General features: G+C 51.3%; 800 protein-coding genes, 17 tRNA genes, 1 pseudogene and 2 riboswitches (1 of these 820 running past the window's edge). Of the genes and pseudogenes, 370 read left to right on the top strand and 448 right to left on the bottom strand.

Annotated features, from left to right (window positions below):
* From glgX to msrB, 3 genes are all read left to right on the top strand, one after another.
* Nucleotides 1-1,574, top strand: partial view of a glycogen debranching protein GlgX gene (gene glgX / locus ATY27_RS15635; RefSeq protein WP_208931543.1) — the 3' portion only. It extends 541 nt beyond the left edge of the window; only the last 1,574 of its 2,115 coding nucleotides appear in the window; its start codon lies off the left edge, out of view; it ends in the stop codon at nucleotides 1,572-1,574.
* 102 nt (nucleotides 1,575-1,676) lie between these two features.
* Nucleotides 1,677-3,206, top strand: a complete 1,530-nt coding sequence (gene gndA, locus ATY27_RS15630) for an NADP-dependent phosphogluconate dehydrogenase (protein ID WP_208931542.1) — start codon at nucleotides 1,677-1,679, stop codon at nucleotides 3,204-3,206.
* Between the two features lie 19 nt (nucleotides 3,207-3,225).
* A complete protein-coding gene (msrB, locus tag ATY27_RS15625) occupies nucleotides 3,226-3,606 on the top strand; it encodes a peptide-methionine (R)-S-oxide reductase MsrB (RefSeq protein ID WP_208931541.1) in 381 nt (126 codons plus the stop codon).
* Nucleotides 3,607-3,703: 97 nt separating this feature from the next.
* Here msrB and ATY27_RS15620 read toward each other — a convergent pair whose 3' ends face one another.
* On the bottom strand, nucleotides 3,704-4,504 hold the full coding sequence (locus tag ATY27_RS15620) for a DUF2989 domain-containing protein (RefSeq protein ID WP_208931540.1): 801 nt from the start codon (nucleotides 4,502-4,504) through the stop codon (nucleotides 3,704-3,706).
* A 156-nt stretch (nucleotides 4,505-4,660) separates the two neighbouring features.
* On the opposite strand from ATY27_RS15620, the gene ATY27_RS15615 reads away from it, so the two are divergent.
* The 5 genes from ATY27_RS15615 (at nucleotide 4,661) to ATY27_RS15595 (ending at nucleotide 10,807) form a co-directional block, all read left to right on the top strand.
* Complete coding sequence (locus ATY27_RS15615; protein WP_208931539.1) at nucleotides 4,661-6,112, top strand: glyceraldehyde-3-phosphate dehydrogenase; 1,452 nt, start codon at nucleotides 4,661-4,663, stop codon at nucleotides 6,110-6,112.
* Nucleotides 6,113-6,264: 152 nt separating this feature from the next.
* Nucleotides 6,265-7,389: a M14-type cytosolic carboxypeptidase gene (locus ATY27_RS15610; protein WP_208931538.1), complete on the top strand. Its 1,125-nt coding sequence runs from the start codon at nucleotides 6,265-6,267 to the stop codon at nucleotides 7,387-7,389.
* Between the two features lie 107 nt (nucleotides 7,390-7,496).
* Nucleotides 7,497-7,820, top strand: coding sequence for a zinc ribbon domain-containing protein (locus ATY27_RS15605; RefSeq protein WP_208931537.1), 324 nt, complete (start codon nucleotides 7,497-7,499; stop codon nucleotides 7,818-7,820).
* 10 nt (nucleotides 7,821-7,830) lie between these two features.
* Nucleotides 7,831-8,103 carry a DUF1315 family protein gene (locus ATY27_RS15600; RefSeq protein ID WP_244151453.1) on the top strand — a complete coding sequence of 91 codons (273 nt, stop codon included), beginning with the start codon at nucleotides 7,831-7,833 and terminating at the stop codon, nucleotides 8,101-8,103.
* Nucleotides 8,060-10,807, top strand: coding sequence for a DUF349 domain-containing protein (locus tag ATY27_RS15595; RefSeq protein WP_208931535.1), 2,748 nt, complete (start codon nucleotides 8,060-8,062; stop codon nucleotides 10,805-10,807). Before ATY27_RS15600 ends, ATY27_RS15595 begins: the two co-directional genes overlap by 44 nt.
* A 149-nt stretch (nucleotides 10,808-10,956) precedes the next feature.
* Here the strand turns inward: ATY27_RS15595 and ansA are convergent, their stop codons facing one another.
* Nucleotides 10,957-11,982, bottom strand: a complete 1,026-nt coding sequence (gene ansA, locus ATY27_RS15590) for an asparaginase (RefSeq protein ID WP_208931534.1) — start codon at nucleotides 11,980-11,982, stop codon at nucleotides 10,957-10,959.
* A 197-nt stretch (nucleotides 11,983-12,179) separates the two neighbouring features.
* Here ansA and ATY27_RS15585 point away from each other — a divergent pair.
* The 9 genes from ATY27_RS15585 (at nucleotide 12,180) to ATY27_RS15545 (ending at nucleotide 16,553) form a co-directional block, all read left to right on the top strand.
* Nucleotides 12,180-12,270, top strand: a tRNA-Ser gene (locus ATY27_RS15585).
* A 199-nt stretch (nucleotides 12,271-12,469) separates the two neighbouring features.
* Nucleotides 12,470-13,123 (top strand): UvrY/SirA/GacA family response regulator transcription factor, encoded by a 654-nt coding sequence (uvrY, locus tag ATY27_RS15580; protein ID WP_208931533.1) that lies wholly within the window; start codon nucleotides 12,470-12,472, stop codon nucleotides 13,121-13,123.
* 30 nt (nucleotides 13,124-13,153) lie between these two features.
* The gene (uvrC, locus tag ATY27_RS15575) at nucleotides 13,154-14,974 is read left to right on the top strand and encodes an excinuclease ABC subunit UvrC (protein ID WP_244151331.1); all 1,821 of its coding nucleotides are present in this window, start codon (nucleotides 13,154-13,156) and stop codon (nucleotides 14,972-14,974) included.
* Nucleotides 14,975-15,001: 27 nt separating this feature from the next.
* A complete protein-coding gene (pgsA, locus tag ATY27_RS15570; RefSeq protein WP_208931532.1) occupies nucleotides 15,002-15,547 on the top strand; it encodes a CDP-diacylglycerol--glycerol-3-phosphate 3-phosphatidyltransferase in 546 nt (181 codons plus the stop codon).
* 134 nt (nucleotides 15,548-15,681) lie between these two features.
* Nucleotides 15,682-15,757: transfer RNA gene (locus ATY27_RS15565), tRNA-Gly, on the top strand.
* 23 nt (nucleotides 15,758-15,780) lie between these two features.
* A tRNA-Cys gene (locus ATY27_RS15560) sits at nucleotides 15,781-15,854 on the top strand.
* Between the two features lie 42 nt (nucleotides 15,855-15,896).
* Nucleotides 15,897-15,983, top strand: a tRNA-Leu gene (locus ATY27_RS15555).
* Between the two features lie 37 nt (nucleotides 15,984-16,020).
* A tRNA-Gly gene (locus ATY27_RS15550) sits at nucleotides 16,021-16,096 on the top strand.
* A 196-nt stretch (nucleotides 16,097-16,292) separates the two neighbouring features.
* Complete coding sequence (locus ATY27_RS15545) at nucleotides 16,293-16,553, top strand: permease (protein WP_208931531.1); 261 nt, start codon at nucleotides 16,293-16,295, stop codon at nucleotides 16,551-16,553.
* A gap of 73 nt (nucleotides 16,554-16,626) precedes the next feature.
* Here the strand turns inward: ATY27_RS15545 and ATY27_RS15540 are convergent, their stop codons facing one another.
* Nucleotides 16,627-18,045, bottom strand: coding sequence for an SLC13 family permease (locus ATY27_RS15540; RefSeq protein ID WP_208931530.1), 1,419 nt, complete (start codon nucleotides 18,043-18,045; stop codon nucleotides 16,627-16,629).
* 153 nt (nucleotides 18,046-18,198) lie between these two features.
* On the opposite strand from ATY27_RS15540, the gene ATY27_RS15535 reads away from it, so the two are divergent.
* Together ATY27_RS15535 and ATY27_RS15530 are read left to right on the top strand one after the other, a co-directional pair.
* Nucleotides 18,199-19,161: an aldo/keto reductase gene (locus ATY27_RS15535; protein ID WP_208931529.1), complete on the top strand. Its 963-nt coding sequence runs from the start codon at nucleotides 18,199-18,201 to the stop codon at nucleotides 19,159-19,161.
* A 43-nt stretch (nucleotides 19,162-19,204) separates the two neighbouring features.
* Complete coding sequence (locus ATY27_RS15530; RefSeq protein ID WP_208931528.1) at nucleotides 19,205-19,585, top strand: hypothetical protein; 381 nt, start codon at nucleotides 19,205-19,207, stop codon at nucleotides 19,583-19,585.
* Between the two features lie 32 nt (nucleotides 19,586-19,617).
* On the opposite strand, the gene ATY27_RS15525 is transcribed toward ATY27_RS15530, so the two are convergent.
* The 4 genes from ATY27_RS15525 to ATY27_RS15510 form a co-directional block, all read right to left on the bottom strand.
* Nucleotides 19,618-22,338 (bottom strand): serine/threonine-protein kinase, encoded by a 2,721-nt coding sequence (locus ATY27_RS15525; RefSeq protein ID WP_208931527.1) that lies wholly within the window; start codon nucleotides 22,336-22,338, stop codon nucleotides 19,618-19,620.
* 27 nt (nucleotides 22,339-22,365) lie between these two features.
* Nucleotides 22,366-23,901, bottom strand: coding sequence for a diguanylate cyclase (locus tag ATY27_RS15520; protein WP_208931526.1), 1,536 nt, complete (start codon nucleotides 23,899-23,901; stop codon nucleotides 22,366-22,368).
* A 215-nt stretch (nucleotides 23,902-24,116) separates the two neighbouring features.
* Nucleotides 24,117-24,917 (bottom strand): HAD family acid phosphatase, encoded by an 801-nt coding sequence (locus ATY27_RS15515; RefSeq protein WP_208931525.1) that lies wholly within the window; start codon nucleotides 24,915-24,917, stop codon nucleotides 24,117-24,119.
* Between the two features lie 154 nt (nucleotides 24,918-25,071).
* Nucleotides 25,072-26,742 carry an electron transfer flavoprotein-ubiquinone oxidoreductase gene (locus ATY27_RS15510; protein WP_279614581.1) on the bottom strand — a complete coding sequence of 557 codons (1,671 nt, stop codon included), beginning with the start codon at nucleotides 26,740-26,742 and terminating at the stop codon, nucleotides 25,072-25,074.
* 185 nt (nucleotides 26,743-26,927) lie between these two features.
* Between ATY27_RS15510 and ATY27_RS15505 the strand changes: the two genes are divergently transcribed.
* Both ATY27_RS15505 and ATY27_RS15500 read left to right on the top strand, forming a co-directional pair.
* Nucleotides 26,928-27,677, top strand: a complete 750-nt coding sequence (locus ATY27_RS15505) for an electron transfer flavoprotein subunit beta/FixA family protein (RefSeq protein ID WP_208931523.1) — start codon at nucleotides 26,928-26,930, stop codon at nucleotides 27,675-27,677.
* Nucleotides 27,677-28,603: an FAD-binding protein gene (locus ATY27_RS15500; protein ID WP_208931522.1), complete on the top strand. Its 927-nt coding sequence runs from the start codon at nucleotides 27,677-27,679 to the stop codon at nucleotides 28,601-28,603. The genes ATY27_RS15505 and ATY27_RS15500 overlap by 1 nt, the downstream gene beginning before the upstream one ends.
* A gap of 143 nt (nucleotides 28,604-28,746) precedes the next feature.
* Here the strand turns inward: ATY27_RS15500 and ATY27_RS15495 are convergent, their stop codons facing one another.
* Nucleotides 28,747-29,313 carry a YceI family protein gene (locus ATY27_RS15495; protein WP_208931521.1) on the bottom strand — a complete coding sequence of 189 codons (567 nt, stop codon included), beginning with the start codon at nucleotides 29,311-29,313 and terminating at the stop codon, nucleotides 28,747-28,749.
* Nucleotides 29,314-29,460: 147 nt separating this feature from the next.
* Nucleotides 29,461-30,651, bottom strand: coding sequence for a class I SAM-dependent methyltransferase (locus ATY27_RS15490; RefSeq protein ID WP_208931520.1), 1,191 nt, complete (start codon nucleotides 30,649-30,651; stop codon nucleotides 29,461-29,463).
* Nucleotides 30,652-30,801: 150 nt separating this feature from the next.
* Here ATY27_RS15490 and ATY27_RS15485 point away from each other — a divergent pair, with 150 nt between their 5' ends.
* On the top strand, nucleotides 30,802-31,803 hold the full coding sequence (locus tag ATY27_RS15485; protein WP_208931519.1) for an NAD(P)H-quinone oxidoreductase: 1,002 nt from the start codon (nucleotides 30,802-30,804) through the stop codon (nucleotides 31,801-31,803).
* Here the strand turns inward: ATY27_RS15485 and ATY27_RS15480 are convergent.
* Entirely contained in the window at nucleotides 31,800-33,188 is a 1,389-nt protein-coding gene (locus ATY27_RS15480; protein ID WP_208931518.1) for an MFS transporter, read from the bottom strand. The two genes, ATY27_RS15485 and ATY27_RS15480, sit on opposite strands and share 4 nt — an antisense overlap.
* A 92-nt stretch (nucleotides 33,189-33,280) precedes the next feature.
* Nucleotides 33,281-35,317 carry a methionine--tRNA ligase gene (gene metG, locus ATY27_RS15475; protein ID WP_208931517.1) on the bottom strand — a complete coding sequence of 679 codons (2,037 nt, stop codon included), beginning with the start codon at nucleotides 35,315-35,317 and terminating at the stop codon, nucleotides 33,281-33,283.
* Nucleotides 35,318-35,485: 168 nt separating this feature from the next.
* On the opposite strand from metG, the gene apbC reads away from it, so the two are divergent.
* From apbC to ATY27_RS15450, 5 genes are all read left to right on the top strand, one after another.
* Nucleotides 35,486-36,559: an iron-sulfur cluster carrier protein ApbC gene (gene apbC, locus ATY27_RS15470; RefSeq protein ID WP_244151330.1), complete on the top strand. Its 1,074-nt coding sequence runs from the start codon at nucleotides 35,486-35,488 to the stop codon at nucleotides 36,557-36,559.
* Between the two features lies 1 nt (nucleotide 36,560).
* On the top strand, nucleotides 36,561-37,157 hold the full coding sequence (gene dcd / locus ATY27_RS15465) for a dCTP deaminase (RefSeq protein WP_208931515.1): 597 nt from the start codon (nucleotides 36,561-36,563) through the stop codon (nucleotides 37,155-37,157).
* Between the two features lie 224 nt (nucleotides 37,158-37,381).
* A complete protein-coding gene (locus ATY27_RS15460; protein WP_208931514.1) occupies nucleotides 37,382-38,272 on the top strand; it encodes a DMT family transporter in 891 nt (296 codons plus the stop codon).
* A 116-nt stretch (nucleotides 38,273-38,388) separates the two neighbouring features.
* On the top strand, nucleotides 38,389-40,146 hold the full coding sequence (locus ATY27_RS20020; RefSeq protein ID WP_208931513.1) for a DUF3300 domain-containing protein: 1,758 nt from the start codon (nucleotides 38,389-38,391) through the stop codon (nucleotides 40,144-40,146).
* A gap of 81 nt (nucleotides 40,147-40,227) precedes the next feature.
* Nucleotides 40,228-40,803: a glutathione S-transferase family protein gene (locus ATY27_RS15450; protein WP_208931512.1), complete on the top strand. Its 576-nt coding sequence runs from the start codon at nucleotides 40,228-40,230 to the stop codon at nucleotides 40,801-40,803.
* Between the two features lie 71 nt (nucleotides 40,804-40,874).
* Here ATY27_RS15450 and ATY27_RS15445 read toward each other — a convergent pair whose 3' ends face one another.
* From ATY27_RS15445 to ATY27_RS15435, 3 genes are all read right to left on the bottom strand, one after another.
* The gene (locus tag ATY27_RS15445) at nucleotides 40,875-42,707 is read right to left on the bottom strand and encodes an ABC transporter ATP-binding protein (protein WP_208931511.1); all 1,833 of its coding nucleotides are present in this window, start codon (nucleotides 42,705-42,707) and stop codon (nucleotides 40,875-40,877) included.
* A 39-nt stretch (nucleotides 42,708-42,746) separates the two neighbouring features.
* Nucleotides 42,747-43,826 carry a low-specificity L-threonine aldolase gene (gene ltaE, locus ATY27_RS15440; protein ID WP_208931510.1) on the bottom strand — a complete coding sequence of 360 codons (1,080 nt, stop codon included), beginning with the start codon at nucleotides 43,824-43,826 and terminating at the stop codon, nucleotides 42,747-42,749.
* Nucleotides 43,827-43,961: 135 nt separating this feature from the next.
* Nucleotides 43,962-44,936 (bottom strand): LysR family transcriptional regulator, encoded by a 975-nt coding sequence (locus ATY27_RS15435; protein WP_208931509.1) that lies wholly within the window; start codon nucleotides 44,934-44,936, stop codon nucleotides 43,962-43,964.
* A gap of 92 nt (nucleotides 44,937-45,028) precedes the next feature.
* On the opposite strand from ATY27_RS15435, the gene ATY27_RS15430 reads away from it, so the two are divergent.
* On the top strand, nucleotides 45,029-45,964 hold the full coding sequence (locus ATY27_RS15430) for a sodium-dependent bicarbonate transport family permease (RefSeq protein ID WP_244151329.1): 936 nt from the start codon (nucleotides 45,029-45,031) through the stop codon (nucleotides 45,962-45,964).
* Between the two features lie 12 nt (nucleotides 45,965-45,976).
* On the opposite strand, the gene ATY27_RS15425 is transcribed toward ATY27_RS15430, so the two are convergent.
* Nucleotides 45,977-46,165 (bottom strand): hypothetical protein, encoded by a 189-nt coding sequence (locus tag ATY27_RS15425; RefSeq protein WP_208931508.1) that lies wholly within the window; start codon nucleotides 46,163-46,165, stop codon nucleotides 45,977-45,979.
* Nucleotides 46,166-46,566: 401 nt separating this feature from the next.
* Entirely contained in the window at nucleotides 46,567-49,071 is a 2,505-nt protein-coding gene (locus ATY27_RS15420) for an MFS transporter (RefSeq protein WP_208931507.1), read from the bottom strand.
* A gap of 101 nt (nucleotides 49,072-49,172) precedes the next feature.
* Between ATY27_RS15420 and ATY27_RS15415 the strand changes: the two genes are divergently transcribed.
* On the top strand, nucleotides 49,173-50,135 hold the full coding sequence (locus tag ATY27_RS15415) for a LysR family transcriptional regulator (protein WP_208931506.1): 963 nt from the start codon (nucleotides 49,173-49,175) through the stop codon (nucleotides 50,133-50,135).
* A gap of 68 nt (nucleotides 50,136-50,203) precedes the next feature.
* On the opposite strand, the gene ATY27_RS15410 is transcribed toward ATY27_RS15415, so the two are convergent.
* A tRNA-Pro gene (locus tag ATY27_RS15410) sits at nucleotides 50,204-50,280 on the bottom strand.
* A 194-nt stretch (nucleotides 50,281-50,474) separates the two neighbouring features.
* Here ATY27_RS15410 and ATY27_RS15405 point away from each other — a divergent pair.
* The 26 genes from ATY27_RS15405 (at nucleotide 50,475) to ATY27_RS15280 (ending at nucleotide 87,516) form a co-directional block, all read left to right on the top strand.
* Entirely contained in the window at nucleotides 50,475-51,347 is an 873-nt protein-coding gene (locus ATY27_RS15405; RefSeq protein WP_208931505.1) for an EamA family transporter, read from the top strand.
* A 123-nt stretch (nucleotides 51,348-51,470) separates the two neighbouring features.
* Nucleotides 51,471-52,538 (top strand): succinylglutamate desuccinylase, encoded by a 1,068-nt coding sequence (astE, locus tag ATY27_RS15400; protein ID WP_208931504.1) that lies wholly within the window; start codon nucleotides 51,471-51,473, stop codon nucleotides 52,536-52,538.
* 456 nt (nucleotides 52,539-52,994) lie between these two features.
* Entirely contained in the window at nucleotides 52,995-54,176 is a 1,182-nt protein-coding gene (locus ATY27_RS15395; RefSeq protein WP_208931503.1) for a thiamine pyrophosphate-dependent dehydrogenase E1 component subunit alpha, read from the top strand.
* The gene (locus tag ATY27_RS15390) at nucleotides 54,176-55,153 is read left to right on the top strand and encodes a transketolase C-terminal domain-containing protein (RefSeq protein ID WP_208931502.1); all 978 of its coding nucleotides are present in this window, start codon (nucleotides 54,176-54,178) and stop codon (nucleotides 55,151-55,153) included. The genes ATY27_RS15395 and ATY27_RS15390 overlap by 1 nt, the downstream gene beginning before the upstream one ends.
* 13 nt (nucleotides 55,154-55,166) lie before the next feature.
* Nucleotides 55,167-56,741, top strand: a complete 1,575-nt coding sequence (locus ATY27_RS15385; protein ID WP_208931501.1) for a dihydrolipoyllysine-residue acetyltransferase — start codon at nucleotides 55,167-55,169, stop codon at nucleotides 56,739-56,741.
* Nucleotides 56,742-56,832: 91 nt separating this feature from the next.
* Nucleotides 56,833-58,662 carry a protein kinase gene (locus ATY27_RS15380; RefSeq protein ID WP_244151328.1) on the top strand — a complete coding sequence of 610 codons (1,830 nt, stop codon included), beginning with the start codon at nucleotides 56,833-56,835 and terminating at the stop codon, nucleotides 58,660-58,662.
* Between the two features lie 138 nt (nucleotides 58,663-58,800).
* Nucleotides 58,801-59,688, top strand: a complete 888-nt coding sequence (locus tag ATY27_RS15375) for a GGDEF domain-containing protein (RefSeq protein ID WP_208931500.1) — start codon at nucleotides 58,801-58,803, stop codon at nucleotides 59,686-59,688.
* Between the two features lie 103 nt (nucleotides 59,689-59,791).
* Nucleotides 59,792-61,630 carry a M1 family metallopeptidase gene (locus ATY27_RS15370; RefSeq protein ID WP_208931499.1) on the top strand — a complete coding sequence of 613 codons (1,839 nt, stop codon included), beginning with the start codon at nucleotides 59,792-59,794 and terminating at the stop codon, nucleotides 61,628-61,630.
* An 84-nt stretch (nucleotides 61,631-61,714) separates the two neighbouring features.
* Nucleotides 61,715-62,377, top strand: coding sequence for an SIMPL domain-containing protein (locus ATY27_RS15365; RefSeq protein ID WP_208931498.1), 663 nt, complete (start codon nucleotides 61,715-61,717; stop codon nucleotides 62,375-62,377).
* 81 nt (nucleotides 62,378-62,458) lie between these two features.
* Nucleotides 62,459-62,932: a GAF domain-containing protein gene (locus tag ATY27_RS15360; protein ID WP_208931497.1), complete on the top strand. Its 474-nt coding sequence runs from the start codon at nucleotides 62,459-62,461 to the stop codon at nucleotides 62,930-62,932.
* Nucleotides 62,929-63,276, top strand: coding sequence for a hypothetical protein (locus tag ATY27_RS15355; protein ID WP_208931496.1), 348 nt, complete (start codon nucleotides 62,929-62,931; stop codon nucleotides 63,274-63,276). The genes ATY27_RS15360 and ATY27_RS15355 overlap by 4 nt, the downstream gene beginning before the upstream one ends.
* A 3-nt stretch (nucleotides 63,277-63,279) precedes the next feature.
* Nucleotides 63,280-64,011, top strand: a complete 732-nt coding sequence (gene proQ / locus ATY27_RS15350) for an RNA chaperone ProQ (protein ID WP_208931495.1) — start codon at nucleotides 63,280-63,282, stop codon at nucleotides 64,009-64,011.
* A gap of 15 nt (nucleotides 64,012-64,026) precedes the next feature.
* Nucleotides 64,027-66,051, top strand: coding sequence for a carboxy terminal-processing peptidase (gene prc / locus ATY27_RS15345; RefSeq protein WP_208931494.1), 2,025 nt, complete (start codon nucleotides 64,027-64,029; stop codon nucleotides 66,049-66,051).
* Between the two features lie 81 nt (nucleotides 66,052-66,132).
* A complete protein-coding gene (locus tag ATY27_RS15340; RefSeq protein WP_208931493.1) occupies nucleotides 66,133-67,512 on the top strand; it encodes a sodium-dependent transporter in 1,380 nt (459 codons plus the stop codon).
* A 53-nt stretch (nucleotides 67,513-67,565) separates the two neighbouring features.
* Entirely contained in the window at nucleotides 67,566-69,050 is a 1,485-nt protein-coding gene (nhaC, locus tag ATY27_RS15335; protein WP_208931492.1) for a Na+/H+ antiporter NhaC, read from the top strand.
* Between the two features lie 96 nt (nucleotides 69,051-69,146).
* A complete protein-coding gene (gene pepN / locus ATY27_RS15330; protein WP_208931491.1) occupies nucleotides 69,147-71,711 on the top strand; it encodes an aminopeptidase N in 2,565 nt (854 codons plus the stop codon).
* Nucleotides 71,704-71,931: a DUF2835 family protein gene (locus ATY27_RS15325; RefSeq protein WP_208931490.1), complete on the top strand. Its 228-nt coding sequence runs from the start codon at nucleotides 71,704-71,706 to the stop codon at nucleotides 71,929-71,931. The genes pepN and ATY27_RS15325 overlap by 8 nt, the downstream gene beginning before the upstream one ends.
* A 316-nt stretch (nucleotides 71,932-72,247) precedes the next feature.
* The gene (locus tag ATY27_RS15320; protein WP_208931489.1) at nucleotides 72,248-74,386 is read left to right on the top strand and encodes a DUF1302 domain-containing protein; all 2,139 of its coding nucleotides are present in this window, start codon (nucleotides 72,248-72,250) and stop codon (nucleotides 74,384-74,386) included.
* A gap of 19 nt (nucleotides 74,387-74,405) precedes the next feature.
* The gene (locus tag ATY27_RS15315) at nucleotides 74,406-75,764 is read left to right on the top strand and encodes a DUF1329 domain-containing protein (protein ID WP_208931488.1); all 1,359 of its coding nucleotides are present in this window, start codon (nucleotides 74,406-74,408) and stop codon (nucleotides 75,762-75,764) included.
* Nucleotides 75,765-75,841: 77 nt separating this feature from the next.
* Nucleotides 75,842-76,864 carry a YCF48-related protein gene (locus tag ATY27_RS15310; protein ID WP_208931487.1) on the top strand — a complete coding sequence of 341 codons (1,023 nt, stop codon included), beginning with the start codon at nucleotides 75,842-75,844 and terminating at the stop codon, nucleotides 76,862-76,864.
* A gap of 2 nt (nucleotides 76,865-76,866) precedes the next feature.
* The gene (locus ATY27_RS15305) at nucleotides 76,867-79,185 is read left to right on the top strand and encodes an MMPL family transporter (protein ID WP_208931486.1); all 2,319 of its coding nucleotides are present in this window, start codon (nucleotides 76,867-76,869) and stop codon (nucleotides 79,183-79,185) included.
* A 271-nt stretch (nucleotides 79,186-79,456) separates the two neighbouring features.
* A complete protein-coding gene (locus tag ATY27_RS15300) occupies nucleotides 79,457-84,295 on the top strand; it encodes an NAD-glutamate dehydrogenase (protein ID WP_208931485.1) in 4,839 nt (1,612 codons plus the stop codon).
* An 83-nt stretch (nucleotides 84,296-84,378) separates the two neighbouring features.
* Complete coding sequence (gene pyrD / locus ATY27_RS15295; protein ID WP_208931484.1) at nucleotides 84,379-85,389, top strand: quinone-dependent dihydroorotate dehydrogenase; 1,011 nt, start codon at nucleotides 84,379-84,381, stop codon at nucleotides 85,387-85,389.
* Between the two features lie 102 nt (nucleotides 85,390-85,491).
* Nucleotides 85,492-86,025, top strand: coding sequence for a cell division protein ZapC domain-containing protein (locus ATY27_RS15290; protein ID WP_208931483.1), 534 nt, complete (start codon nucleotides 85,492-85,494; stop codon nucleotides 86,023-86,025).
* Nucleotides 86,026-86,143: 118 nt separating this feature from the next.
* Nucleotides 86,144-87,259 (top strand): 1-acyl-sn-glycerol-3-phosphate acyltransferase, encoded by a 1,116-nt coding sequence (locus ATY27_RS15285; RefSeq protein WP_244151327.1) that lies wholly within the window; start codon nucleotides 86,144-86,146, stop codon nucleotides 87,257-87,259.
* Nucleotides 87,259-87,516 carry a DUF2960 domain-containing protein gene (locus ATY27_RS15280; protein WP_208931482.1) on the top strand — a complete coding sequence of 86 codons (258 nt, stop codon included), beginning with the start codon at nucleotides 87,259-87,261 and terminating at the stop codon, nucleotides 87,514-87,516. The genes ATY27_RS15285 and ATY27_RS15280 overlap by 1 nt, the downstream gene beginning before the upstream one ends.
* A gap of 28 nt (nucleotides 87,517-87,544) precedes the next feature.
* On the opposite strand, the gene ATY27_RS15275 is transcribed toward ATY27_RS15280, so the two are convergent.
* Together ATY27_RS15275 and ald are read right to left on the bottom strand one after the other, a co-directional pair.
* Entirely contained in the window at nucleotides 87,545-88,003 is a 459-nt protein-coding gene (locus ATY27_RS15275; RefSeq protein WP_208931481.1) for a DUF192 domain-containing protein, read from the bottom strand.
* A gap of 123 nt (nucleotides 88,004-88,126) precedes the next feature.
* Nucleotides 88,127-89,245 carry an alanine dehydrogenase gene (gene ald, locus ATY27_RS15270; RefSeq protein WP_208931480.1) on the bottom strand — a complete coding sequence of 373 codons (1,119 nt, stop codon included), beginning with the start codon at nucleotides 89,243-89,245 and terminating at the stop codon, nucleotides 88,127-88,129.
* A 148-nt stretch (nucleotides 89,246-89,393) separates the two neighbouring features.
* Between ald and lrp the strand changes: the two genes are divergently transcribed.
* The 7 genes from lrp to ATY27_RS15235 all read left to right on the top strand — a co-directional run bounded on the left by lrp (nucleotide 89,394) and on the right by ATY27_RS15235 (nucleotide 96,655).
* On the top strand, nucleotides 89,394-89,876 hold the full coding sequence (gene lrp, locus ATY27_RS15265) for a leucine-responsive transcriptional regulator Lrp (RefSeq protein ID WP_208933512.1): 483 nt from the start codon (nucleotides 89,394-89,396) through the stop codon (nucleotides 89,874-89,876).
* Nucleotides 89,877-90,009: 133 nt separating this feature from the next.
* Entirely contained in the window at nucleotides 90,010-92,781 is a 2,772-nt protein-coding gene (locus tag ATY27_RS15260) for a DNA translocase FtsK (RefSeq protein WP_244151326.1), read from the top strand.
* On the top strand, nucleotides 92,782-93,396 hold the full coding sequence (lolA, locus tag ATY27_RS15255; RefSeq protein ID WP_208931479.1) for an outer membrane lipoprotein chaperone LolA: 615 nt from the start codon (nucleotides 92,782-92,784) through the stop codon (nucleotides 93,394-93,396).
* Entirely contained in the window at nucleotides 93,393-94,724 is a 1,332-nt protein-coding gene (locus tag ATY27_RS15250; protein WP_208931478.1) for a replication-associated recombination protein A, read from the top strand. Before lolA ends, ATY27_RS15250 begins: the two co-directional genes overlap by 4 nt.
* The gene (gene crcB / locus ATY27_RS15245) at nucleotides 94,714-95,091 is read left to right on the top strand and encodes a fluoride efflux transporter CrcB (RefSeq protein ID WP_208931477.1); all 378 of its coding nucleotides are present in this window, start codon (nucleotides 94,714-94,716) and stop codon (nucleotides 95,089-95,091) included. The genes ATY27_RS15250 and crcB overlap by 11 nt, the downstream gene beginning before the upstream one ends.
* A 6-nt stretch (nucleotides 95,092-95,097) precedes the next feature.
* On the top strand, nucleotides 95,098-96,387 hold the full coding sequence (gene serS, locus ATY27_RS15240; RefSeq protein ID WP_208931476.1) for a serine--tRNA ligase: 1,290 nt from the start codon (nucleotides 95,098-95,100) through the stop codon (nucleotides 96,385-96,387).
* A 64-nt stretch (nucleotides 96,388-96,451) separates the two neighbouring features.
* Nucleotides 96,452-96,655: a hypothetical protein gene (locus ATY27_RS15235; RefSeq protein WP_208931475.1), complete on the top strand. Its 204-nt coding sequence runs from the start codon at nucleotides 96,452-96,454 to the stop codon at nucleotides 96,653-96,655.
* A gap of 53 nt (nucleotides 96,656-96,708) precedes the next feature.
* Here the strand turns inward: ATY27_RS15235 and ATY27_RS15230 are convergent, their stop codons facing one another.
* The 5 genes from ATY27_RS15230 to ATY27_RS15210 all read right to left on the bottom strand — a co-directional run bounded on the left by ATY27_RS15230 (nucleotide 96,709) and on the right by ATY27_RS15210 (nucleotide 98,730).
* Complete coding sequence (locus ATY27_RS15230) at nucleotides 96,709-97,056, bottom strand: TusE/DsrC/DsvC family sulfur relay protein (protein WP_208931474.1); 348 nt, start codon at nucleotides 97,054-97,056, stop codon at nucleotides 96,709-96,711.
* Nucleotides 97,044-97,301: a DsrH/TusB family sulfur relay protein gene (locus tag ATY27_RS15225; protein WP_208931473.1), complete on the bottom strand. Its 258-nt coding sequence runs from the start codon at nucleotides 97,299-97,301 to the stop codon at nucleotides 97,044-97,046. The genes ATY27_RS15230 and ATY27_RS15225 overlap by 13 nt, the downstream gene beginning before the upstream one ends.
* Entirely contained in the window at nucleotides 97,301-97,651 is a 351-nt protein-coding gene (locus tag ATY27_RS15220; protein WP_208931472.1) for a DsrE family protein, read from the bottom strand. The genes ATY27_RS15225 and ATY27_RS15220 overlap by 1 nt, the downstream gene beginning before the upstream one ends.
* Nucleotides 97,651-98,001, bottom strand: a complete 351-nt coding sequence (locus ATY27_RS15215; protein ID WP_208931471.1) for a DsrE family protein — start codon at nucleotides 97,999-98,001, stop codon at nucleotides 97,651-97,653. Before ATY27_RS15215 ends, ATY27_RS15220 begins: the two co-directional genes overlap by 1 nt.
* A 63-nt stretch (nucleotides 98,002-98,064) precedes the next feature.
* The gene (locus ATY27_RS15210) at nucleotides 98,065-98,730 is read right to left on the bottom strand and encodes a Bax inhibitor-1/YccA family protein (protein WP_208931470.1); all 666 of its coding nucleotides are present in this window, start codon (nucleotides 98,728-98,730) and stop codon (nucleotides 98,065-98,067) included.
* Between the two features lie 269 nt (nucleotides 98,731-98,999).
* On the opposite strand from ATY27_RS15210, the gene ATY27_RS15205 reads away from it, so the two are divergent.
* Nucleotides 99,000-99,090 (top strand) — tRNA-Ser (locus tag ATY27_RS15205).
* An 89-nt stretch (nucleotides 99,091-99,179) separates the two neighbouring features.
* Here the strand turns inward: ATY27_RS15205 and sppA are convergent.
* Nucleotides 99,180-101,057 (bottom strand): signal peptide peptidase SppA, encoded by a 1,878-nt coding sequence (gene sppA, locus ATY27_RS15200; protein WP_208931469.1) that lies wholly within the window; start codon nucleotides 101,055-101,057, stop codon nucleotides 99,180-99,182.
* Nucleotides 101,058-101,220: 163 nt separating this feature from the next.
* On the opposite strand from sppA, the gene ATY27_RS15195 reads away from it, so the two are divergent.
* The 4 genes from ATY27_RS15195 (at nucleotide 101,221) to ATY27_RS15180 (ending at nucleotide 107,069) form a co-directional block, all read left to right on the top strand.
* Complete coding sequence (locus tag ATY27_RS15195) at nucleotides 101,221-103,257, top strand: NADPH-dependent 2,4-dienoyl-CoA reductase (RefSeq protein ID WP_279614563.1); 2,037 nt, start codon at nucleotides 101,221-101,223, stop codon at nucleotides 103,255-103,257.
* A 386-nt stretch (nucleotides 103,258-103,643) separates the two neighbouring features.
* Nucleotides 103,644-104,876 carry a glucose-1-phosphate adenylyltransferase gene (gene glgC / locus ATY27_RS15190; protein WP_208931468.1) on the top strand — a complete coding sequence of 411 codons (1,233 nt, stop codon included), beginning with the start codon at nucleotides 103,644-103,646 and terminating at the stop codon, nucleotides 104,874-104,876.
* A gap of 80 nt (nucleotides 104,877-104,956) precedes the next feature.
* Nucleotides 104,957-106,375, top strand: coding sequence for a glycogen synthase (locus tag ATY27_RS15185; RefSeq protein ID WP_208931467.1), 1,419 nt, complete (start codon nucleotides 104,957-104,959; stop codon nucleotides 106,373-106,375).
* 133 nt (nucleotides 106,376-106,508) lie between these two features.
* A complete protein-coding gene (locus tag ATY27_RS15180; RefSeq protein ID WP_208931466.1) occupies nucleotides 106,509-107,069 on the top strand; it encodes an NAD(P)H nitroreductase in 561 nt (186 codons plus the stop codon).
* 61 nt (nucleotides 107,070-107,130) lie between these two features.
* On the opposite strand, the gene asnS is transcribed toward ATY27_RS15180, so the two are convergent.
* Complete coding sequence (gene asnS, locus ATY27_RS15175; RefSeq protein ID WP_208931465.1) at nucleotides 107,131-108,531, bottom strand: asparagine--tRNA ligase; 1,401 nt, start codon at nucleotides 108,529-108,531, stop codon at nucleotides 107,131-107,133.
* Between the two features lie 116 nt (nucleotides 108,532-108,647).
* Here asnS and ATY27_RS15170 point away from each other — a divergent pair, with 116 nt between their 5' ends.
* Nucleotides 108,648-109,019, top strand: a complete 372-nt coding sequence (locus ATY27_RS15170; protein ID WP_208931464.1) for a hypothetical protein — start codon at nucleotides 108,648-108,650, stop codon at nucleotides 109,017-109,019.
* A 2-nt stretch (nucleotides 109,020-109,021) separates the two neighbouring features.
* Here ATY27_RS15170 and bioA read toward each other — a convergent pair whose 3' ends face one another.
* Nucleotides 109,022-110,326, bottom strand: coding sequence for an adenosylmethionine--8-amino-7-oxononanoate transaminase (gene bioA, locus ATY27_RS15165; RefSeq protein ID WP_208931463.1), 1,305 nt, complete (start codon nucleotides 110,324-110,326; stop codon nucleotides 109,022-109,024).
* Between the two features lie 135 nt (nucleotides 110,327-110,461).
* Between bioA and bioB the strand changes: the two genes are divergently transcribed.
* The 7 genes from bioB to ATY27_RS15130 all read left to right on the top strand — a co-directional run bounded on the left by bioB (nucleotide 110,462) and on the right by ATY27_RS15130 (nucleotide 116,210).
* Nucleotides 110,462-111,499 (top strand): biotin synthase BioB, encoded by a 1,038-nt coding sequence (gene bioB / locus ATY27_RS15160; protein WP_347876424.1) that lies wholly within the window; start codon nucleotides 110,462-110,464, stop codon nucleotides 111,497-111,499.
* 5 nt (nucleotides 111,500-111,504) lie between these two features.
* Nucleotides 111,505-112,707 (top strand): 8-amino-7-oxononanoate synthase, encoded by a 1,203-nt coding sequence (locus ATY27_RS15155; protein ID WP_208931461.1) that lies wholly within the window; start codon nucleotides 111,505-111,507, stop codon nucleotides 112,705-112,707.
* The gene (bioC, locus tag ATY27_RS15150; protein WP_208931460.1) at nucleotides 112,700-113,491 is read left to right on the top strand and encodes a malonyl-ACP O-methyltransferase BioC; all 792 of its coding nucleotides are present in this window, start codon (nucleotides 112,700-112,702) and stop codon (nucleotides 113,489-113,491) included. The genes ATY27_RS15155 and bioC overlap by 8 nt, the downstream gene beginning before the upstream one ends.
* Nucleotides 113,488-114,174 (top strand): dethiobiotin synthase, encoded by a 687-nt coding sequence (gene bioD, locus ATY27_RS15145; RefSeq protein WP_208931459.1) that lies wholly within the window; start codon nucleotides 113,488-113,490, stop codon nucleotides 114,172-114,174. Before bioC ends, bioD begins: the two co-directional genes overlap by 4 nt.
* Before the next feature lie 88 nt (nucleotides 114,175-114,262).
* Nucleotides 114,263-115,138 (top strand): protease HtpX, encoded by an 876-nt coding sequence (htpX, locus tag ATY27_RS15140; protein ID WP_208933509.1) that lies wholly within the window; start codon nucleotides 114,263-114,265, stop codon nucleotides 115,136-115,138.
* 211 nt (nucleotides 115,139-115,349) lie between these two features.
* On the top strand, nucleotides 115,350-115,910 hold the full coding sequence (locus ATY27_RS15135; protein WP_208931458.1) for a YSC84-related protein: 561 nt from the start codon (nucleotides 115,350-115,352) through the stop codon (nucleotides 115,908-115,910).
* Between the two features lie 66 nt (nucleotides 115,911-115,976).
* A complete protein-coding gene (locus ATY27_RS15130) occupies nucleotides 115,977-116,210 on the top strand; it encodes a TIGR02647 family protein (RefSeq protein WP_208931457.1) in 234 nt (77 codons plus the stop codon).
* Here the strand turns inward: ATY27_RS15130 and ATY27_RS15125 are convergent.
* From ATY27_RS15125 to ATY27_RS15115, 3 genes are read right to left on the bottom strand one after another with little or no spacing between them, the layout of a single operon-like run.
* Nucleotides 116,191-118,125: a DUF3488 and transglutaminase-like domain-containing protein gene (locus ATY27_RS15125; RefSeq protein WP_208931456.1), complete on the bottom strand. Its 1,935-nt coding sequence runs from the start codon at nucleotides 118,123-118,125 to the stop codon at nucleotides 116,191-116,193. The genes ATY27_RS15130 and ATY27_RS15125 overlap by 20 nt on opposite strands.
* Nucleotides 118,119-119,048: a DUF58 domain-containing protein gene (locus tag ATY27_RS15120; RefSeq protein ID WP_208931455.1), complete on the bottom strand. Its 930-nt coding sequence runs from the start codon at nucleotides 119,046-119,048 to the stop codon at nucleotides 118,119-118,121. The genes ATY27_RS15125 and ATY27_RS15120 overlap by 7 nt, the downstream gene beginning before the upstream one ends.
* Before the next feature lies 1 nt (nucleotide 119,049).
* Nucleotides 119,050-119,958 (bottom strand): MoxR family ATPase, encoded by a 909-nt coding sequence (locus ATY27_RS15115; protein WP_208933508.1) that lies wholly within the window; start codon nucleotides 119,956-119,958, stop codon nucleotides 119,050-119,052.
* A gap of 82 nt (nucleotides 119,959-120,040) precedes the next feature.
* Here ATY27_RS15115 and ATY27_RS15110 point away from each other — a divergent pair, with 82 nt between their 5' ends.
* The 3 genes from ATY27_RS15110 (at nucleotide 120,041) to ATY27_RS15100 (ending at nucleotide 123,076) form a co-directional block, all read left to right on the top strand.
* Entirely contained in the window at nucleotides 120,041-120,496 is a 456-nt protein-coding gene (locus ATY27_RS15110; RefSeq protein WP_244151325.1) for a low molecular weight protein-tyrosine-phosphatase, read from the top strand.
* A gap of 144 nt (nucleotides 120,497-120,640) precedes the next feature.
* A complete protein-coding gene (locus ATY27_RS15105) occupies nucleotides 120,641-121,990 on the top strand; it encodes a 3-deoxy-7-phosphoheptulonate synthase class II (RefSeq protein WP_208931453.1) in 1,350 nt (449 codons plus the stop codon).
* Nucleotides 121,991-122,020: 30 nt separating this feature from the next.
* Complete coding sequence (locus ATY27_RS15100; protein WP_208931452.1) at nucleotides 122,021-123,076, top strand: 2-dehydropantoate 2-reductase; 1,056 nt, start codon at nucleotides 122,021-122,023, stop codon at nucleotides 123,074-123,076.
* 4 nt (nucleotides 123,077-123,080) lie between these two features.
* On the opposite strand, the gene ATY27_RS15095 is transcribed toward ATY27_RS15100, so the two are convergent.
* Nucleotides 123,081-123,533 carry an HPP family protein gene (locus ATY27_RS15095; RefSeq protein ID WP_208931451.1) on the bottom strand — a complete coding sequence of 151 codons (453 nt, stop codon included), beginning with the start codon at nucleotides 123,531-123,533 and terminating at the stop codon, nucleotides 123,081-123,083.
* A 112-nt stretch (nucleotides 123,534-123,645) separates the two neighbouring features.
* Here ATY27_RS15095 and ATY27_RS15090 point away from each other — a divergent pair, with 112 nt between their 5' ends.
* Nucleotides 123,646-124,239: a TetR/AcrR family transcriptional regulator gene (locus ATY27_RS15090; protein ID WP_208931450.1), complete on the top strand. Its 594-nt coding sequence runs from the start codon at nucleotides 123,646-123,648 to the stop codon at nucleotides 124,237-124,239.
* On the opposite strand, the gene ATY27_RS15085 is transcribed toward ATY27_RS15090, so the two are convergent.
* Nucleotides 124,236-125,045 carry a pyruvate, water dikinase regulatory protein gene (locus tag ATY27_RS15085; protein WP_279614562.1) on the bottom strand — a complete coding sequence of 270 codons (810 nt, stop codon included), beginning with the start codon at nucleotides 125,043-125,045 and terminating at the stop codon, nucleotides 124,236-124,238. The genes ATY27_RS15090 and ATY27_RS15085 overlap by 4 nt on opposite strands.
* A gap of 138 nt (nucleotides 125,046-125,183) precedes the next feature.
* On the opposite strand from ATY27_RS15085, the gene ppsA reads away from it, so the two are divergent.
* From ppsA to ATY27_RS15070, 3 genes are all read left to right on the top strand, one after another.
* Nucleotides 125,184-127,559: a phosphoenolpyruvate synthase gene (gene ppsA, locus ATY27_RS15080; protein WP_208931448.1), complete on the top strand. Its 2,376-nt coding sequence runs from the start codon at nucleotides 125,184-125,186 to the stop codon at nucleotides 127,557-127,559.
* A 172-nt stretch (nucleotides 127,560-127,731) separates the two neighbouring features.
* Nucleotides 127,732-128,700 carry an ADP-ribosylglycohydrolase family protein gene (locus ATY27_RS15075; protein ID WP_208931447.1) on the top strand — a complete coding sequence of 323 codons (969 nt, stop codon included), beginning with the start codon at nucleotides 127,732-127,734 and terminating at the stop codon, nucleotides 128,698-128,700.
* A gap of 93 nt (nucleotides 128,701-128,793) precedes the next feature.
* On the top strand, nucleotides 128,794-131,691 hold the full coding sequence (locus ATY27_RS15070) for an FAD-binding and (Fe-S)-binding domain-containing protein (RefSeq protein ID WP_208931446.1): 2,898 nt from the start codon (nucleotides 128,794-128,796) through the stop codon (nucleotides 131,689-131,691).
* Between the two features lie 89 nt (nucleotides 131,692-131,780).
* Here the strand turns inward: ATY27_RS15070 and ATY27_RS15065 are convergent, their stop codons facing one another.
* Nucleotides 131,781-133,172, bottom strand: a complete 1,392-nt coding sequence (locus tag ATY27_RS15065) for a Na+/H+ antiporter NhaC family protein (protein ID WP_244151324.1) — start codon at nucleotides 133,170-133,172, stop codon at nucleotides 131,781-131,783.
* 45 nt (nucleotides 133,173-133,217) lie between these two features.
* Nucleotides 133,218-134,162, bottom strand: coding sequence for an N-acetylmuramoyl-L-alanine amidase (locus ATY27_RS15060; RefSeq protein WP_208931445.1), 945 nt, complete (start codon nucleotides 134,160-134,162; stop codon nucleotides 133,218-133,220).
* A 304-nt stretch (nucleotides 134,163-134,466) separates the two neighbouring features.
* On the opposite strand from ATY27_RS15060, the gene ATY27_RS15055 reads away from it, so the two are divergent.
* The gene (locus ATY27_RS15055; protein ID WP_208931444.1) at nucleotides 134,467-135,315 is read left to right on the top strand and encodes an SIS domain-containing protein; all 849 of its coding nucleotides are present in this window, start codon (nucleotides 134,467-134,469) and stop codon (nucleotides 135,313-135,315) included.
* A 25-nt stretch (nucleotides 135,316-135,340) separates the two neighbouring features.
* On the opposite strand, the gene ATY27_RS15050 is transcribed toward ATY27_RS15055, so the two are convergent.
* The 3 genes from ATY27_RS15050 to ATY27_RS15040 are packed head-to-tail and all read right to left on the bottom strand — an operon-like array spanning nucleotide 135,341 to nucleotide 140,044.
* Entirely contained in the window at nucleotides 135,341-136,576 is a 1,236-nt protein-coding gene (locus ATY27_RS15050) for a DUF1343 domain-containing protein (RefSeq protein WP_244151323.1), read from the bottom strand.
* Nucleotides 136,564-138,441, bottom strand: a complete 1,878-nt coding sequence (murQ, locus tag ATY27_RS15045; RefSeq protein ID WP_208931443.1) for an N-acetylmuramic acid 6-phosphate etherase — start codon at nucleotides 138,439-138,441, stop codon at nucleotides 136,564-136,566. Before murQ ends, ATY27_RS15050 begins: the two co-directional genes overlap by 13 nt.
* A complete protein-coding gene (locus ATY27_RS15040) occupies nucleotides 138,416-140,044 on the bottom strand; it encodes a sodium:solute symporter (RefSeq protein ID WP_208931442.1) in 1,629 nt (542 codons plus the stop codon). The genes murQ and ATY27_RS15040 overlap by 26 nt, the downstream gene beginning before the upstream one ends.
* Before the next feature lie 163 nt (nucleotides 140,045-140,207).
* Here ATY27_RS15040 and ATY27_RS15035 point away from each other — a divergent pair, with 163 nt between their 5' ends.
* The 7 genes from ATY27_RS15035 (at nucleotide 140,208) to ATY27_RS15005 (ending at nucleotide 149,817) form a co-directional block, all read left to right on the top strand.
* Entirely contained in the window at nucleotides 140,208-142,043 is a 1,836-nt protein-coding gene (locus ATY27_RS15035; RefSeq protein ID WP_208931441.1) for a glycoside hydrolase family 3 protein, read from the top strand.
* Between the two features lie 71 nt (nucleotides 142,044-142,114).
* Nucleotides 142,115-142,909 carry a putative hydro-lyase gene (locus ATY27_RS15030; RefSeq protein WP_208931440.1) on the top strand — a complete coding sequence of 265 codons (795 nt, stop codon included), beginning with the start codon at nucleotides 142,115-142,117 and terminating at the stop codon, nucleotides 142,907-142,909.
* Entirely contained in the window at nucleotides 142,910-143,638 is a 729-nt protein-coding gene (gene pxpB, locus ATY27_RS15025) for a 5-oxoprolinase subunit PxpB (protein ID WP_208931439.1), read from the top strand.
* Nucleotides 143,635-144,693 carry a biotin-dependent carboxyltransferase family protein gene (locus ATY27_RS15020; RefSeq protein WP_208931438.1) on the top strand — a complete coding sequence of 353 codons (1,059 nt, stop codon included), beginning with the start codon at nucleotides 143,635-143,637 and terminating at the stop codon, nucleotides 144,691-144,693. The genes pxpB and ATY27_RS15020 overlap by 4 nt, the downstream gene beginning before the upstream one ends.
* Nucleotides 144,686-145,573, top strand: a complete 888-nt coding sequence (locus ATY27_RS15015; RefSeq protein WP_208931437.1) for a glutamate cyclase domain-containing protein — start codon at nucleotides 144,686-144,688, stop codon at nucleotides 145,571-145,573. The genes ATY27_RS15020 and ATY27_RS15015 overlap by 8 nt, the downstream gene beginning before the upstream one ends.
* A gap of 18 nt (nucleotides 145,574-145,591) precedes the next feature.
* Nucleotides 145,592-146,458 (top strand): D-amino acid aminotransferase, encoded by an 867-nt coding sequence (locus ATY27_RS15010; RefSeq protein ID WP_244151452.1) that lies wholly within the window; start codon nucleotides 145,592-145,594, stop codon nucleotides 146,456-146,458.
* A gap of 350 nt (nucleotides 146,459-146,808) precedes the next feature.
* Nucleotides 146,809-149,817 (top strand): carboxypeptidase regulatory-like domain-containing protein, encoded by a 3,009-nt coding sequence (locus ATY27_RS15005; protein WP_208931435.1) that lies wholly within the window; start codon nucleotides 146,809-146,811, stop codon nucleotides 149,815-149,817.
* A 120-nt stretch (nucleotides 149,818-149,937) separates the two neighbouring features.
* On the opposite strand, the gene dacB is transcribed toward ATY27_RS15005, so the two are convergent.
* Nucleotides 149,938-151,392: a D-alanyl-D-alanine carboxypeptidase/D-alanyl-D-alanine-endopeptidase gene (gene dacB / locus ATY27_RS15000; RefSeq protein ID WP_208931434.1), complete on the bottom strand. Its 1,455-nt coding sequence runs from the start codon at nucleotides 151,390-151,392 to the stop codon at nucleotides 149,938-149,940.
* 40 nt (nucleotides 151,393-151,432) lie between these two features.
* A complete protein-coding gene (locus ATY27_RS14995) occupies nucleotides 151,433-152,134 on the bottom strand; it encodes a L,D-transpeptidase family protein (RefSeq protein WP_208931433.1) in 702 nt (233 codons plus the stop codon).
* A 366-nt stretch (nucleotides 152,135-152,500) separates the two neighbouring features.
* On the opposite strand from ATY27_RS14995, the gene ATY27_RS14990 reads away from it, so the two are divergent.
* Together ATY27_RS14990 and ATY27_RS14985 are read left to right on the top strand one after the other, a co-directional pair.
* On the top strand, nucleotides 152,501-153,859 hold the full coding sequence (locus tag ATY27_RS14990) for an SH3 domain-containing protein (RefSeq protein ID WP_208931432.1): 1,359 nt from the start codon (nucleotides 152,501-152,503) through the stop codon (nucleotides 153,857-153,859).
* Nucleotides 153,846-154,970, top strand: coding sequence for a dipeptide epimerase (locus ATY27_RS14985; RefSeq protein ID WP_208931431.1), 1,125 nt, complete (start codon nucleotides 153,846-153,848; stop codon nucleotides 154,968-154,970). The genes ATY27_RS14990 and ATY27_RS14985 overlap by 14 nt, the downstream gene beginning before the upstream one ends.
* Before the next feature lie 9 nt (nucleotides 154,971-154,979).
* Here ATY27_RS14985 and ATY27_RS14980 read toward each other — a convergent pair whose 3' ends face one another.
* The 5 genes from ATY27_RS14980 to ATY27_RS14960 form a co-directional block, all read right to left on the bottom strand.
* On the bottom strand, nucleotides 154,980-156,299 hold the full coding sequence (locus ATY27_RS14980) for a serine hydrolase (protein ID WP_208931430.1): 1,320 nt from the start codon (nucleotides 156,297-156,299) through the stop codon (nucleotides 154,980-154,982).
* A 96-nt stretch (nucleotides 156,300-156,395) separates the two neighbouring features.
* Nucleotides 156,396-157,211: a transporter substrate-binding domain-containing protein gene (locus ATY27_RS14975; RefSeq protein ID WP_208931429.1), complete on the bottom strand. Its 816-nt coding sequence runs from the start codon at nucleotides 157,209-157,211 to the stop codon at nucleotides 156,396-156,398.
* A 56-nt stretch (nucleotides 157,212-157,267) separates the two neighbouring features.
* Nucleotides 157,268-157,705, bottom strand: coding sequence for a chromate transporter (locus tag ATY27_RS14970; protein ID WP_208931428.1), 438 nt, complete (start codon nucleotides 157,703-157,705; stop codon nucleotides 157,268-157,270).
* Entirely contained in the window at nucleotides 157,668-158,408 is a 741-nt protein-coding gene (locus ATY27_RS14965; protein ID WP_208931427.1) for a chromate transporter, read from the bottom strand. Before ATY27_RS14965 ends, ATY27_RS14970 begins: the two co-directional genes overlap by 38 nt.
* Before the next feature lie 65 nt (nucleotides 158,409-158,473).
* Complete coding sequence (locus tag ATY27_RS14960) at nucleotides 158,474-158,953, bottom strand: rhodanese-like domain-containing protein (RefSeq protein ID WP_208931426.1); 480 nt, start codon at nucleotides 158,951-158,953, stop codon at nucleotides 158,474-158,476.
* A gap of 164 nt (nucleotides 158,954-159,117) precedes the next feature.
* On the opposite strand from ATY27_RS14960, the gene ATY27_RS14955 reads away from it, so the two are divergent.
* Both ATY27_RS14955 and ATY27_RS14950 read left to right on the top strand, forming a co-directional pair.
* The gene (locus ATY27_RS14955; RefSeq protein WP_208931425.1) at nucleotides 159,118-160,107 is read left to right on the top strand and encodes a helix-turn-helix domain-containing protein; all 990 of its coding nucleotides are present in this window, start codon (nucleotides 159,118-159,120) and stop codon (nucleotides 160,105-160,107) included.
* Nucleotides 160,108-160,223: 116 nt separating this feature from the next.
* Nucleotides 160,224-161,381 carry an RsmB/NOP family class I SAM-dependent RNA methyltransferase gene (locus ATY27_RS14950; protein WP_208931424.1) on the top strand — a complete coding sequence of 386 codons (1,158 nt, stop codon included), beginning with the start codon at nucleotides 160,224-160,226 and terminating at the stop codon, nucleotides 161,379-161,381.
* Between the two features lie 35 nt (nucleotides 161,382-161,416).
* Here ATY27_RS14950 and ATY27_RS14945 read toward each other — a convergent pair whose 3' ends face one another.
* The 3 genes from ATY27_RS14945 to ATY27_RS14935 form a co-directional block, all read right to left on the bottom strand.
* A complete protein-coding gene (locus ATY27_RS14945; RefSeq protein WP_208931423.1) occupies nucleotides 161,417-161,980 on the bottom strand; it encodes a hypothetical protein in 564 nt (187 codons plus the stop codon).
* Between the two features lie 162 nt (nucleotides 161,981-162,142).
* A complete protein-coding gene (locus tag ATY27_RS14940) occupies nucleotides 162,143-162,553 on the bottom strand; it encodes a hypothetical protein (protein WP_208931422.1) in 411 nt (136 codons plus the stop codon).
* A 10-nt stretch (nucleotides 162,554-162,563) separates the two neighbouring features.
* The gene (locus ATY27_RS14935; RefSeq protein ID WP_208931421.1) at nucleotides 162,564-163,127 is read right to left on the bottom strand and encodes an acyloxyacyl hydrolase; all 564 of its coding nucleotides are present in this window, start codon (nucleotides 163,125-163,127) and stop codon (nucleotides 162,564-162,566) included.
* Nucleotides 163,128-163,234: 107 nt separating this feature from the next.
* Here ATY27_RS14935 and ATY27_RS14930 point away from each other — a divergent pair, with 107 nt between their 5' ends.
* Nucleotides 163,235-164,077 (top strand): AraC family transcriptional regulator, encoded by an 843-nt coding sequence (locus tag ATY27_RS14930; protein ID WP_208931420.1) that lies wholly within the window; start codon nucleotides 163,235-163,237, stop codon nucleotides 164,075-164,077.
* A gap of 71 nt (nucleotides 164,078-164,148) precedes the next feature.
* Here ATY27_RS14930 and ATY27_RS14925 read toward each other — a convergent pair whose 3' ends face one another.
* From ATY27_RS14925 to ATY27_RS14915, 3 genes are all read right to left on the bottom strand, one after another.
* The gene (locus ATY27_RS14925; protein ID WP_208931419.1) at nucleotides 164,149-164,439 is read right to left on the bottom strand and encodes a hypothetical protein; all 291 of its coding nucleotides are present in this window, start codon (nucleotides 164,437-164,439) and stop codon (nucleotides 164,149-164,151) included.
* 18 nt (nucleotides 164,440-164,457) lie between these two features.
* A tRNA-Met gene (locus ATY27_RS14920) sits at nucleotides 164,458-164,534 on the bottom strand.
* A gap of 55 nt (nucleotides 164,535-164,589) precedes the next feature.
* Nucleotides 164,590-164,666 (bottom strand) — tRNA-Met (locus tag ATY27_RS14915).
* A gap of 228 nt (nucleotides 164,667-164,894) precedes the next feature.
* Here ATY27_RS14915 and rlmKL point away from each other — a divergent pair.
* The 5 genes from rlmKL (at nucleotide 164,895) to rmf (ending at nucleotide 171,349) form a co-directional block, all read left to right on the top strand.
* On the top strand, nucleotides 164,895-167,015 hold the full coding sequence (gene rlmKL / locus ATY27_RS14910; RefSeq protein ID WP_208931418.1) for a bifunctional 23S rRNA (guanine(2069)-N(7))-methyltransferase RlmK/23S rRNA (guanine(2445)-N(2))-methyltransferase RlmL: 2,121 nt from the start codon (nucleotides 164,895-164,897) through the stop codon (nucleotides 167,013-167,015).
* Nucleotides 167,015-167,251, top strand: a complete 237-nt coding sequence (locus ATY27_RS14905; protein WP_208931417.1) for a glutaredoxin family protein — start codon at nucleotides 167,015-167,017, stop codon at nucleotides 167,249-167,251. Before rlmKL ends, ATY27_RS14905 begins: the two co-directional genes overlap by 1 nt.
* Before the next feature lie 16 nt (nucleotides 167,252-167,267).
* On the top strand, nucleotides 167,268-169,184 hold the full coding sequence (locus tag ATY27_RS14900; RefSeq protein WP_208931416.1) for an ATP-binding cassette domain-containing protein: 1,917 nt from the start codon (nucleotides 167,268-167,270) through the stop codon (nucleotides 169,182-169,184).
* A gap of 12 nt (nucleotides 169,185-169,196) precedes the next feature.
* Nucleotides 169,197-170,900 carry a DUF3466 family protein gene (locus ATY27_RS14895; protein ID WP_208931415.1) on the top strand — a complete coding sequence of 568 codons (1,704 nt, stop codon included), beginning with the start codon at nucleotides 169,197-169,199 and terminating at the stop codon, nucleotides 170,898-170,900.
* Nucleotides 170,901-171,166: 266 nt separating this feature from the next.
* Nucleotides 171,167-171,349, top strand: coding sequence for a ribosome modulation factor (rmf, locus tag ATY27_RS14890; protein WP_208931414.1), 183 nt, complete (start codon nucleotides 171,167-171,169; stop codon nucleotides 171,347-171,349).
* Between the two features lie 83 nt (nucleotides 171,350-171,432).
* Here rmf and fabA read toward each other — a convergent pair whose 3' ends face one another.
* Nucleotides 171,433-171,945, bottom strand: coding sequence for a 3-hydroxyacyl-[acyl-carrier-protein] dehydratase FabA (gene fabA, locus ATY27_RS14885; RefSeq protein ID WP_208931413.1), 513 nt, complete (start codon nucleotides 171,943-171,945; stop codon nucleotides 171,433-171,435).
* A 159-nt stretch (nucleotides 171,946-172,104) separates the two neighbouring features.
* Here fabA and ATY27_RS14880 point away from each other — a divergent pair, with 159 nt between their 5' ends.
* The 3 genes from ATY27_RS14880 to ATY27_RS14870 all read left to right on the top strand — a co-directional run bounded on the left by ATY27_RS14880 (nucleotide 172,105) and on the right by ATY27_RS14870 (nucleotide 174,754).
* Nucleotides 172,105-172,362, top strand: a complete 258-nt coding sequence (locus ATY27_RS14880; protein WP_208931412.1) for a hypothetical protein — start codon at nucleotides 172,105-172,107, stop codon at nucleotides 172,360-172,362.
* A gap of 12 nt (nucleotides 172,363-172,374) precedes the next feature.
* Nucleotides 172,375-173,289 (top strand): 6-carboxytetrahydropterin synthase, encoded by a 915-nt coding sequence (locus tag ATY27_RS14875; RefSeq protein WP_244151322.1) that lies wholly within the window; start codon nucleotides 172,375-172,377, stop codon nucleotides 173,287-173,289.
* Between the two features lie 127 nt (nucleotides 173,290-173,416).
* Nucleotides 173,417-174,754 carry an IS4 family transposase gene (locus ATY27_RS14870; protein WP_208931411.1) on the top strand — a complete coding sequence of 446 codons (1,338 nt, stop codon included), beginning with the start codon at nucleotides 173,417-173,419 and terminating at the stop codon, nucleotides 174,752-174,754.
* 45 nt (nucleotides 174,755-174,799) lie between these two features.
* Here ATY27_RS14870 and ATY27_RS14865 read toward each other — a convergent pair whose 3' ends face one another.
* Entirely contained in the window at nucleotides 174,800-176,605 is a 1,806-nt protein-coding gene (locus ATY27_RS14865) for a M61 family metallopeptidase (RefSeq protein ID WP_208931410.1), read from the bottom strand.
* 66 nt (nucleotides 176,606-176,671) lie between these two features.
* Between ATY27_RS14865 and hinT the strand changes: the two genes are divergently transcribed.
* The 4 genes from hinT to ATY27_RS14845 all read left to right on the top strand — a co-directional run bounded on the left by hinT (nucleotide 176,672) and on the right by ATY27_RS14845 (nucleotide 179,509).
* The gene (gene hinT, locus ATY27_RS14860) at nucleotides 176,672-177,022 is read left to right on the top strand and encodes a purine nucleoside phosphoramidase (protein ID WP_208931409.1); all 351 of its coding nucleotides are present in this window, start codon (nucleotides 176,672-176,674) and stop codon (nucleotides 177,020-177,022) included.
* Between the two features lie 87 nt (nucleotides 177,023-177,109).
* Nucleotides 177,110-177,508: an acyl-CoA thioesterase gene (locus tag ATY27_RS14855; protein WP_208931408.1), complete on the top strand. Its 399-nt coding sequence runs from the start codon at nucleotides 177,110-177,112 to the stop codon at nucleotides 177,506-177,508.
* A gap of 110 nt (nucleotides 177,509-177,618) precedes the next feature.
* A complete protein-coding gene (locus ATY27_RS14850) occupies nucleotides 177,619-178,713 on the top strand; it encodes a histidine kinase (RefSeq protein WP_208931407.1) in 1,095 nt (364 codons plus the stop codon).
* Nucleotides 178,682-179,509, top strand: a complete 828-nt coding sequence (locus tag ATY27_RS14845; protein WP_208931406.1) for a LytTR family DNA-binding domain-containing protein — start codon at nucleotides 178,682-178,684, stop codon at nucleotides 179,507-179,509. The genes ATY27_RS14850 and ATY27_RS14845 overlap by 32 nt, the downstream gene beginning before the upstream one ends.
* Before the next feature lie 62 nt (nucleotides 179,510-179,571).
* Here ATY27_RS14845 and ATY27_RS14840 read toward each other — a convergent pair whose 3' ends face one another.
* Nucleotides 179,572-180,573: an ATP-dependent 6-phosphofructokinase gene (locus ATY27_RS14840; protein ID WP_208931405.1), complete on the bottom strand. Its 1,002-nt coding sequence runs from the start codon at nucleotides 180,571-180,573 to the stop codon at nucleotides 179,572-179,574.
* Nucleotides 180,574-180,762: 189 nt separating this feature from the next.
* Between ATY27_RS14840 and ATY27_RS14835 the strand changes: the two genes are divergently transcribed.
* On the top strand, nucleotides 180,763-181,713 hold the full coding sequence (locus tag ATY27_RS14835) for a DMT family transporter (RefSeq protein ID WP_208931404.1): 951 nt from the start codon (nucleotides 180,763-180,765) through the stop codon (nucleotides 181,711-181,713).
* A gap of 99 nt (nucleotides 181,714-181,812) precedes the next feature.
* Here ATY27_RS14835 and pyk read toward each other — a convergent pair whose 3' ends face one another.
* Both pyk and ATY27_RS14825 read right to left on the bottom strand, forming a co-directional pair.
* Nucleotides 181,813-183,249 (bottom strand): pyruvate kinase, encoded by a 1,437-nt coding sequence (pyk, locus tag ATY27_RS14830; RefSeq protein ID WP_208931403.1) that lies wholly within the window; start codon nucleotides 183,247-183,249, stop codon nucleotides 181,813-181,815.
* A 136-nt stretch (nucleotides 183,250-183,385) separates the two neighbouring features.
* Nucleotides 183,386-184,243: a MurR/RpiR family transcriptional regulator gene (locus ATY27_RS14825; RefSeq protein ID WP_208931402.1), complete on the bottom strand. Its 858-nt coding sequence runs from the start codon at nucleotides 184,241-184,243 to the stop codon at nucleotides 183,386-183,388.
* Between the two features lie 263 nt (nucleotides 184,244-184,506).
* On the opposite strand from ATY27_RS14825, the gene zwf reads away from it, so the two are divergent.
* Genes zwf through ATY27_RS14800 form a run of 5 tightly spaced genes read left to right on the top strand, consistent with a single transcriptional unit; the run spans nucleotide 184,507 to nucleotide 190,128 of the window.
* Nucleotides 184,507-185,979 carry a glucose-6-phosphate dehydrogenase gene (gene zwf, locus ATY27_RS14820; RefSeq protein ID WP_208931401.1) on the top strand — a complete coding sequence of 491 codons (1,473 nt, stop codon included), beginning with the start codon at nucleotides 184,507-184,509 and terminating at the stop codon, nucleotides 185,977-185,979.
* Between the two features lies 1 nt (nucleotide 185,980).
* On the top strand, nucleotides 185,981-186,670 hold the full coding sequence (pgl, locus tag ATY27_RS14815) for a 6-phosphogluconolactonase (protein WP_208931400.1): 690 nt from the start codon (nucleotides 185,981-185,983) through the stop codon (nucleotides 186,668-186,670).
* A gap of 8 nt (nucleotides 186,671-186,678) precedes the next feature.
* Entirely contained in the window at nucleotides 186,679-188,511 is a 1,833-nt protein-coding gene (gene edd / locus ATY27_RS14810; protein ID WP_208931399.1) for a phosphogluconate dehydratase, read from the top strand.
* Nucleotides 188,504-189,478 carry a glucokinase gene (glk, locus tag ATY27_RS14805; protein WP_208931398.1) on the top strand — a complete coding sequence of 325 codons (975 nt, stop codon included), beginning with the start codon at nucleotides 188,504-188,506 and terminating at the stop codon, nucleotides 189,476-189,478. The genes edd and glk overlap by 8 nt, the downstream gene beginning before the upstream one ends.
* 2 nt (nucleotides 189,479-189,480) lie before the next feature.
* Nucleotides 189,481-190,128, top strand: coding sequence for a bifunctional 4-hydroxy-2-oxoglutarate aldolase/2-dehydro-3-deoxy-phosphogluconate aldolase (locus ATY27_RS14800; RefSeq protein ID WP_208931397.1), 648 nt, complete (start codon nucleotides 189,481-189,483; stop codon nucleotides 190,126-190,128).
* A 54-nt stretch (nucleotides 190,129-190,182) separates the two neighbouring features.
* Here the strand turns inward: ATY27_RS14800 and ATY27_RS14795 are convergent, their stop codons facing one another.
* Nucleotides 190,183-190,626, bottom strand: coding sequence for a hypothetical protein (locus tag ATY27_RS14795; protein ID WP_208931396.1), 444 nt, complete (start codon nucleotides 190,624-190,626; stop codon nucleotides 190,183-190,185).
* Between the two features lie 59 nt (nucleotides 190,627-190,685).
* Nucleotides 190,686-192,170: a PLP-dependent aminotransferase family protein gene (locus tag ATY27_RS14790; RefSeq protein ID WP_208931395.1), complete on the bottom strand. Its 1,485-nt coding sequence runs from the start codon at nucleotides 192,168-192,170 to the stop codon at nucleotides 190,686-190,688.
* A gap of 131 nt (nucleotides 192,171-192,301) precedes the next feature.
* Here ATY27_RS14790 and ATY27_RS14785 point away from each other — a divergent pair, with 131 nt between their 5' ends.
* The 4 genes from ATY27_RS14785 to ATY27_RS20005 all read left to right on the top strand — a co-directional run bounded on the left by ATY27_RS14785 (nucleotide 192,302) and on the right by ATY27_RS20005 (nucleotide 197,570).
* A complete protein-coding gene (locus ATY27_RS14785) occupies nucleotides 192,302-193,213 on the top strand; it encodes a DMT family transporter (RefSeq protein WP_208931394.1) in 912 nt (303 codons plus the stop codon).
* Between the two features lie 155 nt (nucleotides 193,214-193,368).
* Nucleotides 193,369-194,973, top strand: a complete 1,605-nt coding sequence (locus ATY27_RS14780) for an ABC-F family ATPase (RefSeq protein ID WP_208931393.1) — start codon at nucleotides 193,369-193,371, stop codon at nucleotides 194,971-194,973.
* Between the two features lie 185 nt (nucleotides 194,974-195,158).
* Nucleotides 195,159-196,241: a methyl-accepting chemotaxis protein gene (locus ATY27_RS20010; RefSeq protein ID WP_208931392.1), complete on the top strand. Its 1,083-nt coding sequence runs from the start codon at nucleotides 195,159-195,161 to the stop codon at nucleotides 196,239-196,241.
* 243 nt (nucleotides 196,242-196,484) lie between these two features.
* Nucleotides 196,485-197,570, top strand: a complete 1,086-nt coding sequence (locus ATY27_RS20005; RefSeq protein ID WP_208931391.1) for a methyl-accepting chemotaxis protein — start codon at nucleotides 196,485-196,487, stop codon at nucleotides 197,568-197,570.
* A gap of 29 nt (nucleotides 197,571-197,599) precedes the next feature.
* Here ATY27_RS20005 and ATY27_RS14765 read toward each other — a convergent pair whose 3' ends face one another.
* A complete protein-coding gene (locus ATY27_RS14765; RefSeq protein ID WP_208931390.1) occupies nucleotides 197,600-199,831 on the bottom strand; it encodes a methyl-accepting chemotaxis protein in 2,232 nt (743 codons plus the stop codon).
* 244 nt (nucleotides 199,832-200,075) lie between these two features.
* On the opposite strand from ATY27_RS14765, the gene ATY27_RS14760 reads away from it, so the two are divergent.
* The 3 genes from ATY27_RS14760 to ATY27_RS14750 all read left to right on the top strand — a co-directional run bounded on the left by ATY27_RS14760 (nucleotide 200,076) and on the right by ATY27_RS14750 (nucleotide 202,058).
* A complete protein-coding gene (locus ATY27_RS14760; protein WP_208931389.1) occupies nucleotides 200,076-200,942 on the top strand; it encodes an MBL fold metallo-hydrolase in 867 nt (288 codons plus the stop codon).
* A 13-nt stretch (nucleotides 200,943-200,955) separates the two neighbouring features.
* Complete coding sequence (locus tag ATY27_RS14755; protein ID WP_208931388.1) at nucleotides 200,956-201,540, top strand: dienelactone hydrolase family protein; 585 nt, start codon at nucleotides 200,956-200,958, stop codon at nucleotides 201,538-201,540.
* A 62-nt stretch (nucleotides 201,541-201,602) separates the two neighbouring features.
* On the top strand, nucleotides 201,603-202,058 hold the full coding sequence (locus ATY27_RS14750) for a GNAT family N-acetyltransferase (protein WP_208931387.1): 456 nt from the start codon (nucleotides 201,603-201,605) through the stop codon (nucleotides 202,056-202,058).
* A gap of 182 nt (nucleotides 202,059-202,240) precedes the next feature.
* On the opposite strand, the gene ATY27_RS14745 is transcribed toward ATY27_RS14750, so the two are convergent.
* The 4 genes from ATY27_RS14745 to ATY27_RS14730 all read right to left on the bottom strand — a co-directional run bounded on the left by ATY27_RS14745 (nucleotide 202,241) and on the right by ATY27_RS14730 (nucleotide 206,931).
* Entirely contained in the window at nucleotides 202,241-203,044 is an 804-nt protein-coding gene (locus ATY27_RS14745; RefSeq protein ID WP_208931386.1) for a DUF1338 domain-containing protein, read from the bottom strand.
* A gap of 109 nt (nucleotides 203,045-203,153) precedes the next feature.
* Nucleotides 203,154-204,641, bottom strand: coding sequence for a succinylglutamate-semialdehyde dehydrogenase (gene astD / locus ATY27_RS14740; RefSeq protein WP_208931385.1), 1,488 nt, complete (start codon nucleotides 204,639-204,641; stop codon nucleotides 203,154-203,156).
* A complete protein-coding gene (gene astA / locus ATY27_RS14735) occupies nucleotides 204,638-205,666 on the bottom strand; it encodes an arginine N-succinyltransferase (protein WP_208931384.1) in 1,029 nt (342 codons plus the stop codon). The genes astD and astA overlap by 4 nt, the downstream gene beginning before the upstream one ends.
* 53 nt (nucleotides 205,667-205,719) lie before the next feature.
* Nucleotides 205,720-206,931, bottom strand: a complete 1,212-nt coding sequence (locus ATY27_RS14730; RefSeq protein WP_208931383.1) for an aspartate aminotransferase family protein — start codon at nucleotides 206,929-206,931, stop codon at nucleotides 205,720-205,722.
* Between the two features lie 202 nt (nucleotides 206,932-207,133).
* Here ATY27_RS14730 and ATY27_RS14725 point away from each other — a divergent pair, with 202 nt between their 5' ends.
* The 6 genes from ATY27_RS14725 to ATY27_RS14700 all read left to right on the top strand — a co-directional run bounded on the left by ATY27_RS14725 (nucleotide 207,134) and on the right by ATY27_RS14700 (nucleotide 213,792).
* Nucleotides 207,134-207,562 (top strand): Lrp/AsnC family transcriptional regulator, encoded by a 429-nt coding sequence (locus ATY27_RS14725; RefSeq protein ID WP_208931382.1) that lies wholly within the window; start codon nucleotides 207,134-207,136, stop codon nucleotides 207,560-207,562.
* 159 nt (nucleotides 207,563-207,721) lie between these two features.
* A complete protein-coding gene (locus ATY27_RS14720; RefSeq protein WP_208931381.1) occupies nucleotides 207,722-209,413 on the top strand; it encodes an NAD-dependent malic enzyme in 1,692 nt (563 codons plus the stop codon).
* Between the two features lie 155 nt (nucleotides 209,414-209,568).
* A complete protein-coding gene (locus tag ATY27_RS14715) occupies nucleotides 209,569-210,192 on the top strand; it encodes a hypothetical protein (protein WP_208931380.1) in 624 nt (207 codons plus the stop codon).
* Between the two features lie 81 nt (nucleotides 210,193-210,273).
* The gene (locus tag ATY27_RS14710) at nucleotides 210,274-210,765 is read left to right on the top strand and encodes a DUF1543 domain-containing protein (protein ID WP_208931379.1); all 492 of its coding nucleotides are present in this window, start codon (nucleotides 210,274-210,276) and stop codon (nucleotides 210,763-210,765) included.
* Nucleotides 210,766-210,965: 200 nt separating this feature from the next.
* Nucleotides 210,966-212,954, top strand: coding sequence for a TonB-dependent copper receptor (locus ATY27_RS14705; protein ID WP_208931378.1), 1,989 nt, complete (start codon nucleotides 210,966-210,968; stop codon nucleotides 212,952-212,954).
* Nucleotides 212,955-213,057: 103 nt separating this feature from the next.
* Nucleotides 213,058-213,792: an SOS response-associated peptidase family protein gene (locus ATY27_RS14700; RefSeq protein ID WP_208931377.1), complete on the top strand. Its 735-nt coding sequence runs from the start codon at nucleotides 213,058-213,060 to the stop codon at nucleotides 213,790-213,792.
* A gap of 7 nt (nucleotides 213,793-213,799) precedes the next feature.
* On the opposite strand, the gene ATY27_RS14695 is transcribed toward ATY27_RS14700, so the two are convergent.
* Entirely contained in the window at nucleotides 213,800-214,630 is an 831-nt protein-coding gene (locus ATY27_RS14695) for a GGDEF domain-containing protein (protein WP_208931376.1), read from the bottom strand.
* A gap of 800 nt (nucleotides 214,631-215,430) precedes the next feature.
* On the opposite strand from ATY27_RS14695, the gene ATY27_RS14685 reads away from it, so the two are divergent.
* Both ATY27_RS14685 and ATY27_RS14680 read left to right on the top strand, forming a co-directional pair.
* Nucleotides 215,431-215,937, top strand: coding sequence for a DUF2726 domain-containing protein (locus ATY27_RS14685; RefSeq protein WP_208931374.1), 507 nt, complete (start codon nucleotides 215,431-215,433; stop codon nucleotides 215,935-215,937).
* 305 nt (nucleotides 215,938-216,242) lie between these two features.
* Nucleotides 216,243-216,422, top strand: a complete 180-nt coding sequence (locus ATY27_RS14680; protein WP_208931373.1) for a hypothetical protein — start codon at nucleotides 216,243-216,245, stop codon at nucleotides 216,420-216,422.
* A 91-nt stretch (nucleotides 216,423-216,513) separates the two neighbouring features.
* Here ATY27_RS14680 and ATY27_RS14675 read toward each other — a convergent pair whose 3' ends face one another.
* The 11 genes from ATY27_RS14675 to gyrA form a co-directional block, all read right to left on the bottom strand.
* Complete coding sequence (locus ATY27_RS14675) at nucleotides 216,514-217,626, bottom strand: DUF4238 domain-containing protein (RefSeq protein WP_208931372.1); 1,113 nt, start codon at nucleotides 217,624-217,626, stop codon at nucleotides 216,514-216,516.
* A 359-nt stretch (nucleotides 217,627-217,985) separates the two neighbouring features.
* Nucleotides 217,986-219,704, bottom strand: a complete 1,719-nt coding sequence (locus ATY27_RS14670) for a potassium/proton antiporter (protein ID WP_208931371.1) — start codon at nucleotides 219,702-219,704, stop codon at nucleotides 217,986-217,988.
* Nucleotides 219,705-219,727: 23 nt separating this feature from the next.
* Complete coding sequence (pyrF, locus tag ATY27_RS14665) at nucleotides 219,728-220,429, bottom strand: orotidine-5'-phosphate decarboxylase (protein WP_208931370.1); 702 nt, start codon at nucleotides 220,427-220,429, stop codon at nucleotides 219,728-219,730.
* A 32-nt stretch (nucleotides 220,430-220,461) separates the two neighbouring features.
* Nucleotides 220,462-221,592 carry a tetratricopeptide repeat protein gene (locus tag ATY27_RS14660; protein ID WP_208931369.1) on the bottom strand — a complete coding sequence of 377 codons (1,131 nt, stop codon included), beginning with the start codon at nucleotides 221,590-221,592 and terminating at the stop codon, nucleotides 220,462-220,464.
* A 4-nt stretch (nucleotides 221,593-221,596) separates the two neighbouring features.
* The gene (locus ATY27_RS14655) at nucleotides 221,597-221,839 is read right to left on the bottom strand and encodes a lipopolysaccharide assembly protein LapA domain-containing protein (RefSeq protein WP_031564423.1); all 243 of its coding nucleotides are present in this window, start codon (nucleotides 221,837-221,839) and stop codon (nucleotides 221,597-221,599) included.
* A gap of 44 nt (nucleotides 221,840-221,883) precedes the next feature.
* Nucleotides 221,884-222,168 (bottom strand): integration host factor subunit beta, encoded by a 285-nt coding sequence (gene ihfB / locus ATY27_RS14650; protein WP_208931368.1) that lies wholly within the window; start codon nucleotides 222,166-222,168, stop codon nucleotides 221,884-221,886.
* 72 nt (nucleotides 222,169-222,240) lie between these two features.
* Nucleotides 222,241-223,914 carry a 30S ribosomal protein S1 gene (gene rpsA / locus ATY27_RS14645; RefSeq protein WP_208931367.1) on the bottom strand — a complete coding sequence of 558 codons (1,674 nt, stop codon included), beginning with the start codon at nucleotides 223,912-223,914 and terminating at the stop codon, nucleotides 222,241-222,243.
* Between the two features lie 100 nt (nucleotides 223,915-224,014).
* Nucleotides 224,015-224,698, bottom strand: a complete 684-nt coding sequence (gene cmk, locus ATY27_RS14640; RefSeq protein WP_208931366.1) for a (d)CMP kinase — start codon at nucleotides 224,696-224,698, stop codon at nucleotides 224,015-224,017.
* 121 nt (nucleotides 224,699-224,819) lie between these two features.
* Entirely contained in the window at nucleotides 224,820-226,097 is a 1,278-nt protein-coding gene (gene aroA, locus ATY27_RS14635) for a 3-phosphoshikimate 1-carboxyvinyltransferase (protein ID WP_208931365.1), read from the bottom strand.
* The gene (serC, locus tag ATY27_RS14630; RefSeq protein ID WP_208931364.1) at nucleotides 226,097-227,179 is read right to left on the bottom strand and encodes a 3-phosphoserine/phosphohydroxythreonine transaminase; all 1,083 of its coding nucleotides are present in this window, start codon (nucleotides 227,177-227,179) and stop codon (nucleotides 226,097-226,099) included. Before serC ends, aroA begins: the two co-directional genes overlap by 1 nt.
* A gap of 289 nt (nucleotides 227,180-227,468) precedes the next feature.
* On the bottom strand, nucleotides 227,469-230,105 hold the full coding sequence (gene gyrA, locus ATY27_RS14625; protein ID WP_208931363.1) for a DNA topoisomerase (ATP-hydrolyzing) subunit A: 2,637 nt from the start codon (nucleotides 230,103-230,105) through the stop codon (nucleotides 227,469-227,471).
* Between the two features lie 222 nt (nucleotides 230,106-230,327).
* Between gyrA and ubiG the strand changes: the two genes are divergently transcribed.
* The 5 genes from ubiG to yfaE all read left to right on the top strand — a co-directional run bounded on the left by ubiG (nucleotide 230,328) and on the right by yfaE (nucleotide 235,995).
* Nucleotides 230,328-231,047: a bifunctional 2-polyprenyl-6-hydroxyphenol methylase/3-demethylubiquinol 3-O-methyltransferase UbiG gene (ubiG, locus tag ATY27_RS14620; protein ID WP_208933504.1), complete on the top strand. Its 720-nt coding sequence runs from the start codon at nucleotides 230,328-230,330 to the stop codon at nucleotides 231,045-231,047.
* On the top strand, nucleotides 231,041-231,724 hold the full coding sequence (locus ATY27_RS14615) for an HAD-IA family hydrolase (protein WP_208931362.1): 684 nt from the start codon (nucleotides 231,041-231,043) through the stop codon (nucleotides 231,722-231,724). The genes ubiG and ATY27_RS14615 overlap by 7 nt, the downstream gene beginning before the upstream one ends.
* Nucleotides 231,725-232,203: 479 nt before the next feature.
* A complete protein-coding gene (nrdA, locus tag ATY27_RS14610; RefSeq protein ID WP_208931361.1) occupies nucleotides 232,204-234,492 on the top strand; it encodes a class 1a ribonucleoside-diphosphate reductase subunit alpha in 2,289 nt (762 codons plus the stop codon).
* A 118-nt stretch (nucleotides 234,493-234,610) separates the two neighbouring features.
* Nucleotides 234,611-235,741, top strand: coding sequence for a class Ia ribonucleoside-diphosphate reductase subunit beta (gene nrdB / locus ATY27_RS14605; protein WP_208931360.1), 1,131 nt, complete (start codon nucleotides 234,611-234,613; stop codon nucleotides 235,739-235,741).
* Entirely contained in the window at nucleotides 235,741-235,995 is a 255-nt protein-coding gene (gene yfaE, locus ATY27_RS14600; protein ID WP_208931359.1) for a class I ribonucleotide reductase maintenance protein YfaE, read from the top strand. Before nrdB ends, yfaE begins: the two co-directional genes overlap by 1 nt.
* Before the next feature lie 73 nt (nucleotides 235,996-236,068).
* Here yfaE and ATY27_RS14595 read toward each other — a convergent pair whose 3' ends face one another.
* Both ATY27_RS14595 and ATY27_RS14590 read right to left on the bottom strand, forming a co-directional pair.
* Nucleotides 236,069-236,638, bottom strand: coding sequence for a YceI family protein (locus tag ATY27_RS14595; RefSeq protein WP_208931358.1), 570 nt, complete (start codon nucleotides 236,636-236,638; stop codon nucleotides 236,069-236,071).
* Nucleotides 236,639-237,211 (bottom strand): cytochrome b, encoded by a 573-nt coding sequence (locus tag ATY27_RS14590; RefSeq protein WP_208931357.1) that lies wholly within the window; start codon nucleotides 237,209-237,211, stop codon nucleotides 236,639-236,641.
* Between the two features lie 308 nt (nucleotides 237,212-237,519).
* Here ATY27_RS14590 and ATY27_RS14585 point away from each other — a divergent pair, with 308 nt between their 5' ends.
* The 3 genes from ATY27_RS14585 (at nucleotide 237,520) to ATY27_RS14575 (ending at nucleotide 240,838) form a co-directional block, all read left to right on the top strand.
* Nucleotides 237,520-237,957 (top strand): BlaI/MecI/CopY family transcriptional regulator, encoded by a 438-nt coding sequence (locus tag ATY27_RS14585; protein WP_208931356.1) that lies wholly within the window; start codon nucleotides 237,520-237,522, stop codon nucleotides 237,955-237,957.
* A gap of 4 nt (nucleotides 237,958-237,961) precedes the next feature.
* Nucleotides 237,962-239,491, top strand: a complete 1,530-nt coding sequence (locus tag ATY27_RS14580) for a M56 family metallopeptidase (RefSeq protein ID WP_208931355.1) — start codon at nucleotides 237,962-237,964, stop codon at nucleotides 239,489-239,491.
* A gap of 99 nt (nucleotides 239,492-239,590) precedes the next feature.
* The gene (locus tag ATY27_RS14575) at nucleotides 239,591-240,838 is read left to right on the top strand and encodes a serine hydrolase domain-containing protein (protein WP_208931354.1); all 1,248 of its coding nucleotides are present in this window, start codon (nucleotides 239,591-239,593) and stop codon (nucleotides 240,836-240,838) included.
* A 58-nt stretch (nucleotides 240,839-240,896) separates the two neighbouring features.
* On the opposite strand, the gene ATY27_RS14570 is transcribed toward ATY27_RS14575, so the two are convergent.
* Nucleotides 240,897-241,814 carry a rhodanese-related sulfurtransferase gene (locus ATY27_RS14570; RefSeq protein ID WP_208931353.1) on the bottom strand — a complete coding sequence of 306 codons (918 nt, stop codon included), beginning with the start codon at nucleotides 241,812-241,814 and terminating at the stop codon, nucleotides 240,897-240,899.
* 86 nt (nucleotides 241,815-241,900) lie between these two features.
* Complete coding sequence (locus ATY27_RS14565) at nucleotides 241,901-242,428, bottom strand: YaeQ family protein (protein WP_208931352.1); 528 nt, start codon at nucleotides 242,426-242,428, stop codon at nucleotides 241,901-241,903.
* 222 nt (nucleotides 242,429-242,650) lie between these two features.
* Between ATY27_RS14565 and ATY27_RS14560 the strand changes: the two genes are divergently transcribed.
* Nucleotides 242,651-245,011, top strand: coding sequence for a TonB-dependent receptor (locus ATY27_RS14560; RefSeq protein WP_208931351.1), 2,361 nt, complete (start codon nucleotides 242,651-242,653; stop codon nucleotides 245,009-245,011).
* A 70-nt stretch (nucleotides 245,012-245,081) separates the two neighbouring features.
* Here the strand turns inward: ATY27_RS14560 and ATY27_RS14555 are convergent, their stop codons facing one another.
* The 3 genes from ATY27_RS14555 to ATY27_RS14545 all read right to left on the bottom strand — a co-directional run bounded on the left by ATY27_RS14555 (nucleotide 245,082) and on the right by ATY27_RS14545 (nucleotide 249,024).
* Entirely contained in the window at nucleotides 245,082-245,459 is a 378-nt protein-coding gene (locus tag ATY27_RS14555; RefSeq protein WP_208931350.1) for a VOC family protein, read from the bottom strand.
* 83 nt (nucleotides 245,460-245,542) lie between these two features.
* The gene (locus ATY27_RS14550) at nucleotides 245,543-248,584 is read right to left on the bottom strand and encodes an FAD-binding and (Fe-S)-binding domain-containing protein (protein ID WP_208931349.1); all 3,042 of its coding nucleotides are present in this window, start codon (nucleotides 248,582-248,584) and stop codon (nucleotides 245,543-245,545) included.
* A gap of 86 nt (nucleotides 248,585-248,670) precedes the next feature.
* On the bottom strand, nucleotides 248,671-249,024 hold the full coding sequence (locus ATY27_RS14545) for a hypothetical protein (protein WP_208931348.1): 354 nt from the start codon (nucleotides 249,022-249,024) through the stop codon (nucleotides 248,671-248,673).
* Between the two features lie 176 nt (nucleotides 249,025-249,200).
* Here ATY27_RS14545 and ATY27_RS14540 point away from each other — a divergent pair, with 176 nt between their 5' ends.
* The gene (locus ATY27_RS14540; RefSeq protein ID WP_208931347.1) at nucleotides 249,201-249,941 is read left to right on the top strand and encodes a transporter substrate-binding domain-containing protein; all 741 of its coding nucleotides are present in this window, start codon (nucleotides 249,201-249,203) and stop codon (nucleotides 249,939-249,941) included.
* A gap of 68 nt (nucleotides 249,942-250,009) precedes the next feature.
* On the opposite strand, the gene ATY27_RS14535 is transcribed toward ATY27_RS14540, so the two are convergent.
* From ATY27_RS14535 to seqA, 3 genes are all read right to left on the bottom strand, one after another.
* On the bottom strand, nucleotides 250,010-252,508 hold the full coding sequence (locus ATY27_RS14535) for a glycogen/starch/alpha-glucan phosphorylase (RefSeq protein WP_208931346.1): 2,499 nt from the start codon (nucleotides 252,506-252,508) through the stop codon (nucleotides 250,010-250,012).
* Nucleotides 252,509-252,705: 197 nt separating this feature from the next.
* The gene (pgm, locus tag ATY27_RS14530; RefSeq protein WP_208931345.1) at nucleotides 252,706-254,349 is read right to left on the bottom strand and encodes a phosphoglucomutase (alpha-D-glucose-1,6-bisphosphate-dependent); all 1,644 of its coding nucleotides are present in this window, start codon (nucleotides 254,347-254,349) and stop codon (nucleotides 252,706-252,708) included.
* 107 nt (nucleotides 254,350-254,456) lie between these two features.
* Complete coding sequence (gene seqA, locus ATY27_RS14525) at nucleotides 254,457-254,960, bottom strand: replication initiation negative regulator SeqA (RefSeq protein ID WP_208931344.1); 504 nt, start codon at nucleotides 254,958-254,960, stop codon at nucleotides 254,457-254,459.
* A 98-nt stretch (nucleotides 254,961-255,058) separates the two neighbouring features.
* On the opposite strand from seqA, the gene ATY27_RS14520 reads away from it, so the two are divergent.
* From ATY27_RS14520 to fldA, 4 genes are all read left to right on the top strand, one after another.
* A complete protein-coding gene (locus ATY27_RS14520; protein ID WP_208931343.1) occupies nucleotides 255,059-255,820 on the top strand; it encodes an alpha/beta fold hydrolase in 762 nt (253 codons plus the stop codon).
* Nucleotides 255,821-255,881: 61 nt separating this feature from the next.
* Nucleotides 255,882-256,103, top strand: a complete 222-nt coding sequence (locus ATY27_RS14515; protein ID WP_244151320.1) for a DUF2788 domain-containing protein — start codon at nucleotides 255,882-255,884, stop codon at nucleotides 256,101-256,103.
* Nucleotides 256,103-256,390 carry a LexA regulated protein gene (ybfE, locus tag ATY27_RS14510; protein WP_208931342.1) on the top strand — a complete coding sequence of 96 codons (288 nt, stop codon included), beginning with the start codon at nucleotides 256,103-256,105 and terminating at the stop codon, nucleotides 256,388-256,390. The genes ATY27_RS14515 and ybfE overlap by 1 nt, the downstream gene beginning before the upstream one ends.
* A gap of 12 nt (nucleotides 256,391-256,402) precedes the next feature.
* A complete protein-coding gene (fldA, locus tag ATY27_RS14505) occupies nucleotides 256,403-256,933 on the top strand; it encodes a flavodoxin FldA (protein WP_208931341.1) in 531 nt (176 codons plus the stop codon).
* Between the two features lie 77 nt (nucleotides 256,934-257,010).
* Here fldA and ATY27_RS14500 read toward each other — a convergent pair whose 3' ends face one another.
* Nucleotides 257,011-257,373 carry a VOC family protein gene (locus ATY27_RS14500; protein WP_208931340.1) on the bottom strand — a complete coding sequence of 121 codons (363 nt, stop codon included), beginning with the start codon at nucleotides 257,371-257,373 and terminating at the stop codon, nucleotides 257,011-257,013.
* Between the two features lie 15 nt (nucleotides 257,374-257,388).
* Entirely contained in the window at nucleotides 257,389-257,856 is a 468-nt protein-coding gene (locus tag ATY27_RS14495; protein WP_208931339.1) for a DUF4442 domain-containing protein, read from the bottom strand.
* A gap of 149 nt (nucleotides 257,857-258,005) precedes the next feature.
* Between ATY27_RS14495 and fur the strand changes: the two genes are divergently transcribed.
* Nucleotides 258,006-258,452: a ferric iron uptake transcriptional regulator gene (gene fur, locus ATY27_RS14490; protein ID WP_208931338.1), complete on the top strand. Its 447-nt coding sequence runs from the start codon at nucleotides 258,006-258,008 to the stop codon at nucleotides 258,450-258,452.
* A gap of 71 nt (nucleotides 258,453-258,523) precedes the next feature.
* Here fur and ATY27_RS14485 read toward each other — a convergent pair whose 3' ends face one another.
* From ATY27_RS14485 to ATY27_RS14455, 7 genes are all read right to left on the bottom strand, one after another.
* On the bottom strand, nucleotides 258,524-258,946 hold the full coding sequence (locus ATY27_RS14485; RefSeq protein WP_208931337.1) for a hypothetical protein: 423 nt from the start codon (nucleotides 258,944-258,946) through the stop codon (nucleotides 258,524-258,526).
* Between the two features lie 183 nt (nucleotides 258,947-259,129).
* Nucleotides 259,130-260,488: a YjiH family protein gene (locus ATY27_RS14480; protein WP_208931336.1), complete on the bottom strand. Its 1,359-nt coding sequence runs from the start codon at nucleotides 260,486-260,488 to the stop codon at nucleotides 259,130-259,132.
* Nucleotides 260,489-260,618: 130 nt separating this feature from the next.
* Nucleotides 260,619-260,918: a PilZ domain-containing protein gene (locus ATY27_RS14475; protein ID WP_208931335.1), complete on the bottom strand. Its 300-nt coding sequence runs from the start codon at nucleotides 260,916-260,918 to the stop codon at nucleotides 260,619-260,621.
* Between the two features lie 68 nt (nucleotides 260,919-260,986).
* A complete protein-coding gene (locus tag ATY27_RS14470; protein WP_208931334.1) occupies nucleotides 260,987-261,382 on the bottom strand; it encodes a response regulator in 396 nt (131 codons plus the stop codon).
* Between the two features lie 67 nt (nucleotides 261,383-261,449).
* Entirely contained in the window at nucleotides 261,450-265,334 is a 3,885-nt protein-coding gene (hrpA, locus tag ATY27_RS14465) for an ATP-dependent RNA helicase HrpA (RefSeq protein ID WP_208931333.1), read from the bottom strand.
* Nucleotides 265,335-265,431: 97 nt separating this feature from the next.
* Nucleotides 265,432-265,851 carry a CBS domain-containing protein gene (locus ATY27_RS14460; protein WP_208931332.1) on the bottom strand — a complete coding sequence of 140 codons (420 nt, stop codon included), beginning with the start codon at nucleotides 265,849-265,851 and terminating at the stop codon, nucleotides 265,432-265,434.
* A gap of 97 nt (nucleotides 265,852-265,948) precedes the next feature.
* On the bottom strand, nucleotides 265,949-266,965 hold the full coding sequence (locus ATY27_RS14455; protein WP_208931331.1) for an isoaspartyl peptidase/L-asparaginase: 1,017 nt from the start codon (nucleotides 266,963-266,965) through the stop codon (nucleotides 265,949-265,951).
* A 162-nt stretch (nucleotides 266,966-267,127) separates the two neighbouring features.
* Between ATY27_RS14455 and ATY27_RS14450 the strand changes: the two genes are divergently transcribed.
* Nucleotides 267,128-267,367, top strand: a complete 240-nt coding sequence (locus ATY27_RS14450) for a DUF465 domain-containing protein (RefSeq protein ID WP_208931330.1) — start codon at nucleotides 267,128-267,130, stop codon at nucleotides 267,365-267,367.
* Between the two features lie 29 nt (nucleotides 267,368-267,396).
* Here ATY27_RS14450 and ATY27_RS14445 read toward each other — a convergent pair whose 3' ends face one another.
* Nucleotides 267,397-268,323 carry an endonuclease gene (locus ATY27_RS14445; RefSeq protein ID WP_208931329.1) on the bottom strand — a complete coding sequence of 309 codons (927 nt, stop codon included), beginning with the start codon at nucleotides 268,321-268,323 and terminating at the stop codon, nucleotides 267,397-267,399.
* Between the two features lie 157 nt (nucleotides 268,324-268,480).
* Here ATY27_RS14445 and sbcB point away from each other — a divergent pair, with 157 nt between their 5' ends.
* The 5 genes from sbcB (at nucleotide 268,481) to ATY27_RS14420 (ending at nucleotide 274,480) form a co-directional block, all read left to right on the top strand.
* A complete protein-coding gene (sbcB, locus tag ATY27_RS14440; RefSeq protein WP_208931328.1) occupies nucleotides 268,481-269,914 on the top strand; it encodes an exodeoxyribonuclease I in 1,434 nt (477 codons plus the stop codon).
* A gap of 212 nt (nucleotides 269,915-270,126) precedes the next feature.
* On the top strand, nucleotides 270,127-270,993 hold the full coding sequence (locus tag ATY27_RS14435; protein WP_208931327.1) for a hypothetical protein: 867 nt from the start codon (nucleotides 270,127-270,129) through the stop codon (nucleotides 270,991-270,993).
* A gap of 187 nt (nucleotides 270,994-271,180) precedes the next feature.
* Nucleotides 271,181-272,044, top strand: coding sequence for an HprK-related kinase A (locus ATY27_RS14430; protein WP_208931326.1), 864 nt, complete (start codon nucleotides 271,181-271,183; stop codon nucleotides 272,042-272,044).
* Nucleotides 272,034-273,140: a nucleotidyltransferase family protein gene (locus tag ATY27_RS14425; protein WP_208931325.1), complete on the top strand. Its 1,107-nt coding sequence runs from the start codon at nucleotides 272,034-272,036 to the stop codon at nucleotides 273,138-273,140. The genes ATY27_RS14430 and ATY27_RS14425 overlap by 11 nt, the downstream gene beginning before the upstream one ends.
* A 62-nt stretch (nucleotides 273,141-273,202) precedes the next feature.
* On the top strand, nucleotides 273,203-274,480 hold the full coding sequence (locus ATY27_RS14420) for a hypothetical protein (protein ID WP_208931324.1): 1,278 nt from the start codon (nucleotides 273,203-273,205) through the stop codon (nucleotides 274,478-274,480).
* Nucleotides 274,481-274,490: 10 nt separating this feature from the next.
* On the opposite strand, the gene ATY27_RS14415 is transcribed toward ATY27_RS14420, so the two are convergent.
* Entirely contained in the window at nucleotides 274,491-274,829 is a 339-nt protein-coding gene (locus tag ATY27_RS14415) for a YebG family protein (protein WP_208931323.1), read from the bottom strand.
* A 136-nt stretch (nucleotides 274,830-274,965) separates the two neighbouring features.
* On the opposite strand from ATY27_RS14415, the gene ATY27_RS14410 reads away from it, so the two are divergent.
* The 3 genes from ATY27_RS14410 (at nucleotide 274,966) to ATY27_RS14400 (ending at nucleotide 279,678) form a co-directional block, all read left to right on the top strand.
* Nucleotides 274,966-276,213: an anti-phage deoxyguanosine triphosphatase gene (locus ATY27_RS14410; RefSeq protein WP_208931322.1), complete on the top strand. Its 1,248-nt coding sequence runs from the start codon at nucleotides 274,966-274,968 to the stop codon at nucleotides 276,211-276,213.
* A complete protein-coding gene (locus tag ATY27_RS14405; protein ID WP_244151318.1) occupies nucleotides 276,210-277,256 on the top strand; it encodes a patatin-like phospholipase family protein in 1,047 nt (348 codons plus the stop codon). Before ATY27_RS14410 ends, ATY27_RS14405 begins: the two co-directional genes overlap by 4 nt.
* 121 nt (nucleotides 277,257-277,377) lie before the next feature.
* Entirely contained in the window at nucleotides 277,378-279,678 is a 2,301-nt protein-coding gene (locus tag ATY27_RS14400; protein WP_244151317.1) for a TonB-dependent receptor, read from the top strand.
* A gap of 86 nt (nucleotides 279,679-279,764) precedes the next feature.
* Here ATY27_RS14400 and ATY27_RS14395 read toward each other — a convergent pair whose 3' ends face one another.
* The 24 genes from ATY27_RS14395 to yceD form a co-directional block, all read right to left on the bottom strand.
* Nucleotides 279,765-282,893, bottom strand: coding sequence for an efflux RND transporter permease subunit (locus ATY27_RS14395; protein ID WP_208931321.1), 3,129 nt, complete (start codon nucleotides 282,891-282,893; stop codon nucleotides 279,765-279,767).
* A 2-nt stretch (nucleotides 282,894-282,895) separates the two neighbouring features.
* A complete protein-coding gene (locus ATY27_RS14390) occupies nucleotides 282,896-284,041 on the bottom strand; it encodes an efflux RND transporter periplasmic adaptor subunit (RefSeq protein WP_208931320.1) in 1,146 nt (381 codons plus the stop codon).
* 94 nt (nucleotides 284,042-284,135) lie between these two features.
* A complete protein-coding gene (locus ATY27_RS14385) occupies nucleotides 284,136-285,302 on the bottom strand; it encodes a glycerophosphodiester phosphodiesterase family protein (RefSeq protein WP_208931319.1) in 1,167 nt (388 codons plus the stop codon).
* A 64-nt stretch (nucleotides 285,303-285,366) separates the two neighbouring features.
* Nucleotides 285,367-285,873: a GNAT family N-acetyltransferase gene (locus ATY27_RS14380; protein ID WP_208931318.1), complete on the bottom strand. Its 507-nt coding sequence runs from the start codon at nucleotides 285,871-285,873 to the stop codon at nucleotides 285,367-285,369.
* A gap of 46 nt (nucleotides 285,874-285,919) precedes the next feature.
* On the bottom strand, nucleotides 285,920-286,303 hold the full coding sequence (locus ATY27_RS14375) for a hypothetical protein (RefSeq protein ID WP_208931317.1): 384 nt from the start codon (nucleotides 286,301-286,303) through the stop codon (nucleotides 285,920-285,922).
* Between the two features lie 117 nt (nucleotides 286,304-286,420).
* Entirely contained in the window at nucleotides 286,421-287,614 is a 1,194-nt protein-coding gene (prpF, locus tag ATY27_RS14370; protein WP_208931316.1) for a 2-methylaconitate cis-trans isomerase PrpF, read from the bottom strand.
* A gap of 55 nt (nucleotides 287,615-287,669) precedes the next feature.
* Nucleotides 287,670-290,258 (bottom strand): Fe/S-dependent 2-methylisocitrate dehydratase AcnD, encoded by a 2,589-nt coding sequence (acnD, locus tag ATY27_RS14365; RefSeq protein ID WP_208931315.1) that lies wholly within the window; start codon nucleotides 290,256-290,258, stop codon nucleotides 287,670-287,672.
* Between the two features lie 76 nt (nucleotides 290,259-290,334).
* Nucleotides 290,335-291,465, bottom strand: coding sequence for a 2-methylcitrate synthase (gene prpC / locus ATY27_RS14360; protein WP_208931314.1), 1,131 nt, complete (start codon nucleotides 291,463-291,465; stop codon nucleotides 290,335-290,337).
* 32 nt (nucleotides 291,466-291,497) lie between these two features.
* On the bottom strand, nucleotides 291,498-292,382 hold the full coding sequence (gene prpB / locus ATY27_RS14355) for a methylisocitrate lyase (protein WP_208931313.1): 885 nt from the start codon (nucleotides 292,380-292,382) through the stop codon (nucleotides 291,498-291,500).
* Between the two features lie 2 nt (nucleotides 292,383-292,384).
* The gene (locus tag ATY27_RS14350; protein WP_208931312.1) at nucleotides 292,385-293,047 is read right to left on the bottom strand and encodes a GntR family transcriptional regulator; all 663 of its coding nucleotides are present in this window, start codon (nucleotides 293,045-293,047) and stop codon (nucleotides 292,385-292,387) included.
* Between the two features lie 602 nt (nucleotides 293,048-293,649).
* Complete coding sequence (locus ATY27_RS14345) at nucleotides 293,650-294,426, bottom strand: YchF/TatD family DNA exonuclease (RefSeq protein ID WP_208931311.1); 777 nt, start codon at nucleotides 294,424-294,426, stop codon at nucleotides 293,650-293,652.
* 115 nt (nucleotides 294,427-294,541) lie between these two features.
* On the bottom strand, nucleotides 294,542-294,868 hold the full coding sequence (locus ATY27_RS14340) for a PilZ domain-containing protein (RefSeq protein WP_208931310.1): 327 nt from the start codon (nucleotides 294,866-294,868) through the stop codon (nucleotides 294,542-294,544).
* A 7-nt stretch (nucleotides 294,869-294,875) separates the two neighbouring features.
* Nucleotides 294,876-295,769: a DNA polymerase III subunit delta' gene (gene holB / locus ATY27_RS14335; RefSeq protein WP_208931309.1), complete on the bottom strand. Its 894-nt coding sequence runs from the start codon at nucleotides 295,767-295,769 to the stop codon at nucleotides 294,876-294,878.
* A complete protein-coding gene (gene tmk / locus ATY27_RS14330; RefSeq protein ID WP_208931308.1) occupies nucleotides 295,766-296,386 on the bottom strand; it encodes a dTMP kinase in 621 nt (206 codons plus the stop codon). Before tmk ends, holB begins: the two co-directional genes overlap by 4 nt.
* Nucleotides 296,383-297,393 (bottom strand): endolytic transglycosylase MltG, encoded by a 1,011-nt coding sequence (gene mltG / locus ATY27_RS14325; protein ID WP_208931307.1) that lies wholly within the window; start codon nucleotides 297,391-297,393, stop codon nucleotides 296,383-296,385. The genes tmk and mltG overlap by 4 nt, the downstream gene beginning before the upstream one ends.
* Nucleotides 297,394-298,161 carry an aminodeoxychorismate lyase gene (gene pabC / locus ATY27_RS14320; protein WP_208931306.1) on the bottom strand — a complete coding sequence of 256 codons (768 nt, stop codon included), beginning with the start codon at nucleotides 298,159-298,161 and terminating at the stop codon, nucleotides 297,394-297,396. It lies immediately after the preceding gene.
* Nucleotides 298,162-298,296: 135 nt separating this feature from the next.
* Nucleotides 298,297-299,535: a beta-ketoacyl-ACP synthase II gene (fabF, locus tag ATY27_RS14315; RefSeq protein ID WP_208931305.1), complete on the bottom strand. Its 1,239-nt coding sequence runs from the start codon at nucleotides 299,533-299,535 to the stop codon at nucleotides 298,297-298,299.
* A gap of 116 nt (nucleotides 299,536-299,651) precedes the next feature.
* Nucleotides 299,652-299,888: an acyl carrier protein gene (acpP, locus tag ATY27_RS14310; RefSeq protein WP_031564929.1), complete on the bottom strand. Its 237-nt coding sequence runs from the start codon at nucleotides 299,886-299,888 to the stop codon at nucleotides 299,652-299,654.
* 126 nt (nucleotides 299,889-300,014) lie between these two features.
* Nucleotides 300,015-300,758, bottom strand: a complete 744-nt coding sequence (gene fabG / locus ATY27_RS14305) for a 3-oxoacyl-ACP reductase FabG (protein ID WP_244151316.1) — start codon at nucleotides 300,756-300,758, stop codon at nucleotides 300,015-300,017.
* A gap of 8 nt (nucleotides 300,759-300,766) precedes the next feature.
* On the bottom strand, nucleotides 300,767-301,705 hold the full coding sequence (fabD, locus tag ATY27_RS14300; RefSeq protein WP_208931304.1) for an ACP S-malonyltransferase: 939 nt from the start codon (nucleotides 301,703-301,705) through the stop codon (nucleotides 300,767-300,769).
* Between the two features lie 28 nt (nucleotides 301,706-301,733).
* Nucleotides 301,734-302,693 carry a beta-ketoacyl-ACP synthase III gene (locus tag ATY27_RS14295; protein ID WP_208931303.1) on the bottom strand — a complete coding sequence of 320 codons (960 nt, stop codon included), beginning with the start codon at nucleotides 302,691-302,693 and terminating at the stop codon, nucleotides 301,734-301,736.
* A gap of 6 nt (nucleotides 302,694-302,699) precedes the next feature.
* On the bottom strand, nucleotides 302,700-303,740 hold the full coding sequence (gene plsX / locus ATY27_RS14290; RefSeq protein ID WP_208931302.1) for a phosphate acyltransferase PlsX: 1,041 nt from the start codon (nucleotides 303,738-303,740) through the stop codon (nucleotides 302,700-302,702).
* Nucleotides 303,741-303,746: 6 nt separating this feature from the next.
* Nucleotides 303,747-303,911 carry a 50S ribosomal protein L32 gene (gene rpmF / locus ATY27_RS14285; protein WP_031564938.1) on the bottom strand — a complete coding sequence of 55 codons (165 nt, stop codon included), beginning with the start codon at nucleotides 303,909-303,911 and terminating at the stop codon, nucleotides 303,747-303,749.
* 18 nt (nucleotides 303,912-303,929) lie between these two features.
* The gene (gene yceD / locus ATY27_RS14280) at nucleotides 303,930-304,454 is read right to left on the bottom strand and encodes a 23S rRNA accumulation protein YceD (protein ID WP_208931301.1); all 525 of its coding nucleotides are present in this window, start codon (nucleotides 304,452-304,454) and stop codon (nucleotides 303,930-303,932) included.
* A 138-nt stretch (nucleotides 304,455-304,592) separates the two neighbouring features.
* Between yceD and ATY27_RS14275 the strand changes: the two genes are divergently transcribed.
* A complete protein-coding gene (locus ATY27_RS14275; protein ID WP_208931300.1) occupies nucleotides 304,593-305,198 on the top strand; it encodes a Maf family protein in 606 nt (201 codons plus the stop codon).
* Between the two features lie 20 nt (nucleotides 305,199-305,218).
* Here the strand turns inward: ATY27_RS14275 and ATY27_RS14270 are convergent, their stop codons facing one another.
* The gene (locus ATY27_RS14270; protein ID WP_208931299.1) at nucleotides 305,219-305,866 is read right to left on the bottom strand and encodes an HAD-IA family hydrolase; all 648 of its coding nucleotides are present in this window, start codon (nucleotides 305,864-305,866) and stop codon (nucleotides 305,219-305,221) included.
* 25 nt (nucleotides 305,867-305,891) lie between these two features.
* A complete protein-coding gene (rluC, locus tag ATY27_RS14265) occupies nucleotides 305,892-306,845 on the bottom strand; it encodes a 23S rRNA pseudouridine(955/2504/2580) synthase RluC (protein WP_208931298.1) in 954 nt (317 codons plus the stop codon).
* A 496-nt stretch (nucleotides 306,846-307,341) separates the two neighbouring features.
* Between rluC and rne the strand changes: the two genes are divergently transcribed.
* Nucleotides 307,342-310,485, top strand: coding sequence for a ribonuclease E (gene rne / locus ATY27_RS14260; RefSeq protein ID WP_244151315.1), 3,144 nt, complete (start codon nucleotides 307,342-307,344; stop codon nucleotides 310,483-310,485).
* Nucleotides 310,486-310,572: 87 nt separating this feature from the next.
* Here rne and ATY27_RS14255 read toward each other — a convergent pair whose 3' ends face one another.
* The 5 genes from ATY27_RS14255 to ATY27_RS14235 form a co-directional block, all read right to left on the bottom strand.
* Nucleotides 310,573-311,610: an alpha/beta fold hydrolase gene (locus tag ATY27_RS14255; RefSeq protein WP_208931297.1), complete on the bottom strand. Its 1,038-nt coding sequence runs from the start codon at nucleotides 311,608-311,610 to the stop codon at nucleotides 310,573-310,575.
* A gap of 11 nt (nucleotides 311,611-311,621) precedes the next feature.
* Nucleotides 311,622-312,170, bottom strand: a complete 549-nt coding sequence (locus ATY27_RS14250) for an NADPH-dependent FMN reductase (RefSeq protein WP_208931296.1) — start codon at nucleotides 312,168-312,170, stop codon at nucleotides 311,622-311,624.
* Nucleotides 312,167-312,613, bottom strand: a complete 447-nt coding sequence (locus ATY27_RS14245) for a hypothetical protein (RefSeq protein WP_208931295.1) — start codon at nucleotides 312,611-312,613, stop codon at nucleotides 312,167-312,169. Before ATY27_RS14245 ends, ATY27_RS14250 begins: the two co-directional genes overlap by 4 nt.
* A 159-nt stretch (nucleotides 312,614-312,772) precedes the next feature.
* A complete protein-coding gene (locus ATY27_RS14240; protein ID WP_208931294.1) occupies nucleotides 312,773-313,555 on the bottom strand; it encodes a kinase in 783 nt (260 codons plus the stop codon).
* A gap of 3 nt (nucleotides 313,556-313,558) precedes the next feature.
* The gene (locus tag ATY27_RS14235) at nucleotides 313,559-314,245 is read right to left on the bottom strand and encodes a class I SAM-dependent methyltransferase (RefSeq protein ID WP_208931293.1); all 687 of its coding nucleotides are present in this window, start codon (nucleotides 314,243-314,245) and stop codon (nucleotides 313,559-313,561) included.
* A gap of 137 nt (nucleotides 314,246-314,382) precedes the next feature.
* Between ATY27_RS14235 and ATY27_RS14230 the strand changes: the two genes are divergently transcribed.
* Complete coding sequence (locus tag ATY27_RS14230) at nucleotides 314,383-315,486, top strand: phosphoribosylaminoimidazolesuccinocarboxamide synthase (protein ID WP_208931292.1); 1,104 nt, start codon at nucleotides 314,383-314,385, stop codon at nucleotides 315,484-315,486.
* Nucleotides 315,487-315,572: 86 nt separating this feature from the next.
* Nucleotides 315,573-316,202 carry a LysE family translocator gene (locus tag ATY27_RS14225; protein WP_208931291.1) on the top strand — a complete coding sequence of 210 codons (630 nt, stop codon included), beginning with the start codon at nucleotides 315,573-315,575 and terminating at the stop codon, nucleotides 316,200-316,202.
* A 66-nt stretch (nucleotides 316,203-316,268) separates the two neighbouring features.
* On the opposite strand, the gene ATY27_RS14220 is transcribed toward ATY27_RS14225, so the two are convergent.
* From ATY27_RS14220 to ATY27_RS14190, 7 genes are all read right to left on the bottom strand, one after another.
* On the bottom strand, nucleotides 316,269-317,030 hold the full coding sequence (locus tag ATY27_RS14220) for an SDR family oxidoreductase (protein ID WP_208931290.1): 762 nt from the start codon (nucleotides 317,028-317,030) through the stop codon (nucleotides 316,269-316,271).
* A 26-nt stretch (nucleotides 317,031-317,056) separates the two neighbouring features.
* Complete coding sequence (gene mmsB, locus ATY27_RS14215) at nucleotides 317,057-317,935, bottom strand: 3-hydroxyisobutyrate dehydrogenase (RefSeq protein ID WP_208931289.1); 879 nt, start codon at nucleotides 317,933-317,935, stop codon at nucleotides 317,057-317,059.
* Nucleotides 317,936-317,983: 48 nt separating this feature from the next.
* Complete coding sequence (locus ATY27_RS14210) at nucleotides 317,984-319,141, bottom strand: enoyl-CoA hydratase/isomerase family protein (RefSeq protein ID WP_244151314.1); 1,158 nt, start codon at nucleotides 319,139-319,141, stop codon at nucleotides 317,984-317,986.
* Between the two features lie 10 nt (nucleotides 319,142-319,151).
* A complete protein-coding gene (locus ATY27_RS14205) occupies nucleotides 319,152-319,925 on the bottom strand; it encodes an enoyl-CoA hydratase (protein WP_208931287.1) in 774 nt (257 codons plus the stop codon).
* A 78-nt stretch (nucleotides 319,926-320,003) separates the two neighbouring features.
* Entirely contained in the window at nucleotides 320,004-321,161 is a 1,158-nt protein-coding gene (locus ATY27_RS14200; protein ID WP_208931286.1) for an acyl-CoA dehydrogenase family protein, read from the bottom strand.
* A gap of 111 nt (nucleotides 321,162-321,272) precedes the next feature.
* Nucleotides 321,273-322,769 carry a CoA-acylating methylmalonate-semialdehyde dehydrogenase gene (locus tag ATY27_RS14195; protein WP_208931285.1) on the bottom strand — a complete coding sequence of 499 codons (1,497 nt, stop codon included), beginning with the start codon at nucleotides 322,767-322,769 and terminating at the stop codon, nucleotides 321,273-321,275.
* A gap of 226 nt (nucleotides 322,770-322,995) precedes the next feature.
* The gene (locus tag ATY27_RS14190; protein WP_208931284.1) at nucleotides 322,996-324,174 is read right to left on the bottom strand and encodes an acetyl-CoA C-acyltransferase; all 1,179 of its coding nucleotides are present in this window, start codon (nucleotides 324,172-324,174) and stop codon (nucleotides 322,996-322,998) included.
* Between the two features lie 355 nt (nucleotides 324,175-324,529).
* On the opposite strand from ATY27_RS14190, the gene ATY27_RS14185 reads away from it, so the two are divergent.
* From ATY27_RS14185 to ATY27_RS14150, 8 genes are all read left to right on the top strand, one after another.
* Nucleotides 324,530-324,946, top strand: coding sequence for a MerR family DNA-binding transcriptional regulator (locus ATY27_RS14185; RefSeq protein ID WP_208931283.1), 417 nt, complete (start codon nucleotides 324,530-324,532; stop codon nucleotides 324,944-324,946).
* A 79-nt stretch (nucleotides 324,947-325,025) separates the two neighbouring features.
* Nucleotides 325,026-326,195: an isovaleryl-CoA dehydrogenase gene (locus tag ATY27_RS14180; RefSeq protein ID WP_208931282.1), complete on the top strand. Its 1,170-nt coding sequence runs from the start codon at nucleotides 325,026-325,028 to the stop codon at nucleotides 326,193-326,195.
* A 136-nt stretch (nucleotides 326,196-326,331) separates the two neighbouring features.
* Nucleotides 326,332-327,876, top strand: coding sequence for a carboxyl transferase domain-containing protein (locus tag ATY27_RS14175; RefSeq protein WP_347876423.1), 1,545 nt, complete (start codon nucleotides 326,332-326,334; stop codon nucleotides 327,874-327,876).
* A 10-nt stretch (nucleotides 327,877-327,886) separates the two neighbouring features.
* On the top strand, nucleotides 327,887-328,720 hold the full coding sequence (locus tag ATY27_RS14170; RefSeq protein WP_208931280.1) for an enoyl-CoA hydratase-related protein: 834 nt from the start codon (nucleotides 327,887-327,889) through the stop codon (nucleotides 328,718-328,720).
* Between the two features lie 5 nt (nucleotides 328,721-328,725).
* Nucleotides 328,726-330,738, top strand: a complete 2,013-nt coding sequence (locus tag ATY27_RS14165; RefSeq protein ID WP_208931279.1) for an acetyl/propionyl/methylcrotonyl-CoA carboxylase subunit alpha — start codon at nucleotides 328,726-328,728, stop codon at nucleotides 330,736-330,738.
* Entirely contained in the window at nucleotides 330,735-331,685 is a 951-nt protein-coding gene (locus ATY27_RS14160; protein WP_208931278.1) for a hydroxymethylglutaryl-CoA lyase, read from the top strand. Before ATY27_RS14165 ends, ATY27_RS14160 begins: the two co-directional genes overlap by 4 nt.
* Before the next feature lie 111 nt (nucleotides 331,686-331,796).
* The gene (locus tag ATY27_RS14155; protein ID WP_208931277.1) at nucleotides 331,797-332,498 is read left to right on the top strand and encodes a CoA transferase subunit A; all 702 of its coding nucleotides are present in this window, start codon (nucleotides 331,797-331,799) and stop codon (nucleotides 332,496-332,498) included.
* Between the two features lie 10 nt (nucleotides 332,499-332,508).
* A complete protein-coding gene (locus ATY27_RS14150) occupies nucleotides 332,509-333,168 on the top strand; it encodes a CoA transferase subunit B (RefSeq protein ID WP_208931276.1) in 660 nt (219 codons plus the stop codon).
* Nucleotides 333,169-333,265: 97 nt separating this feature from the next.
* Here ATY27_RS14150 and ATY27_RS14145 read toward each other — a convergent pair whose 3' ends face one another.
* Together ATY27_RS14145 and ATY27_RS14140 are read right to left on the bottom strand one after the other, a co-directional pair.
* Entirely contained in the window at nucleotides 333,266-333,769 is a 504-nt protein-coding gene (locus tag ATY27_RS14145) for a hypothetical protein (RefSeq protein ID WP_208931275.1), read from the bottom strand.
* Nucleotides 333,770-333,886: 117 nt separating this feature from the next.
* A complete protein-coding gene (locus ATY27_RS14140; RefSeq protein WP_208931274.1) occupies nucleotides 333,887-334,867 on the bottom strand; it encodes a helix-turn-helix domain-containing protein in 981 nt (326 codons plus the stop codon).
* A 92-nt stretch (nucleotides 334,868-334,959) separates the two neighbouring features.
* On the opposite strand from ATY27_RS14140, the gene ATY27_RS14135 reads away from it, so the two are divergent.
* Complete coding sequence (locus tag ATY27_RS14135; protein ID WP_208931273.1) at nucleotides 334,960-335,130, top strand: hypothetical protein; 171 nt, start codon at nucleotides 334,960-334,962, stop codon at nucleotides 335,128-335,130.
* Between the two features lie 3 nt (nucleotides 335,131-335,133).
* Here ATY27_RS14135 and ATY27_RS14130 read toward each other — a convergent pair whose 3' ends face one another.
* A complete protein-coding gene (locus tag ATY27_RS14130) occupies nucleotides 335,134-336,015 on the bottom strand; it encodes an NAD(P)-dependent oxidoreductase (protein WP_244151313.1) in 882 nt (293 codons plus the stop codon).
* Nucleotides 336,016-336,192: 177 nt separating this feature from the next.
* Between ATY27_RS14130 and ATY27_RS14125 the strand changes: the two genes are divergently transcribed.
* Both ATY27_RS14125 and ATY27_RS14120 read left to right on the top strand, forming a co-directional pair.
* Entirely contained in the window at nucleotides 336,193-336,690 is a 498-nt protein-coding gene (locus ATY27_RS14125) for a glutathione peroxidase (protein ID WP_208931271.1), read from the top strand.
* 34 nt (nucleotides 336,691-336,724) lie between these two features.
* Complete coding sequence (locus ATY27_RS14120) at nucleotides 336,725-337,723, top strand: 2-hydroxyacid dehydrogenase (protein ID WP_208931270.1); 999 nt, start codon at nucleotides 336,725-336,727, stop codon at nucleotides 337,721-337,723.
* Nucleotides 337,724-337,797: 74 nt separating this feature from the next.
* Here ATY27_RS14120 and ATY27_RS14115 read toward each other — a convergent pair whose 3' ends face one another.
* Nucleotides 337,798-340,017, bottom strand: a complete 2,220-nt coding sequence (locus ATY27_RS14115; protein WP_208931269.1) for a S9 family peptidase — start codon at nucleotides 340,015-340,017, stop codon at nucleotides 337,798-337,800.
* Nucleotides 340,018-340,312: 295 nt separating this feature from the next.
* On the opposite strand from ATY27_RS14115, the gene ATY27_RS14110 reads away from it, so the two are divergent.
* From ATY27_RS14110 to ATY27_RS14100, 3 genes are all read left to right on the top strand, one after another.
* Nucleotides 340,313-342,889, top strand: coding sequence for a TonB-dependent receptor (locus ATY27_RS14110; protein WP_208931268.1), 2,577 nt, complete (start codon nucleotides 340,313-340,315; stop codon nucleotides 342,887-342,889).
* Between the two features lie 121 nt (nucleotides 342,890-343,010).
* On the top strand, nucleotides 343,011-343,898 hold the full coding sequence (locus tag ATY27_RS14105) for an alpha/beta hydrolase (RefSeq protein ID WP_208931267.1): 888 nt from the start codon (nucleotides 343,011-343,013) through the stop codon (nucleotides 343,896-343,898).
* A gap of 92 nt (nucleotides 343,899-343,990) precedes the next feature.
* Nucleotides 343,991-345,091, top strand: a complete 1,101-nt coding sequence (locus ATY27_RS14100) for an META domain-containing protein (RefSeq protein WP_208931266.1) — start codon at nucleotides 343,991-343,993, stop codon at nucleotides 345,089-345,091.
* A gap of 135 nt (nucleotides 345,092-345,226) precedes the next feature.
* Here the strand turns inward: ATY27_RS14100 and rplT are convergent, their stop codons facing one another.
* The 4 genes from rplT to thrS all read right to left on the bottom strand — a co-directional run bounded on the left by rplT (nucleotide 345,227) and on the right by thrS (nucleotide 348,383).
* The gene (gene rplT, locus ATY27_RS14095; protein ID WP_031565008.1) at nucleotides 345,227-345,586 is read right to left on the bottom strand and encodes a 50S ribosomal protein L20; all 360 of its coding nucleotides are present in this window, start codon (nucleotides 345,584-345,586) and stop codon (nucleotides 345,227-345,229) included.
* Between the two features lie 14 nt (nucleotides 345,587-345,600).
* On the bottom strand, nucleotides 345,601-345,798 hold the full coding sequence (rpmI, locus tag ATY27_RS14090; protein ID WP_208931265.1) for a 50S ribosomal protein L35: 198 nt from the start codon (nucleotides 345,796-345,798) through the stop codon (nucleotides 345,601-345,603).
* Nucleotides 345,799-345,901: 103 nt separating this feature from the next.
* Nucleotides 345,902-346,444 (bottom strand): translation initiation factor IF-3, encoded by a 543-nt coding sequence (gene infC, locus ATY27_RS14085; protein ID WP_208933498.1) that lies wholly within the window; start codon nucleotides 346,442-346,444, stop codon nucleotides 345,902-345,904.
* Nucleotides 346,445-346,472: 28 nt separating this feature from the next.
* Nucleotides 346,473-348,383, bottom strand: a complete 1,911-nt coding sequence (thrS, locus tag ATY27_RS14080; protein WP_208931264.1) for a threonine--tRNA ligase — start codon at nucleotides 348,381-348,383, stop codon at nucleotides 346,473-346,475.
* A 284-nt stretch (nucleotides 348,384-348,667) separates the two neighbouring features.
* Between thrS and ATY27_RS14075 the strand changes: the two genes are divergently transcribed.
* The 3 genes from ATY27_RS14075 (at nucleotide 348,668) to ATY27_RS14065 (ending at nucleotide 350,530) form a co-directional block, all read left to right on the top strand.
* Nucleotides 348,668-349,528 (top strand): fructosamine kinase family protein, encoded by an 861-nt coding sequence (locus ATY27_RS14075; protein ID WP_208931263.1) that lies wholly within the window; start codon nucleotides 348,668-348,670, stop codon nucleotides 349,526-349,528.
* Between the two features lie 15 nt (nucleotides 349,529-349,543).
* On the top strand, nucleotides 349,544-350,197 hold the full coding sequence (gene hxpB / locus ATY27_RS14070) for a hexitol phosphatase HxpB (RefSeq protein ID WP_208931262.1): 654 nt from the start codon (nucleotides 349,544-349,546) through the stop codon (nucleotides 350,195-350,197).
* Nucleotides 350,198-350,329: 132 nt separating this feature from the next.
* A complete protein-coding gene (locus ATY27_RS14065; protein ID WP_208931261.1) occupies nucleotides 350,330-350,530 on the top strand; it encodes a CPXCG motif-containing cysteine-rich protein in 201 nt (66 codons plus the stop codon).
* Nucleotides 350,531-350,532: 2 nt separating this feature from the next.
* Here the strand turns inward: ATY27_RS14065 and ATY27_RS14060 are convergent, their stop codons facing one another.
* Entirely contained in the window at nucleotides 350,533-352,257 is a 1,725-nt protein-coding gene (locus ATY27_RS14060; RefSeq protein WP_208931260.1) for a riboflavin synthase subunit alpha, read from the bottom strand.
* 66 nt (nucleotides 352,258-352,323) lie between these two features.
* Here ATY27_RS14060 and ATY27_RS14055 point away from each other — a divergent pair, with 66 nt between their 5' ends.
* From ATY27_RS14055 to ATY27_RS14040, 4 genes are all read left to right on the top strand, one after another.
* The gene (locus ATY27_RS14055) at nucleotides 352,324-353,718 is read left to right on the top strand and encodes an MATE family efflux transporter (protein ID WP_208931259.1); all 1,395 of its coding nucleotides are present in this window, start codon (nucleotides 352,324-352,326) and stop codon (nucleotides 353,716-353,718) included.
* Nucleotides 353,669-354,703, top strand: a complete 1,035-nt coding sequence (locus tag ATY27_RS14050; RefSeq protein WP_208931258.1) for a DUF3080 family protein — start codon at nucleotides 353,669-353,671, stop codon at nucleotides 354,701-354,703. Before ATY27_RS14055 ends, ATY27_RS14050 begins: the two co-directional genes overlap by 50 nt.
* A 117-nt stretch (nucleotides 354,704-354,820) precedes the next feature.
* A tRNA-Val gene (locus ATY27_RS14045) sits at nucleotides 354,821-354,897 on the top strand.
* 25 nt (nucleotides 354,898-354,922) lie between these two features.
* Nucleotides 354,923-354,999, top strand: a tRNA-Val gene (locus ATY27_RS14040).
* Nucleotides 355,000-355,373: 374 nt separating this feature from the next.
* On the opposite strand, the gene ATY27_RS14035 is transcribed toward ATY27_RS14040, so the two are convergent.
* The 23 genes from ATY27_RS14035 to ATY27_RS13925 form a co-directional block, all read right to left on the bottom strand.
* Entirely contained in the window at nucleotides 355,374-358,262 is a 2,889-nt protein-coding gene (locus ATY27_RS14035) for a hypothetical protein (protein ID WP_208931257.1), read from the bottom strand.
* The gene (locus ATY27_RS14030; protein ID WP_208931256.1) at nucleotides 358,232-360,571 is read right to left on the bottom strand and encodes a hypothetical protein; all 2,340 of its coding nucleotides are present in this window, start codon (nucleotides 360,569-360,571) and stop codon (nucleotides 358,232-358,234) included. Before ATY27_RS14030 ends, ATY27_RS14035 begins: the two co-directional genes overlap by 31 nt.
* The gene (locus ATY27_RS14025) at nucleotides 360,568-361,152 is read right to left on the bottom strand and encodes a hypothetical protein (RefSeq protein WP_208931255.1); all 585 of its coding nucleotides are present in this window, start codon (nucleotides 361,150-361,152) and stop codon (nucleotides 360,568-360,570) included. The genes ATY27_RS14030 and ATY27_RS14025 overlap by 4 nt, the downstream gene beginning before the upstream one ends.
* Nucleotides 361,153-361,528: 376 nt before the next feature.
* Nucleotides 361,529-362,347 carry a protein phosphatase 2C domain-containing protein gene (locus ATY27_RS14020; protein ID WP_208931254.1) on the bottom strand — a complete coding sequence of 273 codons (819 nt, stop codon included), beginning with the start codon at nucleotides 362,345-362,347 and terminating at the stop codon, nucleotides 361,529-361,531.
* A 10-nt stretch (nucleotides 362,348-362,357) separates the two neighbouring features.
* Nucleotides 362,358-364,697 (bottom strand): FHA domain-containing protein, encoded by a 2,340-nt coding sequence (locus ATY27_RS14015; protein ID WP_208931253.1) that lies wholly within the window; start codon nucleotides 364,695-364,697, stop codon nucleotides 362,358-362,360.
* A 78-nt stretch (nucleotides 364,698-364,775) separates the two neighbouring features.
* Nucleotides 364,776-365,138, bottom strand: coding sequence for a hypothetical protein (locus tag ATY27_RS14010; protein ID WP_208931252.1), 363 nt, complete (start codon nucleotides 365,136-365,138; stop codon nucleotides 364,776-364,778).
* Nucleotides 365,139-365,421: 283 nt separating this feature from the next.
* A complete protein-coding gene (locus ATY27_RS14005) occupies nucleotides 365,422-366,321 on the bottom strand; it encodes a hypothetical protein (protein WP_208931251.1) in 900 nt (299 codons plus the stop codon).
* Between the two features lie 444 nt (nucleotides 366,322-366,765).
* On the bottom strand, nucleotides 366,766-369,585 hold the full coding sequence (locus ATY27_RS14000) for an SUMF1/EgtB/PvdO family nonheme iron enzyme (RefSeq protein WP_208931250.1): 2,820 nt from the start codon (nucleotides 369,583-369,585) through the stop codon (nucleotides 366,766-366,768).
* A 19-nt stretch (nucleotides 369,586-369,604) separates the two neighbouring features.
* Nucleotides 369,605-371,239: a S8 family serine peptidase gene (locus tag ATY27_RS13995; RefSeq protein ID WP_208931249.1), complete on the bottom strand. Its 1,635-nt coding sequence runs from the start codon at nucleotides 371,237-371,239 to the stop codon at nucleotides 369,605-369,607.
* A 39-nt stretch (nucleotides 371,240-371,278) separates the two neighbouring features.
* Nucleotides 371,279-372,721, bottom strand: a complete 1,443-nt coding sequence (locus ATY27_RS13990) for a hypothetical protein (protein ID WP_208931248.1) — start codon at nucleotides 372,719-372,721, stop codon at nucleotides 371,279-371,281.
* A complete protein-coding gene (locus tag ATY27_RS13985) occupies nucleotides 372,714-373,298 on the bottom strand; it encodes a hypothetical protein (protein ID WP_208931247.1) in 585 nt (194 codons plus the stop codon). The genes ATY27_RS13990 and ATY27_RS13985 overlap by 8 nt, the downstream gene beginning before the upstream one ends.
* The gene (locus tag ATY27_RS13980; protein ID WP_208931246.1) at nucleotides 373,291-375,033 is read right to left on the bottom strand and encodes a hypothetical protein; all 1,743 of its coding nucleotides are present in this window, start codon (nucleotides 375,031-375,033) and stop codon (nucleotides 373,291-373,293) included. Before ATY27_RS13980 ends, ATY27_RS13985 begins: the two co-directional genes overlap by 8 nt.
* A 5-nt stretch (nucleotides 375,034-375,038) precedes the next feature.
* Nucleotides 375,039-375,851 (bottom strand): hypothetical protein, encoded by an 813-nt coding sequence (locus ATY27_RS13975; protein WP_208931245.1) that lies wholly within the window; start codon nucleotides 375,849-375,851, stop codon nucleotides 375,039-375,041.
* Between the two features lie 53 nt (nucleotides 375,852-375,904).
* A complete protein-coding gene (locus ATY27_RS13970) occupies nucleotides 375,905-376,930 on the bottom strand; it encodes a patatin-like phospholipase family protein (RefSeq protein ID WP_208931244.1) in 1,026 nt (341 codons plus the stop codon).
* Nucleotides 376,931-377,121: 191 nt separating this feature from the next.
* The gene (locus ATY27_RS13965; protein WP_208931243.1) at nucleotides 377,122-377,805 is read right to left on the bottom strand and encodes a hypothetical protein; all 684 of its coding nucleotides are present in this window, start codon (nucleotides 377,803-377,805) and stop codon (nucleotides 377,122-377,124) included.
* A gap of 473 nt (nucleotides 377,806-378,278) precedes the next feature.
* Nucleotides 378,279-378,845 carry a hypothetical protein gene (locus ATY27_RS13960; RefSeq protein WP_208931242.1) on the bottom strand — a complete coding sequence of 189 codons (567 nt, stop codon included), beginning with the start codon at nucleotides 378,843-378,845 and terminating at the stop codon, nucleotides 378,279-378,281.
* A gap of 828 nt (nucleotides 378,846-379,673) precedes the next feature.
* On the bottom strand, nucleotides 379,674-382,484 hold the full coding sequence (locus ATY27_RS13955) for a serine/threonine-protein kinase (protein WP_208931241.1): 2,811 nt from the start codon (nucleotides 382,482-382,484) through the stop codon (nucleotides 379,674-379,676).
* Between the two features lie 168 nt (nucleotides 382,485-382,652).
* A complete protein-coding gene (locus ATY27_RS13950; protein ID WP_208931240.1) occupies nucleotides 382,653-384,275 on the bottom strand; it encodes a hypothetical protein in 1,623 nt (540 codons plus the stop codon).
* 88 nt (nucleotides 384,276-384,363) lie between these two features.
* The gene (locus ATY27_RS13945; RefSeq protein WP_208931239.1) at nucleotides 384,364-384,729 is read right to left on the bottom strand and encodes a hypothetical protein; all 366 of its coding nucleotides are present in this window, start codon (nucleotides 384,727-384,729) and stop codon (nucleotides 384,364-384,366) included.
* Nucleotides 384,730-385,006: 277 nt separating this feature from the next.
* Complete coding sequence (locus ATY27_RS13940) at nucleotides 385,007-387,748, bottom strand: SUMF1/EgtB/PvdO family nonheme iron enzyme (RefSeq protein ID WP_208931238.1); 2,742 nt, start codon at nucleotides 387,746-387,748, stop codon at nucleotides 385,007-385,009.
* Between the two features lie 354 nt (nucleotides 387,749-388,102).
* A complete protein-coding gene (locus ATY27_RS13935) occupies nucleotides 388,103-388,468 on the bottom strand; it encodes a hypothetical protein (protein WP_208931237.1) in 366 nt (121 codons plus the stop codon).
* A 17-nt stretch (nucleotides 388,469-388,485) separates the two neighbouring features.
* On the bottom strand, nucleotides 388,486-389,010 hold the full coding sequence (locus ATY27_RS13930) for a hypothetical protein (protein WP_208931236.1): 525 nt from the start codon (nucleotides 389,008-389,010) through the stop codon (nucleotides 388,486-388,488).
* Nucleotides 389,007-389,312, bottom strand: a complete 306-nt coding sequence (locus ATY27_RS13925; protein WP_208931235.1) for a hypothetical protein — start codon at nucleotides 389,310-389,312, stop codon at nucleotides 389,007-389,009. The genes ATY27_RS13930 and ATY27_RS13925 overlap by 4 nt, the downstream gene beginning before the upstream one ends.
* 213 nt (nucleotides 389,313-389,525) lie before the next feature.
* Between ATY27_RS13925 and ATY27_RS13920 the strand changes: the two genes are divergently transcribed.
* The gene (locus ATY27_RS13920; RefSeq protein WP_208931234.1) at nucleotides 389,526-389,753 is read left to right on the top strand and encodes a helix-turn-helix transcriptional regulator; all 228 of its coding nucleotides are present in this window, start codon (nucleotides 389,526-389,528) and stop codon (nucleotides 389,751-389,753) included.
* Nucleotides 389,754-389,811: 58 nt separating this feature from the next.
* Here the strand turns inward: ATY27_RS13920 and ATY27_RS13915 are convergent, their stop codons facing one another.
* The 8 genes from ATY27_RS13915 to ATY27_RS13880 all read right to left on the bottom strand — a co-directional run bounded on the left by ATY27_RS13915 (nucleotide 389,812) and on the right by ATY27_RS13880 (nucleotide 398,929).
* A complete protein-coding gene (locus tag ATY27_RS13915) occupies nucleotides 389,812-390,219 on the bottom strand; it encodes a hypothetical protein (RefSeq protein WP_208931233.1) in 408 nt (135 codons plus the stop codon).
* A gap of 21 nt (nucleotides 390,220-390,240) precedes the next feature.
* Nucleotides 390,241-390,888 carry a hypothetical protein gene (locus ATY27_RS13910; RefSeq protein WP_208931232.1) on the bottom strand — a complete coding sequence of 216 codons (648 nt, stop codon included), beginning with the start codon at nucleotides 390,886-390,888 and terminating at the stop codon, nucleotides 390,241-390,243.
* Between the two features lie 2 nt (nucleotides 390,889-390,890).
* A complete protein-coding gene (locus ATY27_RS13905) occupies nucleotides 390,891-391,982 on the bottom strand; it encodes an MBL fold metallo-hydrolase (RefSeq protein ID WP_208931231.1) in 1,092 nt (363 codons plus the stop codon).
* A gap of 289 nt (nucleotides 391,983-392,271) precedes the next feature.
* The gene (locus ATY27_RS13900; protein WP_208931230.1) at nucleotides 392,272-393,963 is read right to left on the bottom strand and encodes a hypothetical protein; all 1,692 of its coding nucleotides are present in this window, start codon (nucleotides 393,961-393,963) and stop codon (nucleotides 392,272-392,274) included.
* Entirely contained in the window at nucleotides 393,963-396,863 is a 2,901-nt protein-coding gene (locus tag ATY27_RS13895) for an AAA family ATPase (RefSeq protein ID WP_208931229.1), read from the bottom strand. The genes ATY27_RS13900 and ATY27_RS13895 overlap by 1 nt, the downstream gene beginning before the upstream one ends.
* Before the next feature lie 53 nt (nucleotides 396,864-396,916).
* Nucleotides 396,917-397,609 (bottom strand): hypothetical protein, encoded by a 693-nt coding sequence (locus tag ATY27_RS13890; protein ID WP_208931228.1) that lies wholly within the window; start codon nucleotides 397,607-397,609, stop codon nucleotides 396,917-396,919.
* A gap of 1 nt (nucleotide 397,610) precedes the next feature.
* Nucleotides 397,611-398,513 (bottom strand): hypothetical protein, encoded by a 903-nt coding sequence (locus ATY27_RS13885; protein WP_208931227.1) that lies wholly within the window; start codon nucleotides 398,511-398,513, stop codon nucleotides 397,611-397,613.
* A complete protein-coding gene (locus tag ATY27_RS13880; protein WP_208931226.1) occupies nucleotides 398,513-398,929 on the bottom strand; it encodes an AAA family ATPase in 417 nt (138 codons plus the stop codon). The genes ATY27_RS13885 and ATY27_RS13880 overlap by 1 nt, the downstream gene beginning before the upstream one ends.
* Nucleotides 398,930-399,016: 87 nt before the next feature.
* Here ATY27_RS13880 and ATY27_RS13875 point away from each other — a divergent pair.
* Nucleotides 399,017-400,092 (top strand): IS3 family transposase gene (locus ATY27_RS13875; RefSeq protein WP_208931225.1). Its coding sequence is split into 2 segments (ribosomal slippage): nucleotides 399,017-399,266 and nucleotides 399,266-400,092, totalling 1,077 coding nucleotides; the frame shifts between segments, so codons are not numbered across the junction.
* Between the two features lie 135 nt (nucleotides 400,093-400,227).
* Nucleotides 400,228-400,902, top strand: a complete 675-nt coding sequence (locus ATY27_RS13870; RefSeq protein WP_208931224.1) for an SUMF1/EgtB/PvdO family nonheme iron enzyme — start codon at nucleotides 400,228-400,230, stop codon at nucleotides 400,900-400,902.
* Nucleotides 400,903-400,954: 52 nt separating this feature from the next.
* Here the strand turns inward: ATY27_RS13870 and ATY27_RS13865 are convergent, their stop codons facing one another.
* The 14 genes from ATY27_RS13865 to ATY27_RS13800 form a co-directional block, all read right to left on the bottom strand.
* Nucleotides 400,955-402,088: a hypothetical protein gene (locus tag ATY27_RS13865; RefSeq protein ID WP_208931223.1), complete on the bottom strand. Its 1,134-nt coding sequence runs from the start codon at nucleotides 402,086-402,088 to the stop codon at nucleotides 400,955-400,957.
* A 44-nt stretch (nucleotides 402,089-402,132) separates the two neighbouring features.
* A complete protein-coding gene (locus ATY27_RS13860) occupies nucleotides 402,133-402,735 on the bottom strand; it encodes a hypothetical protein (protein ID WP_208931222.1) in 603 nt (200 codons plus the stop codon).
* A 323-nt stretch (nucleotides 402,736-403,058) separates the two neighbouring features.
* Complete coding sequence (locus ATY27_RS13855) at nucleotides 403,059-407,021, bottom strand: PEGA domain-containing protein (protein WP_208931221.1); 3,963 nt, start codon at nucleotides 407,019-407,021, stop codon at nucleotides 403,059-403,061.
* A gap of 46 nt (nucleotides 407,022-407,067) precedes the next feature.
* Nucleotides 407,068-409,098 (bottom strand): hypothetical protein, encoded by a 2,031-nt coding sequence (locus ATY27_RS13850; protein WP_208931220.1) that lies wholly within the window; start codon nucleotides 409,096-409,098, stop codon nucleotides 407,068-407,070.
* A gap of 100 nt (nucleotides 409,099-409,198) precedes the next feature.
* Complete coding sequence (locus tag ATY27_RS13845) at nucleotides 409,199-410,167, bottom strand: metallophosphoesterase (protein WP_208931219.1); 969 nt, start codon at nucleotides 410,165-410,167, stop codon at nucleotides 409,199-409,201.
* Nucleotides 410,167-411,156 carry a hypothetical protein gene (locus tag ATY27_RS13840; RefSeq protein WP_208931218.1) on the bottom strand — a complete coding sequence of 330 codons (990 nt, stop codon included), beginning with the start codon at nucleotides 411,154-411,156 and terminating at the stop codon, nucleotides 410,167-410,169. Before ATY27_RS13840 ends, ATY27_RS13845 begins: the two co-directional genes overlap by 1 nt.
* A complete protein-coding gene (locus ATY27_RS13835; RefSeq protein WP_208931217.1) occupies nucleotides 411,143-411,565 on the bottom strand; it encodes an SH3 domain-containing protein in 423 nt (140 codons plus the stop codon). Before ATY27_RS13835 ends, ATY27_RS13840 begins: the two co-directional genes overlap by 14 nt.
* Nucleotides 411,566-411,657: 92 nt before the next feature.
* Nucleotides 411,658-413,952 carry a hypothetical protein gene (locus tag ATY27_RS13830; protein WP_208931216.1) on the bottom strand — a complete coding sequence of 765 codons (2,295 nt, stop codon included), beginning with the start codon at nucleotides 413,950-413,952 and terminating at the stop codon, nucleotides 411,658-411,660.
* The gene (locus ATY27_RS13825) at nucleotides 413,861-416,524 is read right to left on the bottom strand and encodes a penicillin-binding transpeptidase domain-containing protein (RefSeq protein ID WP_208931215.1); all 2,664 of its coding nucleotides are present in this window, start codon (nucleotides 416,522-416,524) and stop codon (nucleotides 413,861-413,863) included. Before ATY27_RS13825 ends, ATY27_RS13830 begins: the two co-directional genes overlap by 92 nt.
* A gap of 49 nt (nucleotides 416,525-416,573) precedes the next feature.
* Entirely contained in the window at nucleotides 416,574-417,722 is a 1,149-nt protein-coding gene (locus ATY27_RS13820; RefSeq protein ID WP_208931214.1) for a hypothetical protein, read from the bottom strand.
* Nucleotides 417,719-418,306 carry a hypothetical protein gene (locus ATY27_RS13815; RefSeq protein ID WP_208931213.1) on the bottom strand — a complete coding sequence of 196 codons (588 nt, stop codon included), beginning with the start codon at nucleotides 418,304-418,306 and terminating at the stop codon, nucleotides 417,719-417,721. The genes ATY27_RS13820 and ATY27_RS13815 overlap by 4 nt, the downstream gene beginning before the upstream one ends.
* Before the next feature lie 121 nt (nucleotides 418,307-418,427).
* On the bottom strand, nucleotides 418,428-418,907 hold the full coding sequence (locus ATY27_RS13810; RefSeq protein ID WP_208931212.1) for a hypothetical protein: 480 nt from the start codon (nucleotides 418,905-418,907) through the stop codon (nucleotides 418,428-418,430).
* A 2-nt stretch (nucleotides 418,908-418,909) separates the two neighbouring features.
* The gene (locus ATY27_RS13805; protein WP_208931211.1) at nucleotides 418,910-421,390 is read right to left on the bottom strand and encodes a hypothetical protein; all 2,481 of its coding nucleotides are present in this window, start codon (nucleotides 421,388-421,390) and stop codon (nucleotides 418,910-418,912) included.
* Between the two features lie 81 nt (nucleotides 421,391-421,471).
* On the bottom strand, nucleotides 421,472-424,285 hold the full coding sequence (locus ATY27_RS13800; protein WP_208931210.1) for an SUMF1/EgtB/PvdO family nonheme iron enzyme: 2,814 nt from the start codon (nucleotides 424,283-424,285) through the stop codon (nucleotides 421,472-421,474).
* 270 nt (nucleotides 424,286-424,555) lie between these two features.
* Between ATY27_RS13800 and ATY27_RS13795 the strand changes: the two genes are divergently transcribed.
* From ATY27_RS13795 to ATY27_RS13775, 5 genes are read left to right on the top strand one after another with little or no spacing between them, the layout of a single operon-like run.
* A complete protein-coding gene (locus tag ATY27_RS13795; RefSeq protein ID WP_208931209.1) occupies nucleotides 424,556-425,881 on the top strand; it encodes a hypothetical protein in 1,326 nt (441 codons plus the stop codon).
* Nucleotides 425,874-426,401, top strand: a complete 528-nt coding sequence (locus ATY27_RS13790; RefSeq protein WP_208931208.1) for a hypothetical protein — start codon at nucleotides 425,874-425,876, stop codon at nucleotides 426,399-426,401. The genes ATY27_RS13795 and ATY27_RS13790 overlap by 8 nt, the downstream gene beginning before the upstream one ends.
* On the top strand, nucleotides 426,385-426,975 hold the full coding sequence (locus ATY27_RS13785) for a hypothetical protein (protein WP_208931207.1): 591 nt from the start codon (nucleotides 426,385-426,387) through the stop codon (nucleotides 426,973-426,975). The genes ATY27_RS13790 and ATY27_RS13785 overlap by 17 nt, the downstream gene beginning before the upstream one ends.
* A gap of 53 nt (nucleotides 426,976-427,028) precedes the next feature.
* Nucleotides 427,029-428,177: a hypothetical protein gene (locus tag ATY27_RS13780; protein ID WP_208931206.1), complete on the top strand. Its 1,149-nt coding sequence runs from the start codon at nucleotides 427,029-427,031 to the stop codon at nucleotides 428,175-428,177.
* The gene (locus ATY27_RS13775; protein ID WP_208931205.1) at nucleotides 428,170-429,609 is read left to right on the top strand and encodes a hypothetical protein; all 1,440 of its coding nucleotides are present in this window, start codon (nucleotides 428,170-428,172) and stop codon (nucleotides 429,607-429,609) included. The genes ATY27_RS13780 and ATY27_RS13775 overlap by 8 nt, the downstream gene beginning before the upstream one ends.
* Nucleotides 429,610-430,086: 477 nt before the next feature.
* Here ATY27_RS13775 and ATY27_RS13770 read toward each other — a convergent pair whose 3' ends face one another.
* Nucleotides 430,087-433,587, bottom strand: a complete 3,501-nt coding sequence (locus tag ATY27_RS13770; RefSeq protein WP_208931204.1) for an SUMF1/EgtB/PvdO family nonheme iron enzyme — start codon at nucleotides 433,585-433,587, stop codon at nucleotides 430,087-430,089.
* A 206-nt stretch (nucleotides 433,588-433,793) separates the two neighbouring features.
* Here ATY27_RS13770 and ATY27_RS13765 point away from each other — a divergent pair, with 206 nt between their 5' ends.
* Nucleotides 433,794-434,222, top strand: coding sequence for a hypothetical protein (locus ATY27_RS13765; RefSeq protein WP_208931203.1), 429 nt, complete (start codon nucleotides 433,794-433,796; stop codon nucleotides 434,220-434,222).
* 264 nt (nucleotides 434,223-434,486) lie between these two features.
* Here ATY27_RS13765 and ATY27_RS13760 read toward each other — a convergent pair whose 3' ends face one another.
* Nucleotides 434,487-437,213: an SUMF1/EgtB/PvdO family nonheme iron enzyme gene (locus tag ATY27_RS13760; protein ID WP_208931202.1), complete on the bottom strand. Its 2,727-nt coding sequence runs from the start codon at nucleotides 437,211-437,213 to the stop codon at nucleotides 434,487-434,489.
* A 40-nt stretch (nucleotides 437,214-437,253) separates the two neighbouring features.
* On the opposite strand from ATY27_RS13760, the gene ATY27_RS13755 reads away from it, so the two are divergent.
* Nucleotides 437,254-437,400 carry a hypothetical protein gene (locus ATY27_RS13755; RefSeq protein ID WP_208931201.1) on the top strand — a complete coding sequence of 49 codons (147 nt, stop codon included), beginning with the start codon at nucleotides 437,254-437,256 and terminating at the stop codon, nucleotides 437,398-437,400.
* A gap of 578 nt (nucleotides 437,401-437,978) precedes the next feature.
* Here the strand turns inward: ATY27_RS13755 and ATY27_RS13750 are convergent.
* The 6 genes from ATY27_RS13750 to ATY27_RS13725 form a co-directional block, all read right to left on the bottom strand.
* Nucleotides 437,979-441,560, bottom strand: coding sequence for an SUMF1/EgtB/PvdO family nonheme iron enzyme (locus tag ATY27_RS13750; protein ID WP_208931200.1), 3,582 nt, complete (start codon nucleotides 441,558-441,560; stop codon nucleotides 437,979-437,981).
* Between the two features lie 166 nt (nucleotides 441,561-441,726).
* Nucleotides 441,727-442,590: a hypothetical protein gene (locus ATY27_RS13745; protein WP_208931199.1), complete on the bottom strand. Its 864-nt coding sequence runs from the start codon at nucleotides 442,588-442,590 to the stop codon at nucleotides 441,727-441,729.
* Complete coding sequence (locus tag ATY27_RS13740; protein ID WP_208931198.1) at nucleotides 442,587-443,765, bottom strand: MltA domain-containing protein; 1,179 nt, start codon at nucleotides 443,763-443,765, stop codon at nucleotides 442,587-442,589. Before ATY27_RS13740 ends, ATY27_RS13745 begins: the two co-directional genes overlap by 4 nt.
* Nucleotides 443,762-445,114 carry a hypothetical protein gene (locus ATY27_RS13735; RefSeq protein ID WP_208931197.1) on the bottom strand — a complete coding sequence of 451 codons (1,353 nt, stop codon included), beginning with the start codon at nucleotides 445,112-445,114 and terminating at the stop codon, nucleotides 443,762-443,764. Before ATY27_RS13735 ends, ATY27_RS13740 begins: the two co-directional genes overlap by 4 nt.
* Nucleotides 445,115-445,437: 323 nt before the next feature.
* Entirely contained in the window at nucleotides 445,438-446,520 is a 1,083-nt protein-coding gene (locus ATY27_RS13730; protein ID WP_208931196.1) for a lytic transglycosylase domain-containing protein, read from the bottom strand.
* 203 nt (nucleotides 446,521-446,723) lie between these two features.
* Nucleotides 446,724-447,209 carry a hypothetical protein gene (locus tag ATY27_RS13725; RefSeq protein ID WP_208931195.1) on the bottom strand — a complete coding sequence of 162 codons (486 nt, stop codon included), beginning with the start codon at nucleotides 447,207-447,209 and terminating at the stop codon, nucleotides 446,724-446,726.
* Nucleotides 447,210-447,239: 30 nt separating this feature from the next.
* On the opposite strand from ATY27_RS13725, the gene ATY27_RS13720 reads away from it, so the two are divergent.
* The gene (locus ATY27_RS13720) at nucleotides 447,240-447,530 is read left to right on the top strand and encodes a hypothetical protein (protein WP_208931194.1); all 291 of its coding nucleotides are present in this window, start codon (nucleotides 447,240-447,242) and stop codon (nucleotides 447,528-447,530) included.
* A 6-nt stretch (nucleotides 447,531-447,536) separates the two neighbouring features.
* On the opposite strand, the gene ATY27_RS13715 is transcribed toward ATY27_RS13720, so the two are convergent.
* On the bottom strand, nucleotides 447,537-447,830 hold the full coding sequence (locus ATY27_RS13715) for a helix-turn-helix transcriptional regulator (protein WP_208931193.1): 294 nt from the start codon (nucleotides 447,828-447,830) through the stop codon (nucleotides 447,537-447,539).
* An 83-nt stretch (nucleotides 447,831-447,913) separates the two neighbouring features.
* On the opposite strand from ATY27_RS13715, the gene ATY27_RS20000 reads away from it, so the two are divergent.
* The 4 genes from ATY27_RS20000 to ATY27_RS13700 all read left to right on the top strand — a co-directional run bounded on the left by ATY27_RS20000 (nucleotide 447,914) and on the right by ATY27_RS13700 (nucleotide 451,943).
* Nucleotides 447,914-448,150, top strand: a complete 237-nt coding sequence (locus ATY27_RS20000) for a hypothetical protein (RefSeq protein WP_279614561.1) — start codon at nucleotides 447,914-447,916, stop codon at nucleotides 448,148-448,150.
* Nucleotides 448,143-449,339 (top strand): DUF3596 domain-containing protein, encoded by a 1,197-nt coding sequence (locus tag ATY27_RS13710; protein WP_208931192.1) that lies wholly within the window; start codon nucleotides 448,143-448,145, stop codon nucleotides 449,337-449,339. The genes ATY27_RS20000 and ATY27_RS13710 overlap by 8 nt, the downstream gene beginning before the upstream one ends.
* Nucleotides 449,340-450,275: 936 nt before the next feature.
* Complete coding sequence (locus tag ATY27_RS13705) at nucleotides 450,276-451,475, top strand: acetyl-CoA C-acyltransferase (RefSeq protein WP_208931191.1); 1,200 nt, start codon at nucleotides 450,276-450,278, stop codon at nucleotides 451,473-451,475.
* Between the two features lie 108 nt (nucleotides 451,476-451,583).
* The gene (locus tag ATY27_RS13700) at nucleotides 451,584-451,943 is read left to right on the top strand and encodes a BON domain-containing protein (protein WP_208931190.1); all 360 of its coding nucleotides are present in this window, start codon (nucleotides 451,584-451,586) and stop codon (nucleotides 451,941-451,943) included.
* Nucleotides 451,944-452,483: 540 nt separating this feature from the next.
* Here ATY27_RS13700 and manD read toward each other — a convergent pair.
* On the bottom strand, nucleotides 452,484-453,692 hold the full coding sequence (manD, locus tag ATY27_RS13695) for a D-mannonate dehydratase ManD (protein WP_208931189.1): 1,209 nt from the start codon (nucleotides 453,690-453,692) through the stop codon (nucleotides 452,484-452,486).
* Between the two features lie 292 nt (nucleotides 453,693-453,984).
* On the opposite strand from manD, the gene ATY27_RS13690 reads away from it, so the two are divergent.
* Nucleotides 453,985-454,719, top strand: a complete 735-nt coding sequence (locus ATY27_RS13690; protein ID WP_208931188.1) for a FadR/GntR family transcriptional regulator — start codon at nucleotides 453,985-453,987, stop codon at nucleotides 454,717-454,719.
* Nucleotides 454,720-455,244: 525 nt separating this feature from the next.
* On the opposite strand, the gene ATY27_RS13685 is transcribed toward ATY27_RS13690, so the two are convergent.
* Complete coding sequence (locus ATY27_RS13685; RefSeq protein WP_208931187.1) at nucleotides 455,245-455,964, bottom strand: hypothetical protein; 720 nt, start codon at nucleotides 455,962-455,964, stop codon at nucleotides 455,245-455,247.
* 143 nt (nucleotides 455,965-456,107) lie between these two features.
* Here ATY27_RS13685 and ATY27_RS19880 point away from each other — a divergent pair, with 143 nt between their 5' ends.
* The gene (locus ATY27_RS19880; protein WP_279614560.1) at nucleotides 456,108-456,239 is read left to right on the top strand and encodes a hypothetical protein; all 132 of its coding nucleotides are present in this window, start codon (nucleotides 456,108-456,110) and stop codon (nucleotides 456,237-456,239) included.
* 131 nt (nucleotides 456,240-456,370) lie between these two features.
* Nucleotides 456,371-457,402: a methylamine utilization protein MauJ gene (mauJ, locus tag ATY27_RS13680; protein WP_208931186.1), complete on the top strand. Its 1,032-nt coding sequence runs from the start codon at nucleotides 456,371-456,373 to the stop codon at nucleotides 457,400-457,402.
* A 161-nt stretch (nucleotides 457,403-457,563) separates the two neighbouring features.
* Here mauJ and ATY27_RS13675 read toward each other — a convergent pair whose 3' ends face one another.
* The gene (locus ATY27_RS13675; RefSeq protein ID WP_208931185.1) at nucleotides 457,564-458,055 is read right to left on the bottom strand and encodes a nuclear transport factor 2 family protein; all 492 of its coding nucleotides are present in this window, start codon (nucleotides 458,053-458,055) and stop codon (nucleotides 457,564-457,566) included.
* Nucleotides 458,056-458,214: 159 nt separating this feature from the next.
* Here ATY27_RS13675 and ATY27_RS13670 point away from each other — a divergent pair, with 159 nt between their 5' ends.
* Nucleotides 458,215-459,123 (top strand): LysR family transcriptional regulator, encoded by a 909-nt coding sequence (locus ATY27_RS13670; RefSeq protein WP_208931184.1) that lies wholly within the window; start codon nucleotides 458,215-458,217, stop codon nucleotides 459,121-459,123.
* Here ATY27_RS13670 and ATY27_RS13665 read toward each other — a convergent pair.
* On the bottom strand, nucleotides 459,101-460,030 hold the full coding sequence (locus ATY27_RS13665) for a type II CAAX endopeptidase family protein (RefSeq protein WP_208931183.1): 930 nt from the start codon (nucleotides 460,028-460,030) through the stop codon (nucleotides 459,101-459,103). The two genes, ATY27_RS13670 and ATY27_RS13665, sit on opposite strands and share 23 nt — an antisense overlap.
* 195 nt (nucleotides 460,031-460,225) lie before the next feature.
* Nucleotides 460,226-460,720: a GNAT family N-acetyltransferase gene (locus tag ATY27_RS13660; RefSeq protein WP_208931182.1), complete on the bottom strand. Its 495-nt coding sequence runs from the start codon at nucleotides 460,718-460,720 to the stop codon at nucleotides 460,226-460,228.
* A 609-nt stretch (nucleotides 460,721-461,329) separates the two neighbouring features.
* Between ATY27_RS13660 and ATY27_RS19995 the strand changes: the two genes are divergently transcribed.
* The gene (locus tag ATY27_RS19995; RefSeq protein WP_208931181.1) at nucleotides 461,330-461,515 is read left to right on the top strand and encodes a glycine zipper 2TM domain-containing protein; all 186 of its coding nucleotides are present in this window, start codon (nucleotides 461,330-461,332) and stop codon (nucleotides 461,513-461,515) included.
* Nucleotides 461,516-461,687: 172 nt separating this feature from the next.
* Here the strand turns inward: ATY27_RS19995 and ATY27_RS13650 are convergent, their stop codons facing one another.
* Entirely contained in the window at nucleotides 461,688-462,794 is a 1,107-nt protein-coding gene (locus tag ATY27_RS13650; RefSeq protein ID WP_208931180.1) for an alpha/beta hydrolase, read from the bottom strand.
* Between the two features lie 334 nt (nucleotides 462,795-463,128).
* On the opposite strand from ATY27_RS13650, the gene ATY27_RS13645 reads away from it, so the two are divergent.
* From ATY27_RS13645 to yghU, 4 genes are all read left to right on the top strand, one after another.
* Nucleotides 463,129-463,818: a DUF1080 domain-containing protein gene (locus ATY27_RS13645; RefSeq protein ID WP_208933497.1), complete on the top strand. Its 690-nt coding sequence runs from the start codon at nucleotides 463,129-463,131 to the stop codon at nucleotides 463,816-463,818.
* Nucleotides 463,818-465,497, top strand: coding sequence for a GMC family oxidoreductase (locus tag ATY27_RS13640; protein ID WP_208931179.1), 1,680 nt, complete (start codon nucleotides 463,818-463,820; stop codon nucleotides 465,495-465,497). Before ATY27_RS13645 ends, ATY27_RS13640 begins: the two co-directional genes overlap by 1 nt.
* Nucleotides 465,498-466,298 carry a gluconate 2-dehydrogenase subunit 3 family protein gene (locus tag ATY27_RS13635; RefSeq protein ID WP_208931178.1) on the top strand — a complete coding sequence of 267 codons (801 nt, stop codon included), beginning with the start codon at nucleotides 465,498-465,500 and terminating at the stop codon, nucleotides 466,296-466,298.
* Nucleotides 466,299-466,414: 116 nt separating this feature from the next.
* On the top strand, nucleotides 466,415-467,257 hold the full coding sequence (gene yghU, locus ATY27_RS13630) for a glutathione-dependent disulfide-bond oxidoreductase (protein WP_208931177.1): 843 nt from the start codon (nucleotides 466,415-466,417) through the stop codon (nucleotides 467,255-467,257).
* Nucleotides 467,258-467,352: 95 nt separating this feature from the next.
* On the opposite strand, the gene ATY27_RS13625 is transcribed toward yghU, so the two are convergent.
* The 5 genes and pseudogenes from ATY27_RS13625 to ATY27_RS13600 form a co-directional block, all read right to left on the bottom strand.
* On the bottom strand, nucleotides 467,353-468,576 hold the full coding sequence (locus tag ATY27_RS13625) for a DUF5009 domain-containing protein (protein ID WP_208931176.1): 1,224 nt from the start codon (nucleotides 468,574-468,576) through the stop codon (nucleotides 467,353-467,355).
* Between the two features lie 211 nt (nucleotides 468,577-468,787).
* Nucleotides 468,788-469,069 carry a hypothetical protein gene (locus ATY27_RS13620; protein ID WP_208931175.1) on the bottom strand — a complete coding sequence of 94 codons (282 nt, stop codon included), beginning with the start codon at nucleotides 469,067-469,069 and terminating at the stop codon, nucleotides 468,788-468,790.
* A 101-nt stretch (nucleotides 469,070-469,170) separates the two neighbouring features.
* Complete coding sequence (locus ATY27_RS13615; protein WP_208931174.1) at nucleotides 469,171-469,929, bottom strand: HDOD domain-containing protein; 759 nt, start codon at nucleotides 469,927-469,929, stop codon at nucleotides 469,171-469,173.
* A gap of 2 nt (nucleotides 469,930-469,931) precedes the next feature.
* A pseudogene (locus tag ATY27_RS13605) lies at nucleotides 469,932-471,917 on the bottom strand (EAL domain-containing protein).
* On the bottom strand, nucleotides 471,907-472,521 hold the full coding sequence (locus ATY27_RS13600; RefSeq protein WP_208931171.1) for a response regulator: 615 nt from the start codon (nucleotides 472,519-472,521) through the stop codon (nucleotides 471,907-471,909). Before ATY27_RS13600 ends, ATY27_RS13605 begins: the two are co-directional and overlap by 11 nt.
* A gap of 96 nt (nucleotides 472,522-472,617) precedes the next feature.
* On the opposite strand from ATY27_RS13600, the gene ATY27_RS13595 reads away from it, so the two are divergent.
* Genes ATY27_RS13595 through ATY27_RS13580 form a run of 4 tightly spaced genes read left to right on the top strand, consistent with a single transcriptional unit; the run spans nucleotide 472,618 to nucleotide 479,582 of the window.
* Nucleotides 472,618-473,955, top strand: a complete 1,338-nt coding sequence (locus ATY27_RS13595) for an HD domain-containing phosphohydrolase (RefSeq protein WP_208931170.1) — start codon at nucleotides 472,618-472,620, stop codon at nucleotides 473,953-473,955.
* 5 nt (nucleotides 473,956-473,960) lie between these two features.
* On the top strand, nucleotides 473,961-475,142 hold the full coding sequence (locus tag ATY27_RS13590; protein ID WP_208931169.1) for an FIST N-terminal domain-containing protein: 1,182 nt from the start codon (nucleotides 473,961-473,963) through the stop codon (nucleotides 475,140-475,142).
* A gap of 10 nt (nucleotides 475,143-475,152) precedes the next feature.
* A complete protein-coding gene (locus tag ATY27_RS13585; RefSeq protein WP_208931168.1) occupies nucleotides 475,153-476,508 on the top strand; it encodes an ATP-binding protein in 1,356 nt (451 codons plus the stop codon).
* A complete protein-coding gene (locus ATY27_RS13580) occupies nucleotides 476,508-479,582 on the top strand; it encodes an ATP-binding protein (RefSeq protein ID WP_208931167.1) in 3,075 nt (1,024 codons plus the stop codon). The genes ATY27_RS13585 and ATY27_RS13580 overlap by 1 nt, the downstream gene beginning before the upstream one ends.
* A gap of 19 nt (nucleotides 479,583-479,601) precedes the next feature.
* Here ATY27_RS13580 and ATY27_RS13575 read toward each other — a convergent pair whose 3' ends face one another.
* The 4 genes from ATY27_RS13575 to ATY27_RS13560 form a co-directional block, all read right to left on the bottom strand.
* Entirely contained in the window at nucleotides 479,602-480,900 is a 1,299-nt protein-coding gene (locus tag ATY27_RS13575) for an ATP-binding protein (protein WP_208931166.1), read from the bottom strand.
* Nucleotides 480,901-480,903: 3 nt separating this feature from the next.
* Nucleotides 480,904-481,482, bottom strand: a complete 579-nt coding sequence (locus ATY27_RS13570; protein ID WP_208931165.1) for a chemotaxis protein CheC — start codon at nucleotides 481,480-481,482, stop codon at nucleotides 480,904-480,906.
* Nucleotides 481,479-481,847 (bottom strand): response regulator, encoded by a 369-nt coding sequence (locus ATY27_RS13565; protein WP_244151312.1) that lies wholly within the window; start codon nucleotides 481,845-481,847, stop codon nucleotides 481,479-481,481. The genes ATY27_RS13570 and ATY27_RS13565 overlap by 4 nt, the downstream gene beginning before the upstream one ends.
* 167 nt (nucleotides 481,848-482,014) lie before the next feature.
* Nucleotides 482,015-483,043, bottom strand: coding sequence for an acyltransferase (locus ATY27_RS13560; RefSeq protein WP_208931164.1), 1,029 nt, complete (start codon nucleotides 483,041-483,043; stop codon nucleotides 482,015-482,017).
* Nucleotides 483,044-483,276: 233 nt separating this feature from the next.
* On the opposite strand from ATY27_RS13560, the gene ATY27_RS13555 reads away from it, so the two are divergent.
* The gene (locus tag ATY27_RS13555) at nucleotides 483,277-484,284 is read left to right on the top strand and encodes a PHB depolymerase family esterase (RefSeq protein ID WP_208931163.1); all 1,008 of its coding nucleotides are present in this window, start codon (nucleotides 483,277-483,279) and stop codon (nucleotides 484,282-484,284) included.
* Nucleotides 484,285-484,392: 108 nt separating this feature from the next.
* On the opposite strand, the gene ATY27_RS13550 is transcribed toward ATY27_RS13555, so the two are convergent.
* The 6 genes from ATY27_RS13550 to ATY27_RS13525 form a co-directional block, all read right to left on the bottom strand.
* Nucleotides 484,393-484,899, bottom strand: a complete 507-nt coding sequence (locus ATY27_RS13550) for a GNAT family N-acetyltransferase (RefSeq protein ID WP_208931162.1) — start codon at nucleotides 484,897-484,899, stop codon at nucleotides 484,393-484,395.
* 11 nt (nucleotides 484,900-484,910) lie between these two features.
* Entirely contained in the window at nucleotides 484,911-485,978 is a 1,068-nt protein-coding gene (nagZ, locus tag ATY27_RS13545) for a beta-N-acetylhexosaminidase (RefSeq protein ID WP_208931161.1), read from the bottom strand.
* Between the two features lie 152 nt (nucleotides 485,979-486,130).
* Entirely contained in the window at nucleotides 486,131-488,434 is a 2,304-nt protein-coding gene (locus ATY27_RS13540) for an acyl-CoA dehydrogenase (protein WP_208931160.1), read from the bottom strand.
* A 57-nt stretch (nucleotides 488,435-488,491) separates the two neighbouring features.
* Nucleotides 488,492-489,130: a TetR/AcrR family transcriptional regulator gene (locus tag ATY27_RS13535; RefSeq protein WP_208931159.1), complete on the bottom strand. Its 639-nt coding sequence runs from the start codon at nucleotides 489,128-489,130 to the stop codon at nucleotides 488,492-488,494.
* Between the two features lie 229 nt (nucleotides 489,131-489,359).
* On the bottom strand, nucleotides 489,360-492,458 hold the full coding sequence (locus ATY27_RS13530; RefSeq protein WP_208931158.1) for a S8 family serine peptidase: 3,099 nt from the start codon (nucleotides 492,456-492,458) through the stop codon (nucleotides 489,360-489,362).
* A gap of 280 nt (nucleotides 492,459-492,738) precedes the next feature.
* Nucleotides 492,739-493,284 (bottom strand): hypothetical protein, encoded by a 546-nt coding sequence (locus ATY27_RS13525; RefSeq protein ID WP_208931157.1) that lies wholly within the window; start codon nucleotides 493,282-493,284, stop codon nucleotides 492,739-492,741.
* A gap of 254 nt (nucleotides 493,285-493,538) precedes the next feature.
* Between ATY27_RS13525 and rimO the strand changes: the two genes are divergently transcribed.
* Nucleotides 493,539-494,852, top strand: coding sequence for a 30S ribosomal protein S12 methylthiotransferase RimO (gene rimO, locus ATY27_RS13520; RefSeq protein ID WP_208931156.1), 1,314 nt, complete (start codon nucleotides 493,539-493,541; stop codon nucleotides 494,850-494,852).
* A gap of 97 nt (nucleotides 494,853-494,949) precedes the next feature.
* Here the strand turns inward: rimO and ATY27_RS13515 are convergent, their stop codons facing one another.
* From ATY27_RS13515 to ATY27_RS13495, 5 genes are all read right to left on the bottom strand, one after another.
* The gene (locus ATY27_RS13515) at nucleotides 494,950-495,138 is read right to left on the bottom strand and encodes a hypothetical protein (protein WP_208931155.1); all 189 of its coding nucleotides are present in this window, start codon (nucleotides 495,136-495,138) and stop codon (nucleotides 494,950-494,952) included.
* A 113-nt stretch (nucleotides 495,139-495,251) separates the two neighbouring features.
* The gene (locus ATY27_RS13510) at nucleotides 495,252-496,013 is read right to left on the bottom strand and encodes an NUDIX domain-containing protein (protein WP_208931154.1); all 762 of its coding nucleotides are present in this window, start codon (nucleotides 496,011-496,013) and stop codon (nucleotides 495,252-495,254) included.
* A complete protein-coding gene (locus ATY27_RS13505) occupies nucleotides 496,010-497,212 on the bottom strand; it encodes an ABC transporter permease (protein WP_208931153.1) in 1,203 nt (400 codons plus the stop codon). The genes ATY27_RS13510 and ATY27_RS13505 overlap by 4 nt, the downstream gene beginning before the upstream one ends.
* Nucleotides 497,212-497,997: an ATP-binding cassette domain-containing protein gene (locus ATY27_RS13500; protein WP_208931152.1), complete on the bottom strand. Its 786-nt coding sequence runs from the start codon at nucleotides 497,995-497,997 to the stop codon at nucleotides 497,212-497,214. Before ATY27_RS13500 ends, ATY27_RS13505 begins: the two co-directional genes overlap by 1 nt.
* Before the next feature lie 34 nt (nucleotides 497,998-498,031).
* Nucleotides 498,032-498,877 (bottom strand): DUF3025 domain-containing protein, encoded by an 846-nt coding sequence (locus ATY27_RS13495; RefSeq protein WP_208931151.1) that lies wholly within the window; start codon nucleotides 498,875-498,877, stop codon nucleotides 498,032-498,034.
* 168 nt (nucleotides 498,878-499,045) lie between these two features.
* Here ATY27_RS13495 and asnB point away from each other — a divergent pair, with 168 nt between their 5' ends.
* From asnB to ATY27_RS13480, 3 genes are all read left to right on the top strand, one after another.
* Nucleotides 499,046-500,710: an asparagine synthase B gene (gene asnB, locus ATY27_RS13490; protein ID WP_208931150.1), complete on the top strand. Its 1,665-nt coding sequence runs from the start codon at nucleotides 499,046-499,048 to the stop codon at nucleotides 500,708-500,710.
* 197 nt (nucleotides 500,711-500,907) lie between these two features.
* Nucleotides 500,908-502,974 (top strand): hypothetical protein, encoded by a 2,067-nt coding sequence (locus ATY27_RS13485; RefSeq protein ID WP_208931149.1) that lies wholly within the window; start codon nucleotides 500,908-500,910, stop codon nucleotides 502,972-502,974.
* Entirely contained in the window at nucleotides 502,974-503,216 is a 243-nt protein-coding gene (locus ATY27_RS13480; RefSeq protein ID WP_208931148.1) for a VF530 family protein, read from the top strand. The genes ATY27_RS13485 and ATY27_RS13480 overlap by 1 nt, the downstream gene beginning before the upstream one ends.
* On the opposite strand, the gene ATY27_RS13475 is transcribed toward ATY27_RS13480, so the two are convergent.
* The 4 genes from ATY27_RS13475 to ATY27_RS13460 form a co-directional block, all read right to left on the bottom strand.
* A complete protein-coding gene (locus ATY27_RS13475) occupies nucleotides 503,217-503,612 on the bottom strand; it encodes an MmcQ/YjbR family DNA-binding protein (protein ID WP_244151311.1) in 396 nt (131 codons plus the stop codon).
* On the bottom strand, nucleotides 503,593-505,545 hold the full coding sequence (locus ATY27_RS13470) for a methyl-accepting chemotaxis protein (protein ID WP_208931147.1): 1,953 nt from the start codon (nucleotides 505,543-505,545) through the stop codon (nucleotides 503,593-503,595). The genes ATY27_RS13475 and ATY27_RS13470 overlap by 20 nt, the downstream gene beginning before the upstream one ends.
* A 188-nt stretch (nucleotides 505,546-505,733) precedes the next feature.
* Nucleotides 505,734-507,758 (bottom strand): S9 family peptidase, encoded by a 2,025-nt coding sequence (locus ATY27_RS13465; RefSeq protein ID WP_208931146.1) that lies wholly within the window; start codon nucleotides 507,756-507,758, stop codon nucleotides 505,734-505,736.
* 96 nt (nucleotides 507,759-507,854) lie between these two features.
* Nucleotides 507,855-509,375: a fumarate hydratase gene (locus ATY27_RS13460; RefSeq protein ID WP_208931145.1), complete on the bottom strand. Its 1,521-nt coding sequence runs from the start codon at nucleotides 509,373-509,375 to the stop codon at nucleotides 507,855-507,857.
* Nucleotides 509,376-509,632: 257 nt separating this feature from the next.
* Between ATY27_RS13460 and pabB the strand changes: the two genes are divergently transcribed.
* The 4 genes from pabB to ATY27_RS13440 all read left to right on the top strand — a co-directional run bounded on the left by pabB (nucleotide 509,633) and on the right by ATY27_RS13440 (nucleotide 513,752).
* Nucleotides 509,633-511,027, top strand: a complete 1,395-nt coding sequence (gene pabB, locus ATY27_RS13455) for an aminodeoxychorismate synthase component I (protein WP_244151310.1) — start codon at nucleotides 509,633-509,635, stop codon at nucleotides 511,025-511,027.
* Entirely contained in the window at nucleotides 511,024-511,599 is a 576-nt protein-coding gene (locus tag ATY27_RS13450; protein ID WP_208931143.1) for a CoA pyrophosphatase, read from the top strand. The genes pabB and ATY27_RS13450 overlap by 4 nt, the downstream gene beginning before the upstream one ends.
* Nucleotides 511,600-511,752: 153 nt before the next feature.
* Nucleotides 511,753-513,135, top strand: a complete 1,383-nt coding sequence (locus ATY27_RS13445) for an L-serine ammonia-lyase (protein WP_279614559.1) — start codon at nucleotides 511,753-511,755, stop codon at nucleotides 513,133-513,135.
* Between the two features lie 314 nt (nucleotides 513,136-513,449).
* Nucleotides 513,450-513,752 (top strand): isoamylase early set domain-containing protein, encoded by a 303-nt coding sequence (locus ATY27_RS13440; protein ID WP_208931142.1) that lies wholly within the window; start codon nucleotides 513,450-513,452, stop codon nucleotides 513,750-513,752.
* 104 nt (nucleotides 513,753-513,856) lie between these two features.
* Here ATY27_RS13440 and ATY27_RS13435 read toward each other — a convergent pair whose 3' ends face one another.
* The 4 genes from ATY27_RS13435 to ATY27_RS13420 form a co-directional block, all read right to left on the bottom strand.
* The gene (locus ATY27_RS13435; RefSeq protein ID WP_208931141.1) at nucleotides 513,857-514,978 is read right to left on the bottom strand and encodes a beta-ketoacyl-ACP synthase III; all 1,122 of its coding nucleotides are present in this window, start codon (nucleotides 514,976-514,978) and stop codon (nucleotides 513,857-513,859) included.
* A 124-nt stretch (nucleotides 514,979-515,102) separates the two neighbouring features.
* Nucleotides 515,103-516,140 carry an RDD family protein gene (locus tag ATY27_RS13430; protein WP_208931140.1) on the bottom strand — a complete coding sequence of 346 codons (1,038 nt, stop codon included), beginning with the start codon at nucleotides 516,138-516,140 and terminating at the stop codon, nucleotides 515,103-515,105.
* 64 nt (nucleotides 516,141-516,204) lie between these two features.
* Nucleotides 516,205-517,383, bottom strand: a complete 1,179-nt coding sequence (locus ATY27_RS13425; protein ID WP_208931139.1) for a VWA domain-containing protein — start codon at nucleotides 517,381-517,383, stop codon at nucleotides 516,205-516,207.
* Nucleotides 517,383-518,225, bottom strand: a complete 843-nt coding sequence (locus ATY27_RS13420; protein WP_208931138.1) for a MoxR family ATPase — start codon at nucleotides 518,223-518,225, stop codon at nucleotides 517,383-517,385. The genes ATY27_RS13425 and ATY27_RS13420 overlap by 1 nt, the downstream gene beginning before the upstream one ends.
* A gap of 125 nt (nucleotides 518,226-518,350) precedes the next feature.
* Here ATY27_RS13420 and cysK point away from each other — a divergent pair, with 125 nt between their 5' ends.
* Both cysK and ATY27_RS13410 read left to right on the top strand, forming a co-directional pair.
* Nucleotides 518,351-519,319 (top strand): cysteine synthase A, encoded by a 969-nt coding sequence (gene cysK / locus ATY27_RS13415; RefSeq protein ID WP_208931137.1) that lies wholly within the window; start codon nucleotides 518,351-518,353, stop codon nucleotides 519,317-519,319.
* Nucleotides 519,320-519,432: 113 nt separating this feature from the next.
* Complete coding sequence (locus tag ATY27_RS13410; protein ID WP_208931136.1) at nucleotides 519,433-519,933, top strand: hypothetical protein; 501 nt, start codon at nucleotides 519,433-519,435, stop codon at nucleotides 519,931-519,933.
* Nucleotides 519,934-519,987: 54 nt separating this feature from the next.
* On the opposite strand, the gene ATY27_RS13405 is transcribed toward ATY27_RS13410, so the two are convergent.
* A complete protein-coding gene (locus ATY27_RS13405; RefSeq protein WP_208931135.1) occupies nucleotides 519,988-520,725 on the bottom strand; it encodes an enoyl-CoA hydratase in 738 nt (245 codons plus the stop codon).
* Between the two features lie 30 nt (nucleotides 520,726-520,755).
* On the bottom strand, nucleotides 520,756-522,504 hold the full coding sequence (gene ggt / locus ATY27_RS13400) for a gamma-glutamyltransferase (protein WP_208931134.1): 1,749 nt from the start codon (nucleotides 522,502-522,504) through the stop codon (nucleotides 520,756-520,758).
* A gap of 182 nt (nucleotides 522,505-522,686) precedes the next feature.
* On the opposite strand from ggt, the gene rrtA reads away from it, so the two are divergent.
* Nucleotides 522,687-523,277 (top strand): rhombosortase, encoded by a 591-nt coding sequence (gene rrtA / locus ATY27_RS13395; RefSeq protein WP_208931133.1) that lies wholly within the window; start codon nucleotides 522,687-522,689, stop codon nucleotides 523,275-523,277.
* Here the strand turns inward: rrtA and ATY27_RS13390 are convergent.
* The gene (locus tag ATY27_RS13390; RefSeq protein ID WP_208931132.1) at nucleotides 523,274-523,942 is read right to left on the bottom strand and encodes a pseudouridine synthase; all 669 of its coding nucleotides are present in this window, start codon (nucleotides 523,940-523,942) and stop codon (nucleotides 523,274-523,276) included. The two genes, rrtA and ATY27_RS13390, sit on opposite strands and share 4 nt — an antisense overlap.
* A gap of 102 nt (nucleotides 523,943-524,044) precedes the next feature.
* Here ATY27_RS13390 and ATY27_RS13385 point away from each other — a divergent pair, with 102 nt between their 5' ends.
* Together ATY27_RS13385 and ATY27_RS13380 are read left to right on the top strand one after the other, a co-directional pair.
* The gene (locus ATY27_RS13385) at nucleotides 524,045-524,797 is read left to right on the top strand and encodes a pseudouridine synthase (protein WP_208931131.1); all 753 of its coding nucleotides are present in this window, start codon (nucleotides 524,045-524,047) and stop codon (nucleotides 524,795-524,797) included.
* A 93-nt stretch (nucleotides 524,798-524,890) separates the two neighbouring features.
* A complete protein-coding gene (locus tag ATY27_RS13380; RefSeq protein WP_208931130.1) occupies nucleotides 524,891-525,832 on the top strand; it encodes a Gfo/Idh/MocA family oxidoreductase in 942 nt (313 codons plus the stop codon).
* A gap of 46 nt (nucleotides 525,833-525,878) precedes the next feature.
* Here ATY27_RS13380 and ATY27_RS13375 read toward each other — a convergent pair whose 3' ends face one another.
* The 3 genes from ATY27_RS13375 to ATY27_RS13365 all read right to left on the bottom strand — a co-directional run bounded on the left by ATY27_RS13375 (nucleotide 525,879) and on the right by ATY27_RS13365 (nucleotide 530,544).
* Complete coding sequence (locus tag ATY27_RS13375) at nucleotides 525,879-527,216, bottom strand: IS4 family transposase (protein ID WP_208931129.1); 1,338 nt, start codon at nucleotides 527,214-527,216, stop codon at nucleotides 525,879-525,881.
* A 122-nt stretch (nucleotides 527,217-527,338) separates the two neighbouring features.
* Nucleotides 527,339-529,795: a prolyl oligopeptidase family serine peptidase gene (locus tag ATY27_RS13370; RefSeq protein ID WP_208931128.1), complete on the bottom strand. Its 2,457-nt coding sequence runs from the start codon at nucleotides 529,793-529,795 to the stop codon at nucleotides 527,339-527,341.
* A 143-nt stretch (nucleotides 529,796-529,938) separates the two neighbouring features.
* Nucleotides 529,939-530,544, bottom strand: coding sequence for an NAD(P)H-dependent oxidoreductase (locus ATY27_RS13365; RefSeq protein WP_208931127.1), 606 nt, complete (start codon nucleotides 530,542-530,544; stop codon nucleotides 529,939-529,941).
* 275 nt (nucleotides 530,545-530,819) lie between these two features.
* Here ATY27_RS13365 and ATY27_RS13360 point away from each other — a divergent pair, with 275 nt between their 5' ends.
* Both ATY27_RS13360 and ATY27_RS13355 read left to right on the top strand, forming a co-directional pair.
* Nucleotides 530,820-531,410 (top strand): sigma-70 family RNA polymerase sigma factor, encoded by a 591-nt coding sequence (locus tag ATY27_RS13360; protein WP_244151309.1) that lies wholly within the window; start codon nucleotides 530,820-530,822, stop codon nucleotides 531,408-531,410.
* On the top strand, nucleotides 531,394-532,077 hold the full coding sequence (locus tag ATY27_RS13355) for a ChrR family anti-sigma-E factor (protein ID WP_208931126.1): 684 nt from the start codon (nucleotides 531,394-531,396) through the stop codon (nucleotides 532,075-532,077). The genes ATY27_RS13360 and ATY27_RS13355 overlap by 17 nt, the downstream gene beginning before the upstream one ends.
* A 67-nt stretch (nucleotides 532,078-532,144) precedes the next feature.
* Here ATY27_RS13355 and ATY27_RS13350 read toward each other — a convergent pair whose 3' ends face one another.
* Nucleotides 532,145-534,400 (bottom strand): aminotransferase class V-fold PLP-dependent enzyme, encoded by a 2,256-nt coding sequence (locus ATY27_RS13350; protein WP_208931125.1) that lies wholly within the window; start codon nucleotides 534,398-534,400, stop codon nucleotides 532,145-532,147.
* A 175-nt stretch (nucleotides 534,401-534,575) separates the two neighbouring features.
* On the opposite strand from ATY27_RS13350, the gene ATY27_RS13345 reads away from it, so the two are divergent.
* Nucleotides 534,576-534,791 carry a hypothetical protein gene (locus tag ATY27_RS13345; RefSeq protein WP_208931124.1) on the top strand — a complete coding sequence of 72 codons (216 nt, stop codon included), beginning with the start codon at nucleotides 534,576-534,578 and terminating at the stop codon, nucleotides 534,789-534,791.
* A 45-nt stretch (nucleotides 534,792-534,836) separates the two neighbouring features.
* On the opposite strand, the gene ATY27_RS13340 is transcribed toward ATY27_RS13345, so the two are convergent.
* On the bottom strand, nucleotides 534,837-536,186 hold the full coding sequence (locus ATY27_RS13340) for an IS1182 family transposase (protein WP_208931123.1): 1,350 nt from the start codon (nucleotides 536,184-536,186) through the stop codon (nucleotides 534,837-534,839).
* A gap of 103 nt (nucleotides 536,187-536,289) precedes the next feature.
* Nucleotides 536,290-537,006: a fatty acid metabolism transcriptional regulator FadR gene (gene fadR / locus ATY27_RS13335; RefSeq protein ID WP_208931122.1), complete on the bottom strand. Its 717-nt coding sequence runs from the start codon at nucleotides 537,004-537,006 to the stop codon at nucleotides 536,290-536,292.
* Nucleotides 537,007-537,189: 183 nt separating this feature from the next.
* On the opposite strand from fadR, the gene dsbB reads away from it, so the two are divergent.
* Nucleotides 537,190-537,723: a disulfide bond formation protein DsbB gene (gene dsbB, locus ATY27_RS13330; RefSeq protein ID WP_208931121.1), complete on the top strand. Its 534-nt coding sequence runs from the start codon at nucleotides 537,190-537,192 to the stop codon at nucleotides 537,721-537,723.
* Between the two features lie 59 nt (nucleotides 537,724-537,782).
* Here the strand turns inward: dsbB and ATY27_RS13325 are convergent, their stop codons facing one another.
* The 3 genes from ATY27_RS13325 to ATY27_RS13315 all read right to left on the bottom strand — a co-directional run bounded on the left by ATY27_RS13325 (nucleotide 537,783) and on the right by ATY27_RS13315 (nucleotide 539,920).
* Nucleotides 537,783-538,397 (bottom strand): FKBP-type peptidyl-prolyl cis-trans isomerase, encoded by a 615-nt coding sequence (locus ATY27_RS13325; RefSeq protein ID WP_208931120.1) that lies wholly within the window; start codon nucleotides 538,395-538,397, stop codon nucleotides 537,783-537,785.
* Between the two features lie 120 nt (nucleotides 538,398-538,517).
* Nucleotides 538,518-538,790 (bottom strand): YfcL family protein, encoded by a 273-nt coding sequence (locus ATY27_RS13320; RefSeq protein ID WP_208931119.1) that lies wholly within the window; start codon nucleotides 538,788-538,790, stop codon nucleotides 538,518-538,520.
* Nucleotides 538,790-539,920, bottom strand: coding sequence for an ATP-NAD kinase family protein (locus ATY27_RS13315; protein ID WP_208931118.1), 1,131 nt, complete (start codon nucleotides 539,918-539,920; stop codon nucleotides 538,790-538,792). The genes ATY27_RS13320 and ATY27_RS13315 overlap by 1 nt, the downstream gene beginning before the upstream one ends.
* Before the next feature lie 132 nt (nucleotides 539,921-540,052).
* On the opposite strand from ATY27_RS13315, the gene ATY27_RS13310 reads away from it, so the two are divergent.
* A complete protein-coding gene (locus ATY27_RS13310; RefSeq protein ID WP_208931117.1) occupies nucleotides 540,053-541,513 on the top strand; it encodes a coniferyl aldehyde dehydrogenase in 1,461 nt (486 codons plus the stop codon).
* Here ATY27_RS13310 and ATY27_RS13305 read toward each other — a convergent pair.
* The 3 genes from ATY27_RS13305 to prmB all read right to left on the bottom strand — a co-directional run bounded on the left by ATY27_RS13305 (nucleotide 541,439) and on the right by prmB (nucleotide 544,747).
* A complete protein-coding gene (locus tag ATY27_RS13305) occupies nucleotides 541,439-542,608 on the bottom strand; it encodes an MFS transporter (protein WP_208931116.1) in 1,170 nt (389 codons plus the stop codon). The genes ATY27_RS13310 and ATY27_RS13305 overlap by 75 nt on opposite strands.
* Nucleotides 542,609-542,680: 72 nt before the next feature.
* A complete protein-coding gene (gene aroC, locus ATY27_RS13300) occupies nucleotides 542,681-543,793 on the bottom strand; it encodes a chorismate synthase (RefSeq protein ID WP_208931115.1) in 1,113 nt (370 codons plus the stop codon).
* Nucleotides 543,794-543,796: 3 nt separating this feature from the next.
* On the bottom strand, nucleotides 543,797-544,747 hold the full coding sequence (gene prmB / locus ATY27_RS13295) for a 50S ribosomal protein L3 N(5)-glutamine methyltransferase (RefSeq protein WP_208931114.1): 951 nt from the start codon (nucleotides 544,745-544,747) through the stop codon (nucleotides 543,797-543,799).
* 34 nt (nucleotides 544,748-544,781) lie between these two features.
* Between prmB and smrB the strand changes: the two genes are divergently transcribed.
* A complete protein-coding gene (gene smrB, locus ATY27_RS13290; protein ID WP_208931113.1) occupies nucleotides 544,782-545,312 on the top strand; it encodes an endonuclease SmrB in 531 nt (176 codons plus the stop codon).
* A gap of 22 nt (nucleotides 545,313-545,334) precedes the next feature.
* Here smrB and sixA read toward each other — a convergent pair whose 3' ends face one another.
* Complete coding sequence (gene sixA / locus ATY27_RS13285) at nucleotides 545,335-545,823, bottom strand: phosphohistidine phosphatase SixA (protein ID WP_208931112.1); 489 nt, start codon at nucleotides 545,821-545,823, stop codon at nucleotides 545,335-545,337.
* Between the two features lie 172 nt (nucleotides 545,824-545,995).
* Between sixA and ATY27_RS13280 the strand changes: the two genes are divergently transcribed.
* The gene (locus ATY27_RS13280) at nucleotides 545,996-548,770 is read left to right on the top strand and encodes an insulinase family protein (RefSeq protein ID WP_208931111.1); all 2,775 of its coding nucleotides are present in this window, start codon (nucleotides 545,996-545,998) and stop codon (nucleotides 548,768-548,770) included.
* 55 nt (nucleotides 548,771-548,825) lie between these two features.
* The gene (locus ATY27_RS13275; RefSeq protein WP_244151308.1) at nucleotides 548,826-551,069 is read left to right on the top strand and encodes a GGDEF and EAL domain-containing protein; all 2,244 of its coding nucleotides are present in this window, start codon (nucleotides 548,826-548,828) and stop codon (nucleotides 551,067-551,069) included.
* 87 nt (nucleotides 551,070-551,156) lie between these two features.
* Here ATY27_RS13275 and ATY27_RS13270 read toward each other — a convergent pair whose 3' ends face one another.
* Nucleotides 551,157-551,315, bottom strand: coding sequence for a hypothetical protein (locus ATY27_RS13270; RefSeq protein ID WP_208931110.1), 159 nt, complete (start codon nucleotides 551,313-551,315; stop codon nucleotides 551,157-551,159).
* A 39-nt stretch (nucleotides 551,316-551,354) separates the two neighbouring features.
* Nucleotides 551,355-551,702 (bottom strand): DUF413 domain-containing protein, encoded by a 348-nt coding sequence (locus tag ATY27_RS13265; protein ID WP_208931109.1) that lies wholly within the window; start codon nucleotides 551,700-551,702, stop codon nucleotides 551,355-551,357.
* Between the two features lie 129 nt (nucleotides 551,703-551,831).
* Between ATY27_RS13265 and ATY27_RS20060 the strand changes: the two genes are divergently transcribed.
* Complete coding sequence (locus ATY27_RS20060; RefSeq protein ID WP_244151307.1) at nucleotides 551,832-552,602, top strand: LysR family transcriptional regulator; 771 nt, start codon at nucleotides 551,832-551,834, stop codon at nucleotides 552,600-552,602.
* Nucleotides 552,603-552,612: 10 nt separating this feature from the next.
* Here ATY27_RS20060 and ATY27_RS13255 read toward each other — a convergent pair whose 3' ends face one another.
* The 3 genes from ATY27_RS13255 to fadI form a co-directional block, all read right to left on the bottom strand.
* Complete coding sequence (locus tag ATY27_RS13255; protein ID WP_208931108.1) at nucleotides 552,613-552,807, bottom strand: hypothetical protein; 195 nt, start codon at nucleotides 552,805-552,807, stop codon at nucleotides 552,613-552,615.
* 84 nt (nucleotides 552,808-552,891) lie between these two features.
* A complete protein-coding gene (fadJ, locus tag ATY27_RS13250; protein WP_208931107.1) occupies nucleotides 552,892-555,018 on the bottom strand; it encodes a fatty acid oxidation complex subunit alpha FadJ in 2,127 nt (708 codons plus the stop codon).
* Complete coding sequence (gene fadI / locus ATY27_RS13245) at nucleotides 555,018-556,328, bottom strand: acetyl-CoA C-acyltransferase FadI (protein ID WP_208931106.1); 1,311 nt, start codon at nucleotides 556,326-556,328, stop codon at nucleotides 555,018-555,020. Before fadI ends, fadJ begins: the two co-directional genes overlap by 1 nt.
* A gap of 210 nt (nucleotides 556,329-556,538) precedes the next feature.
* On the opposite strand from fadI, the gene ATY27_RS13240 reads away from it, so the two are divergent.
* The 10 genes from ATY27_RS13240 to ATY27_RS13195 all read left to right on the top strand — a co-directional run bounded on the left by ATY27_RS13240 (nucleotide 556,539) and on the right by ATY27_RS13195 (nucleotide 567,739).
* The gene (locus ATY27_RS13240) at nucleotides 556,539-557,495 is read left to right on the top strand and encodes a MoxR family ATPase (RefSeq protein WP_208931105.1); all 957 of its coding nucleotides are present in this window, start codon (nucleotides 556,539-556,541) and stop codon (nucleotides 557,493-557,495) included.
* Between the two features lie 11 nt (nucleotides 557,496-557,506).
* Entirely contained in the window at nucleotides 557,507-558,508 is a 1,002-nt protein-coding gene (locus ATY27_RS13235) for a DUF58 domain-containing protein (protein ID WP_244151306.1), read from the top strand.
* Nucleotides 558,498-558,977, top strand: a complete 480-nt coding sequence (locus ATY27_RS13230; protein WP_208931103.1) for a DUF4381 family protein — start codon at nucleotides 558,498-558,500, stop codon at nucleotides 558,975-558,977. The genes ATY27_RS13235 and ATY27_RS13230 overlap by 11 nt, the downstream gene beginning before the upstream one ends.
* Nucleotides 558,970-559,944, top strand: coding sequence for a VWA domain-containing protein (locus ATY27_RS13225; RefSeq protein WP_208931102.1), 975 nt, complete (start codon nucleotides 558,970-558,972; stop codon nucleotides 559,942-559,944). Before ATY27_RS13230 ends, ATY27_RS13225 begins: the two co-directional genes overlap by 8 nt.
* On the top strand, nucleotides 559,934-561,772 hold the full coding sequence (locus tag ATY27_RS13220) for a VWA domain-containing protein (RefSeq protein WP_208931101.1): 1,839 nt from the start codon (nucleotides 559,934-559,936) through the stop codon (nucleotides 561,770-561,772). The genes ATY27_RS13225 and ATY27_RS13220 overlap by 11 nt, the downstream gene beginning before the upstream one ends.
* Nucleotides 561,773-561,789: 17 nt before the next feature.
* Nucleotides 561,790-563,457: a BatD family protein gene (locus tag ATY27_RS13215; RefSeq protein ID WP_208931100.1), complete on the top strand. Its 1,668-nt coding sequence runs from the start codon at nucleotides 561,790-561,792 to the stop codon at nucleotides 563,455-563,457.
* Nucleotides 563,458-563,544: 87 nt separating this feature from the next.
* The gene (locus tag ATY27_RS13210; protein WP_208931099.1) at nucleotides 563,545-564,060 is read left to right on the top strand and encodes a sigma-70 family RNA polymerase sigma factor; all 516 of its coding nucleotides are present in this window, start codon (nucleotides 563,545-563,547) and stop codon (nucleotides 564,058-564,060) included.
* Nucleotides 564,053-564,748 (top strand): DUF3379 family protein, encoded by a 696-nt coding sequence (locus ATY27_RS13205; protein ID WP_208931097.1) that lies wholly within the window; start codon nucleotides 564,053-564,055, stop codon nucleotides 564,746-564,748. The genes ATY27_RS13210 and ATY27_RS13205 overlap by 8 nt, the downstream gene beginning before the upstream one ends.
* A gap of 146 nt (nucleotides 564,749-564,894) precedes the next feature.
* Nucleotides 564,895-566,385, top strand: a complete 1,491-nt coding sequence (gene putP / locus ATY27_RS13200; RefSeq protein WP_208931096.1) for a sodium/proline symporter PutP — start codon at nucleotides 564,895-564,897, stop codon at nucleotides 566,383-566,385.
* Nucleotides 566,386-566,515: 130 nt separating this feature from the next.
* Nucleotides 566,516-567,739, top strand: coding sequence for an HDOD domain-containing protein (locus ATY27_RS13195; RefSeq protein ID WP_208931094.1), 1,224 nt, complete (start codon nucleotides 566,516-566,518; stop codon nucleotides 567,737-567,739).
* A 125-nt stretch (nucleotides 567,740-567,864) separates the two neighbouring features.
* Here the strand turns inward: ATY27_RS13195 and ATY27_RS13190 are convergent, their stop codons facing one another.
* On the bottom strand, nucleotides 567,865-568,185 hold the full coding sequence (locus ATY27_RS13190; RefSeq protein WP_244151305.1) for a helix-hairpin-helix domain-containing protein: 321 nt from the start codon (nucleotides 568,183-568,185) through the stop codon (nucleotides 567,865-567,867).
* Between the two features lie 218 nt (nucleotides 568,186-568,403).
* Here ATY27_RS13190 and ATY27_RS13185 point away from each other — a divergent pair, with 218 nt between their 5' ends.
* From ATY27_RS13185 to ATY27_RS13170, 4 genes are all read left to right on the top strand, one after another.
* Nucleotides 568,404-568,904, top strand: coding sequence for a glycine zipper 2TM domain-containing protein (locus ATY27_RS13185; protein ID WP_208931092.1), 501 nt, complete (start codon nucleotides 568,404-568,406; stop codon nucleotides 568,902-568,904).
* Nucleotides 568,905-568,982: 78 nt separating this feature from the next.
* Nucleotides 568,983-569,663, top strand: a complete 681-nt coding sequence (locus ATY27_RS13180) for a response regulator transcription factor (RefSeq protein WP_208931090.1) — start codon at nucleotides 568,983-568,985, stop codon at nucleotides 569,661-569,663.
* Complete coding sequence (locus ATY27_RS13175; RefSeq protein ID WP_208931088.1) at nucleotides 569,660-570,979, top strand: ATP-binding protein; 1,320 nt, start codon at nucleotides 569,660-569,662, stop codon at nucleotides 570,977-570,979. Before ATY27_RS13180 ends, ATY27_RS13175 begins: the two co-directional genes overlap by 4 nt.
* Before the next feature lie 163 nt (nucleotides 570,980-571,142).
* Nucleotides 571,143-572,036, top strand: coding sequence for a TIGR01777 family oxidoreductase (locus tag ATY27_RS13170; protein WP_208931087.1), 894 nt, complete (start codon nucleotides 571,143-571,145; stop codon nucleotides 572,034-572,036).
* A gap of 13 nt (nucleotides 572,037-572,049) precedes the next feature.
* Here the strand turns inward: ATY27_RS13170 and ATY27_RS13165 are convergent, their stop codons facing one another.
* Complete coding sequence (locus ATY27_RS13165) at nucleotides 572,050-574,575, bottom strand: FtsX-like permease family protein (RefSeq protein ID WP_208931085.1); 2,526 nt, start codon at nucleotides 574,573-574,575, stop codon at nucleotides 572,050-572,052.
* On the bottom strand, nucleotides 574,565-575,287 hold the full coding sequence (locus tag ATY27_RS13160; RefSeq protein ID WP_208931083.1) for an ABC transporter ATP-binding protein: 723 nt from the start codon (nucleotides 575,285-575,287) through the stop codon (nucleotides 574,565-574,567). Before ATY27_RS13160 ends, ATY27_RS13165 begins: the two co-directional genes overlap by 11 nt.
* On the opposite strand from ATY27_RS13160, the gene ATY27_RS13155 reads away from it, so the two are divergent.
* Complete coding sequence (locus ATY27_RS13155) at nucleotides 575,286-575,897, top strand: arylesterase (RefSeq protein ID WP_208931082.1); 612 nt, start codon at nucleotides 575,286-575,288, stop codon at nucleotides 575,895-575,897. The genes ATY27_RS13160 and ATY27_RS13155 overlap by 2 nt on opposite strands.
* Nucleotides 575,898-576,024: 127 nt before the next feature.
* On the opposite strand, the gene ATY27_RS13150 is transcribed toward ATY27_RS13155, so the two are convergent.
* The 6 genes from ATY27_RS13150 to ATY27_RS13125 form a co-directional block, all read right to left on the bottom strand.
* Nucleotides 576,025-576,100, bottom strand: a tRNA-Ala gene (locus ATY27_RS13150).
* Between the two features lie 25 nt (nucleotides 576,101-576,125).
* Nucleotides 576,126-576,201: transfer RNA gene (locus tag ATY27_RS13145), tRNA-Glu, on the bottom strand.
* Nucleotides 576,202-576,226: 25 nt separating this feature from the next.
* Nucleotides 576,227-576,302, bottom strand: a tRNA-Glu gene (locus tag ATY27_RS13140).
* Nucleotides 576,303-576,326: 24 nt separating this feature from the next.
* Nucleotides 576,327-576,402, bottom strand: a tRNA-Glu gene (locus ATY27_RS13135).
* A 29-nt stretch (nucleotides 576,403-576,431) separates the two neighbouring features.
* Nucleotides 576,432-576,507: transfer RNA gene (locus tag ATY27_RS13130), tRNA-Glu, on the bottom strand.
* A 14-nt stretch (nucleotides 576,508-576,521) separates the two neighbouring features.
* Nucleotides 576,522-576,597: transfer RNA gene (locus tag ATY27_RS13125), tRNA-Ala, on the bottom strand.
* Between the two features lie 291 nt (nucleotides 576,598-576,888).
* Here ATY27_RS13125 and ATY27_RS13120 point away from each other — a divergent pair.
* Nucleotides 576,889-577,959, top strand: coding sequence for an XrtA/PEP-CTERM system-associated ATPase (locus ATY27_RS13120; protein ID WP_208931080.1), 1,071 nt, complete (start codon nucleotides 576,889-576,891; stop codon nucleotides 577,957-577,959).
* A gap of 36 nt (nucleotides 577,960-577,995) precedes the next feature.
* Here the strand turns inward: ATY27_RS13120 and ATY27_RS13115 are convergent, their stop codons facing one another.
* From ATY27_RS13115 to ATY27_RS13100, 4 genes are read right to left on the bottom strand one after another with little or no spacing between them, the layout of a single operon-like run.
* Nucleotides 577,996-579,627 (bottom strand): hypothetical protein, encoded by a 1,632-nt coding sequence (locus ATY27_RS13115; RefSeq protein ID WP_208931079.1) that lies wholly within the window; start codon nucleotides 579,625-579,627, stop codon nucleotides 577,996-577,998.
* Nucleotides 579,617-580,480 (bottom strand): XrtA-associated tyrosine autokinase, encoded by an 864-nt coding sequence (locus ATY27_RS13110; RefSeq protein WP_208931078.1) that lies wholly within the window; start codon nucleotides 580,478-580,480, stop codon nucleotides 579,617-579,619. The genes ATY27_RS13115 and ATY27_RS13110 overlap by 11 nt, the downstream gene beginning before the upstream one ends.
* Complete coding sequence (locus ATY27_RS13105; protein ID WP_208931077.1) at nucleotides 580,477-582,063, bottom strand: XrtA system polysaccharide chain length determinant; 1,587 nt, start codon at nucleotides 582,061-582,063, stop codon at nucleotides 580,477-580,479. Before ATY27_RS13105 ends, ATY27_RS13110 begins: the two co-directional genes overlap by 4 nt.
* Nucleotides 582,064-582,086: 23 nt before the next feature.
* Nucleotides 582,087-582,716, bottom strand: a complete 630-nt coding sequence (locus ATY27_RS13100; protein WP_208931076.1) for an XrtA/PEP-CTERM system exopolysaccharide export protein — start codon at nucleotides 582,714-582,716, stop codon at nucleotides 582,087-582,089.
* A 189-nt stretch (nucleotides 582,717-582,905) separates the two neighbouring features.
* Here ATY27_RS13100 and ATY27_RS13095 point away from each other — a divergent pair, with 189 nt between their 5' ends.
* The 14 genes from ATY27_RS13095 (at nucleotide 582,906) to ATY27_RS13030 (ending at nucleotide 600,723) form a co-directional block, all read left to right on the top strand.
* Nucleotides 582,906-584,312, top strand: a complete 1,407-nt coding sequence (locus ATY27_RS13095) for a TIGR03013 family XrtA/PEP-CTERM system glycosyltransferase (protein WP_208931075.1) — start codon at nucleotides 582,906-582,908, stop codon at nucleotides 584,310-584,312.
* 5 nt (nucleotides 584,313-584,317) lie between these two features.
* The gene (locus ATY27_RS13090) at nucleotides 584,318-585,175 is read left to right on the top strand and encodes an XrtA system polysaccharide deacetylase (protein WP_208931074.1); all 858 of its coding nucleotides are present in this window, start codon (nucleotides 584,318-584,320) and stop codon (nucleotides 585,173-585,175) included.
* A gap of 158 nt (nucleotides 585,176-585,333) precedes the next feature.
* Entirely contained in the window at nucleotides 585,334-586,545 is a 1,212-nt protein-coding gene (locus ATY27_RS13085) for a TIGR03087 family PEP-CTERM/XrtA system glycosyltransferase (protein WP_208931073.1), read from the top strand.
* On the top strand, nucleotides 586,532-587,959 hold the full coding sequence (xrtA, locus tag ATY27_RS13080) for an exosortase A (protein WP_208931072.1): 1,428 nt from the start codon (nucleotides 586,532-586,534) through the stop codon (nucleotides 587,957-587,959). Before ATY27_RS13085 ends, xrtA begins: the two co-directional genes overlap by 14 nt.
* Entirely contained in the window at nucleotides 587,959-589,053 is a 1,095-nt protein-coding gene (locus ATY27_RS13075; protein ID WP_208931071.1) for a TIGR03088 family PEP-CTERM/XrtA system glycosyltransferase, read from the top strand. The genes xrtA and ATY27_RS13075 overlap by 1 nt, the downstream gene beginning before the upstream one ends.
* A 9-nt stretch (nucleotides 589,054-589,062) precedes the next feature.
* Complete coding sequence (locus ATY27_RS13070; protein ID WP_208931070.1) at nucleotides 589,063-590,949, top strand: XrtA/PEP-CTERM system amidotransferase; 1,887 nt, start codon at nucleotides 589,063-589,065, stop codon at nucleotides 590,947-590,949.
* Nucleotides 590,950-590,961: 12 nt separating this feature from the next.
* Nucleotides 590,962-592,164: a TIGR04063 family PEP-CTERM/XrtA system glycosyltransferase gene (locus tag ATY27_RS13065; RefSeq protein ID WP_208931069.1), complete on the top strand. Its 1,203-nt coding sequence runs from the start codon at nucleotides 590,962-590,964 to the stop codon at nucleotides 592,162-592,164.
* Nucleotides 592,161-593,354: a glycosyltransferase family 4 protein gene (locus ATY27_RS13060; RefSeq protein WP_208931068.1), complete on the top strand. Its 1,194-nt coding sequence runs from the start codon at nucleotides 592,161-592,163 to the stop codon at nucleotides 593,352-593,354. The genes ATY27_RS13065 and ATY27_RS13060 overlap by 4 nt, the downstream gene beginning before the upstream one ends.
* Nucleotides 593,355-593,427: 73 nt before the next feature.
* Nucleotides 593,428-594,765, top strand: coding sequence for a putative O-glycosylation ligase, exosortase A system-associated (locus ATY27_RS13055; protein WP_208931067.1), 1,338 nt, complete (start codon nucleotides 593,428-593,430; stop codon nucleotides 594,763-594,765).
* A gap of 6 nt (nucleotides 594,766-594,771) precedes the next feature.
* Nucleotides 594,772-595,773, top strand: a complete 1,002-nt coding sequence (locus ATY27_RS13050; RefSeq protein ID WP_208931066.1) for a polysaccharide deacetylase family protein — start codon at nucleotides 594,772-594,774, stop codon at nucleotides 595,771-595,773.
* A complete protein-coding gene (locus ATY27_RS13045) occupies nucleotides 595,763-597,013 on the top strand; it encodes a hypothetical protein (RefSeq protein WP_208931065.1) in 1,251 nt (416 codons plus the stop codon). The genes ATY27_RS13050 and ATY27_RS13045 overlap by 11 nt, the downstream gene beginning before the upstream one ends.
* The gene (locus ATY27_RS13040) at nucleotides 596,992-598,005 is read left to right on the top strand and encodes a polysaccharide deacetylase family protein (RefSeq protein ID WP_208931064.1); all 1,014 of its coding nucleotides are present in this window, start codon (nucleotides 596,992-596,994) and stop codon (nucleotides 598,003-598,005) included. Before ATY27_RS13045 ends, ATY27_RS13040 begins: the two co-directional genes overlap by 22 nt.
* Complete coding sequence (locus ATY27_RS13035; RefSeq protein WP_208931063.1) at nucleotides 598,005-599,222, top strand: glycosyltransferase; 1,218 nt, start codon at nucleotides 598,005-598,007, stop codon at nucleotides 599,220-599,222. Before ATY27_RS13040 ends, ATY27_RS13035 begins: the two co-directional genes overlap by 1 nt.
* Before the next feature lies 1 nt (nucleotide 599,223).
* Nucleotides 599,224-600,723 carry a lipopolysaccharide biosynthesis protein gene (locus ATY27_RS13030; protein ID WP_208931062.1) on the top strand — a complete coding sequence of 500 codons (1,500 nt, stop codon included), beginning with the start codon at nucleotides 599,224-599,226 and terminating at the stop codon, nucleotides 600,721-600,723.
* Nucleotides 600,724-600,770: 47 nt separating this feature from the next.
* Here the strand turns inward: ATY27_RS13030 and ATY27_RS13025 are convergent, their stop codons facing one another.
* Nucleotides 600,771-601,856 (bottom strand): hypothetical protein, encoded by a 1,086-nt coding sequence (locus ATY27_RS13025; protein ID WP_208931061.1) that lies wholly within the window; start codon nucleotides 601,854-601,856, stop codon nucleotides 600,771-600,773.
* A 23-nt stretch (nucleotides 601,857-601,879) separates the two neighbouring features.
* The gene (locus tag ATY27_RS13020) at nucleotides 601,880-602,893 is read right to left on the bottom strand and encodes a GNAT family N-acetyltransferase (protein ID WP_208931060.1); all 1,014 of its coding nucleotides are present in this window, start codon (nucleotides 602,891-602,893) and stop codon (nucleotides 601,880-601,882) included.
* A 166-nt stretch (nucleotides 602,894-603,059) separates the two neighbouring features.
* Between ATY27_RS13020 and ATY27_RS13015 the strand changes: the two genes are divergently transcribed.
* On the top strand, nucleotides 603,060-603,983 hold the full coding sequence (locus ATY27_RS13015; protein ID WP_208931059.1) for an AAC(3) family N-acetyltransferase: 924 nt from the start codon (nucleotides 603,060-603,062) through the stop codon (nucleotides 603,981-603,983).
* 102 nt (nucleotides 603,984-604,085) lie between these two features.
* Here the strand turns inward: ATY27_RS13015 and phbB are convergent, their stop codons facing one another.
* Both phbB and ATY27_RS13005 read right to left on the bottom strand, forming a co-directional pair.
* Nucleotides 604,086-604,811, bottom strand: a complete 726-nt coding sequence (phbB, locus tag ATY27_RS13010) for an acetoacetyl-CoA reductase (RefSeq protein WP_208931058.1) — start codon at nucleotides 604,809-604,811, stop codon at nucleotides 604,086-604,088.
* A 112-nt stretch (nucleotides 604,812-604,923) separates the two neighbouring features.
* A complete protein-coding gene (locus tag ATY27_RS13005; RefSeq protein ID WP_208931057.1) occupies nucleotides 604,924-607,887 on the bottom strand; it encodes a hypothetical protein in 2,964 nt (987 codons plus the stop codon).
* A 220-nt stretch (nucleotides 607,888-608,107) separates the two neighbouring features.
* Here ATY27_RS13005 and ATY27_RS13000 point away from each other — a divergent pair, with 220 nt between their 5' ends.
* Genes ATY27_RS13000 through ATY27_RS12985 form a run of 4 tightly spaced genes read left to right on the top strand, consistent with a single transcriptional unit; the run spans nucleotide 608,108 to nucleotide 612,022 of the window.
* Nucleotides 608,108-609,184: a sugar-transfer associated ATP-grasp domain-containing protein gene (locus tag ATY27_RS13000; RefSeq protein ID WP_208931056.1), complete on the top strand. Its 1,077-nt coding sequence runs from the start codon at nucleotides 608,108-608,110 to the stop codon at nucleotides 609,182-609,184.
* 1 nt (nucleotide 609,185) lies between these two features.
* A complete protein-coding gene (locus ATY27_RS12995; protein WP_208931055.1) occupies nucleotides 609,186-610,253 on the top strand; it encodes a GNAT family N-acetyltransferase in 1,068 nt (355 codons plus the stop codon).
* 15 nt (nucleotides 610,254-610,268) lie between these two features.
* The gene (locus tag ATY27_RS12990) at nucleotides 610,269-611,078 is read left to right on the top strand and encodes a hypothetical protein (protein ID WP_208931054.1); all 810 of its coding nucleotides are present in this window, start codon (nucleotides 610,269-610,271) and stop codon (nucleotides 611,076-611,078) included.
* Between the two features lie 47 nt (nucleotides 611,079-611,125).
* On the top strand, nucleotides 611,126-612,022 hold the full coding sequence (locus ATY27_RS12985) for a hydrolase 1, exosortase A system-associated (RefSeq protein ID WP_208931053.1): 897 nt from the start codon (nucleotides 611,126-611,128) through the stop codon (nucleotides 612,020-612,022).
* Here ATY27_RS12985 and ATY27_RS12980 read toward each other — a convergent pair.
* Genes ATY27_RS12980 through ATY27_RS12970 form a run of 3 tightly spaced genes read right to left on the bottom strand, consistent with a single transcriptional unit; the run spans nucleotide 612,006 to nucleotide 616,269 of the window.
* Nucleotides 612,006-613,442: a NosD domain-containing protein gene (locus ATY27_RS12980; RefSeq protein ID WP_208931052.1), complete on the bottom strand. Its 1,437-nt coding sequence runs from the start codon at nucleotides 613,440-613,442 to the stop codon at nucleotides 612,006-612,008. The genes ATY27_RS12985 and ATY27_RS12980 overlap by 17 nt on opposite strands.
* A 30-nt stretch (nucleotides 613,443-613,472) precedes the next feature.
* Nucleotides 613,473-614,738, bottom strand: a complete 1,266-nt coding sequence (locus ATY27_RS12975; protein WP_244151304.1) for a pyridoxal-dependent decarboxylase, exosortase A system-associated — start codon at nucleotides 614,736-614,738, stop codon at nucleotides 613,473-613,475.
* Entirely contained in the window at nucleotides 614,716-616,269 is a 1,554-nt protein-coding gene (locus ATY27_RS12970) for an AMP-binding protein (RefSeq protein ID WP_244151303.1), read from the bottom strand. The genes ATY27_RS12975 and ATY27_RS12970 overlap by 23 nt, the downstream gene beginning before the upstream one ends.
* A 145-nt stretch (nucleotides 616,270-616,414) precedes the next feature.
* Here ATY27_RS12970 and ATY27_RS12965 point away from each other — a divergent pair, with 145 nt between their 5' ends.
* Both ATY27_RS12965 and prsT read left to right on the top strand, forming a co-directional pair.
* The gene (locus tag ATY27_RS12965; protein WP_208931051.1) at nucleotides 616,415-616,678 is read left to right on the top strand and encodes a phosphopantetheine-binding protein; all 264 of its coding nucleotides are present in this window, start codon (nucleotides 616,415-616,417) and stop codon (nucleotides 616,676-616,678) included.
* A gap of 76 nt (nucleotides 616,679-616,754) precedes the next feature.
* On the top strand, nucleotides 616,755-619,511 hold the full coding sequence (gene prsT / locus ATY27_RS12960; RefSeq protein WP_208931050.1) for an XrtA/PEP-CTERM system TPR-repeat protein PrsT: 2,757 nt from the start codon (nucleotides 616,755-616,757) through the stop codon (nucleotides 619,509-619,511).
* Nucleotides 619,512-619,891: 380 nt separating this feature from the next.
* On the opposite strand, the gene ATY27_RS12955 is transcribed toward prsT, so the two are convergent.
* From ATY27_RS12955 to ATY27_RS12940, 4 genes are all read right to left on the bottom strand, one after another.
* The gene (locus ATY27_RS12955; RefSeq protein ID WP_208931049.1) at nucleotides 619,892-620,701 is read right to left on the bottom strand and encodes a THxN family PEP-CTERM protein; all 810 of its coding nucleotides are present in this window, start codon (nucleotides 620,699-620,701) and stop codon (nucleotides 619,892-619,894) included.
* A 132-nt stretch (nucleotides 620,702-620,833) separates the two neighbouring features.
* Nucleotides 620,834-622,504 carry an FAD-binding oxidoreductase gene (locus ATY27_RS12950; RefSeq protein WP_208931048.1) on the bottom strand — a complete coding sequence of 557 codons (1,671 nt, stop codon included), beginning with the start codon at nucleotides 622,502-622,504 and terminating at the stop codon, nucleotides 620,834-620,836.
* Between the two features lie 69 nt (nucleotides 622,505-622,573).
* Nucleotides 622,574-623,452, bottom strand: a complete 879-nt coding sequence (locus ATY27_RS12945; RefSeq protein ID WP_208931047.1) for a PEP-CTERM/exosortase system-associated acyltransferase — start codon at nucleotides 623,450-623,452, stop codon at nucleotides 622,574-622,576.
* Between the two features lie 157 nt (nucleotides 623,453-623,609).
* A complete protein-coding gene (locus ATY27_RS12940; RefSeq protein WP_208931046.1) occupies nucleotides 623,610-624,491 on the bottom strand; it encodes a patatin-like phospholipase family protein in 882 nt (293 codons plus the stop codon).
* Between the two features lie 154 nt (nucleotides 624,492-624,645).
* Between ATY27_RS12940 and ATY27_RS12935 the strand changes: the two genes are divergently transcribed.
* The 3 genes from ATY27_RS12935 to prsR are packed head-to-tail and all read left to right on the top strand — an operon-like array spanning nucleotide 624,646 to nucleotide 628,824.
* The gene (locus ATY27_RS12935; protein WP_244151302.1) at nucleotides 624,646-625,389 is read left to right on the top strand and encodes a serine protease; all 744 of its coding nucleotides are present in this window, start codon (nucleotides 624,646-624,648) and stop codon (nucleotides 625,387-625,389) included.
* Nucleotides 625,386-627,410 carry an XrtA/PEP-CTERM system histidine kinase PrsK gene (gene prsK, locus ATY27_RS12930; RefSeq protein WP_208931045.1) on the top strand — a complete coding sequence of 675 codons (2,025 nt, stop codon included), beginning with the start codon at nucleotides 625,386-625,388 and terminating at the stop codon, nucleotides 627,408-627,410. Before ATY27_RS12935 ends, prsK begins: the two co-directional genes overlap by 4 nt.
* 28 nt (nucleotides 627,411-627,438) lie before the next feature.
* Nucleotides 627,439-628,824, top strand: coding sequence for a PEP-CTERM-box response regulator transcription factor (gene prsR / locus ATY27_RS12925; RefSeq protein ID WP_208931044.1), 1,386 nt, complete (start codon nucleotides 627,439-627,441; stop codon nucleotides 628,822-628,824).
* A gap of 122 nt (nucleotides 628,825-628,946) precedes the next feature.
* Here the strand turns inward: prsR and ATY27_RS12920 are convergent, their stop codons facing one another.
* The 10 genes from ATY27_RS12920 to tkt all read right to left on the bottom strand — a co-directional run bounded on the left by ATY27_RS12920 (nucleotide 628,947) and on the right by tkt (nucleotide 639,660).
* Nucleotides 628,947-630,203: a hypothetical protein gene (locus tag ATY27_RS12920; protein WP_208931043.1), complete on the bottom strand. Its 1,257-nt coding sequence runs from the start codon at nucleotides 630,201-630,203 to the stop codon at nucleotides 628,947-628,949.
* A gap of 2 nt (nucleotides 630,204-630,205) precedes the next feature.
* Nucleotides 630,206-630,826 (bottom strand): energy transducer TonB, encoded by a 621-nt coding sequence (locus ATY27_RS12915; RefSeq protein ID WP_208931042.1) that lies wholly within the window; start codon nucleotides 630,824-630,826, stop codon nucleotides 630,206-630,208.
* Nucleotide 630,827: 1 nt separating this feature from the next.
* Nucleotides 630,828-631,226, bottom strand: a complete 399-nt coding sequence (locus ATY27_RS12910) for a biopolymer transporter ExbD (protein WP_208931041.1) — start codon at nucleotides 631,224-631,226, stop codon at nucleotides 630,828-630,830.
* Between the two features lie 14 nt (nucleotides 631,227-631,240).
* Entirely contained in the window at nucleotides 631,241-631,765 is a 525-nt protein-coding gene (locus tag ATY27_RS12905) for a MotA/TolQ/ExbB proton channel family protein (RefSeq protein ID WP_208931040.1), read from the bottom strand.
* Nucleotides 631,765-633,129 (bottom strand): MotA/TolQ/ExbB proton channel family protein, encoded by a 1,365-nt coding sequence (locus ATY27_RS12900; RefSeq protein ID WP_208931039.1) that lies wholly within the window; start codon nucleotides 633,127-633,129, stop codon nucleotides 631,765-631,767. The genes ATY27_RS12905 and ATY27_RS12900 overlap by 1 nt, the downstream gene beginning before the upstream one ends.
* A gap of 6 nt (nucleotides 633,130-633,135) precedes the next feature.
* Nucleotides 633,136-633,906 carry a DUF3450 domain-containing protein gene (locus tag ATY27_RS12895; protein ID WP_208931038.1) on the bottom strand — a complete coding sequence of 257 codons (771 nt, stop codon included), beginning with the start codon at nucleotides 633,904-633,906 and terminating at the stop codon, nucleotides 633,136-633,138.
* Between the two features lie 240 nt (nucleotides 633,907-634,146).
* A complete protein-coding gene (fba, locus tag ATY27_RS12890; RefSeq protein ID WP_208931037.1) occupies nucleotides 634,147-635,211 on the bottom strand; it encodes a class II fructose-bisphosphate aldolase in 1,065 nt (354 codons plus the stop codon).
* A gap of 131 nt (nucleotides 635,212-635,342) precedes the next feature.
* The gene (locus ATY27_RS12885) at nucleotides 635,343-636,524 is read right to left on the bottom strand and encodes a phosphoglycerate kinase (protein ID WP_208931036.1); all 1,182 of its coding nucleotides are present in this window, start codon (nucleotides 636,522-636,524) and stop codon (nucleotides 635,343-635,345) included.
* 50 nt (nucleotides 636,525-636,574) lie between these two features.
* A complete protein-coding gene (gene epd / locus ATY27_RS12880) occupies nucleotides 636,575-637,585 on the bottom strand; it encodes an erythrose-4-phosphate dehydrogenase (protein WP_208931035.1) in 1,011 nt (336 codons plus the stop codon).
* A 77-nt stretch (nucleotides 637,586-637,662) separates the two neighbouring features.
* The gene (gene tkt, locus ATY27_RS12875; RefSeq protein WP_208931034.1) at nucleotides 637,663-639,660 is read right to left on the bottom strand and encodes a transketolase; all 1,998 of its coding nucleotides are present in this window, start codon (nucleotides 639,658-639,660) and stop codon (nucleotides 637,663-637,665) included.
* A gap of 352 nt (nucleotides 639,661-640,012) precedes the next feature.
* Here tkt and metK point away from each other — a divergent pair, with 352 nt between their 5' ends.
* Nucleotides 640,013-641,164 carry a methionine adenosyltransferase gene (metK, locus tag ATY27_RS12870; RefSeq protein ID WP_208931033.1) on the top strand — a complete coding sequence of 384 codons (1,152 nt, stop codon included), beginning with the start codon at nucleotides 640,013-640,015 and terminating at the stop codon, nucleotides 641,162-641,164.
* A 145-nt stretch (nucleotides 641,165-641,309) separates the two neighbouring features.
* Nucleotides 641,310-642,866, top strand: a complete 1,557-nt coding sequence (locus ATY27_RS12865; RefSeq protein ID WP_208931032.1) for an AbgT family transporter — start codon at nucleotides 641,310-641,312, stop codon at nucleotides 642,864-642,866.
* Nucleotides 642,867-642,929: 63 nt separating this feature from the next.
* On the opposite strand, the gene ATY27_RS12860 is transcribed toward ATY27_RS12865, so the two are convergent.
* Together ATY27_RS12860 and ATY27_RS12855 are read right to left on the bottom strand one after the other, a co-directional pair.
* Entirely contained in the window at nucleotides 642,930-643,955 is a 1,026-nt protein-coding gene (locus ATY27_RS12860) for an ABC transporter permease (protein WP_244151301.1), read from the bottom strand.
* Complete coding sequence (locus tag ATY27_RS12855) at nucleotides 643,952-644,878, bottom strand: ABC transporter ATP-binding protein (protein ID WP_208931031.1); 927 nt, start codon at nucleotides 644,876-644,878, stop codon at nucleotides 643,952-643,954. Before ATY27_RS12855 ends, ATY27_RS12860 begins: the two co-directional genes overlap by 4 nt.
* A 78-nt stretch (nucleotides 644,879-644,956) precedes the next feature.
* On the opposite strand from ATY27_RS12855, the gene rsmE reads away from it, so the two are divergent.
* Genes rsmE through ATY27_RS12830 form a run of 5 tightly spaced genes read left to right on the top strand, consistent with a single transcriptional unit; the run spans nucleotide 644,957 to nucleotide 647,952 of the window.
* A complete protein-coding gene (gene rsmE, locus ATY27_RS12850; RefSeq protein ID WP_208931030.1) occupies nucleotides 644,957-645,685 on the top strand; it encodes a 16S rRNA (uracil(1498)-N(3))-methyltransferase in 729 nt (242 codons plus the stop codon).
* A 12-nt stretch (nucleotides 645,686-645,697) separates the two neighbouring features.
* Complete coding sequence (gshB, locus tag ATY27_RS12845) at nucleotides 645,698-646,657, top strand: glutathione synthase (RefSeq protein ID WP_208933410.1); 960 nt, start codon at nucleotides 645,698-645,700, stop codon at nucleotides 646,655-646,657.
* Between the two features lie 10 nt (nucleotides 646,658-646,667).
* On the top strand, nucleotides 646,668-647,225 hold the full coding sequence (locus ATY27_RS12840) for a YqgE/AlgH family protein (RefSeq protein WP_279614558.1): 558 nt from the start codon (nucleotides 646,668-646,670) through the stop codon (nucleotides 647,223-647,225).
* Nucleotides 647,226-647,252: 27 nt separating this feature from the next.
* On the top strand, nucleotides 647,253-647,669 hold the full coding sequence (gene ruvX, locus ATY27_RS12835) for a Holliday junction resolvase RuvX (RefSeq protein WP_208931028.1): 417 nt from the start codon (nucleotides 647,253-647,255) through the stop codon (nucleotides 647,667-647,669).
* Nucleotides 647,650-647,952, top strand: coding sequence for a DUF1653 domain-containing protein (locus tag ATY27_RS12830; RefSeq protein WP_244151300.1), 303 nt, complete (start codon nucleotides 647,650-647,652; stop codon nucleotides 647,950-647,952). The genes ruvX and ATY27_RS12830 overlap by 20 nt, the downstream gene beginning before the upstream one ends.
* Before the next feature lie 49 nt (nucleotides 647,953-648,001).
* On the opposite strand, the gene ATY27_RS12825 is transcribed toward ATY27_RS12830, so the two are convergent.
* Both ATY27_RS12825 and ATY27_RS12820 read right to left on the bottom strand, forming a co-directional pair.
* Nucleotides 648,002-649,126, bottom strand: a complete 1,125-nt coding sequence (locus ATY27_RS12825) for a PilT/PilU family type 4a pilus ATPase (protein WP_208933412.1) — start codon at nucleotides 649,124-649,126, stop codon at nucleotides 648,002-648,004.
* A gap of 11 nt (nucleotides 649,127-649,137) precedes the next feature.
* Nucleotides 649,138-650,190 (bottom strand): type IV pilus twitching motility protein PilT, encoded by a 1,053-nt coding sequence (locus tag ATY27_RS12820; protein ID WP_208931027.1) that lies wholly within the window; start codon nucleotides 650,188-650,190, stop codon nucleotides 649,138-649,140.
* Between ATY27_RS12820 and ATY27_RS12815 the strand changes: the two genes are divergently transcribed.
* The 12 genes from ATY27_RS12815 to ATY27_RS12760 all read left to right on the top strand — a co-directional run bounded on the left by ATY27_RS12815 (nucleotide 650,189) and on the right by ATY27_RS12760 (nucleotide 661,537).
* The gene (locus ATY27_RS12815) at nucleotides 650,189-650,911 is read left to right on the top strand and encodes a YggS family pyridoxal phosphate-dependent enzyme (protein WP_244151299.1); all 723 of its coding nucleotides are present in this window, start codon (nucleotides 650,189-650,191) and stop codon (nucleotides 650,909-650,911) included. The genes ATY27_RS12820 and ATY27_RS12815 overlap by 2 nt on opposite strands.
* Before the next feature lie 4 nt (nucleotides 650,912-650,915).
* Nucleotides 650,916-651,758, top strand: a complete 843-nt coding sequence (gene proC / locus ATY27_RS12810; RefSeq protein ID WP_279614573.1) for a pyrroline-5-carboxylate reductase — start codon at nucleotides 650,916-650,918, stop codon at nucleotides 651,756-651,758.
* A gap of 47 nt (nucleotides 651,759-651,805) precedes the next feature.
* A complete protein-coding gene (locus tag ATY27_RS12805; protein ID WP_208931026.1) occupies nucleotides 651,806-652,351 on the top strand; it encodes a YggT family protein in 546 nt (181 codons plus the stop codon).
* A gap of 1 nt (nucleotide 652,352) precedes the next feature.
* Nucleotides 652,353-652,664: a DUF167 family protein gene (locus tag ATY27_RS12800; protein ID WP_208931025.1), complete on the top strand. Its 312-nt coding sequence runs from the start codon at nucleotides 652,353-652,355 to the stop codon at nucleotides 652,662-652,664.
* 19 nt (nucleotides 652,665-652,683) lie between these two features.
* Entirely contained in the window at nucleotides 652,684-653,118 is a 435-nt protein-coding gene (locus ATY27_RS12795) for a DUF4426 domain-containing protein (protein ID WP_208931024.1), read from the top strand.
* A gap of 12 nt (nucleotides 653,119-653,130) precedes the next feature.
* Nucleotides 653,131-653,739: an RdgB/HAM1 family non-canonical purine NTP pyrophosphatase gene (gene rdgB / locus ATY27_RS12790; RefSeq protein WP_208931023.1), complete on the top strand. Its 609-nt coding sequence runs from the start codon at nucleotides 653,131-653,133 to the stop codon at nucleotides 653,737-653,739.
* A gap of 2 nt (nucleotides 653,740-653,741) precedes the next feature.
* Complete coding sequence (hemW, locus tag ATY27_RS12785; protein WP_244151297.1) at nucleotides 653,742-654,905, top strand: radical SAM family heme chaperone HemW; 1,164 nt, start codon at nucleotides 653,742-653,744, stop codon at nucleotides 654,903-654,905.
* A gap of 56 nt (nucleotides 654,906-654,961) precedes the next feature.
* On the top strand, nucleotides 654,962-656,818 hold the full coding sequence (locus tag ATY27_RS12780) for a DUF885 domain-containing protein (RefSeq protein ID WP_208931022.1): 1,857 nt from the start codon (nucleotides 654,962-654,964) through the stop codon (nucleotides 656,816-656,818).
* 140 nt (nucleotides 656,819-656,958) lie between these two features.
* The gene (locus ATY27_RS12775) at nucleotides 656,959-657,927 is read left to right on the top strand and encodes a magnesium transporter CorA family protein (protein ID WP_208931021.1); all 969 of its coding nucleotides are present in this window, start codon (nucleotides 656,959-656,961) and stop codon (nucleotides 657,925-657,927) included.
* A gap of 132 nt (nucleotides 657,928-658,059) precedes the next feature.
* Nucleotides 658,060-659,409 carry a magnesium transporter gene (locus tag ATY27_RS12770; RefSeq protein ID WP_208931020.1) on the top strand — a complete coding sequence of 450 codons (1,350 nt, stop codon included), beginning with the start codon at nucleotides 658,060-658,062 and terminating at the stop codon, nucleotides 659,407-659,409.
* A gap of 92 nt (nucleotides 659,410-659,501) precedes the next feature.
* Nucleotides 659,502-660,392 (top strand): 30S ribosomal protein S6--L-glutamate ligase, encoded by an 891-nt coding sequence (gene rimK, locus ATY27_RS12765; protein ID WP_208931019.1) that lies wholly within the window; start codon nucleotides 659,502-659,504, stop codon nucleotides 660,390-660,392.
* Complete coding sequence (locus ATY27_RS12760) at nucleotides 660,389-661,537, top strand: succinylglutamate desuccinylase/aspartoacylase family protein (RefSeq protein ID WP_244151296.1); 1,149 nt, start codon at nucleotides 660,389-660,391, stop codon at nucleotides 661,535-661,537. Before rimK ends, ATY27_RS12760 begins: the two co-directional genes overlap by 4 nt.
* A gap of 19 nt (nucleotides 661,538-661,556) precedes the next feature.
* Here the strand turns inward: ATY27_RS12760 and ATY27_RS12755 are convergent, their stop codons facing one another.
* From ATY27_RS12755 to ATY27_RS12740, 4 genes are all read right to left on the bottom strand, one after another.
* The gene (locus ATY27_RS12755; protein WP_208931018.1) at nucleotides 661,557-662,249 is read right to left on the bottom strand and encodes a DUF2884 family protein; all 693 of its coding nucleotides are present in this window, start codon (nucleotides 662,247-662,249) and stop codon (nucleotides 661,557-661,559) included.
* Nucleotides 662,250-662,436: 187 nt separating this feature from the next.
* Nucleotides 662,437-664,116 (bottom strand): FapA family protein, encoded by a 1,680-nt coding sequence (locus tag ATY27_RS12750; RefSeq protein ID WP_244151295.1) that lies wholly within the window; start codon nucleotides 664,114-664,116, stop codon nucleotides 662,437-662,439.
* Nucleotides 664,117-664,212: 96 nt separating this feature from the next.
* Nucleotides 664,213-664,548: a hypothetical protein gene (locus tag ATY27_RS12745; protein ID WP_208931017.1), complete on the bottom strand. Its 336-nt coding sequence runs from the start codon at nucleotides 664,546-664,548 to the stop codon at nucleotides 664,213-664,215.
* A gap of 62 nt (nucleotides 664,549-664,610) precedes the next feature.
* Nucleotides 664,611-665,279: a DUF2982 domain-containing protein gene (locus ATY27_RS12740; protein ID WP_208931016.1), complete on the bottom strand. Its 669-nt coding sequence runs from the start codon at nucleotides 665,277-665,279 to the stop codon at nucleotides 664,611-664,613.
* Nucleotides 665,280-665,507: 228 nt separating this feature from the next.
* Between ATY27_RS12740 and ATY27_RS12735 the strand changes: the two genes are divergently transcribed.
* The 6 genes from ATY27_RS12735 (at nucleotide 665,508) to ATY27_RS12710 (ending at nucleotide 673,037) form a co-directional block, all read left to right on the top strand.
* The gene (locus ATY27_RS12735; RefSeq protein WP_244151294.1) at nucleotides 665,508-666,560 is read left to right on the top strand and encodes an efflux RND transporter periplasmic adaptor subunit; all 1,053 of its coding nucleotides are present in this window, start codon (nucleotides 665,508-665,510) and stop codon (nucleotides 666,558-666,560) included.
* A gap of 3 nt (nucleotides 666,561-666,563) precedes the next feature.
* The gene (locus tag ATY27_RS12730; protein WP_208931015.1) at nucleotides 666,564-669,665 is read left to right on the top strand and encodes an efflux RND transporter permease subunit; all 3,102 of its coding nucleotides are present in this window, start codon (nucleotides 666,564-666,566) and stop codon (nucleotides 669,663-669,665) included.
* Between the two features lie 121 nt (nucleotides 669,666-669,786).
* On the top strand, nucleotides 669,787-670,569 hold the full coding sequence (locus ATY27_RS12725; protein WP_208931014.1) for an ABC transporter ATP-binding protein: 783 nt from the start codon (nucleotides 669,787-669,789) through the stop codon (nucleotides 670,567-670,569).
* Nucleotides 670,566-671,564: an iron ABC transporter permease gene (locus ATY27_RS12720; protein WP_208931013.1), complete on the top strand. Its 999-nt coding sequence runs from the start codon at nucleotides 670,566-670,568 to the stop codon at nucleotides 671,562-671,564. The genes ATY27_RS12725 and ATY27_RS12720 overlap by 4 nt, the downstream gene beginning before the upstream one ends.
* The gene (gene cobO / locus ATY27_RS12715) at nucleotides 671,554-672,168 is read left to right on the top strand and encodes a cob(I)yrinic acid a,c-diamide adenosyltransferase (RefSeq protein ID WP_208931012.1); all 615 of its coding nucleotides are present in this window, start codon (nucleotides 671,554-671,556) and stop codon (nucleotides 672,166-672,168) included. Before ATY27_RS12720 ends, cobO begins: the two co-directional genes overlap by 11 nt.
* Entirely contained in the window at nucleotides 672,168-673,037 is an 870-nt protein-coding gene (locus ATY27_RS12710; RefSeq protein WP_208931011.1) for a cobalamin-binding protein, read from the top strand. Before cobO ends, ATY27_RS12710 begins: the two co-directional genes overlap by 1 nt.
* 12 nt (nucleotides 673,038-673,049) lie before the next feature.
* Here ATY27_RS12710 and ATY27_RS12705 read toward each other — a convergent pair whose 3' ends face one another.
* Both ATY27_RS12705 and ATY27_RS12700 read right to left on the bottom strand, forming a co-directional pair.
* Nucleotides 673,050-673,427, bottom strand: coding sequence for a PH domain-containing protein (locus ATY27_RS12705; RefSeq protein ID WP_208931010.1), 378 nt, complete (start codon nucleotides 673,425-673,427; stop codon nucleotides 673,050-673,052).
* Between the two features lie 16 nt (nucleotides 673,428-673,443).
* Nucleotides 673,444-674,532, bottom strand: coding sequence for an FAD-dependent oxidoreductase (locus ATY27_RS12700; protein ID WP_208931009.1), 1,089 nt, complete (start codon nucleotides 674,530-674,532; stop codon nucleotides 673,444-673,446).
* A gap of 89 nt (nucleotides 674,533-674,621) precedes the next feature.
* Between ATY27_RS12700 and msrA the strand changes: the two genes are divergently transcribed.
* Nucleotides 674,622-675,173 carry a peptide-methionine (S)-S-oxide reductase MsrA gene (gene msrA / locus ATY27_RS12695; RefSeq protein ID WP_208931008.1) on the top strand — a complete coding sequence of 184 codons (552 nt, stop codon included), beginning with the start codon at nucleotides 674,622-674,624 and terminating at the stop codon, nucleotides 675,171-675,173.
* Between the two features lie 8 nt (nucleotides 675,174-675,181).
* On the opposite strand, the gene ATY27_RS12690 is transcribed toward msrA, so the two are convergent.
* From ATY27_RS12690 to ATY27_RS12680, 3 genes are all read right to left on the bottom strand, one after another.
* Nucleotides 675,182-676,114, bottom strand: a complete 933-nt coding sequence (locus ATY27_RS12690) for a hypothetical protein (RefSeq protein WP_208931007.1) — start codon at nucleotides 676,112-676,114, stop codon at nucleotides 675,182-675,184.
* Between the two features lie 397 nt (nucleotides 676,115-676,511).
* A complete protein-coding gene (locus ATY27_RS12685; RefSeq protein WP_208931006.1) occupies nucleotides 676,512-678,323 on the bottom strand; it encodes a TonB-dependent receptor in 1,812 nt (603 codons plus the stop codon).
* A 34-nt stretch (nucleotides 678,324-678,357) separates the two neighbouring features.
* Nucleotides 678,358-678,597, bottom strand: a riboswitch (cobalamin riboswitch).
* Nucleotides 678,598-678,709: 112 nt separating this feature from the next.
* Nucleotides 678,710-679,192, bottom strand: a complete 483-nt coding sequence (locus ATY27_RS12680) for a YajQ family cyclic di-GMP-binding protein (protein ID WP_208931005.1) — start codon at nucleotides 679,190-679,192, stop codon at nucleotides 678,710-678,712.
* Nucleotides 679,193-679,287: 95 nt separating this feature from the next.
* On the opposite strand from ATY27_RS12680, the gene ATY27_RS12675 reads away from it, so the two are divergent.
* Together ATY27_RS12675 and ATY27_RS12670 are read left to right on the top strand one after the other, a co-directional pair.
* On the top strand, nucleotides 679,288-679,650 hold the full coding sequence (locus ATY27_RS12675; RefSeq protein ID WP_208931004.1) for a VanZ family protein: 363 nt from the start codon (nucleotides 679,288-679,290) through the stop codon (nucleotides 679,648-679,650).
* The gene (locus ATY27_RS12670) at nucleotides 679,647-680,555 is read left to right on the top strand and encodes a 2-dehydropantoate 2-reductase (RefSeq protein WP_208931003.1); all 909 of its coding nucleotides are present in this window, start codon (nucleotides 679,647-679,649) and stop codon (nucleotides 680,553-680,555) included. Before ATY27_RS12675 ends, ATY27_RS12670 begins: the two co-directional genes overlap by 4 nt.
* 25 nt (nucleotides 680,556-680,580) lie before the next feature.
* Here ATY27_RS12670 and thiI read toward each other — a convergent pair whose 3' ends face one another.
* The 3 genes from thiI to pomA form a co-directional block, all read right to left on the bottom strand.
* Complete coding sequence (thiI, locus tag ATY27_RS12665) at nucleotides 680,581-682,041, bottom strand: tRNA uracil 4-sulfurtransferase ThiI (protein WP_208931002.1); 1,461 nt, start codon at nucleotides 682,039-682,041, stop codon at nucleotides 680,581-680,583.
* Nucleotides 682,042-682,108: 67 nt separating this feature from the next.
* On the bottom strand, nucleotides 682,109-683,062 hold the full coding sequence (locus ATY27_RS12660; RefSeq protein ID WP_208931001.1) for a flagellar motor protein MotB: 954 nt from the start codon (nucleotides 683,060-683,062) through the stop codon (nucleotides 682,109-682,111).
* Between the two features lie 8 nt (nucleotides 683,063-683,070).
* Entirely contained in the window at nucleotides 683,071-683,841 is a 771-nt protein-coding gene (gene pomA / locus ATY27_RS12655) for a flagellar motor protein PomA (protein ID WP_208931000.1), read from the bottom strand.
* A gap of 190 nt (nucleotides 683,842-684,031) precedes the next feature.
* Here pomA and ATY27_RS12650 point away from each other — a divergent pair, with 190 nt between their 5' ends.
* Genes ATY27_RS12650 through dxs form a run of 3 tightly spaced genes read left to right on the top strand, consistent with a single transcriptional unit; the run spans nucleotide 684,032 to nucleotide 687,043 of the window.
* Entirely contained in the window at nucleotides 684,032-684,277 is a 246-nt protein-coding gene (locus ATY27_RS12650; protein ID WP_208930999.1) for an exodeoxyribonuclease VII small subunit, read from the top strand.
* A gap of 4 nt (nucleotides 684,278-684,281) precedes the next feature.
* On the top strand, nucleotides 684,282-685,166 hold the full coding sequence (ispA, locus tag ATY27_RS12645; protein WP_208930998.1) for a (2E,6E)-farnesyl diphosphate synthase: 885 nt from the start codon (nucleotides 684,282-684,284) through the stop codon (nucleotides 685,164-685,166).
* 14 nt (nucleotides 685,167-685,180) lie between these two features.
* On the top strand, nucleotides 685,181-687,043 hold the full coding sequence (gene dxs / locus ATY27_RS12640; protein WP_208930997.1) for a 1-deoxy-D-xylulose-5-phosphate synthase: 1,863 nt from the start codon (nucleotides 685,181-685,183) through the stop codon (nucleotides 687,041-687,043).
* A 213-nt stretch (nucleotides 687,044-687,256) separates the two neighbouring features.
* On the opposite strand, the gene ATY27_RS12635 is transcribed toward dxs, so the two are convergent.
* The 11 genes from ATY27_RS12635 to glyA all read right to left on the bottom strand — a co-directional run bounded on the left by ATY27_RS12635 (nucleotide 687,257) and on the right by glyA (nucleotide 699,038).
* On the bottom strand, nucleotides 687,257-688,606 hold the full coding sequence (locus ATY27_RS12635) for an IS1182 family transposase (RefSeq protein ID WP_208930996.1): 1,350 nt from the start codon (nucleotides 688,604-688,606) through the stop codon (nucleotides 687,257-687,259).
* A gap of 122 nt (nucleotides 688,607-688,728) precedes the next feature.
* A complete protein-coding gene (locus ATY27_RS12630; RefSeq protein WP_208930995.1) occupies nucleotides 688,729-691,797 on the bottom strand; it encodes a ligand-binding sensor domain-containing diguanylate cyclase in 3,069 nt (1,022 codons plus the stop codon).
* Nucleotides 691,798-691,825: 28 nt separating this feature from the next.
* Nucleotides 691,826-692,296, bottom strand: coding sequence for a phosphatidylglycerophosphatase A (locus tag ATY27_RS12625; protein ID WP_208930994.1), 471 nt, complete (start codon nucleotides 692,294-692,296; stop codon nucleotides 691,826-691,828).
* Complete coding sequence (thiL, locus tag ATY27_RS12620; RefSeq protein WP_208930993.1) at nucleotides 692,296-693,255, bottom strand: thiamine-phosphate kinase; 960 nt, start codon at nucleotides 693,253-693,255, stop codon at nucleotides 692,296-692,298. Before thiL ends, ATY27_RS12625 begins: the two co-directional genes overlap by 1 nt.
* A 28-nt stretch (nucleotides 693,256-693,283) precedes the next feature.
* Complete coding sequence (gene nusB, locus ATY27_RS12615; protein ID WP_031565515.1) at nucleotides 693,284-693,697, bottom strand: transcription antitermination factor NusB; 414 nt, start codon at nucleotides 693,695-693,697, stop codon at nucleotides 693,284-693,286.
* A gap of 9 nt (nucleotides 693,698-693,706) precedes the next feature.
* Complete coding sequence (gene ribE, locus ATY27_RS12610; RefSeq protein WP_031565517.1) at nucleotides 693,707-694,171, bottom strand: 6,7-dimethyl-8-ribityllumazine synthase; 465 nt, start codon at nucleotides 694,169-694,171, stop codon at nucleotides 693,707-693,709.
* An 87-nt stretch (nucleotides 694,172-694,258) separates the two neighbouring features.
* Nucleotides 694,259-695,368 carry a bifunctional 3,4-dihydroxy-2-butanone-4-phosphate synthase/GTP cyclohydrolase II gene (ribBA, locus tag ATY27_RS12605; RefSeq protein WP_208930992.1) on the bottom strand — a complete coding sequence of 370 codons (1,110 nt, stop codon included), beginning with the start codon at nucleotides 695,366-695,368 and terminating at the stop codon, nucleotides 694,259-694,261.
* A gap of 47 nt (nucleotides 695,369-695,415) precedes the next feature.
* Complete coding sequence (locus ATY27_RS12600) at nucleotides 695,416-696,069, bottom strand: riboflavin synthase (RefSeq protein ID WP_208930991.1); 654 nt, start codon at nucleotides 696,067-696,069, stop codon at nucleotides 695,416-695,418.
* A 12-nt stretch (nucleotides 696,070-696,081) separates the two neighbouring features.
* The gene (gene ribD / locus ATY27_RS12595; protein ID WP_244151292.1) at nucleotides 696,082-697,242 is read right to left on the bottom strand and encodes a bifunctional diaminohydroxyphosphoribosylaminopyrimidine deaminase/5-amino-6-(5-phosphoribosylamino)uracil reductase RibD; all 1,161 of its coding nucleotides are present in this window, start codon (nucleotides 697,240-697,242) and stop codon (nucleotides 696,082-696,084) included.
* A complete protein-coding gene (gene nrdR / locus ATY27_RS12590) occupies nucleotides 697,239-697,697 on the bottom strand; it encodes a transcriptional regulator NrdR (protein WP_208930990.1) in 459 nt (152 codons plus the stop codon). Before nrdR ends, ribD begins: the two co-directional genes overlap by 4 nt.
* 87 nt (nucleotides 697,698-697,784) lie before the next feature.
* The gene (gene glyA / locus ATY27_RS12585; protein WP_208930989.1) at nucleotides 697,785-699,038 is read right to left on the bottom strand and encodes a serine hydroxymethyltransferase; all 1,254 of its coding nucleotides are present in this window, start codon (nucleotides 699,036-699,038) and stop codon (nucleotides 697,785-697,787) included.
* A gap of 254 nt (nucleotides 699,039-699,292) precedes the next feature.
* Between glyA and dinB the strand changes: the two genes are divergently transcribed.
* On the top strand, nucleotides 699,293-700,351 hold the full coding sequence (gene dinB, locus ATY27_RS12580; protein WP_208930988.1) for a DNA polymerase IV: 1,059 nt from the start codon (nucleotides 699,293-699,295) through the stop codon (nucleotides 700,349-700,351).
* Nucleotides 700,352-700,648: 297 nt separating this feature from the next.
* On the opposite strand, the gene ATY27_RS12575 is transcribed toward dinB, so the two are convergent.
* On the bottom strand, nucleotides 700,649-700,861 hold the full coding sequence (locus tag ATY27_RS12575; RefSeq protein WP_031565533.1) for a cold-shock protein: 213 nt from the start codon (nucleotides 700,859-700,861) through the stop codon (nucleotides 700,649-700,651).
* A gap of 286 nt (nucleotides 700,862-701,147) precedes the next feature.
* On the bottom strand, nucleotides 701,148-702,476 hold the full coding sequence (locus ATY27_RS12570; RefSeq protein ID WP_208930987.1) for a DEAD/DEAH box helicase: 1,329 nt from the start codon (nucleotides 702,474-702,476) through the stop codon (nucleotides 701,148-701,150).
* 131 nt (nucleotides 702,477-702,607) lie between these two features.
* On the opposite strand from ATY27_RS12570, the gene ATY27_RS12565 reads away from it, so the two are divergent.
* The 4 genes from ATY27_RS12565 to ATY27_RS12550 are packed head-to-tail and all read left to right on the top strand — an operon-like array spanning nucleotide 702,608 to nucleotide 704,410.
* Nucleotides 702,608-703,141, top strand: coding sequence for a DUF2058 domain-containing protein (locus tag ATY27_RS12565; protein ID WP_208930986.1), 534 nt, complete (start codon nucleotides 702,608-702,610; stop codon nucleotides 703,139-703,141).
* Between the two features lie 23 nt (nucleotides 703,142-703,164).
* Nucleotides 703,165-703,434, top strand: coding sequence for a hypothetical protein (locus ATY27_RS12560; RefSeq protein ID WP_208930985.1), 270 nt, complete (start codon nucleotides 703,165-703,167; stop codon nucleotides 703,432-703,434).
* Nucleotides 703,434-703,952 (top strand): GNAT family N-acetyltransferase, encoded by a 519-nt coding sequence (locus ATY27_RS12555; protein WP_208930984.1) that lies wholly within the window; start codon nucleotides 703,434-703,436, stop codon nucleotides 703,950-703,952. Before ATY27_RS12560 ends, ATY27_RS12555 begins: the two co-directional genes overlap by 1 nt.
* Nucleotides 703,952-704,410 (top strand): YaiI/YqxD family protein, encoded by a 459-nt coding sequence (locus tag ATY27_RS12550; RefSeq protein WP_208930983.1) that lies wholly within the window; start codon nucleotides 703,952-703,954, stop codon nucleotides 704,408-704,410. Before ATY27_RS12555 ends, ATY27_RS12550 begins: the two co-directional genes overlap by 1 nt.
* A gap of 20 nt (nucleotides 704,411-704,430) precedes the next feature.
* On the opposite strand, the gene ATY27_RS12545 is transcribed toward ATY27_RS12550, so the two are convergent.
* Nucleotides 704,431-705,171 (bottom strand): class I SAM-dependent methyltransferase, encoded by a 741-nt coding sequence (locus ATY27_RS12545; RefSeq protein WP_208930982.1) that lies wholly within the window; start codon nucleotides 705,169-705,171, stop codon nucleotides 704,431-704,433.
* A gap of 100 nt (nucleotides 705,172-705,271) precedes the next feature.
* Between ATY27_RS12545 and gloB the strand changes: the two genes are divergently transcribed.
* The 3 genes from gloB to ATY27_RS12530 all read left to right on the top strand — a co-directional run bounded on the left by gloB (nucleotide 705,272) and on the right by ATY27_RS12530 (nucleotide 708,194).
* Nucleotides 705,272-706,039 carry a hydroxyacylglutathione hydrolase gene (gene gloB, locus ATY27_RS12540; protein WP_208930981.1) on the top strand — a complete coding sequence of 256 codons (768 nt, stop codon included), beginning with the start codon at nucleotides 705,272-705,274 and terminating at the stop codon, nucleotides 706,037-706,039.
* Between the two features lie 77 nt (nucleotides 706,040-706,116).
* Nucleotides 706,117-707,688, top strand: coding sequence for a LysM peptidoglycan-binding domain-containing protein (locus ATY27_RS12535; RefSeq protein WP_208930980.1), 1,572 nt, complete (start codon nucleotides 706,117-706,119; stop codon nucleotides 707,686-707,688).
* Between the two features lie 17 nt (nucleotides 707,689-707,705).
* Nucleotides 707,706-708,194 (top strand): hypothetical protein, encoded by a 489-nt coding sequence (locus ATY27_RS12530; protein ID WP_208930979.1) that lies wholly within the window; start codon nucleotides 707,706-707,708, stop codon nucleotides 708,192-708,194.
* Nucleotides 708,195-708,221: 27 nt separating this feature from the next.
* Here ATY27_RS12530 and ATY27_RS12525 read toward each other — a convergent pair whose 3' ends face one another.
* From ATY27_RS12525 to ATY27_RS12515, 3 genes are read right to left on the bottom strand one after another with little or no spacing between them, the layout of a single operon-like run.
* A complete protein-coding gene (locus ATY27_RS12525; protein ID WP_208930978.1) occupies nucleotides 708,222-708,461 on the bottom strand; it encodes a hypothetical protein in 240 nt (79 codons plus the stop codon).
* An 11-nt stretch (nucleotides 708,462-708,472) separates the two neighbouring features.
* Nucleotides 708,473-709,639 (bottom strand): HDOD domain-containing protein, encoded by a 1,167-nt coding sequence (locus ATY27_RS12520; RefSeq protein ID WP_208930977.1) that lies wholly within the window; start codon nucleotides 709,637-709,639, stop codon nucleotides 708,473-708,475.
* Nucleotides 709,632-711,632: an EAL domain-containing protein gene (locus ATY27_RS12515; protein WP_208930976.1), complete on the bottom strand. Its 2,001-nt coding sequence runs from the start codon at nucleotides 711,630-711,632 to the stop codon at nucleotides 709,632-709,634. The genes ATY27_RS12520 and ATY27_RS12515 overlap by 8 nt, the downstream gene beginning before the upstream one ends.
* Nucleotides 711,633-711,785: 153 nt before the next feature.
* On the opposite strand from ATY27_RS12515, the gene ATY27_RS12510 reads away from it, so the two are divergent.
* Nucleotides 711,786-712,631, top strand: coding sequence for a HAMP domain-containing sensor histidine kinase (locus ATY27_RS12510; protein WP_208930975.1), 846 nt, complete (start codon nucleotides 711,786-711,788; stop codon nucleotides 712,629-712,631).
* 5 nt (nucleotides 712,632-712,636) lie between these two features.
* Here the strand turns inward: ATY27_RS12510 and maiA are convergent, their stop codons facing one another.
* From maiA to pspA, 13 genes are all read right to left on the bottom strand, one after another.
* Nucleotides 712,637-713,281, bottom strand: coding sequence for a maleylacetoacetate isomerase (gene maiA, locus ATY27_RS12505; RefSeq protein WP_347876402.1), 645 nt, complete (start codon nucleotides 713,279-713,281; stop codon nucleotides 712,637-712,639).
* 65 nt (nucleotides 713,282-713,346) lie between these two features.
* Nucleotides 713,347-714,366: a fumarylacetoacetate hydrolase family protein gene (locus ATY27_RS12500; protein ID WP_208930974.1), complete on the bottom strand. Its 1,020-nt coding sequence runs from the start codon at nucleotides 714,364-714,366 to the stop codon at nucleotides 713,347-713,349.
* A 21-nt stretch (nucleotides 714,367-714,387) separates the two neighbouring features.
* Nucleotides 714,388-715,533 (bottom strand): homogentisate 1,2-dioxygenase, encoded by a 1,146-nt coding sequence (locus ATY27_RS12495; RefSeq protein WP_208930973.1) that lies wholly within the window; start codon nucleotides 715,531-715,533, stop codon nucleotides 714,388-714,390.
* Complete coding sequence (gene hppD / locus ATY27_RS12490; protein ID WP_208930972.1) at nucleotides 715,526-716,599, bottom strand: 4-hydroxyphenylpyruvate dioxygenase; 1,074 nt, start codon at nucleotides 716,597-716,599, stop codon at nucleotides 715,526-715,528. The genes ATY27_RS12495 and hppD overlap by 8 nt, the downstream gene beginning before the upstream one ends.
* 216 nt (nucleotides 716,600-716,815) lie before the next feature.
* A complete protein-coding gene (gene tyrR, locus ATY27_RS12485; RefSeq protein ID WP_208930971.1) occupies nucleotides 716,816-718,378 on the bottom strand; it encodes a transcriptional regulator TyrR in 1,563 nt (520 codons plus the stop codon).
* A 165-nt stretch (nucleotides 718,379-718,543) separates the two neighbouring features.
* Nucleotides 718,544-718,885, bottom strand: coding sequence for a 4a-hydroxytetrahydrobiopterin dehydratase (locus tag ATY27_RS12480; protein ID WP_208930970.1), 342 nt, complete (start codon nucleotides 718,883-718,885; stop codon nucleotides 718,544-718,546).
* A gap of 24 nt (nucleotides 718,886-718,909) precedes the next feature.
* Nucleotides 718,910-719,701 (bottom strand): phenylalanine 4-monooxygenase, encoded by a 792-nt coding sequence (phhA, locus tag ATY27_RS12475; protein WP_208930969.1) that lies wholly within the window; start codon nucleotides 719,699-719,701, stop codon nucleotides 718,910-718,912.
* Nucleotides 719,702-719,873: 172 nt separating this feature from the next.
* Complete coding sequence (locus ATY27_RS12470) at nucleotides 719,874-721,073, bottom strand: PLP-dependent transferase (protein WP_208930968.1); 1,200 nt, start codon at nucleotides 721,071-721,073, stop codon at nucleotides 719,874-719,876.
* 132 nt (nucleotides 721,074-721,205) lie between these two features.
* Nucleotides 721,206-722,204 carry a TIGR01620 family protein gene (locus tag ATY27_RS12465; protein WP_208930967.1) on the bottom strand — a complete coding sequence of 333 codons (999 nt, stop codon included), beginning with the start codon at nucleotides 722,202-722,204 and terminating at the stop codon, nucleotides 721,206-721,208.
* Entirely contained in the window at nucleotides 722,201-723,568 is a 1,368-nt protein-coding gene (locus ATY27_RS12460; protein ID WP_208930966.1) for a YcjX family protein, read from the bottom strand. The genes ATY27_RS12465 and ATY27_RS12460 overlap by 4 nt, the downstream gene beginning before the upstream one ends.
* A 44-nt stretch (nucleotides 723,569-723,612) precedes the next feature.
* Nucleotides 723,613-724,023: an envelope stress response membrane protein PspC gene (gene pspC / locus ATY27_RS12455; RefSeq protein ID WP_208930965.1), complete on the bottom strand. Its 411-nt coding sequence runs from the start codon at nucleotides 724,021-724,023 to the stop codon at nucleotides 723,613-723,615.
* Nucleotides 724,016-724,252 (bottom strand): envelope stress response membrane protein PspB, encoded by a 237-nt coding sequence (gene pspB / locus ATY27_RS12450; RefSeq protein WP_208930964.1) that lies wholly within the window; start codon nucleotides 724,250-724,252, stop codon nucleotides 724,016-724,018. The genes pspC and pspB overlap by 8 nt, the downstream gene beginning before the upstream one ends.
* A gap of 25 nt (nucleotides 724,253-724,277) precedes the next feature.
* The gene (gene pspA, locus ATY27_RS12445) at nucleotides 724,278-724,946 is read right to left on the bottom strand and encodes a phage shock protein PspA (RefSeq protein WP_208930963.1); all 669 of its coding nucleotides are present in this window, start codon (nucleotides 724,944-724,946) and stop codon (nucleotides 724,278-724,280) included.
* 183 nt (nucleotides 724,947-725,129) lie between these two features.
* Between pspA and pspF the strand changes: the two genes are divergently transcribed.
* From pspF to ATY27_RS12415, 6 genes are read left to right on the top strand one after another with little or no spacing between them, the layout of a single operon-like run.
* Nucleotides 725,130-726,221, top strand: coding sequence for a phage shock protein operon transcriptional activator (gene pspF, locus ATY27_RS12440; protein WP_208930962.1), 1,092 nt, complete (start codon nucleotides 725,130-725,132; stop codon nucleotides 726,219-726,221).
* A complete protein-coding gene (locus ATY27_RS12435) occupies nucleotides 726,218-727,828 on the top strand; it encodes an ABC transporter substrate-binding protein (RefSeq protein ID WP_208930961.1) in 1,611 nt (536 codons plus the stop codon). Before pspF ends, ATY27_RS12435 begins: the two co-directional genes overlap by 4 nt.
* Nucleotides 727,825-728,844, top strand: coding sequence for an ABC transporter permease (locus ATY27_RS12430; protein WP_208930960.1), 1,020 nt, complete (start codon nucleotides 727,825-727,827; stop codon nucleotides 728,842-728,844). Before ATY27_RS12435 ends, ATY27_RS12430 begins: the two co-directional genes overlap by 4 nt.
* Nucleotides 728,844-729,737 (top strand): ABC transporter permease subunit, encoded by an 894-nt coding sequence (locus tag ATY27_RS12425; RefSeq protein WP_208930959.1) that lies wholly within the window; start codon nucleotides 728,844-728,846, stop codon nucleotides 729,735-729,737. The genes ATY27_RS12430 and ATY27_RS12425 overlap by 1 nt, the downstream gene beginning before the upstream one ends.
* Nucleotides 729,737-730,738, top strand: coding sequence for an oligopeptide/dipeptide ABC transporter ATP-binding protein (locus tag ATY27_RS12420; protein WP_208930958.1), 1,002 nt, complete (start codon nucleotides 729,737-729,739; stop codon nucleotides 730,736-730,738). The genes ATY27_RS12425 and ATY27_RS12420 overlap by 1 nt, the downstream gene beginning before the upstream one ends.
* The gene (locus ATY27_RS12415; RefSeq protein WP_208930957.1) at nucleotides 730,731-731,498 is read left to right on the top strand and encodes an ATP-binding cassette domain-containing protein; all 768 of its coding nucleotides are present in this window, start codon (nucleotides 730,731-730,733) and stop codon (nucleotides 731,496-731,498) included. The genes ATY27_RS12420 and ATY27_RS12415 overlap by 8 nt, the downstream gene beginning before the upstream one ends.
* A gap of 128 nt (nucleotides 731,499-731,626) precedes the next feature.
* Here ATY27_RS12415 and ATY27_RS12410 read toward each other — a convergent pair whose 3' ends face one another.
* From ATY27_RS12410 to ATY27_RS12380, 7 genes are all read right to left on the bottom strand, one after another.
* Nucleotides 731,627-733,549: a SurA N-terminal domain-containing protein gene (locus ATY27_RS12410; RefSeq protein WP_208930956.1), complete on the bottom strand. Its 1,923-nt coding sequence runs from the start codon at nucleotides 733,547-733,549 to the stop codon at nucleotides 731,627-731,629.
* A gap of 190 nt (nucleotides 733,550-733,739) precedes the next feature.
* Entirely contained in the window at nucleotides 733,740-734,012 is a 273-nt protein-coding gene (gene hupB, locus ATY27_RS12405; RefSeq protein WP_031565609.1) for a nucleoid-associated protein HU-beta, read from the bottom strand.
* Nucleotides 734,013-734,222: 210 nt separating this feature from the next.
* A complete protein-coding gene (lon, locus tag ATY27_RS12400; protein WP_208930955.1) occupies nucleotides 734,223-736,619 on the bottom strand; it encodes an endopeptidase La in 2,397 nt (798 codons plus the stop codon).
* 227 nt (nucleotides 736,620-736,846) lie between these two features.
* Nucleotides 736,847-738,127 (bottom strand): ATP-dependent protease ATP-binding subunit ClpX, encoded by a 1,281-nt coding sequence (clpX, locus tag ATY27_RS12395; RefSeq protein WP_208930954.1) that lies wholly within the window; start codon nucleotides 738,125-738,127, stop codon nucleotides 736,847-736,849.
* A 70-nt stretch (nucleotides 738,128-738,197) separates the two neighbouring features.
* Nucleotides 738,198-738,803 carry an ATP-dependent Clp endopeptidase proteolytic subunit ClpP gene (clpP, locus tag ATY27_RS12390; RefSeq protein ID WP_244151437.1) on the bottom strand — a complete coding sequence of 202 codons (606 nt, stop codon included), beginning with the start codon at nucleotides 738,801-738,803 and terminating at the stop codon, nucleotides 738,198-738,200.
* 110 nt (nucleotides 738,804-738,913) lie between these two features.
* A complete protein-coding gene (gene tig / locus ATY27_RS12385; RefSeq protein ID WP_208930952.1) occupies nucleotides 738,914-740,224 on the bottom strand; it encodes a trigger factor in 1,311 nt (436 codons plus the stop codon).
* Between the two features lie 213 nt (nucleotides 740,225-740,437).
* Nucleotides 740,438-740,917 carry an N-acetyltransferase gene (locus ATY27_RS12380; RefSeq protein WP_208930951.1) on the bottom strand — a complete coding sequence of 160 codons (480 nt, stop codon included), beginning with the start codon at nucleotides 740,915-740,917 and terminating at the stop codon, nucleotides 740,438-740,440.
* A gap of 149 nt (nucleotides 740,918-741,066) precedes the next feature.
* On the opposite strand from ATY27_RS12380, the gene pxpA reads away from it, so the two are divergent.
* The 4 genes from pxpA to pcp are packed head-to-tail and all read left to right on the top strand — an operon-like array spanning nucleotide 741,067 to nucleotide 744,134.
* Complete coding sequence (gene pxpA / locus ATY27_RS12375) at nucleotides 741,067-741,819, top strand: 5-oxoprolinase subunit PxpA (protein ID WP_208930950.1); 753 nt, start codon at nucleotides 741,067-741,069, stop codon at nucleotides 741,817-741,819.
* Nucleotides 741,816-742,529: a DUF969 domain-containing protein gene (locus ATY27_RS12370; protein ID WP_208930949.1), complete on the top strand. Its 714-nt coding sequence runs from the start codon at nucleotides 741,816-741,818 to the stop codon at nucleotides 742,527-742,529. The genes pxpA and ATY27_RS12370 overlap by 4 nt, the downstream gene beginning before the upstream one ends.
* Nucleotides 742,529-743,476 carry a DUF979 domain-containing protein gene (locus ATY27_RS12365; RefSeq protein WP_208930948.1) on the top strand — a complete coding sequence of 316 codons (948 nt, stop codon included), beginning with the start codon at nucleotides 742,529-742,531 and terminating at the stop codon, nucleotides 743,474-743,476. The genes ATY27_RS12370 and ATY27_RS12365 overlap by 1 nt, the downstream gene beginning before the upstream one ends.
* A 13-nt stretch (nucleotides 743,477-743,489) precedes the next feature.
* Nucleotides 743,490-744,134 carry a pyroglutamyl-peptidase I gene (pcp, locus tag ATY27_RS12360; RefSeq protein ID WP_208930947.1) on the top strand — a complete coding sequence of 215 codons (645 nt, stop codon included), beginning with the start codon at nucleotides 743,490-743,492 and terminating at the stop codon, nucleotides 744,132-744,134.
* Here the strand turns inward: pcp and ATY27_RS12355 are convergent.
* From ATY27_RS12355 to ATY27_RS12345, 3 genes are all read right to left on the bottom strand, one after another.
* Nucleotides 744,131-744,853, bottom strand: coding sequence for a polysaccharide deacetylase family protein (locus ATY27_RS12355; RefSeq protein WP_208930946.1), 723 nt, complete (start codon nucleotides 744,851-744,853; stop codon nucleotides 744,131-744,133). The two genes, pcp and ATY27_RS12355, sit on opposite strands and share 4 nt — an antisense overlap.
* Before the next feature lie 219 nt (nucleotides 744,854-745,072).
* A complete protein-coding gene (locus tag ATY27_RS12350) occupies nucleotides 745,073-746,620 on the bottom strand; it encodes a cation:proton antiporter family protein (protein ID WP_244151291.1) in 1,548 nt (515 codons plus the stop codon).
* Between the two features lie 76 nt (nucleotides 746,621-746,696).
* Nucleotides 746,697-746,948, bottom strand: coding sequence for a DUF1289 domain-containing protein (locus ATY27_RS12345; RefSeq protein ID WP_244151290.1), 252 nt, complete (start codon nucleotides 746,946-746,948; stop codon nucleotides 746,697-746,699).
* A 251-nt stretch (nucleotides 746,949-747,199) separates the two neighbouring features.
* Between ATY27_RS12345 and ATY27_RS12340 the strand changes: the two genes are divergently transcribed.
* Complete coding sequence (locus ATY27_RS12340) at nucleotides 747,200-750,385, top strand: amidohydrolase family protein (protein WP_208930945.1); 3,186 nt, start codon at nucleotides 747,200-747,202, stop codon at nucleotides 750,383-750,385.
* A gap of 145 nt (nucleotides 750,386-750,530) precedes the next feature.
* Nucleotides 750,531-751,313, top strand: a complete 783-nt coding sequence (ygiD, locus tag ATY27_RS12335) for a 4,5-DOPA dioxygenase extradiol (RefSeq protein WP_208930944.1) — start codon at nucleotides 750,531-750,533, stop codon at nucleotides 751,311-751,313.
* Between the two features lie 15 nt (nucleotides 751,314-751,328).
* Here ygiD and ATY27_RS12330 read toward each other — a convergent pair whose 3' ends face one another.
* From ATY27_RS12330 to ATY27_RS12305, 6 genes are all read right to left on the bottom strand, one after another.
* Nucleotides 751,329-751,739, bottom strand: a complete 411-nt coding sequence (locus ATY27_RS12330; protein WP_208930943.1) for a hypothetical protein — start codon at nucleotides 751,737-751,739, stop codon at nucleotides 751,329-751,331.
* A gap of 78 nt (nucleotides 751,740-751,817) precedes the next feature.
* Entirely contained in the window at nucleotides 751,818-752,048 is a 231-nt protein-coding gene (locus ATY27_RS12325) for a hypothetical protein (RefSeq protein ID WP_208930942.1), read from the bottom strand.
* Nucleotides 752,015-752,668, bottom strand: coding sequence for a hypothetical protein (locus ATY27_RS12320; RefSeq protein WP_208930941.1), 654 nt, complete (start codon nucleotides 752,666-752,668; stop codon nucleotides 752,015-752,017). The genes ATY27_RS12325 and ATY27_RS12320 overlap by 34 nt, the downstream gene beginning before the upstream one ends.
* Nucleotides 752,669-753,250 carry a GNAT family N-acetyltransferase gene (locus ATY27_RS12315; protein ID WP_208930940.1) on the bottom strand — a complete coding sequence of 194 codons (582 nt, stop codon included), beginning with the start codon at nucleotides 753,248-753,250 and terminating at the stop codon, nucleotides 752,669-752,671. It abuts the gene before it with no gap.
* 23 nt (nucleotides 753,251-753,273) lie between these two features.
* Nucleotides 753,274-755,475: a YgiQ family radical SAM protein gene (locus tag ATY27_RS12310; protein ID WP_208933423.1), complete on the bottom strand. Its 2,202-nt coding sequence runs from the start codon at nucleotides 755,473-755,475 to the stop codon at nucleotides 753,274-753,276.
* Nucleotides 755,476-755,593: 118 nt separating this feature from the next.
* Entirely contained in the window at nucleotides 755,594-756,049 is a 456-nt protein-coding gene (locus tag ATY27_RS12305; protein WP_208930939.1) for a DUF6265 family protein, read from the bottom strand.
* A gap of 168 nt (nucleotides 756,050-756,217) precedes the next feature.
* On the opposite strand from ATY27_RS12305, the gene ATY27_RS12300 reads away from it, so the two are divergent.
* Nucleotides 756,218-756,826 carry a hypothetical protein gene (locus ATY27_RS12300; RefSeq protein ID WP_208930938.1) on the top strand — a complete coding sequence of 203 codons (609 nt, stop codon included), beginning with the start codon at nucleotides 756,218-756,220 and terminating at the stop codon, nucleotides 756,824-756,826.
* Here ATY27_RS12300 and ATY27_RS12295 read toward each other — a convergent pair.
* From ATY27_RS12295 to ATY27_RS12280, 4 genes are all read right to left on the bottom strand, one after another.
* A complete protein-coding gene (locus ATY27_RS12295; protein WP_208930937.1) occupies nucleotides 756,823-757,392 on the bottom strand; it encodes a TMEM165/GDT1 family protein in 570 nt (189 codons plus the stop codon). The two genes, ATY27_RS12300 and ATY27_RS12295, sit on opposite strands and share 4 nt — an antisense overlap.
* Before the next feature lie 3 nt (nucleotides 757,393-757,395).
* Nucleotides 757,396-757,579: riboswitch (yybP-ykoY riboswitch) on the bottom strand.
* Nucleotides 757,580-757,677: 98 nt separating this feature from the next.
* Nucleotides 757,678-760,758 (bottom strand): efflux RND transporter permease subunit, encoded by a 3,081-nt coding sequence (locus ATY27_RS12290; protein WP_208930936.1) that lies wholly within the window; start codon nucleotides 760,756-760,758, stop codon nucleotides 757,678-757,680.
* Nucleotides 760,759-760,771: 13 nt separating this feature from the next.
* Nucleotides 760,772-763,993: an efflux RND transporter permease subunit gene (locus ATY27_RS12285; RefSeq protein WP_208930935.1), complete on the bottom strand. Its 3,222-nt coding sequence runs from the start codon at nucleotides 763,991-763,993 to the stop codon at nucleotides 760,772-760,774.
* Nucleotides 763,994-764,061: 68 nt separating this feature from the next.
* Nucleotides 764,062-765,129: an efflux RND transporter periplasmic adaptor subunit gene (locus ATY27_RS12280; RefSeq protein ID WP_208930934.1), complete on the bottom strand. Its 1,068-nt coding sequence runs from the start codon at nucleotides 765,127-765,129 to the stop codon at nucleotides 764,062-764,064.
* A gap of 323 nt (nucleotides 765,130-765,452) precedes the next feature.
* On the opposite strand from ATY27_RS12280, the gene ATY27_RS12275 reads away from it, so the two are divergent.
* Nucleotides 765,453-766,916 (top strand): outer membrane protein transport protein, encoded by a 1,464-nt coding sequence (locus tag ATY27_RS12275; RefSeq protein WP_244151289.1) that lies wholly within the window; start codon nucleotides 765,453-765,455, stop codon nucleotides 766,914-766,916.
* A gap of 85 nt (nucleotides 766,917-767,001) precedes the next feature.
* Here ATY27_RS12275 and ATY27_RS12270 read toward each other — a convergent pair whose 3' ends face one another.
* From ATY27_RS12270 to rppH, 7 genes are all read right to left on the bottom strand, one after another.
* Nucleotides 767,002-767,961: a DUF4097 family beta strand repeat-containing protein gene (locus ATY27_RS12270; protein WP_208930933.1), complete on the bottom strand. Its 960-nt coding sequence runs from the start codon at nucleotides 767,959-767,961 to the stop codon at nucleotides 767,002-767,004.
* A 22-nt stretch (nucleotides 767,962-767,983) separates the two neighbouring features.
* Nucleotides 767,984-768,481 carry a hypothetical protein gene (locus ATY27_RS12265; RefSeq protein ID WP_208930932.1) on the bottom strand — a complete coding sequence of 166 codons (498 nt, stop codon included), beginning with the start codon at nucleotides 768,479-768,481 and terminating at the stop codon, nucleotides 767,984-767,986.
* On the bottom strand, nucleotides 768,471-768,983 hold the full coding sequence (locus tag ATY27_RS12260; protein ID WP_208930931.1) for an RNA polymerase sigma factor: 513 nt from the start codon (nucleotides 768,981-768,983) through the stop codon (nucleotides 768,471-768,473). The genes ATY27_RS12265 and ATY27_RS12260 overlap by 11 nt, the downstream gene beginning before the upstream one ends.
* A gap of 205 nt (nucleotides 768,984-769,188) precedes the next feature.
* Nucleotides 769,189-770,022, bottom strand: coding sequence for a thymidylate synthase (locus ATY27_RS12255; protein ID WP_208930930.1), 834 nt, complete (start codon nucleotides 770,020-770,022; stop codon nucleotides 769,189-769,191).
* Nucleotides 770,019-770,858, bottom strand: a complete 840-nt coding sequence (gene lgt, locus ATY27_RS12250; protein WP_244151288.1) for a prolipoprotein diacylglyceryl transferase — start codon at nucleotides 770,856-770,858, stop codon at nucleotides 770,019-770,021. The genes ATY27_RS12255 and lgt overlap by 4 nt, the downstream gene beginning before the upstream one ends.
* Nucleotides 770,859-770,916: 58 nt before the next feature.
* Nucleotides 770,917-773,178 carry a phosphoenolpyruvate--protein phosphotransferase gene (gene ptsP / locus ATY27_RS12245; RefSeq protein WP_208930929.1) on the bottom strand — a complete coding sequence of 754 codons (2,262 nt, stop codon included), beginning with the start codon at nucleotides 773,176-773,178 and terminating at the stop codon, nucleotides 770,917-770,919.
* A gap of 47 nt (nucleotides 773,179-773,225) precedes the next feature.
* Complete coding sequence (rppH, locus tag ATY27_RS12240) at nucleotides 773,226-773,726, bottom strand: RNA pyrophosphohydrolase (protein ID WP_208930928.1); 501 nt, start codon at nucleotides 773,724-773,726, stop codon at nucleotides 773,226-773,228.
* Nucleotides 773,727-774,102: 376 nt separating this feature from the next.
* On the opposite strand from rppH, the gene mutH reads away from it, so the two are divergent.
* A complete protein-coding gene (gene mutH / locus ATY27_RS12235) occupies nucleotides 774,103-774,777 on the top strand; it encodes a DNA mismatch repair endonuclease MutH (RefSeq protein WP_208930927.1) in 675 nt (224 codons plus the stop codon).
* On the opposite strand, the gene ATY27_RS12230 is transcribed toward mutH, so the two are convergent.
* The 7 genes from ATY27_RS12230 to ATY27_RS12200 all read right to left on the bottom strand — a co-directional run bounded on the left by ATY27_RS12230 (nucleotide 774,774) and on the right by ATY27_RS12200 (nucleotide 780,404).
* Nucleotides 774,774-775,574, bottom strand: coding sequence for a transporter substrate-binding domain-containing protein (locus ATY27_RS12230; RefSeq protein ID WP_208930926.1), 801 nt, complete (start codon nucleotides 775,572-775,574; stop codon nucleotides 774,774-774,776). The genes mutH and ATY27_RS12230 overlap by 4 nt on opposite strands.
* 228 nt (nucleotides 775,575-775,802) lie before the next feature.
* Entirely contained in the window at nucleotides 775,803-776,249 is a 447-nt protein-coding gene (locus ATY27_RS12225; RefSeq protein WP_208930925.1) for a hypothetical protein, read from the bottom strand.
* Between the two features lie 98 nt (nucleotides 776,250-776,347).
* On the bottom strand, nucleotides 776,348-776,728 hold the full coding sequence (locus ATY27_RS12220) for a VOC family protein (RefSeq protein ID WP_208930924.1): 381 nt from the start codon (nucleotides 776,726-776,728) through the stop codon (nucleotides 776,348-776,350).
* A gap of 63 nt (nucleotides 776,729-776,791) precedes the next feature.
* Nucleotides 776,792-777,868 carry an acyl-CoA desaturase gene (locus tag ATY27_RS12215; protein WP_208930923.1) on the bottom strand — a complete coding sequence of 359 codons (1,077 nt, stop codon included), beginning with the start codon at nucleotides 777,866-777,868 and terminating at the stop codon, nucleotides 776,792-776,794.
* Nucleotides 777,868-778,953 (bottom strand): FAD-binding oxidoreductase, encoded by a 1,086-nt coding sequence (locus ATY27_RS12210; RefSeq protein WP_208930922.1) that lies wholly within the window; start codon nucleotides 778,951-778,953, stop codon nucleotides 777,868-777,870. Before ATY27_RS12210 ends, ATY27_RS12215 begins: the two co-directional genes overlap by 1 nt.
* A gap of 292 nt (nucleotides 778,954-779,245) precedes the next feature.
* Nucleotides 779,246-779,743, bottom strand: coding sequence for a thiol peroxidase (tpx, locus tag ATY27_RS12205; RefSeq protein WP_208930921.1), 498 nt, complete (start codon nucleotides 779,741-779,743; stop codon nucleotides 779,246-779,248).
* 28 nt (nucleotides 779,744-779,771) lie between these two features.
* A complete protein-coding gene (locus ATY27_RS12200) occupies nucleotides 779,772-780,404 on the bottom strand; it encodes a methylamine utilization protein (RefSeq protein ID WP_208930920.1) in 633 nt (210 codons plus the stop codon).
* A 179-nt stretch (nucleotides 780,405-780,583) separates the two neighbouring features.
* On the opposite strand from ATY27_RS12200, the gene ATY27_RS12195 reads away from it, so the two are divergent.
* The gene (locus tag ATY27_RS12195) at nucleotides 780,584-781,849 is read left to right on the top strand and encodes a hypothetical protein (RefSeq protein WP_208930919.1); all 1,266 of its coding nucleotides are present in this window, start codon (nucleotides 780,584-780,586) and stop codon (nucleotides 781,847-781,849) included.
* A 33-nt stretch (nucleotides 781,850-781,882) separates the two neighbouring features.
* Here ATY27_RS12195 and ATY27_RS12190 read toward each other — a convergent pair whose 3' ends face one another.
* Nucleotides 781,883-782,503 (bottom strand): LysE family translocator, encoded by a 621-nt coding sequence (locus tag ATY27_RS12190; protein WP_208930918.1) that lies wholly within the window; start codon nucleotides 782,501-782,503, stop codon nucleotides 781,883-781,885.
* On the bottom strand, nucleotides 782,500-783,345 hold the full coding sequence (locus tag ATY27_RS12185; RefSeq protein ID WP_208930917.1) for a sterol desaturase family protein: 846 nt from the start codon (nucleotides 783,343-783,345) through the stop codon (nucleotides 782,500-782,502). The genes ATY27_RS12190 and ATY27_RS12185 overlap by 4 nt, the downstream gene beginning before the upstream one ends.
* Before the next feature lie 250 nt (nucleotides 783,346-783,595).
* On the opposite strand from ATY27_RS12185, the gene ATY27_RS12180 reads away from it, so the two are divergent.
* Nucleotides 783,596-784,861: a DUF3422 domain-containing protein gene (locus ATY27_RS12180; RefSeq protein ID WP_208930916.1), complete on the top strand. Its 1,266-nt coding sequence runs from the start codon at nucleotides 783,596-783,598 to the stop codon at nucleotides 784,859-784,861.
* A 25-nt stretch (nucleotides 784,862-784,886) separates the two neighbouring features.
* On the opposite strand, the gene upp is transcribed toward ATY27_RS12180, so the two are convergent.
* Nucleotides 784,887-785,540 (bottom strand): uracil phosphoribosyltransferase, encoded by a 654-nt coding sequence (upp, locus tag ATY27_RS12175; RefSeq protein WP_208930915.1) that lies wholly within the window; start codon nucleotides 785,538-785,540, stop codon nucleotides 784,887-784,889.
* A 112-nt stretch (nucleotides 785,541-785,652) separates the two neighbouring features.
* On the opposite strand from upp, the gene ATY27_RS12170 reads away from it, so the two are divergent.
* From ATY27_RS12170 to ATY27_RS12150, 5 genes are all read left to right on the top strand, one after another.
* Complete coding sequence (locus ATY27_RS12170; RefSeq protein WP_208930914.1) at nucleotides 785,653-786,549, top strand: M90 family metallopeptidase; 897 nt, start codon at nucleotides 785,653-785,655, stop codon at nucleotides 786,547-786,549.
* Nucleotides 786,550-786,641: 92 nt separating this feature from the next.
* Nucleotides 786,642-786,989 (top strand): hypothetical protein, encoded by a 348-nt coding sequence (locus tag ATY27_RS12165; protein ID WP_208930913.1) that lies wholly within the window; start codon nucleotides 786,642-786,644, stop codon nucleotides 786,987-786,989.
* Nucleotides 786,990-787,064: 75 nt separating this feature from the next.
* Nucleotides 787,065-787,547, top strand: coding sequence for a peptidylprolyl isomerase (locus ATY27_RS12160; RefSeq protein WP_208930912.1), 483 nt, complete (start codon nucleotides 787,065-787,067; stop codon nucleotides 787,545-787,547).
* Between the two features lie 78 nt (nucleotides 787,548-787,625).
* Nucleotides 787,626-788,579 (top strand): hypothetical protein, encoded by a 954-nt coding sequence (locus tag ATY27_RS12155; RefSeq protein WP_208930911.1) that lies wholly within the window; start codon nucleotides 787,626-787,628, stop codon nucleotides 788,577-788,579.
* Nucleotides 788,580-788,665: 86 nt separating this feature from the next.
* Complete coding sequence (locus ATY27_RS12150; protein ID WP_244151287.1) at nucleotides 788,666-791,749, top strand: transglycosylase domain-containing protein; 3,084 nt, start codon at nucleotides 788,666-788,668, stop codon at nucleotides 791,747-791,749.
* Here ATY27_RS12150 and ATY27_RS12145 read toward each other — a convergent pair.
* Together ATY27_RS12145 and ATY27_RS12140 are read right to left on the bottom strand one after the other, a co-directional pair.
* Nucleotides 791,746-792,255: a GNAT family N-acetyltransferase gene (locus ATY27_RS12145; protein WP_208930910.1), complete on the bottom strand. Its 510-nt coding sequence runs from the start codon at nucleotides 792,253-792,255 to the stop codon at nucleotides 791,746-791,748. The genes ATY27_RS12150 and ATY27_RS12145 overlap by 4 nt on opposite strands.
* Complete coding sequence (locus ATY27_RS12140) at nucleotides 792,255-793,037, bottom strand: SAM-dependent methyltransferase (RefSeq protein ID WP_208930909.1); 783 nt, start codon at nucleotides 793,035-793,037, stop codon at nucleotides 792,255-792,257. The genes ATY27_RS12145 and ATY27_RS12140 overlap by 1 nt, the downstream gene beginning before the upstream one ends.
* Nucleotides 793,038-793,281: 244 nt before the next feature.
* On the opposite strand from ATY27_RS12140, the gene ATY27_RS12135 reads away from it, so the two are divergent.
* Nucleotides 793,282-793,548, top strand: coding sequence for a hypothetical protein (locus ATY27_RS12135; protein WP_208930908.1), 267 nt, complete (start codon nucleotides 793,282-793,284; stop codon nucleotides 793,546-793,548).
* Between the two features lie 12 nt (nucleotides 793,549-793,560).
* Nucleotides 793,561-795,345, top strand: coding sequence for a diguanylate cyclase (locus ATY27_RS12130; RefSeq protein WP_208930907.1), 1,785 nt, complete (start codon nucleotides 793,561-793,563; stop codon nucleotides 795,343-795,345).
* 24 nt (nucleotides 795,346-795,369) lie between these two features.
* On the opposite strand, the gene ATY27_RS12125 is transcribed toward ATY27_RS12130, so the two are convergent.
* The 5 genes from ATY27_RS12125 to ATY27_RS12105 form a co-directional block, all read right to left on the bottom strand.
* Nucleotides 795,370-797,793 carry a GGDEF domain-containing phosphodiesterase gene (locus ATY27_RS12125; protein WP_208930906.1) on the bottom strand — a complete coding sequence of 808 codons (2,424 nt, stop codon included), beginning with the start codon at nucleotides 797,791-797,793 and terminating at the stop codon, nucleotides 795,370-795,372.
* 4 nt (nucleotides 797,794-797,797) lie between these two features.
* The gene (locus ATY27_RS12120) at nucleotides 797,798-798,985 is read right to left on the bottom strand and encodes a hypothetical protein (protein ID WP_208930905.1); all 1,188 of its coding nucleotides are present in this window, start codon (nucleotides 798,983-798,985) and stop codon (nucleotides 797,798-797,800) included.
* Nucleotides 798,957-799,142, bottom strand: coding sequence for a hypothetical protein (locus ATY27_RS12115; RefSeq protein WP_208930904.1), 186 nt, complete (start codon nucleotides 799,140-799,142; stop codon nucleotides 798,957-798,959). Before ATY27_RS12115 ends, ATY27_RS12120 begins: the two co-directional genes overlap by 29 nt.
* A 47-nt stretch (nucleotides 799,143-799,189) precedes the next feature.
* Nucleotides 799,190-799,384: a hypothetical protein gene (locus ATY27_RS12110; RefSeq protein WP_208930903.1), complete on the bottom strand. Its 195-nt coding sequence runs from the start codon at nucleotides 799,382-799,384 to the stop codon at nucleotides 799,190-799,192.
* A 208-nt stretch (nucleotides 799,385-799,592) separates the two neighbouring features.
* Nucleotides 799,593-801,365 carry a choice-of-anchor I family protein gene (locus tag ATY27_RS12105; RefSeq protein WP_208930902.1) on the bottom strand — a complete coding sequence of 591 codons (1,773 nt, stop codon included), beginning with the start codon at nucleotides 801,363-801,365 and terminating at the stop codon, nucleotides 799,593-799,595.
* A gap of 227 nt (nucleotides 801,366-801,592) precedes the next feature.
* Between ATY27_RS12105 and ATY27_RS12100 the strand changes: the two genes are divergently transcribed.
* Nucleotides 801,593-802,438 (top strand): HDOD domain-containing protein, encoded by an 846-nt coding sequence (locus ATY27_RS12100; protein WP_208930901.1) that lies wholly within the window; start codon nucleotides 801,593-801,595, stop codon nucleotides 802,436-802,438.
* 59 nt (nucleotides 802,439-802,497) lie between these two features.
* Here ATY27_RS12100 and ATY27_RS12095 read toward each other — a convergent pair whose 3' ends face one another.
* The 7 genes from ATY27_RS12095 to ATY27_RS12065 all read right to left on the bottom strand — a co-directional run bounded on the left by ATY27_RS12095 (nucleotide 802,498) and on the right by ATY27_RS12065 (nucleotide 812,115).
* Nucleotides 802,498-804,684 (bottom strand): S46 family peptidase, encoded by a 2,187-nt coding sequence (locus tag ATY27_RS12095; RefSeq protein WP_208930900.1) that lies wholly within the window; start codon nucleotides 804,682-804,684, stop codon nucleotides 802,498-802,500.
* A gap of 130 nt (nucleotides 804,685-804,814) precedes the next feature.
* Nucleotides 804,815-806,824, bottom strand: coding sequence for a methyl-accepting chemotaxis protein (locus tag ATY27_RS12090; RefSeq protein ID WP_208930899.1), 2,010 nt, complete (start codon nucleotides 806,822-806,824; stop codon nucleotides 804,815-804,817).
* A gap of 11 nt (nucleotides 806,825-806,835) precedes the next feature.
* On the bottom strand, nucleotides 806,836-807,750 hold the full coding sequence (locus ATY27_RS12085) for a carbohydrate porin (RefSeq protein WP_208930898.1): 915 nt from the start codon (nucleotides 807,748-807,750) through the stop codon (nucleotides 806,836-806,838).
* A 231-nt stretch (nucleotides 807,751-807,981) separates the two neighbouring features.
* On the bottom strand, nucleotides 807,982-808,983 hold the full coding sequence (locus ATY27_RS12080; protein ID WP_208930897.1) for a hypothetical protein: 1,002 nt from the start codon (nucleotides 808,981-808,983) through the stop codon (nucleotides 807,982-807,984).
* A gap of 3 nt (nucleotides 808,984-808,986) precedes the next feature.
* A complete protein-coding gene (locus ATY27_RS12075) occupies nucleotides 808,987-810,591 on the bottom strand; it encodes a peptide MFS transporter (RefSeq protein ID WP_208930896.1) in 1,605 nt (534 codons plus the stop codon).
* A gap of 77 nt (nucleotides 810,592-810,668) precedes the next feature.
* Entirely contained in the window at nucleotides 810,669-811,856 is a 1,188-nt protein-coding gene (locus tag ATY27_RS12070; RefSeq protein WP_208930895.1) for a GGDEF domain-containing protein, read from the bottom strand.
* 82 nt (nucleotides 811,857-811,938) lie between these two features.
* The gene (locus tag ATY27_RS12065) at nucleotides 811,939-812,115 is read right to left on the bottom strand and encodes an oxidoreductase-like domain-containing protein (RefSeq protein WP_208930894.1); all 177 of its coding nucleotides are present in this window, start codon (nucleotides 812,113-812,115) and stop codon (nucleotides 811,939-811,941) included.
* A gap of 35 nt (nucleotides 812,116-812,150) precedes the next feature.
* On the opposite strand from ATY27_RS12065, the gene ATY27_RS12060 reads away from it, so the two are divergent.
* Nucleotides 812,151-812,480, top strand: coding sequence for an MGMT family protein (locus tag ATY27_RS12060; RefSeq protein ID WP_208930893.1), 330 nt, complete (start codon nucleotides 812,151-812,153; stop codon nucleotides 812,478-812,480).
* Nucleotides 812,481-812,482: 2 nt separating this feature from the next.
* Here the strand turns inward: ATY27_RS12060 and ATY27_RS12055 are convergent, their stop codons facing one another.
* From ATY27_RS12055 to ATY27_RS12040, 4 genes are all read right to left on the bottom strand, one after another.
* Nucleotides 812,483-813,379, bottom strand: coding sequence for a DMT family transporter (locus ATY27_RS12055; protein WP_208930892.1), 897 nt, complete (start codon nucleotides 813,377-813,379; stop codon nucleotides 812,483-812,485).
* A 111-nt stretch (nucleotides 813,380-813,490) separates the two neighbouring features.
* Entirely contained in the window at nucleotides 813,491-814,774 is a 1,284-nt protein-coding gene (locus ATY27_RS12050) for an HD-GYP domain-containing protein (RefSeq protein WP_279614556.1), read from the bottom strand.
* Nucleotides 814,775-814,910: 136 nt separating this feature from the next.
* A complete protein-coding gene (locus ATY27_RS12045; protein ID WP_208930890.1) occupies nucleotides 814,911-815,522 on the bottom strand; it encodes an HAD-IA family hydrolase in 612 nt (203 codons plus the stop codon).
* Nucleotides 815,509-816,459, bottom strand: a complete 951-nt coding sequence (locus ATY27_RS12040) for a LysR family transcriptional regulator (protein WP_208930889.1) — start codon at nucleotides 816,457-816,459, stop codon at nucleotides 815,509-815,511. Before ATY27_RS12040 ends, ATY27_RS12045 begins: the two co-directional genes overlap by 14 nt.
* Nucleotides 816,460-816,628: 169 nt before the next feature.
* On the opposite strand from ATY27_RS12040, the gene ATY27_RS12035 reads away from it, so the two are divergent.
* Entirely contained in the window at nucleotides 816,629-817,084 is a 456-nt protein-coding gene (locus ATY27_RS12035; protein ID WP_208930888.1) for a DoxX family protein, read from the top strand.
* 72 nt (nucleotides 817,085-817,156) lie between these two features.
* A complete protein-coding gene (locus ATY27_RS12030; protein WP_208930887.1) occupies nucleotides 817,157-817,861 on the top strand; it encodes a pirin family protein in 705 nt (234 codons plus the stop codon).
* 66 nt (nucleotides 817,862-817,927) lie between these two features.
* Here the strand turns inward: ATY27_RS12030 and ATY27_RS12025 are convergent, their stop codons facing one another.
* Nucleotides 817,928-818,272 carry a DUF3718 domain-containing protein gene (locus tag ATY27_RS12025; protein ID WP_208930886.1) on the bottom strand — a complete coding sequence of 115 codons (345 nt, stop codon included), beginning with the start codon at nucleotides 818,270-818,272 and terminating at the stop codon, nucleotides 817,928-817,930.
* Between the two features lie 292 nt (nucleotides 818,273-818,564).
* On the opposite strand from ATY27_RS12025, the gene imuA reads away from it, so the two are divergent.
* The 10 genes from imuA (at nucleotide 818,565) to ATY27_RS11975 (ending at nucleotide 831,344) form a co-directional block, all read left to right on the top strand.
* The gene (gene imuA / locus ATY27_RS12020; protein ID WP_208930885.1) at nucleotides 818,565-819,257 is read left to right on the top strand and encodes a translesion DNA synthesis-associated protein ImuA; all 693 of its coding nucleotides are present in this window, start codon (nucleotides 818,565-818,567) and stop codon (nucleotides 819,255-819,257) included.
* A gap of 91 nt (nucleotides 819,258-819,348) precedes the next feature.
* On the top strand, nucleotides 819,349-820,887 hold the full coding sequence (locus tag ATY27_RS12015; RefSeq protein WP_208930884.1) for a DNA polymerase Y family protein: 1,539 nt from the start codon (nucleotides 819,349-819,351) through the stop codon (nucleotides 820,885-820,887).
* Nucleotides 820,887-824,045: an error-prone DNA polymerase gene (locus tag ATY27_RS12010; RefSeq protein ID WP_208930883.1), complete on the top strand. Its 3,159-nt coding sequence runs from the start codon at nucleotides 820,887-820,889 to the stop codon at nucleotides 824,043-824,045. Before ATY27_RS12015 ends, ATY27_RS12010 begins: the two co-directional genes overlap by 1 nt.
* Nucleotides 824,046-824,110: 65 nt before the next feature.
* Entirely contained in the window at nucleotides 824,111-824,569 is a 459-nt protein-coding gene (locus tag ATY27_RS12005; protein WP_208930882.1) for a hypothetical protein, read from the top strand.
* 142 nt (nucleotides 824,570-824,711) lie between these two features.
* Nucleotides 824,712-827,408: a hypothetical protein gene (locus tag ATY27_RS12000; RefSeq protein WP_208930881.1), complete on the top strand. Its 2,697-nt coding sequence runs from the start codon at nucleotides 824,712-824,714 to the stop codon at nucleotides 827,406-827,408.
* A gap of 69 nt (nucleotides 827,409-827,477) precedes the next feature.
* On the top strand, nucleotides 827,478-828,368 hold the full coding sequence (locus tag ATY27_RS11995) for a DMT family transporter (RefSeq protein WP_244151285.1): 891 nt from the start codon (nucleotides 827,478-827,480) through the stop codon (nucleotides 828,366-828,368).
* Nucleotides 828,365-828,979: an ACP phosphodiesterase gene (locus ATY27_RS11990; RefSeq protein ID WP_208930880.1), complete on the top strand. Its 615-nt coding sequence runs from the start codon at nucleotides 828,365-828,367 to the stop codon at nucleotides 828,977-828,979. Before ATY27_RS11995 ends, ATY27_RS11990 begins: the two co-directional genes overlap by 4 nt.
* Nucleotides 828,980-829,049: 70 nt before the next feature.
* Nucleotides 829,050-829,448, top strand: a complete 399-nt coding sequence (locus ATY27_RS11985; RefSeq protein ID WP_208930879.1) for a ribonuclease E inhibitor RraB — start codon at nucleotides 829,050-829,052, stop codon at nucleotides 829,446-829,448.
* Complete coding sequence (locus ATY27_RS11980) at nucleotides 829,448-830,902, top strand: protein adenylyltransferase SelO (RefSeq protein ID WP_208930878.1); 1,455 nt, start codon at nucleotides 829,448-829,450, stop codon at nucleotides 830,900-830,902. Before ATY27_RS11985 ends, ATY27_RS11980 begins: the two co-directional genes overlap by 1 nt.
* A 139-nt stretch (nucleotides 830,903-831,041) precedes the next feature.
* Nucleotides 831,042-831,344, top strand: a complete 303-nt coding sequence (locus ATY27_RS11975; RefSeq protein WP_208930877.1) for a hypothetical protein — start codon at nucleotides 831,042-831,044, stop codon at nucleotides 831,342-831,344.
* Nucleotides 831,345-831,408: 64 nt separating this feature from the next.
* On the opposite strand, the gene ATY27_RS11970 is transcribed toward ATY27_RS11975, so the two are convergent.
* Both ATY27_RS11970 and ATY27_RS11965 read right to left on the bottom strand, forming a co-directional pair.
* A complete protein-coding gene (locus tag ATY27_RS11970; RefSeq protein WP_208930876.1) occupies nucleotides 831,409-832,581 on the bottom strand; it encodes a DUF547 domain-containing protein in 1,173 nt (390 codons plus the stop codon).
* Nucleotides 832,582-832,721: 140 nt separating this feature from the next.
* The gene (locus ATY27_RS11965; protein WP_208930875.1) at nucleotides 832,722-833,054 is read right to left on the bottom strand and encodes a hypothetical protein; all 333 of its coding nucleotides are present in this window, start codon (nucleotides 833,052-833,054) and stop codon (nucleotides 832,722-832,724) included.
* 175 nt (nucleotides 833,055-833,229) lie between these two features.
* Between ATY27_RS11965 and ATY27_RS11960 the strand changes: the two genes are divergently transcribed.
* Complete coding sequence (locus tag ATY27_RS11960; RefSeq protein WP_208930874.1) at nucleotides 833,230-833,733, top strand: hypothetical protein; 504 nt, start codon at nucleotides 833,230-833,232, stop codon at nucleotides 833,731-833,733.
* A gap of 119 nt (nucleotides 833,734-833,852) precedes the next feature.
* Here ATY27_RS11960 and ATY27_RS11955 read toward each other — a convergent pair whose 3' ends face one another.
* The 13 genes from ATY27_RS11955 to ATY27_RS11895 form a co-directional block, all read right to left on the bottom strand.
* Nucleotides 833,853-834,710, bottom strand: a complete 858-nt coding sequence (locus tag ATY27_RS11955) for an MBL fold metallo-hydrolase (protein WP_208930873.1) — start codon at nucleotides 834,708-834,710, stop codon at nucleotides 833,853-833,855.
* 112 nt (nucleotides 834,711-834,822) lie between these two features.
* Nucleotides 834,823-836,817, bottom strand: coding sequence for an LTA synthase family protein (locus ATY27_RS11950; protein ID WP_208930872.1), 1,995 nt, complete (start codon nucleotides 836,815-836,817; stop codon nucleotides 834,823-834,825).
* Nucleotides 836,818-836,980: 163 nt separating this feature from the next.
* Complete coding sequence (locus tag ATY27_RS11945) at nucleotides 836,981-837,703, bottom strand: hypothetical protein (protein WP_208930871.1); 723 nt, start codon at nucleotides 837,701-837,703, stop codon at nucleotides 836,981-836,983.
* The gene (locus tag ATY27_RS11940) at nucleotides 837,700-838,431 is read right to left on the bottom strand and encodes a hypothetical protein (RefSeq protein WP_208930870.1); all 732 of its coding nucleotides are present in this window, start codon (nucleotides 838,429-838,431) and stop codon (nucleotides 837,700-837,702) included. Before ATY27_RS11940 ends, ATY27_RS11945 begins: the two co-directional genes overlap by 4 nt.
* Entirely contained in the window at nucleotides 838,418-838,825 is a 408-nt protein-coding gene (locus tag ATY27_RS11935; RefSeq protein ID WP_208930869.1) for a cupredoxin domain-containing protein, read from the bottom strand. Before ATY27_RS11935 ends, ATY27_RS11940 begins: the two co-directional genes overlap by 14 nt.
* Nucleotides 838,826-838,833: 8 nt before the next feature.
* A complete protein-coding gene (locus ATY27_RS11930) occupies nucleotides 838,834-840,159 on the bottom strand; it encodes an ATP-binding protein (protein WP_208930868.1) in 1,326 nt (441 codons plus the stop codon).
* Nucleotides 840,156-840,815, bottom strand: a complete 660-nt coding sequence (locus tag ATY27_RS11925) for a response regulator (RefSeq protein ID WP_208930867.1) — start codon at nucleotides 840,813-840,815, stop codon at nucleotides 840,156-840,158. Before ATY27_RS11925 ends, ATY27_RS11930 begins: the two co-directional genes overlap by 4 nt.
* A 58-nt stretch (nucleotides 840,816-840,873) precedes the next feature.
* Nucleotides 840,874-841,521: a hypothetical protein gene (locus ATY27_RS11920; protein ID WP_208930866.1), complete on the bottom strand. Its 648-nt coding sequence runs from the start codon at nucleotides 841,519-841,521 to the stop codon at nucleotides 840,874-840,876.
* A gap of 11 nt (nucleotides 841,522-841,532) precedes the next feature.
* Complete coding sequence (locus tag ATY27_RS11915) at nucleotides 841,533-842,330, bottom strand: SDR family oxidoreductase (RefSeq protein WP_208930865.1); 798 nt, start codon at nucleotides 842,328-842,330, stop codon at nucleotides 841,533-841,535.
* A complete protein-coding gene (locus tag ATY27_RS11910; RefSeq protein WP_208930864.1) occupies nucleotides 842,330-843,034 on the bottom strand; it encodes an iron-containing redox enzyme family protein in 705 nt (234 codons plus the stop codon). Before ATY27_RS11910 ends, ATY27_RS11915 begins: the two co-directional genes overlap by 1 nt.
* A 49-nt stretch (nucleotides 843,035-843,083) precedes the next feature.
* On the bottom strand, nucleotides 843,084-844,571 hold the full coding sequence (locus ATY27_RS11905) for an AMP-binding protein (RefSeq protein ID WP_208930863.1): 1,488 nt from the start codon (nucleotides 844,569-844,571) through the stop codon (nucleotides 843,084-843,086).
* 7 nt (nucleotides 844,572-844,578) lie between these two features.
* Nucleotides 844,579-845,304 carry a thermostable hemolysin gene (locus ATY27_RS11900; RefSeq protein WP_208930862.1) on the bottom strand — a complete coding sequence of 242 codons (726 nt, stop codon included), beginning with the start codon at nucleotides 845,302-845,304 and terminating at the stop codon, nucleotides 844,579-844,581.
* A 160-nt stretch (nucleotides 845,305-845,464) separates the two neighbouring features.
* Nucleotides 845,465-845,902 (bottom strand): cytochrome b562, encoded by a 438-nt coding sequence (locus ATY27_RS11895; protein WP_208930861.1) that lies wholly within the window; start codon nucleotides 845,900-845,902, stop codon nucleotides 845,465-845,467.
* 124 nt (nucleotides 845,903-846,026) lie between these two features.
* Between ATY27_RS11895 and ATY27_RS11890 the strand changes: the two genes are divergently transcribed.
* The 5 genes from ATY27_RS11890 to arsJ all read left to right on the top strand — a co-directional run bounded on the left by ATY27_RS11890 (nucleotide 846,027) and on the right by arsJ (nucleotide 850,078).
* Entirely contained in the window at nucleotides 846,027-846,737 is a 711-nt protein-coding gene (locus tag ATY27_RS11890; protein ID WP_208930860.1) for a YebC/PmpR family DNA-binding transcriptional regulator, read from the top strand.
* A 178-nt stretch (nucleotides 846,738-846,915) separates the two neighbouring features.
* Nucleotides 846,916-847,263, top strand: a complete 348-nt coding sequence (locus ATY27_RS11885) for a metalloregulator ArsR/SmtB family transcription factor (RefSeq protein ID WP_208930859.1) — start codon at nucleotides 846,916-846,918, stop codon at nucleotides 847,261-847,263.
* Nucleotides 847,264-847,304: 41 nt separating this feature from the next.
* Complete coding sequence (locus ATY27_RS11880) at nucleotides 847,305-847,802, top strand: tyrosine-protein phosphatase (RefSeq protein ID WP_208930858.1); 498 nt, start codon at nucleotides 847,305-847,307, stop codon at nucleotides 847,800-847,802.
* A 22-nt stretch (nucleotides 847,803-847,824) separates the two neighbouring features.
* Nucleotides 847,825-848,826 carry an ArsJ-associated glyceraldehyde-3-phosphate dehydrogenase gene (locus tag ATY27_RS11875; protein ID WP_208930857.1) on the top strand — a complete coding sequence of 334 codons (1,002 nt, stop codon included), beginning with the start codon at nucleotides 847,825-847,827 and terminating at the stop codon, nucleotides 848,824-848,826.
* Between the two features lie 10 nt (nucleotides 848,827-848,836).
* Nucleotides 848,837-850,078, top strand: coding sequence for an organoarsenical effux MFS transporter ArsJ (gene arsJ, locus ATY27_RS11870; protein WP_208930856.1), 1,242 nt, complete (start codon nucleotides 848,837-848,839; stop codon nucleotides 850,076-850,078).
* On the opposite strand, the gene ATY27_RS11865 is transcribed toward arsJ, so the two are convergent.
* Together ATY27_RS11865 and ATY27_RS11860 are read right to left on the bottom strand one after the other, a co-directional pair.
* Entirely contained in the window at nucleotides 850,075-850,497 is a 423-nt protein-coding gene (locus tag ATY27_RS11865) for a DoxX family protein (RefSeq protein WP_208930855.1), read from the bottom strand. The genes arsJ and ATY27_RS11865 overlap by 4 nt on opposite strands.
* 63 nt (nucleotides 850,498-850,560) lie before the next feature.
* Entirely contained in the window at nucleotides 850,561-851,235 is a 675-nt protein-coding gene (locus tag ATY27_RS11860) for a nitroreductase family protein (protein WP_208930854.1), read from the bottom strand.
* Between the two features lie 149 nt (nucleotides 851,236-851,384).
* Here ATY27_RS11860 and yjjX point away from each other — a divergent pair, with 149 nt between their 5' ends.
* A complete protein-coding gene (yjjX, locus tag ATY27_RS11855; protein ID WP_208930853.1) occupies nucleotides 851,385-851,915 on the top strand; it encodes an inosine/xanthosine triphosphatase in 531 nt (176 codons plus the stop codon).
* A gap of 154 nt (nucleotides 851,916-852,069) precedes the next feature.
* Nucleotides 852,070-852,474 (top strand): VOC family protein, encoded by a 405-nt coding sequence (locus ATY27_RS11850; protein ID WP_208930852.1) that lies wholly within the window; start codon nucleotides 852,070-852,072, stop codon nucleotides 852,472-852,474.
* An 85-nt stretch (nucleotides 852,475-852,559) separates the two neighbouring features.
* Here ATY27_RS11850 and ATY27_RS11845 read toward each other — a convergent pair whose 3' ends face one another.
* The 7 genes from ATY27_RS11845 to ATY27_RS11815 form a co-directional block, all read right to left on the bottom strand.
* Entirely contained in the window at nucleotides 852,560-853,351 is a 792-nt protein-coding gene (locus ATY27_RS11845; protein ID WP_208930851.1) for a DUF1080 domain-containing protein, read from the bottom strand.
* 92 nt (nucleotides 853,352-853,443) lie between these two features.
* On the bottom strand, nucleotides 853,444-854,052 hold the full coding sequence (locus tag ATY27_RS11840) for a gluconate 2-dehydrogenase subunit 3 family protein (protein ID WP_208930850.1): 609 nt from the start codon (nucleotides 854,050-854,052) through the stop codon (nucleotides 853,444-853,446).
* A 1-nt stretch (nucleotide 854,053) separates the two neighbouring features.
* Nucleotides 854,054-855,745, bottom strand: a complete 1,692-nt coding sequence (locus ATY27_RS11835; RefSeq protein ID WP_208930849.1) for a GMC family oxidoreductase — start codon at nucleotides 855,743-855,745, stop codon at nucleotides 854,054-854,056.
* Nucleotides 855,746-855,849: 104 nt separating this feature from the next.
* Nucleotides 855,850-856,806, bottom strand: a complete 957-nt coding sequence (locus tag ATY27_RS11830; RefSeq protein WP_208930848.1) for a TIM barrel protein — start codon at nucleotides 856,804-856,806, stop codon at nucleotides 855,850-855,852.
* Nucleotides 856,799-858,034: a nucleoside permease gene (locus ATY27_RS11825; RefSeq protein ID WP_208930847.1), complete on the bottom strand. Its 1,236-nt coding sequence runs from the start codon at nucleotides 858,032-858,034 to the stop codon at nucleotides 856,799-856,801. Before ATY27_RS11825 ends, ATY27_RS11830 begins: the two co-directional genes overlap by 8 nt.
* 119 nt (nucleotides 858,035-858,153) lie before the next feature.
* The gene (locus ATY27_RS11820; protein WP_208930846.1) at nucleotides 858,154-859,209 is read right to left on the bottom strand and encodes a sugar phosphate isomerase/epimerase; all 1,056 of its coding nucleotides are present in this window, start codon (nucleotides 859,207-859,209) and stop codon (nucleotides 858,154-858,156) included.
* Between the two features lie 67 nt (nucleotides 859,210-859,276).
* Nucleotides 859,277-860,446 carry a Gfo/Idh/MocA family oxidoreductase gene (locus ATY27_RS11815; protein ID WP_208930845.1) on the bottom strand — a complete coding sequence of 390 codons (1,170 nt, stop codon included), beginning with the start codon at nucleotides 860,444-860,446 and terminating at the stop codon, nucleotides 859,277-859,279.
* Nucleotides 860,447-860,786: 340 nt separating this feature from the next.
* Here ATY27_RS11815 and ATY27_RS11810 point away from each other — a divergent pair, with 340 nt between their 5' ends.
* Both ATY27_RS11810 and ATY27_RS11805 read left to right on the top strand, forming a co-directional pair.
* Nucleotides 860,787-861,809 (top strand): LacI family DNA-binding transcriptional regulator, encoded by a 1,023-nt coding sequence (locus ATY27_RS11810; protein ID WP_208930844.1) that lies wholly within the window; start codon nucleotides 860,787-860,789, stop codon nucleotides 861,807-861,809.
* Between the two features lie 74 nt (nucleotides 861,810-861,883).
* Nucleotides 861,884-862,762: a sugar phosphate isomerase/epimerase gene (locus ATY27_RS11805; RefSeq protein WP_208930843.1), complete on the top strand. Its 879-nt coding sequence runs from the start codon at nucleotides 861,884-861,886 to the stop codon at nucleotides 862,760-862,762.
* Nucleotides 862,763-862,844: 82 nt separating this feature from the next.
* Here ATY27_RS11805 and ATY27_RS11800 read toward each other — a convergent pair whose 3' ends face one another.
* Together ATY27_RS11800 and ATY27_RS11795 are read right to left on the bottom strand one after the other, a co-directional pair.
* Nucleotides 862,845-863,267 carry an SRPBCC family protein gene (locus ATY27_RS11800; protein WP_208930842.1) on the bottom strand — a complete coding sequence of 141 codons (423 nt, stop codon included), beginning with the start codon at nucleotides 863,265-863,267 and terminating at the stop codon, nucleotides 862,845-862,847.
* A gap of 150 nt (nucleotides 863,268-863,417) precedes the next feature.
* Nucleotides 863,418-863,711: a hypothetical protein gene (locus ATY27_RS11795; protein WP_208930841.1), complete on the bottom strand. Its 294-nt coding sequence runs from the start codon at nucleotides 863,709-863,711 to the stop codon at nucleotides 863,418-863,420.
* Nucleotides 863,712-864,051: 340 nt separating this feature from the next.
* Here ATY27_RS11795 and ATY27_RS11790 point away from each other — a divergent pair, with 340 nt between their 5' ends.
* The 4 genes from ATY27_RS11790 (at nucleotide 864,052) to ATY27_RS11775 (ending at nucleotide 868,613) form a co-directional block, all read left to right on the top strand.
* A complete protein-coding gene (locus ATY27_RS11790) occupies nucleotides 864,052-864,582 on the top strand; it encodes an energy transducer TonB (RefSeq protein ID WP_208930840.1) in 531 nt (176 codons plus the stop codon).
* A gap of 16 nt (nucleotides 864,583-864,598) precedes the next feature.
* On the top strand, nucleotides 864,599-865,135 hold the full coding sequence (locus ATY27_RS11785; RefSeq protein ID WP_208930839.1) for an energy transducer TonB: 537 nt from the start codon (nucleotides 864,599-864,601) through the stop codon (nucleotides 865,133-865,135).
* Nucleotides 865,136-865,440: 305 nt separating this feature from the next.
* Nucleotides 865,441-867,360: an amylosucrase gene (locus ATY27_RS11780; protein WP_208930838.1), complete on the top strand. Its 1,920-nt coding sequence runs from the start codon at nucleotides 865,441-865,443 to the stop codon at nucleotides 867,358-867,360.
* A gap of 137 nt (nucleotides 867,361-867,497) precedes the next feature.
* Nucleotides 867,498-868,613, top strand: coding sequence for a Gfo/Idh/MocA family oxidoreductase (locus ATY27_RS11775; protein WP_208930837.1), 1,116 nt, complete (start codon nucleotides 867,498-867,500; stop codon nucleotides 868,611-868,613).
* Nucleotides 868,614-868,615: 2 nt separating this feature from the next.
* On the opposite strand, the gene ATY27_RS11770 is transcribed toward ATY27_RS11775, so the two are convergent.
* The 9 genes from ATY27_RS11770 to ATY27_RS11730 form a co-directional block, all read right to left on the bottom strand.
* Complete coding sequence (locus tag ATY27_RS11770; RefSeq protein WP_208930836.1) at nucleotides 868,616-869,485, bottom strand: hypothetical protein; 870 nt, start codon at nucleotides 869,483-869,485, stop codon at nucleotides 868,616-868,618.
* 78 nt (nucleotides 869,486-869,563) lie between these two features.
* Nucleotides 869,564-871,678 (bottom strand): glycoside hydrolase family 97 protein, encoded by a 2,115-nt coding sequence (locus tag ATY27_RS11765; RefSeq protein WP_208930835.1) that lies wholly within the window; start codon nucleotides 871,676-871,678, stop codon nucleotides 869,564-869,566.
* A gap of 18 nt (nucleotides 871,679-871,696) precedes the next feature.
* Nucleotides 871,697-873,259, bottom strand: coding sequence for a tryptophan halogenase family protein (locus ATY27_RS11760; RefSeq protein WP_208930834.1), 1,563 nt, complete (start codon nucleotides 873,257-873,259; stop codon nucleotides 871,697-871,699).
* A 3-nt stretch (nucleotides 873,260-873,262) separates the two neighbouring features.
* The gene (locus ATY27_RS11755) at nucleotides 873,263-874,780 is read right to left on the bottom strand and encodes a tryptophan halogenase family protein (protein ID WP_208930833.1); all 1,518 of its coding nucleotides are present in this window, start codon (nucleotides 874,778-874,780) and stop codon (nucleotides 873,263-873,265) included.
* Nucleotides 874,781-874,947: 167 nt separating this feature from the next.
* On the bottom strand, nucleotides 874,948-877,869 hold the full coding sequence (locus ATY27_RS11750; RefSeq protein ID WP_208930832.1) for a TonB-dependent receptor: 2,922 nt from the start codon (nucleotides 877,867-877,869) through the stop codon (nucleotides 874,948-874,950).
* 401 nt (nucleotides 877,870-878,270) lie between these two features.
* On the bottom strand, nucleotides 878,271-879,044 hold the full coding sequence (locus tag ATY27_RS11745) for a hypothetical protein (protein ID WP_208930831.1): 774 nt from the start codon (nucleotides 879,042-879,044) through the stop codon (nucleotides 878,271-878,273).
* A gap of 12 nt (nucleotides 879,045-879,056) precedes the next feature.
* Nucleotides 879,057-879,461 carry an acyl-CoA thioesterase gene (locus ATY27_RS11740; RefSeq protein ID WP_244151284.1) on the bottom strand — a complete coding sequence of 135 codons (405 nt, stop codon included), beginning with the start codon at nucleotides 879,459-879,461 and terminating at the stop codon, nucleotides 879,057-879,059.
* Between the two features lie 38 nt (nucleotides 879,462-879,499).
* Nucleotides 879,500-880,705, bottom strand: coding sequence for an SAM-dependent methyltransferase (locus ATY27_RS11735; RefSeq protein ID WP_208930829.1), 1,206 nt, complete (start codon nucleotides 880,703-880,705; stop codon nucleotides 879,500-879,502).
* Between the two features lie 93 nt (nucleotides 880,706-880,798).
* Complete coding sequence (locus ATY27_RS11730) at nucleotides 880,799-881,698, bottom strand: hypothetical protein (protein ID WP_208930828.1); 900 nt, start codon at nucleotides 881,696-881,698, stop codon at nucleotides 880,799-880,801.
* 172 nt (nucleotides 881,699-881,870) lie between these two features.
* Between ATY27_RS11730 and ATY27_RS11725 the strand changes: the two genes are divergently transcribed.
* Nucleotides 881,871-882,470: a DUF2799 domain-containing protein gene (locus ATY27_RS11725; RefSeq protein ID WP_208930827.1), complete on the top strand. Its 600-nt coding sequence runs from the start codon at nucleotides 881,871-881,873 to the stop codon at nucleotides 882,468-882,470.
* Between the two features lie 21 nt (nucleotides 882,471-882,491).
* Here ATY27_RS11725 and ATY27_RS11720 read toward each other — a convergent pair whose 3' ends face one another.
* The 16 genes from ATY27_RS11720 to ATY27_RS11645 form a co-directional block, all read right to left on the bottom strand.
* Nucleotides 882,492-884,474, bottom strand: coding sequence for a sulfatase-like hydrolase/transferase (locus ATY27_RS11720; protein ID WP_208930826.1), 1,983 nt, complete (start codon nucleotides 884,472-884,474; stop codon nucleotides 882,492-882,494).
* A gap of 82 nt (nucleotides 884,475-884,556) precedes the next feature.
* A complete protein-coding gene (locus tag ATY27_RS11715) occupies nucleotides 884,557-885,999 on the bottom strand; it encodes a hypothetical protein (protein ID WP_208930825.1) in 1,443 nt (480 codons plus the stop codon).
* A gap of 4 nt (nucleotides 886,000-886,003) precedes the next feature.
* Nucleotides 886,004-886,603, bottom strand: coding sequence for a DUF2238 domain-containing protein (locus ATY27_RS11710; protein ID WP_208930824.1), 600 nt, complete (start codon nucleotides 886,601-886,603; stop codon nucleotides 886,004-886,006).
* A 212-nt stretch (nucleotides 886,604-886,815) separates the two neighbouring features.
* Complete coding sequence (locus ATY27_RS11705) at nucleotides 886,816-887,724, bottom strand: pseudouridine synthase (RefSeq protein WP_208930823.1); 909 nt, start codon at nucleotides 887,722-887,724, stop codon at nucleotides 886,816-886,818.
* Between the two features lie 46 nt (nucleotides 887,725-887,770).
* A complete protein-coding gene (locus tag ATY27_RS11700; RefSeq protein ID WP_208930822.1) occupies nucleotides 887,771-889,036 on the bottom strand; it encodes an MgtC/SapB family protein in 1,266 nt (421 codons plus the stop codon).
* Nucleotides 889,037-889,177: 141 nt separating this feature from the next.
* Nucleotides 889,178-891,277: a S9 family peptidase gene (locus ATY27_RS11695; protein ID WP_244151283.1), complete on the bottom strand. Its 2,100-nt coding sequence runs from the start codon at nucleotides 891,275-891,277 to the stop codon at nucleotides 889,178-889,180.
* A 118-nt stretch (nucleotides 891,278-891,395) separates the two neighbouring features.
* Entirely contained in the window at nucleotides 891,396-891,698 is a 303-nt protein-coding gene (locus tag ATY27_RS11690) for a hypothetical protein (RefSeq protein WP_208930821.1), read from the bottom strand.
* Between the two features lie 256 nt (nucleotides 891,699-891,954).
* On the bottom strand, nucleotides 891,955-892,164 hold the full coding sequence (locus tag ATY27_RS11685; protein ID WP_208930820.1) for a cold-shock protein: 210 nt from the start codon (nucleotides 892,162-892,164) through the stop codon (nucleotides 891,955-891,957).
* 463 nt (nucleotides 892,165-892,627) lie between these two features.
* Nucleotides 892,628-894,514: a DUF885 domain-containing protein gene (locus ATY27_RS11680; protein WP_208930819.1), complete on the bottom strand. Its 1,887-nt coding sequence runs from the start codon at nucleotides 894,512-894,514 to the stop codon at nucleotides 892,628-892,630.
* A 138-nt stretch (nucleotides 894,515-894,652) separates the two neighbouring features.
* Nucleotides 894,653-895,150: a GNAT family N-acetyltransferase gene (locus tag ATY27_RS11675; protein ID WP_208930818.1), complete on the bottom strand. Its 498-nt coding sequence runs from the start codon at nucleotides 895,148-895,150 to the stop codon at nucleotides 894,653-894,655.
* A 164-nt stretch (nucleotides 895,151-895,314) separates the two neighbouring features.
* Nucleotides 895,315-895,815 (bottom strand): LURP-one-related family protein, encoded by a 501-nt coding sequence (locus tag ATY27_RS11670; RefSeq protein ID WP_208930817.1) that lies wholly within the window; start codon nucleotides 895,813-895,815, stop codon nucleotides 895,315-895,317.
* 25 nt (nucleotides 895,816-895,840) lie between these two features.
* Nucleotides 895,841-896,242, bottom strand: a complete 402-nt coding sequence (locus ATY27_RS11665) for a DUF1761 domain-containing protein (RefSeq protein WP_208930816.1) — start codon at nucleotides 896,240-896,242, stop codon at nucleotides 895,841-895,843.
* A gap of 71 nt (nucleotides 896,243-896,313) precedes the next feature.
* Complete coding sequence (locus ATY27_RS11660; RefSeq protein ID WP_208930815.1) at nucleotides 896,314-896,892, bottom strand: HD domain-containing protein; 579 nt, start codon at nucleotides 896,890-896,892, stop codon at nucleotides 896,314-896,316.
* A gap of 83 nt (nucleotides 896,893-896,975) precedes the next feature.
* Nucleotides 896,976-897,404 carry a hypothetical protein gene (locus ATY27_RS11655; RefSeq protein ID WP_208930814.1) on the bottom strand — a complete coding sequence of 143 codons (429 nt, stop codon included), beginning with the start codon at nucleotides 897,402-897,404 and terminating at the stop codon, nucleotides 896,976-896,978.
* Between the two features lie 89 nt (nucleotides 897,405-897,493).
* Nucleotides 897,494-897,985 (bottom strand): GNAT family N-acetyltransferase, encoded by a 492-nt coding sequence (locus ATY27_RS11650; protein WP_208930813.1) that lies wholly within the window; start codon nucleotides 897,983-897,985, stop codon nucleotides 897,494-897,496.
* 74 nt (nucleotides 897,986-898,059) lie between these two features.
* Nucleotides 898,060-898,425 (bottom strand): GFA family protein, encoded by a 366-nt coding sequence (locus tag ATY27_RS11645; protein WP_208930812.1) that lies wholly within the window; start codon nucleotides 898,423-898,425, stop codon nucleotides 898,060-898,062.
* Nucleotides 898,426-898,562: 137 nt separating this feature from the next.
* On the opposite strand from ATY27_RS11645, the gene ATY27_RS11640 reads away from it, so the two are divergent.
* The gene (locus ATY27_RS11640) at nucleotides 898,563-899,810 is read left to right on the top strand and encodes an MFS transporter (protein WP_208930811.1); all 1,248 of its coding nucleotides are present in this window, start codon (nucleotides 898,563-898,565) and stop codon (nucleotides 899,808-899,810) included.
* 24 nt (nucleotides 899,811-899,834) lie between these two features.
* Here the strand turns inward: ATY27_RS11640 and ATY27_RS11635 are convergent, their stop codons facing one another.
* Nucleotides 899,835-900,968: an alpha/beta fold hydrolase gene (locus ATY27_RS11635; RefSeq protein ID WP_208930810.1), complete on the bottom strand. Its 1,134-nt coding sequence runs from the start codon at nucleotides 900,966-900,968 to the stop codon at nucleotides 899,835-899,837.
* Nucleotides 900,969-901,165: 197 nt separating this feature from the next.
* Here ATY27_RS11635 and ATY27_RS11630 point away from each other — a divergent pair, with 197 nt between their 5' ends.
* Nucleotides 901,166-902,344 carry a helix-turn-helix domain-containing protein gene (locus ATY27_RS11630; RefSeq protein WP_208930809.1) on the top strand — a complete coding sequence of 393 codons (1,179 nt, stop codon included), beginning with the start codon at nucleotides 901,166-901,168 and terminating at the stop codon, nucleotides 902,342-902,344.
* 14 nt (nucleotides 902,345-902,358) lie between these two features.
* On the opposite strand, the gene ATY27_RS11625 is transcribed toward ATY27_RS11630, so the two are convergent.
* From ATY27_RS11625 to ATY27_RS11610, 4 genes are all read right to left on the bottom strand, one after another.
* Complete coding sequence (locus ATY27_RS11625) at nucleotides 902,359-902,805, bottom strand: cupin domain-containing protein (protein ID WP_208930808.1); 447 nt, start codon at nucleotides 902,803-902,805, stop codon at nucleotides 902,359-902,361.
* Nucleotides 902,806-902,833: 28 nt separating this feature from the next.
* On the bottom strand, nucleotides 902,834-903,586 hold the full coding sequence (locus ATY27_RS11620; protein WP_208930807.1) for an SDR family oxidoreductase: 753 nt from the start codon (nucleotides 903,584-903,586) through the stop codon (nucleotides 902,834-902,836).
* A 107-nt stretch (nucleotides 903,587-903,693) separates the two neighbouring features.
* Complete coding sequence (locus ATY27_RS11615; RefSeq protein ID WP_208930806.1) at nucleotides 903,694-904,584, bottom strand: DUF1080 domain-containing protein; 891 nt, start codon at nucleotides 904,582-904,584, stop codon at nucleotides 903,694-903,696.
* Nucleotides 904,585-904,674: 90 nt separating this feature from the next.
* Nucleotides 904,675-904,851 carry a hypothetical protein gene (locus ATY27_RS11610; RefSeq protein ID WP_208930805.1) on the bottom strand — a complete coding sequence of 59 codons (177 nt, stop codon included), beginning with the start codon at nucleotides 904,849-904,851 and terminating at the stop codon, nucleotides 904,675-904,677.
* Nucleotides 904,852-905,009: 158 nt separating this feature from the next.
* Here ATY27_RS11610 and ATY27_RS11605 point away from each other — a divergent pair, with 158 nt between their 5' ends.
* Both ATY27_RS11605 and ATY27_RS11600 read left to right on the top strand, forming a co-directional pair.
* A complete protein-coding gene (locus ATY27_RS11605; protein ID WP_208930804.1) occupies nucleotides 905,010-905,753 on the top strand; it encodes a class I SAM-dependent methyltransferase in 744 nt (247 codons plus the stop codon).
* A gap of 127 nt (nucleotides 905,754-905,880) precedes the next feature.
* Entirely contained in the window at nucleotides 905,881-907,530 is a 1,650-nt protein-coding gene (locus ATY27_RS11600; protein WP_244151282.1) for a M28 family metallopeptidase, read from the top strand.
* A 66-nt stretch (nucleotides 907,531-907,596) separates the two neighbouring features.
* Here ATY27_RS11600 and ATY27_RS11595 read toward each other — a convergent pair whose 3' ends face one another.
* From ATY27_RS11595 to ATY27_RS11585, 3 genes are all read right to left on the bottom strand, one after another.
* The gene (locus ATY27_RS11595) at nucleotides 907,597-908,574 is read right to left on the bottom strand and encodes a hypothetical protein (protein ID WP_208930803.1); all 978 of its coding nucleotides are present in this window, start codon (nucleotides 908,572-908,574) and stop codon (nucleotides 907,597-907,599) included.
* Nucleotides 908,575-908,989: 415 nt separating this feature from the next.
* Nucleotides 908,990-910,801, bottom strand: a complete 1,812-nt coding sequence (locus ATY27_RS11590) for a S8 family serine peptidase (RefSeq protein WP_208930802.1) — start codon at nucleotides 910,799-910,801, stop codon at nucleotides 908,990-908,992.
* A gap of 271 nt (nucleotides 910,802-911,072) precedes the next feature.
* Nucleotides 911,073-911,357, bottom strand: a complete 285-nt coding sequence (locus ATY27_RS11585) for a helix-hairpin-helix domain-containing protein (protein WP_208930801.1) — start codon at nucleotides 911,355-911,357, stop codon at nucleotides 911,073-911,075.
* Nucleotides 911,358-911,643: 286 nt separating this feature from the next.
* Between ATY27_RS11585 and ATY27_RS11580 the strand changes: the two genes are divergently transcribed.
* The 5 genes from ATY27_RS11580 to ATY27_RS11560 all read left to right on the top strand — a co-directional run bounded on the left by ATY27_RS11580 (nucleotide 911,644) and on the right by ATY27_RS11560 (nucleotide 920,629).
* The gene (locus tag ATY27_RS11580) at nucleotides 911,644-913,251 is read left to right on the top strand and encodes an amidohydrolase family protein (protein WP_208930800.1); all 1,608 of its coding nucleotides are present in this window, start codon (nucleotides 911,644-911,646) and stop codon (nucleotides 913,249-913,251) included.
* Nucleotides 913,252-913,437: 186 nt separating this feature from the next.
* Nucleotides 913,438-914,580, top strand: coding sequence for a metallophosphoesterase (locus ATY27_RS11575; RefSeq protein ID WP_208930799.1), 1,143 nt, complete (start codon nucleotides 913,438-913,440; stop codon nucleotides 914,578-914,580).
* 177 nt (nucleotides 914,581-914,757) lie between these two features.
* Entirely contained in the window at nucleotides 914,758-917,475 is a 2,718-nt protein-coding gene (locus ATY27_RS11570) for a TonB-dependent receptor (protein WP_208930798.1), read from the top strand.
* Between the two features lie 78 nt (nucleotides 917,476-917,553).
* Entirely contained in the window at nucleotides 917,554-919,677 is a 2,124-nt protein-coding gene (locus ATY27_RS11565; protein ID WP_208930797.1) for a winged helix-turn-helix domain-containing protein, read from the top strand.
* Between the two features lie 106 nt (nucleotides 919,678-919,783).
* Complete coding sequence (locus ATY27_RS11560; protein WP_208930796.1) at nucleotides 919,784-920,629, top strand: EamA family transporter; 846 nt, start codon at nucleotides 919,784-919,786, stop codon at nucleotides 920,627-920,629.
* Nucleotides 920,630-921,029: 400 nt separating this feature from the next.
* Here the strand turns inward: ATY27_RS11560 and ATY27_RS11555 are convergent, their stop codons facing one another.
* Together ATY27_RS11555 and ATY27_RS11550 are read right to left on the bottom strand one after the other, a co-directional pair.
* Nucleotides 921,030-921,434: a hypothetical protein gene (locus ATY27_RS11555; protein ID WP_208930795.1), complete on the bottom strand. Its 405-nt coding sequence runs from the start codon at nucleotides 921,432-921,434 to the stop codon at nucleotides 921,030-921,032.
* Nucleotides 921,431-922,606 carry an IS4 family transposase gene (locus tag ATY27_RS11550; protein WP_208930765.1) on the bottom strand — a complete coding sequence of 392 codons (1,176 nt, stop codon included), beginning with the start codon at nucleotides 922,604-922,606 and terminating at the stop codon, nucleotides 921,431-921,433. The genes ATY27_RS11555 and ATY27_RS11550 overlap by 4 nt, the downstream gene beginning before the upstream one ends.
* Nucleotides 922,607-922,746: the final 140 nt, after the last annotated feature.

The following is a 922,746-nucleotide window of genomic DNA, read 5'->3' as shown; positions in this document are numbered from 1 at the left end:
GCCATCCGGCGGTGATCAACCATCTGAAGCATCTGGGCGTCACCACAGTACAGTTATTGCCGGTCGCTGCTTTTATGACTGAACCACGGCTGGAAAAGCTGAAACTAAGTAATTACTGGGGCTACAATCCGGTGTGTTTTTTTGCCCCGGATCCGCGTTATCAGCTGGCGGACGCAGTAGCGGAAATGAAAACGCTGGTCCGCACTTATCATCAGCATGGGCTGGAAGTGATCCTCGACGTGGTGTTTAACCACACGGCAGAAGCGGATTGTTATAATCTGAGTTTGCGCGGCTTGGCGAATCGGCAATATTATCTTTTTGAAAATCATGCAGATATCACAGATTATTCGGCCTATTGTAATTACAGTGGTTGCGGTAATACGCTGAATCTGGCGCATCCGGCCACGCAAAAACTGGTACTGGACGCGTTGCGGTACTGGCTGACTGAGATGCAGGTAGATGGCTTTCGGTTTGATTTAGCGGTGACGCTGGCGCGTGAACACAAACGTTTTACTCCTTTTGCCACTTTCCTGCAGATTGTGGCGCAGGATCCGGTGTTATCCGGTGCGAAACTAATCGCAGAGCCTTGGGATGTAGGGCCTTACGGCTATCAGCTCGGGCAGTTTCCGGCGCATTGGTCGGAATTAAACGACAAATTCCGTGATTCGATGCGGTCATTCTGGCGCGGCGATCATGGCAGCCTGAACGAATTCACCACGCGTTTATTGGGCTCACGCGATATCTTCCAAAAACATCACAAACCGGCTGCCTGTTCAGTGAACTATCTGGCTTATCACGATGGTTTTACCCTGCATGACGTGGTTTGTTATCAGCAAAAACATAATTGGCTCAATGGCGAGCAAAACCGTGATGGTCACGACCATAATCTGAGCCTGAATCATGGGGTGGAAGGCCCAAGCAGTGACAGCGCTATTCTTGCGCTGCGTTATCAGCATAAACGCAATCTGGTGGCCAGCCTGTTGCTGAGTCAGGGCATGATCCACTGGCTGGGCGGTGACGAACTGAGTCATAGCCAACAGGGCAATAACAATGCCTATTGTCAGGATAATGAACTGAGTTGGCTGAACTGGCAGCTGGATTACCATGCCACGCAATTTCAGAGTTTTGTGCAGCAGATGATTGCGGTCCGCCAGCAATACCCTTGTCTGCAGCAGTTGTCATTGCTCGATGATCAGTACCAGCGCCACGGTGATAAACATCAGGTGCATTGGCTGAATGCCGATGGCAGTGAAAAAACCGAAGCGGACTGGCATTTGCCGGCCACGCGCTATTGTTATTTTGTCATCGCCAGCAGCGGGGCTGATGCCGAGATCTTAATGATGATCAATGCCGGTTCTGACCCAATCAGTTTGCAGCTGACCGACCGGCCCTGGCATTGCGTGATGGATACGTCTTTTGAAATGGGTCTGGTGTCACCAGTACAGCTGGCGGATGCAGCCTATATGCAACAAGGCAATTCGATGTCATTGTGGGTCAGCCAGCACGGCCATCCGGCATTGCAACGACCTGTCGTTACGGACCTTACTTTGGCTTTTGCCGCTGGTCAGTCTTAATGGTCTGAACAGCATAAAGAATTTCTGCCGGCGCTGCCGGGCGCGGTTTTTTTCCAGTATAATCGCGCCCATTTTGCGACAGCAGCTTTTTGAGGAATGGGAATGACAGCGTCAACGCAATTGTGTGACATCGGCTTTGTAGGTGCAGGTGTCATGGGCAAGAACCTGATCCTGAATCTGGCGGATCACGGTTATCGGGTCGCCGCTTTTGATTTGGACCACAAAAAGCTTGAGTCGGTGATCAGCCAGGACTTGCTGGAAACCAATGGCCAGGGCGGCCGGGTCATCGCCTGCAGCTCTTATACCGAATTGTTATCCCGCCTGACCCAACCGCATTTAGTCATTTTGTCCGTACCGGCCGGAAAACCGGTCGATGATGTCTGTTGCAAGCTGATTGACGCAGGGATCGCGGCCGATGATATTGTGGTCGATACTGGCAACAGTCTGTGGACCGACACAGTACGCCGCGAAAAACACTACGAAGGCAAATTCATTTTCTTCTCGACCGCGGTCTCCGGCGGTGAAGTCGGCGCCCGATTTGGTCCCAGTCTGATGCCTAGCGGTGACCCATACGCCTGGACGCGCATTGAACCGGTCTGGCGTGCCATTGCAGCGAAAGTTGACCCTGCTACCGGCCGTGCGATTGAACGTTATGAACCGGGTAATCCGGTAAAAGAAGGCGATGCCTGTGCCACTTATATTGGCCCGTCAGGCTCTGGTCACTACGTCAAAATGGTGCATAACGGTATTGAATATGCCGATATGCAGCTGATTTGTGAAGTTTACCAGGTGATGCGCGACGCACTCGGCATGTCGGCGCTGCAGGTCGCAGAGGTATTTAAAAGCTGGAATCAGGGTATCCTGAACAGTTATCTGATGGAGATCAGTGCTGAAGTACTGGCGACTAAAGATTCAGAAACGGGCTTGCCACTGGTAGACGTGATTCTGGATAAAGCCGGCCAAAAAGGCACAGGCTTGTGGACCGCAGTCAGCAGCCTCGAATTGGGCTGTGCTTCGCCGACCATTGCTGAAGCCGTATATGCTCGCTCGATTTCAACCAATAAAGAACAACGCGTTGCGGCCTCAACCATATTGGCAGGCTCCAGCCACGACAAGCCGCTGGAATCACAGCGCGAAGTGCTGATCAAACAGCTGCATGATGCGCTGTACTGCGCCAAAATCTGTGTCTATGCGCAGGGTTTTGACCTGATGAAAACGGCCGGTGCTGAGCACGGCTGGCAACTGAACTTTGCTGAGATCGCCAAGATCTGGCGCGCAGGTTGTATTATCCGGGCGGTATTTTTGCAATCGATCACCGATGCTTACGAGCGTAATGATGATTTGGCGAACTTGTTGGTCGATCCGTTTTTTGCTAAGCAAATTTCGCTGAATCAAATGAATTGGCGTCGTGCCGTGGCTGAAGCAACGCTGGTGGGCGTGCCAGTACCGGCGTTGAGTTCTGCGCTGAGCTATTACGACTCGTATCGCACCGCTGTGTTGCCGGCCAATCTGTTACAAGGCCAACGTGATTATTTCGGCGCCCACACGTTTGAGCGTACCGACAAAGCCAAGGGCAAGTTTTTTCACGTCGACTGGAGCCTGCCGGGCCGCCCGATGGTCAAAGTAAAATAAACCCGAATGGAGCAGCAAGATGAAACTCAGTGCAGCACAATGGCGTGAACGGCTCAGTGATGAAGAATATCGCGTCACGCGGCAAAAAGGCACTGAGTATCCTTTTAGCGGTACGCTGTTGTACAACGAAGCGACGGGTATCTACTGCTGTGTTTGTTGTCACCAGCCGTTATTCAGTTCTGAAACGAAGTTTGATGCCGGCTGTGGCTGGCCGTCATTTTCTGCCGCCTTGCCTGGGCAAGTGCGCTACGCCGACGATTTTACCCATGGCATGCAAAGAACAGAAATTCTGTGTATGCATTGCGACGCGCATCTGGGCCATGTGTTTGATGACGGGCCTGTACCAACAGGGCAACGCTATTGTGTCAATTCGGTGTCGCTGGTTTTTGACGGTAAGTAGAAATTGACAGCATAAAAAACGCGGGCTTTACACCCGCGTTTTTTTATATCAGTTTCCGCAGTACTGCGCAGGAATTCGGGTTGTTACCTGTTAAAAGTTACTGAAATACCGGCGCTTTAAACTGACCCAATTCCAGACCGGCTATGGTCTCGTCAGCCAGTGTTTCAATTTTGTCCTTATCCAGCGCATTGTCTTTGGCCGATTTCAGGATCATATCAAATTCAATCCGTTCAACACCGGCCGCCTGAGCCACTAAAGCCCAGTGATAGGACTCAGCCAGTTTGTTTTGCTTAAAATACAGCGTGGTCAGGCTGGTATAGATATCGGTGTCGACCACATCGCCAGCTTTATATAACTTCAGTGCATCCAGCATGGTGGTGATGGCCAGCTTTTTATCTTTCTCAATGTAATAACGGGCCAAAGCGAACTTTAAATCCGGCGTATTGAGCTGACCAGCTTTGGCTGCCTGTTCAAATTTTTCCAGATGCGTCTGGCTCTGATGTCGGGACCAGTGGTAATACAGCAGCCCCGGATAATCAGAGGTGACCGTTTCATCGGTCAGTCGTTTGATCTCATTTAATGACACCATGTAGCTGTTGACACGGGCAGTGGTTTTTTCTTTCAGTTTGATGTGTTCGATGCCTTTGGCCAGCTCCATACATTTGGAGTACTTTTCAAAATCCAGCAGCAGGCGATACTTGTTGGCGTCAGATGGTAACTTTTGCTCACCGAAACGGGCCAGAATGGTTTCTGAGCGTTCCACCCGGCAATGGCCGTCTTCGACTAAATCAGTACATAAACCGGGTTTATCCTGGCAAACCTGCGTAATGTTGAGTTCTTTTTCGCCACAGGCGCTTAGCAATATTAATAACGATAACGATGACAAAAGTCTCTGCATAATCCCTCCGATCTCTATACAACCAGCATACGCAAAAGCTTTGAAAAAATCATTTGTAATTGTTGTTGTAGGGTTACGAATTCAATTACAATATGGCGCCCGCTGTGGCACCTGTCCCCGAACATTCGTTAACTATGAAGTAAAAGGCACAACAGCATGACCTTATCTCACGAAGAACAGTATCAACGCAGCTGGCAGGAACGCCAGGAATACGCCGAAAATATGCAGCCGATCATTGGTCGCCTGTATCGCAATAAAGGGATTGAGTTGGTGGTGTATGGCAAGCCGCTGGTGAATGCCACCACGATTGACATCATCAAAGCCCACAAAACGGTCGAACGCTTTGAACAACAAAAACTGCGTCTGCGTGAGAGTTTCCCGGTACTGGAAGCCATCAGCAAACTGGATCTGGCGCCAGGCCGGATCGACCTGGGCAAACTGGCATTTGCCTATGCTTATAAAAATGCCGCTGCAGGCCTGAGCCTCGAGCACTATCTGCAACGCGAGCTGGCCGATTTACTCGGTCAGGACGACAAAATCAAACCGACCGATGTGGTGTTATACGGTTTTGGCCGGATTGGCCGGTTGTTGGCGCGTCTGATGATTGAACGGGCCGGCCCAAGCGCTAAGTTGCGTTTGCGCGCTATCGTGGTGCGCGGTGGTCGTAAAGGCGATTTGGAGAAACGGGCCAGTCTGCTGCGCCGTGACTCCATCCACGGTCCTTTTAACGGCAGTATCACGATTGATGAAGAAAACGGTGGTATCAAAGCCAACGGTACTTTTATTAAAGTGATTTATGCGGATTCGCCGGAGCAGGTTGATTACACCGCATATGACATTCATGATGCATTGGTGGTCGATAACACCGGGATCTGGAAAGACGACAAAGAGTTGTCTATTCACTTCAAAGCCAAAGGTGCAGCAAAAGTGTTGCTGACCGCGCCAGCCAAGGGTGATGTGAAAAACGTCGTGTATGGCGTCAATCATAAAATGATCACGGCCGACGACCGCATTGTGTCGGCAGCCAGCTGCACCACCAATGCGATCACGCCGGTACTAAAAGCGCTGCATGACGAATACGGCATCCGTAATGGCCACGTTGAAACTGTGCACTCATATACCAACGACCAGAACCTGATCGATAACTATCACAGCGCTGAACGCCGTGGCCGCGCCGCACCGCTGAACATGGTATTAACGTCGACCGGTGCCGCATCTGCTGTTGCCAAAGCCCTGCCAGAGTTAAAAGGCAAGCTGACCGGTAATGCGATCCGCGTACCAACACCCAACGTGTCGATGGCAATTCTGTCACTGAACCTGAACAAAGCAACCGACCGCGATTCGCTTAATGCGTATTTACAAAAAGTGTCGCTGTTCTCTGACCTGCAGGATCAAATTGACTTCACCAATTCAACCGAAATCGTCTCCAGCGATTTGGTCGGCTCGCGCTACGCGGGCGTGGTTGATTCTCAGGCCACAATTGCCGAAGAAGATCGCTGTGTGTTATACGTTTGGTATGATAACGAGTTTGGCTACAGCACGCAGGTGATCCGCGTGATGAACGAGATGGCCGGCATTTTTTACCCAACGTTGCCAGTCGCGCTTTAAGTTCGCTACTACTGAGAAAAGCCGCCTACAGGCGGCTTTTGTTTGCCTGCTGTTTACCGCAAAGCAAAGTAGCCAATCGCCCTGACAAGACAGGCGATGCGCTGATGTGGTAGGCTTCGCCGGTACTTTTTACCCTGCCTGGAATACATATAATGAAAATCACCTGTAATTTTGACAGCGGCAATATCGATATCATTTCTGCTGATCGCATCGACGATATTCGCCTGGCTATTCGTAAAGACAATATGTCTGAATTTTATCAATGGTTTCATTTCCGGCTGCACAGCGACAGTTTCGAGCCGCATACCATCCGCCTGACGAATGTAAACACGTCGGCTTATCCAAAAGGCTGGGCCGATTATAAAGCCGTCGCCTCATATGACCGAGAAACATGGTTCCGTGTCGATACTGCGTTTGACGGCGAACATCTGGTGATCACGCATTATCCGGAAGCTGAATCTTGTTATTTTGCCTATTTCGCACCATACAGCTATGAGCGTCACCTCGATTTGTTAGGTCAGGCGCAGGCGACCGGCCTCGCGCAGCTGGTGGATTTAGGCAATACCATTGATGGCCGCGACATGAGTTTATTGATCATTGGCGAGCCAGCCGATGGCAAGAAAAATATCTGGATCACCGCACGGCAACACCCGGGTGAAACCATGGCGGAGTGGTTTGTTGAAGGTTTACTCGACCGCTTACTGGACCAGGATGACGGCGTTGCTCGTCAGTTGCTCAGCAAAGCAGTTTTTTATGTGGTGCCGAATATGAACCCGGATGGCAGCGTACGCGGTCATTTACGTACCAATGCGGTTGGTGTGAACCTGAACCGTGAGTGGCAAACGCCAACGCTGGAAAAAAGCCCGGAAGTCTACCTGGTGCGGCAAAAAATGCTGGAAACTGGCGTCGATATGTTCCTCGACATTCACGGCGATGAAAACCTGCCATATAACTTTGTCGCCGGCGCTGAAGGCGTACCATCCTACAACGCGAAAATGGCGCAGCTGGAAACGTTGTTCAAACAGACTTTGCTGGCCGTGACGCCAGAATTCCAGACCGAATATGGCTACGATCTGGACGCGCCGGGCCAGGCTAATCTGACGATCGCTTCGACCTGGGTGGCAGAGCAGTTTAAATGTCTGGCGTACACCTTTGAGATGCCGTTTAAAGACAACGCCAATTTACCGGATGAACAATTTGGCTGGTCAGATGTGCGTTCGAAAAAGCTTGGTAATGACACGCTGATCGCGGTGCGTGCCGTGGTTGATCTGTTGTAATTGCTGGTGGGTATAACCGCTGCAAAGAAGCTTTTTGTAGCGTACAGGCCGGTTTGCAAAGCCGGCCTTTTGTTTTATAGTGCCCTTGGTTTTTCAGGTAGGTAATTATGGCGATAGTAACGTGCCCGTTTTGCGGCAAAAAAATCTCCAATAAAGCAGCCAGTTGTCAGCATTGCGGTAACAGTCTGGCAGAAGTTTCCCCGGAACAAATTGAAAGAATTCAACGCGATAAGCGAATGGCTTTAGGGCAAAGTATCAATAATCACGCGATGCTGTCCGTGGTGTTATTACTGGGCAGTTTTGTCTGGTGGTATTTTCGTGCACCGGAGGAAGGTAGCTGGCAATCCTGGCTGACTTATACAGTGATGGCTCTGGGGGCGGCAGGATATATCGTTTCCAAAGTCAGGATGGTGATGTTTAAGAGGAAATAACGTGGATTTTATGGCGATGGTCAGCGCCATGTCCGCTGACACCTATCAGAAACTGTTGGATGCGGTCGGTACCGGACGTTGGGCTGACGGCACTCCACTTAATACGCAACAGCAGGAGCAGACGATGCAGCTGGTGATGGCGTATCAGGCGCGCGTACTGAAGTCGGCAGAACCCTTTACCATCGGTGCCGACGGTCAGATGGTGATCAAATCAAAAACGGAAATGAAAGCACAATTCAGTGCTGAGCAGTCAATCGCAAGGTTTGCACACGATGATCTTTAAGCGCTGGTTTAAGCCGAAGTGGCAGCACGAAAATCCAACTATCCGTCAGCTCGCAATCGCGGAACTGGATCAACAAACCCCTGAACAAAAAGAAATTTTGCATGAGCTTGCCTTTAACGACGGTACTGAAGCAGTCCGGCGCGCGGCGCTGGAACGACTGAACGAGTTTTCGTTGTGGTGGCAGGCAAGTAAGCATGAATCAGCGGAACGACTCAAACAATTTGCCGAACAGCAATTAGTGCAGATGTTGCTGGATAACCGGGTCTCGGCGCAGTTAAAACAGCAGTTTATTGCTGAGTGTCATCGCAGTAGCGTTTTGGAAAAGCTGGCCATTGCTGAGACTGATGCTGAATTAAAGTTACAGTTGTTACTGCGTTTGCAGCGCCAGGATTTATATCTGGCAGCATTGCAGGACCCGGTGTTGTCCCTGACGCAAAAACAATCATTGTTTGCGCTGATCGCAGATGATAAAGCACTGGAAAAAGTTACACGGCACAGCAGTGCTGAATTACTGCCGTTGTTACAGACAGAATTAAGCCAGCGGCAGGAACAGAAACAAAAGCCGGAACGGCTGCGTAAACAAGTAACCTTAGTACTGGCGCGGCTGAATGCAGTGCGGGAAAAAACCGATATCGCCCAGGCGCAGCAGCAATGGACAGAGCTGCAACAGCTGTGGGCAACTATTGAACCTGAGCTGCATCTTTTGCCGGCTGAAGAGGCCAGCGAAGCGCAGCAGAAGCACCAGCGTATTGTGCAACTGACCGACGCCATGCTGGCGCCGCGCCTTGCGCTTCTGGCTGCGGAGCAGGCTAAGCAACAGCAGCAGGCGCAGCAGCAAAAATTGCTGCAGCAATTCACCCAACAACTGCAAATGTTACAGCAACAAACCGGCAGTCTGATTGCAGCAGGTGATTTAAACGCGGCCAGTGCCCAGCAACAGGCGCTTGATACGCTGACCGCGCAGATTAAGGCTGAACAACCAGACCCAGCGGTGTTACAGGCACTGCAACAACGCATTGGTCAATTGCAACAGCAGCTGGACCAATTGCCGTTACTTGCCGAAGCGTTGGCGCAGGCCGCACGTTTGCTGGCTGAGTTATCGGCACAGCCATTACCGGTCGCGGCGCAGGCAGAAAAGGCCTATCAAGGCTTTAAAGACTTGCAAAATCACTGGCAGCAGATCACCCGTAGTGCCGGTGCATTATTGCCGCAACAATTTTCCGACAGTTATCAGGCGCTGGTGCAACAATGGCGTGAGCATTGTGAACCTTTATTGGCGCAGCAACAGCGCCAGATCCGGCAATTACGCAGTAAACTGGCTGAATTTAAGCGGCTGCATGCCGAAGGCCGTTTTAAAGTGTTATTTGGCTTGTGGAAAGGCATTCAACAGGAATTGACCGAACTGAACCCTGTGCAGCTGGTGCAACTGGAAAAAGATCTGCAGGCGTGTAGCGAGATGATCGCTGAATTGACTGATCTGCAGGCTTATATTGCGACACCGCGTAAACAGGCATTGATCGCTGAGATGCAGCAGTTACTGGATGAACCTGATCTCAGCATTAACGATCGCGCCACCCGGATCAAGCAGGCGCGGGCACAGTGGAATACGCTGGGCCGGGCTGATGCGGCGCTGGAAGAAACACTGAATCAGCAGTTTAACCAGCTGTCTGAACAAGCTTTCGCGCCATGCCGCGATTTTTATGCGGCGCAGGATCAACAGCGCGCGCATGCTGAAGTGGCGCGGCAGCAGATCATCGCTACTTTATTGCAGGCTCAAGCGAATCCACCGCAAGGCCGGGAGCTGGATATGTTGCTGCAGCAACAACAACAACGCTGGCAACAGGCGGGCGCAGTGAGCCGTGAACACTTTGCGATGCTGCAACAAGCTTACAAAGCAGCTGTCCAACCACTGAAACAGTTACAGCAAACCGCCTGGCAACAAGCCGCTGAGGCTAAACAGCAGCTGATTGCTCAGGCAAAACAGCTGGCGGAAAATGCCGGTGGTCCACAGGTTGAACAGGTTAAACAACTGCAACAGCAGTGGAAGCTATTGGGTTTTGCCGGTAACCGGGTTGACCAACAGTTATGGACCGAGTTTCGTGCAGCCTGTGATGCCTTTTTTGCCCGGCGTCAACAACAACGGGATGACGAAACTGCACAGCTGAATGTCTGGCGACAACAAGTCAGTGCGCTGCTGGCTGCAGTCAGTTCACTGGAACTGACGTCGTTAACCGAGTCGCAACTGCGCGAGCAACTGCAACAGCTCAATGACGTCGATACTGCGGATGACAAAGCGTTACGCCAACAGCAACAGCAACTGCGTCAGCAACTGACCGGACAATTAGCTGCGTTGGAAAAACAAGCGGAAGCAGGTCAGTACCAACAACTGTTTAGTGCGTTGGCGAAACCTGATGTGGTGGCTGCAGATTTACCGGGACTATACCGGCTGGTGTTTAATCAGCAGCAAGAGACAATGAGCCGCGCCGATCTGACACTGGCGTTGGAATGGGCTGCAGGTCAGCCGTCGCCGGTGGAACTTGCCGGTGCACGTCAGCGTGTGCAAATGCAGCTACTCAGTGACAAACATAACAGCGGTGGCAATCTCAGTCAGAACGAACTGTTGGGTCGCTGGCTGCAGCATGGGCCACTCCGGGCCGATGAAGCAGATTTGCTGGCCAGGGTACGGACTTTGTATCTGGCTTAAGGCCGGGAGATAAAAAACCACCGCAAGGTGGTTTTTTTATATCCAGGGACGGATTGTATGCAGAAAATGCAGGAGCAATTTTCTGCGATGCGCAGCCATCCCTGACGCTTACCTTTTTGGCCAACGCAACGCCAGTTCTCAGCGCCAGCTCACAGCGTCAGTTCACCGCGTAAATCCAGCTGCATTTGCCGGCGCACTTCATCAGCCGACAATGGCTGACTGAGCAGATAATGCAATTTGGTCAGAGTCGCTTCTAATGTCATATCATAGCCACTAATGACACCGCTTTGACGCAGGGCATTCCCGGTCGCATAACCGCCCATATTGACCTTGCCTTTAAAACACTGGGTGCAGTTAATAATGACGGTGCCGCGCTCAGCCGCTTGCTGCAGCACTTGCAACAGCTGAGGGTGCTGCGGCGCATTGCCAACGCCATAAGATTTGATAATTAATGCGCGGACTGGCGCTGCGGACATATTGGCGATCACGTCAGTGCTGATGCCCGGATACAAAGTTACTACGCTGATCGGCTGCGGCGTGATCTCTCTGACCTGCAGCGTTTGTTTTACCTGCCCCTGATACAAAGCGCCGGCTTTAACTTCGATATGGATACCCGCCTGTAATAACGGCGGAAAGTTCGGTGAGGCAAAGGCGTTAAAGCCATCGGCGTCGGCTTTAGTGGCGCGGTTGCCGCGAAACAGCTGATTATTAAAATACAGCGCGACTTCAGCGATTGGATAATTCGCTGCCAGATATAACGAATTCAGCAGATTAACCTGGCCGTCTGAGCGTAGTTGCGCCAGCGGTATTTGTGATCCGGTGATAATCACTGGCTTGGTCAGGTCTTCCAGCATAAAAGAGAGGGCAGAGGCGGTATAGGCCATGGTATCAGTACCATGTAACACGACGAAACCGTCGTAATCGGCATAATGTTGCTGGATATCATGGGCGATGCTAAGCCAGTGTGCCGGCGTCATATCGGACGAATCAATGACCGGGTGATATTCATGAATATCAAACTCCGGCATTTCAGCACGGTAAAACTCCGGCATGTTCCGCACCGTTTCACTGAGAAAACCTGGTACCGGCACAAAACCGTTGGCCGAATGCTGCATCCCAATGGTACCGCCGGTGTAGGCGACATAAATACGTTTTTTACTGTTTTGTTCAGTCATGGCAGGGTACTTTTTGAATTTTGTTCTATTGTACGCAAGCGCAGCGCCGCTGTCAGGGCTGACTTATCAAAGTCATCACCGAAACCGCAGTGACGACAGAAATAAAACTGGTTGGACAAAAGCTGAGCAAACGAACACGACAATATAAAAAAGGGCTTTACAAGGTGCCGGTAGCTCCTTAATATGCGGCCTAACGCGGAGAGATGGCAGAGTGGTTTAATGCACCGGTCTTGAAAACCGGCGAGGGTTAGTAGCCCTTCAAGAGTTCGAATCTCTTTCTCTCCGCCACTAAATCAACCACCCTAGGGTGGTTTTTTTACACCTGCATTTTATTGGTTGTCTGTAAGATATTGATATAAAACAACTTAATCTAACAGCTCCTGCCAGTGCTATTCCCATAGCAAAATCAAATTCACTCGGCTATGCTAACGAAGTTTCAGCCAATCCAGACTATTCCAGCAAATCGAAAATTTAAGAGGCGCGTCAATTGATTAACGTTCTGATAGTGGATGATCATGAATTGGTCCGGACCGGGATCAGCAGGATTTTACAGGAAGAGCGTGGCATTCGGGTTGTCGCCGATTTGAACTCCGGTGAAGCTGCCGTGCAATATTGCCGCAATGAAGCCGCCGGCCAACTGCCGCCCGACGTGGTGCTGATGGATATGAATATGCCGGGGATCGGTGGTATGAATGCCACCAAACGCATCCTGCATTATTGCCCGGATATCCGTGTGCTGGCCTTGTCGGTGTCCTGTGAAGAACCTGTGCCAACCAAAGTGATGCAAATGGGCGCTTCTGGTTTTATCTCCAAAAATGCAGCGCCGTCTGAGATGATCACCGCCATCAAGCGCGTTGCCGATGGCCATCGTTATATCTCTGATGAAGTCGCACAGAAAATGGCTTTCAGTAAAATTCAATCCAATAGTAACAATCCGTTTGACGAATTGTCTGACCGCGAAATGCAGATCATGCTGATGATTACGCAAGGCGAAAAAGTGAATGATATTGCCGACAAACTGAATGTCAGTGCCAAAACGGTCAATTCATACCGTTATCGCATGTTTGAAAAGCTGGCCATTAGCGGTGATGTTGAACTGACCCATCTGGCGATCCGCCATGGCATGATCAATATTGCCTGATCCAAAATACCCTGACCCCACGAGACGCTGATGCCGCCGTTTGACAGCAGTGCTTTTTTAAAAACAGTGCCAGGTTCACCTGGCGTCTACCGTATGTATGGCGATAAATCCCAGGTGATTTATGTCGGCAAAGCCAAAGATTTAAAAAAACGCCTGGCCAGTTATTTCCGCAGTAATGTCGATAGTGTCAAAACGCGTGCATTGGTCGCAAACATCGCGCTGGTTGAATTCACGGTGACAAACAGCGAAACCGAAGCACTGATCCTGGAAAACAACCTGATCAAGCAATACATGCCCAAATACAATGTATTGCTGCGCGATGACAAATCGTTTCCGTATATTCTGCTGACCGATCATAAACATCCTCGGATCACCGCGCATCGGGGGCCGAAAAAGGTGCCAGGCCAGTATTTTGGCCCTTATCCGAGCGCCGGAGCGGTGTGGGAAAGTCTGAAGCTGCTGCAAAAAGTCATTCCGATCCGGCAGTGCGAAGATGGCTTCTACCGGGCGCGCACGCGGCCTTGCCTGCAATATCAACTTAAACTGTGTTCAGCACCTTGTGTTGGCAAGATCTCCGACGAAGCCTATGCCGGTCAGGTCCGGCTGACCCGGTTATTTTTGCAGGGCAAAAATCAGCAGGTGATTGAAGACCTGGTGCAACAAATGGATGCGGCCAGCACGGCCCTGGATTTTGAATTGGCGGCGCAGCTGCGTGATCAAATCATCGCACTGCGTAAAGTGCAGGAACAGCAGGCGGTTAGTGGTGATCACGATGAGATGGATATACTGGGCTTTTGTTATCTGCACGGGGTCGCAGCCGTCCATGTGCTGTATGTGCGCGACCAAAAAATCCTCGGCACTAAGACCTATTTTCCAAAACTACCGCAACAAACTGAGGCAGAGGAGATTTTCCCAGCCTTTTTACTGCAGTTTTATCTGAACAACATGGGCGGACAACAGATCCCGCGGGAAATCGTCATAGGGGAGCCGCTGGAAGAAGCGGATAGTATTGCTGCAGCCATCAGTGCGGCGGCGGGGCGCAAAGTGGTGCTGGTTCCGGCCAAACGTGGCGAGAAAGCACGTTATCTGGATCTGGCCAATAAAAATGCCCGCACTGCCTGTGATACCAAAGTCAGTCAGGCGGCACATATGGCTGCGCGATACCGCGCACTGAAACAGACGCTGAAACTCGACACGCTGCTGCGCATGGAGTGTTTTGACATCAGCCATACCATGGGCAGCCAGACGATGGCCTCTTGTGTCGTGTTTAATGACAAAGGCCCGGATAAAGCCGAATATCGTCGCTTTCACGTCGAAGGCGTAACACCGGGTGATGACTATGCGGCGATGCGTTTTGCGTTGCAAAAACGCTACGGCAAATTGCAGGATGAAGAGCGGGTGCCAGATATTGTGCTGATTGACGGCGGCGCCGGGCAGCTGAATCAGGCGATTGAATTTTTTGCCGGCTGGACGCTGGCGAAACGGCCGTTATTGCTGGGCGTCGCCAAAGGCACCAGCCGGAAGCCGGGTCTGGAAACCTTGTTGATCAACTCAGCGCAGCATGCGATTAACTTGCCGGCGGATGATCCGGCCTTGCATTTAATCCAGCACATTCGTGATGAAGCGCACCGTTTTGCCATTACCGGCCATCGCCAGCAGCGCGGCAAAAAGTTCACCCAAAGCCCATTGGAAAATATTGCCGGAATAGGTGAGAAACGCCGGCAAGCTTTGTTACAATACCTCGGTGGTTTGCAAGGCGTACTGAAAGCTTCAGTCGCTGAGCTGGCGACAGTGCCCGGGATCTCCAAAGCGCAGGCGGAGTTGATTTATCAGGCCTGTCATAACAACTAGAAAAATGCCCAGAATTGAGATTTATTGATGTGGAATGTGCCTAACCTGTTAACTTTGTTCCGGATTTTTTTAATTCCTGTCTTTGTTTTCTGCTTTTATTCAACCCATGAACATGCCCGTTTTCTGGCCGCTTTTGTGTTCTGGCTAGCGGCTATTACCGACGCTTTAGATGGCTATCTGGCGCGGAAACTCCAACAATCCACCGCTTTTGGTGCATTTCTGGATCCGGTCGCAGATAAAGCAATGGTCGCTGCCGCACTGGTACTGATTGCTGTTGATATGCAGACTTTATGGGTGACCATTCCGGCTTTTGTCATGATCAGCCGCGAAATAATCATTTCCGGTTTACGCGAATGGATGGCTGGTCTCGGCGAAAGCGCGCAGGTTAAAGTGTCGGAAATGGGCAAACTGAAAACCGCAGCGCAAATGCTGGCGTTAATCGGGTTAATTTGGCAGCCGGTGAACTGGATCACCGATTTAGGTATGTTGTTATTGTTTATTGCCACTGTGCTGACCGTCTGGTCCATGGTGGTTTATTTGCAGGCGGCCTGGAAATATCTGCAACAAAATTAAGCGCTTCGCGCACAAAAACTGCAAGTCTGCTAAAAATTGAGCAATCAGTTCAGCAGTGCCAAGTTTTGAGTTGACGGATTTATTAAACCCAGTAGAATGCAGCTCGTGTTAAGGCAAACGCCTTTTCAGATGAAGCGGGCATAGCTCAGTTGGTAGAGCGCTACCTTGCCAAGGTCGAGGTCACGAGTTCGAGTCTCGTTGCCCGCTCCAAATAATCTGAAGAGTGTCTTGATGGCGGGTTGGCAGAGTGGCCATGCAGCGGATTGCAAATCCGTCCACCTCGGTTCGACTCCGGGACCCGCCTCCATTTAGTTGTAATCAACTAAATACACAGTAAAAAATGTTGTCTGCCCGGGTGGTGAAATCGGTAGACACAAGGGATTTAAAATCCCTCGCTCGAAAGGGCGTGCCGGTTCAAGTCCGGCCCCGGGCACCACTTACTGTCAACACCATAGCAGTAAGTACAAATTTATGCGGGCATAGCTCAGTTGGTAGAGCGCTACCTTGCCAAGGTCGAGGTCACGAGTTCGAGTCTCGTTGCCCGCTCCAAATAAAAGCAAAAAGGTCTTTGGAAACAAAGACCTTTTTGCTTTTTATGGGAAAGCTGCCATTGCTGATTTAAGCGGCAGCCGCTCCCGGCCAAGCTGTCTCACGGAAGCATCTTTGGATGCCAGAGAATCGTCCTCCCCACGGAAAGGGCCAGCCTGTTTTGGACGAACTTCAGCTTGTTTGTGGAAACTTCATTATGGATCTGCTTGCAGATATTATCGGTATGGCCGGCACATCGTTGGTGGTCGGTGCGTTTTTCCTGTTACAACTGAACAAAGTGTCACCCAAAGGTCTGACGTACAATCTGATGAACCTGATTGGTGCTTTGTTTTTGTTGTTCAGCCTTTGTATTAACTTCAATCTGGCTAGTTTTGTCATTGAAATATTCTGGATCGCCGCCTCAGTGATTGGTCTGGTGCAATACCGGAAGAACAAAAACGCCATGCAAGCCGCTTAGCAAATGGCAAAGGCACAATGAACAAACCGGGCTTTTGCCCGGTTTGTTGTTTTAAGTGGGGACTGATCCTGTCCTAAAGCCAGAACGGCAATATCAGCTGACACCAGAGCGTGATCAGGACGACCCCGAAAATATTCAGCACGACACCCGCTTTGATCATGTCGCGGATATTGAGCTGACCACTGGCAAATACAATCGCGTTGGGGGGCGTACCGACCGGCATCATAAAGCCAAGGCTGGCTGCCAGTGCGGCAGGCACCAGCAGGTAAAGCGGTGATAAGTCCAGACTGAGCGCGACCGGGCCTAATATTGGCAAAAAGGCTGCAGCCACAGCGGTATTACTGGTCAATTCGGTTAAAAACACAATCAGCAGCGCCACTGCGGCGATGATTAGCAACGCTGGCACCCCATGTAATCCCTGAAACCACTGTGCCAACGCATCAGACACACCATGTTGTTGCAATTGACCGGCCAGACTCAAACCGCCACCAAACAATAACAACACGCCCCAGGGCAGCTTTTCGCTGTCTTGCCAGTTCAGGACCGGCTGTACTGCTGCAGCAAAGTTTTCCGCTAGCGGGTGGCGCACCGGCAGCAGAAATAACAACATCGCCGCGCTGAGCGCAATCACTGTATCGCTGAGAGCCAGGCCGCTCCATTGGCTTAATAGCGGCTGGAAAATCCAGCAAAGTGCGGTGATCAAGAAAATCACCGCAACCAGCCGTTGTGGCCTCGTCACTGCTGTTGCATTGTCTTGCGCACTCTGGGTTACAGGCGCCATTAAATGCAGGCGAAAATAGACCCGGCTGAGCCAGAACCAGCAAACCAGTAGCATCGACAACGCCAGTGGAACCCCTAATAACATCCACTGACCAAATCCCAGTTTGATTTGATAGGTTTTTTCCAGAAAGGCCGCCAGTAGCGCGTTTGGCGGCGTGCCGATTAAAGTTGCAATGCCACCGATACTGGACGCATAGGCCACGCCTAATAACAACGCTGGCGCCAGTACCTTTTGTTGTTGCAGAGGTGCCACGGCGACGACCGACAGCGCTATTGGCAGCATCATGACCGCGGTGGCGGTATTGGACATCCACATGGATAAAAACGCCGTGATGGCCATCAGGGCTGCTAATTGATTTGCCGGCGCACTACCTACCAGGCGTAACGCCCGCACAGCAATTTGTTGATGCAAGCCGGTTTTTTCCAGCGCAATCGACAAACAAAAACCGCCAAAAAACATAAAAATCAGCGGATGTGCATAGGGCGACGTCGCGGCTTCTGCACTACTGATGCCAAACAGCGGAAACAACAGCATCGGCAATAACGACGTAACAGGGATCGGAACTGCTTCACTGATCCACCAAATCACCATCCAGCCGGTGATACCGCAGAGTAAACTGGCAGTGCCAGTTAAGCCTGGAATGTTCCACAGACTGAAAAACAGCAGGCAAGCAGGCCCTGCCAATATCCATAACAATGTGAGTCGGGACATAGATTTCCACAACAAAGTGCCGAGTGTATAACGGACTTTAACTGCTTTTGTTGCCTCGATCATCCATTTGTTGTTGCTGCCGAATGGCGACAGGCTTGGACACAATCTTTATCTCAGTTAGACTCGGCACAACTATCAGAAAGGAGCAGTTAAATGCTGGCTTTACAACAATATTTTCCCGATGTGTCCCCGCTGGTGTTTGGTTGTATGGGCCTTGGAGGTGACTGGAATTCACCACAAACCACCGCTGAGCAGCAACAACAGGGATTTAGCGCAATCGAAGCGGCGCTGGAACTGGGTTTTAATTGTTTTGACCACGCGGATATCTACACCCGTGGCAAAGCGGAGGCTGTTTTTGGTCAGTTTCTGGCTGCTCAGCCAGAACTGCGGGAATGCCTGGTGCTACAAAGTAAATGCGCGATCCGCTTTGCCGATGCTGACCATGTCGGTCGCTATGATTTCAGTGCCGGATATATCGCCGACAGCGTCGAGCAAAGCCTGCGCCGGCTACAAACTGAGTATCTGGATATTCTGTTACTGCACCGTCCTGATCCATTGATGCAAATCGACGAAGTGGCAGAAGTGCTGAACCGGTTACAGCAAAGCGGCAAAGTCCGGCAGTTTGGCGTGTCTAATTTTGGTGCGCCGCAGCAACAATTGCTGCAATCGGCACTGCAACAACCGTTGGTCGTCAACCAGTTGCAAATGAGCCTGGCCAATCTGGACTGGCTGGAAGCGAATGTGCTGACTGGCATGCCACAAGGCGCTGGCCATTATTTCGGTTATGGCACTGTAGAATATTGTCAGCTGAATAAAGTACAAATTCAGGCCTGGGGCAGTCTGGCGCAAGGCCGTTTCAGCGGCGCTGGCCAAGATCTGTCAGCCAGTGAACAGCGCACCGCTGATCTGGTGGCACGGCTTGCTGCGGAGTATCAGGTCAGTGCTGAAGCCATTGTGCTGGCGTGGTTATTGCGCCATCCGGCCGGTATTCAGCCAGTGATTGGCACCGTTAATCCGGCCCGGATCCGTGCTTGTAGTCAGGCGCTTGATGTAACGCTTAGCCGGGAACACTGGTATGCGCTGTATGTCGCAAGCCGGGGTCAGCCACTGCCTTGATCTCGGAAGTTTTTTTAACGTCAAATAAAAATCAGGAGTTCAGATGGTTTCGCAAAATTTTACCCTGACCAGCGCCGGAAAAATTGAGTTTGCGCCGGGTCAGAAATCAATCACAGCCGACAAAGGCGAGTCAGTGCAATTTGTCCTGACCAATAATAGTGGGCAGACCTTGCTGGACTGGGGCCTGTATTTTAACAATCCATTTGATGTCAGTAATTCGCTGCGTTATTCGTTTGGTGATTTGCAGGTAAACGGTAATGTTTACACGGCGGAGAAAACCATCAGTCTTGACACCGCAGAGGCTAAAGTCGCGAAGTACAATGCTTATGCGATTTACGTTACGGTAGAGAACAGCAGCGGTACAGTCACCATTTTCCAGCGGGATCCTGAGATCATCGTGAATGGCGGAGACGTTGAAGACTAGACTGTCACGTTATGTTGATGATTACCTTTCAACTATATGGTGCTGGCGGGCTTGTTGCCTTCGGGGCGCGTCAGCACCTGCTGCTGCAATAGTTGTCTGAATTCTGGTTCAGATTGCAGTGAATCAAAGTCATAACCTAACGCCAGTGCGGCTTGCAGATAGTCGACGGCTTGTTGGCGTTCTCCGCTAATCTCACAGATTTGCGCTGCATTGATCAATTGCTGCGGTTTCTTCAAAGTACCTGTAGCCTTGAGTTCTTGCAGGGCTTGCCGGCTTTGGCCGTTTTTCGCCAGATAAAGACCAAGTCTGAGCCGTGCGTTTTGTAGCTTTGGCGTTTTCTCCAACAGCAGACTGACCAATCGGATCGCTTGCTGATAACTTTCTCGCGCTTTGTCCGGTTGTTGCGCCCAGCGATAGCTGTCTGCCAAATTGCCCCAAAGCTGGTAATTGTCTGGTTTTAACTCGACAGCCAGCGCAAAGTGCGCGCTGGCCTCGGCGTACTTCTGCTGATAAAACAGCAAAGTCCCGATGTTCGAATGATTCACGGCGTCGTTGTCGATGGCGACCGCTTGTTTAAATGTCGTCAACGCCGCCGGGTAATCGCCGCGGCTGAATTGAATTGCGCCCAATGTCTGCAAGACTTGCGCATTATTAGGTGCTAAACCGGCGAGTTCGCGATAACTGCGTTCAGCCTTGTCCAGCTGCTGATGCTGATAATAAAACACTGCGAGCGCATTGATAAAATACCAGTTTCGGCTGATCTCTGCCGCTTGTTGAAAATGTTGTTCAGCGGCAGCGGTTTGGCCAGCCAGGTCAAAAGCACGGGCCTGACCATGGATCAACATGGCATTGGCAGGTTCCAGTTGCAGCGCCTGACTGAACAGTTCGATGGCCCGGGGATAGTCGCTGTGTAATTTAGCAATTTCAGCTTGTAGCGCCAGTAACCTGCTGTTTTTAGGCAGCTGCTGCGCCAAATCGTTAGTTAATTGCTCTGCCTGTGGTAACCAGTGGTGGATATCGCGAACTCGTGCCGTCTGTAACATGGCATCGATCAGGGCATAACGCGCTTCGATAAACTCAGGATCTGTTTGTACCGCGATCTGCAGTTGTTGCAGCGACTTCTCGATATTATCTTTGTAATCATGGCGATACAAATAACTGATGCCGGTCAGATACGCTTTATACGCCGTATCATTGGTCGCGCTGCCTTTGGACAGTGGTAAAGCATCCGGCAGCTGCCAGTTCAACAGGCGTACCAGCTCAGTTCTGACTTGCTGCTGCGCCAAATCCCAGTTGTCTAATGCCAAATCAACTTCAGTAGATTTCAGGATGCGGCCATCCGCACCGTTTTGCAGATTGAGCGACAAACGCCGGGTATTGCCAAGGTGCTGCAAACTGCCATTGATCACCAGTTCGGTCTGAAATTGCTGGTAAATGGCTTTAGTACTGACTTCTTTGAGCTGACCCAGTTCTGCAGGCGGTAATACCCAGACATTGCCGTTCAGCTGGCCGATTTGCGCTAAATCCTGGCTCAAACTGAGCGACATGCCGGTCAGGAATTGTTGTACCGACGGATCTGCACCGATATTTTGCAGCGGCAGCAGCGCCAGGGTTTTGCCCTGACTGAGTAAACTCTGTTTATCCACGCTTTGCTGACCCAGCCATAAACTGACGACGAGGATAAATGGAGTGATTACGGCCCAGAATTGCCAGCGTGCTAATGGATACCAGATGCCCAAGCGTTGGCGTTGCAGTAATTCCTGCTGCAGTTTCACTAAGAATATGGCGACTTTACTCAGATCCGCCGGACGTTGCGACGGATGGGGGGCCAGACATTGGTCGATCAGGTTTTTTAGCGATTGCGGCAACTCTACCGGGTGCACCGGTGGTTGTTTGATCTGTTGCACAATCGCCTGCATCGTTGCATCGGCAGTGTCCCGCAGAAATGGATGCACGCCATAACAGAGCTCGTACATGATCACGCCAAAGGCGAAGACGTCACTCTGGATGCTGGCATCAACGTCGCTTTGCAGCAGCTCAGGTGCCAGATAAGGCAAAGTACCTTTGATTTGATGCGCCGTGGTGTGTTGTGACCATTGCGTGTTGAGCTGACTGGACAACATCGGCGGTAAGCCGGCGCCTTCGGTTTCAGCCTGCTGTTGTAGCCGCCGTTGCCGGCTAGCCATGCCAAAATCGAGAATTTTGACTTGTTGCGCCGGCAGGCAGATCATCAGATTGCTCGGCTTTAAATCGCGGTGGATCACGCCGGCCTGATGCGCACTCGCCAGACCTGCGGCGATCTGCTGCAGCAAATGCAATTTATCCGGCAAACTTAGCGGCCGTTGTAAGTACTGGTCCAGCGTTTGACCTTCGAGCCATTCGGTGACGATGTAACTTTGCTGCTCGGCACGGGAGATATCGTACACAGTGACGATATTCGGGTGTTGTAACGAGGAGGCAACGCGGGCTTCTTCCAGCAATTGCTGCTGATGAAACTGGCCCTGGCGTTGTAGCTGCAGCACTTTGAGAGCAACCGGGCGTTGCAGGGCCGCGTCATAGGCCTGATAAACAATGCCCATGCCACCTTGTCCGGCCTGGCGCAGTAACTGATAATGGCCATAAGGCGCGGCAGACGGCATCTCGGCCAGAGGCTTTGCCTGATCGGAAGCCTCTGCAGGCATCCAGGTATCCAGCTGCGACGGGAACTCAGACTGACAGAAGTCACATTGGCCCGATAAGACTGGATTCGGCATGTCGCACTGCTGACAGATCACGCTGCTTTAACCCCTGGAGCCAGATCTGAACGTCTCGCTGGCGGTATCAAGCAGTTGCAGCGTGGCGGGTTTGTGCGCGCACACGCGGTTTTTGCCACTGTTTTTTGCCTGATACATCGCCTGATCAGCACAATCAATAAAGCGGTAGGCCAGATTGTGCAGCGCATGGTGAAAGCCCGCGACACCAATACTGGCGGTAATTTTCAGCGTAACGCCGCTCACCAGTGGTTCCAGCGCGGCAATATCGGCGCGGATCCGCTCGGCATAAATCAATGCGCTGTCCGGGGAGGTGTTATTAACCAATACAACAAATTCTTCGCCACCCAACCGGCCAACCCGGTCGGCCTTTCGGGCCAGTGTTTTTAACAGAGCGGCGACGCAGCGTAATACTTCATCGCCGGCAAAATGGCCGTATTGGTCATTGATTTGCTTGAAGTTATCTAAATCGATAAAAATCAGACTGCACGGCTGGCCATAACGTTTGGCCTGTTCCATCGACAAAGTGATTTGTTCTTCGAGCATGCTGCGGCTGCACAAGCCTGTCAGATCGTCACAGAGCGCCCGGCTGATGGTAATGGCGTTTTTCAACGCCAGACCAAGTTGAGCCTGCAGAGTTTTACAGAACGTTTCCTGCAGCTGGTTAAAACCATCGGCATGGCTGGTGTCCAGGTATAGCAGGGCCAGCGTTTCGCCATTTGCCTGCAGCGGCATGGCCAATACACCGGTGACTTCGGCATCAGGACGCGGCTCGGCAAAGTTGGTCAATTGCCCGGAAGACAGCAACCTGAATTCCTGGCGTTCAAAACATTCACGGGCGATCCATTCACTAAAAACAACACCGTCAGTCGCTTGTGGCGGGACATAGTTCCAGCAGGCTTGCCGTTGTAATGTTTGCCCGCGTTTATCCGCCATCAGCACAAAACCACGGCGGGCGCCCAGTACTTCAGCAATCATCGGCACTGCATGTTCGAGCAATACCAGATAACCTTGCGTCTGATTGACCAGTGTATTGAGGCGTTGCAACAGGCTGTTTTGCGCTGACCATTGCTGTGCCGCTTGTTGCAATTGCTGGAACTGCAGACACAGATGTTGTTGTAATTCTGACAGCGGCTGCGCTTGCTGGCTGAGCTGTAACAAAGCGCCGAGGCTATGTTGTTGCATATCGTCGATGCGGTGTTGCAGATCATGTAACGCCCAGACGGCAAAATCCTGTTCATGGTGTTGTGCCGCTTCGTATCGCAACGAAACTTTTTGCCGGCCAAACAATAATTCACATTGCGGCGGCAGCAGGGCACTTTGGGCCTGTTGCAATAAATGTTGATCAAGCTGGGTGCCAAAACGTGAGCCTTTGTCGCGCAGTGCTGGCCCTTGTGCGGTCAGAAAAATTTCGGCATGTTGGCGCGACACACTACTGTCATGCAGGACCAGCAGGTTGACCGGATCGCGCCCAATTGAAACAGGCGTATCATCCAGCGTCAGCCGCACGGAATGATGCTTATCGCCTTGCAGCCAGTCGAGATCAAGCACCATGGGGTCATTCATGTTATGCACTCCGAAACGTCAGGGCCAGACTACAGATGGTTCCAGTCGGTGGCTACCGATCGTTTATATTCTGCGCATCTTCCGCGCTGTTCAGGATAAAACCGCTATTTTGTCGAGTTTATACCCGATTTAACCCCTGTAACAGTAACAATCTGCAGATCTCCGCAATTTAGCCATGGCATCGTGCTATGCCATGGCCAATCTGACTGAACAGATCAAAAGCCTTGCAGATATTGTTGTTTCGGCTGCTGCAGAATGGTCTCCCAAGAGCCGTAGGTTGGGTTAGTCAGCATAAACCAGCGAGATCCCCAGTATGGCTGGTACTTTTCCACCAACTCAAAGCGTTTGGCTGGGGTGATATTGCTTTTCACCTGAGGCAGGAAATCACCAAAATCATCGCCGAGCAACATAATGACGCGGTATTGTTGCGCCGCTTTTAACCGGCGGCTTTCTTTTTCAGAGGTCCAGTCTTTTTGTTCGGACTTCAGCCATAACTGACTGGCGTCGACTTGCTGAATACCAGTGGCTTGCAGGTTTTTCAGCGTATCGGTTTTTTGTGGGCAACTCTCTTTGCTGGCGGCTCTTGGTGCACATTCCCGATTACTGATGTACAGCACGGTCACGCCATTTTTTCCGGCCAGATTGAGGAAATCGACCGCGCCCGGCACTGCTTTGGCCTTGGCTGCGGCCACCCAGTTATCCCAGCGTTTGCCATTAAAACCATGATCCTGCTCGAGAATGGCCTGCGCCGCAGCCGGTGAGTTATCCAGAATGGTTTCATCAATGTCGACAATGATGGCTGGTGGCAGCTGCTGGAAATCGCTGGTTTGGGTTGGCAGTGCCGACCAGTTTCTGTCGCTCAGCGCGTCTTTTAACGTCAAACTGGCCATCTTGTAAGTTTGCAGACTGTTGGCGCGAAATTCTGCCGACGTCTGATACCACAAAGTGGCGTTGAAGTTATCGTGTGGGGCAGAGACCGCAGCAGCGGCAAACAACAGAGCGGCGGAGAAGGCCATAGACGAGTCCTGAATGAGGAAAAACGCCGATCATACTGAGTTCAGGCCGAATTTCAACAGATGCCGGCTTTATTGCAGCTTTACTGCACTGACGTGGTGTTCTGGCTGTTGGCATGCAGGTAGAAAAAAGGCAGCTTGTGCTGCCTTTGAGAAATTACATGTTCGGATAATTCGGGCCGCCACTGCCTTCCGGCGTAACCCAGCGGATATTTTGCGACGGATCTTTAATATCGCAGGTCTTACAGTGAATGCAGTTTTGCGCATTGATTTGCAGGCGCGGCTCACCGGCTTCCTGACCAACAATTTCATAGACACCAGCCGGGCAATAGCGCTGGGCCGGTTCGTCGTAAATAGCCAGATTAACCTTGATCGGAATATTGCTGTCAATCAGCTGCAGATGGCAGGGCTGCTCTTCTTCGTGGTTGGTGTTGGACAAAAACACCGATGATAATTTATCAAAGCTCAGTTGTTGATCTGGCTTTGGGTAGACGATCTTGGCACAGGCCGACGCTGGTTTCATGCTGGCGTGGTCGACGCTGTTGTCTTTCAGCGTAAACGGCAGTTTGCCGCCAAACCAGTTCTGGTCAACCATGTTAAAGGCACCACCCAGAATAGAGCCGAATTTGTGCATGGCCGGGCCAAAATTGCGCGAGCGATACAGCTCGTCAAACAACCAGCTTTGTTCAAAGCGGCCTTTAAAGCTTTGCAGATCCTGACCACCGCTATCACCGCGGCTCAGTGCTTCAAACACCGTTTCTGCGGCCAGCATGCCGGATTTCATCGCCGTGTGATTGCCTTTAATCTTGGCAAAGTTCAGGGTGCCGGCATCACAGCCCAATAACAGTCCGCCTGGGAAAGTCATTTTTGGCAGGCTGTTCAGACCCCCTTTAGCGATGGCGCGGGCGCCATAACAAACCCGTTTTCCGCCTTTGAGATACTGTGCAACCACCGGGTGGTGTTTGTAACGCTGGAATTCGTCAAACGGGCTTAAATGCGGATTGCTGTAGTTCAGGTCAATAATCAGGCCTACGACTACCTGATTGTTATCTGCATGGTACAGATAACCGCCACCAGATGTGCCTTGCTCCAGCGGCCAGCCAGCGGTATGCACGACCAGGCCCGCCTGATGTTTATTCGGATCAATATCCCAAATTTCTTTAAAACCAATCGCATAGTGTTGCGGAGAGCAATCTTTGTCGAGTTGATAATGTTTGATCAGTTCTTTACCCAGATGGCCGCGACAGCCCTCAGCAAATAGCGTGTATTTGGCCCGCAGTTCCATGCCGGCGACAAAGCTGTTTTTCTGCTCACCATGCTTATCCAGCCCCATATCACCGGTCACAATACCTTTGACCACATTGTCTTCAATGATCAGACTGGCGGCACTGAACCCAGGGAAAATCTCGACGCCAAGTGCTTCGGCCTGGCTAGCCAGCCAGCGGCAGACATTGCCCATCGATACAATATAGTTGCCGGTATTGTGCATGGTTTTTGGTACGGCAAAATGCGGAATTTGGCGCGAATCATCAGCGTTTTGCAGTAAATAGATATCGTCCTGGCTGACTGCTGTGGTTAAAGGCGCGGCTTTTTCCTGCCAGTCCGGCAAAAGTTCATTCAGTGCCCGCGGCTCAAACACTGCACCGGATAAAATGTGGGCGCCGACTTCAGAGCCTTTTTCCACGACACAAACGGTCAGTTCAGAGCCTGCGGCTTTGGCCTGCTGCATCAGTTTAATTGCTGCTGATAAGCCCGCCGGACCGGCACCGACTACGACTACATCAAACTCCATCGATTCCCGTTCCATTTGCCACCTCGCTGCTGTGATTTGCGCTGCATCAACTGTTTAATAACAGTTGGCTGCTATTCTTGTGTAGTTTTTTTAAAAGCGTTGCCGGCAAGGGTATTTCAGGTTGACGTTAACGTCAACACTGGTTAGATTGTCCGGCATTGAAATGGTCTGAAGTTTACCTTCACGTAAACTTGACCCGAAAACAGCAGGGGTGTGCATTGATGAAAATTCTGGTGCCGGTCAAACGGGTGATTGATTACAACGTAAAAGTGCGGGTGAAAGCCGACCAGAGCGGCGTCGACCTGGCCAATGTCAAAATGGCGCTGAACCCTTTCTGTGAAATTGCAGTAGAAGAAGCGATCCGGTTAAAAGAAGCGGGTGTGGCGACCGAAGTAGTCGTAGTCTCAATTGGACCTGGCGTTGCCCAGGAACAACTGCGCACTGCGCTGGCTTTAGGTGCTGACCGTGCCATTCTGCTGGAAACTGAACAAAACCTTGAATCACTGCAAGTGGCAAAATTGTTGGCCAAAGTGGTTGGCACTGAGCAACCACAACTGGTGATCCTGGGTAAACAAGCGATTGATTCTGATAACAATCAAACGGCGCAAATGCTGGCAGCCTTAACAGGCATGGGCCAGGGCACTTTCGCATCGAAAGTGGTGGTGGCCGACGGCAAAGTGAACGTGACCCGTGAAATCGACGGCGGCCTGCAAACGGTTGCACTGAATCTGCCGGCAATCGTTTCAACTGATCTGCGGTTAAACGAACCACGTTATGCGTCTTTGCCGAACATTATGAAAGCGAAGAAAAAGCAGTTAGACGTGATTGCCGCCGATTCTTTGGGTGTGTCATTACACAGCCAAATCAAAGTGTTAAAAGTCACAGCGCCTGCAACCCGTCAGGCCGGCGTGAAAGTCGATTCTGTCGATACCCTGATTGATAAGTTAAAGCATGAAGCGAAGGTGATCTGATGGCCATTTTAATCATTGCCGAACATAACAACGTTCAACTCAAAGCCGACACGGCCAAAACACTGACTGCCGCTCTGGCAATTGGTGGCGACATTCATGTATTGGTTGCCGGGCAAAACTGCCAGGCTGTTGCCGCAGAAGCTGCTGCACTGCAGGGTGTCAGCAAAGTACTGGTCGCTGACGCTGCCATTTATCAACATCAGTTAGCCGAAGAAATCGCAGCATTAGTGCTGTCGGTGGCTACAGGCTACAGTCATATTCTGGCGTCTGCGACCACGCACGGGAAAAACTTCCTGCCACGCGTCGCTGCACTGCTTGATGTCGGCCAAATCTCCGACATTATTGCGGTAGAGAGCGCCGATACTTTTGTCCGCCCAATCTACGCCGGTAACGCGATTGCGACCGTACAAAGTACCGATGCCATCAAAGTGATTACCGTGCGCAGTTCAGCCTTTGCCGTGACGCCAAATGGTGGCTCCGCCGTGATTGAAACGCTGGCGCCGGCCACTGCTGCTGGTTTATCGGTATTTGTCGATGAGCAACTGACTAAATCAGAGCGTCCTGAGCTGACTGCGGCTTCAGTGATTATCTCTGGCGGTCGTGGCATGCAAAACGGCGAAAACTTCAAGTTACTGGAAGGTATTGCTGACAAGCTGAACGCGGCTATCGGTGCGAGCCGCGCGGCTGTTGACGCCGGTTTTGTGCCGAATGATATGCAAGTGGGGCAGACCGGTAAAATCGTGGCGCCAGATCTGTATATCGCCGTCGGTATTTCCGGTGCTATCCAGCATTTAGCCGGCATGAAAGATTCCAAAGTCATTGTCGCAATTAACAAAGATCCGGAAGCACCGATTTTTCAGGTAGCAGACTATGGTCTGGTCGGTGATTTGTTCGCCATCCTGCCGGAACTAGAAGCGAAACTGTAAGTTCGGTTGTTGGCGGTGTGACAGAAAGTCACATAGCAAATGAATAGAAAAAAGCTGCTGGTTGAAACCAGCAGCTTTTTTTATGGCCGTCGCTGCCTGGAAGAATCGTTACAGCACGCCAGGACCAGAGGCTGTGTGCCTGATCAGCGACTGAATTGCACGTCAAAACTAACCGGTACAACCAATTCAATCCGGTTTAACTTGGCGATGTCCTGCAGTTTTTTCACGCCACCATCCAGTTTGAACTCTGTGGCTTTCACCAGTACTGGTGCTTTGGTAAACGCCAGCAGTCGATTGTCCGCCAATTTGACCACGCTGATATCAGCAGTCACTTTTTGTGTTTGATCGGCAATCGTCAGTGTCAGTTCGACTTTCTCGTTGTGCACCGCGCCGGTCTTTAATGCACCGATTTTGCCAGCATCCAGCATGCCACTGGCTTTGATTTGTGGGAATTTGCTGGCGTTAAACAAGTGTTCCAGCATCCGCTCATTACGGATCGGAATCATTGTATCAAGGCCTTGCACCGGGATCTGCACGCTGAACTGGCCATCATCTGCCCACTGACCCTGCAGTTGTTTAAAGCTGTGCGTTTCGGCAACCACATCATTTTTTACTGTGACAAAACGCAACGATGACTGCGCCGGATCCAGTTGCCAGGAAGCTTGCGCATAACCGGCGGTCAACGCCAGCGCGACTAGTAATTTTTTCATAACAAACTCCATTTGGAACCAAGGGGGGGATGTGACAGTAGCATACTGGACAGCGAAAACAGGTCCAAGGTATTTCCAGGTAAATAATTGCAATGACATTAAAAAACAAAAAAGCCCCGTTCACACAGGGCTTTAAACAAAACAAGTTTACCTGATGAGGCAAACCCAGCCTTTGAGGTAATGACCTTCCGGATAAAAACTGGCGATCGGATGATCTTTGGCCTGGCTCAGTTTCTCAATAAACAAACAATCGCGGCCGGCGTCTAACGCGGCATCCGCGACAATTTTCTGGAACAGGCTGTCTTCCATCAGGCCGGAGCAGGAAAACGTCAGCAAAAAGCCGCCTGGTTTGACGATTTGCATCGCGACGCGGTTGATATCTTTGTAACCACGGCAGGCGCCCATCAACTGCGCTTTGCTTTCGGCAAATTTCGGTGGGTCCAGGATCACCATATCAAACTGACGGCCTTGTTCTTTGTATTGACGCAGCAGTTTGAATACATCGGCTTTGGTAAAATCGAGTTGGCTCAGATCCAGCTGATTCAGCTCTGCATTGCGTTTCGCAGTCTGCAGCGCCAGTTCTGACATATCGGCATTAATCACATGACTGGCGCCGCCGGTTAAGGCTGCCACAGCAAAAGTGCCGGTGTAGCTGAAGCAGTTCAGCACGGTGTTGTCTTTGGCGTAGCGTGCGGCGGCCGCGCGGCTGTCACGTTGGTCCAGATAAAAACCGGTTTTATGGCCATTCACCACGTCCACTAAAATTTGCATACCATTTTCCAGAATGGTGACTTCGCCGCTGTCGCGGGGCGCATGTAACCAGCCAGTGACAGGCGGCAGGCCTTCTTTTTTCCGCACATCGACATCGGAGCGCTCATGAATGCTATGGTCGGGGAATAGTTGCCGTAATGCCGCGACAATATGGTTGCGCTGATAATCGGCGCCGGCGCTTAACAGCTGGATCACTAAGATATCGTGGTACAGGTCAATAGTGACGCCAGGCAGACCGTCTGACTCAGCGGCCACCACACGGATGCCGTTGGTCTTTGTCAGGTCAAACAGCTGTTGGCGCACTTGCCAGGCGGCGCTAATGCGGCGCAGGAAAAAATCGGCATCGATGGCTTCGGCTTCATCAAATGACCAGACCCGGACACGGATCTGTGAATCGGGTGAATAAGCACCGTTGGCAATAAAAACGCCGTCAGCGCTGCGGACCGTGACAGTTTCGCCGCTGTTGGCGTGGCCTTTCACCTGTTTCACCGCTTTGGAAAACACCCAGGGGTGGCGGCGTTTAAGTGATTTATCGCGATCGGCTTGTAAAATGATGCTGGCGGCCATAAAAAGTCCTGAATGAATGTACGGGCAGGTGGACACATGCTGACAGCATCAGCGCCGACACCTGAAAAGGGCGTCATTTTAGTCCGCCTGAGCAAAAAGCTAAAGTAAAACCGCGTCTGCGGTGCAGAACCACGGGAAAGAGGGATCCTCATGCTTTTTTTATCTGAGTTGCCGGCAACGATGCAGGCGATTGAAGTGGACGCCGGGCACCAGTTGCAATTTGTCAGCCGGCCAATACCGGCATTAAGCCAAGGTGAAGTGCTGATTAAAGTGGCTGCCGCCGGAGTGAATCGGGCCGATCTGGTGCAGCGCGCCGGATTTTATCCGCCACCGCCGGGTGACAGTGACATTCTGGGGCTGGAAGTAGCGGGTACAGTGGTGGCTGTCGCTGATCACGCTGATGCGAAGTGGCTGGGCGCAGAAGTGTTTGGCTTGGTGCCCGGTGGTGGTTATGCACAATATGCCAGAATGCCGGCCGCACATCTGCTGCAAAGGCCCGCAGCACTGCCAGTGACCACTGCAGCAGGTTTTGCTGAAGTGTTTCTGACTGCCTGTCAGGCGATGTTTAGCCTCGGCGGTTTACAGGCTAATCAGGCGGTGTTGTTGCACGCCGGCGCCAGTGGCGTGGGGACTGCCGCTATTGCGCTCGCCAAAGCCGCCGGTGCATATGTCGCTGTCACGGTTGGTTCAGATGACAAGGCGACAGCCTGTCTGGCGTTGGGGGCTGATGTGGCGGTCAATTACAAAACAACTGATTTTGTCACTGTGCTCAAAGATGCAGTCCCGCAGGGTTTTCAGGTCATTGTCGACCCGGTCGCCGGCGATTACTTGCCAAAAGACCTGCAACTGCTGGCATTGGATGGCCGGATTGTGGTGCTGGCGATGCTCGGTGGTCGTACCGTGCCGGCTTTTGATTTAACCCAGATGTTTAAAAAACGCGGCCAGTTGCTGTGCTCGACGCTGCGTAATCGTAGTGATGACTACAAAACAGCGCTGCTCGCGGCTTTTATGCAGCAATTTGGCCCGCACTTGCAAAATGGCGCGCTGAGCCCGGTGATAGCGCAGGTGTTGCCGTGGCAACAGGCCGACCTTGCCCACCAGCTGTTGGCGGGCAATCAGTTGGTGGGCAAGGTGGTGCTGACGGTCGATTAATCGACGGGCTTGTCCGGAGCAGTCTGTAGCGCCGTGGCAGCATCCGGCTCCTGCAGCGATAAATCCAGTTCAAACTGCGCTTGTTGCTCCGCTGCGGCGGCCACCTCGTCAGTGTGCGGATAACGCGCTGCGCGCATCTGCGCATCGACAGTGGTCTGGTCGACGCGTGGATCCAGCGCTGCGGCCAGTGGCGAGCCGACTAAATCGCCGGCGGCCATCATGTAGTCCTTTGGCGCGATTTTTTCCGCTTGTTTCTGCTGATAATTGACTTGCTGTAAGCGCACAAACAACAGCGCGGCGACTGCAGCCATAAAGGCATACAACATATTACTGCCGCCCAGTTGCATAAATGCCGATGCTAATAGAGGCCCGATACTGGCGCCAAGGCCAAAAGTCAGCAAGATGGTCGCCGATAACGCCACCCGTTCATGTTGTTCAATATTCTGATTGGCCAGTGCTGCGCCGAGCGGGTACAACGTAAAAGCGAACACACCAAAGACAAAAGTGAAACCCAGCTGCAACCAGCCACTGAGCGGCAACAGCGCCATCGCCAGCACCAAAATGCCCAAAATCACACTGTTAGTGCGAATAAGCCGGCTACGGCGGACCCGATCAGATAATTTACCCATCGGCCACTGTGCCAGTAACCCGGCCATGACTGTCGTGGCCATATAGGCTGCGACCTGCTCAGTATTCATGCCCTGACTGGCGGCAAAGGCGGGGGCCAGACCATAAAACGAGCCGACAATCACGCCGGCCATCGCGATGGTAGTCAGCGACTGCGGTACTTTTTGCCAGAACACTTTGATTTGTAGCGGTGCCGGCTTTAATGGCTGCGGGTGAATACGCCGGGTTAGTGCCAGCGGCACAATACAAAGGGCAAAACAGATCGCAACCAGCAGCAGTGGTTTAATCGTCAGTTCCGGGTTCAGGCTCATCGCGCCCTGGCCAAGCACCAGGCCCAGATAAGACACAATCATGTAACTTGCAAAGATAGTGCCACGGTTTTTGCTGTCGGCCTGCTCGTTCAACCAACTTTCCAGCACCATGTACTGACACATCATACACATGCCGACAATAAGGCGCAGGACCAGCCAAATCTCCAGCTGTTCTACCAGCGCATGGCCAAGCGCCGAAGCCGTCACGACGCCGGCACTGGCGACAAAAGCACGGATATGGCCGACCCGGGCTATTAAACGATGGCCGATTTTTGAACCTAGCACCAGCCCGAGGTAATAGGCGGACATCATGGCGCCGATCCAGACTTTGGCGACGTCCATCGATGCCAGCTTCAAACCGAGATAGGTCGTTAATAAACCGGCAGCCAGCACCATTAACAAGGTGGCGCCATACAATGACGAAAAAGAGCGGATAGTCGCCGCCATGCTTCATCCTTTTTTCTAGTGCGTAGCACAAGACCCGGCGGGTCTAGCACATAAAAACAAAACCGCAGCATGGGCTGCGGTTTTTCATGGTTTTATTTAACCCGCATCCCTGGGGTGGCACCATCATCCGGGCTTAGCAGGAAGATCTCGCTGCCACCCGGGCCTGCGGCCATCACCATGCCTTCTGACATACCAAATTTCATTTTACGCGGTGCCAGGTTTGCCACCATTACCGTCAGACGGCCAACCAGCTGTTCTGGCTGATACGCGGCTTTGATGCCGGCAAACACCTGACGTGTTTCGTTGCCTAAATCCAGCTGCAGGCGCAGCAGTTTATCCGCGCCTTCGACATGTTCAGCGCCGACAATTTTGGCGATCCGCAGGTCGAGCTTGGCAAAGTCATCAATATTGATGGTCGGCGCTATCGCTTCAATGTTATCGGTCGCAGACGCGACGGCTACTGGCGCTGTAACAGGTGCGACAGGCTGCAGATTGTCTTTGGAAGCATCAACCATCGCCTGGACTTTGACCGGATCCACGCGTTGCATCAGTGCTTTAAATGGATTGATAGCGTGATTCAGCAATGGCTGCTGATAATTGTCCCAACGCAGCTCGTTGTTCAAGAAGGCTTCCACTTCTTTCGCCATATTCGGCAGCACCGGGGCTAGATAATGCATCAGCACGCGGAACAGGTTGATGCCCATCGAGCAGACATCCAGCGTTTCCTGTTGTTTGCTGTCGTCTTTGGCCAGCACCCATGGCGCTTTGGCGTCGATATACTGGTTGGCTTTGTCGGCCAGCGCCATGATGTCGCGGATGGCACGCGCATATTCACGTTCTTCAAACGACGCCGCGATGCTGTCACCTTGCGCGACAAATTCGGCATAAAGTTCTGGCTCAGCCAGTGTTGCCGACAAAGTACCGTTGAATTTTTTCGTCACAAAACTGGCACAACGGCTGGCGATGTTAACCACTTTACCGACCAGATCGGCATTCACTTTTTGCGAGAAATCATCGAGGTTCAGGTCGAGATCCACAATGCCTGACGTCAGTTTCGAAGCGAAATAATAACGCAGATACTCCGGATTCAGATGCTCAAGATAAGTGCGGGCTTTGATAAAAGTGCCGCGTGATTTCGACATCTTGGCACCGTTAACGGTAACAAAACCATGCGCGAATACACTGGTTGGTTTGCGGTAACCGGCGCCATGCAACATGGCCGGCCAGAACAGGCTGTGGAAATAAATGATGTCTTTACCGATGAAGTGGTAAACCTCAGCGTCCGAATCCAACTGCCAGAACTGGTCGAAATCAACGCCGGTTTTGCTGCAGTAATTTTTGAAGCTGGCCAGATAACCAATCGGCGCGTCTAACCAGACATAAAAGAACTTACCCGGTGCGCCCGGAATCTCAAAACCAAAATATGGCGCGTCGCGGCTGATGTCCCATTGTTGCAGGCCATCTTTAAACCATTCCTGCAGTTTATTCGCCATCTCGTTTTGCAGCGCACCGCCACGGGTCCAGTCCTGCAACATTTGCTCAAAGGCCGGTAAATCAAAGAAATAATGCTCAGAATCTTTCAGCACCGGCGTCGCACCTGACACAACAGATTTTGGATTTTTCAGCTCGGTCGGGCTGTATGTCGCGCCACAAACGTCACAGCTGTCGCCGTTTTGATCCAAAGCGCCGCATTTCGGGCAATCGCCTTTAACAAACCGATCCGGCAGGAACATTTGTTTTTCCGGATCAAACAGCTGGCTGATCGAGCGGCGTTTGATGTAACCACCGGCGTCGAGTTTGGTATAAATCTCGCTGGCAAAAGCCTGATTTTCACTGCTGTGGGTGCTGTGATAGTTGTCAAAGCCAATCAGGAATTCAGCAAAATCAGCCTGATGTTCAATTGACGTCTGGGCAATCATTTGTTCCGGTGTCAGGCCAAGCTGCTGCGCTTTGAGCATGATGGGCGTGCCGTGGGCGTCATCGGCGCAGACGTAATAACACTGATGACCACGCGCTTTTTGAAAACGCGACCAGATGTCGGTTTGGATGTATTCAAGCAGGTGGCCGAGGTGAATAGGGCCGTTGGCATAAGGTAAGGCGCTGGTGATTAAGATTTTACGTGTCGTCATGAACCGGCTCTGTATCGATGAATGCAATGAAAACAATAGGCGACATGATACAATAGCCAGCCTCAAAGCGCGACACTGCCGGCGCAGTTGTCCGCAGCAATTCGTGTGATCTTCGTGTGACCGATGGAGTCGCCGCGATCTGGTTGTCGCCCATACAAGGAACAGCTTGTGTTTTCATTCTGGAAAAAATCCACGACCACGCCACAATCTGACTGGCCTGAATCTCTTGTCAGCCTGTTGAGTCAACCTTTTTCCGCAGTGTTACCGTTGGCACTGAGCGAAATCGCTGACATAACACTCAACAAAACTGAGCTTTCCGTCACTTTGCCATTCCCGGCGTCGTGGCTGCAGGCTGAACTGCAGCAACAGCTGGATGCGCGGGCGCTGGGTTTACAGGCGACTGTCAGCTGGCGTAACGAGTTGCCGGCGGCATTTAGCACCGTAAAACAAGTGGTGCTGGTCGCGTCCGGCAAAGGCGGTGTCGGCAAATCGACAACAGCGGTGAATCTCGCGGTCGCATTGGCACAACAAGGCGCCCGCGTCGGGTTGCTCGACGCTGATATTTATGGTCCGTCCATTCCGCTGATGTTGGGCGAAGCACAAAGCCGTGCCACTTCGCCAGATGAGAAACATTTAAATCCACTGTTTAAATTTGGCATTCATCTGCAGTCGATTGGCTTTTTAGTCGACCCGGAAAATGCCACGGTCTGGCGCGGCCCGATGGCCAGCCAGGCGCTGATGCAGCTGGTCAATGAAACCTTGTGGCCGGAGCTTGATTATCTGGTCGTGGATATGCCGCCTGGTACCGGTGACATTCAGCTGACGATGTCGCAGAAACTGCCGGTCGCCGGTGCTGTGATTGTGACGACACCACAGGATGTGGCGCTGGCGGATGCGAAAAAAGGCATCCAGATGTTTCGGCAGGTCAATATTCCGCTGTTGGGATTGATTGAAAACATGAGTTTTTATCAGTGTCCGCAATGTGGTCACGAAGATGATATTTTTGGTACGGCCGGCGGGCTGGAACTGGCGCAGCGTTATCAGGTGCCGGTGCTGGGGCAATTGCCTTTGCAGTCGGCCATCCGTGAAGCCGGTGATGCCGGCAGTCCGATTGTGTTGCAAAAAGACCACCAAACCGCTGAAATCTATCAAAAAATGGCACAGCAGCTGATCTTCACTTTATACTGGCAAACCCGGCTCAGCCCGCAACAGGCTGTCGAAATAATAATGACGGATGATTAACATGAGACTTTGTGATCGCGATATCGAACAATATCTGGCGGAAGGCCGGATCCAGATCGAACCCAGACCGGCTGCCGATATGATTAGCGGGGTCAGCGTGGATATCCGGCTTGGTCATAAATTCCGCACCTTTCGCGCTTATGCCGCACCATTCATTGATTTATCCGGTCCGCGCGAAGAAGTGCAACAGGCGTTGGACTCCGTGATGAGCGATGAAATTGTGCTGACCGATGATGAAGCATTTTTTCTGCATCCGGGCGAGCTGGCACTGGCCATTACCCTCGAATCTGTTACGTTACCGGCCGACATCGTCGGCTGGCTGGACGGGCGCTCAAGTCTGGCGCGGTTGGGGCTGATGGTGCATGTGACGGCACACCGGATCGACCCAGGTTGGTCTGGCAATATCGTGCTGGAGTTTTATAACAGCGGGCGCTTGCCGCTGGCGCTCAGGCCCAATATGAAAATTGGCGCGCTGAACTTTGAATTGATGACCGGCGAAGCGGCACGGCCATATAACAAACGGGAAGACGCCAAATACCGCGCGCAAAGCGGGGCAGATGCCAGCCGGATTGGGCAGGATGATCCGGGGCACGCCTGAGTCAGCATTGCAATACTCAAGCTGCAGAAATTAAAAAGCCCATACAAAACGTATGGGCCGAAGCAATAAAGCAAAAATGAAGCAGGGCAATTATGCTGGATTTTTGCTTGTCTATGCAAGATCAGGCCGCAGCTTTTTTGCTACAGCGCAGCGTTTTCAGCTTTAAGTCAGGCTATTTAATGCATAAATAGCCAAATGGCGCCGGATACAGAAGGAATTTGCTGATGAAACTGGCAGATATCGGCCGCTTGTTGTTACTCGCCGCGATCTGGGGCGCGTCGTTTTTATGCATCCGTGTAGCGGTTCCGGCATTTGGCCCTGGTGCACTGATGACAGGCCGGGTCGGGCTCGCCGCTTTGTTTTTGGCAATCATCGGGTTGCTGTGGCGCAAACGGCTGATTTGGCGCGGCAAAGTACGCCATTTCCTGCTGCTGGGGCTGATTAATTCGGCGTTACCATTTTTCTTGTTTGCTTATGCGGCACACTGGTTAACGGCGTCGGTGCTGTCTGTGCTTAATGCCACGGCGCCAATTTGGGGCGCAGTACTCGGTGTGCTGTTTTTCCGCCAGCCACTGTCGGCCAGACTGGCATTTGGCCTGGTGCTCGGGGTGACCGGGGTGGGGATCCTGGTCGGTTTTGATGCTGTGGTACTGCAACCCGATGCGGGACTGGCCATCGCGGCTGGCGCTGGGGCGGCCTGTTGTTATGGTCTTGCCACTCATTACACCCGACGGGCCGAAGCGGTTGAGCCGTTCGCCAATGCGCATGGCAGCATGTGGGGCGCTTTGTTGTGGTTGTTGCCAGTGGCACTACTACAACCGCCGGTCGCGGAGCCAACCGTCTGGCAAGCCGGAGCATTGTTGATGTTAGGCGTGCTCTGTACCGGCGTGGCCTATTTGCTGTATTTTGCACTGGTGCGTGACATCGGTGCCACGCCAACGTTAACGGTCACCTTTTTAATTCCGGTGTTTGGTGTCAGCTGGGGCGCGTTATTTTTAGGCGAAACAGTCGGCTGGCATACACTGGTTGGCGCCTTGACGGTGTTAACCGGTACCGCTTTAGTAACTGGTGTGTCTTTGACGAAGTTATGGCAACAAATGTACGCAAAAGCGTAAAAAATTAGTTATTCAGAAAGAGTTCAGAATGCCGGCCCTATAACTGGGGCAATGCTGCGGCGTTATAATCCGCAGTAAGGTGCAAAGCGGGCTGCGCACGCAGCGAGGAGCTATAGATGTCGAGCCGAATACTGTTGTTATCTGCCATTACTGTTGCATTATTTACCCAGTTTCCGGCGCTTGCTGCGGACAAACAGGCTGCAGCCAAAGCCACTGCGCAGCTGAGTAAACCAGCCGCTCCGGCAACTGCCGCCAAAGCGAAAAAACTCTTCTCCCAGGCCGAGCTGGATCAAATGCTGGCGCCAGTCGCTTTGTACCCGGACACTGTGCTGTCACATGTGCTGATCGCCGCCACTTACCCGTTAGAAATTATCAAAGCCACCCGCTGGTTGTCCGGCAAACCTGGCATGACGTCGGAACAGGCATTAAAAGCAGCTGAAAACGAAAGCTGGGATCCAAGCGTACGCGCGCTGGTCGCTTTTCCGCCGCTGCTGACCAAAATGAATAACGAACTGGACTGGACGCAAAAACTCGGCGACGCCTTCCTGATCCAGGAAAAACAGGTGATGGCGACGGTGCAAAATCTGCGCGAAAAAGCCTATACCGCCGGTAATTTAAAAAATCAGGAACACTTACGCGTTGAGCGTAAAGAAAAAGTCATCGTCATCGAGCCGGCCAGACCAGAAGTGATTTATGTGCCGGTGTACGACACCCGGGTGGTTTATGGTGACTGGTGGTGGCGTTCATACCCGCCGGTACACTGGCCATACCCGACCGGCTATCGCCGTCATGCCTCGTTTTATTGGGGGGCCGGCGTACAAGTGGCCCCCAGCTTCTATTTCTCGACCTTTTATTGGCCACGTAATGAAATTGTCGTGATCCATCATCATGACTACCGGCCGCGGCATTATTACCGCAATCATGAAATTATCCAGCATGAAGAACGCCGCCATTGGCAACATAATCCGCAGCACCGTCATGGCGTGGTGTATCACACCTCTTATGAGCCGGTGCGTGAAAGCCGTGGTGAAGCCTGGCGTTATGAAGATCAGGGCGACCGCCGGCGCTGGGCGGCAGAACGTCGTCAGGATAATAATGTTGCACTGCCGGGCGACCAGCAAATCATCAACCAGCCGGATCCGGATTTAGACAATTTACGCCGTCAACAGCAGGAACGGGAGCAGGTGTTTGCTCAGCCGGAGAATGAGTTAAATCCACAGACTGAGCCCGTAGCCGTGACGCCAGATCAAGGCAATACGCAGGCACCGATGCAACCAGTTGGCGAAATGGTCGACAACAATAAAGACGGTATCGATGACCAGCCGGTATTTGAACAACCAGTGACAAATATACCAGTGACCGATGCGCCCACTGAGCCGGCCCCAATCAGCGAACTGCCTGCACCGGCAGATCAGCTGCCGCAGCCAGAGTTGCAGCCGGAACCACAACCGATGCCGGAACAACCGGTTTATCAAGACCCAGAGCCACAGCCGGTGTATGAACAACCACAGCCAGTGGACCAACGGCCTGAACCGGTATTCCAGCAACCAGAGCCGGTGTATCAGCAACCGGAGCCGGTGTATCAGCAACCGGAGCCGGTGTATCAGCAGCCAGAGCCGGTCTATCAACAACCGGAACCGGTGTATCAGCAACCAGAGCCGGTCTATCAACAACCGGAACCGGTGTACCAGCAGCCCGAGCCGGTCTATCAACAACCGGAACCGGTGTATCAACAACCGGAACCGGTGTATCAGCAACCAGAGCCGGTCTATCAACAACCTGAGCCGGTGTATCAGCAACCTGAGCCGGTGTATCAGCAACCGGAGCCGGTCAGTCAGCCGGTGATTGAACAATCTGGTATTCAACAGCAGTAAAAAGCAGGCGGCCTGCGGGCTGCCTGTTTTGAAAAGTCAGTTGGTTAGAATTGGTTTGCAATAATCTGCTTGGGAGAAACTATGCAGCTTTATGGTTCGACATCTTCACCTTATGTTCGTCGTTTGCGCTTATTACTGGCAGAGAGGCCGCATGAATTCATCAGTCTGAATATTTTTGAATCGGCTGATCGTGAACGCTTAATTGCATTAAATCCAACGCGCAAAGTACCAATGTTGGCTGACGGTGATCAGGTAGTGTTTGATTCCGGTGTGATCTACCGGTTTCTCAGCCAGAAGTTTTTGCTGACACCGCTGAGCTGGTCACAGGAAAACCTACTGACCATTATCAATGCAGCTAATGATTCTTTAGTCGAACTGTTGCTGTGTAAACGTTCTGGTTTTGATGTCCGGGACAACAAATTATTTTTTAATCTGCAGCATGAACGGGTACAGGCCACACTAAAAATTCTGAACAGTAAAGTTGCTGCCGGTGAGTTTGCGCAGTGGGACTATCTGGCGATGAGTTTGTATTGCCTGGTTGACTGGATTTGCTTCCGGGAACTGGTCGATATGCAGCCGTTTGGCGCCCTGTTGCAGTTCAAAATCGCCCACCAACAGCAAGTTGGTGTCGCCGAGACAGATCCACGACTGGGTTAACCGTCGTTGCTAAAAAAGAAGGGCTGCAGTTGCAGCCCTTCTTTTTGCTTTAGTGCCAATGCTACAACTGTTTAGTCCAGACCGATAAAACCACCGGTTTGATGCGCCCACAACTGAGCATAAATACCGCCTTGGGCAATCAACTGTTGATGGCTGCCTTGTTCAACAATCGCGCCCTGATCAAGCACAATCAGCCGGTCCATCGCCGCAATTGTCGACAGCCGGTGGGCAATGGCAATCACGGTTTTGCCTGCCATTAACTGATTCAGGCTGTGCTGAATAGCTGCTTCGACTTCGGAATCGAGCGCCGAGGTGGCTTCATCTAAAATCAGGATCGGCGCGTTTTTCAGCAGTACACGTGCAATAGCGATCCGCTGACGCTGACCACCGGATAACTTCACGCCGCGTTCACCCACCTGCGCATCCAGACCCTGATTACCGCGTGGATCACTGAGTTCTGCGATAAACTGGTCGGCTTCGGCGGCCTTCACCGCGGCCAGTAATTGCGCTTCAGACGCATCGGGCCGGCCATACAGAATATTCTCCCGTACCGTCCGGTGCAGCAGGGACGTATCCTGCGTCACCATGGCGATTTGCGCACGTAACGAGTCCTGACTGACCTGACGGATATCCTGGCCATCTATGCGGATCTGGCCGGTTTCCAGATCGTAAAACCGCAGTAACAGATTAACTAAAGTTGATTTGCCGGCGCCACTACGACCAACCAGACCTACTTTTTCGCCCGGTTTGATATTTAAATCCAGCTGCTGCAGCACGTTTCTGCCCTGACTGGCGTACTGGAAGCAGACCTTATCAAACGCAATAGCGCCGCCACTGACCTGCAGTGGTTGTGCATCCGGACTGTCCAGCACTTGCTGCGGTTGTGCCAATGTGGTGATGCCATCAGCCACAGTGCCGATATTTTCAAACAGACTGCTGACTTCCCACATGATCCACTGCGACATACCGTTTAAGCGCAGCGACAGACTAACAGCAATGGCGATAGCGCCGACACTGACGGCCTGCAGCGTCCATAACCAGATCGACATAGTCGCGACTGAAAAAACCAGCAAATAATTTAGTGCCTGCACACTGAAATTCAGCCAGGTTACCAGGCGCATTTGCTCGTACACCGGATGTAAAAAACGTGACATGCTGTCGCGGGCGTATTCGGCTTCGCGGCTGGTGTGGGAAAACAGTTTAATAGTGTTGATATTGGTGTAGCTGTCGACAATGCGGCCGGTCATATCAGAGCGGGCGTCAGCCTGACGGCTGGCAACATCTTTGAGCCGCGGCACAAAATACACCTGCAGACAGATATACAGGCTCAGCCAAACCAGCAATGGCAGTACCAGCCGCCAGTCGGCGTCAAACACCAGATACAACATGGTGCTGAAGTACACCAGCACATAGACCATCACGTCGAGTAATTTGGTGGCGGTTTCACGCACGGCCAGTGAGGTCTGCATCACCTTCGTTGCGATACGGCCGGCAAAATCATTCTGGTAAAAACTGACGCTTTGTTTCAGTAAATAACGATGCGCCTGCCAGCGGATCGCCATCGGATAATTGCCAAGCAGCGTCTGGTGCAATACGGCGGAGTGGATCAGTACCAGTAACGGCATGCCGACGGCGGTAAGCAAACCCATACGGATCAACGTGTCCTGTTCGGTTTGCCACAAAGTCGCCGGATCTTTTTGTACCAGCCAGTCGACGAGCTGCCCCATAAAACCAAACAACGACACTTCGAGCATGGCCAACAGCGCAGTTAACAACGCCATCACGACGAGCGGAATTTCCATGCCTTTGCTGTAATGCCGGCAAAACGCATAGATACCCTTGGGCGGCTGCGTCGGTTCTGCTTCTGGAAAGGGGTTGGTTAATTTTTCGAAAAACTGCAGCATGGCAGACCTCAACAAGGCCCACCATCTGCACGGCGGGCGTTAATAATTGCAGAGAATATCGCGGCTACACGCAAGCATGGCTTGCACCTGCGCCGGACTGATATCCAAATGAGTGACTAAACGGATGCGGGATTTCGTCTGGCCAGACTGCTGATAAGTGCTGCTGGTCAGGCGGACCTGATGTTTGCCTAATTCTGCCACAAAATGACGTGCAAGCGCAGCGTCCAGATCGCAGAAAATGATATTGCTTTGCGGCATTTGCAGTGAAAACTGAGTTTCCAATCCGGTATCAACAACGATCTGCTGCAGGCCGCTTGCCAGTTGCTGCGCATGCTGATGGTCATCCTGCAGGCGGTGGACATGATGTTGCAACGCATACAATCCGGCCGCCGCCAACCCACCGGCCTGCCGCATACCGCCGCCGAGCATCTTACGCACACGCCGCGCTCTGGCGATGAAATCAGCACTGCCTAATAACAGCGATCCGATGGGCGCGCCGAGGCCTTTAGACAAACAAACCGAAATCGAGTCATAGCCACTGACCAGCTGGCGGGCGACCTGATACGGATCGGTCTGAGTCTGAGTAGCAATAGCGACCGCGGCGTTAAAGATCCGCGCGCCGTCAATGTGGCAGGCGAGTTGGTGTTCTTTGGCAAGCGTTGCCATTTGTGCCATGTAATCGAGGCCGAGGACCTGACCGCCAGTGGTATTTTCGATGACCAGCAGGCGAGTGCGGGCAAAATGTGGATCGTCCGGCTTAATCGCTGCCAGCACGTCAGCAGCCAGCAGACTACCGTCGGGCTGATTGGCCAGCGGCTGTGGCTGGATAGAGCCGAGCACCGCCATACCACCGGCTTCCCATTTATAAGTGTGCCAGTTTTGCCCGACAATGGCTTCGTCACCACGCTGACAATGGCTCATCAGCGCGATCAAATTGGTCATGGTGCCACTAGGTGCAAATAGGGCTGCGTCAAAACCGAGTAATTCAGCGGCATAACACTGTAGCGCGTTGACCGAAGGGTCATCGCCAAATACGTCATCGCCCAGCGGGGCATTGGCCATAGCCGCACGCATCGCGGCGGTTGGTTGGGTGACGGTATCGGAACGAAAATCAGTCATCAGGTATATCCTCAGGTGGTCATTGCAAATCAGCATACGGCGTTCATCCGGAGGCTGCAGCCTATTGTGATAGGCAGGTACTGTTGTGCGACAAAATTCAATGCGTAAAATGCCAAGAACCGCGTTTTTTGCCAGTCAGTTGGCTGACAAAAATTGGTCTGGCAAAAAGTCTGCGGCCAGGCTGGCTAAATCGCTGACCAGCCAGCCCGGGTCCAAGTGTTGAGCTAGCTGCGCCGGCAAAAAACGAATTAGCTGTGCTGCGGTGGCGGATAAACGCCGATCGCGGCGCGCCACCAGATACCAATGACTTTCCAGTGGCAAACCCGGCAGCTGTAACTGTTCGACCGGTTCGGTGCCAGCCTGTAGTGTGTGTGCTGACAAGACGGCCAAACCCAGGCCCGAGGCGACACTTAAACGGATCGCTTCGTTGCTCTCAATTTGCATAGTTTTTTGTAGCACCAGTCCCTGACTGCTCAGCCAGCTTTCCAGCATCATCCGGGTGGCGGAGCCGGGCTCGCGGATCAGAAAACGTTCTTCTTTCAAATCCACCATACTAAGCCCGGGTTTGCCGGCCGCCCAATGGCCGGGCGGGGCTATCAGTTGCAGCGGGTTTTTTAACAGGCGCCGGGCTAATACCTGATTTCCGGCCGGCGGGTGGCTGAATAAAAACAGGTCATCCTGCTGCTGTTCAAAGCGGCTGAGGATCTGGGCGCGGTTGCCAATATTTAACGTCAGTTCAATTTGCGGAAACTGGCGGGAAAATTCGGCCAACAGCGGTGGCAGAATATATTTGGCGGTAGTGACAATCCCCAGGCTCAGACTGCCACTATTGCCGGCGCGCGCACTTTGCACATACTGAGAAAAATCGGCAAAGCGGCCCAGAACATCCTGACTGGCGCGGTATAGCTCAGCGCCAACCGGGCTCGGCACCAGCGTGCCATGTTGACTTTCCAATAAAGGTTCGCCGGCCCACTCGGTCAGTTTTTTTAATTGGATAGACACTGTTGGTTGGGTCAGATGCAACTGACGGGCGGCCTGCGAGATGCTGCCGGTTTGCACCACAGCCTGATAGACCTGCAACAGCCGAAAACTCAAATGGCGAATATTCATAGATAATCATCTATATCTGCATCTTGATATATTTATTATTCCTTATTTTTCGACGCAGGCACAATAGCCGCCGCCTGGATCTGGAGGAATTAATGATGCCCGATATAGTAATTGCTTTTTTTGCCTTTGGCCTGATCGCCGGTTTGTTGAAATCGGACCTGAAAGTGCCACATTCCATTTATGAAACCTTATCGATCTTATTGATGCTGGTGCTTGGTTTAAAAGGCGGGCTGGCGTTGCACGGCCAGGTTACTGGTCAGTTGCTGCTGGGGTTATTACCTATCGCCTTGTTGGGATTTGTGTTGCCACTATTGTGTTATCCGATCCTGCGCCGTCTGGTGAAACTGCCGACCGATGACGCAGTCAGTATTGCGGCGCATTATGGCTCGGTCAGTGCCGGTACTTTTGCGCTGGTGCTGGCGATGGTCGAACGCGCCGGTCTGCCGGTTGCGGCACAAACAACGCTGTTTCTGGTGTTGCTGGAACTGCCGGCCATTATCATCATGTTGTGGTTGCATCGCCGCCTGACCGGTCAAGGCAGTACCGGCGGGATCTGGCGCGAGTCTTTGACCAGCCGGGGCGTATTGCTGCTCGGTGGTGGTGTGTTGATTGGTTATAGCTACGGGCCTGTTGGGCTGGAGCCCATTGCGCCGGCCTTACTCGGTGGTTTTAAAACGATGCTGGCGCTGTTTCTGCTGGAAATGGGCTTGTGTACGGCAAAAGCCTGCGTGCCGTTACCGCTGGCGCAGTGGCGTTTGTTGATGTTCGCGGCACTGATGCCATTTTTACTGGCCTGGAGTGGTATCGCTACCGCATTATTATTGGATTTACCGCAAGGCAGTGCCGTGATCCTGGCCGGTCTCACCGCCAGTGCGTCTTATATCGCAGCACCTGCAGCGATACGCGCAGCGATCCCATCAGCCAACATTGGTCTGGCAATGTTGGCTGCACTGGGGATCACCTTTCCGGTCAACGTCTTGATTGGTTTACCTGTCTATCAGCACTGGGTCAGTTGGTTTTATCCCTGACCGCAGTTGATTTCAGGATTGATTCCAGCCCAGCTGGCGTCTCAGCCAATGCCAGGTGTCACCGTCGGGTTGATGGACATTAGGTTTGGCGGCTGGAGTCTGCTGTAGATCTGCTTTGATCCAAGGGGGCGCCACACTGCCATAGCCTGCAGTGGGGAACAGTTCTGGTGGACGGGTTCTGCTCAGTTGTTCAGTCTTCATTACATCACCTCTGCGTAGCGTCTCAGGACAGTACGGCATTGTGCCGGACCTGTGTTGCAGTCAGATGATCAGGGCGTAATCAGTGGAAATGAGCTCAGTCATCGCCTGATCCTCGTCTGAGTCCGGTATCCGTTCCGGCCGCAACGGGTAAAGTGTAAAGGTTCATGACAAAAATTGCTGCCATGGCCATTGTTCAGTTTTCTCCAGCAGCGCCATGTTTCTGTGCGCTGCCGTACCGGTACTGTCCGGAAATTTTCCGTCAGATCAAGACACTGAAACCGGTCGTCATCAACTGCTGTCCGCATTTAATTACAAGACAGCGGTGTCATTTGATTTGATAATTTAGCGTTCGCTGAACTTCATCGTGTTACGCGGTCCGGCACGCTCACACTTTAATACGGCTAAATTGGCGGCTGATCTGTACCAATTGTTGTGGCGATCTGCCGCAGGGCAACAATCAACAGGTCCAGTTCGGCGGGCTGGGTAAATAGCTGCACCGTGATCCGCACTATCTGTAACTGATTAAGCTGGCGGCTGACGGCAAAAATCCGCGCCTGTTGCCACAACGCCGCGACCACATCGTCGGCACTTTGTCCGTGCAGGGTAAAAGCCGCAATCGCACAGGACTGTGTTGGGTCCGATGGCGTGATGATCTGCAGCCCCGGGATCTGCCGCGCCTGCGTCAGCCAATACTGGGACAGATAACGCAGGCGTTGTTCTTTTTGCGTCAGGCCTACTTGGCGCTGAAACGCCAGTGCGTCACGGATATTCAGCAACGCCGGGACTGCAACTGTGCCCGGTGCAGCAAGTCGCTGGATGGGCATTGCTCCTGAGCCTGCGTGGTCAGACAGTCCATACAGCGGCCGGATCTCAGCCAAGCGGGATTCACGGATAAACACCAGCCCGGTGCCGAGCGGCGCACCAAACCATTTATGCAGATTGGTGGCGATAAAATCCGCCTCCAGCGCCGGCAGCTGGTAATCGAGCTGAGCAAACGAGTGGGCGGCATCGACCATCACATCGACCCCGTGGCACCGCGCCATCCGGCTGATGGCTGCAACCGGCATGATCTGACCATGGCGATGACATAAATGACTGAGCACAATCAGTTTAGTGCGTGGCGTGATGGTCTCGGCATAACACTGTACCAGCGCTTGGTCAGTGCTGTTTGTTGGCAGTTGCAATAGATTGAGCCGGATTTGTTTCTCTGTGACCAGCCATTGCAAACTGGCGAGCACCGCATCGTAATCCTGCGTTGCACAAATTACTTCATCGTCCGCTTGCAACGGATAACCGTGCAATAAAATGTGCATGCCTTCACACAGGTTGCGGGTCAGTAGTAATTCATCTGGTTGCACACCACAAAAATCGGCCAGTTGCTGATAGATAGCCACTTCTTCCTGCGGCCAATGCTGGCGCAAGTACAACGCACTTTGACTGTTCACGAGCTGCTGATGTTGTTGCCAGGCCTGCAATACGGACGAAGGCTGCGTGCCAACATAGCCGTTTTCCAGTTGAATAAACGTCAGGTCACGCGGGTATAACCTGCTGTGTTGTTGCCAATAGACTTCATCGGTGGCGCTCTGTGCAGATTTAGCTGCAGCATCTGACGCCTGTTGTGGTGTATCTGGCAGTGTTTGCTCGGGAGGTTGCGGCGATGTCGATAATAATTGCCAGGCCAGCCAAAGACTTAACGCTAAGGCCAGGCACAGCAACAGTGCAAGCAGCAGTACAACCGCTGGCCAGCCGCCATAGTCCCAGCCCCTGCCGGAAAACGCGCCGAGGGTGCTGGCGCCGAGATAATAACAACACAAATACACAGCAGTCACCAGCGCTTTGGGCGCCTGAACCAAAGTCGCCAGCCAGTTACTGCACAGCGTATGACAAGCAAAAAAGCCAAAAGTAAACAAGGCGATGCCACTGAGGATGACACGCACATCCGGGTGCAGCGTGGCCGCTAAACCGAGCAACATCAGCAGCAGCGCCATGGGCACCAGCGTGCGCAGTGGCAGGCGTTTGGTTAACATCGCGCCCCACAGTGAACTGCCGATACCAAACACATAAAACACCGTGATCGCAGCGACTGTGCTCTGACTGAACAAATAAGGCGGCGCCAGCAAATAAAAGGTGATGTAGTTGTACAGGCCGGTATAGCTGCCAGTTAACAAAAATGCGATGGCAAACAGTGCCAGTAATTTGGGCTGGCGGATCTGCATGAATACCGAGCGCATCATCTGCCGCAGGCTCTGAAGATCAGGCGTGGCTGGCGTAAAATGTGGGCTGCGCGGCGCTACTTGCGGTAGCGTGCGTTGAAATTGCCAGGCGGCAGCAAGTCCGGCCAAACCTAACAACAGCAGCGCCAGCCGCCAGCTGAACTGGTCACTCAGCAGCGCACCGAAAGCCCGCCCCAGCATACCGCCTAAGGCGGTCCCGGCAATATAAAAACCAATGGTCTGACTCAGCCGTGCAGCAGGCACTTCACTGCTGAGATAAGTGATGGCCAGTGCCGGCATTCCACCCAATGCCAACCCCAGCAGCGCACGCAGCCATAACAATTGCGTGTAATTTTGCGCCAGCGCACATAGCAGGCTCAGCACTGCAGTGCTCGTGACCGCCACAATCATCAGACGGCGCCGGTCAATAAATTCACTGAGCAGGCTGCTGAGCAATAAGGATAACGCCAGAGTCAGCGTGGAAATGGACAACACCCAGCTGGCATCCGCCGCGGTCAAACCGAATTCAGCTGACAGCAGCGGCATCATTGGTTGCACGGCATAGAGCAGGGCAAATACGCTGCTGCCGGCCAGAAACATCGCCCATTTTAAAGATTGGATCCGCTGCAGCTGATCAAGTGCAGAGGTGGATAACTGGTTGGCAGCGGTGCTGACAGGTGCTGAATAAGACATCAGGGTTGACCGGTGAAAAACAGGAAGTGTCAGGATAAAGAATGCAATTAATAGCGTCCAATACATAAATAATGCAATATTAATACTGAAATCAGATTAATGTGACAGCAACAGCAGGATCACCGCCGGAGGAACCAATCATCGAACTACGACAATTGCGATATTTTATTGCCGTTGCAGAAGAGCTGCATTTCACCCGTGCGGCGCAGCGGCTTTGTATCGGCCAGCCGCCGCTCAGTTATGCCATTGCCCAGCTGGAAGCTGAGATCGGCGCAATGTTATTTGCCCGCACCAAAAGATCGGTGCAGCTGACTGAAGCCGGAAAGTTACTGCTGACAGAGGCCCGAAAAATTCTGGCGCTGTCTGGTGCCGCAGCGCAGTCCGCCAAAGCCGCAGCAGCAGGACATGCCGGTGAACTGCGGATTGGCTTTACCTCTTCCACGCCGCTGACGCCGTTATTTTCCGCGCTGATCAATGTCTATCGCCGGCAATTTCCGGCCGTCACGCTGACGTTGCTGGAGATGTCGACGCAACACCAACTGGCGGCGTTACAACAACAGACGCTGGATTTGGCGTTTGTCCGGCCACAGTTTGGCGCTGAACAAGCGGAGCAGGAGAATTCAGCAGCGTCAGCGCTGCACTATTTGACGCTACGCACTGATCCACTGGTGGTGGTGTTGCCGGAACAGCATCCGCTGGCGGCAAAACCGCAGATCCGGCTGGCGGATTTGGCAACGCAGGGGTTTATTATGTACCCGCCGCAAGCGGGCACCAGTATTTACCGGCAACTGCATGCGTTGTGCCTGCAAGCCGGATTTACGCCAGACACTGTCCAGCAAGCCGCCGAGGCGTCGACCATCATTGGGCTGGTTGCTGCCGGTGTCGGCATCAGCGTACTGCCAGCCTGTTTCGACCGTATTCAGCTGGCTGGGGTTTGTTACCGGCAACTGGCTGATGAACAGGCAGTCACGCGTTTATTGCTGGCCCATCAGGCTTCGGAGCGAGAGCCGCAAAAGCAGCTGCTGATCAATCAGTTTGTCGCGCTGACACAAGCACAGCTCTAGGCATAACCGTCCTTCAATGGACATAAAAAAACGCCGGATAAATCCGGCGTTTTTTCTTGAAATTTGAATGGTCGGTACGGCGGGATTCGAACCCACGACCCCTGACACCCCATGACAGTGCGCTACCAAGCTGCGCTACGTACCGACGAGCGCCTTATCTTACTGGCTTTCTGTCTGATTGCAATGCTGCACCGACTGACTGCGGTATTTTTAGCCGGTTAATCAGTCAAATAGCAAAGCGCCGCCCCTGATTTTCGGTTAAGGTAAAGCCATCAAACATCCGTCCGGATGTCCAAAATCTGCGGGTGTTATGCGCAAGGGCCGGGGAGGCCGATTTTTATGTGGATCTTGTTTACCTTATTGGCCGCGTCGATGCAGGCCGTGCGTAATGCCTGTCAAAAAGAGCTCAGTAAAGAAGTGTCGGTGCTGGGTGTTACGCTGGCACGGTTTATATATGCCAGTCCGCTGGCAGCCCTGTATTTACTGGCGTTATATCAGTATCAGGCTGCGGCATTGCCAGTATTTAGCGCCAGTTTTGCCGGGTATGTGCTGGCGGCGTCTGTGATGCAAATTCTGGCCACTGCACTGATGGTGGTGCTGTTTAAGCAAAAAAACTATGCCATTGGTGTCGGTTTAGCGAAATCAGAAGCGATTTTTGCTGCAGTGCTTGGCGTAATATTTTTTGCCAGTGTGTTGTCGCCACTCGGCTGGATTGGGGTAGGCGTCGGCGCTATCGCCGTATTTTTATTAAGCGGTGTGCGAAACCTGAACGAGTTGCCGCTCAAGACCGTTGCTATCGGCGCCGCCAGTGGTGCCGCGTTTGCGCTGACGTCGTTGTGGATCCGCGAAGCCAGTCTGGCGCTTGGTTTGCCGTTTCCCTATGGCGCGGCCTGGGTGTTGTTATTTGTTATCAGCTGCCAGACGCTGCTGTTGTTGGGTTATCTGTTAATACGCGACCGTGCAGTGCTGGTTGCACTATGGCAACGGCCCCGACTGACCTTGCTGACCAGCTTTTTCAGCTGTATTGGTTCTTTAGGCTGGTTCACCGCAATGAGCCTGGAGAGCGTGCCATTAGTGAAAACACTGGGGCAGGTTGAAGTGCTGTTCACTTTGTTGATTTCGGTGTTTTGGTTCAGGGAAAAACTCAAACGCACCGACTTGCTGGGCCTTGCGCTTGTTGTTCTGGCGGCTGTACTGGTGATGTGGGCCTGACACTATTTGTAACTCCCGGCGCTGGTGCAATCAGGCGACAGATGATTACAATGCTGCTGACCCATACAGTGAGCCTGGCTCGAAGAAGCTGGCCCTGCCAACCCTATAACGCAGATTTGAAGCATGAAAACCAATATTCTGAACCGTCTCGTAGAACCGGAAACGCTGCAGCACAGTGGCGACTTCCTTGGCCTGACTTTGACTTACCCAGAGCAGCTGGCGCCTTTTTCTTACAGGCTTAGCAACGGCACTGTGGTTGAGGTCTGGGATACTGGTGTGTTATGCCTGACCCCAGCGAACCCGGCAGGCATCGATATAGTGTTGTCCTCAGGTGTACACGGCAATGAAACTGCGCCGATTGAGCTGTGCGCAGCAATTTGCCAGGACCTGTTGCTGGAAAAAATCCAAAGCACTCACCGGTTGTTGTTTTTGTTTGGCAATCCGCCGGCGATGAACAGTGCAAAACGTGAACTGGTCGATAACCTGAACCGGTTATTCTCCGGCCATCACAGTAAAGGGGATGGAGAACCAATTTGGGAACGCCAGCGGGCGGCGGCACTCGAACAATATGTGCTGCGTTTTTATCAGGCAGGTGGTGAAGGCCGCGAGCGTCTGTTGTATGACCTGCATACCGCTATTCGGGGCTCACAGTTTGAAAAGTTCGCGGTTTATCCGTTTTTACACGGCAAACCCTGGAGCAAAAGTCAGTTACAGTTTTTACATGCCTGCGGTGTGGAAACGTTCCTGCTAATGCAAACGCCAGCATCTACGTTCAGTTATTTTGGCGCGCAAAGCTGTGGCGCGCATGCTTTTACGCTGGAACTTGGCAAAGTCAGACCTTTTGGCGAAAACGATATGAGCCGCTTTGCCGCCTGTGATGCGATGCTGCGCGCATTGATTGTCGATGCGCTGCCGGTGTTGGCAGATTTTGACGAGAGCCGGTTTAACTTTTTTGTCGTTAGTCGTGCAGTGAACAAGCACAGTGAACAATTCGAATTGTGCTTTGCCCGCAATATTGAGAATTTCAGCCAGTTCCCGCTCGGCACTGTGTTGGCACGTGACGGTGATATTGAGTATCGGGTCGATGAACCAGGCGAAGCCATTATTTTCCCCAATGCAGACGTTGCGCTGGGGCAACGCGCGATGTTGTTGGTCAAGCCGGTGTCAGTTGCCGGGCAGGTCAGCGACTAGTTCAGATCCTGATAAAACAGTAACGGGCAACAGGCCCGTTTTTTCTTATCTGGTCATACCTCTAACTGCAGTTGCGGGCTGAATGCCGGCGCCGCGCTGTGACTTTCGCCGATGAAATGATTGATTTCGCCCCGCATTAGTTTTCCTTATCCGAGCGTACGGAAAAATTCACCGTAAAAAGCCGGGCTGTGCTACGTTTTACTGGCTGACGCGGTTGCAATGCAGTTTACGTAAAGGTAAAGTTTGCGCCGCTGGAACAAAATCATAACAGCGAAGCTGCAGCGGTTTGCTTGACGTCTACGTAAAGTAAAATAATCCGACGCGATGAACCGTCTGCAAAAATCCAGGGGAGAAGCTGACCTAAACAGCGACAGACTGTCGGTCAGATGGATTCAACATTAAGGTAAAGCCGGCAAACACCAAGGTCCGCGTTACCCGCATGACAAAGAGAGATCTATGACCAACCCGAACAATGCCACGATTTCGACTGTGCATCAGGCCGAATTCACCAGTGGCCACGCTTTGCAGATCCCTACACTGCGCATTTTACAGGACGACGGCACCCTCTACGAAGGCGCGACCGCACCTGAGCTTGACCAAGCGACCGCACTGAAAATGTACCAGACCATGACCTTTATCCGCGTGCTGGACGAACGGATGTTAGGGGCGCAGCGTCAGGGCCGCATCAGCTTTTATATGCAATGCCTCGGTGAAGAAGCCGCCACAGTCGGCAGTGCCGCAGCGCTCGATGATGCGGATATGATCATGGCGCAATACCGCGAACAAGGCGCACTGCGCTACCGTGGTTTCACGCTGGAACAGTTTATGAATCAGCTGTTTTCCAATGAAAAAGACCTCGGCAAAGGCCGGCAGATGCCGGTGCATTACGGCAGCAATGCCATTCATTACATGACAATTTCCAGCCCGCTTGGCACACAAATCCCACAAGCCGCTGGTTATGCTTATGCGCAAAAATTGCGCGGGCTTGCTAACGTCACTATCTGTTATTTCGGCGAAGGCGCAGCCTCCGAAGGCGACTTCCACGCCGGTCTGAATATGGCCGCCGTGCACAAAGCGCCGGTGCTGTTTTTCTGCCGCAACAACGGCTACGCCATCTCTACACCGGCCAACGAGCAGTTTAAAGGTGACGGCATCGCCTGTCGTGGTGTCGGTTATGGCATGAAAACCATCCGGGTCGACGGCGCTGATATTCTGGCGGTGTATCAGGCCACCAAAATGGCGCGTGAATATGCGCTCGCCAATAACGAGCCGGTGCTGCTGGAGTCAATTGCCTACCGTTTAGGCGCGCATTCTTCGTCGGATGACCCGAGTGGTTATCGCTCAAAAGAAGAAGAAGAGCTGTGGCGCAAAAACGACCCGGTTGCCCGGTTCCGTTTATTCCTGCTGCAAAAAGGCTGGCTGGATGATGAAGCCGACAAATCCGCTATCGAGCAGCTGCGTCACGACATCCTGGAAGCGCTAAAAGTGGCAGAAAAAGTGGCCAAACCTGGTATTGAGCATCTGATCAGCGATGTGTATGCCGAACCTATCCCTGAGCTGGAACGCCAGTTGGCGGAGCTTAAAGAGCACATCCGTAAATACCCGGATGCGTATCCAATCACGTCAGGGAGAATGTAATGGCGAAAATGAATATGTTACAGGCCATCAACAACGCGTTGGATTTAGCGATGGCCAAAGACGATGGCGTGGTGTGTTTTGGTGAAGACGTTGGCCATTTTGGCGGTGTATTCCGCGCCACCTCTAAACTGCAGGAAAAATACGGCAAAGCGCGTTGTTTTAACACGCCACTGACCGAGCAGGGCATCGCTGGTTTTGCCAATGGGATGGCGGCACAAGGCATGACGCCAGTCGCGGAAATTCAGTTTGCCGACTACATCTTTCCGGCCTTTGACCAGATCGTCAATGAAACAGCCAAGTTCCGTTACCGCTCCGGCAATGAATTTAACGTCGGTGGTCTGGTGTTCCGTACGCCATACGGCGGCGGCATCGCTGGCGGTCATTATCACAGCCAGTCACCGGAAGCTTATTTTGCCCATACGCCGGGTTTAAAAATCGTGGTGCCACGCAACCCGCATCAGGCCAAAGGTCTGTTATTGGCATCGATTAACTGCCCGGATCCGGTGATTTTCTTTGAACCGAAGAAGCTGTACCGCGCATCAGTCGGCGAAGTGCCGGAAGAGTACTACGAGCTGCCAATTGGCCAGGCCGAAGTGATGAAAACCGGCTCTCAGGTCACAGTGCTGGCCTGGGGCGCGCAAATGGAAATCGTCGAAAAAGCAGTCGAAATGGCTGAAGCTATTGGTATTTCCTGTGAACTGATTGACCTTCGCAGCATTCTGCCGTGGGACGTCGATACTGTCGCTGAATCAGTGAAAAAGACCGGCCGTCTGGTGATTAACCACGAAGCGCCGTTAACCGGTGGTTTTGCCGGTGAAATCGCGGCGACTATTCAGCAGCGCTGTTTCCTGCACCTGGAAAGCCCGATCCTGCGTGTTTGTGGTCTGGATACACCGTACCCGCTGGCGCTGGAAAAAGAATACGTGGCGGACCATTTAAAAACTTTTGAAGCGATTAAAGCTTCAGTCAATTTCTGAGCCGGAGTTATCGATGAAAAAAGATTTTATCCTGCCGGACATTGGTGAAGGCATCGTCGAATGTGAACTGGTCGACTGGCTGGTGAAAGAAGGCGATCGCATTGTTGAAGATCAGCCGATCTGCGATGTGATGACCGACAAAGCACTGGTACAAATTCCGGCGGTGTACAACGGCGTGGTCAGTAAACTGTATTACGCCAAAGGTGACATCGCTAAAGTTCATGCGCCTTTATTCGAAATGATCGTTGACGTGGTTGCCGGTGATGCACCGGTCACCGCAGCGCCGGTGGCTGCAGTGGCGGTCGGTGGCAAAGTGATCGAAGATTTTATTCTGCCGGACATCGGTGAAGGCATTGTTGAGTGTGAAGTGGTCGACTGGCTGGTGAAAGAAGGCGATATCATCGCTGAAGATCAGCCGGTCTGTGACGTGATGACCGACAAAGCCTTAGTGCAAATCCCGGCGAAACATCCGGGTAAAGTGGTGAAGCTGTATACCGCCAAAGGCCATATCGCCAAAGTGCATGCACCACTGTTTGCCATTGAGATGGACGCAGCCCTGGCATCAGGAAAGCCGTCATCAACACATCAGGCGCCATCAGTAACTCAGCCAAGCGCACCGGTAGCGAGCACAGCACCTGCAGCGACTGTCGCAGTTGCCAACAGTCTGCCGGCTGGCCACAAAGCGCTGGCAAGTCCAGCGGTACGTCGGCTGGCGCGCGAGCTGAGCGTGGATATTCACCGCGTGCCGGGCACAGGTCCAAAAGGCCGGGTGTTTAAAAATGACGTGCAGGCCTTTGTTTCCGGACCTGTTTCCGACACTGTTGCAGCACCGGTAGTACCGGTATGCGCCGCAGCGGTTGCTGCACCGGCCGCTGGCAGCAGCGGTCGCCGGGTTGAACCAATCAAAGGCATCAAAGCAGCGATGGCGCGGCAGATGGCCGAATCAGTCAGCACTATCCCGCATTTCACTTATTGCGAAGAGATTGATTTGACTGACCTTATCGCGCTGCGGTTAAGCCTGAAAGACAATCTGGCGAAACAAGGCGTGAAGCTGACCATGATGCCGTTTTTCATGAAAGCGATGTCGCTGGCGTTAAACGAATTCCCGATCTTAAACAGCCAGGTCAATGCAGATTGCACCGCGCTGACTTATTTTGACGAGCACAATATCGGCATCGCTGTTGATTCTAAAGTCGGTCTGCTGGTGCCAAATGTCAAAGATTGCCAGCGGAAATCGATCGTGGAAATTGCTCAGGACTTAACCCGTTTGACTGATTTAGCCCGCGAAGGCCGTGTCAGCCCAGCCGATTTAAAAGGTGGCACTATCACCATCTCCAATATCGGCGCTATTGGTGGCACTGTTGCGACGCCAATAATCAACAAACCCGAAGTGGCAATTGTGGCATTAGGCAAAGTGCAGCAACTGCCGCGCTTTGATGCCAAAGGCCATGTGGTGGCGCGGTCCATCATGCAGGTCAGCTGGTCTGGCGATCACCGGGTGATTGACGGTGGCACGATCGCACGCTTTACCAATCTGTGGAAAAAGTACCTGGAAGAGCCATCAGCGATGCTGGTCGCTATGCGCTGAAAGGGCGCTGAAAGAGGCGCTAAAGAACGCGCTAACGCTATCTAACGGCGTGAAAACCTGTTAAAAAAGCCCCATACGGGGCTTTTTTGTTATGACGATGTACAAACACCAATTACGTAACTTTTATATTCCGGAAGAGCAGTCGATTTATCTGCTCAATGCCAATGACGCGAAGAAACTCAAAGATTGGGTCGCGTTGTGTATGGATGAGCTGCGCAAATTAGGTTATCGCGACATCGAACTGGTCGGCAAAGGAGCTTATGGCTTTGCTTTTGCCGGGCTGGATAAAGCCGGCGAGCAATGTGTGTTTAAGTTCTCCCGTATTAATCTGCCGCAACATATCCAGGAGCGGTTGGCCGACGAAGCTTATATGCTGTCGCAAATTCAGCACCCGAATGTACCGCGTTACATCACCTATCAGCTGGTGAAAAAACAAGGCATTCTGATGATGGGCCGCGCCCGTGGTATCGACCTTGAACAATACAGCCTGCGCCATGGCCGGTTGCCAGTCCGACTGATTATTAATATCGCCGCTCAGCTCGCCAGTTTACTCAAAGTACTGCGCAGTCATCAAAAAGACGGAGAGGCCTGCCCAATAGTGCATGGCGATATCAAACCATCCAATTTGGTGTATGACGAAAGCACTGGCCAAATCAGTCTGGTCGATTGGGGCAGTTCGGTGTTTGCCCAGACCGACGAGCAGGGTACTTACCTCAGCAACAATGTGATGGCGCTGATGTCTGCCGACTTGCAGAATTCCAATGCCCGGCTCGGGGATGTGTATTTTATTGGCGCCGAACAACGTGCCGGCGCCTTATCCAGCCCACGGTTTGATGAGCAGGGCGTGGCCGGAACCTTATATGCGCTGGCGTCTGGCCAGGGTTGTCGTTTTGGCCGCAAAGCGATCCCGGCGCGCAGTCTGGGTCTGCCGAATGAATTTGCCACCATGCTGGACAGTCTGCTGGCGGACGACCCGGGTTTACGCGCGCAGGCCGGTGATTATTTCGTCAAAGCGATGCCCCGGCTGGCCCATCTGGTGTTGCCGGACCTGACATTATTTGATGACAGCCCGCAGCTGCCGTTTGGCATCAATACGCAAAGCCGTGAACTGGATACTGTGGTGTATTCGTCGCGTAAATCATTTTTGCGTGAGCACAGTGAAGAAGACGGTATTCAGTACGTCGATGACGTGCAGCTGGAGCGTTATTATAAAAACTATCTCGAAGGCATGGGAGAAACTGAAAAAGCCTTTGTGGCGGCGGTGAGCCGGCTCGGCCGTTACCCGGTTGTGGGCGGCCTGGCAATTCACTGGCAAGCGCAAGGTGTGTACATTGACTGCCATTTTCATTTGTATCAGCAGGCGCTGACCGATGCTTTTACGCTGGCGCTGAATAACGTCGTCGCGCTGGCGCGTGCTATCGCCAAAGTCGGCACTTTTAAAGCCTGTTTGTTTGATGCGCGCCAGACCATCCACCTGGCGCGGGAACACGCAGAACACGCCTTTACGGTGCCGGCCGGTTTACATATCCCTTATGAAGTCAAAGCCGTCAGCAATGCCGAACTCAGCAGCAAACAGCATTCATATTTTGAAGACGGCAAAGATCCGGATGAACAGTTGGTTCTGCCAGATGCCATTATGGACGACCTGGCGCAGCTGAATCTTATTCGCCACACCGGTTGTATTATTTTCGAAGTCACCGCGTTTTACATGAAAATACACAGTTATTTTCACTTGCTCGATGCCGATGCCGAAGTGCAGTTCGCCCGGTTGCTGGCAAATATTGTCAGTAAAATCCCCTTGATCCGCGGCGATGGCGTCGGTGGCTTTATGAAGTTACCGCAGAAGGCCACCCGTAAGTTCAGTCATCAGCTGGTTGTACCTACCTGCGTCTATCCGGCCAATCCTTATGGTCCGAGATAGCCGGCTGCAGCAGGATAGAGCGCCAGTAACGTCGAATGGTGCGTCTGGTCGGTATATCAGCGAATGTTGAAATAAACGGCAGTGTTGCTGGCGTTTTGCTATGGTTTTATCAGCCATAAACGGACAGAAGGCAGGATTGTGGACAAAGCACACTGGCAGCAGCAAATCGATATTTTGCAGGCGATCGCCGATCATTCTGGCGCTGTGATTGGTGCAAAAGATTTGGCCGGGCATTATCTGTATGTCAATCAGCAGTACAGTCGCTTATTCAGCCGACCGGTACAGGATTTTATCGGCAAGACCGATGCGGAGCTGTTTAGCGCTGAAACGGCGCAGCAATTTCGCCGTGCCGACCAACTGGCCCAGCAATCAACGGTCGCGATCAGCGTTGAAGAGCGCGTTGAAGTGGACGGCGTCGCGCTTGAGTTTCTATCGTTGAAATTTCCTATTCGCGACCAACAAGGCCAGCTGTTTGCAACCGGGCTGGTGGCTGCCGATATCAGCAAATTAAAAGAGTTACAACGCCAGCTGCAAAGCCTGGCCGACCATGATCCACTGACTCAGTGCTACAACCGCCGCCGCATTCTGGAAATTGCCGAAGTCCATTTAAAAAAAGCTCGTCGTTACCAGCAGGATTTCAGCATTTTGTTGTTTGATTTGGACCATTTTAAGCACATCAATGATGTCTACGGCCACGCCATTGGCGATCAGGTGCTGGTCGGTTTTGCTGAGCGGGTGCAATCTGAGTTGCGAAAGCCTGACGATTTTGGCCGCATCGGTGGCGAGGAGTTTATCGCGCTGTTACCGGATACCAACGCGCATTCGGCGCTGGCGCTGGCGGAACGGATCCGACTGAAGATTGCCGACTGGCAGTTTGCACCGTTGCGGGGTACACGATTGACCACTTGTATTGGCATCGCTGAGTTTTCGCTACAGTTACAACGGATGGACGAGTTATCTGCCGCCGCGGATCACGCTTTGTATCAGGCCAAAGCGCAAGGGCGTAACTGTGTGCGGATGTATTAAAGCGACCGTCGCTTATTTGAACTGATGATAAAAGCAGGTAACATAACCGCAGAATAGTGAACCGCAGAACTCGCCATACCGAGTCGCATAAATGAGTCGTTGCATGGTCAGAGTGTTGTGTTGGCTGGGTCTGTTAAGTTGGTTTTTACCGGTATTGGCCGCGACAGTGGCGCCAGATCCGCATAGTTTTGCTAATTTCCAGCAAGTCCGGACCCGTCATCTGGTGTTAGATTTGGCGGTTGATTTTACCCGCCAGAAGCTGACCGGTTATGCCGAACATCAGCTGGAACGACTGGACCCGGCAGTCAACCGTCTGGTGCTGGACAGCCGGCATCTGAAGATCACCACTGTGACGTTCAGCAACGATGGCGTGCACTGGCAAAAAGCAGCGTATCTACTCGGCATTGAAGATGCACTGAAAGGTCAGCCACTGACTATTCAACTGGAAACCGGCACCAAGGCAGTGCGGGTGTATTATCAGACGACACCACAAGCCAGCGGGTTGCAGTGGCTGACGGCAGACCAAACCAGCGAAAAAAAGCAGCCGTTCTTATTTTCCCAATCACAAGCTATCCATGCACGCAGCTGGATCCCGCTGCAGGATACGCCAGCCAACCGCATCACCTATCAGGCCCACATCAAAACGCCGGCGGATTTATTGGCCGTGATGAGCGCGGATAACAGTGCCAATACCAGCAGAAACGGCGATTATCACTTTGACATGCCCCAACCATTGCCGTCCTATCTGATTGCATTGGCTGTGGGAGATTTGCATTTTAAAGCGATGTCCGCCGATACCGGTGTCTACGCTGAGAAACTCTGGCTGGGCCGTGCGACGGCGGAATTCTCTGATACGCAAAAGATGATGGATGCCGCGAATCAGCTGTTTGGTAAATATCCATGGAAGCGCTACGACTTGCTGGTACTGCCGTCGAGTTTTCCGTTTGGTGGTATGGAGAATCCACGGCTGTCATTTGTCACACCGACCATCATCACCGGAGACAAGAGTCTGATCAGTCTGGTTGCGCATGAACTGGCGCATTCCTGGAGCGGAAATTTAGTCACTAATGCCAGCTGGAATGATGTCTGGCTTAACGAAGGTTTCACCAATTACGTTGAAAACCGCATTATGCAGAAGGTATACGGTCAGCAACGCGCAGATATGGAGTTACTGCTCAATGTCCGTGCATTGCGCAATTTACTGACGCATCAGGCGCCGGCAGATTCACGATTGCAGGCTGATTACACAGGGCGGGATCCGGACGAAGCCTTTCAACAAATTCCTTATGTCAAAGGACAGTTGCTACTGCTGGCTTTGGCGCAACATTTTGGCCAGGCCCAGTTTGATCAATTTCTACGTGATTATTTTGCTCATTTTGCCTTTCAGTCAATCCAGACTGAGTCTTTTGTGCGCTATTTTCAGCTGAAACTGAATAATAAACAGAGCTTTAGCGACCAGGCACTGCAACGCTGGCTGACGGCACCAGGTTTACCGGACGAACTGACTTTGCCGGCATCGGATGCGTTTGCCCGCGTCAGTGCGGCGCAGCAACATTGGCTGGCAGGACAGACCGGCTTGCGCTTATTACCGACCGCACCATGGTCCGTGCATGAATGGCTGCATTTTATTGACTTGTTGCCGCGTGATTTAACTGTGCAACAGCTGAACGAACTGGACATGGCATTTTCATTGTCGCAAAGCGGCAATGCTGAAGTATTTACGGCGTGGGCAAAATTAGTGATCCCACTGAACTATCAACCGATTATTCAACCACTGCGCCAGTTCCTTTTATCGGTAGGTCGGCAGAAGTTTATTATTCCACTATACAGCGAACTGAAAGCCAATCCGCAGTGGCGTAGTTGGGCCCGTCAGGTCTATCGCGAAGCAAGGCCCGGTTACCATCCGTTGGCGCAACAGCAGCTGGACAAATTGGCGCTTTGACATTTAGTCACAGTCTGGCGCCGCAGCGCACTGCTATGCTGGCGCTTGTCCGGTAATAGACCAAGACATAACAGGAGTTTATTGATGAAACTAAGTCAGATGTTGGTGTTGTGCGCGGCACTTGGTCAGCCTGTGTATGCAGCTGAAGCAGATTTTGTCCAGGTCAATGGCAGCGGCGCCGTCGCTGTGACGCCCACGCAGGCGCGGCTGACGCTGGTATTTTCGGCACAACAGGCAGATGTGGCCGCCGGCAAACAAATGGTGGATGCGCAAAGTGCTGCTTTTGCCGCGTTGCTGAGCAAACATCAGATTAAGGCCAGTGATGTGAACAATGCGCCGTTGGTGGTGTATCCGGAACAACGGGAACAGAAACTCGACCAGTTCCGGATTGAACGCAGTACCACAGTGCTGATCCGTGATTTGAAGTTATATCCGGTATTGTTGGAAGCTGCAGCAAAGTTAGGCGTCAGTCAGATCCAACCGGTAGAGCTGCAAACGGCAGACAGCGAACAGTATTACACCGAAGCGCTACAGCAGGCATTTCAGGCGGCCAAGGCCAAAGCACTGCAATTGGCCGCACTGAGTGGCCGCAAACTGGGCAAGGTCAATCAGCTGCATGAGCAGTCCAGTGCACCGGGTCCCAGATTCAAAGGGATGATGATGGCGGCGGATTCAATGCCGGTCAGTTTTGGTCAGCAACAGATCCGTGCTGACGTGCAGGTACAGTTTGAACTGATAAATCCCTGAGAAATGTTCTGCCTAAAGGTTTAATTTTGCGGACAAACCAAGTATGGTAGGGGCCTTGAGTTAATAACCCGTCCAGACCTGATGTTTGCTGAAAAACTAGCCTTTTATGACACGCTCACAGCTCAATGTGTAGCTTTAATCTCCGACGAGACCGATTTTATCGCCAACCTCGCCAATATCAGCGCCTTATTATTTATGGAAATGCCGGACCTGAACTGGGCCGGCTTTTATTTATTAAGACAACAGCAGTTGGTTTTAGGCCCATTTCAGGGCAAACCAGCTTGCGTGCGTATCGATATTGGCAAAGGGGTGTGCGGCACTGCAGTGTCTAGCGGCGAAGTACAGCTGGTGAAGGATGTGCATGAATTCCCGGGGCATATTGCCTGTGATGCGGCCAGTAATTCTGAGATTGTTTTTCCATTGCGCCTGCGCGGTGAGATCATCGGAGTCCTGGATATCGATAGCCCGTCGCTGGCCCGGTTTGATCAGCATGACCAGCTTGGCCTGGCGAAAATAGTGGCTGCTTTGGAGCAACGTTTGGAACAAACTTTATGAAAGACTGGTTGTCGGTCCAGGATTATCTTTACGATGTCCGGGATGTAGGTGACTGGGAAGGTGAAGAAGAACTGGTCGCCGACCGGATCAATACCATTTATCATGCGATCTGGCCGTTAATACCAGATGAAGCAGATGTTGCATTGATCGATCGGCTGATGCGGGATGTCTGGGATCAGCTGCGCGGAAGCGAAGTGATGGTCGAAGCAGACGAGGATGAACTGGTGGACTGGGCAGTGAACCACAGCCGGCAGTTTATAGAACAATATGGCGCGCCATCTGACGACGAAGATGAAGACGAAGATGACGACGCCGAAGATGTCATTGATGAAGAAGAGTATTAAACCATGACCAGTCAAGTCGAAGTCCAAGCCAAACCGCACAATGTTAAAGAAGTTGTGGCACTCCTGGCCGAACAATTTCCATTGTGTTTTAGTCTGACTGGTCCGGCAAAGCCGCTGAAAGTCGGTATCTTTCAGGATCTTGCGGAAAAACTGCAGGAAAACCCGCTGATTAGTAAAACCATGCTGCGCCAGGCGCTGCGCGTTTATACCAGCAGCTGGCGCTACCTCGAAGCTGTGAAAGAAGGCGTCTGCCGTGTTGATTTAGACGGTGTTGATGGTGCAGTGATCGATGCAGGACAGGCTGAACATGCTGCCGCCACGCTGAGCGAAAGCAAGGCCAAAGCACAGGAAGCGCGTAAAGCGCGTCAGGCCGCTGAGCGGGCCAAAGCCAAAGCTGCTGCCGTTGCAGCAGGGACTGCGGCTCCGGCCAAAGCACCAGGCGAAGGCAAACCGGCAAAACCTGCTTACAAAAAAACTGAGCGCAAATCTGACGGTCGGGTGGCGAAAGCCGCTAATCTGACATCAAAACCTGTCGCCGAACCGGTAAAAGCTCCGGTAGTTGAACTCAAAGCGATGGAAGAAGGTCAGTTAGTGGTAGGCGGTAAAGTGCTGGTTAAATTTGGTGCCAGCCCTATCGCCGCGACTGTCGTAGAGTTAGCTAAACAAGACGTTATTGTGCAGCTGGCTTCAGGCATGATTGTTAAAACCCAGCGTGGAAGTTTATTTCAGGCTTAACACAAAGAGTGTCCGATGAGAAAATTATCAGGTATTGCCGCAGGTTTGTTTTTGGCGTTTTGTGGCGCCACTATTGCTGCACCGGTCGCGGAGAAAGTCACGCTGCCGGAACTGTCTCAGCTTGATCAACATTTTACCGCCAGCAAGCGAATTGCGGCGATCCTGACCCGCGGTCATTACCTGCCGGTGCAGATTGACGACAAACTGTCGGCAAAAGTGTTTGATCAGTATCTGGACAGTCTGGATTATTTTCACAACGTGATGCTCAAATCGGACGTTGCAACGTTCGAGCAATACAAATTCCAGTTCGACGACGCCATTGCCAAAGGCCAGTTCGATTTTGCCTATCAGATGTTTAATCTGAGTCTGCAACGTCGGGCTGAACGCTTTGACTATGCTTTGTCGGTCCTCGACAAAGGCTTTGATTTCAATACGGAAGATGCTTACGAATTTGAGCGCGAAGATGCGCCATGGCCGGAAACTGCTGCGCAGTTGAATGAGCTGTGGCGGCAACGGGTCAAATTTGATGCATTAAATCTGAAACTTACCGGTAAAAAACCGGAAGAAATCAAAGACATTCTGACTAAACGTTACAAATCGGCAAAAAAACGTCTGGCGCAGACAGAAAGCGAAGACGTGTTCCAGCTGGTGATGAATGCTTATGCCCGCTCGATTGAGGCCCACACCTATTACTTGTCGCCACGCAACACAGACCGTTTCCAGCAGGAAATGAATCTGTCGCTGGAAGGCATTGGTGCGGTGTTACAGGCAGATGATGACTACACCGTGATCTCCAGTCTGGTACCGGGTGGCCCCGCCGATTTAACCAAGAAACTCAAACCGAAAGATAAAATCGTTGGTGTGGCGCAAGGCAATGACGAGTTTGTTGATATTGTCGGCTGGCGTCTTGATGACGTGGTTGATTTGATCAAAGGCCCCAAGGGCTCCAAAGTCCGGCTGCAGGTGATGGCTTCCAGTGACAGCGCCGGAGCTACACCACAACTGATTGAAATCGTCCGCGATAAAATCCGCTTGGAAGACCGTGCCGCTAAAGGCGAAGTGTTTAAATCGCAGTTGCATCAGAGCGATAAAAAAGTCGGAGTGATTAATATCCCGAGTTTTTATAACAATCTGACTGAAGATGTGCGCAAAGAGATCATCAAACTCAAAGCGGAAAAAATCGACGCGCTGGTCATAGATTTGCGCGGAAATGGCGGTGGCTCTTTACCTGAAGCCATTTCATTGAGCGGGTTGTTTTTTGACCGCGGCCCGGTGGTGCAAATCCGCGAAGGCAATGGCCGTATCACACAAAACGATGATACCGACGGTACTACTTTATATGATGGGACTTTGACGGTACTGGTAGACCGGTACAGTGCGTCTGCTTCAGAAATTTTTGCCGCGGCAATGCAGGATTATGGTCGCGCGCTAGTGGTTGGTGAACATACTTTTGGCAAAGGCACAGTGCAGCAACACCGTGGTCTTGGCCGGATTTACGACACTTTTGATGCTGAACTGGGCGGGCTGAATTATACCATCGCCAAGTTTTACCGCATCAATGGTGGCAGTACACAGCATAAAGGCGTAGTGCCGGATATTACCTATCCAACTCCAATCAATCCGGAAGAATGGGGCGAGAGCAAAGAAGACAATGCGTTGCCTTGGGATTCGATCGCACCAGCCAGTTATGCCAGCGTGCCGGATATCAAAGTTGCCTTGCCAATCCTGCAGGAAAAACATCAAAAACGTATTTCGGAAGAAGTTGAGTTCAAATACCTGAATGATGATATTGCCTTGTATAACAAGGAAAAAGATCTGAAAACAGTGTCCTTGAACGAAAAAGTCCGGCTGGCGAAAAAAGACAGCGACAGCAAGCGCGAACTGCAGCGGCTGAACGAACGGCTGGCACGGTTAAAACTACCGGCGGTAAAATCCGTGGATGATGCGCCGGAAGTGCTGGAGAAACTCGATCCGTTACTGGAAGAAACTGTGCTGATCACCGCTGATTTGGTGATGAGCAGCAAAATTGCCAAAAAATAACGCCACAGCGCATGTGACCATGAACAAAGGACTGCCTGCAGTCCTTTGTTTTTATCTGAGATCCTTCAATAAGAGAATGTTATGACGACTGCAAGTGCTGCCGTCCAGCCGCAATGGTCAAGCCGGCTGATGTTTATTATCGCCGCGACAGGCGCGGCTGTCGGCCTTGGCAATATCTGGAAGTTTCCGTACATCATGGGGCAAAACGGCGGCGGCGCCTTTATGCTGATGTATTTGCTGTGTATTTTGCTGATCGGTATTCCGGTGCTGATGGCCGAAGTGATGATCGGCCGGCGCGGCAGGCAAAGCCCGGGGTTGTCGGTCAAAGCGCTGGCAATTGAGGCAAAGGTTAATCCGCTGTGGCAGATTGCCGGCTGGATGGGACTGGTCGGCGGATTTTTAATTCTGTCATTTTATTCAGTGATCGCCGGCTGGGCTTTTGCTTATGTCAGCAAGGCGGCGCAAAACAGCTTTGCCGGCCAGAGTGCCAGCGACATCGGTGCGATGTTCGGGCAATTTTCTGCTGATTTACCCAGCTTGTTATTGTGGACCACAGTCGTCATTGTGCTGACTTGTGTCGTCGTCGCCCGCGGCGTGAAACAAGGGTTGGAGCAAGTGATCCGCTGGATGATGCCGGCTTTGTATCTGCTGTTGATTGGCCTTGCCATTTACGCCGGCCTGACCGGAGATTTTGCCAAAGCGGTACACTTTATGTTCGCACCGGATTTCAGCAAATTGTCGGTGTCCGGCATGTTGATCGCACTCGGCCACGCGTTTTTTACTTTAAGTCTGGCGTCCGGCGTGATGATTACGTATGGCGCTTACATGCCCGGTAAAGTGTCGATCGCCCGCACGTCCATCTGGATAGCGCTGGCAGATACATCAGTCGCGCTGATCGCAGCAATGGTGATTTATCCGATTGTATTTGCACACAATTTGGATGCCGGGCAAGGGCCAGGACTGATTTTTGTCACCTTGCCGGTCGCATTTGGCCAGATGCCGGGTGGCCAGCTGGTTGGTACGTTGTTTTTTGTCATGCTGGTATTAGCTGCTTTTACCTCAACCATTGCAATGATTGAATCTGTTGTCGCCTGGCTGACACAGGCCAAAGGTTTCAGCCGCTTACGCGCTTGTGTGTTATCCGGCCTGGTATTGTGGTGCTTAAGTCTGTTAACCGTCTTCAGCTTCAGTGGCGCCAGCTGGACCCGGTGGCAATTCCAATTTGTTGGCAAAGAAGTGCATAACCTGTTTGAAATCATCGACCATCTGACGTCAGACATCATGTTGCCGCTCGGCGGTCTCGCTGTGGCTATTTTTGCCGGCTGGAAAATGCAGCAGCACGCCAGCCGGGAAGAGTTGAATACATCGCCGGTTGCTTATAGTATCTGGCTGTTCTGTATCCGCTGGTTCACGCCAGTGGCGATCACCGCCGTGTTTCTGAATCTGACCGGTGTTCTCTGATAAAAAGAAAATCCCGCCTGACGGGACCAATAAAACAAAAAATAGAGCAATAAATGACAACATCAACAACCCCCAAAGCGCCCAGCATGCTGGACGCGCTGCTTCCGCTTGGCGCACTGATTTTCCTGCTGAGTTTATCTGTTTACCTGTACGGCAGTGATTCGTCTTTTGGTCCGAATCAAATGGCGTTGTTTGTCGCCGCCGCCATCGCCGTGTTGATCGGGCTGAAAAATGGTTTTGGCTGGGAAGAGATGGAACAGGCGATGATCCGCGGCATTGCTTTGTCACTCGGCGCAGTGCTGATTCTGTTTTCGGTTGGCGCACTGATCGGCACCTGGTTATTGTCCGGTACTGTCCCGGCGTTGATTTATTACGGCTTGCAGGTGTTAAATCCAAGCTGGTTCTACGCCGCCACTTGTGTGCTGTGCGCGATAGTTGCACTGGGCATTGGTAGTTCCTGGACCACTGCAGCCACAATCGGTGTAGCATTAATTGGCGTGGCGATGGGGCTGGGGCTATCCCCGGTGATCACGGCTGGTGCGATCGTTTCAGGTGCTTATTTTGGCGACAAATTGTCGCCACTTTCTGATACCACCAATCTCGCGCCGGCAGTTGCTGGTTCCGATCTGTTTTCCCACATCCGGCATATGTTATGGACGACCATTCCAAGTCTGGTGATGGCATTGCTGCTGTTTGTACTGATTGGTTTTAATGCTAATGGTGTTGCTAACGTTGAAAAGATTGAGCAGATCAGCCGTGATTTACAGCAACACTTTGATATCTCCGTGCTGCATTTATTGCCAATGGTCGTGTTATTGGTGATGGCAGTAAAAAAAGTCCCGGCCTTTCCAACAGTCTTTATCGGTGCATTACTTGGCGGTGTCTGGGCGGTCCTGTTTCAGCAACCGCTGATTGAGAAAATGGCTGACCATACTTATCCAACCGTGCTGGCCCAGTTAAAAGTGGTCTGGACCACCTTACATAGCGGATTTGTCATTGAAACCGGCAATGTCGAGCTGGACAAGCTGTTAAGCGGCGGTGGTATGGCAAAGATGATGAATACCGTTTGGTTGATTATGTCGGCGATGGTGTTTGGTTCTGTGCTGGAACACACCGGCTTGCTGCGGCGTTTTGTGCAGGCGATTTTACGCCGGGCGCACAGTACCGGTTCACTGATCACCAGTACTATTTTGACCTGTATCGCCACCAATATTCTGGCTGCGGATCAATATATGGCCATTGTGATGCCAGGCCGGATGTACAAAGAAGAATTTGAAAGACGTGGTCTGGCACCGGTGAACCTGTCGCGGACATTGGAAGACGGCGGGACTATTACCAGTGCGCTGATCCCGTGGAATACCTGCGGCGCCTATATGCATGGCGTGTTGGGTGTCAGCCCGCTGGATTATATGTTTTATGCGTTCTTTAATTTGATTAATCCGCTGCTGGCGATTGTATATGCTTACCTCGGGATCAAAATTCTGCGGCTAACCCCGCCAGAAACGCTGTTGCCTGTGGTGGACAGACCCACGGCCTGATCCAACAGCCTGCGACTTCGCAGGCTTTTTTATCTGTGGATATGCCGCAACTGCTTCATGTCTTTTGCGGTAAATTTTATTTTTCCGGAGTAGTTTATGACCGCTAATACCGCCAAAAATCGCCTTGATTATCAGAGCCCGGCTTATCTAATCAGCCAGACTGAACTTGAGTTTGAGTTGTCGCCGTCGGCAACGCGGGTCCTGGCGGTCAGCCAACTGCGCCGTGCCGCAGCAGGAGCCAGCAGTCTGTGGCTGGATGGACAGGATCTGCAACTGGTCTCGCTGACGGTGAATGGCCAGGACTGGACGGCACGCGAGCTGCGGCCGGACGGGATTTTACTTAAAGAATTACCTGAGCAGTTTGAACTTTGTATCCGCACTGAAATTGATCCGGCGGCAAATACCGCGCTGGAAGGGCTGTATCTGTCGAACGGGGCGTACTGCACCCAGTGTGAGGCCGAAGGCTTTCGCCGCATCACATTTTACCCGGACCGGCCTGATGTGATGGCGGTATTTACAACCCATATCATTGCCGATGCGACTTTGCCGTTCTTGTTATCCAACGGCAATCTGATCGCAAAGCATCAGCTGGCTGATGGCCGTGTGCGGGTTAGCTGGCACGACCCTTACCCAAAACCCTGCTATCTGTTTGCCCTGGTTGCCGGTGATTTTGATGAACTGACCGGTAGCTATGTCACCAAAAGCGGCCGTCACGTGGCGCTGAAGTTTTACGTCGATAAAGGCCAGCAACAACAGGCGCAGTTTGCGCTGGAATCGTTACAACGCGCGATGAAGTTTGATGAAGATGTGTATGGTCTGGAATACGACCTCGATATCTACATGGTCGTCGCAGTCGATTTCTTTAATATGGGCGCGATGGAAAACAAAGGCCTGAATGTGTTTAACAGCAAGTTCGTCCTCGCTGATGCACAGACCGCAACTGACACTGACTACTTTAATATCGAAAGTATCATCGCTCACGAATATTTCCATAACTGGACTGGTAACCGCGTGACTTGCCGCGACTGGTTCCAGCTCAGTTTAAAAGAAGGTCTGACGGTTTTTCGCGATCAGCAATTCAGTGCGGCGATGGGCTCGGCCACTTTGTGCCGGATTGACGCAATTAAAACGATCCGTACCGCGCAGTTTGCTGAAGATGCCGGCCCGATGGCGCATCCTATTCGCCCTGATGTGGTGGAAGAGATGAATAACTTTTACACCGTGACGGTGTACGACAAAGGCGCCGAAGTGATCCGCATGCAACATACGTTGTTGGGAGAAGCTGGTTTTCGCCGTGGCATGGATTTGTACTTTGCGCGTCATGACGGCCAGGCGGTCACCTGCGATGATTTTGTCCAGGCGATGCAGGATGCGAATCAGACCGATCTTACCGCGTTCAGACGCTGGTACAGCCAGTCCGGCACACCGGAGCTTAGTGCCGTGCTGGAAAATACTGCCGGTGGCGTGCGCTTGACGCTGCGCCAACAAACCCCTGCGACTACAGATCAGACCGAGAAACAGCCGCTATTATTGCCGCTACGGTATGAACTGCACGACGGCAAAGGCCAGGTGCAATCCGGTCTGCTGCAGTTTGCCAGTTCCGAACAATCCTTTGAATTTACTGGTCTGCAACTGCCGGTGATCCCGGTATTGCTGGCTGATTTCAGTGCGCCGGTGAAATTCAGTTACGCCTGGCAGACCGACGAACTGCTGTACCTGAGTCAACATGCACAGGATGGGGTGGCGCGCTGGGATGCGATGCAGCAACTGTGGTCTGATCTTGTGCGGCAATCGGTACGCGAAGGCAAGCTTGCGACTATTCCGTCAGGTCTGCTGGATGTGATACGGCAATTGATCCGATCACCGCTGGCTGATTTAGCTTTTAGCGCAGAGCTGTTGACCTTGCCGGGGTTTGATACGCTGGCTGAACAATACGACCAGATTCCGGTTGAGATGATCCTGCACGCGCTGGAGAGTTATCAGCAGCAGTTGGCGACGTTGTTTGCAGCCGACTGGCTGGACTTATACCAAGGTCTGGTGCCAGCACCTTATCAGTATTCAGAACTACAAACCGGATTGCGTGCACTGCGAAATACCGCACTGCGCTATTTACTGCGGGTCAAAGATACGCCGGATTTGCTGTGGCAACAGCAATATGCCGGTGCTGACAATATGACTGACAAACTGGCGGTGTTACAGGCTCTGGTCAGGGCTGCACATCCACAGACTCAGCACATGTTGCAGCAGTTTTACCAGCAGCACGGCCACAACGTGCAGTTGTTTGACAAACATTCAGTACTGGCTGCTTCACTTGCCACACCGCAAGTGTTTGCCTTGCTGGATCAGGCTGAGCAGCTCGAACAGTTTGACTGGAAAAATCCGAATCGGGTACGTGCACTCTATGCCGTGTTTGGTCAGCAGAACCCGACGATGTTTCATCAGGCGGACGGCGCCGGCTATCAGCGTCTGGCCAACGTAATTGGTAAAGCTGACGCGATCAATCCGCAGTTAGCGTCACGGCTGGTCACACCGTTGTTGTCTTTTAAACGCTTTGCACCGGCACGCGCAGCACTGATGCAACAAGCACTGACCCAGTTACAGCAGCAACAAGGTCTCAGCCCGGATTTGACAGAAAAACTGAATAAGGCGCTGCATGGCTGAACGGCGCTACCGTTTTCGCCTGCTGCTCAGTGCAGATCAGGTGTTGTCGTATTATCAGGGGCATGTCAAATCAGTGGTGGTGCAGGCCGACAGCGGCCTGCGTATCCAACTGGATTTAGTCCATTTCCGCCGCTTTTTTCAGCATTCAGGTCTGGATGGTCGTTTTGAGCTGTTAACCGATGCCAACGGTAAGTTTAAAGCACTGCATAAAATAAATTAGAGTGAATACTTTAAACGGCGGATTAAAACATGCGCAGGGTTTTTGTTGTTTTTAATGTTCTAATTCATGTAGTTAAGCGAATTCTCAGCAACTGGTCAGTCTTCAGTTAAACTGATAGGGAGAGGGATGTATTGTATGCAAGGCCATAACGACAAAAACTAAAGACAAATCAACAGATTTACCCATCTTATAGCCTTGCGCCCTCCGGCAAATGATGTAATTATTTCTGCTACGTGCGTAGAGATCAGAGCAGTTGATCAAAGCGACCGATTACAAAAACAAAATATACCTGCAGGGACAGGGGGGAGAAACGAACATGAACAAAAGGCCATTAGCCTTCACCAAAAAGCCATTGGTGCTTGGTGTCGCGTCTGCACTGTTAGCCTTGTCTGCAACGTCCATTCAGGCAGCCAGTTTCACACTGGGTGAGGATGTCGAAGTTGTATTTGACTCAACCTTTTCATATGGTGCCAGCTGGCGGGCAGAGGACCGTAACTGGGACACCATCAGTAAAGTCAACCATCCACGTTTTAACTGGACCGGCTACAACGCCGCGACCAACGTCATTTATCCATCGTCAGAGATTTGGGCCCAGCCAGGCGGCTACTCGTCCAATGGCGACGCCGGTAACCTGAATTACGACAAAGGCGATATTTTCTCTGAGTTGTTTAAAGGTACCCACGAATTATCAATCACCAAAGGCGACTTTGGTCTGTTTACCCGTTTTATGTATTTCTACGATGCTGCCCTGATGGACAATGAGGGCGCGTATAGTAATCCGGTGTCTGGCAAGCGCGTTGATCCGTGTCTTGATGACGACGCCCGTGATTTAGCTTGCCGTGATGTGCGTTTACTAGACGCTTATGTGTTCGCCAATTTCGCGCTGAATGATGGCGCGAATCCTTTGCAAATCCGTGTCGGCGAGCAGGTGCTGAGCTGGGGTGAAAGTACCCTGATCCAGCACGGTATCAACATCACGCCAATTGACGTCGGTATTGCCCGTCTGCCAGGCGCAGACTTAAAAGAAGCTTATATTCCGGTGGGTATGGCTTGGGCGTCTTTAGGTATTACCGAGCAATTATCTGCAGAAGTGTTTTACCAGTACGACTGGCAAAACAGCTATCTGCCAGTGCCAGGCACCTATTTCTCTACCAATGATTTTGCCGGCAAAGGCGGTTATAACCAGAATATTCAACTTGGTTTTGCCGGTAACCCGGATTTAGATCTAAGCACATTATTGGCCGGTCTGAATGGCATTGGTAATGGCGTGAAAGCGGCGATGGCTGTGTTGCAAAACCCGGCAGCAACTGCGGCGCAAAAGGCGCAGGCACAGACCAGCCTGGGCCAGCTGTCCAGCGCGTATCTGGCGTACCCAACCAAAGTCACGCTGCGGCCAAAAGGCGATGCCGGTGAAATTGAACCGAGCGATTCTGGCCAATACGGTCTTAAGCTGGAGTACTTCTCACCAGAGCTGAACGACACTGAGTTTGCTTTGTACCATATGAATTACCATAGCCGTACGCCGGTGATTTCAGGTATCGCGTCTGATTTCCGTACTGCAGCAATCCAGACTGACATTGCCTACCTGGCAGCGAATACGCTGACCGCTGACAATGTGGGTAACCTCAAAGCGATGTCTAAAGGTCTGATTGAATATCCTGAAGACATCAAGCTGTATGGTTTCAGCTTCAATACCACGCTGGAAGGTACTTCCATCGCCGGTGAGCTGGCCTATCGCCAGGATGAACCGCTGCAGATTGATGACGTAGAAATTCTGTACGCCGGTATGCCGGAGCAGCTGGCAAACGCCGGCATCCGTCCTGATTTAGCCGGTATTTCTCAGATTGGCCGCTTTGATGGCAAGAAAGTCCAGCCAGGTCAGTTTGCTCAGGGTTATGTACTGAGCGATACCATGCAGGCGCAGTTAACTGTTACTCATCTGTTTGGCCCGGTACTGAACACTGATAACTTCACGCTGTTGGCGGAAATTGGCGGTATCGATATCAAAGATATGCCGGACGAGGATGTGTTACGTCTGAATGGTCCAAACACTGATCGCAGCGGCTATCCGCTGATGGGCACCAATGCTCAGGGTGTGCTGATCCCGAAAACCGGTCTGCATACTGGCGTGTCAAATGGCGCAGAAACGAACCCGTTCCCAACCAAATCAGCCTGGGGTTATCGCCTGGTCGCTATCGCCAACTACAACAACGTGATGGCAGGTGTCAACCTGACGCAACGTCTGACCTTTTCACATGACGTCAACGGCATCACACCAGATCCGTTGTTTATGTTCTCTGAAGATAAAAAAGCGCTGAGTTATTCGCTGGCGTTTGATTACCTGAGCGCATGGTCAGCTGAATTGTCGTACAACGCGTTCTTTGATGGCGTAGGCACTACTAATAACACTGAAGACCGCGATTTCGTGTCTTTTAACATCAAATACTCTTTATAAGAAGGGACGAGACAGAATTATGAAAAAACTCACCCTGTTATCCAGCGCTATTGCGCTGGTCCTGAGCGCCGGCGCACTGGCTAAAGTCAGTCCTGATCAAGTTGCCCGTTTAGGCGCAGATTTAACTCCGCTGGGCGCGGAAAAAGCGGCCAACAAAGACGGATCTATTCCAGCATGGGAAGGCGGTATTACTGCTGCCCCAAGTGGCTATAAACCAGGCGACCATCACCCGGATCCATTCTCAGGTGATAAAGTTCTGTTTACTATCGATAAATCTAACCTGGCGAAGTACAAAGATACTTTGTCACCAGGCCAGCTGGCTTTGTTTGATTTGTATCCGACTTACAAAATGAATGTGTACCAGACCCGTCGTACTGCGTCGTACCCACAATATGTCTACGATGCAACAAAAGACATCGCCGGCAAAGCGGAGTTAGTGCAGGGCGGTAACGGTATTATTAATGCGGCCATTGGTATTCCATTCCCAATTCCGGCCAATGGCCTCGAAGCGATCTGGAACCACACGGTGCGTTACCGTGGCGTTGCTGCAACCCGTAACGGCGGCCAGGCTGCGCCTACGGCTACCGGTGACTACACGCTGATCGGGTTTGATGAACAAATCATGTTCAAATATTCTGACAAAGCAGCAACCGCTCAGGCATTACAAGCGGAAAACATTTTGTTCCGCTTTAAACAAAGTGTGACCACGCCGGCGCGTCTGGCAGGTACAGCGTTATTAGTGCATGAAACGATGGATCAGGTGAAAACGCCACGTCAGGCCTGGACTTACAACACTGGCCAACGTCGTGTACGTCGTGCGCCAAACGTGGCTTATGATGCACCAGGTACCGCATCTGATGGTCTGCGCACCACCGATGATTTTGATATGTTTAACGGCTCACCAGATCGCTACAACTGGAAGCTGGTTGGCAAAAAAGAACTGTATATCCCGTACAACAGCTACAAGCTGCACAGCAAAGATGCGAAGTACGCCGATATTTTAAAACCAGGCCACATCAATCCTGAATATGTGCGCTGGGAAAAACACCGCGTCTGGCAGGTTGAAGCGCAATTAAAAGACGGTATGCGCCATGTCTATGGCAAACGGGTGTTCTTTATTGACGAAGACAGCTGGCAAATCCATGTGGCTGACCTGTATGACGCGCGTGGTGAACTGTACCGCGTGGCTGTTGCGCATGGTCTGAACTACTATGAAGTGCCAACGCACTGGAGTACGCTGGAAGTCTATCATGACCTCAATTCACGCCGTTACATTGCTATCGGTCTGGATAACGAAGACAAGATGTATGATTTCTCAGTGAAATTATCTGATAACGACTTCACACCAGCCGCGCTGCGCCGTGAAGGGACCCGTTAAGTCAGTATGATCGGAAAAAGCGGTTGGCAGATTGCCAACCGTTTTTGTTTCAAACCGTACCTCGAGTAAACACTCTAATGAAGTTTAAATTTTTATCCGGCCTGAGTCTGATCTGTACATTATGGCCTGCACTGGCAGACACCAGTATCAAACCGCAAAGTGCGTATCTGCTGCCGCATGCCGAAAAATCAGTCCTGACTGATTTAGTGCGTGTGTCAGCAGATATGTTGGTTGCCGCCGGCGAACGCGGGCATATTTTATTAAGCAATGATGGTAAAAGCTGGCAGCAAAGCCCAACACCATTGCAGTCCAGCCTGAACTCAGTGTATTTCGTCAACCCAAGCCACGGCTGGGCGGTTGGCCATGATGCCAGCATTATCGCCAGCACAGATGGTGGTAAAAGCTGGCAATTACAGCAATTCCTGCCCGAGCTGGATAAGCCGTTATTTGATGTGTTTTTTACCGATGCGCAACAAGGTTTTGCTGTTGGCGCTTATGGCCTGTTTTACCGCACCAAAGATGGCGGTCAAAGCTGGCAACAGGAATTTCATGCTGAACTGGCAAACGCTGACGATCAGGCCATGTTAGCTGAGCTCAAAGACACAGACCCGGAAGGCTACCAGGCGGAACTGAGTTCTGTCCTGCCACATATTAACCGCGTGTTTGCCGGTAAAGACCGACTGGTGATGGTCGGTGAAGCCGGGTTCTGGGCTGTCAGCACTGATGGTGGCAACAGCTGGCAGCGCCAGCCCGAGTTTTATAACGGCTCGTTATTTTCGGTCAGTCAAAGCGTGCAGAATACCTTGTTTGCCGTTGGCCTGCGCGGCCACGCCTTTCGCAGCAGTGACAATGGTCAAAGCTGGCAACAAATTACGCTGACTTCACCAGCCACTTTAAATTCAGTAGTGGCGGCAGACGGTTTGGTTTGGTTGTTTGGTAACAGCGGCGTGATCTTTAAAAGCCAAGATGATGGCCAAAGTTTTCAGCTAGTCCCACAAACAGAAGGCAAAGCAGTGCTCAATGGCATCACCGTCGGTAAAGATTTGGTACTGGCGACAGAAGTGGGCATCAAGACAGTACAACAAGTGGTAAGCCAATAATTATGAGTGCAAATCGTTTTATCAATAAATGTGAATATGCCTTGTTCCGCCACCGGGGTCTGGTGGTGATCACGTTCGTGCTGGCGACTTTGTTTTTGTTATTTAAAGCCAGTCAAATCAAGTTGGATGCCGCCTTTACCAAAAATATCCCGCTGGCACACCCCTATATGCAGACCTATATGAAGCACGCCAAAGACTTTGGTGGCGCTAACAATATTCTGATCTCGGTCTGTGATACCTCTGGCAATATATTTAACCCGAATTTCTTTGAAACCTTCCGGAAAATTCACGATCAGGTGTATTACATGCCTGGTGTGGACCGGGTGTTAGTTAAGTCCTTATTCAGTCCGAGCACGCGGTTTGTCGAAGTCGTGGAAGACGGCTTTGCCGGTGGTCCGGTGATCCCGGCCGATTTCACCGCCGATGAACGCGGCCTGTCGATAGTCCGGCAAAACGTGGACAAGGCCGGCATTGTCGGCCGGATGGTCGCAGATGATTATAGCTGTGCCATGGTGACTGCCCAGTTGCAGGAAGTGAACCCGGATACACTGGAAAAACTGGATACAATCGCCTTTGCCAGTCAGTTAGAGGCCGATGTCCGCGGCAAATTTGAGAATGACAAAGTCACGGTCCATATCATTGGTTTTGCCAAAATGGTCGGTGACGTCGCCCAAGGCGCGAAGGGCGTGCTGGTGTTTTTTGCTGTGGCGATCTTCATCACCGCATTAATGGTCTATATGTTCTCGCGCTCGATGAAGCTGACCTTGCTGCCGATTGGCTGTTCGCTGATCGCCGTGATCTGGCAAATGGGCCTGCTGACCGTGGTCGGTTTTGGTATAGATCCGATGTCCATTCTGGTGCCTTTTCTGATCTTTGCTATTGGTGTCAGCCATGGTGTGCAGATGATTAACGCCACCGGCAAAAATGTCGCCGCCGGTCTGAATGCCAAAACTGCAGCCCAAGCCAGTTTCCGCAAGTTATTAATTCCGGGCGGTATTGCACTGTTATCGGATACCGTTGGTTTTTTAACCTTGCTCGCGATTGATATTGGCGTGATCAGAGAGCTGGCGATCACGGCGAGCCTTGGCGTTGGCGTTATTATCCTGACCAACCTGATTTTGCTGCCAGTGCTGATGTCTTACATTCGTTTTAGCGACAAATACGTGCAGGCAGTGTCAGCACCGACGCCAAAAGCGGATAAATTCTGGTATGCGCTGTCCGCCTGTACTGAGCGGAAGATTGCGGCACCGATTTTATTGGTAACGGCAGCGCTGTTTGTATTCGGCTATCAGCAAAGTAAAGAGCTGAAGATTGGTGACTTGCATCCTGGCGCGGCCGCATTGCATGCCGATTCGCGTTACAACCAGGATACTTTCCTGATCACTGACCGTTACGCCATTTCAGTTGACTACATCAATGTGATGGTAGAGACCGATGCCAATGGCTGTACTTTCCATCCCATTATGGAAAAAATTGATCAGTTCCAATGGCAGATGGAAAACGTACCGGGCGTACAAAGCGCCGTCTCGCTGGCGTCAGTGTCAAAAACCATCAACGCTGCCTTTAACGAAGGTAACGTGAAATGGCGGGTGCTGCCACGCACGACTGAATCGCTGGTGCAATCATCAAGCCGCGTCGAAACCAGTACCGGCTTGTTAAACCCAGACTGCTCGGTGATGCCGGTGATTTTGTTCCTGCAGGATCACAAAGCGGAGACTATCGAAAAAGTAGTGGCCGAGGCCAAGCGCATCGGTAAAGAACTCGGCACTGACCAGACCAGGTTTATGCTGGCATCCGGTCCGGTTGGTGTGATGGCGGCAACCAATGAAGCGGTCGCTGCGGCGCAGGATCCGATGACCTGGTATGTCTATGCTGCGGTGATTGTGTTGTGTTTGCTGAGTTTCCGTTCGCTACGGGCTACTACGGCGGTGATTGTGCCGTTGTATGTGGTGACGATGCTGGCGACCGCGCTGATGACTTATCTGGAAATTGGTCTGACCGTATCCACGTTGCCAGTGATTGCACTGGGGGTTGGTATTGGTGTCGATTACGGGATTTACATCCTGACCAATATGACGCAGCCGCTGCGCGATGGTGTGCCGCTGCGTACCGCCTATTTCAACGCGTTGAAATCCACCGGTAGTGCCGTGTTGTTTACGGCGGTGACACTGGCCATCGGCGTCAGCACCTGGGTGTTCTCGGCGCTGAAATTCCAGGTAGATATGGGCATCCTGCTGACCTTTATGTTTGTGGTGAACATGCTCGGCGCGGTGTTTGTTTTGCCGGCACTGGCTGCGTTTTTCTGGCCACAGCGTAAATAATCCAGGCAGAAGCTGCCAAATTGCATAAAGATGCAAAACGCATCTTTATGCACAATTTCTAATAAAAATGGCCGAAAGGCCATTTTGTTATTTAATCCCGCTGAATATCTTGTCAAATCTGGCTTTTACGACTGGTACAACCAGACAGAAAGGCAGAAATAAAGCTCGAAAAGCACTACAATTCTCAATAAACTTCGCACCTGACACGCTCTGTACACTATGCACAAATGTCCTGCTCCCCCCCGGGCGGTGACAAAACAAGGATACAAAAATGGCACTGATAGACGGTCAACCATCTGTACTACTACAAAACGTAAGCAAATTAATTCGTCAGAAAGTCAAAGATCAGGTCGACCTGGTCGAAAAGTTCGCTTTTACTCTGTATGGCAATGTCGCGCATGACGATCTGGTTGGTCGGATTGACAGTGATTTGTACGGCGCGGCGCTGAGCCTGTGGCAGACGTTTAATTCTCACCAAAGCGACGACGCCATGATCCGGGTGTTTAATCCTGAGATCGCTAAAAATGGCTGGGAATCCAAGCACACTATCGTTGAGCTGGTGATCAAAGACATGCCATTCCTGGTGGATTCATTGCGCATCGCGCTGAATCGCCACAACATCACCGCACACCTGTTATTGCACCATCCGCTGCAAACTTTCCGCGACGACAAAGGCAATATTACCGAATTCCATAAACTCGGCACTAAAACCAATCCATCGACCAAACAGACGGTGTTCCATGTCGAAATCGACCGGATGACCGATAAAACGGCGATGGAACAACTGACCGCTGAACTGAGTTCAGTGATGCAGGATGTGTCGCTGGCCGTGATTGACTGGCAGCCGACCCGGGCAAAACTGGAGCAGGTCATTGCTGACTTACCAAAGAACGCCGGTCCCGCTTCGGCCGAACAACTGCAACAGGCGACCGATTTCCTCAACTGGCTGGTAAAAGACAACTTCACGTTGCTTGGTTATCGTCAATACGCCATTGTGCCGATTGCCGGTGATTATAAAATCGAAGGCATTGCTGACAGCGCTTTAGGCCTGATGCGTCGCAGCACGTCACGCGATTTGATGTTAAGTGACTTGCCGGATGTGGCGCGTAAACAGGCACTCAGTTCAGATTTGTTGATCCTGACTAAAACCAATAACAAATCCCGCGTGCACAGACCGGCCTATATCGACTACATCGGCATCAAACGATTTGACGCCAAAGGTCAGGTGGTCGGTGAGGACCGCTTTATCGGTCTGTACTCCAGTTCCTTGTACAACAACAGCGCAGCCGATATTCCACTGTTGAAAAACAAGCTGGCCAAAGTGATGGAACAGTCGGGTTTTGCCGTGGGGACTCACGCTTACAAAGCCCTGCTGAACATTCTGGAAACCTATCCGCGTGATGAGCTGATCCAGGCTGATCATGATGAGCTGCTGGATGTGGCCACTGGCGTGCTGCAGATGCAGGAACGGGACATGACCCGGTTGTTCCTGCGTAAAGATGCGTTTGGCCGCTTTGTCTCGGCCATGGTGTATGTCCCGCGCGAACGTTATAACACCCAGCTGCGTAAAGACACCCAGAAGATCCTGCAAGGTTTCCTTGGCAGTGATGAGCCGGTGGAATTTACCACTTATTTCTCTGAATCCGTGTTGGCACGCACCCATTATTTTGTGCGGATCAACGACAGCACAGTCGAGTTCAATGTGAAAGAAATCGAACAAAATCTGATTGAAGCCGCCCGTACCTGGGAAGATAAACTGGCCACCGCATTGGTCGGCAGTTTCGGTGAAGTGCGCGGCCGTGAACTTGGCAACAAATACCTCAACGCATTCCCGCGCGCGTACAAAGATGAAATGTTACCCAATGACGCGCTGGTTGATATTGCCAAACTCGAAGCGTTAAGTGCGGACCATCCGCTGGAAATGCTGTTTTACCGGCCACAGGAAGAAGCTGCAGACAGCAAAGCGGTGCGCTTGAACCTGTTCCACAAAGACCGTCCAATTCACCTGTCTGACGTATTACCGATGCTGGAGAACTTTGGTCTGCGGGTTATCGGTGAAACACCATATGCTGTGCGTTGCCCGGATGGCTCGGTCGGCTGGGTACTGAATTTTAGTATGGAAGTAAACGGCGCTATGCCGGCTGACTTTGAAAAAGCCCAGCAGTTGTTCCAGGATGCTTTTGATAAAGTCTGGAAAGGCGATTTGGAAGACGACGGTTTTAACCGCTTGATTTTAGGCGCTGGTCTGACTGGCCGCGAAGCCTCATTACTGCGTTCTTTTGCCAAATACAAACGCCAGATTGGCGGTACATTCAGCCAGGCATATATCGAATCGACTTTTGGCCGTTACCCGCAGCTGGCCAATTTGCTGGTCAAACTGTTTAACAGCAAATTTGATCCGGCCGCCACAGCGACAGCAGAAGCAACTGCAGCAATCGAAGCAGAAATTCTGGCGCAGCTGGAACAAGTGGCGAACCTGGACGACGACCGGATCATTCGCCGTTTCCTGGCGATAATTCAGGCGATTGTCCGCACTAACTACTTCCAGAATGCCGCAGATGGCAGCCAAAAGCCTTATATTTCGTTTAAAGTCCGGCCGTCGCAGATCCCGGATATGCCGTTGCCATTGCCATTTTTTGAGATCTTCGTGTATTCACCGAAGGTTGAAGGCGTGCATTTACGCTTTGGTAAAGTAGCGCGCGGTGGCCTGCGTTGGTCAGATCGTCGTGAAGACTTCCGCACCGAAGTGCTGGGCCTGGTGAAAGCACAACAAGTGAAGAACACTGTGATTGTGCCGGTTGGCGCGAAAGGTGGTTTTGTCTGTAAAAAATTACCAACAACCGGCGGTCGCGAAGCCTGGCTGAACGAAGGCAAAGCCTGTTACCGTACCTTTATCCGCGCATTGCTCGATATCACTGACAACATCGTCGCCGGCGCCATTGTGCCGCCGAAGTCAGTGGTGCGCCTCGATGAAGACGACCCGTATCTGGTGGTTGCTGCCGACAAAGGCACCGCGACGTTCTCCGATATCGCCAACGGCATTTCACTGGAATACAACCACTGGTTAGGTGATGCTTTTGCTTCCGGTGGCTCGAATGGCTACGACCATAAAGGCATGGGCATCACGGCGCGTGGTGGTTGGGAATCGGTCAAACGTCACTTCCGCGAAGTTGGCATTGACTGCCAGAGCACTGATTTTACCTGTGTGGGGATCGGTGACATGGCGGGCGACGTATTTGGTAACGGCATGCTGTTATCTGAACATATCCGCTTGCAGGTCGCGTTTAACCACATGCACATTTTTGTCGACCCGAATCCGGTTGCGGCCAGCTCATTTGTAGAGCGCCAGCGCATGTTTAATCTGCCAACCTCGACCTGGGACGATTACAACAAAGAGCTGATCTCTGAAGGCGGCGGCATTTTCCTGCGCAGTGCCAAGTCGATCAAACTGACACCACAAATGCAGCAAATGCTCGGTGTGACCGTTGCCAGCCTGACGCCAAATGAATTTATCCGTGCGTCGCTGATGATGGACGTTGACCTGATTTGGAACGGTGGCATCGGGACTTATGTCAAAGCGTCTGATGAAACGCATGCTGAAGTTGGTGACCGTGCTTCTGAGCCGCTGCGCGTCAATGGTAAAGAAGTCAAAGCACGCATCATCGGCGAAGGTGGTAACCTCGGCACCACACAACGTGGTCGTATTGAATACGCGATGAATGGCGGCCGCATCAACACCGACTTTATCGATAACGTCGGTGGTGTGGACTGTTCAGACAATGAAGTAAACATCAAGATCCTGTTAAACGCGCTGGTTGCCAGTGGCGATATGACGCTGAAGCAGCGTAATGATCTGCTTTACAGTATGACCAATGACGTCGCAGATATCGTGATCAGCGACTGTTACCGTCAGACGCAGTCTATTTCTGTGTCAATGCTGCTTGGCGCAGAACAACTGAAAGAATACACCCGCTTTATCCACGCGCTGGAAAAAGACGGCAAACTAAACCGTGAACTGGAATTCCTGCCAACGGATGAAGCGCTGGCCGAACGCATGGTCAAAGGTCAGGGGCTGACGCGTCCGGAAATGTCGATCCTGACAGCCTATGGCAAGATGGTGCTGAAAGAACAACTGGTGACGCCAGAGGTGTCTGAAGCGCCATATTTCAAACAGCTGTTGCTGGGCGCTTTCCCGAATGTGTTGGTAGACAAGTTTGCCGCTGAAATGGAAACGCACCCGCTGAAGGCCGAGATCATTGCGACCAAACTGGCCAATATGCTGGTCAACGATATGGGCGCAAATTTCGTGCAGCGCATGATGGAAGAGACTGGCTCCAGCGTATCGGAAGTGGCGATCAGCTACGCCATCTCGCGTGAACTGTTTGACCTGCCCGGGATTTGGAGCAAGCTGGAAGCGCTGGATACCGCTATTCCGGCTGAACTGCAAACCCGTTTGCTGTTCCAGTTACGTCGCACCATGCGCCGTGTCACCCGTTGGTTCCTGCGTCACCGCAATAAGTCACTGAGCATTGCTGACACTGTGGCATTTTTTAAACCTGCGCTTGACCGCGTCAGCGTGAAACTCGATACATTGCTGGCTCGCGCCGAGGCCGATTCATTGTCGCTGTACGCGCAAAAATTGCAGGAACAACAAGTACCTGCCGAAGTTGCCCGTTATATGGCGCAGCTCAGTACTGTGTTCTCGGTGATGGATATTGCTCAAGTCGCTGCTGCTGAACAAGCCGATTTGTTATTGGTCGCTGAGATTTACTTTAAGCTCGGTGACAAGCTGGATCTGCATTGGTTCCTTGAGCAAATTACCCAGCAACCAGTGGCGAACCACTGGCAGGCGCTGGCCCGTGCCTCGTACCGCGAAGAGCTGGACTGGCAACAACGTGCCTTAGCGCAAGTGGTCGTCCACAGCTGCAACGGCAACTGCGTGGCCGAAGATGTGGTCGGCAACTGGCTGGTGGCTAACGACAGTGTGTTAGCACGCTGGCGTCTGATGCTGGCTGAGTTCAAAACTACGAAGAGCCATGAGTTTGCCAAGTTCTCGGTGGCGCTGCGTGAGCTGATGCTGCTGAGTCATCACTGCGATTCTGTGAAGTAAACGCCGTAAATAAATGCTTCTGTCCATGCTGACAGACAGGTAAAATGCCCCGCAAATTGCGGGGCTTTTTTTAAGGACTTTTTATGTTTTATCAGTTGGCGCGTTCAGTCATGTTTCAGACGGATGCGGAAAAATCGCATCATTTTGCTCTGGCTAGTCTGAAATTACTGCAGCACACGCCGCTGCAGGCTTTATGGTCCCAACAGATCCCGTCAAAACCGGTCACAGTTGCCGGCATCACTTTTGCGAATCCAGTAGGCCTTGCCGCCGGCCTGGATAAAAACGCTGACTGCATCGATGCATTTGCGGCGATGGGTTTTGGATTTATCGAAGTCGGCACCGTGACACCACGGCCGCAGGCTGGAAATGACAAACCGCGTTTGTTCCGTTTGCCGCAGGCAGACGCCATCATCAATCGGATGGGGTTTAACAACAAAGGCGTGGATTATCTGGTCGAGAACGTGAAAAACAGCCGTTATCAAGGTGTGCTTGGCATCAATATCGGTAAAAACAAAGACACGCCGAACGAACAGGGTAAAGATGACTATGTCGCCTGTATGCGCAAAGTCTATCCGTATGCGACTTATATCACCGTCAACATTTCCTCGCCAAATACACCAGGATTGCGTGATCTGCAGTTTGGCGAAGCGCTGTTTGAACTGCTGGTTGCAGTCAAAAATGAGCAGCTGGATCTGGCCACCAAACACGGTAAATATGTACCGGTATTTGTCAAAATCGCGCCGGATATGGATGCGGTGGCGGTAGAGCAGGTGGCCGAGACATTGTTACGCAGCAAGATGGACGGCGCTATCGCCACCAACACCACGCTGGATAAATCAGCTGTTGCAGCGATGACGCATGGCGCAGAGATGGGCGGTCTCAGCGGTCAGCCGGTCCGGCAGAAAAGCACGCTGGTGGTCAGTCAGTTGCGTCAGGCGATCGGGCCAGACTTTCCGATCATCGGCGTCGGTGGTATCGACAGCGCGGCAGCTGCGCAGGAAAAATTCGCTGCCGGCGCGCAGCTGGTACAGGTGTATACCGGTTTTATTTATCAGGGACCGGCACTGATTAAACAGATCGTCAGCGCCTTATAACGATCCTGATCTGATCATGCATCGCTAGTGCAAAATGATATTTAACTGCTTGATCCGTTTCGGATATAACGCTGTTATCGCCATTTTGTATCTGGAAAAATCGTGACTGACCCCATCGAACCCAATTTCGACTGGCACTGGTGCTGGCAGCAAGATCAGCTGCACCTGCAGACGTCTGCTGGTTTGCACTGTACTGCACTCAGTCACTCTGCAATTAGCCGCAGTGCAGTGGCCGCTGCAGCCGATGCGTTTACGCTGGGTCAGGCGGAGATTTACTGGCAGTGCCTGTTTGCGCTGGAGCCGTTGCACTGGCCGCAGCAGGCTGTGTTCGCTGCCTGTGTTGATGCGGTGGCCCAGCTGGAATTTGGTTTGGCCTGTGCCCACAAAAGTTTTTATCTGCAAAGTCAGCACAGCAGTTGTCATCCGCAACTCTTTGATTTAGTGGAACTCTGTGGCCGCAATCGGGCATTGGCAATTGTGCTGGCGGCTGACACCAGTCAATGTCGACTGATGCTTCTGTCAGAACTTGATACGCTGACCGGACGTGTATTTCATGCTGGTCATAGTTTTAGCAGCTTGCACGACCGGTTGACACCTTACCATCCGCCTCAAACACCACTGCGTAAATTAGCCTGATCTGGTCGGAGATCTGCTGCTTTTGCCGAAAACATCAGCGGTTTTGCAGATTAATGCTAGGCAGTTGGCGGCAGATAGGTAAAAATACGCCGTTTCTGAGCCCATACAGGTAGACCGCGTGAACACTGAAGTGCAGAATTTTGACGAGATCCGGCCGTACTCCGATGCCGAAGTGCCTAAGGCTGTCGAACAAATCATTTCAGATCCTGAATTTACTGCCGCGATTATCCGTTTTAAGTTTGGCAAAGCCTTTGGCGGTCTCAGCAAAGTACTGAGTCCGTTGTTAGGCTGGTATCTGCGCCGGCACTGGCGAAAATTGCAGACCGTACAGGATGTGCAACGCTATGTATCGGGTTATCTGGCACAGGCGCTGAAGCACACCACTGACGGCGTCAGCTGCAGTGGGCTTGATACTTTGCCAAAACAGCAGTCCTATCTGTTTGTCTGCAATCACCGGGATATCGCGATGGACCCGGCTTTGGTCAATTGGTGTCTGCACGAGCATGGCTTTGATACCGCCCGTATTGCCATTGGTGACAATCTGCTGAAAAAGCCTTGTGTCACCGCGCTGATGAAACTGAATAAAAGTTTTATTGTGCGTCGCAGTGCCAAAGGTCCGCGCGAAATGCTGAAAGCGCTGAGCCAGCTTTCCGCTTATATCCGTCATTCCTTGCAGCAGGGTCAACACATCTGGATCGCACAAAAAGAAGGGCGTGCCAAAGATGGCTTTGACCAGACTGATCCGGCCATTCTGAAAATGTTTTATATGGCCGGTAAAGCCGAAGGCCAGGAGTTTGCCGCTTACATGCAGCAACTGAATATTGTGCCGGTAGCCATTTCTTATGAATATGATCCCTGTGATGAAGCCAAAGCGCTGGAGTTATATCAGCGGGCGGAAGACGGTGGTTACCAGAAAGCTGAATTCGAAGATATTGATAACATTATTAAAGGGATCACCGGTTATAAAGGCCGGATCCATCTGCATTTTGGTCAGGTGATTGATAGCGGATTTAGCAGTCCGGAACAGCTGGCAGAACTCATTGATAAACAAATTTATCAGGGCTACAAAATTTATCCGGCCAATCAGTATGCCGCCGGTGAGCCGGTATCAGACGAACAGGCGGCTGCAAAATTTGCCAGTCGCCTTGCCCATATGTTGCCGGAGATCCAGAGTTATGCCCGCACTATGTATGCCAATCCGCTGAAAAATTTTCATAAAGTGCAGGAAGAATAATGGCCCGTCACATCACCTATACCTTCAAAGGGCAACAACGACAGATCGCTTTTAGCTATGACAAATTCCACGACGTATATGAAGCGGTTGCGGCTGCTGAAGGCATCGATCTGCAGAAATTTCTGCAAATGGAACAGCAAATAGCCGCGACCACCAAACACAAGTCCGCGATCAAAGAATTTCGGCTGAGTGAATTTAAGCGAATGGGTTTTGCCAATATCTATTTACATAAAGACGATACTGAACAGACTCCATAACCGGTCGTGCCTGCCTGCCCGGCGCTAATCAGTTGCCGGAATGACAGCTGGTGGGTAACGCCTGACAACTGCGGATTTTTTGCCCAACTTTCACGCCGTTGGCGGCAAACCAGCCTTGTGGCATTTCCAGCGCAGCAATTACATCGCCGGGTGATTCATGCAAATCTTCGCTGTTGGCGGCCATCGCCTGTATTTTACTGATCTGCCAGTCTGGATTGATAAACGCTACATCGAGAGCTGTTGGGGTATTTTTCATCCACAAAGTCATAGGTCTGGGCGATTCGTATAATAGTAACATGCCATTGAGTACCGGAGCCTGTTCCATCAGTCCTCGCATACGCCGTTCAAGTGTATCGGCCAGTTGCACTTGTAGTGACTGACTGCCCGCTTTTAAAGGAATTAACGGAAACACCGGCTGCTCGGCCTGGGATTGACCAACCTGACAAACCAATAGTGGTAATACGCACAACAAGTTGCTCAATCGCATCGCAAATACTCCATCATTTTCTTTTATTGTGCCGTTGGCAAAGGCAGAAAAGCAATGCGTCTGGCAGACAGCAGATAGCATAAAGCCGGGTTTCCCCGGCTTAATGCTTTACAAAGTGCCGATTTACGCAGTCAGTGCCTGACGCGGGTCGACATAACTCAGGTTCAGCGCTTCAGCAACGTGCTGATTGACGACCTGGCCATTGATCACGTTCAGACCGTTCAACAGATGTTGGTCGTCCAGCAGTGCCTGTTTATAACCTTTGTTTGCCAGTTTAATGATAAATGGCAAAGTGGCGTTGTTCAGAGCGAATGTCGAGGTGCGTGGTACTGCACCCGGCATATTCGCAACACAATAATGCACCACATCATCGACGATAAAAGTTGGTTCGGCGTGTGTAGTGGCGCGAGAGGTCTCGACACAGCCACCCTGGTCAATGGCGACGTCGACAATAGCAGAGCCGGCTTTCATCTTGCGGATATGCTCGCGTGTCACCAGTTTTGGTGCAGCAGCACCCGGAATTAACACACCACCAATGACTAAATCGGCTTCCAGAATGTGTTTTTCTAACGCGTCGGCAGTGGAGTAGATCGCTTTGACGGCGCCGTTAAATTGCGCGTTGATACGACGCAATACATCCACAGAGCGGTCCAGTACTACAACATCAGCACCCAGGCCAATCGCCATTTGTGCCGCATTGGTACCGACCATACCACCGCCGATCACCACGACTTTGGCTGGTTCAACACCAGGCACGCCGCCTAACAACATGCCACGGCCAGCACAGGATTTTTCTAAGGCACGGGCACCGGCCTGGATTGACATCCGGCCAGCCACTTCAGACATTGGTGCTAATAAAGGTAATCCGCCACGGCCGTCGGTCACCGTTTCATAAGCGATACAAATTGCTTTTGATTTGATTAAGTCTTCAGTTTGCGGCAGGTCTGGTGCCAGGTGTAAGTAGGTAAACAGGATTTGGCCTTCACGTAACATGGCACGTTCAACGGCTTGAGGCTCTTTTACTTTGACGATCATTTCTGCGACAGCGAAAATCTCAGCGGCAGAATTCAGGACTTTAGCGCCGGCAGCCTGGTATTCGGCATCGCCGCAACCAATACCATCGCCTGCGTTGTGTTCAACATAAACAGTGTGGCCATGCGCCACCAGTTCACGCACGCTGGCTGGAGTCATACCGACGCGGTATTCGTGGTTTTTAATCTCTTTTGGTACGCCAATAATCATAAAATTCGCCTTTCTGAGCTATTGTAGGGGGAGGGATATTTTTCGCTAGTATAAAGACATAAATGTAGAATTGCTGGTTGTTTTAATTTGATTACGCAGCATAATGTATCGTGAATGAAAAATTAACAGGATAAGTGACTTGCCAGCGATGACACAGCCAAACGGGCGCAAACTGGACCGTATTGATCGGAAAATTCTGACCGAATTACAAAACGATGGTCGTCTTGCCAATGTTGAATTGGCGAAGCGGGTAGGGCTCAGCCCGACACCATGCCTGGAGCGGGTGCGTAAGTTGGAGCAGGAACAGTTTATTCTTGGTTATAACGCCAGAGTCGACCCTAATAAAGTTGGTGCGGCCTTGCTGGTGTTTGTTGAAATTACCCTGAGCAAAACCTCGCCTGAAGATTTTGATGAGTTCAATAAAGCGGTGCAAAAACTGGATGAAATTCTGGAATGTCATCTGGTGTCCGGCAGTTTTGACTTTCTGTTAAAAACCCGGGTCGCCAATATGGCGGCCTATCGGGAATTGTTGGGTGAGACCTTGTTGCGCCTGCCCAGCGTCCGAGAAAGCAGAACTTATGTCGTGATGGAAGAAGTCAAACAAACGACTTTTGTTGCGGTGCGGGGCTGAAACCGGCAATACTGGATAAAAAATCAGCAAAGGCCAGTCCGGTGCTGTTTTCTGACGTGGAAATATGTGCAGCGGCAAAGGCAGTCTGGTATCTTTGCTGCGTTTATCGAATGTCTTTCATAGGGTCATGCTGTTGCAAGCTAAAACTGTATTTTCGCTGAACGGAGTCCAGCGCCTGGTCGAAGTCGGATTGATTGCCTGTCTGGGCATCGCTGCGTTTATGTTGCTGGCACTGCTGAGTTTTGATCCGGCCGATCCAAGCTGGACGCAAACCGGCTATCACACCGATATTCGCAATATCGCCGGCCCGGTCGGTGCTGAAGTCGCCGACATTCTGTTTGCCGTATTTGGCTGGCTGTCCTATCTGGTGCCGCCATTTTTAGCTTTTTGTGGCTATCTGTTATTTCGGCGGTTTACCGATTTATTGTCGCTGGATTATTTTGTGCTCGGTATGCGCCTGCTGGGTTTATTGTTGACGGTGATCAGCGCCTGTGCCATTAGCAGCATTAATTTCGACGATATCTTTATGTATTCGAGCGGCGGGGTGGTTGGGGATGTGCTGGTCGCTTTGTTACTGCCACAACTGAGCTTTGTTGGGTCCAGCCTGTTGTTATTGTGTAGTTTTTGTATTGGCCTGACGCTGTTAACCGGTATTTCCTGGCTGACGGTAGCAGATCAGCTGGGTGCCCTGACTGTCAGTATTGCCCGTCATCTGTGGCATTTTAACGCCAGTCGCGATGCTTTGCTGCGCCGGTTCAGACCAAAAACAAAAGTTGTCGCACCGCTGCAGCGCACAGATCAGAAAATGCCGCCTTATCAGGTCGCAGAAAAAGCGCAACCTGCTGTGATAGTCGCAGCAGCTGAGGTTTCTGTTCCCGCAGAGCTGCAGCCAGAAACGACATCGTCACAGCGGATTGAACCCGAATTCAGTGTCACTGCCACCAGCGAGACAGAGCGTTCTCAGCCGCTTGATATTGATATGCCGCATTTCAGTGCATACCAGCCGGTTGCCGCAGATATTCCAGCGGTAGAACCTGTGGTGTCTGCCAGCACAGATCCAGTTCCGGCCGTTGTGGTACAACCGAAACCGGCCAGTCCGATTAAAGTAGATCCTTCAGTACAGAGCCGGGCCTTTTTCCCGGAAGCGGGTGCCCGGGTCGAGCCATTGCCCATTCAGCCACTGGATATCCGTACTGAAGCGCGTGCTTTTGTCAGTATCGATGAGATCGCCGACGACGAACTGAGTTATAGCGCCATTGATGAAACTTACGCCGACGACGAACTGGCGCAAAGCTTCCTGCATACTCAATCACCGGCGCAAACAAGTCGGGCCGTGCTGACATTAGTGGCAGAGGACGACGAAGATGCGCAGGACGAAGTGCTGTACCCGCAACATCAGACACCTATTGATGCGTTGCCGTCGATCAGTCTGCTGGAACGGCCAAACCGTACCGTCAATCCGATTTCAGCAGAAGACCTGGAACGGGTGTCGCGTTTGGTTGAAGTGAAATTACTTGATTTTAATGTCGACGCCAAAGTGGTCGGGGTTTACCCGGGACCTGTAGTCACCCGGTTTGAGCTTGATCTCGCCCCAGGTGTGAAAGTGTCGAAAATTACCGGATTATCCAAAGACTTAGCCCGTTCATTGTCTGCAATCAGCGTGCGGGTCGTTGAAGTTATACCGGGGAAATCTTTTATCGGTCTGGAATTACCCAATCAACATCGCGAAATTGTCCGCTTGTCGGAAGTAATTGGTGATGAGGTATTTGAACAATCTAAATCACCGCTGACCATGGTGCTGGGTAAAGATATTGCCGGCAAGGCAGTGGTGGCTGATCTGGCCAAGATGCCGCACTTGCTGGTCGCTGGTACCACCGGCTCTGGTAAGTCGGTTGGCGTTAACGTAATGATTTGTAGTCTGCTGTATAAATCGACGCCAGATGACGTGCGGTTCCTGATGATTGACCCGAAAATGCTCGAACTATCGGTTTATGAAGGGATCCCGCATCTGCTGACTGAAGTCGTCACCGATATGAAAGAAGCGGCCAATGGCCTGCGTTGGTGTGTTGGTGAGATGGAACGGCGTTATAAACTGATGTCAATGCTGGGTGTGCGTAACCTCAAAGGCTATAACGCCAAGGTCGCCGAAGCCATTGCTGACGGCAAGCCGCTGCGGGATCCACTGTGGAAAGCATCGGATGATATGCGCACCGAGCCGCCGATGTTGGAGAAATTGCCATCTATTGTCGTAGTGATTGACGAATTCGCCGACATGATGATGATTGTTGGTAAAAAGGTCGAAGAGCTGATTGCCCGGATTGCGCAAAAAGCCCGCGCTGCCGGCATTCACCTGGTTCTGGCAACACAGCGACCATCAGTCGATGTGATCACCGGCCTGATTAAAGCCAATATCCCGACCCGCATTGCTTTCCAGGTATCGTCAAAAATTGACTCGCGCACCATTTTGGACCAGCAGGGCGCTGAAAGCCTGTTAGGTCAAGGCGACATGTTGTATCTGCCGCCAGGTTCGGGCGTGCCTAATCGGGTGCATGGTGCTTTTGTCGACGACCACGAAGTGCATGCCATAGTCGCGGACTGGAAAACCCGCGGCCGGCCAAACTATATTCCGGAAATCTTGTCCGGTGAAACCACCGAAGAAAACCTGTTGCCGGGTGAAACACTGGAAGATGAAGATGCTGAAGCTGATCCGCTGTTTGACCAGGCGGTAGCATTTGTCACTGAAAGCCGCAAGGCGTCAGTGTCTGGTGTCCAGCGCCGCTTCCGCATCGGTTATAACCGCGCCGCGCGGTTAGTCGAAACGATGGAACAGGTTGGAATTGTCAGCGGGCCTGGCCATAACGGCAACCGCGAAGTGTTAGCGCCACCACCGCCAAAAGGGTTTTAAATGAAGCATTCATTGATTGCATTAGGTTTGTTGTTCGTGTCAGGACTGGCTCACGCGGCCGAAACGGCTGCAGAACAGCTCAAGTATAAACTGGCACGGCTGAACAGCTATCAGGCCAGTTTCCAGCAAACCGTTACTGACGCCACTAATAAAAAAGTGCAGGAAGGTGAAGGTTATCTCAGCCTGAAGCAACCGGCATTATTTCGTTTTGAAACTATCAGCCCGACGCCGAACCTGTTGATCGGCGACGGGAAGACACTGTGGCATTATGATGAGACGCTGGAAGAGCTGAAAGTCTATGACGCCACCAAAGAGGTTGATAAAACACCTTTTGTGTTGCTCACGTCCAGCGACGCCAAACTCTGGGCCTTGTATAACGTGACCGGTGAAGGCGAAACTTTTGCCATCACACCAAAAGATAAAAATAATCCGGTGCAAAAACTGACGTTGCAGTTTTCCGGTGTTGGCCTCGCCAAGATGGCAGTGGCCAGTCAGGATGGCCAGACCAGCAGCTTTGAATTCATTGCGATGCAGAGCAACGTCAATATTGACACTGCGCAGTTCAAATTCAGTGCGCCAAAAGGCGTTGATATTGTAGATCTGCGTGGCAAGTGAGCAACCTGTCCTTTAGCTTTGCGCCTGACGTGCGGCCACTGGCTGCACGGTTAAGGCCCAAAACCTTGCAAGACTATGTCGGCCAACAGCATCTGGTTGGTCCGGATACGCCGCTGCGCCGCGCTATTGAAGCCGGGCAAATCAGTTCGTTGATTTTATGGGGACCGCCGGGGACTGGCAAAACCAGTCTGGCCGAACTGATCGCCGCCAGCGCAGATGCTGCGATAGAAAAAATTTCTGCGGTAACAGCCGGCATCAAAGAAATCCGTGAAGCCATCGACAACGCGAGGATCCGGCTGCAGCAAGGCCAGCGCACTTTGTTATTCGTTGATGAAGTACATCGCTTTAACAAAAGCCAGCAGGATGCGTTTTTACCGCATATTGAAGATGGCACCATTGTGTTTATTGGCGCTACCACTGAAAACCCATCGTTTTCACTGAATAACGCTTTGTTGTCGCGCGCCCGCGTCTGTGTGCTGCGCAAAATTACCAGCGATGATTTACGCCAGTTACTGAGCCGGGCCCTGAGCGACGACACACTTGGCCTGGCGGGAGCTGTAACACTGGAGCCCCATGCGGCAGAACTGTTGTTACAACTGGCTGATGGCGATGCGCGCAAGATGCTGAATCTATTGGAGCTCGCCGCACAAAGTTCAAGCGATGGATTGATCAGCACTGACTTGTTGAAACAGCTGGTTGAGCGACACCTACCCGGTTTTGATAATCAGGGCGAATTGTATTACGACTTAATCTCAGCGTTTCACAAATCTGTGCGCGGCTCGCAGCCGGATGCGGCCTTGTATTGGTATTGCCGTATATTAGAAGGCGGCGGTGATCCGCTGTATGTTGCAAGGCGCTTGCTGGCGATTGCGTCGGAAGATATCGGCAATGCCGACCCACGGGCATTGTCGCTGGCGCTGACGGCGTTTGATACTTTTCAGCGGGTTGGACCTGCTGAAGGCGAGCGGGCCATCGCACAGGCGGCGGTTTATTGTGCGCTGGCACCAAAAAGCAATGCGTTATACAGCGCCTTTAATCAAATGCGGGCTTTTGTGCGCGAACAGCCTTCTTTTGACGTGCCGATCCAGTTGCGCAATGCCGCCAGTGGTTTGTTAAAACAGCTGGGCTATGGCGAAGGCTATCGTTATGCCCATAATGAACCGGGCGCTTATGCCGCCGGGATGACTTATCTGCCAGCGGAAATGCAAGGCATGCAGTTTTATCAGCCAACAGATCGCGGTCTGGAAAAGCAGCTTGGTGAAAAACTGCGTTATCTGCAGCAATTAGATGCACAGGCACAGCAAGGCGGAGCAGCAGATGTGGATTAACTATGTCGCGATTGCGCTGGGTGGCGCCGCCGGTGCCTGCCTGCGTTTTGCCCTCAGTGAAGCGATGTTACATCTTTTTGGCCGGGCATTTCCTTTTGGCACATTGCTGGTTAATATTCTCGGCTCTTTTGCCATCGGGCTGCTTTATGGTTTAATCCTGACAGAGCAGTTAACGCCGAATCCGTGGCGGATCGTTGTTGGCATTGGTGTTTTGGGCGCTTTTACCACCTTTTCAACTTTTTCTATGGACACTGTGTTGATGCTGCAGCAGGGCGCTTTTGTCAAAGCGACGCTGAATGTGCTGGCCAATGTGGTGTTGTGTTTAACCCTGACCTGGCTTGGTATCAAGCTGGGGACTATGAAGTAAGCAAACATGTTAGATAGCAAATATTTACGTGCCGAACTGGCCGAAACTGCCGCGCGTCAGGCCACTCGTGGTTTTGTACTGGATGTTGAAAAAATCAATGCGCTGGAGCTGCAGCGGCGTGAATTGCAGGTGGCAACTCAGGAGCTACAAAACCAGCGCAATAGCAAATCTAAAGCCATTGGCCAGGCCAAAGCCCGGGGCGAAGATATCGCGCCGCTGCTGGCTGAAGTGGATGGACTTGGTGCTGAATTAGACCGTGCCAAGCTGCAACTTGATGCCGTGTTGGCTGAGCTCGATGCTATTGCCGCGACCATCCCGAATTTACCGGATTTATCGGTGCCGGTTGGTAGCGACGAGCACGGTAATGTTGAAGTACGCCGTGTCGGCTCGCCACGTCAGTTTGACTTTGACGTGAAAGATCACGTGGCGCTTGGTGAAGCGCTGGATAAAGGCCTCGATTTTGAAAGTGCTGTGAAGATTGCCGGTTCACGTTTTGTCGTGATGAAAGGCCAAATCGCCCGTCTGCACCGCGCACTGACTCAGTTTATGCTGGACCTGCATACTGAACAGCATGGTTACACCGAAATGTATGTGCCTTATCTGGTGAATAAAGATTCACTGTTTGGCACCGGTCAGCTGCCGAAATTCGGTGCCGATCTGTTCCACACCCAGCCAGCGACCGAAGAAGGTGTTGGCATGAGCCTGATCCCGACCGCTGAAGTACCAGTGACCAATCTGGCACGGGACCGTATTTATGATCTGGCCGAACTGCCGGTCAAAATGACGGCCCACACACCGTGTTTTCGCAGTGAAGCCGGCTCCTATGGCCGCGATACGCGTGGCCTGATCCGTCAGCATCAGTTTGATAAAGTGGAACTGGTGCAGCTGGTACATCCGGCACAATCGATGGCTGCACTGGAAGAACTGACCGGTCATGCGGAAAAAGTGCTGCAGCTGTTAGAGCTGCCCTATCGGGTCATGTTGCTGTGCACCGGTGATATGGGCTTTGGGTCATGCAAAACCTATGACCTGGAAGTTTGGTTGCCGGCGCAAAATACTTACCGCGAAATCTCCTCTTGCAGCAGCATGGGCGATTTCCAGGCCCGTCGTATGCAAGCGCGTTTCCGCCCGGAAGAAGGCAAAAAGCCTGAGTTGCTGCATACGCTGAATGGTTCAGGTCTGGCGGTTGGCCGTACGCTGGTGGCTATTCTGGAAAACTGCCAGCAGGCGGATGGCTCTATCGCTATTCCGGCGGTGTTACAGCCTTATATGGCGGGTAAAACCGTTATTGCCTGATCTGCAATCAAACCGGCGGCGCAGGTCGCCGGTACATTCGACAATTAGATAGGTCCGGGGTTAGATGACAGAACCGCAAAAACAACAACCAGCCGATCAGCGCAATCCAGGCATCACAAAAAAGGTCGTGGTGAAACGCACCCGGACCAGCCCGGTCAAAGTGTTTCTGCGCACCGTGTACTGGTTACTGACATTGTCCATTCTTGCGATTGTGCTTTATATCAGCTTTGAAGCGGGCTGGATGATTTATAAAAACACCGGACACTAAGTCCTGGTTGATAGCGTTTTTTAAGGCTAAGTGATGCTGCTATCAGGCCGGTATCAGAGACACTTGGCCGGTTTGGGCAAGCCGGCTATCCGAGTAGCTTGCTTGGCAGGTCCCTCCGGAAACAACATAAACAGATATTTACTGTTACCTTTTTCCGGTCCCAGTTTTTCCGCCATGGCTTTGACCAGGATACGGATGGCCGGAGAGGTGTTGTATTCCTGATAAAAATCCCGTACAAACCAGACTACTTCCCAATGCGCTGCTGTCATGTCGATGCCTTCCAGCCTGGCAAAAGCTTGCGCCAACGTTTCGTTCCAACCTTGCAGGTCAGCAAGATAACCATGTTTATCCAGTGCAATCCCCGCAAAGGCGTCATCGGCGTGTGTTGTTAGTTCTGACATAAAATTACCTGTGTTGCCTGTAATGTCAGTTCAACCCACTGGCTGTCGCTGAGTCTTTGAACCCCGGCAGGACAAGCCAGTCCGCGTGCCAGCAAATCGTTGTCCAGCACATAAAGCCGGCACGGCCAGTGCTGAGCCTGTAAAAGCAAATACACCGCATCCTGGCGCAGTAATACACAATCATCTGCGCCAGCCAATGTCAGCAGCGCCGGTACTGTGGGGGTAGTCAGCTGGAATAATCGCATCAATGCACCAAAATATGGCTGGCGTCATCCAGCAATTGTTGTTGAGCACTTAGGTCGACGACTTGCACTGGCAGCCGTAATTGCGCTGAGGTTAATTGATACTGCTGCAACGATTGCTGACAAACGCAGACGGCAGCGACGTCATAGAGATCAAATAGTTTTTGGCTGACGGTGAAATCTTTCACAGCAACCGTGGTCTGCAGGGGCAGCAACTGAAATATCGCCGGTCCCCGATACAGCAACGTCACTTCGTGTTCGGTGGCAGCCAGTGCTAACGACAGATCCTGCGCTTCGCGCGCGGTGGCGCCACAAAAAGCACTGGATTGGTGGATCAACAGAATTTTAGCCATCAGAACTGTACCACGCGGTCAGCATGTTCCAGCCGCATGCCAAATTCGGCCAAACCGGCCAGGGTAAACCCCGGGCGCACTTTGGTAAAACCACGTTTCTCTGCCGCAGTTGCGCAATACAGTAACGGGATGTGGTGGGCCTCAGCAAAGGTGATCAACCGGCCGGCCAGGTCTGGCTCATCGGCGGGTAGGTCGATGTCAGCACAGATGGCTTGTACGGCCTGCTGATAAAAAAACAGATGATTGACCTGGTGCCCGAGTTGTACCGCCGCTTTGGCAAAACGCAGCACATCATCAAGTACCGGGTTGGCATAACAGTCTGACTGAATATACAACACGAAGCTGGCCATAGGCTCCAACAAAAGAAATGCCCCGAAAGCGGGGCATTTTAAAGCATCCTCTGACTGTTGTCGTTAGTCGTCGCTGCCAAATACACCGAGCAATTGCAGTAACGAAGTGAACAGATTAAAAATGTTCAGATACAGGCTGACGGTTGCCCGGATGTAATTGGTTTCGCCGCCATTGATGATGCGGCTGGTATCAAACAAGATCAGCCCAGACATCACCAGTACTACGACGGCATTGATCGCCAGATGCAGCGCCGGGATCTGGAAAAACAGATTGGCTAGACCGGCGATAATGACCAGTACCAACCCGACAAACAAAAAATTACCCATAAAAGAGAAATCTTTTTTGCTGGTCAGGGTATAAGCCGACAAACTGAAGAAAATCAGTGCTGTGGCACCAAAGGCCTGCATGATTAATTCAGGGCCGTTTGGCAGAGCCGCATACCGATTCAGCATCGGACCAATGGAAGCGCCCATCACGGCGGTAAAGACAAACACCCAGGCGATGCCTGAGGCTTTGTCAGCGGTCTTCATCACGACAAAAACCAACGCAAACGCCAGCAGTGATAAACCGAGACCGGCCATTGCGCTCAGCTCCAGCGCCATCGAAATTCCGGCGGCAACTGCGCTGCCGGTCAGTGTCATCGCCAGTAACATGTAAGTGTTACGCAGGACTTTGTTGATAGCTGCGCTGTCGTGGCCTGACAGCACCTGTGATTGTTGATATTGCATAGACTCTCCTTGGTTATATACCCAAATAACTTCGGGATGCGCTGGATTCTGCAGCTTGAAGTCACTTGGGTATTAGACGACTATACCGAATTGGAGCTGTTACTGTCATGTTATGCAGACCTTTTGTGGTGAAAAAAATTCCATCTCCCCGGTTCTGTAGTCAAAAAAACATCAGCTTGGATAAAAAATATTCTTTTAGTGAATTCAAAGTGTTAAATCGATAAAAAAAACTTTGATTTTGACCGCGTCTTGATTAATATACGCGCCACGGAGAGATGGCAGAGTGGTTTAATGCACCGGTCTTGAAAACCGGCGAGGGTTAGTAGCCCTTCAAGAGTTCGAATCTCTTTCTCTCCGCCAAATACAGAAAACCCCGCCTTGTGCGGGGTTTTCATTTTTTAGGCCGGCAAAAAAAATCAGGCCGGGAATACCGGCCTGATGTTGGCGTTTTATTGCACCTGACAGGCGAAACAGACCGAGTAAATGCCATTCGGATCATTGAACTGACCTAATACCTGCAGTTCCTGATTCAGCTGCTGCATCAGTTTTTGTACTGGCGTCATAGTCACTGCTTGTTCCGGCAAGAGACCGAGCATTTTGGCGCTGCCAAACAACTGCGCCATCAACTTTTCCTGCTCTGTCATTTCCTGTTCAATCAGCTGCACATCAAAATGTTTCAGGCTGGCCGTGGCGGCGGCTGCGGCGATGGCATCGTCCAAAGTACCCAGTTTATCCACCAGACCCAGTTTCAACGCGGTTTGACCGGTCCAAACGCGGCCCTGCGCAATTTTGTCGACCTGTACTTTATCGATGTTGCGGGTGGTGCTGACGTGGGTGATAAATTCGTCATAGCCGTTTTCGATGCTGCGTTGCAGTAGTTTTTCTGCGTCTGCCGGCAAGCCTTTAAACAGCGGCAGACCAGAAGAGAAACCAGCCAGCTCAGTGGTACCGACACCATCAACATTCAGACCCAACGTCGTCATGGCATTTTCTGCGGTATGGAACAGCGCGAAAATACCGATAGAACCGGTGATCGTAGTAGGGGCTGCAAAAATCTGATCAGCCGGCGCTGCTATCCAATAACCTCCTGACGCGGCAACAGCACCCATTGACGCAATCACCGGCTTACCAGCGGCTTTTAGCAGGCGGATCTCCTGGGCAATTTGTTCCGAAGCAAAGGCACTGCCGCCGCCGCTGTCGATGCGCAGCACTACCGCCTTCACTTTGTCGTCATAGCGTGCCGTGCGCAGTAATTTAGCGGTACTTTCACCACCAATCATGCCGGCTTTGACATTACCATCGACGATGGCGCCGCGCGCAACAACCAGTGCGACTTTGTCAGTCAGCGGGTTCACCACCGGAAATGGCGGGATCACCAGGCTTTGATAGTCTTCGTAGCTAATCTGCTTGAAGGTATGATTGTCTTCATCTTCACCGACCAGCGCGATAATATCCTGACGGAATTCTTCCCGGGTCTTGATGGTATCGACCAGTTTGGCGTCCAGCGCGTATTGCGTCATATCGCCGTTTGCGGCGTTAATCCGGTCATACAGGCGGGCAAAACTTTCATCAAAATTGTCGACGGCAAAACCACGACGCGCAGCGACTTGTTCTTTGTAGTTTTGCCACAGCTCTGTTAACCAGACGCCATTCGCTTCTTTGGCTTCCGGCGACATATCGTTGCGGGTAAATGGTTCTACGGCAGATTTGTAGGTGCCGACTTTAAAAACATGGGTGGAGATTTGTAGTTTCTCCAGCGCTGCTTTGTAATACATCGGGTAGCTGCCATAACCTTCGAGGATCACGGCGCCCATTGGATTCAGGTTGATACTGTCGGCATAGCTGGCAAGAAAATATTGGTTCTGACTGTAATAAGCGCCGGTGGCAAACACTTTTTTGCCGGCTGCTTTGAATGTTTCCAGGGCGCCACCAATTTGTTGGAGTTTGTCCAGAGAACCGCTGCCTAAATCGGCCAGGGCCAACACCATGACCTTGACCCGGTCGTCTTTGGCCGCTTCATTGATGACTTTGACTAAGTCACGGACCAGAATTTCAGGTCTGTCTTCTTCAGAACCGGTCGATTCGTTGATAGCTTTTTCTACCGGATCGACCCATTGTTTTTCTTCAACCAGATCGCCTTTTAAGTTCAGCACCAGCGCAGTTTTATCATTAACTTCAACTTGTGCTTTATCGCTGAACAACACGGCGATAAAGCCAATAAACAACAACGCGAAAACAAAATTCAGCACAAAGTTGCGGATAAACCGGAATCCCTGCCATACAGAGTGCAGCAGACGACGGATAAAACCAGGTTTTTGCTCAGACATTCAACTAACCTACGTCACATTTACAGTTATCGCTAAGATACTCAATTCACCGCAGGTGTTCGACGGCAATTTGTAAGAAAATGTTCGTAACCCGGTGAGAAAGCAAACAGCCGCGGCTTGTCAGCTCAGAAAAAAGACGCTACATTCCGCACATTCAACAGGTATGACCAGAGAGGTCGCAGTGTCTTATCCACATTTATTGTCAGCTCTTGATTTAGGCTTCACCCAACTGAAAAACCGGGTGATCATGGGCAGCATGCACACCGGACTCGAAGAAGAGAAACAGGGGTTCGATAAACTTGCCGCCTTTTATGCCGAGCGGGCAAAAGGCGGTGTAGGCCTGATTATCACCGGCGGCATCAGCCCAAACTTTCGCGGCTCGCTAGTCCCGTTTGGCAGTCAGCTCAGTTGGTTCTGGCAAACTGGCAAACATCGGTTGTTAACCGAAGCGGTTCATCCCTATGGCGCAAAAATTTGCCTGCAGCTGCTGCATGCCGGCCGTTATGGCTATCATCCACTGAATCAGGCGCCGAGCGCCATCCAGTCGCCGATCACCCCGTTTAAACCGGCAGCGATGTCATCACGTCAGGTGCGCTGCACCATCAAAGATTTTGCCAGCTCAGCAGCCTTGGCCCAGAAGGCCGGCTACGACGGCGTTGAAATCATGGGCTCAGAAGGTTACCTGATTAACCAGTTCATCTGTCAGCGTACGAACCAACGGCAGGATGAATGGGGTGGCAGCTTTGAAAAACGCTGTGCATTGGCACTGGAAACTATTGGCGCGGTCCGTGCCAAATGCGGGCCTGAATTTATCATTATCTACCGTCTGTCGATGCTGGATCTGGTTGAAGATGGCAACAGCTATGACGAAGTGGTGCAACTGGCCAAAGCCGTGCAACAAGCCGGTGCGACGTTAATCAATACCGGCATTGGCTGGCATGAAGCGCGGGTGCCGACGATCGGCACTATGGTACCGCGTGCGGCCTTTCGCTGGATCACCGCACAGATCAAACAGCAAGTCAGCATTCCGGTAGTTGCAACCAACCGGATTAACACACCGGACGTCGGTGAAGACATTCTGGCCAAAGGCGAAGCCGATTTAATTTGTATGGCACGACCATTTTTGGCCGACCCGGAGTTTGTTAACAAAGCGGCGGCCGGCACGCCGGAGCTGATCAATACCTGTATTGCCTGTAATCAGGCCTGTCTTGATCATATTTTTCAGAAAAAACGCGCCACTTGCCTGGTCAATCCACGCGCCTGTTATGAGACAGAATTGAATTTTAACCCGACAGCCACGCCGAAAAAAATCGCTGTGGTTGGTGCGGGGCCGGCCGGATTGGCGTTTTCAGTCTATGCCGCGCAGCGCGGTCATAGCGTGACGTTATTTGATAAGGACGACCGCATTGGTGGCCAGTTTAATTACGCCAAACAGGTGCCTGGCAAAGAAGAATTTTATGAAACGTTGCGTTATTTTGGCCAGATGCTGAAGCACCTCGCGGTCAAACTGGAACTGGGCAGTCTGCAAACCGCAGAAAGCCTGGCTGGCGGCGGTTTTGATGAAATTGTTATTGCCAGCGGTATCAAACCGCGTGCACTGCAAATCCCGGGCAGTGACCACGCCAAAGTGCTGAGTTATCTTGATGTATTGCGCGATCACCAGCCCGTTGGCGCCAAAGTTGCCGTGATTGGTGCCGGTGGTATTGGCTTTGATATCGCCGAGTATCTGACGGAACCGCATTCGCTGACGCTGCAACCTGAAGCCTGGTTAAAGGACTGGGGCATTGACGCCGCTTATCAGGCGCGTGGTGCTTTATTACCGGCTGAGATCAGTCCGGCGCCGGCGCGTAAAATTTACCTGCTGCAGCGCAAAACTTCGAAAGTAGGGGCCGGGCTTGGCAAAACCACCGGCTGGATCCACCGCAGTTCGCTGAAGAAAAAAGGTGTGGAGATGCTGGCGGGCGTGCAGTACCTGCGCGTAGATGATGCTGGTTTGTGGATTGAACTGGATGGGCAGGAACGGTGCCTCGATGTCGACAATGTGGTGATTTGCGCTGGACAAGAAAGTCTGCGCTCGTTGCACGACGAACTGACCGGCAAAGGCGTGAACAGCCATCTGATTGGTGGTGCTTTTGTTGCCGCTGAGCTGGACGCCAAACGGGCGATCCGGCAGGGCGCAGAGCTTGCTGCGGTGATTTGATCGGTGATATCAAATTACCAGACGACCAGAAACAAACTGATAACGCTTGCAAAACCCTCCATCAGATCGGTGTAAACCGATCTGATGTTCCCCCAGTTGAAAACAATTTTTTCAGATTTCACTTGCCCCGCGAGCCTTTCCCACGTTAAGTAACTGTCATACAGCTGCAACAGCGTACTTTTGGTGCAAGGGCTTCTTTTTGCACCATTTTGGCGCGCGTTGTCATACTGTTGCCATCGGGCCGCCATAAAGTGGTTCGGACGCCGCAGTGGTATTTCCCACATTGCAGGGAATTATCGGCGTAACTGCCAATCATGGTATTGGCCTTGCTTAGTGTTATGGCATAACCAGCAAGTGCAGTTTGTCGAAATCTACAGGGAGTCTATATGTCAGGTGTGTTAACAATGATTCTGGCTGGTGGTGAGGGGACGCGTTTGGCGCCACTTACCGGGATCCGGGCCAAACCCGCAGTACCTTTTGGTGGCAATTACCGCATTATTGATTTTGTCCTGAACAACTTCGTTAATTCGGACTTGTTGCAAATTTTCGTGATCACGCAGTTTAAATCGCACTCCCTGATGAAACATTTAAGCCGGGCCTGGCGGGTTACAGGCTTGACCAGTCGTTTTATCGATCCGATCCCAGCCCAGATGCAAACCGGTAAACACTGGTATCTGGGCACCGCTGATGCGGTGTATCAGAATTTACACCTGATCTCTGGTCTGGATCCGGAGCATGTCTGTGTGTTTGGTGGCGATCATATTTATAAGATGGATGTCCGGCAGATGCTGGAGTTCCATCGCCAGCATGAAGCAAAACTGACCGTTGCGGCGATCCCGGTGCCAGTCGCACTGGCGAACGAATTCGGTGTCATTGAAGTCGATGCCAACGGCAAAATGATCGGCTTTGAAGAAAAGCCGAAGTCCAATCCTAAAACTATCCCGGGCCGGCCGGATTATGTGTTGGCTTCGATGGGCAATTACATTTTTGAAGCCAAAACGCTGGTTGAAGTGCTGGAAGCGGATGCTAAAGAGCCAGACTCCAAACACGATTTTGGCCACAATATTATCCCGAAGCTGTACCCGTTGGGTGAAGTCTATGTGTATGACTTCTCAACGAACCGCATCCGTGGTGAAAAAGAAGAAGTTCGGGGTTACTGGCGCGATGTGGGCACTATCGATTCGTATTACGAAGCCAACATGGATTTAATTTCCATCGTGCCGCCGATTGATCTGTATAACAAATACTGGCCGATGCGCAGTTACACGCCACCGATGCCACCAGCGAAGTTTGTCCATGATGAGGCGAACCGGACTGGTCAGGCGATTAGTTCGATGGTTGCTGCCGGCTGCATTGTCAGTGGTTCGATCGTGTATCATTCGATCCTCGGTTATAACTGTCATGTGCACAGTCATGCTTACATCGAAAAAAGCGTGTTGATGGGCAATAACGATATTGGCCGGGGCTGTCGTATTCGTCGCGCCATTATTGATAAAGACGTGCGTATCGCGCCCGGGACTGTGATTGGTGAAGATCCGGTACTGGACAAACAACGTTTCCACGTGTCGCCGGACGGTGTGGTGGTGATCCCGAAAGGGGCCATGGTTGGTTTTGACTAGCCGGTTTTAACTGGCCGGTTTTGATTAATCGGTGTAACTGAGCCTGGTTTGGCTGTGCTGGTTTAAAAGAAGGAAAAGTAATGCGGTTGGCATTTATCTGCAGTGAGTTTGAAGGGCTGCTGAAAACCGGTGGTCTGGCGGACGCAACCCGGGGGCTGGCAAAAGCGCTGCAGGATGCCGGCCATCAGGTGCAGATTATTTTGCCTCGTTATGGCGCCTTGTATGGGGTCGCTCAGACGGCTGACTGGCAATCCTTATATTTTGAACTCGGCCATCAGACCTATGGCTGTGCGGTGCGCCATACCATGGTTGACGACATTCCTGTGGCGCTGATAGAACATCACCAGTTTTTTCAGCGGCCACGGCCTTATGATGACGGCGAGCAGCCTTATCCGGATAACCTGCAACGCTTTGCATTTTTCTGTAAGGCAGCATTAGCCTATTTGCAGACTCAGCCTGAATCCATTGACATCGTGCATGGCCATGACTGGCAAAGCGCATTAGCCGCTTGTTATTTAAAAGAAATGCAGCAGGGGGCGTTAGCCCACAGCAAGTTTGTGCTGACCGTCCACAATGCCGCCTATCAGCAGGGGTTTGGCCGCGAACAGCTTGGGCTGTTGGGGCTGGACCACTGGCATTTGCCGGCTGAACTGCCGACGACCTTACTGGCCCTCGGGCTGTGGCAGGCTGACAGTATCAATACGGTCAGCCCGGGCTATCGGGATGAATTGCTGAGCGAGCCGGCAGCGAATGGACTGGCCACGCTCTATCAGCAGAAGCAGAATCGTTTTGTCGGCATTCTGAACGGTTGTGATTATAGCCGTTGGGACCCGTCAACTGATTTGAGTCTGCCGGCGCGCTACGACAGCCGTGATCTTGCTGGTAAAGCGTTATGCAAAGCAGAACTGCGCCGCCAAACGCAGCTACCTGATAGTAATGCACCATTATTTGTCAGTGTCAGTCGCATCACCGGACAAAAAGGCTTTACGTTGCTGATCCCGGCCTTGCAGCAGTTCCTCAGCAATACAGATGCCCAGGTTCTGTTGATGGGGACCGGGGAACAACAATTTATCCAGCCGTTACGTAGCCTGGAACAGCAGTTCCCACAGCAATTCCGCTTATTGGAAGGTTTTGATGAGCCGCTGTCACATCAGGTTGAAGCGGCCGGCGACTTTTTTTTGATGCCCAGCCTGTTCGAACCCTGCGGCCTGAACCAGATCTACAGCCTGCGTTATGGCACAGTGCCGATAGTACGGGCAACGGGGGGGCTAAAAGACACCGTCACGGACCTGAGCGCGCGCGGGGCAACCGGCGTGGTATTTGATGAGCCGACGGTTGCAGCTTTATTGGAGGCATTGTCTGTTGCGTCAGCGTTGTATCGGAATAAGCGGCGTTATCGCAGTGTGCAGCAACGGGGTATGGCGCAGGTGTTTGACTGGCAACAGGCTGCCATCGCGTATCTGGCCTTGTATACGCAAACGCTGGCACGCTCAGAATAAATCGTCCGCAATTGTTTGAATATAAACAATATTTGTCTGAAATAGCTGCAATCGGCGGTGGAATGGACAATTTCGGTTGTCGTTTCTCAATGAAGTTTGCTAGCCTTAGCGGGTCTTTCTCAAGGGCTTTTTTATGGACGCAATGACCTTACTCACGACCCGCTATTCCTCCTCCCGTTTAACTGAGCCCGCACCTGCAGGCGAAGCCTTGCAGCTGATTAAACAAGCCGCATTACGGGTGCCAGATCACGGCGGCCTGCGTCCCTGGCGGTTTGTGGTGTTCAGCGGCAAATCCGCATTGACTAAACTTGGCGATATTTTCGCCGAGGCGGCGCTGGAAGATGATCCGACTATAGCCAATGATTTGCTGGAGCGGGCACGACAACTGCCGCTGCGCGCACCGATGGTGATCGCCTGTATTGCCAGATGCCGTGAGCACCATAAAGTGCCGGTATCTGAACAGGTGCAGTCTGCAGCTTGTGCCGTGATGGCGATGCAGCAGGCCGCATTTGCGCAGGGTTTTGGCGGCATTTGGCGCACTGGCGCTTATACCCAATTTGAATTTGTCCGCCAGACGATGGGATTGGCAGAAGATGATGAAATCGTCGGCTATTTGTATCTCGGAACCTGTGCCACTGAAACGCCACAGCGCCCGCAGTTAGAAGTGAATGAGTTCTTCAGCGATTATCAGTAACTAATCATGTTTTACAGCTGAAAAAAAAACCGCCGGAAGGCGGTTTTTTTCATTAGTCAGATTAGAAGTCAGCATTGCCCGGTGTACGCGGGAATGCAATCACATCACGGACGTTACCAACACCAGTCACATAAGACACTAAACGTTCAAAGCCAAGACCAAAACCGGCGTGTGGTACTGTGCCATAACGGCGCAGATCACGGTACCAGCTGTAATCTTCTTTGTTCAGGCCCATCGCATCCATCCGGGCATCAAGCTGCTCCAGACGCTCTTCACGCTGGCTGCCACCGATGATTTCACCGATACCAGGCGCCAGAATATCCATCGCGGCCACGGTTTTACCGTCTTCGTTCATCCGCATATAAAACGCTTTGATGTCTTTTGGATAGTTCTGCAGGATCACCGGTGCGCCTACATGTACTTCAGCCAGATAACGTTCGTGCTCAGACTGTAAATCTACGCCCCATTCCACGGCATAATCAAACTTCTTGCCGCAGTTTTGCAGAATGGTAATAGCGTCGGTGTAATCCATCCGGACGAAGCTGGATTCAACGATTTGCTGCAGACGGCTGATCGCTTTGTCGTCGACACGTTCAGCGAAAAACGCCATATCGTCGGCACGCTCAGCCAGCACGGCTTTAAACACGTACTTCAGCATGTCTTCTGCCAGCTGCGCGACATCTTTCAGTTCAGCAAAAGCCACTTCCGGTTCGATCATCCAGAACTCAGCGAGGTGACGCGTGGTATTGGAGTTTTCAGCACGGAAAGTCGGGCCAAAGGTATACACATTAGACAGCGCACAGGCATAAGTTTCGACGTTCAGCTGACCCGATACAGTCAGGAAGGTCTCTTTGCCGAAAAAGTCTTGTTTGTAATCGATGTGGCCTTTGTCGTCGCGTGGCAGATTTTCTAAATCCAGCGTACTGACGCGGAACATTTCACCGGCGCCTTCAGCATCAGCACCGGTAATAATTGGCGTGCTGATCCAGTAAAAACCCCGTTCGTGGAAGAAACGGTGAATGGCCTGCGCCAGACAATGCCGGACTCGGGTGATGGCACCAACCATATTGGTGCGGGCGCGTAAATGCGCCTGTTCACGCAGATATTCCATGCTGTGGCGTTTTGGCGCCATCGGGTAGGTATCCGGATTTTCCACCCAGCCCAGCACTTCAACGTGGCTTGCCTGAATTTCATAGGATTGACCCTGACCTTCAGATTTCACCACAGTGCCTGTGACAATGACAGAACACGCAGTTGTCAGGCGTTTGATCTCGGTTTCGTAATTATTCAGATCTGCCGGAGCGACGGCTTGCAGTGCATCAAAACAGCTGCCGTCGTGTACGGCGAGGAAAGAAATACCGGCTTTGGAATCGCGACGGGTACGGATCCAACCTTTGACGGTAATAGTGGCGCCGGCAGCATACTGGCCGGCAAGAACGTCTTTAATCACTGCATGCGTCATGCATCAGACTCCAACTTGCGCTTCAGAAAAGTTTGATTTTAATTCAGGAGGTGTAATGATACGCAGGCAGCGCTTAAGCACAAGCAAAACTTGTCACAAACCGAAGGAACCGCGCCGTGGATGAACCTGTTGGCAGCAGACCGCGTAAAAATCGCCGTAAAGGCCCGGATTGGGTGGTGCAGAGTTTTCATTGGTTGTCAGTGGTTGGTTGGGTCATTTTGATTGTTGCATTGGGACTGAGCCACCTGGCGAAACCGGAAATGAATTCTGGCCTGGTGCGCTATTGGGGCATTCAGTTTCGAGATTATTGGGAACCCACGCTGACAGGTCAGCTAATCTATTTGTTGTGGTGGTGTTGTCTGGTCAGTCTGTTCAGCATTGTGCTGAATCAGTTCCGCCTGCGCCGCGCCACGGACCGACAGCAATACAATTCGGTTGCTTTGTTATTGATCGCATTGGCGGCTTTAAGCTTTTTCTATCAGATTTAGCATCAGGCGCCCGGTAAGGCTGGTGCCTGATGCAGCACATCCTGTTGCACAATAAACTGTAAAGCGGCGATCAGCTGCGCAAGTTCGGCCGGCCGAATGATATAAGGCGGCATTAGATAAAACAGATTACCAAAAGGTCGGATCCACACGCCTTTTGCCACCATCAATGCCTGCGCTTTGGCCACATCAATATTGCCATTCATCTCGACAATTCCAACAGCGCCCAGCACGCGCACCGCCTTGACAGCGGGATATTGCGCAAGCGGTTTTAACTGTTGCAGCTGTTGTTCAATTTGTGCAACCTGGCTTTGCCAGGCGCCGGTCTGGATAATCTTCAGGCTGGCACAAGCGACAGCACAAGCCAGTGGATTCGCCATATAAGTCGGGCCGTGCATCAAAGCGCCGACTGCGCCGCTGCTAATGCCGTCAGCCACTGCTGAACTACACAAGGTTGCCGCCAGCGTGATGTAGCCACCGCTCAGAGCTTTACCAAGACATAAAATATCAGGCTGGATGCCGGCATGGTCGACTGCGAATAGTTTGCCGGTGCGGCCAAAACCGGTGGCTATTTCATCACAAATCAACAACACCTGATATTGGTCACACAGTTCCCGCGCCAGTCGTAAATACTGCGGATGATACAGTCGCATCCCTCCGGCGCCCTGCAGCACAGGCTCCAGCACAAAGGCTGCCAGCTGCTGATGATGCTGTGCGAACATCTGTCGCAGCGCATCGCCATCAGCGCTTTGCCAATCTTCGTCAAATGCCCGTGTCGGCGCTGGGGCAAACAAATGTGAGGTCAGTTGCGCCTGAAACATCGCATGCATGCCGTCCACCGGATCGCACAGCGCCATAGTGGCAAAAGTATCGCCATGGTAGGCCTTGCGCAGGCTCAATACGCGGCTTTTTCGTGTATTGCCCAGCGCCAGCTGATATTGCAGTGCCATTTTCAGTGCCACTTCGACCGCGATAGAACCGCTGTCGGCATAAAAAATATGTTGCAGGTTCGACGGCACTAATTCGAGCAACAGTTTCCCAAGTTCGATTGCCGGTGCATGGGTGATACCGCCGAACATCACATGGCTCATTTGCTGTAGCTGTTTACTCACCGCGGCGTTTAACTCTGGATGGTTATATCCATGAATGGCTGCCCACCAGCTTGATGTGCCGTCGACCAGCTCGCGGCCATCGTCGAGGGTCAATAAGCAGCCATGGGCACTTTTGATCGGGTAGACCGGTAACGGCGAGGCCATGGAGGTATAAGGATGCCACAAATGCTGGCGGTCAAACTGCAGATCTATGCTCATATAATAACCATTGGTAAACCTGGGGAACTGGTACGCGTTGACAAGGCAAGGTGCGCGGTTAGACTAGCGACAAACCCAGTCAAAGACAAATGAAATACAGGGACTTTTATGCATTCGCTTTTTACCGATCCAAGCCTGTCGCAGCTTCGCCACGATTGGACTCTGGCCGAAGTCAACGCGTTATTCGCCTTACCTTTTAATGACTTAATGTTTCGCGCCCAACTGGTGCATCGTGCTAATTTCACCGCCAACGAAGTGCAGGTCAGCACCTTGTTGTCGATTAAAACCGGTGCCTGTGCCGAAGACTGCAAATATTGCCCGCAAAGCGGTCATTACAACACGGGTCTGGAGCGTGAGCGGCTGCTGGAAGTGGAAAAAGTCCTGACGCAGGCCAAAGCGGCCAAAGAGCAGGGCGCCAGCCGGTTTTGTATGGGCGCGGCCTGGAGCAATCCAAAACAACGCGATATGCCGTACATCATGGAAATGATCCAGGGCGTGAAGGGTATGGGCCTGGAAACTTGCATGACGCTGGGTAAACTCACGGCGGATCAGGCGCAGGAACTGGCCGGTGCTGGTCTGGATTATTACAACCACAATCTGGATACTTCGCCGGAATTTTATGGTGAAATCATCACTACCCGGACTTATCAGGACCGTTTAGATACGCTGTCGCACGTGCGTGATGCCGGCATGAAAGTTTGCTGTGGCGGTATTGTCGGCATGGGAGAGAGTGCTAATGACCGCTCAGCACTGCTGCGCCAGATCGCTAATTTGCCGGAACATCCGGAATCAGTGCCAATCAATATGCTGGTGAAAGTGGCGGGGACGCCGCTGGAAAATGTCGACGATTTGGATGGTTTTGAATTTATCCGTACCATCGCCGTTGCGCGCATCATGTTGCCAAAAAGTCATGTCAGGTTGTCCGCTGGCCGCTCACGGATGAATGAGCAAATGCAGGCGCTGTGTTTTATGGCCGGTGCTAATTCGATTTTCTATGGCGACAAATTGCTGACTACCGAAAACCCGGAAGCCAATGCTGATATGCAGTTGTTTGCCAAGCTTGGCTTAAAACCTGAGCAGCGCGGCGATGTGTCGGATGAAGCGCATGAAGCCGCGATGGCGCAGGCGATCCAGGAACAGCTGGAACCCAGTCTGTTTCACGCGGCCGTCTGATATTCATGCAAACTGCTGAGATCCAGCGCTGGCTGACTGCGCGTCGCGAGCAAGGCCTGTACCGGCAGGAACAGCAGGTGCAGACTTTGCCGGACGGTTTGCTGAGCCATAACGGCACACTGTTCATCAATTTTTCCGGCAATGATTATCTCGGCCTGGCACAGGTACCTGTGCTCAAGCAGGCATTGGCGGATGCCGCGCTGACTGATGGCGTGGCCAGTACTGGCTCACCGCTGATCACTGGTTATCAGCCTGCCCATGCCGATTTAAGCGCCATATTGCGTGACTGGCTGGGCGTTGAAGACGTGTTGTTGTTCAGCTCTGGTTTTGCTGCCAATCAGGCGATGCTGAGCGCGCTGCAGGGCCCGCAGGATCTGTTGCTGCTGGATAAATTTTGCCATGCCTCAATGCAGGATTTACTGACCCACGGTCAGCGGCAGTTTAAGCGCTATCCGCATCAGGATCTGACAGCGCTGGCGGCAATGTTGCAACAATCCGGCGCTAAACATCAGTCTGTGGTGGTTGCCACCGAAGGGGTGTTTAGCATGGACGGTGATGTCACTGACTGTGCGGCATTGCTGCGGTTGTTAACGCCAGCGCAGCCACTGTTACTGGATGATGCCCATGGTATAGGCGTACTCGGCGCTGAAGGCCGTGGTAGCTGGGCTGCGCATGGTGTTCAGGCGACCGAACTGCAGTGTCTGATGGCTAATTTTGGCAAAGCTCTGGCCGGGCAAGGCGGTTTTCTGGCCGGCAGCCGCGATGTGATTGATTTTATCCGCCAGCAGTCACGGCATTATATCTACAGCACTGCCTTGTCGCCGGCGTTGTGCCGCGCCATGCAAAGCAGCGTTCTGCTCTGCCGGACAGAACAGTGGCGTCGCGAACAGCTGGCTGACAACATTGGTTTGTTTCGCCAGCTAGCGAAGCAAGCCGGGCTTGCTATCAGTGACTCTATGACGGCTATTCAGCCGGTCCTGTGTGCCAACAGTGCCAGTGCATTGAGTTGGAGTGCTGCACTGAAACAAGCCGGCATCTGGCTGCATGCGATCCGCCCACCGACCGTGCCGCAGGCGCGGCTGCGGATAAGTCTCAGCGCCAGTCATAGCGAATTACAGATCCGTCAGTTAGTGCAGGCGCTGGCACAAACGCGGCCTGCTACGGAACAAAACCAAACGACCTCAATCGCGGAGAATTGTCGTGAATAATCTGCTGCAAGCGGACCAAATTAATGCCCATTTCAGTAAAGCTGCAAAAAGCTATGAACAAGGCGCGCGGCTGCAGCGCGAAGTAGCCTTTGATGCACTGCGGTTTTTGGCCTCACAGCAACATGGGACTTTGTTGGATCTGGGCTGTGGCCCCGGCTGGTTTCACCATAACCTGAGCAGCCATTGTGACCATCTGGTCGCGCTGGACTTAAGTGCTGCGATGCTGCAACAGGCAGAGCGGCATGGCATCGCCAATGAATTTATCCAGGCCGATGCTGCGGCTATACCACTGCCGGATCATAGTGTCGACACGGTATTCAGCTCGCTGATGCTGCAGTGGTGCGCAGATCCGGCCGCGGTGTTTGCTGAGATTGCCCGCATCCTCAAACCTGGCGGGCGTTTTGTGCTGACAACGCTGGTGGAAGAATCGATGTTTGAATTTCAGCAGGCCTGGCGTTTAAGCGGCCAGGTCCCGCCGACGTTGCAATTCAGTCCGGTTGCGGATTATCTGCAAAGTGCACGCGCGCAAGGTTTGCCGTGCTACGCACAGCAAAAGACCTTTCAGTTGTTTTTCCCTGATGTGTTTACACTGGCCCGCGAATTTAAGCTGATTGGTGCCAATTATACCGGTCTGAAACCTGCAGCCATTCCGGGCCTCGCCGGGCGCGCTTATTGGCAACGATTTGCCGATGCCTATCAACGCAATCTGACGACGCAAGGCCTGCCACTGACTTATCAGGTGCTGTTTATCTTTGGTCAGATGCCGGCGGATTCGTGCGAATGACAAAGTATTTTTTTGTCACCGGCACCGACACCGATGCCGGCAAAACCTATTGCAGCGCTGCGCTGTTACGTGGGTTAGTGCAAAGCGGTGTGCGCTGTAAGGCGCTAAAGCCAATTGCCAGTGGCGTGGACGCAGCAGGGCACAACACTGATGCTAAAGCTCTGGCAGCGGTCACCGGCCAGACCGTCAGCGCGGTTAATCCAATCTGTTTTACCCTGCCAACCGCGCCTCATCTGGCTGCGCAGGCACAAGGTAAGTCCCTGTCGCTGGCAGAGCTCGATGCAGTGCTCGCCGCAACCAAGCCTGATCCGGCCTGTGAACTGACATTGGTCGAAGGGGCCGGTGGTTGGTTATTGCCACTGAATGCAGAGGAATATCTGGCAGATTGGGTGATTGCAAAACAATGGCCGGTGGTGCTGGTGGTCGGGGTGAAACTTGGCTGTCTGAATCACAGCCTGCTGACAGTCCGTGAGTTACGCCGTGCCGGTGTGCCGCTGCTTGGTTACATCGCCAATGTGCTGGATCCCAACATGCATTATCTGGCGGAAACGCTGCAGGATCTGCAAGGTCGCTTGCAGCTACCTTGTCTGACAACTTTACCGTTCGCGCCACAAGGTCCGACGGATGCGCAGTGTGTCGCACTGGCGCAGACATTTCTGCTCAATTCTCGCCGTTTTTCATAGCCCAATTCCATCGACCAACCGTATCCGGCTTGATATTGCAGCAAATGCCCATATCATGCTTTCAGGTCATCGGAAATAAGAGGTAATGATGAAACGTATTCTGTTGTTTATTATGACGAACTTAGCTGTGATGCTGGTGTTGTCTGTCGTGCTGAGTATTTTATTCAGTGTCTTTGGCATCGATCGGCAAAGCATGGGCGGCCTGTTGTTACTGGCGGCGGTGTTTGGTTTTGGCGGTTCATTTATTTCACTGGCAATGTCCAAGTGGATGGCAAAACGGTCGACTGGCGCCGTGGTTATCACGCAACCACAAAATGCGACTGAACATTGGCTGGTAAACACCGTACGCCGTCAGGCACAACAAGCCGGGATCGGCATGCCAGAAGTGGCAATATACGACTCACCGGAAATGAACGCATTTGCTACCGGCATGAGCCGTAACAACGCGCTTGTTGCCGTCAGTACGGGTTTATTGCGCAATATGCGGGAAGATGAAGTAGAAGCCGTACTGGCGCACGAAGTGTCCCACGTCGCCAATGGCGATATGGTCACGCTGACGCTGATCCAGGGTGTGGTCAATACCTTCGTGATTTTCCTGGCGCGCTTAATCGCCGGCGCTATCCACAACGCTACGCGCAGCAGTGATGATGAATCCTCCGAAAGCGGTGGTTTTGCGTACATGATGACAGTGTTTGTGTTGGAAATGTTATTTGGCGTGTTGGCCAGTATTATCGTGATGTGGTTCTCACGTAAACGCGAATATAGTGCCGATGCTGGTGCTGCCAAGTTGGTAGGCGCCAATAAAATGGTGGCAGCGCTGGAACGCCTGCGCAACAACCATGACAGTCAGCTGGAAGGCTCGATGATGGCTTTTGGTATTGCCAATAAGTCGGCGCGTAGTGAGATGTTCTTAAGCCATCCACCACTGGAAAAACGCATCGCTGCGCTGAGAAACGCCGCATAAGCAGTTATATCCGGGAAAAACAGGCCGCTATGCGGCCTGTTTGTTTATGGTCAGGGAAATTTCCGGTTGCCGCGACTAAGTTTCTGACGCAATATAATTTTTTAGCTTTGACCACAGGTCAGCAGGCCCTAAAAATCGCTGATTGTTCTGCAACCTTTTGCAGCGGCGACAGGTCAGAAAACGCGAGCCTAATATTTTCAGGAGCATCACAATGACAAAATGGCTGATTTCATGTTCGCTGGCACTGACGCTGGTTCTTAGCGGTTGCGCCAGCAATGGTGGCCAGACCGCGGATCAAAAGCGCCAGTCGATCGAACAAATGCGCGCCGGTACGCTGAACAAACTGTACAAACAGAAACCTTATGCTGCGGATTCTATTGAACGTGCAGCCGGTTATGCGGTGTTTTCCAATGCCAACGTCAATCTGATTTTCGCCAGCGCAGGCGGCGGCCATGGTGTGGTTCACAGCAATAACGGCACTGTGACTTATATGAAAATGGGCGAGATCGGTCTCGGTCTTGGTATCGGTGCAAAAGATTACCGGCTGGTGTTTGTGTTCCACAATCAGCAGGCGTTAAATCGATTTGTCGACGATGGCTGGGCTTTTGGCGGGCAAATGGATGCGGCGGCGAAAGCGAATGAAAAAGGCGACGCGATCGGCGGCGAAATCACCGTGGATAACATTACGATTTATCAGCTGACTGAAACGGGTCTGGCATTGCAGGCCACCATCAAAGGCACCAAATTCTGGCGCGATGACGCGTTAAACTAAGCGCCGGATTTGCCGGCGATAGTCACGCAGACTATGGTTAGAGCAGAATAACACCAAGGAGTAGCTATGCCTGTAAACGCACATCTGAATGTTGAGATCCGCGTACTGAATTTGTTTAACCTTGACAGCAGTCTGGAAGGGATTAAAGCGCACAAAGACGCCGACGACGAAACAAAGGCAGCCATCGCACGGCTGTATCAAAAAGGGCTGGTGACTCAACCTGACGGCGGTTACCTCACTGATTTGGGCCGCAGCTGTGCTGAACATGTGCAGACCGCTCTCAGGATCTTAGCCGTTTAAGTTTAGGTTTTAACCCTTTCATTATTTGCCGGGCCTGAATTAAACCATCAGGCTCGCCATTAAATTGCCAGCGTAGATAAGCGTCCAGACAGCCAGATAATTCCGGCATCAGCACAGGATGTTGCCTGGCCCATTCCTGCAAATACTGTTGATAACTTTGTTGTGGCACCTTTGCCTTCAGCCCTAATAACGGCTGGAATAACTGTTCCACTGGTTGCAAACGTGGCCGGCGCCACCACCAGAATGCCAGTGCCAGAGCCGGCAGTATCAATACCCACAGTGCATAGTGTAATTGGAACCTGAGGTGTTGCCGCCAGTTGTTGAACTGGCCAAACAAACTTTGTTGTTGGCTCGAGTCAAAACTCAGCACCCACATCGACCAGTAATAATCCATATTCCGCAGCGGTTGCATCAGCCAAATCTCCAGCCGTTGCAGCATCCAGTCGCCGCCAAGGCCTGAAAATTCGGTGGCTGCGCTGTTGCCGGGCAGGTCACGCAACAATGCCGGTTCAATCAAAGCGGTCGGATCAAAAGGCCACCAGCGGTCATCCTGATAATATTCAACCCAGGCATGCGCATCTTTTTGCAGCACTTGCAGATAAGCACCATCATCCTGCCATCCCCCCCCCAGGTAACCGCCGATTAACCGGGCTGGCACACCGGCGGCCCGTAATAAAAATACTGTGCTGCTGGCGTAATGACTGCAGAATCCCAGCTTTCGATCAAACAGGAAAGTATCGATCTGTTCGCCGTTTATTTCTCCCGGTGACAGGCTGTATCTGAACTGTTGTTGCTGAAAATACATACCAATCCGTGTTGCCAGCGCCTTTGCTGCAGGGGCGCTTTGCTTCAGTTCCAGCGCCAGTTGTCTGGCTTTTGCATTTCCGGCTGGCAATTGCAGATAACGTGAAACGTCGCCACGAACCGGCAGCGGCTGCAGTGAACTGCTGAGCTGATAACTGATGCGCTGACTGAGCGGTTGCTCTGCGACGACCAGTGCCTCCCGGTTGATTGCGACATTATTACTGTGTTGGTGTGGCAAACCTAAAGCAAACAGACTGAATTGCTGATGGGGCTCAACGATCACGGTGTAGCGGTAGTGTGGGGTAGCGACAGGGGTCGGCGTGGTTTTAAGCTGCGGCCGTTGCGCCCGCCAGTTTTTGCCATCAAACAGATCGTAGATTTTTGCCCGGAAATAACGAATTTCCGCCGGCGGCGCTGTACCATCAAATCGTACGCGAAAAGCCAGCGCGTTTGATTGCAACAAGCTGGCGACAGCACCTGGTGCCAGATTGTCACTCAGGCCCGTCTGGTTCAACTTGGCGCCCGGTAATTGCCATAAAGGTGGCAAGCGCGGAAACAATACAAACAGCAGCACAGTTGCCACAGACATCAATGCCGCGACACGGCTCATCTGCCGCCATTGTATCTGCGGCTGTTCCCGGCAAAAGCACAAATGGTGACAATGCAGATTAACCAGCAAAGCGCAAAAAATCAGTACGGCCAGCCACAAGTCCTGATGCAGGATAAAAGCGCAGGCCAACAGGAAATAATGCACCCATAGCAGCTGAGACACATCAGATGGCCGTCTGGCCGACAGCCCGAGCAGGCGCAACACCGCAGCCAGCAATAAAAAATGAAACATCAGGTGCATGACACCAAGCTGACGACTGCTAATCAGCAGCGCAACCAGCATAGCGCCAGCCAGCAAGTTGTTTTTGGTCAGACTCCAGGGGCGCCCCCCACGATAAAGTTGCCACAATTTTGCCAGCAATAACAAAGCAAACACGGCCAGGCTCCAGCTGCTGTACGCCGGCAGTAACAACGCCCAAAGCAGCAACTGAAACAACCACAAACGCCATTGCAACCTGTGAAACAGCTGTGGGCTGATTTGATCGATGGCACTACTCACCATAATGCCAACGCCTGCAAGACCTGACGTAAATGCGCCGGACCACTGCCCACGGCAATGTCTGTGGGCGTTCTTCGCAGCCCAAACGGTTGCTGCGCCTGTTCAGCCCGGATCGCCCGCTCGGTCAGGTCCGACAGTTGTGCCTCCAGCGTCCTGAGGCGCGGATCTGCACTTAGCCACAAATCAGTACCTGGTAACGTTGTTGCGCTGAACTGATGGACCAGCAATTGTTGTTGCCGGCTGAATCGCTTCCAGTCCAGCTGACGCCAGGGATCGCCCGGTTGATACTGGCGTTGGCCGGACCATTCCTCGGCATCGTTTTGATTCGGATCGGCTTGATCGCCGGTAAAAGGGGCTGGGATCGGCGCCGGAAATACCCAGTAGCGGCAGTCCAGCTGCACGTAGCACCAACAGCGAACTAACCCAAACGGATAGACTGACTGCAGCCTGAGCCTTGGAATAGCAAAATAACCACGTTGTGGTGCCGGCAGTTCAAGCACCACAGTGGCGCCATCGACCGCAGTGAGCCGGGCAGGGTGTAGCCAGCCGGCATCCAGCGCCTGCGGTGATCCGGTCCGGCGCTGCAGACTCAGCAAAATAGCGGCGTTTTGGCCGGCAAACACGTCGGCCAGTGGCCGTGCCGACAGCTCGCAATGATGCAGATTCAGAAATGCCAGCACGATAGTGCTGATTAGCAGCACCAGCAGCAGATAGGCCAATAGCAGGATCAGATTGTTCTGATAGTTGGTCCCCAGGATGTACAACAACAAAACCAGCGCTCCGATACCAAAACCAAAGCGGGTCGGAAACACAAACATAAATTTTTGTTGCAGGCGCACCTGTGCTGCGCTTGGCTGACGCGCGTCCAGCCAGCGCCAGACCCGCTGACGGAATTGCTGTTGCAGTCGGTCAATGATCCTGACCATTTCAGATATTACAAGGCGTATGATGCAGCAGCAGCGTGCTGGCGGCAGTTTCGCCTGCGTGCCCGCGTGGCTGCAACCGATGTTCGGTCACAGCAGTGAACACCTGCCGGATATCGTCAGCAGTGACAAAACTACGCTGGTCTAACAGTGCACAGGCACGTCCGGCCCGCACCAATGCCTTGGCAGCACGTGGCGATAATGGTTGCATATCGTCGCGCTGGCGGCTGTGCTGAACCAGATCCAACACGTAATGCAGCAGACTGTCGCTGCATTTAATCGTATCGACCTGCGCTTGTAGTTGCAGTAATCCTGCGGTGTCGAGCACTGCACGCATCGCTTCAACACGTCCGGCGGGTTGCTGTAATAGTTGTAACTCAGCAGCGCGGTCCGGAAAACCAAGACTCAGCCGCATCATAAATCTGTCGAGCTGTGATTCCGGCAAAGCGTTGGTGCCACTGTAGTTCTGTGGATTTTGGGTCGCAATGACAAAAAACGGTGACGGCAACTCGCGGGTTGCACCGTCGATGGACACCTGATGCTCTTCCATTGCTTCAAGCAAAGCACTCTGAGTTTTTGGGCTGGCTCTGTTGATCTCATCGGCTAATAACACCTGGCTGAACACCGGTCCCGGCTGGAACTTAAATTCCTGTGTTCTGGCGTCAAACAGGTTAAATCCGGTCAAATCGGCCGGCAGCAAATCGCTGGTAAACTGTACCCGGCGGTAGCTCAGGCCAAGACTTTGCGCCAACGCATGCGCCAAAGTGGTTTTGCCCATACCGGGCATATCTTCAAGTAATAAATGGCCGCCAGCCAGCAGGCAGGTCAGCGCCAGCCGGATCTGGTCCGGCTTGCCAAGGATCACCAGATTCAGTTGTTGCTCGACAGCGTGTAATGCATGTAACACTGGAATGTCCTTGTTTGTCTGGCACTTTGGCAAATAGTCACAAAATTCGTATACTGGCGCAACTTCTTTAGGCGCAAGGACAATGCCCTTGAAAATCCTGTTTGTTTGTCTTGGCAATATCTGCCGTTCACCGACTGCGCATGCGGTATTTCGTCAACTCGCGACGACACAAGGTCTGCCTTGTGCAGTGGAATCTGCTGGTACCAGTGCCTCGCACAAAGGCGATGCGCCGGATCCGCGGAGCATTAAAGCAGCAGCAGATTATTCGTTTAAGGGCATCAAATCCCGCCCGGTATTAAGCACCGACTTTGTTGAATATGATTTGATTCTGGCGATGGATCAGCAAAATCTGGCTGATCTGATCAAACGTTGTCCGCCGGAACACCAACATAAACTGAAATTGCTGATGCAGTACCACCCGGAATTTCCAAAGTGGCAGGAAGTACCAGATCCTTATTATGGCGGGCCACGCGGATTTGCCGTAGTTTTTGATTTAATTGAGCAGTCTTGTCAGCAATTGCTGCGCCAGTTAAAGCAAGGCTGACGATTAAATAGCCGTTTATACGTCCAGATTGAAATTTATCCGGTGAAAACGTTGAATTTCACAGCGGCTGCCTTTACCTTGTGCGGTGGAGCCATAACCCAAGTGAAATTAACATCCACAAACACCTGAAATAGGAATCTTAAAGTGACTACCTGGACGCCTCAAAGCTGGCGAGCATTTCCGATCCAACAGCAACCCCATTATGACGATCAGGCTTTATTAGCCTCGGTAGAGCAACAGCTGCATAAATATCCGCCGCTGGTTTTTGCTCAGGAAACCCGTGATCTGTTTAGTCAGCTCGGCCAGGTGGCCGAGGGCAATGCATTTTTATTGCAGGGTGGCGATTGTGCGGAGAGCTTTAGCAACTTTAATGCGCCGAAGATCCGGGACACTTTTAAAGTACTGTTACAGATGGCGGTGGTGCTGACATTTGCCGGCAGTTGCCCTGTGGTCAAAGTTGCCCGGATGGCTGGCCAATACGCCAAGCCACGCTCCAGCGATTTAGAAACGATTGACGGCATCAGCCTGCCAAGTTACCGCGGTGATATCGTCAATAGTTTTGAATTCACCGAAGCGGCCCGTCAGCCGGATCCAAACCGGCTGATGACGGCTTATCACCACAGTGCGGCAACGCTGAACCTGTTACGCGCTTTTGCCCAGGGCGGCCTCGCTGATTTACATCAGGTCAGCCGCTGGAACATGGGCTTTGTTGAAAGCAATCCGTTAAAAGGCCGCTACCAGGATATCGCCCAGCGGATCCAGGAAGCACTACGTTTTATGGAAATTTGTGGAATTAGCGCGCAGACGTCACCGTCTATCCGCGAAACTACGCTCTATACCTCACATGAAGCTTTGCTGCTGAATTATGAGGAAGCGCTGACCCGCCGTGATTCATTAACCGGCCTCTGGTACGACTGTTCCGCCCATATGGTGTGGATTGGCGAGCGGACCCGGCAACTGGATCATGCGCATATCGAATTCTTCCGCGGCATCCATAACCCGATCGGCGTGAAGATTGGTCCGGGCATGGATGAGCTCGACCTGATCCGGTTAATCGACAAGCTGAACCCGGACAATATTCCGGGCCGTATTACCCTCATCACGCGGATGGGCGCCGACAAGTTGGCCGACAAACTGCCAGCTTTGGTGCGTCGGGTGCAGCGTGAAGGCCGCAAAGTGGTCTGGAGTTCAGATCCGATGCACGGCAATACCGTCAAAGCCAGCAATGACTACAAAACCCGTGATTTTGAAGCCATTTTACGCGAGATCCGCAACTTCTTCGCCGTCCATCAGGCGGAAGGTTCGCATGCCGGCGGTATCCATCTGGAAATGACTGGCGAGCACGTTACTGAATGTACCGGCGGCGCTTATGGCTTATCTGAAAACGATTTGAGTCAGCGTTATTTTACACAGTGCGACCCACGGTTAAATGCCGATCAGGTGTTGGAACTGGCGTTTTTGATCGCGGATACGCTCAGAAGTGTGCGTAAATAAACTACCGGGTTGACCGGTCAAGGACAACCGATGCAGGATCTGCAAGCCAAAGTGCAAACCAGTGGTCGTAAATACCGGGTAGGCATTGTTGGCGCAGGCAGCATCGGTTGTTTTTTAACTGCCATTCTGGCGCAGGACACTGACTTAGAATTATTGTTGTTTGGCCGCGATTATATGGGCCTCGAACTGGCGGCCCATGGTCTGACGGCCAGCTGGCAACAAGGTGCCGAACATTTCCAGGCCAGCGTCGCTGCGGTCGCATTTTATACTTCCTACGTCAGTCTGATTGAAGCTGACATCGTCTTATTGACCGTCAAAGCGACCGCGCTGACGGCTTTGGTCCGCCAAATCAAACCGCATCTGCGGCCCGATGTGCCGGTGATAGCACTGCAAAATGGTATTGGCATCAGCGACATCATCCAGTCTCAACTGCATAATCAGGTGTATCGTGCCATCGTGCCTTTTAACGTCGTGAAAACTGCGCCGGGGCAGTTTCAGCAAAGCAGCAGTGGCGACCTGATCTGGCCTGCTACTTCATTTGCCGTGATGCAGTATCTGGCTAACCTGTTTCACGCGCAGGGACTGGCAATACAAATTGAAGCAGATATGCAGGCAGCAGAATACGGTAAGTTATTGCTCAATCTGAACAATGCTTTAAATGCAATTAGTGATTTACCGCTGCGACAGCAATTGCTGCACCGCGATTGGCGCCGTCTGTTGGCAGCTTCGATGCGGGAATGGCTGGCCATTTGCGCCAAAGAGCAAGTAAGACCCCGCCAATATACCGCTGTGAGTCCCACTTTATTACCACGCGTGTTAAACCTGCCAGACTGGTTGTTTCGACGCTTAGCCAGCCGGATGTTGCGGATAGATCCGGAAGCCCGTTTATCGATGTATCAGGATCTCCTGCAGGGCCGGCGTACCGAAATTGTGTTTTTAAATGGAGCTGTCGTTGCGTTGGGTCAACGCTATGGCATCGCCACACCGGTGAATCAGGCGATTGTGGAGTGGATCCATCAATACGAAGCGGGCAGCAGCATAAAACCTGATCCGGCCGACTGGTGCCGCCAACTGGGATTAAATTAACCGCTCAGGAACGCAGCGGATGGGCGCAATAGCGGTCATAACACTTGGCCAGCAGTACCAGCCCGATAGCGCCGGCGGCCACAGGCGTCAGCAAAAATAACCACCCAGGTTTACTCATCATCACGACTAATGCGGTGGCACCGGCCGGTGAATGTACCGTATGGGTGCGGATCATCAGCAAGATTGACAACGCGACGGCCGCTGCAGTGATCTCAGCACTGTTGCCAAAACTGTGCAATAACGCCAGAGCAATTGCAGCGGCTAACAGATGGCCGCCAATGACATTGCGTGGTTGCGCCAGCGGGCTGTCAGGGGTGGCGAATATCAACACCAGCGTCGCGCCAAAAGGCGCCATCAACAGGCTATAACCTTGCAGCCAGACGGCCGATTGACACAACAGCCAGATTGCCAGAAAAGCTCCGACAGACACCACTAATTGCCAACGAAAACGTGACATAAGCCAATAATCCCACGCAGCAACCACTGCGCTAAAGTTGATTGAAGTAGCAGGGTAGACAAATCAGTCTACCTCTGTCAATCTGTTTCTGTCATCCTGATGGAACACAGTTATGAGTAACACGCCAACAGCAGCGCTGCTGGATAAAAAACAACAATTAGTCGCAGCGGCTTTTCAGCTGTTTTATCAACGTGGTGTGCATCAGGTTGGTATTAATGAAGTGCTCAGCACAGCCGGTGTCGCTAAAAAAACTTTGTATCACCATTTCCCGGCCAAGCAGGAATTATTACTGGCCGTATTAGAGCAGCGGGCAACTGATTGGCTGAACTGGATGGCAGGGCGTTTGAGCCAGGCGGAGCGGGGTTCGGCCGCACTGGAAGCGTTTTTTCTGGCGCTGCAGGACTGGTTTGCCGGTGAAGTTCCGCAGTTGCACAGTTTTCACGGCTGTTTTTTTACAAAAGTTGCGTTAGAAGTACACGAGCAAGCTGTCCAGGCGCGTTGTCAGCAGTTCCGGCTGGATTTGGCGGCGTTGGTAGCCCCGCATCTGCAGTTATGTTGGCCACAAGAGCAACAGGCCAGTACGAAGCTCGGGCTGCTCCTTCTGCTAAAAGACGGCGCAGAAACAGCGGCCGCCTTAAACGCCGATCCCACTGCTGCAATGCGGGCATTGTCGCTGTGGCAATTGGCGGCCCGGCACCCAGCTTAGTATTTCTGCCGCTTCAGGCCGGTTTCTGCCATGATTTTTGCGCTGATCTCTTCAATCGACAGCGTGGTTGAATTTAAAAATGGCACCCGCTCTTTCTGGTACAGATTTTCCACTTCATCCAGTTCCAGTTTGCATTGGCGCAGCGACGCATAACGGCTGCCCGGCCGGCGCTGTTCGCGAATTTGGCTCAGGCGCTCTGGCGTGATAGTCAGGCCAAATAGCTTATTACGGTGCGGCCGCAATGCTGCCGGCAAACTCAACGAATCCATATCCTCTTCAACAAACGGATAATTGGCCGCTTTGATGCCGTATTGCAGTGCCAGATACAACGAAGTCGGCGTTTTGCCACTGCGGCTGACGCCGACTAAGATGATATCGGCCTTGGCGTAATCTTTCAGGTTGGCGCCGTCGTCATTGGCCAGCGCGTAATTGACGGCGTCGATGCGAAAATCATAGGTTTTTTCGTGAATACTGTGGGTGCGGTGGGTTTTGGGCTTGGCCGGAATGCCAAGTTCTTTTTGCATCGGCTCAACAAAAGCATTCAGGAAGTCGTAACAGACCCCTTCGGAGCTGTTAATAATCGCGCGCAGTTGTTCGTCGACAAAAGTTAAAAACACCAAAGGCCGTACTCCGGTAGTTTTATAACGATCGTTAATTCGTTGCTTGGCTTGTTCTGCTTTCAAGGCAGTTTCGACAAATGGGATAGTCACATGATCGAATTCGGCTTCAAACAGCGATAACAAAGCATGTCCGAACACTTCGGACGTTATGCCGGTACCATCAGAGATATAAAAGGCTGTACGCATCTGAAACTCCATTTGTTGTTATAAATTTTCAAGAAAAATTAGCATTTTAATTCAGACGGCCAGCAGTGTAGAATTATGTTGCTTTGGTGGCTGCCGCTGTAAGCTTACATAACCTGCAACAAAAATTGGAGACATACTGTGCAAGAATTCGTTGTTTGGTATCAGGATTTGGGCATGCACGATGTCCCGCGGGTTGGAGGCAAAAATGCCTCTTTGGGTGAGATGATTAGTAACCTGGCCGGCGTTGGCGTGCAAGTCCCGGGCGGCTTTGCCACTACGGCTGAAGCTTTTAACCAATTCCTTGAGCAAAGCGGCGTCAACGAGCGGATTTATCAGCTGCTTGATGGCCTCGATGTCGACGACGTGACGGCCCTCGCTAAAGCCGGCGCACAAATCCGCCAATGGGTTATAGACACACCATTTCACGCCGAATTCGAAACTGCAATTCGCCAGGCCTTTGACCAGCTGTGTGCCGGTATGGGCAACGATGCGTCTTTTGCAGTACGCTCCAGCGCAACCGCCGAAGATATGCCGGATGCGTCTTTTGCCGGGCAGCAGGAAACCTTCTTAAACGTGCGTGGTTACGAGCACGTGATTGAAGCAATCAAACACGTATTTGCCTCATTATTTAATGACCGCGCCATTTCTTATCGCGTGCATCAGGGCTACGACCACCGCGGTGTGGCGTTATCAGCCGGTGTGCAAAGGATGGTGCGTTCGGATTGTTCTTCCAGCGGTGTGATGTTCTCCATCGATACCGAATCGGGTTTTGAAGACGTGGTCTTTATCACGTCAAGTTATGGCCTCGGCGAAATGGTGGTGCAGGGCGCCGTCAACCCGGATGAATTCTATGTGCATAAACCAACCGTCAGTGCCGGTCGTCCTGCTGTGGTGCGCCGCACCTTAGGCAGCAAGCTGGTGCAGATGGTGTACTCCAGCGAGCAAAGCCACGGCAAACAAGTACGGATTGAAGATGTTGCGGCGGACAAACGCCGGCAGTTCTCTCTGACCGACGCCGAAGTGGAAGAATTAGCCCGTCAGGCGGTGACGATTGAACAACACTATGGCCGGCCGATGGACATCGAGTGGGCCAAAGATGGCATCGACGGCAAACTGTACATCGTGCAGGCGCGGCCGGAAACCGTGCGCTCGCGTGAAGACAGCAATTCGATGGAGCGCTACCAGTTACAGGGCAGTGCCGCTATCGTCACTGAAGGCCGTGCTATTGGCCATAAAATTGGCTCCGGTACAGCTAAAGTGCTGGCCAGCATTGCGGATATGGACCAAATCCAGCCGGGTGATGTGCTGATCACGGACATGACCGATCCAGACTGGGAACCGATCATGAAACGGGCCTCTGCCATCGTCACTAACCGCGGTGGCCGTACTTGTCACGCCGCGATCATCGCCCGCGAACTCGGTATTCCAGCCGTGGTGGGCTGTGGCGATGCCACCGAGACTGTCAAAACCGGCCAGCAAGTGACAGTCTCCTGCGCGGAAGGCGACACCGGCTTTGTCTACGATGCCATTTTGCCATTTAATGTCGTGACATCCCGTGTGGATGCGATGCCACCACTGAAAATGAAGATCATGATGAACGTCGGCAATCCGGAGCGCGCTTTTGGCTTTGCCAAGCTACCGCATGCCGGTATTGGTCTCGCGCGGTTAGAATTTATCATCAACCGGATGATTGGTGTGCATCCAAAAGCCTTGCTGAACTACAACGTACAGCCAGCTGATGTTAAAGCGCAAATCGACGAAATGATGGCTGGTTATGCCTCGCCGGTGGAATTCTATGTTGCCAAGCTGACTGAAGGCATTTCGACGCTGGCCGCCGCATTTGCGCCGGAACGTGTCATCGTGCGGATGTCAGATTTTAAATCGAACGAATACGCCAACCTGGTCGGCGGTCGCCAGTATGAACCGCATGAAGAAAACCCGATGATTGGTTTCCGTGGTGCTTCGCGTTATATCTCGGAAGACTTCCGCGATTGTTTTGCACTGGAGTGCGAGGCGTTAAAGCGGGTGCGCAACGACATGGGCCTGACCAATGTTGAAATCATGATCCCGTTCGTGCGGACCTTAAGCGAAGCCGAAGCGGTGATTGGTCTGCTGGCTGAACAAGGCTTAAAACGCGGCGAAAACGGCCTCAAAGTCATCATGATGTGTGAGCTGCCGTCGAACTGCCTGCTGGCAGAAGAATTCCTCGAATTCTTTGACGGATTCTCGATTGGTTCAAACGACCTGACCCAGCTGACTTTGGGCCTCGATCGCGATTCCGGTCTGATTGCGCATTTATTTGACGAACGCAATCCGGCGATCAAAAAACTGCTGTCGATGGCTATTTCAACGGCGAAAGCCAAGGGCAAATATGTCGGGATCTGTGGCCAGGGTCCATCAGATCACGAAGATTTTGCCGCCTGGCTGATGGATCAGGGGATCGACTCGGTGTCACTGAACCCGGATACCGTGCTGGAAACCTGGTTGTATCTGGCGGAAAAGTACGGCGGTTAATGGCTAAGTTCTGCTGAGACATGCACACGTAAAAGCCAGCCTTCGGGCTGGCTTTGTGTTGTCAGGCCAGCTGGAAGCCTTATAAATAGTGGCTTTTGTAAAATCATCCGCTTGCAATGTACCAGTTCAGCCTGCAGACTGTGCATCAGTTTTATTGCATACAGGAGGTGTCATGTCTTTAACCACATTGCAACGGGCGCAGGGCGCGCTGACGGCGGCATTGGCGGCCGATGCACTGGGCACCCAATTTGAGTTTTGTCAGCCGGTAGAATTGCGGCGCAAACCAGCCGCTGAGCTGTTGCAATTGCAGGATTGTGGCCCCTGGCACACGTTGGCAGGGCAACCAACCGAAGAAGGCGAACTGATGTTGCTGCAGGCCAGAATGCTGCAGTATTGCCGCAGTTATCAGGAAGATCAGGCGCTGTCGGCTTACCGTTATTGGCTGAGCACTGAACCTTTTGCGCTCGGCGCTTCGTTGCAACGCGCAATAGTTGGCGGGGCCGATGAAAAAGACTACACCGCCAATGCGCTGTCCCGTTTAACGCCTTTATGTATTCTCGGCGTGCATTATTCGCTGCCACAAATTGCCGCCTGGGCCATGGCCGACACAGCATTGACCCAAAATGCCGTACAGATGCAGCAGATCAGTGGGCTTTACGCCATGTTACTGGCCAAAGCCATCGATACCGGCGCGGATGCGGAGACGCTGTATCAGGATGTCGAGATCTGGGCGCAAGAGCTCAAAGTCGATCCGCAAATCCGACAAAGCATCCAACAGGCTTTGTTTATGCCGGGGAGCACTGATTTGCGTCAGCAAAATCCGGCGTTGGCGGCTTTTCAGAATTTGTTGTTTCAGCTGCTTTATGCGAAATCGCTGGGTGAGGCTATGGTCGACACGATCAGACTCGGTGGTGATACCGGCTCGAATACCGTCATCGTGGCAGCAGTGTTTGGCGCTATAGGCGGCATTGAACAGGTGCCACAGGAATGGCGCGATGCCCTGAAAAACTGCCGGCCTCAGGACGGCGTCACCGGGGTGGAACAACCGCGCGACGAAATGTTTTGGCCGGTTGATGCCGAATTGTTGGCGCAACAACTGACGGAGCTGACACCAGCCAGCGCAGCTGAAGCGAATCGCTGACTAAAGCCAGTGCTGCCGGCAGTCACCTGCTACCATTCGAATAATTACTGAAGTATATTGAGTAATAGGCGAATAAATTATTGGGTGACTGTGATGGCGATGCATGACAATCAGGCTACAGCGCAGCAAACCACCGCGACAGGCCAGTACATTTTCCGCCAGTCTGTAACCAACGCAGCAGCCATTGCGGCTTTTGCCCATGATATCAGCCCGCAGTTACCGGCAGGCGCGCTCAACACAAATCCGCTAGATCTCATCAGCAAAAGTCACGATGCCAGTTTTTACCAACTGATCCCGCAGCTTATATTACGTATTGATAATGTTGAACAACTACAGCAGGTATTGACCGCAGCTCAGCGCTATCAAGTTGGCCTGACGTTCCGCGCTGCCGGCACCAGTTTATCCGGCCAGACCCTGACCGATCAGGTGTTGGTGCAACTTGGAAATGGCTTTTGTTATAGCAAGGTCGAGCAGGACGGTTTGTTAATCAGCTGCGGCCCGATGGTCAGAGGCGGCGATGCCAACAGCATACTAAAACCCTATGGCCGGATGATCGCGCCGGTGCCGGCGTCACTGGCCAGCGCGACCATTGGCGGGATCTGCGCCAATAACGCTTCCGGGATGAATGCGCTGGATACCTATCAGGTGTTGCATGCAATAAAACTGGTGCTGGCGGATGGTACTGTGCTCGATAGCGCCAATCCAACAAACGTTGCTGCGTTTCGGCAACACAAGGCCGAGCTGTTGGCAGACCTCAGTGCAGTCGCTGCGACGCTGCGTAGTGACGCCGAACTCTGTAGCCGCATCCGGCGCAAGTACCAGCTGAAAAATACCACCGGCTATGGCCTGCGCGCACTGCTCGATTTTGATGACCCGCTGCAGATGTTGTGTCACTTAATGATCGGTTCAGAAGGAACGCTGGGATTTATCGCCGAAGTTACGCAGCGCACTATTGCGCTGGATCCCTACAGTGCCAGTGCGTTTTTGCTGTTTCAGGACCTGCAACAAGCCGGTCTTGCGGTCCAGGCACTGTCTCAGTTAGGGCGTCAGGTCGTCGGGGCTTGTGAATTACTCGACGACAAGGCGCTGACTGCGGTCCGGTATCAGGTGGGCGTTCCGCCGGTCGTGGCTGGTTTGGAAGCCGGTGTTACAGCGCTCTTAGTGCAGACTGGTGCCGAAACTACGGACTCCTTAGCGCGCCAAATTAGTTTGATTGAACAGACCATCGCACCGTTTAAAGACCCGCGTAGCCTGGCGTTTAGTACCGACGCGCTGGTGTGTCAGCAATACTGGAATGTGCGTAAAGGCGTTTTCCCGGCGGTCGGCGCCACCCGAGCCGCCGGGACGACGGCGTTGATTGAAGATGTCTGTTATCCGGTGGCGCGGCTGACCGAAGCGTTGGCAGCTCTGCGTACCTTGCTGAATCAACACGGCTACGCTGATGCTGTGATCTATGGCCATGCGCTTGACGGCAATATGCACTTTATTTTTGCCCAAGGGTTTTCTACCGAAGCCGACAAACACAGATATCAGCAGCTGATAGATGCGGTGGTTTGCCATGTCGTCGATGGCTTTGACGGTTCACTCAAAGCCGAGCACGGCACCGGCCGCAATATGGCGCCTTTTGTCCGGCGCGAATGGGGCGACAAAGCCTATGCCGCGATGCGCCGGATCAAACAGTTGCTGGACCCAAATGGTATCTTGAACCCAGGCGTTTTACTGAACGATGATCCGCTGGTGCACCTGAAACAGTTAAAACCACTGCCGATCAGCAATCCACTGATCGATGCCTGTATCGAATGTGGTTTCTGTGAGCGGGTTTGTCCATCACGCAATCTGACAATGACTCCGCGACAGCGCATTGTGGCAAACCGGCATCTCGCGACTTTGGATGCAGAAGGCAAAGCGGAATTGTCGGCCGACTTGTTGCAACATCATGATTATCAGGCGATACAAACTTGCGCCGCCTGTGGTCTCTGTGCCACGCAGTGCCCGGTGGGAATTAATACCGGCGATTTGACGCGGCAAAGTCGCAGTCTTGCCCAGCCTGAAGGTAAAGTCAGCCAAGCGCTGGCCGCACATTTTGCTCAGGTGACAACAATCGCCGGTGTGGGGCTGACGCTTGGACACGCCACTGCACGTATCGTCGGTGCCGGCCGGCTGCAACGGCTGACTCAGCGTTTACATCCTTATGGTTCGCCGGTCTGGCTCAGCACGATGCCAACCAGTGCCGGCGCGCTTGCGCCAGCGGATGATCAAAATGACGTGGATTTTATCTACCTGCCGAGTTGTGTCAGCCGGGTGATGGGGCCGCAGACTGACAATCCGGACCCGCGCAATCTGACTTACATCGTGCGCGCGCTGGCGGACAAAGCGGGCTTGCAGTTTAGTTATCCTGCCGAGCTCGCCAGCCAATGCTGCGGTTTGCCATTTCAGAGTAAAGGCCAATTTCATGCAGCAGCGGCCAAATCCAATGAGGTGCTGGCGGCACTATGGCAACAAAGTCAGCAGGGCCAACGTCCGGTCCTGGTCGATACCAGCCCCTGTGCGCACAAACTGCTGGAAGATGCGGCGAAAGATCCGCGCTACGCCCAGCTGCAGTTATTAGAACCGGCCAGTTTTGCGCTGCAGTATCTGTTGCCGCGCTTGCAGGTGACGCCGACAGCGCACAGCATTGCGTTGCATCAGACTTGCTCCAGCCGGCGCATGCAGGCCGACGGCGCGCAGTTGCAACTCGCTTCGCTGTTGAGCCACAATGTGGTGGTGCCGCAGGATATCCATTGTTGCGGATTTGCCGGCGACAAAGGCTTCCAGTTACCAGAACTTAATGCCGCTGCTTTGGCGCCGCTGCAAAGTCAGGTCGGTAGTTGTCAGGGAGGTTATTCCACCAGCCGCACCTGTGAAATTGGTTTATCCGCCCATAGTGGTTTGATTTACCAATCTTTGTTGCAGTTGCTGGACCAGCAATCCAGTGCAGAGCTGCTGCGCTGACAGCGCCGAAAATAGCGCCTGCATTTTTTGCGTAGCACCAGCAATAAAAAAAGCAGCACCAGGCTGCTTTTTCGATCCCTCAGGGTGATTTAACCAATCATCACCAGGCCACAGACCAGATAACCGACCAGCGCCAGCCCTGCGCAAATTAATGCATAGGGCAGTTGGGTGCGGGTATGTTCCAGCAGATCACAACCGGCAGCGACCGCACTGACGGCAGTGGTATCTGAAATAGGCGAACAGTGATCACCAAATACACCACCACCCAGAATAGCGGCCAGTACCAGCGGCGGTGGCAAACCAAGATTTACCACGAGCGGCATACCAATCGGGATCAGGATGGCAAAAGTGCCCCATGACGTGCCCGTGGTGAACGAAATCAGCGCGCCGGCTAAGAACAACATGGCGGGAACCAACCACAACGGTAATGATTCAGCCACCAACCCTGAGATGTATAAACCTGTGCCGAGGTTCTTCAGACTTTGGCCCAACGCCAGCGCCAGCAACAAAATACTGACCAGCCCGAGTAACTCACTCATGCCTTTAAAACCGATATTGACCAACTGTTGATGATTATATTGTTTGCTCAGCAGTAACATCAGATACGCAACCACACAGCTTAAAGTCGTGGCATATAACACAGATTTAGAGCCAGAACCTTGCGATAAATCGCCGTTACCGGTCCACAGCATGAAACCGACCATGCCGACAATCATCGTCAGTAGCGGCACCAGCATATAACGGGCTTTGGTTGGCGCGACTTCCTGCTCGTCATGACCGTCGATTTTATTCAGCTGTTCATTGGCGCGACGCATCGGCGCCAAATGACGCCCGGTCCAGATGGTAAAAAATACCAGCACCAGCGTGAAAATAGCGTAGAAATTCAGCGGAATGGTCGACATCAATACCGTTACCGGGTTGTCTTTGAGTTCATAGGGTGAAATCAACCCCAGTACATATGCGCCCCAGCCATTGAGTAAAATCAGAATACAAATTGGTGCGCTGGTACTGTCGATGATGTAGGCCAGTTCGGCCCGGCTGATTTTAAATTTATCAAACAAACCCCGCGATAAAATGCCGGCAGTCAGCACAGACAAATTCGATTCGATAAAAATTACGACGCCGGTAAAAAACGCCAGTAATTTACTTTGTCGGGCGGTTTTTGCCACACCACGATTAACCAGACTGGTGACCAGTGCCGCAACGCCGCCGGAATAGCGCATATACGCCATCAAGGCGCCGACCATCAGTGCAAACAGTAGCAGGCGGGCGTTACCCGGATCTGTCAGTACAGTAGTCATCGCTTCGAGTGTATTGACGGCACCCAGGGTGGAGGCACCAAATAACGAGCTACCGCCTTTGATTAACAGCAGCAGCTCTGCGCTGAATAATGATAAAACCAATGCGACTATTACTTCTTTACGCCACAATACCACCGCAATTGCCACAACTGCTGGTATCAGCGTCATCCATTCAGCCAAAATTTCACCTCAATTCAACCAATTAAAAATTTAGAATGGCACTTGTTATTCTAATGTCAGTGCCAGACTTTCAGGTCCGCTCAGACTGTCAGGAAAATACTTTTCCAGCAAGGCCCATAGCACTGCCACAGTCTCAGCATCTAACTCACCGCTGACCCGGTTTGGCACAAAATGGCGCTGGAATGCCAGCAATACATCGCGGCTTTGTGCATCCCATTCACCGGTAACACCAATGCCATAGCCATAGCGTTGCAAGGCGCGTTGCACCATGCGTGCATCAGGTATGGCCTTAATACCTTGCCAGTATTTTAATAACGTCTGATTGTCATACCAGGCACCAATGCCTTGATTTGCCAGCCATTGCCACGGAAAGCGCGGGCCAGGGTCTTGTTTTCGCGACGGTGCAATATCACTGTGCGCGACGACCCGGGTCGGGCTGATCTCAGGGTTTCGCGCCAAAATATCTTTCAGTAACTTGGTTAGTAACTGCAGCTGGGCCGGGTCAAAATCCGGTGTCAGGCATAGCTCGTTGTTACCGGGTTCAGCAAAAGGCACGGTACGTTGATGACACCAACCCAGATTGACCAGTTCAATGCCGATCGACTGGTCATTCAGCGCGCTGCGATCTTCCCAGCGGCTGGCGCCGGCGTGCCAGGCCCGTTGTGTTTCCGGCACCAGTTGATAAACCTGCAGCTGCTTGTCGGCAGGATAGGTTGGATCAAAGCTTTCCGGGATCAGATAATGTGCACTGACTGCCGTTGCGCCTGGCTGAGTCAGTGCTTTTAGCGAACGTTCCCAGTTAATTGCCGTGTAATGCAACACCAACAGCCGAACCCGTTCATTACGGTTCACCGACTGGTGCTCGGTATTGATTAGCACCGGGCCGGATTGACTGCAACTTTGCAGCAACATGGCCAGTAACATCACCAGTAACAGATACATCGTTTGGTAAGCGAAAAGAGCGCTCAGCGGCTTGCTCAAATAAACCATGTTCTGCTCCGGGATATCAGAAAGTAACGACTATTTTCTAGCACAAATATTCATCAGATTATATATTTGAGGAATAATATATTACGACTATAATCTCGCCAATATGCCACTGTAACTCTGTATTTTAAAGGGGTACTGATGAGGTTTGCCAATTTTATCGCGAAATTCAGGCATAAGTCATTCGTATAAGAAGTGGCTTTTCTTCTTATCTGAAATTGCGTGCAGAAAATGCTTTACCGCGGCCTATGTCTGTAATATTTTCAGGGCAAAAAGGTAAACAGCACTTTAAAGGAAAACCACCAGAATGTCCTGTTTAGTCAAAATTCGCTCGATCAAAGATACGCTGTCGGCCAATGAGCTGAAAATCGCTGATTTTGTGCTGAAATCACCGGCTTTGATCCGGGAGCTGTCGTCACAGAATCTGGCAGGCGCGGTCGGCGTCAGTCAGAGTAGTGTGGTTAAGTTCACGCAGAAATTAGGCTATCGGGGTTATCCGGATTTTAAGTTTGCGCTGAATGAGTCGGTGTTATCCGAGCCAGACAATACCGCACTGCATGGCAAAATTGTACTCAGTGACAATTTGCAGCAGGTCAGCGACAAACTGCTGGCCAGTAAAATCGCCGTGTTAAATTCCACCGCCACGTTAAATAGTACCGAGCTGGTGGAACAAGCAGTGCAAATGCTGCGCGATGCGCACCGCATTCATATCAGCGGTATTGGCGCATCCGCACTGGTGGCAAAAGATTTTGCCTACAAGCTGCAGAAACTCGGCTTTTGCGCCATGGCAGAAAACGACAGTCACGTGCAGCTGGCGGGGGTCGCCACTCTTGGCAAAGGTGATTTGTTATTTGCTATTAGCCAGTCTGGCAACACCCGGGAGATTGTCGAAATTAGCCGTCAGGCGCGCGCCAATCAGGCCAATGTGATGAGCCTGACCCGCTATGGCCAATCCCCGGTCGGGGATCATGCCCATTTGCACCTGTTTATGGCCACCGATGAAGAATCTGCGCGCTTATCGTCGATCCTGGCACGGACCGCGCAAGAGTATGTTATCGATTTATTGTTTATCGGTCTGACACAAGCCTGCAAAACCGGCCGTAGTCTGATGGAAAAATCCAATCAGGCGGTGGCACAGTTTTACCGTTCACGCTGAGCGAACGCTTTTACTAAAGCAAGCGCTACGGATACAGCAAATAGGGTGCCCGGCGCCTGGCAAACGCCGCTAAATCAGCCTGCCAGCTTAGGCGGATCTGCGCTGCAGTCTGTCCCTGTTCCAATTGCTGGCGCAGCTGGCTGCTGCCTGCCAGTTTGTCGAAAAAAGCCGGTTTATCAATCAAACGCACACCGTTGGCGGCGAAGCGTTGTTGCCACTCAAGCCAGACTTCCACCATCAAGCCATGTTCTGGTGTGCGTTGCCGAAAGTCTTCGGCGCCTATCACTGTATTGCGCCACGGTGGGTTTAATGACGCTCCAGGGGTACTGATTGGGGTCAACCGCCAGACTGCCGGATCTTCGAGTCGCAGCGGATGGCCCAATAGCTGAAAGGGCCAGGCCGTGCCCCGGCCAACCGACACCGCAGTGCCTTCAAATAAAGCCAGCGTTGGATACCAGGCGATCGCCTGGCTATTGGGTAAGTTCGGACTCGGCGCGACCGGTAAATCATAGGGCTGGTCACGCCGGTACTGCGTTACCGGCAACACAGTCAGCGCCAACGCCTTTGCGCCGGTGATCCAGTCTTCGCCTTTGATCATCCGGGCCAGTTCGCCCAGCGTCATACCATGCAGCAGTGGGATTGGATGCAGGCCAACAAAAGAACTGAATTCACTCTTTAACAGCGGCCCGTCCAGCCAGCGGCCATTTGGGTTGGGTCGGTCCAACACCCAGAGCGGAAGTTTTGCTGTAGCGGCGGCCTGCATCACATAATGCAAAGTCGACAGGTAGGTATAAAAGCGCGTGCCGACATCCTGCAAGTCAAACAGCAGCACATCCACATTAGCGAGTTGTAAAGCTGTCGGGGCTTTTTGCGCGCCATACAAAGAGTAGATCGGCACTCCACTGCTGCTATCTTTGCTGTCGGCGACTGCAGCGCCGGCATCCGCATCGCCGCGAAATCCATGCTCTGGTGTAAAAATCACCGTGACCTGCAGGTTGAGTTCACTGAGCGCATCGACCAAATGACAATGACCCAACCGCGAGCTTTGATTCACCACCAGGCCCAGTCGTTTGCCTTTGAGTTCAGCCTGCCGCTGTTTGAGTTGTGCGGCACCAACCCGGGCGGATAAATGTTGCTCGATCTGCGCCAACGTTGGAAAGCAACCCGGAGTCTGAGTTGTCCGGGTTTCATTGGCAAACGCAACACCGGCTAACAGGCCGGCCAGCAGCAGAGCACCCAGCTTCGCTGTTATGCTGAGCATGGCTGTGCCGGTAACAATTGGATTGCGCGCTGCAGCTGGCCAAGGGTCTGTTGTAAAAGCGCATTGGCGGCCTGTACATCGGTGTTGCTGATGGTATGCCGGTCGGGTGCGCAGTGGTATAACAAAATAGCGAGCTTGACGCTCTGATCGGCGTGCTGCAGCAGATAACCGGCATCTTCCAGAGTGCAACCAGTGGCCTGACAAATAATGTTCAGCGCTCTGGCTTTTAATTTTGCATTGCTGGCGTGCAGGTCGACCATCAGGTCCTGATACACCTTGCCACTTCGCACCATAGCTGCCGTAGAAATCATATTAAGCAGCAGTTTTTGCGCGGTGCCGGCTTTGAGACGGGTTGAGCCGCTCAGTACTTCAGGGCCTACCGCTGCACAAATAGCCAATTCTGCGCAACTCAATACCTCAGTTGCCGGATTGCAGCTGATGCCGGCCGTCAATGCACCCAGACTACGCGCAAAACGCAATCCGGCAATGACATAAGGCGTGCGGCCGCTCGCAGCAATGCCAACCAGCACATCTTTTGCGCAGAAACCGATGGCGGCTAAATCGGTAATGGCAAGGGCTTCGTCATCTTCTGCGCCTTCTTTGGCACGGAACATCGCACCATGACCGCCGGCGATCAGGCCCATCACTTGCTCAGGTTTAACGCTAAAAGTCGGCGGGCATTCCACCGCATCCAGTACGCCAAGCCGGCCGCTGGTGCCAGCGCCGAGATAGATTAACCGGCCGCCGACCGCAAAAGCGTTCACTATCCGATCAACCAGCTGCGCGACCTGTGGGATCGCAAGCGCCACGGCATGTGGCACTGTTTGGTCGGCCTGATTCAGTACCGTTAACAAGCTTTCGGTATCTAACCCGGCCAAATCAAGCCGTATCGCGGCCCGCGATTCGGTTGGTAACTGACTTAACTGGCGCGCCAGTGTTATTGCGGACAGATCACTGTCGCACGTTGCGGCAGGGAGCGGTCGCATGCCCGGTTTTGCAACCTCAGCCAGCTGCCGCGCAATCAGAATAGCGCCATGCACGCTGTCGGCTTTGGCGCTCTGACACCAGCTTTGTACCGTTGCAGATAAATAAGGCACAGTCGCGGCGGCAAGGCCGCCAAGCACAACCACAGGCAATTCAGTATCAGCGCGCGTTGCTTTGATCAACAGCTCGACGTCGGCAGCATGCTTGTGCAACACACCAAGCGCGGCCTTGCAACTGCCGGCCAGTTCAATCACGCGGGGTGCAAGCGCGGCATATTGATTAGCATTGGCTTGCCGCAACCAGGTCAGCATGTCGGTTTTATTCTGGCCTATCACCGAAAAAATATACTGGGCAAGCGAGGAATAATTATCGGGGTGACAGTCCTGCTCCCACAGCGCCGCGCGCACTGCCGCTTTGCCCATCGCCGCGCCACCGCCTTCATCACCAATGCTAAAACCCCAGCCGCCTACTTGTTGTTCTTGCTGGCGTTGATCAAGCCGCATCGCGACAGACCCGGTCCCCAGCGCAATCGCTACCACAGGCGCACCGCTATTGGCGCCATGCAAGGATGTTTTGGCATCGGTGGTGACATAACAGCCGGCAAATTGGTCTGGCTTTAACGCAGTCAGCAGATGCTGTTTTAAGCGCTCATCCCCGGCGCCGGCAATACCTACGACTAACACGATTTGCGCTGGCGTCAGCTTTGCTTGTTGCAAGACTGTGGTAATAAGTTGTATGACAGTGTCGCAGGCGCCAGGTAAGTCGTTGGTCAGATGCGCCGGGCCACTGCTGGCCTGCGCCATCTCAACGCCTTGTGCATCACAAAGCAGCGCCAGTGTTTTGCTGCCGCCACCATCAATTCCGAGCAGATAAACAGGCATCAGACACCTCATCAGATCGCTGTGAAGACAAACCATCAGACTTTGCAGTCCAGGTAATAACCGGCTGGGGCTTGCCACTGAATGCCACCAGCGTTGCCAGCATAAAACCAATACAGAGTTGCCAGGTAAAAGCCAAATCAAATTGCCAAGCTGGCGGCAAATACCACTGCTGAATATAGGGTTGTTGCAGCGCAGCCACGATAAAGCCGGTTAACAGGGCGAGGGCACAGCTGAACGTATTACCGCGCCGGCTAAATAGCGCAACCGTAAATACTGCCAGCAAACCACTGTAGGAAAACACCATAACGCCAAGCGCAAATGCCAGCAGCGGCGTATCGCTGTATTGCTGCCAGTAAAAACACAACATCGCCATTGCACCCAGCGCCAGCATCAACAGAAACATCAATGCCCGCGCCAGTGGCACTTCAGCAGATGCTGACAAACGTGCGCCCAGTTTGGGTTTCAGCATATCTTCCATCAGGACCGAGGCCATTGAATTCAGCCCGGACGTCAGCGTCGACACTGCCGCTGCGATCACGCCAACGGTGACTAATCCGCGTAAACCGGCCGGTAATTCATGCAGCACATAAAACATAAACACGGTGATGGTTTCACCGGCAAAGCGGCTTTGCGGCGCCAGTCCTTCGCTACTTTGGTAAGCCGGGTCCTGATAAAACAAAAACAGCAACAAACCGATACCCAGTAAAACGATGACCACCGGAACCACCAACAGTACCGAACCGACCAGCGCCCAAGTGCCCTGGCGGGCATCGCGGCAGGACAAAGCACGCTGGGTTAAGTCCTGATCTAAACCAAAAGAGGCAATAAACAGCAAAAAGAAACCGGTAAAAGTCGACAGCAGATTAAAGGCCCCGGCCGGGCTCATATCAGTACCAAAATCAAACAGACGTAATTTACTGGCGCTGCCATCTGCGGGAACTTGCAGCGATTGCCAAATCTGGCTGCTTTCCCCCGGCAATTGCCAGAACAGATAGCCCAGCACCAGCACGGCGGCCCCGACATAGACCGCACACTGGATCGCATCACCATAGATCACCGAGCGGATCCCGCCCCAGGTTGAATAGGCAAAACTTAGCAGGCACAGCAGCGCAATTGCGCCCAGAACATGCAGAGGAGCGATATCGGTAAACAGAATCATCGATAAGGCAATGGCGGCCATGTAAAGCCTGGCGCCACTGGCAAACAAACGGCCGACCAGATACATCCAGCCGGCATGGCGCTTGGTGCGCTCACCAAAACGATGTTGTAGTAGCGCATAAGCAGTGGTGACTTTGTACTGATAGAACTTCGGCAGCAGAAAATGGGCGACAAAAAACGCCGCAGCCAAAGCACCGAGATTGGTGGTCAGATAGGTGAGGTCGCCGCGATACGCATAATCCGGCGCGCCGAGAAAAGTTGCGGCTGATTGGGCCGTCGCCAGTACTGATATCGCAATAACCCAGGTTGGAATTTGGCGGTTGCCGGTAAAAAACTCGCGGCTACTGCCAATATTGCCACGGTTAAACCACCAGCCGGTCAACGCCAGTAACAGAAAATAACCAACGAAAATACTCCAGTCTGCTGACTGAAACGCCGAATTCATCTGTGCCCCTGTGACTTTTCTTACAGCCGTTGTTTATTTTCCAAGCATAGGGGGCATTAAATATTATTTCAAACTATTTCAACGGGAATAATATATTCTTGATTTTCACCGCAAGCTCCGGCATAACTAACAGTATTGACTGTTTTTTCTGTGCGAAGAGAAGATGCAAAGCCGCGGTTTTTCCCGTCTAGCCCTGTATGGCCTGTTATTGTTGTTATTGATTGGCACAAGTGGTGCCTGGCTTTGGTATCAACAAGTGCAGCAGCAAAAGCAAATCCGCTTTTGGCTTGGACAGAAATTAATGCTGGACCTGCGCCACTTTTGTACCGGGGAAGTGACTGTCGAACAGCCATGTCAGCAAGTGGTCACTAAGCTACCGGCGTTATGGCAACAGAAACTACAAGAGTTACAGATAGGCGGGGTGGTGTTATTTGCCGTCAATCTGCAGGAGTCGGAGCAGATCAGACATTTGACTGCCGCCTTGCAGCAAACGTCCACCGATAGCTTGCCGCTGCTGATCGCCACCGACCAGGAAGGCGGTCGCGTCGCGCGGTTGCCCGAATCAGTGTTGCCAGCATTTCCGGGCGCCATGGCGCTCGGCGCTACTTACGCCAAACATCAGCAACATTTTGCCAGTGCGCAAGGCACGGCGCAGGCGCAGACCTTGCGCCAACTCGGTATCAACATCAATTTTTCACCGTCCTTGGATGTGAACAGTGATCCGGCGAACCCGGTGATTGGCGTCCGTGCTTTTGGCGATGATCCGCAGCAGGTGGCTGCACTTGGTGTTGCATTAGCGCGCGGACTGCAACAAGGTGGTGTAGCCGCGACGCTGAAACATTTTCCGGGTCATGGCGATACGGCAACCGACAGCCACACCGGTTTGCCGCAGGTTGACCATGTGCGCGCTGTCGCTGAAACCATTGACTTAGAACCCTTTCGCCAGGCCGTGCAGGCGGGTAGTGCCCGTCTGGTGATGACCGCACATATCCAGTATCCGGCATTAGATGACAGTCAAATCCAGACGCAGCACGGGGAATGGATCGCACCGCCAGCAACTTTATCTAACACCATTCTGACCGGAGTGCTACGCGAACAGCTTGAGTTTGACGGCGTGGTGATCACCGACGCGTTGAATATGCAGGCGATTAGTGACGCTTTTACGCCATTGCAAGCGGTTAAACACAGTTTTGCCGCCGGTGCTGATATTGCGCTGATGCCGCTGGAGATCCAAAGCCCGGCCGATTTTGCCAGGCTTGAACAGCTATTGGACCAACTGGTCGCAGCGGTACAAAGCGGTGAGCTGGACGTGCAGGCGCTGGAGCAGTCTTATTTACGCATCCGCGATCTGAAGCTGTGGCTGGCGCAACAACCGAAAACCGAAGCGCTGAACTCAGATGAATCAAAGGCATTGTACCAGCGCCAACAACAGCTCGACTTTGAGATAGCGGCGAATGCCTTAACGCTACTGGACGGTGACCTGAGTGCGATTGCCAAGGCCAAAGCCTGGTATTTACTGATGCCCGATGCAGACAAATGCCGGCGTTTTAGCCTCGCGCTGCAAACCGAATTCCCGGCAGTACCGCTGCAATGTCTCGATCTTCGCAGTGACAACAGCTTGCCGCAACTGGCGCCAGGCGCGGTTGTGATTGGCGCTTATGTCGCGCCGGAACAAAGTGCCGTTGAAGCCGGCGTGCTGGCGGATTTACGCCAGGATACTGCGTTGCTCGCGCCGCTCAGTGTCGGCCAGCAACTGACGAAGCTACAACAGCAACTGGCTGTAGCACGCAGCCAACAGGCCATTACCGTCGTCGTCGCGCTGCGGTCGCCTTATCAGTTACCGCAATTTGCCGGCAAGGTGGATATACGTCTTGCCACTTATGGCTATCCGTTTAGCCTGAAACCGGATCAGGAGGCAGGCGCGGTGTTTGTCGCGCTGGCGCAATTATTCGCCGGCAAAACCACGGCAACTGGCGCGCTGCCGGTGCATTTGGATTGATGTTGCTGGTATGTGCCGTGGCAATATGGCAGTGTAAAAACGCGAAGACGGCTACGGAATAAGGAACAACGATGGTATTGGATGCGCATTCAAGCCCGACTGCGGTCAGAACCGCCGCACGACAAGGACTTTGGCAAGGACCAACGGCCGGGCTTGCCAATGGTTATGTGCAGGCTAATCTGGCGATACTGCCCGAAGCGCTGGCGGACGACTTTCTGAAATTTTGCCTGGCTAACCCTAAACCTTGTCCGTTACTGGCGTTTGCCACAAAGCCGGGTCAAACCAATTTTGTGCTGGCTGACCAAGCGCTGGATATCCGCACTGATGCGCCGCGCTACAACATTTTTCAGCACGGTATTCTGACCGACTCAGTTGCCGATTTAACCGCACAGTGGCGCGACGATATGGTCAGTTTTCTGATTGGCTGCTCTTTTTCGTTTGAAGAAGCGCTGCAACAAGGCGGCATTGAACTGCGCCACCAGACCGAACAGAAGAATGTGCCAATGTACAACACCAATATCGGATTAATTCCGGTTGGGCCTTTTCAAGGCAATATGGTGGTCAGCATGCGACCGATGCGCGCAGCGGATGCGATCCGCGCCATCCAGATTTGCAGCCGCTTTCCGACCGTGCATGGCGCGCCGGTGCATTTAGGCGATCCCAAGCTGATTGGCATCAATGATCTGCAGGTGCCGGATTATGGCGATGCCGTTAGCATCCGGGCTGATGAGATCCCGGTTTTCTGGGCTTGCGGCGTCACACCTCAGGTCGCGATTAAAAATGCCAAAGCAGATTTGGCATTTAGCCACAGTCCTGGTTGTATGTTGGTAACGGATTTAACCAATGCCAGTCTGGCGGTGCTGTAAATGCATGGCCAAATGTTAAGCTCAGGCATCCCGGTACGACTGCGTATTCATAGCGAGCAGGCATTGCTGTTGGATTTAACCGCACTGGCGCCGCAAGGCCCGGGGCCGGAACTAATGCAGGTGATGCAAAACTTGCGGATCCAGTTGCCGCTATTGCTCGGTGCTGCGTTGTTGGAGCTGGTGCCGTCTTATACCTCGGTGCTGGTTATTTTTGATGTCCTGAAAACTGACCACACTGAGATTTGGCAGAAAATTGTCAGCGCCCAGGCGATGTTGTTCCGGCCAGAACGGCAGGCAAGCAGCAATAAAGTCATCGAGTTGCCTTGTTATTACAGCGCGGAAAGCGGGCCAGATCTGGAAGCCGTCGCCGCTTTACATCAGCTGAGTATCAACGAATTGATTCAGCTGCACAGCAGTCAGGCCTATCAGGTCTATGCCATTGGCTTTGCGCCGGGTTTTGCATATCTTGGTTTTACCGATCCGCGCATCAACACACCGCGCCTTGCCAACCCCAGACCTGCGGTGGCTGCCGGTAGTGTCGCCATCGCTGACCGCCAGACTGCGGTATATCCGGCCGCATCTCCGGGCGGCTGGCATTTACTGGGCAATTGTCCAATACCGCTGTTTGATTTAACCGCAGTTCCGATGTTGCCATTTGCGGTCGGTGATACCGTGCGCTTTGTACCGATCGAACGCGCCGAGTTTCTGCGTTTAGGCGGCCAGTTATGAGTGTTCTGGCCCATCCATCCGCACAGCTTGGCTTATGGGTGCTGCAAAGCCATAGTGGTGTGCAGTTGCAGGATGCAGGCCGTTTTGGCGCCGCCGGCGCTGGCCTGACCCAAGGCGGTGCTGTGGATCTCACGGCTGCGCGCCTCGCCAATGCGCTGGTCGGCAATCATAACCATGTTGGCAGTACGTGCCCGGCGGTGATTGAAATCACGCTTGGTGCCGTCGCCTTTCGGGCGGAACAGCCAGTATTAGTGGCACTGACCGGCGCGGCGATGCCGCTGTTAATCAATAGTCAGCCGGTGCAGCGGTATCGTACTTTGTTGTTACAACCCGGTGACCTACTCGAAATTGGCTACAGCAGGGCCGGCGCCCGCGCCTATCTGGCAGTGGCTGGCGGTTTTCCGGCACCGGCCATTTGTGGCAGCGTGGCCACAGTGCGACGGGAAAAGGTCGGCGGGCCAGACGGACAGGGCAAAGCGATCAGTGCCGGTACTTTATTATCCTGTGCGGCCTGGCAGCGGCCAGATCCGCAGATCTCATTGCCGTATCATCAGCATTATCGCCACCACAGTATCCGCGCTATCCCTTTGATTGCCGGGGCTCAGCTGGAAGATCTCGACCCACAGCTACCGCAGCTGCTGACTCAGCGCTTATTTCGCGTGACGGCCCGTAGCGACCGGATGGGGATGCAATTAGGCGGTGAACCTTTGCCTGTCGTTGCACAGCAGCTGTTTTCAGAAGGGATCTGTTTAGGTGCGATGCAACTGCCGCCGAATGGCTTACCTATTGTGATGCTCAATGATCATCAGACCATTGGCGGTTATCCCAAAACCGGTGCTTTAACGCGAGGCGCCTGCGAATGCCTGGGCCAACTGATGACCGGTAACTTTGTGCGGTTTTATTGGTTGGATGTGGCTGACGCTGTGCTGCAGGAGCGTCAACGTCTGCATCTGCTGCAACAACAGCTGGACGCACTTGCTGCTGATTGGCAGCAGTGGCTGTCACAGCGAGTACAGTCGCAGCCAGACCAAGCGCGCGGAGATGCAGATGAATAAGCCGGTCAGTTCGTCACTAACGCCTGATCTGGCCGAAAACGAGCAGGGAGAAGCTACAGAGATCGAAACGTTGCTCGTGGCCCGCAATCCGCGTGGCATGGCGCTGGCTCGTCAGGCGTTGCAACCGGGTTACTTAGCGCGCGCCGCGACTTTACTGCACCAGCCTGGCCGCACTGTACTCATTGGCACCGGTTTTCCGGTGGCGGGGACCTTCGAAACGGATGGGCCCGTCGGTGCTATTGCGATTTATCGCATGCTACAACAGCTTGGTGTACAACCGGTGCTGGTTTGTGGCGACCCGTTGTTGTCTGTGTTGAACGGACATTTTCAGGTCGAAGCATTTCCGCTTGGCATTGATGGTCAGCATCGTGCAGCCCAACTATTGGCGCTGTATCAGCCAGCGGCAGTGCTCTGTATTGAAAGACCCGGGCAGGCGGTGGATGGGCGTTATTACAATATGCGCCATGAAGATATCAGCGCAAAAGTCGCCGACTTAGATGCACTGATGCGACTGGCTACTTGCCCGACTGTCGGTATCGGCGATGGTGGCAATGAAATTGGCATGGGCAAGATTATCGACACGATCCGCGCCCTCGATATCAGGCCCGCGGTGACCAGCTGCAGCGAACTGATCGTCGCCGATGTCTCGAACTGGGCGGCGTACGGCCTGGCTTACCACTGGTCGCTGCAAAGTGGTGTCGATTTGTTTGGCTGTTGCGACGCGTTGCCAAGCCTGCAGTTTTTATCCAGTCACGGCAGTGTCGATGGCGTGACCCGGCAAAATACGCTGACCGAAGATGGGCTCTCGCCGGACATTGGCGCTCAGTTATGCCAGCAGATTTATCAATTGTATCAACAACACCGGTTTGCACCGGCGTAAGGACCTGAATTGTCAGATGTGTATTTAAACGGCAGTTTTATACCCGCCAGTGAGGCCCGCATTTCACCGATGGACCGCGGTTTTTTATTTGGCGATGGCATTTATGAAGTGATCCCGAGTTATCAGGGCAAACTGGTTGGCTTTACGCCACATATCGACCGGATGCAGCGCGGACTCGCCGAAATCGGCATTCAGTTTGACTGGAGCCATGCCAAATGGCTCGACATGATCAAAGAATTGCTCATGCGCAACGGTAATGGCGATCTGGGCGTTTACTTACACGTCTCGCGCGGCACCGATAGTAAACGCGGCCATGCCTTTCCGGCCGGTGTCCTCCCAACCGTGTTTGCTTTCGCCTTTGCCATCAATCCGCCGCCGACCGGTTTGCCGGGTTCAGCCAAACCTATCCAGGTCGCCTCGGCCACTGATTTACGCTGGAAACGCTGTCACATCAAATCGACGGCGCTGCTTGGTAATGTGCTCCATCATCAGCAAGGTGTCGATGCCGGTTATCAGGAAACGATTTTGTTTAATGAACAGGATGAACTTACCGAAGGTAGTTCCTGTAATGCTTTTATTGTCAAAGATGGCATGATCAGCACACCCCCGCTGGACCAGCAGATTTTACCGGGCATTACGCGATTGTTACTGTTACAAATCCTGAGAACGCAGAGCACCTTGCCAGTACAGGAACGGGTGATCAGTAAAGCAGAAGTGCTGGCTGCGGATGAAGTCTGGCTCACCAGCTCATCAAAAGAGTTAATGCCGGTGGTTGCTATCGATGGTCAGCCAGTTGGCTCTGGAGAAGTTGGCGCTATCTGGTATCAGGCTCAGCAATTATTCGCTGCGTACAAATTTGCTGATAAATACACCGCTGTAAGCTAACTGAAACTCCCCCCGCCATGATTGATAGTGCGGGGGGGTAAAATATATATAATTCATTTAGATACTAATCTGCTGCGCTTTAAGGTTGCACTTTTTTGCCGTCAGCCTACAAGCTGTCACTGCGCCGAATAATTGAATATTCTTAATCTGTAAATTAATTCGCATAAGCTATTTCTCATAAAATAATTTATTGCTATCTTTGCTGTGGGCGGGAATAAAATTTCGCCTTGATGGACCGTCTGATTGCAGGCGGTGGCAGCGGCAACGCTTTTGTAGTCGGGCTGGTTTGGCAGCAAATCAGCGTGAAAAGCAGGTCAGCGGTACAAACAATAATAATCCGGGACTTAGCAATGAAAATAACAACATCACCGCAGTATCCGACGACGCCGGTCCGGCGTTTTGGCATCAACCTCATTACCAGCGCGCTGCTTGCCAGCGTTTTGTCTGCCACACCAGCAATGGCCCAGCAGGCAGGGGGCATTAAAGGTAAAATCAGCGCAGATTCGGCCCAAAGTTCAGTGGCAGGTTTAACAATCACCGCCAGCAGTAATGTAATGCCAAAACCACGCACCGCAGTGACCAAAGCCGATGGCTCTTATTCTCTGCCATTGTTACTTCCGGGCAAATATGACCTGACGATCAGCAACGCAACCGGCGTTGTGCGCAAAATGCAGGTTGAAGTGCAACTTGAACAAACCTCGACCGTTGACGTCAATCTCGGGGCCGGTGGCGCCGATGTCGAAGTGATCCAGGTGCTGGGTAGCTCTATCTCGCGCGAAGGCAATTCAGCACTGACGAACTCTTTAGGCGCAGAAAACATCGAGTCGCTGCCGGTGGGTCAGGAATATCGTGATTTATTAAAACTGGTGCCGGGTGTGCAATACTCGGAAAACGGTATTTTAGGCCCATCCGCCGGTGGTTCCGGTGTCGATAACAAATATGGTTTTGACGGCGTCGACGTGTCTTTACCATTATTCGGTAACCTGGCGTCCGATCCATCCACCCATGATATCGCCAGCGTGTCGATGGACCGCGGTGGCGCCAAAGCGGTTGGTTTTAACCGCGCCGGTGGTTTTTCCATTAATACCATCTCCAAATCCGGTACCAATGAATTTGAAGGTTATGTAGAGTACAAGCTGCAGGATAAAAGCCTGTCAGCAAAAAACCTCGATCCGGCAAAGGCCTATAAATCTGAACAAAGCTGGCTGACAATGGGGCTGGCGGGCCCGCTGGTCGAGGATATGCTGTATTTTTATGGCTCTTTCTACCGGCCAGAAGAAGAAAGGGCAAATAAAGCAACGAACTATGGTCCGGTGAAAGACTTTACCAGTGAACGCGACGAGTACTTTGGTAAATTAACTTTTGCGCCAACCGATGCGTTATTGTTTAACCTGAGTTTGCGTGATTCCAGCCGCAAAGACAAAGGCGCCTCCGTTCTGGCGAGTGATGCCGATACGGTGTCAGTAGGCGAATTATCTGATCAAACCATCCTGACGTTGGATGGCTCTTACCTGCTCAGCAGCAACACCAGCCTGAGTTTTAATGCCGGCCGGTTTGAACTGGAAACCGCCAGTTCGCCGGATAGCCGATTTGGCTTTCAACCGGTCATTGGCAACAAACTGGATGTAAATAATCTGACCAGCCTTGGCACCTTGTCAGTTCCGACTTTAATTGCCAATGCCACCACGCCGGCACAACTGGCCTTTAATAACTTTGCCCAACAGCTGATTAACCAGTACGGCTATACCAATGCTGCCGGCGCCAAAGCAGGCGGAGGCAGGGTCGGCGGGGCGCCACAAATCAATAACCAGAATTTCTACCGCGATAGTCTGGAATTTGCTGTTGATCATGAGCTCAGTCACGGCGATACCACGCACAAACTGCATGCCGGCTTTAAGTATTCGGATATCGAAGAAGAATTAAGCCGCTTATCCAATGGCTGGGGCACTATCGCTTATACCGGTGGCTTGCAAAAAACCGCAGCCGGTGTGCCCTATTTTTACCAAACCTCAACCGAACAAATGAGCTTGCTCGATGCCAGTGGTAAAACCGTACCACCGATTAAATCTGCCGCGCGTTCTTACAACTTTGAGATTAATGACACCATCACCCACGGCGATTTCGACTACAACATCGGGGTGTTAATCAGTAAAGATGAGTTGTTTGGCCAGGGCTTACGCGAAAAAGCCGGTACTGTATCCGGTTTTGAACTGGCGCCCGGCAACAAGTACAAAATGTACACCATTGACTGGAAGGACATGATCCAGCCACGTTTGGGGGCTACCTGGCGTTATGACGGCGAAAATACCATTTTTGCCAACTACGCTTCGTACAACCCGGAAGCGAGCTCGCTGGCCCGCGCGGCTTCCTGGGACCGCAGCACGCAGCGCACTTTGTTAGTGCGGTTTGATGAAAACGGTAACTATCTGGAAACTGCCAACCGCGGTTCGTCCAGCGGTAAAGTGTTTGCCGATGACCTGAAACCGCGCCGTATCGATGAATTCACCTTAGGCACGACCAAAGCATTGGATGGCGGCTGGTTCCTGCGCAGTCATATCAGGCATCGCGAAGGTTCGCATTTCTGGGAAGATATCTGGAACTATGCACGTTCGCGTGAAGGCACTTATGGCCCGAACGGTGGTGTGCCGGCAGATTTGCGGGCGCTTGGTGATTACGTGAAGAACCTGGAAGATATCCGCAAAGAAATTGGTGGCTCGACTTATGTTATCGCTGAGGTCGACGGCGGTTATACCAAGTATTGGGAAGCCAGTTTTGAAGCCGAATGGGTCGGTGACCGCGCTTATCTGAACGCGTCTTATGTCTGGAGCCGTTACACCGGTAACTTCGATCAGGACAACACCACTTATACCAATGACGCCAACACTTTTATCGGTTCGTCTTATTACAACGACGATAAAGGCAAATATGTCTGGGATAATAAAGACGGTACCTTGTCGGCCGACAAACCGCATCTGCTGAAAGTCTATGGCTATTACACATTAGACTGGGAAGCCAATATTGGTGCCTACTTTGTGTTCCAGTCCGGCCAGGCCTGGGAGAAGTGGTCAGGCGCTTATTACGGCCTGAACCCACGCGGCGCTTATGAAGCCGTCAGCGCTTATGCGGAAAAAGCCGGCAGCAGACGAAGCAGCAGCCACTGGCAAATGGACCTGAACTATACACAGGACTATGTGATTAATCCGGAACTGGTGGTGAAATTCCGCGCCGATCTGTTTAACGTCTTTAACCGTCAAACCGGTTATGACATTGAACCGATCGATTATGATCCGGAATACGGCACACCAAGACGCTGGTACAACCCGCGCCGGGTCCAGTTGTCAGTTCGGGTAGATTTCTAACCCTTACTGAACTGTGTCGCTGCCAACAGCTGCTGCATACCTGAGATCAACAAAAAATAAAAAAGCCAGTCGATGTTTTGACTGGCTTTTTTAATGGGTACTTTGCCACACGGTCGACGCTTAGAACTGGCTGACTTGCTGCACCCATTGGTCCAATAATGGCCGGCCTTTGGCAACGCCTTGTTCTGCATTGACCAAGCCAACAAAGATCCAGGGCCGTTGCTGGCGGTCGAACACATAACCAGCAAGGCCGGTTCCGTTGCGCAAGGTGCCGGTTTTCAGCCGGGCTCGGTCCCGGGCAGGCGTAGTGCTCATGCGATTCTGCAGAGTTCCGTCTATGCCGGCGCGTGGCAGACTGCTGGCCAAATCCAGCCCCCAAGGTTGCTGCCAGGCATGTTGTAACAACGCCGCCAGCTGACTGGCACTGATCCGGGCCTGACGTGATAAACCGGAGCCATTGTCGAGCACCAGCCCTTGTGTCGGCAGTTGGCGCTGACTTAGCCACTGCAACACAATTTGCTCTGCGGCCTGTGCAGTATCCGGTTGTTGTGGATCTGCACCTACCGGCGCCAGACGGCCTAATTGCAATGCCAGCGTACGCGCCAGGCCGTTGTCAGAATTTTTATTCAGCTGTTGCAGCAATTGCGGCAATGGCCGGCTGAAATGTTGCGCCACGACCACCGCATCTGCAGGCGTTTGTCCTTGTTGTACCAGCAAAGGTGCGCCAAAACGGCCGCCCAGCTGGCGCCAGAACTGGCTTAAGCTTAATTGCCACTGTGCATCGCGACTCAGCCAGGCTGCATCTTCCTGATGCAGGCAGTTGCGCGGGAATTCGCCACGCAACACCAGTTCAATGCCGCCGTCCGGCAGCATACGTTCATTCAGCACCAGTAAGTCCGGATTAAACAGGTCACAGCGCGCGTCGGTTAATCGCAGTTCCGATCTGAGCCGTAAGTCGGTCAACACTGGCAGACTGGAAAGCTGTACCCCGGTCGCATCGCTGCGTAGCCGCAGCTGCAGCATCTGCTGATTGAGCCCAAGTGCATCCGGAATATAGTTGTAACGGGCGCGCGGCGATTCATCAAAAGGCGGTGCCGCCGGGTCGGGCAATAACGGACTGAACCAGCTGCGGTCGAGCAGCACGCCGGCGCGTAGCTCGCGCACGCCTTCGTTATATAACTGCGCTAACATAGACGACACTGCCGCATAATCCAGCTCCGGGTCGCCTTTACCGCGCACATACAGCGGCTTGGTTAAAATGCCGCTCTGCCGGGCTTGTGCCAAATCTGCTGCATCTGCCAAGAATTCCGTTTCACCGCGCCATAACGGCCCGAGCTGATCCAATGCCACGGCACTGGTGACCAGTTTTAATGTGCTGGCGGGTTGCAGTAATAAATCTGCATTGTGCTGGATCACGGCAGTGTTCGCTGCAGGCTCACCAGGCATTGCGACCGGCAGCACCACCAGCGCAACCTGATCTGGCTGCAGGCCTGCTGCGAGGATCTGCTGCTGTAGATCATGGCGCAGTTGGAAAGCGGGCTGACTGGCGCAACCGCTCAGGAGCAAAATGAACATCAAAGAGGCAGGTCTTAACATCATGAAACCTCGGTATGACTTAGCGAAGACCAGGCAGTGCCGGTAATAACCAGTCCTGCTGCAGCCTTTGATATTCGCTGGCGGGCAGCAGCAGATACAGCGGTTCTGCCTGCGGACTTAACCATTGCAACAATGCTGTCAGATGTTCAGGCGCTAAAGCGGTACAACCGGCGGTTTTGCGTCCGTCCGGAGATTTCAGATGCATAAAAATACAGCTGCCAGCGCCGGTCTGGCGTGCTTCGCCTGAACTGAAGTTGTGGTCGATAAACAAACCTTGTTTATACACCGCATCTGGTTTTTGGATCAGGTCACGACGCATTGGCTCTGAACTGCCGGCGGTCCACTCGGGCCGGTACTGGCGGATATCCAGCGTTTGGTTGTACAAAGGCGAGGTTGGCACATCGATACAATAATCAAACCGGCTCATTTGCTGATACGGCATCTGGGTGGCAAGTGCTGGCAGGGCGCCAAACGCCGCGCTCAGGCGAAATAAACCCGCCGGTGCTTTGCCATCACCTTCCTGCTTTTGCGGCCCGCTTTGTACCGGATGTAAGCCAAGACCCCATGCAGTGCCGTTTCGCCCCAGGTCAACCTGACTTGTTTGACCGGTGATTTGCCAGGGTTGTCCGGCAACACGGGCAAACTGATATAACTGACCACCAGTGGCGTCCCAGTTGTCACTGATGACGACCACCAACTGCGTTGTGTTGGCAGGGATCACTGATTTTGCCGGTAGCTGTTCAGACGCGGGGCTAATAGACTGACTACATGCGGCAAGAAACAAGGTGCTGCAGGCTAAAGATAAGGAAAAACATGCTACTGGCTGCGGTTGATTTGAGCGGGCATTGAGCATGAGCGTAAAGGGCAAAGTGATTGATTTTAAGAATGATTTCAGCAGTTGTTGTCGTTTTCGCATCACTTCGCCTGTGCTTGTAATTTGATCTTGGGCCAGTATACTTGAATAAATAATTCCTGCCACACTGATAGGTTTAGAATGATTGGAATAACACGCAACCAACATGCAATGTTTGCCGCACTGTCTGACCTGGTGCGTTGCAGTTTGTTCATCATCACCACAGGAGTGATCATGGTGATCCCGACAGCAGCAGCCAGTTCGCACGATATTCCATTCCTGAGCGCCGCGCAATTGGCGCCGGATTATTGGCTGGCGCGCACAGCAGCACCAGACCAAATACTGCGCACGCCCACACAAATAGCCAATACAAACGCGCAGTTGCTGCGCACTTTACCGGATATGCTGGACCTTGCCACGGCGCCAGACAACTACAGCCAACAAGAATTATTGAAGCTCATCAACCAAAATTCGTCGATGCCCAAAGCGGCGCGCTTTTATGCCGATGGCCGCCAGCTAACGCCGGCTGACTTTGCGCGTTATCAACAAGCGATGGCGCTTGAAACCTTGTCTGCCAGCGCTGTTGACCGTGTTGAGGCCAAGTACGCACTGGTCACCAGCCGCGGTATTATCCGTACTTTCCCGACGCTGGATCGGGTGTTTAACGACGGTATGGATACCGATATCGACCGTTTTCAGGAAACGGCGGTGTTTCCGGGCCAACCGTTGCAGGTACTGCATCATAGCCAGGACCGGTTATGGGCTTTTGTCCGGCATTATCACTATAGTGGCTGGCTTCAGGTCAAACATCTGGCGCTGACGGACAAACAGACTGCGCTCAGTTTTGCCAATAACCCGGATTTTTTGCTGGTCACCGGAGCGCGGGCTTATACCAACTTCACCGCTGAACAGCCTGAAGTTTCCGAGGTCACACTGGATATGGGCGTGCGGTTACCGCTGCTGCATGAATTTCCGCCGTTGGTGCATGACCAGAATCCTGCATTCAGTTATGTGGTGCAGCTACCGGTGCGCCGTCAGGACGGCACCTTGCAGCTGCTGCCGGCGCTGGTCGCGCGTAGTCAGGATGTTCGTACTGGCTTTTTGCCGCTGACCCGCGCCAATATTATCCGGCAGTCATTTAAGTTTCTTGGTGAGCGCTACGGCTGGGGCCATGACTACAACGCCCGCGACTGCTCAGGTTTTATCGGTGAAGTGTTTAAGACCTTCGGCGTGTTGTTACCCCGCAATACCAGTAGTCTTGGTAAACAACGTTTTGCTGCGGAAATTCAGCTTGATAATGCCAGCGATGCCGAAAAAACGCAGGCGCTGAATCAAACCAACACCGGTGATTTACTACTGATCCCGGGCCACGTGATGCTGGTGCTTGGACGAACCGATAACCAGCAATTATTTGTTATTCACTCGGTGAATGGGCTGAGTTATTTCCACAGCAATGGCCAGTATTATCAAAGCAAATTAAATGGCGTCAGTATCACGCCGTTGTTGCCGTTGCAGCTCAATCAGCACACCAGCTATCTGCAAGCGATCTATAACATCAAAAGCCTGACGCGGGAGACCTATGCGCATCCGTAACATCGACACCTTTTTGTTAGAAGTGCCGTTAAAAACGCCTTTTGTCACGGCGCTGCGCCGTGTCGACGCCGTGCAGGATCTGGTCGTTCGGATTGAACTGGAAAACGGGCTTTGTGGTTATGGCGAAGCGGCACCGACGTTGGTGATTAGCGGTGACAGCCTGCAATCGATGCAGGCGCTGATCCACACGGTGTTTAAACCGCTGCTGGTTGGGCAATCCATATTGAATTTCCAGTCGCTGCTGCATCATCTGCAGCGGCGCGTGGTCGGCAATAGCAGTGCCAAGGCTGCGGTTGAAATCGCACTTTATGATGTCCGGGCGCAATTATTGGCGATTCCGCTTTGTCAGTTACTCGGCGGCGAAGCGACAAGCCTGACGACGGACATCACGATCAGCATGAACCCGGTCGACGAAATGGTTTCGGACGCCAACAAAGCGGTCGCTGCTGGCTACCAGCATTTGAAAATCAAACTGGGTAGTGAGCCCGACCTTGACGTCGAACGGGTGCTGGCTATCCATCGCGCCGTACCGGGTCATATCAAGCTACGGCTTGATGTCAATCAGGCCTGGACGGCGAAACAAAGTATCCGCGCTTTGCGCCAGATTGAAGCGGCCGGCATTGTGCCAGAACTAGTGGAACAACCGGTGCCGGCGGCTGACCTTGCCGGTTTAAAAGCAGTGAAAGATGCGGTGCTGACGCCGGTGATGGCCGATGAGAGTGCCTATAGCCCGGCCGATGTGGTGACGCTGCTCTCTGAGGATTGCTGTGACATTATCAACATTAAACTGATGAAAACCGGCGGGATCAGCGGTGCGTTACAGATATTGGCACTGGCTGACATCGCCGGTAAACCCTGCATGCTGGGGTCGATGCTCGAATCTTCGATCAGTGTTGCCGCGGCAGCGCATCTGGCTGCAGCCTTTCCACAGACCATCCGCTATCTGGATCTGGATGGGCCGACTTTGTCCAGCTTTGACCCGGTCAGCGGCGGCACGCGTTTTGATGGCCCGACCATCTGGCTCAATAGCAGCGCCGGTTTAGGCATTCAAGCGGTGCAGGGCTTAACGGCCTGGCCTTTGGCAGCGCTGCCAACACAGTTGTCTAATTAGCAGAAAAAATCAGGGGCGGGCAGTGCGCCGGCATTGTCCTGTTGCCTGTGTCTTGGTTTGCGCCTGAATCCGCGCATGGGCCAATGCCAGCTCGCCGAGGCGTTTTAACCACGGCAAACCGACAGTGTCATAGTCGTAGTGGTCGTCATTTAATACGCCATCCTGATTGACGTATAAAGCGGCCGACAAGATAAATTCTGCGCCGCTGCAGTCATCCCGCACATAAGCGCTGTCGAGCAAAAAGCCATAAGCGTCACCAACTTTATTGTGAATATGCACGTGGGGGTCAACCTCGGCATCTTTGGCGGCGCCATACAGCAGAAATTTGACATAAGTCGGCCAATATTCGGCCGGATCATAACGGGGGTCCTGACTTTCTCCCGGCAACTGGGCCATTTGCTGTTGTAAAAACTGTAAGTCAGCCGGTGTCAGCTGCAAGCGCGCGTCAACCGGTATGGTCTCAGGCAACATAATCATCTGAGTCAGCCGGTGCATATGCGACAAGGTCCAGCGGTTTTTTTGACTAAAATCCAACGCTTTGCCCTGTAACAAACCGTCTTTCAGATAGTCGTTGCCGACTGGCGTATAGGGCCTTGCCGGCATTGCCGGAGCATGCCGGGCGGACTGGCGATAAAGCAACTGCCCGCCGGCGTCATAAAAAGTGATTGCATTGGTTGCTCGATTTTCTTCGGCGCTTAATGGCCGTTCCAGTCGGTGTAAAATCTGCGCACCGGTAAAACCCAAAGTGGCCAGCCGCGCGTTGATATAGTGCTGGCCCATCAATTCATATAAACGGTTGTAGGCATCGTTGTCGCTGACCAGCAAAATCTTTTTCACATAATGGCGTACCGTCGGCAAACCGGAGGCTGCGCTGTCATCGCGATTCACCAGCATATCGCCGGGTAGAAGCGGCTCAGTCTGCATCACGGCATCGGCACTGACGCCATAAACCGCAAGCTGCTGCAGATATTCCAGCGCCAGCGCGGCGATCGCCAGTTTCACTGTCGACGCCGGATACAGATACTCATCATCCGCACGGTATTGCTGTTGGCGCAACACAGGCCGGGCGCCACTATCACGCTGGATCTCTGTCAGTAGCAGCTGCAAGCGGAATTTTTCCGGATGATTGGCCAAATCTGGCTGTTGGATAGATAACGCGCTTGTTGCCACCCATGCTGCCAATAACGGACTGTCCAGGTCAGCTGCAACAGGGTTGACAGCTAACGGTGGCGTTGCCGACGGGCTGTTTTGACAGCCTGCCAGCAGCAAGCTGTAGCCCAGTGCAACGGCGAGCCGCCAAGTTTTCCGCGCGATTGTTAATGGCAACATCAAGCCCAACTCCGTAGTGAACAGTGTGAATAGATTATTCTTTCACTGATTTATATCCGGAATATCATTGGTTGACAATGTACTGGTGCAGATTGGTTAGCCGGCCTGGGTGGTTGGCTTACAGCGCAAAATATCGGCATTTTTTAAGTAAAATCCGGCTGGCGGCGCAAATTCCAGTGGCAATGCCAACTTAGTCTGCCATTTCTGTTGCAGGGCACGTGGCTGATTTGACTGTAAAATTTGCTGGTATTTTTGTTGCAGTTGCGCAGTCAGTGCCGGATCTGAGCCCGGTGACAAGCCAAAGTAATTTTCCGAACACAACAAGCGCCATACTGGTATTAATGTCGGTGCGTCCGGATGTTGCGCCTGCAGCACCTGTTCTTCCAAATCTGTCGACAACCATAGCTGCGCCCGGTTTTTCAGCAGCATCTCCATACCTTGCTGGTAACTGCCGACGGTCTCAATATTGATGCCCGCTGCTTTAAACTGTTCGCTGAGCCAACCGGCGCGCAGACCCGCCACTACCAATCGGTGTTTTTTGATATCGTCAAAGCTTTGTACCAGCGGCAGATCAGCGCGTGTGGCATATAAAGCATGGAACCGCCGTGAAACCGGGCCAATGAATGTAAAACCAAGTGCCTGCCGTTGCGGCGTTTTCCCCATTGTAAACAGCAACACATTTTTATGCTGCAGCGCGGTGTCATAAGCGCGTGGCCATGGCATTAACTCAACGGGGGCCGGCAACTGACCATCAAACAGCAGTTGTAATAAGTCGACCGAAATGCCTTTGATTTGCTGATCTTCAATATAATTAAACGGCATTTTTTCTGACGTCAGGATCCGTACCGGCGTTTCAGCCGCCGCTGACACTCCGCAGATCCACAGCAATAAAATTCCGATAGACAGTCGCAATGGGTTCGTCCTCTGACATTATTTTATAGTGAGCATGAAAACAAAAACCGTTGTTGTCAATTAAGTGACAAAACAACAGACAGCGCTGCGCACAATGGGATCAGCAAGACAGGTGGACACCAGCGGCGTTGCACCAATAAGAGCGCGCCTACAACAGGGAGCCAATGCCAATGGGTTGCCACCGCATGCGGCAGGATCAGGCTAACCCAGCTGACCGCGAGTAATGCCACGACCGCACTGTTGACCGCAGCGACCGCGCCTTGTAAAGGCAGGACCCGGCCCAGCTGATACCACCAGGGAAAAATGCCACATAACAACAAAGCGCCCGGTAAAAACAACATCAGCGTGGCCAGTAATGCGCCGCTAATTCCCTGGCCCCCAGCCACACCCAGATAGGCAGCAAAACTAAACAGCGGGCCTGGCAGTAATTGGGCGGTGGCATATCCGGCCAGAAAATCACTGGCCGCTTTGCTGCAGCAGGGGCACGACGACATGGCCACCGCCAAAAACCAAAGCGCCGGCGCGGTAACAAAGGTCGGCGAGCAGCAGCAACGGCTTTTCTGTACCAAATTGGCTTGCCAGCCATGGCAGTAAAATAAGCAGTAGCAAAAAAAGACCCAGCAGCATCAAACTGCGCGAGCGCCGGGCGGTGGTGTTAAGGGTGGGTGCTACAACCACAGGACGTAGCCAGATGGCGCCGATCGCGGCAAAAATTAGCAGAATGGCCAACTGCGCGCTGGCACTTTGCCAGTAAAAAAACACGGGGATGGCCAATAAGGCCAACAGACGCCGCGGCCAGTCGGGCGTCAGGCTGCCAACCATCTGCCAGACGGCATGGGCCACAATTGCGGCTAATCCCCAGAAGGCGCCTTGAAGTGCGGCTGGTGACAACCAGCTTAAGCCGGCAATACCGGCCAGACACATTAAGACAACTGAGGGCAGCGTAAAGCCACAAAAAGCCAGCACAGCACCGGGCAGGCCGGCTCGGTGCAGACCGATGCCCATACCCACCTGGCTACTGGCAGGACCTGGTAAAAACTGACATAACGCGACCAACTGCTGATATTGCACAGCGCTCAGCCAGGCTTTTTCGCCAACAAAACATCGCTCGAAGCGCAATAAATGCGCGGCCGGGCCGCCAAAGGAGCTGCAACCAAGCCGCAAAAACAGCAGAAAAATTTCGGCATAATGCGCCATCAACAATATCCTGCATCAACATCGACGCTGGATATTAGCCAGTCTGTTGACTGGGGCCAAGCATTTTAGCAGCCACACTGTGCCAAAGCAGCTTGGTCCTCTGCGCCGGTGGCCAGCGGAAAACCTTCGTCCTGATAACCTTGCAGGCCACCAACCATCATTTTAACCGGGTAGCCGAGGCGGGCGATTTTCAGGGCGGCCTGATCGGCGCCATTGCAATGAGGTCCGGCGCAATACACCACCAACAACCTTTGTTGCGGTAGGGCTTGCAAGGTCGCCGGACTGATTTGCCGGTGTGGCAAATTAAGCGCGCCGGGGACATGGGACCTGGCGTATGCGGCTTCCCCGCGCACATCCAGCAGCACAAAATCATCAGCACCACTGCTGAGCGCACTGTGCACATCACTGCAATCGGTTTCAAACTGCAGACGCTGACTAAACCAGCTGATCACAGCATCTGCTGGCGCTGCCGGGTACTGACAAACTAACGAAGGGCTTTGCGCTGTGACCGCTAACGGTGCGGATTGGTTATCAGATAAGGTCATTTGAACTACTCCTGTGGGTTGGATGAACTCAGGGCTATTTCAGCAAAGCATGCCTGCAATCAACATTGGCTAAATTGACAAAGAACGCCTGTTTTCAGCCAAACGCTTGCCGAGGTAGGGCATGACCGTCACAATCAGGCTGGTTTCACTGACAGACGGGGAGAATGATGATGCCAGGGCAGTTAACAAAGGAGCAGCCACATCGCGTAGTCATTTGTGCTTATCACGGTCTGTCGATGCTGGAATACGGCGCCGCTGTGGAGATTTTCGTCAGTCACGGCCGGACCAATTCACCGTGGTATCAAAGCCAGATCATCGGCGCTGATGGCCCGGTGCTGCAACTCGGTGATGGTTCGGCGCTGCACCTGTCGGCTGATTTAAATCAGTTGCAGTTGGCTGATACCATAGTCTTGCCGGGCTGGCGCAATATTGAGGAAAAACCGCCACAAGCATTGCTTCTGGCGTTGCAACATGCCGCAGCGCGCGGCGCCCGCTTAGTCAGCTTTTGCTCCGGCGCGGTGATCCTGGCTTATGCCGGGCTGCTCGATGGCAAAACCGCCACCACCCACTGGAAATACGCCAAAGCCTTCCGTCGGCTGTTTCCAAAAGTACAGCTCGATACCGATCCTTTATATGTGCAGGCCGGGCAGATATTTACCTCGGCTGGCAGTGCCGCCTGTATCGATTTGGCGTTGGCGTTGATCGAAGCCGATTTTGGTGTTGCCCAGGCCAATCGCTCAGCCCGGCGGCTGGTAGTACCGTTTAGCCGCCAGGGTGGACAACGGCAATTTATCGAGCTGCCGGTATCGACGGCCAGTAAAACGCTCAGTGCGGTGCTGGACGCGGTACTGGCAGATTTGACTCAGCCTTGGGATATTGATCAACTGGCGCGGCAGGCAGGCATGAGCCGGCGTAGTTTTGACCGGCATTTTCAGCAAAGTGTTGGCCAAAGTGCCAAACAATGGTTGCAGCAGGCGCGGATAGAACAGGCCAAGTTGTTGTTAAGTCGTGGCGAGCGGGTAGAGTCCGTGACCGGGCTTTGTGGCTTTGCCAGCAGCTCGGCGTTTCGCCTGCAGTTTGCCCAGTGGACTGGTGTGTCGCCTAGTCAGTACCGGCAGCAGCAGTTACAGCATGTCAGTTTGATCTCAGCCTGATCCCGGTCTGCTCTCAGCATAAAACGCAGGCGGACCGCACGGGGCTTGCTAGTCTGACAGACAGCTCTTATGATCGCGCCTCTTTGATGCTGCCGCACGCCTTACCGGAAATTTTCATGTCATTTGTTCATCACGAAGCCACATCGCCGTTGTTGTATGCCATCCTGCAACTGGTCCTGCAACAGGATCAACAGCTGGAACGGGCGATGGCGCAAGTGTTTGCTGCCGCCCGCCCGGCGGTTGGTTTGCAAAGTCAGGTGGTATGGCACTGTGGTGCTTTTCTGCGCAAATTAAATGCCTATCAGCAATTGGCCGGCGCTGAAGCCAGCTTAGCGGACACCGTGGCGCTGTATTTTGCAGTGCAGCAAGACGCGGGCGACATCACACAGCGTTGGCAGCAGCTGCCGCCTGCAATGCAGGATGGCTGTCCGGATTGGCTGGACCAGCTTGGTCAGGCTGAGCTTGGCAGTGGCTGGCCAGCAGAACGTGCGGCACTGGCGCAGGCTGCGCCACGTTTTGTCCGCGTCAACAGTTTAAAAACCAACCGAGATGCACTGCAACGCGCCCTGGCACAGGCCGGCATCCAAAGCAAAACTGTCGATGGCGTTGATTCGGCACTGGAGATCACCTCCGATGGTGCTTTGTTTCAGACAGAGCCGTTTAAACTTGGTTGGTTTGAACAACAAGATGCCGGTTCGCAACTCATTGCCGCTGCTTTACCGGTAATGCCAGGTAGTCGCGTGATAGATGCCTGTGCCGGTGCTGGCGGAAAAACATTGGCGCTGGCCGCCCGGATGCAAGCTAAAGGGCGGTTGCTGGCGATGGATGTTGAACAGTGGAAGCTCGATAACCTGCAACAGCGCGCCAACAGAGCCGGTGCGGCGAATATTGAGACTCGCCTGATCAGCAGCAGTAAAACGATTAAACGCCTGGCAGGCAAAGCTGATTTTCTGTTGCTGGATGTGCCATGTAGCGGCAGCGGGGTGCTCAGACGTAATCCTGATGCGAAGTGGCGCTCACCCATGCGTCTGGCAGAGCTTCGGGTATTACAACAGGACATCCTGCAGCGCTACAGTAAAATGCTTTGTGTTGGCGGCGAGCTGGTTTATGCCACCTGTTCTATATTCCCGTCGGAAAACCGCGGCCAAATTGATGCCTTTTTGGCAAGCCGGCCCGATTTTCAGTTGCTGTCTGAGCAACATATCAGCCCGGCAGCGACCGGCTTTGATGGTTTTTATGCCGCACATTTACGCCGGATCAGCGAGCTGAGCTGACCGGCGTTGCCTGGATTGACTCAAGTTGCTTCGGTTCAGGTTTTGCTGGCATCTGCCGCAGGGTTTTCTGCCGGTACTTCATAGGCCTTGCAAGTACTGACCAACGCCTGTAAATGCCCGCCTAAATCTTTGCTGGCGAATTGCTGGGTTTGGCTCACCAATGTTTTCAGCGAAGCGAGCGCCTGTTCCAGCCCTTGCTGGTCGATCAGCGTTTTGGCATATGCTGCCGCATCGGCACCTTGTTCCAGCATTGCCGCCACACTATCAAAACTGAGTTCCTGCGAAAACATCTGCTCTATATCTGCCAGTAGTTGCGCGACTTTGGCGGATTCGACCAGGGCTCCTTCAACGGTAATGAGTTTGCCCATCGGATCTGCCGCCAACCGACTGGCGACGCAAGCCGCTACGGTGCCGGCCTCAGCACTACCGGCCACTGCCGCCAGACCTTGCTCACGGATCTGTTTGACTGCTTCGGCGATTTGCGGATCTTGTTGCAACCATTGTTGCTCTAATGCGGCTTTTGGGTTTTCACTGAGATAACCACAGCTGGTCAGCAAAAATAACAGGCCAGCAGTTAATAGAGGACGAGTAACGGACATTTGCAGCTCCATGGCAAGAAATCAACGGGAAACAGCGGGAAATGCCGCGCTGCGTGTGTTTCTTCAGATGGCGCTGCTAATAGATAATTCAAGGGTTCAGACAAAAATTTGTCGTTGATCCGCCACTCTTGGCCGGATTTACCCAATTTACGCCGCAATGCGTTATTGGTGTACCTGCGTCAGAGCTGTCAACAATCGTTGCCGCAACACAGAGATTTGACTGGCCTGCAGCACAGGGGCGTCGGTTTTGTCGCCATGCAAGGCAAGCTGCAGTTGTACCTGATATTGATTATACAGCTTGTTCAGCACCGGGCTTTCACTGATAGCAAACAACTGCTGCCACAGCGCTTCGATTTGCTGCAGCTGCTGTGCTGAAACACCAGACCGGTCGGCTTGTTGCATCGCCAGACTTAATGTGCGTAATTCGACATCCAGTTTTCTGAGCACCGCTTCAGCACTTTGTGAGTGCGTCACTGAATGCGGTAACGGCTGTGTGGCGGCCCCAGGTACCTGTTGCGGCGCCAGCAGAGCGAGCAGCAATAGCGTGATTTTAACCAACAATAAGCGTTGCATTTGGACCTCCTCAGAAATACCAGCCATAAGACAGGCTGATAAAATCAAGCCCGGGATTTGGCCGCTTAAAGCCGGCGTTTGAATAGTGCAGATAACGTAAGGTCAGACTTTCAGTCGGGCTCATCCAGGCGACTAAACCAAGCCGATCTTCAAACTGATAATGGGTACTGACGTCTTTGCCGGCAAAACGCGTGTCATCCAGTAGCGACACGCCAATGCCAAATTCAAGGTCCCATTGCAGGTCAAACGCTTGTCCGAGCGGATAACGCAACACCGGTGACACCGCCAGCACAGCATTGCTGTCGGAACTATTGGTTGGGCCGTAACGCCAGAAGTTGGCACTGGCTTCAAACAACATGGTCAGGCGTGGGTCCAGGCCGGACAACCAGTCAACATGATGTTGATAGGCAAGCTTTAATCCCTGCACATCGCCTTCACCTTGCAGATAATCTACGGCAATCGCCTGATCCCGGCTCTCGGCCTGTGCCATATTAAACAGACCGGTGCAAAACAAAGTCAGCACTAACGCCTTAAAAATTGCGCGGTTGATACGAAGGTGGAAATTGGCAGTCATTAGTTGTTCCTTACAGTCAGCACCGACTTGGCGCTTTCTCGAATGACTGCTATTATCCGGAACGTTCAGTAACAAAAAGTATCTTATCAGTTGCAGAGAGTATTAAAATGGATCGATTAACCCCATTGCTGGCACATTTTTCACCGCAGGCATCAGTCTATTTTCACGGCACCAGTTGCCAGAAAACACAGTTTTGCCCGCAAAGTGGCCGCGCTTATTTGCACCTGATCGAAGCCGGTAGCGGCAGTGTCGAGGTCAATGAGCGTCGATATGCCATCAACGAACCTTGTTTGTTGTTTATTCCACGCGGCAGCGCGCATCAGTTTGTCGTCGACCACCAGCAATCATTGTTACTGTTTTGCGCGACCTTAGATTGTGGTGAAGTGGCGGGCAATCCTTTATTGGCTGCGTTACCAGACCTCAGTTTGATCCCGCTGTCTGGCTGTTCGTCGCTGCGCAGTACCATTTCATTGATTTGGCAGGAAAATCAGGCCGAATATTGTGGTCGCGAAGCCGCATTACAGCGCCTGACAGAGTATCTGCTGATCCTGTTACTGCGCCATATTATGGCGGTAGAGCCACCACAGTCGGGCTTGTTTGCTGGTCTCGCCGACAAACGACTGGCGGCACTGATCACGGCACTGCATCGTCAGCCGCAACTGGATTGGACTTTGGACAGCATGGCGATGGAAGCCGGTATGTCACGCGCGCGTTTTGCCGAGCATTTCCGTAAAGTGGTTGGCCAGACTCCGGCAGAATATCTACAACACTGGCGACTGACGCTGGCGCGCAAACAACTATTGTCCGGCAATGCACTGAAGCAAATCGCCCCGGCAGTGGGTTACCAGAGTGTGGCTGCATTTCACCGGGTATTTCGCCAGCGTTTTGGCGTATCGCCGAAAGAATGGCTGGAACAACTACAAAGTCCGCTGGCAGAAGCGGCGGCTTAATTGGTTTTGTGTGGTAAGGGGTTTTTGAGAGCGAACCGACGACAGTCGTCGGGTTCTGATATTCGTATTGGTCAAAAACACCAAATTGCAGATACAAAAAAACCAGCAAAATTGCTGGTTCTTGAGTTGGTTGCGGGAGCCGCCGTGGTTTTGAAGAGCGAACCGACGACAGTCGTCGGGTTCTGATATTCGTATTGGTCAAAAACACCAAATTGCAGATACAAAAAAACCAGCTTGATGCTGATTCTTGAGTTGGTTGCGGGAGCCGCCGTGGTTTTGAAGAGCGAACCGACGACAGTCGTCGGGTTCTGATATTCGTATTGGTCAAAAACACCAAATCGCAGATACAAAAAAACCAGCAAAATTGCTGGTTCTTGAGTTGGTTGCGGGAGCCGGATTTGAACCGACGACCTTCGGGTTATGAGCCCGACGAGCTACCAGGCTGCTCCATCCCGCGTCCGAAAATTACATTTGAGCAGTTAATGTAATCTATTGTTTTGCAATGACTTAGTTGGTTGCGGGAGCCGGATTTGAACCGACGACCTTCGGGTTATGAGCCCGACGAGCTACCAGGCTGCTCCATCCCGCGTCCGTCATTGCGGGGCGCATCTTATTGCTTTTAGATATCGATAGCAAGCGACAATTGACAGAAATATGGCAAGGTTGAACTGACTGCTGGTTTTATCAGCATCTTGTGTTTTAAAACGACGATTTACCTGTAGGACAGCGCTGAGCCCCTGGCAAAAACCAAATTCGACGGCAGTCCGCTACCAACTTCTGATATACTTCGCGCAATTTTTTTGGTGTGGATTTTCTTATGTTGCAATTCTGGGCGTTAACCTCTAAAGGCGTTGAAGAAGTACTGGCCAGCGAACTGACCAGCCTCGGCGCCACCGTCAGTAAAGTCAGCCTTGGCGCTGTGCGGTTCGAGGCAACGTTAGAGCAGGGCTATCAGATCTGTTTATGGTCGCGCCTGGCGACCCGGATCATGCGCCAGCTCGAGCAACTCTCTATTAATGAACAGTCTGATGTTTATGCCGTGGCAAACGAACTGGACTGGACCACGCAAATGGATTTACGCCAAAGTCTGGCGGTGGAGTGTGTTGGTAAACATGCCACTATAGATAACAGCCAGTTTGGTGCAATGCGCGTGAAAGACGCCATCGTTGACCAGTTCAGAGCCAAGTTTGGTGAAAGACCGGACGTTAGCCGGATGGAGCCGGATGTCCGCTTCCAGTTGCGGATGGAGCGCCAGCATTTTTATTTCCTGAAAGATTTCTCCGGCCCGTCGCTGCATCAGCGCGGCTACCGTAAAGAGCAAGGCGAAGCGCCGTTAAAAGAACAGCTGGCTGCCGCGATGCTAATCCGCTCAGGCTGGCAGTTCCAGCAACCACTTGTCGACCCGTTTTGCGGTAGCGGTACTTTGTTAATAGAAGCGGTATTAATGGCGCGGCAATTAGCGCCAGGCCTGAAGCGCTTAAAGTTTGCCTTTGAAAATGACAGCGACTTTGACGCGAATTTGTATCAGGAGTTACGTGCTAAAGCGCTAGGCCAACGCCAGGCACTGGCGCCAACCAGCAAATTTATCGGTTTTGACACCGATCCTCGCCAGCTGGACAAAGCGCGGCAAAACGCCGCCCGTGCCGGCGTGGCAGAATTTATCGAATTTAAAGCCGGTGATGCCACCACGTTAGAAGCCGCAGGGACGCAAATCCCGGGCGTGGTAATTTGTAACCCGCCATATGGTGAACGTCTGGGCGATATTCCGTCGCTGATCCCGGTGTACAGCGAATTTTCAGTGCGGCTGAAACAACATTATGCCAACTGGCGTCTGGGCATCATCACCAGCAACAGCGATCTGCTGCGTTCACTGAAACTTTCGAGGCTGAAGTCTTACAAATTTAATAACGGCCCGCTGGATTGTGAATTTACCTTGTTTGACCTGACGGAAAAACAGGTACAAATCACCAGTAAAACCCCGTCGATGTTTTTTGCCGAAAGTGAATCTTTTGCCAACCGGCTGAAAAAGAACGTTAAACAGCTGGAGAAGTGGGCCAAACGTGAACAAATCAGCTGTTACCGGCTCTATGACGCGGATATTCCGGAATATAACGTCGCAGTCGACTGGTATGACGGTGAAGTGGTGATCCACGAATATGCTGCGCCTTCAAACGTCGATGAGCAGATCGCGCAAAAACGGCTGTTTGATATCGTTAATCTGGTGCCGCAGGTACTCCAGGTGCCAACCGACGCCATCGTGCTCAAAGTCCGCGAAAAACAAAAAGGCAAAGAGCAATATCAGGCGCTGGCCAAAGCCGGCCAGTACAAAACCGTCAGCGAATATGGCGCGAAGTTCCTGGTGAACTTGCGTGATTATCTCGATACCGGTTTATTCCTGGACCACCGGCTGACCCGGCGCAGCATCCAGCAGCAAGCCAAAGATAAAGCAGTGTTGAACCTGTTTGCTTATACCGGTTCCGCGTCGGTACATGCGGCAATTGGTGGAGCGCGCAGTGTGACGACCGTTGACATGTCCAACACTTATCTGGACTGGGCGAAACGCAATTTCGCCATCAATGACCTCGCCGGCAAACAGTTTCAGTTTGTCCAGGCGAACGTGTTGGAATGGCTGGCAGACTGTAAAAATCAGTTTGAGTTGATTTTCGTTGACCCACCGACTTTTTCCAATTCAAAACGGATGGAAGACACCTGGGACGTGCAGCGTGACCACGTTAAGCTGCTGACGATGATCAGTAAACTGGTCGCACAGCAGGGCAAAGTGATTTTCTCTAATAACAAACGCAAGTTTAAAATCGCCCGGGAAGAGCTGGAAGCGGCTGGCTGGTTGATTAAAGACATCAGCGCGGCATCGCTGCCGGAAGATTTTAAGCGCAACCCGCAGATCCATGTCTGTTTTGAGCTGACGCGGAGCGTTTGATGCTGACGCTTTACAGCACCTGGGGTTGTCATTTGTGTGAAGAAGCAGAAGCGCTGCTACGCGCGGCTGGGGTTGACTTCAGCCTGGTTGATATTGTTGACGACCCGGCCGCTTTTGCTTTGTACCGCGTCGAGATCCCGGTGCTGACTTCTCAGCGCGCAGGGCAAACCACCGAATTAAAATGGCCGTTTGATGCGGCCGCATTGCAGTTATTTATCACACAGCAAGCGCTGTGAACGGGAAAAATTAAGCGTGGAATTACTCAGATTTCAACAAGCCTGCCTGGCTTTTGGTACTCACCCGGTACTGGACCATGTCGACTTTAGTTTGTTTGCCGGCGAGCGGGTTTGTCTGGTTGGCCGTAACGGCGCCGGTAAATCATCGATGCTCAAAGTACTGACTGGCCAGCAAACGCTGGACGATGGTCAGGTCGTCAAAGAAAACAATGTGATCCTGGCACGGCTCGAACAAGATCCACCAGCCCGCATCGACGTCACCATCGCTGATTTTATCCGCGAAGGCGCTGGCGATCTTGCTGATAAACTGCAGCGCTTTTACCAGATCTCCGCCGAGTTTGACGCCGACGACGAAGCTTTGCTGCGCGAATTTTCCGACTTACAAAGTGAACTGGATGCGCGCGACGGCTGGCAGCTCGAAGCCCGTGTCACACAGCTGTGCGAACAGTTTGTGATGGCACCGGATGCGACACTGGCGAGTTTGTCCGGTGGGTGGCTCAGAAAAGCGGCGCTGGCGCGGGCCTTAGTCGCCAAGCCGAATATTCTGTTGCTGGATGAACCGACCAACCACTTAGACGTTGCCGCCATTCAATGGCTGGAGCAATTTTTACTGCAATTCGCCGGCGCAATTATCTTCGTTTCGCACGACCGCGCATTTATCCGCAACGTCGCGACCCGCATTATTGATTTGGACCGCGGTCAGCTGACGTCACATCCGGGCAATTACGCGGAATATCTCGATCGTAAAGTCAAAATGCTCGAAGTTGAACAGCAGCATAATGCGCTGTTTGACAAGAAACTGGCTGAAGAAGAAGTCTGGATCCGCCAGGGCATTAAAGCACGCCGTACCCGTAACGAAGGTCGTGTCCGTGCCTTAAAAGAGCTGCGCAAAGAACGGGCGTCCCGCGTTGAACAACTCGGTAAAGTCGATTTTGCCATTGAACAGGCGAATAAATCCGGCAAGCTGGTGTTTGAAGGCAAAAAACTGAATTTAGGATTTGGTGGCAAAGCACTGTTGCAGGACTTTAATTTCCTGCTGATGCGCGGTGACCGCGTGGCGCTGGTTGGGCCAAACGGCGTCGGTAAAACCAGTTTAATTAAAGTGTTGCTGGATGAGTATCCGGTTGAAAGCGGTGACATTAAACGCGGTACTAACCTGGAAGTCGCATATTTTGATCAGCACCGGATGGCTCTGGATTTAGATGCAACAGTGCAGGATAACGTGGCAGAAGGTCGGCAGGAAATCGTGCAAAATGGCCAAACCCGCCATGTGCTCAGTTACCTGCAGGATTTCCTGTTTGCACCGGCCCGTTCGCGTACGCCGGTGCGGGCATTGTCCGGTGGTGAGAAAAACCGGTTGTTACTCGCCAAGTTATTTGCCAAACCAAGCAATTTATTGATCCTCGATGAACCAACCAACGACCTTGACGTCGAAACGCTGGAGCTGCTGGAAGATATTCTGCAGCAATATCAGGGCACTGTGATCCTGGTCAGCCACGACCGCGAATTCGTTAATAACACCGTTACCAGCGCGTTGTGGTTCACTGGCACGGGCAGGATTGTTGAGATCGCCGGTGGTTACGATGACGTGCTGGCGTACCAGCAGATGCAACAAAGTAAGACTGAAGTTAAAAAAGCATCGAATGAACAAATAATTACAAAACCAACGGAGCAATCAGCCGCGCAGGCTTCAGCTTCGTCGTCGAAGAAGTTATCATACAAAGAGAAACGCGAACTGGAACTGTTGCCCGCTGAGATTGAAAACCTCGATCAGCAGCTCAGTGCCTTACAGACGCAGGTCAATGATCCGGAATTCTTCCGCCAGAGTGCCGATGTCACCACAGCTCTATTGAACCAAATACAGCAGACTGAGTCGAAGCTGGCGCACGCTTATCAGCGTTGGGAACAATTAGAAGCATTAAACCAGCAGTAGCAGGGGAATTGAATGAAATTTTCGCCGTTGTTTGTCGCCATGTTACCGGCCGTTGTGGCCTTTACGGGGCAGGCAGCCACTTACCAGGTCGTTGAACTTGGGCCGGTTGACGGTTATAAATCAAGTTTTGTCGCTGGCCTGAATAATAACAACCAGATTGTCGGCAATTTAAGTAACAGATTTAACTATCCTATTGATTTAAATTCGATTGATTTAACCAGTACGGCAATTACCGGCAGTTTGACTGCTGCGGAGATTGAAGAGGTTAAAAAGGGCAATATCAACGCAAAAGCGCTGACTGTCCTGACCAATTATCTGCAGATCGCCAGTGGCCTGTATACGACGCAACGTTTTGCCGGTACTTATCCGGTGCGTCTGGATACCAAGCAGCTGGTGCGCGTCCGCGATACTGCTGCGGTGCAAACCAATAACGAGTACCTGCTCGGTATTAACGATCTGAATCAGATGATTGGTTATGCCACTGCACCATTCACTAAACAGTCGTTTACACCTGCAGCGACCAGCACCACGCCAAATCCGGTAGCCCAAATGCTTTGGGTTCCAGCGCCTATGCATATGGCGGGTGTGATTTTCACTGACAAAGGCAAATATACGTTACCACCAGCCTACACCGATTATGGTGGTGGCTACAGCGTCGGCCGCGGTCTGAATAACAATGGCAAGGTCATTGGTTACGGCAGCAGTACCATGACCACAGATGCGCAAACGGCGATCGCAGCATCCTGTGACGGCAAAGCAGAACCAAAAGACTTGTGTTATTACCGTAATGCAGTCTCGAACAGCTATGAAACCCGTGGCATGGTGTGGCAACTGGATGCCAACGGCAAGCCAGGTACACCACAAATTCTTGGCTTTTTGGGTGACAAAAACTCCGGCAAAGCGCACACCCGGACTGAATATCCGACCGTTGCCTATAGCAGCACACCCAATGATGTGAATGATCTGGGACTGGTCGTGGGTGCATCAATGTACTCGGACAGCGATGATATTCGTTTTTATTCATCAGGTTATACTGGCCGCGATGAGGTGTACCACGCTTATCACGCGACTATTTTTGACGGCACTGAACTGAAGTCATTTATTGACACCAAAGAGTGGAACAGCAGCTATGCAACCGGTGTGAACAATAAAAACATCATCACCGGTTATGCAGTGAAAACCATTACCAGCGTCGATCGGAATCGCTTCTTTATTTACGATTACAACACCCAGAAGCTGACATTCCCTGCCGATCTGTTTCCCTCTGCCTCGACGGCGCCGGAAGCGATTAACGATAACAATATCGTGGTCGGGACCACTGAAACTTCTACAGCCGGTACATCGACTCGTCGAAATGTTGGTTTTATCTATGATATTGCTGCCAACAGTTTCAAAGATATCAATACCTTACTGACTTGTAAGTCTGCATACACCATTGTCACCGCAACGGACATCAATGAAAAAAATGTCATTGTTGCCACGGCGGTGAAAGAAGTGGAACGTCGCGACAGTAAAGGCGATGTGATCAAAGACAGTGCAGGCAATGTGCTGAAAGAAGAAATCGCTGTCGCAGTACAGTTAAATCCAATTGCGAACGGTACCATTGATAACTGTGATAGTAGCGCAGAGCAAACCTATGAACGGCAAGGTGCCAGTTTTGGTTTGTTCGGTCTGTTGGCATTACTGCCATTTGTTTGGTTCCGCCGTCGCGGCTGAACTGGCGATCAATTGGAAAAAAGCCCGCATCCGCGGGTTTTTTTTTGTATTCAAAATGCGGTTCAAAAATATTAAAAAATAAATTTAATTTTATTGTCGTCAAATTGCAATAAAGTTCAGTCTGTTAGCGAATGTCAAATAGTATATCCGGTATTTTGATTTGAACCTTTCACCACTCAGGTCTATCTATTAAATGTGCGCCGGATCTGCACCCCAGCAGCCGGTGCTTTCTTCGAAGAACACAATGAGTTGAGGAAGACTGCCGTATGAAAAGACAAAAACGTGATCGTTTAGAACGTGCTCATGCCCAAGGTTATCGTGCTGGTGTTACAGGCCGTTCAAAAGAGCTTTGTCCGTATCAGAATTTAGATGCGCGCTCGCAGTGGTTGGGGGGGTATCGCGATGCGATGGAAGACCGCGGTGGTGGTCTGTTTAGTAAAGGTCAATAATCCAGTCTGTTGTGACTGACGTTTAGAGGAACAAACCCCGCAATTGCGGGGTTTGTCGTTTTAAGCGCTTGCGAGGAAGATGCTTAGAAGCTGGACGTATCCTGAAACAGGCCCACTTTTAATTCTTCTGCCGCATAAATATCCCGACCATCGACACTGACCACACCATCGGCAATGCCCATGAAGAGCTTACGTTTAATAACCCGTTTCATATCGATGGTGTAAGTGACTTTCTTCGCTGTCGGCAGAATTTGGCCGGTGAATTTCACTTCACCAACACCCAGTGCGCGACCTTTACCAGGCCCACCGGCCCAGCCGAGGAAGAAACCAACTAACTGCCACATCGCGTCCAGGCCTAAGCAACCAGGCATCACCGGATCACCCTGGAAATGGCAGGCGAAGAACCATAAATCAGGATGGATATCAAATTCGGCTACAATCTGGCCTTTGCCATATTTGCCGCCTTCCTCAGAAATATGCAGCACCCGGTCAATCATCAGCATGTTGTCTATTGGCAGCTGACTGTTACCAGCACCAAATAATTCACCTTTGCCACACGCGATTAATTCTTCTTTTGTAAAGCTATTCTGAGTCATGTATGTTAGGTCCAAAAAAAATGCCGGATCACTTTAGCGAACAGCTGTACGCTAAACAAGTCCGATTAGTCGCTTTCTGCACATGTGACAGCTTAAATTGCCCATGAGACAGCCAGATGACACCTTGTTCCCGCCACAGATCAAAGAGAAACGTCGCAAATGAGCAAGCCAGAACAGACCCCGCTCAGTAATGCACAGAAACAGCAGCGCTACCGCGAGAAACAACGCCAGTCCGGCAAAAAGGAGCTGCGTGGTTACCTGACACCGGAAGCATTAGCCTGTTATCAGGAAATAGTGGATAAAACCGAATGGAATGACAGCCTGTTACTGAGTAATGCGATCCGGCTGATGTATGCGGCGCATAAACTCGGGCAAGTGGGCTTATTAAACAGCTGGTTAAACGAACATAAACGCTAAACGGCGCAATTTGTGACATCCGCCGCTGTTCTGCCATATAATGCCATCCCTTATTCTGCCATAGGTGTTGTGATGATCCTGTTTGTCCGCGATTTAACTGTCATCGATTTCTCTTACTTGTGTCCGCAGCGTGGTTTGCTTGGCGAAAGTTTTATCGTTGACGTCGAACTGCACGGCGGACTGGATGCTACTTCGATGGTGCTGGATTTTGCCCATGTCAAAAAGCTGATTAAAAAAGCCATCGACAGTCTGGTAGATCACAAGCTGGCGTATCCGGCGCTGAATCCGGCGATCCGCTGCAGTCAAATCGATCAGATTGAGTTGCTGCAAATGGACAGCCAACGCGGGCCAATTCAGATAGCATCACCAGCTGAAGCGCACGTGGCTATTCCAACCCTGCAAATCAATGAGCTCAGCCTGACTGAATTCCTGCAGCAACAAATTAAGCCGTTGTTACCGGCGAATGTTGAACAGCTGAATTTTGTGCTCAGACCGGAAAAATCAAACGGCTTTTATTATCACTACAGCCACGGTCTGAAAAAACACGATGGCAATTGTCAGCGTATTGCCCATGGTCATCGCTCAACCATCGAGATTTATCAGCACAATATGTTAAGCCCGCGGTTGAACAAACTATGGAGTGAGCGCTGGACTGATATCTATCTCGGAACTGCCGAAGATCAGGTCAGTGCCGACAGCTGCCAGTGGGTGCAGCCGCAGCCAGACAGCCATTTTTTCCGTTATCAGGCACCACAAGGCTGGTTTGAGATCGCCTTACCGGTTGCCCACTGCGAGATCGTGCCTTGTGACACCACAGTGGAATGCCTGGCCGAATATATCGCGGGCTGTTTAAAAGCGCTGGAGAATGCGCCATACAAAGTGGTGGCGTACGAAGGCGTAGGCAAAGGCGCCATCGCTTTTGCCTGAATGGAGCCGTCTGCTCGAGAATAAAAAAAGCCCGCAGTCGTCGCGCAATGCAGATCAGTTAAGAGTACTTGACCGATCCTGGCAGTGTAGGAAAATCCGGAACCCGTCATAGGTTCCGGATTTTTTTATGCCGTTAATTCAGGATTTAACCGAAGTCATTGAGATGTCCGGGGAGCCCGTCGCCCGGATGGAAGTATTTGCCAACCATATTCCAGATGAATGGGTCCGTATCGCCGCGGCCTTATCCGACAAGGTCACTATCCGCCGCAGGCGATTGCCCGCTGATATGGTGTTGTGGCTGGTGGTCGGTATGGCTTTTTTCCGCAATGAACCTATCTCAGAAGTCGCCCGTCATCTGAATATCTGTGCTGATGGTCTTGCCAACGATGTGCTCCTGGCTGACAGTGCGCTGTCGCAAGCCCGTCAGCGGCTTGGCGAACAACCGGTTGAATGGTTATTCCGTCAATGTGCGCAAGTCTGGGGTCATGAGCGTTATCCTGCTGATACATGGCATGGTCTGCAGGTATTTGCCGTCGATGGTGCCTTGTTCAGAACGCAGGATAATCCTGAGCTCAGAGGCCATTTTGGTTCGGGTAACACCGCTACCAACCGTCAGACGCCTTATCCGATGTTGCGTCTGGTGGCGCTGATGAATGTGCGCTCGCATGTGGTGGTCAACGCAGCCATCAGTCCTTATCGCAAAGGCGAAATCCCGTTGGCCCGCGATTTCATTCAATCCTTGCCGGCGCACTCCGTGACGTTACTGGATAAAGGTTTCTTCAGTGCGGACTTGCTGCTGGGCATTGCCGATGAAGAAACTAACCGGCACTGGCTTATCCCCGAGCGTAAAGGGCTGGTGTATACCGAAGTCGRRCRYTAYGGCGATGGYGACCGYTTGTTGCAGATGAAAATCTCCCCACAGGCGCGTAAAAAGAACCCGGCATTGCCGGAGTTCTGGCAAGTCAGGGCTGTGACCTATGAAATTGCAGGTGGCGAGAAAACAGTCTTCACCTCATTACCTGCGACAGAGTTCACGGCACACCAGGTGGCGACGCTCTACCATGAGCGCTGGGAAATAGAATTAGGCTTTCGGGATATTAAAAGCTCGATGCAACACAATACCATCACGCTTCGCAGCAAAAAGGTGGCGTTGGTGTATCAGGAATTATGGGGACTCTTGCTGGGATACAATCTGGTCCGAAGAGAAGCCAGTCAGGCAGCAGTCGCGCACAAACGAGCCCCTGATGAAGTCAGCTTTAAGTTTGCCTGTCAGTTTATAGCCAACAAACTGGCGATGATGGCAGGCGCTATCTCACCATCGCACACGGCAAGAAGACTGTCAGAGCTGCGCGGTTGTATCGGCAATCTGTTTATAGAAAAACGCCCCAGGCCAGCAAGGCCCAGGGCGGTGAAGATATCCAAAACCCGTTATCCGGTAAACCGCAATGCGGCTCCACTTAAGTGAAGAGCATTGCGCAGTCGTCGCGGGCTTTTTTTATGCTGACACAGCTCAGCACTGGTCTGACGCGTCCGGTTGTGGCCATGGCATGCCAGGCCAGGCTGTCCGCTGTGACAAGGGTTTTAACACAGCGACTGTGGCGGCGGCCGGCAATAACGTCAGGTCAAGCTGTAACAAGCGTTGTTGGCGGAACAGATGGCATTGCAGTACATCGCCCACATTGGCGCGGTTCAGCAGCTGTTTCAGGGTGTTTTCATTGGCCTTGAGCCCTTGTACCGCAATTAACAGATCACCACAGCTAAAGCCGGCCTGATGTGCCGCAGTCCCGTTACGCACCGCTGTCAGCTTCAAGCCTTCAGGGGTTCCTTCAAACAGAAAGCCCGGCTCGACTGAAGGCAATGGCAGCGACTTGTCGCCGCTGAGGTCCAGTGGATGTTCCGGCTGCCGCCAACTTAGGCTTAAACCCAGGATCTCAGCCGCCCGCGCCAACGGCAATAACGCTGCGGTATTGACCCAGGAATGGACGGTTGTGACCAGCGCGTCAGACTGGCTATATGACGCCAGTAACTCAAAGAAGCGCTGATCATCGCTACCGCTTTCTCGCGCACCATATTGCTGCCAGCAGCGTTGCATCAGGCCATCCAGTGTTAACCCGAGTGCGTGTAATTCTGCATCCAGACAAAACGCCAGCAGCGAGCCCTTGGCATAATAACTGACTATTGCATTGGCGGCATTTTCGTCCTGTCGGTAAAACCGCGTCCAGGCGTTAAAACTGCTGTCCGCCAGACTTTGCCGGGTATTCGCCGGCGCCCGTTCCAGCCGGCTGATGGTTTTAGCCAGGCCTGTCAGATATTGTTCCAGGCTGAGCTTACCGGTGCGCAATAAACTCAAGTCGTCGTAATAAGAAGTGAAGCCTTCATAGAGCCACAGTTGCGTGCTGTATTGTTCGGCCGCCAGCTGATAATCGAGGTAGGGCGTGGGACGTGCCCGTTTGACCCACCAGGTATGGAAATATTCATGACTGCACAGTGCGAGGAAATTCTGATACTCCTCGCTGTATTCCTGCGGCAAGCGGGGATTGGGCAGGTCAAAGCGGTTACACAGCAATAAGGTCGAATTGCGATGTTCGAGACCACCGTAGCCGTTGTCCACCACCCAGGTCAAAAACCAATATTCGGTTAAATCAGCGGGCAGGGCGCCAAAGACCTGCCGTTGAGTCTGGCACAGCGGCAACAGATCTGCGGCAATTCGCTGGCTGTCGGTGGCCACCGCACCACACAGCACCAGATGATGCGGGACACCATCGACTACAAAACTGGCGATATCCAATGCGCCAGCCAGTAAAGGGCTGTCAATCAGCTGCGCATAGCTGCTTGCCAGATAATCACCAAATGCCAGCGCTGCCGTAGGCGCAGTGCGAGGCAGTCCTGTGGCGAGTTGCCAGTGCGTCGGGGCCTGTCCACGCAAGATACTGATTTGATGCGGCTGCAGTTCCAGACCTTGTACCTGCAAACAAGTGGCGGCCGGATTTACTACGGCTATCTCGCTGCTGAGATAATTTGCCCGCACCGAAAGGTCAAAGGCGTATACCCGGTAGCGCACGGTCACCGGCAGCAGACCCGGCGTCAGTGACCAGCTCTGTTTGTCCAGCTGCGTCAGTGTCAGTGGCCCCTCAGTATCTTCGGCGCGAATATCCAGTAAGTGGCGGGCAAAATCCCGGATCATATAAGAACCCGGGATCCAGGCCGGTAGTGCCAATATCACCGGCTGCTGTGCCTGTGGCACAAAATCAATTGCCACATCAATATAATGGCCGGCTAAATCTGCCAGTTCCAGCTGGTAACGGACTTCAGTCATCACATATACTTCCTGCATCCTGTTTTGTCGGATTATAACGCCGACGCCACGCAATAAGGAGTTGAAATGGCACAAGAAACGATTTTCAGTAAAATAATTCGTCGGGAGATCCCGGCAGAAGTGTTGTATCAGGACGACCTGGTTACTGCGTTTCGCGATATCCACCCTCGGGCCCCGACCCATATTCTGATTGTCCCGAATGTATTAATTCCGACCGCGAACGATGTCGAGGCTGAACACGAAGCGGCGCTTGGACGGTTGTTTACTGTTGCGCGCAAACTGGCGGCTGAGGCCGGCATTGCCCAGGACGGCTACCGGCTGATTGTGAACTGCAATGAGCACGGTGGACAGGAAGTGTTTCACATTCATATGCATCTGGTTGGTGGCAAAGCGCTTGGACCTATGTTGGCCCGCTGATCGGGCAGCATCTTTTGCTGGCAATATGCCGTGTATTCACTACAATGCGCGGCCTTTACACATGGGGCAAAAGCACGGAGATCAACAATGATGAATGAAGCGCAAGTGGCGGTCCGGATAGAAAAAGCGGTGACACGCGTTACCAAAACTGTATTTCCTGGCCGCACCAACCATCACAACACCTTATTTGGTGGCGAGGCTCTGGCGTGGATGGACGAAGCTGCATTTATTGCCGCCACCCGTTTTTGCCGCAAACCGCTGGTCACTGTGTGTTCTGACCGGGTGGATTTCAAAGAATCGATCCCGGCCGGCAGCATTATTGAACTGGTCGCGCGGATTGAACACGTTGGCCGCACCAGTATCCGCGTCAATGTCGATATTTTTGTCGAAGATATGTACAGCGATGATCAGCATCGCGCGATCTCCGGCTCCTTTACTTTTGTTGCATTGGGTCCTGATCGCAAGCCAACGCCGGTGCTGAGCTGACCTGCATCTGCCAACGCTGCGACTAACAGGCACTGAGGCGGGTTTAACGCCGATTATCCTGGCAGTGGCTTTGGTATAATCGGCCTCCCGACAAACATGGGTATCCATCCTTGCTCCGAATTCTGGAAGATCGCCACCGTCAGTTTTGGTTATTACACAGCCTTGGGTGGCTGGGTTTTGCCTTGGTTGCTTTTCTTGGTTCGTTATTTCAGGAAATGCGTGATGCCTATCTGTTAGTCGTCGCACTTGACGCCTATGCCGGCTGGTTATTAACCATTCCGCTGCGTTATCTGTATCAGCGGATCCGTAGTTTTCATCCGGCAGCGCTGATTGGATCGGTGTTACTGGCATCTTTGGTTACCGCCGCCTGCTGGTCCGTGATTAAAAATTTCAATTATTGGGAAATTTACCGGCACGGCTTCCGGCCAAAAGACTGGCTGCAATATCTGGAGCAAACGCCGGTCAGTTTTTATGTGATGCTGAGCTGGAGCGGTTTATATTTCGGCGTGCGCTATTACCAAAGTCTGCAGCAAGAAAAACAAAAGCTGCTGACTGCGTCGAACAAGGCGCACGAAGCACAGTTAAAAATGCTGCGCTATCAGCTCAATCCCCATTTTCTGTTTAATACGCTCAATGCAATCTCGACATTGGTGATGCTCGGTGAGGCCGATACCGCTAATAAAATGTTGAGCCGCCTGAGTGATTTCCTGCGTTATTCGTTATACAAAGACCCGATTAAAAAAGTCGCCTTACAACAGGAGTTGCACGCCGCTTCTTTGTATCTGGAAATTGAAAAAGTGCGTTTTTCTGAACGGCTGACTATTGAATATGATATTGCCGACAACACAGAACAGGCGCTGGTTCCCAGCCTGATTTTGCAGCCATTGGTAGAAAATGCCATTAAATATGCCGTGGCCCGGCAGGCTGCCGGTGGTCTGATCGCAATTAAAGCCCGTAAGTTTGGTCATGATTTGTTGATTGAAGTAGCAGATAACGGCCCGGGTATGCCGATTGACTCGGGTCTGCCCAAGGAAAATAGCGGGCTTGGCCTGGTAAATACCCGTGAGCGGCTGGCCGCATTGTACGACAAGAATTTTTCGCTGGTGCTGACGCATAATCAGCCGCAAGGCGTCAAAGTGAACATCCGGATCCCGTTTGAGGTGGAAGAAACTGATGAAGAACATTCTGAGAGTCATCGTCGTTGACGATGAACCGCTGGCGCGTAAAGGCATGTTATTGCGGCTTGCGGCATTTAAAGAATTAGAAGTGGTCGCCGAATGCTGTAATGGTGAAGAAGCGATTGCTGCGGTGTTGAGCCATAAGCCAGACGTATTATTTCTCGATGTTGAGATGCCGGTGCTGGATGGTTTTGCCGTGTTAAAACACCTGCAAAGTGAAATGACACATCTGCCTTATGTCATTTTTGTGACAGCCTTTGATCATTATGCACTGAGCGCATTTAACGTCAGCGCCGTCGATTATGTGTTAAAACCAGTAGAAGCCGAGCGGCTGCAGGCCGCTGTGGAAAAATTATTACGCGCCTATGAGGCCCGTGATGATCACAAACACAAAGGCCAGTTGGCTGAAGTGGTGGCCAAACTGACTGGCGAAGATACGGCACAAATTCTCGGCCGGCTTGATAACGAACAACCAGTGATGAATGACAAATTCCCGGAAGCGATTAGTATCAAAGACTCCGGCGAAATCACCCGGGTATTGGTATCCAGCATCGATTGGGTCGACGCCGCCGGTGATTACATGTGTATTCACACTAACGATGGCCAGACGCACATCCTGCGCCGGACTATGAAAGAATTGGAACAGGAACTGGACCCACGCTTGTTTGTGCGGGTGCATCGCTCGGCGATTGTGAACGTTGCGACTATTGCTAAATTACAAATGCTGGCCAACGGCGAACATCAGCTGATGCTGACGAACGGCCAATCAGTGAAGGTCAGCCGCAGTTACAAGGACCGCGTCAAAACGGTGTTTGGCAGTTAAGCCATCGCCGCAAGATATAAACAGGAAACGGCGTCCGGCAGGGCGCCGTTTTTTTTCTGCGATCATTGCTCCGTTTTATGTTGCTGTAACACGCGGTCTTGCCATGCGAGTAAAAATGGATCGGCTTTTTTATGTTGTTCGCCGGTCAGAGACAGCGGAAACAACACAGCCTGGCCGGCCTGTTCACCAGCCATCATCAGATGGGCATGACCTGCTATCAGTTGTTCTACGGCATAGGCGCCTAATTTGGTTGCCAGGATCCGATCTGACCCAACCGGACTGCCGCCACGCTGCAAATGTCCAAGCACCACTGCGCGGCATTCAGTGCCACTTTGTTCCGACAATTCCTGCGCCAGCGCAGCCGCACCGGCCGGATACATGGTTTCAGCCAGTACAATGATATAACTGCAGGCGCCATGTTGTTGTTGATAACTACGGATATCAGCAGCAATATCTGGCACATCGACGGTTTCGCCGTACTCCGGGCAAATAATCTGTTCGGCGCTACCGGCGATACCGGCAGATAAAGCCAGATAACCGGTATGGCGTCCCATCACTTCGACCAGAAAAGTCCGCTCAAACGCATCTGCGGTATCACGGATTTTATCGAGCGCATCCAACGCCGTCTGCAGCGCAGTGGCAAAGCCAATAGTTAAATCAGTACCGTCGAGATCATTATCGATAGTGCCCGGCAGACCAACAATCTGACCTTGGTAGTGATGGGATAACGCCATACAACCGCGAAACGAACCATCGCCACCGATCACCAAAAGCGCGTCTATACCAAGTTCATGCAGTATTTGTGCAGCAAGTTCAGCACCACCGGGCTGCGGCAGTGCTTTGCAGCGCGCACTTTTTAAAATGGTGCCACCCAGATGGCTGATCTGACGTACATCTGCATTTTGCAGCAACTGAAAGTCGCGCTGAAAAATACCGTTAAAACCATGGCGAAATCCAATGACCTCAAGCCCATACTGACTGGCCGTTAATACGACGGCGCGGATCGCGGCATTCATGCCGGGAGCATCGCCACCAGAAGTTAACACTCCTATCCTTTGCATCATGTTTATCACTCCTTTACGGCGTTTTAATATGAATTGTCCTGAGCTTAAACCAGCACGCACCAGCTTGTCTTGATATACCGCAAATACCGGTCAATCCACGGAAAAACAAGATCGCGGCGCTGGATAACAGGCGACAACGCCGGCGAAAACAACGACAATAGCGCGTTTTTTTCAGTCTAAGGGTAGGGTATGCATCAGGCGTCTGGCCGCAGTGTTTATGGGTTTATCTTGGCATTAGTGACAGCAGTTTTGTGGGGCATGTTACCGATAGCGCTTAAGCATTTATTAGTAGATTTAACCGCCAATACTATTACCTGGATCCGTTTTTTAATCGCTGCTTTGTTTGTCAGCGTTGTGCTATGGCAACAAAAAGCCCTGCCATCGGTGCGCGGACTCAGCCGTAAAGCGAGTATTCTTTTGACAGTCGCCATCGGCGGTTTGTTGTCGAATTACATCTTATATCTGATGGGACTGCATCTGTTAACCGCCGAAACTGCGCAAGTTGTGATCCAACTGGCGCCTTTTCTGATGATGATGGGCGGGATTTTTATCTTCCGCGAGCAGTTACTGTTATGGCAAAAAATCGGCGCCACATTGTTGGTGCTCGGTTTGTTGCTGTTTTTCAACGAACGCTTGGTGTTGTTATTGACCCAGTTTGGTCAGGACAGCATCGGCGTGTTGTTAGTCATTATTGCTGCAGTCACCTGGGCTTGTTATGCGCTGGCACAAAAGCAGTTGCTGATGACCTTTAACTCTCAGCAAATTATGTGGTTTATCTATCTGGCCGGTGCTTTGTGCTTCTTCCCGGTCGCCGATCTGAACCCCATCCTGCAGCTGTCGGGACTGCAGTGGGGCCTGCTGGCGTTCTGCTGTTTAAATACCATTGTTGCCTACGGCGCCTTCGCGGAAGCGCTGGAGCACTGGGAAGCGTCAAAAGTCAGTGCAGTGCTGGCGATCACGCCATTGTTAACCATCTTATTTGCCAATATCGTCAGCTGGTTATTTCCGGATGCTGCACCTGCGCAGACGTTGAATGCCTGGTCGGTTACCGGTGCTTTATTAGTGGTTGCCGGTTCGGCAATCACTGCCTTATCGCCGTTGCTGAAACAGCATCTGGCAGACAGACAACAAGCAGCCTGAGCACAACTGTATCAACGCTGTGATCTAAAGCCGGTGAGTAAAATCAGCAGCAATAAAAAAAGGTCGCAATTGCGACCTTTTTTAAATCTTAAACATCCGTTATTTAACGGTCACAATCTTACAGGTATTCGAAGCACCGACAGTTTCCATCACATCGCCGTGTGTCAGGATCACTAAGTCACCGCTTTGCAAGCCAGCCGCTTTTTTCACGGCTGCAACCGCTTCATCGGCAATATGGTCGTTGCTGATGCCATGGCTGTCAAACGACACCGGGTACACGCCGCGATACAACGCCATTTTGTTCAGTGTTTTCACATGACGCGATAAGGCGTAAATCGGGTGAGAAGAGGTGATACGGGACATCAGTTTGGCGGTATAACCAGATTCTGTCAGTGCAATAATTGCCTTGATACCAGCAAGGTGATTAGCAGCATACATCGCTGACAATGCAATTGTTTCGCTGATCTCAGTGAAAGTAACATCCATCCGGTGTTTGGATGACAACACTTTTGGATGCTTTTCGGCGCCGTCACAGACCCGGCCCATTGCTTTCACGGTTTCGGTTGGATACTTACCGGCAGCCGTTTCGGCTGACAGCATCACCGCGTCTGTGCCATCGAGCACCGCGTTCGCCACGTCCATCACTTCGGCGCGGGTTGGCATCGGGCTTTCAATCATGCTTTCCATCATTTGCGTCGCCGTGATCACGACACGGTTCAGCTGACGGGAGCGGGCAATAATACGTTTTTGCTGACCGACCAGCTCGGCATCACCAATCTCAACACCTAAGTCACCACGGGCAACCATCACGGCGTCTGATGCACGGATAATATCATCCAGCGTTTCATCATCAGCGACGGCTTCGGCGCGTTCAACTTTAGAGACAATCAGAGCCTCTGATCCGGCCGCGCGCGCCAGTTGGCGGGCCAGGCGTAAATCATCACCAGTGCGCGGGAACGACACTGCCAGATAATCGACGTCGATATCCGCGGCTAAAGCGATATCGTTTTTATCTTTGTCAGTCAGTGCCGGCGCTGACAAGCCGCCGCCCTGACGGTTAATACCTTTATTGTTGCTGAGCTTACCGCCGACTGTCACTTTGGTCACAATGCGGCTGCCATCAACATGAGACACCACCAGCTGGATCCGGCCGTCATCCAATAACAGTAAATCGCCAGGGAATACATCGCCAGGCAGCTCTTTATAATCAATACCGACTTGCGTCTCGTCACCGAGGCCTTTGCCAAGGGCAGCATCGAGCACGTAATCCTGACCTTCAGTCAGTTCTACGCTGGAATTCTTGAAAGTAGACACCCGGATTTTCGGGCCTTGTAAATCACCCAGGATCGCAACATGGGCACCACAAGCAGCTGCTGCGGCGCGCACCATGACGGCGCGTTGAATATGGTCGTCGGCACTGCCGTGGGAGAAATTAAAACGGAATACTGAAGCACCGGCCTGGATCAGTTTTTCGATGGCGGCCTGAGTATTGGTAGCTGGACCCAGAGTGGCGACTATTTTGGTTCTTCTTGGCATTGGCAACTCCTGCCTGTTGATTGGCAAAAACCGGGCGGATGCCCGGTTCGAACTGGATTAGTTTAATGTAATTAAATTACAGAATATAGCGAGCATCTGAAAAAAAACTACAGTTTTAGCCGTTCAACTGCTCCGATCAGCTATGAAAATCCTTTTTATCAAAGCGTGAACCACGCAAACTGTCTTTTACTTTCTTTAGATTTTCCCGGAATTTGGTGCCACGCCGCAGTGTAAAACCAGTCGCCAGAATATCGATCAGCACTAACTGTGCAACGCGCGACGCCATCGGCATATACATGTCGGTATCTTCCGGCACATCCAGCGACAACACCAGCGTACATTCTTTTGCCAGCGGGCTGTCATAGGCAGTAATACCAATCACTGTCGCATCGTTTTCACGCGCAATAGTAGCGATATCACAAAGGTTTTTTGTGCGGCCGGTGTGAGAAATACACACCACTACATCACCTTCAGCACTATTAATAGCACTCATCCGTTGCATCACGATGTCATCAAAACAAACAACCGGTACGTTAAAGCGGAAAAACTTGTTTTGTGCATCATGCGCCACAGATGCAGAAGCGCCGAGACCAAAGAATGAAATCTTTTTCGCCTGAGTCAGCACGTCAACTGCACGATTAATCGTCGGAATATCAACATTTTGCCGTGCAGCATCCAATGCTGCCATCGTTGATTCGAATATCTTGGCAGTATAAGCTTCCGGGCCGTCGTCTTCTTCGACGTGACGGTTTACATAAGGCGTACCATTTGCCAGACTTTGCGCCAGGTGCAGCTTAAAATCCGGAAAGCCTTTAGTATCGAGGCGGCGACAAAAGCGGTTTACAGTCGGTTCTGACACATCAGCCATTTTCGCCAGCGCAGCAATACTGCTGTGAATGGTCGTTTGCGGGTTGGCCAGGATCACATCTGCCACTTTTCGCTCTGACTTACTAAAGCTGTTGACACTGTTGACGATTTTTTCCAGCACATTCATCCGCGGTTACCTGCTTGTTATGAGACCTGCGGGGGCAGGTTTATGTAATATTATTTGTAGTCTGACAAAGCCGGCTACATCAAAAGTGATAAATTTACCACACTATTGATGATAGTTGTCAAAGACTGCTTACAGCCATCGGCTCGTCAAATTCTTTAGTTAATGTGTAATTTAATTACATCTTATTAGGTTTACAAGCGCTTTTCAGTCGGCTAGTATGCGGCTAAGTGTTGTAAAATTACATCTATTCAAGGGTCATTTGCATGACAGCAACAGCACAATCAAACAAAGCCTGTGATTTAATTCTGTTTGGCACCAAAGGCGATCTCGCGCGCCGCAAACTACTCCCTGCCTTATACCAACTGGAACGTGCCGCCTTGCTGCACGCCGATTCACGCATTATTGGTGTGGCACGGGACGCATTGACGCAGGCTGACTATGTCGAGCTTGTTGAAACCAACTTACACAAATTCATTAAAGAGCCGATCGATGCCGACGTCTGGCAACGCCTGAAGGGCAAACTGTTATATGTACAGGTTGATCTGACGAAAGAAGCCGACTATCTGCAATTAAAAGATGTGACTAATCCGGCTAAACGTATTCCTGTCAGTTATTTTGCGACGGCGCCGTCGTTATTTGGCAACATATGCAAAGGGCTTGATTCTGCCGGGTTGTCGGCCGAACCATCACGTGTGGTGTTAGAAAAACCGATTGGCCATTGCCTGGAATCGTCGAAAGTCATCAACGACGAAGTTGCCCGTTATTTCAAAGAATCGCAGATTTACCGTATCGACCATTATTTAGGTAAAGAAACAGTGCTGAACCTGTTAGCACTGCGCTTTGCCAATGCGATTTTCGCCTCGAACTGGGATCATAATGCCATTGACCACGTACAAATCTCCGTGGCCGAAGAAGTCGGTGTAGAAGGGCGTTGGGGTTATTACGACGACGCCGGTCAAATGCGCGACATGGTCCAAAACCACTTATTACAAGTGCTGTCGCTGATCGCGATGGAGCCACCGGCGCGCCTTGATGCCGACAGTATCCGTGACGAGAAGTTAAAAGTATTAAAGGCACTGCGGCCAATTAATCTGCAAAACGTGCAGGAAAAAACCGTACGCGGTCAATATGCCAGCGGTTTTGTCGCAGGCAAAGCAGTACCGGGTTATCTGGAAGAAGAAGACGCGCGGCCGAACAGTAAAACCGAAACTTTTGTTGCGATCAAAATTGATATCGACAACTGGCGCTGGGCTGGCGTGCCGTTTTATCTGCGCACCGGTAAACGTATGCCGAATAAAGTCAGTGAAGTGGTCATTTGCTTTAAGCCACAACCACACAATATTTTCCATGAAACTTATAAACAGTTGCCGGCGAATAAACTGATCATCCGCTTACAGCCGGATGAAGGCGTTGAGATCCAGATCATGAACAAGATCCCGGGCCTTGGCGAAACGATGCAGTTACAACAAAGCAAGCTCGATTTAAGTTTCGACGAAACCTTCCAGTCTCAGCGTATTGCGGATGCTTACGAACGTTTGTTGTTAGAAGCGATGTTAGGCAACCAGTATTTGTTCGTCCGCCGCGACGAAGTGGAACAGGCCTGGACCTGGGTCGACGGTATTCTGGATGCATGGCGCATCAACAATGAGCCGCCAAAAGCCTATCAGGCTGGTACCTGGGGCCCGGTTGCTGCCATTTCATTACTGGCGCGTGATGATCGTAACTGGGATGAATAACATGCAATTGCAGCAATTTCCCGACTCACAGGCGCTGAATGCCGCCTTTGCCAGCCAAATCAGCGCACAGCTACAGGATGCTATCAATACGCGTGGTGAAGCTGTACTTGTTGTTTCTGGTGGCCGTACGCCATTGCCACTGTTTCAAACGTTAGCCAATACCGATCTGGACTGGTCGAAAGTCACCATCACGTTGGCTGACGACCGTTATTTGCCAGATGACGCGCCAGACAGCAATGAACGCTTGGTTAAATCAGCGTTGTTACAGCACAAAGCCGCAGCTGCACGTTTTGTCAGTCTGTATGCCAAAGCAGACAATGCTGAAGCCGCCGTGCCAGAGCTGCTGCAGCGAATTGAAGCTTTACCACGCTTTGATGTAGTCATATTGGGCATGGGTGAAGACGGTCACACCGCATCTTTGTTCCCATGTTGTCCAGAACTGGCGGCAGGATTGGCCGACGACTCGGCTGATTTATTGGCGACCAATCCAACGACTGCGCCATATCAGCGCATTAGTTTCAGCAAAAAACGCCTCGCTGCAGGACGCGCCATTTATCTGCATTTGATTGGCAGTAAGAAATTGCAGGTGCTCGAGCAGGCGGCTGCCGGCACTGATGTGGCAGCGATGCCAATCCGTGCCTTTATTCAACTGACATCTCCACAGCTGTCAGTTATGTACGCAGATCAATAGAGGTTTATATGCACCCGGTCATACTACAGGTTACAGAACGGATTTTGGCCCGCAGCGAGAAAAGCCGCGCCATTTATCTGCAACGGATGGAAAAAGCCCGGCGTAAAGGCCCGCATCGCGGTGCTTTGGCATGTGGCAATCTGGCACACGGTTTTGCTGCGTGCACCACGCAGGAAAAGACGGACCTGCGTAGTCTGACCAAAGCCAACATCGGTATTATTTCCAGCTACAACGATATGTTGTCAGCACATCAGCCGTATGAAACTTATCCGGCCATGATTAAACAGGCCTGTGCTGAAGTGGGCAGCGTGGCGCAGTTTGCCGGTGGTGTACCGGCAATGTGTGACGGCGTAACCCAGGGGCAACCGGGCATGGAACTGAGTCTGCTCAGCCGCGATATTATCGCGATGTCTGCGGCGGTCGGTCTGTCTCACAATATGTTTGACGGCGCCATGATGCTGGGGATCTGTGACAAGATTGTGCCAGGTCTGTTGATGGCTGCTTTAAGTTTTGGTCATCTGCCGTTTGTGTTTGTGCCGGCCGGTCCAATGCCTTCTGGTATTCCAAACAAAGAAAAAGCCCGGGTGCGCCAGCTGTATGCTGAAGGCAAAGTCGGCAAAGAAGAGCTGCTGGATTCTGAAGCCAAGTCTTATCACGCAGCCGGCACCTGTACCTTCTACGGTACTGCCAACTCGAATCAGTTAGTGGTTGAGATGATGGGCCTGCATCTGCCGGGGTCGTCGTTTGTCAATCCGGGCACCGAATTACGCGATGCGCTGACCAAAGCCGCGGCGCGTCAGGTTACCCGTCTGACCGATTTAGGCGCAAACTACACGCCAATCGGCCAAATTGTTGATGTCAAAGCTGTAGTGAATGGGATTGTTGGCCTGCTGGCAACGGGTGGTTCGACTAACCACACCATGCACTTAGTAGCAGTTGCGCGTAGTGCCGGCTTTATCGTCAATTGGGACGATTTCGAAGATTTGTCCAAAGCCACGCCATTGCTGGCCAAAATCTATCCGAACGGTGAAGCCGACGTGAACCACTTCCATCAGGCTGGTGGTATGTCGGTATTGATCCGTGAGCTGTTAGATGCGGGTTTAGTGCACGAAGACGTCCACACTGTGGCCGGTTTTGGTCTGCGTCGTTACACCCAGGTACCAGAGCTGCAAAACGGCGAACTGGTGTGGGTGGATGGTCCGGCCAAATCATTGGATGACAAGGTTATCTCTTCAGTTGCGGCACCATTTAAAGCCTCAGGTGGTGTCCACGTATTATCCGGCAACATCGGCCGCGGCGTGATTAAGACCTCATCTTTGCGTACAGGCACAGATATCGTTGAAGCACCAGCTGTGGTGTTTAGCGATCAACACGAACTGGATGCCGCGTTTAAAGCGGGCAAACTGGATAAAGATTGTGTGGTTGTAGTGCGTTTCCAGGGGCCAAAAGCCTGTGGTATGCCAGAGCTGCATAAACTGACACCGCCACTGGGCGTGTTGCAGGACCGTGGTTTTAAAGTGGCGCTGGTCACTGATGGCCGGATGTCCGGCGCCTCAGGCAAAGTCCCGGCGGCAATCCATGTCACGCCTGAAGCGATTGAAGGCGGTCCAATCGGCCGTATTCTTGATGGCGATATCGTCCGCGTGAATGCACAGACCGGTGAGTTACAGGTGCTGGTTGATGCCGCAGAATTTAATGCCCGGCCGCTGGCGACCTGCGATATGTCAGAAAGTTATTACGGCATGGGCCGCGAGATCTTTGGTGGCCTGCGCACAGTACTGACCGGTGCTGAACAAGGGGCCTGCAGTCTGTTTACCACTGAGGAGCACCTCAATGGTTAATGTACAGATCCGCTTCGCAATCGTCGCGGATATTGGCGGCACCAACGCCCGGTTCAGCCGGGTGGATTTAGACACGCTGGCGCTGGATAAAGTTGTGGTATATCCGTGTGCGGATTTCGCCACGCTGTCTCTGGCGCTGCAGTACTACCGGGAACAGCAGGAACTGACCGACATCGCACATGTCGCTGTGGCGATTGCCTGCCCGGTGACCGGCGATTTCGTCAAGATGACCAATTTCCACTGGGAATTTTCCATCGCGCAGATCAAAGCTGAACTCGGTCTTGCTGAATTTGTTGTGCTGAACGATTTCACTGCAGTGGCGATGTCATTGCCGGCGATTCGTGATGCCGAACTGGTGAAAACCGGTGCCGGCGAACGTGATCTGACAAAGCCAATGGCAGTGCTCGGTGCCGGTACCGGCTTAGGCGTTGCGCATTTGATCCCAACGGCACAGGGCTATATCCCATTGCCGGGCGAGGGCGGCCATACCGACTGGACCGCGCAAAACGAGCAGGAATGGTTTATTCAGCGTTATCTCGCTGCGCATTATGGCCATGTCTCGCCGGAACGTTTGTTATCGGGCCCGGGCCTGGAAAGTCTCTATCTGGCATTGGCTGCCTATCAACAACTGGATGTGCCGGCTAAAACCGCTGCAGAGATTGGCCAACACGCGCTGGACGGTAGCTGTGGATTGAGCCAGGCCGTTGTTGCCCAGTTTTTTGCCTCACTCGGTAGCCTGGCTGGTGATTTAGCCCTGACCTTAAGTACTTTTGGCGGGGTTTATGTCGCAGGTGGCATTACACCGAAACTACTGCCGTTGCTGGAACAAAGTGAGTTTCGCAGCAGATTCGAAGCCAAAGGACGCTTTGCCGCGTTCAACCGGCAAATCGCAACTTATATCGTCACTGCAGAACAACCGGGTTTACTCGGCTGTGCAGTTTATTTAAAACAAAAATTGGCGGGCTGATTATGTCGTTTTCAAACTGGCAGTTACAACCAGACACCTTATTTGCACAGGGCCCAGTGGTTCCGGTGATCGTGATTAAAGATCTGGCAACCGCGGTGCCGATGGCGAAAGCTTTATTGGCCGGTGGTATCAAGGTGCTGGAAGTGACTTTGCGCACTCCGGTGGCTTTAGAAGCCATTGCGTTGTTATCCAAAGAAGTGCCGGATGCGATTGTAGGCGCTGGTACTGTCACTACTGCTGATCAGCTGCAAAAAGTGGTCGAAGCTGGAGCGAAGTTTGCCATCAGCCCGGGCCTGACCCGTGAACTGCTGGTTGCCGGTAAAGAAGCACCAATTCCGTTAATTCCAGGCATCGCATCGATTTCTGAATTGATGGAAGGGACAGGCTTAGGCTACACCCACTTCAAGTTCTTCCCGGCGGAAGCTGCAGGGGGCGTGAAAACGCTGAAATCTATCCATGGCCCATTCTCTGATATCCGCTTCTGCCCGACAGGCGGCATCAACGAGAAGAATTTCCTCGAGTATCTGGCGCTACCCAACGTGCGTTGTGTTGGTGGCAGCTGGATTGTACCGGATGATGCTATTGTCGCCGGCGACTGGGATCGCATCACGCAACTGTGTAAAGACGCCGTGGCGAAAGCAAAGGCCTAAGGCTGCTGCAATAAAAAAAACCGGCATCAGCCGGTTTTTTTTATTGTTATCAGGTTAATACTGAAAACCAATTTCTAATGCAGCAATAGCCCTGCTTCGGGTTTGTTGTGTACTGTGGAACGGGGTAAATAAAAAGTATCTGTCCTCCCGGGCGGTGCCGGCAAAAATCCCAAAATGCCAGCTACGCGCGGCGAAACCTGACGGGTAATAATTGTAAGTGGCACCAACAAAACCTTTATCCGCGAAAATGGCTTCGTAGCCGGCACTCAGACCTAAAGCATGATGACGCTCCGAATCTATTGCATGCTGCCAACCGATCGCAGCGCCCAGCAGGCCCAGTGCAAAAGTCGCTTTGTCTTGGTCATGGACTGATTGGTACTGCACCCCCAGTATTCCGCCCTGACTAAAACCGTGGCCAACAGACCAGAGGTCAACCGAATCAGCTTTCGCCGCTGTGCTCAGCACCATGATGCCTGATAACAATAAAACTAATTTCATCGTAAACCTCAACTGTAAACAAAGGTACGAATTTTAATAATCTAAAAAACATAAGTAAACTAAATGTTTACCGCAGGTATATTTACGGCGGGATGGCCCAGCAATAGCTGCGTTTCAGACGACTGTGGGTTGTTTATCTGATCAAGTATATTGTCCAACACCTGCCATAGTCTGATATCCGCACACTGACTGATATTAACCCGCATAAATTGATCAGCGTCCGGCCACTGGCTGAAATTGGGGCCTGGTGCCAATACTACCTGGTGGGTAGCCGCAAGGGCGGTCAATGTACGGCTACTGATCCCTGCAGGTAGCCGTAGCCATAGCGCGAAGCCGGCTTCCGGTACAAACCAGGGTTGAAAACCACGGGTCTCAAATTGTGCCAGCACGTCCCGGCGCAGTATATCCAGACGCTGATGGAGCTGTTTCAGATGACGGCGGTAGCTGCCGCTGGTCAATACCTGGTACACCACACGCTCCACGGTGGCCGGGGTTGAGGTGCTGGTGATAAGCTTTAAATCGGTCAGCGATGCAACCAAAGCCGGTGCTGCGGCGATATAGCCGACCCGCAAATCGGCCGATATAGTTTTTGACAAACTGCCCAGGTACACACCTTCCTGCAGACCGGTCAGACTGGCATAACGCAGCGCCGGTTGTTGCTCAAAATCGGCATAGATATCATCTTCAATCAACAGCACCTGATGCTGTTTCAGCAAAGACAGTACCTGCATTGCTTTCGGTGGACTGACGCAGGTGCCAACCGGATTCGACAACACTGAATTGGTCAGATAGGCGCGCACTTTGTGGTTGTCCAGTAACGCACTGAGCGCGGGCAAATCAGGGCCATCGGCGGTGCGGGGCAGATACAGCAGTTCCAGCTGATGCAGGCGCAACATCGCCTGAAAATTATAAAACCCCGGGTCGTCGACAATGACTTTATCACCGGGTTTAAGCAGTAACCGCAGCACCAAATCCAGCGCGTGAGTGGCACTTTGAGTCAGCAGTAATTGCTGCGGCGCCAGTGGGATACGGAGTTCCGCCAGCCGGTTCACCAAATACTGCCGTAACGGCAGATACCCCTGAGCCGGGCCATAGTCTGTCAATGCCTGTTCCTGCCGGGCTATTTCTTTCAGTGCAGCGCGGATCTCCTGCTGTGGCAGATAGTCCGGTGTCAGCCAGCCGGCGGCCGGCTTCAGCCAATGCGGCTCCCGCTGCAAGGTTTGGCGCATCAGCGCGACTTCGTCAGCCAGCTCACTGGCGCTGCTGTTTTCCTGTAACTGCAAGGCTGGATGCCGGCGGGCGACAAACACACCACTGCCGGGCCGGCTTAACACTAAACCTTCCGCATTCAGCCGTTCATAAACATCAGCCACGGTAAATTTACTGATGCCCAGATGCGCGGCCAGTGTGCGCACCGAGGGCAGGCGTGCGCCGGCCGGCCAGCTGCCATGTAAAACTTGCTGGCGTGACTGCTGCAATAGCTGTGTGGTCAGCCCCTGCGCTGAGGCTAAATCCAGCTGGAAATCTCTTAACGCCACTTGCATTGGTAACTCCCGGCTGTACCGGTCAAATAGCCTGTACAGTGTGAAAATATTTATCTCAACTGTCCTGAGTGTACTGGTTTTTTCCGGTTACTGTCACTGGTGACGATGTATTTTCATTCACAGGAGTTTTTATGCCAGAACAGGTGTTGTCGCAAACCACTATGGTCAGCAAGCCAGGATCACCACTGACCGAAGCCTATGCCTATGGTTTGGCCGGTGTGCTGATGTTTTCCGGCGGGATAGTGGCGACCCGGATGGCGGTGCTGGAATTGCCACCAGTCTTTGTCGGAGCAGGCCGGGCGGCTGTGGCGGGTTTGCTCAGCTTGTTATTGCTATGGGCGATGCGACAAAAACTGCCGGCACGCCGGTTTTGGCCTGGTCTCGCCATTGTTGCCTTTGGCGCTGCATTCGCTTTTCCGGTGTTTACTGCGCTGGCACTGCAATGGACCGATGCCGGTCACGCCACACTGGTCACAACGCTGATGCCGTTATTCACCGCTATATTTGGTGCCTGGTTTAGCCGGCAAGTACCGCGGATTGGTTTTTGGCTGTTTGCCAGCTGCGGCGCGGCACTGGTGATTGGTTACAGCCTGGCGCAACATCAGGTCAGCGCCTTGGCGTTAGGCGACGGTTTGCTGTTGTTGGCCTGCCTGTTCTGTGGCCTTGCTTATGCCAAAGGCGCGATGCTGGCTAAAGATCTGGGCAGCTGGCAGGTGATTTGCTGGGCTTTGGTGCTGGCGCTGCCGGCGTTGTTGCCATGGACTTTATGGCAAATCCCGGCCATTGCTATCAGCGAAGTTTCAACGTCAGCCTGGCTTGGTTTTGCCTACTTATCGGTCTTTTCGATGTTTCTTGGCTTTTTCGCCTGGTATCGCGGCTTATCGTTAGGCGGCGTGGCACAAATCAGTCAGTTGCAGCAACTCAGTCCATTCCTGGGGTTGGGCTGGGCGGCTTTGTGTCTCGGTGAAAGCATCAGCATGGTTCAACTAGGCATCGCCGCACTGGTGGTACTCTGTATCGTACTGGGTCGGCGTTTTGGTTAATCTTTGATGAACTGCACCGTTTAGCCGCACGCCGGCATAGCAAAAACATGGAGCTGTCGCTATAATAGCGCGCTTTTTGGCCCGGCCTAAAGCCGGGCCTTTTTTGTGCTTCCACTTGTTAACTGTGCCTGATCGGCCAACAGGAACCCCTGACTGTGATCTCTACTGCCAATATTACGATGCAATTCGGCGCCAAGCCGCTGTTTGAAAACATTTCGGTCAAATTCGGTCAAGGTAACCGTTATGGCCTGATCGGCGCCAACGGCTGTGGTAAATCCACTTTTATGAAGATCCTGAGTCGTGAATTGGATCCGTCCGGCGGTATCGTGATGGTGGAGCCAAATATGCGCGTCGCCAAGCTGCATCAGGATCAGTTCGCATTTGAGCAATACAGCGTCATTGATACCGTGATCATGGGCCACGCCGAACTGTGGCAGGTTAAAGCTGAACGTGATCGGATTTATGCCATCGCCGACATGTCAGAAGAAGACGGCATGAAAGTCGCTGATCTTGAAGTGGCTTTTGGTGAGATGGACGGTTATACCGCCGAATCTCGCGCCGGTGAGCTGCTGTTAGGTGTTGGTATTCCGGTTGACCAGCACTATGGCCCGATGTCTGCCGTCGCTCCGGGTTGGAAGTTACGGGTGTTACTGGCGCAGGTACTGTTCGCCGATCCAGAGATCATGTTACTCGACGAACCAACCAACAACTTAGACATCAATACCATCCGCTGGCTGGAAGATACGCTGGCAGAGCGCAACAGCACCATGATCATCATTTCGCACGACCGTCACTTCTTAAACAGTGTCTGTACGCACATGGCGGACCTTGATTACGGCGAACTGCGGTTATACCCAGGCAACTATGACGAATATATGCTGGCAGCGACTCAGGCGCGTGAACGGCTGATGTCCGACAATGCGAAGAAAAAAGCCCAAATCGACGACCTGAAAGCCTTCGTCGCACGGTTCTCGGCCAATGCATCGAAAGCCCGCCAGGCCACCTCGCGCGCCAAACAAATGGACAAGATTAAGCTGGAAGAAGTTAAAGCGTCCAGCCGCGTCAATCCGTTTATCCGTTTTGAACAGCAAAAACAACTGTACCGTTTGGCGCTGGAAGTGGATGATTTGAAAAAAGGTTTTGACGGTGTGCCGGTGCTGAAAAAGGTCAATCTGATGATCGAAGTCGGTGAGAAGGTAGCCATTCTGGGTGCTAACGGTATCGGTAAAACCACCTTGTTAAAATGTCTGGTCGGCGAATACCCGGTTGATGGTGGCCTGGTGAAATGGTCAGAGAACGTCAATATCGGTTATTACGCGCAGGATCACGAATATGAATTCGCCGGCGACATGAAAGAAATGTCGTTGTTTGACTGGATGTCGTACTGGAAACAACCTTCGGATGACGAGCAGGCGATCCGCGGCATTCTGGGTCGGTTGTTGTTCAGCCAGGACGACATCAAGAAAAAGGTTAAAGTGCTGTCTGGTGGTGAAAAAGGCCGCATGTTATTCGGCAAGCTGATGCTGCAACGGCCGAATATCCTGATTATGGATGAACCGACCAACCACCTTGATATGGAATCCATTGAGTCGCTGAACATGGCGCTGGAACTGTACAAAGGCACATTGTTGTTTGTCAGCCACGACCGCGAATTTGTCTCGTCACTGGCGACCCGTATCATTGAGATCACCGACACTGACGTTCGTAATTTCGTCGGCAGTTACGACGATTACCTGACGCAACAACTTGCACTGGCCTGATAGCCGGGTTCGGTTCGTTCTTGTTGATCTATAAAGCGCCTGCGGGCGCTTTTTTTTATTCAACGCATTGCGTTGGTAAAAACCACTCCCGGCGGTTTTCTTAATCCTTTTACCTTTAAAAGGCTTTTCAGCGCCAATGCCATGACTTAGGATGGAAATTCAATAATAAGAATTCGGGGTAGTTCATGTTTTTTAATAGTGCGCTGAAAGAAGAAAACCAACAACTCAGAGAACAACTGAAAGAAACACAGCGTCAGGCCAGAGACAGCACTCAGCAATTAGAGCAGCAATTAGCTCAGCTGGAACAACAGGTTCAGCAATATGTCGCTTTGCAAAATCAGAGTCATTGGCAGGAACAACAGTTATTGGGTGGACCGGTGCTGGACGCGGTGCGGGGCAGTATCAGTCGTCACGCCGATGATTTAATCGCCGAACGCACGGCACTGGCGAGGCTCGAAGACATTTTTGGCCAAACCCAAACTGCGATCCGCACGCTGGAAGACCGGGCGATTCAAATTACCGAACATGCTAATCAGAGCGCGGCGACTGCGGCGGTGTTAGATGGCACTGCCAGTTCAATCAATCAGTTAATTTCCAGCATTCAGGAAATATCCGATCAAACAAATCTGCTGGCGTTAAATGCTGCGATTGAAGCCGCCCGGGCCGGTGAAGCCGGGCGGGGATTTGCGGTTGTAGCGGATGAAGTACGCACTTTGGCTGGTAAAGCCAATGAAGCCAGCAAACAAATCGAAAGTTTAATCCGCAAGGTGATTGAACAAACGACTAACATCAAAACGATGGTGTCGCAAAGTCAGCAAAGCGCGGCTGATGTATCGCAATCATCGAAGCAAATTGATTCTGTCGTGAATGAAGTGATTAATCGCTCGGAAGCAATGAAAAAACTGATCCGCAGCACCACCACTCAGACCTATCTTGATGGGTTGAAAATGGATTACATCAGCTGGAAAGCCACGGTGTATCAGGCGATTGCGCAACAACGTGATTTAACTTCGTCCATGGCAGAACAAAAGTATCAGCAATGGTGTGGTGCCGGCGGGTACGGCGCCAAGCATTATGGTCAGCTCAGCAGTTTCCGCGCCATTGAAGCGCCACACCGTGGCATGCATCAGGCGGCCAGGGAAGCGGTGCAAGCCGGCCGTAGCGGCGACACCGCAGCGCTGGCACGGGCTTTGGGCCAGATGGAAGATGCAGCACAATCGGTTGTGGCAGCCCTGGAACGCTTGCAGCAGGATGTTCGTGCGCAATAAATTGCGTTGAGATTTGACCTGAGACAATAGTCGTACTGTTGCATGCGTTGTTGTTGTGGCAGGATAAAGCTTTGACCGGGTACAGTGACTGACAAGATTCGCCAGCGCTGTTTCCGGTCAGTCATTATGGTGCCCTCTGTTGCGGCACAATGTTTAACCGCCTGCAAGCACGCCATGGACTGTTGTGTTATGCCTTGGTTTACTGCGTTCAGATCCCCCTCTGATATCGCCGGAGCTTCAATTATGTTTTTTAACTCTGCATTGAAACAACGAATTGCCGAACTGGAACAACAGCTTCAGCAACAGCAACAGCTGCATCGGACCGAAATCGACAAGATGCAACAGCAATTCCAACAGCAAACGGCACAAGCCGAAGAGTCGCGCCGTCAGGATGCACAGCAACAATCTGTCTGCGCCACGATGTTATTGGGTGGCGCGATGCTGGGCCAAATCCGCGAAGAACTGGCGAAAAATGCCGGTCAGCTGGAGCATGAACATTTGGCTCTGACTGAGTTGGATGAAATTTTCGGCCAAACGCATCAGGCGCTGGCTAACCTCGATCATCGCGCCAGCCAAATCAGCAAAGATGCGCAGCAAAGCGCCTCGGTCACCGCCGTTTTGGATGGTACTGCGAATGCGATTAATCAGCTGATCTCCAGCATTCAGGAAATTTCCGACCAAACCAATTTGTTAGCACTGAATGCGGCGATTGAAGCGGCGAGGGCCGGCGAAGCCGGGCGGGGCTTTGCGGTTGTTGCTGACGAAGTGCGGCAATTAGCCGGCAAAGCCCATCAGGCCAGTAATCAGATTGAACAACTGGTACGACAAATCATCGACCAGACCGGACAGATCCGCGGCATGGTTGAACAAAGTCAGCACAGTGCCTCCGATGTTGCGGCGTCCAGTGGCCAAATTGAGGCCGTTGTCGCCAAAGTCATTGCGACGTCGGGTCATATGCAGAAAGTGATTAGCCAGAGTTCAACCATGGCATTTTTGAATACCGTAAAGCTGGATCATGCGGTTTGGAAGCATCATGTCTACAAACTGATCCAGGAACAACGCTTTGGCGATGTGGTGAACGCACATACTGAATGCCGGTTGGGTAAGTGGTATTTTGAAGGCGAAGGCAAAAAACGTTATAGCGGTAAACGCAGTTTTCAGCAGTTGGATAGCCCGCATAAAGCGGTACACCAGTCGGGCCGTGATGCACTGGCAGCGGGTCAACGTGGTGATTTTGCCGGTATGCAACAAGCATTGTTAGAGATGGAGCAGGCCAGTCAGCAGGTGACGGACCTGATCAGTCAGTTGCAAAACGAAATTTGGGCGTAAAACAATCGGGGCCAGTCGGCCCCGTTTTTTTACACCTTCAACTGCGTAGCTTGTGCTAACAACTCGCTGCTGACGTCTTGCTGCAGCGTGGCCTGTTCTGCCAGCACTGTCATCGCGCTGTCAGTTTCAACCGCAGACTGGTGAATTTGCGCCAGTGCAGCACTGATTTGCTGGCTGCGGGCACATTCGTTGCGGCTTAACAGATTAATATCAGCAGAGATCTGGCGGATCCGGCCGGCCGCGTGGCGAATTTCCTGTAAAACAGCTTCGGCATGGCCGGCACTTTGTAAACAGTGCTCAGCAGTTTGTTGCTCCTGTTCTAATCCTTGTCGCGTTTGCGTCACAGATCCGGTCAGGCGGTTTAGCATGGTTTGAATTTCAGCAGTTGCTTTGGCGGTATTCGCCGATAAGCGCCGGACCTCATCGGCAACAACCGCAAAGCCCCGGCCATGCTCACCGGCACGCGCCGCTTCAATCGCCGCGTTTAACGCCAGCAAATTGGTTTGCTCCGCCACACCACGGATGGTCTCCAGCACTTGCATAATATCAGTTGCTGCCTGATCCAATGTCAGCATACTGTCGACCGAATGGCCAACCTGTTCCGCCAGTTGGCGGATCTGAGAATTTAATGCGCCGACACTGTCTTCACCGGATAACGCCTGTTGGTGGGTCAGTTCTGCGTCGTTGTTGGCCTGCGTGATCTGCACCTGCAATTGTTGTAATGCGGTCGCGGCTTCGGCCGCTTCGACATCGAGCTGCGTTAATGCGGCCTTCTGCTGATAGACCGCAGTTTTACTACGCATGCTGATTTGCAGATTCTGCGCCGCCAGCTCCTGACTTTGCTGTGTGGCATGCTGCACGCCGCGCAGCAGCGTCGATAACCGGCTGAACAGTTGCTGCAGTGCTGTCGTGGTCTGATCCAGTTCGGTATCCCGTTGCGGCGCAAACTGTTGGCGTAAATCTTTCTGTTCCGCGGCTGTAGTCAGCTGTGCCGACAGTTGTTCCAGTGGACGCGCGATGCCGATGCCGAGCCGGCGGGTCAGCCAAAACACCGCAATCCCCAGCAGCAACGCGGTTAAGGCGCTGCTATACCACAGTTGTTGATTCAGTTGCGACAGTGACTGATAGAGTTCATCACTGCGTTGTTGCGTCACCAGCAACAGCGGATGACCGCCTAAATCAATCGCTTCACTGCGTTGTAACCAGCGATAACCATCTTCTGCCTGAATTTGTCTGGATTGTTGTTTTCCTTGTAGCAAGGTCGCAACTTCGGCTGCGGCCGGGATCGGTTGTACGGCGTTCCTGCTGGTGGTCAGCTGCTGGCCGGTTGCATCCAGTAGGAAACTGTCGCCACTGTCACCGAGACCAATTGCTGGCCAGTTCTTGCCATTTGACATCAATTGGCTGACGGTTGACAGCGGCAATTGCGCCACCAGCACACCGCTGATTTTTTGGTCCTGCGGGCTGAACACCGGTGCCGCCATAAACATCGTCAGCTGATCAAATTGGCCACTGAATGGCGCGGCTGCAGAGACTTGCCAGCCATTCGCCGGATTTTTCAGAACCTGCCGTACCAATTGCGCCAGCTGCGTGTTGGCAAAAGCACCATCCTGCAGGGAAGTGGCAAACACTGGACTTTTATTCACTGAATACAACACCGCTTTGGACTGGGCGTCGACCAGATACAGTTCGTCATAGTGCAGGCGGGTGACGATTTCACGGAAACTCTGGTGGAATCTTTTGTGTTGTTGTCCGTAGACGGAGCCGTCGGCCCGATCCACCAATTTCGCCAGCGCGGCGGCGCCATGTGGATTGGTAGCCAGGTAATAGCGCTGCAACAATAAAGTTTCAAGCGACGCTTTGCTAAGCCAGCCGGTTACATCGGCTTTGGCCTGGTGCTGAGCTGCCAGTGGCAGATATTGTTGCTGATACCATTGCGTGACTTCAGCCCGTAACGCGTCGAGCCCAGGATTTTCCACTTCATAGCGGTATGACTGGTAGGGGTTACGCAGCGCCTGCAAGGCTTCTTGCGTCATCCGGTTGTGCGCCAGACTCTGCAGCATATCGCGCTGCTGGTCCATGTATTGCGCCAATGCCTGACGCCGGCCCGTGGCCACTGCCAGAAAACGCTGGTCGATGCTGCTGCTGAGCGCTGCTTCCGCAGCGCGGCCTGCCATTGAACTGCTGATCCCGACTGCCAGCAACATTGCGCTGATTGTGGTACCACCCATTACCCACATAAGTCTTTGTGCAATTTTCATCGTCAGTATTCCACCATTACGCCGGAGTTCCGGCTAAAACTGCGCAGAGCTTAGGAGGCTTAGATGACAAATATGTGACAATGAGGCCGTTTGGCCATCTGGATGTTATTAACTGCTTGTTTACCCGGCAATGTTGCTGTCATATTCATTTTTTGAATAATCATAGTGTTTATAGTTATAGGGAACTTTTGGTATAGTTTGCCGGTATCCGGTTTATTGCGCTGTTACGCGCCAGGACGTCGACATGATCCCGCTGCAATTTTCAGTTTTTTTCGATAAAGACAGTAACACCTTTAGTTATCTGGTGTGGGAGCCCAGCACTCAAGCGGCTGTGGTGATAGATCCGGTGCTGAATTTCGAACAGGCTTCCGGACGTACTGCGACTACCGGCGTTGAACAGGTGGTGGCCGAGATCCAAAGCCGGCAGCTGAACTTGCTGTATATCCTGGAAACCCATGTACACGCCGATCATCTGAGTGCGGCGGCGGAGTTGAAATCGCGGTGCGGCGGCACGGCGCAGGTTGGCATTGGTGATCAGATCTGCCGGGTACAAAAAGTCTTTTCTGCGCTGTTTGCCTTACCTTCGCAAGCCGACGGCGCACCTTTTGACCTGTTACTGGCTGACGACGCCACATTGCCGCTCGGCCGCGCCAGCATCAAGATTATCCATACGCCGGGCCACACGCCGGCTTGTGTGTCTTATCTGATTGAAGATCTATTGTTTGTCGGTGATACTTTGTTTATGCCGGATTACGGCACGGCGCGTTGTGATTTCCCTGGCGGCGATGCGGCAACTTTATATCGTTCGATCCAAAAACTGTTTGCGCTGCCAGACGAGACCCGTATGTTGATGTGTCATGACTACGGTGCACCGGGCCGGCCGGCAGTGGCCAATGAGACTAGTGTTGGTGCGCAAAAGACCGGCAATATCCATGTTGGGCAAGGCCGCTCCGAAGCTGATTTTGTGACGCTGCGCACCGCCCGTGATGCGACGCTTAGCATGCCCAGGCTATTATTGCCGTCGGTCCAGGTCAATATGCATGCCGGTGAATTACCAGCGCCAGAAGCCAACGGCATTCGTTATCTGAAATTGCCCTTAGATCAATTTTAAGCAGGACTTTCGCATGAACCAGCCACGGCGGTTATTGGTTGCAACGGACATTTTTGGTGCCACTGTGCCGTTACAGCAAGCATTGGCCACGTTACAGGCCAAGGATGACAGATTGCAGATAGAGATCTGCCAGCCGGATAGTTGTCTGGCCGTGCCGGTGTTTACTGATGACCAGCTGGCTTATCAGGCGTTTATCCAGCAGGGGGGGCTGGAACGCTATCAGGTACAGGTGAAGGCCAGGTTACAGGCACAACCTGCGGATTTGTTGCTTGGTTTCAGCGCTGGTGCTGCGGCCCTTTGGTCTGTGTTAAGCACGGCGACTCCAGGCGCTGGTAAAGCCTTGTTGTGTTACGGCGGCCAAATTCGCCAATACACTGAGCTGATGCCGCAATGGCCGGTCACTTGTCTGTGGTCAGACGAACAGCATTTTGATGTCCGGGCATTGCAATTGACTTTACAGCAGCATCCCCAGCTAAAACAGCTACACTGGCCGCAACCGCATGGTTTTATCAACCCGCATTCGAAAGGTTATCAACCAGAAGCGGCAAGTGAGTTCTGGCGGCGCTGTCAGCAATGGATAACGGCGGGGGATTTCTGACTTGAAATCAGCCATCAGCAGCCCAACTTACTAATCATTCACATTTCAATCAATTCGATTACATGACTAATATTCACTGCGCTTTTGTTCGGCTGGCGCCGGTCGCTAGCGACAATTACGAAGCCGTCTGTGATTTAAAACTGCACCAAACACAGGAAATTTACCTGGCGTCGAACCTATGGTCGCTGGTGGAGGCTGCCTATGAGCCGGGTTGTTTTCCGCGGGCAATTTATCAGCAGGATCAGCTGGTGGGTTTTGTCATGTGGGTACAGGAAACGCCGCAACGGGTGTCCATCTGGCGCCTGATGGTTGACCGGCAGTTCCAGCAACAAGGCATTGGTCGCGCTGCATTAAAGCTTGCTCTGGCTGAGATCCGGCAGATGGCTGGGGTTCAGCAGATAGAGATTTGTTATGTCCCGACCAACCCGGTGGCGAAAGATTTTTACGCCAGTTTAGGTTTTGTCGAAACCGGCTGGGACGAGGCTGGCGAAGAGATGCTGGCGGTGATTAACCTCTGAATAGCACAAACGGGCCCGAAGGCCCGTTTGCTTTTACTACTTCACTTCAATTGACACACTCTTGAGGTGAATTCTGGGTCGTCAGACTGCCAGTGATCTGCCCCCCGGCAAATCAAACCAGCGGTCCGGATGCTCAACGTCGGGGCTCAGCGAGCACTTTATTAAGCACTTTTTCGAGCGCGTTATCGGGCGTTGGTGCTCTCAAAGATCTTGTCGGCAGAAGCCGCAACAAAACCGGTGTAGAGCGAGCCGTCCGCCGTTGGGTAACGCAGCGCGAACTCATAGAAGCAGCTAGGAACCGATAAAACACCATCGGTGAAAGCCACTTCGGCTTCATCGGCCAGCGTTGAGGATTGCTCCAGCAACACGTCCGCTGAACCTTTGATTTCGCCGCCAGAGGTATTGAGCGGGAAACCGGCATCTTTTAAAGTCTGGTTGACACTTTGCAGGCTGGTGAAATTCTGCAGCGCATTGACTGATACTGTGAAATGGTTGGCGCGGAAACCCCAGACTGCCATCCAGGCGGCGTATTCACTTTCTTCCAGCAGCAGTCGGTAAGTCGCTTGGTCAATGTTCCAGTGCCGGCCTGAATAGATAAAGTTCTCTGCAGTCACGGCCTCAGCAGGGATTTGATCAACTAACTTCTGCACCGCTTGCTGCAGCATTGGCGAGCATTTTTCTACCAGCAGCTCAGAGATAAACACTTTTGGCGCCGTTGGATCCGGATGCTCAAAATGCTTGGCGTACAGCTTTTTCGCCTCAAAATGGTATTCGCCTGCTTCCCTGTAACCCACAGCAATAAAATGTGCAGCCAGTTTATCGAGGCCGACTTTATCCAGATTAAATGTGCGCAGCGCGATGTGGTCGTTGATCACATCATCTTGCTGACCTGAACCAAGCAGGGCATGGATTTGCTCCGCTGAAGGGGTCAGTTGCACGTAGTCTTGCCACAGAGCGACGAATAAATCTTTAAAATTGCTATGCATGGGTTTGCCTGTTATTTACTGCTAAGGCCACAGATTTTACAACTTGTGGCCGGAACTACTTTGATCTTAATAAAACTTGTCGTCGAACTTTTGCGATTGTACAACCAGCTCAGAGACTCAGCCCCGGGCTTAAGGTCGCTGGCAGGCTGACTTGGTCGGCTTCAACCGAGGCCACCGGGTAAGCACAATAATCCGCTGCGTAATAAGCGCTGGCGCGATGGTTACCACTGGCACCAATACCGCCAAAAGGCGCGCTGCTGGATGCGCCGGTGATCGGCTTGTTCCAGTTAACGATGCCGGCACGAATACGACTGAAGAATAATTCGTAATCGCTGGCGTTATCCGCCAACAAGCCGGCTGACAAACCGAAACTGGTGTTATTGGCCTCATCGATGGCTGCTGACAGCTCGCTGTAGCGGTACACTTTTAACAGTGGGCCAAAATGTTCTTCATCCGGTAATGCTGCGGCATGCGTCACATCGATAATGCCTGGCGTGACAAAACCCAGGGCCGGGTCGAGCTGCGTCAGGCGTACTAAAGACACGCCACCAAGCGCTTCAATGTCCGCCTGGGCTTTAACCATACCGGCCGCCGCTTTGCTGCTAATCATCGAAGCATAAAACGGTTGTACTTCGGCAAAAGGCGCGCCCACCGCTAACTGTTTAGTTGCTGTGACCAAAGCCGCTAAAATGGCATCGCCATTAGCAGACTGTTCAATAAATAAGCGGCGGGCACAAGTGCAACGCTGACCACTGGTGATAAATGCCGACTGAATAATGTCATGCACTGCGGCTTTGATGTCAGCAACGTCTTTGACGATCAGCGGATTATTACCGCCCATTTCCAGCGCCAGAATTTTACCGGGATGACCGGCAAATTGTTTGTGCAGCAAGTGCCCGGTGTTTGAACTACCGGTGAAAAACAAACCGTCGATGCCCGGTAAATTGGCAATGGCTTTGCCTGTTGCTACTTCACCTTGCAGTAAGTTCAGCACGCCGGCTGGTAAACCAGCAGCCTGCCACAGTTCCAGCGTGTGCTGCGCGACCAATGGCGTCAGCTCTGATGGCTTAAACAGCACGGCATTGCCAGCGATCAGTGCCGGTACAATATGGCCATTGGGTAAATGACCCGGGAAGTTGTATGGGCCAAAGACCGCGACTACACCATGCGGTTTATGCCGGATAAAAGCACGCGCGCCTGGCATCGGGTTTTCCACAGTGCCGGTGCGCTCCTGATGGGCTTTGACTGAAATCGCGATTTTGCCAATCATCGCCGCGACTTCAGTGCGGCTTTCCCACAAAGATTTACCGGTATCCAGTGCAATAGTGCGCGCTAAGGCTTCAGTGTTGGTCTTGAGCTGTTCGGCGAAAGCTTCAGCAATCGCAATACGTTCCGCCAACGGCCGGGTGGACCAGCTGTAAAATGCTGTGCGTGCCGCTTGATAGGCCTGTTGTACTTGCTGTTCATCGGCCGCCTGGCCTTGCCAAATCACCTGGTTTGTCGCCGGGTCGACCGACTGGAACAATGCACCAGCACCTGATTGCCACTGACCATTGATCAGCTGTAAGCCCTGAATAATGCTTGTTGCCTGACTCATTTGGCACCTCTGTCCAGATTTAAATAACGCACTTCATCGCCTGCATTGACCTGTAGGCCATCCGCGATCGCTTGCGTGATAATCAACACGTCGCCATCAAGCTGCGCCTGATTGCTGATGGTGGCGCGAAAACCGGCCACCTGCGGATTCGAGATCGCAAGTGTGGGACCTTCTACCGGCGCACCAATCGCGACTTTAATCCGGTGGCTGCTACGTACCGATTTAATTTGTTTGAGCTGTGCTTCAACCGTCGGGCCCGCATCAAACAAATCGACATAACCACGGTGAATAAAGCCTTCATTTTCCAGCAGTTTCAAAGCTGGCGCTGTATTGACATGCACCTGACCAATCACGTCCTGTGCTGATTTTGGCAGCAGCGACACATAAATCGGGTGACGCGGCATCAGGTCGGCGATAAAACCTTTATTACCTATGCCAATCATATGGTCGGCGGTTGGGAAGTCGATGCTGAAAAAATACGACTGCAGCCATTGCCAGAACGGTGGCAGCGCATTTTCATCGGCCATGCCGCGCATCTCAGCGATGACGATTTTAGAGAAGCGTTTTGGATGGTCCGCCATAAACATAAAACGGACTTTCGACAAGAAACGGCCATACATGCCGCTGCGGTAAGGTTCACGCAGGAACAACGTACAAATCTCTGATACGCCGGTGTAGTCGTTGCACATGGTCAACACTTCCACCGGGTTGTAAACGTTCAGCTCGTTGCTGTGATGCACCACGGTGCTTTTATGGAAGTGGTACAGCGGCGTGGTGAGACCAACCGATGCTTCGATGCCGGACGTGCCTAGGATCTCGCCGGTTTCGGTGTCTTCCAGCACAAACAGGTAACCCTGATTGCCGGGCTGCTCGGTATCGATACCAAAGCTGTGCTCGGAATGGGCGATTTTTTGTTTCAGTTTCTGTTCGTTCACCGGCAGCGAGGTGAAACCAGCACCAGATTCGATGGCGATTTGCATCAGCGCCGGGTAATCGGCTTGGGTAATAGGGCGGATCAATAACATGAAAAAGTCCTGACAAAAGCCGGCATATCACGCCGGCTTGTTCTTGTTACAGATCAGCCGCGGGTCGCGACCAGTTTGGCAATGGCCGCTTCAAAACGCGCCATACCGTCGAGAATATCCTGCTCCGGAATGACCAGCGACGGCGCAAAGCGCACCACGTTGTAGCCGGCCATCAGCACCAGCAGACCTTGTTCGGCGGCTGCGAGCATAAAATCACGGGATTTGCCGGCCCACTCGGTACTGAGTGCAGCACCAATCAGCAGGCCCTGACCGCGCACTTCACTGAACACCTGGTATTTGGCATTGATAGCGTGCAACGCATCTTTAAACAGCTTCTCACGGGCTTTCACGCCGTTTAAAACTTCCGGTGTGTTGACGGTGTCATAAGCCGCCAGCGCCACAGCACAGGCCAGCGGGTTACCGCCGTAAGTGCTGCCGTGTGTGCCTACGACTAAATGTTTGGCTATCTCAGTGGTGGTCAGCATCGCGCCGATTGGGAAGCCACCGCCGAGTGCTTTAGCCGTGGTTAATACGTCCGGCGTGACGCCGAGGCCCATATAGGCATAGAGCTCGCCGGTCCGGCCAACACCGCTTTGTACTTCATCAAATACCAGCAGCGCATTGTGCTGATCACACAGCTCACGCACACCCTGAATAAATTCTTTGCTTGGGCTGATGATGCCGCCTTCGCCTTGTAATGGTTCTAACACCACGGCACAGGTCCGGTCAGAGATCAGCGCTTTGAGGCTATCCAGATTGTTGTATTCAGCATGGTCGATATCAGCCGGTTTTGGCCCGAAGCCGTCAGAATAAGCCGGTTGACCACCAACAGTGACGGTAAACAGCGTGCGGCCGTGGAAGCCCATTTTAAAGGCGATGATTTGCGATTTTTCTGCACCGAATTTATTCAGTGCCACGCGGCGAACCAGCTTCAATGCCGCTTCGTTAGCTTCAGCGCCTGAGTTGGCGAAATAGACTTTTTCCGCGAAGGTGGTGTCAACCAGACGCTGCGCTAATGCCAGCGCCGGTTCGTTGGTCATGGTATTGGATAAGTGCCATAACTTATTGGCTTGTTCGGTCAGTGCTTTGACCAGCACCGGATGGCAGTGGCCCAGACAGTTGACGGCGATACCGCCGGCAAAATCGATAAACTCGCGATCCTGCTGATCCCACAACCGGGAGCCAAGGCCACGCACCGGAATGATCGGTGACGGGGCGTAATTGGGGACCATAACTTCATCAAACAGGGCGCGGGTTAATTGCATTGCGAATTCCTCGTCAGTGGTGTCGCCGTCTGTAGCGGCTTTTGAAGTCCAGGTATCGCTCTACACGCTGCGGCTATTGCGCAGGCATGCGGCATTCCTGGACGGAATGACCTTATTATATTGGGCAGGGTCGTCAAACTGCAGTATCATTATCGGCAAATATAGGTTTTGTTTTGACATATTGACGGAGTAATTAAACAAAATGCTAAGCAAAGAAGATGAAAGACTGTTGGCACTGCTCAGAACCAACGCCAGATCGAGTGTGTCAGACCTGGCCCGATTACTGGATCTATCGCGCTCCACGGTACAAACGCGCATCGCCCGGCTGGAGCAAACCGGCGTCATTCGCGGTTACGTGCTGGACTATGGTGACAGCTACACTAAATCACTGGTGTCGGCCCATGTGTCGATTAAAGTGAAACAAAAGCTGACGGTCAAAACTAATAATGAGCTGAAGCAAATTGCGCAAATTGCCGAACTGTATGCCATCAGCGGTGAATACGACCTGATCGCAGTGGTTCAGGCGCAAAGCACTGAACAACTCAGTCATTTGCTCGATCAAATTGGTGATCTGGACGGCGTGGAACGGACTAATTCCTCAGTGATCCTCGAAACCAAATTTAAACGTTAAGGTCAGAACGCTGTGATTGCTGGTAAGGCAACAACAAATAGCCTGTAGCCACCGGTAGCCGCAAATGTCCGACCAGTTGTCTGAAATTTTACTACAGGGTCAGAACAGCGGTAGAATCCGCCCACTTTGCGCCAGATGGCCGCTATTTCCGGGAATATTATGAGTCAAGCAGATAACACCCCTTTGTACACCCATTATGCCGGCCCAGCGCTGCTGGAAACGCCTTTACTGAACAAGGGCAGTGCATTTAGCCGTGAAGAGCGTGCTGCATTTAACTTAACCGGCCTGCTGCCACCACGTTATGAAAGCATCGAAGAGCAAGCCGCGCGTGCTTACATGCAATATTCCTCATTTGAAGAGCCAATCAACAAACACATCTATCTGCGTGTGGTGCAGGACAACAATGAAACTTTGTTTCACCGTCTGCTGCAAAACCATCTCGAAGAAATGCTGCCTATTATCTACACGCCAACGGTCGGTGACGCTTGTGAGCGCTTCTCTGACATTTACCGCAGCGCCCGTGGTTTGTTTATTTCTTACAGCGACCGCGATCAGTTAGACGATGTGCTGCGCAGCGCCACCAAGAAAAAAGTCAAAGTCATTGTGGTTACCGACGGTGAGCGTGTATTGGGCCTTGGTGATCAGGGCATTGGCGGCATGGGGATCTCGATCGGCAAATTGTCACTGTATACCGCCTGTGGCGGCATCAGCCCGGCCTATACCTTGCCAGTGTGTCTGGATGTCGGCACCAACAACGAAAAACTGCTGAATGACCCGTTTTATATGGGCAATCGTCACCGTCGTATCAGTGGCGACGAATACTATGAGTTCGTCGACAAATTTATCAAAGCCGTGAAACGGCGCTGGCCGGAAGCGATGGTGCAGTTTGAAGACTTTGCGCAGCCCAATGCAATGCCATTGCTGAAACGCTACCGCGACCAAATCTGCTGCTTTAACGACGATATTCAGGGCACTGCAGCGGTGACGGTCGGCACCTTGTTGGCCGCCTGTCGCTCAAAAGGCACTAAATTATCGGATCAAAAAGTGGTGTTTGTAGGCGCAGGATCTGCCGGCTGCGGTATCGCCGAGCAGGTCATCAGCCAAATGGTCAGCGAAGGCATCGATGACGCCACCGCGCGCGGTCAGGTCTTTATGGTCGACCGCCATGGTCTGTTAACTGACGGCATGGAAGATTTACGTGACTTCCAGCAGGCGCTGGTGCAAACCAAAGTCGCCATCAGCCACTGGTCTTTCAGCGGCGATTACGCCTCGCTGCGGGATGTGATGAACTGCGCCAAACCAGACATCTTAATTGGTGTATCTGGCGTCGCCGGGCTGTTCACTGAAGCCGTTGTCAAAGCGATGAAGAAAAACTGTGCGCTGCCTATCATTATGCCGCTCAGTAATCCAATCAAACAAATTGAAGCGCGGCCGGAAAAAATCATTGAATGGACCGAAGGTGAAGTCATTATCGCCACTGGCAGCCCGTTTAAACCCGTTGAATACAATGGCAAAACCTATCCGGTTGCGCAGTGTAACAACAGCTACATTTTCCCGGGGATCGGGCTTGGTGTGCTGGCCTGTAAAGCCCGCCATATCAGTGATGAGATGCTGCGGGTGGCCAGTGAGACGTTGGCGGCGGCATCACCGCTGGCCAACACAGGCGAGGGCGGCATTCTGCCTCCGTTAACGCAATTATCTGAGTTATCAAAAGAAATTGCCTTTGCGGTCGCCAAAATGGCGATGGCACAAGGCCATGCACTGGAAATGGATGACGAGCGCCTGCTGCGCAAAATCAACAGCAATTTCTGGAAACCAGAATACCGTTTGTATAAGCGCGTCAGCAGCTAAACACAAACCGACGAAAGCACGGCCAAAAGATCGGCGAAACACAACCTTGTGCTTCGCCGTTTTTTTTCTGTGTTTTTTCTTATCCACTGACCAACTTTTTTAAATCAGGCTGCGACCAACCAGCATCATCATTTCATTGATAGCCCGAGGTCCTTATGCCATCCAGCAAACAGCGTTACATTCCAACCTATCATTTTCATCGTTTCACCTTGGTCATCGTGCTGCTGAGCAGCTGCGGCCTTGCACTTGCCGCACAACAATCGTCAGCAAAACAATCAGCGCCAACCGACTACAAACTGCAGGTGCTGAAAGACTGCAAATTATTGTCCGAGCGGGCTTTGACCGCAGCAGAGCTCGACGCCTGGCAAAATCTAAAAAAAGCCGAACTGAAAATGGACCAGCTGCAGATCCCACTGGATCAGATGAGCAAGGCGCTGGAGCCACACCAGGACAAAATGGAGCAACTGAGCGCAGAGCTTGAGCTGCAAACCAAACGCGACCGGATGCCGGATGAAACGCTATTGGAACAAACCCGCATGACGGCAGAGCGCATCGAAGATATTACTGACAGTTATCAGGGCGATATCGACGCTATCAGCAGCTATGGCGATGAAATCAGCAAAGTCGCCAAAACCTTTGAACAGCAGATCACCGCGCAATTGCCGCAAGGCAGTTATGACCAGCTGCGGGTGCTGAAACCCGGCGAGCAACCAGATAAAAACTGCCAGAGCGGGATGTTTTTTAGCAAATCGCTGCATTTTAACAAAAACAAAAGTTGATCCAGCCCGACCAGAGTTGACCTGCGGCCAGTTTTCTTTAAGCTTGGCCGCAGATTTAACCGAGACCATGCAGGAAGACAGATGTTATTTGTGGTGATGTTGGGTGGCAAACACCCGGCGGCGAAAATCGAAGTGCATGACGTCGTGTTCGCTTTTGGTGAGCAGCTCAGCGATTGCCATGCGCAGCTCCGTCAGCAATGGTTTGGCGCCGCTAAAAACCTGCATATTGATTCCTGGTGGCAAGTGCAGGGCGTTGATGGTTATCAGCTGCATTTTAGCGATGTGGCGCCCAAAGCCGGCGACCCACGGCTCTATTTCATTAATCTTGGTGGTTATTTGCCCGGCAGTTTTGGTGAGGACCATCAGTATTTGCTGGTGGTGGCACAGAACCCAGCCGAGGCGAAACAGCTCGGCAAACAGCGCATGCCGCGGCAGTGGGATAAACCGCACACCGATAATCTGTATGACGTCGACGATTGCATCGCCATTGATGCTGTGGCCGGTCGTTATGTTCAGCTGGTGCCGGGCGATTATGCGCCGGCACGGCAAGGTAATGATTACATCCTGCTGTAGAGCACGATCTCCCCCAAGTGACTGCGACAATTTGCCACATAGGGGCAACAGGAACTTTTCCGTAAAATCAGGCACATGCATTTTTTAAAAGGTATGTGCCTGCCGTGACCACGCTGAATCCATTTCTCTCTTCATTCAAATTATCTCGTCTAACGTTAGCGCTGAGCCTGTTCTGCTTGCCGGCCTCTGTTCTGGCGGATATGGCTGCGAATGCAGCTGATGCCAACGCGGAAAAAGACATTGAACGTGTCCAGGTCACTGGAGTAGTTCTGAACGGGCCAGGCCAGCTGGTGATGGACCCGAAAGCGCCGCGTCAGCCCTTGCCGGCGCACGATGGTGCCGACTATCTGAAGACTATCCCGGGGTTTTCGGTCACACGTAAAGGCGGTGCCGATGGTGACGCCGTGTTCCGCGGGATGGCCGGGTCTCGCCTTGGTATTCTGGTCGATGGCGAAAACATTCTCGGCGGCTGTAACTTCCGGATGGATGCACCAACGGCTTATATTTACCCCGAATTACATGATTCAATGACCGTGATAAAAGGCCCGCAATCGGTGGCGCATGGTGCCGGCCATTCCGCGGCGGTGATCCTGTTTGACCGCAACGTCGCGCCTTTTGAACAAGCCGGTTTTCGCACACACAGCAGCCTGACCACCGCAAGTTTTGGCCGCCATGACGAACTGGCCGATCTGCAATTCGGTCAGCAAAATGGTTATGTGCTGTTAAGTGGCAGTAACTCCACGTCGGATGACTATCAGGATGGTGACGGTAACGACGTGCATTCACGTTATCAGCGCTACAGCGGCAATATCGCAGTCGGCTGGACGCCGGATGTCGATACCAAAGTGGAGCTATCCGGCGCGCGCAGTGACGGCGAAGCAGCATATGCCGACCGCGGTATGGATGGTACGCGTTTCCGGCGCGATAGCCTGAATCTGCGGGTGGAAAAAACCAATATCACGCCTTGGCTCGAGCAGGTCAAAATCCATTGGTTCGACAATGAAGTCGACCACCTGATGGACGACCAGCAATTACGCAAGCCGGGCATGATGGGTTATGCAAACTTGCTGCGCGATACCAAAGGCGGGCGCCTCAGTGCGGTCTTTACGCCGTCAATGAATTACAAAGTAACGCTGGGCGCAGATCAGCAGGACAGTGGTCATAGTTCGCGCTCGGCACCCGCATCCGGCGTTTATAGCGCGCTGCTGGATGATGCCGGGATCTCTCAGGTCGGTGTTTTCGCGGAATGGCGCTTTCAGCTCGCCCAATTTGACGCAGTCGCCGCTGGCTACCGGCTGGACCAGTGGCAAGCCACGGACGAGCGGCTGAAAATCGCTGGCATGATGAGTTCAATGCCAAACCCAACTGCCGGACAGCGGCGCGATGATGACCTGCACAGCGGTTTTGCCCGTTATGAACATCAGTTCAGCGCAATTCCGGCCAGTTGGTATATCGGCGTCGGCAGCACCGCGCGTTTCCCGGATTATTGGGAATTGATCGCCAAAGAGGGCATTAAATCAAAAAGTGCGTTTTTGGACATAGCGCCGGAACAAACGACGCAGCTCGATACCGGTTATTTGTTTAAAGACGCAGACACTGAATGGTCAGTCTCAGCGTTTTACAATGAAATCAGTGATTATATTCTGGTCGACTACAGCAACATGATGAAATCAAATGGTTTTGTCAGAAACATCGACGCCAGCAGTTATGGCGCTGAACTGGGTGTTCAGCAGAAATTTTCTCATTATTGGCAATCCGACCTGACATTGGCTTATACCCGTGGTGACAACGATACCGACGGCACTGCATTGCCACAGATCTCCCCATTGGAAATCAAACTGGGCCTGAGTTACGCGCTGGACAACTGGTCTGTGGGTTCGTTAGTGCGTATTGTTGGCGCGCAAAGTTATTTCGATCGTGACAAAGGCAATATCGTCGGCAAAGATCTGGGCTCAACGCCGGGATTTGCCGTGCTGTCATTGAACGGCAGCTGGCGTCCGGTAGCAAGCTTGCTGCTGACCGCCGGCGTCGACAATCTGCTCGACCGGGCTTATGCCGAGTTTGTCAGCCGTGCTGCGGGCAACGGCATGGGCGGCGGCATCCCGGGTTATGTCCAGACGTTACGCGTCAATGAACCTGGCCGGACGGCCTGGTTAAAAGCGCAGTGGAATTGGGATGGGCAGTTCTGATACGTGCATCAAAATCATGCAGTGATGGGAGGACTTTGGTAGTGGCTTTACGCATCCAGCAGCAGTTATAGTTGGCAGATGATTGCCGTAAACAGAGACTGCGATGTGCGGACGCTTGAATGTCACTGATAATCCGTTATTAATTGAACTGTTGGAACAGCTTGGTATCCACTTGTATCCGGCGGCTAGCACTCAGACGGAACAAGCACCGGCACAATTAGCGCTGGATCTGCCAATCAGAACCGGGCGTTTTATCCGTGCGACTAATCTGGTGAGTATTGTTCTCCAGCAAGATGGCCAGCGCCGGCTACAAGATGCCATCTGGTGGCTGCTGCTGGAGCAAACAGAACAAGGTTTTAAACCCGGTCCATACACCAGTTTTAACACCAGATCCGACAAACTCCATGTGCGGGGCAGCGCGGGTTTTCAGGCGTATCGCCAACAACGTTGTATTATTCCAGCCAGCGGTTTTGGCGAAACAGAAATAGTGCAGGGCGTCAGTCGCTACACCGATTTTATCGGACAACGTGCCTTGGCCTTTGCCGGCCTTTACCGCACCTGGCTGAATAAAAACACCGGCGAACTCACCTATTCCTGTTCAATCATCACCTTAGCGCCACACCCAAAGCTGACGCCATTTCACAGCAAAGCCATGCCGATGATGTTACCACCAAGCGCATTTGACCTATGGCTGGATCCGGACAGCAATATCAATCAGTTCAATGATTTACTGCAACCAAAGATCTACACAAGGCTACGGGCCATTCCAATCAATAAACCAAGTTTGTATCAGGCCATTGCAGCTGTGGTTGAGGTAGAGGCGGATGATGAGGGTTAGGCTAAAGCTAAATAGCTTTGTGATAGCTAGTGCCATCAAAAATAGTGGCAAAACCACGTCCGCCCAATTTTGTTTGATAAAGCGCTTTGTCTGCCTGTTCAAAAATATCAGCTATTGGTTCTCCTTTATTGACAATCGCAGTACCCAAACTGCAAGACGCAGCCTCGTCGGATAATCGGGCCGCAAGACGCTTTATACGGTTATTGATGTCCGTAAAGTCTTCGCAACAAAGCAGAATTGCAAACTCATCACCACCTAAGCGTCCACAGAATTCATTTTTCATGCATTCTTTCGACAGCACCTGAGACACTCTTTTTAACAGCGCATCGCCATACTGGTGTCCATGGTTGTCATTGATAGTTTTGAAAAAATCGACATCTATCAAGATAAAGGTGGTGATTTTTCCAAAAGCAGAAGATGCCAACATATTCTCCATTTTGCTGTTAAAGGACCGGCGATTCGGTATCCCGGTGAGACTGTCTGTGTTAGCAAGTTCTGAATTAATTTTCAAAAGGTGACTGACGTAACGAATAAGTTCAGCGGTAAGAGTCAGATGCAACCATCTGATCAAAAAATTCCAGGCTATTACGCCTTGCGATAAGTGCGCGCCATCACTCAAGTAATTGGCCGAAGTCCAGGCGATTACGATGACAAACACCAGTAAATGAGTTTCAGGTCTGGTTCGAGTCCAGGCAACAAGAAACATAGGAAGTAAGTAGAAGGCAGACACTGTGATCAATACACCAGAGTAATAATCTGCTGCTGCTATGATAGCAACGATTAAAAGGGCGACTGGCCACACAAACCTCAAGTTAATGCGACTGAGAACTTTGTTCAATTAACTGAATTCCAAGAAAAATTAAGTCTCGATCTAAGGTATAGGTTAGTTTTACATCTTTTACGATCGCTGGCTCATTTACCAAGCGAGAGAAATTGGTCGCCGTGAATAGCAGCCTGATATCGCGAATAATGCTCTGGTGTTTTTGTTCGACGAATGAAGTAAAAGTTATCTGAGCTGCCAGCAATGACCGTTGGCAATGTCAGTCAGTACTGGATTGAATTTCGCCATCTGACACCAGAACAAGCCATGTCTATTGCTGAACGCTGCCAAATGGATATCGGCTAAGTGCTGGTTCGGTTGGATATGGAAAAAGCAAAGTCACCGGCAGTCAGGGCAGAGTTTGAAAAAGTGCTAAAGAGATTAGCGGGAGCCTTTGCGGCCGTCGTGTTGACGATGAGCCTAGCTCTGACACCAAGTCCGAGTGAAGCATCTGCTTCCGCATAATCATATTTAACATAATATACATTATGGGATATTAAGTATCTAAGTGAAACGCCTATATCTTTATTAATATCAATTACCTATCTATTCGCCTAATTTATCAATAGCTGTTGGATTATCCACAGTTCTGCTCAGTTATCTGCAATTCTCTAATTCAAACGAATACCGCTGCGACTTAGTACTGTGGCATGTCCGCTAATGTATTAGTTATGTGAAATGCTTGCGTGGCTGTTGCTGGCTAACTGAATCAAAGTTAAAGACTTTTCTGTGTTTGTCATTTGTGGCAAATTGACGTTGACGCTGTGCTGGATTGCGCGCGTGTGAATCTTAAAAATTTCAATGCTATGGAGAGCTTTATGTCTGATTCTATGCTGTATTTTTTCGGCGCTATTTTACTGCTAGTCGTGCTGAAACTGTTATTTGGTAAAAACAACGCTGCTGGCCAGCCGTACAAATATGTTCTGAATAAAACGTTGTTTACGCCCGCGGAGCGTTCTTTTCTTGGTGTACTGGATTTAGCAGTTACAGATCAATACCGGATCTTTGGCAAAGTTCGGATCGCCGATATTTTGTTACCAGCCAAAGGCCTTAACAAAAGTGACTGGCAAACTGCCTTTAACCAGGTTTCCTCCAAACACTTTGATTTTGTGCTGTGCAATAGACAAACGCTTGAAGTCATTGCTGTGATTGAACTGGATGACAAAAGCCATCAAAAAGCCAAAACACAAAACCGCGACTCGTTGATTGCTTCTGCATGCGCCACCGCAGGCTTACCATTAGTACGTTTTACGGCACAATCCAGCTATCAGGTGACTGAAATTCAACAGAAAATCCAGACAGAATTAACGGCAAAAAGTGATTGAAAACAGTTATTTCTGAGCTTATTCTGGTTAGAATTCTCCTAAAGATAACAGCGCCCTGCTCGTCTTTTCGCCTGGTTTTAGCGACTTTAGACACAAATAACAACAGTAATTTCATCGTGCAACGATGCTTACAAGCAGCTGTTTGGCCGCTGCGATGCTAAGCCAGTTGCACCTTATGAGTATCATTATCCAAAACCCGAAAATGTCCCCCTGGGCAAACGAGTGACGGCCCCAAGCCGGAACCCGAAGCCCAGAAAGAACAAATTTATATCGCCGGTTATGAGAAAACATCTCGGGGTGTGAATATGGCTTTTGTGACCGCTGACGGAGAGCCGTACTACCCGAAAAGCTATGCGGTCAAAAAGCTGGGTGACTGTACTGCTGTGGTGCGGATCGATAAGAAAATTCTGGACCTGCCCTGTATGCCGGATTCGATGGCTTATACTCAAACCGATGTTTTAAAACCAAGCCCGATTACTGAATAACTGGAAACGACAGAAAGCTAAAAGCCTCGCGCTTTTAGCTTTTGGCGTAATTGAGCAGTATTCAAATTGCCCGCGAACGCACGTATCTTTGTTATAGGATTTCTCTTCTCATTAGTTTTTGAAAGTGATCGTACATAGCTTTTGCTTGTTTTTGCTTCTCATCCCATTCAGCTTTATTTTTAGGTTTTCGCCCAAATTCATCTTGTGTCGCTATCAAAGATCCGTTTTTCCCACCGATGAATATCTCGCCACCTACACCGAGCAAGTTAGTACTTTTTGACTGGAAAATTTTGTCAAACGACCCCCAGTCCATCTTTTTCAGCTGACGCTCCGGAAATAACCAATCCTTCTGAGCGGCCGCAATATATTTGGTAGCACGCTTTTTGAGGATATAATTTATTGCAAGCACCTGTTGTTCATTCAGTTCTCTATCTTTAATAATTTTACTGTAATTGATTAGCGTATCATCGAAAAGTCTGGGATTTGTCCTCACTTGATCCGCTTTGAACTTTCCTGGGCTTCTTGCAAATTCGATATGAGTAAGAATGGCGCAGTGGTTAAGATCTAAAGGGAAGATAGTCCTAGTGCCTTTTAGTGCCATATGTGGCTCTGAAGGAAATTTGCACTTTGGATGACCGGGATAAAATACAGAATTGTAAAAAGTAATAGGACTATCACTTACAATAAACTTAGTGTCTGAATTATTTGCTCCGACTATTTCCATGGAAGCTTCTGCCCACATGGTGCAATGCAATCTGCGGATTTTTTGCATTTTGAACAGGAGATCATTCTGATCATTTGCCTTTGTATACTGCATTAGCCATCGCAAACCTTTAGGCGTTCTTAGCCATTGGGCATCCATATACTCATAAAAATCTATAATCTTGTTGCGAAGTTCTGTCATCCAATTAGGATGAGTTAAAGCGGCTACAGCAGCCGCTCCTTCTGTATCAATCTTTCCGAAAAGCAGTCTTTCAATATCGTCATTCGACCTTCCAAAAAAATTAGTCGTATAGAGGTCTACCTCATAAAACAGTTTCGCTGGGCCCTTTGTTAGGATTTTGCCTTTCTCAATTTGAGTACCGTCAGGTTTAGTAATAACTTCAGGAGATAAGTCCAACGCAAAATACGCACTCTGGCCATCAAGTAGGAATCTCTTCTGGTACCACTGAGGTACATAGTGATGTTTGCTAGATTGCTTCAAGAAACTTCTCCGTGTTAATTCATACATTCACAGCTACTTTGAGGTTGCTGCTCTGTAATTTCCTTCGTCAGCATTTTTTGCTTTTTCTTTAAAACTTAAGTGAAACCACTATTTAGACAAAATTATCATCTAAAGGCTGCAGGCTTGCCTAACTGAGTAGTCCGGCAAAGTATTAGCCGGACCTTGTTCCATTTTGGAACGATTGTTAGCAGAATCCTATAAAAACAGAAAGGCCCGATTTTGTATACGGGCCTTTTTTAAGTGATTGATATTTAATGCAGTGTTTCCATTATGGGACATTTCTGATGAGTTGTTTCACGATGATCAAATGTTAAACAGCTTTAAACCTGAAAACACTATCAAGCCGGTTTTATACCCACCTGCAAAATGCGGTCTTGTTCGTCGATTTGGCGGACGGTCAGGATTAACTGGTCGAGCTGGACGTCGTCGCCGACTACTACGCGGCGGAAAAAACGGTGGCTGATGTATTCTGAAACCGTCTGGTTGGGATTGATCGCGCCAAATTCGATGGTGTAGAACGCGCCTAAGTCGGCCAGAGTGATTTGGCCGTTGAGAACAAACTCACCGAAGAAGTCTTGTTTGCTTTGACTGGCTGTGGCGGCATAGCTGGATAGCACTTCGCTGACGACTGCGCTGTCTGCGGCTCTGGCCATCACCATCAACGTGTCGCGGGCTTTAAAACGAGTGCAATCGAGGCATTGGATCCATTCGCCGTTGCGTACTAAGCCTAAAAACTGCACGCTGGACGGAACCGGTAACTGAGTCCAGTCAGCGTCCAACACCGGCGAGTCGGCATTCACCTGATAGGCCATTACTTGCAATACGTCTTTGCTTTGCGCTACTTCCAGCGGCATCACATAATCCGGGCCTGGTTCTTTTGGCACTTCCAGCCGCAACCAGCGCGCGACTGGTGCGATTGACCAGCCCTGAATTAACAGCGAAACAATCACAACGAAAAACGCGACGTTAAAATACAAATCTTTGTTAGGCACCCCGGCGAGCCAGGGAATTAATGCAAGAATAATCGGTACAGCACCGCGCAGCCCTACCCAGCTGATAAAAATCTGGTCACGTTTGGGAAACCGAAACGGCAGCAGACTTAACACCACAGCCAGCGGTCGCGCGACAAAAATCATCACACCAGCCAGCGCTATCGCTGGCACAAGATAATCCAGCAACTTACTTGGTGTGACCAACAGGCCCAGCATCAGGAACATAATGATTTGACTAAGCCAGGCCAAACCATCCTGTAACCGCAGGATGTGTTGTACCGGCGCCAGTCGGGCATTGCCGACCAGGAAACCCGCCAGATAGACGGCGAGAAAACCGCTGCCCCCAACCTGGTTGGTCAGTCCGTAAATCAGCAACGCATACGAGATGGCAAACAAAGGGAAAAATGCCGGGCTTAATGGCAACTTGCGGCAAAACCAAATAAGCCCCCTGCCGCCGAGCCAGCCAAATATGGCGCCAACGGAGGCCTGTTGGATAAATACCAGCAATGTGCTCCAGCCAAGCTGCGATTCGCCGGCGACCACACTGACCAGTGTGAACGTCAGCATCACCGCCATCGGGTCGTTACTGCCCGACTCTATTTCCAGCGTCGATGCCACCCGTTCTTTGATATTGAGCCCGGCGGACTGAAAAATTGAAAATACTGCAGCGGCATCGGTTGAACTTAAAATAGCGCCAAGCAGTAAGCCTTCAAGCAAAGTCAGCTTGAACAACCACATCGCAGTTAAACCGAGGACCAGACAGGTAATTAACACGCCGACAGTCGCCAGCACCGCTGACGGCGCCAGCACTACTTTGACCCGGTCCGGATGCGTGCGCATCCCGCCGTCGAATAAGATAATAACCAGCGCTACTGAGCCAATCAGCAGCGCCATGTCCGGATCCGCAAAATGGATGCCCAACACCCCGTCTTCGCCGGCCAGCATGCCCATCACCAGAAAGATCAGCAACAAAGGCGCCCCGAAGCGCGCCGAGATTAAGGTTGCAATGATACTGACCGTGAACAGTGCACCGGCGATCAGAATGTTGAGGTTGACTGCATCCAATAAAGCGTCCTTTTGCGGGCGGTTTAAACCGCGTTTAATTCCTGATAAATCGCCTGTAAGGCGGCCAGCGGATCTGCTGCTTTGGTAATTGGGCGACCAATCACCATGTAATCCACACCAGCTGCGACAGCCTGCGCCGGCGTCATCACACGTTTTTGATCATCTGCACCGGCAAATGCTGGCCGGATCCCCGGTGTTACCAGCTGAAAGGCCTGACCAAACTGCTGTTTCAGCGCGCGGGCTTCATGAGCCGAACACACGACGCCATCGAGGCCGGACTGATGTGTCAGCGCAGCCAGTTTCAGCACTTGCTGTTCCGGCGTCAGCGTGATGCCTAATTCGAGTAAATCAGCCTGCTCCATCGACGTCAACACCGTCACGGCAATCAGCAGTGGCTTTTCTGCGCCAAAGCTTTGTAGTGCTTCGCGAGCGGCCACCATCATCCGGCTGCCGCCACTGGCGTGCACATTCACCATCCAAACGCCCAGATCAGCGGCGGCTTTGACGGCCTTGGCGACTGTGTTTGGAATATCATGGAATTTTAAATCGAGGAATACATCAAAATGGCGTTGTTGCAGCTCACGCACAAAATCAGGGCCGAAATGGCTGAACATTTCTTTGCCGACTTTTAACCGGCATAACGCCGGGTCCAGCTGGCTGACCAGATTTAATGCTGCGCGCTGGTCTTCATAATCCAGCGCAACTACGACAGGGCTTAATTGCATAACGACATTTCCAAAAACTTAAAGGGACAGGATCAGCGGCCGTCAATGCCGCTTAATGGTTCAACCGTCTCCCATTGCTGGCAGGACGGACATAACCAGTATTGTTGCCGGGTTTTAAAGCCGCAATTCCGGCAGCTATACAGGATTTTAGTATCGAGGTAGGCGCGCACCAGGCCATCGATGGCTTGCAGCGCTTCCATCTGCGCCGGCTGGTTCAGTTGCCTGATTTGCAGTAAACGCTGAAATAACCGGATATTTGGCTGTTGCTGTAGTTTTTCCAGCAGCAATTGCTCACCGGCTGCCGGTGAACCGGTTTGCACCAGCCAGTCGCACAGGAACATAGTAGCCGTAATGTTTTTATTTTTGTGCACCAGCTGACTCAGCAGCGGATACCACTCGTCTTCCGGCAGCTGGCAGCGTTGTAATTCGGGCAGTATATCGGCGGCCCATTGCGGTTTTTGTGTCAGTACCGATTTAAAAGCGACGGCGGCATCGGCCAATGATTGTTCAGCCAATAACTGCCGGGCCAGTTGTAAACGCGGCCGGATCGCCTGCGGGTATTTTTGCGACAGGATCCGCAGCGCCATCACATCCATCGGTTTTTTCTGATCTTCACAGCGCATATTGGCCAATGCGATACGCAGTGAGCGTGAATCAGTTTTGTCGACCTGTGGCGCGAACTCGACGGCTTTATGCCAATCGTGCGTCACGACAAAAATAGCAAACAATTGTTTTAAGGCGGTTTCCTGCAGCGGGTCGCTATCAACCAGTTTGCGCAACAGGCTTTCAGCGCGGTCATATAAACCGGCAGAGAAATAGTCTTTGGCCAGTTCCAGCTGGATCTGCTGAGCCTGTAATTTGGGTAACTTCAGCTGGTGCAGTTTTTCATGAATGCGGATGGCTTTGTCCCAGTCCCCTTTGCGCCGGAATAAATTGGCAAGGGCCAGGTAGGTGTCGATAGTCGCAGCTTCGATATCCAGCAGTTGTAACAGCTGTTCGATGGCTTTGTCTTCTTGATCGGTCAGCAGGAAATTTAACCCGGAGGACAGGTTTTTTGCGACGTTGGCTTTGTTTTTCAGCTCTTCCTGCCGCAGACTGTTGCGGCCAAAAAACCAGCCATACGCGGCGGCAACAGGCAACAACAGAAATAGCAGTTCAAGCATAGGTTCAGGTCTTGCTCATAGCCCGGTTAATCCAGCGTTTGGTACGCAATTTCACCAGAATAGTCAGTGACAGACTCAGACCAATAGCAAAGCCGAGCAACAAGAATAACAGGGCGATATCGACAACCCGCAGCTCAGCTTTGGCAATAAAATAATTTAATTCAGCGACTTGCTGGTTGATTGAACCGAAAAACAGTCCAATCAGGATGAGCACAGAAAAACACAGGAAAAAAATCAGCTTTCTCAAACTCTGCTCCGTTAGCACCGTCGCTGCATCAGCGCGGACATGACTCAGGTATTTTCTTTCACGCGGTCGCGTAATTCTTTACCTGGTTTAAAATGCGGGACGTATTTACCGTCAAGTTCTACTTTGTCGCCAGTTTTAGGGTTGCGACCTACCCGTGGAGCTCTGTAGTGCAGCGAGAAACTACCGAAACCTCTGATTTCAATTCGTTCGTTGACAGCCAGCGAACCTGCCATCTGTTCCAGGATCTCTTTCACAGCAGACTCGACGTCTTTTACCTGGATGTGAGGAAAATCAGTGGCCAACTTTTCGATCAACTCAGATTTGGTCATAAGGACTCCGCTTACACAGTTGCTGGAAAATGCCGGCTGAGGCGAATGCCCCAGCCGACCGACTGGCATCAATTACTCAGATTTCTGAGCTGCTTTGAATGCTTCAGCCATTGCGTTACCACCAAAAGCAGTATCATCCTGCTTGATAGATTCTAACGCTTCTTTCTCTTCAGCTTCGAACTTGGCTTTGATTGACAGGCTGATCACGCGGTTTTTGCGGTCAACACCCATCAGGCGAGCTTCAACTTCTTCACCGACTTTCAGCGCAGTAGTTGCATCTTCGATACGCTCACGAGCGATATCAGAAACGCGAACATAACCTTCTACGCCGCCTTCCAGTAATACTGTTGCGCCTTTGGCGTCAACTGCAGTTACTGTACCTTTAACGATAGCACCTTTTTTGTTATCAGCAAGATAGCCGTTGAACGGGTCTTCGTCTAATTGCTTGATGCCTAAAGAGATACGCTCGCGCTCTGGGTCAACTTGCAGAACAACGGCAGACACTTCGTCGCCTTTCTTGAATTCACGTACGGCGTCTTCGCCAGTTGAATTCCAGCTGATGTCTGACAGGTGAACCAGGCCGTCGATGCCGCCGTCCAGACCGATGAAGATACCGAAGTCAGTGATTGACTTGATCTTACCGGAAACGCGGTCACCTTTGTTGAAGCCTTTAGCAAACTCTTCCCATGGGTTGGCTTTGCACTGTTTCAGGCCTAAAGAAATACGACGACGTTCTTCGTCGATTTCCAGAACCATAACTTCCACTGAATCACCTAAGTTAACAACTTTAGATGGGTGGATGTTTTTGTTGGTCCAGTCCATTTCTGAAACGTGTACCAGACCTTCAACGCCTTCTTCGATTTCAACGAAGCAGCCGTAATCTGTCAGGTTTGTTACGCGGCCAGTGATGCGAGCACCTTCTGGGTAACGAGAAGCGATAGCTGCCCATGGATCTTCGCCCATCTGTTTCAGACCCAGAGAAACACGTTGCTTCTCGCGGTCGAACTTCAGAACTTTTACTGGGATCTCGTCGCCAACATTGACGATTTCGCTTGGGTGCTTAACGCGTTTCCAAGCCATGTCAGTGATGTGCAGTAAACCGTCAACGCCACCCAGGTCAACGAATGCACCGTAGTCAGTCAGGTTCTTAACGATACCTTTGACTTCCATGCCTTCTTCCAGGTTTTGCAGCAGAGTATCGCGCTCAGCTGAGCTTTCAGATTCGATAACAGCGCGGCGAGAAACCACAACGTTGTTACGCTTCTGATCTAATTTGATAACTTTGAACTCAAGTTCTTTGTGTTCTAAGTGCAGCGTGTCACGTACTGGACGGACATCGACTAATGAACCAGGCAGGAATGCACGGATACCGTCAACTTCGACAGTGAAACCGCCTTTAACTTTGCCAGTGATAACACCGATAACGGTAACTTTATCTTCACAGGCTTTTTCCAGGCGTACCCAGGATTCATGACGCTTGGCTTTTTCGCGAGACAGTAATGTCTCACCAAAACCATCTTCAACTGCATCCAGAGCTACGTCGATGATGTCACCAACGTTCACTTCAATCTCGCCAGCCAGGTTTTTGAATTGTTCAACCGGGATCGCAGCTTCAGATTTCAGACCGGCGTCAACCAGTACTACGTCTTTATGGATTGCTACGATTCTGCCCTTAACGATTGAACCTGGGCGAGTTTCGATAGTCTTGAGGCTTTCCTCAAATAATTGTGCAAAATTTTCAGTCATTTTTCACTGTTTCGGTTAGTTGCTCCACCTTAGATCCATATTGGGTGGGGTTGCTTAATTTACCGCGAGGCATCCATGTCTGCGGCTGTCCAAAGTACTGTCAGGCCTGGTTCAGTTGCTTCTTCGTGAAGCTCAGGACTTCTGTCAACACTTGTTCAATGGTTTTATTGGTCGAATCAAGCAGGTATGCATCAGCGGCTGGTTTCAGCGGCGCCACAGCACGATTCATATCGCGCTCATCCCTTGCCTGAATTTCGCTCAAAAGGTCGCCGATGTTAACATCATGGCCCTTTTGTTTCAACTCTAAATAACGCCGTCTGGCGCGCTCTTCGGCCGCAGCGGTCAGGAAGATTTTTACTTCTGCGCCGGGGAAAACCACCGTACCCATATCACGGCCATCTGCGACCAGGCCCGGCGCTTCGCGAAAGGCGCGCTGACGGCGTAGTAACGCTTCGCGTACCCGCGGTAAAGAAGCAATTTTTGATGCCACAGAGCCAACGTCTTCGGTGCGGATGGTATGAGATACGTTTTCGCCTTCGAGCGTGATACGGACATTGCCGGCATCATCAGAAGTGAATTGAACATCGAGGTGTGCTGCCAGTGGTTGCAAGGCTTCTTCGTCATCGGCAGCGATATCATGATGAATAGCCGCTAAGGCCAATACGCGGTAAATCGCGCCGCTGTCGAGCAGATGCCAGCCCAGTTTCTGTGCGACCAGACGGCAAATAGTTCCTTTACCGGAACCGCCAGGGCCGTCAATCGTAATGACCGGGATATTCTGCATACTGCCTCCAGTTAACTGGTTAAACCACTAAAGGCCGGCATTATACAGACAAATGTTAAAAAAAGCGCGGTTTCTCTAAGAAAAACCGCGCCTTAGCGTCACTTCATAATGGTTACGCGTTTTAGATTGCTAAGCCGCTAAACACTTCAAAATACTGTGGAAATGTTTTGCGCGTGCAATCTGGGTCTTCAATAGTCACACCACAATCGGCAAATGCCAGCATGGAGAAACACATCGCCATGCGATGATCGTTGTAGGTGGCAATACTGGCGTGTTGGATCACGGCCGGCGGCGTCACTTTGATGTAATCTTCGCCTTCTTCAATCTCCGCACCTACTTTGCGCAGTTCCGTTGCCATCGCGTGCAGGCGATCGGTTTCTTTTACCCGCCAGTTGTAGACATTGCGGATCAGCGTCGGGCCTTTAGCAAACAAAGCCGTGGTCGCGATGGTCATTGCGGCGTCTGGGATCGCATTGTAGTCGCGGTCAATGCCATTTAACTGGTTTCGCGTAACCATAATGTAGTCATCACCCCATTCAACTGTCGCGCCCATCGCCTCAAGCGCATCAGCAAAACGAATATCGCCCTGGACCGCATGTTTACCAATACCGGTGACTTTAATGCTGCCGCCAATAGCTGCCGCTGCGAGGAAATAACTGGCGGAAGATGCATCACCTTCAACCAGCCAATGACCCGGTGACTGATATTGCTGCTGTCCGCTGATAACAAAACGCTGATAGTTTTGGTTCTCTACTTCCACACCAAACCGGCTCATCAGCGCCAGCGTGATATCAATGTATGGTTTGGACACCAAATCACCAACGATGTTGATCTCGCTGTTTGCCGGTAATAAAGGTGCAACCATCAGCACGGCGGTTAAGAACTGACTGGAGATGCTGCCGTCGATGCTGATCCGACCGGCTTGCAGGGCCTTGCCACGAATTCGAAGTGGCGGAAAACCATCCTGTTGCAGATAGTCAATGTCTGCCCCGAGCTGGCGCAGCGCGTCAACTAAATGCCCAATAGGCCGTTCGTACATGCGCGGTTCACCGGTCAGCGTCACATCGACATTCGATGCTGCGAGCGCTGCAGTTAATGGCCGCATTGCTGTGCCGGCATTACCAAGAAACAGTTCAAGCGGTACCGGATGGTCGAACAAACCACCAAGTCCCTGTACCACACACTTACTTTTACAGTCCGACAGCTGGTACGACACGCCTAATGCGGTCAGTGCGTTCAGCATATGCTCGATGTCGTCACTGTGCAGCAGATTGCTGATCTGTGTTTCACCTTGTGCCAGCGCGGCCAACAGCAACACCCGATTGGAAATACTCTTAGAACCAGGTAAATGCACAGTGCCTTGTACACCATTGATTTTATTCAGCGTTAACGTCTTCATCAGCCGTGCACCCGCTCAAATTCACGCATGAACGTCACCAGCGTCTGTACACCTTCCAGTGGCATCGCATTGTACAGGCTGGCGCGCATACCGCCGACCATGCGGTGGCCTTTTAACGCCAGCAAGCCATGCGCTTCGGCGTCGGTTACAAACTTATCGTTCAGGCGTTCGTCAGCCAGTAAAAACGGTACATTCATCCACGAACGGTAACGCGTATCCACGTCGTTGCGGTAAAAATCGCTTTGATCGACATAGTTGTACAATGTTTGAGCTTTGAGCTGATTCAGTTTCCCCATCGCTTCCACGCCCCCCTGACGCTTCAGCCACTGGAACACCAGCCCGGCCAGATACCAGGCATAAGTTGGTGGCGTATTAAACATCGAATCGTTTTCAGCCGCCAGACGGTAATCTAGAATCGCCGGTATAGTCGCGCCGGCTGCAGGCAGCAGATCTTCTCGCACCAGAACCAGTGTCAAGCCTGACGGGCCGATATTCTTCTGCGCACCGGCGTAGATCACGCCATAACGGCTGACATCGATGGGACGGGATAAAATCGTCGAAGATAAGTCGGCGACCAGTGGAACATCCGTCGCGGGTAAATCGGTAAATTCGAGGCCATCCACCGTTTCATTCGGGCAAAAATGCACAAAGGCCGATTTCGGATCCAGATGCCAGTCGGCTGCGGCTTTGAGGCTGCGCAGGCCATCTTCGGCTTTGTGCGCAATACCTTGTACAGCAATTTTGCCAAACTTATGCGCTTCTTCAGCGGCGGCTTTAGACCAGGCGCCAGAGACAATATAATCTGCGCTGTGACCAGCTTTGAGCAGGTTCAGTGGCACTGCCGAGAACTGGCCGCGACCGCCACCGTGCATAAACAACACTTTATAATTGGCAGGTACTTGTAACAGGTCTCGCAGATCCTGCTCCGCCTGCGCTGCAACTTTAATAAAGTCTTTGCCCCGATGGCTCATTTCCATAATGGAACAACCACGGCCATGCCAGTTGATCAGCTCTTCCTGTGCTTGCTGCATCACTTCCACCGGCAACATGGCCGGGCCAGCACAAAAGTTATAGGTCGTCATTTTTACCTCATTGCGTCAAAAATAAAATTCGCGGATTTAAAACGGCTTGGGACCTTGCGGCAGAATATGGCGGTTTTATTGTTATTGAAGTACCGGCACTGACGCTATTTTCGCCATCTGGATGGCTCTTTTTATCTGACTCACTGTACCGTATTTTTTGCCCGGCTTAAACCCGAAGTTACAGCTAAACTGCAGGAAAAGTGGCTGTCTGGCCGGTTGATACCGCGCAGACATACTGGGCAAAAAAACAGGACATAATAAAAAGGCACCCGCAGGTGCCTTGTATATTTTATTCTTCCGAGTCGTCGGCCTCTTCAGCCTCAACCTCTATGTCCACCCTGTTCTGGGCGTCCAGTTGCTGCACTTCAGCCTCTGCTGCAGCCAGCTCTTCGGCGTCCTGGATCTCGTCAATCCGTTGTACACCGACGACTTTTTCGTTTTCCTGGGTGCGGATCAAAATCACACCGGCGGTATTCCGGCCGACTTGAGATACTTCCTTGACGCGGGTCCGCACCAGCGTACCTTTGTTAGAGATCAACATGATTTCGTCCAGCGCATTCACCTGCACGGCACCGACCACCAGACCGTTACGCTCCGACACTTTGATCGACACCACGCCTTGTGTGGCGCGGCTCTTCGCCGGATATTCAGCCAGGCCAGTACGTTTGCCGTAACCGTTTTCGGTCACGGTCAGAATAGCACCATCACTCTTCGGTACAATCAGCGACACCACAGAACCGTTTTCACGCAGTTTGATGCCGCGTACGCCCGTGGCGCCCCGACCCATTGGACGTACCTGATCTTCAGTGAACCGTACCACTTTACCATCGTCTGAGAACAGCATGATTTCGCTGCTGCCGTCGGTGATATCCACACCAATCAACTGGTCGCCTTCGTTCAGGTTAACCGCGATAATGCCGTTGGAGCGAGGACGCGAGTATTCGGTCAGCGCAGTTTTCTTCACGGTGCCGTTGGCGGTCGCCATAAAGACAAACTTGCCCTCTTCATATTCACGCACCGGCAGAATGGCGGTGATGCGCTCGTTTTCTTCCAGTGGTAACAAGTTGACGATAGGTTTGCCGCGCGCCTGACGGGACGCCAGTGGCAGCTGATAAACCTTCAGCCAGTACAGCCGGCCACGGTCAGAGAAACACAAAATGGTATCGTGTGTACTGGCGACCAGCAGCTGGTCAACAAAATCTTCGTCTTTGACCGTGGTTGCTGCTTTACCGCGACCACCACGACGTTGTGCTTCATAGTCGGTCAGTGCCTGGTACTTGGCATAACCGAGGTGAGACAAGGTCACTACAACGTCTTCTTCGGCGATCAAGTCTTCCATATTGATATCCAGCGCATTGTCCTGGATCTCAGTACGACGGGCGTCACCATATTGCGCTTTCGCCGCTTCTAACTCTTCACAAATAACTTCCATCAGGCGGGTCGAACTCGCGAGGATATGCAGTAATTCAGCGATTAAATCCAACAGTTCTTTGTATTCACCGAGGATTTTTTCGTGTTCAAGACCGGTCAGTTTGTGCAGACGCAGATCGAGGATCGCCTGAGCCTGTTGTTCAGTCAGGTAATAATAACCTTCGCGGATGCCAAAATGCGCTTCGAGCCATTCTGGCCGCGCGGCGCTTTCACCGGCCCGCTCCAGCATTTCCTGCACATTACCGAGTTTCCAGCCGCGTGCGACTAAACCGGATTTGGCTTCGGACGGACTGGCCGATGTTTTAATCAGTTCGATAATTTCATCGATATTGGTCAGTGCAATCGCCAGACCTTCCAAAATGTGTGCACGGTCGCGGGCTTTCTTCAGGTCGTACACGGTGCGGCGCGTCACAACTTCGCGACGGTGCAGCACAAAACATTCCAGAATTTTTTTCAGGCCCAACAACTTTGGCTGGCCTTGGTCCAACGCCACCATGTTGATACCAAACACCGTTTGCATCTGCGTCTGGGTGTACAGGTGGTTCAGCATGACGTCGGAAGATTCGCCGCGTTTCAGTTCAATCACGATACGCATGCCGTCTTTGTCAGACTCATCGCGCAGTGCTGAAATGCCTTCGATGCGTTTTTCTTTGACTAATTCGGCGATTTTTTCAATCAGCCGCGCTTTGTTCACCTGATACGGGATTTCATCAACGATAATAGTCTCGCGACCGGTTTTATCGTCAGTTTCGATATGCGTTTTGGCGCGGATATACACCTTGCCGCGGCCGGTGCGGTAGGCTTCTTCAATACCACGGCGACCGTTGATAATGGCGGCCGTCGGGAAATCCGGGCCAGGAATATGCTCCATCAGCTCAGGAATAGTGATATCCGGATTGGCGATAATGGCCAAACAAGCGTTAATAACTTCACTGATATTATGTGGCGGAATGTTCGTCGCCATACCGACTGCGATGCCGCTGGAGCCGTTGATCAGCAAATTTGGGATTTTGGTTGGTAATACCGCTGGGATCATTTCAGTACCGTCATAGTTCGGTACAAAATCAACGGTTTCTTTGTCTAAATCAGCCAGCAATTCGGTGGTGATTTTTGCCATCCGCACTTCGGTGTAACGCATGGCAGCTGCGGAGTCGCCGTCGACGGAGCCGAAGTTCCCCTGGCCGTCAACGAGCATGTAGCGCAGTGAAAATGGCTGTGCCATCCGGACTATGGTGTCATAAACCGCGGTATCACCGTGTGGGTGATATTTACCGATCACGTCACCGACCACACGGGCCGACTTCTTATAAGCGCGGTTCCATTCGTTGCCAAGTTCTTTCATCGCGAACAAAACGCGGCGGTGTACAGGCTTCAAACCGTCGCGCACATCCGGCAACGCCCGGCCGACAATCACGCTCATCGCGTAATCCAGATAAGAGTTCTTTAATTCTTCTTCGATATTGATGGGAACAATTTCTTTGGCCAGATTTGTCATAAAAAGCGTTATATCCCTTAAAATCAGTGGGTTGGCTTGCGTGTAGTTGTTATCTCGGCAAACCACGAACCGAGGATTCTAACACATCGGCGCCACGATGCCATGATCAACTGTGGCAACTTTTAGCAGAGTCACCCGCCTTCGCATTGCGTGTTCAGACTTAGCCTTTATAATGGCCGCAAATTTTTTCCGGACATCACTATGACTGAGTTCACCAGTACCATGCCAGCACCCACAGTGCCGGTAAATGTCGACCAGGCAGAAATCAATAAATTCAATGAACTGGCATCGCGCTGGTGGGATCCGGCCGGTGAATTCAAACCGCTGCATCAGTTAAACCCGACCCGGCTCAGCTATATCAGTGACCAAATTCAGGGCCTGCACGGTAAAGTTGTCGTTGATGTCGGCTGTGGCGGCGGCATATTAGCTGAAAGTATGGCTAAGGCTGGTGCTGTGGTGACCGGAATTGATATGGCGCCGGAATCACTGGCCGTAGCGAAACTGCATGCGCTGGAATCAGGCGTTAATGTGACTTATCAGCAAAGTACTGCAGAACAATTTGCATCGGCCCATCCGGGCCGGTTTGAATTAGTTACCTGTATGGAAATGCTTGAACATGTGCCACAACCGGAGTCAGTCGTGCAGGCTTGCGCCGGTTTAGCGGCGCCTGGCGCGACATTGGTGTTCTCCACCCTAAACAAAACAGCCAAAAGTTATTTGTTTGCCATCGTTGGCGCTGAACATCTGTTGAGGTTGGTACCAAAAGGCACACACGACTTTAATAAGTTTATCCGTCCGTCACAGTTAATGCGTTTTATTGAGAACGCAGGTTTGGAATTGGTCGACTGTATCGGTTTGCATTACAACCCGGTGAATCAGAGTTTCCGCCTCGGTGCAGGCGTTGATGTGAACTATTTTGTGGTAGCCCGAAAGCCATGCTGATATCAGTAAAAACCGGCCAAGCACTGCGTCCGGCTAAAGCAGTTTTGTTTGATCTGGACGGTACTTTAGTCGACACAGCCGACGACTTAGGTGCTGCTCTGAATCATGTGCTGGCCAAACATGGCCTGCCGACCGTCGCTGCTGCACTGTACAGACCTGTAGCCTCCCATGGCGCCAAAGGTTTGTTGGAACTTGGCTTTGGCCCCGCGCTGCACGATTTTCCATTCACCACGCTGCGTAATGAATTATTGGATTATTATCAGCGACATCTGACTGTATACAGCAAGCTGTTTGGCGGCGCGGAACAATTCCTGCCGCAGCTGAACCAGCGTGGTATTCCCTGGGGGATTGTCACAAACAAGCCGTATAAATTAGCTGCAGCAATGCTCAGGCAAATGAGTGGCATGGAAGATTGTCGGATTCTATTGGGCGGTGACAGCCTGCATCAGCGTAAACCGAGTCCGGTACCTTTGTGGGTGGCGGCGCATAAGATGGGTATTGCCGCTGCCGATTGTTGGTACATCGGTGATGCAGAACGTGATATCGAGGCTGCAAACCGGGCTGGTATGACGTCAATTATCGCTGATTATGGCTTTATCGCTGATACCGATGAACCCGACCTATGGTTTGCTGATTGCCGGGTGCAGAGTCTGCTGACGCTTGTTGACGCGCTGTAACGCCTGCAACAATTTTTATCAGAACAAACCGCCTTTATGGCGGTTTTTTTAACGTTGCTTTACAAGTCGATGGTCAGTGAAACGGCCGGCGAACCCCCTCATCGCTCAGCTTTTCAGCAGACGTCCAGCCGCATGCTGCTTGCTTTTCCTACAATGCTTTTTACTTTTTAACCGATCAATTTAATTCTATTTTTTTCACTACGATCGCTTGCTTCCTGCGATCCGTTCAAAGGCTCGAAGCTGACAAGTTAGTGACTCCTTACATAACGAAAATCAAGCCCGTTTTCACAAAATTTTTAGGGTTGCATTCGAATTTGATCCACCTTATCTTGTGATTCGTTATGCTTTTAGCCCTATATCTAGTGCTTCCGGTTTATTCGCCACCCATTGGCCCGGACAGCCTATATCTTGCGGGCAGGCAGCCTGACAGCAGTCAGCGGCAACCCTAAAAACTACAACTAAGACGGAACTCTTTCGCAATGAATCAGCCATTATACGTAACCAAAAGAGACGGTATCCGCGAGCCTCTGGACCTGGATAAAATTCACCGCGTAATAGATTGGGCGGCAGAAGGTCTGCAAAACGTGTCGGTCTCTCAGGTTGAACTGAAATCCCACATTCAGTTTTACGATGGCATCAAAACTGCGGACATCCACGAAACTATTATCAAAGCCGCCGCCGATCTTATTTCCAAAGAAACGCCGGACTATCAGTACATGGCCGCTCGCCTCGCCGTGTTCCACTTACGTAAAAAAGCTTACGGTCAGTTCGAACCGCCAAAATTGTATGATCACGTGGTGCAGATGGTAGAAAGCCATCGTTATGACGCGCACATCCTGTCGGACTACACCAAAGAAGAAATCGACCAGATTGACAGCTTCATTGACCACAATCGCGATATGCATTTCAGCTACGCCGCAGTAAAACAGCTTGAAGGCAAATATCTGGTGCAAAACCGGGTAACCGGTCAGATTTATGAAAGCGCTCAGTTCCTTTATATTCTGGTGGCTGCCTGCCTGTTTGCGAATTATCCAAAAGCAACCCGGCTGGACTACCTGCGTCGTTTTTACGATGCGGTATCTTTATTCAAGATTTCATTGCCAACACCGATCATGTCCGGTGTACGCACCCCAACCCGTCAGTTCAGCTCGTGCGTGCTGATTGAATGCGGTGACAGCCTGGATTCGATCAACGCTACTTCAAGCGCTATTGTGAAATACGTCAGCCAACGCGCCGGGATCGGTATCAACGCCGGCCGTATCCGCGCACTCGGCAGCCCAATCCGCAACGGCGAAGCTTTCCACACCGGCTGTATCCCGTTTTATAAACACTTCCAGACTGCTGTGAAAAGCTGCTCACAAGGTGGCGTGCGCGGTGGAGCTGCGACGCTGTTTTACCCGCTGTGGCATTTGGAAGTTGAAAGTCTATTGGTACTGAAAAACAACCGCGGTGTCGAAGAAAACCGCGTGCGTCACCTGGATTACGGCGTGCAATTTAACCGCCTGATGTATCACCGTCTGATTAAAGACGAGATGATCACACTGTTTAGCCCGTCTGATGTGCCAGGTCTGTATGATGCATTCTTCGAAGATCAGGATGTCTTTGAACAGTTGTATGTGAAGTACGAAAACGACAGTTCAATCCGCAAAAAACGGATGAAAGCGCTGGAGTTGTTCACTTTGTTTATGCAGGAACGCGCTTCTACCGGCCGCATTTACCTGCAAAACGTTGATCACTGCAACACACATAGCCCGTTTAATCCGAAATTCGCACCAGTGCGCCAGAGTAACCTTTGTCTGGAAATTGCCCTGCCGACCAAGCCATTAAACGATGTGAACGACCCGAATGGCGAAATCGCTTTGTGTACTCTGTCGGCGTTTAACCTTGGCGCTATTGAAGATTTAAGCGAGCTGGAAGAGTTGGCAGAACTTGCTGTACGGGCACTCGATAGCCTGCTTGGTTATCAGGATTACCCAATCCCAGCTGCATTCCAGGCGTCGATGAATCGCCGCACCCTGGGTGTAGGCGTAATCAACTACGCCTATTATCTGGCGAAAAACGGCGTGAAGTACTCGGACGGTTCGGCCAATGCGCTGACGCACCGGACTTTTGAGGCTATTCAGTATTATCTGATGAAAGCATCGAACAAACTGGCGCAGGAGTTTGGTCCTTGCCCGCTGTTCAATGAAACCACTTATTCCCAAGGTATCATGCCGATTGATACCTATAAAAAAGACCTGGACAAAGTCTGTAACGAGCCGTTGCAACTGGACTGGGAACAACTGCGAAAAGATGTGGTTCAGCATGGTCTGCGTAACTCGACGTTGTCTGCGCTGATGCCATCAGAAACTTCTTCGCAAATCAGTAATGCGACCAATGGTATTGAACCACCTCGCGGCCATATCAGTATTAAAGCCAGCAAAGACGGTATCCTGAAACAGGTAGTACCGGAATATGATCGGTTGAAAAACCAGTATGAGTTGTTATGGGATATGCCAAACAACGATGGTTACATCAGCCTGGTGGCGATTATGCAGAAATTTGTCGACCAGACTATTTCTGCCAACACTAACTACGATCCGGCCAAATTTGACGGTGGCAAGGTACCGATGAAGGTGTTGCTGAAAGACTTACTGACCGCATACAAACTCGGTGTCAAGACGATGTACTACCACAACACCCGTGATGGTGCATCCGACGTGCAGGAAGATATCAAACCTGTCGCCGTTGAAGATGACGGTTGCGCCGGTGGCGCCTGTAAGATCTGACGCGACGTCCACAACCACAGCGGAGCCAGGTGCTCCGCGTTTTTGTGTCCGGACTCAGATGTGTCCGGAACAAAACAGCCGAATTTGTATTTTTAGTACTATAAAAACGAGATAATCCATGACCTATACCACCTTTAACCGGACCAACAATGATCAGCTGAAAGAGCCGATGTTTTTTGGCAATTCGGTAAACGTGTCACGCTATGACCAACAGAAATATGGCATTTTCGAAAAACTGATCGAAAAACAGCTGAGTTTCTTCTGGCGGCCGGAGGAAGTGGATGTCAGTAAAGACCGGATTGACTATCAGCATCTGCCGGATCATGAAAAACACATTTTTATCAGCAATCTGAAATATCAGACCTTGCTGGATTCTGTGCAGGGCCGCTCGCCCAACGTCGCCTTGCTGCCAATTGTGTCGCTGCCGGAACTGGAAACCTGGATTGAAACCTGGGCTTTCAGCGAAACCATCCACAGCCGCAGTTACACCCACATTGTGCGCAATATCACCACTGAACCGCACAAAGTATTCGACGACATTCTGCTCAATGAAAAAATCATCGAGCGCGCTGATGAAGTCACGCGGTATTACGATGCGTTGATCAAATCGATTAACCTTTATCACCTGTGTGGTGAAGGCACGCATCAGATCAACGGCGAAAGCCATACTGTTTCGCTACGTGAATTAAAGCGGCAATTGTACCTCTGTATTATGTCGGTCAACGTGTTAGAAGCTATCCGCTTTTACGTCAGCTTTGCTTGTAGTTTTGCCTTTGCCGAACGCGAACTGATGGAAGGCAATGCCAAAATCATCAAACTGATTGCCCGCGACGAAGCGCTGCATCTGACCGGTACTCAGCATATGCTGAACATCATGGCCGCTGGTGAAGACGACCCGGAAATGGGTGAAATCGCCCGTGAATGTGAAGAACAGGCTTATGCTATTTTCCGCCGCGCTGCTGAGCAGGAAAAAGAGTGGGCAGAGTTTTTGTTCAAAGATGGCTCGATGATTGGTTTGAACAAAGACATTCTGTGTCAGTACGTCGAATACATCACCAATATCCGCATGGTCGCGATTGGTCTCAAAGCCATTTTCAGCACCACGCAGAATCCAATCCCATGGATAAACGCCTGGCTGGTGTCTGACAACGTCCAGGTTGCCCCGCAGGAATCGGAGATCAGCTCTTATTTGGTCGGACAGATTGATAATGAGGTCGATGGCGCCGACTTTGGCGACTTTGATCTCTGATGCATCGGATCCGGCTGCAGGATGGCAGCAGTTTTGATTTTGACCCACAAAGTCCGAATTTGCTGACCAGCCTGGAGCAACAGAAATATCAGGTCAATTTTCACTGCCGTGCCGGCTTTTGCGGTGCCTGCCGCTGTAAGTTAGTGTCTGGCCAAATCAGTTATTTGGAAGAACCCTTGGCCTTTGTCCGCAAAGGCGAATTTCTGCCCTGCTGTAGCGTGCCAGCTTCAGATCTGGACATCGAAATCCCTTAAGTAGGTGATGCGACTGTTTTTCTCCGTATAAAAAAAGCCTGCAATAGCAGGCTTTTTTTCGCTAAGCGAATGCTTACTTACGTACACCTTCAACTACCAGGTCCAGATAAATAGTTTCTGACGCCGGGCCAAGAATGTTTTTAATGGCGAAATCACTCAGTTTGATGCTGGTGGTACCATGGAAACCAGCACGGTAACCGCCCCACGGATCCTTGCCTTCACCGGTTTTAGTCGCAGCAATGGTGACTTCTTTTGTCACGCCGTTTAATGTGAAGTTGCCAACCACATCAAACTTACCGTCGGCGCCTGGCACTACTTTAGTGCTGACGAAACTGGCTTTCGGGTGTTTGTCGACATTCAGGAAATCACCACTGCGTAAATGCTTGTCACGCTCAGCGTGGTTTGAGTCGACTGACTTGGTGTCGATATCCAGTTTGATTTTTGCTGCAGCCAGATTAGCGCTGTCATAGCTGAAATCGCCGCTAAAAGTGTTAAAACGACCATGTAACCAGCTGTAGCCTAAGTGGCTGACTTTAAACTGGACAAATGCGTGAGCACCTTTGGTATCAACTACATAATCTGCCGCCTGAGCAACAGAAGCAAAAGACGCAGCAAAGGCTGCGGCAAGCAGTAATTTTTTCATTTAAATCTCCGTTTTATCAAAGGAAGACGCAGCAGCGTTACGACGGCCGAGCATCCGCGTCAGGGTGTTGTCTTTGTCTACAAAATGATGTTTCAGTGCAGCGGCAGCATGTAATACCACCAGCGCGATCAAAGCCCAGGCCAGATATAAATGTATGGTACCGGCGATATCCGCCTGGTCCGGGAAAAATTCGCCAAATCCGGGTACTTCAAACCAGTCGAATACCATGATGCCGCGATTGTCAGCGGTCGAAATCAGATAACCGGACACCATAATTGCCAGCAGCAGCGCGTACATCAGGGCATGTGCCAGTGTCGCAGCTTTTTGCTGCCAACCTGCTCCGATTGCTGCAGGCTTGCCAAACAGTCGGATCGCCACCACGCGTGACAGCAGCAGCAAGGCCAGCAGGATGCCAAAACTTTTATGCAGATCCGGCGCGGTTTTGTACCAGCTGCTGTAGTAATCAAGCCCGGTCATCCAGAGTCCGACGCCGAACAATGCCGGGATCAGCAGTGCCATCAGCCAGTGCAGCACAATGTTGAGTGGATGATAGTGTTGTGTTTGTTTAGTCATAACACCTCCTGATTGCATTCTGTCTGAATCGATAATCGAATAATAGTGGCAAAATTAGGCTTAATTATTCTAATTTATAAAAAGATTATGACTGTATTGCTATCTATTGGTCTGACATCGCACAATCAACTGACCGGCAACGCCCTCGCCGCTACACAATAGCGCTGCGTAAAACCGGATATTGCATCATGCCCGCTTTATCCGCCGTTACCATGCCCAGGGTTTAAAAACTAATTAATTAGTTGATCAGCGCGAAAGACTTGGGTAGAGTTAAAACTAATCAATTAGTTTTAATTGGAGCGACCGACATGGCAAGGCCAAAATCGAATGAGCTAACCGCAGCAGAGCAGAAAATTATGCAGGTGCTGTGGCAACGCGGGGCTTTAACCGTGCGTGATATTGCGGCAGCGCTCAGTCAGGAGCAGCAGGTCGCCTACACCACGGTACAGACACTTTGCCGCATTTTGTTGGATAAAGGCCATGTCAGCTGCGAGAAACAAGGCAAAGCTTTTTTGTATCAGGCAACGACGGTGCAACAGGAAGCGCGCAGTCAGGCTTTGCTCGCATTAGTGAAAAAGTTTTTTGGCGGTTCGCCGGACCTTCTGGCACAGCATCTGATCACTGACACAGCTTTATCGACGGAACTTGCTGCACAGCTACAACAAAAGATTGATCAGGCCGGGGCTACTCCATTGCCGGCGAATACAGATCCGACATCCGGCAGCAACACTTCGGGCAACGAGTAAGTGTATGGTTGAGATCAGCTGGCTGGCTTTTTATCTGCTGCTGCATCTGTTGCTGGCGGCTTTGCTATTGCCGGCGCTATTGCTTGCAGGTCGTAGCAGGCTTCAGCATCAACCTGCCGCTATGCTGAAGCTGTGGCAAATCGCAGCACTGCTGCTGATAATCACGCCAATGTTACTACTACAACCATGGGCATTGGACCAACAATTGATGCCATGGTTTCAGGCCAGCGTCAGTCCGGTGTTGGAACAAAGCGTGGCAGCGCCAACACCCGCTATTAGCGGACACTCTGTGCAGCAGATTCGCTGGCCATTGACATCACAGCTGATCTATTTACTGGCACCGGCGTTTTGGCTCTGGTTGATTCTGCCGGCCGGCTCCTTGATCCGCGCCGTGAAGTTACTCGGTGGTTACTGCCAGGTCCGGCGCTTACGTCAGCAAGCAAGCTTGGCTTTTATCAGCGAATTGACGTCACCCGTGCCGTTGCTACAACATCCGGCGATCCATAGCGCCATGCTGGTTGGGTTACGCCGGCCGCAGATCCTGCTGCCCGACCGCTATCTGCAGCAACTATCTTCGCAGCAGCTTGGTTGTGTGATCAGTCATGAATTATGTCATCTGCAACATCAGGATCTTCGTGCCTACCTGCTACAGCAAATTGTTGGCTGTCTGTTCTGGTGGAGTCCGGCCTGGCGCTTGATTGCCAATCAATTGAATATCTGGCGCGAACTGCGCTGTGACGCCGAAGCGTCCGTCAGGCAAGGTGACCCTGTGCTGTATGCCCAGACTTTGCTTGACTGCGCACGCTCTGCAACACAGAAACAAAATCCCGGCGCATTTTTCGCTCAGCATTTCCTACGCCAGGCAGTCCTGACCACCCGGATAGATGCTGTGTTACAGCCACGCACGCCCGGACCGGTATGGCTTACCGCAACCATCACGGCGGCATTCGTATTGTGGTTGATCGCATCGATGTTGCTGATACAGCAGTGGCAATTAGCCGAGTTGCCGGCCAAACATGCACAAGTGCGGCTCAGTCAGTTAAAACCTTTGGCTGAACTGTTACAGGCGGTGCAGCAGAACAACACGACACAGGTTGTAGCGTTGTTGGAGCAAGGTGCGCCATTGGATTTACCGATGCCGGGGGATGGTAATGCACTGATGGTCGCCGTTCGCCAGCAACTGCCGGAGATGGTCTACCTGTTGTTAGCACGAGGCGCAGATCCGAATGTCAGCAGTCGCGGCGATGGCAACGCGCTGATTATTGCCAGTCAGCTTGGGAATGTCGCGTTGGCCAGTCGGCTTATTACGGCGGGTGCGGATGTCAACGCGGTGGTCCTTGCCGACGAAACCGCTCTTATAAACGCCAGTGCAAGTGGCGATCTTGCCATGTTGCAATTGCTGCTGTCGCATGGCGCTCTGATCAATTTGCAGGTCGAAACGCCGTTGTCGGACGGACCTCAGATGCGTTCGGCACTCAGTCGTGCAGCGAACGAGCAAGTCCGGCAGTATTTACTGATGCGGGGCGCCCGCTGATGTCACCCTAATCTAATCCCCAACTTTCACTATTACCCCCCTGTCTGACAGCCCTTTTTAGGGGCTGCGTGGCCGGTTTTTGCCAAAAGGAAAAAAACGATGCTGAAATTCAGAATAAAACTATGGAAAATATTAGTCCTGTTGTTGCTGCTGCCCGTGCTGATCATGGCCTTACTGGCCCTATGGTACTTCACGACAGACTGGCAACAGATCCCGGACCATGCCCCTGCGACACAACAAGTTTATCAGGCCGAGTTTAGTGCCGCTGCAGATATGGCCTTTGCGGCACTGCAGCAATCAAGGGCGCAACAAAAGATGCCGGCGTTAACTGCAGCGGTCGCCTGGCAGGGTAAACTGCTGTGGGCCGGCGCAGCCGGTTATGCTGATATCAGCGCCAACCGTGTCGCCAGCAGTCAAAGCCAGTTCCGTATCGGCAGTACTTCAAAAGCGGTCACAGCCACCGCGATAGCCCGAGCAGTCGCGGCAGGGATCCTTGAACTTGATGTCCCTATTGGTCAATACAAAGCTAATTTACCCAATCCGGCGTGGCAGGATCTGACACTACGCCAGCTGTTATCGCATACCGCCGGTTTGCCAGGTTATGATCAAAATGACGATTGGCGTGGATTGGTCCAAAGCTTGCTAAAACAACGACATTTTTCCGATGTTGATGCTGCGTTGCAGATCTTTGATGAGGCCACATTGCAGTATCAGCCCGGTCACGGTTTTTTATACAGTTCTTTTGATGTCAATCTGGCCAGTAGTGTGCTGCAAAGCGCCAGCCATATGCTTTTTTTGGACTACCTGACATTGAGCCTCAGCAATCCATTAAAACTGCAAAGTCTTGGTGCAGCGCACCAACCGAATAAGGAACAAGTGACTTTTTATCAGTCTACAAAAGATGGAGTGAAACCACATTGGCCGGTTGATTTGAGCCAGAAGCTGGCGGGCGGTGGTCTGGCGGCCAGCTCAGTGGATTTGGTGACGATAGGCTCGTCCTGGTTTGACCCAGCGTATATTCCACCGCAATTACAACAAGAATTTTGGACACCACAGCGACTGGCCGACGGGAGTATCAATCCACAAAATTATGCGCTTGGTTTTCGACGTACCGAAAATATCAATCTGTATTGTGACAAGCAAAACCCGCTGAAAAAGAACATTCGTTATATGCATCATGGCGGTGTCTCTGATGGTGCGCAGAGCTGGCTGGTGATTTATCCTGACTATCAGTTGGTATTGGCGATGAACACGAATATTGTCAAAGCAGACTTTTGTGATTTTGCACAACAGGCCGCCGGGATCCTGCGGCCATTTTTACGGCAAATAGACCCAAGTCTGTTTTAACCGGCGCATCAACACAAAGGGCACCCGCAGGTGCCCTTGATAACTTCAAATCCGGACTTTAGAAATCGACTTTGCCATCGCGGATATGTTGCTCGCCGCGTTGTTTTGCCAATTCGATTTGTTTTTGCCGTTCAGTAAAAGATGCTTTTTGTTCGTCAGACAATTGGTCATGGCAATGCGGACAGCTGATACCCTGCATGTATTTGTCGGATTGCAACTCCGCTTGAGACAGCGGCATCCGGCAGGCGTAGCATTGGTCATAACTGCCTTGCGCCAGACCATGTTTCACTGCGACGCGCTGATCAAAAACAAAGCATTCACCCTGCCACAAACTTTGTGGTTCCGGAACTTCTTCTAAATACTTCAGAATACCGCCGTCGAGGTGATATACCTCTTCAAAGCCCTGCTCTTTTAAATAAGCTGTTGATTTCTCACAGCGAATGCCACCGGTACAAAACATCGCCACTTTTTTGTGCTTGGTTTTATCAAGGTTTTCCGCCGCCCATTGCGGGAACTCGCGAAAGCTGGTGGTATTTGGATTGACGGCGTTTCTGAAAGTACCGATCGCGACTTCATAGTCGTTGCGGGTATCGATAACAATAGTGTCCGGATCTGAAATTAACTGATTCCAGTCATCGCCTTTGACATAAGTGCCGACGATATGTTGTGGATTGACACCCGGCACGCCCATAGTGACGATTTCGGTTTTCAATTTCACTTTGGTGCGGTAGAACGCCGGTTCATCAGCAAAAGACTCTTTATAGGACAGGCCTTCAAAGCGGCCATCGGCGTCCAGCCAGCCGCGAACTGCATCAATACCTTCGCGGGTTCCACAGATTGTGCCGTTAATGCCTTCTTCGGCTAATAACAAAGTGCCTTTGACCTTGTTCAGCACCATATGTTGGTACAAAGCGTCACGCAGGGCGACATAATCTGGCAGGGCAACAAATTTATACAACGCAGCAACAACGTACATGATTCACCTTTTTTGCAAGAAGCCGGACCGCAAATCCGGAGCAGAAAAACAGCGGCGAATTATACCGATGTGTGCTGAAAGTGCAATCAATGCACGGCCCTGTGCAGCTGTGGCAACGCCAGTTCCAACATGTGCTCGCCATCGGTGATTTGTAGTAGTTGCTCTTCACGCCAGACACTGAGTTGCATATTGGCTTTGAGCATGGCCATGCATTCACTGACCGCCCTATCGGGTACATCACAGACCTGCACATTCGGTAAGCGACGGTGGCTGCTGACAAATTTTTGATGTTCTTGCGACTCCAGCATCAAGATGACCTGGTCGCTTTGATGGCTGGCTTTCTGTAGCAGCTTATCTGACGGGGGATCGACCTGACACCATAACTGATAGTGCTGGTGCTGGTCGCGCACAAACAAATCCGGGCCTTTTTGTGCCTGCACAGACATCGCCGGATGCAGTTCGTACAGACTGCAATACGACAATAACCGTCTGCAGAAATGTTCTGCAGTTTCCGCCGCAAACGGCGCCAGATAACGCACATCGTGTAAATACAAGCTGGTCAGCGCGCTGTTATAAAACAGCTCAAGTTTGATCACTTTGATTTGCATCTGCATCGCGGCCCCCTTTGTGACACATACAGTTGCTTTTACAGTGTAGAAGCAACTCTTTATCTATGCATAACCCGTGCACATGAACCAAAGATGCCGAGTTTCACTTGCCGTGACAAATTGTGGTCACGCTGCCAGATGCGTGAAAATTCAGTTAAAAAGAGTTGAGCCTGACTAATAACCGCCGTAAAATGTTATATCATCACATTATATCTCGGAGTTTTGTCCATGTTTTTTCGTCTGTCATCATTTCACCTGGCTTGTACCCTGGCCATTTTCAGTGTCACCGCTGTCCAGGCAGCAGACGTGCAAATTACCGGCAAAATACTGACCGAAGATGGTCAGCCAGTGAAAAATGCCAAAGTTCATGTGCATGGCCGCCAACAATATGTCTACAGCAATGCCGCCGGAGAATTCACGCTGACGGCAGCCCAAGGCACAGAACTGCACATCGCCGCCAAAGGCTTTAATGATCAGTTTGTCAAAGCAGACCAACCACAGCTACAAATCGCCTTAGCAAAAGGCAGTATCGAACATTTACGGGTATCCGCGGCAGGCTTGCATCACTACGACTTAGATATGGCGCAACCCGCTTCAGTCCTCAGTGGTGAAGCTCTGACCCGCCGTCAGGAACCGACTATCGGTGAAACCCTGAAATTCACTCCGGGTGTACACAGCAATTATTATGGCCCGGTTGCTGCAGCGCCAGTGATCCGCGGCCTGGATGGCCCACGGGTGAAAGTCCTCAGCAATGGTCTCGACAGTGCCGACGTATCACGTGTCGGCCCGGACCATGCAATTTCGGCCGATGCCATCACGACAGAACAAATTGAAGTATTGCGTGGCCCGGCCACGTTGCTATATGGCAGTGGCGCTATTGGGGGCGTAGTCAATCTTGTTGACAACCGGATCCCGCGGCAGATGCGCAGCCCGCAAACTGTGATTGACACCAAATACAACAGTGTTGCGGATGAAAGAACCGCAGCGTTGGCGCACGACGGTAGTTTGGGTGAATTCGCCTGGCATTTGGATGGTTATGACCGTCAAACCAATAACTTCGATACGCCGACTTTTACCAATGATGAAGGTGAAACGCTGAGTCAAATTGCCAATAGTCAGCTCGACAATCAGGGCTTAAACCTCGGTGGCAGCTGGGTGACACAAAACGGCCTGATCGGTGTGTCTTATGGCCGGATCAACAGCCAATATGGCATTCCGGGACATCATCATCATGCTGAAGATGAAGCGCCAGCGGACGAAGGTCATGTAGAAGATGATCATACAGACGACGGTGTCTACGCTGACTTAACGCAGAACCGTTACGGCCTCGCGGCTGAATGGTATACACCGGTTCAGGGCATTGAGACCATCGCACTGCAGAGCGCTTACACTGACTATCAGCACGCGGAAGTGGAAGGTGGCATGCCGGGCACCCGCTTTAAAAACGACAGTCTGGAAAACCGCCTCAGTATTGAACATAGCGACATTCTGGGCTGGCATGGTCTGGTTGGTTTCCATCAGCAGCAAAGCGATTTTGCCGCGACCGGCGAAGAAGCGTTTACACCTGCCACAGATACCCACAGTAACGCCTTGTTTATTCTTGAAGAAATATCCTTTGGCGAATTACAGTGGCAAGTTGGCGCGCGATTAGAACGTGTCAGCCATACCCCAGTGAATCAAGAAATCGCTATGACTCACGATGAAGAAGATCATGAAGCGCTGCTGCTGACGAAATATTCGGCCAGTGCGTCCAGCTTGTCTTCAGGACTGGTCTGGCAATTTGTGCCGGGCTATCAGTGGTCATTGCAACTGAGTCATTCGGCGCGGGCGCCGGGCGCCAGCGAGCTCTTTGCCAACGGCCTGCATATCGCGACGCAGGGTTACGAGCTCGGTTTAGGTTATGAACTCAGTGCAGACGGCGACATTCACTTCCATCCGGACTTAGTAGAAAAAGAAGTAGCCAATAACATTGACCTCGGTTTTGCCAAGACCAAAGGCGACCTGACATTTAGCTATAACTTCTTCCTGAACGAAGTTGATGATTTTATCTACCAGGCCAATACCGGTTTGACCATGGCGCAACTGCATGCTCATGAAGTACACGAAGGCGAAGCTGACGATGATCATGCGCATGATGACTTCAATGTGTACCAATACCGGCAGGCTGACGCACGGCTTTATGGTGCAGAATTTGCGTTAACCTGGCGCTTTGCCCCGGCCCAGCAGCTGGAATTTTTCGCCGACAGCGTACGGGCTGAACTGAAGTCCGGTGGCGATTTGCCACGCACGCCGCCGCTGAAAGCCGGTGTCAGCTATCAGTATCAGGGTGAAAACTGGTCCGGCCAATTTGGCCTGACGCACTACGCTAAACAAGACAAAATCGCTGTTGATGAAACGGTGACAGCGGGCTATACGCTGGTAGATGCGAATGTCAGCTATGACTTTGACGTGTCGGCGCTGGATTTAACCGCCTATCTGAAAGCGACGAACCTGACTGACAAACTGGGTTTTGTGCATAGTTCATTTGTCAAAGAAGACGTGCCTTTACCGGGGCGTTCTTTAGCTTTGGGCCTGACCGCCCGCTTCTGATTGGTTTTCAGATACTAAAACGGCAGCTGACGCTGCCGTTTTTTATCACACTCCGGTTCAATTCCTGAACCTAACTCATGCTGTGTAAACCCAGTTTATTGCCGGCAACATCGAGGAACATGCCGATAAAACCGTGTTCACCAATCGCGGTTTTTTCCATCAGCACAGTGCCACCAGCCGCCGCTATTTTCTCCAGCTGTGCGGCAACTTCGGCACAACCAAAATAGATTGTGGTGCCGACAGTCGCGGGTACACAATCAGGTCCCTGCACTAACGAACCGGCCGATCCGGGTTTATCATGATCGGCGGCAAACATGGCCATTTTATACGGTGGCATATCCAGCGATTCAAATTCAAAACCAAAAGCTTGCTGGAAAAACTGCTGATTTTTCTCAAGATCTGGTGATGGGATCTCAAACCAGCCCACCGGATTATATTCAACACTCATTTGCTCTGCTCCTGTCGCAAAAGGCCCCGCAGCTAACACTAGCAGCAGCGGTTATTTCCGCCAGTGCATTCGTCACATCCTGCTCAGGGCATCAGCTGGAGCAAGGCCTGTAACGGATGCTTGGGTTTAAAACCCTCATAGCGTTTGACCTGACTGCGACAAGAAAAACCTGTGACCAGCAGTAAATCCGGTGCGGTTTGCTGCACTGGCGCGGCCCAGCTCAAATTAAACAACGCTTTGCTATTGGCCTCATTTTGCGCTTCATGACCATAAGTCCCAGCCATACCACAACAACCAGTTGCGACCACCTGTAACGACAAGCCTGCTTGCTGGTAAATCTGCTGCCAGCTTTTTTCCGTCGCAGGTAAGGCAGTTTTTTCTGTACAGTGCGCAAGCAATTTAAACTGTCCGCTGTTATGCAATGCCGGCAACTGTTGCAACTGTAACCATTCGTGCAATAGCTGAACCTGATAATCGCCACGTGCTTCGCCTAATGCTTTGACATATTCGTCGCGGTAAACCAGCACCAGCGATGCATCAAGGCCAAGCATCGGCGCGCCAAGCGTACTGACTTGTTGCAGAAATTCGCTGGCTGTTCGTGCTGTTTCAGCAAACTCACGCAAAAAACCTTTTACATGTTGCGGTTTGCCATTCGGCAAAAATGGCAGTAATACCGGATCAAAACCAAGTTTCCGTAACAAAGCCATCGCATCAGCAACTAAGTCCGCTTCATAGAAACTGGTAAAAGGATCCTGCACCAATAGCACCAGTTTCGCTTTTTCCGTAGCGGGCAAAGCCTGTAACGCGGCTAAATCAAAAGCACGATATTGCGCAGCCCGCTCAGTCAGTACTGGTGTGGACAGCAAAGGCGTATCGACATAACCCACTACTTTTTTTAGCAGCCAGGCCACCGGCGGCAAGGTCACCACAGCATTGACCAGCCCGGGCGCTTTGGCCAACACCGGTGCTGAACGTTCGATATTGCCGACAATATAGTCCTTCAGCGGTCGCAAATAGCGACTGTGATACAGCTGAATAAAACGGGCACGAAACGATGGCACATCGACTTTGATTGGACATTGGCCGGCACAGGCTTTACACGCCAGACAACCTTCCATCGCTTCCATCACTTCATGAGAAAAATCGGCTTCACCGCGCCATTTGCCGACAGTATTCTGCACTTTTTGCAGTAAAGCAGCCGGTCCGCTGCTGGCCTGCAACAACTGTTGCTCTTGTGCCAGCACATCGACGCCTTGTTTTTGCATCAGTCGCAGCCATTCGCGCATCAGACCGGCCCGCCCTTTCGGGCTATGACGACGATCTTTGGTGATCTTGCTCGACGGACACATCGGCGAATTTTCTTCGTAGTTAAAACACAGCCCATTGCCGTTACAGCTGGTCGCGGCTTCGAAACTTTGTCGCACGACTGTTGGGATTTGCCGGTCGAAATACGCCCGCTTTTGGCCGTCGACACTGACCAGTTCGTCCTGACTTTGCCATGGCGTACAGATTTTGCCTGGGTTCATCCGGTTCAGCGGGTCAAACACGCCCTTGATTTTGCGCAGCTCAGCAAACAGTTCTTCGCCGAAAAACGCCGGGCCGTATTCGCTGCGATAGCCTTTGCCGTGTTCGCCCCACATCAATCCGCCATACTTGGCGGTCAACGCGACGACCTGATCAGAGATAGTCCGCAGCAACGTCTCCTGACCCGGCTCACACAAGTCCAGCGCCGGGCGTACGTGCAATACACCGGCATCAACATGACCAAACATGCCGTAACTTAAGCCATGACTGTCGAGTAAGGCGCGGAATTCCATAATAAAATCTGCCAGATTTTCTGGCGGCACTGCAGTATCTTCGGTGAAAGGCACTGGTTTTTGCGAGCCTTTGGCATTGCCCAGTAAGCCAACAGCTTTTTTACGCATGGCATAGATCTGCAGGATGGCTTTAGGATCATAGGTCAGCTGATAACCAATAATGCCACTATCGCCGTTATCGAGCGCGTGCTGCAGCCGCTCTTCAAGATGCGCGACTTTTTGCGCCATGCCGGCGTCGTCTTCGTCGTTAAACTCCACCATGTTCAGGCCCAGCATGTCTTGGCCCGGCACATCTTCAATGTAAGTTTTAACCTGATGCCAGATGATGTCCTGCCGCGCCAGATTCAGTACTTTGCTGTCGACCGTCTCAACCGACGTGGCATTGGCGGCAACCAGAAAAGGTGCGTTGCGTAAGGCACTTTCAAAGCTGTTGTATTTGACGTTCACTAAACATTTGTGACGGGCAATAGGCGTGACATTTAACAGCGCTTCGGTGACAAAGCCGAGCGAACCTTCTGAGCCGGTGATCACTCGACCGAGGTCAAACTCGGTCAAATCGGCGTTAAAGACATGCTCAAGGTCATAGCCGGTCAAAAAACGATTTAAACGTGGGAATTTTGCCAGAATTTGTGGCCGGAACTGACGACAGCTGGCTAATACCTGGCGGTAGATGTGGCCTTCCGCATTATCAAGCGACGCTTTTACTTCGGCTTCGCCAAGCGGTTGTGGCGCTGTTTTCAGCACGGTACCGTCGGCCAATACCGTGGTCAGGGCTAACACGTGGTCACTGGTTTTGCCATAAACCAGCGATCCTTGCCCAGAGGCATCGGTATTGATCATGCCGCCGATGGTAGCCCGATTGGATGTTGATAAATCCGGTGCAAAGAAAAAACCAAACGGCGCTAAATAGGCGTTCAGCTGATCTTTAATCACGCCGGCCTGCACGCGCACCTGTCGTTTTTGCGGATCAAAATCGAGAATAGTCCGCAGATGGCGGGATAAATCCACGACCAGATGCTCGGTCAAAGCCTGACCATTAGTGCCGGTGCCGCCGCCGCGTGGGGCAAATTTAAGCGCAGAAAAACGCGGTTCACTGGCCAGCCGGGTCAGCAGCTCAACATCTTGCTGATGTTTAGGCAGCAGTACCGCTTGCGGTAAGGCCTGATATACACTGTTATCAGTTGCTACCGCCAGGCGGGATGCATAACTGGTTTCAATCTCACCCTGAAAACCGGCTTGTTGCAGGCTGGCACAATATTGCACAACCACCGGGGCCAACATCTGTTCTGGATTTAACTTCGGGATCATAACACTGAAAACTGAAGGCAAAGGGAGCCTGAGTATATCACCCGGCTCTGTCTGGATTAAGGCTTAATCCGGTTTTTCAGCAACCTTTAATCCTCCTGCCGCTTTTGCAGCACTTCACCTTCAATCACCAGACCCGACGCCGCTGAAGCATTGGTCCGATTTGCCGTTGCCGGACCTGCAGCCGTGTCGTTTTGGTAGTTTGGCTGACTTTGGCGGAATTGATCCATTTGCGCTTGCATCTGCTGCACTAGTTTACGTTTTTTCCACCATAAATATGGCAACAGCAATACCAGCAACGTAGCCACAATCAATAACAACCAGACACCAAATACCAGTAAAAACAAACCACCTGCCACTAGCAGTAAAAGACTAAACCAACTGGCCGGCTTGCCGCTTTTCAACTGGATAAATACCGGACCTTTTTGGCCAAAACCAGACATAACTACCTCGGATCTGCTGCAGGAAATTGTCGCACTAGCTACAGGATATGGGGATCCGCCGGCCAATCACCAGTGTAAAACTGTAAAAGTTTATCTGTGGGCACGGACAGGCAGTGGCTGACAGTCAAGTCGCCTTCTGCTTTACTGAATAAAAATCCCGGCATCCGGAGACGCAGATGCGTTGGATATTACTTTATTGTTGTGTACTGCTTACCTTCCCCATCTCAGCGCAAGCCTGTGTACTGCGGGTGCAGGTCAGTGATTTTCCGCCCTATTCTTATCAAAAGGACGGGGAATGGCTTGGCAGTCGGGTGGTTTTATCACAACGGTTGGCGCAAAAACTCAATTGTGGTGTGCGATTTTATGATGTGCCCTGGGCCAGAGCGTTAATTTTGCTGCAACAAGGTGACCTCGACCTGATGTTCAACCTGACACCCACGCCAGCCCGCGAGACGTTTTTATGGTTCAGTCGCCCGCATCATCTGGAGAAACTGGCATTTGCCACGACGTTGACCGACCCGCAATGGCAACAATTACAAAAGCTGCCAAAACTTGTTGAATTCCCGGGCATTATTGCACTGACCCAAGGCAGCTACATGGGTGAGCCGATGATGCAGTTATTACAGCAGAGTAAATTCCGCCAAAAGACGCTGGAGGTTGCCGAACGCCGTGTAAAAAACGAACTGGTATTAAAGGACCGGGCGCAAGGGCTAGTAGAAGATTTAGATTACCTGAAATTTGCCATTGCCAATTTTCCGGAATATCACCAGTTAACTATTACGCCATTAAGGCTGGCACAAACTAAAGTGTCGGCTGGTTTTAGTAAAAACTCGATGTTGTTTGCGCAAAAACGTCAACTGGAGCAGGCCATTGCCGAGCTGGACGCAGCAGGGTTGTGGTTTTCTGAATTGCCATAAACGCAGGATCTGCAATGAAAAAGCCCCGTTTAAGGGGCTTCTTTCTTAGATGCCGGCATCAACCCCGATCAGGGTTTTACCGCAACCACGCAGCGCTGCAACTGCCAGACTTTCTGCACATAATCTTCGATTGAACGGTCCGAGTTAAACTTCGCCACGCTGGCGGTATTGAGCATCGCTTTACGTGCCCAGCCATTGCGGTCCCGATACCATTCATCAATTTTCTGTTGCGCGTCACAGTACGAAGCAAAATCTGCCATGACCAGATAGTGGTCACCACCCTCAAGCAAACTACGTTTGATCGCAGCCAGTTCACCCGGCTTACCCGGCGTGAAATAATCGGTTTCTAACCAGTCCAAAATCGCCTTCAGTTCTGGATTGTTCAGATAATAGTCGTGACTGTTATAGCCTTTTTCGTACAGCGCTTTAACTTCATCCACGGTCAAACCAAAAATTGCGATGTTGTCGAGCCCGACTTCTTCCGCAATTTCGATATTAGCGCCATCCAGCGTACCAACCGTTACCGCGCCGTTTAACGCCAGTTTCATATTACCGGTGCCGGATGCCTCTTTGCCTGCCGTCGAAATTTGTTCAGACACGTCGGCGGCCGGGATCATTTTCTCCGCCAGACTGACGCGATAGTTCGGCATCAATACCACTTTGATCCGATTCTTCACGCGTTTATCGTGGTTGATCTTGTCGGCAATTTTATTAATCGCATAGATAATTTCTTTGGCAAGCTTATAGCCAGGTGCGGCCTTCGCGCCAAACAGGAACACGCGCGGTACCATGTCATAATCCGGGTTCTGCAAGATCCGGCGATACAACGCCAGGATATGCAACAGGTTCAGATGCTGACGTTTGTATTCGTGCAAGCGCTTAATCTGCACATCAAACAGCGCGTGCGGGTCGATATCGACACCCGTCAGTTTCTTAACTTCAGTGGCAAGTTCTGCTTTGTTTTGTTGTTTGATCGCCATAAAGGCGTCTTGCATGGCTGGGTCATCAGCATAGGCTTTTAACTTGGCCAGTTCAGTTAACTGTGTTGGCCAGGTAGTACCGATAGTGTTATCCAACAGCTTTGCCAAACGTGGATTACAGGCTTTTAACCAGCGCCGCGGCGTCACGCCGTTCGTGATGTTTGTGAATTTCTCTGGCCACAGAGCAACCATTTCCGGGAACAGGTCAGATTTGACCAGCTGCGAATGGATTTCAGCAACACCGTTGACCCGGAACGAACCGACCACGCATAAATGCCCCATCCGGACCATCGGTTCGTGACCTTCTTCGATAATCGACAGTTTGCGTTTTTTCTCGACATCGCCAGGCCAGCGCACATCAACCTGCTCCACCAGGAACCTGCGGTTGATTTCATAAATGATTTCCAGATGCCGCGGCAGTACTTTTTCGAACAACCGCACCGGCCAGCGTTCCAGCGCTTCTGGTAACAGCGTGTGGTTAGTGTAGGCAAATACATGCTGACAGATGTTCCAGGCGTCGTCCCAGGTCATCTCAGCGCGGTCGACTAAAATCCGCATCAGTTCAGGGATAGCTACTGTTGGGTGTGTGTCGTTTAACTGGATCACCACTTGTTTGGCAAACTGTGACCAGTCATCACCATGCGCCCGCTTGTAGCGCCGAATAATGTCTTTCAGTGAACTGGAGCAGAAGAAATATTGCTGGATTAACCGCAGCTCTTTACCTGCTTCGGTTTCATCGTTCGGATACAGTACTTTGGAAATGGTTTCCGCTTCGATGTTCTCGCGTGCGGCATCGATATAACCACCTGAGTTAAATACGTCCCAGTTAAAGAAATCACTGGCACGGCTCTCCCACAAGCGCAACACGTTGACAGAGCTGCCGTTGTAACCAACCACCGGGATATCCCAAGGCACCGCCTTGATGATCCGGCCCGGGTGCCAGACTTTTTTCATCCGGCCCTGCAGGTCATAGACAGTTTCAACATAACCGTAGACTGAAATTTCCTGCGCTGATTCCGGCCGGCAAATTTCCCATGGGTTGCCGTATTCACGCCAGGAATCCGGCCGCTCGATTTGCATACCGTGCTGGAATTCCTGTTTAAACAGACCATGTTCGTAGTGAATGCCATAACCAATGGCCGGGTAGTTCAGCGTCGCCAGCGAGTCGATGAAACACGCCGCCAGCCGGCCCAGACCACCGTTGCCGAGTGCCATATCCTCTTCCTGCTCTTCCAGATCGGCAATATTAATGCCGAGCTCCAGCAGTGCCTGCTTTGCTTCTTCATAAAAACCCAGATTGTGCAGGTTGTTGCTGAACAACCGCCCCATCAGATACTCCAGGCTAAAATAATGCACCGCGCGGGTATTTTGCTGATAGTGAGTGCGCTGAGTGTTACGCAGACCATCAAACACATATTCATTGATCGATGCGCAAGTTGCACGCCACCAGGCTTGTGGACTGGCCTTATTCACGTCTGTACCAAGTGTGCTGTGTAAGTGGCGGACAATACGTTCTTTTAATTCGATGGCATTTGGCCGTTGACCAACAGCGGTCGTTTCAGGAGCAGTCGCAACTTTGGCGTTCATAATGTGGTTCCAGCTGGTGAGAGTCCGTTGACTCGGTAAAAATTTGCATTCTCTGGATCTTAACCGATTAACCTCGAAAGTCCAGACGAAAATAAACGTGTAACAAAATTACAGAATAGGCCATGATAAAGCAAGAATCTAACGATGTTGCTTTGCATTCTGTAACCTAATTACATACGAATGCAAAGCCTTGACAATCAGTCTGCGCTGCCAAATACCGCAGCAACGAAGTTTTTTGCGTCCTGTTCCAATAAATCCAGATGCTCAGCATCGATAAAGCTTTCCAGATAAATCTTATAGCTGTTTTCAGTCCCTGATGGCCGCGCTGCAAACCAGCCATTGGCCGTGACGACTTTGACCCCACCAATATCCGCCTGGTTGCCCGGCGCTTTGGTCATGACTGCGAGAATATCATCACCGGCAAGCGTCGTTTGCGTGACGCTGGACACATCAAGTTTTTTCAATGCTGCTTTTTGCGCCAGTGAGGCCGGTGCATCCAGCCGGCGGTACAGCGGTGCGCCAAATGTTTTAGTCAGACTGATATAACGTTGATAAGGATCCTGCGCTGTTTTGGCAACAATCTCAGCAGCCAGCAAGCCAAGGATAAAACCATCTTTGTCGGTGGACCAAACCGAACCGTCAAAGCGCAGGAAACTGGCGCCAGCACTTTCTTCACCGCCAAAACCAAGACTGCCGTCAAATAATCCTGGCACAAACCATTTAAAACCAACGGGTACTTCATACAGTTCGCGTTGTTGACCGGCAACGACGCGATCAATCAAGGCACTGGATACCAGCGTCTTACCAATTTTCACGTCAGCAGACCAGCCAGGACGATGCGCCAACAGGTAGTCGATAGCGACAGCAAGATAATGATTCGGATTCAACAGGCCACCGGTGCGGGTGACGATGCCATGCCGGTCAAAATCCGCATCATTGCCAATCCCGATGTCAAAATCATCTTTAAGTTTAATCAGGTTGGCCATCGACCATGGCGAGCTGCAGTCCATGCGGATTTTACCGTCTTTATCCAATGGCATAAAAGCAAAACTGGGATCAATGTGGTCATTCACTACGGTCAGATTCAAACCATAACGTCTGGCGATCACCGGCCAATACTCCAGACCGGAACCACCCAATGGATCGACACCTATGCTGACGCCCGCTGCGCGGATAGCGTCCATGTCCACGACGTGTTGCAAATCCTCGACATAGGCACTGATGTAATCATGCGTCTGGCACAACACACTGGCCAGTGCGTCGGTCAGATTGACGCGTTTAACCGCAGTAAGTCCCTGTTCGATGAGCAAATTGGCGCGTTGTTCAATCCAGCTGGTCGCATCAGTATCGGCAGGCCCGCCATGAGGCGGATTATATTTAATACCACCGTCTGACGGCGGATTGTGTGATGGCGTGATAATCAGGCCATCTGCCAGCGCCTGCGGTTTTTCGCGGTTAAAGGTCAGGATTGCATGTGAAATGACTGGTGTCGGCGTGTAGCCCTGTTGCATTTTTACCGTGACGCCATTGGCGATCAACACTTGCAACGCAGTCTGGAAGGCCGGCTCCGACAGTGCATGGGTATCTTTACCAACAAACATCGGCCCTTTGATACCTTGTGCAGAACGGTATTCAGCGACCGCCTGGCACACTGCCAGAATATGCGCTTCGTTAAACGAGCCCAGACTTGCCGAACCACGATGGCCGGATGTACCGAAGGCCACCCGCTGCGTTGCATCCGCCATGTCCGGGCTCAGCGTGTAATAATAACTGCAAAGACGGGGAATATTCTCCAGCATTGTCCGCAGGACTTGCTGGCCAGCTAATGGATGTAATGACATGATGCTTCCTTATTAATTCACGTTCCTGCACATCAACCGGTAATTTGCCCCCGGCGCTATGTTGCTACCCGCAGCATTTGTGCACTGAATGCTTTAATGCCGGCCATTCAGAGAAAATCGCGGATAGTCTCTGCTTCTTCAGCACTGTAGCCCAGTTTCAGCGCGGCTTCTGTTAGCATCATTTTTTTACGGGTCGTATTCGAATTCGTGATCACCCAAAACTCGCTGTTGGGTATTTGTTTCGGATTGGTGCTGCTACCCGCTTCCAGCAAATCGGCTTCGTTGCGGCCAAAATACACGCGGTTACGGCCTTTGATGTCCAGCACCTGAGCAAAATCTTGCTTGTGCGCGCGCGACAACGCCGACAGGATAATCAAAAAACGCCCTACGACAGATAACTCAGCCTGCAGATCCTGTTTGCTCAGGATATCAAAGACTTTCTGTGAGGATTTTGAATTTTCTGCGACAACTGCGCTTGCAGCAGGTTGCTGGGCAACAGATTGCTTATTGAGTAGAATGCGCCGCAAGATGTCATTGGCACTTTCGCCAATGCGTTGGGTCTGACCGGCAATAAAGTGGTAGAGCTCGTCATCTATTTCTATTGTGTTCATGTAATTACCTTTATAAGACCCAAAATGACAGTGCCCGCGTGCCCGTTATGGACAATACCCTCATCTGATGGGATCGCGGCAGAATCAAGAGGAAATCCATGATATTACATACCGACATCACAGGCCAAGGGACTCCGTTGTTATTAATTCATGGCCTGTTCGGCAGCTATGAAAATCTTGGCATGATCGCACGGTTATTGGCCGATCAATTTCGCATTATCAATGTTGACTTACGTAACCATGGCCGCTCCGGCCACAGCAATGAAATGAATTATGCGTTAATGGCGCAGGATTTAATCGACACCATGGATGCATTGCAGATCTCTTCAGCGGCGGTGCTTGGCCATTCAATGGGCGGCAAAGCGGCGATGCAGCTGGCACTGAGTCAACCAGAGCGGGTCAGCAAACTGGTGTTAGCCGATATTTCCCCGGTGATTAGTCAGCCACGTCATCTTGGTATTTTGCAGGCGTTAAACCAAATCAATCTCAGCACACTACAAGATCGCAAACAGGCCGATGTCCAGTTACAAACCGCTATCGCTGACGCCGGCACCCGTGCTTTTCTGTTAAAAAGCCTGATCAAAGGCGACCATGGGTTCCAATGGCGATTTAATCTCGCGGTTCTTACGGCACAATACCAGCAGGTTTTGGCAGCGCCGGATGCTACGGGCCCATATACCGGCCCCACTTTGTTCATCAAAGGTGGCAATTCAGACTATCTGCTGCCGGAACATCAGGCTTATATCCGCCAGCTGTTTCCTGATGTTAAAGCCAAAATCATCGAGGGCACCGGGCATTGGTTACATGCCGAAAAGCCGGCGGCTTTTGCCAAAATTACTGCTGACTTTTTATTGAGTTGACGCAATATTTTCCGCGTACCTTTGTGGTATATTGCGCGGGTTTTTTTTGAAGGTTTCCGTCATGTTAAATCAGTACATGGAACAAATTGAAACGTTTGGAACCTGGTTTGCGCTCGCCGTGTTGTTTTTTCTCATCGGAATGGCGATCCAGGACGTATTAAAAAAAGGTGATGTGCCGAAATTCGGACGGATCTTCGTCTGGCTGGTATTATTCCTGGGGTGTTTTGGTTTTATCGCCAAAGGCATTATCCAGGTGATATATGAGTCGCAGGGCATGGGCTGATGGCAAAGATTTCCAGCGACAGAACCACCATCGACCTGTTCGCTCATGAAAAACGACCAGGCCGACCCAAAACCAATCCGCTGCCGCGCGAAGAGCAACTGAAGCTGAATAAACGGAATCAGGTGCGCCGGGATCGCAGCAAAGGTTTAAAACGCATTGAGACCAAGATACCGGAAGACCTGTATCAAAAACTCGACGCAAGAGCACAGGCACTGCAAACCACCCGCAGTGCATTGATCGAACAACTGTTAACTCAGGCGTTAGCAAAGCCAGTGGTAACAAAGTAAGAAGGCTTAATTATGGCGACCGTAGGTATTTTCTTTGGCAGCGACACCGGTAACACCGAGCATGTTGCAAAACAAATCCAAAAAGAACTGGGTAAAAATCTGCTCGAAGTGCATGACATTGCCAAGAGTTCAAAAGAAGACATCGCCGCATATGATCTGCTGATGTTTGGCATCCCGACCTGGTACTACGGCGAAGCGCAGTGTGACTGGGATGATTTTTTCCCTGAGCTGGAAAACATCGATTTCAATAATAAGCTGGTGGCTATTTTTGGCTGTGGTGATCAGGAAGATTATGCGGAATACTTCCTCGATGCGATGGGCACTTTACGCGACATTATTGAGCCAAAAGGCGCCATTATCGTCGGTCATTGGCCAACGAAAGGCTATAACTTTGTTGCGTCCAAAGCGCTGGTCGACAATGACCATTTTGTCGGTTTAGGCATTGACGAAGATCGCCAGCCTGAACTGAGCGATACCCGCATCAAACAATGGTGTAAGCAGATTTATGACGAGCTGAGTCTGAAAGACCTCGAAGGTCTGTGAGCGCAGATTTTTAGCCGATAAAAAACAAAGCCACCGTCAGGTGGCTTTGTCGTTCTGGCGATGGTGAGATCATTCAGTTAGCGTACTTGCGCTGCATCAAATAACGGGTTCTCGATCAAACCCAGGACATTGCCAAATGGGTCAGCAAGACTCGCTACCCGGATACCATCGCCGACGTCCGTGACTGGTGCGACTATGTGCGCCCCCAATACCCGCACCCGTTCCACTTCAGATTCAATATCACCCGTCCCCCAATACACCACCTGGCCGTCAAGGCTCGGTTGTCCATCCGGCACCAGACCCAATTCAAAACCGCCGATGCTAAATCCAACATAAAAGGGTTGTTCAAAATAGGGGGCGGTTTGAAATACCTGCTGATACCAAGCGGTGGCGGCAGCGAGATCGGCTACCGGATAAATCACTGTACGAAGTCCGAGCATTAAAGTCCTGCCTGTTTATTCTCTGTGTTGTGGTTTCTTACGAATATAGACGGTCCGGTTCACTTCACAAACCACTTCACCGGCTTTGTCTTTTACCAGCACCAGAAACTGCGGAAAATATTTCTGGCCATCCTCTGTCGCTGCTTTGATCTCGTTGATGGTGGCGTCGTGTAACCAGAACTCGGCGGTCAAAGTGCCACGTCCTGGCCGGATGAAATCAATATCCGCTTTTTTGTCCCAGACCATGTAGGTCTTGCCCATCGCCCCCATCAGTAACAACGGATAAATTGGATCGGTCATCGCAAACATCGCGCCGCCAAACTGAGTGCTGTTGATATTGCGTCGCCAGGGCCGATCATTAAGAGTCACCCTGGCATAACGATAATCGCTGGCAAGTTCAGCCACCCGAATGCCGTTGAACCAGAATGGTGGCCAGAAATTTAACAAATGTCGCATTACTGCGGGTTGAAACGCCCATTTCATTTAGGTTTACCTGTAACTGGTCTGTCCTCTTATTATGCTGATATTTTTTACGACTGACCAGCGTTCAGCCATCATCGCCATTTTTCGCTTTTCCTCAAACGAATAATAGCCTTATAATCGGTCAACCCTTATTTTTAAGTGATGCCCACATGCCTGATCATAACAGCGAGCTGCGTAAAGCAGGTTTAAAAGTCACGCTGCCCCGCGTAAAGATTCTGGAGATCCTGCAGGATCCTTCTCATCAACACATCAGCGCAGAAGACGTGTATAAAATTCTGCTGGAGATCGGAGAAGACATCGGTCTGGCCACTGTCTATCGAGTTTTAAACCAGTTTGACGATGCTGGTATCGTAACCCGTCATCATTTTGAAGGCGGAAAATCAGTCTTTGAACTGAGCCGGATTGACCATCATGATCATCTGGTTTGTCTGAATTGCGGCAAAGTCATTGAATTTGAAGATGATGAAATCGAACGTAAACAGCTCGAGATCTCGGAAAAAAACGGTATCAAGCTGACCCATCACAGTCTGTATCTGTATGGGGAGTGTGTTGATAAAGCCGCCTGTGATCAGTTCAAAACGACCCAACATAAATAAGTAACACGCATGTATAAAAAAAGCCGCTGTAATGCGGCTTTTTTTATAGATCTGACAGCACAGAGGTTATATCAGTGACTGACATCCAGCAGCACGCACTGTTGCTGGCGACATGCCGGCACCGGCGCCATTAATTGCTGGCAGGTACTGCGTAGACCCAATCGTTGTTGTTGTTCCTGACGGATCCGGGTGTATCTGTCGTTGGTGATCGTCAGCATTTTTTGGTCAGTCTGTTGTGTAGAAAACAGCAGAAACTGTTCAGGTCCACCACAAGGTCTTGAACCGATCCCCAGCACCTGACACTGCTGATCTGTGGTACAGCTTTTGTCCAGTGTCAGTTTTTGCATACGCTGGTAAAGCTGGCGGCCATCAACCTGCATCTGAGCAAGCGGTCCATCCAGTTCCGTCAGTAAGTTTTGGTTTGATGGTGGTGTTTGACTGCAGGCTGCCAGCAACAGAGCCGTCAACACCATAAGAACGCGTAACATAGACATCGGAACTTCCCTGAAATCAGACCAATAGACCTGAATGTTAATTCGGTGTAAGGCAAACAGATTATCAATCTCTGCGCGACAGTCAAGCAATGCGAATGATTCAGATGTACAAAAATTGTCAGCAGAGATGAATTGCAGCGCCGACGCATTGCAATTCAGCTCCGTTCTAACGGATTTTTAACTTCAAAACAGCAGGTGAGCCATTCCGGCAATGACTGGCAACGTGACCAGCGTGCGCAAAATGAATAAGACAAACAAATCCAGCAATGTGACCGGTATTTTACTGCCCAGCAGTAACGCTCCGACCTCTGACATGTAGATAAGCTGAGTGACTGATAATGCGGCGATAACAAACCGGGTCAGCTCATTAGGGACTTCGCTGACTAGAATAGAGGGAACAAACATATCGGCAAAACCTACCATTACTGATTTTGCTGCCTGTTCCGCATACGGAATTTGCAACAGCTCTAACAAGGGTACAAATGGCGCACCAAGGATACTGAACACCGACGTATGTTCGGCGATGACCAGTGCCAAAGTGCCGACCGCCATGATTACCGGTAAAACGCCAAACAACATATCCAGCACTGCTTCAACGCCTTCCCGCAACGTCGCACGAAATCCACTGGCCTGACTGGCGCGGTGCAAGCCGTGCGCAACCGCCCGGCTGAACACTGACGTTTGGCTAAACTGCCCCCCTTCAGCACGCATATGATCAATGCCATCAATATATGTGTCGGGCTTACCGCGCAGTGGCGGCAAATATGGCAGGACAATCGCTGCGACCAGACCAGCCGTACAAATGGTGGCATAAAATGGCAAGAACATATGTTCAAGCCGGACCTGGCCCAGTACCACAATACAGAACGTGACCGACACCGCTGAGAATGTAGTTCCGATCACAGCCGCTTCCCGTGCTGTATAAAAACCAGCTTCATATTGTTTACTGGTTAGTAAGATCCCGACACTACCATCACCAATCCAGGATGCGATGCAATCGACCGCCGAGCGGCCTGGCAAACGAAAAATAGGCCGCATGATTTTCGTCATTAAAGTGCCGATGAATTCCAGCAGGCCAAAGTTCAGCAGCAATGGCAGTAGTAATCCGGCAAATACAAACACACATAGTAACACTGGCAGCAAGTCGTTTAATACTAAAGCCCCTGTCGCCTGACTGGTGACAAATGCCGGCCCCTGGCCGGACAGCACCAACAACAACAACATCGCGCCGAGCACACGCACCATCACCCAACCCCAACCCGGACTAAATAATTTGCCGGCGAAGCTGCTTGGCGGTATCCGTGTGGGTTTGAATAGCTTGATGCCCACAGTCAATATTGCAGACATTGTGACGATAAACGCCAACAGATAGGGCATCCCGGAACCCAGCGTCGTTTTGAGTAAATTGGCCATCACAGCGACCGGAATGGTCAGGCCTTTTTCGGCAGGGATTGGTGTCATAAATAAAAACACACCGAGTAACGACGGCAACAGCAGAATGAGCCAGTTGCGTAAGGTTGAGTAGTTTTCAGATACGGGCATGATGAAACATCAGTGTTGGTCAGTTACAGGCGGCACAGCCTAATCAAAACGACTGTCACTGTCACGTGGCTTCGGCTGGTTCGCCGAAAAATCAGGCATTAATTAGTTTTTTTTGCTCAACAAGTTCCGCCTAGTTGAGCTCGATAAAGGTTAAACCTATTTGGTACAGATCCTCTGATTCCTGCGTGCAACGCACTACTTTGGCATGTGCGTCGAGTGGGACGACGGAGCTGTTATTGGATTCCAGCCGCAGATGGATCAGCGTGCCCATCTCCAATGGCTCGTCTACTTCAACGGCCATACCTGTTGCGCTTAAATCCCGACAGATGCCACTTAACATCCTGCCTGATTCCGGATCATTGATCATCATCTGGACTTCAGTATTAACCATCATCCGAAAGTAATTTCGTTTATCGTTTCTGCTCAGCATGGCTTGTCTCGTCTAAGGCCGACCGCATTTGTTATAAAGCTTTCTGACAACAGTGTAAAGCGCCAGCATCAGCACCAGCCCGTCAGTTGCTCAATCTGCCATAAAATTTTTTCTGCTGAAAAAGGCTTTGGGATAAAGCCTAAGGCACCAGCCGCGCTGGCTGCGCGTGCATCCGCGGGTGAATCCAGTCCGGACAACATGATCACCGGGATATCAGCAGTCAGTGGATTGTGTTTCAGCAACGTACACAAGTCGATGCCGGTTAATCCCGGCATCAGAATATCCAGTAAAATTAAATCGGGTTTATCTTCATGGATCATCGTCAACGCTGTCTGGCCCTGAGCAGCGTAACTTAGCTGGTAGTGTGATGCGGGCAACGCCAGACGCAACAACGCCAGATTAAATGATTCATCGTCCACTAACAGTACTTTTTTTGTCTCAACTTTGTACTCAGCACCTGCCATGGCCATATCCTTATTGTTACCGCCTGAAAGGTTGTAGCTTAATTTTCTGCCAGCGACAAGCTAGCTGCTACTTAAGCTCCTGAACCGCCAGCAAAATGCGCTTCGACGAAATTGGATATGGTGTACCCAGCTGCTGAGCAAACAATGATACTTTCAGCTCTTCGAGCATCCAGCGAATGTCCCGTACCGGTTCTGGCACAGGCTTACCGGCAAACTTGCCCAATAGATGCTGGTAGGCGTCAGCTGCTTTCTCATATTCATGCATCTGCAGCCGGTCACGCTGCGGATCAACTGGCAGTTTCTCCAGCCGTTTTTGCAGTGCCAGCAAATAGCGTTTGATGTCATCGAGCCGTGTTGCACCAAATTCGCTGACAAAACCTTTAAATATCAATGCATCGAGCTGTTGCTTAATATCAGCGTTTGCATACGCGAGCGCCAAATCCATCCGCCCGCGCAGCTTTTTACTGATCTCATGCCCCACTGTCAGAATTTGTTCTACCTGCATGGCCACGGCGAGCACGGTATCGCCAAGCTCAGCCCGAACCGCGTCCCGCAACTGCAGATATTCCTGTTGATTGTGTGGCCACGAATGTTGGCCTACCAAATGATCAATACCGGCAGCGATACAATCGTCAATCAACTCCAGCACCTTGCCAAACGGGTTAAAATAGAGCCCTAATTTGGCTTTATTCGGCAGATTCTCCTGCAGGTACTTTACCGGCGATGGTAAATTCAGCAGCATCAGGCGGCGTAAGCCGAGCCGTGACTGCGCGGCGGCCTGTTCCGGGCTATCCAGCAGCTGGATTGCCACACTGTGTTTTTGATCCACCAGCGCCGGGAAAGCTTTGATTTCATAGCCAGCCTGCAACCGGACATACTCGCGTGGTAGCTCACCAAAGCTCCAGTCGGTCAGTTGTTGTTGTTCAATGCCCTGTTCTGCCACCAGACTCAGGGTTTCCTGTACCTGCCCCTGCAGCTGTTGTTTTAACACGGCCAGCGACCGGTGTTGGGCAATGACGCTGCCTTTGTCATCAGTCACTTTAAAATTCATTTTTAAGTGCACAGGCAACTCACTGAGTTCCCAGGCATCGTCAGCGATGGTAATGCCACTCATCCGTTTTAAGCGTTGCGTGACAGTGGTTAATAAAGGACCGTCATCAGGGCTCACCGACTGCAATAAAGCGTCGGCATAATTCGGTGCCGGTACAAAATTACGCCGGTACATCTTCGGCAAACATTTAATCAACGCCACCAGTAATTCATGGCGCAGACCGGGGATCAACCAGTCAAACCCAAGCTCCTGTACCTGATTGAGTAAGGCCAGTGGAATACACAGACTGACGCCGTCATCCGGAGCGCCCGGCGAGAAATGATACTCAAGCGGCAATCGCAGATTGCCCTGAGACCAGAACTCCGGATAGCTGTCGTCAGTAATGTGGCCGGCGTCATGGCGTTTAAGCATATCCGGATCAAAGTTCAGAAACTTTGCATCTTGTTGCTTTTGCGTTTTCCACCAGTGCTGAAAGTCAATGCGATTGTTGGCGTGAACCGGTATTTTCTCCGCGTAAAACGCGACCAGCGTTTCTTCGTCGACCAGAATGTCACGTCGGCGCGATTTGTCCTCGAGATCAGTCACTTCGTCAATCAGTCGGGCATTGTGCGCCAAAAATGGCTCGTTCAGGCCCAGCTCCTGATTCACCAGTGCTTCGCGGACAAAAATTTTGTGACACAGTTCAGGTTCGATTTTGCTGTATTGCACTGCGCGTTTGCCGACGATGATCAGGCCATAGAGTGTCACTTGCTCAAATGCTATTACGGCGCCGCGTTTTTTCTCCCAATGTGGCTCACTGTAGCTACGGCTGACCAGATGTTGTGCCAGCGGTTCGACCCATTCAGGTTCGATCTTTGCCACAGTTCTGGCATACAACTTACTGGTTTCAACTAATTCAGCGGTCATTACCCATTTCGGCTTGCGCTTAAATAAATGGCTGCCGGGGAAAACAAAAAACCGGCTTTGCCGCGCCCCCATGTAATCCGCTTCACTGTCTTTGCTACCAATTTGGCCCAACAACCCGGTCAGGATAGCGGTATGAATGCTTTGATAGTCTGCTGCTGTGCTATTACTTTTTAGTGCAAGTTCTTCAGCGACTTGCGACAGCTGCGCATACAGATCCTGCCACTCGCGGACGCGTAAGTAGTTCAGCAGCTCCTGTTTACACAACCGGCGGAATTGATTGTTGGTCAGGCTGTCCTGCTGTTCCTGCAAATAGCGCCACAGTTTCAGCCAGCTGGCGAAATCTGAATCCGGATCAGCAAAACGACCATGCAGTTCATCGGCTTTTTGTTTTTTATCCAGTGGCCGCTCGCGTGGGTCCTGGATCGACAGCGCGGCAGTGATCACCAGCAATTCATCCAGACAGTTGCGCTCTGCCCCGGCTAATACCATCCGAGCTAATCGCGGATCTATCGGCAAACGGCTTAGTTGTCTGCCAAGCGGCGTCAGCTGCAGCCCTTGTTTGCGTTCAGTCTTCAGTGCGCCGAGTTCATCGAGTAACCGCACGCCGTCATTAATAAACCGGCTGTCTGGTTTTTGCAGAAACGGAAAATGTTGAATATCGCCGAGGCCTAGTGCCAACATCTGCATGATCACAGACGCGAGATTGGTACGCAGGATCTCCGGATCGGTAAATTCGTCCCGGTTGTTGAAATCATCTTCGCTGTACAGGCGGATACAAATACCGGCAGCGACGCGACCACAGCGGCCTTTGCGTTGATTCGCGCTGGCTTGGCTAATCGCTTCAATAGGCAGCTGTTGCACTTTCGAGCGATAGCTATAGCGGGAGATGCGCGCAGTGCCTGGATCTATCACATAACGGATCCCGGGGACTGTCAAAGAGGTTTCTGCCACGTTAGTCGACAACACGATACGCCGTCCCGCATGGCTCTGAAAAATACGGTTTTGTTCGGCGGCACTTAACCGCGCATATAACGGCAATACTTCGGTATGTGGCAGTTTAAGTTTTTCCAGCGCATCCGCGGTATCCCGGATCTCGCGCTCGCCATTGAGGAAAATCAGAATGTCACCTGGCGGCTCGCGATACAGTTCGTCGACAGCATCAAAAATAGCCTGCAACTGATCGGCATCTTTATCGTCCATCTCCGTCGCCGGCCGGTAGCGCACTTCGACCGGATAAGTCCGGCCTGACACTTCCAGTACCGGCGCATCGGAAAAATGCCGGGAAAATCGCTGTGGATCTATAGTCGCTGAGGTGATAATCAGCTTTAGATCCGGCCGTTTAGGCAGCAACTGTTTAAAGTAGCCGAGCAGAAAATCAATGTTCAGACTGCGCTCGTGCGCTTCGTCGATAATGATGGTGTCGTATTGATTGAGGAATTTATCCTGCTGAATTTCCGCCAGTAAAATACCGTCGGTCATCAGCTTCACTAGCGTATTGCTACCCGTGTGGTCGCCAAACCGCACTTTGTAGCCGACTTGCTGGCCAAGCGGCACTGCAAGTTCATCGGCCAGACGTTGGCCAACACTGCGTGCGGCCAGCCGTCTCGGCTGCGTATGGCCGATCAGGCCGGCAATACCACGACCAAGCTCAAGACAAATTTTCGGAATTTGTGTGGTTTTTCCGGAGCCGGTCTCGCCGGCAATAATCACCACCTGATGTTTGGCTATGGCGGCTTTAATGTCCTCTTTCCGGCCGCTGACCGGCAACTCAGCCGGATAGCTGACCGCTGGCATCGCCTGTGCTCTGCTCTGACGGGTTTGTTGCGACAACATGATGTCAGCTTGTAATTGCGTATGCCGCTTCACGTCTGCTGTTTTCGCCAGGTCCCGGCACATCCGGCGTAAACGGAACTGATCTTTGAGCAGACAAAATGCCACCGCATCCAACAAGGCACTGACAGGTAATAATTCAACAACAGGCGATAACTCAGACAAAACACAGCCCCCGCAAAAATAAGGCAGCTATGCTAGCACAAACTGACCAAAGCCGGCAGCGCCGGCTCTGGTATCAAAGGGCAGAAAAGCCAGCGATTCAGCTGACTTTGCGGTAGTGAGAGTGCAATTCCTGGTCGATTGCCCGCAGCACGTCGGTGCGGCTGATCACGCCTTGTAAGACGCCATTGTCATCGACCACCGGATAAATTTTTGGTTTTAATCCGAGCATCAACTGCGCCAGTTCGATAATGCCGCTGTTCATATGTACAGTCAGGACATCTTTGCGCATTAAATCCCGGACATAGGCCAAACCTTCGTCGTGATAAGAGCTCAGCAACATGCGCGCCAGACAATCCTGTTCAGACAAAAAACCAACAACTTTGTGTGCCGCATCAACCACAGGCCCACCGAGTTCAGCCACATCAGTCAGGCGGTCGACGGCAGCTTCGAGCGTCATATCCTGATTAAACGTCACCGGATGGCGGTTCATGTGATCAGACACTTTTAATAAGTTCATGCATCCCCTCCAATTCAAACTTCGGTTGAAACAAAGGGTTTTTTATCACCCTTCAGCCCAAGCTTAGTGCAAATTCAGCCAGATGCGCTGATACAGATCAATCTTTGAAAATAGCGACCTCCGCTTCTTTGCCTTGCTGACGCTTCGCGCGGTACATGCCTTCGGTGTTTAAATGCCAGCTTAATGCGCCCTGCTGGTCAACAACAATGACACCACCAAGTCCACCAATACCTTTTAATTCCTGCATCACTTCGTCTGCTGCAACGGCTGCTTTTTTGCCTTGATAACGCACTCGGGCACAAATATCCCCTGCAACCTGATAGCGAATAAAAAATTCACCATGGCCGGTGGCGGATACCGCACAGCTTTGATTATCGGCAAAAGTTCCGGCGCCAATCAGCGGTGCGTCACCAACCCGGCCAAAACGTTTGGCCGTCATACCTCCTGTTGAAGTCGCGGCCGCCAACAGCCCATTCTTATCGACAGCAACGGCGCCAACAGTGCCTACATTCCATTCGATCGGAAACATCGGGCTTAACCGCAACTGCGCCTGATGCGGCGTTTTATTCAATGCTTTTAACGCTTTTTGCAGCGCCTGATAACGGAATTCAGTATCAAAGTAACTGTTGTCAACAAATTCCAGTTGCTGTGATTTAGCGAATTGTTCTGCACCAGAACCCGTTAGTAACACATGCTCTGAATGCTCCATCACCGCTCGCGCAAGCCTGATCGGATTTTTTACCGTTTTCACCCCGGCGACAGCGCCTGCCGCCCTGTTGTCGCCGCGCATAATGGCGGCATCCAGTTCGTGCGTGCCGTCATAAGTATAAACAGCGCCTTTACCGGCGTTAAACAACGGTGAATCCTCCAGTATTACGACAGCCGCGCTGACCGCATCCAGACTGCTGCCGCCCTGCGCCAAAATCTGATAGCCCTGATCGACCGCGTGTTTTAATGTGGATTCATAAGCTTTCTGCTGGGCCGGCGTCATGCTGTCGCGTGAGATGGTACCTGCGCCGCCGTGGATCACGATGCCAACAGGCGCAGGCGCCGCTTGCGCCAGCGACAGTACGAACAGATTGCTTAGGATGAACGCCGAAGCTTGATGTTTCATGGATATGTTTCCCCGCTTTTAGATATTGATACCATACTTCAGCCTGCTCAATCTGTGACCAAGCTGCGGGACTAAATCACCACAGGTTGCGCCAGATCAAGAGTTTAGAACCAATCTCAGCCTACACTGCCTGCAGTTTATTAGCTGCAGAAGGAAGATGAGATGAGCTTGGAAAAACATGATTTGGTGCACGAATTTCCTGAATTCCGGGAAAAAATTCATCAACTGAAAACCACCGACCACCACTTTGCCCGCTTGTTCGCCGAATATCATGATGTAGACCACGAAGTGTTCCGGCTGGAACAAGGTGCGGAAACTGCGTCCGGCGAATATCTGGAACTCAGGAAAAAGGTCCGTCTGCAGCTAAAAGACCAGTTATTCAAAAGCCTGCAACAGGCCTGAACATGGGCACAGCAGCCTAAGGGCTGCTGTTACTTTTTGCAGTTCCCGGCCAACTTATATCCTGCCGCTATCGCTTGCGCTTCAGTTGCAAATGGTTGTTGGTTTTCGTGCTTGATTTGTGAATAACCACTGCACTGTGGCAGGTGATACTTCTTACTATTTTTATTGCCGAGCACCGCAGTGACATTCGAATTCTGCAGTGCTGAGTTTAGCGGGCGCAATGCCGCGGCTGGTTCAGCATCCACCGGTTCCGGCTGTGCCGACAAATACCCCGGATACCAGCGTTTTTCTCCTGTAACAAAATCATTTGAATGCCCCATCTGTTGGGCAGTGCGCTGCATCAAGGTCAGTTCACGCTGGTCTACCGGGTCTTCACTGTGCCAGCGTAAAAACAGTTTTTGCTCAGCTTCACTTAATGTGAGTTGATAACGATCTGCCATGTAAAAATAAATCCGGGCTATGTCACCACGCACTTCGGCCCTAGGTTCTGCCAGTTGGCGACTAAAATCTATTCGGATCGGACAGGCACCATGCTGGGGCCGCACATTGGGTAATTCTGCAAATCTGAAATGAGCGCGATCGCCATTGACCTCGCCGAGCGCCGGACGAAGATTGAACAAATCGGCTTCAATCTGGCGGAATTTTCGGTCAGTATCGCCACAATGCTCGCGTCCGCCTTGTTTCCAGCAGGCACGGCTGGCGCCAAACTGCTGTGCCGGCACAACATGTTCCCATTCGACCCGCTGAGCACGGGGGCCATTTTTTCGGACCTGATAACCACAGGCTTTGAGGTCGATTTGCGCTTTTCCACTGTTCCAGCGGATTGGACAGTCACAGTAGAAATCAGTCCGCTCATCCGCGTAAATCCTCGCGGCAAGTCGTTTAGCCGCGTCAAAATCGACTGGGGCGGCATTCAGCACGTCAGTACTGAGTGTAATAAAAACCAGCATTAACATAAGTCGAAACAACACAAACAACCTCTTCACTTCTGCTTGTAGGGCAACCGCAGGCCCGGCGCGCAGCATAGCAGAAAGTTAGCCTTTTTAAGCGCACGTCTTTGTCTTATACTGCGGCGATTTTCGTTGTCGCATATTGGGTGCAAAGGAAGCTGGTTTGAGCGCTGAAACGTTTTATTTTTACGATCTGGAAACCTGGGGTGCGGATACGAAGAAGGACCGAATTTCCCAATTCGCAGGTCTTCGCACTACTCTGGATCTTGAGCCGCTTAATGAGCCACAAATGGCGTATTGCCAGTTGGCACCAGACTATTTACCCTCACCGACAGCGACGCTGATCACCGGGATCACGCCACAAAAATGCCAGCGCGATGGTCTGCCCGAAGTCGAATTTATCCGGCATTTGCATGAACAGCTGGCTACACCTGGCTCTTGTGTCATCGGCTACAACAACATTCGCTTTGATGATGAAATGGTAAGGCATACGCTGTTTCGTAATTTTATCGATCCTTATGGCCGGGAATGGCAGCATGGCAATAGCCGCTGGGATTTAATCGATGTGGTTCGCGCCTGTTTTGCCTTGCGACCTGAAGGTATTCAATGGCCTTTAAAAGAAGATGGCAGCCCGAGTTTTCGCCTGGAAGATCTGACAAAGGCCAATAATATCAGCCACCAAAATGCGCATGACGCCAGTAGTGACGTCTATGCCACAGTGGCACTTGCTAGTTTAATCAAGCGGGTCCAACCCAGATTATTTGATTATTTATGGCAGCACCGGCAAAAACAGAAGCTGACCGGACTGATTGATGTCGCGGGCCACACCCCGCTGGTGCACGTTTCTTCAAAGTTCCCGGCGCTGCAAGGTTGTTGTAGTTGGATTGTGCCGCTGGCCTTTCACCCAACGAATAAAAACGCAGTGATTTGTTTTAACCTGCAGCAGGACCCCAGTTTTTTGTTCAGTCTTTCAGCAGATGAAGTCCGGCGTCGGCTTTACGCCAAGACCAGTGAGCTGGCTGCCGATGAAATCAGACCTGCATTAAAACTAGTGCACCTGAACAAATGCCCGGTATTGGCACCGGCAAAAACGCTGTCGGCTGAGCGGGCTGAACAACTAGGCATAAACCGGGCACAGTGCCTGCAACATCTTGAACTATTGCGTCAGCAGCGGGATTTGATGTTGCGATTGGTGCAAGATATTTATCAGCCGGAATCATCGGCCGAACCTGGCCAATGTCCGGACTATAGTCTTTACCAAGGGTTTCTCTCCGATCAAGACCGTCGGCTGCTGCCGCAAATCCATCAGTTATCGCCGCAGCAATTGGCACTGGCGCCGCCAGTATTCCAAGACGACCGACTGAATCATCTGCTGTTTCGCTTCCGTGCCCGCAATTATCCGCATTCTCTCAATCATGCTGAGTTAGCCCAGTGGCAGCGATTCTGTAAAGACCGTTTACAATTTGGCGCTGAACAACCCGCCCGCACTTTGGATGATTTCATGTTAGAACTGGAGCAATGCGCAGAGCAAAGGCAAGATGATCCAACTGCAATAGGTTTATTAAAACAATTATTCAGTTATACCAACAGCATCTGACTACGCTGTTTCGATACAAACAACAGTAGCGAGGCAAAATATTGCCGTGTAGAATACACTTTATAACAGATGTAAAAACATCAGTGTCAATTTGCTTTACAGTAAGCATAAGTTACCGCACGCAATCAAGATAAAATCGTTTAAAATTAGCTATTTACATTTGTGGCAGGCTTTTTGCTTAATGCAAAGTAATCGGACTATGAGGTACCAAGATGAATCAGCAAAATGAAGCGCAACAAGGTCAAATGGAACAGCAACCTGAGCGTAAAGCGCAAAATGCATTCTCCCGCCGCAAGTTTTTATTGCAAGCCAGCGCAGTCAGTGTACCTGTGGTGCTGTCCCTGAAAAGCGGCAAGGCCTGGGGTTGTGTAGAGTTGAACTGTTCACCTGGTGATGATGCAAGTTTAAGTAATTCAGCATCGGGTGTAGCTTCAGCAACAGCTGAAGATAAAAAGAACGCTTATGAGCGGCCTCAGTGGTCAAGCCTTTCAGAAATTCAATATGCGTTCAGCCAAGATTACGACGGTTGGCTGTTAGGTACGTTTAATACTTCATTGTGTACCTATACAACGCAAGTAGTCAAAATTAAAGGTAAGAACGTTACCCAATACAAATACACGCGGATTAATTTCAGCAAATCGAACTATCAACACTGGTATGATTCAGTCGTATCTGAATTAAACGGCCCTATTTGCAAAAACTCACCGACCAGCGGTTTCGTAAATGACAAGCCAATTAAGCCTGAAATTCGTATTCCCGGCTTCTTTTTGCCAGCAAATATCGTACTCGTAAGTGGTAGCAATGTTTCTAAGCTAATCCCTGAGTTTTCGGGAACAGTTGGCGGCATTTTGTTTGGCAGTGAAACGCCGCAACAATATGCTCTGGCAGCAGTTCTGGGCTCATTGTGGGAACGTCACCCAGAATATCGTAAACGGTTCCAAGATAACCCAATTTGCTTCCCTGATACCGATGTGTTGATTGCCGCTATCAAAAAGGCATGCAACGAAGTTGACCATAACGGGCGTAGCAAGCTTTACGATTTAGGCGGACTGTTCAAGTTATACATGTCGCCACTCTGATCTTGAAATCATTACCGCAATACTTAGAAGCACTGCTCGGATTCGTTCCTGAATCTGACAGTGCTTTTGTCGTTGTTGAATGTCTGGACAATTCGGACAAAATCATTTTTAATCGCTGGACACATGCCACGGATGTCAAGACAGCGTCAGAGGCAATTCAGTCAGGAGAGACAGAGTCCCCGCCTTTATGACCACTTCATTTGCCCTCGACCTTGCTCCATTTAAGTTTCTCATCCAAACCAGCTCCCGAACCCTGTATTCGCAGTTAAGTGAACTCTACGTCCCGGACGTTCTGAAAAGCGTTTCCTCGGATTGCATTTATGACTTCGGGGTTAATTTTAAACGCCGCTTTTGGCAACCTGGCGGGAGCCTGGCATTTAAGCTCGGTAAACAACATTTTCGCTATGCGGAACCTTTTCAAGCAGTACCGATGTTCGAATGGGGATTAAACTGGTGTGTGGCGACTTACCAAAGCCGTTATCTATGCATTCATGCTGCGGTGTTAGAAAAGAATGGCCTTGCTGTGATTCTGCCGGCGCCACCAGGCTCAGGAAAGAGTACCTTGTGCGCGATGATGATGTTACAAGGCTGGCGGTTGTTATCAGATGAACATTGCATGCTTGACCCTGAAACGGGTCATATTTTGCCTTGTGTGAGACCACTTAGTCTTAAAAACAATTCACTTATGGTGATTAAGAACCTGTTCCCTACAGCAAATCTATTTCAGCGCACGGAAGGCACGCATAAAGGCACTATGGCCTACCTGCAACCCACAACAGTCAGCTGGACACAGCGTCATACTACGGCAATCCCACGTTTGGTTATTTTTCCAAAATTCAACGCTAAAACTGAAGGCCTATCCGGTTATGCGCTTTCACAGTCTGCATTATTTATGCAACTTGCGGTCAATAGCTTTAATTACAGTGTGATGGGCGAATGTGGCTTTCGCGCACTGTACCAAATGAGTTCGTCGGTTGAAGGCTTTTGCTTTGAATACAATGATGGCCAGCTTGCGATAGATCAGATAGAGGCGCTGCTAAATGAAGAGTGAATGTTTAGCTTTTGCCCGTTCTCCAGTTGGTTACTGTCAGCAAGCGTCATTTATGCAGTGGACAGCATTTATTAATGAAGCTCGCCAGTATGCGCTATTGGGTAGCTGTTATTTTTTAGCAAAAGACGCTGACATCTGGCATTTGATTCCAGCACAGGTGCAAAATCATCTGGTATCTGGATTTCACTATGCAGAGAAACAAAAAATAACTTTACTAAATGAGATGCTGGAACTGGAGAAAATCTTCGACGGTTCAAATGTACCAGCTATTTTAGTAAAAGGTGTCGCCTACCGGGTGGACGGATATGCATTTGCCCGTGGTCGTGTATTTTCTGACATTGATCTCCTAGTGCCTGACAGTCATTACAGATTGGCTTTGCAGATGTTAAAAGATGCTGGTTATCTTGAATTTACGATGTCTGCATATGACAGACGTTACTATTTGCGATGGACGCATCAACATCCACCACTAACCCACTTCCTGCGTGGTGCTAACATAGATTTGCACCACCATCTGTTTCCGATATCTTCTAATGAAAATATCTTGGTTGAACCACTTATTGATCATGCTTCTGCATTACCGGGCAGTGCATTTTCAGTGCCATCTCCTGCGTACCTTTTTATGCATGCAGCTGTACATCTGTTTTACCAGGATGAAACGCATAAACTGGTAAAAGATCTGGTTGACCTGAAGCTGCTTTATAAGGAAGTGATTGCGAGACAGAGTTTTACTGATATTTTGCAGGCTGCAGAAAAATCTAATGCTCAAGCTGCGGTTTTCTATGCTTTAAACACATTAAACCAGCTTTTTGCGATTGAGTTTCCTACTGAGATTCAGCAACTGGCACCTGCTGCGAGTAACTATCGATTATGGCAAATGCGGTTTTTGCTAACCCACTTGTTAGACAATACAAGTTTGTGGCATAGACCAGCTCATTTTTTCTGGTTTGTTCGTGGACATTTGCTAAAGATGGGGCCTTTTACATTGATATATCACTCTGTTGCGAAATCTATTGAACAGTTTAAAGAACGGAAAATAATGGGCAAAAAACAACGGGAATTGGACGCTCAAACCAGGCCTGGGGATGCACATTGAAAATACGCGGGTTCATTCGTATCGCTTTAGTTGTCTGTTCATTCACATTGTTAAATCAATGTGTGGCTCCAGCTTTGTTACTCGCGCCACAAAGCCAAATCATGTGGGCGCTGTTAAAACCAATGGTTGGCCTGGATCCCAAAGAAGCGAATCTATTTAAACAACCCATCATCCAGTCAAGACTCGAACCGCTACTAGGCAGTCATTATGCAGGTGCAGTGCAACTACTTGAAACAGCAGATAAAATCCAACAGGAAGGTCCGTTATTCTACGTGGTGTCGAAATATACACCTGTGCCTGAGCTGGCAGAAAAAGCTGGTTTTGTATGGAACTCAGAAACAAACCAAATGGCAGTGCTAATGGTCAGTGGCGGCGCTCCTCAGGTGTTTGCAGAAAAACTGAATGCGGAAGTAGCAGCGCAAATTCCGGTGTGGCCACAAGAACTCAGCGACTACACCGACCCCGCCAAACTGCAGCAACAAGCGTTAAATAAAGCCAAACAACAACTTACAGACAAAATCCCTGTGCCAACTGAAGTAGCGCCATTAGTAAATACTGTAACTGGTCTGAAAGATATAAAAGGTCAAACCAAGGCGCTTATAGGGGATAAACAACAGTCATTAGTAGATAATGCGTTATCACCACTAACTGAAGCGAAACGAAACGCAGAACAACAAATCCAACAAGTGAAAGATCAATCGACTTCCGCTGTGCTTGATCCGATGAACGATGCGAAACAGCAAGCACAGCAACAAATCCAGCAAGTCAAAGATCAATCGACTTCCGCTGTGCTTGATCAGATGAACGATGCGAAACAGCAAGCGCAGCAACAAATCCAGCAAGTCAAAGATCAATCGACTTCCGCTGTGCTTGATCCGATGAACGATGCGAAACAGCAAGCGCAGCAACAAATCCAGCAAGTCAAAGATCAATCAACATCTGCAGTGCTGAGTCCAGTCATGGAGACAAAGCAACAAGCGCAACAACAAATCCAGCAAGTGAAAGATCAATCGACTTCTGCTGTGCTTGATCCGCTGAACGATGCGAAACAGCAAGCGCAGCAACAGGTAGCGCCTGCAAAAACCAATATCAACATACCGCTCACGCAAACGACTTCCAGCGTTGAAATCTTCACAGAAGACGACCTTGCGGCTGAACTTGCAACTGAACAACAATCCATACAAGCTGAACAATCACAGCGCGTCAATGCGCTGCAGCAACAGATCGTTATAGCTGAACAGCAGTTGCAACAAGCTTCAACCGCAGAAGACCGGAAAAAGATCGAATTGCAGCTTCAGCAGCTCAAGACAACGCTGGATCTGCTGAAAGCTACTCACTGATTGGCAGATGTCAGGCTGCGCTGGCAAATGCAGTGACCACTGAGTCTTCAGCCGCATCATCCGCCTCTGGCGTGCCTGCTTCTGTCGATGCGCCCTCTTCGTCTTTAGGCTTTTTCACAGCCTTGGCTTTCCCCTGCAAGGCCGCTAATAATTCATCTTTGTTTTGTGCCAGATACAATGACAATAGCTCGGTCTGATTGTCATTCAGCATCTGGCTGCGCCCTAACAAATCGCCCATTAATTCAGCAAGGTCTAACATTTTGTCATAGGCGTCGGCCTGCTGTTTACTGGCAAAAGTCATTTTGGCTTCCCCGTCACGTTCCACGACATATTGAATGATAACTGGCATGATTAGCTCCCTGATTGAGTACTGATTATTTATACAGTTTAACTGTTTTTATGTCCAGTGGTTGCTGTGATTTTTTTCATTGTCGCCGGATCTGAATAAATTCAGTAAGATAGCTTGGTACTTCAAGGAGCAGGTTATGGATGTCTGGACCGAACGTCACCTATCGCAACAAGATAATCGCCCCGGCGATCACCGTTCTTCCTATCAGCGTGACAAAGCAAGAATCTTGCACAGTGCGGCCTTTCGCCGGCTGCAGGCTAAAACCCAAATCATGAGTGTGGGCCAGAATGACTTTTACCGCACCCGACTCACTCACTCTCTCGAAGCGGCGCAAATTGGTACGGCTCTCGTAGCCCAGCTGCGAAATAAAACCGCTGATACTCACCTACAGCAAATCCTGCCAGATGATGCATTAATGGAATCTCTGTGTCTGGCGCATGACCTCGGACATCCGCCATTTGGCCACGGTGGCGAAACCGCGCTGAATCAAAAAATGCTCAACTACGGTGGTTTTGAAGGCAATGGCCAGACGTTCCGGATTGTTGGCAAACTGGAACCCTACACCGAATCAGGCGGGATGGATCTATGTCGGCGTACGTTATTAGGCTTACTGAAGTACCCGGTATTGCAGCCCATGTCTGCGTTACCGGGCCAACATAAACCCACCAAAGCAATTTACCTTGAAGACCGAGCCTTGCTCGATTGGGTATTGGCGCCGCTGCAGCCAGCGGATCGCGCAGAATTTCAGCAAGTGCTGGTAGAACAGAGTAACCGCAAGTCTCGCTACAAATCGATCGACGCTTCTATTATGGAACTGGCGGATGATATCGCGTATGGCGTACATGATTTAGAAGACGCCGTAGTGACCGGAACTGTTACTGCCGCACAGTGGCAGCAAAAGTTAGCTGAAACCAGCCTTGAACCGACAGAGCGGCAATTTCTTGAACTAGCAGGCCAGCATTTATTCCGGCCGGAACACTATATCCGCAAAACGGCTATCGGCACTTTGGTGAACCGGCTCATTACCGCAATCGATTGGACAGAACCGTTGCCGCAAGCGAATGAGCCATTGATCCGTTTTAATGCTGGCTTGCCTGAACCTGAGCTGCGGATTTTGCAGTTACTGAAAGGCTTTATCTATCAGCATGTGATTTTGCACCCGGAACTGCAGCAAAATGAGTTTCGCGGCCAGCGTATTGTGCAGTCTTTGTTTGATGCCTTCGCAGCAGAGCCGACCCGACTATTGCCTGCGAATACTCAGCAACGCTGGCGGCTACTATCTGAGCAAGGCAGCGGCCAGCGCGCCGTTTGTGATTATATTGCCGGCATGACCGATGAATATGCCAGTCGTATGATGCAACGTCTGTATGGAGTAATGTTGTGAGTCCATCCCCTCGCCTGCAAATATTCGCCGGCCCCACTGCGTTTTCGCGTATTCAGCGGCATGGCTTGTTACCAGAAGACGTAAAAATGCTGGTGGGTGCCAGCGGTGGCCCCAAGTGGTTTTGTCTATTTGGACTTGATCAATATTTGCTGACGACCTTTTTTAAAAACCGTCAGACACCCTTGGAATTGCTTGGCAGTTCCGCCGGCGCCTGGCGTTTTGCCTGTTTTGCTCAAACCGATGGCGCTGCCGCATCGCGCCGCTTTTGCGATACCTACCGGACTTTGTGTTATCCGGCGAAAGCACCTATTGGCGAGGTTACCGCTATTTCCAGAACGGTCCTGGACGCCGTATTTCCAAACGCTGCACATATATCACAGGTCGTCAGTAATGAAATCTTTCGCCTCAATTTTATTGTGGCGCAAAAAAAAGGCCGGCCACTCGCCAGCAGTCGAATGGGTCAACTGGGCCAAATCAGTTCTGCAGCAGCTATTAATCTGTTACACCGGCCCTGGCTTGGCCGTTATTATCAACGCCTGCTGTTTTCACAAAAATACAGCCGGCTGGAGGCTCCTGCGGACTTACCGACCACGCGTCACGAACTGACCGCGGCGAATCTGCAAGCCGCGTTACTGGCGTCCGGCTCGATCCCGCTGGTGCTCGATCCGGTGACAGAAATTGCCGGCATGCAACAGGGTCTGTACATTGACGGCGGTCTTGTTGATTATCATTTTGCCTGGCCATTTCAGACAGATGGCCTTGTCCTGTTTCCGCATTTTTATTCACACGCAAGTCCGGGTTGGTTTGACAAATCATTGCCATGGCGCCGGGCAAAACCAAAGTTGTTCACCCAGGTCGCAATGTTATGCCCAACGCCACAATGGGTCACCAGCTTGCCGTATGGCAAAATTCCGGACCGCACAGACTTTAACAAGATGCCAGACGCTACACGCATCGCCTATTGGCAGGAAGTAACCGAGCGCTCCTTTGAATTGGCAGAGGATTTGGCAGCCAGTCGCTTTCAGTTGTTGCCATTTAACTAGCCCCTACCTGATTGTCGTATATCTGTCACCGGAAAGTCGCAGTTTTGTCACTGTGACTTCACACCAACGTCACTGAAACTGCAGAGAATGTCCGCGATTTTATAACAATACGGAGAATATCGTGCAGTTTCGCAAATCACTGATCAGTCTGGCATTGGCCAGCACTTTTGTTGCTTCAAACGGTCTGAGCGCTGCGGTTGAACCGAACGCAGAAGCGAGCATTGAAAAAATCGCGGTGACCGGGCAACGCATTGCTTATGCCAATAACACCACCGATGAGGCCATGCTGGATACAGTCTCACCTGCCGGGAACGTGCTTGATGCCATCAAATATCTGCCGGGTGTCAGTGTCGGTCAGGGCGATACTTTTGGCTCTGATGACTGGTCAACGACCATCTCCATGCGTGGCTTTAACGTCAACCTGAACGAACAACAGCTGGGTATCACTATCGATGGCCTGCCAAATGGCGGTTCGGCCTATGGTGGTGGCAGCAAAGCCAACCGGTATATGGATACTGAAAACACGGCGATGGTTGAAGTTGCTCAGGGTACTGCTGACATTGCTTCGGCATCGCTGGACGCACTTGGCGGCACACTGAACTTTATCTCCGCTGCGCCAGAAGCCGAAGCCGGTGTAAGCGCAGGTATTACCGGTGGTGACCATAATGCCCGTAAGTATTTTACCCGTTATGATACTGGCCAGCTGTTTGGCAATACTACGGCCTACATCAGTTTGTCAGATAGTTTCAATAATCGCTGGATTGGCAGCGGCAGTAATGGTTTTTCTGAACGTACTCACTTTGAAGCCAAGTCGGTCACCGAACTTGAGCACAGCAAAATCACCGCGCGTTTTTCTTATGACGACACAGCAGAAGACAACTACAACACAGTGTCTTTAGCCGAGTTTGAACAAAATCCAGCCTGGGATCGTCTGACTAGTCAGTGGACCGGCGACCCGGAAATTGACCAGAATTTTGCTGAAGCCTGGTCAACGCTGCGCGAAAACAGTTTCAGTTACGTCAAATGGGAACAAGAACTGGCTGACGACACCGATCTGACAGTGACGCCATATCTGCATTTACAAAGTGGCCGCGGCGACTGGTTACCACCTTACCAGGTCTATGTGACTGATAAAGATGGTAAACGCGTCAACAAAGGTACAGGTAACGGTCAGTTACAACGTTATACCCACGTCGATGCGCAAGGCCGGCCAATTCTCGACCCGAAAGCAGATTTATCCAAGGCCACCCGCGTATCATCATTCCGCCATACCCATTATGAAAAAGACCGTGCTGGCCTGACATCAGAGCTGAAAGTACAGTTGGATAATCATCAGCTGCGCGCTGGTGTCTGGTATGAACAGCAAGACCGCAACGAAACACGTGACTGGCATCAGGTGCTGAATGCCAAGGTTTATCACTATTTTAATGAAACGCCGTATTGGGTCCATTACGATCGTGATTACAGCACTGATACGTTAAAACTGTTTGCACAGGATACGATTGAGCTGGGTGATCTGACGCTGACCGCTGGCGTGAAGCAATTCTACGTTGATGTAGAACGGCAGGATAATATTGTTACCAGCAATGCCGGTGAGTTATCCAGTGATTCTGATCCACTGTTTTCAGTCGGTGCCGTGTACCGTATGACTGACAGCGTCGAAGCCTTTGCCGGTTTTAGCCAGAATTTCAAAGCCATTGGCGATGCCATTCTGGAAACCAGTCAGGATTTCAGCAAATTAGAAGCTGAAACTGCTGATAACATCGACTTTGGTCTGCGTTACAACGCCGACGATCTGTCGTTAAATCTGACGCTGTACAGCACGACTTTTGATAATCGCATCACCTTCTTACAACCTGGTGCAAACCAAGGCGCACCGGATTATCTGAATGAGCTGGATGGGACTTATATCAACGTCGGCGGTATTGATGCCAAAGGCGTAGAAACCAGTCTGAACTGGCAATTAAACGAGATTTGGTCTGTTTACGGTGCATTGACGCTCAATGATGCGGTCTATAACCAGACGGTGAATGGCACCATCAAAGAAGGCAATCAGAACGTGAAGAACCCACGTGGCATCTTCGAAGACGATCAGGTTGCCGGTTCGCCGGAAACAATTGTCACTTTGTCTGCCCGCTTCACAACCGACAAATACAATGGTGCCCTGACCGCTCGTCATACTGCTGAGTACTATGGTGCGGCGCTGGGTGGCAACAAAGACCAACTGCCGGCATCGACGGTGCTGGACCTGTCTTTAGGCTACCAAAAGACGCTGAGTCAGGATGCGATGTTCCAGTATGTTGATTTGTCATTGCTGGTAAACAACCTGACGGATGAAGAATATCTGTCTGGTGGCCAGGAAGGCGCTTATTACATCGGTGCCGGTCGTACTGCCAGTTTTACTGTCAGTCTGGGTTTTTGATGTTTTAGCGATTAACTGAAGTGTTTAAGAAATAATAAGGGCGCCAGCGGCGCCCTTATTTCATTCAGTATCAAGTTAATACAATATCAGGACGCCGGCGTTTCAACGGTTGAATGCGAAGCTACAGCTTTTTTCCGTTTAAAGCGTGCTTTGATCCGGCGTTTCATTGTTTCCAGACTGTCATAGAAAGTCGGAACTACTAATAAGGTCAGTATTGTCGACGTAATAGTCCCGCCGATCACCGCGATACCTAGCGGCCGATAGAAACCTGAGCCTTCACCGACACCAATTGCAACCGGCAGCATACCGGCAACCAGGGCAAAAGTTGTCATCAGGATTGGCCGTAAGCGCTCGCGACCTGCAGCGATCAACGATTCTTCCAGTGACATACCTTCAAGCTGTTCTTTTTTCCGCGCGCAGTCTACTAACAAGATGGCATTTTTCGCCACAATGCCCATCAGCATCACGACACCGATCAGACTCATCAGATTAAGCGTCGAATTACCGATTAACAGCGCCAGTACCACGCCAATTAACGACAATGGCAGCGACATCATAATAGCAACCGGTGCCATAAAGCTGTGGAACTGTACGACCAGGATCAGATACATCAGGACTACAGCAAGACCAAGCGCGCCAAAGATTTTGCCAAATACTTCCTGTTGGTCGCGGCCTTCACCACCGACCACCAGATCGTAACCCGGCGGGAAATCGATTTGTTTCGCCAGTTTCATCGCATCAGCGAATACTTCACCAAAACTGCGGCCCTGCACGTTAGCAGTCACCGCCATCATGGTTTCCCGATCTAAGTGTTCGATCAACGCCGGGCCTTTACCTAATGTCACAGTCGCAACCTGCTCCAACGGCACCAGCGCACCCGTTTTGCTGGATAACAGTGGCAACTGTTCCAAATCAGCGACTGTTGCCCGCTCTTCTGGCCGTACCCGAACAAATACGTTACGGGTTTCACCGGTTGGATCTACCCAGTCGCCAATTTCAGCACCGGCAAAAGCCAGCCGCATCGCATTAGCCGCATCACTCATTGACAGACCGACACTGGCCGCCAGACCGCGGTCAAATTCAACCTGCAGCTCTGGTTTTGGATCCTGCGCCGACAAACCAACATCGACGGCTCCCGGGACTTTTCTCAGTTTCTCCACATAGTCCATCACGATGCCTTCCAGCACGCGGGTTTCCGGGCCACGGAACTGGATCTGCAGAGGCTTACCATCACCACCACCACCGCCGTTCAAGTCAGCAGAAACAGTGATCTCTGCACCAACCAACGATTTAATTTTGCCCCGAACCTCTTCAGCGACTTCTTTGGCGCTACGGTTGCGATCTTTTTCCGGCACCAGACGAACGAATACCTGGGCACGGGTAATGTTACCCTGTACCCCTATCGTTGTTTGTGTATAGCGATGCTCTGGCAATACTTGTGTAATTTCAGCAACTTGTGCCGCTTTGGCTTTAGTGTATTCGATGCTGGCTTCACTCGGTGCGCGGATAGACACGATAAAGGCACCGTTGTCTGTGTCCGGCATAAAACCGGAACCGCCAAATTTACCTTGCAGAAACAAAGCACCGAAAAAGCTCAGAAATGCCAGCGACCACATCGATTTACGATGCTTCAGCGCCCAGCCGATTAAACGTGAATAACGTTCCGCCTGATGATCAAACCAAATATTAAATTTTTGGAATACTTTACCCAGGCCACGCCGTTTGATGTTTTTGTCATGATCCGGGTCGTGCCAGTAGGCCGACATCATCGGGTCTATGGTAAAAGAGATAAATAATGACACCAGCACAGAACACGCGACAGTCAGACCAAAGGGTTTAAACCATTGACCGGTAATACCATCTAAAAAAGCGATCGGAATAAATACCGCGACAATCGACATCGTCGTTGCAATAACCGCCATGCCTATTTCGCGCGTGCCGTCTCGGGCCGCCGTCATATTGTCTTTACCCATTTCCATGTGACGGACAATATTTTCCCGCACCACGATCGCATCATCGATCAGCACGCCAATCGCCAGCGACAGGCCAAGTAAAGACATAAAGTTCAGCGTAAAACCACAGGCCCAGACCGCAATAAATGATGCCAGTACTGAGGTGGGTAAAGCCAGCGATGTGATCAGCGTCGAGCGCCAGGAATTTAAGAACACAAACACCACGACAATAGTCAGCAGTGCACCAAGACCCAAGGCTTCAGTGACGTTGCGCATACTGGCTGCGACGTCTTCACCCTGATCCGACACAATGACCAGTTCCACTTCTTTTGGCAGGGTTTTATTAATTTCTTCGAGCTTGGCTTTGATTTCATCCGTCACTGAAATCGTTGAAGCTTCCCGCGCTTTGGTGATATCAATCCCCAGCGCCTTTTTGCCATTAAAAAACGATAAACGCCGTTGTTCTGCGCCACCGTCGACGATGTCAGCGACCTGACCGAGCCGGATCGCCTGATCACCGGTTTGCTTCACGACCATCTGTTCGAATTCAGTGACATCTTTCAGACGCCCTTGCAGACGGATACTTTGCTCTTCCAGACCGTTCACGACCCTGCCAACCGGTGCGGCCAGATTCTGCGAACGCAGCGCTGCGACCACTTCCTGCGCCGAGACTTTCGCTTCGCGCATCGCATGGCTGTTCAGGAACACTGTCATTTCGCGTTCCAGTTCACCTTCCAGCTCCACCAGCGCGACACCAGGTACCGAACGTAACTGCCGGCCAATCTGGATCTCGGCCAGACGGGATAATTCCAGTGGCGACAACACATCAGAGGACAGTGCCAGCGACATCACCGGTTGCGCGTTTGGATCTGCTCTGTTGATAAAAGGCTCTTTCATCTCGGTCGGCAGTTTGTCACGCACTGTCGAAATACTGTCGCGCAGCTCCTGAGCCGCCGCGGTTAAATCTTTATCAAAATCAAAGAACACCACGATGGTCGCGCTGGATTCACGCGCATAAGAACGAATGTCGCGGATGCCCTGAATGGTCGACATCGAGTCTTCGACCCGGTTTAATATCTCCCGCTCCACTGTTTCAGGTGAGGCGCCAGGATAAGGCACATTGACCACCAGTACCGGCGGCTGTACATCCGGAAACTGGTTAGTTTTTAAATTAGTCAGCGCGAAGTAGCCAAACAGCATCAGCGCGATAGTGACCACGACCACGACCAGCGGTCGTTTAATACTGAAGTCCGATAAGATCATAATTATTTCCCGACCGCTGGCTGACTGGCCTCAGTGGCTTTTCCGGCCACTTCAGTTTTGGTATCAATGGTCACGCTGATACCGTCTTTTAATGCGCCTTGTGGGTGGCGCAGAATTTGTTGACCGACGCTGATACCACTTAATACCTGCACTGTGCCAAAACGCGGATCTTTAGCACCGGTTTCTACCGCAGTTTTCATCAGCTTGTTGTCTTTAAGCACCCAGACAAATTGCAGATCGCCTTCATTAACAAGGCTCGACGGCGCCAGCATCACACTTTGTTGCTGTGCCACCGAGATAAAACCTTCGGCGTATAAGCCCGCAACAAATGAAGCTTGTTCAGTCAGTTTAACAAACACTTGAACCTGACGGGTTTGCTCGTTGGCTTGTGGATTGATCCGCTCGATTTCGCCATTAAAGCGCTGACCCGGATAGCCATTCACTTTAAAATTAACCGTTGAGCCAACTTTGACCGCGCCAACCTGATCGGCGGCAATATAACCTTCAAACCGCATACTGCCCGGATTAATCAGCACTAACAAAGCTTTACCAATTTGCGCTGTATCACCGGATGATACTTTCCGCACCGCGACAACACCGTCAAATGGTGCCCGCACTTCAGTGCGTTCTAACTGCTGGCGGGCTTCAACGGTGCGGGCTTTGGCTGAAGCGAGGTCAGACTGGGTCTGATTGGCTTTGATCTCGGCAGTTTCCAGCACTTCAGCAGTGACCAGATTCTGCTTGTTTAATTTCTGCATGCGTTTTAACTGGCGGGTTGCCTGATCTGCGGCAACATGGGCAGAACGTTCGGCTTCCTGTGCGGACAATAACTTATCGCGGAAGGTGGTTTGATCCAGTTGCACCAGTACTTCACCGGTTTTCACCACATCGCCGTTGTCTTTTAACACACGGGTTACGATGCCACCGACTTCGGCGTTCAGTTCTGCTTTGATCACAGGCTGTAAAGTGCCGGAGATCATCGGTCCCTGTGATAACTCACTGGTCGCGATGGTCAGAATATCCTGGGATACCAATTGCAGATTTGAGACGGTTTCTTCTGTCGTGTTGGACTCGGTGGGCTTTGAGCATGCACTTAACATCAATGTCAGGGCAAGTGCCAATATAGTGAGTTGAGGTAAACCTTTCATAAACCAGCTTCCAGATAAATTTAAGATAATATTCCGAAGCCTAGTCTATCGAAAGCGTCCGCAAAACCAACCGCTTAAACAGTAACAAGTTATGTCAATGAACCTTCTGTTTGGTCATTGATTTTGCTGCACAAGTTTCAGCCCGTGCTTTTACCGCTATGGCGGTAAAATCTGTAAACACACCGTCAACATCCTGCTGATAACGCTGCTGCAATTCATCCTGTAAAGTTGCAAAATTGCCGGGTAAAAATTCAGCTTCAGCCCGAAATGTATAAGGGTGCAGCTGTAAGCCGTAGAGTTTTAATTGCGACGCAGATACCAGTGGAATATTCAGTGGATACCATTGTTCTTTCCAGGGGCCAACACCGTCGGCGTATTGACTTATAAATTTAAGGCCGTCCGGAGTGATCAAAGTCCCATAGTGAAAACCAGTCTGACCGAGCAGTGCTTGCTGCTGTATCAGCATCTGGGTCGATGCCGGCCGGCTCACCAGGTCCCACGGCTCGGCGAAATTTGATTGGGGGTATAAAGCGGTACCACTGATATCACCAATCAGCTGAACCAGCTTCGCATCAACCTGATATTGCTGCAGACCTTGCTGGCGCATCCACCATAAATTGCTGATCTCAAAAGACTGGATATAGATTGGATAGCTTTGTGTTTGCTGCCAACTCGCCAATTGCTGTAACAATTGTTCGGAGATATTGCGATTGATCAACTGACCACCGAGCAAACGGCCTTCAGACAAAAAATAGGTAGGATGTTTGGTTTCCAGATATAAACCGACTTTTCGGCCATACTGCAGCTCAAAGCGCTGCACCAGCTGCATCACTTCGGCAAGCGTTAAAATACCATATTGATCATTATGTTGCCGATTGGCCGGGCGGATAAGCGGTTTTGATTCACGTAGCCTGACCTGACGCAGCTCCGCCAGCGTGAAATCTTCACTGAACCAGCCGTCAACCATCACACCATCAATTTTTTTGCTCGTTTTACGGTCGGCAAATTGCGGCAAGTCAGCGATATTGGTGCTTTGGCTTAACTCATTTTCATGCCGGCTGATTAACACACCGTCTTTTGTCGGTACTAAATCGGCTTCGATAAAATCCGCGCCTTGTAACATCGCTTGCCAATACGCAATCTCGCTGTGCTCCGGATAATTGCCGCTGGCACCGCGATGCGCGATCACCAGAGGCCATGTCGGGCATGCGGCCTGCACGCTCAGGCTGAAGAAACACAGGAAAACACTGAAAAAACGCATTGATGACACTCCAGACCAGCAAAGCTTCAGAGTGTAGGTCGCAAAAATGACGGCTGAATGACAACTAAAGCGGGTTGAGGGGGCGTGCCAGATAGATCGCATCTGCGCCATAGCTGGTCAGCGCCATGTTGGCTGCCTCTGACAAAGCATCGACAACGTCAAACTGTTGTTGCTGCCAGAACGCTGCTGAATTCTGCACAGCAACCAGCGCTGCGTACGACAAACCAAGAGTGCCGGCATAACTGAGCGCTTGCTGTAACAACGCTGTCGCTACACCCTGACCGCGTGCATCGGGACTCACGGCCATATCATGCAAATACAGGCAATTTGCCTGTTCATATTGGCCGAATTCAGCACCTAAAGGATTGATTTGTCCCAGCCGGGACGGATAACTAAACAGGTAGCCCCAGATTTTGTCCTGGTAACAAGCCAACCAGCAAGATTGTGGATAGAGCATCAGCCGTTTAGCGACGACTTGGGGGGATTCATAAAACTCATCTGCATAACAGTGGTCCTGTAACCGGACCACTGCATTCAGATCGGCAATTTGCATTAAACGGATGTGAAACATAACTCTTTGGCCTGCGACAGCAGCAACAGGCAGCCACCGCGTGAGATTATTCGATCGCTTTGAGCAGCGTCTTATCCAGACCGTCTGCGGTTAACAACTTAATCACAGCATGACAATGGTCAATGGTGAAGTCGCCTTCTTTGATCTGCGCATTTAAGGCATCGCGGCGTTTTTGTACCACGCTGTTCAGCATGCCAGAATCAATACTGCCTTTGGTTTTTGCATCCAGCTTATCCAGCCAGGGATACAAAGTACTTTCAGCTGCATAAGCATCTTTTCGCACTGACGGATGAAAATCCTGACAGGCATTCAGATTGAGCAGATAAAAATTCAGATAACCGGCGACAGTGACTAACTTGTAATCTTGATCTGCAGCCTGAACCGGCAGCATGCTGCTCAGAAGTAAGCCCGCTAAACACCATTTTTTCATCAGTAGCATCCCGCTTAAGTTGCGTTATCTAAACAATCTAATCAGAAAACTCTTAATTTGCAATCAAGTGTAGAAAAATCAATAAAGAAGGCATCCTTGTTTGCGGATGCCTTCGTTTTATTCCAGCGTATTCGCCGGTACCCTGACGTACCCTTCCATCAGGACGCGCGCACTGCGGCTCATGATGGCTTTTGTTACAGTCCATTGCCCATTGACCTGACTGGCCGCGGCACCGACTCTCAGAGTTCCGCTGGGATGCCCGAAACGCACCGCCGTTCGTTCACCACCTCCGGCTGCCAGATTAACCAGCGTGCCGGGAATAGCTGCTGCAGTGCCAATAGCTACAGCACAAGTGCCCATCATCGCGTGATGGAGTTTTCCCATTGACAACGCGCGTACCGACAGGTCAATCGTATCGGCCGTGACTGTTTTACCGCTTGAAGACTGGTACGTTGCTGGCGGGCTGACAAAAGCAATTTTTGGCGTGTGCTGCCGGGCCGCAGCTTCACTGATGTCCTGAATCAGCCCCATTTGTAAGGCACCATAAGCCCGGATGGTTTCAAAACGGGTCAACGCTGCTGCATCACCGTTGATCGCGTCCTGCAGCTCAGTGCCCTGATAACCCAGTTCTGCTGCGTTTAAAAAAATTGTCGGAATACCGGCATTGATAAAAGTTGCGTTAAAAGAACCAATATCCGGTACTTCAAGCACATCCACCAGGCGACCGGTCGGAAACATGGAACCGCCGCCCTCACCTTCATCAGCGGCCGGATCAAGGAATTCAAGCTCAACTTCAGCCGCAGGAAAGGTCACACCGTCAAGTTCAAAATCGCCATCTTCCTGCACCTGTCCGTTGACCATCGGAATATGCGCAATGATGGTTTTTTGAATATTGACCTGCCAAATCCGTACTGTGGCGAGGCCATTTTGTGGCAGTGTTGACGCATCAATCAAACCGGACTGAATGGCAAAAGAGCCAACCGCCGCCGATAAATTGCCGCAATTACCGCTCCAGTCGACAAATGCTTTATCAATCGCCACCTGGCCAAACAAATAATCGACATCATGGTCAGGCTGAGTGGTCGGACCAAGGATGACGGTCTTACTGGTACTGGATGTGGCGCCGCCCATACCATCAATTTGTTTGCCGTAAGGGTCCGGGCTGCCAATCACACGCAGTAACAGCGCATCACGCGCCGGACCTGCAACTTGTGCAGCTGGTGGTAAATCACTCAGTCGAAAAAAAACGCCTTTACTGGTGCCGCCGCGCATATAGGTCGCCGGCACTTTTATCTGTGGTGCATAAGACATGACTTCACCTTAATATTCGTAAGACAAAGCCGGCACAGCGTCCGGCTTCGCTCAATTACAGATTGCCACCTAGGAAATCTTTGGCGAACCGCTGCAGCACACCACCAGCCGCATAAATCGATACCTCTTCGGCGGTATCGAGGCGACAGGTCACAGGAACCTGCAACGTCTCGCCGTTTTGGCGGTGGATCACCAACGTTAACGTTGCGCGCGGTAAGCGTTCACCAATCACATCAAAACGTTCTGTGCCATCTAAACCTAAAGTCAGACGGTTGGTACCGGCTTTAAACTCCAGAGGTAATACGCCCATCCCGACCAGATTGGTGCGGTGGATGCGCTCAAAGCCTTCTGCAACGATGGCTTCAACGCCGGCGAGGCGTACGCCTTTAGCTGCCCAGTCGCGGCTGGAGCCCTGACCATAATCCGCACCGGCGATAATAATCAGCGGTTGCTTCCGCGCCATGTAAGTTTCAATGGTTTCCCACATCCGCAACACTTTGCCTTCCGGCTCGAGGCGTGCCAACGACCCTTGTTTGACCTTACCATCTACTATAGCCATTTCGTTGATAAGCTTTGGGTTAGCAAAAGTCGCGCGCTGCGCCGTCAGGTGGTCGCCGCGGTGCGTGGCGTAAGAGTTGAAATCTTCTTCCGGTAAGCCCATTTTGTGCAGATATTCACCGGCCGCGCTGTCCATCATGATGGCATTAGACGGTGATAAATGGTCTGTCGTGATGTTGTCGCCAAGCAGCGCCAGTGGCAGCATGCCAGTTAAACTGCGCTCGCCAGCCAAGGCGCCTTCCCAATACGGTGGACGGCGAATATAGGTACTTTGCGCCCGCCAGTCGTAAAGCGGACTGATTTTTTCACCATAATCGACATCAACGGCAAACATTGGCTCATACACTTTACGGTATTGCTCGGGTTTGACACTGGCAGCAACCACCGCATCAATCTCGGCATCGCTTGGCCAAATATCCTTTAAGCGGATTTCACGGCCATCGGCAGCTACTCCCAGCACATCTTTTTCAATATCAAAGCGGATGGTACCGGCAATGGCATAAGCCACCACTAAAGCCGGAGACGCCAGAAATGCCTGCTTCGCGTACGGATGAATACGGCCATCAAAGTTGCGGTTGCCGGATAACACTGCCGTGGCATACAAATCGCGGTCAATCACTTCCTGCTGGATGATTGGATCTAAAGCGCCGCTCATGCCATTACAAGTGGTACAGGCAAAGCCAACGATACCAAAGCCTAACTGTTCCAGTTCGGTCAGCAAATTGGCTTCTGTTAAATACAGTTCCACCGCTTTTGAGCCAGGTGCCAGCGAACTTTTCACCCATGGTTTGCGGGTCAGACCAAGCTTATTGGCATTACGCGCCAGAATACCGGCCGCAATCACGTTGCGCGGGTTGCTGGTATTGGTGCAGCTGGTGATCGCTGCAATTATCACGGCGCCGTCCGGCATTAGTCCTGGCTCATTCTCCACCACACCACTGATGCCTTCGGCGGCTAAATCTGCAGTCGCCACACGCGCATGTGGATTCGAAGGACCGGCGATATTGCGCACTACAGTGGATAAATCAAAAGATAACACGCGCGGATATACCGCAGTTTTTAAGCTGTCCGCCCATAAACCTGCGGTTTTAGCATAGGTTTCAACTAATTTGACCTGCGCCGCTTCCCGGCCTGTCAGCGTTAAATAATCCAAAGTTTGTTGGTCGATGTAGAACATCGCGGCCGTGGCGCCATATTCCGGCGTCATATTAGAAATGGTCGCGCGATCGCCCAGACTCAGACTATTTGCGCCTTCACCAAAAAACTCCAGATAACTGGAAACCACTTTTTGTTTACGCAAAAATTCAGTCAGCGCCAGCACGATGTCAGTGGCTTGAATGCCCGGCTGTGCTTTGCCGGTCAGTTCAACACCAATGATGTCGGGTAACCGCATCCACGAAGCGCGGCCCAGCATCACACTTTCCGCTTCTAAACCACCAACACCAATGGCAATGACGCCAAGTGCATCGACATGTGGGGTATGGCTGTCAGTACCGACCAAAGTATCCGGGTAAGCCACGCCGTCTTTAGCATGGATCACCGGTGACATCCGCTCCAGGTTGATTTGGTGCATGATGCCGTTGCCCGGTGGGATCACATCGACGTTTTTAAAGGCTTTTTTCGTCCAGTTGATAAAGTGAAAGCGATCGTCATTACGCCGATCTTCAATTGCGCGGTTTTTCTCAAACGCGTCTTTGTCAAAACCACCGTATTCGACAGCTAAAGAATGGTCAACAATCAGCTGTGTTGGCACCACCGGATTGACTTTGGCCGGATCGCCGCCTTGGGCAGCAATGGCGTCCCTCAGACCGGCCAAGTCGACCAGCGCGGTTTGGCCGAGGATGTCGTGACAAACAACACGGGCCGGAAACCAGGGGAAATCCAGCTCTTGCTTGCGTTCAATCAGTTGTAGTAAATACGCGTTTAATTGCGCCGGATCGGCCCGCCGTACCAAATTTTCGGCGTGCACGCGGGACGTGTAAGGTAAGGTTGCCCATGTACCCGGCTGCAATGCATCGACTGCAGCGGCGGCATCAAAATAGTCCAGCCCGGTTGCGGCCAGCGGTTTGCGAAATAAAGTATTCATTGCCATCTCTTTGAGAATAAATGCCCAGCTTTAAGCTGTGAAGGCCGGGACTGACAGTCAGTTCCGGCCGGATTTATCAGCCACGGTTGGCGATCGGCTGCACTTCGCGTGGCTCTACACCAACATAATCAGCACTTGGCCGGATAATGCGGTTGTCGGCACGTTGTTCCATCACATGGGCCGCCCAGCCGGTCAGGCGTGAGCAGACAAAAATTGGCGTAAACAGTTTTGTCGCAATGCCCATGTAGTTATAGGCTGAGGCGTGGAAGAAGTCGGCGTTACAAAACAGTTTCTTTTCCCGCCACATCACGGCTTCACAGCGCACTGATACATCGTATAAACGGGTATCGCCGTTGGCCTTGGCCAGTTGCTCCGACCAGGCTTTGATCACTGCATTGCGCGGATCAGATTCTGCGTAAATAGCATGGCCAAAGCCCATGATTTTATCTTTGCGCGCCAGCATGCCTAACAGAGTCTCTTCGGCATGTTCCGGGTTTTGCAGATGTTCAATCAATTCCATCGCTGCTTCGTTGGCACCACCATGCAATGGGCCACGTAATGAGCCAATAGCACCGGTGATGCAAGAGTGCATGTCAGATAACGTTGAAGCACAGACCCGCGCCGTAAAAGTAGACGCATTAAATTCGTGCTCTGCGTACAGGATCAGCGATGCGTGCATCACAGTAACATGTAAAGGCTCTGGCTTTTTGTCATGCAAGGTCCAGAGGAACTGTTCGGCAATCGAATCCGCCGGCGTTTCAACGTCAATACGCTTGCCGTGATGGCTGTAGTTGTACCAATAATTAATCAGGCCCGGAAACACCGCGAGCATCCGATCGGTGGCGTCTTGTTGCTCTGCAAAACTTTGTTCCGTTTCCAGGTTACCCAACATGGAACAGCCGGTACGCATCACATCCATCGGGTGGGCGGATGCCGGAATGCGTTCCAGCACTTCTTTTAATGGCTGTGGCAGGCTGCGCAGTGCTTTCAGTTTGGCTTTATAGGCTGCAAGTTCGGCGACTGTCGGTAATTCACCTTTTAAAATCAGGTGAGCGACTTCTTCAAATTCACATTTGGCGGCTAAATCTTTGACGTCGTAACCACGATAGGTCAGACCTGAGCCGGTTTTACCGACTGTGGATAATGCTGTTTTACCGGCGATTTGACCGCGTAAACCCGCGCCGGTCAGTTGTTTAGATGTCGACATAAGTTATTCTCCAGGTACAGAGTTAATTCAGCTTATTTGTTTTTGCCTTGGGCAAATAATGAATCCAGTTTTTCTTCGTAACTGTGATAATTGAGAAAATCGTACAGCTCCATCCGCGTTTGCATGCTGTCTACGACCGCTTTCTGGTCGCCATTGGCCAAAATCGATTGATAGACATTCAGCGCGGCTTTGTTCATCGCGCGAAACGCTGATAATGGATACAGCACCATTTTCACGCCGACACCAGCCAGCTCAGCGGTATTAAACAATGGAGTCTGACCAAATTCAGTAATATTGGCCAACACCGGCACCGACAAGGCTTGCGTGAACGCCTGATATTGCTCCAGCGTATAGACGGCTTCAGCAAAAATAGCGTCCGCCCCCGCTTCCACACAGGCCTGAGCCCGCTCGATAGCTGCAGCTAAACCTTGTTGTTGCAGCGCATCAGTGCGTGCCATGATAAAAAAGTTAGCATCTGTCCGGGCATCAACAGCAGCCTTGACGCGGTCGACCATTTCTTCCTGTGACACAATTTCTTTATTTGGTCTGTGACCACAGCGTTTTTGCATAACCTGGTCTTCAATATGGAAACCAGCAGCGCCAGCGCGGGTCATCTCGCGCACAGTGCGGGCAATATTAAATGCACCACCCCAACCGGTATCTGCATCGACCAGCAACGGCAGATCGGTCGCACCGGTGATCCGGCGAATGTCTTCACAAACATCATTCAGCGACGTCATACCCAGATCCGGTAATCCAAAAGAGGCATTGGCGACACCGGCGCCCGACAAATACAACGCTTTATGACCGACCCGCTCTGCCATCATCGCAGTGTAAGCATTGATAGTACCGACCAACTGTAATGGTTGATTCGCCTGGATGGCCTGACGAAATTTTAAGCCTGCGCTTTGCGTCATGTTCAGTTCCCCTGTTGTAAATGTGATTCGATATTGCGACGCGACGCACTGATGTGCCGGCGCATTAATAGTTCAGCCAACTCACCGTCGCGGCTGGCGATTGCATTGAGAATAGCTTTATGTTCGTCAAACGCCCGCGATACCCGGGGGCCGGCCATACCCATTTGGACCCGGTACATCCGCACCAAGTAATAAAGTTCGTCACATAAAATATTGATCAGATATGGGTTTTTACTGGCTTGGATGATGCGGTAATGAAAATCGACATCACCGGCTTCCTGATAATAACTTTCGCCTTCACGCACACGTTGTGTCGACAGATGCTGATCCAATAACGCCTGCATCTGCGTTATTTCCGCGTCCGACATTTGTTCAGCCGCCAGCCGGCATGCCATGCCTTCGAGATTCTCTCGGATTTGATACAAAGAAATTAAGCCTTGCGGGGTTAACTTTACGACGCGGGCACCGGCATTGGGAATTCGCTCAATCAGGTGACAACGCTCCAGGCGGGCCAGCGCTTCGCGCAGCGGCGCCCGGCTTAAATCAAACTGCCGCGCCAATTCAGGTTCGGAAATTTTGCTGCCAGCCGGGATCTCACCAGCAACGATGGCTCGCTGGATCTCCTGCAGGACTCTGTCGGCTGCGGTGATGGGGTCTTTTTGCACAAAAACCTACAATATGTCGACATAATTTATGTATTACGCAATTTTATGGGCAATAAAAGCAATGTCAAGTTAGCAATTGGTATTATTGTCGACAATCTGCCAAATGTGGTTATACAAGTTTGCACGATCTGGCATCGGTCTGTTGTAACAAATTTCTTCCATTTCTGTGAAACTAGCAGCGGAAATATATTTTTATAGACTATTTGGCAATTAGGAACTTGTTTGAAGAAACAAAATGGAATGCTATTTTAATGTAGCGGAGATCGGGAATCAGGTCGCCAAGCCTTATATAACGCTTTGCTTATTGAATAAAGCTGGGGATATCTTCTGGATAAGCTGGGTGTAACATGCGGACAATAAACAATTTGTTTACTAATTCAACGTTTTAATCCGAAAGGACTTTTGCGCAAAAAAAACGCGGTTGGCTACACTGGAATCATCTGTCGGATGCAGCTTGATGCATCTTCCCCTCTAGCGCACGGCTCAACCTTGAGCCATTCCCCTAAGCCCGGAACAATGCGGATTGGTTCTGGGCTTCTTTTCTTTTGTCGACAGCAAACAGCGGTACAGCAGGCCCGTAACGTGTTACAGACTCAAACTGATCAGACTTTTGCCAGCGGAAATAACCGGCAAAAATTTTGACTGGTAGCCGCGCCCAATGCAGGCAAATCAATGCCTCTGAGCTCCGCAATGGCTTTGGCTACTGCTGCTACATAAGCAGGTTGATTGGTTTTACCACGGTAAGGCACCGGTGCTAAATACGGCGAATCCGTTTCGATCAACAGCCGGTCCAGTGGTACCTGTCTTACCACATCGCGCAGTGCATCGGCATTGCGAAACGTCATGATGCCGGAGAATGAGATATAAAAACCAAGATCCAATGCAGCTTTTGCTGTATCCCAATCCTCGGTAAAGCAATGCAACACGCCACCACAATCTTGCGCCTGTTCGCCCCGCAATAAGGCCAGCGTGTCAACACGGGCATCCCGGGTGTGCACAATCAACGGTTTATGCAGCTGGCGGGCTACTGCAATATGCGCGGCAAAAGCGGCTTGTTGTGTGGTTTTATTGTCGGGGCTATAAAAATAATCGAGGCCGGTTTCACCGACTGCAACAACCTGTTCCGACTGACACAGCGTCAGCAATTGGGCGGCACTGAATTCCAGCTGCTGGTGCAGCGGATGCTCACCACAAGACACTGAAATCTGTGGATAAGCACTGACCAGCGCTGCCATTGCCGGAAACTCCTGCAAGCTGACACTGACACACAACAGATGATCAACCTGTGCTTCAGCCGCCGCTTGCAGAACGGCAGGTAAGTCCATGCCCAGTTTATCCAGTTCCAGGCGGTCAAGGTGGCAATGTGAATCAATAAACAAGAGCAGCTCCGGCAGAAGGGTCAAAAACAAAAACGCCGGCAGTGTACCTGAAGCGGCAGCTGTGGTGAAGCCGATACAACGAAGCCGTTACGACGACCTCTGCACAACGCCTACTTTAAAGCGTAAAGGTCAGCTCAGCCGACTCCTGCGTACCACTGAGTAATTTTTCAATTTTGTCGCGCAGATTCAGTTTGTCGTCAATAAATGCCACGCCAATACCTGCCGGGCTGGTGTTTTGTGCACCCTGTGGCGTCAGCCAGGCCACTTTGCCGGACACCGGGATCGATTCCAGCGCATCCGGTAAGGTCACCTGCAAGGCCAGCGATTGCCCCATTTTGTAGTGCCGGCTGGTGCGGACAAATAAGCCACCTTGCTTAAAAAACGGCATATAAGAGCGGTAAAGCTCTTTCAGATCAGCAAAATCTAACGTGAGTTCTTCCATGCCGGCCTCAGCGTAATAGTTGATGTAAGTCCAACAACAAGGTTGTCAGCGCTAGTGATTTATTTTGCCCCAAAATCCGCTGCTCGTCACGACACCAGCGGGCGACGCGCGAAAATAGCTGCGGCGGTGGTAATTGCTGTTGCTGTAACGTCCAGTGTCGCACCGTGTAATACAACAATGCTGCCAGCTCAGGTTGGGTTTCCAACTGTTTTTGTAGCGGCGCTAAACCTGAGCCAGTTTGTAAATAAGCCTGCAATGCGTTTAATTGCGCTGCCAGTGTTATTGCTTCACCACTGTTTTGCAATGTCAGCGCTTTTAACGGCGCGCCGCCGCAGAGTTCAAGCAAAAAATCAGGCACTGGATCAGCGCTTTGCTGTGCCAGCCATTGCCGGCTGTCATCACCATATTGCGCGGGAATGTCCCAGCGCTGACAGCGCGATAATATGGTCGGCATCAATTGCTCGGCAAATGCGGTGTACAGGATTAAAAAACTACGTGCGCCTGGTTCTTCCAGCGTTTTTAACAAGGCGTTGGCGGCAGACTCGGTCATTTTTTCAGCCTGCGGCACTACCACAACACGGGCGCCACCCTGCTGCGGTGAGTTTTGCATCAGCACACTGATTTCGCGGACCTGATCGACGGAAATGCTGCTACTGACCTCAAGCAGTAATAAGTCTGGATGATGCCCGGCCTTACCGAGCAAACAACTTTTGCAACGCCCACATGCACCATCCGGTAATGGATCCAGACAGAGCAGTAGATGCGCCAGCTGCTTCGCCAAAATATGCTTGCCAATACCGGCAGGACCGGTCAACAAAATGGCATGATGCAATTGTTCCTGACACGCCAGTTCAAACAGGCGCCGTTCGGTGTGTTGCAGCCATGGCAATGAAGTGGTCACGCGAAATGTCGCTCCAGTGCGTCTGTTAATAGCTGCTGCACAGTAGCCAGCGGCTGGGATGCGTCAATCACGATAATATGCGGCTCTGTGGCCGCCACCGCCAGATATTTCGCCCGCGCCCGCTGAAAAAAAGCCAGCTGTTCCTGCTCTATCCGATCCAGTGCTCCGCGCGCCCGGGCGCGTTCCAGCCCTATAGCCGGATCTATATCAAGATATAAGGTCAGATCAGGGCGCAAATCACCGAGCACTAAGTGACGAATTGGATCCAGTACCTCATCCGGAATTTGACGGCCGCCGCCCTGATAAGCGCGAGACGATAAATCATGCCGATCCGCCAACACCCAGTCACCGCGCTGTAACGCCGGCTTAATCACATTATGCAGTAACTGCGCGCGCGCCGCGTACATCAGCAGTAGCTCAGTCACTGGCGACACTTGTTCCTGCTGCACTGATTTCACCAACGTACGAATTTGCTCAGCCAGCGGTGTACCACCGGGCTCACGCGTTTGGACCACATGCTGGCCCTGACGGCTTAACCACTGATAAACCGTGTTGATAGCAGTAGTTTTCCCTGCGCCTTCAAGGCCTTCAATGACGACAAAACGGCCTGTATTCATGATTTTTTCCCAAAAATATACTGTTGTACTGCTTGGTTATGTTCGCTGAGGCTAGAGGAAAACTGATGGGTGCCATCACCCCGGGCAACAAAATACAGTTTATCCGAAGCGGCTGGTTGTGCCGCAGCCTGTAATGACCCCCAACTCACCAGAGCTATAGGCCCGGGCGGTAATCCGGCGTACACATAGGTATTATAGGGGTGCGGGTCTTTTAAGTGTTCGCGTTTGATATCGCCCTGATAGCGTGCGCCAAGACCATAAATCACTGTTGGATCCGTTTGCAGCCGCATCTTCAGCTGCAACCGATTAACGAACACCGACGAAATTAATGGTTTTTCAGCTAAGTGACCCGTCTCTTTTTCGATGATCGATGCTAAGGTCAGCAATTCATAACGATTCTGTAGCGGTAACCCGCTGTGTTTGTCCCGCCAGGCTGCATCAAGCTTTTCCAGCAAGGCCTGATTGGCTCGTTTCAGCAACACGGATAACTTTGTATTGGCAGTATAAAAATAGGTTTCCGGAAACACCAGTGCTTCTGCCGAAACTGGCAGCGGCCCCCAATCGGCTGGCCAGGTCAATAACGCCTGCGCTGCAGCTTGATCTTTGACGTCCGCTTCAAGATATGGCAAGGCCGTTAATGCCTGTAAATTTTGTTCAAGGGTCCAGCCTTCCCGCAACGTCAGGCTAAACTGCGCCACTTTGCCAGTGCGTACTTGCTGTAAAAACTGCTGCAGCGACATCGGCTGCACGGCATAAACCCCTGCTTTCAGCTGACGCAACTGTGGCTGTACCAGCGATTGCAGTTTCAGCAGCTGACAGTCGAGTGTCGTCATCTGTTTAGCCTGTTGCCATTGCCGGCACAATGCTGACAAATTGCTGCCCGCTTTGACATCATAATAGGCCGCCGGAAATTGCAGCGGTGTTTGCAGCACTTGCTGCAATTCGTTGCGAAGTCCAAAGGCCGCGACGGCCATAATCACCAGACTTTGCAGCAAAAACTTTTTCATTCAACGATCCTGTAATAAAACATCAACTTGTTGTTGTAGTTGTAAGGCGGGTTCCAGATCGAGCTGACGGCCGGTCAGAGAAAATACCGGGACTATGCCTGAGAGCGCGTTACATAGCGCCATCGACTCAACGTTATCGAGCTCAGTCACTGGCAGTAGTGCTGTGGTTGCCAGCCGGGTATCCAGTAATAACTGCCGCATCACTCCAGCGACACCGGCTTGATGCAGCTCTGGTGTCCACCATTGACCGTCCCGCCACAGCAACAGATTGGCGGCAGTCGCTTCAATTAAATAATCCTGTTGGTCACAGACCAATAAATCGTCGAACCCACTTTGTTCGGCTTCGCGTTTCAGCAACACGGTTTCGAGGCGACTGCAGTGTTTGATGCCGGCGAGCAGTGGCTGCTGAGCCAGTCGCATCTGTGCCAGACCCAACCGGACGCCGTGCATACGCACCTGCTGATAGTCAGGCAGTGGCGCAGTCCAACAATATAATTGCGGTACTGTGATACCAGACGTGCCATAACCACGCGCGCCCTCGCCTCTGCTAATCAGTACTTTCAGTACCTGCTCCTGTGCGCTGATACTCGCCAACACTTGCTGCAACACAGTGGTTTCACCCAGTGCAGCAAAACCAAGCCGTTGCATCGAATGACACAGTCGCTGCCAGTGCAGTGACCAGAGTTGCGGTTGTCCGTCACGAATACTAACCGTGGAGAATATGGCATCGCCATACTGAAAACTGCGGTCGGATGATTGGATCTGCATCGGGTCTGAATTTAAAGCGTTAATAGCGCGAGTATGCCTGAAAAATTCTTACGGATAAATCGTCGGCTGCCGCAGTGTCGCTAAAAACAAAAGGCTGCCAGGCAGCCTTTTGTAATTTGATTGCACAAAAAAACGTCAGACCTTCCTGAATAAGATCGAGCCGTTCGTGCCACCAAAGCCAAATGAGTTACACAGGGCATATTCTATCTTTGCCTGGCGGGCCTGATGTGGGACATAGTCCAGATCACAGCCTTCATCCGGATTGTCGAGGTTAATCGTTGGTGTCACCACCTGATCCTGCAACGATAATACGGTGATAATCGACTCGACTGAACCGGCCGCGCCTAACAGATGACCAAGCATTGACTTGCTGGAGCTGACCATCAAGCCTTCAGGCTTCGCGCCAAACACGGATTTGATCGCCATGGTTTCAGCGATATCACCGGCAGGTGTCGAAGTGCCATGGGCATTGATATATTGCACCTGCGAAGGATTTACACCTGCATCGCGTAACGCATTCACCATGGAAGACGCGGCACCGCGACCACTTTCTGGTGGCGAAGTCATATGATACGCATCACCACTCATGCCAAAACCAACTAACTCGGCATAGATCTTCGCGCCACGGGCTTTCGCATGTTCATATTCTTCCAGCATCACCACACCGGCACCATCTCCAAGGACAAAACCATCACGGTCTTTATCCCAAGGCCGGCTGGCTTGTTGCGGCGCATCGTTGCGGGTCGATAATGCCCGTGCCGCCCCGAAACCGCCCATACCTAATGTGGTGGAGGCTTTTTCTGCACCGCCGGCCAACATCGCGTCAGCGTCACCATAAACGATCATCCGCGCAGCATGGCCAATATTGTGCACACCTGTGGTACAAGCCGTGACAATACTGATATTCGGTCCCTGCAATCCAAGCATGATCGACAGATGACCGGAGATCATATTGATGATGGTCGAAGGCACAAAAAACGGTGACAACTTGCGAGGGCCGCTGGCTAACAGTTTTTCGTGATTTTCTTCAATCAGGCCAAGTCCACCAATGCCTGAACCAATGGCAGCGCCAATGCGGCCGGCATTCTGTTCTGTGATCTCAATACCTGAGTCGCGAAAGGCCTGAATGCCTGCGGCTACACCGTATTGAATAAATAAATCCATTTTCCGTGCTTCTTTGGCCGGGAAAAAGTCTTCGACTGCAAAGTTTTTTATTAAACCGGCGAATTTGGTGCTGTAAGCTTCAGTGTCAAAATGCGTGATGAAATCAACGCCGCTTTTGCCTTGTTGTAATGCCTGCCAGCTAGATGCCACATCATTGCCCAGCGGCGTCAGCATCCCCATTCCAGTAACAACGACCCGACGTTTAGTCACTTTATCCTCCACAACAACCCTCGGTTGCTTGCAATCCCACGGTTTTTCACCGCCACAAATAAAAACGGGTAGCCTGCGCTACCCGTCTGCATCGCGCCAGGCGATGACCTCACGCCTTATTCAGCGTGGGCTTTGATGTAATCGATAGCAGATTGCACTGTCGTGATTTTTTCTGCTTCTTCATCAGGAATTTCGGTATCGAATTCTTCTTCCAGCGCCATGACCAGTTCAACTGTGTCTAATGAATCAGCGCCCAGATCGTCAACGAAAGAAGCTTCGTGTTTTACGTCTTCTTCTTTAACGCCTAACTGTTCGATGATAATTTTCTTAACGCGTTCTTCGATGTTGCTCATCTTTTCTTCCTTTTTCTCATATAAATCGCAACAGTTCGTGCAATTTTGTGTGGCGGCTAGTTTAGTGGTTCAGTCAGATCGATGCAAGTCATGCGTTTGGCATTTCCTGCTGGTCAAACCTGATATTTAAACCATGTACATGCCGCCGTTAACGTGAATCGTTTCACCGGTAATATACGCGGCCTGGTTCGAAGCCAGGAACGCGACAGTGGCCGCAATTTCTTCAGGTTGTCCCAGACGATTCGCCGGTACCTGACCAAAGATCGCTTGTTTTTGCTCTTCCGTCAGTTCCTTAGTCATATCGGTATCGATAAAACCAGGCGCAACAGCGTTGACAGTTATACCACGAGACGCCACTTCTTTCGCAAGAGATTTTGTAAAACCAAGTACACCGGCTTTTGCCGCAGCGTAGTTAGTCTGACCTGCATTGCCCATAGAACCAACAACAGATCCGATGGTGATAATACGGCCAAAACGTTTTTTCATCATGGTCCGCATCACCGCTTTACTCATGCGAAACACTGAAGTCAGGTTCGTTTGCATGATATCGAACCATTCTTCATCTTTCATTCGCATTAGCAGATTATCGCGGGTGATACCGGCATTATTGACGAGAATATCAATATCACCAAACTGCGCTTTGATAGTTTCGAGGCATTGCTCAATCGATTCTGGGCTAGCGACATCAAGTACCAGTCCCTGACCAACGCCAAGATAATCGCTGATGGCCTGCGCACCTTTTTCGCTGGTGGCGGTGCCTATTACTTTGGCGCCCAAGGCCGCCAGTTGTTCAGCAATTGCCCGGCCGATGCCACGACTGGCACCCGTCACTAAAGCGACTTTGCCGTCCAGAGAGATAAAAGCAGTCATAAAATTCCTTATTCTTTGGCTGCAAACGCAGCCTGAAACGAAGCAACGTCATGCACCGACGTTGTTTGTAATTCTTTGTTGATGCGCTTGATTAAGCCGCTTAATACTTTTCCGGCACCCAATTCAATGACTTCAGTGACACCTTGCGTCGCCAGAAACTCGATAGTTTCAGTCCAACGTACCGGGCTGAACAGTTGACGGATCAGTGCATCCTGAATGGCCGTGGCCTCAGTGGCAACCGCAACATCAACATTGTTCACGACGGAAATGACAGGGGTATGAAAAGCCAACGTTTGCAGATCTTTCGCTAACTGCTCTGCCGCCGGACGCATTAATGCGCAGTGGCTCGGCACACTGACCGGCAATGGCAAAGCCCGTTTGGCACCTGCGGCTTTACATAACTCGTTGGCGCGCTCAACAGCAGCTTTATGGCCGGCGATGACCACCTGACCCGGTGAATTATAATTTACCGGCGAAACGACTTCGCCTTGCGCGGCTTCCGCACAGGCTTTTGCGATCAGAGTATCGTCAAGGCCAATAATCGCTGACATGGCGCCCGTGCCTGCCGGCACGGCGGTTTGCATATACTGACCACGTTTTTCGACCAGTTTTACCGCATCCGAGAGGCTCAGCACACCAGCACAAACCAATGCGGAGTATTCGCCCAAGGAATGACCTGCCAGGAATGCCGGCGCTGTGCCATTTTGTTGTTGCCACAAACGCCAGACCGCCACTGAAGCCGTCAGCAACGCCGGTTGAGTGCGATGCGTTTCGTTCAGGTCAGCTTCTGGACCATTGGCCACTAAAGCCCATAAATCATAACCAAGCGCTGCTGATGCTTCAGCAAAAGTCTCACGGACTATCGCATATTCAGCATGCAAATCTGCCAGCATACCGACAGACTGTGAGCCTTGTCCCGGAAACACTAATGCAATTTTTTTAGTCATTGTTGTTCTCTGAAAATTCTGTCGCTAATTAATAACGAACCAGAGCTGACGCCCAGGCAAAACCGCCGCCAAAAGCTTCCAGCAATAAAGTTTGACCACGTTTAATGCGGCCATCACGGACTGCTTCGTCTAACGCTGTTGGTACCGTTGCCGCCGAAGTATTGCCATAACGGTCCAGGTTAATTACTACCTGATCCATCGACATATCCAATTTGCGGGCCACGGCAGAAATGATACGAAGATTGGCCTGATGCGGTACCAGCCAGTCAATCTGTGATTTATCCAGATTATTTGCGGCCAGGGTTTGCTCGACGACTTCTGACAACTTAGTAACTGCAACTTTAAACACATCGTTGCCTTTCATCGCGCCCCAGCTTTCGTGTACAGAGGATTCAACGCCTCGCCGTGGATTGTCTACGTACAGTAATTCAGAGTATTTGCCATCAGCGTGGATATGTGTCGACAAAATACCTGGTTGTTCTGAAGCTTCTAACACCACAGCACCAGCGGCATCACCGAACAAAATGACCATAGAACGGTCTTCCGGACTAACTAACTGCGACAAACAGTCTGCGCCAATCACTAACACCCGTTTAGCCATACCACCTTTGATGTATTGGTCGGCGATACTCAGCGCATAACAAAAACCGGCACAGGCTGCGGCGATGTCAAAAGCTGGGATCCCAGGAATTTCGAGCTCGCGCTGAACCTCGCAGGCGGCACTGGGCAGCGCGCGTGATGCACTGGTCGTTGCCAGAATAATCATATCAAGGGAGTTTTTATCAATGCCGGCGGCTTCGATAGCTTTTAATGCGGCTTGTGTGCTCATGGTGGCGACAGTTTCATCTTCACCAATGATTCGACGTTCGCGAATACCAGTACGTTCGATGATCCATTCGTCGGTGGTTTCCACCATATCTTCCAGATCCGCATTGGTGCGGACTTGCGCCGGAAAATAACTTCCGGTGCCTATAATGCGAGAATACATGCAGACCTACGCTTTATCGATTAATACGTGTTCCAACCGGTCTTTTATTTTTGCGGGCACCTGGCGTTCAACCTCGCGCACCGCCTGCCGGATGGCACTGAGAAATGCTTCTTTTGTCGCATTTCCATGACTTTTCACTACAATTCCGCGCAATCCTATCAGACTTGCACCGTTATAGTGGTCGGGGTTCACGCCGGTACCAATACTTTTTAGTAATGGTTTAATCATCCAGCCGAATAAATGGGCAGACATACTGTTTTTCAGCGCCTGTTCGAAACGTTTAATGATGAGTTTGGCTACACCTTCACAGGTTTTCAGTGCAACATTGCCGACAAACCCATCGCAGACGATCACATCTGCTTTACCGGAAAAAATGTCGTTGCCTTCGATATAACCGATGTAGTTGATGTCAGCACATTCTGACAACAATAAAGACGTGCGTTTGATTTGGTCAGAGCCTTTGATTTCTTCTTCACCCATGTTGAGTAAAGCAACCTTTGGCTGGTGAATGGATTCGACTTCTTCTGCCATTACAGCGCCCATCACGGCAAACTGAAACAGCGTATCGGAATCACAGTTTACCGTTGCACCGAGATCTAACATAAAAACCGGCGTACCGACGGTTGTTGGCAATGCACTGATTAACGCCGGCCTTTCGATGCCATTGAGCATTTTCAGCACATAATGCGCCATCGCAATCAAAGCACCGGTATTGCCGGCACTGACACAGGCCTGAACTTTTTGTTGGTCGACCAAATCAAGGGCCACCCGCATCGAAGAATCACGTTTAGTGCGCAAAGCGACAGACGGCTTATCAGTCATCAGCACTTGCTGTGACGCGTGTTTGATTTGTAGTTGGGGATGTTCAGAGATGCCTGCATCGGCCAAAGCATGCTGAATAGCAGTTGAGTCGCCGACAAGGATGAGGTCAAGTTGGGAGTTTTCGCTGACAGCGGTTATCGCTGCAGGAATAGTAGATAGGGGGCCATGATCGCCCCCCATCATATCTAACGCAATTTTAAGTCTGGATGGTTGCACTTGGTGCACCGGGACTTATTTTACTTTGCGGCCTTTGTAAAAACCGTCAGCAGTAATGTGGTGACGACGATGCGTTTCACCAGTTGTTGCGTCCACTGACAGCGTTGGGCCAGTCAGCGCGTCGTGTGAACGACGCATGTCGCGGCGGGCGCGAGATTTTTTGTTCTGTTGTACAGCCATGGTCTTTCTCCTAAAAAATCACTTTTTCTTCAATTCTTGCAGAATTGCAAATGGGTTCGGTTTCTCTGGTTCCGGCTCTATTACACCCCAGCTCATCTGCAACTTATTCGGGTCGCATTGACCTTCATCGTGCATCGGAAACAGTGGCAAAGCCAGAATTAATTCGTCCTCAACCAATTGCCGCAGGTTCACTTCGCCGTGTTCGTCTGTTTCGACCACGTCGTAGCGTTGTGGAATCTCTTCTTGAGCCGAATCATCCCCTTTTAACGGGGTATATGCAAAACTACTGTTTATGTTCAGCGTCATCTCGTCGCCGCAACGTTCGCATCTGACCTGAACAGTACATTGGGCTTCGCCCTCTATATAGACCAGACCTTGTTCATCGTTGCCGCAGTGAATAACCACTGCTACATCACCATCTGTGTTAGACAGCTGTTCTGACAACCGGGTCAGATTTTGCAGCTGCAGGATCCCGTCGAAGCTACTGCGCTTTTGGGCAGTGCGGTACGGATCGATGGTGACAGGTATTTTTACTTTTTGCATAAGGCGCGCATGATATAGATTGATCCTATTGCTGTCAAAGGGTTGATCAGACTTTTGTTAACTTTTCTGACGCTAAATTCGGTGAAAAATATTATAGTGCTGGCCTTATCATAAAACGACATCAAACAAAGGTAACTCATGACCAAATCATTATGGTTGGCGTCAACGTCAGTGTACCGCCAGGCACTGTTACAAAAACTGACCACCGACTTTCAATGTGCGAAACCTGAAGTTGACGAAACCGCACTCAGCGGGGAAACACCTGAACAGCTGGTACTGAGACTCTCTGCTGCCAAGGCGCAAGCTGTTGCCAGTCGTCTGCAGGCTGAAGGACAGAATGCGTTGGTTATTGGGTCCGATCAGGTTGCCGTATTCAATGGCGAGATCCTCGGCAAACCGCATACGGAAGAACGTGCTTTTGGCCAGCTGCGTAGTTTCAGCGGTCAGTCTGTATTGTTTTTAACCGGTTTATCGGTCACAGATAACGAAACCGGCCGGACTGATACAATCCTCGACCGCTTTATTGTACAGTTTCGTCAATTATCAGACGCAGAAATCAACTGTTATATAAGACGCGAACAACCGCTGAATTGTGCCGGCAGTTTCAAATCTGAAGGGCTCGGCATTACATTGTTCGAAAAAATGACTGGCGATGACCCAAATAGTCTAATCGGCCTGCCATTAATCCGCCTGCATCGAATGCTGAAAAGCTTTGGTGTTGATTTGTTGCTGCAAGGACAGTGATAGTGATTGTATCTGCAGGCCTAGGGTAAAATGTCTAATAATTCCGCCAAATTGCCGACTACGGCATGCGGGGCGAATGGAGCAAACTCGGCGTGACCATGCACACCATGTGTCACGCCAATACGCGGCATCTCGATACTGTGCGCCATCATCAGGTCATAACGGGAATCGCCAATCATCACGGCCTGCGCCGGATTCAGCTGCAGCTCGTTCAGGATGTGCTGTAGCATTTGCGGATGCGGTTTGCTTTGTGCTTCATCGGAACAACGGCTGGTAATAAAATGATGCCCGGTCTTCGTTTCTGCAAACATCCTGTCTAAACCACGTCTTGCTTTGCCAGTCGCTACCGCCAAATGGTAGCCACGCTGACGTAACGTACTGAACACCAGCTCGGCTCCATCAAACAACGGGGTGGGTGTTTTGTCGACGTTACTGTATACATCTTTATAGTGCTCAGACAGCAGCTCCCGTTCAGCCGCGCTGCTGTCAGGAAACAACATTTTAAACGCCGGTTCCAGCGACAAACCAATGATCTGCTTCGCTGCGTGCTCGGTTGGCACCGGTAAAGTCAGACGCTCTGCCGCAATTCGCACAGAATTGACGATTTTGCCCACCGAATCCATTACAGTGCCATCCCAGTCAAAAATCACGACTTTTACATCCAACATCACCACACCTGTTACTGCTGCGTTGTTATTTTTTGACCAGCTTGGTCAGAATCTGTGCCAATGCTTTGTCCAAAGGCGCTTCAAAGGTCATGCGTTCTGCCGACACCGGATGCTGAAAACTAATCAGCTTCGCGTGTAAAAATAGCCGGTTCAGGCCAAGTGCATTCATCTGGCCGGTAAACTCGTTATCGCCGTATTTGTCGTCACAAGCTATCGGGTGACCATTGCATGCGGTATGCACGCGAATTTGGTGCGTACGGCCGGTGACTGGAAAGGCTTCAAGTAGCGTACCTTCAACAAATCGTTGCAACACCTTAAAGCGGGTCTCTGATGGTTTACCATCACGTTCATCAACCCGGACTATCCGTTCCCCGCTTTGCAAAGTGTTCTTTTTCAGTGGCTCGGTCACTTTTTTAATTTTGCCGTCCCATTGCCCGGCAACTAACGCCCAGTATTTTTTCTCGACAACTTTCAGGCGTAACTGTTCATGTAGTGCTGTCAGGATCGACCGTTTTTTCGCAATCAACAGACAACCCGAAGTATCCCGGTCCAGGCGATGCACCAGTTCCAGAAACTTAGCCTGCGGGCGTAATGCCCGGAGTGCTTCAATGGCCCCAAACTGCAGACCACTACCACCATGTACGGCCATGCCGGTCGGTTTGTTCAGCACAATTAACTCATTGTCTTCGTACAGGATGTGGCTTTCCAGCGTTTTGACTGCCGTCAGTTTGACCGACACCGGGTCAGATTCTGCCGCCACAGTCATCGGCGGTACCCGGACCTGGTCACCTGCCTGCAACTTATACTCAGGTTTGATCCGGCCTTTGTTGACCCTCACTTCACCTTTACGCACGACCCGGTAGATCACACTTTTCGGCACGCCTTTGAGGCGGGCCAACAGAAAATTGTCGATACGTTGACCGGCGAATTCTGCATCTACATCAATAAATTGCACTGGGGTTTTTCTTTCATCAGTCATGCGTTTTTGCTGCTACATTTAGGTTGCTAATGGACTTTAATTAATGGGATAATCGACCCGCTAATTGAGCCAAAATGGCCATTAGGGCGCTCAGAAAGACGTAAGAGAAGCTGTGAGGCACCGGTCGGGACGCAGATCATACCGAATCCGTGGTGAAAACCAACGATTTTATCTTCCCCGCCGACGAATAATGCTATGCGCATCCAGTAATGTGAGTAATTTATTGCTGTTAGACGCGCAACACAGCTGCCAGTTAACTGGGCAACAATTAAAAAAAGTAAAGCTATAACGCAACGCTGACGCGATGTGTGCAGATTCTCAATGAAGATCAGCATGGCCTGACAAACCTGGTGATGTTCTGTTTTAAAAACAATTGATAATTAAATCGATTTTCAAGCATTCCAGTCGGGAGACTGCATATATACATGTTTGACGTTATCTGACACGCATAGATTGTGCGCGCTGTTGTTGTGGCTGAATGCAAGAGTCAGACACAATGAAAAGAATGCTCATTAATGCGACGCAGGAAGAAGAAATCCGCGTTGCGCTGGTCGATGGCCAGAAACTTTACGATCTGGATATTGAGAGTCCAGGTCACGAACAGAAAAAAGCCAATATTTACAAAGGCAAAATTACCCGGGTTGAACCCAGCCTGGAAGCAGCTTTCGTCGACTACGGCGCTGAGCGGCACGGCTTTCTGCCGTTAAAAGAAATTTCCCGCGAGTATTTCCCTTCAGGTTATTCCTTCGATGGTCGCCCAAACATTAAAGAAGTGGTGCGCGAAGGTCAGGAAGTCATCATTCAGATCGATAAAGAAGAGCGTGGCCAAAAAGGCGCAGCGCTGACTACTTTTATCAGTCTGGCCGGTTCTTACCTGGTGCTGATGCCTAACAACCCGCGTGCTGGTGGTATCTCGCGTCGCATCGAAGGCGACGAACGGCAAGAACTGAAAGATTCATTGGGTCAGCTTGAGATGCCGGATGGCATGGGTTTGATTGTCCGTACAGCTGGTGTTGGTAAATCATACGAAGAGCTCGATTACGATTTAAAAGCGCTGATGAAGCACTGGTCGGCCATTACCTCTGAAGCTCAAAACCGCCCTGCTCCATTCTTGATCCATCAGGAAAGCAACGTGGTTTTCCGGGCGATCCGTGATTATTTGCGCCGTGATGTTGGCGAGATCCTGATCGACAACCCACGTATTTTCGAAGAAGCCAAACTGTATATCCAGCAGTTCCGCCCAGACTTTGCCCATCGTGTGAAAATGTATCAGGGCGAAACGCCACTGTTTATGCATTATCAAATCGAAACGCAGATTGAATCAGCGTTCCGTCGCGAAGTGCGTCTGCCAAGCGGTGGCTCGATCGTGATCGATTCTACCGAAGCATTGACCGCTATCGATATCAACTCATCTAAAGCCACAAAAGGCGGCGATATCGAAGAAACCGCATTTAACACCAATCTGGAAGCTGCCGACGAAATCGCCCGCCAATTGCGTTTACGCGACTTAGGTGGCCTGATCGTCATCGACTTCATCGATATGACGCCAGTGCGCCATCAACGCGAAGTTGAAAACCGCTTAAAAGATGCAGTGAAACAAGACCGCGCCCGGGTCCAAATTGGCCGGATCTCACGCTTCGGTTTGTTAGAGATGTCACGTCAACGTCTGCGGCCTTCACTGGGTGAATCAGCAACACACGTCTGCCCACGCTGTCATGGTCGCGGCACTATCCGCAGTACTGAATCCTCAGCGTTATCAATCCTGCGGTTGATTGAAGAAGAAGCAATCAAAGATAACACCAGCCAAATCCATGCGCAGGTGCCAATTTCTGTTGCTACTTATCTGATGAATGAAAAACGCGAATCCATCCGTCGCATTGAAACACGTCATGGCATCCGCATCTTTATCATCCCGAACGAGCATTACGAAACTCCGCACTATGAAGTGTCTCGGATCCGCCTGGACGAAGAAATTGAAGAGTCCAGTTACAATCTGGTGAAAGCGCCTGCTGTGACTAACACGCTGTACCATCCGGTTTCAGACGCAGTCAAAGAAAAACCAGCTATTGCATCAATTTCGATGGCTGATGCGCCAACGCCTGTTGCGGCGCCAGTGGCCAAAGCTGAAGTAGCAGTTGTTGCGCCTCAGAGCACTGAAGAAGGCCTGCTCGGTAAAATCGGTGGTTTCTTTAAGTCACTGTTTGCTGCTCCGGCTCCAGCCGCTGCACCTGAAGTGAAAGCTGAAGCACCACAACGTCGGCAGAATAACCGCGACAGTCGCAATCGTCGTGGCGGTCGTGATGGTGGCCGCGAGAATCGGGACGGTCGTCCTGACAATCGTGAAGGCCGTATTGACACTCGCACTGAAGCCCGTGACGGACAAAAGCGCCGGCCGGACCAGGATGAGAATGCCCGTACTGAAAACAGACCTGCACGCCAGGAACGTTCAGACAAACCACGTAATGCCCGACCAGAAGCAAAAACTGAGCGCACTGAACGAACCGAACGCACAGAGCGTCCGGAACGTGCTGAACGCCCAGAGCGGACTGAACGTCTGGATAAAAAGCCGCAAGCTGAAAAAGCACCACGGCCTGTGCCAGTAGTCGATGTTGAAGATGAAGTACCATCTTCCAGCAAAGTGGCTGAACGTCGTCAACGCCGCAATATGCGCAAGTCAGTCCGTCTTGATAAGCAACAACAGGCTGGTCAGGTCGCGGAAACTGAATTGTTAGTTGTCGCAGAAGCAGAGACCGCTGTTATGACGCCGGTTGAGCAAACTGTCTTTGCAGTAACTACTGACGTCGCTACAGAATCAGTGCCTGCAGATTTGCCGGTTGATCAACAGTCTGACATTGCCGCTGAATCAGCAGATACAACCAACAGCGAAAACCGCAGCCGCAGCCGCCGCTCACCACGTCATTTGCGTGCTGCCGGTCAGAAACGGAAAAAAGAGCAACAACAAGGCGACCAGGATGACGCCGTTGATGCCCGTTATCCGGAAGAAGATGTGGTTGTCGCGGAACAGCAATTGGACCTGCCGATTGTTGCAGATCCTGCGGGATCGGTACCGACAGAGACTACTGTCGCCACTGCAACTGAAGTCGCTGATGAAGCAGCACCGATAGTTGAGACAGCACCTGCAAAACCGCGTCGTCAGCGTCAACGCGAACCAAAAGCTGTAGAAGCAACTGAGGTTACAGCGGCAGAAACTGAAGTTGCTGCTGTCGTCGAGACTGAAACCGCTGCTCCGGAAGTTGTTGCACCTGCGGTTGAAATCACCGCCGCGGTTGAAGCTGTTGCTGCACCTGCTGTGACTGAAGCAGTAATTGACTCTCAGCCAACAACACCAGCAGTTGTTGCTGCGCCAGCGGAAACTGTAGTGGTTGCTCCGGTAGAAACCGCTCCGGCAATCACGCCGGCTGCAGAAACTACTCCGGCGCCAAAAGCTAAAGCAAACCGCTATGGTAATATGGTCGTTGCGACTATGACCAAGCCAGTGGCAGTTGTTGAGGACAGCCCAGCTGCAGTGCCACAAGGTGTGCAGTATGAAGTCAAAACAACTATCGAAGGCTCAGCTGGTTCTGCCTCAGCCCGCCAGTCTGCCGTTGCGCCAATGACAAAACCACCTTCAGTGGAATAATTTGCACTGAAAATAAAAGAGCCAGCATTTGCTGGCTCTTTTTTTGCCTGTTATTTTGTTTGTATTCCCGGTTATCAGAACCAATACCTACTGTGCTTTAATCTTATCTTGCTGTACGAACGCCAGAATTTTTTGCAGTGCCAAGTCTCGATAACTGTCAGATTCAAACAGCAATTCATGCTTAGCACCAGCAAACGCCTGTACTTTCCCTTCTGCACACAGTGGCCCAAGTTCCTGGCAAAACTGCTGCTGAGCAGTATTGCTGACAGCCAGCTCCGAGCCTGATTGTAACATCAGCACCGGTGTTTTGATCTGACGGGCTAAAACGGGCATTTGATCTGCAACATCACAAGCCTGTGACAACCAGGACCAGGTCGGTCCACCTAACTGCAATTGTGGCTGCTGCTTGTACAAGTCGCGGAACAACTGATAACGCGTCGTTGAACTGGTCAGAATATTATCAGCAAAATCCTGATTTGCTGGATAAGGCTGCGCCACAAATCCGGCATAACAATCCGCGCAAGTCCAGTCAAAGGCCGCAGCCAGATAGCACCCATCCTGCTCCGAAAACGCTACAGTGGTGTTCGGTGCAATCATCGGTGACGTCAGCACGGCGCGCTGAAACAGCGTTGGCTGCTGCGTCAGCAACTGCACCGCGACAGCACCGCCCATTGAATGCGCCAGCAGATTCAGTGGCAAATCGGTCTGCGCGTTCACAACTTCAGTTATGAACTGGTTTTGATCCTGACTATAGAGACGAAAATCTGTGATATGGCCTTTATGCGGATCTTCCAGCTCCCGCGCCGACAAACCCTGGCCACGATGGTCAAGGCTAAACACCGCGATACCTTGCGTCGCCAGATCATAATAAAGCTCATGATACTTCTGATAGGCTTCGGTGCGCCCCTGAATAAGCAGGAGTGCATATTTTGATTGTGACGGTACCACGTACGCATACGCAAGCTGCACGCCATCCGGCGTTTTCATGGTGCCGGTTTTTACCTGTTCTTGCCAAAAAGTGCTGATCTCCGCAGGGTACATGGTTGCCAGCGAGGTTTCCGGCACTGCTGACACCTGAAAAGCCACGACGGAAAATGCCAATGCCAGCAAAGATTTTTTAAACATATCAGGCCTGATTACTTTTTGCATTGCGTGACTAAGGCCTGCAGTGCAATCAACTGGGCCTGAATGTTGGCGCGGATTTTATCGTCCTGCAAGGAACCATCAGCAGCAAACACACCGCTAAATGCATTGACGAATACCTCGGGTTTATTGACAAAATGCAGGTCCAGAAAAACACCAACCTGGCGCAAATGATACTGCGCTCGTGAAGTACCCATCCCACCTCCCGCGCCCATGATCGCCGCCGCTTTTCCGGCCAATAAACGATTGTCAGGTTCGCGTGACGCCCAATCCAGCGCATTCTTCAGTGCGGGCGCGATAGAGTAATTGTATTCCGGGCAGGCAAACACAAAACCATCGGCTTGTTGGAACGCCTCCAGCAGTACAACAACAGCAGCAGGTTTAGTAGCTAAATCGGCACTAAAAAACGGTACTTCAGTTAAATCGGCAATCTGTAAACTAACGCCTTCTGGCAACAGCTGCTGAGCAGTTTTTAACAAGGTCATATTGTGGGAAGCTTTGCGCAGGCTGCCACAGATACCTAATAAGCGGATCTCCGTCATTCATTCTCTCCTTCTGTGGCCGTCACTGGTTGGCCAAACCGTTTTTTTAACGCCCACCAGCAAATCAGTGTCACCAATGGGATCAGGATCAAACTCAGTACCATCAGCCACAGCGGGTGTGGCAACAAATAGAAATTAGACACTGCGCCTAAAAATACCAGGCAGCCAATCGCCAACGCAAAACGGCCGCGACAGCGACCTGCGAGCATAGTCGCAGCCGTCAGACCAGTAAAAATGCCGAGTAACCACCCGGCTAATACCAATAACAAAGCGCCGGCCGGCAGTTGTTTCAGATAAGCCGAAACAGCAGAACTATCCTGCCAGTCTAGACCAGCAGGCGCGCGGTATAAGATGTGGCCAAGTTGTTCTACTGCTGAGATGGTGAAGAAGGTCACTACCACTCCGGCAAGCAGAGCCAAAGTAGTCCGTAACAATGCTGGCATCGCAGGTCTCCTGGTCTGAGGTTGCGCTTGCAACAATAGGATTGTTATCTGGCAACGGCTGATAAATATGCCACTGCAGTATGACGATACTGTGCAGAAATTAGCAAATTTTTGCTGGAAGTTCTGTGACTTAGCTAACCAAGATCACGATGTAGGCTGCTAACGATTGACTACCTGCCGGAGTTCATTCAGTTGAAGCTGCTGAACTCCGGACCAAATCTGCCCGCAAAGCATGGCTTCTGTCCAGCGCTGAAACGGTAACATAAATTGCTGCAAGGTTGCCGCATCCATCCCAGTCCCCCGTCGTTGCCACAAAACATCTTCCTGCTGCTGACGCCAACGGCAGATAGTTGGCCAATCGGGCGCCCGCAGGTACAGCATTGACTGTAATAACGGCCACAGTGGTTGATAACACTGCTTTAGTTGTTGGTTTTGATAATCCCGCCAGGTCGCTGCATCTGGTTTCAAGTCTAGCGCATTGACCGGTGACGCCAGCTGTTCCGCACTAAGTGCCACCGCACCCAAACACCAGCCTTCGACAATCAGCGTGTCATAACACACAGCAGGCAAATCGGTACTGCTATCATCATTGGCTTTGTCAAACCTTGGCAAGGTTAGCGCTTTGCCCTGAAGCTGCAACTGCAGATCCTGGTGAAACCGCTCAATTTGGTGAGTTCCCGGCACACCGCGCATGACGAATAACGGATGGATCTGCCGCGCCAGTATCTGACGGTCGTGCCGGCTCAAATAATAATCGTCCAGCGACACCACGCCACAGCGCAGCCCGTCTAGCTGCAGAGCCTGTTGCAGGCTGGCGGCTAACGTAGTTTTACCGCAGCCCTGTGCACCACTGATAGCGAAGATCTTTAGGCCGTGCTGCCTGATATTGTGCTCCAAGACACTAACCAAAGACGCGTTTATTGCAGCATCACCCGTTTTCATTAATTACCCCAAATTAGTGGTCGTTTTTCTCTGAAAAATCACCACGTCAGGTCTGATAATTTCCACGGTAAAGCCATCCCGCGCAGCCAGCCATAGAAACGTATCCGCATGAAAAAAACTGACATGCGTCGGGTCATTTTTATAGTGCCATTTGGCAAAATCAGCCGGTGTTTCTGGTCTTAACCGGGTCATCAGGCCCAGCCAGCCATCGTTTTTTAATAGATCCAACCATAACTTCCATTCGCTGGCTGGCTGATAAAAGTGTTCGATTGCTTCGGTCGAACAGATAAAATCGTAGGATTGCTGTAATAGCTGCGCGTCCGGAGCAAAGTAAGGATCGTAGTTACTGACCTGATGCCCTCCCTGCTCCAGCAACAAATACAAAGTCGGTCCAGGGCCAGCACCAAAGTCGAGGCCGGTTAAAGGCGTTGAACCAAGCCGGTTCAATAAAGGCGCAGCCAGTTTGTTTAAGAACTGGCGATAGCCAGAGTCAGCAGGATCATTCTGGTGTTGTTGATAGATCGCCAGTTCAGCGTCATTGGCCAATAAGCTCTGGCGGCTGGCAAACACCAGCTGACAGACCGGACAGTGCCAGTACTGGCGGATTTTATCCGTATGGTAATGCGTGGTAGCCATGCTGAAACAAAGTGGGCATGGGTCTGGCAATAGCTGCTGGAAGCAGTCTGACATGGAAAACTCCGGCGTCATGTCATCATTGATGCGGCCTATCATATCAGAGCGCAGATAAACTGCTGCCACCGATTCAGTTAAAGCGCCCTTTCTGCTACACTCAGGCCCGCCTTTTTTCAGCGACAGAAGAAGTGATCATGACTCTTGCAACTCAGGTCCTGGCGGTCAACGATGATCTGCCGATCCGCACGAATTTACCTGTACATTCCGGCAAAGTCCGCAGTGTGTATTGGCTGACCGAACAGGACAGCGCCCGCTTAATCCGTGAAAAAAATTACCCGGTGCCCGCTGATACGCCGCTGGCCATTATGGTGATTAGCGACCGCATCTCCGCCTTTGATTGTATCTGGCAAGGTGAAAACGGCCTGAACGGCGTGCCTGGTAAAGGCGCCGCGCTCAACGCAATCTCAAATCACTGGTTCTCGCTATTTAAACAACATGGCCTGGCCGATAGCCACATTCTGGACATCCCGCATCCGCTGGTCTGGATTGTACAAAAAGCCCGTCCGGTGAAAATCGAAGCCATTGCCCGGCAATACATCACAGGCTCGATGTGGCGCGCTTACAGTAAAGGCGAACGCGAATTCTGTGGCATCACTTTACCGGAAGGCCTGCAAAAAGAGCAGAAACTGCCGGAAATTCTGATCACACCATCGACAAAAGGCATTCTGACTGGCCTTGCCGGCGTACCAGAAGCTGACGACGTGAATATATCCCGCGCAGACATTGAACACCATTATCAGGCCTTTGGCTTTGAACAGCTCTCAGACATTACTTTGTATGAAAAGCTGCTGAAACAAGGTTTTGCTGTGATAAGCGATGCATTAGCCGCGCTTGATCAGATGTTTGTCGATACCAAGTTTGAATTTGGTTATGTCAAAGATACCAAAGGCAACAGCAAACTGATTTACATGGACGAAGTCGGCACGCCGGACAGTTCACGCATTTGGGACGGCGCGTCATGGCGTGATGGCCAAATCGTGGAACAATCGAAAGAGGGTTTCCGCCAGTGGCTGCTTAATCACTTCCCGGATCCGGATATTCTGCTGAACAAAGACCGCATGCCGGAGCGCGCCGCATTAGCCCGCGACAACCAGTTACCGACTGAAGTGATGATGGATATTTCGCGCACCTATCTGGGTATCGCCGAAAAAGTCATCGGCCGTCGCATCGAACTTTCAGCCAATCCGAAGGCTGAAATCGTCGAAGTGCTGAAACAACACTACGGTTTGATTGATTAATAATGAAGGGGAGCTTAGCTCCCCTTCTTTTTTGTACCTATGTACGTCAGGTACCTCTTTCAGCGGCGTGGTTTCAAGGAGATCATATGTTTGGCACTCAGGATTTATGGTTGTTTATTGTCTCAGGCCTTTTATTGAATATCGCGCCGGGGCCGGATTCTTTACTGATCATGGCGCGCAGTGCCGGTCAGGGTTTTAAGGCTGGCGCTGCCGCAGTCCTTGGTATTTGTAGCGGAACTTGTGTGCATATAGCCGCAGCGGCGGTTGGACTATCGGCGTTGCTGGCGACTTCAGCTGAAGCGTTTTTACTGATTAAACTGCTCGGTGCGGCTTATTTACTTTATATCGGTGTGCAAATGCTACGGACAAAGACTGTGTCGATCGAAAGCACAACAGCACCAGAGCCGGCAACGTTCGCTGTGATTTTTCGCCAGGGTTTGCTGACCAATGTGTTAAACCCGAAAGTCGCGCTGTTTTTTCTTGCCTTTTTACCGCAGTTTGTCGCGCCGGATGCTGCAAACAAAACGTTGGCGTTTCTATTTCTCGGCGCCATTTTTAATTTGAACGGCATGCTGTGGTGTTTGTTTTTGGCTTGGAGTTCGGCCCTTGCCGCGCAGAAAGTGAAAGCCAGTGCGACCGTCAGACTATGGTTCAATCGGCTGACCGGTGGCATCTTTGTATTATTGGGTCTGAAGTTGGCGCTAAGCCGTGCTTAAACTCATACCAACAAAAAGCCCGCTGCTGCGGGCTTTTTTATCGGCACCAGATCACACGGTGTCAGGTTACATCGAGATACCGCCATCGATCTCAACAACACGCCCCGTGAAGAAATCATTTTCAAAGATATATTTAGCAGTGTGGGCAATCTCAGCGGCTTCGCCTAATCGGCCAACTGGTTTCATTGCCACCAGACGATCGCGCGCTTCAGGTTTCATCGCGTCGGTCATTGAAGTACGGATCACGCCCGGCGCAATAGCGCCAACCCGAATGCCGTAACGGCCGAGTTCGCGGGCCCAGGTCACGGTCATCGCCACGACGCCGGCTTTTGATGCTGCATAGTTGGTCTGGCCCATATTGCCGCCACGCGCTACGCTCGACATATTGATGATGACACCCTTACGGCCAGTCTGCACCATCAGTGCCGCCGCTTCGCGACCACACAAGAACACGCCGGTCAGATTCACATCAATCACCGACTGGAACTGCTGTAACGGCATTTTACCGGTGAGCTGCCCGTCTTTATATTTCAGCAGCAAACCGTCGCGTAAAATACCGGCATTGTTGATCAGACCGTCAATGCCACCGAAATCCGCCGCAATAGCCGCAAAGGTTTGTTCTACACTGGCTTCATCCGCCACATTGGCAGCGTATGTTTCAACCCGCACACCAGTAGCGCGAAGCTCTGTCGCAGCCGCCGCAAGCTGTTCGGCATTCATGTCAATCAACGCCAGTGCTGCGCCATTCTCAGCACACATCCGCGCCATTTCCAGGCCAAGGCCTTGGGCGCCGCCTGTGATCACAATCACTTTATCTTGTAAATTCATCGAACAGACCCTGGTGCCACAGGCACTTATTTTTTACTGAAAAAACGGAAAATACTGGAGAAGTCCAGTTTGCCATTACCCTGACGCTGATGCTGCACGTACAGATTACGCGCCAACGCGCCCATCGGTGTCGCCGACTGACTTTGCTGCGCACATTCGCTGGCAAGACCTAAATCTTTGGCCATCAGGTCGACCATAAACCCCCCCTGATAGTTGTTGCTGGACGGCACATTGGGCTGCACATCCGGACATGGGTTATACAGCTCCAGTGTCCAGTTGCGTCCTGAACTTTTCAGCATGATGTCAGACAACACTTTCGGATCCAGCCCATTGTCGACGCCCAGTTGCAACGCTTCGCTGGTGCCAACCATCAACACCGACAACAACATGTTATTGCAGATTTTGGCGATTTGCCCGGCGCCGACGTCACCGGCGTGAAACAGGTTTTTGCCCATCGCTGACAACACAGCGTTGGCGCGTTGGAAATTCTCCGCAGAGCCGCCGACGATAAAGGTCAAAGTACCGGCTTTGGCGCCACCCACACCGCCTGAGACCGGTGCATCAATAAAGGCAATGCCGGCGTCAGCGAGTAAAGCGCCCACCTGACGCGCACTTTGTGCATCAATAGTGGAACAATCCAGTACCAGAGCACCGGCTTTGATGTCACTGCGAACGTCCTGATAAAGGCCAATCACGTGTTTGCCCGCCGGTAACATCGAAATGACAAAATCAGCGCCCTGCACAGCAGCCTTGGCGGACTCCGCTGCAACAGCACCGGCAGAAGCCACTGTGGCTAAAGCTTCTTTATTTAAATCAAAAGCCTGCACCTGAAACCCGGCTTTTTGCAGGTTCAGCGCCATTGGGCCGCCCATATTGCCAAGGCCGATAAATGCGACAACTTGCATAGAATTCTCCCCTGCTACCGCTAGCGCTGTTTCGCCATCGGTGCCTGCTTATTGTTGTGGATAGATCCGCCCCAGTGTCGCGAGCGGATGCTCAGCGGCTGGCCAGGGTGAACTGAACAATTCGTCAATCACTGCTACAGGAACTGACGCTACGTCTGGGAACAGCCATTTTGGCTGCTGATCTTTATCAATTAATAACGCGCGCACGCCTTCACTGAATTCGCCGAGTTTGCCGCACTGCACACTTAAGCCAAGTTCTAAGCGGAAACTGTCGGCCAGGATTTTAGACTGGCCAAGCTGCAACAAGCGGTAAACGATATGCGCGGTGATGGGACTGCCATACTTCAGCGAAGCTTTGGCTTTACCAAGCCAGCTGTCTTCATTTGGCATCGCAAGGATCGCGGCCATGGCGGCGGGTAAATCCGGTGTATTCGCGAGCGCAGTAATGGGTGCCTGATGTAACCGGATTTGGCTGGCCGGCTGCTGATTTAACGTTTGGGTTTCGATGCTCATCAGCACGTCAGACAGTTTCTGATGGTTCAGCACCACCGTATTGCCCCAACGTATGCTTAACAACGCGTCGAGCACTTGCTGGCGTTTGTCGTGCGGAATATAAAAATCAGCTAAATCAATAAACTTAGCGTCTGCCGCATTAATCGAAGCGCCGGTCAGTCCCAAAAACAAGCCACATCCGGCAGGCATCCGGTTTAAAAACCAGCTACCGCCAACGTCCGGATACAAACCTATCGCCATTTCCGGCATCGCAATACGGCTGGTTGCGGTGACGACTCGGTGCGAGGCGCCAGCCATCAGGCCTAAACCACCGCCCATCACGATGCCATTGCCCCACACCAGCACCGGTTTGTCGAAGGTATGGATGAGATAGTCGAGCGTATATTCTTTGGTGAAAAACTCAGTCACATAGGGCTGAAAAGTACCGGGATGGGCTTTCATCGTATGATACAAATCACGGATATCACCGCCTGCGCAAAAGGCTTTATCGCCAGCGCCCTGCAATAACACCATGGCGATGTCCGGGTTTTCCTTCCACTGTTGCATCTGCGGTAACAGCAGTTCAACCATCGGTAGGCTCAGCGCATTCAGCGATTTTTCGCTGTTCAGCGTGGCGACACCGATCTTTTTGCCATTTTCAGCCACCAGTTCGCTAAACAGTACTACGGCGACGTTTTGCGTTGTCTCTGTCATGCCGCGGTCCTTATCCATTTACCCAATTTGGCGCACGTTTCTGCAAAAAGGCACTAACACCTTCGACCTGATCTTTGGTATCAAACAGGCCGACAAACAACTCCCGTTCCAGCGGTAATGCCGCATAGATATGACCGTGACGGCCTTGCTGGATCAGTGTTTTACAGGCAGTGACCGCAGATGGGCTTTGTTCGGCAACTTTTTCTGCAAGCGTCAGGGCAGCTTCTAACGCAGTGCCGCTCGCGACCACTTCTTCTACTAATCCAATTTGTAGCGCTTTCTCTGCCGTCAAACGCTCACCACAGAGGATCATCCGCTTTGCCCAGCCTTCGCCGACCAGCCAGGCCAGATTCTGGGTGCCACCAGCGCAAGGTAATAAACCGACCTTGGCTTCAGGCAGCGCCATTTGCGCCTGCGTTTCGGCAATGCGGATATCACAAGCCAAAGCGACTTCCAGCCCGCCGCCCATGGCATAACCATTAATCGCAGCAATGGACACACCGCGGAACTGGCTCAACGTTTCAAAAGCCTCACCAAAAATCCGCGCCATATCACTGGCGACAGCTTTATCGCCGTTGGCAAACAAATTTAAATCAGCGCCGGCCGAAAAAAACTTCTGGCCTTCGCCGGTGATCACCAACGCATACACCGATTTATTTTGATTTAGTTCCCGCACCGTATCACGCAGCGTGGTCAGTGTTTCGCGGGTCCAGGTATTAGCCGGCGGATTGGACATGGTCAGCACGGCAGTGTGACCACGGAATTCAACTTTTAATTGGGCCATAAGGGTCCCTTATTCTCATTTGCCATCAGCGGACTGCATCCATAAGCCCGCGTCTTTGTTGTTATTTTGAAAACAGCGTCACAGAATATCTGAGGCTGCACTGTCGAGTAAACGCCGGCCAATAATCAGCCGCATGATCTCGTTGGTGCCTTCTAAAATCTGGTGTACCCGCACATCACGGAAATGCCGTTCCAGCGGATATTCTTTGATATAGCCATAACCGCCGTGAATTTGCAGTGCCTGATCACAAACCTGAAACCCAATGTCAGTGGCAAAACGTTTTGCCATGGCGCAGTACGCGGTCGCTTCCGGGTCTTGTTGGTCCAGTTTAAATGCAGCCAAACGCACCAGCTGACGGGCAGCGACCAGTTCAGTGGCCATATCCGCCAGTTTAAATTGCAACGCCTGGAACGCCGCCAATGGTTTGCCAAATTGCTCGCGCTCCAGCATGTAATTGCGTGCTGTGTTTAATGCCTGCTGAGCAGTGCCGATTGAACAGGTGGCAATGTTAATCCGGCCGCCGTCTAAGCCTTTCATTGCAAAAGTGAAACCCTGACCTTCAGCGCCTAATAAGTTCTCGAGCGGCACCCGGACATTGTCAAAGGTGACCAGACGGGTCGGCTGCGCGTTCCAGCCCATTTTTTCTTCGGCCTTGCCATAAATCACGCCTTCAGCGTTAGCTGGCACGACAAAAGCAGAAATGCCCTTAGGACCGGCTTCACCAGTGCGCGCCATCACCACTAATACTTCGGTGCTACCCGCGCCGGAGATAAACATTTTAGAGCCATTGATAACATAACTGTCACCGTCTTTTTTCGCGCTGGTGCGAAGTGAAGCGGCATCAGAACCCGAACCCGGCTCCGTTAAGCAATAAGACGCCAGCTGCTCGCCGGTGACCAAAGTTGGACACCAGGCAGCTTTGACCGCATCAGTACCCCAGGTGGCAATCATCCACGTCGCCATATTGTGAATGGTCAGCATCGCCGTTGTCGCAGTACAGCCCATCGCCAGTTGTTCAAAAATGATCGACGAATCGAGCCGGGACAAACCTAAACCACCGGCATCTTCCGGTGTATACAGGCTGCAAAAACCCAGTTCACCAGCTTTTTGCAGGACGTCTTTTGGAAAGTGATGTTCGCGGTCCCACTGGGCAGCAAAAGGTGCCAGTTCGGTATCAGCAAATTGACGCGCGGTGTCGGCAAAGGCTTTTTGATCGTCGGTTAAATTAAAATTCATGCATGGACCTCGGTGTTGATCAGACCAGCCGCTGTTGTTTGAAGTTATGACCGGACTTAATGAAACATATTGACGAAGCCACCGCTATTGTTTCGGTGGCTTCGCTGAGTATTAACGCAGATTGATCGACATGTTCGGGCCTGAGACCTGAACTTCATCATCAAACCAGCGCGCGGTGATGGTCTTCGTTTCAGTGTAGAAACGCACGGCTTGTTTGCCATAGGCGTGCTGGTCACCGTAGAACGAGCCTTTCCAGCCGGTAAATGAGAAAAACGGCAGTGGTACCGGGATTGGAATATTAATACCAACCTGACCTACTTCAATTTCATGCTGGTATTTCCGCGCAGCATGGCCACTGGCAGTGAAAATTGACGTGCCGTTGCCATATGGGCTGGCGTTGACAACGCCAATGGCTTCATCCAGCGAGTTGACGGACATGGTCGTCAGCACCGGGCCGAAGATCTCTTCTTTATAAATGGTCATATCAGTGGTGACATTGCTGAACACGGTAGGACCGACCCAGTTCCCATTTGGATAACCGTCCACTACAACATCAGAGCCGTCCAGTAAACAGGTCGCGCCCTCTTCTTTACCTTTAGCAATCAGCGACAACACACGCGCTCTCGCTTGCGGGCTGATTTGTGGGCCGTATGCCGCATTTGGATCTGTATAAACACCAGGACGGACTTTGCCAATCGCAGCGGCTACTTCCGGGATCCATTCCGCTGCAGCACCAACAAAGACCGCGACAGAAATCGCCATACAACGCTGACCGGCTGCGCCGACTGACGCGCCGACTAATGCATTCACCACTTGTTGTTTGTTCGCATCCGGCATGATCACCATGTGGTTTTTCGCGCCGGCAAAGGCCTGTACGCGTTTGAGGTTATCTGTACCGGTTTTGTAGATGTATTGGCCAACATTGACTGAGCCAACAAAGGAAATTGCTTTGATATCCGGATGATGCAGCAGTACGTCAACCTGATCTTTACCACCGTGCACAACTTGCAATACGCCTTTTGGTGCACCGGCTTCAGCGAACAGTTCGGCGATGCGGTTCACCGTCATCGGGTCCTGCTCAGACGGCTTTAATACAAAAGTGTTGCCACAAGCGATCGCCATCGGGAACATCCACAGCGGGATCATCGCCGGGAAGTTAAATGGCGTGATACCGGCACAAACACCCAGTGGCTGAATATAGCTATAGGTATCAATAGAACGGGCGACGTTTTCAACGGTTTCACCCATCATCAGCGACGGGATATTGGCAGCTTGTTCAACCACTTCAATACCGCGCCAGACGTCACCTTTGGCATCTTCCACCGTTTTGCCCAGTTCACGGCAAATAATATCGGCGATTTCGGCCTGATGTTCTTTTAACAACACGGCAAAGCGCATCATCAGTCGGGCGCGCTCAGACACCGGTGTTTCTTTCCAGCTTTGGAATGCAGTCTTGGCTGACGCGATAGCCTGCGCCATTTCATCCGAAGTGGCACATGGCACCTGAGCAATCACTTCCTGCGTGGCCGGATTGGTCACCGGGATCAGTTTTTCACTTTTTGAGTGAACAAATTCGCCGTCGATAAACAGCTGAACCTGAGTAGTCATAGCATTTTCCCCGTTGCGCGGCCTGCCTTCTGAGCGGTCGCCGCGATAGTCTTAAACCGTTGAACCGGTCGCCTGAATATGTTGAGATCGCCGCAGCGATCCCGCTGTGCACCTGAAGTCTGAGCTTCTTATCGGCGCCGTTTTACCCTGTTTTTTACGTGATTGCGCCCCTTGCAAACCAACGGGCGCATCGGCTGTTTGCCGGCTTTCTTTTTATACTTTTTGCTTAGGCGACTTCGACGGCTAATGCCACCGCTTCACCGCCACCAATGCAGAGGGATGCGATACCACGTTTTAAGCCACGCGCTTTTAACGCATGAATCAGCGTCACCAGAATACGGGCACCGGAAGCGCCAATCGGATGGCCTAAAGCACAGGCGCCGCCATTAACGTTAACCTTAGCTTCATCCAGTCCAAGTTCTTTCACAGCGAGCATCGTCACCATGGCAAAAGCTTCGTTGATTTCCCACAGGTCGACGTCGTTGACGCCCCAGCCCAATTTGCTTAGCAATTTTTGCATAGCGCCGACTGGTGCCACGGTAAAGAGTGCCGGTTCCATCGAGTGGGTTGCATGACCGAGGACGGTCGCCAGTACTTCGCAGTTGTTAGCTTTGGCACTGCTTTCTCGCATCAGCACCAATGCGGCCGCACCGTCAGAAATAGAAGAAGAGTTGGCGGCTGTGATAGTGCCGTCTTTAGCAAAGGCTGGGCGTAAGCCCGGGATTTTGTCGATTTTAGCGTTGCCTGGCTGCTCATCGATGGCAAACACCGTTTCGCCTTTGCGACTTTGGATAGTCACTGCGGCAATTTCTGCGACAAAAGCGCCGTTAGCAATTGCTTGTTGCGCGCGGGTAGTCGATTGGATAGCAAAACGGTCCATATCTTCACGGCTAAAACCCTGCTCATTGGCGGTACCCTGGGCAAAACACCCCATGGCTTTACCGTCATAAGCGTTTTCAAGGCCATCGAGCATCATATGATCTTTGACTTCACCATGGCCCATCCGCATACCGGCACGGGCTTTTGGCAACAGGTACGGTGCGTTGGTCATCGATTCCATACCACCAGCGACAACGACATCGGCGCTACCGGCTTTTAACAAATCATGTGCCAGCATCACGGTTTTTAAGCCTGAGCCGCAGACTTTATTTAATGTGGTAGCGCCTGCTGACAGCGGTAAGCCCGCTTTTAATACGGCCTGGCGCGCCGGCGCCTGACCCAGACCCGCCGGTAACACGCAGCCCATCAGCACTTCACTGATTTGTTCACCAGCAATGCCTGCCTGCTCAACCGCAGCCCGGATTGCAACAGCACCTAAATCCGGCGCTGTCACTTCGCTCAGGCCACCCATAAAACCACCCATTGCTGTGCGTTTGGCACCGACAATCACGATTTGCTCAGACATGCTTTTCCTCATCCCAATCAGCTTTAACCGAATTGTCGCTGAGCCTACACCAAATTTACGTTTACGCCAACGTCAACCATGCTGCACTTTGGTCTTATCAGTTGTTCAGCGTTGTCTGTTTTAACTGCCAGACAGCTGGTATTTTGGCAGCAAGACTTTACGAATCATCAGTGCCTTCTGCACGTTCCAACAGGATTGCCCGGTGTTCATCTGAGAAAAAACATAAGGCAAGTTACTGTATTTTAATATTTTTTACACAGACACCCTGAGTTGTCTGCGGTTTTAGCACTAGCCGCCAGCTTTACCTTTACGTAAACTTCACTTATAGTGACCAGCGATTCCGATGGTGGCTTTTATGACAGATAAAGATCAGACAACTTACAGCATCAGCGAACTGGCGAAAGAGTTCGATATAACGACGCGCAGCATCCGCTTCTATGAAGATCAGGGCTTGCTGACGCCACAACGCCAGGGCCAGACGCGCATTTACAGCAAACGCGATCGGGTGCGGCTGAAACTGATCCTGCGCGGCAAACGCCTCGGCTTTAGCCTGGCAGAAACCGGTCAGTTGTTTGAACTCTACGACGCCGATAAATCCAGCGTGACGCAGCTCACCACCATGTTGAAGCTGATTGAACTGAAAAAAACCGAACTCCATCAGCAACTGGACGACATTAAAGTCGTATTGATGGAACTGATCACCGTCGAGAAGCGCTGCCGTGACACGCTCACTGACGCACGGACTCATGAAACAAAAACTGCGACTGAATAAGTGGCGAACATAACGCCACCAGCGCAAACAAAACTCCAATCAACAGCCAGACGCGACACAGGCAAACGGGGAAAGACCAATGATTAGCCACTACAAAACACTGAACTTTGACTTAGGCGAAACCGTGGACATGATCCGCGAACAGGTGAACGCTTTTGCCCGCGAAGAAATCGCGCCGCGCGCTGCACAAATCGACCATGACAATGCCTTTCCAAATGACCTGTGGCGCAAATTCGGTGATTTAGGCCTGCTCGGTATCACCGTTGACGAGCAATACGGCGGTTCAGGTCTGGGTTACCTTGAGCATGTGGTGGCGATGGAAGAAATCAGCCGCGCATCCGCCTCAGTGGCTTTGTCTTACGGCGCGCACTCTAACCTGTGTGTCAACCAGATTTTCCGTAACGGCACCGAAGCGCAAAAACAAAAATACCTGCCAAAACTCTGTTCTGGTGAACATATCGGCGCTTTAGCGATGTCAGAACCAAATGCCGGTTCAGACGTGGTGTCGATGAAACTGCGCGCTGAGAAAAAAGGCGACGTCTATGTGCTGAACGGCAACAAGATGTGGATCACTAACGGCCCGGATGCACATACTTATGTGATTTATGCCAAAACCGACGTCAACGCCGGCAGCAAAGGCATTACCGCTTTTATCGTTGAGCGCGGGTTTAAAGGCTTTAGCCAGGCGCAAAAACTCGACAAACTCGGCATGCGCGGTTCTAACACTTGTGAGCTGGTGTTTGAAGACTGTGAAGTGCCAGCTGAAAACGTGCTGGGTGAAATTGGTAGCGGCGTGAAGGTGTTAATGTCAGGCCTTGATTACGAACGTCTGGTATTGTCGGGTGGCCCGCTTGGCATTATGCAGGCCTGTATGGACATCGTTGTGCCTTACCTGCACGACCGCAAACAATTTGGCCAGTCGATTGGCGAGTTCCAGCTGGTACAAGGCAAGCTAGCCGACATGTATACCCAGATGAACGCAGCAAAAGCTTATGTCTACACCGTCGCCAAAGCTTGTGACCGCCGCGAAACCACCCGTAAAGACGCCGCTGCCGTCATCCTGTACAGCGCAGAACTCGCGACCAAAATGGCGCTGGATGCGATCCAACTGTTAGGCGGCAACGGTTATATCAATGAATACCCAACAGGTCGTTTATTACGCGACGCCAAACTGTATGAAATCGGCGCCGGTACTTCGGAAATTCGCCGGATGTTAATCGGCCGCGAGCTGTTTAACGAAACCAAATAATCACTGGAGCGGCAGCCTGGAGCTGCCGTTTTTTTATCCCGTGGCGCGGGATCTGACTGGACAGGTGGATGCTGTGAGTAAAATTACCAGTAAAATCAACACACGAAGCGCTGAATTTCAGCAAAACGCTGCGGCTATGCAGGTGCTGGTCGACGATTTGGCGAGCAAAGTACAACAAATTAAATTGGGTGGTGGCGAAAGCCTGATCGCCCGCCACACCGCACGCGGCAAATTGTTTGCCCGCGATCGCATTCAGAAATTACTCGACCCGGGCTCCCCTTTTCTTGAAGTCGCACAGTTCGCCGGTTGGGAATGTTATGACGACTATGTCCCGGCAGCCGGCGTGGTCGCCGGTATCGGCCGTGTCAATGGCGTCGAATGTATGGTGGTCGCCAACGACGCCACGGTCAAAGGCGGCACTTATTACCCGCTTACGGTGAAAAAGCATTTACGCGCCCAGGAAATTGCCGAGCGTTGCCACCTGCCCTGTATTTATCTGGTCGATTCTGGTGGCGCTAACCTGCCACGCCAGGATGATGTATTCCCGGACAAACTGCATTTTGGTCGTATTTTCTTTAATCAGGCGAATATGTCGGCCAAAGGCATTCCGCAAATCGCCGTGGTGATGGGCCTTTGTACCGCCGGTGGCGCTTATGTGCCGGCGATGGCCGATGAATCTATTATCGTTAAAGAACAAGGCACCATTTTCCTCGCCGGCCCGCCGCTGGTGAAAGCCGCCACCGGTGAAGAAGTCAGCGCTGAAGATTTGGGCGGTGCCGACGTACATTGCCGTATTTCTGGCGTGGCCGACCACTATGCACAAAACGACGAACACGCGCTGCAACTGGCGCGTAACGCCGTATCGCGCTTAAATCGCGAAGCACCGGTATTGCGTGATGTTAAAGCCAGCGAAGAGCCGCTATATGATGCGCAAGAGCTGTACGGCATTGTTGGTACCGACCTGAAAAAGCCGTTTGATGTGCGCGAAGTGATAGCACGCATTGTCGATGGCTCTGATTTTGATGAATTTAAGCAGCTGTACGGCCCGACACTGGTTTGTGGTTTTGCGCGTATTTTCGGTAATCCGATTGGCATCGTCGCCAATAACGGGATTTTATTCTCCGAATCGGCACAAAAAGGCGCGCATTTTATTGAGCTCTGTTGCCAGCGCAAAATTCCACTGCTGTTTTTGCAAAACATCACCGGCTTTATGGTCGGCCAGAAATATGAAGCTGAAGGTATCGCCAAACATGGCGCCAAGATGGTGACTGCCGTGTCCTGCGCCAAAGTGCCGAAATTCACCCTGTTAATCGGCGGATCTTATGGTGCCGGTAACTACGGCATGTGCGGCCGCGCTTACGACCCAACCATGATGTGGATGTGGCCGAATGCGCGCATTTCTGTGATGGGCGGCGAACAAGCAGCCGGCGTGATGGCGCAGGTCACCAAAGACGGTCTGGCGCGTAAAGGTGAAACTTTATCACCGGATGCCGAAGCTGCATTAAAACAGCCAATCATTGCTCAGTACGAACAACAAGGGCATCCCTACTACGCTTCGGCGCGGCTGTGGGACGACGGCATTATCGACCCGGCACAAAGCCGGATGGTGGTGGGTCTGGCTTTGGCCGCTGCACTGAATGCGCCGATTGAAGAAACACGCTTTGGCGTGTTCCGTATGTAAGGAGCTGTTGATGCCTTTAATCACCACTGAGTTCTTACAATATGGTGCTGAATCAGCCTATGTCGGGATGCTGCGGTTAAACCGGCCTGAGCTGCATAATGCCTTTGGCGACCTGATGATCGCTGAACTCATTCAGGCGCTGGATGCCCTTGCCGCCATGCCAAATTTACGGGTGTTATTGCTGGAATCGACCGGTAAAAACTTTTCGGCTGGCGCGGATTTAAACTGGATGCGCGCCATGGCGCAAAAAGACTATCAGCAGAACCTGACTGACGCCGGCGCTTTAGCGCTGCTGATGCAAAAACTCAACAGCTTTCCGTTGCCGGTGATCGCGTTAGTCCAGGGTGCCGCCTTCGGTGGTGCGGTTGGGCTGGTTGCCTGCTGTGATATGGCCATCGCCACGCCCAAAGCCAGCTTTTGTTTAAGTGAAGTGAAAATCGGCCTGATCCCGGCGGTGATTAGCCCTTATGTGGTACGCGCCATCGGTGAGCGCGCCAGCCGGCGTTATTTCACCACGGCTGAGCGCTTTGATGCAAAAACGGCCTTGCAACTTGGCCTGATTAGCGAAGTTGCCGAAAGTGAAGGACAGGCAGATCTGCGCGCCAAAGCGCAGCCGCTGATCGATGCCATTATTGCTAACAGCCCGCAGGCTGTGGTCGCCGCCAAAGCTTTAGTGGCTTATGTCGCCGACGCGCCGATTGAGCCAGACACTATCGCAGAAACCTCCCGCCGTATCGCCGCCATTCGGGTGTCCAGCGAAGGTCAGGAAGGTTTAACAGCGTTTTTAGATAAACGCACGCCGGCATGGCAACAACCCACAAGCGCAGGCCAAACCGAGGAATAACCCAGATGTTTAGCAAAATACTGATCGCCAACCGCGGCGAAATTGCCTGCCGCGTGATTAAAACCGCCCATCAGCTGGGCATTCGTTGTGTTGCAGTGTATTCCGAAGCCGACGCCAACGCCAGGCATGTGCAAATGGCCGACGAAGCCTTTTTATTAGGCCCGGCGCCGTCGAAAGACAGCTATTTACGTGCGGACAAAATTCTCGCTATCGCCAGACAAAGTGGCGCCGAAGCCATTCACCCCGGCTATGGCTTTTTAAGCGAAAACGAAGGCTTTGCCGAGGCCTGTGCCCAGGCAGGCATCGTCTTTATTGGCCCGCCAGTGCCAGCGATCGCGGCAATGGGGTCCAAAAGCGCCGCAAAAGAAATTATGAGTCACGCCGGCGTCCCGCTGGTGCCCGGTTATCACGGTGACAATCAGGACGAGACGTTCCTGGCACAGGAAGCAAACCGTATCGGCTACCCGTTGCTGCTAAAAGCTGCATACGGCGGCGGTGGCAAAGGCATGAAAGTGGTCTGGCAGGCCTCAGAGTTTCTCGAACAGCTGCACAGCGCCAAACGCGAAGCGCTGAATGGTTTTGGCAATGACAAAATCCTGATGGAACGTTACCTGACCAAACCGCGTCACGTTGAGATCCAAGTGTTTGCCGATAATTTTGGCAATGCGGTCTATTTGCATGAACGCGATTGTTCTATTCAGCGCCGTCACCAGAAAGTCATTGAAGAAGCGCCAGCGCCAAATTTCAGTGCTGAGCAACGTAAAGCGATGGGCGAAGCAGCCGTCACCGCTGCCAAAGCCATCGGTTATGCCGGTGCCGGTACCGTAGAATTCCTGTTTGACGAAGACGGTTCTTTCTATTTTATGGAAATGAACACACGCCTGCAGGTTGAGCATCCGGTCACCGAGATGATCACCGGTCAGGACTTAGTCAAATGGCAATTGTTGGTTGCCAGCAATCAGTCACTGCCACTGGCGCAAGCTGAGATCCCTTTGGATGGCCATGCCATTGAAGTACGGGTGTATGCCGAAGATCCGGACAATAATTTCCTGCCGGCCACTGGTAAACTGACCTATTTGCGCCAGCCTGACGAACATCGCCATGTGCGGGTCGATACCGGCGTCGTCGAATATGACGAAGTATCACCGTTTTATGACCCGATGATCGCCAAATTAATCGTTTGGGATGAGAGCCGGGACCGGGCGATTGCGCGGATGCGCCGCGCGCTGGATGATTACCGCATCGCCGGAGTCAAAACCAATTTAGGTTTCCTGAGCCGTCTGGTGTCGCACCCGGCTTTTGCCGCCGCTGAACTCGATACGCATTTTATTGAACATCATCAGGCCGAACTGTTTGCGCCGGAGCAGTCCGAACCGCAACAAGCACTATTGCTGGCTGCTTTGTATTTGTTATTGCTGCAGCAACCGAAAACCAATGGCAATTCGCCGTGGAGTTGCGGTTATGGCTGGCGTTTAAATGAAGCGGCACAAGTACGGTTTACCCTGCAACACGGCGATGTGGCGCAACAGGTGCATATTCAAAGCACCACAACGGGCCACAAACTCTGTGTCGGTGATTATTGCATCGAAGCTAAAGCCGAACTGAATGCTGACGTGCTGACAGCCACTTTGTCCGGCGCACAAGGCAGCCATCATCAGTTCCAGGTGCGCGTCAGTCAGTACCAACAAAGTTCGCAGCAAAAAACCGTCTCGGTGTTTATCCGCCATCAACGCTTTGATTTTGTGTATCAGACTCAGGTTGAAGTGGCTGCTGCGGATGAATCGGCGGGCAGCTTAAAAGCGCCGATGAACGGGACTGTAGTTGCCGTGATGGCCAGCGCCGGTCAGCGCGTGCAAAGTGGTGAGACTTTATTGGTCATGGAAGCAATGAAAATGGAATATGCCATCAAAGCGCCTGCCAATGGTATCGTCAACACTGTGTTTTATCAGGCCGGCGATTTAGTCAAAGACGGTGCCGAGCTTGTCGACTTCAGCGCAGACGCAGGAGACAAAGCATGAATATGATGCTTTCGAACTCTACTCACTTCCCTTCGAGTGTTCGCATCGTCGAAGTTGGACCGCGTGACGGTCTGCAGAATGAAACAGCGGTACCGCTGGACGCCAAAATTGCACTGGTTGAAGCGCTGGCTAACGCCGGCCTGACAACTATCGAAACCGGTGCTTTTGTCAGCCCGAAGTGGGTACCGCAAATGGCTGATTCAGCCGCCGTATTTACTGGTATCAGCCGCAAAGCCGGTGTCACCTACGCGGCGCTGACCCCCAATCTGCAAGGCTACCAGGCAGCGCGTGCAGCGGGAGCCGATGAAGTGGCGATTTTTGGCGCTGCATCGGAAGCTTTTTCGCAAAAGAATATCAACTGTTCGATTGATGAAAGTCTGGCCCGGTTTGCGCCAGTACTGGAAGCTGCAAAAGCCGACGGCGTGCGGGTACGTGGTTATGTATCTTGTGTCGTGGGGTGCCCTTACCAGGGCGCTGTCGCGCCTGCAGATGTCGCGCGTGTGGCCAAAGCACTGCTCGACATGGGCTGCTATGAGATTTCACTCGGCGATACCATCGGTGTCGGCACCCCGGCAACGGTATCCGCGATGCTGGATGCAGTACTGGCCGTCGTGCCAATGGAAAAAACTGCGATACATTTTCATGACACTTATGGTCAGGCGTTAACAAATATTTACGTCGCGCTAAGCCGCGGTATTGCTGTGATCGACAGTGCCGTCGCCGGTCTGGGTGGCTGCCCTTACGCCGCCGGCGCGTCAGGCAATGTTGCCACAGAAGATGTGGTGTATTTGCTGAACGGTCTTGGCATTGCGCATGGCGTTGAGTTACAAAGCCTCGCCCGTGCCGGCTGGGCCATCACAGCGGCGCTCGGCAAGAAACCTAGTTCTAAAGTAGGATTGGCGCTCCAGGCGAAGTGCCAGCAAAATGCAGCGCAAGATGCTGAATAAACCGGAGCTTTACATCAGCTCCGGCACGCAACATTCATTCACAGACAACTAATTACAGACAACAATGCCGGTCGCCCCGATGCGACCGCCCTACACAACAGAGGAAGAGCAATGGCAGGGTTTAACAAAGTCGTGCACAGCTACGACGAAGCCTTAGCAGGTCTGGCCGACGGTATGACGGTGATCGCTGGGGGGTTTGGTTTATGCGGGATCCCGGAAGGCCTGATTAGCCAAATTAAAAAAATGGGTACCCGTGATTTAACTGTGGTCTCCAACAACTGTGGCGTAGACGGTTTTGGTTTAGGCATTTTGCTGGAAGACCGCCAAATCAAAAAAATGGTCGCCTCTTATGTCGGTGAAAACGCCCTGTTTGAGAAGCAGTTGTTATCCGGCGAGCTGGAAGTTGAACTGACGCCACAAGGCACACTGGCAGAAAAAATCCGCGCCGGCGGAGCCGGCATCCCGGCCTTCTTCACCGCAACCGGTTACGGTACCCCCGTCGCGGAAGGCAAAGAAACCCGCGAAATCAATGGCCGCAATTATGTGCTGGAGCCATCAATCACCGGTGATTTCGCTATTGTCCGCGCCTGGAAAGCCGACCGTTACGGCAACCTGGTATTTCGCCACACGGCGATGAACTTCAATCCCATGGTCGCGACTGCCGGCAAAATTACCGTCGCTGAAGTTGAAGAAATCGTTGAGCCGGGCGAATTGTCACCAACAGAAATTCATACCCCAGGCATTTATGTGCAGCGCGTGATCAAAGGCAATTTTGAAAAACGCATCGAACGTCGCATGGTTCGCAAGGATTAAGGAGAACGTCATGGCTTTATCACGTGAACAAGTGGCGATGCGTGTCGCACAAGAATTAAAAGACGGCTACTACGTCAACCTTGGCATTGGTATTCCGACGTTGGTCGCCAACTATGTGCCGGCCGGCATCGAAGTGATGCTGCAATCAGAAAACGGTTTGCTCGGCATGGGCCCCTATCCGACCGATGCTGAAGTCGACGCCGATATGATTAACGCCGGCAAAGAAACCGTCACCGCCATCAAAGGTGCTGCGATTTTCTCTTCCGCCGAAAGTTTTGCCATGATCCGCGGTGGTCATGTTGATTTGACGGTATTAGGTGCTTTTGAAGTCGACCAGCACGGCAATATCGCCAGCTGGATGATCCCGGGCAAACTGGTCAAAGGCATGGGCGGCGCGATGGACTTAGTCGCTGGCGCGCAGAATATCGTCGTCACCATGACACACGCCGACAAATACGGCAGCTCGAAGTTACTCGACAATTGCACCCTGCCACTAACTGGCGTTGGCTGCGTGAAGAAAATTGTCACGGATTTAGCCGTACTGGAAGTTCGGGATGGTGCTTTCCATTTACTGGAACGCGCACCAGGTGTGTCAGTCGAAGAAATTCAGCAGAAAACTGCCGGTCGCTTAATTATTGACGGTGATGTACCGGAAATGCATTTTGCTTAACTTGATAAAGCAGCGAATAAAAAAGCGTTCCTGACGCTTTTTTATTCGCTACGCTCCCGACGCCTTTTATTGCTGACGAGCCCAGAGACGGGCAGACTTAGTTGGCAGTCACAATACGGCCAGCGCCACTGAACAAATTGCCGCCCACAACGGCCGTCATATCGCCGGAGCGCACCAGACTCACTTCATCCAGCGAGCCAATCAGCATCACAAACGCCAATTTCCGATTGTGTAACAGATACCAACCCACCTGATATCCCGGCAAACGAATACCGTTTACCGCGATCTCCGGCGTATATTCACCAAGCTGGTCAAGCGGCATAATATGGACTGCACTGCTGGCAAGAGAAATATTATCGATATGTGCCTGATAAAAACCGGCTTTTAATGCAAGATGATTTTCTTCTATCGTGACACTGTTACTGCTAATGGCCCATGTCAGCCCCATAAACACCGCAGTCGATCCGACTAACGACCATAAAGCAGGCTTTAACGGCCGTTTAGCCCAAAGACACCAAACCCAGATACTGAGGACCGGCACAGCAACAACGCAACAGAACAGCAGTAGATACAACTGCCAGCTAATTTCAAACACAGACATACGGATGCAATTGATAGCGAATAATTAACAAAATAGTATCACGCCATCATTTTTACGCGAGACAATTTAGTTAAATTTACCTTTTCATTGCAGAAAAAATTCAACTTGACCTGATTTTTACTGAAAAAAGTGGTTGCGATAAGCCTTTGGTGTCATCTGGGTATATTGCTGGAATAATTTTCGAAACGAAGACACATCTTCGTACCCAATCTGCTGTGTCAGTTGTTCCAGTGGCATCATCGTGGTTTCCAGCAGGTTCTTAGCCTTATCGATACGCAATTTTTGCAACCAGGCCATTGGCGTATCGCCAGTGGCTGATTTAAAACGCCGGATCAAGGTCCGTCCACTCATGGCAAAACGTTGTGCCAGCTGCTGTAAGTCGAGCGGCTCTGCCAGATTTTTCCGCAAATAACTCTGTACGGCCGCGATACGTTCGTCCTGATGGCTCACCAACTGTTGTACCGACAAAAAAGGCGCCTGACTATGCAATGACGGCTCCACCAGCAACACTTTGGCCAGTTGGCTGCTAAAGCGAACACCGTCGAATTCAGAGATCAGTTGTAAACAAAGTTGCAGATATGCCGTCGTCGCGCCGGCGGTCAGACAACTGCCACTTCGACTAACACTGGCTTCGGCTTTCAGACGTACCTGTGGAAACAACTGCTGAAAATACTCAGCTAAAAACCAACATGTTGTCGCTTTACCGCCATCCAATAAGCCAGTCGCCGCCAGCGCGAAGCTGCCATTACAACCGGCCGCCAGCAAAGTACCTCGTTGTTGCAGGTCGCTGAACCAGTCTTTGTGCGCACGAAACAACGTCATCACCTGTTCCAGTTCAGCTGCCTGATGGGCATAGTTACCAGGAATTAATAAAGCGTCTATCTGCGCAGGTAGCTGCGTAATGCAGGTGATCTGCAGCCCGTCTGCCTGATAGCTGCTGGCGCCTGACAAATGGTAAAACTGCACCTGATAACGCGGCTGCAGACTAAGAGCGTCCTGGTATTGCGCCAGTTGATTGGCAAAGCGGAATACTTCGGCCATGCCGGTTAAATGTCCAAGCGCTACTCCAGGATATACCAGGACCAATAATGATTTCATTTGTCACTTTCCACACCATATATGTCAATATTGCCACTATAGCGCAAATAATCAGCAAGTTAAACTGTGGCTCAGTCAACAGGAGGTGGATTATGAAAATGAACGTCAAACAACTCAGTTGGGGCATGCTGGCTTTGCAGGGAGTGGTAATTTTATGGCTGAACCAGCGCAGCACTTTGGACCCATTCAGTCAGCTGGTGCTGGTACCATTATTACTGCTGGCAGGTTTCGCGCTGCTGACCATTCAGCAACGCGATGAATAGTACTTAGTCGCGAGCAGGCTGCTTCAGGCGGCGGATCAGGCTGGATGTATCCTGCCGGTTGCCGCCAAGCGCCTGTACTTCACTATAGAATTGATCGACCAATGCTGTGACCGGTAATTGCGCGCCATTGCGGCGGGCTTCATTGAGAGTGATGCTGAGATCTTTGCGCATCCAGTCTACCGCAAAGCCAAAATCAAATTGACTATCCACCATGGTATAGCCGCGATTCTCCATCTGCCACGACTGCGCCGCACCTTTGGAGATCACATCCAGCACGGCTTTGGCATCAAGCCCGGCACAACCGGCAAAGTGCAAAGCTTCAGCCAGGCCCTGTACCACACCAGCGATACAAATCTGATTGACCATTTTCGCCAGCTGACCACTGCCGGCCGGGCCCAATAAACGAGCGCTTTTGGCATAATGCTTGAGCACAGGTTCAGCACGCGTAAAATCGGCAGCTTCGCCACCGAGCATAATAGTCAGCGCCCCATTTTGTGCACCAGCCTGACCACCGGACACCGGCGCATCGAGGAAACCAATGCCTTTTGCAGCACAGGCTGCAGCCAGTTCACGCGCTAAATCCGCTGATGCCGTGGTGTGGTCAATCAACAAACTGCCAGGAGCCATTGTTTGCAGCACACCAGACTCACCATACACCACAGCTCTGACATCGTCGTCATTACCTACGCACAACATCACCAATTGCGCGCCATTGGCAGCCGCTGCGGGTGTTGGTCCACTGCAGCCACTGTACTGTGCAACCCAGTGTTCAGCTTTGGCGGCTGTCCGGTTATACACTGTGACCATGTGACCTGCTGCCTGCAGATGACCGGCCATCGGAAATCCCATCACGCCCAAACCAATAAAGGCAATAGAAACAGGCACTGAAGGTGTTGAAGATATTGAAGTTATTTCTGACATACAATTGACTTAATTCTGTGACAGGCTAGCCGCCAATGTACAAATTTATGTTACAAATAGCAAAATCATTGGCAACTGGATCTGCTTTATGCCGATTTAGTCACTATCCGGCTGCATTAGAGCAGGCATAAAGAGGAATTTATGGCCAACGTCCATCATTTTAAAGTACGAACGCCGCAAGGTAACCTGCTGGAACTGAATAAGTATCGCGACAAAGTGTTGTTAATTGTCAATACTGCCAGCCGCTGTGGTTTTACACCGCAATATCAGGATTTAGAAAAGCTGCATCAGCAATATCATCAGCGTGGCCTGGAGATCCTGGCATTCCCATGCAACCAATTTGGCGGGCAGGAACCTGGCTCTGACAGCGATATTCAGCAATTTTGTCAGCTTAATTATGGTGTCAGCTTTGGCGTAATGGCCAAGATCAATGTCAACGGTCCGGAAGCAGATCCATTATTCGAATACCTGAAAGATCAGGCCCGCGGCTTAATGAAAACCCGCGCGATCAAATGGAATTTCACCAAGTTTCTGGTAAACAAAGATGGCGTGGTGGTGAAACGTTATGCGCCACGGACAAAACCAAGTCAGTTTATTGATGCAATTGAAGCCGAACTGGCATTATTACCGGCACAATAACCTTAACCGCTAGCGCAGTGAACAGGACGAAGCGATGGACTCTCAATTTCAGATCACTGTATTTAGTAGTCAACCCTACGATGAATCCTTTCTGCGGGTCGCCGGCACTGATCTGAATTGGCGATTTCTGCCGCAGCCACTGAATATCGATACTGTACAACTTGCTGCGGGCAGTAGTGCGGTCTGCGTATTCGTCAATGACGATCTCAGTGCAGTGGTCCTGCAACAACTGCGGCAGCTCGGGGTTCAGCATATTGCCCTGCGCTGTGCCGGCTTTAACAATGTTGACCTCGCCACAGCGCGGCAACTTGGTTTTCGTGTCGCGCGGGTTCCCGCTTACTCGCCTGAAGCAGTCGCCGAACACTGCGTGGCGATGATGCTGTGCCTCAATCGCAAGTTGCATAAAGCTTATAACCGTGTGCGCGACGACAATTTCAGCCTGCAGGGTTTATTGGGTTTTAACCTGCATGGCAAAACTGCCGGACTGATTGGCACCGGCCGGATTGGCCAGGCAACTGCGCGGATCCTGCACGGCTTTGGTATGCAGTTGTTATGCGTTGACCCGCAGGTCCATCCGGAAGCATTGCCCGCCGGCGCCCGCTACGTCGATTTAGCCACACTCTACCGGGATAGCGACGTGATTAGTCTGCATTGTCCGTTAACACCGGACAGTCATCATTTGATAAATCAGGCGGCGCTGGCGCAAATGAAAAACGGTGTGATGTTAATCAACACCAGCCGTGGCGGTTTGATTGACACTAAAGCAGTAATCGACGCGCTGAAAAGTAAAAAAATCGGCTTGCTTGGCTTGGATGTATATGAACAGGAAGCGGACCTGTTTTTTAAAGATTTGTCCGAGGAAATGATTGCCGATGAGGTATTCCAGCGCTTGTTAACCTTTCCAAATGTGTTAGTCACAGGCCATCAGGCTTTTTTCACCGAGGAAGCACTGAACCAAATCAGTCAAATCACCGTGGCCAACTTACGGGCATTATGGGCTGGCGAGACTTGTGCCAATGAACTGCAGCCATAAGTGTGATATGCGGCTTTGGTAGTCGCCCCAATAAAAAAGGTCGCCGCAGCGACCTTTATAAATTGGGAGCAAGGTTACTTCGACGCTTTTAACGTCCGGTCAAAGAACTCAGTGATCGTTTGGTGCAAATGTGTTTGGACTGGCTGACCGAACATGGCGTGTTTACTGCCCGGATAGGTCATCATTTCAAACGGTTTGCCTTTACTCTGCAGTACCGAGAACAACTTAGTGCTATGGGTAAATAGCACGTTGTCATCAGCCATGCCGTGATAAATCAACAGTTTACCTTTTAAACCATCAACATACGGAAACACTGAACTCGCTTTATAGCCAGCAGCATTTTTCGCCGGATGACCTAAATAGCGTTCGGTATAATGACTGTCATACAAAGCCCAATCAGTTACGGGCGCGCCGGACACACCGGCAGCAAAATAGTCGCCTGCCCGCAGCATCGCCATGATCGTCATATAACCACCATAGCTGTGTCCATAAATACCAATCCGGCTTGCATCGACATAAGGCAGAGTCCGCAGATAATCGACACCGGTTTTTTGATCTTCCAGCTCAATTTCAGCCAGTTTGCCAAAAATTGGATCTTCAAATGCTTTACCGCGATTTTCAGAGCCGCGGTTATCCAGCTGGAACACCAGATAGCCCTGTTGTACCAGGTACTGGAAATACAGGTCTTTGCCACTCCAGCTATTGGTCACACGCTGTGCGCCTGGTCCACCGTACACACCCACCACTACCGGATATTTTTTCCCGGCGGTAAGTTGTTTTGGCGCGAACAGACGGTAATGCAAAGTCTGGCCGTCACTCGCTTTGAGCGTACCAAATACCGGTGTCACCAGTTCCGGCGCAAAGGCGGTCAGCGGATGTTGTTCATCCAGCGCATTTGCTGCCAATACTGTAACGGCTTTCCCTTGCTGGTCGCGCAGCGTGACGCTGGGTAGTTTGACGACAGCCGAAGACGTATCGATAAACCCACTACCATTTTTCGCTACTACGACCTGGTGATTGCTGCCGGCTTCTGTCAACCGGACAATCTCGCCGCCCTGCACCGGCACCCGATACAAATGACTTTCCAATGGCGTATCTTTGCGACCGCTAAAATAAATCTGGCCGGCTTTTTCATCAATACTTTCGATGTGATTGACTATCCAGGCACCGCTCGTCAACTGCTTAACAGCACCGTCTTGCATAGAATAAAGATACAAGTGTTTGTAACCATCACGCTCAGAAGCCCAGACAAAAGATTTTTTATCTTTCAGGAAATGTAAATCGTCATGCAAATTGACCCAGGTCTTACTGGTTTCGGTCAGCACCGTCTTTTGTTGTCCGGCTGCCAAATCAGCCAGGCGTAATTCCAGACGTTGCTGATCCCGGCTTTGCCATTGGTAGCTCAATAGGTTTGGATTTTCACTCCATTGCACCCGTGGCAGGTAAATATCCTGTTCTTGGCCAAGGTCGACCCAGTTGATCTGCTGGTTGCTGATACCGACCACACCCAGTTTGATCTGCACGTTGCTTTTGCCGGCAAACGGATACCGCTGGTTGTACAGCTTAATTTCATCGGCATAAATTTCGTTCCGTACCGCTTCCGGCACTATGGCTTCATCAAACTGGGTAAAGGCAATTTTACTGTCGTCTGGCGCCCACCAGTAACCGGTCATCCGCCCCATTTCTTCCTGGGCAACAAACTCGGCCATACCATTACGCACAGTGCCTTTGCCATCGGAAGTCAATTGGGTTTCTTTGCCGGACTTTAAATCAATAACATAGATGTTTTGATCACGGACAAAAGACACAAAACGGCCGGTTGGCGATATTTGTGCGTCCGTTTCAAAAGCTTCAGTTTCTGTCAGCTTGCGGGCTTTTTTACTGCTGAGCTGATAATGATATAAATCGCCGTTCAGAGGAAACAACAACGCCTGACCGTCTTTCGACCATTGATAACTGACAATGCCGCTGGCAAACAAACGTAATCGTTCGCGCCGGGCTTTTTCTTCATCCGACAGTACTTCGGTGCCACTGAATAACGTATCTGAATCCACCAGCACACTATGTTTTCCGCTGGCCAGTTCGTATTGCCACAAATCAAGCCGGTTGGCGTCTTTCGCTTTGCCTTTCAGATAAGTAATACGCGAACCATCTGGCGCATACGCCAAAGACTTTGGTGCTGTCCCACTTAATGCCGGCTCGGCAAATAACCGCGGTAAAGTCAGATTTTGCGCCTGAAGATGCGGGCTGAGACTGGCGCAAAGGATGACGCCGGACAGAATAGTTTTTTTCATCAAAGGACCGTCTGCTGAGTTAATCAGTGTGCATCTAACTGCACCCGCCAGATTTTTTCAAGCCATAAAGCGTTTAGTGACCAGAGCGTCAGACGAGCGCCCAACCATTGTTCTGCCTGTAAACCCAGAGTTTCGCTATCTGCGAAGTGACACCGGGCGCAAACATTTTGAGACAGATCAACAATTTCTGCTGTTGGACAAATGAACTTATTTGCAATAAGTTAATCAGGCGTGCCAAAAAATACATAAAGAGCACGCTGATTTATCCAGGATAAACAAAATAAAAGGCAACTCCATGAAAATGACTACCTCAATCCAGCCACTGGCTGCGTGCATCAAAGCCGCAGTGACCGGTGGTACGCTGATGCTGTTAGCCACCAGCCCATTAGCCCATGCGCAAGACGCCGCTGCTGAGAAAAAAGCAGAACAGGATGTAGAAAAAATTGTTGTGGTGGGTTCACGCGGCGCGCCACGTTCAGTTGGTGATTCGGCAGTGCCGGTTGATGTGATCTCAGCAGACGAATTTAGCAAGAATGGTCCAAGTGACATGATGACGCTGATGAGTGCCGTCGTGCCATCATTTAACGTCAACACCCAACCTATCAATGACGCCTCCACGCTGGTGCGTCCGGCCAACTTACGGGGTCTGCCGCCAGACAGCACGCTGGTGCTGGTCAACGGTAAACGTCGTCACCGCTCAGCGGTCATCACCTTCCTTGGCGGTGGTTTATCAGACGGCTCACAAGGCCCTGATATCTCTACCATCCCTTCAATTGCATTAAAGCAAGTTGAAATTCTGCGTGATGGCGCCGCGGCGCAATATGGTTCTGACGCTATCGCAGGTGTGATCAACTTCCGCCTGAAAGACAATAACGAAGGCGGCGCCATTGAAATTAAAACCGGCCAGCATTACGACGGCGACGGTGATTTACGTCAAATCAGTGCAAACATTGGTATGCCGTTCACTGACAACGGCTTCGCCAACTTCAGTACAGAATTCAAGCAGTCAGATCCAACCAGCCGCAGCGTACAACGCGGTGATGCTGCTGGTTTAGTCGCGGCAGGCAACACCAATATTGCCAACCCGGCACAGGTCTGGGGTTCACCTGAAGTGAAACGTGACTTTAAACTGTTCGGTAATATCGGTCTCGAAGTTGCCAAAGAAAAAGAATTCTATGCCTTTGGTAACTTCGCCCAACGTGACGTAGAAGGTGGATTCTATTTCCGTAACCCACAAAGCCGTGGCGGTGTTTATTCCAATGACGGTGGTGAAACCCTGTTAATTGGTAATTTAGATACCACTAAAGGCGCCTGCCCGACTGTTGGCCTGACCGGACAGTCATTTAGCCAAATCACCAGCAAAGTGAACGCGCTGCCGGCGCACTGTTTCACGTTCTTTAAATCGCTGCCAGGTGGTTTTACACCGAAGTTTGGCGGTATCGTCACCGATGCGTCGCTGGCAGGCGGCCTGAAAGGCACTCTGGCGAACGGCTGGAACTTTGACCTGAGTTCTTCTTATGGTCGCAGTGAAGCAGAGTTCTACATTAAGAACACCATCAATGCTTCTATGGGTTCAGCCACACCACGTGATTTCGACGCGGGTAAATACGTACAGCAAGAACAGGCTGTTAACTACGATATGAATAAGCTTATCGAAGTTGATGCGCTGCCATATCCACTGGCCGTTGCAGCAGGTCTTGAATACCGTATTGATACGTTCGAAATCTACGCTGGTGATAAAAACTCGTTTGAAGTAGGCCCACTGGCATCTCAAGGCTTCGGTATCGGCTCAAACGGCTTCCCTGGCTTCAAGCCTGATGACGCTGGTTCGTTCAACCGTTACAACTACGCGGCCTACACTGAATTTGGTGCTGAGTTCAGTGACAGCTTCCGTTCTGACTTTGCTTTACGCTTTGAAGACTACGAAGACTTTGGTTCTACCACCAATGCCAAACTGACAGGTCGCTATCAGCTCAACGATGAAATGGCTTTCCGTGCTGCAGCCAGTACAGGCTTCCGGGCACCAACCATTGGTCAGTCAACGGTTCGGAACGTAACAACATCATTTACTGCCGGCAAAGGTCTGGTCGATAACGCCACGTTACCACCAACCCACCCAATCTCTGTGCTCAAAGGCGGTAAGGCATTAACGCCTGAAGAGTCAGTCAACCTGTCATTCGGTACTGTGGTTGAAGTAGATGATTTATATGTCACTTTAGATTTCTTCCAAATCAAAGTTGACGACCGTATCAGCCAATCGTCCTCGCAGGAACTGACTGCTACCGATATCCAGCAATTACTGGCGCTGGGTGTTCGGGATGCAAGCAGCTTCACAGGGGTTAAATACTTTACCAATGACTTTGATACCACCACCAAAGGCGCTGACTTTGTCGCTAACTATGGCGTCGATCAATTTGGTGGCCGTACGACCTATGCGTTAGCAGCAAACTGGACTGAAACCACTGTAGATCGTCATTCTGATTACATCTGGGAAGCCAAAATCAAGCAAATTGAAGAAGGCTTACCGAGTGTGCGCGGCAGCTTCACTGTCAGCCACAATCAAGGTGCATGGAATGGCTATGTCCGCCTGAATCATTACGGTAGTTATTATGAAGACCACGCAGATTCTGGCGTCGTCTCTGCAGCTGATGGCGGTTTGCCGCTGTATTTAGGCGCAGAAATGACTGTAGATACTGAAGTCACTTACAACTTCAGTGACAATTACAGCATCGCTTTAGGTGCATCAAATCTGTTTGATACACTGCCAGATGAAAACGAATGGGCTGAGGTGTTAGGTGCTAAATACCCAACAACAACTGTCATGGGCTTCAACGGCGGTTTCTATTACGCTCGTTTAACCTACAACTTCTAAGTTGTTCACGTAATGAAAGCCACCTTCGGGTGGCTTTTTTGTTTTTTATTCTCTGGTTTTCAACTTGATCACCAATGTGAGATTGTGGCAGTGTGATTAGAGTAATTACTTGAGAAACATCATGAATTTGATCCCCTGGCAATATCGCACCCCGGCCGGTTTTACCCTGCAAGGTATGCGCAGCCTACCCAGTGGCAGACCAATACTGCATATGCTGCATGGCAACGGTTTCTGCAGCCAGATGTATACACCAATGCTGCAACCCTTGCTTCAGCACGTGGACCTGTTTTTATCCGACGCGCAAGGACATGGCCAGAGTGAACATGGCGGTCCATTTGTCGGCTGGAACCAAAGTGCAGAATTTGCCCGGCAGGCACTGGCAGCACATCTAAATGAATACGGCGCTGTGCCGGTTTATGCTGTCGGCCACAGTTTCGGCGGTGTACTCACCGCCCTGATTCACAGCGAACCGAACAGCCTGTTTGACGCCGCCTTGTTGCTCGATCCGGTGTTGTTTACACCTGCCATGCTACGTAGTATGCGGTTTTTAGATTGGACGGGCCTGTATCGCCACAATCCTTTAGCCCGCCGGGCGGTAAAACGCCGGAGACATTTCATCGATGCCAGCGCGGCATGGCAGTATTTTCACCAACGCGGCATGTTTAAAAACTGGCATCCTGATGCGTTACAGGCTTATATCGATCATGCACTTGTCAATACGACAGATGGCCTGACACTGCGCTGTCGACCTGAACGGGAAGCAGAGATATTTGCCAGCTTCCCGCAGAGACTGTGGTCGTCGCTGCAACAAACCAATAAACCCATTCAATTGGTTTACGGTACTGCCAGCTATCCATTTGTTGCTAAATCCGCTGCTTTGTTTCAGCGCAAGTGCCCACAGTTGCAGGTGTTCAAGGTTCAAGGTGGCCATTGCTTTATGCAGGAAGACCCAAAACATAGCGCTGGAATTATCCTGCAATGGTTGCGGCAACAGCAGCGATTCAACTGACAAAACGCCTGTATCAAAATGAGATTTTCATTATAATAACGCCAGTTTCCGATTTCTGATGTCAGAAGTCAGCGTTGTAATGGGTAAAATGAATGAAACGTAGTCTAGTTCTTGCCGCAGTCTTGTTATCAGCCTGTACCAATTTGCCACAAAAAGCGGTAAAACCAGACCCGGTGCAACCCGTACAACCGGTGGCGCCTGAGCCGGATTTAGTGCCGGGTGAAGTTGTCAGCTCAGACAACACCGAGGCAATGCCGACTGATTTCGGCCTGATTTTTATCGATCGCGATATGTCTTTTCATGGCACCTTGCCATGTAAAAAATGCCCGGGCATCCAATATCAGCTGAACGTATTACAGGATGGCCGGTTTGAACTGCGTCGAGATTACATTGACCGTAATACAGTCGAACTGTTAACCGGCAACTGGCAACTGGATGACCGCACCCTGCATCTGTCCAGTAAACAAGGCAAAGTGCCTTCGTTCCAGTTTGGCAGCAATCAACATCTGATTTTACTGAATGCCGCTGGCAAACCAATGGTTTCTAAAGACAACCAAACGCTCACCCGCACCCAGCAGTTCGCCCGCATCGACACCAGAATGCCATTATTGGGGCTCTATCAGCTGAAAAATAATGAAGCCAGTTTTATCGACTGTATGACCGGTGAAAATCATAGTATTGCCATGACGCAACATCATATGCCAATGCTACGCTCGTATCAGACAGATCCGAAACTCACCGGCAAAGCGGTAGTGGCCACCATGACTGCGCGCAAGAGTAATGAACAACAGCAGGCATTATTGGTCGATAAGTTTGACCAATTCTGGCCAGGCGCAACCTGCCCGGATAAAGCGGCAACCGCCAAAGTACAAAATCTGGTCTGGCGTCTGCAAACCGTGTCACAAATCAGCGTGCCGCAAAAATTGAATATTCGCCTGATGTTCGACCAGAACAACCGGGTGTTTGGTTTTTCCGGCTGCAATAATTTTAATGCCGGTTATTCACAAAAAGATAACCAACTCAAAGTGCTACCTATTGTCAGTACCCGCAAGTTCTGTAATGACGCCAATTTCTATGAACAACAGTTCACCAAACAGCTGCAAGTGGCAGACCGGATTGAAGTCAATCAGCAAAAACTGCAACTGTTTAAGGAGAATAAGGTGATTATGGAGTTTCAGGCCGCGGTTAATTAACACTACGACTGAACAGATAAGGCGCTGCGGCGCCTTTTTTTTGCTTGTTTTTTAGCTGTGATTAAGCAACGAAGCTGGCTTCTTTGCAGCAACAAAAAAGGCAGCCGAGGCTGCCTTTTCAACTACTTAATCAAATTAAGCAGACAGTGCTTGTTTCGCTTTCGCGACTAAGGCAGCAAATGCGCCTTTGTCGAATACAGCGATGTCAGCCAGGATTTTACGGTCGATTTCAACCGATGCTCTTTTCAGACCATCGATGAAACGGCTGTAAGATAAACCGTTTTGACGTGAAGCAGCGTTGATACGCGCGATCCACAGTTGACGGAATTGACGTTTACGTTGACGACGGTCGCGGTAGGCGTACTGGCCGGCTTTGATAACTGCTTGGAACGCTACACGATAAACACGGCTGCGGGCACCGTAGTAGCCTTTTGCCTGGTTTAATACCTTCTTGTGACGCGCACGTGCGGTCACACCACGTTTTACTCTTGGCATGTCAGTCTCCTAAATTATGCGTATGGCAGGCAACGAGCTACTGAAGCGACGTCAACTTTAGCAACTAAAGTTTTCGGGCCCAGATGGCGCTTACGCTTAGAAGACTTCTTCGTCAGGATGTGGCGAAGATGTGATTGCTTACGTTTAAAACCACCAGAAGCGGTCTTTTTAAAGCGCTTGGCAGCGCCTTTATTGGTCTTCATCTTTGGCATAGTGAGCTCACTCGCAATTGTGATATTACAACGAATAATAAGGCGGAAAACCACGCGCCACTCCGTTACCGCAGTGGCGTATGGATTCACTTGTATGCACTTATTACTTCTTAGTTGGGGCCAGCATCATGATCATCTGACGACCTTCAACCCGACTTGGGAACGACTCACAAACAGCGATGTCTGCCATGTCGTCTTTAATCCGGTTGAGGACTTCAATACCGATGTCCAAATGCGCCATTTCACGACCACGATACCGCAGCGTTACTTTGGCTTTGTCACCCTCTTCAATGAAGCGACGCAGGTTGCGTAGTTTTACCTGGTAATCGCCTTCATCAGTTCCAGGCCGGAATTTGATTTCCTTGATCTGGATCTGTTTTTGCTTCTTCTTCTGCTCTTTCAGAGCCTTACCTTTCTCAAACAGGAACTTACCGTAGTCCATTAACTTACAAACAGGCGGTTCAGCTGTTGGACTGATTTCGACCAGATCACAACCACCTTCTTCGGCCATACGGATGGCTTCAGCGGTACCTACAACACCTAATTGTTCACCTTCCAGACCCAGCAAGCGTACTTCGCGTACGTTGATTTCTTCGTTAATACGATTCGGTCTGTTCGTTGGTAAAGGTTTCTTTCCTACTTTAATGGTACGTTCCTCCAGAGATTGAAATCGGTCAGACCCGGTTGTTGATTTCTGTTGTTAGTTTTTCAACAAATGCTGCAACAGTCATTTTACCAAGGTCTTCGCCTTTGCGCGTCCGCAGTGCCAAATCGCCGCTTTCGACTTCTTTGTCACCGACCACGACCAGATATGGGACGCGGGCAAGCGTGTGCTCGCGGATTTTAAAGCCTATCTTCTCATTTCTCAAGTCAGAAGTTGCTCTAATACCATGAGATTTGAAAGTTTTTACCAATTCTTTGGCATAATCGGCCTGATTGTCTGTGATATTCATCACGACGACCTGAGTTGGCGCTAACCAAGCAGGGAAGAAACCGGCATATTCTTCGATCAAAATACCGATAAAACGTTCCAGCGAACCCAAAACCGCGCGGTGGATCATCACCGGAACCTGACGATCGTTGCCTTCAGCGACATAACTGGCGCCTAAACGGCCCGGTAATGCGAAATCGAGCTGCACTGTACCACACTGCCAGGCACGGCCTAAGCAGTCATGCAACGTGAATTCGATTTTCGGACCGTAGAATGCCCCTTCACCTGGTTGCAGGTCAAAGGCAATGCCATTGACTTCCAGCGCTTCTGCCAGCGCCTGTTCGGCTTTGTGCCACATTTCGTCGGTGCCGATGCGTTTTTCCGGACGTGTCGACAGCTTGACCTGTACTTCTTTAAAGCCAAAAGTGCTGTACACATCAAAGATCATTTTGATACAGCTCGACACTTCCGCCTGAATTTGCTCTTCAGTACAGAAGATGTGGGCGTCGTCCTGAGTAAATCCGCGCACACGCATCAGGCCATGTAAACCACCTGACGGTTCATTACGGTGACAGCAACCAAACTCCGCCATCCGCAGCGGTAAATCGCGGTAGGATTTCAGGCCCTGGTTAAAGATCTGCACATGGCCCGGGCAGTTCATCGGTTTGATGGCGTAGTCGCGGTTTTCTGAACTGGTGACAAACATGTTCTCAGCATATTTTTCCCAGTGACCAGAACGCTCCCACAACACTTTGTCCATCATGAACGGACCTTTAACTTCCTGGTAATCGTACTCAGCCAGCTTTTCGCGGACAAATGCTTCCAGTTCACGGAAAATGGTCCAGCCGTCGTTGTGCCAGAACACCATGCCCGGCGCTTCTTCCTGCCAGTGGAACAAGCCGAGCGCTTTACCGATTTTACGGTGGTCGCGTTTTTCAGCTTCTTCTAACTGCAGCAAATAAGCGGCTAATTGTTTTTTATCCGCCCATGCGGTGCCGTAGATGCGTTGCAACATTTTGTTTTTCGCATCGCCACGCCAATAAGCCCCGGCGACTTTCATAATCTTGAAATGTTGGCAGAAACGCATATTCGGCACATGCGGGCCACGGCACATATCGATGTATTCTTCGTGATGGTACAAACCTGGCTGGTCGTCTTTGGCGACATTGTCAGTCAGAATTTCCATCTTGTAAGTTTCGCCACGGGCAGCGAAGGTATCGTACGCTTCCTGCCAGCTGACTTTCTTCTTCACGACGTCGTATTCGGTTTTCGCCAGTTGCAGCATGCGCTCTTCTAACTGCGCTAAATCGTCGCTGCTGATTGGACGATCTAAATCCACATCGTAGTAAAAACCGTTATCGATCACCGGGCCGATCGCCATTTTGACATGGGGCCATAATTGTTTGATGGCATGACCGAGCAAATGCGCACAGGAGTGGCGCAGGATCTCTAAACCTTGCTGATCTTTGCTGGTAACAATGCTTAAGCTGCTGTCTTCGGTGATGAGTTCACAAGCGTCTACCAATTGACCGTTGATTTTACCGGCGATAGTCGCTTTGGCTAAACCTGGGCCAATGTCTTTGGCAACATCCATTACAGATAATGGGGCTTCAAATACGCGCTGACTGCCGTCAGGCAGAGTAATGACTGGCATGATAAATCCTCACAGTGGTGGCCCGTACCAAGGGTCACATGTTGAATAAGAATAAGTAGTGAGCTTTTTGGTTTTGCCGTACGAGTGGCGAAACAACATAGCGACTGAACGTATCAGCGGCTCTGCACTAAAAAGCGCTGCCATATTACTGGCTGCGCTTGGCCGGAGCAAGTCTGCTGTCTGGCATCTGTTTGTTCCGGATCAATACAGCTGGCAGCGAAACTGGCAAAGTCGACCATAATTCTAACGATAGTTTTTATTTCCTTTCACTGCGGAGCAGCGACATGTGGCAAGCCATTGCGGACCAAATCAGTACCGAACTGCAACAAGATTTCCGGATCTCTCATAAACAACAGCTCGCCACGCATTCTGACAATCTGCTGTTTCATATCAGTGGCGCCGAGCAGCAATACCTGGTCAAACTGAATCACCGTGATGTGCTGGACAGCTTTGAAGCCGAGGCGCTGTCGCTGAAATTTATCCAAAACCGGCATTGTATCCGGGTGCCTCAGGTCATCTGCGCCGGTCAAACCATCGAAAAGGCCTTTCTGGTGCTGGAATATCTACCGCTGGCAACCGATCATCCGTATGGCTGGCAAGCACTTGGCCATCAATTAGCCTTTTTACATCAGGCCGATGACCAGGCGATGTACGGTTTTGACTGGGATAACTACTTAAGCTCCACGCTGCAGCCGAACCAATGGGGCAGTAACTGGTCGGTATTTTTTTCCGAACAACGTATCGGCTGGTTATTGCAGTTGTTGGCTGAACAGCAGCAAACATTTGGTGATATCGACAAAATTGTCGATCGCGTGCGCCAACGTTTGCATCACCACCAACCCAAACCTGCACTGGTGCACGGCGAATGCTGGCGTGGCAATGTCGGTTTTCTAGGCGAAGCGCCGGTGCTGTTTGATCCGGCCTGTTATTTCGGGGATCGGGAGGTAGATATTGCCTTTGCCGGATTATTTGACCCTCTACCAAGTGCGTTTTTTGCTGCCTATCAGCAGGTGCACGCGTTACCAGAGGGATTTACCGAACGCAAAGACCTCTATAACCTGTACCACTTATTACATCTGGCGTATTTACGCGGCGGTCGTTACAGCTGGCAAGCCCAGGAGCTTATTCAGCAGTTATTGAGCTGACGGACAGGAGATATTGTGGTTCAGGCAGTTATTTTTGATATGGATGGCTTGTTGCTCGATTCCGAAGACTTCTGGCAACAAGCAGAATATGAAACCTTTTCAGCCCTCGGTGTGCCACTGGCGCTGGCAGATACCGCCAAAACTGTCGGTTGGCGCTGCGATTATGTCGTGGACTATTGGTACCGGCAATCACCATGGACCGGACCAACACAAGGTGAAGTAGCTGACCAAATCATTGCTCAGGTGATCGAATTAATCCGCCAGCGTGGTGTGTTGTTACCGGGCGCACGACAGGCACTGCAACTCTGTCAGCAGCTCCGGTTACCGGTGGCGCTCGCTACCTCATCCAATCACCATATGATGCTAGCTGCGATGGAACATTTTGAATTGATGCCCTACTTTCAGGCGACCTGCTCCGCGCAATATCTGCCTTATGCCAAACCGCACCCTCAAGTCTATCTGAATGCCGCGGCAGCGCTTGGCATTGCGCCTGAACAGTGTCTGGCGCTGGAAGACAGCGTGACTGGCGTCATTGCCGCCAAAGCTGCACGAATGCGCTGTTTCGCAGTACCGGAACAGCAACACCGACACGATCCCAGATACAGCATTGCAGACAAAGTGTTGGATTCCTTGTTGCAACTTGAGCAGATAGATCTGTTAAACCTCTGAACTGAGGCTGTTTTATGACAGCAACTTTACAGTAGTAGCAAGTCACAACCAGCAAGCAACGGGTTGACCGCTCGCTGCATCTGCAGGTCGCTTCTACACTGCATAAAAATCAGCCGACAAGAGGAGCACACCATGCAACTCCTGTATAAAACCATTCTTTGCCCATTTTGCGGCCATCCAACTCACATCACGCTGGATGTCAGCGGCGACGATCAGGACGACATTGAGGATTGCAGCAATTGCTGCAATCCCATCCACATCGTGATGCACAAAGATGAAGCAAGACACAGTGTGCAGGTGTTTGTCGATGCCGAAGACGAGCAGTTTTATTAGCCTTATTGCCGTCCGTTTTTATGCTCAGACAAAAACAACGCATGCAGTTTTCGGCGCAAATAAACCCGCAACTTGTCACAAGGCGCGGTCATCAGCCAGCTGAAACCTAACGCCAGAATACCAATCAGCACACCGACTTTTTGTTGCAACAGCCCGACACTCAAAGCGGTAAAACAATACAAGGCCGGATAATGGAACAAATATAACGGAAAAGTGGCGCCAGATAAGCGACTAACCATCGCCTGCACAGTCTGACGCACTTGCATCTGGCGTAACAGTCCCGCCATGCCAATCAGATGCACAGCAAAACCAAGCGCGATAATATAATCAGTGACAAAAGCACTGGAATGACCGAAGAACTCATGCATTTGCGGCCCCAGCCACTCTGCCACCCGCCAGTTGATGTACAAATTCCCTACCTTGCCGACTACCATTGACAGGACAAATGCTGCCCCACCAAGCGCCATCAGCATATTCAGCTGACGACTGCGGTCAGTGGCGGCATAGCGGTACACCCAAACCCCGGCGAGCCAGGCTGGCAACAATAACAGGATCTTCGGGCCTATCAACAGTGCCGCTATTGAACACCACAACCAGCGCTGCCGGCTAAACATAAACACGGCAAACAACAGATAATACGCGGCTTCAAACGACAACGACCACAGCGGGATGTTGGAGCCGACATGCATGCCGCCAACCCAAAACTCGTTGGTAAACAGCAAGGAACTATGTAAGGCCGCATGTAGTGGTTGCGCAGGTTCATAAAGCTCCGGCAACATCAACCGGCCAACACTGTCGAGCAGGATGGTCGCCAGTACCGCCGGCCACGCCACCGATACCAGCCGGCTCACCCGGCTGATGCCGTAAGACATCGCGGTACGTTCTTTGGTCTGCTGGACAAACGCAATAACAAAACCTGACAAGACAAAAAAGATCACCACAGCGTCATGGCCATAACCAGCCAGTGGCGCTATCCAGCTGCCATCAAAGCGTTCATAAGCGGCATGGTGAGCGAATACCAGCAATGCGGCGAATAACCGCAGCACGTCGAGATAAACCGACAATGCCGGTGACAACACTTTTAATGGCACGGCCGTCTCGACCGGCGCTGCCGCCACCTGCTGCCATACTGCGGCTGGCATGCTGCCCACCGACAATGGCTGCGCCGTCGCCGGTTCCAGATTGAGCATGTCTCCAACCTGTCTGTGGCCCAAAGTCGTGATGGCCAGTGTTTCCGGGATCAAATGCAACCAAAAACTATGGCCTTCAACTGCGCCGACCGTAAGGCTGGCACCATCAATGGCAATAAACCCCTTTGGCTGGATAAAAGGCGCAAGTTCAGCCGGAAAACTCAGTTGCATGGCGCAATTGTCGTCGCTGCGCTTAATCGCCAGGATCTCTGCAGTCGCAGAGATATGGCCTGAAACGATATGACCACCAATCTCATCGCCGAACTTTAGTGACCGTTCAAAATTTACCGAAGAACCAGGCTGTAGCGTGCCTAAATTGGTTTTTTGCAGCGTTTCGTCAATGACATCAAAACTAACCCACCCTGCTGCGCTATCAAATTCAGTGGCTGTAAGGCAGGTACCATTAATGGCGATACTGGCACCTCTTTGTAGCTGTTGCAGCTGCGTCGTGCCTGCATCCAGCGTTAGCCTGAGAAAGCCGTCGCGCTTCGTCAGATCGCGCACTTTTACTTGTGCCTGCACTATTCCGGTAAACATGCATTTCCCCGTTGTGTTAACATTTAGGCCTTAAAGCAAGACCTGTTGCAGTCTGAAGAGCGCCCAATGTTACCCTTTTCCCGATTTGAAGCAAAAACCATTCTGAAACTCTCAGGCCCTATTATGGTCGCGCAGCTGACGCAGACCATGATGTATGTCATCGATACACTGATGGCTGGTCGGGTTGGCGTCACCGATATGGCCGCCGTGGCGATAGGTTCGGCATTGTGGTTACCTATTTTGCTGACCTTCCAGGGTCTGTTACTGGCGTTAACGCCGATTATTGCGCAGCATTTTGGCGCCGGCCGCAGCAAAGAAATCCTGCCTGCGACTTACCAGGGCGGTCTGCTGGCACTGTTACTGTCCTGCATTATTTTTGCGGCAATGCAGTTCATTGACTTACCGCTTAGCCTGATGCAGATGGACGATGAACTGCGGCAAAAAGCACTGGCTTATCTTGGTTACATCGCCTGGGGCATTTTCCCTGCGGCCGGCTACATGATCCTGCGTAACCTGTATGAAGGCATTGGATACACCAAAGCGGCAATGTGGATCAGTTTTGTTGGTATTCTGGTGAATATTCCCGCCAATTATGTGTTTATCTACGGCAAATTCGGCATGCCAGCACTGGGTGGCGCTGGTTGTGGCCTCGCGACCAGTCTGGTGTTTGTCGCGATGTTCCTGACTTTACTTGGCTACGCCGCTTTTGGCCGGCGCACCGCATTTGTGCGCACCCGCTTGCATTCTTACCGGCCGGACTGGGCGCAAATCTGGCAAATTGTGGCGCTGGGCACCCCTGTCGCTTTTGCTTTTTTCTTTGAAGTGACCTTGTTTACCTGCATTCCGCTGATGATTGCGCATTTAGGCCCGACTGTGGTTGCAGCGCACCAGATCGCCAATAATTTCTGTTCAATGGTGTTTATGTTACCGCTCAGTATTGGCCTTGCAACGACCATTCGCGTCGGTCATCTGGCCGGTGCCAGCGACGTCAGAGAACTGCGTAAGGCGATCGCCACAGCGATCCAGATTGGCCTGATACTGGCGATAGGGATTGCTTTGTTGACGCTGCTGGCCCGGCATTGGGTTGCTGCACAATACAGTACAGATCCTGCAGTATTAGAACTGGCCGCAGCAATTTTGATCCTGGCCTGTTTTTATCAGCTGTCAGATGCAGTGCAGGTGATTTGCAGTTGTACCTTGCGTGGCCTTAAATACACCAAACCGATTTTTTACATCACTTTTGTTGCGTACTGGCCCATCGGCTTTGGCCTTGGCTGCGTATTGGGATTAACCGACTGGTTGGTGGCACCGATGGGCGCACAGGGATTCTGGGTTGGGATTATCATCGGCCTGACAGTCGCAGCTGTGTTACTCGGCCGGTTATTGGTCTGGCAACTGAAACGGATGGAAGATGGCAGCTGGCAACCGGCAGAGCCGCATCAAAGCACTTTATTGCATTAACAAGTTCATCTGTTGCACGCTGGCGGCTGTTGTATTAACCGGCTGCCAGCCGCAACCGGAAGCGTTGTTCAGTGATTACCAGGCCAGACTGCAACGGCTGCATGAAATACCAGCCACTGAACTGAGCAAACCAGCATTACCGCCACTGCCCGAGATCCGCGCACTTAGTATCGTTATCCCGCCAGCCACAATTGATTTAACCGATATGCTGGCGCTCGATATCTGTGACCTAGAAACGCTGATCGCCGAACGCAATAACAGCCTTGGCAAAGTCCAGACCGACGCATCAATACTGCAATACGAATTGAAGTTGCTGGTGAAGCTGGGCAACTGTCTGAATTCCCCAGCTCTTTTCAGGCAATTGGCGCCAGAACTGCAGACAACACTGCAACAAATTTACCAGCAAAAACAACAGCAATTACCAGCTGTTTTCGCTAATGTACTGAGTCGCGACCCGACGCTGCGCCAGCAACTCAGTGGCAGTCAGCGCGGGGTTGGTTCTGATCAGAGTGGTCTGGCCGAAACTATACAGGCACTGAAGCAACTCAACCTGCTTCGACAATTTATTCAGCGACAGAATTATGTGGCAGCCAGTGAAATCCAGATCAACAGCGCGCTAGGTGCTTTGTACCACAGTCAGTTAGTCGCCGATTTACAGCATAGCCTGCGACTGTCTCAGCAGTTTTTTTTCTCGCTGGATCAGCAGCTCAGGCAAATACCAACAGCACAACTGTGTAAAACTGATAAAACCGTGCGCGAAAATCTGTTGCTGCAGATTTTTATCGGCCGGCTGCAACCAGAGCTGGCGCGTATGGACGGTATGGCGACAGAGCTTATCGCCGAATTGCTGCAGCTGTATCAACAGCACCCGCTGCGTGGCACCATTCAACAACGCCTGCAACTGCCGCAGCAACAATTACAGCAGCACCTGCGTCAGCATGTCGCATTCTGGCAACGCTGGCGCCAGTGTGATGCGCGCCGATAAGCTTGCCTAACGCGCAAAATTGCAGCGGTTAAGCGAAGTTACCGAAAAAACGCTTGCATTCACCTGAGGCAAAAAATACTATAGCCGCCGTTGTCAGCACCGCTGATGACACAGGTTGCGTCCTTAGCTCAGTTGGTTAGAGCACCACCTTGACATGGTGGGGGTCGGTGGTTCGAGTCCACTAGGACGCACCAAATTCTCAAAATAGCACGCCCTAATGCGTCCTTAGCTCAGTTGGTTAGAGCACCACCTTGACATGGTGGGGGTCGGTGGTTCGAGTCCACTAGGACGCACCAATACTTACAGTATCTGGTCACTTTATTCTGATTCACATTATCTAACCAATTCAAATACTTATCTAAGTTCTATTAAATTCTCGCGGATCAATTCTGCATACGCACTTTTCGCATCAGCTCGCTTAAATTTGCCGATATTTGCATTGGTGCCCAATTGGTGCCCGCTTACAGCAACTTTGAAAAGCAAACAGGTGATTTTGTCGCGCAAAACAGACCCCCACCAAGATGGGCGCCAAAGCAGATTTTTTTGCAAAAATGCCCTGGTCGTTTATCTGATTGCTGCGCAAAAATTTGGTGCCCAACGCGGGCACCAAAATTAACACCAAATAATAAACACCCTTAAAGTCCTATATACAAGAATGACTCGCACTACCCTATACCGCCTCTCGAAGACGACTGGAGAGCCACATCGCTTTAAGCACAGCGATGATTGCCTGATTTCGTCTTTTTACACCGTTGCCAATATTGTCCCAACGAACATGCACCTCACAGGTGAAGAACTTATGAAGTCTCAGATCGCTCCTGTCTATTGGCTCATTAGTCGGTTGTCGCTTTTTAGCGCGTCCCTTGGGTGCCGCCAGGTTTTTCAGAATTCCAGCCTGATAATCGTGCTCAACCTCGGCAGTTATCTGTTGAAGCGGATTATCAGTATGAAAATACTGATGACAGCGGGTCGTCAGGCACAGGCGGTAGTATATTTCTGAAGGATTGATCTCCAGCAGTTCTAGCCAGCGCACCAGCAATTCCACTTGATGGAGACTACGGCAAATGAACAGAAAATCTTTGCCAGGATCGGTCATATTAATTATCTCTTCTACCTGGTTTTGGGTAAAAGACAGAAACCACTTGCGCTCGTCTAGTAACTGGAGCCAAGCGCGGAACCGGACTATCACCCTCAGTGGTACTTTTTTCCGCATGACTTTTTCCATGACAGCCTTTACTTTCGGATCGACCAATCCTTTGCTGTACACCGAATCGATTTCTTTTAGCAGTGGCGCTGCAACATGCTCATCGCGGCGGATATGTCTGCTATTCGTTAATTGATAGATGGCCTGACCAATTTCTTTTATTGGATACACGCTTACAGTTGTTTTGCCCTTCTTTTTATTGTGCGCAATGGCCAACAAGCCGGTCAGTATTTGTAAGATGTCTTTATCCGGCTCAGGTGATCGATAACCCACCCAGACACATTTCTGTGGCCTCTGAGGAGATCTCAACGCTGCGTTGACAATATCGCTGATATGGATGTAAGAATGCATCGTCGTGATTGGCGTGGTGTGCCCCATTAGGATTGCGAGCGTATGTAAATCGCGCCGGGCAATCAGGTCCGCCGACAATCCCAAGCGCTTCCTGAGAAATACAGAACGCTGTTGATCTAACCACGGATGTCGAAAAAACACTGGCGTCACACGCAGGTCTATCCGAGGCATGTGTAATAACCAGAAACACCAATTTGCATAGCTATGACGGAGATGGTGAAACCTGAAATGAGGCTGACCGGTTGTCTCCTGCATTAAGTCAGTCAATAGATCCAATGCCGCCAATGCGAGCGGTTGGTCATAAAACAAAAGATCTGCTCGAACAACCGCGGGGCTAGCGCTGTACTCGAGTAACAGCTGATACTCTTCGTCAGGCCAGAACAAGTCTAGTGGCAAATTTCTTCTACCACGAGTCGACCTTTTTAGTGAACGGGCACTATTATGACGCAGCGCCAAATATGGCAACTTGCAGAATCGTAGATTGTCATTTTTAAGACCTAAAGCCTCACCGCGTCGTAACCCGCAGGCAAAACCAAAACAAAGTAGCAGTCGGCTAATGCGCGCAAGTTCACTATCAAAACATCTTAACGCAACCAGCAACAGCTCAACATCCGCTGGTACCAACATATTGGCATCGACGTTCGATTGTATGTTGGGTAAGTCGATATCACTGATGTGTAAGTCAGGGGCAATGTCATTTGAAACCAAGAATGATACGAAACGCTCAACAGTGGTTGGTTGAAAGCCTGACCCAGCTTTAGTGGCAGCTTCTTCGATGACCATGATCCATTGGTCTGAACTTCCGTCCCATACATCTTGCGCTCCCAAGCTCTGAAGCAGCGGACGTGCAAACTGAACATAACGACTAATACTGCTCTTGCCGAGCTTTGATTTGCGTTTTCCGCCATGAAGCACCAGCCAGTAACACCAACAGGTTAACAACCACTCCCAACTGAACTTGGTGGAATTGTCTTCATTTTCCAGCCAGAGCCTGAGTTTCGTCAACTCTGTTGCACGCTGCTGGCCGGATGCATTCAGTACAGGCTTCAGCCGATTAGACAGCGATGCATATTGAGTGTCAGCTGATTGGGTAAACGATTTGGGCGCATGCTGCTTCCATTGTCTCTGCGCTCTGATTGGAAGTGGCTTATCGTCCACTGAAGGAACAACTGAAATATGAAGCTTTTGCCCCAATAACTGCCGCCAGCGAGTCGTTGATAACGGCGTAGTTTTAATTCGTTGTGCAGATAGTTCAGCAAAAAAAACGCCATTCTGTAACCTTGCACTTAACAATCCGGCTTTACACAAACAACTGAAGCTGAGTTTATAGCCAAATAAATTGTTACTCATCCACGTGCAAAGCGTTTTGCGAGACGGATTGTATTTAAAAAGAGCATAAGCCTGATACCAATCAACAAAATCGCTGGAAATCAGGATCCTGTCATCGTCTTTTTCGAGCCAAAACTGCTGATCAAAGCTAACCAGCCGATAATGCCTTTCAAAAACATCTTCAATTTGTTTCGGGCTTAATACACGCTGCTCAAATATCAGACGCAACAAAAAGATACTGAAGTCCGGACGCACCCAGTTATCAGTAACCGGCGCTTTCAACGCTGCTTCGAGGAAACTGCGCACGGTCGAGATAGCCTGTAAGAATCTTGCCTGGCCGATGTCGATATAGTGTCGCTCAGGCTCGGACACCAGAACTCTCGGCGATGGTGATGCCATAATTTTAAAGCGAGCTTGCAATTGCGCTAGGCAGCACTCTAGTAGATGACACTGGCGCCGACGCTTACCACCATCAGTTTGAAATTTTCGAACAATCGCTGCAACAGTCTCGTCGGTGACACGTTGTTCTTCAATCCGTATTTCTGATTGAAACAAAGCGATTGTTGCCTGATCGTCCGGCTTGAGTGGAATATCGTTAAAAATCTGCGAGATCCACTCCTTGATATTTGAAGATTCTGACGTAACTAGGTGATCAGACTGCGCAGTGATTTCCATCCTTGTTCCTCCATAACTGCAGATAGCACAGGACGTAAAATTCTGTCGCTATCATACGGATTGATATGAGAAAACTGGCTAAATGGCGATTCGCCAATCGACCAGTGTCCTAAAAACTGGTTTATTAACTCGTTGTGTACACCCTGCTTCAGCAATTGGCTCCTTACGTGATGCCGGCCAAAATTTACCTCTAAGCCAAAAGGTTGGGTTCTATTGATGAGTTTGGCTGGTTTTAGTTGATGAGTGACCCACTGCCCCCCTTCATCAGACAGATAAAACAGCGGACCTTTTGCAGTTTTCATTTTGATTAACCGATCGAGAAAGCCAAGATCAGAACTCTCTGTCGTCATAGTTTGCTGGTTATGTTCTGCTATTTCAGGGGCGATTGAAGCGATGCGGCTTGCCAGAGCATTAAGATGAGATCGGTAGAAGCCAATTTGCTGATGGACAACCGGGCACAGACTGACTAGCCGGGTTGCGACTGTGGAATCGTCTTTATCGCAAACAAACATGACTGCATCAAAAATCAACGCAAGTGATGGAAATGGGTTGCGAACTGCTCGGCACCCTGTGCCAGCAAGTAGCATGAATGCTGTGTATTCTGCGTACTGATTGTGATAGTCAACCAATGCGGTTAAATCACGTTCGACTTGCGGGCGACTGAATTTGCGGCAGCTTTTAAGTAAATCGTCGACCAGATTGCGTTGCTGCAAGAGATTACCGGCTCGCTGGCTTCCGTATACTGCATCAGGGTCCAATGCATGAACGTGATAAAAACTGGAATCAAGGCAGTTTGCCTCGATCAGTTCCTGACTAACTTGCCACCAAATTGCCGAGATCCCGCGCGCAATTTGCTCTCCGGTCATCTGCGTATAATAACGCTGCACACGATATTGAAAACGTTCAACGCCAAATGCAAAGCGTTGAAAAATTGGATCCAATGTTGGTGAGCATTGCAACCGATTCGCCAGAAACTGTTCCGCTCGATCAATTGCGATACTCATTCCGTGTCGCTTACTGAGTCTTGCCAACCAATCCTTCACTAGTTGTTTCGGCTCGACTTCTTGCGAAAAAGTAAACAATTGCTTATTAATTCTCTCTGTCGACAGCGCGAGTGCCAACTTTGGAACCGCCAATGGGCAACTTAATACAATCTTTTGCCGGGCGTCCTTCATCAATACTGGTTCGACAATACATTGTGTATACCAATGTTCTGCATGTTGAACTAAACCAGTACCATCACCGCAAAACTGCCAATTAAGCAGTTGCTCTAGGTCAAATCCGGTCCATAACATCAGCAGGATCGCCAACTGACAATTGATGTCGACAGTGCTTGCACTTTTGCGGGTGAGTAGAGCATTCAACAAAAAAAGGATTTCGTCGGGCTGAAGAATGCTAGTACTGAGTAGCGATTTGTTGTTGGCTTGAACTAACCGCTGCGTGATCCCTATCGCATGAACTCGTGTGATGCCAGGATCTTCAATAACATCCAGAGAAAGACGATTTATACTCCATTTCGCATCAGGTTGAACTTCCAACAGGACCGTTGGAGCCACAGCCTCAGGAACGCGAAGTATGTCATCGGGCGTCAGAAGTACTGGCAAACCAAGAATAGAGACATCAGTTTCATCCGTCGTTACTGTTCTTTCAGCGTTTGGTCGTTTACGACGACTGCCACCCGAAGTCTTTCGCGGACGCCCAACACTACGGATAACCTGCTTCCAATCGGTACTGAGAGTCGTTTCAACATATCGCGCATAACGTTGATCCGTGCTTTGCAACTGCGGATTTAACGATAGCTTTTCCATTGCCGACGCTAATTGCCGATAACTTGCGTAGGTCTCGCGACCAAGCAGCGCTATAGGTTCCTTCATCAGCATCAATTGACGAATCGCCTTGCTGAACTCGACCAACCGATTAGGATGTTCATTAAACTGCTGGCGATGAGTAAGAATAAACTCCACTACTACTGCAAGCATGCTCCATGCATTCGACGGCAGGCTTGGTAGCGATAAAACAGCTTCAACCAGCAGCGCGTATACCGGGCTTTCTGAACACAAGCCTTTCTGTTTTGTCAGTTTCAACCCGCTATTTTTGTCATTGGTGGCTTGTTGCAAAGTTGAAATTGAGTAGCCAACACCAGTCTCAGTTACATTTAACAGCGATCCTAATACGGGATGCTGTGTGATGAGGCCCTGCACAATCGATAGAACTGGCAATAGCCCACGCTTTGAATCTGGAATTTGAAGCAGGCTTCTTAGTTCACCTAATTGCGCCACCGGCGACTGACGGTCAGACAAGTTATTCATTCCAACTCCTGACTTTCTACCAACTGGGAAACTTGAATATTTGCGACGCTCAACGCCAATGCCAGTTGATGTTGGGTACATATTTGGGGAAACAAATTTCTGAAACTTGGCCGTTTCAACAGATGTTTATTTTGACCGTCTTCATTGGGGAATAACGCATGCAACAACCTGAATATCTCGGTAGTCGGTAACGAGTTTGGAATGATCCTATTCGTCAGTACCTCCAGACGAATAAGTTCTTTAACAGTGTTGGCATTGGCTTTCGTGTACATAACTGTGATGGAAGTTTCACTATGAAGCTTTGACCGCAGCAAGTTAAAAGTGTGAATGTTACCGATGACGTCATAATGATGCGACCGCGAGGTAAGCTTGGTTACAATTGGTGGACAACGAATTGCCTCAAAACCTATCAGCTCAGGACAATTGTCTGACATCCGAATTTGGCATGTTGTTGGCTGAACCACTGCATCCCTGATGCTGGCAGGAATACGTGACGTCAGCTTTAACTTGGAAAGCTCAACCTGGATCGGTTTAACAGTCGATCCGAATAACTGATGACTCCCTTGAGAATGTGTACTCATCGCCTGCCCCCTCCGTTGCATATTTAAATTGATGCAATGGAAATCAAAAAGAAGCAAGGGCTAGCTTTTCAGAAAAAACCTAATAAATTCAAAAGCTTTATTATATTACAACCTATTCTGAGCAACTATTTTCGCAAAAATAATGCAGATCAGGCATTTACAGAAAAATCAGAATATTTTTTGTGTTCAAAAAATAAATTAATTGCATTAGGCAGCGCACTATGTTAACAGCGAGTGAAGTTTAAAACTTGGTCGTGATTTACTAGATAGACAGTGTTTCAAACTAGAAATAATTTAGTTTGAAACACTGCTAGATTCATCAATGTCTATTTAATATCAAAATATCAGATGCTTAGATAAAACCCAGCCAACTTTACTAGCTTTTTCCCGCTTTAATATGCGCCAGCACTAAACTGACGTTGTCGCGACCGCCGGCGGCAAGCGCTGCATCAATGAGCTGTGTTCCTAGCTCATCCAATGCCACGCCCTGTGTTGCGATATGCACTGCCGACAGTCCATTAAACTGCGACTGTAATACATGACTGATGCCTGAATCCGTCACCATGTCGGTTAAGCCGTCCGTACACAGCAGTAACAAATCCTCGTCACTGAGCGGAAATTCGCTAATCACCGGCTCCAACGGCTGGCCCACAGCTTCAACGCCGAGCGCTTGTGACAGCACATTGTGGTCCGGGTGCGTAGCATAGTCGGCAGGCGCAATGCGGCCACTTGCGAGTAAATCATCGGCCAGCGTTTGGTCTTTACTGAGCTGCGTAAGCTTGCCATGTCGAAACAGATAAACCCGGCTATCGCCGACTTGGGCCAGTGTCAGGTGCTCATTTTGTACCAGACCCAGACTGAGCGTGGTGGCCATACCCTGATATTGGGGTTCGCGCTGGGCTGAATCAGCGATGGCTTTGTGGGCGCGCAGCACCGCCATGTTCAGCAATAAACTGCGCATACTGTCATCACTCAGCAACGCAAACTTTTGTTGAGCAGCTAATTCAGCAAATACCGCTACCGCAGTTTGACTGGCGATCTCACCGCTATTTTTGCCGCCTACGCCGTCGCAGACCAGCAACAGGCAGGCGTCAATATCGGGAAGTGGCAGTACCAGCACACTGTCTTCGTTATTGCTGCGTACCAACCCTTGATGGCTGTGCGCACTGGTGTGTAGCCGCGATAAAAGGCCCATATTCACCTCGTTATTGCATAAGCGGTTGCAGTTGCCACTCGAGCGTCCCTATACGCAGGCGGCCTTTGGCAGGCAGCGGCACGCGCCCAGCGATGGCAACGTCATCTAACCAGATTTGATGCTCCTGCAGCACATCTAAATAAAATCCGCCGCTACTGACATTCAGTAGCGCAACAGGTTGGGTGCAGTCACTGCCAACCACCCATTGGCCTTTGCCGTCGAGCCCGATAGCGCAGGGTTCACATAGCCATAGCTGACGGCTGATCAGGTCTTGCGAAAGCGTTGGCCAGCTGGTTTTCAATTCACTGGTGTCGAACATCGATAACGCGCTATCGGAAAGCTTTAACAACCAGGCACCACCGACATCGCGTAGTAGAATTCGACATAAACCGGCGCTTTGTGGCTCACGGGAGCCGCCCAGAGCAAGCTCGTAGCTGTTGCCGCGCTCAAGCGCTAGTGGGTTGCCCGCTAACAGCGGTTTACCGTCGACAAAGCTGCCATTGGCGCTGTGTAAATCTTCCAGATTCACCTTTCCGTGCTGATACGACAGACGCACCTGCTTGCCGGCTCGCGATAACCGCTGATAAGCCAACACCCAGACATTCGTTTGCCCTTCAGCTTTGCGGGCTATTTCCAGAGTCGAATCTGGCCAGAGCATTAGCGGTTGCTGCGCATGCTGCAAGCATAGCGGCAGAGTCGCAGCCGGCAGTTGCGCCAGCGCTTGCTGCTGCAACAGGCTTAAACGCAGTCGTTCACTGCTAAAAACCGGCTCATCTCCCATCGCCGCCAAATATCGGTTCAGCAGAGACAAACGCGCCATGGCGCTATCGCTTTGCTGATACACCTGTTCAAATGCTGGCAGCAGATGGTTTTGTAGTAGTGATTGAAAACTCTTACGCCAGCTTGCGATATCATCCTCGCGATATGGCAGCGCCGGTTGAGCTTGTTGGATATATGCTGCTGCCCGCAGTGGCTCAGTTGCCAGCAAAGGCTGCGCTTGTAGCCACAACTGTTCTGCCTGTTGAACCTGTTGAAGGCGCTGTTGCATCTTGCCGTTTGCAGGCAAATCGGCAACTTGCGCCTGCAACTTCTGTAACAAGCCCTGTGCTTCAACGATATGGCCTTGGTTTAATGACAACTCGAGCTGTTGCAGCGTAGCGTTGGCGCGTTGTAACTGTTGATTGATGTGGCGCTGCCACCACCAAAACGCTGGTAACAGCGCACCGATGCCTTTTCGTACCGCAGCGAGCTGTTTCTGTGCGCTTTGATAACACCGCGCCGTGGCGAATTGCTGCAAGTTGGATAACTCAGCAGCAAAGCGACGGTGCAGCACCAGCATTAAAACCATCAAAACGAGTAGCAGCAGCCCGCCCAGATAGCGTCCACTGTAAGCCAGGCCCTGACGTTTGATGGTAAATTCACGCGTACCGGCTTCTAACTGAAAACTGGCGCTCGCGCCGGCGTTTTGTAAGCTGTCGCGCAGCTGTTGCTCGAGGCTGCCGGCCGCTTTCTGGCTGGTTAAGCGATAGGTTTTATCCGCAACCTGATGCAGGAGTTGGCCACGCTCACGGGTTGTTTCCAGTAGTTTTAACTCAGAATAACCATCGTTAAAGGCGGCCAGTAAGGCTTGTTCCAGTACCTGATATTCACCGATGGCAAAGTCTTGTAGGCGCAGCTCGAACTTGTGGGTGCGTGGAAAGTTATGCAGTTTTGCCGCAATGACGGTAGCCACTTCCGCGGCCACTTGGGCGGCTTTGCCGGCCAGATAGTGCTCAAGGCAACTGTCTGTGCAATTGGCTGGTACATCATCAAATTCCTGAGCAGCGCCATCCCAACTTTCAATACGCCGGCCGGTTTCCAGCTCCAGCACAAAGGCTGGCACCCTGACTTGCCAGCGGGTGACTGCCGCACCTTGTACTGCTTGCAAGTCGACATCAAACAGTAGCACCGCATCAACGGCTTTTTTTGAGTTACGCGCCAGTGCAGCCAGCTGAATGTCATCCAGTGCAGTGCAATTAGTTAGACAACCGGGCAAATCAACCAACCGTCGGTCATATACCGTTAAGTCGGAGTTAGCTAGTTGTTCAAGCAACACCGCCTCAGCACGCTGCTTGACCACCGATTGGCTATCGCTTGTAAGTGCCTTGGCAGTTGCGGTGGCCTGGTCTGTGGGTTGACTCAAGACCAGCAATTGCCAGGATTCCGCAGCGAAAGCCCGGCTTGTTACAATGAAGCTAAGCAGCAAACCGAAGATCAACAGCCACGCTTGATTAAACAGCGCCCAAGCCTGCGAACATTCCAAACTACAACGACGCTGCGATCGGCGACCTGGCTGAACCTGCTGTACCATCTGTATTCCTTGATCTTCTATGCTTTACACAAAGGTTTGACGGGCAAAATTGAGCCACAACAAGGCGCGTCTGACTTATCACCAAGATATAGGTTGTAGCGGCTCCGCTTGTTTGCGCTGCTCGTCTGTCACAGGGCCGTGGGATTGCACTTTAAAAAAGTATCCTTGTTGCACTACATCGCCTTGCATGCCGCACACCGACAGTCCACGGCGTAGATTGGCAGCCAGTTTACTCGCAACAGTACGGCCCTGATATTCCAGCATCAGGCGGGAACCATCGGTGCTGGTCACCTGATGTTGCATATAACCGCTAAAACGTGGCAATAAGTTTTGATAGCACTGCTGCTCGCCAGGCTGCATGTCATACAAGCCCAGCTCATAACGCTGCCGTTGCACGTCGGCAAAATCATCTTCCATGGCCGGGTTTGGCGAGCTAAACACCAGTTGCAGGCCTTGATGAACCCGCCCGTCAGGTGCACTGCTGCACGCGCAAAGCGTTGCCAATACTAAGGCCGAGATACCAGTTTGGAACAATCGCCGGCAAAATTGCCACATATATAGTTGATGCATCATCATCTCCTGTCGGTTTACCTAATCTGGTTATGGCAAACTCAGGGCAATTTTTAACAACAAAACCCGTCTGGAAAGAACGGGCTTTGAGGTCTATTGAAAAGTGCTGCTAGCACCGGGTTTCAGGTTGTCAGCAACATAACGCTTTATGTTTTTACCAACCGTCATTCACATCTGGTTTTGCTTTGCCACGCAGTGAAATACGCTGCACTGTGTAGGTGTTACCAGAGAACTGCACGGTGGCACGGATATCCAGCTCTGCCAGCATTTTTTGCAGATTGCGGTTTAACTTGCTGCTGGTGATGCCGCTTTCGTACCAAAACTCGGCTTTGGTATTGGAGTTGTAAGTGGGTCTGTGATTTTTATAACTGCTGAACATCACTAGATATTCTTCAATTTTCATCACTTCGGCCGGGTTAAAACCATCAAACACCAGGTTGTACGCTGTTGGCAAAGCACTGTCGTTTTTGACCTGGGTCACATCCTGATTCGGCGCTACAATCCAGGCTAGTTTTTCTGCCAACACCGAGCCCAAATCATTGCCCAATGTCTTGGCATAATCGCCGACACTTTCAATCACACATTCACGATTACATTTAGCCGGCGCATTCCACTCTGGTGGCCCTTTCACTTCAAAAGCCCCCAAATGCTGACCGGTTTTCACCTGTAACAAACGCCCTTCAATCCGCACTTTCACTTTGCTGGTGTAACCGACATCACGCACGGCGGCATAGATGGTAAAAATCACCGCCACATCCATCGGTGGTTTTTTGATGGTTTTGGCGATGTCGATGATTTCAGCATCCGAACGACGTTTGCGACCCTGGGCAAAATTCTCCAGCGTGACCGTGGTCTCATCGTACACATCAAAGCCTTTGTCGCTCATCTGGTCCTGCAACGACACCAGCACACGTTTAAAGACACGGCTATCTCGCGGAATGGCATCCGGATCATGGTCTTCACCCACCACCTGTAAATTAGGTTTTTCTGCCGCCTGCACTGCCGGCATCGCTACGCCCAATAGCAGCACCAGACTTAAAAAGACTAAACGCATCACAACACTCCTCAGGTTTTTGTTGGTTCCTGTTGTCTTATGGACAGTTTAGGGGGAAATTTTTGAAATTGAATAAAAGCTCGCAAAATAGAGCTAAGAATCAGCACTGTGGGTTACTTAGTAACGCAAAAAAAATAAAAATAAAAAACATCCTGGCTACGACTATTTTCATTCAGGACCGTTGCATGCCGAATGCTATCAGTTGTGCAGAGCTTGCCATAGCACCTCTTTTTAGCGCTGGCCCCACAACAGCAAAAGCAACAAGCGAATGCCCGCAAGCGGGCAAGAAGGGCCTGCCGGCCCCGAACTGCTCTTTATCAAGAGCAGTAAACGTTCGCTGCGCTCTCTTAAATGGTGAGGCTATCCTGCCTCACTGGCCTCTCGCCCATCCTTGGGCTCGCATTTATAGCTTGCCAAGCAATGCTTGGCATCACTGCGTGACCGCTATAAATCCTGGGCCAATCGAAAGCCGATGAGGCTGTACCGGCCCGACGAATCGTCCCTGTTACGATTCGATACGCGCAGGGATGCCGGTCCGTAGAACCAGGAGCCGCCCCGCCCAACACGCTTCGCGCAGTCGCCTTGTTGCCAGGCACTACCATTAGTGGGGGCGCCTGTATAGCTTTCATTCCAACAATCTTGCGTCCATTCCAACACATTGCCGCTCATAACGTATAGACCATAACCATTGGCCGCAAAGAATTTAACCGGCACAGTGCCGTCATACGAACTGCTGCATTCTCCACCATTTTCACGTCGGCCATAACGGGCCTGTCCGCAATGAATGCTGTCGCCCCAACTGTATTTGGTGGTGGTACCACCGCGTGCTGCGTATTCCCACTCGGCTTCTGAAGGGAGCCGAAAGCGTTGACCGGTGGTTTTGTTGAGCCAAGGAATAAACTGCTGGATGATGTGGTCGAAGCTGACGTTAATTACAGGTTTATTGCCGCGGCCTGATATAGCAGAAATTCGGTCATCGGGCTTATGCGAACATCCACCCGCCTGCACGCATGCATCCCACATTGCAAAGGTGACTTCGGTTTCCATTAGTTTAAAAGCCTTCATGCTCACTTGGTGGCGCGGGAACTCGTCTGAGTCACATTCACTATCACCCTCACTACACCCCATCATAAAGTTGCCGGCTGGGATATAAACTATATTTCCTACGTAGGGTTTAACCGCTTGTGCTTGAACAAGTGCCGCTTTCCTTTCTGCTGCAATCACCGCTAAACGTCGCTGTTCTTTCTCTTTAGCCTCAGCTTTTGCATCCGCTATCGCCTGCTGGCGTACTTCGTCCTCGGTCTCTGCTTTCTCTGTGGCATCTGCAATGGCTTTATCTTTTAGCTGCTGCTTGACCGTTTCGCTACCTTGTGTCGCTTGAGTGCGGAATCTACCATCGACCCTTGCATCCAAATACTGCTGATAACTTTGTTCGGTATGGGTCGCTTTGGCTTTTTCAAAAGCTTGTTGGTCATTGCGCCAATACACCTGTTCGAGTTTGGCGAGCAAAGTCGCATCCACCACGCCAGTAACCAGCATCTTCTCGCTGGCTTCAAATTGTTCAATCGCCGCTTTGGTGCGAGCGTCCAGTTCACCGTTAGCAGTTATCTCATACCCGAGTTTAATCAGCCATTGTTGGGCTTGCTCAGTTGCACTTTGTTCTGCTGCAAGCTTTTGCTCTTGCTGTGTTTTGGCGAGCTTTTCCGATGCTAGTTGCGCTTCTTTGAGTTGTTCTAAAGCCTTGGTAGCACCTTGCCGGTATTGGCCTTCTGGGACTTGGTTGAGATATTGCTGGTAGGCGTCAACCGTATCCGCTAGTTTCGCTTGTTGCCAAGCGCTTAGGTCTTTATTGCGCTCCACGTCCAGTTGCTGATAACTGCTGTAACCATAATATCCGCCACCAGCGAGCAGGATTGTGGCAATGCCTGCGGCTAATAGGTTTTTGGTTGGTTTTTTGGCTTCAGCGTGGTTTGACGTTGTTTGCGATGATTTCTGAGCTGACGCTGTTGTATTTCCGGAGGTTGTTGCCGGTAAAAACCGCGCAAGTTCTGCTTCGGTTTTACCTAAAAGCGCACCACCTGCTAACAAGGCTTCACGTTCGTCATGGGGAATGCTGCCTTGATGCTGTGCTTTGGCAGCTTCAACCTTTTCCCGCCATTTGATAAAGCTTTGCACCGCGGCAGGTTGAGCAGTTTTGGTTTCTGCGATTAACTGGGTTAAATCAGTTTCTGAAACACCGGCAATATCAGCCGCTACGCTTAACGCCTTTAGCTGCGCACCATCCACCACGCCTTCGGTTTTAAGCAGTTCAGCGATTTTTTGCTGCAGCGGTTTTAGTTCGCTTTTAAGCGTGGCGCCGGTGCCTTGCACAAAAGTGCCGGTTTGCTCTGTAGTAGCATCCGCTTGCATTGCCATGGCTTGTTGCAAGCGGCTTAACATGTCGCCGGCATTGGCCGGGCGTTGATGCTCGTCGCTGCTAATGGCGGCTAAAATCAGCTGATTAATGGCCGGGGCTAGTGCCGGCACAAAACGGATCGGGTCATCGAAACGGCCAATCGGCAGCGCGCCGGTGAGCATCCGATACGCCAGTACGCCAACGCTATAGACATCACTGGCGGCACTGACATGTTTAGCGCTTTCGCGCTGCTCTGGGCTCATATAATTGCGGCTACCCATGCCAAGGCCACTTTGGCTGTGCTCAGTGTCTGGTAATTTGGCAATACCAAAGTCGGTCAGCTGCACCTTGCCGCTGTCATCAAACAAAATATTGGCGGGTTTAATATCGCGATGTACCAAGCCGGCCTGATGTACTGCGGTTAACCCCAGCAGTACCTGCTGCAAAATCGCCAGTGCCCGTGGCAGTGGCAAAGGCCGTGGCTGCAGCGCAGCGGGTAACTCAGCAGCGCCGGCGCGGCTAAACACATCTTTGCCGATTTCATCAACAAGGGAACGTGGCAGATAATTCATCACGTAATAAGGCGTGCCGTCTGGCATTTCATCAAAATCACGGATATTGACGATATAAGGATTGGAGGACAGCTGGTGCAAAATGCGCGCTTCATCTAAAAAGCGTTGGCGCAGGATTTGGCCGGCATCGCCAGAAGCGGATGTGGCCTGACGAGCGGCTTCGTCGTCTTTGATGCGAAACACTTTGATGGCAACCTGTACATCTAGTTTGGGGTCGCGGGCTAAAAATACCTCGCCAAAACCACCCACACCTAGTTTTCGTTCAATCTGATATTTACCAATCTGGGCTGCCTGCATGGCGCTAATGCTCCGTCGCTTACCAGTCAATGCCGTTTTGCTCGGCACAGGCTTCATTGTTTTCTACTAATATACCGTCCACCCGCTCGGCACAGCTTGGCTTTTTGGCTTTGACCGGTGATTTTTTTGCGGGAGTGGGTACGGGCTTTGGTTTGGCCGGTGCCGGGTTGGCTAATACTGGCTTTGGGACTGCTGGTTTTGGGACTGCTGGTTTTGGTATGGTCGGATGCGTCACAGGCGCTGTGTAAACAGGCGTCACAGGAACCGGTTGCGCCGGGGCATTGCTTTCCCTCGGTTGTGGCGGAGGCAATTTCTGGTTTTCGAGATACTGCGCACTGGCGGTTAAATCCAGCAGCGGCGTCAGTCTGCCAGTGCGGATATCCTGCACTTGATGGCGGCTTTGCACGATTGCACGGCGCAACTCGGCTGACGTAGCTTGTGGATACTGGCTTTTTAATACCGCAATACTCGCTGTCACATGAGGCGCCGCCATCGAGGTGCCGCTCATCTCAAGCGTACCAGACGGTACGCCGGTGGAACGGATGTTATCACCCGGTGCCAATAAGCTTAAGTACGCGGACGTATTGGAATAATCCGCCACAGTGCGATTGGCAGTGACTGCACCGACACTAATCACGTCGCTGACGCAAGCCGGTGAAATCAAACCATTGGTGCGGTGCTCATTCCCTGCAGCCACTACCACCACAATTCCGGCTTGCACCGCCCGTTTGATGGCGGAACCATAGACGGTTTGGTCATCACAATGTGTACTGTATTCATCGTTGTCGCCAAGACTTAAGTTGAGCGCGGCAATGTCGTAACGTCGCTGCTGCGCGACGACCCAATCGATGGCGGATAACACATCAACATCATAAAAGCCGATTTTAGCCCCGCTGCGAAAATTCGCTTTTACCGCAACCAGCTGGCTCGCGGCCGCTACGCCTTGCGGCCCCACGATAATGCCGGCGATGTGCGTGCCATGTGATTGATCGCCAGGATCTGCTGCACCGTAACCCTCAACAAATACGCTGTCTTGACATTGTTTGGCACGTGATACACAAGCTTCCGCCACAATTTTGCCCTGCAGGGATGGGTGGCTGGATAAAACGCCGTCATCAATCATTGCCACAGTCACACCTCGGCCGGCTTGCTGCATTTTTGTGGCTGGCAGTGGCGAAATCAGCTGCAGGTTCTGTGGCAATTGCGTCGATGTCTGCTTAGTAAGATGAAACTCATTTGGAAAAACCTTGGCGACTTTGCCAGAAGCCAGCAGCGCCTGAGTATTGGCGACGGACTTGGGCACCGCCATATAAGGCAAATGCTGATAGCTGACTAGATCTGCCACATTTTGCCAACCCATATCGTTGGCTAAGTCGCGCTGTGCCGCTTCGATATAGTTGTTGAACGACAGCCATTCACCATCGCCGACCTGATCAGGCCTTTTATCGTTGGCTGCAGTATTTTTTGCGACGTTGTCCAAGGTTGCAGGCAGCGCAAGCTCGACAATCACATAATCATCTTGCGTGTTTGATGCCTGTAAGGGCTGGAACCAACAAGCAATGACAACCGCAATGGTTTGCAGCAGCGGCAACCAGGCGCGTTGCTGATATGTTTTTTGCTTAATCGCTGTCATGGCCTGTGTTGCTATCGTCATAAAAATTCCGTTGTCGCTTTGTCGTTTATTGACGGCGGTTTAAAACGCCGCTTGCCACACTTGCAGGTACACCTGCGCCTGAATGCCTTCTTGTTGCAACTGTCGGGTCAAATCAGCGGCGGAGATAAAATCAAAAGTTCGGGCTTGTTCAATCGCCACCACCACCGCTTCGCTGGGTTGGGCCCGACTAAATTGCACCAGCAAAAGTTGGTGGCTGCTTGATGTTAAGTCGCCCGGCAAGTTGTCTTTGGCAAAACTCAGAACCCCGCCGCCACTTTTGACTATGGCAGACTCAGGCATTTTTATTACAACCAGTTGCTGATTGACGGCGACTTCAATTTGTAGCTGACACAAAGAAGCGGTTTCAGCACGGCCTTGACGCGTTGCGACCGCGCTGACTATTTTTGCATTGCTGCATGATGACCAGCGCAGCATAGGCGGTGTTTGGGCTTGAGTTTGATTTTGTGAGGTGAATGACTGCGCTGCATCTGCGCCAGCATTCATTTGAGGGCCAGGCTGCGGCATAACAGTCGCTGAAGGCGACTGCATGGCCCAATAACCTATTGATACGGCGCCCAGAACCAACGCGACACCGGCCAGTTTAAACCAAGGTTTTGACTTGCTTCGCAAAGTGGTGGAAGCCTGTGGTTCTGCGTGATCTGCAGCACTGGGCTTGGCAATAACTGCCGACGTGGGAAGCCGGTCGTCAGCAACTAAACGAAGCGAGTTTGTTGCGGCTTGTGTGCTCTGTTCCGATGGGTTGTACTGGGTTTCTTCTGGCTGAACAGCATCCATTTGCGAGTTTTCTTCTGCGCTATGTGGCTGGATTTTTTGTTTGGCAATTTTATTGACGTCAAGCGGCGCCGGGCTGCTGGTGACTTTTTGCTCGCGTGGCGGTGCGGTTAATTGTGAAACCTCGCTGACGTTCTCCAGCCAGACCGGTTGATACTGACTAAAAAAATGGCGCACCGGCTCGTCGAGTGCCAATAGCGCTGCGGCCACGTCAGCCTGATTGTGACGAGAAAAAAATAACTGAAATGGCTGCGCTGGCAACAGGCGAAGCGCCTCATACAAATGCAGCAACTTGTCGGCAATGCCACTAACACCGCCGACCTCGCCCTGCACATTGACGGTGCCGGTCGCGATCCAAACCTGTGCAGCAAGATTTGCAGTATTGCTGTTGCCCTGCCACAAGCGCCCTTGCTGCAATAGCAAATGAGCCATAAAAACCGGTAATTGCCAGCTGCTGCCTTGGTCAACCCGGTGGTCGACATCCAGCCGAAAAGCGCCATGCCCGACGTGGCGGTGAATAATGCCGGTGCCTTTGCGGACAAACTGATGATAGGCACTGCTGACGGCTAACGCCTCAGTGCTGTGATTTATACAAACGACCGACTGCACGTCAGCGTCTTCTGCCACCAAGCCCAGCACGCGGCTCACGCCTTGTGTTGTTGGGATCCACACTTGGATAGGGTTAGTCATGACCGGCCACCAAGTACAGCGCTTGCGTACGTAGCACTTCTAATGCCGGGTCGTCGTTGGCAAGCACCAGCTGAGTCTGACCATCTAACAGTGGCGGAAAAACTAACCGCACCACGTTAGCTGGTTGCTCGTCAGGTTGCTGAATTGAATGATGCACAGGCTCTATTTCAGCACTTCCAGCTGATGCGCTGGCGTGCAGGGTGAAACGCCGGCCATCCGTTGGCCAGGGCGCATCAAACTGCAGTTTTAAATACACCTGCGGCAAGGCTTTGGCGCCAATGAGCTTTAGCTCCCAGCCATGCCCAACACGGCTGGCGATGGCCTCATCACTGTCGGCTGCTGCAGCGATTGGCAGTTGATAGCTGCTTTGTTGTAAAGCCTGCTGATAAAGTCGGCGCCAACTCAGGTCGACGGCCAACCGCGCCCGCACTTCAGCTTCAGCACACGCTGCGCCTTGCACATATTGCATTAGATCGTTTACCAACAAGGGCCGCTGTATGCCGACTTCAGGCATTGGCACTGCCAGCTCCCGATGTTGGCGCAGCGCGACAAATAGCGTCTGGTGCGGATCAGTCATGAGTACTCCCATACAATAGGTCAAACACCTGCTTGGCTATGGCAAAGTCAGCGGCATTTTTTGCGGCGATGGCGGGTGCAAGGTGTTGATCGTCGGCAGCCAGTGTTTGATTATCCCCTACGAGCTGTAGCTTAAAAGCGGCCCTATGCTTTGTGATCAGCGCTGCCAGCGCTTGTAGTTGTTGCCAGCCGTATTCGTAATCAACCAGTTCGTCAGCAAGCGGTAGTTGTTTAAAGCCCTGCCGGTTTAACCCTTTAAATGCCTGTTGCGCACGTTGACAGGCGCTTGCAAAAGATGGCTCCTGGCACAGCGCCAGCCAGCCCTCGCTATAAATTTGTTGCCAGTGCTGCCAATCCAAACTGCTTTGCGTCAGCAGGCCAAGGGCCAGTGGGTCTTGGTGGCTGACAAAAATATGGCCCAGACAGTCTTTTACCTGGCTAATGTTGGCATCAATGTCGGTAAAGCTTGCCGGCCATTGTTCAAGCGGCCAGGGCGTTAAGTCGGCTAGTTTATCAAGCAACACGCTCTTGTCAGCGTTGCGGCAGGCTTGCACCAGTACCGCCTGCGCGTCGCCCCACCAGCGCGAACGACAGACGGTGAGTGGAAACTGCGAAGCGAGGTTACCTGCCAGCAGTAATGGTTCTAATTGTTCTAACTGCGAGGCGGTCAATAATTTCGCGGGCTGGCTGAGTGCTTCGACATCGATTAATTGCAGGCTGTCCAAGGTTTGCTGTAGCTGTTCCGGAGACCATTCGCCTTGTTCCGCGTCATAACCAATCGATGTGGCATAGTCGTGTTGTTGTTTATCGCGCCCGGCCAACAAACACTGCTGCAAATCGAGCATTAAGCCTGCAACCGAACGAAAGCGCCGAAAACCAAGCCCTTCGTCGGGCTGTGCGCACATCGCCTGCCAGAACGCCACAATGCTGTCGTCACAAATTTCGTGTTGCCAGAGCTGCCCGTTATTGTCCAGCCACTGGCGAATGGCCCGGTATTGGCGCTGCAGCTGGACTGCAGGTAAATGCTCAGCCAAAAAGTTATAGATAGTTTTTTGTAAATCTCGGGCAGCTTGTTTGGCCTGCTGATCGATAGCGGTTACATCGCTATTGGTCGGGCTTGCCCCTAAGCGCTGCAACACCCGACCATCGAGGAACAAACAAAACTCCAGAAAAAGCGCCAGAAACTGCACGCGTCCTGGGCTGATGGCAAAAGACGGGGTAATTTCAATCACCGTTTGGCTGGGTTGCAGCTGAAAAAACTGCCGAACTTTGGCGCCAGATAAACATTCGTCCTGATAAAAAAACTTGAGTAGCCGGGCCTCAGCCGTTTTGGTTGTTTGTGAGCCATGCTGCACAATGGCCTGACAGAGATACCCCAGCTCGAGCGTCAGCCGCGCATAATTGCGACAAACAATATGCTGGCGTAATAGCGCCACCTCACGAGCGGAAAACTTGGGGCCATACCGACCTGGGCTCTCTTGTAATGACTGAAACAGGCCATGTAATTCGGCGCTGACGCCACTTTCTAACTGCCAGCTAACCGCGTCCTGTGAAATCGCTTCAGTCTGGATATGCTCGTTGTCGGTCACGGCAAGCCCTAGTTCATTTGCTGATGTAACAACGATATAAGGCTTTGGGATCTGTGGCAAATATTGCAGCAGCCCTTGATAAGCGAATCCGCTTATACTGTCAAAATGCCCGTTATTGGCGCCTGCACCTCCACTGGTGCTCACCATAATCACTACCAGCAGGGTGACCAGTCATCCAGTACTTGCTCGGCTTTTGGTGCGGTTCTGCTAAAAGCGCGGCTTGTAAAATCACCATGGCCAGCTGCGTGATAAAGTGGGCTATTCGGATCCATAAAATCATCGAGTACGCGCGGGCACTCGTTGCGTTCACTAATTACAGCCGGCGTTAATCGTTGAGGTTGTGACATCTGATTACTGCCTGACGATACCTTTAGCGGATATACTTTTTTCCAGCGCTGATAGGCAGTTTTTACTCGGTTCAGTTGTGCAGGCGATGCATAAAGCCAGAGCTCATGTTCCAGTTGCTGATAGCTGCGTAGTGGTGAATCGACAGGTCGCATCGTCAGATAATGCGCAGCCACTTTTTCAGGTTTTGCCTCACCAGACTTGGCGTAACGACGATCTAATCCCAACAGATATTGTAAAGCCGCTGTGGTGGCGCGCTCAGCATCAAGGAGCTGCTTTGCAGATAACTGATAGTGTCTGCGCATCAATGCGGCATCCAGCGCAAACAGGCCCAAACGTCCATCCGGCCCGACATAATCAACATCAAATCCCGAGCCGGTCTCCACCAGCGCCAACACCAACGGTACATTCAGCCCCGCATCTTTGGCCTTTGTTGCCAATTGTGGTGGGAGTGGTTTGTTAAGGTCGATTTCTGCTGCATAAATCAGGCTGTTACTGAACAGAATAACGAGCACTAGCCAGAACTTGGCAGCAACATGACAAAAGTGCAGTTTCAAACGCCAGGCGCTGTTGGTGCTTGCATTGATAGTAACGTATGGAGATAACTGGTTGAACAGCATAAAAAACCCCCTTTGCGATTGTGCATCGGGGGTTATGGCAGGATTAGAGCAGTTTATTTATTCGGTTTAGGGCTTGGGTCGTCATACCATTTAAAATATTCCTCCGCACAGGCTTTGCCAGAGGCGACTAACGCGTTCTTTTTAGCATCACTGATATCAAAATCCGTAGTACCAACGCCGATGGTATCGATGTAAACCGTGCGTGCCCAGTCATCACTATGTAAATGCGCACTTTGCTGTGCTTCAATCAGGGTGTTAACCAAAGCCCAGGTGTAATCAAAAAAGTTATTAATTTTTTTAACAGGCGGCTCTGCTTGGTCGCGGAACACCGAGATTTCCTCTTTGCTATCTAATCTGAAGCCAAGAGTTTCTTTGTTATAGATGTATTGTGAGATAGGACGTTTTAGTGCTGCCAGTTGGTCATTGACGCGTTGATAATATTCCGTTGCTGTGCCCGAAGTGTCCTTCTCCAAATACTTGATGCGATCAAATAACTTAATCGGATAATTGTCCAATACCCCACCATCTACATAGACATCACCGCGTAAGCTGCGTTTGGCAGCAAAAAACAACGGAATAGACATCGAAATCCGTACAGCATCAGCAAGACAATGGCCCGGGGTTTTTTCATGGCTAAACACTTCAGAAAATGAAGTCGACAGGTTCGTGCCCATGAAGTACATCGACTTAAAGCCCCGGTCAGCTTTGAGCGCTTCGATGTCGGCAAAGGTAAATTCAGAATTGCCGGTCTTTTCTTTAATCACCCGGCCGATCCAATCGCGGAAATAGTCACCTTTATACCAGCCAAACTGATTGACGAGCCGCTCCGTGTCACGCACGACACCCCACGAATCGTCCATAAACTTATTAAAATCAAGCGACCAGAGGATGTCTCTGGTTTCTTTTAGGCTGTAGCCAAGCCCCAATAAAACCGCATTTATCGCACCGGCCGACGTTCCACCGACGCGCGTAATCTGCGGCAGAATACCTTTTTGCTCGAGCACCTCGAGGGCACCGACATACGCAATGCCTTTGACACCACCACCTTCAAAGACAAAATTTCTAAACGAATAATCCATAACGAGTCACTCCTTGATGTTGATAAATAAACCACGTCAAAGGCACTGTTACTGCGTTGTACCTATTACTTTTTTACTGCTTATTTGAAGAACTACTTTTAAAGATCATCAATCTGTTACAGCGATTTCGATTGAAAACCCCAGTCGCTGCAAATGTATTTGTATGGTCTATGACGTTGTTTCGAAAGCAATCACCAAATCGGTAATTTTTTCATACGAAAGACTGAATTTGGCCCAGAACAGCTATGCAGCACCACTTCAACACCACCACCAGCCTGCCCAAATGCGTGCCTTACAGTGCCCGCAGCAAGTGGGGTGCCATCTGGAGGTTGAATGCGCCACATATAAACTGCCGGGAAGGGTGATGGCAGTGCATACCTTCCAACTACTGATAAACCACTACTTAAAAAATTTCGCTCTGATTCTGGTGCGAGATAAGTTCCTGCATGGATTTGCTTTTTTACAAAATCAATTCTACGGTCGTTGGCATATGGCGAGAATCTGTAAAATGAATCAGTCCGAGTTACGCTAGATACAATCATGGTCGATTGATTGTACTGGTTAGTCTGGTTAATTAACGCTACCTGCAAGGAGCCGTTTTTATTAATTGGGCCAGTAAATTGCTGCAAATAAGAGTCTTCGTTTCGGGATCTTTTCAAGAACTCGGCGTAACTTCGAGCAAGTTTCAGCGATGAAAGCTCGTCAATTGGCACATACAACTCGCAGTTAAAAACAAAATATTCCCCATCTGGAGGCTGACCCGTTTTAGGATTTGTTACCACAACATGATGATATCCAGGACCAGACTCCGTTAACAACGCTAAGGCAGTCCAAGGCTGTTTATGGTTCTCGCTAGCGATGTGCAAATAAATCATTTTTCATTCCTTAATAAACGAATTGGTTGCCAATCAATAACCTAAATCTGCTACCTCTATGGTGTTGTGGAGTTCCATACTTATTCTGCAACAACTATCTGCAGTGGCAGGCGATACTGCGTATGCCAATAGACAATTTGCTGGCGCTGTGCCGCTGTTTTAAATACCTCGTGCAGTAGATATTTTATATTCGAACTGTACGCCAATCTGTCGATGTATGGCTGTAAAACCAATCCGGGACTTCAGCCAAAAAATCTTAGGTACACGGCTGCAGTTAACTATTGACGAGAAGCTCCAACCAATAAGACTGCATTTCCTGATTCAACAACTGAATGTTGAGTGAAGAGTCTAAAGCTCGCGTTACTCTTCATGGTATTGGCGTTGAATGTTTAGTCACTCAACGCCAAGGTGCTGGAAAAATTTTAGGTTGGCTACCTTGGTCCACCAGGCAGCTATACTCCCTACCACCTCACCTATTTAGCTACCACTAGTTCAGTTGCACCCAACATAGCTTGGAGCTCCTTCCGATTTTGGAGGTCGTATGAGCTGATAATGGTTTGAAAAGACTTTACAATTGAGGTTCTTTTGCGCGCTACCCTTTTTTTGAATTCCGTCATCACAACTCCGCAAGTAACATGGCGAGTTAAGGCTTCAAAGTTGTTATCAGGACCTCGGTCGGTAATGTCAACGTCAGAGTATACTTTTTGGTACTGCTCAATTGGTGCCGAGATCCCTGAACGTGTGACTATATAGGCCCTGCGCAAAACATCTCCTTTGGTTTCAATATTACATTTTCTGTTGTCAAAAGCATGGTCGATAGTCCAACCACGACCACTTTGCCAAATTCGGTGGGAGTAGTTCGCGGTATAATGCACAACAATTCGTTCTGAAGTGCCATCTTCGTATTTTGCAATGTAGGAAATTTTTGAATCTCTGACAGTTTCTTCAGACTGGCTGCGTGTGTTGGCATGTGCTGCAAAGCCAGCAAATGACAATATGACAATTATTAACAAAGCGTATTTCGTGGCTAGCTTTAACATATGAAATCCTCATGAATTGAAAAAATCGCGTTAAACCAACTCCATATAGATGTCTAAACATCTACAGCGCCGTTATACCACGAAGCAAACTCATATCAGGTTGGACCAGATGTTGACGTGAACCAGAAGCCGATCCTTTTCAGATAATCAGCCTTGTTCTTTTTAGCCTGCCACGTATCCTATAATGCATGGTTAGGATCAGCACCGAACATCAAAATCTGTGGCAATGGATGGTTTCAATAAATTCCTCCGCCAACGCTCGCTTGCCTTTTGGTTTAGTCGATTGAACCACTTCTCCTTTATGGCGACTCAAAGTGACCAATAAGCAATTGGTCTGCGCCCTTGTGATAGTAGGGAACAGATTGGATGTGTCGATCACAGGGTCGGGTCTTGTACCAATCTAAAGCCAAATCCTCTGTAAGAGGTCTCCCATGGAGTTCGTACTGAAACTCTAATCGTATCGATTGACGCCTTAGAACCTCTTCAAGTTACTCGCGTTGAACAATTACCTATAGCCTTTGCAGTTCCATGTTTCAGAGCACCTTGATGCGTACCTGTACCCAATCCGATACGTTGCCATGCATGTCATACAAGATTTAGAGGGAAAAATTTGACTGGTGCCGTGTCAAAAATTTTCTTGCACCGTTTGTGTCCATATCAAGGCAGCTCAATCCGTGCGTTTGTTAAGTCCGCTATACATATTTACTTCTATACTTAACTGTTTATTGATACCAACTCACTATTTCGCTTTTTGAAAGATTCAGAGATAAGCTCAGCCAGAGTAGATCACAGCGAAGTTACCTCAATTACTTTTTCAAATAAATGCACCTACCAGCCAACACCGAGTTTTTCAAGCGCCTCTTGCGCATTTTCATCGCCTTGTTTAGCTGCCTTTTGATACCAGCTAACTGCATCGCTGACTGATTGCCGTACGCCTTTTCCCTCTTGATACATAAGTCCTAAAAAATATTGGGCTTCCGGATATTCCTGCTCTGCCGCCAATAGAAACAAGGCATAAGCTTCGCTATAGGATTGAGAAACACCTCGACCATCCAAATAATATTTCCCCAGATTTGTTTGTGCAATTAAATCTCCTTGCTCGGCCGCTGCACGAAACCAACGCGACGCTTCCTGATAAGATTGTGGCACCCCACGCCCCTCTTCATACATTACACCTAGAAAATTTTGAGATTTTGCATAGTTCTGTGCTGCAGCTTTATTAATCCAACCAAAAGCGTCGGTAGCCGATTGTGGAAAGTATTGGCCGTAATAATATAAAAACCCTAAACTATGTTGTGCTGGCGCGTATCCCTCTGCAGCGGCTTTTTGATAATAAGTAATAGCAGTTGAGTTAGCACCATCAACAAATTCAGACATCCTCCCAAGCAGGAAATATTCCACCGCTCCTAGATTATCAAATTGCGCAAACTTTCGTTCCGCCTCTTCACGATATTGCCTTGCTAATACAATATTTTTTTGGCCTTGTACCCCATCTGCGTGAATACAAGCCAAAGCAGCATCAGCATAAACGCTGCCTAATTTTGACGCGCGTTCGTATAAATTCAGGGCTTTTCCAGAATTAGTCTGAACAAAATATGCTTCATCTGCAGCCATTCGAAGCTCTTTTGCCTCTGTACTTTCTCGCTTCGCAGCTAACTGGGCGGCTTTTTTTGCCTCTTCTTTTCGAGTTTCGAGCTGGTGAAGCTTCGATTTTTCTTGCTCAGCTTCTGAACGAAATTTACCTTCGGTTTGTGAATCAAGATACTGCTGGTAACTTTGTGTGGTATTTTGCGCTTTCGCTTTGGCAAAAGCGTTTTTGTCATTGCGCCAATAAACTTCTTCCAGTTTTTGCAACAGAGTTTTATCAATCACACCGGCATGCAGCATTTTTTCCGTTTTTTCAAATGCAGCAACAGCGGTTTTTGTACGGGGGTCCCATTCACCAGTTTCGGAAATTTCATAACCCAATTTGATCAACCACTGCTGCGCTAACTTGATGGTAATTTGTTGAGCTTGTCGCGCTTGTTGTTCAGCCTTCAGGGCTTGTTGCTCTCGATTCGCCTCAAGTTTTGCCGCATCCTGTTCAGTTTTGGTTAGTTGTTCTGAAAATTTTCTGGCACTTTGCTGGTATTGACCATTTGGGTATTGCGTCAAATAGGTTTGGTAACTTTGCACCGTATCAGTCGTCTTTGCCTGTTGCCAGGCATTTAATTCTTGAGTTCGGGTAATTTCCTGCCTTTGATAGTTCTGATAGCCGTAATAGCCAGCCGCTGTTATGAGTAATGTTGTCAGGGTAGAAGCAACTACAAGCGACGTTTTTTTCTTCATTGCGTCTTGAGTTTTAAAAGTTTTGGTATTGGCGTGCAGACTGGTAGTGTTAGATTTTTCAGTGCCCGTTGCCGGCGGGAAAAACTGCAGTAGGTCCGATTCGCTTTTGCCTAAATGCACACCAGCAGCCAAGAGGGCGTTATGCTCATCAGGGGGAAGTTGGCCCTGAAATTTTGCTACTGTTGCTTCAAGCCGGGTGCGCCACTTCATAAAGCTTAGGGTTTGGGCGTTTTGCTGATTTTTGGTTTCTTCAACCAGTTGATTGAGTTCATTTTCAGTGACACCGGCAATATCGGCCAACACATAAAGTGTTTTTAACTGCGTTGAATCGACCATACCCACGGTTTGCAACAACGAAGCAATTTTTTGCTGCAATGGTTTCAGTTCACTTTTTAGTGTAGAACCGGAGCCTTGCACAAAAGTGCTGGTTTGCTCGGATTGCGTTTCACTTGTACCCGCTTGTTCTTTTGCTTGCCTAAAAGCACTTAACGCCGCCGTAGCATCCGGAAAACGTTTAGTCTTGTCGGTTTCAAGACAAGCTAAGATCCAGCGGTTTATGCCATCACCCAGTACCGGTTCATAATGTAGCGCATCAGCAAATCGGCCGACCGGCAAAGTGCCGCTTATCAGCCGGTACATCAACACGCCCACACTATAAATGTCGCTACGCGCATCGACCTGCTTAGCGCTCTCACGTTGCTCTGGGCTCATATAATTGCGACTACCAAGCGCTAGCCCGGTTTGACTGTGCTCAGTGTCAGGCAATTTAGCAACGCCAAAATCGGTCAGGCGGATATCTCCATCTTGTGCCACCAGCACATTGGCTGGTTTAATGTCGCGATGCACTAAACCTGCTGCATGCACATCCGACAGCGCCTGCAGCAGCTGATCAATCACCTGCAAAGTACGGGTTAAACCAAGCTTGCGCGGCCGCAGAGCTTGTGGCAATTCAGCCAAAACCTGTGCATCCAGCGCGTCTTTGCCCACTTCATCGACCAGGCTTTTTTCAAGATACGGCATCACGTAATATGGCGTGCCGTCAGCAAGGGCATCAAAATCGTACAGTTCAATCACATAGGGGTTACGGCTTAATTGGCGCAGAATACGGGCTTCGTTGAGAAAGCGGTCTTTTAAGACTTGAGCTGCGTCTTGTGATGCCGAAGTGATTTGCTGCGCTAAAGCGGTATCTTTTAAGGTATAGACTTTAATCGCCACCTGCAGCTTCAGCTTTGGGTCTTCTGCCAAAAACACGGTACCAAAACCACCTTGTCCCAAAACCCGAATGACCCGATATTTGCCAATTTGGTCCATCTGCCAACCTCTGTGTTGCTTGCCTGCGCTTTTGCTAAAAAATACTACGACTCAGAGTATATAAGTGCATATTTCTCTTTGTCATGCCGGTTATGGCAGCAATAGAGCATAAAGATCGCCAGACGCGCGCTAAAGATCCTTTTGTTTGATTCTGCTTTTGAATCGACCTTAATTTTCAACCTTCACATCCAGCCGATACTGCTGTTGCCACTGTCGCAGTTGATGCTGCTTGATCGGGTCTCTTAACAGATGATCATGCATATAGTTCAGCTGCGAGCGAAGCTGCCAACTATCGATGTAATAAGGCAGGTTTAGGTTGGTTTTGTCGTGTAGCTTCAGGTAAGCCACCTCGGCAAAGTTTTGTGCATCAAGCTGTTGCTCGTTAAGACTGACCAAATCGCTGGAATAATGCTGCAGCGACCAACGGCTAAACTCCGGCAATTCCGACAAAATATATTGGCGTGTTTCAGTATCAGGAATTGCCTTTACCCAACTGTTTATTAAGGTTGGCGCCTGTCGATACCAAAAATGAAAACGTGGTTGAGCCCGGGCGATGGAAGATAGAGCCTCAATATCGAGTTTGACCAACTTGCCAGCCATAGCGTTGTCTGGTTGATAGGCCTGCATAACATCGATCAGCTCGTAGTAAATAGGCGCAAACGCCAATTGCGCAAAAGCAGCGTCGTATCGGCTTTTTCTGAGTAATTTAAACCGGGATAACTCAACATCAAGCGTTGCCAGCCAGATACTGTGTTGGTTGATCACATCCTCTGTTTGCTTCAGCCATTGTGCACTAAGGCCTTCTAGTGCGGGAAGATCAGGCACTAAATCCGCATCATTTAGCAGGACCGCAACTAACGACGGTAAGGCGCCGTCACTCGCTGGAATTAATACCGGCATCTTATCCCGTAGCACTGTCCGTTGCTGCGCAGTTAACCGGTCATACTGGCCTGGTAGCCACAATGCTATCTGTTTTAACGCCCCCACCGCAGGTTCGGTTTTGTCTAGTTCCGCCATTACGTCTGCCAGCAGTTCAGTTTGTTGTTGCGGCAACAATGATGGCCACAGAGCTTTGAGCAGCGCTAAGCTCTGCGGTTGATGCGACTGCCACAGAGCCGGCTGAATGTAACGATACAGCGGTAGCGACGCAGATTGCGTACACTCCAATTTTGGATTTTCCAAGAAATCATAAATGGCTGAGCCTGTAGCCTCATCTGGCTCGCCAAGAGGTAACTCTGGGATTTGCCTCGTTACACCAAAGGTTTTGGCGCAGTGTGCAAAGATAAAATCTGCGATTTGCCCTTGTACCGAAATCCCTGGAACCGGTTGTAACAAAATCCGGTTTAAATACTCAGAACTAGCAAACGCAGGCTCGGCTTTCTGTAGCTGTAACGCGTGGTGTAACAAGTCCGTCCAATCTTCGAGCCGACTCATATCAGCAGAGCGCACAATCTTCGGGAAATAGTACAGAACCGCCGCCTGACGCACCGGGCTTTTGCTAACTGTCGGTACTCGTTGGATCGCGGTCAGGTAATCATACGGTTCTGGCAAAACAGAAAATGCGGCATCAACGCTGGCGTAGCTTAAATCGGTTAGCTCAAGTTGAGTAAGCTCACAGGTAAGTTTCTGCTGATCTTGCTGTTGCGAGCAAAATTGCATGGCCGCCGTCGCAGCATTGCGGGCCGCCACAACGGCTTCAGGATCGCGTTTACTCTCTGCTGCCAGCCAAAAAGCACCAGCTGCGAATAATGCTGCCAGCGGCAGTGCCACCCATAACCATTTTTTAGACATAACATTTCCTATAACGATATTGCTAACGAAAGAAGCATGAAGAGACTGGATTGGTGTCAGTCATTGCAAAAAAACAAAGCCGCACTATTTAGCCACGAAACAACAGGTAAAACACCACAACATCCAACAACAATGCGCCCGGCAATGCATTTTCTACCCGCCTCGCCAAATCACCGAGAGCGCCAGAGCCAAATCCAGCCTCGTCGCGCCAATCTGATAATTCGCTGCGCGCGATGCTGATGCGCCTTAGCATCCAAAAGCAGTTCAGCGAGCGCGGACTCGGCAGCAAATCAAGAAACTGCCAACCATCGACATAGGACAACGCATAACTGGCGGCTTTACCGCGGTCGAAGTCGGCAGATAGCTTTGCACGGCAACAAGCGGTGGCGTAAAACAGCGGAAACAAAAGCCGTAGTGGTAAGGTAATCGAGCTGCGAAGCCAGCGAAGCGACATAACACTTTCCTTTTGGGGCTGATGGTTTGTTTGGTTATGGCAATAGCAGAGGGATTTTTGTTGGTAAGGAGAAGTTTTTGGATCCGCAAGAATAAACAATATGGCTGATGGTCACGTAGTGTGATTTCGTTGATGCTACTGGTAGGCGGGCTGGTAACTAAATGCAGGGCCGCGGCAAAAGGAAAATCAAAATCAACACGCGAATGCTAACACGCGGACCGGAAGGGCCTGCGGCGCTGCTTTTTAAGCATGGCCAGTGAACGTTCGCTGCGCTCTCTTAAATGTCCTGAGCCAATCGAAAGCCGCTAAGGAAACTGTAACTGCTCGACGATTCAAACCCGAAGCGATAAGAAACACGCTGGAGAGCAGATTGCCAGTCCCAGGAGCCCCCTCTTGTAACCCGGCTCGCACAAACACCTTGCTGCCAAGCTTTACCATTACTAGATGCCCCGACGTAGCTATCCTTCCAGCAATCCTGCGTCCATTCCCACACGTTCCCACTCATATCGTAAAGGCCGTAGCCATTGGCGGCAAAGGACTTTACTGGCACAGTACCGTCATACGAACTACTACATTCGCCACCATTTTCACTACGGCCATAACGCGCCTGACCACAATGAATGCTATCGCCCCAGCTGTATTTAGTCGTAGTGCCACCGCGAGCTGCATATTCCCATTCAGCCTCCGAAGGTAGGCGGAAAATTTGGCCTGTGGTTTTATTTAGCCATGGAATAAATTGTTGAGTGATATCATCATAGCTGACACCTGCTACTGGCTTACTGCCGCGACCAGAGCTGTCAAAGATACTGTCATCCGGTTGATGCACGCATCCACCTGCCCGCACGCAAGCATCCCACATCTCATTGGTCACTTCGGTTTCCATTAGCTTAAAAGACTTAATATTGACTTGATGTCGAGGTTTTTCGGCATCCGAACACTGCTTATCGCCGGGGCTACACCCCATCATAAAATTGCCGCCGGGTATAAATAGCATGTTCCCTATATATGGCCGAACGTGCACCGCCGATTGTAGTGCCTTGCTTTTATCTTCAGCAAGCTGAGCTGCAAATTTGCGAGCCTTCTCTTCTGCATCCGCTTTCGCTTTGGCGTCTGCAATGGCTTGTTGTTGCAGCTCTTGTTTGACCGTTTCGATACCTTCTGTCGCTTGAGTGCGGTATTTGCCGTCTACACGCGTGTCCAAATACTGCTGGTAGCTTTGTTCGGTGTTGGCACTTTTTGCTATTTCAAAGGCCTGTTGGTCGTTACTCCAATAGACTTGTTCGAGTTTGGCGAATAGAGTCGCATCAACAGCGCCGGTGACCATCATGTTTTCGCTACTTTCAAACTTTTCAATCGCTGCTTTGGTGCGCGCGTCGAGCTCGCCGGTTTGGGCCAGTTCGTAACCTAGTTTTATCAGCCATTGCTGGGCCAAACCAATTTGGCTTTGCGTTTGTTTTTGCTTGGCCTCTTCGGCTGTTTTTAGGCTGTCTAAAGCTTTGACCGCGCTTTGGCGGTATTGACCTTGTGGTAGCTGATTCAAGTACTTCTGATATCCATCAACTGTATCGGCGAGCTTGGCTTGTTGCCAGGCTCTTAGGTCTTTAGTTCGCTCTGCTTCTAGCTGCTGATAACTGTTGTAGCCATAATACCCCCCCGCGGCTAACAGAATGGTAGCGATACCGGTCGCAAGTAGACCCTTGTGAGGTTTCTTAACTTCGATGTGATTTGAAGCAAATTGTGATGAGTTCTGTGTTGACGAATTGGACTTCCCTGATGCGGCTGTTGGTAGGAGCCGTGCAAGCTCTGCTTCCGTTTTGCCTAGCAGCATACCACCGGCTAATAAGGCGTCGCGTTCATCATTGGGCATTTTGCCCTGATGCTGCGTTTTTGCGTGTGCAACCTTTTCCCGCCACTTGATAAAGCTTTGAACGGCTGCAGGTTGGGCTGCTTTAGTCTCCAAGATTAACTGGGTTAAATCGGCCTCTGACACACCAGCAATATCCGCGGCCACGCTTAATGCTTTTAACTGCGCGCTATCGACCATGCCTTCGGTTTTGAGTAGCTCAGTGATTTTTTGTTGTAGCGGTTTCAGTTCACTTTTTATTGTGGCGCCTGAGCCAGATACAAATGTACCGGATTGTTCATCGAGCCCATCGCTTGTGCCCGCTTCCGTCTTTGATTGCCGAAATGCGGTTAAAGCCGCTGTTGCGTCCGGAAAACGTTTAGTTTTGTCGGTTTCAAGACAAGCTAAGATCCAGCGGTTTAAGCCATCACCCAGTGCTGGTTCATAATGCAGCGCATCAGCAAAGCGGCCGACCGGCAAAGTGCCGCTTATCAGCCGGTACATCAACACGCCAACACTATAAATGTCACTGCGTGCATCGACATGTTTAGCGCTCTCACGCTGCTCCGGGCTCATATAATTGCGACTACCAAGCGCTAGTCCGGTTTGGCTATGCTCAGTGTCAGGCAATTTAGCAACGCCAAAATCGGTCAAACGGATGTCACCATCTTGCGCTACAAGCACGTTAGCAGGCTTAATGTCGCGATGAACTAAACCTGCGGCATGCACATCCGACAGCGCCTGCAACAGCTGGTCAATCACCTGTAAAGTACGGCTTAAGCCAAGCTTACGCGGACGCAAGGCTTGCGGCAATTCAGCCAGCACTTGTGCATCCAGCGCGTCTTTGCCCACTTCATCGACCAAGCTTTTTTCAAGATACGGCATGACGTAATAAGGCGTGCCGTCAGCAAGGGCATCAAAATCGTACAGTTCAATCACATAGGGGTTACGACTTAATTGGCGCAGAATACGGGCTTCGTTGAGAAAGCGGTCTTTTAAGACTTGAGCTGCGTCTTGTGATGCAGAAGTGATTTGCTGCGCTAAAGCGGTATCTTTTAAGGCATAAATTTTGATTGCAACTTGCAATTTCAGCATCGGATCTTCCGCCAAAAACACAGTACCAAATCCACCTTGTCCCAAAACCCGAATGACCCGATATTTGCCAATTTGGTCCATCTGCCAACCTCTGTGTTGATTGCCTGCGCTTTTGCTAAAAATACTAACCAGTAGAGTATATAAGCGCATATTTATCTTTGTCATGCCGATTATGGCAGCAATAGAGCCAAAAGATCGCGCAAAGTACGTTACAACATCTTGTATTTAGTTTTGTTTTTGCATCGGATGCCAAACTGAGCAACCATCAACGATGTCTGCGCAATGTGGATAATCAAAACTACATAACGACAATGGTTATAGGGACGACAATGACCGTGTAAGTGCACCCACAGCAAGTGCTCACGCGGACAAAAATAAAAAAAGCCCTGGACGCCACGATAACAGCCAGGGCTTGTGTTGTTTCAGGACAGGCTATCAGTCTAGACCCGACAATCCAGATAACCGGATGTAGGAGATCGCAGTGCACGCACCATCTTCACTGCAGAAAATCAGCTTTTGCCAGGGCATTAGGCACAGGTTGTGACCCAGTAGCGAAATCACATCAAGTGCCCCGCTGCTGTTGCCGGTAATATCTGAGCCAATCAGCCATTCGTAACAGCCGTTTTCATGTAGATAAAGGCTCCAACCGGCAGCATGGTTTCCATAAATAGTGGTTTTACAGAGGACCTTCGGCGAGTCTCTATCAACGCAATGCCAGTCTGCCAAACGAGCGGGATCGAGCAGAACGATCTCATTATTGCTTTTGCCGGAGTATGCCGGCACCGGTATTAAAGTTTGCATGTCTGGCCTCCTCTGGCTCACGAATCCAACCGCGGATTGCTCCAACTATCGCTGGTAACCATCCGACAGAACTGCATCACCGGATGGTCGCGATGATCTAACCCAAGCGGTTCGTAACTGCGGAGTAAATAGCTACAGACATCGAGCAACAGCCTATCGCCAAAAAACAGCTGTACCTCTTCGTAAAAACCCGGTTCGATGTAGTGTTGCAGGATGCCTTCGATGCCAAAGTACAAATACTGATAACCACTGACTTCGCAAATCACCCGGCCAGTATCGCCATACTCCCGGGTTAGGCTGTACCCCAGTAACAGCGATGCCGGGATGCAGCCCATATGCGCTAGTTTTTGGCAAATTGCTTGCTCCGCAAGCGTGTTCAGACGCTGCATGCCGCGCTGCCCAAGCCTGGTGTACGGATAAAAAAAGCGTGGATGTTTACGCGGCACATTGCGTAGTTGCATTGCTTCCCAACCCTGCTCGGCGGTGACCAAGTTGCCCAACCAAACCTGGAAAATACCGTAAGAATATTGTGGATTGCTCATTGCAGCTCTCCCACCGGAATATCATGATTCAGTAGAAAGTGCACAAAACCACGCTGCAGTTCCTTGAAATCCGCGTCGCGCAAACAACTGGCACAACAGACTTCCCGGCGAACCCAGTTAAGCACAAATTCTGTGTTGTCGATCGACTGGTCATGGGTGATCATCGCCGATAACTGCCGCCCACGTGGCTCTATAAAAAGAGCAGTGACAAGGTAAGTCGCCAGTTGCCGGGTTTGGCGTTGATAACGCTGCATAAGCTGGAAATGCTTAAATTGCTGGGTTTGTTCGATAACAATCATCATTGAACCTCTCTGCAGTTGAATCCAACCATACTCAGTAATTTACCCACCACCATTTTTATCGAGTGTAAAGCTTCCGACCTAAAGACAGTTTGTGCCATACTGCAGCCTCCTCTGAAAGAAAGCATTTTGCTTCTCTAGAGACACATTAGTTTAGTCCTAAGATACTTGTCAAGCGCAAGATGAGTCTCTAAAGAGTCATTTGGAATCTTTATAGTGATAAAATGCAACTTATCAGCACTATTGGGTGCTCGTAAACTGAAGCTCGCTGATGTGATGCGCGACACCGGTATTAACCGCAGCACGTTGACGCGTCTCTATCATGAAACTACTTCACGGATCGACTACGAAACGCTGGAAACGTTATGCCGGTATTTGAAATGTGATATCGGGGAGTTTCTGGAAATTGCGGAAGATGATGATTCTGGGAAAACTCAGGTTTAAAAAATGATAGGAATTACTCAACGCAAGCAAACTAACTAAATTAACCCTCATGATAAACCTAGTTGGCTTCGAACTGGCATGCTTTTAACTGCACAAATTGCTGCCAGCTATTTTTTCTATTTAACCAGCTAAGCTTGAAATCACTATGGTCGGTTTTAAAACAGAGACTCGAAAAAAATTGTCCCTGCTGAAAAGCTGACTCATCACCACAATTTATGTCAGTTGTCACTAATTTGAACACAGTCAAAAAGTCCTTATATAACCAAAATCGCTGAATGCTGCCGGTGTACTTCTGCATCAAACTAAAGACCTCCTCATCACGCAATGCATGCGCAAAACCATTGCGAATGTGGTAAATGCACCAACAATCGAACTTGCCTTGAGAAAAGACCAACTGCGTTCCATCAAGCAGTGTTGCAATCTCCGACGATTGTTCAGCAAAACGTTGCGTGACGACAAATGCCATAACTCGTACCTCCCCCCTCTGCTACTGCTGACACGCACTTGGCTTAAGCAGCCACAAAACGACTGCATTTGTGACCATCCGTTTGCCGTTGTGATGCGCTGCACATCCCGCTGCCAGCACAAAGAACACCGACACTAAAAACGAAAATGGACTGAACGCAACAGCTACCGCTGGCACGGTTTGAACACCAACCGCCAGCAGTAACGCGATGAAGATCGACACCACCATACTGTCTCGCCACTGCAAAAACGCTTTATGCGCGCTCTTTACCAGAGGTGCATTTTGGTGAGGATGGTAGATATTCTGGTACCACACACGGTTTTGTTGCTCTTCCGTTACGTTTAGCTGGACCAAAGGCAGGATCTGCTGTTTCAGTCTGAGCAAGTCGATGCGCTGGTCATGTTCGGCGAGTTGCAGGAATCGGTGGCCGGGTAATGCGTTTTTTCGTCGCAAAAAGACCAACTGATGCTTAACTGACGCTGGTAGCAGGCTGCTAAACAGCGCTGCCACCAACACGATCAGACTCACCACCACCGTATCTGGCGAAAATACTTCAATTGACGACCAATCGAAACCCGGGTTCGACAATGCGTATGCAATCGATACCTGGGCAATCACCACTAAAGCAAGCGTTGGCAAATTCTGAGTTTTAAGAGAAATCCAAGCCATGGTTATACCTCCTCCTCGTAAGAGAAGTGGTATGGCTCAGGAGTTAATGACGACCAACCTGCCCGTCCAGGCGAATTGTGATAGTGCATAATGCCTTGACCACGAGTGACCAAAACCCGGGCTCCGCGATGATTAAAAGCATTCAACACCGCCTTTCTTGGGTGCTTTGGTTCGCCGGCTTTGGCAGTAGACGCTATAGCCATGACTGAACGCTGCTCACCATGCGGCACGGGCTCACCAATCAAACGGTTTAATACCGTTGGCCCAATATTGCGTTTGCTACCATGATGTGGAATTTGAATCAGCTTAAACTCGGCACCTGACTGACAGCCATCTATTTGGTCTGCAGCATGTGCTAAAGCCTGAATACCGGCATCCGCTGTGAACACCAGGCGCTTGCCATCGACAATCAGCTGGGTGATCACGCTCGAGTTGTTTTTTGCCGACGTTTGACCGTCGTCTGAAATATGGTCTTCGCCCCAGTTTGCAAAAAATTCTGTGACTTTTCGCAACGCTGATGTCAGCCAACTCTCATTGGAAACTGCCCCCTTGTCTGCTCGGGCAGGCATACCATCAAAATCAGGGATCAGTGATTCGTAATAAGACTGGCTGGGGCCCAATACTTTGACTGCCCCCGATTTATCAGTCAGCCCGGTGAATGGCTCTTTGAGCACTATACCTTTGCGGTTCGCCAGTTTAGCCAGCGACCAGGCCCGCTCTAAGTTTTGTTTTAAACGCTCGCTCAGGCTTGAATCGGTTAAACGGCCATCAGCAAACTCATCGGCTAAGTTCTGGTTATGCAGCCATGGCTGATGCAACCAAAGCTCTTTGACATCCAGCTCATTTAATAATGCTTCAAGACCGTTAATGTGGTCTTGATCCGGATGGGAACTGATGACAAGGTCAACAGTATCAGTACCAAAGTGCGTACGGATATGCTCAACCAATTCAGTGCCGGTATCGCTAAAACCGCCATCGATCACCACCACTGTTTGCTCGTCTCGGCGGCCATGCAAATTGCCAAACCGAATGGCAATGGCATCGCCACTTTTAGACTCGCTGCCTACACCTAAAAAATCTACTTCGTAACCCATTTTGTATCTCCTATGAAATGTTGGTCACAGGAGATAATTCACGAGGCATGCCATCAGATATAAGCGATATGAATCATGTAGATAGCTAGAAATTCACCATCCAAAGCCATTATAAAAGTAAAACTAATTGCCGAAATGTAATTATTAATACCACTATGTTCGGTATTACCTTCCGGAGTAATCTCAACTTAAGGTAACCAATAAAAAGAATCAGGATGGCGGTAGATTCGGGTGAGGTCTTACAGCATTTGAACCAAACTAATATCGAACTCCCTTTTTTTAAGGTTAATTAAGAGGGCGTTACGGAATTTATTTTCAGTGCCTTCCAGCCCCATTTGTCTTTTCTCTTATCGTAACTTTTTATCGCTACTCCAGATACTTGATTGCCTTTTTGAATATTGTGATGTTTGACTGTATTCGCATCGATAAAGATATTTGAGGAAGTAAACCCCAGACCAGCATCAGAAACACTGCATATTTCTTCAAAATTTTTTACCAGAGATGGATCTGCAGTAACGGACGCACGTGCAATGGTAAATACCATAAACTTGCCACCGTCCTGAGGCATTTCGCCTTTTATTGCAATAACATCACCAGTGCCTAAGTTTAAGGCTTTTAACTTTTGCTCACTGACAGAGGTCTCATATGGATTCCCTGAACTACTCATTTTAAAGATTATTCGATATTTCTTTTTATTGGGCTTGTCTTTAATAGCAAAGCTTTCAGCGACAACACCAATAAATGTCGGATGATCCCTATAAAGGACAGCCTCAGCACGGCCAGCGGCATCGGAATAAAAGGCTACGTTAGTTTTGGATGCATTTGTTTCTTGAAACCACTGTTGCTGCATAAGCTGCAGTGCTTCAGGGCTAATGTTATGACCAAGATTTTCGGCAGTACGTTTGATCTGTTCCAGCTCACATTTAGCAGCTGATAAATTACTCTTAAACAGAAACCAATGAGCTAATTTCAATCGCAGCTTTGCTACATAAAGCTCATCAGGTTTAAGTGCCAGCGCTTTGCCGTAAAAATCCATTGCTGAATCGTCTTGCAACTGCTGTTTAATATCACCTAACAGCTCCCATATCCAATACTCTGACATCTTTTTGCCAGCAATAGCGGCTACAAATTTGAAAGCATCATCAGCATAACCCAGCAATAACAACGCTTTTGCTTTGTAGTACGTTAACCAAATAGGATCGTCTGAAGTTGTTATGGCTTTTTCTAACACGGGTAACGTTTGAGAGATAAAGTTTGCGTCGCCCTGTTGTATTGCTTGTTTAAACACTTTTAACAGTAGTTTTTCGGCTAACGAAGGTGAGATTTTACCAGTTGCATCTTGGTGATAAGGCTGGAAATCCTGCTCCTGTAGATTTTCAATCCCCCAGATCCGCAAAAACGCCACTAAATTGAAGTTATCTTCTTTAGCTATCGACACAGCAATTCGCAGCATAGACGAGTGCAAAAGAGATGGCCTCTCAAGCTGTAAATTGAGATAGCTATTTAGTAATTTTTTAACTGCCTGAGTTTCTAGCTTTTCTTCTTTAAGTTTAATACTTGCAACGTGGTACTGTTCCCACCCGATTTTTTGTTTAATTCCGTGGTCATCAGGGCATAAACGAAGTGCTTCCAGGTACAAGGATAAGGCCTTTTCGTGGTCCTTTGCTTTACTGGCAACGGTAGCCTGCTCCACTATTGGTGCAGCAGCCGACCCGAGCGTTTTCACCGCTGCAACTGATTTAAGCAGTATTTCATCGTTAGGAAGGCCGATCGAATTCAACGTATTTAAATATTGACTGGTTTGATCTGGGGTATTGTGCTGTGCACTTTTTTTTATCAGATCAATCAAACACCAAGCTGCTGCACGTTGGTTCCATTCATCGTTCGGGTTTTCATCTAAAAGATGTTTGGCCATGGCAAAAGCCTGGTCTAATTCGCCCGCCTTTCTAAGTGCAAACACATCCTTGGTCGAAACACTCATTATTTAATCTCCGATGCGAACATCGCTTCTACGTCTTTACTTAAAGCGGGCGAATTAGTTTTAGAAGTTACACTGGCATAGCTTTTAATTTGTTTTTTGCTGTTATAGAAAATACTAAAAGTTGCTAATTCTTCTGCTCTTACAAAGGTATATTCTTGGCAATAGTCACGTGCTTTTACGGTCAAAACTCTAAATGATTGTCCGGCACAGCTCGCCTCTATGCGCTGATGGAAAATTTCCAAGAATGGCTCGGGCAATTCAATAGGGTTCTGATCGCATTGGATGTTCACAGCAAGAGGTCGGTCAACAAGTACATTAAGCATTGAACTAATCAGGGAGCTCGCTTCGGTGAGCTGTGCGCTCTGTATCTTTGTAACCTTATTTTTTCCAGAGTAATGCACATTGATGGTTAACTCAGTTTGCTGGAACTTAATCAGATAGCGTTCCTGATACTGTTTATGATCAATCCACAGCACCTCTGCACCAACATTCAGCAAAATTTTTTGAATTTGTTGGAATAAGGTAACCAGAAACAACTCACCAGAAGGAATACCAAAGTCTGTTGCTTGTTTTTCTAAAATGTCAGATTGTGACTCTATCGCTGCCACGACAGCAGTCTCGGAAGAAATTTCAGCCGGTTGGTTTACAGAATTCATCAATGGCATTGAGTTCGATGCTGTTGCCGAATCTAGAGTCATAGCCTTTGCAATTGATGCAGATTGACTAATCCAACCAAAGTCTTTTTGAGATGCTTTTTTGATCCCTGATCCTATCAAAATATGAGGTTCATCAAGCACAAATAACGTTTCTTTAGTACGAGTAATTGCAGTATACAGCCATCGGAAGTACGCTTGACTGAGTGTCGAAAATTGTGGGGCCTTGCATTTTACAAACACGTGCCGCCATTCACTACCTTGGGCCTTGTGCACAGTTATGGCATAACCATATTTTGCGCGCAGCGCATTAAAATATGGATCAGACATTAAGGCATCTTTGAACTCCTTCGAGCCTTCTCGAAGATGAGAATTCCGCATCTTAAAATCAACATACAGAGCTTTTTGTTGATCAGAATTTAAAGTGCCATCTTCAGAATTAAGCAAAGTTTCAATAATCTTGCATTGCAGCGAGATTACGGTATCGCTTTCTGTTCTTAACGAAAATTCAACACCACGAAATAATAAAGGAACTATTCTGGTTTCAAGCACGCCGTCATTGTTTTTTGATTTTAGCGGGATAGACCTTAATTCTGGTTGGGGATCGCAACTGCGGACATAAATAAACTCACCATTTGTAATTAAATGTCCAAATATCTCGACATTTTTCACAACGATTAGCTTATCTCTGGGCTGTAAGGAAGGGCTGTTTGGAAAAAACTCTTCCCTAATTCGATCGTTATAATGCTTCACATCAGCATTAGAACCACTAACGATAATCGCATCATTACTTACTGATTTGTAGTTACAAGCATTGAGAAAAGCCGGAACTAATTCTTCTGGTTTGATATTTTTAATGTCCGGGAATTGCAACTTAAAATCCAGTTGGTTAAACACACCTGTTGCCATCGTTTCACGGAGCATGATTGCATTCGCCATAACGCCAGAGTCGGCCTGTTGCCTTACAACTGTTGTAAGCTCATAACTCATGCAATCGACATTAAAGCGTTGTTTCAAATAATCAGCATCCAGTGCTGGTGACGTTGCCATTCCAACCGGCGGTAATTGAGCAGAATCGCCAATCACAATTAATTTTTTGCAGTGGTCATTATGATCAAGGTTAATGAATTTCATCATGTCAGTGAGCAAATAACCCGTACCAAACCTAAAAAATTCGTTTTCTTGATACGTATCTGAAATCATTGAAGATTCGTCGGAAATATAGACGGAATTATCTGGATTCTCGTTAGCGCGCAGAAGTGAATAGTATTTGAATGTTTCAGAACCATCCACACCCGGCTCTTTAAACTCGCGAATGTCTTTAAATGAATAAATGGTACGATGAATTGTAGATGCTGGACTCCCCGTTTTTTGTGCGATAACTCTTGCAGCTTTTCCGGTTGGAGCCATCAAAGTGTAGTGTCTGCCGATAGTGCGAAGATATTCGGTAAGACCCTTCGTAATAAAAGTTTTCCCTGTTCCTGCGTAGCCTTTGAGTAGAAAAACTTGTGGTTTGGGTTCACGTAAAAACTGTTCCAGAGACTGCACCAGGGCAAGCTGGTCTTCATTCAGCTCAAAATCACTATAAGCATCAACCAAAGATAAATGAGCGATGGTTGTAGATGTTTCTAGATCAAACTGTTGTGCCGCGGCATTATTTGCTGAGGCAAATTGCGCTTGTAGCGCTTCTAAATTTTGAACGGAATTGGCAAGGCGATTGATATCGGCTAAAGCCTTTACATGTTTTTCTTGCAATATTCTTAATTCTAATTGGGCTGCTTCAAGTTCAACAGAAGACGTTTTAGACTCAATCGGCATAACCGCTTCGGAGTTTGTTTGCGGCTCTTGATAGTCCGGTATCTCGCTCGCCATCTCAGGAAAATATGTACATGCAAACCACTTGGATACCAGGTAAGCCTCTTTGAGCAACCATTTCGCGTCGCTACGACTGATTTTTTTACCATGCGCAGCTTTATTCCCATTAATACGTAATGCATTAAGTTTTAGGAGAATGCCTTTTTCGACTAACTTTTCAAATTGGGGATTTGTAAGTCGTTGGTAAAAGTCGTCTTTAGACTCTAGGTTAATCCCTAGCTCATGGTAGAGATGATCAACTAATTGTTCAGAAAAACAACGCAATTTCACCAAGCATGCTTGCGGATCTTGCTCTACATACTGCTCTGCGCCTCGGGAGAAATTGTATAAATCAGTGAAGTTGTGTTGCAAAAAATCGAAATTCGAGACCATCTTCTTTCCCTGAAAAACAACTGTTGAGGGCCTTGTTTGGACCTATTTTCATATCAACGTTTAAGATACACGATTGAATTAATTGGCGCTAATAGCTGCTGATTTGATTCTGCTGGTTCTGCCTCAGATTGCTGGGCCGTTTGCTTTGAAGAGATAAGTGACTGGCAATATGCCAGCAGAGACTCTACCGGTATCACCTTATCTTTGCCTTTGTTGATTCGTTTTGGCTGGCCATTGAGATAAATGGCTAACTCCAAGGCTACCTCAGGCGTTAGTTCTTCCCGCCTGCTTTGCTCTAAAGTCTGAGTGACCCACAGCCCTGCGTCACTAATGTGACCATTGATACTTAAGTCAGTGTTTTTCACCCAGGCAACGTCAAAGTTCAGCTGATTTAGTCTGTCTAACAGCAACGCGATATCACTACGCGGCATGTATTCCAATACCCGTAAACTTTCAGCAAGCACCCACTGCCATTCCATTTTTAGACGCGCTGAAAGCTCATCTAGCGTTAACTTCAATACTACGGGAATAAACACAGTAAACCGGCTACTGGCTTCGACAGCTATCAGGGTTTTATGCCGTGAACCATAACTGTTGTCGATAATATGAACCTGCCAACACATTTGCGTGTTGTCACTAGTGACGGTGTTCACGCCTACTTGCTTGCCTGACTCGACTGGTAAACGCGGTAAATCAGCTTTAAGCCATTTGGTCAGAAAGTTTGTAGCACAGAGTTGTAAAATCATCTTAGTCTTCAGTTAAGTAGGCAGGATCAGTAGAACTGAGTTTGAAAACACATGGCACGAATGGTTGAGCATCGTTGTAATCTCGAGTTGCATTATCTACTTGTGCTCTATTCATTGTTCTCAGATTTGTACTAACAAGACGCTGTTCGTGAACTGAAGGCTCAATAAATCCCCGGTCAAAAATGACACCGCCTCTTTCAGTAAACAATAATCGCTGATGCAACTGGCCAGTACCGCCGTCATTTAGGACCAACCAGATCAAACGGATGTTGTCGGGTAATAGCCTGGTAAGTTGTTGAAAATGTGCCTCAACCAAATCTCTAGCAGCTGCTTCCTCACTGTAAATTTCAACTAAACATTGCTTAGTGCCTATTACTTCGAATAGTGAACGCAATACTGCTGTAACACCAGGTTTAGTGGGGCATGCGTAAGGGTCAACCAACCGGATTCTTGACGACGATAATAAAAGAGGCGTTACAGGCTGGATTAGAGTTAGGGCATTGCGTGGAACATCAATAGAGCCGAAAGTTTCAAAGTCTATTAACTCAAGCTGCTCCAACGATGGCAGATGCTGTGGCGGAGCATTCGTATCACTTCCGACAATACTGTAAAACGGTTTTTGGTCGTTGATTGCATGGGCGGCCTGAACCCAATTATCACCCGCATAATCTCGCCCCGATTTAACGACAGCACGATCTCTAATTGTCGTTAACAACGCGACCATTCGCTGCTTTTGAATCTGGCTTAAATTGCCGGCAAGACGCTGATCAAGTAGAGAAAGCCAATTTTTCGGGAACGCGGAAATTAATGTGCCCCGACTGAAGTCAAAACTTGATTTGAGTTGCGCCAAATTATCAAGCGAATTGACCTGTTCCGGATTTACCGCAAATTCTGCAAACAGCATCAGAACAACTCCTTGCCCCGTTCTTCAAAAAAGCCATTGGGCCATGCCGTGTCAAAATCACCATCAGAAGTGATCCCTATCGGCCTAATCCGAGTCTCACCTTCGAACACCTCACAGAAAATAATCTGGGCCAGCTTGCTATCAAGTGGCAGGCTGGCATCCTGACTCTCTCGAATACGTTTTAACAACCGTAACACCATATGCTCGCTATGCGTCTCAACCAGGAAAAGCTTATCTGCACTGTACTGATTGGTTTGAGTGAGCATTAAATCCGCAAGCTCCACTTGCCAAGCCGGATGCAAGTGAAGCTCTGGCTGTTCGATGCTGATCATCCCTACATCTGGTTTAACCGCGGCAACAACAAATGGAAAAATTTGTGATACACCTGCGCCTACTTGTGATGGCAACAACGGCATTGCACTGTTTGCGTGACCTTTCCCCCAAATTTAAGACCATGACATTGATGAGATTTCCAATAAACTGGAGCCAATGGAGATCTCAAAATGAAAAAACGTTACACCGAAGAACAAATCATCAAAGCCATCAAGCAGCATGAAGCGGGTTCTAAAGTCGAAGATCTGTGCCGCGAGATGGGCATATCAGTCGGCACCTTCTACAACTGGCGGAGCAAATACGCGGGTCTGGAAGTGAACGAAGCAAAGCGACTGAAGGAGCTTGAGACAGAGAACGCCAGACTGAAGAAGATGCTGGCCGACAAAATGCTGGAAGTTGAAGCCATGAAGGATGTGCTGTCAAAAAAGTGGTGACGCCAGCGGCAAGAAAACCTGTTGCTCAACATCTGATGGAAGCATTTCGCCTGAGCGAACGGGTGGCCTGCAAGTTGGCGGGACTGAGTCGAACTGCACTTCGGTATCAGCCAAAAACGAATGCAGATAGCAGCTTACGCCAGCGTTTAAAGTCGCTTGCCACGCTATATCCGCGTTACGGTTATCTGATGTTGCATGGACTGCTTCGCGGCGAAGGGATGGTCAAAAATCGCAAACATACCTATCGTCTTTATATCGAAGAAGGCTTGCAGGTTCGAACCAAGAAACGCAAAAAGCTGACCCGGCCGCGGCAACCGATGGAAGTGCCAACAGCAGTGAATCAGCGCTGGTCGATGGACTTTGTCTCTGACCAACTCAGTAATGGCAGGCGCTTTCGGGTATTGAATGTGGTGGATGACTATTCGCGGGAAATGGTTGGGCAACTGGTTTCGGTTTCTATCAGCGGCAGACAAGTCGCCAGATTTTTGAGTTTGCTGATTGAGCAACGTGGCAAACCTAACAAAGTGATTTGCGATAACGGCACTGAATTTACCAGCAAGGCAATGTTCTTCTGGTGCAAAGAAACTGGCGTGAGTCTGGGCTTTATTCAGCCAGGTAAACCAACACAAAACGCATTTGTTGAAAGCTTAAATGGCAAGTTCAGGAACGAGTGTTTGAACCAACACTGGTTCAGAACGATGGACGAGGCCAGATACGAAATCGATTTATGGCGCGAACACTACAACACTATTCGCCCACATAGTTCATTGAATTACATGTCGCCTGTTGAGTATGCAAAACAGGCCGCATAAGCTGGAAAATCTCATCACGGGATTGGTATTAATTCCGGGGAAAGGTCAATATTGCTTGGGGTTCTGGCTGGTTGCTCTGAACCACCGGCAAATGACACCAGAAATCATTACGAAAAGTTTGCGCCCGGCTTACAGATGGTGTCGATTGAAACAGGCAGTATGCAGGTTGGCGCGGCGGCTAAAAATTTTCAGGCTATGCCGATGAAACAAGTGCAAATCACTCGCGGTTTTATGATCTCCGCTACAGAAATCACTTTCGAGCAATATGACTTGTTTAGCAAAACAACTGGTCGCGCTTTAGTCAGTGACCGAGGGTACGGCCGCGGCAAAAAACCGGTCGTTAATGTTTCTTATGATGATGCGATGGCTTATGTTGATTGGCTGTCGGCACAAACCGGTCTGTCATTTAGCTTGCCCAGTGAGATGCAATGGCTGTGGGCGGCAACAGGCGGATTGAACCATCCACATGCAATTATAGAAAAGCTAAGCTGCCAACTGGCGAACGTATCGCTCGCAGATTGCCACTATCAACATGCCGGTGCACCACAAAAGGTAGCGAGCTACCCACCAGGCATTCACAAATTGTACGACATGAGCGGAAATGTCTGGGAGTGGACGCTGGATTGTTACAATGCGGAACTGCCGTCAGGCTTAACTGAGCACGCGTGGTTACAAGGAAACTGCGAGCGGAGAATAGTTAAAGGTGGAAGCTGGACCAGTGACGAGAAATTGGCCCATGTGCAAATGCGCCAGTCTTTTGAGGCAAAACGATACGATTTTGATATAGGTTTTCGCATTGTGTTGCACTAAAAGAAGAGGCTGCCCTCGTCAAAATGAGCGGCAGTCTCGGCTTTTTTCAAACTTATACGACAGGTTCTGCCGCGGGAACGGCAAGTGGTGCCATTGAAAATGAACTGATCAGCTGCTTATCCCCACTCTGATAATGTATCGTACTGTCGTTAATCGAGTTCAAGGTAAAACTATCGGCGCTATCAGGTATTTTGACTGTAACCGGCTTGACCAGGCTGCCATCGGCATAACAACTAGGCGCTAACAATAAATAACATCTAGGGTTAAAATTATCTTCCTGCAGGCGGACCCATAGGTGATCCTTAGTACGCCATAAATATAGCGCCAATGATTTGCCCGCTTCACCGAATACCAACTGCTCGACTGTAGCTGTTTTATCCCATAGCGACGGTATTGCAAAAACCTTTGAACATGAGTCCATCAGAAGCAATGATTCACCAGCAAGCAGGGGTTGAGTCAGGTTATTTTCGGTCAGCCGTTGATACACCAAGCTGTCATTATGCCAATACAGACGGAAATGCGGTTTACCAGATAACCGAAACAGCGCTTTAGCGTCTTGGTTCGTTGCCGGATTACGTTGAACCACATCAGCCTCAAGGTAAGAGCGGCTTTCGGGAGCAAACACCATACTATGCGGCAGATGCGTCAGCGTGGTGGTTTTTCTTGCCGTTTTGACAGGCAAACGACAATGTAAATTCGGTGCCACTAAATAATACTCAGCGCCCAAATTGGCTTGATTTACGATGAGCTTGGCTGGTAGTGCTCTTGGCACCAGATGATGTGCAATCCGTTTAAAAATCAGCGGTCTCGTATCGTGATTGCCGATTTGTTTTAAGTGCGCAATCTGCAGCTCTGTATTATCGATAACCCACTCATCGCCGTGGAGTAGAGCGTTGGCGTAAAATTGATCGGATATTTTGATGGTGAGTAACTGGTCGGTGATGATATCTGCTTCGAGTGTAAAGTGGGTTTCATTCTCAAGTGGTTGAGTTGCAACGATTTTTCCGCTGCAAACTAAAGTTACTGACTGCTTTAGTAATTCGGGATCGTTACAAAACAGCACCAACTGCTTTCTGAGCACAAAACTCTCACCTTTCTGGTTGGGGGGTGAATATTCAGGCAAAACCAAATAGTCTAATGTAAAATTGTTCAATATTTCCGCTCCCAGCAGTGCAATAAATCTCAATATAAATTAACCGCCCCCCCTTAGCATGCAATTTATTTTTTTACTTAGTTTGAATGAACTAGCACAGGTGCGAAAATTGCTTCCGTTGTAGCGGCTGAACCAGTAAGAGCTGACCTTAGATTTGCCTTTTCCTGATAAAAATGAATACTTTGCCCCAACCCCGTGAGTTGCAAAAAGTTGTCATCCCGAGATAATTTAAGACCTTCACTGCAACAAAGATCTTCGGCCGATAGCAATAACCATTGGTCCGCCCAAGCGTGTGGCCAGTGCGGTGACGTAAAACCATCCAGCATCGTTTGGTGCTTGAGAAACACCCTGGCAAACGGCTCAAACTCATCCGCCATGAGATAACGCGCCACTAACTGCTGCTGGGGTAACACCGCTTCTACCGTAGGGCCTGCCAATAGTACATACCGATACGATGAATGACCGGCATCTGCTAAAAACCGGCGTTGATGCTGCAAAAGTGGCAACTGTTTTAAAGTGCAGTAAGTATCCGGCAACTGTTGCTTTATAAAGGTGAACACTGCATTAAAAATGTCGGGCTGTAACTCGTCAAGCGCAGCCAGCTGAAAGCTTTTAACTGCACCTGTGTACCATCTTTGAAATACAGGCTCACCGGCAAAACGCTGCAACTGCCAAAACAAGGCGTTTTTTTGCTGTAATAACGCCTGCAGTTGCGCCGTTGTTTCAAATAACCAGGCGACTGTTGCGCCTGCTTGGATCACCTGCACCCGGCTCACTCGCAGCTCCTGTTATATGATCGCTTTAAGCCCCTGTTGGCGGGAAAACACTGGCCAAAGAAGTGGCTTTAAGCTATCACAGATAAGCCTGACCTTTTAATTATCTTGGTCAGAGGCCCAGAAAAAGGTTTTGACAGTCGCTAGACTACAGAGCGAGCAGACACCTAGAATACATCTGAATATGCAGCAGGATGCAGCGATAACTGATGAAACTTCGATTTATAATTTTAATAGACAATTACCGCCCGTTTGTTCCAAATCTCATTTGGACTCATTTGGGCAGGCTTTTCTTCTCCATATGAAACAACAGATAACTGCTCTTCTTTAACCCCTTTTCCAATTAAATAATTAACAACAGCCTGCGCTCTCTGCTCACCAATCAAAATATTAGCTTCTGGCGTACCCAAAGCATCAGTGTGCCCTTCAACAGATGCTCCAATATAAGGATGTGCAATTAAAAACCTTGCATGTTGATCAAGCGCCTCCCAGAAAGCGCTGCTAAAACTTGTTTCATTTCCTACAAAATATATTGTATTAACCGTCCTCAAAAAATTTAACCAACTTTTTGAGTCATCTATCGCCCCAGGCGGCAAGACAGTAACAACCAAAGATTCATGAAGAATTATAGGCTTATTTAAAACCCCCTGCTCAAACCTTGCAAACAATATGTAGTTACCACTATCCAAATCAATTGAGGACGATAACAACTGAGAAATGTTTTCGTTCTCCAAGTTCAATATAAACATATCATTCAGGTATATGCTGGTGTTTATTTTTATATTTAAATTTTTCCTAATCATATTTATTTTTATCGATTTTTCATCGGCAGTTATAACTTTGTTCACTGTCTGATAGCCAGGTGCTTCAACCTTTAGTTGGTAATACCCTGCAGGTAGTTGCAATGGCAGTGTTGTTTTTGCGTCATCGATGTAGACGGTAGCGTTTGCCGGCGCAATCACCAGATTAAGGCTGTAGCGTATTGGCTCGAGATTTATCGTTAATTGCTTGTTTGTGGTTAGACTCAGTTTTTGAGTTTGTATTTGAAAATGCTCTGCACTTGCCGTCAGTTCATATTCGCCTTTAGGCAAGGTAATGCTGTCCCCAGCCTTAAACCGCTGACTACTATTAGCACCTTTCAGTTGTAGTTGTAGCTTTGGGGTTTGACTCTGCACAGTTAGGTTGGCGGTCAGTGGCTCTAACTTTATATCTACCGGCTGGCCTGAAAAATAAATAGTTTTATTTAGCGGCTGGTAACCTTCCGCCTTTGCAACAAGTAGGTACTCGCCTTCAGGCAACCGATTGCCTACTTTTACGTGCTGTTTATTTAACTCAACCGAGGCTATAGCGGGCTGTAACGTCAACTGTAATAAATGGCTTTGCGCTGAAACCTTGACCATGCCTTGCTGTACTACAGCATTTTCACGTTGAAGTTGATAATTCAAGTTACCAGTCTCTTTGACCTGACAACGAAACGACAGAACTTGCTCAGTCGTGCCGAGCGACTGGCACCTAGTTTGCCCGACTACAAAATCGTAGCTGCCCGACTCCCAATAACTCGCCGCAATAAGTTGCACCTCTGAAGGCTCGTCGCGAACCAAAGCACTAACGACTTCTGCTCGCTCAGGTTTAAAGCGATGTTCAATCATCGGCCATGCGATAAATCCAAACCCTAAAATCGCGGCTATCGCAGTTAACCGTAATGGCCAGTTCGGAGTTAGTTTTGATGCGGGATAATAAACCAAACTATCTTGTTTCGATAACCCGGCAATAAATTGACCCCATTGTGCTAAATCAACCTTACTCAAACCGAATTGCAGTTGTGCTTGTAGGTCAATCAAGTCCCTTCTTAACCGCAATTGAGCTTGCAACCGTTCATTAAACTCACGGCCGCTGGTAACAGAAGCCATTAAATCTTGCGCCTGGTTTTGGATTGACTGATATTTGTCTCTGTTGGCGGACAGAAGCTCGTTCAGGTTTTGCAGTTCAACCAGTAAACGCTGGTAAAGATTTTGCGATAAATCCGAGTTGGCACTTTGTGCTGGCCAATTATCTTTCATCGTTGATAGCTGCTCTATCACATCTTCGGCATGAACCGTCGACAAAGGCCTTGGCTGCCATTGTGTTTGTTGGCGTAACTCAGTGAGTGGCAGCTTTGATTGCTGTATACAGATAACTGGCAAATCAATTTCATCAATATGCTGGTGCACTTCAACAAAATCATCTTTGTCCATTGCTATCTCTGCCGCGACTAGCCGTTGCTTTGCGGCATGAAGATACCTACGCGAAATTAAATACTGCTCACGTTCTTTTTTTTGTTGTTCTTGCTGATGGCGGATCAAGAGCGTGGTGGCTTGTTGCCAATCTGGCTCACGTTTTAAAGTGGTTAGCAGCGTATCAGCCCAACGCGTTTCTTGTGCCAGGTGTGCTTCGAGTTTTTCCAACTGCAGCTCGAATTGCTTTATTTGTTCATTTGCTTCGGCTAATGCCAGTTTTGCACACTGACGCGCCATTTCTTTCACATTGTGATCGGACAGCGACAGCTGTGCTAACTGCTGACCTAAATGAGTCAAAGCGTTAGTCAAGTGCTCTGATTCTTGCCAAAAATCGCAGCGACGATCTTTTAATTGTATTAAATCTGCGAAAGATTGCAGCGGATTGTCCGCCTGACTCATTTTTGCTTGAAGCGCCGTGTAATCTCGTTGCCTGATTGCGAGTAAATCTTCATACGCGGTGAGCATTTGATTTTGTTGCTGTGCGACCTCTTGCTTAGTGTCGTCTACGCTGTTTTTTAACCGAGCAAACGACTCGTGGCACAAGGTTAATTGGCTTTCAACCGCCAGCAACGAGGGCATTGTCAAGGCATTATCTAACTCAAACAAACGCTCAGCCTTGACTAGCTCAGCCAACTGCTGTTGCAGTGCAGCCAAGGCCTGATGCAAATCTGGGTCATGCTGGCGTGCCTGCAACCAATTATTTGCTGCTTCATCTGTGTCAAAGCGCTGTTGGAAAACATTTTGGTAGTTGTTGAGCGTGATGTCGAGTTGCTGCTGTGCCCCCAGTAAAGCGGCATAATCGAGCTCAATGGCGCTTAACATCAAACAAAAACTTGGCCACTGCGCATTAGGCGACTGACGTAGACGCGTGAAAACCTCGCCCACATTGTCGATGGCTAGCGATACGTCTTTAAAAGAAGCCACAACAAAATCATAATGTTGCTGTAAGCGTAGGCGCAGATCTTCTGCTTCTTCACGCGGCTTGAGCGCACGCACAAAGGCGCAGAGCGCCAGATTAAATGTATTGTTCAGTGCATCTATATCTTCAAAGCGCTGCGCAGATGCCTCAGCAAAGCCACGTAACCAAAACTGCTGCATCGGCTCAAAAAGTTTATCCAGCGCTAATCTGTCCCTATTTTCCAAATCAGGTAGTTGATGAGTCAATAAGAAAAAACTTAGCGCCACTAAACTGTAATGATCAGCGGTTGAGCAAGGTAAACCACGATGCACTTCTGGCGCGGCAAAGGGCCCTGCTACGGTGCTATAGACTGTGGTGTTGGCAGCACTGGCTTTTTCAAAATCCAGCAAGACTAACCGGACATGCTCAGGACCATGCTCCGTCACAAAGATGTTGTCTGGTTTGAGGTCCCGGTGAATAACCTGTTGGCTTTCCAGATGTTTAACCAACTTCACTAGTTTGGGCCAAATCAGCTGTAGATACTCAGCTCTTTGATGCAAACTGTCCTGAGCCGGTAACGCTGACAGCGGTTGACCATCCACAAACGCCATAATAAAAAGCGGAGGATGCGATAGTTTTAAACCATCACCATTTAACAAATCATTGGCAGGAACAACCTTAACCACTTCAGGCACAGCAACGCCGGCTCTGAACAGCCGCTGCTGTAACTCCACTTCAACAATGTGCGCGGCAATCGCAGCACGCTGCTGCTCCTCTGTTAAATCAGGTCCGTGCGCAAGCTTGAACACATAACGAGCCTCTTGCGGATGCTTAAAAGCCTTATTATCCCTTGCTTTCTTCGCTTCTTGCTCGTTTATGGCAATGACATTCTGGTTTTCAGTTAAATGCACTGTGTTTTTGTAAGTTTGAATAGGGACATATTCTGTTTCTACGTTCCCTTCTTTTACCAAAAGACGCTCAGTTTGCGACCATAACACCAGATCTGATTGATAGGTCATCTGTCGGCATCCGTCATATCGAATAGTGTTGATGCAGTCATGGTCGTTAATCCTGTTGGGCTGCTGGCATAACAGGACTAAAACCCGCGACCGCAATCGTCATAGATGCCGATTTTCCAAGTACACCAAGTGGGCGAAAGTCTACCTGCAGCTCGGCCAACATAGGCCCGAGCATCGCTTTGCGTTTTTTGGCGTCTTTCTCATTATTTACTTCTGCAATTGCAGTCGCCATATCATCTGGCAACGTCACGTCAAAAAAAGCCATACCGTACGAGAAGTTCAATTCAAACCGCGCGCCTGATACAAATATCAGCTGTAAAATTCTGTCATGGCGCTTATTTTCAAAGCCTGCATGAACCACTAAACGTGCGATTGGAAAGTTTTGTTGTTTCAACAGGGTTTGTAGCACATCCATTTTGCTGAAACGGTCAAACTCAGCTGCTTCATCTTTGTTTTTCCCAGCAGCCGACATAAAAAAACTGACCGTGTGCTGTTTGAAAGATGGCTCTTTTTGTAGTTGTACAAAAAGCTGAGATAATTGCAACAACTCGTTGAGTTTGAGGCAGAATCTATCCCAATACAGTACCTCAGACAACTCATCTTTTGCGAGCGCATCAGCAAGAGCTGGGCATTCGGCTTTCAGCTTGTCTAAAATGAGCGGACCGTAGTCAATTAAACTGAGGTTATGGGCATCAGCAGCGGTGTAACGGACCGTTGCATTCTGTGGAAAAAGGCATTTGACTTGATGTTTAGCTACAGCTGTTTCTGACGCCTGCGGCTGGTCGGTTTCGTCTGGTCGGTCATATTGCAGAGGTTCAGTGGAAACGACTGCTTGATTACTGAAAATGGGGTTCATAGTAGTGGTGTCATTTTCAGGTTCTGTGTGCATTCCAGTTTCCGGCAGAAGTGCACCTTCAAATGCTTCGGCAGGTGCCGAGCCTAATGCAGCCATAGCGTTTGCATACTTTTGATTACTATGCGCCATTTCTATTTGACGTTTTTGCTTGTCGGCTAAGCGTTTTTTAACGAAGAATAAATTGATATCGTGATTTTGTGCTTCTGCATCCAATTGATTATAGGTATCGGCATTAGCTTGTGTTAAGTGTTCCACTTTATGCGACTTGACATACTCAATATTAAGTTCTGGATAGCCCAATAACTCGGAATCAGGGACTTTTACTTCCAAACCATCCAGCCCAGTAAGCTCCCCAACGATTTTTTTTATCTCTGCGAGCAAAATGGTCCGATATCCAAAACAAGACTTTACGTTTACTCGATAGACAGCTGTGGTTGTCGTGTTGCCGAGCTGGTATGGGACTAGAATTTGCCGATCACCTATTGCTTCAAAACGAAAGTTGACCAGACCTCCGGAGATTCTGTCGGCTCTTTTGAAGTCAAAACCGGACGGTACGATAGGATGTGGAGTATCTGTTGGGACGCTAAAGCTGGCAGAAATATAGTCGAGCGCGTTATCGAGGAAATGATGGTAGGCTTGTAGCTGTTTCAGCGCGCATTCTGCTGCTTTTGTGCTAGCCAGTGCAATGCTTTGTAAACTAATTGAATCCAGTCGCCGTTGCGTTTCCAGCATCTCAGGTGTTGGAATTTGATGTTTATTGTTTTTGTCAAAAGTAGCAATTAGATGTTTGTATACAGCATGCTTTATAAACTCCGGGGCAGCACTTATTGAAACGTTATCTGTCTGTTTGATTTGCGCTGTCAAATATTTTGACATTTCGTCAACACTGATCGATTCATTTGAATTGGTTAGCATGGCTCTGTCAAATACGACACTGTAATCAGCAGTATGTATCCACAAGCCAATTTCCTGCCGAATTGTCAGTGGAAGGTAAACGCCTTTGCGCACATAGCGGATCCAGCCTGTGGCCGCTCCCTTAAAATAAGAACCACGAATGTCGATATCAGTATCATCAATTAGGTGATCATCCCAGTACCAATCAAAGCCAGCTATAGCGGTTAACTCTTTATAACCATCGTTTCGCAAGGCCTCAATATTAAAAACAACCAAAAAATAGTTTGCTGGATTGTTTTTGAATTCGCTATAGCTGACTACGGCCATGTCACCCTACTCCATTTCAACAGTTTTATGATTTTATAAAAACACAATATCAAGACATTTCAACAGATTACACTGGTACCATGATGTTTTTACGCACACATTAACAACTCAGATGCACAATTTTAGACGGCACAAAATCCGTGTTTAGATGTGGGTAATAGCCCATGGCATTACAGCAAACACGCACGCCTGCATCGTTGTAATCCAAAGTGGCATGCAGGTGACCATGTAACCAGGCCAGTGGTGTTTTGCGTTGCAAAGCCAACTGACAGAGCAATTCCGTTAAATCATTACAATACAAATGTGCATGGTGTTTTTCAGTACGCAAAATGCGTTGCGCCTGCTGATTGTCAGGTTGCTCAGTGAGAATTTGGCGGGCACGGTGTGCTGCTTGTGCCATTGATTGCATTAGCGGTGCATGATGGGTGACTACGACTGTGGGCAGTGAAGATGCCAAGATGGTTCTGTAGATATTGGACCGGCCGCGGGCATTTGCCGTAAGAATATCCTGTGGCTCTAACCGCGCCACGCTGATGGTGCCGGTTTGCAGCGGCATAGCAACATCAACCTGTTTACCGATACGCATATAATCGCGCATTGAGGCCTTGGCGTTGGTTAGCACCTCAGCTTTTTCCTGCACACTGGCCGCAGGTTTTTTCAGCAACAGGTTAAAATCGGTCCACAAGGTGGCGCCAACAAAGCGAACCCCAAGCAGGTCGACATAATGGCCGTGCAAATCACGACCGGAGTCATCCAATAGCTTTACATTGTGATACTTGCCTGGCTGCTCATTAAAAGCGGCACGGTATCGGTCAGCAAGGGTGCCAAATCCATCACAATAGTAGTACTCATGATTGCCTAAAAGGTACAGTACTGGCTTGCCAAGGCTGTTCATATAACTCAAAAAGCTCAAAGCGGTCAGGCCGGTATCATCAATATCACCTGCCAACACATACAAGTCGGTATCCTCCGGGTTTGCATGCAGGCTACGATAATCCAAAGCCTCGGGGTCAGCCCGAAAGCACTCTAGGTGCAGGTCGGATAGCAGATTAATTCGAATATTTGGCATTAGGTACGTTCCCTCTTATCGCTTTGATTTTCTATCGCTTCAATGCGTGCGATCAATGTATCAGCACAAACGGCGGGCTGAAATAGCCAGTCAAGTAACAGTTCATACCAAGCTATTAAATTACGTTTGCGAAAAACCTCGAAGGTAGTTACAAAACGGTCTCGTTCAAATAACACGGCTTTTTCCGTGCGTGCTGGCAGCAACCAGCGTGTAATTAACCGGCCAAGCGCCCGAAACTCCTGATGATTGTCGGGAACTCGCTGCTGATAAGCGAATAACTCCTCTTCCCGAATGAGCTGTGCATCATGCCAACTATCTTGATAGAACAGATTCGTCGTAGCTGCTTGCTTACCATGATCCACGATTGGCCGCAACGACTCAAAATCAATCAGTTTAAGCCCACTGGAGGTAAGCAAAATATTGCCTCCGTGTACGTCGCCATGCACAAAACCCAATAGATGCAGCTGATACAGGTCAGCGATCAAAGGTAATAGATATTGCTGGCGAAATAATAAGGAGTGCATAAAACCTCGCATGGTCGCCTCCTTTAATGGCAGCGCTTGCGAATATACAAGCAACGCGTGCTCACTACCCTGACATTGAAACTGACCAGGCTCAGCTTCGAAATGAAACAAAGGATAATGCAGACTGTTCAGTAATTGCATGTTGTGCCATTCGGCCAGCAAGCGATCTGCCTTGTGTACCTTAAATACGTAAGGGACGCCTTTTGCATCAACCGCACGGAGAATGCCCGGACGGGGAGCGGTTTCTAGCCGATAGAATGTGGAGCCGTTTACAAAGACGTGGCTGTAGCCGGTCGGGTCCTGCGTAGAGACAAACCATGCCTGTTTATCCAGCCACAGTCTGTCCTGACAACTAGCAGAATAATTTTGCTGCAGATAACACAACTGCATGGTATCCGCGCGACATACCCAGCGCCAATTCTTATGGCACTGCAAATAAGTATTGCCATTGTCACTTCGATACATCAGGTGCCCCTTCCAACCATAGCGTTGATACATATAAAGCGTCGGTTTTGCTGGTCCTGACTCGTGCCCAATTGTTCGCAATACTATTGATATCAACTTCTATCAAAGCGCCAGGCGATAATTTGCCTGATGCTGGAAACTCGGTGCCTGGCCCGTTACGCAAATAAACCGTGGCCCGGGTTTTCTTCAATTGCCAGTTGGCTTCAGCTGGCAACATATCCGCGAAGTCGTCTGACTGGGTTACAGGCTGCGGCGAGTTTTCATCGCGATTAACTTCAGCCGCAGGAACCTCGGCCAACGGCTGTTCAGGCAAACTTTGTGTTGTTTCAACGCGAACCGGCTGAAAGAACGTGGCGACATACCCGCCAATAGCGGTTACTGGCAGCGAAACCCCGGCAATAATCAACAAGCGAGCCCACCAATGGCCGCGTCGAAGTCGATACGGCAGCAGGTAATGTAAAAACCATAACAACAGAATGCTTGTCGCGAGAATAGCTAACATCAACATGATGATTCCCTACAAAGTTTGTGCAGATAGATATCAGCAATGATGGCGGGAAAAATAAGGCAGATAAAATTACTAAGGGCATAAGATAAAAATGGCATTGGCTGGCCAATCAGTGGCCCAAAGCCCCAGTTGGATGCAATTGAGATGGCCGACTGAGTGAAAATAGCAACCTGAGTTAACACAACCATCGCAGCCAGCAATACCAGTTGCTGACGTTGTTGCAAACTTTGCCCCTGCTGCGCCACTGATGAACGTTTTATCGCCGCGACAGCACAAAACATCCCACTGACTAGCAATGTCATCAGCAGGGTTAAAAAACCAATCAATAACACACGCCCCCACAAGTAAGTTGCCGCATTAACCGCCATATCGTGAGCATGCGCGGGTACATTGACGGGCTGTAACGTTCTGGCTGGCCAACTGGATGCCTCAGCAGCTAATGCTAAAGCCGCATCGAGTTGCGCACCATCAAACAGCGCGGCATCAGGGAATAACCAGGCTGAGATCCGCTCAGAGGCTGGGAGACTTGAAGAAAGCAGTGTGTTCGCTAAGGTTTTTTCACTTTGAAACCAATGAGCCGCCACATAAAAAGACAACAGACTTGCGACTATCAACAGAATGACAATACCCCAGCTCCGCTTTTGCCGCGCGGCATTTTGCCGGCTGGCACCCAAAACAGCCGACAAGATGATACTCACCACACACACAGGAAATAAGATCAGAGGGCCGGAGTTTTCGCCAACGATAAATAATCCAATAACCAGCCAAAGCAAAGCGATAATGGTTAGCGTAATCAGTAAGAATGCTTGGTTGTACGCCAAATTGTGTTGTAAGGCCACTAACACCACAGCGGCAAAACAGACAATGCTCAGGACGCGTAGAAGCTCCCAGACATTGATGCTACCGATGCCAGTTTCATTGCCTGTCAGCATGGCTAAGGTAGACAACAGGATGACAGCACACATCAGGCCCCAAAACAGCTGGGTGCGTTTTTGCCACAACCAAGTTAACCACCTAGTCCAGTGCGCTGATGCGTAAGTTCTGGCTAAACATGCTGCCTGTACCATGGTCAGTACTACCAACAATGCCTTTTGAAAGACAACGTGCTGGGCAAAAAGGCGATCGTCATTTGTTAAAGCGGCATTGAGCCATTGGGTACTAAGCCCAAATATTATTAAAGTAAACCATGCGACACTGCGCCAATTCCGGCACAGCGTCAGCATTTGTGCTGCCAGCGCGACCAGTAACAACATGCTGGCTTGCATCGTGGGTACAAAAATAGCGGGTAACGCCAGCAAAAACGCGATTTGGTTTGCGCTCGAGCCAACAAAAACAGCGAGCATCACCAAGACCAGCATAGCCCCGATTAACCGATAGGGATGGTACTGCGCCCAAGGTAACACTGATCGCCACTTGCCATTATTCATGGGTTGAGAATCCATGCCTTGCAAGCTGTCTGTTGGATGATTCAAAGACCGACGTTTAACAAACAACACCTGCTCACCCAACTCCATTTGTTGGCCCGCAATACTAAATTTACCTGCCAGCACCTGCTGCCACCGAGTACTGCGGTTCATTGCTAAACCTGATGCAATTGGCTCAAACCACCAGTGTGACTTCGCATAATGCAGCTTCAGTTGGACTGGTAAATGATCCAACCCTGCCTGGTTACGACACAAAAGCGAACCACCAATGTCCAACGTCCGACGATCACTGAAAAAGAAACGCAAATCAGGTAATTTTGCCAACCAACCCGCAGAACATGGTGCTAACACTTCCCAATGTTCTTGAAGTTGCTTTTGCCAGCCTTGGGTTGTTGCCCGCAACAAGCTTGTGGCACCATCTCGATGGTGGATCTGCACAGCAATTGCCTCTCCCTCCGGCGTTAACTGAATCACATCGCCAAGACTAGTAACCACTTGCATAGGTTCATTTACTTTAGTGGAACCAAACCGCAACCAACCTGCATCAGTATCAAACTGAACCGCGGCCTGCCCGAGAGCACCTTGTAGTGCAAGCGAATTGCCTTGCTGCTGCAATAAAAACCCGTCCGGCAGCTGCGTTGCCAAAAAAGCGGCTAACTCAGGGATCGATAGCGCCTCCTGGACCTTAAACGAGCTTAGCCGGCTATGGAGCAACGCAGCGCATAACAACATGATCAGCAACAAAACCAGCCGACTCCACAGGCCCTTCTTGTTATTCATGCGCGACTCCTTCTTTTTGCAACAGCTGGCTGAGCTTGTCGACTGAATCACTGCAAGCGACAGCACCAAACAGTCGACGTCCATCGGCCCCGACCGCAGGTACATCGGCGCGGTTACAGACAACAACATAAGTCTGTGTGCCAGCTTCGACGTAGCCAACCATCCAGGCATTGTGCCGGCTCTTTTGATCAATCGAACCAGTACCAGTTTTGAAATACCGGCCCATCGAATTGTTAGGAAAATAACGTTTTGCAGCTGCAGCCATGCCTGCACGCACCCATTTGAGTTCGGCCTCTTGATAAAGCGGCTCCAGTGCTTTTTCAGTGCCGAGTAATAAGCGTGCAGTTACCTTATGGCCACTTGCAATCGCGGCCACAATTTGCGCTTGATGAATAGCTGTCGTCGCGTTGGCATTGCCCACCGACATCGAGCGGTACGAATCAGAATTATCGATATCTTGGAACTTACCAGGTGTTACAGCCCAACCGGTGCCGCGCACATCCACTTGCCCCGCCGATAAATCAATGGCATCAAACCACCCTAAACGTGCTGCTTCGGCCCGAATAGGATCTGCCTGTTGCCACGCCAGATTGTTTAACACGGTAAAATGACGGATCTTTGCCGGTGTAGCCTTAATCAGTTCATCCGCCATGGCTGCAAAATAACCGTTCTGCGAGTCAGCCAATGCCTCGACCACGCCATAGTGGCTGCGTGGATATTTGTTGGTTAATGTGACCAATGAATAATCATCCAGATTTTTAAGTACATCTCGACCTTTACAACCATGCCCCACAGCGGGGTAGACGGCTGAACTTGCATCAAAGCACCCCACCTTAGTTTGGCGCCACTGTGCAACACTAAGCCCATTGAGGAAGGTTGCTAGTTGCGGCCATTGCTCTGTTGTTTGCGAGACATGACGGGATGCTGCCAGCGTGGTAACCAGTTTGAAGGTCGAGCCCGAAACGGCCTTCGAACTACCATCGTGATAGCCTGCCCTGAGCGTCAAACGACTTGTCATAGGCTGCTGGCGTTGCTGGTACGCCAAATATTGCGGATAAATATCAGCAACCGCAGCTTGCGGCGTTTGTGCCAGAGCTAACAGCTCACCTTTTAAATTCATCACCAGTAATTGGCTGAAATGCTCGCTCAGAGACGGTGCTTGATTCAAAAGCGTTTGAACCTGCTGTTGCAGCGTCGCATCCAGCGTTAATGTGGTGGTTCCTGCAAACTTGGGGGCGTAACCTGGCGCTAGTACATGCGGCACATCCTGCCAGCGCAGCGGTTGCTGATGGCGGTCCAGATAAATTTGCATTGATGTAGGCTTTAACTCGCTGCCATGCTTTTGCTGGAAAACCTGCGGCTTCACATAACGCGGTGCTTCAGATTGCATGCCCCAAAACCAAGCGCTGGCCGGTGCTGGCGTAATGCTCAGACTGCCCGCTTGTACTGCACGGATCCGATGTAACAGTGGCTCGACCACTCCTGGAATATCAAATGCGTCCACCTGCAACTGTGCAGGTACCTGGTTAAGATGTCCGTACACATAAAATACCGCCGCGCTATGCCAGCGCAGCTCTAAAGATGCAGTTTGATCAAACACTTGCCACTGCGCCTTATCAAGTCGACTCGGCAGTAAACTCGCTTGCTCCGAGGAAAGCGCCAAGTTACTGCTGGCTGCGAGCCGCACCCCAGCTTTGTTAGACAGGGTAATGTCGGTGTCAGCGAGCAATGCTATCCGGGATTGCATTGCAAGTTGTCGCGCCATAAAAGCCGCCAATTCCTGACCAGATGGCGTGTTGTACATTAGCTTTAAGGTCTTCTTGCACTCTGCACTTTCAAGCGGTGGCTCAAACTGCCAGACATGCTGGACAGGAAGGTAAGCCGTCGCCGGTAATAATCGACCACTTTGCAGCAAACGACATGCGGTAGCTTGTTGCTGCAACAGCGCGAAATTGCTTTCTTGTACCACCGAAGCGCTCGGATTAAGCAAATAGCGGCCTGGTCGTACTGAAGTTAACTTGTGCCATACCGAGTTTTGTTCCAGGTACCATAATTGTTTGGCTGTTGACGCGATGTTTAGCGGATACAGCGCCAGCTGCAATAAACCAGCCCCCTGCTCTACGGCATGCCATTGCAAAGACAATAAATAGTCGCCGCGTTGCACCAACAGGTGCGTCGATGTTTGCCCAATAATTTCACCGGCTATTACCTCAAACTCAGGAGCCATTTTTGCGCGTGGTTTAACCACCACTTGCGGCTCTGCACCACTGCCATAAACCGGATTTCGCTGCGCATATTTGGCCCCTGTACCTTGCTCCAACTGTTGCATCATCGATGGCAAATCTTGCGGTGAAACACCTATAAACACGTAAAAATAGTCAGAAACGCCATCTGGCCGTTTTTTGTCCTGTAACTGCAAATTAACCCGCTGCCAAGTGAGGGCTGGCGTGTCAGGAAAAACGATCAGTGTCTGCTCCGCCCCTGCTTCGGCCACTTGCAAAACAGTACCCGGCTGAATTTCAAGCACAAAATCAGCAGCAGCTCCGTCAATATGCAGCGGTGGCAGCGTCGCTTGTGCACTTTCTTGCTTTGGTTGTATAACCCACAGGAACATGGCTAGCAAAAAGCTTAAACAGCCCGTCATTACATACTGCATCAGACAAATCCTTGTTGGTGTCACTCACATCCTTGGTTGGCGGGAAATTTTAGGACTGCGGCGCGGGCACATTGAGATAGGTATTGCGAAACACCTCACCAAGTAAATGCTCTTGTAATGCCCGAATTTTAACTAGGTTGGACATCTGACCATCTGTGTCCGTCTGGTCGGTTGACAGATAAAAATTGGCATGCGGAAAGTATTGCTTATAGTCGTCAAAAACACGCCATTTTCGTTCTAACTCATTGATTGGATATACTTGCAGTACGGGTGAGTTGCCACGTAAATTCGCCAAAAATTGCTTTTTATCGTGGTCATTTAAACCTTGTGGTACCAATTGACCTGTGGCGAAGGGCGTTGCATCAAGCGCGCAAGGTGAAAGCCAGCCCATCGCCTGATAAAGCGCCAACGCCAGTGCTAACTGGTATGAATCGCCATCAAACGCAGAGTCAATAATGCAATAAATATCGCCTGAAGGTAGACCCAGTCGTAATTGTGATACTAAGGATTTGACGATGCCACACAAAGCGGCATTGGCATTGCCGTGTCGCAACATCACATGCTCAGAACTGCGCAGTGGATCAGGTCGAAACAGTACTTCAATCAACGCAGCCTGGTCGGTACTTTTCGCAGTTTTATCGACGGTCGGAAAATACGCCAATCCCCGACTGAGCTGGTCTGTAGCGAGTTGTGCGACTAACTCAGCCAAACTCACCGTATTTTGTTCCTGCGTGCTGTGAGCGAACTGCGCATCGGTGGTGTAATCCAGTTTTGGAGGCCAAAAAGTGTTGATCTGTTTCAAGTTTTGCCCTACGGGCCTGGTTGAGGTAAAACGTGTCAAGTCGACCACCTGACATCCAAGGGCATAATGGTCCCAACCTCGCGGGATCGCCACCAACAAGCTCAAAATCGCTGAGACCGCGGCAGCAGCTTTTGACACGGGTTGAATCACAGCAGTATCGCCAGCCGCAACTGCCGGTGCGGGCTCTGGATTAGCACAGCCGTTATTACTTGCGACTGTCACAATCAAATTACAAGCAATGTGAAGTCGCTGTGCGACGTAACTCCAAAAAAGAGTGAGCTGAACATCTTCAATGGCCCGTAAGCTAACCGACAACGGTAAATTAACGGTCTGGCTCAAATCCAAGCAAACTGTCCAATCTTCAACTTCAACCTTATATTGCAAAAAATGCGTCAATTATAGGCTCCACTCGTCAGGTTTCTTAGGCGATGCTGGGTGTACTTATCCATTAATAACACCAACTGCTGCAAACAAATGTCCGCCTGTTGACGATGCTCCAGCCAAATCGGCTCCATAGCGTTAGCTGCGCCTAGCTGAAGATCTGCAGCCTGCTGTTGCGAATGCGCGATTTGTCGCGACAAATGCGTTAAATATTGGGCGTTGTGATGCAACGCCTGTAAACAACCTTGCCACTCCAGCTGATGTAATGGAATCTCAGCGGTACAAAAATTGGCCGCGGCCATTACAAATTGCAGCCGCGCCCTTTCCAATTCTGGCCACAGTGTTGCCAGCAGCAAGGTCTGATCAGCTAACTGCTTTAGATCGATTTGTTCTGAATGCACCTGTTGATTGGCGAGCACAAAGGCAAAGCGCAGACTCTCAGGCCAAGATCCATCGATTGCGTTCAAGACATCGCGCAACCAATGTTGGATTTTTTCTCTATTCGCCAAAAAAGGCACTTGGTGTTGCAATACAGATCGCTGCAGCTGCTCGGCATTAGCTTCGAGCCAGTCAGCGGGGGCAACGATCTCCAACTCCATCAAGGTGCCGGTTAGCTTAAAAGCAGGCTTGACCGCGGGGCTTGCTAACTGAAAACGCCGGCTTTGCGGTGGCTCAGTTGGCTTTTTTTTAAAAATGCTAAACATCAACTGTGGCTCACCCTCACTTGCCGATCTCAATACCGTCCGGTAACACACCAGCGAGTTCAGGTTGCATAAGGATTGAGTACTGAGTCAGCTGGTCATCAACCACCAAGACGGATAAAACCTTGTCAGCATGAACGAGCCGAAGCGTTATCCCCAACCAATCTTGCTGCAAAGCAGCATAATCAGAAAAATCCCACTGATAGCTTTTTAAATCAGCGATATAAGACACAGTGACGCTGAACGAGAGGACTTCAAAAGTGATGGAAGTGACTGCGTCACCACTATCAGCCGCCATTTTATAAGCCACAAAGGGACTCGTTGACTGTGATTCTAAAGCTCTGGCTTGTTGTTCATACAAGGCCCGGTCCAACATCTTCAAAATGAGATCTTGCGACGCTATCGGATGAGTAAACACCGCCAGCCGCTGTTCTGCCGTCACCTGAAGGCCCGCCGCCAAACGTCTGACTACAGTTGCTAATTCATTGAGTTGTTTCATTTTTATGCTCCTTTGACCAGCGACAGTGCTGGCTTTGGTGGCTCTGTTGGCGGGAAAGTTTGTGAGGTGTTTGCAATCACTTGACTAAATGTTTGATGCCAAGTGTTAAATTGCTCTAAACACCAATGCTGTAATACCTCGCGCTGTTCAATAGTGGTGTCTTTTTCGAGCTTTTTATAAAAATCATTGCTTTGCAAATGTTTCGCACTTATGTCACCAACCAGTACCTGATTAGTTTGATACAGTTTGACGAGTAAGCAGGATTTCACGAGTTCAAAGAAGTTGAACTGGAGATCAAATTCTTTTTTACCCACCCGCTTGGTGAGTCGCTTTTCAAGTTCGCCATTTATCAGCTCGATTTGCAGCATAGCAGCTGCAATATTGATGAGGTCATCACTAATGGTCGCGAAATCAAGCTCAGGGATTTCAATACCAAACATTCTGATCTGGTTGCTGTAAAACAACTTTTCGCCTTCACGATTTAACTCCGTCATGCGCGTTGCTATATACATGTCGCTGCGGCGTGCCAAATCGGAAAAGTGATGAATGAACGGCAAATTGCGTATGGCAATGGCTTTGGCCGGCATCGAAAGTAAGTGTTTAAAATCTTTATCCAGTATCGCAGAAAGCTGACCGCCAACAGGTAGCTGAGACGGAATAGCCAATACATTGTGGTCATTCAGCTGTTGTGCAGTGCTGTGAAATACTTTACGTAAGGTCTTTGCAAGTTCAGGACTAATAAGTTTATGGTAAAAATTATTTTCTATAGCAGTATGCTCGGCTTTACTTTGCTTATTGTCCTTGTTGTGTTCGACTTTCTCTGTTTTATCATCCTTAGACTCTTTTACGTCAGTGGCATCACGACAGACAGTGGCTAAGGCGCGGATCATACAAGCTAGTTCAAGATAGTAATATTCAGGCGCACGAACAGAGTTAGTAGTTTGGTCCGTTGGACCTGTTCTTAGCAACATTTGAATAAAATAGAACAGCCCCTGCAATTCTGAGTCTAGATAGATTGCGCGGAATACAGTAGGCATCGACCACAACTGCTCCTGATTCTGGCAAACAACCAGATTTTGCTCAGCTGCTGCCAATTTTTTAGCGCGAGCTTCGCGAATTTGGCTAATCGATTTACCAGGAAATTTGCTTAACAGAGCGCTTTCTTGATTCGGGTCAATCGCTTGTAGGTATTCAGTTTGGGCTTTTGAGTGCTTCGCACTGGCATCAAGCCAAGAAAAGTCCAACAACTCTTGCAAGTAGGCCCGATAAAACAGCATTTGAAACCATAGACTACGAACATGCATTTGCTGTATCGCATCTAACTGAATACCCTTCCTGCCATACTTCGCCTGATTGGAATTAAGGACTTGTTGCCACCAGGTTAAAAACTCATCTTCAGATTTCCATTCCTTGCCAGTTAACGCATCATCCCAATCGATCAGTTCCAGATAACTATCGAGGCTGATACTACTGATAAACAACGACTTAAACAGGTTATGTAACATCCGGTCTGTGTCATTGATCTGATTTAGCGCACTGATAGAAACACTCTTTCCCTCGTGCTTTCCCATTTTCGGCAGTGATGGGTCTTTAATCAATCGGCCGTAGTACTGAAAAACGATTAATGGATCGCGAATGCGGGTTAATAACTGTTTCACGTCGATACGTTCTTTCAATTTTTCGCGTGATTTGTTTTTTCCGGTGAGGTTCTCAAACATCTCCTCACTGGTCATGTATTGCCGACAAGGCTTGGGTATGAATTCAAGGCAGCTTTGTAATGCTGCATAACGAATATTTGTGAGTCGAAGTTCATCACAAAAACTTCGCTGCAATTGGTTGAGTTCGCGCATATCAAATGATTTTTTGATTGCCTCAGCCGATGGCATCGGCTCTAAAGCATCCTTTAAGAACAGCAAAATGTCTTGTGCGCCTTTTTTGGCTTGAATGTCACTATTCTTACTGTTTTCGTGCTCGGGAATTTTGACAGAAAGACTACAAGCATAATCTGCGCGCATCCTCCACTTTTCTCTCCATCCTCCCTCAAGTGTCTCTCTAGGTTTACCAGCATCAACAGCCATTTCAGCGATAAGTTGCAATAATGTATCTTCAGACGCCACATTTTTGTAGACTGCGCCATCAGGGCGAATACCAGCAATAATTGGCAGTAAAAACTTAAAAACTTGTTGAAAATCAACACCAATAAGAGTTTCATCAACATAGAGATACGGGCTTGGGGTATTTTCTGCAATCTCAACGGCTCGGGGAGAATGATCAGCATCTTCCGACTTGTGTTCTGATTCATACACCTCATTTTGTTGCAAAAATAGCGCTGCCTGATCGTCGAGGGGCAGATCGTCAATAAATTCATCATCACCGAGATCAGGATCATCATCAAGCTCCCAATCTGGTTTGTTCTTGATCAACTCTGCCAGCTGGTAGCCAGGCAAATGTCCGTATTTTGAATATCTCTCTTTATCACTCATCACTAGATCCTTAAGCCATTAGCTGACAGGGTTTGTAATCTAATCAGGGCGTTTGATGTTTATCTGTTCTAGCCATACGACTTAGAAATGCGTGCGGGCAGAATGAGCCAAATCAGCAATATATTTGATGCTTTCGAAACGTTCAGTTGAAGTCAAAAGCAACACGGAACCCAACATTATGTGTAGCGAAATGTAGGGAGTAGTTATAGCGCTCAGAAACACGTTCAATCCAAATGCCCCCCCGTGTGTACCACCGCGCAATACAACTTCCTTACATTTATTCTTTCTATATGAATTACTCTCCAAGGAGTGCTTACGTAAATCACTATTGTAGCAATCCGCAGTCCATTCCCAGACACCACCAAGCATTCGATAAAGTCCAAAGCTATTAGGTACAGACAGAGCCTCATTTAAAAAAAGACCATCTTTACTTTTATGTTTGCAAGTAAAAACGGCTACAACATAACTGTATTCAAACAAATCAAGACAATGTCCAAACTGGGCGAATCGCGCGGAGCTGCCGGCGCGAGCTGCGTATTCCCATTCTGACTCGCTCAATAATCGGTAGCTTCTGCCAGAAATCATCGACAACCATGCAACATAAGTTTCTATATCCTTTTGACTCACCTCACGAATTGGCAATTGAGTATCCCATTCCCACCATTCTCGTTGCTTGCTTTGGCATACACCTTCAGATACACAAATATTCCAATCGTCAAAAGTGATTTCATATTGGCTAACAGCGAAATGCGTTGCATGTATCACTTTATGTTCACCTAGTTTTTCATCGTCACGGCATTCAGTATCGCCTTCGCTGCAACCCATCAAAAATGCTCCCGCGGGGATAACCACCATTTTCGGGCCCAAGCCTTGACCGTTTAATAATGGTTCTTGAAAGAACACTGGTTTCCCCACAGCTTTAGCTGCTCGTTGTTGCAATGCTTTAACTTGATCAGCGCTCCAACCATGGATAAATGGCACTTCCTCTGAGCTATTCGCTGAAACAGTATCAGACTGAACTTGTAGTTGTGGCGTTGGTATTTCATTCGCAGCTAATTTCGTCGATACATCAAACAGTTTATTTACCGCAATCAATGAATACCCAGCATAACTTAAAGCTACAAGCCCAAGACCCAAAGCGACAAGAGACTTGGTCCTTGTCCTTTCAATAGATTTAGCAACTAATGATTGCGAATGGGCTGAATCGGGATCAACATATGCAGCCCCAGTATGTAAATCCCTGCTGGTATCTTCTTGTTTAAACAATGTGGGATTGAGCTCATCACTAAGCTGCACATAATCCCCCAATAACAATTCCAGTGTTTGTCTTAGCTGCTGCTGTTGCTGGAGTTGCTGCAGAACATCTGCAATGGAGCTGACACGCAGCGAGCTACTTGCGTTGTTTTGCAGTAAGTTCAGTTGTCGGTCCAGATTTTGCTGGCTTCTGCTTAACGTACTTAACAAGCGTTGCTGACTTGGATTTGCTGCGCATGTAGATAGAGATTGTTCCAATTGTTGGCGCTGTTGCTGGCATTCTGTGGCTTTAGCAATGAGAGCGCTAAAATCAACCGGCGGTATCTGTGAGGCTAACATCAACAGCCGTTCGGCACTGCAGCAGCTGGCAAGTTGCTGTCGCTGGCTATCAATTGCGCTAGCAAAATCGGACCAAGGTTGAGCTAAAAACACCCGAGCTGTGGTTTCATCAACTAATTCAACACTGAGTTGGGTACTCTGCTGTTTTAACTTTTGCGCCAATACATCAAGCGCATGCCCACAACTTTGCAGTTCTGCATCAAGCGCAGTTACCGCCTGCTGAAACGCTACTCCAGCTTGATCGGCGTACTCGACTAATGCAGCCAATTCCTTAACTTGGCTTTGTTGCTGCTCTGTCAGCGCAGCAATCTGTTGCTCATTCTGCTGCATGCGTTCTAGCCATTCTTGTTGCCGCGCTTTGGCTTCATCCAGCGGATTTAATTCGCGCTTAAATGCAGCTAAGGCTTGTAGAAACTCAGTGTTGAGTGCATCGAGGTCAGAAAAACGTTGCTGCGGCTCTGCTGCCATGCCCTTTTGCCAAAACGCCCGAAACGGCTGAAAAACCTCAGCGGCGTGCAAATCTCCTGTTGGTGCAGGATCATGGCCGGTCATTAACCAGACACTCATAGCTGTCAGTGAATACCAATCAGAGGTGCTGTGTTCAGAACCAGCTTGAACTTCCGGCGCGGCATAAGGACTGTATGACACCGTGGTATTTCGATAATCCGCAGAACTGGCTTTATCAAAATCGAGCAGTACCGGTTGTCCCGCCTTGACCAAAAATTGATCCGGTTTTAAATCCCGATGGATCACCTGATGCTGCTGCAGCTGAGCGACGATACTCAATAACTGAGGCCATAACTGCTCTACTTTGCCAGCCCGTTCCAGTAGTGACCCAGCGGCTGCAGCTTCTTTAAGTGAAATGCCATCGATATAGTCAAGCACCATCAGCGCTGGGTGCGGTATGCGCCGGTCTGAGTCCTTACAGAGCAATGAATTAGCAGCAACTTGGGCAATTAGCCGTGGTACCGGCACACCAGCCAAATATAAATGCTTGAGTAAGTTGGTTTCGGAGAGAAAATTATCAATCTGCTGTTGCGGACTTAGTTCTGGCGAATGCGCAAGCTTGACGATACGCCGGCCAGAGTCTGGAACCCCGCTTAATGTAACTCCCTGCTCTGCCGCCGCAGCCTCATCAAGTTCTCGTTGTCGCTGCAACTGCTTGTCGTTAGCGAGATATACAGTGTTATTTTTTAGGGCGTGTGACAGCTCAAGCTCAAGGCCAAAATTGAAACGCAGCCTCTGGTTATCCTGAAAAATAAAAGGCTGACTATCGATATCCGAACCGTAATAACTACTCACTCGTCACTCTATCCCTGAACCCCGCCGTCTATCGCTACAACCTATCAACATCGGTGCAATGGAATCAAGTCAGAAAAACATTTTGCCGCATTCTGAACGTCGTAATTTTTTCCGCCCAACTAAGTTCTTCAAAGACAGCCGAGTTCACAACAGAAAGCTCAGCTTGTAGCAGAAAGCTGAGTTTGTAACAGGCAGCTACAGAAACAGTAAAAGGTTGCGAAATTTCTTCCTGCCAACACTCGCAGCATACACACCTAAGAGGACGCCATTATGTTTTTAACAAAACAACCTGCTCAAACATCTACCCCAGCGCTTGCGCCAAATAACGGCAGCAGTGCACTGCATGCCAGGTTAAAACTTGCGCGCAAGCAATTTCCTTATCACGACCAAGACTATGTGGCACAAGCGATAGTGTCAGGGTATCTGCAGCTGCAACAACAGCAACCTGCGCTGAAGTTCTACAGCAGCGAACATGGTGTGCTGACCGTCAAAGTGTTGCTGCCCGTCAATATCTACCGCCTGATGACAAGTCTCCAAGGGCCGCTGATCGCACAAGCCGAAACCGCTTTAAATAACCTTGCACCACAATTGCCCGAAACTCAGCAGATCCGGGTCGTGTGTGCACCAGATACCACCATTAAGCAAGACGAGCTGCTGGTGGTGTTTGGTAGCTCTAACCTGCAGCAGCAAAGCAACAGTCCATCCATTGCGGTCAGCCATCAAGGCTTTTACGTCGCAGCTCGGGCTAACACCAATGCCGTAGCGGTTGACGACTATCTGCTCTCTACCATTGACCCGCGACTGCAGGGCCGGCTTGGTCAGCACATCATTGTGTTTGAACACACAGCGGCGGGCCATGTTAGCGTACATGCGCCTGATACCATCCCGCTGAGCTGGCCAGCTGACAACGAAGTTGAGTTGTTCTTCTCGGCTGAGCGGCGCCTGAAGTTTAAGATCATAACCGGCCAGTTTGTACCGCGGCCAGCTAGCCGCAGCTTTTTCGTGCAACCGCAAAGCTTGTTTAAAACAGATGCGGCAACGGTTGATGCCCCTTTGAGCACTCAGACAGAGCCTACGCTGTCATTTTCGGCAGTGGCAGACGACGAGTCAGCCCCAGCCTTACACCTAGCTTCACCGCTGCGCTCAGCGCAAATGCAACACACGTTTCAGCACCCAGTACAGCAACCAATGCCGCACAAAATACAGCTCACACTACAGGTAACCCTGCAGGCACTGGCCAGCGCAGGCCGCCCTGGCGCAGGCCCTTTTTGCAAAGCTGCTGGCCAGAAATTTTTGGCCACTGAGCAAATCCAGCGCCTGACCGGTATCTCCGAATTTACCGCTATTGGCTCTGGCAAAAAATTAGCGGTGCAGGGTCAGCTGCTGCGGCTAAGTCCGCAACAATTCCCTGAACTGCCTCAGGCAATAGAGCTTCCCATCCAGCTCAGTGCTGCAAAACCAAGCGTGCTGATTGAGCAGGGGTATTTGCTCGATGGCGACACCTTGACTGCTATCAGCGGCGCGCTGCCTTTAACACGCGCCATGACGTTGTTAATCGGCTCAATGATTGTAACCCTGGAGGTTGCTGATGAATGAGCCAGTGCTGAGCGAAGTAGCCGACACAACGGCACCGGCTGACAAGCCGCCGTCAAATACGCAGTTATTTGATATTGCAGCGTTTCTGGCGCTGCACCGGGTGAAGGTGGTTGGGATGGTACAAAGCGGCGCCCTGTTATCACGACTGTTACTCAAAAAGGTGTTTAGACCACCGGTTGAACACACTTTGCAGCCGCTGCCAAAAAACAGCTTTGGCTTGGATGCCGTGTATTACTTTGCCAACCCATTGCGGGCTACTCAGCTAAGTACGTCACCGCTGCAGCTACAAGGTTCTGACTTTCTTAATAATTTTGGTTTTGCAGTCAATAAAGGTGGTTTTTTGGTCAATACCGATCATCTACTGAAAATCAAGCTAACGGCCAAAGCTGGCACTGTGTTCACTAGTAAAGCGGTGTTTGTGTTTAATCCGCACAGCCAGCGGGTACACCGGGTGGCAGCAAACACAGCGTTAAACCCTGGCGATCTGATCCTCGCCGGAATTTATGTCTTACAAATTTGAGGCCGCGCATATGCAGTTAACAAACACCCTGACAAACCCATTTGATTTGCAGGCAAGAGATGAACTACTAGCCATTTTGGCAGGCATTCAGCCCGCATCTTTACAACAGCCCCCCCCCACAGTGTTGTGTCGGTTAAACGCGGCCCTCAGTGACCAATGGCAGTTTTTTCCGGCCATTGTACAGCAGTGGTGTAGCTACCTAAGTGACGCCTACTACGAAGCGACCGGCTGCCTTGCTGAACTTATGTTTGCCCGCAGTAGCTGCGCTGACTGTGCCTTTGCTGTAACCGACGATTTAACGCCCGGTCCACAACAATTGCAGATCAGTGTGTTTTGCCAAGCCGGTGAAAAACAACTTACCACGACGATTGCTATCAATGCGGCAACGCCACTGCGCTTTGGGCAGCAACAGTGGGAGTTGTTGACTGGGTTGCAGCTACCCCATGAGCTCTTATTCGAGCACTGGCGTTTTCAAGTGGCTCCAGGAACCCGGTATTTTGCCAAAGCGGCTGATCATGTGTTTTTGCATCGCAGCTCAACTATGTCCGTCGTGCTGCGCTTAAAAATGGACTAGCTGCAATATTTTCCTGCCAACACAGATAACAAAGCCAACAGTAAGGAATAAATATGAATTTCACCGGCACCGCCAACAATTTGTTAATCAACCTGGCCACTGAGCAATGGCCATACGCCGTGGATCGGATTGCCACACAACTGCAACAGTGCTTAGAGCGCCATCAACAGGCCGAACCCCATTTTGACCTGACAGTCACCGCCCAAGGTGCACCGATCCAGGTTGAACTGTTTATTCCGTCGCTAGTTGCCGCGGAATTACAGCTACTGCCTGACAGCCAGCAAATGCTCGCTACTGCGCAGGCTATCGCAGATATGCTACAACGGCCTGTACATGTTGTGTTGAGCAAAGGCCGCGGCCAGTTGCAAGCGCTGGTCAAAGCGAACCTCGTTGAGGAGCAAATATGGTCAGTAACCCAAACCACCGCGTTTGGTAAGGCTCCACAGCCATTTGCTATTGCAGCATTACAGGCCCCATTGATCATCGATGAAGTTGTGGCCACGTTGAACGAACTGCCCAGCCTTGCGAAGCGGCTACAGGGTGATGCCATCCTTATTTATCGCGATGACAGCGGTTTAGTCGCCAACGCGCCTGAAGACATTCAGGTTACCGTGAAAGCGGAAAAACAGCTGCAGCTGAACTGGCCTGAAGGAAGCATGAATTTTGTGTTGTCAGAAGGCTCGGTAGACCCTGTACAGCACGACGTGCTGACAACACCAGCTCAGCCAGACCCTACCCTAAGCTACACTAACCAGCCCTGCTGGCAACTGCTGGGGTTTGTCGAATCAGACGGCTTTGTGAACGACGCTACTGGCCAGCCAGCCCCCGAAGCGTTGCAACAGGCAGGGTTTACCACCTTCTGTCCAGTCGATGCCAGCATGGCCGTTACCGCACCAGTGACAACAGTGTTTGGCCGCAGCATGTTTAAAAAAGCAGCCGCCGCTATTCAAGCAAGAACACCAGATGGCAGTTTGCTCCCCGCTCTGTCTGTCGGTTTTTCAAGACAGCACCTGTTGTGCAGCCTGCAGAGCAACGAAGTTCGTATCGAAGCGTTTACTTCAGAGTTACCCGTACAGATTTTGCGGGGTAGCCGCTTTGAGTTACTGCAAAGCGGCGATGACATCGCTGATAAGGCTTACCTGAAAATCGGCCTCTCTATTGTCCAATTGATGAACCTGCAGCAAGGAGCTCACCATGAGTAGTTTTAACGCAACAGAACGCATGCAGGCGCCACGTAACCAGTTGGCGTTGCAACTGAAACTGCTGGCAGCGAAAGCCATTCGCTTATTCAACTCAGACTTTTGTTTTGAACAGTGTTTGCAAACGCCGCTGCATCGTCAAATCGAGTTGGGCCCGATTTCGTTTGATGCGATTGATTTGCCTACGCTGACGAGCATGGTGGCCTCTGGCCTGCATCGTAGCATTAAGGTCCTGCAACGAGATCTTGTTGGCGCATCGATGTTGGCATCAGCGCACGTCTTAATTTTGTTGCCAGCACGGAGCTATCGGTTGCTGTCAGCTCAGCACGCGCTATCGACATTGACTGAAAGCCTGAGCCAATCGGTGGGTTTTCAGATCCGGGTTCAACCGTCAGCCCATGTCGCTGAGCAGCATGTGCAACTGCGGTTTGGCCAGTCGGTTGGGCCTATTAGCAGCCAACATCGCCTGCTGAAGTTTGGCCACATGACCGTCAGTACCGCGGCCGCCACCCAGCCCTTTTATCTCGATCATCTGCTGCTGGCAGAATTAGGCAGCAATGTTAGCCCAGATACCGTTCTCGAACTTTATGGCGAGCCAGACAATTACCAACTGCGCGGCGCACCATCGATCACCATCGTTCAACAACAAGGAAACAGCATCATGTTAACTACGTCAACCAACCAACGTATTGAATTACACGTCGTCACCCCAGTAAACAGCCAAAGTGCGCTCGTCAATAGCAAGCCAGTCGCGGTGCTGCATGATTGGCAGGACAGCGCCGAAGACCGTGACGATGACGACATAGGCACCTACCGTGGCGCTCTGGCAGTTAATTGCAGCGATGATGACGACATCGGTACCTATCGCGGTGCTAACCCGGACGATGCTGAAGATGACGATATCGGCACCTACCGGGGGCCTCGCGATAGCACAGCGCCGCTAGCCGCAACGACAGCCCTGCGGCTTCGCTTTGCCGGCCTGGTGGCGCAAGGTGCTTATTTACAGCAAATGGGCTTTGCGGTACAACCTGCTGGCGTACGCCAGCAGGCAACTGCCGCTTTACAAGCGATGGGTATTACTGAAGTCTTTCAATTAGATGTGCCAGCTGAAAGCGCATTGCCGGTTAGCAACGGCAGTATTCACTTAAGCCGGAACGCCTTACTGGCCGAGCAAGGCAAATTTTATGCTATGTCCGGTTCTTTCGGTTTGATTGACCTGCTGCAAGTGAACTTACTGGCCGAGCAGCATCTGACGCTGGCACAGTCAGCGGCGATGCCAGGACACTGGCAAGTGCAGCTGGCATCTGACGCGTTGCATGTGTATGCCAACGAGCCAACTGGCGATTTTACACGCCTGAAAAACGGCGAGCAAATTTCAGCTTTTAGTGGCCAACAGCTTATCGTCGGCGCCATGATGTTTGAGGTGATGGCGTGAATCAGCGGATTTCTTGGGCTTGCGGCATCATGCTGGCCGCAAGCTTGGTGGGCTGCGATAAGCCGGCATCCAACCCGCCAACTGGAACACCAAGCGCTGCGGAGGCGCTAGGCACAGCGTCATCACCCACGTCAACAACAGCCACGCAATCACAACCCAACAAACGCAAGTACACACCGCAAGCGCCCTCACTGAGTGAAAATCATTGAAGTGGGTGCATGCGATGGCAAAAAATTGTGCTTAAACACCACTTTAAAACACTCAACCGAACAGAAACTATCGGCGGCATAAGTCAAAATGTTCCGCCTACCAACTATTTTCCTGCCAACATCATGAATCCTATCCAGCAAACCACTGCCATATCCAGCGGGGTATGGCAGGCTTTTGACTAAAAAGGCTTGAACGCTTGGTTTTGCGAGGCCCGCAAGCGGGCTAGGAGCGCCTTACTGCGCAGCCAAAGGGAAATGCACCATAAAATTACAAACCCTGAACCACACGAATACCACCGTCGAAGCCACTGTCGTCAGAACTCGAGCCCATGCGGTTCGAGACTCGCACGCTTCCTAGAGCAAGACTAAAAGAACCGCCACGCATTTGGATAATTTCGCAATTACCACTGCCAAAAGATTTACCATTAGTAGGTATCGTTGTCAGACTGGGTTGATAGCAATCGGCTGTATATTCAGAAACATTACCAAAAATGTCAAACAAACCAAAAGCATTCGAAGTGTACTGACCAACCAGTTTCGTTTTAGCTACGTTTCCAATTTTATTTTGTGGGCAACTTACCACGTTAGGATTACCACCATAATTGTCCTGCACGGTATCGATGCAATGTCCAAATTTAGCAAAACGCTCTGTTCTGCCGGCACGAGCTACGTACTCCCACTCACTTTCAGTTAACAGCCTGTAATGTTTTCCGGTAGCCTTCATTAACCAAGCGACATATTCTTTGGCATCATGCCAAGTAACATTGATTACAGGCCGTTGTCCTTGGCCCCAGCCCTCATCTTCAGGCGTTTTATTGCCCTGACAGCCCCCTTGGGACACACAAAGTGCCCAATCATCGAAGGTGATTTCGTATTGGCTCACCGCAAAATGTTTTGCGTGGATCACTTTGTGTTTGCCCGGTTTTTCGTCTTCGGCGCACTCTGAATCACCTTCACTGCAGCCCATTAAAAAAGAGCCGGCAGGGATAACCGCCATTTTCGGCCCCAAGCCTTGACCGTTTAATAACGGCTCTTGAAAGAACACTGTCTTGCCCACTGCTTTGGCAGCTTGTTGTTGTAATGCCTTTACCTGTTCACTACTCCAGCCATGGATAAAGGGCACTTCTAGTGAGAGTGTTTTGCTGCTGTTGTTATCTACTAGCAGCACTTCCCTGTAAGGTTGATAACCAGCGGCTTCGACACGAAGGTTATACTCCCCAGCCAATAGCTGTAGCGGTAACGTGGCTTTAACATCATCAAGAAATACCGTGGCGTGGGCTGGCGTAATGTTGAGATTGAGGCTGTAACGAATTGGCTCTAAGTTGATGCTCAGTTGCTGATTGCTAGTTAAGGTCACTTTTTGCGTTTGGCTTTGATAATGTTTTGCACTGGCGGTAAGTTCATAATCCCCCAGTGGCAAGCTGATACTCTCGCCTACATTTAAACGCTGACTGTTGTTTGCGCCCTTAAGCTCAAGTTGTACATCTGGCGCCTGGCTTTGTACTATAAGACTTGCTGTGAGCGGCTCTAAACTCAGTTGCAGCGGCTGGCCGGTAAACTGGATGGTTTGATTAAGCGGCTGGTAACCCTCTGCGGTTACGCGGATGTTATACTCACCTTCCGCCAACCGGTCACCAGGTTTTACTGGTTGTTGATTGAGCGCCACTGTAGCGCTGGCTGGAGTGACATTTAAGTTTAACAGGTGGCTTTGTACTGACACTTTCAGCATGCCCTGTTGCAGCGCCCCCTCGCTGTTTTCAAGCTGGTAACTAAGGTTGCCTGATTCGTTGACTAGACACCCAAAACTCAAAGTTTGCGCTGCAATACCACGAGGCTCACAGCGCGTAGCGCCCACAGTCAATTGATACTCGTCCATAGCCCAAGGCTTGCTGGCTATCAACTGCACCTCTGACGATTCGCCCCGTACCAGCGCACTAACTAATTCCGCCCGCGTGGGTTGCATGCCACTTTGAATTGTGGGCCAAGCCACATACCCAAGCGCAGCCAGTACCGCTACCGCGCCTACACGCAGTGGCCAATTAGTTCTTTGAGCTGAATAGCTTGGCGGGCTGTCTGGTTGTTCATGCAAATCCAGTTGTTGAAGCGAGCTTTCCACATCAGCCAAAGTGCTGACTAAGCGCTGTTGTTGGTGCCAGAGTTGTTGGCGGCGGTTTTTTAGCCGTGTGATATCGGCCAAACTTTTAAGCGATGGTACGGCTTCGTTCAGCGCAGCAGCTAGTTCATCAAAGCGAAGTTGATGCTGCGACACTTCACGGTGAATGTTCGCCAGTGTGGTTTTTTGTAACGCACTTAGTTGAAGCCCTTTTACACTGGCTGTTATATCTGCTAGTAGTTGGTTGCAACTCACCAGCAGTAACTGTGCAGCTTGCACATCAGGAAGGCTTAGTTGGTTCTCCAGTTGATAGAGCAGAGGCTCTTCGCACACTGTATTGAATTGCTTGGCCAATTCGCCAATTAACTCAGGCAATAACGGGTCTTGTTGGCGCTCGAGTAACCACTGTTTGGCGATACCATCGGCGTGGGGGCCGGTAAATTGCGTGGTAAGCACTCCAGCAAAATCACTCAGCTGTTGCTGCAGTTGCTTATAATAAGCGTCAACCTGCTGCCAAGCCTCAGCAATCCGCTTCACGCTTTCTTTAAACACAACCCAGCTATTCTGCTCGCCGGCAGGTGCATCCGATAACAACTCTCTCAGCTGCTGGCCAAGTTCAGTGATTTGCTCACCCAACGCAGCCACCTCGAAATTAAACTCCTGGTGCTGCGCACGTAGTTGCTGCTGGCGCGCCAAGGCTTCCGCCACCGGGTTCAGTTCACGGATAAACTGTGCCAGCGCTTGCTTAAAAGCAGCATCTAATTGCGCAAGGCTGCCATAGCGCTCAGTCGGCTCGCTCGCCATTGCTTGTTGCCAAAACTTGGCTAGTGGCTGAAACACTTCCGCGACAGGCGCTCGGTGAAACTGATCAGGTTCGTTACGGGTTAACAGCCAATATGTCAACGCCGCCAAGCTATAGTAGTCACTGCTCGTTGACTGACACCCCTGCCGTACCTCTGGCGCATTAAACGGCGTGCTTGCTTTGCTGTCGTTAGTAAAATCTGAGCTACTGGCACTGCCAAAATCAAACAACACCAGTTGGCCGTCACTTTTGCGCAACCGCAGATTATCTGGATGCAAGTCACGGTGCAGAATTTTTACGTTTTCCAGTGCAGTTACCGCCGCAACCAACTGCTGCCAAAGCGTTGCTAACGCTTGGGCACGCAAAGCAAGGTCTTCACTTTGCACCAGCTCAGTCAGCTTTTTGCCATCAACGTATTCCAACAGCAAAAACGGAGGGCTTGGCCGGCGGTAATCCAGAGACGGCGTCACCACACAGTTGGCATCCCACATATCTAGCAGCTGCGGCGCCCAAGGCCCCTGTAGTTTTTTTAATGAGGCAATTTCATGGTTAAACCTGGCAATGATGGCTTGCTGCTCAGGCCCCGCGCACTCGATAAAATCGGCGCTGGCCAGTTTAACCACACAATGATATGCCACAGCCATGGCATGGCGACCTTGCTGTTGCTCACGCTCGGCAATGACGTTTTTATTCAATGCTTGCAGATCAACAGCCAAAAACGCCGTCGATTTCAGCTCTTTTTCAATACGAAAATTTTCGCCGCTGGGCAAATAAAACGTTTCGCCACCTTGCCATACAAAGGTTTGGCTATCGAGCGGAATAGCCCTGAAATCATTATGAATTTTTATCGTCATAGTCCCTTACCGCTTCGACTGTGTTGCTCCCTTAATGATGACCGGGCGCGTTTACCAGACTGGCATTCGTTTTATTTTTTGGATTGTAACAATACGTTACCAAACTAACGGCGCAAACAAAAGAACAGCGACCTGGCTTTGAAAATTTTTCTTGCCATCTCGTTTATTAGCATCGTGCACAATTTCCAATTCCATGAGGCCTTTATATGAACGCAGAAAATTCTTATCAATTAGTGAAGATCCGCCGCGATATTTTTATCCGGGTAGCAGAAGTTGTAGCAAGCCACTTTCCTGAATGGCGCCTTGTGTGGGAACAAGACTTATTGGGAGAGTATTTATGTGATTATCCAGATTATGACATCCAACTTTATCTGGAGAGTACCGCGCTGGAGACCGCAGGTTTCGAGATCATGTGCGACGTCTGGGAACACTATGCAACCGTGATTGCACAGTTCCAGCAAGCTTTTGAAACCGAACTTGCCATCAGTAAAAAACTTCCGGCCGGTTACACGTTCAAGCTTGAAAGTATTTGGGCAAAAACCAGCGATGTCAGCACCAAAAATTTCAAACCCGAGTGCGATGTGATCCTTAGTTATGAGGGGCGTCGTCATGCTGAAAACAGTCATGAAGGCTGACAATAAGTTACCTTAAGCTGACTTTAACCAAATCTTTAACCAAAGCCAGATTTTGCACAGCCAGCAAATTTTATTAGGTTTTCCTGCCAACAGCTCACTTGCGAGTAACGCAAACCACTGCCATATCCAGCGGGGTATGGCAGGCTTTTCATTGAAAGGTTTGAGCGCTTGGTTTTGCGAGGCCCGCTGCGCGGGCCAACAAGGGAACAACCGCAAGCGGGCTGGAAGCGTCTAACGGCGCAGTCAAAGGTAAGCTTGCAACGCTCACAAAATGTCCCGGGCCAACCGAAAACCCACGGTGATGCTCCTATAGCCCGGCGTGTAGTTGTCGCGGTCCGACACGCGCAGGTTCTTTGGGTTGTTGTACCAGGAGCCGCCGCGCAACACGGGAACCTGACAATTGCCACTGCCAACAGCCATGCCATTCGTCGGTATCGCCGTTAAACTCGACTGATAACAATCGGCAGTCCATTCCGATACATTTCCCAAGGCGTCAGATATACCAAAATTATTGGCTGGATACTGACCAACCGGTTGTGTTTTTGCTAAGTACTGTCTCGTTTTACTCTGCAGGCAACTACCCACTTCGTAGCTGCTATCATAATTGGCTTGCTGGGTGTCGATACAATTGCCAAATTGAGCAAAACGTTCTGAACTGCCAGCCCGCGCTGTGTATTCCCACTCACTTTCAGTTAACAGCCGATAACGCCTGCTGGTCGCTTTGGATAACCAGCCGACATACTCTTTGGCATCATGCCAACTCACGTTAATTACCGGCTCTTGTCCTGGTTCTGCGCGAAATCCAAAAAGAAATGCTGGTCTTGTATTACTTTGACAGCCACCTTGCGACACACAAAGCGCCCAATCATCAAACGTAATTTCATGCTGGCTCACCGCAAACTGCTTGGCATGGGTCACTTTGTGTTTGCCAGGTTTTTCATCATCAACACACTCTATATCACCTTCACTGCAGCCCATTAAAAAAGAGCCCGCCGGGACAACAACCATTTTTGGCCCCAAGCCTTGACCGTTTAATAACGGCTCTTGAAAAAATACTGACATGCCCACTGCTTTGGCGGCTTGTTGTTGTAAGGCTTTGACCTGTTCCGCACTCCAGCCATGGATAAAAGGCACTTCTGTTGCTGCTTGCTGCGACATCTGGTTTTGCTGCGCAGAGCCCACAGGCTCTACTTGTTGCTCCGGTATGCCGCTTTGTAACTCAGGCCAAACGAAATACCCAGCCCCGGCCAGTACAGCGATAGCCGTTAAGCGAAACGGCCAATTTGGGGTTGAAGTTTGAACAACGGAGGTTGCTTGTACTTTTTCTTTAAAATCAACTTGTTGTAACTGCAGTAAAAAACCAGCAAGGCCTTGCGCTAAATGCTGCTGTTTTTTATAAAGCTGTAGCCGTTTGTTTTTTAGCCGCAGTACATCAGCTAATTGAGCAAGCGCCCCTGCTGCTTCATTCAGTGCTTCACTAAGCTCATCATACAAATGTTGATGCAGCTGCATTTGCTGCTCTAATGCCGCTAATGTTGTGTTTTCCAGGCCGGACAGCTGCCGAGCAGCAGCTTGTGCCTTTAATGCATCCAGCCGTTGTTGGCACTGCGCCATGACAAGTTGGCAAGGCTGCAACTCTGGTAAGCCCAGTTGCTGCTCCAACTGATATAGCTGCTCTTCAGACAGCAGCGCTTGAAGCTGCTTTTTCAACTCATCCAGCAAGTTTTGCCAGGCAGGGTCTTGTTGGCGGGCTTGCAACCATGCTTTTGCACTGTCGTTATCGGTCAATTCAACATCAAGCTCAGCCTGAAAACGATGTAATTGCTGGCCGAGTTGCTGCTGCGCGGCTATCAGCTGTTGCCAGCTATCCGCTAGGCACCGCATGCTGTGCTTAAAATCCACCCAGTCATCCGGCAGCGGCGCAGCAAGCGCTGTGATTTGTTCGCCAATGGCACTTAGTTGCAGGCCAAGAGCGGAAGATTGTTGGCACAGCTCGGTATGTTGCAAACGCAATTGCTGCTGGCGCGCCAAGGCTTCCGTCACCGGGTTTAGCTCGCGGATAAAATCGGCCAACGCTTGCTTAAACGCAGCATCTAATTGCGAAAGGCTGCCATAACGCTCAGCCAGCTCACTCGCCATCGCTTGTTGCCAAAACTTTGCTAGTGGCTGAAATACGTCGGCAAGCGCGCTACGTTGCAGTTGATCTGGTTCGTTACCCGTGAATAACCAATACGAGAGTGCCGCTAAACTGTAATGATCACTGCTTTGTGACTGGCTGCCCCGGCGCACTTCCGGCGCATTAAACGGGGTTTGGGCTTTTTCAAGGCTGGTAAATTCCTCACAACTGGCGCAGCCAAAATCGAATAAGACTAATTGTTGCGAGCGGACCCGCATGTTGTCAGGGTTCAAATCTCGGTGTAAAACGCCGGCTTGTTCCAGCGCTGCGACTGCATCCTGCAGTAGTTGCCATACCTTAGCCAGCTGTGCTGCGCGATGTGTTAGATCGTCACTGCTGACTAATTCACGCAGCGATTGACCATCAACATACTCCAAAATTAAAAACGGAGGGCTTGGCCTGCGGACATTAAACTCAGGGTTTAACAAGCAATTGGAGTCCCAAGCCTCCAGCAGCTGTGGCACCCTTGGCCCTTGCAACTTCTCTAACAAGAACTGTTCTTTCGCTAAACGCGCTGCTGCTATTGCTTTGTCGGCATCGGACATCAGCATAAATTCGTCAGCGGCGGCAAGCTTAATAATACAACGCGGCTCTTTGCGCAAAATGGCCTGTCGGCCGCGATCAAGCTCAGTACTGGCAATTGCGTTTTTATTGATGGCAACTAAATCAACAGCTAAAAACACCGTCGCCTTCAATGGCTGCTCAATTCGAAATTGCTCGCCACTGGGCAAGCGAAAAATTTCACCCGCCTGCCAGACAAAACTTTGGCTATCAAGCGGTAGCTGGCGAAAATCAGTTTGAGTATTGATAGTCATAGTCCTTTATTGCTATTGCAGCGGCATTTTGCATCACACTTTGGCAGATATTAATAAGCAAGTGTTTGGCCCTGTAGGGTTTTTACACGCTGGGTTTGCTGGTTATGCTCAGTCATTGGCTCAATTTAACAAAGTAGCTTGCCAAAACAAAGCCAACGAAAAAGCCTTGAAAGAAAAAAGAGGTTAAAACGATTCGAATTTTTCCCGCCAACAATGCTTTAAAACAACTGACAAGAATATCCTGAGGAGCCAATTATGGCTGAGCAGTATTCGATTACATTTACCATTACAAAAACCGAATTATCCGCTACCGCAGAAAAACAGTTACAAAAAAAATATCGACCTTGGCATCCACAGCAAAGAATTAAGCAACTCAACATTTGTTCGTTACTTTTTTGTAGCAGAGCAATGGCCAACTGCAATCCCCACACCGGATAATGAACTTATTTATGGCTGTTCAGCGCGGCTGGCCGAAATCCTGCAGCGACGAAGTGCCTTTATCAATTATCTGCTCCAACATGGCGCCAGTATCCAAGGCTTTCAGTCCTCGCCAGAAAAGTTCATTCAGGGGAATACCTCCATTGAAACCGTAGCTACTGGTTATTACCTGTATCCCTCTGAGGATGAAGTATCCGAAGAAGTGGTCGTGCTGACAGTTTAAACTAGAGATGGTTTTATTTTGGGAACGCGCGCATTCGAGTTGCGAAATAGTGATTTTTACGGGGCCCGCATAGCGGCGCAATCAAAGGGAAATGCTCACTACGCTTACAAGTCCTGAGCCACACGAAAACCGACGTCGCTGTAACTGTAGTGCGGCGTGAAGTAGAGGCGGTTCGACACGCGCTGGTCCCACGGAGTGCCATTCCAGGAGCTGCCGCGCGACACGGCGCTTTCGCAATTGCCATTCCCAAAGGCCGTACCATTACTGGGGATGGCGCTAAAGTTATTTTGATAACAATCGCCGGTCCACTCCCAAACATTTCCCATGGTATCAAAAAGACCCATGTTATTGGCAGAATAACTACCGACAACTTGCGTTTTAGCTAAGTAGGTGCCGGTTTTACTCTGCGGGCAACCACCTAAGCCATAAGTACCATTGTAATTGGCTTGCTGCGTATCAATACAAGAGCCAAATTGGGCGAAACGCGCTGTGCTGCCGGCACGGGCGACATATTCCCACTCCGATTCGCCTAACAATCGAAACCGCCGGCCAGTCGCTTGTGATAGCCAGCGTACATACTCGTTTGCATCGTACCAGCTAACCTGGATGACCGGCCGTTGGCCTTGGCCCCAACCTTGGTCACCCGGTATTTTGTTGCTTTTACAACCACCTTGCGACACACAAAGTGTCCAGTCATCGAAACTCACTTCATGCTTACTGACTGCAAAGTGTTTGCCGTGCGTCACTCTGTGTTCACCTGGTTTTTCATCACCGTCACACGCTGTATCGCCCTCACTGCAGCCCATCAAAAAACTGCCTGCAGGGATAACAGCCATTTTTGGACCCAAGCCTTGACCATTTAATAATGGCTCTTGAAAAAACACTGGTTTGCCCACTGTATTGGCAGCTTGTAGTTGTAATGCCTTCACTTGCTCACTACTCCAGCCATGGATAAACGGCACTTGGTTAGCTTCAGTTACTGGCTTGGCTGCTACATGCGTTGTCGCAACTGTTGGGGCTGCAGGTTTGGGAATGGCATTTAAGCTTAGGGTTTTACGGCTGTTGTTATCGACTGTCAGCACTTCGCTGTAAGGTTGATAACCAGCAGCTTCCACTCTTAGTTGATACTCCCCGGCCGATAGCTGTAGTGGTAAAGTCGCTTTAACATCATCAAGAAACACCGAGGCGTTGGCTGGTGTGATATTGAGATTCAGGCTGTAACGCATGGGCGCTAAGTTGATGCTCAGTTGCTGAATGCTGCTGAGGCTGACTTTTTGTGTTTGGCTTTGAAAGTGTTTTGCACTGGCGGTAAGTTCATAATCCCCCAGCGGCAAGCTGATACGCTCGCCGGCAGTTAAACGCTTGCTGCTATTTGCGCCTTTGAGCTGCAGCTGTACATCTGGCGTTTGGCTTTGAACTGTAAGGGTTGCAGTTAATGGCTCTAAACTCAGTTGCAGCGGCTGGCCGGTAAACTGGATGGTTTTTGTAAGCGCTTGGTAACCCTCTGCGGTTACGCTAACTTGGTACTCGCCTTCTGCTAACCGAACGCCAGTTTTTACGGGTTGTTGATTTAACTGCACCTTGGCATTGGCGGGTGTGACATTGAAGTTTAACAAGTGGCTTTGCGCCGATACTTTTAGCATGCCCTGTTGCAGCGCACCTTCGCTGTTTTCAAGCTGATAGCTGAGGTTGCCTGATTCGTTGACTAAACAACCGAAAGTTAAGGTTTGTGCTGCAATACCCCGTGGCTCACAGCGCGTAGCGCCCACGGTGAATTGATAATCTCCCGCCGCCCATGGTTTATTAGCTATCAGCTGCACCTCTGACGCTTCGCCACGCACCAGCGCACTGACTAATTCCGCCCGTGTGGGTTGCATGCCACTTTGAATGGTGGGCCAAGCCACATACCCCAGTGCGGCCAGTACCGCTACCGAGCCTAACCGCAAAGGCCAGTTGGCGCTTGGCACAATGGCAGCAGTTTTTGGCAGCGCAAAACGTTCTGTAGCCAATTCATTCTGGAGCCGGTTGATATCGCTTTGTAATTGCCGCCATTGCTGCCAAATGCGTAGTTGCTGCTCAAGGTAACGCTTGAGGTCATCTACCGATTGCAAACGCCATGCTTCGGCAGCCAGTTGCTGTAGGCGTTCCAGTTGATGGTGATAGAGCTCGGCCTGTTTACCGAGCGCATCTAAGGTATGGCCAAATAGCAAAGTGGCCGTTTGGTTGTTGGCCAGTTTTTTTACCAGCGTTTGCTGTTGTTGGCTACAAAGGGCTAACTGCGTTTGCAGGGGTATAAAATCCGGCAGCGTTAACGGCTCTGTCAGCGTCTGGTACAAGGTTGGCGTAGTGCATTGCGCGATGTGTTCCGTTAACTGCGCTTGTAACAGCGCTAAATCCGGGTCTTGCACCCTTGCCGCCAGCCATTGCCGTGCACTGTCATCATCAGGCAGGGGTTGCGCTAACGTTTGCTGTTGCTGGTACATCACCTGTTGCAGGTTTGCAAGCGCGAGCGGCAAGGCCGCCACTTGTTGCAGGTAATGCGCCCATTGCGGCGCAAAAGCCGCCAGCTCATTGGCGTGCTGCGGTTGTTTTTCGGTTAAAAATTGCGATAACGCCGCCGTTTGTGCGCTAAGCGTACTGACTTGCTGTTGCTGCACGGCAAGAGTTTGCTCGCTTTGTTGCAGCCGTTCAGTGAGGAGCTGCTTTAACGCTTGCGCTTCTTGTGTTGGGTTTAATGCTTTTAAAAACGACGCCAACGCCTGTTGAAAAGCGGCGTCCAGCGCGGACAAACTGGCAAAACGCTCATCCGGGTTTTCAGCGAGCGCCTGCTGCCAAAACGCAGCCATTGGCGCAAACACACCCGCTAAATGTGTGCGGTTGTGCAAGTCTGGGTCTTGTTTGGTTAGCAATTTAAAGGCAATGGCCGCCAATGAATAATGATCGGATGAGGCAGATTGCCCGCCTTGTCGCACTTCAGGCGCCGAAAACGACGAGTGCGCTTTTTGGTTATTGGTAAAAGTTTTACTGCTGGCTTTTTCAAAATCCAACAATACAATTTTTTGCTGGCGCAATACCATATTGTCGGGTTTTAGATCGCGATGCAGCACTTCTTGCTGCTCTAAGCTCTCTACAGCGCGAATCAGTGCAGGCCATAGCTGTTGTAACTGGTGCGCCCGATCTTTTAACGCGCTGGCACTGACCACATCGGTAATTTTACTTCCCGCAATAAACTCCATCAAAATCAGCGGCGGACAGGGCCGGCGTTTATTGGGTTGATCTACTGATAACAGTGCATCGGCATCAAGCACATTGAACACCCGTGGCACATTTACAGCGGCCAGATACAAAGATTCCAATAAATCAGATTCCTGCCGGAAGCTTTGTTTGGCTTGGTGCTGTAAATCAGCTGGCAGCTCGGTGTAATGTGGGCCGGCGGCAATTTTAATGATCCGCCGCTCGTCCTGCATCGACAGCGCCGCGCGGCCCTCAGCCCGCTCGCCTTGGGCAAATTGATTGGTATCGGCAATTTGCTGGTCTGATACCACATAGACCGTTTGTTGCAAGACCTGACTGATGAGGAAAGCTGCGCCCGTCGGTAGCAATAAACGCTCATTTTTTTGCCAAACAACGGCGAGACTGTCGATATCGCTTTGGCGAAAATCCTGATATTTATTCTGTCGATCCATGGCTGGCCTACCGCATCTTTACATTCACAACTTGTTACAGGTTATCAGATGTTTATCTGGAACAAAAACACTGGTTGAGCTTAAAGCCCAAGTACCATAAACATTAATAAAACATCCACATACATCTGCCATAAACCCAGCATTTGCGCTTGCCGTTGTTTTTTCATCAAGCCTCCTGTTGCGGCATCAGATGTAAAAAAGTGATCGCCAACGCCATGGTTGCCATCCCCATTAAACTGGGGCCTGCCATCAGCCAGCGAATATAGTCTTGCGCTTCACTGCCTTTTTGCACAAAGGCATACAACGAAGACATTAAACCAAACAGCGGTGCCACATCGGCCATGTAGGCAATATGGCGCAGCCGGGCGGCTGGGGTGACATACACCAAATCTGCACACCAGCTGCCAAACCAATGCAACGCGGTGATCCAATAAAAATAATGCAGCGTGATAATCATCAGCAGTAATGGCCAACTGAGGCCAAACGTCAGCAACTTGGCAAACACTTGCCGTGCCGGGCGCGGCTCAGTAAACCAAGGTCCCGCCCAATGCGGCTGCCACGGCAGTTGCAACAAGAATAACTGCTCGGCAAATACCACTTCCTGACTTAACCATGCAAACAAGATAAGCACCAGCAAAAGTGTCAGCAGCAGCGCAATCAGGTAGGCCGGCCAAATGCGGCCTTTGACTGAACTGGCTGCAGCAGCTTGCGGTGCGGCCTTTGTTTGAGCACTGACAGGCGGCTTGGGCGGTGTTGGCACTAAGGGCACTACCTGCGCTGTCACTGGGTTGTCGCCACGTAAATTCACCCCACCCCCTCCACCTTGTTGCTGCCCTAGTTTTGCCGCCGAGGCTGTAGCTGCTCCGCGCTCTGGCTGACTATTGCCACTGGCACGCAGTTTTACTTCGGCAACGTCTTGCCCGGTTTGCGCGCTCTGCCGAGCAGCCTGTACCGCAGGCGTCGGCAGAGGTTGCTGTTTTGCCCGTTTCGGTTTAGGGCTTAACCAGGAAAACAGCGCCTTGATTTTCATTGCTCAGTCGCATAGTGCGCCAGCATGCCACTGATTGGCGCTTGGGCTAATGGGTGCTGCAGCACAATCACCCGGCCGTAATGCATCACGTTTCCGGCCAGCTGACTGGCGCCTTGGTAGAGATCTAAGCGCCCAGGCCCTTTAATGGCGCCGCCGCGGTCATTGGCAATTCGCAGTGTCCATTGCCGGCCAGTAATTTGTTTGCCATTCAGTACAGGCTCTTCGACTAACAATAAGCTGCCGTAAGGCACTAATTGCGGATCTACTGCTGCTGTGACACCGGGTAAAGCCGAGGTGTTGTTGGCTGCCCGTGGCCACTCTTCCTGATTCGGTTTAAAAAACACATAGCTGGGGTTTTCAAAAAGGTAAGCTTGCAGCTCGCTCGGATTAGCGGCGAAGTATGCGCGAATTTTACTGACTGACATCTCCGCCCGGGCTACTTTGCCATCGCGGATCAGCATTTGGCCCAACGACTTGTAGGGGTGCTGGTTTTTGCCTGCGTAGCCAATCAGCTGTCGTGAGCCGTTGCTGATATCTTCTAAAATGGCGCTGCCTTGCACTTGCGCCAAAAATACATCCAATGGATCGGCGGCATAACCCAGTTCCAGCCCCAAATCTTTTAACCAATCTTCCGCATCAATTTGCGCACGGGTGAGCCGCAAAAATGCTTCGCTTTGTGGTAATTGATAAATGGGATATTGGTACTTTGCGCTGCGGGTGGCGGATATTTTTAACAGCGGCGTGTTGTACGCCGTCAACAGGGTGTTGCCGCACAGATCTTCACCGCCCATCAACATTGAGGCGGTAAACGCCTCGATATCAATGTGCTCCGCTGTTGGATCCAGATTGAGCGTGGTTTGCTGCGACGGCAATAGCTGCTGGCCTTTGCTTTTTAGTAATTGCAAATACTGCTGCTGTTGCAACAGTGCATCGCGCAGTAGCGATGTCACGGGGATCTGTACCGCTGGGGCTTTGGTATCAGTTAATACCTCGCCGTGACAAGGCTGAAATTGCTGTGCACCGTTGCCGTGATAGGGCTGCGATAACTGCGGTGTCTGCACATTACTGGCGTGCGCACTACTGGCATAAACGGCCCCTCCTACAAAGATGGCGCTCATTAGTCCGGCAGCGCGGGCCAGTTGCAAAGTTGCGAACTTAAGTTTGAATTTCATCATGTGTCAGTCTCCATCACGTTTTTATCTGCTCTGATCACAACGTTGGAAGGAAAATTTTGGCCAAGCAGCGCTGGTACATAGATTTTGCGGCGCGATAACCAGTTTAAAAGCTCCGCACGACAACGCGCCTGTAGCTGCGGCTCTGGCGCAGGGTGCCGCGAGTATTGCTGCTGGGCTAACCACTGCTGTACTTGATAAAAGGCATCTGCTGTGGCAGGTTTATTGGCAATATCTCTCAGCTGAACCAGTCGCAACTGGTCTATACCTGCTGGTTCTACTTCGGCCAGATAAGTTTCTGTCGCTATATCGACAATAAATACCGCACATAACCCAAGTGCCGCTTTGGTCTGCAAGCTATCGAGACAATTCACCCACTGGATCCCTTGCTGCTGGTACTGGCTTGCGATAGTTAATAACCGAATGGCCAGTGTCGGTTCTGCGTTTGTTATCCGCAGCGGCAATACCGTGTTACCATGCGGCTGGCAGGTCAACACAGTGATCAGTGCTAGGTATTTGCGGCTGCGGCATTTTCCCCAGTACTGACAAATGATTTGGCGGCGTGTTTTGTCATCGAGTTCAGGCAACAACACCCGTAACAAGGATAGATTCTGTTGTAACAGGCTTTGAACCCCATTCCAGCCCTCATCCGGCTGATATAACAAACTGACCGCCGCCGCACTGTCAGGATCTTCCGGGTACTTTTGTTCTGTTTGCGTTTGCAGGTAAAACCAATTGATCCAGCCAAAGGCGTTCTGCGGCCAACAACGCGCGGGGGTATTGGCCAGAACCAAGCTCAGCCACATTGGTTTTCGCAGCGACAGCGGACAATACAAGCCACGCTGATGCAGTTGATTTAATTGCCGCCAAACATGGCGCTGGATGCCGACTTGTTGCAAAAGGTTTGTTAAAGATTGTTTGGAGTTTTGCGGCTTAGGCAGCTCGGCCTGTAAGCTCTCTAGCCATTCCACAGATGCAGGCGCCTGCTGAATGCGTTGTTGCCAGATATCGAGCCACATGCGATGAAGTAAGCTCTGCTGGAGGTATTCAGTGACTCTGAACTGCGCTGGATCTAATTGGCTAAACATTTTGTCAGCGCGATAGTGTGGCTCGCCGATGATATCCAGATATTCTTTGGCATAGCTTTGGTTGAAGTAGGTAATAAAGTCCGCCAGACTGTCATCCGATACCAACCCGAAATGATTCAACAGCCAATAGATGCTGAGCTGGCAAGTCTGTAATACCAACAACACGCTACGCATTTCTGTTTTTTTCAGCTCAACCAAATGATCGGAGGCGGAGACCAACACCTTGGTCAGTTCCACCAGCTGAAACTCAGTCAAATTGTTCATAAAAATTAGCTGGATCACCTGCATTTTTTGACTGATCGGCAACGCATAGGAGGTTAAAGCTCTCCAGAACAAGTCCTGATGCTTCGGCCTGACAAAACGCTGCAGGTGCAACAGCAATAACTGGCGAAAGCTATCAGGCAATAAGGAGCCTGGTTCCACGGAAGAAAGGTATAAGAAATCCACTGAAATTGGCCTAACACACCCTGGCACATCACTCGGTGCTTTGTAATGGCGTACCAGAAAAAGCTGCTCTGTTAAGGCAGCACGTTCGACCCGGTCTGAAAACATATCAAAGCCATGCTCTTTTAACATCAAGGTGCCCTCTAATTCCAAATTCTCAATTTTTGTCCCGCTTTTACCATCTGCGTTTTCTGCAATTGATTTAACAGGGTTAAGGTTCGTACATCCGTCTGATGGTGCTGCGCTAAGGTTGATAAGGTGTCACCTCGCTTCGCGACTATGACGCGCTCCCGAACCGGCAATAAAATAGCCTCACCAGCGCGCATGTGATTCTTGGGGTTCTTGCGACGCAATTGCTTGATTGGCACCCCAGTAACATCAGCAAGCCAGCTCCAGCTTGCCCCTGCAGGTAAACGCACAGTTTGATACGCTGCTGCGTTTTTGCTTGCCGCATGCGACTTAGATGTAATGTTTTGTACCAATGAATTGCGAGCTATTTGACCGCTATCAGCTTGAAGGACTGGTCGACGAAGCCAACCTTGCTCTGGAGTAAACACCGCCACCGGACCACGCGCTGCGGTATAGTCGCGGCTGTCGTTCATCGGCAAAAACAGACATTGCCCGGCCTTTAAGTCTGTACCTAACGCAGGATTCACTTTTTGCAGTTGCGTAGGCGACAAAGCTAAAGACGATGCAATAGCAGTCATGCTGGTGCGCCGTTCAACAACAGCAATAGGGCCTCTGCTGATGCTGCCAGCATTTAAATTGGCTAACAAAAAACGAGGCGCATAGTGCTGAGTTTCAGCCGGCAGCGCACTATGCAACCCGACAAAGGTTCGACGCGCCTGATAATTTTCCTGCAAGCGGCGTACCACGCTACCTTCACCGGCGTTGTATGCTGATAACACCATCAAGGCATCGTCACCAAACACTGCTTGATGCTGCTTAATTAACTTTGCGGCTGCGCGGGTTGCCTCGATTGGATCAAAGCGTTGCGCAGGGGTGATTTGTAGTGATTTGGCCGTGATCGGCATAATCTGCCACATCCCCGCTGCGCCCGACTTAGACACGGCGAAGGGGTCAAAGCTGGATTCGACAAAAGGGACATAAGCGTATTCTTCAGGCAAATCTGCTGCGCGTAACTCGGCGGCTAACCAAACCAGATGGCAGCTCTGAGTTGTTAAATGAGCTGCATTTTGTTCAAACCAAGGTTGCTGCTGTTGCACTATGTGGTGCAAAGCCAATCGCTCAGCCTCATCATAATGCTCTGCCCCTAATCGGATTAACAGTGCTTGAAAAGGCGCCAGATTAGATACTTCAGACACTCGCTCGGACTGCAGACCATCGGCTTTTTGCAGATGCTGCGCCACTGGCGTGTGCTGACATCCTGCCAACAAAGCGAAACTGCACAGCAGTGAGCACATCCATGTTAGTTTGGACATGACTGCCCCTCCACCATCGGTATAACACTCAAGAGTGCACCGCCAGCCAGAACTAATTGTTCTCCCTTGCCGACCCACTCGGTCAAAGCTCCAACTCGTTCTACGTAGTAGTCACTTAGAAGAAATAGCGGCGTAGTATTACTGGATGAGCGCTGTAGCACACAGACTTCGTGTTCCTGCCACAACTCCAAACGCTGCCCTTTTTTCCGGCCAAACAAACCTGACTGACTCAACGACTGCCCACGGACCTGGCAGGGGTACTGAGCGTCAAAAAGATTAGACGGAGTACTACAAGCCATGCACAGCAACTGAGGGGCATCGAGTAAAAACATCTGTTCAATATCCAGCGCCTGCCGCCATAGCATCGGCAAGCTCTGTGTTTCAAGGCCTTTAACCTGTGGCTTTAGCGCAGCAATTCCACAACGCGACAAATATTGACCCGCAGTAATAAACCCCTTGAGATAAATGCGCATAAAAGCCTCCGTATGTTGTTATGAATACGGATGGCAGGAAAAATAATCGAGCTAGTTATTGTTGTTACTCAGCAAGGACGAAGTATCCCTCCAAAGCCAACTAATTCTGAGATTGGGTGTTGGAAAAACAACATCCATTCCTGCATTCAAAAAGAACTTGATTGCTATTTGGATGTCGTAGGTCAGTTATCGGACTTGCTGGGTAAAACCAGTGATATGAAAGTCGTTAACAGCGCAAGCTGGCCGACGTTTATTGTGGTGAAAAAAATCAACTACGCTGAGAGCCGCCATGGTGTTTTCGACATGCAGAGAACACCATGACTTTTATCATTCAGCAACTGGTTTTTGCTCTTTAGTTTTTTTCGGCTTCTTCTTACTTACCTTTTTCTCTTCAACCATGCCTGGTCGATAGGTCATCAGGTCGCCAACATTACACTCGAAATATGCGCATAAACTGTCAATCGCCGTAGTGCTTGTCGAGTGGCCATACTCAGGAATGGTCATTTTTGATAACGAGGTGCGATTAACCCCAGTCGCATCAGCGACAGCCTGAAGCGTGATTTTGTGCCCTTCGCGCTCGGCCTTTTCTTTCATCAACTCTTTTATTTTGAAAATAATCATAAAAATCCAAACATGTTCTTTGACAGAACATTTTTCACCTTCTATTTTGTTCTCTGTAAGAACATTTTTGATAAGGGGTGTTTATGTCACAGACGCTGTTAGACGCCAGACAATTAGCTGTACGAATTCACTACAGCTCAGAGTATATCAATCGTGTACTCAAGGATTCGGTTTTTCTTGAGGGGATACATTACATCCGACCTTTTAGCGGGCGCAAGGTCCTGTATATCTGGGAAGCAGTCGAAACCGAACTGTATAAAGCCGGTGTACGTGGTTGTTATGCCATTCCGATGGCGCGCGGAGGTGTTTGTTATGGCTAGTATCCGCAGCCGCAACGGCAAACTCTTTATTGATTTCTATTATGCTGGGGTCCGCTGCCGTGAGCAAACTGACCTCGACGATAGCGTATTAAACCGCCGTAAACTGGAGCGCTTGTTAAACACGATCACTCAGGATATCAACCTCGGGATATTTGTTTATCGCGATGTCTTTCCACATTCCAACAAAGCTGCGCAGTTTACAGAAGCGGACGAACAAGCCCTTCGTAAGAAACAGCACAACGTGCACCTGGTCATGGATCGTCAACAAAAGTTACGTTCTACCGACTTCGCCGCCATGGCGGTAGATTGGTATGAAACCAACCTCTGCCGCTGGCAGCCGGGCTATCAGTACAATATCCGGTTGATCATTAACACCTACCTGCTCCCGGTGTTTGGTTCACAGCAGCTCCATGAGATCACGCGTGCGTCTATCCTGCAATTTCGCGCCGATCTTGCAGCGTTAAAACCAGAAAAATCGGCAGATTTTATCAACCATGTGATGGGCACTTTGCGGATGATCCTTGCTGAAGGCGCTGCCCGTTATAACTTGCCGCAGGTCTTTACCAATATAAAAACGCTTCGTGTTGGACAGACCGAGGTCAACCCTTTTACGTTACAGCAAATGCATAACCTCATTGAGGCAGTGCGGGCAGACTTTAAAAACTATTATATCGTGCGATTTTTAACTGGCCTGCGGACCGGAGAAGTTGACGGATTGCAGTGGAAATATGTCGACTTTGACCGTCGGCAAATTTTGGTTCGGGAAGCGCTGACAGATGGCAAGCTAGGGCCACTAAAAACGCCCTCCAGTCGACGGGAAGTGGATATGAGTACACCGGTATACGAAGCATTGTTTTTGCAATATGAGCAGACCGGCAAAACCTGCCCTTTTGTATTTTGTACCCGCGCCAATACGCCGCTTGATCATCGAAATGTGTGGGACCGTATTTGGGCACCGTTGCTAAAACAATTGGACATCCCCTACCGTCGCCCCTATGAAACCAGACACACCACAGCGACCTTGTGGCTGGGCGCTGGTGAAAACCCCGAATGGATCGCTCGTCAGCTGGGGCATGCCAACACCAAAATGCTTTTTACAGTGTACAGCCGCTATGTGCCGAACCTAACCCGCCAGGATGGCGCGTCGTTCGAGCAGCTGTTAAAGTCTCACCGTGATAAAAAGGGCTGACCAGCCTTTGCCATCAATCGCCAAAAAACAAAATCGGGAACGATCGCAGTTAAGCTCGGTTAACTGCGCTTTTTCTGTCGATTGAAGCTCCCTTGCCGTTAACTAAAGTTTTAAACAGTTGTTTGAATTTAGCTTCTTGGACGGATATCAGCAAATTTCTTGGTTATCCACCATCCACCCTGACATAGTGAAGTGGCCTGCTATACCTGCCAACAAAGTCAAAGCCGCTGAAAACGCAAAAGCCCAGTAGATTCGGGCAAATCTTGCCAAATTCTGGAACTACTCATTTTGCTGCCGAAAATGCCTGTTTTGGATAGAAAATCTCTCTGAACAGCATTTTGACCAATCACTTTGTTTGCAGGGTGCGTGCATCAGATGCCTGCTGATACCCTGACACAGGCATGCTATTGTATCTAAGTCCTTCTCGAAACCCACCGGAGCAAAACCGCTACAGGCCAATAAAATCAAGCCAGTGGGGGTCAAAATCAGAACGCGCCCACTGGTGCCCAAAAACACGCTTCGACGCTGGCAAAAGCCGGTTGGAGCGCAGTCACTTTTGGACTCGCTCCAGACCACAATTTTGCAGGTTTATGATTTTCTTTGTTTAAATTTGATATAATGCTGATATGAGCTGGCGCTACACAATGCACGCCGCACCTTGACATGGTGGGGGTCGGTGGTTCGAGTCCACTAGGACGCACCAATATCTGCTCAGCAATGCTGTTACTGTCATCGAATTATCTGTTGTAACACGCCTATGATCATATCAATCGCGCACTGGTAGACTTTCTCAGTCTGCAATTTTTCTGCGCCCCGACTGTTGACCGGTACAACATTACCCAGCCAGTGTCATCGGTAGTCACTTTACTCTTATTGCAGTTTTATCAGCAGGCCCCGCATAATCAGCAATCGTTAGCCTTAAGTTCCGGATCCATCATGCAATTATCCGATATCGTCATTCTGAGTGGCGCCCGCACGCCGATCGGTAGTTTTGGCGGCAGCCTGTCGACACAGACGCCGGCGCAGCTTGGCACTGTGGCAGCAAAAGCGGCAATATCGCGGGCCGGAGTCCCGGCAAGCGATATTGTCAGCTCCGTGTTTGGTCATATTATTACCACCAGCACTGCGGATGTTTATCTGGCGCGGCATATCGCTCTCAGTTGCGGAATGTCAGTGCACAGTGATGCCTTTCAGGTGAATCGATTGTGCGGCTCCGGCTTACAGGCAGTACTCAGTGCGGCGCAGCAATTGATGCTGGCGGGCGACCGGGCGCAACAGCAACTGATCTTGTGTGGTGGCGCCGAATCCATGTCACAAGGCGCATTTTTACTGCCGGGGGTGCGTAAAGGCCTGCGACTTGGCCACAGCACAGTGACCGATTTGACGCTGGGCATCCTGACTGATCCGTTTGGCAGCGGCCATATGGGCATCACCGCTGAGAATATTGCCAGGCAGTATCAGTTCAGCCGTGAGGAACTGGACCAGTTTGCACTGCAAAGTCAGCGGCGGGCGGTCCGGGCACAAGAACAAGGCCACTTTTCCGCACAAATAGCGCCGGTCACATTGACCGGCAAACAAGGCGAATTTCTGTTTGCCGAAGATGAACATCCTCGTGCCGATACGACGCTGGCAAGTCTGGCTCAGCTCAAACCTGCGTTTTTACGCGATGGTGTAGTGACAGCCGGCAATGCGTCTGGCCTCAACGATGGCGCAGCCGCGCTGGTTCTTGCCACCGCGTCTTATGCCCGTGCGCATGGGCTGCGCAGTAGAGCCCGCTTACACAGCTGTGCTTTTGCCGGTGTAGAACCATCGATGATGGGTTTGGGCCCAATCCCCGCAGTGCAACGGCTGCTGCAACAAAGCAGGATCAGCCTCGCTGATATCGCGGTAATTGAATCGAATGAAGCTTTCGCTGCACAAGCGCTGGCCGTCAGCCACACACTTGGGCTGGACCCGGCGCGGGTCAATCCAAATGGCGGCGCTATTGCCCTGGGACATCCGGTCGGCGCAACCGGTGCGATACTGGTGGTGAAAGCTTTGTATGAAATGGAAAGAATCGATGCGCAATTTGGCCTCATCACGCTGTGTATCGGCGGCGGCCAGGGCATTGCACTATTGCTGGAACGCTGTGGCTGAAGCAGGATAACTTTCACTCATTTCACTTTACGTACGTTGGCGAACGGAGATCCTGTTATGGCTGTGTAAAATAAAGGCTTCGATTACCCAGCCAACCCGGAGCATCTGATGAACTTTCAACCGCATATCAGTCAAGTCTTGCGTCGTAGCTTAATCCCAGTACTGGCAGTTCTGCTGTGTACTGTCCCGCCGGTGTCGGCGCAAACCAAAGACAAAACCAGTGTTGATATCACCCGAGAAGTCGGCGGCACGCCGGCGGTCGATACCGATGTGACTAAACGCGTTAAATCGGCTATCGCCATGGACAATGCACTGAGCGGATTTGACATCGGTGTTGTGACCACCAAAGGCGATGTGCATCTGACCGGCAGCGTCGATACGCAACTGCAGATCAATCAGTTGGTCGCGATCACCCGCGACGTGGAAGGTGTCAAAAGTGTTAAAGACGAACTGAAACTAAAACCATAATCCCGACAGGCGACCAGTCAGCCTGAGATCGCCAGAAATCGCTCCTGCAATTGCTATTTGCAGAGAGAATCGCTTTCAACCCTGAACGTAAAAAGCCCCGCAGATTTCCGCAGGGCTTTTTGCCATCATAACTTGTCATTGAGGTACGCACAGCGTTTAACCTCTGATGTTATTACATGGACGATCAATCAACTCAATGTAGAGCCCTTCGAGTTGGCTCGTCAGGTAAACCGTTTTGACATTGCATCTTCGGTTTACTTAGATTTGATAAAAAATGAAGGATTAATAAAATGCCGTTGCTGCTGACTGAATGACGATCATCAAGAATTGCAGATTAGGTCAGCTCAATCATTCATCAACCAACCGGCGGAACAAATCGCCTCCAATCATAAAACCCAGCGATATCGCGGCAATGCAGGCGGGTAGATCAGGCATTGTAAGCAGAATGGTTTGCCCTTACACCATTCCTTTTAGTCCGACATCACGATTGTGTACAGTTACTCGCCGCCATAACAACAACCACCAGCCCAGGCATCGCCGCTACCAGTTAAACATGGTGCCATCTTCTAACCGGTTCACCGGCAGATAAGCGCGTTTATACGGATATTTAGCGGCTAGCTTTTCGTCGATATCCACGCCATGACCTGGTTTTTCGCCGGCATACAAATAGCCGTTAGCGAAGTGATAGTCATGCGGGAACACTTCATCAGTCGCATCGGTGTGGCGCATATATTCCTGGATACCGAAATTTGGTACCCAGGTATCAAAATGCAGTGCCGCGCCCATTGTGACAGGGCTTAGGTCAGTGGCGCCGTGGAAGCCGGTCCGGACATGATACAGCTCAGCCAGATGCGCAATCCGGCGCAGATGGGTGATACCGCCGCCATGCACAATAGTGGTGCGGATATAATCAATCAGCTGCTCGCTGATCAGCTGCTGGCAATCATGAATGGATGCAAAGACTTCCCCCACCGCGATAGGCGTGGTGGTGTGATGACGGAATAAGCGGAAACCTTCCTGCAGTTCAGCCGGTACTGCGTCTTCTAACCAGAATAGTTTGTACGGCTCTAACGATTTACCCAGCTGCGCCGCTTCAATCGGCGTCAGGCGGTGGTGCGTATCGTGCAGCAGATGGTGATCATAACCATAAGTCTCCCGCAGCACTTTAAACAGTTCCGGCACGCTATTGAGATACTTGCTGGTAGACCAGACGTTTTCAGTTGGCAGGTCATTGTCAGCAGGCTCGTAATACAGTTTGTCTTTTGACACACCATAAGTACTGGCAAGGCCAGGCACCCCGGTCTGGGCGCGGATTGCTTTGTAGCCCATCTCTATATAACGGCCCACTTCCGCCACGGTTTCTGCGATAGTGTTGCCGTTGGCATGGCCATATACCATGATGCCATCACGGCTGCGTCCACCCAGCAATTGATATAGCGGCATATTGGCGGCTTTGGCTTTGATGTCCCAAAGCGCCACGTCGATAGCGGCAATCGCGGTCATGCCGACCGGACCACGGCGCCAGTAAGCGCCGCGATAAAAAAACTGCCAGATATCTTCAATACGGCTGGCGTCACGGCCAATCAGACAAGGGATCAGATGGTCCTGCAGGTAACTGACGACCGCCAGCTCGCGACCGTTTAACGTCGCATCACCGATGCCATATAGCCCCTGATCCGTGGTGATTTTCACCGTGACAAAATTGCGATCGGGACAGGTAATAATGACTTTTGCATCAATGATTTTCATCTGGATCCTCTGAAATTCCGCCATCGGAACTGCTTTCAACTGCTTTGCTTCGCCTTGATGCAATATCCGCCGGAGTTGCCACCGCTGGCATTTTGCAACCGCCTGCTCCGGTACTACCGTGCATCGTGGGCGTCATGATTCTATCTGGTCTGACCGCTACTGAAGTTTACGCTGAGTGTTGCTTCAACGTCGTCTCACAGCTAAATTGGTCAGGCCTGTTAGATTTAACTTACATCTGGACAGGCCAATTTGCAACAATAAATTTTTGGTCAAACCACTTCTGCGGAAACACATGAACGACAACACGATCCTTGCACCAGCCGGCAGTCGCCAGGCCCCAACGTCCAACTCCAGACTTTATTTGCAGATCGCCGATAAACTGGCGCAGCAAATCAATGCCGGAAAGCTTAAACCCGGTATGCGTTTGCCGGCTGAACGCGACTTAGCGCAGCAATATGATGTCAGCCGCCAGACCGTGCGCGAGGCGCTGATCGCATTGGAAGTGTCAGGTCTGGTCGATATCCGGCCCGGTTCCGGCGTTTATGTGTTGCAGGAAGCCAGTCTGAAAAGTTCGCTGTTGGCAGAAAACGCACCTGGCCCGCTGGAAATCATGGAAGCCCGTTTATTGTTAGAAGGCGACGCCGCCGCCCTCGCTGCAGAGCGCATCAGCAATGAAGAATTACTGAAACTCAAAGCTTATCTGACGCAAATGATTAGTTTAGTGGCACAACAAAGATCGGCCGAAGCTGAGACTTTTGATGGCAAATTCCACCAGCTGATCGCAAGCGCTACCCGCAACAGTGCGCTGCAGTCGATGATTGAATGGCTGTGGGCCCTGCGTGAAAGCTCGGAGCTCAGTCAATTATTTGCCGAGAAGATCCGCCGCCAGGTCGCGGGCCCTAACATCGAAGCCCATGAAAAAATCTATTTATGTTTAAGCCGGCGCGATGCCGCAGGCGCCAAAGCGGCGATGCAATCGCATATCGCACAGGTCACTGAAGCATATGTGCTGTTGATTGCAGAATGAGATGACTTCTGTTTACGAATTTAAATCGAAGAATAATTCAGAACTAAATTGGACTGGCCAATTTCACATAAACCAGTACAGAATCTCTTAAGTAGCGGATGCGTGCCTGTCCCCAGCTTTCGCGATGCTATTAAATTTTTTGCGCGAGATTTTGTGCAGCTTTTCGTATTCCCGCATCAGCGCAATGCTACAAAATCTTAGTTTCCCGATCGACGGGAAACGACGCAAGCCATTCACGTATTTGGCGACACCCTATTTAATATGCATGGCTGCGGCCGCGCCATCTGATACCTATACAACAAGACGCACGCCATAATCGATGCGCGTCTTTATACGGATCCATTTGGAAGCGATAAACACGCTTTATGATATGTGGCAGGGACTGCGAATGACGCAGGTGGGTAAAACTGAAGTTTTTTACCCACCTGCATTGCAAAACGCACCGGCGGTTGTGTGACAAGCAGAGCTTACACAAATCACTACAGTCATTAGTTGCTGGTGTTTAGATGTTTCAATATTGCATCTTCAGCGCGCAGACGGATTAACCGGCACACTTAGTACCGCTTGTTTCTCAATCGCGGTTTTTAACTGACTAATCAGCGCCGGATCGGTTTGCGGATGCGCTGCCAAATACAACTGAATTTGCCGGACGACCTGGCGTGACGCATAAAACTGGGTTTGCCCGACTTTTGGATCAGCCAACGCTTTAAAATCCGGTTCAAAGGCCAGTGTTAGCTGAGCCCGGTTGATCTGCAGCATTTTCCACTGCGCGTTAATATCTTTCACCTGGATCAGATTTTGGTCCGGTACAAAACCAATTTGTTGCAGCGTACTGTCCATCATACTGCCCGCCACAGCTACAGCGATAAAATCCTGCGGCGATTTGCCCTGCTGGATTTGTTCTATCACGCTACTGTCGGCGGAATAATAGCGATAATCGGTGTTGATCAACGGCGCCAGCCAGATAAACAAATTTTCGCGAGCCGGCAAACGTGCCAAAGAGTAAATCAGTGTGTTCGGTTCAGTCCGCGCTAACTCAAATGCCCGTGCCCAGGGCAACACGTCGGTACGACAAGTCAGACCGGCGCTGCGTAATATCGCTTCAACCTGTAAATAAGCCGAACCCGCGACCACTTGCTGCTGGCGAACCACCTGATATGGCGGTAGATCTTCGGTCAGCACCTGTAAGCCACAGGCCTGCGCTGATCCCGCCAATAACCAATAAAAACCGAACATCCATTTCATTATCACAGCCCTCCGACATCTGCAGTCAGTATAACCAGAGCGGGATCCAGGTGACAGAGCAATTTACCACACCATCAGCTGTCTCCGTGCAGTGATCCTAAGGCCAAATTGCGTTTCACAACTTAAGCAACGGGAAACGCAGTGTGTTCGGCCCCCTCAATATGCATGGCCCGGATGGCGTACGGTTTTACACCCGGATGAAAACCATCACCGCCCGTTGGCCCAGCGGCTCAATGCCAACCGGTAATCAGTTCTCTATGCAGACGATGAAATAACCACCGCAAAACGTAGGGGCACCCCTAGCGGGTGCCCGCTTGCTTTGGACATGCTTTCCATATTTCGGAACGATGCTAGTATAGTTCGCCAAGTCACCCGGCTTTATGCAGTCCATGCCAAGGAATGAAAAATGGAACCACAACCGAAGGTGTTTTTGATCGAATATTTCGTTGAGTGTAAGTCGTGCTTTGTTGACTCTGAAAAGTATGAAACCACGGTAAAAGGGAAACGATTTCGATTGGAGCTTACAAATTTCAATGTTGAACCTGGCACTCCACATCCGACTTTACTAGCCCATCTGTATATCGAAGCAGCTAACTTCGAGGAGGCAGAGACGAATGGCGATAATTTCATTAACTTGTACCTGGATATTTTTGGCTTCACTTGTGGTGCACCTTTCCGAGTTGAGAAAGTTAATTTTATTGCCGACTGGACTCCGGGACTTTTGGAAAGGGAGATGATCTTCTTCAGTTACTTTCCTGGGCATCAGTTACCTGTTGAGATTATTGATCAGAGCATCGTTATGACTGCGCAGGAACTGGCTGAAGCAAATTTTGAGGGCGCTTTTGGTCGAGCGATTCGCTGGTTCAACAACGGATTGAATGCCCGAGTTAAAGAGGACCAGTTTCAATATTTTTGGTTTGCCATAGAGCAGCTCTCCTCGTTTTATAAAAAAAACGAAAAAGTAAACGATGCCTGCCCTAAATGCCGAGGCCCTCTATTTTGCGAAGCCTGTGGCGAGCATCCCTTGCACAAACCGTATCCGAAGCAAGCCATCAAACAATTATTCGAAAGCCTATTTAGAGAAGGGAGCGATAGGGCATTCACGCATGCTGATAAATTCAGGAATGCGTTGATGCATGGTGAGGAGGTTGAACCTTTGGAACGTCAGTTCAACGTCAAATTCGAAAAGATTGTCGAGCTAGTTGGTAATGTTTCTTGGAGTACGATTGTTAACTTGTTCCCGACCCGAATCGAAGAGAAAAAGCAGTTGAAGTTGAACTTACTAAAGCCCGAAAGCTTTTTGCACCAGTCGTTGACGACAAGGCTGAGCTTAGGCTTTTCGACTGCCAATCCCGACGCGCCCCAGTTGCATGAGATCCCAAGACCTTCTGTTGAGATGGTTTTTAATAGGGAGTCAGATGGAGAATTGACTGAGTAAGGCGAGAGTTTAAGGTACACCTCAGCGCCCCCTGGATAGATACCAAAACAGCAATAACACCCCGCTCCGCAGGCTCGGCCATTTGTGCGCATACATCAGACGCGTCCGCCCAGTCGGTCCGCACGGCGAAATCCCAGCGTTTTCGCCGCGCTAGATTCCATTTAGCCTTTTCGCATACTGTCCCAATGCTCGGCAATTTTGCCGTCAGCGATGCGGAATATATCAACTGCGGTGGTGGTATAAGTTTTACCGGGATTGGCTTTATCCGACAACGTCTGCACAAACACCAGCGTCACATAAGGCCCTTCCGCGATGATATTGACCAGCGGCAGGCTGATCTGCGGTTGCACCGGGCTTGGCTTGCTGAACTGGGCAAAATACGCGACAAATGCGGCGCGGCCGTCGGCGATATTTGGATTGTGCTGAATGTAGCCTTCTGTCAGATACGTCGCGGCTTTATCAAGCTGCCCGGCGTCTATGACTTCGCGCCAGAAATCAAACACCAGCTTTTTATTCGCCGCCAGCTGCGGATCTGGGCTTTGCAGTAATTGTGACTGCGACGCTGGGGCTATTGCCGTGACCGGCGTACCAGCCGGCACCGCGAATGCACAAAGCAGACCTGACATCGTTAAAATCAACGTTAAATTTTTCATTGGTATTGTCCTTCTTCTAGATGATGAATGTTGAATTCACTTAACACTGCCGCCCGGCACGCCGCTGGGCTACCCGACAGTGACAAAGTTCGCTTGACCCGGCGCTAAGTGCCTCTTATTGTCGCTATACACAAATCATTAAAAAAATGCCGCATAGCTATGCAAAATAATCGACTCGATGCCAGTCAGTTTAACTGGGTGCTGCTACGCAGTTTTCTGGCGATCTATCGGGCCGGCAGCACCGCTGCTGCTGCGCGCGAGCTTGGCATGCAACAGCCTACCCTCAGCCGGCAACTGGCCGAACTGGAATCACAGCTGGCGGTGACATTGTTTGAACGCACACCCCGAGGACTGCACCCGACCGCGGCGGCGGCACAAATTTATGCCCACGCCAAAGATCTGGAAACTGCTGCGAACCGGCTTTGCCTGTCGCTGCAGGATTTAGGCGCAGAGCTGACCGGCACGGTGCGGATCTACGCCAGTCAGCTGATTGCTATCACGCTGATGCCCGCCCTGCTCGCCACTTTGCTGCGTGAACAACCCGGGCTGCAGCTGGAACTGGTCGCAACGGACGAACTGCCGGATTTACTCAGCCGCGATGCCGATATTGGCTTCTGGCTGGTCGAACCGACCCAGGCTGAAACGGTGTGCCGTAAACTCGGCACTGTGCGCATTCAGGCGATGGCGAGCCGCAGTTATCTCGACCATTTTGGCATGCCGACCTCGGTTGACGATCTGGCAGCACACCGGCTGATTGGCCATGACCAATTGCCAGTGATGCTGCAGTGGTTTCGCCAGTTTGGCCTGCTGCAGGAAAAATCTGCATTTGCGCTGCGTACCGACGACAAAGCCAGTTATCTGACCGCGCTGCGAGCCGGCGCCGGCATTGGTTTTGCGTCGCATTATGTGCTGGCGCAGGAGGCAGATCTGGTCCAGGTGCTGCCGGATTTACCGCTGCCAGAATTTGGCGTCTGGCTCAGCTGTCATCGCGATATTGCCAATAACAAGCTGATCCGCACCGTCTATGACCGGCTCAGCCGTGAGATCAGTCAGTTGTTGTTGTCTTAGTTTCTGCTGATGCGACCGGCTGCGTGGCCGCAGCACGTTGCCAGAACGGTAACACCCAATGCTGTTGCCGAGCAGCCCTTAGCAGCAACACTGTGCAGATCAAAGCACCGCCGGATGCCAGCACTGACGCTTCAATCCCAAAGTCACCACCGGTCAGCCAGGCCGGGCCTGTCATCGTCGACTGTAAAATGCCATCGGCCTTTTGACCGGACACCGGACTGGAAAAAAGACCGCCCTGCGCATAATTCCAGCCCCAATGCAGACCAACACAAAGCCACAAACGGCGGGTATATAAAAACGCGGCAATAAACAGCAGGCCCAGTACCAGCAACTGCACTGTGCTGAGTAAATCAGCATGTGGGTTTAACAAATGTACCGCGCTGAATAACGCCGACGACACCAGAATGGCCAGCCAGGTCCCTAACGATCGTTCCAGCAAGCGGAATAAAATGGCGCGGAAAATCAGTTCTTCCAGCACTGCAACACTGAAAAAACCCACCAACAGGTGCAACAGCGAGAAATTAAACGCGATGCCGTGCACGGTGAAATATCCACCAAGCCACAACAATACCACCGGCACTGTTATTAACAGCGCGGCGAGGCCAAAGCCATGCAATGTTTCCTTCACAGCACCGGGCAACGCCAGTTCAGTGACGCGGCGCTGCTCAATTTTTTTCACGTAATAACAATAGGCGAAGGTCAGGACGGCGACTTTGAAGGCGTTACGGATGTGCAGCCACTGCTCGCCATCGAGCGTCAGTTTGGCCAGCGCATTGGCGATAATAAAGGGCACCAACGTGACCACAAAAGCCAGCACAAACTGGCCAAGCCCGTGGTTGGCCATGCGCTGCACAAAAGCTGGCAAAACCGATGGTGGCGTTGTCGTTGAATGAAGATGCTCAGGCATAATGCCTCCTGTACTGCAAAAAGGTCTGAATTGACTTCTCTGCAGCCTAAAGAGGTTGAGGTTATACAACAATCCCGCTTTTAGTATTCCCCGCAATACATTCTTGCATATCTAATAAAAACAACTACTTTGGCAGTGAACCGACAAACCTGCTTACAAAGCGGACCGGTCTAAGCTGCAATTCAACACGATTTTTCAGCAGTTCACCGGCAAAACGTGCACTGTTGCGGCACGGCCATCCGGATCCGGCAAACGTTCGCTGACCTGAAACTGCGGCAGGCTGAACATATGCTGCCAAAACGCGCAGGCGTCAGGCGCATCATCAAAGGTGGTGATGGTCCAGCGTTCGCTGCGCTGACCGAGGAAATACTCGACCACCTGCTGCGCCAGACCACGGCGGCGAAAGCGCTGCATGATAAACAGATCGGCCAGCTCCAGCGCATCGTCCAGTGCATCGGACGGTTCCAGCAGCGCAAAACCGGCAAGTGCGCCATCGACTTTGATGATATGCGCACTCCAACGTGGCAGTTGCCAATACTGGCCAAAATACTCCGCGCACATTTTGTAAAAACCATTGGCTTCAACGTCATAGCCGTCATAAGTGGAAGTGTCATAACAATAAAACTGGAACATATTCCAGATGGTGGTTTTATATTCCGACCCCGCCGGCAGGATTTGCAGTGCAGACATCACAAACAGCTCTTCATCAAAAAACCGCATGATAACAAAGGAAATGTGAATTTTTCGTGATTTATTTGCTGGCAAGGCGCGCACAGTGCCCGGCCGCACAGAGCCACGGCAGAAAAGCGCATAGGCTGGTGTTACTCAGTCACCCGTTTAGGAATTTCCTGATGCATCCTGTTCAACGCTCTGTTCTTAAAAGTCCGTCAACACGCTACCTGTTGGTCGGTTGTATGCTGCTTAGCCTCAGCAGCTGTAGCAGTAGTCCCGGTTATGGTGTGCAGCAATCCGTCCGTGCGCAACAACAAATCGGCACTGTTGTTAGAGCACCGATTAGTTTAAAAAAGCGGCAGCAGCGAAACACAGAAAGGCCACAGGCAAGGCAGATTTTCGAAGCTTTAGTGGTGCTAAAGCGAGAAAATTTAACGCGGCATGTGGCCATTCTGGATTCGCCCGTACGGGAGCGCCTGTAATTGCCTCATGCGGCGTTGCCACAGCTCGAAAGAGCACCACTATTCCTTCGCTATGTCGCCTTGCCTGAGGCAATTTCAGGCGGCTCTGCTGTTCGCTTCTTAAACAAATCGGTGCTCTAGTATCCAGATCGTGCCGCAATCCTCGATGAATGGCACCGGCGGTGCCTTGCTGGGCGCCGTGCTTGGCGGCGTGGTCGGCAATCAGTTTGGCGGCGGCTCCGGTCGTGCGCTTGCAACAGGTGCCGGCGTGATCGGTGGTGCCATGGCTGGCAACCAGATGGCTAACCAGCACAACAAGGCAACCAAATATATCGGGTGCTGGTGCGCTTAGATAACAGCCGCACTCAGCAGTTTGATTATCAACAGATTGGCGATTTACGCGTCGGCGATCGGGTCAGTATCGAAGGCAACCAGATTATGCAGCTGCGCTAGTTCGCGCTTAGCTGCAGATACACCGGATTGCTGTAAAACAGAACACAGCAGAAAAAACCGCGGCCTGCGCATTATCTTTTCGGTTTGACCGCGCCGCGAGGCGACGCAAAAGTTTCGTTCAAAAAGCGGATAATGTCATCGAGCGGCGCTTTGGCATCGCGGTCAAAACAATTGCCGAGAAATTCGTTGCAGTCATTATCAAGAAAAGCGTGGTTCAGCCCCGGATAGATATGTAATTCACTGCGATGCCCGGCCTGGTCAATTGCTTCGACATATTGCCGCGCCGAATCCGGTGTTGTCAGCGTATCGCGGCTGCCGACATGGACAAACTGCGGCGGCAATTGCCGTTCGTGCGCCTTTGGAATTAAATTCAGCGGCGATAGCGCCCGGTATAACTCCGGATGGCTGTGGACATTGATACCGGCACCAAAAAAGCCACGCGGACTGGCCTTGCCCATTGCCCAAAAACCATTTTTCGCGGTTTCGAAATCGGCAAAGGCCCGCGCCTGCAAATCAAACACGGCATAACTGAGCACCGCGGCCTGCACCTGAATGCCACCCGCGGCGCGGATACTTTCTGCACTTTCACCTTCCGGTAGATAGCTGGGCTTAAATCCCGGCGTACGGCTGGCAAAACCTTGTGACGATAAATTCTGGCCGGCTAACGTCACCATCGCCGCTAAATGCCCGCCTGCACTATCACCGGTAACAGCGACACGCGCCGGATCGCCCTGATAATGCTGAATATTGCGCTGCACCCATAAAGTCGCACCCAGTGCGTCTTCAACAATTTGATTCAGTTTGGTGGTGTTATGGTTGCTGCTGAGTAGCCGGTAATCGGCATTAACCACCACGATATCAGCATGGGCTGCGACATAACCAGCCATCTGCTGCATGATGCTTTTGTTGTTGATTAACCAGCCACCGCCGTGAAAAATCAGCAGCACCGGCATGGGCGCCCGGATGCCGGGCCGCACCGGCTGATAGATATCCAAGGCCAGCGGCTGCCCGGCGGGTGTGGCGAAAATCAGATCGCGGTGCACTTTGACGCCGTCAGCCCCGGTCACTACTTCGCTCCCGGCAGCGTTCTCTGCAGCCAAGAGTGCGCCGCTCCAGCTGCCGCAGAGTAAGACCAGCCACAGGCATAGTTTAGGTAAAAAGGTTCTGTTGCCGTTCATAACTTCTCCCTGCTTGTTGAATGTTTAGCCTGCCTGCCGCCGGCAAATTATTCCAGCATTTTATGTAATCGGTTTCATTTTGACAGACCGACTGCAACCGGTTTTTCACACTTTATCTGGTGCCCGACGGTTTTTGCCTCAAAAAAGTGATTTTTTACTTGCATCAACCGGCCTCCCATTGCTTTTATAGAGCACAAAATAACAGCGGGACCACTGTGACTGTTCCGGAAGGATCTGGCAGTAACGGTTGCGATCACTGCGATATTTCTGTGTTTTTTGTTGCCTGACACCCCGGCAGCACGCAGAACCAACAGGAGGACAGACTTTGACATCCATGATAAAACTCACGGCTTTGCTGCTTTGCAGCGGACTTTCACTCAGTGCCGTAGCCGCCGACAATCAATTAACCAAACAAGAACAGGCCGATGGCTGGCAATTGCTGTTTGATGGTAAAGATCATGCGCAGTGGCGAAATTTCAAACAGCCCGGCATCAGCGAGCTGTGGCAAATTGAAGACGGCGCGCTGAAGCTGGCCGGCAAAGGCGGCGGTGATATTTTAACCAAAGCGACTTTTGAAAATTTTGAGCTGAAGCTGGAATGGAAAATTGCCGAAAGCGGCAATAGCGGTGTTTTTGTGCGGGTAAATGAAACCGGTAACACTATCTATGCTCAGGCCCCTGAAATCCAGATCCTCGATAACGAACGCCACTCCGACAATAAACTGCCAAGCCACCGTTCCGGCTCGTTATACGACATGATTGCCTCGCCACCGGCCTCACATAAAATCGCCGGCCAGTGGAATCAGCTGACCATCCGCCTGCAACAAGACCAGCTCACGGTCTGGCAGAATGACGTGCAGACTGCAGCCGTGAAGATTGGGGATCCCACCTGGCAACAATTGCTGTCAACCAGCAAGTTTGCCACCTGGCCAGGTTTTGCGGCGACCAAAAAAGGCCACATTGGTCTGCAGGATCACGGCGATACGGTCTGGTTTAAAAACATCAAAATTAAAGAGCTGAAATAATGGCAAGCGCAGACATTGAAATTTTAGTGGTTGGCTCTGGCGCCGGTGGCGCCATGGCCGCCTATGAACTGACCCGGCTTGGCCATAAAGTGGTGTTACTGGAAGCGGGCCGTGATTACGACCCGAAAATAGAAACGCCAATGTTTAAGCGCAATGGTGATGCGCCGCTGATGGGCGCCGCTACACCGGACAAAGATTTTGGTTTTTATGACGCCACCATCGACGGCGGCTGGCAAGTACCGGACGAACCCTATACCGCTGCGGAAAATTCTGAATTTATGTGGTGGCGCGCGCGGATGCTGGGTGGTCGCACCAATCACTGGGGTCGTTATGCGCTGCGCTTTAGCGAACACGATTTTAAAGGCAAAAGCCGCGATGGCCTCGGCGCCGACTGGCCCTTTGAATATGCCGATATTGCGCCCTGGTATGACAAAACCGAAGCCTTAGTCGGCGTCTGCGGTACCAATACCGGCCTCGATGATATGCCGCCATCTCCGGACGGCGTGCTACAACCACCACCTCAGCCAAGGGTACCAGAGCTGCTGATCGCCGCTGCAGCAAAAAAACTCGGCATCCCGGCAGTGCCAATGCACCGTGCGGTGTTAACCCGGCCACTGGATAACCGCGCAGCCTGTTTTTATGCCACGCCTTGTGGCCATGGCTGCTCGATCGGTGCCGCTTTTCAGACTACCACGTCGTTATTGCCGATGGCCAAAGCCACAGGCTTGCTGGAACTACGCACCGATGCGATGGTGAAAACGGTCACCACTGATGACAACGGTAAAGTGACTGGCGTCAGTTATATCGACAAAAAAACCGGCACTGAACATCAGCTAAAAGCGCGGGTCGTGATCCTGGCCGCCAGTGCCTGTGAATCGGCGCGGCTGCTGCTGAATTCCAAAACCGCCAGACATCCGCAAGGCCTCGCCAACTCCAGCGGTCAGGTTGGCAAAAACCTGATGGATTCGACCGGTGCCAATATCGGCGCGCTGGTGCCGGCGCTGCAAGGCCGTCCGATATACAACGAAGACGGTCACACTGCGAACCACCTGTTTATCCCCTGGTGGGGACACAAAGCCCAGGCCGCCAAACAGCTGGATTTCCCACGCGGTTACCACTTCGAACTGGGTGGTCGGTTTGGCGAGCCCGGTGCCAATGTCGATACCGGGCTACAGGGTTATGGCAGTCAGCTCAAGCAACAGGTTAAACAAAAGTACGGCGCTTATGTGTCCTTTGCGCTGCGCGGCGAAATGCTGCCGAATCCGGACTGTTATATGGATATAGATCCAACAGTCACCGATAAATGGGGTATTCCGGTGGCACGCTTTCACTGGAAATGGTCTGAACATGAGTTAAAACAGGTGGCCCACGGATTAAATACCGCAAAGGAGATCCTGACCTTGCTTGGTGCCGACGTTGGCGAGTTGCCAAAGCCTGAGCAAGCCATTTTAAAAGGCGGCCAAATTATTCATGAAGTCGGCACCACCCGGATGGGCGCCAGCAAAACCGATTCTGTCACCAACCAATGGGGCCAGAGCTGGGATTGTCCGAATTTATTTGTCATGGATGGCGGTGTGTTTGCCTCCAATCCACATAAAAACTGCACGCTGACCATCATGACGCTGGCGATGCGCAATTCGTCCTGGCTGGCGACGCAATTAGACAAAGGAGCACTGTAAATGACTGATGAAATCAAACAGCCAGAAGTTCGTGCTGCCGACGACACCAACTACCGTTATCAGTCTGGCCTGAGCCGGCGTCAGTCATTAAAACTGCTGGCTGCCCTCGCCGCCAGCACCATGTTGCCAACGTTAAGTGGTTGCGACAGTGCGCCGCCTGCTGCACCAGCGGATGCCGCCGGCAAGGTGGCGGCAACGACTGAGCACTGGCCGGAGTTAAACCTCAAAGCTATCACCGCCAAAGGCTATGGCACAGATCCAAATATGATCCTGCCGCCGGAATCACCGTGGCCACTGACCATGTCCGCGGCGCAGCTGACGCTGCTGGCACTGCTGTCCGATATTCTGATCCCCCGCGAGGGCGATGTGCCTTCGGCGTCTGAAGTCGACGCTCCGGCGATTATCGATGAATGGATCAGCGCACCTTATCCGCGTCAGCAACAAGACAGACCGGTGATTTTAGCCGCGTTGGCGTGGATTGATGATGAAGCAACGTTAAGATTTGGCAGCAGCTTTACCACTTTGAAACGGGAGCAGCGGTTGGCGATTATCGACGATATTGCTTTTGACAATGCCCAAACCAAACCGCAGTTCCAGCGTATTGCCAAAGCCTTTGCGTTGCTGCGTGGCTTAGTTGTGGCAGCGTTTTTCAGTACGCCACAAGGCACCAAAGATATCGGTTATGTCGGCAACACTGCGATTGGCGGCGATTATCCAGGACCGACACCGGAAGCCAAAGCGCATCTGGATAAAATGCTGGCCGAGTTAGGTTTAAAACAATTCGCCTGGCAGGCGGTATAAACGCAATCGGACATGGCCAGCATTGCGCTGGCCTTTTTATTGCTGCAGACCATTGCGATCCAGCCAGGCGCCCATATGCTGATCAATGCATTTACAACCGGATCAGGAACCTGTCAATGAGCCAGCAACACTACACCCCACCAGCCGTCTGGCGCTGGGATACCGATAATGGCGGTGCCTTTGCCGCGATTAATCGCCCCACCGCCGGTGCCCGCAACGAAACCACCTTGCCACGCGGCGAACATGCGTTGCAGCTCTATTCGCTCGCCACACCCAATGGCATCAAAGTCACAGTGTTGCTGGAAGAATTGCTGGAACTGGGGATCGCTGCGGCTGATTATGACGCCTGGCTGATTGATATCCGCAGCGGCGCGCAGTTTGGCTCTGATTTTGTTGCGATCAATCCAAACAGTAAAATTCCGGCCATGTTCGATCACAGCACCACGCCGCCAACCCGCTTGTTTGAATCCGGTGCCATTTTGTTATATCTGGCAGAAAAATTCGCTGTGATGCTCGGCAATACCGTGGCAGAACGGACTGAGATCCTGAACTGGTTATTCTGGCAAATGGGCAGCGCACCTTTTGTTGGCGGTGGCTTTGGTCATTTTTACGTCTATGCTCCGGAAAAGTTTGAGTATCCGATCAATCGCTATGCGATGGAAACCAAGCGCCAACTGGATGTACTGGAACGCCAGTTAAGCCAGCACAATTATGTCGCCGGCGAAAACTACAGCATTGCCGATATCGCCATTTGGCCCTGGTATGGTCAGCTGGTGCTGGGCCGGCTGTACAACGCGGCGGAGTTTTTAGCGGTGCATGAGTATCCGCATCTGATGGCATGGGCACAGCGCCTGGATGCCCGCCCGGCAGTGCAGCGTGGCGTGCGGGTTAATCGCAACTGGGGCCCTGAGGAAGAGCAGGTCCCCGAACGTCATAGCAGCGCGGATTTTATTCGCTGAATGACACTGCGGGAGCTTGGCAAGAGACAATCCCCTTGCCCTGCAATCCTCGTCCGACAATCCTCGTCCGACAAACGGCGGACGAGGTCATCTTTTTACAGTTTTACTTTCAGGCCAAGCCGGGTCAGCAATGCGGTCAGCAGCAGGATGACGGCGGCAAAAGCGAGACTCCAGAAAATACCCGCGACACCAGTGTCAAAGGCGACCGGACGCAGCGTCGCGCCGGCAATTGCAGCCGCACTCGCCAGCATGTATGGCAAAATATAAGCCAATAGCGGATTGACCGCAGCCGGTGCAAACAACCTGCACCAGCGCTGATAGCCTTTCAGATCAACCAGCACAAAGACAGCAACAAACAGCAGTGTGCAAAACCATGCGCTGAACAATGCCCAGCTCGGTGTCGCCCAGATTTTAGAGATTGGAAACCACTGCCAGCTAGCAAATGCCAGCACGCCCAACAGACCGGCAAACACCAGCAGATTGCGTGATCGTTTTGCCTGCAGCGCCGGGTGATAACATAAAATCGATAACATCACGCCTGCCAGTACAATCGCCGTATGGGTGTGGCTGTTATTTTCCACTGCCCAGTGCTGGATAAAACCGACCGCCGCTTGCCCGGCACTGGCGGCCTGCCCGTCCAACAGCGCAAACAAAACTAAGAAACACAATGCCGCAGCACCAAGCACCAGCAGTTGTAACCGGACGTGGCTGACGCGGCGACTGATTAAGAATACCGAACCTGCCAGTAAATAAGCCCAGCCAATCAAGCCAAGGATACCCCACCACTGCGGGCTGATATAACTGCCGTCGGGTCCACGGAAACTCCACGCCAGCAACAGCAAAACCAATACACCGCTGCCTTGCGCCACATTGCGGATTATCGCAGTACCTTGGCGGGGATATTGCGCCCAGACCAATAACACGGCCAGATACATCAACAAGGTCCAGACCGGCATCGACAGCGCCATCCGGGCCTCATCAAAACCACCAATGGTACTGACCATCAACACACCAATAATCACCAGTCCCAGACTGCGCAGCAGCAGATGTTTAAACTGCTGGATGGAATTTTCGCCTTTACGTGCGCGCGCCTGCATCGCAAAAGGCACCGACATACCGACGATAAACAAAAAGGCCGGGAACACTAAATCAACAAAGGTCATGCCGTCGGTACTGGCCGGCAGATGTTTCATCCACCAGGGAATGTCACTGATGCCAGACAACTCATTGACAAACACCATCACAAAGATGGTGATGCCACGGAACACGTCAATCGACAACACCCGCCCGGCGCTTAAATCAAGATCAGCAGTACGCACGGGAACCTCCGGCGACTGATTTCAAATATATGCTTTGTTTCAACATGTTACACCCCATTATTTTCTGTCACCCCGCTGTCACTCCAAAAATGACAGCGATGTCATTTTTGTTTAGATTGCATGAAAAATGGCCATGCCGACAAGTGTTTTTTCAGCAGAATCGCGGGCTTTAACAAAAAACATCTGGAAGTAAATCGAGCGCCAGCGCTGATCAGCCTGGCTGCGGCAATTGCAGAATGGCTTGTTGTAAACCGGTGTGCTGCAATAAAGCGGCGCTGTGCTGCAGAAATTCCTTACTGCAGCCGCGTTGATATTCGCCGGCAATAAATAAAATATACGGCTTCAAATCCGCTGGTTCAGGCGTTGCACCGTGCTGACATTTATCCAGCTCCAACTGGCAAAGCGATGCGGGATAGCCCCACAACGTCAGCAGATAAATGGTGATCACACTATCGCTGCTAATACCATTGATTGAGTCTGGAATGTCGTTCACACCCTGCTGCCATTTTAGTTTGCTAAGTGGTCCCAGTGCGCTGAGTAATGCACTGACAAACAGCTGATCTTGTTGCTCCGTCGATAGCTGTGCGGCATGCGCTAACTGACGGGTGAGGCCAGCCTGCTTAAACGCCCGTTCGCTGATAGCGCGATGACTGCCGTCAGTAGCCGTCGCCGATATCGACTGATCGACTGATCGACTGCCATCAAAGTCACAATAGCTTCGACCAGGCGCAAGCCCAGACGCAGCAACGACTCTGCCAATGAGTGGGTTGGCCGGCTGTAGCCGAGAAACGCTGAATTAGCCAACTGCAGTAACCGGGCCGCGATCACCGGCTCATGCGCGACTAAATCAACCGCCTGGCTCAGATCTGCATTTTCCGCCGCCAGCACCTGCCGTAACTGGCGGATAATGGCCGGCAACACCGGCAAATTGTCGGCCTGACCTAATAACTGGCGTAAATTCAATGGGAGCTGCAGGTTGCGCAGACGCTCTACGCTGCCAAATAATTGTTGCATGTCCTGCTCACTGAACGGTTTGCTCAGCACAAAATGGGCCTGCAAACTGACACTGCTGACGACTTCCTCAGTGGTATCCCCGGTCATCAATACCCGTACAGTTTGTGGGTACAAAGCCATCGCCTGTGCCAGCACCATATCGCCATTCAGATCGGGCATCAGAAAATCACTGACTATCAGGTCGGGCAACACCCCGTCTGGCAGCGCAGAAGGCCAGTGCTGCGGGTCATCAGATAAATAATAAGTCCAGCCTGGCTGCAGCCTTAGTGATGCCCGCAGCAGTGCTTTAAGCATAAAACTATCATCGTCGATAAACAGTACTACTGGCTTCACTGACATGGTCATACTCCGGCTCTGTCAGGTGCGGCCGGACCGGCCTGCAGTTGACGCAAAAATTCTTGTTCTGGGACCGGCCTTGCAATCAGATACCCTTGCGCCAGATCACAACCCATGCCGCGCAGGATCTGCAGTTGTTCAGCATTTTCTACGCCTTCAACCACGACTTCCACGTGCAGTGCATGCGCCATCCGGCAGATATTGCTGACCAGACTTTGCGTATTAATGTTCGATTCCAGGTCGATAATCAAAGAACGGTCAATCTTCAGCACATCGACCGGCAAACGTGACAAATAAGCCAAGGACGAGTAGCCGGTACCAAAATCATCGATGGCAATCCGCACACCCAGCGCTTTTAACGACTGTAACGCCGCAGCACTTTGTGCCAGATCCTACATCATCCACGATTCGGTTAATTCCAGTTCAATAGCCGCAGTATCAACACCGGTTTCCTGAAAGATGCGTTGGACCTGTTGAATAAAATCATGCTGCAGCAGCTGCACGCCGGAAATATTCACCGCGATCCGTGCCAGTGGCACCTGCGCCTTTTGCCAGCGGGTTGCCAGCATACAAGCCTTGCGCAATACCCAAAGGCCAATCTCAATGATCTGGCCGTCGTGTTCGGCAATCGGAATAAACAATGCCGGTGAAACAACGCCCAGTTCCGGGTGACGCCAGCGTAACAACGCTTCACAGCTGTTGATACGGTCGTGATGCAAATCCAGTTTGGCCTGAAAGTACAATTCAAACTGCTCAAGCTCTACCGCGCCGAACAAAGCATCGCTGATACGCAATTGCTGACGTTTTTTATCAGCATCGCCGGCACTGAAGCGCATAAAAAACGCATGTGGGCTACGCAAATGCATGCGATTACTGGTCAGGACGTTGTTCAGCAGCAGCTTGGCGCTGTCGCCATCCTCGGGTGCCATACAATAGGTCACTGTAAACACCGGGCGTAACACCTGAGATTGGCGCATGAACTGTTGCCGTACTTTTTGCAGGATCTCGGTCAGTTGCTGATGCACTTCGACTTCAGTTACCGCTGCGGGCAAAGTTAAAATAAACAATTCGTTCGCCAGATAGGCCAAAGCACCATAAGGCCGGCTGACCTGCATCAGGCTCTGACTGATGCTTTCAAACAACTGGCCGGCTTCGCCAAAACCAAGCATGTCGGCCCAGTCACTGAAATTCTTCAGCCGGATCGCAGCGACTGCAAACGTACGCTGTTGTTGCAACAAACTGTCCAGTTGCTGCAACGCAGCATGTTGATCCAGCAATGCCGAGGTAAATACCCCGCCCGGCCCTTCTTGCTGCTGAATTCGTTTGAGCCCAACCAGCGTGCATTCAGCATCTTTGTACTGCACATGCAGCTCACAGACTTTGTCCTGCAGATCACTGACCTCCAGCGAGCCATGAATATCCTGTAAAAACACCTGTTGTTGGCTTTCGCTGAGCTGAAACCACTGACTGAATAAGCTCCGGTTCAAACTCGCTTCAGTTTGCCCTAGCAGATGTTGGGCGGCACCGTTACTGCGCAGGATCACACCTTCGGGTGATAGTTCGAGTAATGCGCCGTTACTGGTGATCATCAACTGGCTGCGGATCCGCACACTACGGTTATGCCGATACAACCGGAACGCCGCTTCGATTTCCTTCAACAACTGTTCGTCTTCCCACGGCTTTTGCAGGAAGCGAAATGCCGTACCCGAATTCAGCAATTGCAGCACAGACTGAAAGTCGGAATAGCCACTTAATACCAGGCAAACGGTTTCCGGGTACAATCGCTTTACATTTGCCAGCAACTCTCCGCCAGACATTTCCGGCATGCGAAAGTCAGAAATAATAACCTGACAGTTGTCCTGCTGCAGTCGTAACAAGGCATCGGCACCGCTTGTCGCTGTGAATACACGATAACCCGAACGGATTAATAGCCGCTCCAGCGCGCGCAGAATAGAAATCTCGTCATCGACCAACAGCACTTTATTCGGCATCAGGCACTCCCTGTAACAATTGCTGTACCAGTTCAGATAGCTGACTATTTTCAAATGGCTTGCTCAGCGTCGCGTCAGCGCCCAATGCCTTGGCCTGGGCCAATTCTTCGCTGCCTAAGCCGGAGATCACCAGAATACGCACTGGCGCCAGTTCGGGTTGTTGCCGGATGTAGCGGATGACGTCGAAGCCATCCAGCCCAGGCATCGACAGATCCAACGTGATCAAATCAGGCCGGCCTCCGGCAATTTTTACGCCCGCCTGAAAGCCGTCGGCGGCGAAATCCAGCTGATAACCACTGGCAAACAGCACCCGTTTTATCGCCTGGCGGTAGGACGCCTCATCGTCAATCACCAGGATACGCCGATTCTGCAACACTGCAGGTGCTGCTGCAGGTTCTGCATCGCGCAGGCTGTCAGCCAGCTCCGGCGGCATCGGCATTTTTTGCTGTTGCAGGAAACTGATGAAGTCAGCCAGCAACACGCGATAATTGCCTCGGCCCGGCAACTTATGACCTTTCAGCTGGCCGTGAGAAATCCAGCGACTGACAGTGCGGTGATGTACGTCACAATAGGCTGCGATCTCACCGGGTTTTAACGTTTTCATTAATCAAACCTGCTCCACTGACTTGACTTCTGCATGGTATAGCATACATTTCAGCTTAAAGACAAATGCGACAAATGCGATATTACAGGACAGCTTATGGCGACAACCTCCGCTCCGTCGGTACCCGTGCTGCTTTGTGTCGATGACGAACCCGGTATTCTGAAGTCGCTGCAGCGTTTGTTTGTCGGCCAGCCGGTGCGAGTGTTGTTGGCGGGCAGCGGTCAGCAGGCATTGCTGCTGATGCAAACCGAACGGGTCCAGTTGATTATCTGTGATATGCGCATGCCCCAAATGAATGGCGCTGAGTTTCTGGCGCAGGCGGCGCAGTTACAGCCTGATTGTTATCGCATTCTGATGACTGGTTATGCTGATCTGGCTTCTACAGTACAGGCCATCAACATCGGCAAGATCCATCGATACGTGCAAAAACCGTGGCAAAATCAGGAACTACTGGATCTGGTCGACGAAGGCCTGAAGATGTTCCGCCTGGTCAATGCTAATAAACAACTGACAGCGCAGGTGGCCCGGCAGAATGTCGAATTAAAGGCGCTGAATCACAATCTGGAAGAGCTGGTGCAACACCGCACTGGTCAGCTAAAAAAAACTTTACAGCAACTTAAAGCCATGGTGGCGCAACTGGAGCAAGACCAGAAAGCCACGCTGGAAGTGTTATACAACTTTATCAGCAGCAGCCCATCCCTATCCGGTGAGTTTGCGCTGAATGTCAGTCAGACTTGCGTGGCGTTGGCCCGCCTGCTAAATCTGCCACGGGAGCAGCGCCAACAATTGCGTCAGGCTGGTTTGTTTTCTGAGCTCGGCAAACTGGGCTTGCCTACCCACTTACAATCACAACCGCTATATAAACTGAGCCCGATAGAACGCAGTCAGTATTTGCAACATCCACAATACGCCGAGGACATTCTTGCCCCAGCGCTGCACCTGCATGCCGTTCGCGACACTATCGCTCAGCAATATGAACGATTTAACGGCAGCGGTGAACCGCAGCACAAAGTCGGTACCGACATTTGCTTAACAGCCCGTGTACTAGCCGTCGCCCGTGATTTCTGGCTTTATGTGTTTCAACGTCTGCATCCGCAACCTCACAGCCACGAACAGGCGTTAGAACAAATTCGCCGGCATCTTGGCACCTGGTATGATCCGGAAGTCGTCATTGCACTTAGCACCCTGGTCCACAGTGGCATGCGGACCAGTGACGACCATTTTTCTGATGGCATCAGTGTTGCTGAACTGCAGCCCGGCATGCGGCTGAAACACAATCTGTACAATAAAAAGCGCTTACTGTTATTGCCAAAAGGACAGCAGCTGACCAGTGCGACTATCGACAGTTTGCAACGTTACGAAAGCAAGCACAAAGAAACGCTGTTAGTCCCGGTAGAGATGGTCTCACCACTCGATACCAGCGAAGAGGAGTAAGAGCGATGTTCAGATTGTTGCAAGTCAACGCTGCCGATCCACAGACGTTGCACCGCGAGCTAACGCAACAGCTGCCGGAAGCAGCCAGCCTGCTGATAGCAACCGGTAATGTCGCCAGTCTGCAGGCGCTTGATGGGCTGGACCGGCCACAGCAATTTTCGGCGCACTGGATCGCCTGTAGCTCCTGTATCGGTGCAGCTTCATCGTTTGGCGTGGATACAGCAACAGATCGGCGGTTAACCTTATTAGCGCTGACCGATCCATCCGGCAGTTTTGGCGTCGCCAGCGTCCGGCAAATCAGCGGGCAGATCCGTCAGCAGGCGGCAGATACTGTGCTGGCCGCTATTGCGATGGCGAACCGGCCGGCTGAGTTGCCAGGCTTAATTTGGTGTATGCAGGCGCCGGGATTTGAAGAGCAAATTATCAGTGGCATTCAGCAAGTGGTCGGCGATCAGGTGCCAATCCTCGGCGGCAGCGCTGCCGACGATGATGTCAGCGGGCAATGGTGCCAGTATGATGGTCAGACATTAGGTAGTGATTTGTTAGTCATTGCGGTGTTGTATCCGACCGTCCCGGTCAGCAGCTATTTCAGCAGCGGCTACAGCACAGGAGAGTTTAGCGGCGTAGTCACAGCCGTCAGCGGCCGCCATATTATGCAAATCGACGGACAACCTGCGCTGCAGGTCTACAACAGCTGGTTGCAGCAAGCGGGATTAGCGCCGCTGCAACCCGGCATGGTGATGAGCAAGAGTACTTTTCATCCGATTGGCCGTCAGTTGACCGCCCGCGACGTGCCATTTTCCCTGCTGAGTTTGCCGACCAATGTTGGCGACGATGGCAGCATCCGACTGCTGGCCGAGTTGCAGTGTGGCGATCAGATATCACTGATGCATGGGTCCAAAGACCAATTGGTGCGTCGTGCCGCGCATGTGGTCCAGGTCGCGGCCAATAACCTGCGGTTGCGGCATGATACGGCACCCGCCGCTGCACTGATTGTTTATTGCGCCGGCTGTATGCTGGCGGTACGCGACGAAATTCACCAGGTCCAGCAGTCGCTGACCAACAGCCTGCCGGGCCTGCCCTATCTGGTGGCGTTTACTTATGGCGAACAAGGTTGCTTTGCTGATGGCTTTAACCGCCATGGCAATCTGATGATTTCTGCAGTGCTGTTCGGCCAGGCTAAATGAAGGATGCGGTATGACAAATCAGGAACAATGGCAGGAAAAAATACTGCAGCTGACCTATGAAAAGCAGCAGCTTGAACAATTCAGACATCTGAACGAACTGCTGAGTCATGGCCTGGATGCCATTTTATCGTCCGAGCATCATGAAGAGCTGTTTAGTAAGCTGTTCGAAGGCATTATCAAGGTGATTGATTATGATGCCATTTGTATTTTGCAGCGATCAAGTGACACACCGCAATTGCAGCTGTTGGCGTCGCAGCCGCTATTAAACGCCCAACTTTTGCCTGACGCTGCCGCACTCACACCGTTATTTCACAGTGATTTAAATTTATTTAATTTACCGATGCTCGACTGGTGGCAACAAGCACTGGCTGGCTTTACTGACGGTTATCTGTCGGCGTTAACCTTTCCGCTGCAGACAGCACAGTCGTCGTTCGTGTTATTACTGTTATCGAAGAAAATCGGCGCATTTTCCGCAAATAGCGCTGGTGTTTTGCGTTCATTCAGCAGTTTTATAGCCAGCACTTTATCGCAAATCGAAAAACGCAAATTAGTGCAAGAGCGTGACGACTTACGGGCGCAACAACACCGGATCGAACAAAGCCTGTTGCGGCAGGAAAAAATGGCTGCCATCGGCCAACTGGCCGCCGGAGTGGCACACGAACTGAATAATCCGCTTGGATTTATTTACTGCAATCTCAATACTTTGCGTCACTATTTGCAGCAGTATGATCAATTTATTGTGCAAAGCACACAGCAACATCCGGAGCTGAAAACGCTTTGTGACAGCCTGCAGCTGGACTACCTGCGGCAAGAAAGTCAGGACCTGATCGATGAATCGCTCGAAGGCGCCAGACGCTCACGAGACATCATCAATAATCTGCGCACGTTTTCGCATCCGGACGAAAAAACCCAGCATGATCTCGACTTTTGCAACCTGCTCAAAGACAGCATCCGCATCGCCCAAACCCAGGTCAAACATAATGCCCGCATCCAGCTGCATTTACCTGCTGAACCAGCGTTATTGCGCGGTAACGCCACGCAACTCGGTCAGGTGCTGCTTAATCTGCTGATCAATGCCAATCAGGCGGTCAGCACCGGTAAAGGTCAAATTGATTTGCGTCTGCAAGCCGCCGATGGCCACTGGGTGCTGGAGTTACAAGACAACGGTTGTGGCATTACAGCCAGTGCGCAAGCGCATATTTTTGAACCATTTTTCACTACAAAACCAGTTGGACAAGGCACCGGGCTGGGACTGTCACTATCGCGCGCTATTGTCGAACAACATGGCGGCAGCCTGATATTGGCGCATACCAGTGCTGCAGGAAGTTGTTTTCAGTTGCGGCTGCCGGTGTTGGAAACGCGCTGATGGTCAGGCAACACAAAGCACTGAGCCTGCGCCGGGTTCGCTACTGGCTGTTGCTGGTCCTGCTCGGTACGCTGGCAAATATGACCATCATCGACTTACCTTTTGTCGTACCATTTAGCATTGGTAATGTCGCATTGTTTTTAATCTGGCGTCGTCTCGGATTGTTTTGGTTGGTCCCGGCTGCCGGTCTGGTGTTATTGCCACTCTGGCAAAATCTGGCGCTAAGCGCCAGTGTGCTGCAATTGCTGGTCTTGCTGTGTTTTAACCAGCGCATCCGTCAATACAGCGTTGCGGCTATTGCGCTATATGCTGTTAGCTGTGGCAGTTTATACAGTCTGATTGCGCCGGATAAAATTGTCAGTGAGCCGCTGTATTTGCTGCTGTATTCTGGCCTCAGTACCGCAGTGTTTGCCTTTTGCCTGCGCACGATGTTGATCCTCGATTCGCTGACGCCATCGGCCATTCATCAACAGCAGCAATCGCTGACAGAACTGTTGTCTCACCGGGTCGCGATGTACAGCAGCATTCCGTCAACTTTGTTAATCGCGCTGGTACTGCACGGCGCGACAGCACTGGACTTGTCCCACTATTTGCGGCGCTACGGCGACGAACAGTCACAGCTGGCTAAACAAATCAGCCAACGGCTGACCGGCTATCTGACCCAGGTGGTACTGGCAGGCAAGATGTTGGATATTGTCAGTCCAGCGGCGTTGTTACCCGCCTTAACTGCGCAACGGGCGGAATTCAGCTCTGCGCTGGTTACCGATGCACAAGGCAAAGTACAGCATTTTTATAAAGCGAACCTGCCAGAGACCGCAAAACCTGGCAGCAGTGTGGCGGACCGCAGCTATTTCACCGAGCCTCGCCGCACCGGTTTGCCCTATATCAGTGATACTTTTCTTGGTCGTAACCTGGGGCAGGATCAATTGTTTGCGGTCAGTACGCCGCTGACCGACGCCACAAACGCATTTAGCGGCGTGCTGGAAGTGTCGGTAGATCTGTCCGAGCTGACAAGAGCAATCTCGCCGACTGATCTCGATATCTCACACCGGGTGTTGTTAGATCATCAGCAAAAAAAAATCTGGGGCACCGCAGATGAGCGGCCGCTTGGTCAAATCTGGTCGGTCAGTTCTCAATCCGATCCGGACCAACGCAAGTATTTGCGTTACAGCTGGTTTAATAGTTTTGGCCCCATTACGCTGACACAGAACGCTGCGCATTTGCTGCTCAACCACGATGTGGCGCCTGGGCAGTGGCAATTAAAATACTTTATCGATACCGACAGTTTTATTCAGCGATACCATTTATTTCTGGCGATATCGATGCTTGCTGCGATGCTGTTACTTGAGACCATCACGGCCCTGTCACGGGCATTTGTCAGTCGCTATACCACCGCCCTCGAACAACTGGCACGTAATGCTTCAAGTTGGCAGCCGGACGATCCGCCACAACCGCGGCCATTATTTCACCAGTCTGCCACCGAAATTGACACTCTGGCGGTCACCATCAATGATATGCAACATCGCGTCAGAGCTTCACGGCGTGGTCTGTATCAGTCGATGCAGCAGATCGTCACGCTGAATAACGAATTGGAACAGCGCGTCAGTCATCGTACCGAAGAGCTGCAGCATGAACGCGATCGCGCCACACAGCTCGCTGCGATTAAAACCCGGTTTCTCGCCAATATGAGTCATGAGATCCGCACACCAATCACTGTGATTAAAGGATTTTCTGAGCAACTGATGGCCAAAACCAGCGGCGCTGAGGCGGCGCTGGTCAGCCGGATCCAACAAAATACCGAACATTTACAACGGCTGGTCGACGATATCCTCGACACGGCAAAAATTGACGAAGGCAAAATGAGCCTGGAGTTACACTCGGTACCACTCGCTGCATTTATTCAGTCCGTGATCGACAATGTCGGTACTTTAGCCAGCCAAAAAGGCCTGACCCTGGACGTGCTGAATCATACGCCAGCCGGATTACACCTGACGGCCGATCCGTTCCGGCTACGGCAAATTTTGCTGAATCTGCTCAGTAATGCGATTAAGTTCACGGCGCAGGGGCAGATCCGGCTGGAAATATCGCAGCAGACCGACAACCAATTGAAAATCTCTGTCATTGATCAGGGCATCGGCATCAGCCCGGCACAGTTGCCACAGCTGTTTAAAGCCTTCGCTCAGGCGGATAGCAGTACCAGCCGGCATTTTGGTGGCAGCGGGCTTGGTCTGTATATCAGTCAGCAATTGGCTGAGGCCATGCAAATGACCATCGGGGTTAACAGCAATATTGGCCAAGGTTCTGAGTTTTCTCTGCTGATCCCGGCGCATCTGCTGAGTTATGCCGAAACGACCAGTCCGACAGAACCCGTCGTCAGCGTTCCAACGATCAGCTTGCAACCAGCGCATATCTTAGTTGTTGATGACGTCGCTGATATCCGCGCCTTGATCGCATCCTATCTGGAGCTACAACCACTACAACTGAGCTTCGCAGCAGACGGTCTGGCGGCCGTAGCACAATGTCAGCAGCAGGCTTTTGATTTGATTATCATGGACCAACAGATGCCTGAACTGGATGGATTCTCTGCCGCCAGACAAATCCGCGATCAGGGTTATGTGGGTCCCATTTTATCGCTCAGTGCCGATGTATTTGAAGATGCAGATAAGCAGCTGTCTGCGCTGTTTAATCTGACCATGACCAAACCTTTCAGTAAGCAGCAACTGCTGCAGGCGATTGCCCGGCTGCAGGCCGGTGAAGGTAAGCTTGTGGTCTCTTCACAGCCAGACACCGGGCAACAGTCGGAACCCACTGCACCACCAGAAGACGAATTGTTACTGGAATACCGCCAAACCCTGCCCGAATATGCCGGGCGTATCCGCCAGTTGGCCGCAGCGAACGATCAGCAGGCCCTGCGCCGGCTGCTGCATCAGATTAAAGGCACCAGTGCCTGTTTTGGCCTGATGGAGGTCAGTGCTTTGGCGCTGCAGGCGGAACAGTTGTTGAAAAACACTGGTGCTGCCACGGATAGCCTCGGGCAACTAATCAAGGTGCTGCAACAGGCGGAATTGAATTGAATTGGCGGGGATCTGTCGTTCAGAGTGTTTGGCTGGCGTCTGCCGGGCCGGCAATTGGCAGACAGACGATAAAACTGGCACCCTCACCCGGTGGCGACTGCACCTCAATGTTGCCCTGATGTTTTTTCACAATACTGTAGGATAACGACAAACCAAGTCCGGTACCGCTGCCCACCGCTTTAGTCGTGAAAAAGGGTTCGAACAAACGGCTCATATGTTCAGGCGCAATGCCGGGCCCAGAATCACGTACTTCGATACACACCGACTGTTCCTGCTGCCAGGCGCGCAGATACAAGTGCCCTTTGTGGTCCATCGCTTGTGCCGCATTCACCAGCAGGTTCAGTAGCACCTGATTAATCTGATTCGGCTGGCAATACACGTCCGGTAGATCTGCGGCATAATCCCGGTGGATCTCAACGTGATATTTCAACTGGTTAGCGGCGATTTTCAGCGTACTTTCCAGACCCTCGACTAAATTTGCCGGTTGCCACTGCGCATTATCGACATGCGAGAACGCTTTGAGATTTTTGACAATCTCTGCGACCCGATCGATCCCGTCAATCGATTCGCTTAATAGTTCCGGTAAATCGGTCCGGACAAAATCAAACTGCAGCCGTTGCTGGGTATCGCGCTGCAGCGCCAGAAAAGTCTCATTGCCGGTTTTACTGACAATCTTTTCGTAAAATGCCGTCAGCTTCAGCAAACGCGCCGCATAGTCCTGCAACGTCTGCAAATTAGAGCTGATAAAGCCAATCGGGTTATTGATCTCATGCGCGACACCGGCTGCCAGTTGGCCTATCGCGGCCATTTTTTCCGATTGCAATAACTGACTTTGTGCCATCGAAAGCTTTTCATTGAGAACCTTCAGCGCGGCACCTTCCTGTTCCAGTCGCGCGGACAACTGCTGCTCGGCCTGAAAATAACTCGCTAACTCTGTGACATCCTGCACCACCAGGCAAACGGTACGCACCGAGCTGTCGTCGCATTCAACCGGTAGGAATTCAATATTCTGATACATCAGCGTTTCTTCACCGGTGATAGGCCGGCTGGACGAGAACGGAAACACATGGGGCTGATGTTCCCAATATGAGAAACTGGCATTATTGAGCACCAGCACACTGTCGATTTTTTTCTTCAGATAGCGCGCCTGTTGCGGGAACAGCTCCAGCAGATTTTTGCCTTGTACCTCTGCAAACGGCAGCCCGGTGCGGTCACTGAAAAACTCATTCCAGTACAACAGCTGATACGCCGCATCCAGCACACAAATGCCCAGTGGTAACCGGTTATTCAATTGTAAATGCAGGTGCGGCAGATCCATGGCTTAGTCCTCCAGCAGCGTGTTAAGTTTGTCGACCAGCACGTCAACGGACTGCTGTTCCAGACAAATCACAATCCGCGAATCAAAGGCGGTACCTTCCAGCTGAAATTCCACTTCCAGCAGCAAGGTACTGGACCAGCGAAAACTGTCGGGCTGTCGCAACTGAGCATTAAACATCGTTGGCATACTGAGCTTGGCGTGCAGCGCCAGCTGCATGGAGAAACCACTGAGGCAGGCACCGGCCAGAATATTGGCCAGCTCCAGTAACAATTCTTCTTTACTGCGGTCATCCAGCGGCAATGCATAGTCCAGCAGCCCGCCGATGGTTTCGGTGCCGGCGCGGGCCAACAATGTCAGAACTTCGCCTTTGACGCTGCCAACAAAGGATTGCCGGGTGAACCAATACTGGTCGGTTAAAAACATCTGCTGAAATTCTGTGGCACCGACTACAACAATTTTTGGAATTGATAAGGTGATTTTTGCATCAATGAGTCGCGCCAGCGCGTTCGCGGCCTGACCCATCGAGATGTTCATCAGTTCCTGCAACGCATCACGCTGCAACTCGCTGAGCAGCAAACTCATAACAGCCCCAAATCGGCCAGTGTCTGGCGCAATTGGTCGGCTTGCAGGGGTTTGTGCAAAAAGCGAAAGGCCCCTAAAGATTCGACCAGCTTGCGCGCTTCGGGCTGAATGTCGGCGCTGATCACGATAACAACCGTTTTGGCATGATGATCATGTAATTCCCGCAGCACACCAAACCCATCCAGCTCCGGCATGGTCAGGTCAAGAAACAGTACCTCAGCTTTGCCAGCCGCGACAGCTGCCAGCGCTTCTTTCCCGTTACAGGCTTCGGTCAGTTCAATATCCCATTCTGGCGGTAAGGCTTTACGGACTGTCTTGCGCGACAACAACGAGTCATCGGCGATAGTTACTGGAATGGCCATCATACACCTCAGACAAATGTCTCATTTGTCCTCAGTATTAATGGCAACTACAAAGCTGTCAATGTTATCGCTACAGAAAAATCGCCGACGATGGCTACTGTGTCATTCGGCGAATCACAATCAAAACAAAGCCCGCAATAACGGGCCTGCAGCTGAGCAAAAAAAAACGGCTAACCCGTCAGTAAAGCCCTGATGTTACGTTTTGTGGCTGGATCTGCGACCCGTGGTAACCAAAATCGTTGGATCAAACTGACCTGAACCCAGGTAACGAAGGCGGAACAGGCAAATACCAGCAGATATTTCTCTCCCCAGCTTTGTTCGATAATTTGCAGGAAGAAAATATGCCACAGATAAATCCAGATACTGTTGCTGCCGGCAAAGAGGACAAAGCCAATTAACTTGCTGCGGCGAAGGCCATGTAATACTGGCTCGGCCAGCAACCAGAGTAAAAAGGCGCACATCAGCGCATAGGCCAGATAATAATGTTGCGGCGGATATTTAAAGCTTTGGGTGCGTTGAAAACTGCCCTGTTGCCAGAAAAACCAACTGGCAAACAGCACAAAAACCGCGCTAAACAGCGTGAAAAAACGCAGCTGTTCCGGCTTTGTCATCGCCGGGATCCGCAGACCCAAAGCAAACAACAAGGCAAAAGGCACTGCATCAAACAACGTATTACGCAGGATAGTCCGGCTGATACCGCTAATTTCCGGCAGCACCATATTGACCGCTACTTCATAAGCCAGATACCACAACAGCAGCACACGGAAATACTGGCTGTTTTGTGGCGTACGCTGATGGAAGCGGTAAATAAAGGGCGCGAGCAAAGCCACCAATAAAAATACGCGAATGACCCAAACATATCCGATGCCGTCAATCATCGTGTAAGACCGCAGAATTTTATTGGCATCAGGCAACACATGCGGATAAGCAAATGCCCATTGCACGGCAAAATAGACCGTCAGAAATAACCAGACCGGAAATACCAGCCGTTTGATCCGCGCCCAGACATACTGGCCATAACTTTCTTGTTTAACCGAAGCACTAAAGGATAACGCCGATACCAGCACCATCAGCGGTACATCAAAATTACGCAGCTGCGCTACCCACATCGGCGGATAAACATGCGCCAGGATCACCATGGCGAGGCCTATAAAGCGTAACAGATCAATGCGCTCGTCACGTTGTTGTGTTTGTCCCATGCACTACTCCGCTATGCTGGTCTGACACGCCGGGGATTTGCGGTCAGGCGCTTTGTTATATGCTGATAGTCCCATAGTTTTATTTGTACTGACAAGCAGATAGCTGTATCTGCCCCATCACAGAACAGACTGTACCAAAGCACTATTGACGATCTGTATCTGGCACGACAAGCTCGGCTTAAGCCCATGTGATGGCAACATCATTTCCTTATTCATCAATCAGGATCGCCGCTATGCCAACCAGAACCGCTTTTACACCAAGTTTATTCACAGCCAGCTGCCTGATGCTGGTGCACGCACTGCCGGCCATAGCCAGTGAAGTGCCAACATTGCAGTTGCAGCCGAAGCTTTCTGTCTCAGGCTTATCCTCCGGCGGTTATATGGCCAATCAGTTTCATCTGGCGTATAGCGATAAAGTGACTGGCGCCGGTATTATCGCGGCCGGTCCTTATGGCTGTGCGCAGAATTCATTGCAAGTTGCGCTCGAGCATTGTTTTAACAAAGACAGCAGCGCACCGGACTTAACCAAAGCCACGGCATTGCTGCAGCAACAAGCCAGCGCCGGCACTATAGCGCAGTTGGGCAACGTCAAAGACAGCCCGGTGTTTTTATTGCACGGCACTGCAGATAAAACCGTGCATCACAAGGTGAGCGACGCCCTGGCAACGCAGTATCAGCAACTGGGCGCCAAAGTGCAGTACGTCAATGACAAGGCGTTTGGTCACAATTTCCCGACCACCAACACAGGTACAGGCTGTGAGCTGTCAGAAGCGCCTTACCTCGGTGCCTGTGGTTATGATGCTGCCGGCGCCCTGCTCAAACATCTGTACCCGGCTCTCAAAACCAAAGCAGATAAAACCACTGGTCAGCTCGTTACGCTGAAACAGCAAGAGCTTGCTGGCGAGACGGCATCGTCTTTGGGTGAAACCGGCTATCTCTATGTGCCACAAAGCTGCGCCAATGGCAGCAGCTGTACCTTGCACATAAGCTTTCATGGTTGCAAACAATACGCTGGTGCTGTCGGTGATGCCTATGCCAAAGGCACAGGTTTAAATGAATGGGCTGATGCCAATGACCTGGTGGTGTTGTATCCGCAGACGGAAAAAAGCGCGATGGTGCCTTTTAACCCGAATGGCTGCTGGGATTGGTGGGGTTATACCGACAGCAACTATGGCAATCAGCAAGGCGCGCAAATAAAAGCGGTGATGGCGCTGGCAAAATCGATTGGCTTTAAGGGTTAACCAGAGGGTGCAATAATGAACCTGAGGTGGTGAGGCTGGCCCTGCCACCTCAGGTTCAACAGTGTGTTTTGCTGCATGTTGCAGGCATCACCATCACTACCGCAAAATCTATCCCGGAAACATTTCTGCCATGGCCTGCAACGTTGTCCCGCTCACGCGGTTCAGTCGCCAGTCCAGCTGCATTTGTGCGCCCAGTGACTGATAAAAATCAATGGCAGGTTGATTCCAGTCAAGCACTGCCCATTCTAAACGCCCACAATCACGCTCTACTGCTAAAGTTGCCAGATAGGTGATCAATGCTTTCCCGATCCCCAACCCACGCAATGCCGGGTCGACAAATAAATCTTCCAGATAAATGCCAGGTTTAGCCAAAAAAGTCGAATAATTATGGAAAAACAAGGCAAATCCGGCGGGCTTGCCCTGATAGTCGGCGATCACCACTTCCGCATAGGCTTTGTCGCCAAACAAGGTTGCCGTTAGTTTCGCTTCGTCCGCCACCACCATATCAAGTAACTTTTCATAGTCCGCCAGTTGGCGGATAAAATGCAGAATTTGCGGTACATCATTGGCTGTCGCGAGGCGCAAACTTAGGCCGGGGATCCGGGTTTCAATCATCACAAGCTTCCTTAAGTACGTTCAACAATTCCAGCAGAGCTGACACCACCGGTGAGTTCAACAGCACGCAGACGCGCCGCCAGTTCCACCGCATCACGATATCGTGGACTTTGCACCAGCTGTAGTTCTGTGGTGGTGTTGTGATGTTTCAGTTTGCCAAGACGCGCACTGCTATGCTGCCAAAACGCTTGTGGCAAGGTATCCAATACTTCAATCGCGCCTTTACGGTCATTACAGACCAGGATCATGTCACAGCCTGCAGCTAAAGCCGCCTCAGCACGTTGCTGATAATTACCAGCCTGATGCGCACCGGCCATGCCTAAATCGTCACTGAAGATCACGCCGTCAAACTGCATCTGACCGCGTAACACGGTTTGCAGCCAAAAATCTGAGAAACCTGCAGCTTTGTCACAAAAGGCCGGATACACCACGTGTGCCGGCATCACCGCATCAAGTGCGCCAGCTTTGGCAAGCTCACGGAAAATAAATAAATCCAGCGCTTCGATGGCCTCGCGACTGCGGTTATCCACCGGCAACTGCAGATGCGAATCTTCTTTCACCGAGCCATGGCCCGGGAAATGTTTGCCGGTAGTTTTCATGCCGGCGCTGTGCATGCCCTTGGCAAAAGCCTGCACCATGGCGATGACCTGCTGAGGATCTGCGGAAAAAGCCCGATTCCGGATCACATCACAAACACCCCAGACATCCGCAACAGGGGCAAACGAAATATCAATATCCTGGGTCAGTACTTCCATCGCCATCAGCCACGCCATCTCGGTGGCATATTGCTGCGCTTTGACCAAATCCCCGCCGGCGCCAGGCAGGATCTGCCCCATTGCCGGAATTAACGTAAACTCTGGCCGAAACCGCTGCACCCGGCCACCTTCGTGGTCAACCGCTAATAACAATGGGTTGCGGCTGGCGGCGCGGGTGCGGCGCACTAACTCGCGCAGCTGCGCTTTATCCTGATAATTGCGGGTAAAATAAATCACCCCGCCAACGGCCGGATGGTCTAACAATTCAATTTCTTCAGCAGTGATTTCCGGACCCTGCAGGTCCAGCATGACAGATCCAAACATGCGGCGTTTTATCTCTTGAAGTTATATGCAGAAATGGGCATTTACTTTACCCGATAGGTCAACAGAAGGCTATGGTCTGCGTCTGCAGCGGCATAAACAAAAACCCCAGAGTGCGGAAGCACACTGGGGTTTTTCTATCGATTATTTGGTGATCAGGCTTGCAGGGCGCGACTTTCCAAATCGCCGGGCTTAAAGCTGTCAACACTGATGGCAGCAAAACGCAGTTTATTCATTTGCTCCAGTTGTGTTACCTCTTCCGCACTTAACACACCAGCTTCAGCAGCTTTGTTGATAGTCACGTCCAGTGGTAATTTACGCGCAATTTTGCCATCTTTTTGCGCCTGGAAAATTTTCTTCATCAGCGGTTGTGCTGCATGGACTGCCAGGAAGGCTTGTTCCATCGAGCCGGTCGGATCGTTTTCGCCTTCGCCTAAATAACACAAGTGCGTCAGACGGTCACGGATCACGCTTGGTTTTAGCAGCGCATCAGAGATTTGCATCGCCATTTCATCATCTGGCAGCTGATAGTTAATACCAAATGGGAACACCAGACCTTTTAACAACTTGCCAACCAGACGGTTCGGGAAGTTACTGAAGAAACCGGCAAAAGCACGTCCGATCTCATACAGATTGCGTTGTACGCTGTAATGCACGAACGGCAGATCGGCAACCTGACGGCCATTGTCTTCATAGAATTTCAGCACTGCAGATGCAATATATAAGTGACTCAGCACATCACCTAAACGGGCTGACAGCATCTCTTTGCGTTTTAAATCACCGCCAAGCATCAGCATCGAGATGTCAGCAGCGAGTGCCAGACCATTACTCATCCGTGTCAGTTGTTTGTAGTACTGCGCAGTTTCACCGCCAACTGGCGAGCTGTTTAACAACCCACCGGTCAGGCCCTGAAATAAGGCGCCGAACGTGTTCCCCATTGCAAAGCCAACGTGTTTCAGTAACAACTCGTCGAATTGCTTCAGACCCGCTTCAGCGTCCGGATTGGCAGCAGCTTCCAGCTCTTTTAATACGTACGGGTGGCACCGGGTCGCGCCCTGACCAAAGATCATCAGGTTACGGGTCAGAATGTTGGCGCCTTCAACGGTGATCGAGATCGGCACGCCCATATAGCCATGTGCCAGGTAGTTTTTCGGACCACATTGAATAGCGCGGCCGGCATGGATGTCAAAGGAATCGTTCAGCAGAGTACGCGACATTTCAGTCATGTGATACTTGGCAATGGCGGTCACCACTGACGGACTTAACTTCAGATCGATAGCACCGGCCGTCATCACCCGCATCGCTTCTAAGCTATAAGTCAGGCCACCAATACGGCCTAATGACTCCTGCACCCCTTCGAACTTACCAATCGACAAACCAAATTGCTGACGCACATACGCATAAGCCCCGGTCATCCGCGTGGCCAGGTGGCCTGTTGCAGTACCCAGAGCCGGCAGCGAAATACCCCGGCCCGCCGACAGACATTCCACCAGCATACGCCAGCCGCGACCGACATAAGCCGGGCCACCAATGACCCAATCCAGCGGAATAAACACGTCTTTGCCGTAAGTAGTCCCGTTCATAAACGCCATGTTCATCGGGAAGTGGCGGTCGCCAATCAACACGCCTTCATGCGAAGTAGGAATAAGTGCACAAGTGATACCGATATCTTCTTTATCACCGAGCAGATTCTCCGGGTCATACAGCTTAAACGCCAGACCCAGCACACTGGCGACCGGTGCCAGCGTGATGTAACGCTTGTCCCAGTTCAGCCGGATCCCGATGACTTCTTTACCTTCAAACTGGCCTTTGCAGACGACACCATTGTCCGGGATACCACCGGCATCTGAACCCGCTTCCGGGCCGGTTAAAGCAAAACATGGCACTTCTTTACCGGCTGCGAGGCCCGGTAACCAGCGGTCTTTTTGCTCTTGGGTGCCGTAATGCATCAGCAGTTCGCCCGGGCCTAACGAGTTTGGCACCATCACGGTAACAGCAGCAGTTAAACTACGCGTCGCAATGCGTGAAACGATGGTTGAATTGGCAATCGCCGAAAACTCACGACCACCGTAGGCTTTCGGGATAATCATCGCGAAGAAGCCATTCGCTTTGATGTAGTTCCACACGTCTGTTGGCAGATCACGTTGTTCCTGCACGATTTTGTAGTCATCCAGCATTTTCAGCAGGGTTTCGACTTCGTTATCGAGGAACGACTGCTCTTCTGCGCTCAACTGTGGTTTTGGGATCTGATGCAGTTTCTGCCAGTCCGGTTTGCCTTTAAACAGTTCACCATCCCACCAGACGTCCCCTGCTTCCATCGCTTCGCGCTCAGTGTCCGACAATGGCGGCAGAATTTTTTTGAAAATAGCAAAGACTGGCTTGGTGATCAGGTTACGCCGGATATCGGTTACACCTAACACCACTGCCAGGGCAACGATGAGCACAAATAAAATCAACATAAAGTGTTCCTCAGGTCTGCAGGGTTAACAGTTATTATTTATCAAAGTCTTAAGAATCTATGCCGCTGACGACGCGGCAATACCGGCCGCCAGATATGGAATTAAACGCTGGATCACGCCGTCAATTTCGACGGTTTCGTTAAAATCAGCTGCGGCGATATCTTTTAACGCCACATTCGATGCCATCGTGAATACGATGGTGCCGAGCGAAAAGTGCAACCGCCAGAAGATTTCACTGGCTGGCAGCGCCGGGCAGCTTTGCTGCACCAGCAGCACAAATTTGTCGAGCGTACGGCCATAATGATGATTAAAAAACCAGCGCAAGTGGCCCTGTACGTCAGTATAACCACGGCCCAGTAACTGTAAGAATGTACTGGTACCTTGCGGGTGAACCTGACCGAGTTCAAGCAAAGGTTCAACAAACACCGACAGCACTGTAGTCAGTTGATTCGGCTGCTGCGCGGCCAGTAAACGATTGAATTCCTGATCCAGCCGCGGCATCAGCACTGCGAGATAACGTTGCAGCACTGCCTGGATCAGTTCTTTTTTCGAGCCAAAATGGTAATTGACTGACGCCAGATTTACCTCCGCCCGACTGGTGATCTGCCGCAGCGAAGTCGCACTAAAGCCGGTTTCAGCAAAGAGCTGCTCAGCGGCTTCCAGAATTTTCAATTGTGTGCTTTGTTTATTGCTCATAAGCAGTCTTCAGATCTCAGCAAAAACCAGAAACTGGTCTTATCAGTAACGAATTTAAACATCTGTTTGAAATGTACGTTTGAAATAATTTGAAGTCAAGCGGCAACAAACAAATAGCAAGATTACGCCGAGAACCCGGTCGTTTTCTGCACAAAAAAAATCCCCCGGCAAAACCGGGGGATTTGATGTCAGCGTCTATCTGAAAACGCCGGAGATTTCTTACTCAATCTTACTTGGCAAATACTTCCAGTAAGGTTGAAGTGCGGGCAGTACCTTTTGCATCATGCAGTGTCACGACACCCATGTAAGGTAATGCACCAGCTACCAGTTTTTTGGTAGAGACAGTGATCACGTTTGGACGACCTTTCACTGCACGGGTGCTGGCAGTTAACGTGCTGGTCGCTGTATTTGCTTTATCAACAACCCAGTACGCCAGCGTGTAATTCACGTTTGCCGAACCTTTGAGGTCACGTGGGTGAACCCAGACAATGTAGACGTCACCATTCGCTGAGTTATTGGCAGCGGCAGGGTTACGCAACACGATGTCTTCGTTGGCTTCGGCATTTTGTGAGACCGCAACACTTGAACAGCTCCATGCCACACAGCGATAAACGTACAGATCCAGATCTGGCGCAGCGAGATTTGTCAGAGCATTACGCAATGAGAAACGTGCAACCTGAGTACCGGCCGGAACCGTCAGAATGTGTGTGCCTAAGTTCGCTTCGTTAAAGGCGAATGTCTTATCCGGATCTTGTTTGATCGTACCCGAAGTGCCAAATGCCTGCGACAGACCATACAGCTTGCCTGAAGTCACACCTGAATAAGACATGTCAGCAGTGAAAGACACACGGCCTGACGCTGCAGCGACCTGCGTAGTTAACGAACCTGGTGCAATGATCGCATCTGGCTCCATTGGTTTAACGACCAGCGGACTACGCACATTGTGCACGCCGTCAGTCAGCGTCAGGCTACCGAATGCCCACTTATTCACAACCGCGCTGGCGTTTGGTGTTAAGGTCAGGGCGTATACCGCCTGGCCATTTGCCGGCACGTCTATACTGCTGGCTTCTACCAGCTGACCCGCTGCATTTAACGTTTTAAATACAACGTCAACACCGGCTGGAGCCTGAATCACTGGGCGATAGTTGGCATTGCTGCCACCCACGTTGGTGACAACACGGACCACTGTTTTAGCCGCTTTCAGCTGTGATACTGAAATTGACGGGTAGTTAAGCTGAGTAGCATCGGTCGGATAACCGGCAGCTACATATGCCGCACAGTCATAGCCTGAAGCGCTCTTCACAAATGCTGTATTACCAATACCACACAGGAACGCGTAATAATCCAGTGCACTGGCGTCATACACCAGTCCCGGGTCCATCGCTTTCACCGGAGCAGCGTGGCCGGCACCAAAATCAAACGGGTCGGCTAATACAGACGAGCTGGCTTTAGTTACGCTTTGATGCGCAGTAGTCATCAACGCTGATTTCACCATGGCAGGCGTCCAGTCCGGATGCTGTTCAATCAACAACGCGGCCATACCGGCAATGTGCGGGCTCGACATTGAAGTACCGGACATAAAGGTAAAATCATTGCCTTTTGGCTTGGTAAACGTTGTTGGCGTCCCAGCAGCCAGGACGTTGACGCCCGGCGCCGTGATATCCGGCTTCAGAATGTCATAAGATGCCTTATTTGGACCTTTTGACGAGAAGTCAGCCATTGCATTATTGACAAAGTTTGGATCCATCGTGATGTTAACGACAGCGCCGCCGTTGATGGCATTAACGATATTGGTACCGTCCGCCAGGCTGACCATCACACCCGGAATTTGCGCGCCGCCTACCACAGAGCCACCCATCGCAATTGGATTTCCGGCTGCGTTGTTATACGCCAGTATCGCTGTTGCACCGGCGTTTTGTGCGTTCAGTACTTTATCGGCGAAACCACAGGTACCACGTTGGATCAACACTACTTTGCCGGCGACATCAGCCGCATTAGTCAGCGCAGTACAACCCAGCGCAGGCTGCGCAACCACTACGTTACCAGTAACAGCGCCAGACACACTTAATGGCTTGGTCACTGTGCCTTCGATGGCCGTTTGTTTGTTCACTGGCAGGCCACTATTGACCCCGATTGAATTGACAGTGAAGCCCGAAGCCGCAACGCTGACAACCCACGGTGCCGGAGTACCAACAGTTTCAATCGCGTTATTACCACCGTCGTTACCTGCAGAAACTGACACTAAAACACCAGCCTGAGTTGCACGCAGTTTTGCCGCGACTGAAATGGTAGTCAGGTCGGTACGGCTGCCGCCGATTGAGTAGTTGATGACGTCCACGCCGTCCGCCACAGCAGCATCAATGGCGGCCATGGTATCACCATAGAAACAACCACGTTCCTGCACGCCGGCTGGTGACACATAATCACTGTTCCAACAGGCTTTATAAACAGCTACACGGGCACGCGGCGCAATACCGGTGATATTGCCATAGCTCTGTCCACCGATAGAGGCTGCAACATTGGCATTACCCGCTGCGGTACTGGCGGTGTGACTGCCGTGACTGTCGGCATCACGTGGAGAAATAAATTCACCAGGTTGAATCGCATACACTGACTGGAAAGAATCTTTGAAATAACGCGCACCAATCAGTTTGTTGTTACAGGCGAAATCAGCGTCCTGACCTTTATCACAAGTGCCTTTGAAGCGGGCTAATGGTGCGTATGAACCATCGTCGGCAAAACTTGGATTCGCAGGAGAAATACCGGTATCGACGATACCTACGATAATGTCTTCACCTTTGATACCCAGCGTGTGCTGGCCATCAGCACCGGTCAGACCGAGCAATGCCGGCGTGCGTGATGTGGTGACTTGTTCAGGTTTATCTTCCCAAACCCCAACCACTTCCGGGTGCATCCGCAGTTGCGATGCCTGTTCTGCTGACATGCGGGCAGAAAAACCGTTGAAGGTGTGGGTATAAGAATAAATCAGTCCGGTATTGCTGTATTGATTTGCCAGTTTTTCCTGCAGTTGTTTTAAACCAGCGTTGTAAGCAACGATTTGCGGATTGGCACTGTCATACAGATTCAGCGCTTTACCTGACGGTGCATTATTTGGTGTCAGCTGACCCAAATCAGCTGCTTTTTCCACACCTGATTTACCAACCAGTTGCACGATATAAGTCGCGATGGCCTGAGATTCAGCAGGCGTTGTTAACTTGTTGGTGTCGATTTTCACTTCATAACCAGCAGCCTGAACAGCGGTCGTTTGACAGACGGCAGCGATAGCAAGTGCCAGCACACTGAAACGTGAGCATTGCAGATATTTCATTTATGTTCTCCGGATTTTCCGTAGTCAACTGATAGTTGTCACACCGGCTGTAATTGTCATTTGGTTGTCATACCTTGCCTGTATCTTCACGGCGGCTCTGACAACGTTATTTAACAGTCATTGTCAATTTTTTCGACACTCTTTGGCGCCTACCAAAATTCACAATTAATTACATTTGTAGTGTTGACGTAGCTTTACAGCTTTTTTGTTAACAATTAACTTCGGTTTTATTTTTGTTATTTTGTAAATTTTTTTGACAATCGATTTAACCAGCGCGGGCTTATACTGCCTGACGACGACGCAGCATCAATCCGGCAAAACCCAGCAATAACAAGGCGGCTGAAGCAGGTGCGCTGACTGCTGTTGAACCATTTGTCAGGAGTGTATCGTCTGTAAAGATCACAGAAGTTGGATCATCGTATGCTTTGCTGGCATCGCGTAAGTCAAAAAAGGCGATATCTAAAGCAACGTCGTGAAAGCCAAAGAAATTGTATTGATTGTTAAGGTCGCTGACGTCAAAAGTCAGGAAGCTGAAACCAGCGTACAAATTATCGATATCAAATTCGGCTTCAAACAGAGGGGCTGGTGTCGCTACGTCGGTACCAAACAGTTTGAAACTGCTCCAGCCGTAGGCTTTGTAGATGCTGCCAGACCATTGCACAGCCTGGGTTGGGTCAACAACCAACTGACCAAACAGCACCAGACTGTTGTCAGCATTCTTACCCCAAAAATCTTGTTTGATCACCAGACCTGCATGTGCAGGGGTCAGTGCTGTAGCCGCGGCAATAGCCAGACCAAACATAGTCATTAACATTTTCTTAAACATGGTTACCTCTGAATTTAAGGAAGGATTCTAATTTTTATCTTAGTCATTTTTGACTGCAAAACTGTAAGCATATACGGTGCCATGAATTAACGATTTTGTTGCATTCTGTCTCATCGGTTAAATTTTAAACTGCTACTGTGCTGTTTCCGCGCTTTTATTACCGGACATTGGCCGGTCATTGATAAATGCTGCTGGTGAGGCAGGGTTGAATTGGTTTAAAATACCGCCCCATTTTCGCCAAGGTATAAAGAAACATGTCGCAACCTAAAGTTGGTTTTGTCAGTCTGGGCTGTCCCAAGAACCTGGTAGATTCTGAGCGGATCCTGACGCAGCTCAAAATCGAAGGCTACAACATAGTCCCAAGCTACGACGACGCTGAACTCGTGATCGTCAATACCTGTGGTTTTATCGACAGTGCCGTTCAGGAATCACTGGACACTATCGGTGAAGCGCTGGCAGAAAATGGCAAAGTCATTGTGACCGGCTGTCTTGGTGCCCGGGAAGATGAAATTCGTCAGGTACACCCGAACGTGCTCGGGATCACCGGGCCACACGCCTATGAAAATGTGCTGAGTCAGGTACACCAGTTTGTCCCTAAGCCTAAATACGACCCATTCCTGCAGCTGGTGCCGGATACCGGCGTCAAGCTGACGCCAAAACATTACGCTTATTTAAAGATTTCCGAAGGCTGCAACCACCGTTGTACTTTCTGCATTATTCCATCGATGCGCGGTGATTTGGTCAGTCGCCCGATCGGTGAAGTGCTCGATGAAGCGCAGCGCCTGAAAAATGCCGGCGTCAAAGAGCTGTTGGTGATTTCTCAGGACACCAGCGCGTATGGCGTCGACGTCAAGCACCGCACGGGCTTCTGGAATGGCGCGCCGGTCAAAACTTCCATGCAGTCGTTGTGTGAAGCCTTGTCTGAGATGGGCATTTGGGTGCGTCTGCATTATGTCTATCCATACCCGCACGTCGACGATGTGATCCCGCTGATGGCCGAGGGTAAACTGCTGCCCTACCTCGACATTCCGTTTCAACACGCCAGCCCACGCATTCTGAAGCTGATGAAGCGACCTGGTCAGGCTGAGCGGACGTTAGAGCGGATCAAAAAATGGCGCGAGATCTGCCCTGAGCTAACGATTCGTTCTACTTTTATCGTTGGTTTTCCGGGTGAAACAGAAGAAGAGTTTCAGGAGTTACTGGATTTTCTCGAGCAAGCACAGCTGGACCGCGTCGGTTGTTTTAAATACAGCCCGGTCGAAGGCGCTAAAGCCAATGAATTACCGGATCCGGTGCCGGAAGAAATCAAAGAAGACCGTTATCACCGCTTTATGGCAACGCAGCAAAAAATCAGTGCTGCGCGACTGCAAGCGAAAATCGGCCGTACTATCGAAGTGCTGATTGATGAAGTCGATGACGAAGGCGCCATTGGCCGCAGTTTCGCTGACGCCCCTGAAATTGACGGTGCCGTCTATTTAAATGGCGAAACAACGCTGAAACCCGGTGACGTGGTGAAAGCAGTTGTTGAAGCTGCCGACGAATATGATTTGTGGGCTAACCGACTCTAAGTTGTTTTGACTGACATGAGTAAAAAACCGCCAAAATGGCGGTTTTTTTATGGCCTATTGATGGCGCCAGCCCTTGCCGGCCAACGCATTGAGTGATTTATCTGCGGGCCCGAAATGGCTGTTCAGCCCAGGGTTGCTGTTCCAGCGCGTCTAACAGCTCATTGATTTCATCGGCGTCCAGTGCCACTTTGCGAAAATGCGAGATTAACGCGTCCCGGTTATAGCCTTGCGCCTGATAGCGCTGTGCAGTTTCCAGATGGATTTTCTTGACGAACTCAGAGGTCATTGGCCCGACTCCTGTTGGCTGTAGGGATATCAAATCCTGCCTAAGCGCTGTTCATTTTTCAAGCAAAAATCTGCAGAAGTTACTAAGCCTCTGGATCTTAACAAGATCTATTTTTAAATACCCTGAAACAGCTCAAAACCCAACGGGCCGGCCTGATACTGCGGCAATTCCCGAGCCGTCCAGATCGGACTTTCAAGCGCGCCCTGCACTAACAGCTTGTTATACGGGTGGGCCAGCGGATCTGCCAAAAATGCCTGTGGGTCAAACCAGGCCGCTTCCGCAATTTCGCGCAGATCTGCACTCACATCGGTTTGTTGACTGCTAAGTTTCGCTACCAGGTACAGATTGGATGCACCAAACTGGCCCTGATGGTGGTGGCGCATCGCAAACCAGCCCTGAAAAATTGCCACGACCCCGGTTTCTTCCAGCACTTCCCGTTGCAGCGCCTCAACAAAATGTTCCTGCGTTTCCACCATACCGCCGGGCAATTTAAAATAAGCCGGCTTTTTGCCAGGCAACGGCCATTCACGTACCAGTAAGATCTGGCCAAGATGGTTAAATACTGCAGCGCCAACGCCAATACTGTGGGTGGCCGCCAATGGCAAATAGGCCTCAGGCTGCAGCCTCTTTACCAAAGTGATGTCCGTGCCCTGCACATGGTGATAGACAAAACCATGTTGCAGCGCCGGAGCGATAAAACCGGTTTCTGCAGCGTTAAATGTCAGCCAGCACAGCTTATAACTGTCAGCCAGCGGCGCTAATTCGTAGTTCAGCCATTGTGCAAACGTATCGACACTGATGCCGGCAGTCTGGAGGCTGCCGCCAGCCAATACAGTGGCACCATACGGATTGGTTGTCAGCATTGAATTTATCATCGGAATAACACCTTCTCACGCTGAAACCAGCTGACACAAAATGCAATCAGTATCCCGGCCAGTAGCACTGTCGAGGCGATCACCAGAGATAAAATCCCCATATCAATGGTACCTTTCACCAGCTCTTTGATACACAACGAGATATTGGTCATCGGGATCAATGCCGTTTTCCAGTTCAGTTCAACGCCTGGCAGCAGTGCCAGCGCCAGCGGTACAAACACCAGGATACTCATCGGACCAATGTAATTTTGCGCTTCTTTAAAACTGCGGGCATAAATCGACAACGACAATAAAGCACTGGCGAAAATCATCGTCAGCGGGATCAACATCGCGAGGATCAACATCAAATCAGTGAAACCAAGTGCAGACATCGCCTTAGCGACCACATCAACGCCAGCCAGCGACCCTATCAGATATCCCCAGCCACCAAAGCTCAATACCGTAATCAGCGCCGTGGCTAACCCGGTCGTCAGCACAGTCAAAAATTTGCCCAATACCAGGCTGCTGCGACTGATCGGACAAATGAGCAACGTCTCCAGCGTACCCCGCTCTTTTTCGCCGGCACCAATATCAATAGCCGGGTAAGAACAGCCCATAAAACACAACGGCACCAACAAATAGGCTATCCAGCCGCCCAGCTTCTCACCAAGGTTTTCGCGATTTTCCGCGCTGGATACTTTGTTGATCTGCACCGGTTCTAATACCGCATCGACCTGTTTACCGGTAACGCCTACAGACTCAAGCCGAGCCAGCTGCAGCTGCCGGCTATAGTCTTTCACCACATCTTTGAGATAGTTACCGATTAAATCCAGCACCGGCGCTGTGTTATAGATCACAGTCCATTGGCTTTGCACCAACTCGGTTGACCCGTCAGTAAAATCGGCCGGAATGATTACCGCAAGATCAAACTGGCCGCCACGAATCGCCTGACGCAGCGCTTCAGGTTCGGTCAATTCTGTCGCGACCTGTTTAAAATTCTTGTGATAAAACAGCTGCTCAGCAAAAGTCGGCGCTTTGTCGGCATTGATAATGACGTATTTGTGCTCTTCCGCCTGCGCACTGGCTGTGACATTGGCCGCCACCAGCCCGAGCAGGCCAAAAATCACCGGGAAAATCAGGATCGGTAACAGGATCACAAACATTAAGGTTTTGCGATCCCGACTCAGCTCTAACAGTTCTTTCAGATACACTTGCCACATCAGACGGACTCCTGCTTGATCACTGACATAAAAGCCTGACGTAAATCCCCACTTGGGCTTAATCGGCTGAATTCAGCTAGGCTGCCGTTAAAGGCGCTAACACCCTGGTTAATCACCACGACGCGGTCACACAGACTGCTGACTTCATCTAAGTGATGCGTCGAGAAAATCACCGGCGTGCCGGCCATTTTTAACGACCGGATAAAATCCAGTACCGTTTGGGTGGTCATAATATCGAGGCCAGTGGTCGGTTCATCCAGCACCACTAATGCCGGCGAATGCACCACAGCGCGGGCAATGGCGGTTTTTTGTTTCATGCCGGAAGACATTTGTTCCGCGCGGCGACTGGCAAAGCTATGCATATCCAATAGCGTAAACAACTCGTCGATACGCTGACGCAAGGCTACTTCGGTCATGCCGTGCAGACGGGCAAAATATGCGACGTTTTCAAAAGCTGTCAGACGGCCATATAACCCGGTGCTGCTGGACAAAAAACCAATGCGACGGCGCGCCAATAAAGGGTCGCTCAGCACATCTTTACCATCCATCAAAATGGCACCGGCATCCGGTTTTAACGCAGTGGATAACATGCGCAGCGTGGTGGTCTTTCCGGCACCATTGGGCCCAAGCAGGCCAATGACTTCACCGTTATCGCAATTAAAACTGACATCCCGGACTGAACAAAAACTGCGTCCGGTGTAACGCACATCCTGTAATTCGGCTTCGCTGAGTTTCTGGCCTTTTTCCAGAGCAAAAGCTTTAGCCAACTGACGGATCTCAATCATATTTTTATAAATTCCCTATGCGAGGGCAGTATCACTAACCAATGACAGTCGCTTGCCGTTTTGGCCGGAAATAACTAACATCCTGATAAAAGGCTACAGTCTGCAAATCCTGATACCAACCGGGAATGCCCAGTAATGGTAGAGGACTCATCTGCTGGCGAAAATCAGTTAACGTGAATTCTGCAATTTGTTTACTTAGTGCAGTATCAACGAAATCAAGTTGTTGCGGCAATGGCCAATCACAGAATTCTGTCGGGACTGGCAGTGGCCACAATTTGGCCGTCAGACCAATAAAAGGCCGGGTCAGCATTTCATAATTAGCATGACCAAAGATCAGCGGCGTCACTCCGCTATCGTGCTGCCAGCACTCCCGCCGTAACCAGAATGCGTGTTGCCACTGATGCGCCCGTAAAGCGTCGACCAAATCCTGTTGGTCTGGCGGACATAATAACAAGACACCACATTCATCAAATAATGTCAGTTGGTGGCGCAGTGGTGAACGGTTTTTACTGCCATGCAAAGCGATTTCGCTCAGGTGGCGCTGATTCAGCGCTTGTTTGCTGCGAGGAAACAACGTCCAGATACAGGCGCCAAACAAATCATGCCAGTTATTCAGCCGTGTCGGGATTTGCCTGGTCTCGGCAATCAGCACTTCGTAATAACGCGGGTCATCCTGGCAAATGGTGGCATCGACAAAGTCCAAGCCACTGTCCGGCTGCAGCTGTTGCATCCAGTCCGTCAGTATTGTCGGCGTTGGGAAATTCGTTTGGCTGGCCAACGGCAATACAGCACACAGCCAATGGTATGCCGGATGATCACGGAGGATTTGTGCATCCCATCGTTCTGGCGCAACAAAACGTTGATTTTTCGTAGTTATCATTAGTTTGACCGCACCACTGAAAGGCTCCAGGCCTGGTTACTTTGCAAAAAGCGGCAAAAAGCGCTTGCAATTTCTGCCCATGCTGGCAGAGTCAGAGAGGTACGTCTAAACGTACATACTGCCAAATGAAATGATTTTTTTCGGATTAACCAATACGGAGTTTTTACCATGTGTTCGATATTTGGGGTGCTTGACATCAAAACGGATGTTAAAGCGTTGCGTCAGCAGGCGCTACAGTTATCTAAGTTATTACGCCACCGCGGTCCTGACTGGTCTGGGGTCTGGAATGATAATAATGCCATTCTCGTCCATGAACGTCTGGCGATTGTAGATACTGAAAACGGTGCGCAGCCGCTGATTAATCCAAATCGAAATCACATTCTGGCAGTGAATGGTGAGATTTATAATCACAAGAATTTAGAGAAAAATTTAACCGTCGACTACAGCTTCCAGACCAAATCGGACTGTGAAGTGATCCTGCCGTTGTACCTGGAACACGGCGCTGAGTTTATCGACCAGCTACAGGGTATGTTTGCCTTTATTCTGTATGACGCTGAACAGCAGCGTTATCTGATCGCCCGCGACCATATTGGCATTATTCCGCTGTATTACGGTTATGACGAGCATGGCCAGCTGTATGTCGCGTCGGAATTAAAAGCTTTAGTGCCAGTCTGTAAACAAATGCAGGAATTCCCGCCAGGACATTATTTTGATTCGAAGATCGGTAAGCTGGTGAAATACTATCAGCGCAGCTGGATGAGCTATGACGCAGTCAAAGATAATCCGGCCGATTTGGGCGAACTCAAAGCTGCACTGGAACAGTCAGTGAAAAGCCACCTGATGTCTGACGTGCCATATGGCGTGTTGTTATCCGGTGGGCTGGATTCGAGTCTGATCTCAGCCATCACACAGCAATTTGCCCGTAACCGCGTCGAAGACGATGGCGCTTCGGAAGCATGGTGGCCACGTCTGCACTCATTTGCGGTGGGTTTACCGGGTTCACCGGATTTAAAAGCAGCACGGACCGTCGCTGATGCCATCGGCACTGTGCACCATGAAGTGAATTTCACGGTGCAGGAAGGGATAGATGCGCTGCGTGACGTGGTGTATTTCCTTGAAACTTACGATGTCACCACTATCCGAGCATCGACGCCGATGTATTTGATGGCACGTAAAATCAAGGCGATGGGCATCAAGATGGTGCTGTCTGGTGAAGGGTCGGATGAGATCTTTGGTGGTTATCTGTATTTCCACAAAGCGCCGAATGCCAAAGAGTTCCACGAAGAAACATTGCGCAAACTGGACCGCTTACACATGTTCGACTGTAACCGCGCCAATAAAGCCATGTCAGCCTGGGGTATCGAAGCCCGGGTGCCATTCCTCGACAAACATTTTATGGATGTCGCGATGCGCCTGAACCCACAAGCCAAAATGTGTGGCAACGGCAAAATGGAAAAACATATCCTGCGTGAATCTTTTGAAGGCTTGTTGCCAAAAGAGATTCTGTGGCGGCAAAAAGAGCAGTTCTCCGATGGTGTCGGTTACAGCTGGATTGACAGCTTAAAAGCTTTTGCCGAAAAAGAAGTGTCGGACCAACAGATGGCAACCGCCAGCTTCCGCTTCCCGGTCAATACACCGGATACCAAAGAAGGCTATTTGTACCGCACTATCTTTGAAGAGCACTTCCCGCATCCGGCTGCAATTGCCTGCGTGCCAGGCGGCAAATCTGTAGCTTGTTCAACTCCTGAGGCGCTGGCCTGGGATGCAAAAATGGCGCAACTGACCGACCCATCGGGCCGTGCCGTGCGCGACGTGCACGAACAGGGGTATTAAATCGCTGCTGACAACCCCGGCCCGGTGCCGGGGTTGTTTTTGCTAAGCCTGACCGTGACAGTTCGGGCCAATTTCGTCGCAGTCCTGCATTCACTTCTCTCACTGCTGTATTCCGGCTGGCGAATTTCTGCTAGATTAGCCGCTTTGTTGTCAGAGCCGCCTGCAGTTATTCCAACTGACGCACTGTTGAGAGCACCATGAATCTGTTAGTCAAATCTCTGTTTTGCTTTGTTTTTATTGCCATTTATACCCCAACTGTCAATGCCAGTCAGGCCTTAACCGGTTTATGGATCACCGATTTACAGGGGCAGAGCCTGGCTGATCCACAAACATCAGGTCTGACCTGGTGGAATGGTGAACTGCTAAGCCTCGGCGATCAAAGCGCAGCCCCTGATCTTCGGATGAAAATTTTCCGCCTTACTCCAGATACCGGCCGTTTTGTGACTGCACCAATCCCGATTACATTGTCAGATGATGTGCGTAAAAGCTGTTTCGGCGACTATCTGGCCAATTCTCCCGATTTAGAAGCATTAACCTGGGATAGAGTTGACCAGCAGACGTTAATCACCGTCACTGAAGATGCCAGCCGCGCCCAACTGAGCCCGGCCTGTGCACGCAAATTCTCCCAGACCAATTCAACCTCCTATCCAACTTTGTTGTTGAAGATCAGTATTGATGCTGCGTTGACGCGCGCCCAAATCACCGCCGTGCGGCCAGTACAGTTTCCGGCCGATGCCAACGTTGGCAACTTACCAAATGATGGCATTGAAGGGCTGGCGATTGATGACCATCAGAACCTGTACCTTGGTTTGGAAAAAAACATGGCCGGTCTGCCGGCTATTTTTAAAACCCGGCTGACGCCGGATTTCTGGACGCGGGATAATTTTATTAAAGTCATTGATGCCAACCTGACGTTACCGGATTTAGATGACCGGGGTCATCCAATTAATGACCTTGATTTTATGCCAAGCCCGGTACCAGGCCATCCGGGTTATCTGATCGCCGCCGCGCGCAATGATGATGAGTTGTGGGTATTTGACCTGACCAACCGTGTGCGGCCTTTTGTCCAGCCATTGCAGTTCTTTGTCGGTACCGATAATTCCGGCTTGTGCCCGGTGTACGAACGCGTGGTACAAACTGCACTGGAAGGCGTGGCCGTGCATGGTCAGACCTTGTATCTGGCGAATGATCCGTGGAAACAACATTATCCGGATAATGTGCAATGTGAAGTCAACACGCCGCATTTTCTGAAAATGGCGCCGCTGTTATTTCAAATGCCGCTCGATCCGCGTTGGTTCACCCTCAGCCGGTCACAAGCTACGCCGGCACTGCCAGGTATCAGTGGCATGGCGCAAATTGAACCAGATCGTTATCTGATAGTGCAGGATAAAAAAATATCCAACCCGGGCGAGCGTTTAGGTGTATTGCAGGTTTTTGCCGACAAAGCGCCGCGTTATCAGCCGATCCCGGTTAGCAACTGGCCAGAAGATCAGATGTCGAATGATCTGGAAAGCGCTTGTGCTCTGCCCGGTCGGCCGAACGAGTTTTTAGTTGCTGAATCAGGCAGCTGGCAAGGTGAATTTGGCCGGTTATTCCATATCCAGCTGTTGCAGACCAGCTATGCCCGTGTATTGGCCAGTTATCCGTTGCCGGTATTGTCTGATAACAATCCGCAACAACAAGGTGATCAGTTTGAAGGTTTGGTCTGTGCACAAAAAGCGGCGAATCGCTATTTGCTTGTGCTAGGTGAACGCGGTGGCGAACAACGTCGTGGTGGTCTGGTGCATGGTGATTTTGATATCGCTGCCGGGCAAATTTTATGGTCGCCACAGCGATTGACTGTGTTGCCACCACTGCCGGATCACAATGAGCCCTATCAGCGTGATATCGCAGATCTGTATCTGGAATCGAATGTGCTTTGGGCCAGCGCCGTACGAGAAGCTGGTCCGGCCGGTCCATTCAGCTCCTTTATCTATCAGGTAGCGCTGGTTGACCCTCAGGCAGTTGAGCCAGTGCGGCTGTTGGCATCCAGCCGGATCTTCTGGCAATTAGATGGTCTGAAAGTTGAAGGATTGGCGGCACCAAGCCCGTTATTGCCGGGTTCCAGCCTGTCTATTGGCAGCGAAGATGAAAAACTCGGTGGCATCTGGCGCTCGTTATTGGCACCGGCCGGCCAGCGCCCCCAGATCCCGGTTGCACCACCCCATCCTGTCGCTGAGCCGGTCAAACCGGTTGAATCGGCCAAACCCGGAGTAAAACCCTGATGTCAGCACCGCAACCGAAAAATCCGTTACACGGTTTTACTTTGCAACAGATCCTTGAACTATTACTTGCCCAGAATGGTGGCTTTGCGGGCCTGGCGAAACAAGTCAAATTGAACTGCTTCACCAATGACCCGAGCATTAACTCCAGTCTGAAATTTTTGCGCAAAACACCATGGGCCCGTACTGAAATCGAACAGTTGTTTATCCGCCAGCGCCTGTATCAAAAAACAGACCAGACCTAATCAATCCGGTGTTGGGCCCTGCGCTGCTTTGCGCCGCCGTTTCGGTTGGATCAGCGCCCAGGAATTATCAATTTGCCGTTTAATTTCATTCACCGGTACTGTTCCGTCCAGCATTACCGTATTCCAGTGTGTTTTATTCATGTGATACCCAGGCGTCACCGCGGCAAACAGCTGGCGTAACATCACAGCTTCGGTCGGATCTGCTTTAAGATTGATCCGCGCCAGTGTGTCTTTTTCCGTCAGGATCGCAAAGACTTTAGTGTGAGATTTGTACACGTATATATCTGGCCCAAACGGAAAATCTTCAACGCTGCCGGGTTGCTCCAGACAATAGGCCCGTGCCGCATTAAAACCAAAACTCATCAATAAACCGCCGTCATACTTTAAATTGTCCAACCGTCAGACCCAGCTCGTTGGCAAGACCCAATAAACTCTGGGTGTTATGCGCCACTTCACTGATCGCTGTGCTATTTTCTTCAGCGGCAGCGCTGAGGCTGGATACACTGCGGGCTAAAGTTGCACTGACACTGGTTTGCTCTTCAGCAGCGGTTGCCGTTTGCGCCATCAATCCTTTCAGCGACTGCAGCCGTTCATTGATCTGGCTGACCTGCCCCAGCATTTGTTCGGCTTCTATTTTGGCACTGTGAGCAATGTCGGCACATGCATCACTGCTGCCGGATAAATGGGCGGAGATCTGCAGAATGCCCTGGATCACCAAAGCGATATCCCGGGTCGCCAGCTGAACCTTGCCGGCTAACTGCCGAACCTCGTCTGCAACAACAGCGAAACCCCGGCCTTGTTCACCGGCGCGCGCCGCTTCAATCGCGGCATTTAACGCCAGTAGGTTGGTCTGATCTGCAATTGCCGTGATCACTGCCACCACTGAGGCGATCTTCTGACTATCCTGATCAAGCTGACTCACCTGGACCCGCATCTGATCAAAAGCACTGATGGTACGCTCCAGCCCCGCGCTGACGTGGCCAATCGTCTGGTTCAGAGCCGTCGCATTATGCTGACAACCATTGACCTCGTCAGCCGCTTTCACGGTATTGCTGCCGATTTCAGCGGCGGCATAACTCATCTCTTCCACCGCAGTTGCCAGCATTTCGGTCTCGCGCGCCTGCAACTGCATACTGCCATCGGCCTGGGTCATCGCTGCAGAGTTCGCTGCAGCCGCCATTTCCAGCGCGTGGCCGACGCCAACCAATTGACTCACAATTTGTCGCAACTGCTGCTGCATCCGACCTAACCAGCCCATCAGACTAGACGACGTTTTCGCCTGCAGCGGCATAGTTAAATCACCATTGGCAATCACACTGGTCAAATGGACCATTTCGGCCGGTTCGCCGCCCAATGGATTTAACACAAAGCCGGTCACCAGTTTGGCCACCAATACTGCAGCAACAATGGCGACCACTATGACCAGCAGACCAATCCACAACATCCGCTGCGCGGGTGCGGCAATCTCCGCCACATCGACTTCAGCCAGCAATGCCCACTGCAAACCAAAGGCGTTGACCGGTGCAAAAGCCGACACCACCGGGTTGCCATTGTAATCATCGATATACATTAAGCCGGCCTGGCCTTTTAATGCTGCAGTCGCCGCTTCAGTGTCTACGCCGTGCGTACTGACTGCGCCGGCAAAAGACGCTCGTACTGTGTGATTGCGACTATCAAGATATGAGTCAGAGCGCATGCGCTGGTCCGGCCCCACCAGATAACTTTCGCCGCTTTGGCCCATCCCTTCGCGCACCTGCATCACTGCGTTGATTTTATCAATCGACAATTGCACGGCGATCACATATTGCTGGTCAGCCAGACTGATACTTTTGGCCATAAACGCAGCTGGCTCACCTTTAGAAGGTGCATATGGCTGGAAATCTTCCAGGATCAGTTGACCCGCCTGGCTGCGGGCACGTTGATACGCTTTGGCTAAATTGGAATTGGCATAAGCACCATTGATCAGATTGCTTTGAAAATCAGCTTCACGCGCAGCGCTGTAAACCACCTGACCATCAGGCGCGATAACAAACACATCATAAAACCCAAGTTCGCGACCAATCGCCTGCAGTGAACCGTGCAGTGCTAACGGCTGCTGCGGCTGAAAACCGGCGGCAACGATCGCACCAACGGTATTTAGCCCGGCAGCAAAATCCTCAAACATCGCTTCGATTTGGCGCTGCTTGATTTCCCGCACAGCCGTTAATTTGGCTTCGGCCTGACTGAATAATTCAGCACGGGCTAACAGCGTGACAATGAAAGTGGCAACAATTAATGGAATTAAAGCGGTAACCAGACTAATCAGTCTGATTTTCGTGGTGAAGCGCATATCCACACATCCTTATGGCTGAGGCAAAACCGGAACGCTAAACGCGTTGTTCTACAAAGATATACAAGGGTTTTGTATTTGCAACTTTTAAGCAGCAGACAATAACTTTCTGCTGATAAATGCGCCGATCTGGCGCATAGATAACAATAAACCCGCACGTGGCGGGTTTTTATTGTAAGTTTTTCTGACTATTTTGCAGTGTGTTGTTTCATCCAGCTGAAGATTTCGTTATACCAACGCTCTGAATTGGCCGGTTTCATAATCCAATGGTTTTCATCAGGAAAAATTACCAGCCGGGAAGGAATGCCCTTGCGTTGCAAAGTAGTATAAGCGCCCAAACCCTGCGCGTAAGGCACGCGGTAGTCTTTCAGACCGTGAATGACCAGCATCGGCGTTTTCCAGTTATCAACAAAAGCGGCTGGATTGAACTTCTGATAGTCCGCCGCTTTATCCCAAACTGGCCCACCCATGTCATGTTCCGGGAACCACAATTCCTCAGTACTGCCATAGAAACTTGGCAGATCAAACAAACCGGCGTGCGTCACTAAACACTTGAACCCATCAGTCCAGTTGCCGGCGATCCAGTTCATCATAAAACCACCGTAAGACGCACCCAAAGCACAGGCATTATCTTTATCCAGCCATGTTTGCTGCTCGGTGACAAATGCCAGACCTTTTTTCAAATCTTCCAGTGGCTTGCCGCCCCAATCCCGCGCAATTGCATCGGTGAAAGCCTGGCCATAACCGGTCGAGCCGTGGAAATCGATCATCACGACGCCATAACCCTGCGCGGCCCATAACTGCGCATTCCAGCGCGTATTAAACATATTGCCAAAACTGCCTTGTGGGCCGCCATGCACAATAAAGGCAATCGGATATTTTTTACCCGCTTCAAAGTTCCACGGTTTCATCCAGTAGCCGTAGACCGTTTCATCATTGGCGCCAGGGAAACTGAATTGTTCAAATTCAGCCAACTGAATGTCTTTTAATGTCAATGCGTTGACCTGCGTCAGCGGGTAAGCTTCGCCACCGCTGTTTTTCAGCTGATAAATGTCCGCCGGCGCATTGAGCTGGTGATTGGTGAAAAACACATTGCTGCCGCGCACGGCGACGTCGCCTGCACTGCCGTTGCTATAGACTTTACTGACTTCACCAAAGGCATGGTCGATGGCAAAAATGCCTTTCTGCCCTAAGTCCTGTGCAGTGACATAAACGGTGCGGTTATCCGGCGCAAACACATAGTCTTCTACCGAGCGGTCCCACTGCGGCGCCAGTTCTTTGCGCTCGCCGGTCACCAGATCCAGCAGGATCAGACCAAAACGGTCGGCTTCATACACTGGCTTTTTCATCGCCAGATACGCCATATAACGACCATCGCCGGAGAATTTTGGTTTGGCATCCCAGGCCGGATTGTCTTTGGTCAGATTGATTTTCTGGCCACCATTTAACGACACCTGAAAAATATCAAAATTGGTATGCCAGCTTTGATCAGCCGCCGGGATTTTGGCACTGAATACCAGGTTTTTGCCGTCCGGCGTAAAAGCCGCTTCGCTGGTACCGGCGACATCTGTGTCCCATTCCGGCATTAAGTCTTTGGCATCTTTGATTGCAGTTTCTGCGATGTCAGCAACGAAGAAATGATTCTTCAGCCCATCTTCCCAGGTATCCCAATGCCGCACCATTAAAGAATCGTAGGCCGTCGCGCTGTCTTTTTTCTCAGCAGTTGTTTTGTTATGTGTGACGGTACAGGCTAAGTCTTTACAACCTGGTTTCACATCCAGCGTCAGCACTAATTTTTTGTCATCTGCCGACACCATGTAACCTTGCACATCAAGTGGCAGATCTGTGACCTGTCGGGCTTCGCCGCCAGTCAGCGGCAAACGCCACAGCTGGCTGGAACCGGAACGGTCTGCCAGGAAATATACAGCCGTACCGTCGGCGTTAAAACGCACATCATGTTCGCGGCCGGCGCTTTCGGTTAGACGACGCACTTTGTTGCCATCCTGTACATCGAGTAAATACAGGTCAGCCGTGGTGTCGGCGGGCGCAAGACCACCATTTTTCTGGCCATAGACCACATAACGGCCATCCGGCGAGACCTGGACGTCGTAAATTTTATTCAGTTTGTTTAGGTGCTCAATCGTCAGATTGGTTTTCGCCTGTGCCCCTGCTGCCACCAGCAAGGCACTGACCAGAATTCCCCAAGCTTTCATCTGGATACTCCGTTGTCGCAAATTTGGTTGTTTATATAGTTCTTATTGTAAAAACGCGCCTGAAGTTGCCTGCAGACGCGCTGTTTATCGAGCTTATCAGGCTTTTGCCGCCTCGGCGATTTTGACTTTCCAAATCGCCGGCCCTTGGTCGTGTACGTTATTGCCCTGGCTGTCGACAGCCACAGTCACCGGCATATCTTCGACGTCAAATTCGTAAATCGCTTCCATGCCTAAGTCGGCAAAAGCCACCACGCGGGATTTTTTAATCGCTTTGGATACCAGGTACGCAGCGCCACCGACGGCCATCAAATACACCGCTTTGTGCTCTTTAATGCTGGCAACGGTTTTATCACCGCGTTCAGATTTACCGATCATGCCCAATAAACCAGTCTGGCCCAGCATCATGTCGGTAAATTTATCCATCCGCGTTGCTGTGGTTGGGCCTGCCGGGCCGACCACTTCGTCACCGACCGCATCGACCGGGCCGACGTAATAGATAAAGCGGTTTTTGAAATCCACACCGTCCGGTAATGCTTCACCTTTGGCCAGCATATCGGCAATACGTTTATGCGCCGCATCACGGCCGGTTAGCATCTTGCCGGACAGCAGCACAGTTTCACCGGCTTGCCATTCCAGCACGTCAGCAGGAGTCACTGTATCGAGATTGACCCGGCGTACGTTTTGGCCCAACTCCCAGGTCACTTCTGGCCAGTCTTCCAGTTTTGGTACTGGTAAGTGTGCCGGGCCTGAACCGTCTAAATGGAAATGCACGTGACGGGTCGCCGCACAGTTCGGGATCATCACCACAGGTTTTGACGCCGCATGCGTCGGCGCTGATTTGATTTTGACGTCGACCACTGTGGTTAAACCGCCAAGGCCCTGCGCGCCAATCCCCAGTTTGTTGACCTTTTCGTACAGCTCAACGCGCAGTTTCTCTTCGCCGGTCTCTGCACCTCTTTCCAGCAGGTCCTGCATGTCGACGCTTTCCATCAGCGCTTCTTTGGCCAGAACCGCAGCTTTTTCCGCGGTACCGCCAATACCAATGCCGAGCATGCCTGGCGGACACCAGCCAGCGCCCATTTTTGGTAAAGTTTCCAGCACCCAGTCGACGACAGAATCAGACGGGTTCAACATCACCATTTTGGTTTTGTTTTCGCTGCCACCGCCTTTGGCGGCAATAGCCACTTCAACATGATGGCCAGCGACCAGATTGATGTGCACCACCGCTGGTGTGTTGTCTTTGGTATTTTTACGCGAACCGGCCGGGTCCATCACAATCGAGGCACGCAGCGGGTTCATTGGGTTCATGTAAGCACGACGGGTGCCCTCATCGACCATTTCCTGCACTGTCATGTCGGTTTTGTCCCATTTGACGTCCATACCGATATTAACAAAACAGGTGACGATACCAGTGTCCTGGCAAATCGGCCGGTGGCCCTGAGCGGACATCCGTGAGTTAATCAGAATTTGCGCGATGGCGTCTTTGGCGGCCGGATTTTGTTCTTTGTGATACGCCTTTTCTAAGGCCTGAATAAAATCCAACGGGTGGTAATAAGAAATGTATTGCAACGCATCTTCGATGCTGTCGATAAAATCTTGCTGGCGAATAACCGTCATAGGGTGCCCTTCTGCGTGGTTAGGGGCAGTCAGCGCACCGGCTGCCCTGATCTTTTTTTGATGCAACTTACATATGGTGTTTTTACAGCACCCGACCCTTGCCTGGTCCGGCACTGCTTCTCATTTTAAGCAGGGCTGCTATCATAACGCGCATCCTGTAGAGGCGGCTAGTCAGTTCATGCTGAATTCATCGGTTCTGACATCCCGGCTGCCGCCGAAAATTGATTGAGTCTGTGGTTATGTCTGTGCAGTTTCTTGTGTCGTCGGTTGTAACCGATTTAACCGGCTGTTTTCGTACTGTAGCAGCAGAGCCATTTGCGATGTTGCTCGATTCGGCTGCTCCAGACCACCCCAATAGCCGGTATGACATTCTGGTATGCCGGCCATTGGCATGCCTGACCGCAACGGGCAGACACTGTCAGGTGCATTACTTCGACTCGGCACAGCCGCGTCAACAAGTCAGCGATGCGGACCCATTTTTGCTATTAAAACAACTGCAGCTTGAGTTGTTACCGCAGTTACCGGCCGACGTGACCAGGCTGCCTTTTGTTGGCGGCGCAGTTGGTTTTTTTGGTTATGACCTCGGCCGCGTCACCGAAAAACTGCCACAGCTGGCACTGGCTGATATCCAGATGCCTGACCTGGCAATCGGCATTTATCGCCACGCACTGGTGCTGGATAAACAGCTGCAACAGCTGTGGTTTGTTGATGCCGAAGGTCAGGCTGAACAAAGTTTCCCGTTGTATCAGGCGCTGTTTGCCGACGCGCTGCAGGCGCCCGGTCAGCAGCCGTCTGCGGCTGCTTTTGCGCTGACATCGCCCTGGCAGGCCAATATGAGTCAGGCTGATTACCTGCAGAAATTCGAGCGTATTCAGCAGTACCTGCAAAGCGGCGATTGTTATCAGATTAATCTGGCGCAGCGTTTTACTGCCGGATTTGAAGGTGACGCCTACAGTGCTTATCTACAGCTGCGGCACAGTAACCAGGCGCCCTTTTCGGCTTTTATCCGTCTGGCAGATGCTGCGGTGCTGTCAATTTCACCAGAGCGGTTTATTGAAGTAAAAGCCCGGCAGGTGGAAACCAAGCCAATTAAAGGCACCAAACCACGGTTTTCTGATCCAGAGCTGGATGCACAAAGCGCCGAAGCGCTGCGTCAATCGACAAAAGATCGCGCCGAAAATGTGATGATAGTGGACTTGCTACGCAATGACCTTGGCAAAGTTTGCACGCCAGGCACTGTCCGCGTCCCCGCGTTGTTTGCCATCGAATCATTTCCGGCGGTGCATCATCTGGTCAGCACAGTCACCGGACAACTGGATGATTTATATCAGCCAATTGATGCATTGCGCGCAGCTTTTCCCGGCGGATCTATTACCGGCGCGCCCAAAGTGCGGGCCATGCAAATCATTGAAGAACTGGAGCCACACCGGCGTAATGTCTATTGCGGTGCCATTGGCTACATCAGTTTGCATGGCCACATGGACACCAATATCGCCATCCGCACATTAGTCATCGCCGACCAGCAAATTCATTGCTGGGCCGGCGGTGGTATTGTCGCAGATTCACAAGGAGTGTCCGAATATCAGGAAACCTACGACAAAGTAGGCAAAATCTTACCGGTGCTGATGCAAGGTAGCGGACAACAACCATGACCCTTGCCGAGACTGAACTCTGGATCAGCCGCTTTTTACTGCAACCCCCGCAACACGGCAGTGCTGAGCAAACAACGCCAAACGCCGCGGTGTTATTGCCTATTTTCCGCCATCAGGGTATCTGGACTCTGCTGATGACCCGGCGTGCCTTGCATCTGCGCCATCACCCGGGACAAATTAGCTTTCCCGGCGGCAGGATTGAAAACGGTGAAGCATCTTGTGCCGCCGCGCTGCGCGAGACTTATGAAGAAACCGGTATTGCCACCACACAAATCCGCTTACTCGGCAAGTTGCCGGCCATCAATACGTCGACTGGTTTTATCGTCGAGCCCTGGCTTGGCGTACTGGATCAACTGCCAAATTTAACGCTGCAACAAACCGAAGTGGATTCGGTACTGCTAGTGCCTCTGCACGAAGCACTGTCGGCGCAGCGCCGGCAAACGGAAGTCTGGCCGCTGCGCGGTCGCCGGCAACAGTTGCATTTTATCCCCTGGCAGCAACAGCTGATATGGGGCGCCAGTGCAGAAATGTTGTATCAGCTGGCACAACAAATAACGCCGCCAGTGCGCTGAATAAAGCTTTTCTGCCACAAACAGTAACGTTCGCTTGCCGCTCTATGGCCTGAATTGTTGTAAGCAGCACTGACCAGTGACAGCATCAGTTACAGAACGCCATGACATCCGGTACAATAGTCGTATTCTTATAAGGCAATAAAAGACAACCCTATGATTATCAGTGCTTTTGACATGTTCAGTATCGGCATCGGTCCGTCCAGCTCTCATACCGTCGGCCCAATGCGCGCCGCCAAGTTATTTACCGAGAATCTCGCCGCCAGCGGCCGGTTAGCAGACGTTACCAGTATCAAAACCGAATTGTATGGCTCTTTAGGCCAGACCGGCATTGGTCATGGTACCGGTAAAGCGGTGATCCTCGGCCTCTGTGGTTTTTTGCCGGAAAACTGTGATCCGGATCAGGTGCCAGGCATCCTGAAACAAGTGGATGAGCTGCAACAAATCACTTTAGCATCCGGCCATGTGGTGAATTTCCCGCGCGACGGCGCTATTGTGTTCCACCGCCGTAAAACCCTGAAAGAGCACAGCAACGGCATGGAGCTAATCGCTTTTGATGCCAACAAAGAAATTGTGTTCAGTGAAATCTATTTCTCGATCGGTGGCGGTTTTATTGTCAAAGCCGAAGATTTTGCCAACGAAAAAAAGGCCGCCAGTCAGTTTGCTGCCAACAATCCACCACCGTTCCCATTTAACAGCGGCGCCGAACTGCTGAAATTGTGCAAAGAAAATGGCCTGTCGATCGCCGCACTGATGATGGAAAATGAAAAAGTGTTGCGCACTGAACAACAGATCCAGGACGAACTGGGCCTGATCTGGCAAACCATGTACAACTGCGTACAGCGCGGCATGCGCACCGAAGGCATTCTGCCGGGTGGCCTCAAAGTTAAACGTCGCGCGCCGGCCCTGTATAACCGCTTATGCGCAGAAAAAAGCTCAGATCCGCTACAGGTGATGGATTGGGTCAATTTATTTGCGCTGGCAGTCAATGAAGAAAATGCTGCAGGTGGCCGCGTGGTGACAGCGCCGACCAATGGCGCTGCCGGCATTATTCCGTCAGTGCTGATGTATTACGACAAATTCATCCAGCCGGTCACGCCGGCGATCTACACCCGTTACCTGCTGACCGCCGCTGCTATTGGCATTTTGTATAAGAAAAATGCCTCAATTTCTGGTGCCGAAGTCGGTTGCCAGGGTGAAGTTGGTGTGGCCTGTTCGATGGCCGCTGGTGCGCTTACCGAAATTCTCGGCGGGTCAGTCGACAATGTCGAAAATGCCGCCGAGATCGGCATGGAACACAATCTTGGCCTGACCTGTGATCCGGTTGGTGGCCTGGTACAGGTGCCTTGCATCGAACGTAATGCGATGGGTGCGGTAAAGGCCATCAACGCGTCGCGTCTGGCATTACGTGGCACTGGTGAGCACAAAGTCTCATTGGATAAAGTGATTAAAACCATGTGGGATACCGGCCGCGATATGCAAAGTAAGTACAAAGAAACTTCGCGCGGCGGTTTGGCTGTCAATATCATCGAGTGTTAATCAACATGCCGGGGGCAAACGGTTGCGCCCGGCTTTATCCTGGTTTTGGCCAATAGCTGACGGCCGATACTGCTAAATATTTCAGCCACCCTGCTTTAGTCTGCAACGAAAGCTGGTTATGACTGCAAACGCACGAACCACAAGCATGTCTTGCTATATCATTCACGAATGAGTCCGGATCTGCATACGTTTTCACTGCGGATCACCGCTGCGTGTCATGTTGTTGTCAAACAGACTATGCTAGTTTTGCCACATCGCCCAAATCTTAAGGTATGGCCGGGCACTTGGATCTATTCAGCATAACGGAGTGAATCATGGCAATCAGCAAGCAATATCTGAAAACAAAACCGGCCTGTAAGGTGACATTTGTCGTGCCGGCCGAGCAAGCGGCAGCTGCCGAATCTGTAGTTCTGGTTGGTGAGTTTAACGACTGGCAGGACAACGAGATGAAAAAGCAGAAAAATGGCGACTTCAGCCTGACGCTGACGCTGCCGAACAACAGCAGCTTTCAGTTTCGCTACCGCTTAGGCCATAACGATTGGCGCAATGACGAGCAGGCTGACGACTTTGTGCCTTCGCCTGTGTCGTATGACCAGAATTCTTTGATCCGGCTCTGATGGCGGCGCTGATCAACATCAGCGCTGAAATCTGACCCGAATCAACTCAGGTCAGTGAAACAAAAAACGGCAAACCAGAGGTTTGCCGTTTTTTATTGCATAGATTATCTCGCGCGTTTGAGGATCAAACAGCCAATCGAATAACCGGCACCAAACGAACACAACACACCAAAGTCGCCAACGGCCAGGCCCTGTTTGTTTTGATGGAAGGCAATAATTGAACCGGCCGACGCGGTATTGGCATAAGTGTCCAGCACCAGCGGCGCTTCGCCCGGCTCGGGTTCACGCCCGAGGATTTTGCGTACGGCAAAAATATTCATATTAATATTGGCCTGATGCAACCACAGTCGTTTTAAGTCCTGTGCCGTCACGTCACACTGCGCCATTTCGCCTTCGATGACTTCGGCAACCAAAGGCAACAGCTCTTTAAATACTTTGCGGCCTTGTTGGCGGAAAAAAGGCGTCAGCGGATCGGCATCCGGATAACAATGTTCAACATAACTGACATCACAACGGATATTGTTGGAAAATTCGGTTTTTAACCGCATACCAACTATTTCATAGCTGTTATCAGCGGTGGCGGTTTCAGCCGCTTCGATGATCGTTGCGCTGCACACATCACCAAAAATGAAATGACTGTCGCGGCTGGTATAGTTGACCTGTGGCGAGGCAAATTCAGGGTTCACCACCAGCACAACCGACGCAGTGCCGCCACGGATCGCATTCACCGCATTGCTGATAGCAAAAGTGGCGCTGGAGCAGGCCACATTCATATCAAAGGCATAACCCTTGGCGCCAAGCTGTTGCTGCAGTTCAATCGATAACGCCGGATAAGGCCGCTGAATATTTGACGCGGCACAGATGATCAAATCAATTTGGTCCGGCGTTTTACCCGCCTGGGCGATTGCTTCTTTCGCTGCAGCCAATGCCATTTCGACCATTTCCGGCATTTCATCTTCAGTACGACGGCGAAACACCGGCTGCATTACCTGCGGGTCCAGAATGCCGTCTTTATACAACACGTGACGTGATTTAATACCGGAGGCTTTTTCGATAAATTCACAGCTGGAATATTCCAGCGCAGCCACTTCGCCTGCCGCAATTGCTGGTGCATTTTCGGCATTAAATAAATCGACATATTGATTAAAGCTGGCGACCAGCTCTTCGTTACTGACGGTTTCTGCTGGTGTAAATACACCTGAACCTGTGATCAGAATTGGCTTCATGCGTTCTCCACTACTCCGGATCACAAAGGTTGGATCTGGTCGGATGGGTGATAAAAATTGCAGTATAACTCAGCAGGAAAAACAAAGGCAGTAGCGATCTGCGACTGCCCGAACCGGAAATTGATTAATGCGTCAGTGGCCGCTTTGCTTTGCCCAGCCGGATCACGACGGTTGATGCGACTTTATCCTGAATGGCTTGCCGGTTCGGATCCCATAAAATTTGCAGAAAACCGAGCATACCTGTCGCAATACCTGCACCATAACCGCCTTGCCGGCTAAAAGCGCCAAATAAATTCAGCTCTTTGCCATCAAGTTGGATCACCTTAATCCGCATTAGCTTTTTACCCATAGTCTGGCCATGGCACCAGGCGATCGTTGCGGTGAAATAGAACACCGCCCAGCCGACGCCAATGCCTAAATCCGCGAAAATGCCTTTGACCCAGGCCACCACACTATGGGTGTTTTCATCAGGTAAATACCAAGGCAAAGGTGCTTGTGCGGCCTGCGCAGGTTTTGCTTCAGCCTGCACCACCGGTGCGGCTTCAGGTAAGTCTTTTAACAATGCTTCACGATACGTAGACCATTGCGCCGGCGGAAAATCTGACCCCTGCACTAAACCGTCCAGCATTTCAGTGGCAGCCACTTTATCCACGCCGGCTCTTCGCAACATTTTCGCCACCTTTTCCAGCTCTTTTTCCATGCAGTCGAGCTTGCAGCTCTCAGCCTGGATTTTCAGCGCGCTGGTGGCCAGCACCATTGCCTGATCTGCGCTTAATTCAGTTTCGCCGACTTTTCGCTGGGTCTCTTCTTTAACGATGAGTTCAGGCATCCAGGTCGCTGAGGCAGACAGAAACGCGGTGACCAGCAGTAACACGATGACATGATTGAATTTTTTTGCCTGCAGCCGGAACCAGATCAGATAGGTCATCACTGGTAAAATCAGCAACAAACTGGCCTTGGCAAGACCGGAGATAATGATGCCGTCAATCGCCATCGCAATGGCACGCCGCAGTGGGTGTGCAGTTGGCACCCCGAGCAGATTCGGACAGACTTCAAAGGCATAAGGCGTCACAATCTCCCGGCTTTCGCGGCGCGTCAACGGCGTACCGGTTTCACCTTGTGGCACCGGTGTGGCCGGCAGATCATATTTTGTTTCTGGCATCAGAACGACTCCCGTTCAGGGTTATTAGCCGATACTAACAACCTGTTCACGTTGTCGCAAGGTCTTAGTTTTTATGCTTTAACTGATTGATCGCACTGGCTAAACCTTCCAGCGTCAGGCCAAACATCCGGCCCTGACATATCTTATTAATTTGCGCAATGGAGGCATAATGCGGCCACCAGCTTTCAGGTTGTGGATTGAGCCAGACCGCCTGTGGAAATTGAGAGAGCAAGCGTTGCAACCAGACTTCGCCCGCCTCCTGGTTATAGTGCTCAACACTGCCGCCCGGATAACTGATTTCATAGGGCCCCATCGTCGCATCGCCGACAAAAATCAGTTTGTAATCATGTCCATAAGTGTGGAGCAGTTGTGTCGTGGCCACAGCATCCTGTGGCCGCCGCTTCTCATCACGCCACAGAGTTTCATAGACACAATTGTGGAAGTAGAAGAACTCCAGATGCTTGAATTCAGCGCGCACGGCATTAAAAAGCTGACGACACTGATGAATGTAATCGTCCATCGAGCCACCGATATCAAACAATAACAACAGTTTAACCGCATTGTGCCGCTCGCGCTGATAACGCAAATCGAGTAATCCACCTTGTTTGGAGGTGGCGCTGATAGTGTCGTTTAAATCCAGCTCGCTTTCGGCGCCACTGCGGGCAAATCGGCGCAATTGACGCAACGCCAGCTGCAAACTGCGGTTATTCAATGTTTCATCACTGCTGAGACTCTGGAACTGGCGTTGATCCCAGACTTTGACCGCGCGCCTGACGCCACTGCCTTGCTGACCAATCCGCATGCCTTCCGGATGAAAGCCATAAGCGCCAAATGGCGAACTGCCGCCGGTGCCTATCCACTTATTACCGCCGGCATGCCGGCCCTGCTGCTCTTCCAATCTTTCGCGGAAGGCTTTCAGCAACGCTTCAAGACCACCGAGGCTTTGTAGCGCTGCTTTGTCTTCCTCCGACAACTGGCGCAAAAAACCCGGTGTCAGCCAGTCATCCGGAATGGCACTGAGTAAATCCAGCTGCTCAACGCCATCGAAGTATTCACCGCAGGCGCGGTCAAACTTGTCGTAGTCCGTTTCATTTTTCACCCAGCAAAGCCGCGCCAACTGATAAAACTGTTCCAAATCAGCAAACACCAGTTGCTGCTGCAGTGCCCGCAATAAATCCAGATATTCAGTGACACTGACTTTGACGCCATGACGGCGTACCGTCAGAAAGAAACCACTCAGCATCAGCGTGTCCGTTTTGCCATAAATAGCAGTTTTTCCACCAGCGCGACGTCTTGTTCGTTCTTCAGCAAAGCACCAAACAACGGCATCAGCCCACCCGTCTCCCGACTTTGTTTCAGTTGCACCGGTGTCACCTGCTCGGCCAGCAATAGCCGCAACCAATCGATTAATTCCGAGGTCGATGGTTTTTTCTTCAGCGCCGGTAGTTCACGCAGGCCAAAAAAACTCTGTAACGCTTCAGTCAGCAGCAGTTTTGATAACCCGGGTAAATGCACATCAACAATCCGCTCTAACGCTTCTGCGTCCGGGAATCTGATGTAATGAAAGAAACAGCGGCGAAGGAAAGCATCGGGTAACTCTTTTTCATTGTTGGACGTGATAATCACCACAGGCCGTTGCAACGCCCGCACCGTTTCACCGGTTTCGTAAACATCAAACGCCATCTGATCTAATTCATGTAGCAGATCATTGGGGAATTCGATGTCGGCTTTGTCGATTTCATCAATTAGCAGCACCGGACGTTTGGCCGCGGTAAACGCCTGCCACAATTTGCCGGGTTTAATATAGTTGGCGATTTCGTGCACCCGGGCATCACCGAGCTGACTATCGCGCAGCCTTGAGACAGCATCGTATTCATACAAGCCTTGTTGGGCTTTGGTGGTGGATTTGATATGCCATTGTAATAAATCAGTATCGAGTGCAGCCGCTAAAGCTTTGGCCAGTTCGGTTTTACCAGTGCCAGGCTCACCTTTGATTAATAAAGGTTTTTGCAAGGTCACCGCCGCGTTTACCGCCAGCGCAAGTTCGGCAGTGACAATATATTGGGCATTGCTTTGAAAACGCATCTTTACCTCAAATCAAATTCAGTCGCTTATAACATTAAGTTGTATAACTTATATCAAAACGCTACTTTCGTTTTTAATGGCAGCGGGTATGCTGGGCCAAATTCTCTGTCTGTCTGGAGCTCTGTATGGCAAACATTTATGAAGACAACTCATTGTCAATCGGCCGCACACCGCTGGTCAAATTAAAACGCGTCACCACCGGCAACGTCTACGCCAAAATCGAAGCCCGTAATCCAAGCTTCAGCGTCAAATGCCGTTTAGGCGCCGCCCTGATTTGGGATGCGGAGAAAAAAGGTTTATTAGGCCCTGGTAAAGAACTGATCGAACCGACCTCTGGTAATACCGGTATCGCATTGGCCTTTGTCGCCGCCAGCCGTGGTTACCCGTTGACGCTGACGATGCCTGCGACCATGAGTTTAGAGCGGCGCAAACTGCTCAAGGCCTTAGGCGCTAACGTGGTACTGACCGAAGGGCCAAAAGGCATGAAAGGTGCCATTGAAAAAGCCAAAGAAATTCAGGCATCAGATCCGGACAAATATCTGTTGTTACAGCAATTTGAAAACCCGGCCAACCCACAGATTCACTTTGATACCACCGGCCCTGAGATTTGGAATGACACCGACGGTAATGTTGACGTTTTTGTCGCAGGTGTGGGTACCGGCGGAACTATCACTGGCGTCAGCCGCTATATCAAGCTGGAGAAAAAGCATCCGCTGATCAGCGTCGCGGTAGAACCTGTTGATTCACCGGTCATTAGCCAAAAACTGGCTGGCGAAGAAATTAAACCAGGTCCGCATAAAATTCAGGGCATCGGTGCAGGCTTTATCCCGGGCAACCTGGATCTGGAACTGATCGACCGCGTGGAAACTGTCAGCAACGACGACGCCATCGCGATGGCCCACCGGCTGATGAAAGAAGAAGGTATTTTAGCCGGTATTTCTTCTGGTGCTGCTGTCGTTGCCGCCAAACGTCTGGCTGAATCACCTGAGTTCGCCGGTAAAAATATTGTCGTGATCCTGCCTTCTTCCGCAGAGCGTTATCTGTCCAGCGCCTTGTTTGCAGACGTGTTTACTGAAGCCGAAACGCAAGCTTGAGCTTAATTGGTTAAGTCGCAAAAAGGCTGCCAGGTGCAGCCTTTTTACTTTACAGCAAGCGCACGGAATCGCACACTGCTGGAAATTTCAGATTTAGTCATGGCGATCTTCAAATGGTAAATTGGCGCTCTATGGGCAGCATCGCTGCTGTTGTCCTGCTCACTGCTTGCGGTGATCCAACACCGGCAACTACAACCGATCAAAGCGAGCCTGCTATGCAGGCCGCTGCAGGCTCTGCTGCAACTGCTACAGATTCACCTGAACTAACAGCAGTCGACTTTTTCAAAGCCTTGCTGGTAGAGAACGATATTAAAGAAGCAAAACGTCATGCAGTCCCATCACTCAAACGTGTGCTCGATGGTTATGCCTCTGCCAAGGCGGTTGGCCGGACATTACTGAACATGAGTTTTGATCAGGTTGAAATTACCATCGAAGACACCAACAAAAACGTGCGCGAGTTTTATACCGATAAAGCCGATGTCATGCTGATTTTTACCGGCAAAAAGAACGACGAAAAAATCGTCAATATGCGGATGGTGAAAATGGAGAAACATAACGGCAAGTGGATGGTCGCCGTGATTAAAGATGACCCGTTTGCCCGCACCAAAATTTAACTGGCCGTAACTAGACTCAGCCCGCTGTGAAGCGGGCTTTCTGATTTATGCTGGTTAACGACTGAAAAAACGCTTTAGCGCCGCCTTACAATCGTCACTGTGCAATAGTTGTTCAAATTCAGCCAGTTCCTGATGCAGCACATGTTGTATCTGTTGCTGCATCGGCTGTTTCAGTAAACGTTTGGACTGCTGAACCGCCTGCGCCGGCAATGCCGCCAGTTGCCGTGCTTTTTGCTGTGCCAAAGCCAGTAAATCATCCGCTGTTGCCAATTGATTAACCAGCCCCATCTGCAGCGCCTGTGCGCCATCAAATGCTTCGCCAAGCAATAAATACTGCGCGGCACGCTGGTAACCGATCAATCGCGGCAATAACAAACTGGACGCCGCTTCCGGACAAAGCCCCAACGCGGTAAAGGGCAGCTGAAAACGGGCATCTGCGGTCGCATAAACCAAATCACAATGTAACAATGCCGTGGTACCAATCCCAATCGCCAAACCTGCAACTGCGGCAATCAGCGGTTTATCAAACTGCGATAATATATGCAGAAACTGCACAGTCGGATGTTCGTGATTCAGACTGCCACCGGCGAGGAAATCAGTTAAATCATTGCCGGCACAAAAACAATTGTCACTGCCGGTCAACAACACCACCCGAATGCTGTCATCGCTGCTTGCCTGCAGCAATGCGGCACTGAGTTGCTGATACATCACTGCTGACAATGCATTTTTTTTCTCTGGCCGCGCCAGCGTCAGTGTCAGAACGCCTTGTTCTGCGACCGCAATAACACTCATGTCGATTGTCCTTTTTTTGGTTCTGCTTGCTTATTGGCCTTTTGCCACACCTTCACGGCGTGGATCCGCGCCACCGAGCCAGCCTGCTTTATCACGTTTAATCAGATGCAAACCACTGTTCAGTTCGGTGACGCGCACCTGATAGCCCATTTCCTGCAACGGCAAATGAACCAAAGGCGTGCCTTCTTCGACCGCCAGTACATCGTTACGATGGGTGAATTTCGCCAGATCTGCGGCTTGTTGTGGCCCCATTTGCCAGTCAATCATCGCGACCAGCGACTGCGCGACATAATTAATGATCCGGCTGCCACCTGGCGAACCAGCGATCATCTGCAGCTGATTATGCTGGTCAAACACCAACATCGGCGCCATGGATGATCTTGGCCTTTTACCGGCTTCGACCCGGTTGGCGACCCATAAGCCTTTATCACGCGCCTGCAGGGAGAAATCGGTCAGCTGATTATTCAGCAGATAACCATTGACCATCAGGCCAGAGCCAAACGCATTTTCGATACTGGTCGTCATACTGACAGCATTGCCATCTTTATCGACGACCGATAAATGACTGGTATTGGCGTATTCCGGCGCTTTAGCTTCACCAAGCGGCACCGCACCTTCCGGCACACCCGCAGTAATTTGCTGGTTATCCGCTTTCAGATTGATTTGGGCTGCGCGCTGCTTTAAGTAGGCTGGTGCCAATAAACCAGCGACAGGTACCGGGCTGAATGCCGGATCAGCAGCGTAACGTTCGCGATCAGCAAATGCCAGCCGGCTGGCCTGGCTAATTAAATGCACCGCGGCAACAGACTCTGGTTTTAATGTTTTTAAGTCAAAATGATTCAAAATGCCGAGCATTTGCAGTACAGCGATGCTGCCAGAGCTTGGTGGCGCCATGCCACAGACTTTCATTTCACGATAAGGGGCACAAACCGGCTCACGCCACAGTGGCTGATATTCGCTCAGATCTGCGGCGGTCAACTTACCCGGATTAATCGCGGCCTGATTCACCGCTGCGATAATAGCTTTGGCATTGTCACCCTGGTAAAAAGCGGGTGGCCCTTCTTTGGCAATACTGCGCAGCAACGCGGCATAAGCCGGGTTCTTACGCACAAAACCGACTGGCAGTGGTTTTCCATCCGGATAAAAATACTCGCGACTGTTAGCAAAACGCTGCAACCCCGGATGCCGGCTGCCTGACAGCAACATGTGCAGCCGTGGCGACACTTTAAAACCCTGTTCCGCCAGCGTGATCGCCGGTGCAAATAACTGCTCCCAGCGCAACTTGCCAAATTTCTGCTGCGCCTGAGACAACGCGGCTATCACCCCCGGTGTCCCGACCGCTTTACCGCCGACAAACGCCTGTGGCCAATCCAGCAATTTTCCATCCTGTACAAACCAGTCGGGTGTTGCCGCGGCAGGCGCGGTCTCACGACCGTCCAGCGTATGTAATTGCTTCGTTTTGTCCTGCCATGCCAGCATAAACAAACCACCGCCAATGCCGGAGCTTTGCGGCTCGACCAGCCCAAGCACTAATTGCATCGCCACCGCAGCGTCAACCGCACTGCCCCCCAACTGCAGCATCTGATAACCGGCATCAGACGCATAAGGATTGGCGGACACCACCATAAACTGGCGGGCACTGACCTGTTGCTTGCGTTGAATGCCGGTGGCAGCTTCCGGATCCTGCTGGCCTGCAACCTGAGCAGCAATCAGCCCGAACGACTGCAGTAATAAAACGGATGCCCACAACAAGCGGCAACGGAGACGACGATAAAACATAAGCGGACACAACTCTTTGAACTGCAAAAATCCACCATAACGCAGAACCGGCGCGCTCTGCAATGACATCAGCCGGGACAGGCCCGGGTTCTGCCGCAGGCTTGGAAAAACAGTGTAAATCAGGTAAAACTAAAGCCACAATTGCGTTACACTGCACGCTGTTACCCAGTTGAGGTTTTGCTTTGAAGTTTTCTGCGTTATTTACTACCTGTAGTGCACCTTTAGCCTTATTAGGGCTAACGCTGGTACTGGCTGTATTCAGTACTGACCTGACCCCATTGCTGCAGTTTGACCGCCAGGCCGTATTCGCCGGCGAGTGGTGGCGGTTGTGGACCGGTCATTTGCTGCATACCAACAGCTGGCATCTGCTGATGAATCTGGCTGGTTTAGTCGTGATCACGGCATTACACGGTAATTATTATCAGCGCTGGCAGTTTTTATTTTTATTGTTGTGTGGCTTTTTGCTGATCAGTCTCGGTTTGTTGTTCTGGAGCCCGGCGATTGGCTTATATGTTGGGCTGTCCGGCTGGCTGCATACGTTGTTGGTTTATGGTGCCTGTGAAGATGTGCGGCGACACTGGTCGAGTGGCTGGCTGATTTTAGCCGGTGTCGCAGCAAAAGTCGGTTGGGAACAGTGGCATGGCGCCAGTGGTGACCTGGTGATGTTGATTGAAGCCGATGTCGCCACTGACGCCCACCTGTATGGCGCCATTTGCGGCGTCTTGCTGTTTGGAGTGTTACACAGTTTCCAGCAGATCCGCCGCCACGGTTAAAACGCTGGTGGCTGGCTGAATTCAAGCCATTGGCCGCTGCGTGGATGATGAAAGCCAATAAAACAGGCATGCAGACAGAGGCGATCAGCTTGCTGTTGTATCGCTGTTGGTGCATAAAATTCGTCGCCAAGGATCGGATGGCCAACACTGGCCAGATGCAGACGCAGCTGGTGAGAGCGGCCGGTCAGAGGTTCCAGTAACACGCGGCTGATCTGGCTGTCCGGCATAAAATTCAACCGCTGATAGTGCGTGAACGACGCTTTGCCCTGTTCGGCACAAATTTTATATAAAGGCCGCCGGTCTGGATCTGCCGCAATCGGCAACTCGATATCGCCCTCTGCAGCTATTTGTCCCGCCACTAACGCCTGATATTGTTTAATGATCGTACGGGCCTGAAACTGCTTACTGAGCTCAGACAGCGCCTTTTTATGTAACGGCAACAGCACAATGCCCGACGTATCATAATCCAGCCGGTGCACCACCTGCGCCCCCGGAAACTCACTTTGCACCCGGCTGATCAGACAATCTCGGTTGGCCGGATGCCGCCCTGGTACTGTCAGTAACCGCGCGGGTTTATTGACGATCACTACATCCTCGTCCTGATACAGCAATTGCCAGCGTTCATTGGTGGCGGGCAATACCGCAAGGTCGGTCAGATCAGTCATAGGAAGGCTCAAAGCGGCGATAAAGGCCGGCATTATAAAAGCAGCTGTTGCCGATCGCCAGAAATTCGCTAGAATCCATTTTTTTGCAACAGAGCAGCCATTTTGTCTGACGCCTTTGTTTATCAGCCGCCCGGCGCGCCCTGGCCCAACATTCTCTATCAGGACAAAGATCTGCTGATAGTAGAAAAACCATCCGGTCTGCTGAGTAATCCTGGCCGGGGAGAGAGCCTGCAGGATTCAGTGCAACAACGGCTGGCGCAGCAATTTAATCCGCTGTATCTGGTCCACCGCCTGGATCTGGCGACCTCTGGCCTGATGGTATTTGCCCTGCGCAAAAAAGCAGAAGTCGCATTAAAACAACAATTCGCCAGCCGGCAAGTGGAAAAAACTTACCTCGCCCGCGTTGCCGGTATCCCGCAGGTCCCGGCCGGCTTGATTGATTTACCGCTCGCAGCGGTCCCGCAGCAACAGGCCGGGTTGCCACCCCGTCATCAGGTTTGCCTGGAGCATGGTAAAGCAGCGCAAACCTATTACCGCATGTTGTGGCAGGATCACGCTTCGGCACTGTTGCAGTTAAAACCAATCACCGGTCGTTCTCATCAGCTGCGGGTGCATCTGGCAAGTCTTGGTCACCCGATCCTCGGCGATACGATCTACGCCACGCCCGAACAGCAACGAGCCGCCCCCCATTTATTGCTGCACGCCACTGAACTGACGTTAAACCAGCCGTATAGTGGCGAGCGGCTGCACTTTGTTTGCCCTGCGGAATTGCCTTTATTTGGCCCGGCGACTTTACCTGCATTGTTTTCCGGCGAGCAGATGCTATGCCCTAATGCCGAAATACATAAGAGCTAAACCGTATAGCCTGCCTAGCAATCACGCTTGTCACAAAGCCGGCTCTATTGCACAATCCACATCGTGTATCTCGCGGATTTTTCGGGAAATTTTATGTTTCGGATCGCATTGGCCGGGCTTGGCGACATTGCGCAAAAAGCCTATTTACCACTGGTCTGCCAGCATCCGCAGATCACGCCGGTTTTGTGCAGCCGCAATACCAGCGTGCTGCGTCAGTTAGCGCAACAATATCGAGTCAATGACTGCTACAGCGATTTTGCCACTATGCTGGCAAGCCGTCCGGACGCCGTGATGATCCACAGCAGCACCAGTAGTCATGTTCAGCTGGCGACAGCGGTACTGGAAGCTGGCATTGCACTGTTTATCGACAAACCGATCTGTGACTCACTGGCGCAAACCGAGCAGTTACTGACGCTGGCGGCAACAAAAAACCTGCCTTTTTATGTTGGCTTTAACCGTCGCTTTGCGCCGCTTTATCAGAAACCGCTATTTGCAACACAACCCGAGACTGCCGTGCAGAGCCTGTATTACCAAAAACACCGCCATTTACACAGTGCGCCACCGCGGCAGCTGATTTTTGACGATTTTATTCATCTGATTGATGTAATGGTGGTGGCTGCCAATCTGACCGATCTATCTGCCGTGACCATCCACAGCCAGTTTGTGCGCGATGAGCAACTACTGCAAAAAGTTCGGCTGCAATTTACCCATCGTGACCGGGATTTTTGCGCCGTGATGGACCGGCGTGCCGGTGCCAGCTTTGAGCGATTAGAGGTATTTGCCAAAGATCAGTACTGGCAGATTGATAATCTGCGTTGTGGTCAGCATAGCGTGGCCGGTACTTTACAGCCGCTCGGCTTTGGCGATTGGGTGCCTACCCTGACCCAACGCGGCTTCAGCGCCATGCTGGACGACTGGCTGAGCGAACTAGCCGCCGGCAAAACCAATCAACAGCGCCTGCAACAATACCGGCTGAGTCACCAGATCGCGGAACAGCTGACCTTGGATGCCGAAGCCTTTTTACAACAGCGTTAAATGACAAACATCAATAGCAAAAAGCCCCGGTTCGCGGCAATGCTCTTCACTTAAGTGGAGCCGCATTGCGGTTTACCGGATAACGGGTTTTGGATATCTTCACCGCCCTGGGCCTTGCTGGCCTGGGGCGTTTTTCTATAAACAGATTGCCGATACAACCGCGCAGCTCTGACAGTCTTCTTGCCGTGTGCGATGGTGAGATAGCGCCTGCCATCATCGCCAGTTTGTTGGCTATAAACTGACAGGCAAACTTAAAGCTGACTTCATCAGGGGCTCGTTTGTGCGCGACTGCTGCCTGACTGGCTTCTCTTCGGACCAGATTGTATCCCAGCAAGAGTCCCCATAATTCCTGATACACCAACGCCACCTTTTTGCTGCGAAGCGTGATGGTATTGTGTTGCATCGAGCTTTTAATATCCCGAAAGCCTAATTCTATTTCCCAGCGCTCATGGTAGAGCGTCGCCACCTGGTGTGCCGTGAACTCTGTCGCAGGTAATGAGGTGAAGACTGTTTTCTCGCCATCTGCAATTTCATAGGTCACAGCCCTGACTTGCCAGAACTCCGGCAATGCCGGGTTCTTTTTACGCGCCTGTGGGGAGATTTTCATCTGCAACAAGCGGTCGCCATCGCCATAGCGTTCGACTTCGGTATACACCAGCCCTTTACGCTCGGGGATAAGCCAGTGCCGGTTAGTTTCTTCATCGGCAATGCCCAGCAGCAAGTCCGCACTGAAGAAACCTTTATCCAGTAACGTCACGGAGTGCGCCGGCAAGGATTGAATGAAATCGCGGGCCAACGGGATTTCGCCTTTGCGATAAGGACTGATGGCTGCGTTGACCACCACATGCGAGCGCACATTCATCAGCGCCACCAGACGCAACATCGGATAAGGCGTCTGACGGTTGGTAGCGGTGTTACCCGAACCAAAATGGCCTCTGAGCTCAGGATTATCCTGCGTTCTGAACAGAGCACCATCGACGGCAAATACCTGCAGACCATGCCATGTATCAGCAGGATAACGCTCATGACCCCAGACTTGCGCACATTGACGGAATAACCATTCAACCGGTTGTTCGCCAAGCCGCTGACGGGCTTGCGACAGCGCACTGTCAGCCAGGAGCACATCGTTGGCAAGACCATCAGCACAGATATTCAGATGACGGGCGACTTCTGAGATAGGTTCATTGCGAAAAAAAGCCATACCGACCACCAGCCACAACACCATATCAGCGGGCAATCGCCTGCGGCGGATAGTGACCTTGTCGGATAAGGCCGCGGCGATACGGACCCATTCATCTGGAATATGGTTGGCAAATACTTCCATCCGGGCGACGGGCTCCCCGGACATCTCAATGACTTCGGTTAAATCCTGAATTAACGGCATAAAAAAATCCGGAACCTATGACGGGTTCCGGATTTTCCTACACTGCCAGGATCGGTCAAGTACTCTTAACTGATCTGCATTGCCGGTTCGCGGGGCTTTTCATTTTGACAGTAATCTGTCTGTTACAGCGTGCGGTCAAACAACTTTTCAATCCGGCGGTATTCGTCCAGCCAGCTACTTGGTTGCCGGAAACCGTGCGGCTCTACCGGGAAGATTGCCGTTTCGAAGCTGTTGATCTCGTGTTCAATCAGACGTTGTACCACCCGCACTGAATCCTGGAAAAACACGTTATCATCAACCATCGGCGAGTTAATCAACAGCTGGCCTTTTAAGCCTTCGGTGAAATAAATCGGCGAACTGCGTTCATAGGCAATCGGGTCAACATCCGGTGTATTGAGGATATTTGCCGTATATGGATGATTGTAATAGGCCCAGTCGCCAACCGGACGCAGCGCCGAGCCGGCTTTAAACAGCTCAGGTTGCTTAAACATCGCCATAAAGGTCATAAAGCCACCGTAAGAGCCACCATAAGTGCCGATCCGTGCCCGATCCACATGGGCATTATCGACCAGCCAGTTCACGCCATCGGCCAAATCTTCAATTTCCGGGGTGCCCATCTGGCGATAAATCGCGGTGCGCCAGTCGCGGCCATAACCTTTTGATGCCCGGTAATCCATATCCAGCACCACATAACCTTTTTGGGTCAGCAGATTATGAAAGAAAAACTCGCGGAAATAATTGGACCAGCCTAAATCACTGTTTTGCAGATAACCGGCGCCATGGTTAAAAATGACGGCGCGGCGTTTTTCACCTTGTTGGTAGTCTTTCGGTAAGTACAGCTTGGCATAAACCGGCGCTTTGCCATGGCTTGAAGGCACTGCGACGACTTGTGGCGCCTGCAGCGCCATATTCTGCAATTCTTTTGACACTGTGTAAGTCAGCCGTTTTAACGGCGCACTGGGCTGGTTATCCATCACATACAGCTCTTCCGGCAGCAAGGACGTGGAATAACGCACCAGCAGTTTTTGCTCATCCGGCGACAGCTTAAAGGTCAGATTGCCGTTCAGTTGGGTTAAGGCTGCAGTTTTACCGCTATCCAGCGCAAGTTTAAACACATTGTAAATACCCGGATGCTGGGCATTGGCGCGATAATAAACGCTGCGGCCATCGCGGCTTAACTGCGGCTGGCTCACTTCAAAACTACCGCTGGTCAGCTTTTTCGCGTCGCCATTCAATGCTTTCAGGTACAGGTGCGAATAACCACTTTGTTCCGACAGGAAATACAGCTGGTTGTCGTACGCCCAGCCAAAATTGTTAAAGTCGTAGTTGATCCAGGCATCGTCGTGCAGACGGTGTTGTTCGATAAAACCGGCTTTTTGAAAGTCGACAGTCGCCAGCCAGCGGTCTTTGTTGTCCCAGGCTTTGAGCATCAGCGCCACCTGACTGCCATCGGCATTCCAGCGGATGGCGGACTGATCCCAGTTCCAGTCGTTGATGAGCGTGATGGCGCGTGGTTTTTTCTCTGACTTATAGGTTTTGCCATTGCGCTTAGCGTTTTCTGCTTTCACACTGGCCAGCACATCTTCGTCAAAACCGGACAGCACGTCCTGCTTCAGTTCCTTCGCTTCAGCTTTTATCAGGTCGACCAGAAAAAATTGCTCTGGTTCTGGTTTTTGATCGTTGACGCGCCGGCGTACTGGCTGCGCGGCAATATCACCATTGCCGGTAATATAATTCGGCATGATATCGCGGTCGTCATTCCAGCGGGTTTTCGCGCCAAGCGCCAGCACCAGCTTGCTGCCATCCGGGGATAAAGCCGCGTCAGAAATTTGCTTATCTTTGCCTAAATACACCGGCGTCACGGCCACAGTGTTGTTGGCTTTACGCAGTGCTTCCTGTTGCTGATATAAATCCAGCGCGTTTTTATGCTCAAGCGCAACAAACTTAATCAGCTTATGTTGTTCTTTCGCCAGATATCCGTCCGGCACTTCCGGTGCCGTTGGCGCGTCATCCAATTTCAGGCTGGCCAGTTGCACCAGCAAGCCGCTATTTAAATCGACGGCATAAAAATCCCAGCCCTGACGCCAGGCAACCCGGCCGTCGGTTAAAAACTGCAAGGCCAGCCGATTATCATTGCTACGCGTCAGCTGGCTGATCTTGCCGTCGCTTTGACTTTTGACAAACACATTGCCTTCAAAAATCCAACCGGCAAATTTTCGATCGGCAGAAAACACCTGTTCGGCAGCGCCCACATCATCTAAATCATTTAACGCTATCTGTGTGCTCTGGCCGCCGTTAATACGTACCTGATGCCAATCACGCAGTTCATTGCCGGCTTGTTTACGCTGATAAATCAATGATTGGCTGTCAGCAGACCAATAAGCCAGTTCCGGCTGACGTCCGAGCCAGTCCTGATGCGCCATCGCCTGTTCGATGGTCATCGCCACAGTGCCGCTCTGGCCCTGAATTTGTTGCGTTTGCAGATTAAAGCGATCGGTCTCGCGCTCGGCGAATACTGGGGCTGTAGATAAAATGGCAGTCAATGCGAGTGCGATGGTGCTGTACCGGAGTTTTTTCATGTTGTGTAGCCAGACCTGAACTGAGATTGTGGACAGAGCCTGTTGTTATACAAAGCAAGCCAGCCAAATTCAATCTTCTGCGCCACAAATGCCAAAGACCGGGACCAAATGCCCGGCCTTTATAGCTGTTTATGCCATCAGGCTCAGGCGGCCAGGTCTGCCGTTAACGATTGGATCTGCGCACTGGCAGCAGACAGCGCCTGCGCCGCACTGTCAGGTCCCATGTTCAGGCCTTCTGCGTAGACAAAATGCAGGTCTTTCAGACCGATGAAGTTAAAGAAACTCTTCAGGAATGGGGTCTGTGAATCGGCTGGCAGGTCTTTGTAAATACCACCACGCGTCGCGAAAATCACCACCGGCTTATCAGCCAGCAATCCGACCGGGCCTTGCTCGGTGTATTTGAAAGTGATGCCGGCGCGGGCCAGACGGTCAAACCAGGCTTTTAACTGGCTTGGTACGCCGAAGTTGTACATCGGCACGCCTAATAAAATAACGTCCGCGGCCTGTACCTGAGCGATGGCGTTGTCGGATAAAGCTGCCAGTGCAGCTTGTTCCGGGCTGCGGCTGTCGGCTGGAGTCATCCAGGCGCCAATTTCACTCATCGCCAGATGTGGAAAACCATTGCTGACTAAGTCGAGATCATCCCGGCTGAAACCAGCCGGTAAGGCGCTGATAAACTGCTCAATCAGCTGATTTGATTTACCTTGCTCACCACTAACAGAACTTTGAACAACCAATACTTTTTTCATTTGCATATTCCTCGATGAATGTTGAAGCGGGTTTCAACGGATAAAACCAGCTTAAATCACATCTAATCGAAAATATATCGCATTAAAACGCACAAAATATTCGAATAAATAGAATACAATTATTGCAATACCGGCTGAACCAAGCCAAGCATTGACGCGTATAACCTGCACAACTCAGCGACCCGGAAGATTAAACAATGGATTTGATGATGACAGCAAGGCATCATGGCCCGGAACCTTCCACACCAGCAATCGTAACCGACAGGACATTGAATTTGGCGACGACTGAACCGGCAAGCCGTGACTTGGGCCAATGGGAACAAGCTCTGGCACTGGTAGCACTGACCCGCGACAAGCAGGCCTATCAGGAGCTGTTTGGCTATTTTGCTCCTCGGCTGCGCGCATTCGGCATCAAAATGTTCGGTAACGAACAGCAAGCGCTGGAAATGGTGCAGGACACCCTGCTGAATGTCTGGCAGAAGGCGGCATTGTTTGACCCGACCCGCGGCTGCGCCTCGACCTGGATATTTACCATCGCCCGTAACGTACGCTTCGATATGCTGCGTAAAAAGCAAAGCCGTAAAGATGACATCTCTGCCGATGATTTATGGGCTGACGGCGATTATCCTGAAGCTGAAGACCATCAGACGCAAAAGTGGGAGCTTTGGCTAATCACTGAAAAGCTGGCACCCCATTTTGCCGCACTGCCACCCGCACAGCGCACTGTGATGGAGAAAGTGTATCTCGAAGAGATGTCACATCAGGAAGTATCTGATTTGTTAGGCATTCCGCTGGGTACCGTGAAATCACGGATCCGTTTGGCATTGGACCGATTAAGAGAGGCGCTGGATGACTCAGAGCGTTAATCATCACCCGAGCATCAGCCTGCTTGAATTGTATTGTGATGGCAGTCTGAACGCTGAAGTAGCCCTGCTGGTGGCAACCCACTTGGATTATTGCCCACATTGTCAGCAGTTGCGGCATGATATTGAAACTGACCTGGGCGCGCAGCTGGCAGCATCGACTCCGGCATCACAGGACCTGCACAGCGCCGACTGGCTGGAAATGTTGAACAGTATTGTGGCGACACCACAACTACCGGTAGCAGCAGCACCCGCCCAATCGGTTGAACAACTGATTAGTATCGGTGGTTACCAGTTTGAGTTGCCGCGCAGTCTGCGCCGGGTTGCGTCAAAACGCAGCAAATGGCTCAGCATGGGCGGTATTGCAACAGCACGCCTGCCGTCGGGCGAACCACATCACGCGTCTTTATTGTTTATCGATAAACACACTGATGTGCCGTTGCATACGCATCAGGGCCTGGAAATGACGCTGGTGCTGGCCGGTGAAATGGTCGATGAAAACGGCCATTATGTACCGGGCGATTTGATTATCAATTCGCCGGATGACACACATAAACCGCGGAATATCAGCGATGAGCCTTGTTTGTGTTTGTCGGTGTTAAGCGCGCCACTGCAGTTCAAAGAAGGGCTGACCCGCTGGCTGAACCCGCTGCAACGTTTTTTTTATTAAGTGTCAGCCTTAAGCCAATAAAAAACCCGCATCTTGCGGGTTTTTTATTGTTGCAGCGCACAACGGCTTAACTTAACAGCGCCACGCCACCCTTGAGGTTATACACCTGCTCAAAGCCAAGCCGGTTCAGGATCTTTGCCGCCAATAAACTGCGGTTGCCGGAACGACAGACCAACAATAGTTGCTGAGATGGATGTAGCGCCCCACTCATCAATGCCCATGCCAGTTGCGACAACGGCCAGTGTTGTACCGCAGCGTTAGCTGGCAACAACGGCGCCAGTTCACCGGCGTTCTGCTCATGCGGCTCACGGACGTCAACAATTTGCAGTGTCGGATTACGCAACAATAGTGATGCAATTTCGGCAGGTCCAATCAGTGCCTTGGCATCAGAGTAACTGACTTCAACGATGCCACATTGATACTGGCTTTGTTGTTGTAACGCCATGGCCTGTTGTTGCAACGTTTGCCGCCACGACTCGGTCAGTGTGCCACTGCTGACCAAATCTGCCAGTCCGGGCACTTCCTGGCAGACCAATTGCCAGGTGGTGAAAAACCGCTGCGCATAATCGTGACTGGATAACAACAGCGTCTCGCCGTGCAGGACTGCCTTTAGCCGCTGCAGGCTGTGCACAAACGCCTGGCTGTCCGCACCCGCCAAATCAAGCCGGCCAAAGCCGCCTGGCAATAACAGATCACCAACAAAGGCGCCGAGGATCTGCTGGTGCTGATATAACAAATAGCTTTGACCATCGGGACTGTGCCCGGGCGTAGCCAAACGCTGCAACTGATAATCACCAATCTGCAGACTGTTGGTTGCCTGTGGCCAGCCAAGCAAGTCAGTGTCTGCTGGTAAAACGGGTTGTCCCAGAGCGCTTAACAGATCGAGCCGCACCGATGGGTGGTCCTGATGCTGATGCGTTTCCAGCACCGCTTTTAAATGTAAACCCTGCCCCTGCACCAAATTCACCAGCCGGTTCACCAGCGGTTCAACCGGATCTATGATCACGGCGTCCCGGCTGTGCGGGCAAACCAGTAAATAACTGCATAAATCTTCGTATTTAAACTGGCTTAAACCCGTTAAAGGCGCCGCGATTGTTGTTTGGGCATCACTGAGCACCAGGCAACAATTGCGTACAACCGGCACCAACCGGCGAATCGCAGCGCAGGCTGATGCCAGTTCAGTTGCGCTCATGGCCGGACCAAAGGATAACCGTACCGCTCCTTCACTGCGCCAGGACGCCAGTCCCATCGCATCGAGCACAAAACTGCCGGTTGCTTTAGAACTACAGGCTGATCCGGCACTAACGCGAATACTGCCGGCATCGAACAAGTCGAGAATGTCTTTACTCAAAAAACCTGGTACGGAGAAATTGATGGTTGTTGGCACGATATAAGGAACGTCACTATTCAACACCAGTTGCGGAAAAAGTTCGGTCAGCGCTGCCAATAGTTGCTGGCGATACTGCCACAACACCGTTTCGCTCTGAAACACCGAACCAGCCGGCTTTAACAACTCAGTAAAAATTGCATGCAGTGCCGCGATACCGGGCAGATTTTCAGTGCCGGAGCGTGCGCCGCTTTCCTGGCCGCCGCCGGCGATAAATGGCTGGTACGGCGTGTTCTGCCGCACATATAAAAAACCAATACCTTTCGGCGCATACAATTTGTGACCGCTGAACGGCGCGTAATCAATGCTGGTATTGGCAATATCTAAAGTCATTTTACCAAGCGCCTGCACACAATCGACCATCCAGCGCACTTGAGGATTCACCGCACGGATCAGTTGCTCAAGTTTCGATAAGTCTTGTTTCACGCCGGTTTCATTGTTAGCCGCCATGGTGCAAACCATCGCCGCTTTGGGCAGCAACAACGCCAATGCCTGCTCGTCGAGGATGCCGTGGCTGTCGACAGGGATCGCTTGTACTGTCGCGCCAAGCTGCAATACCTGATTCCAGTGTTTCAGACTTTCCGGCACCGCTTTGTGTTCGGTCGCACCATACAGTAACAAGGTATCAGGACCGCTCAGACCCCGACAGCGCGCATCAAGCAGCGCCGACACAATCGACGTCTGAATGCCTTCAGTCGCGCCAGAGGTAAACACAATTTGTCCGCTGCTGGCACCAATCACCTGACGCGCCAGCTGCCGGGTCAGCTCCAGCTCAACTTTGGCTTTAATACCGGTGCTATGGCTGCTGCTGGGATTACCAAAACAGGTCTGCATGTGATGCAACACCGCTTGGGCAGCACAAGGTAGCACCGCCGTTGTCGCATTGTTATCCAGATAAACTTCCGCCTGACAGCGGCTATCGCGATGTTGCAACATGATGTGACCTATATAACCAGATGGAATATCTTATATTCGATAATGATATGAAGTTCAGCCATGACTGACAAGACATTATTGGCCCGACAAGTGCGGATTGCTATGCATCGCCCGAAATCACTACTACAGCCACAGTAAAGCGTTGGCAAGCGTTGGAAGTAAGTCCTGTGTGCCAATGAGAATTGCTGCAGCATTGCTCCCAGTGATGTGGAGCAAAGGACGTTCATCGCTGGACACAAAAAAAACGCCGCATAAAGCGGCGTTTCAGATTAATGACAAACCCCAGTTTTCTGGGGTTTGTGCTTTTCAGGAGTGGTGCATTCTCCGTCAGTGGTCATGGCTTAATAATGAGTTGTGGGTTGTTGAATTTGATTGGGCTGGTGTTGAATGAGCCGGCATTTGGCTTGGTTGATAGGGATTTAGGCTTGAGACTGGCTCAGGCGGCCAGCAGTAACGCCATTTTCTTGATGTTTTGCGCAGCACCCGCCAGCAGACATTGCATCTGGACTTTTTCCAGCCCTCTGAAGCGGGCATAGCGGTGGCCGTGGTGTTGTTTGGCGTCCGCGAAGCTACGCTCTACTGTTTCTTTGCGCCTTTTGTAAATCTTCTTGCCCCATGAGCTTAACCGGGTTTCATTGGCTGCCTCTTTGGCCGTTTCAAATACGTGTCGGGTCAATACTTTGGTGTGATTCTCACTTTTCGTGCAGCGGCTGCGGATAGGACAATCTTTGCATTTGTTGCGGTCGGATTTGTACTCACGATACCCGGCACGATTGGTGGTGCTGTACTGCAGCAGTTCGCCTTGCGGGCAGCGGTAACAATCGCTGTCTTTATCGTAGTCAAACGCGCTTTTGCGCAATAAGTCTTTGCCTTTGTTGGGCCGGCGGTAGCCCATCACCGGCTCAATTTGCCGCGCTTTAATCAGGTGGCACAGCATCGCAGTGTTGTAGCCCGCATCCAGCCCAACCGCGACCGGCTCAAGCTGGAAACGCTGCAGTTGCCGGTCAAGCCTCGCAATATAAGGCTGACTGTCGTGCTGATTGCCAGGCGTGACGTGCGTGTCAGTAATAAGGCCGTGCCGGCCATCGACGGTGCGGTGGTCGAGGTAAAAAAAGCCCTGCGGTTTGCCTTCGCGCGTCATAAAACCACTGTCAGGGTCTGTGGTACTGGCTTTTATCTCGCTCAGTTCACAGACGCTGTCATCCTTGGGAGCCAGTGGCTTTTTTCCGGCGGCTTTGCGCTCCTCCTCAATCGCCGCGTTGAGCTGGTCGACATAGGCCGAGGTACTGGCTGCCACTAACTTATTGATGGATTTATTCTTATTGGCACTGGCTTTTAAGTGCGTGCTGTCGGTGTAAAGCACGCGGCCGCCAATCAACCTTTTGGCAATGGCCTGCTCAACAATCCGGTCGAAGACCCGTTGGAACACATCAGTCCCGTTGAAACGGCGAATACGGTTCTGACTGAGCGTTGAAGCGTCCGGTACTTTATCGGTCAGCGACAAACGCAAAAACCAGCGATAGGCCACATTGACCTCAATCTCCTGCATCAGCCGGCGCTCACTGGGCACGCCAAACAAATAACCAAGCAGCATGATTTTGAACAGCATCACCGGGTCAATCGCCGGCCGGCCATTGTCTTTACAATACAAATCAGCGACTTCAGCACGGATAAATTCAAAATCTATGGTGGTATCGATTTTACGAACCAGATGGTTTTGTGGCACCAGCTGTTCCAGTGTCACCATTTCAAGCTGATGTTGTTGCGGGGAGATATCTCTGAGCATGAGGGCAGCTCCTGTTTGGACTCCCTCTATTAGATCAAAGGCCTGGATCTACGTCCAGGCCTTTGTCAGCAGTCTGAAACGCCGCATAAAGCGGCGTTTGGCATTATTCGACCAGATCTTTAGGAATGTCCGGACGTAATGCGGACCAGACTTTGCCGGATTCTTTCCCATATTTGCGCACAGCAAATACTACTTCATCGTGTTTGCCGGCTTCTGCGTACAGTTTCAGCTGATGATAATAACGCCGTGCCAGTTCACGTGATTCCGGCTGTGAAAAGTAAAAGGTGGCGATTCGGCGGTATAAGCCACGGAAGCCATTCAGGATCAGCACATAAATCCGGTTCGCTGAATGCAGAGCCAGTTCGTGATTCAGGTTGTAATCGAAATCGGCAAAAGCTTCAGGCGTGTCTTCGAGCTGTTCAGCACCGGCAAAAGCAGCCGCGGCTTCCGCCTGATGGTTTTTAATCGCGCCGCGGATATAAATGGCGCTGATATTGGTACGGGCAGATAACAATTCATCGACCAGTTCCGGCATGCGATCCTGATCCAGCCGGGCCAGCGTCTCAAGAATATTCAGACCTGAGGTTTCCCAGAAATTATTCACCCGGGTCGGTTTGCCATGCTGAATCGTCAGCCAGCCATCCCGCGCCAGACGCTGCAATACTTCCCGTAACGTCGTCCGGGTGACGCCGATCAGCTCAGACAGCTCGCGTTCAGCTGGCAAAATGGAACCAGGCGCAAACTTGCCGTTCCAGATCGATTCAACGATATATTCTTCAGCGAAGCCTGCAGGGCTCTGGGCTTTGATCAGATTTGTCATCCGGATTTGTCCGTTATAGTTGTAATGAATGGAAAATTGGCACTGATTGTACCAGAGGCGATTCAGTTAACAAGCCATGGGCAGAAAATTGCAATCACAGCCAAGGACGCAGAGGTTGTGTTCAAAAGCGATTTGCCTTAGATTGTGCGCTGGAAATAAGTCCTTCTGGATAAAGGAAATCAGATGTTTGCCGCTGTTTCACGCTTGCCTTTTAAAGCCTGGCCCTGGCTACTGATGTCGGCATTAGCCGGCGCCTTGTTGATTACTGCATTGTATTTTCAATACATGATGGGGCTGGCACCCTGCATGATGTGTGTTTATCAACGTTTTGCGATTGTCGGCATTTTACTCAGCGGACTGGTTGGCGCCTTTGGTTGCCAATACTCATTTGTGCGCTGGCTGGCGTACGCGGGATGGCTGCTGAGTAGTGGCTGGGGTTTAAAAATCGCTCATGACCAGGTGTTAGAAGAGCAACTGGTGCAAAGTGGCGGCTTTTCCAGCTGCAGTATTTTCCCGGATTTCCCGGCCTGGTTACCACTGCACGAATGGATCCCAGAGGTATTTAAACCAACCGGCATGTGCGGTGAAGTCCTGTGGACTTTCCTCGGTTATTCGATGCCATTCTGGATGCGCATCACTTTTGCACTGTTTTTTATCGCCGGCCTGGTGGTGATCGCCAGCCAGCTGAAAAAACATAAATACAATCCGTACGATTAGACCGTTTGCTATTTGCCATAAAAAAACCGCCTGCTGGCGGTTTTTTATGGCAATGGAAATTACAGGATTTCCAGCAACTCTACATCAAAAATCAGCGCGCTGTATGGCTTGATTGCACCACCGGCACCACGCTCGCCATAGGCCAGGTTGTGTGGGATATACAGACGGTATTTCGCGCCAACCGGCATCAGTTGCAGCGCTTCGGTCCAACCGGCGATGACGCCTGATACCGGGAACTCTGCTGGCTGACCGCGATTATAAGAACTGTCAAATACAGTGCCATCGATCAGCGTGCCATGGTAATGCGTACGGACTTTGTCGGCTCGCGTTGGTTTTGCACCTGAACCGGCGTTCAGCACTTCGTATTGTAAACCAGACTCGGTCACAACGATGCCGGCTTTGGTCGCGTTTTCTGCAAGAAATGCTTCGCCCACTGCGGCGGCAACCTGCGCCTTGGCAGATTCAGCTTCTTGCATCCGGCCACTGATCACCTGAAATGCAGCACGGATCTGATCTTCACTAACTTCCGGCTCATCACCGTAGAATGCCGCAGCAAGACCTGCAGCAACGGCTGCGATATCAAGGCCATCAAACGGATTGTCGGCCAGTTGTTGGCCCATTTGCAGGCCGATGCCATAACTGGCATGTTGTTCTAAAGTAGTCAGATCTGACATAAGGTTCACTTATTGTTGAGGCGGACTGGCCGATTTTTTGGCGTGATCCGCAGGGTTCAAGGCAGCTACTGCCGCCAGAAAAAACGGTATGCTAACGTAATCAACTGCAGTTGTCTTGCCTCAGGCTGACAAATGCCGCCAGATCTGCTGCACCAGTGCAGCATCTGCGTCATTAAGCTCACCTGCGGCGATCGCACTGTGCAGACTATCCTCGACGGCCAATACAATCTGACTGACGCTAAAAGGCTGGTCTTCCAGCTGCAAACGGCCGACGGCTAAATCAACATGCCCACGTAAATAGCCTTGAGCAAATAATTCATCGTCACTGGCGGTCGCCACTGCGTCATCAAAAAAAGCCGCACAACGGCTGATAAAATCGACTGTCTGTTGCATTAGTCTTCGGCCCCCAGCCGGTACATCACATAATCGTTATAACCACACAGCACACGCACCATGCCACTGAGTTGTTGATCCAGCACCGCATCGCCGGAGTCGCTGATCAGCGGCCGGCCATCAAGCTGCTGAATTTTGCTTTTGGTGGCAAGCAGCCGGATGTTATTGCGTCCGACCGCCCGGATCACAGCCGGTGACAGCTGCTGATTGCCCCGGCCAAATATATGCCCCTGCCCGCCAATCAGCGTGATCACCAGCTGCGCAGGCACATCTGTTACCAGCTCCAGCAGCTGCGCGGCGGTGACATCTGCAGCGATCACAGCGCCATTCTCAACCACATCAACACCCAACAAAGTATTGGGTAAACCCAGTTCCTGCATGACGGCCGCAACAGTGGAGCCGGATCCCATCACATAACGAACATCAGGTTCCATTTGCGCGACAAAAAATGCGGCCAAATCATCCAGTACCAGTTCTTCCGATTCTTTGCCCGCCGTTTTGACACTTTGTACATAACGCAGCGCCGTCGGAATTTGCATCTCGCCGTAGCGTTTCGCCCGCACCGTACCCTGGCGAAACGCGACTTCGTCGATATCCATCACCAGTGCATCCTGCACTGACAACAGTTCTCCACGCACCATTTGCGCGACGACTTTCCCGGCCGCTGCAGGCGTGATGGCATAAACACCCGAGTGGATTTTACAGCCGGCCGGAATGCCAAGAACGGTCGTGCTATCGCCAATGGCGTGACAGATATTCCTTGCTGTGCCATCGCCACCGGCAAACAGCAGCAGATCAACGCCAGCTTGTGCTAACAACTGCGCCGCCTGTTCGCTGTCCTGAGCGGTCGACGGTTCCTGCGCAGCCTGACATAACACCTCAGTGTCAAAACCAAGTGCCAGCGCCACAGCTTCGCCCATCGCGCCAGCTACCGTTTTAATCCGGATCTGTGCCTGCCACGGCAATAATTCCTCTAGCGCCAATCGGGCGCGTTGCTGCGCCATTGGCACTGCACCCCGTGCTAAGGCTTCTGCAGCAACATCGTCACTGCCCTTGAGCGCGACTGCGCCACCTAAACCGGCGTAAGGATTGACGATTAAACCGAGTCGAAATATCGGTAACCTATCCATCAGGCTCCCCTGTTCAGCCAAAAAAATGCGGCATTGTAACGTTGGCTGGGAAGCTTGCCCAGCATCTGATTGAGTTTGTTGCTGCGCTCCAGTAGATTAGAGAATATTCGTTTATTGGCCGGACCAGTCCTGATGTTACTTGAGACCCAATTCGCGCAACTGCGCAAAAGTTTTTATCACGATCCAAGCCCTGCGTATGCAGCAAGAAAACTCTGTCTGAAAACATTGCGAATCCAGCTACTGGCTGCTCAGGCTGAGCTGTATCGGGCGGCTGCGGCCGATTTCGGTCAACGCAGCGCCTCTGAGACACGTCTGCTCGAAGTATTGCCCAGTATCAACAGTATCGATTACAGCCTGCGCCGGCTAAAAGGCTGGATGAAGCCACAACGGCGCCATGTCGGCATGCTGTTCTGGCCGGCCAGCAACCACGTGGAATACCAGCCACTGGGAGTGGTCGGCATTATAGTGCCGTGGAATTATCCGATATTTCTGGCGTTGGGTCCTTTGGTAGCCGCGATCAGTGCGGGCAATAAAGTGATGCTGAAATTGTCCGAATTTACGCCAGAAATCAATAAAGTCTTGCGACAAATCTGTCAGACGGCATTGGCTGGGCATGTGGTGGTGATTGAAGGCGATGCCACGGTGGCCGCCGAATTCAGCCAGTTACCATTTGACCACCTGCTGTTTACCGGCTCCACTGCGGTTGGTCGTCATGTGATGCAGGCGGCGGCACAGCATCTGACGCCTGTGACACTGGAACTAGGCGGGAAGTCGCCGGTATTGATCGGGCCGGACATCCACTTTTATGACTATGCCGATCGGGTAATTTTTGGTAAATGTGCCAATGGCGGCCAGACTTGCGTGGCACCGGATTACCTGCTGGTTCCGGCTGGCAAAGAACAACGGGCTGCCGAAAAGTTACGCGCACACTATCAGCAGATGTACCCACAAGGCTGCCAAAGTGCGGACTGGACTTCAGTGATTAATCCCCGCCAATGGCAACGCCTGCAACAAGGTTTGCAAGATGCTGCAGCTGCCGGTGCCCAGATCATTTCCTGTGGGCAGCCAGTGAATGCCGATGATCCGCTGCGCCGGATGGACTTGCAGCTAGTCCTCAATGCCCCCCTCGATACACCATTATGGCAGCAGGAGATCTTTGGCCCAGTACTGCCAATTTATGGCTATCGCAGTACCAAAGAAGCGATTGAATTTATCCGGGCACGGCCCCGGCCGTTGGCGTTTTACCTGTTTAGTCAGGACAAAGAGTTGCAACAACGCTGCCGCGAGCAAATTCATGCCGGCGGTGTTTGTATTAACGATACGCTGGTCCATGTTGGCCAGGACGATTTGCCATTTGGCGGCGTGGGTCCATCCGGCATGGGGCATTATCACGGCAAAGAAGGCTTTTTAACCTTCAGCCATGCCAAAGCAGTGCATCAAAAAGGCCGTTTCTCCAGCGGCATGTTTGGCTATCCACAGCGCCGGGCCAAGTTGCTCGACAAGGTGCTGGATTTTTGGTTAGGTTACCGCATCAGCGACGCCGAGCGGCCGGATGATACGCGGCAGGCCGAGCACCAGCAGAAAGGCAATTAAACATGCGCCGGCAGCCCAGCCAAAACTGAGCTGACTGCCGGCCCCATCCTGCCACGTCCAGCCAGCAATATATGCGCCAAGCGCGCCGCCACCACCATAAATCAACCCGGCATACAGCGCCTGACCTCGGCCACGTTGCGCTGGTGGGAAAAATTGCTGAATAAATTGCATAGCGCAGCTATGTGCCACCGCAAAACTGAATGCATGCAACAACATCGAAGCCGCCAGCACATAAGGCAAATGACCGAACCATCCCACAACGGCCCAGCGCAGCGCGGTCAGCAGATAACAGGCGCCAAGCAACAGCGTATAACTACGCTGGCCCAAAATTTTGCCGGCATAAAAAAACGCCACGACTTCAGCCGCCACCGCCAATGCAATCAACAGGCCTGAGGCTGTACCGCTATAGCCTAAATCCCGGCAATACAAGGTAAAAAAGCCATAAAACGGCGCAAAGCTCAACTGTAGCAAAAAGGCCGCGAACATAAATAACACAAAGGGCCGGTGCAGCCAAAGGGTGCGAAATTTTATCGCCACCTCGGTGCTGGCGGCCTTTAGCGAAAATGCCGGTAATTGCCACAGCGCCACCAACATCAACAACAAAAATAACAAGGCGCCACCGGGTAAAAAGCCCGGTCCCAGTTGTTCCAGCGCCATGCCACTGCCGACCACCAACAAAATGTAGCCGACACTGCCGCTGGAGCGCACTTTACTGTAGCGGCCGGTATCGTTATTCAGATAGTGAAAAGCTGCCGATTCCAGTTGTGGCAAAATCGCGGTCCAGCACAAGCTGTACAGCGCCAGCCCCAACAGCAACATGTTATAACCGGCATCGACAAAAGTACTGCACCAGCCGAATGCCGCCAATACAGCGCCAAGGCGCATCACGCCGACCGGATCACCCCTTTTGGCGGCCAGCAGACTCCACAGATTAGGGCCGACAATCCGCATTGCCGTCACTATGGCAAGCAAGGTACCAATTTGTTGCGAATTGAGACCCCGATGGTCGAGAAAAATACCGATATACGGCACAAACACGCCCAATACGGCAAAATATGCCAGATAGGCCAGACTGAGACTTTGAGTCGGTTGCATACTGTTCCTGAAGAGCATCAACGACAACGGCTGACAGAGCAGCCGTTGTATTGATTAAAATACACGCGGAGTCTATTCCGCCTGTTGCCGCGCAATGGCCGCGATATCTGGTGTACTGACCTGCACCTGATGATTCTGCGCATGATGACGCAGGAAATGGTCCATCAACACAATCGCCAGCATCGCTTCGGCAATAGGCACCGCACGGATCCCAACACAAGGGTCGTGCCGGCCTTTTGTCACCAGTTCCACCGGCTCGCCGCTGGTGTTAATGCTCTGGCCCGGAATACTGATACTGGACGTTGGCTTTAACGCCATACTGACGCGAATGTCCTGCCCGGATGAGATACCTCCCAGCACGCCACCGGCGTGATTGGCGGTGAAGCCTTGCGGCGTCAGCGCATCACGATGCGTCGAGCCTTGTTGTTCCACTACGGCAAAACCATCACCGATCTCCACCGCTTTCACTGCGTTGATGCTCATCATCGCATGCGCGATATCGGCATCCAGCCGGTCAAACACTGGTTCGCCCCAGCCTACCGGCACATTGCTGGCAACCACATTGACGCGGGCGCCAACCGAATCACCGGATTTTTTCAAATCGCGCATGAAGCTGTCGAGCGCCTCGATTTTGTCCGGATCCGGGCAGAAAAAGTCGTTTAGTGCCACCTGTGCCCAATCGAGCTTTTCCGCTTTGACCGGTCCTAACTGCGCTAAATAACCACGCACTTCGATACCAAACCGTTGTTTCAAATACTGTTTGGCAATAGCGCCGGCCGCAACCCGCACTGCGGTTTCCCGCGCTGAAGAACGACCACCGCCGCGATAATCGCGGATACCGTATTTATGATGGTAGGTATAATCGGCATGACCTGGCCGGAACAAATCTTTGATATTCGAATAGTCCTGCGAGCGCTGGTCGGTGTTTTCAATCAGCAGGCCAATCGAGGCTCCGGTAGTGACACCCTCAAATACGCCTGACAGGATCTTCACCACATCATCTTCACGACGCTGAGTGGTATAACGTGAAGTCCCAGGCTTGCGCCGGTCCAGATCTAGCTGAATAGCGTCGAGATCCAGCACCAGTCCAGGCGGACAACCATCAACGATACCGCCGATGGCCGGGCCATGGCTTTCGCCAAATGTGGTTAAACGAAACAACTCACCGATACTGTTGCCGGCCATGGCTTACTCCTTAAAAAAAGCCTGATATTGCTGTAACTGTGCTTTGGTCAGCGCAAACACACCATGGCCGCCATTTTCAAATTCAATCCAGTCAAACGGCACCTGTGGAAACCGCTCCGCCAGCGCGACCATGCTGTTACCGACTTCACAAATCAGCACGCCATCGTCATTCAGATGCGCGGCAGCGTCCGCCAGAATACGCCGTGTTAATTCCAGACCGTCGTCACCAGAGGCAAGGCCCAGCTCCGGTTCATGGCGGAATTCGTCCGGCAAATCCGCCATATCTTCGGCATCAACATAAGGTGGATTGGTGACAATTAAATCGTAAGTCTGGCCTGGGATTGCATCATAACCATCAGACAGGATTGGATAGACACGCTGATAAAGGCCGTGTTGGTCAATATTGATGTCTGCAACTGTTAAAGCATCTTCGCTGATATCAATCGCATCCACTTCAGCATCAGGCAGATAATGCGCACAGGCAATAGCGATACAACCGGAACCGGTACATAAATCGAGGATACGGCCTGGCGGATTGTGCGGGAACCAACGTGAAAATTGTTGTTTAATCAGCTCAGCGATCGGTGAGCGTGGTACCAGCACCCGCTCGTCAACAAAAAATGGCAGTTCGGCAAAATACGCATGTTGAGTCAGATATGCCGCCGGCACCCGGCGTTCAATCCGTTGTTGCACTAAAGCAGCAAACTGGCGTTTTTCGGTGCGGGTCAGCCGTGTCGTTAACAGCACAGGGTCGGCAATATGGGTCAAATGCAACGTGAATGCCATCAGCATACCGGCTTCATCCCACGGATTGTCGGTGCCATGACCAAAATACAGGTCCGCGGCATTAAACTGGCTGACGGCAAAACGCAGCCAGTCGTGAATACTATGTAAATCAGTGATCGCTTCGTCGATTAATTCCGCGGTCAGTGGTGAAGTTTGTGGTTCAGTCATTTCTTTAAGTGTGCTCTTTGGATAGACTTGCGCGATGCGAAAAACGCCCTCTTTAACCGATCAGGATATTCAGCTGTTCCGCGATGCGATCTCGGGTGCCCGCCCTATGGCGCAGGACAAGATAACGCTGACCCCGCCACGCAGCAAGAAAAAATCCGCCATCAAGACGTCTGAAAGTCAGCCGGCCGCCAGTTTATTCTATTTTTCTGATGAATACGAAGGTTATCAGTTTGATGGCGCTACGGTCAGCTATGTCCAGCCCGGTGAAGATTTGCATCTGGCAAAAAATTTAAAACGCGGCGAATTTCAGCCCGGCGTGGTGCTGGACTTACATGGACTGAGTCAGCAGGATGCCAAACATGAACTGGCAGGGCTATTGGATTATTGTCAGCAGGAACATCTGAACTGCGCTTGTGTGGTGCACGGCAAAGGCAGTGGTTTGTTAGCGCGGCGTGTACCGAACTGGCTTATTCAGCATCCAAATGTGCGGGCTTTTCACACGGCTCCGACCCATTGGGGCCGGGATGGCGCATTACTGGTGCTGTTAAAAACGCCGGATAAATAGCCGGCATCCACGTTGGAGCGGGTCAGGTCCGCAGCAGGCTTAAATCAGCCGGCGCAATTTTTTCCAGTAAGGTACCATGACCGCCGGTGCTGTAATCGATACAAGCTAACGACGCGGTGTCAAAGATTGGGGTGTTACCGGATTTTGTGAAGGTTTCGACCAGAAAACTGACCAGAGGCATGTGTGATACCAGCAGGATCCGTGCATCAGGTGTCTGGCTCAGCAATGCATCGACATACAACTGCACCTGATGGCAATCGCCATCGGGCACCAGCTCCGGTAAAGTCTGCAATTGCGTTGTGTTCCCTTGCTGTGCCAACATCAGCTTTGCGGTTTGTTGGGTTCGCACATAGGGGCTTGCCAGCACGTAATCAAACTGTGGGTAGACTGTAGTCAACCACTGTGCCATCTGACTGACTTCGGCTTCACCTCGTGCATTGAGTTGCCGTTGACTATCCTGACTGCTTTGCGCCACCGCTTCACCGTGTCGCATGATAACCAGATTGACCATTGTATACACCATCAACAACTTCGCGCCCAACGCGAAAAGAGTGCGCTATGATAATGAAAGTTCATTGCGACAGTAACTGATAATAAAGCATAGATTTAAGTCTTTATATTCCTTAATAGTATGATGAGCTGCCGTATAACTCGTCGCATTTAGCCTGACAATGAGGCCTGATTTGAAAAAAACGCAACTCGTACAAAGCCCAGCCGACCATCGCCGTTATCATGCATTGACCCTGAATAATGGTTTGCGGGTGCTTTTCGTTGAACAGGCAGATGCAGAAAAAAGCGCTGCGGCCATGTCGGTAAATGTAGGCCATTTCGACGATCCGGCTGATCGGGAAGGTTTGGCGCATTTCCTCGAGCACCTGGTATTTCTCGGTTCGCAGCAATTCCCGGAACCCGGAGACTACGCGCAGTTTATCAGCGCGCATGGCGGCAGCCACAATGCCTGGACCGGCACCGAACACAGCTGTTTTTATTTTGATATCGAAGATGACGCTTTTGCTGCGGGGCTTGAACGTTTTGCCGATATGCTCGGCGCGCCGCTGTTTGCCGAAGCGTCGGTGCAAAAAGAACGGCAAGCCATCGAGGCCGAATTTTCGATGAAGCTGAAGGACGATGGCCGGCGCATTTACCAGGCGCACAAAGAAACGATTAATCCGGACCACCCTTTTGCCAAGTTTTCGGTCGGTAACCTGCAAACGCTGGACGACCGGCCGCATCAAAGCGCACAACAAGCGGTACAACAGTTTTATCAGCAACAATATAGTGCCAGCCGTATGTGTCTGGTGCTGGTGTCGGCGTTTCCGATCGAACATCAGCAGGCGCTGGCAGAACAGTATTTTCAGCAACTACCGGCGCATTTGCCGGCTAAAACCGCTCTGACCGCCCCGCTGTACCAACGCGAACATCTGGGTATTCAGCTGAATATTCAGCCGCATAAACCCACGCAGCGACTGGTGCTTAGTTTTGCCTTGCCCGACATTCAACCCTGGTACCCATATAAGGTCGTCAGTTTTCTTGCACATATCATTGGCGACGAAGGCCCTGGCTCATTATTAAGCGGGTTGAAACAACAGGGACTGGTCAACGCACTGAGTGCCGGCGGCGGGATCGATGGCAGTAATTACAAAGACTTCACGCTGGCGTTTGAACTGACCCATGCCGGCATGGCACAACGCGACCTGATCCTGCAAAGCTGCTTTGCTTTTTTTGCGCTGTTACGCCAGCAACCATTTCCGCTGCAATTATTTCAGGAGCGGCAACGCCTGATCCAATGGAGCTTCACCTATCAGGAACCTCGCGCCAGTTTGCAACTGGCCAGCGACTTAGCGGTGAATCTGCAGCATTATCCGCAACACGATTATATTTTTGGTGATTATCGGATGGAAACGCCGTCCGAGTCACTGTACCGGCAGTTGCTGAGTTATTTCCGCGCCGACAATTTGCGTGTGATGCTGATCGCGCCAGAAGTCAGCGTCAGTCAGCAGGCACGCTGGTACCATACCCCATATAGTGTCGAGCCACTGTCCGCAGAATTACTGACAGGTCTGGCCGAACAACAACCGCTACCTGGATATCAGTTGCCCGCCCCCAATCCCTATCTGGTGGGTCAGTTGCAACTGATTACGCTGAATGCACATCAGACGCAGCCGGTACAACTGGTCAATTCAGCCGACTTGTCGTTGTGGTTTAAAGCCGACACTGACTTTCATTCGCCCAAAGGCCATATTTTCGTGCAGTTAACGCTGCCTAATACTGTGCAGAATTTGACGCAGCTGGCCTTAACCAAACTGTGGCTGGAGCTATTCCTCGATCGGATTAACGAGCAATTTTATCCGGCGACGACAGCGGGCCTGAGTTACAACCTCTATGTGCAGCAACATGGTCTGACCTTGCATAGCAGCGGCCTGTCTGCCAATCAAATCACATTATTACAGGATTTGCTGACCGAGCTGAGTGATTTCAGCTTTGCCGAAGATCGTTTTCTCGAACTGCAATTTCAGTTGGTCAGACATTGGCGTGGCCAAATTAGTGGCAAGCCAATCAGCCAGCTGTTCAGTCAATTGTCGTCATTATTACAACCTCTGAACCCCGAAACGCAGCAGCTGGCACAATTGCTCGAACAAAGCAGTTTTGCCGAGTTCAATACCTTTTGTCAGCAGATCATGCAGCAGGTGCATGTTGAGGCCTTCATGTTAGGTAACTGGCATCCGGCAGATGCCAGTCTGCTGGAAAAAATGCTACGCCAGTGGCAGCAGCAAATCGATTCACCGGGTCGTCGGCTGCCGCGGCAAAGTTACAGTACGCAAAACAGTGGGCCTGTCTGGCTGCAACAGCAGCTGCAGCATGACGACCAGGCACTGGTGATCTATCTGCCGGCCAAAGATCGCAGCGCGGCGTCGATGGCTAAATTTATGCTGGCGAATCACCTGATTTCACCGGAGTACTTTCACGCCCTGCGCACTGAACAACAATTAGGTTATCTGGTCGGGACCGGTTATGTGCCGATGAACCAAAAGCCGGGCATGGCGTTTTATGTGCAATCTCCTAAAACGGCTGCCGCTGATTTGTATTACGCCACAGTGATTTTTTACCGCAAGTTTCTGGAAGAACTGCCAGAGATCCCGTTGTCAGAGTTCGATCAGATTAAAACCAGCCTGATCGCGCAAATCCGCGAGCGTGATACCAGCCTGGCGAGCCGCGCGAAACGGTTGTGGCTGGCGATTGGTCAGGGTGATTATCAATGTTCGTTGTCACAACGGATCCAGGATGAACTGGCAGCTTTGAGTCTCAACGATTTTTGCGATTTTTGTTACACATTATTAGCGCCGGAATATGATGCAGTTTTTCTGGCGACCGGGCCGGCGCCAACGCATAGTCTGATGCGCAGTAAAACTACTGCCGAACTGGCGGCAGAGCTGGAGCTGCGGACAGATTGGCTTTGACAGTCCAGGAGATTTTCTATAAGTTACCCAAAATGCCCGAAAGCTGCGTAGATGTGTGAAAAATAATAATAAAAAACTGTCTCTGTTGTGTTTGCCGGCCTTTATTGCCATGCCGGCTTTTGCGGTAGATCTGGACCATGCAATGCCTTATGTGTTGTCATCGATCCTGTTATTTTCCTTTGGTGCGCTGTTATTGGCCCACCTATCTATTCTGAAAATGCGCCGTTACCAAAGCCGTCTGGAACAAAGTGAAGAACGGCTGCGGTTGTCTTTATGGGGCAGTGGCGACGAATTGTGGGACTGGAATATTGCCTCCGGCAGTTTGTATCGTTCGAGTTCCTGGCAGCACCCGGTTGAATTAAAACCAGAAACCAACCAGTTTCCGCCCAATCGGGAACAAATTCATCCGCGCGATATTGAACGCGTCACCGAACAGCTTTATCAACACCTTGCCGGTGAAACCCCGTATTTTGAAGCTGCGTACCGGCTCAGAGCATCCGACGGCGGCTGGGTCTGGGTGTTAGACCGCGGCAAAGTCGTGTCCACCGATGCTGAAGGCGTCGCGACCCGGATGACGGGGACGCTAAAGAATATCCAATTACTGAAGCAGACCGAAGAGCGGCTGGAATTGTTTGCCCGCTGCCTGGAAAATATCTCTGATGCCGTGGTGATCTGTGACACCAATTTTATCGTGTTGGAAGTTAACCACTCGTTCAGCACTATCACCGGAAAAAGTCGCGAACAGGTGATTAAAAAGCCCTTTGATTTGGCGATGTACCCAAGCCGGTTTGTTCAGGATATCGGGCACACGTTACAGACGACCGGTAGCTGGCAAGGCGAAGTACAGGACCAGCGCATCAATGGTGAGGTGTACCAGGCTGAGCTCAATTTTGACATAGTCCGCGACGATCACGGCGTGCTGACACAGTTTGTCGCAGTGTTCTCTGACATTTCTGAGCGCAAAAAACGCGAAGCCGAGTTAAGCCGGCTGGCGAATTCTGACACCCTGACGGGCCTGCCAAACCGGGCGATGTTTTCGGCCGAACTGGGCCGGCTGGTAGAGCGGGAAGTTAAACATGCCCTGCTGGTGTTTGACCTTGATAACTTTAAGAAGATCAACGATTCACTCGGCCACCAGCTGGGGGATTCGCTGTTAATTAAATTGGCTGAACGCCTCAGTCAGATGACGCGGCAAAAAGAACGGCTTTATCGGCTCGGTGGCGACGAATTTGCGATTCTGTTGGAAAACACCAACGACATTCATACAATCACTACCATGGCAAAAGAGCTGATTAAACAAATTAATCAGCCGTTTTTTATTAGTCAGCATGAGCTGGCCGTGACCAGCAGTATCGGCATTGTGTTATATCCGGAAGATGGCCGCGATCCCGAAGCGTTGCTGCGTAATGCCGATACAGCGATGTATCATGCTAAAAGCGATGGCGCGAACCGCTACCTGTTTTTTAATGACAGCATGAACAAACTGGCAGTCAAACGTTTGCAGCTGGAAAACCTGATCCGCCATGGCCTGAAAGAAGATTTCTTCACGGTGTACTATCAGCCGAAAATGGATATTCTCAGTGGTCAGCTGGTTGGCATGGAAGCGCTGGTCCGTTTTATCACACCCAAACGCGGTTTAATCAGTCCTGCTTCATTTATTCCGGTATCTGAAGAAACCGGTCAAATTGTCGAAATCGGTGAAGTTGTCTTGCGCAAAGCCTGCCTGGACGTGAAACGCTGGATAGATCAGGGCCTGTTTCATGGCCGCGTAGCAGTCAACCTGTCGGTCAAGCAGTTTATGTTGCCTTATTTGTGTGAACAGATAGACGATGTGCTGCAGCAGACCGAACTGCCCTCCTATCACCTCGAGCTCGAAATCACTGAAGGCACTGTGATGCAATCGCCCAAAATGGCGATTGATACGATGAAAAAACTGCGCGCCCGCGGTATCCATCTGGCGATGGACGATTTTGGTACTGGTTATTCATCGCTGGCGTATTTAAAGCAGTTCCCGCTCAATACACTGAAAATAGACAAAGCTTTTATTGACGACATGAATACAGCGCGCGGACGCAATATGGTGGATACCATCGTCACTATCGCGCACAACCTGAGTCTGACAGTAGTCGCCGAAGGGGTGGAACAAGCCGAGCAACTGGCGCAACTGAAGCAACTGCGCTGCGAAATCATTCAGGGCTATTTTTACAGCAAGCCGCTGTCTGCCGCCGATTTCACTCAGTTCCTGCTGGACCAGAAGCAGAATAAACCGCGTCTTGCCGCAGTGCCGGTCTCGATCTGAACCCATTGACCTGATGGCATTGATTGCGAAAATAAAAAAAGAGCCGGAAGGCTCTTTTTTATACAGTGCACAGGTTTTGATGCAACTTCAGTCGCGACGTGCGTCGGGATCTATGCCCTGACGGATTTTTTCCATCCGCTCCTGGTGATTCAGCCACATTTTCAGGCCACCAATCGCGATACCCGCCAGCGGGATTAAAAACACCAGCACAGCCGGGTTTAATAAGCTCTTCAAAAATCCGTCCACACAAAAATCCTTCTGCTGCGACCGGTTACTCCGGCTCTGTTAATCGTTGTCTGTTTCGACGTAAGAAAAATCGTCACTGCCATCGGCAATACGTTTCTTACCAAACACGGTATGAAACTTACGTTTTTCCTGAATACGCTGCTTGTATTTCAGCCAGGCCTTTTCATAGACAGTTTCCGCTTCGGCTTCACCGCGCATGACCTGTAAAAAGCGTTGCTCTTCTTCGTTCACCGGCTGGCGCTGGCCTTCCTCCAGCTCCTGCATCGATGCACCGTGCTTCTCCAGCAGATTGCCCTCTGCTAACGTGAAGCGCCCTGACCGGGTAAACCCTTTCGGGAAGTTGCGGTCATCAAAAAAGCGACGTTTAGCCACAAAACTTTGCTGCATCACTTTTTTCCCCTGATCTCGTTGAATCTAAAGCTATCCCAATTAAACTGTGCGGAGTATGGTAAACAAAATTCCGCACGTAAAACAAATGTTTTTCATCGTGACCATAAAATATAATAAGGTTAATGCTTGGACACCGAACTACTGAAAACCTTCCTGGAAGTACAAAAAACCCGTCATTTTGGCAAAGCCGCAGACAATCTGTATTTAACTCAGTCCGCTGTCAGCTTTCGCATCCGGCAACTGGAGCAAAGTCTGGGGGTGGCATTGTTCAGTCGCCACCGTAATAACATCCAGTTGACCGAAGCCGGCGAACTGCTGTTACCCCATGCCGAAGCCGTGATCAGCGCACTACAGGCTGCCAGGACGCAATTACAGCAACAAAGCAGCCTGCCACAGCGATTGACCGTGGCGGTCGAACCGGGCTTGCAATATCTCGCCGCTGAATTACTGGAAGCCTTAGTGGTGAATATTGAGACTGCAGTGCATTTACAGGTACTTGATGCCACGACCGCCTGTAACAGGCAGTCTGACGTGGTGCTCTGTGCAAGCCAGGACAGCATTACAGATCCCGCATATAAAACAGTCCTGTGGCGCACGATAGTGCTGACTGCTGTGGGCCCGGCTGGCAGTACAGCACAGGCCGAAGGCCGGCTGGATTGGGTGGGTCGGTTACCGCAGCTCAGTAAAGCACCGTTGGCATTTTGCTGCAGCGATCCGAGGTTACTACGCCAATGGCTGGCGCGTAGTAATGGCACGGCATTTTTACCACAAGCACTGGCACAGGATCTGTGTCATACCGGCTTATATCAGCTGCTGGCGATGCCGGAGCAACAGATCAACGTGCAGTTATGGCTGCGGGACGGCGCACCGATCCGCTGGCAGGACCAACTGGTGTGAAACAACAGGATTATGGCCGGAACCAGTTTAGTTCGGGCCCCATCACCCGCCGGCGCGCCATACGACGGTGATTCAGAAATAACGGCACTGACACAGGGCCGGTCAAAAGCGCCAGCAATACCCAGGGCCAACTGCGTAAACCGGCCTTTTTTGCTTGCAGATAACACCACAAACTCACCAGTGGATGTAGGAATAACCACAGCACAGCTATACTCCAGGTGCAAAAAAACGCGGCATTATACAAAAAAACCGCAGCAAGCTGCGGTTTTTTTCAGCATCTAAGCAAGACTCAGTAAAAGGTCTTTTCCTGCTCCGCCAGCTCAAGCAACATCTTTGCCGGCGCAAAACGACTGCCAAACTGCGCTTCATAGCAGCGCAAATCTGCCACCAGATTACCAGCGCCCAGACTATCAATGTAACGGAACGGCCCTCCGAGGAACGGTGGGAAACCTATGCCGAAAATGGCACCGATATCACCGTCACGGGCAGAAGCAATAATGCCCTCTTCGAGGCAACGTACTGCTTCGTTCAGCATTTGAACCATACAACGTTTGCTAATTTGCTCGGTGCTTAAACGGCCATTAGGCTGCACACCCAACAGGCTATATACGCTGGTATCGACCTCTTTTCGGCCCTTTTTCGCGTTTTTACCGTATAGGTAAAAGCCTTTTTCGACTTTTTTGCCTTTACGGCCATCGGCGATCAACTTGTCAAAAGCGGCTGGAGCCTGAAAACGCTCGCCCAGTTCTTTTTGCAGAATAGGTGAAATTTTTGCGCCAACGTCGATACCAACCTCATCCAGTAACGTGATAGGACCGACCGGGAAGCCAAAACGGGTCAGGGCTTTATCAAGCTTCTCAACTGACTCACCTTCCAGCAGCAGATTCGCCGCTTCGTTCATATACAGCGCCAAAATCCGGTTCACATAAAAACCAGCACCGTCTTTGACCACAATCGGTGTTTTACCTTGTTTACGGGCAAAAGCGACGGTGGTAGCGATAGTCTCAGCTGAGGTTTTGTCATGTGCAATCACTTCAACCAGCGGCATTTTGTCGACCGGAGAAAAGTAGTGCAGACCGATGACGTTTTCCGGCCGCGCTGCTTTCGCCGCGATCTGACCAATCGGCAATGAGCTGGTGTTCGAAGCAAACACTGTATGTTCGCTGCAATGTTGTTCAATATCGGCGACCATTTGCTGTTTCAGTGCCAGATCTTCAAACACCGCTTCAATGACCAAATCCACATCGTGGAAGCCGGAATAATCCGTAGTACCGGTCAGCAGTGCCATTTGTTTTTGCAGCTCAGTTTTACTGATAAAACGTTTTTTAAACTTTTTATTCAGCAGGCTGAAGCTGTATTTCAGCGCATTGCCAATGCCGGTCTGATTGATATCTTTGATCCGCACTGGCACACCGGCTTTACCGGCCGTAACGTTGGCAATGCCGCCGCCCATCAGACCACCACCTAATACGGCAGCTTTTTTCACCTTGCGGGGCTTGGCATCACCGGCGCCGCTTTCTTTTTTCATCTGCGTGGTCGCGAAAAACAAATTGCGCAGGTTGGCCGACACTGGCGTCATGCACAACTCGCCAAAATGTGTCGCTTCAACTTCGAGGCCTTTTTGCATACCGGAATGCACACCAGCTTTGATCGCATCGATGATTTTCAGCGGTGCCGGGTAATGGCCTTGCGTTTTTGCCAGTGTTTGCTTTTCCGCCTGACTAAACAAAATGCCGCGACCAATCGACGTAAATTCCAGTAACTGACCTACTAATGGCAACTTCACTGGTTTTGAGCGGTCTGGCTTGCCCGCCAGCGCCATTTTCACCGCAGCCTCTAATAAAATGCTACGCGGTACTACCACATCGACCAAACCAGCTTTTTTTGCCTGAACTGCGCGCAACTGTTTGCCAGTCAGCATCATATCCAGCGCTTTTTGCAAACCGACCAGTTTTGGCAGACGCTGCGTGCCGCCGCTGCCCGGTAACAGACCCAGCTGCACTTCCGGCAGACCTAATACGGTTTTGTTGTCATCAGTCGCAACGCGGCCGTGACAGGCCATCGCCAATTCCAGACCACCGCCCAGGCATGGACCATGAATGGCCGCGATCAGCGGTATATGCAGTTTTTCCAGCTCGTTAAACATACGCTGACCCATGCTGGCGATCGCGGTTGCTTCCGCGGCCGTTTTGCATTTATCCAGCATGCTGATATCAGCACCAGCAATAAACGAATCGGCTTTGCCGCTGATAATCACCAAACCTTTGATGTTTTTGTTGCTGCGCACTTCATCGAGCACCGCCGCGATCTCGTCAGCAAACTCGGCTTTGAGCACATTCATGCTCTCGCCAAAGATATCCATCGTGATCACACCTACACCATCATCACGTTGGCTTAAGCTAAAAGTTGGCTGCATTATTCAGTCTCCACTATCATCGCGGCGCCAAGGCCACCAGCCGCGCAGGCGGTGGTCAGGCCGATACCGCCACCGCGGCGTTTTAATTCGTTTAAGGTTTGCGTGATGAGGCGAGTACCTGTCGCAGCAAATGGGTGGCCATAGGCCAGCGATCCACCGTTGACGTTAAATTTCGCCATATCAATGTCACCAATGGCTTCTGTGCGACCCAGTTTTTCTTCGGCAAATTTTTTCGAACCAAACATTTTCATATTGGCCAGAGCCTGGGCGGCAAAAGCTTCGTGCATCTCAATCAGAGTCAAATCAGACAGTTTCATGCCGGCGCGGTCTAAAGCCAGTGGTGTGGCGTACGAAGGGCCCATCAGCATATCTTCCCAGACGTCGATGGCAGCAAAAGCGTAACTGCGCACATAACCGAGAATTTCGTAGCCCATCGCTTTGGCGCGGCTTTCGGTCATCATCAGGACGGCAGATGCACCATCCGTCAGCGGTGTTGAAGTTGCGGCCGTCACAGTGCCGTAACTGCGATCAAACACTGGTTTTAATTTGGCATAAGATTCCAGCTTGGAATCGAGCCGAACGTTGTTATCGATTTCGAGGAATTTGTTGTAAGGCTCGACATGCGCCGCCATCACCTCGTCTTTCATCAGGCCATTTTGCCAGGCCAAAGCGGCCAGCGTATGCGACCGGTGCGCCATCGCATCCTGGTCCGCCCGGCTGATGCCGTGGCTTTTTGCCATTTGCTCTGCCGTGTCGCCCATCGACAAGCCTGTGGTGTACTCAGCAACCGCCGGCGGTACCGGCATTAAATCTTTCAAACCTAAGCGGCGGAAAATCGCCAGTTTCTGACCAAAGGTTCTGGCTTTGTTGACATCAACCAAAGCCCGCGCCAGATTTTTACTGACGCCAATCGGCAGCACTGAACTGGAATCAGCACCGCCGGCGATGGCGATTTCGGTAATGCCGGCCATCATACTTTCGGTGACGCTGACCACGGACTGGAAGCTGGTCGCGCAGGCCCGGGTGACACTGAATGCATCGGTGTGCACGTTCATACCGGTACCCAGTACGATTTCACGGGCGATATTCGGCGCTTCCGGCATCTGCACAACTTGACCGTAAACAACCTGATCAATTAACTTGGGGTCCAGCTCACTGCGGATCAGCAGTTCGTTGACGACCAGCTTGCCAAGCTCCAGTGCCGAAACACCGTGAAATTCGGTCGCCTGTTTGGCAAATGGTGTACGTAAACCACGGACGATGGCGATACGATCGCCCTGCCGGGTTCTGAGTTGAATGGGATTGGCCATAGAAGTCCTCTTTTGCTGGTCGTTACAGGTCTGACCTGTGATTTTTCCCGATTGTAGCGAGACTCCGACAAAATTAAAACACTTGTTTTAATCGTCGCCGCCCCCAGATCCGCGGAGTTGGTCTTAGCCTAGCCGCTTTTCATCGGATACGCATATGAAATCCCCCGTGATTTCATATAAATAACGCACTTAAACCGAAGCCAGAGAGTATTGTTTGTGAACGCATTTAACCGGTTAAAATCCTATCTCGACAGCCAGGTGATCGGGCAGCCTGCCCTGACTGAAGGTATTCTGCTGGCGCTGCTGGCCAATGGTCATTTACTGGTAGAAGGCCCACCGGGTCTGGCAAAAACCCGCGCTGTCAACGCCCTGGCGCACGGCGTGGAAGGCAGTTTTCATCGCATTCAGTTTACGCCGGATTTGTTACCTGCCGATTTAACCGGGACTGATATTTACCGGCCGGAAACCGGCAAATTTGAATTCCAGAGTGGTCCGTTGTTCCACCACATTATCCTGGCGGATGAAATTAACCGCGCACCGGCCAAGGTGCAGTCGGCTTTATTAGAAGCGATGGCGGAAAAACAAATTACGGTGGGCCGCCACAGTTACAAATTACCCGAATTGTTTTTAGTAATGGCCACGCAAAACCCACTGGAACAGGAAGGCACCTACCCGCTGCCGGAAGCCCAGCTCGACCGGTTCCTGCTGCATTTAAAAGTGGATTATCCGGACGCCGACACTGAACTGAAAATTCTGCGTTTAACCCGAGGCGAAGCGTTAGCCCAGCAGGCGGAAACACCGGTCCGGATGAGCCAGGCCGATATTTTTGCTGCCCGTCAGACCATTTTGCAGCTGCATATGGCTGAAAGTCTGGAGCAATATATCGTGCAACTGGTGATGGCGACCCGCCACGCCGGCAATTATGGTGCCGAGCTTGGCCGTTATATCGCGTATGGAGCCAGTCCGCGCGCGACTATCGCGCTGGAACGTTGTGCCCGCGCCAAGGCATGGCTCAGTGGCCGCGATTTTGTTACACCGGATGATGTGCAGGCCGTGTTCCATAATGTGCTGCGTCACCGGCTGATCTTAAGTTATGAAGCTGAAGCTGAAGGGGTCAGTACTGACCAGGTTCTCAGCGAATTATTAAAACGAGTGCCGATCGCCTGATGAACCCCGCCGTGCAAGCACAAACAGCCACGCAACAACTGGCCGCACTCGGCGCCGACGGTGTGCAGCTGGATCTACCGCAATTGCTGAAATACCAGCACCATACATATGTGCTGGATTTAGCGCCGCAACAGGTGATCCAGAGCAAACTGGCTGGTAGTTATCTGGCGCGCAGTAAAGGTCGCGGCATGGAGTTTGACGAAGTCCGTCATTACCAGCTCGGCGATGATGTCCGTACTATCGACTGGCGTGTCACGGCACGTACCGGCAAAGTGCACACCAAGTTATTTCGTGAAGAAAAAGAGCGGCCGGTGTTTGTATTGACTGACTTGAGTCCGTCGATGCATTTTGGCTCTGTCCTGCTGACCAAAGCGGTACAGGCGGCACACTTGGCGGCGCTGGTTGGCTGGCATGCCCGCGAACGCGGCGATAAATTTGGTGGCATCTTGTTTAATAGCCAGCAAATCAGGGAATTAAAACCTGCCAGTCGCAGTGTTTCCGTCTTGCGTTACTTGCAGCAACTGATAGATCTGAACAATAAACCAGTCACTGCCGGGCAACAGCCGGTGAGTCTGGCCGACGCCGTTGGTCAATTGCGCCGGTTGGTAAGGCCGGGCAGTCTGGTTTATCTCATTTCTGACTTCAGTGCCTTAGATGCTAATGTGCTGCGCCATTTGCAATCGATGCGCATGCATAATGAAATCAGGCTCTGTCAGATCTTTGACCCACTGGAGCAACAGATCCCGGCAGCAGTATCAGGACAGCTGGCGCTGCAGACTGATGCCGCTGTGTTACAACTGGATTTAACGCCGGCCGGTCTGAAACAACGCTACGAGAACCAACAGCAGCTGCAGCAGGCTGAACGCACACAGTACTGGCGCAGTCTGGGCCTGCGCCACATGCAGATCAGTAATGCGTCATCACTGCGCAGCCAGCTTGCTGCACAACAACACAATCCGGCTCAAACCCATTCGGCGCCGTTTAATACTCCCGGAACTGTCCATGGCGAATGAACCCAACATCACTGACACGTTAAAAACAGCGCTGGCCGATATACAGCAGCCTGCGTTGCCGGATGAGTTCTATCTGGCACCCGGCTGGCTGCTGCTGGCACTGCCAATACTGCTGGCAATCGCTTGGTTAGGACGAAAGTGGTACCGGACTTACCGGCGTGACAGTGCCAGGCGCCTTGTTTTGCAAGCACTCAGTCAAATTCAGTTGGAACAGCCGGAAGCCGCCAATGCCATCCTGCAATTGCTGAAACAATATCTGCAGACTAAACGGCCAGGTCATCCGGCGCTGGCAGAAAAAAGCACTGGATTTGTCGCGTTTTTACAGCGCAGTGGCAAGTTGTCAGAGCAGCAGCCTGATTTAGATCAGTTGCTATACAGCCGCACATCGGATCCATCGCAGTTAAAAGCCTGGCACCAGTTTGCCTGGCTATGGCTGGAACAGCATCGGGAGCAAGGTTTAGATGTTTGAATTTACCTTGCCCTGGTTATTTGTCCTTCTGCCTGTGCCGTGGCTGTTGCGTGCCCGTCAGTCAGTCGCCGGACAGCCACTGTTTTTCCCGCCTCTGGCGCGGCTGGCTGCGGCAGAGCAACACAGCCCGCAACATCAACGCTGGCGCCTGCCGGCGCTGTTACCGCTGTTATTTTGGGCTTGTCTGGTGACAGCGGCAGCAGGACCGCGCTGGCTCGGTGAACCCGTTACACTGCCGCAGCAAGGTCGCGACATGATGCTGGCAGTGGATTTGTCCGGCTCGATGAATATCAATGACATGGTTATTGAAGGCCAGTCCTATAACCGGCTGGACGCGGTCAAACACGTACTGAGCCAGTTTATCGAGAAACGTCAGGGCGACCGGCTGGGGTTAATTTTGTTTGCCGATGCTGCATACCAACAGACACCACTGACCTTTGACCGCACTACAGTGCAAAAAATGCTCGATGACGCCGTGCTTGGATTGGTTGGGCAGCGCACTGCTATTGGTGAGGCCATCGGTCTGACGGTCAAACGGTTTAATACCTACCAAAGTTCAAATAAAGTACTGATTTTACTCAGTGATGGCGCCAATACTGCTGGCAATATCCAGCCGCGCGAAGCACTGGCTTTGGCGAAAGCCGCCGGCGTTAAAATCTACGCGGTCGGGGTTGGGGCAGAACAAATGGTCCAACAAGGTATTTTTGGCCCACAGGTTGTGAATCCTTCTGCCGATCTGGACGAAAAATTATTGACCGAACTTGCCAGTGAAACTGGTGGTCGATATTTCCGCGCCCGCAATCTGCAGGAACTCGCCGAGATTTATCAGTTACTGGACCAGCTGGAGCCGATTGAACGTGATCAGCTGAATTACCGCCCGCAGCAAAGCCTGCTGCAATGGCCCTTAGCTGGCGCATTATTGCTGCTGGGTCTCGCGTTTTGGCGCCGGAGTCGTTATGCCCGTTGACATCCACTTTTTACGACCTTGGGTATTAGTATTGTTGCCGCTGGTCGCGCTGAGTTGGCTGCTGCTGCGCCGCCTGCCCCCGACCGACGCCTGGCAACAATTACTGGCACCCCATTTATATCGCCAGCTGCTGGCGCAGCAGCCTGTGGCGCGTAAACAATTCTGGCTGTTGCCGCTGATGCTGTTACTCGGCATTTTCGCCGGCGCCGGTCCGAGCTGGCAAAAACTGCCGCAACCGGCATTCCAGCTCAAACGCGCCACTGTATTGGTATTGGATATGTCAATGTCGATGCGCTCGACCGACATCAAACCGAACCGCGTAACGCAAGCGCGCTTTAAAGCGCTGGATTTTGCCCGCGAACAACTGGAAGGCGAAATGGCCTTGTTGGCATTTGCCGGCGATGCTTATGTCATTTCGCCGTTAACGCCGGACCACAACAATATCAGTTTGTTATTGCCTGATTTAAAACCGGAAATTATGCCGGTGCAGGGATCTGATTTTGCCAGCGCGCTGAAAATGGCGGATCAGCTGTTACAACAGGCCGGTTATGTTAAAGGCGACATCGTGTTTTTTACTGACGGTTTTGACAGCCAGCAATTTATGCAGATCCGCGACCAGCTCAATGGCTTTGCGCATCGCGTGTCGGTGTTGGCTTTTGGCAATACCGACGGCGCGCCGGTGCAGCTGGAAAATGGCGAACTGCTTAAAGACGCCCGTGGCAGCATCGTGTTGCCAAAAGTACCGTTGACCCAATTAAAAGAAATCAGCAGCCTGACTGGCGGTGTCTTTGCCACCAGCACTTTTGATGACAGCGACGTGCAAAAACTGCTGGCGCTGCCTGAATTAAAACTCAACGATGCCGCTGAGCAGACTCAGATGCAAGGCGACCAATGGCAGGATGCCGGCATTTACCTGTGTTATCTGTTATTGGCACTTGGCATCTGGTATTTACGCCAGCCGCAACTGTTTATGTTGCCGTTATTGCTACTGGCATGGCCACAGCCTGTGCCCGCCCGGCAGATGACCGAACCGGCGACCACTGAAGCGCCGGCTCCGGCTTTCGGCTGGCAGGATTTATGGCAGAGTAAAACGGAACAGGCAAAACAGGCTTACGACAGTGGCGATTACGCCCGGGCGCGCCAACAATTCGCCGATCCACTGTGGCAAGGCAACGCGGCTTACCGGGCTGGCGATTATGCCGCCGCCGCTGAACTGTTCAGCAAAGACAGTTCTGCTGCCGGTCAGTTTAATCTCGGTAACAGCCTGGCCCTGCAGCAACAATATGAACAAGCCCTGGCAGCTTATCAACAGGCAGAACAGCAGCAACCCGGCTTGCCTGGCGTCAAAGAAAATATTGAACTGATGAAAAAAATGCTCGAACAGCAACAACAGCAATCTGAACAAAATCAGCAGCAAAATGGCGATCCTGATCAGCAAAATGATTCCAAAGACGGCAAAGACCAGCAGCAAGAGCAACAAAACCAGCAATCGCAGCAGGACTCTAAACAGCAAAACGAACAGTCACAAAATGAGCAACAAGCTGCTGATGACGCCAAAGCTGACCCCGCGCAACAACAGCAGCAACAACAGACTCAACAACAAGCGCAGCAGGCCGAACAGCAGGACAAAGAATCAGCCCAGGCCGAACAACAAAAAGCGATAGAACAAGCCTGGCCCAACGCCAGTGCGGAAGAAAGCCAGCAATTGGAAAACCTGCTGCGTAAAGTGCAGGATGAGCCCAGTTTATTATTAAAAAACAAAATGTTGCTGGAGTATCAAAAACGTCAGCAACAGGCAATACCACGCGGTGTTCAACAAGAATGGTAAATCAGATGGTTAATCAGATGGTCAAATTAGCTGGCCGACTGCTGTTGTTAACGCTGTGCCTGATCAGTCAGGTCCAGGCGGCTACCCAGCTCAAGGCCAGTGTCGATAAAAACCCGGCGATGTACGGCGAAGCCATCATGTTGCAATTGGTGCTGGACGAAAAAGTTGATGCCGGCGCCATTGATTTTGCCAGCCTGGAAGCTGATTTTCGGGTAACCGGCCCTTCTGTCAGCCAAAGTATGCAAATCGTCAACGGCCAGTCGAGTCAAAGTACCAGTTGGCAGCTGAGCTTGTTTCCGCGCCGCACCGGTACACTGACCATTCCGGCATTTCAGATAGGAGCACTCAGTAGCGAACCGATCAGCCTCGAAGTGCAACCAGCCAGTCAGGCATCCGGCAAAGGCGCCGAATTATTTCTACAAAACAGCTTTAGCAGCGAAAGCGTGCATGTTCAGCAAATGCTGTATTACGAAATCAAAATCTATTTTAAAGGGGAGCTGCAACGCGGCAATCTAAGTCAGCCGGAGCTGGCCGGAGCGGATGTGGAGCAAGTCGGTAAAGACATTGAAAACAGTGAAATTGTCAACGGTGAACGCTACCAGACCATCACACGCCGCTATAGCGTGATCCCGCAAAAAAGTGGCACGCTGACGCTGAACCCGCCGTTTTTTAATGGTGAAATGATCGACCGTGACAACTCGCGGTATGACTATTTCGCCCGCACTAAAGCCGTGTCGGCAGAAGGCCAGGCACTGTCACTGCAAGTGAAGCCAATCCCGGACGGCCAGCAACAAAACTGGTTGGCGTCCGAGCTGGTCGCGCTCACCGAAGAATGGAACCCGGCCGGTGACCAATTGATACAAGGCGAACCGGTTACCCGGACTATTACGCTGACTGCACTGGATTTAGCCGACAATCAGTTGCCGGATTTACAACTTGGCACTGTTGCCGGCGCCAAAATCTATCCGGAGCAACCCCAAAGTCGCAAGGCTGAACGCAAAGGCCGGATCGTGGCGCAAAAGGTGTTCAGTTATGCCATTATCGCCGACAAAGCTGGCAGTCTGACTTTACCGGAAGTCCGCGTACGTTGGTGGAATACCAAAACCAATCAGCCGGACGAAGCAGTGTTGAGCGCTGTGACGCTGCAGGTCGCACCGAATCCGCAGGCGGTATCGCAGCCTGAGCCTGCCGCCACGACCACAACTTCCGCTGACCGGGTCCAGCCAACGCAGGTCTCAGACTGGCACTTTAGCTATAGCAGCTGGTTGTTGCTGAGTTTATGGCTGCTGACACTAGCCGCATGGGGATTGTGGGCAATGGCGGCGCCGCGAACTGCTGAGCGCGACAACACAAAACTGCCCCGCACCACCGCAGGCAGCGAACTGCGGTTTAATTCTCGTAAGCTGAAACAAGCCTGCCAGCAGCACGATGCCGCTTTGGCCCGGGAGCAATTATTGCGCTGGGCGCAGCAACTGATTAGTGCAAACATTGAATCACTGACCGATCTGGTCCAGCATTTGCCGGACGGCGCTTTAAAAACGCAAATTCAGCAGCTCAGTTATCAGGGTTATCAACCCGCGGGTGCGCAGTGGCAAGGTCAGGCATTACTGGAAGCCTGGGCACATTTTCATCATCAGCCGGTCACTACGGCTGAAGGCCTGGCCCCTTTATACCCGCGCGGCTAATTTTTTTCACTTCGCCTGCACATAAAGTGCAGGTATGCCGGTCTGTGCTGTTATGTCGACTATTTACAGTCAAATGGCGGAGTTCAGATGAACAGCGCACAACAACGTTATGAGGCACTGGTCCGTGCTTACACCCCGGACCTCTGCCGCTACGCCTACTGGCTGTGTCGGTCAAAGAGTATTGCTGAGGATTTAGTGCAGGACACTTTGCTGCGCGCCTGGAAAAATCTGGCACAGCTACAGGAAGCCGGCGCCGCTAAATCCTGGTTACTAACAATTCTGCGCCATGAAAATGCACGGCGATTTGAACGTAAGCAGTTTGACTACAGTGATGTGGAACAAGACAGTCTGGAAGATACTGCTCATGCCTCGCCGGAGCATTGGGTTGCCACTGATCGGTTGCATCGTTTGATGCTGGAACTGCCACAGGATTACCGCGAACCCTTAGTGATGCAGCTGTTACTTGGTATGACCGGTGATGAAATTGCCACAGTGCTGCAGCTGAATCTGAATACAGTCAATACCCGCTTATTTCGCGGCCGGGCGCAATTACGTGCCCGGCTGCAGCCTGATCACTCAGATGGAGTCTCCCAGCATGGATAATCTTTTACTTCGCCGGGCACTGTATGAGGATCCGGCCAGTGTTTCGCCACAACAGCTCAATGATGATGCGCAATTACTGCAACTACAACAGGAGTTACTGCTGTTGGATCATCAGTTGAAACAACAGCTTGAAATTGATGTACCCCCTCAGCTGGCTGAACAGATTTTGTTACGCCAGCAGATGTTGCCGGTTGTTCGCCACTGGTGGCAACGCCCTCTGCCCTATGCCACCGCGGCGGCCCTGCTGTTGTCAGTATGGTTTTATCAGGGGGCGGCGCCGCAAGTCAGCGCCGATTTGGGCCAACATGCATTGAGTCATGTCTATCATGAACTGGCGGCTTTGGGTGCTATCAGCACTTTAGACCAGCCTAGTTTGCAACCACTGTTTGCCGAGCTTGGCCTCAGCGCCGAGCTGCCCGTCCCGGTCCGTTATGCCCGTTTCTGTGATTTTGAAGGTGTGCGTTCGTTGCATCTGGTTCTCGAAGTCGATGGCCAACCGCTAACCGTCTTTGTGGTGCCGGATCAGACCGATTTCCCCAAGGCAAAGGCAAGCCAGTTTGCTGATGCACGTTTTTTTGGCCAGAGCCTGAAAAGTGCCAGGCATTTGCTGGTCATGGTGGCGCAGCAACCGCAGTTGCTGGTGAAGGCCGGACCACTGCTCGCTGAGTCACTTAAATTTAACATTTAACTGCGGCTGGTAGCAGCCTGACCGCAGTTCGTGGAAAACTACTGGTCCTTGCCAGTGACTATTGTTAGCATTGCCCGGTCATAGTGGCTGGTCGTCTTGGACCAGCCCCGGCAACATAACTATAACCAACAGGTCGAGGGATCCCAGTGGAAACAGGCACTATTCTGGCGCTTGCGATTTATTTCATCGCAATGCTGGCCATCGGACTTTACGCATACCGACAGTCCAGCAGTAACTTATCTGAATACATGTTAGGCGGGCGCAAACTTGGCCCAGGCATCACTGCACTATCGGCCGGAGCGTCGGATATGAGCGGTTGGTTACTGATGGGCTTACCGGGCGCACTGTATACCGCTGGCATTTCGCAGATCTGGCTTGCTGTCGGTTTAATTCTTGGCGCATGGGCCAATTATTTATTTTTAGCCCCCCGCTTTCGCATCTACACCGAAATCGCTAACGATTCGATCACATTACCAGACTACTTTGAGCACCGTTTCGCCGATCGCACCCGTTTGCTACGACTGATTTCGGCAGTGGTTATTGTGGTGTTTTTCACTTTATACACAGCTTCTGGCGTGGTTGCCGGCGGTAAACTGTTTGAAAGCGTATTCCAGCTCGATTATATCTACGGTTTGGCACTGACCGTCTCAGTCGTGATTGCTTATACGTTATTAGGTGGTTTTCTCGCCGTCAGCATGACTGATTTTGTCCAGGGTATTATTATGTTCCTGGCCCTGATCTTAGTGCCTTTGGTCGCACTGAATGTCGTCGGAGATTTCGGCACTACCCTCAGTATTGTTGAAACATTAAATCCGAATCACCTCGATCTTTTCACAGGAACCAGTGTGCTCGGCATTATTTCACTGCTGGCCTGGGGTTTAGGTTATTTTGGTCAGCCACACATTATCGTACGTTTTATGGCGATCCGTTCGGTCAAAGATTTCCCGGTCGCACGCCGCGTCGGCATGTCATGGATGATTATTTCTTTAGGCGGCGCCGTGGCGACAGGCTTTGTCGGCATTGCCTACGTCCATCAGACCCAACAACCGCTGGCCGATCCTGAAACTATTTTTATTATGTTGTCGCAAGTGCTATTTCACCCGTTTATAACCGGCTTTTTGTTAGCAGCATTGCTGGCAGCTGTGATGAGCACTATTTCCAGTCAGTTATTAGTCACCTCCAGTGCCCTGACTCAGGACTTTTACAAGACTTTCCTGAATCAGCAGGCTTCAGATAAAACTCAGGTGTTAGTTGGTCGCTTGTCGGTCATGCTGGTGGCTGCAGTGGCGATTTGGATTGCCCTGGATCGCAGCAGTTCCATTCTGGATTTGGTTGGTAATGCCTGGGCTGGTTTTGGTGCCGCTTTCGGACCGGTAATTCTGATTAGTCTGTACTGGCGCAAAATGACTATGCCTGGCGCCCTTGCCGGTATGGTCGTTGGTGCATTGACAGTGTTGTTCTGGGTGTTCTCGCCGCTGCAGATCAACGGACAGCAATTAAATGACTTCCTCTACGCCATGGTACCAGGCGTTGTATTGGCGACCAGTGCCATTGTGCTGGTAAGTATGCTGACCAAAGCGCCGGAAAACGTTGTGAAACAACATTTCGACTTAATGGAAAAACAGCTCAAATCCTAGTTGAACTGGCGCTCGGTCCAGCCTGACTGAGCGCCTATCCCCCTGACAAAAACCGACAAATTTTATTAGCCACTGCCCGATGTTCTTTGCTACATTGCTGGAAGAGCAAACGCTGAGGACCCTAGCTGTTATGTATTTCTACGCCGCCCGCCAACCTATCTTAGATCGGGAAAAAAACCTGTACGCCTACGAGCTGTTGTTCAGAGACGGGCTGGCTAACGTATTCCCCGATATTGACGGCGATGAAGCGACGTCAAAAATGATCGCAGGCAGTCAGTTTAATTTTGGCCTTGATGATTTTCTTGGCGATAAACCAGGATTTATCAATTTCACTCTCGATACGCTGGTAAAAAAATTTCCCAGTATGCTGCCCAAAGAACAGGTTGTCGTGGAGATCCTGGAGACGGTGCAACCCGGCAAAAAATTACTGGCTGAAGTACAACAATTAAAAGATGAGGGATATATCATCGCTCTGGATGACTATATTCATCAGCCGGTCTGGCGACATTTTTATCCATTTATCGACATCATAAAAATTGATTTTCGCAGCACTGATGCTGCAACTATCGACCAAATCCTGTTAGCGGTTGCACCATTTCCACATATCAAATTATTGGCCGAAAAAGTCGAAACCAACGCTGAGTTTCAAAACGCATTGGATATGGGCTTCAGCTATTTTCAGGGTTACTTTTTCTCCAAACCGGAAATGCTGCAAAGTAAAGCTCTGTCTCCTGCCCAGATGACACTAGCGGAGTTACTTTACGAGACCTCAAAGTCTGAAATGGACCTTGGTCAAATCACCAGTATTTTCGAGCGTGACGTTAATTTATCTTATAAATTATTACGTTATTCAAATAGCGCAGTATTTAAGCGGCGCTCTGAAATCGAAACCATCAAACAAGCATTGGTTGTGTTAGGGCAGACCGAGCTGAAAAAATTCCTGTCGGTGTTGTTTACTGCCCAAGTGTCCAGCGAAAAACCGGCAGAACTGATGCGTTTGGCGATGACCAGGGCAAAATTTGCTGAAGGGATTGCATCGTTGCATCGACAGACGGATACCGCCAAAGCCTTTCTGACCGGCATGATGTCGCTGATGGACGCGATTCTGGATGAACCTATGTCTTCAGTGTTGACCAAATTGCCGCTGTCCAAAGACATTAAGGATGCGTTAGTTGGTGAACCTGGTTTATTAAGTGAGTATCTGGCGCTGGTCAAATGTTATGAACGGGCCGAATGGCAAGACGCTAATTTAGCCATTGCCAAGCTGAAACTGGATCCAAAAGTATTGCCGGATAAATACCATGAAGCAGTGCAATGGGCCAACGAGCAAATGCGTGCTCTGGGTGACGCTTAAGCTGCTGCGAATTTATGGTAATTTTGGAAAAGTCGCCGCAATTCAGGTGTTGCGGCGCACTGTTTTACAGCAAAGACTGCACAGACAGCCCCCCGACTAGTCAGTGCAGTCACATACCGGAAGCTTTAGCCGAAGCTGACGAAACCGGCGATACGATCTGCCATTTTCTCGCCAATGCCTTTGACTTCCATCAATTGCTTTTTGTCCTTGATCGGACCGTGTTGCTTGATGTATTCCAGAATCGCCTGCGCTTTTTTTGCGCCAATTCCCGGGATCGCTTCAAGCTGTTGCTGATCAGCTTTATTCAACGACAGTTTAGACTGAGCAACTGCGCCAACAGTTTTGCTGTCAGCATTGGTTGGATTGTTTAAGGCGGCGCTGGCGTTTTGTGCCCCCATACAGGCGATTGTTGCACAGAGCGCAAACCAGAGTGCTTTCATGTTCATCGGACTTTCCTTGCTATTCAGAGCATGTTAAAAGGTGCCAGCCATCCAGCGACTGGCGATTGCTACCTGACTAGTACATTTTTTCATCAGGTAAATTCAAATTAGTTAAAAATTACATTTTTGCAACTATTTATTTATATGTTTGCATTATTTTAATTCAGCCAAAGTTAAGCTCGTTGTTGCTAATGTCGATCTGAATACGTTTCGGAGGATCAAAGATGCGTTACTTGTTGTTGTTACTACCATTATTAACCGCCTGTTCCAGCCACTACGGCAAGAAACACTATGTGATGGCCAACGTGACAAAATCCGAACCTGTCTACAAAACGATTGAAATCCACAAACCCAAACGAGTCTGCGAAGAACGGCAAGTCGTGCAACGTGAATCTGACTCAGCCACCCCAACTATCGTTGGCGCCATTATCGGTGGTGCACTGGGCAATGCCATTGGTCACAACAGCTCAAATAAAAAAGTTGGCATGGCCGCAGGTGCCGTATTGGGTGGCTCCATTGGTCACGATGTTGGCAAACAGAATGGTTCCGATGTTGTGCACCTGCAAACCGTCTGTTATCAGGCTGGCACCGAAGTCGAATACCAAAGTGTGGTTGACGGCTACCGGGTCACCTATCAACTGAATGGCCGCGAATATACGACGATGCTCGATCGTGATCCGGGCTCGCAAATGCCGGTCGTCGTTGAACCACCGAGAAATCAATAAGCTAAATGGTCAGGCTTCCCGCCTGACCCCGACTGTTTTACACTCCCCATTGAATGTCGCCACTGAAAAGGAAATGCCATGCGCGTGCTGGTTGTTGAAGATGAAACCTTACTCGCCGAACAAGTGAAAAACCACCTGATGCAACAACAGTTCTCAGTGGATTTGTCACATGATGGCTCGGATGGTTTTTTTAAGATCAGTGAATACCCTTATGATCTGGCCATCGTTGATATTGGCTTGCCGAAGCTGGATGGCTTGTCTCTGATTAGGAAAGCCCGCCAGCAGGACATTAAAACCCCCATCATTCTGCTGACCGCACGCGGCAGCTGGCAGGAGAAAGTACAAGGCCTTGATGCCGGTGCCGACGATTACCTGACCAAACCTTTCCATATGGAAGAATTATTGGCCAGATGCAATGCGCTGATCCGCCGCGCTGCCGGTCAGCCGGACCCTACCCTCAGTGCCGGGCCGGTCAGCCTGAACAGCCGCACCCAGCAGGTATGGTGTCACGGCGCCGAGGTGTCGCTGACCGCCTATGAATATAAAGTGCTGGAGTACTTTATGCTCAATCCAACTAAGGTGATCTCCAAGACCGAATTAACCGAACATATTTATGATCAGGATTTTGACCTCGACAGCAACGTTATCGAAGTGTTTGTATTGCGGCTGCGCAAAAAACTCGACCCGGACGGTGAACTTAAACCAATAGAAACCCTACGTGGCCGGGGCTATCGCTTTAATTTGGCGGTAGGCGCATGACATTGTCGTTAAAGCTGCGCCAGGCCATTGTTTGCCTGGTGCTGCTGATTTTTATGCTACCAGCCTCTTTCCTCGCCATCGAACGGGCTTTTTTTGCTCAATTACTGACCAGTACTGAACAAAAGCTTGAAGTACACCTTTATTCGTTTTTATCTGAGCTCTCCAGCAAAAATGATGTAGTAGAGATTAATAACAGTATTTTACCCGCGGATTTTTTGCGGACTGATTCTGGCACCAGCGCTTATATCGTGTCGGAAGACAAGTTGATTTGGCAATCTGATTCCTCTTTGAATCAGACCTTTACGCCACCTGTACACGAAATGCTACCGGGTAAACATGAGTTCGTTGCGCTGGAGCAAGACGGTAAAACTTATTGGGTGTTGTCTTTTGCCTTGCTGTTTGACATGGGTGAGCGCAGCATGCCGCTGACCATCCATATTCTGCAGGACGACCGGCTGCTTGAGGCCCCGATGCAAAGCTTTCGTCAAACGCTGTTGCGCTGGTTTATCGGTATAGGTCTGGTCTTGGCACTCATCATGCTGTTGGCTTATTACTGGACCACACAGCCACTTTCAGCACTGGACCACGAGATCCGTGAAGTCGAAAGTGGCCAGCAGCAGCAACTGACCCAACGTTATCCTGCTGAACTGCAAACTATTAAAGAAGACCTGAACTTACTGCTCGACAATCAAAACCGGCAAAAACAACGCTACCGGCATCACCTGAGTGATCTCGCCCACGCACTGAAAACTCCCGTTGCCGTGTTGAAAACATCGGCACTGGCGGAGCAGCCCGAACTACGTGATCAGATTGACCGGATCACTGCGATGATTGAACATCAGCTCAAACGCGCCAGCAGTTCAGGCCAGGATATCTGGTTAAAACAAATTCCAATCAGTCCGGTCGCCGAACAGCTGAAAAATGCGCTGCAAAAAATCTATCGCGACAAGCAAATCCGCTTTGAGCTGAATTGCCCGCCGCAAATGATGTTTCGCGGCGATGAAACAGATCTGATGGAAATGCTGGGCAATTTGCTTGATAACGCCTGTAAAGCCTGTCAACAACGGGTCAGACTGTCGGTGCAGTGTAAACCGTTGCAACTGACGGTTGAAGATGATGGCCCGGGCGTACCAATGGACAAAAAAGCGCAGTTATTGAGCCGGGGAACCCGTCTGGATACTTATACTGATGGCCATGGTGTCGGTTTATCCATCGTCGATGAGCTCTGTCAGTCATATCAGGGGCAACTTGAAATCAGTCAAAGCACTCTGGGCGGCGCCAGTTTCAGTTTAATTTTCACCCAGCATCAGTATTAGTCTCCGGGCCAGAAGCGTACAAGACAACGAACTGACCAGGAATTCATTTTGCACCGTCCTTCTCAACGCTGTTGTGCCTGCAAGTTCTGCTGCTAAGCTCTTGATCTGACACTGTGCCTGTCAACGTACTACACTGTTTAGACTCAATTTCAGGAGATCTTCTATGCGGATCCTGCTTACCGGCGCGACTGGTCTTATCGGTCAGGCACTGTGTCAGCGCTGGCAACATCAGCATCAACTGATCTGTTTGAGCCGTGATGTAACAAAAGCACAGCGCAAATCTGATCTGGCGGTGCACTGGACAGATAGCCTGGCCAGCGTCGACTTTAACCAGCTTGACGCCGTGGTAAATCTTGCCGGTGAGCCTATCGCAGCCAAACGCTGGACGGATAAACAAAAGAACCGGATCTGCCAGAGCCGCTGGCAACTGACCGAACAAATCGCTGGCGCTATTTTGCAGGCAAACAACCCACCCACAGTGCTGATCAATGGTTCAGCCATTGGATTCTATGGCCGTCAGGACAGCGGCTGTATTGACGAAAGCTTCCAGACTTTTTATCCGGACTTCAGCCATGATATCTGCGCCCGTTGGGAGAATCTGGCAATGCGCGCTCAGACCGACAAAACCAGAGTTTGCATTCTGCGCACTGGTGTAGTGCTGTCCGAACACGGCGGTGCGTTAAGCCGGATGGTGCCGGCTTACCGGCTTGGTCTGGGAGGCAAACTGGCTGACGGCCAGCAATACATGTCCTGGATCCATCTGGATGATATGCTGAATATCATTGAATACATGTTATTACACGGCGAGTGCCACGGCATCTACAATGCGACCGCACCCATGGCAGTCACCAACCAGCAATTCAGTAAATTATTGGCAGAACGGCTGAATAAACCTGAACTGTTGCCGCTACCAGCCTTTGCCTTACGCTTGCTGTTTGGCGAAATGGCAGACTTGCTGCTGTTTGGTCAGCAAGTCTATCCAAAGCGCCTGTTAGACGCAGGTTTTCAGTTTCAATACAGTCAGTTGCGTCAGGCGCTGGCGTCACTGAAACTATAGTAACATCGCGTTTTCAGTTGTGTAATGCCCGACGGATCAGGCTCGCCGGTGTTGGTTTTAAAATGCCGCGCAGCAATATGGTACCCAATCCGGTCAGCAGCAACACACCTGCGACTGGCCCGAGACCCCACAAACTATAATGTGGAGTAAAGGGCAATTGGAACATCCGTAGTTGTACCACCGACAACAGGATTTCGGCCAATAAGGTAGCAAATCCGCCGGCTAACAGCCCCAATGCCGCAAACTCAAACAGCACTGCCTGCTGCAGAAAACGGCCGCGCGCGCCCAGTGTACGTAAGATGGCTAACTCCTGCTCCCGTTGTTCGACCGTCGCCTGCACCTGCGCCACTAGTACCAGCACAGCAGCGGTGAATACCAGAATCAGAATCAACGTCAATGCCAGCGATACCTGGTCAATAATTTGGCTCACCTGCAGCAATATCGCGTCGACCGAGATCACGGAAACCGTCGGATATTGTTTTAACAAGGTGGTCAGCACTTGCTGTTTGCTGGCGGGCAGATAAAACGCCGTCAGATATGTCGCAGGGAACGCGGCCATCAGATCCGGACTTAACAACATAAAAAAGTTCGGTTGCAAACTGTTCCAGTCAACTTTCCGAAAGCTGGTCACTGTGGCATCAAACTGCTGACCGCCAATGGCAAAGCTCAAGGTGTCACCCAGCTTTAACTGCAACCGCTGTGCTTGTTGCTGCTCCACCGACACTTCTGCTTTGCCAGAAAACCAACGTCCTTCTGTCAGTTGATTATTGGCAGGAAGTACTTCCAACCAACTGAGATTCAGTTCACGACCAAAACCCTCACGTCTGGCTTTTTGCTCGGGCTTTTTACCGCTGGCCTGCTGTGGGTCTTCCGCTTTGCTGCTGGCTTGCTCCGCCGCATCCTGCTCAGGTTCTTCCAGCGTTTCACCATTGACCGCCAGCACTCTGCCTGACACCATAGGATAGAAGGTTCCGGTGCTCAATCCGGCTGCGTGTAACTGCACCGCAATTTGATCTTTTTCCACCGCCGTCATATTTACCAGGAACTGATTCGGCGCATTTTCGGGAACCTGCTGTTTCCACTGCTCCAACAGCTCGGCTCGTAAAAAGTACAGAACAAGCGTCAAGAACAACGCCAGACTAAAAGTCATCAGCTGAAAGCTGTTTTGCCACAAGCGGCGACGTAAGTTAGCCAGCGCCAGTTTTAATGCACTGCTTTGTCCGGCCGCCATCGGTTTAGCAAACCGGACCAACAGCGCCGCAAAGCCAAGCAAACAAAGGCCAAATCCGGCACAGGCTAAAAACAACATACCGGATAACCACAAGTCGCCACTGAATAACCACATCAACAGCAAGACGGCTGCAGAACCACTGGCCAGCTGCCAATAATCCATCTGCCACGGTGCGCTTTGCTGACGCAGTACTTGAATGGCCGGCACTGCGGTCAGGCGCCAAACCGGTCGCAGCGAAAACATGAACGAACAAATCAATGCCGTAGCAATGCCAAGCCAGAGCGCTTTGGCACTGAACACCGCCTGATAACCATCAATCCATTGGCTCAGCAGCCCTTGTACTGCAAAGTTTGCCGCCACCCCCAGTAGCAATCCAAGTACGCTGGCAAAACAAGTCACCAGTAACAGATGGCTGAAGTAAATTTGCCTTGCCTGCGCGGATGTCATACCGAGCGCTTTGATGACTGCAACGGCCATTTGATGGCGCTGACTGTAGCGGTTTGCCGCAACTGCAGCGGCCGCTGCCGCCAACACAATTCCGAGTAATCCGGCTAACAATAAAAATCGCTCGGCACGGTCGAGGGCACTGCCAACTGCACTTTGCCGATCTAACTGTTGCCAGCGGTCATTTGCGGTCAGCAGAGGTGTTGTGTCATCCACCAGCTGCGACAGTGCCGTTTCATCGCCGGCAAACATATACCGATATGAAATGCGGCTGCCAGGTTGTACGACCTGGGTAGCCGCAACATCAGCAAGATGCATCAGCACACGCGGCTGCCCCCCAAACAAATTCAGTGGTGCATCGGGCTCATCCACAATTAAACCGCCAACAGTGAGTGTCGTAGCACCTATATCCAGCGTAGCGCCGGTCTGGACATTCAGTATCTGCGCCAGTCGGGGTTCCAGATACAACATCCCCTGTTGTAACTGCGATACCTGACCATTGTCGGTATCGAGCGTTAGTTTTCCGCGCAGTGGGTACTCAGCGGATACCGCTTTCACATTCACCAGCTGCATATTGTCGCCGGCAAACACCATGGTATTAAACTGGATTTGCTCAGCCGTTTTTAGCCCCAGCGCCTGAGCTTGATTGAAGATCTCGCGTTGAAAAGGTGAACTGGAACGCAATACTTTGTCGGCAGCGGTAAAATTGCTGCTGCGCTGCATCAAGGCGCTGCGCACGCTGTCAGTAATACCACTCAGACTCACGACAGTCAGCACTGCCAACATTAACGCAAAGGCGACGACCCAAAGTTCGCCGTTTCTAAGCTCACGCCAGAATAGTCGCCAGGCGATCTTAACCAGCATAACTGCGCTCCTGTGTGCGGCTAGTCGCCTTTTGCTCAATCAGGCGGCCAGCATCCATCTGGAACTGACGCTGACAACGTGCTGCCAGTTGCGAATTGTGTGTCACCAGAACCAAGGTTGTGCCCTGGCTTTGATTCAGCTCAAACAGCAGATCTTCGACCTTGCGGCCAGTTGCACTGTCCAGATTGGCTGAAGGTTCATCGGCAAATAAAATCGCAGGCCGAGTGATAAAAGCCCTTGCAATGGCTACTCGTTGCTGCTCGCCACCAGAGAGCTGAGCCGGGAAAAAATGCATACGCTCACTGAGACCAACCAATTCCAGCAGTTGCCTGCCCCGCTCCACGGCCTGCGGTTGCCCGGCGAGTTCTGCCGGCAAAGTGACATTTTCAAGGGCAGTTAACGCTGGCAGCAGCAAAAATGACTGGAACACAAAACCGACAGATTTTGCGCGAAGTTCCGCCCGTTCATCATCACTCTGCAGGTCAATGCGTGTACCGGCCAGAATGATTTCGCCGCTACTTGGTACATCCAGGCCGGCTAACAAACCTAACAGTGTCGATTTGCCGGAACCAGAGGCACCGACAATAGCAACACTGTCGCCCTTATTGATTGTCAGATTGATATCCGTCAGGATGTTCAGCGTATTACCCGGCAGCGTGACTTGTTTGCACAGCGCGCGGGTCTGAATAAACAACTCTGGTGTAACTGACATGCGATTCTATTTCCTTATTTGTGCCCTGTGGACCTTTGCCTGTCTGCCGATTTCGGCGGATGCAGCAACAAAAACTTTGATGATTGTTGGCGACAGCTTAAGCGCCGGTTATGGCTTACAGCAACCGCAAAGCTGGCCCGCTTTGCTGCAGCGCAGCCTCGAACAAAAAAACTCGTCGTGGCGAATTCAGAACGCCAGTATCAGTGGCGAAACCAGTGGTGGCGCGCTGGCACGCCTACCGGCCTTACTCCAGCAACATAAACCTACAGCTGTGCTGATCGAAATTGGCGGCAATGACGGTTTGCGTGGCTTTCCCATCAGCCGGTTGCGGCAGAACCTGCAACAACTGATAGAACTCACTAAAAGCGTGGGCGCCACTCCTGTGCTGATGCAGATACGTATCCCGCCGAATTACGGACCACGCTACACCGAGCAGTTTGTTAATGTCTATGCAGAACTGGCTGCACAGCATCAACTGAAACTCTGGCCGTTTTTTATGGACAACATTGCCGTACGGCCAGAATTGATGCAAGCGGATGGCATCCATCCGAACGTTAAAGCTCAGCCTATTATCAGGGATTTTGTGCTGCCGTTCATCGAAGAAATGTAATGAGATATAAAGCGCGTTGACATGACACTGACAATGCAACGCGCGGAGTGACGGAGTTCAGGCAAAGAGAAACGGAAAAATAACCAACAGCATGACTAGCGTTGATTTTTTATGCTGCAAGGAAAATTGGTGGAGCTAAGCGGGATCGAACCGCTGACCTCTTGCATGCCATGCAAGCGCTCTCCCAGCTGAGCTATAGCCCCATCGGCTGAACGGATGTTCAATAGATGGCGTCCCTTAGGGGATTCGAACCCCTGTTACCGCCGTGAAAGGGCGGTGTCCTAGGCCTCTAGACGAAAGGGACATCTGGAAAATACGGTGACAATCTGTGGCGTCCCTTAGGGGATTCGAACCCCTGTTACCGCCGTGAAAGGGCGGTGTCCTAGGCCTCTAGACGAAAGGGACACAGTAGACTGTCTTGTATATCATTGGCGTCCCTTAGGGGATTCGAACCCCTGTTACCGCCGTGAAAGGGCGGTGTCCTAGGCCTCTAGACGAAAGGGACGGACTGATATACATGTTCTGTTTCTGAAGTGGCGTCCCTTAGGGGATTCGAACCCCTGTTACCGCCGTGAAAGGGCGGTGTCCTAGGCCTCTAGACGAAAGGGACACATACAGAAATTTTGGTGGAGCTAAGCGGGATCGAACCGCTGACCTCTTGCATGCCATGCAAGCGCTCTCCCAGCTGAGCTATAGCCCCACATCAACAACGCAGGCGTTATCGGCTTTGCGTTACAGAACGAGGCGCATTCTATGGGCCAGCCCCAGGAGTGTCAACAATTTTTTCGGTGCGGGGATCTGATCGGGTAAAAATTAATCTGACCGGATAAAAACAATACAAATCTACACTAAATATTGAAAAAACAATGTGCTAGCGCGACAGTTCCGAAGCAGCAGAAATGGTGTTGATATACCCTGCGTGGCCTTGCTGTGCTACCCTATCGGTCCCGGACGGCTGCTGGTTGTCCATTTGCATTCAGGATCAGATGTTATGTATGAAGCATATTATGGATTAAAGGACAGACCCTTTCAGCTTACGCCAAATCCACAATGGTTTTTTGCCAGCAAACTGCATAAACGCGCATTGGCTTATCTGCAATATGGCCTGAGTCAAGGCGAAGGGTTTATCGTGATCACCGGCGATGTAGGCACCGGTAAAACAACCATCGCTAATCAGCTGCTGGCCAAACTGGACCCGCACCAGATCATTGCCAGACAAATCGTCACGTCAAAGCTCAATCCTGACGATTTATTGCGAATGATCTGCTCGGTGTTCCAACTGCAAATCAAAGAACACAATAAAGCCACGTACCTTGAAGCCATCTCTGCTTACTTGCAGACCTTAGCTCAGCATAAAAAACGCGCCTTATTATTAGTGGATGAAGCACAGAACCTGCCGTTAGAATCAATCGAAGAATTGCGCATGTTGTCGAATTTCCAACTGGCCGGCAAGCCACTGCTGCAGAGTTTCTTACTCGGCCAGAATGAGTTAAATGCTGTGATCCAATCCCCGCATATGGAACAGTTCCGTCAGCGTATTATTGCATCATCAAATTTGTCCGCACTGAGTGTCGAAGATTGTCAGGCCTATATTGAGTATCGGATCCAGGCTGCCGGCGGCCCGGCGGCACTGTTGGATAATGCTTGTTTTGCGATGATCCACCAGTTCAGCTCAGGGATCCCGCGTAAAATTAACAATCTGATGGATCGGGTTTTGTTGTACGGATTTCTGGAAGAAATTAAGACGTTTACACCGCACGATGTGCAACAGGTGATCGTAGAAATCAGTGGCGAAGTCGCAAACCATACGCCGGTAGCCCCTCCTGTTGTAGTTCCTGTACCCCAGCAGGTCGAAAATGTTGTCATTGCCGAACAGCCTGCGGCTAATCCGTACCATGCTATGCTGACTGAATTGTCTGGTTTGCTGGATAATTCGTTACAACATAAAATTCGGATGGCACAGCAACTGGATGACTTACTCAGCCAACAGCAACAGCAAGTCTTACGGCAAAATCAGCATCAAAACTTGACGCCTGGCGATACTGACAATAAAGGCAAATAAAACCAAAAAAAACCGCAGCATCTGCGGTTTTTTTTATCAGAATTTATACTCAATCCCGACCCAGGCACGGTTTTCCTGATAATCGCGACTGTCAGAGCGGTAATCAACCTCGATCCGTTTCAGGTTCGCATTAGCTGACAAATCTTTGTTAATCTCCCGCTTCAGACTCAGACTGACTGACTTAACGATCCCGGTCATCTCGCCAAAGCTGTCTTTGCCATCGACCTGATAAATCAAATCAGAATAATCTGCTGACAATGTCAGACTGCTGCGCGCATTTAACTGCCAATTCGCTGACGCATTAATAAATTTGTCTTCGCGAACCGCATTCCGTTCAATGAGCTGATCTTTGCGCTGACCAATTCTGCTGCTGAGTTTTAACCGGTTAAAATCATAGCCCAGCAGATACGACACATTACGGCGTACCACCAGAAACTCACTGAGATCTGAGGCCGGTCTGGTCATATTGTACAACCGCTCGCCCTGCCCCGGAATATAAGACGCTGTCGGTGGCTGAAAGCAATTGTCCAAACCCGGCGTCACGCCAGGAGGACAGACAAACAGTGAACTTTCCAAATCACCGTCATTAAACCCCAGTAATGAACCGACTGTATCGCTGACACTCAGCTCCATCCTTAAGTGCTTTAAACTATAAGTTCCTTTGGCCTGCGCAGTTCTGCCAAAAAAGCGCTTATCCAGTGAACCGGTTAGTTTTGTCCGGCGCGACGGCGCCAGTTCAAACGTGGTACCGATATATTCCTTGGCTTCTTTGGCGTTATTCACTTTGTTATAAGTGATGTTCCACCAGGACCTGTCGGTAATTTTCCATTCCAGGCCACCGCCGACCGAATGGTGATTACGATATTGAGCAAATACTGAACTCGCGCCTGCGATATTGCTGTTGCTTTCAACAGACCCGGTGGCAATCATTGAGATCCGCCAGAAAAACGGCACTCCGATAACCCCTTGTGCGCGGCGGTTGTATTGCGATTCACGCACGTCACGTTCTGTTTTAGTCGCGTTACCCTCAAAGCCCCAGAAAAATTTCCGGTTGCGATCACGCGTCCTGAGGCCAAAAGTGCCTGCCAGACTGCTGTTTTCTAAACTAACCTGCTCGCCGCTTTGCTCATCAAATACCGATATCGATTGATCTGATTTGGTACGGACGGCATTGAGGCCAAAATCCATCATGGCCCAATCAAAACGGTCATGGGAAAAGGACAATGAAGCAAACTGCGATTCAACTTTTGCCAAATCACCGGTGGCGCTGATTTCGTCCTGATAGCGGGACGTCGAGTCTGAAGCCGTTCTGTTACTTTGGCGGGCCCCGACCTGCAAATCCAAGGCTTCATTGAGGAAACTGGCACTGCCAGACCAACGATAACTAAACAGGTTTTCGTTATCGCGTTGGGCGTCATCAAATACCAGATTCTGGCTTTGCAAATTCAGGCTCGTTGTCAGCCAACTGCCTCGAAATGACAAATCCAGTTCAGGTAAGACTTCATACGCCATCCCCTCATCAGCTTCAACCGTCTGATTTTTAATACCATAGGCGTAAATAGCACTGGACAGCGACGGTTTAATATCAAAGTCAGCCCGCGCCATCGCTGGCAACATAGCCAGCAACAAGGTGGCAAAACGCAGTGTTGGTACTCTATTACTCTGCATAATATCCATATCCGTAACCATACCCCTTGTCTCTGCTGTAATGCGCTTTGTTGATCACAAAACCTGTGGCTAAATCAGGCGGCAGCATGCTGATGGCCTTTTCCAGCTCATTCAGTTTGGTTTTGTTCTCTTCAAGCACAATCACAGCCTGACCACACATGCCGGCTAATACCGAAGTTTCATTGACCCCCAGTAATGGTGGTGCATCAAAAATAACGATCCGGTCCGGGTAGCGTGATGCAAACTCGTTCACCAACGCTGCCATCTTGTCACTGGCGAGTAGCTCAGTAGACAGATGGTGGGGTTTACCGGCCGCAATCAGTTTCAGCCGTTCCACATTAGTGCTGTACATGATGTCTGTAACATCGACATTGTCTGAGCTCAGATAATCAGTCAGGCCTCGTGGCACGCTGATCTCCAGCGTGCGGGAGACGTTTGGCCGAAGCACATCGGCATCAACCAACAACACGGTTTTGTCCTGCTCCAGTGCAATACTCAATGCCAGATTCACCGACGTGAATGTCTTGCCTTCACCAGGTCTGCTACTGGATACCAGGATCAGATTCGGGTTGCGCAAGCTGCTGCTCAGAGGACCAAAAGCATTGTTAATCAATTTGCGTTTGATCACCCGGTACTCTTCGTATATCAGTTTGCGTTCGGTTGCTTTGGCTACGAAATTACGTTTGGATAAACTCTCTAAATCAATATCAATAAACTGACTGGCGGTTCTATGGTCAGCAGGCTCCGCAATCGACCGTTCAATGGTCGCTACCGGCATGTCCGCACTCGCAGTCTCTGTGGGCGCTGACATTGCCTGCCCCAGTTTATCCAGTGCTTTTTCTATCGTACTCATATCAACCATCCTAAAATCTGTTTCGCTGTAATACCAAATACCAGCTCATTGGTGACCAGCAAGGTATAACAGAGCATCAGTACTCCGGAGAGTGCAAGGAAATACAACAGATGTTTTTTGCTTTGACGCAATAACACATCTTTGGATGTATGAGAAACCAGACCAAAAACCGGGAAATCTGAAATTGTCTTTAACTGCAGCGCAGACGTTACTACCGGTTGCAATTGACTACGCACTAATGCCATCGCCAGACCGCCAATCACACCCGCAAATAATACCAAGGTGTAAAACACAATACGCGGTGGGCCCGACGGTTTCATTGGTACCCGTGGTGGCTCGATTTCGCGGAACTGTACGTCTTGTTGCGATTCGTCAGCTTTCTGGCTCAGACTTAATGCATCGCGACGACTTAACAGTTCTTCGTACTTCGATTTTGTCAGCTCGTAATCGCGGTTTAATCCCGCAAACTTGGCCTCTATATCAGGAATTACGTTGCGCTGGCGTTCCAGCGTTTCCAGCTTTTCTTCAAAGCTCTTCACCCTAACCTTGGCCGACTCAACGTCATTCTCCAGATTTGATGTGATGATCTTCAGATTCTGATACACCTCGTTTTGTGACCCACTGCTTGCACTTGGGTTACCACGGGCAGCCTGTTGTAACGCTTCAATTTCCTGCTTACGCATCACCTGCAACGAATCCAGCAGCCGTTTAGTTTCCGCCACGTCCGGATGTTGGTCTGTGTAACGAATCAACAAAGCGTCTAACTGATTCTGCAGAGCTTTAATTCGATCATCATATTGAGTTGTCAGGCTTGAATTTCCACCGGACTGATTTGATGCCAATGGATCTTCGCCACGCAACTGCCGGCGTGAAGACTCGAGTTTGCTTTGCAACTCCCGCAGTGTTAACCGAGCTTCTTCCAGCCGTTCTTTTTCGCCCTCAATCCGACCATAAAAATTACTGTCAGACAACGGCCCTAACGCGATTTGCTCTTTTTTGAATTCGGATAAGCGACGCTCGGCTTCAACTAAGCGACTCTCATAGTCGGTTATTTGTGTGTCAAGAAATTCAGAAGCCTTTTTCGAACTGGCTACGGAATCACCGACGCGGTTTTCAATAAAGGTATTTAAAGTTTCCTGAACAACCTTTAAAGCCATTTTCGGCGAGGCATTTGAATAAGAGATGACGTAGATATTTTCCCGACCTGAAGACCCGAGCTTGATATCATTTTTCAGGGCGTCAATCAGTTTTTCATAGGCAGCGCTGTCCGACGCATAAATATCCATGTCGGTTGCTTTGGCGATTTTTTCCAGATTCGGCCGGCTTAACAAAGTCCGTGCCATCAACTCGATTTCCTGCTGAGGATTGTCTCTGATCGTCAGGCCTTGCAGGACAGGCGCGAGGACCGAACGGGTCTCAACAAATAACTTTGCCTCGGCCTGATAGGTCGGTGGCATGTTAAAGACAAATAACCAGCCCAGAGGACAAATCAACCACGCCGTTAAAATTATATAACGGCGTCGAAGCCAAATCCCTTGCAGATAAACCAGCAACATCTCGAGCGCAAGGTTTAATTCCTTCATCTAACTACTCCGCAGACGCGATTTTAAAACCAAGCTTCAGGGATAATGACGATGTCACCGGGTAAAATATCAACGTTTGCAGAGATGTCGCCGTCGCGCACCAGGTCGTCCAGGCGAACGTCATAAGTCATTTGTTTGCCATTTTTAACCCGAACCAGCTTGGCACCGTTGCCGCTGGCAAATTCAGTCAGGCCGCCTGAAGCGATCATCAGATCAAGCACAGTCATGTATTGGCGATAAGGATAGGATTGAGGTTTTGCCGCGGCACCGATCACGCGCACTTGCTCACTGAACGGACCCACAAATCCTGAAACCGAAACAGTCACGACCGGATCGCGAATGTATTTAGCGAGAATTTTTTCCATATCGCGGGCAAACTGCGTCGGTGTGCGGCCGGCGACGGGAACATCTTCGACCAGAGAGGTGCTGATTTTTCCATCCGGGCGGACAATAAATGAACCTGACAATTCAGGGTTCCGCCAGACAAATATTGTCACTGAATCATTTGGACCGATCAGGTAGCTGTATTGGTCAACCGCAGTGGTGCGTGCCGGTTGTACAGTAGCGCCTGGCAATTCGTTGGTGCTGCAAGCCTGCAACCCAAGTAACATCACAGATCCAACGACCACGGCAATAGCAGAACTTGCTTTCATTTCTTATACGTCCTTTGTTACTGATGCGATTTTAATATAACTGAATTTTACATAGCTGTGACGGCTATCATAAAAATTTAATTCCAGTTTCCAGACCATCGGCGTATACTTCTGCCTCTGCTTAACTAAGTCAAGATCACTGTGCGGAAATTTGCACTTAATTCAGAATGTTCCGGGAAGAAGTAATTAATGAATAAGGCTGTTCGTTACGGGGGAAACACGCTTGCAGAGAAACTCTTTCTGCTGGGCGAAATGCTATTACTACTGGCGTCAAGTTTTGCGGCTTCTTTTATTCTATCGTTTTATCAACCGATAGATCAGGAACTGGCTGCTATTAACGCGGTGTTATATACCGGCTGCGTCATGTTGTGTGCATTGTCAGTAGGTCTGTATGACCAGAAACTGCGTGAAGATACAGGTGGAGTGCTTAAACGAGTACTAATCACCTTGTTTTTGGCAGGTATTCTGCTCGAAGTATTCATCTTCAGCCTGATCCCCTCTTTACATCTCGGCTTTATCTTTAATCTGGTTTCGTCGCTGATTTCGTTAATCACGCTGACCTCATTCCGGATGTTGTTCCACTATCACGATATTACCAAAATCAGCCGCCGACGCGTTTTAGTGCTTGGTTCGGGTGAGCGCGCGTCGATTATCGAGCGCCGCATGCGTCGTAATGTCGACCGGAAAAACTTTGAGATCCACGGGTTCGTGAAAATCGACGGCGACCAGGAAGGCCATATCCCGGATTCAAAAGTTATCCAGTTCGATTATAAAACCAGCCTCTACGAATACGCTGTTGAGCACGAAATCGAGCAGTTAGTCATTGCCTGTGATGAACGGCGCAACATGCTGCCAGTTGAACATTTGTTTAAGTGTAAAACCCGCGGTGTCGATGTGATCGAAATCCTCGACTTTATTGAGCAGGAAACCGGGCAGATCGCAGTGAACCTTATATACCCAAGCTGGGTGATTTATTCGAATGGTTTTGAAATGAACCACCGGTTTAAAACCAGTCTGGATCACCGCTTAAATGCTGTACTGGCGCTGTTTGTATTGGCGGCGTTATGGCCACTGATGTTGATCACTGCGCTGGTAATTTATTTTGACGATGGACGGCGCACCGGCGCCTCAGTGTTCTACCGGCAGATCCGGATTGGCATCGATGGTAAACCATTTCAGATCCTGAAATTCCGTAGTATGCGGCCAGACGCCGAAGCCGGTGGTGCGCAGTGGGCCACACTAAACGATTCACGGGTCACCAAAATCGGTGGATTTATCCGCAAATACCGGATCGACGAACTGCCACAACTGTTTAATATCATCAAAGGTGATATGGGTTTTGTCGGTCCGCGGCCAGAGCGTCCGGAATTTGTCGAGAAATTAGTCAAAGAAATTCCTTATTACAATCAACGCCATAATGTAAAACCTGGCCTGACTGGCTGGGCGCAACTGAAGTACCCATATGGCTCAACGACTGAAGACGCACAAGAAAAACTGAAGTTTGACCTGTATTACATCAAACACCGGACCTTGTTGCTTGATTTGGTCATTTTGATCAGAACAGTTGAAATAGTAATCTTTGGCAAGGGCCGTTAATTCTGATGTCAGCTGCTTTATCAAAACTCAATGCGATGACTGTCGACGTGGAAGATTATTTCCACGTCGCGGCGTTTGAAAAACAAATTCAGCCCGCAGACTGGAATGGCCTGGTGCCACGCGTTGATATCAATACTCGTCGCCTGCTTGATTTATTTGACGAGCACAATGCCAAGTCTACTTTTTTCTTTCTTGGCTGGGTGGCTGAAAAATTCCCTGATTTGGTTAAAGAAGTACAACGCCGCGGCCACGAGGTCGCCAGCCATGGCTACGCGCATACGAAAGTCCACCAGCAAACCCCGGCTGAATTTAAAGCCGATGCATTGCGGGCTAAGGACATGCTGGAACAACTGACCGGACAAGAAATTGTCGGATATCGGGCACCAAGTTTCTCCATCAATAAACAAAGTGAATGGGCGTTTGAGATCCTCAAAGAAATCGGTCACAGCTACAGTTCCAGCACTTACCCGGTGAAACACGATCTGTATGGCGTCCCTGACTGGCCACAACAGCCTTATCTTCGCCCGGAAGGTCTGTTAGAGATCCCAATGCCTACTTTAGTGATGCACGGCAAACAGCTGCCGATCGCTGGCGGGGGCTACTTCCGGCTGATGCCGTATTGGTTGAGTAGCCGGCTGATTTCACGTTTTCTGCGCGAAGATAAGATGCCTTATATGTTTTATTTCCACCCGTGGGAAATAGACCCGGAGCAGCCACGGGTACAAGGTGCGCCGTTAAAGTCCCGTTTCCGTCATTATGTCAATCTGAACCGAATGGAAAATAAGCTGGGGCAATTGCTGACCCAGTTCAACTGGGGTAGTCTGGATCAAGTTTATCAGAGCGAACTGCAACGATTTAAGTAAGAAAAATAACAACTAAGGGATTTAGATGTACCACCCATTGCCTGCAACTCATCCGATCGCTTTTGTTCTGGGTCTATCTGCTGGATCCTGCGGTACAAGTGTTTTAGCACATAATTCTGACTCCCCTACCGGTGTCGCAGGTCAGGCAGGTGTTCAGCATGGCTAAGCCCAAACTGCTGTATCTTTGCCACCGCATTCCATATCCGCCAAATAAAGGCGATAAAATTCGCTCTTTCAATTTATTAAAAGCTTTGTCTGAACAGTATGAAGTTTATCTTGGCTGTTTTATTGATGACGAATACGATTTCCAGTACATCGATAAACTGGCCGATTGGTGTGTCGAGTTCAAATGCCGCCGGCAACGCAAGCTGGTGTCAAAAATAAAGGGCCTCAGCGCCTTTTTGACTAACAAGCCGATCACACTGCCCTACTTTTATGATGCGGAACTACGGTACTGGGTCAAACAAACCATTCAGAAACATAAAATTGACAAAGTTTTTGTATTTTCGTCGTCGATGGCGCAATACGTTGATCACCCGGAATTTGCCCAATTGCACCGGGTCATTGATTACATTGATATCGATTCCGATAAATGGCGCCAATATGCGGAGCATCAAACTGGCGTGATGCGCTGGGTTTACAACCGCGAACATCGGCAGCTACAACGCTATGAACAGCAATATTGTGAACGCTTTAATTACAGCTTGTTTGTGTCTCCGGATGAAGCCGCAATGTTCCGTCAGTTGATGCCAGCTGCCTTGGCAAACAAAATTCACGCTGTCCTGAACGGTGTTGATACCCGATTCTTTAATCCTGAACAAACGCTGTCAACAGCCGAATATCCGTTGCATGGTCGTTATCTGGTGTTCACCGGCGCCATGGATTATTGGGCCAATGTCGATGCTGTAGCCTGGTTTTGCCGGCATGTTTGGCCGCAGATCAGAGTAGCGCAGCCCGATTTACATTTTTATATTGTCGGTGGTAACCCATCCTCACAAGTCCTGGCCTTACACGGCAAAGATCAGGTGTGGGTGACCGGCCGGGTCGATGATGTCCGTCCTTATCTGGCCAATGCCGACATGGTCGTTGCGCCTTTGCGGATCGCCCGCGGTATTCAGAACAAAGTGCTTGAAGCGATGGCGATGGACAAAAAAGTGGTCGCCAGCTGTATGGCAATGGAAGGCATCAACGCACCATTGTCCGACTATTTGGCAGCCAGCGATGATGCAGCCGAGTTTGCCACTTTGTGTTTGCACATGTTGCAGCAACCGCAGCAAGGCTGCACGAACCGCGTTTGGGTTGAGCAAAACTTTACCTGGCCCGCAACTTTAGCACCGCTGTCTGGTTATCTTGGCAATGTCACAGTTTAAGCCGGTTCAATTCTTGTTGTTGCTGTCCGCTGTGCTGCTCGGCTGGGGTTTTGTGTTCTGGCCGACGCTGCAGAGTATGGAAAAAATCTGGCAGGAATCGGATACCTATACGCATTGTTATTTGATCCCATTGATCTCGGCCTGGTTATTGTACGACCGACGGGAACTCATCACCGCATTGCCCCGCCCGACCTGGCTGCCATTGCTGGCCGTAATCGCTTGCTGCAGCATCTGGCTCGTGGGTTACATTGCGGATATCAATACCCTGACTCATTTCAGCGCGATACTCAGTCTGCAGTTACTACTGCTGTCATTACTCGGCTGGAAATTGGCCTATCAGGTTGCTTTTCCATTGTTTTATCTGATTTTTATGGTGCCATTTGGCGATGCTCTCAATCCGCCTCTGCAGGATATCACCGCCAATGCCAGCGTCATGCTGTTACAATGGTCGGGCATTCCGGTGCTGCGGGAAGGTTTGTATCTGACAACACCCGTAGGCCAGTTTGAAGTCGCGGAAGCCTGTTCTGGCTTGCGTTTTTTGATCGCGTCGCTGGCGATTGGTGCTGTTTTTTCATATTTAACCTACCAACGCTGGTGGAAACATCTGCTGTTTATGGTTTCAATCCTGCTTTTTTCCGTCATTGCGAATTGTTTCCGCGCGTTTTTCCTGATTTGGATTGGTGAGACTACTCAGATGCAATACGGCTTTGGCATGGATCACTTTATTTACGGCTGGTTTTTCTTTGCCCTGGTGATGTTTTTGATGTTCTGGCTCGGTGGGAAATGTGCAGATCCGCAGCCAAAGCCGGTACCAGTGGTTCATTCTGCACAACCAGTGACGGCATTACCGGTGTTTGGCGCCGGCATGGCAATTTTAGTCTTGTGTTTTACCATGCGTTTCCAAATCAGTGTCACGGCAACGCCGGAGCAGCCGTCCGTAGCCGCAGCGCCGGCAGGCCTGGTAGCTCAAACCGGTAAGTCTTGGCAGCCTGGCTTCTTTGACGGCCTGCAACGTCTTCAGGCCGTTGATGACCTTGGCGTACAATACCTGTTTGCCCAATTTGGCCATAAACAGGACAAAGGCGAGCTGATCGGCTGGAAAAATAATCTATATCAGCGCCGGCAGTGGCGTGTGATGCAGCAGCAGCAACTGATGGTTGGCGACGGTAAACCGGTTGCGTTGCTGGAACTACGTAACAGCAGCGGTGATTTCCAGACGCTGGCATTTTATTATCGGGTTGGTAACAGGCAAACAACCTCTGAATTGACCGCGAAATGGTATCAGGTGCAAGCTTTGTTGCTGAACGAACATAGCTTTTCCGAAGTCCGAGCGGTGCTGTTTGCCAGTAAAATCGCCGACCTGCCACCGGCAAATCTGCAACGCGCGCTGGCGCAACTGGAAGTTATCCGTTGATGCAGACAGAACCGATGTTAATAGCCCATCTGATTTATAGTCTGGACACCGGTGGTCTTGAGCGCGTCATGTTGAACTGTATCCGCCAGTTGCCGGCGACTCAATGCCGCCATGTAGTGATCAGCCTGACTATTGCGACTGAATTTGCCAGCCAATTGCCAACAGATGTTGCAGTGTATTGCCTGCACAAAAGGCCTGGCAAAGATTTGGGTATTCATCTGAAGCTATGGCGCTTATTGCGCGACATCAAACCCGACATTCTGCACAGTTATAATCTGGCGACCCTTGAATATCACCCAATCGCCTGGCTGGCTGGCGTCACCGGTCATTTGCATGCCGAGCACGGTCGCGATATCTCCGACCCCAACGGTGAAAATAAGAAGTATCAATGGCTGCGCCGGCTGGTTAGTCCTTTTTTGCAGACCTATGTTGTGGTCAGCGCAGATTTACATCGCTGGATGGACCAGGTCGTCAGGATCCCTGCGCGTAAAAATCAGTTGATTTACAACGGTGTCAATACAGAAAAATTTTGTCCATCGCCAATCAAAGCACGTCCCTTTACCTTTATCCATGTGGCCAGACTCTCTGCCGTTAAGGACCAGTGTTCTTTGTTAGAAGCTATGGCCATTGTGCTTAAACAAAGCGAGCAGCCATGTCAGCTTTGGCTGGTCGGTGATGGCCCTGAACGCGAACGGCTGCAACAACAATATCAGCGACTTGGGTTTACACCGCAACAGGTGAAATTGCTGGGCGAGCGTCACGACATCGCTGAGTTGATGGCACAAAGCCAGCTGTTTGTGTTGTCTTCCGTTGCCGAAGGTATTCCAATGACGGTGTTAGAGGCGATGGCAGGCGGACTGCCAGTCATTGCCACTGCAGTGGGCGGCCTGCCTGAGCTGCTGGCCGCCGGTCGTGGCAGTCTGGTACCGGTCGCAGATCCGACGGCCCTGGCCGAAATGATGCTGACCTATCTGCACGACCCGGAGCGGGTGCAACTTGAAAGCATAAAATGCAGGGAAACCGTTTGCCGGCAGTTCAGTGAACAGGCTATGGTATCGCAATATCTGGCGCTTTATCAGCAAATTAACCATTAGGAAGTTGTTATGTGTGGCATCGTTGGCATGTTTCGGTTACAGGCCGGACGTCCGGTTGACGCAGCCTTAGTGGCCGCGATGAACCAGGCACAATATCATCGTGGGCCTGATGAGGGCGACCAATACATCGATGAGCAGATTGGCCTGGGTCACCGCCGGCTGTCGATTATCGACCTTGCCAGTGGCCAGCAGCCTATGACCGACGAGTCTGGTCGTTATGTGCTGATTTTTAATGGCGAAATATATAACTTCATGGCACTGCGCGCTGAACTGGAAGCGTTGGGTCATGTATTTAAAACCCATTGTGATACTGAAGTGATCCTGCGTGGTCACATGCAGTGGGGTGATGCCTGTGTCGAGCGGTTACAAGGCATGTTTGCTTATGCATTCTGGGATAAAGCTGCACAGCGCCTGCTGCTTGCCCGAGACCGCCTTGGCATTAAACCACTGTTTTACACCCTGTTTGACCAGACCTTATATTTTGCATCAGAGTTGAAAAGCCTGAAGTTGATCCCAGGACTGGACAAGACCATTAATCCAATAGCGATTGAGCAATATTTCACTCTTGGTTATGTCGCAGAACCCGCCACTATTTATCAGTCAGTACAGAAATTATGCCCGGCGCAGACACTTGCGCTGTCAGTCTCAGCTGCGACTCCGAAGCTGCACACCTACTGGCATCTGAGTTACAAAACTCAAATCGAGCTGTCTGATGCCGACTATCAGCAACAGCTGGTTGCGGAACTGAATCAGGCGATTGCCAGCCATCTGGTAACTGAAGTTCCGCTCGGGTCATTTTTATCCGGCGGCGTTGATTCCAGCGCTGTGGTGGCTTTGATTGCCGGCATGTCAGACCAGCCGGTCAAAACCTGTTCTATTGGTTTTGATGTAGCGGCCTATGACGAAACCAGTTATGCCCAGCACATCGCTGAACGCTATCATACGCAGCACGACAGCAAAATCGTTAAGTCCGATGACTTTAGCCTGATCCCGCAACTGGCTCATTTTTACGACGAACCTTATGCCGATTCCTCCGCCCTCGCCACCTACCGGGTGTGTGAACTGGCACGCAGCAAAGTAACCGTTTGTATGTCAGGCGATGGTGCGGACGAACTGCTGGCTGGTTACCGGCGCTACAAAATGTTGATGGCCGAGCAGCAGGTCCGCAATAAACTGCCGGAAGCGTTGCGCAAAGCTATCTTCAAACCGCTGGGTAAACTCTATCCGAAACTGGATTGGGCGCCGCGTTTTCTGCGTGCTAAAACCACCTTTCAGGCGCTGGCGATGGATCAGGTTGAAGGTTATCTGCATGCCGTATCGTTATTAAAACAAGAACAACGCGACCAGCTGTTTTCACCTCAACTGAAACAACAACTGGCCGGCTACAACACATTGCAGCTGTTTCGCGAAGTGGCGGCAGACTTTGATGGTCACGATGAACTGGCGCTGCTGCAATATATCGACATCCGCACCTATCTGGTTGGCGATATTCTGACCAAAGTCGACCGCGCCAGTATGGCCAACAGTCTCGAAGTGCGGGTACCGTTCCTGGACCATAAATTCGTGGAGTGGACAGCGAAGATCCCGGCACAGCAGAAACTACGTGCAGGCGAAGGGAAATACGTGCTGAAAAAAGCCATGGAACCCTATTTGCCGGCGGACATCCTGTACCGGCCAAAAATGGGCTTTCGGGTGCCATTGGCAGAATGGTTTCGCGGCGCACTGCAACAGCAGCTGCGTCAGGCATTACTCAGTGATCTGATGCGCAATTGCGGCTGGTTTCAAATGGATACGATAGAACGCTGGCTCGATCAGCATCAGTCAGGTCAGCGCGACCACAGCACAGCGCTTTGGACCTTGTTAATGTTTGAGAATTTTTTGCGCCAATCGCAATAAAGGAACTGTGACGTGAAGGTTTTGCATATATTTGACCACTCAATCCCGCTGCACAGCGGCTATACGTTTCGCAGCCGTTCGATCCTGAACCAGCAACGAGCTTTGGGTATTCAAACCTGCCATGTCACCAGCCCAAAACACGGTAATGCCGTCGCAGGTACTGAAACTGCAGACGATCTGCTGTTTTATCGCTCCGCACAGCCAAGCGGCATCATGACTAAGCTACCAGGATTTAATCAACTGGCGCTGGTCGGGCCAATGACTGAACGTATTCTTGAAGTCGTTGCACTGGAAAAGCCAGACATACTTCATGCGCATTCACCAGCACTCAATGGCTTGGCGGCGCTGCAAGCCAGTAAAAAATGTGGTTTGCCGGTGGTGTACGAGATCCGGGCATTCTGGGAAGATGCGGCTGTTGATCATGGCAGCTGTAAAGAAGGCGATTTACGTTACACACTGACCCGCCAGCTGGAAAATTATGTCGTCAAACGCGCAAACGCAGTGACGACTATCTGTGAAGGCCTGCGTAAAGATCTGGTCGGGCGCGGTTTCGCGGCCAATAAACTGACCGTGATCCCCAATGCAGTTAATGTCGAACACTTTCAGATGTGTGGGCCCAAGAATGCCCAACTTGAGGCCGAGCTCGGCCTGACTGGCTGCCAGGTGTTAGGCTTCCTCGGCTCTTTTTATGCGTATGAAGGGCTGGATTTGGCTATTGCCGCGCTGGCCAGTATCACGCAGCAAGCTCCGGATTTACGTTTGTTACTGGTTGGCGGTGGCCCACAGGAGCAACAACTACGCCAGCTAGCGCAGTCGCTAGGCGTCGCAGACAAAGTCATTTTTACCGGCCGGGTACCACACCAGCAGATTGACAACTACTACAGTCTGGTCGATTTATTGGTGTACCCACGTAAATCGATGCGCTTAACCGATCTGGTGACGCCATTGAAGCCACTCGAAGCGATGGCACAGGGTAAGTTGGTGCTGGCATCTGATGTTGGCGGACACCACGAATTGATCACCGATGGTGTCAACGGCTATTTGTTTCAGGCGGATAATGTCAGTGCTATGGCCGACAAAATCATCAGTTTATTATCGAACCGTGCCCAGTGGCCTGACGTGTTGCAACGCGGCCGGCATTATGTTGAATCCGAACGTAATTGGCACAACAGCGTTAGCAACTATCTGCCGCTGTACCAGAGCTTGCTGAAATGAACATTCTGGTGATCACCACGTTGTATCCGAATGATGAGCAGTTTCGCCATGGTATCTTTATTGAAACCCGGCTGCGTGAACTGCAACGTTATTATCCGGATTACCAATTGACTGTGGTGGCACCAATCCCCCGCTATCCTTTTATTAATTGGTGGCAAGGTCGTTATCACAATATTCAGGTGCCAGCACAATGCCAAAGACATGGCATTACCGTGTACCACCCGACTTATCTGGCGATCCCATACCTCGGCATGTACCTGAATCCTTTTACCCTGCTGAGTGGACTCAGACGCTTTTTTCGCGCTGGCCCGCTGCAGCTGCGTCATTTCGATTTAATCGATTGTCATTATTTTTATCCGGACGGCTACGCGGTCAGTAAAATTGCCAAGGCTGCCGGACTCCCGTTGGTGATCACAGCCCGCGGCAGCGATATTGAAGTCCTGCCACAACATCACTTACCGCGTTTGCTGATCAAGCAGGCGATCCGGCTCAGTAGTTATTGTGGTGCGGTCAGTCAGAGATTGAAAGCCGGTCTGTTGCGACTCGGTTGCCCTGAGGCTAAAGCTATCGTGTTGCCCAATGGCGTCGACCAGCAGCAATTTAAACCGGAGCTACAGTCCCAGCAGGTATTAAAAACCGAGTTAGGGCTTGGCAATGCTTATACCTTGCTGATGGTCGGCAATCTGGTGCCACTCAAAGGCCATGCCTTGGTGTTATGTGCATTAGCTCAGTTACCCGACGTACACCTACTGATTGTTGGCGGTGGTCCGGAACTTAGTGCATTGCAACAACAAAGTGCTGAGCTTGGCCTGACCGATCGGGTGCAGTTTTTCGGCAACAGACCGCAACAGGAATTGTGCCGGTTTTACTCCACTGCTGATGCGCTGGTATTGATGTCCAGCAGCGAAGGCTGGCCCAATGTGATCCTCGAAGCGATGTCCTGTGGTGCAGCGGTGATCTCGACCCGGGTCGGCTCTGCAGCAGAAATGCTGCAAAATGATGATGTGGGGCTGTTATTAGCAGAGCGCAGCAGCGCAGCACTGACCACGGCAGTCAAACAATGTCAGCAACGTCGCTTCGACCGGGACCAGATCCGGGCGCACGCCTGCGGATTTAGCTGGCAACACACTGCAGACCAGCTTAATCTGCTTTATCAGCAAGTGATGGCGGGAGGCTCAGTCCGTGGATAGTCTGTTTTTTCTGATTTCGCTGGTTTCGGTATTGATCCTTTGTCTGTACGCTCTTAAGCAGGACCAATAATCCATGCGTGACTTGTTCCTGTTATGTTTTCTGCCGGTCGCCCTCTATTTTATATTCCGTCGCCCTTTTATTGGCGTAGCGTTATCTGCCTGGACTTCTATTTTTGCGCCCCATACCTGGGTGTGGGGTTTTGGTACCAGTCTGCGCGTCAATCTGGTGATCACGGCTGTAACGGTGCTGTCGTTTATTATCAATAAACGGGAAGGAAAAGGCGCCTTTACCAGCGCCAGTATCTGGATGCTGGTGTTATTTGTCTGGGGCACGCTGGCAACCATGTTTACTGAAGGCATTTCTACTGTTGCCTGGTTTGAATGGGACGTGTTCTGGAAAATTATCTTTTTGTTTTTTATGGTGACAATGGTCGTCAACACCAGACACAGAGTTGAAGTGATGCTGTGGGCGGTCGCGATTGCCGGTAGTCTGATTGGCTGTAACGAAGGGCTGAAATACATTATTTCCGGCGCGGGTCATATTATTGTCGGGCCGCCGGGCACCCGCATCGGTGATCGAAATGACTTAGCACTGGCACTGAATATGCTGCTGCCGGTGTGTTTTTTCCTTTATAACAGCACCAAACATCAGTTGCTGAAAAAAATCATGCTCGGTGTAATTATCGCCAATATCGTCTGTATTATCGGTTCGTTCTCACGTGGTGGCTTTATCGGTCTTTGTATCGTAGCGTTTTTCTACTTCCTGAAAGGGAAAAACAAAATCCTGATCCTGACAGGCAGCCTGATTGTTGCTGGCGCCCTGCCGTCGCTGATGCCGCAAAGCTGGTTCGACCGGATGAATACCATTGAAACTGCGACCGAAGACATGTCGTTTATTGGCCGGGTGCAGGCGTGGAAACAAGCGGTATTGATGGCCAACGATCATCCGGTGTTTGGTGGCGGTTTTAAAGCCGGTCAGAACACTTATCTGTGGCGGTTGTATGAACCGGACTTTAAAAAGTTTGACCACATAGTGGAAACCTCGCATGTCAGCTTTCCTTTTGCCAAGGCAGCGCACAGTATCTATTTTCAGGTATTAGGCGATTTGGGTTATTGCGGCTTGTTCATCTACCTGATGTTATTACTGGCGGCTTACCGGCATTTGGGTTATGCGGCAAGCCACGCCGGCGAAAACGAATGGTTGCGCAACGTGGCAAATAGTCTGAAGGTGTCGATGATTGTCTTTGGCGTCAGCGGTGCTTTGCTCAGTCAGCCCTACTTCGATTTAACTTTTGTGATCATTGGTTTGGCTGTGGTGCTTTGTACCATGGCGCGACAACAACGTGCAGAAACTGCCAACGCCGGTGCTTCTGCCGCTCCGGCTTTTCAGACATTGCCAGGGAAGTCATAGGCTGTGATGGTAAAGCGCAATCAAATACAGCAAGAATGCAAACAACCCGCCAGCAGCGGGTCCAGCTTCGCAGTGCTGAATTATCACCGGGTCATGCCCATTCATACCTTCTGGAACGAACAGGTATTGGATGTTGGTGTGTTTGAACAGCAACTGCAGCAGTTAAAACGCTTTTTCCGGGTGTTATCACTGGAACAAGCGCTGCAACTGGCTGCTGAAGGGAAAGTGCCGGCCAATGCGGTCGTCATTACTATCGATGATGGTTTTGCCGATTGTTTTGACCACATTTTTCCGTTGTTGCAACGTTACCAGCTTCAGGCCACTTTTTTTATCAGCACACAAGGCTTACAGCAGGGTTACCTGTGGGAAAACCAAATAGCCAACGCAATTTTGCAGGCGCCCGCTGAAATCACCATGCTAAAGCTGCAAGACCGTCAGTTTGCAACCAGCGGGAAAACCGAGCGCCATCGCAGTATTGTCGCCATTACCGACCTGATTAAATATCACGCGATGGCGCAACGAAACCAACTGATCGCAGCTCTCATCGCGCAGACCGGTGTGCCGCAAATGCATCATGAATTTGTCACCGCAGAGCAGCTCAAGCAAATGGCCGCGGCGGGCATGACAATTGGTGCGCATACGGTGCACCACCCAATTCTGGCGCTGGAATCAGCCGAGACCGCACGCCAGGAAATCGCCCAAAGTAAAGCGATTCTGGAACAGCTATTAGCGCAGCCGGTGCATTATTTTGCTTATCCGAATGGTAAATTCGCCGTCGACTTTTCAGACGAGCATATCGCTCAGGTCAAGGACTGTGGTTTTGCGGCGGCTTTTTGCACGGATTGGGGCCAGGCCCGACCGACAGAAGAGTGTCGTTTCCGTTTGCGACGTTTCACGCCCTGGGATCGCAACCCGTGGCTATTCAGTTTACGCCTGGCGTTACATATTGTGGCCGAACGCTACAGCATCAGATTCTTAAAGGAATGGGTAGGTACACATGGCAACTAATGCAGACAACAGACAACAGGTCAGCGCTGCAGATCGGCAGGCCTACGCGATTTTTGTACCACAAGCGGATTCATTAGGCGCAGTCGCCGTGGTCCGATCGCTCGGACAACATGGTTATCAGGTGCACGCGGCATCTGCCAAAGCCGGCGCCCTGGGCTGTCTGTCGGCTTTTGCCAGCTTTCATTATCAGTGTCCGGCCTATGAAGATCCGGCCTACCTCGGCTGGCTGCGCGACCTAATCCAGCAAGCAAATATCCGCGCCATTATTCCCAGTGAAGGTTTTTTGCTGGCCGTCCGTGATTGTTTTGCCGAGTTCAGCCCGCTGATGGCCATTCCGCCAGACGCGGAGCTAGTGTACGGATGTTTATCAAAAGTGTTTGTATTTAATCAGTTTTTGCAATCAGCTGATACACAGTTGCATGCGCACATATCGCGTACTGCCGTACTGGATAGTCCCAGTGACTTTGACGCAGTCGATTTTACCGGCTGGCGTCTGCCGTATTTTGTCAAAGGTGACGGATATTACGCCCGTAGCGGTGATCAGGCGCTGGTGCGTAAAGTCAGCCAGGCGCAGGACGCACGCCAGGCTGTCATCGACGCTTTTGCCAACTACCATAAAGTATTGCTGCAAGATTGCAGCCAGGGCGTCAAAGCCACCGTGAACCTGCTGATGCAGGATGGTCAGATCCTGGCAGAATCGATGGCTGTGGCCAGCCACGAAAATCCACACACCGGCGGTCTGACCTCGCTGCGTGAAAGCTGGTGGTTTGAACCTATGTACCAGGATGCCGTGCACCGCTTAAAAGCACTGCGGTGGAATGGACCAGCGATGGTCGAATATAAATGGCACCACCAGACTCAGACCTTTGATTTTATCGAACTGAACTCACGGTACTGGGCGGCGCTGAATCTGGATATTCATGCTGGCATCCATTTCCCGGTGATCCAAATGGATTATTTCCTGTTTGACGTCAAACCCGCACAGCCGGTGCGACTGACCGCGAAGATCCGGGCACGCCATGCCTTTCCGGCTGATTTTGGCTATTTGTTGTCCAAGCTGAAAGATCCGCAGGTTGCCGCATTGCCTAAACTTAAAAGCCTGCTGGGTTTTTTCCTGTATTTTTTGCATCCGGCAATCAAATCAGATTTAAATTACCCGGGTGACCGACGACTGGCGTTGCTGAACACCAAGTCTTTTCTGACGGAACTGGCACAATCATGTCTAAAAAAATTAAGCTGATGTTCTTGTGGCTGGCACGGACTTTCGGTGTTTTTGCCATTTGCCATTATTTATACCGATACCATGTCCGGGTCTTGTGTTACCACGGTTTTGCCTATCTGGATGAACATCAGTTCCGGCCGAAACTGTTTATGCGACCGGAAACTTTTGCCGCGCGGCTGAATTATCTGGCCCGCAGTCAATACCGGATAGTGTCGCTGTCTGACGCGCTGGCTAACCCACAGCGCGAGCGGCAACTGGTGCTGACAATGGACGACGGCTGGTCTGGCACCGCTGAGCTGGTTGGACGGACGTTGCAACAACATCAGTTTCCGCTGATGTTGTATGTCACCAGCTATTATGCCGACAAGCAGATCCCGGTATTGAATGTCGCGGTGTCGTATTTGTTATGGAAAAGCCGCCAGCACGCCATGTCGCTGACGCTGCCGGGACAACCAGTGCTGAACGCCACATTGCCAGCCGCCAATCCCGCCGAATTAGTCCGGCAAATCTGTCAGCAACTGGATTCGTTACCCGATGTCGCACAGCGCAGCGTCGCTTTGTATGACCTGGCTGCGCAGCTGGGTGTCAGTCTGGTGCATGCTGGCAAACCATTGTTCCGGCTACTGAACCAAAATGAATTAGCCACATTACAACAAGCCAATGTTGAATTGCAATTACACACCCATCGCCATTGTAGTCCGCTGGACAGTGCGGCTTTTGCCGATGAAATCGACCAGAACCGTGCCTGGTTAGCTCAGTTCACACCGGCACAGCAGCTGGTACATTTCTGTTATCCCAGTGGCGAGTATCAGGCCGCACATCTGCCACTATTGCACAGCAATGGCGTGCAAACTGCAACCACGACGCATATTGGCTTACATCAGCCTGGCTCAGATCCGCTGCAAATCCGCCGGGTGTTGGATGGCGAAGATGTACATTGGCTGGAACTGGAAGCTGAGTTATCTGGCTTCAGTGCGTTATTACGTCATCTGCTTGGAGTCAGTGCCTGATGGCCGCCAATTCTGTCCTGCTGATTGCTTTTGAAATGCCACCGGCGCGCAGTGCCGGTGTACAGCGCCCGTACCGTTTTGCTCAGTATCTGCTTGAACTGGGCTGGGATCCCTACATCCTGACCGCCACGCCGGACGTCTATCAGCGGTTTGACCATGATTTGCAGGTTCCTGCCGCATTGGCTGACCGTATTTACCGGGCAAAGGCGACTGATATCAGTAAAAAAATTGCCGTCGCCGGCCGTTCGCCTGACATACTGGCAGTGCCAGACCGCTACTGGCCCTGGTATTTTCCGGCGGTGCAGCTTGGTAACAGATTGATCCGTGAGAAGAATATCCAGCTGTTATGGTCCACCTATCCGGTGATGACGTCACATCTGATTGGCCGCAAGCTCAGTCTGCAGCATCAGCTGCCTTGGGTGGCCGATTTCCGCGATCCGCTGCAATGTCATTACAATCCGGCCTACCAGCACTTTAATGCCATCCAGCGCCATCTGGAACGTAAAGTGATGCTGCAGGCCAGCAAAGTCGTGATGACCTGCGAAGCTGCGGCGCAGTTATATCGCCGGATCTATCCAATGCTGCCAGCAGATAAATTCAACGTCATTGAAAATGGCTATGTGCCAACTCCATTGCCAGACGCGACCAGACCGGACAAGTACACCCTGCTGTACAGTGGCGCTTTGTATGGTAATGGCCGCGACGTCAGCCCACTGTTTCAGGCGATCAGTGAGCTGAAACAACAGGGACTGGTCAATGGACAGAACTTCGTGCTGAAGTTTCGCGGCAGTGCCAAAGCGGAGAAGTTCGCCAGTGATTTGCAACGGTTTGGCATTAGTGAACTGGTCGAATTTTTGCCGGCGGTGCCTTTTGCCGAAGCCCAGGCCGAAATGATGGGTTCTTCTGCCAACTTACTGATCCAGGATGAAATTTTCAACTATCAGGTGCCGGGCAAATTGTACGATTATGTGCAGTCAGCAAAACCATTGTTGGCCATTTGCCCGCCGGATAGTGCCACTGCCGATGTGTGCCGCCGCGTGCCGGATTGTTTGCGGGTCTGGCAAAGCTCGGAAATAAAAAGTGCCTTGCAGCAATTAATCAACCGGTCTGCATCTGACACAGTAACAGTACCTGATAGCTTCAGCCGGTTTCAGGGCGCAGTGCAACTCGCGACGTTATTGACACAACTGTCATCTCAAACAGCACAACGGAACTGACGTGGACCAGCTTAAAAATAAAACTCTGAAAGGTTTGATGTACCTTGGCATGGGCAAAGGCGCAGCCAAGCTGATTTCCTTTGTCAATACGCTGGTCCTGGCCCGTTTACTGACTCCGGAAGATTACGGCCTGATGGCTATCGTGATGGTGATCGTTGGCTTTATCGGCTTTTTTAATGAAATTGGCCTTGGGGCAGCGATCAAACACCGCGCCGAGATCAGCGCGCAGGAGCTGAACGGTGCTTTTTGTCTGGCGGTATTTATTAGCTCTGCCTTGTATGGTGCGCTGTATCTGGCCAGTCCCTGGCTGGCCGGCTATTTTGGTTATGCTGAACTCGCCGGTATGCTGGCAGTGGTCAGTCTGACGTTTATTATTGGCGCGCTGTCCACAGTACCGGATGCATTGCTGGCACGCGAGATGCGATTCAAAGTCTATGCCGGTATCGAATTTGCGATGATCCTGCTGCAATGTATCGTGACGCTGGTGCTGGCCTGGCTCGGCTTTAAAGCCTGGTCATTGGTCTGGGGTTTTATCGCGGCGCAGAGCTTTCGTTCCATTTGCCTGTTTCTCTGCAGTAACTGGTTACCGAGCCGCCTTGGCGATATGCGAGCAGCCATGGGTCTGATGAAGTTCGGCGCCGCAGTGACCTACTCCCGAATTACCTGGTACCTGTACAACAGCGCCAAAACGCCAATCATCACCAAAGTGCTGGGGGCCAGCGCGATGGGGGTTTATTCGATGGCGTCCACCTTAGCGACATTGCCGACACAATACATCACCAGCCTGGTGATCCAGACATCTGTGCCTTTATTCGCCCGCATGCAAAAAGAGCCAGAACGCTTAGACAATGCGCTGCGCCGGTTAACTTCCGGTATCGCATTGCTGTCGTTTCCGATTTTTCTTGGCATGGGCCTGTCGGCGGCGGAACTGGTGCCGGTTGTGCTTGGCGACAACTGGCTCGAAGCGGTGCCAATTTTACAGGTACTTTGTGTCATCGGTTTAGTGAAGTCAGTAGACCCGCTGATCACGCAGGCATTTTTCTCGATTGGCAAACCGGGTATTACCGCCAGCTACACCACTTTGTGCGCGGTCACCATCCCACTCAGTGTGTATATTGGCGTGGTGAATGGCGGGCTGATGGGTGCAGCCTATGCATTGCTGATCTCCTATCCGCTGTCGTCGGTGTATCTGTTTGTGCAGGCGCGCCGCCATCTGCATTTCTCGTTACGTCGGTATTTTAAAGCGCTGCAAACACCGCTCGAAGCGGCTTTGTTTATGTGTGCCACGGTCTGGCTGACCGCATGGTTTTGTTATCAGCAGCTACAGCTTATACCGGTCACAGTGTTATTGGTGAAAGTAGTCACCGGCGTGCTGAGTTATGCTATGTACCTGATTTATGTGCGCAAAGACGGACTTCGCGATTGCCACGAAGTCTTACTGGAACTGGGTATCAAAGCGGAAAAACTCAAACGCTGGCCATTCAGCCGGCTCGCCGATTAAACGGGCCGGTGTCGCGAAACCGGTCAGGCAGATAACGCCTGTCGTCGTTAAAGCGGCGGCAGGCGGAAGATGCCAAATTGGCCGCTGCGACAATTCACTGGCGAAAACAGCAACTGCGCTGCCGGGATTGTGCCCTGCGCAATGTATAACATGCCGTATTTACTGACACCCGGCATGGCTCTGTACTGATAATCCTGCGCATAGATTTGCTGCCAGTCGCCGGCCGGGCTGCGATACCATAACGCGCTCTGCTCGGGCGTATCCTGCAAGCGCCCGGGTTCGTAGGTCGTGGTCAGCACAGCACCACCATTATCCAGCGAACTGACCGCATAAGCCGGGTTTCCGATAATACAACGTTGCGTCCTGCTGGCCGTGGCAAAATCCCAGCGCCAAATATAATTAACTGCGTCGGCTGGTGCGTCTTTGCCGGCATCCATGCCCCATTCCATGCCAGTTTCATCAAACAATAACCCGGTGGCACGCCAGGTCTGATCGCCGCCGGCAAATTTGTGCACGCTGGCAAAACCGTCGTCCGTGTAATAAAACGCTGATTCTGCATCGTTGTCACCGGTGGTGATCCACAGGCGCTGGCGAAATGGGTCATACACAATGGCATGAATATGTTTGATTTGCTGCCGGCTGAACTGCCAGCAGATCCGGGCCGTGTCTAGTACAGGGTCAATACAAATCACGCGTACATCACGGCTGTGGTTATTCAGATATTCACCGAAATACACCAGTCCCGTGCGCTGCTCTACGGCCATGCCATTACGCAGCGGCGGCGCAAAACGCCCGAGGCTGCTGACTAATGGCATGGCGGACCTGGCGTCACCACCTGGCTTACACAGATAAATCCGGTCATAGACAATGACAATGGTGCCATCCGGTGTCTGCGTCAGATGACTCAGGCCCGGCGCTGGTCGCAAACGCCGGTACAGACTGCTGCGGGCAATTTTGTCTTTCAGGAAGCCGATGAACCCAGCTTTCGCCGGCGGTAATTGGCAGATTTTGCGCAATTGACTGCTGTGATAGTCGAACTGAAACACCGTGTGATCCCGCGAGCACAGACAATAGTCCGCTGTGCTGAAGTGCGCGACCATATCAGATTTAACTAGCTGGGCCTGCAGCGTCATAGCCATTCCTTTGTAGAGTGCTGTTACAGATGAATGCGTTTACGCAAAACCGGGCCCAACTGGTTAACCAACGGCAAAGGTAAACGCTGCCAGATTTGGATCACCAGCTGCTTCAACCGGCTATCAGCGATAGTACCGGCGTCCGCTTCGCTGCTGTACCAATGCAGCGGTTCAGGCTCAGCGCCCCACTGCGCCTTGAAGTTGTATGTGCCTTCACCTGGTGTGGAGCGGCCAAAGTCAAAGTGCTGATAGCCATTGGCAATGGCAAATTGCAGCATCTGCCAGTACAGCAGCATATTGGGGGCATGTTTCTGAAAGCGTCGGTCTGAAGAGGCCCATGGATTGACCAGCATACCGCCATAACCCATGGCAAAACCACAAGCGACTGGCTGGTGCTCCGGGCTGTACACCACGAACATCTGACTGCGTAAATCCGCTTGCTGCATCAGCGCGACAAACAACGCTTTGCTATGTACCGGCGAGCCAAGTTCACGCATGTTATAGGTAAAGACCTGCCAGAAATCTGCCAGCAGTTCGATACCGCCTTGTTTACAATAAAAATTCTCTTTCTCAGGTTTACGGATCTGCGATCGGAGTTTGGCTTTAAATGCCTGCATCTGCGCGTCGGCATCACTTTGTAACGCCAGCACCATCCGTACTTTCTGTTGCTGCAGATGTAATTCATCGGGCTGCGGCGACAACGAATGCATCTGACGCAGGATCACCGGTTGACCGTTTAGATGTTGCTGCAGTGCTGTCAGCATTTCTGCACCAGCTGCGGCGTCTACCGCCGCAATACCACCACAGTCGCAAAATGGCAGAGAAACCCAGGTCTTACCGAAGCGAAACAACGTGACGACAGCACTGTAGTGGCTGGCATTAGTCTGACGCATGGCAAAGCGCTGCGGCTGATAACCATAAGCCTCAGCAATCGCCTCACTAAAGCCCCATTGCTGATAAACACTGACCTGACTGAGTTCAGGTAACGAGGCCTGCCAAAGCTCGGCCGAGATCGCCGCAGACTGCAAAAATTCCATTTGTCATTGTTTCTTAAGCTGAAGTCGGTGTAGTTTAACCTTGTATGCGCAGAGTTCAACCAGAATAGCTGCGAACAAAGACATGCTGCTCAACGCCCAGATGAGCAGACCATAACATTCTGAATAATGTATATGAAATTTTGATGAGCAGGGATCTACCACCATTATGCTGAGTTATCTGAAACAAAAGCTGAAACAGCTGCTAAAGCATTACCAACGGCAGCAATCGGCCAAAGAGCTGAAAGAACAGGCCCCACATGTCAGTCAGCAACAGCTGACACAACAACTGCGGGCACTTGGCGTCCAGCCTGGTGATTCGATTTTTTTGCATTCGTCATTAAAGAGTCTGGGTTATGTCGAAGGCGGCCCGGCTGCAGTGATCGCGGCATTGCAAGCTGCCGTCGGTCCCAATGGCAATATTCTGTTACCGACTTATTATTTGCCTGGCGGCACTATCGACAATACCTGCAAGCTGACAGATTATTGTTTTGACCTTAGGATCCACGGCACCCATATGGGCCGTTTACCGGAGGCTTTCCTGGCAACGAGCGGCGTGCAGCGCAGCCTGCACCCGACGCATTCCGTGTCGGTTTGGGGGAAAGATGCCGTTTTTCTGACGGAAGCACATCACAAAGCGCCATCAGTGTTTGGCGAAGGCTCGCCCTGGCAACGCTTCGCCACACTGCCACAGGCTAAAGTGCTGGGTCTTGGCATCAGTATGGGACCGGTCACTTTTTACCATCTGCTGGAAGATACCATGGGTGCGCAATTTCCGTTGCCGGTCTGGCAATCCGAGTGTTTGCTGCGCTGTATCGATGATCAGGATAAAGTCTGGCAAGTGCCGGTCAGGCCTTACGACAAGTCTTTGGCCGCGATGCGGATTGATCACCCGTCCCGCAGCGATTTGCAGCAGTATATGAAAGACGAATTAGTCGCCTGTGGTTTGTTACGGCAGGGCCAGGTCGGCGCTGCATCATGCTGGCTGATTGGTGCACAGGATTTTTACCAGCAACTGGAAAAACTGGCGGCCGTTGGCATTACTATTTACGCCACACCGGAGCAACTACAAAACCGGCCGGTCGGGCACTAACGCTATTGTAGCGTCGGGAACTGTTACGGTGCCGGGCTATCAAATTGCCCGGCACCTCTATCCGTACAGCACATGCAACTCAGCGTGCTGCATCAGACCGCGTTATGCCAGATACTGGCCACCGTTGACGGACAGCGTAGAACCTGTGATATAACCTGCATCTGCTGATGCCAGAAATGCCACACAGCGGGCGATCTCTTCCGGCTGGGCCAGCCGACCCGCCGGAATATTCGGCAGAATTTTCGCACTGACGACATCGGGTGACATCGCTTTCACCATATCGGTTTCAACATAACCCGGACACACTGCATTCACGGTAATGCCTTTACTGGCATTTTCCAGTGCCAGCGCCTTGGTAAAACCGATATCACCAGCCTTGGCTGCACTGTAATTGGTTTGACCGAGCTGACCTTTCTGACCATTGATTGATGAAATATTGATGATGCGGCCAAAGCCACGTTCACGCATACCTTCAATCACCGGGCGACACATATTAAACAGCGAATTCAGATTGGTATTAATCACCGCATGCCACTGTTCTGGCGTCATTTTATGAAACATAGTGTCGCGGGTAATACCGGCATTATTCACCACGACAGCGACAGGCCCGAGATCTGCCGCAACCTGCGCCAAACCACTATTACAAGCCGCAAAATCACTGACATCCCATTTATACACATGGATGCCGGTTTCAGTGCTGAATTGCTCTGCAGCTGCATCATTGCTGGCGTATACGGCCGCCACGGTATAACCCTGCTGTTGCAGTGCGATTGACACTGCCTTTCCAATCCCACGGGTACCACCCGTTACCACTGCAACGTTTTTCATCGATCCCTTCCCCATCACACTAAGTAAAGCTGATACTGTCCATCTAAAAACATCAGCCGATTGAATTAGTTACTATTAACCCACTGGCATTAACGCCTGTCAACCAGTCTGGTTAACGTGGTTTTAATGCCCATTTCGGTGATCTGTCGAGTTCAACCAGATTGCCCCAGCGCTCTGAATAGAACTTATACAATTGGGCTCCCCCCGGCAAGTCAGTCAGGTAAGCTGAGGTTGCCAGTACAATGGCGTTATAACCAAACTCAGCATCGATGGTTACACCAGTGGCATAACGGGCGATTTCTTCGGCACGATAAGTCGCCAGATAGGCATCCTGTACCTGCAGCCAATTGGTAAACCAGAGCCCGTCTGGCTGGCGGATCGAAGGCTGGCGATACGCCGACAACAGTTCCAGTGGGAATCCCTCGGTCGTCGCCGGCCCCGTCAGCATCCGGCCAACAAAACCTTTCATCGGACCGGCAGGATAACCCAGCTCTTCTGCTCTGCCGAGCGCCAGAATCACCAGATGCGCCATCCAGGGCGAAGCACCGGCGGCCGCCTTGCTGTAATCATAATAGCCATCGCTGAAGGTTGTCTCTTTCTGCTCGCTGTGGCTCCATTGTCCGAGTGGCGATGGTGCTCCCGCAGCATAAGGGAATTCTTTCGGTCCAATCTTACTGCGGCCAAAAGTGCGCAGGTCCGGATATTTGGCGGCAGGATTCGCCACATCGTACAAACCTTCCCAGATCTCCAGCGCTTTGACAGTCAACAATTCCAGATAAGCCCGTTCCGGCGAATTGTCAGGCGACACCGAAGCGGCATGCACCCGGCTGCGTAAGGCCCAGCCCTGTGCCCGGGCTTCGCCTGAATATAATGCGCCTTCGCTGCCGGTCGGACCACGACCGAGCGTCGAGCCCCCTGCACCGGCATTGTTATTCATCGTGGTATAGGCCGCAGAAAACCAGCTTTGCTCGAGGAAATAATAATCACCGGTCAGCAAATATTGTGCAGACGCCAGGTCCGGATGATGTGCAACATCCGGCACCCAGCTGTTGGACGCCAGTGCTGATACCACCTGAATGCGATCTCCGGCTGCCGTTTCAGGCCAGGTCAACCGGTCAGATTTAAACCATAAAGTCGGACGACCGCCCGGATTAATCGACAGGATCCGGCCCAGCCCCGACACCAGACGTGCTTCATCAAAAGTGCGCCCGCTGCCTCCTTCCCGCAAATGGATGGGCCAGGCGCCACTCAGTTCAGCCTGACGCAGCGCAATTTCAGTCATCCGCCAATCGCCGGTGAACAGCCAGCGTACTGTCCAGCTGGGATATAAGCCCAGATCCTGGCGGCCGCCGGCAGCTGGCATCGATTTTTGCCAGAAACCAATGTTATACAGATCCTTCGCCGTTTTTTGCCAGTTACTGAACTGTGTTGCCATCGTGGTTTCCGGCACTTTGCGTTTTAAGTCAAAGTTCGGCAACAACCGGGTTTTGCTCAGATAACCTAACTGGTGATTCAGTGACAGCACTGGCACTTGCTCGCCGAGCCAGAACTGACGGGTCCAGCGTGTCATAGCCAGATGCGGTAATTCAGTTTGCTGGTATAACACCTGTGGTGCTTTGGCGCCGCCCAGCAAAGTCAGATCATAAGTCTGGTCCTGCAATGCCTGAGTATTACTTACTTCACCAACAAACCGGACTTGCACCTTGTTCAGCGCCGGCCAAAACGTGGCATAAAACAGTGGCCGCACTGATCTGTGTGTGTCTGCACCAAAATCACCGGTCCGCTCTTCGCTGTGATCTGCAATTAACACCGTAGTCGCAATCGGTCCCTGCACCCAGTAACTGAATTTCCCTTTACTCAGCAACTCACGTGCTGATCGTTGTTGTGTCTGATTGTCGGCAAATACTGCTTTGATTTGGGCATCAAAATCAAAGGCATCAGCCAGCATTTGTGCCTGGCTCAGGCCTGTTTGATTGGTGCTGACAGGCTGGTTCACCAGCTGCAGTCTGACGGTCGAATTCGGCGCTATCTCGGGGATGAGCACCGATATAATGGCATGGCGCACACTGCCGTCCGGATAACGCTGTTTGATGTCGGCCTGAGTTGGCAACAGTTGCTCTGCCAATTTTAATTGCGGCGCCTGGGTGATTTCCCCCGCGACAAAAGGCCGGGCAAACTGCAACGGATAGTTGGTCAGTGCCTGGCTGGTTGGGTTCGTCAGCGTGATGACATTATCGTCCGCCGCCGGTTCATCAGCGACAAAACCGGCAGTGACTGTCCGGTTGGTTTCCATGGTGACAGTACAGGGCGTTGCATTAAGGCATGGCAGATTAAAACCACTAAAACGTTGTCCTGCATCGGCAGAGGCTTTGAGTTCTACCTGAGTACCAGCATTCACTTTGTAGTTACAATCTGTACGACACGGCGTGCTCAACGTCGGGCTGCTAATTTCACCCGGACCACTGACCACAATCTTTAACTCGACTTGCTGCGTGGCAAAATTGGCCACGATATTTGCCTCTTCTCTCAAGACAAATTCGCAACGAGGCGACGTTGCAGTGGCACTGCAGATATTTTGCCAGCCGGTAAAATCGCTGTAGGTGTTGGCTTTGGCCTGTAACGCAACATTAGTACCGAATGGCACCGTAATGCTGCAGCTGCTGCTGCAGCTTCCCGTTAGTGTGCCGGCGCTATAGTCAATACTACCACCGGGCTGTGAAGTCAGTCGCAATGCGACATGTCGTGGTACAAAACTGGCTACCACTTTGGCTGTGCTTAGCGTAGTCAAATCGAGCCGGCAACTACCGGTGCCTGAACAGTCCTGTTGCCAGCTGTCAAACTGCGTAGCCTCTGCCGCAACTGGCGTTAATTCGATATTGCTGTTACTGACCGTCAGGTTGCAGCTTTGCTGGCACACCTGACCATCGCTGAGTCTGACCTGTCCGGTACCGTTTACCGTAACCTGGACAACTTTATTAGTGACGACCGGCGTGGGCGCTGGCGCTGGACTGTCTCCACCACCGCTGCCACAGCTAATTAACCCGGTTATGCATAGCAATAACCACAAATTTTTCATCAGAAGCCCCGTCATTGTCATCAACCGCACCGACAATTTGCCGATTCGTCTATCTCTTTGCATTATGCCACAGCGTGAGGTCGGGCGGACAGCGTGCCGACCTGTTCAGACCACAGCTTTACAGGCTTTGGAAAACGCATTAATCTCGTGCGCTGTATCACTTCACGTATTATGGCAACCAAAGCTGGCATACGTATTAAATCTGCTCCCTGGATCCTTTATGCAAGCATGGAAAGATATTCGACGCTGTTGGCAACAACTGGACAATCTGCAGATCGTGCAACTGCCGAAATGGCGACAACTGGCAGAGATGACCGCGTTGTTTTTGTTGCGTCGCATTGGCCCTGGTTATTACATTCAAGGCAAGTTCTGGCGACCGGATCTGCCATTCAATGACAAGTGGCTGCACGTCAACAACACTGAATACAATGCTTTTATTGACCGCTGGAATGCGCGGCCCTATCAAAAATCTTCTCAGCACAAGGTAGTAGAGAAAGCGGTATTGCAGCTCCTTGCAGTACCCACACCAGCATTTATCGCTTATCTGCATCCGCAAGCCGGCGTCTGTGCTGATGGCACCCCGCTGCAAACACTTTTGCAGCTGAAACAGCTGTGTGCTGGTCTGGTTGGCCAGAAAATTTGTTTAAAGCTGGTGGAAGGTTTTGGTGGTGCCGGTTTTTCAGCTTTTGCAGTGGTGCAGCAAGCGGATGACGTGGTATTTGAGCACCCATTCAGCGGAGTACAGGTCAGCATTGACAGCTGGTGGCAACAGGCGCAACAAAACCCCGACGGCTACATCATTGAACGTTATTTACAACAACATCCGGTTGTGGAAGCTTTACATCCAAATTCGGTGAATACGCTGCGCATCTGGGTTTATCAATTGCCGGGAAAAACCGAAATCGCCGGTGCATTTTTACGTGTCGGCCAAAAAGGTAGTCTGGTTGATAATACCAGCAGCGGCGGCTTGTATTGCCCTATTGATATTCAGACTGGCAAGTTAAAATTCGCATCATACTCCCGTGAACCATGGAGCCAGCTGGCGCAGCACCCGGATACCGGCGCTCAGGTCAGCGGTGTGCAAATACCGTTCTGGGCAGAATGTCAGGCGATTGCCGGCAAGGCGCTGCAGGCATTTCCGCATGTGCGGGTGGCGGGTGTTGATGTCGCCATCGCCCCCGATGGTCCACAAATGATTGAACTTAATGTACGGCCGGATCAAATTGGGTGCACACGGATGGATGTACCATTAAAGCGCATTGACCAAAAACTTAAACAGGCTTATGCCGGACGCTGATGTGACACAGCGGCCGCAAGCCGGACAGACACTGCCGGTAGAAAATAAGCAGGTACATAGCCAATGGCCGGTTGGCGCAAAGCCGGATGACCATTCAGCGATGCCCTGGTTTCAGCCGGCACCTTGGTATCAGCACCTCGCCCGCTTCATGGGGATGACCGACTCACAGTGTTATATGCTAGGCGCCGATCAGCCTGGCGACAGCGCAGCAGAGTGGCAACTTGCCCTGTATTGCAGTGCTGGCGGGCGGCAGATCAATAGCTTATCTAACTATTATTCCCCTGCGCTCGGGCCAAAAGCACCGGCTCTTCCTGGTGACTGGCTACAGTTGTTTGAAACTGTCGGTAAGACGTACCCTGCGATCCAGCGGTTACAACTACAGCCACTGACGGCCGGACAACAGCAGCAACTGCAACAACTGCAAGTGCCCGGCTGGGGCTTTTTTTTCAGTCACTGCAGTGATAACTGGACGGCCCGGGCAGAAAATTATTGGCAACAACGACCTTCACAGCTACGCAATACTATCCGGCGTAAACGGCAAAAACTGGTCGCAGATGGCGCCCATATTGATATCAGCCAACTGGCGACACCGGAGCTGGTAGCGGCCTATTGGCAGGTCTATCAGCACAGCTGGAAACCGGCAGAGCCGAATCCGGATTTTATCAATGCGTTGCTGGACCTTGCGTCGCACAACCACAGTTTGCGGCTGGGTGTACTCTGGCTGCAGGGGCGCCCGGTTGCAGCCCAATGCTGGCTGGTGGCGGATGGCGTCGCGGCTATCTATAAACTGGCGCAAGACCAGACTTTTGATCACTATTCGCCGGGGACTGTGTTAACTGCGGCCTTATTGGATCATGTGATCGAGGTGGACCAGGTCCATACCATCGATTTTCTGACCGGCAATGATCATTATAAAGCGCAGTGGATGGATAACATGACGCCGCTGTATCAGCTGCAGGCTTATCGGCTGAATCAGCCGGCAGCTTTGCTGCAGTTTGCGCTGTTACGGCTAAAAGCGCGCATACGACAGTGGAAGCAACGCATCGTCGCTGTAGCCAGAACCCGCTGACATGGAAACCAATTGATGCAGCCATCTGATACGCCAAAAAAATCCGGATTAATGTCGGCACAAGCGGTGCTGACCGCACGTTATATCGAAGACCGCTGGCTGCTGACGCAATGGCATTCAGCCGCATCACCTGGCCATACCGCGCTATTGTTCCTGCCGCCTTTTGCCGAGGAAATGAATTGCTGTCGGCGTTTGTTCGCCAAGCTGGCCCGTCAACTGGCGAGCTTTGGTATCGACAGTTATTTACCTGATTTTACCGGCACTGGTGACAGTGCAGGCCAATTCAGCCAGATTTCGTTACAGCAATGGCGGGCAGATCTGCTGCATGTTTTGCCGGAGCTGCAACAGTATTCGCAGGTCAAGCTGCTTGGCTGCAGGTTTGGCGCTGCACTGCTGCTGGATTGGCTGCCAGCCTTGCAGTCGCAACTGAATATCACACAGATCCTGCTATGGCAGCCGCTGCTACAAACCGAGCGCTTCTGGCAACAGTTACAACGCCAACAGCTGCTCAGCTCTGCTGCCGTGACTCCATCAGATGACATTCTTGATGTCGCCGGCTATGCAGTCCCCCTGCAGCTGCGCACTGACATTCAGGCATTACAACCGCAGTTACCGTCCGGTTCCAGTGCGATGTTGTGGCTGGAAAGCTCGTTAACCGGCGAAATGAGTGCTGTGGCAAAAAAAGTTCAACTGGCGCATCCCGAACTACAGCTGCAGACCATTTTGGCGGCTCCCTACTGGCTGAGTCAGGAGCCGACAGATACCGGTGATTTGTTAGCAGCCAGCCTGACATTTTTAACCGGAGCCGTCCCATGCACCCACTAAGCTATGGGTGTGCGCAGTCCGGTCTTACGGCTGGAGCTGCCGAGGTAGTGCCACTAAACTTTGCCGGACAGCAAAGCCTTGGTATTTATCAGCCGGCAGCTTCAGAGCTGTTAGTGCTGATGGTCAATGGTGGCGCCCAGACCCGCACCGGTAGCCACCGGATGCAACAACAACTGGCATTGCACTGGCAACGGGCCGGCTTCGCCAGTTTACGCTTTGATTTTCCTGGATTTGGGGACGCAGATGGTGAGCCTGGGACTTTTGTTAATCACGCCAGTTATCTGACCGAACTGCCAGCCCAACTTGAGCAATATTTCGGCAAGGCAAGACCCATAGTGTTATTCGGCTTATGTGATGGCGCAACGGCGGCACTGTTAGCGAGCCCGTGGCTGCAACCACAGGCGCTGATCCTGCTGAATCCCTGGTGCCGAACCACAGAAAATCATGCCCGCACTATGCTGAAGTTCTATTACCTGCGCCGGCTTTTGTCGGCAGAATTCTGGCAAAAACTGCTCCGCGGTCAATGGCAGGCCAGCGCCAGTATGACCAGTATTCTCAGTCTGATCCGGCCGGCCTTCGCAAAAATTTTGCCGGGCTATCGGCAAACGACTCCGCAGCGGACAACCTCAGGCACAGACAGTTTGACCACGCTCAATGTTGATACGGCAATACCGCAGGCGCTGCTGCACTGGCAGCAATTCAACGGTCCGGTGCAGCTAATCCTCAGTGGCGCAGATTTGACTGCAGCCGAATGCCGGCAATTGTTACAGCAATCCGCCTATCAGTCGCTGTGGCAGCAGGCAAACGTCATCGACATAACGGCGGCCAACCACACGCTGACGGACGCAGGTCACCTGCAACAGCTGATGGCCGCATCCGTGTTGTTTTTAAAAAACTGTGCCGCGACAACAACCAAGCCTGCAGAGATCAAGGCTTCGCTTTAATACAGAACTGGTCGCCGGCAAAGGCGCCGAGATAAGGCTGCTGCACCAGTCCACCACAAAAATCAGTGATACTGCCGTCCGCTGATTTTTGCGGCGCGGCTGGCAACGGATAAGGCTGCTGCCAACTGAAATCCAGCACATCTGGCGCCACAAACAAATCTTTTAACCGATCCCGACCGGTGAAAAAATTCCGTGCTTCAATCCAATTCGCTTCCAGCTGATGTTGTCCGCCGTCACGGTTATTGACGCGGCCACTGATCACGTTGTTCCGCAACAGTGCTGAGCTTTGGCTATAACGCACGTCAACTCCAACCGTGTTATAAACAATATTGTTTTCCAACAAGCTGTCTGCGGCTTTATTCAGATAGATGCCGGCATCATTCGGGCAATGCATAACAATGTTGTTGCGCATGACCCCGTTACGATGTTCAGTTCCGGCCACGCCATCCCGGTTGTAGACCAGACCAGTGCCACCGCCGCCAAACGACAAACCAATGGCGGTATGGCGGCCGTCTTTTAAATTGGCCTCACACATCACCAGATTACGCTCAAACACTCCGCCACTGGCATTGCCTTTGATAAAAGCGGCATAGCTGATTTGATCGCCGGCCGCCTTCTGAATATCAAAAATAAAATTGCCTGCGACACGCCAGTCATTGGCGGCGACTATATCTACTGGCGTGGCAGACCCTTTGGTTTTACGCGCACTACTGTTGTAGATAGTGTTATTTTCCAGCAAACCACGATCAGGGTAATTCCCTTTTAGGCCATTGACTTTTATCGCCGAATTGAAGTCGGCAAAGCTGTTATTGCGGATCACAACATCACTGGCCTTGCCCGCGATGTGGATGGCATGTTCACAGTGATCATGCATAGTGCAGTTGCCGGCAAAGCTGATATTTTCAAAGTGCCAGTGTGGCGCCAGCAACATCAGCCCCTCGCCTTTCAGTTCAAACCTGACCTGATGCATCGCCCGGCCGGTCAAACGGATAGGTGCGCCGGCACTGCCGGCCTGACGCAACTCAAAAGTCCGGTCAAAAGTATAAGTCCCGGGTTCAACGATGATCTGCTGACCCGGTTTTGCCTTGCTTAAGGCCTGCTTCAGGCTGTCAATATCGGCCACTGTGACATGGTCCGCAGCAGCTGCCGGCTGATAGTCCGGATGTGCGCCTACACCATTCCAGCGCTCCGGTTCGATTGTACGAAAGTAATAATTCTTCTGTTCGAAACGGGCAAAGAAATCAAACATTGGCGCGACAAACGCGACACTCGGGAAATTGACGCGTAAATCAGCTGCCACTTTCTGGCTATACAAAGGCAATGGCAATCCATACCAATAGATACTGCGGGCCCAGATCAGCAGAATGGCCAGAAAAACGATATTGGCGAGCACACCGCTCCAAAAAAAATACTTACGCATCAGACCTTCCTTGTAGACAAAAACCAGGGCTCACAACAGTATTTCAGCGACAACACCATGACTCAAAAATCCTTGTGGACTGGCACTGGCGCCGTAAGCGCCGGACTGCAACACAGCAAACCAGTCGCCGGGCACCGCTTCCGGCAACGCCACTTTGTCAGCCAAAATATCCAGTGGCGTACACAAAGGCCCGACCACCTGCATTGGTCCCGCCGGTGCCTGGGTCAGTTTATTGGCCAGTACCACCGGGTAATTGCGCCGTACCACCTGACCAAAATTGCCGGAATTTGCCAGATGATGATGCAAACCACCGTTCGTGACCACAAACTGCTGACCATGCGAGCTTTTCACATCGATGACCCGACTAAAATATACCCCGGCATGGGCGACCAGGTAGCGACCGAGTTCAAGGATGATTTCAAGCCCTGCTACAGTGGCGGCAAATTCAGCAAATAACTGCTGCATGCCCGCGCCCACTGCTGTTAAGTCCAGTGGCTTATCGGCCGGGAAATATGGCACACCAAATCCACCACCCAGATTAAAAAACTGCAGTTGTGGACAATGCGGCCGCAGCTGCATCAATAACTGCAGGCTTTGCCGCTGGCTTTGTAAAATAGCGTCAGCCTGCAGGTTTTGCGACCCACAATATAAGTGAAAACCGACCAGCTGCAGCGGACCTGTTTGCAGCTCGGGTAATAAATCCCAGACCTGCGCCTGATCGATACCAAAGGCTTTGGCACCACCGGCCATTTTCATCCCGGAAGCACGCAGTTCAAATTCTGGATTAATCCGCAGCGCGACACGGGCAGAAGCATTGGCCTGTAAACACAAAGCCTGTAGCCTGCGCATTTCGCCAGCCGATTCCAGATGCACTACACAGCCTGCGGCGATCGCAGCTTTGAGTTCAGCATCGGTTTTACCGGGCCCGGCGAAACTAATCTGTGTTGCATCAACACCACTTTGCAGCGCCAGCACCAGTTCCCGTCGTGATGCCACATCCATCCCATCGACCATTGCAGCCAGGCAGTGCACCACCGGAAAATACGGATTGGCTTTGACGGCATAATGCAATTTAACCCGCGCAGGCAGCGCGGCGCGCAGTGACTGGACCCGCGCTTTGATGGCAGCACGGTCATATGCATAAAACACTTCAGCATCCAATAACGCTGCGATTTGCGCCGCTGTTTTACCGCCGACCAGCAAATCATTTTGTTGGTGAGCAAATGGCGTCAGCGCCGCAGCAAGCTGTGGCTGCGCTGCGAATAACTCGGGATTAAGCGGATTCAGAGGGTGCACAAAAATAATCCTTATAAGTCACAGACAGCTGCTTACGGTCGAGTTTACCATTGGCCGTCTTCGGCAACAGCTGCAATTGTATCAGGGCTTTGGGACACATATAGGCCGGCAATTGTTGCTTAAGCACCGTCATCAGTGCGACGGTGTCCAGCGCTTCCGCTGCACTAAACAGCAATAACACAGCATTATCTGCGGCGGTAGTCGGCACCGCGATCGCGGCAACATCTGTCACGCCGGCCACCAATGCATAAAATTGTTGTTCAATTTCAGTCGGGCTGATGCGGATGCCGGAACATTTGAGCATTTCATCCAGCCGACCGAGATAAAACAGGTCGCCATCGGCATCCCGCCATACCTGATCGCCTGACCACACTGCCGGCGGCCGGTGTACAACAGCCTGCGGCAATAACGGATCAGGCTTGAATCGCTCGGCGGTCAACTCTGGTTTGCCCCAATAACCGAGACTAACCAGCGGTCCGCGATGGACCAGTTCTCCGGGTTCGCCCTCCGCACATTCAGTGCCATCCGGGCGTAACACCCGCACGTCGGCAAATGGGATGGCCTGGCCAATCGATTGCGGTTTTTCTGGCAGTTTATCCGGTGATAAATAGGTAGAGCGAAAGGCTTCGGTCAGACCATACATCAAATATGGTTTCGCGTTAGGAAAACATTGCTGCAGGCGTTTGAGCAACACCGGTGGCATCGCACCGCCCGAGTTGGTCCAAAGCCGCAGTTGCATAGCGCTGCCATCCGGCCAGCGCGCATCCGCCAACGCGGCCCACAGCGGCGGCACCGCGGCCAGCACAGTGACCTGATGCTGCTGAACCTGACGCACGACATCCTGCGTCAGTAAATAATCCAGCAACACCACGGTGGCACCCACGCTGACCGCACTTAACAGCTGATTCAGGCCATAGTCAAAACTAAAGGGTAACAGCGCCAGCACTACATCGGCGTTTTGCAAACCGAGATACTGACTGACACTGGCTGCGCCTAACAGTAAGTTCAGCTGTGACAACACCACCCCTTTAGGCATACCAGTGCTGCCTGAGGTATACAGAATCGCCGCCGGCTGCGCCGACATTCCGGCAGCTTGCACATGGCTTTGGTCCTGCTGCGCGCCTTCATCGAAATCAGTGCTGTCAAACCAGTCGCAACCGGCAGGTAATTTGAATTCTGTTGCAAGTTGAGTCCGCCTCGCCGCAGTCATGGAGACCAGTCGCGGCGAGCAATCCTGCACAATATATTGTAATTGTTGTGCCTTCAGCGCCTGATGCACCGGCACCACTAAAGCACCGAGACTCCAGGCAGCAAACAACTCGATCACCAGCTCACGTTGCTTCGGTAGCTGTAACAACAAGCGATCGCCCGCATTTAAACCCGCGGCAGCTAACTGCCGTTGGCGCTGCCGCACCTGTGCGAACAACTCAGCATAAGTCAAAGTCCCATGCGGATCTTTCAGCGCAATTTGCAGCGGCCAGCGCGTTGCGCCGAGGTGCAATAATCCTTCCAGTGAGTCGGTCAGCAGCATGCAATTTCCTGTGGGCCAGCTTTCCCGGATATGACGCCAATTCACTGAAAACAGGCAGCATTTTTCCGGCGGCAAAATAGTTTGCCTGTGATTAATCTGTGTTAGAGTACATTGTGCAAATATCTGATGTCCATTGGAGTTGACTATGAGGGACCAACAACCTCAGACCGGACAGGTGCTCGAACAGATCCTGTTATCGGTATTAGGCCCCCACCACCACCTGACCGATCAAACACCATTATTAGGTGCCATCCCCGAATTTGATTCCAGTAGTATTATGACCATTCTGACATTGCTGGAAGACCAATATGATGTCGTGTTCGACGACGCAGAACTCAGCGCAGAGCTGTTCACTACAGTTGGCTCTTTACGCCATTTTATAACAGAAAAACTGGGCAAAACGGCTTAACCATATCAATCAAACCGGCGTAACTCTGCGCAACGCCCGCGGCAGAACGCCTGAGAATGTATAAAGGATTACACAGATGAAAAAAACACTCCTGGTCAGCTGCATTCTGGCCGCATTGGTTACTCAGGGTTGCAGTAAAAAAGATGCCACTCAACACCTGCAGGACGCCCAGACTTTTATCGGTAAGCAAGAATATTCTGCGGCTGTGATCGAGCTGAAATCAGCCTTACAGCAAGAACCGGAAAATGCCAAAGTTCGTCTGACTCTGGGTCAGATTTATCTGCAGGTTGGCGATGGTTTATCAGCAACCAAAGAGCTGGAACGCGCCCGAGAATATGGTGCTGACATCAATGAACTGTCTTTGCCGCTAGCGCAGGCCTATTTCCTGGCAGGACAATTCCCGAAGCTGGCCGAGCTCAGTAAAGAAAGCGGCATCTCCGCTGCTAATCTGGATTTTGTTCAGCTGTATCAGGCTCTGGCAGCTATCGAAGCCTCAGAAGCTGCGGATGCAAAAGCTGAATTACAGCGCCTGGCGCAAAATAGCGATGCAGGCATCAAAGCGATGGCTTCAGCGCAACTGCAAATTATGGACAAAAAGCATGAAGCAGCATTAGCAGCTCTGACCGGGATCCCGGCAACTAACCCGCTATACCGGGAAGCATTATTATTACGCGCTAAGTTACAAAACGTGCTCGCTCAGTTTGATGCGTCCGTTGCCAGCTTCAACGAGTATCTGAAAATTAACCCGTCAGGGCATCAGGCACGTTTATTACTGGCCCAGACCTATGTCGCTCAGGACAAATTTAAAGAAGCCGGCATTGAACTTGATAAGTTGCTCAAACTGTTCCCGAAACAACCGTTAGCAAACTACCTCAAGGCGGTGATTTCTTTTGAAGCAAAAGATTTCCAGAAAGCCAAAGAATATAGTGAAGTGGCCATTAACTCTGGATTGAGCTCAGTCAGTACCCGAGTGCTGGCAGCACTCGCAGCATCACAACTAGGGCTCGGCAACCAGGCACTAAATCACCTGCAGGCAGTCCGCGGCGAACTGGACAGCTATCCACCAGCACAAAAGCTCTATATCGCCCTGCAACTGCAAAGCGGCAACACTGATGCAGCGCAGGAACAATTAATGAAAAACCAGGCCGCAGCCAATGACGTGCAGCTGGTCAGTGCCACCGCATTCCAGCTTTTGAAGCAAAGAGCTAATGGCGCCGCGGAAGAACTGGTCAATAAATATGAGCAAGGAACTGAGACCAAATCTGAGCAGGATTTACTCGCGATCGGCGCGTTAAAGCTCGGCATCCCAGGTCAGGAGGCGCAAGGTCTGTCTTTGCTCGAACAAGCAGCAAAAATGGCGCCGAAAGAACAACAACCACAATTGTTATTAGCGTCTGCTTATCTGCAGCAAGGTAAATACAAAGAAGTTGAAGCGTTGGCCAAAGAATGGCTGAAAGACGAAAAGATGAAGGTGCAAGGTATGAACATGCTGGCATTTTCGGCGTTGCAACAAGGCAATGACGAAGTTGCTTTGCAATACATTCAGGACGCGTTGGCCGCAAAAAGTGAATTACCTTTTACTTATCTGTTAAAAGCGGTGTCTGAACAAGCGAAACAAGACAACGCCGCGGCAAAAACAACATTAGAAACCTTGTTGGATAAAAATCCACAATATTTGCCGGCACTGGAGCAACTATATGCAATGACGCGTACAGAGGCAGACAGTTCAGCTCTTAAACGCACTGAAGCGCTTTATAAACAAGAGGCAGCCAATTATAACGTCGCGGTGTTATATGCGCGGATGTTGGTCGATCAGAAGCAACAGGATAAAGCGCTGACGGTACTGGAAGACAGCAAACAACCGTTAGCCGAACGCCATGCTTTACATTGGGCCTTGCTGATTGAGCATGAGCGAACAGTGAAAAAAGACATCAAAGCATCGTTGGCTGCTGCCGCGCAGTGGTATCAGCTGAACTCGGCCGAGCGAGAATCCGTATATACCTACATTCGCGCACTCATTCTGGACAAGCAGATTGAAAAAGCATTGGCCGTGTCGACTGAAGAACTGAAAAAATCGCCGAAAGACAAAGTGTTATTTGGTACTCAGGTGCAATTACTGGCAGAAAATGGCAAAAATGATGAAGCACTGAAATTGTTAGCAACGCTGCCGGCCGAAGAAGCTGGTAAAGCTGACGTCCAGTTTATCAAAGGCCGGATCTTGTTGGCCGCGGCCAAACCAACAGAAGCCTTGACCGCGCTGACAGAAAGTTATCAGCAAAGCCAATCAACCATGGCGGCACTGATGATCGCCGATACGTATGAGCGTGCCGGAGATATCGACAAAGCCAAACAATTTGTTGAACAGCATTTCACGACCAAACCCAATGATGGTCCGTTGCAGCTGTTTTACGCCAACCTGATGCTCAAAAGTGATAAACAAAAGTCAATTGAGATGTTTAACCAGATACTGGTTAAAGAGCCAGACAATGTAGCTGTACTAAACAATCTGGCATGGACCCTGCTCGACTCCAATAAGCTGGCTGAATCCACTCAACATATTGAACGTGCAATGAAATTAGCCCCCCGGAATCCGGATGTGCTGGATACGTATGGGTCTGTATTACTCGCTTCAGGTAAAGTCGACGAAGCCTTGCTGAAGTTCGAAGAGTCATTAAAACTGCGGCCAGACAATGCGGCGGTGCTATTAAACTACGCAGATGGGCTGATTAAAAAGGGCGAGAAAGATAAAGCCAAAGCAATTTTGGATAAAATCGCTGGCGATAAATCATTGTCTGCTGCTCAGGTTAACGCGCTGAAGGCAAAACTGAACTAACCATCGGATTACCTGCTCAGTACTTTTAACAACGGATGCAACATGCATCCGTTTTTTATTGGCATTAGCAAATGTAAGCCGGTGTCGTATTGGATCCACGTCGCCACAGCAGCTCCCCTGCCTGAAAACACTGCTTATTCAAAACAGCAGTCATCCACTGAGTCCCTACTTTACTTGCAGATCAACAACAAAATATAGTGTTTAGTTATGGTGTCCACAATCCTGATAGCGGTTAGACGTTAGCGGTTAGCGGTTGGTATCGATCAACTACATCTGATGTGAGTCAGTATCGGCAAGAAATTTCAGACAATAAAAAACCCGGATGTTTCCAACCGGGTTTTTTATTTAGGTTACAACACCTGGTGTTGTAACCATCGCAATTATTTTGCGCGGCGACGCAGGCCAAGCAGAACCAGTGACAGACCTAACATGCCAACAGTAGCTGGTGCAGGCACAGCCATAGTCAGTTGAGCCAGCAGCTCCAGTTGGTTGTTAGTGCCTTCACGAGTAACCAAAAGGATAGAACCGTCTGGATTAACTACTGATTGCGTAACACCTGATAATGGGTTCAGCTTGAAAGAAATTTTGTAGTGTTCAACGCCAACCCAGAAATTGATTGCTGGCAGGTTCAGTTTGATCAGGAATGTGTCATCACAACCAGTACCAGATAACTGAGGAATTGGGCATTTTGACAAGTCAGCAACGTTTGGAGTTTCGTTGAACTGAATGCCAACTGTTGCTGAATTTGCACCCAGTGGTGGGTTAACGATTGCAAACAGAGTTTCCAGGTCCATTTTGTATAATGAACGTGAGCCTGTTGGAATAGTTTTGTTTGAGTGAGTGATTAAACCAGTCTGAACCCATGCACCGTTTGTTACCAGTACATCAGATTTAGAAGCGATGTTCAGACTGCTTTTTGCAGCAGCAGAGCCCCAAGACACTGTATCGTACGCGTTTGGCAGACCAGCTGCGCCTGCGAAAGTTAAACCACAACCGTTCGCTGCATCTGTTGTACCAGCAGCACAGTCATATACGGTGCCATTTGCTTGTTTGCTGGAAGAATTCACACCATCAGCTAACCAGCCAGATTGAGTGGCAAATTGCAGAGCAGGAATTACTGCAGCCTGAACTGAGCCTGCGAACATTGCAACTGTCAGAGCACTTACTGATAAAAGAGTTTTAAATTTCATGTTACTACCACCTTGTATTTTTGACTCGCCTACCAGTTACTGCCAGGCTAAAACTACTACTGACAGACATAAAGCAACTCTCATGCCATTTATTATTTTTGCTTATATTCAATAACTTATGGTTGTACTGATTTAATTATTTACTGGGCTTGTAAACTTTTCTGACGCTACTGAAATGTACCGTCCAGGTGCCAGGATTCCCTGAGGGTCTAATGCAATTTTTAAATCTGCTAACACTTGCAGATACTGCGGATCACCGCAGTGTACCATTTCCGCCATTTTATCGACGTCGGTGCGATACGGGTAAAAACCATGCGAGAACATCGTTTGATATAACCTGTCGCGACATTGTAATGCAAGCTCGTCCCAGGTCTGCCCTTCAGGCGCTTTGGCAGTGCGGTCAAATGAAATGCTGACTACCGCATCGATGCAACGCTCGTTTAATAATGTGAGGGTCACCGCTGGTTCAAAGCCAAATTGCGGTAAAACTTTGTCGACGATTTCCATCAGCTGGCGTGCATTCTTCGCATCGGCGGGCGCTACAAACGCACTCCAGATTAATCCGACATTGTCCCTGTCCATATCAAAGCGACCGTCAGGGGTAGTTCTCATCCGCCAATATGAACTGGCTAAAAATTGCGCGCTGGGTTGCCCTTTCATCATATTATGAACTGGTCGCAATACTTTCAACATGCCAGGAATATCCATACGTGTGATGAGTGCGATGGGCTTCTGAAAGGTTTCGATAAAACGTAACAAATTGTCGCTGATAAAATTCAGTCTGGCGCCCTTCACTGTCCGCAATGCACGCCGGACCTGTTTTCGCGCATTGGCAACCTGTTCTTTTGTCCCATATAAAGCACCGGATACGTTCCAGGTACCGACTTGCCACTGTTTTTTTAATTGAGTCAATATATTGCCCTGCAGTGGAAATTGCGCCGAATTGCCTTGAAACATTGGCCACGGATACTGCTGCATCCCCCCCAGAACCCGGTAAGCATTGGCAATATGTGGCAAGCTGGTGATCACGCCACTGCGCTTTAACGGTACTAAGGCCTCTACGATTTGTTCGAGTGCAGATTCATTCGGTGCCGACAAATAAAATGCGACAAATTGCTCCGGTTTTGGCATCAACCACAAAGTGATACTCAAAACAATACCCAAGTTCGACTGTAAGAACAGTTGATCAAGTGCCGGGCCTAATCCCCACTTGTACATTCCACTGGCTTTTGCGCCATCAAACCGGCCAAAACCTGTCTTTATGATCCTGCCATCAGCCAGTAGTACCTCCATCGAACCGATAAAATTTGCATGTTCGCCATAAGGTGTATGGCCAAATCCCCGTTCAACCGTATTACCAACAATACTGCAATCCGGATGCGAGCCGGTACAATCCATCCAGTCAGTCCCGCCTTGCGCCAAAAGGTAGTCAGCCAACTGACGCTGCGTGACTCCCGCTTCGACGGTGACCAGATGATGTTCAGGATCGTAACCAGAGATCTCGGTCAAACGCCCCAAATCAAGCAGCACTGCTGCATCAACGCTGGGCACACGGGACCCATAACCCCAGTTTTTGCCTGAGCTGATGGTATATAGCGGAATACTGAATTCAGCCGCTATTGCAACAGCTGCCGCAACCTGTTCACGTGATGGTTTTAGTATTGCTGAGACAGTTGCGCTTGTGGCGAAAGTGGCTGTTGCTGCCAGCTTCAGCGGCTCGCTGGCTGTAATGACGTACTCGTCTCCAAGTAACTGACGCCATTTTATAATTGCCAGGCTGGCGATTTGCGGCTCTTTGTTCATCCTGAGGTCCTTATCGCAATAAAAACGGCAGCCTGAAGTGACTGCCGCTGATTCTATTTTCATGTCGACTCAACGCTGTGGGAGCATACTTTTGTTTGGTTCTCTCTTTGGCTCCAGTGGGCCATCGGTAAAGCCATGCTCTTTAACTGAATTTGCCAGTGACTTTTCAATTTCATTTAACAACTTTTTGAAGCCCGGTGACAATCCGTCAAACAGCATCGGTTTATTAATATAAAACGGCGCCCGCCGGCCATGATAATCAATAACAGGACCAATCTGATGAAACTTAATACCGACAAATGCCAAGCTGCGCGCCAGACGAGGCTCCATCATGACAAAAGCATGTTCTTTTTGCGCATGAAAAGCTGTGGATGCCGCTGCAAAATACAGGCAGATAGCAATGTAAGGGAAACAACGTAACTCAGTTTCAGAATAAGCTTCAACATTAATAGCACCGGTAGCGGCGCCTTTAAATTTATCGACTTCCCGTCGACGAAACTGTTCAAGTACCGCGAGCCGTGAAATTTCACAGATCTTGTTTCTCGGAAAAGCTGCCGGGCTAAATTCATGATCGGTAATTGAGTGCAGGCAATATTTCTCGATTGGTAGCAACTCTGAATCATCAGCGGAAGTGATCAGGCGCACAGTGCCTGCCATATTGCCACTGGTCATGTGACGAACAAAACAGTGGATAGAATGTGCATCAAAATCATCGAGCTCTACCTGATCAGGCCGTTCAGGCTCAAATTTTAACTCTTCGCAATACACCTGATGTCTGACGTTATAGACTTTCTGTTTTAACTCTTCAGTTAACGCCAGCTGTGGCTGCAGAAACTGTGAAAAATGCTTTGAGATGCTGCTGGCGTTATTACTGACCATCACACCAATAGCTTTCTTCACCAGAGTTCCAACTATAGGTAGCTCTTGTAATTTCTTTAAATGCTTCATAAAAACCTGACAGATTCCTCAATGTTCACCGGCAAGCACAACATGACTCAACAGTTGCGCTACCCATTCCTTCGACTCAACTGCAAAAAGCCAGCACATGTTGCGCTATCAGCTGCTGAGATCAGGTCCTGCTCCTTTAGTATAGAAAGTCGATGTGCTATGACAAACCAACATGGCGTTCCCGCTGATTAGTCGTCACTTCAGTCCGTATCCAACCGAGCTTGTGCGGGATCACGGCCATGGTTGTATCATAGCCCTGCCGTAACAGTTGTTCTTTTTTAGCTACTGGCAAAGCAAAATCTACCGACGATACATCTCCAGTATTAATCAGCACGGTATTATGCCAATACTGGGCATGTACGTATTCTCTCGACATCGCGTTCATAAATGTTTGAATTAACATGAGAATATATGAGACCAACGGAAAAAGTCTACGTCGGATGATCGGTTTATCTTCACCTTCACTCTTCAACCGGAAACACACCACAGGTACATCACGACCAGACCAGTCCTGATGTAACGCATCTTCCGCCAGGATCACTCCATCCGCCATCACGTGATTTTCAAAAGTCTTGAATGAAAACAACAGCGGAATCGACATTGAATAGCGGACTGCCTCTGATACTTTCATCTGTGGGGTACGTGCTTTGTTAAATACGACAGGACCACCACCGTTGATGTCGGTCGCCAATACATGCAAATCTAACAACAAATCACAGAAACGAGCGCCAGCGAGTTGATTATCCATCCAGCGTTCAAACGTATCACCACTGGACAACCCGCCTGTCCGGATCAAATTCATCAAAGAAAAACCGCGAAATTGTTTAAAATCAGTATGAAGCGCAAGATCGCGCATCTGATCAAAGCTTTTACCCGCAGCAACCATCGCTGCCACGATACTGCCGCCAGACACGCCGACCAGACTGTGGAAATTCAGTCCAAGGTCTTTCAGCGCTATCAAAATTCCTACATAACAAGGCAATCGGGTGCCGCCACCAGAAAAAATTGGCACTATTTCATGCGATTGCAGTTGTGTCATACTGGCCACCAAGACATCATGCATCTGCCACTGAACTGAGAGTTTCAGTATGTACCAATTTGCTCAAGATGCGAATTCGATTTTAGTCCAGCACCGACCGAGCCTGATAAGTATGGAACGCCTGATTTACCGACACTTCCGGAGTCTTCTGTGCATGCTGTGTCTGACAGGGCTGTTACGGCCAGTTCAGGCGGCATTGCCAGAGCTGATCGTGCAACTGAAACCCTCAGTCGTTGCCCTGGCTATATACAGTCCTGCAGCTTCACCACGGCTGAAGCTGCTTGGTTCTGGTTTTGTCGTTGCACCGGGCAATCTGGTTGTGACCAATCATCATGTCATCGCAACGCCTGTTGATAAAGAAAAGAACGAATCATACGTGGTGCTGTCTGGCCACGGCCAACAACCGCAAGTCCATCCAATCAAGAAAACACGAGTGGACCGCGCCCACGATCTGGCTGTGCTGGAGATTGCCGGAACTCTGCCCGCCGTGAAGCTCGCTACATCAGATTACGTCGCTGAAGGGACTGAACTGGCATTCACCGGTTACCCAATCACCGGGGTTCTGGGGCTTTATCCTGCCACCCATGGCGCCTTACTCAGTGCTCTGACACCGATCGCTATCCCTGCGGACAACAGTCAGGTCATTTCTGCTGCAACTTTACGTCAGTTACGCGACCCTTTTATGATTTATCAATTAGATGGTACTGCATATCCCGGTAATAGCGGCAGCATGCTTTATCGCCAGGATACCGGGGAAGTTGTTGGGGTGATCAATATGGTGCTGGTCAAAAGCAGCCGAGAGGCGATTTTGAGCGATCCTAGTGGAATTTCTTATGCGATACCGATCAAACACTTACATCAGCTGCTATCGCAGAACCCGGACAGGAACCAGCCATGAATATTGAAGTCACTCCGGGGCAATTTGGCTTTCTGCTGGCGGCGATCGGCTATTTATTGTTTTGGGCTCTACAGCTGACCGTCAGAGTGAAAACGTCGCAAAAATCGTTATTGTCGGCTTATACCTTGTGTTCTGTGCTGTGGGCTGTGCATAACGGTCTGTCGCTGCAGCTGGCATTTATTACAGATTTCTCGTTTGTCATTGAAACAATTCAGAAATCTTTGTTGTTGCTGTTTTTGTTGTCAGCACTCAGCAAAACTGACATTTCGCTCAGACAGTGGCTTGCATTAAAAAAAGTGCGAATGACACTGCTGGTCTTGTGCAGCTGGCTAATCGCCGGCTGGTTTATTTTGCATACGGCCGGTTTGCGTCTGATGGGGACGCTGTTACTGGTTATTGTCATGCTGGCGATGGTGGAGACCTTATATCGACAATCCGGCGGACAGAAGTGGCAATTCAAACCACTGATTATCGCCGTTGGCATTTGTTTATTACTTGATTTTTACCTGCTGGCAGAAGCTGCTCTATTGAGCAAAATCAATCAACAAACCTGGCAGGCGCGTGGTTTTGTCAACCTGTTCATGTTGCCGTTTCTGGTCGTCGCAGTTAAACGGATTAAGTCCTGGGGCATCAATGTCTATGTCTCGCGGGACATTGTCCTGCAAAGTTCGCTGGTGCTGGCTGCCGGTATTTATCTGTGTCTATTAGCAGTCGTCGGTTACTACCTGAGTTATATCGGTGGCAACTGGACAACATTGTTGCAGGTAGTCTTTGTGGTCGCTGGTACCGCAGTCCTTGGCACTTTGGTTTTTTCCGACGGCCTGCGGCGTAAAGGCCGTGTTTTCATTGAGAAGCATTTTTTTGCCAATACTTTTGACTACCGGGAAAAATGGGTCGAACTGACGCGCGAACTCAAGAAGATCGAATTTGCCAACGAAAATACTGCACAGGTCTGTCTGAGTGCCTGGTGCCATGCGATAGGTTACAGCCACGGCGCATTGGTTAAATTGCAACAGGAACAGTTGCAAGTGCTGGCGACACAAGGCCAGTTAGAGTTTGGTGAAAATGAACATCAAGCATTGCAGCTGGTGATCAGAGAGCAAAAGAACAAGCAGTGGCTATTAGATTTCAGTGACAAAAAAGACAATATGATTATTCAGCTGCGTAGCATGCTGGCGCAATCCGGACTTACTTTTAGCATTCTGATCCCGATTCTGAAAAACAATCAGTTATGGGGCTTCTGCGTGCTCGAGAGTAATATCAATGAAAAACTCAGGCTGAATTGGGAACTGCGTGATTATTTAAATGCGGTCACCGAGCAAATAGCCAGTTATTTATTTATGGACGAAGCGAGTAAAGCGTTGTCGGAGAATGCCCAGTTTGTTGCTTTCAGCCGAATGTCTGCTTTTGTGGTACATGATCTGAAAAATGTGAAAGCACAAATTGATATGCTGCTGAAAAATGCGCAAAAGCACCGGCATAACCCCGAATTTGTCGACGATGCTTTTACCACCATAGAAGCAATGCAAAGCCGTCTACAAAACATGTTGGCACAGCTCACCAATAAGCAATCTGGCCAGGAACAATTGAAGAAAACCGCAGTTGGTACACTACTGCAGACTCTGATCGCGGAACGGTGCAGTGCCAACCTGCCCTTACCTGTCCTGGTTATGCACCATGATTGCCAACTCACTATTGATACCGAACGCTTTGCGAATGTGCTGTTTCATCTGATCGACAATGCGCAGCATGCGACTGCAGATGATGGTGAAGTCCGGGTTGTTGTGCAGCAAAGTGAAGGACAGCTTAGGTTGGAGATTATTGATACTGGCTGCGGCATGTCGCAAGAATTTATTCAAACCCGGCTGTTTAAACCATTTGATACCACAAAAGGCAATGCGGGGATGGGCATTGGCGCGTATGATGCTTTAACTTTTGTCCAGCAACAGCAGGGACAGTTGCTGGTAAGCAGTGAGGTGGGACGTGGGACTACCTTTACCATTTTGCTTCCTTTACACTAACCACCATAACTGATACACGGAATGTTGTATGAAAACATTACTCGCAATTGATGACGATCTTGGCATCCAAAAGCAGCTGAAGTGGAGCCTGACCGACTACGAAGTGGTTTTTGCTGAAGATCGTCCGTCGGCACTGCAACAACTACGACGTTTTGAGCCTGCTGTTGTGACTTTAGATCTTGGACTGCCGCCAGACCCAACGAATGCATCTGAAGGGTTGGCATGTCTTACTGAAATTCTGCAACACAACCCCAATACCAAGGTCATTGTGATCACTGGTAGCACCGATACTGAACATGCACTGCAGGCAATATCGCTTGGCGCTTACGACTATTATCAAAAACCAATTGATGTCGACGTGCTAAATGTCATCGTAGCCAGGGCTTTCAAACTCAGTGAGATAGAAAATGAAAACCGTGTCCTGAAAGCGACGGCATACAAACAGCAAGACATTATCGGCAACAGCGAATCTATTCTGAAAGCCTGCCGGATGGTGGAGAAAATCGCACCGACTGAAATCACCACATTGTTGTTAGGTGAATCAGGAACCGGGAAAGAAGTTTTCGCCCGCGCTATCCACAAACAAAGCCCGCGCGCCGATCGACCTTTTGTCGCAATCAACTGTGCCTCCATCCCGGATAACTTGCTGGAAAGTGAATTATTCGGCTACGAGAAAGGCGCATTTACCGGCGCCCATAAAACAACTTTAGGTAAAATCGAAACCGCCAATGGCGGCACTCTGATGCTCGACGAGATTGGCGACATGCCGCTGGCGCTACAGGCCAAAATGCTGCGCTTTTTGCAGGAGCGTGTGATTGAGCGCGTCGGCGGTCGTGCAGAGATCGAAGTAGATGTCAGAGTTGTCTGTGCGACTCACCGTAACCTGGCAGAAATGGTCGCTGAACAAAGCTTCCGTGAGGATTTATTCTACCGGGTCAGTGAAATAACACTCAATATCCCGCCACTTCGCAACCGTGGTCACGATATTGTTATTATCGCCAAGGCACTTTTACACCGGTTTAATGCTGAATTTAACACTAATATTCAAGGGTTTACTGAAGACGCGATTAACTCAATGCTGGGCCATCGCTGGCCAGGCAATATCCGTGAATTACAGAATAAACTGAAGTCGGCTGTGATCCTGGCTGATACTAAGTTCATCAGTGCTGAAGACCTTGGGTTACTGCCATCCAGTCAGCCAAACACTCTCCCTACCCTGCGTAAAGTAAGGGAACAGGCAGAAACGCAGGCGATTCGCCATGCCTACAACGTGGCCAATGGCAATCTGTCGAAAACTGCTGATTTGCTAGGAGTAACCCGCCCCACTTTATACTCATTAATTGATAAGTATAAAATGCTCGATTTGCGTACCCAGGATGCAGAACATCCTGGGTCTGTCACTGAAGAACATTGAGACCATCGATGTTCTGACAAAATAAAGCCAGCTTAAACGCTGGCTTTTTTGGCAATTCAGCTGACTGAAATGCATCAGTGATAAAAAAACCCGCCAGATGGCGGGTTTTTTAACAGCTGGAGTTAAAGCTTGATGCCTTTTTTCTCAGCGCGTTCTTTTACGTAAGGGCCCCATGAGTTAGCCATCTTTTCTTGTCCATGCTGGCGTGCCAGCACGACTTGTTGATAAGCCTCACGCATTTTGCCCTGGTAAAAGTATGCGCCGATCAACGACACGTGAACTTTACCTTTGTCTTTGGTGCCTGCTTCTAACGCTTTTTGTAATGCTGTGGCTGCTTCGGCGTTTTTATTCGCCATTGCCAGTGCATCACCCTGACGGCGATAGGCCTCACCATCGTTTTCTTTAGCAGCTAACATACCGTAGAACTTCGCAGCTTTTTCAAATTCACGTGCCGACGAGTATGAACTTGCGATACTCATCAGGATTGCACGATCATTCTTTAACAGACCTGCGGTTAAGTGTTTTTCCAGTAATGCAGCGGCCTTAAACGGCACGTTGTTATTGTTGTACAGGTTAGCGAGTAACTTAATCTCGTTTTCTGTCTTCAATAAACCCTGTTTATAGGCCATATCGATAATCGCAAGCGCTTTTTCGTATTGCTCATCAACAGAGTAGAACTGGCCTAACATGACCCAGGATTGCTTCTCATTAGGAAACAATGGCAACATTATTTCCAAAACTTCGATAGCTTTCTTAGTCTGCTTCAGCTCGTAGTATGAAGCGAACTTCATCTGGTACGGTTCTTTTTTCGGCGTTTTCGAGTGTTCGATAGCGCGATCGGCTGGCGCAATTACCTTGGCATACTGCTTCATTTCGTAGTATGCGTTGGCAATACGCAGATCGACGTTTGCGTCCATCTCACCAGTAAAATCACCCCACTTGGTGTAATAAGTGATTGCCTGCTCGTACTTTTTACCCATCAAGCTCAAGTCTGCGATATTTCGCAACAATGTGGCCTGATCAGTAAAACCAAGTACATCGGGTTTTACAGCTTTAATCATATAATCTAATGATTTCGCCGGATTTTTCTCGATGTAGAGCTGACCAATAAACTTATCTAAGTAGGCTTTATCAAAAGTGTTCGATGCTTCGATAGGTTCCAACAAAGCCAATGCTTCACCGACTTTATTCTGGCCATAAAGCTCATAGGCTTTACCGATCGCTTTACCGACTTTTTCGCCTACTGCCTGAGATTTACGGGCTTTACGCTCAGCAATCTTGGCAGCATCCGGAGCCGCAAATGCAGAGCTTACCGGCAGAGCGGCAATACCGACTGCAGCAAACACCATCAATGCAGATGTAAGTTTGTTAAATTTCATACTTAACCTCCGGCATTATCAAGGTTGAAGTCTAACTGCACCATGATCCCAGTCTGCTTTAACGCCTGACCATTCTCAATTTTTGGTGAGTACTTCCAACGTTTTAACGCACGAATTGCTTCGCGGTCAAATACCCGCTTCGGCTCAGCATCAACAACTTCAATTTCATCCACTGAGCCATCAGGCATAATGGAAAAACGCATTTTTACCCAGCCATTGATACCATCCCGGGCGGCTTGTACCGGATATTTCGGTTCAATCCGCACAATCGGTGTTGCGTCACCATCACGCATCATCGCACCAGAAGGATCACCGATTCCGTTATTCACACCACCAACATCAACTGTTGGCGCGTTAAAACCGATTGTCCCTGCATCTGTATTAGATGCTTCCTGCACGATCTGCTGCTTTGGCGGCTCCGGCGGTGGCGGCGGCGGCGGCGGCGGTACCCGAGTTCGGGTCTGAGCTTTTGACTCAGGCGGCGTCGAGTTTATCTCAATAACGATTTGTTCCTTTGCGACATTAGAGACAGCATCATCGCTGTCTACTAAAAATGCCATCAATACAAACAGGAAAAACGTTATTACCGCACCAATTAAGAGTGAAAGTAATAACCGAGCCATATTACTTCTCCGCCGCGATCGAGATCTTCTCAATGCCAGCCAGTTTGATTTGATCCATTACAGATACAACCACACCGTGCTTCGCTTCTTTATCCGCTTGCACAATTACAGTGTCAGTCGGAGATTCAGCTAACAGCTTCTCGATGGTTGCACCTACACGCTCTACATCAACTGCGCGTTTATCCAACCAAATTTCACCATTGGCCCGGACAGCGACAAAAATCGTTGCTGAAGGCTTCTGTTGAGCTTTTGCTGCTTTTGGACGGTTAACATCGATACCCGCTTCTTTAACGAAAGAAGTGGTCACGATAAAGAAAATCAGCATGATGAATACAACGTCGAGCATTGGCGTCAAGTCAATCGCTGCTTCTTCTGCTTCACGTCTAGTTTTACGTGCCATAAATCACTCTCTAATCAATGATGCGGCATGCTATCTGCCAACTCGTGGACAGCAGCTTTTACCTTCGCTTCTAATTTGGACGTTACAAAAACTCCAGATAATGCAGCCACCATCCCCGCCATAGTCGGGATTGTTGCCATTGAAATGCCTGATGCCATCAAACGCGGGTTACCCGTGCCGACTAACGCCATAATTTCAAACACTGCAATCATACCTGTTACAGTTCCCAACAAACCAACCATTGGGCAGACCGCAACCAGAGTTTTAATAACATTAATACGCTCATTCAGCTGAGTACTCGCTTGCGACACCCAGGCTTCACGGATTTTATGCGCATACCAAGAAGTTGTATCAGTCCTTGCATTCCAGTCAGCGATGATTTTGTCACGCATGGCCGGGTACTCACGACTGATAAACCAAAAGCGCTCTATAATCAGAATCCACATGATGAAGAGCACCAGGGCGACGATATAAAGTACATCACCGCCGGTTGCGATAAAATCCCTGACAGATTCCCAAAGCTCTATCAGGCTATGCATTATGAGCGCTCCTTCTCCGCATGAGCAGCGATGATACCAGCGCTTTGCTCATCCAGGATGTGCAGGATTGAGTTTGATTTAGACTGCAGTAAAGAGTGCAGGAACAACAGTGGCAGCGCACATAACAGACCTTGAACCGTAGTAACCAGGGCCATAGAGATTGAACCTGCCATGATTTTCGGGTCACCGGTACCGTGCAGCGTGATCATCTGGAACGCGCCAATCATACCAACTACTGTACCTAACAGACCTAACAGAGGACCTACTGCAGCGATCAGTTTCAGGATACCGATACCTTTTTCGATTGCTGGAGTCTCACGCATAATTGCTTCGTCCAGTTTCAGTTCCAGGTTTTCCACGTCAGCTTTTTTGTTGTCATGGTAAACTTTCAGGATACGACCCAGTGCGTTGTCCGTTGATGGATTGTTCAGATTTTTCAACTGGCTGTTGATTTTTGAACTTGCCGCAGTCAGTGACAGGAAACGGACTGCAGAGATCAGTAAACCAATGATCAGCAGAACAGTAATAACGTAACCTGGAGTACCACCTGAATGGAACTGCTCTTCCAGAGTAGCTTCCTGAGTTTTCAGACGCAGCAAGTTACCACCTGTTGGGTCAACATATACTGCTTTCAGCTCGCCGGCAGCTGCATTTTTGAACGCAACTGAGTCAGAAACAACATAAGATTCTGGTTGTTTAACCAGAGGCTGCATTTCTTTGGTGTCAGCGTTATACACCAGGAAACCGTTGTCAGTGATTAAGTTGAACGAACCAACGCGAGTTACAGAAGCTGGCGCTTTTGTGCCGTCCAGACCTGTTACTTCGCCGTCAAACTTAGAGACTTTGGCAGACTCGGTCATTTCTGTTTGCAGAGCGATCCACAGTTCTTCAAGTTCAGTAATCGTCGGCAGCTCTTTAGCTACTGACAGTTTTTTCAGTAAGTCTTCGCGACCTTTAAACTGAGCACTGATATTAGAAGTTGCGATTGCACCGATAGTTTCTGTTGCAGTACCACGAACGATACCGAACATCTCACCTAAAGTACCTTGAGCATTTAACAACTCTTGTTCTTTAGCTGCGATAGCACCTTCGTTGTCAGCAAACTGTTTAGTCAGTGACTTGCCACGCGCTTCTTCTGCAGCGAAAGCAGCTTTTGCTTTGCTCAGCAGAGCTTGTTTGTCAGCACGGTCAGACAGGAATTCCTGCTCACGAGCAGCATCCAGTTTGGCATCTGCAGCGCGGTTCTTTTTGACTTGCTCTAACAGCTGATCCAGTTTCGCTGTATCTGCCGCTGCATTTAAGCATACGCCAGCAGACATGGTGACTGCAGCTGCAATCATTAAACCTTTAAACACTTTCTTCATTTATTCTTACTCCGCTGCTAACACTGGAAGTTTTAATAATTGTGGAGGAGATTGTTTGCCAGCTACACGGATAGCCAGTTTAGTAGAATCCAGGTACTCAGCACCCAGTGCTTCCCACTGGTTGGTAGACTTGTTCCACATCCAGGCTTCTTTCTCATCCAACGACATCGCCAACAGCGCAACACGGCCGACATAAACGAAGTTAACTGTTTTCTCACCGCCACCAACGTTCAGTTTGTCAGTGTAAGTAACCAGGGCTGTGCCCAGGTCTTTTTCGATTTGATATGCTTCGAGCACCATACGGTATTGCTCAGAAGTGTTTACAGATGAATTACCCATCAGGTCACGCAGACGCTGAATACGTTCCAGGCGTTTTGTTTGATCGATTGGCATATCTGCTTTGATAAAAGCTTCCAGCGTATCAATCATTTTGTACATTAATGGAACGATACCCTGCTTGGTGCCTTCGATCGTACCAATCTGCTTGTCAAATGAACCCAGCTGTGCATTTTGATCGTTCACCAGCGTATTCACGTGATCGTTGTAAACTTTCAGGTTTTCTGTCTGTTCTACCAGTGTGCGGTATTCAGCCAGCAGTTCCTGAGACTGTTCATAAATGTTGTTGATCTTTTCCTGAGACTGCGCAGATGCCTTGGCAGCTTGCACACCAGTATTGGTGACTTCTGCGAGAGTCGTTGCGGTTGCAACGCCACCGAACATGAAAGCACCAACGATGGCTGATGCGATCAGGTTTTTACGAATGTTATTGTTAGACATAGTTCCCAACCAATAATTGCTGATTAACGTAACCTGTATTTTGAAAGGCCAAACTTGTAAAAAAGAATGACCTGGTTAGAGGGTAAACCGCCCGCATCATTGCAGCAAAAACAATGGATGTCAATATAACTACGACAGCCAGCCAGACCTGTTTCACCGCAATATCCGCTTACAGATTTACCCGGAATGCTGCTATTAAATTCTTATCTTTAAAATTTAATAAAACATTCATTTTTCTGCTTATTTAATGTTCGGAGTCAGTTTGCCCGAATCATACAACTTCACCATTTGCTCAAGAGAAATGGCTTTGATTTTTGACCCTTGCCCGGCACAACCGAATGCCTGGTAACGGTCTTTACAGATCTCCATCATGGCTTTGACAGATTCCTGTAAATACTTGCGTGGATCAAACTCTGCCGGATGCTGAGCCATAAAGCGGCGGATTGCACCGGTAGACGCTAAACGTAAATCAGTATCAATATTGATTTTGCGTACGCCGAATTTGATCCCTTGCTGAATTTGTTCTATCGGAACGCCATAAGTTTCCGGAATTTCACCACCGTACTGATTGATCACCGCCAGCCAGTCCTGCGGGACCGAACTGGAGCCGTGCATCACCAGATGCGTATCTGGGATGCGGGCATGAATGGCTTTAATCCGATCAATTGCCAAAATATCGTCTGTTGGTGGACGACTGAATTTGTAAGCCCCGTGGGAAGTGCCACAGGCAATAGCCAATGCATCCACTCCAGTCGCTTTAACGAACTGCGCCGCTTCTTCAGGGTCTGTCAGCATCTGGTCATGGCTCAGCACGCAATCTGCACCAACACCATCTTCTTCCCCGGCAGCACCGGTTTCCAGTGAGCCTAAACACCCTAACTCACCTTCGACCGAAACGCCGCAGGCGTGCGCCATTTCAACAACACGGCGGGTTACATCGACGTTGTAATCATAGTCAGCTGGTGTTTTCCCATCTGCGCGTAACGAGCCGTCCATCATAACGGATGAAAAACCGAGCTGGATAGACTGCTGACAAATCGCTGGAGAGGTACCGTGATCCTGATGCATTACCACCGGGATATGCGGAAACTCTTCGACAGCCGCCAGGATCAGATGACGCAGGAATGGCGCACCGGCGTATTTCCGTGCACCTGCAGACGCCTGCACAATGACCGGGCTGTCCGTTGCATCGGCTGCCAGCATAATCGCGCGCATCTGTTCAAGATTGTTGACGTTGAACGCTGGCACGCCGTAACCAAATTCTGCGGCATGATCCAACATCTGACGTAACGAGATAAGAGCCATGAAATCCTCACTTTTTGTAGGGTAAGTTTCAGAGCTGTCACCGAACCCGGCGCTTTTGCGCCGGATGTGCCGGTCAGGATCTGCCGGCTTGGAATAGGTTTCGGCGAACAGACTGTTTTATAACATCATTTTTACGCGCTTTTGCCGCGTTGTTCAAGAATTTCAACTGCTGGCAAGGTTTTTCCCTCTAAGAACTCAAGGAATGCACCGCCACCGGTAGAAATATAGGAGATTTGTTCAGCCACACCATACTTGTCAATGGCGGCCAGCGTGTCACCACCACCGGCAATACTGAACGCATCACTTTGCGCAATCGCTTCAGCAATCGCTTTAGTTCCTGCCTCAAACTGCGCAAATTCAAACACACCTACCGGACCGTTCCAGACAATAGTTCCTGCAGTTTTTAAGATCTCTACCAATGCAGCAGTACTGTCTGGGCCGATATCAAAAATCATATCGTCGTTGGCAATATCCGCAATCGGTTTGAGACTAGCGGGTGTATCTTCAGCAAAGGCTTTGCCGGTCACCACGTCGGTTGGCACAGGAATATTGCCGCCGTTTGCTTTCGCCGCAGCCATTAAGCGCTGTGCTTCCGGAATTAGATCGGCCTCATACAAAGACTTACCGACAGTTGCACCAGTAGCTGCGATAAAAGTATTGGCAATTCCACCTCCAACGACCAGCTGATCAACGATACCGGACAAAGATTCCAGGACTGTCAGTTTGGTCGACACTTTAGAGCCACCAACAATCGCGACTAACGGCCGTTTTGGGTTTTTCAGCGCTGCGGCTAAGGCTTCCAGTTCAGCCGCCAGCAAAGGACCGGCACAGGCGATAGGCGCAAATTTGGCTACACCATGTGTGGTGGCTTGTGCGCGGTGGGCAGTGCCAAATGCATCCATCACAAACACATCGCACAACGCGGCCAGTTGTTTTGACAAAGTTTCGTCGTTTTTGCCTTCGCCTTTATTAAAACGGACGTTTTCAAACACCACAACTTCACCGGCAGCTACGTCAACGCCCTGCAGATATTCTTTGGCCAGACGCACAGGCGCTGTTAATGCAGTTTTGAGGTAATCGACGACTGGTTGCATCGAAAATTCTTCGGCATAGACACCCTCTTCCGGGCGGCCTAAGTGTGAACACACCATCACTTTTGCGCCTTTGCTGAGCGCGAGTTCGATCGTCGGCAGTGCGGCACGTAAGCGCGCATCTGAAGTCACTACGCCATTTTTTACCGGTACATTTAAATCTTCGCGGATTAGTACGCGTTTACCCGCTAAATCTAAATCAGCCATTTTAATCACGGACATGACCATCTCCTTTTGTTGATTTGAATACTGTTATTCTGTTTATAGTGCCGTTACTGACTTCTCATCATGGCACGCGCGGTATCGATCATTCGGTTGGCAAAGCCCCACTCGTTGTCACACCAGACCAAACACTTCACCAGTCGTTTATGGCTAACCCGGGTTTGTGAACCATCGACGATGCACGAATGCGGATCGTGGTTAAAATCAACGGAAACTAATGGCTCTTCGGTGTAATCCAGAATTCCCGGCAAAGACAAGCGGGCTTGTTGCAGCGCGGCATTCACCGCTTCAACGGTGACATCCTGATGAAGTGCAACGGACAAATCCATTGCCGTAACATTGATCGTTGGCACACGTACGGCAATCGCTTCGAAGCGGCCGGCGAGATGCGGCATGATGCGTTCAATGCCCCGGGCAAGTTTGGTATCGACCGGGATAATGGATTGGCTGGCAGCACGGGTGCGACGTAAATCCGGATGATAAGCATCAATAACCTGCTGATCGTGCATCGAGGCGTGAATTGTCGTGATAGTGCCACTTTCGACGCCAAAAGTATTATCCAGCACACTCAATACCGGCACTATACAATTGGTGGTGCATGAGCCGGCAGACACGACGCGCATGGTCGCGTTGAGCTGTTGCTCATTGACACCATAAATCACTGTCGCATCAATATCAGCGCCAGCCGGATGCGAGAACAGTACTTTGCCAGCACCGGCTTCGAGATGTTTCATCGCATCGGCGCGGCTGCCAAACACACCGGTACACTCTAAGACTAAATCGACATGTAGTGCTTTCCACGGCAAAAACGCCGGATCTGGCTGATGGAGCAGCTGAATCTGTTGATCGCCTACAACTAACATCTCGCCGTTGAGAGTTACTGAAGTGCCAAAACGGCCATGGCTGGAATCATACTTCAGTAAATGCGCGATGCCGCGGGCTTCCGCCAGTTCGTTAATTGCGACTACCTGCACTTCATCTTGTAACTGTTGTTCAAAAATGGCGCGTACAATGCTGCGGCCAATTCGGCCAAACCCATTGATCGCGATCCGGATTGTCATCAGCGCTGTTACCTGTCTGGACTGTCACGAAGTTAAACAAAAGGGGCTCCAAGCCCCTTTTGCATTGAAAGTACCGCTTACGCCAGTAACTGTTCGGCGGCTTCGACAACTGCAGCAGTGGTGATACCGAAGTATTCAAACAACTGCTCAGCCGGCGCCGATTCACCAAAACCGGTCATGCCGATGATTTTGCCATTCAGACCAACATATTTATACCAGCTGTCGACAATACAAGCTTCGACTGCAACACGTTTGGTGACGGCAGCCGGTAACACCGCTTCGCGGTAGGCGGCATCCTGAGCGTCAAACACATCAGTTGATGGCATCGAAACCACACGGATTTTATGGCCAGCATCCGTCAGTTTTGCCGCGGCTTGTACCGCCAGCTCTACTTCTGAACCTGTAGCAATAATGATCAGGTCCGGCGTACCTGCGCTGTCTTTAAGCACATAACCGCCACGCCGGATGGCGGCAACCTGCTCATCAGTACGGGCTTGTTGTGCCAGATTCTGCCGGGTGAAAATCAGCGTAGTCGGGCCTTCGGTGCGTTCAATTGCTGCTTGCCATGCAACAGCAGATTCCACCTGGTCACAAGGACGCCAGTTCATCAGGTTTGGTGTCACACGCAGCGAAGCCAGCTGTTCAACCGGTTGGTGTGTCGGGCCGTCTTCGCCAAGGCCAATCGAGTCGTGGGTATAAACAAAAATCACCCGTTGTTTCATCAGCGCAGCCATACGCACCGCATTACGGGCATATTCCATAAACATCAGGAAGGTTGCACCGTATGGCACAAAACCACCATGCAGCGCGATACCATTCATGATGGCTGACATGCCGAATTCGCGCACACCGTAATACAGGTAGTTACCGCTGGCATCCTCAGCACTGATACCTTTAGAGCCAGACCAGATGGTCAGGTTTGAACCGGCAAGATCGGCAGAGCCACCCAGCAGTTCCGGCAATAACGGGCCATATGCGTTTAATGCATTTTGCGAGGCCTTACGACTGGCGATCGCAGCTGGGCTTGCCTGTAACTTGGCAATATAAGCATCTGACTCTGCTTTCCAGTTCGCTGGCAACTCACCGCTTAACCGGCGTTTTAACTCGGCAGCCAGTTCAGGGTGCGCTGCAGCGTAAGCCGCGAACTGTGCGTTCCAGCTGTGCTGTAAAGTGTTACCTTTGGTTTTACCATCCCAGGCGGCGTAAATGTCGGCCGGGACTTCAAATGGCGCATGCGGCCATTGCAGGAATTCACGGGCTGCGGCAATTTCTGCATCACCCAGTGGCGCGCCGTGGCAATCGTGGCTACCGGATTTATTCGGTGAACCGTAACCGATGATAGTCTTGCAACAAATCAGTGTTGGTTTGGTGCTTTCTGCTTGCGCAGCCTGAATCGCTGCCGCAACTGCCTGAGCGTCATGACCGTCGACACCGGCAATCACATGCCAGCCATAGGCTTCAAAACGGGCCGGCGTATTGTCGGTGAACCAGCCTTCAACATGGCCATCGATCGAGATGCCATTGTCATCCCAGAATGCGATCAGTTTGCCAAGGCCTAAAGTCCCGGCTAAAGAGCAAGCTTCGTGCGAAATACCTTCCATCAGGCAACCATCGCCCAGAAACGCATATGTATAGTGGTCAATAATGGCATGGCCTGGCTGGTTAAACTGCGCTGCCAGTGCTTTTTCGGCGATCGCCATGCCTACCGCATTGGTGATCCCCTGCCCCAGCGGACCTGTGGTGGTTTCAACACCAGGTGCATAACCATATTCCGGGTGACCCGGCGTGCGTGAATGCAATTGACGGAATTGTTTTAAGTCGTCGACAGACAGGTCATAACCGGATAAATGTAACAGCGAATATAACAACATAGAGCCATGGCCGTTCGACAGAACAAAACGGTCACGGTTAGCCCACTGCGGGTCCTGTGGATTGTGCTTTAAAAAATCACGCCATAATACTTCGGCGATATCGGCCATCCCCATCGGGGCGCCCGGGTGGCCAGATTTGGCCTTTTGCACTGCATCCATACTTAACGCGCGGATGGCGTTGGCGAGTTGTTTGCGGGACAGCATTGTCACTCCTGCTACTAATTGTCGGGATCTTATCCAAGTGGATTTTTATGTTGCCTGTATCGCTTCGGATGGCGTGATACTGTTTTTTAATAAACAGGCAAATTTATTTTACGCGTCGCATCGGTTCGGGTTTATTTTCCCAGACCATGCCCACCTTGGCAACGAATAAAACCGGATCCATGCTGATTGCCTTAAGTTTTGATCCGTTCGTCCGATAACCCGTACTCTTGCAGATAGAAAGACGTCCGGGCGGCAAAAAAATATGGCAAACTGCCATTTGTTTCTCTAGAATACGCAGCCCAATTTTCCGGCGCCTGGCGCTTAAACAACCAACCCATTGGAATAAGTTAGAATGGCACAACACATTTTTACCTCTGAGTCAGTTTCTGAAGGACATCCGGATAAAATCGCCGACCAAATCTCTGATGCGGTGTTGGATGCCATCCTGGAACAGGACCCAAAAGCCCGTGTCGCCTGTGAAACCTTCGTCAAGACCGGTATGGTTCTGGTTGGTGGCGAAATTACTACTTCTGCCTGGGTCGATATTGAAGAGCTGACCCGCAGCACTATCCGTGAAATCGGTTACGTGCATTCTGATATGGGCTTTGATGCCAATTCTTGCGCGGTGTTAAGCGCCATCGGTAAACAATCTCCGGATATCAATCAAGGCGTTGATAAAAAAGACCCGAAAGATCAGGGTGCCGGCGACCAGGGTCTGATGTTTGGTTACGCCAGCAATGAAACTGACGTACTGATGCCAGCGCCAATCACTTATTCTCACCGTCTGGTGCAACAACAAGCCAAAGTGCGTAAAGATGGCACGCTGCCATGGTTACGCCCGGATGCAAAATCTCAGCTGTCGTTCATTTATGAAAACGGCAAACCTGTTGGTATCGATGCCGTGGTGTTATCAACTCAGCATTGCGACACTATTTCGACTGAAGATCTGCGCGAAGCGGTGATGGAACACATCATCAAGCCTGTACTGCCGGCTGAATGGCTGCGTCAGAGCACGAAGTTCTTCATTAACCCTACGGGTCGTTTTGTCATCGGTGGCCCAATGGGAGATTGCGGTCTGACCGGCCGGAAAATCATCGTCGACAGCTACGGCGGCATGGCCCGTCACGGCGGTGGCGCTTTCTCTGGTAAAGATCCATCAAAAGTTGACCGTTCAGCCGCCTACGCTGCCCGTTATGTGGCGAAAAACATCGTTGCAGCCGGCTTAGCTGAGCGCTGTGAGATCCAGGTATCTTACGCCATCGGTGTAGCAGAACCGACCTCTATCAGCGTCGAGACTTTTGGTACCAGCAAACTGTCAGAAGACCAGCTGATTAAACTGATCCGGGCCCATTTCGACCTGCGTCCGGCCGGCCTGATTGCGATGCTCGACCTCGAGCGTCCAATCTACAAAGCGACCGCTGCTTATGGTCACTTTGGCCGCAATGAGTTCCCGTGGGAACAGACTAACAAAGCTGACGCACTGCGTGCTGAAGCCGGTCTGTGATCTCAGACTCTGATCAACAGGGAGCTTCGGCTCCCTTTTTTTATCTTCACTCAGTAACAAACTGATCACATCTCAGGTTTTTCCTGATTGCTATCTGCCCTTTTAAGCTTTTATAACAAAGGACAAACAACAATTAGGAAACTCTATGTCTACCGATACGACCAAACCCTGGTTGCAGCGCAGTCTTGATGCAATCGAACGCGCGGGCAACAAACTACCCGATCCCGCTGTGTTATTCGCCCTATTTATGCTGGCCGTCTGGCTGATTTCCTGGGCCTTGTCCGGCGTGCAATTCAGCGAAATAGACCCACGTACCGGCAAACCTATTGTCATCGTCGATTTATTAGATGGCGCGGCCTTCACGACTTTTATGAGTAAGATGGTCAGTACCTTCGTCAGCTTCCCACCACTTGGCGTGGTCCTGGTCGCGATGCTGGGTTTGGGCGTTGCAGAACATACCGGTTTTATCAATGCGGGCCTGCGTTCGATTTTAAATGTCACGCCAAAAATGCTGCTGACACCAGTGTTGATTGCCGTTGGTATTTTAAGCCACGTCGCTGTCGATGCCGGTTATGTGCTGGTGATCCCGCTAGGAGCTGTGATTTTTTATGCTGCTGGCCGCCATCCACTGGCTGGTATTGCCGCCGCTTTTGCCGGCGTGTCGGGCGGTTTTTCTGCCAGCCTGTTTGTACCGTCGAGTTTAGACCCGATGCTGGCCGGCCTGACCCAAGCAGCCGCACGCCTCTCTGCTCACCCTTCTGCCGCCGAGATGACCATTAACCCGCTGAATAACTTCTTTTTTACCAGCGCATCTGCTGCTTTAATCATCCTGGTGGGCTGGTTTTTGACCGACAAAGTGATAGAGCCACGGCTGAAACACACGCAAGTTGACGGTGACCCGGCCAGTCTGCCAAAACTGGATGCTTTAACCGATGCTGAGCGTAAAGGCCTGCGCTACGCCACTTTGTCGATGCTGGTGTCCGGCTTGTTATTGATCTGGTCGGCTTCAGCTGCTGATTCGGCTTGGCGCGGCACAGACGGTCTGTTAACCAGCGCAACAGCACCTTTGATGCAGTCCATAGTCAGCATCATCTTTGTGTTTTTCTTAATTCCCGGTGTGGTCTTTGGCTATGTTTCGGGTTCAGCGAACAATCACCGCGCAATAGTCCAGGGCATGAGCAAAGCGATGTCCGGCATGGGTTATTACGTGGTGATGGCGTTTTTCTGCGCCCAGTTTATCTATGCGTTTGGTCAGTCGAATCTCGGCGCATTATTGGCAATCAAAGGTGCGCTGGCACTGAAAGAGCTGGCATTGCCACTGGGTGTGACTCTGGTTGGTATCGTGTTTCTGACCGCATCAGTGAATTTGTTGGTCGGCTCAGCGTCGGCCAAATGGGCACTGATCGGCGCCATTATGGTGCCGATGCTGATGGAACTTGGCGTATCGCCGGATTTAACCCAGGCCGCTTATCGGGTGGGTGATTCTTCAACCAACATTATTACGCCGCTGATGCCGTACTTCCCGCTGATCGTGGTGTTCTGTCAGAAGTACGTGAAATCGACCGGTATTGGTACTTTGATCGCGTTGATGCTGCCATTCTCAGTATGTTTCCTGGTGCTGTGGAGCGCCTTCCTGTTGCTCTATTGGGCGCTGGGCATTCCGCTGGGAATTGGTGCGCATTACACCTTCCCGGCGCTGTAAAAACAAAACCCCTGAAAAGCGCACTGCGATTTTCAGGGGTTTTCGTCACTTGCAGGTAAAAGATTAACGCCCGTCGCCGGCCCAGCGGAACAAAGCTGCCGCCGCCATTAAAAACACCAGACTCATCGCCGCCATCACACCAAGTTGCACACTGACATCGGCAAAACCGGCGCCATCCAGCATTACCGCGCGAGCTGCGCTAACTAAGTGCGTCAGCGGAAACAACTGTGCAAACCATTGCACCGCTGCAGGCGCGCCTTCCAGGCTGAACCAAACGCCGGACAAAATCATCATCGGCCAGCTGGTCATATTCAGCAGTCCACCGGTCAGCTCTTCACTTTGTAAACGGCTGGCAATCAGCAGCGCCAGCGCAATCATCGACAATGCCCCTAAAGCGGCGACCAGCAATAACAGCGCATAACTGCCGAGCATCATCAAACCAAACAGCTGCTGGCAACTGACAAACACTACACCGGCAATTGCCAGCACTATGGCTAAACGCGACACGACCTGAGCGCCGACAAATTCCAGCGCCGTTAAAGGCGTGGCTTGCAGCCGTTTGAGCACCGAGTTTTTCCGGTAGCGCACCAGCACATAACCAACGCCAAACAGACAAGAAAACATCATATTCATGCCAAGAATACCCGGCAGCACAAAATCGACATAACGGATCGCCTGCCCTGTCACCTCTTCCCGCATAGCGCCTGGCCATTGCTGTAACAAGATTTTTTCCACCAGATAGCCTTTGGCCGAATCCGGATTCACCACATAACGCTTTGCTGCTAAATCAAGCACCAGGTCAATCTGATGATGGGCCAGCCGTTGCCGCGCCAGGGCCTCGGCCTGATAAGGCACAAATTCGACAAAACGGGTAGTTAATAGCGGATGTTGCGTCGTATCGAGCACCGTACTTTGCTGTAACACGCCTACTTTATATTCGGCTTTCGGCTCACCGGAAAAGACAAAGGCAAAACCGGCGACTAATAAAAACGGGAACAGTAAATTCCAGCCCAGTGCCGCCCGATCGCGCCAGAACTCAAGATTGCGCGCTTTAAGCACCGCGCTAAAACGTCTGAAATTAAACATCATTCAGCCTCCGTGGTAACACCGCTTAAGGCATGGCCGGTCAGTTTGAGGAACAAATCGTCCAGCGTCGCCGATTTGACTAAAAGGCCTTGCAGCGGCACTTGCTGCTGCAACAACGCCTGAATGCTGTGCTGCACGTCAGGCGTCTGAATGCAGAGCTGTCCGCCCTGCAGCGATGCATGGTGGCCGTCTGGTAAAGACGGAATAAACCCAGGGTCCGGCAGCTGCAGCAAAGCGCCTTCAAAATGCTGGCGCAGCAAAGCCTGTGGCGCTCCTTGTGCAATGATTTGGCCTTTATCGACAATGATCAGGTCATCACATAACTGCTCAGCTTCGTCCATATAATGGGTGGTCAGAATAATGGTCCTGCCCTGCTGTTTAATTTGTTTGATCAGCGTCCAGAAATTACGCCGGGCATGCGGGTCCAGCCCGGTGGTCGGTTCATCCAGAAACAGGATCTGCGGCTGGTTGACCAGCGCTAAGGCCAGCAATAATCGCTGACGCTGCCCGCCGGATAGCTTTTTGTGGTCTTGTGTTAAGAAGTCGCCCAGATCACAGAGCCTGATAAGCTGCTGAATGTCAGCCGGTTGCGGGTAAAATGCAGCAAACATCCGCAGTGTTTCTTCAACGGTCAAAAAATCCTGCAAAGCAGTTTGCTGAAACTGCACTCCGAGTTGCTGAAAATGCTGCCGGCCGGCGATTTCGCCATGATAAAAAATGCTGCCGCTATCAGGTTTGATAATACCTTCAAGCATCTCCAGCGTGGTGGTTTTACCGGCGCCATTGGGCCCAAGTAAACCAAAACATTGACCGGCCTGCACACTGAAACTGAGGTTGTTCACTGCCTTCAGCGCACCATAACTTTTACACAGTTGCGACACCGCCAATACTGCCGGTGCCGCCGATGAGACTTTTTCTACGCCCATACAAGGACTCCTTTCGAGGTACCCTTAGCGCCAAGGGACTGCTACCATAGCAGTTTTTCTGCTGCTGAATCAGGCCTCATGCGAACAATACGTTTATATCAGCCCGGCCCGTTAACACCGGGACAATCTGTGGCGCTCTGTGAAGATGCCGCCAACCACGCCGGAAAAGTCTTGCGAATGCAAGCCGGCGAAGCGCTCGAACTGTTTAATGGTGATGGCAATAATTACGCCGCCGTCATTATCGAAGTTGGCAAAAAGCAGCTGGTTGTCGATATCCAAAGCTCGAGCGAGAATCCGATCGAATCGCCATTGAAGTTACATCTGGGACAAGGTATCTCCCGCGGCGATCGGATGGATTTTGCCATCCAGAAAGCGGTCGAGCTTGGCGTCAGTGAAATTACGCCGCTGTTTACCGAACGCTGTGGCGTTAAACTTGACGCCGAACGTTTGGAAAAAAAGCGCGAACAGTGGCAAAAAATTGTCATCAGCGCCTGCGAGCAGAGCGGCCGCTCGGTGGTGCCACCGGTGCACATGCCCGTCACTCTGGAAAAATGGCTCGGTCAGGCAGACAATTGTCTGAAACTGACCTTGGATCCCTGGACCAACGCCACCATTAAGCAATTATCACCAACGGACCGGCTTAGACTAGTGATAGGTCCGGAAGGCGGCTTCAGTGACCGTGAAGTCGCAGCAACGACTTCAGCCGGTTTTCAGCCGGTACGGCTGGGCCCTCGGGTCCTGCGCACGGAAACGGCCGCACTGACGGCTATCGCTGCATTGCAATTACAACTGGGCGACCTCGCCTGATTAAGGAGTAAGCTGTTGATTAAACTCGGCATCGTGATGGACCCTATCAGCGCCATCAATATCAAAAAAGATTCCAGTTTCGCTATGTTACTGCAGGCGCAAAGCCGCGGTTATCAATTGCATTATATGGAAATGGCCGACTTATACCTGTTAGAGGGGCAGGCCCGCGCCCGCACCCGCCTGTTGAGCGTGGAGCAAAATCCGGCGCGCTGGTATGAATTTCAGGGTGAACAGGACATTGCGCTCTCTGAATTGGACGTGATCCTGATGCGCAAAGATCCGCCGTTTGATACTGAGTTTATTTACGCGACTTATATTCTGGAGCGCGCTGAAGATGCCGGCACGCTGATTGTGAACAAACCGCAGAGCCTGCGCGATGCCAATGAAAAGTTGTATACCAGCTGGTTTGCGCAACATACGCCGAAAACACTGGTCAGCCGCGATGCGGCGCGATTAAAGGCGTTTTATCAGACCGAAGGTGATGTGATCTTAAAACCGCTGGATGGCATGGGCGGCGCATCTATTTTTCGTTTAAAACCGCAAGATCCCAATGTCAGTGTCATACTGGAGACATTAACCGCGCACGGCACTATGTACGCCATGGCGCAGCGTTATATTCCACAGATCGTTGACGGCGACAAACGCGTCTTAGTGGTGAACGGCGAACCGGTACCCTATTGTCTGGCCCGGATCCCGGCCAGCGGCGAAACCCGTGGCAATCTTGCTGCGGGAGGTCGCGGCGAAGCTCGTCCTCTGACCGAAAGTGACTGGGCCATTGCCCGTGCTGTAGGCCCAACACTGAAAGCCAAAGGGTTGATTTTTGTCGGTCTTGATATCATCGGTGACAAACTGACCGAAATTAATGTCACAAGCCCAACCTGCATCCGCGAAATTGAGGCTGCGTTTCCGGTTTCAATTACCGGCATGTTGTTTGATCAGATTGAACTGTTATTACAGGCTAAAAAAGCCTGAGGAGTTCGCCGTGGAAAGTTTACAAAACCACCTGCTGATTGCAATGCCAAGTTTGGATGACCCTTTATTTGGTCGAAGCGTGACCTATATCTGTGAACATAATGCCGACGGCGCCATGGGAATAGTGATTAACCATCCGTTGTCGGTCGATATCGCCAATTTACTGGAACAACTGGAAATCGAGTTTGACGGCGGTTCTGATGCAGCGAAAATGAAGATCTGTGCCGGTGGACCGGTGCAAAATGACCGAGGTTTTGTCTTGCATACTCCAAAAGCTGGTTTTAACAGCAGCATGCAACTAAATCAGGATTTAATGATCACCACCTCAAAGGATATTCTGGAGCAACTGACCACCGAAGCTGCGCCAGACAAATTCATTCTGGCACTGGGTTATGCCGGCTGGAGTCCGGGTCAGCTCGAACAGGAACTCGCCGACAATAGCTGGCTGGTGATACCGGCCGATAACCGGATTATTTTTGACTTGCCGCATGGCGAAAAATGGCAGGGCGCTACGGCCAAACTCGGAATTCAGAGCTGGCAGTTAAGTCCACAGGCAGGACATGCCTGATCGCAGGCCACACTAACAGGAACACAGATGAGTTGTATTCTGGCCTTTGACTATGGCCTTAAAAGTATTGGCGTGGCGGTTGGACAACGTCTGACCGGCACCGCCAGCACGTTAAAAGCATTAAAAGCCGTGGACGGTACACCGGACTGGAATCAGATTGAAGCGCTGATAAAAGAATGGCAGCCAGAACTGGTTGTCGTTGGCCTGCCGCTGAATATGGATGGCACCGAGCAACCATTTACCGCTCGGGTGCACAAGTTTATTAATCGCCTACACGGTCGTTTTGGCGTCAAAGTGCAGGCGCACGATGAACGGCTGACCACCGTCGAATCACGGGCAGAGTTGTTTTCACAGGGCGGATTTAAAAAACTCAGCAAAGACGCAGTCGATTGTTTCTCTGCTAAGTTAATTCTGGAGAGCTGGTTTGAGCAACAACATGGCTGAGTTGCCCTGCCCCGGTTTTTACCGGCACTACAAAGGCCGTTATTACCAACTGCTGGCGCTGGTGCGTCACAGTGAAGAAGATGCGCCTTATGCCCTATATCGCGCATTGTATGGCGATTTTGGCCTGTGGGTGCGACCGCTGCAGATGTTCTGCGAAAATGTCAGTATTGACGGCGAACCAGTAGCACGGTTTAGTTTTGTTGGTACTGAGCCGCCAGCAGGTCTGGTACTGCCGGCAGCGCTGGACAGTGAACATCTCTGGCCGGGTTTGACAGTCATCTGATTAAAAAAACGCGGCTAAAGCCGCGTTTTTCCTGTTGCTTGCCGATGACTCAGCGATCAGGCTTTTCCAGTCCGTCCACTGTGACATTGGCCAAAAAGCCAGCCCCGGCAGTTTCGTTGTTACGCAGTTTAATCATCAATCGTAAGTCATTCGGTGAATCGGCGTGGTGCAGCGCATCGGCGTAACTGATTTGATTGCGTTGATACAGGTCATATAGCGCCTGGTCGAAGGTCTGCATGCCGAGTTCACGCGATTTCGCCATCACCGCTTTAATCTCGTCAATCTGGCCTTTTTTGATGAGATCAGCGACCAATGGTGAGTTGGTCAGCACTTCAATTGCCGCCATCCGTTTTGAGCCATCCGCAGTTGCGATCAGTTGCTGCGCGACAATGCCGCGTAAATTCAGCGCCAGATCAAACATCAGTTTGGCATGCTTTTCTTTTGGTACTAAGTGCAAAATACGGTCAATCGCCTGGTTGGCGTTGTTGGCGTGCAATGTGGCGATACACAAGTGACCGGTTTCAGCAAAACTCAGTGCATATTCCATCGTATCCTGGCTGCGGATCTCACCGATCAGGATCACGTCCGGTGCCTGACGTAATGAACTTTTCAGCGCCGCATCAAAGGATTCGGTATCAATCCCCACTTCACGCTGGGTGATCAGGCTTTTGCCATGGTCATGCACAAATTCAATCGGATCTTCGATAGTCAGAATATGACCGCGGGCGTTTTTATTGCGATAACCAATCAATGCTGCCAACGAGGTGGATTTACCAGTGCCGGTGCCACCAACAAACAACAGCAGGCCACGTTTGGACATGATCAATTCTTTCAGAATCGGCGGCAACCCCAGCTCATCTACATCGGGAATTTTGGTGACAATACGGCGCATTACCATGCCGGCCTGATCGCGCTGGAAAAAAGCCGACACACGAAAACGCCCGGCGTCATTGGCGATGGCAAAGTTACATTCCTTGTGCGTCAGGAATTCATTTTTTTGCTTGTCGTTCATACAAGCCAGCACGATGGCCAGCGAGTCTTCAGCGCTCAGCGGCTCCTGCTCTATGGTCTGCAATTCGCCATTGATTTTCGCCGCCACCGGCATGCCGGCGGTGACAAACATATCCGATGCTTTCACATCGACCATTTTTTGCAGCAGTTTGATTAATTCCATCATATGCTCCGTTAAATCCGGCCCATGGCACCAAAGGCATTTTTGTCCTGCGCTTTAGCCAGGGCATCCTGTTTGGTGATAAGTCCGCGATTGACCAAATTGAGCAGGCACTGGTCCATCGTCTGCATGCCATGCGAGGCGCCGGTCTGGATCACTGAATACATCTGGGCGATTTTGTCTTCGCGGATCAGGTTCCGGATGGCTGGTACCCCAATCATAATTTCATGCGCCGCAATCCGACCGCCGCCGATTTTTTTCAGCAGCGTCTGTGAAATCACGGCGCGCAGCGATTCGGATAACATTGAGCGCACCATCGCTTTTTCCTCGCCAGGGAACACGTCGATGATCCGGTCGATGGTTTTCGGCGCGGATGTGGTGTGCAAAGTGCCAAATACCAGGTGACCGGTTTCAGCCGCGGTCATTGCCAGGCGAATGGTTTCGAGGTCACGCAGCTCACCGACCAGGATCACATCCGGATCTTCCCGCAGCGCTGAGCGCAAAGCGTTAGAGAAACTTAAAGTATCGCGGTGCACTTCCCGTTGGTTGACCAGACAAAGTTTGTTGTGGTGCACAAATTCGATTGGGTCTTCAATGGTCAGAATATGCTCGTGCCGGCCTGTGTTGATGTAATCCACCATCGCCGCCAGTGTGGTCGATTTACCGGAACCGGTCGGCCCGGTCACCAGCACCAGTCCACGCGGGTTTTCGGCGATAGTGCGGAATACATCCGGCGCACCAAGATCATCCAGCGACAATACTTCACTGGGAATGGTGCGGAACACCGCCGCCGCGCCGCGATTTTGCACAAAGGCGTTAACCCGGAACCGCGCCAGTCCCGGCACTTCAAAGGAAAAATCCGACTCCAGCCGCTCTTCGTATTCTTTACGCTGCTTATCCGTCATAATGTCATAGACCAGCGCATGCACGTCTTTGTGCGTCAGCGGTGGAATATTCAAACGACGCACATCACCATCGACGCGGATCAGCGGTGGCACTCCGGCGGACAGGTGCAAGTCCGACGCTTTGTGTTGTACGCTGAACGCCAGTAATTCGGTAATATCCATGACGACATACTCCTGTGTCAGTGAAGAGGCAAATCAGGTTTTGATGCATAACACCATAGCAGAACGCTTACAGACAGCCTACAGGGCGCTTGCAGAAATTCAGTCATCTGATGGCACAACTGCTCAGTTAATCGCCGTCAGTAAAACCAAGCCAGTCAATGACATACGCGAAGCGTATCAGGCCGGACAACGTCAGTTTGGCGAAAACTATGTGCAGGAACTTGCGACAAAAGCGCAGGAACTGGCGGATTTGGCGCAGATCCGCTGGCATTTTATTGGCCCTATACAGTCCAACAAAACCCGCGATATCGCGGTTTACGCCGACGTGGTGCATAGCATTGACCGGCTGAAAATTGCCGAACGTTTGTCCGCCCAGCGCCCGGCCGGCAAAGCGCCGCTGCAGGTACTGCTGCAGGTCAATATCAGTCGCGAGGACAGCAAATCCGGTATTATGCCGGAAGACCTGTTGCCACTGGCACGTCAGATCAGCAATCTGCCGAATATCCAGCTGGCCGGCCTGATGGCAATCCCTGCCCCGGCGGTGAATGGTGACAATCAGCAGGCTTTTGCCGCGATGCAGCAGCTTTCTGCCACGCTTCAGGCAGAATTTCCAGCGGCAGATCAGTTGTCTATGGGGATGTCAGATGACTGGCAACAAGCCGTTCTTTTTGGGGCAACTATGATAAGATTGGGCTCCGCCATTTTCGGCGCGCGCAGTTAACGCGATAACTCTCAGACAACGAATCAACAGCATGAATGACAACACAGTAGCCTTTATCGGCGCCGGCAATATGGCGCGCTGCATCATCGGGGGCATGGTGAACACCGGCTACCCGGCCGCGAACATCATCGCCGCCAATCCAAGCAGGCCAAAACTCGATGCCCTTGCCGCCGATTTTGCCATTGAAGTGACTCAGGACAATCTGCTGGCCGTGCAAAAAGCTGATGTCATTGTCTTGTCGGTTAAGCCGCAGCTGATGGGTGAGGTTTGCCGTCAGCTGATCGCTGGGGTACCTGATATCAGCGAAAAACTTTTTGTTACCGTCGCAGCGGGTTTACCAGTCAGCCGCTATGAAGAATGGCTAGGGCCAGTCCGGCTGATGCGGGCTATGCCCAATACACCATCTCTAGTCGGGCTGGGTGTCACCGGAATTTTTTCCAGTCGTTGCTCTAACTATGAAAAATCTTTTGTCGACAGCATGTTCAGTGCCACCGGTAAAACGGTGTGGCTCGACGAGGAAAGTCAAATCAACGACATTATTGCTGTCACCGGCAGCGCACCCGCCTACTTTTTTTACTTTATGCAAGCGATGACGCAAAAGGCTGAACTGCTCGGTTTTAGCCCGGACGAAGCCCATCAGATGGTGGTCCAGACCGCATTGGGAGCCGCAACGATGGCCGCCCGCTCGCCACTCAGCTTTGCCGATTTACGGGCGCAGGTCACCAGTAAAGGCGGTACGACGCATGAAGCCATTGAAACCATGCGCAATGCCGGCCTCGAATTGCTGGTTGCTGATGCAATGCAGGCAGCGATCCGCCGGGCTGAAGAGATGGCGAATACGCTGTAAACTATTCATTAATATGCCGATTTAACCTGCTCTGACAAGGAAACCGCATGAACAACGCATTTTATTTTCTGCTGGATACTGTTTTTAATCTGTACCTGATGGTGGTGTTATTACGCATTTGGCTGCAGGCCAGCCGCGCTGATTTTTATAATCCGCTCAGCCAGTTTGTTGTTAAAGCAACCAATCCGCTGCTGATCCCACTGCGCCGGATGATCCCAAGTATCGGTAAACTTGACACAGCGGCGCTGGTACTGGCCTTGCTGGTCAGCGCCGGCAAAATGCTGCTCATTCAGCTGCTGCTGGTCGGGCAGCTGAATATTATCGCCCTAATGTCCGGCGCCGTACTGACGACGATAAAAGAAGCATGCAGTCTGCTGTTCTGGGTGTTGATTATCCGCGCGATCCTGAGCTGGTTCTCACAAGGCCGCAATCCGATGGAACTGGTGCTGGTGCAGCTGACTGAACCTTTGTTAGCGCCGGTCCGTAAAGTGATCCCACCGATGGGTGGCCTTGATTTGTCGGTGCTGATTGTGTTGGTCGCGCTGCAATTTCTGCAGATCCTGTTACAGAGCTTTTTTATCGGTATGTTCTGATATGTCATCTACAGCCAGCGCCTGGCGCTGGATCGACGGGGATTTAATCCTGCAGATCTACGTGCAGCCCAAAGCCAGTCGCGACCAGGTGGTCGGTTTACACTGTGATGCAGTGAAAGTGGCGATCACTGCACCGCCTGTCGACGGCAAAGCCAATGCCCATGTGATTAAATTATTGGCGCAGTGGTTTGACGTGGCTAAAAGCCAGATTGAATTAGAACGTGGCGAATTGAACCGGCATAAACAACTGCGGATCCGCCAACCAAAAATAATCCCGGCGGCGCTGACTGCGCTGGGGTTACCACCCGCCTAGTCTTTTCAAGGAGCCTGTGATGAAACTTGTAACTGCGCTGCTCTACCCACTGTTTCTGCTGTTTTTGCTTGGTAGTTTCCCAAGCTTAGCTGACCAAAAACAACAACTTGGCAAATGGGATGTGCATTACATGCTGATGCCAACCACGATGCTGGACGCGGATATCGCCAAAAATTACCAGTTAAGCCGCAGCCGTAATTACCAGCTGCTGAATATCTCGGTGCTCAATACTGCAGACCAAAAAGCGCAGGCGGTTGAACTAAGCGGCACTGCAACCAACCTGGCAGGACAGCGTCAGCAATTGAGCTTTAAACCAGTCAAAGAAGGCGCAGCAATGTATTATCTGGCCGGTGTTGAAGCGCGTTCTGAGCAAAAAATCACCATTGAACTCTCCATTCGTCAGGGTAATGAACTGCAGGTGCTGAAGTTCACCCAGGATGTTTACCCGGAATAACAGGAAGCGGTTATGTTTAAACAACTGGTACTGGCGAGCAGTAACGCCGGCAAAGTGGCTGAACTACAAAGTTTATTGGCCGATTATGGCGTCGAGGTGCTGCCACAAAGCCAGTTTGGCGTGCCGGATGCCGATGAAACCGGCCTTAGTTTTATCGAAAATGCCATTCTGAAAGCCCGGCATGCATCGCGACTGACCGGTTTGCCGGCGATCGCTGACGATTCAGGCCTGGCGGTGCACGCGCTCGGCGGCGCGCCGGGTATTTATTCTGCCCGCTACGCCGCGATGCATGGCCTGGACACTGCGCAAGAAACAAAAGACGCCGCGAATATCCGCTTATTACTGCAGAATATGCAGCAACATACCGACCGCAGCGCTGAATTTCATTGTGTGCTGGCTTTAGTTCAACATGCGGACGATCCGGTGCCGCTGATCGCGCATGGCCGTTGGTCTGGCCAAATCAATCAGCAACAACTCGGCGAAGGTGGTTTTGGTTATGACCCAATCTTCTGGTTGCCAGAGCTTGGGAAAACATCAGCGCAGCTGGCTAAAGCCGAAAAAGCTGCGCTCAGTCATCGTGGCCTGGCGCTGCGGTTATTATTGACGCAATTGCGGGGTTAACGGTGTTACAACTGCCCCCGCTGTCGCTGTACATCCATATCCCTTGGTGCGTACAGAAATGTCCATATTGTGATTTTAACTCGCATGCGGTGAAGCAAGGCATTCCGGAAGCCGAGTATATCGCGCATTTGCTGGCCGATTTGGACCAGGATCTGACACTGGTCCCCAATCGTGCGCTGCATAGTATTTTTATCGGTGGTGGCACGCCCAGCACGTTCAGCGCGGAAGGCATCGCTGCCATCCTGAGCGGTGTGCGCGCCAGAATGGCGTGTGAGCCCAATCTTGAAGTGACGATGGAAGCCAATCCGGGCACCGTCGAAGCCAGCCGCTTTGCCGGCTATGTCGCTGCCGGCTTGACCCGCTTTTCGATCGGTGTGCAGAGTTTTCAGGCCGCGCAGTTGCAGGCACTTGGCCGCATTCATAATCCGGCGCAGGCCCGACGTGCCGCTGAACTGGCCACACAGCTGCGCCAGCAGGGCCTGAACAGCTTTAATCTGGATTTGATGCATGGCCTGCCCGGGCAGGCCGTGTCCGACGCTTTGGCAGATTTACAACAAGCGATTGATTTAAATCCACCGCATTTATCCTGGTACCAACTGACTATTGAGCCCAATACAGCTTTTGCCTCACGCCCGCCAGTGCTGCCGGAAGATGAAGCGCTATGGGATATTCAGGAGCAGGGACATGCGCTGCTGGCCGCGGCCGGCTATCAGCAGTATGAAACCTCGGCCTATAGTAAAACCGGTTATCAATGTGCGCATAATCTGAATTACTGGCGATTTGGCGATTATCTCGGTATCGGTTGTGGTGCCCATGGCAAGATCACTCGTCCGGCCAGCGGTGTAGATGAAACTGCAACTATTGTCCGCACCGTCAAAATCAAACACCCAAAAGGCTATATGGATTTAAGCCGCGGTTATCTTGATAGCAGCACCCCGGTCGAACCCGACGAACTACCTTTCGAATTTTTTATGAATCGCTTCCGCTTACTGGAACCCTGCCCCAAGGCCGACTTTACCGCATATACCGGGTTGTCTGTCGAAACGGTGGCGCCGGCGCTTGCCCGCGCCGTGCAGTTAGGATTAGTTAGCGACACACCACTGCACTGGCAGATCACGCCACATGGCGTGCGTTTCCTGAACGAGCTACTGCAGCTGTTTTTATAACACCAGCGCCTGACTGGTGTTACCCAGTAAAACATGAACAATAACCCGGGGATATCATGACTCTAAAACTTCAACTGCTGACTATTGCAGTCTCAGCTGCCTTATTGACGGGCTGTAATAAAGCACCGGAACAGACGGCTAACCCGGCAGCACCAGCCGCGGCCACGCAAGCTGCGCCTGCCACAGCACAAACCGAATCTGCCAAGGCCAATGCGTTTTTTGACCAATATTTCATGGATGCAGCCGCCCTAAGCCCGATGGCATTGACCCAGCTTGGCATTAAACAGGATTACGACAAGTGGGACCAGCTGACCGACGAGCAAAGTGACAAAGAGCTGGCGCTGACGAAAAAAGCCTTAGCCGATCTGGCGCAATTTGATGTCGCGAAACTGGATACCCAGACAGCACTAAGTTATCAGCTGTTTAAACAGCAACTGGAACAGGATATCGCCAACGATAAATGGCGTTATTACAACTATCCGGTCAATCAAATGTTTGGCATGCATTCCGGCGTGCCTTCTTTACTGATTAACCAACATCAGATTGAAAACGAATCAGACGCTAAAGCCTATATCGCGCGGTTAAACGGCATTCCGCAGCTGTTCAAACAACTGGAAGCTCAGCTGACCAAACGCGCCGAGCTGGGGATTATTCCACCGAAATTTGTGTTTCCACTGGCGATCGCGGCCAGTCAGAACATCATCAAAGGTGCGCCTTTCAGCACCGGTGCAGACAGTACTTTGCTGGAAGATTTTCGCAATAAAGTCAACAAGCTGACGCTGGAAGATGCTGCCAAACAGTTACTGATTAAAGAAGCGGAAGTGGCGCTGACCAGCAGCGTAAAACCAGCCTATGAAAGCCTGATTGCCTATTTAACCGCCCAGGAAAAACAAGCCGGTACTGACGACGGTGTCTGGCGTTTTAAAGACGGTGAAGCCTTTTATAATATGGCGCTCGAACGCACTACCACCACGAAAATGACGGCAGAAGAAATTCATCAGCTCGGTGTGGCCGAAGTCGCACGCATTCATGATGAAATGAAAGCCATCATGCAAAAGGTTGGTTTTAAAGGCGATTTACATGCGTTTTTCGCTTTTATGCGCGACGATGCCCAGTTCTATTACCCGGACACTGCCGAAGGCAAAGCCGCCTATTTAGCCGAAGCGACCCGGCTGATTGACCATATGAAATCGCAGCTTGACAGCCTGTTCCTGGTCAAACCCAAAGCAGACCTGATCGTCAAAGCGGTAGAACCATTTCGTGAAGAGTCCGCCGGCAAAGCTTTTTATCAGCAGCCGTCAATGGACGGCAAAAGACCAGGTACTTATTACGCCAATCTGCATAACATGAAAGATATGCCGAAGTATCAGATGGAAGCGCTGGCTTACCATGAAGGTATTCCGGGCCACCATATGCAGATCGCCATCGCCCAGGAATTAGGTGATATGCCGAAATTCCGTAAGTTTGGCCGTTATACCGCCTATATCGAAGGTTGGGGTCTGTACACTGAGTTACTGCCAAAAGATATCGGCCTGTATCAGGACCCGTACTCTGACTTCGGCCGGTTGGCGATGGAACTGTGGCGCGCCTGCCGTCTGGTGGTGGATACCGGTATTCATGCGAAAAAATGGACCCGCGAACAGGCTATCCAGTACCTGGCGGACAACACCCCCAACGCCCGCACCGAAGCGGAAAATGCCATCGAGCGCTATATCGTGATGCCTTCTCAGGCCACCGCGTACAAGATCGGCATGATTAAAATTGTTCAGCTGCGCGATAAAGCAAAAACAGCCTTGGGTGACAAATTTGATATCCGCGAATTCCACGATGTGGTGCTGAAAAACGGTGCAGTACCGCTGGACGTGCTGGAATCACTGGTGGACGCCTATATCAAAGGTAAACAAAGCGCGTAAATTTACCGGTTTTATCCACTATGAAATAAGCCCTGGCCAACTGCCGGGGTTTATTTTTAGCGCACGCCAGACTAACTTGTGCTGGTCCAGGCGCGCGGAACTGCTTATGCTGGGCGCAGAATAAGCAAAAAGGACGATGCATGCTGATCCTGCATTTATATAATCCGGAAACCAACGCCTGGCAATCCGGCGATCTGAACTTGCTCCAACTGCCGCTGCATGGCGACCAGAAAGCCTGGATCGACTTATCGGCCGCCAGTTATGCTGAACAACAACAAGTACTGAACCACTTTCAAATCCACCCGGTGATAGCCGAGGATTATCTACGCGAGCGTCACCCACCGAAACTCGAAGCCTACGATGGGTTTACATTATTGATTTTACGGGCTTTTGCCGGTGAAAGCTTCCACGAGTATCCAGGCCATGCCCAGCTGTCGCTGCTATTCTCCAATCAGGTGCTGCTTTATAAATGTCAGCTGCCAGAGGAAGCGGGTCATTACAAAGTCCAGGCATTCGATGTGAACCGACCAGTGACTCCAATCAAAGAATGGGTAAAAAGCTACATCCACACAGTGTCAGCCAGCTATTTGGAAAAATTAATCAATTTTGAAGATGAACTCGGTGAATTTGAAGACGCAATGCTCTCTCACGGCGATGACCATAAAATGAGCCGGATCATGCGGTTCCGATCCGTATTCCGTAAACTTGACCGTAACCTCGCTTATCAGAAAGACATGTTCGCCGACCTGCTGACTCCGGATGACGGCGACGCTGGTGTGATGTCGCAATTTGAACCGGTTGAACTCAGAGATTTTTATGAAAAGTTCGAGCGGTTACATTCCATGACTCAGATGTATTACGACCAACTTGGCGATCTGGTCAGCAGTTATATGTCGACCTCTTCTCATCAAATTAACGAACGGATGAAAGTGCTGACGATGGTCTCTACGGTGTTTATTCCGCTGACCTTTATTGTTGGTATTTATGGGATGAACTTCGACCATATGCCGGAATTGCACATGCCTTTGGGGTATTTCTGGACGCTGGCCGGCATGGCGGTGATTGCGCTTGGCATGTTACTGAGTTTTAAAATTAAACGCTGGTGGTAACGGTTCTCCGGCGACAAACTCGAAAAATGCTGTTGAATTGACTATAAAAATGTTACTGAGCTGCGGTATCATCCGCAGCAATTTTTGACCCACCGGACTCTGTAGCTTAGTCCTGTCGACAAGGCCCTGATTATGGCTGAAAACCAGCTGCTGGATATCGAAGAGATTGTCCGCGACAGTTTTGACGAGCAGGAAGCCGAACTGCTTGGGGAAAAACTCAGCCAGCTGGAGCCGGAAGCGATCGCTGTCGCGCTTGAAGCCATGCCATTGGAGCAGCGGCTCAGCACCTGGCTTGGCCTGCATCCGGACGAGCAGATCCATGCGCTCGGTTATATGCGCGAAGACGCGCGTGAAAATATCTTTAAACAACTGCCTGATGCCGCGCTGACTGAGCTGGTGGCGCGGATGGATGTGGACGATCTGATTGAGCTGCTGGATGAACTGCCAGACGCGGTCTATCAGGCGGCCTGCTCTAAACTCGATGCCAGCGAAAAACTCTGGCTGGCGACCGCCCTCGCTTATACCGACGATCAATGTGGTCGCTACGCCGATCACGATGTACTGACAATCCGCAACAATGCCAAAGTGCGGGATGCGGTACGGATGTTTAAAAAGCTCAATGAAGATGCCGAATATCAGGACTCCGTAATGGTCGTTGATCGCACCGGTCGTTATGTCGGTCAGCTGCACGGTACTCGCCTGTTAGGCGCGCCTTCGCATTTACCGGTTGTTGAGTTTATTGATGAAGACGCGCCGATGGTCGAAGGGGAAATGGATCTCGACACCGGTTCTGATATCGTTGCCCGCTCAGGTTATAGCGCCCTGGCCGTGATAGACGATGAAGGCAAACTGCTCGGACGTATTTCGATTGGTGAAGCGCTGGAGAATGTGCGCAGAAGCCTCGAAGGCCAGTTTATGCATACAGCAGGTCTCGATGAACACGAAGACTTATTTGCTCCGGTCGTGTCCAGTGCTAAAAGCCGTGCCGTCTGGCTTGGCATCAATTTATTGACCGCTTTTCTCGCCGCCTGGACTATTGGCTTGTTTGAAGCCACTTTACAACAACAGGTCGCCTTGGCCGTGTTAATGCCGATTGTTGCCAGTATGGGCGGCATCGCTGGCAGCCAGACGTTGACGTTAATCATCCGCGGTCTGGCACTGGGGCAAATCACACCACAAACCTATTGGGCTTTGATGCGCAAGGAGTTGGGGGTTGGGCTGATTAACGGCGTATTATGGGCGATTGTAATTTGTGCGGTGACCTATCTGTGGTTTGGCGATTGGATCATCGGAATGGTTATTGCGCTGGCTATCGTCATCAATATCCTGGTCGCAGCATTTTCCGGTGTATTAATCCCGGTCTGGCTGGAAAAGGCCCGGATTGACCCGGCCTTGTCTGGCTCAGTGATCTTAACCACGGTGACCGATGTCATCGGCTTTTTTGTATTTCTGGGACTTGGTTCTTTACTGCTGGTGCCATAGATCTGCAAAATGGCTGGCAACTTTCCCGCTTTTAAAAAACCCGTCTAGAATCAGGCAATTCCTGATCAGTCTTTGCGAGCTTCGGAGTCCGCATGAAAATTGCTGTATTATCCCGTAACGCTGAGCTGTACTCCACCCGTCGCCTGGTGGATACAGCATTAGCACGCGGTCATCAGGTCGAAGTCATAGATCCGACCTTGTGTTATATGAACATCAACCATAACGCATTGTCCATCCATTACCGCGGCACGGCATTAGAGGGCATTGATGCGGTGATCCCACGCATTGGCGCATCCATCACCTTTTATGGCAATGCCGTGCTACGTCAGTTTGAAATGATGGGCGTATATTGCCTGAATACCGCTGACGCGATCAGCCGTGCGCGCGACAAACTCAATTCAATGCAACTGATGGCTCGGGAAGGTATTGGCTTGCCGGTCACCGGTTTTGCCGATAAACCCGGCGACATTCCGGACCTGATTGAAATGGTCGGCGGAGCCCCACTGGTGATTAAATTACTCGAAGGCACTCAAGGTATCGGTGTTGTATTAGCCGAGACCCGCACGGCCGCAGAGAGTGTGATTGAAGCCTTTATGGGCCTCAATGCCAATATTCTGGTGCAGCAGTACATCAGCGAAGCCAAAGGCGCCGACATCCGCTGTTTTGTCGTCGGCAATAAAGTTGTAGCCGCGATGAAACGTCAGGCCAAAGCCGGTGAGTTTCGCTCGAATCTGCATCGCGGCGGCACTGCGACTGCGGTAAAACTCAGCACTGCAGAGCGAAAAACCGCGCTGCAGGCGGCAAAGTGTATGGGGCTTGCTGTCGCCGGCGTCGATATCCTGCAATCCAAAGAAGGTCCAGTCGTGATGGAAGTCAACAGCTCACCTGGCCTGGAGGGGATCGAAGCAGCTACAACGGTTGACGTAGCCGGTGCGATTCTGGATTATCTGGAAAGCCAATACCAAAAACATCAGGAACGATGATGACTGCACCTGCTGATCTGCCGGATATCGTACCAGACATTGTGGCGGATCTGACCGTTGAACCATCGCCGGACCAGGCATCACCCTCACCAGTCACACCGGTGCAGGCTGATTTTGTACTCGGCAACAGTCAAATCGCGCCAGGGCAACGGATGGTCGTTGATATCCCGTTTGGCAAACTCTATACCCATACCGAACTGAATATCGGTGCGCATGTCATTCACGGCAAAAGACCGGGGCCGGTTCTGTTAATTACCGCCGCGTTACATGGTGATGAAATTAATGGTGTGGAGATCTGCCGGCGTTTGTTGCGCTTGCCGCGGCTGAATAATATTAAAGGCACCTTGATTGTGGTGCCGATTGTCAACACTTATGGTTTTGTGCAGCAAAGTCGTTATCTGCCCGATCGACGCGATTTAAACCGCAGCTTTCCCGGCAGTGAAAAGGGCTCACTCGGCAGCCGGATGGCCTGGCAATTTACCGATCGGATCTTAAAAAAATCGACGCATGTCATTGATTTACACACTGGCGCCATTCATCGCAGCAATTACCCGCAAGTGCGTGCAACGTCGAAAGACAAAGTATCGCTGCGCATGGCCGAAAGTTTTAATGCCCCCATCATCATCAAGGCAGCCAGTCGCGACGGCACTATGCGTGGCACCGCGAATGGCATGGGCATTCCAATTATTTTGTATGAAGCCGGCGAAGCGCTGCGGTTTGACGAGCAAGCCATCAATATCGGTGTACGGGGTATTGTCAATGTGATGCACAGTCTCGGCATGCTCAGAACGCTGAAACGTCAGCAGAAAACCGGGTCGTTATTTTCAAAGAAAAGTAGCTGGATCCGCGCCGAACACGACGGGATCGCCCGGTATTATCAGGGCCTCGGTCAAATTGTGACGGCTGGAGATGTGCTGGCTCATATCTATTCGCCGTATTCTGATTTTGAAGTGGCAGTCCATGCACCATTCAGTGGCATTATCATTGGCCGCAACAACCTGCCGTTAGTCAATGAAGGCGAAGCGCTGTTTCATATCGCTGAAGTCAGCGAACTGGCAGAAGCCGAAAAAACGTTGGATGCCATTAGTGATGAAGTGGATAACGCCATGCCGGCGGTGCTTGGCAACGATTATGGGGTGGTCTGAGCCACCCACTGGTTTTGATTTATTTAGCGATCACCACGTCATATGCGGCGAGGCCCGGCACCCGTTGTTGCAGCTGTGTTTCGATTTGGTCAAGTTCAACCAGACGATTACAGAACAGCGCTGATTTCGCTTCCAGTTCATCTGCTTTGGCATCCAGACCTAAGTTGATTTTATCAACCAGTTGCTCGACCGGTTGCCAGTCGCGGCTGTCATTCAGTTCAAAGTTATCGTCGGTCTGTTGCAACGCATCCCGCAGCGCCTGCCACACTGCACCAACGGTGTTTTTTGCCAGATTATTCAGATTTTCCTTTAATTCACCGTGTAAGAAAGCGTCCATTTCATTCAGGCTTTGCGGCGCCAGGTAAAAGTGTTCGCCACTGCGGACAAAACGCGACATGATTTGATAAGTGGTTTCACGTACCAGCGCCTGCCATTCTTCCTGCTGGGCTTTGTTCCCTACCCCAACCAGCATACTCTCGATCGCTTGCAAACCAAGTTCCATACTATCTACAGCTATCCCAACCACTTGCGGCACAAATTTGCGCATGCCATGACTGTATTTTTGTAATACCCGGATATCTTCAGCAGACAACTGCTGCAGTTCGCCCTGAATAAACAGCTGTTGGTCATTATTGATTTGGTATTGGGTACGGTCAGCGGTTTGGATGCGGATTTGGTCTGGGGAGATCAGGATGCCGTGGCGAAAGGCCATCTTGCATTCGCTGGCCTGCGTCCAGAGTGGCAGTAAAATCAGGCCTGTTAAGCACAACCACTTTATATTCACTTCAAATCACAATTCAGCAAGGTAACAATATCATCACAGCATACCATACGCGGGCACAACAGAACGGTTGGCAGAGCCGTGAAAGTCGCAGCCTGCGGTCCGTTGGTCGGTTTTCTCAGCTGACCCAGGGCTCAATGCTCAACCGTGTTTCCTGTTGCAGGATCTTACTGGGACCATATTCCCGTTTCACCGGCAAGACTTCAGTGCCCAGTTTAAATTCGATGCCGGCGAACATCTGCTGCTTCACCAGCACCAGTACTTCGGTCATTTTGCTGAGCCGGTCAACTTCGAGCAGTTTCACGTCTTCTATCAACGCCAGTGCGATAGCTTTTTGCGCTTCAAAATCTTCCACCAGGTATTTCATCTGTTCCACTGCAGCTTCCGACCGTTCCTGTTGCTTCATTTGTTCGACGCTTTGACGGATCTGCTCCATTTCCTGTTTGACCATGGCGATGTTCTGCTTCAGTGCCTGCTGTTTTTCCAGGATCGGATCAATACGACGGTTCAAATTAATCTGTAAGGCGCTTTCTGAAGGAGCACCTAAAATACCGGCTTTCAGACCAAAATCCAGCAAAAAACTGCCACCGACAATTTTGCCATTGAGCTTATCTTCCGTGCCGGCGATCACACTGCGTGCATTCACATCACAATGATTAATTTGTTTCGTTGCCTGAAAATCGCCTTGGCATTCAATGCGCGCATATTGGGCCAACGTACATTGGATACTGCCTGCTGCCCGCACCACGGTGCTGAAATTTTCCAGACTGTTATCCTGTGCCGAAAACTGATGGCCAATAATGGCACCGCCAATATGCACGTCGCCACCAGATTCAATCAGTGATCCTTCGGCCATGCCCTTGATAAAAATATTGCCACCGGCAATCACTTTCATACTTTCAGTCACATCGCCGTTAATAATGACGGAACCTTTGAACTGAACATGACCGGTCGACAAATCTACTTTTTTTACCGCGTAGACTTCATCAACTGCCGCTCCGGCATCTAATACCCGTGGCATACCATCCCGACTGGCAATCAGCACATCTGCGTCGGTTGGGCTGACTTCAGTCCCTTCACCCGGCTTCCATTCGACCTGTTGGCCCGGAGGTGCCAGGGTAATATCACCGCGAACGGAAACACCGTCTGCGCCTTTAGTTGGTGGACGGCGTCTGATTACGGGATCTCCAATACGAACCGAGGGGATCACACCAAAGTCACGCAAATCGACTTTTGACTCGCTGACCTGCAAAGGCCTGTTGGGACGAACAGTCAGCCCTTCTACCAAGGCCTCAAAACTGGCGTTCTGACCTGGCTGCATCACGCGGCCAATCGCAATTATCTGTTGTAATTTACTGCCGGGCTCCGCACGGCTGGCAGTGCCAACCAGCTGCACGATCGCCTCTTTCTGAAATCCAAAGCTAACGCCGGCTTCTTGTGCAGCTTTGACCAGATCATTTGCTGATACAGGTGCGCCGCCCCAGGCAGCAACAATTTCAGCCACGGCAGACATCGAGTCGGCAGCAATTTGAATGGTCAATACGGCATTGCGGCGCTCAGCAATTTTACGCCGGACCACGACACCTTCTTTAAGTTTGTTCAGCTTGATATCGTTTTGCAGCGCCTGATAATCAGACAATAACTGGTTAATTTGTTCGGTGAGAATAAAACAACGGGCGTAGCCTGCTTCCTGCAAAGCGTCACGGACAGCCTGCTCGGTTAGATCATACAATCCGACTGCAACCCGTACTTCGACGAAGTCTTCATCTTTGCTGAATTGCATTGCTACTTTATTCACGACAACATCACATGAAAGAAACTGATTGTGGCGTTACTGAAACAAAAAACGGGCATGAATGCAAGCGATTGTGCGTTCAGGCCCGTTGAAATACGGTCAGATATAGTTTTCCTGATGAACACGGATAAACAGATCAGTGCCGATTTTGGTGTAGTCGATTTTATATTCTTTGTTGTTCAGTGCCTGCACAAACAATAATGTTTTGCTTTCACCAAACACATCTGAACTGCCGATATCGACCAGTTCCATATAACGTTCTTTTGCTTCAACCCGATTTGCCGGCACTTCTTCTTCAAATTTTTTCACGCCGGTGCGGGATACGATGACTACCGGGTCGGTATCACCATTGATAATCACTAAATCGAGTTTTTTCTGTTTGTGGATAATGGTATTACGACCACTGACCAGAAAAGGTCTTTCATATGTACTCATCTGTGCATTCACCAAATCTGCAAGGAAGTTTTTTGCATTATGAACCAGCAGTTGGGGTGTGTCTAGCCGTTGTTTTCCTGAGTAAAATTCAACCGCTGCCGATTGATAAACAGGCAAAATTCACTGACGCTGCAATTAGCCAGATCTGCAGGGATCAGCAGGTCAGCCTGCACAAACTGCCGCAGATGCACCATGCGCTGGGCGAACATCGCCTGCACGCCTTTGTATAGCCGCGTTTTACTGCGATAGGCACTGACATCGGTCAGATAGTCGCTGACACAGCGCCCGTCAGGACAACCGCCCCCCGCCGCCGCTATCAGCAAACCACGTTGTTCTATCAATAACCGTACGGCCAGCCGCAAAGGGATAGCCGTCAGAATTTGGTCGTAATCCAGCACCCGCACCCCAATCCAGGCCATTTCACGGCCCTGCAACGTCACTTGCTGGACCTGCCCCAAACAACTCCATGGAATAAACCAGCTGCCGCGTGGGTGAAAATAACGCAAACCATCGGCTGTAGTTTCTGCCAGCAAAACCGGTGCACGGAGTTTCATGATGCCGACATAAGCAGCAACGAGGGTCAACAGGAACCACAACACCCAGCCTTGGGCCGCCATCAAATCAGCACGGACTGCCAGCAACAACATCCCCGCCAATAACATCGCCGCAGCCGTCAGAAACAACGTCGCACCACCTTTGGCCGAGGCAGCATAAAACTGACGGTGTGTCATAGCGATTGCATATACCAATACATTAACAAGCTCATCAGAATGGTCCAGACCAGGTAAAACCGAATCATTCTGCAGCGTTCGCACTTTTTGTCCGCCATTTCATCTCCTGAATTTTCGCGCTGATACGACCAATCGACCTCATACTGCGATAACGCCGACATCTAATACAGAACGGATTCCCTACAATACATCAGTTTTTGATGAAATATATGGACCGGAGTTCTGACATTGATTAACCATTCACGCCTGATTTGGATCATTTTTTTATTGCTGGCTGGCTTTATGTTGTATTTATTCTTTCAAACAACAGGGCCGCAAGACCAAAGTCGACGGACTGAGAACCAAATTTATGTCAGCACCAGTAAAGTTCAAAGCGCATTACTGACCCGAAAAGTTGACGCTCTGGGCACGGCACTGGCTTATGATTCCGCCCGTATCGTCAATGCCAGCAGTGATTATCTGATTGAACTGAATATCCGGGAAGGTCAGCCGGTGAAAAAAGGTGATTTAATCGCCCGTTTTAATGATACCGAAGAGCGCGCCCGCATTGCTGAATTGAAGGCCCTGATGACGGAGCAAAACCGCCAGTTAGCGCGGCTGAAAAACTTAACCCGGACCCAGGCCAGCGCACAGTCGTTGCTCGACGAACAGCAAGCCAAAGTCAATGCCACCCGCGCCCAGCTCGACGCACTCGAAGCCCGGCTCAATGAACTGGTGATCCACGCGCCGTTTGACGGTGTGCTGGGGTTACGTCAGGTCAGTAATGGCGCCTACCTCGCCACAGGCACTGAACTGACCACACTGGACGATATCAGTAAAATCCGCGTTGAATTTAATATCGCTGAACGTTATCTGGCAGCATTGCAAACCGATATGGTTATCCTCGCCGACAACATTGCCTATCCCGGTTTTGCTTTTCAGGGCAAGGTAAAGGCCATTGACCCACGGATTGACCCGGTGACCCGCTCGGTGAAAGTCCATGCCGTGATCGACAATGCCGATTTGAAACTGCGCCCGGGCATGCTGCTGAATGTGCATGTTGAACTGGCCAAAGCTGAGGTCGTGCAAATCGCTGAAAAAGCCGTGATGCCGCTGCAAAGCAAACATTATGTGTTTGTGGTCGAGGCTGAAAATAAAGTCCGCCAGGTGGAAATCATCCCCGGCCAGCGTTTACCGGGCCTGGTTGAGGTCATATCGGGTCTTAAAGCCGGCGATGAAATTGTCACAGAAGGTAGCCAGAAGCTGCGCACCGGCGTGGTGATCACGCGGTCGGAGCCATAAACCATGCTGCTGTCTGATCTGTCTGTCAAACGTCCGGTATTCGCAACCGTCATTAACCTGGTGCTGGTGATCTTCGGCATCGTCTGTTTCAGTATGCTGCCGCTGCGTGAATATCCGGATATCGATTCGCCAGTGGTGACCATCAGCACCGACTATCCCGGCGCTTCAGCTGAGATTGTTGAATCGAAAATTACCCAGCCGCTGGAAGATTTGATCAGTGGCGTCGAAGGTATCATCAATATCAGTTCCAGCAGCCGTGTCGGCCGCTCGAACGTCATCATCGAATTTAATGTTAACCGCGATATCGACGCCGCCGCCAATGATGTGCGCGAACGCGTGTCACGGATGATGGAACGCTTGCCAGATCAGGCCAGACCGCCGCAAGTGGTCAAAGCCAACGGTGACGATGACACCATCGCCTGGTTTTTGCTGAACAGCGACACCATGACCAACCTGGAGCTGACCGACTACGCCAACCGCTATATCGTCGAACGATTTTCGGTGGTCGACGGTGTGGCCCGGCTGCAAATCGGTGGTGAGCGCAAGTACGCGATGCGCATCTGGCTGAATAAAGATGCGATGGCGTCGCGAAATGTCACAGTCGCCGATATTGAAAACGTGCTGCGCAATGAAAACGTCGAATTACCGGCCGGTAACGTTAAATCCGCCGACCGCGATTTTATCGTCCGGGTGATCCGTACCTATAAAACTCAGGATGATTACCGCCGCCTGGTGGTGAAAAAAGGCGACAACAACTACTTAGTCCGGCTGGGCGAAATTGCGGATGTGACCCTGGCTTCAGAAAATGAAGAAAGTGAATTCAGAAGCGACGGCAAGAACGTGCTCGGCATCGGTATTATCAAGCAGTCCAAAGCCAATACACTGGATGTGGTGCGTAACGTCAGAACTGAAGTGGATCGGATCTCTGCCAGTCTGCCGGCCGGAACAACTATAGTGCCGGGTTATGATTCATCGTTGTTTATCGCCGAATCTATCCATGAAGTTTATGTCACGCTCGGTATTGCCATGGTGCTGGTGGTCCTGGTGATATTTGCCTTTTTAGGCAGCGTCCGCGCCACTTTTATTCCAGCCATCACAGTGCCGGTTGCCCTGATTGCTGCCGTGACCGTGCTGTATGCGCTGGATTTCTCGATTAACCTGCTGACGCTGTTAGCCATGGTGCTGGCGATTGGTCTGGTGGTCGACGATTCGATAGTCGTACTGGAAAATATTTACCGGCGGATTGAACAAGGCCAGCCACCGCTACTGGCGGCCTACCATGGCAGCCGCGAAGTTGGCTTTGCGGTTGTCGCAACCACACTGGTATTAATCGCGGTGTTTGTCCCGCTGGTGTTTATGCAAGGTGATTTAGGCAAATTATTCACTGAATTTGCGCTGGCGGTTGCTGCTGCGGTGGCATTCTCCGCGATTGCCGCACTGACGCTTTCACCAATGCTGTGCAGCAAGATGCTCAAAGTGCAAAAAGAGAAACGGGGCTTTAGTCTGGTTATCCACCGGGCGATGGAAAAAGTGGAAGCCGCTTATCTGCGTCAGCTGCAAATAGTAACGCGGGTACGCTGGCCCAGCTGGCTGGTGCTTGGCAGCTGTGTCGTTATCAGCGTGTTACTGCTGAAATTGCTGCCATCGGAGTTGTCACCACAGGAAGACCGCGGCACCTTTTTTGTCATGATGAGCCCGGCGGAAGGCGCCAGTTATCAGTCCAATCAACAAAACATGCGGCTGATTGAAGATATCCTGCTGCCCTACTACGAAAAAGGTGAACTGAACCGTTTATTGATCCGCGTACCTGGCTTTGGTAACAGCGGCGGCATGGCGATTGTCGGCAGCGAAAACTGGCATAACGGTCAACGCCGTACACCAGAATTGATGCAGGAGATAGGTCAGAAACTCAATAACCTGACCGACGTGCGCGCCTTTACTAATATGCGCAGCGGCCTGACTGCTGGCCGTGGCGGTGGCGGTGGTGGCCGGCCGGTGCAGTTTGTCATCCAGGGTAATACCTATGAAGAACTCGCCAAATGGCGCGACATCGTGCTGGCAAAAGCGCGGGAAAACCCGAACCTGCAAATGCTTGATCACGATTACAAAGAAACTGTGCCGCAAATTCTGGTGGAAATTAACACCGAACGCGCCGCCGATCTGGGCATTTCGGTTGGCGTGGTCGGCCGGGCGCTGGAAGCCATGCTGGGCGGCCGCCGTGTGACGACCTTCCTTGATCGCGGTAAAGAATACGATCTTATTCTGGAAGGCGCCGATTCGGATTTCAGCGATCCAACCAGCATCACTGGTGTTTATGTGCGATCCACGGGTTCAAACAAGCTGATACCGCTGGACAATCTGGTGACACTGAAAGAAGAAGCCACATCATCAACACTGAATCGGTATAACCGGATGCGCGCTATCACCATTATGGCCAATCTGGCGCCGGGATATAGCCTCGGTGAAGCATTGGAATACCTGGAAGGTGTGGTGCGGACAGAGATTAAAGACGTCGGCGGTATTGATTATAAAGGCGAGTCGCTGATGTTTAAAAACAGCGGTGAATCGACCATCCTGATTTTTGCTTTGGCGCTGATTATTACTTATTTGGTGATGGCTGCGCAGTTTGAGAGTTTTATTCATCCGTTTGTCATTATGCTGACGGTGCCGCTTGGCATGGCCGGTGCGCTGGGTGGCCTCTATCTGGCCGGGATGACACTGAATATCTATAGCCAGATTGGATTGGTGATGATTATCGGATTGGTGGCGAAAAATGGCATATTGATTGTTGAGTTCGCCAATCAGCTACGGGATGCCGGCGTGGAGTTCACTGCGGCCATTCATCAGGCAGCAGTCCAGCGTCTGCGCCCTATTACGATGACGGCCTTTACCACTGTGATGAGCAGTATTCCGTTGATTATCACCTCGGGGCCAGGTTCTGAGAGCCGGATGGTGATTGGCATGGTCATTTGTGCCGGTGTTGGCTTTGCCACGTTGCTGACCTTGTATATCGTACCAGTGGCTTATGTGGCGCTGGCGCGCAACACCGGTTCACCACAGGACATCGCCAAAGCGCTGGACGTACTGGACACACCTAAAGACTGATGCTTTTAATTGCCCACCGCCGCCGCGTGCGGCGGGCTGGGCCTTGCGTTGAATATTTGTTACTATCCGTACATTGTTTTTCCTGGCTGTACCACAGCCGTTCTTTTCGGTGCAGCATTTAATGACCGACACATCGGTGTTACTGCAATGCCAACAAGTCCAACTACAACTCCCCGGCGGATTCCTGCTTGGGCCGCTGAGTTTTGCCCTGAAAGCAGGCAAAATCTATGGCTTACTCGGCGCCAACGGCGCCGGTAAATCGACATTGTTACAGCTATTGGCCGCACTGAAATCCCCTGATCAGGGCCAGGTATTGTTACAGCAACAGCCCCTGCAACAACTCGAACCGCGCGCCCGCGCCCGCCAGCTGGCCTATTTAAGTCAGCAGCAACCACCCACAGAGATGACAGTGCAGCAACTGCTGCAATTGGGCTTAATGCCGCATAAAGCATTGTGGCAGGCCGACACCCCTGCAGATAAAGCCGCCATCAACGCCGCACTCAGTCAGGTTGGCCTTGCCGACAAGGCATCAGCTTTGCTGCGCCACTTATCCGGCGGTGAACAACAACGTGCCCATCTGGCCCGGGTTCTGGTGCAACAGGCCTGTGTATTGTTACTTGATGAACCGGTCAATCACCTGGACATCCACTATCAGCATCAACTGCTGGCGATATTACGCCGCAGTGGTCTGACCGTTCTTGCCAGTTTTCACGACATTAATCTGGCGGCAGCTTATTGTGATGAGTTGCTGGTGTTACAGCATGGACAGTTACTGGCGGCTGGCACTCCGGCACAGGTGCTGCAACCTCAACTGCTGGAACAGGTGTATGGCCGGCCTTGTCTGGTTGATCACAGCCCATTTGATCAGCACTGCCGTGTAACTTTTGCCCCGGAGTGCCGATGACCCGCCACAGCGTGTTGCAGCTGTTACTTTTAATCGGACTATCCGGTGTCAGTGTGATCGCTGCACTGCAGATCGGCGTGGTCGATTTGCCGCTTTGGTCACTATTAACCGGCCAGGCGACCGATCCCCTGCCGCAACAAATTTTCTGGCAATTACGCCTGCCCCGCGTATTGCTGGCCGGACTTGCCGGCGCAGCCCTGGCGCTGTGTGGCGCCTTGCTACAGCTGCTCAGCCGGAACGAACTGGCCGATCCGTATTTATTTGGTGTGGTGTCCGGTGCCGCACTCGGCGCCACTATCAGCAGTTTGTTGTTCCCGGCGCTGGCACTGGCGTTGCCGGCATCGGCTTTTGCCGGTGCGCTGATCGCGATCTTGCTGGTGCTGACACTGGCACAGCGGGCCACCGCGCAAGGCATGCAATCCCTCAGCACCTTATTGCTAACCGGTCTTGCCGTGTCATTTTGTGCCAGCGCGCTGGCCAGTTTATTGCTGTTTCAGGCCGACAGTTTTGCCGCCAACCGGATTATTTTTTGGTTAATGGGCAGCGTCAGCCACGCTGACTGGCAGGCCGTTCAGTTGCTGGCGATCGCACTGGTTTTGACCTTAGTGGTCTGTAGTCTGGGTCGCCGCCAACTGGTGGCGCTGGCCTGGTCCGACGATATGGCAAAAAGCCTCGGTGTGGCGGTTAACCGCTGGCGTCTGCTGTTGCTGTTACTTTGCGCCCTGCTGACCGCAGTGGTGGTCGCTTATTGTGGTGGTATTGGCTTTGTTGGTCTGATGATCCCGCATCTGATCAGGCTGATGTTCGGTGGCCAAATCCTGACGTTGTTATTCGGCAGTGCGCTTGGCGGTGCGATTTTTCTGATCTGGGTCGATACCGTCGCCCGTAGTGCGCTGGCACCACAAGAATTGCCCATTGGCATTCTGACCGCTTTATGCGGCAGTGCGTTTTTTCTGTTGTTAATTAGCCGACGCCGGAGTCCAAATGAGTCATGAAGTGCCTGTACCGGAACAGAAATCCGGTCACCAGAAACGCCAGCAAAAGCTAAAAGAACAGGTTGATGCCCGCATCGCCAGCGCGACTATCGATAAAGGCTTATTACTGGTGATCACCGGCAATGGCAAAGGTAAGTCAACCGCCGGGTTTGGCGTCGTGGCACGCGCTACCGGTCATGGTCAGAAAGCCGCTGTCGTGCAATTTATCAAAGGTGGCTGGGACTGCGGTGAGCGTAATTTGTTGCAACAACACGGTGTACCTTTTGCGGTGATGTCTACCGGTTTTACCTGGGATACACAAAACCGCGAGACCGATATCGCCGCAGCACAACAGGTCTGGCAACAGGCCAAACAGTTTTTACTGGATCCGGCGCTCAACCTGGTGTTGCTTGATGAGCTGACCTACATGGTGGCGTATGACTATATTGCGCTGGATGACGTTTTAGCCGCGTTGCAGAACCGGCCGGCTAGCCAACATGTGGTGATCACCGGTCGGGGCTGTCACCGCGCCTTGCTTGAGCTGGCAGACACCGTCAGTGAAGTACAAAATATCAAACATGCGTTTGACTCCGGAGTCCGGGCGCAACAAGGAGTGGACTGGTAATGCGTTTTTCAGTCACCGCACTGGTATTGCTGTTGTGTACATCGCCGTTGTTGGCCGCACCGGGCCCCCGTTTGGTAGTGCTGGCACCGCATTTAACCGAACAACTGTACAGTATTGGTGCCGGCGGCCTGATTGTCGGCACCGTCGAACATGCCGATTATCCGGCAGAGGCCTCTGCTATCCCCCGTATCGGCAACTATGCCGGGCTGCAACTGGAAAGTATTCTGGCACTCAAACCTGATTTAGTGCTGTTTTGGCAAAGTGGCAGCCCGGCCGCGGATATCAGCCAGTTGCAGCGGCTCGGCATCCGCACCGAAGGCTTTGAGCCAAAAACGCTGGACGATATTGCCGCGGATCTGGAGCGTCTCGGTAACCTGACCGGTCAACAAGCGCGCGCCAGTCAACAGGCCAGTGCGGTTCGGTCTCGCCTGGCGGCACTGCGCCAGCAATATCAGCAGAAAAAAACCGTGCGGGTGTTTTACGAGTTATGGGACGAACCGCTATCGACGATTGGACCGGGCGCATGGCCAGCACAGGCGCTGCAGCTGTGCGGTGCGCAGAGTATCTTTGCCGACGCCGCCGGAGCTTATCCGCAGGTCAGCGCTGAAGCGCTATTACAACGACAGCCGGATTTGATTGTGCAGCCAGTATCAGACACAGAACCACGCCGCCTGACGGACTACACCACACGCTTTGCCAGCCTCAAAGCAGTGCAACTGCAACAACGGGCGCAACCGAATGCCGACTTATTGCACCGCGCTACAATCCGCACCCTTGATGGCGTGGCTGAGCTGTGCAAGTTGATAGATCACAGCCGGCAGTTCTATGCGACGAAGCCTGAGACCCCGTCGCTGCCGGTACCCCGCTAAACCACCAGTGCGTTAGCGACAGGCGTAAGTTGCCAGCGCTTTTTGCACCGCGATAATGTTGCCGTCTTTACTGAAGGTCTTACGCAGCGGCTCCGCCGTGCTGCTAAGCCAAATGACCAGTTCTGATTCCAGATCAAAGTGACCTTTGGTTTCAGCACTGAAGCGCACAATCGAGCGGTAAGGCACCGACATATATTCTTTCTTTGAGCCGGTGATGCCTTGTTTATCAATCAGGATCAACCGCTTGTTGGTAAACACAATCATATCACGCAGCAACTTAAATGCTTGCTCGGCCTGTTCGCCGTCAGCCAGTAAGCTGGCCAGCTCGGCTTCGACTTCAGCCACATCAATTGCACCGGCGTTCCCCAACAATCCACTGAACAATCCCATCTGAACTCCTTTATCGTCAATGCCTTGCCACTATGGCGTCCTCCAGCATAGAGTCATTGGCAACGGCTGACAAGGCAGCAGCAGTCATTGATTCTGGCACCAGGCGTGCTGCAGCCTGCAGGCCAGCCAGATAAGCATTTTCGACCCGGCCACCCAGGCACCAATCACCGGCCAGTATTAGTTGTTGGTCTTTGTCAGTCAGCAGCCCTGGTGCTGGCTGCGCCGGATTATAACTGGCATACAGCCAGCGATGGCAGAGTGACTGGATGCTTTCAACTTTTTGCCCGATGATGGCGCTGAATTCCAGTTGGGCCAACGCCGCAAGTTCTTCCGGACTGGCTTCCAGCAGTTGCAGACTGGTGCTGGCATTAAAATGTAACAGCCATTGTTCTGTCATCCCGGTTCTGCCTGGTTTGGCACTTTGCCGGGCACACCAGCTGAGCGGCCCCTCTTTGACAAAAATACCATCTGCCGGATGGTCAACTGCGCGGTACAGCTGCAATGAAACCGCCCAGCAGGGCAACAACAGTGCAGGCGGGATCTGCATAGCAAGCGGATGTTTCGCCAGCAACTGGCGGCACTGTTCTGGCGGACAGGTCAGGACCACGGCGTCAAATCCAGGATAGCTGGCGCCTTCAGCCGAGCTTAATGTCCATTCCCCACCATGCTGACTGCTGAAGCTGCTCTGACTGAAACTCAGTTCCGTGATGCGACAATTCAGATGCAGCGTCGTATCACCAAGTATGGTCTTCACCAGCTGATGCATCGTTGGCGTGCTGACATAACGGCTTTGGCCGTCATTGGATGGCAACAACAAGCCATGCTGCCAGACATAAGGATCAAAATCCCAACGCTGCACCACTCCTTGCGCCAACCAGCCCTGCAACGCCTGCACAAAAAGCGGATGACGGGCAGTAAAATACTGGGCACCAAAATCTAACGGATAAAACGGCAGCGCCTCATCCCTCGACTCCACCCGCTTCGATGTCATGCGCCCACCCGGGCCCCGGGCTTTGTCAAACACCACAACTTCAACGCCCGCCAGGCGGAGTTGATTGGCCGCACTGGCTCCGGTCATCCCTGCACCGATAATTGCAACTCGCATTTTTTTCTCCATTTATGTCATCTGTTGGCCTGAGGGTACGTATTAGACTACGCTATCGGGCATTCAGCAGATTAGTTAGGGGATTAAACATGGCACAACTGGCAACTTTTGCAGGCGGATGTTTCTGGTGTATTGAAGCTGCGCTGGCGCAAGTTCGCGGCGTTTCGCAAGTGGTCAGTGGCTATATGGGTGGCAGCAGTGCAAACGCCAACTATCGCGCAGTCTGCACCGGCACCACCGGTCATGCCGAAGTCGTCCAGCTGACTTATGATCCGGCGCAGGTCAGTTTTGAATTGTTGCTTGAGATGTTTTTCCACTTACACGACCCGACAACATTAAACCGGCAAGGCAATGACATCGGCACGCAGTACCGCTCCGAGATCTTTGCCCACGACGAAGCTCAGCTTGAGACAGCCCGGCAGTTTATCAGCACAGCGCAAGCTGATTTCGATGCGCCAATTGTGACGGCCATCAGCCGGGCCAGTACTTTTTATCCGGCCGAATCTTATCATCAGGACTATTTTAATCAGAATCCGCAGCAATCGTATTGTGCTTATCTGATCGCACCAAAACTGGCGAAATTCCATCGGACTTTTAACACAGCATTGCGCCATACAAGTGCCGCAGCCGAACGGTCATGATCCTGATGTTATTCCCACGCCGATTCAATCACGCAACCCGGAAACTGCGCTGCGGCAAAATAGGCATTTGGATCTTTATATTCCAGCAGATGATGGTTAAAACTGATCTGTAAGTTAATCATGTCGCCGGGCTGTTTTCCCTGTAGTCCCTGCAGCGGTGTTAACACGCCTGGCTGAATATTGGCGTTATAAATAATCCGCGCCGGCAGCTCTTCATCAATCCCCAGAGCGTTGGATAAACGCACACTAAACCGTCCCAGCTCAGCCTGCAGCTTTCTGATGATATTTGGCGTCAGCTTATTCAGCAGTTTAAATACAAAAGGCACGTCGACCTGTTGTGATATTTGTGGCTGGGCAGTGGACAGATCCGGAATAGCCTGTAACTGACCGGTCATTACATTGTAGTGCCCCCGGATCTCAACATCATTCAGTGTCAGAAAAATCCGCACTGTCGCCGGCCATTTTTTCAATTCACCAATGCCCTGCAAACCAAAGCCATTCAGCAGCACCGGCACAGTACCGTCTGCCGCTACAACTCCCAGTACTTTCATCTGCACTTCGCCCTGTACATATGCATTGATGCTGCTGACCCGGTCAAAACCTTCGCTGGCCTGAATATCGTAAATGCTCTGGCTGATCATTTCTTTGTAGTTATTTTCGATATAGCTGGTTTGCAATGACGCCAGCGCCATAAAATCCCGGTGCATCAGCGTCGGATAGTCGGATAACGTCGTGACGCCTTCCGCATGACACTGGCCACCGGAAATAATCAACGGTTTTTCAATCACATACTGACAATCCTCCATCTGCCGCGCCACGTAACGCTGAACTTTATGACAGGACTCGTGCGGATATAATGTGATGGCCTGCACCATTGGCGCCATCAGGCTGGCAGCGGCAAACACGAGGACGGAACTTGAAACAGTGTTCAATGATTGCATGATTTGACTCCGGGCAATAAAGCAAATGAATTCAATGAGGCGCCGCAGATGTCCGCTGGTCAATTTTACGTCGGTAGAATTTCATAAAAATTCTTTTTCATCTGCTCTCAGGTCCAAGGATTACTGCATCAGCTTGGCAGGCAACAGGATGCTATCTCAATTCAAATCTTACCGGCGCGTCGTGCGATGACATCAACTTTTTAGTCCGCAGAATGCGCTGGCAGGCGATAAAACAACAATCAGCGGTAGTCTGAAGACGCAGCAGATGCATCGGAGATCTCTCATTTCAGCTGATCCAAAATAAAAACCCCCGACAGAAGCGGGGGTTCGGATAAATTGCAGACAAAAGCCGTACTGCCATAACAACTCGGCTTTAAGAGCTGCTGCTATTTTGCGTTTAAAAGCTCATCATCTGTAATCCCAGCATCAATTCGAGTCCGGACTGGCGGTAACCCAGCGAGGTCTGATAAGTCCGGTTTAACAGATTATCGACTTTCAGCTGAATTTTAGTCTGACGGTCCCACTGATAGCTCAACGCGCTGCCCAGCACCAACGTCGATGGCAGATCTGGCTGCGCAACACCGGTCCAGCTCTTCCCGTTAAAAGTCCGGCTTTGGAATAACGAGGTCAGGCCATAAGTCCATGCACCGGTTTGCCGGTCGAGCTGCAATACCGCTTTGTGTTTGGGTAATAACGTCAACCGTTGATTTTTCTGTAAATCATCGGCCTGTAGCCAGGTGTAGTTAAAGTGAATACCGGTATCGGCGACCTGAACGCTTTGCGCGTATTCAATGCCACGAATGCGGGCTTTTTTGACATTAAACACCTGCTGGTCCTGATAGCGGATCAGATTCGTCAGGTCACGATGAAAGTACACCAGGCTGCTTTGCGACAACTCAGACTGATAATCTACGCCAACCTCACGTGACCGGGACTCTTCAGGCTTCAATCCCGGATTTGAAGCACGTGGCCAATACAGATCATTAAATGACGGTACTTTAAACGCAGTCGCCTGACTGGCGCGCAATTGCCATTGCTCATTCAGTTCATAACCGGCATTTAACTGATACGAACTATTGCCGCCATACCGACTGATATGATCGCGCCGGCCGGTCGCATCCAGCTGTAACGACTGCCACTGATAGCTGACACCAGCAAACCCGGCGCGGTTTGTGCGGCTGTTCACACTATACTGACCATCAAAGGCCGGATCTTTTGGATCGACGTCCGGTGATTTCCGAACCCGTTCTTCCGAGGCGGCTAAACCTGCCAGCACACTGAAATCTTCGTTCAGCTGATACAATGACTGCCAGTCAGCCTCGTCCCGAATAGTGCGGAACAGCGAATCTTTACTGTTGTTACCAAAGTTGACGTCTTCATCGACATTGTGACCAAGTTTCAGCTGATGCCCGACTTTACCGATTTGATGTTGCCATTGTGCCAGGTGCACTTCCTGTCGGACATCCGACTGGTCGCCACCATAACTCGAGTCGTACTGATAAAGGCCATCATTGAGCTGCGACTGCCATAACCAGGTGCCGACTGAGCTTTGGTACTCGGCACCGGCCTTAACATAGCTTTGCTCAAAGCCATCATCATCCGGATCGCCTTTAACGGACGCATTAAAGCCGTCGGCCATAGCAGTCCCAACGGAACCAAATACTTTGACGCTGCCCAGTTGCTGACTGCCGGCAAGATTGGCTTCCGTATGCTTGTGACTGCCGGTTTTAGCATTAAAATGCACTGAACCATCACGGCGACTGGTGATCGCAATCACCCCGCCAAGTGCGGCAGAACCGTACAGTGCCGCTTTGGGCCCACGGATAATTTCAACCTTTTCAATTTGTTCAAGTGGCAACATGGCCAATGACTGATAGCCTGAAGTGGCTGCACCAACCCGAATACCATCAATCAGTACCAGCGTATGTGCACTGGTACCACCACGGATAAAAATACTGCTGTTTTGGCCTCTGCCACCTTGGCGAGCCACAGTGACACCAGGCACTAGCTGCAACAATGCAGGTAAATCCCGCACCTGCGCAGCTTCAATATCCGCCCGGGAAAACACAGTCACGCTGGTTAACGTCTCACTGACTGGCTTGGCCTGACGGCTGGCGTAGACAGAGATATGTTCAAGATCGGATTCAGTTGGTTGCGCCAAAGCGCAGGTGCTGGCCACGGCAAGGGCCAGTAAAGAAAATTTCGACATGTTGACTCCACAGCACATGCCCGCCGCATGTGGTTGGTTGATGAAATTTTCAGGCCGGTCTCCGGGCTGATCCTGTTGTCGGGGCCGACAGCGACACGTCCCTTCCCATCCGAAGACAGTGGTGGCGTGAAGCGGCTTTGCCATTCGCGTATGCACGAAGGCGTTACCACAAAATTTACCGTTGCGGGGGCAGCGCTGGATTGGGTCAGAATGACGGACACCAGCTTCCCGTTTCACTGCGAACTAACGCAGCACCTGAAAATGCGCGCTCAGTTTAGCGATGAGGCGGAGAATGTCAATGAGTTCAGCAATCCAGACGGCTGCTGCTATTTAGTGAAGGGAAAGCCTGCTTTGGCGCGCAAAGCAGGCTGTGATTGTATAGCAGATTAGTCGCGGAAGTTCTGATATTGCAGCGGCTGACCTAAATCAGTGGCGCGTAATAAGGCAATGGCTTCCTGCAAGTCGTCGCGTTTTTTACCAGTGATCCGTACTTCGTCGCCCTGAATAGACGCCTGTACCTTCAGTTTGCTGTCTTTAATCAGATTGACGATTTTTTTCGCCAGCTCTTTTTCGACGCCTTGTTTCACTGTGAGCTGCTGGCTACAGGTCTTGCCAGAAAACTCGACTTTCGCCGATTCAAACGAGCGGATATCCAGACCACGTTTGATCGCTTTATTAAAAAACAAATCTTTCATCTGGGTCAGCTGCGGTTCGGCTTCCGCTTTCATCGTCACTGTAGTTTCTTTGACGCTGAATTCAGCCTGGACACCGCGAAAATCAAAACGGGTCGCCAGTTCCCGGTTGGCGTTGTCCACGGCATTCAGCACTTCCTGCTGATCCGCTTTAGAAACGATGTCAAATGTTGGCATGTCGCGCTCCTGATAATCCAAGTTTTTCAACTGGCGATTATACCGCCGCGCACCGTATAATCCGAGTATCTAGGCGTAAAATCAGGTGTTTTTCCGTGCTTCCACTGCAAAAACCGCTCGCAGTCTGTTTGTTTTTAGCGCTACTGGTGCTCGCAACTTACGGTTTTCTCAAAGATGTCAGTGGTATTCCATCCGGCTGGATGCCGAATGATAAGGTGATGCATGTGTTGGTGTTCTTCGCACTGACGCTGAGTTTTAAACAAGCTTTTGCCCGCCCTTTTCTGCACGCTTTTTCGCTGCTTGCGTTTTACGGCGCGCTGATTGAAGTTGCGCAGGCCACTTTTACCAGCCGCATGGGTGATCCGCTGGACTGGTTTGCCGATGTCGCCGGCATTCTGCTCGCGGCTGCATTGGTGCGATATTTACCAGCACATTGGTTCGTCCGCGCTGCAACATGAAGACTTCAACACAACAACCAACCATTGGCATTGTTGGTCAAGGTGCGATCGGTCTGTTAGCTGCCAGTCAGCTGGCACTTCGGCACTTATCATGCCACCTGCTGACTCGGGACCGCGATCTGTCCGCGTTAGTACTGAACTTCAGGCAACAACAACAGGAACATTCATTACTGTTGAATTGCCGCCAGCCGCAGCAGCCAGTGCAATTCCTGCTGGTGCCGGTCAAAGCTTATTCCATACAGCTAGCGCTGCAACAGTGGTTGGTCAGCTGTGCGCCCGATGCCGATATTGTGCTGTGTCATAATGGTATGGGCACGCTGGAGCTGGCGCAGTCGCAGCTGCAAAGCGGCCAAAAGCTCTGGTTTGCCAGTACCACCCATGGTGCATTAAAATCGGGGCCGCACCGGCTAGAACATACCGGGCTTGGCCGCACCACGCTGGGCCCCATCAACGATTCAGCCCGTCAGTCTTCAGCACCAGCTGCTGTGCTTGCGGCCGCGTTAGGCCCATTGCAAGTCGTCGCCGATATCCTGCCGGTACTGTGGCAAAAGCTGGCGATTAACGCGGTAATTAATCCGCTGACCGCTCTGCTGATGGTCAAAAATGGCGAGCTGAGCAAACCGCAGTATCGGCGCCAAATCGAATTGTTGATAGACGAATTCTGTCTGGTGGCACAGACCAAAGGCCAGACGTTTGACGCGCAGACGTTGTGTCAGACTGTACTGGATGTCGCGGCCAATACCGCCGGCAATTTTTCGTCCATGCAGCAAGACCGGGCGCTAATGCGCCCGGACGAGTTGGAATTCATTACTGGTTTTTTATTAAATGCTGCGGCAGAGGCTGGACTTGCGATACCGGCGCATCAGCAGCTCTATCAGCAACTGCGCGCCGTCAAACCAGCCTGATCTGCTAGTCTCAGGCCAGTTTCACTCAGGCCTTTTTATATACACCGACATTCTGGTAGCCCTGCTCTTTGAGCAGCAACGCCTGCAGCCGGCTCATCACGCCGCGGTCACAATACAGGTAGTATTGTTTTGTTTGGTCCAGACCGGCAAATTGACTGGCAATACGGAAAAATGGCAATTCCTGTACGGCATGACTGTCGAGCTGCAACGGATGCAGATCGGTTTCATCCGGCGCACGAACATCCAGGACGATGGCGTCTGCCGGCAATACAGATTCGGTTGCCACCGTCGTTAGTTGCTGGTCAGCCTGATACTCAACAGTACGGATATCCAGCACTTTAGCTTCCACACTGACTTTCTGCAGAATACTGAAATCAAAGTGTTGCTCTGCGGCATGGACATCAGCAAGTACTGCATTGATAGTTGGACTGCGCGAGATCACGCCGCAGTATTCCGGCATCGTTTTCGCCATGTCTTCGACGCCGATAGCGCGGGCGATATCAATAATTTCCTGTTTATCCTGATAAATCAGCGGCCGCAGGATCAACGTCTCAGTGACCCGATCGATGACATTGAGGTTCACAATAGTTTGGCTGGCAACCTGACCAATACTTTCACCGGTGACGACAGCCTTGACGTTGAGGCTTTCAGCCACTGTCGCCGCCGCCCGCATCATCATGCGCTTTAACACCACGCCCATCAGGCCTGACGGGATCCGAGCTAATATTTCATCGACGACAGGGGCAAAATCAACCGACACAAACTTGACCTTATGTGACAGGCTGTATTTTTGCCAAATGTAAAACGCCATCTGCCGCACACCGGTTTCGTGGGCCGCACCACCTAAATTAAAAAACAGGAAGTGAGTGCGCAGGCCTTTGCGGATCATCAGGTAACTAGCGACCGCTGAGTCAAAACCGCCAGAAATCAATGACAACACATCACCCTGACTTGGCAGTGGAAACCCACCCATGCCCTGATAAATGCGTTTTTTCATTAAGAGTTTGTCGCGGCGGATCTCCAGCTGTACTGATACATCCGGATTCTTCAGCTGGACACGCGCGGTAGGAATATGCTGATTCAGGCCGCCGCCGATGTAGCGTTCGGCATCCAGTGAACTGAATTCATGGTCGCCATTGCGTCGTACCCGCACGACAAAACTCTTGCCGGCCAGTTCATCGCGGTACAAAGCCAGTACTTGCTCAAATATATGGTGTAGCGAGTCATAGGTGGCAGACTGCATTTCAGCAAATTGCACGATGCCCGGAATACATTGGAGATGTTCAGCCATTTGCTGACGTAAAGTGTCGTCATCTTTGTCCAGTCGCACGGTCAGATGATCATACAAATTCTGTACTTCAACCGCGGGATCAAGCCGCAACAAAATGGTTTTGATGTTTTGTTCCAGCAACATAGTCTGGCGCTTACGCACCGATTTGCTTTTGATGGAGATTTCTGGATGCAGTTTGACAATAAATTCAATCATGGGGCTACCGGACAAAAAAACGGGCGCTGATTATACAGCGCCCTTGTCTGAAGTGCGACAGCCGAATTTACGGCTGTTTGGCCGGTTTTGGCTGGGCCGGTGGTTGTTTTAACTGGATCGGATCCGATTCTTTCGCTTTACCTTGCAAAATTGAGATCTCTACCCGCCGATTACGTTTGCGGTTTTGCTCGGTGTCATTGTCGACCAGTGGCCTGGTATCGGCGTGTCCGACCACGACTAAACGGTTTTTGTCCATACCGGTGCCATTAAGCAGTTCAACGGCAACGGACACAGCCCGTTTCGATGACAACTCCCAGTTGTTGCTGTTCAGCTCATCCGACACCTGGTCGTTATCGGTATGACCAGAGACTGTCACTTCACCCGGAATGTCGCGCAAAATAGCGCCGATCTGCTGAATAATCGGCTTAAACCTTGGTTGCAAAAAAGTTGATCCAGACGGGAAAGACCCATTTTCTTTAATGCGAATAATGATCTGCTGTCCCAGAGACTCCAGCTCGATAGCACCATCCTGGATCTGTTCCTGCATCATCTCAGCAACTTTTTTTGCCAGTTCATTGGTTTGCTGCTGGTCCTGCGCACTGCTTTCACTGGCCGCAGATGATTGCGCATCGGTATTTTGTGAGGCACCACCAGTTTGTTCACCGCGTTGTTCCTGCACGCCACCAGATGAGTCTTCCTGACCTGCCTGGAACTCGATTGTCTGCTGAGTCATATCGATAGTTTGTTGCTGAATCGTATCAATAGGCGTTGGCTCTGGCCGCCCTGGCCGGAACTCCATGGCGATGACACTGGTGCCTTTGGGGATATCTTTGACTTCAATTTTATTCTGCACACCAAAAGCAAACGCCATTGAGCCGGCGATTTGCTTAAATTTTTGCACATCCATTTCGGAAAACGACAGCAACAATACAAAGAAACACATCAGCAATGACATCAGGTCAGCAAAGGTTCCCATATATGCGGGTAAACCGGGGGGCGGGCATTTCGGACATTCAGCCATTGGATTTTTTATGCCTCATCTGATTTAACAACACGTTTTTTCGACATCAGATAATTACGCAACATACCTTCGATGACTTTCGGATTTTGGCCATCTTGAATGCCCATCACCGCATCGAGGATCAGCAAATGGTTATTTTTTTCTTCCTCGTTACGCACCGACATTTTATCCGCCAGCGGCATAAACAAGCAGTTTGCCTGCAAAGCTCCATACAGCGTTGTTAGTAATGCAACTGCCATCGCCGGGCCTATCGCTTTAGGGTCTGACATATTCGCCAGCATCGCGACCAGACCTATTAACGTACCAATCATCCCCATGGCCGGCCCAAGATCACCGAGCTGTTTAAATATTGAAATGTAAGTACCGTGACGGTTGTATGATAAATCAATGTCTTTTTCTAATGTGGAGCGCACCACGTCAGCATCGTGGCCATCGACCAGCATATTAATGCCTTTTTGCATGAATTCATTCGGAATTTCCGCTTCCTCTAATGCCAGAAAGCCACCTTTGCGTGCAGTGTCCGCAAGCTGAACTGCTTTTTCAATCAACTCTTCCGGTGATTCCATTTTAAACAGAAAGGCTTTTCCGACTGCTTTCCCCGATGCCGCCAGTTGCCCTAAGGTAAACTTCATAAAAACGACGGTAAAACTACCACCAAAAACAATGACAATAGAAACGAAGTCGTAAAACATCATCAGGTTGCCAGATGCGCTCAAATACATGGCCCATACCATCATACCTATTGTTGCCAGTAACCCTATGACGGTTGCTAAATCCACTTCTAATCTCCTGCTCAATCAGAAATAACTGATGTAATTATGCTAGCTTACCGCTATCTATCGACTAAGCCAGTGACAATGTTAAATATATTTCTAAAGTCAGGCAAAAAAAACATCCCATGCGGCCTTTCTGATTGACCAGCTCAGGTGGCTGAGGTAACTTTGCGCACAAATCAAGGTGGGGACCGCTATGAGCAAAAAGCAGGCAGAAACTGCTCAGTTTGAAGACAATGTGCGCGAACTGAGTGAAATCGTCCAGCAATTAGAACAAGGTGAACTGACTCTTGAGCAGGCATTGGCCCGCTTTGAGCGCGGTATTACTTTGTCCCGCCTCAGTCAACAACAGTTACAGGCGGCAGAGCAAAAAGTCCAGCTGTTGTTGCAACAGGCACAAGGCGAAACTTTGGTGCCATTCCAGACTGACACCGGGGTCTGAACTGATGTTGCAAAACCTTGCCGCTGACCAGCAACGCGTCGGTCAGCTGATGTCATCTGTGTTATCCGGACTGACAGTTACCGATCCGCGTCTGCTGGATGCCATGCAATATAGTCTGTTACTCGGCGGTAAGCGATTGCGCCCTTTTCTGGTTTACAGCGTAGGCCGGATGCTCGGTGCCGAGCTGACGGATTTGGATGGACCGGCAGCTGCCATCGAGTGTTTGCACACCTATTCGTTGATCCACGATGATTTACCCGCAATGGACGACGATGATCTGCGTCGCGGCAAGCCAACCTGTCACAAAGCATTTGATGAGGCCACTGCCATACTGGCCGGGGATGCGCTGCAGACACTAGCGTTTGATATTCTGGCCCACCATCCTTATCAGCATGTCGATGCAGCCAGACAAATACAGCTGCTGCGTGAGTTAGCGCGACAGTCTGGTTACCATGGTATGTGTGGCGGTCAGGCAATTGATCTGGCGCATACCAATAAAACGATGACACTGGCGGCGCTGGAACATATGCATCAGCTGAAGACAGGTGCATTAATTCAATGTGCTGTGAAGTTGGGCTGGTTATGCAGTAAAGACCAACAACCAGACCACTTAAAAGCCCTGCAAACTTACGCATCAGCAATCGGGCTGGCGTTTCAGGTGCAGGATGATATTCTGGACATCGAAGGTGATACCGCTACCCTTGGCAAGCCACAGGGCTCTGATCTGGAAGCCAACAAAGTGACGTATCCGGCTTTAATGGGGCTGGAACCGGCGCGGAAAAAAGCCGAAGAATTGGTCGTGCAGGCACAACAGGCCCTGCACACTTTACCGTATGACACCACTGAACTGGCTGCGTTGGCCGGCTATGTGATCGCCCGCAAATTCTGAGCAAGGTTACATTGATGGCGCCTGATATTTCGAACTATCCTCTGCTGGCAAAAGCCAACCTGCCGGCTGAACTGCGGCAAATCCCGCAAGACCAGCTGCCACGATTGAGTCACGAACTGCGCGACTATCTGTTGCATTGTGTCAGTCAAAGTAGTGGCCATTTCGCTTCGGGACTTGGCGCCATTGAACTGACCGTTGCCCTGCATTATGTCTACAACACGCCTTTTGATCGGGTGATTTGGGATGTTGGTCACCAGGCCTATCCACATAAAATTCTGACAGGCCGGCGTGATCGGATGCCAACGATCCGTCAACTGAATGGCTTACATCCGTTTCCATGTCGTGAAGAAAGCGAATACGACACGCTGACCGTCGGTCACTCGTCGACGTCAATCAGCGCGGCACTGGGTATGGCGATTGCTGCCCGTGCTGAGCAAAAGAACCGTAAAGTAGTGGCTGTCATAGGCGATGGCGCTATTACTGCAGGCATGGCATTTGAAGCATTAAATCACGCCGGCGAAGTACGTCCGGACATGTTGGTGATTTTAAATGACAACGAAATGTCGATTTCCGAGAATGTTGGTGCGCTGAACCGTTACTTTGCCAGGATTTTATCAGGCAACTTCTACACCAGCCTGCGTGAAGGCGGCAAAAAGATCTTAAGTGGCGTCCCCCCACTCCATGAGTTAGCCAGCCGCGCCGAGGAACATTTTAAAGGCATGGTCACACCCGGCACATTCTTTGAAGAGCTCGGTTTTAATTACATTGGTCCCATCGATGGGCATGATGTGCTGAATCTGGTCGATACGATCCGCAATATGCGCCAGCTCAAAGGCCCGCAATTGCTGCATATAGTGACAAAAAAAGGCAAAGGCTACGCCCCTGCCGAAAAAGACCCAATCGGCTGGCATGCCGTCAGCAAGTTTGACCCGGCCAGTCAGATGCAGCCGAAAAAAGCCGCCAGCCCGAGTTTTTCCAACATATTCGGCAGCTGGTTATGTGACATGGCCGCACAAGATCCCCAACTGCACGCCATCACCCCAGCAATGCGGGAAGGCTCTGATCTGGTGCAGTTCTCCAAAACCTACCCGGAACGATATTACGATGTCGCCATCGCGGAACAACACGCGGTGACGTTGGCTGCGGGTCTTGCCATCGAGGGTTTAAAACCGGTCGTCGCGATTTATTCCAGCTTTCTGCAGCGTGGTTATGACCAGTTAATTCATGACGTTGCCCTGCAAAATCTCGATGTCACTTTTGCCATCGACCGCGCCGGTCTTGTGGGTGCCGACGGCGCCACGCACCAGGGTGCCTTTGATCTAAGTTACCTGCGTTGTGTACCCAATCTGTTGATCATGGCACCATCTGATGAGGATGAATGCCGGCAGATGTTATATACCGCTTATCAACACCAAGGCCCGGCAGCTGTGCGCTATCCGCGCGGCGCTGCGACCGGCATAGCCCCTGAGCAAACGATGACTGCATTGGCGCTGGGGAAAGGTCGTATCGTCAAACAAGGTCAGGATCTTGCTATTCTGGCGTTCGGTACTCTGCTGCATGCTGCGGCCAGCGTGGCAGACAAACTCGGTGCAACACTGGTGGATATGCGGTTTGTCAAACCGCTGGATTTGGCGTTGCTGCAACAACTGAGTACAACACACAGCAAATTTGTCACGCTGGAAGACAACGCCATTGCCGGTGGCGCTGGCTCCGGTGTCAACGAAGCGGTTGCAGCACTGCAGTTACCGGTGCGGCTGCTGAATCTGGGCCTGCCGGACCAGTTTATCCGCCATGGTAGTCAGGAGCAGCTCTATGCTGAACTTGGACTAGACAGTGCCGGCATAGAGCAATCGATCCGGCGGCACTTCACGCTTTAATGCCGCAATAAAAAAACAAAGCCCGGCTTAAATAACCGGGCTCAGATTAATGACAAACCCCAGTTTTCTGGGGTTTGTGCTTTTCAGGAGTGGTGCATTCTCCGTCAGTGGTCATGGCTTAATAATGAGTTGTGGGTTGTTGAATTTGATTGGGCTGGTGTTGAATGAGCCGGCATTTGGCTTGGTTGATAGGGATTTAGGCTTGAGACTGGCTCAGGCGGCCAGCAGTAACGCCATTTTCTTGATGTTTTGCGCAGCACCCGCCAGCAGACATTGCATCTGGACTTTTTCCAGCCCTCTGAAGCGGGCATAGCGGTGGCCGTGGTGTTGTTTGGCGTCCGAGAAGCTACGCTCTACTGTTTCTTTGCGCCTTTTGTAAATCTTCTTGCCCCATGCGCTTAACCGGGTTTCATTGGCTGCCTCTTTGGCCGTTTCAAATACGTGTCGGGTCAATACTTTGGTGTGATTCTCACTTTTCGTGCAGCGGCTGCGGATAGGACAATCTTTGCATTTGTTGCGGTCGGATTTGTACTCACGATACCCGGCACGATTGGTGGTGCTGTACTGCAGCAGTTCGCCTTGCGGGCAGCGGTAACAATCGCTGTCTTTATCGTAGTCAAACGCGCTTTTGCGCAATAAGTCTTTGCCTTTGTTGGGCCGGCGGTAGCCCATCACCGGCTCAATTTGCCGCGCTTTAATCAGGTGGCACAGCATCGCAGTGTTGTAGCCCGCATCCAGCCCAACCGCGACCGGCTCAAGCTGGAAACGCTGCAGTTGCCGGTCAAGCCTCGCAATATAAGGCTGACTGTCGTGCTGATTGCCAGGCGTGACGTGCGTGTCAGTAATAAGGCCGTGCCGGCCATCGACGGTGCGGTGGTCGAGGTAAAAAAAGCCCTGCGGTTTGCCTTCGCGCGTCATAAAACCACTGTCAGGGTCTGTGGTACTGGCTTTTATCTCGCTCAGTTCACAGACGCTGTCATCCTTGGGAGCCAGTGGCTTTTTTCCGGCGGCTTTGCGCTCCTCCTCAATCGCCGCGTTGAGCTGGTCGACATAGGCCGAGGTACTGGCTGCCACTAACTTATTGATGGATTTATTCTTATTGGCACTGGCTTTTAAGTGCGTGCTGTCGGTGTAAAGCACGCGGCCGCCAATCAACCTTTTGGCAATGGCCTGCTCAACAATCCGGTCGAAGACCCGTTGGAACACATCAGTCCCGTTGAAACGGCGAATACGGTTCTGACTGAGCGTTGAAGCGTCCGGTACTTTATCGGTCAGCGACAAACGCAAAAACCAGCGATAGGCCACATTGACCTCAATCTCCTGCATCAGCCGGCGCTCACTGGGCACGCCAAACAAATAACCAAGCAGCATGATTTTGAACAGCATCACCGGGTCAATCGCCGGCCGGCCATTGTCTTTACAATACAAATCAGCGACTTCAGCACGGATAAATTCAAAATCTATGGTGGTATCGATTTTACGAACCAGATGGTTTTGTGGCACCAGCTGTTCCAGTGTCACCATTTCAAGCTGATGTTGTTGCGGGGAGATATCTCTGAGCATGAGGGCAGCTCCTGTTTGGACTCCCTCTATTAGATCAAAGGCCTGGATCTACGTCCAGGCCTTTGTCAGCAGTCTGAGCCCGGCTTAAATAACCGGGCTTTTGTTTTTGTCTGAACTACAGCTCAGTTAATAATGCTGTCTTGCTGGCGGCCACTGTTCAGCTCAAACCATGCCACGCCATCCGCCAGCAACTTTTCAATCTGCGCTTCGATGTGATCAGAATCCTCAAACTCAAAAGCATCGACCTGCCGGTCAAACTGAATACTGGCGACACCATTTCGCCCGTTATGCTTCACGTGATACAACGCCAATTCAGCCAGTTGCAATGAAATTTCCCAACCGATCAGCTGCCCGCCAAGCAACTCCAGCGGGTAAATCGCGTAACCGACGGAACATTGTACCGACACAGTTCTGCCATCTGGTAACACAAAAGCTTCGCTGCTAATCAGTTCATTCAGCCGGCATGCAAACTCGCGTACCATATCCAGCGGGATATCCCGCATGACCAGCATAAATTCTTCACCGGCATAGCGCACGACGTAATCAGAACCACGGGTTTCCCGGATCAATAAACCACTGACCTGCTGCAGGATACTATCGCCGGCACTGTTACCGAATTTATCGTTGATCACTTTAAAGTTATCTAAATCCAGCTGCATCAGCGCAATGCACTTATTCTGTGCCAGCATCGATTCGCGGTTGCGTTGATAGTGTTCAATGTCTTTTGGTAGTTGTTCAAACAAAAACCGCCGGTTGCGCAACCCGGTTAAAGCATCTTTATGCGTCAGTTGCGATAACTGTTCGTTTAACTCGTTCAGCCGGATATTCGAGGTTTCAAGTTCCTGGGTGCGCAACTTCACCAGCTTGGTCAGCTCTGCTTCACGTAGCTGCACATTGCGCCGCGCCAACCAAAACAAGCCATACAACAGAAATAATCCTAATAATAACCATAAACCCCGATACATCACGGTTTCATCAAACCGACGCGGGATCACCAGTTCCAGCTGAGTCTGGCCGGCCAAATCCCAACTCTGATTCAGGTTTCTGGCCTGCAGGCGGAACAGATAGCGTCCGGCCGGCAGGTTGGTGTAAATTGCTTCGCGCCGGCTAGCCACCAGATGCCAATCCTGATCAAACCCAACCAATTGATAGCGAAACTCCAGCGCCATCGGTTTTAAAAAATCGATCGCGGTATAACGCAACGATACGTTGCGCTCATCAGTTTCGAGCACCAGCCGATTTTGCTCAGGTAACAGGCTATAGAGTTTCTGCGCCTGCACTTGCTGCACCAGCGGCTGATAAGTCTGACTGCTACTGGCTTTTAATTTCACCGGAACTGCCACTAAACCTTTCAGCGTCGGGTACCAGAGCTGGTCTTGCCAGAACACCACTTTACTGGCGCCAGAGCCATTACAACAGCGACCAGGCGCGGTCCCGAGCTGACGCTCGTATGGCGTCAATACTTCCTCAAACAAATTCTGACCAGATGGCGACTCACTGAGTAAATGGGGTTGAAAGCGAAAAATACCTTTGAGGGTACTGACCCAGACGTAATCACTGGCGACATCGTGAAACAAACTGACGACAGGTTCAAATGGCAATCCGTTTGACGTATCAAACTGCAGCCATTTCCCATCAAACAACCGGACAAATAAGCCGTCATCTACAGTGCCGACCACCAGCGGTCCCTGCGGCAATTGCAGCATCGTCGTGACAAACGCATTGTAGAGCGGTGTACCCAAACCAACCCGCAGCAGTTTTTCCTGCTGATACTGATAAGCACCTCGTGTAGTCCCGACCAGCAACTTTTCCGGGTTATCCTGCACAAAAGTGATCACACTGGATTCAAACTCGTGGTTCAGCGCAAAAGGGACCAGTTCTTGTTGTAACTGGAACAATCCATCATTGGTGCCAAGCCAGAAACCACCGGCCTGACGTTTTTTTATCGTTTTGGTTTTGATACCGCGTAATGCGTCAGTCAGCGGTGTCAACTTTCCATCCACCAAGGTCAAACGCTTGGGGCCATTGTCGGTTGCTAATAACCAGCTGTCGCCATCCGGTTCAAGGTCCTGCACCACATTAAGCGGTGTATCACCCGACAGCTGAATTTCAGTATATTGTTGTGTTTTATCGAGCAGACCCAGCCGCTGACTGGACGCCAACAACAACCTGTCGTCGGCGGTACGCACCACGCTGCGCACCATTACATCACGTTGCGCCTGGCCAATCACCCGCTTGATTTTACCGCGGCTGACGCGATACAGACCGTCACCAAAGCTACCCAACCAGACATTTTGTTGTTGGTCTTCAAAGATGTCGTTAAACTGTGTGGCACTGCCGAGCTCGTCCCTGCTGATCACCTGCCATTGCTGTTGCTGATGTCGGTAAAACAGCTTGTCGTAACTGGACACCCAATCGCCGCCCTGACTGTCGCTATGCAGCTGATAAACCGGAATTCCGCGGTCCATTGGTAAAGATGCTGGCTGTACCTGCCCTTCTGTATCGACCAGATAATATCCCTGCTCACTGGCCAGATACATGACACCGTTTTGCCATAACAGGTCGTAGACCGGATGCTGCGCCAAATCGGCTGGTAAACTAATTTTATCGAGCTGACCATTACGCGCCAGCTTGTACAAATAACGACTGCTGCTGACCCAAACATGTTCGGGTGTGACCGCAATCTGACTAACCGACTCTTTGATTTCATCAACACGACTGACCTGGCCGTCCCGGACCCGAAACAGATTATCCGCCGCGACCCAAATCTCGCGATCGCCGACTTCAGCAATAGCCGTCACTTCACCCAGCACGTTATATCGATCGAATTTCAGCGTACGGCTGTTTAAGCCTGACAGGCCGGTCATAGTACCGACCCAAATGTAACCCTGACTATCTGTATACAGCCGGGTGATCACGTTGCCAATCAGCTGACGACGGGTGTTATTACTGCTGAAACTTTCAAAATGAGTACCATCAAAGCGATTCAGCCCTTCCAAAGTACCGATCCACAGGTAGCCTTGCTGATCCTGAGTGACCGCACGCACTGAATTGTTCGACAGACCGTCGACGGCCGTCCATTGTTTAATGTCGTAGTCGTAGATAGATTGGATTGCCTGAGCGGACGTCAGACATGACCACAGCCCAAGCAAAAAGAAATTTATAAAAAAGCAGAAGTGCTTCAAAGACATAGCAACCTGTATACCGAGAGAACGGACGTTACAGAACTAACGATACACCATGCAGTAAGCAACACGCCAGCAATCCGGCAACGATGTCGTCTGCCATGACCCCAAGCCCGCCGGTGACGTGCTGGTCAAAGAACCTTACTGGCCAGGGTTTGACGATATCAAAAAAACGAAACAAGACAAAACCGGCACAAAGCCAGGGCCAGCTCAACGGCAACGCCCACATGGTGATAGCAAAGCCGACCACCTCATCAATAACAATACCACCGTGGTCTTCTACACCAATATCACGGCTGGTCTGTTCACTGACATAAACACCCAATACCATCAAGGTAATGATGAAGGCTGCAGACCAGACTAACGGCAACATCGCCAGACCAAATACCAACGGAATGGCAAAGGCGGTGCCGACAGTACCTGGCGCTTTGGGTGACAAACCCGCGCCAAGCCCGATGGCCAGCCAGTGTTGCCAGCTTTTCAGGTTAAACGGCTGTTTTTTCATTAAAAATGCTGATATCCGCTGTGTTGATAAACAAAAGGCTGATCCAGATGACGGAGTTCCAGCTTACCGGCAGCTCCCGTGATCCGTCCGATACATGTCACAGGAACGCCGTAGGGCGACAGCAGCACTTCAAGCGAGCCGCGTTTGTCCTCCGGCACCGTGAACAGTAACTCATAATCTTCGCCGCCGGATAGCGCACACTGAAGAGCCTGTTGCCAGTCACAGCTATCCTTTAATGCCTGTGACATCGGAATTTTGGCCACGTCGATGATCGCACCTACACCTGAGCGTTTCAAGATATGCGGCAAATCGCCACATAGGCCATCTGAGATATCCATACAACTACTGGCAATAGTGCGCAAGGCCTGACCAATAGCGACGCGGGCCGTCGGATAGTGAAACCGCTGCAAGATATGGCCACGGTGTTTTTTGCTGATCTCGCTTAGACCTTGTTCGACTTTCAGCCCAAGCGCTGCGTCACCCAAAGTACCAGTGACATAGACATAATCACCGACTTTTGCGCCGGCCCGGCTCAAAGCTTTGCCACGCGGCACAATGCCTTTGGCACACAAGGTCAATGTCAGCGGGCCGCGGGTAGTGTCACCGCCCACCAGCTGGCAGTTGTAATAATCGGCTGTTTCACTGAGACCTTCGGCGAAGGCTTTTAACCAGTCATCGTTGACAGCAGGTAAAGTTAATCCAAGGGATAACCAGCAAGGCTCTGCCCCCATTGCTGCCAAATCGCTGACGTTCACAGCCACTAGTTTGTGGCCTAATGAGCGTGGGTCAACATTAGGGAAAAAATGCACGCCCTGCACCATGGTATCTGTGGTAACAACTAAATCAAAACCATCGCGGACCTGGATCACAGCACCATCGTCACCGACACCAATACTGACGTCGTTACGGCGATAACCCGAGCGGGCAAAACATTGTTCTATCAGTTCAAACTCGTGCATAAAAAAGCCGACTTTCGCCGGCTCTCCATCAGTTTGGTCGCAGTAGCCTGACTGCTTTGTCGAGGATGCCGTTGACAAATTTATGACTGTCATCGGCGGCGAAGGCTTTCGCCAGTTCAATCGCTTCGTTGATCACCACTTTATATGGCACATCAGGACGGAACTTCAGCTCGTAAGCCGACACCCGGAGAATGGCTTTTTCTACCAAATCAATTTCTTCAAACGGACGTTCGACAAAGGGCTTTAATGCATCATCCAGTACGTTCAGGTTGACGACAACGCCACGCAATAAATCCTGAAAAAATCCGACATCCAGATGTTTGGTGTTTTGTTCCAGCAACAGTTGTTGCTCGATATCACCAATCGGGTTTTTGCTGACCTGCCAGCTATAAATCCCTTGAACAGCCAGTGAACGGGACTGACGACGAACATTCGGTTTCATGCAAAAATCCTAGAGTTGAGCCAGAACGTTGACCATTTCCAGCGCAGAAGACGCCGCTTCTCCGCCTTTATTGCCCATTTTTGTACCGGCTCGTTCAATGGCCTGCTCGATACTTTCCACCGTCAGCACGCCAAAAGAAACCGGTAAACCGTATTGCATCATGACCTGCGCAATACCTTTGGTGCATTCACCGGCGACATATTCGAAATGTGGTGTACCACCACGGATCACTGCGCCCAGCGCAATGATGGCATCATACTGTTTGCTGGCAGCAACTTTCTGCACTGCCAGAGGTAACTCAAAAGCACCCGGGATCCGCACGACCGTGATATCAGCGTCATCGACGTTACCGACCCGCTTTAAAGTATCTACGGCACCGTCGAGCAGACTTTCGACGATAAAGCTGTTAAAACGCGCCACAACGATGGCAAACTTTTTTCCTTTGGCGGACAAGCCAGCTTCAATCACCTGCATCGGAGATCCTCTTTTATGTAGTACTTTGTGAAAAAGGCCGCATATGATAGCACAAGTCCGGCCTTTTCCATCCTGCTTTTGTTTAGCTTATTCTGAAACGTAATCCACTACTTCCAGACCAAAACCGGACAGCGCATGGTAACGCTTCGGTTGGCTGAGTAAGCGCATTTTTTTCACGCCTAAACTAGCCAAAATTTGAGAGCCTACGCCAACGTTACGACTGGTACCTTTCCAGGCCGGCGCTCTGAGTTTCTCACCACGGTCTTCAGCAGCGAAATACTCCACGGTCTGGATTAAATCTTCGGTCGATTCCTGTTTGCCTAACAACACCAGTACGCCACCTTCCTGTTGAATACGCTCCATCGCACATTGCAGGGAAAAACTGCGGTTTGCGCCACGGTTCGACAACAACAAATCGCTGAAAGTATCATGCAGGTGGACCCGCACCAGGGTCGGCTTATCGGCTTCAATCTGGCCTTTCACTAAAGCAAAATGCAGTTGGTTGTCGATAGTGTCGCGGAAGGTTACCAGATCAAAATCACCGGTGGCTGTAGGTAAATAACAGCGGGCCACCTGTTCAATGGTGGTTTCATTTAAGTTCCGGTATTCAATCAAATCGGCAATAGTGCCAATTTTGATACCGTGCTTGGCGGCAAATTTTTCTAAGTCAGGCCGGCGCGACATGGTGCCGTCTTCGTTTAGGATCTCAACAATCATCGCAGCCGGTTCAAGCCCGGCTAAGCGGGCTAAATCACAACCAGCCTCAGTGTGGCCGGCACGGACTAACACGCCACCATCCTGTGCCATCAACGGGAAAATGTGACCCGGCTGCACGATATCTGCAGGCTTCGCATCACGCGCAACAGCGGCTTTGACTGTGCGGGCGCGGTCTGCCGCTGAAATACCGGTCGTAACGCCTTCAGCCGCTTCAATCGACACGGTAAAAGCAGTCGAAAATGGTGATTTGTTTTTATCGACCATTAACTGCAGATCGAGTTGTTTACAACGCTGACGTGTCAGTGTCAGACAAATCAGGCCACGACCATGTGTCGCCATAAAATTGACCGCATCCGGCGTGACATATTCTGCCGCCATCACCAGATCACCTTCGTTTTCACGGTCCTCGTCATCCATCAGGATCACCATTTTGCCGTTACGAATATCGTCAATAATCTCGGCTGGAGTATTTAATTGCATCTCAAATCCTCGGGTACAGGGTTTTGTATCACCATTAAAAGGGACACTCAGAGAAAACCGCTTTGTTGTAATAAATTCATTGTGACAGGCGATGCCGGCGCAGTAGCCTGCTTCCCTTGTAATAATCGTTCGAGGTATCGCGCCAGTAAATCGACTTCCAGATGTACTTTGCTGCCAGCCTGTAACGCCTGAATTGTTGTTTCGCGGGCGGTATGCGGCACAATCGTTAGACGAAATCCGTTTGCTGTGAGTTCATTGACCGTCAGGCTGATGCCATCAATAGTGACGGAGCCTTTTTCTGCGATATAACGACCGAGTTCTTCCGGTGACTGCAGATAGATTTGCCAGCTTTGGCCAGTTTTTTCGACTTTACTGACAACCGCTATACCATCGACATGACCGCTGACCAAATGACCGCCTAAGCGGGTGGTCGGCAACAAGGCTTTTTCCAGATTGATACGCTGGCCAGTCTGGTAACTGCCAAACAAAGTACGGCTTAAGGTCTCGCCCGACAGGTCCGCAGTAAAACTATGGGCACCGAGCGAAGTCACCGTCAGACAGACACCATTACTGGCGATACTGTCACCCAGTTTAACGTCGGAAAAATCCAGCATGTCGCTGTGAATGGTTATCTGCGCATCCTGGCCACTGCGTTTGATCGCAGCAATATGGCCTGTTGCTTCAATAATGCCGGTAAACATGGTAAATCCTCACTACTCTGGCGTGGCGCCTGTTTTCAGTAAAGCGGTCAGGCGTAAATCAGCACCTACTTGCCGCACATCCTGCCACTGCCAGCGTGGCGCCTGTGAAAGTTGCTGTAATCCGCCGGCTTTTAGTAGCGGCATCGCGTCAGCCCCGAGTAAAAGTGGCGCCTGATATAACACCAATTCATCAATCAGTTGTTGCTGCCAGAACGAAGTGGCAAGCGAGCTACCCGCTTCAACCCAAAGCAAATTGATCTGCCGGCTCCCTAACATGGTGAGCAGTTCTTTCAGGTCGAGTTGCCCCACAGCATCAAGCCCCAGCCGTAATCGCGTTACTTGTAGGGATGAATGCGGCGAAACAGATGCAAGCTCAGGCCACTCTTCCGCAGGGCCGGCATGACACAATAAAATATCACCGCTCTGTTGAAACAGTGGTTCATGGCCGGTCAGGCGGCAGCGTCTGTCCAGAATGACTCGCAGTGGTTGACGGATATCACCGTTTTCCAGGCAAGTGACCGCTTCAGAGCGGACGTTCAGCAGTGCTTTGTCCGCTTTGACCGTCTCTGCAGTAGATAATATGGCACAGCTTTGTGCACGGAATAACTGCACGTCTTCCCGGGCAGCTGCACCGGTCAACCATTGGCTTTGACCATTGGCCAGCGCGACTTTCCCGTCAGTGCTACAAGCGAGTTTCAACCGGACATATGGCTGTTTTGTGCGCATTTTGTGCAAAAAACCCGGATTGAGTGCTTCAGCCTGCAATGCTAATAAACCTACATCTACCAGGATCCCGGCGGCTCTGATCCGCGCTACGCCTGTTCCCGCAACTTTAGGGTTCGGGTCCTGCATCGCCACCACCACCCGGCTGAGCCCTGCCGTAATCAATGCATCGGCGCAAGGTGGTGTACGGCCAAAATGGCTGCATGGCTCTAATGTGGCATAAGCAGTTGCTCCGACAGCAGCGGCGCCAGCCTGACGCAAGGCAAAAACCTCAGCATGAGGACCACCGGCCTGGCGATGATACCCTTCACCAATAATCTGATTGTCTTTAACAATGACACAGCCGACATTTGGATTGGGTGTTGTGGTGTAGCGCCCCAGTGCAGCCAATTCTATCGCGCGCTGCATAAATTGATGATCGGACTGCGAAAATTCTGTAACCATAGTCATGACTGGTCGTCTCCGAGCCGGGCGATTTCTTCCCCGAATTCACGGATATCTTTAAAGGAACGATAAACAGAAGCAAACCGCACGTATGCGACTTTATCCAGCAATAGCAGTTGTTCCATGATGAGATGGCCAATCATTTCACTTTGCACCTCGCGCTCGCCAGTTGCACGTAACTGTGACTCAACTTTAGTGATCAGCGACTCCACGTCTTCGGTCGGCACCGGGCGTTTTTCCAGTGACCGTTGCAAGCCACTACGCAGTTTGTCTTCGTTGTACGGCTCGCGCGAGCCATCACGCTTTATTATCCGTGGCATCACCAGTTCAGCAGCTTCAAAAGTGGTGAAACGTTCATGACATGCGGTACATTCACGCCGCCGTCTGACCTGATAACCATCAGCAACCAAACGCGAATCGATGACTTTGGTATCGTCCGCCCGGCAAAAAGGACAAAACACAGGACTTCTCCTGAAAAAACAATGGCCGCGAAAGGCGGCCATCATATCACTTCAGCCTGACAGCTGTCAGGCATCGGCTCAGTAAACTTAAGCGTAGACCGGGAAACCCGCACACAAGGTTGAAACCTGTGCCCGTACTTTTTCGATCACTGCGGCATCACCACGGCTGTCAAGTACGTCACAAATCAAATTGGCAACTGTCTGGGCTTCCGCTTCTTTAAAACCACGGCGCGTGATTGCAGGAGTACCGATACGCAGACCTGAGGTCACGAAAGGTGAACGCGGGTCATTAGGGACTGAGTTTTTGTTCACTGTGATGTGCGACTGACCCAACCATGCATCGGCTTCTTTGCCGGTGATTTCTTTGTCGATCAAATCCATCAGGAATAAGTGGTTTTGGGTACCACCAGAAACGATTTTGTAGCCACGTGCTTTCATTGCATCGCACATAGCGACTGCATTCTTCAGCACTTGTTGTTGGTAAGTCTTAAATTCTGGCTGTAACGCTTCTAAAAATGCTACTGCTTTTGCTGCGATGACGTGCATCAATGGGCCACCCTGACCACCAGGAAACACGGCTGAGTTCAGTTTCTTTTCGATCTCTTCATTCTTGCGTGCCAGGATCAGACCGCCACGAGGACCAGCCAGTGTTTTGTGTGTGGTCGTAGTCACTACATCAGCAATTGGCACTGGGTTTGGATATAAACCTGCAGCAACCAGACCTGCGACGTGTGCCATATCGACCATCAGGTAAGCACCAACTTTGTCCGCGATGTCACGGAAACGTTGCCAGTCCACAATCCCTGAATAAGCCGAGAAACCGGCAATGATCAGTTTTGGTTTGTGTTCAAGCGCCAACGCTTCAGCCTGATCATAATCAATTACGCCAGTCTCCGGGTGCAGGCCGTACTGTACAGCTTTGTACAGCTTACCTGATGAGCTGACCGTTGCACCGTGAGTCAGGTGACCACCGTGCGCCAGGCTCATACCGAGAATGGTATCACCAGCGTTTAACAGCGCCAGAAACACCGCCGAGTTTGCTTGAGAACCAGAATGTGGCTGCACGTTGGCATAATCAGCACCAAACAGTTCTTTGGCACGAGCGATAGCTAAATCTTCAGCGATATCAACGAATTCACAACCACCGTAGTAGCGTTTATGCGGGTAACCTTCGGCATATTTGTTGGTCAGCTGTGAACCTTGGGCCTGCAGCACACGTGGGCTGCAGTAGTTCTCAGAAGCGATCAGCTCAATGTGATCTTCCTGACGCTGAGTTTCATCAACAATAGCTTGCCATAATTGTGGATCAAAATCGGCAATCGACATTTCACGCTTTAACATGGTTTCTCCTGCTTTGGCACAGTCGCAAATTAAGATACAAAAACTGCGCGGTATGATACACCGGTTCAGACAGGTGTGCACTGTAAATTTAGACGTCTGAACATCCAAATGGAGTATTTGGTGGCACGTCAGAGCAGTGGCCATATGGTCAAACATTTTAGATCTTCAATTAAATCATATGAGTACCAATCTGACCTTTACAGCTTAACAATTTCGCATATGATAACTGTATATTTAAACAGTCAACCCAAATCATGCGCAAAATTATTCATATCGACATGGATTGTTTTTTCGCTGCCGTAGAAATGCGGGACAATCCTGCATGGCGACATATCCCGCTGGCCATTGGAGGTAGCAGAACTGAGCGCGGCGTAATTAGTACCTGTAACTATCCAGCGCGTGCATACGGGGTAAGGTCAGCCATGCCAACCGGTCAGGCATTTAAACTCTGCCCGCAACTGGTGCTGGTGCCTGGCAATATGGATAAATATAAAGCGGTCAGTACCTGCATTCAGGCCATCTTCCACCGCTATACAGATAAAGTTGAACCACTGTCTTTGGACGAAGCTTACCTCGATGTATCCGCATGTGATCTATTTCAGGGGAGTGCAACGCGGATTGCGGAACATATTCGCCAAACTATCTTTCAGGAAACAGGCCTGACCGCCTCCGCGGGTGTAGCGCCAAACAAATTTCTGGCAAAAATTGCCAGCGATGAAAATAAACCAGATGGCCTTTTTGTCATACCTCCGGACCAGGTTAGTGCTTTTGTTGCAACATTGTCTTTGCGAAAAATTCCGGGCGTTGGTCAAAAAACCGCAGAAAAGCTGGCGAAACTGGGTTTACACCGCTGCAGTGACGTACAAAAAGCAGACTTGCAAATGCTGGTACGAGAATTTGGCAGTTTTGCGGAAGTATTGCTGGAACGAAGCCAGGGCCTGGATAATCGTGAGGTACATAATGAACGAGAGCGTAAATCTGTAGCCGTCGAGCAAACGTTCAGTCAGGATCTGACGACGCCCGAGCAAAGTATGCAACCGCTAGCAGAAATGTACCAAAAACTGGTCAGACGGATAGAACGCTGTGACGCTCAAGAACAAATCCAAAAAATCGGTATCAAGTTAAAATTTCAGGATTTCCGACAAACAACGATTGAACGTCAACATCCTGAATTGTGCTTCCAATTGCTGCAGCAGCTATTAACGCAGGCTTGGCTACGCGGTCAGGGAAAAGCGGTCAGGCTGGTGGGTATTCATGTCGGATTAAAAAGCAACGCAGCACAGGCACAACTGGATTTGGACTGGATGCATTAATAACCAAGCTAAAATCAAGTTTCCAGCCTATCTGCGAAAGGCTTAGGCAGGCTAACACTAAGATTCAAATGCCTGAATATTACTTGCTTACTTTGCCGATTCGCATTGCTCTTGGTATTTCATAGTTGCAGAAATTTACATGTGTCAGCGTTGAGTACGCCTGTCGCGTTTCGCGCAGTTTTGACGCTTCAAAAGAGAGACTTACTTTGTTGCTGAATTAAAGCGAGTACATTTAAGATTTATAAAAACAAAAAACCGGCGAAAGCCGGTTTTTCAAGAAACTTTCTGAGTTTGCTATTAAGCAACTACAGTTACGTTCTCTGCCTGAGGACCTTTTTGGCCTTCAGTTACTTCGAAAGTCACTTTCTGACCTTCTACCAGCGTACGACGGCCAGTACCGTTAATAGCGCGGAAGTGTACGAATACATCTTTGCCGCCTTCGCGCTCAATGAAACCAAAACCTTTATCTTCGTTGAACCACTTAACGGTGCCGGAAATTAATTGTGACATAACATTCTCTTACTTTAACTATATTTGCCTTTATAGGCGACTTAAATATTACCGGCCACGTTCGTGCTAGTACATATTACGACCCCATTATGTGTGAACCACATTGTGGGGTCAATAGGTATTGCTGAACAAACGGAAAATAAAATTAACCGTGCATAGACCGTTCCTATTGCTTGTTGGTTTTTACCTTTACAAACAACACATTGCCAGAAAAAGTGTTTATTTAACATTCAACTGACTTCCCGAGTTTAGCACTGATTCCTGGATGAAATGTGACCAAAAGCAATTATTTTTGCTTTTTTTTCGGTGGCGCAGCGCCATCATCACCAGACTCAAAAAACTTCGGCTTTTTCTTGGGCAAGGGACTGTCTGCAGAACGAATTTTTGCTTTCACAGAGCCTGATTGTTGCCCTGTAGCTTTTGATGATCTCGTAGACGACGCAACAGTTTTTTTCTTGATTGTGCCATCAAATTTGGCAGTCAATCCGTCCACTTGAGCCATTTCAAGCGGTCGGCGTAAAAACTGTTCGATTGCTGAAAATGCAGTGATGTCTTTGGGACCTACCAAAGAAAACGCGCAGCCCTGCTGTCCGGCACGGCCTGTACGGCCGATCCGATGGACGTACTCTTCAGGATGTTTTGGTAAGTCGAAGTTAATCACGTGCGATACCTGCAACAAATCCAGGCCACGTGATGCCACATCTGTTGTGACCAGAACCTGATACTTATTAGCAGCAAACGCCTGCATGACCGAATTTCGCTGTGCTTGCGTCAGTTTCCCATTCAATCCAACTGCTGCAAAACCTGCTTTTTGTACCAGGGCGGCCAGCCGATCGGTATCTTCCCGGGTTGCGGTGAACAGAATGAGCTGCCTGACAACTTCCGATTTGAGAAAATGTAATAACAATGCTTCTTTATGAGTCAGGTTGTCGGCAAAAAAACACCGTTGTGTGATGTCTTTGTGAGGGTCATAGCCTGCTCCCAAGGCAACACGATATGGGTCTCTTAACAATGACAACGCCAGTTCATTGACCTCAGCATGGTCCAGCGTTGCAGAAAACATCAGGGTCTGACGTAACCGGTGCGACGCTTGTTTATGGATTGCATTGAGCTGAGGCATAAAGCCAAGATCTAACATCCGGTCGGCTTCATCCAAAATCAGTACTTCAAGACCTTGCAGAAAGAAACTTTTGTGTTCCAGATGATCCGCCAATCGACCGGGAGTTGCCACGATGATATGTGGCTGACGTTTCAGCAGTTTTTCCTGATCGTTAAAATTCTCACCACCCACAATAAACGCTGGTGTGAGTCGGGTATTGGCAACAAACAAACGCAATTGTGCATATATCTGTTGTGCCAGCTCCCGGGTAGGCGCAAGGATCAAGGCGCGTGGGTCTTTCGCAGACAAGGGTTTACTGCGTAAAAGCCGCTGCATCATGGGCAACAGATAGGCCAGAGTTTTACCGGAACCAGTTTTCGACGAAACAATCAGATCTTTACCCTGCATCACTGCAGGTATTGCCTCTTGTTGTATTTCAGTAGGTTGAGTAAAACCTAAATGTTGAATTGAACGCAACAACCGGGGATCTAACGCTAGTTCCTGAAAAGCAGCCATATATACTCTGAATCAAAAGATAATCACGTAGTGTACTGTAAAACGTTAGCGCCGTCAGCCATGGCGCTTGGCAAGTACCCGATCGTCATGGAACAATATACACATTAAATTCGGGCAAACAGGAACTGACCGTGAGTAAATCTCTGGCTGAACAATTGTTAAAAGCGGGTCTTGGCGATGCTAAAAAACTGAAAAACATCAAGAAAGAACAACACAAAGAACGTGTGCAGGCCGGTAAACACGGACAGGTTGTCAATGAGGCAACGGTTCTGGCAGAACAGGCCCGTCAAGCCCAAATAGCCCGCGATAAAGAACTCAATCAGCAGAAAAAAGCAGAAGCCGACAAAAAAGCTCTGACGGCGCAAGTTAAACAAATCATCGAGATGAATATCATCCGTGACAAAGGTGAACTTGGTTTTAATTTCACCGATGGCAATAAAATCAAAAAAATCTATGTCAGTGACAAAGTGCAACAACAATTAGTCAAAGGTCTGATTGCTATCGCCCGATTGGATGAGCACTATCACTTAGTACCGATCCAAATCGCCGAGAAATTGTTGGTACGCCAGCCTGACGCCGTTGTCTTGTTAAATCAACAAGATGAGCAGATGCCGGCCGACGATCCTTACGCCGATTTTAAAATACCTGATGACCTGATGTGGTAATGCCACAAATAGCCGGAGCTGAGATGTCTGTAAATCAGAGTAAAACCATGGTTGTGAGCTGGTTATTGTTATCAGTCACTGGCGTCGTCGCATGTTGGGCCAGTTTTCTCAACGGTCAGTTTGAAACAATTTATGGCTTGCCAAGTGTGATTGGCGCCGCAATGTTGATGTGGATCCGCCAGCAACCTGATTTCTATGGTCAGCCTTTTTACCGGCTGGCCTGGCAAACCAGCATGATCCTGCTATGGCTGCTGCTGATCCCTGGTTGTTACCATCTGGCACAGCAACTTTGATGCAACTTTGCCTTGCAAATACTGAGCAGCAATGGTCATTGGCTGATCAGTTTAATGATGCAGCAGCGCTGACCCAATGGGGCGGCGAGGGCTTTCGTTTCCCACCGCGCCGCACCGAATTCCTGCAGCGACTTCAGCTGCCGGACACACAAAGCTATGTTTTGCTGGATGGCCAGCGTAATACGCTGGCTTTTGGTCAGATCTGTGATCGGTTTAACCGGCTACACCTGGCGCGATTATTAGTATTGCCCCCCTATCGAGGACAACATTTGTCTGAACACCTGATCAATGCCCTGCTTGCCGCAGGTCTGCAATTGTGGCCAACACGCGAAGCATCTCTTTATGTATTTCGTAACAACCAGCCAGCCCTGCGCAGTTATCTGCGGCTTGGATTTTCAGAAGCCACGCAACCCGGCGCCTACCGTTCCGATCTGTATTTTATGACCCTGAGCAATCCAGCCAGTCGTGTCCTTGCTGCGAAAGCGCCAGCAATAGTCACAGCAACAGGACTGTTGTAATGCCTATCTGGATTGATGCTGATGCCTGTCCAAAGGTGTGTCGCGATATGCTGCTGCGGGCTGGTGAGCGGCTCAAAATAGAACTGAACTTTGTTGCGAATCACGCGCTACCGTTGCCGCGGACGCCATGGTGCCGCCAGTTTCGTGTCGAAGCCGGATTTGATGTGGCAGACAATCTGATTGCAACTTCGGTGCGTCCTGGTGATCTGGTGATGACGCAGGATATTCCGCTGGCCGCAATTTGCGTAGAACAAGGGGCGACTGTATTAACCCCTCGTGGCGACAAACTCGACAAAGATAACGTCAAGGCTCGGCTGGCTGTGCGCAATTTGCAGGAAGAACTGCGGGGCGCCGGTATGGTCAGCGGTGGGCCACCGGCTATCGACCAGCGGGACCGGCAAAAATTTGGCAATGCATTAGACCAATACCTGCAGCAGTGGCAACGCACTCAACAATAGTTTATTCCTGACTCACACAGTCAGACCCCGCCCTGTTGACGCACACTGACACCTTTAACCGCTGGTTTAAAACTATTGGTTAGTTGCCATTTCGGTTTTATCGGCGTTAACGGTAAAGTCCGTTTACGAGCGACCAGCACATAGGCCGCGGCAAAATAGTTCAGATGCTGCTCTGCCCAAAGCCGGAACGCTGAATTAGCCGGCGATTGTGCCAACATACTGGTACAGAATAAACGTTGTTCATACAACACTTCAAAGCCAAGCAGCTGTAACCAGTCTTTGACTCGCGCCTGTGAGAAAAATCGTCCAGACCAAGGTAAACGCCGGTGCAGACCCGGCCAGAGTTTTAACAGCCCCATCAGGCTGTATGGATTAAAGCCGCTCATTAGCAGATAGCCATCAGGCATCAACACGCGATGTGCCTCGCGGATCACATGATGCGGATCTTGTGTATATTCTAGGCAATGCGCCAGCAAAACGGCGTCAACGGCATGCTCGATAAAAGGCAGGTCATCCGGATCAGCAATGACTGAAACCTGCTCCCCACTGCCTGCCAGATTTATTTGATGGCGGATACCACAGGCACTGGTGTCCAGTTGGCAACTTAAAGTGCCCACCTTTAACAGGTGATAACCAAAAATACGTGGCCACCACAAATTGAACTGATTTTCCAGCTGATGGGCCAACACCTCGCCCTGGGCAAATGCCTGCCAGGACTGTGGTACTTGACTTAACGCATAGCGGCTTAAGGCTGGTTTCATTGGCGGACTCCCCTGTATACTGCGATTGGACTGGCTCCCGGTACTCACTTACACCGGTTTGCGACACACTGATGACTCACACTGACAACGGGTACCGCCTATGCATGTTATCCCCGAACCGATCCCGATACTGCAGGATAACTATATCTGGGTGTTGCGCCAAGGACAGCAAGCAATCATTGTTGATCCGGGTCAATGCGACGCAGTGCAACAGTATCTGCTGGCGCACCAGCTAACACTGTGTGCAATTCTGATCACGCATCAGCATCCGGACCATATCGGTGGTCTGGCGCAATTACGTGGTTATTGGCCTGATGCAGACGTTTATGTCCCAGGCCCTTCGATACAAGGCGTCCAACTGGATGGCATTCAGGTGCACGACGGCCAATATCTGCAGCCCAGCGGATGGTCAACACCTATTCAGGTACTGGCTGTACCAGGTCACACACTGAATCATCTCGCCTATTTGCAAACGGGTGAACCTGCAGTGTTGTTGTGTGGGGATACGTTGTTCAGCGCCGGCTGTGGCCGTCTGTTTGAAGGCACTCCCTTACAGATGCTGACATCTTTGCAACGCTTGGCTGCTTTGCCGGCAGACACGCTGGTATGCTGCGCGCATGAATATACGCTGGCAAACCTTAAGTTTGCCGTTACGGTGGAACCTGAGAATCAGGCGTTGGTCGAATATCAGCTGACAGCAGCAAAGTTGCGTGGCTGCGATAGACCAACTCTACCAACGAATATTGGTCTGGAGTTACAGATCAATCCATTTCTGCGCTGCGCGTTGCCAGAATTGCAGCAACGCTGGCAACAACCTGATCCACTTGCGTTATTTACTTTTTTGCGGCAATGGAAAAACAATTTTTAGCCTGCTTTGCATTTGGCGCAACGGCCGTTAACATACGCCCCCTTTGCGCCTGTTGCGGCTGAATGAGAGAAGAGTGCATGTTCAAACCCTGTTATATGCTGCTGGCACTACTTATGCTGTCTGGCTGCGCCCGACTGGCACAGGACCAACCAGCGGTGGCTACCGCAGATCCATCCGCCGATGGTGGAGCGGAGTCAGTAGCACAGTCTGATGCCCCTGTGTTGCCCATGTCACCATTAGATCCTGCCTTACAACATAATGAGCTCGAGGCCATGCCGGATCTGTGGCAACGCATCCGTACGCAAATGCATATCCCCGTGCCAGCACGCGCTGACGTGAAGCGCGAAATCGCCTTCTATGCCAGTAAACAGAAGTTTTTTAATGAAGTTTCGGCACGCGCCGAACCGTACCTGTATTTAATAGTCACAGAACTGGAAAAGCGCCGGATGCCACTGGAACTGGCGCTGTTACCTATTGTGGAAAGTGCTTACAACCCAGCAGCGCAAGGCAATGGTCCGGCCGGACTCTGGCAAATGGTACCGCAAACTGCGCGAAATTTTGGTCTGACAGTTCAAAGCGGCTATGACGGCCGCAAAGATGCGTTGAGTTCGACCGTAGCGGTATTAGACTATTTGCAACATCTGCATGACAGTCTCGGCAACGACTGGCTCAATGCTGTTGCAGCTTACAATACCGGTGAAGGCCGAATTATGGCGGCTGTGGCACGAAATAAAGCACGCGGCAAAGCAACCGACTACTGGAGCCTGCAAATTCCTGGTCGATTTGTTCAGACCATGCCGAAATGGTTGGCGATGATTCAGTTGATTAAATCACCGGACGCTTATCAACTGGAGCTTCCGGTTATTGCAAATAAGCCTGCAGTTGGCAAAACCCGGATCGCCGGCGCCGTACAACTGCAACAAGTTGCCGATTTGGCCGGGATCTCACTAAGCAAACTGAAGACTCTGAATCCTGGTTTTCGCCTTGCGATGACGCCAAAAGGCAAAGACTTTCCATTGCTGTTGCCGTTGTCAGCAATTGATGATTTTGAACGACAACAACATCTGCTGAAAAAAGTCACAGTAGTGCAAGCAGCAGAACCGCAGAAAACGCAAAAACGCAGTTATAAGGTAAGAAATGGCGACAGCCTAGGCAGCATTGCTGCCAAAAACCACACCAGTGTGAAGACTTTACGTCAGCTCAACCGGCTGAAATCAGATCAACTGAAAGTTGGTCAGGTTTTACAGCTACCTGCGGTCAAATCGTCGGAGCAAGCATTAGCACGTTCAAGCCGAAAAGCGCAAACTTATCAGGTCAAAGCCGGTGAAAGTCTGTGGACCATTGCACAAAAACTGCGGATCGACAGTGAGGAGTTACGGCTATTTAATCAGCTGCAATCCGGGGTTCATTTACAACCTGGCCAATCACTGCAGGTTCCGGCCTCCGTTACTACAACCGTGAAGCGCAAAACGGCAGACAATAAACTCACACCAAAACATACCGTGATAAAAGGTGACTCATTAGATCGGATCGCCCGCAAATACAAAATAAAACTGACTGACTTGCTGAAATGGAATCAACTGCAGGCCGATAGTAAACTAACACCAGGTCAACAGTTGTTGTTGGCGCCCAAACGCCGGCAATCCTGACACTACATGAGGTTGATATGAAAAATTTCCTGTTTCTGCTGCAACTGCTTGCAGTGCTATTGAGTCCGTTCAGCTATGCGCAATTTGAGCTTACCGGTCCTATCGCATTGACCTTTGCTGATGACAGTAAAGAAAATACCGCATTCGGTTTTGCCTTTTTAGAAAGCGAAGGCGCTTTCCAGTTCAGTGTTGGTCCTTACAAAATGGCGGTTGAAGAAGTGCCCAAACGCTACACATTGGCACTGATGCTGAATAAAGACCAGTTGATCTGGGCGCGCGACTTCACGAAAAAGCCACTAAAAGGCTTTGACTGGAAAATCGGCAAACACTCATTGCAGTTGTTTAAACAACAGTTACAGCCGGTGCGCCCCGGTGATTTTGTGTTAATGGTCGATGGTCTGCGTTACCATTTTATTGAGGGGAAACCCGCGCAGGTCCATTTTCATTTTGATGAAAAGGGCATTTCTGAAGTCGAAGTTGAATCCATGATACAACCAAAACGCTAAACAGGGCTCAACACATCCTTTTTGTCTTTAACTGATAAATGACGATTTACTGCGGGCCGGGCACTCGCGCTGTATTTGTAGCGCAGGTACCCCGCCCCACAATACCGACAATGCCGGAGCTACTGCAGTAAACCACCAGCTGAGCTGATACGGGATTTGTTGCCACCAGCAGTACAGCATCAGTAGCAAATGACAGCACAGTCCCAACCATCCTGTATAAAATAACAGCGAGTTAAACCAGCGTCTGGGTTGCCCTAATTGCCACATACTTTAACGCCTTATAAATCACTCGCTGAGGTTAAAAAACTGTCAGTCAGTGCAAACCGTTCCAGAGCAGCCAGATCCGGGGTAATTTTTACCCCGGTTGGATCTTGTTGTTGCAACGACAACACATAACTTGCCAGATGCAAGATCGCCTGCAACCGATCGACCCTTGCGGACCCCGGCAAGTTCAGCCGGTACATCGCCGCAGCACAGATATCTGCAGAGAATCCCCATAACGTCATCAAATAGCCGGTCAAAATACAATGATCGGCAACGCCATCCTGAAACATATCTTCCTGTGTCAGATGCTGCGACTCAATTGGCTGAGTCGCCAGCAACGCCAGAGGACCCAACGCTTGCATCAGTCCGGCGACGTAGGCTTTTTCGGCCAGCGTGGCATCGTCACGGCATTGACTGCGGGCCAGTTGGAAAGATACAGATGCCAACGCGACAGCATAGTCCTGTAATTTTTGGTGCAGTTCAGGCTGGATCTTCCCCTGGTACTGTTGGTTCAATAAAAATGCCTGCATGATGGCTTTGATCATCTCCCGCCCCAGCCTGCTGACCACTTCCTGTAAATCGAGGGTTTGGCGGCGAAAGCCGAGGTACGCTGAATTTGCCATCTGAATTAACCGCCCGGCCAGCGGCGCTTCACGTTCCAATGCCCGTGCCAGCTCCCGTTGTGAACTGTCATTGTTGTCAAGTAACGCCAAAATTTGTTGATACTGTCGCCGCTGGATGGGCAGTGCTTGCAGGGTCCCTAATTGATATCGTGCATGCTCTGAGAAAGGGCCTTCAATAATCTGCTCTGCACGTTGGAAAACTGCCAGTAAATCATGCTCCGTAAAAGGTTTGCCCAACAACATCTGCGCGGATTGCACGGCGGCCAGCATGACCGCATCATCGTTTTCAGCACTCATCAGCACTCTGATGGTGGCGGGTGAATGCGAAGCACAAAACTCCAACAATTCCTCGCCCCGTAACGATGCGTCCAACCGGTCGGTCAACAGCAATTGCGGCGCTACTGGCTGCTGTAGCAGATATTGCGTTGCACTCAACGCATCGGCGCATACTTCTAACTGCCAATGCGGGCAAAGCCGCTGTAACAATCGTTTAGTCGCCGCCCGTGCGGCTGTGTCGGGTTCGACTATCAGGGCTAACCAGCGATCAGCTTCAAACATTGAGATACTCCTCCCATTGCAGGCGGACCGGCTGGGCCGTTAGAAAGCGACCAAACTCAAGACTACTCAGCGGTTTGCTGAATACATACCCCTGGATGTAATCACATTGCATATCGCGCAGCAACAGCACCTGATTCACCGACTCAATTCCTTCGGCAACGACCTGCATACCAAGCTCATGCGCCATCCGGATCATATGTCTGATCATACTGGCACATTGCGGCGAGTCCTCAAGGTCCAGCAACAAGGAGCGATCTAATTTCAGTTTATTTACCGGCAATTTCGCAAGATAAGCCAAAGAAGAGTAACCAGTGCCAAAGTCATCCATTGCCAGCTGACAGCCAAGCCGATGCAAACTGCTTAATAACCGGCTGCTGGCATCAATATCAGCCATCAGAAAGGTCTCAGTGACTTCTAATTCCAGCGTGTCCGGTTCTAAACCAAAACTACTCAGACAACCGGCAATACGTTCAGCCAGCCGAACATCGGTCAATTGCCGGCCTGACAAATTGATCGCCAGATGTGACAAGGCCAGCCCCTGTGCGCGCCAGCTGTGAAGCTGCCTTAAAGCGTGTTGCAATACCCAATCCCCAATGGCCTGGATCTGACCGTCTTGCTCCGCGATTGGAATAAAAACTGCTGGAGAAATTGCGCCAAAAGTCGGGTGCTGCCAGCGGATCAACGCTTCGGCACTGTCACAAAAACCATCAGACAAGCGGATCTTGGGTTGATAACATAAAGTGAATTCCTGTCCTTCCAGTGCCGCATACAGCGAATTACTGATTTCAAAATGCTGCCGTTTTTGTGTCACCATCTCTGCTGCGAATCGCAGATAAAATCCAGCCGGGTTTGCCAGATTGTGCCGGCAAGCGACATCAGCATGCTGCAATAACTGCCGCGCTGTAGTGCCATCTGACGGTGAAACGGCATAGCCAACACAAAAAGCTAATTGCACACGGTTAAAGCTCAATACTAACGGCTGGCGAAATGGTTGCAGGCATTGTTCTATCAGCAGTTGTAGTTGGCTTTCCTGAACAGCGCCGGGCAACACCAACAAAAATTTATCCGCCGCGACATAGCCCAATAACGCTTTTGCCGGCATCCGGGTTTTCAGCACAAGCCCAGCCTGTTCGATGAGCTCATCTAACTGCTGCTGTAATAATGAATCACTGTACAAAGCAAAGTCTGGCAGCATCAACGCAACAACGGCAAAATCGTTCTGGCCGGCTGACAACAGATCTTCAATCTGTGACCGCACATCGTCCGCATTCAGCAGTTCATTGACACCACAAAACACCTGGTCGCTGAGCGGCTGGACTAAAGTAACTTTTAGCAGATAGTGGTGCAGATCCGATATCCGGTGGCTGAAGCTGAAATAATCGCCATGAATACCGTGTAATTGAATATCGTGATCTTTTTTATGAAAAAAACCGGCAAGTTCAATTGGATTGATGTCAACGAACAGCGCCGACAACACCTGACCACGCAGCTCCGATGGCTGCAATCCCAACACCTGGCTGGCTGCATTATTAAATCGTAATACCTGACCAGTCGCGGATAACTCCAACAGTGCTTCATTGCTGGATAACAACAGATTAGTGCGTTGTTGCTCAGCCTGACGCCGGTCGCGTTCACTCAGCGCTGCGGTGATGTCTTTTAATAACTGGGTATCTTCCCAGGGCTTTTCCATAAAACGCCAGGCGGCGCCGCTATTCAGGCAGGCCAACAACGCTTCGCGGTCGGCATAGGCACTCAGGATAAGCCCAATGGTCGACGGAAATTGCAACCGGACCTGCTGCAATAACTCAGCCCCGTTCATATCAGGCATGCGGAAATCTGAGATCACCAGCGCCACCTGCTCCGTACTCAGCAGACTCAACGCTTGTGCGCCATGTTCGGCCAGCAACACGCGGTAGCCGGCGCGTTGCAACGTCCGTTGCAGGGCTCTGAGGATAGCAGGCTCATCGTCGACCAACAGAATAGTTTTTGCCACGAACAGTCCCGCCCAATGAAAAGTAAATACCGATATATGAACATAAACAGGTGCATGCCACTGCCGCAAGTTTTTTCCATCCCCCTTGCTCTGCGTCGTGTTGCCGCCCATGATGACATCACCGGCTACGCTTCTCAAAACTGGAGTTCATGCATGTCGCAGGATCCGCAATCTCCCCAAACACCCGCACATTGGCAACAGACTGACCGTCTGGCAACTATTGGCATTCTGACCGCCGGCGTGGCCCATGAGCTGAATAATCCAATTGGTTACATTCTCAGCAACCTGACTAGCTTTCAATTATATCTGCCGGTATTCCAACAATATTTTTCGCTGTTGCAACAGATTGCTGACTGTGACGATGCCACTGCCCGCCAGGATCTGCACCAGCAGCTGGCCCAATTACAACAGCAGGAAAATCTGCAACTGTTGCTCGATGATACCCAAAGTTTGCTGGCTGATTCAGTACAAGGCGCACATCGGGTACGGGATTTAGTGTTGGACCTACGGCGATTTTCGCATCCGGACCATGCAGAATTTCAGCTGTTGGAATTTAAGCCGTTGCTGGATATGGCTTTGAGGTTAACTAGAAATGAACTGAAAACGCATGTGACAGTATCACAAGATACCGGACCCGAGCCGCTATGGCTGCAGGGACAACCAGCAGCGCTAACACAGCTACTGGTTAATTTACTGCTCAATGCATCACAAGCGATTGGTGCGGGTGCCGGGAAACTGCGGATCAGCGCGGCTCGACTGGATAACAGTCTGCAGGTTTGTATTGAAGACAGCGGGCCCGGCATCGCCGACGAGGTTCTGCCCCATATTTTTACACCGTTTTTTACCACCAAAGCGCCGGGTACAGGCACAGGTCTTGGTCTGTCGATTTGCAAGGCTATAGTGGAAAAACACCAGGGTGACCTCAGTGTCAGCCGCTCCGATCTTGGTGGCGCCGCTTTTACATTACGGTTTCCATGCAGCGATGCGCCACCGCAATAGACGGCTCAGTTCTGGGCGTCGGGCTGTTGCTCTGGCGCGGCACTGGCAAAAGCTGGCAGCAGCAGACAGTGCTGATACACCTTATGGATCTGTGGATAAGGCGTTAAATCAACGGCAAAGCGCAATGCATTATAAACTTGCGGCACCAGACACAAATCAGCCAGCGTGACTTGATCGCCAACGCAGTATTGTCCCGCTGTATGCGCCAGCCGCTGTTCAAGTGCAGCAAAGCCTTGCCGCAACCAATGCTGAATCCAGTCGGTTTTTTGTTGCTCAGTTACACCGAGCGTACCAGTTAAGTACTGCAGCACCCGCAGGTTATTCAGCGGATGAATGTCACAGGCGATATCCAGCGCCAGTGCCCGCACCACAGCTGCTGTGGCAGGGTCTTCCGGCAACAGTGGCTGCTGTGGATAGACCGCATCGAGGTATTCAATGATTGCCAGTGACTGATTCAGCGTCAGTGCGTCGTGTTGCAGCGTCGGTACCAGCTGAGCAGGATTCAAAGCTTTATAAGGTTCCGCACGCTGTTGGCCACCGTCTTTTAATAAATGTACCGGGATTTGCGTGGCATCCAGCCCTTTCAGCGCCAGCGCAATACGCACCCGATAAGCCGCCGACGAACGCCAGTAAGTGTATAAGGTCAACATCAGAAACTCCGTTTAAAAAAGGCCGACAAATGCCGGCCTTTGATTTTGAGTAAATTGTGCAACGCTTAGCGCGGTTGATACTGCACAACCTGCTGGTCTATCGCGCCAAAAATGCTTTGGCCTTGCGCGTCCAACACTTCAAGCCGGATCCGGTCACCAAACTTCATAAAAGATGTTTTCGGTGCACCATCACGAATAGTTTCAATCATCCGGACTTCAGCGATACAGGAATAACCCAGACCGCCCTCGTCAATTGAGGTGCCGTAGTCAGTACCTTGTTTGTTAGACACAGTGCCAGAGCCGATGATAGCACCCGCGCCGAGATTGCGGGTTTTAGCGGCATGCGCCACCAGTTGGCCGAAATCAAAAGTCATGTCGACACCTGCATTCGGCTTACCAAACAGTTTACCGTTTAAGTGCGATACCAGCGGCAGGTGTAATTTCGCGTCCTGCCAGTCAGTGCCGAGTTCCTCTGGTGTGACAGCAACCGGGCTGAAAGCAGAGGCTGGCTTCGACTGAAAGAAACCAAAACCTTTGGCCAATTCATTTGGGATCAGGCCACGCAGTGATACGTCATTGACCAACATAACTAAACGAATATGCTGACGCGCCTGTTCAGGCGTAGATGCCATCGCGACATCACCAGTGATCACGGCAACTTCGCCCTCAAAATCGATACCGTAGTCTTCGCTGACCACATCGATTTGATCACGTGGACCAATAAAGTCATCCGAGCCGCCCTGGTACATTAACGGATCCGTCCAAAAACTCGGTGGCATCTCTGAATTACGTGCGCGGCGCACTAATTCGACATGGTTCACATAAGCGCTGCCGTCGGCCCACTGGTAAGCGCGCGGCAATGGCGATTCACAGACCGTTTGGTCAAAGGCAAATTCGCCCTGTACAGTACCATGATTGAGCCCCTGGTAGACCTCCGCAAGTTGTGGCGCCACTACGGACCAATGATCTAACGCATATTGCATAGTGGCGGCGATATGCGCCACCGCGACTGCTTTGGTTAGGTCCCGGCTGACGACGACGAGCTGGCCATCGCGGCTGTTATTTTTCAGACTGGCTAATTTCATTTTATCTTTCCTGTCAGACTGTTACTTCGTTTCAGCTGGTTTGGTTTTCCAGCTGTTGACGTAATCCGGATTCTCAGTGGCGACTGCCGCCGCGCCCATTTCCAGCGCATCACGGGTATCCAGCATCACTGCGACTTCATCGGTGAACTTCTTGCGATACTCACGACCAGCCTGGAAGGCTTTTGGGTGTGGGCCATGGGTAAAACCAGCCGGGTGGAAGGTCACCATGCCGCGCTCGATATTATCGCGGCTGAAGAAATCACCGGCATGGTAAAACAGCACTTCATCATAGTCGTCGTTGTTATGATAAAACGGCACTTTTAAGGCACCCGGGTCACTTTCAATCGGCCGTGGCACAAAGGTACAGACCACAAAACGACTGGCAACGAAGGTCGTATGCGCCGACGGTGGCAAATGATAACGGTGGCTCATCAGTGGCCGGATATCCCGCCAGTTAATCCGCATCACTGCTAAGTCACCATGCCAGCCAATGGCATCGAGTGGATTAAATGGATAGGTGATCACTGAGACCTGACCATGACGTTTTACATGGACCTGAGTTTCCTGTTCGCTGTACTGCGCCTTAAAGGCATCGTCAATTTTTGGCGTATCCAGCATTGCCGGGTCAAAAATCGCGTGATTGCCGACCAGGCCTTTTTCCGGCAACTGATAAGAATCATTGGTCGCTTCAATCAGCAGCACAAATATTGGCGCGGAGATCTCCAGCCGCCAGCAGGTCGAACGCGGGATCACCACGTAGTCACCATCGCGCAGGCTCAGATGGCCATAATCACAGAACAGCTCAGCGCTGCCTTCATGGATAAACAGCAGCTCGTCGCCATCGGCGTTGCGGACCAGGAAATCCATCGATTGTTCAAGCCGCCAGGTCCGCATTTTACAATGCGCATTGTGCAGCAAATTCGGCACTTGCCACGGCGAATTGGATTTATCTTCGCCGATGTCATTGAAGTTAAATAGGCGCGGTTTTAACGCCCCTTCCCAGTTACTCCAGCCGGTCGGCGCATGGGTGTGATGGAAATGGCTGGCCGGGCCAAAAAAGCCACTACGACCGGTTTCGCGCTCATAAATCGCCTGTTCCGGGAAATCGGCATGCGCCTGGCGCGAAATATCGCCTTCTTTTAACGGAAATTGCGCCCATTTACGCATCTGCTAATACTCCACGGCGGATTTGATCTTCTTCAATCGATTCGAACAGGGCTTTGAAGTTGCCCTCGCCAAAACCTTCGTTGCCTTTGCGCTGGATAATTTCGAAAAACACCGGACCAATCACGGTTTTGGTGAAAATTTGCAGCAGAATGCCGTCTTTTTCCGGAGCGCCATCAATCAGAATACGCAGCTCTCGCAGTGCGTCCAGATCTTCAGTATGACCTTCGACCCGGGCGTTCACTTTGTTGTAATAAGTATCCGGCGTTGGCATAAAATCCATACCACGGCTACGCAATGTCCGTACTGTTTCATAGATATTTTCCGTGGTCAGGGCAATATGCTGGATGCCCTCGCCTTTGTATTCACGGATAAATTCTTCGATTTGTGATTTGTCGTCTGACGATTCGTTGATAGGAATGCGGATCTTGCCACAAGGCGCAGTCATAGCGCGGGAGACCAGACCGGTCAGTTTGCCTTCGATATCAAAATACCGGATCTCACGGAAGTTACCGATCCGTTCATAAAAACCGGCCCAGACATTCATATTGCCGCGTTTGACGTTATGGGTCAGATGGTCCAGCACTTCCAGGCCGACGCCATGCGCCGCCATTGTCGTCTGCCAGTTGTCGTAGAATTTAAAATCGATATCGTAGACCGAGCTTTGGCCATAACGGTCGACGAAATACAGCAGGCTGGAACCTATGCCATATACTCCCGGGATATTCAGTTCCATCGGGCCAATTTGATTTTTATATTCTTTCGCACCGTTCGCGACGGCATGTTTCAGCGCTGCTGCAGCGTCTTTCACCCGAAAGGCCATGGCACAAACACTCGGACCATGCACGCGGGCAAATTCTTCGGCTTGCGAATTCGGCTCGCCATTGACGATAAAGTTGATGTCACCCTGCTTGTACAACCAGGCCTGTTTTGAACGGTGCTGGGCAACTTCAGAAAAACCCAGTGACTGAAACAGTTCTTTTAACTGACGGATACCATCGGCATCAGCAGCTGTGTACTCGACAAACTCAAAACCATCGGTACCAAGCGGATTAATTGGGTCAAACATGACAAACTCCGGAATTAAATACAGGGGGATTACTGCTATCTTGCCGTTCGCCACAGAAAAAGAAAGCTTGGCTGCTTACATACTGCTAACAGCTTAAAACAGTCGTTTTGTATCGTTTAGCATACGAAAACAGCATTTTGGCCTTAAACCGATAAAAAAGGCCGTTTTGTGGGCAAAACGGCCTTTTTTCAGTAGCGAATGCAGGACAAAGCGTAATTAAATTTTTACGCTCTTGCGATTGATGCCATATTCGCGCAATTTATTTGCCACTGCGGTATGACTTAAGCCGAGCTTTTTCGCCAGTTGACGCGAACTTGGGTAAGCCGGGAATAGTTTTCGCAATAAACTGGCTTCAAAGCGTTTCACCGCTTCATCCAGCGTGCCATCAAAATCTTTTTCCAGATAACCAAAATCATTGGTGTAACTTGGCAACTGTAACTGTTCCTTGTCAAGCTCAGCACCTTCGAGCAGGGTCACCGCGCGATACAGCGCGTTTTCCAGCTGCCGGACGTTACCTGGCCAGGGATATTGCTGAATGAAGTTGGCACAGTTTTCGGTAAGTTTCGGTGGTTTACGCCCAAGTCGAGCAGCCAGACGAGCCATAAAGTGTTCTGCCAGAGGCACAATATCTTGCTTGCGATCCCGCAGCGGCGGCAACACCAGCGTCAGCACATTCAGCCGGTAATATAAATCTTCCCGAAAACGCCCTTCCTGTACCATACCGGGCAAATCTTTCTGCGTGGTGCAAATCACCCGCACATCGACCCGCACTTCATTTTCATCTGCCACGCGGCGAAAACTGCCGTCTTGTAAAAACCGCAACAGTTTGGTCTGGATCTCACGCGACATTTCACCGATTTCATCCAGAAACACAGTACCGCGATTGGCCTGTTCAAAAATGCCTTTTTTACCTTCGGTCGTACCCGGAAATGCATTCGGGCCATAACCAAATAATTCCGACTCTGCGACATTGTCCGGTAATGCAGCACAATTGACGGCAAGGAAAGGTTTGCCCGCGCGACTGCTGGCGCCGTGACAAGCCCGTGCCAGCAATTCTTTACCGGTGCCGGTTTCACCGGTAATTAAAATCGGCGCGTCAAGCTGCGCCATTTTTTTCGCTTCCCGCACCACTTTGCGCATCAGATTGCTGCTGGCCTGAATCGAGTTAAAGCTTTCCTGATCGCCTTTTTTAAAGGCCACCATCTGCTCACCGAGGCGACTCTCAGATTTTAACGTGATCACGGCGCCGGCCAGAATTTCATGGCCCGCTTCGGCCGGCACCATCACCGGCAGAATATCCGCAATGAATTTTTTGCCATGAATTTCAATTTTGCGGGTTTGCGCCAGCACATCATCACTTTCCAGCCAGCGCTGAAAATTAAAGCCTTTCACCAAAGGCGACAACGGCAAACCAGCAACTTCGTCGCGTTGCAGTGTCAGCGCATCGAGAGCGGCTTCATTGATCACGGTCACGTTGGCTTTGGTGTCGATAGCGATCACACCATCCGGCAGCGTTTTTAACAGCGTGAACAGCTCATTGTGTTCACGCTCTGATGGCATAAAAGCAGTAGTTTTAACGTCTTCTACGCCAGGAATACGGCGAATTTTCACCATTAATTCCTGAAATTTTTCGAAATCGACCGTAGGAAAAGCAACAAACATCCGGCCTAGTTCGGGATCAACTTCAATACCGCGCAAATCAATCTGAAACGACACCAGGATATTTAACACTTCCTGAGCGATACCAACGCGGTCCTGACAATGGATTTCTAAGCGCATCTGAATGACAACCTTGCGAGATGACAGGTATTTTTATCATACGGCAAAGCACAAGCTTCAGACCAGCTCTTTTGTAAACTTTTGTGAACGTGAGCAGTATTTAAAGCCAAATCAACCGCGAAAAAAAAGCTGCCGGGGCAGCTTTTCTTAATGTTGCATGCTGGCTTATTCAGTCAGCAGCGCATCTGTTTTGGCGGCACAAATAAAATCATTTTTGTGCAGACCTTTGATGGAATGCGACCACCAGGTCACCGTCAGTTTGCCCCATTCCAGCAACAATGCCGGATGATGACCTTCTGCTTCTGCCAGTTCCGCCACTTTGTGGTGGAATGCCCAAGCCAGCTTAAAGTTCTTAAACTTATATTCGCGTTCCAGCTGCAAAATGCCATCCCGGACCACCGGAGTCCAGTCCGGAATTTGTCGCATCAATTGCGGTAATTCTTCATCAGATACGCGCGGCGCATCGGCGCGGCACGCTTCACATTTTTGTGTGGCAAGTTCAGTCATTGTAATGCTCTTTATCGTTAAAAATTAACTGGCTTTTTTCTGTTTCGGCGCAAACTTAGGCGCATGCAGGCCCAGCGCTTTGGCTTGCTGCACCAATGTCATCAGGTCCATCTGTGCAATGTCAAACAGCTGGCGAATACTCTGAATGCGGAAGTAAATGGGTTGCATAATGTCGATACGATATGGCGTGCGGAACACATCTACCACATCGAGTACCTTACGCTCAGGAATATCAGAATGGATCGCATATTGGGTCTCACCCGGTGAAGACAGTATGCCACCACCATAGATACGTAATCCCTCTGGCGTATCAATCAAACCAAATTCAATAGTGAACCAGTACAATCGAGCGAGATACACACGATCCTGTTTGCTGGCGGCCAGTCCTAATTTACCGTACATATGAGTGAATTCGGCGAAATCAGGATGCGTCAGCATGGCACAGTGGCCAAAAATTTCGTGGAACACATCGGGTTCCTGCAGGTAATCAAATTCTTCGCGGCTGCGGATAAAGGTGGCGACCGGAAACTGTTTATTTGCCAACAATTCAAAGAAGCGGTCGAAACTGATCAGCGCCGGTACCTCGGCACACTGCCAACCGGTGGTTGCCTGCAAAACGGCATTCACTTCGTGCAGCTGCGGGATCCGATCTTGTGACAGTTTCAGCCGTTGCAGTCCTGCCATGTATTCATTGCAGGCTTTGCCTTCGATACAACTGAGTTGACGCTTGATCAGATCTGACCAAATCTGGTTCTCTTCGTCGGACCAGGCAATAATGCCGTCGGCATCCGATTCTCGGGATACATAAGATGTCATGTTACAACCTGTTAATTCTGCTTGCCGGCCTCGGTTGGGCTGGCTGAATGGCAGGCATCCTAGTGGATTGCATCAAAGCTGTTAACCCGGCGCCATAAACTGGCGCCAGCGCAACTGTTCAAAAAAATGTACAAACCGACGCATGACACACACATCCATCTGTTTTTATTGATTATTTTTGCTGTAACTGCATCTTTACCAATGCTTGCTGTAGGTCGGCAATGATGTCTTCAACATGCTCAAGTCCAACTGAAATGCGGATAAGCCCGTCGCTGATGCCAGCCAACCGGCGCTCTTCTGCAGTGTATGGACTATGCGTCATTGATGCCGGATGTTGGATCAAGGACTCAGCATCGCCAAGACTGACTGCCAGACTCAATAGCTCACATTGATTAATAAAATACCGGCCGTCGTCCAGGCTGCCCTTCAGTTCAAATGCCAGCACACCGCCGGCGGCTTTCATTTGCGTACCAATAAAACGATGGCCCGGATGACCGGGTAAACCTGGGTAATACACAGTGGCTACTGCCGGATGCGCCTGCAAAAACTCGGCGACACGCTGCGCGTTTTGACAATGCCGTTCCATCCGCACCGATAAAGTCTTCAAGCCCCGAATAATCAGCCAGGCATCATGAGGGCTGATTGTTGCGCCCATATCTTTCAGGGTGGTCAGCTTGATGGTTTGAACAGTGTCTGTATCAGACAAAATAATGCCAGCAACAACATCGCCGTGACCGTTCAGATATTTAGTCGCGCTATGAATAATGATATCGATGCCATATCGCGCCGGCTGTTGCAGTAATGGCGTCAGGAATGTGTTATCGATCACTGATTTAATCTGATGTTGGCGACAAAACCGACCGAGGAATTCCAGATCCAGCACCACCAGATTGGGATTAATCGGCGTCTCGGCAAATAGCATTCGGGTATTTGGCCGGCGTGCCGCTTCGACCGCCGCGTGGTCAGTCATATCAACAAAACTGACTTCAATGCCATAACGGGCAAACTGGTGATTAAACAGCGCAAAACTGCAGCCATAAATGGCATTGCTGGCGATCAGATGGTCCCCTTGCTGCAAGAAAGCCAAGGTCGCTGCAGCCACAGCGCCCATGCCGGTCGCAGTCGCAGCGCCGTCTGCCATGCCTTCCAGCGCCGCTACTTTGAGTTCCAGCTCGCGGGTGGTCGGATTGCCAAGCCGGGTATAAATATACCCTTCAGTTTCACCGGCAAAGCGCGCGGCGCCCTGCTCGGCACTGTCAAATACAAATGTGGAGGTTTGATACAACGGGGTGGCGAGACTGCCAAACTGCCGGTCATAAGTTTTACCGGCGTGGATGCACATCGTTTCTGCGTGTTTACTGCTACTGCTCATAACAACCTGACTGCTTAGATAATTTTATCAAACAATTAAGCAAACAAGTTATAACCACGACAAGGCATGCAGACATCTGTCTGTCTGTTTGCGACGCAGTCGCCGCAGGTCCGAACTGTTGATTTGTAAATATTATTGTGCAGGTGGTCGTTGCATCAAACGTTGCAATAATGACTGTAACAAAGGTTGAACAGTGGCTTGCTGTGTCAGTAGCGGCAAAGGCCGCAGTTCCTGTTGCACAAACCGGCCGAGTCGCGCCAGCATCAGTCCTGCTAACACGCCCTGCCCGGCGCGGGCCGACAGCTTACTACTTAATTCCACGCCAAGAAAATCACCGCCAATATCTATCGCAAGTTCAGTCGCGCCAGTCCAAAACAGCAGATTGGCAAACTGCTTGATAAACTGTAAACGTTGAATAGCACTAACATTCACACCATAGAGTGCCGACAACTCGGCCATTAATCGCCAGGCCCGCCAGCTGACCAGCACCATGTCGGCCAGCGCAAATGGGCTTAAAGCGACGGCAAGACCTGCTTGTTTTGCCGCAGCACTAATCACCGCCGCAGCTTGCTGATCCAGTGGCTGCAAAATCAGCAGATCAAATAACTGTAATGTTTCCGCATCTGAATGCTGCGCATTGTGCTGGGCATAAAAAGCATCGGCTGAAACCGGAACTTGTTTTAACATGCGCTGACATAACGCTGATGCCTGGCCATATTGCAAGCTATTTTGCATGGCCGCACCTTGCTGGCGCCAATATTGACGCTCTGTATGCTGCCGTCGACTGCGCCAGCTACTCCACAGCGTTTTAGCCAGGGCCGCCAGACCAAAACCAGTCAGTGCCAGTGCAGCACCACCTTGCAAAACACTGCTATTCAGGCTTTGTTGCACAAATTCGGCCCATTGCAGCAATGCCACCAGCAGCACAAGACTGAGACCAACGCCAAGCCAGCGTGAGATACCGGCATTTTTGACAGTTACGGGGACATCGTTCTGGCTGGCAGCAGTGTTGGCAATAAATGTATCTGCAGAGAATTGTTGTGCCGCCGCCAGCGGTAGCTCAGTTGCCGCAGGCTTCAGACTAACAAAATCCTCATTACTGAAATGCTCTGCCGTTTTTAATGGTTTCATTGCAGATGGTCTCCAAGCAAAAATTGCAACGCCTGGTCCATGCGCAGTTGCTCTGGAAAGGACGACCCCGAACCAACGAGCGGCAGAAACTCAGGAAAAGCAAACTGATGATGCTGAAACAACTGTGGCGATGGCATGGATAATGGTACTTCGCCCGGGTACAGGATCTGCAGTTCACCGGTTGTGGCCAGCCGGCCGCGCAGGCATGGCTTGTTTCCTTGTGGCGTCTGTACCTCACCCAATTCGGAACTGACCACTGCCGCAACAGCCAGCGCTTCGGTTTCACAACGTTGATAACGTTGCTGATAGAGTGGTTGTTGCAGCATTTGCTGTAACAATAACAACAGATTGCGATGCTGGTCCGGAGTCAATAAATCAGCTTTGGATGCGACAAATAACACTTTATCAATACGAGGCTGCCAAAGCCGGCGCCACCAACTGTCGGGGCCATAAGAAAAATGCTGCATGATTAACATCAACGCCTGTTGCAGTTGCTGCATGGCCTGATGTCCCCGATTCAGCGCACCGAGGCAGTCAGCCATTATCACCTGGCGGTCCAGCCCGGCGAAATAATCACGATAAAATGGCGCGACCACTTTGTGTTTATAATCGTCGAAATTCTGTTGAAGCTGGCGTGTCAGCGCGTTGTCCTGAGCCCGCTGGGCCGGTAACAAAGGAAAAAGTTGCAATAACGGTGCGCCAGCCAGATCTGCAGGGCGCAGTAACCGGCCAGGCTGCAGGATCAGGCTAAGTTGCTGTTGTTTTAATGTCTGCAGCAACTGCTGATACAGATCGGTTAACTGCTGAAGCACCAGAGGCCCACCAGCCGTATCCGCCATTTGCAGTTGCTGGCGGAATGGTTCCGCCAACGGGCCCACGGGATTTGCATTTAACATCGTCCAGACATTGTCACACCAGCTGGCGTAGTCCAGGGATAACATTGGCAAATCAAGCAACCATTCACCCGGATAATCCGTGATCTCCAGTGTCAGTGTTTGCCAATCCAGGAATTTTTGTTTGAACGGATTTTGCGGTTTATAACGCAGCTGCAGGGTAATTTGACTCAGCGCCGTCGTGGACGCAGGCCATTGCCCCAGTTGCAATTGCTGCAAATTTAATTCAAATGGAAAACGAGCTCGTTGTGTCATCAGGTTCGGCACGCACTGCCCTCCCAGATAACGCTGTTGTTGCATCACCTGGAAAAATGGGAGCTGAGGCTGTTGCGATTTGGTGAGCTGATGGATGAAACTGGTCAGAAATGCAGTTTTACCTGCACCACTGACACCAGTTATCCCTACACGCAGATGCTGATTCGCCAGACGTTGCCCAAGTTCTCTGGCGCGGCCTGGCAGGTGAAATTCCATCAGTTACATTGTTCCTGCGGTTGATAAGCGGCTATTGCCGCCTGTTAAAGTTTATTAAACTCGCGATGTAACTGGAACTTACTGGACGTTACATAAGACTCCATATCCCGCAGCCGGTATTCAATGCTGTCAAACTGTTGTTTCAGATGATTCAGTGCACGCGGTGGTGCTTCACCACGTTGCCAGACGCGGGTTTTCACCTCGACTGGCCGCTCTGCAGCAGCGCGAACTGGTTCGCCACTGCGTTGTTCGGCGACCGATTTTTTCTCCAGCACTATCCAGCCAACCAGGTACAGGACCGGTAAAATCCCGCCGAAACCCAGTAAAACGGACGCCAGCACAACTACACGAACCAGCCACAGTTCCCAACCGAAGTAATCGGCAATGCCGGCACAGACCCCGGCGATTTTGCCGTTGCGGTCATCCCGCAACAGCTCGCGACGTTTGCTACTCATGTTTACGCCTCCAGTTTGGTGCGTCAGCATCCAGGATGGCCTCCAGCGTTTTGATCCGGTCCGCCATTCGCTCAGCTTTCAATGATAAATCATTCAGTTGCGCCAGTTCATGTTCGGACAGGCCTTCTGAAATTTTGCGTTTGCTGCGATAGTGCATAATGATCCAGATCGGTGCCACACAAATCATAAAGATGATCATCGGTATCGCAAAAGCTTCGGTAATATCCATGTTCGGCTCCAGAAACGCCTGACAATCAGGCGTTATTCTCTTGGTTCATTTTTGCTTTCAGCGCTGCCAGTTCAGAGTCAATTTTGTCCTGAGAAGCCAGCTCTGCAAATTCATCGCGCAGAGTCTTTTTACCTAAGTCGTAAGATTCGACCTGAGCTTCCAGATTGTCGATCTTTTGTTCGTAACGTTCAAACTTATACATCGCGTCGTTTAAGCGGGTGCTGTCCAATGATTTCTTCACTTCTAAGCGGGACGCAACCGTTTGCTGACGCATCAGCATAGTTTTCTGCCGCGCTTTAGCATCCGCCAGCTTTTCCTGCAGCTGTGATACTTCGTCTTGCAACTTGCTGATATGTAAATCTAAATTTGCAATGTCAGCGTTAACAGCAGCGGCCTGATCTGCAGCTTTTTGTTTTTCGATTAACGCAGAGCGGGCTAAATCGTCCCGATCTTTGCTCAGCGCCAGTTCGGCTTTACCTTGCCAGTCGGCCACATCTTCTTCCAGTCGGCTGACGACACGCTGTAATTCTTTTTTCTCTGCGATGGTTTTGGCAGAGGTTGAACGCACCTCAACTAACGTATCTTCCATTTCCTGAATGATCAGGCGAACCATTTTTTCCGGATCTTCAGCTTTATCTAACAGTGCGTTGATATTTGAATTCACGATGTCTGAGAAGCGAGAGAAAATACCCATGATGTTTACCCCGTTTGGTGTCTGATTGAGTCAGATATTCTTATTCAGGATCCTTGCCAACTCTGCAAACAAACTTAAGTTATTGTATTTGAATGCTTTATTTATTTTCACTAAAAGCTGTCACCAAAGCCTGCTTTCAAATAGACTACTAATTAGCAAATTTAACCACTAAATGGCAGTCCCATGGCACGCGCATTTCAACAAGACAACCTGATTGGCCAATCTAACAGTTTTCTCAACGTATTGGATCAGGTGTCTCAGATTGCCCCATTGAATAAACCAGTACTCATTATTGGCGAACGCGGTACCGGTAAAGAGTTAATCGCAGCGCGACTACACTACTTATCGCAACGCTGGGATCAAAATTATCTGACGCTGAACTGTGCTGCTCTAAATGAAAATCTGCTGGAAAGTGAGCTATTTGGCCACGAGGCAGGCGCTTTTACCGGTGCCAGTAAACGCCATGAAGGTCGCTTTGAACGCGCTAATTTCGGCACTTTATTTCTAGACGAACTGGCCAATACCCCGGGGCTGGTGCAGGAAAAGTTGCTGCGGGTGATTGAATACGGCGAATTTGAACGAGTCGGCGGCAGCAGGCCGATTAAAGTCGATGTGCGGTTGGTCTGTGCGACCAACGAAGATTTACCTGGCATGGCTGAGCGCGGCGAGTTTCGTGCTGACCTTTTAGACCGCCTGGCCTTTGACGTGATCACGTTACCGCCAATGCGCGAGCGGCAGGAAGATATCATGCAACTGGCGGAACACTTCGCAATCAATATGGCGCGCGAACTGAACTTCGAGCTGTTCAGCGGTTTTAGTGACAGAGCCAAACGCCAACTGATGGATTACGACTGGCCTGGCAATGTGCGGGAATTAAAAAATGTGGTCGAACGCAGTGTCTATCGCACCAACAATCCCTATGTGCCGGTGCATGATATTCTGTTTGATCCTTTTGCGTCGCCATTCCGACCATTGGCTAGGGTCAGGACTGTTGACCGCCAGGTCAGTGCGCCTATCGCAACTACGGGCGCCAGCTCTGCTCCCCATGTGGTACACACACCGGTACCGACACATGCGACATCGGCATTACAATTTGATTTTTCCCAACTGCAGGATTTTAAACTGCTGTCTGAAAACTACGAAGTAACCCTGATTAAGCAAGCACTGGCTGCCTGCCAGTACAACCAGAAAAAGACTGCGGATGCGTTAAATCTGACGTATCATCAACTTCGTGGTTATATGAAAAAATACAAATTGTTAGACAGCCAACAATGAATTCAACCCCATGCCGCTTAGGCAGCCTCAGTCTGGTACTGTGGTTGGCTGCCTGCCAACCGGCCAGCCCTACGGACAGCATCAATGGCCTGGTCTATTGTGCCGAAGGTTCACCTGAAACCTTTAATCCGCAACTGGTCACTTCGGGCACCACTATTGATGCCATCAGCCAACATTTGTATGACCGGCTATTAGATATCGACGCGACCAGCGGCGCATTAAAACCAGCTTTGGCGCATAGCTGGCAGGTCAGCGCCGACGGTTTGTCCTATCGTTTTAAACTCCGCCAAGATGTACAGTTTCACCACACAACGTATTTTTCACCGACGCGTGCACTGAATGCAGATGATGTCACTTTCACCTTTAACCGGATGTTATTGGTTGATCATCCATTTTTTCAGACGGCAACAGAATACCCATACTTTGACAGTATCGACTGGCGTCAGCGCATTCAAAGCGTCACCGCACTTGGCAGCGATGAAGTCGAATTCCGCTTGAATCAGCCCGACAGCTCATTTTTATCAGTACTCGCGACCGACTTTGCTGCCATTTTATCGGCGGAATATGGTTATGCTCTGGTGCAAAGCAACCAGAAAGCGCAACTGGATTTACTGCCGATCGGCACCGGGCCTTTTATGTTCCGCGAATATCAAAAAGATGTGCTGATCCGATATTACCGCCATCCGGCATATTGGCGCGAACATGGCTCACTGGCGCAACTGGTGATCGATATTGTGCCGGATAATACCAAACGGCTGGCAAAACTGTTGACGCAGGAATGCGACGTTGCGCCGATCCCCCGCTTGGCAGAATTGCAAATGCTGTCAAATCGCGCCGATTTTCGCGTCGATCAACAAACCAGCATGAACGTTGGTTTCTGGGCCTTTAATACGCAAAAAGCTCCATTTAATCAGGTAAAAGTGCGACAGGCATTGGCCCTTGCGATTAATAAACCCAATATTCTGCAGGCGGTTTATTTCGGTCAGGCGGAAGAAGCGACCTCGGTACTGCCACCAAATTCGTGGGCATACCGGAAAGACGCTGCAGCAGACAGTTTTAACCCGGAAAAAGCCCGCCAGTTATTACAAGAAGCCGGTTATCCCAATGGCTTTAACCTCGACATCTGGGCGATGCCCGTGCAGCGCATGTACAATCCGAATGCGCAAAAAATGGCGGAGCTGATCCAGGCTGATTTACGGGTCATTGGCGTACGGGCCCGGATTGTGTCCTATGAATGGAATACCTTTCGCCGCAAGTTAGGTCAAGGTGAACATGATTCAGTGCTGATTGGCTGGTCAGCTGATAATGCCGATCCCGACAATTTTCTGCGGCCACTGTTGAGCTGCGCTGCTGCAGTATCCGGCAGCAACCGCGCCAACTGGTGCGATGAACAATTTGACCAGTTTATTGCCAGTGCACTGCAGACGACTGATGTACCGCAGCGCCGTAGTTATTATCTGGCAGCCCAACAATATCTGCAGGAACAAATGCCACTGGTGCCTATCGCCCACTCAAAACGCTTTCAGGTTAAAAACAGCAGGGTCCAGGGGGTCAGTATCAACCCCTATGGCGGTATCAGTTTTGTCCATGCTGGGAAAACACCATGATCCTGCGTTATCTCGCCCGTCGTTTATTTTTACTTGGCTTTGTTTTTGTCGCATTGACCATCTTTGTGTTTAGCCTGAATTATCTGTTTCCAGGCGATCTGGTCAGTAACCTGACCGGATTACGGGATATCACGCCGGAACAACATCAACAGTTGCAACACACACTTGGGCTGGACCAAAGTCTGTGGCAGCAATATATCGAATATAACCACAGATTACTGGATGGTAATTGGGGACTTTCTTTCGCCAGTCAGCAGAGCGTGTTAGATGAGATTGGCCGGGTGTTGCCGGCAACGCTGGAACTGGCATCTTATGCACTGTGCCTCAGCCTGCTGGTCGGTATTCCATTAGGGCTGCTGGCGGCAGTAAAAAAAGACAGCGTGCTGGATAAGCTTATTTCGGGGCTGGCGCTGATTGGTTACTCCATGCCGGTATTCTGGCTGGCACTGGTCGGTATTATGTTGTTTTCACTGCAACTCGGCTGGCTGCCTACCTCAGGCAGACTCGGCGTTCTGTATGAAGTACCGGCCCAGACCGGCTTTGTGTTTGTCGATATTCTGCTGACACCGGCTATTGACCGCAGCGCGGCAGCTTACAATGCATTGTTACACCTTGCATTGCCGACTTTCATTCTGGCCAGTTACCCGACTAACGTGATGATCCGCTTTGTCCGACATTCGATGCTCGAAGTACTGGAACAAAACTACATCAAAACCGCCAGAGCCAAAGGTCTGTCACGCGCGCAGGTCCTGTACCGGCATGGTCTGCGCAATGCACTGCTGCCGGTCACCCGGCAGGTTGGTCTGCAATTCAGTACGTTGATCACACTCGCGATGCTGACCGAAGTCATTTTCTCCTGGCCGGGTATTGGACAATGGCTGATCGACAGCATTTATCAGCGCAATTATCCGGCGATCCAAGCAGGACTACTGGTGGTCTCGAGTCTGGTGATTTGCGTCAACATGCTGACCGAGATCCTGCATACGCTGTTTAACCCACTGGCGCGGAAGCTCTGATGAAAAAGTTGCGCTTGTATTATGAAGAGTACAATAAAAAGCCTTACCAGCTGCTGTGGCGGCATTTTATGCCACAGCACTTCGCTTTGTTTGGCCTGATTATTTTGTCTGTGCTGGTCCTGCTCGCAATCATCAGCCCTTTTATCAGTCCACATGATCCCTACTTACAGAACTCTGAGTTACTGCTGCTGGCGCCATCCTGGCAAGGCAATGGTCTGGTGTCTTATCCATTTGGCACCGACGATTTAGGGCGTGATCTGATGTCCCGGTTGATGTTGGGCGCCAGTTACAGCTTTGGTCTGGCCATACTGGCTGTATTGGGTTCGATGATTGTTGGCCTGATACTCGGAGCGCTCGCCGGTATGACACGTGGCGTCCAATCCAGTATTTTTAACCACTTACTGGATCTTGCCCTGACCATCCCCAGCCTGCTGCTGGCCATCGTGATCGTCGCTGTGCTCGGCCCTGGTCTGATGAATACGATATGGGCCATTATGCTGGCGTTATTACCGCAATTTGTTCATGGCGTTGGCAACGCCATACAACAACAACTGAAGCAGGATTATGTGGTCGCTTATCGTCTGGATGGCGCCAATAACTGGCAAATCCTCTGGTCGGTGGTATTGCCCAATCTGTGGGAGCCAGTTTCATTGTTGTTTACTATGGCATTGTCGACAGCCATTCTGGATATCGCTGCTTTAGGTTTTCTTGGCTTAGGCGCACAGGCGCCGACCCCGGAATGGGGCAGTATGGTTGCCGATGCACTGGATTCGATTTATCTGGCACCCTGGACTGTTGCCTTGCCCGGTCTATTGATTTTTATCACTGTCTTATCAATCAATCTGGTCGGCGACGGCTTGCGCAAAGCGATGAAAAAACGGCGGGAAAGCTGATGCAGTTATTGGATATCCGCAATTTGACACTGGAACTCGAAACGCCTGACGGCATTGTCAGAGCCGTTGATCGCGTTAATTTATCGCTCAAAGAAGGTGAAGTTCGCGGACTGGTTGGTGAGTCAGGTTCAGGTAAAAGTTTGATCGCCAAAGCAATTATGGGTGTATTACATGAGCGCTGGCATATCTCTGCGGATCGCTTCAGCTGGTGTGGCGAAGATTTGCTGCGCCTGCCCTATCGCCGGCAACGTGAGATTATCAGCCGGGATATCGCGATGATCTATCAAGAACCCAGCCGCAGCATGGATCCAACAGCACCTGTCGGCGAGCAGTTAGCAGAATCTGTGCCCGACCACTTAGTCGAAGGCGTCTCATGGTGGCAACGCGGTTATTTTCGCCGTAAACGCGCGGTGAATCTGTTGCATAAAGTCGGTATTCGTGATCATCAGGCAGTGTTGAACAGTTACCCCTATCAGCTGTCGGAAGGGGTGTGCCAAAAAATATCGATTGCGATGGCTATCGCCAAAGACCCTAAACTGCTGATTGCCGACGAACCTACTACCGCACTGGAAAGTACCACTCAAGCACAACTCTTTCGTTTATTGGCTAGCTTTAATCAGCTTAAAGGCACATCTATTTTGCTGATCAGTCACGAACTGGAAACGGTCGCCAAGAATACCGATACACTGAGTGTGTTGTATTGTGGTCAACTGGTTGAAGCCGGAGAAACTGCTGATCTGCTGCAGAATCCGCGACATCCCTATACCGATGCACTGATCCGCAGCGTACCGGAATTCCAGCCAGATCTCGGGTTTAAACAACAACTGTATGCTTTACACGGCAGCATCCCTACCCTGCAACATTTGCCGATCGGCTGCAGACTGGGGCCACGTTGCCCGAATGCACGCAAAGAATGTGTGAAAACACCACAACTGGAGCGCCACCAGAACCACTTCTTCAGCTGTCATTTCCCCATTCAGCGGAGCGTTGCGGATGAGTGATTTAATCGAAGTACGCAACCTTGGCAAAACTTATCGGAAAGCAACCGGCCTGTTTAACCATAAAGAAATTATAGCGCTGGCCCATGTCAGCTTTACCCTGCAGGCGGGGGAAACACTGGCGGTTGTTGGCGAAACGGGTTCAGGTAAAAGTACGCTGGCAAAACTTCTGGTTGGGATTGAACAACCGGATCAAGGCGAAATTTGGTATGCCGGCAGTCAGATTAATTGCAGTGAATATCGCAAAACCAATCAGTTTATTCGCTATATCTTTCAGGACCCCGCCCGCTCACTGAATCCGAATCAGAAAATTGCCGAGATCCTGCATGCAGTGTTGCGCTACAGTACCGTGCTGAGTTTTGATCAGCGTGAACAAAAAATCAGCCAGACGCTCAGATTACTGGGTTTATTAAATGAACATGCCAATTATTATCCGCATATGTTCTCAGGTGGACAGCTGCAACGGGTAGCCTTGGCGCGTGCGCTGATCCTGGATCCCAAAGTGTTGATTCTGGATGAGGCGCTGACAGCGCTGGATCCATCGTTACGGGCACAAATTGTCAATCTGTTGCTGGAATTACAGCAAAACACCGGTATTGCCTATCTGCTGATCACAAACCAGCTGCGGCTGGTTCGACACTTTGCCGATTATACGATGGTGTTGCATCGTGGCGAGTGTCTCGATTATGGCCCAACGGCTGAAATTTTTGCTAACCCTGTTCACGAATTCAGCCGCAAGCTGATTAACAGCGTGCAGTACTGAATCATACCGATGACCATGGACAGACATCTCCAGCTTTAATTTCAGCGTTAATGTCACCTGATGTCAGCCAACACGGCTCCAGCCATAAAAAAAGCCCGCTAAGCGGGCTTTTTTGTCTCAGTAATAAGTTACTGTTGCTCTGTCGCTGCAGTCAACACAGCCAGATTACGGCTGATTTCCGACCGTTCCCGCAGTGCCTTTTGCACAACTGCAAAGTGGGACTGACTCAGCTGGTTCGCCAGATTATCCAGTTCTGCCTGAGCTGGCTCACCTTGCGATGGAACATCAGTCACTTTGCTGACTAACACCAACGCTGCATCACCGCTTTGCAGTTTGGTGCTGCCAAAACTCACTGCTTTGTCTTTGGTTGGTTTTGCCAACTCAAACGCCTTGGTGCGGATCTCTGCATCCAACGCACCGCCAAACCGCGGGGTAGCAACGGATTTTTCCAGTGTCAGACTATTGGCAGCAACCAGTTCGCTGATCGCTTTACCGGCTTGTAATTCAGCCAGTAATGCCGCAGCTTTTTGCTGCGCCAGCTCGGCTGACTGCTCAGCAATATAAGCCGTCTGAACTTCAGTTTTCACTTCGTCAAATGACTTATTCTTCGCGGGCTGATGTTCAACCAGACGTGCGACCACGACATGCTGAGGTGCCAGTTCTACAACTTCGCTGTTCGTGCCAGCACTGATGAAATCAGCGTTAAACACCGTATCGAGAAACTTTGGCGTATTCAGCAGGCCAGGTGCTGTCGCACGGCTGAACATGGCAGCAGTTTGCACTTTGGCGCCCACTGCAGTTGCAGCCTCTTCCAGATTGTCTGCGACTTCAAAACTGACTTCGGCCAGCTTTTGTTGTAACTCTGCAAACTTCTCTGCTGATTTTTCAGTTTTGACTGCGGCAACAATAGAGTCTTTCACTTCATCAATAGTTTTCACTTTCGCTGCTTCAACTTCAGTCAGCTTGATGATGTGGTAACCGAACGACGTTTTGACCACTGCCGATAAATCACCGGCTTTGGCCAGTGCATAGGCTGCAGTTTCGAACTCAGGCTCCATCACACCTTTGGTGATGAAATCCAGATCACCACCATTTTCAGCGGACACAGTATCTGCAGAATGCTGCTTCGCCAGCGCCGCAAAATCGGCTCCGCCCTGCAGTTCTTTCAGAATCCCTTCGGCTTTGGTTTTCACATCGGCGTTGTCTTCTGCCGATTCCAGCAGGATGTGGGATACGCGACGGCGCTCCTCGCCCTGATACCGACTCAGATTCGCATTGTAATATGCACTGATATCGCCATCGTTTACCTGGATGTCTTTAGCCAAATCTGCGGCTTTTAACTCGACATATTGCAATGAAAGCTGTTCTGGTGTGGCATAACGAGCCTGATTCTGCTGATACCAGGTATTGAGCTGAGCATCATCAACTTTGACATCTTTTGCCAGATCTGTGGCTTTCACCGTGGCATATTCAATATCACGTGTTTGCTGTTGCAGCGTCATCAGCGATTTCATTTCGCCTGGCAGGGCGAAATCTGAGCCAGCCAGACCAACCAACAACTGATTCCGGCTATATTGCTCACGTAATAAATCACGCAGCTGGTTGGCTGTCAGGTTACTCTGCCGTAACACAGCCAGATAGCGATCGTTATTAAAAACACCATCAACCTGAAACTCTGGCATTTTCAGCAAAGCGTCTTTTAAAAATTGATCGCTGATCGCAATGCCAAACACAGTGCTTTGTTGTTTTAACAGCGTTTCATCGATCAAACGCTCCAATACCTGATTACGGAAATTATTCATGTAGTTGGTATCGGCAGCCAGGTTAGCGAACATCTCACCAAACTGCTGTTCCATTCGTGCGCGTTCATTCTGATAGCTTTGTTCAAACTTCGTCCGGCTGATTTCTTCGCCGTTGACCACGGCAACCGGTTGGTCGGCATTGTTACCGAAGTAGCTGCTGACGCCTGAAACCGCAAACGTCAGGATAACGAGGCCCAGCACGACCTGAGCAATAATGCCCTGCGAACCATCTCTGATCTTTTCTAACATGCTTGATTTATCTCTTTTCGCTGCAATAGCTGGCTTAAAAAAAAAGCGCATCTTATCAGATGCGCCTTTTTTATAGAAGCTGTAGAGGAACTGTAACGAGCTTAGTTGATTGTCATCTGAGCGACAGTGGCAACAGGCACGGGTTCCTTTGAGCCCGAATCACTTACCCGGCGCGCCGGATCAGCGTTTCTTAGTTCACGCTGTCTTTTAACGCTTTGCCTGGCTTGAAAGAAGGGATCTTCGCAGAAGCGATTTGGATCGTTTCGCCAGTTTGTGGGTTACGACCAGTACGGGCTGCACGCTCGCGTACTGCGAAAGTACCGAAACCAACCAGCGCAACTGAGTCACCTTCCTTTAAAGCTTCAGTAACGGCTTCGATGAACGCGTCAAGAGAACGACCCGCTGCCGCTTTAGAAATGTCTGCACCAGCAGCAATTTTGTCGATAAGTTGAGACTTGTTCACAATATCATCCCCTTCAATTGTTATTATTTTCTACAACCAGATTCAAAGTACATTCTTGTGTTCGGCCTTTGTTATATCAAGCCATAAACAGGCTTGCAAGCACAAATCCAAGGGTCCTGAAAAATTCTTGGTGTCTCGCCAGCCCTTGTCCGACAAGGGCTGCACCGAAACTGCCCCTAAATTAGCACAGCCTGAGCTTTTGAAAAGCCCCTAAACCGGATTTTTTTGGCTTTTTTTGGCTCTTGTGCTCTTTTTTTCTTCAGTGATCACAGACATACCGGTTGGCGGCTCCTGTAAAGCCAGTTCTAGCACCTCATCTATCCATTGTACCGGGCAGATTTCGATGTCGCCTTTGACGTTCTCCGGAATGTCTCTTAAGTCACGCACGTTGTCATGTGGGATCAATACTCGCTTGATACCGCCCCGGCGCGCCGCTAATAACTTCTCTTTCAGACCGCCAATCGGCAGTACTTCACCGCGCAAAGTAATTTCTCCGGTCATCGCGACATCCGCCCGTACCGGATTACCGGTCAGGCTGGACACCAGCGCCGTCACCATCGCAATACCAGCACTCGGACCATCTTTTGGTGTAGCACCTTCTGGCACGTGGATATGGATATCACGTTTTTCATAGAAATCTTCATTAATGCGCAAGGCTTCAGCCCGGCTACGGACAACCGTCATTGCCGCCTGGATGGATTCTTTCATTACATCGCCCAGCGATCCGGTATGCGTCAGCTTGCCTTTGCCCACCACTGCAGCTGCTTCAATCGTCAGCAAATCGCCGCCGACAGAAGTCCAGGCTAAACCGGTGACCTGACCAATCCGGTTGCTGTCTTCAGCTTTGCCGTAGTCAAACCGTTGCACACCTAAAAACTCTTCCAGATTTTCCTGGTTGATACGCACCGTTTTCAATGCTTTGTTCAGCAGAATTTGTTTCACTGCCTTTCGGCACAGTTTGGAGATCTCACGTTCCAGACTACGCACGCCGGCTTCCCGCGTGTAATAACGGATAATGCCGATGATGGCACTGTCTTCAACTTCCAGTTCACCTTTTTTCAGACCATTGCGCTCAATTTGCTTGCTGACTAAATGCTGCTTGGCAATATTGAGCTTTTCGTCCTCGGTGTAGCCAGATAAGCGGATCACTTCCATCCGGTCTAACAAGGCTTCCGGAATGTTCAGACTGTTACTGGTCGCAAAAAACATCACGTCTGACAGGTCGTAATCAACCTCCAGATAATGGTCGCTGAATGCTGAGTTTTGTTCCGGGTCCAGTACTTCTAACAATGCTGCCGCCGGGTCGCCACGGAAATCCGATGCCATTTTGTCAATCTCATCCAGCAGGAACAGTGGATTGCGCACACCGACCTTGGCCATTTTCTGAATGATTTTGCCAGGCATAGAGCCGATATAGGTGCGACGGTGTCCACGAATTTCCGCTTCATCCCGCACGCCACCCAGCGCCATCCGCACGTATTTGCGGCCGGTTGCTTTCGCCACGGATTGACCCAATGACGTTTTACCAACACCCGGAGGCCCCACCAGACACAAAATCGGGCCTTTTAATTTATTGACACGCTGTTGCACCGCCAGATATTCCAGAATACGTTCTTTGACCTTGTCGAGGCCATAGTGGTCAGCATTAAGGATTTCCTCTGCCAGCGCCAGATTCTTTTTCACTTTAGAACGGGACTTCCACGGCACCTGTGTCAGCCAATCGATATAAGAGCGCACCACCGTGGCTTCTGCTGACATCGGTGACATCATTTTCAGCTTAGACAATTCAGCACTGGCTTTGTCTTTCGCTTCAGTTGGCATCTGTGCCGCTTCAATTTTACGGTTAATCGCTTCGAATTCGTCCGGCGCGTCATCCAGCTCACCCAGCTCGCGCTGGATCGCTTTCATCTGCTCATTCAGGTAGTACTCGCGCTGACTTTTTTCCATCTGCTTTTTGACACGGCTGCGGATCCGGCGCTCAACCTGCAAAATGTCGATTTCGCTTTCCATCATCGCCATCAGGTATTCTAAACGCTCGGTCACGTCGATGATTTCAAGCACTTTTTGCTTGTCTTCGACTTTCAACGGCATATGCGCGGCCATCGTATCAGCCAGACGAGCGGCATCATCGATACCGGATAAAGCTGTCAGAACTTCCGGTGGGATTTTTTTGTTCAGCTTGATATAGCCTTCAAACTGATTCACCGCCGAACGCAGGAATACTTCCTGCTCGCGACTATCAAGTTCTGGTGAGGCAATGACATCGACGTAGGCCATGAAGGTTTTGTCGGTTTCAGTAAAGCCTGCCAGTTTGGCACGACGCCCCCCTTCTACCAGCACTTTCACCGTGCCATCTGGCAATTTCAGCAATTGCAGAATTGTGGCGACAGTACCGACAGTAAACAAATCAGCCTCAGCCGGGTCGTCCAGTGTCGCGTCTTTCTGCGCCACCAGAAAAATTTGCTTGTCTTTGTCCATGGCCGCATCCAGGCACTTAATGGACTTTGCCCGCCCGACGAATAATGGGATCACCATATGCGGATAGACGACTACGTCGCGTAATGCCAGCACGGGCATGTGCAAACGTTCGACTGTTGCTTCTGTCATTAGAATTACTCTCGAATTAGTTACTGCAGGCGTGAGATAAGGAGTATATGGGGTTCAAAAGCTTCAGTTCAACGCCACAGCAAAAAAAATGCCTGTTGTGACATACCTTTGATTAAATGTGCGGCAAGATATTGAATCAGGTCAAAAAAAAAGGAGCTGAAGCTCCTTTTATGATTCAACGGAAATGGCATGGATATCGATGCACCAAGCATCGCATCAAGCGCAGCTTAATGTGACTCAGCTGCTACTTTTTCCGGGTTCTGATACATCAGGATCGGTTGCGACTCGCCGCGAATAACCGTCTCATCAACGACCACTTTCGCCACATCCTGCATGGATGGCAGTTCATACATCGTCTCCAGCAATACACCTTCAACAATCGATCGCAGGCCACGGGCGCCGGTTTTGCGCTCCATTGCTTTTTGAGCGATTGCTTTGAGCGCATCTTCACGGAACTCAAGCTCAACGCCTTCCATTTGGAACAGTGCGCCAAACTGTTTGATCAGCGCATTTTTCGGTTGACTAAGAATTTGCATCAGTGCCGCTAAATCCAGTTCAGTCAACGTCGCGACAACCGGCAGACGACCGATAAACTCCGGGATTAAGCCGAATTTCACCAGGTCTTCAGGTTCCACATCACGGAAACTTTCGGTCAGACTGCGGCTGGATTCTTTGCTTTTCACCTGAGCGCCAAAACCAATACTGGAGCCTTTAGCACTGCGCTGCTCGATGATTTTATCCAGGCCGGCAAAAGCGCCACCACAGATAAACAGGATCTTCGACGTATCCACCTGCAGGAATTCCTGCTGCGGATGTTTACGGCCACCTTGTGGCGGTACAGAGGCGACTGTGCCTTCAATCAGTTTCAACAGGGCTTGCTGCACGCCTTCACCCGATACATCTCGCGTGATCGACGGATTCTCAGATTTCCGCGAAATCTTGTCGATTTCATCGATATAGACAATACCGCGCTGGGCTTTCTCTACATCGTAATCGCATTTTTGCAGCAATTTCTGGATGATGTTTTCGACGTCTTCACCAACATAACCGGCTTCGGTTAATGTGGTGGCATCCGCCATCGTAAATGGTACATCGAGCAGACGGGCCAATGTTTCTGCCAGTAAGGTTTTACCGCTACCGGTTGGGCCAATCAGCAGAATGTTTGATTTACCCAGTTCAACATCCTGTTTTTGCCCTACAGTACGTAACCGCTTGTAATGGTTATACACAGCAACGGCCAAAACTTTCTTCGCATGTTCCTGACCGATGACATAATCATCGAGGTGATTGCGGATCTCTTTTGGCGTTGGCAATTTATTACCATCGCGTTTTGGCGAAATGTCTTTGATTTCTTCACGAATAATGTCGTTGCACAGGTCAACGCATTCATCACAGATATACACCTGCGGACCTGCGATCAACTTGCGCACTTCATGTTGCGATTTGCCACAGAAAGAGCAATACAGCAACTTGTTGCTCTTCTCGCCGTCAGTGCGGTGATCAGACATGGAACTACCTCATTCTTCCCAAAGCGACGCTTTCACACCGCTTTTATTCAATCTGTGCTTAAAACTAAGCTTATTTGGCTTCGCGTTTGGTCAGGATTTGGTCGACCAGACCATAATCAACCGCTTGTTGCGCGCTTAAGAAATTGTCCCGCTCGGTATCACGGACCACTTCTTCCAGGGTCTTGCCACAATGTTCGGCCATCAGACGATTCAGTTTTTCTTTGATCGTCAGAATTTCCCGGGCGTGGATCTCAAAGTCGGTCGCCTGGCCCTGAAAACCACCTAACGGCTGATGGATCATCACGCGGGCGTTTGGCAGTGCATAGCGTTTGCCTTTGGTGCCACCCGACAACAGGAACGCGCCCATACTGGCGGCCTGCCCCACACACACGGTCGCAATATCACACTTGATATACCGCATGGTGTCGTAAATGGCGAGACCTGCAGTGACAGAGCCTCCTGGTGAATTGATATAAATGTAGATGTCTTTTTCCGGATTTTCTGATTCGAGGAACAGCAACTGCGCCACAATCAGATTAGCCATATGGTCTTCAACCTGGCCGGTCAGAAAAATAACCCGCTCTTTGAGCAGACGAGAGTAAATGTCAAAAGAACGCTCACCTTTGGCGGTTTGCTCGATGACGATGGGGACTAACGCGTTAACTAATTCATTCATATGAGGTGTTGACACCATAACTGATTCCCTGAAATGCGGCAGCACAAATGAAAATGGCCCGAACACTGCTGCTCAGGCCATTAAAGCTGTCGCCCCGACTAAAGTCAATCTTAGTTCGCAGCAGCCGGATTCATAATTTCGTCAAACTTCGCCGCTTGTTCAGTGACTTTGGCTTTTGCCAGCACCAGATCAATGGCCTGTTCTTCCAGCGCGACGTTGCGCATACCTTGCAGCAGCTCTTTATTGCTGTTGTAGTACTGCACTACTTCTTTTGGATCTTCGTAGGCAGATGCTACAGTTTCGATCAGCGCTTGTACGCGGCTGTCATCAACCTGCAGGTTGTTGGTTTTGATCACTTCACCCAGTAACAGGCCGACTTTGACGCGGTCACGGGCTTGTTCAGTGAACAGCGCTGCTGGCAGTTCTGGCAGGTTTTTCGCATTCATGTTCTGGCCAAACCGTTGCAGAGCCTGGCGACGCAGCACTTCTACTTCACTGTCGATCAGTGCTTGTGGCACGTCCAGTTCATGGTTTGCTAATAAGCCTTTGATCACTTGCTCTTTCACTTTGCCTTTGATGGCTTGGTTCAGCTCGCGCTCCATGTTCTTGCGAACTTCAGTGTGCAGCGCTTCTACAGTGTTGTCAGCCAGGCCAAACAGTTTAACGAATTCTTCGTTCACTTCTGGCAGCACTTGCGTTTCCACGCTGTTCAACGTGATTGCGAACTGAGCAGCTTTGCCTTTCAGGTTCTCAGCGTGATATTCAGCCGGGAAAGTCACGTCGATAGTGAATTGCTCGCCGGCTTTTTTGCCGATGATGCCATCTTCAAAACCAGGGATCATGCGGCCCTGGCCCAGGTCCAGACTGAAACCAGCAGCTTTACCGCCTTCGAATTCTTCGCCATCGATTGAACCAGAGAAGTCCATGTTGACGCGGTCGCCAGCAACAGCGGCATCGGCTTTGGCAGCCCAGGTCGCGTGTTGCTTACGCAGTGTTTCGATCATTTTGCTCATGTCATCAGCAGCGATCTCAACGACTGGTTTGGTCACTTCGACTTTTTCGAGGCCAGACAGCACAACTTCAGGATACACTTCGAAAGTAGCTGTGAATGCCAGATCCTGACCTTCAGCCAGTTGGCCTGGAGCGAAAGTCGGGTTGCCAGCAAGGTTCAGCTTGTTGCTGACGATAGCCTGATAGAAATGGTTTTGCATCTGACGTGAAGCCACGTCTTGCAGCACTGATAAACCGAACATTTTCTTGATGATTGCGACTGGCGCTTTGCCTGGACGGAAACCATCTACACGACGGTTTTTGGCAATTTGACGTAATTCTTTCTCGACTTCAACACTGATGGCGGCGGCCGGAACTGTAATATTGACGCGGCGCTCTAAACCCTGAGTGGTTTCAACAGAAACTTGCATTTTGTTACCTCAAAATCAAAATCGGGCGTAGCGATACGCCTGCTTACCAGAGCCTGGCACTGTTGCATTAGAAGCTATGGCCGCCAAGCTGAACGTTTAATAGGACGCGGCATTATAGCGGGGGTTTTTCGAGGCGTCGAGCATTTGATTAAAACCCAGCATTGGCGCGCCCTGGCGCTGAGTTTCACCCCTGTTCTGCTGCTTTTTTCCCAGCTATTTTGCCGGGATTTCAGCCGTCATAACCAGACGCCGGTAACCAGCGCCATAATAATCCGGTTCCTCAGCACTGGTGACAAAACCATGCTGCTGATAGAGTCGCACGGCGGGTAGATTGTCTGGATCAGCGGTCAGCCACAGCTGCCGGATCTTGGGAGCAACCATTGGTAATTGTCGTAAAAATGCCTGTAATAGGCCCTTACCTATGCCCTGCCCTTGCGCCTGCGGCGCTACAGCAAAAGACATCAGACTGAGTCGGGACGGTTCGGCAAATTCAGGGCCGCAAATCAGATAAGCCAGGATCTGATCATCCTGACGGGCAACCCAGAACAAATCTGGCCATAAATCAAAAGCCTGACGAAAGAAAAACACCGGATACACCGGTGGCGGAAACGCGCTGACTTCCAGTTCGGCTACAGCGGCAAGTTCTGCTTTTACGATGGGCCCAAAGGACACGCCACCTGACAATTGCACCATATACACTCCTGTTTATACTGCGGTCCTGAACCATCAATGCCAGACCTATCACTGCAGCAGTGTACCGGTACGACCTGACGGCAGCCAGCTTTACAGCAAAAACCACAGCCTGTTAAGGTGCTGTCTGCACTCCCCCTGACGGTGTCCTGATGAAATATATTGATTTAAATGCCGACCTTGGCGAAGGTTGCGGTGATGATCTGGCGATTATCCCGCTGTTGTCTTCCGCCAATATCAGTTGTGGCGCCCATGCTGGCAGCGAAGCCGATATTCTCAAAGCGCTGCAGGCCTGTAAACAACACCAGGTTTGTGTCGGTGCCCATCCGTCATATCCGGATCGCACCAACTTTGGTCGTCAGGCTCTGACAATGTCCGCTGCAGAACTGACTACCAGTCTGCAACAGCAACTCAGTTATTTCCAAACACTGGCTGATGCAGCCGGCATTTCGATGAGTTATGTCAAACCACACGGCGCTTTGTATAACCAGGCCGCAGTGGATATCCAATTGGCAACTCTTGTCACGGATGTGGTCAAGGCGCATCGCGCCGATTTAGCGGTGTTGACCTTACCAGACTGCGCACTGTTTCATGCCGCCAAAGCGGCAGGCTTAACGGTGTATCAGGAGGCGTTTGCCGACCGGGCCTATCTGGCATCAGGACAGCTGGTGCCACGCAGCCAGCCAGGCGCGGTGCTGGGTCATCAGGCTGCCCTGCAACAAAGCCTTCGACTGGTACAGACGGGGTCGATCAACAGCATTGACCATCAACAGATCCAACTCAACGCTGACAGTTTGTGTCTGCATGGTGACAGCCCGGAAGCGTTACAACTCGCCCGCGACTTATCCTCAGCATTACAGCAGGCTGGCGTCCATATTCGTTCGTTTTTCAGAGGCGCAGCATGAACTACTGGCCTTTGCTCGGCATCGCGGTCGTGATGATTGGTTTTGTCCTGCGTTTTAATGCGGTATTAGTCGTAATTAGCGCCGGTATTGTGACGGGTCTTTGCGCCTTGATGCCGCCAGTGCAGCTGCTTAGCGCCATCGGCGAGAGTTTTCTGAAAACCCGCTCATTGCCGGTGATCTTACTGTTACCCCTGGCCATTATTGGTTTGCTGGAAAGGCATGGTCTGAAACAACAGGCGCAACGTTTTATCGCCGGCGTTAAAGGCGCCACTGTGGGTCGGCTACTTAGTATTTATCTGCTGGCGCGCGAAGGCAGTGCCGCTTTGGGCTTAACCAGCCTCGGCGGTCATCCGCAAATGGTCAGGCCGCTGGTCGCGCCGATGGCGGAAGCGCTGGCAGAACGGCAGCATCCGGGACTGTCACAACAAGTGCGTGACAAAGTAAAAGCCATGGCTGCAGCCACTGATAACATCGGTTTATTTTTTGGAGAAGATATTTTCGTCGCCTTTGGCGCCATCGTGCTGATGCATACTTTTTTGCGCGAATCCGGCATCGAAACTGATCCGATGCACATTGCATTCTGGGGCATCCCAACCGCAATTGCGGCGTTTTTGATTCACGCCATTCGCTTGCGCCGGCTTGACCACTATCTGGCTGCAGAACAAGCAAGGCTGGCTCAGGCTGCCCCACAGCAAACGGAGCGCAACTGATGCTGACATTAACCCATCTGTACTGGCTGGTTGGCGCGATTATGGCACTGGTCGCTGTGCTGACACTGTTGGATCCGCAACATCCCCGCCGGTTTCGCAGCGGTTTGTTCTGGTTAAGCTACGCCGCTATTTTTGTCATCGGTGATCATCTGCCGACGTCAGTTGTTGGCGCACTGGTGCTCGGCATGGCCTTGCTGGCCGGGCTTGGCGGACTGGCGGCCGGACCTTATCAGGCATTACCAGACAAACTGCAACTGGCGTCACTGGAACGGCTTGGCAAAAAACTGTTTGTTCCGGCGTTGGCGATACCAGGTTTTACCTTGTTGCTGGTGCTGGTCATGGGTCAGATTCCGGCCCTTAATTGGTTTGATCCGAAAAACCTGACCTTACTGAGTCTGGGAGTTGCCTGTGTGCTGGCTTTTGCCATCGCCTGTTACCTGACCCGCGAATCACCACGTCAAGGCGGTCTTGAAGCCAAACGCTTGCTGGAAGCGATTGGCTGGGCGTTTTTATTGCCACATTTATTGGCAACCTTAGGCTTGTTGTTTAATCAGGCCGGCGTCGGGCAAATTATTGCGGCGCTCAGTCATGAATACCTGCAGCTGGACAGCCGCCTGGCCGCAGTCGCCGCTTATGCGCTGGCGATGGCTGGCTTTACCATCATTATGGGCAATGCGTTTGCAGCGTTTCCGGTGATCACTGCAGGCCTTGGTATTCCATTGTTGATTCAGCAGCATGACGCAAATCCGGCGGTGATGGCGGCGATTGGGATGTTCTGTGGTTATTGCGGTACATTGCTGACACCGATGGCGGCGAATTTTAATATCGTGCCGGTGGCATTGTTAGGGCTGAAAGACCAGCATGCGGTGATCAAAGCTCAGGCGCCGACGGCGCTGTTGCTGCTGGCCGTCAATATCATATTGCTGGATCAACTGGCATTTTTGTAACGGGTGCATTCTGATGAAAGTTCTGTTTACCGGTTTTGAACCTTTTGGCGGCGAAAGCACTAATCCAAGCGCTGTCGCAGTGGAGCAGATTTGCCGGCTACCGCCGCCGGCAGGTGTGCAGTGGCAGGCATTGATCCTGCCTGTCGAATTCAGGCGTAGTGCCACTCTGCTACAATCCAGCATCAACAGCTGGCAACCCGACCTGGTGCTTTGTATTGGTCAGGCTGGTGGCCGGCCGCAGATCAGTCTTGAACAGGTCGCGATTAATTTGCTCGAAGCGCGTATCCCGGACAACAGTGGCTGGCAGCCCAGTGGCGAGCCGATCGTGGCAACTGGCCCCGCCGCCTATTTCAGTACGCTGCCGCTCAAAGCAATCCGACAGCAGCTGCAACAAAACGGGATCCCAGCGAATATTTCATACACGGCAGGTACTTATGTGTGTAATGCCCTGATGTACCAGATGCTGCATCAGCTGGCATCCATGGCCGGCGGTCGCGGTGGATTCATCCATATTCCATATACGCCGGAACAAGCTGCCGGTAAAGCGGACGCAGCCAGCATGGCGGTAGCAACTGTTGTCACAGCGCTGACGGAAATTGTCCGGTGTTGCCAGCAATATTCACAGGATATCGCGGCTGTTGGTGGAACGTTGGACTAGTGCTGCGCCTGCTCCAGTTTCAGCAATTCATGCACAGTAACAAACCGGTAGCCCTGCGCTTTTAGCTGCCGGATGATTTCTGGCACCGCCTGCATTGTTGCCTGGCGGCTGTCATACATTACATGCAGTAAAATAATCGAGCCGGGCTTCGTCTGTTGCACGGTATAGTCGACTAACGCCTGCGGGTCTTTGGCTATTTTGGGAAAGTTTTCCGGCGCCACATCCCAGGTTACGCTGACGCGGTGATGCTTCATCAGATACCAGGGCAATATCAATAACTTTTTGCCATACGGCGGGCGAAAGTAAATCACCCCGTCCACCCCACTGTCGCGTAACAGCGTATCAGTTTGTTCAATTTCTCCGGCAACAAAAGCCGGTGATTTAAAAATCATCCGCTGATGACTAAAACTATGATTGCCCACCTGATGACCGGCGGCCAAAATTTGCCGTACCAGCTGTGGATGTTGCTGAACTTCCTGGCCAATCAGGAAAAAGGTGGCGGGAATTTGTTCTTCAGCGAGAATTTGCAGAATTTGATTGGTTTTGTCTGGGGTTGGACCGTCGTCAAACGTCAGGGCGACCACTTTTTCTGAGACTATTGCCTGGCTTTTTATCTCACCAAACACCTGCAGATCAGGCAAACTACTCAAACGCCAGATGCCCGCGACACTAAATAACACCAGGACAAGCAAAAACATAAAATGGCTTTGTACACGCATGCCAGAGATCCTTAGCAGCCCTGTGCCGGGCTTGTTGTTCTGTACTTTCAGTCAGACTGAAATGAAGGACGTGGATCTAAGCATAAGTTGTGCCAGCACCAGCGGTGTCCCTGCAAAATCTACAGAATAGCGATAGAGCAACAGTTGACGCGCGGACGATATTTGCGGTTGCCCGATTACATTACATGACATGCAAAATAAACTGACACTACGCCAAATTTAACCGGGCAAACTAATATGTTGCCGCACTCGTTCCGCCAAACCTAAACCGGCTTCGGACATCGTCAGATAGGTATGATCGGCCCCTGCCGCCATAATTTTGCGAGCTTCATCCTGTTGCATCGAATGCGACACGATGAGGCCGGCAAAGCCAGCGGCACGCAGTTTTTGTGTGGCAATCAGCTTGGCCTCACTGTCACTGAGGCACAGGATCACCGCTTTGACCCGGCCTAAATCCAGGCCCTGCCAAAACACCTGATCTTCTGCATCGGCGAACAACACGTTGTCGCCGCGTTCCTGGAACTGCCGGACCCGCGCCGGATCCGAATCAAGCCCTACCAGATGCGTTTTATGCTTCAAATAGTCATATGCCGCGCCGCCGGTGCGCCCCATCCCCATAATCATCACTTCAGCATCCCCTAAGGTGACCGGTTGTTCGTCCGGATGATGGATATTACGCTCGAGCGGGATCAACCGGCTGGCCAGACGTTCATACAGCGGGTGGGCATAACGGTTCAGCGGCGCCGAGATGACAAAGGATAAAGCGACCGTCAAAGCCAGCGGGATCAAAAATTGTGGCATCGCGACACTGGCCACTATCAAGGCGAATTCGCTGTAGTTACTGAGTGTCAATCCTGACAGGAAAGCACTGCGCGCCCGCAGTTTAAACAACACCAACAGCGCAAAAAACAACGCGGCTTTGAGCGGCAATAAGATCGACATTAACGCGGCAAACAGCCAGGCACTTTGATCCGGTAAACCACCAAGGCCGATTTGCAGGAAAAAACCCACCAGAAAAAACTCTTTTAAACTCCACAAAGTTTTCGACAATTCACCGGCTCTGGGGTGTTTTGCCAGCAAAGCGCCAAACACCAGTGCGCCCAATTCTGCACTGAGGCCGACGGCATGAAAGCCCATACCACCAGCCACTACGGCGAGCAGTACACCAAACAGGATTTGCAGGTCGTCATGGCCGGTTAAATCCAGCAGTTTAAACAGCAGTGGCCGCAGCAGCGGAACTGCGAGGACTAACAACGCCCAATAAGATGGCGTAATACCGCTGGAAAAACTCAGCATGGCCATCGCAATTAAATCCTGCACGACCAGAATACCAATGGCTACCCGGCCATGAAAAGCACGGATCTCACGTTTTCCTTCCAATACTTTGGCGGCTAATACTGTCGATGAAAACGCCAGTGCAGCACCCAGCATCAAGGCGTGATACCAGCTTGAGTCAAATGCCAGCCAAATCACCGGCGCGTACAACAAGCCTGACAGCGCAAAGTGCAGCACACTGCCGCCCAGTACTTCGGGTTTGAGCAAACTGCGCATGTTGAGCTTAAGGCCCACAGTAAATAACAACAGTAAGACGCCAAGATGTGCCACATGCTCGATAATGGCGTGGCCTTGCGGCAACTGCAGCGCTTCGGTACTGGCGGTAATGGCAAAACCTGCGGCAAGATAACCAATCAGTGGCGGCAGGCCGCACAGGCGCACCAGCATACCGAGACTAAAGGCAAATCCAATCCAGACGGCTTCTAAAATCAACGCTATCTCCCTGTCACTCTTATTGTTTAGTCTGACAGCAACAGTTGCAGCCATCAAGTTCACCGGTTGCGCCAGATCAACTGAGCTGGCTTTGTTTTTTCAGTGCCAGCGCTTGTTTTGCGCTTTGCCATTCGGCAGAAGTAATGGCCGATGTCGGGCTGCTATGTGCATCAATATCCTGCCGGCGTGTTGCACAAAGTTGCAGGATTTGCAGTTGCTGGGCGTCCGTTCTTTTATTCCAGTCGACAATCTCTTCAATATGACGATAGCAGCCGGTACAGATTTTTTCGTTATTCAGTTTACAACAGGCAACACAAGGTGAATCCATCAGGGCCTCCGCCAGATTCGCTGGCAAGTTTGGCCGTTAGTATGCCAAAAATTTGTCGGATTGGCGCGGGCAATCCGTCTGGCGCCGCTGCAGTCTGTACCTGAACCGGCAAAACACTGACGTTTGTCGCTGCGCAGCGCCTGACAGGCGCAGGTTGCCGGGCTGCCTCTTACATTCCGTCAAAGGCTGTGGCAGTTTTAAGTTTTGACCAACCAGATCTGCAACAGCAGACATCAATCCCAGGGATATCTATGAACAAATGGCAACCGGCATTACTGGCACTTTGTGTCAGCTCTGCTCTTTTCCCGGCATTGGCCGCAGATAAAAAAGCGCAATGGGACGTCAATGCCCCACAAGGTAAATTCGAAACGGTGCAAATCAACACCGACAGCGGCACCTGGATGAATGTGGATGTGAGTCCCGATGGCAAAACACTGGTGTTTGATGTACTGGGTGACATTTACAGTATGCCGGTCAGTGGCGGCAGCGCCAAACGTCTGACTTCGGATATCGGCTGGCAAATGCAGCCAAGCTTCAGCCCTGATGGCAAATATATTACTTACACTTCAGATGAAGGCGGTGGCGACAATATCTGGTTGATGAACGCCGATGGCAGCAATGCCCATGCCGTGACGGATGAGACGTTCCGTTTGCTCAATAGCCCGGCCTGGAGCCCGGACGGCGAATTTATTGTCGCGCGCAAACATTTCACCAATACCCGCTCGCTCGGCGCCGGTGAAGTCTGGCAATACCATAAGTCTGGTGGCAGCGGCGTGATGCTGACTGAAAAGGCCAATGATGAGAAAGACTTAGGCGAACCGGCTTTTTCACCAGATGGCAAATATGTTTATTTCTCGCAAGACGATACGCCAGGTAAAACTTTCCACTACAGCAAAGATTCTGAGCAAGGCATTTATGTCATTAAACGCTTTGAGCGGGAAACCGGCAAAATCGAGGTGTTATTAGAAGGTGCCGGCGGTGCCATTCGCCCAACCCCATCACCGGACGGAAAATTCCTCGCTTATATCCGCCGCATCGATTTTCAGACCACGCTGATGCTGTACAACCTCGAATCCGGAGAAACCACTGAGCTGTATGGCAAGCTTGATCGCGATATGCAGGAAACCTGGGCCATTCACGGCGTATACCCACAGATGAGCTGGACACCGGATAACAAAGCCATAGTGTTCTGGGCCGGCGGCAAGATCCAAAAACTGGATGTCGCCAGCAAACAAGTGGCGCAGATCCCGTTTAAAGTCGATGTCGAGAAAAAAATCCAGCAAGCGGTTCGCTACAAACAGGATTTGGACCACGACCAGGTTGACGTGAAGATGCTGCGATTTGTCCAGGCGTCACCGGATGGCAATACCATTGTGTATTCCGCGCTGGGCCACTTATACAAAGTTGCCGCGAAAGGCGGTAAACCGCAGCGTCTGACCGCGCAAAACGAGCAGTTTGAACTGTACCCGCAATTCTCGCGTGACGGCAAAAAGCTGGTATATGTCAGCTGGCAGGACCAGCAACAAGGTCAAATCAAAGTCATTGATTTAACAAGCAATCAGGTGAAAACCGTGGTCAGTGAGCCGGGCAAATACCTGGAACCATCTTTCAGTCCGGACGGCAACACGCTGGTCTTCCGTAAAGGCGGCGCCGGTAGTCTGCTCGACAAACGCTGGTCGCTGAATACCGGCATTTACACTGTACCGGCCGCAGGCGGTAAGATGAAGCTGGTCAGCCGCAACGGCTTTGCGCCGCATTTTGCGGAGCGCAATGACCGGATCTTTGCGATGGATTACGGTCAGTCACCGACTTTACTGGCGATCGACCTCGCAACACAAACCCAACGCACACTCTACAGCGCCAAATACGGTACTGAGTTTAAAGTATCGCCGGATGGCAAATACGTCGCTTTTGCCGACCGCTTCAAAGTGTACGTCACGCCTTTTGCCGAGCGTGGCGCCTCGATTGATATCAGCGGCAGCGATACCCAGTTCCCGGTGCGCCAGTTATCGGTGCGCGCAGGTGAAAACATCAGTTGGAGCGGTAACAGCAAACAGCTGTACTGGAATCTCGGTCCTGAACTCTATCACGCCAATCTCAGCAGCGTTTTTGCCGTCGGCAGTGATAAAGCCGCAGACAGCTTTAAAGTCGCCAACGGCCAGAACATCAGTTTTGCCACCCCGGCTTATCAGGCGCAGGGACTGGTTGCCTTTGTCGGTGGTCAGGTCATCACTATGGCTGGTGATCAAGTGATTGCCGACGGTGTCGTGCTGATTGAGGGGAACAAAATCAAAGCGGTTGGTTCCGCTGCAGAAGTGAAAGTCCCGACAGGCGCCAAAGTCATCGATATCAAAGGCAAGACTCTGATGCCAGGTTTGTTTGATGCGCATGCGCATGGCAGTCAGGGCGTCAATCAAATCATTCCGCAGCAAAATTACGCCAACTATGCGTCGCTGGCGCTGGGTGTCACCAGTATCCACGACCCGTCGAACGACACACAGGAAATTTTCACTGCCAGTGAAATGCAAAAAACCGGTCAGATTGTTGGCCCACGCATCTTCTCCACCGGCACTATTTTATACGGTGCTTATGGCGCTGGTTATACCTCGCATGTCGATAGCGTCGACGACGCCAGGTTCCATCTGGAGCGGTTAAAGAAAGTTGGCGCGTTTTCGGTGAAGAGCTACAACCAACCGCGGCGCAATCAACGTCAGCAAGTCATTCAGGCGGCCCGAGAACTCGAGATGATGGTGGTGCCTGAAGGTGGTTCGTTGCTACAGCACAACCTCAGCATGGCCGTTGATGGCCATACCACGCTGGAGCATTCTCTGCCCGCCGCGAAACTGTATGACGATGTCAAACAGTTGTGGCGCGCCACCAAAACCGCTTATACCCCAACCTTAGTGGTGGCCTATGGCGGTATTTGGGGCGAAAACTACTGGTATGACAAAACCGAGGTGTGGAAACATCCGCGCTTGTCGAAATATGTGCCAATGGATGAGTTACGGCCGCGTAGTATGCGCCGCCCGACAGCGCCAGATTCACATTACAACCATTTCAGCATCGCTAAAATGGCGAAGGAACTGAGCGATGAAGGCGTGATCACCAATATCGGTGCGCATGGCCAACGCGAAAGTTTAGGTGCGCACTGGGAGATTTGGATGTTTGCTCAGGGCGGCATGAGCCCGTTGCAAGCGCTGAAAACGGCCACCATTAATCCAGCCAAGACCTTTGGCATGGACCACCAGTTAGGCTCGGTTGAAGCCGGCAAACTGGCTGACCTGATAGTCATCGACGGCAACCCACTGGTGGATATCCGTCAAAGCGACCGGGTGCAATATACGATGGTGAATGGCCGCCTGTTTGACGCGGAAACGATGCACGAGCTGAATGGCCAGCAACAACAACGTGTGCCGTTTTACTTCGAAAAACACTAAATTTAGTCTGCTGCTGTGAAACCAAACGCCGGTAATTGCCGGCGTTTTTCTTGCTATTTTCTGCACCTGTTCGACATTTTTTATGCACTTTTCGGCGGCTGGTTGCACCTTTATGCTGTTGCAAATTTGTAGTGAGGAGTCTGACGTGTCTGTGAAAGTTCTGATGCCAATGTTATTTCTCGGTCATGGCAGTCCAATGAATGCGCTGGAGTCGAACCGCTGGACAGAGCAGTGGCGCCAGATCGCTGCGAACCTGAAACCAAAAGCAATTCTGCTGATTTCGGCGCACTGGGATAAACCAGGCCTACGTGTACTGACAGACCCCAACCCACGCACCATCCATGATTTTGGTGGTTTTCCGCCAGCTTTGTACCAGCAGCAATATCCAGCACCGGGTTCGCCAGCCCTTGCCGGATTGTTACTGGAATTACTGGCCGAGGTTGGCGTACAGCCAGACAGTCAGTGGGGCTTTGACCACGGTGCATGGTCAGTCCTTTGCCATGCCTTCCCTGCAGCCGATGTGCCTGTGGTGCAGTTGTCGATCGACAGTCAAAAAGATGCTGCCTGGCATTTACTGGTGGGCAGAAAACTGGCGACATTACGCGCCGAAGGTGTGCTTATCATGGCGTCGGGAAACATAGTCCACAACTTAGCTTTACTGGATTGGCGCGACGGCCCTGCACCAAACTGGGCAGCGCAATTCTTACAGCAGGTACAGCGCTGTATCGCCAGCCGCGACTGGCAAAAACTTACAGATTACCGCAGCTGGGGCCAGGCGGCAGCGCTGGCAGTGCCGCATCCGGATCACTTGCTGCCGCTGTTTTATCTGCTTGGCGCTGCGTACACAGCGGAGTCGTTGTTTTGGTTTAATCAGGATTTTACGCTGGGCAATCTCGCCATGCATAGTTTGCGGATTGGCGGGCAATGATCTTCGGAAAATCAATTACAACGGTGTGAGCTCCAGCATTTTCATATTGTCGAGATATTGCTGATAATCGGCAGGCTCACAATAGCTGGTATCTTTGAGCAGGCGCAGCGTTTCTTCAGCGCTTTGCTTCATATAGTCATAGTTCTCGAAGCGATAGGATGGCAACTGCGACTGGTTTAATGCCTGCAAGTTTTCCAGCGAACCACGTAAAAACAAGCAGTGACGTTTTCGCATTTTGGCAAATTGCGGTTCAAGATGTTGACCCGTGCCCTTTAACATCACAATCTCACCTTTTACCAGGCTCATTTCCCCAAGCGGTGTAGAGATCATAAAAAACAGCCCCAAAATGTAACCCGGAACTGCAACCACGGCGGCGCCAGCCAAAAAGGCAGCAAGATAACGTAAGAACACTGTAATTGACCGCATTATACAGACCACGACTTTGAACTTAGCTGTCTCAATGATTGCCACAGACAACGCAGGTAGTCAAGCGTGAGTAACGAATTATAATCTGGCCAGTTTTCGCTTCTCTTCCAGACGCTCAGCGGCGTTGCTCCACTGTTCAAGGGTTACATCCTGCTGCAACATGGCTTTGCTTAAAACCGGCTGTGATGCCAGCACTGCAGGTTTTGGCAGCAACTGCGTCGCAACAGCATCAAGCAGTGCGATGGCGCAAAAGCCTGCGACAAAATAGCCTGCCGCTACTTTTTGTTCTGTTGTTGGGTGCCAAGCCATGCTTTTACCTCTGCTAACCATTGTTCACGTTCGGCTGGTTTTAATGCGCGTTCGGCAAAATACCCATATTGCAGCCGTTTGTCGGATTTAAGCTCCAGCATGATGCGATCTTTGCCTTCTTGCAGATCATGAAATTCCAAATCACCAGCTTTTAATGTCGACGCATATTTAAGCACCAGCGCGCGAAATTCCGGACTCAGTCCCTTCGGTGCGGCCAGCTCGATCCGGCATAAATTGTTGCGGCATTCGCTGTCGTATATGCGCAACTCGTTCGCGCCGACATTCTGTGCCACATGTGCAATCATAAACTCTGTGGCTTCGGCCCAGCTATCGTCACGGCTCTGATCGGAGAATCCAGCATTATCGGCAATAAGCGCAAGCTCCAAATCACGCAATTTATTCAGTTCCAGCTGTGCCTGCAGCGCCGGCAGTGCCTGTTCACCATATTTGGTATAAAAGGACAACAACGGTGCCAATGCAGTTGCCGTTTCAGCTTCGGACTGCCATAACGCCTGCCATTGCCACTGTGGGGCATGAGCAACAGGCCACAGCAGATACAGGCATACACCTGCAGCCGCAGCCCGGAGTCTCAGCGGGATTTGTTCGATGGACCAGTGCATCTATGTACCTGAATCTGTTGAAAAACCGGCGCTCATGCTAGCACAGTCCAGCTTCAGGCCGTACTGTCGCACCGCTAAATCCGGCAGTAAACTAAACCGAATATCTTGTTGATAGGTAAACCCGAGTTTTTCCAGCACCCGAATCGAACTGAGATTGTCCGGATGGACTAAGCCGAAGATCTGATCCTGCCGCAGGCCTTGTGGGCAACAAACTGAACGCCTGTGCGCATCATCAAGTACGGCCAAAGCCGCTTCAACTACCAGTCCCTGCCCCCAATACTGTGGTAACAGGCGGTAACCTAAATCGAAGCCATTAATTTCATCAACCCATTTCAGGCCGCAAAAACCAATGATATCGTCACTTTCTGGCAAGGTTATCGCCAGGCGGCCAAAGCCGGTGCGCTGATAATCCGCCAGCGGATGGCTTTGCAGATAAGCCAAGGCCTCATCTTCAGTCTGCATCGGCGCCGAACCGATATAACGCATCACGGCCGGATCTGCGCCGAGTCGGTACATCGCCGGCACATCAACCAGGGTAAATGGCCGCAACTGCAGCCTCGGCGTCGTTAAAATTTCAGCCATCAAACTGCTTCCTGCGTGTTCGCTTAGCCTTTACCTTTTTTAAAGGACGCATGACCGGATGATTTGGAGATCTGCTGTTGTTTGCGGATCAGTGCTTCTTTTACCGGATTCATGCCGGTGTGTTTGGTCACGGCAATTTTGCCACCAGCTTTGGGCTTCAGGTTTTTCTCGTCCCGTGTTTCTTCCGGCACCAGGCATTGTTTGCCTTTGCCAATGAGCTTACTCAAACCCATTTTCTGCAGCGCTTCGCGGATCATCGGCCAGCCCGCCGGATCATGGTAACGCAACAAGGCTTTGTGCAGTCGACGTTGACGTTCGCCTTTGGGTACCGGCACCGATTCGGTATTCCCTTTCAAATTCTTAAGCGAATTCAATTCGGTATGATAAATAGTTGTCGCATTGGCCATCGGGCTTGGATAGAAGTTCTGCACCTGGTCGAGGCGGAAATCCCGCTCTTTTAACCACAGTGCCAGATTCACCATGTCCAGATCGGTGGTGCCCGGGTGCGCTGAAATAAAATAAGGGATCAGGTACTGTTCTTTACCGGCTTCACGGCTGTATTTATCGAACATCGCCTTAAACTTGTCGTAAGCGCCCATGCCCGGCTTCATCATCTTCGACAATGGACCATCTTCGGTGTGCTCCGGCGCAATTTTTAAGTAGCCGCCGACATGATGCTGCACCAGCTCACGCACATAATTCGGATCTTCTACCGCAAGATCATAACGCACGCCGGAAGCGACCAGTACTTTCTTCACGCCAGGTAATTTGCGCGCGGCACGATACAAATCCACCGTTGGGCTTTGGTCGGTGTCCATGTGCTCACAAATGGTCGGATAGACACAGGATGGCCGGCGGCAGGTTTGTTCTGCTTTTGGATTTTTACAGCGCAGCCGGTACATGTTCGCGGTAGGACCACCTAAATCGGAAATCACGCCGGTAAAACCCGGTACTTTGTCGCGAATTTCCTCAATTTCACGCAAAATAGATTCTTGTGAACGACTTTGAATAATGCGGCCTTCATGTTCGGTGATCGAACAGAAAGAACAGCCGCCAAAACAACCGCGCATGATATTGACTGAGGTTTTAATCATGTCATAAGCCGGGATCTTGGCTTTGCCATAGACCGGATGCGGCACGCGCTGATAAGGCAGACCAAACACGCCATCCATTTCTTCGGTCGTCAGCGGAAACGCCGGTGGATTAAGCCAAACCGAGCGGTCGCCATGGCGCTGCATAATAGCGCGGGCACAACCCGGATTGGTTTCCTGATGCAGGATACGCGACGCATGCGCATACAGCGGTTTATTCACGCTGACCTGCTCAAAGGCCGGCAATTTCACATAGGTTTTTTCCCACGGTTTTTGCCGTGGCGGCTGCACCAGGATCGGCTTGGCTTCAACTTCGGCCGGTTTAGACAAATCGATACCGGCCTGAGCAAATTCAGAATAACTGCTGCAACCGACGTCGTCAGCGCCATAGGGATTTGGCACCGGGTCGATTTTGCCGACTTTATCAATAGCGGTGGAATCAACACCACGCCAATCGGGCAATGGCTCTTTGCGGATCACGGCAGTACCACGGATATCCTGCAAAGTACTGATGGCTTCACCTGCGGCCAGGCGGTGCGCCACTTCTACCAGCGGCCGCTCGGCATTGCCGTAAATCAGCAATTCGGCCTTGGCATCAAAAATAATGGAGCGGCGGACTTTTTCCTGCCAGTAGTCATAATGTGCAATGCGGCGCAGACTGGCTTCAATACCGCCAATCACCACAGGTACATCTTTAAATGCTTCTTTACAGCGCTGCGAATACACAATGACCGCGCGATCCGGCCGCTTACCGCCTTCATTATTCGGCGTATAGGCATCGTCGTGGCGCAGTTTTTTATCCGCCGTATAGCGGTTGATCATCGAGTCCATATTGCCGGCAGACACACCGAAGAACAGCTTCGGTTTGCCGAGGCGCATAAAATCATCTTTGCTGTTCCAGTCGGGTTGCGCGATGATGCCGACGCGAAAACCCTGGCTTTCCAGCATCCGTCCCACCACCGCCATACCAAAACTCGGGTGGTCGACATAAGCATCGCCAACCACCAGGATAATGTCGCAACAGTCCCAGCCCAGCTTCGCCATCTCGGCCTTGCTCATTGGTAAAAATGGCGCCGGTTTAAAATTGTCGCCGCGGTACTTTGGATAAGAAAACAGACCGCGTTCGGCGGACATACGCTCGACCGGAGCGGATTTTCGGGATGGAACTGTGGTGCTGGTCATAGCCATGTCTCATGGGCCTCGAAAAAAGGTTGAGCATTATACTCAAGTATTCTGCTGAATGCGACTGCCATTACTGGCTGGTTTGCCGCTTAAATTTCAGCTGAAAGCCTTTGCCGGCGCCGTCTGACACATCCACGGACAAGCGGTCGTTATCTGCCTGATAGACCAGCCTTTTCGGGAAATCATGCGCCGGATTGTCGAACTGCAAGCGGCTTGCACTGCATTCAGTCAGGGCAAACGCCACCGGCAGCGGGTTGTGGCTGACCTTCGCCAGATAAAACCACTGCCCGCTCATCCGCAGCAGCCGCAATTCTTCACGTCCGGTCTCAGCACCGGCCTGATTAACTGTGCGGCCCTGCCCCTGCCAGTTGTTGACATCGAGTTTGCTCCACTGCTCCTGCCAATAACTGCCTTTTTGATTAGCGTCGCTTTGCCAGTGACCGGCAAGCACAGTGGCAGGCGAACATTCGGCCTGACAGGGCTGGCTCAACAACAGACTAAAAGGGATCAATACCAGACGCAGCATGATTTCTTTCCAAAAGATAAGGGGCGTTGCAGCAGACTATAGCGCTGGCCGCCCTGCGCTTCCACAATGCAGTTTTTCAGCCGCCACAGATGCCACAGCATATTAAGTCACTGTTAATTTTAAGCCGCCTAGATTGGCTGTGATCCCGCCACAATTCAGGACAGCCAAATGATCACCCGCAGCGTCTTACCCGGTTTGTTATTGCTCCTTTCGCCTTTTGCTTGTAGTTCCAGCCACGCCCACTCTGTCGTTTATGTCGATGACCCGGATGTGTCCTGGTTATCTCCATATGTCAGTTATGAAGCCAATGATCTTGGTCAGATCACCACCCTCGGCGGGTTGTTTCAGACCGGTCGGCATTTTCAGCTGGCGGTTGGCGTTGCGACTTACCAGAGTGACAATAACGGCCAGCATAACGGTTATCAGCCGGAGCTGGATTTTGTCAATCTGGACACCTCCGTACGGGTCGGTGTGTTTGACAACATCAGCCTGTATGGTGAAGTCGGTCTGGCGTTGGATGAACTGATCTTTGATGAAGAAGAGGAGGATTATTATGATCGCTGGGGTGGTCATTATGAAAAGATGGGACCGATTGACTGGTTCGCCGGCGTAGGCGCCGGCATCGAACTCAATAACCTGTCCCTGCGTGCTTTTGGCCGCTACCGCTATTTGCGCAGTTATGAGCAAGAATATCTGGCGGCGCTGGACCCTTGGGTCCATGGCCAGCCAGATGATGGTCAATGGTTTGCCGGCGTGGAGCTGAGCCTGCGGTTTTAAATCCAGGCCATGCCTTTTGCAATCGTCAGCACACCTAACAGCATAAACACGCCGCAAGCCACGCGGCGTGCCCAGTCCAGTGGCACTACTTCCAGAATATACTTGCCGAAATACACCACCGGCACATTGGCCGCCAGCATGCCCAGAGTGGTACCAATGATGACCAATGTCGTTGCATCATAGGTTGCAGCCAGGATCACAGTGGCAATTTGCGTTTTATCCCCAATTTCCGCGAGGAAAAACAACACGGTGCTGGCAGCAAAAGCCCCGTATTTCAGCATGGCGTTTTCTTCGCTGTCGTCTTTATCCGGGATCAATAACCACAAAGCCACAGCGATAAAAGAGCCGCCTAATAACCAGGCATGCCAACCCGCCGGGATAAACTGCGCAACCCAGGCACCAAACCAGGCTGACGCTGCGTGATTGAGTAAAGTTGCGACTAAAATGCCAGCCACTATCGCGCCACGGGCACGAAACCGGGCGGCAAGGAATAACGAAAGTAGCTGGGTTTTGTCACCGATCTCCGCGATAGCGACACCGGTAAAAGAGGAAATAAAAGCGTCCATTTGGGTACTCAGCGGGATTAAGCCAAAGACAACGTTGTGGCTCCCGCATTGGGCCACGACGCTGTCTCAGGTCTCATCAGAACATTGCTGTTGCAAGTCCCGCTGCCGCCATGTGCATTGGCACAAGTATGTTGACGGCAACCCATAAGCAGGGTGCTTATGGCGATTACTCCCCCAAGTCAGGAAGCGTGCATTCTAAGCAGCGGCAAAACGTCAGGCAAGTAAAATATGCAAATACAGAAACAACGGCAGCGCGGAACTATTGCGCTGCCGCAGACTGGATGATCAGCTTTCTGATTTCGCCGCTTTTGGCAGCCAGCGATCAGCACGGTTGCGCGCACGGACATTAAACCGGCTCCACCACATGCCGAGTCTAATTAGTCCCCAGTATGTTAATGGCACCAGTAACAAACTGGTCAGCGTCGAGAACACCAGCCCCCCAATGATCGCGATTGCCATCGGCGCATAACCGGGGCCACCACCACCGATAGTCGCATCGCCAAATGCCAGTGGGATCAAGCCTAGTACCGTGGTCGACACTGTCATCAGGATGGGCCGCAACCGCGCTTCACAGGCCTCAACAATTAACGGTACCAAGGCCGCGTCCGGCTGTTCCTCACGCATCTGGTTGATGCGGTCCACCAATACAATACCGTTGTTGACCACAATGCCCATCAGTACCAGCATGCCGATCATCCCCATGATGCCCATGGTTGTTCCGGTGACTAAAAATGCCCAGAACACGCCGACCATCGAGAATAACAGCGAGCCAATCACCGCAGTTGGCAATAACAGACTTTCAAACAACGCCGCCATCACCAGATAAATCATCGCAACAGCCAGTAGCATGTTAATTTGCATAATGCCCTGCGCTTCATCCTGATACTGGAAGCTGCCTTCAAACGACCAACTATATCCTGGCGGTAACTGCAGTTGTTCCATCACTTTTTTGATCTGGTCTTTCGCATCATCCATTTTCAGGTCTTTGTTCAGGTTCATGCCAACAGCGAGGCCGGTCTGCCGGTTAAAGCGGCGGATCTCACCCAAACGGTCACTGACCGTTAATGTTGCAACCTCGGCCAGGCGAACCACTTCGGTGCCTTGTTGTTTCACCGGAATAGATTCCAGTTCCTGTCTGGAGTGACTTACTTTTTCGTCGTACAACACCCGTAATTGCACTTCGCCTTGATCCAGGGTGCGGAAAGTTCGCAGGTTATTACCACGTAAGGCCAGACTAATCGCTTGCGCCACATTTTGGGCAGTCAGGCCCTGACGCTGTAATTCGTCGTGTTTCAGCCGGATCTGCAGCTCTTTCTGTCCCCCCTGCACTTCAGAACGCACATCTTCCAGCCCTTTAATTTGGCTCAGTACAGGCACCAGTTCCTGTGACAGTTTGGTCAGTTGTTGTGTGGAAGGACCCAGTAAATGCAGTTGCATCCCACCGCCGGCATCACCCCAGCCAAACTGTGGTTTTCCGCGCACCAGCACCGGCCAATCTTTACGGATCGCATCTTTCACCTGCTGTAATGGCACCGGTAATTTGTCGATAAACATGATGGTAGACACGGCAAATCCCGGTGTGTAATAGCTGTACACCGAATCGATATAGAATTTCTCTTTGTTGGCATACAAATAGGACTCCATCCGGCTGACTTCCTGCTCGACTTCCGCCAGCGCATAGTTCGACTGAATGTTGTAGTTCAGGAACAGCCGGTTGGTATCGCCTTCATTCTCATCGCCGCCGGAAATAAACTGCATCGGGATGGCAATACTGAACAACAATGCGACCGCAATCAGCGTCGACCAGCGCGGATGTGCCATAGTCCAGCGCAAAGTACGGCCATAAAATTTATCCAGTTTCGATGGCTCAGCATGTTCAGCCCCGGTGATACTTTTAATCCGGGTTGATAACAACGGAATCAACGTCAATGCCATCAGCAAAGACACCGTCAGCGCAATAGTGATAGCAATCGCGACATGTTCAAGAAATACCGTCACATCGACTTTCTGACCTATGATGTTGGGCAAAAACACAATCGCAGTGGTCGCAGTACCTGCCAGCACTGCCAGACTGACCCGATAAACCCCCCGCTCGGTCGCCCGACGGACATCACCATCGAGCGCACGTTCGCGGAAAATACTTTCCACCACCACCACTGAGTTGTCGACCAGCATTCCCACCGCCAACATCAAGCCCATCATGCTGAGGACGTTCAGACTGTAGTCAAGGAAATACATCAGACCCAGGGTAATACTGATGGATACCGGCACCGACAACACCACTAACAATGTGGTAGGCGTGTGCCGTAAAAACAGGAACAACACAATAAATGATAACAATGCACCGATGGCGCCGGAGCTGAGCAAATTGGACAAACTTTCGGTCACGCCTTTGCCGGTATCATCCATCACATAGATATTGATGCCATTAAAAGCCGGATCTTTACCTGCCTGATCAATCACTTTCATTGCGGCGCGCGATACATCGACTAAATTGGCATTCGACTCTTTAAACACATTCATGCCGACCGCATAGCGCTGATCCAGCCGGCGGCCTTCGACGCGTTTAGGCAGTTCCAGTTTGATTTCCGCGACATCACCCAATTGCAGACCGCGGCCAATCGCCAATTGTTTGATCTGGTCCAGTGACTCAAATTCTCCAATTGGTTTCACCAGGATGCTTTCATCTTTGCTTCTGATCTCGCCGGCGGTCATGGCAAAGTTCTGTTGGTTCAGTGTCTGCAGCAGCTGGCCGGCATCCAGTTGCAATGCCCGCAGCCGTTCGGGCAGTAACCGGATCGTGACCTGACGTTTATCCACGCCATAAAGTTCCACTTTCGATACGCCCTGCACCCGCTCCAGTGGCCGTTTCACTTGCCGTTCCAGCAGGTCATACGCCATCGACAAGTCCCGCTCACTGGAAATACGCACCTGAAAAATCGGCATGTCATTGGTATTAAACTGAAACACCAGCACCCGCTCGACGTCTTTAGGTAACAAATGCCGGATGCCATCCAGTCGTTCGCGCACTTCAATACTCTTGGTATTGATGTTCTCTTCCCAATTGAATTCAAGACCAATTTCTGCAGAGTCTTCTTTCGAGAACGAGCGCATTTTTTTGATGCCGGTCACGGTCGACAACGCTTCTTCCACTGGTCTGGTGATCAGGCGCTCTATCTCTGCCGGCGTCGCATTCGGATAAGGCACATTGATATAAATTTCCGGGATATCAATGCCTGGAAAATTCTCCAGCGGCAACATCCGGCTGGCCAGTAAACCAAACACCAGAAATGATAAAAACATCATACACAGGGTAACCGGGCGGTTTAACGCGAACCGGGTGAGCGCTAATGGTTTATGTTCCATGACGGGTTACTCCTCAGACCGTTTTACGGGCGGTCAGGTGATAAATCACCGGGATAAAAAACAACGTCAGCAGCGTTGACAGAGACAAACCAAAAATTACGGTGATCGCCATTGGCGCGCGTAATTCAGCACCTTCGCCGCCAAACACCATTGGCAATAATCCCAGTACAGTGGTTAGTGTCGTCATCAACACCGGACGTAAACGGGTGCCACCGGATTCAATAATTGCGTCCGCTAATGCCCAGCCCTCAGTACGTAACTGGTTGATGCGGTCAATTAACACGATGGCGTTATTTACCACGATACCAGCCAGCATAATGAAACCGATAAAGACTATCACCGAGATGCGGGTATCTGTCAGCCATAAGCCAAGCACAGCGCCAGCACCAGCCAAAGGCACGGTGAACAGGATCAGCATCGGCTGTAACAGGTTTTCAAACTGGGACGCCATCACCAGATACACCAGGAATACGGCCAGCGCTAAAGCCACCATCAGTGAATTGTACGAGCGTTCCATTTCTTCACTCTGGCCGACCAGCGTCGCTGTCACGCCATAGGGCCACTGCTGGCTGTTTAAGACCTGACGGGCGCTTTGCGTTGCCTGCTCAAGGTCACCATAAGCGAGATTGGCACTGATCACGGCAACCCGTTGTTGACCAATGCGGGTGATTTCGCTCGGACCTATTTCACGGCTGATATTCGCGACTGCCGACAGTGGTAATGGTGATGCGCTACCCGGATTGATAATGATCTGTGCCAGTTCCTGTTCAGAATTACGGTATTGCTCGGCGAGGCGCACCCGGATATCGACTTTGCGATCCTGGATACTGAATTGACCGGCAACCTCACCACCGACGTAATTCGCGACTCGTTTTGCTACGTCAGAAGCTGTCATACCAAGTTGCGACAAGCGTGCATGATCAAAATGCAAAGTGATCTCCGGCTGACCGGCCCGCAAGCTGGATTTGATATCAGTAAAACGATCTTGCGCTTCCAGCGCCCGCGCAATTTGCTCTGACGCTGTTTTTAAACTGCCAAGATCGTGACCCGCCAGCTCAATTTCCAGTGGCGTCGAGAAGCTGAACAATTCCGGTGTATCAATTTTTGCTGTCACTTCCGGCATAGCGGCCACCGTATCCCGCATTGCCTGCATCACACGTTGTTCGTCTGCCGCGGTAGATCCGGTTTTTAAAACAATGTTTAACCGGCCCCAATGACTGCCGCCGATACTTGGGTCAACCGTCATTTGCTGACCGGTACCGGCCTGGGCATAAGTACGCTCAACTTGCGGTTCTTTCGCGGCTGCCGCTGACAGCTGTTTCAGTGCTTTGTCGGTATGCTCAATCGCCGTACCTACCGGCAAGTGCAGCTCGACATAGAACTCGCCCTGACTCATGGTCGGGATCACGTCAAAGCCAAGCCGTGGGACTAAGGCATAACAAGCCAGAGTGACAGCCAGAGTTACAGTCATGGTCATGGCGCGCGCCTGTAACAAGGCAGACAATACCCGGCGGTAACCCCGTTCCAGTAATACAATAAAATGCTGCACGCCATTCACTAACGGGCCGAATACTAAACTGCAAACCTTACACAACAAACGCCAAATCAGGGTCCATAGCGTGATAAAACCTGAGATCACTGCAGTCAGCAAGCGACCAATTAACCGCAGTGGCAACGCCAGCCGGTATTTCCAGTTTTTCACTGTGGCTGGCTTCTCCTCGGTAGCAGCTGCTGCCGATTCAGCCGCGCCAACCCGTTCACGAGCGGCCATCGCCGGGATCAGCGTCAGTGCCACCAATAACGAAGCCAGCAAGGCATAAGTGACGGTCAACGCCTGATCTTTAAACAGTTGGCCAGCCACCCCTTCGACAAATACCAGCGGAAAAAACACTGCGACAGTCGTTAATGTCGAGGCGGTGATCGCCATTGACACTTCGCTGGCACCTTTTTTCGCAGCTTCCAATGGCGCCATACCCTGTTCACGATAACGGGAGATGTTTTCCAACACCACAATGGCATTATCCACCAGCATACCAATTGCCAGCGCAATACCGCCCAGGCTCATGATGTTCAGACTAATACCCTGACTGTGCATCAGATTAAAAGTGGCAATCACCGACAACGGAATTGAAATAGAAATGACCAGTGTGGTCCAGACATTGCGAAGGAACAGATAGATCACCAGCATCGCCAGTAAACCACCTTGCCAGGCCGAGGTTTTCACTTCGTTAATCGCATCACTGATAAAAGTCGACTGGTCATACACCAGCGTCAGTTCGTAGCCAGTCGGTAAATTCTTCTTCAGGTCGTCCAGCCGCCCCAACAATGTTTTCGCCACTTGTACTGTGTTGGCATCACCTTCTTTATAAATGGCAATTTCAATCGCTTCTTTGCCGTTCACATAGGTAATACTGTTGCGGTCAACAAAGGCATCGCGAACTTCAGCGATGTCCGACAAACGGACATGGCTGCCATTAACAGTGGCGATATACAGGTTGCGCATTTCATCCAGCGTGGCGAATTGGTTAATGGTTCTGACCAGATAATCATGTGCCGCAGTTTCGAGTCGGCCGCCAGACTGGTTAATGTTCTGCTCTGTCAGGCGGGCATTGACGGTTTTAATATCCAGTTTCAGCTGCGCCAGCTTTTCATTGTCGATCAGTACCTGAATTTCCTGGGTCAGGCCACCATCCGGCCGCACTGCCGCAACACCAGTCAGCGATTCCAGACGACGGCGTAAATCTTCTTCCGCAAAGGTGCGAAGGGCTACTTGCTGTGCGCTTGACAGCCCGTCCGGCGCGTCGGTACGGGTCAGTGCTAAGCGTAAAATCGGATCCAGATTTGGATTAAAGCGCAGCAGCAGTGGTTTTTTGATATCCAGCGGTAACAACAAAACATCGAGTTTTTCCCGCACTTCCAGACCAGCCAGGTCCATGTCGGTACCCCAGTCGAATTCCATAATAACGTCGGAGCGGCCGGCACGGGATACCGATTCGACTTTGCGGATGCCTTTGACAATACCAACGGTTTCTTCAATTGGTTTACTGACCAGCTGCTCGACTTCCGCCGGTGCCGCACCAGCGTATTCGGTGCGGATTGTTAAAGTTGGATAAGACAAATCCGGCAGCAGATTGACCGCTAAACGCGACATCGCCACCAGACCAAACAACATGATCCCCAGGGTAAACATCCAAATCGTGACCGGACGGGCCACCGCGACATTGACCAGTTTCATAAGCACATTCCTGTTGTATTTTTTTATTGGAAGGACGGGAAGCGGAGCCGCTTCCCGTGTGGTCTGAATCAGCTGTTGCTGGCGATCACAGTGACGTTGCTGGCATCTTTCAGGCTAGCCTGACCTGCCGTCACTACTTCTTCACCTTCGGTGATACCGTCGGTAATTTCAATCATGGCATCGTTTTCGTAACCGGTTTTTACGGCTTTACGCAGCACTTTGCCATCTTTGACCACAAACACTGAACTACTGTTATCCATCGCCAGCACCGCCCGTTTTGGCACTAATAAAGCGGCAGCTTTCGTGTCGTATTGCAGTTCAATTTGGGCAAACATACCGGCTTTGAGGCTTAAGTCATCGTTTTGCACACCGATGGTGACCCGGGCAGTACCAGTGGTTGCATCAACAACTGGGGAGATGCGGATAATCTTTGCCTGTAACTGCGGCAGGCCGGCGAAGTTCAGATATGCGGTCTGGCCAACTTTGGCACGGGTCAACTGATGTTCAGGCAGATTAATCACTGCTTCAAGATATTGCTGTGACACTACATGGAACAGGGCTTTGGATGAAAACTCTGTAATCAGCTGACCAACTTTGGCGTACCGACGGGCAATCACACCGCTAATTGGCGCGATGATTTTGGTATCACGCAGCGCCAGTTCCTGCATCCGCACTGAAGCATCGAGCGATTCAACCTGCCATTTCAATTTGTCATAGACATCGGTGCTGACCAGTTTGCGCTGGTGCATTTTCTCTACACGTTCTAATTCACTTTTCAGCTGACCTAAGTCCGCTTTGCCTTTTGCCAGCGCCAGTTGCTGACGTTCGGTATCTAAAGTCGCCAGCACCTGACCGGCCTGTACATGATCCCCCTCTTCCACCAACAGGGTTTGCACAATGCCCGTGGCTTTACTGTTCACTTCAGCATCGGCTTTGGCTTCTAAGGTAGAGGTTGTGCGGTAGGTGCTGCTGATTTCACCACGGCTGACTTTGGCCGCTTCCACCGGGATACTGACCACGATGTCCTTTTTCTCGGTATCCGGACTGCTGTTGGCAGATTCGCAGCCGCTGAGCAGCAACGTCGAGGTCAATAATACCAGCGACATTGCTTTGGAAAGTTGAGAGATATTGTTCATGTTGAGTTCCTTGCCTGGTGGTCAAATTTTTAAACTGTGATGCTGGCAGTTTGCAGCTGTCGTGCCATGTCCGATATCATGAATTTTATGCTTTAAAATCATTAAGATATACAGCATTCAACTGGTACAGTTGCAACAAAATGTTTCGACACGATAGTAAATTCCGCTACTTATTAGTCGTTTAGCTCAAATGCCGCTTGCGACTAATCACACTTTTCTGCGATACGTTCCGCTATGCCACGCCGGTGAATCGCCTTATACTGCGGCGCCTTTACAACTGGTCCGTCCAGAAATCTTTTCCATTCACAGAGTTTGATGTCCTGATGAAAAAATCCAGTCTTGCCGTTTTGATCTCCGCAGTTTGTTACAGTCAGCTTATCCAGGCCGAAGGCTATAAACTTTTTGAGCAGTCCGTCAGTGCCATGGGCAATGCGTATGCCGGCCGGGGCGCGCAAATCACCGATGCCACATTGGTCTATTCTAACCCGGCTGCTATTACAGAATTATCAGCGGCGCAATGGGCTGGTGGAATAGATTTGATCCATGCCGAAACCAAATACAATCAGGTCAGTGCACAAAGTGCTGCTGGCTCTGCAGTAGTTGGTCGTGCCAATGGTCAGAATAGTTTGAATGAATTGGTGCCTTTTGTGTTTTACAGCACGCCGGTGGACGACCGGTTATCGCTTGGCGCCGGTTTTTATGTACCATTTGGCTTGTCGGCCGATTATCAGGACGATTGGGCCGGTCGATATTTCGCCGATGAAACTGCAATAGAAGTGCTGGCATTATCTGCAGTAGCCGGTTACAAACTGACCGAACGATGGTCTGTGGGCCTGGGCCTCAGCCTGAATCAGGCGGAAGGCACTTTGTCGAAATTTAAAGATCATAATGGTTTATGTGATCTGGGCGCAGGTATCAATCAACTGTACAAAGCCGACGTTTACAATCCAATGGTTTGTCAGAGCCATTACTCGGTAACTGGGGATGATTTGGCGCTCGGTTACAGCTTGGGCCTGCATGGTGAGTTAAACCCTGACCTTCGCGTCGCGCTGGCATATCACAGTGCTATCCGTTTTAATCTGCAAGGCGATTCTGTGATCAGCAACACGCCCGTTACAGGCGCGCAAGTTGCCGGTAATAGTAATTTTATCGTGGTAGGCCCGACATTACCTGCCATCAGCAAACAAACCGGAAAACTCGCCATCAATCCGTTGGCAACCGAAGCGAGTGAACTGGCTTTGACCACACCTGCCAGCCTGGCACTGAGTCTTGATCAGCAGCTCAGTCCCGAATGGTCGTGGCAAGCCAGTCTGAGCTGGACGCTGTGGAGTGATTTCCGCTCGATTGACATCATCAGCCGTGATACTGCCCCGTCCATTTCATTGTCCACCCAACAACCACAGAACCTGAATCAAGCCGGTTATATTGGCTATATTCCGGAACACTGGCGTGACAGTGTTTCAGCCGCGGTGGGCCTGAGTTGGCAAATCCAAAGCGATCGCACACTGAAAACCGGGCTGGCGTTTGACGAAAATCCGATCGAACAATCACATCGCACGGCACGGGTGCCGACCACTGATCGCATCTGGTGGACCATCGGTATGAACCAGCAGTTATCAGCCCACTGGACGTTAGATTTGGCCGCCGGTTGGATGTGGATGGACGCATTGAATATACGGGAACGCGAATACAATGTGCAGGAAGTCGCGTTGTATAAATCAGGTCTGAATGCGCATTTTAATAATGAAGCCTGGTTATTGGGCATGCAGCTGAACTATCGCTATTAAAGAAACACAAAGTAAAAGACCCACCTGTGGTGGGTCTTGCTTAACGACACGCCTGCAGCAACAATGCGGGCTGAACGAAGTCGGTTTAGTTTTTCTTCAGTTCAATTTCACCGGACACCGTTGAGATCTCAATATTACCTTCGCCGCTGCCGGTACTGAACTCCAGATGACGGCGTGGGCCATATTTGGCGCGGGTTGGTTTGTCGGCAGTCAGGCCATTGTCAATATCGCCGCCGGCACTGGCTTCCAGGTCAAACCGCGCACTGACGTCAGCATCCAGGGTCAGGCGGCTGGCACCGCTGACGCTGCTGGCAGATACTTTCGGTTGCTTACTGTTTTTCAGTACCGCACGGATCTCGCCATTGACGCTACTGAATTCCAGCCGCTCAGTACCGTTCAGGTCCAGCTTGCCTTCGCCGTTCACGACTTCCAGTTCAACTTCACGGGCGCTGCTTTGCGCAGAGATCTCACCATTAACAGACTCTACTTCCAGCGATCCGCTCGAGCCTTTATCGTTGATTTCACCGTTGACAGTGGTCAGATGTAACCGACCGGCATTGTCGACACTATTGATTTGACCATTGACGGTTTCCAGCACGATATCGCCTTTGAGTTTCTCGCCACTGACCGACCCGTTGACTGTGGTCAGCCTGGCGCCGCCCTCTACACCAACGGCGCTGACATTGGCATTGACGCCGCTGAATTTCAGCTCACTGCCAACCGGCACTTCAATCGTCAAATCTGAACCTTCCTGTTTCTCCGAATTCCAGCCGCTATACATAGTGCGTGGCATCTTGACCTGAAAACGGGTGACGCCTTTCTCTGAGGTCAGCTCATAGCCTTCAGCTTTTTCGTCCAGTGTACCTTTGACGCTGAATTTGTTGCCTTTGACGGCGATGATCCGCACTTCACCGCGCATATTTTCAATTTCAATTTTCTCAGTGGCACTGACGTTGCGGCTTTGGTCGATCGCCTCGCCGGCAGCCCAGGCAGGTGCCTGTAATAAGGCCAGCGCCAGCACTGTCAGTTTCAATTGTTGTTTCATTGATAGATCCATGGTCTTACTCCTAAGTCAGTTCGCTGGTTTTTACCAGTTTGGCAATGTAGTTAAGTTGTTGTTGTTGAAGTCTTTGTAATTGTTGAATTAATTTCTGGTCATCCGGCTGGAACTGTAATGCCAGCTCAATCTGCCCCTGGGCCTTGTCCCAGATTAACAGTTGCCTTGACCAGTCAGAAAAACCTTCCGGTACTTGTTGTAACCCTTTCAGCTGACGGGTTTGTTCAGCGTTCAGTTGCTGTTGTAGCTGCTGGCTGACCGCCAGTAGCAACCCGCTGTCATCGGTTGTTTCAACGTTTTCGAAGCTCAACTTCGGTTCGGTTACCGGTTGCTGTGGCCAAAACCACAGTGTCAGCACTGCCGCTGCGGCAACCCCCAGCCAATTGCGGTAAACCGGTTGACGGCGCGGCGCCAGTCGCTGTGACAGTTCTGGCCATAAATCGCGTGACGGTTCCAGCTCTGGCGCTAACTGTGAAATCAGTGCATCTAACTGCTGCTCAGTTTTCATCTAACCAACTCCGTAATAACTGTCTTGCCCGGTGATATTGGGCTTTACTGCTGCCTTCGGCGATGCCGAGCATTTCAGCAATTTCATTGTGCTGATAACCTTCCAGCGCGAATAACACAAAAACGGCGCGGGCCTGAGCCGGTAGCCGCAAAATTGCCTGCTCTAACTGCGGCATTTCCGGCACATCGAGATAACCCTGCTCTTCCGGTTCCTCATCAACAACTAATCGCATAACTTTGTTTTTTCGCCATAAATCGACAGCGGTGCGACTACTGATACTGTGTAACCAGGTCGAAAAGCTGCTGTCGCCGCGAAATCCCGGGAGTTGCTGCCAGGCCCGCACGAATGCTTCCTGAGTGGCATCTTCGGCTTGGCCGCGATCGGCCAGCAAGCGCAGGCAGATTGCATAAACCCTTCCTTTAAATTGATGATACAACTGATAAAAAGCTTGTTGATCACCTTTTTTTGCCTGATTAACCCAGGTTTCCACCTGTTGCTGCATCGGGATGCAATTTCCATCTTAAGTTGTTGTTGTCAGTGTAGTCGCAAGGCTGTTGCCAATGGTTTAAAGCACTGGCTAAAAATAATGAAATAAAACCATCGTGCGGATATTCAGCCGTTCAGAGCCGTTTTTTGCTGTAAAAAAGCCGGTTTAACACCGGCTCTGCTGGAAAACAATGAACTACCGCACTAAGGCTTTAACTGCGCTAGATCGCCACTGGCGCTTTGATATGCGGATGAGCCTGATAGTCTTGCAGTTCAAAATCGGCAAAGGAAAAGGCAAAAATGTCTTTCACTGCCGGATTCAGCTTCATCTGGGGCAATGGATATGGCGTCCGGCTCAGTTGCGTTTCGACCTGTTCTAGGTGATTCAGATACAGATGCGCATCACCAAAGGTATGGATAAAATCACCGGGGGTCAGGTCACAGACCTGAGCCACCATCAAAGTCAGCAAGGCGTAGCTGGCGATGTTAAATGGCACGCCGAGGAAAATATCTGCGCTGCGCTGATACAGCTGACAAGACAATTTGCCGTCATTGACATAAAACTGGAACAACGTATGGCAAGGTGGCAGCGCCTGTTTGCCCTGCGCTGCGTTTTCGCGCGGTGAGAACTGCGTATCCGGTAACAGCGCCGGATTCCAGGCGCTGACGATCAGCCGGCGCGAATCCGGGGTGCGTTTGATATCAGTAATCAGTTGACTGATCTGGTCGATCACCTGGCCATCGGCACCTTGCCAGCTGCGCCACTGCGCACCATAGACCGGGCCGAGTTCACCTTCGTCAGTGGCCCAGCCATCCCAAATCGACACGCCGTTGGCTTTCAGATAACCGATATTGGTATCGCCCTGCAAAAACCACAGCAGCTCATGAATTATCGATTTCAGATGGCACTTTTTGGTCGTGACCAATGGGAAACCTTCGGCCAGATTAAAGCGCATCTGATAACCAAACACACTAATAGTGCCGGTACCGGTACGGTCTGTTTTCCGGTGCCCCTGCTCCAGCACATGGCGCATCAAATCCAGGTACTGTTTCATGCTTTGCTCCCTTCGCGGCGATAACCCCAGACAATCAAGGCAATACCACTGAGGATCATCGGCATACAGAGCCACTGCCCCATCGACATGCCAAGGCTGAGGATACCAAGATGCGCATCCGGCTCGCGGAAAAACTCAATGCCAAAACGGAAGGTGCCATAACCCAACAGGAACAGACCACCGACATTGCCAGCCGGCGGATTGCGTTTTTTGTACCATACCAACAATAAAAACAGCACTATGCCTTCAAAGAAGAACTCATACAGCTGACTCGGGTGACGCGGTAAAGGGCCCGCGCCCGGAAATAACATAGCCCAGGGCACCTCTGCAGTGCGGCCCCACAATTCACCATTAATAAAGTTACCAATCCGACCGGCGCCAAGACCCAGTGGCAGCAACACGACAACAAAATCACCAAGTTGCAGATAACTTTTGTTGAATTTCCGGCTTAGCAGCCACATCGCGGTCAGCACGCCCAGCACACCGCCGTGAAACGACATGCCGCCTTCCCAGGTGCGGAACAGATACAGGGGGTCTGCCAGAAACTCGCCGAAATTGTAAAACAGCACGTAACCGACGCGGCCACCCAGCACGACGCCGAGGAAGCCATAAAACATCAGATCGCTGACCTGATCCCGCGTCCAGCCTGAGTTCGGCTTATCGGCAGCACGGTTGGCCAGATAATTGGCCATAACAAAAGCAATCAGATACATCAGCCCGTACCAACGGATACTGAGCGGACCCAGGCTGAAAATCACCGGGTCAATTTGTGGGAATACCAGATAAGATGGCGACATTGGACAACTCGTCAGCAGATAAAAAAATAAAGGCCACATGATACGAGAACCGGCGCGAAAGCCAAGGGCTTTGTGCCGGATCTAGCATTGCAGCCGATCAGGCGCGTAACTGATTCAACAGCTGTTTCTGATCAAGAAAACGTTGTACCAGCACTCTGACCTGTTTTGGCGACTGGCAGGCCAGCACGTCCGGCAACAACAACCGCAGTTCGGCTAAATCAATCCGGCGCAATAACCATTTGATTTTCGCCAGATTGCTGTGGTTCATACTAAAACTGTTAAAGCCCATCGCTGCCAGCGTCAACACGCCCAGCGGCTCACCGCCAAGCTCGCCACAGATACTGATCGGAAACTGCAAACCATGTGCTTGTTGGCCTAACTGATTCAGTGCCCGTAATACCGCTGGATGCATCGCATCGTATAAATTACCGACGCGCGGATTATTTCGATCAACCGCCAGCAGGTACTGGGTTAAATCGTTGGTACCGACCGAACAAAAATCGACTTTTCGTGCCAGTTCAGGCAGCTGAAACATGATGGACGGCACTTCAATCATCACACCGACTTTCGGTTTAGCGACGATATTCTCACCATTAAACTCGTCGTCGACCTCAAACCAGGCCTGCCGGATCAACCGCAACGATTCGTCTACTTCAGCCAGATCAGAAATCATCGGCAATAAAATATGCAGACTGTTGTAACCGATGTTTGCTTTGAGCATGGCGCGGATTTGCACCAGGAAAATTTCCGGATGATCGAGTGTCAGCCTGATCCCGCGCCAGCCTAAAAACGGATTTTCCTCTGAGATTGGAAAATACGGCAACGGTTTGTCCCCACCGACGTCCAAGGTCCGCATCACTACGGATTTACCCGGGTAGCCCTGAAACACTTTGCGATAAAGCTCAACCTGTTCCAGCTCGGTCGGGAAACGACTACGCATAATAAAAGGAAATTCAGTCCGATACAGACCGACGCCGTTGGTGAATTCCGACTGCGTCGTTTCAATTTCAATCGCAAGGCCCGAATTCACCATCAGACTGAAATTCTGACCACAACTGCTTTGCGCCGGCAGATGTAATTCTGACTGATAGCGGGCGCTCAGCTCTGCATCTTTGGTAATCAGCTGACGATATTCCTGACAAATCGCGTCAGCCGGTGACACCAGAATGTGGCCCTGATAACCATCGACAATCAGGCGCTGACCTTGCCATTGCATTAAAGGCAACTCGTCAACGCCCATCACGGCAGGAATACCCAACGCGCGCGCCATAATCGCAGCGTGAGAGTTCACCGAGCCTTTTAATGACACGATCGCGACCAGTTGTGCCCGCGGAATTTCAGCCAGCATCGACGCTGTGACATTTTCGGCGACCAGCACGACTTGCGCTGGCAGACGGTGCTGACGTTGTTCAGTTTCCAGCAAGTGGTTCAACACCCGCTGTCCCAAATCACGAATATCAGTACCACGTTCACGCAGATAAGGGTCGTCCATATCATCAAACTGGCGGGCAAAGCGCTCGACGACCAGCTTCAGCGCACTCTTGGCACACCAGCCGAGTTTGATTTGTGCTTCTATTTCATTGCCAAGACTGGCAGCGTCCAGCAACTGATGGTAGACATCAAAAATAGCCAGCGCATCGGCAGGTAAATGCCCGCTCATCCGCTCGGCAAGGCGATTAAACTCGGCTTTGGTGACTTTGACCGCCCGGTAAAACCGGTTTAGTTCTTTTTCCGGATCGTCACTGTGTTTCAGCGAAATCGCATCAAAATCACTGGCTGGTTGCAGAATATAACCTTCACCAATCGCAATACCCGGCGCACCGATCAAGCCTTGCATCTGACTGTTTTGCTGCGACGATGAGGTGCCGGCCGACACTTTGCGCATTTCCGCGTTAACCAGCACAGACGCCAGCTGCACTCCCAATGTCACGAGGAACGACTCTTCATCTTCATTAAAAATGCGCGAATCGGATTGCTGTATGGTCAGTACACCCAGAACTTTGCGGTGATGGATAATCGGGCAACCTAAAAAAGCGGAGAAACAGTCTTCAGAAACTTCGGGAGTAACTTTAAAGCGTGGATGCAGATGGGCCTGCGCCAGATTAATCGGCTCTTCGCGCTGGCCAACCCAGCCGATCAGACCTTCAGAAAAACCGATGGAGACTTTGCCGATCGCATCCGGATTCAGTCCGTCAGTAGCCATCAGCATAAAATGTTGTTGTTCGTAATCAGCGAGGTAAACCGAGCAGCATTCGGTGCGCAGCGCGTGTTTCACGTTGCGGACCAAACCGGCCAAAGCGCTGTCCAGCGAAGGCTCCTGAGCTACGTCCTGCACGATGCGTCGCAACTGGCTGAGCATGTCTGACCTCACATAACAACAAATGCCAGCCACAGGCTGGCATTTGTTTATTTCTTTTTAACTTCCCGTCGAACAAAAGGTAAAGCGATTGGGGCAAACTCTTTCATGACTTTCCGGTAAACTTCCCGTTTAAAAGCCACAACTTGCCGCACCGGGTACCAATAACTGACCCAACGCCAGTCATCGAATTCAGGATGCGTGGTTTTCAACAGATTGACATCTTCATCCCGGCAGGTTAACCGCAGCAAAAACCATTTTTGTTTTTGCCCGATACACACCGGGTTTGAATCCCGTCGGATCAAACGCTTCGGCAGTTTATAGCGCAACCAATGTTTGGTGGTTGCCACTATTTCTACATCTGCCGCGGTTAATCCAACTTCTTCATGGAGTTCCCGATACATCGCTTGTTCTGGCGTTTCGCCGTCATCAATGCCACCTTGCGGGTACTGCCATGAATGCTGTCCGTATCTGCGAGCCCAAAACACCTGTCCCTGGTGATTACAAATCACTATACCGACGTTGGCCCGAAAGCCTTCGGCATCGATCACACAAACCTCTGGCTTGTTTACAACAGCGTTACCCTGATTCTTTCACAAAGTGACAGGGACAGCAAACTGAATTTCAGTCTGTCGCGACTCGAGTTATCCACAACTTGGCATTTATACAGTATGCCTCTGTGCACTTTTACACAGAGACTGTGCATATAACTGTGTATATCCATGTTCTTATCCCTGAATAACTCATCACGCCACGATAAAACCAGAGATTTACGATATTAAAATACATTACTTTTCATGCATTTAGGTCGCTTTTTTTTACATTAGAAGTCGCACTACTCTGTGCATAAGTTGGATTGCTGATAAATTCGCCAGAAAGATCCGCATGAAAATGTTAGTGTGTTCAGAGTGATACACGGATTTTGATATGCGCCCTTCTCCCCCTGCTTCCACTGCTGAATTATTGCACCGCGCTCATACGCTGGCGGGTCTGACCCTGAATGAACTGGCCGACGAATTGCGGCAAATTTTGCCTGCCGATCTGCGTCGTGACAAAGGGACAGTTGGCCAACTAATGGAACTTGCCCTGGGTGCCAGTGCCGGTTCCAGGGCCGAACCCGACTTCCCGCATTTAGCGGTTGAACTGAAGACTTTGCCGGTCGACCGCAATGGCAAACCGCTGGAAAGCACCTATGTCTGTGTAGCGCCGATGACAGGCGCAACTTTGCAGCGCTGGCAGGATTCCTGGGTCTGCCGAAAACTGCAACATGTGCTGTGGGTCCCTGTACTGGCCGCCCGGGATATTCCATTAGGTGAACGGATGATTGGCCGGGCGTTTTTATGGCAACCCGACGCACAGCAACAACTGTTGCTGCAGCAGGATTGGGAAGAATTGATGGATTTACTGGCGCTGGGTGGCCTTAACCAAATCCGCGGTGCGCACGGTAAGGTTCTGCAGTTACGGCCGAAGGGTGCCAACAGCAAAGCACTGACTCAGGCAATTGGGCCCGGCGGCGAGCCAGTCCAGGCTCTGCCACGCGGGTTTTATCTGAAAACAAGTTTTACCAGTGAAATCCTGCAACAGGCGACAAGTCGTCTTTAATGCACATAACGCTGAATGATACTGTTGTAGCGGCCATCGGCTTTTATCGCGGCTAACGCCTGATTAAATGCACTGACCTGTTCGGCTTTTACCGTGGCTTTGCTGAACATCACAAACACATCGGTATTGCCCATTGAAATAGAATGAGCGCCAATTTGTTTGTCGAGGCCTTTGCGTCTGAGCATCGCATGGCCGACAAAACTGTCTTCCAGCATGCCATCGATATCCTCATCCAACAGCCGGGCCAGATTCAGTTCACCCAATGATGCTTCAATAAACTGTTGTTTCAAGGCCGCCTGATTGTATAAATCCGCAAACTCAGCGCCGTAGTAGTATTCACTGATAATGCCCACTTTTTTACCGGCACCAATAAATTCTGCCAACGAGTTTTGTGGATAACCTGCAACGTCCGCAGAACGGACAAACAACACAAATTGTTCCTGCCGGTATGGGTCGGAAAAATGCGCATATTCCTGCCGGGCTGGCGTGATAGATGCGCCAAGCAACAAGTCGACAGTTCCAGCTTTCAGCGCACTGATTAATTCAGTCCAGCTGCCTTGTTGTGCGTTGATTTTGCAGCCCATTTGCTGCGCTATCGCTTCCACTAACTCAATATCAAGACCAGATGGTTTATTATCCAGTGCCGTGTATTGGTAAGGTTCCCATGCCTCAAAGCCAAGCTTCAACTGGCACTGCGCCGCCTCAGGAGCGGCGGTATTGGCTGCAGCAACTGCTGCGGGTGTTTTGACTTCTGGTGTGGAACTGCTGGCTGGTTTGGATTCTGACTGGGCAGACATTGGCGCCTGAGGGCCGCATGCTGCAAGGACGAAAAGCACGGATATAAAGCACACAAAACCTGAAGATTTCATAACTTGCCCCGTCGATTTGACTCGTTCTGAGCAAGCTTAGTGCATTTCCGTCACCTTGCATCTGATCTGCCGAAGCTGTAGATAAATATTTACGAAGTCACGGAAAAACCTCGGGAAATAGCTGGCCTGGTGCTAAAAACAACTGTGGACTGATGTTCAGTCAACCAGTTGCCAGACCTCTTCAATCACTTGATCTTTATCGGTCCGGCGTTGTGTCAGCAGACCCTCTTCCAGTTGCCACTGATAAGCCAGACTGCTGCGGGTATCCGGTTTAAATCCGGTGTATTCGCGGTACAAATCAGTACTGAGTTCAATCAGGCCGGCGGTGGCACTGATAACTTTGCCATCGTCCGCCGTCGTAATACGACTGAAATGACGGTTTGCCACAATTTTCAATGATTGCAATGCCTGCGCCGATGCAGACACTGGCAGTGGTTTTCCGGCTGCATCAAACTGACGTACAGATACCAAGCGCCAGGTACCGTCCAGTACAGACGCCTGTTGCTGAAATTTTTTATCGGAATTAGTCAGGGCCAGTCCGTAAAACAGACTAGAGCTAATCAGCAGTAATCCCAGCAGGAACCCCGAGTATAGATTTTTCAAGCTAAGCCTCAGATTTATAATATTTTTGTTATTCTCAAACCGAGTGTACCCAGACTTGCGCGCGAATAGCAACCAGTTGACATTTTTGCCAGAAAATATCAGATTTTCGTCAGCTTTTCTTCCAGCAATGCCAGCAAATTGCCATCAGGATCGCGGAAAAAGGCCAACCACAAATCATGATCCCCCATCTGAGCCACACAATGCGGCGCCTTTTCACCGACAATGTCCGCTGCCAGTAAGCGCTGATATTCGACTTCAATCTGCTGACACTGCAAATACAGCACTGAGTTTTGCCCAACCAGACCAGCCCCTTGAGGTTGCGTCAGCATTAACCGCACAGGTCCAAGCGCCATAAATGCCAGCTGCGCAGCAGGCTGAAACAACAGCGGCAGGCCCAATTGCTGAAAAAAGACCACAGCCCGTGGCACATCAGAGACTACATAAGCCAATTGTTTCAGGGCACTAATAGTTGCTGTCATATTTAAACCTGTCTGTCAGAACAAAATATCAGCCTGAACATTTCTGCCAGACAGGTCAAGTCATTAAGGGCGGGAATAACGCAAAATCCGCTGCAGTACACTCAGATATTGCCGGCCAAAACTGCCACTGTTGTATGGGATGCCGTGTCGCTGTGCAATAGCCTGTACTGCGTGACTCAAGGCCGGATAACGCCAGGCCGGCAGATCGGGGAACAGGTGATGCTCAATCTGACAACTGAGGTGGCCGGTCAAAATATGCAGCCAGCGCGGTCCGGTAAAATTGGACGAGCCGAGAATTTGCCGGTAGTACCAGTGCCCGCGACTTTCATCAATGCAATCTGCCGGTTGAAACACTTGCGTTTGCCCGGTGAAATGACCACAAAAAATCACCGTGGCAGTCCACCAGTTCCGCAACAAATTGGCGGCCAAATTGCCAAGCAGTACCGGCAACGCCACCGGCCAGCACAGCAACGGATAAATCAGATAATCTTTCAGCAACTGCCGGCGAGCTTTCGTGAAAAAAGCCGATTTTAGTTGTTGATCAGATACCTGACTGTGACGATCCGCTTTTTTCCGACCGAAAAATACCCGTTGTGCGGCCAGTTCGTGATAAGCGATCCCCCACTGAAAAAACGTACTTAACACCAGATACGTCAGGAACTGCCAGCTGTTTTGTAAGCGCCAGCGCAGATCGGCCGAGAGTCGCAGCAGACCATAACCAAAGTCCCGGTCCAGACCGATAATGTTGGTATAAGTATGATGTTCAAAGTTGTGTGTGCGTTGCCAAGATTTGGCATCACAGGCAATATCCCATTCATACTGTTGAGAATTTAGCCGCGGATGTCGCAGAAAATCATATTGCCCGTGTAATACGTTATGGCCGATTTCCATATTGTCGAGTATTTTTGCCAGCGCCAGTAACAGCACGCAAGGCACTAACCACCACCAGCTGAACCAGCACAGCAGCATCCCCAACCGGCCACACAGCGCCGCACAGCGTTGCCAGAACATCAGTTGCTGCAAATATCGGGCGTCGGCGTGTCCCAGGCGGCTTTTTTCCTGGCGCAACAACTGGTCAAGCTCCGATGCCAATGATTCGAGTTGCAGCGCATCCGGCTGCGGATTTTGTGAATGATTCATCAGACTATTAACCCTTCGCTACTTAATTCCACCGGACTGACCGCCTCACTGATACACAGTTGAATGCGGCCTGCACCGGCATCCGATAACTCACCGGTCAGCAGATTGCGCACCACGCCGCTGCTTTTGTCACACAGGCACTGCATACAGACACCACGCCGGCAGCCATAGCGCAACACCAGACCGCTTTGTTCCGCCCGCTGTAAGATAGAGCCTTGCCCAACCAAATCATGTTGTTGCCGACCCAGCACTAATCGCACCGGCTGACTGGTTGCTGCATTGCGCTGGATCAAACCAAAACTCTCTGCAATAACTTGGGTTGGACTGACACCTCGCGCCAAACATGCGGCCCGAAGATCCTGCGTAAACTCGGTCGGACCACATAACAGAAAATTACCGTGGAGCTCTGGCTGTAGCTCTGCAAATAAGCGTTCTGGTGTCAGCCGTCCCCTCACCGCAGAATCCCACAGGACTAACTGCAACAATGGAAACTTTGCCTGCAATGCTGCCCAGTGTTCAGCAAACAGTAATTGCTCAGTACCGCGATAGCTGTACACAAACAGCACTGGTACCGTGAGACGGCTCAGTGAAGTCAGCATCGAAAAGAATGGCGTGACACCACTGCCGGCTGCGATCAGGCAAGCTGCGCTGTCCTGAGAAAAAGCAAAATCGCCAGTAGGGGCTCCCAGATGGACATAGTTTCCAGGCGTTAATTCGCCACTCAGCGCGCCGGTAAAACGGCCCTGCGGCTGAATTTTCACCGCCAGCTCAATTTCACGCTGGTCATGCAATTGTTGCACGCTGCTACAAATACTGAAGGTCCGTTCCGTCGGTACGCCGCTGATATTTACCCGCAATTGCAGGTGCTGCCCAGGCGTAAATAATGGAAATAATCTACTCACTTTCAGCTTTAGCCGCAGACAACCGGCCTGAGGTTTGATTTGCAGCACTCTGGCCGCATAAAACCCGGCATTGAACCAAGGCAACAGCCACTGGATCAGCGGTTCGGCGGCGCCGGTAAAACTGGATTGGCGAAATAACATCTGACACAGTTCTGTGTGGATGCGACGGTAAACAGCAGACATAAAAAATCACTGAATCAATTAATTTCAGCGCACATTTGTACTCTTAAATAGCAAAAAACACTAGTGGTAAAACCAGTTAAGATTTTAACTCATTGTTTTTATACTGCATTTAAAAAATAAAAACTGAATTTAATTTTCAATAAACATTAATTTCAGAGTACACATGTAAGTTTTAAGCGGAAAATCATCACACAATAGTCCTGCGATGCGACAGCCGGCATGCAGACTGAGCCGGACTGTTCGGCCATAAAAAAAGCAGCCCGAAGGCTGCTTTTGCTGAAATCCATTGAAATCAGGCCAGCACAGCCAGCGCAGCTTCATAAGAAGGTTCATCTGCCGTTTCTGCCACTTGCTCGGTATGCAGTACTTTGCCGTCGGTGTCGATCACTACGACGGCACGAGATAACAGGCCACGCAGTGGACCATCGGCAAATGTCACGCCATAGTCCTGACCGAAGCTGCTCCGGAAACTTGAACCGTTTTGTACCGCTTCCAGCCCTTCGGCACCACAAAAACGCGCCTGAGCAAACGGCAGATCAGCAGAGATACATAACACTTTAGTGTTTTGCAGGCTGCTCAGCGCCTGGTTAAATTTGCGCACTGAAGTGGCACAAGTGGGCGTATCAACACTTGGGAAAATGTTCAGTACCAGACGGCTGCCGGCAAAATCGGCCAGAGACACGTCGGCCAGACCTGCACCTGTCAGCACAAAATCAGCTGCCTGGCTGCCCACTGCCGGCAGATTACCAACTGTCTGAAATGGATTTCCTTTTAACGTTACGGTCGCCATATCGATTCCTTAAATTTCCGAGTGACACTCAGTTGTATGAATTGCCAAAACCTTTTTTCGGTTTTTGCGGTTTTTGTTGCCGGGTCACCGGCAGTTTAATCTCAACAGCGCCAGTGGCCGGCAATGTCAGTGCTTGCAGCGCAACGTCACTGTCCTGCCACGGATGCCAGACTTTGAGCTGATAGGTGCCTGCGGGGACATCAGCAAACTGCGCAGAACCATCAGCCCGGCTGACCGCCAGATAAGGGCTGTCGCCAACATAGACATAGGCCTGCATGTAATCATGAATATTACAGCCAATGGCGATAATACCTGATTTATCAAACAAAACCGGTGCTTCCGGCTTGCCGGCGTATAGCTTCAGTTCAAATACTTTCGCCGGTGAAAATGAATAAACATGGTGACGGGTTTTGTCCTGATTTGGAAACTCAACGGCGGTACCTTTTTGCACTGCCGAGACAAAAGGCACAAAGGTCAGATCTTTTTGTGCCAGTTCAGCCGGTGTTTTTAGTATTGGCGGATTGGGTAATTGCAGCTCAGCCACCGCGTCTTCCAGTGGCACACCCTGCTGATCAGTGATGCGGATTTGCAGCGGATCTGCCACAGTCACGGCTGCCTGCAGCAGACAGGCACCACACAACAATTTGTTCAGAAAGGTCATCTGGTCGCTCCGGGTAGACGCCAACAGGGTGCTGGTACGCAAGCGATGACCAGCTGGTTCAGCCGGCAGTATAACAGTCTGAAATCTATCCGAGTGCGGAAATTTTTCCGGCTTTTTACCGGTATACCTGCAACAAAGGTTATAGTTTCCAATTATTTGATGTCTACCCGGAGCTCAGCATGAGCAGATTGATGTATCGCGCCTTTCCACAGCTTTGTCTGATCACTTCGTCATTGCTGCTGGTTGATCACGGCCATACGGCGGAATTAACCCCCTGGCTGGAACTGCAGGCCAAAGCAGAGTTTGGCTGGGTACAACACAGCGAACAAAACAACAATCTGGGCCCGTGGTGGCAACATGGTACCGGGCAATTAGCTAGCAGTGATGACCGGCTGACCACAGGACCAATCCTCGCGGCACTCCAGATCAACAGCGACAGCGCGTTTTCCGCCCGGCTGCATCTGAGTCAGCAATCAGCCTTGGACGGAGCCAGTGGCATCACCGAAGCCTGGCTGCAGTATCAGCCATTGCCCATTTACGGCTACCGGCTGAAAGCCCGCGCCGGTTGGTTTTACCCGGCATTGTCGCTGGAAAATACCGACATCGTCTGGAGCTCGCCTTATACCAGCACGTTTTCGGCAATCAACAGCTGGTACGCTGAAGAACTGCGCGCTAAAACACTGGAGCTGAGCCTGAGCCGGCCGGGCCGCAGTTTTGCCTCCAACCACAGCTGGCAAGGGGTGCTTGGTGCGTTTCGTGATAACGACCCGCTCGGCACCTTGATTTCCTGGCGTGGATTTGCCGTGCATAACCTGCAAACCCGCATCGGTGGCCGGATTGATTTTGCCCACTACCCGAGCTTGCGGCGATTTCCACTGGAACTTCAGCCCGATTGGGTCGAGCCGTTTGAGGAACTCGATGGCCACACCGGCTGGTATGGCGGTCTGCATTATCTGTATCAGCAGGATACGGAAATCAGGCTCTACCATTATGATAATCAGGCCGACCCTACCGTATTTGTCAAAGGACAATATGCCTGGCTGAACCGCTTTAATCAGCTGGCCGTGCAACAACAACTGAGTGAAAGATGGCGCTTGGTCAGCCAATGGCTCGATGGCCATACCGAAATGGGCTATGACACTGTGCTGGTGGATTATCGCGCTGCTTTTGTCTTGTTGAATTATCAACAGGATCTGTGGCAGGCCAGTCTGCGCTACGACCACTGGCAACAATGGGATCGCGACCAGACCCTGGGTGATGACAATAGCGGCCGTGGCCACAACTGGACTGTTGCATTGCAATATCCTTTGTCGGCACAGTGGACTGTACTCGGCGAATTCAGCCGGCTGAACAGTCATCAGGCTTCACGTGGTCAGTGGGATAATTGGCCGTTACAACGCAATTTTTATCAGAGTCAGCTGAGTCTGATCTGGCGGTTTGACTAGGGCTTGTTGTCTACACAAGCACCGCAGCGCACATTAAGACAACACCAGCCAGACACCGACGCCAAACATCAGCGCCGCGGCGATACGATTCATCAGCCGGGCGTTGCCTTCTTGCATAAACAGCACCCGCAGCGCTTTACCACCGCTGGCATATAACAACAATGAGGCAAACTCCAATAGCAGGATAATCGCCAGCAGGACAGTCAGTTGCGGCCAGAACGGCAGACTGGCGTCGATAAATGGCGGCAACAGCGCCATATGAAAAGCCCAGCCTTTGGGGTTGGACACTGCGGTAATAAAACCCTGCATAAACAATTCACGGCGTGAACTTTGCTGCGCCTGCCCAGGCTCCGGGATCGCCAGTTTGCCTTTGCTTTGCCACATCTGCAGCGCCAGATAGCCGAGGTAAGCACCGCCCAGCCATTTAAATGCGGTCAATAAGCCCGGCATGCCCAGCAACAACGCCGAGACGCCAAGCACTGCCGCCATGGCCACCAGTGCGACGCCAAGCAGTTCTCCGACCATCATCCATAAGGCCCGGCGCACGCCCTGGCTGATGCCGACCGTTAGTGCCAGTGTCATACACAGGCCCGGCGTGATGGAGACAAATAAAAAAGTCGGAATAAACAAGCCCATCAGGCTCAGATTGATCAAGATAAAGACTCCTGTTGCGGGTCTGGCCGTGGTGGCCCAAACAACACCTGAATTTTAGCGCGCACGCCTTTGGCATCGCGGGCAGCGCTCAGCATACGCCGCCATTCGTGGAAAGTGATCGTCAGTGGGTTAACGGATTCAAAATCTTCGGTGATACCAAAACGACAAGGGATCGCGGCGTGTTCCGGCTCGAAGCTGCCAAACAAACGATCCCAAATCACCAGCACGCCGGCGAAATTCTTGTCGATATACTCGTCGTTGCAGGCATGATGAACGCGGTGCCAGGCTGGCGTGTTCAGCACATAACCAAGCCAGCCCCAATGCTTGCCCCAGCGCGTGTGTACAAAAAACTGAAAACCCAGATTAATCGCAACCACCGCCAGCACCAGTTTTGGATCAAACCCCAGCAACACCAATGGCAGCCAGAATAGCCACATCCCGGATAACGGATAGGTCAGACTTTGACGAAACGCCGTGCTGAAATTCATCAGCCGCGAGCTGTGATGCGCCACATGCGACGCCCAGAGCCAGCGTACCCGGTGTGAGGCGCGGTGAAACCAATAATACAGAAAATCCTGCAGCACAAATAACAGCAATAAATTCAAAGCCGTAAATGGCAAATCCAACCAGGCAAATTGATGTAACCAATAAAACAGTGGTAACAGCAGCAATAAGGACAGCGCATCACCAGCCTGATGCATCGCGGCCAGGACCATATTCGCCAGTGAATCGCGCCACTGATAAATCGCCAGCTTGCGGCGGGCACTGTGATACCACTCATAGCCGATAAACAGGAAAAACACCGGGCTTAACAAAATCAGGATCACTTCTACCGGAACCATGCACACCACACTGCAGCTAAAAACCGAAGTTTTTACTCTAACATGACGCTTTTGCCTCCTGCACCTTTTTTGGCTGTTGCTGCACCAGACTGGTACCGGCAGCGGATGCTCATTCAAGCAGGCAAATCTTTAATGTTAAAAATCAATACGATAAAAAACTATCTTTCTGGAACGCCCCTTGCTGCAGTACAGGGTGTCGTCAGGCTGACACAGAAGCAGGTCAGACTGATGCATCCGCTGAGGAGGACTTATGCTGGACCTGAAAAATCATCCGCAACGCGATTTACTGGAAAAAGAATTACAACAACGCTTTTTCCCGGCGCTACAGGCGCCCTGCCGCATCTGCCACTGGATGCTGACCCTGTCGCCGGCTTCACGCAGCCATGAATTCCAACACCTGCAACAGCTAGCCCATCAATATGGTGTGGCACTGCTGGACGGCGATGTCGATTTAAATCTGGATTTAGGCAACGTGATGCTGCGCTGGGAACGGCATTCCGAATTCTCTACTTACAGTTTTATTAAACCGGGTCAATCCAGCGGTTTTGAAGATCCGCTTAGTTTCCTGCCAAGCCTGGACTGGTTTAATCCGCTGCCAGGTCAGTTATTTCGCGTGGTGCAGTTGCAAATTCTGACCGGCGCAGAGCAACAGACGGCAAGTAACTTGTTCGCTGCCGAACATTGTATGTCGAGCCTGCTGGCCGATGGCAAAGCACGGGTCTGGACTGATTTTCGCAAACATCCGGAAGGCGCCGGTCGCATGTTACTGCTCGATCACGGCCTGTCGCCATCAGCACTGGCGCGGCTGGTGCAGCAATTATTTGACCTTGGCAATTATCGTAAACTGAGCCTGCTCGGCTGGCCAATCAGCCGCCAGACGCTGAGTCAGCTGCATTTACTGGAACAACAGCTGTCGGATATCACCCAGCGCATTGAACAACAGCAAGGCTCGGACGAACAATTGCTGCGCGAGATCAGTCAGTTATCGGCACATACTGAGCATCTGATCGCCAATAACAGTGCCCGGCTCGACGCCAGTGCGGCCTATTATCAGCTGACGCTGGACCGGTTAAAAGCGCTCAGGGAACAACAAGTTGACGGCATGATGACGTTGCAGGATTTTTCCGAGCGACGGCTGACACCGGCCTTTCGCACAGCGCAATCGGTGCAAAGCCGGCAACGCAGTTTGTCCAACCGCCTGGGGCGTTCCACTGAGCTGCTGCGCACCCGGATCAATCTGCAACTGGAGCGGCAAAATACTGATCTGCTGGCGTCGATGGAGAAAAGAGTCAGGCTACAGCTCAGTCTGCAACGCGCCGTTGAACGGGTGTCGGTGGTGGCAATCAGCTATTACGCGATAGCGCTGGTCGATAAAACGCTGGAGTCACTGCATTTTTGGTGGCCGGCGTTGCCGCTGGAAAGTTGCCGCAGCCTGAGCCTGCCGCTGGTGGTGCTTGGTGTCAGTTTTTTACTGTACCGGCTACACCGCCATCATCAGCTCAGCAGTTCTGGCTGAGCTGATGATGAAGCAATAAGCAAATTCAGCCTTTGTTACCAAAACATAAGTCGCCGGCATCACCCAGCCCCGGCACTATGTAGGCCTGCTCGTTCAGGCGCTCATCAACTGCGCCAATCCAGAAATGGGCATTGCTGTCCAGTTCACGTTGCAGCAATGCCAGTCCTTCCGGTGCCGCGATGGCAGCGGCGATATGCAGGCTGCGTGGTGTGCCGCTTTGTTGCAGCAAACGCCAGACTTTCAGCAGCGATGAACCGGTCGCCAGCATCGGGTCAATCAACACTAAATCCCGGCCATCAATTGCCGGATTGGCGCTATAACCAAGGAAAATATCCTGATCCATACCGGCCTGTTCAGCCTGACGGTAGGCACCGATAAAACCGCTGTCGGCCTGATCAAAAATATCAGAAAAGCCCTGATAAAATGGCAGACCGGCGCGCATCACACAGATTAATAAAGGTTGCTGGTCCAGATCGGCGGCTTTGGCCACTCCAAGCGACGTATGCAGCGGAAAGCCTTGATATTGCAGCGTTTTTGACAACTCATACGCCAACAACATGCCAAGGCGTTGCAGGTTATGGCGAAAACGCCAGCGATCTTGCTGGATATCCGGATCACGCAATTGTGCCAGCAGGCTTTGTGCAACGGAAAGCTGCTGATTTAACTCAAAAAGATGCATAAAAAATACTCCAAAAAAACTGCGCTGTCTGACAGGTTTATCACCGCTGAACTTGAAATAGTCAGGCGGCACGCCCATCTGTAGGAAAACAACCAGGAACTGCTAAACCCCTATGCTAGCGGAATTTTTACAAAACAACAGTCAGTCACTTTCACTGCTGCTGATCACGATACTGGCGATCGCAGCGATCTTGTATCCGGCGTGGCGACGTAAACACAGGCGTCAGCTCTTACGCCAGCGCCCTTTCCCGCGGGCATGGCGTAAATTGTTGCAACAGCGCTGGCCGTTGTACCGGGCTTTGCCAGCCGATTTACAGCAGGAGCTGCGCCGGCAAATTCAGCGTTTTATCGCCGAAGTGGAATTTGTTGGTTGCGATGGTCTGACCGTGACCGATCCGATGCGGGTAATGATTGCGGCACAAGCGAGTTTGCTGACGTTAAAACTGCCGGTCAATGATTATCCGGGGCTGCGTCAGGTACTGGTCTACCCGGATGCATTTGCGGTAAAGCAAGATAGACCCGATGTCGCTGGCGTGGTGCATAACAACATGCAGTGGCGCGAAGGCGAATCCTGGCAACAGGGCCAGGTGATTTTGTCCTGGCGCCATACGCTGGCGGGCGCAGCTGTTGCTGATGATGGCCGCAATCTGGTGGTGCATGAATTTGCCCATCAGCTAGATCAGCAAACCGGCAGTGTCAACGGCTTCCCGCCGCTGCCAACAGCCCAGCTGCAGCAAGACTGGAGCATACAAATGCAAGCAGCTTTTAACCGCTTGCAACAGGATCTGCAGCAAGGTATCGCGCCGTGGATTGACCCTTATGCCGCCACCAATCCGGCCGAGTTTTTTGCCGTACTCAGCGAATTATTTTTTGAAATGCCGGCCTATCTGGCCGCATGCCAGCCCAGGCTGTATCAGCTGATGCAGCAATTTTTTCAGCTCGACCCACAAAGCTGGCCGCTGCAGCAAGCTGAACTGCCGGCCAGAGCTGCCCAACATTTGAAATACTGACCGCGAGCCGGTGCCCGGCTATTCAGAATCAATTCAGATGAACCCGCCATAGTGGCTATATCAGCAACTGCTGATGTCACTTTGGAGGCGTTATGTGCAAATTTATGGGTATGCTGGCAGGCCTGTTCAGTGCGATAAGCCTGATGACTCCTGCCCAAGCCGCAAATGTTGAAGTTAATTTGTATGGCCAGGTGCTGCCAGGCGTGCATGGTCATGTACGGGTCGCAGATCCGTATCCACGTTATGACCGCATAGTAGTGATTGAAGCGCCTTATGCGCATCAGCGCGATTGGGGCCGCTACTGCCATCATTATGGTGCCTGTCACCAGTCCGTGCGATTTGTCGAAGTGCGGGAATATCAGGAACAACGGCACTGGCACAAACCGAAACGCCATAAACGGCGCCACGGCCACGCCCATCATCATGACTGTGATCATTAAGCGGGTTTCGCCGGGCGGCGAACTTGGTATAATCGCCGCCTTTCATTCGCGAAACAGACAAGCAGGAAATTAACCATGATCATTACTCAGGACAGTGTTGTCCAATTGCATTACCGTGTGTCAGAGGCGCAGGATCTGATTGAAGACTCCGCCAATGGCGAACCAATGTTATATCTGCACGGCCATCAGAATATGCTGCCCGCGATTGAACAGGCTCTGGCCGGCAAAGCCGCCGGCGACGAGTTAACGCTGGTCGTCGCACCAAAAGATGCCTACGGCGAGCGTGACGAAAATGCCATTCAGAGTGTCCAGGTCAAACATTTAAAAGGCGCAAAAAAATGGGCGCCAGGCATGACCGCCGTCATCGAAACCGAACATGGCCCGCGTCAGGTCAAGATTGTGAAAATGGGCATGTTTAAAGCGGAAGTCGATGTGAATCATCCACTGGCCGGCAAAACACTGACGTTTGAATTAAAAGTGGTCTCGGTCCGCGCCGCTTCCGCCGAAGAAGTCGCACACGGACATGCGCATGGCGTTGGTGGTCACCACCATCACTAAGCTCAAAAAAATGGCAAGTGGCTGATTATGCAGCCACTATGCTAGGCTTAGAAAACGCCTGCTTAGCCTGCCTGCTTTATGAAAATTCTATTCTCATTAATTGTGGTGACACTGGTGCTGTTCGGGCTGAATTTGTATCGGCTGAGTGCTGCCGGCCCAGTCACTGCGCCGCAACCAGCAGCACAACAAAGCGCCCCCCAATTGCCGGCATTACAGCCAGAACAGCAATTGCTGCTGATCCAGCAAAGCAGTGCCCGCCAGTTCCGTATGCTGTGGGGGACTAATCCGGAAGCACCATTTCATATTCTGGAAGGACCAGACCAGGGCCAGGGTTTTTGTGATGTTTTGGTCCAGCGTTTACAGGTCTACCTGCCCGATGTCCGGCACCAGACACTGATCGAACCGCAATCCCGCATTCGTCAGCGCATGGATGCCAAAGAACATCTGTGTTACCCCTGTGCCTTATATGTGCCTGCACCACAGGATCCCAAAGGCCGTTTGTTCAGCAAGCCAACCCATTATTACCGGCCGCATGGCATCATTACCCGGCCAGATCTGGCCGAAACGATTCGTCAACGATTTGGCGTACCGGTTAATCTGCAGAAATTACTGGCCAGTGAATTGCGGTTTGGTTTTCCGTCGCAGCGCCGTTATGGCAAATTGCAACCTTTGCTGGATGAACACCGGATCCACAGCCCTTACCACATCAGTCTCGATACCGGGAAAGATGCCACCATGCTGCATTTACAAATGCTCAGCCAGCATCAGCTTGATGCGACAATTGATTACATCAGCAGCCTGCAATACTACGACCGCCACTCCGCCCAGCCGTTGGTGTTCCTGCCCATCGCCGGTTTCGAAGACTGGCTGGCCGGCGCCGTCAGCTGCCCTGACAGTAACTGGGGGCAGCTCGCGGTGCTGCGGGTCAACGCTATTATCGACAACATCAGGCAAGACAAGGCGTTACGGCAAAATCTGCAATTCTGGTTTGGCGACAACCTGCCGCCATATCCGCCGGAACAGAGCCGCTGAGGAAAGGTTAAATATAAGCTGCAATCAAACGCGCTTCAGGCTAAAATCTGCGGCTGTTTTTTCAGTTCAGCACATGGATCCAGCCGTTGTCACCGCAACTTCCTTTAGAAAACATTCAGTTTGATAATTACCGGGAACAACCAGCTGGAGTGTCAACTGCCGAACCAGAAGTGACGATACAACGCCGCTCGTTAATTCCGGTGCTGTTACTCTTATTACTGGCTGCCCTTGCCGTGTTGGCCGCTTTTGAGATGCGTACGGCCTGGTATAGCGCCAAACCGATCAGCGAATACGCCAAAACACTGACCTGGCAGCTGCAAAGCGGCCCGACCACGCAGGTTATATACCCAACGGCCGGCCCGTTTGATGAGCGCCACGGTTACACCAAATTACCGACGCTGTTGCCCCGCCTGACCGAGCGCGGTTTTGTGGTAAGGGCCCAGGCTGAATTTTCCCCGGCGATGCAAAGTTTCGCGGCCCAGGGCTTTTTCCCGCCGTATCGGGAGAAAGTCCAAAGCGGTTTGTTTCTGGCAGATTGCCGCAACGAGACCATCTTCGATTTTAACTACCCGCAGCGGGTTTATCGCCAGCCGCAACAAATCCCATTGTTGGTCGCGCATAGCCTGTTGTTTATTGAAAACCGCAATCTGCTGACTATTCCGCCGCACGCCAACCCGGTGATGGACTGGCCGCGTTTTGTCATGGCCGCCGTCAGTCAGGTCGGGAAAGTTCTGGCGATTGGCGGACAGTCGGCCGGTGGCTCTACGCTCGCCACTCAGATCGAAAAATTCCGCCACTCGCCGATGGGGCTGACGCAAAACTTCGAAGACAAAGCCATTCAGATTATTTCCGGCACTATCCGCGCCTATCAGCATGGTCCGAATACCCAGGCCGTCCGCACGCGCATTGTGCAGGATTACCTCAACACTGTGCCGCTGTCATCCGCACCTGGTCATGGTGAAGTGCATGGTGTTGGTGATGCGTTGTATGCCTGGTTTGGCACCGACTTTGAACGCGCTAACCTGTTGCTGAGCCAGCCCGAACAAGCAGACAGCGCCGCGGAACGGGCACGCTATTTCCGCCAGATGCTGTCACTGATGATCGCACAGCGCCGGCCCTCTTATTATCTGTTGCAGGGCCATGCCGATTTGGAAGAGCTGACCGACAGCCATATTCGCTTGCTGGCACGCGCCGGCATCATCGATGCTGGTTTACGCGACAAAGCGTTAAATGAGCGCCTGACGTTTGTCCGGCTGCAACCGAATAAAGCCAAAGACGAAGCCGACAGTCGCAAAGGTATTAATGCAGCCAGACTGCGGCTGGGCAACCTGCTAAATCAGTCTATGTACGATTTAGACCGGCTCGATTTAAACGCCCACAGCACATTGCATGGTGATGTACAGCAAAAAGTCAGTGCTTACCTGAAGAGTCTGGCCAATCCAAATACTGCGGCGCAACACGGTCTGATTGGCGAACGCTTGCTGGCGCCAACGCGCACCGCTGATGTGCTGTACAGCTTTACCCTGTTTGAAAAGACTGCAGACGCTAACCGGGTCCGGGTACAGACTGACAGTACCGATCAACCGTTTGATTTAAACGAACACAGTAAACTGGAGCTTGGCTCCACCGCCAAATTGCGGGTGTTGTCCAGCTATCTGGAAATTATCGCCGAGCTGCATCAGGCGTTTGTTGATGAGTTGCCGGACAGCCTGCTGACGATGGACATTGCACCGAACGACCATATTACACGCTGGGCTGCTAATTACATGGCAACTACTGTCGATCGCAGTTTGCCTGCCATGTTAGAAGCGTCGCTGGAGCGCACTTATTCAGCGTCACCAGCGGAACGCTTCTTTACCGGCGGTGGTCTGCAGGTGTTTAACAACTTCAATAAAGACGAAGATGGCAAAGTGCCGACGATCCGCCAGTCGCTGCAGCAATCGCATAACCTGCCTTTTGTGCGGTTATTACGTGACATCGTCAGTTATGCCAGCAGTTATCAGACACAAGGCAGTACGTCATTGTTATTGCGCGCCGACAACGACCCGAAACGGGAAGAATATCTGCGGAAGTTCGTCGACAAAGAAGGCAGCGAGTTCTTACGCCGTTTCTTCCGCAAGTACCAGCAAAAACCGATGGAACAACGGCTGGAAACCTTTTTTGATGGTCTGAAACAAACGCCGGATCGCCTCGCTGCGGTGCATCGGTATTTACTGCCGGATGCCAGTTTTACCGACTTTGCCGCATTTTTACGCACTAAATTGCCCGATGCAGCCACGCTGACCAATAAAAAGCTGCAGGACATGTATGCCCAATATGGCCCAGGTAAATTCAGTCTGCCGGATCAGGGTTATATCGCCGGCGCGCACCCGCTGGAACTGTGGGTACTGAATTATCTGAACACCCATCCGCAAGCCACAATGAAAGAAGTGATCGAGGCCAGTGCCGAGCAACGCCAACAGGTTTATCGTTGGTTGTTCAAAACGCCAAACCGCAAAGCGCGTGATGCGCGGATCCGTATCATGTTGGAAGTGGAAGCCTTTACCGACATCCATCAGCGCTGGGCCAAACTTGGATATCCGTTTGATCACCTGGTGCCAAGTCTGGGCACGGCACTTGGCAGTTCCGGTGACCGCCCGGCCGCACTGGCAGAACTGATGGGGATAATTCAGAACGATGGAATACGCTTGCCGACCATCCGGATCGACAGTCTGCATTTTGCTGCCCATACGCCTTATGAAGTGCAGCTTGGTTTTAATGCCAGCGCCGGCGAACGGGTGATGCGTCCGGAAGTGGCGCGGGCACTGAAAAAAGCGCTGGGTCAGGTGGTCGCTGAAGGCACAGCCCGACGGTTAAACGGCAGTTTTGTTAAAGCTGATGGCTCGCTGTTCCAGGTCGGCGGCAAAACCGGCACCGGCGACAACCGCGTTGCAACGCAAGTGATCCGCGGCAAAACAGTGGCGTCGACGGCGACCAGCCGCACGGCGACTTTTGTGTTTTACCTCGGTGACAGTTATTTCGGCACGCTGACTGCGTTTGTCCCCGGTAAAGGTGCTGACGATTTCAGCTTTACCTCAGCCCTGCCGCTGCAGGTACTGAAGGGCATGGCACCGATTTTGCGGCCTTATGTGGTGAAAACCAGCCCAATGTGTCAGCCGCTGTCCCGTTAACTTTCAGCACGACAGATCTGATAACGCACTTCAGCAGGCCCTGCAGTCAGAAGCTGCATGCCGCATTGGCGGACCAGCCGTAAAGCGGCCAGATTTTGTGGTTGCATACTGGCCTGCACCTGCACAAAACCGAGGCCCAGAGCCTGTCGGATCAAGCCGGCATACGCCGCTTTGGCAAGGCCTGGCGCCTGCAGACCCGGCAATAACATGATGCCCAGTTCCAGCCATGAGCTGTCGGGCTGTATCGCAAAACCTGCTGCCATTCCCGCCAGTTGTTGTCGTTGATTTTCCACCGTCAGATAGACTTGCTGCAGCGGTAACCGCTGATTTGACCGCAGGCAAGCCTGCAATCTGCTGATGGCGGTAGCTTCAGTTAACAGCTGGCCGACAAACTGCTGGGTACGTGGATCCGTGTAGAGTCCGGTAAGGCCGGGCAAATCTGCGTCGGACAGTGGTCGCACCGTGCAAAGAACGGTTTGGAACGCAAAATGCTCCGGCCGCAGCATCAGCTGTCCTGCAAGGCTTTAAGCCGTGCCAGCAATTGCACATTTTTTTGCAACGCCCTGGCCGGTGGCAACACTAAGGTAGATTTCAGTGTCAGCCGTGCTTTGGGCAATTCCGCCAGTGCCAGCCAATCCATTCTGGGGGTTTCAAATGGCATACTGGCCGCTTCGTAAATCACCACCTGATGATCGGCCGGATAATCAGCGGCGAGCAACTCCACCAGCAACTGTAATTCATCCGCACCAGTGTCAAAACGGGCAATAGAGCGATCGCCAGCCAGCGAGATTTGCCACAGCACTAAATAAGCACTGGGATCAATCAGCCGCTGATAGAACATAAACTGGCTGGCCTCATAGTACTGACAACCGACCCGGCCCGGATCTATGCCCAAATCTGCATGCAGGCAATCCGCCGCGCTGATACCCGCCAGCATCTGCGCTTCATAGCCTTCCAGCCGCGCCAGTTCGATGACTTTATGCGGCGCAAAGGCAAAAACGCCGGGATGACCATAAAAAGCGCCAACGACAAACTTGCCGGCCCGCACCTCGGTCATCATCAAATCGATCATTTGCTGATACGTTTCATGCCGGGATTTCCCCAGAGCGTATAAAGGCGCAAAACTGCGCACATCAGCATTCAATGTCTGCAGCCACTGCTCACTGATGCCATCAGTAACCGCTGCAAATACCACATCCGCCGCCTGTATATGGCTTTTTGCCACTGGCGTCAGATGAGCGCCCAGCATGATACCGGTCCCGACAATCACAATCCTGCCCTGTGTCATATGCCATCCAGCCTGAAGCATTTAAAACCTGATGATTAACATAGCTTTATATCGCAGAGCAAGTATGCTGAACTGCGTGACAACCGAGACCAAAATTCCGTCGTTATTTGAGCAATAAACCTTTTCAGTATCGGCATAACCTGTTTTACTGAAGGGCCGGCAAGGATGTTTTCAACGGCCGGTCCCCACTCCAAGCGATGAGTGGTTTATCTCTGTGTTCATTTTGTCAAAAAAGGAAGATGCTATGTCAGAGTTAGTCCAAATGTTAACGCAACTTGCGGTCAGTACCGCGCCGCAAGCTGAACGCGATAACAATATTGACCGTTTGGCCGATGCCCATCAGTTACCGGCAGCTTTAACCGAAACCATCAAAAACGCCGACCTCTCTGGCCTTGTCCAGTTAGCTGGCGCTCCGGGCCGGGGCTGTTTTGTCATCGTGGCGCCTGATTCACCAGATCAGCCGGACGATGAAGATGAGCCGGAAGACGATGCAAAAATCCGTCGGCATTAAAGGTCTGCATTTGTGTTGAAGATCCTGCTACGGCTGACTTACCTGTTCCTCCTGTTGGATTCAGGGCTGGCATTTGCTCAGGCTGACAGCCCGTCTGGCCGCATTGATCTGATGTTAAGTGAAGCCGACGAACAACGCAGTTCATCACCACAGCAATTTTCAACTTTACTGAGTCAACTGACGCTGGCTAAAGGCGAGATGTCGCCCGGCCAGCGCAGTTATCTCGACTTTCTGACTGCTTACCAACTGGCCTATTCCGGTCAGCATCAGGAAGCAGAAATCCTGTTAAAAGACCTGCTGTTACCCAAGCATGCACCATTGTTACGATTCAGAGCAGCTTATACGCTGGCCAACGTGCAAATTGTCAGACGCCAGTTTGTCGAAGCATTTTCTAATCTGAGTCAGGCCATTTTATTATCGGCAGATGTTGATGACATGAAATGGCGCAATCAGGGCTTGCTCAGTGGTGCAGCCATTTATTCAGAATCTGGTTTATATCAGGAAAGTATTGAGTTCATTGCACTCATGGATACATCTGTCATGAGTCAACGCGATCTTTGCATTGCCGGACAGGTCAATTTACAGAATAAAGTCGCTTTACACAGTCCTGTTGATCTCGCGACGATAGAAAATGCAGCCGAACTCTGCCGGCAAGCTGGCGAGAAAATGGTCATGCATATGATCACGCTGCAACGTGGCTGGTTTTACTTAAAACAACAGCAGCCGGAGCAAGCATTAAAAAGCTTACAGCAACAACGGGCTGATGCCGAAGCGACCGGTTACAACCGGTTATTAATCGGTCTGTACCAGCTGATGGCGCAAGCACAGGCCGAACTCGGTGAGGCTGAAGTGGCGTTGCAACTGATCAAAGAGCTGGAACAGGCGGCAAAAAACCTGCCTTACAGCACTCCCTTGGTGGCTGGACTGCAACTAAAAGCCGAACTGACTGCACAGCTTGGCGATTTCCGACACGCCTATCAGGCTGCTAAACAATTTTCAGAGGCCGAACGCGCCATGCGGGACGACCGCTCTGCGCAGCTGCTGGCCTACCAGCTGGCCAAAGGTGAATTGTTGAAAAAAAATCAGCAGTTACAGCTGATTAAAGAAGAATTTCGCGTGGTAGAGCTGGAAAATCAGCTGAAAAACCAGCAGGCACAACGCGACAGTTTGTATATTGGTCTGCTGAGCCTCGCCAGTCTGATACTGGTCTATGTCACCTACCGGTTGGTACGGCGCCATCGTTATTACAAACTTGCCGCCGAAAACGACGGACTGACCGGCATCAGCAACCGGCACTTTTTTGATTTGCAGCTGCAAAAGCAGGTCAAACGCTGCAAACAACTGCAGAAATCGTTGGGAGTCATTGTATTTGACCTCGATTTTTTCAAGCTGATTAATGACAACCATGGTCATGATATTGGCGACAAAGCGCTGCAGGCCACTGTCCAGATTTGTAACCACTTTATTCGCAGCGGCGATATTTTTGGCCGGATCGGCGGTGAAGAATTTGCCATTGTGTTGCCGGATTGCCAACCAGACAAAGTGTTAATGCTGGCTGAGATCTGCCGCGATGCGATCGAACAGCTCGATTGCAGTCATATTCAGCCCGGTCTGAAGCTGACAGCCAGCTTTGGCGTGTCGTACAGCCAGATCAGTGGTTATCAGCCCAGCGAGCTGATGCGCCATGCCGATCAGGCGCTTTATCTGGCCAAATACAATGGCCGTAATCGGGTCGAAAGTTATGACCAGATGCAGACCAGCCCCGGACGTCCATTAATCCACAGCCCGCTGCGCTAAGCCGCCGGGCCTGTCACCACGCAATTAAGCCAGCCGCAAAAAGCCATCCGGCACCTGTTCAGTCAGGAATTGCTGCAGCTGTTCATCATTCAGCGGCCGGGCAAAATAATAGCCCTGCCCGATATCACATTTATGCTTTTTCAGCAGTTGCAGCTGGGCGCGGTTTTCCACGCCTTCGGCCACCACCGTCAATTCCAGTTTCTGCACCATCGCAATAGTGGAGACGATAATTTGATAGTCGGCATCGTTTTCCAGCATGCCAAATACAAAGGACTTATCAATTTTGATAATGTCGACCGGCATTTGTTTTAAATAACTCAAGCTGGAATAACCGGTGCCAAAGTCATCGATGGCAAAACAAAAGCCCATGCCTTTTAACTGGCGCATCATCTGTAAAGTGGTATCGATGTTTTTGACCAGGGTGCGTTCCGTCAGCTCCAGCTCAAAATGATTCGCTGCTAAACCAAATTCATTTAATAGACCCTGCAGCACCTGTGGCAACAGCGGATCAAGAAATTGACCGGCGGATAAGTTTATCGAAATACGGATATGGCGATAACCCTGATTGATCAACTGCAGCACCAGTTCAAAACTGCGGCGGAACACCCAATAACCGAGTTCTACCATTTGTGGAGAGTTTTCCAGTACGCCGATAAATTCATCCGGCGTCACAATGCCACGTTGCGGATGTAACCAGCGTAATAAGGCTTCAAAGCCGACTAACCGACCGGTCGACAACTCGATTTGCGGCTGCAGTACCAGATAGAACTGCTGCAGGCGGATCGCTTCTTTAATGTCACTTTCCAGCTGAATGCGACTGGACAGGCGCTGATACATCTGTTGGTCGTAACCGGTAAATGCCGCACCGCCCTGTTCTTTGGCGTTGTACATGGCGATATCCGCCTGCCGAATCAGATCATCAGGAATGGACTGCGGGTCCGATGACATTGCGATGCCAATACTGCCGGACACATAAAATAGCTGACCATTGAGCTCCACCGGCTGTTCAAACGCCTGCAGAATACGGTTGGCCACTTCGGCCGGATGCTGATCTGAACTGACATCGGTCAGCACCAGCACAAATTCATCGCCGCCAAAGCGCGATGCCAAATCAGAGGGCCGGATACAAGCACGCAGTCTGCTTGCCGCTTCCACTAATAACAGATCGCCGGCCGCATGGCCCTGCGTATCATTGACCAGCTTAAAATTATCCAAATCAAGGAACAACACTGCGATGCGGCCCGGATGGCGCTCCAGTGCTGCCAGATATTTTTTCAGCTGAAACAATAACATATTGCGATTTGGCAACCCGGTCAGCAGGTCATACATCGCAATATTTTCCAGCTCACGGGTGTTTTGTTCAATTTGCTGATGTAACTGCTCCAGTTCCAAACTGAGCTGATTGGCCGCGGTATCCAGCACATCCAATTCGTCCTGAAACAACAGCGGTGTATTGTGGCCGCGTTCGCGGAATTCGCGGAACTGACGCTGCGCCAGCAGAGGCAAATGTTGCGCCATTTTCAACAGACGCAGACTCAGGCGCTGTGTGCTGAAATAAATCAGCACGGCCAGAAAGGCGAAACAGGCGCCAGCGAAAATCACCATCTGATATTGATATTCCGCCTTGGTCCGGGCAAATTTATTGGTGTCATCCACCAACGCCAGATAATAGCCCTGCCCGTTACCGACTAACGGCAGAAAACTAATCAGATAATGCTCAGCGCCGATAAGTACCGGCAACCCCTTTTCAATTGCCTGTTGTACTGTCGCCTCGGCCGGTAATGCAGAAAACACCGACGCCATCCGGCTGGCGTTGGATAAGCTCAATAACTGCAGTTCACGAGCAGGCCGTTCCAGGTCCCCTTCAATCCGCACTATGGCCACTTCTGAGCCTACGCCCTGCTTCAGAGATGCCAACACATCGAGCAAAGTAGTCGACAACGCCGCAACAGCAACATCACCGCGTTGGTTCTGCACCGGTACCAGAACCAACTTCGAACAGTGTTCGGCGCAGACGATCTCACTAAATGGCTGTAGCTCCATCAGCACCTGCTGAACCGCCTGACGCACCCGGCCCGGGACTTCGGGTGTGGAGGCATATAACAGCACACCGTCTTTATCGAACAGCCACTGATGCTCCACATTCAGATGCAGCGCAATAGTGTCGTAGTGCCGGGACAGGGCTTTGGCAAATTCGGTAAAATCATCCTGCTCCCGGATATTTGCCATATCGGTGAAGGACTCCAGCCAGCTGCGTAGCTGGTTTTCCAGCAGCATATTCAAATGTTCAAACTGCTGCTGACGCAACTGCAGTTGTTTTTGCTGTTGCAGCCGAAAATCCTGTTCCATTTTCACAATGGCAAAACTGGTCAGTACCACGGTCATCAACAACAAGGCACTTAACGTCAGCGCGAGAATTTTCCACGGTAAACTTAAAAATGGCCGCATAGGATCAGAACCAATACATCAGTTGGACCGCCCACATATCGTGGTGCCGGCTGCGGTTAATCTCAATAGCTGGCACCACATTAGGTCCAAGCCGTCCGGTACCCGTGATCCAGTGATACTCCAGTTTCAGCCGTAACTGTTTGGCCAGATCCTGTGTCACGCCTAATCCCCAGTCGCGCTGATACCCGAAATAACGCGGAATAAGACCACCTGATTGCAGTGGCAGCAAAGCGCCGCCGCGATCATCTTTATTCGCGGTATACCAGTCGTAACTGGCATATAGCCGGGTACTGTCTGACCAGTTGTAGCTACCAAGTAAAAATGCGCCCTGGGCAAACTGATTGCGCTCAAACACTGGCAGATAGAAGCCTCTGGCGTGCACCCGCTCTTGTACTAACTCACTGGACAATTCCCACAATTCAGCACTATAACGCCAATTCGCCATCACCCTTTGCACGGTAAAATCACCGTCAAAAAACATATCCACCGGCGCCCGGCGATAGCTGAAATCCGAATCCAGCAACGAAATCCCCCATTGCATCTGACTATCGGACGGACGGAAAAATACTGTGGCCTGATGGACGAATTTCTGCCTGGTGTCGCCCTGAATTTGCGTGGCGATCACACGCTGACTGATCTCGCGGTTAATCGGGGTCGCGCCATAACTCCAGATAAATTCCAGCTCGCCGAGCGCGGTGCTGTTGGTCGATTGCAGCGCCAGGCCATCCGAGCCAACCGCGATATCGCGAAATGCATCAAAATAGACCGATTGCGGTAACACAATCATCGGCCGGGTCAGCGCCACGTCGCGGGTGCTGGAATATAGCCAATGCATGTTTTTAAACCGACCGACATACAGATTCAGCTGCCAGTCGAGGCTATTCACTGCGGTCCAGTTCAGAAACAGGTAATCAATGCGCCAGCCGGTGGCATAGCGATTGCCGCCATCGAGGTACATCACCTGACCAGACACACGCCAGTCCGGACTGAGTTTGTAACTGCCGTTCAGGCCCAATTCGGTCAAGTCAGTGCTGATGTCGCCATCGTCATTAACGAAGTTGCTTTGCTCGGCCTGCATCAGCCCCTGCGAGACAAAACCATGCCAGTGCCAGCTGTCCGCAGCAGATACAGAAAAAACGCCACACAGTGCCAGCAGGCCGCTGCTAAGGCTTAATTGGAATGACTTTAACACCCTGAGTTTCATCCTGTTTCCCGATATAACCTATGGCGCCCGGCGTCGCTGCTATCGCCTGCAACATGGCCTGTTGATCCTGTAATTCGGTTGGGGGAGTTCCTGTCCCGGAATACGTCAGTTTTTGCCAGACCCGTTCCAGTTGATAAGGAAACAACTGGAGCTGGTCACGGCAGAATTGCAGATTCGCCGCAGAACGCGGCGCTAAAGTGAATACATGGCGACACCATCAGGCCAGACGACCTGACGCATCAGATAGATACTGCGCAATTGCGCCTGAGATAATGCGTCCACCTGCACTGAAGGATGGGCGATGACCTGAACTTGCGGCGCCGGCGGGTCGGCAGACACCCCAGGCAGACACAACAACATGCAAAAAACCAGAAATAACCTTTTCACAATGTCCTTCTGTGCTGAACGGATCGGCAGTTCAGGTTGAGTCTGCTAACGAAAGGCAATACAGCCGAGTATAGCCGAACTGCTTAAAAAGCAAAAAAGAATGCCAGAAAAACAACAGTTTACACAAAATTATCATTTACGGAAGTCACAGGTCGCTGAAAACAATTCAGGCCGGCAATGCCGGCCTGAATTCAAACACAGATCAAGTTCAGACTTTCGGGGTCAGTTCAAACACTGTTAAAGTGCCACTGACTTCGTTAGCCATCAGCAATAACGGTTTACCCGTCGGGCTGTTCGCTGCCGGTACAAAAACCAGGGATTCAGGACCCAGGTCACCGGCCTGCGTCACATTGCCGGTCAGCACCGCCGGGACTTTGTCGTCATTGATGTTGTAGACCGCATTCAAATCACGGTTATAGCTGTAGTCAACAAACTGCGGCGCATACGGATTCGAAATGTCATAAACATAAATTCCGCTCATCCGTTCAGTACCGACAAACGCATAAGTCCGGCCATTGATCTGACCAAGCGCCAATGCTTCTGGTTCAGGCCCTTTGTCGTCAGAACGGTTGTCGCCTTCGACGGTCAGGTGGTTCGAGTTAAATTTATCGCCATGCACACCAGCAGCAATGCGTTCTAAGTCGTTGCCACTATCGAATACCTGCTGGCCATTTTGATCCCAGATACTAAAAGAACGGGCGCCATAGGCATACAAAGCGTCATATTCACCATTGGCGTTCAGTCCAAGTGCAGTAGTCACGTTCAGCCGGCCTAATACATCGGCATTGTATGGCTGGCGTGCACTCAGCGCGGCAGAACGTTTGATGGCTGATACCCGTTTTTGCTCAGAAAAACCAGCCCAGTCGCGTGCATCGCCTTCGTTAGCGCTGACGTAAAAAGCACCACCCTGCCAGCCGTAGCTTTGTAAGGTATCTGGCTGATACATGCCAAACAAGCCAGGTACAGTCTGCATATTCACGCCATCTTTGTTGCTGACGTCGAGGCTGTTTTTCGCCAGGCTATGGTCTTTAAAGCCCAGTGGCAGAACTTTATCCAGCTTGGCAGTCGCCAGGTCAATCACCGCTACGGCGTTGTTTTCCTGTAACACTACCCAGGCTTTTTTCAGGTCCGGGCTAAAAGCGATATACTCGGGTTCCAGATCCTGCGCTACGGTCGTGCTGGCCGGGCCGGCAAATTTCACGCCTTTTGCCGCCAGACTGGCTTTGTCGCCATTCAATGCACTGAAGCTGACCGTTTTTGCCTGGGTTGCAGCGACGGCGTTAGTCAGACTGATCAGCGACACAGAACCTTCCGGATCTGCGCTGTAGTCAGCAGCCGGTTCGCCTTCATTGGCCACCAATAACCATTTACCATCGCTGCTGAACGTCAGCATGTCCGGCTGGGCGCCAACCCGGATCGCCTGTTTTAACAGCGGAGCACCCTGGCTCAGGTCATAAATAAGCGCAACACCGGCTTCAGTGCGGTTTTTATTTTCGACTGCCACGGCGAGCAACTGGCCCTGAATACTGATGGAATTGGCAAAACCCAGCGTCACCGTTTCATCCTGATCGGCACTGTTCCGCACAGTGGCGGTCGCTGGCAAGGTTAGTGGCTGACTGGTCAGATTGCTGGCGGTCAGTGGGTCTGACAACGCCTGGCTTTTTATATTGGTACCATCCAGCACTTCAATGCGGTTGGCGGCACCATTTACGACAAATATCCGCTTGGAAGGTGCATGAAAGGCGGTAATTTCCGCAGCGCCGGCACCATAACTGCCGGTGACATAACGGGCGACAGGCAGCAATTGCATGCCGACCGGTGCATTCTGACCGTTACTGCCATTCGCACCTGACGGGCCTGTCGCGCCGGTCTGGCCAGCAGCACCAGTGGCCCCATCCACACCATTTTTACCGTCCAGATCACAGCCGCTCAGCGCCACCGATACCAGCAACGCCGCCACAGAAACTTTTAACGCCTTCATGTTTTCACTCCAGAGACTTAAAAAAACAAGACGTTAGCGATATGGAATGACAGTGGTGTGAAAATGGTGTGGCAATCTGATGACAACGGCATTGGCAAGGACACGGACTGTGTTGCCGTGACGGCCGGCGAAAAAAAATCCGCGAAATACGCTGTCGCCCCTTGTAAATCAGCGCCAGAAGGCAACACTAGACAATGGTCATTGTTAATAAAAAAACGGAGTGGAACTTGAACGCTGCCGAATGTGCTCTTCAGGTTGGTGACATCTTTGCATTGCCTGACACCTGTCTGAAAATTAAAGAAATCATCGATGACGAAATCAGCGATATCGATGAAATTGCCGAGTTAGTGTCGTACGATCCGGTGTTATCTTCCAAGTTACTGCGACTGGCCAACAGCGCCCTGTACAATTTCCCGAAACAGGTTGAGTCGGTACAAAAAGCGGTGCAGGTGCTCGGTGAAACGCAGGTGTATAACCTGGTCGTAGCCAGTGGCGCCGCCGAAGCCTTTGCGACCTTAAAGCCTGATGTGATTGCACTGGATAAGTTCTGGGAGCACAGCATTAATACAGCATTAATTGCCAAACATCTGGCGTTCCATTTGGGCGTGCGCAAAGACGAACCTATTTACTTGTCTGGCCTGTTACATAATCTTGGCGAGCTGGTCGTCGTGCAGGTAAAACCGGAGGTTGCGCAAATCTGTGGTCAGTACAAAAAAGGCGTCAAGCCCTGGATGAAGCAGCAGGCATTATTAGGCTTCAGCTATGCTGACTGTACCGTTGAACTGCTGAAACACTGGCAGTTACCGGAACGGATCATTCAACCGCTAAAACAACTGAATCAGCCGGAATACTCCGCAGCGAACAAAGTCAGTCTGATTTTGCATCTGGCCAGCTGTCTGGCATTGAGTGAAGCCAATGCCGATGTGTTTCAGCTGCATGATTTGGTCGATAAACAAATTATGGAAGTGCTGGGACTCAGCAAAGACGATTTACATGACGCCAGTAGTTTTGCTTTCTTAGAAGGCATGTCCATACTGAGTCTGCTTAATCCGGCGCTATTCAGTATTTTCTGATTGAAGATGACGGGCAGCTGTGATGCTGCCCGTCTTATTGCTATCGCGTATCGACAATATCAGTTACGTACAATCGTCATTTCATCCAGCAGATTTTGCGCGCCATCGACATATTGCATCATCCACAGTACAAAGCGGATATCGACATGGATAGCCCGGGTGATTGCCGGATTAAAGTACCAGTCTTTGCTGATAGATTCGTAGGTCGAATCAAAATTCAGTCCGATCAATTCACCTTTGCCATTCATCACAGCTGACCCTGAATTGCCGCCAGTAGTATCAGCGCTCGACAGGAAGTTCAGCGGCACTGAGTTAAACGGCAACGCCGGGGTTGCACCTAAGTCCGCATAAAAATAACCGTCATATTGTTTGGCCTGATAAGCCTGCACCAGCTTCGCCGGCAGTTGGAACACTCCGGTTGGTTGTTGTTTGGCAATCATGCCACGCACTGAAGTAAATGGCGTTTTATAGACGCCATCTGCTGCCGGATATCCGTCAACATGACCGTAAGTGATGCGCAGTGTACTGTTCGCATCCGGATATACTGGTTTACCTTTACTCTGGTTAAAGGCAATGACTGCCTGCATATATGCCGGACGGGTATTCAGTAACGCGCCCTGAATGGCTTTTTGTTGCTGCTCCAGCGCAATTTGCTGCTGATAGACTGCCACTGCGGCTTTGATAAAGGGGTCCTTACTTGCGGCAAACTCAGCCGGCGTTTTATCAAGCCAGGCCAGCCGGCCGTCACTGGAGCCCAGCGTGGTGCTGTTATACCAGGGTTGCAGTGTGGCGCTGATTTGCGCTGCAGTCATTCCTGGTACCAGACCCAGTGCATCGTCCAGCGCTTTGATCCGAAGATCTGGTTTTTGCTGCAGATACACTGCCAGTTGCTGGCTCCATAACGCCAAATCGACAGTCGGCGCAAAGCTGGTGTCCAAACGTTTTAACCGGCCCTGCCACATTTTCAGGTCGCGTTGCTGATAACCCAGCTCACGCTCGGCATCCGGTTTTTGCCGCTCTTGCGCTAACCGGTACAGATCCTGGGCCGCTTTGAGTAAATCACTGCGTTTGGCATTGTCAAAATACCAGGTTTGCTGCTGATATTGCTGCTCAGCACTGACCACTTCTTTTAATGCTGCCAGCGCTTTCTGATGCACTTTACGGCTGCTATCCGCCGCGATCCAGGCGGCCAGTTCCTGCTGCTGCTGCTGTTTAATGGCGTGAATATCGGTGACTTTAAAGCCATCGAGCAGGCCCTGCATTTTTTTCATCCGGTTGTTGTAGCCTTTGACCACTGAGGCATACCGCACCTGTAGCGCCGGATCTTTGGCTCCGAACTCATCAATGGTCTGGATCATCTGCGAGAAGGTGGTCACACTCGCCGGGTACTGCCAATCGCGGGCAAAGGCAATCTCTTCGGCCAGACGGTAACGACTGGTCTGGCCCGGATAACCTGCCAGTAAAATGCCATCGCCGGCTTTCACCCCATTGGCGTTGATTTTTAGGTGAAATTTTGGCTGATAGGGCACATTGTCTTTAGAAAATGGTGCAGGTTTGCCATCTTTACCAACATAACCACGCAAAAACGAATAATCGCCGGTATGACGTGGATATTCGTAGTTGTCGATATCGCCACCAAAGTTACCGACCGATTCAGACGGTGCGTAAACCAGACGCACGTCCTGGATCATCAGCTGTTTAATCAGGAAAAATTGCAGGCCATGATGAAAACTGACCACGTTACAGCGATAGTTGGCATCGCTTTCACAGGCCTGGATCAATTGCTTGCGGTTATTCTCAATCGCTTCAAAGCGGGCCAGATCGGTCAGTTTAGCCGGCAAAGCCCCGCTGACTTTCGCCGTCACGTCTTCGACCAGCTCGGTGACATACAACCGTTCAGACGGCCCGGCCGGTAACTCTTCAGTCTGCGTTTTCGCCAGAAAGCCATTGGCAATCAGGTTGTTTTCCGCGGTGGAGTTCTGTTGGATAGCACCATAAGCACAATGGTGGTTGGTCACGACCAAGCCTTGCGGCGAGACAAAAGACGCAGAACAATAGCCGAGGCTGACAATCGCATTCATCGGATATTTGCTTAAATCGGCTAAATCGGCGGCTGGCACTGAGATACCGCGGGCACTGAGTTGTTGTTGTAATTGCGGCAGTTGATATGGTTGCCATTGCCCTTCGTCAGCAACAGCAGCGACACTGCAAAGCAGTGCCGCCGGGAACAGAGCGTACTTATACATCAGAAATATCCGTGACTGGAAAAACCTCTAGCCTATAACTCTGTCCTCTGCCCTGCAAGCAGCGACTCAGGCTGGCGCGCTGAACCGACCAGCAAAAGCGTTCTGCCGCGCAATCTGCTGGACCCTCCGCTCAGAAGCGGAACTGCGCCACCAGCCGGTTCAAATCCTGCGCCCGGCCTTGCATCCCATCGATCAGCAATAATGCGCTGCCTGCCTCATGGCTGGAATTGGACGCCAGTGCCGCCACTTCGCGGATTTGGCCGAGCATCTGGCTCAGGGTTTGCGCCTGCTCTGTGGTGGCATTAAACATCCGGTTAATCTGTTCAACGACAGATTTAATCTGATCCTGCACCGAAGCCAATGCAGTGCCCGATTCCTCGCAGGCCTGCATACTCTGGTCGGCCAGCACCACAGATTGTTGCATTTGCTGATGCGACAAGCGGGTTTCCTGCTGGATCTCCGCAATCACCGCCGAAATTTCACGCGAGGATGACTCAGCCCGCTGCGCCAGATTCCGCACTTCTTCGGCGACCACAGCAAAACCACGGCCCTGTTCCCCGGCACGCGCTGCTTCAATCGCGGCATTCAGCGCCAGCAAATTGGTTTGCTCAGCAATGCCGCGGATCACGCCGACAATCTGGTCAATTTTTTCGGCTTTGGCGGTCAGTTGCTGCAGCGCATTGGCCGACTGATGCACAGTATCGCTCATCTGCTGCATCTGGTTGATAGTGCCATGGATGGCGGCATTGCCCTGTAAAACGGCACTGGAAGTTTGTTCCGTCTGTTTCACCACGATGCCACAGCTGTTAGCGATATCCTGTGCCGAATGGTCAAGTTGCTGCATCGCACTGGCAAGGCCCGCGCTATGATGCTCAGTATCTTCAGCTTCCTGTTTCAGATGTTGTGACAGTTGTTGGCTCTGGGCACTGGTGTCAATCAACACCTGCGCACTCTGGTGAATATCCTGCACAATTTGCTGGATTTTGCCGGCGAACAGATTAAAGTTCTGCGCGATCCTTCCAAGTTCATCATCACTTTTCACTTCAAGCCGCCGGGTCAGGTCGCCATCACCGCTGGCGACGTCATGCAGATTTTTTGCCACCTGATGCAGCTGCGTCAACATGCCTTTGCGCACATAAGTACCGATCAATATGAGTAAAATCAATGTAACGCCGCCGGTTGCGATCAGCAGCCTGGCAACATTGGCTGCAGTTTCCGGGCCTTGTTCCACCATCTTTGACGTACTAACATCCAGCGATTGCTGCATAACTTGCAAAGCGCCGACCAAAGCACTGCTCTGTTGCCGGTACTCCGCCTGCTGTTTCTGCATTTTCACTAAGGCGTCCAGCGTCAGTTTGATTTGCTGTTTGTGTTGTTCAAATAATTGCAGATAGGTGTCGCCTAAGGTTGCGTCGCCAAAATGTTTTGGCCCTGGAACGGCAAATAAACCAGTGGCCACCAGACCATCGACGGCGTCTTGCTGGAAAGCAATGGAGTCGTTCAGCTCTTTCACCAGTTCAGTTTTTGGCCCCTGGCGTTTAATTTGCTCGAGAAAATACAATTGGCGGAAAAAACCGATATTCGCTTCCATGCCACCATCAGCGGCGTCCCATTTCCGCTGCAGACCGCCTTCCCAGCTGATAGGCTGACGCGGCGATGAAATCAACGTTTCGACCTGGCTATCGCCGACTTCCTCGACAATTTCACCAATCTCCACAATTTGTGCCACGGTCTTATCCAAGCCAGCGGACTGCTGTTGATAGCTGGCATATTGCTGACTGAGTTGCTGTTGGGCCTGCACAAATTGCGCTAATGCCGTCTGCAGGGTGGTTAACTGGCCGCGCTCTGGCAGAGGGTTAGCCGTCAACGCAGCAATCGCCCCGGTTAATTCTTTTTCGCGTTGATTCAGCGTGGCTAAGTCAACCGGCAGCCCCTGTAACAGCTGTTCCATCGCAAAGAGCTGTTTGTCCACCAGACCGACTGCTTTACCTGACTGTTCCATCGCTGGCCACGCCTGCTGAACTGTGCGTGTTAGCACTAATCCTTGCTGCTGATTGCCCCACCAGCCGACACCGGCAACCGCGACAAATAGGGCAAAAATCAGCCACAGCCCCCAATTCGCTTTTTCCCGCAACGTCATGCTTATCTCCCTCAGAATTGTGCCATCAGCCGCAGCGTCGCAACCAGACTATGGTCAAGTGCCGGGTCAATATGATGTATCCATTGCAGCACGGGCTGCAGCTGTAGCTGTGGTGTCAGGCTCCACTGCCAGTATCCTTCGATCATCTGTTCAGATTGCCGATCTTGTGCTGTCACTGTACTGTGCATCAGGCCGAGTTGGTGGCCCGCCAAAGGCAATTCCCAGACTAAACCCAGCATGCGGTGCTGATGCAAAATATCCACATCGTCATTGAGGCCGGACCAAACCGCAAACAGCGTGAGCTCAGCACTGACCTGTTGCTGATGATTCAGATACCAGCCAGAAATAGCCCGTAACTGCTGTTCGTTTAATGTGGTCCAGTCGCCATGGTGGTGCCAGTAGCCATAAGAAGTACGGCTTTGCGCCGTCACATAACGACCTTCTGCCACCATAAACTGGGAAGAAAAATTGGTATGGTCTTGCCCGGCAAACAAACCTGCCATCCATTGCAAGCCGTGTTCAGGTTCATAAAATACACTGCAGGATGCGGCCGGGTCGTAATAAGTTGGCAAGGCGATTGCCGTCGGTGTAATGCCAAGCGGCGGTGAGATAAAACCGCCGGCCGCAGGCACAAAGGCAAATTCCAGATTGGCATCTACTTGTCCGCATTTCAGTCGGGTTTCGTCATCAAATTTATATTGCAGATACAGTTCGTAGATTTTGCTGAAATGTTCGGCATCAATATTAGAGATACCCTGCACATTACCAGTCAGCAATTCGCCATTGCGGCCACGAAATGCTTTCAGATTGCCGGCAACCAACCACTGTGGTCCGGCTTCCAGTTGCCAGTCCCAGCTGAAGAGTGCCCGGGAAGCTTGTGATTGTTGGTCCTGATAACCGGATAACCAGGAATTATCCGTGATCACACTGAATTCCTGACTAAAGTCAGCCGCGCAGGTGGCGCAGGTACAGCACAAACAGCTCCATGCCAGATTAAATTTGAGCGTCAATTCTCTGCCTCCCTGTCCTGTATAAAACAAAGGTATAGGAAGGCGATTGCCCGCTGTCAAAGCACTGATTGAAATAACAAAAAACCGGATTTTCACCGGTTTTTTCTGGACTTTTCCTGTTTCAGGGTCTAGGCGCCTGGCTGATGGCTATTGAGCTGTAGGCAGCACGGGATTAATGTCCGGCTTCTGACTGAATGTCGGCAACGACGGCGAGCCACAAGCCCGCACCTGATAACGGTAACCATAGGGCTGTTTAGCATCCGGTGTGATGACGAGTACTTCATAATCATTCAGATGTACCAGATGCTCGGCCCCTTGCATCAGGCACTGCGATTTGTTCAGACTTTCGACTGAATATAAAAATCTTGCAACAGTACGGTTGATCCAACCAACTTGCGGATTAATCCCGCTGAGATCAGCAGGCTCCGGCCCAGTTTTAAACAGATCAATGTCCATATCTGATTTTTTGTGCCCTGCAGATGTTCTGGCCTCAACAGTCGAATCTTCCGCCTGAAACATGGCCAAAGCAGCTGTATCGCCGGTCAGATAGCCAGTCATAGCAGCAGTCAGATACATAAACACCACCGGCAAAAATGCCACACGGATTGCAAGCGACAACTTTGGATAAGAACCATTTTGCAGGTGATAACTGCGCACCCCAAGCGGCCTGAGAAGAAGCAATAAACAAAACTTCAGCGTGTGAAGTAACAGATACACCGTCAGCAAAGCGAAGGCGAGGATGAAACACCAAAATGGCGCCAGCAGCATCAAGGTCAGGTTGACACTAAATGGCACCACTTCCGGTCGCACCCCGATCAGGTTATTCACAGAACTATCCGCCAGCGCAAAACAAAAATTAGCCAGCACGGCATAACAGACCAGAATAAAAGCTTTACCCGGCAGGCTGTGCCAAATGCGTACAAATCCCTGCCAGATATCACTGATCACGGCACCGAACAAACTGACACCCAGCAAACCCAGCAGCCAAGGCTGGGTGCCCAAGCTCAGCATCCAGCCAAGCACCAGCAGCGTCGATATCAGATAACAGCGTTGTGCCAGATCCAGCTGCTGCCAGATATGCGCACATCGGCTGCGCCCACCCGACAACCGCTGTACGGCTTTTTCCTGCCAAATCACCAGCTGCTGCATCGGTTAGCTCTGCGTTTGCTGAGCGCGGCGAATTAATCCGGTCAGCACTGGCGACAATAAAAACATCAGCACTGCAGAGCCCAGCCCAACCCAGCCTAAAGTGGCAAACACGCCAGCGTAGATATTCAGTGCATCCGGCACCGCAGTGCCTGCCGGCATCGATGCTAAGGCGCCAAAACGGCCGGCAATCATTTCACCAAAAGCAGAAGCGAGGAACCAGACGCCCATCATCAGACTGACCACCCGCGCCACGGATAAAGCCGTCACAGCTGACAGGCCAATCGGCGATAACGCCATTTCACCGATCACCAGCACGAAGTAAGCCAGAATAAACCACCAGAAACCGGCAAGCCCGGTATCTAATGGGTTCAATGCGGCATATTGCAAAATAAAATGCGCTAATCCGGCACATAACAAGGCGATACCAAATTTGTTGGGCGCAGACGGATTCCAGCCTTTGCGATCCAGCCATGGCCATAACCAGGCGAATGGAAACGCCAGCAGCACAATAAAAAAGGACGCGACAAAGGTCAGTTGTGATGAATTAAAGGCGAAGCTGAACAGCCCCAAATCAAAAGTCGGGCTTTCCATCACGCGATCTGAATACGCCAGCCAGCTGCCGTAAGTCTGCTCATACAGGCCCCAGAACACTGCAGAAATGGCGGTTAACACCATCAGCATGATCATATTGGCGCGCTCCAGCGCGTTACACTGGATAAAAATAAACTTAAACCACCAGACCATCAGCACCAGTGTCAATGCCACCGCAACCACTTCAGTTGCGGTGATTTCAGCGCCGGGCGCCATGCCCAGCATGGCACCTAAAGCGCCAAAGTCGATGCTGGTCTGCAGAATTTGCTGCACCGCAGCCACACCGACTAAAGCCAGCAGATAAATCAGCGTTTCGCGGCGAATACCGCCTACTTTTTCCGTCAGCAGTGCCGGGTTCGCTGGCTCTGCCTGGCCATGGAAATGCTTAGTGCCTTTTAAAAACACCACTAAACCGAGTAATAAACCGATACCGGCCGAGCCAAAACCGTATTCCCAGCCATAGGCAATACCAATCCAGCCAACAAACAAACTGGAGAAAATTGCGCCTAAGTTGATGCCCATATAAAACAGCGTAAAGGCCGAATCGCGGCGCGGGTCGCTGTCGATATACAGCCGGCCGACGATCGTCGAGATATTCGGTTTGAGGAAACCAACCCCAACAGCAACCAACGCCAGCGATGCGTACATCACCTGCAGCGCAAATAAATCAGCGCCACTTTCAGCGCTGGCCTGCGTGCCTTTGTACGCCATGCCTAACATGCCAACGGCCATCAGCGTGCCGCCAAAAGTGACCGCCTTACGCATGCCGAGATATTTGTCCGCCAGCAAGCCACCCACCACCGGCAGCGCATAGGCAAGGCCGGCATAAGTGCCCAGCAGCAGATAACCATTTTTATCGTTGAATAAATGATGTTGTGTCAGGTAGAGAAACAGCAGCGCTTTTAAGCCATAAAAGGCAAAGCGTTCCCACATTTCGGTAAAAAAACAGACAAAGAGTCCGACCGGATGGCCCAGCCATTGTTTTTGGCCAGCCAGCACGTCATGTGTTGAGGTCATAGGGATCCCGGAATTGATTGTTATCATTATGTACCGCCGGATGCGGCATGCGCTGTACTATACCATGCTGAAATGATTTAGGAAGTGGCGCCCGGACTGTCTAAAACGACCATGTCGCGGCCATTCGCTTTGGCCTGATATAAAGCTAAATCAGCCCGGTGTACACAATGATCAATGTCCTGACCGGCATGTAATGCCGCCACGCCATAACTTGCGCGTACGGCCAGATCTTCGCCCTCATAGTGCAGCGGCGACTGGCGTAACAGCGCCTGAAACTGCTGGAGCAGCGGCAGTGTCTGCGCCGGTGTATAACCCGGCAACACCAGTAAAAACTCTTCGCCACCATAACGCACAATCAGGTCCGTTTTAGTCAGCAATTGGCGTAACAAAGCGGCAAAATGACGCAATACCGCATCGCCGGCCTGATGGCCATAACTGTCATTCAGTTGTTTAAAATGGTCGATATCCAGCAGCACCAGACTGATATTCTCGCCTGCAGCCACCCGTTGTTGAAATTGCGGCGCTACTTTAAAAAAGTAACGCCTATTGCTGCTTTGGGTCAGTTTGTCGGTATTGGCATCACTGCGAAGTTTATCAATCAAATCATAGATATAAGAAATTGCTAACCCGCCAATACACAAGGTTTCCAGCGTCAGCGTGACCAGGGTCATCACCATCAGCTGACCTTGTTGGTCTGGTCTGAGTAAATAACCGAAGATCGGATACAGCAGCGGGAGCAACAACAAAGCGACCACTGTGCACAGCAATAAAACGCGGTCGCCGAGATTCCCAGGTCTTTGTTGCTGCCGGATCAGTGAAAACGTAATCAATACCGGAATACAGAAGGAACCCAATGCCAGCGGCAAACGAATAAAAATGTCGTTATGCACCGCTGTAAACCAGAACAGCGCCGCAGCTAACCCCAGCACATGGACCGCGATCCAGCCGAGAAGCCGCGAGCTTATTTCGAGTTGATAGCGCAGTCGTACGCCGCAATAAAACAGATAAACCCCGCATAAATACAACATGTTATTGCAAACAACAGAGAATAAATGCAGGTCGATAAAACGCAGGCAATACACCAGATACGCCAGAAACTCAGTCAGGAAAAACCAGCTGAACAGCTGGAGAGCACGGCGTTGATACGCATTCGGCTGGCCAGGCAGCGAACGGATAAACAGCAGATAGGCGGTCGTCGCAATAAACAGCACCAGCACGCTGAACAATATACTGCTTTGCAAAGATCCGATTTCAGCGACAGCCATGCGACAACATCCTCAAGACCGGCAACCAGCCGGCACTTGATGAACACTAAGCAGGAAACCCGGTTTGAGCAAGTAAAGTGGCTTATTCTGTTACTGTTTTTGATTCAGCCAGGTCTTTTTGCTGTTGCTGCCACAACGCCAGTTGCTCACGATAATAATCCCAGACACAAGGACAACAGCTGCCGCTGCCACAACATTCGTTGCTGCCGGGCGGTTCCGGCTTTTCAAGCAATTTGACAGGAATAGTGGCTGCAGGCATAAAGACTCCGAAAACTTTACTGGTATCAGGTGCAGATGAATCCACATTACAGCCGGATCTGGCAAACAGTGCAACAAATCCCTGCCGGAAAGGTGGCCAGTTATGGCCAAATCGCTGATTTAGCCGGCCTGCCCGGCCGCGCCCGTCTGGTAGGCAAAGCACTGGGTTATAGCCCATCGCCACTGCCCTGGTATCGGGTGGTGCGCAGCAACCTGAGTCTGGCGTTTGCGCCCGGCAGTGCCGAAGCGGCGGAACAAAGCGCGTTGTTACGAGCTGAAGGCGTGTTGCTGCGCGGTGTCAAAGTGCCGGCGCAATACCATTGGCAACCGGATTTGGCTGAGTTGTTATTTAACCTGCAGTTCTGAACTCAGTCATTTTTTGCGGGGAGACGCCAGGCGCGCACTAACCAGCGCAGCGGTAATTGGGACAGTAACATGCCGGTTAACATCAGCGCACAACCGAGCAAAGCACGGGATGTCAGGGTTTCACCCAATAACCAAACCCCGCCGATAGCGGCAAACACGGTTTCCAGACTCAGAATAATGGCGGCATGGGCCGGATGCGCCTGGCGCTGTGCGATAATTTGCAGCGTATAAGCCACTCCGGTTGCAATGACGCCGGCGTATAACAAAGGCACGGCACTAGCAACAATAGCGCCCAGACTGATAGGCTCGAGCCAAAACCCCAGTAGCAGGCTTAAAATACCGCAGACCATAAACTGCAACATCGCCAGCAACACTGGCGTCATTTTGCCGGCGACATGGTCAATCGCCAACAAATGCGCGGCCCAGAAAAAAGCGCCGACGAACAGCAGCAAGTCACCCGGATTCACCACAAAATCACTGGTTACCGACAAAAAATACAAACCAGATAACGCAATCAGACAACCCACCCAGGTATTGGCACTGGTTTTATGTTTCAGCCATAAGCCGAGTAAAGGCACCAACACCAGATATAAGCCAGTGATAAAACCCGTCTTCGCCGCAGTGGTAAATTGCAGTGCAGCCTGTTGCAGACTGGCGCCAATAAATAACAGCAGCCCAACCGGCAATCCGGCCCGGCAGATGGTTTTGATATCCGCGCCCTGCAAATTGTCGTGGCGTTTTTGCCACAGCAATAGTGGCAATAAACTCAGCGCACCAATCAGAAAGCGCACCCCGTTAAAACCAAAAGGGCCTAAATTCTCGAGGCCAAGGCGCTGCGCAACAAAACCAAAGCCCCAGATGGCAGCGGCCAGAATTAACAACAGATTGGATTGCAGCATCGACGGACTCCGCCGCCCGAACCGCCCGGGAGCTACGCCGCAGAAGATTCAGGCCTGGTTGGTATCATGTTGAATGCAGAAGCGTGGCAACTGTGCCGTTTGGACCAAAGGTTATTTACGTTCGTTGCCCTGAATAAAATAACTGACTTGTGCCCGCGGATTCAGATATTCATACACAGCCTGCGGCAACGCCGAAGGCTTTAATACTTTGCTGATACTGAGTTTACCTTCCTGCAGCGTAATCACCGGCGCTTCCAGTCGCGGGATTTGCGAGTCGTACACCAGCACATTCGGATACAGCAACTGGTCGCTGTTGACCGACATCACCAGCCCCACTCTGTCATCACTGAGCTGCACTATAGTGCCGGGTGGATACACGCCCATCATTTTAATCAACTGGCCCATTTCATTGGCGCCCAGCTTGCCTTTCATCGTTTTAAACAAATAGGACATCGCATGATGCGGTGAGCGCGCTTTGGTCACGTCAACCGGATGACAAAGATTATCAAACTCGTTGACCACGGCCACCACTTTGGCCATCGCATCGATTTCGTTATCTTTGAGCCCCAGTGGGTAACCGCTGCCGTCCAGATATTCGTGATGTTGCTCCACCACAGGCCAGGCCGTTTTTGGAAAGGATTCGGTCAGTTTCAGCAACTCGATACCATAGCGGGTATGCATTTTCAGCAAGTTCGCTTCCGGCGCGGTTAAAGGTTCGGTTTTACGCAGAATTTGCGTTGGGATCTTCAGTTTACCAATGTCGTGGAATAACGCGCCGAGGCCGGTCAGTTTGACCTGGTCTGCATTCATGCCTAAATTTTTTGCCAGCATCATCGACAACACGGAAACGTTCAGTACGTGAAAATAAATGCTTTCCTGTTCTTTGCTGGCTTGCGAAATCAAATGCAACACTAATGAATCAGCGTTGATAATGGTATCGGCGATCTGATGGACCAGACTGGTGGCTTCTTCCACCGCCTGCAAGGGCCGGCTGCCGATTTTTGACATCACATTGCGCACCTGCACCATCGACTTCTCAAACGCCTTTTCGGTGCGCTGCAACTGCCGGCGCTGTTCTTTCGCCTGCTCGATCCGCTCGTTTTTTTCCCGCTCCAGCTGATAACGCAATTCACAGGCATGCTGCGCCAACTCTGCTGCCGGTGCGGCATCTTCGTGAATTTCCACACTGCTTTTATCTGGAAAGAAATAAACAAACGTTAAATCCAGAGTCTGGATAATGGCAATCTGTTCGTGATTTTCTACTTTGAATTTATTGGTCAGAAAAGGGTGCTTCATCCAGTTCACCGGTAACTGAATGAAATAACCAATTTTGACCTGAGACGGACTTATTTTCGCAACTGACACGCCACCCCCTTGATTCGGCACAAAATTCATCGATGCCGGGTAGAAATGACTACTGGAACTGCACTGAGTCTAGCAATCTATCACACAAATGTCTTTGATCTGACTGATGTTCTGCGGTTATTGCCATGTTTCACCAAGAATATGTAACTTAAATGAAAATAGTTATCTAACCGGATGTAATCGGTACCAATTTTTGCTGATAACGCTGCGCCAGTTCGGCAAAATGTTGCAGCACAAAATCGGCCTGATCACGATAATGACCATTGTCCGGGTTCAGATATAAACAACTCGGCATACCCGCCGCGCGTGCTGTAGTCAGATCAAAATGAAAATCACCAATAAACAACAAGTCTGCCGGCGCTTTTTGCCAATGGCTGGCGATGATCAATAAACCGGTGGGGTCCGGCTTGGCCGGCGCATCTTCGCGCGTCAGCACCAGATCAACGGCAATGCCAAGCCGTTGCAGGCAATGCTGGGTAGCACTGCGCATATTGCGGGTCAGGATCGCTGTTGGGATTTGCTGCTGTTGCAGCAGCGCCAGCAACTCGGCTGCACCGGGCATCCAGTCTGCGGACTGTGCCCCTGCCAGTTCAAATTGTTCAATGATGGTCACGGCGCGCTGATATTCACTGCGGACGGTAATGGTCGCCAGATGTTCCAGAATAGGCGTGCCGGCCGGCCAGCCAAGCTGTTGACATAACAGACTAAAATCAAGCTTTGAATCGACCAGCGTGCCGTCTAAATCAAAGATCACGCCCTGATGTTCACCCAATTGCATCAATATTATCCTCTGTAGTCAGGTCGCTCTGGAATACGGCAGCCCAGTCATATTGGCTCAATTGCTGAGTGAACCACAACAGCGCCTGGCCCGGTTGCGCCTGGCGGCGCCAGCCCAGATACATCATGGTTCCGGCGCGCGGCACCTCGCAGGCTTTAACAATCAGCGATCCCGCCTGGATCGCCTGGCTAATCAGATGTTTGGGCAGGAAGCCGACACCTAGCCCGGCCTGCTGCGCGGCAATTTTGGCCTGCATGCTGCTGACGAGCACCCGGCGGCGGCTGTCGTATAAACCGGAATCGCGCGCCGGTAAATCCAGTGCAGAATCACTGACGACTATCGCGGTTTGTTGCTGTAGATCCTGTTGCGTCACCACCCGGTTCAGCTGCGCCAATTCATGATGCGGCGCGACGGCAAAGACAAAATCCATCTGCGCCATCGGCTGCAGCTGGAACTGACCAGAGACGCCTTCACCGGATAAACCAACGGCTAAATCGGCCCGGCCACTTTGTAAAGCTTCCCAGCCGCCAGCCATCACTTGCTCGGTCAGCATGATTTGCGTCAGTCGGCCGAGCTGATGGAACTGGTCAATCAGACTGAACAACGGCTGCAACGGCACCACTGAATCCACCGCAATGACCAGCTGACGCTCCCAACCGGTATCGAGCTGCCGCACCGCTTCTTCTAATTGCCGGCTGGCCAGCAATAAATGACGGCCTTGCTGTAATAACAGCATCCCCGCTTGTGTCAGCTGGGCTTTTTGCCGGCTCCGGTCAAATAATTGCACGCCAAGGTCGCTTTCCAGCCGGGCTATGGTGTAACTCAGCGCCGAAGGCACCTTGTACAGCGATTCAGCTGCAGCGGCAAAACTTCCTTTACGATCAATAGCATCCAGCGCTCTGAGCGCTTCAAGGGTTAACACTGGCTGTAGCGCCATTTGCTGAACTCCGTTCATTCAAATATTTTGAACATGAGTGTCAATTTATTCCGCTTTTTTCAGGAACGCAAGCCGGTTACATTTATCTCAACGCAGCAGAACGCAGGCAATAACGCAGGTAGTAACGGCGAATGCAGCAGAACCTCAACAACATATTGGAGCAATACAAATGAAAAATTTAATCAAAACTTTCGTACAAAACACACAAGATTCAGGCAACAGCATCGCCAGCCTGGCGCTGCGGGTCCCAGCCGGCATCATTTTCGCTGCACATGGTGCACAAAAACTGTTTGGCTGGTTTGGCGGTTATGGTCTGCAGGGCACAGCTGGCTGGATGGAAAGCATCGGTCTGACCCCGGGCATTCCACTGACATTAATGGCCGGTGGTGCTGAGTTCTTTGGTGGCCTGGCGTTAATCCTGGGTCTGCTGACCCGCCCGGCAGCCTTTGTCCTGGCCATCACGATGCTGGTTGCGATTTTCAGCGTGCACTTTGCCAACGGCCTGTTTATGAGCAACAACGGTTATGAATTTGCCCTGTCACTGCTCGCCATCAGCGTGGCATTGACCTTCAGCGGCGCTGGTCGCTTTGCCATCGATAACTGGCTGGCGAAAAAACTGGCGTAACCCGGCCACTCATACGACGGCAACCCCCGGGTTGCCGTACTTCCCGTTAAACAGCTATTCAGGAGTCACCTCATGATCGAATTAAGAAAATCCGGCCAACGCGGCAGTGCGAATTTCGGCTGGTTACAAAGCCGCCACAGTTTTTCCTTTGGCCGCTATTACGATCCAGCGCAAATGGGCTTCTCTGCCTTACGCGTCATTAACGACGATCAGGTTGCCCCCGGTGCCGGTTTTGATACCCATGGCCATCGCGATATGGAAATTATCAGCCTGGTATTGGATGGCGTGATCGCCCACCGCGATTCAACCGGTGAAGTGGCAGAACTGCCGGCCGGTGAGTTTCAGCTGATGAGCGCAGGCCGTGGCATTATGCACAGTGAATTTAACGCCAATCCGGACAAAAACCTGCATTTCCTGCAGATCTGGATTGAACCGGACAGCGTCGGCGGTGAACCAGGTTATCAGCAAAAGCCGTTTGCCCAAACGCCGGGCCTGACGCTGGTGGCGTCAAAAACCGGCGAAGCCGGCAGTCTGCATTTAAAACAGGATGCGAAGCTGTATCAGCTCAGACTGGATGCCCAGAGTCAATTGCAGTATCAGGCGGCTGCCGGCCGTAAACTCTATGTGCATCTGGTTTCCGGGCCACTCAGCCTGCAAAGTGCAGACACTGAGATCACGCTGCAGGATGGCGATGGCGTGAAAATCGCCGATCTGACTGACTGGCAGTTGGTCAGCGGTGCACAACCGGTATTTGCCTTGTTGTTTGATTTACCCTGAGCCTGAAACACCTGTCAGCAAAAGGCCCGCAATCGCAGCGGGCCTTTTTTCTACCGCCGGCAAGTGTCAGCGCCCACGCACCACCACAGTACTCTGCCCAGGCACTGCAGCGATATCCTGAATATCCACATGACCTTTGACATATTTTTTCAGATGCTGGTACACCGCGGTATTGCCGGCCTGAAAAGCAAAACTGGCGACCGGCAGGTCATTACACAGCAGTTTATTCGCGGCAACCGCCGGACGAATGCGGTTGTGTTGCAGGTCCTGCTTAAAATCCAGCCGGTCTGACGTCGCGGCGCTGATACATAATGCTGTTTCCATTGATGGGTCTGCCGCTACATACAACGGTTCGGCGGCAACGCCTGCACTACTGACGATACAACAAACGATAAAGGTGAAAATACGCATGATGGCTCTCCTGTTTGCAACATCATCTACAGAGTCGCATATCAGGCGAAATTAGTTGTGAATGGCAGGCTGAAGACTGTAACAAACACTGCTGGCTTCACCCCGTACCGAATACTTATCTGCTTCATTTTCATCAGATTTTCTGCCAGTGGTAGCAGAAATGGGACAGGTCTGGTTACAGAGCAACAGCTATTTTCCAGCCCATAAGACCCGCCAGCTTTTTTCCGCCGCCCTCTTGCGGCAAAAAACAGAACACATATACTGTATATATAAACAGTATATTGGTATTGATATGCAACTGTCCGATCTGAAACAACAGGGTCACATCTGGTGCCTGAATGATGCCCCTTCCCCGCAACAAGCTTTGGCTCCGACTGGTTTTGCCGAGCTGGATCTGTTACTCGGCGGTGGCTGGCCCACGCAGCAGGTGATTGAGCTGCGCACGGCTTTTGGCATTGGTGAATTCCGGCTGTTATTACCTTATCTGCAACAGCAGGCCAGCCTTGGCAAGTTACAGGTGTATATCAACACACCGGCTCAGCTGCATGCGCCTTTCCTGAGCAGTCAGGGCCTGCCGTTATGGCAATTGCTGGACGTGCGGGCGCAGGATCGTGATGCGTTATGGGCGGCCGAACAATGTCTGAAAAGTGGCTGTTGCAGCACCGTCTTGTTGTGGCAGCACACGCTGAATATCGCCCGGCTGAAACGCCTGCAACTGGCTGCCGCAGAAGGCCAGGCCGAATTATTCTTGATCCGTCCCGCCGGTCAGGCACAGCTCAGTTTACCGGTAGGCCTTAGTCTGGCGCTGAGCCCCGCCGCCCTGGGCATTGAAGTGCGGGTATTAAAACGTCGCGGCGGCTGGCCAGGTGCCCGGCAACTGGTCAATTTCTCCGGGCGCTGGCCCCGACTGGTGCAGCAGCACGTCCAGCGACCGGTACAGTATGGGCCAAGCCCGGTGCATGACAGCGCCGCTGTTGCGATCTGAAGTGCAGAAGCGTCATGGCCTGAAGCTGCACGGACCTGATGCAGCAACCGAAGTGGTCTGCCACAGCGCAACTGAACAACGGAGGACTCTGATGCAAACATTATGGTTATATCTGCTGTTCCCACAGTTGCAACTGGACCTTTATAGCGATGCTATCAGCCCAGAGCCAACGGCAACGCCGGACCCAGCGGTGTTATTGCACCCGCAGGATCTGCGTGTACATCAGGCCAATGCGCCGGCGCGGTCGCTTGGTATCAAGCCAGGTCAGACGCTGGCACAAGCCTGTGCCATGTGCGCTACGTTACAGGTCATGCCGTGGCAACCGGCACTGGAGCAACAGCTGCTGGACATGCTGGCACTGGATTGTTATCAGCTGTGCGCCGATATTGCAGAGGCGCCACCGAACGCGCTGTGGTTACGGCTCGACCCGATGCTGCAGCTGTATGGCGGCCTGCCGGCATTTTTACAACAGCTGCTCCAACAGCTGCAACAACGGCCGTTGCAGTATCAATACGGTGTCGCCCTGAGCGCGGAAGCCGCGCGCCTGTTATGCCTGAGTCAGCCCGGGCAAACGGCCTTGACGCAGGCGCAGCAACAACTACAGCTAAGCGGCTGCCCGGTGTCGTTTCTGCATGTGACGCCGGCGACCATTCAGCAGCTGGAGCGTCTCGGTATCAATCAGCTTGGCCAGTTGTTGCTGCTGCCGGCAAACGAGCTGAGCCGGCGCTTTGGTGCCGACTTATACCTCTATCTGCAACGACTGCAGGGCAAACTGCCGCCATTATTACAATATTATCAGCCACCGGAGCAGTTCAGCGCCCGCCTCGAACTGCTATATCAGCTGGAGCAATATCCCCAGCTGCACAAACCGTTGCAGCATTTGTTGCTGCAACTGCAGCATTATTTGCAGCGCCGTGATCAGCTCTGTTATCAGCTGCAGCTGGAACTGACGCTGCGGGATCAACCGCCCCTGACGCTGAAACTGCAGTCGCCGCAGGCCGAAGCATTGGCCTGCCGCTGGCTGAACTTGTGGCAGCTGAAACTTGAAGCCTTGCGACTGCCCGCACCGGTATTGGCCCTGGCACTTTGTGCCAGCCAATACTGTGGCCGCGATACCGACAGCGACGACCTGTATGCCGGCCGGCGTGGCCAATATACGCCGCTGCAACTAGTTGGCTTGCTGCAAGCCAAACTCGGCAGCGCCCAGGTCTGCCGGCCAGCGCAGGTCGCCGCTTATCTGCCGGAGATGGCCGGAGTGAGCATCCCGCTGCAAAGCGCTGCCCCCGCAGGCGTGACGCCGCAGGCAAGGCAACAGCCAGCGCTAGCGCAAACTACGGCGCAAACTGTCGCGCAAACACCGGCGACATATAAAGTCGGTACAGATCCCTCCACGACCGGCACTGTGACCGGTCTGCCGCCTCCACACCGGCCGGCGTTTTTGCTTGCGCAACCACAGCCGCTGCAGCAGCAAGTACAATTGCAGCCAGGTCTGGAGCGGATCCAGAGCCAATGGTGGCAGGGACCGTCAGAAGCCCGTGATTATCTGACCGCGCAAAGTGCCGACGGCCGCTGGTTGTGGATTTACCGCACAGAACAACAGCAGTGGTTTGTGCATGGCGTGTTTGCCTGATGGACTATGCCGAACTGTTTTGTCAGAGCCATTTTTCCTTTCTGAGCGCCGCCGCCAGCCCGGAGCAACTGGTTTGTACCGCCGACAATCTGGGCTATCAGGCGCTGGCACTGACCGATGAATGTTCCGTCGCCGGCGTGGTACGGGCGCATCGCCAAATCAAACAACAGCAACTCAAGATCCGGTTGATTGTCGGATCGTATTTTCGCTACGGCGCAGATCTGCGTCTGCTGTTGCTGTGTCCGGACCGGAAAGCTTACGCCGAGCTGTGCCGCATCATCAGCAACAGCAGACGGCGTGCCGTCAAAGGCCAATATCAGCTGGAAGAATGGGATTTAAAAAGCTGCCGGGACTGCCTGGTGCTGTGGCTGCCCAGTGCCATCCCCGCCAGCGACCTACATTGGGGCGCATGGCTGAAGCGTCAGTTTGGCTCCCGCTTATATCTGGCCCAGCAGCGTGTGCTGGATGCGTGCGATTATGACTATCAGCAACATTGCCAGCAGCTGAGCCACCAGTTTGAGCTACCGGCCTGTGCCGTCGGTGCGGTGCTGATGCATGAAGCCGCGCAGCAACCACTGCTCGATGTGATGACTGCGATCCGGCTGGGGCTTCCCGTCACTGACGTCGGCCTCGATTTGTCCGCCAACCGGGAGCGCTGCTTAAGACCCATCAGCAAGTTGACACATTTGTTCCATGCGGATTTGCTGGCGCAAAGCTGTCGGGTCGCTGCACTGTGCCAGTTTAATCTCGATAGCCTGCGCTATGAATATCCGGCCGAGCTGGTGCCGCCCGGTCAGACGGCGATGCAATATCTGCGTCAGCTGGTGGCGGAAGGCAGCGCTGTACGTTTTGGCGACAGCGTGCCTGCGGCGATCGCCGCACAAATAGAATACGAGCTGCAGCTGATCGCCGAGCTCGATTATCCCTATTATTTTCTGACCATCGCCGATATCGCCCGCTTTGCCCGCGAACAGCAAATTTTGTATCAGGGCCGCGGCTCGGCAGCCAATTCAGTCGTTTGCTATTGCCTGCAAATCACCGCCGTTGATCCGCGGAAAATTTCGGTACTGTTTGAGCGTTTTATTTCCCGCGAGCGGGATGAACCGCCGGACATTGACGTCGATTTTGAGCATGAACGCCGTGAAGAAGTGATCCAGTACATCTATCAGAAATACGGCCGGCAACGTGCTGCTTTGACGGCCACGGTGATTTGTTACCGGCTGCGCAGCGCCGTCCGTGACGTCGGTAAAGCACTGGGGTTTGCCATCACCCAGCTCGAATACTGGCTGAAACAACTGAACCGGCGCCATCCTGACCTCAGCTGGTGGCAACAACTGGCACAACATGGTCTGGATATCCACAGCCTGCCGGCGCAGCAGCTGATCAGTCTGGTGGAGCAAATCCGCGGCAAACCCAGGCATTTATCCCAGCATGTCGGTGGTTTTGTCATTTCCGCCGGCCCGCTGCATGAAATGGTGCCGGTGGAAAACGCCAGCATGGCCGATCGCACCGTGATCCAATGGGACAAAGATGACTTAGAAACACTGGGCCTGATGAAAGTCGACATTCTGGCGCTCGGCATGTTGTCGGCGCTACGTAAAGCCTTAGCGATGATCAATCAGCAGCGGGAAGTGCCGCTGACGCTGGCGGAGATCAGTCAGACCGGTGATGACCCTGCCGTATACCAGCAAATCCAACAGGCCGACACTGTCGGCGTGTTTCAGATTGAATCGCGCGCCCAGATGAGTATGTTGCCGCGGCTAAAGCCAGCTTGCTTTTATGATCTGGTCATTGAAATCGCCATAGTCCGGCCCGGCCCGATTCAGGGCGATATGGTGCACCCGTTTTTGCGCCGCCGCGATGGTCTGGAACCCGTCAGTTATCCGTCGCCTGCAGTTGAGGCAGTGTTAAGCCGGACTATGGGCGTGCCAATTTTTCAGGAACAAGTGATTAAACTCGCGATGGTCGCGGCCGGTTTTTCCGGCGGCGAAGCCGATCAGCTGCGCCGGGCCATGGCCAGCTGGAAAAAAAACGGCGAACTGCTGCAGTTTGAAGCCAAGCTGATTAACGGTATGCAGCAACGCGGTTACGCCGAAACTTACGCCAAACAGATCTTTGCGCAGATCTGTGGTTTTGGTGAATATGGCTTTCCCGAATCGCACTCCGCCAGTTTTGCCTTGTTGGCTTATGCCTCGGCCTGGCTGAAATGTTATTACCCACTCGAATTTCTGACCGCTTTACTCAACAGCCTGCCGATGGGGTTTTATTCCGCGTCGCAGCTGGTACAGGATGGCAAACGCCATGGCTTGCAGGTATTGCCGGTCTGTATTCAGCATTCTGACTGGGATCACAAGATAGAGCAGAGCCCAACAGGCCCGGCGCTGCGACTGGGGTTGCGTCAGGTCAAAGGACTGCAACAGGATTTATTACTGCCGGTATTACAGCAGCGCCCCGCCGAAGGTTTTCATAGCCTGAGCAGCCTGAAACAAAGCGGCTTAAGACAAGACCAGTTGGCCGCACTGGCCAGCAGTGATGCGCTGCAGGCGCTGTCTGGCCATCGTTTTGCCAGCCGCTGGCAGTTGCTGGACCGGCTGGATGAACTGCCGCTGTTTCGCCAGCCAGTACGCCAGCCAGCACAACAGCCGCCAAGCACTGAGCCTTTATTGTTACAGCAGCTGGGACTGGATTTGCACACCGAACCAGAGGCTCCGGGTTGTCCGTTGCCGACACCGGACGCCTGGCAGCAACTCGGCGAGGATTATCAGAGTCTGGGGCTGAGCCTGACGCAGCATCCGGTGGCGTTGTTACGCCAGCATCCGACACTGGTGAAACAGTCGCTGCAACGCGCCTGTGATTTAGCCACCTGCCGCTCTGGTCAGGTGCTGCGGGTGATTGGCCTGGTCACAGTGCGGCAAAGCCCAGGTACCGCCGGTGGCGTCACTTTTGTCACGCTGGAAGATGAGACCGGTCAAATTAACCTGATTGTCTGGCAGGCGACGGCACAGGCACAGCAGCAAACCTTTATCAGCAGCCGGCTCTGGTTGGTGCATGGCGTGCTGCAACGCGAAGGCCTGGTCAGCCATCTGGTCGTTGGCAGAATAGAAAGCCTGGACCCGCTATTACCGGTGTTTCAGAGCCCAAGCCGGGATTTCCACTGATCCGCCGGCGCGTGTTCAGGGTAGAATCTGAGTGAATCAATCAACAGCAATCATCCTGACCAACCATGACAGAAGCAGACAAATACCAACGTTTTGACCAGTTCCTGCAAAAACGCCGCAGCGGTGCGTTGCGTGACAACAATAGCAGCGCACAACGACAATCCCGCTATGACAGCCCAAAAGGCCGGCAGGAAAAAAACGTCGACGCCACCATTTTGCAACTGCACAGTGCCATGGTGGATAAAATCCTCGCCAATCCGGCGCTGCTGCCGCCGGTCGTGGCACAGCTTGAACAAGAGCAGCAACAAGGTTTATTACGCCACAGCGCTTATTTATTCTGGAGCTGCGCTTTTGCGATGATTGAACAGCCGCAGTTATTCCGGGCGGCGCTGTTAAGTCCGGAACCACAGGCCTGCAAACATCGCCGGCGCACCCGTTTACGCGGCATTCTGACCGAAACCGAGCGCGAACAGGTGTTATCAGGGCAATGGTTGTCGCCTGCAGCGCTCACTGACCGGACTTAAAACCCGCGTGCCGCATAAACAACATAAAGTTCCAACACCGTTAAGCTGTTAACTCTGCAAAAAGCTTGTGCAGGGTGTACCCTAAGCCGTCCCCTTTGAGTACACTCAAGCATCTTCTTGTTGGTTTTTATTGGGTTTCTCCATGTTGCTGAATTCTGTTACCCGTGGCCTGTGTCGTTTCAGTGCCGGCGCTGTGCTGCCGGCGTCTTTATTGCTTTCTCCAATATTTTTCTACTCTGCACTGACGCAAGCGCAGCAGGTCATGGCGCAGCCTGCGACAGCTCAGCCTGCGATCGAACCACAGACCGAAGCCACTGGCGCACAGCCCGCAGCGCCCCGTCTGGCTGGTGAACTGCAAAGCCGCCAGCTACAGAGTAAATTTGGCAGTGTCAGTGTCGAAGCCCTGACGCAAAAAAATGAGGACGGCAGCGTCAACAGCCGCCAGTTCGTGCTCAAAGCCGGCCCGGCAACAGCGCCTACCGAAAAAACCATCAGCCCGACAGCAGGCGACGCGCTGCTACTGAGTAAAAACCCATTGTTCGATGCCGCGTTTGCGTTAAGCCAGCAGGAACGCCAGCAGAACAGTGTCAGCGAAATCACCGACTGGGGCTTTAATGACCAACAGGCGCTGCCTTGTCCTTGCTTTGAAACCGGCGCCAAATGGCATTATGTCTGGACCCGTGATTTATCCTATGCCTTGGATTTAGGCCTCGGGGCGCTGGACCCGGTACGCGCACAAACTTCCTTGTTGTTTAAAACCTCGCAGGTGCGGCCTGAACTGATTGCCCGCGGCGTCGACAACACGGAAGTCGCGCTGCAGGACACAGGCTCCGGTGGCAGCTGGCCGGTCAGTTCTGACCGCGTGGTCTGGGTGCTGGCTGCCAGTGGCCTGACGGCACAAGACCCCACAGGCGCATCGAATCAGGCCGCCGCAGACGCCTGGCAACAGCGTTGGTACGCCATTGCCCGTAATACTATTGTGCAGGACCGGGCTTATATTTTTGATGCCCGTTTGGGTTTATACCGCGGTGAAACGTCTTTCCTTGACTGGCGCGAGCAGAGCTATCCAAGCTGGACCGCCAAAGATACCTTATTCCTCGCAGAGTCATTTTCGCTCTCCACCAACGTGCTGCATTATGTCGCGTTAAGCCGCGCCGCAGAGGCCGCCAAAACGCTGGAACCCGCGCGCGCAAACGAGCTGGCACAAATGGCACAAGCGCTGAAACAAGCGATCAACAGCTGGTTCTGGCTGCCAGAGCGTGGCCTGTACGCCCGCTATATCGGTGCCGCACATAACCCAATGCCGGTGGAACAATACGATTTACTGGGTCTGTCGCTGGCCATCAGCCATGGCGTGGCCTCACCGCTGCAAGCCGAGCAGATTTTGCAGAATTACCCGTTGACGCAGGCCGGTCCGCCGGTGATTTTCCCGGCGCTGCCGGACGTGCCGATTTATCATAACCGCGCGATCTGGCCTTTTGTCAGCGCTTATCAACTGCGCGCGGCACGGCAGCAAAATCAGGCTGAACTGTTCCACAAAATCGCCGTGTCGTTGTATCAGGGCGCCGTGCTCAATCAGTCGAATATGGAAAATCTGGAATGGCTCAGTCAAAAAGCCCATGTCGAAGATGGTGCTTTATCCGGTCCGGTGATTAATTCTGAACGCCAGCTCTGGTCCGTCGCGGCTTATGGTGATTTGGTGATCGGTCAGCTGTTTGGCGCGCAGCTTAGTGCCGGCACGCTGACGATCAATCCGTATATTCCGGCGGATCTGGCGCGTGAACTGGATCTTGGCAACAGTCTTCACCTGCAAAACCTGAACCTGGCCGGCACCACACTGGATTTACAGCTCGAGTTACCAGCGCAGGCTCGCCGTGGCCAGGTGTACCGGCTGGCGCAAATCAGCCTGAACGGTCAGCCGCAAGTGCTGACCGGCAACCAGCAATTCAGTATCAACCTTGATGATTTCAGTCAGCAGCGCAACGAGCTGGTGCTGAAACTGCAGGCGATGGATGCGCCGGTGTCCCGCCTGACTGAGCTGCGTACCGCCAATAACAGTGGCCCGCTTGGCAGCATCAGCAGCAGCGAAAAACGCAAACTGCTGGCCCCGAAAGAGCCGCTGCTGAGCTTAAGCCTCAGTGACAAGGGTATTCCGACGCTGCAGTTTGATGCCGCCGGTGAAACTGACACCCGTTTCAGCCTGTATAAAAATGGCGTGCCGGTAAAACTCAAACCCCGTCAGCAAGACTGGACTGACAGCAAAGCCAAAGCCGAATACAGCCAGTGTTATGCACTGACGCAACACTACAAAGACACCGGCTTAAGCTCGCAACCGAGCCGCACCTTGTGTACACCTGGAGCCAGTGTCGAACTGGTGGCGGGTCAGGGGCTGACCAGCGCAGATCACGACATCAGCGACTATCTGCAGCATCCGGTGTTTAAAAACTGGGGGGCGCCAGAGCAACAACTTCAACTTAATTTCACCGCCAGCCACGCCGGTAGGCATGCCCTGCGTCTGCAGTACTTCATCGACAACGGCCCGATCAATACCGGCATCACTGCGGTGGTCAAACGCCTCAGTGCAGACTGTCCGCAGTCTGGCAAACAGCAGGCCACGCTGGTGATGCCGCATCTGGCGACCGCCCTGGAAGCCGGCTGGTCGAGCCGGGCTGATTTTCATGTCAAAGCCGGCGAGGTTTGCCAGCTCACCATTTCAGATGGTTTTAACATGAGCTATCTGCAGCATTTTAATTTATATACCGGCGGCAAAGGCGGTCGTACCGGCCCGCTGAATCAGGCGGTGATCCACAAAGCGCTGATCCAGCCGATGGCCGAGTAACACTCAGCCTGCCGCTACAAAAAGCCTGGTACGCAGCGACCGGGCTTTGAATGTTCCTTTGGAGTTGTTGTGAACCTGTATCTGATCCTTGCTTTAATCTCCGCCGTGTCGATGGCCAGCAGCGGCGTCATTGCCCGCCTGTCCGGCTTAGCACCGGCTGAACTGACTTTTTATCGCTTGTTTGTTGGCGCCATCTGCTTGTTTACGCTGGTCCTGCTACTGGGTAAACAGGCCGAACTGAAGCAAAAGCCGGACCGGCGCATTGTGCTCAATGGCGTGTTGCTGGCCAGCTTTATGATGTGTTTTCTCAAGGCCATTAGTTTTATCAGCCTTGCTAACGCCATTATGCTGGTTTATCTGGCGCCGGCACTCGCCGCCATTGCCGCGCATTTCCTGTTCGATGAAAAACTGGATTTGGCTTCAGGGCTGTTGATCGCCTTGTCGTTTTTAGGCTTTGCCATGCTGCAGCAATTTAAACTCGACCTGGTGCTGACCGAAGCGCAGTGGCCGGGTTTTGTCTATGGCATGCTGTCACTGGTCACCTATACAGGATTTTTGTTAGCGAACCGGCACAGCGGTAAATCAGAATCACCGCTACAACGGGCGTTTTATCAGCTGATCATCGGCGCTTTATGTGTATTGCCGTTTCTGAGTGCAGCCCCAATCCCTGGCGCAGACACGCTGCTGTGGGTATTTTTAGCCGGCTTTTTCCCCGGCTTTCTGGCGATTTATCTGGCGATTGTCGCGCTTGAGCATTTACCAACGCGGGTGTTTGGCACGCTGGCTTATATCGAACCCGTTGCGGTTATTCTGGCCGGCTGGTGGCTGTTTGGCGAAACACTGAGCCCGCTGCAACTGGGTGGCGTGGCGATGATTTTGCTGGCTGGTCTGGTGCAATCGTTGTTGCATCAGCAGCGGGTTCCGGCGCTACCCAATCCCCAACCCAGGCCCGTGCCTTGAATTTCCTCGCCCATCTGGTACTGGCCGAAGACAACGCCGAAGCGCGTTTTGGTAACCTGCTGGGTGATTTTTGTCATGGCGTTGATGTCAGCGCCCTGCCGCCGGTCGTCCATGCCGGCCTGCTGCGCCATCGCGCCATCGACCGCTTTACCGATGCTGCCAGCGAGGTGCGCGCGGCCAAAGCCTTATTCAGTGCACAGCGGCGCCGCTTTGCGCCAGTGATGGTCGATGTGCTGTTTGACCATTTTTTATTACGGCATTGGCAGCGTTTTGAACAACGGGCCTATTCACCGTTGTGCCAGCAGATTTATCAGGACTTATGGCAACAACGCGCCAAAATGCCACCAGCAATGGCTGCCACCGTGACGTCCATTGTGCAACACGACTGGTTTGCCAGTTATCGCAGTATCGAAGACATCGGTCTGGCGCTGGACCGTATTGCCAGCCGCATCCGTTTTGCCAACCAGTTTTCCGGCAGCATTGACGAAATTCGCTTCCATTACCGCAAATTAGACCAGCTGTTTTTGCAGTTTTACCCACAACTGCAAGCTTTTGTCCGGCAACTGGGGCCGGAACAAACGGCGCTGGCGGCCAGCAAAGCGCCCGGTTGAAACGCCTGTACAGCAGAAAAAAATGTTACACTATCCGCAATTTACTTCCCTCTTTTAATTCGGAGCTGATATGAGCCAATTTCCTGACGACGGCAACGGCGATATGCTGCAAGCCATGCACGATTCCGGCATGGATTTAACCAAACCGCTGGATCTGGATTTTTACCTGGTATTTCCCAATCGCGACAAAGCCGAAAAGGCGCTGGAAGCGATGAGCAAACTGGAGCAACCCGGTGAAGTCGAACTGAATTTAAATGACCTGGATCAGTGGGAGCTGATTGTGTCGCTGAACATGCAACCAGACCATGCGGTGATCACCGCCAAAGAAGCCGAACTGGATAAATTTGCCAAAAAATTCAGTGGCCATAACGACGGTTGGGGCGTGATGCAACATCAGGACGGCGACGACGAATTCGCTGACGATCACGACCATGAATGTGATGACGACTGCGATCATCACCACCACTGATGCCTTTCACCGCTGAACTGACTTACCGCACGCTGGGCCCGCTGTTTTATCAGACAGTGGCACCCACGCCTGTGGCAGCGCCAGACTGGCTGCTGTTTAACGCTGCCTTAGCGGCAGAGTTGCAGTGGCCAGAAGGCGCCAGGCAAACACCACTGGGCCTGCAGTATTTTTGCGGCAACCAGCTGGCGCCCTGGATGCAACCGACGGCATTAGCCTATACCGGCCATCAGTTTGGTTCTTTGGCGCCCCGCCTGGGCGATGGCCGGGCTTTATTATTGACTGAAGTGCTGAGCCTCAGCGGCAAGCGCTTTGACGTGCAGTTAAAAGGCGCGGGTCCGACGCCGTTTTCGCGCCGTGGTGATGGCCGTGCCGCGCTTGGCCCTGTGCTGCGGGAATATCTGATCAGCGAATGGATGGCCGCCGTTGGCGTGCGCACCAGCCGCGCGCTCGCTGCGGTTACCACTGGCGAAACCATCTACCGCGATACACGGGTACCCGGTGCAGTGCTGACCCGGGTCGCGGCGTCGCATATCCGCATCGGGACTTTTCAGTATGCGTCGATGCACGGCAGCAGTGCGGATGTCAAAGCGCTGGCCGATTATGTCATCACCCGGCATTACGCTGAAATACGCGATGATGCACAGCCTTATCTGGCACTGTTGCGCGCAGTCGCTACGGCACAGGCCGACCTGATTGCGCACTGGATGAGCCTTGGTTTTGTCCATGGCGTGATGAATACCGACAATATGACCGTCAGCGGCGAAACCATCGACTATGGCCCTTGTGCCTTTATCGATGCATTTGACCCCAGCGCTTGTTTCAGCTCGATTGATAGCCAGGGTCGATACGCCTATCGCAATCAGCCGCCGATCGCTCAGTGGAATTTAGCGCGGCTTGCCGAATCATTATTGGTATTGCTGCACGAAGACGAGCAACAAGCCATCGCCGCGGCGATGACCGTGCTCAACGACTTCCCGGCACTGTATCAGGCCGCACGACTAAAGCGGTTTGCCGCGAAGCTAGGCTTACCGTCGCCGCTTGAGCCTGATCTGCCGCTGATTGATGATCTGTTGACGTTACTTTCGCAGCAACAAATTGATTTCACGTTATTTTTCCGTGAGCTGTCGCGCCCTGCCGCCATTCCGGGCGCTCTGGCCGGCCAGCTATTTGCTGAACCTGCCGCTTTTAATGCCTGGCAACAGCGTTGGCTACAACGGCTGACTGCAGCGGCTCTGGACCCGGTAGCGCTGAGCCAACAGCTGCTACAGGCCAATCCGGCTTTTATTCCGCGTAACTTCCGCATTGAACAAATCATCGACAGTGCACTCAATGGTGATCTCGGACCGGCACGGGCATTTGTAAACGCCAGCCAAACCCCGTTTGACGATGAGCTGCATTGGGCTGAATTGCCGCCAGCCAGTTTTTGCAACTACCAGACGTTTTGTGGCACTTAAGCCCGGGATTGTGCGCCAGGCACTGACCGGACCAATCATCCGCGCTGGTTTTCAGCCGCAGTCGGTTGATCCACAAGGCCCACGCCGCACTATAACGGCGTGATTGTTAAAGGCTATCAACTCTGGCCGGAGCACACTGATGGGATTGGATTGCCGCGAAATTCTCGACGTCAAAGAATACGAGTTTTTACTGAACTGGTTTATCCGGATGCAGCAACAACATGGGATGGCGGCTTTACAGGAACCGTACAGCTACGACGGTTATTCAGCCTACGACCAGCTGTGTAACCAGCTGCTGGAGCAAGCCCGCATCGCATTTATCGAACAATTCGGCTATCCGGCGCCGCCACTGGTGTTCACCAATCTGTTCCATCTGGCAGAACTGGAACTGGCCGGTAAACGCAATGCCCGTGGCATTAAAACACCGCCACAACTGATGTAGTCCCGATACTCCCGCAAAGCAAAAAGCCCGCACTGCGGGCTTTTTTGTTTTGCCGAAGATGACGTTAAATCGCCGCTGCCGGTTGTTTTTCCGGTGTTGCGGTCGATGGTTGGCTGGCTTGCATGGTCTGACCGCGTTGTTTCAGTAAATGATATCGTTCCCGCTGTTCAGCAGTCAGTTTACGGGCGACCACCGGCCCTAACGGTAATGCCGCCACTTGAACGGCTGTTTTATGGCCCTTGGTGTTGGGTAAAGTGCCGTACACATCGGTGACGGCATAATTCGACAAATTGGTCAGGATGGTTTTACTGCCCTGCAGATAAGGTTGCTCATCAAGACGCAGATAGGTGGCTAAGTGTTTACGCAGGTCGGCCTGAAAGTCTGGGAAATAAGCCGCGCTGCGTTGGTAAAAGCTGGATACGCGGAAGCCTAATGTGCCTTTTGGCAAAGTACCGCGGTTAGAGTTAATAAACTCAGCGGCATTTTTCACCAATTGCTGTTGCACATTGCTACCGGTATAGGCGATAGCCGGGAGATTCGGACTACCGATAATGCCCTGATACAGGCCATAAATCACTTCCGGTTGCTGTGGAAATTGTTTCGGCAGAATAGCGAACTGAATATCATCCAGACTTAACCGGACACCGGCGACGGTCAGGATCTTCTGACTCAGCAAGCCAGGTTGTTCTGATGTGCCTAGTAAAAACGTTGCTAGATCTTTGCGTGGATATACTTTGATCACTTCATCCAGCACGGTGACGTTGTAGAGATTCAGCCAATAAGCCAGTTGTTCGTTTTTGCTCAGCTGATTGAGCGGAGTCTGGTCCGGTACTGCCGACAACTGTTGGCGCAGCTGCGTCACGACATCGCGCATTTCCGGATTATTTTGATACTCTTCAAAATGAAAACGATTGGCCGACAGTGCAGTAAAATGATCACCTACCGGATAGCTGCGATAAATGTCGTAACGCTGCTCACGTTCCAATACTGTGCTGCGCTGCGGAATGCCTTCGCTGAGCACTGAAGTGCGAAGCACCAAGTCCAGTACTTTGTAGTCGATTTTTTTGCCTTGCTCTACGCCGCCAAAAAAACTGGCGGGTAATGTCTGATTTGGGCCGGATTGCTGAGCCTGGGATGGTGCAGCTTGCGCCTGCACTGTGGAGGCTGCAACAACAGGTGTCGTTAATGGATTTAACAGCAGAGCGGCAATAACAGTGGCAGAAGTACGAAGTTTCATTGGCGGCAGTCCTTGTATATTTGCATGGCAATATTCACACTAGCTAAACAAATACAAAGACGCAACCATTAATCACAATTTGTTTACTTAAAATAACCGACCTGCGGACATCACGGTCAGGCCGGCTATTCAATGCAGCATCAGGCCTGATACAAAGTCCGGATCCACTTCTCTTCAGTGATAAAATTCCAGCTCCATTTTTTCCACTGGGCAGACAAGCCTTTCGCCACCGCCTGATCTGCGCTTAAACCCTGCGTTTTCATCGCCTGCACTTCAACTAAAGTCTGCTCCATCATCGCCAGAAAGCGCTGTAAACCGGCTTTATCCATCAGATCGCCATGGCCCGGAATAATTTTGGTGGTGTCGTTGACCTGACTGAGGATGGTCTTGGTGTTGGCGATGTAGCCTGCGACGGAGCCACCACTATTGAGGTCGATAAACGGGAAACGATCAGCAAAAAACAAATCGCCCATGTGCCTACACGCCCTCCCCAAGGCTGACTATGTATCATTCCGTCATTGTTGACTTCAGCATCAATTTCAGGCAGTTTTTAACACCGCACGTGATATTACTGGTTGATAATAAAAGATAAAACAAACGCCGCCCAAATGACTCGGATGACGAGCCTGTACAAAAACGGACTTTTTGATGCAAAAAAAATACTATTTTTTAGTTCTAATTCTTTCGCTTTTTGCAATCATTGCATACAACGAAAAACCAACCAACGAAGAACTGGCCACATACTTTACTGAAAACAAAGACACCTTCTTAAACTTGTCAAAAACGACATGCCTTGCTCAACAAAAACATAAAATTGTTTTTCACCGTTTTTTCCATGACAGCGAAGGGAGAACAACTGAAGAAGAGCTAAAAGCTTATCCTGAACTGGACAATGAATTAAAAAACACTATCAATGGTGAATTTTTGCGAGACATCATAATATCTGGCGAGCCTTGTCGCATATCTATGAGTGTATGGGACACTCTCATGACAGGCAGCGGTCAGATGATTGGATATGTATTTAATCCTAAAAGAATAAGCCCATACCATAAAGATATCGACGTCGAAAAAATGATAGAAGAATTCAAGCCAATTTATTACACCATTGCGTTGAGTGACGGCTGGTATATTTTTTACGAATACACACCATGATTTAATAAATCGCTGATGAATGGCGCCGGCGACTCTAACAAAGCAATCATTTAAGACGATACCATCAGCTGATAATGCCATCTACCCTACTACTGGACAGATGGCGCTTTCATGCGAAATCAGGCCTGATACAAAGTCTGGATCCACTTCTCTTCAGTGATAAAATTCCAGCTCCATTTTTTCCACTGGGCAGACAAGCCTTTCGCCACCGCCTGATCTGCGCTTAAACCCTGCGCTTTCATCGCCTGCACTTCAACTAAAGTCTGCTCCATCATCGCCAGAAAGCGCTGTAAACCGGCTTTATCCATCAGATCGCCATGGCCCGGAATAATTTTGGTGGTGTCGTTGACCTGACTGAGGATGGTCTTCGTATTGGCAATGTAACCAGCAACCGAGCCACCGCTGCTGAGGTCAATAAACGGGAAACGATCGGCGAAAAACAAATCGCCCATGTGCAGCACATTCTGTGCTTGAAACCACACCACTAAGTCACCATCGGTATGGCTGACCGGCATAGTCCTGAGCAGCACCTGCTGACCATTCAGATTCAGTGTTTTTTCGCCGCTGAAAGTCTCGGTTGGTAAACCAGCTTGGTTAAACTTGGCATCACTTTGCAATCGGGTCAGCACGGCCTGGTGCGCAATAATGCGGGCACCGCCAGCCAAAGCAGCATTGCCGTCGGTATGGTCTTTATGGAAATGGGTGTTGACCAGCGTGTTGACGCTGATGCCGCTTTGCAGCCGGTCCAGCTCGGATTTGACCAGCGGCGCTGTTGCAGCAAACTGCGCATCAATGACTAAAGCGCCATCTTTGCCAAGGAGCGCAGCGATATTACCACCACTGCCTTTGACCAGATAAAGCTGTGGCGCCAGTTGTTGGCTACTGACTTTTGGCGCATCGGCGGCCCAAACAGAACTGACAAACAAAGCGCTGCCAAGCAGCGCAAAAGCAGGGAATAAACGAACAGAGATAGTCATTGGCAAAGGTTCCTGTGCTGGTTGATTCGGGATGTGTGATCCACAACTCGTTACGACACTGACGCTAAAACTGATCAGTGCCATGACACAAGCCTTTGCCTGTAGAATCACGTTAAGGTGCGACCACCGGCGTGTCACAGCGATGTTCACTCTTATATTTGCCTTCGCGATACAGATAAGACGGCAACTGGACTTGCGCCAACGCTTGTTCATATTGTTGGCGGCTAGCCGGTAAATCACTCAAATGCAGTGCTTTTTTTGCTTCATCATAAGTACCGCGCACCACAGTGCCATCCGGTTTTAAGATGGTCAGGCCTTCCGGCTGCTTTAGTGCAAAATACTGGTCAAACTGGATCAGGGCCCGCCCCGGTGATGTGCTGTCGAGGGTCAGATCACGGCCAATCATCGAATGACAGCTGCTGACACCCAGCATCGATATCAAAGTCGGCGCCAGGTCAATCTGACTGGTCAGTGTATCAATACTACCGGCCTTGGTGTCGGCACCTAAAATGAGGCCAGGAATGCGGAATTTCTCTACCGGGATCAGATTCGAGCCATAGACGCGGTTATCATGATCGGCGACGACTAAAAACAATGTGTCCTGCCAATAACTGCTTTGCCGCGCTTTTTTAAAGAACTGTCCCATCGCCCAGTCGGCATATTTCACCGCGTTATTGACAGTATTTTTCGGCTGTTCGTGCAGGTCGATACGGCCATCGGGAAATTCAAAAGGTTCGTGGTTGCTGGACGTGAACACCAGACTGAAAAATGGCTGGCCACTTTGCTGGCGCTGTTGCTGCAGGCGGGTCAGCTCTGCATCGGCTTTATCAAACAAATCCTCGTCACTGGCACCCCAACTGGCGACAAACTTGGGCTGTTTAATCTGATTGATATCGACGATTTGACTAAAACCGTTGCCGGTAAAATAGCTGCGCATATTGTCAAAATGCGCTTCCCCGCCGTAAATAAACTGGGTATGAAAACCAGCCGCTTTTAACACTGACGCCAGCGTGGTGAAATTTTGCTGGCTATTGGAAAGCTTCACTGTGCTTTGTGCCGGCGTAGGTGCAAAGCCTGCCACCACCGCTTCAATACCGCGCACTGAGCGGGTACCGGTGGCATACAACTGTTCAAACCACAGGCCTTGTTGCTTCAGTCGTTCAAGCTCAGGTGTCACTGGCACACCGCCAAGCGACTTCACAAAAGTCGCGCCCATACTTTCCTGCAGCACAATGACCAGATTCAGTGGCTTGTCGCGTTGGACAGTTGCCTGCTGTTGATGCCAGGTCGGCTGCGCCGGGTTATTGAACTGATAGTGTTTTAACCAGGGCCAGTCCAGCGCTTGTTTTAACATAGTCGCTTCATCCAGCTTGCCGTACATCTCAGTGGAGCGTGCTTCATGGCGCAGGCTGTAAATCGCATACAACACCGAATAACCCGAGCTGATGATCAACGAATTGACCATCGCATCCGGCGTGATAGCAAACAACGCCGGATTGGCGGGTCGGTGTTGTGTGGTCGAGCGGATGCAGATAAACACCAGCATCACCACCAACGGCCAGCTCAGCCACAGTTTTTGATTCGAGGTGCAGCCTTGTCGCGCTGACACCGCACGTAAACGCCGCATCGCTAAAAACACCAACAGACCGGTGAATGCAGTGCCCAAAATCAGCGGCACGCGAAAGCCATGCCATAAAGTGCTAAATACTTCCTTCGGATACTTCAGGTATTCGATATATAAACGATTCGGCCGGACGTCATATTGCAGCAGGAATGAAGGCGTCGATAATTCGATAAAAATCAATAAGGTCAGTGCAATCAGGCACCAGATATAACTAAAGCGGCGCCACAGTATTTTCCAGCGCGAGACCGCCAGCACAGGAGCCAGCAGCAGCGGGATCACCAATAACAGGCCAAGCAGAATCAAATCCGCGCGTACGCCCTGCACTAACATCCACAGCGGATTGCCTGCAGCCTGCACCCGCTCCCATTGCCATAACATCAAGGCCAGCCGGCTCAACGTTAAGCCAGCCAGTGCCAGAACAATAAAATGAGTGAATACCAGATAAGGACCGCTGAGGCGGCCCAGAAAAGATTGCTGTGACATCTAAACCCTGCAACTTGTTATTTTTATACATCGGGTAGTGTGCCGGAGCTTTCTTAAATCAACCTTAAGAAAGCGGCAAACAGTAAGCGTCACAAAACTTACACAAATTTACTGGTCACAGCAAGCCTTTGCTCTGCCGACCAGCCCCCTCAAGCAACGCCAATCAGAACTCATATTCCAGCGCAAACCGCAGTGTGTTATTGACCGTCGATGCATCAATAGCAAAGATCACGGCCAGCTCCCATTTCAGCATTTTCATTTGCTCAAACTTTTGTACGCCCATCAGACTCGGACCTGCGCCTTTGTAATTCTCGCCAGCATAAAATTCAAACGCCGGTTGCAGCTGCGGCAAATAGCGATAACGGTATTGCAGCCGGAATTCGCCTTCCAGTTCATTCTCTACCGTATTGCCCCATTCATAAACGGCAAGCGCATTTAACGTCAGGCTGGTTGGGCCGAATTCTTTTTCCATCAGCAGGCCGCTGGTAAATTCGTAATTGCCTAAATGATTCTCGCGTTCCAGCTCAAACAACATGCCCCAGTCGGCACTGTATTGACCTTGCTCGGTTAACATCCAGCGCAGTTCCAGCTCGTAACCAGTGATCTGATAATCCTGTGGCGTGCGCCGCTCTGCCATCACGTATAGTTCCAGCGCCACCCGGTCGGCGATGGCCCGGCCATAACCCAGCTTTTGCGCCATGTCGTTATCGTTTTGGTGCGCGTTCTGCTTCTGATAGACATACCGATATTCAAATTCCTGCTCATACGGCTGCACATAAGGGTGATAGACCTTATCGACGACACGGCCATCAGCCAGCGCTATGCCGGAAAAGCCAGTCAACAGCAAGCCGCAACCCAGCGATGTTAACCATGATGTTCTGCTCATGACCTCAGCTCCCGCCGGCGTAATACCAGCAACAAAATCAGCGTCAGGCTCCACGCCAGCAACTGGCCCTGACTCGGACTGGATTTATAGCCGATCAGTGCATTCAAAAAATAACCCAATTCAGAACTCTCATCGATCCACAGGTGCGCTCTCAGCATCGGTGCTGCGCCCCCCAGCAAATCCATCTGATGCAGAATAAACACCGCCGCACTGACTTGCCGCGCAGCACTAAAACACAGCAATACTGCCGCCACCTGTCGCCAGTACAGCTGTAATTCCAGCACCAGATGATAAATCAGCACGGCAATACTCAGACTGATGCCACTGCCGAGTGCAGCCCCAAGCCACAGGCTTTGGCTGTCGTCCAGCTGGCGTGGGTACAAAAATAAATACAACACCAGGTTACTGCCGTTGACCAGTAACAACGCCACCACCGCCGTCGCAGCCAGCCAGACATGCTGGTTTTTTTGCAGTAACAACGCGGCAATCAACAACGCACAGAGGCCATAACAACAGGCATACCAGAATTCGAGGCCCTGTCCGTCCCACAGTTCGGCCAGAAGGCTGTATTGGCTGCTTTGCAGCAGCAGTAGCGGTGCGCCTAACATCAGCACCCGTAACAGAATGGCGCGCATCGCTGACGGGTTTGCCGCCAGTAACAAGCTTAATAACAGCACCACCGGCAATAATTCCCGCAGCAGCAAGACCACGGTATTAATCAGCATCATCGCCTCCGGCTTGCAGGGCCTGCCATTGCTCTTTTGGCAGCGCTATCAGTTGGCCTTTGGCACTGTCGGGGTTATATTCGCCGCTAAACGGATAAGTGCCGGGTTGCAGCGGGCCGACAAACACGACGCCGGAACTGCCACCCAGAATCACTTTTTCCCGGTTCATCGAAAAGCTTTCAAACTCTTCCGGGTTTGGGTCCTGATTGTGAATAATGATTTTTACTTTTTGTCCGGCTGGCACCTGCAAAGTACTGGGGCTGAATAAATGATCTTTCAGCGTCAGGCGAAATACCGGAATTTCGGCAGCGCCCAGCCAGACTGACCAGAATCCGCTCAGCAACAAACTCAAACGCAGCCACAGCGTCAGGCGCTGGTGAACCGGTGTTGGTCTCATCTGATTGATCAATGGCTTTGATGGCACAATGGCAACTCCAATGTCACTGCTAATCCACCCAGCGCTGAACGGCCAAGCGCCAGGCGGCCCTGATGCAACAGCGCGATATCCTGCACTATCGCAAGACCCAGCCCACTGCCGGGTTGTCCAGACTGATGCCGGTCCCCACCGACCCGATAAAAACGTTCAAACACCCGTGCATATTCCTCCGGCGCGATCCCTGGGCCCGAATCCTCCACCAGCAAGCGGGCCTGGTCGGCATTTTGCTGCAGCGTCAGCTGGATTTGGCCATGCTCCGGCGTGTATTTGCTGGCGTTGCCGACCAGATTCACCACTAACAATTTCAGCGCAAAGGCGTCTCCATCCAGCAGCACCTGCTCATCACCTTCCAGTGCGATTTGCTGCTGGCGCCGTTCAATTTGCGGATATAACTCAGCGACCACATCGCGGCATAACACTGCTAAATCCAATTTCTGCAGTTTGGCCGAGAAATGCGCCGGATTAGTACGGTTTAATAACATGATTTGTTCAATCAGTGCACTCATCCGGCTGACGCCATCTTGCAGTGCCTGCATGATCTGGTCCGGATCGGCCAGACCGGCCTCACGCCAGCGCTGCTGCGCATTGTGCAGGTTCACCTGTAATACGGCCAGCGGCGTTCTGAGTTCATGCGCCACATCGGCAGCAAAACGTTTTTCGCGGGCAAAGGCGTCATCCAGTCGCGCCAGCAATTGATTGGTGCTCGACAGCATCTGGTCCAGTTCCTGCGGGGTTTGCTCCAGTTTTAACGGTGATAAATCGTCGGCTTTTTTGTGTGTCAGCTGGCGCGCCAGCTCCAGCAGCGGCCTTAAGCCCCGCCCGACCAACAGCCAAATCAGTAGCGCCTGCAGCGGCAGACTCAGTACCACCGGGTAAATCGACGCCAACACCACCTGGTCCGATAATGCCAGCCGATCCTGTAACGGCTGCGCGACAATCACCGTCAAATCTTCCACCGTCTGGCGAAACGTCTGCCAGCGTTTACCGGCAAAATTCTGCTCGCTATAGCCATCCTGTGGACTTATTAAAGTGTCTGGCGTCTGAGCGCTGTGGTAAAGCAGACGGTCGCCCTGCCATAACTGGATGGCATTGGCTTCGGCCATATTGGCCGCGGTCTGTGAGTTGGTATGTTGATATGGCGCCAGCACACTGGCCGCCAACGCTTTGAGATCTTCATCAAACAGGCGTTGCGCCTGGGCGCTGCTTTGGCGATAACTTTGCAGCGCCGCTAAAAAACTGGTCAGCGTCAGCAAGGCGATTAACAAAGTCACCAAATAACGCCGGATTGAAGTCATGCCGCACTCACGCTGTAACCAACGCCACGCACGGTTTTGATAAAGTCTTTGGGCAGTTTTTTGCGTAGGTTCGAGATATGCACTTCAAGCGCATTACTGGCGACTTCTTCACCCCAGGCATACAGGCTGGCTTCAATTTGTTCGCGGGTTTTGATGCGGCCGGCCGATTCGAGCAGCAACTTCAGCAACACATATTCACGTCGCGACAGTGTTAAAGCTTCACCATCGACCTGCACCTGATGGGCGCTGCTGTCGAGCACCACAGGGCCAACGGTAATTAAGTGACTGGTCGCAGTGCCAAGCCGGCGTTCAATGACGCGCAGCCGGGCAAACAATTCTGTTAATGCAAAGGGTTTAACCAGATAATCATCGGCGCCTAAATCTAAGCCTCGAATGCGATCATCGACGCCGTCACGCGCGGTCAATACCAACACCGGCAAGCGCGGGAATTTGTGGCGGGTTTGCTTTAACACATCGAGCCCATCCATATCCGGCAGGCCTAAATCCAGCACTACAGCGTCACAATCGCCGCTGCGGATACTGGACAATGCCGCAGCACCGGTATTGACGTGATTGACGGCAAAGCCCTGATCGCTCAGCGCTAACTGCACCCCTTGCGCCAGCGCCTGATCATCTTCAACTAATAATACCCGCATCCGTTCTCCGTATTTATACCCGTCATCCTTGAAGATTCGGGGTATATCTGACTGACAATTATTTTTTCAGTTTTTTCTGCACTTTGGCCAGTAATGCCGCGATTTCCTGCTGGCGGCCGGCATCGGCACTTTCACGCCCCGGACGCGGCTGTGCCGCTTTGGCAATTTCAAGATAACGCAAAGCCTGCGCCCAGTCGCGTTTTCCTGCTAAATAATCAGCGTAAAAGTAATTTGGATCAATCCCTTGTGGGTTTTGTTCCAGCGCTTTTAACAGCAATTCTTTGGCTTTTTTGTTGTCGCCAAAACCGATTGGCCAGCCCGGTACTTTCGAATACAACACACCAAGGCTGGTGTAGGCTGAACCTTGCAAAGCGGTTGGGTCCAGTTGCAGCGCTTGTTCTAAATCGGCTTTGGAGCCTTCAGCCACCGACAACGCACCTAAACCACCTTTGGCATTGGCATAACTTGATTTAATAATGCCGCGCCAAATCAGCGCTTCAGCTTTATCCGGATTGCTGCCAACCACTTTGTCGGCACTCGCCAGCAGTTCGGCAAAAGCTTTTTCGCGGTCATCTTCCGGCAATGCGTAGTTCACTTCGGCCCAGCGGTCCTGCAGTGGTTTAATGTCGGCCAACACATCAGCCAGCACGGTAGAACTGGCCAATAAGGTCACAGCAGCGAATAAGTGTTTGATGGATACTTTCATGGTGATAAGCCTTAAGGTTGGGAAAGTTGTGCGTAACGACGGATCACGGCCAGCTTGGCGGCCAGTGCTTTGTCGACGATACCGGGCAGGACTGCATTGACCCGCACGAATAATTGCTCCGGCCAGCCAATAAAACGCCGCGCCTGATCCTGTTGAATTTGTTGTACCAAAGCCGCGGCAACTAAAGCCGGGCTATCACTCTGATTACCCAGTTCACGATTCATCGCGACCACCGCATCACTGTTAATGGCGGTATCTGTGGCACGTGGCGCGAAATACAGCACTTGCACCGCACTGTCCGACAGCTCACGTTTCAGCGCTTCGGTAAAACCGCGCAGGCCAAATTTACTGGCGCTATAGCCAGTAAAACCGGGATAACCGATACTGCCAAATGCGGAACCGACGTTGACAATCATCGCCGCCGCTTTGCGCTGCAATTCGGGTAATAAAGTTTGCGTCAGTAACATTGGCATCAGCAGATTGGTGCTGAGCTGCGTGGCATAATCCTGCTGCGCCACCAGACCAAACTGGCTGATGCCAGCGTTGTTAATCAGCAGATCAATGCCTTGCAGACCCCGCACAAACGCCAGTAAATCCTGCCGTTCCTGTTCCTTGGTTAAATCCGCACTAAAGATCTGGTGATCGGCCGGATGTTTGGCGATAAGCTCAGCCTGTAACGTGGCTAAACGCGCTGCGTTGCGCGCGACCAGCACCAGACGGGCGCCGGCAGCTGCCAGCTGCAGCGCGATCGCCTGACCAATACCACCGCTGGCACCGGTCAGTAATACCGTTTTGCCACGAAGTTCCATCAGACCGCCTCCTCTGCCGCGGCATCTGCTGTGGCAGCCAGCTTGGTGATGCCATGCTCCGGCGTCAGGGTACGGAAAATATCGCCATATAAGCGGTAAAAACGTTTGGCTGCGTGCACAATCAGCGCTTGGTCAGCCGGGTCGTCGATTTTATTCATCAGGTTTTCATAGAATTTGATGTGGTCCTGATCCAGCGCACCGTGTGATGTCAGGTAGCTGAACGCTGACTTTGGCAACTGCAGTTTGGTCGCGATGGTTTCAGCGGCGTTTTCCGCCAGAGCGGTGGACGTGCCTTCCAGCACCAGCACCATGCCAAAAAAACCAACCGGGTTAATACGGCGCACCATGTCATAGGCGTAAGACACCATCATTTCAGTGGCAAAAGACGGCGTGCTGTGTCGCGCCACTTCTTTGTCATAGCCACTGCGCTTGATGTCGTTCAGGATCCATTCCTGGTGCCCCAGTTCCTCTTCGATATATTCCGCCACGGCTTCACGCAGCCATTCTTTTGATTCCGGTAACAAGGCACCAACGCTCATCAGCAATGGCACTGTGTGTTTAACATGGTGATAGGCCTGCGTCAGGAAAGCGACATAGTCATCGCGGCTGATATCGCCATGGAAGCAACGGGCAATAATAGGTGCGCCCAACAGGTATAAACGGTCTTGTTCAGTTGCTTGCAATAAAGTCTGGTAAAAGCTCATAAGTCACTCCGGAAACAGCGGTCGTCCGCGAAAAATCAGGCTCAGTAGTTCAGTCCGCCGGATATAACGCGGCGATCTGTTGTTGATAGGTCTGCATAATGCTGGCCCGGCGTGGCCGGCCATTGGTTGTTAAGGTGCCTTCCGCTTGTGACAACGGCGTGTTCAGCCGGTGAAAACGTGCGACGCGGGCATAATCCGGCAGCTGTTGATTCAGCCAGTCGAGATAATCCGCCAGCTGCTGGTCGCTGACCGTTGGCGCGGCATACAGCAGTGCAACACAATAAGGTTTCGCATCGCCACACAGCACAGCCTGCTGGATCAAACCGGTTTTGGTCAGTTCACTTTCGACCCATTCCGGCGAAATATTGCGGCCAAAGCTTGAAATCAATAAGTTGTTACGCCGGCCCAGGATTTGTAAATCACCGTCCGCACTCCATTGGCCTAAATCGCCGGTGGCGACCCATGCGTCGGCTTGCGCCTCGCTTTGTCCCATGTAACCAAGAAATGGCGTTTTGACCTGAATTTCACCTTGCTCAATGCGCACTTCCAGATGTGCCAGTGGTTTGCCGGCACTTTGTAATGCTGCATCGCTGGCGTGCGCAGCGTCGACACCGCAAAGTGCGACGACCGAGCCACATTCACTTAAACCATAACCCTGAAACACTGGCAGTTTCAGCGCTGCAGCCTGGCGTAAGGTATCGACCGCCACTTTGGCGCCACCGACCGCGATAAACTGCAGGCTGGCAGGCACTGGCCAGCCTTTTAACGCCGCCTGTACCAGCAGTTGCAGCAATTCCGGCACTAAGAGCAGGCTATGGGGTTGGGTCTGACTAATCAGGCCCAGTAATTGTTGCGGATTGGCCAGACTACTGCCGGCAAAACCACGGCCGGCATCTGGCATCAGCAGCACTTCACCACCGGCTAATAACGGCGCATAAACGCCGGCGATATTTTCCAGCAGCAGCGACAGCGGCAGCAGACATAAATGCCGGGGCCGGGTCACGTTTTGCAGCTTGGGCGCAATCCGTTCAACCAGGCTTTGCGCGGTCGTCAGTTGAGTTTGCGCCGACAGACAAACGCCTTTGGGCTGACCGGTTGAACCAGAAGTAAAAGTGATTTTTTGCGTGCCAGCCGGCACCGGTAAGGCTTTTTGCTGTAGCTCAGCCGACGTCTGGTACAGATAAAAGCTCCGGCAACGACCGCGTAAAGTCAGGCCAAGCTGGCGTGTAGTTTCAGTTGGCAATTCGCGGTCACTAAATAAAAATTCCGGGCCGACACTGGCTAACACGTGAGCCAACTGGCCCTGGCTGGCAAACAGCGGCATTGGCACGAATAACTGTTGACTGTGCAGACAGGCGATATCTAACAACACCCAGTCCAGACTGGTATCAGCCCACAACACTAAACGCCGGGCCGACAGGTCCTGCAACAATTGCTGCCACTCCAGCACTGCACTGGCGATGGCGGTTTGATCCAGGGATTGCCCACTGACTAAATCAGTGAGGCGGGCGCCGGCAGGAATATTCAACTTCATCATACTGCTCCTAATGACCGGCTTGTTCAGACAGGCTGGCGCCTGCGCTTTGCAGCAGTGGCAGAAAACCACTCAGCATTTGCTGTAACTGCGGCTTAGCCATAATCAGTTGATAAGCTGCAGTTAAATCCAGCTGGCAAACCTGCGGATGACGCTGGTAATAACTGCCCCAATCGGCCGCGGCATCGCCTAACCGGCTTGGGTCACCTTCCGCCAACACATTTAACAGCAGGCCATGACGACTTAACATCGACATCACCGTTGGTGTGGCGCAGCACACCAGATGACGGTACCCCTGTTGATACAGTGCGACTGCCATTGCGATAAACAGTAATAAGGTTTGCTGACGGCCGCTGGCGTACAGATTGCCAATCTCGGCAACCTGTGCACGCTGGGTCTGAATGCCGGCGCCGGCCAGCACAGTACAGATATCCGCATCGAGATACTGTTCCACAAACAGGCGTGGCGCCAGACCGCTGCGAATACCCAGCACCGCCTGCCACTGACCATGCAGCGTGACGGCCAGTAAATGCGGCATAAATTGACTGATATGAGCGTCATAAGCGGCAGCAAAGCCACCGGCGATAAATTGTTCCAGACTGTGGCGATCGGTGTGATTGCGGTCACACCACTGCAGTTGTGCAGATTGTGGGTCAGTCGCAACGCCAGACTGGCAATCTTTGTAAGCCAGTGGCGGCAGGTATTCAACCGGGGATAGAGTTACAGCAGCAGTCATTTCAACCTCTCCACAGGTTTTCTCTGATGTTGCTGATTCTGGCGGGGGAAACTTAAAGCAACCTTAAGGCAAATTAAGGTTGCTGCTTTTATAGCTGAATTAAATTAATTTATTGAAATGTATGAAAATATTTTTATGTCTAATTCAGCATTGCTGAAGATTAACCACCAAAAATTAACTGCCAGAACGACGGGGATCTTTCTTTGTGATACTGCTTTTTCAGACTATCGACTTCACCCAGCAGTTGTTTGGCCGTTGCCAGATCTTGTTTGGCTAACGCGCTCTGCACCAGCGTCAGCTGTGCGGCCACTTTGTCGAGCCCCTGCTGAAAGACCGCCTGCTTCTCAGGAGTAAACTGGTAAGCCTGCACTGACGCAACCAATTCGCTCATCGCCAGTACTTTTTCCTGCATCACCGAGACTTCCGTTGCCTGCATCGCCTGCTTAAAATTAAAACCAATTTTTTTCATTGTCGCTTCGACATCAGTGGTCGCTGCCACCGCGGCCGCAACCGGTTCTTCGGCGACTACATACCCAGGCTGTAACAACAAGCCCCCTGACAACACCAATATCAATGCAAATAACGACAGCCGTTTCATTATGAGTACTCCAGAAAATGACTGCTGCAGTCTACCACAGCTGGTCAGCGATGTTGCCTCAGACTGTTGGATTGGCTAGACTACGGCGGTTTTTTCCGAAGTTAAAATAAGTGAGAGAGCAGCCATGGGCGCGCAATGGAAATCCAAACACAAAGCTGATGCCTCCGCGGCAAAAGGCAAACTTTTTACCAAACTGGCAAAAGAAGTCATGGTTGCAGCGCGCAACGGCGCTGATCCGGCAATGAATTCCAAACTGCGCATGGCGATTGAAGCCTCACGCAAAGCATCGATGCCAAAAGAAACACTGGAACGTGCCATCAAAAAAGGCGCCGGTTTGCTCGACGGCCCGGTGAACTACGAACATATCGTCTATGAAGGTTTCGCACCGCATCAGGTGCCGGTGATTGTCGAATGTCTGACTGACAACAAAAACCGCTCAGCACAAAGTATCCGTGTGTTATTCCGCAAAGGTCAGTTAGGCTCTTCTGGCTCAGTATCCTGGGATTTCAAACGCTTAGGTCAGATTGACGCTTCTCCTGCCAATGCAGACGCCGATATCGAAATGGCCGCGATTGAAGCCGGTGCCCAAGATTTTGAGGCCGGTGAAGAAGGCGATGCAGTGTTTTACACCGAGCCAACTGATCTGGATTTAGTTGCCAAAGCGCTGCCAGAATTTGGGTTTACTGTCTCTGCCGCCAAACTGATTTATAAACCGAATAACCCGGTTAGCATGGCGACACTGTCGGCGGAAGCCTTGGCTGAAGTCGAACACTTCCTTGAAGCGATTGAAGATGACGATGACGTGCAACACGTCTACGTCGGTCTGGCTGAATAATTCAGTCTGGGTCCTTGAAACAGAAAGCCGGCGTAAGCCGGTTTTTTTTTTGCGCTGTCGCACAGATAGCGCCAGCGATTTATGAAAGTATTGACATATCGCCGGTAAAACATATGATAAAACACATATATGAATATCCAGATATAAACTGTTTGCGGATCAGTTGCTGAGGCTATCTATGCAACCTGTTGAATTTTTTAAATTACTTGCTGACGAAACCCGCCTGCATACGATTCTGCTGATTGCCCAAGAAGGCGAACTTTGCGTTTGCGAACTGACCACTGCGTTAAATCTATCGCAGCCGAAAATCTCCCGCCATCTGGCGATGTTACGAAAATCACAACTGTTACTGGACCGCCGTCAGGGCCAGTGGGTGTTTTACCGGCTCAATCCGGCGTTGCCAGGCTGGGCACTGACAGCCATCGAACAGACCCGTGCTGGGCATCAGGTTTTACTACAACCGCTGCTTGGTAACTTAAATGCCATGGGCGACCGGCCAGAACGCGTCAGCAGCTGCTGTACCTGAATCTGGCGCTTTAACCCCGCCCCCCCTGCAGGAGAATTATCATGCACCACCCTTTTGACGAACTGCTGATTAATCCCGGCACCAGCGCGACCGCAGCCTTGCTGTTTACCCCCTGCCCCGGCACCAAAGGCGTCGCACTGGCGATGGCACTGGCTGAGCTCAAAGCCGCCGGTGCCAAAGCGGTGATAACACTGACACCGGACCACGAGCTGCAGCAGCTGCAGGTTGCCGACTTGCCGGCGCAATGCCGCGCTTTGGACCTCGCCTGGTTTCATTGCCCGATTGAAGACGATCAGGCGCCGGGACTGGCTTTTACACAAGGCTGGCAACAGGCCAGCGCCTTTGTGCACGAGTTATTGCGTCAGGGCGAAAAAGTTGCCATCCATTGTAAAGGCGGCTCGGGCCGCACCGGTCTGATGGCTGCACAAATTCTGTTAGAACTCGGGCTGGATAAAATCGAAGCCAAACAACGGGTGCAGGCGCTGCGGCCCTATGCATTAACGCTGGCACCACATCTGGCTTATTTCAACGCACTCTGAGGCTGTTTCTGGAGCAACAACGATGACAATTAAAGTAGGAATTAACGGCTTCGGCCGGATCGGCCGGCTGGCGCTGCGGGCCGCATTTGACTGGCCGGAACTGGAATTTGTGCAGATCAACGATCCGGCGGCCGACGCCGCCACTTTCGCCCATTTGCTGAATTTTGACTCGGTGCATGGTCGTTGGTCCCATTTAGCCAGCGCCGAAGGTGAAAGCATCCGGATCAATGGCAAAACCATTCAGGTCAGCGCCAATAAATCCATCGCCGACACCGACTGGTCCGGATGTGATCTGGTGATTGAAGCCTCCGGCAAGATGAAAACCACGGCGTTGCTGCAGGCTTATCTGGACCAGGGCGTCAAGCGCGTGGTGGTCAGTGCGCCAGTGAAAGAATCCGGCGTGCTGAATGTAGTCATGGGCGTCAATCATCAGCTGTTTGACCCGGCCGTCCACCGCATCGTCACTGCGGCCAGTTGCACCACCAACTGTCTGGCGCCTGTGGTCAAAGTGATCCACCAGCACTTAGGCATCAAACATGGTTCTATCACGACTATCCATGATTTAACCAATACCCAGTCAATTCTGGACACGCCACACAAAGACTTACGCCGCGCCCGCGCCTGTGGCAGCAGCCTGATCCCAACCACTACCGGCTCTGCCACCGCGATTACTGAGATCTTTCCGGAACTGAAAGGCCGGCTGAATGGCCACGCCGTGCGGGTGCCACTGGCTAATGCATCCCTCACCGATTGTGTCTTTGAATTGGAACGTGCCACCAGTGCTGAAGAAGTGAATGGTCTGCTCAAAGCCGCGGCCGAAGGCGAACTGCAAGGCATTTTGGGTTACGAGGAGCGGCCGCTGGTGTCGGTCGATTATAAAACTGACCCACGCTCCTGCATTATTGATGCGCTGTCGACGATGGTCGTCAACGGCACTCAGCTGAAGATTTATGCCTGGTACGACAATGAATGGGGTTATGCCAACCGCACCGTTGAACTGGCCAGGCTGGTCGGTCAGGCTTAAACGGAAAGACATGCCTTTGACAACCCCAACCAGCACAACCGCAAACGCGGCACTACGTCAATACGGCGTGGTCACCGCCAATTATTGGGCTTTTACGCTGACTGACGGTGCACTGCGCATGTTGATTGTGCTGCATTTTTATCAGCTTGGGTTTACACCACTGGCCATCGCTTCGTTGTTTCTGTTTTACGAGTTGTTTGGTGTTATCACCAATCTGGTCGGCGGCTGGTTGGGTGCGCGTGTTGGCCTCAATAAAACGATGAATATCGGGTTATTGTTGCAGGTCGTGGCGCTTTTGATGTTGCTGGTGCCGGCACCGCTGCTGACCGTTATTTGGGTGATGGCGGCGCAGGCATTGTCTGGTATCGCCAAAGATCTGAATAAAATGAGCGCCAAAAGTTCGCTGAAACTTCTGCTGCCAGAGGATGCGCAAGGTGCGTTATATCGATGGGTTGCATTGTTGACCGGCTCAAAAAATGCGCTCAAAGGCGTTGGTTTTTTCCTCGGTGGCCTGTTGTTAACCCTGTTTGGGTTTCAGGGTGCGATTGCAGCGATGGCGGCGGCGCTGGCGTTGATCTGGGGCCTGAGCTTGTTTTTGCTGCAACGCGATTTAGGCAAAAGTAAATTCAAACCCAAATTCAAAGAAATATTTTCCAAAAGCCAGGCGATAAATAAGCTCGCGGCGGCACGACTGTTTTTATTCGGCGCCCGCGATGTCTGGTTTGTCATTGCGCTGCCGTTGTATCTGGCAACGACTGCTGGCTGGTCGCAAACGGCGATTGGCAGCTTTCTGGCCTTTTGGGTGATTGGCTACGGCATGGTGCAAGCGCTGGCACCAGCGCTGACAGGCCGCGCAACTGCAGATCCGCAGGATCAGTCCGCAAGCATCAACGCCGCAGTACGCTGGGCGGCCATCTTATGCGGCATCCCGTTATTCATCAGTATTGGCATGGTTTACAGCAGCGAGCCGCTATGGATATTGATTGGCGGGCTGATGTTGTTTGGCGCGGTGTTTGCGGTTAATTCAGCACTGCACAGTTACCTGATTGTGCGGCTGGCAGGCCGGGATGGTGTGTCTTTGGATGTAGGATTTTATTATATGGCCAACGCGATGGGCCGCTTAGTTGGCACGCTGTTGTCCGGTGCTGTCTATCAGGCTGCCGGACTCCCCGCCTGTTTGTGGGTGTCCAGCGGCTTTTTAGTACTGACGCTGCTGATCAGTGTTTCGCTGGCCCGCAGCAACAACCATTAGAACTGGCCGTCACGTTGTTTGCCGGCAACATATGCCCGATAACCGACACAACACAAAGTCACAATCAATAGCACGCTGTATTCCATACCGTTGCGGCCGGCACCAACGACAAACCAGCCAAATGGCGCATGCACCATTAACAGACCAGTACTGTAGATGCCAACAAAACCAAGGGTTAAAGGCCAAACCCATTTCCCCAACGCATACAGTACCGTGGCAATAATCTCATAAGCAGTGACTGCGGCGGCCAGATAAAACCCGGCCGGCAGGCCCTGCGTTTGCAACCATTCACCAAAAGGCACCACGCCGCCACCGAGCAACCTGGCCCAGCCATGCGCGGCCAACAATCCAGCCAGCGTCAGCCGCAATAATAACCATAAGTGCTGATCCAGTCGGTTTAGTCCATCAGTGCGCATCATGTTCTCCTGCCGCAGGCGGCTTTTTTGGCGGTTAAGTTATGGCTGGTGTGGCTGACCGCGACTTTATTCAACCACAGTACAGATTTGGTCAAACGGCTTTTTCTTTAACGCGTGCGCCGGTACCGTGGCGTCTGCTGCCGGATATCCCAATACCAGCAACATATATGGCCGGTCGTTATCGTTGTCGCGGCCACAGATTTTGCTTAAAAAACTCATTGGTTTTGGTGTATGCGTTAACGACACTAAACCAACCTGATGCGCCGCCTGGATCAAAAAGCCGGTGGCGATGCCCACAGATTCATGGACATAGTAATTGGTGTCGCTGTCGTTATTGTCGATGCCACCGCGTTTTTGCGAAAAAATCACAATGAGCCACGGCGCTGTTTCAAGGTACGGCTTATGCGCGTCAGTGCCAAGTGGTTTTAATGCATTGAGCCATTCATCGCCGGCGCGGCCATTGTAAAAACCGGCTTCCTGTAACTCTGCTTCATGGCGAATTTGTTGTTTTACCGCCGGATCGCTGATCGCGACAAAATGCCAGGGCTGATGATTGGCGCCACTCGGCGCGCCGGCCGCCACCTGGATCAGCTGTTCAATCACCTGCCGTGGCACCGGTTTGTCAGAAAAATTGCGGATAGTATGGCGACGCTGCATCAGCGCCAGATGATCGGCCGCGCGTTGTTGCAGCTCAGCAGGACTATATTCAACAAAATCGGTCAGCGGGTATTGAGTTTCCATCAGCATGCTCCGGCAAGTGGCGGGTTCAGGGTAAAATCTATGTAAACACAAAGTAGCCTGAAACAGAAATCCGACCAACCATATCTGGACAGATGCAAGCCCAATGACTGGCCGGTATACTCTGGTTTTTTGTGTGAAGGAACCTCAGTATGTCATGGCAGATCGCAGTTGCATCGACCAATCCCGCCAAAATCAACGCCGTCCGCGAGGCCTTTGCTTTGGCATTTCCAGACGTGCAGTGCCACGTCGGCGGCTATAAAACCGAATCGGGAGTCGCCGCACAGCCAATGAGCTCCGCCGAAACCCTGCTCGGCGCCGACAACCGCCTGCATAATTTACAGCTGCAACTGCAACTGCAACTGCAGCCAGCGGATTTCTATGTGGCCATTGAAGCTGGATTAGACGATGGCATGACGTTCGCCTGGATGCGCATCACTGATGGCAAACGCGACGGCCGCGCCCGCTCCGCGTCGCTGCAATTGCCGGCCGTTGCCGTGCAACGACTGGAGCAAGGTGACGAGCTCGGTGATGTGATGGATGACCTGTTCGGTACGCAAAATATCAAACAGGCCGGCGGCGCGATTGGCCTGCTGACCCAGCATAAACTCAGTCGCAGCAGCGTGTATCAGCAGGCCTTGATTTTGGCATTAATCCCGTTTTTATCACCGGACTGGTTTTAAGTACATCGCACTATTTATTAAACATCTGCAATATTAAACATCGGCTTGTCGAAAATCAGCGCTGCTCATCGACTACTGTTGGCACAAGCTGTTGATAAGCGCTGTGCAGCGAATTTGAATTTTATTGACGGGCAATCACAAACAGGAGTGTTTTATGTCGCGGATGATTTTTATCAATTTACCAGTGCTGGATTTAACCGCCAGCATCAGCTTTTACCAAGCGCTTGGGTTTAATCAGAATATGCAGTTCAGTGATGCTACTGCGGCCTGCATGGTGTGGAGCGACAGTATCTTTGTGATGTTATTGACTCACGCTAAATGGCAGACCTTCACAACCAGGCCGATCCCCGCACAGAGCAGCAGCGAAGTGATGCTGGCGCTGAATGCCGACAGCATTGACGCGGTCAATCAATTTGTTGCCACCGCGGGCGCACAGGGCGGCAAAGTCGATGTAAATCCACCACAAGATCACGGTTTTATGTTTAGCCGCAGCATGCTGGATTTAGATGGTCATATCTGGGAAGTATTCTGGATGGATCCGGCGGCCTTGGCTCAATAAAGGGTTCAATAGAGGGCTCAATAAACAGTCCAATAAAAACGGGGGCGCAACAGGCCCCCGCTCGGCTGGCTCAACGCTTAATGGATCACAGCTTGCGTACCCAGATATTGCGGAAACTGACTTTATCGCCATGGTCCTGCAGTTTCAGCGGGGCACAGCCATGCGCAGGTTGCTGCGGCGGGCCGATCCATTCAGTGGTGCCGGCAATTTCAGTATGGTTTTGCAATAACACCCCATTATGCAGCACTGTGACATAACCCGGACTCAGCCGTTTATTGCCATCAAAACGTGGCGCTTTATAGATGATGTCGTAGACCTGCCACTGCCCGGTCGGTTTTGTTGCGTTGACCAGCGGAATAGTCTGCTTGTAGACAGCACCAGCCTGACCATTTGGATAAGTACTGTTCTGGTATGAATCCAGGATCTGCACTTCATATTTATCCTGCAAGAAAATCCCGCTGTTATTGCGCATCTGACCTGTTTTCGCCGGATCTGCCGGCGGTGATTGCCATTCCAGATGCAGCTGGATATCACAGAAATTCTCTACAGTGCGGATATCACCACTGCCCGGCTGTACGGTCATCACACCATCTTTCAGTTGCCAGAGCGCCGCGCCACCATCTTTGACAGAGCGCCAGGCCGATAAATCTTTACCGAGCAACGGTATGGCATCCGACGGCAGGTTGTTTTGACCGAAGCTGACCACCTTTGGTACCGGTGTCCAGACTTCAGTCCGGGCGGCCTGCGCATGGCGCTCGGCGTCTGTCATTTTGGCAAGCTCGGCGGTAGTTGGGAAAGTGTCAGTCGCTGCCTGCGAGGCTGGCGCCACAACACTAAAAACCAGCGCGGCGCTAAATAAAACTGATAATTGCTGCATAAAAAAACTCTCACAAAGTGGTTGGGGGCGCTGTGAAAAAACAGCGCCTTCTGTTGCCTAAAAACCCAGGCTATAAAAACCAAGGCCTGCCATCAGGTCGCCCAGGCTTTATCGCCTTTTTTATACGGCATAGCCCCGTCATAACGTCCTGGTACCGCGACATAACGCAGCACTTCAGTGGCGCCCACTTTGGAGGTAAAAAATACAAAAATACTTAGCTGTTTCAGCAGCGTAAAATAATGCGGCTCCAGTGAGGCATCGCCTTTGCGATTCGACACATTGGTGCTGTCATTGCTGGCGATTGCGGCATTACGGGCGCTGGCGTCTTTATCAAGCTGTGTCAGTAACGCCGTGCGTTCAGCCGCGGTTAGCTGCAAAAAATCACGCTGATATTGTTGTTTACAAGTTGCCTGCAATGCAGCGAGGCCTGCGACAAACAGCGCCTGTTGCTTCGCGTCATAACAGTCCTGCACCATCACCGCCATCTGGGCACCACAACCGGCATCTTTCGCGCCGGGCGTGTTGGTGCGTGGCAAAATGGTTTCGGCAATTTCATCCAACAGCATAATGTCGCCGGCGCCAAATAAAGGTTTTGCCGCTGCCGCAGTTTTTGCAACCGGGCCAGCGGCCCAGGCTTCTCCGCCAACAAAAGCCAGACCAGTGGCGGCCGCGATCATTTTTAACAGGTCACGTCTTTCCATCTCAGAGCTCCCCTTTTTTCAGTGCTTCGACCGCGAAATTGGCGGCGCGCGCGGTCAGTGCCATATAGGTCAGCGACGGATTGACACAAGACGCCGACGTCATACAAGCGCCATCGGTGACGAACACGTTCGGTGCATCCCACACCTGATTATTGGCATTTAATACCGACGTTTTCGGATCTCGCCCCATCCGGGCTGTGCCCATTTCGTGAATGCCCATACCGGGCGCATAATCGCCGTTATAGCCCTGCACGTTTTTTACACCGGCGGCCTCAAAGAACTCGACCGCATCCTGCATCATGTCTTTTCGCATGCGCAGTTCGTTGTCTTTCATCTCGACATCCATCGCCAGCACTGGCAAGCCCCACTTATCTTTAACTTTCGGATCCAGGTAAATCCGGTTGTCATGGTGCGGCAGCATTTCGCCAAAACCGCCCATGCCAATGCCCCAATGCCCGGGTTCGGTTAACACCGCTTTTAAGTCGATGCCAATACCAAGCTCTGCGACGTCACGCCGCCAGTTTTCCCGACTGGCCGAACCCTGGTAACCAAAACCACGCAGATAATCGCGTTTGTCACCGCCCCAGTTGCGAAACCGCGGCACGTAAAAACCGGTCGGCCGGCGGCCAAAATGGTATTTGTCGAGATAGCCTTCGACTTCGCCGTAAGCGCCAACGCCTAAGTGGTGGTCCATCACATTGCGGCCGAGTGCATTGCTGCTGGAGCCCAAACCGCCTGCCCACACATCCGTAGCTGAATTCATCAAAATCCAGGTGGAGTTAAAAGACGACGCATTTAAGAATATGATTTTGCTGGTAAATTCAACGGTTTGATTGGTTTCACTGTCGAGCACTTCCACGCCACGCGCGCGTTTTTTGTCTTTGTCGTACAGCACCTGCGTTACAATCGAAAACGGCCGTACGGTCAAATTGCCGGTTTTCATCGCGACCGGCAGCGTCGACGACTGCGTGCTGAAATAAGCACCAAATGGACAACCCAACCAGCATTTAGCTCGGTATTGGCAATTGACGCGGTTTTGCTCCGGCTTTGGCTGGGTAATATTGGCGGTGCGGCCACAAATCAGGTGACGGCTGCCACCAAAGGCTTTTTTGATCCGCGCGGCCACGTCTTTTTCGACGATATTGAGCTCAAACGCTGGTAGATATTGCCCGTCCGGCAACACGTCCAGACCATCGCGGTTGCCGGAGATACCGGCGAAACGCTCGACATAATCGTACCAGGGCGCTAAGTCGGCATAACGAATTGGCCAGTCGACCGCCACGCCTTCTTTTAAGTTGGCTTCAAAATCCGCTTCGTTTAACCGGTAGCTTTGCCGGCCCCACAACAGCGAGCGGCCGCCCATGTGATAACCGCGATACCAGTCAAAACGTTTTTTCTCGGTATATGGCGAGTCTTTTTCATTGGCCCACATGCCGAAGGTACTTTCATTCAGCGGATAATCGCGTTTGAGTACCGGATAGTCCTGTTTCATTTGCTCGGTGGGCCTGTCGCGGTGCGGGTAATCCCACGCCTCTTTCATCGCGTTGGTGTAGTCTTTGATATGTTCAATGTTACGGCCGCGTTCGAGCAGCAACACTTTTAAGCCTTTTTCGGTCAGCTCTTTGGCAGCCCAGCCACCACTAATGCCGGAGCCAACGACGATGGCGTCGTAATGATTTTGCGCAGTTGTCATCTCTTGCTACCTGTGATTTTGTTATCTGTTATTGCTGTTGGCGCGCTCTTTTTGCGTACTCTTTTTGTACTGAGTCTCAGCGCTTAAAGTTGGCTCACCCCGGTTCAAACATCACAAATGCGGATAGCGTCCGCCAGTGATTGCACTTTGCCCTCTGGTGTCGCTGGCGTTGGAATAAATTCCTGCGCCAGATACCCTTTAAAGCCGGTCGCGACTATCGCCTTGGCGATCGCCGGGTAATACAACTCCTGCGTCTCATCAATTTCATGCCGTCCCGGCACCCCGGCAGTGTGGTAATGGCCAAAATATTGATGGTTATCCTGGATAGTGCGAATGATGTCCCCTTCCATAATTTGCATATGGTAGATGTCATACAGCAGCTTAAAGTGATTCGATTTCAGTCGCTTACACAGCTCAATGCCAAAACCTGAGCTATCCGCCAGATAATCCGGATGGTCAACTTTGCTGTTAAACAGCTCCATCTGCAGCACCACGCCACGGGCTTCTGCCTGCGGCAGAATTTGTGATAAACCCACGACAGCGTGATTCAGCGCCGTTTCCCGGTCCATGCCTCTGGCATTGCCGGAGAAACAAATCAGATTGGTATAACCGGCGTCGGCGACCAAATCGATATGGGCGCGATAGCGCTTGATAAGCTCCGGGTGAAACTGCGGATTGCACCAGCCATCGACCAGATTGATCTCAGCGCCGTTACACATCGAGCAGTCGATGCCGTATTTTTTTAACGTCGGCCAGTCTTTTGGCCCGACCAAATCAATCGCACTAAAACCTAAGGATTTAACCAGCTGACACAGCTCCTCAATCGACAGATGGGCATAAGTCCAGCTGGCGACCGAATGATGGACCCGGCCTTTTAGTGCCGGCTTTTCGTCATCTACGTCATCTGCGCTGGCCGCTGCCTGTGTTGATTGCGCTGCAGTTGCAGCACAGCCGCTCAGTAATAATGACGGCCCGGCGACGCCAAGTGCCACACCGCCCGCCGCCAGTTGTTTCAGCATGCTGCGACGGGAAACGCCTGTGGACTCCGTGGTTTTAGTCATGACGGCCATCCTGAGCTGCAGCTAAGGTCTCGTTTTTGAAAATCAGCGCAAACAGCACCAGCACCACCGCAGCAAAACCAGCCGGGAATAACCAGATGTGCGTCCAGTCGGCACCCGAAGCTGTGGTGTAGGCCTGTGTTACTTGCCCTGCCACACTAAAGCCAATCAGCATGCCGATACCGTAAGTCGCGAGCGTAATAAGCCCCTGTGCTGCGCTCTTGTAAGCCGGACCGGCTTTGCTGTTGGTGTAAATCTGACCGGAGACAAAAAAGAAGTCATAACAAATACCGTGCAGCGCAATGCCAACCAGTAACAAGGCCATACCACTACCAGCATCGCCATACGCAAACAGCACATAACGCAGCACCCAGGCCGCCATGCCTAAAATCAGCGTCCAGCGGATACCAAAACGATTTAAAAACAGCGGCAGCGCCAGCATAAAAGCGACTTCAGACACCTGACCCAACGTCATTTTGCCGGTGGCATTTTCTACACCAACGGCAGTCAGGAACGGGTTGGCATTTTGGTAATAAAATGCCAGCGGGATACAAATCAGAATTGATGAAACAAAAAACAGCGCGAAATTGCGATCTTTTAATAGTTTCAGCGCATCCAGGCCAATCAGCTCACCCAGCTTGACGTCGGTACCCCGTGCAGCAGGCGGTGTCGCCGGTAACGTAAAGCTATACAAACCAAGCGCTAAAGATGCGGCCGCACACATCAGGAAAGTGTTTTGCAAAGCACCGGCCGCAATCGCCTCAGCGGCATCCCAGCCAAACAGATAACTGATGACAAGGCCTGCTGCTATCCAACCGATAGTGCCCCAGACGCGAATTTGACCAAACTCACGTTCCGGCTGTTGCATCTGACCAAAAGACACCGAGTTGACCAGCGCTAAAGTGGGCATGTAAGCCAGCATATAACCGAGCACCAGCGGATAAAACGCGGCGAAATCAGTAGCCTGCGCCATCAGATACATCAGCACCGCGCCAATCAGGTGCAGCACCGCCAATATGCGTTCGGCATTAAAAAAGCGGTCGGCGATTAAACCGATAAAAAACGGCGCAATAATAGCGCCCCAGCTTTGGGTGGAAAATGCCATACCGGTTTGCGGGCCGTCGGCGCCCAGGTTCTGGCTTAAAAAGGTGCCCAGGGTGACAAACCAGCCGCCCCAGATAAAAAACTGCAGAAACATCATGGTACTGAGGCGTATTTTTATTGTACTCATCGTCATCCCCTCGATTTTTGTTGTTGTATTGTCTGTTGCGCTTTAGGTATTAACGAAACCGGTCATCGCGCTACACCGGTTCCTGTGGTCAGACTCGAAAAAATTGTGACTGCCGCCTGCTATTCCAAACCAAGAATGCGCCGGTTGCGCGCGGTATCCGAACTGCCCCCGGCGAAATCATCAAAGGCGCGGGTGGCGCGGTGAATCAGATGCGCGGCAATAAAAGGTGCGCCTTCTTGCGCGCCTTGTGCCGAATCTTTTAAACAACACTCCCATTCCAGTACCGCCCAGCCCTGATAACCATACTGAGTTAACTTACTGAAAATGCTTTTGAAATCGACCTGGCCATCGCCTAATGAACGAAACCGTCCGGGTCTGTCCACCCAGTCCTGATAACCGCCATAGACGCCGGCGCGACCGTCCGGCCGGAATTCAGCGTCTTTGACATGGAACATTTTGATGCGGTCATGGTAGCGGTCAATAAAGGCCAGATAATCCAGTTGCTGCAACACAAAATGGCTGGGATCAAACAGGATATTGGCGCGCGGATGATTGTTGGTGGCTGTTAAAAAACGCTCAAAACTGGCGCCATCATGCAAATCTTCACCAGGATGAATTTCATAACAAACATCGACACCGGCCGCATCAAAGGCATCCAGAATCGGTAACCAGCGCGCGGCCAGTTCAGCAAAACCCTGCTCAACCAGACCCGCCGGTCTTTGCGGCCACGGATAAACCAGATGCCACAACAAAGCGCCGGAGAAGGTCGCATGCGCTTTGAGGCCGAGATTCTGACTGGCTTTCGCTGCCAGCTTCAGCTGTGCAATCGCCCACTCAGTCCGTTCTTTTGGCTTGCCACGTAAATGTGCCGGCGCAAAGTTATCAAACAGTTCGTCGTAAGCCGGATGCACGGCAACTAACTGGCCCTGCAGGTGTGTCGATAACTCGGTGATGCTGATGCCAACGGCGGCACATTGCGCTTTGATGTCATCGCAATAGGCCTGACTTGCTGCCGCTTTTTCCAAATCAAACAGCGCCGGGTCGTTGGTCGGCACCTGAATGCCTTTGTAGCCTAAGTCCGCTGCCCATTTCGCCATCGTGATGAGATTGTTAAATGGCGCACTGTCGCCCATAAACTGCGCCAGAAAAATCGCCGGGCCCTGAATACTCTGCATTGTGTGTCCTCGCAAAAATGGCTCGTATAAATTGTTTAGACCAGATCAGGCCCGATATCGCGTTGCTCTAGCCGACATCCGGCACGGTCTGCCATTTTTCTGCACTGGTGGTACTGACTGTGTCGATAAAAGCCATCCCGCGTAAGCCGGCGCTGATGCCTGGCACGCCACCTGGCGTGCCGCGCTCACCGGCGCGGATCGCGTTGGCGAAATCACGGTACAGATTCGCCATCGCTTCTAAATATCCTTCCGGATGCCCGGCCGGTAAGCGGCAACGTTTCAGTGCTTCTGCGCCAAGGCCAGCCTGACCGGCACCAGCACGCAACAGATAAAATGGTGCGCCATGTGGCCGCACTATGATGCTGTTTGGCTCCATCTGCTGCCACTCCAGCCCGCCTTTGTCGCCATAGAGGCGAATTTTCAGCGCGTTTTCTTCACCGGCACAGATTTGACTGGCGATGAGCACGCCACTGGCGCCGCCGCTGGTTTTAAATAACGCCGCACCGTCATCGTCGAGCCGGCGGCCCGGCACATGACTGGCCAGTTCAGCACAAAGCTGATTGATGCGCTGACCGCTGATAAATTCGGCGAGGCCAAACGCATGCGTGCCGATATCCGCCATGCAGCCGCTATTGCCGGCCTGCGCCGGATCGGTGCGCCAGCTCGCTTGTTTCTGCGCGCTGGCTTCTAAGTTGTCAGTCAGCCAGCCTTGTGGGTATTCGACATAGATTTTGCGTAAAGTGCCAAGCACACCATCCGCCACCAGCTGTTTGGCCTGCCATACCATCGGATAACCCAGATACGTATGCGCCAGACCATATAAGCGGTCGCTTTGTGCCAGCTCAGCCGCCAGCAATTCTGTTTCAGCAAGCGTGACACCGGCTGGTTTTTCACAAAACACATGAAAGCCGGCCGCAATCGCAGCGCGGCTGACCGGTACATGCAGTTGATTGGGCGTGACAATGACCAGCAGCTGCATCCGCTCATGTTCCGGCAAGGCCGCTTCTGCGTCTAACATCTGCTGCCAACTGTCGTATACACGCTGTGGCGCGAGATCAAGCGCCGCGCCGGTGCGCTGGTTATTGCCGGCGTCGCGGCTAAAGGCACCGCAAACCAACTCGGTCTGCCCATCAAGCGCCGCGGCGTGACGATGCACGGCGCCGATAAAAGCACCTTCGCCCCCACCGAGCATGCCTAAACGAATTTTCTGCGAACGGGGTCGGATCGGCTGACTCATCTGTGTATCCCTGCCAAAAGCTGTGTGGAAAAACCGGGGGCATGCTGTTGCAGCAACTTCAGCCATGCCTGATTTAAAAAATGTAACGGATTACATTTTGCCGCGTCAACCTAAAATCCGGCCAAAAGCAAAATATTTGCGTCATTTTTGCGCAAAACCAAAATATGCACCGCACCAAAAACGAGCATTTGCACTAATTTATTGCTCAGAAAAGCCACAAAACCCCTTCACAGCGCGGCGAATATCCCTTATAAATGATACCGGTTACATTTAAAGCTATTGCATCATCAGTCACGGAACTGAGTAGAATGCCGGTTTGGATCCAACAAAAAGAACGCTTATGTCCAATATCCGCGAAGTGGCCCGTTTGGCCGAAGTGTCCGTGGCAACAGTCTCCCGGACTTTGCAGCAACCCGATTTGGTGTCGCTGAAAACCCGTAACAAAGTGCTGGCCGCTGTCAAAGCTGCTGGCTACAAACCCAATTTAATGGCGGTACGGTTTCGCTCCGGCAAAACCCACAATTTAGTGGTGCTGGTGCCGACCGTCGCCAACGTGTTTTTCGCCCGCGTCATCAGCGGCATGCAGGAAGCCGCGCACGAAAACCAGTATGCGCTGCTGCTTGGCAACACGCTCGGTGATGACGAAATGGAAGCGGCCTACGCCAAGATGGTGCAGACCTCGCAGGCGGATGGCCTCATTCAGCTGCGTGCGCACAATCCTTTTAGCGCCGCAGAGCCGGCAGAACCCAATGACGAAGCGCCAGCCTTATTGCCAATGGTCAATGCCTGTGAAGTGCTCGACAAAGCACCTTGCCCTACTGTCGTGCTGGATAACCGCGCGGCAGCCAGTGCGATGACCGAACATTTATTGGCGCTGGGACACCGGCGCATTGCGATGATTAAAGGCCCGGCGCGCAGCCCGCTGACCCGCGACCGGGTCGCTGGTTATCGCGACGCACTGCAGGCCGCTGGCGTGCCTTTTGCGGAAGAATTACTGTCACCAGGCAATTTCTCGCTGCAATCCGGCTTTCAGGCCGCCGGTGATTTACTGGCCCTGCCGAATCCGCCGACGGCTATTTTCTGTGAAAATGACGAGATGGCGATTGGTGCCATTCAGCGCATTAAACAACAGGGTTTGCGCGTGCCGGCTGATATTTCCGTGGCCGGCTTTGACGATATTTCATTTGCCGCTTTTACCGATCCGCCACTGACCACGATAGCCCAACCTGCCGAAGAATTCGGCCGCACAGCGGTGCGATTGCTGATAGATGTGCTGGAAGGCCGGCTCAGTAAAGCGCCGAAAGTGATTTTGCCTTTTGATCTGGTGGTCAGAGCCAGTACCGGACCGGCCCCAGGCCAGTAAAAGACCAGTAAAAGATTGCTAGCGCAGATAGTAAATCCGCTATCTGAACCAAGACAACAACAGGGAGCTTCATCATGATCACGACCCCAAATTTGCTATCACCAGGCCGCCGTCAGTTTCTGCAGCAAAGCTGCGCCGGCATCGCCGCTTTGACTCTGCTCGGCAACCCTTTGCAGGCGCTCGCTGAGAGCCAAAGCAGCAGCGCTGTGAAAAAAACCGGTCTGCAGCTCTATACCTTGCGTGACATGATGGAGAAAAGTGTCGCCGACACACTGAAGTTAGTCGCAGGCGTCGGTTATGGCGATGTCGAATTCGCCGGCTATTTTGGCCACAGCGCCGAGGATATCCGCAAACTGCTTGATGCCAACGGTCTCTCTGCGCCATCGGTGCATGTACCGCTGGACGTACTCAGAAGTGCCCTGCCACAAGTGATCAAAGATGCCAAAGTGATTGGCCATCAATATATTGTGCTGCCCTGGATATCCGAAGAGCAGCGCGGCGATTCAGTCGACAACTATAAAAAGCTGGCGGTCGAACTGAACGGCTTTGCCAAACCAATCAAAGACGCTGGCCTGCAGCTGGCTTATCACAACCATGATTTTGAGCTGACGCCGGTTAAAGGTGGTCTGCCATACGACGTGTTACTGAGCGAAACCGACAAAGAATTAGTCAAGATGGAGCTGGACCTGTTCTGGGCCGTCAAAGCCGGTGTGGACCCGCTGACATTATTCGCAGCCAATCCGGGGCGCTTCCCACTGGTGCACGTCAAAGATATGGCGAAAGACGGCGCTATGGTCGACGTCGGCACAGGCACTATTGATTTTAAAGCTATTTTCGCTAAGGCCGGGCAAGCCGGCATCCGCCACCAGTTCATCGAACACGACAACTCCAACAACCGGATCACGACTATCCGGCAGGGTTATCAGGCGCTGTCGCAGGTACTGAAAGGCTGAACGGCTGTTTATACCAGTGCGTTTGCGGTTTAACCCCAGCCGGTCGCGGCTTATTTAGTCATGGTTCAAGTGCAGCGTTGTGTTATGACGCTGCATTTTTACTTTCAACATAGGCCTTAAAATTCTGCAAAATGCCGAGCCAGCCCTGCCGTTGCTGCTCGGCGGAATGTTCATCTTCCGCCTCAAAGGTTTGTTGTACTCTGATGCCTTGCGGGCTCTCGCTAAACCGAACGTCCACCAGACGCGCGTCCCCCAGCTGATAACGAATCAACTGATGCGGCGTGATCGCAATAAAATTTCCAGCAAAATCAAAACCGAAAGACCCATCTTTTGCTTCCATCCGGTAATTGAAGGTGCCCCCTTCGACCAAATCCAGTTCGGCTTTGGGGCAACACCATTCTGTAATCGCGAAGTTCCAGCCAGTGATATGCGCCGGCGTGACAAAACACTGCCAAACCTGTTCCAGCGAGGCTTTTACTGTTGTTTCAATTGAAATTTTCATCATCGCTCCATGGTAAACAATATCGGTTTTCTACAGACCAGCAAGCAGGTCCGCTGCCATGGTCGGCTTTGGTGGATAGATTTCGACAGCAACTGGAAAAATTGTATCAAGACCACAGATCTCTTTAACGCCAACGGGCGGGAAAACACTTAATTACCAGAAAATCCCAACCGCCAGCTCAACCCATAACATGAAGGCTGACGTTATCAGGAACACCACCGCCAAAAGCCGCCAGCGTCCGGCAGGCAGATAGCGCCAGCCTAACTGTGCGCCAAAGATGGTCATAAACAACAACAAGCCCGCTGCGACAAAATCAGCAGGTCCCCACCGCACTTCGCTGCTCCACAGCATCGCCAGCAGGGGCAATAACAAAACCAGCAGCGTACCAAGTAACACCCGCGCAGCCAGTTGCAGCACAGTGAGGGATTGCGATGAAACAAGCAGCATAGGGCCACGCCTCAGTTGTAATATCGTATCGCTTCACTATAGAGCGCAAGTCGGAACTCCTGCCAACATCAGCAGCAGTTAGCCCAAACTGACCAACCCGGACCGGGCTGGCTTGCTGCCGATTTCGTCCAATCACACGGCCGCATAGACTCAAACGCCTGCTGGCATTGGCCATTAAAATTGATATGAACAGACAGGCTCATTTTTTCTTCCCTGCAGGTCGGGCCGATATCGTTCTGCTGACAAAATTCTGTAACCCTCCCCGAAACAAACTTGCTTTTTTTCAATCGTCTACGATAACCTCGACACCCAGATGTTTCAATAACAAGGACTGTTTAGCATGCGACTCTTTCTCAGAACTTCCGTCGTTTTATGTTTAGCCGGACTTGGTGCCTGCAGCAGCACGACCTCAGCTCCGGTTGCGACTGAGGCCGCTGCAACTAACACCAGCCTGTACGCAGCACTGCCGGTAACCGACGCAGAATTGTTAAAACCCCAGTGGCAGCTATTAAAACGCTTTGAGCCCAGGTACCCAATCGAAGAAGCAATAAAAGGCCGCAATGGCTGTGCCACGGTCGAGTACGTCATCACACCGGATTATCAAATCAAAGATCTGCGTGTGGTCAGCGCCACCAGTAAGCATTTTGCCAAAGAATCGTTGACGCAGGTAAAACGCTGGCGCTGGCAGGAGTTACCCGCCGGCCTCTTGCATACGCCGCTGAAAACCAGCACCCGCTTTGAATATTGTGTATCCAGCAAAGTGGGTCCTGACGATGAATGTAACCGGGCCCTGATGCAACAAAACACCGAATGCACAGGCACCGACGTGCAGACATCCGTCGGCTATCGTATTCGCAAAAAGGTTCCGTAACATCAGGATGTTTCAAATGCGCACATTTAATCGTTTGACCAGTTTCAGTATTTTTATGCTGCTCGTGGCTGGCTGCACCAGTACCGGCAAACCAGCCAAAGTCAGTCCCTATGCCAACTTGCCACTGACTGAAGCTGTGTTGTTGCAACCCAAATGGCAGGCGATGCAACGGACCGAGCCGAAGTATCCTATTGAAGATGCCAAGGCGGGCAATAACAGCGGCTGTGCCACAGTTGAATATGTCATTACGCCGGATTATCAAATCAAAGATTTGCGCCTGGTCACAGCGACCAGCAGATACTTTGGTAAAGAAGCGCTGTCACAGGTCAAACGCTGGGACTGGCAGCAGCTGCCAGCCGGCCTGTTAACTGCACCAGTTAAAACCAGTACCCGTTTTGAATACTGCATGTCGACAGCAACATTACCGGCCACCAATTGTTTTGAAACAAAGATGCGGGAAAACACCCGTTGCAGCGGCGAAGACGTCAAAACCAGTATTGGGTTTGTCATCCGCCGCCCTGGGCCGGCCAAACATCTCAACCCTCCGATATAAGCAGCGACCCTCGGGCGGGTATCAGACTTACCCGCTCTGTTGCCCTGGCTGTTGATACGCGGCTCCCCCGCTGCCTGCCTGTTTACCACTGTGTGATCCAATAGCAATAAATACGCAGAAATCCACGTTTTACATTCGGTCTGACTGGCCCTTGCACTTTTTTCTAAATCGATTAAGATTATGCTGTACGCCAGTTATAAACTGATGTAAAACTAAACGATAACGATTCGCTGTGCCTGACACAGTGCGATCGCCACACAATAAATAGAAAGCGTGCCGACAAGGCAAGAAACGGACCAGACGATATGCCAAACACTATTGCCCAGTTGCTGGCTGAGCCGGCATTGCTGCAGCGTGAAGCGGAGATCCTGCTCAAACGCCACAGCGCCAGCTTAAAAACCGCCGCCAAATCCAGCTGGCCGGCTTTACAACCGCGTTTGGCGCAAGTGCTGCCAGAACTGCTGGGGCTCTATCTGCAACTCTATGGCGATTTGTTTGACTGTTATTATCAGCTGGAGCAGCTGCTGAAACTGCTGGCAAAAAGCGCGGCGCAGCGGCCGGAATATCTGCAGGCCGAAGACGCCGCGCCGCAACACTGGCACAAAAGTAACCAGGCGCTGGGTTCTGCCTGTTACGTTGATTTATTTGCCGGCGATTTCGACGGCTTAAAACAGCGTATTCCTTATTTAAAACAAACCGGTATCAATTATCTGCACCTGATGCCGCTGTTTAAAGCACCAGAGCCAAACAGTGACGGCGGTTATGCCGTGTCGGACTACCGCAGCACCATGCCAACCCTTGGCACTATGGCGCAGTTATCCAGTCTGATGCAGGAATTGCATCAGCAGGGCATCCGGCCTGTACTGGATTTTGTTTTTAACCACACCTCCGATGAACACCGCTGGGCGGAAAAAGCCAAAGCCGGCGACCCGGCTTATCGCGACTATTATTTTTTCCTGACCGAAGCCGAGCGTGACCGCTACGCGCCGACGCTGCGCGAAATTTTCCCGGAGATCCGTCGTGGTTGTTTTACCCAGGATAAAGCCTCGGGCCTTTGGGTCTGGACCACTTTTAACAGCTTCCAATGGGACCTGAATTACGCCAATCCGGCGGTGTTCAGCGCGATGGCCGAAGAGATGTTGTTTCTCGCCAACCAAGGCGCAGCAGTTTTACGCCTCGATGCGCTGGCCTTTGTCTGGAAAGAAGCCGGCACCGGCTGCGAAAACCTGCCCAAAGCGCATTTATTGATCAAAGCATTTAATGCGGTGGCGCGGATCGCAGCGCCAGCGTTGCAGTTTAAATCCGAAGCCATAGTCCATCCGGACGAAGTGGTGAAATACATTGCGCCCAACGAATGCCAGCTGTCCTATAACCCGCTGCTGATGGCGCTGCTGTGGAATTCCTTAGCAACGCGCAAGACCCGGCTTTTGACCGAATCCCTGCAACGGCGTTTTGCCATAGATCCGCATTGCAGCTGGGTCAATTACATCCGCTGCCACGACGACATTGGCTGGACCTTTGACGACAATATCGCCTGGCAGCTGGGGATGAATCCGGATCACCACCGCCAGTTCCTCAATCATTTTTATTCCGGCCAGTTCCCCGGCAGTTTTGCCAGCGGGGTGCCGTTTCAGCAAAATCCGCTGACCGGCGACTGCCGCGTGGCTGGCATGCTGGCGTCCTTAGCCGGCGTCGACAAAGCCGAAGCTGAACAAAATCAGCAACATCTGCAGCATGCGTTGGCGCGCATTTACCTGCTGAACAGCATCATCCTCAGTATCGGCGGTTTGCCGCTGCTGTATATGGGCGATGAACTGGGCCTGCGTAATGACTACAGCTATGTGAATGATCCGGCGAAAAAGGACGACAGCCGCTGGGTCAACCGCGTTGCGGTCACAGCAGCACAGCTGGCTGAAGCAGCTCAGCCGGAAACTTTGTCTGGCCGCATTTACCAGCAATTGCAGCATTTGGTGAAAACCCGTGCCTCTTTGCCGGTCCTCGGCGACGGCACCACCCGGATCTTAACCAGCGACAATCCACATCTGTTTAGTTTTGAGCGGGAACAACACGGCCAACGGCTGCGCGTTGTCGCTAATTTCAGCGAACATCCGCAATACTGGCACGGCGAAAATGGCCTGACATTTACTGATAAGCTAACCGGCGCAACAGTGAAATCAGGTGCTGTGCCGCTGACGGCCTATCAGGTGCTGTGGCTGATCAGCTAACGATGCATGACGTACTACAACCAAAAGCGCCGGCGCCAACAAGCCGGCGCTGTTGTTTCAAGGCGTGAAACAAGGGACAAACCCGCGGAGGACCGGTATGATCGTTATCAATTGCCACACTGCTGCCGGAGCGCCTGATGATAAAAACTGCTGTGATTGGATTTGGCCTGTCGGCCCGGGTGTTCCACCTGCCTTTTATCGCCAGCTCTGCACAATTTGAGTTGACTGGCATCAGCACCTCACAGTCGGACGCGGCACAGTGCTGGCCTGACGTGCGGATTTTCCCGGATGCCGACAGCCTGCTCCAACACAGCGACGCCAGCCTGATTGTGATCACGGCGCCAAACCGCGCGCACTTCAGCCTGGCCAAAACAGCGCTGCTTTCCGGTAAAGATGTATTGGTGGAAAAGCCATTGGCGGTGACGGCTGCAGAAGCTATAGAGCTGCAAGTATTGGCGGAGCAGCTGCAGCGCAAGCTTGCCGTGTTTCATAACCGGCGTTTTGATGATGATTTTATAGCGCTGCAACAGCTGGTGCGGTCTGAAAATCTTGGCACTGTGCAGCTGATGTATTCCAGATTCGACCGTTTCAGGCCCACAGTACAAGCCCGCTGGAAAGAATCGGCGGAACCCGGTAACGGCGTTTTGTATGACTTAGCACCACATTTATTGGATCAGACCATTGCGCTGTTTGGTAAACCTGATGCCATCACGGCCAGTTGCCAATGCCTGCGTACTCACGACAGTGCGACGGGCGCTATCGACGCATTTCAGCTGCGGCTCGATTATGCACCGAAGCCGGCAGTCACGGCAGAAACAGCGACTGGCATTACCAGTCCAGCCACACCGGCACGGCAGGTGCTGTTAAGTTCATCGCCTTATTGCGCCCATCCGGCGCCACGGTTTGAACTACACGGCAATGGTGGTAGTTTTATCAGTTACCGGCTGGACCCGCAGGAGCAAATCCTGCGCGACGCGCTGCTGCAAAACCCTGCTACTCCTACCGCGGTTTTTACCTCCGCTGCCTGGCAGCAGCGTACTGATGGCCGTTTCGGTGAGATCTGGCGTGCAACCGGACCTGAGACCATCTCGTTTCCAGCCAGCGACTACGCTGATTTTTATCAGCAACTGGCGCTTTTTTTGCGCGACAAAGCCCCGGCACCGGTACCACTGGCCGAGGCAATTTTAGGGCTGGAACTGATCGAGTTGGCATTACAAAGCAGCCGCGAGCAACGTACTATTACAATGAGCTGACTTTATTCATCCGGGGCCAGCAAGTGCGGTAAGAATTGCGCTTTGCGTTTCCAGAATATCAGGCCGTCGCTGCCTTGCTCCAAAGCGCCATAACTCAAATATTCAATACCTTGCAACCAGGGCGTTTGGCGTGTCAGCAACAGTTCGACCACCTGCTGATGCAACAAACTCATCACGCCGTGCCGCTGATACTGTGCATGCCCCATCAGTTCAGCGTAACGCAGCATGTTGCCAATCCGGTGCAGCCGGGCATAAGCCAGCAACTGCTGATCCGTGGTCACGGCACCTTGCTGATATCCGGCCAGCGGCCTGAACACACCGACATACAGATCCCAATGTTCGGCCTGAACCGGCAGTTGCAGGGGTTGCAGATCGGCCGGCGCCCCACCGAGATCAGCAAGCTGCAAAGTAAATGCATCCAGCACCGGGCCAAAAGCCCTGATCTTGCGTGAACGGCGGATCTCAAGCAAATCAGGGGTATAATTGGCGCTCATAAATGGCTGTGCGATAAGGCCAGCGCGGTGCGCTTTGTCCGCTTCCCGCCAGAAATTACCGGCGTTTTTCTTTAATTGCCGGTTGAACGCTGCCGCGTCTGAATATTGATGCAGTGGCAGCAACATCGCGATGCCGCCGTGCTGCGGCCGCCCGGCATGCAAAAACTGCTGATAATAACGCTGATAACGCCGGATTAACGGCGATTCACCGCCCTGACTGCCTTGCAGTTGTAACTGTGCCACCGGCAACAGAGGCAGCTCTAGCGCCGGACTAAAACTTTGCAAGCGTTTTGGCCGACGCCGCCGGAACCATAAAGGTTCCAGCTGTTGCGTGTACCATTTACTGAGCGCTGACGTGAACTTCGCAAAAATAGCCAACACAACATCCTGTACGCGAAAAAACCTGATCCTAAAGTGCTGCCGGCAATAACTCAATCACTGAGTGCTGATCGCACTTTAGCGCGGGATCAGTTCCAGCGCAGCACCGCCACCCGACGCCAGCTGCAGTGTCAGCACATCTTTGCTGCTGACTTGCCGGCGCTGAATCTGATACGCCATCGGGTTGGTTTGCCAATGAGCATCTGCAGCGTCCTGATAGATCACCAAATCGTAACTGCGATTTTTGTCCAGAAACTGCAGTGGCAGTTGCAGCGTGCGCGCCTGTTCGTTGCTGGTGGCGCCGACAAACCAGCGTTCAGAATGTTTGTCCTGCCGCGCCATCACCAGGTATTGACCGATTTTTCCGTCGAGCGCCATGCTTTGCCGCCAGTCAGTCGGCACCGCATCGATAAAGGCAAAGGCCGGATGCAGCTTGCCGCCAGGGGCATAATTTTCCGGTAAATCCGCCACCATTTGCAGCGGGCTATACAGCGTGACATACAGCGCCAGCTGATTGGCCAGAGTGCTGGGCACCCGGTTATTCGGCCTGTGCTTCTGGTAATTGAAGTTAAAAATACCGGGCGTAAAATCAATGGGCCCCGACAAACCGCGGGTAAAAGGAATGATCACGGTATGATTGGGCAAATTGCCGCTATCCGGACTGCCGCCGTTGTACTCCATGCCGCGCACCGACTCCCGTGTCATCAGATTTGGGTAAGTCCGGCTTAAGCCGGTGTCTTTGACCGTTTCATGCGCATTGACCATCACCTGATGCGCCGCTGCAGTATCGACCACTTTTTTAAAGTGCCGCACCATGAACTGGCCGTCATGCCATTCGCGCCCATCCAGCCGTTTGCCGACATACCCCATCTTGACGCTATGCACACTAAGACGCTGGTAATACTTAAACGCATCAGCCATTTGCTGCTCGTAATAACTGATGCCGGCCGCCGTTTCATGATGACCAATCAATTCCACACCTTTGGCTTTGGCATAAGCGGCGACTTTGTCGATATCAAAACCTTTGACCGGCGCAGTGAAGCTGAACGTTGGCGGCCGCTGCCACCATTGCCCTTCCCAGCCCTGATTCCAGCCCTCAATTAACAAAGCATCAATGTCGTGTTTGCTGGCAAAATCAATATATTGCATAGCCCGCGCTGTGGTCGCGCCTTGCTTCGGACCCGGTGACCAGTCTTTTTCGCCGATGTGCATCTCCCACCAAATCCCCATGTATTTGCCGGGTTTGATGTAACTGGTGTCAGTACCGGCAGCCATCGGCTCGTTCAGGTTTAAGATCAGGCTGGAATTTAACAAGGCCGCTTCGGTCGGCGCGATTTGGATAGTGCGCCACGGGCTTTGAAATGGTGCTTTAGTATAAACCCGGTCCACCGCGGCAAAACTGTCTGTGCCGGTATTGGCGCCGGCATTCGCGCCGCCCCAGGGCATCAGGTCGGCTTTGAGAGTGATATGGTTGTCGGTGATATTGCGCAGCGTCATCGAGCTGTAATCGACCAGCGCGGCTTCATGCACGGCCACCGCAATGCCCTCATCAGTCAGCGTCAACGGCGTGTGCGCCACCGACACGCTCGACAGCGCCGAATTCATATACTGGTATTCAAAACTCAAGTTGCGGTAGGCTTCCACCCACCAGGCAGAGAAGTTGCGGGCAAAAGCAAATTCGGTCAGCTCGTCGCTGATCACCAGCTCACCGGCCAGCGCCGCTTGTGCCGGCACCTGATACCGAAACGCCACGCCATCATCAAAACTGCGAAATACCAGCGTGAATTGCCGACCCGGTGCTGCGCTTTCACGCAAGGTGAGCGTGATTTCGTTATAGTGGTCACGGATCTGCGCACGCTGGCCCCAGACCGGTTGCCACTGTGCATCATGACTGCGCGTGCTGACTTTGTTGGCCAGCAAGCCGGTTTTTAGCAGCGGTTGACCTTTAAAAGCAAGGCCCAGCACGGATGGCTTCAATACTGCTTTGCCGCGGTAACTAATCTGATAGGTCAGAGCATCTTGAGACAGCACTAACTCCAGCGCTATTTGTTTATCCGGTGACAGCAACTGCCAGCGATGTGGCTGCACCAGTTGCTCTTCGGCCTGCACCGGCAACAGACTTAGCAGTAGACTCAGCAGCGCCACGGCCTGCTTGAGCCACCAGCCACATCCCTTTGCTTGATAAAAAGCCATATCGCACTCCAAACGGTTTTAACGGGTCCACAACAGATGCTGCGGCTGAAAATTCAGGCTGCAGCCGTTGAAAAAGGCTGCCAGCTCCAGCTCAGTAAAAGCATCACTAACGTTTGCCGGTTGTGGTTGTCGCAGCGGCGGGAAGATGCCGTAACCGGCTAACAGACAGTGCCAGGACGTGGCGCCAAAGTGGCTGCCCGATTGCTGACGGCCCTGCTCTTGGCGGGATAGCTCCTGCGCCAAATCGCCCTGACGAAACCACACATCCAAAATTTGCCGCAGTGATTCCGATAACTGCATATTGCTGCTATTGGCGCGCCAGTAATGGCTGTCGCTGCGGCTGCTGAGTTTGTAATGCGCGACGATATAGTCGCGCACCGCCTCAAAGCGCTGATGCACCTGGCGGTTGAATTCGGCTTGTCCTTCAGTAGAAAAATCAGCAAAGCTATCGATAAACTGCTCAATCGAACTTTGCACCAGATGCAGCGCTGTGGCTTCAAGCGGTTCGATAAAGCCTTGCGACAAACCAAGCGCCAGACAGTTTTTCTCCCAGCTGCGCGTCACCTGCCCGACTTTCATCTGCAGATGGCGCGCATTCACCTCACTATCGAGCAAACCCAAATGCTGACGTAATTCCAGCTCGGCGGCGTCTTTGGAGATAAAAGCCGAGCTGTAGACATAACCATTGCCGCTGCGATGGCGCAGCGGTATTTGCCAGGCCCAGCCGTTAGACAGCGCTGTGGCCTTGGTTTCCACCGGTGGAATCGCAAAAGCTTCTGTTGGCAGCACCACAGCCGCATCGTTAAACAGATTGCTGGCAAAAGACTCAAAAGGCACCTGCAGCGTCTGCTGCAATAAGTTGGCGCGAAAACCGGTGCAATCGATAAAAAAATCGGCGTCCAGCGTCTGGACAACTTTACTGTCGCCGTCTGCAATCTCGCCGGTCAGACTGGCAATGTGGCCATCCGGCAATTGATTGACTGCTGTCACAGTCAGCGCCTGATACTGCACGCCCATCGCTAAGGCCTTTTGTTTTAAAAACTGGCCCAATAATCCCGAGTCAAAGTGAAAACCATATTCGATGCGAAACGGGAAATTCGCCGGCGTCAGCGGTGCCAGCTGCTGCGCGGCCAAATAGCCATTGAGCAAGAATTTCTCCGGTGAAGTTTCCACTGCAAGCCCTAGCCGGCGCTTAAAACAATTGCTGTAAAACGCCGTTTCGCTGTGCAGATCCGGCTGAGAAATAAACGGATGGCTGTAGTCGGACCCGAGCCCCATCGCAGCAGCGGCCGGGCTCCAGTTCACAAAACGAATATTGGTTTTGTAAGTTGCCTGACAGGCCGGCATCCATTCGCTGTCGGCAATGCCAAGCTGCTGAAAAAAACGTTTCAGCGATGGCGTCGAACCTTCACCAACCCCAATAATGCCAATGTCGGGGGCTTCAATCAGCGTGATTTGCACCGGTCTTGTCTGTTCAGCCGCGGGCTTTAACCATTTGTGCGCAAACAGCAACGCCGCCATCCAGCCGGCGGTACCACCACCAACGATGGCAAAATGAAACGGAGGCAGGTTGCCACTCATGGCTCAGACTCCGCTGTAGCGGGCGAGAAATTCATCGTGCGACAGCATCTGTGTCAGTGGTTGCTGCTTGGCTTCCTGCACTTTACCAAGCGTGGCCATCAGTTCGCTGGTAGTCGGTACTTTGGCCGCCGGGTGATAATCGCGTGGCATAATGCCCTGCCCCAACATGACCTGGATCCAGCTGGCGTCGCGGAAAATATCGTTGTGATCATTAAACACCTGCGCCGACTCGCGAAACAGCGCCATTTTTTCCTGCAGCCGCGCTGGCACCGCCATATTGCGCATATCGCGCCAGAACCCGGAATCATCACGTTCATTGGCATGGTAATGCAGGATGATAAAATCACGGATGGTTTCAAATTCCTGTTTGGAATCGGCGTTGTAGTAGTCAACCACCGCATCGCTGATGCCCTGATTCGGGAACACTTTTAACAGCCGCACAATACCAGACTGGATCAAGTGAATACTGGTCGATTCCAACGGTTCGAGGAAGCCACTGGACAGGCCAATGGCGACGACATTTTTCGCCCATTGGTTGCTGGTCCGGCCGGTTTCAAACGAAATTTTGCGCGGCTCGGCCAGTGCTTTGCTGTCGAGGTTGCCCATTAACGTACTGTAAGCTTCGTCATCGCTTAAATAGGCGGAGCTATAAACAATGCCATTGCCGTTACGATGGGTCAGCGGAATGCGCCATTGCCAGCCGGCTTTATGCGCAATGCTGCGGGTGTAAGGCAAGGTCTTGTCAAAACGCTCACTGGGCACCGCTAAAGCGCTGTTGGCCGGCAGATATTTGGCCCAGGATTCATATTGCACACCGAGCGTCTGGCGAATTAACAACCCACGCAGGCCGGTGCAATCAACAAACAAATCGCCGTGGATTTTGCGCCCATCTTTCAGTTGCAGTGCTTCGATATCACCGGAGATACCATGTTGCTGCACCGCTTCAATCATGCCTTCGGTGCGTTTAACGCCAGCACTTTCTGCCATTTTTCGCAGAAACTGACCGTACAACGCTGAATCAAAGTGATAGGCATAAGGCATTTCGTACACCGGATTCGGTGTTTTGATGATATTAAATTTGCCGGCTTCGCAGCTCAGATAGTTTAAATCGTAGTCCCACAAGGATTGGGGCAAACCGGCTGCGCGGGCTCGCAGCCAATAATGCTGGAAATTACAAAAACCCAGGCTGGCGCCAGGTGCGCCGAACGTGTGGTAATAGCTCTCGCCCGGCTTGCGCCAGTTTTCAAATTTAATCGCCAGTTTCATCGTGGCGTGGGTGTCACGTAAAAAGGCTTTTTCATCAAGGCCAAGGTACTGGTTAAAAATCTGGATAGGCGGAATAGTTGCTTCGCCAACGCCGACAATGCCGATTTCTTCTGATTCAACCAATTCAATCTCGACGCTGTCCGCCAGCACTTTTTTCAGCAGTGCCGCTGTCATCCAGCCAGCCGTACCGCCACCGGCAATCACCACTTTACGGATTGGTTTGCCGGCTGAACCGGTTGCAGGTGTTTGATGCATAACAACTCCGTTGCAAAATAATATATGGGTCTGGACTCTGCCATCTAAAGTAAAGCCTAGACCAATACATTAAAAAAAGGCCTCAATACCAATAACTTATTGAGGCCTGCTACACAAGTCAGTTCACGAAGGGCATCGCCTGACCTGTGCCTCTACCGGGTCGCTTATCAATAAAACGCGTAGTTCACGTTCAACATGTAGGTTGGACCAAACTGGCGACGGGTGGTGACAATGCCGTCATCGTTGACCGTTTCTTCGTCGACATCAGTCAGGTTGGTGCCCTGCAGTGAAACGCGCAGACCGTGCAGCGAGGTGAAATTGCTTTCAGAGAAGTCGTAACTGATTTGCGCATCCACCAGCGTCACGCCATTACGGCTCGCAGTAGAAATTTTGTTCGAACCACCGCGCTCGTAGGTCAGGAAGTCAGAACGGTCAGTCCCGGCTACCCGCACTTCGAAGCCATTTTTCTCGTAGTACGCCGTTAACGAGAACATTTTGTCAGACTGGCCAGGGATCCGGCTGCCGTCATTCAGTTTCGCGTCAATTAACGTGCCTGACGTGGCCACACCAAAACCTTCCAGCAGGTCCGAGAACTTGCTGAATGGCACGTTGGCGGTCACTTCGACACCATGCACACGGCCGGTCAGACCATCTTCAAAGTAAGAGAAATAACCATAATTCGGCGGTGTGACTTTCGCGCCGGCAGCGTAGAAGATGTCTGCCGGGCCATAGTTACCGGCCTGGTCAATGATGCGGTCATGGAAGCCAGGGATAAAATAGTTGGCGCCACTGTTGGTTTCATCATTGGTGAAGTTCAGCAGTTTGTTGCCGTCACGGGTCCAGTTCACTAAGTCTTTGTAGAAGGCTGTGACAGACAGGTAACCTTCTTCCTCAAAGTAGCTTTCAAATGCCAGGTCGAAATTGTTGGCTTCCAGTGGTTTTAACAGCGGGTTACCGGCAAATTTTGACCATGGCGAACCGTAGGTTTCCACTGCAGCAGTGCTGTTTGGAATAGCAATCAGGTCGATGTTCTGGTCGAACTTAACAAAACCGGATGCTTTCATCTGGTCGATACGGGCACGGCTGATGGTTTTGTTGGCGGCAAAACGGACGAAGTTATTGTCCGACACTTCCATACTCAAGTTCAGGCTTGGCAGCACGTGGCTGTAGCTGTCGCCCTGTTCGGTGATACAGTCTGCATCGACTTGTTTGTCGCTGTTGTCATCACAGACTGCAAAATTGGCACCCACTACTCCAATGAAACCGCTGGAAGACTGATCCGTTTTGACGTACTGCATACCGACATTACCGGTTACCGGCAGGCCAGCAAACTGCGTTTCAAAATCCGACTTGAAGTAAAGGGTCGTGACTTCTTCATTCACTTCGTAAGAATCACCCAGACGATCCGGCTCTAACAAGCCTGCGTCATTCAGTTTATAGGTGCCGTCGTTGTATGGCGCGAAACCATCATAGGCAACGACCTGGCCCAGACCCGCCCAGCTTAAATCCGCCAGACCGTTGTATAAGTACTTGGCTGGAATAGCAGTGGAGAACGGATATGATGTCGCCGTCGCGAAGAAACCTTTGTTATCTTTGTCTTTGAAACGATCAGAATAATTCACGCCAACCGTCAGTTTGTTAAAGATACTGAGTTCGATGTTACCCACACCTTCTAAGCGGTAGGTTTTCAGTTCTTCACTGAAATCGGCGTAGTTCAGGAAGCCATCCTGTGCGTTGAAGTAGCTGTACGGGTCGCCGTTTGCTTGTTTCACGTTGGTGGCAAACTGGCTGGCAATATTCGCCATACCACCGCCCCACACCTGTGGACCGGTCAGTTGCAATGCTTTGGCATCAGAGAAAGCGCCAAGGCCAGTCAGTTTGGTGAAGAACACACCGTCCGGGCTCATAGTGAATTCACGTGAACCTAACTGCGACGAGTTCAGAGCGCCGGAGCGGGCTAAACCGGCATAAGACTCACCGCGTAAATCGCGTTTGCTGGATTCGCTGCTAGCCAGGTCTAATTCAACTTGCCAGTCATCATTCAGCTGATATTCGACGTTCAGACCAAAAGTCTGCAAATCACCGTCTTTTTTCAGCGGGTCGGTGCGCAGTACCGGATTGGCGCCCACTTGCGTCCCTTTGGTACTTGTACCGCTGCCCGTCACGTTGGCCGATGAAAACGGTTCAATAAAACCGCGCAGTACACCCGAGTCGGAATAATCGATATCCAGCACGTCAAACACAATGTTCAGTTTCTCGTTTGGCTGATACTGCAGCACGGTCGAAATAGTATCGCGCTCGAGCTTGGTGCTGATTGACGCGATGTCCAGACCTGTTGGCAATACCTGACCAGCCGCATTAGCGCTGTAGCCCCAGACACCGTATTTACGCTGGTTGTTTGGTGATTCCGTCGATGCCAGTGCCACAGCAAGACCTAAGGTGTCATCGGCAAATTTCTCGACAAAAGACAGCGCGTAACGTTTGCCTTTGTTATCAAATTCCGGGTTGTCAGAATCACGGCTATTCGATTCGTAGTTACCGTTCACGGTCAGCGTTTCTTTCGCCTGCAGTGGACGCACTGTGCGTAAATCGACGGTACCACCAATGCCCTGCACCATCAGTGTCGCATCTGTGGTTTTGTAAATCGTGGCGCCGGTCATGATTTCTGACGGGTACAGATCGTATTCAACACCGCGGTTGTCGCCGATCCCGATTAGTTCACGGCCGTTTAACGAGGTACCGGTGAAATCTTCTTTAAAGCCGCGCACCGAGATGCCGGAGGTGCGGCCGCCAACACGCTCACCGGCCAGGCCTGGCAACCGCGATAAAGATTCCGCAATCGATGAATCCGGTAACTTACCAATGTCTTCTGCTGAGATGGCTTCGACAATGGATGAGTTATCCATTTTTTCCGCCTGAGAACGGATCAACGAGCCGCGAATACCGCGCACTGCGATCACTTCGACTTCTTCACCAGATTTCGCCTGAGTGGCGGCAGCTTGTTGCTCTGCCGCGGTTGCAGACACCGACCAGATGGCGGACGAGACTGCGAGTGACAGTAACGCGGGTTTAAATAGTTGTGTTCTCATTTGGTTATCCCTTGTCGATTTGTGTTGCTTATAAGTGTGTTGTGTTTACTTAGATCTATCACTGCCTACGCGGCCAGGGCCTGAACAGTTTTGCACCGCCGCCGATGCTGCTGACTTTGTTGACCGCACCTTGCCATCAGCATCATGTTTAGCCAACCTTAATCGTTTAAGTTGCTTCGGCAAAAAAACAACATACTCAGCGTCACTGGATGTTGTTTTTATGCTTCAGTAATTTTGCAGCGTATGCGTCAAATACTTTCAACTTAATCGTTTTAGATCATCTAAAAAAAACAGTCAAGCCTGTTCGTAAAATAATCAGATAAAAATTTGAACTTTTTAAAATTGACTGCATTGAATCATGGCTTTGGCCACAGCCCGGACCACTTTGTTGATCTCTGACTTTAATGAGCTGGAGCTGACGGTTCAGCAATGTTGATTTTGAGCTGCTCGACTGTCTGCAGTTGATAACGGGTTTTCAGCAGAGCTATTTCACTTTGGTATTGCAGGAGAAACAGATCAAAGCGTCGCAACAGGTCGCCATGATCGCGGCTGGATAAATGAAATCCGACACTGGCGAGTGGCAGCCATCGGCCAATCTCCACAGCATCAGGCTGTCCAAGCTTGTTGAGCAAATGCCTGGCGACATGCCATTCGACATCGGCCGCATCCACGCGTTTTTTCAACAGCATTTGTAAGGCTGCAGTTGCATCGCTGACTTCAACCAGATTAAAGCTATAGTTTTGCTGCACGGCCAGCAGGTGGTCCGGGGTAAACCCGCGCGGAATAGCAATAGACCGGATAGCAGATAACTCTGTGTCCCCTTCCCCGCGCCGAACCACCGTAGAGCCAATAATACCGGTGAATGACTGACTAAAATACAGCGGTTGCGGCTCACCTTTGGCACTGTGCCACTGTGGATTGTCCGGATACACCAACTGGCAATCCGGATTATCCTGTAACCGCTTGACCGGCAGTGACAACAAGATGATTTTCACTCCGGTTTTAGCCGTAAAAAGAGCAAACAAATCAGCAGCATAACCACGACCTGGCAGATCACTGAAATCATAATGCGGGTAATAATCGATATTCTGCACGCAGATGCGCACTGATTCAGCACGGGCCGGCAACACGGCGCCTACCAACAACAACCATATGAGCAATCTGAATATCGTCATCAACGGACCTACCTAATCAGCGACCGCAGCCCATTGGCTGATAAAGTCCGGTACAAAAGGCCGCCCGCGGGCATTCAGCGCGGTGCCGGTGATTAATGCGTCCAGCATTAGTTTACCGTCACTACTGCGCAACACTTGCTGGCGAAAACCAAAGCGTACTTTAGACACCGGCTGATATTCGACTGTGACGATAAAACGATCGCCGCTTTGCAGCGATGCTTTGTAATCCATCTCAGAGCGGATCACCACCAGGTTAATTTTTTCCCGGGCCAGGGCGGCAAAATCAACACCCCGTGATAACAAATACTCGTGACGGGCGTGCTCCAGATAGTGAAAATAGACGGCATTGTTGACGATGCCCTGCATATCACACTCATAATCCCGCACTTTAAAATCCAGCGTAAACAAGTCGCTCATCAATATTATTTCCCTATCTATGCCAAACCTGGCTGTAATCAACGATTTAGCTGGTCGCCTAACAGACTTTCCAGACAATGCTCGCTGACGCCATAAAACTGCTTCAGTGCGCTGACCTGCGCCAACACCGCCTGTTGGCTGGCCGCTGACAGTGGCGTCTGGCGCTTAATCGCCAGGATCATTTTGTTTTTGCTGGTGTGTTCCAGCGCAATAAATTCAAACACCTGGGTATCGTAACCATGCGCTTCCAGCAGCAGCGCCCGGATGCCGTCTGTCAGCATTTCCGCTTCCTGGCCGAGGTGGATGCCATGTTGCAACAACGGTGATAACACGGCCGGACTATGCATCTGCGGCCGGACTTGCTTATGGCAACAGGGTGAACACATGATCACCGCGGCGCCGGCGCGGATCCCCATATGGATAGCATGGTCGGTAGCCGTATCACAGGCATGCAGCGCAATCATTACATCGAGGCCGGTACTTTGATAATGCTGCACATCGCCCTGCTCAAAGCGGATGCCGCTTTGGTTTAGCCGCGCCGCCGTGGTGTTACATAAATCCACCAGACTCTGGCGTAATTCGACACCAATCACAGCGCCCTTTATGCCAGTCTGCTGCAGATAATGTGCGATGGCAAACGTCAGATATGCTTTGCCAGACCCAAAATCAGCTACCTGCAGTTCCGGCCGCTGTACCAGACCACTCTCTTTCAGCGCTCTGGCAAAAATCTCGATAAACTTATTGATCTGCTTCCATTTTTTTTGCATGGTCGGCGCGATTTGGCCATCACTGCCATTGATACCCAGTTCGCGTAAAAATGGCGCCTGCGGGTCAATCCAACGTTGTTTTTCGCGGTTGTGCTGCTGTGGTTGCAGCTCTTGCTGCAGATTCGTTTTGCGTTTATTCAGCAGCACTTTGCCTTTTTTCGACATCGTCAGCTGGATCTCAAAGCCGTTACATTCCAGCAATGCCGCTTTAAATTGGGGGCCGAGCCATTCGCGCAGCAACGGTTGCAACGCTTGCAGCGACAGGTTTTTCGTCTGGTCAAAAGTTTTGTTTTCAAACAACACACTGAGCTGGGTGCCGGTTTTTAATAAAATCGGCCGGATCTGCAGCCGTTCCAGCTCCGCCTGTGGCCCTTCATAACGGGATAACACCAGACGCAGCAGCTGGTTTTGTGCAAATGCTGCAGAAAACTGCTGAATGAATTCAGACAGCTCAAAAGAAGTATCGGCTTGGGTCATCGGTATTATCCTGCAAATTGACCGCGGCTGAACAGCAGCTCTGCGCGCTCAGCAATCGCTTAAAGCCGCGCAGTATATCAGAAGGCGTCAGGTTCAGCGCGGCGGCGCTACGGTGATCTCCCGCTGCACCGCCGGCATGCTAAACCAATAAGCGGTCTGTTGCAGCGGCGTGTTGGCCGGCAATAATGGATTGTCCAAATGAAACACTAACGACTGGGCGAAACGACTAAGCGGAAACACCTGGCGGGCAATTTGATGCTGCTGTAAAAAACGCAATAACTCACCGCTTTGCGCCAATTGTTCCAGACCCTTTTCCAGTCGGCTGGCCAGCGTGTAATTATCCTTTTTGACAAAAAAGTACATGGCAAAAGGGTAATGCAATAACACGCTGCTGCTGAATTCCAGATCCGGGTATTGCAACTGAAAGGCTTTTTGCTCGACCGGGCCTTCAAAAATGCTGCGCGGGAAATAGTCACAACGCTCGCGGCGCAGCATTTCCAGCATCTGATCATGCCGCTCCGCGGTGATCACCTGCAGACCTGCGGCCCGCATGATGTCCGTGTCAGGCCATAATTCACCCTGACAAGCCGTCAGCCGCTTCAACTCGGTAAACTCGCTGATTTGCGCAAACGCCAGCCGGTCTACTTTACGGATCACAAATCCCCGCCAGCCAAGGCCCCCGCCAAGCAAAGGCACACGTACCGGTAACAGGTCACGCTCTAACTCCGGTGATGTACCGAAGTGATGTACATCAATAAAATCCTGTTTCATCAGCAAGTAACGGTAATCACCCAGCGGCGGCGGTGGCACCAGCTCCAGCCTTGCTGCGCCATATTCGGCGGCAGTGCGGTCGAGCACCAGCTGCAATAATTCGCGGTAATACACCACGCTGGCTTCTGCATTGGATTGCAGTCCGAGGATGCGGAGCGTCTGGACTGGTGCGGCGGCGAGCAATGGACTGCACAGCAGGATCAGGGCACATAAAAATCGCATCAAAAACTCCGGTTCACCATCCTCAGTTACTATAGTGGAGGCCATTGACAGCCGGCAAGCGACTCGCTCTGGTGGTACGTCTGTGCTGACCCTTTACAAAGCCGGACACCCTCGTTAGCATGCGGCGGGACCGGCATCGTTCTCTCGCCAGTGCTGGCATATAAGGATCAATATGTTACGTCAAATTATTCTCATCATGCTGACCAGTCAGCTGCTGGCCTGTGCCAGTATCAGCAAAAACGAATGTTTGTTGGGCGACTGGTATAGTCTTGGCGTCAACGATGGCAAAGCCGGTGAGCTCAGCAGTAAATTCCGTGAATATCAAAAAGACTGCGCCAAGCATGGCGTCACCCCAGATTTTAAAACCTATCAGCAGGGCCATAGCCAGGGCTTGGTTTTTTTCTGCGATTTTCCGCATGGCGAAGCCTGGGGGCGTGCCGGCAAGGATTACAACACCGCTTGTACCGGGCCGATGGAACCGGCATTTCGCAGTGGTTTTCAGCAAGGGCAACGCTGGTATAAAGCGAAAAAAGTGGTCGACGATATCGCCATGGCCATCAATGATCTGCAAAACCGCAATCTGACGCTGCGGGAAGATATTTATGCGATAAATCAGCGCATCGCCGTCGAACAAAACGCTTCGGCCCGGGCGGCGCTGTTAAATCAGGCCGACCGGCTGCGCTATCAGATGGAAGGCTACAATCAGGAAATCGGCCGGTTGCAGATCCGCATGGCGCAGGCAGAAGCCAATTTCGCGCCGCTCAATCGCTGATCCTCTGGCACGTACACCGCGTCAGGGTCTGGCACTTTGTTGCTGATACAGCTCAGACTGTTGATAACGCAACCAGCCCCACTGGTTAATCAGCTGTTGGGCGCGCTGCTGATCTGCGGCAGATAGCTGATCAAAATCCTGCCATGGCGCTTGATCATTGCGACGGAAATGTTGCTGACGAAAGTCATACAGCATCCGCCCATCGGCATCCACTCTGGCGATTTGTTGCGGCGAACGCACCAGCCCGACCACCTGCAATACCGCGTCCTCGGTCGCTGGTGGCGTTACGTCTTGCGCCGTAGCCAGGATGAGTGGCGCCAGATCGGCATGACCCAGTACCTTCGGATAACTGACCTGGCGATTGCTGACCAGCACCACGCGGGTTTGGGTATCATTCAGCTGATGGCCGTGCCCGAGAAAACCGTCGTCGAACAAGGACTCGCCATGGTCCGAGGTATAAAACTGCGTGCTCTGTCCGGCAATCCCCTGCTGTTGCATCAACTGCTGCAGCTGCCCAATCAACCAGTCCGCATTGGCCACGGAGTTGTAATAACTCAGTTGCAACAGCGCCTTATTTGCCGGTTGCATTTGTTGGCGATTGATCGCCCGCTTGGTCAGTAGCGGTAACATTTCCTGATGATGATACGGATAATGCGCAGCCTGCACATTCAGATAAAAAAACTGTGGCTGTTGCCAGTTGACCTCAGCAAACCGCTGCTGCAGCTGGCGCAATAAGCGTTGTTCACTCAGACGCAGTGCACCGGCATTCAATGACGGGTCCAGCCGGTCTGACAGCGCCGAATCAGCATCAAAATAATACTGACCTTTGCGTTTTAACCGCGCGCTGGTCAGCACGTCGCCAAAGCGTTCCGCCTGCGCCGACAACACATTGATCTGATATCCGCGCGCCTGCAGCGCGTCTAATAAATTCTGTTGTGGCGGATGATAACTGAGGCTGCGGTTAAACAACGCTTTGAGCGAACTGGTGGTAAAGCCGGTATGGCTGTAGGCATGCTCACTGTAACTGCCTTGTCTCGCCAACGCTGCCAGGTGTGGCATCACCGCCTGCCCATCCACATTCGCAAACAACGCATCGGCCCGCACACTCTCCAGCACCACTAAAAAAATATGTTGGCCGGCCCGCAGCGGCAATTGCATCAATGCGTCAGCTGAGTGGGCCGGCGGCAACGGCAGATCACCGCCAATACCGTCTTCATCAATGCCATTGCCCGGCACATCCATCGCGCCCGGATACAGGCCGGCATTTAACGGATGGGGATCGGCTTTGCTACCAAGAGCACCATAACCATCAAAATCCACATCGGTCAGCCGGTTCAGCAACTGTGCCAGCACCTGCTGCGATAACTTCTTTTCCAGACCAAAACGATAAGGCTGTGCGGTCGCCACCCATTGCAGCTGTAACGGAAACAGCAGCAACAGCAACAATGCGGTATAACCCCACCATTGCTTTGCATCACTAACCGGTGTTCTGTAGCGGCGAAATGCCAGGTGTATGCAATACAACAAAGCGATGCCCAGCAGCAGAGCAAAAATCACCGGTAACAGATGTTGGCTCAGCTCTGTCAGCACCATGCTGATCGCAGCAAGCACACTGCCACCGCCAAGATTTGCCAACACCTGCCAGTCCAGGTTGTCACCAAAATACTGATATAACTCAGTACCGACCCAGCTGTAACTGCTGTAACTGAGCAGCACAAACAGCGCGAACCACAAATGACTGCGGCTGCTGGTCTGAAACCGGCACAGCAGGTTGTACAGCATAAATGCACAGGTTAACGCAGTGAGATCGGCCAGCCAGCCGGCAAAGACATAAAGCACACGTTCTGAAGTCAGCGTAAAGCTATGGGGCTGTAAAAAGCCCCCGCCACTGAATAGCTGATATTTATGCTGCAGAAGTGCCAGTTCCAGCACAGAACACAACAGGCTTAAGCCCAGTAACAACCAGACAGAACGACGATCAGGACGTGGCAACAACCAGGACAACAGAAAAACCTTGTGAAAAGACCAGCAATCAGAAGAACTGCCAGTATGCCCGCTGCATCAGCGCACTGCAACGCCCGACCGTTCAGTGCGCATAATGATAAATAATCTCCAGCAATTCGATCGGTGCCTGCTCCTCGTCAGAGGCAAACTCAATGACAATATCAAAATCGTCGCGATACAATTGAAAGCGGTCACCATAATCCTGCATGTCCGGAAATGCCAGCCGGAGTCCGGCTTTGCTGACCGGAATTTGCAGCGCTTTTAACAGTTGCGGAATTTGGTCGGGTTCTCGCGGATTGCGTACAATCGGCGTTGTCACTTTGAGCCGGCTGATGTTGTCTTTATTGATTAACACATGCAGTTGTGTGGTCGGCATCCACCAGATTAGATTGCGGCGCTGCGCCAACTGATGCACGCGTAAATTCGGTAGCAGTTGGCTGGCCAGCGGTTGCTGACGAAGATTACGGACATTCACCGATTCAACAAATGTCAGCACATCAGTCAGCACCGCTTGTTGTAACGGGCTTTTCACTACCGGGTCGGGCTGGGCACTCAGGCGGAAACCAGTCAGCAGTGCGGTATTTTTATCAACAGATTCAGGATTAAACTGTTCAAACTTCACACTCAGCTGCTGGGTCCCGAGCTGACGCCGCCATAATAACGCGGATTTTTTTTGCCAGGAACCGAGCTGCAAACCTGCCCGGACCATATCTTGTTTATAAGGTACTTTGCCATCAATCAACCAGAGTTTCTCGTCAAACTCCGGATGAAATTCCAGTAAATTCCGGCCGACGCCGCTGAGGATTTCGCTGTCGGTAAACACAACTTTGACCAGTGGATCCAATAATACCCAGAGCCGGCGGCCATAACCAAGCAACCTGGAACCATCCTGCAACATCAAATCGGCGGAAGGAGTGCCCCACAATGCCTGCACTTGTCCGGCCGTCATTTTCGGTTTTACTCCCATCGCGCCTTCAGTCAGGGACACATGCATATGGGGCGGTACGACGACTTTGTATTCCGACTCCGCGCGAGCAAACGCTACGACAGTATTGACGGACGTTTTTATTTCCAGCGTGCCCATATTCTGCCGGATCCCACCAGTTTCAGAGCTGGTATCTGATAACGCATCATTGCCATCACAGAAGCGAAACATCTCCAGCTGCACGTGCACTTCAGAATTGCTGCCCGGCGCTTTAAATTCCGACTGTTTCAGCTGTTGTAATAACACGGCATCAAAACGGCGCGCGCTGGCATTCTCACGGATTTGTTGTAAATAACGGGCGACTTCAGGCACATCGCGTAACTGCGAAAACCGCAGCAGATTGCTGTTGCGAACCCGTAAGGTCGTCTTCAGCGGGATCACCTCTTCTTGCTTGCACTCCGGCAGAAATTCGACAATTGGCGCCAGGCTTTCAGCCTGCAGCGGCAAGCTGCTCAGTAGCAACAATGTCAGCAGTGTCCAGCAGCAGTGCATCCGGGCTCCCATTCGCGAAGTAACTTCAATAAAACATTGTTTTAACATATCTCTAAACATGACACGATGCAAGCTGCCGATCATGCCAGCGACTGAGCAGTAACAACGCCAGCACTGCGCCGAGTAATGCAAAGGCCATATCAGCTTGCGTATCCCAGGCATAACCCTGGGTGCCAAGAAATTCATCGGCGCCCTGCCCTAACATCACTGCAGCGGCCCATTCAATGAGTTCATAACCGGCACTGATCGCCAGCACGATACAGAGCAACAAAAACTGCAACATCTTTTTGCCTTGTACATAACAGCCACGCAGCAGGATCTCCCGGGCGGCAAGAACCGGTACAAAACCTTGCATCAAATGGCCAATTTTGTCGTATGGGTTACGGTCCAGCGCAAACCAGTCCATTAGCCAGAAGCCAAGCGGCACCCGGGCATAAGTGTAAGCACCGCCGAGGATTAATACAGCGGCATGCCACAGGATCAGGCTATACAACAAAGGGGTCAGCGGATAAGACTGCCGGCTGCGCCACAGCAACGGCCACACCAGCAACACCGGGAAAATTTCCAACAGCCAGGTCGTCCGATCAAAGGGTGCCCAACCGGACCACAACAGCAGGATCGCCAACAAGGCCGAACCAGCGGAAAATTGCATTGCAGAAATCATTAATCACCAATATCAGCTATTACTGAATCAATGTAAGCAGTTACAAGACTGCGGTAAAGCCTTCTTAGAGGTAAATTTTGTTAAATAATGGATAAATATTGAGTTTTTTTCTGATACGAAGCGTGTAATAGCGGCATCCACCACAGGATGCCGCCGCCGCTTGCCGGCGTTGGTTCTAATGCGCCGCGAGATGTAGCCTGTTAACCGGCAGTTCGTTGCCAGGTACTCAACTGCCTGGGCGAACAAAACACATGCGGCAGACCAGAGACCGGATCAATAAACTGCAACTGCTGCGCCAGCAGCTGCAGAGGGCCGGCCAGTACAACCGTTTTGCTCAGTAACTGCGGATAATAAGGGTCAAATAAAATTGGACAACCAATGGCCTGCATATGCAGACGCAACTGGTGCGTTTTTCCGGTATGCGGAGTCAGCTGAAATAACCCAAGTTGCTCGCGACGGTCAAGCAGTTGCAGCGTCGAATGCGCATTCGGTTCACCGGGAATAATGTGCATCAGAAAACGTGGCTGACTTTTTTCGATACGGTTATGCAATTCAAATTGCTGTGGCAACACAGTATCACGCAGACTGTCTGGCAACTGCGCCACGGCTTGGTAACTCTTTGTGATTTGCCCGCTGGCAAACAACTGGTAATACGCCGGCCGGCTTTGTGGATCCAGCGAAAACAACACCAGTCCTGCCGTGTCCCGATCTAAACGGTGTACCGGGGCAATGTCGTCCAGACCGGTATCGCGGCGCAGCCGTTCCAGCAGACATTCATTAACAAACTCTCCGCCAGGTATCACTGGCAAGCCATGTGGCTTACAAGCCAGCAGGATATGTTCATCCTGATACAGGATCTGATGTGCAGCCGCGACAACAGGTTCGGCCGTCACTTCACGGTAGTAGCATAAGCGCCGGCTCGGCAGAAATGGCGTCTCCATCGTGACCTGCTCACCACTGTGCCAATGCATTTTGCCATCGCAAAAACGTGCCGCCCAGATCTCCGGTGCGATACGCGGAAATTGGCTACAGACGAATTGAAACAGGTTGTCCCAGCCCTGATTGATGGGTGGTAAGGTAATTTCGGAAGGCCGGGCTGCTCTGGACATGATGACTCCTTTTTTCAGCGGCGCGCATCATAGCAAATCACAGAGCTTAAAGCGCTGCCAGCAGCAGAGCGGCAGTCAGCACAACCAACCCACAGGCACTTAGCAGCCGCTGGCGCAAGCCGGTGCTGCCGAGAGTACAAACTAATACGGTTTTCACCAGCGTATTGCTGAGTACTGCTATCACCAACGCCGTTGCAGCCAGTTGTTCCCGGCCTGCCTGCTGGGCATATTGCGCCATCGATAACGTGATCGCATCCACATCGGTCGTCCCGGCGATAGCGGCGACCAGATATAAGCCTTCCGCCGGCGCATAGTGTTCGGTCAGTTTCACGACCAGCAACACCGCGGCAAACATCAGAGCAAACTGACTGGCGGCCCACAAACTAAAAGGGTTACTGACACTGGTTGCAGAATTCGCCTGCAGCTGAGGCGCACGGCGATAAAAGTAGGCGGCCAGCGTTAACGTCACCAGCGCCATCGCGCTAACCGAAGGCCATAACGGGGATAACAGCGGCAGATAAACGATTCCAACCATCAGGAGCACGCGCAATGACATCACGGACCAGGCAAGTAAGATACCGCACGCCAGCGCATCGTCCTGATTGTCACCGTCCTGCGGTTGTTTGCTGAGTCTGGCAAAGCTCAGACTAACCGCCGTCGACGACACCAGACCGCCGGCCAGTCCGGCCACCGCAGTGCCCCGCGCCGGACCTAATAACCGGGTGGCAATATAGCCGATCAGCGACAACAACGAGATTAAGATAACCAGTAGCCAAATCTTATAAGGATTAAACGCCTGCCAGGGATCGAGGGCATGATCGGGGAGCAACGGTAACACGATAAAAGTCGCGATCAGCAGCTTCAGCCCGGCGTACAAATCGTCATTGCCGATTTTATCGACCAGGCCGTGCAGAGGTTGTTTAAAAGCCAGGATGGCCGAGGTGATAATCGCCAGCGCGACGGCGATCCCGGCATGGCCGTGCATCACGGCGCCACCGAGCAGAAACACCAGCATCGCGCTGAGTTCGGTGGTCAGACCCGGCGCTTGCGGCTCTTCCCGTTGCTTGCGGTTATAGGCTGCCAGTACCAGCAAGGAGACCACCGCGAGCACTGCCAGCTCAGGCCAGGGTTGCTGCAGTTGCAAACCGAGCCAGGCGCCGACAGCGCCAAGCAGCGCCAATAACATAAAAGTCCGCACGCCGCCAAAACTGCTCAGGTTACTGACTTTATGTTTTTCCCGCTCAATGCCGACCAATGCACCAATCGCCAGCGCATAGGCGAAGTTCTGTAACAAGATCAGTTCGGTTTGCATCAAAACCTGCAGTGGTTCAAAGTGTTCTAGGTTGATTTCAGCACTATTCTTGCGCTAAAGCCATGAGCTGGCGCAATTTTTTGCCACAAAGCAGAAAGGCGCCAAAGCGCCTTTCTGTTGGGTTCAAACCGCCGTTCGGCCTTATTGCTTTTTATGCAACTCAAACCAGGCCAGCGTATGTTCAATTTTGGCGATCATCCGGCTCGGGCGGCCAGCGATACCATGTGGCGCACCCGGCACCCGCACCAGCGCTGTTGGCACATGTTGCAGTTTCAGCGCCTGATACAATTGTTCTGACTCACTGATCGGCGTACGACGATCCGCTTCGCCGGTCATAATCAGCGTCGGAGTTTTGATTTTACCGGCATTGGCAATCGGTGACCGCTGCCAGTAGTGTTGCAGATTGTCCCATGGCACGCCTGGGAACTGATGATAGGTCTGATACAAATAACTATCCCCGGTCAGCACTTTACTGACCCAGTTAATAATAGGTTTGATCACCGCCGCCGCACGATAGCGGTCGGTCAGACCAATGGCATAGGCGGTGGCGATGCCACCGGCGGAACCGCCGGCGATATAGACGTTGTCGGCATCAACAAAACCTTTGGCAATCATCGCATTCACGCCGGAATCATGGTCGGCATAATCTTCCGGCGAGCTGTATTTGTTGTGCAATAACAATGCAAAACGTTCGCCATAACCAGTACTGCCGCGGTGATTATCGTAAAACACCACATAACCTTCGCGGGCAAAACGCTGCATCTCAGCACTAAAATGCGGACCATAGGCCAGATGCGGGCCGCCATGGATCTCCAGCATCATCGGGTATTTTTTCTTCGGGTCGAAATCCGGTGGAGTGATATACCAGCCCTGCATCGGCTCGCCATCAAAGGATGATTTGTAATTGATTTCATGCACCTGACCGAGTTTTTTATGTCCCAGCAGATCTTCATTGAGCTGAGTCAGCTGGCGCACTTTGCCGTCCTGCCACAACGCAACATCGGCCGGACGCGACGCGTCCCCTTTGGTAAACACCAGCTTTTCGGCACTTTGCTGATACTCACCACTTAAATACGGCTGTGGTAAGCCGGTACCAGACAGCTGATCAGTCAGGACGTTAAGCTCACCACCTAAATCCAGCAGCGCTACTTTGCGCAGGCCTTTTTCATCATATTGCACCGTCAGCTCGTCAGTGCTCCACCAGTCCGGCGCAGTCAGATCTAAATCCAGTGCCGCACCAATGTCGCGACTTTTGCCGGACGCGACGTCCAGCACTTTCAGTTTACCGTTAGCGAACGGCAGTTTGGCATTACTGCCCCACAGATAAGCCAGCTTTTTGCCGTCCGGTGAAAATACCGGACTGGTTTCCTGCCCTGGTACTGAGGTCAGCTGTTTCAGACCGCCGGTTTGCAGATCAAGTTGGTACAAATCGCTGTCGCGCGGCTGATATTCCCAGTCGGTGGCCAGATTGGCGGAAAACACCAGTGCGGTTCCATCCGGACTGAAGGTCAGATCATCACCATAACTGCGATCGCCGCTGGTCAGCTGGCGCGCGGTGCCACCGTCGCTACTGAGTAAAAACAGTTGCCGGTATTCTGATTTCAGGAAACCCTGACCGTCAGCCTGATACTGCGCCCGGTCAATCACAATCACCGGATCTGACCAGTTAGCATCTTTGGGCTTTTTCGGCATTTTGACCAACGTCGTCAGCTTAGACGGTGTGGCCGGCAGATTCATCGTAAAGGCCAGTTGTTTGCCATCCGGTGACCAGGTCAGGTTGGAAGGACTCTTATCTAACCGGCTTAACTGGGTGTTCTGGCCTGATTTGAGCCAATGCAGGTGAATTTGCGCTTTGCCGCTTTGATCGGAAATAAACGCCAGCCGGCTACCATCCGGCGCCCAACGTGGCTGACTGTAATTAAATTTGTCAGCATACAGCGGCGTATGCTGCCCGCTTGCCACGTCAATTTGCCACAACGAAGTGCGGGCGCGGTCTGTCATAATGTCATTGCTGTTGCGCACATAAACAATAGTACGGCCATCCGGCGATAACTGCGGATCACTGGCCCATTCCAGACCAAAAATATCTTCGGATTCAAAATAAGATGGCTGTACCAGTGGCGCGGCCTCTGTTGGTACCGCTGTTGCTGCCAACAGGTTAAAACTGCCACAAACACCGGCTGCGACGCTCAGACCTGCAGCCTTGAAAAAACCGGACGAACGAGATTTAGCTGAAAACACGATGACACTCCCTGAGTTGATAAAATCAACACTAAAAGAGCAAGACCGGTGTGACAAGCGAATTATGGCAAAGCAGGTCCAGCTGCGTTTTTTCGCGGTTAAATGGTTAAAGCCAAAGCTAGATCTTATCCTGCAGCGGGCGACAACGACCGACGTAACGGACAAATATCATCAATGGCAACAGCAACATACCCAGGATCACGGCACACAGCACACAAAACAAACTAAAACTAAACCAGCCCTGCTCCGGCGTCACACCAAGACCAAATACCAGTAACAACGTACACAACTGATGTAGTGGTACCGACAAAGCCAGCGGATAACAATGCCGCGCCGGTAAGAGCCGGCTCAGCCAGTACCAATAAACAGTGCCCGCCGCCAACAAAACACAGCCCAGCAAAAACCCATAGACTAAATCCACTGTAACTCCTGACGCACTACATACCGGATATACCATAGCGCCTGCGCTGATTCAGACGCAATGGGCTGATGGTGTTGTTCTTGATTGTGGCGGCGAAAGCGCGGGGAAAACAGAGGTGAAAACTGCAGCTGCCATGGTTTAGGTTTGTACAAAACACAAAGCATAAAAAAAGGCAGCTGCGGTGCAGTTGCCTTTTTTTCGGTTGTTACCGGATCCGCAGATTCGCTCTGTTGGCTCCGGTCACTGTAATTTCAAATTACAGAACAACGATTTTCTCAGCTTGTGGGCCTTTTTGACCTTGTGTCACAGTGAACTGTACACGTTGGCCTTCTTGCAGAGTTTTGAAACCCGTGCTGGCGATTTCGCTGAAGTGAGCGAAAACGTCTGGACCTGAAGCCTGTTCGATGAAGCCAAAACCTTTAGTTTCGTTGAACCATTTTACGGTGCCGGTAGTTGTATTAGACATGGTAATTACCTGTATTAATTAAATTTAGTGTGCCTGGTGTCAGGCGATGGTGCTGAAAGAGATGTTTAAACTTATGGATACAGGAGGTACTAAAACAACAGTAACATTCGTTGTGGTGCATAAATATTGAACAGACTAACAAAGCAAGGCCATTGTATAGCGTTTGGCGATCCTGTCAAACTTATTTCGCTAAGTTATTAAAATAAATTTTTTTATAACGTACATTTTGAAGAGTTGCCCACCCAATCCAGCGCTTTAGTGCAAAAAAACAGACCTCTCAGTAACGGCATTACGCATTCAACATTGGCCAGACAGCCAGATATATAAAGCGGCCAGTGCCATAAATAACAAAGGGCCACTTAGGATGGCCCTCTGGATATCGCGTTATTCAGCTTGCTAGTCACGTAGCCGACCGCAAAACATCCTGTTGTTGCTGCCGGCGGTTCAACCTGATGTCGCCGGCTCAGCCTTTGGCTTTGACGCTGTCAACCCAGTTCTGCACCCGTTGTTCCAGCACTTTCAGTGGCAGCGCGCCGCCGCCAAGCACTGTGTCATGGAAACCACGGATGTCGAACTTATCGCCTAAGTCAGCTTTGGCTTTGGCGCGCAGTTCGAGAATTTTCAGCATGCCGATTTTGTAAGACGTCGCCTGACCCGGCCATACCAGATAACGGCGCACTTCAGATTTCACCGCACCTTCGGCCACCGGTGAGTTCGCCAGGAAGTATTCCACTGCCTGCTGCTCAGTCCAGCCTTTGGCGTGCATGCCGGTATCGACAACCAAACGTACCGCACGCCACATCTCCGTGATCAGACGGCCAAAATCGTTGTACGGGTTCTTATACTGGCCCATTTCTTTCGCCAGAGTTTCGGTATAAAGCGCCCAGCCTTCCTGATACGCAGTGAAACCAGCCTGAGTGCGGAATTTCGGCACGCCAGTCAATTCCTGTGCAATCGAGATTTGCATATGGTGGCCTGGGCTGCCTTCATGGTACGCAATAGCTTCCATTTCATTTTTTGGCATCGCTTTCATGTCAGACAAATGCGCGTAATAAATGCCCGGCCGTTTGCCATCGGCAGTGCCTGGGAAATAATGCTGCGCCGCGCCTGGTTGTTCACGGAACGGCTCTACCCGTTTGATGATCAAAGGCGCTTTTGGCAGGATTCCGAAGTACTGCGGCAATTTAGCTTCAATTTCGCGGATAAAGGCTTCCGAATCTTTTAAATAAGCCTGACGACCTTCATCAGTGTCTTCATAAAAGAACTGCTTGTCGGTTTTGATAAATTTAAAGAAATCCTGCAAAGAGCCTTTAAAACCGACCTGATCTTTGATGGTATTCATCTCTTTGGTCAGGCGTGCTACTTCGTCCAGGCCAATCTGGTGGATTTGGTCAGCGGTTAAATCTGTGGTGGTCGACTGTTTCAGCCGCAGATTGTAATAGGCAACGCCATTTGGCTGGGTCGATACACCGGTCGGATTGACGACTGTTTTTTCCAGTTCGCTGGTCAGGAAAGTCGCCAGATTCTGATACGCCGGCAGGAATTGGCTGGTCAGGGCGTTTTTCGCATCGTCGGTCAGCTTTTGTGCAGTGGCGTCATCGAGCTTGTCGGCTTTTTTCAGCGCTTCAATTTTGCCTTTGGCGTCACTCCACAACGGTGATTCTTTATCTGATTCGGTAAATGGCGCACCGGTGACCAGATTATTGACCTGTTCAATCACGCCTTCATAAGCAAAACGCGGTGGCCGTACGCCCGCATCGGCATATTTTTTCGCCCGTTGCTGCAACTCAGCGATGGCTTTGGCAATGCCGCCAATCCGGGTGATATAAGCTTCCATGTCTTTGACTTCTTCCACTTTATGGAAGTTGATCATCACTTGTGGCAATAATGCATGGATGCCTTGCATCTGGTTAAATACATATTGATTGACGCGGTACGGCGCCGCATCGCGGACTTCTTCGTATTGATAAATCCATAAATCGTATGAAGTTTTCGCTTCAGTATCGAGCTTGTTGTAATCGAAGTTCGCTTTCAGTTCTTCCACGGTGCCGGCATACCAGGCCAACATTTTGTCTTCGCCGGCTTCGGTCACATCGTCAATCTGATCGTTTTTGTCTTTACGGCCCTGGAATGTCATCTGCAGCGGGCTCATCTGCAATTGTTCTTCGTATTTTTGTTCAAACCATTGGTTAATTCGTTCAGATTCGGATTGTTGCACCGCCGCTGTTTCAGCTGGCTTTGCCGCTTCGGTCTGTACCGGTGCGGTTGGTGTACTGTCTTTAGTGTCCGGAGCCGGGTTGCAGCCGGTCAGCACTGCGGCGATAGAAAGCGCTAAAAGAGTATGTCGCACTGGAGTGTTCCTCTGTAGTTGTCCGGAGTACCCGGTTGTCGTTCTAGCTTTATGGCTGCAGCGTTGGTGCCTGCGCGCCGAATGTTAAATTACGCTGATTCAGTCACAGCGTCGAAACTAATTTTGTAAACAAGGCTTTCAGAGCGCAGGCAGCTCCAGCGTCATAAACACACTGTTGGGATCTTCAGCATAATCGGCAAATGGCGCACATTCGGTAAAACCGAACCGCTGGTACAAGGTGCGCGCTGGCTGAAAAAACGCCATAGAGCCGGTCTCCAGACTCACCCGCTGCAAGCCACTTTGCTGTGCGGCAGCAAGCAGATGGCTCAGTAATATTCGGGCGCAGCCGTGGCCACGAAACGCATCGGCCACCCGGGTGGATTTGATTTCACCGTGTTTTTCGCCATAGCAGGCACTCAGCTGTTTCAATGCGATACAACCAGCAAGCGTTGCAGGCTGCGTCGTTTCGGGCTGATGCCACAACGTCCAGAAGCGAATATCGGGTTGGCGCAATGCGGTCAAATCCAGGGCATGGACACTTTCCGGTGGTGAAGTGGCTTGCATATCAGCCAGATGCGCGGTCAGTAAGGCGGCGATTTCCGGGCCTTGTAAATCGTCCAGACGAATGTGGTACATGCTGTCCTCAAAACAATTTGCCTGCCATCGCATCACGTGGGGCAGTCCAGTTTTATTGTTGTAAGGTTATATCAGGCGAAGCTGCTTTATTCGGTTTTTGCTGCGACTAACTACAGATCTGCTGCGATGAAACACCGCAGCAGCCAGTTTGGTGAAATCCGGATTTAGTCGTCGCTAAGGACCGAATTAGTGCCCGCATGCTGGATCCGGTCAATCACAATGACGGTGCCCAACAGCTGGATGGCGGCGTCGGGTCGGTAGATCTCTACGCCATAACTGTCGGACCAGCTAAACCAGGCCTTGGACACCCGCGCCAGTAATTGCTCGCCTTGCGTGATGCGGTACTCGCGTTGCCACAGATTACCATCAACCTCTAACCTGCCTTGTGGTGTTTGCACCGAAAACGCCGCGCGCCAGAATGGCCAGAATTTCTTGCGTACCAGCCATTCATCACCCGAAGGAGCAACGAGACGGCAGGCCGGCAGGATAGTCAGATATTTACGTTTGATTTTCAGTACTTCACGTTCAGCCAGGTCATACATGGTCTGGCTGCTGGAAATACTGAAGAATTTGCCTTTGACGGTGTAGGCGAGCCTGCCATCCTCATCATCAATATCAAAGCTGTCGGTGAGGCTGAGAATTTTTTGTTCAATACGATATTTCATTACAGATCCTTCTGAATAAACACAATCAGCGCGGCCAGAGCCCCACAATCAGACCATAAGCGGCAAACTGCAGTAAATGGTAACCGCCATCAATCAACAACATAGGCCAGGGCCTGTTGGCAAACTGATAATTAATGCCAAAACTCGACAACACAAAAAAGAACCCCACCATCAGGCCGTTATGCAGCGACAAGTGCAGAGATTCAGGCTGGCCAAACAGAAAAACAAAACCGCTGGCCGCCAGGAAAGAAAATAACAGACTGACCCCGAAAACCCGCGCCGGATGGCCCTGCGGTTTCTCCATGTCGATGCCGGCATAAGTACACCAGCGCGGACCAAACAGTAACTTTGAATACCAGATGCCGCCGATCAGAAAAGCCGATACTGCCATCACAGCGAGCATGACCATATCAAAAGCTATACCCATGATTAGTCTCCGGAAATTTTATTATTTATCTGTCCAGCTTAGGATGTTCACCGGCAACACGCAACTGTCGGTTAACCACCAAACCAACCGGCCTGTTCGGCTTGTGCCAGTTTGCCACTGAGATAGTGCCACAATGCCGGGCAGCCCTGGCTGATCGGCGCTTCGATGCGGGCGATCACCCGTGCATAGCTGATGCCGTTTTCGCGCCAGCTCTGGCCATTATTAGCCAGATTCAACAGCACTGGCATAGCCCTGTCACAAGCATGGGCAAATTGCGCTTCGATAGTCGCGCCAGTTTCAAACTCCTGCCATAACGCCAACAGTTCTGCCGCCTGGCCGGCCGGTAACAGGCCAAAGATCCGCTGCACTGCGGTCAGTTCTTCCGCTTTTAATGCCGACCAGTCGGCATTGGCATAAACAATGGTATCGCCGGTATCGATTTCACCGATGTCATGCACTAACAGCAATTTGATCACCTGGTGGATATTGGTTTCTGCTGGCGCATAAGGCGCTAAAGACCAGGCCAACAATGCGATTTGCCAGCTGTGCTCGGCTGAATTTTCATAGCGATCGCTATGCAGGGTTTTGGTTTTGCGGGTAACGGTTTTGAGCTTATCGAGCTCAAGGATAAAATCGATGACAGACTGCATAAAGGCTCCGGTTGCAGCAAAAACCGGAGCATAACAAAATCAACGATCTGTGTCCGCCCACCCGGCCGCAGCCTGCTGGCAGATCAGCCGGTTTTCAACCAGCCCCGTTGTCCGGCGAGGCGTGCCAGGTAACACAAGCCAAGTGCAATCAATAATACTGAACCTTGCAGAATGATCACCGTCTGGTCAACCAAAGCGCGGGCAGCCGGTTGGAGTGCAAAACTGAGATCCTGCAGCACCACCCCAAGCAATGACACCACCAGCAGCGGCGTTGCCAACGGCAGGCGCAATAACAACAATATAGTGCCGAGTGTGCCGCCAATCACAGCTGTCGCAGTGGCCAGAACCGACCACAACGGCCGGCTGTGATAAACCTCCTGCATGGCCGCCGGCATCGCAGCGATCTGTTCCGGTGTCATGGTCACATCAGTCCAGAACACAAACAGCCCCATCAAATTCCACAATAACGCCAGTACTACCACCGGATAAAACCACTTTGCGATTGCTGTCATCGCGCTGTCTCCTTTTTTTGCAACAGGATCAATAGTGTGGTCTGCAGTTCTCTCAGTGACAACCCTGGCGGGACCAGCGGTGAAAATCGTCAGGGCTGGGCGTCCCCTTGATAACGCGCCCGTAATATCAGCCGCATCGGTACATCCGTGATCCCCATCCGTTCACGTGGGCCTTGTTCGGCAACAAAACCCAAATGTTGATACATGGATTGGGCATATAACGACGCGTTGACAGTAAATTCATCCGGCGCATCACCTTCTGCGCATTGCGCCAGCGCATATAACCAGAGTTGCCGTGCCAGTCCTTGCCCTTGCGCCCGCTCAGCGACAAACAAATGGTAAAGATGATTACGGCCTTTGATAGCAATGACACCGGCCAGGCCTTCGGCATCTTCGGCCAGCCAATACCGGTAATCGCCGTGCAGATAACCGAGGATCGCCTGCGGTTGCATCGACCCCAGCAATAAAGCAGTTCCTTCAGCCGAGCAGTCCGGCGCGATAAATTTTTCAACCAGCGGTAATAACAAAGCGCTGATGGCTTGATGGTCCGAAGCGTCAGCGACACGAATTTGATATGGCAATGGGACTTCCCTGAATTTGATTAAGCTTATTTCCACAACATATCATCAATACCACAAAGTCTGGCCGGCAACTATCAGCAAGGACACCAACTGCTGCGGCTTTCAGTACAGATGTGCGGGATATCCGTGATTTCAAACGGGCTGTCCAGTGTTGCTACGGTTAGCGCCACATAACCATCAGGGTCTGTGCTGTCGTGCCATTCCAGTGTCGAGCCACAATACCCGCAGAAACCACGTGTCACTGAGGCCGAAGACTGATAGCGCCTGACGGCATCAGCGCCCTGCGTGTAGTGCAATTCCGCCGCCGGCAGGCTCAGGTAAGTGGCAAAAGCAGCACCATGCTGTTTCTGACACATCCGGCAATGACAGTGCGAGACGCGCCGCGGCTCGCCATGCAGCTGATACACCACTTTGCCGCACAAACAACTGCCCTGATACATGTTATCTCCTGCTATCGTCACCGCGCTTCAGACCAGTCATGTCTGGAAACACTGCTTTTCTGTAAACAGAAGTTTCCCTGCTGGCCTCGCGGGCGCTTTTTCGGCATGCTGATGCTCTTCAATATGCAGGAGGCAAAATGTCAGCGCAAGTGTTGTCGTGGCAGCGGGTAAAACAGCTGCCGGCGCCGGTTTGGTTAATGTTGTGGGGCAATTTTTTTGTCCGTGGCAGCTATTTTATGGTCTGGCCTTTTCTGGCGGTGATTTTGTATCAGCGTTATGAGCTGAGCGCGACCGAAACCGGTTTCTGGCTGACCACCGCTGCATTGACCGCCGTCGTCGCCGGCTTTTATGCCGGCCATTTATCCGACCGTTTTGGCCGCAAACCGCTGATGCTGGCCGGTGCCGTCACCGGCGTGCTGGCATTTTCTGCGCTGGCACTGGCCGACACTTTGCCGCTGATGCTGTGCTGTATTTTCCTTGCCACCTTGCCGCGCGCTTTATGGGATGCGCCGAGCAAAGCCTGGCTCGGCGATTTATTGCCCGACAGCAAGGACCGTGAGCTGGCGTTACAGGGCCTGTATTTTATGGTCAATGCCGGCGCGGCTTGTGGCCCGGTATTAGGCTTATGGGCGGGCCTCAGCGGCAATCCGCATAGCTTTTTTATCACGGCAGCGTCTTATGGCGCTTTGGGATTGGGGCTGTTGTGGTTGTACCGGCCCGGTAAACTGGCCAGCAGCGCGGCACAAACGCGGCCATCGCACACGCTGAATTTCGCCGCAATCCTGCAATTGCTGCGGCAAGACCAGCTGTTTGCCGTGATCATCCTTGCCAATATTCTGATTAACTTTATCTACGCCCATGCCGATTCGAGCCTGATCCAATACCTGACGCGGGCGGATTTTCCGGATTTGGTAACGCTGATCTCCAGTCTGGTGATGGTCAATTCGCTGATTATTGTTACATGCCAGTTCCCGCTGCTGCGTTTGCTTGGCCATTGGCCTGTGATCAAACGCATTCACCTTGGCGTGGTGCTACTGGGTCTGTCGCAGATTTGGTTTGCGCTCAATCCGGTTGACTGGTTCTGGGGCTGGTTGGGAGCGATGGCCGTCCTCAGCATCGGTGAGGCAGTGTTGTTTGCCAATATGAATGTGCATCTGGACCAGCTGGCGCACCCGGCGCTGCGCGGCAGCTATTTTGGGGCTGCCAGCCTGTATGCCATTGGCTACAGCTTGTCGCCGCTGCTCGGTGGCCTGATTATTGATGTCCTCGGTGGACCGGCCCTGTTCGCGATCAGCGCTGGCCTTTGTGTGCTGGTGCTGGGCTGTTACACCGCAGCACCGCGGCTACGCCGGCCGGATTTCGCTGCCTATAAGTTGCCGGGCTAAGCCGGCAACCCGCGTTCATCGGGTCTATTGAGCGGCAAGCTGCGCACGAATGCGCTGCAGCAGCTGCCACTCGGCGGCAATGCTGGCAGCGTTCGGAGCGTGCCCGGCTTTGGCAACCATGATCAGTTCCTTTTGTGGCGCCTTGATGGCATCGACATAAGCAGCAGTGACTGCCGGTACTGTCACCAGGTCGGCCTCGCCCTGAATAAAATACACCGGTAGTTTCAGCACTGTGGCATCCCGTTGTAACTCGATATCATGGTACATACCGCCAGTGGTGTTGCTGGTTTCAGGGTCAAAACCCATAAACTGTAAAAATGAATAATCTTCCGCCGCTTCATAAGCTGGTGCATGTTGCTCCAGCGCAAATTCGGCCGCACTTTGCCACCAGTGAGCCGGCGCCGGCGTGGCCATTTTTGCTTCATACTGGCGGCTGAGGCGACGCAGAATACCATTTGGCTTGGCATATGGTGGTGGCCCCAGTTTGCTAAGCTGCGCCAATGCGACCTGATCCTGCGCTTTGGTTGCTAATTTCAGCACCGTCTGATAACTCGCCAGGCTGTTTTGCGGACCGCTGACCAGCTGGGAGCTGCCAACATAGGCGGCGAACCACTCAGGTTGTTGTTGCACCATTTTAATACCCAGAGCTGATCCCCAGGAGCTGCCCATTAGAATGAGCGGTCGGTTGCCGAGGATTTGTTGCAGATACTGCACCAGCGCCAGGCCATCCTGTGTCATTTGTGCCAGTGTCAGCCGTTCCCCGGCTGCAGGTTGATTACGCAACCAGGTTTTGCCGCTGGCACGCTGGTCCCATTGCACCAAGGTAAATTGCTGTTCCCAGCCGGCGTATATCGCATCGGCAAAAGGACTGATCGGATTCGCTGGCCCACCATGTAAAAACAGGATCACCGGTAATGTGCAGTCAGTGCTGTTGAGGCTGATCCATTGTTCAATACCGCCGATCCGGACATAACCTTGCTGGCGCATCGGCGCTGCCTTTACACATTGCGTGGAACGCGCACCGCCAAATAGCAGCTGAGTCTGTGCGGTTTTGGCGGCCGGGTTGGTGGCAGCAACCACTGGCGCGACCAGCCAGCTCAGCAACAGTACCGGTATGGCCAGCAGCCAGCTGCGACAGTGTTGTATTGTGTTGTCCATGTGAAATCCTCATTTAATTAACTGCCGTCAGACTAAGGGGTTGCCGTCTTTGGGGCGTCCTGAAACACGTTTGAGGACGTCAAATTCGCCTGTTGTCGGGTGCTTTTGCACGTTACACTGCGGTTCGAGCGCAGGTGCCACAGGTTTGTGGGCCTGACACTGGTTTTTGCGGGTTCGATGTTGCCGATGGTTTTCTGATGAATGAATTAATCATGCTACACAGCGCTATCGCGTTGTTGTGTCTGCTGCTTGGGCTGCATTTCCTGCTCAGTCCGCAAGGCCGCCCCTGGCCGCTGCGCTTAACCGGCGCCACTTATTTATTGTATGGCAGCCAAAGCCTGTTGTTGGTGCTGTCCCTGCAGCACATGCAATTATTCCCCGCGCAAACGATATTGCGGCCGGTCGGTGCCATGTTGCTGGCACCGTTATTCTGGTGTTTTTTTCAAGTGTTACAGCGGCCCGACGCCAGGCTGCATCAGCGCGATCTTTGGCATTTAATCCCGGCCGTGTTGACGTTTTATCTGCTGCTCAGCGGCTCTATATTGCTGGATTATCTCGACCTGTTTTTACTGTTGAGTTATGCCGGTTATTTGTTGGCGGTGCTGGTGACAGTCTCACGGGATCCGGCGCGACTGGCTTCGCTCGGTGACGCAGCGCCAGTCGCGCGGCGCTATTTGCAGCTACAGGGCACTTTGCTTGGCACTAACCTGCTGGTCGAAGCCATGCTATATCTTGAGCTGCAACAAGGCGGCACTGTGCCCACTTCAGGCCTGTTGCTGCCGGCAGCAGCGCTGTTTCTGCTGTTGCATCTGCTGACATTATTGTTCGCGCTGCAGCGCAGCCCGTTGCTGGAATGGCTGTATCAACGCAGTCAGCAAAAACCGCAGATGCAACGTCAAGAGACGCCAAGCCTGAGCGAGCCCCTTCCTGTCGATGCCCTGGCACCACTTCCTGTCGATGCTCAGACACCACTTGCTGACGAAGCCCAGATACCACTTCCAGACGGAAGTGCGGCCGCTGATGAAAAATTGCAGGTGGTGTATCAGCGCTGGCTAGAGCTGCTGGAGCAACAACAGCTCTATCAGCTTGAATTCGGTATCACGCTGGCGCAGGCCGCACGCAAACTGCAGGTGCCGGCGCGGCAATTGTCGCAGGCAGTCAACCAATGTTACGGCGCCAGTTTTTCCGTGTTGTTAAACGATAAACGCATCAGCAAGGCCAAACAGTTGTTGCTGCAGAACCCGCCCCTCGCGGTCACAGAGGTGATGTATCAGGCCGGCTTTGCCACCAAATCGAATTTCCACAAAGAGTTTGTCCGTGTCACCGGCATGGCGCCGGGCGCTTATCGGGCAAGCGCCGCCATGCAGTCAGACTGAATGTGGTTTTTAGCTCAGGGCTTTGCTGCGGCCGCAATCTCTGTCGGTATTTTCTGCGACAACGGCTGGCCTTTGCTGCCGGCGTAAAACACCACCAGCTTCAACGGCACTGAACCGACATTGCGGCCATTGTGTGCCGTGTTGACCACCTCGGCCAACGCATCGCCGGTTTTCATGCGTTTTTTCCGGCCGTCTTTGAGGGACACTTCCAGCTCACCTTCCAGCACCATACCAAATGAAGGCACCGGATGCAGATGCCAGCCGGTTTCTCCGCCTGGTGCGATCTCAATCAACATACCGGTCACTTCGGCGTCCCCCGCCGGATATTGCAGCGGCTGCCCGTCCCAGCTGGTTTGGGTTTTCAGCACTGTGCTGACTTTTACCGCCTTAGTTTGTTCAATCGCCTGGGCCGGCACCAGCAGCGCTAAACCAACCAGCAAAAGTATCCATCGTTGTTGCATGTTGTCACTCCTCAATATGGTCTGCACATTAAACCCCACCACAGACATCAATAAAACTGCCGGTGGTATAACTGGCGGCGCCTGATGCCAGCCAGGCAATCGCCTCTGCGACCTCCAGAGCTTCGCCACCACGGCCCAGTGGAATGCGGCTTTTCAGCCGGTCGACCCGGCCGGGTTCGCCGCCAGCGGCGTGCATATCGGTATAGATAAAACCAGGCCGGACTGCATTGACGCGGATCCCCTGCGCCGCCACTTCGAGCGCAAGGCCACGGGTCAGGGTGTCAACGGCGCCTTTGGAGGCGGCATAATCAATATATTCATGCGGTGAACCACTTTTGGCCGCCGCCGAAGAGACATTGACTATCGAACCGCCCTGCCCACCCAAATCGGTGCGCATCCGTTGCACCGCCTGCTGGCAACATAAAAAAGTACCGATCACATTGGTTTGTAAAATCGCGGCAAAGCGGGCTGCGCTGATCCCGCTGATAGAGCTTTGTGGTTGTAAAATACCCGCGTTATTAACCAACACTGACAAAGGCCCGAGTTCAGCATCCAGCCGCTGAAACATCGCCAGTACTTGCGCTTCGTCGCCAATATCGGCTTGTAACAGGATACACTGGCAGCCAACGGCGCGAAGCTCAGTGGCAAGCGCCTGTGCGGCGACATGGTCCTTCAGATAATTCAGCCCCAGCGCATAACCCTGCTGCGCGAACAGCCGTGCCGTGGCAGCACCGATGCCCCGGCTGGCACCGGTGATTAGCGCAATTGCAGATGACGACATAGGAAACTCCGGCTCAGCAACACTGAGGGTTATACTCAGCGTGCCAGCCGGATTGTGCAACCTTTATCTGGTCTGAGATCTGGCTGCTAAAGAAGCATGACTGCGGCTCAGAAATAACCAGCGTATTGCGCCGGCAGCTGGTCGAGTACCTGCAGCCGGATATTTTTGTAGAACACCTCGGCCGCTTCACTTTGCAGCTGAATTTTACCTTGCCACATCGGCATGTCACGGCCATCCTGCTGATAGCGGGAGTTTTTCAGCACCATCACCACCTGACCGTTAACGATATGCAGGCTCTGGCCTTCAAAACAAATCAGTTCCACTGTGTTCCATTGATTATCAGGTTTCTCCGCATTCAGTTGCCGCATGACAAAACCCGGCCCGCCGCTGGCACGGCCTGCGGCCAAAAACGGCTGAGTGGTATCTGCCACCGCGTTCATGTCGCCCTCAGGCTGGAAGGCGCGGATATCAATTGCCGAATTGGCTTGCTGCCAATAATCGCCGGTATGGCCCTGCATGATTTGAAATTCCTGCGACAACATCCAGGAGCGGAAGTACTCTTGCCCGTGGGGCCCGTTGGCGTGATACAAAATGCCGCTATCTTTGAGTTTCTGCAGCCGTGGTGGCCATTTTTTCTCGCCGAAGCGGTATTGCAACGTCAGATGATAATTACGAAAGCTCTGTTTGCTGGTCAAAGCGCCATAGATCTCACCGCTGACGCGCAACACCGTTTCTCCGCCCTGTTGCTGCAACGTGAACACGCCATGCGGATCCAATCCTGGAAACAGTCCAAACGGTGCCAGCGGTTTACCGGCCGCATCAGTCGGTTGACTGCCATTGTATTGCTCCTGATGGCGGTAACTAAGGTAGGTTTCCCACTGACTCAAGGTCGGATCCAGCAAAGATAGCGCAGGTGTTGCAGCCAGCGGCAATGCCACAAAGGCCGAGACAAGGCTGGTTGCAAACAGCAAACCACTGAGGCGAAGCTTCAATTTCATCTGACGTTCCTTATTTGTCGGTTTGCCAGATAGTGACCCGCCTGCCGCGCTATTGTAAAGCGCTTACATTTATGGAATCCGCAGCTGCGGTTACGAATTACAGCAGTCCGCTTTGGGCGCAGTGGCACGCCACAGAGCGGCCATGGCGATAACACCAATCACCGGCAACAACAGCAGTGCATAAAAATCCGGCGCACCGGTCAGCACAGCCGCACCAACGGCCAAACCCCATAGCAGCAACTGCGTTAGTATTAGTTTGATCCTCACAGGAGACTCCTCACATTGTTGTGGCCAATGATGATGACAACCGCGACCACCAGTTTTGCCGCAAAACCGGCCACCGCACCAGCTGATGCGACAGGTCGCCGCAGGCGTTAATTTATGCTATCTTGCGCGCCGTTTTTCCAGCGCAAACCGGACCTGTTATGACTGCCACTGCCCTCTACACTGATTTGTCCGGTTATTATGATTTGATGTGCGCGGACATCAATTATCAGGCGCAGAGTGACACTGTGCACCGTATCGATCAGTTTTTTGGCAATGGTGGCAAACGGCACCTCGATCTAGCCTGTGGTACTGGCCCGCATATCCGGTTTTTACTGGATTTAGGTTATCAAAGCGCAGGCCTCGACCTCAATCAGCCGATGCTGGAACTGGCGCAGCAACGTTGCCCTGAAGCTGATTTTTCCTGCCAGAATATGTGTGAATTCAGCGTGAGCCAACCGGTGGATTTGATCACCTGCTTTTTATACTCGCTGCATTATAGTCAGACCATTGCCGGCCTCACTGCCTGTATCCGTCAGGCGCATCAGGCATTAAATGCCGGCGGCGTGTTTTGTTTTAATGCGGTGGATAAAAGCCAAATCGACAATGCTTCCGTCGTGTCGCATCAGACACAACAAGCCACCAGCCGGTTTGTATTCACGTCCGGCTGGTTTTACCCCGGCCACGGTGAGCAACAACAGCTGCGCCTTCGCATCGAAAAGACAGAAAACGACCAAACCGAAATCTGGCAAGACGCCCATCCGATGGTGGCGGTCACTTTTGCGCAATTACAACAACTATTGGCGCCTTATTTCGACGTGCAGATCCTGCAACACGATTACGACAAACTGGTGGCCTGGGACGGCATGTCCGGCAATGCGTTGTTTGTATGTGTGAAGCACTGACCGTTTATCCGCATCACCAACCGCTTAATCGAAAAAGGCAGGCGTGAGCCGCAACGCCATGGCAACATAGCGATTCCCTTTTCTGACACTTGCCGGCCTGCGGTCAGCACGTCCCTGAGAGTTGCTTATGACTATGTTACAGCGCAGTTTCCTGTTTATTCCGCTTTGTGCTTTGCTACTCGGTGGCAGTGCACTGGCGGCCGGCGATAAGCCCTTGCCACAAACTGAATTCAATCCAGCCTTTGGCCGCTATTTTGCCGAAGTCGCCTCCGACGAGCTGCAAGGCCGCGCGCCGGCCACCGTCGGCGAAGAGCGTACTGTGGCTTATATCGAACAGCAGTTTCAGCGTCTTGGCCTGAAACCCTTTGCAAAAGATAGCTACCGTCAGGCCGTGCCCGTGGTGCAAATCGACCCGGTGGCCGTCTCCGCAATTACCCTGCAGGGCGACAAACTGCCAGCCAGTTTCACTTACAAAACGCAGATGATGGCCTGGTCGACCCGGATGCAACCGCAGGTTGAAGTGAAAAACAGCGAACTGGTGTTTGTCGGCTACGGCATTGTTGCGCCGGAATATGGCTGGAACGATTACAAAAATGTCGACGTCAAAGGCAAAACCGTCGTGATGTTTGTCAACGACCCAGGTTTTGCCACCGGCGATGCCAAACTATTCACCGGCAAAGCCATGACCTATTACGGCCGCTGGACTTACAAGTTTGAAGAAGCAGCGCGTCAGGGCGCAGCGATGGCGCTGATTGTGCACGAAACCGATGCGGCCGCTTATGGCTGGAATGTGGTGTCCGGCACCAGCCCTATCCGTTTTGAACTGGCCGACAAAAACAAAAACCAGCATAAAGCCGCCGTCGAAGGCTGGCTGACCACAGACAGCGCCGAGCAACTGTTTGCCGCTTCCGGCCAGAGTATCCAGAGCCTGCGTAAAAAAGCGTTGGCGAAAGATTTTCAGGCGATAGCACTGGGCGGCACCGCCTCCATCAGCATCAAAAACCAACTTCGTGAAATCGATTCCAGCAACGTCATTGGTTATATTCCCGGCAAGACAAAACCTGATGAGGCTGTGTTGTATATGGCGCACTGGGACCATTTTGGTCTCGATTTCAGCCGCAAAGAGGACAAGATTTTTAATGGCGCCCAAGACAATGCCGGTGGTGTTGCCGGCTTGATTGCGCTGGCCGAGCATTATCAACAACAGCCGCAGCCGGAACGCTCAGTAGTGTTTATTGCGGTGACGGCCGAAGAGCGCGGCATGTTAGGCTCACGCTGGTATGCAGCCAATCCACTGTTTCCACTGAATCAGACCGTCGCCGGCATCAATATGGATGTGATGAACGTATACGGTCCGATGCGTGACGTGCAGGTGTTTGGTTACGGAGCGTCCGAGCTGGAGTCGCTTTTGGATAAATATGCCAAAGCACAAGGCCGCTACATCGCACCGGAACCAACACCGGAGGATGGTTTTTATTATCGCTCAGACCATTTCCAGCTGGCGCGCTATGGCGTGCCGATGTTGTATGCCCGCGGTGGTGTCGACAGTGTGGCGCATGGCAAAGATTGGGGCCTGGCGCAGCGGCGCGATTACACGGCGAATTATTACCACAAGGTCAATGACGAATTCAGTCCGGGCTGGGATTTACGCGGTTCACAGCAGGACCTGTGGCTGTTTTATTTAGTCGGGCACGAACTCGCCAATTCAGCGCTGTGGCCAAACTGGTATCCGGGCAAAGAATTTAAAGCAGCACGGGATCTATCGTTGCAAAAATAACGAGAAGTTCGCCTTACCACAAATAAAAAAACCAGCATCACGCTGGTTTTTTTGTGCAATCAGAACTTAAGCCTGCTGACGGCGACGATGTAATCCTAATAATAATAAACCGAGCCCTGCCAGAGTTACAGGCGCAGATACTGGTACATCAACTGGTGGTGGAGTGTCATCGGTCACCGGATCCCGGCCCCAGACTGAGACGTGAGATAAACCGCCACCGCCACTTGGATTCAATAAAGTATTGCTCATATCCCATGAACCTTTGAACATATAATTTTCGTCCGTGGTGCCTACTACCGGAGGCAAACCAAGTGCTGCAATGTTGAAGTTGTACATCGCGAACATATGCGCAGACTTAAAGATGACTGTCACCTGATCAAAGAATTTGTTGGTGCCTAACATGTCCATCAGTTCGTCAGGGTTAGTGGCTGGTGGTTTATATAACCAATCTCCACTCACTACATCTCCGCCGGTACAACTGGTTGTCCCACCAGCTCTATTTTTGCAGTTACTCATACTGATCAAATCACTGGCATATTGATAAGTGCCAAACCCGTCTTTTGAGGTCGACGACGGCGCGAAATTACCAGCTGTATATTTGCCGAAGAAGATCCAACCAGGATCTATATTCCCTTTGCCTTGTAAATTTTGCAGATCGGCTTCAGGAACAAAAGCGCCATCCATGCCCGGCCAGTACTGCGGCGATTCCTCGTTCAGCCAGCCCATATCGTCGTAGCCCAAATTGTAATTTGATGAAGGCGGCGCAGCGTTTAAGCCACTGACATCATCGTTTCCGGTAAAAGCGCCGTAACATGCTGTCGCGTTGATCGGTTCAACGACTTGTTCTGCAGCGCCAATTTTTTGTTTCTGATATGAAGTGATCCAAATATCTGAAACCATACAAGGCGGTGGAGTGACTTTGTTGTCATTACCACCCGAGTTATTATTACCGCCCGAGTTATTATTACCACCCGAGTTATTATTAGCACCGCCCATTGGCGTCGCCTGAGCAAATTGTGAACATACCAGCGCCGCTGTTAACATCGCGGCTGAGGTCAGTTTGCGTGCTGCTGTCATTTGGTTTTACCTTATTTTGGTTTGACTATTTTAGTAATTCATAATGTATGCCAATCACGCGAAGAGTCATCCGGTCTGGCTTTAGTGTTATCGCCAAACCAGTTATGTAAAGAAAGCTGTCACATCATTGTCGTAATTTCCGGTAGCGAATATGTCCTGCCGTACCCAAAACATCGTATTTCACTGAATTTCATCGGAAAAATAATTTTCACAATTAAGAAACGATACCGCATTTATTAACCGATCCGCTTACATTTGCCACATTTATGTGCAGCCTCTGTGCAGTGACTCTGTCGGTGAGCGCCAATGATGGCGCATAATAAAAAAGGCCTGCTACTTGAGCAGGCCTTTGGCATAGAGAACAATGTTGCCAAACCGAACGTTATTTCGTAAAGGTCACCGATTTCTCAACTGAACATGCTGTAGTGCTGGCCGCATTACATACTTTATAGCGATATGTACCTTTCACTGTCGGGCTGTCACGGTGCGAGCCATCGTTTGCGGTGGTGACAATCTTCACGCCATTGCGGTAGATATCAACGTTAGATGTGGTCGCATTGGCCCAGCTCAGGTTGGCGTAGCGGGTTTTGCCCTGCATCTGTGCTGTTGCAGTCAGCGTAATGGCAGTAGTACCGCCACCGCCACAACCATTTTGCAGCAGATAGTCGTTGGCCGCTTTGGCTTGGGCAATACCATAACCGAAGTAAACGTCTTTACCGGCAGCACCTGAGTCTTTGGCTGTTGCTTTTAACGCACTGCGAATTTGCGCACCGCTACAAGTCGGATGGTTTGACCAAACCAGCGCAGCGATACCAGAGACTGCCGGCGTTGCCATTGAAGTACCGCTCATCAGACCATAATCACTGCCACCAATAGTGATAGTTGCGCTGGTTGATGCTAATAATTGCGCCCGGTCTTCAAAAGCAGCACCAACGGCCGGAATTGACGTGGTATTGGCAGTGCCCTCACCTAAAGTCGCGTACAGCATGCCTGCAACGTTATTGATGATCACAGCGCCGACACCGCCGGACAGCTGGCAATTCTTCACTTTGTCGTGGAATGAAATCACGCCACGGTCAATCAGACAGACTTTGCCGGCCGCAGCGGCATTGGTGCTCTCTGCAGTGCCCATAAAGAACGTTGCTGCATTGGCGTTGCCCACGTTTTCCATCGCAGAAGACGCAAATGGCCCGAGGTTTGTGCTCAGCGCAGCCGTTGTTGCCATCCCTGCCGGATAAGTCGACAGCGTGTCAACACCACCGGCGGTTATTTCAACACAGATGTTTTCATCAGTTTTGCCATTTGCAGTACAGCTTGGGAATTGAGAGAAACTGGCAATGGCATTGTTGTTATCATTCGCGCCGACCATCATCACGGAAGGATAACCCGCCGGATATGAGCGGACATTATTGCCGTCATTACCAGCTGCGGCGACTACCAAACCACCGGCGTTAACAAAATTCTGGAAGGCATTAGATTCTGTGGTGTTAGAACCGCCACCGCCTAAGCTCATGCTGATAATTTTTGCACCGGCAGCACTACATTTTTGTGCGGCATAGGCCAAATCCGAAGAATAACCCCAGCCTTCAGCATTAAACACTTTGATAATGTGCATCTTGACGCCTGGCGCCATGCCCACGACACCGACGCCATTATTGGCTGCGCCGATGGTACCCGCGACGTGCGTACCATGTGGGCCGCCGTTTACGTCCCAGCTACCGGTGCCGCTGTCATTATCGCCGGTGATTGAACCCCAGTCGAAATCGATGTTTGAGCGGTCCAGACCAGAATCGATAATACAAACTTTTGGCGCTGTGGCCGGGTTAAAACTGACCTGATTGGCCTGCGACTGGAACACCGCATAAGGCGTCACCTGTGTTTGCATCGGATTGCCGGCAGTATCGTTAAACAGCGCCATTGGCTTACGCAGCTCGTCTTTTTCTACCAACTGAATATGCGGGTTGTTAAAGATGCCTTTGAGCTCTTCAAAGCTTTTGCCCGGCACTTCGACGGCAATAAAACCGTCTGCATCCACTTTGACTTCACCACCGGCCTGACGGGTGATAGCAGTGATAATGCCTTTGTTCAGATTGTCGACCTGGAGGATGACGCGTTCAGCCTGAGCAGTTGTAGAGAAAGTCAGAGTCGATGCCACAGCAATAGCGAGCGGCGCTATTTTGATCAGTTTTTGCATAATAAATTGTTCCTGCATTTGGATGTTGTGTACTGACATTTATCGTAATATTTTGTTGGTTCGTCGCAGTCAGTTTGCTTAAGAACTTGCTAAACCATGGCAGAAACAGTTTCAGCTCGCAAGCATAAATTTCACACTTGTAATTATTTGTATCGAAACGAAAGCGCCAAACTAGTGCAGTTTTTTATACATCAGGCAGGATTGGAAAAAGGTGATTAACAAAAAATACTGAGTGGATGCATGAGGTCAGTTAACAGATTCACTATCAGTGTTATGGCAGTAAAGTCTTGCGCTGCGCCGTATAAGCCCACCAGACTTGCGGGGCATCGCCGGCCAGAAAATGTTCAACGGATAACAGCACATCCAGCACACAAGGGTCATGCTGCTGACCAGTGACTGCACATAGCTGCTGATACAAATGTAAAGCAGATACACCAACCAGTTGCTCTGGGTTGTGGTAACCCAGCAACTGATAATCTTTGGCACCGGCCGGGCCGATATTCGGCAGGTCGGTCAGCTTTTTCAGTTGGTTGCGGTCGACTTTATCCGGATGCATACACCTTTTCCTGCTGGTGAACTCTGGCCTGAAACCAGTCGATTATAAACAGCTTGCGATATAAACAACCAGTGCCGCCCCTTCCCCTGTTATCGCAACAAACCGCCTGTTGATCGGATCTGCTTGCATGGACAGATCCCAGTTGCCACACTGACCAGAACGCAGTTTTTATGTACAGGATGTACGGTACGCCGCAAATGCAGGAGCAAATTGTGGCGATGCGATAAAAACAAAGAAAAACAACAAGGATTAGCAAAAGCTGATCCACACAATACCGGGAACCGCCATGCAGATCCAATCACCGTTGCAACGTTTGTTGCGCACCGCAGTTATTTGCTCACTGAGTATCGTCGCTGTTGCGGCCAGTGCTGCCAGCACCGAACGCACGCCATCCGCCCCTGCCGCCGATCAAGGCGAAGGCCCTTATACCCGGCTGATTTTACGCGGCGGCACTTATATCAGTGGTGAAGGCGCACCGCCGGTAGGCCCTGTTGATATTGTCATTGAAAATGACCGCATCAGCGAAATCACCGCCGTCGGCAATCCGGGTGTGCCGGTACTGCCGGAAGGCCGGCCCAAAGCCAAAGCCGGTGATAAAGAAATGGACGTCAGCGGCATGTATATTCTGCCCGGCTTTATCGATATGCACGGTCATATCGGTGGCTCCGCCAAGGGCACGCCGGCCGAATACGTGTTTAAGTTATGGCTGGCGCATGGCATCACCACAGTGCGTGAACCGGGCAGCTTTAATGGCCTCGACTGGACGCTGAAACATGCCAAAGCATCAAATGAACATAAGATTGTTGCGCCACGCATCGTGCCTTATGTCGGTTTTGGTCAGGGTTTAAGCAAGCCGGTGTTCAGCCCGCAACAGGCGCGGGAATGGGTGCAAAACATTAAAAAAGCCGGTGCGGCCGGCATTAAATTTTTTGGTGCCACGCCAGCCATTATGGCCGCTGCACTGGATGAAGCGAAAAAACAGCAACTTGGCACCATGATGCACCATGCCCAGCTGAACGTACTGCGGATGAATGCGCTCGACAGCGCCCGCCTCGGTCTGACGTCAATGGAACATTGGTACGGCTTGCCGGAAGCGCTGTTCACTAATCAGGTGGTGCAGAACTACAAAGCTGATTACAACTACCAGAACGAACAGGACCGCTTCGGCGAAGCTGGCAAACTCTGGCAACAAGCCGCAGCACCAGGCTCGGACAAATGGAACGCGGTGCGGGATGAACTGATTAGCCTCAATTTCACCATCAACCCAACACTGACGATTTATGAGGCCACCCGCAATGCCGAAGCCCAGCGTAATGCGCCCTGGCACGCCGAGTACACCATGCCAGTGCTGAGCGAGTTTTTTAAACCAAATCGTTATGCGCATGGCTCTTTCTGGTTTAACTGGACCACAGATCAGGAGATCGCCTGGCGGGAAAACTACCGGATCTGGATGCAGTTCTTAAACGACTACAAAAACCATGGCGGCCGTGTCACGGCAGGTTCTGACGCCGGTTATATCTACAAAATTTATGGTTTTGCTTATATTCAGGAACTGGAACTGCTGCGCGAAGCTGGTTTTAACCCGCTGGAAGTGATCCAGGCCGCGACGCTGAACGGCGCCATGGCGCTCGGTCTGGAAAAAGACCTCGGTAGCCTGGTGCCAGGCAAAAAAGCCGACATGGTGATAGTTGCCGAAAACCCGTTGGCCAACTTCAAAGTGTTGTACGGTAACGGCCATTATCAACTCAATGATAAGAACCAACCTGAGCGCACCAAAGGCGTGCGTTACACCATTAAAGACGGTGTAGTGTACGATGCCCAGCAGCTACTCAGCGATGTGCGTAAGATGGTCAGCACGGCCAAAACCAGCCCGGCGACTGATGAAAAACACTAGCTAAAACCTGCCTGCAACGGCCTTCGGTTTCACGCCGAAGGCTAGCCCCGCGCCACAAAACCCGCAGTTTTGCCGACAAAGCCACACAACAGAGATTAAAAGAGACAAAACCGAGCTGAAGCAGAGTCCGGCGCGTTGGTGCTTTGGCCAGGCTTTGGCATGCTGAACTTTTTTCAGGAGCTTCAGATGCACAGCTATTTATCCGCTTATTACTTGTCCGGTGTCTTGGTGTTGGCCGGCCTTGCCCACGCTTGTTTGGCCAACGAAAATCAGTCCGGTCCGGCGCAAGTCAGTTTAAATCCGGTCTTATCGGACGGGCCTTATCTCAGCCACCAAGATGCCAATACCCTCAAAGCGCAGTGGGTCTGTGCGGGCAAAGTGATTGAGCAACCACAGGCACTGACCAAAGCAGTCGCACCGCGTTGTGGCTACGACAAACCGATCCGGGTACAGAATGCCGTTGCCAGCGGCTGGCAATTTCAGACCAAGCGCTGGGCCGCCATCAGTGATATCCATGGCCAATACGATCTGATGATCCGCTTGCTGCAGGCTGCCAACATCATCGACGCCGATCGAAACTGGCAATTCGGTCGCAATCAGCTGGTAATTGTCGGGGATGTGATGGATCGCGGCAATCAAGTGACTTCCGCCCTGTGGCTGCTGTACGACCTGCAGCAACAAGCCGCGCGCGCCGGTGGTGCCGTGCATCTGTTGCCCGGCAATCACGAGACGATGGTGCTCAGAGGCGATTTACGTTACGTGCATCCGGACTACCAGCAAGTGGCTGAAAAACTACACACCACTTTACCGGCGCTTTATGGCGAACACAGCGTGTTAGGCGCCTGGTTACGTCAGTTGCCGCTGTTTGTGCGGATCAATGACATGTTATTTGTTCATGGCGGTATTTCCGCTGAATTTGCCGCGCTTCAGGCTGATAATCAGACCGACACCCATACACTACAACACCAGTTTCAACAGAGCTGGGGCCGCAGTAAAACCGAGCTGGCGTTGCAACCGCAGCAGCAACTGTTACAAGGCTCTGCCGGACCGCTGTGGTATCGCGGTTATTTTGCCAAAGACAACCCGGTTGACCGGTCCGTGCTGCAACAGCAGTTAAAACGCTTTGGCGCTGAGCAGATAGTCGTCGGTCACACCAGCATGCAAGACGTTTATAGTCACCACGGCGGCCTGGTGTATTCGGTCGACAGTAGTATCAAAAAAGGCAAAAACGGTGCTGTGCTGCATTATATCGACGGTCGCTATCTGAGATCGGGTCTGGATGGTCAGTTAACCCCGGTCATGCCAGCCCCGGCGAAAGAGAAAGATTAGAATCTAAATTACTGTTTTTAAAAGAATAGATATTAATAGAGATAAAACGGGCACAGAAACGAGCTGGGCTCCATTGTGTTGAAACCGGCAGCGCTGAAGATGAGATCGCAGTCTCCCTGCAGCGAACAATAACAAAGCACGGGCCTGAACCGCCCTTCACTTTCCGGGAACAACAAGATGAAACATCAGACAAGTTATCTGGCGCTGGCACTCACCAGCGCGTTTGCCCTCCCTGCTCAGGCGCAGGTCGCAGCAACCAACAAAGCAGCGGCGACAACCGAGCGCATTGAAGTCACCGGCTCCCGCATCAAGCGCACCGATTTAGCCGGCGCGTCACCGGTGACAGTGATTAGCGCAGAAGATATCGCCTTATCCGGTTTTGCCAACGTTGAAGAGATTTTACAAGCCGGCATCGGCAATGCCGGTCGCTCGGTCGAAGGCAATGAATCGAGCTGGACCCAGGGCGCCAATACCATCAACTTGCGCGGCATGGGCGAAAACCGCACGCTGGTGCTGGTTAATGGCAAACGCGTGCCGCAATTTCCGACCGCGACCGGCGGTACCACCAACTTTGTTGATACTTCAACGTTCCCAAGCAGCGCCGTTGAGCGAATTGAGATCCTGACCGGCGGCGCGTCGGCCATTTATGGCTCAGACGCCGTCGGTGGCGTGGTCAACATTATTCTGAAAAAGGACTATCAGGGCACCCGGTTGAATCTGCGCCATGAAAACCCACAACACGGCGGCCGCGATAAAAGCAAACTGGCGCTGACCACCGGCTTTGACAGCAAATTCGGCCAAACGGTGCTGGTCGTTGATTACAGCAAAGATGAAATGTTGCGCGGCGGTGACCGCACACTGACCTCAGGCCTTGGCCCCGACAACACCGACACCTACAGCACTACCACCGCCTATATCCGCGATCGCTCCAAAGTGTTTCACAAAGACGAATATGTGATGGCGAATCAACAGCAGTGTCAGCAACTGTTTGGGGACTATGGCGTCTGGCTGGAAAATGAAAGCCGTTATAAATGCCGCTACAACACCAACCGCGATGAAGGCATGCAAACCGCGAAGGATGACTGGAACCTGATCCTGAACCAACACGGTGAACTCAATGACCAGTGGGCCTTTAATGCGTTACTGCAATACGGCGATAAAACCACCGACCGCGGTAACGCGCAAAAAAGCATCAGCCCGACCATTTTTATGGACCGCAATAATCCGGGTCGTTACAGCTATAACGCCGCCGATTTTGCCGCCAGCCGGGAATTCAGACTCTATCGCCGGCTGGATGATTATGGCCAGCAACGCGATTACACCGGCAAACAAAAAAACCTGACTTCAAGCCTGGGGGTGACCGGACAGCTTGGCGATTATGAGCTGGAACTGAGCTGGGCTTATGGCAAAAGCGATTATACCCGTCAGGGCCGCAATCAGATGAAAGCTGACCAGCTGCTGAAACTGATTAGCTTTAATCCGGCGGACGCTACCAATCCGGCCAAATGGTATCCGATGAACCCACTGACCGCCGCACAACGAGACCAGCTGTATGGCGAAACACTGACGGACGCAGGCTCCGGGCTGAACCAATACAGCGCGGTACTGACCGGTGACTGGTTTGATTTACCGGCAGGTCCGGTGCAATTTGCCGCCTCGGCCGAATGGGCGAAAGAGTGGTACTTTGACTTCAAAGACGCCGATACATTAAGCGGGAATTTATTGGGCCAGGGCGGCACCCAGGGCGAAGGCGGCCGTAAACGCTACGCCGCAGCCGGCGAACTGGCACTGCCTATTTTCGGCGCTGATGCGGCCACAGGCCAGCTCGATGCCAGTCTGGCCTTGCGCTACGACCGCTACGACGACAAATCTGATGTCGGTGGCGCCACGACGCCGCAACTGGGTCTGACCTGGCGGCCCCACAGCGATATTTTATTACGCCTGAGCGCCGGCCGTAGTTTCCGCGCACCAGACTTGCACCGGATGTACGCCGGCCTTAGCCGTTCTTTTGCTGAAACCACATTAAAACTGGACCCGAATCATCCGGTAGGTTTGTCTGACAGCTATGAATCGATCAGTGCCGGCAATATTGCCCTGACCGAAGAAAAAGGCCATTTTGTCAATTTAGGTCTGGTCGCCAATCTGACGGACGATACCAGCCTGACGCTGGATCTCTGGCGCATCAGTTTAGATGGCGCCGTGTACAGTGAAAGCGCCAGCCGGATCCTGGCCAACCCGAGCTACAACCAAACAGCAGGCTTTAAAAGTTGTAATGACCTGCCGGGCATTGGCTACATCATGCAACAGCCGTCGGGCCAGACTTATCAGGACTTGCTGTGCGTGCGCCGCGGTACGATCAACAGCGCCTATGAAGCATCGCAGGGTATTGATGTTGAGCTGAGTTTCCAGCAGGATCTGGCCGGTTTTGGCAAATTAAAACTGACGCCCAAAGCCAGCTACCTGCTGAAAAAGGAATACCAGGCCTATGCTGGTGGCGAACGTGTCGAGGAAACCCGCGACAACTATCTGCCCGCCTGGAAAGCTGAAATGTCGGCGCGCTGGTCACTGCAGGACCTCAGCGTCAATCTGAGCTGGTACTACCTCGGCACGGCAGAGGGCTGGAATAACTGGGTGCAAAAAGACGCGGCGGGCAAAGAAGTGCAGACCCAGGTCTGGAGCAAACTGGCGGCCTATCAGCGCGTCAATCTGAATGCCAGTTATGACTTTGATCAATATGGTGAAGTGACGCTCGGCATCAACAACCTGGCCGACCAGATGCCGCCGCTGTATCCGGTCGGCCACCCGAACCGCAATGTGTACCCGTATTTTGAAGAAGATGCCGGCTATAACACTGTTGGGCGGGTGTTCTACCTGGGTTATGAATACAAGTTCTAATTGCCGCCGGCGGGACATAGCGATGTCCCGCCTTTTCCGTTAGCATACCTTTATCCAATAAGTCTGATGTTATTCCCTGTGTCTGCTGAAACCCCATTTTCCCTTGCTGATCTTCATGTGGTGCCTTTGACGCTGACGTTGTCACAAGGGACGACAAGCCTGCAGATCCAGCAAAAACCGATGGAAGTACTGTGTTATCTGGCCAGCCAGTACCCGGCGCTGGTGACGCGGGAACAGCTGATCGACGCCGTCTGGGACGGTAATGTTTATGTCGGCGAAAAAGCACTGACCAATACCATCTGGCAATTGCGCCAGGCACTGACGCCCTTTGGGCAGGCTGACCTGATTGCTACAGTGCGGAAAAAGGGCTACCGGTTACAACTGGCTCCGGTGGCGATGCCGTTAGCAGCGCAGATCCCCGGCGCTGACCACTCACCGGCTGTAACAGTCGCAACGCCTCCCACAACCTCCCCGGGCAAGACCACTTGGCTGCGCCGGTCTGGTTGGCACTGGTCTGGTTGGCTCATGGCCCTGGTCATTCTGTGTTGCTCACTACTTTACTGGCGCTGGCCAGCCGCTGCGACAGGCCTTAGCCAGATCACCCGCCAGCAAGGCTGGGCGATGTTTCCTACGGTGACGCCGGATGGGCGTTATCTGGTCTACAGCTGGCAGCAATTTGGCCAACCGGCTGATTTGTTCCTGCGGGATTTACAACAACCGGAAGACGCACCGCGACAACTGACTTTTACGCCATTGGACGAGCTGAGACCTGTGATCAGCAACGACGGCCAGACGCTGTATTATTCCAGCAAATCGCCGTTGGACGGACGTTGCCTGATCCACCAGTTATCGCTGCAAACGTTGCAGGAGCACACGCTGCAAACCTGCGGCCGCCATGGTGATATCTATCTCGACCTGTCAGCAGACAATCGTTATCTGTATTTTAACGGCAGCCGCGACGCACAGGGCCGCAGCTGGTACCGGCTGGATTTACAGCAGAAAAACCCACAGGCAGAAGCTATGCCGTGCCATGACAATTGCGAGCAGCGGGTCCGCGATATTGCCGTGCAACCGGACGGGCCTTATATCGCGCTGACCCGCCGCGCCAACCGCCTGTCGGAAGAAGTGTTTTTATATGACCAGCACACCGGTCGCGAACGGCAGTTAACCTCCGGTCAGTCGGATATTCGCGGTTTGGCCTGGTCACCCGATGGCCGTCAGCTGATTTACAGCACTGAGAATAACGGCCGTAGCCTGGGTTTTGTGCTGGATATCCATAGCGGTAAACAAAGCGCAATCGCGGTGGATGATATGAGCTTTGTCAGCCGGGTCACTGCGGACGGCCAGCTGTATTTTCACCGGGACAGCTCGGTGCCGCAGTTAGGTTATGTGCCGCTGCACACCGCCAGTGCCGTGTTCCCGCTCAGTGCCGGCGAATTGAGTTATCAGGCGCCTGATTTTCATCAGGGCCGGGAACAGCTGGTCTACTTAAGTAACGAAAATGGCCACAGCGAACTGTGGCTGGCCGACCGGCAATTGCTGCAAAAACAACAGCTGACCCGGCTCAATGGCGTGATCAAATATCCGCGCTGGTCGCATCGCGGCGACAAGGTACTGTTTGTTTCACGTAGCGCCAGTTCGCTGCACGACCGGCTGACCATTCTTGATGTCGCCACCGGTCAGCTGAGCTTTCCGGATACCGGAATTCAGGTGCATGGCCGGCCGAGCTGGACAGCCGATGACAAGGCCGTGTTATTGCCGGTACAAGGCAAACTGACCCGGTTCGATTTGCATAACGGCCACAAAGAAGTCATGACGCAAGGCAGTGGTAATTACGCGCAAATGCCGGATGAACAAGGTTTTTATTATACCAAAGGCCGCGGCCAGGGTATTTGGTGGCAGGCGCTGCAACAAGGCAAACCTGCCAGCGCGCCGCTGCAAATCATCAGCGGTGATGCTTTCAGTGAAAGCTACAGCTGGCTGGCGACACCAACGCAGATTTTTTATCTGCAGGCGGTCAAAGACGGTGTGGAAGTCTGGGTCAAACAACTGACCAGTCAACAACCACGGCGTCTGGTGGTGTTGCCGGCCGGCCAAACCGATTTGGCTGCCAATCTGGCCTTTGACGCCACCGAGAACCGGCTGATCCTGCAATACAGCCCGGTGCCTAAAATTGATATCTGGCAGTGGCAACTCGACTGAGTTCCACACATCGATACTGCGCATGACCAGCCGAAAAGCGCCGGCTTGGTCTGTCGCGTAAACTGCAGTATGCTGCGCCGGTTTTACCAAGCTACGGACATATGGCATGCACTTACTCTGGCTGGTCACAGCGATCTGGGCCTTTAGTTTTTCGTTAATCGGTGAATTTCTCGCCGCGACGGTCGATCCGTATTTAGCCGTCAGCAGCCGGATGTTGCTGGCGCTGTTGTTATTCAGTCCGTTTTTATTGAAATACCGCACCGCCACCACTCAGGCGCTGCAGCTCGCTGGCATCGGCGCCGTGCAGCTTGGTCTGATGTACCTGCTGCTCTATCACAGCTTTTTGTATCTTTCGGTGGCGGAAGTGTTGTTATTCACCATTCTGACGCCGGTGTATATCTCAGTGCTGGATTATTACTGGCGCTATAAAAAACTGCATTGGCGCTGGTTGGGCCCGGCGCTGCTCGCCGTTGCTGGCGCGTTGGTGATGCGTTATCAGCAGCTCAGCAACGATTTCTGGCTCGGGCTTTTACTGATCCAGGGCGCCAATTTGTGTTTTGCCTTTGGCCAGGTCGCTTACCGGCGGTTAGCTTTAGGTTCAGTCGGTACGCAAAAACATCAGTTCGGCTGGTTTTTTGTCGGCGCGACTGTCGTCAGCCTGACTGCCACCGCACTGTTCGCCAACTGGCAACGCCTGCCGGAGACAAAGCTGGAAATTGGCATTTTGCTGTGGCTGGGTCTGGTTGCTTCCGGCCTGGGTTATTGGCTGTGGAACGCCGGCGCAAGGCAAGTCAGTGCCAATCAGCTTGCGGTGATGAACAATGTGCTCATTCCGGCCGGTCTGCTGGTGAATTTTGCCTTCTGGCAACACGCGGTCAACTGGTGCACATTGGCCGCAGGTTCGCTGCTGATTTTGTTGAGTTTGTACTGGGCTATGCGCCAGCGTGACTGACCATCAGCGGTGTGTTAAACACCAAACAGGCAGCGTAGATACCAGCCAGCAAAGCGCCTGTTTAGTAGAAAACCAACTCCGCCATCACTGCGTTCGCGGATCCCGCACTGACTCTTGACCGCTCATCCCGCGACTGCAGATGTTGGCTTTGTTCGCGTTTGGAGATCGGTGCTTTGAGCGATAAGCAGCTGTTTAGATCAGGCGCTCTCGAAAAAACGAATCTCTGCTTTGCCTTAATTGCAGACCTTCGGATTTTCGTTGGCTATGTTGGCGCTGCAGCAAAATGACAGCCCTGCTGGCGAGCACTGATCAGTTCTACTGGAAATGACTGATCGGGCTGCTGGGGATTTTGCGCGGTTTTGGGGATGAAAAAAGGACACCGGTTTATGGGTGTCCTGAATTACTTTCGATGGGTTGTGCACTCCTTAGGGATTAAAGCCATATTTGATGAAAGGACAGCAATTTCTTCATATTTATCTTCGTGCATCACATTAAATGGTAACCCGCTAATTGAAATAGCATAGTCTCTGTCTTTTTTGAACTTGTGGTACTTTTCAATACCTTGGTAAATCCAGAATTTCTTCTCGAAAGGCTTGAAATGAAGTTCACCGGGTTTCATAGAAAACCTATGACTATTCAAATGACTGGACATTCCATCAACAACCTTTCCGGGAGTTGATGCTGCTTCAATAAATTTTTCCATATCCCACACTACGAAGCTTGATGGATTTATGTTTTCATCGCTAATTGCCTGATTTTCATCAATACGCCTGACGGATCCCCAGAAATAACCTAACCATATCATCCGCTCACTTTCCTGACATTGGTCCAATCAAAAAGACCCGCCCATTCAAGCAGTTGCCTGACTGCCGCCTGGATTTCCTCACCGCTGATACCGACTCTGGCTAATCGGCACAACCGTTTACCCAGATAATTGAACGACAACACTCTGCGATGTTTCAGCGAATTCGCCTGGAACGACCGATGCTTGCCGGCGAGTTCTGCTGCCAACCCAAGCATGTAATGCAACCAATTTGCCAGCGCAGCCAGCAGCAATAACACTTCTAACCGGCCTTTTTTCTTTGTCCGATGCGCGTTGCTGCCAAGGCCGTACGTCTGGCTTTTCTGATCGCGGAATGCTTCTTCAATTTGCATCCTTGCAGCATAAAGCTTGTTGATTTTCTTTGCATAATTGAAGCAATACGCCAGGTTAGATACCAGCAGCCACGGCTCTTTAAACGGCAGATGCTTGTCGCTTTTTTTCAGTTTCCAGCCTTTACCGGCAAGCACGGCGCGACAGGCATATTGCTGAGATTGACCAAGCGCAATCTCGCCGAGAACCATCGGCTGCTGCCGGGCCTTTTTATACACCTTCGCCACGCTGATAAATTCACTCTGGCCCGGTAATCTGAGCGATACCTGACCGCGCACCCGACCAATAAAATGCCAGCCTAAGGCACTCACTTCCTTAAACCACGGCACTTTGAAGCCTGCATCGGTGACGATGACCGGCCAGCAGCGCTTGGGCAGCATCGCCTTCAATCTCGCTAAAAATGCCTTATGCAGATGCGGACAGTTGTAATCGGATTCGGTCGTGACCATCTGCAACAGCGTCATGGCCCGGCCTTCAACAGCCAGGCTGGCGCGCAGGATAAAATGGCGGCGTTCTTTGTCGGCGTTACTCCAGTCGACCAGGATAAGTGGTTGTTTTCCCTTCACTAATGCGCCGGTCATCGCTGTGTAAAACTCTGGCACTGCCTGTTGCATTGTGGTGTGGCTGAGCAGACGGTCTGCCCGTTTAATGCAATGTCGCTCTGAGGCGTCACTATCAATGCCGCGACCAATCGCAGTGACAGTGCACTGGCCGTTGGTGAGTAAACTCTGCAGCGATGCCGTCAGCGAGTTTAAAAGATGTTTATGGAAATTTTTTGGGGTGACAAGGTCGAGAAAATCGGCGAGCATAGCTTGAGCTTTCATGGCGGTTATTCATGGTTTGTGATTTTTGGCGAAGGATCAGATCAGGGACTGCCATGAATGTTCCCTCCCGCGCCTGAATTATTGTTTTACCTACACAACTTCTGGGGATACTTCAGTCAATACGCAGTTTGTATGGTTAT

Source organism: Rheinheimera sp. F8, assembly GCF_001518915.1.
Note: the sequence above shows the minus strand (reverse complement) of the source record. Positions and strands in the feature narration are given on the sequence as shown.

Coding starts and splice junctions, on each gene's coding strand:
- gndA (WP_208931542.1), top strand. CDS start 1,677: ATGACAGCGTCAACGCAATTGTGTGACATCGGCTTTGTAGGTGCAGGT.
- msrB (WP_208931541.1), top strand. CDS start 3,226: ATGAAACTCAGTGCAGCACAATGGCGTGAACGGCTCAGTGATGAAGAA.
- ATY27_RS15620 (WP_208931540.1), bottom strand. CDS start 4,504: ATGCAGAGACTTTTGTCATCGTTATCGTTATTAATATTGCTAAGCGCC.
- ATY27_RS15615 (WP_208931539.1), top strand. CDS start 4,661: ATGACCTTATCTCACGAAGAACAGTATCAACGCAGCTGGCAGGAACGC.
- ATY27_RS15610 (WP_208931538.1), top strand. CDS start 6,265: ATGAAAATCACCTGTAATTTTGACAGCGGCAATATCGATATCATTTCT.
- ATY27_RS15605 (WP_208931537.1), top strand. CDS start 7,497: ATGGCGATAGTAACGTGCCCGTTTTGCGGCAAAAAAATCTCCAATAAA.
- ATY27_RS15600 (WP_244151453.1), top strand. CDS start 7,831: ATGGCGATGGTCAGCGCCATGTCCGCTGACACCTATCAGAAACTGTTG.
- ansA (WP_208931534.1), bottom strand. CDS start 11,982: ATGACTGAACAAAACAGTAAAAAACGTATTTATGTCGCCTACACCGGC.
- uvrC (WP_244151331.1), top strand. CDS start 13,154: ATGCCGCCGTTTGACAGCAGTGCTTTTTTAAAAACAGTGCCAGGTTCA.
- pgsA (WP_208931532.1), top strand. CDS start 15,002: ATGTGGAATGTGCCTAACCTGTTAACTTTGTTCCGGATTTTTTTAATT.
- ATY27_RS15545 (WP_208931531.1), top strand. CDS start 16,293: ATGGATCTGCTTGCAGATATTATCGGTATGGCCGGCACATCGTTGGTG.
- ATY27_RS15540 (WP_208931530.1), bottom strand. CDS start 18,045: ATGTCCCGACTCACATTGTTATGGATATTGGCAGGGCCTGCTTGCCTG.
- ATY27_RS15535 (WP_208931529.1), top strand. CDS start 18,199: ATGCTGGCTTTACAACAATATTTTCCCGATGTGTCCCCGCTGGTGTTT.
- ATY27_RS15530 (WP_208931528.1), top strand. CDS start 19,205: ATGGTTTCGCAAAATTTTACCCTGACCAGCGCCGGAAAAATTGAGTTT.
- ATY27_RS15525 (WP_208931527.1), bottom strand. CDS start 22,338: ATGCCGAATCCAGTCTTATCGGGCCAATGTGACTTCTGTCAGTCTGAG.
- ATY27_RS15520 (WP_208931526.1), bottom strand. CDS start 23,901: ATGAATGACCCCATGGTGCTTGATCTCGACTGGCTGCAAGGCGATAAG.
- ATY27_RS15515 (WP_208931525.1), bottom strand. CDS start 24,917: ATGGCCTTCTCCGCCGCTCTGTTGTTTGCCGCTGCTGCGGTCTCTGCC.
- ATY27_RS15505 (WP_208931523.1), top strand. CDS start 26,928: ATGAAAATTCTGGTGCCGGTCAAACGGGTGATTGATTACAACGTAAAA.
- ATY27_RS15500 (WP_208931522.1), top strand. CDS start 27,677: ATGGCCATTTTAATCATTGCCGAACATAACAACGTTCAACTCAAAGCC.
- ATY27_RS15495 (WP_208931521.1), bottom strand. CDS start 29,313: ATGAAAAAATTACTAGTCGCGCTGGCGTTGACCGCCGGTTATGCGCAA.
- ATY27_RS15490 (WP_208931520.1), bottom strand. CDS start 30,651: ATGGCCGCCAGCATCATTTTACAAGCCGATCGCGATAAATCACTTAAA.
- ATY27_RS15485 (WP_208931519.1), top strand. CDS start 30,802: ATGCTTTTTTTATCTGAGTTGCCGGCAACGATGCAGGCGATTGAAGTG.
- ATY27_RS15480 (WP_208931518.1), bottom strand. CDS start 33,188: ATGGCGGCGACTATCCGCTCTTTTTCGTCATTGTATGGCGCCACCTTG.
- metG (WP_208931517.1), bottom strand. CDS start 35,317: ATGACGACACGTAAAATCTTAATCACCAGCGCCTTACCTTATGCCAAC.
- dcd (WP_208931515.1), top strand. CDS start 36,561: ATGAGACTTTGTGATCGCGATATCGAACAATATCTGGCGGAAGGCCGG.
- ATY27_RS15460 (WP_208931514.1), top strand. CDS start 37,382: ATGAAACTGGCAGATATCGGCCGCTTGTTGTTACTCGCCGCGATCTGG.
- ATY27_RS20020 (WP_208931513.1), top strand. CDS start 38,389: ATGTCGAGCCGAATACTGTTGTTATCTGCCATTACTGTTGCATTATTT.
- ATY27_RS15450 (WP_208931512.1), top strand. CDS start 40,228: ATGCAGCTTTATGGTTCGACATCTTCACCTTATGTTCGTCGTTTGCGC.
- ATY27_RS15445 (WP_208931511.1), bottom strand. CDS start 42,707: ATGCTGCAGTTTTTCGAAAAATTAACCAACCCCTTTCCAGAAGCAGAA.
- ltaE (WP_208931510.1), bottom strand. CDS start 43,826: ATGACTGATTTTCGTTCCGATACCGTCACCCAACCAACCGCCGCGATG.
- ATY27_RS15435 (WP_208931509.1), bottom strand. CDS start 44,936: ATGAATATTCGCCATTTGAGTTTTCGGCTGTTGCAGGTCTATCAGGCT.
- ATY27_RS15430 (WP_244151329.1), top strand. CDS start 45,029: ATGATGCCCGATATAGTAATTGCTTTTTTTGCCTTTGGCCTGATCGCC.
- ATY27_RS15425 (WP_208931508.1), bottom strand. CDS start 46,165: ATGAAGACTGAACAACTGAGCAGAACCCGTCCACCAGAACTGTTCCCC.
- ATY27_RS15420 (WP_208931507.1), bottom strand. CDS start 49,071: ATGTCTTATTCAGCACCTGTCAGCACCGCTGCCAACCAGTTATCCACC.
- ATY27_RS15405 (WP_208931505.1), top strand. CDS start 50,475: ATGTGGATCTTGTTTACCTTATTGGCCGCGTCGATGCAGGCCGTGCGT.
- astE (WP_208931504.1), top strand. CDS start 51,471: ATGAAAACCAATATTCTGAACCGTCTCGTAGAACCGGAAACGCTGCAG.
- ATY27_RS15395 (WP_208931503.1), top strand. CDS start 52,995: ATGACCAACCCGAACAATGCCACGATTTCGACTGTGCATCAGGCCGAA.
- ATY27_RS15390 (WP_208931502.1), top strand. CDS start 54,176: ATGGCGAAAATGAATATGTTACAGGCCATCAACAACGCGTTGGATTTA.
- ATY27_RS15385 (WP_208931501.1), top strand. CDS start 55,167: ATGAAAAAAGATTTTATCCTGCCGGACATTGGTGAAGGCATCGTCGAA.
- ATY27_RS15380 (WP_244151328.1), top strand. CDS start 56,833: ATGACGATGTACAAACACCAATTACGTAACTTTTATATTCCGGAAGAG.
- ATY27_RS15370 (WP_208931499.1), top strand. CDS start 59,792: ATGGTCAGAGTGTTGTGTTGGCTGGGTCTGTTAAGTTGGTTTTTACCG.
- ATY27_RS15365 (WP_208931498.1), top strand. CDS start 61,715: ATGAAACTAAGTCAGATGTTGGTGTTGTGCGCGGCACTTGGTCAGCCT.
- ATY27_RS15360 (WP_208931497.1), top strand. CDS start 62,459: ATGTTTGCTGAAAAACTAGCCTTTTATGACACGCTCACAGCTCAATGT.
- ATY27_RS15355 (WP_208931496.1), top strand. CDS start 62,929: ATGAAAGACTGGTTGTCGGTCCAGGATTATCTTTACGATGTCCGGGAT.
- proQ (WP_208931495.1), top strand. CDS start 63,280: ATGACCAGTCAAGTCGAAGTCCAAGCCAAACCGCACAATGTTAAAGAA.
- prc (WP_208931494.1), top strand. CDS start 64,027: ATGAGAAAATTATCAGGTATTGCCGCAGGTTTGTTTTTGGCGTTTTGT.
- ATY27_RS15340 (WP_208931493.1), top strand. CDS start 66,133: ATGACGACTGCAAGTGCTGCCGTCCAGCCGCAATGGTCAAGCCGGCTG.
- nhaC (WP_208931492.1), top strand. CDS start 67,566: ATGACAACATCAACAACCCCCAAAGCGCCCAGCATGCTGGACGCGCTG.
- pepN (WP_208931491.1), top strand. CDS start 69,147: ATGACCGCTAATACCGCCAAAAATCGCCTTGATTATCAGAGCCCGGCT.
- ATY27_RS15325 (WP_208931490.1), top strand. CDS start 71,704: ATGGCTGAACGGCGCTACCGTTTTCGCCTGCTGCTCAGTGCAGATCAG.
- ATY27_RS15320 (WP_208931489.1), top strand. CDS start 72,248: ATGAACAAAAGGCCATTAGCCTTCACCAAAAAGCCATTGGTGCTTGGT.
- ATY27_RS15315 (WP_208931488.1), top strand. CDS start 74,406: ATGAAAAAACTCACCCTGTTATCCAGCGCTATTGCGCTGGTCCTGAGC.
- ATY27_RS15310 (WP_208931487.1), top strand. CDS start 75,842: ATGAAGTTTAAATTTTTATCCGGCCTGAGTCTGATCTGTACATTATGG.
- ATY27_RS15305 (WP_208931486.1), top strand. CDS start 76,867: ATGAGTGCAAATCGTTTTATCAATAAATGTGAATATGCCTTGTTCCGC.
- ATY27_RS15300 (WP_208931485.1), top strand. CDS start 79,457: ATGGCACTGATAGACGGTCAACCATCTGTACTACTACAAAACGTAAGC.
- pyrD (WP_208931484.1), top strand. CDS start 84,379: ATGTTTTATCAGTTGGCGCGTTCAGTCATGTTTCAGACGGATGCGGAA.
- ATY27_RS15280 (WP_208931482.1), top strand. CDS start 87,259: ATGGCCCGTCACATCACCTATACCTTCAAAGGGCAACAACGACAGATC.
- ATY27_RS15275 (WP_208931481.1), bottom strand. CDS start 88,003: ATGCGATTGAGCAACTTGTTGTGCGTATTACCACTATTGGTTTGTCAG.
- ald (WP_208931480.1), bottom strand. CDS start 89,245: ATGATTATTGGCGTACCAAAAGAGATTAAAAACCACGAATACCGCGTC.
- lrp (WP_208933512.1), top strand. CDS start 89,394: ATGACACAGCCAAACGGGCGCAAACTGGACCGTATTGATCGGAAAATT.
- lolA (WP_208931479.1), top strand. CDS start 92,782: ATGAAGCATTCATTGATTGCATTAGGTTTGTTGTTCGTGTCAGGACTG.
- crcB (WP_208931477.1), top strand. CDS start 94,714: ATGTGGATTAACTATGTCGCGATTGCGCTGGGTGGCGCCGCCGGTGCC.
- serS (WP_208931476.1), top strand. CDS start 95,098: ATGTTAGATAGCAAATATTTACGTGCCGAACTGGCCGAAACTGCCGCG.
- ATY27_RS15235 (WP_208931475.1), top strand. CDS start 96,452: ATGACAGAACCGCAAAAACAACAACCAGCCGATCAGCGCAATCCAGGC.
- ATY27_RS15230 (WP_208931474.1), bottom strand. CDS start 97,056: ATGTCAGAACTAACAACACACGCCGATGACGCCTTTGCGGGGATTGCA.
- ATY27_RS15225 (WP_208931473.1), bottom strand. CDS start 97,301: ATGCGATTATTCCAGCTGACTACCCCCACAGTACCGGCGCTGCTGACA.
- ATY27_RS15220 (WP_208931472.1), bottom strand. CDS start 97,651: ATGGCTAAAATTCTGTTGATCCACCAATCCAGTGCTTTTTGTGGCGCC.
- ATY27_RS15215 (WP_208931471.1), bottom strand. CDS start 98,001: ATGGCCAGCTTCGTGTTGTATATTCAGTCAGACTGTTATGCCAACCCG.
- ATY27_RS15210 (WP_208931470.1), bottom strand. CDS start 98,730: ATGCAATATCAACAATCACAGGTGCTGTCAGGCCACGACAGCGCAGCT.
- sppA (WP_208931469.1), bottom strand. CDS start 101,057: ATGTCTGAGCAAAAACCTGGTTTTATCCGTCGTCTGCTGCACTCTGTA.
- ATY27_RS15195 (WP_279614563.1), top strand. CDS start 101,221: ATGACCAGAGAGGTCGCAGTGTCTTATCCACATTTATTGTCAGCTCTT.
- glgC (WP_208931468.1), top strand. CDS start 103,644: ATGTCAGGTGTGTTAACAATGATTCTGGCTGGTGGTGAGGGGACGCGT.
- ATY27_RS15185 (WP_208931467.1), top strand. CDS start 104,957: ATGCGGTTGGCATTTATCTGCAGTGAGTTTGAAGGGCTGCTGAAAACC.
- ATY27_RS15180 (WP_208931466.1), top strand. CDS start 106,509: ATGGACGCAATGACCTTACTCACGACCCGCTATTCCTCCTCCCGTTTA.
- asnS (WP_208931465.1), bottom strand. CDS start 108,531: ATGACGCATGCAGTGATTAAAGACGTTCTTGCCGGCCAGTATGCTGCC.
- bioA (WP_208931463.1), bottom strand. CDS start 110,326: ATGAGCATAGATCTGCAGTTTGACCGCCAGCATTTGTGGCATCCTTAT.
- ATY27_RS15155 (WP_208931461.1), top strand. CDS start 111,505: ATGCAAACTGCTGAGATCCAGCGCTGGCTGACTGCGCGTCGCGAGCAA.
- bioD (WP_208931459.1), top strand. CDS start 113,488: ATGACAAAGTATTTTTTTGTCACCGGCACCGACACCGATGCCGGCAAA.
- htpX (WP_208933509.1), top strand. CDS start 114,263: ATGAAACGTATTCTGTTGTTTATTATGACGAACTTAGCTGTGATGCTG.
- ATY27_RS15135 (WP_208931458.1), top strand. CDS start 115,350: ATGACAAAATGGCTGATTTCATGTTCGCTGGCACTGACGCTGGTTCTT.
- ATY27_RS15130 (WP_208931457.1), top strand. CDS start 115,977: ATGCCTGTAAACGCACATCTGAATGTTGAGATCCGCGTACTGAATTTG.
- ATY27_RS15125 (WP_208931456.1), bottom strand. CDS start 118,125: ATGGTGAGTAGTGCCATCGATCAAATCAGCCCACAGCTGTTTCACAGG.
- ATY27_RS15120 (WP_208931455.1), bottom strand. CDS start 119,048: ATGGTCAGGATCATTGACCGACTGCAACAGCAATTCCGTCAGCGGGTC.
- ATY27_RS15100 (WP_208931452.1), top strand. CDS start 122,021: ATGCAGGATCTGCAAGCCAAAGTGCAAACCAGTGGTCGTAAATACCGG.
- ATY27_RS15095 (WP_208931451.1), bottom strand. CDS start 123,533: ATGTCACGTTTTCGTTGGCAATTAGTGGTGTCTGTCGGAGCTTTTCTG.
- ATY27_RS15090 (WP_208931450.1), top strand. CDS start 123,646: ATGAGTAACACGCCAACAGCAGCGCTGCTGGATAAAAAACAACAATTA.
- ATY27_RS15085 (WP_279614562.1), bottom strand. CDS start 125,045: ATGCGTACAGCCTTTTATATCTCTGATGGTACCGGCATAACGTCCGAA.
- ATY27_RS15075 (WP_208931447.1), top strand. CDS start 127,732: ATGTCTTTAACCACATTGCAACGGGCGCAGGGCGCGCTGACGGCGGCA.
- ATY27_RS15070 (WP_208931446.1), top strand. CDS start 128,794: ATGGCGATGCATGACAATCAGGCTACAGCGCAGCAAACCACCGCGACA.
- ATY27_RS15060 (WP_208931445.1), bottom strand. CDS start 134,162: ATGGTTTATTTGAGCAAGCCGCTGAGCGCTCTTTTCGCTTACCAAACG.
- ATY27_RS15055 (WP_208931444.1), top strand. CDS start 134,467: ATGTCCTGTTTAGTCAAAATTCGCTCGATCAAAGATACGCTGTCGGCC.
- ATY27_RS15050 (WP_244151323.1), bottom strand. CDS start 136,576: ATGCTCAGCATAACAGCGAAGCTGGGTGCTCTGCTGCTGGCCGGCCTG.
- murQ (WP_208931443.1), bottom strand. CDS start 138,441: ATGCCTGTTTATCTGCTCGGAATTGATGGTGGCGGCAGCAAAACACTG.
- ATY27_RS15040 (WP_208931442.1), bottom strand. CDS start 140,044: ATGAATTCGGCGTTTCAGTCAGCAGACTGGAGTATTTTCGTTGGTTAT.
- ATY27_RS15035 (WP_208931441.1), top strand. CDS start 140,208: ATGCAAAGCCGCGGTTTTTCCCGTCTAGCCCTGTATGGCCTGTTATTG.
- ATY27_RS15030 (WP_208931440.1), top strand. CDS start 142,115: ATGGTATTGGATGCGCATTCAAGCCCGACTGCGGTCAGAACCGCCGCA.
- pxpB (WP_208931439.1), top strand. CDS start 142,910: ATGCATGGCCAAATGTTAAGCTCAGGCATCCCGGTACGACTGCGTATT.
- ATY27_RS15020 (WP_208931438.1), top strand. CDS start 143,635: ATGAGTGTTCTGGCCCATCCATCCGCACAGCTTGGCTTATGGGTGCTG.
- ATY27_RS15015 (WP_208931437.1), top strand. CDS start 144,686: ATGAATAAGCCGGTCAGTTCGTCACTAACGCCTGATCTGGCCGAAAAC.
- ATY27_RS15005 (WP_208931435.1), top strand. CDS start 146,809: ATGAAAATAACAACATCACCGCAGTATCCGACGACGCCGGTCCGGCGT.
- dacB (WP_208931434.1), bottom strand. CDS start 151,392: ATGTTCATTTTGCTCCTGAGCGGTTGCGCCAGTCAGCCCGCTTTCCAA.
- ATY27_RS14990 (WP_208931432.1), top strand. CDS start 152,501: ATGGTGATCCCGACAGCAGCAGCCAGTTCGCACGATATTCCATTCCTG.
- ATY27_RS14985 (WP_208931431.1), top strand. CDS start 153,846: ATGCGCATCCGTAACATCGACACCTTTTTGTTAGAAGTGCCGTTAAAA.
- ATY27_RS14980 (WP_208931430.1), bottom strand. CDS start 156,299: ATGTTGCCATTAACAATCGCGCGGAAAACTTGGCGGCTCGCCGTTGCA.
- ATY27_RS14970 (WP_208931428.1), bottom strand. CDS start 157,705: ATGTCGTCGTGCCCCTGCTGCAGCAAAGCGGCCAGTGATTTTCTGGCC.
- ATY27_RS14965 (WP_208931427.1), bottom strand. CDS start 158,408: ATGGCGCATTATGCCGAAATTTTTCTGCTGTTTTTGCGGCTTGGTTGC.
- ATY27_RS14960 (WP_208931426.1), bottom strand. CDS start 158,953: ATGACCTTATCTGATAACCAATCCGCACCGTTAGCGGTCACAGCGCAA.
- ATY27_RS14955 (WP_208931425.1), top strand. CDS start 159,118: ATGATGATGCCAGGGCAGTTAACAAAGGAGCAGCCACATCGCGTAGTC.
- ATY27_RS14950 (WP_208931424.1), top strand. CDS start 160,224: ATGTCATTTGTTCATCACGAAGCCACATCGCCGTTGTTGTATGCCATC.
- ATY27_RS14945 (WP_208931423.1), bottom strand. CDS start 161,980: ATGTCCGTTACTCGTCCTCTATTAACTGCTGGCCTGTTATTTTTGCTG.
- ATY27_RS14940 (WP_208931422.1), bottom strand. CDS start 162,553: ATGCAACGCTTATTGTTGGTTAAAATCACGCTATTGCTGCTCGCTCTG.
- ATY27_RS14935 (WP_208931421.1), bottom strand. CDS start 163,127: ATGACTGCCAATTTCCACCTTCGTATCAACCGCGCAATTTTTAAGGCG.
- ATY27_RS14930 (WP_208931420.1), top strand. CDS start 163,235: ATGGATCGATTAACCCCATTGCTGGCACATTTTTCACCGCAGGCATCA.
- rlmKL (WP_208931418.1), top strand. CDS start 164,895: ATGTTGCAATTCTGGGCGTTAACCTCTAAAGGCGTTGAAGAAGTACTG.
- ATY27_RS14905 (WP_208931417.1), top strand. CDS start 167,015: ATGCTGACGCTTTACAGCACCTGGGGTTGTCATTTGTGTGAAGAAGCA.
- ATY27_RS14895 (WP_208931415.1), top strand. CDS start 169,197: ATGAAATTTTCGCCGTTGTTTGTCGCCATGTTACCGGCCGTTGTGGCC.
- rmf (WP_208931414.1), top strand. CDS start 171,167: ATGAAAAGACAAAAACGTGATCGTTTAGAACGTGCTCATGCCCAAGGT.
- fabA (WP_208931413.1), bottom strand. CDS start 171,945: ATGACTCAGAATAGCTTTACAAAAGAAGAATTAATCGCGTGTGGCAAA.
- ATY27_RS14880 (WP_208931412.1), top strand. CDS start 172,105: ATGAGCAAGCCAGAACAGACCCCGCTCAGTAATGCACAGAAACAGCAG.
- ATY27_RS14865 (WP_208931410.1), bottom strand. CDS start 176,605: ATGACTGAAGTCCGTTACCAGCTGGAACTGGCAGATTTAGCCGGCCAT.
- hinT (WP_208931409.1), top strand. CDS start 176,672: ATGGCACAAGAAACGATTTTCAGTAAAATAATTCGTCGGGAGATCCCG.
- ATY27_RS14855 (WP_208931408.1), top strand. CDS start 177,110: ATGATGAATGAAGCGCAAGTGGCGGTCCGGATAGAAAAAGCGGTGACA.
- ATY27_RS14845 (WP_208931406.1), top strand. CDS start 178,682: ATGAAGAACATTCTGAGAGTCATCGTCGTTGACGATGAACCGCTGGCG.
- ATY27_RS14840 (WP_208931405.1), bottom strand. CDS start 180,573: ATGATGCAAAGGATAGGAGTGTTAACTTCTGGTGGCGATGCTCCCGGC.
- ATY27_RS14835 (WP_208931404.1), top strand. CDS start 180,763: ATGCATCAGGCGTCTGGCCGCAGTGTTTATGGGTTTATCTTGGCATTA.
- pyk (WP_208931403.1), bottom strand. CDS start 183,249: ATGCCAAGAAGAACCAAAATAGTCGCCACTCTGGGTCCAGCTACCAAT.
- ATY27_RS14825 (WP_208931402.1), bottom strand. CDS start 184,243: ATGAATGTGCTGGAAAAAATCGTCAACAGTGTCAACAGCTTTAGTAAG.
- zwf (WP_208931401.1), top strand. CDS start 184,507: ATGACAGCAACAGCACAATCAAACAAAGCCTGTGATTTAATTCTGTTT.
- pgl (WP_208931400.1), top strand. CDS start 185,981: ATGCAATTGCAGCAATTTCCCGACTCACAGGCGCTGAATGCCGCCTTT.
- edd (WP_208931399.1), top strand. CDS start 186,679: ATGCACCCGGTCATACTACAGGTTACAGAACGGATTTTGGCCCGCAGC.
- glk (WP_208931398.1), top strand. CDS start 188,504: ATGGTTAATGTACAGATCCGCTTCGCAATCGTCGCGGATATTGGCGGC.
- ATY27_RS14800 (WP_208931397.1), top strand. CDS start 189,481: ATGTCGTTTTCAAACTGGCAGTTACAACCAGACACCTTATTTGCACAG.
- ATY27_RS14795 (WP_208931396.1), bottom strand. CDS start 190,626: ATGAAATTAGTTTTATTGTTATCAGGCATCATGGTGCTGAGCACAGCG.
- ATY27_RS14790 (WP_208931395.1), bottom strand. CDS start 192,170: ATGCAAGTGGCGTTAAGAGATTTCCAGCTGGATTTAGCCTCAGCGCAG.
- ATY27_RS14785 (WP_208931394.1), top strand. CDS start 192,302: ATGCCAGAACAGGTGTTGTCGCAAACCACTATGGTCAGCAAGCCAGGA.
- ATY27_RS20010 (WP_208931392.1), top strand. CDS start 195,159: ATGTTTTTTAATAGTGCGCTGAAAGAAGAAAACCAACAACTCAGAGAA.
- ATY27_RS20005 (WP_208931391.1), top strand. CDS start 196,485: ATGTTTTTTAACTCTGCATTGAAACAACGAATTGCCGAACTGGAACAA.
- ATY27_RS14765 (WP_208931390.1), bottom strand. CDS start 199,831: ATGAAAATTGCACAAAGACTTATGTGGGTAATGGGTGGTACCACAATC.
- ATY27_RS14760 (WP_208931389.1), top strand. CDS start 200,076: ATGATCCCGCTGCAATTTTCAGTTTTTTTCGATAAAGACAGTAACACC.
- ATY27_RS14755 (WP_208931388.1), top strand. CDS start 200,956: ATGAACCAGCCACGGCGGTTATTGGTTGCAACGGACATTTTTGGTGCC.
- ATY27_RS14750 (WP_208931387.1), top strand. CDS start 201,603: ATGACTAATATTCACTGCGCTTTTGTTCGGCTGGCGCCGGTCGCTAGC.
- ATY27_RS14745 (WP_208931386.1), bottom strand. CDS start 203,044: ATGCATAGCAATTTTAAAGATTTATTCGTCGCTCTGTGGCAAGACTAC.
- astD (WP_208931385.1), bottom strand. CDS start 204,641: ATGAGTCAGGCAACAAGCATTATTCAGGGCTTACAGCTGATCAATGGT.
- astA (WP_208931384.1), bottom strand. CDS start 205,666: ATGTTATTGATCCGCCCTATTACCCAAGCCGATTACCCGGCGCTGATG.
- ATY27_RS14730 (WP_208931383.1), bottom strand. CDS start 206,931: ATGCAATTAACCCGCGCCCTGTTTGATGAAGTTATGGTCCCCAATTAC.
- ATY27_RS14725 (WP_208931382.1), top strand. CDS start 207,134: ATGCTAAGCAAAGAAGATGAAAGACTGTTGGCACTGCTCAGAACCAAC.
- ATY27_RS14720 (WP_208931381.1), top strand. CDS start 207,722: ATGAGTCAAGCAGATAACACCCCTTTGTACACCCATTATGCCGGCCCA.
- ATY27_RS14715 (WP_208931380.1), top strand. CDS start 209,569: ATGCCATCCAGCAAACAGCGTTACATTCCAACCTATCATTTTCATCGT.
- ATY27_RS14710 (WP_208931379.1), top strand. CDS start 210,274: ATGTTATTTGTGGTGATGTTGGGTGGCAAACACCCGGCGGCGAAAATC.
- ATY27_RS14705 (WP_208931378.1), top strand. CDS start 210,966: ATGGCTGCGAATGCAGCTGATGCCAACGCGGAAAAAGACATTGAACGT.
- ATY27_RS14700 (WP_208931377.1), top strand. CDS start 213,058: ATGTGCGGACGCTTGAATGTCACTGATAATCCGTTATTAATTGAACTG.
- ATY27_RS14685 (WP_208931374.1), top strand. CDS start 215,431: ATGTCTGATTCTATGCTGTATTTTTTCGGCGCTATTTTACTGCTAGTC.
- ATY27_RS14680 (WP_208931373.1), top strand. CDS start 216,243: ATGGCTTTTGTGACCGCTGACGGAGAGCCGTACTACCCGAAAAGCTAT.
- pyrF (WP_208931370.1), bottom strand. CDS start 220,429: ATGCAATTAAGCCCTGTCGTAGTTGCGCTGGATTATGAAGACCAGCGC.
- ATY27_RS14660 (WP_208931369.1), bottom strand. CDS start 221,592: ATGCTTGAACTGCTATTTCTGTTGTTGCCTGTTGCCGCCGCGTATGGC.
- ihfB (WP_208931368.1), bottom strand. CDS start 222,168: ATGACCAAATCTGAGTTGATCGAAAAGTTGGCCACTGATTTTCCTCAC.
- rpsA (WP_208931367.1), bottom strand. CDS start 223,914: ATGACTGAAAATTTTGCACAATTATTTGAGGAAAGCCTCAAGACTATC.
- cmk (WP_208931366.1), bottom strand. CDS start 224,698: ATGCAGAATATCCCGGTCATTACGATTGACGGCCCTGGCGGTTCCGGT.
- aroA (WP_208931365.1), bottom strand. CDS start 226,097: ATGAAGACGTTAACGCTGAATAAAATCAATGGTGTACAAGGCACTGTG.
- serC (WP_208931364.1), bottom strand. CDS start 227,179: ATGACGACCTATAACTTTTGTGCTGGCCCGGCCATGTTGCCGGTGGAA.
- gyrA (WP_208931363.1), bottom strand. CDS start 230,105: ATGACAAATCTGGCCAAAGAAATTGTTCCCATCAATATCGAAGAAGAA.
- ubiG (WP_208933504.1), top strand. CDS start 230,328: ATGCCAGCACCCACAGTGCCGGTAAATGTCGACCAGGCAGAAATCAAT.
- ATY27_RS14615 (WP_208931362.1), top strand. CDS start 231,041: ATGCTGATATCAGTAAAAACCGGCCAAGCACTGCGTCCGGCTAAAGCA.
- nrdA (WP_208931361.1), top strand. CDS start 232,204: ATGAATCAGCCATTATACGTAACCAAAAGAGACGGTATCCGCGAGCCT.
- nrdB (WP_208931360.1), top strand. CDS start 234,611: ATGACCTATACCACCTTTAACCGGACCAACAATGATCAGCTGAAAGAG.
- yfaE (WP_208931359.1), top strand. CDS start 235,741: ATGCATCGGATCCGGCTGCAGGATGGCAGCAGTTTTGATTTTGACCCA.
- ATY27_RS14595 (WP_208931358.1), bottom strand. CDS start 236,638: ATGAAAAAATTACTGCTTGCCGCAGCCTTTGCTGCGTCTTTTGCTTCT.
- ATY27_RS14590 (WP_208931357.1), bottom strand. CDS start 237,211: ATGACTAAACAAACACAACACTATCATCCACTCAACATTGTGCTGCAC.
- ATY27_RS14585 (WP_208931356.1), top strand. CDS start 237,520: ATGGCAAGGCCAAAATCGAATGAGCTAACCGCAGCAGAGCAGAAAATT.
- ATY27_RS14580 (WP_208931355.1), top strand. CDS start 237,962: ATGGTTGAGATCAGCTGGCTGGCTTTTTATCTGCTGCTGCATCTGTTG.
- ATY27_RS14575 (WP_208931354.1), top strand. CDS start 239,591: ATGCTGAAATTCAGAATAAAACTATGGAAAATATTAGTCCTGTTGTTG.
- ATY27_RS14570 (WP_208931353.1), bottom strand. CDS start 241,814: ATGTACGTTGTTGCTGCGTTGTATAAATTTGTTGCCCTGCCAGATTAT.
- ATY27_RS14565 (WP_208931352.1), bottom strand. CDS start 242,428: ATGCAGATGCAAATCAAAGTGATCAAACTTGAGCTGTTTTATAACAGC.
- ATY27_RS14560 (WP_208931351.1), top strand. CDS start 242,651: ATGTTTTTTCGTCTGTCATCATTTCACCTGGCTTGTACCCTGGCCATT.
- ATY27_RS14555 (WP_208931350.1), bottom strand. CDS start 245,459: ATGAGTGTTGAATATAATCCGGTGGGCTGGTTTGAGATCCCATCACCA.
- ATY27_RS14550 (WP_208931349.1), bottom strand. CDS start 248,584: ATGATCCCGAAGTTAAATCCAGAACAGATGTTGGCCCCGGTGGTTGTG.
- ATY27_RS14545 (WP_208931348.1), bottom strand. CDS start 249,024: ATGTCTGGTTTTGGCCAAAAAGGTCCGGTATTTATCCAGTTGAAAAGC.
- ATY27_RS14540 (WP_208931347.1), top strand. CDS start 249,201: ATGCGTTGGATATTACTTTATTGTTGTGTACTGCTTACCTTCCCCATC.
- ATY27_RS14535 (WP_208931346.1), bottom strand. CDS start 252,508: ATGAACGCCAAAGTTGCGACTGCTCCTGAAACGACCGCTGTTGGTCAA.
- pgm (WP_208931345.1), bottom strand. CDS start 254,349: ATGTCATTACATCCATTAGCTGGCCAGCAAGTCCTGCGGACAATGCTG.
- seqA (WP_208931344.1), bottom strand. CDS start 254,960: ATGAACACAATAGAAATAGATGACGAGCTCTACCACTTTATTGCCGGT.
- ATY27_RS14520 (WP_208931343.1), top strand. CDS start 255,059: ATGATATTACATACCGACATCACAGGCCAAGGGACTCCGTTGTTATTA.
- ATY27_RS14515 (WP_244151320.1), top strand. CDS start 255,882: ATGTTAAATCAGTACATGGAACAAATTGAAACGTTTGGAACCTGGTTT.
- ybfE (WP_208931342.1), top strand. CDS start 256,103: ATGGCAAAGATTTCCAGCGACAGAACCACCATCGACCTGTTCGCTCAT.
- fldA (WP_208931341.1), top strand. CDS start 256,403: ATGGCGACCGTAGGTATTTTCTTTGGCAGCGACACCGGTAACACCGAG.
- ATY27_RS14500 (WP_208931340.1), bottom strand. CDS start 257,373: ATGCTCGGACTTCGTACAGTGATTTATCCGGTAGCCGATCTCGCTGCC.
- ATY27_RS14495 (WP_208931339.1), bottom strand. CDS start 257,856: ATGAAATGGGCGTTTCAACCCGCAGTAATGCGACATTTGTTAAATTTC.
- fur (WP_208931338.1), top strand. CDS start 258,006: ATGCCTGATCATAACAGCGAGCTGCGTAAAGCAGGTTTAAAAGTCACG.
- ATY27_RS14485 (WP_208931337.1), bottom strand. CDS start 258,946: ATGTCTATGTTACGCGTTCTTATGGTGTTGACGGCTCTGTTGCTGGCA.
- ATY27_RS14480 (WP_208931336.1), bottom strand. CDS start 260,488: ATGCCCGTATCTGAAAACTACTCAACCTTACGCAACTGGCTCATTCTG.
- ATY27_RS14475 (WP_208931335.1), bottom strand. CDS start 260,918: ATGCTGAGCAGAAACGATAAACGAAATTACTTTCGGATGATGGTTAAT.
- ATY27_RS14470 (WP_208931334.1), bottom strand. CDS start 261,382: ATGGCAGGTGCTGAGTACAAAGTTGAGACAAAAAAAGTACTGTTAGTG.
- ATY27_RS14460 (WP_208931332.1), bottom strand. CDS start 265,851: ATGAACTTATTAAAAGTGTCTGATCACATGAACCGCCATCCGGTGACG.
- ATY27_RS14455 (WP_208931331.1), bottom strand. CDS start 266,965: ATGAAACATCAAGCTTCGGCGTTCATCCTAAGCAATCTGTTCGTACTG.
- ATY27_RS14450 (WP_208931330.1), top strand. CDS start 267,128: ATGAGCTTGGAAAAACATGATTTGGTGCACGAATTTCCTGAATTCCGG.
- ATY27_RS14445 (WP_208931329.1), bottom strand. CDS start 268,323: ATGTTAATGCTGGTTTTTATTACACTCAGTACTGACGTGCTGAATGCC.
- ATY27_RS14435 (WP_208931327.1), top strand. CDS start 270,127: ATGAATCAGCAAAATGAAGCGCAACAAGGTCAAATGGAACAGCAACCT.
- ATY27_RS14430 (WP_208931326.1), top strand. CDS start 271,181: ATGACCACTTCATTTGCCCTCGACCTTGCTCCATTTAAGTTTCTCATC.
- ATY27_RS14425 (WP_208931325.1), top strand. CDS start 272,034: ATGAAGAGTGAATGTTTAGCTTTTGCCCGTTCTCCAGTTGGTTACTGT.
- ATY27_RS14415 (WP_208931323.1), bottom strand. CDS start 274,829: ATGCCAGTTATCATTCAATATGTCGTGGAACGTGACGGGGAAGCCAAA.
- ATY27_RS14410 (WP_208931322.1), top strand. CDS start 274,966: ATGGATGTCTGGACCGAACGTCACCTATCGCAACAAGATAATCGCCCC.
- ATY27_RS14395 (WP_208931321.1), bottom strand. CDS start 282,893: ATGATCTTATCGGACTTCAGTATTAAACGACCGCTGGTCGTGGTCGTG.
- ATY27_RS14390 (WP_208931320.1), bottom strand. CDS start 284,041: ATGAAAGGTTTACCTCAACTCACTATATTGGCACTTGCCCTGACATTG.
- ATY27_RS14385 (WP_208931319.1), bottom strand. CDS start 285,302: ATGCGTTTTTTCAGTGTTTTCCTGTGTTTCTTCAGCCTGAGCGTGCAG.
- ATY27_RS14380 (WP_208931318.1), bottom strand. CDS start 285,873: ATGTTTCACATCCGTTTAATGCAAATTGCCGATCTGAATGCAGTGGTC.
- ATY27_RS14375 (WP_208931317.1), bottom strand. CDS start 286,303: ATGAAAAAATGGTGTTTAGCGGGCTTACTTCTGAGCAGCATGCTGCCG.
- prpF (WP_208931316.1), bottom strand. CDS start 287,614: ATGTCTTATGCACCACAGATAAAAGTGCCGGCGACCTATATGCGCGGC.
- acnD (WP_208931315.1), bottom strand. CDS start 290,258: ATGAATACTTTATTTCGCAAACCGCTGGCCGCAACCGGGCTGGACTAT.
- prpC (WP_208931314.1), bottom strand. CDS start 291,465: ATGTCGACATCTAAACAACTGACCGGCGCGGGTTTACGCGGTCAAATC.
- prpB (WP_208931313.1), bottom strand. CDS start 292,382: ATGACGCAAAGCGCAGGCTTAAAATTTCGTCAGGCCATCCAGGCGAAT.
- ATY27_RS14340 (WP_208931310.1), bottom strand. CDS start 294,868: ATGGAAGAACTCACGTTAGATTTTGCTGATCTGAAAGAGCTTTACCGC.
- tmk (WP_208931308.1), bottom strand. CDS start 296,386: ATGAATACAGGCCGTTTTGTCGTCATTGAAGGCCTTGAAGGCGCAGGG.
- mltG (WP_208931307.1), bottom strand. CDS start 297,393: ATGAAAAAGTTTTTGCTGCAAAGTCTGGTGATTATGGCCGTCGCGGCC.
- pabC (WP_208931306.1), bottom strand. CDS start 298,161: ATGCAGATCCAATCATCCGACCGCAGTTTTCAGTATGGCGATGCCATA.
- acpP (WP_031564929.1), bottom strand. CDS start 299,888: ATGAGCAACATCGAAGAACGCGTTAAGAAAATTATCATCGAACAGTTA.
- fabG (WP_244151316.1), bottom strand. CDS start 300,758: ATGACTGCTTTTATCTCTCTGGACGGCAAAGTCGCTTTAGTGACGGGT.
- fabD (WP_208931304.1), bottom strand. CDS start 301,705: ATGACTAAAAAAATTGCATTAGTGTTTCCGGGACAAGGCTCACAGTCT.
- ATY27_RS14295 (WP_208931303.1), bottom strand. CDS start 302,693: ATGTATTCTCGCATTATAGGCACCGGAAGTTATTTTCCGGCGCAAGTC.
- rpmF (WP_031564938.1), bottom strand. CDS start 303,911: ATGGCTGTACAACAGAACAAAAAATCTCGCGCCCGCCGCGACATGCGT.
- yceD (WP_208931301.1), bottom strand. CDS start 304,454: ATGCAAAAAGTAAAAATACCTGTCACCATCGATCCGTACCGCACTGCC.
- ATY27_RS14275 (WP_208931300.1), top strand. CDS start 304,593: ATGACCAAATCATTATGGTTGGCGTCAACGTCAGTGTACCGCCAGGCA.
- ATY27_RS14270 (WP_208931299.1), bottom strand. CDS start 305,866: ATGTTGGATGTAAAAGTCGTGATTTTTGACTGGGATGGCACTGTAATG.
- rluC (WP_208931298.1), bottom strand. CDS start 306,845: ATGACTGATGAAAGAAAAACCCCAGTGCAATTTATTGATGTAGATGCA.
- rne (WP_244151315.1), top strand. CDS start 307,342: ATGAAAAGAATGCTCATTAATGCGACGCAGGAAGAAGAAATCCGCGTT.
- ATY27_RS14255 (WP_208931297.1), bottom strand. CDS start 311,610: ATGTTTAAAAAATCTTTGCTGGCATTGGCATTTTCCGTCGTGGCTTTT.
- ATY27_RS14250 (WP_208931296.1), bottom strand. CDS start 312,170: ATGACGGAGATCCGCTTATTAGGTATCTGTGGCAGCCTGCGCAAAGCT.
- ATY27_RS14245 (WP_208931295.1), bottom strand. CDS start 312,613: ATGCCAGCATTGTTACGGACTACTTTGGCTCTGCTTGCCGGAGTGGTA.
- ATY27_RS14240 (WP_208931294.1), bottom strand. CDS start 313,555: ATGAAAACGGGTGATGCTGCAATAAACGCGTCTTTGGTTAGTGTCTTG.
- ATY27_RS14235 (WP_208931293.1), bottom strand. CDS start 314,245: ATGTCAGACTGCTTCCAGCAGCTATTGCCAGACCCATGCCCACTTTGT.
- ATY27_RS14230 (WP_208931292.1), top strand. CDS start 314,383: ATGACTCTTGCAACTCAGGTCCTGGCGGTCAACGATGATCTGCCGATC.
- ATY27_RS14225 (WP_208931291.1), top strand. CDS start 315,573: ATGTTTGGCACTCAGGATTTATGGTTGTTTATTGTCTCAGGCCTTTTA.
- ATY27_RS14220 (WP_208931290.1), bottom strand. CDS start 317,030: ATGAATTTACAAGATAAAGTGATTGTGATCACAGGCGGCGCCCAAGGC.
- mmsB (WP_208931289.1), bottom strand. CDS start 317,935: ATGCAAGTTGTCGCATTTATCGGCCTTGGCAATATGGGCGGCCCAATG.
- ATY27_RS14210 (WP_244151314.1), bottom strand. CDS start 319,141: ATGACAGAGACAACGCAAAACGTCGCCGTAGTACTGTTTAGCGAACTG.
- ATY27_RS14205 (WP_208931287.1), bottom strand. CDS start 319,925: ATGGCCCAATTAAAAGTTGAATTCCGTGGTCACACTGCCGTGCTGACC.
- ATY27_RS14200 (WP_208931286.1), bottom strand. CDS start 321,161: ATGAATTTTAATTTAACCGACGATCAAAAAGCCTTTGCCGACACCGCG.
- ATY27_RS14195 (WP_208931285.1), bottom strand. CDS start 322,769: ATGACTACTCAGGTTCAGCTGTTTATCGACGGCGAATTTGTTCACTCA.
- ATY27_RS14190 (WP_208931284.1), bottom strand. CDS start 324,174: ATGTCTGAGCAAATCGTGATTGTCGGTGCCAAACGCACAGCAATGGGT.
- ATY27_RS14185 (WP_208931283.1), top strand. CDS start 324,530: ATGACAGATAAAGATCAGACAACTTACAGCATCAGCGAACTGGCGAAA.
- ATY27_RS14180 (WP_208931282.1), top strand. CDS start 325,026: ATGATTAGCCACTACAAAACACTGAACTTTGACTTAGGCGAAACCGTG.
- ATY27_RS14175 (WP_347876423.1), top strand. CDS start 326,332: ATGCAGGTGCTGGTCGACGATTTGGCGAGCAAAGTACAACAAATTAAA.
- ATY27_RS14170 (WP_208931280.1), top strand. CDS start 327,887: ATGCCTTTAATCACCACTGAGTTCTTACAATATGGTGCTGAATCAGCC.
- ATY27_RS14165 (WP_208931279.1), top strand. CDS start 328,726: ATGTTTAGCAAAATACTGATCGCCAACCGCGGCGAAATTGCCTGCCGC.
- ATY27_RS14160 (WP_208931278.1), top strand. CDS start 330,735: ATGAATATGATGCTTTCGAACTCTACTCACTTCCCTTCGAGTGTTCGC.
- ATY27_RS14155 (WP_208931277.1), top strand. CDS start 331,797: ATGGCAGGGTTTAACAAAGTCGTGCACAGCTACGACGAAGCCTTAGCA.
- ATY27_RS14150 (WP_208931276.1), top strand. CDS start 332,509: ATGGCTTTATCACGTGAACAAGTGGCGATGCGTGTCGCACAAGAATTA.
- ATY27_RS14145 (WP_208931275.1), bottom strand. CDS start 333,769: ATGTCTGTGTTTGAAATTAGCTGGCAGTTGTATCTACTGCTGTTCTGT.
- ATY27_RS14140 (WP_208931274.1), bottom strand. CDS start 334,867: ATGAAATCATTATTGGTCCTGGTATATCCTGGAGTAGCGCTTGGACAT.
- ATY27_RS14135 (WP_208931273.1), top strand. CDS start 334,960: ATGAAAATGAACGTCAAACAACTCAGTTGGGGCATGCTGGCTTTGCAG.
- ATY27_RS14125 (WP_208931271.1), top strand. CDS start 336,193: ATGGCCAACGTCCATCATTTTAAAGTACGAACGCCGCAAGGTAACCTG.
- ATY27_RS14120 (WP_208931270.1), top strand. CDS start 336,725: ATGGACTCTCAATTTCAGATCACTGTATTTAGTAGTCAACCCTACGAT.
- ATY27_RS14115 (WP_208931269.1), bottom strand. CDS start 340,017: ATGAAAAAAACTATTCTGTCCGGCGTCATCCTTTGCGCCAGTCTCAGC.
- ATY27_RS14110 (WP_208931268.1), top strand. CDS start 340,313: ATGAAAATGACTACCTCAATCCAGCCACTGGCTGCGTGCATCAAAGCC.
- ATY27_RS14105 (WP_208931267.1), top strand. CDS start 343,011: ATGAATTTGATCCCCTGGCAATATCGCACCCCGGCCGGTTTTACCCTG.
- ATY27_RS14100 (WP_208931266.1), top strand. CDS start 343,991: ATGAAACGTAGTCTAGTTCTTGCCGCAGTCTTGTTATCAGCCTGTACC.
- rplT (WP_031565008.1), bottom strand. CDS start 345,586: ATGCCAAGAGTAAAACGTGGTGTGACCGCACGTGCGCGTCACAAGAAG.
- rpmI (WP_208931265.1), bottom strand. CDS start 345,798: ATGCCAAAGATGAAGACCAATAAAGGCGCTGCCAAGCGCTTTAAAAAG.
- thrS (WP_208931264.1), bottom strand. CDS start 348,383: ATGCCAGTCATTACTCTGCCTGACGGCAGTCAGCGCGTATTTGAAGCC.
- ATY27_RS14075 (WP_208931263.1), top strand. CDS start 348,668: ATGTGGCAAGCCATTGCGGACCAAATCAGTACCGAACTGCAACAAGAT.
- ATY27_RS14065 (WP_208931261.1), top strand. CDS start 350,330: ATGCAACTCCTGTATAAAACCATTCTTTGCCCATTTTGCGGCCATCCA.
- ATY27_RS14060 (WP_208931260.1), bottom strand. CDS start 352,257: ATGTTTACCGGAATAGTGCAGGCACAAGTAAAAGTGCGCGATCTGACG.
- ATY27_RS14055 (WP_208931259.1), top strand. CDS start 352,324: ATGTTACCCTTTTCCCGATTTGAAGCAAAAACCATTCTGAAACTCTCA.
- ATY27_RS14050 (WP_208931258.1), top strand. CDS start 353,669: ATGGCAGCTGGCAACCGGCAGAGCCGCATCAAAGCACTTTATTGCATT.
- ATY27_RS14035 (WP_208931257.1), bottom strand. CDS start 358,262: ATGGAAATCACTGCGCAGTCTGATCACCTAGTTACGTCAGAATCTTCA.
- ATY27_RS14030 (WP_208931256.1), bottom strand. CDS start 360,571: ATGAATAACTTGTCTGACCGTCAGTCGCCGGTGGCGCAATTAGGTGAA.
- ATY27_RS14025 (WP_208931255.1), bottom strand. CDS start 361,152: ATGAGTACACATTCTCAAGGGAGTCATCAGTTATTCGGATCGACTGTT.
- ATY27_RS14020 (WP_208931254.1), bottom strand. CDS start 362,347: ATGGGCCTTTTATCGCGGCTACACACCAGTGCGCACAGCCATCAAGGG.
- ATY27_RS14015 (WP_208931253.1), bottom strand. CDS start 364,697: ATGGTACAGCAGGTTCAGCCAGGTCGCCGATCGCAGCGTCGTTGTAGT.
- ATY27_RS14005 (WP_208931251.1), bottom strand. CDS start 366,321: ATGCGTTTAGTCTTTTTAAGTCTGGTGCTGCTATTGGGCGTAGCGATG.
- ATY27_RS14000 (WP_208931250.1), bottom strand. CDS start 369,585: ATGCAGGCAGCCCAGATTGGTAAATATCAGATTGAACGAAAACTAGGT.
- ATY27_RS13995 (WP_208931249.1), bottom strand. CDS start 371,239: ATGACGATAGCAACACAGGCCATGACAGCGATTAAGCAAAAAACATAT.
- ATY27_RS13990 (WP_208931248.1), bottom strand. CDS start 372,721: ATGACTAACCCTATCCAAGTGTGGATCCCAACAACACAAGGCGTGAGC.
- ATY27_RS13985 (WP_208931247.1), bottom strand. CDS start 373,298: ATGACTGATCCGCACCAGACGCTATTTGTCGCGCTGCGCCAACATCGG.
- ATY27_RS13980 (WP_208931246.1), bottom strand. CDS start 375,033: ATGGTGAGCACCAGTGGAGGTGCAGGCGCCAATAACGGGCATTTTGAC.
- ATY27_RS13975 (WP_208931245.1), bottom strand. CDS start 375,851: ATGCTGTTCAACCAGTTATCTCCATACGTTACTATCAATGCAAGCACC.
- ATY27_RS13970 (WP_208931244.1), bottom strand. CDS start 376,930: ATGGATTATTCGTTTAGAAATTTTGTCTTTGAAGGTGGTGGTGTCAAA.
- ATY27_RS13965 (WP_208931243.1), bottom strand. CDS start 377,805: ATGATTTATTTGCACATCGCTAGCGAGAACCATAAACAGCCTTGGACT.
- ATY27_RS13960 (WP_208931242.1), bottom strand. CDS start 378,845: ATGTTAAAGCTAGCCACGAAATACGCTTTGTTAATAATTGTCATATTG.
- ATY27_RS13955 (WP_208931241.1), bottom strand. CDS start 382,484: ATGGACCAAATTGGCAAATATCGGGTCATTCGGGTTTTGGGACAAGGT.
- ATY27_RS13950 (WP_208931240.1), bottom strand. CDS start 384,275: ATGTCTAAAAAATGGTTATGGGTGGCACTGCCGCTGGCAGCATTATTC.
- ATY27_RS13945 (WP_208931239.1), bottom strand. CDS start 384,729: ATGTCGCTTCGCTGGCTTCGCAGCTCGATTACCTTACCACTACGGCTT.
- ATY27_RS13940 (WP_208931238.1), bottom strand. CDS start 387,748: ATGGACCAAATTGGCAAATATCGGGTCATTCGGGTTTTGGGACAAGGT.
- ATY27_RS13935 (WP_208931237.1), bottom strand. CDS start 388,468: ATGCAAACTTTAATACCGGTGCCGGCATACTCCGGCAAAAGCAATAAT.
- ATY27_RS13930 (WP_208931236.1), bottom strand. CDS start 389,010: ATGAGCAATCCACAATATTCTTACGGTATTTTCCAGGTTTGGTTGGGC.
- ATY27_RS13925 (WP_208931235.1), bottom strand. CDS start 389,312: ATGATGATTGTTATCGAACAAACCCAGCAATTTAAGCATTTCCAGCTT.
- ATY27_RS13915 (WP_208931233.1), bottom strand. CDS start 390,219: ATGGCATTTGTCGTCACGCAACGTTTTGCTGAACAATCGTCGGAGATT.
- ATY27_RS13910 (WP_208931232.1), bottom strand. CDS start 390,888: ATGGCTTGGATTTCTCTTAAAACTCAGAATTTGCCAACGCTTGCTTTA.
- ATY27_RS13905 (WP_208931231.1), bottom strand. CDS start 391,982: ATGGGTTACGAAGTAGATTTTTTAGGTGTAGGCAGCGAGTCTAAAAGT.
- ATY27_RS13900 (WP_208931230.1), bottom strand. CDS start 393,963: ATGAGTGTTTCGACCAAGGATGTGTTTGCACTTAGAAAGGCGGGCGAA.
- ATY27_RS13895 (WP_208931229.1), bottom strand. CDS start 396,863: ATGGTCTCGAATTTCGATTTTTTGCAACACAACTTCACTGATTTATAC.
- ATY27_RS13890 (WP_208931228.1), bottom strand. CDS start 397,609: ATGATTTTACAACTCTGTGCTACAAACTTTCTGACCAAATGGCTTAAA.
- ATY27_RS13885 (WP_208931227.1), bottom strand. CDS start 398,513: ATGCTGTTTGCAGAATTTGCGGTAAATCCGGAACAGGTCAATTCGCTT.
- ATY27_RS13880 (WP_208931226.1), bottom strand. CDS start 398,929: ATGCCGTTGTTGCCATCACAAGTAGGCGCAGGTGTATCACAAATTTTT.
- ATY27_RS13870 (WP_208931224.1), top strand. CDS start 400,228: ATGGTGTCGATTGAAACAGGCAGTATGCAGGTTGGCGCGGCGGCTAAA.
- ATY27_RS13855 (WP_208931221.1), bottom strand. CDS start 407,021: ATGACCTATCAATCAGATCTGGTGTTATGGTCGCAAACTGAGCGTCTT.
- ATY27_RS13850 (WP_208931220.1), bottom strand. CDS start 409,098: ATGGCCGTAGTCAGCTATAGCGAATTCAAAAACAATCCAGCAAACTAT.
- ATY27_RS13845 (WP_208931219.1), bottom strand. CDS start 410,167: ATGCCAAATATTCGAATTAATCTGCTATCCGACCTGCACCTAGAGTGC.
- ATY27_RS13840 (WP_208931218.1), bottom strand. CDS start 411,156: ATGTATCGAAGTGACAATGGCAATACTTATTTGCAGTGCCATAAGAAT.
- ATY27_RS13830 (WP_208931216.1), bottom strand. CDS start 413,952: ATGGACGTCGACTGTTTGGTGCTGTCGCTTGCAGTGATTCAGTCGACA.
- ATY27_RS13825 (WP_208931215.1), bottom strand. CDS start 416,524: ATGCAGTATGTAATGACGGGCTGTTTAAGCTTTTTGCTAGCCATGTTC.
- ATY27_RS13815 (WP_208931213.1), bottom strand. CDS start 418,306: ATGGAGTTGGAGATCGTTGCCCCCGCTGACTGGCTCGAAGCTAATGCC.
- ATY27_RS13810 (WP_208931212.1), bottom strand. CDS start 418,907: ATGAAACAACTCAATGAATTAGCAACTGTAGTCAGACGTTTGGCGGCG.
- ATY27_RS13805 (WP_208931211.1), bottom strand. CDS start 421,390: ATGAGTGATAAAGAGAGATATTCAAAATACGGACATTTGCCTGGCTAC.
- ATY27_RS13795 (WP_208931209.1), top strand. CDS start 424,556: ATGTTTTTAACAAAACAACCTGCTCAAACATCTACCCCAGCGCTTGCG.
- ATY27_RS13790 (WP_208931208.1), top strand. CDS start 425,874: ATGAATGAGCCAGTGCTGAGCGAAGTAGCCGACACAACGGCACCGGCT.
- ATY27_RS13785 (WP_208931207.1), top strand. CDS start 426,385: ATGTCTTACAAATTTGAGGCCGCGCATATGCAGTTAACAAACACCCTG.
- ATY27_RS13780 (WP_208931206.1), top strand. CDS start 427,029: ATGAATTTCACCGGCACCGCCAACAATTTGTTAATCAACCTGGCCACT.
- ATY27_RS13775 (WP_208931205.1), top strand. CDS start 428,170: ATGAGTAGTTTTAACGCAACAGAACGCATGCAGGCGCCACGTAACCAG.
- ATY27_RS13770 (WP_208931204.1), bottom strand. CDS start 433,587: ATGACGATAAAAATTCATAATGATTTCAGGGCTATTCCGCTCGATAGC.
- ATY27_RS13765 (WP_208931203.1), top strand. CDS start 433,794: ATGAACGCAGAAAATTCTTATCAATTAGTGAAGATCCGCCGCGATATT.
- ATY27_RS13760 (WP_208931202.1), bottom strand. CDS start 437,213: ATGACTATCAATACTCAAACTGATTTTCGCCAGCTACCGCTTGATAGC.
- ATY27_RS13750 (WP_208931200.1), bottom strand. CDS start 441,560: ATGGATCGACAGAATAAATATCAGGATTTTCGCCAAAGCGATATCGAC.
- ATY27_RS13745 (WP_208931199.1), bottom strand. CDS start 442,590: ATGAAAATCAAGGCGCTGTTTTCCTGGTTAAGCCCTAAACCGAAACGG.
- ATY27_RS13740 (WP_208931198.1), bottom strand. CDS start 443,765: ATGATGAAATTCAAACTTAAGTTCGCAACTTTGCAACTGGCCCGCGCT.
- ATY27_RS13735 (WP_208931197.1), bottom strand. CDS start 445,114: ATGAACAATTTGACTGAGTTTCAGCTGGTGGAACTGACCAAGGTGTTG.
- ATY27_RS13725 (WP_208931195.1), bottom strand. CDS start 447,209: ATGCGCATTTATCTCAAGGGGTTTATTACTGCGGGTCAATATTTGTCG.
- ATY27_RS13720 (WP_208931194.1), top strand. CDS start 447,240: ATGGCAGGAAAAATAATCGAGCTAGTTATTGTTGTTACTCAGCAAGGA.
- ATY27_RS13715 (WP_208931193.1), bottom strand. CDS start 447,830: ATGATTATTTTCAAAATAAAAGAGTTGATGAAAGAAAAGGCCGAGCGC.
- ATY27_RS20000 (WP_279614561.1), top strand. CDS start 447,914: ATGTCACAGACGCTGTTAGACGCCAGACAATTAGCTGTACGAATTCAC.
- ATY27_RS13710 (WP_208931192.1), top strand. CDS start 448,143: ATGGCTAGTATCCGCAGCCGCAACGGCAAACTCTTTATTGATTTCTAT.
- ATY27_RS13705 (WP_208931191.1), top strand. CDS start 450,276: ATGCAATTATCCGATATCGTCATTCTGAGTGGCGCCCGCACGCCGATC.
- ATY27_RS13700 (WP_208931190.1), top strand. CDS start 451,584: ATGAACTTTCAACCGCATATCAGTCAAGTCTTGCGTCGTAGCTTAATC.
- manD (WP_208931189.1), bottom strand. CDS start 453,692: ATGAAAATCATTGATGCAAAAGTCATTATTACCTGTCCCGATCGCAAT.
- ATY27_RS13690 (WP_208931188.1), top strand. CDS start 453,985: ATGAACGACAACACGATCCTTGCACCAGCCGGCAGTCGCCAGGCCCCA.
- ATY27_RS13685 (WP_208931187.1), bottom strand. CDS start 455,964: ATGAAATGGATGTTCGGTTTTTATTGGTTATTGGCGGGATCAGCGCAG.
- mauJ (WP_208931186.1), top strand. CDS start 456,371: ATGGAACCACAACCGAAGGTGTTTTTGATCGAATATTTCGTTGAGTGT.
- ATY27_RS13675 (WP_208931185.1), bottom strand. CDS start 458,055: ATGAAAAATTTAACGTTGATTTTAACGATGTCAGGTCTGCTTTGTGCA.
- ATY27_RS13670 (WP_208931184.1), top strand. CDS start 458,215: ATGCAAAATAATCGACTCGATGCCAGTCAGTTTAACTGGGTGCTGCTA.
- ATY27_RS13665 (WP_208931183.1), bottom strand. CDS start 460,030: ATGCCTGAGCATCTTCATTCAACGACAACGCCACCATCGGTTTTGCCA.
- ATY27_RS13660 (WP_208931182.1), bottom strand. CDS start 460,720: ATGTCTGCACTGCAAATCCTGCCGGCGGGGTCGGAATATAAAACCACC.
- ATY27_RS19995 (WP_208931181.1), top strand. CDS start 461,330: ATGAATGGCACCGGCGGTGCCTTGCTGGGCGCCGTGCTTGGCGGCGTG.
- ATY27_RS13650 (WP_208931180.1), bottom strand. CDS start 462,794: ATGAACGGCAACAGAACCTTTTTACCTAAACTATGCCTGTGGCTGGTC.
- ATY27_RS13645 (WP_208933497.1), top strand. CDS start 463,129: ATGATAAAACTCACGGCTTTGCTGCTTTGCAGCGGACTTTCACTCAGT.
- ATY27_RS13640 (WP_208931179.1), top strand. CDS start 463,818: ATGGCAAGCGCAGACATTGAAATTTTAGTGGTTGGCTCTGGCGCCGGT.
- ATY27_RS13635 (WP_208931178.1), top strand. CDS start 465,498: ATGACTGATGAAATCAAACAGCCAGAAGTTCGTGCTGCCGACGACACC.
- yghU (WP_208931177.1), top strand. CDS start 466,415: ATGAGCCAGCAACACTACACCCCACCAGCCGTCTGGCGCTGGGATACC.
- ATY27_RS13615 (WP_208931174.1), bottom strand. CDS start 469,929: ATGTCAGTGAAGCCAGTAGTACTGTTTATCGACGATGATAGTTTTATG.
- ATY27_RS13600 (WP_208931171.1), bottom strand. CDS start 472,521: ATGAAAACGTTAAAACCCGGTGAGATCGCAGCCTATTGTGACGTACAT.
- ATY27_RS13595 (WP_208931170.1), top strand. CDS start 472,618: ATGGCGACAACCTCCGCTCCGTCGGTACCCGTGCTGCTTTGTGTCGAT.
- ATY27_RS13590 (WP_208931169.1), top strand. CDS start 473,961: ATGTTCAGATTGTTGCAAGTCAACGCTGCCGATCCACAGACGTTGCAC.
- ATY27_RS13585 (WP_208931168.1), top strand. CDS start 475,153: ATGACAAATCAGGAACAATGGCAGGAAAAAATACTGCAGCTGACCTAT.
- ATY27_RS13580 (WP_208931167.1), top strand. CDS start 476,508: ATGGTCAGGCAACACAAAGCACTGAGCCTGCGCCGGGTTCGCTACTGG.
- ATY27_RS13575 (WP_208931166.1), bottom strand. CDS start 480,900: ATGGATCTGCCGCACCTGCATTTACAATTGAATAACCGGTTACCACTG.
- ATY27_RS13570 (WP_208931165.1), bottom strand. CDS start 481,482: ATGAGTTTGCTGCTCAGCGAGTTGCAGCGTGATGCGTTGCAGGAACTG.
- ATY27_RS13565 (WP_244151312.1), bottom strand. CDS start 481,847: ATGATGGCCATTCCAGTAACTATCGCCGATGACTCGTTGTTGTCGCGC.
- ATY27_RS13560 (WP_208931164.1), bottom strand. CDS start 483,043: ATGGGACAAACACAACAACGTGACGAGCGCATTGATCTGTTACGCTTT.
- ATY27_RS13555 (WP_208931163.1), top strand. CDS start 483,277: ATGCCAACCAGAACCGCTTTTACACCAAGTTTATTCACAGCCAGCTGC.
- ATY27_RS13550 (WP_208931162.1), bottom strand. CDS start 484,899: ATGATTGAAACCCGGATCCCCGGCCTAAGTTTGCGCCTCGCGACAGCC.
- nagZ (WP_208931161.1), bottom strand. CDS start 485,978: ATGTTTGGATCTGTCATGCTGGACCTGCAGGGTCCGGAAATCACTGCT.
- ATY27_RS13540 (WP_208931160.1), bottom strand. CDS start 488,434: ATGTTGATTTTATTTGTGCTCATCGTTGCCCTGGCAGTGGTGTTAGGT.
- ATY27_RS13535 (WP_208931159.1), bottom strand. CDS start 489,130: ATGAGCAATAAACAAAGCACACAATTGAAAATTCTGGAAGCCGCTGAG.
- ATY27_RS13530 (WP_208931158.1), bottom strand. CDS start 492,458: ATGAAATATCTGCAATGCTCACGTTTCAGTGTGCTGGCACTTGCTATC.
- ATY27_RS13525 (WP_208931157.1), bottom strand. CDS start 493,284: ATGTTTAAGAAAATGTTAATGACTATGTTTGGTCTGGCTATTGCCGCG.
- rimO (WP_208931156.1), top strand. CDS start 493,539: ATGTCGCAACCTAAAGTTGGTTTTGTCAGTCTGGGCTGTCCCAAGAAC.
- ATY27_RS13515 (WP_208931155.1), bottom strand. CDS start 495,138: ATGACCTCTGAGTTCGTCAAGAAAATCCATCTGGAAACTGCACAGCGC.
- ATY27_RS13510 (WP_208931154.1), bottom strand. CDS start 496,013: ATGATAAATTCAATGCTGACAACCAATCCGTATGGTGCCACTGTATTG.
- ATY27_RS13505 (WP_208931153.1), bottom strand. CDS start 497,212: ATGTGGCAAGTGTATCTGAAAGAACTGTTAGAGCTGAGTCGGGATCGC.
- ATY27_RS13500 (WP_208931152.1), bottom strand. CDS start 497,997: ATGATTGAGATCCGTCAGTTGGCTAAAGCTTTTGCTCTGGAAAAAGGC.
- ATY27_RS13495 (WP_208931151.1), bottom strand. CDS start 498,877: ATGATAACTACGAAAAATCAACGTTTTGTTGCGCCAGAACGATGGGAT.
- asnB (WP_208931150.1), top strand. CDS start 499,046: ATGTGTTCGATATTTGGGGTGCTTGACATCAAAACGGATGTTAAAGCG.
- ATY27_RS13485 (WP_208931149.1), top strand. CDS start 500,908: ATGAATCTGTTAGTCAAATCTCTGTTTTGCTTTGTTTTTATTGCCATT.
- ATY27_RS13480 (WP_208931148.1), top strand. CDS start 502,974: ATGTCAGCACCGCAACCGAAAAATCCGTTACACGGTTTTACTTTGCAA.
- ATY27_RS13470 (WP_208931147.1), bottom strand. CDS start 505,545: ATGCGCTTCACCACGAAAATCAGACTGATTAGTCTGGTTACCGCTTTA.
- ATY27_RS13465 (WP_208931146.1), bottom strand. CDS start 507,758: ATGAAAGCTTGGGGAATTCTGGTCAGTGCCTTGCTGGTGGCAGCAGGG.
- ATY27_RS13460 (WP_208931145.1), bottom strand. CDS start 509,375: ATGACGGTTATTCGCCAGCAAGATTTTATCGACAGCATCGAAGATGCG.
- ATY27_RS13450 (WP_208931143.1), top strand. CDS start 511,024: ATGACCCTTGCCGAGACTGAACTCTGGATCAGCCGCTTTTTACTGCAA.
- ATY27_RS13445 (WP_279614559.1), top strand. CDS start 511,753: ATGATTATCAGTGCTTTTGACATGTTCAGTATCGGCATCGGTCCGTCC.
- ATY27_RS13440 (WP_208931142.1), top strand. CDS start 513,450: ATGGCAATCAGCAAGCAATATCTGAAAACAAAACCGGCCTGTAAGGTG.
- ATY27_RS13435 (WP_208931141.1), bottom strand. CDS start 514,978: ATGAAGCCAATTCTGATCACAGGTTCAGGTGTATTTACACCAGCAGAA.
- ATY27_RS13430 (WP_208931140.1), bottom strand. CDS start 516,140: ATGCCAGAAACAAAATATGATCTGCCGGCCACACCGGTGCCACAAGGT.
- ATY27_RS13425 (WP_208931139.1), bottom strand. CDS start 517,383: ATGCTGAGTGGTTTCTTTCTGACGGTACGCCGTCATGGCGTCAAAGTC.
- ATY27_RS13420 (WP_208931138.1), bottom strand. CDS start 518,225: ATGCGTTTTCAAAGCAATGCCCAATATATTGTCACTGCCGAACTTGCG.
- cysK (WP_208931137.1), top strand. CDS start 518,351: ATGGCAAACATTTATGAAGACAACTCATTGTCAATCGGCCGCACACCG.
- ATY27_RS13410 (WP_208931136.1), top strand. CDS start 519,433: ATGGTAAATTGGCGCTCTATGGGCAGCATCGCTGCTGTTGTCCTGCTC.
- ATY27_RS13405 (WP_208931135.1), bottom strand. CDS start 520,725: ATGAGTGTTATTGCGGTCGCAGAACAAGGCGTTCTGACACTGACGCTG.
- ggt (WP_208931134.1), bottom strand. CDS start 522,504: ATGTTTTATCGTCGTCTCCGTTGCCGCTTGTTGTGGGCATCCGTTTTA.
- ATY27_RS13390 (WP_208931132.1), bottom strand. CDS start 523,942: ATGACTGATCTGACCGACCTTGCGGTATTGCCCGCCACCAATGAACGC.
- ATY27_RS13380 (WP_208931130.1), top strand. CDS start 524,891: ATGTTTCGGATCGCATTGGCCGGGCTTGGCGACATTGCGCAAAAAGCC.
- ATY27_RS13375 (WP_208931129.1), bottom strand. CDS start 527,216: ATGCCGTTAATTCAGGATTTAACCGAAGTCATTGAGATGTCCGGGGAG.
- ATY27_RS13370 (WP_208931128.1), bottom strand. CDS start 529,795: ATGAAAAAACTCCGGTACAGCACCATCGCACTCGCATTGACTGCCATT.
- ATY27_RS13365 (WP_208931127.1), bottom strand. CDS start 530,544: ATGAAAAAAGTATTGGTTGTTCAAAGTTCTGTTAGTGGTGAGCAAGGT.
- ATY27_RS13355 (WP_208931126.1), top strand. CDS start 531,394: ATGACTCAGAGCGTTAATCATCACCCGAGCATCAGCCTGCTTGAATTG.
- ATY27_RS13350 (WP_208931125.1), bottom strand. CDS start 534,400: ATGTTGCAACATCGCGATAGCCGCTGTCAGGCGGAAGTTTATCTGGAT.
- ATY27_RS13345 (WP_208931124.1), top strand. CDS start 534,576: ATGAGAATTGCTGCAGCATTGCTCCCAGTGATGTGGAGCAAAGGACGT.
- ATY27_RS13340 (WP_208931123.1), bottom strand. CDS start 536,186: ATGCTCAGAGATATCTCCCCGCAACAACATCAGCTTGAAATGGTGACA.
- fadR (WP_208931122.1), bottom strand. CDS start 537,006: ATGACAAATCTGATCAAAGCCCAGAGCCCTGCAGGCTTCGCTGAAGAA.
- dsbB (WP_208931121.1), top strand. CDS start 537,190: ATGTTTGCCGCTGTTTCACGCTTGCCTTTTAAAGCCTGGCCCTGGCTA.
- ATY27_RS13325 (WP_208931120.1), bottom strand. CDS start 538,397: ATGTCAGATCTGACTACTTTAGAACAACATGCCAGTTATGGCATCGGC.
- ATY27_RS13320 (WP_208931119.1), bottom strand. CDS start 538,790: ATGCAACAGACAGTCGATTTTATCAGCCGTTGTGCGGCTTTTTTTGAT.
- ATY27_RS13315 (WP_208931118.1), bottom strand. CDS start 539,920: ATGGATAGGTTACCGATATTTCGACTCGGTTTAATCGTCAATCCTTAC.
- ATY27_RS13310 (WP_208931117.1), top strand. CDS start 540,053: ATGTTACTTGAGACCCAATTCGCGCAACTGCGCAAAAGTTTTTATCAC.
- ATY27_RS13305 (WP_208931116.1), bottom strand. CDS start 542,608: ATGCAACCGACTCAAAGTCTCAGTCTGGCCTATCTGGCATATTTTGCC.
- aroC (WP_208931115.1), bottom strand. CDS start 543,793: ATGGCCGGCAACAGTATCGGTGAGTTGTTTCGTTTAACCACATTTGGC.
- prmB (WP_208931114.1), bottom strand. CDS start 544,747: ATGACTGAACCACAAACTTCACCACTGACCGCGGAATTAATCGACGAA.
- smrB (WP_208931113.1), top strand. CDS start 544,782: ATGCGAAAAACGCCCTCTTTAACCGATCAGGATATTCAGCTGTTCCGC.
- sixA (WP_208931112.1), bottom strand. CDS start 545,823: ATGGTCAATCTGGTTATCATGCGACACGGTGAAGCGGTGGCGCAAAGC.
- ATY27_RS13265 (WP_208931109.1), bottom strand. CDS start 551,702: ATGCAGCAAAGTTTTGTGGCTAAACGTCGCTTTTTTGATGACCGCAAC.
- fadJ (WP_208931107.1), bottom strand. CDS start 555,018: ATGCAGCCAACTTTTAGCTTAAGCCAACGTGATGATGGTGTAGGTGTG.
- fadI (WP_208931106.1), bottom strand. CDS start 556,328: ATGGCCAATCCCATTCAACTCAGAACCCGGCAGGGCGATCGTATCGCC.
- ATY27_RS13230 (WP_208931103.1), top strand. CDS start 558,498: ATGGCGAATGAACCCAACATCACTGACACGTTAAAAACAGCGCTGGCC.
- ATY27_RS13225 (WP_208931102.1), top strand. CDS start 558,970: ATGTTTGAATTTACCTTGCCCTGGTTATTTGTCCTTCTGCCTGTGCCG.
- ATY27_RS13220 (WP_208931101.1), top strand. CDS start 559,934: ATGCCCGTTGACATCCACTTTTTACGACCTTGGGTATTAGTATTGTTG.
- ATY27_RS13215 (WP_208931100.1), top strand. CDS start 561,790: ATGGTCAAATTAGCTGGCCGACTGCTGTTGTTAACGCTGTGCCTGATC.
- ATY27_RS13210 (WP_208931099.1), top strand. CDS start 563,545: ATGAACAGCGCACAACAACGTTATGAGGCACTGGTCCGTGCTTACACC.
- ATY27_RS13205 (WP_208931097.1), top strand. CDS start 564,053: ATGGATAATCTTTTACTTCGCCGGGCACTGTATGAGGATCCGGCCAGT.
- ATY27_RS13195 (WP_208931094.1), top strand. CDS start 566,516: ATGTATTTCTACGCCGCCCGCCAACCTATCTTAGATCGGGAAAAAAAC.
- ATY27_RS13190 (WP_244151305.1), bottom strand. CDS start 568,185: ATGAACATGAAAGCACTCTGGTTTGCGCTCTGTGCAACAATCGCCTGT.
- ATY27_RS13185 (WP_208931092.1), top strand. CDS start 568,404: ATGCGTTACTTGTTGTTGTTACTACCATTATTAACCGCCTGTTCCAGC.
- ATY27_RS13180 (WP_208931090.1), top strand. CDS start 568,983: ATGCGCGTGCTGGTTGTTGAAGATGAAACCTTACTCGCCGAACAAGTG.
- ATY27_RS13175 (WP_208931088.1), top strand. CDS start 569,660: ATGACATTGTCGTTAAAGCTGCGCCAGGCCATTGTTTGCCTGGTGCTG.
- ATY27_RS13170 (WP_208931087.1), top strand. CDS start 571,143: ATGCGGATCCTGCTTACCGGCGCGACTGGTCTTATCGGTCAGGCACTG.
- ATY27_RS13165 (WP_208931085.1), bottom strand. CDS start 574,575: ATGCTGGTTAAGATCGCCTGGCGACTATTCTGGCGTGAGCTTAGAAAC.
- ATY27_RS13155 (WP_208931082.1), top strand. CDS start 575,286: ATGCGATTCTATTTCCTTATTTGTGCCCTGTGGACCTTTGCCTGTCTG.
- ATY27_RS13160 (WP_208931083.1), bottom strand. CDS start 575,287: ATGTCAGTTACACCAGAGTTGTTTATTCAGACCCGCGCGCTGTGCAAA.
- ATY27_RS13120 (WP_208931080.1), top strand. CDS start 576,889: ATGTATGAAGCATATTATGGATTAAAGGACAGACCCTTTCAGCTTACG.
- ATY27_RS13115 (WP_208931079.1), bottom strand. CDS start 579,627: ATGCAGAGTAATAGAGTACCAACACTGCGTTTTGCCACCTTGTTGCTG.
- ATY27_RS13110 (WP_208931078.1), bottom strand. CDS start 580,480: ATGAGTACGATAGAAAAAGCACTGGATAAACTGGGGCAGGCAATGTCA.
- ATY27_RS13105 (WP_208931077.1), bottom strand. CDS start 582,063: ATGAAGGAATTAAACCTTGCGCTCGAGATGTTGCTGGTTTATCTGCAA.
- ATY27_RS13100 (WP_208931076.1), bottom strand. CDS start 582,716: ATGAAAGCAAGTTCTGCTATTGCCGTGGTCGTTGGATCTGTGATGTTA.
- ATY27_RS13095 (WP_208931075.1), top strand. CDS start 582,906: ATGAATAAGGCTGTTCGTTACGGGGGAAACACGCTTGCAGAGAAACTC.
- ATY27_RS13090 (WP_208931074.1), top strand. CDS start 584,318: ATGTCAGCTGCTTTATCAAAACTCAATGCGATGACTGTCGACGTGGAA.
- ATY27_RS13085 (WP_208931073.1), top strand. CDS start 585,334: ATGGCTAAGCCCAAACTGCTGTATCTTTGCCACCGCATTCCATATCCG.
- xrtA (WP_208931072.1), top strand. CDS start 586,532: ATGTCACAGTTTAAGCCGGTTCAATTCTTGTTGTTGCTGTCCGCTGTG.
- ATY27_RS13075 (WP_208931071.1), top strand. CDS start 587,959: ATGCAGACAGAACCGATGTTAATAGCCCATCTGATTTATAGTCTGGAC.
- ATY27_RS13070 (WP_208931070.1), top strand. CDS start 589,063: ATGTGTGGCATCGTTGGCATGTTTCGGTTACAGGCCGGACGTCCGGTT.
- ATY27_RS13060 (WP_208931068.1), top strand. CDS start 592,161: ATGAACATTCTGGTGATCACCACGTTGTATCCGAATGATGAGCAGTTT.
- ATY27_RS13055 (WP_208931067.1), top strand. CDS start 593,428: ATGCGTGACTTGTTCCTGTTATGTTTTCTGCCGGTCGCCCTCTATTTT.
- ATY27_RS13050 (WP_208931066.1), top strand. CDS start 594,772: ATGGTAAAGCGCAATCAAATACAGCAAGAATGCAAACAACCCGCCAGC.
- ATY27_RS13045 (WP_208931065.1), top strand. CDS start 595,763: ATGGCAACTAATGCAGACAACAGACAACAGGTCAGCGCTGCAGATCGG.
- ATY27_RS13040 (WP_208931064.1), top strand. CDS start 596,992: ATGTCTAAAAAAATTAAGCTGATGTTCTTGTGGCTGGCACGGACTTTC.
- ATY27_RS13035 (WP_208931063.1), top strand. CDS start 598,005: ATGGCCGCCAATTCTGTCCTGCTGATTGCTTTTGAAATGCCACCGGCG.
- ATY27_RS13025 (WP_208931061.1), bottom strand. CDS start 601,856: ATGACGCTGCAGGCCCAGCTAGTTAAATCTGATATGGTCGCGCACTTC.
- ATY27_RS13020 (WP_208931060.1), bottom strand. CDS start 602,893: ATGGAATTTTTGCAGTCTGCGGCGATCTCGGCCGAGCTTTGGCAGGCC.
- ATY27_RS13015 (WP_208931059.1), top strand. CDS start 603,060: ATGCTGAGTTATCTGAAACAAAAGCTGAAACAGCTGCTAAAGCATTAC.
- phbB (WP_208931058.1), bottom strand. CDS start 604,811: ATGAAAAACGTTGCAGTGGTAACGGGTGGTACCCGTGGGATTGGAAAG.
- ATY27_RS13005 (WP_208931057.1), bottom strand. CDS start 607,887: ATGAAAAATTTGTGGTTATTGCTATGCATAACCGGGTTAATTAGCTGT.
- ATY27_RS13000 (WP_208931056.1), top strand. CDS start 608,108: ATGCAAGCATGGAAAGATATTCGACGCTGTTGGCAACAACTGGACAAT.
- ATY27_RS12990 (WP_208931054.1), top strand. CDS start 610,269: ATGCAGCCATCTGATACGCCAAAAAAATCCGGATTAATGTCGGCACAA.
- ATY27_RS12980 (WP_208931052.1), bottom strand. CDS start 613,442: ATGCGTAAGTATTTTTTTTGGAGCGGTGTGCTCGCCAATATCGTTTTT.
- ATY27_RS12970 (WP_244151303.1), bottom strand. CDS start 616,269: ATGCTGCTGACCGACTCACTGGAAGGATTATTGCACCTCGGCGCAACG.
- ATY27_RS12965 (WP_208931051.1), top strand. CDS start 616,415: ATGAGGGACCAACAACCTCAGACCGGACAGGTGCTCGAACAGATCCTG.
- prsT (WP_208931050.1), top strand. CDS start 616,755: ATGAAAAAAACACTCCTGGTCAGCTGCATTCTGGCCGCATTGGTTACT.
- ATY27_RS12955 (WP_208931049.1), bottom strand. CDS start 620,701: ATGAAATTTAAAACTCTTTTATCAGTAAGTGCTCTGACAGTTGCAATG.
- ATY27_RS12950 (WP_208931048.1), bottom strand. CDS start 622,504: ATGAACAAAGAGCCGCAAATCGCCAGCCTGGCAATTATAAAATGGCGT.
- ATY27_RS12945 (WP_208931047.1), bottom strand. CDS start 623,452: ATGAAGCATTTAAAGAAATTACAAGAGCTACCTATAGTTGGAACTCTG.
- ATY27_RS12940 (WP_208931046.1), bottom strand. CDS start 624,491: ATGACACAACTGCAATCGCATGAAATAGTGCCAATTTTTTCTGGTGGC.
- ATY27_RS12935 (WP_244151302.1), top strand. CDS start 624,646: ATGCTGTGTCTGACAGGGCTGTTACGGCCAGTTCAGGCGGCATTGCCA.
- prsK (WP_208931045.1), top strand. CDS start 625,386: ATGAATATTGAAGTCACTCCGGGGCAATTTGGCTTTCTGCTGGCGGCG.
- prsR (WP_208931044.1), top strand. CDS start 627,439: ATGAAAACATTACTCGCAATTGATGACGATCTTGGCATCCAAAAGCAG.
- ATY27_RS12920 (WP_208931043.1), bottom strand. CDS start 630,203: ATGAAATTTAACAAACTTACATCTGCATTGATGGTGTTTGCTGCAGTC.
- ATY27_RS12915 (WP_208931042.1), bottom strand. CDS start 630,826: ATGGCTCGGTTATTACTTTCACTCTTAATTGGTGCGGTAATAACGTTT.
- ATY27_RS12910 (WP_208931041.1), bottom strand. CDS start 631,226: ATGGCACGTAAAACTAGACGTGAAGCAGAAGAAGCAGCGATTGACTTG.
- ATY27_RS12905 (WP_208931040.1), bottom strand. CDS start 631,765: ATGCATAGCCTGATAGAGCTTTGGGAATCTGTCAGGGATTTTATCGCA.
- ATY27_RS12900 (WP_208931039.1), bottom strand. CDS start 633,129: ATGAAGAAAGTGTTTAAAGGTTTAATGATTGCAGCTGCAGTCACCATG.
- ATY27_RS12895 (WP_208931038.1), bottom strand. CDS start 633,906: ATGTCTAACAATAACATTCGTAAAAACCTGATCGCATCAGCCATCGTT.
- fba (WP_208931037.1), bottom strand. CDS start 635,211: ATGGCTCTTATCTCGTTACGTCAGATGTTGGATCATGCCGCAGAATTT.
- ATY27_RS12885 (WP_208931036.1), bottom strand. CDS start 636,524: ATGTCCGTGATTAAAATGGCTGATTTAGATTTAGCGGGTAAACGCGTA.
- epd (WP_208931035.1), bottom strand. CDS start 637,585: ATGACAATCCGGATCGCGATCAATGGGTTTGGCCGAATTGGCCGCAGC.
- tkt (WP_208931034.1), bottom strand. CDS start 639,660: ATGCTGTCCCGCAAACAACTCGCCAACGCCATCCGCGCGTTAAGTATG.
- metK (WP_208931033.1), top strand. CDS start 640,013: ATGGCACAACACATTTTTACCTCTGAGTCAGTTTCTGAAGGACATCCG.
- ATY27_RS12865 (WP_208931032.1), top strand. CDS start 641,310: ATGTCTACCGATACGACCAAACCCTGGTTGCAGCGCAGTCTTGATGCA.
- ATY27_RS12860 (WP_244151301.1), bottom strand. CDS start 643,955: ATGATGTTTAATTTCAGACGTTTTAGCGCGGTGCTTAAAGCGCGCAAT.
- ATY27_RS12855 (WP_208931031.1), bottom strand. CDS start 644,878: ATGGGCGTAGAAAAAGTCTCATCGGCGGCACCGGCAGTATTGGCGGTG.
- rsmE (WP_208931030.1), top strand. CDS start 644,957: ATGCGAACAATACGTTTATATCAGCCCGGCCCGTTAACACCGGGACAA.
- ruvX (WP_208931028.1), top strand. CDS start 647,253: ATGAGTTGTATTCTGGCCTTTGACTATGGCCTTAAAAGTATTGGCGTG.
- ATY27_RS12825 (WP_208933412.1), bottom strand. CDS start 649,126: ATGGAATTAATCAAACTGCTGCAAAAAATGGTCGATGTGAAAGCATCG.
- ATY27_RS12815 (WP_244151299.1), top strand. CDS start 650,189: ATGACGACATACTCCTGTGTCAGTGAAGAGGCAAATCAGGTTTTGATG.
- ATY27_RS12820 (WP_208931027.1), bottom strand. CDS start 650,190: ATGGATATTACCGAATTACTGGCGTTCAGCGTACAACACAAAGCGTCG.
- ATY27_RS12805 (WP_208931026.1), top strand. CDS start 651,806: ATGAACAACGCATTTTATTTTCTGCTGGATACTGTTTTTAATCTGTAC.
- ATY27_RS12800 (WP_208931025.1), top strand. CDS start 652,353: ATGTCATCTACAGCCAGCGCCTGGCGCTGGATCGACGGGGATTTAATC.
- ATY27_RS12795 (WP_208931024.1), top strand. CDS start 652,684: ATGAAACTTGTAACTGCGCTGCTCTACCCACTGTTTCTGCTGTTTTTG.
- rdgB (WP_208931023.1), top strand. CDS start 653,131: ATGTTTAAACAACTGGTACTGGCGAGCAGTAACGCCGGCAAAGTGGCT.
- ATY27_RS12780 (WP_208931022.1), top strand. CDS start 654,962: ATGACTCTAAAACTTCAACTGCTGACTATTGCAGTCTCAGCTGCCTTA.
- ATY27_RS12775 (WP_208931021.1), top strand. CDS start 656,959: ATGCTGATCCTGCATTTATATAATCCGGAAACCAACGCCTGGCAATCC.
- ATY27_RS12770 (WP_208931020.1), top strand. CDS start 658,060: ATGGCTGAAAACCAGCTGCTGGATATCGAAGAGATTGTCCGCGACAGT.
- rimK (WP_208931019.1), top strand. CDS start 659,502: ATGAAAATTGCTGTATTATCCCGTAACGCTGAGCTGTACTCCACCCGT.
- ATY27_RS12760 (WP_244151296.1), top strand. CDS start 660,389: ATGATGACTGCACCTGCTGATCTGCCGGATATCGTACCAGACATTGTG.
- ATY27_RS12755 (WP_208931018.1), bottom strand. CDS start 662,249: ATGGCCTTTCGCCACGGCATCCTGATCTCCCCAGACCAAATCCGCATC.
- ATY27_RS12745 (WP_208931017.1), bottom strand. CDS start 664,548: ATGAGTACATATGAAAGACCTTTTCTGGTCAGTGGTCGTAATACCATT.
- ATY27_RS12740 (WP_208931016.1), bottom strand. CDS start 665,279: ATGACACACCGTCAGTTTTATGCTGCCTCGGCCAAAGGTGGTGCGACG.
- ATY27_RS12730 (WP_208931015.1), top strand. CDS start 666,564: ATGCTGCTGTCTGATCTGTCTGTCAAACGTCCGGTATTCGCAACCGTC.
- ATY27_RS12725 (WP_208931014.1), top strand. CDS start 669,787: ATGACCGACACATCGGTGTTACTGCAATGCCAACAAGTCCAACTACAA.
- ATY27_RS12720 (WP_208931013.1), top strand. CDS start 670,566: ATGACCCGCCACAGCGTGTTGCAGCTGTTACTTTTAATCGGACTATCC.
- cobO (WP_208931012.1), top strand. CDS start 671,554: ATGAGTCATGAAGTGCCTGTACCGGAACAGAAATCCGGTCACCAGAAA.
- ATY27_RS12710 (WP_208931011.1), top strand. CDS start 672,168: ATGCGTTTTTCAGTCACCGCACTGGTATTGCTGTTGTGTACATCGCCG.
- ATY27_RS12705 (WP_208931010.1), bottom strand. CDS start 673,427: ATGGGATTGTTCAGTGGATTGTTGGGGAACGCCGGTGCAATTGATGTG.
- ATY27_RS12700 (WP_208931009.1), bottom strand. CDS start 674,532: ATGCGAGTTGCAATTATCGGTGCAGGGATGACCGGAGCCAGTGCGGCC.
- msrA (WP_208931008.1), top strand. CDS start 674,622: ATGGCACAACTGGCAACTTTTGCAGGCGGATGTTTCTGGTGTATTGAA.
- ATY27_RS12690 (WP_208931007.1), bottom strand. CDS start 676,114: ATGCAATCATTGAACACTGTTTCAAGTTCCGTCCTCGTGTTTGCCGCT.
- ATY27_RS12685 (WP_208931006.1), bottom strand. CDS start 678,323: ATGTCGAAATTTTCTTTACTGGCCCTTGCCGTGGCCAGCACCTGCGCT.
- ATY27_RS12680 (WP_208931005.1), bottom strand. CDS start 679,192: ATGCCAACATTTGACATCGTTTCTAAAGCGGATCAGCAGGAAGTGCTG.
- ATY27_RS12670 (WP_208931003.1), top strand. CDS start 679,647: ATGAAGACTTCAACACAACAACCAACCATTGGCATTGTTGGTCAAGGT.
- thiI (WP_208931002.1), bottom strand. CDS start 682,041: ATGATTGAATTTATTGTCAAACTGCATCCAGAAATCTCCATCAAAAGC.
- ATY27_RS12660 (WP_208931001.1), bottom strand. CDS start 683,062: ATGGCTGAATGTCCGAAATGCCCGCCCCCCGGTTTACCCGCATATATG.
- ATY27_RS12650 (WP_208930999.1), top strand. CDS start 684,032: ATGAGCAAAAAGCAGGCAGAAACTGCTCAGTTTGAAGACAATGTGCGC.
- ispA (WP_208930998.1), top strand. CDS start 684,282: ATGTTGCAAAACCTTGCCGCTGACCAGCAACGCGTCGGTCAGCTGATG.
- dxs (WP_208930997.1), top strand. CDS start 685,181: ATGGCGCCTGATATTTCGAACTATCCTCTGCTGGCAAAAGCCAACCTG.
- ATY27_RS12635 (WP_208930996.1), bottom strand. CDS start 688,606: ATGCTCAGAGATATCTCCCCGCAACAACATCAGCTTGAAATGGTGACA.
- ATY27_RS12630 (WP_208930995.1), bottom strand. CDS start 691,797: ATGTCTTTGAAGCACTTCTGCTTTTTTATAAATTTCTTTTTGCTTGGG.
- ATY27_RS12625 (WP_208930994.1), bottom strand. CDS start 692,296: ATGAAAAAACAGCCGTTTAACCTGAAAAGCTGGCAACACTGGCTGGCC.
- thiL (WP_208930993.1), bottom strand. CDS start 693,255: ATGCACGAGTTTGAACTGATAGAACAATGTTTTGCCCGCTCGGGTTAT.
- nusB (WP_031565515.1), bottom strand. CDS start 693,697: ATGAAACCGAATGTTCGTCGTCAGTCCCGTTCACTGGCTGTTCAAGGG.
- ribE (WP_031565517.1), bottom strand. CDS start 694,171: ATGCAGGTGATTGAAGCTGGCTTGTCCGCCAAAGGAAAAAAGTTTGCC.
- ribBA (WP_208930992.1), bottom strand. CDS start 695,368: ATGCAATTAAATACTCCAGCCGAGATTATTGACGATATTCGTAACGGC.
- ATY27_RS12600 (WP_208930991.1), bottom strand. CDS start 696,069: ATGTTTACCGGCATTATTGAAGCAACAGGCCATATTGCTGCGATCAAA.
- ribD (WP_244151292.1), bottom strand. CDS start 697,242: ATGACTATGGTTACAGAATTTTCGCAGTCCGATCATCAATTTATGCAG.
- glyA (WP_208930989.1), bottom strand. CDS start 699,038: ATGTTAAAGCGTGAAATGTCGATTGCCGATTTTGATCCACAATTATGG.
- dinB (WP_208930988.1), top strand. CDS start 699,293: ATGCGCAAAATTATTCATATCGACATGGATTGTTTTTTCGCTGCCGTA.
- ATY27_RS12575 (WP_031565533.1), bottom strand. CDS start 700,861: ATGTCACAATTAATTTCCGGCACCGTTAAGTGGTTCAACGAAGATAAA.
- ATY27_RS12570 (WP_208930987.1), bottom strand. CDS start 702,476: ATGGCTGCTTTTCAGGAACTAGCGTTAGATCCCCGGTTGTTGCGTTCA.
- ATY27_RS12560 (WP_208930985.1), top strand. CDS start 703,165: ATGTCTGTAAATCAGAGTAAAACCATGGTTGTGAGCTGGTTATTGTTA.
- ATY27_RS12555 (WP_208930984.1), top strand. CDS start 703,434: ATGCAACTTTGCCTTGCAAATACTGAGCAGCAATGGTCATTGGCTGAT.
- ATY27_RS12550 (WP_208930983.1), top strand. CDS start 703,952: ATGCCTATCTGGATTGATGCTGATGCCTGTCCAAAGGTGTGTCGCGAT.
- ATY27_RS12545 (WP_208930982.1), bottom strand. CDS start 705,171: ATGAAACCAGCCTTAAGCCGCTATGCGTTAAGTCAAGTACCACAGTCC.
- gloB (WP_208930981.1), top strand. CDS start 705,272: ATGCATGTTATCCCCGAACCGATCCCGATACTGCAGGATAACTATATC.
- ATY27_RS12535 (WP_208930980.1), top strand. CDS start 706,117: ATGTTCAAACCCTGTTATATGCTGCTGGCACTACTTATGCTGTCTGGC.
- ATY27_RS12530 (WP_208930979.1), top strand. CDS start 707,706: ATGAAAAATTTCCTGTTTCTGCTGCAACTGCTTGCAGTGCTATTGAGT.
- ATY27_RS12525 (WP_208930978.1), bottom strand. CDS start 708,461: ATGTGGCAATTAGGGCAACCCAGACGCTGGTTTAACTCGCTGTTATTT.
- ATY27_RS12520 (WP_208930977.1), bottom strand. CDS start 709,639: ATGTTTGAAGCTGATCGCTGGTTAGCCCTGATAGTCGAACCCGACACA.
- ATY27_RS12510 (WP_208930975.1), top strand. CDS start 711,786: ATGTCGCAGGATCCGCAATCTCCCCAAACACCCGCACATTGGCAACAG.
- maiA (WP_347876402.1), bottom strand. CDS start 713,281: ATGTTGACCTTATACACTTACTGGCGTTCGTCGGCGGCTTATCGGGTG.
- ATY27_RS12500 (WP_208930974.1), bottom strand. CDS start 714,366: ATGAAATTAGCCAGTCTGAAAAATAACAGCCGCGATGGCCAGCTCGTC.
- ATY27_RS12495 (WP_208930973.1), bottom strand. CDS start 715,533: ATGCGTAAATGGGCGCAATTTCCGTTAAAAGAAGGCGATATTTCGCGC.
- hppD (WP_208930972.1), bottom strand. CDS start 716,599: ATGTTTGACCCAATTAATCCGCTTGGTACCGATGGTTTTGAGTTTGTC.
- tyrR (WP_208930971.1), bottom strand. CDS start 718,378: ATGCGCTTAGAAATCCATTGTCAGGACCGCGTTGGTATCGCTCAGGAA.
- ATY27_RS12480 (WP_208930970.1), bottom strand. CDS start 718,885: ATGACTGAACTTGCCACACAAAAATGTGAAGCGTGCCGCGCCGATGCG.
- phhA (WP_208930969.1), bottom strand. CDS start 719,701: ATGACATCTTATGTATCCCGAGAATCGGATGCCGACGGCATTATTGCC.
- ATY27_RS12470 (WP_208930968.1), bottom strand. CDS start 721,073: ATGAGCAGTAGCAGTAAACACGCAGAAACGATGTGCATCCACGCCGGT.
- ATY27_RS12465 (WP_208930967.1), bottom strand. CDS start 722,204: ATGAAACCATTAAAAACGGCAGAGCATTTCAGTAATGAGGATTTTGTT.
- ATY27_RS12460 (WP_208930966.1), bottom strand. CDS start 723,568: ATGGAATTTCACCTGCCAGGCCGCGCCAGAGAACTTGGGCAACGTCTG.
- pspC (WP_208930965.1), bottom strand. CDS start 724,023: ATGAGTAGCAAACGTCGCGAGCTGTTGCGGGATGACCGCAACGGCAAA.
- pspB (WP_208930964.1), bottom strand. CDS start 724,252: ATGGATATTACCGAAGCTTTTGCGATACCGATGATCATCTTTATGATT.
- pspA (WP_208930963.1), bottom strand. CDS start 724,946: ATGGGTATTTTCTCTCGCTTCTCAGACATCGTGAATTCAAATATCAAC.
- pspF (WP_208930962.1), top strand. CDS start 725,130: ATGGCACGCGCATTTCAACAAGACAACCTGATTGGCCAATCTAACAGT.
- ATY27_RS12435 (WP_208930961.1), top strand. CDS start 726,218: ATGAATTCAACCCCATGCCGCTTAGGCAGCCTCAGTCTGGTACTGTGG.
- ATY27_RS12430 (WP_208930960.1), top strand. CDS start 727,825: ATGATCCTGCGTTATCTCGCCCGTCGTTTATTTTTACTTGGCTTTGTT.
- ATY27_RS12425 (WP_208930959.1), top strand. CDS start 728,844: ATGAAAAAGTTGCGCTTGTATTATGAAGAGTACAATAAAAAGCCTTAC.
- ATY27_RS12420 (WP_208930958.1), top strand. CDS start 729,737: ATGCAGTTATTGGATATCCGCAATTTGACACTGGAACTCGAAACGCCT.
- ATY27_RS12415 (WP_208930957.1), top strand. CDS start 730,731: ATGAGTGATTTAATCGAAGTACGCAACCTTGGCAAAACTTATCGGAAA.
- ATY27_RS12410 (WP_208930956.1), bottom strand. CDS start 733,549: ATGTTAGAAAAGATCAGAGATGGTTCGCAGGGCATTATTGCTCAGGTC.
- lon (WP_208930955.1), bottom strand. CDS start 736,619: ATGACAGAAGCAACAGTCGAACGTTTGCACATGCCCGTGCTGGCATTA.
- clpX (WP_208930954.1), bottom strand. CDS start 738,127: ATGTCTGATCACCGCACTGACGGCGAGAAGAGCAACAAGTTGCTGTAT.
- clpP (WP_244151437.1), bottom strand. CDS start 738,803: ATGAATGAATTAGTTAACGCGTTAGTCCCCATCGTCATCGAGCAAACC.
- tig (WP_208930952.1), bottom strand. CDS start 740,224: ATGCAAGTTTCTGTTGAAACCACTCAGGGTTTAGAGCGCCGCGTCAAT.
- ATY27_RS12380 (WP_208930951.1), bottom strand. CDS start 740,917: ATGGTGCAATTGTCAGGTGGCGTGTCCTTTGGGCCCATCGTAAAAGCA.
- pxpA (WP_208930950.1), top strand. CDS start 741,067: ATGAAATATATTGATTTAAATGCCGACCTTGGCGAAGGTTGCGGTGAT.
- ATY27_RS12370 (WP_208930949.1), top strand. CDS start 741,816: ATGAACTACTGGCCTTTGCTCGGCATCGCGGTCGTGATGATTGGTTTT.
- ATY27_RS12365 (WP_208930948.1), top strand. CDS start 742,529: ATGCTGACATTAACCCATCTGTACTGGCTGGTTGGCGCGATTATGGCA.
- pcp (WP_208930947.1), top strand. CDS start 743,490: ATGAAAGTTCTGTTTACCGGTTTTGAACCTTTTGGCGGCGAAAGCACT.
- ATY27_RS12355 (WP_208930946.1), bottom strand. CDS start 744,853: ATGCGTGTACAAAGCCATTTTATGTTTTTGCTTGTCCTGGTGTTATTT.
- ATY27_RS12345 (WP_244151290.1), bottom strand. CDS start 746,948: ATGGATTCACCTTGTGTTGCCTGTTGTAAACTGAATAACGAAAAAATC.
- ATY27_RS12340 (WP_208930945.1), top strand. CDS start 747,200: ATGAACAAATGGCAACCGGCATTACTGGCACTTTGTGTCAGCTCTGCT.
- ATY27_RS12330 (WP_208930943.1), bottom strand. CDS start 751,739: ATGCGGTCAATTACAGTGTTCTTACGTTATCTTGCTGCCTTTTTGGCT.
- ATY27_RS12325 (WP_208930942.1), bottom strand. CDS start 752,048: ATGGCTTGGCACCCAACAACAGAACAAAAAGTAGCGGCAGGCTATTTT.
- ATY27_RS12320 (WP_208930941.1), bottom strand. CDS start 752,668: ATGCACTGGTCCATCGAACAAATCCCGCTGAGACTCCGGGCTGCGGCT.
- ATY27_RS12315 (WP_208930940.1), bottom strand. CDS start 753,250: ATGGCTGAAATTTTAACGACGCCGAGGCTGCAGTTGCGGCCATTTACC.
- ATY27_RS12310 (WP_208933423.1), bottom strand. CDS start 755,475: ATGTCCGCCGAACGCGGTCTGTTTTCTTATCCAAAGTACCGCGGCGAC.
- ATY27_RS12305 (WP_208930939.1), bottom strand. CDS start 756,049: ATGCTGCGTCTGGTATTGATCCCTTTTAGTCTGTTGTTGAGCCAGCCC.
- ATY27_RS12300 (WP_208930938.1), top strand. CDS start 756,218: ATGATCACCCGCAGCGTCTTACCCGGTTTGTTATTGCTCCTTTCGCCT.
- ATY27_RS12295 (WP_208930937.1), bottom strand. CDS start 757,392: ATGGACGCTTTTATTTCCTCTTTTACCGGTGTCGCTATCGCGGAGATC.
- ATY27_RS12290 (WP_208930936.1), bottom strand. CDS start 760,758: ATGGAACATAAACCATTAGCGCTCACCCGGTTCGCGTTAAACCGCCCG.
- ATY27_RS12285 (WP_208930935.1), bottom strand. CDS start 763,993: ATGAAACTGGTCAATGTCGCGGTGGCCCGTCCGGTCACGATTTGGATG.
- ATY27_RS12280 (WP_208930934.1), bottom strand. CDS start 765,129: ATGAACAATATCTCTCAACTTTCCAAAGCAATGTCGCTGGTATTATTG.
- ATY27_RS12275 (WP_244151289.1), top strand. CDS start 765,453: ATGAAAAAATCCAGTCTTGCCGTTTTGATCTCCGCAGTTTGTTACAGT.
- ATY27_RS12270 (WP_208930933.1), bottom strand. CDS start 767,961: ATGAAACAACAATTGAAACTGACAGTGCTGGCGCTGGCCTTATTACAG.
- ATY27_RS12265 (WP_208930932.1), bottom strand. CDS start 768,481: ATGAAAACTGAGCAGCAGTTAGATGCACTGATTTCACAGTTAGCGCCA.
- ATY27_RS12260 (WP_208930931.1), bottom strand. CDS start 768,983: ATGCAGCAACAGGTGGAAACCTGGGTTAATCAGGCAAAAAAAGGTGAT.
- ATY27_RS12255 (WP_208930930.1), bottom strand. CDS start 770,022: ATGAAACAGTACCTGGATTTGATGCGCCATGTGCTGGAGCAGGGGCAC.
- lgt (WP_244151288.1), bottom strand. CDS start 770,858: ATGTGGCCTTTATTTTTTTATCTGCTGACGAGTTGTCCAATGTCGCCA.
- ptsP (WP_208930929.1), bottom strand. CDS start 773,178: ATGCTCAGCCAGTTGCGACGCATCGTGCAGGACGTAGCTCAGGAGCCT.
- mutH (WP_208930927.1), top strand. CDS start 774,103: ATGCGCCCTTCTCCCCCTGCTTCCACTGCTGAATTATTGCACCGCGCT.
- ATY27_RS12230 (WP_208930926.1), bottom strand. CDS start 775,574: ATGTCTGCCCAGTCAGAATCCAAACCAGCCAGCAGTTCCACACCAGAA.
- ATY27_RS12220 (WP_208930924.1), bottom strand. CDS start 776,728: ATGACAGCAACTATTAGTGCCCTGAAACAATTGGCTTATGTAGTCTCT.
- ATY27_RS12215 (WP_208930923.1), bottom strand. CDS start 777,868: ATGAATCATTCACAAAATCCGCAGCCGGATGCGCTGCAACTCGAATCA.
- ATY27_RS12210 (WP_208930922.1), bottom strand. CDS start 778,953: ATGTCTGCTGTTTACCGTCGCATCCACACAGAACTGTGTCAGATGTTA.
- tpx (WP_208930921.1), bottom strand. CDS start 779,743: ATGGCGACCGTAACGTTAAAAGGAAATCCATTTCAGACAGTTGGTAAT.
- ATY27_RS12200 (WP_208930920.1), bottom strand. CDS start 780,404: ATGACCTTTCTGAACAAATTGTTGTGTGGTGCCTGTCTGCTGCAGGCA.
- ATY27_RS12195 (WP_208930919.1), top strand. CDS start 780,584: ATGAGCAGATTGATGTATCGCGCCTTTCCACAGCTTTGTCTGATCACT.
- ATY27_RS12185 (WP_208930917.1), bottom strand. CDS start 783,345: ATGGTTCCGGTAGAAGTGATCCTGATTTTGTTAAGCCCGGTGTTTTTC.
- ATY27_RS12180 (WP_208930916.1), top strand. CDS start 783,596: ATGCTGGACCTGAAAAATCATCCGCAACGCGATTTACTGGAAAAAGAA.
- upp (WP_208930915.1), bottom strand. CDS start 785,540: ATGCATCTTTTTGAGTTAAATCAGCAGCTTTCCGTTGCACAAAGCCTG.
- ATY27_RS12170 (WP_208930914.1), top strand. CDS start 785,653: ATGCTAGCGGAATTTTTACAAAACAACAGTCAGTCACTTTCACTGCTG.
- ATY27_RS12165 (WP_208930913.1), top strand. CDS start 786,642: ATGTGCAAATTTATGGGTATGCTGGCAGGCCTGTTCAGTGCGATAAGC.
- ATY27_RS12160 (WP_208930912.1), top strand. CDS start 787,065: ATGATCATTACTCAGGACAGTGTTGTCCAATTGCATTACCGTGTGTCA.
- ATY27_RS12155 (WP_208930911.1), top strand. CDS start 787,626: ATGAAAATTCTATTCTCATTAATTGTGGTGACACTGGTGCTGTTCGGG.
- ATY27_RS12145 (WP_208930910.1), bottom strand. CDS start 792,255: ATGCTGCGGCCGGAGCATTTTGCGTTCCAAACCGTTCTTTGCACGGTG.
- ATY27_RS12140 (WP_208930909.1), bottom strand. CDS start 793,037: ATGACACAGGGCAGGATTGTGATTGTCGGGACCGGTATCATGCTGGGC.
- ATY27_RS12135 (WP_208930908.1), top strand. CDS start 793,282: ATGTCAGAGTTAGTCCAAATGTTAACGCAACTTGCGGTCAGTACCGCG.
- ATY27_RS12125 (WP_208930906.1), bottom strand. CDS start 797,793: ATGCGGCCATTTTTAAGTTTACCGTGGAAAATTCTCGCGCTGACGTTA.
- ATY27_RS12105 (WP_208930902.1), bottom strand. CDS start 801,365: ATGAAGGCGTTAAAAGTTTCTGTGGCGGCGTTGCTGGTATCGGTGGCG.
- ATY27_RS12095 (WP_208930900.1), bottom strand. CDS start 804,684: ATGTATAAGTACGCTCTGTTCCCGGCGGCACTGCTTTGCAGTGTCGCT.
- ATY27_RS12090 (WP_208930899.1), bottom strand. CDS start 806,824: ATGACGTTGCGGGAAAAAGCGAATTGGGGGCTGTGGCTGATTTTTGCC.
- ATY27_RS12080 (WP_208930897.1), bottom strand. CDS start 808,983: ATGCAGCAGCTGGTGATTTGGCAGGAAAAAGCCGTACAGCGGTTGTCG.
- ATY27_RS12075 (WP_208930896.1), bottom strand. CDS start 810,591: ATGACCTCAACACATGACGTGCTGGCTGGCCAAAAACAATGGCTGGGC.
- ATY27_RS12070 (WP_208930895.1), bottom strand. CDS start 811,856: ATGGCTGTCGCTGAAATCGGATCTTTGCAAAGCAGTATATTGTTCAGC.
- ATY27_RS12065 (WP_208930894.1), bottom strand. CDS start 812,115: ATGCCTGCAGCCACTATTCCTGTCAAATTGCTTGAAAAGCCGGAACCG.
- ATY27_RS12060 (WP_208930893.1), top strand. CDS start 812,151: ATGAATCCACATTACAGCCGGATCTGGCAAACAGTGCAACAAATCCCT.
- ATY27_RS12055 (WP_208930892.1), bottom strand. CDS start 813,379: ATGCTGCAATCCAATCTGTTGTTAATTCTGGCCGCTGCCATCTGGGGC.
- ATY27_RS12050 (WP_279614556.1), bottom strand. CDS start 814,774: ATGAATTTTGTGCCGAATCAAGGGGGTGGCGTGTCAGTTGCGAAAATA.
- ATY27_RS12045 (WP_208930890.1), bottom strand. CDS start 815,522: ATGCAATTGGGTGAACATCAGGGCGTGATCTTTGATTTAGACGGCACG.
- ATY27_RS12040 (WP_208930889.1), bottom strand. CDS start 816,459: ATGGCGCTACAGCCAGTGTTAACCCTTGAAGCGCTCAGAGCGCTGGAT.
- ATY27_RS12035 (WP_208930888.1), top strand. CDS start 816,629: ATGAAAAATTTAATCAAAACTTTCGTACAAAACACACAAGATTCAGGC.
- ATY27_RS12030 (WP_208930887.1), top strand. CDS start 817,157: ATGATCGAATTAAGAAAATCCGGCCAACGCGGCAGTGCGAATTTCGGC.
- ATY27_RS12025 (WP_208930886.1), bottom strand. CDS start 818,272: ATGCGTATTTTCACCTTTATCGTTTGTTGTATCGTCAGTAGTGCAGGC.
- imuA (WP_208930885.1), top strand. CDS start 818,565: ATGCAACTGTCCGATCTGAAACAACAGGGTCACATCTGGTGCCTGAAT.
- ATY27_RS12015 (WP_208930884.1), top strand. CDS start 819,349: ATGCAAACATTATGGTTATATCTGCTGTTCCCACAGTTGCAACTGGAC.
- ATY27_RS12010 (WP_208930883.1), top strand. CDS start 820,887: ATGGACTATGCCGAACTGTTTTGTCAGAGCCATTTTTCCTTTCTGAGC.
- ATY27_RS12005 (WP_208930882.1), top strand. CDS start 824,111: ATGACAGAAGCAGACAAATACCAACGTTTTGACCAGTTCCTGCAAAAA.
- ATY27_RS12000 (WP_208930881.1), top strand. CDS start 824,712: ATGTTGCTGAATTCTGTTACCCGTGGCCTGTGTCGTTTCAGTGCCGGC.
- ATY27_RS11985 (WP_208930879.1), top strand. CDS start 829,050: ATGAGCCAATTTCCTGACGACGGCAACGGCGATATGCTGCAAGCCATG.
- ATY27_RS11980 (WP_208930878.1), top strand. CDS start 829,448: ATGCCTTTCACCGCTGAACTGACTTACCGCACGCTGGGCCCGCTGTTT.
- ATY27_RS11975 (WP_208930877.1), top strand. CDS start 831,042: ATGGGATTGGATTGCCGCGAAATTCTCGACGTCAAAGAATACGAGTTT.
- ATY27_RS11970 (WP_208930876.1), bottom strand. CDS start 832,581: ATGAAACTTCGTACTTCTGCCACTGTTATTGCCGCTCTGCTGTTAAAT.
- ATY27_RS11965 (WP_208930875.1), bottom strand. CDS start 833,054: ATGGGCGATTTGTTTTTTGCTGATCGTTTCCCGTTTATCGACCTCAAT.
- ATY27_RS11960 (WP_208930874.1), top strand. CDS start 833,230: ATGCAAAAAAAATACTATTTTTTAGTTCTAATTCTTTCGCTTTTTGCA.
- ATY27_RS11955 (WP_208930873.1), bottom strand. CDS start 834,710: ATGACTATCTCTGTTCGTTTATTCCCTGCTTTTGCGCTGCTTGGCAGC.
- ATY27_RS11950 (WP_208930872.1), bottom strand. CDS start 836,817: ATGTCACAGCAATCTTTTCTGGGCCGCCTCAGCGGTCCTTATCTGGTA.
- ATY27_RS11945 (WP_208930871.1), bottom strand. CDS start 837,703: ATGAGCAGAACATCATGGTTAACATCGCTGGGTTGCGGCTTGCTGTTG.
- ATY27_RS11940 (WP_208930870.1), bottom strand. CDS start 838,431: ATGATGCTGATTAATACCGTGGTCTTGCTGCTGCGGGAATTATTGCCG.
- ATY27_RS11935 (WP_208930869.1), bottom strand. CDS start 838,825: ATGAGACCAACACCGGTTCACCAGCGCCTGACGCTGTGGCTGCGTTTG.
- ATY27_RS11930 (WP_208930868.1), bottom strand. CDS start 840,159: ATGACTTCAATCCGGCGTTATTTGGTGACTTTGTTAATCGCCTTGCTG.
- ATY27_RS11925 (WP_208930867.1), bottom strand. CDS start 840,815: ATGCGGGTATTATTAGTTGAAGATGATCAGGCGCTGGCGCAAGGGGTG.
- ATY27_RS11920 (WP_208930866.1), bottom strand. CDS start 841,521: ATGAAAGTATCCATCAAACACTTATTCGCTGCTGTGACCTTATTGGCC.
- ATY27_RS11915 (WP_208930865.1), bottom strand. CDS start 842,330: ATGGAACTTCGTGGCAAAACGGTATTACTGACCGGTGCCAGCGGTGGT.
- ATY27_RS11910 (WP_208930864.1), bottom strand. CDS start 843,034: ATGAGCTTTTACCAGACTTTATTGCAAGCAACTGAACAAGACCGTTTA.
- ATY27_RS11905 (WP_208930863.1), bottom strand. CDS start 844,571: ATGATGAAGTTGAATATTCCTGCCGGCGCCCGCCTCACTGATTTAGTC.
- ATY27_RS11900 (WP_208930862.1), bottom strand. CDS start 845,304: ATGACTGCTGCTGTAACTCTATCCCCGGTTGAATACCTGCCGCCACTG.
- ATY27_RS11895 (WP_208930861.1), bottom strand. CDS start 845,902: ATGAAACGGCTGTCGTTATTTGCATTGATATTGGTGTTGTCAGGGGGC.
- ATY27_RS11890 (WP_208930860.1), top strand. CDS start 846,027: ATGGGCGCGCAATGGAAATCCAAACACAAAGCTGATGCCTCCGCGGCA.
- ATY27_RS11885 (WP_208930859.1), top strand. CDS start 846,916: ATGCAACCTGTTGAATTTTTTAAATTACTTGCTGACGAAACCCGCCTG.
- ATY27_RS11880 (WP_208930858.1), top strand. CDS start 847,305: ATGCACCACCCTTTTGACGAACTGCTGATTAATCCCGGCACCAGCGCG.
- ATY27_RS11875 (WP_208930857.1), top strand. CDS start 847,825: ATGACAATTAAAGTAGGAATTAACGGCTTCGGCCGGATCGGCCGGCTG.
- arsJ (WP_208930856.1), top strand. CDS start 848,837: ATGCCTTTGACAACCCCAACCAGCACAACCGCAAACGCGGCACTACGT.
- ATY27_RS11865 (WP_208930855.1), bottom strand. CDS start 850,497: ATGATGCGCACTGATGGACTAAACCGACTGGATCAGCACTTATGGTTA.
- ATY27_RS11860 (WP_208930854.1), bottom strand. CDS start 851,235: ATGGAAACTCAATACCCGCTGACCGATTTTGTTGAATATAGTCCTGCT.
- yjjX (WP_208930853.1), top strand. CDS start 851,385: ATGTCATGGCAGATCGCAGTTGCATCGACCAATCCCGCCAAAATCAAC.
- ATY27_RS11850 (WP_208930852.1), top strand. CDS start 852,070: ATGTCGCGGATGATTTTTATCAATTTACCAGTGCTGGATTTAACCGCC.
- ATY27_RS11845 (WP_208930851.1), bottom strand. CDS start 853,351: ATGCAGCAATTATCAGTTTTATTTAGCGCCGCGCTGGTTTTTAGTGTT.
- ATY27_RS11840 (WP_208930850.1), bottom strand. CDS start 854,052: ATGGAAAGACGTGACCTGTTAAAAATGATCGCGGCCGCCACTGGTCTG.
- ATY27_RS11835 (WP_208930849.1), bottom strand. CDS start 855,745: ATGACAACTGCGCAAAATCATTACGACGCCATCGTCGTTGGCTCCGGC.
- ATY27_RS11830 (WP_208930848.1), bottom strand. CDS start 856,806: ATGACTAAAACCACGGAGTCCACAGGCGTTTCCCGTCGCAGCATGCTG.
- ATY27_RS11825 (WP_208930847.1), bottom strand. CDS start 858,034: ATGAGTACAATAAAAATACGCCTCAGTACCATGATGTTTCTGCAGTTT.
- ATY27_RS11820 (WP_208930846.1), bottom strand. CDS start 859,209: ATGCAGAGTATTCAGGGCCCGGCGATTTTTCTGGCGCAGTTTATGGGC.
- ATY27_RS11815 (WP_208930845.1), bottom strand. CDS start 860,446: ATGAGTCAGCCGATCCGACCCCGTTCGCAGAAAATTCGTTTAGGCATG.
- ATY27_RS11810 (WP_208930844.1), top strand. CDS start 860,787: ATGTCCAATATCCGCGAAGTGGCCCGTTTGGCCGAAGTGTCCGTGGCA.
- ATY27_RS11805 (WP_208930843.1), top strand. CDS start 861,884: ATGATCACGACCCCAAATTTGCTATCACCAGGCCGCCGTCAGTTTCTG.
- ATY27_RS11800 (WP_208930842.1), bottom strand. CDS start 863,267: ATGATGAAAATTTCAATTGAAACAACAGTAAAAGCCTCGCTGGAACAG.
- ATY27_RS11795 (WP_208930841.1), bottom strand. CDS start 863,711: ATGCTGCTTGTTTCATCGCAATCCCTCACTGTGCTGCAACTGGCTGCG.
- ATY27_RS11790 (WP_208930840.1), top strand. CDS start 864,052: ATGCGACTCTTTCTCAGAACTTCCGTCGTTTTATGTTTAGCCGGACTT.
- ATY27_RS11785 (WP_208930839.1), top strand. CDS start 864,599: ATGCGCACATTTAATCGTTTGACCAGTTTCAGTATTTTTATGCTGCTC.
- ATY27_RS11780 (WP_208930838.1), top strand. CDS start 865,441: ATGCCAAACACTATTGCCCAGTTGCTGGCTGAGCCGGCATTGCTGCAG.
- ATY27_RS11775 (WP_208930837.1), top strand. CDS start 867,498: ATGATAAAAACTGCTGTGATTGGATTTGGCCTGTCGGCCCGGGTGTTC.
- ATY27_RS11765 (WP_208930835.1), bottom strand. CDS start 871,678: ATGGCTTTTTATCAAGCAAAGGGATGTGGCTGGTGGCTCAAGCAGGCC.
- ATY27_RS11760 (WP_208930834.1), bottom strand. CDS start 873,259: ATGAGTGGCAACCTGCCTCCGTTTCATTTTGCCATCGTTGGTGGTGGT.
- ATY27_RS11755 (WP_208930833.1), bottom strand. CDS start 874,780: ATGCATCAAACACCTGCAACCGGTTCAGCCGGCAAACCAATCCGTAAA.
- ATY27_RS11750 (WP_208930832.1), bottom strand. CDS start 877,869: ATGAGAACACAACTATTTAAACCCGCGTTACTGTCACTCGCAGTCTCG.
- ATY27_RS11745 (WP_208930831.1), bottom strand. CDS start 879,044: ATGACGATATTCAGATTGCTCATATGGTTGTTGTTGGTAGGCGCCGTG.
- ATY27_RS11740 (WP_244151284.1), bottom strand. CDS start 879,461: ATGAGCGACTTGTTTACGCTGGATTTTAAAGTGCGGGATTATGAGTGT.
- ATY27_RS11735 (WP_208930829.1), bottom strand. CDS start 880,705: ATGACCCAAGCCGATACTTCTTTTGAGCTGTCTGAATTCATTCAGCAG.
- ATY27_RS11730 (WP_208930828.1), bottom strand. CDS start 881,698: ATGCGATTTTTATGTGCCCTGATCCTGCTGTGCAGTCCATTGCTCGCC.
- ATY27_RS11725 (WP_208930827.1), top strand. CDS start 881,871: ATGTTACGTCAAATTATTCTCATCATGCTGACCAGTCAGCTGCTGGCC.
- ATY27_RS11715 (WP_208930825.1), bottom strand. CDS start 885,999: ATGTTAAAACAATGTTTTATTGAAGTTACTTCGCGAATGGGAGCCCGG.
- ATY27_RS11710 (WP_208930824.1), bottom strand. CDS start 886,603: ATGCAATTTTCCGCTGGTTCGGCCTTGTTGGCGATCCTGCTGTTGTGG.
- ATY27_RS11705 (WP_208930823.1), bottom strand. CDS start 887,724: ATGTCCAGAGCAGCCCGGCCTTCCGAAATTACCTTACCACCCATCAAT.
- ATY27_RS11700 (WP_208930822.1), bottom strand. CDS start 889,036: ATGCAAACCGAACTGATCTTGTTACAGAACTTCGCCTATGCGCTGGCG.
- ATY27_RS11685 (WP_208930820.1), bottom strand. CDS start 892,164: ATGTCTAATACAACTACCGGCACCGTAAAATGGTTCAACGAAACTAAA.
- ATY27_RS11675 (WP_208930818.1), bottom strand. CDS start 895,150: ATGTACCACATTCGTCTGGACGATTTACAAGGCCCGGAAATCGCCGCC.
- ATY27_RS11670 (WP_208930817.1), bottom strand. CDS start 895,815: ATGAAATATCGTATTGAACAAAAAATTCTCAGCCTCACCGACAGCTTT.
- ATY27_RS11665 (WP_208930816.1), bottom strand. CDS start 896,242: ATGGGTATAGCTTTTGATATGGTCATGCTCGCTGTGATGGCAGTATCG.
- ATY27_RS11660 (WP_208930815.1), bottom strand. CDS start 896,892: ATGCAGTCTGTCATCGATTTTATCCTTGAGCTCGATAAGCTCAAAACC.
- ATY27_RS11655 (WP_208930814.1), bottom strand. CDS start 897,404: ATGACAGCAATCGCAAAGTGGTTTTATCCGGTGGTAGTACTGGCGTTA.
- ATY27_RS11645 (WP_208930812.1), bottom strand. CDS start 898,425: ATGTATCAGGGCAGTTGTTTGTGCGGCAAAGTGGTGTATCAGCTGCAT.
- ATY27_RS11640 (WP_208930811.1), top strand. CDS start 898,563: ATGTCAGCGCAAGTGTTGTCGTGGCAGCGGGTAAAACAGCTGCCGGCG.
- ATY27_RS11635 (WP_208930810.1), bottom strand. CDS start 900,968: ATGGACAACACAATACAACACTGTCGCAGCTGGCTGCTGGCCATACCG.
- ATY27_RS11630 (WP_208930809.1), top strand. CDS start 901,166: ATGAATGAATTAATCATGCTACACAGCGCTATCGCGTTGTTGTGTCTG.
- ATY27_RS11625 (WP_208930808.1), bottom strand. CDS start 902,805: ATGCAACAACGATGGATACTTTTGCTGGTTGGTTTAGCGCTGCTGGTG.
- ATY27_RS11620 (WP_208930807.1), bottom strand. CDS start 903,586: ATGTCGTCATCTGCAATTGCGCTAATCACCGGTGCCAGCCGGGGCATC.
- ATY27_RS11615 (WP_208930806.1), bottom strand. CDS start 904,584: ATGAAATTGAAGCTTCGCCTCAGTGGTTTGCTGTTTGCAACCAGCCTT.
- ATY27_RS11605 (WP_208930804.1), top strand. CDS start 905,010: ATGACTGCCACTGCCCTCTACACTGATTTGTCCGGTTATTATGATTTG.
- ATY27_RS11600 (WP_244151282.1), top strand. CDS start 905,881: ATGACTATGTTACAGCGCAGTTTCCTGTTTATTCCGCTTTGTGCTTTG.
- ATY27_RS11595 (WP_208930803.1), bottom strand. CDS start 908,574: ATGTTAACAGCGGCGCTGGTATGTTCACAATTTGCTCAGGCGACGCCA.
- ATY27_RS11590 (WP_208930802.1), bottom strand. CDS start 910,801: ATGCAAAAACTGATCAAAATAGCGCCGCTCGCTATTGCTGTGGCATCG.
- ATY27_RS11585 (WP_208930801.1), bottom strand. CDS start 911,357: ATGCATCCGGATAAAGTCGACCGCAACCAACTGAAAAAGCTGACCGAC.
- ATY27_RS11580 (WP_208930800.1), top strand. CDS start 911,644: ATGCAGATCCAATCACCGTTGCAACGTTTGTTGCGCACCGCAGTTATT.
- ATY27_RS11575 (WP_208930799.1), top strand. CDS start 913,438: ATGCACAGCTATTTATCCGCTTATTACTTGTCCGGTGTCTTGGTGTTG.
- ATY27_RS11570 (WP_208930798.1), top strand. CDS start 914,758: ATGAAACATCAGACAAGTTATCTGGCGCTGGCACTCACCAGCGCGTTT.
- ATY27_RS11560 (WP_208930796.1), top strand. CDS start 919,784: ATGCACTTACTCTGGCTGGTCACAGCGATCTGGGCCTTTAGTTTTTCG.
- ATY27_RS11555 (WP_208930795.1), bottom strand. CDS start 921,434: ATGATATGGTTAGGTTATTTCTGGGGATCCGTCAGGCGTATTGATGAA.
- ATY27_RS11550 (WP_208930765.1), bottom strand. CDS start 922,606: ATGAAAGCTCAAGCTATGCTCGCCGATTTTCTCGACCTTGTCACCCCA.